This is a genomic window from Campylobacter sp. CFSAN093246 (assembly GCF_012889415.1).
GTDB classification, from domain to species: Bacteria; Campylobacterota; Campylobacteria; order Campylobacterales; family Campylobacteraceae; genus Campylobacter_D; species Campylobacter_D jejuni.
In genome coordinates, this window is sequence record NZ_CP040613.1 from 630843 (window position 1) to 1553588 (window position 922746).

Annotated in this window: 901 protein-coding genes, 19 tRNA genes, 3 rRNA genes, 1 other RNA gene and 22 pseudogenes (2 of these 946 running past the window's edge); 409 read left to right on the top strand and 537 right to left on the bottom strand. The window is 30.3% G+C overall.

All coding sequences use genetic code 11. From position 1 onward, the window contains the following. The 3 genes and pseudogenes from kdpC to FBE87_RS09205 all read left to right on the top strand — a co-directional run. Positions 1-69 (top strand): annotated as a pseudogene (gene kdpC / locus FBE87_RS03330) (potassium-transporting ATPase subunit KdpC); it begins 541 nt to the left of the window's first position. 2 nt (positions 70-71) lie between these two features. Beyond that, positions 72-1223: a sensor histidine kinase KdpD gene (locus FBE87_RS09200; protein ID WP_237961707.1), complete on the top strand. Its 1152-nt coding sequence runs from the start codon at positions 72-74 to the stop codon at positions 1221-1223. A 23-nt stretch (positions 1224-1246) separates the two neighbouring features. Further along, positions 1247-1891, top strand: a complete 645-nt coding sequence (locus tag FBE87_RS09205; RefSeq protein ID WP_223209779.1) for a DUF4118 domain-containing protein — start codon at positions 1247-1249, stop codon at positions 1889-1891. Positions 1892-1992: 101 nt separating this feature from the next. Here FBE87_RS09205 and uvrB read toward each other — a convergent pair whose 3' ends face one another. Then, entirely contained in the window at positions 1993-3966 is a 1974-nt protein-coding gene (gene uvrB / locus FBE87_RS03340; RefSeq protein WP_168977222.1) for an excinuclease ABC subunit UvrB, read from the bottom strand. Between the two features lie 153 nt (positions 3967-4119). Here uvrB and FBE87_RS03345 point away from each other — a divergent pair, with 153 nt between their 5' ends. The 4 genes from FBE87_RS03345 to FBE87_RS03360 are packed head-to-tail and all read left to right on the top strand — an operon-like array spanning position 4120 to position 6851. After that, positions 4120-4350: a hypothetical protein gene (locus tag FBE87_RS03345; RefSeq protein WP_002852327.1), complete on the top strand. Its 231-nt coding sequence runs from the start codon at positions 4120-4122 to the stop codon at positions 4348-4350. Beyond that, entirely contained in the window at positions 4340-4582 is a 243-nt protein-coding gene (locus FBE87_RS03350) for a hypothetical protein (protein ID WP_002854947.1), read from the top strand. Before FBE87_RS03345 ends, FBE87_RS03350 begins: the two co-directional genes overlap by 11 nt. Then, positions 4579-5016: a prepilin-type N-terminal cleavage/methylation domain-containing protein gene (locus FBE87_RS03355; protein WP_002852324.1), complete on the top strand. Its 438-nt coding sequence runs from the start codon at positions 4579-4581 to the stop codon at positions 5014-5016. The genes FBE87_RS03350 and FBE87_RS03355 overlap by 4 nt, the downstream gene beginning before the upstream one ends. Next, on the top strand, positions 4998-6851 hold the full coding sequence (locus tag FBE87_RS03360; RefSeq protein WP_002860009.1) for a primosomal protein N': 1854 nt from the start codon (positions 4998-5000) through the stop codon (positions 6849-6851). Before FBE87_RS03355 ends, FBE87_RS03360 begins: the two co-directional genes overlap by 19 nt. A 9-nt stretch (positions 6852-6860) precedes the next feature. Here FBE87_RS03360 and FBE87_RS03365 read toward each other — a convergent pair. Beyond that, positions 6861-8256, bottom strand: a pseudogene (locus FBE87_RS03365) (DUF2972 domain-containing protein). A gap of 145 nt (positions 8257-8401) precedes the next feature. On the opposite strand from FBE87_RS03365, the gene ispG reads away from it, so the two are divergent. Beyond that, positions 8402-9475 (top strand): flavodoxin-dependent (E)-4-hydroxy-3-methylbut-2-enyl-diphosphate synthase, encoded by a 1074-nt coding sequence (gene ispG, locus FBE87_RS03370; protein ID WP_002854766.1) that lies wholly within the window; start codon positions 8402-8404, stop codon positions 9473-9475. A gap of 29 nt (positions 9476-9504) precedes the next feature. Here the strand turns inward: ispG and flgH are convergent, their stop codons facing one another. Next, positions 9505-10203 carry a flagellar basal body L-ring protein FlgH gene (gene flgH, locus FBE87_RS03375; protein WP_002852146.1) on the bottom strand — a complete coding sequence of 233 codons (699 nt, stop codon included), beginning with the start codon at positions 10201-10203 and terminating at the stop codon, positions 9505-9507. 89 nt (positions 10204-10292) lie between these two features. Here flgH and pta point away from each other — a divergent pair, with 89 nt between their 5' ends. Then, the gene (gene pta, locus FBE87_RS03380; RefSeq protein WP_072223312.1) at positions 10293-11798 is read left to right on the top strand and encodes a phosphate acetyltransferase; all 1506 of its coding nucleotides are present in this window, start codon (positions 10293-10295) and stop codon (positions 11796-11798) included. A gap of 13 nt (positions 11799-11811) precedes the next feature. Further along, the gene (locus FBE87_RS03385; protein ID WP_057097091.1) at positions 11812-13002 is read left to right on the top strand and encodes an acetate kinase; all 1191 of its coding nucleotides are present in this window, start codon (positions 11812-11814) and stop codon (positions 13000-13002) included. 27 nt (positions 13003-13029) lie between these two features. Here the strand turns inward: FBE87_RS03385 and FBE87_RS03390 are convergent, their stop codons facing one another. Then, a complete protein-coding gene (locus FBE87_RS03390; RefSeq protein WP_168977223.1) occupies positions 13030-16782 on the bottom strand; it encodes an Eco57I restriction-modification methylase domain-containing protein in 3753 nt (1250 codons plus the stop codon). A gap of 149 nt (positions 16783-16931) precedes the next feature. Here FBE87_RS03390 and FBE87_RS03395 point away from each other — a divergent pair, with 149 nt between their 5' ends. After that, entirely contained in the window at positions 16932-17423 is a 492-nt protein-coding gene (locus FBE87_RS03395) for a hypothetical protein (protein WP_002852223.1), read from the top strand. Here FBE87_RS03395 and FBE87_RS03400 read toward each other — a convergent pair. Further along, the gene (locus tag FBE87_RS03400; protein WP_002868409.1) at positions 17411-18349 is read right to left on the bottom strand and encodes a hypothetical protein; all 939 of its coding nucleotides are present in this window, start codon (positions 18347-18349) and stop codon (positions 17411-17413) included. The two genes, FBE87_RS03395 and FBE87_RS03400, sit on opposite strands and share 13 nt — an antisense overlap. Continuing rightward, positions 18349-19287 carry a 16S rRNA (cytosine(1402)-N(4))-methyltransferase RsmH gene (gene rsmH, locus FBE87_RS03405; RefSeq protein ID WP_072224443.1) on the bottom strand — a complete coding sequence of 313 codons (939 nt, stop codon included), beginning with the start codon at positions 19285-19287 and terminating at the stop codon, positions 18349-18351. The genes FBE87_RS03400 and rsmH overlap by 1 nt, the downstream gene beginning before the upstream one ends. A gap of 158 nt (positions 19288-19445) precedes the next feature. Here rsmH and FBE87_RS03410 point away from each other — a divergent pair, with 158 nt between their 5' ends. From FBE87_RS03410 to flgG, 5 genes are all read left to right on the top strand, one after another. Further along, on the top strand, positions 19446-20936 hold the full coding sequence (locus FBE87_RS03410) for a peptidylprolyl isomerase (RefSeq protein ID WP_100621771.1): 1491 nt from the start codon (positions 19446-19448) through the stop codon (positions 20934-20936). Continuing rightward, complete coding sequence (gene ftsA, locus FBE87_RS03415) at positions 20933-22321, top strand: cell division protein FtsA (protein ID WP_002859607.1); 1389 nt, start codon at positions 20933-20935, stop codon at positions 22319-22321. The genes FBE87_RS03410 and ftsA overlap by 4 nt, the downstream gene beginning before the upstream one ends. Positions 22322-22336: 15 nt before the next feature. Next, positions 22337-23449, top strand: a complete 1113-nt coding sequence (gene ftsZ / locus FBE87_RS03420) for a cell division protein FtsZ (protein WP_002852071.1) — start codon at positions 22337-22339, stop codon at positions 23447-23449. A gap of 155 nt (positions 23450-23604) precedes the next feature. Next, positions 23605-24417 (top strand): flagellar hook-basal body protein, encoded by an 813-nt coding sequence (locus FBE87_RS03425; RefSeq protein WP_002868406.1) that lies wholly within the window; start codon positions 23605-23607, stop codon positions 24415-24417. Positions 24418-24447: 30 nt separating this feature from the next. Next, positions 24448-25239, top strand: coding sequence for a flagellar basal-body rod protein FlgG (gene flgG / locus FBE87_RS03430; RefSeq protein ID WP_002852142.1), 792 nt, complete (start codon positions 24448-24450; stop codon positions 25237-25239). A gap of 66 nt (positions 25240-25305) precedes the next feature. Here the strand turns inward: flgG and glnA are convergent, their stop codons facing one another. Continuing rightward, entirely contained in the window at positions 25306-26736 is a 1431-nt protein-coding gene (gene glnA, locus FBE87_RS03435) for a type I glutamate--ammonia ligase (RefSeq protein WP_002858636.1), read from the bottom strand. 202 nt (positions 26737-26938) lie between these two features. Between glnA and FBE87_RS03440 the strand changes: the two genes are divergently transcribed. The 18 genes from FBE87_RS03440 (at position 26939) to FBE87_RS03525 (ending at position 39903) form a co-directional block, all read left to right on the top strand. After that, positions 26939-27634: a chemotaxis protein gene (locus tag FBE87_RS03440; RefSeq protein ID WP_002852254.1), complete on the top strand. Its 696-nt coding sequence runs from the start codon at positions 26939-26941 to the stop codon at positions 27632-27634. Then, positions 27631-28884 carry a peptidase U32 family protein gene (locus FBE87_RS03445; protein ID WP_002852318.1) on the top strand — a complete coding sequence of 418 codons (1254 nt, stop codon included), beginning with the start codon at positions 27631-27633 and terminating at the stop codon, positions 28882-28884. The genes FBE87_RS03440 and FBE87_RS03445 overlap by 4 nt, the downstream gene beginning before the upstream one ends. Continuing rightward, positions 28885-29379 (top strand): 5-(carboxyamino)imidazole ribonucleotide mutase, encoded by a 495-nt coding sequence (gene purE / locus FBE87_RS03450; RefSeq protein ID WP_002860021.1) that lies wholly within the window; start codon positions 28885-28887, stop codon positions 29377-29379. 9 nt (positions 29380-29388) lie between these two features. Further along, positions 29389-29925, top strand: coding sequence for a DUF3972 domain-containing protein (locus tag FBE87_RS03455; protein WP_002852251.1), 537 nt, complete (start codon positions 29389-29391; stop codon positions 29923-29925). Between the two features lie 11 nt (positions 29926-29936). Then, positions 29937-30800 (top strand): glycine--tRNA ligase subunit alpha, encoded by an 864-nt coding sequence (gene glyQ, locus FBE87_RS03460; protein WP_002852069.1) that lies wholly within the window; start codon positions 29937-29939, stop codon positions 30798-30800. Beyond that, positions 30787-31512: a Nif3-like dinuclear metal center hexameric protein gene (locus FBE87_RS03465; protein WP_002928405.1), complete on the top strand. Its 726-nt coding sequence runs from the start codon at positions 30787-30789 to the stop codon at positions 31510-31512. Before glyQ ends, FBE87_RS03465 begins: the two co-directional genes overlap by 14 nt. A gap of 9 nt (positions 31513-31521) precedes the next feature. Continuing rightward, positions 31522-32238, top strand: a complete 717-nt coding sequence (locus FBE87_RS03470; protein WP_002852139.1) for a zinc ribbon domain-containing protein — start codon at positions 31522-31524, stop codon at positions 32236-32238. Further along, positions 32235-33392 (top strand): lipid IV(A) 3-deoxy-D-manno-octulosonic acid transferase, encoded by a 1158-nt coding sequence (gene waaA / locus FBE87_RS03475; RefSeq protein WP_002852277.1) that lies wholly within the window; start codon positions 32235-32237, stop codon positions 33390-33392. Before FBE87_RS03470 ends, waaA begins: the two co-directional genes overlap by 4 nt. Next, positions 33373-34125, top strand: coding sequence for an RluA family pseudouridine synthase (locus tag FBE87_RS03480; RefSeq protein ID WP_002852134.1), 753 nt, complete (start codon positions 33373-33375; stop codon positions 34123-34125). Before waaA ends, FBE87_RS03480 begins: the two co-directional genes overlap by 20 nt. 67 nt (positions 34126-34192) lie before the next feature. Then, positions 34193-35530 carry a signal recognition particle protein gene (gene ffh / locus FBE87_RS03485; protein WP_002852163.1) on the top strand — a complete coding sequence of 446 codons (1338 nt, stop codon included), beginning with the start codon at positions 34193-34195 and terminating at the stop codon, positions 35528-35530. Between the two features lie 64 nt (positions 35531-35594). Beyond that, positions 35595-35822: a 30S ribosomal protein S16 gene (rpsP, locus tag FBE87_RS03490; protein WP_002852274.1), complete on the top strand. Its 228-nt coding sequence runs from the start codon at positions 35595-35597 to the stop codon at positions 35820-35822. 2 nt (positions 35823-35824) lie between these two features. Then, positions 35825-36067: a KH domain-containing protein gene (locus FBE87_RS03495; RefSeq protein ID WP_002852144.1), complete on the top strand. Its 243-nt coding sequence runs from the start codon at positions 35825-35827 to the stop codon at positions 36065-36067. Then, on the top strand, positions 36060-36599 hold the full coding sequence (rimM, locus tag FBE87_RS03500; protein ID WP_002868041.1) for a ribosome maturation factor RimM: 540 nt from the start codon (positions 36060-36062) through the stop codon (positions 36597-36599). The genes FBE87_RS03495 and rimM overlap by 8 nt, the downstream gene beginning before the upstream one ends. Continuing rightward, a complete protein-coding gene (gene trmD, locus FBE87_RS03505; protein WP_002868040.1) occupies positions 36596-37300 on the top strand; it encodes a tRNA (guanosine(37)-N1)-methyltransferase TrmD in 705 nt (234 codons plus the stop codon). Before rimM ends, trmD begins: the two co-directional genes overlap by 4 nt. A 10-nt stretch (positions 37301-37310) precedes the next feature. Beyond that, positions 37311-37667 (top strand): 50S ribosomal protein L19, encoded by a 357-nt coding sequence (rplS, locus tag FBE87_RS03510; protein ID WP_002852307.1) that lies wholly within the window; start codon positions 37311-37313, stop codon positions 37665-37667. 132 nt (positions 37668-37799) lie between these two features. After that, positions 37800-38213 carry a hydroxyisourate hydrolase gene (uraH, locus tag FBE87_RS03515; protein ID WP_002852246.1) on the top strand — a complete coding sequence of 138 codons (414 nt, stop codon included), beginning with the start codon at positions 37800-37802 and terminating at the stop codon, positions 38211-38213. A 23-nt stretch (positions 38214-38236) separates the two neighbouring features. After that, positions 38237-39577 carry a class II 3-deoxy-7-phosphoheptulonate synthase gene (locus FBE87_RS03520; protein WP_002868039.1) on the top strand — a complete coding sequence of 447 codons (1341 nt, stop codon included), beginning with the start codon at positions 38237-38239 and terminating at the stop codon, positions 39575-39577. Beyond that, the gene (locus tag FBE87_RS03525; protein WP_002854966.1) at positions 39574-39903 is read left to right on the top strand and encodes an ArsC/Spx/MgsR family protein; all 330 of its coding nucleotides are present in this window, start codon (positions 39574-39576) and stop codon (positions 39901-39903) included. The genes FBE87_RS03520 and FBE87_RS03525 overlap by 4 nt, the downstream gene beginning before the upstream one ends. Before the next feature lie 12 nt (positions 39904-39915). On the opposite strand, the gene FBE87_RS09300 is transcribed toward FBE87_RS03525, so the two are convergent. After that, on the bottom strand, positions 39916-40158 hold the full coding sequence (locus tag FBE87_RS09300) for a SelT/SelW/SelH family (seleno)protein (RefSeq protein ID WP_257406500.1): 243 nt from the start codon (positions 40156-40158) through the stop codon (positions 39916-39918). Between the two features lie 192 nt (positions 40159-40350). On the opposite strand from FBE87_RS09300, the gene dnaE reads away from it, so the two are divergent. After that, positions 40351-43953 carry a DNA polymerase III subunit alpha gene (gene dnaE, locus FBE87_RS03535; RefSeq protein ID WP_002899593.1) on the top strand — a complete coding sequence of 1201 codons (3603 nt, stop codon included), beginning with the start codon at positions 40351-40353 and terminating at the stop codon, positions 43951-43953. A gap of 12 nt (positions 43954-43965) precedes the next feature. On the opposite strand, the gene FBE87_RS03540 is transcribed toward dnaE, so the two are convergent. From FBE87_RS03540 to FBE87_RS03560, 5 genes are read right to left on the bottom strand one after another with little or no spacing between them, the layout of a single operon-like run. Next, positions 43966-44598 carry a YggS family pyridoxal phosphate-dependent enzyme gene (locus tag FBE87_RS03540; protein WP_002852054.1) on the bottom strand — a complete coding sequence of 211 codons (633 nt, stop codon included), beginning with the start codon at positions 44596-44598 and terminating at the stop codon, positions 43966-43968. A gap of 34 nt (positions 44599-44632) precedes the next feature. Next, positions 44633-45382 (bottom strand): flagellin C, encoded by a 750-nt coding sequence (gene flaC, locus FBE87_RS03545; RefSeq protein WP_100621770.1) that lies wholly within the window; start codon positions 45380-45382, stop codon positions 44633-44635. A 38-nt stretch (positions 45383-45420) separates the two neighbouring features. Continuing rightward, positions 45421-45891 (bottom strand): DUF4149 domain-containing protein, encoded by a 471-nt coding sequence (locus FBE87_RS03550; RefSeq protein WP_002928402.1) that lies wholly within the window; start codon positions 45889-45891, stop codon positions 45421-45423. Positions 45892-45903: 12 nt separating this feature from the next. After that, positions 45904-46719, bottom strand: a complete 816-nt coding sequence (locus FBE87_RS03555; protein WP_052821902.1) for a HemK/PrmC family methyltransferase — start codon at positions 46717-46719, stop codon at positions 45904-45906. Continuing rightward, positions 46716-47903, bottom strand: coding sequence for a M48 family metallopeptidase (locus tag FBE87_RS03560; RefSeq protein ID WP_002857133.1), 1188 nt, complete (start codon positions 47901-47903; stop codon positions 46716-46718). Before FBE87_RS03560 ends, FBE87_RS03555 begins: the two co-directional genes overlap by 4 nt. Positions 47904-48029: 126 nt before the next feature. Between FBE87_RS03560 and FBE87_RS03565 the strand changes: the two genes are divergently transcribed. Next, positions 48030-48215 (top strand): hypothetical protein, encoded by a 186-nt coding sequence (locus FBE87_RS03565; protein ID WP_002825403.1) that lies wholly within the window; start codon positions 48030-48032, stop codon positions 48213-48215. Here the strand turns inward: FBE87_RS03565 and mog are convergent. Together mog and corA are read right to left on the bottom strand one after the other, a co-directional pair. After that, positions 48212-48754 carry a molybdopterin adenylyltransferase gene (gene mog / locus FBE87_RS03570; RefSeq protein WP_002842823.1) on the bottom strand — a complete coding sequence of 181 codons (543 nt, stop codon included), beginning with the start codon at positions 48752-48754 and terminating at the stop codon, positions 48212-48214. The genes FBE87_RS03565 and mog overlap by 4 nt on opposite strands. A gap of 20 nt (positions 48755-48774) precedes the next feature. Continuing rightward, positions 48775-49758 (bottom strand): magnesium/cobalt transporter CorA, encoded by a 984-nt coding sequence (gene corA / locus FBE87_RS03575; RefSeq protein WP_002799370.1) that lies wholly within the window; start codon positions 49756-49758, stop codon positions 48775-48777. Positions 49759-49874: 116 nt separating this feature from the next. Between corA and FBE87_RS03580 the strand changes: the two genes are divergently transcribed. The 7 genes from FBE87_RS03580 to FBE87_RS03610 are packed head-to-tail and all read left to right on the top strand — an operon-like array spanning position 49875 to position 56307. Continuing rightward, complete coding sequence (locus FBE87_RS03580) at positions 49875-50921, top strand: extracellular solute-binding protein (protein WP_002852095.1); 1047 nt, start codon at positions 49875-49877, stop codon at positions 50919-50921. Positions 50922-50931: 10 nt separating this feature from the next. Further along, a complete protein-coding gene (locus tag FBE87_RS03585; RefSeq protein WP_002793291.1) occupies positions 50932-52257 on the top strand; it encodes an esterase-like activity of phytase family protein in 1326 nt (441 codons plus the stop codon). Continuing rightward, entirely contained in the window at positions 52254-53063 is an 810-nt protein-coding gene (locus FBE87_RS03590) for an alkaline phosphatase family protein (protein WP_010891882.1), read from the top strand. Before FBE87_RS03585 ends, FBE87_RS03590 begins: the two co-directional genes overlap by 4 nt. Further along, on the top strand, positions 53060-53899 hold the full coding sequence (locus FBE87_RS03595) for an ABC transporter permease (protein ID WP_002784190.1): 840 nt from the start codon (positions 53060-53062) through the stop codon (positions 53897-53899). The genes FBE87_RS03590 and FBE87_RS03595 overlap by 4 nt, the downstream gene beginning before the upstream one ends. Continuing rightward, a complete protein-coding gene (locus FBE87_RS03600) occupies positions 53900-54679 on the top strand; it encodes an ABC transporter permease (protein WP_002793289.1) in 780 nt (259 codons plus the stop codon). It abuts the gene before it with no gap. Positions 54680-54682: 3 nt separating this feature from the next. Continuing rightward, on the top strand, positions 54683-55672 hold the full coding sequence (locus FBE87_RS03605; protein ID WP_002856794.1) for an ABC transporter ATP-binding protein: 990 nt from the start codon (positions 54683-54685) through the stop codon (positions 55670-55672). Then, positions 55669-56307 (top strand): HAD family phosphatase, encoded by a 639-nt coding sequence (locus tag FBE87_RS03610; RefSeq protein WP_002810914.1) that lies wholly within the window; start codon positions 55669-55671, stop codon positions 56305-56307. The genes FBE87_RS03605 and FBE87_RS03610 overlap by 4 nt, the downstream gene beginning before the upstream one ends. Before the next feature lie 23 nt (positions 56308-56330). On the opposite strand, the gene FBE87_RS03615 is transcribed toward FBE87_RS03610, so the two are convergent. After that, positions 56331-57086: a basic amino acid ABC transporter substrate-binding protein gene (locus FBE87_RS03615; RefSeq protein WP_002858622.1), complete on the bottom strand. Its 756-nt coding sequence runs from the start codon at positions 57084-57086 to the stop codon at positions 56331-56333. Positions 57087-57412: 326 nt separating this feature from the next. Between FBE87_RS03615 and FBE87_RS03620 the strand changes: the two genes are divergently transcribed. The 19 genes from FBE87_RS03620 (at position 57413) to FBE87_RS03685 (ending at position 72904) form a co-directional block, all read left to right on the top strand. Then, a complete protein-coding gene (locus FBE87_RS03620; protein WP_002852321.1) occupies positions 57413-58132 on the top strand; it encodes a hypothetical protein in 720 nt (239 codons plus the stop codon). After that, positions 58062-59987 (top strand): hypothetical protein, encoded by a 1926-nt coding sequence (locus tag FBE87_RS03625; RefSeq protein ID WP_100621768.1) that lies wholly within the window; start codon positions 58062-58064, stop codon positions 59985-59987. The genes FBE87_RS03620 and FBE87_RS03625 overlap by 71 nt, the downstream gene beginning before the upstream one ends. 11 nt (positions 59988-59998) lie before the next feature. Further along, entirely contained in the window at positions 59999-60709 is a 711-nt protein-coding gene (locus FBE87_RS09210) for a filamentous hemagglutinin N-terminal domain-containing protein (protein WP_237949526.1), read from the top strand. Continuing rightward, complete coding sequence (locus tag FBE87_RS09215; RefSeq protein ID WP_237949527.1) at positions 60681-61076, top strand: hypothetical protein; 396 nt, start codon at positions 60681-60683, stop codon at positions 61074-61076. Before FBE87_RS09210 ends, FBE87_RS09215 begins: the two co-directional genes overlap by 29 nt. 53 nt (positions 61077-61129) lie before the next feature. After that, complete coding sequence (locus FBE87_RS09220) at positions 61130-61294, top strand: hypothetical protein (protein WP_002879385.1); 165 nt, start codon at positions 61130-61132, stop codon at positions 61292-61294. Next, the gene (locus FBE87_RS09225; RefSeq protein ID WP_002858593.1) at positions 61282-61455 is read left to right on the top strand and encodes a hypothetical protein; all 174 of its coding nucleotides are present in this window, start codon (positions 61282-61284) and stop codon (positions 61453-61455) included. Before FBE87_RS09220 ends, FBE87_RS09225 begins: the two co-directional genes overlap by 13 nt. 139 nt (positions 61456-61594) lie before the next feature. Further along, on the top strand, positions 61595-62479 hold the full coding sequence (locus FBE87_RS03640) for a hypothetical protein (RefSeq protein WP_100626345.1): 885 nt from the start codon (positions 61595-61597) through the stop codon (positions 62477-62479). 512 nt (positions 62480-62991) lie between these two features. Then, entirely contained in the window at positions 62992-63114 is a 123-nt protein-coding gene (locus FBE87_RS09230) for a hypothetical protein (protein WP_285816309.1), read from the top strand. A 56-nt stretch (positions 63115-63170) separates the two neighbouring features. Further along, positions 63171-63338, top strand: coding sequence for a hypothetical protein (locus tag FBE87_RS09235; RefSeq protein ID WP_002864369.1), 168 nt, complete (start codon positions 63171-63173; stop codon positions 63336-63338). A 257-nt stretch (positions 63339-63595) separates the two neighbouring features. After that, entirely contained in the window at positions 63596-63913 is a 318-nt protein-coding gene (locus FBE87_RS09240) for a hypothetical protein (protein ID WP_002858604.1), read from the top strand. A 153-nt stretch (positions 63914-64066) separates the two neighbouring features. After that, complete coding sequence (locus tag FBE87_RS09305; protein WP_002858570.1) at positions 64067-64198, top strand: hypothetical protein; 132 nt, start codon at positions 64067-64069, stop codon at positions 64196-64198. 633 nt (positions 64199-64831) lie between these two features. Continuing rightward, positions 64832-66344 (top strand): 16S ribosomal RNA (locus tag FBE87_RS03650). A 102-nt stretch (positions 66345-66446) separates the two neighbouring features. Next, a tRNA-Ala gene (locus FBE87_RS03655) sits at positions 66447-66522 on the top strand. 8 nt (positions 66523-66530) lie between these two features. Then, positions 66531-66607: transfer RNA gene (locus FBE87_RS03660), tRNA-Ile, on the top strand. A gap of 536 nt (positions 66608-67143) precedes the next feature. Continuing rightward, positions 67144-70199: ribosomal RNA gene (locus FBE87_RS03665) — 23S ribosomal RNA — on the top strand. Between the two features lie 254 nt (positions 70200-70453). Next, positions 70454-70570, top strand: a 5S ribosomal RNA gene (gene rrf / locus FBE87_RS03670). The 16S, 23S and 5S rRNA genes sit together here with 2 tRNA genes alongside, the layout of an rRNA operon. Positions 70571-71561: 991 nt before the next feature. Further along, positions 71562-71654: a hypothetical protein gene (locus FBE87_RS03675; RefSeq protein WP_002776614.1), complete on the top strand. Its 93-nt coding sequence runs from the start codon at positions 71562-71564 to the stop codon at positions 71652-71654. Between the two features lie 428 nt (positions 71655-72082). After that, positions 72083-72346, top strand: coding sequence for a hypothetical protein (locus tag FBE87_RS03680; RefSeq protein WP_002792117.1), 264 nt, complete (start codon positions 72083-72085; stop codon positions 72344-72346). A 174-nt stretch (positions 72347-72520) separates the two neighbouring features. Then, positions 72521-72904, top strand: coding sequence for an RNA-guided endonuclease TnpB family protein (locus FBE87_RS03685; RefSeq protein ID WP_002792118.1), 384 nt, complete (start codon positions 72521-72523; stop codon positions 72902-72904). A gap of 91 nt (positions 72905-72995) precedes the next feature. Here FBE87_RS03685 and FBE87_RS03690 read toward each other — a convergent pair whose 3' ends face one another. Then, complete coding sequence (locus FBE87_RS03690) at positions 72996-73694, bottom strand: energy transducer TonB (RefSeq protein ID WP_100621875.1); 699 nt, start codon at positions 73692-73694, stop codon at positions 72996-72998. A 325-nt stretch (positions 73695-74019) separates the two neighbouring features. Between FBE87_RS03690 and cfrA the strand changes: the two genes are divergently transcribed. The 4 genes from cfrA to dnaK all read left to right on the top strand — a co-directional run bounded on the left by cfrA (position 74020) and on the right by dnaK (position 79624). After that, complete coding sequence (gene cfrA / locus FBE87_RS03695; RefSeq protein WP_002904671.1) at positions 74020-76110, top strand: TonB-dependent ferric enterobactin receptor CfrA; 2091 nt, start codon at positions 74020-74022, stop codon at positions 76108-76110. Positions 76111-76412: 302 nt separating this feature from the next. Next, the gene (locus FBE87_RS03700; RefSeq protein WP_002843531.1) at positions 76413-77204 is read left to right on the top strand and encodes an HrcA family transcriptional regulator; all 792 of its coding nucleotides are present in this window, start codon (positions 76413-76415) and stop codon (positions 77202-77204) included. Further along, the gene (grpE, locus tag FBE87_RS03705; RefSeq protein WP_002780052.1) at positions 77201-77731 is read left to right on the top strand and encodes a nucleotide exchange factor GrpE; all 531 of its coding nucleotides are present in this window, start codon (positions 77201-77203) and stop codon (positions 77729-77731) included. The genes FBE87_RS03700 and grpE overlap by 4 nt, the downstream gene beginning before the upstream one ends. A gap of 21 nt (positions 77732-77752) precedes the next feature. Beyond that, complete coding sequence (gene dnaK, locus FBE87_RS03710) at positions 77753-79624, top strand: molecular chaperone DnaK (protein WP_052785285.1); 1872 nt, start codon at positions 77753-77755, stop codon at positions 79622-79624. A 45-nt stretch (positions 79625-79669) separates the two neighbouring features. On the opposite strand, the pseudogene FBE87_RS09355 reads toward dnaK, so the two are convergent. Then, positions 79670-79779, bottom strand: a pseudogene (locus tag FBE87_RS09355) (flagellar basal body protein FliL); the annotation flags it as partial. 104 nt (positions 79780-79883) lie between these two features. Here FBE87_RS09355 and FBE87_RS03715 point away from each other — a divergent pair. Both FBE87_RS03715 and FBE87_RS03720 read left to right on the top strand, forming a co-directional pair. Continuing rightward, positions 79884-80906 carry an MBL fold metallo-hydrolase gene (locus tag FBE87_RS03715; RefSeq protein ID WP_100621873.1) on the top strand — a complete coding sequence of 341 codons (1023 nt, stop codon included), beginning with the start codon at positions 79884-79886 and terminating at the stop codon, positions 80904-80906. Positions 80907-80975: 69 nt separating this feature from the next. Further along, complete coding sequence (locus FBE87_RS03720; RefSeq protein WP_002868516.1) at positions 80976-81317, top strand: cupin domain-containing protein; 342 nt, start codon at positions 80976-80978, stop codon at positions 81315-81317. Positions 81318-81356: 39 nt separating this feature from the next. On the opposite strand, the gene FBE87_RS03725 is transcribed toward FBE87_RS03720, so the two are convergent. The 16 genes from FBE87_RS03725 to FBE87_RS03800 form a co-directional block, all read right to left on the bottom strand. Beyond that, positions 81357-82130, bottom strand: a complete 774-nt coding sequence (locus FBE87_RS03725) for an FkbM family methyltransferase (protein WP_165433080.1) — start codon at positions 82128-82130, stop codon at positions 81357-81359. Positions 82131-82135: 5 nt separating this feature from the next. Next, positions 82136-83305 (bottom strand): pyridoxal phosphate-dependent aminotransferase, encoded by a 1170-nt coding sequence (locus FBE87_RS03730; protein WP_002897405.1) that lies wholly within the window; start codon positions 83303-83305, stop codon positions 82136-82138. Positions 83306-83476: 171 nt separating this feature from the next. Further along, positions 83477-84115, bottom strand: coding sequence for a serine O-acetyltransferase (gene cysE / locus FBE87_RS03735; RefSeq protein ID WP_100621872.1), 639 nt, complete (start codon positions 84113-84115; stop codon positions 83477-83479). Continuing rightward, complete coding sequence (speA, locus tag FBE87_RS03740; RefSeq protein WP_010891885.1) at positions 84116-85951, bottom strand: biosynthetic arginine decarboxylase; 1836 nt, start codon at positions 85949-85951, stop codon at positions 84116-84118. After that, on the bottom strand, positions 85948-87174 hold the full coding sequence (gene hisS / locus FBE87_RS03745; protein WP_002852541.1) for a histidine--tRNA ligase: 1227 nt from the start codon (positions 87172-87174) through the stop codon (positions 85948-85950). Before hisS ends, speA begins: the two co-directional genes overlap by 4 nt. Beyond that, positions 87171-87749: a dTMP kinase gene (gene tmk / locus FBE87_RS03750; protein WP_002852526.1), complete on the bottom strand. Its 579-nt coding sequence runs from the start codon at positions 87747-87749 to the stop codon at positions 87171-87173. Before tmk ends, hisS begins: the two co-directional genes overlap by 4 nt. After that, entirely contained in the window at positions 87740-88216 is a 477-nt protein-coding gene (gene coaD / locus FBE87_RS03755) for a pantetheine-phosphate adenylyltransferase (RefSeq protein ID WP_002852633.1), read from the bottom strand. Before coaD ends, tmk begins: the two co-directional genes overlap by 10 nt. 39 nt (positions 88217-88255) lie before the next feature. Beyond that, positions 88256-88819: a UbiX family flavin prenyltransferase gene (locus FBE87_RS03760; protein ID WP_002852466.1), complete on the bottom strand. Its 564-nt coding sequence runs from the start codon at positions 88817-88819 to the stop codon at positions 88256-88258. Continuing rightward, entirely contained in the window at positions 88816-89478 is a 663-nt protein-coding gene (gene flgA / locus FBE87_RS03765; protein ID WP_002852578.1) for a flagellar basal body P-ring formation chaperone FlgA, read from the bottom strand. Before flgA ends, FBE87_RS03760 begins: the two co-directional genes overlap by 4 nt. 83 nt (positions 89479-89561) lie before the next feature. Beyond that, the gene (locus FBE87_RS03770; protein WP_002852406.1) at positions 89562-90338 is read right to left on the bottom strand and encodes a MetQ/NlpA family ABC transporter substrate-binding protein; all 777 of its coding nucleotides are present in this window, start codon (positions 90336-90338) and stop codon (positions 89562-89564) included. A gap of 9 nt (positions 90339-90347) precedes the next feature. After that, positions 90348-91118 carry a MetQ/NlpA family ABC transporter substrate-binding protein gene (locus FBE87_RS03775; protein ID WP_002852483.1) on the bottom strand — a complete coding sequence of 257 codons (771 nt, stop codon included), beginning with the start codon at positions 91116-91118 and terminating at the stop codon, positions 90348-90350. 48 nt (positions 91119-91166) lie between these two features. Continuing rightward, positions 91167-91940: a MetQ/NlpA family ABC transporter substrate-binding protein gene (locus FBE87_RS03780; RefSeq protein WP_002859806.1), complete on the bottom strand. Its 774-nt coding sequence runs from the start codon at positions 91938-91940 to the stop codon at positions 91167-91169. Positions 91941-92131: 191 nt separating this feature from the next. Beyond that, entirely contained in the window at positions 92132-93043 is a 912-nt protein-coding gene (locus FBE87_RS03785; RefSeq protein WP_002861419.1) for a methionine ABC transporter permease, read from the bottom strand. Continuing rightward, positions 93040-94050, bottom strand: a complete 1011-nt coding sequence (locus FBE87_RS03790) for a methionine ABC transporter ATP-binding protein (RefSeq protein WP_002852619.1) — start codon at positions 94048-94050, stop codon at positions 93040-93042. The genes FBE87_RS03785 and FBE87_RS03790 overlap by 4 nt, the downstream gene beginning before the upstream one ends. Before the next feature lie 4 nt (positions 94051-94054). Continuing rightward, the gene (locus FBE87_RS03795; protein ID WP_002868511.1) at positions 94055-96667 is read right to left on the bottom strand and encodes a valine--tRNA ligase; all 2613 of its coding nucleotides are present in this window, start codon (positions 96665-96667) and stop codon (positions 94055-94057) included. Between the two features lie 22 nt (positions 96668-96689). Continuing rightward, positions 96690-97709, bottom strand: coding sequence for a hypothetical protein (locus FBE87_RS03800; protein WP_168977224.1), 1020 nt, complete (start codon positions 97707-97709; stop codon positions 96690-96692). 128 nt (positions 97710-97837) lie between these two features. Between FBE87_RS03800 and FBE87_RS03805 the strand changes: the two genes are divergently transcribed. From FBE87_RS03805 to purU, 14 genes are all read left to right on the top strand, one after another. Then, positions 97838-99868: an ATP-dependent helicase gene (locus FBE87_RS03805; protein ID WP_002868509.1), complete on the top strand. Its 2031-nt coding sequence runs from the start codon at positions 97838-97840 to the stop codon at positions 99866-99868. Positions 99869-99908: 40 nt separating this feature from the next. Continuing rightward, positions 99909-100649, top strand: a complete 741-nt coding sequence (gene peb2, locus FBE87_RS03810) for an AcfC family adhesin PEB2 (RefSeq protein ID WP_002868508.1) — start codon at positions 99909-99911, stop codon at positions 100647-100649. A 98-nt stretch (positions 100650-100747) separates the two neighbouring features. After that, positions 100748-101275, top strand: a complete 528-nt coding sequence (gene tpx / locus FBE87_RS03815) for a thiol peroxidase (RefSeq protein ID WP_002856712.1) — start codon at positions 100748-100750, stop codon at positions 101273-101275. A 246-nt stretch (positions 101276-101521) separates the two neighbouring features. Beyond that, positions 101522-104296 carry a periplasmic nitrate reductase subunit alpha gene (napA, locus tag FBE87_RS03820; RefSeq protein WP_100621871.1) on the top strand — a complete coding sequence of 925 codons (2775 nt, stop codon included), beginning with the start codon at positions 101522-101524 and terminating at the stop codon, positions 104294-104296. Positions 104297-104313: 17 nt separating this feature from the next. Further along, a complete protein-coding gene (gene napG / locus FBE87_RS03825) occupies positions 104314-105054 on the top strand; it encodes a ferredoxin-type protein NapG (protein WP_002859812.1) in 741 nt (246 codons plus the stop codon). Beyond that, positions 105051-105833: a quinol dehydrogenase ferredoxin subunit NapH gene (gene napH / locus FBE87_RS03830; protein ID WP_100626322.1), complete on the top strand. Its 783-nt coding sequence runs from the start codon at positions 105051-105053 to the stop codon at positions 105831-105833. The genes napG and napH overlap by 4 nt, the downstream gene beginning before the upstream one ends. Beyond that, positions 105830-106354 carry a nitrate reductase cytochrome c-type subunit gene (locus tag FBE87_RS03835; RefSeq protein ID WP_010891887.1) on the top strand — a complete coding sequence of 175 codons (525 nt, stop codon included), beginning with the start codon at positions 105830-105832 and terminating at the stop codon, positions 106352-106354. The genes napH and FBE87_RS03835 overlap by 4 nt, the downstream gene beginning before the upstream one ends. Before the next feature lie 4 nt (positions 106355-106358). Next, the gene (locus tag FBE87_RS03840) at positions 106359-107273 is read left to right on the top strand and encodes a WD40 repeat domain-containing protein (protein WP_002873038.1); all 915 of its coding nucleotides are present in this window, start codon (positions 106359-106361) and stop codon (positions 107271-107273) included. Next, positions 107266-107604, top strand: coding sequence for a chaperone NapD (locus FBE87_RS03845; RefSeq protein ID WP_002852435.1), 339 nt, complete (start codon positions 107266-107268; stop codon positions 107602-107604). The genes FBE87_RS03840 and FBE87_RS03845 overlap by 8 nt, the downstream gene beginning before the upstream one ends. A gap of 12 nt (positions 107605-107616) precedes the next feature. Further along, positions 107617-107790, top strand: coding sequence for a Sec-independent protein translocase subunit TatA2 (gene tatA2, locus FBE87_RS03850; RefSeq protein WP_002852615.1), 174 nt, complete (start codon positions 107617-107619; stop codon positions 107788-107790). 78 nt (positions 107791-107868) lie between these two features. After that, positions 107869-108117, top strand: coding sequence for a tetratricopeptide repeat protein (locus FBE87_RS03855; protein WP_002859818.1), 249 nt, complete (start codon positions 107869-107871; stop codon positions 108115-108117). Next, positions 108114-108605 carry a 2-oxoglutarate:acceptor oxidoreductase gene (locus FBE87_RS03860; protein WP_100621870.1) on the top strand — a complete coding sequence of 164 codons (492 nt, stop codon included), beginning with the start codon at positions 108114-108116 and terminating at the stop codon, positions 108603-108605. The genes FBE87_RS03855 and FBE87_RS03860 overlap by 4 nt, the downstream gene beginning before the upstream one ends. After that, entirely contained in the window at positions 108574-109692 is a 1119-nt protein-coding gene (locus FBE87_RS03865) for a CCA tRNA nucleotidyltransferase (RefSeq protein WP_002868507.1), read from the top strand. Before FBE87_RS03860 ends, FBE87_RS03865 begins: the two co-directional genes overlap by 32 nt. Then, complete coding sequence (purU, locus tag FBE87_RS03870) at positions 109689-110513, top strand: formyltetrahydrofolate deformylase (protein WP_002852510.1); 825 nt, start codon at positions 109689-109691, stop codon at positions 110511-110513. The genes FBE87_RS03865 and purU overlap by 4 nt, the downstream gene beginning before the upstream one ends. On the opposite strand, the gene FBE87_RS03875 is transcribed toward purU, so the two are convergent. Then, positions 110510-111784 (bottom strand): aminotransferase class V-fold PLP-dependent enzyme, encoded by a 1275-nt coding sequence (locus FBE87_RS03875; protein WP_002864147.1) that lies wholly within the window; start codon positions 111782-111784, stop codon positions 110510-110512. The genes purU and FBE87_RS03875 overlap by 4 nt on opposite strands. Before the next feature lie 35 nt (positions 111785-111819). Here FBE87_RS03875 and FBE87_RS03880 point away from each other — a divergent pair, with 35 nt between their 5' ends. The 3 genes from FBE87_RS03880 (at position 111820) to FBE87_RS03890 (ending at position 115121) form a co-directional block, all read left to right on the top strand. Beyond that, a complete protein-coding gene (locus tag FBE87_RS03880; protein WP_002852402.1) occupies positions 111820-112698 on the top strand; it encodes a DUF234 domain-containing protein in 879 nt (292 codons plus the stop codon). A gap of 3 nt (positions 112699-112701) precedes the next feature. Next, positions 112702-113721 (top strand): fla regulon two-component system sensor histidine kinase FlgS, encoded by a 1020-nt coding sequence (gene flgS, locus FBE87_RS03885; RefSeq protein WP_002852488.1) that lies wholly within the window; start codon positions 112702-112704, stop codon positions 113719-113721. A 98-nt stretch (positions 113722-113819) separates the two neighbouring features. Continuing rightward, entirely contained in the window at positions 113820-115121 is a 1302-nt protein-coding gene (locus tag FBE87_RS03890) for a Cj0814 family flagellar-dependent secreted protein (RefSeq protein WP_168940541.1), read from the top strand. Between the two features lie 57 nt (positions 115122-115178). On the opposite strand, the gene murF is transcribed toward FBE87_RS03890, so the two are convergent. Genes murF through FBE87_RS03920 form a run of 6 tightly spaced genes read right to left on the bottom strand, consistent with a single transcriptional unit; the run spans position 115179 to position 121039 of the window. Beyond that, the gene (gene murF / locus FBE87_RS03895; protein WP_002852462.1) at positions 115179-116606 is read right to left on the bottom strand and encodes a UDP-N-acetylmuramoyl-tripeptide--D-alanyl-D-alanine ligase; all 1428 of its coding nucleotides are present in this window, start codon (positions 116604-116606) and stop codon (positions 115179-115181) included. Beyond that, complete coding sequence (locus FBE87_RS03900; RefSeq protein WP_002852645.1) at positions 116607-117326, bottom strand: alpha/beta hydrolase; 720 nt, start codon at positions 117324-117326, stop codon at positions 116607-116609. It abuts the gene before it with no gap. Position 117327: 1 nt separating this feature from the next. Beyond that, positions 117328-117543 carry a type II toxin-antitoxin system Phd/YefM family antitoxin gene (locus FBE87_RS03905; protein ID WP_002852622.1) on the bottom strand — a complete coding sequence of 72 codons (216 nt, stop codon included), beginning with the start codon at positions 117541-117543 and terminating at the stop codon, positions 117328-117330. A gap of 59 nt (positions 117544-117602) precedes the next feature. Further along, a complete protein-coding gene (locus tag FBE87_RS03910) occupies positions 117603-118643 on the bottom strand; it encodes a D-alanine--D-alanine ligase (protein WP_002852516.1) in 1041 nt (346 codons plus the stop codon). Positions 118644-118652: 9 nt separating this feature from the next. Continuing rightward, on the bottom strand, positions 118653-119204 hold the full coding sequence (ruvA, locus tag FBE87_RS03915) for a Holliday junction branch migration protein RuvA (protein WP_002859828.1): 552 nt from the start codon (positions 119202-119204) through the stop codon (positions 118653-118655). Next, the gene (locus tag FBE87_RS03920; RefSeq protein WP_100621880.1) at positions 119180-121039 is read right to left on the bottom strand and encodes a flagellar assembly protein A; all 1860 of its coding nucleotides are present in this window, start codon (positions 121037-121039) and stop codon (positions 119180-119182) included. The genes ruvA and FBE87_RS03920 overlap by 25 nt, the downstream gene beginning before the upstream one ends. Positions 121040-121142: 103 nt before the next feature. Here FBE87_RS03920 and murJ point away from each other — a divergent pair, with 103 nt between their 5' ends. The 7 genes from murJ to FBE87_RS03955 are packed head-to-tail and all read left to right on the top strand — an operon-like array spanning position 121143 to position 129722. Continuing rightward, entirely contained in the window at positions 121143-122594 is a 1452-nt protein-coding gene (gene murJ, locus FBE87_RS03925) for a murein biosynthesis integral membrane protein MurJ (RefSeq protein ID WP_060810060.1), read from the top strand. Further along, positions 122594-123982: a cysteine--tRNA ligase gene (gene cysS, locus FBE87_RS03930; protein ID WP_100621879.1), complete on the top strand. Its 1389-nt coding sequence runs from the start codon at positions 122594-122596 to the stop codon at positions 123980-123982. Before murJ ends, cysS begins: the two co-directional genes overlap by 1 nt. After that, positions 123975-125717 (top strand): ABC transporter ATP-binding protein, encoded by a 1743-nt coding sequence (locus FBE87_RS03935; RefSeq protein ID WP_100621878.1) that lies wholly within the window; start codon positions 123975-123977, stop codon positions 125715-125717. Before cysS ends, FBE87_RS03935 begins: the two co-directional genes overlap by 8 nt. Positions 125718-125748: 31 nt before the next feature. Further along, positions 125749-126807, top strand: a complete 1059-nt coding sequence (locus FBE87_RS03940) for a quinone-dependent dihydroorotate dehydrogenase (protein WP_002873851.1) — start codon at positions 125749-125751, stop codon at positions 126805-126807. Further along, the gene (locus FBE87_RS03945; protein WP_002852436.1) at positions 126804-128054 is read left to right on the top strand and encodes a pitrilysin family protein; all 1251 of its coding nucleotides are present in this window, start codon (positions 126804-126806) and stop codon (positions 128052-128054) included. Before FBE87_RS03940 ends, FBE87_RS03945 begins: the two co-directional genes overlap by 4 nt. Next, the gene (dapA, locus tag FBE87_RS03950) at positions 128047-128943 is read left to right on the top strand and encodes a 4-hydroxy-tetrahydrodipicolinate synthase (RefSeq protein WP_002852574.1); all 897 of its coding nucleotides are present in this window, start codon (positions 128047-128049) and stop codon (positions 128941-128943) included. The genes FBE87_RS03945 and dapA overlap by 8 nt, the downstream gene beginning before the upstream one ends. After that, on the top strand, positions 128943-129722 hold the full coding sequence (locus FBE87_RS03955) for an enoyl-ACP reductase (protein ID WP_002852476.1): 780 nt from the start codon (positions 128943-128945) through the stop codon (positions 129720-129722). The genes dapA and FBE87_RS03955 overlap by 1 nt, the downstream gene beginning before the upstream one ends. Positions 129723-129762: 40 nt before the next feature. Here FBE87_RS03955 and FBE87_RS03960 read toward each other — a convergent pair whose 3' ends face one another. After that, positions 129763-130068: a hypothetical protein gene (locus FBE87_RS03960; RefSeq protein ID WP_002852583.1), complete on the bottom strand. Its 306-nt coding sequence runs from the start codon at positions 130066-130068 to the stop codon at positions 129763-129765. Between the two features lie 11 nt (positions 130069-130079). Beyond that, on the bottom strand, positions 130080-130676 hold the full coding sequence (locus FBE87_RS03965) for an MBL fold metallo-hydrolase (RefSeq protein WP_002852433.1): 597 nt from the start codon (positions 130674-130676) through the stop codon (positions 130080-130082). 73 nt (positions 130677-130749) lie between these two features. Here FBE87_RS03965 and FBE87_RS03970 point away from each other — a divergent pair, with 73 nt between their 5' ends. The 8 genes from FBE87_RS03970 (at position 130750) to FBE87_RS04005 (ending at position 137386) form a co-directional block, all read left to right on the top strand. Next, positions 130750-131490 carry an NAD+ synthase gene (locus FBE87_RS03970; RefSeq protein ID WP_002852555.1) on the top strand — a complete coding sequence of 247 codons (741 nt, stop codon included), beginning with the start codon at positions 130750-130752 and terminating at the stop codon, positions 131488-131490. A gap of 3 nt (positions 131491-131493) precedes the next feature. After that, positions 131494-132420 (top strand): tetraacyldisaccharide 4'-kinase, encoded by a 927-nt coding sequence (locus FBE87_RS03975; protein ID WP_002852582.1) that lies wholly within the window; start codon positions 131494-131496, stop codon positions 132418-132420. Then, on the top strand, positions 132417-133829 hold the full coding sequence (gene thrC / locus FBE87_RS03980) for a threonine synthase (protein ID WP_002860775.1): 1413 nt from the start codon (positions 132417-132419) through the stop codon (positions 133827-133829). Before FBE87_RS03975 ends, thrC begins: the two co-directional genes overlap by 4 nt. Then, entirely contained in the window at positions 133826-134545 is a 720-nt protein-coding gene (gene kdsB / locus FBE87_RS03985; RefSeq protein ID WP_032596352.1) for a 3-deoxy-manno-octulosonate cytidylyltransferase, read from the top strand. The genes thrC and kdsB overlap by 4 nt, the downstream gene beginning before the upstream one ends. 86 nt (positions 134546-134631) lie before the next feature. Further along, positions 134632-135951, top strand: a complete 1320-nt coding sequence (locus tag FBE87_RS03990) for a Cj0814 family flagellar-dependent secreted protein (protein WP_052796394.1) — start codon at positions 134632-134634, stop codon at positions 135949-135951. A gap of 94 nt (positions 135952-136045) precedes the next feature. Next, entirely contained in the window at positions 136046-136816 is a 771-nt protein-coding gene (locus FBE87_RS03995; protein WP_002858779.1) for a transporter substrate-binding domain-containing protein, read from the top strand. A 92-nt stretch (positions 136817-136908) separates the two neighbouring features. Next, the gene (locus FBE87_RS04000; RefSeq protein ID WP_100621253.1) at positions 136909-137136 is read left to right on the top strand and encodes a hypothetical protein; all 228 of its coding nucleotides are present in this window, start codon (positions 136909-136911) and stop codon (positions 137134-137136) included. Between the two features lie 25 nt (positions 137137-137161). After that, positions 137162-137386: a hypothetical protein gene (locus FBE87_RS04005; RefSeq protein WP_002780361.1), complete on the top strand. Its 225-nt coding sequence runs from the start codon at positions 137162-137164 to the stop codon at positions 137384-137386. Here FBE87_RS04005 and fliP read toward each other — a convergent pair. Further along, positions 137383-138117 (bottom strand): flagellar type III secretion system pore protein FliP, encoded by a 735-nt coding sequence (gene fliP, locus FBE87_RS04010; protein WP_002852529.1) that lies wholly within the window; start codon positions 138115-138117, stop codon positions 137383-137385. The genes FBE87_RS04005 and fliP overlap by 4 nt on opposite strands. A 142-nt stretch (positions 138118-138259) precedes the next feature. Between fliP and glmU the strand changes: the two genes are divergently transcribed. From glmU to truA, 7 genes are read left to right on the top strand one after another with little or no spacing between them, the layout of a single operon-like run. Next, complete coding sequence (gene glmU / locus FBE87_RS04015) at positions 138260-139549, top strand: bifunctional UDP-N-acetylglucosamine diphosphorylase/glucosamine-1-phosphate N-acetyltransferase GlmU (protein WP_002856902.1); 1290 nt, start codon at positions 138260-138262, stop codon at positions 139547-139549. Continuing rightward, positions 139546-140700 carry a bifunctional phosphopantothenoylcysteine decarboxylase/phosphopantothenate--cysteine ligase CoaBC gene (coaBC, locus tag FBE87_RS04020; RefSeq protein WP_002867492.1) on the top strand — a complete coding sequence of 385 codons (1155 nt, stop codon included), beginning with the start codon at positions 139546-139548 and terminating at the stop codon, positions 140698-140700. The genes glmU and coaBC overlap by 4 nt, the downstream gene beginning before the upstream one ends. Then, on the top strand, positions 140697-141314 hold the full coding sequence (locus tag FBE87_RS04025; RefSeq protein WP_002888613.1) for a hypothetical protein: 618 nt from the start codon (positions 140697-140699) through the stop codon (positions 141312-141314). Before coaBC ends, FBE87_RS04025 begins: the two co-directional genes overlap by 4 nt. 3 nt (positions 141315-141317) lie before the next feature. Next, positions 141318-141986, top strand: a complete 669-nt coding sequence (uppS, locus tag FBE87_RS04030) for a polyprenyl diphosphate synthase (protein WP_002894967.1) — start codon at positions 141318-141320, stop codon at positions 141984-141986. After that, positions 141983-142759: an A24 family peptidase gene (locus FBE87_RS04035; RefSeq protein ID WP_168977225.1), complete on the top strand. Its 777-nt coding sequence runs from the start codon at positions 141983-141985 to the stop codon at positions 142757-142759. Before uppS ends, FBE87_RS04035 begins: the two co-directional genes overlap by 4 nt. Then, positions 142759-143784 carry an LptF/LptG family permease gene (locus FBE87_RS04040; RefSeq protein WP_002856798.1) on the top strand — a complete coding sequence of 342 codons (1026 nt, stop codon included), beginning with the start codon at positions 142759-142761 and terminating at the stop codon, positions 143782-143784. Before FBE87_RS04035 ends, FBE87_RS04040 begins: the two co-directional genes overlap by 1 nt. Then, complete coding sequence (gene truA / locus FBE87_RS04045; RefSeq protein WP_002852636.1) at positions 143781-144506, top strand: tRNA pseudouridine(38-40) synthase TruA; 726 nt, start codon at positions 143781-143783, stop codon at positions 144504-144506. Before FBE87_RS04040 ends, truA begins: the two co-directional genes overlap by 4 nt. Here the strand turns inward: truA and ilvA are convergent. After that, entirely contained in the window at positions 144503-145714 is a 1212-nt protein-coding gene (gene ilvA, locus FBE87_RS04050; protein ID WP_002866959.1) for a threonine ammonia-lyase, read from the bottom strand. The genes truA and ilvA overlap by 4 nt on opposite strands. Further along, a complete protein-coding gene (locus tag FBE87_RS04055; protein ID WP_002859511.1) occupies positions 145714-146127 on the bottom strand; it encodes a CoA-binding protein in 414 nt (137 codons plus the stop codon). Before FBE87_RS04055 ends, ilvA begins: the two co-directional genes overlap by 1 nt. Before the next feature lie 118 nt (positions 146128-146245). On the opposite strand from FBE87_RS04055, the gene FBE87_RS04060 reads away from it, so the two are divergent. Next, positions 146246-146662, top strand: coding sequence for a membrane protein (locus FBE87_RS04060; protein ID WP_002852650.1), 417 nt, complete (start codon positions 146246-146248; stop codon positions 146660-146662). On the opposite strand, the gene trmA is transcribed toward FBE87_RS04060, so the two are convergent. Genes trmA through FBE87_RS04085 form a run of 5 tightly spaced genes read right to left on the bottom strand, consistent with a single transcriptional unit; the run spans position 146649 to position 154029 of the window. Then, the gene (gene trmA / locus FBE87_RS04065) at positions 146649-147722 is read right to left on the bottom strand and encodes a tRNA (uridine(54)-C5)-methyltransferase TrmA (protein WP_002868159.1); all 1074 of its coding nucleotides are present in this window, start codon (positions 147720-147722) and stop codon (positions 146649-146651) included. The two genes, FBE87_RS04060 and trmA, sit on opposite strands and share 14 nt — an antisense overlap. Then, a complete protein-coding gene (locus FBE87_RS04070; RefSeq protein ID WP_100626336.1) occupies positions 147719-149452 on the bottom strand; it encodes a Na+/H+ antiporter NhaC family protein in 1734 nt (577 codons plus the stop codon). The genes trmA and FBE87_RS04070 overlap by 4 nt, the downstream gene beginning before the upstream one ends. After that, entirely contained in the window at positions 149449-150198 is a 750-nt protein-coding gene (locus FBE87_RS04075) for an SDR family NAD(P)-dependent oxidoreductase (protein ID WP_002860500.1), read from the bottom strand. Before FBE87_RS04075 ends, FBE87_RS04070 begins: the two co-directional genes overlap by 4 nt. Continuing rightward, positions 150195-151433: an ankyrin repeat domain-containing protein gene (locus FBE87_RS04080; protein WP_060806583.1), complete on the bottom strand. Its 1239-nt coding sequence runs from the start codon at positions 151431-151433 to the stop codon at positions 150195-150197. Before FBE87_RS04080 ends, FBE87_RS04075 begins: the two co-directional genes overlap by 4 nt. Positions 151434-151482: 49 nt before the next feature. Next, on the bottom strand, positions 151483-154029 hold the full coding sequence (locus tag FBE87_RS04085) for a bifunctional aconitate hydratase 2/2-methylisocitrate dehydratase (RefSeq protein ID WP_002870019.1): 2547 nt from the start codon (positions 154027-154029) through the stop codon (positions 151483-151485). 54 nt (positions 154030-154083) lie between these two features. Here FBE87_RS04085 and FBE87_RS04090 point away from each other — a divergent pair, with 54 nt between their 5' ends. Then, positions 154084-154536, top strand: a complete 453-nt coding sequence (locus FBE87_RS04090; RefSeq protein WP_100621702.1) for a methylated-DNA--[protein]-cysteine S-methyltransferase — start codon at positions 154084-154086, stop codon at positions 154534-154536. Here FBE87_RS04090 and FBE87_RS04095 read toward each other — a convergent pair. Genes FBE87_RS04095 through mobB form a run of 5 tightly spaced genes read right to left on the bottom strand, consistent with a single transcriptional unit; the run spans position 154528 to position 158894 of the window. Next, entirely contained in the window at positions 154528-155469 is a 942-nt protein-coding gene (locus FBE87_RS04095) for a hypothetical protein (RefSeq protein WP_002852449.1), read from the bottom strand. The genes FBE87_RS04090 and FBE87_RS04095 overlap by 9 nt on opposite strands. A 3-nt stretch (positions 155470-155472) precedes the next feature. Beyond that, positions 155473-157359 carry a methionine--tRNA ligase gene (gene metG / locus FBE87_RS04100; protein ID WP_100621704.1) on the bottom strand — a complete coding sequence of 629 codons (1887 nt, stop codon included), beginning with the start codon at positions 157357-157359 and terminating at the stop codon, positions 155473-155475. 9 nt (positions 157360-157368) lie between these two features. Then, positions 157369-157566, bottom strand: coding sequence for a hypothetical protein (locus FBE87_RS04105; protein WP_002797008.1), 198 nt, complete (start codon positions 157564-157566; stop codon positions 157369-157371). Then, the gene (locus tag FBE87_RS04110; protein ID WP_002919659.1) at positions 157559-158401 is read right to left on the bottom strand and encodes a class 1 fructose-bisphosphatase; all 843 of its coding nucleotides are present in this window, start codon (positions 158399-158401) and stop codon (positions 157559-157561) included. The genes FBE87_RS04105 and FBE87_RS04110 overlap by 8 nt, the downstream gene beginning before the upstream one ends. 1 nt (position 158402) lies before the next feature. After that, a complete protein-coding gene (gene mobB, locus FBE87_RS04115; protein WP_002927032.1) occupies positions 158403-158894 on the bottom strand; it encodes a molybdopterin-guanine dinucleotide biosynthesis protein B in 492 nt (163 codons plus the stop codon). A 95-nt stretch (positions 158895-158989) separates the two neighbouring features. Here mobB and FBE87_RS04120 point away from each other — a divergent pair, with 95 nt between their 5' ends. Next, on the top strand, positions 158990-159475 hold the full coding sequence (locus tag FBE87_RS04120; RefSeq protein WP_002873511.1) for a hypothetical protein: 486 nt from the start codon (positions 158990-158992) through the stop codon (positions 159473-159475). Here the strand turns inward: FBE87_RS04120 and FBE87_RS04125 are convergent. The 3 genes from FBE87_RS04125 to gltX (FBE87_RS04135) are packed head-to-tail and all read right to left on the bottom strand — an operon-like array spanning position 159372 to position 162573. After that, positions 159372-160997: a lytic transglycosylase domain-containing protein gene (locus FBE87_RS04125; RefSeq protein WP_002899557.1), complete on the bottom strand. Its 1626-nt coding sequence runs from the start codon at positions 160995-160997 to the stop codon at positions 159372-159374. The genes FBE87_RS04120 and FBE87_RS04125 overlap by 104 nt on opposite strands. Beyond that, positions 160994-161275: a YggT family protein gene (locus FBE87_RS04130; protein WP_002852501.1), complete on the bottom strand. Its 282-nt coding sequence runs from the start codon at positions 161273-161275 to the stop codon at positions 160994-160996. Before FBE87_RS04130 ends, FBE87_RS04125 begins: the two co-directional genes overlap by 4 nt. A 2-nt stretch (positions 161276-161277) precedes the next feature. After that, the gene (gene gltX, locus FBE87_RS04135) at positions 161278-162573 is read right to left on the bottom strand and encodes a glutamate--tRNA ligase (RefSeq protein WP_100626335.1); all 1296 of its coding nucleotides are present in this window, start codon (positions 162571-162573) and stop codon (positions 161278-161280) included. An 85-nt stretch (positions 162574-162658) separates the two neighbouring features. On the opposite strand from gltX (FBE87_RS04135), the gene FBE87_RS04140 reads away from it, so the two are divergent. Further along, positions 162659-163783 (top strand): metallophosphoesterase, encoded by a 1125-nt coding sequence (locus FBE87_RS04140; RefSeq protein WP_002873515.1) that lies wholly within the window; start codon positions 162659-162661, stop codon positions 163781-163783. Beyond that, complete coding sequence (locus FBE87_RS04145) at positions 163780-164580, top strand: phosphatidylserine decarboxylase (protein WP_002852452.1); 801 nt, start codon at positions 163780-163782, stop codon at positions 164578-164580. Before FBE87_RS04140 ends, FBE87_RS04145 begins: the two co-directional genes overlap by 4 nt. Here the strand turns inward: FBE87_RS04145 and FBE87_RS04150 are convergent. From FBE87_RS04150 to FBE87_RS04180, 7 genes are read right to left on the bottom strand one after another with little or no spacing between them, the layout of a single operon-like run. Next, positions 164577-164858, bottom strand: a complete 282-nt coding sequence (locus tag FBE87_RS04150) for a FlhB-like flagellar biosynthesis protein (RefSeq protein WP_002852641.1) — start codon at positions 164856-164858, stop codon at positions 164577-164579. The genes FBE87_RS04145 and FBE87_RS04150 overlap by 4 nt on opposite strands. Beyond that, positions 164855-167014, bottom strand: coding sequence for a flagellar hook-length control protein FliK (locus FBE87_RS04155; protein WP_168977226.1), 2160 nt, complete (start codon positions 167012-167014; stop codon positions 164855-164857). Before FBE87_RS04155 ends, FBE87_RS04150 begins: the two co-directional genes overlap by 4 nt. Further along, on the bottom strand, positions 167007-168194 hold the full coding sequence (locus FBE87_RS04160) for an MFS transporter (RefSeq protein WP_002859526.1): 1188 nt from the start codon (positions 168192-168194) through the stop codon (positions 167007-167009). Before FBE87_RS04160 ends, FBE87_RS04155 begins: the two co-directional genes overlap by 8 nt. Beyond that, on the bottom strand, positions 168172-168675 hold the full coding sequence (locus FBE87_RS04165) for a membrane protein (RefSeq protein ID WP_002868148.1): 504 nt from the start codon (positions 168673-168675) through the stop codon (positions 168172-168174). Before FBE87_RS04165 ends, FBE87_RS04160 begins: the two co-directional genes overlap by 23 nt. Further along, on the bottom strand, positions 168675-169004 hold the full coding sequence (locus tag FBE87_RS04170) for an AtpZ/AtpI family protein (protein ID WP_044258843.1): 330 nt from the start codon (positions 169002-169004) through the stop codon (positions 168675-168677). The genes FBE87_RS04165 and FBE87_RS04170 overlap by 1 nt, the downstream gene beginning before the upstream one ends. Further along, positions 169001-170275, bottom strand: a complete 1275-nt coding sequence (gene hemL / locus FBE87_RS04175) for a glutamate-1-semialdehyde 2,1-aminomutase (RefSeq protein WP_002860511.1) — start codon at positions 170273-170275, stop codon at positions 169001-169003. Before hemL ends, FBE87_RS04170 begins: the two co-directional genes overlap by 4 nt. Beyond that, entirely contained in the window at positions 170272-170619 is a 348-nt protein-coding gene (locus FBE87_RS04180) for a hypothetical protein (RefSeq protein WP_002859529.1), read from the bottom strand. Before FBE87_RS04180 ends, hemL begins: the two co-directional genes overlap by 4 nt. A gap of 79 nt (positions 170620-170698) precedes the next feature. On the opposite strand from FBE87_RS04180, the gene folD reads away from it, so the two are divergent. Both folD and lepB read left to right on the top strand, forming a co-directional pair. Further along, the gene (gene folD / locus FBE87_RS04185) at positions 170699-171547 is read left to right on the top strand and encodes a bifunctional methylenetetrahydrofolate dehydrogenase/methenyltetrahydrofolate cyclohydrolase FolD (protein WP_002859530.1); all 849 of its coding nucleotides are present in this window, start codon (positions 170699-170701) and stop codon (positions 171545-171547) included. 9 nt (positions 171548-171556) lie between these two features. Further along, positions 171557-172405, top strand: coding sequence for a signal peptidase I (gene lepB / locus FBE87_RS04190; protein ID WP_002867474.1), 849 nt, complete (start codon positions 171557-171559; stop codon positions 172403-172405). A 21-nt stretch (positions 172406-172426) separates the two neighbouring features. Here the strand turns inward: lepB and FBE87_RS04195 are convergent, their stop codons facing one another. From FBE87_RS04195 to fspA1, 3 genes are all read right to left on the bottom strand, one after another. Beyond that, complete coding sequence (locus FBE87_RS04195; RefSeq protein WP_057096913.1) at positions 172427-173587, bottom strand: molybdopterin molybdotransferase MoeA; 1161 nt, start codon at positions 173585-173587, stop codon at positions 172427-172429. After that, positions 173584-174840: a UDP-N-acetylglucosamine 1-carboxyvinyltransferase gene (gene murA, locus FBE87_RS04200; protein ID WP_002852514.1), complete on the bottom strand. Its 1257-nt coding sequence runs from the start codon at positions 174838-174840 to the stop codon at positions 173584-173586. Before murA ends, FBE87_RS04195 begins: the two co-directional genes overlap by 4 nt. 65 nt (positions 174841-174905) lie before the next feature. Continuing rightward, on the bottom strand, positions 174906-175334 hold the full coding sequence (gene fspA1 / locus FBE87_RS04205) for a flagellum-secreted nonflagellar protein FspA1 (RefSeq protein WP_052803507.1): 429 nt from the start codon (positions 175332-175334) through the stop codon (positions 174906-174908). Positions 175335-175428: 94 nt separating this feature from the next. Here fspA1 and FBE87_RS04210 point away from each other — a divergent pair, with 94 nt between their 5' ends. Further along, complete coding sequence (locus FBE87_RS04210) at positions 175429-176301, top strand: DMT family transporter (RefSeq protein ID WP_002857188.1); 873 nt, start codon at positions 175429-175431, stop codon at positions 176299-176301. Here the strand turns inward: FBE87_RS04210 and FBE87_RS04215 are convergent. Genes FBE87_RS04215 through FBE87_RS04225 form a run of 3 tightly spaced genes read right to left on the bottom strand, consistent with a single transcriptional unit; the run spans position 176288 to position 179689 of the window. Beyond that, positions 176288-176854: an aminodeoxychorismate/anthranilate synthase component II gene (locus tag FBE87_RS04215; protein ID WP_052803508.1), complete on the bottom strand. Its 567-nt coding sequence runs from the start codon at positions 176852-176854 to the stop codon at positions 176288-176290. The two genes, FBE87_RS04210 and FBE87_RS04215, sit on opposite strands and share 14 nt — an antisense overlap. Beyond that, positions 176851-178635, bottom strand: coding sequence for a bifunctional anthranilate synthase component I family protein/aminotransferase class IV (locus tag FBE87_RS04220; protein WP_100621707.1), 1785 nt, complete (start codon positions 178633-178635; stop codon positions 176851-176853). The genes FBE87_RS04215 and FBE87_RS04220 overlap by 4 nt, the downstream gene beginning before the upstream one ends. Beyond that, positions 178625-179689, bottom strand: coding sequence for a tyrosine-type recombinase/integrase (locus FBE87_RS04225; protein WP_002860519.1), 1065 nt, complete (start codon positions 179687-179689; stop codon positions 178625-178627). Before FBE87_RS04225 ends, FBE87_RS04220 begins: the two co-directional genes overlap by 11 nt. Positions 179690-180315: 626 nt before the next feature. Here FBE87_RS04225 and FBE87_RS04230 point away from each other — a divergent pair. The 4 genes and pseudogenes from FBE87_RS04230 to FBE87_RS04245 all read left to right on the top strand — a co-directional run bounded on the left by FBE87_RS04230 (position 180316) and on the right by FBE87_RS04245 (position 184386). Then, complete coding sequence (locus FBE87_RS04230) at positions 180316-180978, top strand: thiol:disulfide interchange protein DsbA/DsbL (protein ID WP_052803510.1); 663 nt, start codon at positions 180316-180318, stop codon at positions 180976-180978. Then, the gene (gene dsbI / locus FBE87_RS04235; protein WP_052795087.1) at positions 180975-181775 is read left to right on the top strand and encodes a protein-disulfide oxidoreductase DsbI; all 801 of its coding nucleotides are present in this window, start codon (positions 180975-180977) and stop codon (positions 181773-181775) included. Before FBE87_RS04230 ends, dsbI begins: the two co-directional genes overlap by 4 nt. 35 nt (positions 181776-181810) lie before the next feature. Continuing rightward, a pseudogene (locus FBE87_RS04240) lies at positions 181811-183659 on the top strand (aryl-sulfate sulfotransferase). Between the two features lie 85 nt (positions 183660-183744). Next, the gene (locus FBE87_RS04245) at positions 183745-184386 is read left to right on the top strand and encodes a thiol:disulfide interchange protein DsbA/DsbL (protein ID WP_002852587.1); all 642 of its coding nucleotides are present in this window, start codon (positions 183745-183747) and stop codon (positions 184384-184386) included. A gap of 34 nt (positions 184387-184420) precedes the next feature. Here the strand turns inward: FBE87_RS04245 and FBE87_RS09245 are convergent, their stop codons facing one another. Genes FBE87_RS09245 through FBE87_RS09255 form a run of 3 tightly spaced genes read right to left on the bottom strand, consistent with a single transcriptional unit; the run spans position 184421 to position 185407 of the window. Next, entirely contained in the window at positions 184421-184633 is a 213-nt protein-coding gene (locus FBE87_RS09245) for a hypothetical protein (protein ID WP_002852472.1), read from the bottom strand. Continuing rightward, the gene (locus FBE87_RS09250) at positions 184609-185082 is read right to left on the bottom strand and encodes a c-type cytochrome (protein WP_252367869.1); all 474 of its coding nucleotides are present in this window, start codon (positions 185080-185082) and stop codon (positions 184609-184611) included. Before FBE87_RS09250 ends, FBE87_RS09245 begins: the two co-directional genes overlap by 25 nt. A 37-nt stretch (positions 185083-185119) precedes the next feature. Then, the gene (locus tag FBE87_RS09255; protein WP_002852528.1) at positions 185120-185407 is read right to left on the bottom strand and encodes a hypothetical protein; all 288 of its coding nucleotides are present in this window, start codon (positions 185405-185407) and stop codon (positions 185120-185122) included. A gap of 207 nt (positions 185408-185614) precedes the next feature. Here FBE87_RS09255 and FBE87_RS04255 point away from each other — a divergent pair. Then, positions 185615-185765: pseudogene (locus FBE87_RS04255) on the top strand (hypothetical protein). Here the strand turns inward: FBE87_RS04255 and FBE87_RS04260 are convergent. From FBE87_RS04260 to FBE87_RS04280, 5 genes are read right to left on the bottom strand one after another with little or no spacing between them, the layout of a single operon-like run. After that, a complete protein-coding gene (locus FBE87_RS04260; RefSeq protein WP_002852437.1) occupies positions 185743-186375 on the bottom strand; it encodes a hypothetical protein in 633 nt (210 codons plus the stop codon). The pseudogene FBE87_RS04255 and the gene FBE87_RS04260 sit on opposite strands and share 23 nt — an antisense overlap. Next, positions 186372-186614, bottom strand: a complete 243-nt coding sequence (locus FBE87_RS04265) for a hypothetical protein (RefSeq protein WP_002852415.1) — start codon at positions 186612-186614, stop codon at positions 186372-186374. Before FBE87_RS04265 ends, FBE87_RS04260 begins: the two co-directional genes overlap by 4 nt. Continuing rightward, a complete protein-coding gene (locus tag FBE87_RS04270; RefSeq protein WP_002859543.1) occupies positions 186598-187644 on the bottom strand; it encodes a DHH family phosphoesterase in 1047 nt (348 codons plus the stop codon). Before FBE87_RS04270 ends, FBE87_RS04265 begins: the two co-directional genes overlap by 17 nt. An 8-nt stretch (positions 187645-187652) precedes the next feature. Then, on the bottom strand, positions 187653-189827 hold the full coding sequence (flhA, locus tag FBE87_RS04275; RefSeq protein ID WP_002852599.1) for a flagellar biosynthesis protein FlhA: 2175 nt from the start codon (positions 189825-189827) through the stop codon (positions 187653-187655). Further along, positions 189814-190224: an RrF2 family transcriptional regulator gene (locus FBE87_RS04280; RefSeq protein ID WP_002852609.1), complete on the bottom strand. Its 411-nt coding sequence runs from the start codon at positions 190222-190224 to the stop codon at positions 189814-189816. The genes flhA and FBE87_RS04280 overlap by 14 nt, the downstream gene beginning before the upstream one ends. 174 nt (positions 190225-190398) lie before the next feature. On the opposite strand from FBE87_RS04280, the gene rpsO reads away from it, so the two are divergent. After that, positions 190399-190671 carry a 30S ribosomal protein S15 gene (rpsO, locus tag FBE87_RS04285; protein ID WP_002852579.1) on the top strand — a complete coding sequence of 91 codons (273 nt, stop codon included), beginning with the start codon at positions 190399-190401 and terminating at the stop codon, positions 190669-190671. Positions 190672-190756: 85 nt separating this feature from the next. Here the strand turns inward: rpsO and FBE87_RS04290 are convergent, their stop codons facing one another. Together FBE87_RS04290 and flgL are read right to left on the bottom strand one after the other, a co-directional pair. After that, on the bottom strand, positions 190757-193597 hold the full coding sequence (locus tag FBE87_RS04290; protein WP_100626332.1) for a DNA translocase FtsK: 2841 nt from the start codon (positions 193595-193597) through the stop codon (positions 190757-190759). 109 nt (positions 193598-193706) lie between these two features. Continuing rightward, complete coding sequence (flgL, locus tag FBE87_RS04295; protein ID WP_002852538.1) at positions 193707-195959, bottom strand: flagellar hook-associated protein FlgL; 2253 nt, start codon at positions 195957-195959, stop codon at positions 193707-193709. Positions 195960-196139: 180 nt separating this feature from the next. On the opposite strand from flgL, the gene FBE87_RS04300 reads away from it, so the two are divergent. Beyond that, positions 196140-196226, top strand: a tRNA-Leu gene (locus FBE87_RS04300). Between the two features lie 10 nt (positions 196227-196236). Beyond that, a tRNA-Gly gene (locus FBE87_RS04305) sits at positions 196237-196311 on the top strand. 29 nt (positions 196312-196340) lie between these two features. Here FBE87_RS04305 and abc-f read toward each other — a convergent pair. From abc-f to pheS, 10 genes are all read right to left on the bottom strand, one after another. After that, entirely contained in the window at positions 196341-198272 is a 1932-nt protein-coding gene (gene abc-f, locus FBE87_RS04310) for a ribosomal protection-like ABC-F family protein (RefSeq protein WP_042635836.1), read from the bottom strand. Positions 198273-198275: 3 nt separating this feature from the next. Further along, the gene (locus FBE87_RS04315) at positions 198276-199565 is read right to left on the bottom strand and encodes a HAMP domain-containing sensor histidine kinase (RefSeq protein WP_100626331.1); all 1290 of its coding nucleotides are present in this window, start codon (positions 199563-199565) and stop codon (positions 198276-198278) included. Further along, a complete protein-coding gene (locus FBE87_RS04320; RefSeq protein WP_002869170.1) occupies positions 199559-200221 on the bottom strand; it encodes a response regulator transcription factor in 663 nt (220 codons plus the stop codon). Before FBE87_RS04320 ends, FBE87_RS04315 begins: the two co-directional genes overlap by 7 nt. Continuing rightward, positions 200208-201791, bottom strand: coding sequence for a phosphoglycerate dehydrogenase (serA, locus tag FBE87_RS04325; RefSeq protein WP_002869169.1), 1584 nt, complete (start codon positions 201789-201791; stop codon positions 200208-200210). The genes FBE87_RS04320 and serA overlap by 14 nt, the downstream gene beginning before the upstream one ends. After that, positions 201788-202276 (bottom strand): hypothetical protein, encoded by a 489-nt coding sequence (locus FBE87_RS04330; RefSeq protein ID WP_002856886.1) that lies wholly within the window; start codon positions 202274-202276, stop codon positions 201788-201790. Before FBE87_RS04330 ends, serA begins: the two co-directional genes overlap by 4 nt. Next, positions 202276-203946, bottom strand: a complete 1671-nt coding sequence (locus tag FBE87_RS04335) for a 30S ribosomal protein S1 (RefSeq protein WP_002852520.1) — start codon at positions 203944-203946, stop codon at positions 202276-202278. Before FBE87_RS04335 ends, FBE87_RS04330 begins: the two co-directional genes overlap by 1 nt. 131 nt (positions 203947-204077) lie before the next feature. After that, positions 204078-204911 (bottom strand): 4-hydroxy-3-methylbut-2-enyl diphosphate reductase, encoded by an 834-nt coding sequence (locus tag FBE87_RS04340; RefSeq protein WP_002857098.1) that lies wholly within the window; start codon positions 204909-204911, stop codon positions 204078-204080. Further along, complete coding sequence (gene aroA, locus FBE87_RS04345; protein WP_002852577.1) at positions 204901-206187, bottom strand: 3-phosphoshikimate 1-carboxyvinyltransferase; 1287 nt, start codon at positions 206185-206187, stop codon at positions 204901-204903. The genes FBE87_RS04340 and aroA overlap by 11 nt, the downstream gene beginning before the upstream one ends. Beyond that, positions 206184-208505 carry a phenylalanine--tRNA ligase subunit beta gene (gene pheT / locus FBE87_RS04350; RefSeq protein WP_002868133.1) on the bottom strand — a complete coding sequence of 774 codons (2322 nt, stop codon included), beginning with the start codon at positions 208503-208505 and terminating at the stop codon, positions 206184-206186. Before pheT ends, aroA begins: the two co-directional genes overlap by 4 nt. After that, entirely contained in the window at positions 208502-209494 is a 993-nt protein-coding gene (gene pheS / locus FBE87_RS04355) for a phenylalanine--tRNA ligase subunit alpha (RefSeq protein WP_002852567.1), read from the bottom strand. The genes pheT and pheS overlap by 4 nt, the downstream gene beginning before the upstream one ends. A gap of 122 nt (positions 209495-209616) precedes the next feature. Here pheS and FBE87_RS04360 point away from each other — a divergent pair, with 122 nt between their 5' ends. After that, on the top strand, positions 209617-209982 hold the full coding sequence (locus tag FBE87_RS04360; RefSeq protein ID WP_002852408.1) for a histidine triad nucleotide-binding protein: 366 nt from the start codon (positions 209617-209619) through the stop codon (positions 209980-209982). 29 nt (positions 209983-210011) lie between these two features. On the opposite strand, the gene FBE87_RS04365 is transcribed toward FBE87_RS04360, so the two are convergent. Both FBE87_RS04365 and FBE87_RS04370 read right to left on the bottom strand, forming a co-directional pair. After that, complete coding sequence (locus tag FBE87_RS04365) at positions 210012-210581, bottom strand: DJ-1 family glyoxalase III (protein ID WP_002852508.1); 570 nt, start codon at positions 210579-210581, stop codon at positions 210012-210014. Then, a complete protein-coding gene (locus tag FBE87_RS04370) occupies positions 210574-210753 on the bottom strand; it encodes a hypothetical protein (protein WP_011812746.1) in 180 nt (59 codons plus the stop codon). Before FBE87_RS04370 ends, FBE87_RS04365 begins: the two co-directional genes overlap by 8 nt. A gap of 82 nt (positions 210754-210835) precedes the next feature. Here FBE87_RS04370 and FBE87_RS04375 point away from each other — a divergent pair, with 82 nt between their 5' ends. Continuing rightward, positions 210836-211579, top strand: a complete 744-nt coding sequence (locus FBE87_RS04375; RefSeq protein ID WP_002860538.1) for an amino acid ABC transporter permease — start codon at positions 210836-210838, stop codon at positions 211577-211579. Then, a complete protein-coding gene (locus FBE87_RS04380) occupies positions 211572-212300 on the top strand; it encodes an amino acid ABC transporter ATP-binding protein (RefSeq protein ID WP_002858785.1) in 729 nt (242 codons plus the stop codon). Before FBE87_RS04375 ends, FBE87_RS04380 begins: the two co-directional genes overlap by 8 nt. A 27-nt stretch (positions 212301-212327) precedes the next feature. On the opposite strand, the gene FBE87_RS04385 is transcribed toward FBE87_RS04380, so the two are convergent. From FBE87_RS04385 to FBE87_RS04400, 4 genes are all read right to left on the bottom strand, one after another. Further along, on the bottom strand, positions 212328-213794 hold the full coding sequence (locus FBE87_RS04385) for a sodium:alanine symporter family protein (RefSeq protein ID WP_002872832.1): 1467 nt from the start codon (positions 213792-213794) through the stop codon (positions 212328-212330). Positions 213795-213897: 103 nt separating this feature from the next. Beyond that, a complete protein-coding gene (locus tag FBE87_RS04390; RefSeq protein WP_002859556.1) occupies positions 213898-214365 on the bottom strand; it encodes a tRNA (cytidine(34)-2'-O)-methyltransferase in 468 nt (155 codons plus the stop codon). A gap of 2 nt (positions 214366-214367) precedes the next feature. Beyond that, positions 214368-215354 carry an alanine racemase gene (locus tag FBE87_RS04395; protein ID WP_002859557.1) on the bottom strand — a complete coding sequence of 329 codons (987 nt, stop codon included), beginning with the start codon at positions 215352-215354 and terminating at the stop codon, positions 214368-214370. Then, on the bottom strand, positions 215355-216332 hold the full coding sequence (locus FBE87_RS04400) for a murein L,D-transpeptidase family protein (protein WP_004308420.1): 978 nt from the start codon (positions 216330-216332) through the stop codon (positions 215355-215357). 156 nt (positions 216333-216488) lie between these two features. On the opposite strand from FBE87_RS04400, the pseudogene FBE87_RS04405 reads away from it, so the two are divergent. From FBE87_RS04405 to FBE87_RS04420, 4 genes and pseudogenes are all read left to right on the top strand, one after another. Beyond that, positions 216489-216957: pseudogene (locus FBE87_RS04405) on the top strand (hypothetical protein). Positions 216958-217042: 85 nt separating this feature from the next. Beyond that, positions 217043-217462 carry a copper chaperone PCu(A)C gene (locus tag FBE87_RS04410; RefSeq protein ID WP_002935814.1) on the top strand — a complete coding sequence of 140 codons (420 nt, stop codon included), beginning with the start codon at positions 217043-217045 and terminating at the stop codon, positions 217460-217462. Positions 217463-217465: 3 nt separating this feature from the next. After that, positions 217466-217918 (top strand): hypothetical protein, encoded by a 453-nt coding sequence (locus FBE87_RS04415; protein ID WP_002852445.1) that lies wholly within the window; start codon positions 217466-217468, stop codon positions 217916-217918. Beyond that, positions 217915-218475, top strand: coding sequence for an SCO family protein (locus FBE87_RS04420; protein ID WP_002859560.1), 561 nt, complete (start codon positions 217915-217917; stop codon positions 218473-218475). Before FBE87_RS04415 ends, FBE87_RS04420 begins: the two co-directional genes overlap by 4 nt. A 6-nt stretch (positions 218476-218481) precedes the next feature. Here the strand turns inward: FBE87_RS04420 and cysK are convergent, their stop codons facing one another. From cysK to ciaB, 3 genes are all read right to left on the bottom strand, one after another. Continuing rightward, positions 218482-219381, bottom strand: a complete 900-nt coding sequence (cysK, locus tag FBE87_RS04425) for a cysteine synthase A (protein WP_002859561.1) — start codon at positions 219379-219381, stop codon at positions 218482-218484. A 116-nt stretch (positions 219382-219497) separates the two neighbouring features. Then, entirely contained in the window at positions 219498-219794 is a 297-nt protein-coding gene (locus tag FBE87_RS04430) for an HU family DNA-binding protein (protein ID WP_002859562.1), read from the bottom strand. A gap of 100 nt (positions 219795-219894) precedes the next feature. After that, positions 219895-221727, bottom strand: a complete 1833-nt coding sequence (ciaB, locus tag FBE87_RS04435) for an invasion protein CiaB (RefSeq protein WP_100608622.1) — start codon at positions 221725-221727, stop codon at positions 219895-219897. Between the two features lie 61 nt (positions 221728-221788). Here ciaB and FBE87_RS04440 point away from each other — a divergent pair, with 61 nt between their 5' ends. After that, positions 221789-222202 carry an acyl-CoA thioesterase gene (locus FBE87_RS04440; RefSeq protein WP_002853544.1) on the top strand — a complete coding sequence of 138 codons (414 nt, stop codon included), beginning with the start codon at positions 221789-221791 and terminating at the stop codon, positions 222200-222202. Positions 222203-222241: 39 nt separating this feature from the next. On the opposite strand, the gene kcuS is transcribed toward FBE87_RS04440, so the two are convergent. From kcuS to FBE87_RS04485, 9 genes are all read right to left on the bottom strand, one after another. Then, positions 222242-222439, bottom strand: a complete 198-nt coding sequence (gene kcuS / locus FBE87_RS04445) for a KCU-star family selenoprotein (RefSeq protein ID WP_002867452.1) — start codon at positions 222437-222439, stop codon at positions 222242-222244. Continuing rightward, positions 222420-224531: a carbon starvation CstA family protein gene (locus FBE87_RS04450; RefSeq protein WP_100626329.1), complete on the bottom strand. Its 2112-nt coding sequence runs from the start codon at positions 224529-224531 to the stop codon at positions 222420-222422. Before FBE87_RS04450 ends, kcuS begins: the two co-directional genes overlap by 20 nt. Before the next feature lie 166 nt (positions 224532-224697). Continuing rightward, positions 224698-225627: a ribose-phosphate pyrophosphokinase gene (locus tag FBE87_RS04455; protein ID WP_002853293.1), complete on the bottom strand. Its 930-nt coding sequence runs from the start codon at positions 225625-225627 to the stop codon at positions 224698-224700. Between the two features lie 107 nt (positions 225628-225734). After that, positions 225735-226394, bottom strand: a complete 660-nt coding sequence (locus FBE87_RS04460; RefSeq protein WP_002853290.1) for an amino acid ABC transporter permease — start codon at positions 226392-226394, stop codon at positions 225735-225737. Positions 226395-226404: 10 nt separating this feature from the next. Then, entirely contained in the window at positions 226405-227157 is a 753-nt protein-coding gene (locus FBE87_RS04465; protein ID WP_100621148.1) for an amino acid ABC transporter permease, read from the bottom strand. Position 227158: 1 nt separating this feature from the next. Further along, positions 227159-227938, bottom strand: a complete 780-nt coding sequence (peb1A, locus tag FBE87_RS04470; RefSeq protein ID WP_002853252.1) for a bifunctional adhesin/ABC transporter aspartate/glutamate-binding protein PEB1a — start codon at positions 227936-227938, stop codon at positions 227159-227161. A gap of 21 nt (positions 227939-227959) precedes the next feature. After that, positions 227960-228688: an amino acid ABC transporter ATP-binding protein gene (locus FBE87_RS04475; RefSeq protein ID WP_002853259.1), complete on the bottom strand. Its 729-nt coding sequence runs from the start codon at positions 228686-228688 to the stop codon at positions 227960-227962. Between the two features lie 135 nt (positions 228689-228823). Next, entirely contained in the window at positions 228824-229612 is a 789-nt protein-coding gene (locus FBE87_RS04480) for a CheR family methyltransferase (RefSeq protein ID WP_002853285.1), read from the bottom strand. Positions 229613-229627: 15 nt separating this feature from the next. Continuing rightward, positions 229628-230182: a chemotaxis protein CheB gene (locus tag FBE87_RS04485; RefSeq protein ID WP_002853263.1), complete on the bottom strand. Its 555-nt coding sequence runs from the start codon at positions 230180-230182 to the stop codon at positions 229628-229630. A 166-nt stretch (positions 230183-230348) separates the two neighbouring features. Between FBE87_RS04485 and rpiB the strand changes: the two genes are divergently transcribed. Genes rpiB through ychF form a run of 6 tightly spaced genes read left to right on the top strand, consistent with a single transcriptional unit; the run spans position 230349 to position 234826 of the window. After that, positions 230349-230786: a ribose 5-phosphate isomerase B gene (rpiB, locus tag FBE87_RS04490; protein WP_002853308.1), complete on the top strand. Its 438-nt coding sequence runs from the start codon at positions 230349-230351 to the stop codon at positions 230784-230786. Then, positions 230786-231118, top strand: a complete 333-nt coding sequence (locus tag FBE87_RS04495) for a membrane protein (RefSeq protein WP_002853247.1) — start codon at positions 230786-230788, stop codon at positions 231116-231118. Before rpiB ends, FBE87_RS04495 begins: the two co-directional genes overlap by 1 nt. Continuing rightward, the gene (apt, locus tag FBE87_RS04500) at positions 231115-231663 is read left to right on the top strand and encodes an adenine phosphoribosyltransferase (RefSeq protein ID WP_052846097.1); all 549 of its coding nucleotides are present in this window, start codon (positions 231115-231117) and stop codon (positions 231661-231663) included. Before FBE87_RS04495 ends, apt begins: the two co-directional genes overlap by 4 nt. Positions 231664-231681: 18 nt before the next feature. Beyond that, a complete protein-coding gene (locus FBE87_RS04505) occupies positions 231682-232278 on the top strand; it encodes a DedA family protein (protein WP_002854047.1) in 597 nt (198 codons plus the stop codon). Continuing rightward, complete coding sequence (locus FBE87_RS04510; protein WP_002873205.1) at positions 232275-233726, top strand: leucyl aminopeptidase; 1452 nt, start codon at positions 232275-232277, stop codon at positions 233724-233726. The genes FBE87_RS04505 and FBE87_RS04510 overlap by 4 nt, the downstream gene beginning before the upstream one ends. Next, complete coding sequence (ychF, locus tag FBE87_RS04515) at positions 233723-234826, top strand: redox-regulated ATPase YchF (RefSeq protein ID WP_100626328.1); 1104 nt, start codon at positions 233723-233725, stop codon at positions 234824-234826. The genes FBE87_RS04510 and ychF overlap by 4 nt, the downstream gene beginning before the upstream one ends. Positions 234827-234847: 21 nt before the next feature. On the opposite strand, the gene argH is transcribed toward ychF, so the two are convergent. The 5 genes from argH to FBE87_RS04540 are packed head-to-tail and all read right to left on the bottom strand — an operon-like array spanning position 234848 to position 242345. Beyond that, a complete protein-coding gene (gene argH / locus FBE87_RS04520) occupies positions 234848-236230 on the bottom strand; it encodes an argininosuccinate lyase (protein ID WP_002870278.1) in 1383 nt (460 codons plus the stop codon). 9 nt (positions 236231-236239) lie between these two features. Further along, complete coding sequence (gene pckA, locus FBE87_RS04525; RefSeq protein WP_100626327.1) at positions 236240-237814, bottom strand: phosphoenolpyruvate carboxykinase (ATP); 1575 nt, start codon at positions 237812-237814, stop codon at positions 236240-236242. A 12-nt stretch (positions 237815-237826) separates the two neighbouring features. Continuing rightward, on the bottom strand, positions 237827-239626 hold the full coding sequence (locus tag FBE87_RS04530) for a biotin/lipoyl-containing protein (protein ID WP_100626326.1): 1800 nt from the start codon (positions 239624-239626) through the stop codon (positions 237827-237829). 31 nt (positions 239627-239657) lie between these two features. After that, positions 239658-240998: a sodium-dependent transporter gene (locus FBE87_RS04535; RefSeq protein ID WP_168977227.1), complete on the bottom strand. Its 1341-nt coding sequence runs from the start codon at positions 240996-240998 to the stop codon at positions 239658-239660. A 12-nt stretch (positions 240999-241010) separates the two neighbouring features. Then, a complete protein-coding gene (locus tag FBE87_RS04540) occupies positions 241011-242345 on the bottom strand; it encodes a sodium-dependent transporter (protein ID WP_002858451.1) in 1335 nt (444 codons plus the stop codon). Between the two features lie 232 nt (positions 242346-242577). Between FBE87_RS04540 and FBE87_RS04545 the strand changes: the two genes are divergently transcribed. From FBE87_RS04545 to FBE87_RS04555, 3 genes are all read left to right on the top strand, one after another. After that, complete coding sequence (locus FBE87_RS04545; RefSeq protein ID WP_002860554.1) at positions 242578-242916, top strand: F0F1 ATP synthase subunit C; 339 nt, start codon at positions 242578-242580, stop codon at positions 242914-242916. 35 nt (positions 242917-242951) lie between these two features. Next, positions 242952-243037 (top strand) — tRNA-Leu (locus FBE87_RS04550). Between the two features lie 195 nt (positions 243038-243232). Beyond that, positions 243233-244144, top strand: a complete 912-nt coding sequence (locus tag FBE87_RS04555; RefSeq protein WP_002853271.1) for an AEC family transporter — start codon at positions 243233-243235, stop codon at positions 244142-244144. A 7-nt stretch (positions 244145-244151) separates the two neighbouring features. On the opposite strand, the gene FBE87_RS04560 is transcribed toward FBE87_RS04555, so the two are convergent. The 13 genes from FBE87_RS04560 to secA form a co-directional block, all read right to left on the bottom strand. Further along, on the bottom strand, positions 244152-247664 hold the full coding sequence (locus FBE87_RS04560; protein WP_165433095.1) for an acyl-[ACP]--phospholipid O-acyltransferase: 3513 nt from the start codon (positions 247662-247664) through the stop codon (positions 244152-244154). A gap of 44 nt (positions 247665-247708) precedes the next feature. Further along, positions 247709-248089 carry a hypothetical protein gene (locus tag FBE87_RS04565; RefSeq protein ID WP_100621150.1) on the bottom strand — a complete coding sequence of 127 codons (381 nt, stop codon included), beginning with the start codon at positions 248087-248089 and terminating at the stop codon, positions 247709-247711. A gap of 66 nt (positions 248090-248155) precedes the next feature. Further along, a tRNA-Asp gene (locus FBE87_RS04570) sits at positions 248156-248232 on the bottom strand. Between the two features lie 51 nt (positions 248233-248283). Further along, positions 248284-248359, bottom strand: a tRNA-Val gene (locus tag FBE87_RS04575). Between the two features lie 6 nt (positions 248360-248365). Further along, positions 248366-248441: transfer RNA gene (locus FBE87_RS04580), tRNA-Arg, on the bottom strand. A 19-nt stretch (positions 248442-248460) separates the two neighbouring features. Then, positions 248461-248536: transfer RNA gene (locus FBE87_RS04585), tRNA-Lys, on the bottom strand. 4 nt (positions 248537-248540) lie between these two features. Next, positions 248541-248617 (bottom strand) — tRNA-Asp (locus FBE87_RS04590). Between the two features lie 51 nt (positions 248618-248668). Continuing rightward, positions 248669-248744: transfer RNA gene (locus FBE87_RS04595), tRNA-Val, on the bottom strand. Positions 248745-248795: 51 nt separating this feature from the next. Then, positions 248796-248871, bottom strand: a tRNA-Val gene (locus tag FBE87_RS04600). Between the two features lie 7 nt (positions 248872-248878). Then, a tRNA-Lys gene (locus FBE87_RS04605) sits at positions 248879-248954 on the bottom strand. A gap of 61 nt (positions 248955-249015) precedes the next feature. Further along, entirely contained in the window at positions 249016-249801 is a 786-nt protein-coding gene (locus FBE87_RS04610) for an amino acid ABC transporter permease (protein WP_002853310.1), read from the bottom strand. Between the two features lie 22 nt (positions 249802-249823). After that, complete coding sequence (locus FBE87_RS04615; RefSeq protein ID WP_002853329.1) at positions 249824-251029, bottom strand: ABC transporter permease; 1206 nt, start codon at positions 251027-251029, stop codon at positions 249824-249826. Then, positions 251026-253614, bottom strand: coding sequence for a preprotein translocase subunit SecA (gene secA / locus FBE87_RS04620; RefSeq protein ID WP_002875435.1), 2589 nt, complete (start codon positions 253612-253614; stop codon positions 251026-251028). The genes FBE87_RS04615 and secA overlap by 4 nt, the downstream gene beginning before the upstream one ends. A gap of 99 nt (positions 253615-253713) precedes the next feature. On the opposite strand from secA, the gene lolA reads away from it, so the two are divergent. Then, positions 253714-254223 (top strand): LolA-like outer membrane lipoprotein chaperone, encoded by a 510-nt coding sequence (gene lolA, locus FBE87_RS04625; RefSeq protein WP_002894186.1) that lies wholly within the window; start codon positions 253714-253716, stop codon positions 254221-254223. Here the strand turns inward: lolA and FBE87_RS04630 are convergent. Together FBE87_RS04630 and pif1 are read right to left on the bottom strand one after the other, a co-directional pair. Further along, entirely contained in the window at positions 254220-254954 is a 735-nt protein-coding gene (locus FBE87_RS04630) for a hypothetical protein (protein WP_002853278.1), read from the bottom strand. The two genes, lolA and FBE87_RS04630, sit on opposite strands and share 4 nt — an antisense overlap. A gap of 9 nt (positions 254955-254963) precedes the next feature. Continuing rightward, positions 254964-256307 (bottom strand): ATP-dependent DNA helicase Pif1, encoded by a 1344-nt coding sequence (pif1, locus tag FBE87_RS04635; protein ID WP_002853306.1) that lies wholly within the window; start codon positions 256305-256307, stop codon positions 254964-254966. Between the two features lie 48 nt (positions 256308-256355). Here pif1 and FBE87_RS04640 point away from each other — a divergent pair, with 48 nt between their 5' ends. Continuing rightward, positions 256356-257702 carry an SH3 domain-containing C40 family peptidase gene (locus FBE87_RS04640; protein WP_002868323.1) on the top strand — a complete coding sequence of 449 codons (1347 nt, stop codon included), beginning with the start codon at positions 256356-256358 and terminating at the stop codon, positions 257700-257702. 11 nt (positions 257703-257713) lie between these two features. Here the strand turns inward: FBE87_RS04640 and FBE87_RS04645 are convergent, their stop codons facing one another. The 16 genes from FBE87_RS04645 to rpmH form a co-directional block, all read right to left on the bottom strand. Continuing rightward, a complete protein-coding gene (locus FBE87_RS04645; RefSeq protein ID WP_002853261.1) occupies positions 257714-258586 on the bottom strand; it encodes an N-carbamoylputrescine amidohydrolase in 873 nt (290 codons plus the stop codon). Then, entirely contained in the window at positions 258583-259470 is an 888-nt protein-coding gene (locus FBE87_RS04650; protein WP_002871737.1) for a cation diffusion facilitator family transporter, read from the bottom strand. Before FBE87_RS04650 ends, FBE87_RS04645 begins: the two co-directional genes overlap by 4 nt. After that, complete coding sequence (locus FBE87_RS04655) at positions 259467-260444, bottom strand: agmatine deiminase family protein (RefSeq protein ID WP_002859225.1); 978 nt, start codon at positions 260442-260444, stop codon at positions 259467-259469. The genes FBE87_RS04650 and FBE87_RS04655 overlap by 4 nt, the downstream gene beginning before the upstream one ends. 97 nt (positions 260445-260541) lie before the next feature. Next, on the bottom strand, positions 260542-260976 hold the full coding sequence (locus FBE87_RS04660) for an META domain-containing protein (RefSeq protein ID WP_002860707.1): 435 nt from the start codon (positions 260974-260976) through the stop codon (positions 260542-260544). Between the two features lie 15 nt (positions 260977-260991). Continuing rightward, the gene (locus FBE87_RS09360; RefSeq protein WP_002886201.1) at positions 260992-261111 is read right to left on the bottom strand and encodes a hypothetical protein; all 120 of its coding nucleotides are present in this window, start codon (positions 261109-261111) and stop codon (positions 260992-260994) included. A 15-nt stretch (positions 261112-261126) separates the two neighbouring features. Next, on the bottom strand, positions 261127-261660 hold the full coding sequence (locus FBE87_RS09365) for a methyl-accepting chemotaxis protein (protein ID WP_002867433.1): 534 nt from the start codon (positions 261658-261660) through the stop codon (positions 261127-261129). Positions 261661-262116: 456 nt separating this feature from the next. Then, positions 262117-262578: a hypothetical protein gene (locus tag FBE87_RS09370; protein ID WP_100621713.1), complete on the bottom strand. Its 462-nt coding sequence runs from the start codon at positions 262576-262578 to the stop codon at positions 262117-262119. Positions 262579-262676: 98 nt separating this feature from the next. After that, positions 262677-264209: a bifunctional phosphoribosylaminoimidazolecarboxamide formyltransferase/IMP cyclohydrolase gene (gene purH, locus FBE87_RS04680; protein ID WP_002900032.1), complete on the bottom strand. Its 1533-nt coding sequence runs from the start codon at positions 264207-264209 to the stop codon at positions 262677-262679. A 2-nt stretch (positions 264210-264211) separates the two neighbouring features. Continuing rightward, positions 264212-264982, bottom strand: coding sequence for a DnaJ family molecular chaperone (locus FBE87_RS04685; protein ID WP_100621714.1), 771 nt, complete (start codon positions 264980-264982; stop codon positions 264212-264214). Continuing rightward, positions 264979-267165, bottom strand: a complete 2187-nt coding sequence (purL, locus tag FBE87_RS04690) for a phosphoribosylformylglycinamidine synthase subunit PurL (RefSeq protein ID WP_100621715.1) — start codon at positions 267163-267165, stop codon at positions 264979-264981. Before purL ends, FBE87_RS04685 begins: the two co-directional genes overlap by 4 nt. Positions 267166-267175: 10 nt before the next feature. Beyond that, positions 267176-268504: a tRNA uridine-5-carboxymethylaminomethyl(34) synthesis GTPase MnmE gene (mnmE, locus tag FBE87_RS04695; RefSeq protein ID WP_002868328.1), complete on the bottom strand. Its 1329-nt coding sequence runs from the start codon at positions 268502-268504 to the stop codon at positions 267176-267178. Further along, positions 268497-269315 (bottom strand): Jag N-terminal domain-containing protein, encoded by an 819-nt coding sequence (locus FBE87_RS04700; protein WP_002859220.1) that lies wholly within the window; start codon positions 269313-269315, stop codon positions 268497-268499. Before FBE87_RS04700 ends, mnmE begins: the two co-directional genes overlap by 8 nt. Beyond that, on the bottom strand, positions 269312-270904 hold the full coding sequence (yidC, locus tag FBE87_RS04705; RefSeq protein WP_002871743.1) for a membrane protein insertase YidC: 1593 nt from the start codon (positions 270902-270904) through the stop codon (positions 269312-269314). The genes FBE87_RS04700 and yidC overlap by 4 nt, the downstream gene beginning before the upstream one ends. Next, entirely contained in the window at positions 270901-271242 is a 342-nt protein-coding gene (yidD, locus tag FBE87_RS04710) for a membrane protein insertion efficiency factor YidD (RefSeq protein WP_002853395.1), read from the bottom strand. The genes yidC and yidD overlap by 4 nt, the downstream gene beginning before the upstream one ends. Beyond that, on the bottom strand, positions 271239-271565 hold the full coding sequence (gene rnpA / locus FBE87_RS04715; RefSeq protein ID WP_002853349.1) for a ribonuclease P protein component: 327 nt from the start codon (positions 271563-271565) through the stop codon (positions 271239-271241). Before rnpA ends, yidD begins: the two co-directional genes overlap by 4 nt. Beyond that, the gene (gene rpmH, locus FBE87_RS04720; RefSeq protein WP_002776864.1) at positions 271562-271696 is read right to left on the bottom strand and encodes a 50S ribosomal protein L34; all 135 of its coding nucleotides are present in this window, start codon (positions 271694-271696) and stop codon (positions 271562-271564) included. Before rpmH ends, rnpA begins: the two co-directional genes overlap by 4 nt. A 130-nt stretch (positions 271697-271826) precedes the next feature. On the opposite strand from rpmH, the gene FBE87_RS04725 reads away from it, so the two are divergent. From FBE87_RS04725 to FBE87_RS04735, 3 genes are read left to right on the top strand one after another with little or no spacing between them, the layout of a single operon-like run. After that, the gene (locus tag FBE87_RS04725) at positions 271827-272306 is read left to right on the top strand and encodes a GNAT family N-acetyltransferase (RefSeq protein ID WP_002853404.1); all 480 of its coding nucleotides are present in this window, start codon (positions 271827-271829) and stop codon (positions 272304-272306) included. Then, entirely contained in the window at positions 272303-272911 is a 609-nt protein-coding gene (locus tag FBE87_RS04730; protein ID WP_002871744.1) for a uracil-DNA glycosylase family protein, read from the top strand. Before FBE87_RS04725 ends, FBE87_RS04730 begins: the two co-directional genes overlap by 4 nt. Then, complete coding sequence (locus FBE87_RS04735; protein WP_002871745.1) at positions 272908-274098, top strand: hypothetical protein; 1191 nt, start codon at positions 272908-272910, stop codon at positions 274096-274098. Before FBE87_RS04730 ends, FBE87_RS04735 begins: the two co-directional genes overlap by 4 nt. Here the strand turns inward: FBE87_RS04735 and FBE87_RS04740 are convergent. Next, entirely contained in the window at positions 274090-274464 is a 375-nt protein-coding gene (locus FBE87_RS04740) for a thioesterase family protein (protein WP_002871746.1), read from the bottom strand. The genes FBE87_RS04735 and FBE87_RS04740 overlap by 9 nt on opposite strands. Before the next feature lie 142 nt (positions 274465-274606). Here FBE87_RS04740 and FBE87_RS04745 point away from each other — a divergent pair. From FBE87_RS04745 to FBE87_RS04770, 7 genes and pseudogenes are all read left to right on the top strand, one after another. Continuing rightward, positions 274607-276883 (top strand): annotated as a pseudogene (locus FBE87_RS04745) (hypothetical protein). Positions 276884-277015: 132 nt separating this feature from the next. Further along, a complete protein-coding gene (locus FBE87_RS09310) occupies positions 277016-277144 on the top strand; it encodes a hypothetical protein (RefSeq protein ID WP_002872810.1) in 129 nt (42 codons plus the stop codon). A gap of 186 nt (positions 277145-277330) precedes the next feature. Continuing rightward, positions 277331-279136: a filamentous hemagglutinin N-terminal domain-containing protein gene (locus FBE87_RS09265; protein ID WP_230099660.1), complete on the top strand. Its 1806-nt coding sequence runs from the start codon at positions 277331-277333 to the stop codon at positions 279134-279136. Positions 279137-279288: 152 nt separating this feature from the next. After that, positions 279289-279981: a hypothetical protein gene (locus FBE87_RS09270; RefSeq protein ID WP_052798117.1), complete on the top strand. Its 693-nt coding sequence runs from the start codon at positions 279289-279291 to the stop codon at positions 279979-279981. 307 nt (positions 279982-280288) lie between these two features. Continuing rightward, positions 280289-282014: pseudogene (locus FBE87_RS04760) on the top strand (ShlB/FhaC/HecB family hemolysin secretion/activation protein). Positions 282015-282109: 95 nt separating this feature from the next. After that, on the top strand, positions 282110-283000 hold the full coding sequence (gene cmoB / locus FBE87_RS04765) for a tRNA 5-methoxyuridine(34)/uridine 5-oxyacetic acid(34) synthase CmoB (protein WP_168977228.1): 891 nt from the start codon (positions 282110-282112) through the stop codon (positions 282998-283000). A 72-nt stretch (positions 283001-283072) separates the two neighbouring features. Beyond that, on the top strand, positions 283073-283651 hold the full coding sequence (locus FBE87_RS04770) for a hypothetical protein (RefSeq protein ID WP_002853367.1): 579 nt from the start codon (positions 283073-283075) through the stop codon (positions 283649-283651). On the opposite strand, the gene FBE87_RS04775 is transcribed toward FBE87_RS04770, so the two are convergent. Continuing rightward, the gene (locus FBE87_RS04775; RefSeq protein ID WP_002853638.1) at positions 283652-283825 is read right to left on the bottom strand and encodes a hypothetical protein; all 174 of its coding nucleotides are present in this window, start codon (positions 283823-283825) and stop codon (positions 283652-283654) included. Between the two features lie 8 nt (positions 283826-283833). Continuing rightward, positions 283834-284361 (bottom strand): thermonuclease family protein, encoded by a 528-nt coding sequence (locus FBE87_RS04780; RefSeq protein WP_002853387.1) that lies wholly within the window; start codon positions 284359-284361, stop codon positions 283834-283836. A 67-nt stretch (positions 284362-284428) separates the two neighbouring features. Here FBE87_RS04780 and FBE87_RS04785 point away from each other — a divergent pair, with 67 nt between their 5' ends. Beyond that, on the top strand, positions 284429-285697 hold the full coding sequence (locus FBE87_RS04785; RefSeq protein WP_052798120.1) for a M20/M25/M40 family metallo-hydrolase: 1269 nt from the start codon (positions 284429-284431) through the stop codon (positions 285695-285697). Here the strand turns inward: FBE87_RS04785 and FBE87_RS04790 are convergent. Continuing rightward, positions 285680-286927, bottom strand: a complete 1248-nt coding sequence (locus FBE87_RS04790) for an MFS transporter (RefSeq protein ID WP_100621716.1) — start codon at positions 286925-286927, stop codon at positions 285680-285682. The two genes, FBE87_RS04785 and FBE87_RS04790, sit on opposite strands and share 18 nt — an antisense overlap. 40 nt (positions 286928-286967) lie before the next feature. After that, positions 286968-287807 carry a cysteine ABC transporter substrate-binding protein gene (locus FBE87_RS04795; protein WP_002860724.1) on the bottom strand — a complete coding sequence of 280 codons (840 nt, stop codon included), beginning with the start codon at positions 287805-287807 and terminating at the stop codon, positions 286968-286970. Between the two features lie 219 nt (positions 287808-288026). Here FBE87_RS04795 and jlpA point away from each other — a divergent pair, with 219 nt between their 5' ends. Both jlpA and yaaA read left to right on the top strand, forming a co-directional pair. Then, positions 288027-289145, top strand: coding sequence for a lipoprotein adhesin JlpA (jlpA, locus tag FBE87_RS04800; RefSeq protein ID WP_002868338.1), 1119 nt, complete (start codon positions 288027-288029; stop codon positions 289143-289145). Between the two features lie 92 nt (positions 289146-289237). After that, entirely contained in the window at positions 289238-289978 is a 741-nt protein-coding gene (yaaA, locus tag FBE87_RS04805) for a peroxide stress protein YaaA (protein WP_100621718.1), read from the top strand. A 3-nt stretch (positions 289979-289981) separates the two neighbouring features. Here the strand turns inward: yaaA and FBE87_RS04810 are convergent, their stop codons facing one another. From FBE87_RS04810 to FBE87_RS09315, 3 genes are all read right to left on the bottom strand, one after another. Next, positions 289982-291133 (bottom strand): M20 aminoacylase family protein, encoded by a 1152-nt coding sequence (locus FBE87_RS04810; RefSeq protein ID WP_100621719.1) that lies wholly within the window; start codon positions 291131-291133, stop codon positions 289982-289984. A gap of 315 nt (positions 291134-291448) precedes the next feature. Next, positions 291449-292096, bottom strand: coding sequence for an MFS transporter (locus tag FBE87_RS04815; protein ID WP_237911539.1), 648 nt, complete (start codon positions 292094-292096; stop codon positions 291449-291451). 137 nt (positions 292097-292233) lie between these two features. Beyond that, entirely contained in the window at positions 292234-292356 is a 123-nt protein-coding gene (locus FBE87_RS09315) for a hypothetical protein (protein ID WP_257070033.1), read from the bottom strand. A 233-nt stretch (positions 292357-292589) separates the two neighbouring features. On the opposite strand from FBE87_RS09315, the gene FBE87_RS04825 reads away from it, so the two are divergent. Continuing rightward, positions 292590-292796 (top strand): membrane protein, encoded by a 207-nt coding sequence (locus tag FBE87_RS04825; protein WP_002853356.1) that lies wholly within the window; start codon positions 292590-292592, stop codon positions 292794-292796. A 2-nt stretch (positions 292797-292798) separates the two neighbouring features. On the opposite strand, the gene FBE87_RS04830 is transcribed toward FBE87_RS04825, so the two are convergent. Genes FBE87_RS04830 through hemB form a run of 6 tightly spaced genes read right to left on the bottom strand, consistent with a single transcriptional unit; the run spans position 292799 to position 298554 of the window. Continuing rightward, positions 292799-293560, bottom strand: coding sequence for a DUF5416 family protein (locus FBE87_RS04830; protein ID WP_079460553.1), 762 nt, complete (start codon positions 293558-293560; stop codon positions 292799-292801). Further along, positions 293557-294822, bottom strand: coding sequence for a (Fe-S)-binding protein (locus FBE87_RS04835; protein WP_002890010.1), 1266 nt, complete (start codon positions 294820-294822; stop codon positions 293557-293559). The genes FBE87_RS04830 and FBE87_RS04835 overlap by 4 nt, the downstream gene beginning before the upstream one ends. A gap of 1 nt (position 294823) precedes the next feature. After that, entirely contained in the window at positions 294824-296179 is a 1356-nt protein-coding gene (gene hemN, locus FBE87_RS04840) for an oxygen-independent coproporphyrinogen III oxidase (RefSeq protein WP_052799212.1), read from the bottom strand. After that, entirely contained in the window at positions 296166-296657 is a 492-nt protein-coding gene (locus tag FBE87_RS04845) for a DUF2603 domain-containing protein (RefSeq protein ID WP_002853412.1), read from the bottom strand. Before FBE87_RS04845 ends, hemN begins: the two co-directional genes overlap by 14 nt. Then, entirely contained in the window at positions 296654-297574 is a 921-nt protein-coding gene (argF, locus tag FBE87_RS04850) for an ornithine carbamoyltransferase (protein WP_002854006.1), read from the bottom strand. The genes FBE87_RS04845 and argF overlap by 4 nt, the downstream gene beginning before the upstream one ends. Beyond that, positions 297571-298554 carry a porphobilinogen synthase gene (gene hemB, locus FBE87_RS04855; protein WP_052799211.1) on the bottom strand — a complete coding sequence of 328 codons (984 nt, stop codon included), beginning with the start codon at positions 298552-298554 and terminating at the stop codon, positions 297571-297573. Before hemB ends, argF begins: the two co-directional genes overlap by 4 nt. A 57-nt stretch (positions 298555-298611) precedes the next feature. On the opposite strand from hemB, the gene ribA reads away from it, so the two are divergent. Both ribA and rsmG read left to right on the top strand, forming a co-directional pair. Continuing rightward, positions 298612-299172 (top strand): GTP cyclohydrolase II, encoded by a 561-nt coding sequence (gene ribA, locus FBE87_RS04860; protein ID WP_052799210.1) that lies wholly within the window; start codon positions 298612-298614, stop codon positions 299170-299172. After that, entirely contained in the window at positions 299173-299739 is a 567-nt protein-coding gene (gene rsmG / locus FBE87_RS04865; protein WP_002855974.1) for a 16S rRNA (guanine(527)-N(7))-methyltransferase RsmG, read from the top strand. 15 nt (positions 299740-299754) lie between these two features. On the opposite strand, the gene FBE87_RS04870 is transcribed toward rsmG, so the two are convergent. Together FBE87_RS04870 and FBE87_RS04875 are read right to left on the bottom strand one after the other, a co-directional pair. Then, positions 299755-300327: a hypothetical protein gene (locus FBE87_RS04870; RefSeq protein WP_100621720.1), complete on the bottom strand. Its 573-nt coding sequence runs from the start codon at positions 300325-300327 to the stop codon at positions 299755-299757. Between the two features lie 94 nt (positions 300328-300421). Then, positions 300422-301519 carry a YeiH family protein gene (locus FBE87_RS04875; RefSeq protein ID WP_100621721.1) on the bottom strand — a complete coding sequence of 366 codons (1098 nt, stop codon included), beginning with the start codon at positions 301517-301519 and terminating at the stop codon, positions 300422-300424. Positions 301520-301631: 112 nt separating this feature from the next. On the opposite strand from FBE87_RS04875, the gene FBE87_RS04880 reads away from it, so the two are divergent. Together FBE87_RS04880 and rpoD are read left to right on the top strand one after the other, a co-directional pair. After that, positions 301632-302513, top strand: coding sequence for a LysR family transcriptional regulator (locus FBE87_RS04880; protein ID WP_002855820.1), 882 nt, complete (start codon positions 301632-301634; stop codon positions 302511-302513). Between the two features lie 79 nt (positions 302514-302592). Next, positions 302593-304461 carry an RNA polymerase sigma factor RpoD gene (gene rpoD, locus FBE87_RS04885; protein WP_100621722.1) on the top strand — a complete coding sequence of 623 codons (1869 nt, stop codon included), beginning with the start codon at positions 302593-302595 and terminating at the stop codon, positions 304459-304461. 15 nt (positions 304462-304476) lie between these two features. On the opposite strand, the gene FBE87_RS04890 is transcribed toward rpoD, so the two are convergent. Beyond that, the gene (locus FBE87_RS04890; protein WP_002852934.1) at positions 304477-304989 is read right to left on the bottom strand and encodes a histidine phosphatase family protein; all 513 of its coding nucleotides are present in this window, start codon (positions 304987-304989) and stop codon (positions 304477-304479) included. Beyond that, on the bottom strand, positions 304986-305504 hold the full coding sequence (locus FBE87_RS04895) for a rhomboid family intramembrane serine protease (protein ID WP_002853058.1): 519 nt from the start codon (positions 305502-305504) through the stop codon (positions 304986-304988). Before FBE87_RS04895 ends, FBE87_RS04890 begins: the two co-directional genes overlap by 4 nt. Before the next feature lie 98 nt (positions 305505-305602). Here FBE87_RS04895 and FBE87_RS04900 point away from each other — a divergent pair, with 98 nt between their 5' ends. Beyond that, the gene (locus FBE87_RS04900) at positions 305603-306019 is read left to right on the top strand and encodes a PepSY-like domain-containing protein (protein WP_032585073.1); all 417 of its coding nucleotides are present in this window, start codon (positions 305603-305605) and stop codon (positions 306017-306019) included. A gap of 8 nt (positions 306020-306027) precedes the next feature. Here FBE87_RS04900 and FBE87_RS04905 read toward each other — a convergent pair whose 3' ends face one another. Genes FBE87_RS04905 through FBE87_RS04925 form a run of 5 tightly spaced genes read right to left on the bottom strand, consistent with a single transcriptional unit; the run spans position 306028 to position 312964 of the window. After that, complete coding sequence (locus FBE87_RS04905; protein WP_032580799.1) at positions 306028-307644, bottom strand: ATP-dependent metallopeptidase FtsH/Yme1/Tma family protein; 1617 nt, start codon at positions 307642-307644, stop codon at positions 306028-306030. Between the two features lie 3 nt (positions 307645-307647). Further along, entirely contained in the window at positions 307648-308898 is a 1251-nt protein-coding gene (mtaB, locus tag FBE87_RS04910) for a tRNA (N(6)-L-threonylcarbamoyladenosine(37)-C(2))-methylthiotransferase MtaB (RefSeq protein ID WP_002868672.1), read from the bottom strand. Beyond that, positions 308895-310466: a mechanosensitive ion channel domain-containing protein gene (locus tag FBE87_RS04915; RefSeq protein ID WP_100621723.1), complete on the bottom strand. Its 1572-nt coding sequence runs from the start codon at positions 310464-310466 to the stop codon at positions 308895-308897. The genes mtaB and FBE87_RS04915 overlap by 4 nt, the downstream gene beginning before the upstream one ends. Beyond that, positions 310463-311518 carry a 3-dehydroquinate synthase gene (aroB, locus tag FBE87_RS04920; protein WP_002852978.1) on the bottom strand — a complete coding sequence of 352 codons (1056 nt, stop codon included), beginning with the start codon at positions 311516-311518 and terminating at the stop codon, positions 310463-310465. The genes FBE87_RS04915 and aroB overlap by 4 nt, the downstream gene beginning before the upstream one ends. Before the next feature lie 45 nt (positions 311519-311563). Then, the gene (locus FBE87_RS04925) at positions 311564-312964 is read right to left on the bottom strand and encodes a COG3400 family protein (RefSeq protein ID WP_002856550.1); all 1401 of its coding nucleotides are present in this window, start codon (positions 312962-312964) and stop codon (positions 311564-311566) included. 29 nt (positions 312965-312993) lie between these two features. On the opposite strand from FBE87_RS04925, the gene tgt reads away from it, so the two are divergent. From tgt to FBE87_RS04940, 3 genes are all read left to right on the top strand, one after another. Continuing rightward, on the top strand, positions 312994-314115 hold the full coding sequence (gene tgt, locus FBE87_RS04930; protein ID WP_100621724.1) for a tRNA guanosine(34) transglycosylase Tgt: 1122 nt from the start codon (positions 312994-312996) through the stop codon (positions 314113-314115). Position 314116: 1 nt separating this feature from the next. Beyond that, a complete protein-coding gene (locus tag FBE87_RS04935; protein WP_002860739.1) occupies positions 314117-314884 on the top strand; it encodes a magnesium transporter CorA family protein in 768 nt (255 codons plus the stop codon). A 52-nt stretch (positions 314885-314936) separates the two neighbouring features. Then, positions 314937-315013: transfer RNA gene (locus FBE87_RS04940), tRNA-Arg, on the top strand. A gap of 2 nt (positions 315014-315015) precedes the next feature. On the opposite strand, the gene FBE87_RS04945 is transcribed toward FBE87_RS04940, so the two are convergent. The 19 genes from FBE87_RS04945 to lepA all read right to left on the bottom strand — a co-directional run bounded on the left by FBE87_RS04945 (position 315016) and on the right by lepA (position 334755). Further along, complete coding sequence (locus tag FBE87_RS04945) at positions 315016-315465, bottom strand: hypothetical protein (protein ID WP_014517258.1); 450 nt, start codon at positions 315463-315465, stop codon at positions 315016-315018. A 15-nt stretch (positions 315466-315480) separates the two neighbouring features. Next, positions 315481-318726: a cytochrome c biogenesis protein CcsA gene (gene ccsA, locus FBE87_RS04950; protein ID WP_002868667.1), complete on the bottom strand. Its 3246-nt coding sequence runs from the start codon at positions 318724-318726 to the stop codon at positions 315481-315483. 17 nt (positions 318727-318743) lie between these two features. Further along, a complete protein-coding gene (locus FBE87_RS04955) occupies positions 318744-319439 on the bottom strand; it encodes an ABC transporter ATP-binding protein (RefSeq protein WP_002852965.1) in 696 nt (231 codons plus the stop codon). Further along, on the bottom strand, positions 319426-320196 hold the full coding sequence (locus tag FBE87_RS04960; protein WP_002853599.1) for an ABC transporter ATP-binding protein: 771 nt from the start codon (positions 320194-320196) through the stop codon (positions 319426-319428). Before FBE87_RS04960 ends, FBE87_RS04955 begins: the two co-directional genes overlap by 14 nt. Further along, positions 320193-321245 (bottom strand): branched-chain amino acid ABC transporter permease, encoded by a 1053-nt coding sequence (locus FBE87_RS04965; RefSeq protein ID WP_057098735.1) that lies wholly within the window; start codon positions 321243-321245, stop codon positions 320193-320195. Before FBE87_RS04965 ends, FBE87_RS04960 begins: the two co-directional genes overlap by 4 nt. Next, a complete protein-coding gene (locus tag FBE87_RS04970) occupies positions 321245-322141 on the bottom strand; it encodes a branched-chain amino acid ABC transporter permease (protein ID WP_002871764.1) in 897 nt (298 codons plus the stop codon). The genes FBE87_RS04965 and FBE87_RS04970 overlap by 1 nt, the downstream gene beginning before the upstream one ends. An 18-nt stretch (positions 322142-322159) precedes the next feature. After that, positions 322160-323269 carry an ABC transporter substrate-binding protein gene (locus FBE87_RS04975; RefSeq protein ID WP_002871765.1) on the bottom strand — a complete coding sequence of 370 codons (1110 nt, stop codon included), beginning with the start codon at positions 323267-323269 and terminating at the stop codon, positions 322160-322162. 21 nt (positions 323270-323290) lie between these two features. Next, the gene (locus tag FBE87_RS04980) at positions 323291-324406 is read right to left on the bottom strand and encodes an ABC transporter substrate-binding protein (RefSeq protein ID WP_002871766.1); all 1116 of its coding nucleotides are present in this window, start codon (positions 324404-324406) and stop codon (positions 323291-323293) included. Positions 324407-324436: 30 nt separating this feature from the next. Then, positions 324437-324871, bottom strand: coding sequence for a c-type cytochrome (locus FBE87_RS04985; RefSeq protein WP_002853050.1), 435 nt, complete (start codon positions 324869-324871; stop codon positions 324437-324439). Positions 324872-324879: 8 nt separating this feature from the next. Next, a complete protein-coding gene (locus tag FBE87_RS04990; protein ID WP_002853004.1) occupies positions 324880-325071 on the bottom strand; it encodes a mini-MOMP protein in 192 nt (63 codons plus the stop codon). 52 nt (positions 325072-325123) lie between these two features. Beyond that, on the bottom strand, positions 325124-325630 hold the full coding sequence (locus FBE87_RS04995) for a YqhA family protein (protein WP_002852919.1): 507 nt from the start codon (positions 325628-325630) through the stop codon (positions 325124-325126). A gap of 8 nt (positions 325631-325638) precedes the next feature. Next, entirely contained in the window at positions 325639-326670 is a 1032-nt protein-coding gene (locus tag FBE87_RS05000) for an aspartate-semialdehyde dehydrogenase (RefSeq protein WP_002868665.1), read from the bottom strand. After that, positions 326670-327971, bottom strand: coding sequence for a fla regulon two-component system response regulator (gene flgR, locus FBE87_RS05005; protein ID WP_002867162.1), 1302 nt, complete (start codon positions 327969-327971; stop codon positions 326670-326672). The genes FBE87_RS05000 and flgR overlap by 1 nt, the downstream gene beginning before the upstream one ends. Positions 327972-328027: 56 nt before the next feature. After that, the gene (flgQ, locus tag FBE87_RS05010; protein WP_002871768.1) at positions 328028-328477 is read right to left on the bottom strand and encodes a flagellar assembly protein FlgQ; all 450 of its coding nucleotides are present in this window, start codon (positions 328475-328477) and stop codon (positions 328028-328030) included. After that, positions 328453-328968, bottom strand: a complete 516-nt coding sequence (flgP, locus tag FBE87_RS05015; RefSeq protein WP_002871769.1) for a flagellar assembly lipoprotein FlgP — start codon at positions 328966-328968, stop codon at positions 328453-328455. Before flgP ends, flgQ begins: the two co-directional genes overlap by 25 nt. 68 nt (positions 328969-329036) lie before the next feature. Further along, entirely contained in the window at positions 329037-331625 is a 2589-nt protein-coding gene (gene gyrA / locus FBE87_RS05020) for a DNA topoisomerase (ATP-hydrolyzing) subunit A (RefSeq protein ID WP_100621021.1), read from the bottom strand. Between the two features lie 40 nt (positions 331626-331665). After that, positions 331666-332241 (bottom strand): ComF family protein, encoded by a 576-nt coding sequence (locus FBE87_RS05025; RefSeq protein ID WP_002853564.1) that lies wholly within the window; start codon positions 332239-332241, stop codon positions 331666-331668. Beyond that, positions 332238-332882 carry an outer membrane lipoprotein MapA gene (gene mapA / locus FBE87_RS05030; RefSeq protein ID WP_002852941.1) on the bottom strand — a complete coding sequence of 215 codons (645 nt, stop codon included), beginning with the start codon at positions 332880-332882 and terminating at the stop codon, positions 332238-332240. The genes FBE87_RS05025 and mapA overlap by 4 nt, the downstream gene beginning before the upstream one ends. Positions 332883-332958: 76 nt before the next feature. Then, complete coding sequence (lepA, locus tag FBE87_RS05035) at positions 332959-334755, bottom strand: translation elongation factor 4 (protein ID WP_002868661.1); 1797 nt, start codon at positions 334753-334755, stop codon at positions 332959-332961. A 126-nt stretch (positions 334756-334881) separates the two neighbouring features. Here lepA and cmeD point away from each other — a divergent pair, with 126 nt between their 5' ends. From cmeD to cmeF, 3 genes are read left to right on the top strand one after another with little or no spacing between them, the layout of a single operon-like run. After that, a complete protein-coding gene (cmeD, locus tag FBE87_RS05040; protein ID WP_002868660.1) occupies positions 334882-336156 on the top strand; it encodes a multidrug efflux RND transporter outer membrane subunit CmeD in 1275 nt (424 codons plus the stop codon). Further along, on the top strand, positions 336153-336893 hold the full coding sequence (gene cmeE, locus FBE87_RS05045; protein ID WP_002797145.1) for a multidrug efflux RND transporter periplasmic adaptor subunit CmeE: 741 nt from the start codon (positions 336153-336155) through the stop codon (positions 336891-336893). The genes cmeD and cmeE overlap by 4 nt, the downstream gene beginning before the upstream one ends. A gap of 2 nt (positions 336894-336895) precedes the next feature. Then, positions 336896-339913, top strand: coding sequence for a multidrug efflux RND transporter permease subunit CmeF (gene cmeF, locus FBE87_RS05050; RefSeq protein ID WP_002860169.1), 3018 nt, complete (start codon positions 336896-336898; stop codon positions 339911-339913). A gap of 23 nt (positions 339914-339936) precedes the next feature. Here the strand turns inward: cmeF and FBE87_RS05055 are convergent, their stop codons facing one another. From FBE87_RS05055 to FBE87_RS05070, 4 genes are read right to left on the bottom strand one after another with little or no spacing between them, the layout of a single operon-like run. After that, positions 339937-340743, bottom strand: a complete 807-nt coding sequence (locus FBE87_RS05055; RefSeq protein WP_002852998.1) for an adenylosuccinate lyase — start codon at positions 340741-340743, stop codon at positions 339937-339939. After that, positions 340744-341463, bottom strand: coding sequence for an arginyltransferase (locus FBE87_RS05060; RefSeq protein WP_002853863.1), 720 nt, complete (start codon positions 341461-341463; stop codon positions 340744-340746). Beyond that, the gene (locus FBE87_RS05065) at positions 341463-341714 is read right to left on the bottom strand and encodes a hypothetical protein (protein ID WP_002853000.1); all 252 of its coding nucleotides are present in this window, start codon (positions 341712-341714) and stop codon (positions 341463-341465) included. Before FBE87_RS05065 ends, FBE87_RS05060 begins: the two co-directional genes overlap by 1 nt. A gap of 3 nt (positions 341715-341717) precedes the next feature. Continuing rightward, positions 341718-343163, bottom strand: coding sequence for an acetyl-CoA carboxylase subunit A (locus tag FBE87_RS05070; protein ID WP_041160126.1), 1446 nt, complete (start codon positions 343161-343163; stop codon positions 341718-341720). A gap of 139 nt (positions 343164-343302) precedes the next feature. On the opposite strand from FBE87_RS05070, the gene ftsW reads away from it, so the two are divergent. Further along, a complete protein-coding gene (gene ftsW / locus FBE87_RS05075) occupies positions 343303-344466 on the top strand; it encodes a putative lipid II flippase FtsW (protein ID WP_002868658.1) in 1164 nt (387 codons plus the stop codon). Next, entirely contained in the window at positions 344463-345491 is a 1029-nt protein-coding gene (murG, locus tag FBE87_RS05080) for an undecaprenyldiphospho-muramoylpentapeptide beta-N-acetylglucosaminyltransferase (protein WP_002868657.1), read from the top strand. The genes ftsW and murG overlap by 4 nt, the downstream gene beginning before the upstream one ends. Here murG and FBE87_RS05085 read toward each other — a convergent pair. From FBE87_RS05085 to ileS, 22 genes and pseudogenes are all read right to left on the bottom strand, one after another. Further along, a pseudogene (locus FBE87_RS05085) lies at positions 345462-346583 on the bottom strand (CynX/NimT family MFS transporter). The gene murG and the pseudogene FBE87_RS05085 overlap by 30 nt on opposite strands. A 7-nt stretch (positions 346584-346590) precedes the next feature. After that, entirely contained in the window at positions 346591-347442 is an 852-nt protein-coding gene (locus FBE87_RS05090; protein ID WP_002868655.1) for an ATP-binding protein, read from the bottom strand. A gap of 63 nt (positions 347443-347505) precedes the next feature. Next, positions 347506-348396 (bottom strand): AraC family transcriptional regulator, encoded by an 891-nt coding sequence (locus tag FBE87_RS05095; RefSeq protein WP_002852985.1) that lies wholly within the window; start codon positions 348394-348396, stop codon positions 347506-347508. Continuing rightward, complete coding sequence (locus FBE87_RS05100; protein WP_002868654.1) at positions 348393-348998, bottom strand: thiamine phosphate synthase; 606 nt, start codon at positions 348996-348998, stop codon at positions 348393-348395. The genes FBE87_RS05095 and FBE87_RS05100 overlap by 4 nt, the downstream gene beginning before the upstream one ends. Next, positions 348988-350133, bottom strand: coding sequence for a 2-iminoacetate synthase ThiH (thiH, locus tag FBE87_RS05105; RefSeq protein ID WP_002860176.1), 1146 nt, complete (start codon positions 350131-350133; stop codon positions 348988-348990). The genes FBE87_RS05100 and thiH overlap by 11 nt, the downstream gene beginning before the upstream one ends. Positions 350134-350135: 2 nt before the next feature. After that, positions 350136-350912, bottom strand: coding sequence for a thiazole synthase (locus FBE87_RS05110; protein ID WP_100621726.1), 777 nt, complete (start codon positions 350910-350912; stop codon positions 350136-350138). 2 nt (positions 350913-350914) lie between these two features. Then, entirely contained in the window at positions 350915-351718 is an 804-nt protein-coding gene (gene thiF, locus FBE87_RS05115) for a thiamine biosynthesis protein ThiF (protein ID WP_002853687.1), read from the bottom strand. After that, positions 351715-351906 (bottom strand): sulfur carrier protein ThiS, encoded by a 192-nt coding sequence (gene thiS / locus FBE87_RS05120; RefSeq protein WP_002853007.1) that lies wholly within the window; start codon positions 351904-351906, stop codon positions 351715-351717. The genes thiF and thiS overlap by 4 nt, the downstream gene beginning before the upstream one ends. Positions 351907-351915: 9 nt before the next feature. After that, on the bottom strand, positions 351916-353013 hold the full coding sequence (gene dapE / locus FBE87_RS05125) for a succinyl-diaminopimelate desuccinylase (RefSeq protein ID WP_002868650.1): 1098 nt from the start codon (positions 353011-353013) through the stop codon (positions 351916-351918). 3 nt (positions 353014-353016) lie between these two features. Then, positions 353017-353616, bottom strand: a complete 600-nt coding sequence (locus tag FBE87_RS05130; RefSeq protein ID WP_002779102.1) for a LysE family translocator — start codon at positions 353614-353616, stop codon at positions 353017-353019. Then, the gene (locus tag FBE87_RS05135) at positions 353609-354310 is read right to left on the bottom strand and encodes an NAD-dependent deacetylase (RefSeq protein ID WP_057030716.1); all 702 of its coding nucleotides are present in this window, start codon (positions 354308-354310) and stop codon (positions 353609-353611) included. Before FBE87_RS05135 ends, FBE87_RS05130 begins: the two co-directional genes overlap by 8 nt. A 42-nt stretch (positions 354311-354352) precedes the next feature. Continuing rightward, entirely contained in the window at positions 354353-358174 is a 3822-nt protein-coding gene (locus FBE87_RS05140) for an N-6 DNA methylase (RefSeq protein WP_100626284.1), read from the bottom strand. A gap of 8 nt (positions 358175-358182) precedes the next feature. Further along, a complete protein-coding gene (locus FBE87_RS05145) occupies positions 358183-360393 on the bottom strand; it encodes an endonuclease MutS2 (protein WP_168977229.1) in 2211 nt (736 codons plus the stop codon). Continuing rightward, positions 360383-360733, bottom strand: a complete 351-nt coding sequence (locus tag FBE87_RS05150) for a hypothetical protein (protein ID WP_002874053.1) — start codon at positions 360731-360733, stop codon at positions 360383-360385. Before FBE87_RS05150 ends, FBE87_RS05145 begins: the two co-directional genes overlap by 11 nt. Then, on the bottom strand, positions 360726-362024 hold the full coding sequence (murC, locus tag FBE87_RS05155; RefSeq protein ID WP_079744473.1) for a UDP-N-acetylmuramate--L-alanine ligase: 1299 nt from the start codon (positions 362022-362024) through the stop codon (positions 360726-360728). The genes FBE87_RS05150 and murC overlap by 8 nt, the downstream gene beginning before the upstream one ends. Positions 362025-362087: 63 nt before the next feature. Beyond that, positions 362088-364061: an LTA synthase family protein gene (locus FBE87_RS05160; protein ID WP_057096897.1), complete on the bottom strand. Its 1974-nt coding sequence runs from the start codon at positions 364059-364061 to the stop codon at positions 362088-362090. Between the two features lie 11 nt (positions 364062-364072). Continuing rightward, positions 364073-364849 (bottom strand): carbon-nitrogen hydrolase family protein, encoded by a 777-nt coding sequence (locus FBE87_RS05165; protein ID WP_002853489.1) that lies wholly within the window; start codon positions 364847-364849, stop codon positions 364073-364075. Beyond that, entirely contained in the window at positions 364842-365015 is a 174-nt protein-coding gene (gene xseB / locus FBE87_RS05170) for an exodeoxyribonuclease VII small subunit (protein ID WP_002853034.1), read from the bottom strand. Before xseB ends, FBE87_RS05165 begins: the two co-directional genes overlap by 8 nt. Next, entirely contained in the window at positions 365012-366469 is a 1458-nt protein-coding gene (gene guaB, locus FBE87_RS05175) for an IMP dehydrogenase (protein WP_002871783.1), read from the bottom strand. The genes xseB and guaB overlap by 4 nt, the downstream gene beginning before the upstream one ends. Positions 366470-366478: 9 nt before the next feature. Then, positions 366479-367840, bottom strand: a complete 1362-nt coding sequence (gene gatA / locus FBE87_RS05180) for an Asp-tRNA(Asn)/Glu-tRNA(Gln) amidotransferase subunit GatA (RefSeq protein WP_052790002.1) — start codon at positions 367838-367840, stop codon at positions 366479-366481. Next, positions 367837-367947 (bottom strand): membrane protein, encoded by a 111-nt coding sequence (locus FBE87_RS05185; protein ID WP_002869114.1) that lies wholly within the window; start codon positions 367945-367947, stop codon positions 367837-367839. The genes gatA and FBE87_RS05185 overlap by 4 nt, the downstream gene beginning before the upstream one ends. Beyond that, on the bottom strand, positions 367941-370694 hold the full coding sequence (ileS, locus tag FBE87_RS05190) for an isoleucine--tRNA ligase (RefSeq protein ID WP_002874958.1): 2754 nt from the start codon (positions 370692-370694) through the stop codon (positions 367941-367943). The genes FBE87_RS05185 and ileS overlap by 7 nt, the downstream gene beginning before the upstream one ends. 98 nt (positions 370695-370792) lie before the next feature. Between ileS and FBE87_RS05195 the strand changes: the two genes are divergently transcribed. The 10 genes from FBE87_RS05195 (at position 370793) to rpsR (ending at position 377525) form a co-directional block, all read left to right on the top strand. After that, a complete protein-coding gene (locus tag FBE87_RS05195; RefSeq protein WP_002852915.1) occupies positions 370793-371881 on the top strand; it encodes a CinA family protein in 1089 nt (362 codons plus the stop codon). Positions 371882-371892: 11 nt separating this feature from the next. After that, positions 371893-372318 carry a GNAT family N-acetyltransferase gene (locus FBE87_RS05200; RefSeq protein ID WP_100608605.1) on the top strand — a complete coding sequence of 142 codons (426 nt, stop codon included), beginning with the start codon at positions 371893-371895 and terminating at the stop codon, positions 372316-372318. A gap of 63 nt (positions 372319-372381) precedes the next feature. After that, positions 372382-373002 carry an NAD(P)H-dependent oxidoreductase gene (locus tag FBE87_RS05205; RefSeq protein ID WP_002858394.1) on the top strand — a complete coding sequence of 207 codons (621 nt, stop codon included), beginning with the start codon at positions 372382-372384 and terminating at the stop codon, positions 373000-373002. After that, entirely contained in the window at positions 373002-373607 is a 606-nt protein-coding gene (locus tag FBE87_RS05210) for an NAD(P)H-dependent oxidoreductase (protein WP_002853045.1), read from the top strand. Before FBE87_RS05205 ends, FBE87_RS05210 begins: the two co-directional genes overlap by 1 nt. A 124-nt stretch (positions 373608-373731) precedes the next feature. Next, on the top strand, positions 373732-374268 hold the full coding sequence (gene pgsA, locus FBE87_RS05215; RefSeq protein WP_002853053.1) for a CDP-diacylglycerol--glycerol-3-phosphate 3-phosphatidyltransferase: 537 nt from the start codon (positions 373732-373734) through the stop codon (positions 374266-374268). Next, positions 374265-375371, top strand: coding sequence for an RIP metalloprotease RseP (rseP, locus tag FBE87_RS05220; protein ID WP_071165083.1), 1107 nt, complete (start codon positions 374265-374267; stop codon positions 375369-375371). Before pgsA ends, rseP begins: the two co-directional genes overlap by 4 nt. Continuing rightward, positions 375364-376230 (top strand): VirK family antimicrobial peptide resistance protein, encoded by an 867-nt coding sequence (locus FBE87_RS05225; RefSeq protein WP_057095876.1) that lies wholly within the window; start codon positions 375364-375366, stop codon positions 376228-376230. Before rseP ends, FBE87_RS05225 begins: the two co-directional genes overlap by 8 nt. 86 nt (positions 376231-376316) lie before the next feature. After that, positions 376317-376694, top strand: coding sequence for a 30S ribosomal protein S6 (gene rpsF, locus FBE87_RS05230; RefSeq protein WP_002853062.1), 378 nt, complete (start codon positions 376317-376319; stop codon positions 376692-376694). Between the two features lie 8 nt (positions 376695-376702). Continuing rightward, the gene (locus tag FBE87_RS05235; protein WP_100626282.1) at positions 376703-377254 is read left to right on the top strand and encodes a single-stranded DNA-binding protein; all 552 of its coding nucleotides are present in this window, start codon (positions 376703-376705) and stop codon (positions 377252-377254) included. Positions 377255-377264: 10 nt separating this feature from the next. Next, on the top strand, positions 377265-377525 hold the full coding sequence (gene rpsR / locus FBE87_RS05240; RefSeq protein WP_002853032.1) for a 30S ribosomal protein S18: 261 nt from the start codon (positions 377265-377267) through the stop codon (positions 377523-377525). A gap of 59 nt (positions 377526-377584) precedes the next feature. On the opposite strand, the gene lon is transcribed toward rpsR, so the two are convergent. Then, positions 377585-379960 carry an endopeptidase La gene (lon, locus tag FBE87_RS05245; protein WP_168977230.1) on the bottom strand — a complete coding sequence of 792 codons (2376 nt, stop codon included), beginning with the start codon at positions 379958-379960 and terminating at the stop codon, positions 377585-377587. Between the two features lie 16 nt (positions 379961-379976). After that, a complete protein-coding gene (locus FBE87_RS05250; protein ID WP_002852961.1) occupies positions 379977-380624 on the bottom strand; it encodes an outer membrane protein assembly factor BamD in 648 nt (215 codons plus the stop codon). A 160-nt stretch (positions 380625-380784) separates the two neighbouring features. Here FBE87_RS05250 and fliW point away from each other — a divergent pair, with 160 nt between their 5' ends. Genes fliW through FBE87_RS05275 form a run of 5 tightly spaced genes read left to right on the top strand, consistent with a single transcriptional unit; the run spans position 380785 to position 383312 of the window. Beyond that, positions 380785-381174 carry a flagellar assembly protein FliW gene (gene fliW / locus FBE87_RS05255; protein WP_002852982.1) on the top strand — a complete coding sequence of 130 codons (390 nt, stop codon included), beginning with the start codon at positions 380785-380787 and terminating at the stop codon, positions 381172-381174. Beyond that, positions 381174-381905, top strand: coding sequence for a pyrroline-5-carboxylate reductase (locus FBE87_RS05260; RefSeq protein ID WP_002859150.1), 732 nt, complete (start codon positions 381174-381176; stop codon positions 381903-381905). Before fliW ends, FBE87_RS05260 begins: the two co-directional genes overlap by 1 nt. Beyond that, the gene (locus FBE87_RS05265) at positions 381902-382204 is read left to right on the top strand and encodes a type II secretion system protein (protein WP_002853046.1); all 303 of its coding nucleotides are present in this window, start codon (positions 381902-381904) and stop codon (positions 382202-382204) included. Before FBE87_RS05260 ends, FBE87_RS05265 begins: the two co-directional genes overlap by 4 nt. Next, a complete protein-coding gene (locus FBE87_RS05270; RefSeq protein WP_052785236.1) occupies positions 382201-382863 on the top strand; it encodes a hypothetical protein in 663 nt (220 codons plus the stop codon). The genes FBE87_RS05265 and FBE87_RS05270 overlap by 4 nt, the downstream gene beginning before the upstream one ends. Further along, positions 382860-383312, top strand: a complete 453-nt coding sequence (locus tag FBE87_RS05275) for a hypothetical protein (RefSeq protein WP_002859148.1) — start codon at positions 382860-382862, stop codon at positions 383310-383312. Before FBE87_RS05270 ends, FBE87_RS05275 begins: the two co-directional genes overlap by 4 nt. On the opposite strand, the gene FBE87_RS05280 is transcribed toward FBE87_RS05275, so the two are convergent. The 15 genes from FBE87_RS05280 to yajC are packed head-to-tail and all read right to left on the bottom strand — an operon-like array spanning position 383309 to position 399245. Then, entirely contained in the window at positions 383309-383938 is a 630-nt protein-coding gene (locus FBE87_RS05280; RefSeq protein ID WP_002859147.1) for a uroporphyrinogen-III synthase, read from the bottom strand. The genes FBE87_RS05275 and FBE87_RS05280 overlap by 4 nt on opposite strands. After that, positions 383916-384548 carry a thiamine phosphate synthase gene (gene thiE, locus FBE87_RS05285; RefSeq protein ID WP_002852670.1) on the bottom strand — a complete coding sequence of 211 codons (633 nt, stop codon included), beginning with the start codon at positions 384546-384548 and terminating at the stop codon, positions 383916-383918. The genes FBE87_RS05280 and thiE overlap by 23 nt, the downstream gene beginning before the upstream one ends. Next, entirely contained in the window at positions 384538-385350 is an 813-nt protein-coding gene (gene thiD / locus FBE87_RS05290) for a bifunctional hydroxymethylpyrimidine kinase/phosphomethylpyrimidine kinase (protein ID WP_002899485.1), read from the bottom strand. Before thiD ends, thiE begins: the two co-directional genes overlap by 11 nt. After that, on the bottom strand, positions 385347-386033 hold the full coding sequence (locus tag FBE87_RS05295; RefSeq protein ID WP_002852847.1) for an endonuclease III domain-containing protein: 687 nt from the start codon (positions 386031-386033) through the stop codon (positions 385347-385349). The genes thiD and FBE87_RS05295 overlap by 4 nt, the downstream gene beginning before the upstream one ends. Next, entirely contained in the window at positions 386030-386791 is a 762-nt protein-coding gene (locus tag FBE87_RS05300; RefSeq protein ID WP_002852748.1) for an ATP-binding protein, read from the bottom strand. The genes FBE87_RS05295 and FBE87_RS05300 overlap by 4 nt, the downstream gene beginning before the upstream one ends. Before the next feature lies 1 nt (position 386792). After that, positions 386793-389729: a DEAD/DEAH box helicase gene (locus FBE87_RS05305; RefSeq protein WP_100626279.1), complete on the bottom strand. Its 2937-nt coding sequence runs from the start codon at positions 389727-389729 to the stop codon at positions 386793-386795. Then, positions 389729-390124 (bottom strand): polymer-forming cytoskeletal protein, encoded by a 396-nt coding sequence (locus FBE87_RS05310; protein ID WP_002859143.1) that lies wholly within the window; start codon positions 390122-390124, stop codon positions 389729-389731. Before FBE87_RS05310 ends, FBE87_RS05305 begins: the two co-directional genes overlap by 1 nt. Next, positions 390061-390963 (bottom strand): M23 family metallopeptidase, encoded by a 903-nt coding sequence (locus tag FBE87_RS05315; protein WP_002852904.1) that lies wholly within the window; start codon positions 390961-390963, stop codon positions 390061-390063. The genes FBE87_RS05310 and FBE87_RS05315 overlap by 64 nt, the downstream gene beginning before the upstream one ends. Then, the gene (locus tag FBE87_RS05320; protein ID WP_100621731.1) at positions 390950-392134 is read right to left on the bottom strand and encodes a folylpolyglutamate synthase/dihydrofolate synthase family protein; all 1185 of its coding nucleotides are present in this window, start codon (positions 392132-392134) and stop codon (positions 390950-390952) included. Before FBE87_RS05320 ends, FBE87_RS05315 begins: the two co-directional genes overlap by 14 nt. Continuing rightward, entirely contained in the window at positions 392100-393497 is a 1398-nt protein-coding gene (locus FBE87_RS05325; protein WP_002868628.1) for a hypothetical protein, read from the bottom strand. Before FBE87_RS05325 ends, FBE87_RS05320 begins: the two co-directional genes overlap by 35 nt. After that, entirely contained in the window at positions 393481-393993 is a 513-nt protein-coding gene (gene lptE / locus FBE87_RS05330; protein WP_002860199.1) for an LPS assembly lipoprotein LptE, read from the bottom strand. The genes FBE87_RS05325 and lptE overlap by 17 nt, the downstream gene beginning before the upstream one ends. Continuing rightward, positions 393990-396419: a leucine--tRNA ligase gene (leuS, locus tag FBE87_RS05335; protein ID WP_002868627.1), complete on the bottom strand. Its 2430-nt coding sequence runs from the start codon at positions 396417-396419 to the stop codon at positions 393990-393992. The genes lptE and leuS overlap by 4 nt, the downstream gene beginning before the upstream one ends. A gap of 9 nt (positions 396420-396428) precedes the next feature. Next, positions 396429-397400, bottom strand: coding sequence for a protein translocase subunit SecF (secF, locus tag FBE87_RS05340; RefSeq protein ID WP_002858025.1), 972 nt, complete (start codon positions 397398-397400; stop codon positions 396429-396431). After that, positions 397400-398980, bottom strand: a complete 1581-nt coding sequence (secD, locus tag FBE87_RS05345) for a protein translocase subunit SecD (protein WP_002868626.1) — start codon at positions 398978-398980, stop codon at positions 397400-397402. The genes secF and secD overlap by 1 nt, the downstream gene beginning before the upstream one ends. Next, positions 398973-399245, bottom strand: coding sequence for a preprotein translocase subunit YajC (yajC, locus tag FBE87_RS05350; RefSeq protein ID WP_002786346.1), 273 nt, complete (start codon positions 399243-399245; stop codon positions 398973-398975). Before yajC ends, secD begins: the two co-directional genes overlap by 8 nt. Between yajC and FBE87_RS05355 the strand changes: the two genes are divergently transcribed. Next, a complete protein-coding gene (locus tag FBE87_RS05355) occupies positions 399218-400543 on the top strand; it encodes an apolipoprotein N-acyltransferase (protein WP_002853913.1) in 1326 nt (441 codons plus the stop codon). The two genes, yajC and FBE87_RS05355, sit on opposite strands and share 28 nt — an antisense overlap. A 236-nt stretch (positions 400544-400779) precedes the next feature. Here the strand turns inward: FBE87_RS05355 and metK are convergent, their stop codons facing one another. Further along, positions 400780-401976, bottom strand: coding sequence for a methionine adenosyltransferase (gene metK, locus FBE87_RS05360; RefSeq protein WP_002852836.1), 1197 nt, complete (start codon positions 401974-401976; stop codon positions 400780-400782). A gap of 139 nt (positions 401977-402115) precedes the next feature. Here metK and sstT point away from each other — a divergent pair, with 139 nt between their 5' ends. Genes sstT through aat form a run of 13 tightly spaced genes read left to right on the top strand, consistent with a single transcriptional unit; the run spans position 402116 to position 414364 of the window. Beyond that, positions 402116-403339, top strand: a complete 1224-nt coding sequence (gene sstT, locus FBE87_RS05365) for a serine/threonine transporter SstT (RefSeq protein WP_002858067.1) — start codon at positions 402116-402118, stop codon at positions 403337-403339. A gap of 9 nt (positions 403340-403348) precedes the next feature. Next, positions 403349-404236: an aspartate carbamoyltransferase catalytic subunit gene (locus FBE87_RS05370; protein WP_100626278.1), complete on the top strand. Its 888-nt coding sequence runs from the start codon at positions 403349-403351 to the stop codon at positions 404234-404236. Between the two features lie 3 nt (positions 404237-404239). Next, positions 404240-405961, top strand: coding sequence for a M3 family oligoendopeptidase (locus FBE87_RS05375; RefSeq protein ID WP_002858266.1), 1722 nt, complete (start codon positions 404240-404242; stop codon positions 405959-405961). Then, a complete protein-coding gene (locus tag FBE87_RS05380; RefSeq protein ID WP_002852822.1) occupies positions 405955-406392 on the top strand; it encodes a hypothetical protein in 438 nt (145 codons plus the stop codon). The genes FBE87_RS05375 and FBE87_RS05380 overlap by 7 nt, the downstream gene beginning before the upstream one ends. Beyond that, positions 406389-408464 (top strand): 3'-5' exonuclease, encoded by a 2076-nt coding sequence (locus FBE87_RS05385; protein WP_002878810.1) that lies wholly within the window; start codon positions 406389-406391, stop codon positions 408462-408464. The genes FBE87_RS05380 and FBE87_RS05385 overlap by 4 nt, the downstream gene beginning before the upstream one ends. Next, entirely contained in the window at positions 408461-409279 is an 819-nt protein-coding gene (truB, locus tag FBE87_RS05390) for a tRNA pseudouridine(55) synthase TruB (RefSeq protein ID WP_002868623.1), read from the top strand. Before FBE87_RS05385 ends, truB begins: the two co-directional genes overlap by 4 nt. Further along, a complete protein-coding gene (csrA, locus tag FBE87_RS05395; RefSeq protein ID WP_002852854.1) occupies positions 409273-409500 on the top strand; it encodes a carbon storage regulator CsrA in 228 nt (75 codons plus the stop codon). Before truB ends, csrA begins: the two co-directional genes overlap by 7 nt. Next, positions 409497-410264 (top strand): 4-(cytidine 5'-diphospho)-2-C-methyl-D-erythritol kinase, encoded by a 768-nt coding sequence (locus tag FBE87_RS05400; protein WP_002859130.1) that lies wholly within the window; start codon positions 409497-409499, stop codon positions 410262-410264. Before csrA ends, FBE87_RS05400 begins: the two co-directional genes overlap by 4 nt. Then, positions 410261-410713 carry an SsrA-binding protein SmpB gene (smpB, locus tag FBE87_RS05405; protein ID WP_002852861.1) on the top strand — a complete coding sequence of 151 codons (453 nt, stop codon included), beginning with the start codon at positions 410261-410263 and terminating at the stop codon, positions 410711-410713. The genes FBE87_RS05400 and smpB overlap by 4 nt, the downstream gene beginning before the upstream one ends. Positions 410714-410723: 10 nt before the next feature. Continuing rightward, positions 410724-411326 carry a TlpA disulfide reductase family protein gene (locus FBE87_RS05410; RefSeq protein ID WP_002852711.1) on the top strand — a complete coding sequence of 201 codons (603 nt, stop codon included), beginning with the start codon at positions 410724-410726 and terminating at the stop codon, positions 411324-411326. Beyond that, the gene (locus tag FBE87_RS05415; protein ID WP_002852892.1) at positions 411326-411616 is read left to right on the top strand and encodes an ATP-dependent Clp protease adaptor ClpS; all 291 of its coding nucleotides are present in this window, start codon (positions 411326-411328) and stop codon (positions 411614-411616) included. The genes FBE87_RS05410 and FBE87_RS05415 overlap by 1 nt, the downstream gene beginning before the upstream one ends. After that, positions 411613-413742: an AAA family ATPase gene (locus FBE87_RS05420; protein ID WP_002852743.1), complete on the top strand. Its 2130-nt coding sequence runs from the start codon at positions 411613-411615 to the stop codon at positions 413740-413742. The genes FBE87_RS05415 and FBE87_RS05420 overlap by 4 nt, the downstream gene beginning before the upstream one ends. Next, entirely contained in the window at positions 413717-414364 is a 648-nt protein-coding gene (gene aat, locus FBE87_RS05425; RefSeq protein ID WP_002852895.1) for a leucyl/phenylalanyl-tRNA--protein transferase, read from the top strand. The genes FBE87_RS05420 and aat overlap by 26 nt, the downstream gene beginning before the upstream one ends. A gap of 21 nt (positions 414365-414385) precedes the next feature. On the opposite strand, the gene cetZ is transcribed toward aat, so the two are convergent. The 3 genes from cetZ to FBE87_RS05440 form a co-directional block, all read right to left on the bottom strand. Beyond that, complete coding sequence (cetZ, locus tag FBE87_RS05430; RefSeq protein ID WP_100626276.1) at positions 414386-415672, bottom strand: energy taxis response protein CetZ; 1287 nt, start codon at positions 415670-415672, stop codon at positions 414386-414388. An 80-nt stretch (positions 415673-415752) separates the two neighbouring features. Next, complete coding sequence (locus FBE87_RS05435; RefSeq protein ID WP_002864805.1) at positions 415753-416379, bottom strand: MarC family protein; 627 nt, start codon at positions 416377-416379, stop codon at positions 415753-415755. Positions 416380-416393: 14 nt separating this feature from the next. Next, a complete protein-coding gene (locus FBE87_RS05440) occupies positions 416394-416753 on the bottom strand; it encodes a methionine-R-sulfoxide reductase (RefSeq protein ID WP_002826104.1) in 360 nt (119 codons plus the stop codon). A gap of 89 nt (positions 416754-416842) precedes the next feature. Between FBE87_RS05440 and FBE87_RS05445 the strand changes: the two genes are divergently transcribed. Continuing rightward, positions 416843-417640 (top strand): ferritin-like domain-containing protein, encoded by a 798-nt coding sequence (locus FBE87_RS05445; RefSeq protein WP_002852814.1) that lies wholly within the window; start codon positions 416843-416845, stop codon positions 417638-417640. On the opposite strand, the gene pssA is transcribed toward FBE87_RS05445, so the two are convergent. From pssA to FBE87_RS05540, 19 genes are all read right to left on the bottom strand, one after another. Next, positions 417631-418359, bottom strand: a complete 729-nt coding sequence (pssA, locus tag FBE87_RS05450; RefSeq protein WP_002852812.1) for a CDP-diacylglycerol--serine O-phosphatidyltransferase — start codon at positions 418357-418359, stop codon at positions 417631-417633. The genes FBE87_RS05445 and pssA overlap by 10 nt on opposite strands. A gap of 9 nt (positions 418360-418368) precedes the next feature. Next, complete coding sequence (locus FBE87_RS05455) at positions 418369-418986, bottom strand: phosphatidylserine decarboxylase (RefSeq protein ID WP_002852690.1); 618 nt, start codon at positions 418984-418986, stop codon at positions 418369-418371. Further along, positions 418983-420920, bottom strand: coding sequence for an ATP-dependent zinc metalloprotease FtsH (ftsH, locus tag FBE87_RS05460; RefSeq protein ID WP_002852796.1), 1938 nt, complete (start codon positions 420918-420920; stop codon positions 418983-418985). The genes FBE87_RS05455 and ftsH overlap by 4 nt, the downstream gene beginning before the upstream one ends. A 3-nt stretch (positions 420921-420923) precedes the next feature. Beyond that, positions 420924-421769: a 50S ribosomal protein L11 methyltransferase gene (locus FBE87_RS05465; RefSeq protein WP_002856135.1), complete on the bottom strand. Its 846-nt coding sequence runs from the start codon at positions 421767-421769 to the stop codon at positions 420924-420926. Positions 421770-421791: 22 nt separating this feature from the next. Next, on the bottom strand, positions 421792-422184 hold the full coding sequence (locus FBE87_RS05470; protein WP_002866134.1) for a chemotaxis response regulator CheY: 393 nt from the start codon (positions 422182-422184) through the stop codon (positions 421792-421794). 112 nt (positions 422185-422296) lie between these two features. Continuing rightward, entirely contained in the window at positions 422297-423190 is an 894-nt protein-coding gene (locus FBE87_RS05475; RefSeq protein ID WP_002856519.1) for a PDC sensor domain-containing protein, read from the bottom strand. Continuing rightward, positions 423190-424962 carry a UDP-N-acetylglucosamine 4,6-dehydratase (configuration-retaining) gene (gene pglF / locus FBE87_RS05480; RefSeq protein ID WP_002855851.1) on the bottom strand — a complete coding sequence of 591 codons (1773 nt, stop codon included), beginning with the start codon at positions 424960-424962 and terminating at the stop codon, positions 423190-423192. Before pglF ends, FBE87_RS05475 begins: the two co-directional genes overlap by 1 nt. A gap of 1 nt (position 424963) precedes the next feature. Further along, the gene (gene pglE / locus FBE87_RS05485; protein WP_002852877.1) at positions 424964-426124 is read right to left on the bottom strand and encodes a UDP-N-acetylbacillosamine transaminase; all 1161 of its coding nucleotides are present in this window, start codon (positions 426122-426124) and stop codon (positions 424964-424966) included. A 95-nt stretch (positions 426125-426219) separates the two neighbouring features. Then, positions 426220-426873 (bottom strand): hypothetical protein, encoded by a 654-nt coding sequence (locus FBE87_RS05490; RefSeq protein ID WP_072223330.1) that lies wholly within the window; start codon positions 426871-426873, stop codon positions 426220-426222. Then, positions 426830-427417 (bottom strand): UDP-N-acetylbacillosamine N-acetyltransferase, encoded by a 588-nt coding sequence (gene pglD / locus FBE87_RS05495; RefSeq protein WP_002852865.1) that lies wholly within the window; start codon positions 427415-427417, stop codon positions 426830-426832. Before pglD ends, FBE87_RS05490 begins: the two co-directional genes overlap by 44 nt. Continuing rightward, positions 427404-428006, bottom strand: a complete 603-nt coding sequence (gene pglC / locus FBE87_RS05500; RefSeq protein ID WP_002852766.1) for an undecaprenyl phosphate N,N'-diacetylbacillosamine 1-phosphate transferase — start codon at positions 428004-428006, stop codon at positions 427404-427406. The genes pglD and pglC overlap by 14 nt, the downstream gene beginning before the upstream one ends. Continuing rightward, positions 427999-429129: a N,N'-diacetylbacillosaminyl-diphospho-undecaprenol alpha-1,3-N-acetylgalactosaminyltransferase gene (gene pglA, locus FBE87_RS05505; protein ID WP_002852885.1), complete on the bottom strand. Its 1131-nt coding sequence runs from the start codon at positions 429127-429129 to the stop codon at positions 427999-428001. Before pglA ends, pglC begins: the two co-directional genes overlap by 8 nt. 9 nt (positions 429130-429138) lie before the next feature. Next, complete coding sequence (gene pglB, locus FBE87_RS05510) at positions 429139-431280, bottom strand: undecaprenyl-diphosphooligosaccharide--protein glycotransferase (RefSeq protein WP_100621737.1); 2142 nt, start codon at positions 431278-431280, stop codon at positions 429139-429141. Positions 431281-431283: 3 nt separating this feature from the next. Next, positions 431284-432381: an N-acetylgalactosamine-N,N'-diacetylbacillosaminyl-diphospho-undecaprenol 4-alpha-N-acetylgalactosaminyltransferase gene (gene pglJ, locus FBE87_RS05515; RefSeq protein ID WP_100621738.1), complete on the bottom strand. Its 1098-nt coding sequence runs from the start codon at positions 432379-432381 to the stop codon at positions 431284-431286. Further along, entirely contained in the window at positions 432369-433298 is a 930-nt protein-coding gene (gene pglI, locus FBE87_RS05520) for a GalNAc(5)-diNAcBac-PP-undecaprenol beta-1,3-glucosyltransferase (protein ID WP_002866141.1), read from the bottom strand. Before pglI ends, pglJ begins: the two co-directional genes overlap by 13 nt. After that, the gene (gene pglH, locus FBE87_RS05525) at positions 433291-434370 is read right to left on the bottom strand and encodes a GalNAc-alpha-(1->4)-GalNAc-alpha-(1->3)-diNAcBac-PP-undecaprenol alpha-1,4-N-acetyl-D-galactosaminyltransferase (protein ID WP_100626274.1); all 1080 of its coding nucleotides are present in this window, start codon (positions 434368-434370) and stop codon (positions 433291-433293) included. The genes pglI and pglH overlap by 8 nt, the downstream gene beginning before the upstream one ends. Further along, positions 434367-436061, bottom strand: coding sequence for an ABC-type lipopolysaccharide transporter PglK (pglK, locus tag FBE87_RS05530; protein ID WP_052775087.1), 1695 nt, complete (start codon positions 436059-436061; stop codon positions 434367-434369). The genes pglH and pglK overlap by 4 nt, the downstream gene beginning before the upstream one ends. Continuing rightward, the gene (gene galE / locus FBE87_RS05535) at positions 436055-437041 is read right to left on the bottom strand and encodes a UDP-glucose 4-epimerase GalE (protein WP_052775086.1); all 987 of its coding nucleotides are present in this window, start codon (positions 437039-437041) and stop codon (positions 436055-436057) included. The genes pglK and galE overlap by 7 nt, the downstream gene beginning before the upstream one ends. Positions 437042-437099: 58 nt before the next feature. After that, entirely contained in the window at positions 437100-437894 is a 795-nt protein-coding gene (locus tag FBE87_RS05540; protein WP_002860221.1) for a 3'-5' exonuclease, read from the bottom strand. A 66-nt stretch (positions 437895-437960) separates the two neighbouring features. Here FBE87_RS05540 and waaC point away from each other — a divergent pair, with 66 nt between their 5' ends. Genes waaC through FBE87_RS05565 form a run of 5 tightly spaced genes read left to right on the top strand, consistent with a single transcriptional unit; the run spans position 437961 to position 443713 of the window. Further along, the gene (gene waaC, locus FBE87_RS05545; protein ID WP_004308585.1) at positions 437961-438989 is read left to right on the top strand and encodes a lipopolysaccharide heptosyltransferase I; all 1029 of its coding nucleotides are present in this window, start codon (positions 437961-437963) and stop codon (positions 438987-438989) included. Next, positions 438979-439866: a lipid A biosynthesis lauroyl acyltransferase HtrB gene (htrB, locus tag FBE87_RS05550; RefSeq protein ID WP_100621741.1), complete on the top strand. Its 888-nt coding sequence runs from the start codon at positions 438979-438981 to the stop codon at positions 439864-439866. The genes waaC and htrB overlap by 11 nt, the downstream gene beginning before the upstream one ends. Continuing rightward, on the top strand, positions 439863-441410 hold the full coding sequence (locus tag FBE87_RS05555; protein ID WP_100621742.1) for a glycosyltransferase: 1548 nt from the start codon (positions 439863-439865) through the stop codon (positions 441408-441410). Before htrB ends, FBE87_RS05555 begins: the two co-directional genes overlap by 4 nt. Before the next feature lie 3 nt (positions 441411-441413). Then, a complete protein-coding gene (locus FBE87_RS05560) occupies positions 441414-442598 on the top strand; it encodes a glycosyltransferase family 2 protein (protein WP_052795191.1) in 1185 nt (394 codons plus the stop codon). Positions 442599-442654: 56 nt separating this feature from the next. Then, positions 442655-443713, top strand: coding sequence for a beta-1,4-N-acetylgalactosaminyltransferase (locus tag FBE87_RS05565; RefSeq protein ID WP_002859245.1), 1059 nt, complete (start codon positions 442655-442657; stop codon positions 443711-443713). Here FBE87_RS05565 and FBE87_RS05570 read toward each other — a convergent pair. Beyond that, positions 443685-444578 carry a glycosyltransferase family 2 protein gene (locus tag FBE87_RS05570; protein ID WP_002859246.1) on the bottom strand — a complete coding sequence of 298 codons (894 nt, stop codon included), beginning with the start codon at positions 444576-444578 and terminating at the stop codon, positions 443685-443687. The genes FBE87_RS05565 and FBE87_RS05570 overlap by 29 nt on opposite strands. 88 nt (positions 444579-444666) lie before the next feature. Between FBE87_RS05570 and FBE87_RS05575 the strand changes: the two are divergent. From FBE87_RS05575 to FBE87_RS05605, 7 genes and pseudogenes are all read left to right on the top strand, one after another. Continuing rightward, a pseudogene (locus tag FBE87_RS05575) lies at positions 444667-445544 on the top strand (alpha-2,3-sialyltransferase). Further along, a complete protein-coding gene (neuB, locus tag FBE87_RS05580) occupies positions 445545-446585 on the top strand; it encodes an N-acetylneuraminate synthase (protein WP_002870496.1) in 1041 nt (346 codons plus the stop codon). Next, on the top strand, positions 446582-447706 hold the full coding sequence (gene neuC / locus FBE87_RS05585) for a UDP-N-acetylglucosamine 2-epimerase (protein WP_100621743.1): 1125 nt from the start codon (positions 446582-446584) through the stop codon (positions 447704-447706). The genes neuB and neuC overlap by 4 nt, the downstream gene beginning before the upstream one ends. Beyond that, a complete protein-coding gene (locus tag FBE87_RS05590; RefSeq protein ID WP_168940543.1) occupies positions 447699-448322 on the top strand; it encodes a glycosyltransferase in 624 nt (207 codons plus the stop codon). Before neuC ends, FBE87_RS05590 begins: the two co-directional genes overlap by 8 nt. Then, complete coding sequence (locus FBE87_RS05595; protein ID WP_019260376.1) at positions 448315-448647, top strand: hypothetical protein; 333 nt, start codon at positions 448315-448317, stop codon at positions 448645-448647. The genes FBE87_RS05590 and FBE87_RS05595 overlap by 8 nt, the downstream gene beginning before the upstream one ends. Then, entirely contained in the window at positions 448644-449309 is a 666-nt protein-coding gene (locus tag FBE87_RS05600; protein ID WP_002871705.1) for an acylneuraminate cytidylyltransferase family protein, read from the top strand. Before FBE87_RS05595 ends, FBE87_RS05600 begins: the two co-directional genes overlap by 4 nt. After that, positions 449297-449854, top strand: coding sequence for a hypothetical protein (locus FBE87_RS05605; protein WP_251822031.1), 558 nt, complete (start codon positions 449297-449299; stop codon positions 449852-449854). The genes FBE87_RS05600 and FBE87_RS05605 overlap by 13 nt, the downstream gene beginning before the upstream one ends. A gap of 321 nt (positions 449855-450175) precedes the next feature. On the opposite strand, the gene FBE87_RS05610 is transcribed toward FBE87_RS05605, so the two are convergent. Beyond that, positions 450176-450877 (bottom strand): hypothetical protein, encoded by a 702-nt coding sequence (locus tag FBE87_RS05610; RefSeq protein WP_057041943.1) that lies wholly within the window; start codon positions 450875-450877, stop codon positions 450176-450178. Further along, a complete protein-coding gene (locus tag FBE87_RS05615) occupies positions 450877-451551 on the bottom strand; it encodes a S24 family peptidase (RefSeq protein ID WP_002791430.1) in 675 nt (224 codons plus the stop codon). The genes FBE87_RS05610 and FBE87_RS05615 overlap by 1 nt, the downstream gene beginning before the upstream one ends. Before the next feature lie 149 nt (positions 451552-451700). Between FBE87_RS05615 and FBE87_RS05620 the strand changes: the two genes are divergently transcribed. From FBE87_RS05620 to FBE87_RS05690, 15 genes are all read left to right on the top strand, one after another. Then, the gene (locus tag FBE87_RS05620; RefSeq protein ID WP_002826948.1) at positions 451701-451901 is read left to right on the top strand and encodes a hypothetical protein; all 201 of its coding nucleotides are present in this window, start codon (positions 451701-451703) and stop codon (positions 451899-451901) included. Further along, positions 451898-453973 carry a DDE-type integrase/transposase/recombinase gene (locus FBE87_RS05625; RefSeq protein ID WP_100608275.1) on the top strand — a complete coding sequence of 692 codons (2076 nt, stop codon included), beginning with the start codon at positions 451898-451900 and terminating at the stop codon, positions 453971-453973. The genes FBE87_RS05620 and FBE87_RS05625 overlap by 4 nt, the downstream gene beginning before the upstream one ends. A 170-nt stretch (positions 453974-454143) precedes the next feature. Beyond that, complete coding sequence (locus FBE87_RS05630; protein ID WP_052806498.1) at positions 454144-455067, top strand: AAA family ATPase; 924 nt, start codon at positions 454144-454146, stop codon at positions 455065-455067. Between the two features lie 2 nt (positions 455068-455069). Further along, positions 455070-455261, top strand: a complete 192-nt coding sequence (locus FBE87_RS05635) for a sigma factor-like helix-turn-helix DNA-binding protein (RefSeq protein ID WP_002795448.1) — start codon at positions 455070-455072, stop codon at positions 455259-455261. Further along, positions 455258-455443 carry a hypothetical protein gene (locus FBE87_RS05640; protein WP_002824157.1) on the top strand — a complete coding sequence of 62 codons (186 nt, stop codon included), beginning with the start codon at positions 455258-455260 and terminating at the stop codon, positions 455441-455443. Before FBE87_RS05635 ends, FBE87_RS05640 begins: the two co-directional genes overlap by 4 nt. A gap of 133 nt (positions 455444-455576) precedes the next feature. Next, the gene (locus FBE87_RS05645) at positions 455577-455915 is read left to right on the top strand and encodes a DUF4406 domain-containing protein (RefSeq protein ID WP_100608273.1); all 339 of its coding nucleotides are present in this window, start codon (positions 455577-455579) and stop codon (positions 455913-455915) included. A 195-nt stretch (positions 455916-456110) separates the two neighbouring features. Further along, complete coding sequence (locus FBE87_RS05650) at positions 456111-456596, top strand: host-nuclease inhibitor Gam family protein (RefSeq protein WP_024266021.1); 486 nt, start codon at positions 456111-456113, stop codon at positions 456594-456596. A 71-nt stretch (positions 456597-456667) separates the two neighbouring features. Beyond that, positions 456668-456940 (top strand): hypothetical protein, encoded by a 273-nt coding sequence (locus FBE87_RS05655; RefSeq protein ID WP_168977231.1) that lies wholly within the window; start codon positions 456668-456670, stop codon positions 456938-456940. Next, on the top strand, positions 456937-457368 hold the full coding sequence (locus tag FBE87_RS05660; protein ID WP_002938698.1) for a hypothetical protein: 432 nt from the start codon (positions 456937-456939) through the stop codon (positions 457366-457368). Before FBE87_RS05655 ends, FBE87_RS05660 begins: the two co-directional genes overlap by 4 nt. Positions 457369-457378: 10 nt before the next feature. Further along, complete coding sequence (locus FBE87_RS05665) at positions 457379-457786, top strand: YopX family protein (RefSeq protein ID WP_052797554.1); 408 nt, start codon at positions 457379-457381, stop codon at positions 457784-457786. A 108-nt stretch (positions 457787-457894) separates the two neighbouring features. Then, positions 457895-458857 carry a hypothetical protein gene (locus FBE87_RS05670; RefSeq protein ID WP_057031537.1) on the top strand — a complete coding sequence of 321 codons (963 nt, stop codon included), beginning with the start codon at positions 457895-457897 and terminating at the stop codon, positions 458855-458857. Continuing rightward, positions 458854-459123, top strand: coding sequence for a hypothetical protein (locus tag FBE87_RS05675; RefSeq protein ID WP_002784531.1), 270 nt, complete (start codon positions 458854-458856; stop codon positions 459121-459123). Before FBE87_RS05670 ends, FBE87_RS05675 begins: the two co-directional genes overlap by 4 nt. After that, on the top strand, positions 459123-459815 hold the full coding sequence (locus FBE87_RS05680) for a hypothetical protein (protein ID WP_057031538.1): 693 nt from the start codon (positions 459123-459125) through the stop codon (positions 459813-459815). Before FBE87_RS05675 ends, FBE87_RS05680 begins: the two co-directional genes overlap by 1 nt. Continuing rightward, a complete protein-coding gene (locus FBE87_RS05685) occupies positions 459812-460261 on the top strand; it encodes a regulatory protein GemA (protein WP_002876315.1) in 450 nt (149 codons plus the stop codon). Before FBE87_RS05680 ends, FBE87_RS05685 begins: the two co-directional genes overlap by 4 nt. A gap of 46 nt (positions 460262-460307) precedes the next feature. Then, positions 460308-460583, top strand: a complete 276-nt coding sequence (locus tag FBE87_RS05690; RefSeq protein WP_002784526.1) for a hypothetical protein — start codon at positions 460308-460310, stop codon at positions 460581-460583. Here the strand turns inward: FBE87_RS05690 and FBE87_RS05695 are convergent. Beyond that, positions 460575-461246 carry an endonuclease gene (locus tag FBE87_RS05695; RefSeq protein WP_002876312.1) on the bottom strand — a complete coding sequence of 224 codons (672 nt, stop codon included), beginning with the start codon at positions 461244-461246 and terminating at the stop codon, positions 460575-460577. The two genes, FBE87_RS05690 and FBE87_RS05695, sit on opposite strands and share 9 nt — an antisense overlap. A 93-nt stretch (positions 461247-461339) precedes the next feature. Here FBE87_RS05695 and FBE87_RS05700 point away from each other — a divergent pair, with 93 nt between their 5' ends. Further along, positions 461340-461624, top strand: coding sequence for a Mor transcription activator family protein (locus tag FBE87_RS05700; protein WP_002784523.1), 285 nt, complete (start codon positions 461340-461342; stop codon positions 461622-461624). On the opposite strand, the gene FBE87_RS05705 is transcribed toward FBE87_RS05700, so the two are convergent. The 12 genes from FBE87_RS05705 to FBE87_RS05760 all read right to left on the bottom strand — a co-directional run bounded on the left by FBE87_RS05705 (position 461621) and on the right by FBE87_RS05760 (position 471492). After that, the gene (locus FBE87_RS05705) at positions 461621-462598 is read right to left on the bottom strand and encodes a tail protein (protein ID WP_002852060.1); all 978 of its coding nucleotides are present in this window, start codon (positions 462596-462598) and stop codon (positions 461621-461623) included. The two genes, FBE87_RS05700 and FBE87_RS05705, sit on opposite strands and share 4 nt — an antisense overlap. Beyond that, a complete protein-coding gene (locus FBE87_RS05710) occupies positions 462592-462783 on the bottom strand; it encodes a tail protein X (protein WP_002784520.1) in 192 nt (63 codons plus the stop codon). Before FBE87_RS05710 ends, FBE87_RS05705 begins: the two co-directional genes overlap by 7 nt. Beyond that, positions 462776-463150: a phage tail protein gene (locus FBE87_RS05715; protein ID WP_052777709.1), complete on the bottom strand. Its 375-nt coding sequence runs from the start codon at positions 463148-463150 to the stop codon at positions 462776-462778. Before FBE87_RS05715 ends, FBE87_RS05710 begins: the two co-directional genes overlap by 8 nt. Positions 463151-463275: 125 nt before the next feature. Further along, positions 463276-464514 carry a phage minor head protein gene (locus FBE87_RS05720; RefSeq protein WP_100608272.1) on the bottom strand — a complete coding sequence of 413 codons (1239 nt, stop codon included), beginning with the start codon at positions 464512-464514 and terminating at the stop codon, positions 463276-463278. A 1-nt stretch (position 464515) separates the two neighbouring features. Beyond that, positions 464516-465886, bottom strand: coding sequence for a DUF935 family protein (locus FBE87_RS05725; protein WP_004297439.1), 1371 nt, complete (start codon positions 465884-465886; stop codon positions 464516-464518). 9 nt (positions 465887-465895) lie between these two features. Continuing rightward, complete coding sequence (terL, locus tag FBE87_RS05730) at positions 465896-467566, bottom strand: phage terminase large subunit (RefSeq protein WP_052803392.1); 1671 nt, start codon at positions 467564-467566, stop codon at positions 465896-465898. Next, on the bottom strand, positions 467566-468165 hold the full coding sequence (locus tag FBE87_RS05735) for a DUF1804 family protein (RefSeq protein ID WP_002803360.1): 600 nt from the start codon (positions 468163-468165) through the stop codon (positions 467566-467568). The genes terL and FBE87_RS05735 overlap by 1 nt, the downstream gene beginning before the upstream one ends. Continuing rightward, positions 468158-468616 (bottom strand): phage protein Gp36 family protein, encoded by a 459-nt coding sequence (locus tag FBE87_RS05740; protein ID WP_002855185.1) that lies wholly within the window; start codon positions 468614-468616, stop codon positions 468158-468160. The genes FBE87_RS05735 and FBE87_RS05740 overlap by 8 nt, the downstream gene beginning before the upstream one ends. 114 nt (positions 468617-468730) lie before the next feature. Beyond that, positions 468731-469708, bottom strand: a complete 978-nt coding sequence (locus tag FBE87_RS05745; protein ID WP_002784507.1) for a major capsid protein — start codon at positions 469706-469708, stop codon at positions 468731-468733. Between the two features lie 2 nt (positions 469709-469710). Then, entirely contained in the window at positions 469711-470238 is a 528-nt protein-coding gene (locus FBE87_RS05750) for a hypothetical protein (protein ID WP_038401719.1), read from the bottom strand. A gap of 2 nt (positions 470239-470240) precedes the next feature. Further along, on the bottom strand, positions 470241-471056 hold the full coding sequence (locus FBE87_RS05755; RefSeq protein WP_002873730.1) for a phage protease: 816 nt from the start codon (positions 471054-471056) through the stop codon (positions 470241-470243). A gap of 1 nt (position 471057) precedes the next feature. Next, positions 471058-471492, bottom strand: a complete 435-nt coding sequence (locus FBE87_RS05760) for a hypothetical protein (RefSeq protein WP_002873731.1) — start codon at positions 471490-471492, stop codon at positions 471058-471060. 146 nt (positions 471493-471638) lie between these two features. On the opposite strand from FBE87_RS05760, the gene FBE87_RS05765 reads away from it, so the two are divergent. From FBE87_RS05765 to FBE87_RS05840, 16 genes are all read left to right on the top strand, one after another. Further along, positions 471639-472028 (top strand): D-Ala-D-Ala carboxypeptidase family metallohydrolase, encoded by a 390-nt coding sequence (locus FBE87_RS05765; protein WP_057033856.1) that lies wholly within the window; start codon positions 471639-471641, stop codon positions 472026-472028. A 10-nt stretch (positions 472029-472038) separates the two neighbouring features. After that, entirely contained in the window at positions 472039-472380 is a 342-nt protein-coding gene (locus tag FBE87_RS05770) for a hypothetical protein (protein ID WP_100616499.1), read from the top strand. Then, on the top strand, positions 472377-472625 hold the full coding sequence (locus tag FBE87_RS05775; protein WP_002784496.1) for a hypothetical protein: 249 nt from the start codon (positions 472377-472379) through the stop codon (positions 472623-472625). The genes FBE87_RS05770 and FBE87_RS05775 overlap by 4 nt, the downstream gene beginning before the upstream one ends. Positions 472626-472736: 111 nt before the next feature. Then, entirely contained in the window at positions 472737-473051 is a 315-nt protein-coding gene (locus FBE87_RS05780) for a phage holin family protein (RefSeq protein WP_002784492.1), read from the top strand. Further along, positions 473051-473683, top strand: coding sequence for a phage baseplate assembly protein V (locus FBE87_RS05785; RefSeq protein WP_100608270.1), 633 nt, complete (start codon positions 473051-473053; stop codon positions 473681-473683). The genes FBE87_RS05780 and FBE87_RS05785 overlap by 1 nt, the downstream gene beginning before the upstream one ends. Positions 473684-473691: 8 nt before the next feature. Then, positions 473692-473883: a hypothetical protein gene (locus tag FBE87_RS05790; protein ID WP_002795238.1), complete on the top strand. Its 192-nt coding sequence runs from the start codon at positions 473692-473694 to the stop codon at positions 473881-473883. Beyond that, on the top strand, positions 473880-474170 hold the full coding sequence (locus tag FBE87_RS05795; protein WP_002795239.1) for a GPW/gp25 family protein: 291 nt from the start codon (positions 473880-473882) through the stop codon (positions 474168-474170). The genes FBE87_RS05790 and FBE87_RS05795 overlap by 4 nt, the downstream gene beginning before the upstream one ends. Continuing rightward, the gene (locus tag FBE87_RS05800; protein WP_100616497.1) at positions 474167-475333 is read left to right on the top strand and encodes a baseplate J/gp47 family protein; all 1167 of its coding nucleotides are present in this window, start codon (positions 474167-474169) and stop codon (positions 475331-475333) included. Before FBE87_RS05795 ends, FBE87_RS05800 begins: the two co-directional genes overlap by 4 nt. Before the next feature lie 97 nt (positions 475334-475430). After that, on the top strand, positions 475431-476051 hold the full coding sequence (locus tag FBE87_RS05805) for a phage tail protein I (RefSeq protein WP_100608269.1): 621 nt from the start codon (positions 475431-475433) through the stop codon (positions 476049-476051). Beyond that, positions 476051-477082: a phage tail protein gene (locus tag FBE87_RS05810; protein ID WP_100625241.1), complete on the top strand. Its 1032-nt coding sequence runs from the start codon at positions 476051-476053 to the stop codon at positions 477080-477082. Before FBE87_RS05805 ends, FBE87_RS05810 begins: the two co-directional genes overlap by 1 nt. 24 nt (positions 477083-477106) lie before the next feature. Beyond that, positions 477107-477613, top strand: coding sequence for a DUF4376 domain-containing protein (locus FBE87_RS05815; protein WP_057036462.1), 507 nt, complete (start codon positions 477107-477109; stop codon positions 477611-477613). Next, entirely contained in the window at positions 477610-477981 is a 372-nt protein-coding gene (locus FBE87_RS05820) for a DUF1353 domain-containing protein (protein ID WP_043012791.1), read from the top strand. Before FBE87_RS05815 ends, FBE87_RS05820 begins: the two co-directional genes overlap by 4 nt. A gap of 100 nt (positions 477982-478081) precedes the next feature. Then, complete coding sequence (locus FBE87_RS05825) at positions 478082-479089, top strand: hypothetical protein (RefSeq protein ID WP_165433153.1); 1008 nt, start codon at positions 478082-478084, stop codon at positions 479087-479089. Between the two features lie 18 nt (positions 479090-479107). Next, positions 479108-480301, top strand: a complete 1194-nt coding sequence (locus tag FBE87_RS05830) for a phage tail sheath family protein (protein ID WP_039332501.1) — start codon at positions 479108-479110, stop codon at positions 480299-480301. 26 nt (positions 480302-480327) lie between these two features. Next, the gene (locus FBE87_RS05835) at positions 480328-480837 is read left to right on the top strand and encodes a phage major tail tube protein (protein WP_002865376.1); all 510 of its coding nucleotides are present in this window, start codon (positions 480328-480330) and stop codon (positions 480835-480837) included. A 152-nt stretch (positions 480838-480989) separates the two neighbouring features. Further along, on the top strand, positions 480990-481229 hold the full coding sequence (locus FBE87_RS05840) for a phage tail assembly protein (protein ID WP_002873740.1): 240 nt from the start codon (positions 480990-480992) through the stop codon (positions 481227-481229). 111 nt (positions 481230-481340) lie between these two features. Here the strand turns inward: FBE87_RS05840 and FBE87_RS05845 are convergent, their stop codons facing one another. Further along, positions 481341-481646 carry a hypothetical protein gene (locus FBE87_RS05845; protein WP_002865378.1) on the bottom strand — a complete coding sequence of 102 codons (306 nt, stop codon included), beginning with the start codon at positions 481644-481646 and terminating at the stop codon, positions 481341-481343. A gap of 41 nt (positions 481647-481687) precedes the next feature. On the opposite strand from FBE87_RS05845, the gene FBE87_RS05850 reads away from it, so the two are divergent. The 3 genes from FBE87_RS05850 to FBE87_RS05860 all read left to right on the top strand — a co-directional run bounded on the left by FBE87_RS05850 (position 481688) and on the right by FBE87_RS05860 (position 485413). Continuing rightward, positions 481688-483904 (top strand): phage tail tape measure protein, encoded by a 2217-nt coding sequence (locus tag FBE87_RS05850; RefSeq protein ID WP_043012784.1) that lies wholly within the window; start codon positions 481688-481690, stop codon positions 483902-483904. Between the two features lie 3 nt (positions 483905-483907). After that, positions 483908-484396: a phage virion morphogenesis protein gene (locus FBE87_RS05855; protein WP_002865380.1), complete on the top strand. Its 489-nt coding sequence runs from the start codon at positions 483908-483910 to the stop codon at positions 484394-484396. Between the two features lie 201 nt (positions 484397-484597). Further along, on the top strand, positions 484598-485413 hold the full coding sequence (locus tag FBE87_RS05860) for a DNA adenine methylase (RefSeq protein WP_052777351.1): 816 nt from the start codon (positions 484598-484600) through the stop codon (positions 485411-485413). Between the two features lie 27 nt (positions 485414-485440). On the opposite strand, the gene FBE87_RS05865 is transcribed toward FBE87_RS05860, so the two are convergent. The 5 genes from FBE87_RS05865 to FBE87_RS05885 form a co-directional block, all read right to left on the bottom strand. Further along, positions 485441-485728, bottom strand: a complete 288-nt coding sequence (locus FBE87_RS05865; RefSeq protein ID WP_002865289.1) for a hypothetical protein — start codon at positions 485726-485728, stop codon at positions 485441-485443. A 79-nt stretch (positions 485729-485807) separates the two neighbouring features. Next, a complete protein-coding gene (locus tag FBE87_RS05870) occupies positions 485808-486002 on the bottom strand; it encodes a hypothetical protein (protein WP_002843339.1) in 195 nt (64 codons plus the stop codon). A 9-nt stretch (positions 486003-486011) separates the two neighbouring features. Further along, positions 486012-486332, bottom strand: a complete 321-nt coding sequence (locus FBE87_RS05875) for a hypothetical protein (protein WP_002865000.1) — start codon at positions 486330-486332, stop codon at positions 486012-486014. A gap of 80 nt (positions 486333-486412) precedes the next feature. After that, positions 486413-487042 carry a LexA family transcriptional regulator gene (locus FBE87_RS05880; protein ID WP_052791646.1) on the bottom strand — a complete coding sequence of 210 codons (630 nt, stop codon included), beginning with the start codon at positions 487040-487042 and terminating at the stop codon, positions 486413-486415. A gap of 635 nt (positions 487043-487677) precedes the next feature. Then, complete coding sequence (locus FBE87_RS05885) at positions 487678-488490, bottom strand: glycosyltransferase family 2 protein (protein WP_002868601.1); 813 nt, start codon at positions 488488-488490, stop codon at positions 487678-487680. 58 nt (positions 488491-488548) lie between these two features. Here FBE87_RS05885 and waaF point away from each other — a divergent pair, with 58 nt between their 5' ends. Continuing rightward, complete coding sequence (gene waaF, locus FBE87_RS05890) at positions 488549-489508, top strand: lipopolysaccharide heptosyltransferase II (protein WP_002868600.1); 960 nt, start codon at positions 488549-488551, stop codon at positions 489506-489508. Here waaF and gmhA read toward each other — a convergent pair. Genes gmhA through gmhB form a run of 4 tightly spaced genes read right to left on the bottom strand, consistent with a single transcriptional unit; the run spans position 489489 to position 492938 of the window. After that, positions 489489-490049: a D-sedoheptulose 7-phosphate isomerase gene (gene gmhA, locus FBE87_RS05895; RefSeq protein ID WP_023890815.1), complete on the bottom strand. Its 561-nt coding sequence runs from the start codon at positions 490047-490049 to the stop codon at positions 489489-489491. The genes waaF and gmhA overlap by 20 nt on opposite strands. Further along, complete coding sequence (rfaE1, locus tag FBE87_RS05900; protein WP_002896702.1) at positions 490046-491431, bottom strand: D-glycero-beta-D-manno-heptose-7-phosphate kinase; 1386 nt, start codon at positions 491429-491431, stop codon at positions 490046-490048. The genes gmhA and rfaE1 overlap by 4 nt, the downstream gene beginning before the upstream one ends. Beyond that, on the bottom strand, positions 491424-492377 hold the full coding sequence (gene rfaD / locus FBE87_RS05905) for an ADP-glyceromanno-heptose 6-epimerase (RefSeq protein ID WP_052854610.1): 954 nt from the start codon (positions 492375-492377) through the stop codon (positions 491424-491426). Before rfaD ends, rfaE1 begins: the two co-directional genes overlap by 8 nt. Then, entirely contained in the window at positions 492378-492938 is a 561-nt protein-coding gene (gene gmhB, locus FBE87_RS05910; RefSeq protein ID WP_052854612.1) for a D-glycero-alpha-D-manno-heptose-1,7-bisphosphate 7-phosphatase, read from the bottom strand. A gap of 80 nt (positions 492939-493018) precedes the next feature. Between gmhB and FBE87_RS05915 the strand changes: the two genes are divergently transcribed. Continuing rightward, positions 493019-493321: a cytochrome c gene (locus tag FBE87_RS05915; protein WP_002852762.1), complete on the top strand. Its 303-nt coding sequence runs from the start codon at positions 493019-493021 to the stop codon at positions 493319-493321. 22 nt (positions 493322-493343) lie between these two features. On the opposite strand, the gene ccoS is transcribed toward FBE87_RS05915, so the two are convergent. Next, complete coding sequence (ccoS, locus tag FBE87_RS05920; RefSeq protein ID WP_002852798.1) at positions 493344-493550, bottom strand: cbb3-type cytochrome oxidase assembly protein CcoS; 207 nt, start codon at positions 493548-493550, stop codon at positions 493344-493346. Beyond that, positions 493547-495904, bottom strand: coding sequence for a heavy metal translocating P-type ATPase (locus FBE87_RS05925; RefSeq protein ID WP_085524822.1), 2358 nt, complete (start codon positions 495902-495904; stop codon positions 493547-493549). The genes ccoS and FBE87_RS05925 overlap by 4 nt, the downstream gene beginning before the upstream one ends. 108 nt (positions 495905-496012) lie before the next feature. Between FBE87_RS05925 and rho the strand changes: the two genes are divergently transcribed. Next, on the top strand, positions 496013-497311 hold the full coding sequence (gene rho, locus FBE87_RS05930; RefSeq protein ID WP_002852852.1) for a transcription termination factor Rho: 1299 nt from the start codon (positions 496013-496015) through the stop codon (positions 497309-497311). Between the two features lie 3 nt (positions 497312-497314). Further along, on the top strand, positions 497315-498844 hold the full coding sequence (locus tag FBE87_RS05935) for a DNA polymerase III subunit gamma/tau (RefSeq protein WP_002873531.1): 1530 nt from the start codon (positions 497315-497317) through the stop codon (positions 498842-498844). Here FBE87_RS05935 and FBE87_RS05940 read toward each other — a convergent pair. From FBE87_RS05940 to FBE87_RS05980, 8 genes are all read right to left on the bottom strand, one after another. Next, positions 498841-499029: a DUF2165 family protein gene (locus FBE87_RS05940; RefSeq protein ID WP_168940544.1), complete on the bottom strand. Its 189-nt coding sequence runs from the start codon at positions 499027-499029 to the stop codon at positions 498841-498843. The genes FBE87_RS05935 and FBE87_RS05940 overlap by 4 nt on opposite strands. Before the next feature lie 154 nt (positions 499030-499183). After that, a complete protein-coding gene (locus tag FBE87_RS09375) occupies positions 499184-499333 on the bottom strand; it encodes a DUF2165 family protein (protein WP_139847559.1) in 150 nt (49 codons plus the stop codon). A gap of 101 nt (positions 499334-499434) precedes the next feature. Then, complete coding sequence (copA, locus tag FBE87_RS05955) at positions 499435-501534, bottom strand: copper-translocating P-type ATPase CopA (protein WP_100626272.1); 2100 nt, start codon at positions 501532-501534, stop codon at positions 499435-499437. Further along, positions 501534-501728: a heavy metal transport/detoxification protein gene (locus tag FBE87_RS05960; RefSeq protein ID WP_100621745.1), complete on the bottom strand. Its 195-nt coding sequence runs from the start codon at positions 501726-501728 to the stop codon at positions 501534-501536. The genes copA and FBE87_RS05960 overlap by 1 nt, the downstream gene beginning before the upstream one ends. Further along, on the bottom strand, positions 501718-502668 hold the full coding sequence (czcD, locus tag FBE87_RS05965) for a CDF family cation-efflux transporter CzcD (RefSeq protein WP_002852858.1): 951 nt from the start codon (positions 502666-502668) through the stop codon (positions 501718-501720). Before czcD ends, FBE87_RS05960 begins: the two co-directional genes overlap by 11 nt. A 75-nt stretch (positions 502669-502743) precedes the next feature. Continuing rightward, a complete protein-coding gene (locus FBE87_RS05970) occupies positions 502744-503007 on the bottom strand; it encodes a zf-TFIIB domain-containing protein (protein WP_002831611.1) in 264 nt (87 codons plus the stop codon). Positions 503008-503076: 69 nt separating this feature from the next. Continuing rightward, positions 503077-503571: a threonine/serine exporter family protein gene (locus FBE87_RS05975; protein ID WP_002831613.1), complete on the bottom strand. Its 495-nt coding sequence runs from the start codon at positions 503569-503571 to the stop codon at positions 503077-503079. Then, on the bottom strand, positions 503568-504344 hold the full coding sequence (locus tag FBE87_RS05980; RefSeq protein ID WP_002914489.1) for a threonine/serine exporter ThrE family protein: 777 nt from the start codon (positions 504342-504344) through the stop codon (positions 503568-503570). The genes FBE87_RS05975 and FBE87_RS05980 overlap by 4 nt, the downstream gene beginning before the upstream one ends. A gap of 66 nt (positions 504345-504410) precedes the next feature. Between FBE87_RS05980 and FBE87_RS05985 the strand changes: the two genes are divergently transcribed. Then, positions 504411-505337: an L-lactate dehydrogenase gene (locus tag FBE87_RS05985; protein ID WP_002899812.1), complete on the top strand. Its 927-nt coding sequence runs from the start codon at positions 504411-504413 to the stop codon at positions 505335-505337. On the opposite strand, the gene FBE87_RS05990 is transcribed toward FBE87_RS05985, so the two are convergent. From FBE87_RS05990 to FBE87_RS06010, 5 genes are all read right to left on the bottom strand, one after another. After that, positions 505334-505936, bottom strand: coding sequence for a DedA family protein (locus tag FBE87_RS05990; protein WP_002831619.1), 603 nt, complete (start codon positions 505934-505936; stop codon positions 505334-505336). The two genes, FBE87_RS05985 and FBE87_RS05990, sit on opposite strands and share 4 nt — an antisense overlap. 80 nt (positions 505937-506016) lie before the next feature. Further along, positions 506017-506244 carry a hypothetical protein gene (locus FBE87_RS05995; RefSeq protein ID WP_002822505.1) on the bottom strand — a complete coding sequence of 76 codons (228 nt, stop codon included), beginning with the start codon at positions 506242-506244 and terminating at the stop codon, positions 506017-506019. Between the two features lie 10 nt (positions 506245-506254). Beyond that, a complete protein-coding gene (locus tag FBE87_RS06000; protein WP_002879618.1) occupies positions 506255-507691 on the bottom strand; it encodes a DUF3373 family protein in 1437 nt (478 codons plus the stop codon). Between the two features lie 162 nt (positions 507692-507853). Then, complete coding sequence (locus tag FBE87_RS06005; protein ID WP_002822502.1) at positions 507854-508336, bottom strand: peptidylprolyl isomerase; 483 nt, start codon at positions 508334-508336, stop codon at positions 507854-507856. A 9-nt stretch (positions 508337-508345) separates the two neighbouring features. After that, positions 508346-509053: a YebC/PmpR family DNA-binding transcriptional regulator gene (locus FBE87_RS06010; protein ID WP_002914488.1), complete on the bottom strand. Its 708-nt coding sequence runs from the start codon at positions 509051-509053 to the stop codon at positions 508346-508348. Between the two features lie 108 nt (positions 509054-509161). Here FBE87_RS06010 and FBE87_RS06015 point away from each other — a divergent pair, with 108 nt between their 5' ends. Continuing rightward, positions 509162-509503, top strand: a complete 342-nt coding sequence (locus FBE87_RS06015) for a multidrug efflux SMR transporter (RefSeq protein ID WP_002777281.1) — start codon at positions 509162-509164, stop codon at positions 509501-509503. After that, entirely contained in the window at positions 509503-509811 is a 309-nt protein-coding gene (locus tag FBE87_RS06020; protein WP_002780599.1) for a multidrug efflux SMR transporter, read from the top strand. The genes FBE87_RS06015 and FBE87_RS06020 overlap by 1 nt, the downstream gene beginning before the upstream one ends. Before the next feature lie 17 nt (positions 509812-509828). Here FBE87_RS06020 and argS read toward each other — a convergent pair whose 3' ends face one another. The 17 genes from argS to cetC all read right to left on the bottom strand — a co-directional run bounded on the left by argS (position 509829) and on the right by cetC (position 527376). Beyond that, complete coding sequence (gene argS / locus FBE87_RS06025) at positions 509829-511421, bottom strand: arginine--tRNA ligase (RefSeq protein ID WP_002879616.1); 1593 nt, start codon at positions 511419-511421, stop codon at positions 509829-509831. Between the two features lie 11 nt (positions 511422-511432). Further along, positions 511433-511672, bottom strand: a complete 240-nt coding sequence (locus tag FBE87_RS06030) for a twin-arginine translocase TatA/TatE family subunit (RefSeq protein WP_002852866.1) — start codon at positions 511670-511672, stop codon at positions 511433-511435. Between the two features lies 1 nt (position 511673). Then, positions 511674-512297, bottom strand: a complete 624-nt coding sequence (gene gmk / locus FBE87_RS06035; RefSeq protein ID WP_002860253.1) for a guanylate kinase — start codon at positions 512295-512297, stop codon at positions 511674-511676. Continuing rightward, entirely contained in the window at positions 512294-513937 is a 1644-nt protein-coding gene (locus FBE87_RS06040) for a hypothetical protein (RefSeq protein WP_020836838.1), read from the bottom strand. Before FBE87_RS06040 ends, gmk begins: the two co-directional genes overlap by 4 nt. Positions 513938-513993: 56 nt before the next feature. Continuing rightward, positions 513994-514761, bottom strand: coding sequence for a flagellar biosynthetic protein FliR (gene fliR, locus FBE87_RS06045; protein ID WP_002871684.1), 768 nt, complete (start codon positions 514759-514761; stop codon positions 513994-513996). Beyond that, positions 514748-515383 (bottom strand): ABC transporter ATP-binding protein, encoded by a 636-nt coding sequence (locus FBE87_RS06050; RefSeq protein ID WP_100626267.1) that lies wholly within the window; start codon positions 515381-515383, stop codon positions 514748-514750. Before FBE87_RS06050 ends, fliR begins: the two co-directional genes overlap by 14 nt. Before the next feature lie 12 nt (positions 515384-515395). Then, on the bottom strand, positions 515396-516469 hold the full coding sequence (gene tsf, locus FBE87_RS06055; protein WP_002859268.1) for a translation elongation factor Ts: 1074 nt from the start codon (positions 516467-516469) through the stop codon (positions 515396-515398). Continuing rightward, a complete protein-coding gene (gene rpsB, locus FBE87_RS06060) occupies positions 516469-517260 on the bottom strand; it encodes a 30S ribosomal protein S2 (protein ID WP_002853455.1) in 792 nt (263 codons plus the stop codon). The genes tsf and rpsB overlap by 1 nt, the downstream gene beginning before the upstream one ends. 115 nt (positions 517261-517375) lie before the next feature. Beyond that, positions 517376-518539: a cyclopropane-fatty-acyl-phospholipid synthase family protein gene (locus tag FBE87_RS06065; protein WP_002852655.1), complete on the bottom strand. Its 1164-nt coding sequence runs from the start codon at positions 518537-518539 to the stop codon at positions 517376-517378. A gap of 127 nt (positions 518540-518666) precedes the next feature. Continuing rightward, positions 518667-519791 (bottom strand): cytochrome c1, encoded by a 1125-nt coding sequence (locus FBE87_RS06070; protein WP_002852693.1) that lies wholly within the window; start codon positions 519789-519791, stop codon positions 518667-518669. Next, on the bottom strand, positions 519788-521038 hold the full coding sequence (locus FBE87_RS06075) for a cytochrome bc complex cytochrome b subunit (protein WP_002852758.1): 1251 nt from the start codon (positions 521036-521038) through the stop codon (positions 519788-519790). Before FBE87_RS06075 ends, FBE87_RS06070 begins: the two co-directional genes overlap by 4 nt. A gap of 1 nt (position 521039) precedes the next feature. Beyond that, positions 521040-521543: a ubiquinol-cytochrome c reductase iron-sulfur subunit gene (petA, locus tag FBE87_RS06080; protein WP_002859270.1), complete on the bottom strand. Its 504-nt coding sequence runs from the start codon at positions 521541-521543 to the stop codon at positions 521040-521042. A gap of 90 nt (positions 521544-521633) precedes the next feature. Next, the gene (locus FBE87_RS06085; protein ID WP_002856353.1) at positions 521634-522920 is read right to left on the bottom strand and encodes an arsenic transporter; all 1287 of its coding nucleotides are present in this window, start codon (positions 522918-522920) and stop codon (positions 521634-521636) included. Beyond that, positions 522921-524780 (bottom strand): tRNA uridine-5-carboxymethylaminomethyl(34) synthesis enzyme MnmG, encoded by a 1860-nt coding sequence (mnmG, locus tag FBE87_RS06090; protein WP_002859271.1) that lies wholly within the window; start codon positions 524778-524780, stop codon positions 522921-522923. Positions 524781-524867: 87 nt separating this feature from the next. Then, positions 524868-525365 (bottom strand): bipartate energy taxis response protein CetB, encoded by a 498-nt coding sequence (gene cetB, locus FBE87_RS06095; protein ID WP_002777340.1) that lies wholly within the window; start codon positions 525363-525365, stop codon positions 524868-524870. Positions 525366-525382: 17 nt separating this feature from the next. Then, positions 525383-526762 (bottom strand): bipartate energy taxis response protein CetA, encoded by a 1380-nt coding sequence (cetA, locus tag FBE87_RS06100; RefSeq protein WP_002859272.1) that lies wholly within the window; start codon positions 526760-526762, stop codon positions 525383-525385. 119 nt (positions 526763-526881) lie between these two features. Then, positions 526882-527376, bottom strand: coding sequence for an energy taxis response protein CetC (gene cetC / locus FBE87_RS06105; protein WP_002859273.1), 495 nt, complete (start codon positions 527374-527376; stop codon positions 526882-526884). A gap of 267 nt (positions 527377-527643) precedes the next feature. On the opposite strand from cetC, the gene FBE87_RS06110 reads away from it, so the two are divergent. Continuing rightward, positions 527644-529020 carry a cation:dicarboxylase symporter family transporter gene (locus tag FBE87_RS06110; protein ID WP_002868577.1) on the top strand — a complete coding sequence of 459 codons (1377 nt, stop codon included), beginning with the start codon at positions 527644-527646 and terminating at the stop codon, positions 529018-529020. Here FBE87_RS06110 and FBE87_RS06115 read toward each other — a convergent pair. Next, the gene (locus FBE87_RS06115; protein ID WP_002868576.1) at positions 529017-529823 is read right to left on the bottom strand and encodes an inverse autotransporter beta-barrel domain-containing protein; all 807 of its coding nucleotides are present in this window, start codon (positions 529821-529823) and stop codon (positions 529017-529019) included. The two genes, FBE87_RS06110 and FBE87_RS06115, sit on opposite strands and share 4 nt — an antisense overlap. A 141-nt stretch (positions 529824-529964) precedes the next feature. Here FBE87_RS06115 and FBE87_RS06120 point away from each other — a divergent pair, with 141 nt between their 5' ends. Continuing rightward, on the top strand, positions 529965-531491 hold the full coding sequence (locus FBE87_RS06120; RefSeq protein ID WP_002852729.1) for an inorganic phosphate transporter: 1527 nt from the start codon (positions 529965-529967) through the stop codon (positions 531489-531491). A gap of 7 nt (positions 531492-531498) precedes the next feature. Here FBE87_RS06120 and FBE87_RS06125 read toward each other — a convergent pair whose 3' ends face one another. Genes FBE87_RS06125 through gatB form a run of 3 tightly spaced genes read right to left on the bottom strand, consistent with a single transcriptional unit; the run spans position 531499 to position 534998 of the window. After that, positions 531499-532677, bottom strand: coding sequence for a metal-dependent hydrolase (locus tag FBE87_RS06125; RefSeq protein ID WP_002858139.1), 1179 nt, complete (start codon positions 532675-532677; stop codon positions 531499-531501). Between the two features lie 9 nt (positions 532678-532686). After that, positions 532687-533583, bottom strand: a complete 897-nt coding sequence (locus FBE87_RS06130; protein WP_075888380.1) for an NAD(P)H-dependent glycerol-3-phosphate dehydrogenase — start codon at positions 533581-533583, stop codon at positions 532687-532689. After that, positions 533580-534998, bottom strand: a complete 1419-nt coding sequence (gene gatB, locus FBE87_RS06135) for an Asp-tRNA(Asn)/Glu-tRNA(Gln) amidotransferase subunit GatB (RefSeq protein ID WP_100621750.1) — start codon at positions 534996-534998, stop codon at positions 533580-533582. The genes FBE87_RS06130 and gatB overlap by 4 nt, the downstream gene beginning before the upstream one ends. Before the next feature lie 114 nt (positions 534999-535112). On the opposite strand from gatB, the gene luxS reads away from it, so the two are divergent. The 5 genes from luxS (at position 535113) to metF (ending at position 540826) form a co-directional block, all read left to right on the top strand. Then, positions 535113-535607, top strand: coding sequence for an S-ribosylhomocysteine lyase (gene luxS, locus FBE87_RS06140; RefSeq protein ID WP_002857890.1), 495 nt, complete (start codon positions 535113-535115; stop codon positions 535605-535607). 311 nt (positions 535608-535918) lie between these two features. Further along, complete coding sequence (locus tag FBE87_RS06145; protein ID WP_002858100.1) at positions 535919-536911, top strand: isopenicillin N synthase family oxygenase; 993 nt, start codon at positions 535919-535921, stop codon at positions 536909-536911. Positions 536912-536921: 10 nt separating this feature from the next. Beyond that, on the top strand, positions 536922-537692 hold the full coding sequence (locus tag FBE87_RS06150; RefSeq protein WP_002857994.1) for a MetQ/NlpA family ABC transporter substrate-binding protein: 771 nt from the start codon (positions 536922-536924) through the stop codon (positions 537690-537692). An 11-nt stretch (positions 537693-537703) separates the two neighbouring features. Continuing rightward, positions 537704-539968, top strand: coding sequence for a 5-methyltetrahydropteroyltriglutamate--homocysteine S-methyltransferase (gene metE, locus FBE87_RS06155; protein ID WP_002858088.1), 2265 nt, complete (start codon positions 537704-537706; stop codon positions 539966-539968). Between the two features lie 9 nt (positions 539969-539977). Further along, positions 539978-540826, top strand: coding sequence for a methylenetetrahydrofolate reductase [NAD(P)H] (gene metF / locus FBE87_RS06160; RefSeq protein WP_002858469.1), 849 nt, complete (start codon positions 539978-539980; stop codon positions 540824-540826). 21 nt (positions 540827-540847) lie between these two features. Here metF and FBE87_RS06165 read toward each other — a convergent pair whose 3' ends face one another. The 5 genes from FBE87_RS06165 to FBE87_RS06185 form a co-directional block, all read right to left on the bottom strand. Further along, positions 540848-541039, bottom strand: coding sequence for a membrane protein (locus tag FBE87_RS06165; RefSeq protein WP_002852856.1), 192 nt, complete (start codon positions 541037-541039; stop codon positions 540848-540850). Next, the gene (locus FBE87_RS06170) at positions 541036-541716 is read right to left on the bottom strand and encodes a F0F1 ATP synthase subunit A (RefSeq protein WP_002858390.1); all 681 of its coding nucleotides are present in this window, start codon (positions 541714-541716) and stop codon (positions 541036-541038) included. The genes FBE87_RS06165 and FBE87_RS06170 overlap by 4 nt, the downstream gene beginning before the upstream one ends. A 68-nt stretch (positions 541717-541784) precedes the next feature. After that, entirely contained in the window at positions 541785-543125 is a 1341-nt protein-coding gene (gene radA / locus FBE87_RS06175; protein ID WP_002858434.1) for a DNA repair protein RadA, read from the bottom strand. Continuing rightward, the gene (gene ftsY / locus FBE87_RS06180; protein WP_002858085.1) at positions 543125-543991 is read right to left on the bottom strand and encodes a signal recognition particle-docking protein FtsY; all 867 of its coding nucleotides are present in this window, start codon (positions 543989-543991) and stop codon (positions 543125-543127) included. Before ftsY ends, radA begins: the two co-directional genes overlap by 1 nt. Further along, positions 543991-544548, bottom strand: a complete 558-nt coding sequence (locus FBE87_RS06185; RefSeq protein WP_002858112.1) for a TlpA disulfide reductase family protein — start codon at positions 544546-544548, stop codon at positions 543991-543993. The genes ftsY and FBE87_RS06185 overlap by 1 nt, the downstream gene beginning before the upstream one ends. 82 nt (positions 544549-544630) lie before the next feature. On the opposite strand from FBE87_RS06185, the gene FBE87_RS06190 reads away from it, so the two are divergent. Genes FBE87_RS06190 through FBE87_RS06205 form a run of 4 tightly spaced genes read left to right on the top strand, consistent with a single transcriptional unit; the run spans position 544631 to position 548556 of the window. Further along, a complete protein-coding gene (locus tag FBE87_RS06190) occupies positions 544631-545257 on the top strand; it encodes a 5-formyltetrahydrofolate cyclo-ligase (RefSeq protein ID WP_002875342.1) in 627 nt (208 codons plus the stop codon). Next, positions 545178-546731, top strand: a complete 1554-nt coding sequence (rny, locus tag FBE87_RS06195) for a ribonuclease Y (protein WP_168977232.1) — start codon at positions 545178-545180, stop codon at positions 546729-546731. Before FBE87_RS06190 ends, rny begins: the two co-directional genes overlap by 80 nt. Before the next feature lie 8 nt (positions 546732-546739). Further along, entirely contained in the window at positions 546740-547297 is a 558-nt protein-coding gene (locus FBE87_RS06200; RefSeq protein WP_002852823.1) for a DedA family protein, read from the top strand. Further along, positions 547297-548556, top strand: coding sequence for a ComEC/Rec2 family competence protein (locus tag FBE87_RS06205; RefSeq protein WP_002873165.1), 1260 nt, complete (start codon positions 547297-547299; stop codon positions 548554-548556). The genes FBE87_RS06200 and FBE87_RS06205 overlap by 1 nt, the downstream gene beginning before the upstream one ends. Here FBE87_RS06205 and FBE87_RS06210 read toward each other — a convergent pair. From FBE87_RS06210 to FBE87_RS06220, 3 genes are read right to left on the bottom strand one after another with little or no spacing between them, the layout of a single operon-like run. After that, positions 548500-549306, bottom strand: a complete 807-nt coding sequence (locus tag FBE87_RS06210; protein ID WP_002852725.1) for a YihY/virulence factor BrkB family protein — start codon at positions 549304-549306, stop codon at positions 548500-548502. The two genes, FBE87_RS06205 and FBE87_RS06210, sit on opposite strands and share 57 nt — an antisense overlap. Positions 549307-549309: 3 nt before the next feature. Further along, positions 549310-550692: an FAD-linked oxidase C-terminal domain-containing protein gene (locus tag FBE87_RS06215; RefSeq protein ID WP_002874588.1), complete on the bottom strand. Its 1383-nt coding sequence runs from the start codon at positions 550690-550692 to the stop codon at positions 549310-549312. A gap of 2 nt (positions 550693-550694) precedes the next feature. Beyond that, positions 550695-551420, bottom strand: a complete 726-nt coding sequence (locus FBE87_RS06220; RefSeq protein WP_002852692.1) for a plasminogen-binding N-terminal domain-containing protein — start codon at positions 551418-551420, stop codon at positions 550695-550697. 121 nt (positions 551421-551541) lie between these two features. Here FBE87_RS06220 and FBE87_RS06225 point away from each other — a divergent pair, with 121 nt between their 5' ends. Continuing rightward, complete coding sequence (locus tag FBE87_RS06225; protein ID WP_002852845.1) at positions 551542-552702, top strand: M23 family metallopeptidase; 1161 nt, start codon at positions 551542-551544, stop codon at positions 552700-552702. Here FBE87_RS06225 and FBE87_RS06230 read toward each other — a convergent pair. The 4 genes from FBE87_RS06230 to FBE87_RS06245 are packed head-to-tail and all read right to left on the bottom strand — an operon-like array spanning position 552699 to position 556708. Then, positions 552699-552902: a hypothetical protein gene (locus FBE87_RS06230; RefSeq protein ID WP_002852756.1), complete on the bottom strand. Its 204-nt coding sequence runs from the start codon at positions 552900-552902 to the stop codon at positions 552699-552701. The two genes, FBE87_RS06225 and FBE87_RS06230, sit on opposite strands and share 4 nt — an antisense overlap. 1 nt (position 552903) lies before the next feature. Beyond that, a complete protein-coding gene (locus FBE87_RS06235) occupies positions 552904-553584 on the bottom strand; it encodes a polyphenol oxidase family protein (RefSeq protein WP_002859288.1) in 681 nt (226 codons plus the stop codon). Beyond that, positions 553548-554159, bottom strand: a complete 612-nt coding sequence (locus tag FBE87_RS06240) for a riboflavin synthase (protein ID WP_002859289.1) — start codon at positions 554157-554159, stop codon at positions 553548-553550. The genes FBE87_RS06235 and FBE87_RS06240 overlap by 37 nt, the downstream gene beginning before the upstream one ends. A gap of 8 nt (positions 554160-554167) precedes the next feature. Beyond that, a complete protein-coding gene (locus FBE87_RS06245; protein WP_168977233.1) occupies positions 554168-556708 on the bottom strand; it encodes a hypothetical protein in 2541 nt (846 codons plus the stop codon). A gap of 161 nt (positions 556709-556869) precedes the next feature. On the opposite strand from FBE87_RS06245, the gene groES reads away from it, so the two are divergent. Next, positions 556870-557130, top strand: a complete 261-nt coding sequence (gene groES / locus FBE87_RS06250; protein WP_002825273.1) for a co-chaperone GroES — start codon at positions 556870-556872, stop codon at positions 557128-557130. Between the two features lie 21 nt (positions 557131-557151). Further along, positions 557152-558789, top strand: a complete 1638-nt coding sequence (gene groL, locus FBE87_RS06255) for a chaperonin GroEL (RefSeq protein WP_168977234.1) — start codon at positions 557152-557154, stop codon at positions 558787-558789. A gap of 42 nt (positions 558790-558831) precedes the next feature. Here the strand turns inward: groL and dccS are convergent, their stop codons facing one another. Both dccS and dccR read right to left on the bottom strand, forming a co-directional pair. Continuing rightward, on the bottom strand, positions 558832-560022 hold the full coding sequence (dccS, locus tag FBE87_RS06260; RefSeq protein ID WP_100626264.1) for a two-component system sensor histidine kinase DccS: 1191 nt from the start codon (positions 560020-560022) through the stop codon (positions 558832-558834). Beyond that, positions 560015-560680 (bottom strand): two-component system response regulator DccR, encoded by a 666-nt coding sequence (dccR, locus tag FBE87_RS06265; RefSeq protein ID WP_002853205.1) that lies wholly within the window; start codon positions 560678-560680, stop codon positions 560015-560017. The genes dccS and dccR overlap by 8 nt, the downstream gene beginning before the upstream one ends. Positions 560681-560827: 147 nt before the next feature. Here dccR and FBE87_RS06270 point away from each other — a divergent pair, with 147 nt between their 5' ends. Together FBE87_RS06270 and FBE87_RS06275 are read left to right on the top strand one after the other, a co-directional pair. Beyond that, positions 560828-561427, top strand: a complete 600-nt coding sequence (locus FBE87_RS06270; protein WP_002859294.1) for a bacteriohemerythrin — start codon at positions 560828-560830, stop codon at positions 561425-561427. Between the two features lie 10 nt (positions 561428-561437). Further along, positions 561438-561686: a ribbon-helix-helix domain-containing protein gene (locus FBE87_RS06275; protein ID WP_002853192.1), complete on the top strand. Its 249-nt coding sequence runs from the start codon at positions 561438-561440 to the stop codon at positions 561684-561686. 90 nt (positions 561687-561776) lie between these two features. On the opposite strand, the gene FBE87_RS06280 is transcribed toward FBE87_RS06275, so the two are convergent. The 4 genes from FBE87_RS06280 to htrA all read right to left on the bottom strand — a co-directional run bounded on the left by FBE87_RS06280 (position 561777) and on the right by htrA (position 565356). Then, a tRNA-Asn gene (locus FBE87_RS06280) sits at positions 561777-561851 on the bottom strand. A 92-nt stretch (positions 561852-561943) separates the two neighbouring features. Next, entirely contained in the window at positions 561944-563191 is a 1248-nt protein-coding gene (locus FBE87_RS06285) for an ArsS family sensor histidine kinase (RefSeq protein ID WP_002868562.1), read from the bottom strand. Further along, positions 563188-563862 carry a response regulator transcription factor gene (locus FBE87_RS06290; protein ID WP_002853196.1) on the bottom strand — a complete coding sequence of 225 codons (675 nt, stop codon included), beginning with the start codon at positions 563860-563862 and terminating at the stop codon, positions 563188-563190. The genes FBE87_RS06285 and FBE87_RS06290 overlap by 4 nt, the downstream gene beginning before the upstream one ends. Positions 563863-563937: 75 nt before the next feature. After that, positions 563938-565356, bottom strand: a complete 1419-nt coding sequence (gene htrA, locus FBE87_RS06295; RefSeq protein WP_002873156.1) for a serine protease HtrA — start codon at positions 565354-565356, stop codon at positions 563938-563940. Between the two features lie 199 nt (positions 565357-565555). On the opposite strand from htrA, the gene FBE87_RS06300 reads away from it, so the two are divergent. From FBE87_RS06300 to FBE87_RS06335, 8 genes are read left to right on the top strand one after another with little or no spacing between them, the layout of a single operon-like run. After that, positions 565556-566449, top strand: a complete 894-nt coding sequence (locus tag FBE87_RS06300; RefSeq protein WP_100626263.1) for a J domain-containing protein — start codon at positions 565556-565558, stop codon at positions 566447-566449. Between the two features lie 15 nt (positions 566450-566464). Next, positions 566465-566839: a heat shock transcriptional regulator HspR gene (hspR, locus tag FBE87_RS06305; RefSeq protein ID WP_002853230.1), complete on the top strand. Its 375-nt coding sequence runs from the start codon at positions 566465-566467 to the stop codon at positions 566837-566839. 6 nt (positions 566840-566845) lie between these two features. Next, on the top strand, positions 566846-568471 hold the full coding sequence (locus tag FBE87_RS06310; RefSeq protein ID WP_002859297.1) for a cation:proton antiporter: 1626 nt from the start codon (positions 566846-566848) through the stop codon (positions 568469-568471). Positions 568472-568480: 9 nt separating this feature from the next. After that, positions 568481-568813 carry a hypothetical protein gene (locus tag FBE87_RS06315; protein ID WP_002859298.1) on the top strand — a complete coding sequence of 111 codons (333 nt, stop codon included), beginning with the start codon at positions 568481-568483 and terminating at the stop codon, positions 568811-568813. After that, positions 568810-569430, top strand: coding sequence for an HAD family hydrolase (locus FBE87_RS06320; protein ID WP_100626262.1), 621 nt, complete (start codon positions 568810-568812; stop codon positions 569428-569430). Before FBE87_RS06315 ends, FBE87_RS06320 begins: the two co-directional genes overlap by 4 nt. 55 nt (positions 569431-569485) lie before the next feature. Then, the gene (glyS, locus tag FBE87_RS06325; RefSeq protein ID WP_100621753.1) at positions 569486-571480 is read left to right on the top strand and encodes a glycine--tRNA ligase subunit beta; all 1995 of its coding nucleotides are present in this window, start codon (positions 569486-569488) and stop codon (positions 571478-571480) included. Continuing rightward, positions 571477-572298 carry a M23 family metallopeptidase gene (locus FBE87_RS06330; protein WP_002860451.1) on the top strand — a complete coding sequence of 274 codons (822 nt, stop codon included), beginning with the start codon at positions 571477-571479 and terminating at the stop codon, positions 572296-572298. The genes glyS and FBE87_RS06330 overlap by 4 nt, the downstream gene beginning before the upstream one ends. After that, positions 572295-573245: an SAM-dependent methyltransferase gene (locus FBE87_RS06335; protein ID WP_100621754.1), complete on the top strand. Its 951-nt coding sequence runs from the start codon at positions 572295-572297 to the stop codon at positions 573243-573245. The genes FBE87_RS06330 and FBE87_RS06335 overlap by 4 nt, the downstream gene beginning before the upstream one ends. Here FBE87_RS06335 and FBE87_RS06340 read toward each other — a convergent pair. After that, positions 573242-574216 (bottom strand): Ppx/GppA phosphatase family protein, encoded by a 975-nt coding sequence (locus FBE87_RS06340; RefSeq protein WP_052798144.1) that lies wholly within the window; start codon positions 574214-574216, stop codon positions 573242-573244. The two genes, FBE87_RS06335 and FBE87_RS06340, sit on opposite strands and share 4 nt — an antisense overlap. Positions 574217-574271: 55 nt before the next feature. On the opposite strand from FBE87_RS06340, the gene FBE87_RS06345 reads away from it, so the two are divergent. Both FBE87_RS06345 and pdxA read left to right on the top strand, forming a co-directional pair. Continuing rightward, positions 574272-575045: a pyridoxine 5'-phosphate synthase gene (locus tag FBE87_RS06345; protein WP_100621755.1), complete on the top strand. Its 774-nt coding sequence runs from the start codon at positions 574272-574274 to the stop codon at positions 575043-575045. Continuing rightward, positions 575042-576136: a 4-hydroxythreonine-4-phosphate dehydrogenase gene (pdxA, locus tag FBE87_RS06350; RefSeq protein ID WP_052798146.1), complete on the top strand. Its 1095-nt coding sequence runs from the start codon at positions 575042-575044 to the stop codon at positions 576134-576136. The genes FBE87_RS06345 and pdxA overlap by 4 nt, the downstream gene beginning before the upstream one ends. On the opposite strand, the pseudogene FBE87_RS06355 reads toward pdxA, so the two are convergent. After that, a pseudogene (locus FBE87_RS06355) lies at positions 576126-576727 on the bottom strand (hypothetical protein). The gene pdxA and the pseudogene FBE87_RS06355 sit on opposite strands and share 11 nt — an antisense overlap. Positions 576728-576839: 112 nt before the next feature. Here FBE87_RS06355 and FBE87_RS06360 point away from each other — a divergent pair. The 4 genes from FBE87_RS06360 to FBE87_RS06375 all read left to right on the top strand — a co-directional run bounded on the left by FBE87_RS06360 (position 576840) and on the right by FBE87_RS06375 (position 580520). Further along, positions 576840-578039, top strand: coding sequence for an MFS transporter (locus FBE87_RS06360; RefSeq protein ID WP_032591420.1), 1200 nt, complete (start codon positions 576840-576842; stop codon positions 578037-578039). 55 nt (positions 578040-578094) lie between these two features. Beyond that, entirely contained in the window at positions 578095-578415 is a 321-nt protein-coding gene (gene ciaC / locus FBE87_RS06365; RefSeq protein WP_002860457.1) for an invasion antigen CiaC, read from the top strand. A 183-nt stretch (positions 578416-578598) separates the two neighbouring features. Next, a complete protein-coding gene (gene hemE / locus FBE87_RS06370) occupies positions 578599-579621 on the top strand; it encodes a uroporphyrinogen decarboxylase (RefSeq protein WP_100609548.1) in 1023 nt (340 codons plus the stop codon). Next, entirely contained in the window at positions 579618-580520 is a 903-nt protein-coding gene (locus FBE87_RS06375; protein ID WP_052798148.1) for a radical SAM protein, read from the top strand. The genes hemE and FBE87_RS06375 overlap by 4 nt, the downstream gene beginning before the upstream one ends. Here FBE87_RS06375 and FBE87_RS06380 read toward each other — a convergent pair. From FBE87_RS06380 to FBE87_RS06390, 3 genes and pseudogenes are all read right to left on the bottom strand, one after another. Beyond that, positions 580517-581713 (bottom strand): hypothetical protein, encoded by a 1197-nt coding sequence (locus tag FBE87_RS06380; RefSeq protein WP_002854153.1) that lies wholly within the window; start codon positions 581711-581713, stop codon positions 580517-580519. The genes FBE87_RS06375 and FBE87_RS06380 overlap by 4 nt on opposite strands. A gap of 1 nt (position 581714) precedes the next feature. Beyond that, positions 581715-583517, bottom strand: a complete 1803-nt coding sequence (gene uvrC / locus FBE87_RS06385; RefSeq protein WP_052794319.1) for an excinuclease ABC subunit UvrC — start codon at positions 583515-583517, stop codon at positions 581715-581717. Further along, positions 583510-584005 (bottom strand): annotated as a pseudogene (locus tag FBE87_RS06390) (hypothetical protein). The gene uvrC and the pseudogene FBE87_RS06390 overlap by 8 nt, the downstream one beginning before the upstream one ends. 138 nt (positions 584006-584143) lie before the next feature. Here FBE87_RS06390 and guaA point away from each other — a divergent pair. The 7 genes from guaA (at position 584144) to FBE87_RS06425 (ending at position 593910) form a co-directional block, all read left to right on the top strand. Continuing rightward, the gene (guaA, locus tag FBE87_RS06395; RefSeq protein WP_100626261.1) at positions 584144-585679 is read left to right on the top strand and encodes a glutamine-hydrolyzing GMP synthase; all 1536 of its coding nucleotides are present in this window, start codon (positions 584144-584146) and stop codon (positions 585677-585679) included. 85 nt (positions 585680-585764) lie between these two features. Next, positions 585765-587225: a hypothetical protein gene (locus tag FBE87_RS06400; RefSeq protein WP_002853236.1), complete on the top strand. Its 1461-nt coding sequence runs from the start codon at positions 585765-585767 to the stop codon at positions 587223-587225. 239 nt (positions 587226-587464) lie between these two features. Beyond that, a complete protein-coding gene (gene purD, locus FBE87_RS06405) occupies positions 587465-588715 on the top strand; it encodes a phosphoribosylamine--glycine ligase (RefSeq protein ID WP_002853212.1) in 1251 nt (416 codons plus the stop codon). Then, positions 588712-589164: an RDD family protein gene (locus tag FBE87_RS06410; protein ID WP_002853161.1), complete on the top strand. Its 453-nt coding sequence runs from the start codon at positions 588712-588714 to the stop codon at positions 589162-589164. The genes purD and FBE87_RS06410 overlap by 4 nt, the downstream gene beginning before the upstream one ends. Continuing rightward, positions 589154-591202: an LPS-assembly protein LptD gene (locus tag FBE87_RS06415; protein WP_100626260.1), complete on the top strand. Its 2049-nt coding sequence runs from the start codon at positions 589154-589156 to the stop codon at positions 591200-591202. The genes FBE87_RS06410 and FBE87_RS06415 overlap by 11 nt, the downstream gene beginning before the upstream one ends. 69 nt (positions 591203-591271) lie before the next feature. After that, positions 591272-593431: a polyribonucleotide nucleotidyltransferase gene (locus FBE87_RS06420; RefSeq protein WP_100626288.1), complete on the top strand. Its 2160-nt coding sequence runs from the start codon at positions 591272-591274 to the stop codon at positions 593429-593431. Then, entirely contained in the window at positions 593428-593910 is a 483-nt protein-coding gene (locus tag FBE87_RS06425) for a DNA-deoxyinosine glycosylase (RefSeq protein ID WP_002859314.1), read from the top strand. The genes FBE87_RS06420 and FBE87_RS06425 overlap by 4 nt, the downstream gene beginning before the upstream one ends. A 43-nt stretch (positions 593911-593953) precedes the next feature. Here FBE87_RS06425 and FBE87_RS06430 read toward each other — a convergent pair whose 3' ends face one another. Together FBE87_RS06430 and FBE87_RS06435 are read right to left on the bottom strand one after the other, a co-directional pair. After that, positions 593954-594616, bottom strand: coding sequence for a DUF4230 domain-containing protein (locus FBE87_RS06430; protein ID WP_002859315.1), 663 nt, complete (start codon positions 594614-594616; stop codon positions 593954-593956). A gap of 17 nt (positions 594617-594633) precedes the next feature. Next, positions 594634-595818 (bottom strand): MFS transporter, encoded by a 1185-nt coding sequence (locus FBE87_RS06435; RefSeq protein ID WP_002878587.1) that lies wholly within the window; start codon positions 595816-595818, stop codon positions 594634-594636. A gap of 53 nt (positions 595819-595871) precedes the next feature. Between FBE87_RS06435 and FBE87_RS06440 the strand changes: the two genes are divergently transcribed. Together FBE87_RS06440 and porA are read left to right on the top strand one after the other, a co-directional pair. Beyond that, positions 595872-596327, top strand: a complete 456-nt coding sequence (locus tag FBE87_RS06440; RefSeq protein WP_002853170.1) for a low molecular weight protein-tyrosine-phosphatase — start codon at positions 595872-595874, stop codon at positions 596325-596327. Between the two features lie 251 nt (positions 596328-596578). After that, entirely contained in the window at positions 596579-597853 is a 1275-nt protein-coding gene (gene porA, locus FBE87_RS06445; RefSeq protein WP_100626259.1) for a group 1 major outer membrane porin protein PorA, read from the top strand. Between the two features lie 114 nt (positions 597854-597967). Here porA and dnaJ read toward each other — a convergent pair whose 3' ends face one another. Beyond that, positions 597968-599089: a molecular chaperone DnaJ gene (gene dnaJ, locus FBE87_RS06450; protein WP_002853203.1), complete on the bottom strand. Its 1122-nt coding sequence runs from the start codon at positions 599087-599089 to the stop codon at positions 597968-597970. Between the two features lie 156 nt (positions 599090-599245). On the opposite strand from dnaJ, the gene FBE87_RS06455 reads away from it, so the two are divergent. The 3 genes from FBE87_RS06455 to recR are packed head-to-tail and all read left to right on the top strand — an operon-like array spanning position 599246 to position 601721. Further along, positions 599246-599917 carry a response regulator transcription factor gene (locus tag FBE87_RS06455; protein WP_002853168.1) on the top strand — a complete coding sequence of 224 codons (672 nt, stop codon included), beginning with the start codon at positions 599246-599248 and terminating at the stop codon, positions 599915-599917. Next, entirely contained in the window at positions 599914-601149 is a 1236-nt protein-coding gene (locus FBE87_RS06460; RefSeq protein ID WP_002853226.1) for an ArsS family sensor histidine kinase, read from the top strand. Before FBE87_RS06455 ends, FBE87_RS06460 begins: the two co-directional genes overlap by 4 nt. Then, positions 601149-601721, top strand: coding sequence for a recombination mediator RecR (gene recR / locus FBE87_RS06465; protein ID WP_002853214.1), 573 nt, complete (start codon positions 601149-601151; stop codon positions 601719-601721). Before FBE87_RS06460 ends, recR begins: the two co-directional genes overlap by 1 nt. Here recR and FBE87_RS06470 read toward each other — a convergent pair. The 17 genes from FBE87_RS06470 to FBE87_RS06550 all read right to left on the bottom strand — a co-directional run bounded on the left by FBE87_RS06470 (position 601718) and on the right by FBE87_RS06550 (position 621283). Beyond that, positions 601718-602254 carry a HyaD/HybD family hydrogenase maturation endopeptidase gene (locus tag FBE87_RS06470; RefSeq protein WP_002859319.1) on the bottom strand — a complete coding sequence of 179 codons (537 nt, stop codon included), beginning with the start codon at positions 602252-602254 and terminating at the stop codon, positions 601718-601720. The genes recR and FBE87_RS06470 overlap by 4 nt on opposite strands. Continuing rightward, a complete protein-coding gene (cybH, locus tag FBE87_RS06475) occupies positions 602251-602943 on the bottom strand; it encodes a Ni/Fe-hydrogenase, b-type cytochrome subunit (RefSeq protein WP_002853164.1) in 693 nt (230 codons plus the stop codon). Before cybH ends, FBE87_RS06470 begins: the two co-directional genes overlap by 4 nt. A gap of 10 nt (positions 602944-602953) precedes the next feature. After that, positions 602954-604669, bottom strand: coding sequence for a nickel-dependent hydrogenase large subunit (locus FBE87_RS06480; RefSeq protein WP_002853190.1), 1716 nt, complete (start codon positions 604667-604669; stop codon positions 602954-602956). 2 nt (positions 604670-604671) lie between these two features. After that, positions 604672-605811, bottom strand: a complete 1140-nt coding sequence (locus FBE87_RS06485; RefSeq protein ID WP_002853195.1) for a hydrogenase small subunit — start codon at positions 605809-605811, stop codon at positions 604672-604674. 120 nt (positions 605812-605931) lie between these two features. Further along, the gene (gene mnmC / locus FBE87_RS06490) at positions 605932-607773 is read right to left on the bottom strand and encodes a bifunctional tRNA (5-methylaminomethyl-2-thiouridine)(34)-methyltransferase MnmD/FAD-dependent 5-carboxymethylaminomethyl-2-thiouridine(34) oxidoreductase MnmC (RefSeq protein ID WP_002853221.1); all 1842 of its coding nucleotides are present in this window, start codon (positions 607771-607773) and stop codon (positions 605932-605934) included. Beyond that, positions 607770-609749, bottom strand: coding sequence for an N-acetylmuramoyl-L-alanine amidase (locus FBE87_RS06495; RefSeq protein WP_002853675.1), 1980 nt, complete (start codon positions 609747-609749; stop codon positions 607770-607772). Before FBE87_RS06495 ends, mnmC begins: the two co-directional genes overlap by 4 nt. After that, a complete protein-coding gene (locus tag FBE87_RS06500; protein ID WP_002857924.1) occupies positions 609749-610840 on the bottom strand; it encodes a nitronate monooxygenase family protein in 1092 nt (363 codons plus the stop codon). Before FBE87_RS06500 ends, FBE87_RS06495 begins: the two co-directional genes overlap by 1 nt. Beyond that, positions 610837-612042 carry a tyrosine--tRNA ligase gene (gene tyrS / locus FBE87_RS06505; protein ID WP_002853870.1) on the bottom strand — a complete coding sequence of 402 codons (1206 nt, stop codon included), beginning with the start codon at positions 612040-612042 and terminating at the stop codon, positions 610837-610839. The genes FBE87_RS06500 and tyrS overlap by 4 nt, the downstream gene beginning before the upstream one ends. An 11-nt stretch (positions 612043-612053) precedes the next feature. Further along, entirely contained in the window at positions 612054-614249 is a 2196-nt protein-coding gene (locus FBE87_RS06510) for a bifunctional (p)ppGpp synthetase/guanosine-3',5'-bis(diphosphate) 3'-pyrophosphohydrolase (protein ID WP_002866265.1), read from the bottom strand. Next, positions 614233-614457 (bottom strand): DNA-directed RNA polymerase subunit omega, encoded by a 225-nt coding sequence (locus FBE87_RS06515; protein ID WP_002853464.1) that lies wholly within the window; start codon positions 614455-614457, stop codon positions 614233-614235. The genes FBE87_RS06510 and FBE87_RS06515 overlap by 17 nt, the downstream gene beginning before the upstream one ends. 10 nt (positions 614458-614467) lie before the next feature. Continuing rightward, the gene (pyrH, locus tag FBE87_RS06520) at positions 614468-615187 is read right to left on the bottom strand and encodes a UMP kinase (protein ID WP_002858454.1); all 720 of its coding nucleotides are present in this window, start codon (positions 615185-615187) and stop codon (positions 614468-614470) included. A gap of 51 nt (positions 615188-615238) precedes the next feature. Then, positions 615239-616432, bottom strand: coding sequence for a M23 family metallopeptidase (locus FBE87_RS06525; protein ID WP_002853860.1), 1194 nt, complete (start codon positions 616430-616432; stop codon positions 615239-615241). Beyond that, on the bottom strand, positions 616429-617235 hold the full coding sequence (locus FBE87_RS06530; protein WP_100621759.1) for an FtsX-like permease family protein: 807 nt from the start codon (positions 617233-617235) through the stop codon (positions 616429-616431). Before FBE87_RS06530 ends, FBE87_RS06525 begins: the two co-directional genes overlap by 4 nt. Next, positions 617222-617887 (bottom strand): ABC transporter ATP-binding protein, encoded by a 666-nt coding sequence (locus FBE87_RS06535; protein ID WP_002853534.1) that lies wholly within the window; start codon positions 617885-617887, stop codon positions 617222-617224. The genes FBE87_RS06530 and FBE87_RS06535 overlap by 14 nt, the downstream gene beginning before the upstream one ends. A 69-nt stretch (positions 617888-617956) precedes the next feature. Then, entirely contained in the window at positions 617957-619135 is a 1179-nt protein-coding gene (trmB, locus tag FBE87_RS06540; RefSeq protein ID WP_100626258.1) for a tRNA (guanosine(46)-N7)-methyltransferase TrmB, read from the bottom strand. Then, a complete protein-coding gene (locus FBE87_RS06545; RefSeq protein WP_168977235.1) occupies positions 619135-620370 on the bottom strand; it encodes a fibronectin type III domain-containing protein in 1236 nt (411 codons plus the stop codon). Before FBE87_RS06545 ends, trmB begins: the two co-directional genes overlap by 1 nt. Next, entirely contained in the window at positions 620315-621283 is a 969-nt protein-coding gene (locus tag FBE87_RS06550) for an RluA family pseudouridine synthase (RefSeq protein ID WP_002858282.1), read from the bottom strand. The genes FBE87_RS06545 and FBE87_RS06550 overlap by 56 nt, the downstream gene beginning before the upstream one ends. A 77-nt stretch (positions 621284-621360) precedes the next feature. Here FBE87_RS06550 and FBE87_RS06555 point away from each other — a divergent pair, with 77 nt between their 5' ends. Together FBE87_RS06555 and FBE87_RS06560 are read left to right on the top strand one after the other, a co-directional pair. After that, positions 621361-622461, top strand: a complete 1101-nt coding sequence (locus tag FBE87_RS06555; RefSeq protein WP_002853654.1) for an FtsW/RodA/SpoVE family cell cycle protein — start codon at positions 621361-621363, stop codon at positions 622459-622461. Positions 622462-622514: 53 nt separating this feature from the next. Beyond that, positions 622515-622591: transfer RNA gene (locus FBE87_RS06560), tRNA-Ile, on the top strand. Between the two features lie 108 nt (positions 622592-622699). Here FBE87_RS06560 and FBE87_RS06565 read toward each other — a convergent pair. Then, a tRNA-Phe gene (locus FBE87_RS06565) sits at positions 622700-622775 on the bottom strand. 139 nt (positions 622776-622914) lie between these two features. On the opposite strand from FBE87_RS06565, the gene FBE87_RS06570 reads away from it, so the two are divergent. Next, entirely contained in the window at positions 622915-624258 is a 1344-nt protein-coding gene (locus FBE87_RS06570; RefSeq protein WP_002864101.1) for a TrkH family potassium uptake protein, read from the top strand. Between the two features lie 10 nt (positions 624259-624268). Next, entirely contained in the window at positions 624269-624919 is a 651-nt protein-coding gene (locus FBE87_RS06575) for a TrkA family potassium uptake protein (protein ID WP_002853664.1), read from the top strand. Here FBE87_RS06575 and FBE87_RS06580 read toward each other — a convergent pair. From FBE87_RS06580 to gltX (FBE87_RS06595), 4 genes are read right to left on the bottom strand one after another with little or no spacing between them, the layout of a single operon-like run. Further along, the gene (locus tag FBE87_RS06580) at positions 624916-625587 is read right to left on the bottom strand and encodes a menaquinone biosynthetic enzyme MqnA/MqnD family protein (protein ID WP_100621762.1); all 672 of its coding nucleotides are present in this window, start codon (positions 625585-625587) and stop codon (positions 624916-624918) included. The two genes, FBE87_RS06575 and FBE87_RS06580, sit on opposite strands and share 4 nt — an antisense overlap. A 5-nt stretch (positions 625588-625592) precedes the next feature. Then, positions 625593-626219, bottom strand: coding sequence for a uracil phosphoribosyltransferase (upp, locus tag FBE87_RS06585; protein WP_052854663.1), 627 nt, complete (start codon positions 626217-626219; stop codon positions 625593-625595). Next, the gene (locus FBE87_RS06590; RefSeq protein WP_002868535.1) at positions 626216-627451 is read right to left on the bottom strand and encodes a malic enzyme-like NAD(P)-binding protein; all 1236 of its coding nucleotides are present in this window, start codon (positions 627449-627451) and stop codon (positions 626216-626218) included. The genes upp and FBE87_RS06590 overlap by 4 nt, the downstream gene beginning before the upstream one ends. A gap of 1 nt (position 627452) precedes the next feature. Then, entirely contained in the window at positions 627453-628844 is a 1392-nt protein-coding gene (gene gltX, locus FBE87_RS06595; protein ID WP_168977236.1) for a glutamate--tRNA ligase, read from the bottom strand. A gap of 64 nt (positions 628845-628908) precedes the next feature. On the opposite strand from gltX (FBE87_RS06595), the gene salC reads away from it, so the two are divergent. Further along, entirely contained in the window at positions 628909-629724 is an 816-nt protein-coding gene (gene salC, locus FBE87_RS06600; RefSeq protein WP_002859332.1) for a peptidylprolyl isomerase SalC, read from the top strand. Positions 629725-629760: 36 nt separating this feature from the next. Here salC and FBE87_RS06605 read toward each other — a convergent pair whose 3' ends face one another. Beyond that, entirely contained in the window at positions 629761-631092 is a 1332-nt protein-coding gene (locus FBE87_RS06605; RefSeq protein ID WP_002860484.1) for an acetyl-CoA carboxylase biotin carboxylase subunit, read from the bottom strand. Between the two features lies 1 nt (position 631093). After that, positions 631094-631549, bottom strand: coding sequence for an acetyl-CoA carboxylase biotin carboxyl carrier protein (accB, locus tag FBE87_RS06610; protein WP_002853623.1), 456 nt, complete (start codon positions 631547-631549; stop codon positions 631094-631096). Positions 631550-631696: 147 nt separating this feature from the next. Between accB and dcd the strand changes: the two genes are divergently transcribed. The 12 genes and pseudogenes from dcd (at position 631697) to FBE87_RS06670 (ending at position 641734) form a co-directional block, all read left to right on the top strand. Beyond that, a complete protein-coding gene (dcd, locus tag FBE87_RS06615) occupies positions 631697-632257 on the top strand; it encodes a dCTP deaminase (RefSeq protein ID WP_002859334.1) in 561 nt (186 codons plus the stop codon). 48 nt (positions 632258-632305) lie between these two features. Beyond that, positions 632306-633310, top strand: a complete 1005-nt coding sequence (gene pseB / locus FBE87_RS06620; RefSeq protein ID WP_002872451.1) for a UDP-N-acetylglucosamine 4,6-dehydratase (inverting) — start codon at positions 632306-632308, stop codon at positions 633308-633310. Between the two features lies 1 nt (position 633311). After that, entirely contained in the window at positions 633312-634442 is a 1131-nt protein-coding gene (pseC, locus tag FBE87_RS06625) for a UDP-4-amino-4,6-dideoxy-N-acetyl-beta-L-altrosamine transaminase (RefSeq protein WP_002867330.1), read from the top strand. Continuing rightward, a pseudogene (locus tag FBE87_RS06630) lies at positions 634435-635743 on the top strand (DUF4910 domain-containing protein). Before pseC ends, FBE87_RS06630 begins: the two are co-directional and overlap by 8 nt. Then, complete coding sequence (locus FBE87_RS06635; protein ID WP_052822681.1) at positions 635740-636531, top strand: AAC(3) family N-acetyltransferase; 792 nt, start codon at positions 635740-635742, stop codon at positions 636529-636531. Before FBE87_RS06630 ends, FBE87_RS06635 begins: the two are co-directional and overlap by 4 nt. Before the next feature lie 20 nt (positions 636532-636551). After that, positions 636552-637343 carry an N-acetyltransferase LegH gene (gene legH, locus FBE87_RS06640; protein WP_002856586.1) on the top strand — a complete coding sequence of 264 codons (792 nt, stop codon included), beginning with the start codon at positions 636552-636554 and terminating at the stop codon, positions 637341-637343. A 30-nt stretch (positions 637344-637373) separates the two neighbouring features. Continuing rightward, the gene (locus tag FBE87_RS06645; protein ID WP_002803470.1) at positions 637374-637604 is read left to right on the top strand and encodes an acyl carrier protein; all 231 of its coding nucleotides are present in this window, start codon (positions 637374-637376) and stop codon (positions 637602-637604) included. Continuing rightward, on the top strand, positions 637601-638494 hold the full coding sequence (locus FBE87_RS06650) for a class I SAM-dependent methyltransferase (protein ID WP_100626255.1): 894 nt from the start codon (positions 637601-637603) through the stop codon (positions 638492-638494). The genes FBE87_RS06645 and FBE87_RS06650 overlap by 4 nt, the downstream gene beginning before the upstream one ends. Next, positions 638487-638903, top strand: a complete 417-nt coding sequence (locus tag FBE87_RS06655) for a VOC family protein (RefSeq protein WP_002791673.1) — start codon at positions 638487-638489, stop codon at positions 638901-638903. The genes FBE87_RS06650 and FBE87_RS06655 overlap by 8 nt, the downstream gene beginning before the upstream one ends. After that, positions 638900-640462 carry an HAD-IIIC family phosphatase gene (locus tag FBE87_RS06660; protein ID WP_002810163.1) on the top strand — a complete coding sequence of 521 codons (1563 nt, stop codon included), beginning with the start codon at positions 638900-638902 and terminating at the stop codon, positions 640460-640462. Before FBE87_RS06655 ends, FBE87_RS06660 begins: the two co-directional genes overlap by 4 nt. Then, on the top strand, positions 640452-641513 hold the full coding sequence (locus FBE87_RS06665) for a beta-ketoacyl-ACP synthase III (RefSeq protein WP_100621764.1): 1062 nt from the start codon (positions 640452-640454) through the stop codon (positions 641511-641513). Before FBE87_RS06660 ends, FBE87_RS06665 begins: the two co-directional genes overlap by 11 nt. Then, entirely contained in the window at positions 641513-641734 is a 222-nt protein-coding gene (locus tag FBE87_RS06670; RefSeq protein ID WP_002789840.1) for an acyl carrier protein, read from the top strand. The genes FBE87_RS06665 and FBE87_RS06670 overlap by 1 nt, the downstream gene beginning before the upstream one ends. Positions 641735-641747: 13 nt before the next feature. On the opposite strand, the pseudogene FBE87_RS09275 reads toward FBE87_RS06670, so the two are convergent. After that, a pseudogene (locus FBE87_RS09275) lies at positions 641748-642978 on the bottom strand (DUF2920 family protein). 59 nt (positions 642979-643037) lie between these two features. On the opposite strand from FBE87_RS09275, the gene FBE87_RS06685 reads away from it, so the two are divergent. Together FBE87_RS06685 and FBE87_RS06690 are read left to right on the top strand one after the other, a co-directional pair. Further along, on the top strand, positions 643038-644546 hold the full coding sequence (locus tag FBE87_RS06685) for an AMP-binding protein (RefSeq protein WP_100626343.1): 1509 nt from the start codon (positions 643038-643040) through the stop codon (positions 644544-644546). 39 nt (positions 644547-644585) lie between these two features. Then, complete coding sequence (locus FBE87_RS06690) at positions 644586-644813, top strand: acyl carrier protein (protein WP_002777686.1); 228 nt, start codon at positions 644586-644588, stop codon at positions 644811-644813. Here FBE87_RS06690 and FBE87_RS06695 read toward each other — a convergent pair. Genes FBE87_RS06695 through FBE87_RS06705 form a run of 3 tightly spaced genes read right to left on the bottom strand, consistent with a single transcriptional unit; the run spans position 644810 to position 648343 of the window. After that, positions 644810-645880, bottom strand: coding sequence for an acyl carrier protein (locus FBE87_RS06695; protein WP_100626342.1), 1071 nt, complete (start codon positions 645878-645880; stop codon positions 644810-644812). The two genes, FBE87_RS06690 and FBE87_RS06695, sit on opposite strands and share 4 nt — an antisense overlap. A 21-nt stretch (positions 645881-645901) precedes the next feature. Further along, positions 645902-647116, bottom strand: a complete 1215-nt coding sequence (locus tag FBE87_RS06700) for a DUF2920 family protein (RefSeq protein ID WP_002857950.1) — start codon at positions 647114-647116, stop codon at positions 645902-645904. Positions 647117-647128: 12 nt separating this feature from the next. Then, positions 647129-648343 carry a DUF2920 family protein gene (locus FBE87_RS06705; RefSeq protein ID WP_100626341.1) on the bottom strand — a complete coding sequence of 405 codons (1215 nt, stop codon included), beginning with the start codon at positions 648341-648343 and terminating at the stop codon, positions 647129-647131. A gap of 78 nt (positions 648344-648421) precedes the next feature. Between FBE87_RS06705 and pseF the strand changes: the two genes are divergently transcribed. From pseF to pseH, 3 genes are read left to right on the top strand one after another with little or no spacing between them, the layout of a single operon-like run. Further along, complete coding sequence (gene pseF / locus FBE87_RS06710) at positions 648422-649120, top strand: pseudaminic acid cytidylyltransferase (protein WP_100621840.1); 699 nt, start codon at positions 648422-648424, stop codon at positions 649118-649120. Further along, complete coding sequence (pseG, locus tag FBE87_RS06715; RefSeq protein ID WP_002790573.1) at positions 649104-649928, top strand: UDP-2,4-diacetamido-2,4,6-trideoxy-beta-L-altropyranose hydrolase; 825 nt, start codon at positions 649104-649106, stop codon at positions 649926-649928. Before pseF ends, pseG begins: the two co-directional genes overlap by 17 nt. Further along, a complete protein-coding gene (gene pseH, locus FBE87_RS06720; RefSeq protein ID WP_002856326.1) occupies positions 649925-650398 on the top strand; it encodes a UDP-4-amino-4,6-dideoxy-N-acetyl-beta-L-altrosamine N-acetyltransferase in 474 nt (157 codons plus the stop codon). The genes pseG and pseH overlap by 4 nt, the downstream gene beginning before the upstream one ends. On the opposite strand, the gene wbuZ is transcribed toward pseH, so the two are convergent. Genes wbuZ through pseA form a run of 3 tightly spaced genes read right to left on the bottom strand, consistent with a single transcriptional unit; the run spans position 650363 to position 652848 of the window. After that, complete coding sequence (gene wbuZ, locus FBE87_RS06725) at positions 650363-651109, bottom strand: glycosyl amidation-associated protein WbuZ (protein ID WP_025399157.1); 747 nt, start codon at positions 651107-651109, stop codon at positions 650363-650365. The two genes, pseH and wbuZ, sit on opposite strands and share 36 nt — an antisense overlap. Further along, the gene (gene hisH, locus FBE87_RS06730; protein ID WP_100626344.1) at positions 651110-651715 is read right to left on the bottom strand and encodes an imidazole glycerol phosphate synthase subunit HisH; all 606 of its coding nucleotides are present in this window, start codon (positions 651713-651715) and stop codon (positions 651110-651112) included. It lies immediately after the preceding gene. Continuing rightward, positions 651712-652848 carry a pseudaminic acid biosynthesis protein PseA gene (pseA, locus tag FBE87_RS06735; RefSeq protein ID WP_100626340.1) on the bottom strand — a complete coding sequence of 379 codons (1137 nt, stop codon included), beginning with the start codon at positions 652846-652848 and terminating at the stop codon, positions 651712-651714. Before pseA ends, hisH begins: the two co-directional genes overlap by 4 nt. A gap of 255 nt (positions 652849-653103) precedes the next feature. Between pseA and pseI the strand changes: the two genes are divergently transcribed. The 19 genes and pseudogenes from pseI (at position 653104) to FBE87_RS06830 (ending at position 674782) form a co-directional block, all read left to right on the top strand. Beyond that, positions 653104-654135 (top strand): pseudaminic acid synthase, encoded by a 1032-nt coding sequence (gene pseI / locus FBE87_RS06740; RefSeq protein WP_100626339.1) that lies wholly within the window; start codon positions 653104-653106, stop codon positions 654133-654135. Further along, the gene (locus tag FBE87_RS06745; protein ID WP_168977238.1) at positions 654132-656078 is read left to right on the top strand and encodes a motility associated factor glycosyltransferase family protein; all 1947 of its coding nucleotides are present in this window, start codon (positions 654132-654134) and stop codon (positions 656076-656078) included. The genes pseI and FBE87_RS06745 overlap by 4 nt, the downstream gene beginning before the upstream one ends. Then, entirely contained in the window at positions 656075-657046 is a 972-nt protein-coding gene (gene legB, locus FBE87_RS06750) for a 4,6-dehydratase LegB (protein WP_100621856.1), read from the top strand. Before FBE87_RS06745 ends, legB begins: the two co-directional genes overlap by 4 nt. Further along, on the top strand, positions 657039-658193 hold the full coding sequence (legC, locus tag FBE87_RS06755) for an aminotransferase LegC (RefSeq protein WP_100626358.1): 1155 nt from the start codon (positions 657039-657041) through the stop codon (positions 658191-658193). Before legB ends, legC begins: the two co-directional genes overlap by 8 nt. 109 nt (positions 658194-658302) lie before the next feature. After that, on the top strand, positions 658303-658845 hold the full coding sequence (locus FBE87_RS06760; protein ID WP_002815677.1) for a transferase: 543 nt from the start codon (positions 658303-658305) through the stop codon (positions 658843-658845). Positions 658846-658917: 72 nt separating this feature from the next. Beyond that, positions 658918-659238 (top strand): 3-hydroxyacyl-CoA dehydrogenase NAD-binding domain-containing protein, encoded by a 321-nt coding sequence (locus FBE87_RS09130; RefSeq protein WP_002858316.1) that lies wholly within the window; start codon positions 658918-658920, stop codon positions 659236-659238. Further along, entirely contained in the window at positions 659226-659612 is a 387-nt protein-coding gene (locus tag FBE87_RS09135) for a hypothetical protein (protein WP_002782233.1), read from the top strand. The genes FBE87_RS09130 and FBE87_RS09135 overlap by 13 nt, the downstream gene beginning before the upstream one ends. Before the next feature lie 116 nt (positions 659613-659728). After that, on the top strand, positions 659729-660850 hold the full coding sequence (locus FBE87_RS06770) for an N-acetyl sugar amidotransferase (protein WP_002782235.1): 1122 nt from the start codon (positions 659729-659731) through the stop codon (positions 660848-660850). A gap of 17 nt (positions 660851-660867) precedes the next feature. Further along, a pseudogene (locus tag FBE87_RS06775) lies at positions 660868-661543 on the top strand (methyltransferase domain-containing protein). A gap of 39 nt (positions 661544-661582) precedes the next feature. Further along, positions 661583-662587: a N,N'-diacetyllegionaminate synthase gene (gene legI, locus FBE87_RS06780; protein ID WP_002864265.1), complete on the top strand. Its 1005-nt coding sequence runs from the start codon at positions 661583-661585 to the stop codon at positions 662585-662587. Continuing rightward, a complete protein-coding gene (legG, locus tag FBE87_RS06785; protein ID WP_002858369.1) occupies positions 662580-663734 on the top strand; it encodes a GDP-N,N'-diacetylbacillosamine 2-epimerase (hydrolyzing) in 1155 nt (384 codons plus the stop codon). The genes legI and legG overlap by 8 nt, the downstream gene beginning before the upstream one ends. An 8-nt stretch (positions 663735-663742) precedes the next feature. After that, positions 663743-664768 carry a nucleotidyltransferase family protein gene (locus tag FBE87_RS06790; RefSeq protein WP_002864264.1) on the top strand — a complete coding sequence of 342 codons (1026 nt, stop codon included), beginning with the start codon at positions 663743-663745 and terminating at the stop codon, positions 664766-664768. Then, positions 664765-665670: an L-glutamine-D-fructose-6-phosphate isomerase subunit gene (ptmF, locus tag FBE87_RS06795; RefSeq protein WP_057980187.1), complete on the top strand. Its 906-nt coding sequence runs from the start codon at positions 664765-664767 to the stop codon at positions 665668-665670. The genes FBE87_RS06790 and ptmF overlap by 4 nt, the downstream gene beginning before the upstream one ends. Further along, positions 665663-666370 (top strand): CMP-N,N'-diacetyllegionaminic acid synthase, encoded by a 708-nt coding sequence (legF, locus tag FBE87_RS06800; RefSeq protein WP_002789698.1) that lies wholly within the window; start codon positions 665663-665665, stop codon positions 666368-666370. Before ptmF ends, legF begins: the two co-directional genes overlap by 8 nt. Beyond that, entirely contained in the window at positions 666370-667140 is a 771-nt protein-coding gene (ptmA, locus tag FBE87_RS06805; protein WP_002857935.1) for a flagellin modification protein PtmA, read from the top strand. The genes legF and ptmA overlap by 1 nt, the downstream gene beginning before the upstream one ends. Further along, positions 667128-669089, top strand: a complete 1962-nt coding sequence (gene pseD, locus FBE87_RS06810; protein ID WP_165433175.1) for a flagellin modification protein PseD — start codon at positions 667128-667130, stop codon at positions 669087-669089. Before ptmA ends, pseD begins: the two co-directional genes overlap by 13 nt. Continuing rightward, positions 669086-670945 (top strand): motility associated factor glycosyltransferase family protein, encoded by a 1860-nt coding sequence (locus FBE87_RS06815; RefSeq protein ID WP_100626362.1) that lies wholly within the window; start codon positions 669086-669088, stop codon positions 670943-670945. Before pseD ends, FBE87_RS06815 begins: the two co-directional genes overlap by 4 nt. A 12-nt stretch (positions 670946-670957) precedes the next feature. Further along, positions 670958-672899: pseudogene (locus tag FBE87_RS06825) on the top strand (motility associated factor glycosyltransferase family protein). Then, positions 672896-674782 carry a motility associated factor glycosyltransferase family protein gene (locus FBE87_RS06830; RefSeq protein WP_100621866.1) on the top strand — a complete coding sequence of 629 codons (1887 nt, stop codon included), beginning with the start codon at positions 672896-672898 and terminating at the stop codon, positions 674780-674782. The pseudogene FBE87_RS06825 and the gene FBE87_RS06830 overlap by 4 nt, the downstream one beginning before the upstream one ends. 30 nt (positions 674783-674812) lie before the next feature. On the opposite strand, the gene FBE87_RS06835 is transcribed toward FBE87_RS06830, so the two are convergent. From FBE87_RS06835 to FBE87_RS06890, 12 genes are all read right to left on the bottom strand, one after another. Beyond that, positions 674813-676531 carry a flagellin A gene (locus FBE87_RS06835; RefSeq protein WP_168940548.1) on the bottom strand — a complete coding sequence of 573 codons (1719 nt, stop codon included), beginning with the start codon at positions 676529-676531 and terminating at the stop codon, positions 674813-674815. Between the two features lie 145 nt (positions 676532-676676). Then, positions 676677-678395, bottom strand: a complete 1719-nt coding sequence (locus FBE87_RS06840) for a flagellin (protein ID WP_168977239.1) — start codon at positions 678393-678395, stop codon at positions 676677-676679. Between the two features lie 96 nt (positions 678396-678491). After that, positions 678492-680309, bottom strand: coding sequence for a motility associated factor glycosyltransferase family protein (locus FBE87_RS06845; protein WP_168940550.1), 1818 nt, complete (start codon positions 680307-680309; stop codon positions 678492-678494). Beyond that, positions 680306-682129, bottom strand: a complete 1824-nt coding sequence (locus FBE87_RS06850; protein ID WP_168940551.1) for a motility associated factor glycosyltransferase family protein — start codon at positions 682127-682129, stop codon at positions 680306-680308. The genes FBE87_RS06845 and FBE87_RS06850 overlap by 4 nt, the downstream gene beginning before the upstream one ends. Positions 682130-682138: 9 nt before the next feature. Further along, a complete protein-coding gene (locus FBE87_RS06855) occupies positions 682139-683380 on the bottom strand; it encodes a DUF2920 family protein (protein WP_002864247.1) in 1242 nt (413 codons plus the stop codon). Further along, the gene (locus FBE87_RS06860) at positions 683380-683895 is read right to left on the bottom strand and encodes a prepilin-type N-terminal cleavage/methylation domain-containing protein (protein WP_002799196.1); all 516 of its coding nucleotides are present in this window, start codon (positions 683893-683895) and stop codon (positions 683380-683382) included. Before FBE87_RS06860 ends, FBE87_RS06855 begins: the two co-directional genes overlap by 1 nt. Continuing rightward, positions 683896-684903 carry a tRNA (adenosine(37)-N6)-threonylcarbamoyltransferase complex transferase subunit TsaD gene (gene tsaD, locus FBE87_RS06865; protein ID WP_002864246.1) on the bottom strand — a complete coding sequence of 336 codons (1008 nt, stop codon included), beginning with the start codon at positions 684901-684903 and terminating at the stop codon, positions 683896-683898. Further along, positions 684900-686294 carry a M99 family carboxypeptidase catalytic domain-containing protein gene (locus tag FBE87_RS06870; protein WP_002869556.1) on the bottom strand — a complete coding sequence of 465 codons (1395 nt, stop codon included), beginning with the start codon at positions 686292-686294 and terminating at the stop codon, positions 684900-684902. The genes tsaD and FBE87_RS06870 overlap by 4 nt, the downstream gene beginning before the upstream one ends. Before the next feature lies 1 nt (position 686295). Beyond that, on the bottom strand, positions 686296-687366 hold the full coding sequence (dxr, locus tag FBE87_RS06875) for a 1-deoxy-D-xylulose-5-phosphate reductoisomerase (RefSeq protein ID WP_002864243.1): 1071 nt from the start codon (positions 687364-687366) through the stop codon (positions 686296-686298). Continuing rightward, entirely contained in the window at positions 687363-688088 is a 726-nt protein-coding gene (locus tag FBE87_RS06880; RefSeq protein ID WP_002869557.1) for a phosphatidate cytidylyltransferase, read from the bottom strand. Before FBE87_RS06880 ends, dxr begins: the two co-directional genes overlap by 4 nt. 8 nt (positions 688089-688096) lie before the next feature. Then, complete coding sequence (locus FBE87_RS06885; protein ID WP_002852397.1) at positions 688097-688435, bottom strand: hypothetical protein; 339 nt, start codon at positions 688433-688435, stop codon at positions 688097-688099. 1 nt (position 688436) lies between these two features. Beyond that, complete coding sequence (locus FBE87_RS06890; RefSeq protein WP_038401615.1) at positions 688437-689744, bottom strand: NFACT family protein; 1308 nt, start codon at positions 689742-689744, stop codon at positions 688437-688439. Positions 689745-689805: 61 nt separating this feature from the next. Here FBE87_RS06890 and FBE87_RS06895 point away from each other — a divergent pair, with 61 nt between their 5' ends. The 6 genes from FBE87_RS06895 to ceuB all read left to right on the top strand — a co-directional run bounded on the left by FBE87_RS06895 (position 689806) and on the right by ceuB (position 695109). After that, the gene (locus FBE87_RS06895) at positions 689806-690381 is read left to right on the top strand and encodes a molybdenum cofactor guanylyltransferase (protein WP_002867312.1); all 576 of its coding nucleotides are present in this window, start codon (positions 689806-689808) and stop codon (positions 690379-690381) included. Beyond that, the gene (locus tag FBE87_RS06900; RefSeq protein WP_002864239.1) at positions 690378-691367 is read left to right on the top strand and encodes a phospholipase A; all 990 of its coding nucleotides are present in this window, start codon (positions 690378-690380) and stop codon (positions 691365-691367) included. Before FBE87_RS06895 ends, FBE87_RS06900 begins: the two co-directional genes overlap by 4 nt. Positions 691368-691440: 73 nt before the next feature. Then, a complete protein-coding gene (locus FBE87_RS06905; RefSeq protein ID WP_285949239.1) occupies positions 691441-692421 on the top strand; it encodes an ABC transporter permease in 981 nt (326 codons plus the stop codon). Continuing rightward, positions 692414-693352, top strand: a complete 939-nt coding sequence (locus tag FBE87_RS06910; RefSeq protein WP_038816948.1) for an iron chelate uptake ABC transporter family permease subunit — start codon at positions 692414-692416, stop codon at positions 693350-693352. Before FBE87_RS06905 ends, FBE87_RS06910 begins: the two co-directional genes overlap by 8 nt. Beyond that, the gene (locus FBE87_RS06915) at positions 693349-694104 is read left to right on the top strand and encodes an ABC transporter ATP-binding protein (protein WP_002858409.1); all 756 of its coding nucleotides are present in this window, start codon (positions 693349-693351) and stop codon (positions 694102-694104) included. Before FBE87_RS06910 ends, FBE87_RS06915 begins: the two co-directional genes overlap by 4 nt. A gap of 12 nt (positions 694105-694116) precedes the next feature. Beyond that, entirely contained in the window at positions 694117-695109 is a 993-nt protein-coding gene (ceuB, locus tag FBE87_RS06920; protein WP_100621851.1) for an enterochelin ABC transporter substrate-binding protein CeuB, read from the top strand. 72 nt (positions 695110-695181) lie between these two features. Here ceuB and FBE87_RS06925 read toward each other — a convergent pair. From FBE87_RS06925 to nrfH, 4 genes are all read right to left on the bottom strand, one after another. After that, positions 695182-695271 (bottom strand) — tRNA-Ser (locus tag FBE87_RS06925). Positions 695272-695334: 63 nt separating this feature from the next. Continuing rightward, positions 695335-695889, bottom strand: a complete 555-nt coding sequence (locus FBE87_RS06930; protein ID WP_002855904.1) for a membrane protein — start codon at positions 695887-695889, stop codon at positions 695335-695337. A 135-nt stretch (positions 695890-696024) separates the two neighbouring features. Further along, positions 696025-697857 (bottom strand): ammonia-forming cytochrome c nitrite reductase subunit c552, encoded by a 1833-nt coding sequence (locus tag FBE87_RS06935; protein WP_002867305.1) that lies wholly within the window; start codon positions 697855-697857, stop codon positions 696025-696027. Between the two features lie 14 nt (positions 697858-697871). After that, entirely contained in the window at positions 697872-698387 is a 516-nt protein-coding gene (gene nrfH, locus FBE87_RS06940; protein ID WP_010891930.1) for a cytochrome c nitrite reductase small subunit, read from the bottom strand. 163 nt (positions 698388-698550) lie between these two features. On the opposite strand from nrfH, the gene FBE87_RS06945 reads away from it, so the two are divergent. Continuing rightward, on the top strand, positions 698551-700659 hold the full coding sequence (locus FBE87_RS06945) for an RNA degradosome polyphosphate kinase (RefSeq protein ID WP_257070075.1): 2109 nt from the start codon (positions 698551-698553) through the stop codon (positions 700657-700659). 142 nt (positions 700660-700801) lie between these two features. On the opposite strand, the gene FBE87_RS09320 is transcribed toward FBE87_RS06945, so the two are convergent. The 5 genes from FBE87_RS09320 to FBE87_RS06960 all read right to left on the bottom strand — a co-directional run bounded on the left by FBE87_RS09320 (position 700802) and on the right by FBE87_RS06960 (position 704051). Continuing rightward, positions 700802-701752 carry an autotransporter outer membrane beta-barrel domain-containing protein gene (locus FBE87_RS09320; RefSeq protein WP_052799484.1) on the bottom strand — a complete coding sequence of 317 codons (951 nt, stop codon included), beginning with the start codon at positions 701750-701752 and terminating at the stop codon, positions 700802-700804. A gap of 189 nt (positions 701753-701941) precedes the next feature. Further along, the gene (locus FBE87_RS09325) at positions 701942-702427 is read right to left on the bottom strand and encodes a hypothetical protein (RefSeq protein WP_269468758.1); all 486 of its coding nucleotides are present in this window, start codon (positions 702425-702427) and stop codon (positions 701942-701944) included. A gap of 194 nt (positions 702428-702621) precedes the next feature. Continuing rightward, entirely contained in the window at positions 702622-703080 is a 459-nt protein-coding gene (locus FBE87_RS09330; protein ID WP_057042281.1) for a hypothetical protein, read from the bottom strand. A 201-nt stretch (positions 703081-703281) separates the two neighbouring features. Next, positions 703282-703640: a transfer-messenger RNA gene (ssrA, locus tag FBE87_RS06955) on the bottom strand. Next, positions 703641-704051 carry a hypothetical protein gene (locus FBE87_RS06960; RefSeq protein ID WP_002783915.1) on the bottom strand — a complete coding sequence of 137 codons (411 nt, stop codon included), beginning with the start codon at positions 704049-704051 and terminating at the stop codon, positions 703641-703643. It lies immediately after the preceding tmRNA gene. Positions 704052-704141: 90 nt separating this feature from the next. Here FBE87_RS06960 and ruvB point away from each other — a divergent pair, with 90 nt between their 5' ends. After that, a complete protein-coding gene (ruvB, locus tag FBE87_RS06965; protein ID WP_057096971.1) occupies positions 704142-705149 on the top strand; it encodes a Holliday junction branch migration DNA helicase RuvB in 1008 nt (335 codons plus the stop codon). A gap of 3 nt (positions 705150-705152) precedes the next feature. Beyond that, complete coding sequence (locus tag FBE87_RS06970) at positions 705153-706196, top strand: AI-2E family transporter (protein WP_002862038.1); 1044 nt, start codon at positions 705153-705155, stop codon at positions 706194-706196. Positions 706197-706225: 29 nt separating this feature from the next. On the opposite strand, the gene fumC is transcribed toward FBE87_RS06970, so the two are convergent. From fumC to FBE87_RS06990, 4 genes are read right to left on the bottom strand one after another with little or no spacing between them, the layout of a single operon-like run. Beyond that, a complete protein-coding gene (fumC, locus tag FBE87_RS06975; protein WP_002874443.1) occupies positions 706226-707617 on the bottom strand; it encodes a class II fumarate hydratase in 1392 nt (463 codons plus the stop codon). A gap of 55 nt (positions 707618-707672) precedes the next feature. Then, positions 707673-710798 carry a S8 family serine peptidase gene (locus tag FBE87_RS06980; protein WP_100621849.1) on the bottom strand — a complete coding sequence of 1042 codons (3126 nt, stop codon included), beginning with the start codon at positions 710796-710798 and terminating at the stop codon, positions 707673-707675. A 2-nt stretch (positions 710799-710800) separates the two neighbouring features. After that, positions 710801-712597: a glutamine--fructose-6-phosphate transaminase (isomerizing) gene (gene glmS / locus FBE87_RS06985; protein ID WP_100616564.1), complete on the bottom strand. Its 1797-nt coding sequence runs from the start codon at positions 712595-712597 to the stop codon at positions 710801-710803. A 4-nt stretch (positions 712598-712601) separates the two neighbouring features. Then, the gene (locus FBE87_RS06990) at positions 712602-714950 is read right to left on the bottom strand and encodes a nucleotidyltransferase (protein WP_100616563.1); all 2349 of its coding nucleotides are present in this window, start codon (positions 714948-714950) and stop codon (positions 712602-712604) included. 143 nt (positions 714951-715093) lie between these two features. Between FBE87_RS06990 and mqnE the strand changes: the two genes are divergently transcribed. The 6 genes from mqnE to FBE87_RS07020 are packed head-to-tail and all read left to right on the top strand — an operon-like array spanning position 715094 to position 721737. Next, a complete protein-coding gene (gene mqnE, locus FBE87_RS06995) occupies positions 715094-716158 on the top strand; it encodes an aminofutalosine synthase MqnE (protein WP_002856525.1) in 1065 nt (354 codons plus the stop codon). Positions 716159-716167: 9 nt separating this feature from the next. Beyond that, on the top strand, positions 716168-717487 hold the full coding sequence (locus FBE87_RS07000) for an NCS2 family permease (protein WP_100626305.1): 1320 nt from the start codon (positions 716168-716170) through the stop codon (positions 717485-717487). 13 nt (positions 717488-717500) lie between these two features. Next, complete coding sequence (locus tag FBE87_RS07005; protein ID WP_002852389.1) at positions 717501-717944, top strand: phosphoribosyltransferase family protein; 444 nt, start codon at positions 717501-717503, stop codon at positions 717942-717944. Between the two features lie 44 nt (positions 717945-717988). Then, positions 717989-718687 carry a VacJ family lipoprotein gene (locus FBE87_RS07010; protein WP_002855971.1) on the top strand — a complete coding sequence of 233 codons (699 nt, stop codon included), beginning with the start codon at positions 717989-717991 and terminating at the stop codon, positions 718685-718687. Between the two features lie 9 nt (positions 718688-718696). Then, complete coding sequence (locus FBE87_RS07015) at positions 718697-719266, top strand: phospholipid-binding protein MlaC (protein ID WP_002856450.1); 570 nt, start codon at positions 718697-718699, stop codon at positions 719264-719266. Next, positions 719266-721737 carry an RND family transporter gene (locus FBE87_RS07020; RefSeq protein ID WP_002856338.1) on the top strand — a complete coding sequence of 824 codons (2472 nt, stop codon included), beginning with the start codon at positions 719266-719268 and terminating at the stop codon, positions 721735-721737. Before FBE87_RS07015 ends, FBE87_RS07020 begins: the two co-directional genes overlap by 1 nt. A gap of 30 nt (positions 721738-721767) precedes the next feature. Here FBE87_RS07020 and rdgB read toward each other — a convergent pair whose 3' ends face one another. Continuing rightward, positions 721768-722370 carry an RdgB/HAM1 family non-canonical purine NTP pyrophosphatase gene (gene rdgB, locus FBE87_RS07025; protein ID WP_002868469.1) on the bottom strand — a complete coding sequence of 201 codons (603 nt, stop codon included), beginning with the start codon at positions 722368-722370 and terminating at the stop codon, positions 721768-721770. Between the two features lie 166 nt (positions 722371-722536). Here rdgB and FBE87_RS07030 point away from each other — a divergent pair, with 166 nt between their 5' ends. Both FBE87_RS07030 and FBE87_RS07035 read left to right on the top strand, forming a co-directional pair. Beyond that, the gene (locus FBE87_RS07030) at positions 722537-723832 is read left to right on the top strand and encodes an MFS transporter (RefSeq protein ID WP_002856075.1); all 1296 of its coding nucleotides are present in this window, start codon (positions 722537-722539) and stop codon (positions 723830-723832) included. Then, a complete protein-coding gene (locus FBE87_RS07035) occupies positions 723829-724638 on the top strand; it encodes an alpha/beta hydrolase (protein WP_002855690.1) in 810 nt (269 codons plus the stop codon). Before FBE87_RS07030 ends, FBE87_RS07035 begins: the two co-directional genes overlap by 4 nt. Here the strand turns inward: FBE87_RS07035 and FBE87_RS07040 are convergent. Continuing rightward, positions 724631-726292, bottom strand: coding sequence for a 4Fe-4S dicluster domain-containing protein (locus FBE87_RS07040; protein ID WP_002856509.1), 1662 nt, complete (start codon positions 726290-726292; stop codon positions 724631-724633). The genes FBE87_RS07035 and FBE87_RS07040 overlap by 8 nt on opposite strands. A gap of 77 nt (positions 726293-726369) precedes the next feature. On the opposite strand from FBE87_RS07040, the gene selA reads away from it, so the two are divergent. The 4 genes from selA to FBE87_RS07060 are packed head-to-tail and all read left to right on the top strand — an operon-like array spanning position 726370 to position 730789. Next, a complete protein-coding gene (gene selA, locus FBE87_RS07045; RefSeq protein ID WP_002856163.1) occupies positions 726370-727692 on the top strand; it encodes an L-seryl-tRNA(Sec) selenium transferase in 1323 nt (440 codons plus the stop codon). Further along, positions 727689-729494, top strand: a complete 1806-nt coding sequence (gene selB, locus FBE87_RS07050) for a selenocysteine-specific translation elongation factor (protein WP_002856638.1) — start codon at positions 727689-727691, stop codon at positions 729492-729494. The genes selA and selB overlap by 4 nt, the downstream gene beginning before the upstream one ends. 48 nt (positions 729495-729542) lie before the next feature. Further along, the gene (locus FBE87_RS07055) at positions 729543-730253 is read left to right on the top strand and encodes a DsbA family protein (protein WP_002867291.1); all 711 of its coding nucleotides are present in this window, start codon (positions 729543-729545) and stop codon (positions 730251-730253) included. A gap of 5 nt (positions 730254-730258) precedes the next feature. Beyond that, on the top strand, positions 730259-730789 hold the full coding sequence (locus FBE87_RS07060) for a hypothetical protein (RefSeq protein WP_002860402.1): 531 nt from the start codon (positions 730259-730261) through the stop codon (positions 730787-730789). 44 nt (positions 730790-730833) lie between these two features. Here the strand turns inward: FBE87_RS07060 and fldA are convergent, their stop codons facing one another. From fldA to FBE87_RS07075, 3 genes are read right to left on the bottom strand one after another with little or no spacing between them, the layout of a single operon-like run. Further along, a complete protein-coding gene (gene fldA / locus FBE87_RS07065; protein WP_002859666.1) occupies positions 730834-731325 on the bottom strand; it encodes a flavodoxin FldA in 492 nt (163 codons plus the stop codon). Then, complete coding sequence (locus FBE87_RS07070) at positions 731325-732020, bottom strand: hypothetical protein (protein ID WP_002874445.1); 696 nt, start codon at positions 732018-732020, stop codon at positions 731325-731327. Before FBE87_RS07070 ends, fldA begins: the two co-directional genes overlap by 1 nt. Positions 732021-732022: 2 nt before the next feature. Continuing rightward, positions 732023-732337 (bottom strand): DUF2325 domain-containing protein, encoded by a 315-nt coding sequence (locus FBE87_RS07075; protein ID WP_002855637.1) that lies wholly within the window; start codon positions 732335-732337, stop codon positions 732023-732025. Positions 732338-732507: 170 nt separating this feature from the next. Here FBE87_RS07075 and FBE87_RS07080 point away from each other — a divergent pair, with 170 nt between their 5' ends. Both FBE87_RS07080 and FBE87_RS07085 read left to right on the top strand, forming a co-directional pair. After that, positions 732508-733932, top strand: a complete 1425-nt coding sequence (locus FBE87_RS07080) for a catalase (protein WP_002874408.1) — start codon at positions 732508-732510, stop codon at positions 733930-733932. 56 nt (positions 733933-733988) lie between these two features. Beyond that, positions 733989-734459, top strand: coding sequence for a Cj1386 family hemin-binding protein (locus FBE87_RS07085; protein ID WP_002864221.1), 471 nt, complete (start codon positions 733989-733991; stop codon positions 734457-734459). Here the strand turns inward: FBE87_RS07085 and FBE87_RS07090 are convergent, their stop codons facing one another. Next, entirely contained in the window at positions 734460-735116 is a 657-nt protein-coding gene (locus FBE87_RS07090) for a transcriptional regulator (protein ID WP_002858310.1), read from the bottom strand. Between the two features lie 167 nt (positions 735117-735283). Between FBE87_RS07090 and FBE87_RS07095 the strand changes: the two genes are divergently transcribed. From FBE87_RS07095 to feoB, 7 genes and pseudogenes are all read left to right on the top strand, one after another. Beyond that, positions 735284-735646 carry a RidA family protein gene (locus FBE87_RS07095; RefSeq protein WP_002862060.1) on the top strand — a complete coding sequence of 121 codons (363 nt, stop codon included), beginning with the start codon at positions 735284-735286 and terminating at the stop codon, positions 735644-735646. Positions 735647-735649: 3 nt separating this feature from the next. Next, the gene (gene dcuC / locus FBE87_RS07100; RefSeq protein WP_100626304.1) at positions 735650-737080 is read left to right on the top strand and encodes a C4-dicarboxylate transporter DcuC; all 1431 of its coding nucleotides are present in this window, start codon (positions 735650-735652) and stop codon (positions 737078-737080) included. Positions 737081-737092: 12 nt separating this feature from the next. Then, positions 737093-738256, top strand: a complete 1164-nt coding sequence (locus tag FBE87_RS07105) for a PLP-dependent aspartate aminotransferase family protein (RefSeq protein ID WP_100616557.1) — start codon at positions 737093-737095, stop codon at positions 738254-738256. 9 nt (positions 738257-738265) lie between these two features. After that, a pseudogene (gene purB / locus FBE87_RS07110) lies at positions 738266-739634 on the top strand (adenylosuccinate lyase). An 8-nt stretch (positions 739635-739642) separates the two neighbouring features. After that, positions 739643-740982, top strand: a pseudogene (locus tag FBE87_RS07115) (MmgE/PrpD family protein). Positions 740983-741063: 81 nt separating this feature from the next. After that, complete coding sequence (locus FBE87_RS07120; RefSeq protein WP_002859677.1) at positions 741064-741288, top strand: ferrous iron transport protein A; 225 nt, start codon at positions 741064-741066, stop codon at positions 741286-741288. Beyond that, positions 741285-743127 (top strand): annotated as a pseudogene (gene feoB / locus FBE87_RS07125) (ferrous iron transport protein B). Before FBE87_RS07120 ends, feoB begins: the two are co-directional and overlap by 4 nt. Here feoB and FBE87_RS07130 read toward each other — a convergent pair. Genes FBE87_RS07130 through gap form a run of 5 tightly spaced genes read right to left on the bottom strand, consistent with a single transcriptional unit; the run spans position 743124 to position 748320 of the window. Next, complete coding sequence (locus tag FBE87_RS07130; RefSeq protein WP_168977240.1) at positions 743124-744617, bottom strand: hydrogenase small subunit; 1494 nt, start codon at positions 744615-744617, stop codon at positions 743124-743126. The pseudogene feoB and the gene FBE87_RS07130 overlap by 4 nt on opposite strands. Positions 744618-744620: 3 nt before the next feature. After that, positions 744621-745445 (bottom strand): enoyl-ACP reductase FabI, encoded by an 825-nt coding sequence (gene fabI, locus FBE87_RS07135; RefSeq protein WP_002869576.1) that lies wholly within the window; start codon positions 745443-745445, stop codon positions 744621-744623. Positions 745446-745448: 3 nt separating this feature from the next. Continuing rightward, positions 745449-746120: a triose-phosphate isomerase gene (locus tag FBE87_RS07140; protein ID WP_002860389.1), complete on the bottom strand. Its 672-nt coding sequence runs from the start codon at positions 746118-746120 to the stop codon at positions 745449-745451. Next, on the bottom strand, positions 746117-747319 hold the full coding sequence (locus FBE87_RS07145) for a phosphoglycerate kinase (protein WP_002783833.1): 1203 nt from the start codon (positions 747317-747319) through the stop codon (positions 746117-746119). Before FBE87_RS07145 ends, FBE87_RS07140 begins: the two co-directional genes overlap by 4 nt. A gap of 2 nt (positions 747320-747321) precedes the next feature. Then, positions 747322-748320 carry a type I glyceraldehyde-3-phosphate dehydrogenase gene (gap, locus tag FBE87_RS07150; RefSeq protein WP_002860388.1) on the bottom strand — a complete coding sequence of 333 codons (999 nt, stop codon included), beginning with the start codon at positions 748318-748320 and terminating at the stop codon, positions 747322-747324. A 59-nt stretch (positions 748321-748379) separates the two neighbouring features. On the opposite strand from gap, the gene nadD reads away from it, so the two are divergent. Both nadD and rsfS read left to right on the top strand, forming a co-directional pair. Then, complete coding sequence (gene nadD / locus FBE87_RS07155) at positions 748380-748925, top strand: nicotinate (nicotinamide) nucleotide adenylyltransferase (RefSeq protein WP_165433083.1); 546 nt, start codon at positions 748380-748382, stop codon at positions 748923-748925. A gap of 27 nt (positions 748926-748952) precedes the next feature. Then, positions 748953-749279, top strand: a complete 327-nt coding sequence (gene rsfS / locus FBE87_RS07160) for a ribosome silencing factor (protein ID WP_002825802.1) — start codon at positions 748953-748955, stop codon at positions 749277-749279. 32 nt (positions 749280-749311) lie between these two features. On the opposite strand, the gene FBE87_RS07165 is transcribed toward rsfS, so the two are convergent. Together FBE87_RS07165 and pgmL are read right to left on the bottom strand one after the other, a co-directional pair. Then, positions 749312-749689 carry a DUF1090 domain-containing protein gene (locus tag FBE87_RS07165; RefSeq protein ID WP_032581083.1) on the bottom strand — a complete coding sequence of 126 codons (378 nt, stop codon included), beginning with the start codon at positions 749687-749689 and terminating at the stop codon, positions 749312-749314. 47 nt (positions 749690-749736) lie between these two features. After that, positions 749737-751125, bottom strand: coding sequence for a phosphoglucosamine mutase PgmL (gene pgmL / locus FBE87_RS07170; RefSeq protein WP_100608689.1), 1389 nt, complete (start codon positions 751123-751125; stop codon positions 749737-749739). Positions 751126-751227: 102 nt separating this feature from the next. Here pgmL and fliL point away from each other — a divergent pair, with 102 nt between their 5' ends. Next, entirely contained in the window at positions 751228-751764 is a 537-nt protein-coding gene (fliL, locus tag FBE87_RS07175) for a flagellar basal body-associated protein FliL (RefSeq protein WP_002780442.1), read from the top strand. After that, positions 751764-752111: a holo-ACP synthase gene (gene acpS, locus FBE87_RS07180; RefSeq protein WP_002825806.1), complete on the top strand. Its 348-nt coding sequence runs from the start codon at positions 751764-751766 to the stop codon at positions 752109-752111. Before fliL ends, acpS begins: the two co-directional genes overlap by 1 nt. Here acpS and FBE87_RS07185 read toward each other — a convergent pair whose 3' ends face one another. The 39 genes from FBE87_RS07185 to FBE87_RS07375 form a co-directional block, all read right to left on the bottom strand. Then, complete coding sequence (locus FBE87_RS07185) at positions 752112-752531, bottom strand: hypothetical protein (RefSeq protein WP_002780440.1); 420 nt, start codon at positions 752529-752531, stop codon at positions 752112-752114. Further along, a complete protein-coding gene (locus tag FBE87_RS07190) occupies positions 752528-753889 on the bottom strand; it encodes a cytochrome P450 (RefSeq protein ID WP_100608690.1) in 1362 nt (453 codons plus the stop codon). Before FBE87_RS07190 ends, FBE87_RS07185 begins: the two co-directional genes overlap by 4 nt. Then, a complete protein-coding gene (locus FBE87_RS07195; RefSeq protein WP_002858304.1) occupies positions 753886-755007 on the bottom strand; it encodes a membrane protein in 1122 nt (373 codons plus the stop codon). Before FBE87_RS07195 ends, FBE87_RS07190 begins: the two co-directional genes overlap by 4 nt. A gap of 72 nt (positions 755008-755079) precedes the next feature. Continuing rightward, on the bottom strand, positions 755080-756264 hold the full coding sequence (gene kpsS, locus FBE87_RS07200) for a capsule polysaccharide modification protein KpsS (RefSeq protein ID WP_002857981.1): 1185 nt from the start codon (positions 756262-756264) through the stop codon (positions 755080-755082). After that, positions 756261-758330, bottom strand: a complete 2070-nt coding sequence (locus tag FBE87_RS07205) for a capsular polysaccharide biosynthesis protein (protein WP_002857891.1) — start codon at positions 758328-758330, stop codon at positions 756261-756263. Before FBE87_RS07205 ends, kpsS begins: the two co-directional genes overlap by 4 nt. Then, complete coding sequence (locus FBE87_RS07210) at positions 758327-758839, bottom strand: cytidine diphosphoramidate kinase (protein ID WP_002858462.1); 513 nt, start codon at positions 758837-758839, stop codon at positions 758327-758329. The genes FBE87_RS07205 and FBE87_RS07210 overlap by 4 nt, the downstream gene beginning before the upstream one ends. Next, on the bottom strand, positions 758829-759590 hold the full coding sequence (locus FBE87_RS07215) for a CTP:phosphoglutamine cytidylyltransferase (RefSeq protein WP_002858404.1): 762 nt from the start codon (positions 759588-759590) through the stop codon (positions 758829-758831). Before FBE87_RS07215 ends, FBE87_RS07210 begins: the two co-directional genes overlap by 11 nt. Position 759591: 1 nt before the next feature. Next, a complete protein-coding gene (locus FBE87_RS07220) occupies positions 759592-760194 on the bottom strand; it encodes a gamma-glutamyl-CDP-amidate hydrolase (RefSeq protein WP_002858074.1) in 603 nt (200 codons plus the stop codon). Beyond that, a complete protein-coding gene (locus FBE87_RS07225) occupies positions 760185-762524 on the bottom strand; it encodes a PEP-utilizing enzyme (protein ID WP_168977241.1) in 2340 nt (779 codons plus the stop codon). The genes FBE87_RS07220 and FBE87_RS07225 overlap by 10 nt, the downstream gene beginning before the upstream one ends. A 14-nt stretch (positions 762525-762538) precedes the next feature. Further along, complete coding sequence (locus tag FBE87_RS07230) at positions 762539-763300, bottom strand: class I SAM-dependent methyltransferase (RefSeq protein WP_002857976.1); 762 nt, start codon at positions 763298-763300, stop codon at positions 762539-762541. Positions 763301-763352: 52 nt separating this feature from the next. Further along, positions 763353-764126 (bottom strand): class I SAM-dependent methyltransferase, encoded by a 774-nt coding sequence (locus FBE87_RS07235; protein ID WP_002857879.1) that lies wholly within the window; start codon positions 764124-764126, stop codon positions 763353-763355. 66 nt (positions 764127-764192) lie between these two features. After that, positions 764193-766031: a DUF2972 domain-containing protein gene (locus tag FBE87_RS07240; RefSeq protein WP_002858443.1), complete on the bottom strand. Its 1839-nt coding sequence runs from the start codon at positions 766029-766031 to the stop codon at positions 764193-764195. Positions 766032-766085: 54 nt separating this feature from the next. After that, the gene (locus FBE87_RS07245) at positions 766086-767963 is read right to left on the bottom strand and encodes a DUF2972 domain-containing protein (protein WP_002858405.1); all 1878 of its coding nucleotides are present in this window, start codon (positions 767961-767963) and stop codon (positions 766086-766088) included. Positions 767964-768013: 50 nt separating this feature from the next. Beyond that, complete coding sequence (gene hddC, locus FBE87_RS07250) at positions 768014-768679, bottom strand: D-glycero-D-manno-heptose 1-phosphate guanosyltransferase (protein WP_002857908.1); 666 nt, start codon at positions 768677-768679, stop codon at positions 768014-768016. After that, a complete protein-coding gene (gmhA2, locus tag FBE87_RS07255; RefSeq protein ID WP_002857991.1) occupies positions 768667-769272 on the bottom strand; it encodes a D-sedoheptulose 7-phosphate isomerase in 606 nt (201 codons plus the stop codon). Before gmhA2 ends, hddC begins: the two co-directional genes overlap by 13 nt. Beyond that, positions 769260-770279 (bottom strand): D-glycero-D-manno-heptose 7-phosphate kinase, encoded by a 1020-nt coding sequence (hddA, locus tag FBE87_RS07260; protein WP_002858413.1) that lies wholly within the window; start codon positions 770277-770279, stop codon positions 769260-769262. The genes gmhA2 and hddA overlap by 13 nt, the downstream gene beginning before the upstream one ends. A gap of 19 nt (positions 770280-770298) precedes the next feature. Further along, positions 770299-771150: an FkbM family methyltransferase gene (locus tag FBE87_RS07265; protein ID WP_002857889.1), complete on the bottom strand. Its 852-nt coding sequence runs from the start codon at positions 771148-771150 to the stop codon at positions 770299-770301. Between the two features lie 18 nt (positions 771151-771168). Then, positions 771169-772110 carry an NAD-dependent epimerase/dehydratase gene (locus tag FBE87_RS07270; RefSeq protein WP_002858299.1) on the bottom strand — a complete coding sequence of 314 codons (942 nt, stop codon included), beginning with the start codon at positions 772108-772110 and terminating at the stop codon, positions 771169-771171. 23 nt (positions 772111-772133) lie between these two features. Next, the gene (locus FBE87_RS07275) at positions 772134-773174 is read right to left on the bottom strand and encodes a GDP-L-fucose synthase (RefSeq protein WP_002864205.1); all 1041 of its coding nucleotides are present in this window, start codon (positions 773172-773174) and stop codon (positions 772134-772136) included. Continuing rightward, entirely contained in the window at positions 773174-774100 is a 927-nt protein-coding gene (locus FBE87_RS07280) for a hypothetical protein (RefSeq protein ID WP_002852387.1), read from the bottom strand. The genes FBE87_RS07275 and FBE87_RS07280 overlap by 1 nt, the downstream gene beginning before the upstream one ends. Before the next feature lie 3 nt (positions 774101-774103). Then, positions 774104-774649, bottom strand: a complete 546-nt coding sequence (locus FBE87_RS07285) for a dTDP-4-dehydrorhamnose 3,5-epimerase family protein (protein ID WP_002858190.1) — start codon at positions 774647-774649, stop codon at positions 774104-774106. After that, complete coding sequence (locus FBE87_RS07290) at positions 774649-776397, bottom strand: capsule biosynthesis protein CapA (protein WP_002858440.1); 1749 nt, start codon at positions 776395-776397, stop codon at positions 774649-774651. Before FBE87_RS07290 ends, FBE87_RS07285 begins: the two co-directional genes overlap by 1 nt. Before the next feature lie 2 nt (positions 776398-776399). Further along, entirely contained in the window at positions 776400-779495 is a 3096-nt protein-coding gene (locus FBE87_RS07295) for an HAD-IA family hydrolase (RefSeq protein WP_002852392.1), read from the bottom strand. Positions 779496-779504: 9 nt separating this feature from the next. After that, positions 779505-780548, bottom strand: coding sequence for a radical SAM protein (locus FBE87_RS07300; RefSeq protein WP_168977242.1), 1044 nt, complete (start codon positions 780546-780548; stop codon positions 779505-779507). A gap of 33 nt (positions 780549-780581) precedes the next feature. Further along, a complete protein-coding gene (locus tag FBE87_RS07305) occupies positions 780582-781919 on the bottom strand; it encodes a glycosyltransferase family 2 protein (protein ID WP_010891935.1) in 1338 nt (445 codons plus the stop codon). Positions 781920-781970: 51 nt separating this feature from the next. Further along, positions 781971-782606 (bottom strand): HAD-IB family hydrolase, encoded by a 636-nt coding sequence (locus FBE87_RS07310; protein ID WP_002857947.1) that lies wholly within the window; start codon positions 782604-782606, stop codon positions 781971-781973. 3 nt (positions 782607-782609) lie between these two features. Beyond that, positions 782610-783782 (bottom strand): L-serine phosphate decarboxylase, encoded by a 1173-nt coding sequence (locus tag FBE87_RS07315; RefSeq protein ID WP_100621868.1) that lies wholly within the window; start codon positions 783780-783782, stop codon positions 782610-782612. A gap of 49 nt (positions 783783-783831) precedes the next feature. Then, positions 783832-784935: a dihydroxyacetone phosphate transaminase gene (locus tag FBE87_RS07320; protein WP_002858082.1), complete on the bottom strand. Its 1104-nt coding sequence runs from the start codon at positions 784933-784935 to the stop codon at positions 783832-783834. Continuing rightward, on the bottom strand, positions 784922-787252 hold the full coding sequence (locus FBE87_RS07325) for an ATP-grasp fold amidoligase family protein (protein WP_010891936.1): 2331 nt from the start codon (positions 787250-787252) through the stop codon (positions 784922-784924). The genes FBE87_RS07320 and FBE87_RS07325 overlap by 14 nt, the downstream gene beginning before the upstream one ends. Before the next feature lies 1 nt (position 787253). Beyond that, on the bottom strand, positions 787254-788360 hold the full coding sequence (glf, locus tag FBE87_RS07330) for a UDP-galactopyranose mutase (RefSeq protein WP_002858210.1): 1107 nt from the start codon (positions 788358-788360) through the stop codon (positions 787254-787256). A 37-nt stretch (positions 788361-788397) separates the two neighbouring features. After that, complete coding sequence (locus tag FBE87_RS07335) at positions 788398-789621, bottom strand: glycosyltransferase family 2 protein (protein ID WP_002858426.1); 1224 nt, start codon at positions 789619-789621, stop codon at positions 788398-788400. A gap of 9 nt (positions 789622-789630) precedes the next feature. Then, positions 789631-790812 (bottom strand): UDP-glucose/GDP-mannose dehydrogenase family protein, encoded by a 1182-nt coding sequence (locus tag FBE87_RS07340; RefSeq protein ID WP_002851145.1) that lies wholly within the window; start codon positions 790810-790812, stop codon positions 789631-789633. Next, entirely contained in the window at positions 790809-792443 is a 1635-nt protein-coding gene (locus FBE87_RS07345) for a galactosyltransferase-related protein (RefSeq protein ID WP_044778172.1), read from the bottom strand. The genes FBE87_RS07340 and FBE87_RS07345 overlap by 4 nt, the downstream gene beginning before the upstream one ends. Next, positions 792443-793390, bottom strand: a complete 948-nt coding sequence (locus tag FBE87_RS07350) for a KpsF/GutQ family sugar-phosphate isomerase (RefSeq protein WP_002851196.1) — start codon at positions 793388-793390, stop codon at positions 792443-792445. The genes FBE87_RS07345 and FBE87_RS07350 overlap by 1 nt, the downstream gene beginning before the upstream one ends. A 10-nt stretch (positions 793391-793400) precedes the next feature. Further along, entirely contained in the window at positions 793401-795059 is a 1659-nt protein-coding gene (locus FBE87_RS07355; RefSeq protein ID WP_168977243.1) for a polysaccharide biosynthesis/export family protein, read from the bottom strand. A gap of 1 nt (position 795060) precedes the next feature. Next, positions 795061-796179, bottom strand: coding sequence for a capsule polysaccharide transporter (locus FBE87_RS07360; protein WP_002851300.1), 1119 nt, complete (start codon positions 796177-796179; stop codon positions 795061-795063). Next, the gene (locus FBE87_RS07365; protein ID WP_002851179.1) at positions 796179-796841 is read right to left on the bottom strand and encodes an ABC transporter ATP-binding protein; all 663 of its coding nucleotides are present in this window, start codon (positions 796839-796841) and stop codon (positions 796179-796181) included. Before FBE87_RS07365 ends, FBE87_RS07360 begins: the two co-directional genes overlap by 1 nt. Beyond that, a complete protein-coding gene (kpsM, locus tag FBE87_RS07370; protein ID WP_002851559.1) occupies positions 796838-797620 on the bottom strand; it encodes a capsule polysaccharide transporter KpsM in 783 nt (260 codons plus the stop codon). Before kpsM ends, FBE87_RS07365 begins: the two co-directional genes overlap by 4 nt. Before the next feature lie 71 nt (positions 797621-797691). Further along, complete coding sequence (locus FBE87_RS07375; RefSeq protein ID WP_002851336.1) at positions 797692-798099, bottom strand: hypothetical protein; 408 nt, start codon at positions 798097-798099, stop codon at positions 797692-797694. 74 nt (positions 798100-798173) lie between these two features. Here FBE87_RS07375 and ciaI point away from each other — a divergent pair, with 74 nt between their 5' ends. Genes ciaI through FBE87_RS07390 form a run of 3 tightly spaced genes read left to right on the top strand, consistent with a single transcriptional unit; the run spans position 798174 to position 800178 of the window. Continuing rightward, positions 798174-798737: an intracellular survival protein CiaI gene (gene ciaI / locus FBE87_RS07380; RefSeq protein ID WP_002826203.1), complete on the top strand. Its 564-nt coding sequence runs from the start codon at positions 798174-798176 to the stop codon at positions 798735-798737. A gap of 36 nt (positions 798738-798773) precedes the next feature. Next, positions 798774-799463 (top strand): dUTPase, encoded by a 690-nt coding sequence (dut, locus tag FBE87_RS07385; RefSeq protein ID WP_002851377.1) that lies wholly within the window; start codon positions 798774-798776, stop codon positions 799461-799463. 1 nt (position 799464) lies between these two features. Further along, positions 799465-800178: an EI24 domain-containing protein gene (locus FBE87_RS07390; protein WP_002819467.1), complete on the top strand. Its 714-nt coding sequence runs from the start codon at positions 799465-799467 to the stop codon at positions 800176-800178. Here FBE87_RS07390 and tilS read toward each other — a convergent pair. Then, positions 800161-801126, bottom strand: a complete 966-nt coding sequence (gene tilS, locus FBE87_RS07395; protein WP_100621803.1) for a tRNA lysidine(34) synthetase TilS — start codon at positions 801124-801126, stop codon at positions 800161-800163. The two genes, FBE87_RS07390 and tilS, sit on opposite strands and share 18 nt — an antisense overlap. Continuing rightward, positions 801116-802435 carry a 30S ribosomal protein S12 methylthiotransferase RimO gene (rimO, locus tag FBE87_RS07400; RefSeq protein WP_004304553.1) on the bottom strand — a complete coding sequence of 440 codons (1320 nt, stop codon included), beginning with the start codon at positions 802433-802435 and terminating at the stop codon, positions 801116-801118. The genes tilS and rimO overlap by 11 nt, the downstream gene beginning before the upstream one ends. 73 nt (positions 802436-802508) lie before the next feature. On the opposite strand from rimO, the gene prfB reads away from it, so the two are divergent. Next, positions 802509-803606, top strand: coding sequence for a peptide chain release factor 2 (gene prfB, locus FBE87_RS07405; RefSeq protein WP_100621804.1), 1098 nt, complete (start codon positions 802509-802511; stop codon positions 803604-803606). Between the two features lie 157 nt (positions 803607-803763). Here the strand turns inward: prfB and FBE87_RS07410 are convergent, their stop codons facing one another. From FBE87_RS07410 to FBE87_RS07420, 3 genes are all read right to left on the bottom strand, one after another. Further along, complete coding sequence (locus FBE87_RS07410; RefSeq protein ID WP_002851510.1) at positions 803764-804078, bottom strand: hypothetical protein; 315 nt, start codon at positions 804076-804078, stop codon at positions 803764-803766. 121 nt (positions 804079-804199) lie between these two features. Then, complete coding sequence (truD, locus tag FBE87_RS07415; RefSeq protein WP_002912481.1) at positions 804200-805318, bottom strand: tRNA pseudouridine(13) synthase TruD; 1119 nt, start codon at positions 805316-805318, stop codon at positions 804200-804202. Continuing rightward, on the bottom strand, positions 805287-806108 hold the full coding sequence (locus FBE87_RS07420) for a thiamine-phosphate kinase (protein ID WP_002867254.1): 822 nt from the start codon (positions 806106-806108) through the stop codon (positions 805287-805289). The genes truD and FBE87_RS07420 overlap by 32 nt, the downstream gene beginning before the upstream one ends. Positions 806109-806194: 86 nt before the next feature. On the opposite strand from FBE87_RS07420, the gene FBE87_RS07425 reads away from it, so the two are divergent. The 10 genes from FBE87_RS07425 (at position 806195) to FBE87_RS07470 (ending at position 813892) form a co-directional block, all read left to right on the top strand. Continuing rightward, a complete protein-coding gene (locus FBE87_RS07425) occupies positions 806195-807268 on the top strand; it encodes a DUF5644 domain-containing protein (RefSeq protein ID WP_002874145.1) in 1074 nt (357 codons plus the stop codon). Next, positions 807265-807648, top strand: coding sequence for a hypothetical protein (locus tag FBE87_RS07430; protein WP_002826012.1), 384 nt, complete (start codon positions 807265-807267; stop codon positions 807646-807648). Before FBE87_RS07425 ends, FBE87_RS07430 begins: the two co-directional genes overlap by 4 nt. Then, positions 807641-808324: a 16S rRNA (guanine(966)-N(2))-methyltransferase RsmD gene (gene rsmD / locus FBE87_RS07435; RefSeq protein WP_002874144.1), complete on the top strand. Its 684-nt coding sequence runs from the start codon at positions 807641-807643 to the stop codon at positions 808322-808324. Before FBE87_RS07430 ends, rsmD begins: the two co-directional genes overlap by 8 nt. 58 nt (positions 808325-808382) lie before the next feature. After that, a complete protein-coding gene (locus tag FBE87_RS07440) occupies positions 808383-809429 on the top strand; it encodes a flagellar basal body P-ring protein FlgI (protein ID WP_100621805.1) in 1047 nt (348 codons plus the stop codon). Continuing rightward, complete coding sequence (locus FBE87_RS07445) at positions 809429-809770, top strand: hypothetical protein (protein ID WP_002784057.1); 342 nt, start codon at positions 809429-809431, stop codon at positions 809768-809770. Before FBE87_RS07440 ends, FBE87_RS07445 begins: the two co-directional genes overlap by 1 nt. A 62-nt stretch (positions 809771-809832) precedes the next feature. Further along, the gene (gene flgM / locus FBE87_RS07450) at positions 809833-810030 is read left to right on the top strand and encodes a flagellar biosynthesis anti-sigma factor FlgM (RefSeq protein ID WP_002779262.1); all 198 of its coding nucleotides are present in this window, start codon (positions 809833-809835) and stop codon (positions 810028-810030) included. Positions 810031-810072: 42 nt separating this feature from the next. Beyond that, complete coding sequence (locus tag FBE87_RS07455) at positions 810073-810507, top strand: flagellar protein FlgN (protein ID WP_002869783.1); 435 nt, start codon at positions 810073-810075, stop codon at positions 810505-810507. Positions 810508-810516: 9 nt separating this feature from the next. Next, positions 810517-812343, top strand: coding sequence for a flagellar hook-associated protein FlgK (gene flgK / locus FBE87_RS07460; protein WP_002851396.1), 1827 nt, complete (start codon positions 810517-810519; stop codon positions 812341-812343). 16 nt (positions 812344-812359) lie between these two features. Further along, positions 812360-813124: a TIGR02757 family protein gene (locus FBE87_RS07465; protein WP_002851318.1), complete on the top strand. Its 765-nt coding sequence runs from the start codon at positions 812360-812362 to the stop codon at positions 813122-813124. A 3-nt stretch (positions 813125-813127) separates the two neighbouring features. Further along, a complete protein-coding gene (locus FBE87_RS07470) occupies positions 813128-813892 on the top strand; it encodes a TSUP family transporter (RefSeq protein ID WP_100621807.1) in 765 nt (254 codons plus the stop codon). Here the strand turns inward: FBE87_RS07470 and FBE87_RS07475 are convergent. The 30 genes from FBE87_RS07475 to FBE87_RS07620 all read right to left on the bottom strand — a co-directional run bounded on the left by FBE87_RS07475 (position 813885) and on the right by FBE87_RS07620 (position 842378). Next, positions 813885-815066 carry a type II secretion system F family protein gene (locus FBE87_RS07475; RefSeq protein ID WP_002868229.1) on the bottom strand — a complete coding sequence of 394 codons (1182 nt, stop codon included), beginning with the start codon at positions 815064-815066 and terminating at the stop codon, positions 813885-813887. The two genes, FBE87_RS07470 and FBE87_RS07475, sit on opposite strands and share 8 nt — an antisense overlap. Beyond that, positions 815063-816622, bottom strand: a complete 1560-nt coding sequence (locus tag FBE87_RS07480; RefSeq protein WP_011812800.1) for a GspE/PulE family protein — start codon at positions 816620-816622, stop codon at positions 815063-815065. Before FBE87_RS07480 ends, FBE87_RS07475 begins: the two co-directional genes overlap by 4 nt. After that, entirely contained in the window at positions 816612-817199 is a 588-nt protein-coding gene (locus FBE87_RS07485; protein WP_002851370.1) for a membrane protein, read from the bottom strand. Before FBE87_RS07485 ends, FBE87_RS07480 begins: the two co-directional genes overlap by 11 nt. 3 nt (positions 817200-817202) lie before the next feature. Further along, positions 817203-817811 carry an ATP-binding protein gene (locus FBE87_RS07490; RefSeq protein ID WP_002851464.1) on the bottom strand — a complete coding sequence of 203 codons (609 nt, stop codon included), beginning with the start codon at positions 817809-817811 and terminating at the stop codon, positions 817203-817205. Then, positions 817804-819216: a pilus (MSHA type) biogenesis protein MshL gene (gene mshL / locus FBE87_RS07495; RefSeq protein ID WP_002871859.1), complete on the bottom strand. Its 1413-nt coding sequence runs from the start codon at positions 819214-819216 to the stop codon at positions 817804-817806. Before mshL ends, FBE87_RS07490 begins: the two co-directional genes overlap by 8 nt. Then, positions 819194-819505, bottom strand: a complete 312-nt coding sequence (locus FBE87_RS07500; RefSeq protein WP_002855438.1) for a hypothetical protein — start codon at positions 819503-819505, stop codon at positions 819194-819196. The genes mshL and FBE87_RS07500 overlap by 23 nt, the downstream gene beginning before the upstream one ends. 23 nt (positions 819506-819528) lie before the next feature. Beyond that, positions 819529-823089, bottom strand: coding sequence for a pyruvate:ferredoxin (flavodoxin) oxidoreductase (gene nifJ, locus FBE87_RS07505; protein WP_002871858.1), 3561 nt, complete (start codon positions 823087-823089; stop codon positions 819529-819531). Positions 823090-823181: 92 nt separating this feature from the next. Continuing rightward, a complete protein-coding gene (locus FBE87_RS07510) occupies positions 823182-823823 on the bottom strand; it encodes an HAD family hydrolase (RefSeq protein WP_002851542.1) in 642 nt (213 codons plus the stop codon). Continuing rightward, positions 823823-824782 carry a fibronectin-binding outer membrane protein CadF gene (gene cadF / locus FBE87_RS07515; RefSeq protein ID WP_002851185.1) on the bottom strand — a complete coding sequence of 320 codons (960 nt, stop codon included), beginning with the start codon at positions 824780-824782 and terminating at the stop codon, positions 823823-823825. Before cadF ends, FBE87_RS07510 begins: the two co-directional genes overlap by 1 nt. A 125-nt stretch (positions 824783-824907) precedes the next feature. Next, positions 824908-825297: a 30S ribosomal protein S9 gene (gene rpsI, locus FBE87_RS07520; RefSeq protein WP_002851459.1), complete on the bottom strand. Its 390-nt coding sequence runs from the start codon at positions 825295-825297 to the stop codon at positions 824908-824910. A 2-nt stretch (positions 825298-825299) separates the two neighbouring features. After that, positions 825300-825725, bottom strand: a complete 426-nt coding sequence (rplM, locus tag FBE87_RS07525) for a 50S ribosomal protein L13 (RefSeq protein WP_002779321.1) — start codon at positions 825723-825725, stop codon at positions 825300-825302. Between the two features lie 83 nt (positions 825726-825808). Further along, complete coding sequence (locus tag FBE87_RS07530; RefSeq protein WP_100621808.1) at positions 825809-828574, bottom strand: RecB-like helicase; 2766 nt, start codon at positions 828572-828574, stop codon at positions 825809-825811. Next, complete coding sequence (locus FBE87_RS07535) at positions 828571-830937, bottom strand: PD-(D/E)XK nuclease family protein (RefSeq protein ID WP_002868226.1); 2367 nt, start codon at positions 830935-830937, stop codon at positions 828571-828573. Before FBE87_RS07535 ends, FBE87_RS07530 begins: the two co-directional genes overlap by 4 nt. Then, positions 830934-831455: a FixH family protein gene (locus FBE87_RS07540; RefSeq protein WP_002851150.1), complete on the bottom strand. Its 522-nt coding sequence runs from the start codon at positions 831453-831455 to the stop codon at positions 830934-830936. The genes FBE87_RS07535 and FBE87_RS07540 overlap by 4 nt, the downstream gene beginning before the upstream one ends. Then, positions 831442-832044, bottom strand: coding sequence for a hypothetical protein (locus FBE87_RS07545; protein ID WP_002851454.1), 603 nt, complete (start codon positions 832042-832044; stop codon positions 831442-831444). The genes FBE87_RS07540 and FBE87_RS07545 overlap by 14 nt, the downstream gene beginning before the upstream one ends. After that, on the bottom strand, positions 832041-832142 hold the full coding sequence (locus FBE87_RS07550) for a hypothetical protein (protein WP_002858872.1): 102 nt from the start codon (positions 832140-832142) through the stop codon (positions 832041-832043). The genes FBE87_RS07545 and FBE87_RS07550 overlap by 4 nt, the downstream gene beginning before the upstream one ends. Further along, positions 832139-832360 carry a DUF4006 family protein gene (locus FBE87_RS07555; RefSeq protein ID WP_002858873.1) on the bottom strand — a complete coding sequence of 74 codons (222 nt, stop codon included), beginning with the start codon at positions 832358-832360 and terminating at the stop codon, positions 832139-832141. The genes FBE87_RS07550 and FBE87_RS07555 overlap by 4 nt, the downstream gene beginning before the upstream one ends. After that, positions 832357-833220, bottom strand: coding sequence for a cbb3-type cytochrome c oxidase N-terminal domain-containing protein (locus FBE87_RS07560; RefSeq protein ID WP_002851306.1), 864 nt, complete (start codon positions 833218-833220; stop codon positions 832357-832359). Before FBE87_RS07560 ends, FBE87_RS07555 begins: the two co-directional genes overlap by 4 nt. Continuing rightward, positions 833220-833483 carry a cytochrome c oxidase, cbb3-type, CcoQ subunit gene (locus tag FBE87_RS07565; protein WP_002804842.1) on the bottom strand — a complete coding sequence of 88 codons (264 nt, stop codon included), beginning with the start codon at positions 833481-833483 and terminating at the stop codon, positions 833220-833222. Before FBE87_RS07565 ends, FBE87_RS07560 begins: the two co-directional genes overlap by 1 nt. 4 nt (positions 833484-833487) lie before the next feature. Then, positions 833488-834153, bottom strand: a complete 666-nt coding sequence (ccoO, locus tag FBE87_RS07570; RefSeq protein WP_002851187.1) for a cytochrome-c oxidase, cbb3-type subunit II — start codon at positions 834151-834153, stop codon at positions 833488-833490. 12 nt (positions 834154-834165) lie between these two features. Further along, entirely contained in the window at positions 834166-835632 is a 1467-nt protein-coding gene (gene ccoN / locus FBE87_RS07575; RefSeq protein ID WP_002868224.1) for a cytochrome-c oxidase, cbb3-type subunit I, read from the bottom strand. 125 nt (positions 835633-835757) lie between these two features. After that, on the bottom strand, positions 835758-836438 hold the full coding sequence (gene bumR / locus FBE87_RS07580) for a butyrate response regulator transcription factor BumR (protein ID WP_002868223.1): 681 nt from the start codon (positions 836436-836438) through the stop codon (positions 835758-835760). Between the two features lie 2 nt (positions 836439-836440). Then, positions 836441-837652 carry a butyrate sensor histidiine kinase-like phosphatase BumS gene (bumS, locus tag FBE87_RS07585; protein WP_002868222.1) on the bottom strand — a complete coding sequence of 404 codons (1212 nt, stop codon included), beginning with the start codon at positions 837650-837652 and terminating at the stop codon, positions 836441-836443. Beyond that, positions 837649-838308 carry a sulfite exporter TauE/SafE family protein gene (locus FBE87_RS07590; protein WP_002851528.1) on the bottom strand — a complete coding sequence of 220 codons (660 nt, stop codon included), beginning with the start codon at positions 838306-838308 and terminating at the stop codon, positions 837649-837651. Before FBE87_RS07590 ends, bumS begins: the two co-directional genes overlap by 4 nt. Further along, the gene (gene carA, locus FBE87_RS07595) at positions 838305-839423 is read right to left on the bottom strand and encodes a glutamine-hydrolyzing carbamoyl-phosphate synthase small subunit (protein WP_002851156.1); all 1119 of its coding nucleotides are present in this window, start codon (positions 839421-839423) and stop codon (positions 838305-838307) included. Before carA ends, FBE87_RS07590 begins: the two co-directional genes overlap by 4 nt. Then, positions 839423-839974, bottom strand: coding sequence for a DUF507 family protein (locus FBE87_RS07600; protein WP_002868221.1), 552 nt, complete (start codon positions 839972-839974; stop codon positions 839423-839425). The genes carA and FBE87_RS07600 overlap by 1 nt, the downstream gene beginning before the upstream one ends. Positions 839975-840066: 92 nt before the next feature. Beyond that, entirely contained in the window at positions 840067-840585 is a 519-nt protein-coding gene (locus FBE87_RS07605) for a MotE family protein (protein ID WP_002855458.1), read from the bottom strand. Then, positions 840578-841006, bottom strand: a complete 429-nt coding sequence (locus tag FBE87_RS07610; protein ID WP_002797496.1) for a flagellar export protein FliJ — start codon at positions 841004-841006, stop codon at positions 840578-840580. The genes FBE87_RS07605 and FBE87_RS07610 overlap by 8 nt, the downstream gene beginning before the upstream one ends. Beyond that, positions 841003-842253, bottom strand: a complete 1251-nt coding sequence (locus FBE87_RS07615; protein ID WP_002868220.1) for an adenylosuccinate synthase — start codon at positions 842251-842253, stop codon at positions 841003-841005. Before FBE87_RS07615 ends, FBE87_RS07610 begins: the two co-directional genes overlap by 4 nt. Positions 842254-842280: 27 nt before the next feature. Further along, positions 842281-842378, bottom strand: a tRNA-Sec gene (locus FBE87_RS07620). A gap of 139 nt (positions 842379-842517) precedes the next feature. Between FBE87_RS07620 and yedE the strand changes: the two genes are divergently transcribed. Further along, a complete protein-coding gene (yedE, locus tag FBE87_RS07625; RefSeq protein WP_100621810.1) occupies positions 842518-843726 on the top strand; it encodes a selenium metabolism membrane protein YedE/FdhT in 1209 nt (402 codons plus the stop codon). A gap of 3 nt (positions 843727-843729) precedes the next feature. Continuing rightward, the gene (gene yedF, locus FBE87_RS07630) at positions 843730-843957 is read left to right on the top strand and encodes a sulfurtransferase-like selenium metabolism protein YedF (protein ID WP_002855447.1); all 228 of its coding nucleotides are present in this window, start codon (positions 843730-843732) and stop codon (positions 843955-843957) included. 15 nt (positions 843958-843972) lie between these two features. Here the strand turns inward: yedF (FBE87_RS07630) and putP are convergent, their stop codons facing one another. The 13 genes from putP to nspC all read right to left on the bottom strand — a co-directional run bounded on the left by putP (position 843973) and on the right by nspC (position 861390). Next, entirely contained in the window at positions 843973-845442 is a 1470-nt protein-coding gene (gene putP / locus FBE87_RS07635) for a sodium/proline symporter PutP (RefSeq protein WP_069360681.1), read from the bottom strand. Positions 845443-845459: 17 nt separating this feature from the next. Then, positions 845460-848948: a proline dehydrogenase family protein gene (locus FBE87_RS07640; protein ID WP_100626310.1), complete on the bottom strand. Its 3489-nt coding sequence runs from the start codon at positions 848946-848948 to the stop codon at positions 845460-845462. Between the two features lie 131 nt (positions 848949-849079). Further along, on the bottom strand, positions 849080-850102 hold the full coding sequence (selD, locus tag FBE87_RS07645; protein WP_079254328.1) for a selenide, water dikinase SelD: 1023 nt from the start codon (positions 850100-850102) through the stop codon (positions 849080-849082). Positions 850103-850111: 9 nt separating this feature from the next. Beyond that, a complete protein-coding gene (gene yedF / locus FBE87_RS07650) occupies positions 850112-850684 on the bottom strand; it encodes a sulfurtransferase-like selenium metabolism protein YedF (protein ID WP_032583967.1) in 573 nt (190 codons plus the stop codon). Positions 850685-850795: 111 nt separating this feature from the next. Then, the gene (gene ccaA, locus FBE87_RS07655; protein WP_002868032.1) at positions 850796-852898 is read right to left on the bottom strand and encodes an aspartate chemotaxis receptor CcaA; all 2103 of its coding nucleotides are present in this window, start codon (positions 852896-852898) and stop codon (positions 850796-850798) included. A 110-nt stretch (positions 852899-853008) separates the two neighbouring features. Then, positions 853009-853746 (bottom strand): winged helix-turn-helix domain-containing protein, encoded by a 738-nt coding sequence (locus FBE87_RS07660; protein WP_002822570.1) that lies wholly within the window; start codon positions 853744-853746, stop codon positions 853009-853011. Then, positions 853739-854521 carry a formate dehydrogenase accessory sulfurtransferase FdhD gene (gene fdhD, locus FBE87_RS07665; RefSeq protein ID WP_032583970.1) on the bottom strand — a complete coding sequence of 261 codons (783 nt, stop codon included), beginning with the start codon at positions 854519-854521 and terminating at the stop codon, positions 853739-853741. Before fdhD ends, FBE87_RS07660 begins: the two co-directional genes overlap by 8 nt. 166 nt (positions 854522-854687) lie before the next feature. After that, positions 854688-855620 (bottom strand): formate dehydrogenase subunit gamma, encoded by a 933-nt coding sequence (locus tag FBE87_RS07670; protein WP_032583972.1) that lies wholly within the window; start codon positions 855618-855620, stop codon positions 854688-854690. Further along, on the bottom strand, positions 855617-856258 hold the full coding sequence (gene fdh3B / locus FBE87_RS07675; protein ID WP_002851264.1) for a formate dehydrogenase FDH3 subunit beta: 642 nt from the start codon (positions 856256-856258) through the stop codon (positions 855617-855619). The genes FBE87_RS07670 and fdh3B overlap by 4 nt, the downstream gene beginning before the upstream one ends. Beyond that, a complete protein-coding gene (locus tag FBE87_RS07680) occupies positions 856255-859059 on the bottom strand; it encodes a molybdopterin-dependent oxidoreductase (RefSeq protein ID WP_168977244.1) in 2805 nt (934 codons plus the stop codon). The genes fdh3B and FBE87_RS07680 overlap by 4 nt, the downstream gene beginning before the upstream one ends. After that, positions 859059-859250 (bottom strand): twin-arginine translocation signal domain-containing protein, encoded by a 192-nt coding sequence (locus tag FBE87_RS07685; RefSeq protein WP_002851537.1) that lies wholly within the window; start codon positions 859248-859250, stop codon positions 859059-859061. The genes FBE87_RS07680 and FBE87_RS07685 overlap by 1 nt, the downstream gene beginning before the upstream one ends. Beyond that, positions 859225-859938, bottom strand: a complete 714-nt coding sequence (locus tag FBE87_RS07690; RefSeq protein WP_002851502.1) for a molecular chaperone TorD family protein — start codon at positions 859936-859938, stop codon at positions 859225-859227. Before FBE87_RS07690 ends, FBE87_RS07685 begins: the two co-directional genes overlap by 26 nt. Before the next feature lie 303 nt (positions 859939-860241). Beyond that, a complete protein-coding gene (gene nspC / locus FBE87_RS07695; RefSeq protein WP_002868029.1) occupies positions 860242-861390 on the bottom strand; it encodes a carboxynorspermidine decarboxylase in 1149 nt (382 codons plus the stop codon). A 123-nt stretch (positions 861391-861513) separates the two neighbouring features. Between nspC and cueO the strand changes: the two genes are divergently transcribed. The 4 genes from cueO to FBE87_RS07715 are packed head-to-tail and all read left to right on the top strand — an operon-like array spanning position 861514 to position 864919. Next, a complete protein-coding gene (gene cueO, locus FBE87_RS07700; RefSeq protein WP_002874968.1) occupies positions 861514-863055 on the top strand; it encodes a multicopper oxidase CueO in 1542 nt (513 codons plus the stop codon). 1 nt (position 863056) lies between these two features. Beyond that, entirely contained in the window at positions 863057-863278 is a 222-nt protein-coding gene (locus tag FBE87_RS07705; RefSeq protein ID WP_002779488.1) for a MoaD/ThiS family protein, read from the top strand. Beyond that, the gene (locus FBE87_RS07710; RefSeq protein WP_002934784.1) at positions 863279-863725 is read left to right on the top strand and encodes a molybdenum cofactor biosynthesis protein MoaE; all 447 of its coding nucleotides are present in this window, start codon (positions 863279-863281) and stop codon (positions 863723-863725) included. It abuts the gene before it with no gap. A 3-nt stretch (positions 863726-863728) separates the two neighbouring features. Beyond that, entirely contained in the window at positions 863729-864919 is a 1191-nt protein-coding gene (locus FBE87_RS07715; RefSeq protein WP_002887719.1) for a molybdopterin molybdotransferase MoeA, read from the top strand. A 365-nt stretch (positions 864920-865284) separates the two neighbouring features. Here FBE87_RS07715 and cas2 read toward each other — a convergent pair whose 3' ends face one another. Genes cas2 through cas9 form a run of 3 tightly spaced genes read right to left on the bottom strand, consistent with a single transcriptional unit; the run spans position 865285 to position 869550 of the window. Continuing rightward, positions 865285-865716, bottom strand: a complete 432-nt coding sequence (cas2, locus tag FBE87_RS07720; protein ID WP_002780988.1) for a CRISPR-associated endonuclease Cas2 — start codon at positions 865714-865716, stop codon at positions 865285-865287. Further along, positions 865709-866599, bottom strand: a complete 891-nt coding sequence (gene cas1, locus FBE87_RS07725) for a type II CRISPR-associated endonuclease Cas1 (RefSeq protein ID WP_002851193.1) — start codon at positions 866597-866599, stop codon at positions 865709-865711. The genes cas2 and cas1 overlap by 8 nt, the downstream gene beginning before the upstream one ends. After that, the gene (gene cas9, locus FBE87_RS07730) at positions 866596-869550 is read right to left on the bottom strand and encodes a type II CRISPR RNA-guided endonuclease Cas9 (protein ID WP_100626311.1); all 2955 of its coding nucleotides are present in this window, start codon (positions 869548-869550) and stop codon (positions 866596-866598) included. Before cas9 ends, cas1 begins: the two co-directional genes overlap by 4 nt. A gap of 588 nt (positions 869551-870138) precedes the next feature. On the opposite strand from cas9, the gene FBE87_RS09280 reads away from it, so the two are divergent. Beyond that, complete coding sequence (locus FBE87_RS09280; RefSeq protein WP_002851383.1) at positions 870139-870423, top strand: hypothetical protein; 285 nt, start codon at positions 870139-870141, stop codon at positions 870421-870423. After that, positions 870395-871198: a C4-dicarboxylate transporter DcuC gene (dcuC, locus tag FBE87_RS07735; RefSeq protein ID WP_057036706.1), complete on the top strand. Its 804-nt coding sequence runs from the start codon at positions 870395-870397 to the stop codon at positions 871196-871198. Before FBE87_RS09280 ends, dcuC (FBE87_RS07735) begins: the two co-directional genes overlap by 29 nt. 20 nt (positions 871199-871218) lie before the next feature. Here the strand turns inward: dcuC (FBE87_RS07735) and purM are convergent, their stop codons facing one another. Continuing rightward, positions 871219-872208, bottom strand: a complete 990-nt coding sequence (purM, locus tag FBE87_RS07740; RefSeq protein ID WP_002851320.1) for a phosphoribosylformylglycinamidine cyclo-ligase — start codon at positions 872206-872208, stop codon at positions 871219-871221. A 60-nt stretch (positions 872209-872268) separates the two neighbouring features. On the opposite strand from purM, the gene coaE reads away from it, so the two are divergent. Genes coaE through FBE87_RS07755 form a run of 3 tightly spaced genes read left to right on the top strand, consistent with a single transcriptional unit; the run spans position 872269 to position 874326 of the window. After that, the gene (gene coaE, locus FBE87_RS07745; protein WP_002872138.1) at positions 872269-872874 is read left to right on the top strand and encodes a dephospho-CoA kinase; all 606 of its coding nucleotides are present in this window, start codon (positions 872269-872271) and stop codon (positions 872872-872874) included. Continuing rightward, positions 872871-873620, top strand: a complete 750-nt coding sequence (gene dapF, locus FBE87_RS07750) for a diaminopimelate epimerase (protein ID WP_002872139.1) — start codon at positions 872871-872873, stop codon at positions 873618-873620. The genes coaE and dapF overlap by 4 nt, the downstream gene beginning before the upstream one ends. Beyond that, on the top strand, positions 873595-874326 hold the full coding sequence (locus FBE87_RS07755) for a glucosaminidase domain-containing protein (RefSeq protein WP_002872140.1): 732 nt from the start codon (positions 873595-873597) through the stop codon (positions 874324-874326). Before dapF ends, FBE87_RS07755 begins: the two co-directional genes overlap by 26 nt. Here the strand turns inward: FBE87_RS07755 and FBE87_RS07760 are convergent. From FBE87_RS07760 to tupB, 7 genes are all read right to left on the bottom strand, one after another. After that, a complete protein-coding gene (locus FBE87_RS07760; RefSeq protein ID WP_100621812.1) occupies positions 874323-875360 on the bottom strand; it encodes an ATP-binding protein in 1038 nt (345 codons plus the stop codon). The two genes, FBE87_RS07755 and FBE87_RS07760, sit on opposite strands and share 4 nt — an antisense overlap. A gap of 64 nt (positions 875361-875424) precedes the next feature. Then, positions 875425-875874, bottom strand: a complete 450-nt coding sequence (locus tag FBE87_RS07765; RefSeq protein ID WP_002851546.1) for a Dps family protein — start codon at positions 875872-875874, stop codon at positions 875425-875427. Positions 875875-876003: 129 nt separating this feature from the next. Further along, positions 876004-877224, bottom strand: coding sequence for a glucose-6-phosphate isomerase (locus tag FBE87_RS07770; protein WP_002855462.1), 1221 nt, complete (start codon positions 877222-877224; stop codon positions 876004-876006). Continuing rightward, entirely contained in the window at positions 877218-878042 is an 825-nt protein-coding gene (galU, locus tag FBE87_RS07775) for a UTP--glucose-1-phosphate uridylyltransferase GalU (protein WP_002851421.1), read from the bottom strand. Before galU ends, FBE87_RS07770 begins: the two co-directional genes overlap by 7 nt. Before the next feature lie 81 nt (positions 878043-878123). Further along, entirely contained in the window at positions 878124-880097 is a 1974-nt protein-coding gene (gene acs / locus FBE87_RS07780; protein ID WP_002851288.1) for an acetate--CoA ligase, read from the bottom strand. A gap of 137 nt (positions 880098-880234) precedes the next feature. Then, positions 880235-881230 carry a tungstate ABC transporter ATP-binding protein TupC gene (gene tupC, locus FBE87_RS07785; RefSeq protein WP_002868367.1) on the bottom strand — a complete coding sequence of 332 codons (996 nt, stop codon included), beginning with the start codon at positions 881228-881230 and terminating at the stop codon, positions 880235-880237. A 1-nt stretch (position 881231) separates the two neighbouring features. Continuing rightward, positions 881232-881918 (bottom strand): tungstate ABC transporter permease TupB, encoded by a 687-nt coding sequence (gene tupB, locus FBE87_RS07790; protein WP_002851481.1) that lies wholly within the window; start codon positions 881916-881918, stop codon positions 881232-881234. Between the two features lie 78 nt (positions 881919-881996). On the opposite strand from tupB, the gene tupA reads away from it, so the two are divergent. The 4 genes from tupA to FBE87_RS07810 all read left to right on the top strand — a co-directional run bounded on the left by tupA (position 881997) and on the right by FBE87_RS07810 (position 885411). Next, complete coding sequence (gene tupA / locus FBE87_RS07795) at positions 881997-882806, top strand: tungstate ABC transporter substrate-binding protein TupA (RefSeq protein ID WP_002868369.1); 810 nt, start codon at positions 881997-881999, stop codon at positions 882804-882806. Positions 882807-882947: 141 nt separating this feature from the next. Next, positions 882948-883715, top strand: coding sequence for a LamB/YcsF family protein (locus FBE87_RS07800; protein ID WP_002851457.1), 768 nt, complete (start codon positions 882948-882950; stop codon positions 883713-883715). A 9-nt stretch (positions 883716-883724) separates the two neighbouring features. After that, positions 883725-884465, top strand: a complete 741-nt coding sequence (gene pxpB / locus FBE87_RS07805) for a 5-oxoprolinase subunit PxpB (protein WP_002867874.1) — start codon at positions 883725-883727, stop codon at positions 884463-884465. Further along, the gene (locus FBE87_RS07810) at positions 884446-885411 is read left to right on the top strand and encodes a biotin-dependent carboxyltransferase family protein (RefSeq protein WP_052798194.1); all 966 of its coding nucleotides are present in this window, start codon (positions 884446-884448) and stop codon (positions 885409-885411) included. Before pxpB ends, FBE87_RS07810 begins: the two co-directional genes overlap by 20 nt. Here the strand turns inward: FBE87_RS07810 and FBE87_RS07815 are convergent. Next, positions 885408-886304, bottom strand: coding sequence for a DMT family transporter (locus tag FBE87_RS07815; protein WP_100621548.1), 897 nt, complete (start codon positions 886302-886304; stop codon positions 885408-885410). The genes FBE87_RS07810 and FBE87_RS07815 overlap by 4 nt on opposite strands. 32 nt (positions 886305-886336) lie before the next feature. Further along, entirely contained in the window at positions 886337-886915 is a 579-nt protein-coding gene (locus FBE87_RS07820; protein WP_002851227.1) for an NAD(P)H-dependent oxidoreductase, read from the bottom strand. 99 nt (positions 886916-887014) lie between these two features. Here FBE87_RS07820 and FBE87_RS07825 point away from each other — a divergent pair, with 99 nt between their 5' ends. Next, positions 887015-887362, top strand: a complete 348-nt coding sequence (locus FBE87_RS07825) for a helix-turn-helix domain-containing protein (protein WP_002872145.1) — start codon at positions 887015-887017, stop codon at positions 887360-887362. Then, entirely contained in the window at positions 887350-887799 is a 450-nt protein-coding gene (locus FBE87_RS07830; protein WP_052794377.1) for a lipocalin family protein, read from the top strand. The genes FBE87_RS07825 and FBE87_RS07830 overlap by 13 nt, the downstream gene beginning before the upstream one ends. A gap of 1 nt (position 887800) precedes the next feature. Here FBE87_RS07830 and FBE87_RS07835 read toward each other — a convergent pair whose 3' ends face one another. After that, complete coding sequence (locus tag FBE87_RS07835; RefSeq protein ID WP_057042202.1) at positions 887801-888877, bottom strand: NAD(P)-dependent alcohol dehydrogenase; 1077 nt, start codon at positions 888875-888877, stop codon at positions 887801-887803. Positions 888878-889006: 129 nt separating this feature from the next. On the opposite strand from FBE87_RS07835, the gene hsdR reads away from it, so the two are divergent. The 6 genes and pseudogenes from hsdR to FBE87_RS07865 all read left to right on the top strand — a co-directional run bounded on the left by hsdR (position 889007) and on the right by FBE87_RS07865 (position 897230). After that, a complete protein-coding gene (gene hsdR, locus FBE87_RS07840; RefSeq protein WP_060806521.1) occupies positions 889007-891316 on the top strand; it encodes an EcoAI/FtnUII family type I restriction enzme subunit R in 2310 nt (769 codons plus the stop codon). An 89-nt stretch (positions 891317-891405) separates the two neighbouring features. After that, positions 891406-892695 (top strand): ATP-binding protein, encoded by a 1290-nt coding sequence (locus tag FBE87_RS07845; protein WP_002868375.1) that lies wholly within the window; start codon positions 891406-891408, stop codon positions 892693-892695. After that, entirely contained in the window at positions 892685-893341 is a 657-nt protein-coding gene (locus FBE87_RS07850; protein ID WP_002868376.1) for an RloB family protein, read from the top strand. Before FBE87_RS07845 ends, FBE87_RS07850 begins: the two co-directional genes overlap by 11 nt. Then, a complete protein-coding gene (locus FBE87_RS07855) occupies positions 893331-894554 on the top strand; it encodes a restriction endonuclease subunit S (protein ID WP_211161698.1) in 1224 nt (407 codons plus the stop codon). The genes FBE87_RS07850 and FBE87_RS07855 overlap by 11 nt, the downstream gene beginning before the upstream one ends. Before the next feature lie 119 nt (positions 894555-894673). Then, a pseudogene (locus FBE87_RS07860) lies at positions 894674-895745 on the top strand (Fic family protein). Continuing rightward, the gene (locus FBE87_RS07865) at positions 895746-897230 is read left to right on the top strand and encodes a type I restriction-modification system subunit M (RefSeq protein ID WP_002884283.1); all 1485 of its coding nucleotides are present in this window, start codon (positions 895746-895748) and stop codon (positions 897228-897230) included. Positions 897231-897307: 77 nt separating this feature from the next. Here FBE87_RS07865 and FBE87_RS07870 read toward each other — a convergent pair whose 3' ends face one another. The 4 genes and pseudogenes from FBE87_RS07870 to FBE87_RS07885 form a co-directional block, all read right to left on the bottom strand. Next, positions 897308-898060: a carboxymuconolactone decarboxylase family protein gene (locus FBE87_RS07870; RefSeq protein WP_165433105.1), complete on the bottom strand. Its 753-nt coding sequence runs from the start codon at positions 898058-898060 to the stop codon at positions 897308-897310. Between the two features lie 107 nt (positions 898061-898167). Then, on the bottom strand, positions 898168-898587 hold the full coding sequence (locus FBE87_RS07875; RefSeq protein ID WP_002855515.1) for a cupin domain-containing protein: 420 nt from the start codon (positions 898585-898587) through the stop codon (positions 898168-898170). A gap of 56 nt (positions 898588-898643) precedes the next feature. Beyond that, a complete protein-coding gene (locus FBE87_RS07880; protein ID WP_032592338.1) occupies positions 898644-899819 on the bottom strand; it encodes an MFS transporter in 1176 nt (391 codons plus the stop codon). Positions 899820-899994: 175 nt separating this feature from the next. Continuing rightward, positions 899995-900090: pseudogene (locus FBE87_RS07885) on the bottom strand (NAD(P)-dependent oxidoreductase); the annotation flags it as partial. A 103-nt stretch (positions 900091-900193) separates the two neighbouring features. On the opposite strand from FBE87_RS07885, the gene FBE87_RS07890 reads away from it, so the two are divergent. Beyond that, complete coding sequence (locus FBE87_RS07890) at positions 900194-900517, top strand: metalloregulator ArsR/SmtB family transcription factor (RefSeq protein ID WP_020247134.1); 324 nt, start codon at positions 900194-900196, stop codon at positions 900515-900517. Between the two features lie 7 nt (positions 900518-900524). Here the strand turns inward: FBE87_RS07890 and FBE87_RS07895 are convergent. Beyond that, a pseudogene (locus tag FBE87_RS07895) lies at positions 900525-900967 on the bottom strand (MerR family transcriptional regulator). A 65-nt stretch (positions 900968-901032) separates the two neighbouring features. On the opposite strand from FBE87_RS07895, the gene FBE87_RS07900 reads away from it, so the two are divergent. After that, positions 901033-903021, top strand: a complete 1989-nt coding sequence (locus FBE87_RS07900; RefSeq protein ID WP_079461977.1) for a methyl-accepting chemotaxis protein — start codon at positions 901033-901035, stop codon at positions 903019-903021. A 41-nt stretch (positions 903022-903062) separates the two neighbouring features. On the opposite strand, the gene FBE87_RS07905 is transcribed toward FBE87_RS07900, so the two are convergent. The 20 genes from FBE87_RS07905 to FBE87_RS08000 all read right to left on the bottom strand — a co-directional run. Next, positions 903063-905429 (bottom strand): paralyzed flagella protein PflA, encoded by a 2367-nt coding sequence (locus FBE87_RS07905; protein WP_002934701.1) that lies wholly within the window; start codon positions 905427-905429, stop codon positions 903063-903065. 21 nt (positions 905430-905450) lie between these two features. Beyond that, positions 905451-906842 carry an NADH-quinone oxidoreductase subunit N gene (locus tag FBE87_RS07910; RefSeq protein WP_168977245.1) on the bottom strand — a complete coding sequence of 464 codons (1392 nt, stop codon included), beginning with the start codon at positions 906840-906842 and terminating at the stop codon, positions 905451-905453. After that, on the bottom strand, positions 906832-908319 hold the full coding sequence (locus tag FBE87_RS07915; protein WP_100623620.1) for an NADH-quinone oxidoreductase subunit M: 1488 nt from the start codon (positions 908317-908319) through the stop codon (positions 906832-906834). The genes FBE87_RS07910 and FBE87_RS07915 overlap by 11 nt, the downstream gene beginning before the upstream one ends. A gap of 1 nt (position 908320) precedes the next feature. Beyond that, a complete protein-coding gene (nuoL, locus tag FBE87_RS07920; protein ID WP_100623621.1) occupies positions 908321-910111 on the bottom strand; it encodes an NADH-quinone oxidoreductase subunit L in 1791 nt (596 codons plus the stop codon). Position 910112: 1 nt separating this feature from the next. After that, positions 910113-910409 (bottom strand): NADH-quinone oxidoreductase subunit NuoK, encoded by a 297-nt coding sequence (gene nuoK / locus FBE87_RS07925; RefSeq protein ID WP_165433052.1) that lies wholly within the window; start codon positions 910407-910409, stop codon positions 910113-910115. Further along, positions 910406-910924, bottom strand: coding sequence for an NADH-quinone oxidoreductase subunit J (locus tag FBE87_RS07930; protein WP_002864418.1), 519 nt, complete (start codon positions 910922-910924; stop codon positions 910406-910408). Before FBE87_RS07930 ends, nuoK begins: the two co-directional genes overlap by 4 nt. Then, entirely contained in the window at positions 910921-911562 is a 642-nt protein-coding gene (nuoI, locus tag FBE87_RS07935; protein ID WP_002851456.1) for an NADH-quinone oxidoreductase subunit NuoI, read from the bottom strand. Before nuoI ends, FBE87_RS07930 begins: the two co-directional genes overlap by 4 nt. Before the next feature lie 9 nt (positions 911563-911571). Continuing rightward, the gene (gene nuoH / locus FBE87_RS07940; RefSeq protein ID WP_002851149.1) at positions 911572-912570 is read right to left on the bottom strand and encodes an NADH-quinone oxidoreductase subunit NuoH; all 999 of its coding nucleotides are present in this window, start codon (positions 912568-912570) and stop codon (positions 911572-911574) included. After that, positions 912563-915025 (bottom strand): NADH-quinone oxidoreductase subunit G, encoded by a 2463-nt coding sequence (locus FBE87_RS07945; protein WP_002851440.1) that lies wholly within the window; start codon positions 915023-915025, stop codon positions 912563-912565. Before FBE87_RS07945 ends, nuoH begins: the two co-directional genes overlap by 8 nt. Continuing rightward, complete coding sequence (locus FBE87_RS07950) at positions 915022-915714, bottom strand: hypothetical protein (RefSeq protein ID WP_002851266.1); 693 nt, start codon at positions 915712-915714, stop codon at positions 915022-915024. The genes FBE87_RS07945 and FBE87_RS07950 overlap by 4 nt, the downstream gene beginning before the upstream one ends. Further along, the gene (locus FBE87_RS07955) at positions 915711-915938 is read right to left on the bottom strand and encodes an NADH-ubiquinone oxidoreductase subunit E family protein (protein ID WP_002824979.1); all 228 of its coding nucleotides are present in this window, start codon (positions 915936-915938) and stop codon (positions 915711-915713) included. The genes FBE87_RS07950 and FBE87_RS07955 overlap by 4 nt, the downstream gene beginning before the upstream one ends. Further along, positions 915935-917161, bottom strand: coding sequence for an NADH dehydrogenase (quinone) subunit D (nuoD, locus tag FBE87_RS07960; protein WP_002864417.1), 1227 nt, complete (start codon positions 917159-917161; stop codon positions 915935-915937). The genes FBE87_RS07955 and nuoD overlap by 4 nt, the downstream gene beginning before the upstream one ends. A 1-nt stretch (position 917162) precedes the next feature. After that, entirely contained in the window at positions 917163-917957 is a 795-nt protein-coding gene (locus FBE87_RS07965; protein ID WP_002864416.1) for an NADH-quinone oxidoreductase subunit C, read from the bottom strand. Continuing rightward, the gene (locus FBE87_RS07970) at positions 917954-918457 is read right to left on the bottom strand and encodes an NADH-quinone oxidoreductase subunit B (protein WP_002851253.1); all 504 of its coding nucleotides are present in this window, start codon (positions 918455-918457) and stop codon (positions 917954-917956) included. The genes FBE87_RS07965 and FBE87_RS07970 overlap by 4 nt, the downstream gene beginning before the upstream one ends. Then, positions 918439-918828 (bottom strand): NAD(P)H-quinone oxidoreductase subunit 3, encoded by a 390-nt coding sequence (locus tag FBE87_RS07975; protein WP_002851275.1) that lies wholly within the window; start codon positions 918826-918828, stop codon positions 918439-918441. The genes FBE87_RS07970 and FBE87_RS07975 overlap by 19 nt, the downstream gene beginning before the upstream one ends. A gap of 112 nt (positions 918829-918940) precedes the next feature. Further along, a complete protein-coding gene (locus tag FBE87_RS07980; RefSeq protein ID WP_002851151.1) occupies positions 918941-919606 on the bottom strand; it encodes an ATP-binding cassette domain-containing protein in 666 nt (221 codons plus the stop codon). Next, positions 919599-920309 (bottom strand): ATP-binding cassette domain-containing protein, encoded by a 711-nt coding sequence (locus tag FBE87_RS07985; protein ID WP_002869220.1) that lies wholly within the window; start codon positions 920307-920309, stop codon positions 919599-919601. The genes FBE87_RS07980 and FBE87_RS07985 overlap by 8 nt, the downstream gene beginning before the upstream one ends. Continuing rightward, on the bottom strand, positions 920306-921100 hold the full coding sequence (locus tag FBE87_RS07990) for an ABC transporter permease subunit (RefSeq protein WP_021034254.1): 795 nt from the start codon (positions 921098-921100) through the stop codon (positions 920306-920308). Before FBE87_RS07990 ends, FBE87_RS07985 begins: the two co-directional genes overlap by 4 nt. After that, on the bottom strand, positions 921087-922031 hold the full coding sequence (locus FBE87_RS07995) for an ABC transporter permease (protein WP_002851293.1): 945 nt from the start codon (positions 922029-922031) through the stop codon (positions 921087-921089). Before FBE87_RS07995 ends, FBE87_RS07990 begins: the two co-directional genes overlap by 14 nt. Continuing rightward, positions 922031-922746, bottom strand: partial view of an ABC transporter substrate-binding protein gene (locus tag FBE87_RS08000; protein WP_002851170.1) — the final stretch only. Its footprint extends 820 nt past the window's final position; only the last 716 of its 1536 coding nucleotides appear in the window; its start codon lies beyond the right edge, outside the window; the stop codon is at positions 922031-922033. Before FBE87_RS08000 ends, FBE87_RS07995 begins: the two co-directional genes overlap by 1 nt.

Below are 922746 nucleotides of genomic sequence, written 5' to 3' on the forward strand. Positions count from 1 at the left end.
TTTGGGGAAGAAAAGGTTAATGTTTTAGCCGTTAATATAGCTATTGCTAAAGCCATGAAAAAAGAATAAACATGCAAAGACAAAGTCCTGAACAAATTCTTAAAAAACTTGAGGTTAAAGCCAAGGAAGAAGAAAAAAACAAACTTGCAAAATTAAAAATCTTCTTAGGTTATGCTGCAGGTTCTGGAAAAACTTATGCTATGTTAAGTGAAGCTAGAACTTTAAGGGATAATGGAGTTGATGTTGTTTTAGGCTATATAGAGCCTCACGATAGACCTGAAACAATGGCTTTAACACAAGGTTTTGAAAGTATAGCTAATCTTGAAATTCCTTATAAAAATATAGTATTAAAAGAATTTGATTTAGACGCTACCCTTAAGAGAAAACCTGCTTTGGTTTTAGTAGATGAGCTTGCACACACTAATGCTAAAGGCTTGCGTAATGAAAAGCGTTTTCAAGATATAGAAGAACTTCTAAAAGCAGGGATTGATGTTTATACTACTTTAAATATACAACATTTAGAAAGTTTAAATGATTTAGTCGCTAATATCAGTAAGATAGAAGTTAAAGAGCGTATTCCTGATCGTATTTTTGATGAGGCTGATCAGGTTGAACTTGTTGATATTGAACCTAATAAGCTTTTAAAAAGAATGCAAGATGGTAAAATTTATAAGGAAAAACAAGCTAAACTAGCACTTGAAAATTTCTTTCGCCAAGAAAGACTTATAGCTTTGCGTGAGATTGCCTTAAGAAGACTTGCTTCAAGAGTGAATTTAAGAGCAAGTGAACAAAGGCTTATTAATGATGATTTAGCTTATCATACTGGAGAGCATATTTTAGTTTGTATTAATGCTTCAAATGCAAAGGTTATTCGTGCAGCTGCAAGACTTGCTTTAGCTTTTCATGCTAAATTGAGTGCGCTTTATATAAAAAATCCCAATATTAAAGAAGAAAAAGCCTTAGAAGAAAATATAGAACTAGCTAAAAGTTTTGATGCTGAAATCATTAGCGTATATGATGATATAGCAAGACAAATTGCAGAGTATTCAAGCCTTAGCAATGTTTCTAAAATTGTTTTAGGTAAAAATAAAGATAAAAAAAGTTTAAAGAAGAGATTTTTGAAGCTGTTGCTAAAAAAGCACCCAATATTGATTTATATCTTGTCAATGAAAATCAAATTTCTACTCCTAAAATACGAAGTAAAAAAGGTTTTGATTTTTTAGGTTTTTTAAAAATCACAGGAGTTTTGCTTTTAGCAACTTTTATAGCTTTTGTATTTCATAAATTTAATACTCAGCCAAGTAATATAGTTATGATTTTTATTTTAGCAGTTTTTGCTTCTTCTTTTATTTCTGATAATAAAATTTTCGCCTTTTATTCTTCTTTGGTAAGTGTTTTGATTTATAATTTTTTCTTTTTAGAACCTATTTTTAGTTTTAAAGTTCATGATAGTGGAAATATTATTACTTTTACAACTATGTTTATAGTTGGATTTTTAACAGCTGTTTTTACTAGAAGATTAAAATTGCAATCTAAAGAACTCACTAAAAGAGCTTATAGAACAGCTATTTTACTTGAAAATAGTGAAAAATTAGCAAGAGTAAAAAGCAAACAAGAGCTTTGGGAACAACTTGGAAATCAAGCTTTAAAATTATTAAATTTACCTATTATTATTTATCCTATAAATAAAAACAATATTTTATCGAAACCTTTGTTGTTTTTTAACGATGATAAGCAAATGTTAAAAAATTGTTTTAGTGCTGATGAGATTGCTATTGCTCAATGGGTTGCAACAAATAAAGAAAGAGCAGGTGTTTGTACAAATACCCTGCCTAATGCTAATGCTATGTATTTACCTATAGAAGATGGGAAAAAACTAAAGGGGTTATAGGTATAGTTTTAAAAGAAAAACGTCCCTTGCAAGACTTTCAGTATGAAATTTTAAGTGCTTTACTTAATGAGGCAGGAGTTAGAACAAGGGATATATTTTTATTATAAATCCCTTAATTTATTAATCTCATCTCTAATAGCAGCAGCTTTTTCAAACTCAAGTGCTTTAGCTACTTCAAGCATTTGTTTTCTTAATTCTTTGACAAGTTTTGCTCTTTCGCTAGCAGGCATTTTTTCTAGTTTTTTACCTTTGCGATAAATTTCGCCTAAATCCTCTTCATTTTTCAAACTTTCTTCAATATGGCGTTTGACTGAAGTTGGCGTGATATTGTATTTTTTATTATAAGCCATTTGAAGTTTGCGGCGTTCATTGGTAGTATCCATAGCTTCTTGCATAGATTTTGTAATCTTTTTGCAAAAAAGCAAAACCTTACCATTGACATTTCTAGCTGCTCTTCCCATGGTTTGGATTAAACTTGTAGTACTTCTTAAAAAGCCTTCCTTATCTGCATCCATAATGGCAATGAGTGAAACTTCAGGCAAATCAAGTCCTTCTCTAAGTAAGTTAATGCCAATTAGCATATCAAAAGCACCGCTTCTTAAACCTCTTATGATTTCATTGCGTTCTATAGCATCGATATCTGAGTGCATGTATTTGACTTTTATACCAAGCTCTAAATAATACCTTGTAAGCTCTTCAGCGAGTTTTTTAGTCAGTACAGTTACTAAAACCCGTTCGTTTCTTTGTATGACTTTTTTAGCCTCATCAAATAAAATTTCAACCTGATTATCACTATCTTTTAATTCTATCAAAGGATCAAGCAGTCCCGTAGGACGCATGATTTGATGAAAGATGTTTTCTTTGCTAAGTTCAAGTTCTAAAGGTGCAGGTGTAGCTGAAACAAAAAGAAATTGACAATTTTTATGGATAAATTCATCAAACATTAAAGGACGGTTATCCAAGGCTGAAGGCAAACGAAAACCATAATCCACCAAGGTTTGTTTTCTGCTTCTATCTCCTGCAAACATACCTCTAAATTGTGGTAAAGATACATGGCTTTCATCGACTATAACAAGAAATTTTCTATCTTTAATCGCAAAATAATCAAAAAGCGTATAAGGAGTATCACCTTCTTTAAGTCCTGTTAAATGCCTTGCATAGTTTTCAACTCCTTTACACATTCCTGTGCTTGTAAGCATTTCAAGATCAAATTCAACCCGTTGTTTAAGGCGTTGATATTCTACGAGTTTATTTTCATGTTCAAAATAAGCAAGGCGTTCGTTAAGTTCTGCTTTTATGTCTTTTATCGCTTGTTTTAATCTTGTTTCGCCCACGCTAAACTGGCTTGTAGGATAGAGTATGAAGCGTTTTAAATCTTTACCTTTTTTATTTTCTAAAACATTGTAATGATACATAGCATCAAGCTCATCGCCAAAAAATTCAAGTCTTACTACTTCATCTTCATAATAAGCTGGATAAATATCTATAATATCTCCTTGAACTCTAAAATCTGCACGATCAAAAAAATTATCATTTCTTTTATAACCCATATCTACAAGTTTTTTTAAAAGTTCTTTTTGTGAAATTTGCATACCTAGTTCAAAGATTAAAACCATGCCTATGTATTCATTTGGATTACCAAGTCCATAATTTGCCGAAACACTAGCTATGCAAACTACATCTTCATAACTTAAAAGAGAAGCAGTAGCACTCAGTCTTAAACGCTCTAAGTCTTCATTAGTGGAGCTGTCTTTTTCTATGAAAACATCAGTGCGTGGAATATAGGCTTCAGGTTGATAATAATCATAATAAGATATAAAATATTCCACATGATTTTTAGAAAAAAAGCCTTTAAATTCGCTATAAAGTTGTGCACAAAGGCTTTTGTTGTGACTCATGATAAGAGTGGGCATATTAAGTTCTTTAATGACATTTGCCATGGTAAAGGTTTTTCCACTTCCTGTAACGCCTAGTAAGGTTTGATATTTATTGCCTTTTTTTATACTTTTTACTATGCCTTTTATGGCTTCTTGTTGATCAGGACTAGGTTTAAATTCGCTGGTAAGTTCTAACATTTTTCTACTTTATTTTTATTTTTGAAAAAATTTTAAAAGAAAATGCTTTAATTAAAAATTAATTGACAATAAAAACCTAAATTTAAATTTTTTTCTGCTACAATATCAAATAATATTTTCCATAAATTACAAATTTCTTAAGAAGGCAAAAATATGTTTGATGAAAAAATAATCAATACTATGACAGATAAAGTAAATGAATTAATTGAAAAGTATAACGAAGTTTGCGAAGCCAATGAGGCTTTAAGAAATGAGCTTGTAAGCGTTAAAGCACAAAATGAAGCAAAAAGTAATCAAATCATGCGTTTAGAAGAAGAACTTAAATCTCGCAATATAGAAAGCGAAGATATTTATAAGAAAATAGAGGCTGTTCTTGGCAGATAATCTAAAACAAGTCATTGTTAATGTTAATGCAAAAGATTTCATTGTTAAGTGCAGTGAAGAATTTGCAAATTTTTTAGAAGATGATATCGCTTTGATTTCAGGGGGTACTAAAAAAATAGAACTTAAACGCTTTGTAGATGCGTTTGTTAAAAAAAGTTATGAAAATTATATTCTAGAAAGAGAACTTAAGAAACTAATAAAAGCAATCAATGAAGAACTCCCGACAAAATGAACAAAGCTTTTACTCTGCTTGAGCTTGTTTTTGTGATTTTGATTTTGGGAATTTTATCAAGCTTATCTTTATCTTTTATCAATACTACAAAAGATGAGGTTAAAATTTTAAAATTAAAAATGGACTATGAAATGCTAAGCTCAGCTCTTGCTTTAATGCGTAGTCAAATGAGACTTAAAAATTTAAATTTTCCAGAAATTTTAGATAATGCGCAAAACAATCAAGCCAAAGAAAAACTCTTTTATTGTTTAAATGATTGTGATTATTCTTTGCTTGATACACCTATTTATTCTGATTTTAAATCTTGGATAAAAATAGGTAAAAATCACTATAGATTTGCATTAAATGCTAAAGAGATGGTTGAATTTATTTATGATTCTAAAGAAGGTTTGTTAAAGTGTATAGGAAGTTCTAGATGCAAAGATCTGATATAAGATATTATGAACTTGCAATTTGTGGTTTGTATTTGGATAATTTAACTTTTCATAGTTTTGATGAAATCAAACCTTTAACACAGGTATTAGTGGATTTAAAATCTAAAAAAAATCTTAAAGCCATCGTACTTAAAGAATGTCAAAAACCTGATTTTAAAACTATAGAAATTAAAGAAATTACAAAGTATTTTCTAACTCCTTTGCAACTTGAATTGGCAAATTTTATTGTTTATTATTATGCTTCAAAACTTGGTTTTGTTTTGGGCTTTTTCGAAACTAGTCCTAAGTATGAATGTCAAAAAATGTTTTTTAAAGATACCCCTAAGCTAAGCAATCAACAACAAAATGCCTTAAGTTTTCTTCAAAAAGAAAATAATTCTTTGCTTTTTGCTGACACAGGTAGTGGTAAGACTGAAATTTACATTTCTTTAATAAAAGAGTGTTTAGAACAGGGTAAGCAAGCTTTACTTTTGATGCCAGAAATCGCACTTACTCCACAAATGCAAAAGCGTTTAGAAGTATATTTTAAGGATAATTTTTTCCTGTGGCATTCTAAAATTTCAAAGAAAAAAAAGCAAGAATATTTAGAGTGTTTTTGCAAGGGAGAAGTGCTTTTAGTAGCGGGTGCAAGATCGGCTTTGTTTTTACCTTTTAGAAATTTAGGACTTATTGTAGTAGATGAAGAACATGATAATTCTTACAAGGCTTCTAACCAGCCTTTTATCAATGCAAGAGATTTAGCACTTTTTTTGGGTCAAAAAAATAATATTAAAGTGGTTTTAGGTTCTGCAACCCCATCTTTAACGAGCTTTTATAAACAAAAAAGTTTTAGACTAAAAGGAACTTTTTTTGAGAGTAAAAAACATTTTTTATATGATGAAAATGAGCTCGGTATAACACCTATGCTTTTAAGCGAATTAGAAAAAAGTTTAAAACATCAAAAACAAGCTATAGTGTTTTTACCTACAAGGGCTAATTTTAGGCAAATCATTTGCAAGGATTGTGGAGAAACGATAAAATGTCCTTTTTGTTCTATTGCTATGAGTATGCATAAAAAGAAAAATATTTTAAAATGTCATTATTGTAATTATACTTCTTTAATAGAGCAAAATTGTCCAAGTTGCAAAGGAGAAATGTTAGAAGCTAGAAAAATTGGGACTGCTGAACTTTTAGAGCTTTTGCAAAATGCTTTGCCTTTAGCAAAAATAGCAAAATTTGATAGCGATGAAATCACAAGCGTTAAAAAGCTTAATACTATTTTAAAAAACTTTAATGAAAATAAGATCGATATACTTATTGGCACTTCTATGCTTGCTAAAGGACATGATTATCATAGTGTGGATTTGAGTGTGATTTTAGGGCTTGATGAATATTTGTTGCGTCCTAGTTTTAGAGCGAGTGAAGAAACTTTAGCTTTAGCTATGCAAGTTGCAGGCAGGGCAGGGCGTAAAGGCGAAGCAAGAGTACTTTTGCAAACAAAAAATAGAGCTTTTTTTGAAAGGTATATAGAGAATTATGATGCTTTTTTAAAAGATGAGTTAGAAAATAGAAAAGATCTTTACCCCCCATTTAAACGCCTTTTAAGAGTTCTTATAGAAGATAAAGATCAAAAAAGTGCACAAAAACTTTGTGAAAAATTTGCTTCTCAATTTAGAAATATCAAACAGGTAGAATTGGTAGGCTATGGAATTTGTGGAGTTGAAATGCTGTATGGAAAATATCGTTTTTATTTATTGCTTAGAAGTGAAAATCATAAAGCTTTAGTGGCAATTGAAAATTATATTTTGCAATTTAAAAATGCAAGTGCGGATATTGATCCTATTGATTTTGTGTAAGTGATATGATTATTTATCTTTGTATATTTTTTCAAATTCTTTATAATATTTCCAAGAATCAATAATATGAGGATGTGTTTGTTTTAAATGATTTAGTTCATTTTCAAATATATTAAAAAAAGTGTAAATAAGTGATTTATTTTTTATAAAATAATCTATTACATCTTTTTCTTTCATCATTTTTGATTCTGTTTCATCTATGGTTATTTTAATTTGATATAAAAAATCATACAAATAATGTTTAATTGTTGAAAATAAAAGATTGTTTTGTTCTAATTGCTTAAAATCATTTTTATCAATATATACACCCATATCATTACATAGGTCGTTTTTTATAATTTCTTGTATTATGTCTATTTTTTCATGATTGATATGTTTTCTGTCTAAAATTATGGGAATGCTAGAAGTTCTATCAATATTGAAATTTTTATTATTTTTAGGAGTATTAAGATAAAAGGTGTTATTAATATCTTTAGAATTTGCATAAAGTGTAATAGGAAAAAGATAGCGAATATAACCTCTAAATTCTTTAATTTTAAATAAATCTAATTTATCTTTATGGGGGGGGGGTAAAATTAAAATTTATAGCAAGTAAATTCATGGTATCGAAGGCCTTTGATTGGCGGATTTCTTCCATATCAAGATAGTATACATTGTCTTTGTTAAAATATTTTAATAAATAAGAGATGATAAAAACTCCTTGTTGTAGTTCATTTATATCGATTTTAATTTTATGATTTTGATGAGTAAGATAGTTGATGTAATAACGCCAATCATAAGTTAGATTAAATTCAGGGGGATAGTTTCTTAAAACTTTACTCCAATCTCTTCCCCAGCTATGCTTTAAAAGTCCTATTGGATCTCGAACTCCGCAAATAATCTTAGAATTAAAATCTAATAAAGATAGATATTTATCAAAATAAGGTAGATTAATTTCTGATATATTAATAGCATATTGAGCAATTGTATTATCATTTAGACACATGTAATTAATACAATATCTCTCTTTGCTATCAGGTGGTAAAACCCAGGAGGCAAAACAAGTTACATCGCAACATTGATTAAGGTATCTTAAAAATGCTGCTGCTCCAACGCCATGTGGAGAAATATAGATAAATTTATAGTGTTTAGGCAGGGGTAAATTTAAATCCCAAGCTAATTCTGCGCAATGTCGACTAGAATCTATTTCTATAAAATTAGGATTGATTAAAGGTGGATAAGGATGTTTTGTTGATAAATATCTATCCCTAAATTCGTTAGAATTGAGCCAAGTGCAAATTGTTTCAATATTTTCCAAAACAAAGGTAAAAAATTTTTCATTATTCGAATTTTTTAAAGCTTGTAAAAGAATTTGAGCTAGGGTTGGAGTTAGGTTATTTTTTATATAGAGTAAAAGATTTTGCATATAACCTCTTTTAATTGTATTTAATTTATATATAATTCATAAATATTTAAATGTCATGAAATTTAAATATATTATCAAAAATAAACTTTAATTAAAGCAATAAAAAGTTAAAATTTGATATTAAAATTTTTCAAAGAGTGAAGTTATGGAGTATAAAAGATTTAAAACCAGACAAATCAAAGTAGGAAATGTTTTAATAGGCGGTGATGCACCCATTTCAGTTCAATCTATGCTTTTTACTAAAACAAGAGATATAGAAGGTTCTTTAGAACAAATCAATCGTCTTTATTTTGCAGGAGCAAACATAGTGCGTTTGGCGTGCTTGGATATGGCTGATGCAAGGGCTTTAAAAGAGATTAAAGCTAAAAGTCCTCTACCTTTAATCGTAGATATTCATTTTAATCATAATTTGGCTGTATATTGTGCTGAATTTATCGATGGCGTGCGTATAAATCCTGGCAATATAGGCTCTAAAGAAAATATTAAAGAAGTGGTAAAAGCATGTAAAGAACGGGGTATCCCTATACGCATCGGTGTAAATCACGGCTCCATAGAAAAACAATTTAGTGATAAATTTGGTTATGGTGTCGATGCCATGCTAGAAAGTGCGATGTATAATATCAAGCTTTTAGAGGATTTAGACTTTTTTGATATTAAAATTTCCATGAAGACTTCAGATGCTCAAAAAACTATAGAAGCTTATGAGAGATTAAGACCGCTTTGTGATTATCCTTTTCACTTAGGGGTAACTGAAGCAGGAACTAAATTTCATAGCACTGTAAAAAGTTCTATAGCTTTAGGAAATTTACTTCTTAAAGGTATAGGCGATACTATGCGTGTTTCTATGACTGGCGAACTTGAAGAAGAAATTCGTGTAGCAAGGGCGATTTTACAAGATAGCGGAGTGCAAAAAAGCGGAGTAAATATCATCTCTTGTCCAACTTGCGGTAGGATTCAAAGTGATTTGTTAAGTGCGATTAAAATCGTAGAGGAAAAAACCAAGCATATAAAAGAACCTTTAAATATCAGTGTCATGGGTTGCGTGGTAAATGCTTTAGGTGAAGCTAAGGGCGCTGATGTGGCTATAGCCTTTGGGAAAAATCAAGGACTTGTTATAAGACATGGTGAAGTTGTAGCTAAACTGAAAGAAAGTGAACTTGTAGATAGATTTTTAGCTGAAGTTGAAGATGAGGTTAAAAGTAGGGCTGTAAAAGAATAAAAGCCAAGAAGCAAGGTTTAACCTTGCTTTTAGAATGGCCATATCGCTTCTATAACTTTGCTACCCCAAGGTTTTCTTGTGCTTCTATCCACTTCACCTTCTGTTTTATAAAGAATTTTAGCATCTGCTATATATTTACTATCTATAGTATTGTCTTGACCGATGTCATAAGGACGAATAACACCGCTTAATTGTATGATTTGCTTCTCTCCGTTGATTAAAAGCTCTCTTGAACCTTCGATAAAATAATTACCATTTGATAAAATTTTAATTACACGTGTTGAAATTGTAGTATTGAAACTTTCATTTCTGCTTTGCGAGCCTGTTCCTGTGTAGTTGTTTGAACTATTGGTTTGAAAGCCTATATTAGAATAAGCATTGACTTTATTAAGAGCATTAGCTACCACTCCTGAACTTCCTGTTAAAGCACCTCCGCCTAAATTTGAGGTATTAGTTCTGCTTGTTGCTTTATTAGCTTGTGTGCTTTGAGTGGTACTTTCTTGTATAACAACTGTAACTAAATCATTTACATTCATAGCTTTTTTATCTGAAAATAAAGGATTATCTCCTTTGCCAAAAAGCGATCCTGGCGCACTTTCTATATTATTACTTTGTTTTGGTGCAAGTTCTTCTACATAAGCAGGTGGTTTCATTGAAATTTGCGGATCAACCGTTGCAGAACAACCAAAAAACACAAACGGTAACACATAAAATAAAACTTTTTTCATTTTCGTCCTTTAAAATATGAATTTTTATTTTTCTTTGTTAAAATTAGAAAAAGCAAAGAGTGTTCCACATTTATAAATTCAAGGAGAAAATGATGGCAAATCTTTATTTGATGAGATCTAGAAGTGATGAGTTAAATACTATTATTAGTACAAATTTGCTTAAAAATTATAGCAAAATTTACAAAAATATCGCAATTTATTGCCCTGTGATATACATACATCGCGTTCCTGTTTTGCAGGGTTGGTTGGAAGAATTTAATATCAATCAAACCGTAAAAAGCGCCTATGGTTTTACCTTTAGAGAGGCAATGGAAGAATTTAGCAAAGATCCTCATAATTTTTTTAATGTTATTTTAGAAGAATACGAAGAGTTAAAACGCAAATACGATTTTGTGCTTGTAAATAGTTTTTGCGAATTTGGAATACTTGATGGATTTGATCTTAGTATAAAATTAGCTAAAAATCTTAATACCCCTATCGCTGCTATTATCAATGATGAAGATAAACTTATAGCTCAAAAATATTTCGATCATGCTCTAGATGGTCGTAATTATGTTTTGATTAATGAAAATTTTAATTTTGAAGAAGTGCAAAAACTTAAAGAATATGATTTTATAACTCCTCATCGTTTTAAATATGAATTGATTAAACAAAGTATAAAAAATAAAAAAACCGTTGTTTTGCCAGAAAGTAATGATGAGAGAATTTTAAAAGCTGCTGAAATTTTATTGAAAAGTAAAGTTGTTGATCTTATTTTATTGGGTGATGAAGAAAAAATCAAGCAAGATAGTGCTAAATTAAGTCTTGATTTAAATACTATACGGATTATAAATCCACTCAAATCAGAATATAATCAAGAATTTGCTTCTATTCTTTATGAAGCAAGAAAATCTAAAGGTATGAGTTTAGAAGAGGCTAGGAAGCTAGTTCAAGATAAAACTTATTTTGGAACTTTACTTATACACACTGGAAAAGCTGATGCTATGGTTAGTGGAGCATCAACTACTACGGCTGAAACGATTCGCCCTGCATTACAGCTTATTAAAACTAAAGAAGGTATTAGTTCCGTTTCAGGAATTTTCTTTATGGGACTTGAAGATCAAGTTTTAGCTTTTGCTGATTGTGCTGTAAATCCAAGCCCAAGTGCTGAGCAACTTGCAACTAGTGCCTATGTAAGTGCTATGACTGCTAAATCTTTTGGACTTGAACCAAGAATAGCTTTGCTTTCTTATTCTAGTGGTGATAGCGGTAAAGGAGAAAGCGTAGATCTTGTAAAAGAAGCATTAAAGATTGCTAAAGAAAAATATCCTGAGTTGAATATAGATGGTCCTATGCAGTTTGACTGCGCTTATGATCCAAAAACTGCAGCAAAGAAAATGCCAAATTCTAAGATAGCAGGTCATGCAAATGTGTATATTTTTCCTGATCTTAACGCAGCAAATATTTGTTACAAAGCAGTTCAAAGAACTGCTAATGCTTTAGCAATCGGTCCTATTTTGCAAGGTCTTAAAAAACCTGTTAATGATTTAAGTCGTGGATGTTTGGTAGATGATATTGTAGATACCGTAATTTTAAGTGCAATACAAGCTCAATAGAAAGGAATGATAAATGAAAATTTTGGTTTTAAATTCAGGTTCTTCATCGATTAAATTTAAATTTTTTGATAATAAAATCGTTAAAGCCAGTGGATTAGTAGAAAAAATTGGAGAGCAAAATTCAAAGGTTGTATTAAAAAATACTTTAAATAATGAAAGTTTTGAAAGAGAATTAACAATAAATAATCACGAAGAAGGCCTTAGTATAGTTAATGAGCTTTTTAAAGAATCAGGAATTTTAGCAGATTTAAATGCACTTGATGGCTGCGGTCATCGTATAGTTCATGGGGGAAGAAATTTAAGCGAGCATTGTTTAGTGGATGATTATGTTCTTAAAGAGATAGATAGGGTTAGTATTTTTGCTCCTTTGCATAATCCTGCGCATTTAGCAGGTATAAAAACAATGATCAAAGCTGCACCTAGTGTTGCTAATGCAGCTATTTTTGATACAGCTTTTCATCGCACTATGCCTGATTTTGCTTATATGTATGCTTTGCCTTATGATTTTTATGATAAGCATAATATTAGAAGATATGGTTTTCATGGGACTTCTCATGCTTATGTTAGTTCTAGAGCGGTAAAATTTCTTCAAAAAGATCAAAATGAATTAAATGTCATCTCTGCTCATCTTGGAAATGGTGCAAGTGTATGTGCTATAGAAAAAGGTAAGAGTATGGATACTTCTATGGGCTTTACTCCACTTGAAGGACTTATTATGGGAACGCGTTGTGGAGATTTAGACCCTGCTATTTTACCTTTTGTTAGTCATCTTAAGGGTTTAACTATAGAAGAAATAGATACACTGATGAATAAAAAAAGTGGAGTATATGGAATTTGCGGTTATAATGATTTTAGAGATATAGAAAGAGAGATAGAACAAGGTAATGATAAAGCACGCTTGGCTCTTGATATGTTTTGTTATCGTCTTGTTAAATATATAGGATCCTACTTTGCTGTGTTGCCAAAAACCGATGCTATTATTTTTACAGGTGGTATAGGAGAAAATGATAGTTTGGTTCGACAAAAAGTATGCGAGAGATTAGCTCATCTTGGTATCGAGTTAGATTTTGAACTTAACAAACAAAGGATTTCGGGCGAAAGAATGATAAATCATGCAAATTCTAAAGTTAAAGTGCTTGTTATTCCTACAGATGAAGAATTAGAAATCGCTAGAATTACAGAAGAACTTATCGGTAAAAATTAAATTTTAAAAACTATATAAATCTTTCATTTATATAGTTTTTAGCAAGGTTATATATTCACTTTGCTTTTCATTTAAAACTTTAAAAGTGCTTATCATGTAAGAAAATTCATCATCACTTAAACCATAAAGTTCTTTAACCAATAAATCATTTTTTGCTCTTAAGATATCATAAGCTTTTTTAGTTTTTGGAATTTCTTCATTTTTTATATTAAATTCTTGTTTTAGCTCATCAAAATGATGATTTTGATCATTGTAAAGCTGTAAAAGCAAAGCATTTTTAGCGAGGGTTTTATAAATTTCATTGTTTTGAATTTCTTCATCACTTGGTTGAGGCAGGGGAATTCTTTCTAAATAAGATTTGCTTACATTGATTTGTACCATATTTCTTATGATAAAATCAACCACTAAAGAATTAAACAAAGCTAAAACAAATAAAATTCTTTCATAAGGCACTATATCCATGCAAATTACATCATCTTTTAAAACATATTGTTTTGGAATGTTACTATAAGTACTATCAGCTCCACCGCAATTTTTTGGCAATAAAGAAGCTATCAAAGTTCTCTCATCGGTATCTCTTGAAATTTTTCTATATCCAAGTCTAAAAAATTCTCTATCGTATTTTATCAATTTAGGATTTAATTCTTTCCCAGTAGCTTTTTTAGCTCTATAAAGTTCTTTACTTTTTAATCGCTCGTCAAATTTAGCCTTTTCTAAAAAATAAGTAGTTTGGCTAAAATTTGCATCAAATTGATGTATCATTTTACCTTCATATAAGGGTAAAAGTCCTTCCCTAAACTCTTCTATAAACAAATCTTTATCGTTTGTCATATCAAGTTCTCTTCTAAAATCTATATAATCAAAAGACAAGTTTTGAAAAGCATTATAAGATTTTCTTAGAATTTCTAAAGCTTGTTTGTCTTTTAACTCCATTAAGGCTAGGTGAGTTGGGCTTAGCTTTTTGATATCTTTTAAATTTAGAGTTAAAATTTCATCTTTGTTTTTTAATGAGTTTATATCTGTTTTATAAAACATCATTTTGATTTTATGAGTGTGATTTGCTTGCGTGTTTTTTATAAGCATAAGAGCAAATTTATACCTTGAATCCACATCAGCAAATATAGCTTGTCTATTTTCAAAACTATAAAAATACTCTAAAGTTTTATTTTCTAAAATTTCTTTTCTTAAAGTTAAGCTTCCATCTTCAAACATCAAAGCACTAGGAAGCACATAAGCTAAATTTCCATCTTGTTTTAAAAGAGAAAGATTTTTTTCTACAAAAAGACGAAACAAATTTCCATCTCCACTGCCTTTATTTAAAGGATAGGCTTTTTTATAATACTCGCTTAAATCATTTATATATGCTTTTTGTTTTTCGTAATTTTGCTTTATATAATCTTTCGCTAGCAAATTATCTTGAATTTCTTTTTTCTTGCTAGCGATTAAGCTTCTATAATCGCTTTTATATTGCGGAAAGAAATCACTATCACTAAATTTAGTTTTATCCCAAGGTGGATTACCTATGATGATATCAAAGCCTTTAAAGACTTGATTTTCTACGATTTCAGGAAATTCTAACTCATAGTTAAAGAAATTAAATTCTTTTTGATATTTGCTAATGATAGCTTTTGCTTGTTCATTTTGGCTTAAATTTTGTATATCATCTTGACTTAGGGCTTTTAGAATTTGTAATTCTTCTTTGTTGACAAAATGAAGCGTGTTGATATAGTTTAGATATAAATTTAACTTATCAAGTTTTGGTGTGATTTCATTTTGATAGATTTGTTTAGATTGTTTGATTTGTTCTTCGTTGGTATCTTTTAGATTATCAAGTTTTTCAAATACTTCTTGTAAAATTTCAAATTCTTGTGTTATGGAATTTGTAAAAAGGTTGCTTGAGTTTTGTTTTATCAAATCTTTAAAATCACTTAGGTTAGAATTGATCAAAGCATTGCCGCACTTTATGTGGTGTTCTATAAAAGAAAGTGGGGTTCCAAAGATAAAACTATCTATCCAAAGGCTAAGTTTAGTAAGCTCTATGCTAAAAGGGTTTAAATCCACCCCATAAATAATGCGTTTTAGTAAAAGTCGTTTTAAAATATCACTCTCATCTACTTCATAGTCTTGCACAAAATCTTTTATATAGTTTAAAATATTTTCTTTTTCTTCTTCATAAAGTTCTTTTAAATTTGTAAAATGATCAAAATCTGATAAAACAATGTGTGTAATAGCATTTAAAACTCCAACTAAAAAATGCCCGCTACCGCAAGCATTGTCTAGTATTTTAAATTTCAAAATGTTTTCATTGTTTAGTTTGTCTTTTAAAGCACTTTGGATTAAAAAATTAGCTATGAATTGAGGTGTATAAAAGCTTGCTGTTGATTTTCTTGAATTACTAGAATTTTTAAGATAAATTTGTCCTTTTTTGTAAAAGGTGTATTTTTCTACTTTTTTTGATTTTTCTAAAATTTTAAAATCATAATTATCAAAATAACATTCTATTTCTTTTGATTTTTCTTTATAGCTTACATAGTAAATATCTTCATTTGCTATTTCAAAAAAATAAGAAAGCAAGCCTTCATAAATCGTGCCTAAATGTTCTACACTTAAAGTTTTGTAATCTCTTTTAAAGCTTAGATTTTTATCTTTAAAATTTAATAATTGGTTTAAAATGAATTTTAAATCTTTATCATTAAAGATTTTTGGTGTGCTTAAAAGAGCGGTTTTACTCTCATCAAACAACCCATCATTGAAAACAGGCATATCAAAATTGCCTTTGCCTTTGTTGTAAATGTTGAAAATATTTTCAAGTTCTCCAAAACCACCACTTGAGCTTTCATCCTCTTGTAAATTTTCAAGTAAGGTTCTAAGACTGATTTTACTTTTAAAATACTTATGTTTTTCTAGTATAATTTCAAATTTATCCTCAAAATAAGCAATAAATAAAAGTCTAAAGATAAAATATAAAGAATTTTCATAGATTAGTTTTAAATCCGCCTTTGTTTTATTGTAAATTCTAGAGCCTATGAATTCAAATAAAGATTCATTTCCATTGGTTCCGTAAATGATAGATTTTAAATCATCTTCTATTTTGATTTTTGAAAGTTTATTGTTTTGTAGAGTTATTTCTAAATGATCTTCTTTTTCTGTGAAATTAAAAGCGCTAAATACACTATAAAAATACGCAAAAGCTTCAATATTTTGATCTTCAATGATTTTTTCTAGATTGATTTCGTAAAAAACTTTGTTTGAATTCAGTATAGAATTATCATAAAAACGCCAAAATCTACCATTGGTTAAAAAACCATAATTTTTCTTAAGATTGCCTAGATATCTTAGAATTTGAAAGTGAGGGTTGTCTTTTACTTTTTTATTGTCTATTTCTATATTATAAGCTTTTGACTCTAAAATGATTGTGAAATCATTGCTTGATTTTTTTGTTTCTTTGTCTAAATTTTCGTATTTTGATTTTAATTTGTCATTGCTAAAAAGTAGAAAATCAGGTTTTTCCAATTTTCCTTGTATGATTTTTTCATCTTGTCTTACAAAGCACCACCCTAAAATTTCTAATACTTTTGATATAAATTCATCTTCAAATTGATGTTCGTTTTGTTTTATAAATTTATTTTTGTCGTAAATTTTTGTAATTTTAGTTAAAATATCTCTAAAGGCTTTTTGATTTGCGTTGAAATTATAAATCTTAGGAAAGTCAATTTCTAAAGAATAGCTTGTAAAAAGATTATTGTTGAGGTATTTTTTAAGTTCTTGATAGTAATTCATGGCTTTCTTTCTAAAGTATTTTTAAAAATTTGACATTTTAAATTATATCTAAAAAACTTTAAAGACTTGTGCTTATTTATGAAAATGATTTTTTAGTTGGAATTAATTTTCTTTGGATAAAATTTTAATTAAAAAATAAAGCGTGGATTATGAAAAAATTTAAAGAATTTAGCCTTCGTTTTTTATTTAAAGTATCAGAGCAACCTGTTCTTATAAGAGATTTATTAGAGGCAAATGCACTTTTTAACGATGGAATGCTTGTAGATCCTTCTAAGCTAAATTTTAATTTCAAAATTCTAAATTCTTATATTTATTTTGGTGTTTTTTGCGCTGTGATTTTATTGCCATTGCTTTTGATTACTCATTATTTTTTAACAAAGCTTGACTTTCATATAAGCATAGTGAGCGCTGTTATGGTTACTGCTTGTGTATTTATAGGATATGATATTTTTAAAGTTTATACTCGCAAAATAATCTCAAAAAAAATAATACAAAAAGCCTGGGCTTTACACTTTCCTTATTTTGCTTATGAAAAGTACTCTACAATGGCGGGTGAATTTTATAAAGAAGCTTTAAAAGAAGAAATTCCAAAAGCAAATTTAGAGCAGTATGTTTTAGATAAGATTATTCATTCTAAATAATCTAAAATTTGATTTTGGAATCGCATATTTTCAAGTCTTCTTTTTAAGTCTTTATTTTCCTCGTTTAAAACACTTTCTTCTGTTCTTAATGTAGCAATCTCTCTACTAAGATAATAAATTTGATTTCTAATATAAATTTGTGGGGCAAATAAAAATAATGCAAAACTAACAAGTAAAGCTGCAAAAAGAAGATGATTGAAGTTTAGGTTTCTATCTTCTTTGGTAGCATTAGAGAAGCCTTCTAGTAAAATATTTTTTGCCTTTTGAGCATCTTCATCATTTTGTTGTTTTTCTTGAGCTTGATTAGATGGTTTTGGAAGTTCTTGTTTATTTTCTTGTGGTGTTATTTTTTTTTGTAAATTTTCTAAACTTTTCTTGATATTAGGTTGATTTTTAACATCTAGTTTTTTTTCTATAATTAGAGGTTTTTGTATTTTAGTTTCTGTTTTTTGAATTTTTTCTATAGAATTTGTAAGTCCCTTTTTTTCTTGTTTTGTTTGAGTGGTAGCTTGATTGCTTTTTGTTTGAATTTGTGTTTTGGTTTGGATATTTTTTATTTCGTTTGCTTTTTTTCTGCTAAATAAAAAATTTTTTTTAGTTTTTTTATTTTCTTCTTTTCTTCTTTCTTTCATTTTGGAAAAAATTTTTTTAGCAAGAGATTGCTTTTCTTCTAATTTAACATTGATTAGATCTTCTTTTAAATATATATTTGATTTTTTAGTATGTTTTGACTCATACTCTTCATCGAGTTCTTCTAAGAATTTATTAGGAGTCTTTTTTTTAAAACGACGTCTTAAAATATCATCGCTAGAAATTTCATCTCTTAAATCATCATCAAGCGGTTTGCCTTGATTTATGGCGCGAGAAAATTTCAGCATTTTTTGGCGTATGTTTTGGCGTTCTTTTATAAAATCATCTTCTAGCATTATTTATTGTCCAAATTATTAAAATAAAAAGCCCGCATTTTAGCACAACTAGAGCGAGAATTTTTTAAAAGTTCTTCCTTGCTCGCACTTATAGCTTTTTTAGTTATTATTTGTCCTAGGCTATGGTTATTTCCACATTCGCAACGCATTATTTTTTCATTACAAATGCAGTTTTTTGACCATTTTTTGAAAAATTGTTTTACTATTCTATCTTCTAAAGAATGAAAGCTAATGATAGCTAAAATGCAATTTTTTGGTTTTAAATTTTCTAAATGTTCAAGAAAATCTTTAAGCACTTTAAGTTCTTGATTTACTTCTATTCTAATGGCTTGAAATGCTAAAGTAGCTTTGGAAATTTTTCTATGATTTTGTTTACCTTTTCCTATGATTTGATAAAGCTCTTTGGCGCTTTTGATTGGATTTTTACTTCTTTCTAGGCAAATTTTTTCAGCAATAAAATGTGCATCATGTAATTCTCCATAATCTTTAAAAATGGAAGTTAATTGCTCTTTTGTATAAGTATTAATAATCTCATAAGCTGATATTTTGGAGTTTTGATTCATTCTCATATCCAAAAAGTCAGAATTTACACTAAAACCTCTTTCGTTATTATCAAGCTGAAATGAAGAAACTCCAATGTCTGCTAAAATACCTCTTAATTCTTCTTTATGTGAAATTTTTTCTAAAACTTCACTAAAATTACTTTGCATAAAAGTTATCCTATTGCGAAAATCTTTAAGACGTTTTTTAGAAAATTTTAAAGCTTGTTGGTCTTGATCACAAGCAATGAATTTAAGATCAGGATGATTTTTAAGCAAAGCTTCACTATGTCCGCCAAATCCTAAAGTGCAGTCTAAAAAATAACCTGTTTTAAGATTTTTAAAAATCTCTTGAACTTCATTAAGTAAAACTGGGATATGAGGAATTTCCAAAATCAATCCTAATAAATTTTTATAAACTATAATTATAACTAAATTTCATTGTAAAAATCATAAAATTTAAAGAACAAATATTTTTTGGTAAAAATTTTATAATTAAACTCCACTTAAACACTTCTACGATACAATATCTGGTTTAAATTTAATCAAGGAATGATATGCTTACTTGGATGCAACATCACAAAAAATATCTTGTTGTTACTATATGGGTTAGTACTATAGCTTTTGTTGGCGCTGGCTTTTTAGGTTGGGGTGCTTATGATTTTAATCTCAATAGAAGTTCGAGTGTTGCAACTGTAGGAAATGAAAAGATAGGTTTTAGCGAATTTGATACTAGATATAGACAAATTTTAAGTTATTATAATCAAATTAGCAATGGTGCTTTAACTCCAGAAAATGCTGAGCAACTAGGCATTAAAAATATAGCTTTAAGCTCTCTTGTTGAAGATAAGCTTTTGTTAAATTTTGCCAAAGATTTGGGTATTGGTGTGAACGAGAATGAAATTTTACAAAAACTTGCAAATACTAGAGAATTTCAAGATCCTACAGGGGATTTTAACAAAACAATTTATTATGAACTTTTAAATGCCAATAATTTAGCTCCAAAAGATTATGAAACACAACTTGCAAATGAAGTAATTACCGATAAACTTAATCAAATTTTTAATATTCCTAGCAAAGATGAGGAATTAAAAATGTTAGCTTCTAGTTATTTCATGCAAGATGCTTTAAGTATTGCAAAAATTGATTATGACAAAAAAAATATTAAGATTAACGAAGAGGATTTAAAAAAGCTTTGGAATGAACATAAAGAAGATTATAAAACTAAAAAAATATATGAAATTTCAACTTATTTTTTGCCAGTTAGCAATGAGAAAATTGACGACAAAGAATTAGAAAAATTTTATAATCAAGATGAAAATAAACTAAAATATAAAGATTTTGCAGGTAAAGTGATGGATTTTCAGTCTGCTAAAAATGAAGTTGCTAAAGATTACGCCTTAATGCAACTAAAGAATGTGGCTAATGCTAAATTTTTAGATTTAAAAAATGGGAAAGATAATTTTCAAAAAGATCAAAATATTAGTGAATCTGATGTTTATTATCCAATTGATCTTTTGAATAAAGCTAAAAATGGAGATGTTTTACGGCCAGTACCTTATAATAACGGATATATCATAGTTAAACTAAATAAAGTAGATCCTATAAGAAATAAAACTTTTGAAGAAGCTAGAGAAGAAGTTTTACCTATGTATTTAAGCGAACAAGCTAGAAAAAATTTAGAAGAAAAAGCTAAAAATAGTTTAGTAAATTTTAAAGGCGATGATATAGGCTTTGTAAGTCGAGATAGTTCTCGCGAGAGTGTAAAGGTTAGCGATAAAATATTAAACGATTCTGAATTTGCTTATTTTTTAATGAATGTATTTAATACTGATCAAAATAGTTCTTATGTGGTCATTAATGACAATAAAGCAATATTATATAAAATAAATAAACAAAAATTAGATATGAACTCTGATAAATTTGAACAATACAAAGCTATGCTTGAACAAAATTTGCAAAATTTAAAAGCAAATGAGCTTAAGCAAGAACTTGTTGATGAACTTAAAAAGATATATCCGATAAAAATTTATTATAAAGGGAATTGATTTTGAATATATTAGGAATTGACTTAGGCTCAACCCAGACTTGTGCCATTATTGCTCAAAAAGATGAAGATGGATTAAAAATTATTGGTTTTTCCAAGTCGAAAACCAACGGGGTTAAAAAAGGTGCCATTACCAATATAGAGCTTGCTTCTAAATCTATTGAAGAGGCTGTTAGAAGTGCTGAGATGATGAGCGGAGTTCATTATGATAGGGTTGTGGTGTCTATATCAGGTGCTTATACTAAAAGCGTTGATAGCATAGGTGTTGTTAATATTCCAAATCATGAAATAGGCATTAAAGAAATTCATCGTGCTGTAAGTACAGCTAAGCATACTGCCAATCTACCAAGTGGTTATGAAATTATCCATGTTTTGCCTTATAATTTTAAGGTTAATGATCTTGAACATGTTGATGATCCTTTGGGAATGAGTGGTAATCGTTTAGAAGTTTCAACCCATATAGTGATTTCACAAGAATCTCATATTAAAAATCTTAAGAAAGCAGTTGAATTAGCTGATTTAAGAGTGGATAATATAGTTCTTTCAGGATATGCTTCAGCTATAGCTTGTTTAGATGATAGCGAAAAGGAATTAGGTGCTGTTTTGATTGATATGGGTGGAGCGATTTGTGATATGGTTGTTCATACTGGAAATTCAATTAGATATAATGATTGTTTGCAAATTGGCTCGATTAATATCACCCAAGATTTATCAATGGCATTGCATACACCTTTAAAAGAAGCAGAAAAAATCAAGCTTAATTATGCAGCTCTTTCACAACAGCCTAATACCCTTATACAAATTCCTTCAATGGGTGATGAAAGAAAAGTTAATGAAGTTTCTTTGGATATTATTTCAAACGTAATTTATGCAAGAGCGGAAGAAACTTTGATGATTTTGGCAAAAATCTTAAGTGATAATCGTTATGCCAATGCTATAGGTGGCGGAGTTGTTTTAACAGGTGGAATGACTAAGTTAGCAGGTATTGATGAGCTAGCTCCTGCAACATTTGATAATCGCTCAGTTAGACTGGCTACTGCAAGAAAAGATTTGATTACTGGTTTTAGTGAAATTTTTAATGATCCTGAAAATACTTGTGCTATAGGACTTTGTTTATATGGAGCGGGATATTTTACGCCTTATGAACTTGATTCTAATGAGAAATTAAGATATAAAGGGGAAATTGAAAATTTTAATCGTCAAATTAAACAAGATATTGTTTTGCAAAAAGATACAGAAAGTGAAATAAAATCTGATTTTTTTGATGAAAATTTGCAAGAAAATGATACAATTGCAATACAAGAACAATTAGATTTTAAAGAGCCAAAAGAAAAAAAACCTAGTGTTTTTTCAAATATCTGGCATAAAATTATGAATCAATTTTAACAAGGAGAAATTTTTATGAGTGAATTTTTAGTAGAAGAAATGCAACATAATAAAGGTGCAAAAATTAAGGTTATAGGCTGCGGTGGCGGTGGCGGTAATATGATTAACCATATGGTTAAAATGGGATTAAATGATCTTGATTTAATTGCAGCGAATACTGATGCACAAGCTATTTCAATTTCATTAGCAAAAACTAAAATTCAACTTGGCGAGAAAAAAACTAAAGGTTTGGGCGCTGGTATGCTTCCTGAAGTAGGTGCAGAAAGTGCTAGAGAAAGTTTTGAAGAAATAAAAGCAAGTCTTAGTCAAAGTGATATTGTATTTATTGCTTCAGGTTTTGGTGGAGGTACTGGAACGGGTGCCACTCCAGTTATTGCACAAGCAGCTAAAGAGATTGGAGCTTTAACTGTTTCTGTTGTAACTATGCCTTTTGCATTCGAAGGAAAGCAAAGAAAAAAACTTGCTGAAAGCGGTCTCCTTGAGCTTAAAAAAGAAAGTGATTCTATTCTTGTAATTCAAAATGAAAAATTATTGAGCATTATTGATAAAAAAGCAGGCATTAAAGATGCTTTTAGATTGGTTGATGATATTTTAGCTCGTGCTGTAAAAGGTATGGTGTCTATCTTACTTGATAATGGAGATATTAATGTTGACTTTGCGGATGTAAGAACCATCATGAGTCATCGCGGACTCGCGCTTATGGGTGTTGGTAGTGCTAGCGGTGAAAATGCTATAGAAGAGGCTCTTTCAAACGCTATAGAATCTCCTTTGCTTGATGGAATGGATATTAAAGGTGCCAAGGGAGTTATTTTACATTTTAAAACAAGTTCTAATTGCTCTTTGTTTGAAATTTCGGCAGCAGCAAATAGTATACAAGAAATTGTTGATGAAAATGCTAAGATTATTTTTGGTTCTACCACAGATGATAGCATGGAAGATAGAGTTGAAGTAACTATTATTGCGACAGGGTTTGAAGATAAAGATACAGTAGCTAAAAAATCTACCGAAGAAGCTCAAGCTTCTAAGAAAAATCCTTATTTAAGTCTTAAAAAGGTAAGCGGTGGTTACGATGAAGAGATAATGGCGCAAATTGAAACACCAACTTTCTTGCGTCGTCAAATGGATTAAAATTGATTTTTAAAGCAAGATTGAGTCAAATCTTGCTTTTTATAGTTTAAAATTCTCTCCTAATAATCTTTCAAATATTTATTTTTCTTTGTTTTTAAAAATTGGAACACTCTTTGCTTTTATAGCTATAAAATCTTAATTTTATAGGTGAAAATATGCAAAATGGATATTATCAAGCAACTGGCGGAATGGTAACTCAGTTTAATAAACTTGATGTGATTACTAATAATCTTGCCAATATTAATACAAGCGGATACAAAAGAGATGATGTGGTTATTGCAGATTTTAAAAGGATTTTTAAAGAAACTCAGGATGAGTTGCCTATAGAAAATCACACAAGAGATGCATCTCGTTTTGTAAATACTACAATAGATGGAATCCCACAAGTTTCTCAAGAATATACGGATTTTAGCCTAGGTTCTTTAAAGGCCACAAACAATCCTTTGGATTTGGCAATGACTAGAGAAGATGCTTTTTATTTGGTTCAAACCAAAGATGGAGAAGTAAGATTAACTAAAGATGGAAATTTTCAACTTGATGATGAGGGTTATTTGGTAAATAAGCAAGGATACAAGGTATTAAGTAGTGATTATTTTAATAATCCTCAGAATGCTGGCATACGCATTCCTAATGGTGCTGTTCAAATTAGCGTTGATAAAAACGGAAGCATTGAGGTTGATGGAGCTCAAAATGCAAGATTATTTGTAGCACAAGTAGATGATATAAGAGCTTTGCAAAAAGATGGGGATAATGTCTATAAAATAGATGATCTAACCCGCATTAGAGATTTGGAAAACTCCAATGCTATTCGCCAAGGTTTTTCTCAGGGATCAAATGTTAATCCAGTTACTGAAATGGTAGGACTGATTGAAGCAAACAGAATGGTAGAAATGTATCAAAAAGTTATGACAGCTCATATGGATGACTTAAATCAAGAAGCTATCAATAAGCTTGCATCTGTTAAATAATTTAAAATAAAATAAAAAAAAGGATTAAAAATGATGAGATCACTTCATACTGCTGCTACGGGAATGGTAGCACAGCAAACACAAATTGATGTTACCTCAAATAACATCGCCAATGTTAATACAGCAGGTTTTAAGAAAAGTCGCGCAGAATTTGCTGATCTTATGTATCAAGTTATGAAGTATGCAGGAACTTCAACTTCAGCTACTACTCTTTCTCCTTCGGGTATAGAAGTGGGTGTGGGTGTGCGTCCAACAGCGGTAACTAAAGTTTTTACTGAAGGAAATTTAAAATCAACAAGTACTGATGGTCTTGATATGGCTATTGCAGGTAATGGGTTTTTTCAAATACAACTTCCTGATGGCACTATAGGATATACTAGAAATGGGCAATTTACAAAAGATAATGAAGGTAATATTGTAAATTCAGATGGTTATAGACTTTTACCTGAAATGACAATACCTGAAGGCGCAACAGCAATTAATGTTGCTACAGATGGAACCGTTTCTGTAATGTTGCCAGGGGAGCAACAAGAAACTCAAATTGGCCAAGTGGAGCTAGTTCAGTTTATAAATCCAGCGGGTCTTCATTCTATGGGTGATAATCTTTATCTCGAAACAGGAGCAAGTGGTGCACCTGTTGCGGGTATAGCAGGACAAGATGGGCTTGGAACAATAAGACATGGATTTATAGAACTTAGTAATGTTCAGCTTGTTGAAGAAATGACAGATCTTATCACAGGACAAAGAGCTTATGAAGCGGGTTCTAAGGCAATTACAACAAGTGATGATATGCTAGGAATTGTAAATCAGCTTAAGCGATAGTTGATATAAAATAAATAATTTTTAATTCTTTTTTAGTTTAATGGCGTGTTAAACGCCATTAAATTTTTAGCAAGAGTAGCAAGTTTTAAATTCATAAGCAGTTGGACGAGCTTCTACTGGCCAAACTTGTGTTTCAAATTTTAAATGCTGATAGTCATCGATAAAAATATCGCTCATTACAGGTTTTAAATAAGAATTATGTCGGATTAAAGCTTCTAAACTTCCTCTTAGAGTATGCGGTAATTGCTCTATCCCTTTTTCACGTATTTCATCCAAAGTAAGATCAAATAAATTTTCATCCATAGGACCCACAGGAATGGTTTTATTTTTGATTCCATCAAGACCTGCCATTAAAAGACTAACAAAAGCTAAATAAGGATTAGCAGTGCTATCAGGGAAGCGAATTTCTATACGAGCTGAATTTTTACCTATGCCATAAGGAACGCGACAACTTGCTGATCTGTTTTGACAAGAATAAGTTAAAATACAAGGAGCTTCAAAGCCAGGAACTATTCTTTTGTAAGAGTTGGAACTTGGATTTGTAAAAGCTGCGACACTTCTAGCATTTTTTAAAATTCCACCTATATAATTTATAGCAGTTTGACTAAGTCCACTGTATCCATCTTTATCGTAAAATAAATTTACTCCATTTTTCCATAAGCTCATATGAACATGCATACCATTGCCATTATCTCCGTATAAAGGTTTTGGCATAAAAGTGGCAGTTTTGCCATTTAAATGAGCTACCATTTTTACAACATATTTATAAATTTGAACATTGTCAGCTGCTTCTACAAGCGTGCCAAAATTTACTCCTATTTCAGCTTGTCCTTGTGCAACTTCATGATGATGAACAAAAGTTTTAAGACCTACTTTTTCAAGGGTTTGAACCATTTCAGAACGAATATCTACTAAAGAATCAATTGGCTGAACTGGAAAATATCCACCTTTGTTTCTTGGCCTGTGTCCAGTATTGTAGCTATCGGTAAATTCTCTATCATCATTCCACTCTCCTTCTTCGGTATCAACTTCATACTTAGAACAATGAGTAGTATCAACTATTTTTACACTATCAAAAACAAAGAATTCATTTTCTGGTCCAAAGTAAGCAGTATCAGCTATGCCACTATTTTTAAGGTGTTCTATTGCTTTTTTTGCTATGCTTCTTGGACATTTTTCATACATTTGTCCTTTGTAAATATCATACACATCACAAAATACTATGATAGTAGGATCAGCCGTAAAAGGATCTAAAAAAGCACTTTGAGCATCAGGTTTTAAAATCATATCTGATTTTTCTATAGGTTGCCATCCATGAATTGAGCTTCCATCAAATGGAATGCCAGTTTGAAATGTTTCTTCATTGATTGCATGAAGATTATAGGTAATATGATGCCAAGTTCCTATCATATCTGTAAAACGAAAATCAACAAAAAGCACTTCATTTTGTTTGCAAAATTTGAAAAAATCATCTATATTATTAACAAATTTTCCCATATTTTTACTCCTTTATGTAATTAAATTTATAAAATTATATCATAAAATTTTTAATTAAGATTTAATTAATATATTTTTTTTAATAAATTTAAAAATTTAATTTAAAAAGATTAAAAAATAAAAATTTATATTTTTGTTTTAGATAAAATTGATTATAATTTTGAGCAATTATTGAAAATCTAGATTTAAAAAAGGGAAAAAAATGACTCAAGAAGAGCTTGATGCTTTGATGAATGGTGATGTTGATCTTGATTCAGAGACAGAAGCAGAGGTAAAAACCGAAGAATCGAATACCGAAGAAGATGCTTTGATGTTAGAAGATGTCAAAATAGCTGATTACAAACCTAATCCTAGTGTAGTATGGCCACCACCCCCACCAAATCAGGAGCATAAAGTTGTACATCAGTTAGATGATGTTACAAAAGATAGCGAGCTTAAAGCAACGGAAATGATGGATAAGCTTGAAAGTATTAATAATTTTTTTGCGGATTCTGAAAGTTTACTCAAAGAAATAAATAAAGCAATAGAAAAAAATATTGATATTTTTTCTAAACTTAATGAAAAATTTCCTAATGTGGAAAGTTTCAGTGAAGCTTTAGAATTAAACAATCAAGCTAAAAAAAGTTCTAAGGAGATTGTCGGAAATCTTCAAAGCGGACAAGATGAAGTGATGATGGCAATGGATGCAATGCAGTATCAAGATATACATCGTCAAAAAATCGAACGTGTTATTAATGTAATGCGTGCTTTAAGCCGTTATATGAGTTCCTTATTTGAAGGTAAAATTGATGATAAAAAACGTGTAAGTTCTGCAGTGCATATTGAAGGTGATAGTACTGCTGATGTTGTAAGTAATGATGATATAGAAGCTTTAATTGCAAGTTTAGGGCAAAAATGATCATTCCTGAAATAGTAGCTCCTGCAGGAAATTTCACAAAATTAAAAATTGCTTTAGCTTATGGCGCAGATGCGGTTTATGCGGGTGTGAATAATTTTTCTTTAAGATCACGCACTGCAAGAGAATTTAATTATGAAAGTTTTGAAGAAGCTATCAAATATACTCATGAGCGTGGTAAGAAAATTTATGTTACTTTAAATGGTTTTCATTTAAGCTCTCAAATTGAAGGCTTAAAAAGACATATATTAAAATTACGCGAGATGAAACCTGATGCTTTTATTGTAGCTTCTGTTGGAGCTATGCGTCTTGTTAAAGAACTTGCACCTGAAATTTCTTTACATGTTTCTACTCAGGCAAATATTTTAAATTATTTAGATGCTCAAGTTTATAAGGATATGGGTGCTAAAAGGGTTGTAATTGCCAGAGAATTAGGGCTTAAAGACGCTAAAGCTTTAAAGGAAAATTGCGATATTGAACTTGAAGCTTTTGTGCATGGTTCTATGTGTTTTGCTTATTCAGGGCGTTGTTTAATAAGCTCTGTGCAAAGTGGAAGAATGAGCAATCGTGGATCTTGTGCAAATGATTGTAGATTTAATTATGAGCTTTATGCTAAAAATCCAGAAAATGGCACTTTATTTCGTTTAGAAGAAGATGAAAATGGTACTCATATTTTTAATTCTAAAGATTTAAATCTTTGTTCTTATATAGAAAAAATCATGCAAGAAAATTGTATCAGTGCTTTTAAAATAGAAGGGCGTACTAAAAGCGAATATTATGTTGCGCTTACAACAAGGACTTATAAAATGGCCATACAAGATGCTTTAGAGGGTAAATTTGAGTCAAGTAAGTATGAAAAAGAGATTGCTACACTTAAAAATCGTGGTTTTACAGATGGCTATCTTGTTTCGCGTCCTTTAGAAAAAACCGACACGCAAAATCATAATACAAGCATAGAAGAAGGTTCTCATCAAGTGCATGCTATAAGCGAAGATGGAAGATTTTTTAAATGTAAAGGGAAAATCGTTTTAAACACGCCTTATGAAATTTTAACCCCTTTAGGCGATGTGATTCAAACTTGCGATAATGAACTAGGTAAAATTTATCAAAAAGAGGGTAAATATTTTATAGAGTTTAAAAAACTTATTGCTAAAAACAATAAAGAATTTAGCGAAATTCATAGCGGTAATGAACATGAAATCCAATTACCAAATAAAATCAGTGCATTAAGTTTTTTAAGAAAGGAAATATAGATGAATTTTGTTTCTATTTTAATGGGAAGCAAGAGTGATTATGAGACTATGAAAGAGGCTGCTAAAACTTTAGAAAGTTTTGGTGTAAAGTATGAACTTATCATCTCATCAGCTCATCGTAGTCCAAAAAGAACAAAAGAGTATATTGCAAATGCTGAAGAAAAAGGTGTGAAGGTTTTTATAGCAGCAGCTGGAATGGCAGCGCATTTAGCTGGAGCTGTTGCAGCTTATACAACAAAACCTGTTTTAGGAGTGCCTATGCCAGGAAGTAATCTTGCAAGTATGGATTCTTTGTTTTCTACGGTGCAAATGCCTAGTGGAATTCCTGTAGGAACTTTAGCTATTGGTAAGGCTGGAGCAATTAATGCTGCTTATTTGGCTATGCAAATTTTAGCTATTTATGATGTTGATTTAGCACAAAAGCTTAAAGAAGATCGTCTTGAAAAAGAAAAAAAACTTGTATCTGATTCAAAAGAAGTAGAAGTTTTATTATAAGGGATAAAAATGCAAACCTATCTTGAACTTGAAGAATTTTGTAAACTTGTGCATTTAAATGAAGATGTGGTTAAGGGTATGATGGCCAATGGGGCTTTAAATTTTAAAGAAGAAGAGGGTAAAATTTACATCGAAGCCCATCAAGGTACTTTTAGTGTAGTGCCTAGTTCTGCAAAATCTCAAACTGCAATGGTAAATTCAATGACTTTAGCAGGAGAAAGTTTTGTTGAAAAAACAATAGGAACTATTTTAAATTTACATGAAAAAGTTTTAGATGCTAAAGATGAAACACTTGAAGCATTAAAAAATGAAAATAAATTTTTAAAAGATGCCCTTTATTCTATGCAAGAGCTTTATGATGAAGATAGAAAAACTATAGAAACCTTAAACAATGAGTTAAAACATGCGCGTGAAGAGATAGAATTTCTCAAGCGTAAATATAAATTAATGTGGAGTAAAACTGCAGAAATTTTTGGAGCTAAGACAGAGCCTGATTTGGAAATGAATAAAAATTTAGAAAAACCTATTGAAAATATGGAACAATAAAGAGAGATACAATGACTTTTTCACAAATGATACTTAATTTACAAAATTATTGGCAAGAGCAAGGTTGTGCGATTATGCAACCTTATGATATGCCAGCAGGTGCAGGAACCTTTCATCCAGCAACTTTTTTAAGAAGTTTAGGAAAAAAACCTTGGGCAGCTGCTTATGTGGCTCCAAGTAGAAGGCCTACTGATGGACGTTATGGTGAAAATCCTAATCGCTTAGGTGCTTATTATCAATTTCAAGTTTTAATTAAACCTAGTCCTGATAATATCCAAGAATTATATCTTAAAAGTCTTGAAAATTTGGGTTTTGATTTAAAAAGTCATGATATTCGTTTTGTTGAAGATAATTGGGAGAGTCCAAGTTTGGGTGCTTGGGGTTTAGGCTGGGAAGTATGGCTTGATGGTATGGAAGTTACTCAATTTACTTATTTTCAGCAAGTTGGCGGTATAGCAGTAGATTTAGTAAGTGCTGAAATTACCTATGGTCTTGAAAGAATAGCCATGTATCTTCAAAATGTTGATAATGTTTATGATATAGTTTGGAGTGAATTTAATGGAGAAAAAATTAAATACGCAGATGTGCATAAGCAAAGTGAATATGAATTTAGTAAATACAATTTTGAAGTAAGTGATGTTAAAATCTTAAATGAGCAGTTTGAAAATTCTTACAAAGAATGTAAAAATATTTTAGAACAAGGACTAGCTTTACCTGCTTATGATTATTGTATGCTTGCTGCACATACTTTTAATCTTTTAGATGCAAGAGGAGCAATTTCTGTAGCACAAAGACAAGATTATATGTTAAAAATTCGTGAACTTTCAAAAAATTGTGCTGAAATTTATAAGAAAAATTTAAATGAAGCTGAGTGAAATTTATAATTTTTTAGATCAATTAAGTCCCTTTAATATCCAAGAATCATGGGATAATAGTGGAATTTTGCTTGGAGATAGGGATAGTGAAATTTCAACTGTTTATTTAAGCTTAGATATTGATGAAAATATCATTAAAGAAGCGAGTGAAAATTCTTTAATTATCACACACCATCCTTTGATATTTAAAGGTTTAAAAGATTTATATGACAAGACTTATCCTAGGGCTTTTATCAAAGAAATGATTTATAAAAATATTTCTTTAATCAGTATGCATACAAATTACGATTTAAGTCATTTAAATACTTATTTTACGGAAGAAATTTTAGGTTTTAAAATTTCTTTTAAAGATGAATTTTTAATTTATGTGGAAAATTCTATGTCTTTTGAAGCTTTGTGTGACTGGGTGAAAAAAAAGTTAAATTTGCAAATTTTACGTGTAAGTGATTGTGGCAAAAAAGACATTAAGCGCATTGCTATATGTACTGGAAGTGGCGGGGATTTAATTTCTAAAGTAGATGCGGATTGTTTTTTAAGTGGAGATTTTAAATATCATCAAGCTTTAGAGGCGCTTAGTAATCAAATCAGTCTTATTGATTTGGGTCATTTTGAAAGTGAGAGATATTTTTCTCAATGTTTAGCAAAAGACTTGAAAAATTTGCCGCTACAAGTTATAATAACAGTTTCAAAAAATCCATTTCAATATTTTTAAGGAAAATAAATGAATAAATATCTCGAACAATTAGTGCTTTTATCAAAAATAGATCAAGAAATTGATAGTTATGAACCAAAAATAGACAGTATTAATAAGACTTTAAAAGATGCTGAGTTAAAAATAGAAAAAATCAACGCAGATTTAGAAAAAATCGATGAAGAAATCAAAGATATAGAAAATCAAAAAATACAAAATAATGCTCATATTTCCGAGTTTTCAGCAAAAATTAAAGATCTTTCTAAAAAAAGTGGTGTGGTAAAAACAGAAAAAGAAGCTAATGCTTTAAAAATTGAAGAAGATATTGCAAAAGAGCAATTAGACGCTGCAAATGATGAGATTGTAAGACTAGATAAAATTTTAGAGAATAAAGAAACTTATAAAAAAGAACTTGAAGAAGAAAAAATCAAACAAGAGCAAAATATTAACGAGATTAGAGTAAGCATTAAATCTGAAATGGAAGTTCTTGAAAAAGATAGAATGAGTGTTTATGATAAAAAAACTAAACTTGTGAGTGAGATGAATCAAAAAGTTTTAAGTTTTTATGAGAAAATTCGCAAATGGGCGAAGAATACTGCTGTAGTTCCTGTTAAAAAACAAGCATGCTATGGATGTTTTATGAAAATTTACGATAAGACTTATCTGTCCGTTGTAAAAGGTGAAGAGATTGTAACTTGTCCTCATTGCGGAAGAATTCTTTATAAAGAGCAAGAAGAACAAAATTGATCTTTTTTTATTATTTTTTAACTTGGACGGCATTTTTATTTTGTGCCGTCTTTATTCTTTTACTTTCTTTTTTAAAATCCAAATACAAAATTAGTTTAAAATCTCGATTTTTTCTTTATAAAAATTTACATCAAGAAAAAGCTGATGTACATTTTCATGCTTGTTCTTACGGGGAGGTAAGAAGTATTAAAGCTTTGGTTTTGAAATTTGATTCAAGAATAACTACTATTACTCAAACAGGTTTTGAATGTGCAAAAGAATTTTGTAAAAAGGTAAATTATCTTGCTTTTGAAAATTTTTTGCCTTTTTGGCTTAAGCCTTGTAAGGTTTTGGTAATTTTTGAAGCAGAATATTGGCTTATGCTTGTTTTTATGGCACGTATTTATAAGGCTAAGATTATTTTGCTTAATGCGAGAATATCTGATAAGTCTTATCATTCTTATCAAAGATTTTCTTTTTTTTATAAAAAAATTTTTTCTTATATTGATGAAGTTTTTGCTCAAAGTGATTTAGATAAAGCAAGACTTGAAAGTTTGGGAGCTAAAAATGTTAAAATTTTTAAAAATATTAAGGCAAATTTAGAAATTAAAAATAATAAAATTTATACCAAACCTAAGGAAAAACTTATCATTTTTGCCAGTACGCATAAAGATGAAGAAGAGCTTTTGCTTGATCATTTTAAACTAGAAGAAAATGAAAAACTCATTATCGCCCCACGACACCCTGAACGTTTTAAAGAAGTTGAAAATTTGCTTTTAAACAAAGGTTTAGAATTTGAAAAATTTAGTTCTTTAAAAGATGAAAATAAGAAATTTTCTAAAAAAATTTTGCTTTTAGATGCTTTAGGGGAGCTTGTAAATTTTTATGCAATTTCTGATGTTGTTGTGCTTGGAGGTTCTTTCATAGAAGGCATAGGAGGACACAATCCTATAGAAGCGGCATATTTTGACAATGTATTAATCAGTGGGAAATTTATTCACAATCAAAAGGTTTTGTTTGAAGAAGTGGAAAATGTATATTTTTGTGAAAAATTAAAGGATTTAAATGATAAAGTTCATTATTTAAATTTAAAAGCTAAAATTTCCAAAAAAGAAAATTTAGATCTTATCATACAAACTATACAAAAGGGAATTGATGCAAGAAAAAGCTTATAAACTCTTAGCTTTGCAAGAAAAAATTTCAAATCGTGAAGCTAAAGATTTGATTGATAAGGGTTGTGTTTTTTCATATGGAAAAAAAGTTGTGGTTGCTAGAGCTTTGATGAGCGATAAGGCAAGATTTAATGTGATAAAAGCTAAAAATCCTCAAATTATTTTTGAAGATGATAAGATTATTGCTATTAATAAACCTTATGCTTATGTGAGTGAAGATTTAGAGAAAAAATTTAATGCCAAGCTTTTAAATCGTTTAGACAAAGAAACAAGTGGTGTGATTTTGCTTTGTAAAGATGAAGATTTTAGAAAGCTTTGTATAGAAGAATTTAAAAAACACAGGGTTTATAAAAGTTATATTGCGGTTTTAGATGGGGTTTTGGCTGAAGAGGTTGAAGTGAATGAACCTATTTTTACTATAAAAGTAAAAGGCGGGGCGTTAAGTAAAGTTTCAAAAGATGGTTTAAGTGCCTTAAGTATCATTACTCCTATCATGATGCAGTCAAAAAAAACCTTAGCAAAAATAGTTATTCAAACAGGTAGAACTCATCAAATCAGAGTGCATGCTAAATTTATAAAACATGGCGTTGTAGGTGATGAAAAATATGCTAAAATTTCAAGCGATAGAATGTATTTGCATAGCTATGAAATTAAAATTTTTAATTATCATTTTAGGGCTAATTTAGATAGTGGTTTTGCAAAATTTGGCTTTGATATAAAAAATTTAGATTTTTAAAGCCATTTAAGAAAAAATTTTGTATAATGCAAGGTTTAATTTAAAAATTTTATAGAAAGGTGATAAAGTGTTTGAGTTAGTCAGCGAATCTTTTAAATCAGCGATTAATAAATTACGTTTTGTTGATGATGAAAAAGCACTTAAGAACGCTTTAGAAACCTTAAAAAAAGCTCTTTTAAAAGCAGATGTTCACCATAAGGTAACTAAAGAGCTTTTGACTTTGATAGAAGAAGATGCAAAGCAAAACGGAATAGGTCAAAAACAATTTTTAAATGCCATTAAAATAAATTTAGAAAATATTTTAAGTGTCAATGGCAAAAATCAAGGTTTTGTTTTTGCTTCTAAACCCCCAACAGTAGTTCTAATGGCAGGTTTGCAAGGGGGCGGTAAGACTACAAGCACTATCAAACTTGCAAATTATTTAAAATTACGCAATAAAAAAGTTTTAGTTGCAGCTTGTGATTTACAGCGTTTAGCGGCAGTGGAGCAGCTAAGACAACTTTGTGAAGCTAATGAAATTGAACTTTTCTTCATAGAAAATGAAAAAGATCCTATTAGGGTTGCTAAAGAGGCTTTAAAAAAGGCTGAAAGTTCTATGGTGGATGTTTTGCTTGTGGATACTGCTGGACGTTTGGCTATAGATGAAGCTTTGATGGATGAGTTAAGAGCAGTTAAGGATGTCTTAAATCCTGATGAGATTTTTTATGTTGCTGATGCAATGAGTGGTCAAGATGGGGTTAAGACTGCTGCTAGTTTTAATGAAGTTTTAGGTATCAGTGGGGTAATTTTATCAAAATTTGATGCAGATACTAAAGGTGGAGTAGCCTTAGGTATAGCAAAACAAATCGGTATTCCTTTAAGATTTATTGGTGTGGGTGAAAAAGTAGCAGATTTAGAAGTTTTTATACCAGATCGTATAGTAAGTCGTATTATGGGTGAGGGTGATTTGGCAACTTTAGCTGAAAAAACTGCTGCGATTATTGATGAAAAAGAGGCTAAAAAACTCAATCAAAAAATTAAAAAAGGTGAATTTAATTTTAATGATTTTCTTAACCAAATGGAAAGTATTAAAAAATTAGGAAGTATGAAGTCTTTAATCGGTATGATACCAGGACTTGGTGGAATGGCAAATGCGGTAAAAGATATAGATTTGGATAATTCTAAAGAAATCATACGCATTAAAGCAATGATTTCTTCAATGACTCCAAAAGAAAGAGAAAATCCTGATTTATTAAATAATGCTAGAAAGCGTCGTATAGCAGAGGGAGCAGGTCTTTCTCAGGTAGAAGTCAATCGTTTTTTAAAACAATTTAGCAATGCAGCAAAACTTGCAAAAAGATTTTCAGGTAAAAAAGGAATGGAAAGTTTGACACAAATGATGAGTCAAGCTAGAAGACAGTTTTAAATTTTATTTATAAATACTTTTTATAGTATCTATAAATAAAATTTTTAATTTTTAAGGAGTGTAAATGACAGTTATTAGACTTACAAGAATGGGTAGAACCAAAAGACCATTTTATCGTATTGTAGTTACGGACAGTAGAAAACGTCGTGATGGTGGTTGGATAGAAAGTATTGGGTATTATAATCCTATGGTAGAACCTGAAGTAATTAAAGTTGATGCAGAGCGTTTAGCTTATTGGAAAAGCGTTGGTGCAAAACTTAGCGATAAAGTTGCTTCTATCACTAGCAAATAATCATGGTAGAGAATTTTCTTAGAGAATACGCAAAATTAATTGCAGATTATCCTGAACAGATTGATACTCAAAAAATTGAATTAAGTGAAAATTTTTTTGAGATTGTTCTTTTTGCACATAAGGTTGATACAGGTAAGCTTATAGGTAAAAATGGAAAAATGATCAATGCTATAAAAACTGTAATCTCTGCTTATAAGAGCAAGGATGCAAGTTCTTATAGAGTAACGGTAAAAGCACTTGAGTGAAAAAGATTTTGTTCAAGTTGCAAAACTTGGTAAAACTGTGGGTCTTAAGGGTTATGTAAAATTGCATAACCTGAGCGACTTTTCTTCTCAATTTAAAAAAGATGCTACTTTTTTTATAAAAAACACCAAAGAAATGTTAAAGATTAAGCATTATAATACAAGCAATTCTACTGTTTTATTTGAAAATTATGAAGATATAGAAAAGGCCAAAGAATTAACTAATCTTATTCTTTTTCAGAGTATCGAGAAAAGCAGACAAACTTGTAAATTAAAAAAAGATGAGTTTTTTTATTTTGATATTTTAGAGTGTGAAGTTTTTGAAGAAGATAAAAGATTAGGTAAAGTGGTTGATATCTTGGAAACTGGAGCTTCTTATTTATTTGAAATTCAAAGTGATGAAAAATGGGTTGAAAAAAAATATCCTAAAATATTTTTTATTCCATATTTGGATAAATTTGTTAAAAATATAGATATAGAAAAACGACAGATTTTTTGCACGCAAGATGCTTTTTTAATTTTAGAAAATTCATGAAATTTAGTTTCGTTTCTTTGTTCCCTAATCTTATGGAATTTTACTTTCAAGATTCTATACTTGCAAGAGCAAAAGAAAAAAAACTTTTCAAACTTAATTTTTATAATCCAAGAGATTTTTCTAAAAATTCTTATCATAAAGTCGATGATTATAAAATAGGTGGTGGAGCTGGACTTTTGATGCAAGCTGAACCTATGTATGAGGTGCTAAGAAGTATTCAAGAAAAAAAAGAAAATCCCTATTTTATTTTTTTAAATCCAAGTGGTAAAACCTTTAATCAAAAAGACGCCAAACGCTTAAGTAAAAAAGAACATATAGTTTTTGTATGTGGGCGCTATGAAGGTATAGATGAAAGAGTGCTTGAAATTTTTGCGAATGAAGTTTTTAGTATAGGGGATTTTATTTTAACTGGAGGAGAATTACCTGCGCTTGTAATGTGTGATGCAATTTTAAGAAATGTTAACGGGGTTTTAGGAAATATGGAAAGTTTGGAAGAAGAAAGCTTTGAAAATAATTTACTCGAAGCGCCTGCTTTTTCAAAACCTTTTATTTTTGAGAAAAAAAATAAAAAATTTTATACTCCTTCAGAGTTTTTAAAGGGTAATCACGCTAGAATTGCAAGTTTAAAAACTACTTTGGCGTCTTGCAAAACGAAATTTTTTCGTCCAGATTTATTTTTAGAGCATGAACGCAAAAAATAAGGGATTTTTTATGAAAAATAAATATATAGAACAATTTGAAGCAAAACAAATTGAAGGTAAAAATGTTCCAGATTTTCGTGCTGGTGATACTTTAAAGCTTGCAATTCGCATCAAAGAAGGAGATAAAACAAGAATCCAAAATTTTGAGGGTATTTGTATTGCTAGAAGAGGTAATGGCGTAAGTGAAACTTTTATCGTGCGTAAAATTGGCGCTAATAATGTTGGCGTTGAGAGAATTTTCCCTATTTATAGTGAAAGTTTAGAAAGTATTACTGTTTTGCGTCGTGGTCGTGTACGCCGTGCAAGATTATTCTACTTAAGAGATAGACGCGGTAAAGCAGCGCGTATTAAAGAGCTTAAAAAATAATTTATAATTATTTTTATTATAAGTCTAACAATTAAATAATTATAATTAATTTATAATTATTATTTATTTGATTTTAATTATTAATAATACTCTTGTATAATATTCCTTGTAAATATTATACAAGGAGAGAAAATGTTTTCTATTAAAAAAACTTTATTAATACTAGCAAGCGTGCCAATGTTTTTGAGTGCTACTGAATATCAATTAAGTACTCATGTTTTGGATATTACTTCTGGACAACCTGCTCCTAAAGTAAAAGTTGAGCTTTATAAGTTGGAAGCAAATCAACAGTGGAAAAAAGTAAGTGAAGAATTTACCGAAGAAAATGGTAGAATAGGAGATTTATTACCATATGAAAAAGCTGAAAATAGGGCTTTTGGAATTTATAAGCTTAAATTTTTCACAAAAGACTATTACACATCACACAAAATAAATACTTTTTATCCTTTTGTAGAGGTAAGTTTTGAGCTTTCTAAAGATCAAAAACATTATCATGTTCCAATAACCCTTTCTCCTTTTGGTTATTCAACTTATAGAGGAAGCTGATAAATAAAACGAAAGAAAAAACCATGTGGACTAAGAATTCTTGGAAAAACTATCCTATAAAACAGCAACCTATCTATCCAGATCAAGAGGAAATGAATAGAGTTTTAGCAAGACTTGAGAAGCTTCCTCCTTTGGTTTTTGCTGGAGAAGTGAGAAATCTTCAAAAGTCTTTAGCAAGAGTTTGTAAAAAAGAAGCTTTTTTACTTCAAGGTGGAGATTGTGCTGAAAGTTTTGAAAATTTTGGCGCTGTAAATATCCGTGATATGTTTAAAATTTTACTTCAAATGGCTATAGTACTTACATTTGCTGGTGGATGTCCTGTTATAAAAATTGGTCGTATTGCAGGGCAGTTTGCCAAGCCAAGAAGTAGTGATTTTGAAGAGTTAGATGGTATAAGTCTTCCTAGTTATCGTGGTGATATTATTAATGGTTTTGAATTTAGTGAACAAGCACGCATTCCTGATCCACATAGAATGCTTGAAGCTTATTATCAAAGCGCAACAACGCTAAATTTGTTGCGTGGATTTGCTAAGGGTGGTTTAGCAGATTTACATGAAGTACATCGTTGGAATTTGGGCTTTTTAAAAAAGAGTGAACTCCATAAGCAATATACTGATATCAGTGAAAAAATTTCACAAGCTTTAGCTTTTATGGAAGCTTGTGGAATTAATACAAGTAATACTCCAAGTCTAAGAGAAGTTAGTGTTTATACTTCACATGAAGCTTTACTTTTGCCTTATGAAGAAGCTTTAACTAGAGTGGATAGTTTAAGTGGAGAAATTTACGATTGTTCAGCTCACATGCTTTGGATAGGTGAAAGAACAAGGGCGCTTGATGAAGCTCATGTGCATTTTTTAAGTGGAGTAAAAAATCCTTTAGGGGTTAAAATAGGACCTAGTGCAAGTGCTGATGATATCATAGCTTTAGCAAATGTTTTAAATCCAAATAATGAAGAAGGAAGATTAAATATTATTATCCGCATGGGTGCAGATAAAATTATCAATAATTTGCCAAAAATTTTCTCTAAACTTAAAAGTGAAGGTTTAAATTTAGTATATAGCATAGATCCTATGCATGGAAATACGGTAAAAGCAGGCAATTTTAAAACACGTGAGTTTGATAAAATTATGCAAGAAGTGAGATCTTTTTTTGAGATTGCAATAAGCGAAGGGGTTTATCCAGGTGGAGTGCATCTTGAAATGACTGGGAAAGATGTAACAGAATGCACAGGTGGTGCAAGCAATGTTACTGCTCAAAGCTTGGAAGATCGTTATGAGACTCAATGCGATCCAAGACTTAATGCGGATCAAGCATTAGAACTTGCTTTTTTAATCGCAGATTTGGTAAAAAAGGCTAGAAAATGAAACTTTATGGTATTAAAAATTGCAATTCTGTAAAGAAAGCTATGGATGCTTTAACACAAAAAGGTATTGTGTTTGATTTTATGGATATTAAAAAGATTAATCAAGATATTTTATACACATGGTTAAAACAAAAATCTTTTGAAGAACTTATCAATACTGCTGGATTAACTTCTAAAAAACTTGGCTTAAACAAAGAAAAAGTTAAAAATTTAAATGAAAAAGAACTTGAAAAAATTGTATTAGAAAATCCAAGTTGTATTAAGCGTCCTATTATCGAGTATGAGCAAAACATATATATTGGTAAGGAATATGAGAAAATGTTATGATAGAGTGTTTGATTACACTCTATTTTTTATTAATTGATTAATTTCATTTTGATATGGAAATCTTTCACTTTCGCAATTAATAAGTTGTGTTTTAGAGAAGATAACTTTTCCGTCTACTTCAACGATAAAATCACCTCTGCCGCCAATTTCAAATTCTACTTCAACATCTTTGAAATCGCTTTGTAGTTCTTCTGCAACCCTTGCAGCTTGTGGGCGATAATTTCAAAGATTGCAATAAGCAATTTTTACTTTCATCATTTCATCCTTTGAAAAGTTCTTTTTATTAAGATTAAAATCTTAGATTTTATTATAGTTTATTTTGGCTGAATTTTTGCCTTTTTGTCAAATTTAAGTTGAAATTTAGGGCTAATTTCTTTCAAATTCAGCGAGAAAAATTTATAATTTTTATCAAAATTAAAATAAGCCTTAAAAAATTAAAGGAAGAAAATGAGTCAATTTACACACTTGCATTTACATACAGAATATTCTTTGCTTGATGGAGCCAATAAACTTAAAGAATTAGCTTTGACTTTAAAAGAGCAGGGTGCTACAAGTGTTGCTATGACAGATCATGGAAATATGTTTGGGGCAATTGATTTTTATCAAACAATGAAAGCACAAGGTTTAAAACCTATCATTGGTATGGAAGCATATTTGCATAATCATGATGAATTAGATGATAAAAGTTCTCGTCAGCGTTTTCACCTTTGTTTGTATGCAAAAAATGAGATCGGATATCAAAATTTAATGTATTTAAGTTCTCAAAGTTATATTAAAGGTTTGTATTATTATCCGCGTATCAATAAAAAGCTTTTGGAAGATTATAGCGAAGGTCTTATTTGCTCTTCTGCTTGCTTGCAAGGTGAAGTAAATTGGCACTTAAATACTTATAGTGAAAGAAATGTGCGTTTTGGTGCAAAAGGCTATGAAGCAGCAAAAGAAGCGGCATTATGGTATAAAAAAGTTTTTAAAGATGATTTTTATTTTGAAATCATGCGTCATGGTATAGGCGATCAAAGAATGATAGATGATGATATTATCAGACTTTCTAAAGAATTAAATATAAAAATCATTGCTACAAATGATACGCATTATACTTTTAAAGAAAGAGCGGCTGCCCATGAGGTTTTTATGTGTATAGCCATGGGAAAAAAACTTAACGATCCCGATAGAATGCGTCATAGTGTGCATGAATTTTATGTTAAAAGCCCTGAGCAAATGAGTGAGCTTTTTGCAGATATTCCAGAAGCTATAGAAAATACACAAGAAATCGCGCAAAAATGTAATTTAGAGCTTAATCTTGGCAATCCCACTCCACCGAATTTTAAATTTACAAGAGAATATGCTAAAGATCATAATATTATCTTACCTGAAGAAACAAAAGAATTTAGCTTTGATAATGATGACATAGTTTTTGAAGAACTTTGTAAAAAGGGACTTGAAGAGAGATTAAAATTTATCGATGAAAGCAAGCATGAAGAATACAAACAAAGACTTGAAGTAGAAATTAACATCATTAAAAATATGAAATTTTCAGGTTATATGCTTATTGTTCATGATTTTATTAAAGTGGCTAAAGATAAAGGTATTCCAGTAGGCCCTGGAAGAGGATCAGCTGCAGGAAGTTTGGTTTCTTATTGTTTAAGGATTACGGATTTAGATCCTATTCCTTATAGTCTACTTTTTGAGCGTTTTTTAAATCCTGAGCGTGTGAGCATGCCTGATATTGATGTGGATTTTTGTCAAGACAGACGTGCTGAAGTGATTGATTATGTGATTGATAAATATGGAGCGGATAAGGTTGCACAGGTGATTACCTTTGGTAAACTTTTGGCTAAAGGGGTGATTCGTGATGTGGCTAGAGTTTGTGATATGAGTATTCAAGATGCTGATGAGCTTGCTAAACTTGTGCCTGAAGAGCTTAAAATCACTCTTGATGCTGCTTATGAAAAAGAACCTAAAATCAAAGAATTTATCGATCGTCATCCTAAAGGTCTTGAAGTTTGGGAGTATGCAAGAGCTTTAGAAGGATTAAATCGCAATGCGGGTATGCACGCAGCAGGTGTTGTAATTTCTAATGAAAGTTTATGGAAGAAAACTCCGCTTTTTAGACAAAGTAAAAATGATGAAAGACATTTGGTAACGCAGTATTCTAAAGATCATTTAGAAGATGTGGATTTGATAAAATTTGACTTTTTAGGTCTTAAAACCTTAACAGTAATCAATAATGCGATCAAGCTTATTAAAAAGCGTTACAATAAAGACATTATTTGGGAAACTATAGATGTAAATGATAGCAAAGTTTATAAAACCATACAAAGTGGAAATACTTTGGGAATTTTTCAAATCGAATCAGGCGGTATGCAAAGCTTAAATGCACGCTTAAAACCAGAGCGTTTTGAAGATATCATTGCGGTTCTTGCGCTTTATCGTCCAGGCCCTATGGAATCAGGAATGCTTGATGATTTTATCGACAGAAAGCATGGTTTAAAAAGTATAGAATATCCTTTTGACAGTTTAGAAAAGGTTTTAGAGCCTACTTATGGGGTTATTGTTTATCAAGAACAGGTTATGCAAATTGTTCAAATTATAGGTGGCTTTTCTTTAGGAGGTGCTGATGTAGTGCGTCGTGCTATGGGTAAAAAAGATCCTGAGAAGATGAAAAAGCTTAAAACTGATTTTGCAGATGGAGCAGAAAAACAAGGATATGATAGAGCAAAAGCTGAGGATTTATGGGAGCTTATCGTAAAATTTGCAGGATATGGTTTTAATAAATCTCACTCTGCGGCTTATGCATTGATTACTTTTCAAACAGCTTATTTAAAAACTTATTATCCTAGTGAATTTATGGCAGCGCTTTTAACAAGCGAAGAAAACAATGTGGATAAAATTGCTGTTTATATTGATGAGATGAAAAAAATGAATATTAAACTTTTACCTCCATCGATTAACAAAGCGATCCGTGAATTTAGTGCTTTAGAGCAAGATGGCAAGGATGCTATTATATACGGACTTGGGGCTATAAAAAGTGTGGGTATTCCTGCAGTTGAAAATTTACTTGAAGCAAGACAAGATAGAGAATTTAAGGATATTAATGATTTCTTAGGTAAGATAGATCCCACCAAAATAAACCGTAGAACATTAGAAAGTCTTATTAAGGCAGGGGCTTTTGATGAGTTTGGTTTTACTAGAAAAGCTTTGTTTGATAATATGGAAAATCTTAGCGAAGCATCGCGTAAAATGGCTGAAGTAAGAAAAAATGCTGTAAGTTCTCTTTTTGGTGAAGAGGAATTAACTTCAGGTGTTCAAGTAAATTTTATTCCCAAAAATGAAGAATTTGAAGTGATGGAAAAATTAGGATATGAAAAAGAAATTTTAGGAATTTATGTTTCAGGCCATCCTTTAGATCGATTTTATGAACAAATTAATGCCATAGATTATGTTAAAAGTTTAGATTTTGAAAGTTTAAAAAACAATGGAGAAATTTTAAGTATAGGTAAAATTGAAGATTTCAAATCCATGATGAGTAAAAATAATAAGCGTTATGGTAGAATTGAAATTTTGGATTATTATTCTTCGTTTGATGCTACTGTATTTGAAAGCAATGTAGAAGAAATAGAAAACATCATCAAAGATGAAAATTTAAAAAATAATGCCTATGGTTTTGTATTGGGATTTAAAGCTGAAGGAGGGGAGAAGCCCAGCTTTTTTTTAAAAGCAATTAAAGATTTGCAAAGTCTTGAAGATGGCGAGATTAAAGCTATAAAAAAATTTGGAGCAAAAAAAGATTTTAAAAATAAAGAAGAAAATCATTTTACCGCAGAACCTAAGGAATTTGAAAAAAATATCATAGAGCTAGATTTGACAAGATTGAATAGAGAATTAATCTATGAAATTCATGAAATTGCTAGAAATGCACATAATCCTAATGAAAAAAATAATAAAAAACTTGTTTTAAAAGTTATTAGTGCGGGATCTTGCTTGCTTTATCATACAGATTTTATTATCTCTGATAGTATAGTAGAGGAAATTTCTAATAAATATGCTTAAGTAAGATTTGTTTTACTTAAGATTTTTAAATAAAATGCTTCCGAGTCTTACCAAGTTGGATCCGCATTTTATAGCAATTTCAAAATCATTACTCATCCCCATAGAGCAAATCTTAGCCCCATGTTTTTGAAGAATTTCATAAATTTTAAATGTAGTTTCAAAGCTTTTTATAATATTTTCTTTATCTTGGCTGTGTGATCCTATGCTCATTACGCCACAAAGATTTAAATTAGAGCATTCTTCTTGTATTTGTAAATATTCTTCTACGGCTTGATTTGGATCTAGACCGCTTTTGCTATTTTCATTTGCACTATTGATTTCTAATAAAGTATTTAATTTATAATCAAGTCTTTTGTCCATAGCTTTAGCTATTTTAATACCATTGCAAGAGTGCCATAATATAGGTTTTTGTTTGATTAAGAGATTGATTTTGTTGCTTTGTAGCGTTCCTATAAAATGCCACTTTATGTCTAGTTTTTTTTCATCAAGATTTTCTTTTTTTTGTGCTAGAGCTTGGACTTGATTTTCTCCAAATTCTACTATACCTTGATCAAAAAGCTTTTCAATTATACTTGCATCGACATACTTGCTTGCGGCTACAAGACGAACGTTTTTGGTTTTTTCTAAAATTTGCTCTAAAGTCATTTTGATAAAAAATAAGCCCTATTTAGGGCTTATTTTATTGTAATAAATTAGCAATTTTGCTTTGAAGCTGCATGTTGGATTGCGCAGCAACAAAAGCAGCAGCATTTTCTTTTAGATAATTGGCATTAAAATCATTGACATTTTTTGCCATGTCATTATTTAGTAAATTATTTTCAGCTGCTTTTGAGTTAATGCTATTTTGAACACTTGTATTAATATTTGATGTGATGGCATTGATACCTGAGCCTATTTCACTTCTTAAACTTCCAAGTTGATCCATAAAATTTGTAATACTATCTTGATTATCTATGCTTAATCCATCTGTTGCTAATGGATTTAAATTTGTAGTTTCAGTTCCGCTACCTACTACAAAATTCATAGTTTGAAAGACATTTTTTCCATTATAAGTTGCATTATTAAAAGAATCATTGATGGATTCTTGTATGCGTGTTGCTTCTGTTCTTAGCATTCCTTTTTGAGAATCATTAAGTGCAGCATTGTTCATTTTTACTGAAAGTTCATTAAGTCTATCTGCGCTTTGAGAGATATTGGTAAGGCTAGCATCTGCAATTTGTAAAACCCCTATAGCATCATAAGCATTTGCGACACCTTGATCTATAGTGCTTGATTGAGATCTTAAAGAATCAGCAATAGCTAAATTAGCACTATCAACTCCACTTATTGCGCGAACAGCTGCAATATTTTCTAAAGCTTTATCGCTAGCTTTTTGTGCATTATTTAAATAATAATTTTGTTGCATTATAGTTGCATCAGAGATCATCATGGCCTACTCCTTCTCTTTTGGATTTATTTAATATTTTATCATTTTTTTGCTATTTTAAAGCTTAAGAAATATAAAAAAACTTGCATTATCAAGATGATTTTAATCACCACTTCACTTGCATTATGGATACTGATAAATTCTTGAGTTTTTGTAGTGTTTTCGCCTAATTTTTGGAGTTCAATTATGGTATTAGTAAAATAAAAAACAAATATTAAGCTTAAAATCAAAATAAGCAAACTCAGCATAAATTTTGAAAATTTTATTTTAAATTTCATTTCATCTTTTATAAGAGAATAAATTTCATATAAAAAATTAACCACTGAAACAAAAATCAGCAAATATCCCATTTTAATAAAAATTTGCGTCATCATTAAGCCACTTTGAAAATGGCTCAACACTCCTTCTCCTATAAGATTTTGAGGAAAAAAAATTGTTGGTGCAACAACTATTCCTAGTATGAGTTCAACCCCTATGATGGAGGCAAGTAAAAATAAATTAACAGCTTTCAAGAGTTTCTCCTTTTATTTTTTATCATAACGCATATTTGTAAATTTAGCTATAAAAGCACGATTATAACCTTGTTCATCTTTGAAAAAATCAACAATGAAATTATTTTGATATAAAATTTTTTCCAAAATTTCTTTTTGATCATAGCCAAATTCGCAAGCTAAAAATTTAACTTTTTTATCAAGGGAAAAATGTATGATTTCTTCTAGAATTTCATATCCTTTTTCTCCGCCAAATAAAGCCTCTTTGGGTTCTTTTTGCACCCAAATATCTATAGGATATGAATTTTTAATATAAGGTGGATTTGAAAAAATAAAATCATAATTTTCTTTAATTTGCTTAAAATTACAAAGTTTAAAGTCAATCAAGTGATCGACTTTGTGTAATTTGGCATTCTCTAAAGCTAATTCTAAGGCTTTGGGATTGATATCACAGGCTGTGATTTTTAACCCAAGTTCTTTGGCTAAAACAATGCTTAAAATTCCGCTTCCAAATCCTATTTCTAAAATCCCATTAAAAGTATTTTTTTTGCATAAATTTAAAATTTGAAAAAGTAAAATTTCACTATCGTAGCGAGGGATTAGAACGCCTTTTTTTATCTTAAATTCTAAGCCCCAAAAATCCACTTTTTCAAATATATATTCAAAAGGTTCTCCAGATTTAAAACGCCTTATAAGCTCAAAATAAGGTTCATGATCTATTTTTATATCTTGGTTTAAAAATAACCAAGCTTTATCTTTTTTTAGATATTCGCAAAGTATAAATACCGCTTCATTTTCATAACCTTTTAAGTTAGATTTAGCTTCCATAAGAGCATTTTTTATAGTCAAGAAAGAGCCTTGATTCTATCACTAATACTTGGATGGCTGAGATAAAAAAATGTATATATTTTACTTGTTTTGATAAAAGCTTTATTTTCTCTTGCTAGAGCTATCAATGCATTTTTCATATCTTCTTTGCTTGTAACTTTAGCTCCGTGTTGATCGGCTGCAAATTCATTTTTTCTACTTAAGGCATTAAGCATAGGAGAGATTAAAAAGCTAAAAATATTTGCAAAGATAAATAAAAGAGCGAACACACCGCCATTTACTCCTTCTAGATGACTTTCTAAGTAAACAAATTCAGGTAAATTTGCAAAAACAAAAAAAAGTAAAAACATAGTTATAGCGCCGTTAAATAAAGCTTTGATAATATCCTTATGAACAAAATGTCCAAGCTCGTGTCCTAAAACAGCTAAAAGTTCTCTTTCATTTAAGGCTTTTAATAATGTATCAAAAAGCACCACTCTTTTGCTTTTAAAAAGTCCACCAAAATAAGCATTTAAACGCTTATCTCTTTTGCTTGCATCAATAACATAAACCCCATTTGCACTAAACCCACATTGTTTCATTAAAGAGCTGATTTTTTTCAGTAAATTTTCATCGTCTAGTTTTTCCATTTTATTAAAAATAGGTGCTATCAAGGTAGGGTAGATGAGATTTATAATCACTATAATACAAAAGGCAAAAATAAAGGCCGCAATCCACCAAAAAGTTCCAAAAAAATCATAGCAAAAAAGCAAAGCATAAAGGATTAAAAATCCAAATATTAAAGTTAAAATAAGACTTTTCATAGTATCTTTGATAAAAAGTTTTACAGTCATATTTGAAAAACCATGGGCTTTATCTTTGATAAAACTTTCATAAATACTTAAAGGTAGATTTAAAATACTTGTGATTATTAAAAAAGATAATAAAAATAAAGTATTTTCAAAACGAGTGTTGTTTAAGATAAGTAATTCTTTAAGGTATAAAAATCCAAAACCTATCCATGCAATACTGATGATTAAATTATAAAAATTGGAAAATAGTTTAAATTTTTCATTTTCGATGGCAATATCTGCTGCATTTTGATAGTCTTTTTCGCTTAAAATTTGAGCTTGTTTGTCTTTTTCTCTTTCTAAGAAACGAATTTGAGCATAGGAAATCCAAGATAAAAGTGCTGTGTAAAGACATAAAATTGCAATTAAAGTCATTATTTTTCCTTGATTAGTTTTTTGCGAATTCTAGCTTAAAATAATGAAATAAAGTTAATAGTTTAAAATCTAAAATAATATTCTTTTCAACTAAGTTGGTATATATTTATAAAAAAGGATTAAAGAATGTTTTTTAAGAAAAAGATTTCACAAAAACAAAAAGAAAAGCCTAAAATTCCAATCAATGATGTGATTTTAGATGACAGACTTTGTAAGTTTAAAAATAAAGTGCAAAAGATAAGCAAAGATGAAGCTTCGGCAAGTCTGCTTGCTAGACAATTAAGCAGACTTATCAGAGCTAATAAATTTTAATTTTGACATTTTTTCTTAGGGCGAAAAACCTTAATAACTTCATCATTTGCTTCTATATAAGCACCTTCTATCAAATCGATACAGTAAGGTATAGCCGGAAAAACAGGCTCTAGGCATTCTTTTATAGCCTTAGGATTTCCTGGTAAATTAATGATAAAAGATTTATTGCGAATTCCTGCACTCTGTCTTGAAAGTATAGCTGTTGGGACATATTTTAAACTTTCTAAGCGCATAAGTTCTCCAAAACCTGGCATCATTTTATCACACACGGCTTCCGTGGCTTCTGGGGTTACATCACGAAGTGCTGGACCTGTACCTCCGCTTGTAACAATCAAATCGCATTTTTTTTCATCTGCTAGATAAAGTAATTTTTTAATGATCAAATCATAATCATCAGGGATTAATTCTTTATGATAAATAATATCATTTTTTATATATGAATTTAACACTCTTTCAATTTCAGCAGTGGCTTTATCTTCGTATATACCACTACTTGCTCTATCGCTTAGGGTTAAAATTCCTATGTTTATTGTATCCATTGTTTCTCCTTAATAAATTTTTATAACCATCCTTTTTTCTTGAAAACAACCAAAGGTAAAATGATAGAAATTACCATCACGCCAAGCACTATGGGATAAGCATAGTGAAGTTCAAGTTCGGGCATGAATTTAAAATTCATACCATAAACAGTTCCTATTAAAGTAGGTGGCATCATGGCAACAGTTGCAACGGTGAAAATTTTAATGATTTTGTTTTGTTCTATGTTGATTTGACTGGCTAAAATGGTTTGGATATTATCTAAGATATTAAGTTGCGAAACGCTAAATTCAACCAAAGAATTTAAGTCTTTTAAAACTATAGTGAGATTTTGTTTTATGTCTTTATCGATTTTATCGCTTTTTAACAAAGAAGTCATAGCGCGACGCTTATCAAATAAAGAATCTCTTACGCGCATATTAAGCTCTTGCAAACTTGAAATATCCTTTAGCATTTCATCATAACTATATTCATCTTTTTTTTCTAAAACACTTGTTCTTAAGCGTCTTGCTTCTTTATCTATCCATTCTAGTAAATCCGCATCTTTTTCAACGCGTACTTCAAACATTTTATCAATAATATCAAAACCATCTTCAAAATTCTTCGGACTAGCTAAAATCCTTGCTTGAATTTCTTCAAAAGTGCTAAATTCGTTATATCTTATAGTAAATAAGATATTTTTAGCGGTAGCAAAAGTAACAATTTCTGTGCGAAGCTTGATTAAATTTCTATCTTCTTCATCACTTTTAAGATCTCTTACTAAAAAATGAGCATTGATGGTTATTGTTGCATTATCTTCCCAATATTTTGCGCTAAGCTCTATTTCTTCCCTTTCTTCTTTTGTAGGAAACTCAAGATTAAATTCACTTGATATAAAAGCAATTTCTGCTGCACTTGGATGAAGTAAATCAATCCATAAAATATTTTGCGGTAGTTCTTGACTATCGAGATTAAAATTGATTCTTTGAACTAAAGCATTTTGAGTTTTGATATAAATATAAAGCATGATCGCTCCTTGTTTATGACTTTAAAATTATAACCTTGTTTGCTTAAAAATTAACTTGTTTCTAAAATGTTTCTAAAACTCATTAAATTTCCAAAATATTTTTTGAAAGGAAAAAAATGAGTAAGAAATTTTTCTTAAGTTTAGGTCTTGTTGCTTTATTGTTTTCAAATTCACAAGCTATTGATGAGAATTTGATTAAAGCTGCGCAAGCAGAAGGTAGGGTAAATTCTTTAGCTATGCCTGATACTTGGGCAAACTGGAAGGATACTTGGGCAGATCTTAAAAATCTTTATGACATAGAACATAGTGATACAGATATGAGTTCAGCTCAAGAAATTGCTAAATTTAAAACCGAAAAGAAAAATGCAAGCGGTGATATAGGGGATGTAGGGGCGTCTTTTGGAGAGATAGCGGTTAAACAAGGAGTAGCTCAGCCTTTTAAGACAAGTTACTGGGATCAAATTCCAACTTGGGCTAAAGATAAAGATGGAAATTGGCTTTTAGCTTATACAGGAACCATAGCTTTTATAGTCAATAAAGATGTAGTAAAAGATATACCTAAAACTTGGCAAGATTTGCTTAAGGGAAATTATAAAATTACCGTGGGCGATGTAAGTGTAGCAGCTCAAGCTGTGAGTGCAGTTTTGGCAGCTAATTATGCCTTAGGTGGGGATGAAAAAGATTTAAGTCCTGCTTTAGCTTTTTTTAATACTTTAGCCAAACAAGGAAGACTTGTAAATAATGATGTAAGTATAGCCAATCTTGAAAAAGGTGAAGTTGAAGTGGGTTTAGTTTGGGATTTTAATGGTTTAGGCTATAGAGATAAAGTGGGCAAAGATCGTTATGAAGTTTTAATCCCTGCTGATGGTAGTGTTATTTCGGGTTATACAACTATTATCAATAAATACGCAAAACATCCAAATGCGGCTAAATTAGCCCGTGAGTTTATACTTTCTGATAAAGGACAAATCAATCTAGCAAAAGGTTATGCAAGGCCAATAAGAATTGATCATATTACCTTGCCAGATGATATAAAAGCTAAACTTTTACCAAGTGAGCAATACAAAAATGCAAGAGCAATCAAAGATCAAAAAGCTTGGGAAAAAAGCGCTAAAGAATTGCCACAACTTTGGCAAGAAAAAGTTATAGTGGATATGAAATAAAGGAGATTGGATGAAAAAGGTTATTTTAACAAGTGCTATGCTTTGCAGTGTTTTATTTGGAGTTCAAGAGTATGAGGCCAATTTAGCAGGGCATATTATCATAGATTCTAAAAGTACAGTAAAACCTCCTAAGGATGCTCCTGATTTTTTTAAAACTTATGGGAAATTTGCAAATATCGCTAGAGAAGAAAAAATTGGAACTTTTAAATCTAAGGGAAACAGGGAAACAGATTTTTATTTACCTTTTAAAAATCAACCTATACAAGGACATAGTGGGATAAAATATATTCCAAAAAAAGATGTTTTTTGGGTAATTAGCGATAATGGCTTGGGTAAAAAGTATAATTCTTATGATGCCATGCTTTATGCTCACGAGTTTAAATTTGATTTTAAAAACTCAAAATACGAACTTTTAAAAACAGTTTTTTTTAAAGATAGTGATAAAAAATACCCCTATCCTATAACCACCGAAACAACCAAAGAAAGGTATTTAAGTGGGGTTGATTTTGATACTGAGAGTATACAGGTTATCAATGATGAATTTTATATAGGTGATGAATTTGGTCCTTATTTGCTTCATTTTGATAAGAATGGAAATTTAAAAGAAGTTTTTGATGTGTATGTGGAGGGTAAAAAACTTATTTCTCCTGATAATCCAAGTTTAAAATTTAGCGATAAGCCTGATGGAGAAAATGAGAAATTTAATATCAAGCGTTCTAAAGGCTTTGAAGCTATGGCAAGCTCTAAAGATGGTTCTAAACTTTATTTGCTTTTAGAAGGAAGCATTTATAATAACAACGCTTATGAGAATGAAAAAGGTAAAGAATATCTAAGAATCATAGAATTTAATGTAAAAAATAAAAAATTCACTGGAAAAACTTATAAATATTTCTTAGAAGATAAAAGCCATTCCATAGGTGATTTTAATATGATAGATGATAAATACGGCATCATCATAGAAAGAGATCAAAAAGAAGGCACTAAAGATAAGGCTTGCAAAGAAGGTGAAGATACTAAGCATTGTTTTAATAATGTAGCTCAATTTAAAAGAATTTATAAGGTTAAATTAGATGATAAAACTCATGAAGCTCAAAAAATTTCTTATATAGATCTTTTAAATATTAAGGATAGAAATAAAATTTCTAAAAAGCCTTTGGTAAATGATAAATTTGTTTTTCCTTTTGAAACCATAGAAGGTGTGGATATAGTAGATGACTCTCATATAGTCGTAGAAAATGACAATAACTTTCCTTATTCTTCAAGTAGAGAACCTAATAAAACTGATGATAATGAATTTATTTTACTTGAAGTAAAAGATTTTTTAAAGAGTAAATGATGTCCAAAGCTATTTTAGTTGTGCTTGATGGCTTAAATTGTAAAAGTGCTAGTATAAATATGGGATATTTAAATGCGCTTTGCAAAGAGAATTTAGGCAAATTTTATTCTTTAGAATGCGAACTTCCTAGTATGTCTCGTCCTTTATACGAGTGCTTATTAACAGGCGTAAAGCCTGTTTTAAGTGGGATAATTAATAATAAATTGAGTTTTTCAAAACAAACAAGCATTTTTGACCTTTGCAAAGAACAAGGCTTAAAAGCTGGAGGCGCAGCTTATCATTGGGTTTTTGAGCTTTATAATAAAAAAGAATTTATTCCTTCTTTACATCGCCACATAGAAGATGAAAATTTAACTTTGCCTTATGGACATTTTTATTATGAAGATGATTATTTAGATTCTCATTTATTTGCAGATGGGGAGCATTTAAGAAACAAATATAATCTAGATTTTACTCTTATACATTCTATGAATATAGATGATGCAGGACATAAATTTGGCTCACACTCTATTGAGTATGCTAATAAAACCAAAAAAGTTGATATTTTGATTTCTGAGTATTTGCCTACTTGGTTAGAACAAGGTATTAATGTAATCATCACAAGCGATCATGGTATGACAGAGGGTAAAAGTCATGGAGGCTTAAGTGAAGATGAAATTTTAGTGCCTTTTTTCACTTTTGGTAGTGCTTTTTCGTATGAAAATGCCAAGATAAAACAGGATGAAATTTGTGGCAGTATCTGTGAAATTTTAGGACTTAAACACGATAAGAGATATAATGATGAAATTTTAAAGGCCAAAAAATGAAAGAAAAATTTCTAGCCTTTTTAAGTATTTTACCTTTTTTTATAGTTTTTACTTTTTTTATGATAGCGCCTTTGATTTGGATTGTTTTTAATGCTTTTTATGTAGAAGAGGATGAAATTTATTCTTTAGCCAATTTTATACATATTTTTGAGTCCAAATTCTATCTACAAAGCATTATAAATTCTTTACAAATCAGTTTTATTTCTAGTATTTTTGGACTTTTAATAGGGCTTTTGGCGAGCTATTCTTTATTTGTTTTAGCTCCATCAAAAATATGTAAATTTCTTTTTTCTTTAAATACTATGATAAGTAATTTTTCAGGAGTTCCTTTAGCTTTTGCTTTCATTATAGTTCTTGGAAGCAATGGTGTAGTTAATGTGTTTTTGAAAAATTTAGGCATAGAGCCTTTTGTTAGTGTTTATGCTAATTTCGGGGTAAATATTGTTTATGTGTATTTTCAAATTCCTTTGGCAATCTTGCTTTTGCTTCCAGCTTTTAAAAGTCTTGAAAATTCACATTTAAATGCTTGTAAAATGTTAGGTGGAGGCAATTTTTTATATTGGTTAAAAATAGCTTTGCCTTTGCTCGCTCCTGCTTTGTTTGGTGTTTTTGTGATTTTATTTGCCAATGCTTTTGGAGCTTATGCGACTATTTATGCTTTAAGTTCGGGAAATTTTAATGTCGCTCCTGTAAGAATCGCTGCTTTAATCGCAGGCGATATCAATCTTGATCCTTATATGGCTAGTGCTTTAAGCATCATTATAACTATTATCATGCTTGTTGTTACCTTTATAGCCAATTTCCTTTCTAAAAAATATAATTTTAAGGTGCTTTAAATGAATGAAAATTTGAGTTTAAAAGCTAAAATTTATCATTATGCAGTTTTGTTTTTGGTTTTTTTATTTTTAGCTTTGCCTTTAATGGCTACTTTTTTATATTCTATTTCCACTTCTTGGGGTGTAAGTGTTTTGCCTGATGATCTTACGCTTAAATGGTATCAAGAACTTTTTCATGACGAAAGATTTTTACTTGCTCTTTGGCATTCTTTGCTTGTTTGTGTGGGCAGTATTTTACTTTCTGTGATTCTTGTTTTCCCTTTGGTTTTTGTGCTAAATTATTATTTTTTAAAATTAAAAGCCTTTGTAAATATACTTATTATCATGCCTTTTGCTGTACCTCCTATAGTTAGCTGTGTGGGGCTTTTGCAACTTTATGCTGACAATATAGGAGGCACAGCTTGGATACTCATTTTTACTTATTTTACTATAGCTTTACCTTTTATATATAGGGCTTTAGATAATGCTATATCTAATGTCAATTTAAATGAACTCATCACATCTAATGCTATGCTTGGAGGTTCTTTAATGGGAGCGATTTTTAAACTTATCTTGCCTAACTTAAGAAATGGAATTTTGGTGGCAGTTTTTTTAAGTTTTTCTTTTTTAATAGGTGAATTTTTATACGCAAATATTCTTGTAGGAAGTGCTTATGAGACTTTACAAGTTTATCTTTATAATATCAAAAATCAAAGTGGGCATTATTCTAGTGCTTTGGTAATAGTTTATTTTGTATTAATTTTTATAACAACTTTTATAGCTAGTTTGATTAAGGAGTGAAAAATGGCTTATTTAAAGATTAAAAATTTTAAAAAAGCTTATGGGGATAAAATTATTTTTGAAGATATTAATTTTAGTGCTAAAAAGGGTGAGTTTATAACCCTTTTAGGCCCAAGTGGCTGTGGAAAATCCACTCTTTTAAGGTGTATAGCAGGGCTTAGCCAAATTAATGGAGGAAAAATTTCTTTAAATGATAAAGATCTTACCAAATTAAGTCCTCAAAAAAGAAATATAGGTATGGTTTTTCAAAATTACGCTCTTTTTCCAAATCTTAACGTTTTTGAAAATGTAGCTTTTGGTTTAAAGATCAAAAAAATGGATAAAAAGGACATAGAAAAAAGAGTGAAAAAAATGTTAAAACTCGTCGAGCTTGAAGAATACGCTAAAACTTATCCACATAAGCTTTCAGGCGGACAAATGCAAAGAGTGGCTTTAGCAAGATCTTTGGTGATTAAACCTGATTTACTTTTACTTGATGAGCCTTTATCGGCACTTGATGCTAAAATTCGTAAGCATTTAAGGGTGCAAATTAAAGAAATTCAAAAAGAACTTGAACTCACCACTATTTTTGTAACGCACGATCAAGAAGAAGCTTTAGAGTTATCCGATACGATTATTTTAATGAATGAGGGTAAAATCATACAAAATTCCAACGCAAATAATCTTTATCTTTTGCCAGAATCTCATTTTGTGGCTAGCTTTATAGGAAATTACAATATTTTAAGCCCTAAAGAGCTTGATAGCTTGGGTTTAAAACACGATTTTAAAAAAGATATAGCCTTGCGTCCTGAAACCATAGAAATTTCTAACGAAGGCTTAGAGGCTAAAATCAAAGAAAAATCATTGCTAGGCAATATCATACGCTATAGGGTTAGAGTGCAAGAAATTGAATTTAAGGTAGATACTTTAAATTTTAGCACTCATAGTACTTATGAAGCAGGTGATAAAATCGCTTTAAAATTCAATCTTTCTTTAGCAAAAGAGTTAAAATGAAGCTTGTTTTATTTGATTTAGATGATACTTTAATACAAGGCGATAGTGCTAAACTTTGGCTTAAATTTTGTGTTGAAAAAGGTTTTTTACCTCAAGAATATTTAGAAAAAATCGTTTTTTATCAAAAACAATATCAAGAAAAAAAGTTTGATATGGATGAATTTATGACTTTTTTTCTTCAAAGTGTTAAGGGTAAAAATGAAGATAGAATTTCATCTTTGGTAGATGAATTTATAAAAATTTATATAAAACCTTATGAAAAAGCTAAAGAACTTATAATCAAATATCAAGATCAAAGGTGTATTATAATTTCAGCTACGGCTGAATTTTTAGTTAGAAAAATCGCCTCTTTTTTGGGAGTGAGAGAAAGCATAGCCATAAAATGCGAGCGTGTGGGTGATAAATTTAGTGGAAAAGCTTATGGGATTTATAGCTTTAAGGAAGGCAAGGTTTTAAGACTTAAGGAATATTTGGGTAAAGATTATGAAAAATGGATGAAAGATTCTTATTTTTTTAGTGATTCTATCAATGATTTACCTTTACTAGAGTCTGTTAGCAAAGCCTTTGTATGTAATGGTGATGAAAAAATTTTAAAAATTGCAAAAGAGAGAAAATATGAAATTTTAACTTTTTAAGCTATAAGCGTGAAAATTCACGCTTATTCTAATTCATATTTTTTAATTAAAGTATCATAAAATCCATCAGTTTTTGCTTCATCTATGCCTTTGTTAAATATTTCAATAATATTTTTTTGTTTATTTTTATCAAAAGCAAAACTAAAGCCTTCCCCTCCATCTGTTTCTTGGTAGAAGCTTACCAATTCTGGATTTTCAGCTAAAAAACCTTTAGCAGTATCTTGATCAGCTACAATAGCATCGATTTTGTTGTTTTTTAGTGCTAAAACAGCTATGTTTAAATCTTTATTGCTTTGTACTTGTGCATTTTTGATAGCTTTTGCAGTATTTTCTTGTAAAGTTCCTAGTTGAACTCCTATTTTTTTACCTTCTAAATCATTTTTCGTTTGAAGAGAGTCGTTGTTTTTTAGCTTAAGATAAAGATTTTTACTCATATAGTAAGGTTTGGTAAAATCAACACTTTGTCTTCTTTCGTCAGTTGCGCTCATAGCTGAGGCAATCATATCGATTTTGCCAGCTTTTAAAGCAGGAATCAATCCATCGAAATTGGTTTCAACCCAAACAATTTTAATACCATTTTTTTTGGCAATCTCTTCAACCAAATCAGTATCAAAACCTGTAAGTTTTGAGTTTTCTTTATAATTAAAAGGTTTATAATTTGGAGCAGTTCCAACCTTTAATTCTACACTTGCATTTGATTCTTTATTTTTAGAATCACTACAAGCACCTAAAAATAAACCAACTAAAGCAACTAGAGCAATGCTTAATATTTTTTTCATTTTTTTCCTTTGATATAAAATGTTTTAAAATTATACTTATTTTAAATTTATATTTAATTAAGTCTGGATCAATTTTTAGAAAAGTTATATTAATGTTGTGCTTTTAGATAATATTTAAATAATTATAAAAGTATTCTTTTAATATTTAAAATAAAATTTTATTTAAGAATATATTAATATAAAATTTGTTAAATTTTCATTAAATTTAAATATTGAAAAATAAAATATCAAATTAATATTTTATAATCAACTCAGGACATACGGGATAGTGTTGCAAATAATCAATTTGCGATAAATCAAAAGGTTTTATTTTAGTAAGAAATGAGATGAAAAAATATTTTAATATTTTTAAAATTTTTACAAATAAGACAAATGCAAAATTTGGCTTGGGCGTTTGTAGTGTGGTTTTATCTTCTTCGGTTTGTTTTGCGGCGGTTCAGGCTGCAAGCAAGGATGGAAAAATTTTTTATATTTCTGAACATTCTTTTAAGGATAATCAAGTTTATGATCCTCAAGCAGAAATTTTTAAAAAAATTAATGGAAAAAATTTCTATGCTTCTAAGTCAAAATACCCTATATCAAATTTAACTATGATTTATAATAACCCTAAATCTGGAAATAAAAATTTATCCAAGCTTGAAATTTTAACTCCGGATACTTCAAAAGAAGAGATCATAACAGCTTTTAGCACTTTAGGAACCGTATCTTCAGATACTCAAGCCGTTCCTAGTTCTTTTATGCCTTTTATTGTAACAGCTTATGCGCAAAATACAAATGCAACAAATAATAAACTTATATTAGAAAATGGAGAATTATCTTCTGTGTATTTTTGCAAACCAAGCATAGGGGATTGTGGAGTACCTAATAATTCTCAAAAAGGCGATCGTTTTAAGTATTTAATTACTGCGGCGTTTACTGACAGGGGGGAGGGATTTAACAATCAAACCATTTTAAAAGAAAACTCCTATATCAATAATGGGTGTAGAAAATATCTACACCTTGCCCTTAAATGGAGTTCCTTATATTTCAGGATCTGTAGCTTTTGATGGTGAAGCTAAAGACAATAAATTAATCTTAGAGTCAAATACAAAAATTGACCTTCATAATTCCCAGTATTTTTCAGATGAAGAAGGTAAGGATATTTATGATGAAAGAATTACTCGTTTAATGGGAGCTTTTGGCATAAATTCTAATTTACAAAACAATAAAGTTCTTATCGATTCAGCCAATATCGTCCTTCATGGGCCAGATGGTGAGTATACAGCTCGTTCGACCTTTGAAATTTTAGGTGCTTTAGCTGATGTAAATAATCTTAAAAAATACAATGTAAGTAAAAATTCTGTAATAATTAAAAATTTAAATTTAGATTTAATGGTAAATTCGCAAAATAAAATAACTTTTTATGATGCTGTTTTATTTGGAGAAATTTACGGTGGAAGAACATTACAGGGTAATGCAGAGAAAAATTCTATAGAAGTTTATCATTTTAACTCATTAGATCATCTTAATAAAAACATTAAAACACATGCATCGTTAAACCTCTATGGTGGGTATTCTAATGATGGTGAAGCTAATGGAAATAAAATTGTATTTCGTCTTAAAAAACCTTTAAAAATCAGTGATAATTTTTATGGAAAAAATTATTACAATCTTTACGGAGGTTTTGCTACAGAGGGTGCGAATTTTAATGTTTTTGATATACAAAATGATTTAACCTATGAAAAAGTTCCACAAAATTATTCTGATAAATTTACCGTATATGCGGCAAGAACTTTAAGTGGAAAAGCAAATAATAATACCTTAAGTATAAAAGATTCTGTTATTTCATTGCCTTTATATGCTTTTATTACAAGTGAAACTACGCTAGATGGTATAGACTATATCGCCGATGAATCAAACAATAATGAAGTAAATTTTGAAAATATTAAATCATCTAAAAATTTAAGTTTGATGATCAATGCTAAAAATGTTTCAAATAATAAAATAAATTATAATCTCATTCAGAGTTTAACCGAAGCGAGTTCTTTAGGAAAGGGCTCAAAAATTATTTTAAAAGCAACTCAAAATGCAAACAACAATCTTATAAAGCTTAAAGATTGTTCTTCGGCTGCCGTGGAAAGTTCGTGCATCATAAAAGCAGATAAAGAAAGTGCTTTTAATAAAATCATCAACAACACAGCTTTTAGTACTGCCTCAGATAAAAGACAAGGTTATGTGGGGTTGATAGCTGGAGTGTCTGCAAATTCTCATGATAATATCATGGAGCTTGTTAATTTAAATATAGATGAGTATAAAAATCAAGATGCTATATTTTTAGCTCCATCTGGAACTTCGGATATTTCAAATTTTAAATCTTATAACAATACTTTATATTTAGGTGGAGAGTTGAATTTCTTTAAAGATGTAAATATCGATTTGCTTTCTGGTTCTGTTTTTCATGAAGTAAATAAAAAAGGTAAAATAATCACTCAAATTCTACCGCATCAAGAAGATTTTTCTAAAAACAATCGTTTGATTATAGATACTCAAGATGTCAAATCAGAAGTGGTAAATAACTTTGAAAATTTTACTTTTATTTTACCAAATAAAATAAAAAATCCTATCTTGACTATAGAAAAACTTATCAATCTTCCTGCAAATGGAAGTATGGAAATTCTTACTAAAAATAAACCAACAAAAGGAAAATATATTCTCATACAAAGTGATGTTGGAATTTATGATGGTGACAATGGATTGTTAAATCAACAAGAATTAGAAAATTTGTTAGAAAAAATGAAAAATAATAAAAATAAATTTAATTACAACAAGATAGAAAAGTTGGCTAAAAGTACATTGAAAAATGTAAATTTTAGCTTTGAAGTTTCAGATGATGCAAAAATAATTTATATCAACATACTTTAAAGGAGAGTAACATGAAAAAGATGAGTAAACATATAGTTTTATCATTTGCGGTGAGTTCTTTGCTCTTTTCTCAAGCTTATGCTTTACCAAGTGGGGGTAAATTTACTCATGGTACAAGTGGGACTATCCATACCTCTGGCAATACTGTAACGATTACAGGAAAAGGACAAAATCATGTTATCCAATGGGGTGGCGGTTTTAATATAGGACAAAATGAAAGTGTAAATTTTAACGGCAAAAATCAAAACTACCTAAACATTGCTTATCAAAAAGATGCTTCTAAGATAGACGGAGCTTTAAATAGAGGGAATAACAATATCTTTTTAGTTAATCCTATGGGAGTTTTGATTGGCAAAACAGGAACTATTACTGCGGGAAAATTTGTAGCTAGCACAACAGCTTTAAGTGATGATAATGTCAAAACTTTTTTAGAAAAAGGAGCTAGTTTCTCTCCGGCATTTGATGTAAGCAAACAAGGAAATATTATAAATCTTGGAAAGATCAATGCAGATAATATTGTTTTAATAGGAAATAAGGTTGAAATCAATAAAGGAAAAATTACTTTGGATGTATTAAAACTTGAAGGTAATAAAGTTTATGTTGATGCTGGAGTGGTAAAAGATACAAAAAATATCGTAGCCAAAGCAGAGCAAGAAGCTATCATTCAACAAAGCATAACAAGTTTTGAAGAAGATGGAGCTTTATTGGGTAATTCTATGTAGTAAATTTAGTTTTGATGATAGTAGTAAAGTTAAAAACTGGACTAAATATGGAAGTATTGCGGATGCAACAGAATGGAATAAATTTGCTGATTTTTGGAATGTAAATAAAGAAAAATTTAGAACAGCTTTTGATCATTTTCGTTTGATTGATGATATTGATTTTAGTGGCGTGAAAACATACATAGTAGGTGATAATACAAGCAATGCTTTTGCTAAATCTTTCGATGGTTCTGGTTATGCTTTAAAAAATGTTAATATTAATTCATCAAATCAATATGTAGGAATTTTTGGAGTTGTTCAAAATAGCTATATAAGAAACTTTAATATTCAAGGATTGAAAATTGCTTCAACTGGTTATGATGCTTAGTTGGAGGTATAGTAGGGCAAAATATTGCAAACAGTTATACGGGTTTTGAAAATGTGACTGTTAATGATCTCGTTATTAATACAGCTGTAAATACTAAAGTTGGCGGAATAATAGGCTGGGGAAATGGTAGTGGAGGGAATAACACTATCAATTTTACAAATGTTGCTATTAATAATATAAGTATAGTAGCAAAGAAGGTTCTTATGTGGGTGGCATAGGCAGACAAATTGATGGTGGTAATTTTAATAATGTTGTGGTTAATGACATAGAAAAACTTATAACTTCTGGGAATGATAGTAAAACAGGAGGATTTACTGGAAAAGTTGGAAATTTAAAGATTAATAATGCTTACTTATTTTATAAAATGGAGCAATTTTGAGTGCTGGAAACTATAAAACACAAGCTGGAAAAGTTATTGGTGATCCTGGAATTAGTGTAAATAATAATTTTAGTAATATTTATGTTTATCATAATTTAGAAAATGGTTACATTGATGAAGGACAGAATTTTTTAAGTCTGTGCAATATAATAATGAAGTAACAGGAAAAAAAGATTTTGATAGTGCTGTAAGAAAGAAATTTAACGATATAAAATATCTTGATAATAATTCTTATGCTTTTGCTGATTCTTTTACCAAGGCAACAGATGCTGTGAAATTATCCAAAGACGACTTTGACCCTAAATTGCTTCAAAGAATTTTAGATGATTTGATGAATGGAAAATACACTTATGATTTTGATACCAAAACTTGGATTTACGCAGATATCAAGGGTGTGGCAGGGGAAAATGAAGCCAGTGAGATCACTCAAAGTTTAAATTTCTTAAATACATTTAAAGATACTGGAGTAGAACAAGAATTTTTAAAGTTATGGCAAGGTTCGCAAGAACAAAGTTATAAAAATTATACCAATCTTTATGAAAAATGGACGCAAAAGAAAACTGCTATGGATAAAATCAAAACCGGCAAAGGTTGTTTCGCTAGTTTTAAAGAAGAATTACAAAAATACCAAGAAGCCTTAGCTCAACTTGACAAAGAAAATAAAAACTATGAAAAAATCAAAGAATCAGGCTTAGTTAGCGATGAAACGCTTAGAGTTATGTATGCAAAACTTTTAGAACAAAAAGAAGCTCTTGAAAAGCAGTTTGCGGATCTTAGTGGAAATGAAGGATTTCACTATAAGCTTGAAAATGAGATTCTAAATTCTCAAGGTTTTGCTATAAATGGAAGCGATGTAGATGGTAAAGTGTACACTGGAAAATATAATTTTGAAGGAAAATTAGCCTCATTGCCAGAAAAATCAAATATATCTATCTATGAGCCAGATAAACAAAAAAAGAGGGAGGGGGTGAAGACCCAGGCAAACCTTCTGTATTGCCGCCTGAAATTCCTGAAAAGGTTGTAGAAGCTCCTATAAAAATTCAAACTAAAGTAGACACAAAAAAAAGAAGATGATGATCAAGTGGACATAGGAAAAGCAGATGCTAGAAGTAGTGGTTTGCGTTGTATTGTAAGTGATAATTTTAAGACAATGAACATTTGTGTAAATGCAAAATAGGAAATAAAAATGAGAAATTTAATCTTATTGCAAGTATTTTCACATGCTGAAGAGCTAAATAATAATAAAATAAGAGAGCTTATAGAAAGCTCTTCTGAAGCAAATGGACCACAAAATAAAAATTAAAAAATACATTAAAAAATCAAAAAAGCCCTGTAAATTTTAAAGAGCAAAATACTACAAATATTGCAAATTTACAAACTGATCAAAATGAAGCTAAGGTTTTTGTAAGAGAGTATGTTTTGCATATCGATAATAAAGATTTGACATTTAAAAAATTAAGAATTAGCGAAAAATAAATTCAAGATGCAATAGCTGAATATCGCAACCAAGAATTAAGCTTACAAAATTTAAAAGATATAACAAACATTATAGCTTATTATTGTCAATTAAGTGGCCATCCTTCGGCAACTGCTTATATACCACCGCAAGATTTAAGTTCTAACAAAGTGCAAATTAACATAGCTTTTGGAACTTTATAGGAAAAGTAATTATTAAAAACAACTCAGGTGTCAGAGATTATGCTTTAGAGAGTAAATTGAACAAAAATCTTAAAGGGAAAGTTATCACAACTAAAAATGTGGAAAATGAAATTTATAAAATCAATGAAATATACGGAATCCAAACCAATGCTAATTTACAATCAGGTGATGGTTGTGGAGAAAGCGATGTTATTATAGAAGTAAACAAAGGTGAGATAGTGTAACTTTAACTTTATATTCTAACAACTATGGGACTAAAGAAACAGGTCGTTTTAGAGCAGGAATGAGTCAAAGTTTAAACAATATAGCAAGATAAGGGGATAACTTAAATTTTTATCTTCAAGATAGTGATGAAAATCAAACAGATTATGGGATTAATTATAGTACTTTTATAGGGAATTTAAAAATTACTCCATTTGCAACTCAAGGACATTATGTTCCTGGCAGAATTTATAGAAATCTTAGTTTTTATAGGGACTCTATGAATGTTGGAGTAAATTTTTCTTATCCTGTGTTTTTATATACTGAGTATTCTTTATATCTTGTTTCGGGTTTTACTCATAAAAAGATTAAAGATTATTATCTTGATGGTTTAGTAAGCAATGAAAAAGCGAGAAATAGTGTAAATTTGGGCATAGAAAGAACTTATAGAGGTTTGGAGAATAATGTCCTAAGTTATACTTTAAATTTTATATATGGTAATGTTGAAAATGATGGTGATTTTTCTGGATTTAATGGAGTAAATTTAGGAAATTTTGGAAAAATGAATTTAAATTTAAGCAACAAATATCAATTCTAAGAACGCTTAACTCACATTTTTCAACTCAATTATCAAAAAGTTATCAGCGATGCTGTTTTAGATAGTAGTGAATCCGTATCTTTAGGTAGACCTTGTGGTGTATGTGTTTGTTTAGAAGGTGAGGGAAGTGCGGATAATGTTGTTTCTGGCGCCTTGGGAATAAGATTTCAAACACCTTTAGAAGGGCTTTACTCGACTCCTTTTTATGATATAGGGTATTCTTGGTATGAAAATAAAGAATATCAAAGTGAAAATCATTATCTTATGGATGCAATGGGTATATAAATACTCTATACAAGAAGTGCTAATTTTTATGTAAAAATGGATGCTGCAAGAGCTGTTCATCAGTTTAAACACGATGGAGAACATCGAGCAAGAGTTTATGCAAGCCTAGAAAAATACTTTTAACTTTGGGGTGATTGGAAAATCCCCCCGCCCCCCCCCCATTTTTAAACCCACCAAATACTTATATAAATACTTACACAAATATTTATACTATTTAATCCTTTGTTTAATCCCCTTTTAAGTTTAATTGGTTATACTTTCATTTCCTTTTTTGAAAAAAGGACTTAAAATCTTTTAAATTATAAAGTTTCACTAGCTTAGTAGATTTTATAAATTAACTCTTTTGGTTTTTGTCTTATAAACTAAAAGCTTTTTTATAAATCTTGTTTTTTAATTTAAAAACTTTTCTTTTAAAAATGATTTTTTGTTTTGTTCTTTTAAATTAGTATTGTTATTCAAATCTTATTAGTCAATCTTTGAAATCTAAATAAGTGATCGATTGAGCCAGAACAGATTTAGGCATAAGCAATTATGTAAAATCTATTCAATCTAATAATTAAAAAGATTAAAAACTTTTCTTTTAATCTTTCATAACTTTTTCTTTGAAGAAAAAGATTAAACTATCTATAATTTTTTATGGAGAGTTTGATCCTGGCTCAGAGTGAACGCTGGCGGCGTGCCTAATACATGCAAGTCGAACGATGAAGCTTCTAGCTTGCTAGAAGTGGATTAGTGGCGCACGGGTGAGTAAGGTATAGTTAATCTGCCCTACACAAGAGGACAACAGTTGGAAACGACTGCTAATACTCTATACTCCTGCTTAACACAAGTTGAGTAGGGAAAGTTTTTCGGTGTAGGATGAGACTATATAGTATCAGCTAGTTGGTAAGGTAATGGCTTACCAAGGCTATGACGCTTAACTGGTCTGAGAGGATGATCAGTCACACTGGAACTGAGACACGGTCCAGACTCCTACGGGAGGCAGCAGTAGGGAATATTGCGCAATGGGGGAAACCCTGACGCAGCAACGCCGCGTGGAGGATGACACTTTTCGGAGCGTAAACTCCTTTTCTTAGGGAAGAATTCTGACGGTACCTAAGGAATAAGCACCGGCTAACTCCGTGCCAGCAGCCGCGGTAATACGGAGGGTGCAAGCGTTACTCGGAATCACTGGGCGTAAAGGGCGCGTAGGCGGATTATCAAGTCTCTTGTGAAATCTAATGGCTTAACCATTAAACTGCTTGGGAAACTGATAGTCTAGAGTGAGGGAGAGGCAGATGGAATTGGTGGTGTAGGGGTAAAATCCGTAGATATCACCAAGAATACCCATTGCGAAGGCGATCTGCTGGAACTCAACTGACGCTAAGGCGCGAAAGCGTGGGGAGCAAACAGGATTAGATACCCTGGTAGTCCACGCCCTAAACGATGTACACTAGTTGTTGGGGTGCTAGTCATCTCAGTAATGCAGCTAACGCATTAAGTGTACCGCCTGGGGAGTACGGTCGCAAGATTAAAACTCAAAGGAATAGACGGGGACCCGCACAAGCGGTGGAGCATGTGGTTTAATTCGAAGATACGCGAAGAACCTTACCTGGGCTTGATATCCTAAGAACCTTTTAGAGATAAGAGGGTGCTAGCTTGCTAGAACTTAGAGACAGGTGCTGCACGGCTGTCGTCAGCTCGTGTCGTGAGATGTTGGGTTAAGTCCCGCAACGAGCGCAACCCACGTATTTAGTTGCTAACGGTTCGGCCGAGCACTCTAAATAGACTGCCTTCGTAAGGAGGAGGAAGGTGTGGACGACGTCAAGTCATCATGGCCCTTATGCCCAGGGCGACACACGTGCTACAATGGCATATACAATGAGACGCAATACCGCGAGGTGGAGCAAATCTATAAAATATGTCCCAGTTCGGATTGTTCTCTGCAACTCGAGAGCATGAAGCCGGAATCGCTAGTAATCGTAGATCAGCCATGCTACGGTGAATACGTTCCCGGGTCTTGTACTCACCGCCCGTCACACCATGGGAGTTGATTTCACTCGAAGCCGGAATACTAAACTAGTTACCGTCCACAGTGGAATCAGCGACTGGGGTGAAGTCGTAACAAGGTAACCGTAGGAGAACCTGCGGTTGGATCACCTCCTTTCTAGAGTACAAAGTAATAAGTCTCACAACTATTACTTCAATATATAAACTCAATTGATTCTTGTTTAGATTTCAAAGATTGATGATAAAGCTAATTGTTTATGGGGAATTAGCTCAGCTGGGAGAGCGCCTGCTTTGCACGCAGGAGGTCAGCGGTTCGATCCCGCTATTCTCCACCATTTATTAAGGGCCTATAGCTCAGCTGGTTAGAGTGCACCCCTGATAAGGGTGAGGTCACAAGTTCAAGTCTTGTTAGGCCCACCATAAAAAAGATTTGAATAAAGAAGCTTTAAAATCTAAAGCAAGTATATAAAATAGATTAAATATAAAATATAAACTCTATACTTAGATTTATTTTTTATCTTTAACTATAAAAGAATATACTTTAATAGATATAAGTAGCATATACATTATGCATTTATATTTATAATGATTATGTTAATATATATACTTCCTTTAGGTTTTAAACCTAAATGTTCTTTTTAATTATCATTGTTAAGAGTCACAAGCAAGTTTTAATAAAAACAATTTTACAGGACTTGTTAAAGGATAAAACCTATTTATCTTTTCTTTAGTTTAACTTAACTTTTAGCTGTCTTTATTTCTATGAATAAAGAGAATATTGGATTTAAGGATTATAAATTAAAGACAAGTTTCAAACTCACAGCTTAGTTGAGACTAAATCATTTAGTTTTATATTAAGTGTTTGAATGCTTTCCGTCTTAAGATAAAGAAGTCTTATCATAAAAACTTTAACAAGGAAGTGATGCGTTTTAGAATCAATAATAAAAGGTAAAAAAAGGTAAGCTACTAAGAGCGAATGGTGGATGCCTTGACTGGTAAAGGCGATGAAGGACGTACTAGACTGCGATAAGCTACGGGGAGCTGTCAAGAAGCTTTGATCCGTAGATTTCCGAATGGGGCAACCCAATGTATAGAGATATACATTACCTATATAGGAGCGAACGAGGGGAATTGAAACATCTTAGTACCCTCAGGAAAAGAAATCAATAGAGATTGCGTCAGTAGCGGCGAGCGAAAGCGCAAGAGGGCAAACCCAGTGCTTGCACTGGGGGTTGTAGGACTGCAATGTGCAAGAGGTAAGTTTAGCAGAACATTCTGGAAAGTATAACCATAGAGGGTGATAGTCCCGTATGCGAAAAACAAACCTTAGCTAGCAGTATCCTGAGTAGGGCGGGACACGAGGAATCCTGTCTGAATCCGGGTCGACCACGATCCAACCCTAAATACTAATACCAGATCGATAGTGCACAAGTACCGTGAGGGAAAGGTGAAAAGAACTGAGGTGATCAGAGTGAAATAGAACCTGAAACCATTTGCTTACAATCATTCAGAGCCCTATGTAGCAATACAGGGTGATGGACTGCCTTTTGCATAATGAGCCTGCGAGTTGTGGTGTCTGGCAAGGTTAAGCAAACGCGAAGCCGTAGCGAAAGCGAGTCTGAATAGGGCGCTTAGTCAGATGCTGCAGACCCGAAACGAAGTGATCTATCCATGAGCAAGTTGAAGCTAGTGTAAGAACTAGTGGAGGACTGAACCCATAGGCGTTGAAAAGCCCCGGGATGACTTGTGGATAGGGGTGAAAGGCCAATCAAACTTCGTGATAGCTGGTTCTCTCCGAAATATATTTAGGTATAGCGTTGTGTCGTAATATAAGGGGGTAGAGCACTGAATGGGCTAGGGCATACACCAATGTACCAAACCCTATCAAACTCCGAATACCTTATATGTAATCACAGCAGTCAGGCGGCGAGTGATAAAATCCGTCGTCAAGAGGGAAACAACCCAGACTACCAGCTAAGGTCCCTAAATCTTACTTAAGTGGAAAACGATGTGAAGTTACTTAAACAACCAGGAGGTTGGCTTAGAAGCAGCCATCCTTTAAAGAAAGCGTAATAGCTCACTGGTCTAGTGATTTTGCGCGGAAAATATAACGGGGCTAAAGTAAGTACCGAAGCTGTAGACTTGCACACAACTTAGATTATTTAAGTTTAGAATATGAGAAACTAAGTTATATGTTTAGTTATATTTTTACTGATTTTTATAGAGTAAAGATAGAAATAAAACTTAGTAAAATCAGTAAAAATATTCTTAGACTAAAGTTAAGTAGTTTAAGTTGTGTGCAAGTGGTAGGAGAGCGTTCTATTTGCGTCGAAGGTATACCGGTAAGGAGTGCTGGAGCGAATAGAAGTGAGCATGCAGGCATGAGTAGCGATAATTAATGTGAGAATCATTAACGCCGTAAACCCAAGGTTTCCTACGCGATGCTCGTCATCGTAGGGTTAGTCGGGTCCTAAGTCGAGTCCGAAAGGGGTAGACGATGGCAAATTGGTTAATATTCCAATACCAACATTAGTGTGCGATGGAAGGACGCTTAGGGCTAAGGGGGCTAGCGGATGGAAGTGCTAGTCTAAGGTCGTAGGAGGTTATACAGGCAAATCCGTATAACAATACTCCGAGAACTGAAAGGCTTTTTGAAGTCTTCGGATGGATAGAAGAACCCCTGATGCCGTCGAGCCAAGAAAAGTTTCTAAGTTTAGCTAATGTTGCCCGTACCGTAAACCGACACAGGTGGGTGGGATGAGTATTCTAAGGCGCGTGGAAGAACTCTCTTTAAGGAACTCTGCAAAATAGCACCGTATCTTCGGTATAAGGTGTGGTTAGCTTTGTATTAGGATTTACTCCGAAAGCAAGGAAACTTACAACAAAGAGTCCCTCCCGACTGTTTACCAAAAACACAGCACTCTGCTAACTCGTAAGAGGATGTATAGGGTGTGACGCCTGCCCGGTGCTCGAAGGTTAATTGATGGGGTTAGCATTAGCGAAGCTCTTGATCGAAGCCCGAGTAAACGGCGGCCGTAACTATAACGGTCCTAAGGTAGCGAAATTCCTTGTCGGTTAAATACCGACCTGCATGAATGGCGTAACGAGATGGGAGCTGTCTCAAAGAGGGATCCAGTGAAATTGTAGTGGAGGTGAAAATTCCTCCTACCCGCGGCAAGACGGAAAGACCCCGTGGACCTTTACTACAGCTTGACACTGCTACTTGGATAAGAATGTGCAGGATAGGTGGGAGGCTTTGAGTATATGACGCCAGTTGTATATGAGCCATTGTTGAGATACCACTCTTTCTTATTTGGGTAGCTAACCAGCTTGAGTTATCCTCAAGTGGGACAATGTCTGGTGGGTAGTTTGACTGGGGCGGTCGCCTCCCAAATAATAACGGAGGCTTACAAAGGTTGGCTCAGAACGGTTGGAAATCGTTCGTAGAGTATAAAGGTATAAGCCAGCTTAACTGCAAGACATACAAGTCAAGCAGAGACGAAAGTCGGTCTTAGTGATCCGGTGGTTCTGTGTGGAAGGGCCATCGCTCAAAGGATAAAAGGTACCCCGGGGATAACAGGCTGATCTCCCCCAAGAGCTCACATCGACGGGGAGGTTTGGCACCTCGATGTCGGCTCATCGCATCCTGGGGCTGGAGCAGGTCCCAAGGGTATGGCTGTTCGCCATTTAAAGCGGTACGCGAGCTGGGTTCAGAACGTCGTGAGACAGTTCGGTCCCTATCTGCCGTGGGCGTAAGAAGATTGAAGAGATTTGACCCTAGTACGAGAGGACCGGGTTGAACAAACCACTGGTGTAGCTGTTGTTCTGCCAAGAGCATCGCAGCGTAGCTAAGTTTGGAAAGGATAAACGCTGAAAGCATCTAAGCGTGAAGCCAACTCTAAGATGAATCTTCTCTAAGCTCTCTAGAAGACTACTAGTTTGATAGGCTGGGTGTGTAATGGATGAAAGTCCTTTAGCTGACCAGTACTAATAGAGCGTTTGGCTTATCTTTAATAAAGCATCACTTCCTTGTTAAGGTTTTTAGAAGACTTTGAATATAGATAATATTTAGAGTTTAATAGAAATCTTTCAAGTAGAGTTTGTATTAGAACTTGCTCTTAACATTGTTTTTTAAGTATTCTATATAAAAACTTATCAAAGATAAAAGATAAGAAAAGAAGAAAGAGAATAAAGAAAAAAGTAAAGGAATAAAAGATTAAGTTTTATTCTTAAATTCAATTTTTCAAAGAATATTTAAATAACAATGTCCGTGATTATACAGATGTGGAAACGCCTTGCTCCATCCCGAACCAAGAAGCTAAGCACATCGTGGGTGATGATACTACGCCTTACTGGCAGGGGGAAAGTAGCTCATTGCGGACTTGTTAATTCTACTTTATCTTATTCTTATAGATTTAAAATCTTAGTTTTTATACGTCAATCGTTGTTTTTATATTTAATTATTTTTTTATGTTTATAGGTTTAATTAGCTTGGGTTGATTTAATGGTTGTTTGAGTTGTTTAGTTTATATGTTTTTATATCTCAATTATTCTTTTTATTTATTTATTGAATCTTTTGTATCAATAATTAATCTTTATGTTTACTTGTATAGGTTTATTTATTCAATCTATTTTTATGTGTCAATTGTTCTTTATATGTCTAGTTTATATTTTATTATGTAGGTTGGGTTTGTTCAATAATTGGGTTGGATTTTTAATCACTCAAGTTTATTTTATAGTGTTTATTGAGGTTTATGGGTTGGGGTTGTTATACACTTCTTAGTTGGGTTAGGGGTTAATGTTGGGTTAGGGTGGATAGACTATGATTGTCTATTCTTGTTGGCGAGAATGAATGTTATACTTGAGATAAATTTTTTATTATCGATAGTCTTGCTATTTAATTGATGTTTGTAAAAAAGTGTGTGTAATTTATGGCTTGTTTGGGTTTGGGTGGGATTAGCTTGGTTAATTTATGGTTTTTTATTGTTAATCTTATAAATTAAATTTATTAGTTTAATCAATTAAATTAATTATGCTTGCTTGATTTATTGCTTTATGGGTCGGTTGAGATTGTTTTTGTCTGGGTGATTGAGATTTATTGTTTGCTTGTTCTTTACAAATACTTTTATTTTATAGTGTTTATTGAGGTTTTATGGGTTGGGGGTTGTTTATGATGAAATAAATATTGCTGTAAATACATGCAAGGGTTTAGTGTTGTCTAAAAAAAGATTACTTGCTTTAAATTTATCTTTTTTTATTCAATAAAACTCTCACTTCTTAAGTGGGAGATGAATTGCTTACAGTGTTAGTTGTACGGCTCTAGTTAGGTATTTGACATAATCAGTAATTTTTTATAGAATACCTATGCGGAATAATGCTAGAAACTCTTAAAAAATATGCAGAAAATCAAGGCATAGAAGATAATTACCCTAAAAAAATATATAACCAAAAAGAAAAAAAGCCCTAATGGAACAAAGCAATGCAAATAACCAAAGGTTTTAAATATAGAATTCTACCTAAACAAAGAACAACAAAAGCTTATTAATCATCAATGTTTCATCTATATCAAGCCTATAATATTTGTTTAAATTTACAGCAAGAGAGTGGGATAAAAATAAGAATTTAGATAAAAAAGATAGGAGTTATTTAAAGGCAAGTAAGATAGATAATCAATAAAACTAGCCTTATAAAAGCAAGAGAATTAAGCTATAAAAGTGTTGTAACCCAACAAGCAAGGATTAATCTTCTCGTGCCTTAGAGCAAGCAATTAGAGATAAAAACAAAGGCTTTCTCAAATTTAAAAACTCTAAATTTGCAAAGCAAAGCTTTAATTGGAATAATCAAGCCTACAAAATCAAAGATAGTGATACTACTAAGTTTAAGATATTTAGACTTATGAATACATTTTTTAAAATGCGTTATCACAGAGATTTACCAAATACTTATAAGTTTAATCAAATCACTATTATCAAAAATCACAATAAATACTATTTAGCTTTTAGTATCATTTATGATGAATCGAATGTTTCTTTAATGTCTAGCAAAGATTTTGATATTAAAAAAGCAGTTGACATTGATTTAAATATCAATGAGATTACCTTAAGCAGTGGAGAGTTAATAGCTACTAACTCAAAGCTACTTAGTAGAGCTGAATATTAAAAGATTGCAAAGAAAACAAAGCAGGAGAATATTAAAAACAAAAAAGGAGAAAACAAAGTTAAGCCATAATTTCAAAAAAACACAATTAAAATTAAATAAAATCTATGAAAAAAGTTCAAAATCAAAAAGGATAGTTATCACAAGATAACTTCAAAACTCATACAAGAATTTGACTTGCTAGCAGTTGAAGATTTGCAAATTAAGAATATGTGTAAAAGAGCTAAATTAAAGAATATAAAAGCTAAAAGTGGTTTAAATAAATCTATTCTTAATACTTCATTCTATCAATTCTCTCAATATCTAGAGTATAAAGCAAAGCATAATGGCAAATTCTTTATAAAAGTCAATCCACAATATACAAGCAAAACTTGTAGTGTATGTGGAAATATCAAAAAAAATCTTATGTTTAAAGATAGAGTGTATCTTTGTGAAAAATGTGGCAACACTTTACATAGAGATATTAATGCTGCAAATAATATCTTAAAGCGTGGATTAAAGTCGTTTGGGTTAGGAATTAGCCTTGAGGACTATAAACTCAAAGCCTTTCGAATTAGCTAATACTAGTTAGCTTTAGCTAGGAAGCTTCTACTTCTAAGCGTTAGCAAAGCTGGAGTGATTTGCATTAAAAATAGAGTATATTGTGAAAGATTTAGCTTAATTTATATACCAATGGTATTTTTATATGAAAAGTTTTTTCATATTGTGGAAATTTTTTAGAAGCTATGCGTATAGTTTCTAAAGCACTTTTATTTAGAAAATCATATTTTGAAGGCTTAAGTATTTTTAAATTTTCTAATTTCTTTTCTTTTGTCCAGGTAAATTCTACAAGAACCTCCCCACTCATACGCATTTTTCTAGCTTGTCTAGGGTAGATTAGGGCTTCATCGATTGCTGATTTTATTTCTTTTAAAAGCTCACTATTACTAGTTAAAGATACGCTTAGGTAAGAGCTGGCTTGTGGAGTTTGTTGCTGCATGATTGGTTGCTGCATGTTTGTATCTTTTTTGGGTTGACTTATTGCCTTTGCATTTGCTGGAGGGATTATTTTTTTAGGTTTAGCGATAGGTTTTTCTTTTCTCGGTTTTATTTTTTTTATTTCTTGCACAGGTTCTTTGGGTTGCACATTCGAAGGCTCTTGTATAGTTTGTGTGGGTTGTGTCGGTTTCATATCGGAGGAATTTTGTACAAAATGTTTGATTGCCATATTAAATTTATTTTCTTTAATAATTTCATTGGGTTGTATGTGTAAAAAATCTTTAGAATAAAGAAAAACAAAAAATAAAGGTGTAAAAACAAATAAAGTGATAAAAGAAGATTGGTTTTTATGATTGCTTATAAATGTTTTCATCTTTTACTCCGTTATGATTTTATTTTTTGATTTAAATATCTTTATTTCTTAAAACACATTCTATGGTAAATTGTTTAAAAAGATAAATTTTGAAACAAATTTCACAGAGAAAAATAACAATCAAATAATCAAGCTTGTATCTAAAAGATATTTAATTTTTGCTATTTACTTCTCTAAAAAAACTTATATTTTTAAGAATTATAGCAAGAAAAAATAAATTTTTAATTAATACTAATTATCACAATTGATACAAAATTTATATTAAATTAATAATTATTATCATAATATTTTGATTTCTAAATCAATATTTGACAAAAGGAGAAAAATGAAAAAAATATGTCTATCAGTTTGCGCCATTGGTCTCTTAAGCTCCAATGCCATATCGCAAAATGTAGAACTAGATAGCTCAATCGTTAGTGCTTCTGGCTTTACCCAAGATATTAAAGAAGCTCCTGCTACTATCAATGTTATCAGTAAAAAAGAATTACAAAGTAAGCCTTATAGAGATGTTGCAGAGGCTATCGCAGATATCCCAGGCGTTGATTTATATGCTAGCAAGGGAAAAACAGGTTCTTATAATATCACTATGAGGGGTATTACTGGATATACTTTGGTTTTGATTGATGGGCGTCGTCAGGGTATTGGCGGAGAGGTGGGCCCTAATGGTTTTAATGAAATTTCAAATTCTTTCTTACCTCCGATTTCTAGTATAGAAAGGATAGAAGTTATAAAAGGCCCTATGAGTACTTTATATGGCTCTGAAGCTTTAGGCGGGGTGGTAAATATCATTACCAAAAAAGTAAGTGATAAATGGGAAACTTCTGTAAGTTTGGATGCTCTTTTAAATGAAAATAAAGATTGGGGTAATACTTATGGAACGAGTATTTATTCTAGTGGTCCTTTGATGAATGACAAATTGGGTCTAACACTTCGATTTAGAGAATTTTACAGACAGCAATCTAATGTTGAATTTACAAATGGAAGTGGACAAAGAGTTCAAGGAGATCAAGCTCAAAGTCCCACAAAAGCAAATAATTTTAATATAGGAACAAGAATTAGTTATTTAGCTAATGATTATAATACCTTTATATTTGATATAGATTTTTCAAGAAATCATTACGATAACAAACAGGGTCAATTAGGAACCATCACAAGCCCAGGTAGTGCGCCAGATAGCTTAACGGGTGGTTATGCAGATATTATGGAAGTTGATAAATTTGTGACTTATTTAAGCCATGAGGGTGTTTATGAAAACTTTTCTATCACTTCTGGTTTGCAGTATAATAGAGTAAGCAATAATGGACGCGAAGTTGTAGGACAAGCTAATCAGCCATTTTTAGGACAAAATAGAGATATAGTCGCAGAAGATATTATCTTAGATACTAAGTCTGTCATTCCTTTGGGACAAAGTCATATTTTAAGCGCAGGTGGTGAATATAGGCTTGAAAAAATGCAAGATAAAATAGCTAATCCGACCAATTTTGATCAGTATTTATTGGCAATATTTGCAGAGGATGAGTACAGCATAAAAGATAACTTAAGATTGACTTTTGGAGCAAGATACAATCATCATGAAATTTTTGGAAATAATATTTCGCCAAGAGCTTATCTGGTTTATAATCCTACTGATGAACTTACTTTAAAAGGCGGTGTATCTACGGGTTTTAGGACTCCTTATGCAAATCGTTTGATAAATGGAGCTTATAATTATAGTGGTCAAGGTAGATTCCCTATATATGGAAATCCTGATTTAAAAGAAGAGACATCTTTAAATTATGAAATAGCAGCTATTTACAATAATGATTTGTTTTATGTTTCTGCGACAGGTTTTTTAACAAATTTTAAAGATAAAATTTCAACCCAAAGATATGATAAAGGCAATATGATTCCAGGAATTGGTACTTGCGATGCTGATAGATGTTTTAAGGCAATCAACCATGGCAAGGTTGAATATAAAGGTATAGAGCTTGGAGCAGGGATAAGCCCTCTTGATAATTTAAATGTAAATTTTGCTTATACTTATCTTGATAGTGAGGTTAAAGAAGCACAAGATAAAAGTGTGATAGGTAAACCTGAGCAGGATAGTTTAAAACACAATATCATGTTAAAAACTGAATACAGCTTCTATAATAAAATTACCCCTTGGATAAAAGGCGAATGGCAAATAGATCGCTATATGGGTGATACTAATATAAATAGGGAATATTATAAGGATATCTTTTTCGCTTCTATGGGTGTGCGTTATGATATCAATAAGCAATGGAGTATCAATGCAGCTATTTATAATCTTTTTAACAAAAGTTTTACAGATGGTTGGGAATCTTATCAAAATAGCGGTGCTCCTACTTGGGTCAATACTTACAATCGTATAGAAGAAGGAAGAAGAATGTATATTTCTATCAATGGTAGCTTTTAAGCTTTAATAGAAAAACTAAAGGGCTTCTAAAGTCTTCTTTAGTTTTTTATTTTAATACCCTATACCTTTAAAAAACTAGACAATCAATTCAATTTAAAATTTTCATCTTATTTTTATCGTTGCATTTTCAATCTTAAAAGATAGCTTATCCTTATAAAAAAGTAACTAATAAAACTTTAGTCATATAGACTAAATAAAATTAAGTATATTTTTTATATTTACACTTGACAAAATAACACTCAATGTTGTATAATATATCTAGCAATCAAAAAATAGAGTGCTAAAAATTTAAGGAAAGAGCTATGAAAAGCCGAGATAAAAAGGATTTGATTTTAGAGTCTATTATCCAAACTTATCTTTTGGATAATGCACCTATTGGTTCTAATGAGTTAAATTCAAACCTTTGCATACCTGCTTCGACTATACGCGTTTATCTTAAAAGACTTAGCGATGAGGGTTTGATCACTCAGCTTCATATAAGTAGTGGTAGAATTCCTACTATTTTAACGATGCAAAATTATTGGCAAAGTTTTTGGGAAAAAGAACAAGATAAAAATATCCATATCAAAAACGAAAGCTTTTTGAAAGAGTTAAGTAAAGAATTTGAAATTTATTGTCTTGTTTATGGAGGTAGAAGTTTAGTACTTAAAGAAGTACTAGATCTTAATACTAAATTTATAGTGCTTGATTTTGAAGATGAAGAGCTGGTTTTAAAATACGAAAAAGAAGCGTGGAATTTTTTACAAAGTCTTATAGGGCTTGATCTTTCTAGTATAGAAAAAATAGCTTTGAGAGTTCATTTTATAGATCTTGTAGAAAAAATAGCTAGCTTAAGACAAAATTTGATTTGCTATAGAAGCAATGAAGAAAGAGCTTATCAAATTTATCAAAATGATGAATTTGTTAAGCTCTTAGATTGTCAAATTCACCGTCATTTTAAAGAAAGTCTTGAATTTGAACCTTTATTTAAAGAAGGTTTTATGGGGCTTAAGGTGGATGCGCAGTTTTTGGGCGAAGATGTAAATATTATCTTAGCAGGTAGTGTTTATACGGATTATAAAAAAATATTACAATATATAAAGGAGGCGGCGTGAGCGAGCAAAAGCAAGAATTTGAAAACGAAAACGCAGAAAATTCTGAACATTTGCAAGATGAGAATTTGCAAAATATCGAAGATGTTGAGCAAAACAAATTGCAAAAAGACTATGATGAATTAAAAGACAAATATATGCGTGCAAACGCTGAATTTGAAAATATTAAAAAAAGAATGGAAAAAGAAAAGCTAAGTGCTATGGCTTATGCAAATGAAAGCTTTGCAAAGGATTTGCTTGATGTTTTAGATGCTTTAGAAGCAGCTGTTAATGTCGAATGCCAAGATGAAATTAGCTTAAAAATCAAAGAAGGAGTGCAAAATACTTTAGATTTATTTCTTAAGAAACTTGAAAAACATGGAGTGGCTCTTATCAAAGATGAAAAAGAGTTTGATCCTAATTTACACGAAGCAATGTTTCATGTAGATAGTGAAAACCATCAAAGTGGTGAAGTGGTTCAAGTGCTTCAAAAAGGTTATAAAATAGCCGATCGCGTGATCCGCCCAACCAAAGTTAGTGTAGCAAAATAAATTTTAATAAAAGGATAAAAAATGAGTAAAGTTATAGGTATAGATTTAGGAACAACCAATTCTTGTGTTGCTGTGTATGAACGCGGCGAGAGCAAAGTAATCCCAAACAAAGAAGGAAAAAACACAACTCCTTCAGTGGTAGCTTTTACAGATAAAGGCGAGGTTTTAGTAGGCGATAGTGCAAAACGCCAAGCGGTAACTAACCCTGAAAAAACCATTTATTCTATCAAAAGAATTATGGGTTTAATGATCAATGAAGATGCGGCTAAAGAAGCTAAAAATAGACTTCCTTACCACATCACCGAAAGAAATGGTGCGTGCGCAATAGAAATCGCAGGTAAAATTTACACCCCACAAGAAATTTCAGCAAAAGTTTTGATGAAATTAAAAGAAGATGCAGAAGCTTTTTTGGGTGAAAGTGTTACTGATGCGGTGATTACTGTGCCTGCTTATTTTAACGATGCACAAAGAAAAGCGACAAAAGAAGCGGGAACGATAGCAGGACTTAATGTATTAAGAATTATCAATGAGCCTACTTCAGCAGCTCTAGCTTACGGACTTGATAAAAAAGATAGTGAAAAAATTGTGGTTTATGATCTAGGTGGGGGAACTTTTGACGTTACTGTGCTTGAAACGGGCGATAATGTAGTAGAAGTTTTAGCAACAGGTGGTAACGCTTTCTTAGGTGGTGATGATTTTGATAATAAACTTATAGATTTTCTAGCTAATGAATTTAAAGATGAAACAGGCATAGATCTTAAAAATGATGTTATGGCTTTGCAACGCTTGAAAGAAGCAGCAGAAAATGCTAAAAAAGAATTAAGTTCAGCTAATGAAACTGAAATTAATTTACCATTTATCACAGCAGATGCAAGTGGGCCAAAACATTTGGTTAAAAAACTTACTAGAGCTAAATTTGAAGGTATGATTGATTCTTTAGTGGCTGAAACCATCACTAAAATCAATGAAGTAGTAAGCGATGCAGGGCTTAAAAAAGATGAGATCAAAGAAATCGTTATGGTAGGGGGCTCTACTCGTGTTCCTTTAGTGCAAGAAGAAGTGAAAAAAGCCTTTAATAAAGATCTTAATAAGTCTGTAAATCCTGATGAAGTTGTGGCTATCGGTGCGGCGATTCAAGGTGCGGTTATAAAAGGTGATGTAAAAGATGTGCTTTTACTTGATGTTACTCCGCTCTCTTTGGGTATAGAAACTCTAGGCGGGGTAATGACTAAGATTATCGAAAAAGGTACAACTATTCCAACTAAAAAAGAGCAAGTTTTCTCAACCGCTGAAGATAATCAAAGTGCTGTAACTATCAATGTTTTACAAGGGGAAAGAGAATTTAGTCGTGATAATAAATCTTTAGGAAATTTTAATCTTGAAGGAATTCCACCAGCACCACGCGGTATGCCACAAATCGAAGTTACTTTTGATATCGATGCAAATGGTATTTTAACTGTTAGTGCAAAAGATAAAGCAACAGGTAAGGCTCAAGAGATCAAAATCACAGGTTCAAGCGGACTTAGCGAAGAAGAGATTAATAACATGGTAAAAGATGCTGAACTTCACAAAGAAGAAGATAAAAAACGCAAAGAAGCTGTAGATGCTAGAAATGCAGCTGATAGCTTGGCGCATCAAGTAGAAAAATCTTTAAGTGAGTTGGGTGAAAAAGTTGCCACTGCTGATAAAGAAAATATTCAAAAAGCTCTTGATGATTTGCGTGAGATTTTGAAAAATCAAAATGCAAGCAAAGAAGAGATTGAAAGCAAAATGAAAGCTTTAAGTGAAGTTTCTCATAAGTTAGCCGAAAATATGTATAAAAAAGATGAGCCAAACACAGCAAATGATAAAAAGAAAAAAGATGACGATGTAATCGACGCTGAAGTTGAGTAATCTTAAAATCTCTATTCAAGCCTTTTTAAAAGGCTTGAAAATTTTTTAAAATTTTAAAGAAATGACAAAAACTGTAAAATATAATTCTTTTATTAGCTTGCTACCTAATTTTTCATTGATTTTTTAACCAATTCTTTTTGAAGTTCTAATTCAAATCAGACAATTCATTTTAGTGCAAGCAAACTAAAAAATTAGCAATAAAATAAAATTAATCTAAAAACTTTTTAGATATAATCTTAATAAACATAAAAGGAAAAATTTGAATTTATCATTTAAAACCTTTGATATTTCCAATACACAACGATCAAAAGCTAAAAAAGTGCAGGGTAAAAAATATGAAATTTTTCTTAATGAAAATGAGCACAGTCTTATAACTCCTAAAGTGTCTTTTAAAGAAATTTTGAGGTATTATTATCTTTATCCAAAAAATGCCATCCCTTCTTTTAAGTTACCTTTTTTCAAGCCTGATTTGAGTGGTTTTAGCACCCCACATATTACTTGGCTTGGACATTCTTCGCTTTTTATAAGTTTTAAAAAGTATAAAATTTTGATCGATCCTGTTTTTAACACTCATGCTTCGCCCATTTCTTTTATCAACAAGGCTTTTAAAAATGCTCCTATTTATAATGTAAATGATTTTAATGAAATTTTTGCTGTGATTATCACGCATTCGCATTTTGATCATTTAGATGCTAAGAGTGTCAAAGCTTTAAAAGAAAAAGCACGATTTTTTATCACACCTTTAAAAGTGGGAAATTATCTAAAAAGCTATGGAGTGAGTGAGAAAAAAATCATAGAGCTTGATTGGTGGAGTGGAATAGAATTTGGTGATTTAAAAATCATTGCAACACCTGCACAACACAGTTCAAGCAGGGGAGATGGTAAAAACAAAACCCTTTGGGCTTCTTTTGTGATGGAATTTTTAAGTGTAGATAAGAGAGTGTTTTTTAGCGCAGATGGAGGGTATTTTACACATTTTAAAAAAATAGGTGAGTATTTTGGAGATTTTGACTTAGCTTGTCTTGAAAGCGGACAATTTAATATCGCCTGGCCATATTCACACTCTTTTCCTGAGCAAATTTTAAAAGAAGCAAAAGATCTTAATACAAAAGCTGTCATGCCTATACATTGGGGGAGATTTTTAGCAGGAACTCATGCATGGAATGAGGTGGTAAAATTTCTTTATGAAAATTTAGATTTACCCCTTATCACACCAAAAATGGGCGAGGCTTATGAAGTAGGAGCTAAATTTAAACAGGATTTTTGGTGGAAAGAAGAATAAATTAACACAAGTTTATAATTTATATTTTGGCTTTTGCTATAGTTTTGTAAAACTAAAAAAGGAGATTTTGTGAAAATCATTCAATGGAATGGAGCGGAATTTAGCCCAAAAGAAGTGAAAATCAATGTTTTAATTGATAATGAAAAAGGTAAAGAAATTCAAATTTTATTAGCTAAAGATAGCGTGATGAAAGAGCATAAAGCCCCTTTTGCTATACATGTTCAAGTTTTAAGCGGTAAAATTTGGTTTGAAGTGGAAAAGGAAAAATTTGAATTAAATGCTTTAGATATGATAAGCCTAGAGGCAAATGTAGCGCATTCTTTAGGTGGATTGGAAAATTCTATAATAAGATTGAGTTTAAATAAATCAGATAGTATTCAAAGGGTAAATGCTGTGCTTAAAAAGCCTTAGTCATAAGCCTTTTGTTTAAAGGCTTATGGGTTTATAAGATCATAAATGATTAATTACAGGATCTGCTTTGTAAATAGCTAAGATATTGATTCCAGATTGAAAAATTTCATATTCTAAATTTTCTAATATATTGATAATATCTTGAATGTTTGATTTGATAATTTCAATTTGTAAAATGGGTTTAAAAGTTTTAATATGATTTAAACATCCTAATATAACTTCTTGTTCCATACCTTCTACATCTATTTTAATAAGATCTAATCTTTTAAAATTGAAATTATCAAGTTTTAAATAAGGAACTTTTTCTTTTTTTTGAGGTATTTGTCCTATAAATTCATTATTGTTTTGAGATTTTAATTCTAGACTTCCAAAAGAAGCTTTTTGGGTATAATCAGGGATTAAAATTTCAAGTTCGTTTTGATTTTTTTCAGGATTTCCAATGGCTGCATGTATTGCTCTGGCATTAAAACAATTGTTTATTGCTATATTTCCTGCTAAAGCATAAAAAAGTCTCTCTTGTGCTTCAAAGGCTAATACCCCCCCCCAGTCATGCATTTCTATAGCCCACTTAATAGTATGAGCACCAATATTTGCACCGCAGTCTATTGCAAAAACATAGCCTTCGTAGTATTTTCTCCGTAGTTTTAAAAGATTAACACACAGATCAATTTCCTCTGAATCAAAGCTACCATAGTTTAAAAATTGAAAACCAACTCCATAACTTCCTTGGGATGTATCATGTCTATCTAGATGGTTGATAATCATAGTTCCATTATTTGTGGCTGCAAGTATAAAAGGTAAAGGTCTTTTCATGGTAACTATTTGTAATTCGCAATGAAATAAGCTATTCTTTCTAAACCTTTCTTGATAAATTCATCGCTTATAGCATAAGAAAGTCTAAAGTATCCATCCATTCCAAAACCTATACCTGGAACAACGGCAACTTTTTCTTGTTCAAGTAATTTTTGGCAAAATTTCATAGAATCTTTTTCTATTTTTTGTATATTTACAAAAAGATAAAAAGCACCTTCTGGTTTATAAATACTGATCTTTGGGATTTGTTTAAGCATATCTAAGGCTAAGTTACGGCGTTTTTCAAAAGCTTGACGCATTTTTTCTATATCTTCATCACATTCTCCATTTAAAGCAGGAATGGCTGCATGTTGAGTGATGGAGCAAATATTTGAAGTGCTTTGTCCTTGAAGTCTTTTAACGGCTGAAATTAGGGCTTTATTTTTGCTTGCCATATAGCCAAAACGCCATCCTGGCATAGCTCCACATTTGCTAAGTCCGTTAATGGTCACAGTGCGTTTTAAAGCATCTTCGCTTACACTTGCAAAAGCTACAAAATCAAAACCATCATAGCGAAGTTTTTCATACATTTCATCACTTAAAACAGTAATTTGCGTTCCTTCTAAAACTTTAGCAATTTGAGTTAATTCTTCTTTAGAATAAATCGATCCCACAGGATTTGAAGGAGAATTTAGCATCAAAACTTTGGTTTTAGCTGTGATAGCTTTTTTTAATTGTTCAGCGGTAATTTTAAAGCCATTTTCTTCTAAGCCTTCTATAAATACAGGTTTTCCACCTGCAAATTTTACCATTTCAGGATAGCTTACCCAGTAAGGACTAGGGATAATCACTTCATCATCTTTTTCTACTAAGCATTCTATACATTCAAAAAGAGAGTGTTTTGCGCCTACATTGGTGATGATTTCATTTGTTTCATAATCAAGATTATTATCTTTTTTAAATTTGGTTTGAATAGCTTTTAATACTTCAGGAATTCCTGCAACAGCAGTGTATTTTCCACATCCTTTTTCAATAGCACTTATAGCGGCATTTTTGATGGTTTGTGGTGTGTCAAAATCAGGTTCACCCGCTGAAAAACTAATGATATCCTCGCCTTTGGCTTTAAGTTCATTGGCAAGTGCAGTGATAGCTAAAGTGATAGATTCTTCTAAAACTTGAGATCTTTTTGTAAGCATTTTTCAATCCTTAATAATTTTTGTTTAATTTTAGCAGAAAATTGCATTTTTACAATAAATTTAATTTAAAAATGAGTTATAAATTTCAATAAATGTGAAAATTTGTATTAATTTTTAGGAAAAATTAATACGCATAATAATACATATAATTTTATGTATTATAAAAAATTATTATTTTTGTGATTCAGGTTGTTTTAATATAAGATTTTCAAGTTCTAAAATTTTCTTTTCTAACTTTTCTAGTTTGTCATCGCAATTTGCATCTACGGCTCTAATGTTTTTATTTTTACGCTCTTCGATAATATAAGCAGGAATTCCAACGGCAGTTAAATTTGCACCTATATCTTTAACCACTACAGCATTTGAGCCTATTTTGGCATTTTCTCCTATGGTGATATTGCCAAGCACTTTTGCGCCTGAGCCTATGATCACTCCTTTTTTTATGGTTGGATGGCGTTTAGTACCTTTTTCAAGGCTTGTTCCACCTAAAGTAACGCCTTGATAAATTAAAACATCATCTTCTATAATTGCTGTTTGACCTATAACCACTCCATTGGCATGATCTATAAAAATACGCCTTCCAAGTTCTGCTCCAGGGTGCAAATCTACCCCAGTTAAGAATTGTGAAATTCCGCTAATCATTCTAGCAATGCGTTTAAAATTTCTTATGTAAAAAAAATGTGCAAAGCGGTAATTTACTACAGCCCATACTCCAGGGTAATTAAAAAAAAGTTCTATACAAGAATTAAAAGCTGGATCTTGTGCCTTTGGCTGAGAAAAATCTTCTTTTATAATACCCCAAAAATTCATCTAAACTCCTATGCTTTTTAAATAACCATTATCATTTAAGAAAAGATAAAGTTCGCCTAAAATATGCTTTTTTTGCTTATCATTTACAAGCTTAGAATTACTTATGCGTTCATTAAGTATATCCATGATAGCGTGTATATCATAGTCTAAATCTTCTAAGGTATCAAGTATGGATTGCGCTTCTATAATCCCCTCGACTTCATAGCCTTTTTCATTGATGCTTATAATAGCTTCAGTAGGATGAGTAAAAAGATTGTGTTTCATTCCAAGTACTTCTTGATAGGCACCTACAAGAAAAAACCCTAGAAAATAATTTTCTTTTTCTACATCTACATCGTGCAAAAATAAAGGTTTATCTTTAGAGTATGAAATTTCTCCATCGCTATCGCAGGTTATATCCCAAATACTTGCACTTCGTGTCGGTTCTTCATCTAAGCGATCAAGTGGCATGATGGGGAAATTCTGTTCTAAACCCCAAAAATCAGGCATGCTTTGAAAGAGCGAAAAATTTACCAAATACCTTTCTTGCACTTCATCTTGTATGGCAAGTAAATCCGCAGGATTTTGCTTATCGCCTAAAAGCAAGATGGCTTTTTTTGTAATCAAATGAGTTAAAATTTCAGCATTGGAACGATCTTGTAAATCCACATAGCCCAAATCAAAAAGAGTTAAAATACTCTCTAAATGATCTATGCTATCGTGCAAGTATTCTAAAGCATTGGAAGGTTTTATACTTTTATAAAGATCATAAAGCTCATCGATAAGTTTTGGATTTTGTTTTTTAAGTATGAGTTTGTTTTCTGCGTATTCTTGAGAAAAAAGTTCTAATACAGGAGCGATTAAAACAGCGTGATTAGCTGCTACAAAACGTCCACTTTCTATGAAAATATCAGGCTCTAAATCTTTTTTTTGTTCGGCTATGTTTTTTAGGATAAAAACTACATCGTTAGCGTATTCTCTTAGGGTGTAATTTCTACTTTTTTCATTTTTAAATTGTGAGTATTCCACAGCTAAACCGCCACCAAGATTAATAGCTTTTAGATTTTTAGCTCCCATTTTTCTAAGTTCTGTATAGATATTTCCTGCTTCATTTAAGGCTTTTTTCAAGGGGTGAATTTCGGTAATTTGTGAGCCTAGATGAAAGTGAATCATGGTAAATTGTTCTAAAAGTTTGTTTTCTTTGAGTAAATTTACCGCTTCTATGAGTTCAGTGGATGTAAGTCCAAATTTAGAATTAATCCCACCGCTTTTTGCCCAAATTCCAACTCCAGCAGAATGCAAACGTACACGTAAGCCTATATTTGGTTTAGGTTTAAAGCGTTCTTTAGCTATGTCTATGATAGCTTCAAGTTCATTAAGTCCTTCTATGGTTAAAGTGATATTATGTCCCATTTCAGCTGCAATAAAGCCTATGTTGATAAGTTCTCTATCTTTAAAGCCATTTACGGTAATAGGTGCGCCTTCGTTATTATAAGCCATAGCGAGTAAAAGCTCTGCCTTAGAACCTGCTTCAAGTCCATAGTTATAGTCTTTTCCAAGTTTTACAAGATTTTTTACAAAACCAGGGTATTGATTGACCTTTAAAGGATAAACAGCGTTAAATCCTCCTTTATAGCCAAATTCCTTTCTTGCTTTATTGAAATTTCCGTAAATATTTTCAATTTGTTTTTGGATAAGATGAGGAAATCTTAAAAGTAAAGGCCCCTTGTATCCATCATCTCTTAATTCTTTAACTATATCAATAATAGCAGGTTTTTTCTCGTAATTGATACAAACTTTACCATTTTTGATAATGAAATTTTCATTTCCCCAAATATCAATACCATAATCCATCATAAAACCTTCTTTAAGTCTGAAATTTTAATCATTTTTTCTTCTTTTTTTGCTAAATTTTTATAAAACAAACTTTCATTTTGTGCTTCATTTTCTCCCATGCAAAGAAAAATTTCAGTATTATTTTTATCCGCGTTTTCAAGATGTTTGGCTAGTTTTCTTGCTTCATAGCTTAAAAGTACTTTATATTCTTTTCTTAAATTTGTAGCGATATGCAAAAGTTTTTGGATATAAATTTCATCCATAGCACAAAGATAAATTCCTTCTCTTTGAATCTTTTCTTCTTTTTGTTCTAAAATAGTTATAATTCTTTCTATACCCATGGCAAAACCTATACCATAGCCACTTTTTCCACCTAAATACTCTATAAGTCTATCGTAGCGTCCTCCACCTGCGATAGCAGCCTTTGCTCCTATTTCATCGCTTATAAATTCAAAAGCCGTTTTAGAATAATAATCCAAACCCCTCACAAGTTTTGAATCTAACTCAAATTTAACTCCATTATCCTTTAAAATTTGTTGCAGTGTTTCAAAGTCTTTTTGGCAAGAGGTGCATAAATTATTGATCAAAAGCGGAGCATTTTCAAGCAAATTTTGACAATGCTCATTTTTACAATCTAAGACACGAATAGGATTTAAATTTTTTCTACGCAAACAATCTTCACAAAAACCTTCTTTGGAATCTAAGAATTCAACGAGCCTATCGCGGTATTTTGGCAAGCATTGTGAGCAGCCTAAAGAATTAAGTTGAAGTTTAAAATCAATACCAAGGCGTGAGAAAATTTCTACTAGCATTAAAATAATGCTTGCATCTTCATAAACATTAGGTATGCCAAGGCTTTCAACTCCAAATTGATGAAATTCTCTTAAGCGACCCTTTTGAGGTCTTTCATAACGAAACATAGAACCATAATAAAACCATCTTTTCACACTAGTGTTTTTATCGAGTTTTTTTTCTATATAGGCACGCACCACCCCAGCAGTTCCTTCAGGACGCATGCAAACATGATTTTCGCCTTTATCGATAAATTCATACATTTCTTTACCTACTATATCAGAACTTTCTCCTACGCTTCTTTTAAAAAGGGTGCAAAGTTCTAAATGCGGTGTATTGATAAAAGTAAAGCCATAGTTTTTAGCTACTTCTTCGCAGATTTTAATCACTTTTTCATAATAATATGCATCTTTATCTAATAAATCTTTCATTCCTTTTAAAGCGTTAATCATTGTAAAAATTCCTTTATTTGTTGGTGTAATTTTTCTTTACTTTCTTTTGCGTCAAGTGTTAAAATTTCTACAGAAATTTTTTCTTTTAAAAAATGAAGCACTTTTTCGAGTTTATCTTGCACGCTTAAAAAATACTCAATGCCACGTTTTTCTATACTATCTAGTTCTTTTTGACTGAGGCGTTCTTGGATAAGGTTTGCATCTCCTTTTAAAAAGATAATTTTTTGTGGAAAAAAATTTTCTAAAGCAAAACTATTTAAAGCAAAAAGCAAATCGTTTTCAAAATCTTTGGCATAAGCCATGCCTGAAATAAAACTTCTATCGCTAATAATGAGTTTGTTTTGATTGGTTTTTAAGATTTCTTCAAAATGTTGAGCACGATCAGCTAAAAAAAGCAAGAGTTCAGCTCTTTTGTTAATAGGATGAGTTTTATTAAGTAAAATTTCTCTTAAATGTTTTCCAAGTTCTGTTCCGCCAGGTTCGAGTGTGAAAATGGCGTCTTTATAAATTTCTTTTAAAAGTGAAATTTGCGTACTTTTTCCTACGCAGTCAATACCTTCAAAAACTACATACAAGATTGATCCTTTAAAAAAGGTAGAATTTCTTTTGGAACAAGAGAACTTACATCACCCCCATGTGCTACTATAGAACGCACAATAGAACTTGAAATAAAAGCATGTTTTAGACTTGGCATAAGATAAATGGTTTCCATATCTTCCCAAAGTGCGTGATTTGCATAGCCAATTTGCAATTCGTATTCAAAATCACTCACTGCTCTAAGTCCACGGATTATAGTATTAACTTTTAATTCTTTGGCTAAATCTACAAGTAAATTATCAAAAGCAATGATTTTAACATTTTTTAAATTTTGTGTTGCGAGCAGGGCTAGTTCTTTGCGTTTTTCTAAATCATAGCAAGGTTTTTTATGTTCACTTTTTGCTATGGCAACGATGACTTCATCAAAAATTTTTAAAGCCCGTTTTATAACATCTAAATGCCCGTTGGTAATAGGATCAAAAGTCCCAGGATATAAACAAGTCATTTTTGCTCCAATTTTTTTTAAAAATATAACAAATTTAAACTAAAAATTTTGCCATTTTTCATATAAATTGTGTTTTATTTCTAAAAGATCTAACCATTTACCTGCGATAAAATTTTCCATTTGCTCTAGATTGTTTGCTTTAGAATAGCTTGCGATAATAGGAGGGGCGATGATAACTCCCATTTGGCTAAGTTTTAACATATGTTCTAAATTTAAAGTAGAAAAAGGCATTTCACGTACCCCTAAGATGAGTTTTTTTCTTTCTTTTAGGGCTACTGCTGCAGCACGCATTAAAAGAGTGTCTGCAAAACCAGCGTGAATTTTTGCTAAACTTGAAATTGAACAAGGAGCAATGATGGTTTTTTCTATTCCAAAAGATCCACTTGCTACACTTAGACTTAAATTTTTATCATCTAAAAAATGAGTGTATTTAAAATTTTCTTGACAAATTTCTTCTAAATTTGCTTGATTTTCAGTTTTGAAGTTAAGTTTTGCACCTTGGGTTAAAATACAATAAAGTTCGCATTGATTTTCTAAATTTTTTAATAATTTTAAGCCTAAATTGACACTGCTTGAACCAGAAATTCCTAATAAAACCTTCATTGTATAATCATCCTATTTTTACCCACTACGATACCTTGCATAACTTTACCTTCTTTGTTTTTTGCACGAATCCTTTCGCCCATATTTGCACTTTGCAAAGCCACAAGTTCGATTAAAACATCAACATTTGCTTCGCTTAAAACCCCGATTATAGGATCATTTCGGCGTATTAAAGCTGTGGTTTTAAACATATTTGCTCTTAAAATGGCGTTTTTGTTAATATTGCTTTTAGCTACAAGATTATCTACATCATCTAAGGTTAAGGCATTTAAAGGAACTTTATCAAAATCAATCAATACGCTTTTATAGTCAAAAGCTCCAAGTTTATCTCCTCTTTTTATAGCGCGTTCGCTTTTTAAAACTTCTAAATTTGCTTGAATGAAATATCTAAAAAATACATTTTTTTGTATATTTTGCGGAGTTTTAAATTCAGCCCTTAAAAAGCCTTGTGCTTGATTAAAACGCCCATTAGCGATTCTTAGAAATTCATATTGATCAAAATCTTTAGGCAATGATGTTATTTTTAAATCAATTTGAGAAATTATAATTTTAGGAAAATTATTTCTAAATTCTTTAGCTAGTGCTGTTTTGATTTCTTCTAAACTAGCTGCTTGGATATAATTTATCACAATAAAAAAAGTTAAAAAAATAATTTTCATTTTTATCCTAAGAATTATAATGCAATAAATAGTATTTTAGCTTTTATAAGTTTAACAAAGCCTTTAGAAGGCTTTGTATAGAGTTAAAAAGTAGGGATAACAGAGCCTTTGTATTTTTCTATGATAAAATTTTTAATTTTATCGCTTGTTAAAATTTCTTTAATAACAAGACTTTTTTGACTTGTTTCTTCACCTTTTCTTGTAGCTAAAACAATAGCATATAAACTATCTTTATCTTCCATAAAAATACCATCTTTTAAAGGGTTTAAGCCTGCTCCAAGAGCATAGTTTGTGGTAATAATAGCCAAATCAGTATCATTTAGGGCTCTTGGAAGTTGTGCGGCTTTAAGCTCTATAAATTTAAGTTTTTTTGGATTTTTACTTATGTCAATAGGGGTTTTAAGGGTGCTTTGACTTTTAAACTCTATTAAATTTGCTTTAGCTAGTAAATCAAGAGCTCTGCTTTCATTGGTAGCATCATTAGGTATAGCGATTTTAGCACCATTAGGAATGTCTTTTATATCTTTTATGGAGTTAGAATATATAGCCATAGGAACTAAAACAATAGCACCTAAAGAACTTAATTTTGTTCCTTTGTGGGTATTAAAATCATCTAAAAAAGGTTTATGCTGATATAAATTTGCATCTAAATCTTTTTCATTTAAAGCGATGTTAGGTATATTATAGTCATTAAATTCCTTAACTATTAACTTCCAACCTTTTTCTTGAAATAAGGGTTTAGAGAAATTTAAAATTTCAGCATAAGGCGTTGGTGTTGCACCTATGATTATGGTTTTATCTGCCCCAAAACTAAGGCTAATTGTAAATAAAACACTTAAAAATATTTTTTTAATATTCATATTATACTCCTAAAAAGCTGGGATTAATATATCTTTATAATGTTCATTAATGATGGCTTTAAATTTATCGCTTCTTAAAATTTCATCAATTACTTTGGTTTTTTCGCTATTTTTACCTTCTGAGCGTACCACAACATAATTTACATAAGGGCTATTTTTATCTTCCCTAAAAATAGTATCTTTACTTGGATTCAGACCGGCTCCAAGTGCGAAATTAGAATTAATTATAGCAATATCAACATCATCTAAAGCTCTTGGAAGTTGTGCGGCTTTAAGTTCTATAAATTTAAGTTTTTTTGGATTTTTGTTTATGTCCAATGGGGTTTTTAGAGTATTTTTGTTAAGCTCTATTAATTTTGCTTTCTCTAAAAGCTCTAAAGCTCTGCTTTCATTGGTCGCATCATTAGGTATAGCAACTCTAGCACCTTCTTTAAGATTTTCTAAATTTTTGATTTTTTTACTATAAACTCCTACTGGAGCTATAAGTACAGGCGTTGTTGCAATTAAATTTGAACCTTTTTTTAGGTTGTATTCTTCTAAAAAAGGTTTGTGTTGATATAAATTTGCATCAAGTTCTTTTTCCTCTAATGCACGATTGGGCAAAATATAGTCTGAAAATTCTACTATTTTAAGCTCATACCCTTTGTTTTTAAAATCATCTTTCATTAGTTCTAGTAAGCTACCAAAAGGATTTGGAGTGGCTCCTATAGTAATGTTTTGTGCAAATAGGCTAGATAAATTTAGAATGCAAGCGAGTATAATAATTTTAAATAAATTCATAAAAACTCCTTTGTACTTAAGAAAAAAGTCCCTAGGTAAGGGACAAAATTAAAAAGCAGGTAAAACAGATCCGTTGTATTTTTCTATGATAAATTGTTTGATTTTATCACTTTGTAGAGCTTGGATTAAGGCTTTGATTTTTGGATCGTTTTCATGTCCCACTCTTACAACAAGAATGTTTGCATACGGGCTTTCTTTATCTTCGATAAATACGCTATCTTTTGCAGGATTTAGATTTGCAGAGAGAGCGTAGTTGGAATTAATTACAGCAAAATCAACATCATCCAAAGCTCTTGGAAGTTGTGCGGGCTTTAATTCTACAAATTTAATTTTTTTAGGATTGTCTATAATATCAAGAGGTGTTTTTAAAGCCTTATCTTTAAATTTTACCAAACCTTTTTTTGCAATAATATCTAAAGCTCTACTTTCATTGGTTGGATCATTTGGAATGGCGATTTTAATCCCTTCTTTAATATCATCTAGACTTTTGTATTTTTTGGAGTAAACAGCCATAGGTTCTATGTGTATGGCAGCTACTTTGATAAGTTTGGTGCCTTTGTTTTTATTAAATTCTTCCAAATAAGGAGTATGTTGGAAAAAATTTGCATCGGCTTCTCCGTTATCAACAGCTAGATTAGGTAAAACATAATCCGTAAATTCTTTGATTTCAAGTTTATAGCCTTGTTTTTCTAAATCAGGTTTTACTTGTTCTAGGATTTCAGCATGAGGGACGGGAGTTGCTGCAACTGTGATGGTTTCTAATGCATTTGCATTAAGACTTAATGTTAAAATACTTGCTATAAATAAAGATTTGATTTTCATTTTTTTCCTTTTTAGTCATTTTGTGCTTGCTTTAATCTTAATAAATTCACTCTGACTATCAGGAAGAAGTATATAAAAACTTGTTGATAGTCAGATTAACGCATCTGATACATCATTTTAATTCCTTTAGTTTTTTGTTTAAATTTTACTTAAAAAAACTTATATTTATCTTAAAAGGAGATATAATCTCCTTATTTTTTGAAACCTTTATAAAGCAAACTTCCTAAAAATAAGATAAAAACAATTACTTGCCAAAAGAAATTTTCATCATTGTTTATATTGATAACTATACTAACTCCAAGTAAAATCAATAGAGTGGCAATGATATATGTAGTTTTACTATTTTTAGCCCAAGTATAAAATAAATTACCTAGAATTTGAACTAATTGAACTAATATAAGTAAAATAACTACAGTTTGAATCATAACTTCTTTGTTAAATCTTTCATAACCATAGCGAATAGCGACATCTCCCAAACCTCCACCACCGACAGTTCCAGCAAGAGCAGAAAAACCAATGGTAAAGATCAAAGTTAGGGTAATTCCGCTAATTATAGCAGGAAGGGCCTCACTAAAGATAACCTTGAAGATAATTTGAATATTGCTAGCACCATAACTTTTTGCTGCTTCTATGATTCCTTTGTCTATTTCTTTAAAAGCGCTTTCAAGCATCTTTGCCAAATAAGGAGCTATTCCGATAGCTAAAGGAACTATGGCAGCATTTGTACCTATGCTTGTGCCTACTATGATTTTAGAAAGTGGTAAAAGAACAACTATAAGAATTAAAAATGGAAAGGCGCGTAATATATTGGTAATAAAATCTAAAATACTATAAGCGATTTTATTTTCTTTAATTCCATTTTTATCCCAAATAGCAAGTAAAATTCCAGGAATGATAGCCAATAAAAATCCAAATAGTACAGCCATTAAACTCATATAAATTGTTTCATTAAGCGCAGGTTTTAAAATGTTTTCATAATTTTCACTGAAACTTGTAATAGAACTTAAACTCACTTCTTTAATATCCTGCCAAGAAAATTCATTAAAAAATTGAGAAATTCTACTAAAAAAAGCACTGATGATAGAGATGTTTTCTTCATTCATGATGCCACCTCCCATAATACTCCACTTTTTTCTATGTAATCAAGAACCTTGTCTTTATCCTTTTCATTTATATTTATAACTAAATTTCCCAAGGCTTTTCCATTCAGTTTTTCTATTTTACCCCAAACTATGTTAAAGTCTATATTTAGAGTTCTTGCCATATGAGTGATGACGCTATTTTGGGCAACTTCTTTTGGAAAGTAAAGTTTGATATTAAGTCCGTGCTCAGGCAAGAAGTCGCTTTCTCCTAAAAATTCTTTCATTTTGGCATTAGGCCTTAAAAAAAGCTCATCAATTGCTCCACTTCCTATGATTTGTCCATGTTCAAGTAATAAAGCTTTTTGAGCTATGTCTTTTACCACATCCATTTCGTGAGTTACTAAAACAACAGTAATCCCAAATTCAGCATTGATTTTAGATATAAGCTCTAAAATATTTTTTGTAGTGTTTGGATCAAGAGCCGAAGTAGCTTCGTCACTAAGTAAAATTTTTGGGTTTAAAGCTAAGGCTCTAGCAATAGCAACGCGTTGTTTTTGCCCTCCGCTCAGTTCTCTTGGGTAGGATTTGTTTTTATGATCAAGCCCTACGATTTCAAGCAAGGAATTGACTTTTTGGGCAATTTCTTTTTCGCTCATGTATTCTTTATTAAAAAGCTTGGCATGAAATTTACACTGAGTATAGTGTGTTCTTAAAGGCATAGCAACATTTTCAAATACATTTTTGCGCTCCATTAGGGCAAAATTTTGAAAAATCATCCCTATATCTTTTCTAAGCATTCTTAACTCTTTTGATTTTTTTTGACTTAAATCTTTAATTTCTTGATCAAAGACTTTTAAACTTCCTTCTTGATAATTCTCAAGTCCATTAATACATCTTAAAAGAGTGGATTTTCCAGCTCCACTATGACCTACTATGGCGTAAATTTCACCCTTTTTAATCTCCAAAGAAACATCGTTTATCACGAGTTCCTTGCCATAATATTTTTTTAAATTTTTTATTTTTATCAAATTTTTAACCTCTTAGATTTTGAAGTTCAACTGATATTTTTTCAAGTTGAATTTTTAAATTTTCTAGAGCTTCTTTATTTTGCTCCACCACCTCTTTAGGTGCGTTAGCGATGAATTTTTCATTTGAAAGCATGGAGTTAAGCTTGAAACTTTCTTTTTCAAGCTTATTTTTTTGATTTTCAAGTCTTGTTAAAATACCACTTAAATCAACATTTTCAAGCGTAATAAAAATTTCTAAATTCTCGCTAACATCACATATTGCCTTTGGTAATTTTTCTTCACTAAATTCTATTTGCTCGCACTTTGCGAGCATTATGATAAAATTCATATAAGCTTTGATTTCATCTTTGATTTTTTTATCGTTAAATTTGATATAAGCTTTTTCTATTTTAGAATTTCCAAGATCGATTAAACTTTTAGCACGGCGGATACTAACTATGCTTTCTATGAGCAAAGAAAAGATTTTTTCTATATTTTTATCTTGTTCTTTAAATTTTGGATATTTGCTTATCATAATAGAAGGGCTTGTTTTAAGTTCTGTATCGCTTAGTTTGTGGTATAAATACTCGCTGATAAAAGGCATGAAAGGATTTAAAAGTTTTAAAGCTTCTTTGAAAATACTACCAAGTTCTTTAACGCTCGATTTTTCGGCTTTGCTAAGCTCTATACCCCAATCGCAAAAATCATCCCAAAAGAATTTATATAGAGTATTGGCTGCATCATTAAAGCGATAATTGTCTAAATTTTCTCTTACATCCTTAACACAAGTTTGAAATTTGGCATAAATATATTTTGCTAATTCTGAATGAAGTGTGATATTTTCCAAATCTTCAAATTTACTTTCATTTAAAAGCAGATAATTTGTAGCATTATAAATTTTATTTGTAAAATTTCTAACTTGTAAAAGTTTATCATTGCTAAGTTTAATATCGCGTCCTTGTATAGCAAGAAGTGCTAAAGTAAAGCGTAAAATATCAGCACTATATTCTTTAATGCTTTCATTTGGATCGATGACATTTCCAAGGCTTTTACTCATTTTTCTACCTTGCTCATCTTTCACAAGAGCATGTAAATAAATATCTTTAAAAGGAAGTTGATGTAAGGCATTAGTGCTTTGAAACATCATTCTAGCCACCCAGAAAAATAAAATATCAAAACCTGTAATGAGTAAAGAATTGGGATAAAAATCTTTTAAATCCTTTTCAGACCAAATTTTATCTTTACCCCAATTTTCATTTCCCCAGCCTAGAGTACTCATAGCCCAAAGTCCTGAAGAAAACCAAGTATCAAGTACATCTTCATCTTGTTTGAAATTTTGACTTTGACATTTTGGACAAGTTTTAGGCGTATGTTGGCTTGCCCATTCATGAGAGCATTCGCAATAATACACAGGAATTTGATGCCCCCACCAAAGTTGTCTTGAAATACACCAATCTCTTAAATCTTTCATCCAAGCATTAAAGCTATTTATCCAGTGATTTGGGTAAAATTTGCTTTCTCCAAGCGCAACTTTTTCTATACTTTCTTGGGCGATTTCTTTTTTTACAAACCATTGTTTGGAGATATAAGGTTCAACTATATTGTTGCAACGATAACAATATCCTATTTGATTGTTATGCTCTTCTATTTTTTCTATAAAACCAAGACTTTTAAGTTTGGCTACGATTTTTTCTCTTGCTTCTAAGCGTTCTAAACCTTGAAACTCTAAACAATGCTCGTTTAAAATTCCTTTTTCATCAAAAACACTTATAAAATCTAAATTATGTCTAAGTCCTACTTCATAATCGTTCATGTCATGAGCGGGAGTAACTTTTACAACTCCTGTTCCAAAATCTTTTTCTACATGTTTATCGGCTATGATTTTAATGGCTTTTTTGCTTATAGGCAAAATCACTTCTTTGTCCACAAATTTAGTATAGCGTTCATCATCAGGATGCACCATAACTGCAGTATCGCCAAAAAAAGTTTCAGGACGCGTTGTGGCTACTACTAAAAATTCATCGCTATCTTTTAAAAAGTATTTAATATGATAAAGTTTTCCTTTGTTTTCTTTGTATTCAACTTCTATATCACTTAAAGCGCCATCATGGGTACACCAATTTATCATGTAGTTTCCACGTACAATAAGTCTTTTATCATAAAGTTCTACAAAGGCTTTTTTTACGGCATTAACCAAACCTTCATCCATAGTAAAACGCAAGCGACTCCATGCAGGAGTGATGCCTAGTGTTCTCATTTGGTCTAAAATTTTTCCACCGCTTTGCTCTTTCCACTCCCAGACTTTTTCTATAAATTTCTCTCTACCTAGTTCTTCTTTTTTAATGCCTTGAGCAAGGAGTTGTTTTTCTACAACATTTTGAGTGGCAATACCTGCGTGATCAAGCCCTGGTTGATAAAGAACCTTATAGCCATCCATTCTTTTGTAACGCGTCATAATATCTTGCAGAGTAAAAGTTAAAGCATGTCCTATGTGTAAAACTCCAGTGACATTAGGAGGAGGCATCATAATGCAGAAATTTTTATCTTTTTCTTGTATGGTTTTATTGCCATCGATTTCAAAATATCCGCGTTCTTCGCAAATTTGATAATACTCTTTTTCTAAATTTTTATCATACATTATTTGCCTTTATTGTTTTAGCTTATTTAATAGAGCTAATTTCTATAATTTCACAAAACGGGAAGAAATATTGTGCTGTATTAAGTCCAGTTTTCAAACTTTTGATATGTTTAGAAAAATCACTTCCTTTGCCGTCTTTTTTAATTTGAAGTTTAAGTCTTTCTAAAATTTCTTCACGTACTACATGTTCATTTAATTCTTTTGGATTGTTTAAATATGGGCTTAATCTATCTAAACTAATATATTTATAAGCTTTTTTCATATCTGAAAAGATAATTTCTTTGTTATAGATAGTTAATTTCATTTCCCCTTTTGGTAGCATTTTAACAAAAATACTTAGATAATAATCTTTTGCATTATCTTGTATAACGCTTAGCATATCTTTTAACAGATTGATTCTGTATTGGCTTAAAAATTTTCCATCTAAAATGTAAACTTTCATATTTTCTGTGCTAAGCTCAGGTTCTAAACGACTGTTTTTTCCTATGCTTAGATACTCTCTAGCGGTATTTAGATATTTATTTTTGTTTGATTTGTTTGATTGAAGTTCTTTTTTTACAGCTCTTTCTCTTTCTAAGATCTTTTGTTGTTTGCTGATTTCTTTTTTAAGAGCTTCTATTTTGGCTTGTTTATTTTCTTGTTTTAATTTTTCTTTATCCGTATCTAAAATTTGCTTATTTTCATTTGTATTAATATTATTACTTGTATTGGTGTTATTATTTAAGCTTTGATTGTTTTCGCTTATTGATGTATTAAATGTATCGTTATTTAAGCTTTGATTTTCATCTAATAGGTTTGTTTCTTGCTTTTGGATGGTATTGTTATTAATATTTATATCTGATGAACTATTGTTGGTTTGGATCGAGGGTGAATAGGAATTATCGTAGTTATTGGTATATGATTTTTGTTCGGTGTAAGTGTTGGTATTTAAGGTGTAATTCTTTGGTTTTGAATATTCAAAAAGATAATAATATGTTCCACCTAATATCACAATAACAGCAATTAATATGCCAACAATAATAGAAAAAATTTTCAAATTCATTTGCTATCCCTTAAAAACAGAAAGTTAAATAATTTTAGCATTGTACTATAATCTAATATAAAGTAATTTTAAATTTTTATATTTTTAAGTAATTTTTTTTTATAATTTTAACTTTTATAAGGAAAATAATGCCACTTTCAAAATTAAATAATGAACAATATCTTGCTGCTACTGCTGATTTTGGACACAATCTTGTTATTGCAAGTGCAGGGACGGGAAAAACTTCTACTATTGTTGCAAGAATTTCTTATCTTTTAAGCAAGGGAGTGGCACCTCAAAAAATTATGCTTTTGACTTTCACAAATAAAGCCAGTAAAGAAATGATAGGGCGTTTAGGGAAATTTTTTGATAAAAATATTACCAGTAAAATACTTGCAGGAACTTTTCATAGTACGGCTTATACCTTACTTAGAAATGCGGATAAAAATATAGCCTTAAAGCAAGCAAGCGAGTTAAAAACTCTACTTAAAAGTGTCTATGAAAAAAGAACTTTTAGGCATTTAAGTGATATAAAACCTTATCAATCAAGTTATTTATATGATCTTTATTCTTTGTTTCAAAACAAAGCGCACAATCAAGATTTTTATACTTGGTTTTGCCAAAACTACGAAGATCAAAGTATTTATGCTGAAATTTATGAAGATATTTTAAAAGAATATGATAATGAAAAAAAGCGTTTTAATTATGTAGATTTTAATGACTTGCTTATCAATCTAAAAGATCTTTTAAAAGAAGAAAAATATGAATTTGATGAAATTTTAGTAGATGAATATCAAGACACAAATACTTTGCAAAGTTCCTTAATAGAGACTTTTCATAGTAAAAGTTTGTTTTGCGTAGGGGATTATGATCAAAGTATTTATGCTTTTAATGGAGCGGATATTAATATCATAGGTGGGTTTAAAGATCGTTTTAAAGATGCAAAAATTTTTTCTTTAAATAAAAACTACCGTTCATCAAGAAGTATTTTAGCTTTGGCTAATAAAGTGATTTTAAATAACGAAAGATTATACCCAAAAGAACTTATTGTTACAAGAAATGATGAGTTTAAAGCCCCATCTTTGCTTACTTTTGAAGAATTATTTGATCAGTATCAAAATATAGCCAAAATGATACTTACAAGCGGAGTAAGTTTGGAAGAAATTGCCGTGATTTTTCGCAACAACTCAAGTGCTGATGGGGTTGAAGTAGCTTTAAGGGAGCAGGGCATTGCAAGTGTGAGAAAGGGAAGTGGAAGTTTTTTTGAAAGTTTAGAAGTTAAAGCTTTTAGCTCTATGCTTGCTCTTGTGGTAAATCCTAAGGATATTATGGCTTTTATTCATTTGGTTCAATACACCAAAGGTGTGGGTGGAGTTTTAGCAAAAGAAATTTTTGACGCACTTTTAAAATTAGGGCATGGAAATTTAATAAAAGGTTTTTTAGATCCTGATAAAAATGTAAATTTGCAAAATCATCAAAAAAGAAATTATCAACTTGGGCTTTTTGCGGATTTAGAAGAATTAGCCAGCGAAACTCGTTTTAAATTTGAGAGTGAATTTGATGCACATCCTATTTTAAAACTTTCAAAAATCAATGATTTATGTGCTAGAAATTTAGAAAAAATTTATCTTTTTTTAAAAAAAGCTATGGAAATAAAACATTCTTTGACTTTGGTAAATTTAATTTGTGAAAATTCTTTTTATAGAGAAATTTGTGAAGAACTTGCAACCAAAAGAGCAACAAATAAAGCAGGACAGGTGGATTTATTAAGAAAGAGTGAAAATTTAGAAAAAATAGAAACAAAATTTAATGTCTTAAAAGAGCTTACAAAAAATTATAGCGATATTTATAAGTATTATAATTTTCTAACTTTAGGTGCAAGTGAAATGAGTAGTGGCAAAGGAGTTAATTTGCTTAGCGTACATGCAAGCAAGGGCTTGGAATTTGATCTTGTTTTTGTGATTGATCTTGCGCAAGGTCGCTTTCCTAATCAAAAGCTTATGGGAATGGGTGGAAGTTTAGAAGAAGAAAGAAGGCTTTTTTATGTTGCAGTAACTAGGGCAAAAAATATACTTTATTTAAGCTATGCTAAATATGATAAAAATAAAAAAACTTCTTTCGCTCCTTCTCGTTTTCTTATAGAAGCAGGGCTTTGCAAGGGAGAGTTAACTATAGATTGATACAATTTCCTTTATATTATTATAAAGAAAGGTTTATTTTATGAAAAAAATATTAATTTTAAGTTTAGCAGCAGCAAGTTTTTTAAATGCTGAAATTTTAGTTTATGGTCCAGGTGGTCCCGCTCCTGTGCTAAAAGAGCTTGCTTTAAAATTTGAAGAAAAAACAAAAGAAAAGGTGATTGTAACCGCAGGTCCAACTCCAGCTTGGATAGATAAAGCAAAAGAAAATGCAGATTTGATTTTTTCAGGCAATACTTCAATGATGGATGATTTTGCTAAAAAAATTCCAAGTTTAAGTTTGGAAAATTTAAGCGTTTTAAATGTGCGTCCATCAGGTATTATCGTGCGTCCAAATAATCCAAAAAATATTAAAAATTTTGAAGACATTTTAAAAGATGGCATAAATGTTATGGTGGTTGATGGTGCAGGACAAGTTGGACTTTATGAAGATATGGCTTTAAAAAGTGCAAAAAGAGAAAATTTGGTAAAATTACGTAAAAATATAAAAATTTATGCTAAAAATTCCAAAGCTGCTGTAGATGAGTGGAATAACAATCCAAATATTGATGCTTTAATCATTTGGTCTCATTGGGCAAAGGCTTTAGGCGATGATAAAGCTTTATTTATCAAAGATAAAAATGCAGTGATTTATCGTGCAGCTGAAATTGCTCCTACAAAAAAAGGTTTAGAAAATAAAAAAGCTTTAGAATTTGTAGATTTTATTAAGAGTGAGGAAGCTCAAAAAGTGTGGAAAAAATATACTTGGAAAGAAGTAAAATAATTTTGAGTGAAATTAAAAAATAATTAATATTTATAGGATATAATCACTCCTAAAACATTAATTGCAATAATGTTTAAAATATCAAAAAAGGAAATTAAATGAGTACAGTAAATTTTAAAGGAAATCCTGTAAAACTTAAAGGAAATTCAGTAGAAGTTGGAGCAGATGCTCCTAAGGTAAATCTTAAAGCTAAAGATTTAAGCGTGATTGAAATCGGTGCAGCGGGTAAAACTCAAATCATTTTAAGTGTTCCAAGCTTAGATACACCAGTTTGTGCTACAGAGGCTAGAGAATTTAATAAAAAAGTAGCCAGTTACAATGGTGCTGAAGTGATTGTAGTAAGTATGGACTTACCTTTTGCTATGGGAAGATTTTGCAGTACAGAAGGTATTGAAAATTTAAGTGTTGCAAGTGATTTTGTGGCAAAAGAATTTGGTGAAAAATATGGTGTTTTGATAAATGAAGGTGCTTTAGAAGGGCTTTTAGCTCGTGCCGTATTTGTGATTAAAGAGGGTAAAGTGGCATATAAAGAACTTGTAAATGAAATCACAGAAATGCCAGATATTGCAAAACTTGATGCATTTTTTGGTGGTTCTAGCTGCTGCGGTGGTTGTGGTTGCCATTAATTTTGATTAAGCCCATTCTTAGGGCTTAATTTTTATATCTTCATTTTTTTATTATTTTAAGTTGATTATATTTTAATTGTTAAGTTGATTATTTTTAATATTTATTTTGTGTAAGAATAATATAAAAAGGACAATAAAACTCCTATAAAATAGAGCTTTAAAATTATTATTTTTATTAAAATTTCAAGAGATTTTTATACTTCATTTTTTATAATAAGATGATTTTTTTATTTTGGAGGAATAAGGATGAATAGAAGGGATTTTATTAAAAATACCGCTATTGCAAGTGCTGCTAGTGTTGCAGGGCTTAGTGTTCCAAGCTCTATGCTTGGCGCACAAGAAGAAGATTGGAAATGGGATAAAGCTGTTTGTAGATTTTGTGGAACTGGCTGTGGAATTATGATAGCTAGAAAAGATGGCAAAATCGTAGCAACAAAAGGTGATCCTGCAGCACCCGTAAATCGCGGACTTAATTGTATCAAAGGTTATTTTAATGCTAAGATCATGTATGGTGAAGATCGTCTTGTTATGCCTTTGCTTCGCATGAATGAAAAAGGCGAATTTGATAAAAAAGGCAAATTTCAACAAGTTTCTTGGCAAAGAGCCTTTGATGAAATGGAAAAACAATTTAAAAAAGCCTACAATGAACTCGGCGTTACAGGTATAGGGATTTTTGGTAGTGGGCAATACACTATCCAAGAAGGTTATGCTGCTTTAAAGCTTGCAAAAGCGGGTTTTAGAACAAATAATATCGATCCAAATGCAAGACATTGTATGGCCTCTGCAGTGGTTGGTTTTATGCAAACTTTTGGTGTAGATGAGCCATCAGGCTGTTATGATGATATAGAGCTTACAGATACTATTATCACTTGGGGAGCTAATATGGCTGAAATGCACCCAATCCTTTGGTCAAGAGTAAGTGATAGAAAACTAAGCAATCTTGATAAGGTTAAAGTTGTTAATCTAAGCACTTTTTCTAACCGTACTTCAAATATTGCTGATATTGAAATTATTTTTAAACCAAATACAGATTTGGCTATTTGGAACTACATAGCAAGAGAGATTGTTTATAATCATCCAGAGGCTATGGATATGAAATTTATCAAAGATCACTGCGTATTTGCAACTGGTTATGCTGATATTGGTTATGGTATGAGAAATAATCCAAATCATCCAAAATTTAAAGAAAGTGAAAAAGATACGGTTGAAAAAGAAAATGTAATCACTTTAGACGATGAAGAGGCTACTTCTTTATCTTATCTTGGCGTTAAAGCGGGTGATAAATTTGAAATGAAACATCAAGGTGTGGCTGATAAAAACTGGGAAATTTCTTTTGACGAATTTAAAAAAGGTTTAGCCCCTTATACTTTAGAATACACTGCAAGAGTAGCCAAAGGTGATGATAATGAGTCTTTGGAAGATTTTAAGAAAAAACTTCAAGAATTAGCTAATCTTTACATAGAGAAAAATCGCAAAGTCGTAAGTTTTTGGACTATGGGCTTTAATCAACACACAAGAGGTTCTTGGGTAAATGAACAAGCTTATATGGTACATTTTTTGCTAGGAAAGCAAGCTAAACCAGGTAGTGGAGCCTTTTCTTTAACAGGACAGCCAAGTGCCTGTGGAACAGCTAGGGAAGTAGGAACTTTCTCACATCGTTTGCCTGCAGATATGGTTGTAGCCAATCCAAAACACAGAGAAATTTCTGAAAAAATTTGGAAAGTTCCTGCAAAGACTATCAACCCAAAACCAGGTTCTCCTTATCTTAATATCATGAGAGATTTAGAAGATGGAAAAATTAAATTTGCATGGGTGCAAGTGAATAATCCATGGCAAAACACTGCAAATGCAAATCACTGGATTGCAGCAGCAAGAGAAATGGATAATTTTATTGTTGTAAGTGATTGTTATCCTGGAATTTCAGCAAAAGTAGCTGATCTTATTTTACCAAGCGCTATGATTTATGAAAAATGGGGTGCTTATGGTAATGCTGAAAGAAGAACTCAACATTGGAAACAACAAGTCTTACCTGTAGGTGCTGCCATGAGTGATACTTGGCAAATTTTAGAATTTGCAAAACGCTTTAAGCTTAAAGAAGTTTGGAAAGAGCAAAAAGTGGATAATAAGCTTACCTTGCCAAGCGTTTTAGAAGAGGCAAAAGCTATGGGTTATAGCGAAGATGATACACTTTTTGATGTGCTATTTGCCAATAAAGAAGCAAAAAGCTTTAATCTAAACGATGCCATCGCAAAAGGCTTTGATAATACCGATGTTAAAGGTGATGAGAGAAAAATTCAAGGCAGTGATGGAAAAGAATTTACAGGCTATGGCTTTTTCGTTCAAAAATATCTTTGGGAAGAATATCGTAAATTTGGCTTAGGGCACGGACATGATTTAGCGGATTTTGATACCTATCATAAAGTAAGAGGTTTAAGATGGCCTGTGGTTAATGGCAAGGAAACACAGTGGAGATTTAATACTAAATTTGATTATTATGCTAAAAAAGCGGCTCCAAATTCAGATTTTGCTTTTTATGGTGATTTTAACAAAATGCTTACAAATGGGGATTTAATAGCTCCTAAAGATGAAAAAGAGCACAGTATTAAAAATAAGGCTAAAATTTTCTTTAGGCCATTTATGAAAGCACCTGAAAGACCAAGTAAAGAGTATCCATTCTGGCTTGCAACAGGAAGGGTTTTAGAGCATTGGCATAGTGGAACTATGACTATGCGTGTGCCTGAGCTTTATCGCGCTGTGCCTGAAGCACTTTGCTATATGAGTGAGAAAGATGGAGAGAAATTAGGCTTAAATCAAGGTGATTTGGTTTGGGTGGAATCTCGTCGCGGTAAAGTAAAAGCAAGAGTAGATATGCGCGGAAGAAACAAACCGCCTGTAGGACTTGTGTATGTGCCGTGGTTTGATGAGAATGTATATATCAATAAAGTTACTTTGGATGCGACTTGTCCACTTTCAAAACAAACTGACTTTAAAAAATGCGCTGTAAAAATTTATAAGGCTTAATTTAGGGTTTTGATTAAATGAAAGGTAGAAGAGAATTTTTTGTTAGTGCTTTTAAGGCTGCATGTTTATGTACAGGAGGTGGATTTTTGGCTAATTTGGCTTTAAAAGCCGATGATAATTATACCTTGCGTCCTCCTGGAGCTGAAGATGAAGCTAGATTTTTAAGCAAATGTATTCGTTGTGGGCTTTGTGTAAAAGCCTGTCCTTATGATACTTTAAAGCTTGCTAGCTTGTTAGATAGTCCAAAAAATGGCACGCCTTTTTTTAAGGCAAGAGAAATTCCTTGCTATCTTTGCAAGGATATTCCTTGCATTAGAGAATGTCCAACTGATGCTTTAGATAAAAAGCATTTAGAGCAGGGTATAGAATCTTTGAAAATGGGTATTGCTATTGTTGATAGTGCTTCTTGTGTGGCACACTGGGGAATTCAATGCGATGCTTGTTATAGAGCTTGTCCTTTGATAGATAGGGCTTTAAAACTTGAGCTTAAACGCAATGAACGCACCGCCAAGCACGCTTTTTTACTACCTAGTGTGGATCATGAAGTGTGTGTAGGTTGTGGGCTTTGTGAACTTGCTTGTATTACTGAAAAACCGGCCATTCGTGTTTTGCCAAGGGAGTATGTATTGGGAAAAGCAGGATCTCATTATGTAAAAGGTTGGGATGAAAAAGATGAAGGTCGTATAAAAAATGCAGATACTTCAAAACATTTTGATGCTAAAAAAGCAACCAATTATTTAAATGATGGAGAACTGTGATGAAGTATTTAATTGCTAGACGCATCGTTCAGCTTGGAATTTTAGCGCTTTTTAGTTTTAAAGCTACAGATTTTATCTTGCAGGGAAATTTAAGTTCTTCTAGACTTTTTAATACCATACCTTTAAGCGATCCTTTTGCGGTTTTGCAAATCATTCTAGCAAGCTGGAGTATAGATTTAGTGGCTTTAATAGGAGCTTTGATTATATTTTTTATCTATGGTTTGCTTTTAGGAAGGGTTTTTTGCTCTTGGGTTTGTCCTGTTAATTTAATCACAGATTTTGCTGCTTTTGTGCGAAATAAATTAACCCTTAATAATAAATTTTTAATTTTGCCTAAAAATTTACGCTATTTTGTATTGGTCTTGGTTTTAGTCCTTTCTTTTGTATTTTCATTGCCTGTGTTTGAAAGTTTTTCTTATATAGGAGTGATACATAGAGGGATTATTTTTGCTACAAGTTCTTGGATTTTTGTAGCCTTTATACTTTTTTGTATCGATACTTTTTTAAGTCCTAGGGCAATTTGTTCACATTTTTGTCCACTAGGAGCTTTTTATGCTTTTATTTCTCGTTTTGCTTTGCTTAAAATAAAGCATGATAGTGATAAATGCACTAAATGTTATGAATGTATCCGTATTTGTCCTGAAAAACAGGTTTTGTGGATGGTTGGAAAAGAAAGTACTAGCGTGAAATCAGGAGAGTGTATAAGGTGTGCAAGATGTATAGAAGTTTGTAATGATGATGCTTTGAATTTTAATATTTTTGATTTAAGGAATAAATGATGAAGAAGAAATTGGTTTTATTAGGAAGTGCTGCAGTGGTATTTTTTGCCGCTTGTGCAATGAATAGTGGGGTAAGTTCAGAACAAATTGGACTTAGAAAAGCAAGTTTAGAAAATGAAAATAAAGTAAATTTAGTGGAGGCAAATTTCACAACTTTACAGCCTGGGGAATCTACTCGTTTTGAGCGTTCTTATGAAAATGCACCACCATTAATTCCGCATGCTATTGAAGATTTGTTACCTATAACTAAAGATAACAATATGTGCTTAAGCTGCCATGATAAGGCTATAGCAGCAGATGCTGGTGCAACTCCACTTCCTGCTAGTCATTATTATGATTTTAGACACAATAAAACCACAGGAGATATGATTAGCGATAGTCGTTTTAATTGCACTCAGTGTCATGTTCCACAAAGTGATGCAAAACCTTTAGTGGGAAATAGCTTTAAACCTGAATTTAAAAATGAACAATTAAAAAGTCGTTCAAATTTAATTGATGTGATTAATGAGGGTGTAAAGTAAATAAATGAAAAAATTTCTTTTTATTTTGAGTCTTTTTTGTGTTTTGTCTTATGCTTATGAGCTGAAATTAAATGCCAATATAACAGCTTTAAAGCTTGATAAGCAAAACTTATATATAGGCACTGATAAAGGTGAAATTTTGCAATATAACATTAAAGATAAAAGTTTAAAAGAACTTTTATCTTTGCCAAAGATTAAAAATTATTATGGTGATGATTTTGCTAAAATTTACAACATTGATATTTTTAAACATACACTTTTAATACTTAGCGAGGGTGATTTTGGTGCTAAAAATTTAAGTTTTTATAAGGAAAATTTACAAATCAAAAAGCTCGAAGAAAATAGCATAATAAAAGCATTTTTTATCAATGAAAATACTTATCTTTTGATTTCTATTGGTTCTGAAATAGAATTGATTGATAAAAGTTTAAAAAATATAAAAAAATTTAATTTTTCCCATTCTAGTCTTAATGATGCAGTTTTAAATGAAGATAAGAGTAGACTAGTTGCAGGTTTTGAGAGTGGCGAAGTAGAACTTTTTGATTTGAAAAATTGGAAGATGTTGAAAAACTATGATAAAATGCATAAAGATAATATCTATCAAGTAGATTTTAAAAATAATGTTATTTTAAGTTGTGGAACGGATAGGCGTATAGGAGTTGTAAAAAATGAAGAGCAAAATTTTTTGCAAAAAGATTTTTTGATATATACTTGTGCTTTAAGTCCTAGTGGAGAATTCGCTGTTTATAGCGATAATGAAGCTGGAGTTAGTGAAGTTTTTAGCACAAGTGATTTTAAGCCTGTTAAAACTTTTAATAATGAAAATTTGATGAGTGAGTTTATTATTTTTTTAAACAATAAAGATTTTATCGTTTCAGGCTTTGGTGATAGTATAATGTTTAGGAGTATTGATGAATAATCTTTCTAGTGTTTTGATTTTAGCAAAAGAAGAATATATAAATGATTTAAAAAAGGCTATATCTGAAATTCCTTTTTGTTCTGTAGAACTTTGTGAAAATGAAAAGATTATAGTTGTGATTGAAAGTGAAAATTTAGAAGATGAGTTAAACTCTTATAAAATGCTTGAGAAATTGCCAAATATTATCAGTATTAATATGGTTTTTTCTTATCAAGATTTAAATGATGATATCCAAAAAGCAATCAATAGTGGCGCAATAGAAACGATAGAAAAAAATGAAAATGCTGAGAATGTTCGCTACTATGGTAGTGTGTTTAATCAATTTTCTTAAAGTGTAAAGTATATGGTATTTTTAATCCCATTGCTTATTATAATTGGTGTTATTTTTGGAATTGATTATGTGTATTTTAAAAATCAAGATTTAAAAGTGCAAGTTAAAAAAGAACAAAAAGAATTAAATTCTAGCTTAGAGAAAGAAAAAAAAGAATATATAGAAAAATTGTTTAAAACAAAATAGGCATTAAAAATCATATTATTTTCTTAAAGATAAATTAAAAAGCTTTTTGCTAGAATTAAAGAAAAATTTTAGGAAACAGTGATGAAAAATACAGTCACTGAAGCTTCTATCTATGAGGCTCAAGGGTTAAAAGACGAAGCTTTAGAAATTTATAAAAATATCTTAAAAGAAGATCCGGATAATCAAAACGCTATCGATGCGGTTCGTCGTCTTAGTGGTTTTAGATCCAAGCATAAAGACTTAAACACTCAAATGTTGGATTTTTTTATTAATATGAAAAGCGATGAAGAAATTAATGAATTTAAAAGGTGGTTGATAAAAATATGAATTTGGAAGATTTAGCTAAAAAAACCATTAGCGAAGTTAGCTCTATCATGGAAGAGCAAAGAAGACAAAATGAAATTTTAAAAGAACAAGAATTAAATAGAAAAACTGAAATAAAAGATGAATTACCACCTATGGAGTTTGCATGCGAAGAGCTTGATACTCCGCAAGACTTAGAAGATAAAATTTCTATGGCAAAATTTGAAGAAGAGCAAAAAATACAAAATAATATTGAAATTTCTACTCAGGAAAATAAAGAGTTTAAAAAAGAAGAGCCTTTTTTACAAAATGAAATTTTAAATCCTAGTGTTATGACAGAGGTTCAAACGCTTAATGAGGATATTTTTTTAAAACATCTTAGAGAGAGAATTTTAGTTCTTTTTGAAGGTTTAAATAGCATAAAAAAAGATGATCTTGAAAATAGGTTAAACTTGACCATAAATTTTTTAGAGTTTTTGCTTGCAAATATCGAAGATAAGCTTAAAAAATAATCCCGATTTACAGTTTATCGCTGAGTTTTTAAAGCCTTATACCAAACGAGCGTATTTGGTTGGAGGTAGCGTTAGGGATTTGTTTTTAGGTTTAAAAATTTGCGACTATGATATAGAGCTTTATGATATAAAACCTAAAGATTTTGAAAAGATTATGCAAAAATTGGGCGCACAAGGCTTTGGAAAAAGTTTTTTTGTATATAAGTTTAAAAATTATGATTTAGCTCTTGCTAGAACCGAAAATAAAATAAGCTATGGACATAAAGGTTTTGAAGTTCAAATTTGCAATGATGAAAAACTTGGCGCCAAAAGACGCGATTTTACCATAAATTCTATGATGATTAATCTTTTTAACGATGAGTTTTTAGATTTTTATGGAGGATTAAAAGATCTAGGAGTAGGCTTTTTAAGGCATATTGATAAACAAAGCTTTCAAGAGGATAGTTTAAGGGTATTAAGAGCAGTAGTATTTGCCTCAAGGTTTAACTTTAAGATAACTAGTGAAAGCTTGAAATTGATGCAAAGTATGGATATAACTGATCTTAGCAAAGATAGGATCAATGCGGAGCTTTGTAAATTCTTTAAAAGTCCTAGACTTGATGTTGGCTATAGATATTTACAAGAACTTGGCTTAGAGAAACAGGTTTTCGGCTTTGAGAGTGTTTTTAAGAGTTCGGAATTTCAAAATTTACTCAGACAAAGTAGAGAATTTGTAAAAAGCGATGCTTTATTCTTGTATTTGTATTTGAATTTTTTTAATTTAGAAAAAGATATATTTTTTAAAAGAACTAAACTTAAAAAAGAATACCTAAAATACGCAAATCAAGCTTTTTATCTTGATGATATAAGTGATTTTGAACTAGCAAAAATTGCTTTTGAAATGCCTTTGAAGGAATGGCTTGGACTTTGGAGTAAAAAGCGTATTGAGCAAGCTAAAAGATTAGGGCTTTATGAGAATAAGTTTGAAAGTAAAATTTTAGCAAAAGATTTCATAAATGCTGGATTTTGTGGTAAAATTCTTGGTTTAAAGCTTCAAGAAGCAAGAGAGAATGAATTAAAAGAATATATAAAAGGTTTAGCTAAATGATTTCTGTATTAAAAATTTGCACCAAAGATCAAAAAGGTTTAATTTATAGAATTTCTGATGTTATTTTTAAATATCATATCAATATAGTAAAAAACGATGAATTTGTAGGTGAAGGAATGTTTTTTTTTCGTGCTCTTTTAGAAGGTGAGTTTGATAAAGAAGCTTTTATAGGAACGCTTGAGGCTATGCTTGGACAAGAAGCCTTGATAGAGCTTTGCGAGAAGAGAAAAAAAGATATTGTTGTTTTTGCTACTAAAGAAAGTCATTGTTTGGGAGATTTGCTAATAAAGCATTATAGTAACGAACTTGAAGCAAATATCAAAGCTGTGATTTCAAATCACAACTCTTTAAAGGATTTAGTTGAGAAATTTGAAATTCCTTATCATTTTATCAGCGCTGAAAATTTAGATCGTAAAGAGCAAGAAAATCAGATTTTAAAATGTCTTGAACAATATAAATTTGATTATTTGGTTTTGGCAAAATATATGAGAATTTTATCTCCTGATTTTGTTAGGCATTTTGAAGGCAAGATTATAAATATTCACCATTCTTTCTTACCTGCATTTATAGGAGCAAATCCTTATAAACAAGCCTTTGAAAGAGGGGTTAAAATAATTGGAGCTACGGCACATTTTGTAAATAATAATCTTGATGAAGGTCCTATTATCACTCAAGCTGTTTCGCCTGTAAACCATGAATTTACTTGGCAAGATATGCAACAAGCAGGTAGAAATATAGAAAAAGATGTTCTTTCAAAAGCACTTGATTTGGCTTTTGAAGATAGAATTTTTATACATAATAATAAAACTATAATATTTTAATGCGATAATTTTACTATAGTTTTATTTAAAGCATTAAAAAAATAATCAATATCCTCTTTTTCATGCGTATAATGCAAGCTTATTCTTAACCAACCTGGTTTTGTTTTAAGTTTTTGATTATCTTTTAAGCCTAGCAAATCATGACCATAAGGCCCAGCACAAGCACATCCAGCGCGTGTTTCTATGTGGTATTTTTTACTAAGTTCGTAAGCGATATCAAAAGGAGAAATTCCTTTGATATTGAAAGCAAAAATAGGCAATCGGGTTTTTAAATTCTTTGCGTATAAAATTAAATTAGGTATAGTTTTTAGTTTTTCAAAAAAATAATCTTTTAAAATTTCTTCTTTTTTTTCTATATTTTTAACCCCTATAGAATCTTTGATTTTAAAAGCTAAGCTAGCGCGAATGAGTTGTAAAATTCCAGGTGTTCCTCCTTCTTCTAAAGCTTCTTCATTGCAAAGGTAGCATTGTGAAGTGCGAGAAACATAGCCCACAGTTCCACCTGCGGCAAAGCTAGGTTTGTTTCCACAAAGATCTTTTTTGATGGCTAAAAGTCCAGAACCGCCAATACCACCGATTAATTTATGAGAACTTATAAACAACGCATCATAGTATTGACAAGATATGTTTTTATAGGGAATGAAACTAGATGCATCAAAAGCAACTATCCCTTTAAATTTACGAACCATTTCAGAAATGCGTTTGTAATCACTTAATATCCCAGTAACATTTGAAGCTAAAGAAAAGCTAGCGATTATTTTTCTTTTTTTGTTTTTTTGTAAAGTTTTTTCTAGAAAATCAAAATCAATTTCTCCATTTTTATCCAAGGGAATTCTAATACATTCGCACAAGCCTTCTCGAAATGAAAGTTCATTAGAATGATGCTCATAAGGCCCTACGATAACTAAAGGTAAGGTATTTTTATCAATTTGCGTAAAATATCTTTCTTTTACAAGAGGGGGAATGTAAATGCCGATCAATTCTTGAAATTTTTTAATAGCACTGCTTGATCCTGTTCCGCAAGCTATAAGGGCAAAATTTTCATCTAATGATAAACTTTTTTTTATATCTTTTCTTGCTTGTTCGTAAGTTTGTTGAGTTTTAAAAGAATTCAAAGAGCTATCAGAATGTGTGTTTGCATAGGTTGGGAGAATTTTTAAAATTTCTTTTTCTACACATTTTAGAGCTAAAGCACTTGCTGTGAAGTCAAAATGCAAAATACCTTTTTTTAAGATCAATTCTTTTTTTAAATCTGAAATTTGCAAATACAATCCTTATAAAAATTTGCTAAAATTATACTATAAAAATGCTTTATAAAAGGAAAAATATAAAATTTAAGAACTTTGTAGATTTGCATAAGAATTTGTCTTTAAGTAAGCTTTTTGATTTTTATAGTGTGTTTGAAGGTTTTGAAAAATTAAACATTTTAAATTTTGAAGACGATGTATTTACAAATATAGAGCGAATTTTGCTTGATGATTATCTAAAAATTAAAAGTTATTTCGCCTTGGATGAAACAAGTTCTTACGCTCTTACTTTACTAGCTAAAAACAATCGCAAGCGTTTTTCTATCAATAGAAAAATTCAGCATTTTAAAGCTTTATCTACACTTAAATATCTTTTAGAAACAGGTATAATAAAACTTGAGTATAGTAAGGAAGCTAAAAAAATAAAAGATAAAAGACAAAAAATCAAAAAAGAACTAAGATCTTATGTTGTCCAAGATAAGATTATATTTAGCAACCATTTTACTCGTTTCTTTTTTTATTTTTTAAAGCCCAATGAAAAGCTTATTTTGCAAAATCGTTATAAAGAAGTTTTAGAATGTATTAAGGAAAAATTTGAACTTTATCAAAGTTTTTGTTTTGAACAGCTTTCTAGAGAATTACTTGAGAAAAAATTCAATATCAATGGAGTGCAAAGTTACTGGGATAAGAATTTAGAACTTGATCTTTATTATCAAGATGAAAATTTGTGTTTTGTCGGAGAAGTTAAATTTAAAAATAAAAAAATTTGTAAAAATATTTTAAATCTTTTAAAATCAAAAGCAAAGTCTTTAAATTTGGCTCCAAATTATTACATTATAATCTCAAAAAATGGTTTTAGCAAGGAAATTGATAAAATATGTGAACAGAATTTGCTTTTACTTGATTTGAATGATTTTAAGATTTTATTAGAGGAATGATAAATGAATGAAAGTATTTTAAAAAGTTTAGACTCAAATGAAAAAGAAACCCTACAAAAAGGCTTAGAAAGTCTTATAGAACAAACTTATGTAATAGAAAATGAATACAAAACTTTAAATGAAAACTATAACTCCTTACGCGCAATGGTTGATGAGATTATAGAGGTGTTGCCTAGTGCGCTTTGGATTTTAGATAAAGAAAAAAATATTATTTTACAAAATCAAGAAGCCTTGAAAAATCCAAAATTACTTAGTATCATTAGTCTTGATAAAATTCGTGATGAGCTTGAATTTGAAGGTAGGTTTTATGCGGTAAAAATCATAGCGCATAATGAAAAAACTATAGTTTCAGCTACAGATATTAGCGATGAAAAACGCAATGAAAGGCTTGCAAGCATGGGTAGTGTAGCGGCTCATTTGGCACATGAGATAAGAAATCCTATTGGATCTATATCTTTACTTGCTTCAACCCTTTTTGCTCGTAGTGAGCTTAAAAATAAGCATATAGTTCTTGAAATCCAAAAGGCTATTGCTAGAGTGGAGCGTATCGTAAATTCAACTCTACTTTTTACTAAGGGTGTACACATCAATGCTTTAAATTTTAATCTTTTAGAGTTAAAAGAAGAGTGTGAAAGTGCCATTAACTCTTATAATTTCACTTCTCAAATAGACTTTGAAATATCTTTTTTGGATAAGCAGATTTGTGCTGATAAAGCTCTTCTTGGTTTGGTTTTGCAAAATTTGATTTATAATGCTATTGATGCGATAGAAGAAAGCGAATGTGAAAAGCCTATGATTAAAATTTTAGCAAGTTATGATAATGAAAAAATATGCATCAGAGTGTATGATAATGGTTGTGAAATAAAAGATGAGAAATTGGTTTTTGAAGCTTTTAAAACAACAAAACTTAAAGGCAATGGACTTGGCTTGTCTCTTTCTAAAGAAATCATAAACGCTCATAAGGGAGAGTTAAGTTTTCAAAGTGATCCTAAGAATTTTTATTTTACCTTACCTTTGGTGTGATAAATATTTTCTTTTCACCCCAAAACGGAACAAATTTTGCTTATATTATTTTAATATATTTAGGTTGAAGGCAGAAAAATCTAAATCAAGGAATTAATATGAGTATCTTTAGTATCAATGATAATTCAAACTATAATTCTATACTTTCACAAGCAAAAGCTAATAAAGAAAGTAAAGAAAATTCTAAAATAAGTTTTGCTAATGCTTTTTTAAAACAAAATGCTAGTAAGTTAAATGAAATTCAAAATGCAAATTCACAAACTCTAGCAAGAAGTGAAGCATTAAATTCTACTAATACAACAAATACTAGCAATAATACTAATTTTAGTATAAGTAGTAAGACAAGTTCTCCTAATTATGATATATCTAGTGAATTTAAAAACTCTATTTATACTCTAAAATACAAACAAGCTGATTTAAACACTAATACAGCCTATGGTTATAGTGTAGATAAAGATGGTTATATGGGAAGTGATTTTAATAAAGCTGCGGGACTTCCTGAAGATTTTAAGATACATAAATCTACTTTGGATGAGATTAAAAAAGCTGCCGAAAATGATCCTGTTGTTTCAAGTACAAAAGAATACTTAGGCGTAAGCAGTTATTATTCTAATATAGATATAGCAAATACTATAAAACAATATTATAATCTTTTTTCTAATGCTCTAGGTCAAAGCTTTCCAAATGATAAAACAAGTTTTAGTGAAGCAGATATAAATTCTATGCCTAAGGGAATTAGTGAATTATCATCTGATAAAACTATAGGTATTATGCCGAAAAATTATGACAAGCTAACAATAACAAACTATTATAATACACAAGAGCAATATAATGAAGCAGAACAATTAGGAATGTTTGGACATATTAATATAGGCTTACAACCATTAAATTTCACTCCGCAAAGTATGCAAACTCAAAATTTAGATAAAGACACTGCAATAGATACTTTTAATCCTGATATGTCAGTTTATCCACAAAATGAAGATGGAAGTTATTCTAAAGAAGCTTTGTTTATGAGTTTTTTAAAATCAACGGGTGTATCGCCAAGAGAAGGTAGTGCAACATTAAATCCTATAGCTAAGTCTTATGCTGAAGCTATGGCTAAAGAAAGCTTTGATGGCTCTTTAGCTTCTTTAGATGACATTATGACAGGTAAAGTTGATTTTGCAAGTTTGTTAAAAGGCTATGCACAAGAGGGTTGGCTTGATGCAGATATATATGCAATGGATAAAGGGGTTGCTTGGCAAAATACAAGCATAGGTTATGGTGGAGCTTGGTTTGATAGAGAATTTAATCAAGTAAAAGCTAATGGTTGGAAAGCAAGCAGTGAAAGTATCAATTCTTATGTTGGATCTATAATGGATAGATTAAATAATCTTATGGGGCAAACTAGGGTTTAGGAAGTATTTGCACGAAGTCAAATTAAAAATGATGACATTTGCAAATACTTATGCAAATCACATAAAGCTAGGTGCATCGTTTGAAAAGAGTATCAAATCTCCGTGTTTTGTTTCTTTAGCTAGAGTTTGAACTAGTTGACTCTTTTCTTTAAGTATAATGGTTTTTATTTTTAACTCTTTTTTGAAAATTTCAGCATTGATTTGTGCACTAATGATAGCAAGATCAAAACACTCATTGATGATTTTGGCAAGTTTTATATTTTCTTCTTCGCTTACTTCTACTATACCAGGACTTACTAAAACTTTGCGTCCTTTATAGCTTTTACAAAGTTTATAGCTTGTGCTCATACCTTTAAAATTTCCATTAAAACCATCATCTATGATAAATTTAGGCTCTCTTGAAAGCACTTGCAAGCGATGTTCTACGGAATTTATATTTAAAACTTGCTTTTGAATTTTTTCTAGTTTTATGCCAAGATAATGAGCACAAAGTATACAAACACAAAGATTTTGCGCATTAAAATCCCCTAAAATTTGACTTTTAAAATCATAGGATTTATTTTCTATATCGACTTTAAATTCTAAACCTTCAAGACTTGAATGAATAAGACTTAATTTATCATCATAAAGGCTGATGAGTTTATCTTCTTCTTTTTGGGTGCTAGAGTGTAAAAAAGCCTTTTCTAGTCTTTCGGAATTTAAGGCTTCAAGTTTGGTTGAGCGGATATTTTCAACACTTTTAAAATACTCTAAATGTGCATTGCCTATCTCTCCTACTATGCTGATTTGAGGTTGTAAAAAATGCGTGATTTCATCGATATCGCCTTTAAGTCTAGCGCCTGCTTCAGCTATGTAAATTTGAGTATCTTGACTTAAATTAGCATTGATATCAGCAACTATACCTAGTAAGGTATTGACAGAGCGTGGTGTTTTGTAGCTTTTAAAGTCATCTTTTAAAAGTTCGTATAAAAAATTTTTAATACTTGTTTTTCCAAAACTTGCGGTAATGAGTATGATTTTTAAATTTTCATTGGCTCTTAGTTTGGCTTTGGCTTGTTTTTTATAATATAAATTTGTAAAAAACTCATAAATTTTAAGACTCAATAAAGCAAAAGGAAGACTAAAAAGATTAAAAAGAAAAGAAAAACGCAAAGCAAGGATGGTAAAAATAGCATTATAAACAAAAACAAAAACAAAAAACCATTTAACCTTACTTGTAAAAACAAGCTTTTTATCTATGCCTTTATTCCAAAAATACAAAATCGGAGTATGGATCAATGCAAAATATACCAAAGAGTATAAAGGAAAAGCTAAGAATAAAAAATAAGGAATAAATAAAAAATACAAATGCCACAAAGGTTTATGATAATGAAAAAACACGCGTTTAAATTTATAAGAATACCATTGTAAAGCACTCATAAGATAAAAAGCTATACAAAAATTAAAAAATAAAGAATTGATAAAATAAAGAGTATTGATAAGCATTTAAATTTCCTTGATTTTTTGAGCTATGAAAGCAGAGTGTTTTAAAAAGAAAAAATGATCCCCCTCTAAAGGATAAAAAGTACTATTTTTTAAAAATTGATGCATTTTTTCACCACAATACAAAGGCGTAGCTTCATCGCTTTTTCCCCAAAAAATCAAGCTTTTAGCCTTTTGCTTGGCAAAAATTTCACTAAAATCCTCATCAACAACCTTTTTAAAGGTTTCATACATTATAGGACTAAGATTTGCTCCATCTTTACTAGCAAAATAGCGATAAAATTTTCCCAAACCAAAGAGTTTTAAAATTTTAAAAATACGGATTTTAAAACGCACTTTTAGGGATTTTTTAGCCAAAATTCCTGCACTTGAAAGTAAGATTAGGGTGTCTTTTTCTTTTGCGAGTAGGGTACTTACTTTTCCACCAAAAGAATGCCCCATGAAAAAACAGACATTGAGTTTTTTTTGTTTTAAAAAAAGTTCTGTGATATTGGCATAATCTTGAGTGTTTAAAATTTCTTCCACGCTTGAATTTCCAAAACCTGCTAAATCCATATAAATTTGACAAAAATCTTTCAAAAAAGGACAAAAACTTTGTTTCATAAGTTTTTTATCAGCTCCCCAGCCGTGTAAGATAAGTATTTGCGGTAAGGAAAGATCACCTAAAATTTCATAAGAAATTTGATAAGTTTTGTTTTTATAAGAAAGTTGAGTTTGAGCCATTTTAAGCCTTTTGATTTTTGTAGATATTTTCTAAAAGTTGCATGGCATTTTGTAAGCGTTCAAATTCTTTCATACTAAGCATTACAGCTTCAAATTTGTTATTTTTTAAAATAACTATTTTTCCACTTTCGCTTTTTTTGAGTTTTTCCATAATGGGGCTAAAATTTCTTACCACTTCGGTGGCAGTGTAAATTTCATCTTGTTTAAAAGAGAGCATTTTTCTTCCTAAAATACGCTAAATTTTATGTATAATTTAGCGCATTTTGACTTAAAAGCTTATAATTTTCCTTTTTGTCCGTTAATGGAGTGAAGGAAGTTGTAATTGATTTTTATCATTTTTTCAAGTGAAATTTGATCAGCTAAAGCGTTTAAAGTGGTATTAAAATCTTTAAAAAGATAATTAGCCAAAGAACCAGGGTTTGGGTTGATTTCATTTAAATATATTTCATTATCCAGTATAAAAAAATCACAGCGTATTAAAGCACCTTTAAACAAAGGATTGTAGATCTTTTTAAAGCTATCTTTGAGTTTTTCTTTTAATTCTTCGCTTAAATCTGCTTCTATAAGTTCATTGTGTCCTGAAAAGCTAAGATATTTTTGTTCAAAGTCTAAAAATTCTTTTTTCTTTGGCTCTTCTATAATGGAAAAAACAAACTCATCATTGATCATACATCCTGCAAGATTGTATTCTTTGATATTGTTTTTAAATTCTTCTACTACAAGATCATTGTCAAATTCAAAACCTACATCTTTGGCGTATTCTAAATCTTTTTCATCTTTTACTATACTAATACCTATACTACTTCCAAGTCTTGCAGGTTTGATAATGCAAGGAAAACTAAGCTTTTCTTTAGAGTTTTGATTTTTTCTTAGTATGGTATAATCAAGTGTTTTTACTCCAACGCTTTTGGCATAAAGTTTGGTAAGTTCTTTGTTAAAAGATAATACACTAGCTTCAAGCCTAGGTCCTATAAATTTAATAGAATAAAACTCAAATAAAGCCGCAATTTTTCCATCTTCTCCATCTCTACCATGGATAAGATTGATCACGCATTCGCACTCTAGTTTATTTTCTTTTAAAAAGCCTTTGCTAAAAAAACCTCCTTGTTTGATGAAAAGTTCTTTTTCTTTTTTATAAGCTTTGGTACTAAAAGTTTTAGAATTCATTTTTTCACTTGGGATATGATAAAATCTTCTTTCTTCATCACAAAAAATAAATTCTAAATTTTGATTGATAACTTTTTTAAGTACTACAGCACTTACTATACTGATCTCATGTTCATAAGAATTTCCGCCAAAAAGTATTGCAAATTTCATTTTATTCCTTTATCCTAGTTTTTTAAGAGCTTCTTTGATGAGTTCGCTTGTGCCTGTTGCTTGAGCACTTGCTAAAACACTTATGATTTTTTCTTGTTTAAAGCCTAGAGTAAGAAGTGCGGCTAAGGCTTCGCTTTTATCATCGCTTACATTTTCAAGTTTGGTTTTTGTGTCAGAAAGTTCTACTATAATGCGTTTTGCACTTTTTGGACCTATGCCAGGTACTTTTTTAAGCACGCTTTCATCGCCCAAACTTAACGCTTTGTAAAAAGAATTTACATCAAGACTAGAGCATACCGCCATAGCAGTATTTGCACCCACTCCATTGACTTTTAAAAGCATTTCAAACATTTTTTGTTCATCTTTATCCAAAAAGCCATAAAATTTATTAGAATCTTCTTTGATGATTTGAGTGATAAAAAACTCATGCTTTTCTTGAGTTTGAATTTTAGCAGAACAAAAAAGCGAAATAAATATCCCATAGCTTAAACCACTAGTGCATTTAACAATGATAAAAGTAGGTTCTTTTTTTGTGATTATTCCTTCGATGCCGACAACCATGCTATATCCTTTTCTTCATAATCTAATTTTTTATGTATTTCTATACTTTCTTGGTTGTTTTGTATGACTTTTTTAATGCCTATAAATTTAGCACTTTCATTAACAAATGAAGAGTAAAAAATATCTTCTTTAGGCTCTAGAAGTGAAAATTTGATCTCATTCATGTCAGTCCATTTGCCGCTTTTATTTATAAAAGTTGCTTTAAAAAGCATTTTTTGCAAATTGATTAATTCTAATTGTAAAGATTTTTTGCGTTCAAGAAGTTCTTTTTCTTCATTTTGTAGTTTATTTAATTCAAGATTTTGTAAAGAGAAATCTTTTAGGGCTTTTTCGTATTGTACAGGAACATTTTGACCTTGATTTTTAAGTTCTGTTATCTTTTTTTCAACGCTTAAAATTCCATTTTTGCTTGATAAAATGTATTGTCTTATTTTATTTATTTTATGATTTAACTTAGAAATTTGCTCTCCTAAAATCGCAAATTCTTCATCATAATTTTTATCAAGAGTTTTAATTTTAGCATGAAATTTATTGTTATCCCCGTTAATGCGTTCTATTGTGGTGTTTTCAAAAAACACACAAGAATTATTACTTTCTAAATTTTCTATATAGATTTTATCAGCTTGTATATTTCCGCCTAAACTTTTTTTAATTCTCACTTCTTTGGCTTTGATTGTTCCACCTTCGAGCAAATCTATATTTAAAATTTCGGCTTCCGCAAATCCTCTATGAGTTTTTATATAGGCTTGTTTGGCTTGAATTTTGGCTTTAGAGTGCGTAGTGCCTTCAATTTTCATTTTGGTGGCATTAAGTTGAGTGTTGCTTCCTACGCTTCCGACTACATTTAATTCTTCACATTCTATCCCAACGCCAGAATTTACAGCATCTTTTACTTCTGAAAGAAATTTTATATTGATTTTGACATTTTTGTCTAGTCCAGCTCTTATAATCCCTATATTTTTAAAATCTACCCCATTAAAATCTAGTTCATTGGCGATATCAAATTTTTCACCATCTTGTACTACATAACCTTTTTTTAAGGCTATATATTCTGTGTATCCATCTTGCTCTACTTGTTTAAAAGCTGAAGAACAAGAAAATTTAACTTTATTTTCATTTGCGGCTAAAACTTTTAAGGTGTGTAAATTTAAGTCTTTTCCTTCTTTACCTTGTTTAAATTTGGCGTGTTTTAAAACAACTTCGTTTTCATCAACAACAATAATACCTGAGCGTTTTTCATCGATAGTGTAGTTTTTGGTTTTTTCTTTATAAGTCAAGATCAGGGATTCATCTTGACTTTCTATAGGATCAATACCTTGTGCAACGGTGATTTGTATAGTTTTATTTAAAGGGATGTTTTTATGTTGGTTGCAAAAAGACATTAAATTTTTCTTAAAATCAAAAATGCGGATACCTATTAAAAATTTAAGTTTCAACATCTTTTTATAAATATTTTGCAAAAGTTCTAGTGCTAGTTTTTCATGAAAGTCTAAATTTGTAAAATCAATTTGAGCAACTATTTTGGTTAAATTTTTATTTGCAACTAGTTTGACTGCTTGAGATGCTTTGCTTTGGTTTATACCGTGGAAAATTTCTATTTTGTATTCTTGCTTGATTTGAAGATCATTTTTTAAAAAAATTTCATCTTTATCAAAAAGAGTTAATTCTTTTTCAGAGATTTTTTCCCATTCTAAATCTCCAAAACGATATTGTGTAGAAAACGCCAATAAACTAAAATCAAGCTCATTTAAGCTAAGGTTTGTTCGTGAAGCTACGCTTAAAAGCTCTCGAGCTGGATTTTCTGTATAGGCAATAATTTTTTCATCCAAAGCCAAAACTTTCCCCTTGTAAAAAATTAAGAATGTAATTATAGTCAATGTTTAATCAATTTTAGTTAAAATAGTTCTCTTTATATTTTGAAATTTATGAAAAAATTTAATGAAGAGTTTAGTATTTAAAAATTTTATTATCAATGCTTTAGGAATTTTATTTTCAAGAATTTTAGGGCTTGCTAGAGATGTTTTAATAGCGCTTTTTTTAGGAGCAGGGCTTTATAGTGATATTTTTTTTGTGGCTTTAAAAATGCCTGCTTTTTTTAGAAGAATTTTTGCAGAAGGGGCTTTTGGACAAAGTTTTTTGCCTAATTTTGTAAAAGCGAAAAAAAAAGGAGCTTTTTGTGTTAGTGTAATGATGCAATTTAGCCTTATAGTTTTTTTATTTTGTCTTTTGGTAAGTTTTTTCTCCTCTTTTTTTACCAAGCTTTTTGCTTTTGGGTTTAACGCAGATACTATAGCTTTAGCGGCTCCTTTGGTGGCGATTAATTTTTGGTATTTGTTTTTTATTTTTTTAGTTACTTTTTTAGGAGCTATTTTAAATTATAGACAAAAATTTTTCATTACCTCTTTTTCTGCGGCATTATTTAACTTAAGTATTGTTATAGCTGCCTTTTTTGTGGATAAAAATGCACCGCAAAATACACTTTATTATTTTTCTTATGCAACGGTTTTAAGTGGGGTAGCACAGCTTATTTTACATTTGTTTGTTTTAAAAAACAATCCTGTAATCCGTGCTATGGCTTTAAGTATAAAATTTAAAAAAGCCAAGGCGCAATTACAAGGTTTTTATGGCAATTTTTTTCATGGAGTTTTAGGTTCTTCTGCGACGCAATTTAGCTCATTGCTTGATACAACCATAGCTAGTTTTTTAATGAGCGGGAGTATTTCTTATCTTTATTATGCAAATCGTGTCTTCCAACTCCCCCTGGCACTTTTTGCTATTGCTTTAACTCAAGTTTCTTTTCCAAAAATTTTAAAACATTTAAAAAGCGATCAAGAAAATTTAGCCTTAAAATTTATGCAAAGAGCATTAGCGCTTTTAAGCATTTTGCTTATTGCTTCTAGTATTGTAGGTTCTGTGTTTGCTTTGGAAATTTCAAAGCTTTTATTTGAAAGAGGAAATTTCACTCACGAAGATAGTGTGATTACGGCTTATGTTTTGATTGCTTATCTTATAGGGCTTTTACCTTTTGGTTTGCAAAAGCTTTTTTCTTTGTGGCTTTATGCAAAATTTAAACAAAAAACAGCAGCTTGGATCGCGGTAAAATCTTTAATTATCAGTGCTTTATGTTCTATGGCTTTTATATTTTTGATTAAAGATGAAAGTTTAAAGGTTATTGCAGTGGCACTTTCAAGCTCTATTAGTGCTTTTTATTTGCTTGGAGCTAATATCAAAGAATTTGGTTTTAAGAAATTTTTTGCTTTAATATCTATTAAAATTTGCTTATTGGTTATAGTTGCTTTGATTGTTTTTACGATCTTACTTATTTTGATTAAACCTTATATTTTAAGTTTTTTTATAGGAATTTTTACAAGTTTTAAAGGAGTTTTTTAATGAGATTATTAGATAGTGTAACAAAAGAGAAAATAAAACTTGATAAAAAAGATATTAGTATTTACTTATGCGGGCCTACGGTTTATGATGATGCACATTTAGGACATGCAAGAAGTAGTGTTTGTTTTGATCTTTTGCGTAGAGTTTTACTTGCTCAGGGCAATAGGGTAAAATTTGCTAGAAATTATACAGATATTGATGATAAGATTTTGAAAAAAATGGCTCAAAGTGGTCAAACTTTAGAGGAAATTACGGAATTTTATATCAAAAGTTATGAAGAGGATATGAGGGTTTTAAATGTATTAGATCCTGATTTTAAACCTCGTGCAACGCATTATATAACAGCTATGCTTGATTTGATTAAAAAGCTTACTAAGGATGGGTTTGTTTATACTCTAGAAGATGGAATTTATTTTGATACAAGTAAAGATGAAAAATATTTAAGCCTATCAAATCGCAATTTAGAAGAAAATATCTCTCGTCTAAGTAATGAAGTGCAAAAAAGAAATGAAAGCGATTTTGTGCTTTGGAAATTTGATGAAAATTTTTACGAAAGTAAATTTGGCAAAGGGCGCCCAGGTTGGCATACTGAATGTGTTGCTATGATTGATTCTATTTTTGAAAATACTCTTGATATACATGCTGGAGGGATAGATTTGCTTTTTCCTCATCATGAAAATGAAGCTGCGCAATGTCGTTGTGGATGTAAGAGAAAATTAGCAAATATTTGGCTTCATAATGGTTTTGTAAAAATCGATGGCGAAAAAATGAGTAAAAGTTTAAATAATAGTTTTTTTATAAAAGATGCTTTAAAAGAATTTATGGGCGAGGCTTTAAGATTTTATCTTTTGAGTTCTCATTATAGATCTCATTTTAATTATTCTTTATCGGATTTAGAAAATGCTAAAAAACGTTTAGATAAATTTTATCGCCTTAAAAAAAGATTGGATTTAGGTGAAATTTCTGATTTTGATGTTTTAAATGATATTGAAATAAAAAGCGAAATTGCTAAGCAAATTTTAGAGATTTTAAATGATGATTTAAATATTTCTAAAGCCTTAGCTCTTTTGGATGATTTTATCAGTAATGCAAATTTAGAGTTGGATAAAGAAAGCAAAAATAAAATTTTAAAACAAAATATCAAAGAAGCTTTAAGCGAGCTAGCTAAAATTTTTGGCTTTGGTTTTATGGATACAACTTTATATTTTCAATGGGGTGTAAGCAAGGAAGAACGAGAAGAAATTGAAAAGTTAATTTTAGAAAGAACTGAGGCTAAGAAAAACAAAGATTTTAACACAGCTGATGCAATAAGAGAGCAATTAAATAGTAAAAAAATCACTCTTTTAGATACTCCAAATGGAACAATTTGGGAGAAAATAAATGCATAATGAGATGAATTTAAAAGAGGTTTTAATACGCTTTAAGCCCTTTTATAAAAGATATTGGAAACAATTTGCTATAGCTATTTTTGGTATGATTTTAGCAAGCGGAGGAACTGCTGGAAGTTTTTATGCTTTAGAGCCTATTTTAAATTATATTTTCGTTGAAAAAAATGAAGCTTTACTTTATACAGTACCTTTTTTGCTAGTATTGATGTATTTTTTTAAAAATCTTGGAACTTATTTACAAAGTTTTTATGTTTCCTTTATAGGAACAGATATGTTAAGAGTATTGCGTGCTAGGGTTTTAAAAAATGTTTTACGCTTGGATATGGATTTTTTTAAACGCTATAGAAGCGGAGAGCTTGTAAGTCGTTGTACTAATGATATTAATGCACTTCAAAGCATAGTATCAAACATTATTCCTGATTTTTTTAGAGAGCTTTTAACTGCTATAGGACTGCTTACGGTAGTCTTGTATCAAAGTCCTACTTTGGCTTTTTTTGCTTTAGTGATTTTGCCTTTAGCTATTTTTCCTTTGGTATGGTTTGCTAAAAAACTTAAAAAATATGCAAGAAATATACAAGAAACAAATTCGGATTTACTTTCTTATTTGGGTGAAATTTTTTCAAATATTGAATTGATCAAAGCTAATGATAATGAAAAAAAAGAAAGTGATAAATTTGCTAAGCATAATGATACTTTATGTAAATTAAACCTAAAATCCGCACGTATTGATGCACTTACAAGTCCTTTAATGGATATGATGGGTTCTGTTGGGGTTGCTGTGGTGATTATTGTAGGGGGTAGAGAGGTTATCAATGGTTCTATGAGTGTGGGAAGTTTTATCAGTTTTGTTTCGGCACTTTTTGCGATATATACTCCTTTAAAGCGTCTTTCGTCTTTATATGGAAAACTTCAAGGTGCTGTTGCGGCAAGTGAAAGAACTTTTTATTTATTGGATTTAGAACCTCAAATTAAAGGTGGAAGCAAAGAATTAAAAAACATTGAAAAAATTAGCTTTGAAAATGTTGAATTTGCTTATGAAAACCCGCATAAAAGTGTTTTAAAAGGCGTAAATTTTGATTTTGTTAAAGGGCAAATGCTTGCTCTTGTAGGGACAAGTGGGGGTGGTAAATCTTCTATTATTAATCTTTTGATGTATTTTTATGAAAAGCAAAAAGGTAAAATTTTACTCAATCAAGAAGATATTAGCACTTTTACCATAGAAAGCTTACATGCTAAAATAGGACTTGTAACGCAAAATATTTATCTTTTTAATGATAGTTTTGCTGCAAATATTGCTTATAGCGAAGAGTTAGAAGAAGAAAAAGTCATCCAAGCTTTAAAATTGGCCAATGCTTATGAATTTGTTAAAGAAATGGGCGGGATTTGGGCTGAAGTGAAAGAACATGGTAAGAACTTAAGTGGAGGGCAAAAACAAAGAATAGCAATCGCTAGAGCTTTATATAAAAATCCTGATGTGCTTATTTTTGATGAAGCAACTTCAGCTTTGGATAATGAAAGTGAAAAAGCAATAGTTAAAACTATAGAAAATTTAAAACAAGATAGATTGATTTTAGTGGTTGCACATCGTTTAAGCACTATAGAAAATGCAGATAAAATAGTAGTATTGGATAAGGGCAAGGTATTGGCAATAGGTAAAGATGAAGAGCTTTTGCAAACTTGTTCTTTGTATCAAAAATTTAAAAGCAAAGAAAAAACAAAGCCTAGCTTTAGTTAATTTTAGTTAGAATTTTAAAAAGGATTAAAAAATGGCTTATGAAATGATAAAACCTTTACTTTTTAAGTTAAACCCTGAGCATACACATGCTTTGGTTGAATATAGCTTAAGGGCTTTAAGTGCTAGTTTTCCAGGAGCTTTAAGTTTTTTAGCACACAAATATATAGTTGATAATGAGAGTTTAAGGCAAAATTTACTTGGACTTGATTTTAATAACCCTGTGGGTTTAGCAGGAGGCTTTGATAAAAATGCTACTATGATAAGACCTTTGAGTGCTTTAGGATTTGGCTTTTTAGAAGTGGGAACTTTTACTCCAAAACCTCAAGAAGGCAATGAAAAGCCACGTCTATTTAGACTTGTAAAACAAGAAAGTATACAAAATGCTATGGGTTTTAACAACGAAGGTGCTGAAAAGATTGCTTTAAGACTTGCAAAAACCTATCCTTTTGTTTTGCCTTTAGGGGTAAATATAGGGAAAAATAAAATCACTCCAAATGATAAAGCCTTGGAGGATTATTTTACTTTGTTTAGAGATTTTAAGGATTTGTGTGATTATTTTATCGTTAACATCTCATCTCCTAATACTAAAAATTTAAGAGAGTTGCAAAATGATGATTTTTTAAATACCTTGCTTGAAGAAGCCAAAAAAATCACTTCTAAGCCTATTTTGATAAAAATTGCTCCTGATATGAAAATAGATGATGCTTTAAATTTATGTGAAAATGCCATTAAAAAAGGTGCAGATGGGTTTATATTAGCCAATACTAGTGTTGATTATAGTTTATTAGATAATAATCGTACTTTTGGTGGTATTAGTGGAAGACTGATTACGGAAAAAAGTGGTATTTTTTTCAAAGAAGTAGCTAAAATTCTTTTTGGCAAAACCTTGCTTATTGCAAGTGGAGGGATTGATAGTGCTGATATTGCTTATGAGCGTATTAAAAATGGGGCTAATTTGGTGCAAGTTTATACAGCTTTGATTTTTAAAGGTCCTTCTTTGGTAAAAAATATCAATCAAAATCTTATAGAGCTTTTAAGAAAAGATGGTTTTTTACACATTAGCGAAGCTGTTGGGGTAAATTTAAAATGATTGCTTATGAAAAAATTCAATTAAAAAACAAGCTTGAAGTTTATGCTTTGCCTGTAAATAAAAATAGCGATGTGATTAGCGTTGATATTTTTTATAAAGTGGGTTCAAGAAATGAGATCATGGGAAAAAGTGGCATAGCTCATATGTTAGAACATTTAAATTTTAAAAGTACTAAAAATTTAAAAGCTGGCGAATTTGATGAGATTGTTAAGGGTTTTGGTGGTGTGGATAATGCAAGCACAGGTTTTGACTATACTCATTATTATATTAAATGTGCGAAGAAAAATTTAGATAAAGCTTTAGAGCTTTTTGCAGAACTTATGGCGAATTTAAATTTAAAAGATGAAGAATTTCAGCCTGAAAGAGCAGTGGTTTTAGAAGAGCGTAGATGGAGAACAGATAATAACCCTTTAGGATATCTTTATTTTAGGCTTTTTAATCATGCATTTATGTATCATCCTTATCATTGGACTCCTATAGGTTTTTTTAAGGATATAGAAAATTGGAGTATTGAAGATATTAAAGAATTTCACAGTATTTATTATCAACCTAAAAATGCGATTTTACTTGTAAGTGGCGATATAGAAAGTAAGGAAGTTTTTGAGCTTTCAAAAAAACATTTTGAAAAGATTAAAAATACTAAGACTATACCTAAAATTCACACAAAAGAGCCTAAGCAAGATGGAGTAAAAAGAATATATTTACATAAAAACTCAGATACTGAACTATTAGCCCTTGCTTATAAAATTCCAAATTTCAAGCACAAAGATATACCTGCTTTAAATGCTTTATCCGAGCTTTTAGGAAGTGGGAAAAGTTCTTTAATGAGTGAAATTTTGATTGATAAATTAAATTTAATCAATGATTATTATGCTTATGTTAATGATTGTATAGATGAAAATTTATTTATTTTTATTTGTAATTGTAACCCCAATGTTAATGCAGAAAAAGTAGAAAAAGAGCTTTTAAAAATCATTGATAAACTTAAAATGGGTAAAATTTCTCAAAAAGATTTGCAAAGAGTGAAAAATAATGTCAAAAGTGATTTTATTTTCTCACTTAACAATGCTAGTGCAGTGGCAAATATTTATGGTTCATATCTAGCAAGAGGAGATATCAATCCTTTGTTAAATTATGAGAAAGATATACAAAATTTGGAATTAAAAGATTTGATTTCTTGTGCTAAAAAATATTTTATTCAAGAAAATTCAACTACGGTAATTCTAAGAAAGGATTCAAATGGATAAAAATATTATCATTGGGGCGATGACGGCTCTTATTACACCATTTAAAAATGGAAAAGTTGATGAGCAAAGTTATGCAAGATTGATTAAAAGACAAATAGAAAATGGCATCGATGCAGTAGTTCCAGTAGGAACAACAGGAGAAAGTGCAACTTTAACCCATGAAGAACATAGAACTTGCATAGAAATAGCCGTTGAGACTTGTAAAGGAACTAAAGTTAAGGTTTTAGCAGGTGCGGGAAGTAATGCAACTCATGAGGCAGTGGGTTTGGCTAAATTTGCTAAAGAGCATGGTGCTGATGGGATTTTAAGTGTGGCACCGTATTATAATAAACCTACGCAACAAGGACTTTACGAGCATTATAAGGCTATTGCGCAAAGTGTAGATATTCCTGTGCTTTTATATAATGTTCCAGGAAGAACAGGTTGTGAAATTTCAACGGATACTATTATCAAGCTTTTTAGAGATTGTGAAAATATTTATGGAGTAAAAGAAGCGAGTGGAAATATCGATAAGTGTGTGGATTTGCTTGCACACGAACCTAGAATGATGCTTATTTCAGGGGAAGATGCGATCAATTATCCTATACTTTCAAATGGTGGAAAGGGAGTGATTTCAGTAACTTCAAATTTATTACCCGATATGATTAGCGCTTTAACTCATTTTGCTTTAGATGAAAATTATAAAGAAGCTAAAAAAATCAATGATGAGCTTTATAATATCAATAAAATTTTATTTTGCGAAAGTAATCCTATTCCTATTAAAACGGCTATGTATTTAGCTGGATTGATAGAAAGTTTGGAATTTAGACTTCCTCTTTGTTCTCCAAGTAAGGAAAATTTTGCTAAAATTGAAGAAGTGATGAAAAAATATAAGATCAAAGGATTTTAATGAATACAGAATTTCAAGGAAAAACTTTAGTGATTAGCGGTGGAACTCGCGGGATAGGCAAAGCTATAGTTTATGAATTTGCTAAAGTGGGTGCAAATATAGCTTTTACTTATAATTCTAATGCGCAAATTGCTGATGAAATGGTTCAAGATTTGGAGAAAAATTATAAAATCAAAGCTAGAGCTTATGAATTTAATATCTTAGAACCTGAAACCTATAAAGAACTTTTTGAAAAAATTGATGTGGATTTTGATAGAGTGGATTATTTTATCTCAAATGCTATCATTTCAGGACGTGCGGTTGTAGGTGGCTATACCAAATTTATGAAGTTAAAACCAAAGGGAATTAATAACATTTTTACAGCCACAGTAAATGCTTTTGTTGTGGGCGCACAAGAAGCAGCTAAAAGGATGGAAAAAGTAGGGGGTGGAAGCATTATTTCTATCTCATCTACAGGAAATTTAGTGTATATAGAAAATTATTCAGGTCATGGTACAGCAAAAGCCGCTGTAGAAGCTATGGCAAGATATGCGGCTACTGAACTTGGAGAAAAAAATATCCGTGTAAATGTCGTAAGTGGTGGGCCTATTGAAACTGATGCTTTAAGAGCTTTTACAAATTATGAAGAAGTAAAACAGGCTACTATAAATTTAAGCCCTTTAAATCGCATGGGGCAGCCTGAAGATTTGGCTGGAGCATGTCTTTTTCTTTGTTCAAGTAAGGCAAGTTGGGTTACAGGACATACTTTCATCGTTGATGGTGGTACAACTTTTAAATAAAAATTAAGAAAAATCAATGGATTTTTCTTAAAAATATTTTTCAATCAAGTTTTAATTTCCACCCTAAAAAAACACTTAATAATGCAAGTAAAAAAATAAAATTTAAAGTCCAATTACCAAAACCTACAAAACCTATAGATAATACGCTGTAAAAAAATCCTCCCACAGCTGAATAAATACAAATCGTACTTAAAGATCCATTTTCTGCCATTTTTTTACATGGGCAGATTTTATAAAATTTTTTATCGTTAAATTGATTTTTCTTTTTATTTCCTAAAAATAAACCAAAAAGGGCAAAAAGATTTAAAAAAATAAAAGCATATAATAAAATTTGATCTAATTCCATTTTAATATACCTTAAAAGTATCTAAGCCAAGAGGGTAGATGGACTTGCTCTTCTTTTAAAGTAGTCTCTTGTCCATGTCCTGGTAAAAGTTTAAAATCTTCTTTGTAAGTCATAACTTTTTCTAAGCTTTGTTTCATTAAATTTGCATCTGAATAAGGAAAATCCCATCTTCCTATGCTTCTATAAAATAAAAAATCTCCACTAAACATGATATTTTTACCTACAATTTCTATCATAGTGCAACCTGGTGTGTGTCCTGGTAAAAAGTGAAATTTAAAATCAACTCCGCAAATATTTAAAATATCTTCATTATCTACTAAAAAATCCGCATCGCTAGAATCATAGCCTTGATTAAAATCATCATGTAGCATAAAAGCATCATTTTTATGAATATAAATAGGGATGTTGTATTCTTTTTTAACCTTGGCATTATCCCAAATATGATCATAATGCCCGTGAGTATTTAAAATCGCCAAAGGATTTTTTACATGTTTTTTGATAAATAAAAGTGCATCAGTTCCTGGATCAATGATAAATTCACCCTTTGGGGTAAATAAAATATAGCAATTAGTTTCATAAACTCCACAAGCTTGTTTGATAATTTGCATTTTTTGCCTCTTTAATAAAAAATTTGCCTTAAATAAATATAATTATACATTAAATTTTTAAAAGGCAAGCTTTATGGATTGGCAAAAGATTACGGAAAAAATGTGTGATTTTATACAAGAAAAAGTGAAAAATTCTCAAAGTCAAGGTGTGGTTTTGGGGCTTAGTGGCGGGATTGATTCTGCTTTAGTAGCAACGCTTTGTAAAAGAGCTTTAAAAGAGAATGTTTTTGCTCTTTTAATGCCAACTCAAATTTCAAACAAAGCCAATCTTGAAGATGCTTTAAGGCTTTGTGCGGATTTAAATCTTGAATATAAAATCATAGAAATTCAAAGCATTTTAGATGCTTTTATAAAGCAAAGTGAAAATACCACTCTAGTATCTTTGGGAAATTTTGCAGCGCGTATTAGAATGAGTTTGCTTTATGATTATTCTGCTTTGAAAAATTCTTTAGTCATAGGCACTTCTAATAAAAGCGAATTGCTTTTAGGTTATGGTACGATTTATGGGGATTTAGCTTGTGCTTTTAATCCTATAGGATCGCTTTATAAAAGTGAAATTTATGCCTTAGCAAAATACCTTAACTTGCATGAAAATTTCATCAAAAAAGCTCCAAGTGCGGATCTTTGGGAAAATCAAAGTGATGAGGCGGATTTAGGTTTTTCTTATACAAAAATCGATGAAGGTTTAAAAGCTTTAGAAACTAATGATGAAAAACTTTTAAGAACGCTTGATCCTTCTTTGATTGCTATGTTAAAAAATCGCATGCAAAAAAATGCTTTTAAGGGAAAAATGCCTGAAATTTTGGAAATTTAAACAATGAATGAAGAAAAAAATTATGAACTTTGGCTTGATAATTATTTTTTTAAGCCCAATTTTTGGCAAAAATGCCTTGCTTTTATACTTTTACCTTTAAGTGTGCTTTATGCTTTTTTTGCGATTTTAAATACTTTTTTTCGTAAAAAAATAGTTTTTAAAAAGCCTGTTATTAGCGTTGGTAATTTAAGTTTTGGAGGTAATGGAAAAACCCCGCTTTGTAAAGCTATAGCAAGGGAATTTGATGGTGTTTTTATAGTACTTAGGGGCTATAAAAGAAAGTCTAAAGGTTTGTTTGTTGTTAAAAATCAAAATGAAATTTTATGCACCTTAACACAAAGTGGCGATGAAGCTATGGAGTATGCTTTTGAAGAAAATATCAAAGGTGTGATTGTGAGCGAAGATAGAGTAAAAGGTATTGAAAAAGCTTTTGAATTGGGAGCTAAAATCGTTGTGCTTGATGATGCTTTTTCTAAATTTCATATTAAAAAATTTGATATTTTACTTGAAAGTAAAATCAAACCTTATTTTAATTTTACCTTACCAAGTGGAGCTTATCGTTTGCCGAAATTTTATGAAAAAAGGGCTGATTTTATTGCATTAGAAGGCAGGGATTTTGTGCGTTATTCTTTTGTAAAAGAAAATCCAAAGGCTGTTTTGGTAACTGCTATTGCTAAACCTTTTAGATTGTATGAGCATTTTATCAAAGCAAGGGCTTGTTATTTTTTTAAAGATCATTATGAGTTTAAAAAAGAAGAATTAGAAAATTTGCTAAAAAAACATAATTGCGATACACTAATGCTTACTTTTAAGGATTTTGTTAAAGTTAAAGATTTTGGTTTTAAATGTCAAATTATAGAATTAAATATAGAATTAAAAGATTCATTAAGGGAAAAAATAAAAACTTATATCAAGGAGTTTGAGCAATGAAATTAGTCGAGAGTAGAAATGTAAATAATGTATCAAGTTTTAAGGAAGCTTTGATTAACCCAAACGCCCCGGAAGGAGGGCTTTACTCACCTTTAAATTTGCCTATTTTTGAAGGAGAAAAATATGCCAATTTGTCTTATAAAGATTTTGCTTTAAAGCTTATAGAAAGTTTTGGTTTTGGCGAAGAAGAGCTTTTTAAAAAGGCTTTGAAAAGTTACGAAAGCTTTGATGATAAAAATACACCTATTTCTTTGCAAAAAATCTCTGAAAAAACCTATATTAATGAGCTTTGGCATGGGCCTACAAGAGCTTTTAAAGATATGGCTTTACAGCCTTTTGGCGTGCTTTTAAGCGAATTTTCAAAGGATAAAAATATTTTAATTATTTGTGCTACGAGCGGCGATACAGGACCTGCAACCCTAAAAAGCTTTGAAAATGCAAAAAATGTTAAAGTAGCTTGTATGTATCCAAAAGGTGGCACAAGTGGAGTTCAAGAGTTGCAAATGCGAGCTTTAGATAAGGATAATTTGAAAGTTTTTGCTATAGATGAGGATTTTGACGCAGCGCAACGCACTTTAAAAGAATTGCTTTTTTCAAAAGATTTTCAAAACAAAATTAAAGCTTTAAATTATGAGCTTTGCGCAGCGAATTCTGTAAATTTTGGGCGTATTTTATTTCAGATTATTTATCATTATTATGCGAGTTTAAAACTTTTTAATGAGTTTTTAGAAGAAGTACAAATCATTGTTCCAAGTGGAAATTTTGGCAATGCTTTAGGAGCTTTTTATGCTAAAAAAATGGGAGCTAAAATTTCAAAAATCAAAATCGCTTCAAATGTGAATAATATTTTGAGTGAATTTTTTAATCATGGCGTTTATGATTTGCGTGAAAAAAGTCTTAAGAAGACTATTTCTCCAGCTATGGATATACTTATTTCATCTAATATCGAAAGACTTTTGTTTGCGAAATTTAAAGATAAAAGAACCAAAGAACTGATGAATTTGTTGAAAAATGAGAGATATTTTAAACTTGAAAAAGAAGAATTGCAAAGTTTACAAGAAGATTTTGAGGCGGATTTTTGCACCGATGAAGAATGTATGCAATTTATCAAACAAAGCAAGATTTTAATCGATCCGCACACCGCAACTTGTTTTAAAATGCTTGATCCTTTAAAACCTAGCATTATTACCTCTACAGCAGAATGGACAAAATTTACTCCAAGTATGATAAAAGCTTTATACGATAGGGATTCTAAGAATGAAAAAGAAGATTTAAAATTTATAGCTAAAGAGTTTAATGTCCAAGTTAAAGATGAAATTTTGGCTTTATTTGACTTGAAAAATAGCGATGAAAAGGTATTTGAAGCCAAAAATATAAAAAAAGAAATTTTAGATTGGATGCAAAAATGATTATTATTCCTGCAAGATTAAAATCAAGTCGTTTTCATGAGAAAATTTTATGTGATGTAGGTGGAGTGCCTATGTTTGTGGCTACTGCAAGAAGGGTAAGTAGTGTGGATGAAGTTTGTATAGCTTTAGATGATGAAAAGGTTTTAAGTATCGCTAAAGAATATGGTTTAAATGCAGTTTTAACAAGCAAAAATCATGAAAGCGGTACGGATAGGATTAATGAAACTTGTAAGAAACTAGCTTTAAAAGATGATGAGATTATTATCAATGTCCAAGCTGATGAGCCTTTTATAGAATGTGAAAATTTATTAAAATTTAAAGAATTTGCAAGTTCTTGCTTGGATAAAAAAGCTTTTATGGCGAGTTGTTATAAAAAAATCACTCAAGAAGAAGCTATGGATCCTAATCTGGTTAAAGTGCTTTGCGATAAAGAAGGGTATGCTTTGTATTTTTCAAGAGCTAAAATTCCTTATGAAAGAGAAAATTACGAGGAAAGTTTTAAAGGGCATTTAGGCATTTACGCTTATAGTGTCAAAGCTTTAAGAGAGTTTTGTTCTTTATTAAGTTCTGCACTTGAAAGAGCGGAAAAATTAGAGCAATTAAGAGCTATAGAAAATGGTAAAAAAATCAAAATGCTTGAAATTTCAACAACAAGCATGGGGATTGATACTAAAGAAGACTATGAAAGGGCTTTAAAAATTTATTTAGAAAAATAACTCCACCCCAAAACGGAACAAATTTTGCTTATATTATTTTAATATATTTAGGTTGAAGGCAGAAAAATCTAAATCAAGGAATTAATATGAGTATCTTTAGTATCAATGATAATTCAAACTATAATTCTATACTTTCACAAGCAAAAGCTAATAAAGAAAGTAAAGAAAATTCTAAAATAAGTTTTGCTAATGCTTTTTTAAAACAAAATGCTAGTAAGTTAAATGAAATTCAAAATGCAAATTCACAAACTCTAGCAAGAAGTGAAGCATTAAATTCTACTAATACAACAAATACTAGCAATAATACTAATTTTAGTATAAGTAGTAAGACAAGTTCTCCTAATTATGATATATCTAGTGAATTTAAAAACTCTATTTATACTCTAAAATACAAACAAGCTGATTTAAACACTAATACAGCCTATGGTTATAGTGTAGATAAAGATGGTTATATGGGAAGTGATTTTAATAAAGCTGCGGGACTTCCTGAAGATTTTAAGATACATAAATCTACTTTGGATGAGATTAAAAAAGCTGCCGAAAATGATCCTGTTGTTTCAAGTACAAAAGAATACTTAGGCGTAAGCAGTTATTATTCTAATATAGATATAGCAAATACTATAAAACAATATTATAATCTTTTTTCTAATGCTCTAGGTCAAAGCTTTCCAAATGATAAAACAAGTTTTAGTGAAGCAGATATAAATTCTATGCCTAGTGGTTATGGTGTAAGTGGAACGCAATGGATGGACTTTAATGAGCCAAGCAATAGAATGAATATTACAGGTTTAAAAGATTTTTCAAATTCTTTAATTTCAAATGTTTATAAAACCCCTGAACAAGCAAAAGAAGCTGATGAAATTTGGCTTGATTCAGGATGTATGATCAAAGGATTATCATCTGAGACTTTAGGTTTATCCTTAGAAGAAATCAAAAATGTTTCTAGAGGTGAAGATTGGCAATTTAATCCTGATATGTCAGTTTATCCACAAAATGAAGATGGAAGCTATTCTAAAGAAACTTTGTTTATGAGTTTTTTAAAAGCTCAAGGTGGACAACCTGTTGAGAGTCTAAAAACCACACTTAATCCAAAATTAGAAGCTTACAAGAGGGCTATGGCTAAAGAGAGTTTTAGTGGTCCTGCAATTAACATTGATAGTATTATGACAGGTAAAAGTGACTTTAAAAGCTTTTTTAGATACTGGGCAGAGCGTGGCATAGAAGGTGATTTATATATGTATGAAAATAACATTTCTAAAGAATCTGCTATGGGTAATTGGGCTTTAGACGCTGAGATTAAACAAGCTCTTGCTAATGGTTGGAAAGCAAAACCTAGCACTATTGATTCCTACGCTGATTCTATAATGGATAGATTAAATAATCTTTTGGGACAAACTAGGGTTTAGGAAGTATTAATTTTTTAAGTTTGAAATAAATTGCTAATAACAAAATAAGATAAAACTAGTATAATTTTTTTACAAAAAAAATTGAAAGGAAATTATGAAAAAAATTATTTTGATTTTTATCTCTTTTTTTGCTTTAAATTTGAGTGCAAAAGATTTGGTTGTAGGAATGGAGCTTGGATATCCGCCTTTTGAAATGAGCGATAAAACAGGCAAAGCAAGTGGAATTAGCGTGGATTTTTTAGAAGCTTTTGCAAAGAAAAACGGCTATAAACTTGTAGTAAAAAATATCGCTTGGGATGGTTTAATACCTGCTTTAAAAACAGCCAAGATAGATCTTATTATGTCCTCTATGACAATTACCGATAAGAGAAAGAAAGTGGTGGATTTTAGCATTCCTTATGCTAAGGCAAATTTGGCTATTTTAACTCCTTTGAACTCTGATATTACAAATATCAAAGATTTAGATAAAAAGGGCAAAGTTTTGGCTTTAAAGCGTGGTTCTACAGGGCATTTATATGCGGTTAAAAATTTAAAAAATGCAACTATTAATTTATTTGATAAAGAAAATGCTGCTATTTTGGAAGTGATTCAAGGCAAGGCTGATGGATTTTTTTATGATCAACTTACGATTTATCGGACTTGGCAAAAGCATCAAGATACAACCAGAGCCATTTTAGCGCCTTTTCAAGAAAATCCTGAGTTTTGGGGTATAGCTGTAAGAAAAGGTGATGAAGCTTTAAAGGACAAGCTTGATAATTTCATTGATGAGAGTAGGAAAAATGGCTTTTTAGATTTTTTGGGCAATAAGTATTTAAAAGACATTAAAGAAGTTTTTAAGCAAAATAATATCACTTTTTTCTTGTAGGCTTTTAATAAAATATTGATAATTAATATTAATTTTATAAATTTTGATATACAATATCATTATCTAAATTTTAAATAAAAGGATTTAAGATAATGAAAAAAGTTGCATTTTTTTTGTTATTTTTGTTTTTATCTTGCACTGTACTAAACGCAGCTAGGGAGTATTGCAAATATGCTTATCAAGAAGATAGAGCTATACCTTTAATTTTAAATTATGGAATAAGATTGGGGGTAGTAGGTGCTGGGGTTGCGAGTGCACCTGCACCGGGCGAAAGTACTTACAATTCAAAAATTGACATGATGGCTGCAAGATGCCACTAAGCTTAGTTTTTGGGTGTATTTTACAATGCTAGAATTTATTTTTACTCTTATTTTAGATTTTACTTTTTATTCTATCAAGACCCTAGAAAAAGTCTTTCTAGGGCGAACAGCCTTAGTAATTCTTTTTGTTGTTTTTATAGCTCTTTTTTGCGTTAAAGGCTTGTTTTTGTATATACTTTTAGCTTTAGAATTATTTTTGCTTTTGTATCTTTTTCTTGGAATTTTGTTTTTAAGATTTTATAAATCTTAGGTTACAAAGCTTTCCACAAGCCTTTGCACTAGCAAATTCCATCCATCCACTAATACAAAAATTAAGAGTTTAAAAGGTAAAGAGATCATAGTAGGAGGTAGCATCATCATACCCATAGCCATTAAAACTGAGCTTACAACCATATCTATGACTAAAAAGGGTAGGTAGATTAAAAACCCTATTTCAAAAGCGGTTTTAAGCTCTGAAATCATAAAAGCAGGAACTAAAACCGTAAGGGGAACATCATCTATGGTTTTGGGATTGGGTAGATTGCGTATGCGATAAAAAAGGGCTAAATCTTTTTCGCGAGTATTTTTAAGCATAAAATCTTTAAAAGGCTTTGCTCCTTTTATAAAAGCCTCTTCATAGCCTATTTTTTCTGCTAAATAAGGTTTTATACCTTCATTATAGGATTTTGTAGCTACAGGTTCCATGATAAAAAAAGTTAAAATTAAAGCCAAGGTTACTAAAATGGTATTAGGTGGCATACTTTGCGTCCCCATAGCTTGTCGCAAAAATGAAAATACTACAATAAGACGCAAGAAAGAAGTCATAACAAAAACTATACTTGGAGCGAGCGCAAGTATGGTTAAAACAATCACTATATTTAAAGTAGTAACAAGCTGATTAGGTGTATTGGGTGCACTTAAGCTTAAATTTACTGTAGGGATAGTTGCTTCAGCAGCAAATAAGCTCATGCTTAAAAGTAAAAATAATAATATTTTTTTCAAAATTTAAAAACCTTTTTTTGTTTTTTACTAAAGAAATTTAAATTTTATCTTTTGATGACTAAAAACTAGTTTAAGGGTATTAGGATTTTAACTTTAAACTGCTAAAATAGTCTTTTAGACTTCTTAATAACAAAGGTAAAAAATGAAAACTTCTATTTTGATTTTAGCGGCAGGATTAGGCACTAGAATAAAATCACAAAAGCCAAAGGTTTTGCAAGAGCTTTGTCAAAAAAGTATGATTTTACACATTTTAAAAAAGGCTTTTGCTTTAAGTGATGATGTAAGTGTAGTTTTATCGCATCAAAAAGAACGCGTTGAAAAAGAAATTTTAGAATATTTTCCAAAAACACAAATTTTAGAGCAAGATTTGCAAAATTATCCAGGAACTGCGGGAGCTTTAAGTGGGTTTGAGCCTAAAAATGAAAGAGTGTTGATTCTTTGTGGTGATATGCCTTTGGTTGAGCAAACAAGTTTGGAAGCTTTGTTGGGTAATAATGCAAAATTAAATCTAGCAGTTTTTAAAGCAAGAGATCCTAAAAGTTATGGTAGGGTGGTGATAAAAAACGATAGCGTTGAAAAAATTGTTGAATTTAAAGATGCAAATACGCAAGAAAAAGAGATAAATACTTGCAATGCTGGGGTTTATGTGATTGACTCGAGGCTTTTAAAAGAGCTTTTACCTTTGATTGATAACAATAATGCGGCAAAAGAGTATTATTTAACCGACATTGTAAAACTAGCAAAAGAAAAAGATGTGATGATTAAAGCAGTTTTTGTAGATGAAGATGAATTTATGGGGATTAATGATAAATTTGAACTCAGTATAGCTGAAAATTTCATGCAAAAAAAAATTAAAAAATACTGGATGCAACAGGGTGTGATTTTTCATTTACCGCAAAGCACTTTTATAGGTGCAGATGTTGAATTTGTAGGTGAATGTGAAGTATATGAAAATGTAAGGATAGAGGGCAAAAGTAAGATTATAAACTCTATCATTAAAAGTTCAAGCGTGATAGAAAATTCCATCGTAGAAAATAGCGATGTAGGGCCTTTGGCACATTTGCGTCCAAATTGTGAGTTAAAAAACACTCATATAGGAAATTTTGTAGAATGCAAAAATGCAAAGTTAAATACCGTAAAAGCAGGGCATTTGAGCTATTTAGGAGATTGTGAGATAGATAGTGGAACCAATATAGGCTGTGGGACTATCACTTGTAATTATGATGGGGTAAAAAAGCATAAAACCATCATAGGAAAAAATGTTTTTGTAGGTTCTGATACGCAATTTATCGCACCTGTAAAAATCGAAGATGAAGTAATCATAGCAGCAGGAAGCACAGTAAGTGTCAATGTAGAAAAGGGTGCTTTGTTTATCAATAGAGCAGGGCATAAAATGATAAAAGATTATTATTATAAGAAATTTCAAAAATGAAAACCATACTTTTAGCCATTAGCGGTAGTATAGCTTTTTATAAATCTTATGAGCTTATTTCTTTGTTTAAAAAAGAAGGCTTTAGGGTAAAAGTTTTGCTTTCTAATGGTTTGTTAAAATTTGCTAGCAAAATGAGTTTTGAAGCCTTGGTTGATGAAGTTTTATGTGAGGAAAATGAAAGTTGGCAAAATTCAAACAATCACATAGCTTTTAGCAAGGATGTAGACCTTGTTTTGTTTGCCCCTGCAAGTGTTAATTCTATCAATAAACTTGCTTTTGGTATAGCGGATAATCTTTTTATCCAAACCTTAATCGCAGCAAATAAATCTCTTATCATAGCTCCTGCGGCAAATACAAATATGTTTCATCATTTTAGCACGCAAAATTCTTTAAAGATGCTTAAAGAAAATAAAGCTTTGATTATAGAGCCTATTTGTAAAGTTTTAGCTTGTAAAGATGAAGGCGTAGGAGCCTTAGCTGAAGTTAAGAATATTTTTAATATCGTCAAAAGAGAACTTTTAAAAGAAAAGTTTTGGTGCGATAAAAGTGTAGTTATCACAGGTGGCGGCACAAAAGAAAAGATCGATGATGTGCGTTGTGTGAGTAATTTTTCAAGTGGAAAAATGGCAAAGGCCATAGCTGATGCTTTTTATTTTTTAGGAGCTAGGGTAAAACTTTTAAGCTCTGTGGAATTTGATACGCCTTATGAGCTTTGCAAATTTGAAAGTTCTAAGGATCTAAAGGAGCTTTTGGATAAAAATTTAAATCATGACTTTTTGATTATGACGGCTGCGGTAAGTGATTTTATCCCTCAAAGTGTAAAAGGAAAAATTAAAAAAAATGAGCATTTACAGGGTTTAAATTTGCATCTATCTTTAAATGAAGATTTGCTTAAAACTTGCAAATTTCAAGGCAAAAAGATAGGTTTTAAGATGGAATTTGATTCTCAAAATGCCTTAGAAAATGCGAAAAAATCTTTAAAAGATAAGCAACTTGATATGGTTTGTCTTAATATCATTGATCAAAAAAATTATTTTGGAAGCGATCAAAATGAGCTTTATTTTATCACTTTAAACAATGAAAATAAAAGCACTTTGCAAAGCAAAGAAAAATTGGCATTTGAATTAGTAAAATGGTGTGAAAAATTATGAGTATGATTAATTCTACCTTACCTATACAAATGAAAGTTTTAGCTAAATCAGGTTATGGACATTATACGCTTTTATTAAATCACAAAAAGATTCAAACCAAAAGCATGATAGAGCTTGAAATTGGTGCTGAATATTTAGCTGAACTTTATATGCAAAATGGTGGAGTTATACAATTTAAACATCTTTCAAAGCGTCCTAATTTTAAACCTTTTGAAGAGGGATTGGCTTTGATAATCGCTATGTTAGAGGATAAAATTTCTTATAAAAAATTCATTATACAAAATCTTTTAGATTGTAAAGATATAGAGCGTTATCAGATATTAAAAGAAATGCTTTTTGCAAGTTTTGAAAATATTTATCATATTCCTTTTAACTTTGAAAATAAATCTTGCTTGTTTCAAATGCGTAAAAGAGCAAAATATTTAGAAATTTACTTATATTTTAGTGTTTTTGGAGCTTTAAAAATTTTAATAGACTCGCAAGGCATTAGTGTTTTTACACCTTTTGCCAAGGTGCAAAAATTTTTAAACGAACATTTAGATTTTAATGTATCGCAAGAAAACAAGATTGAACCTTTGTTTGTTTTCAAAAGGCTTTTTGATTTTAAAGGATGAAAAATGAATGAATTAAAACACCTTGCTGTTGTTATGGATGGCAATAGGCGGTGGGCTAGAGCTAAGGGTTTTTTGGCAAAGCTTGGATATTCCCAAGGAGTCAAAACTATGCAAAAATTGATGGAAGTTTGCATGGAAGAAAATATTTCAAATTTAAGCCTTTTTGCTTTTAGTACGGAAAATTGGAAGCGTCCTAAAGATGAAATTGATTTTATCTTTGAACTTTTAGATCGTTGTTTAGATGAAGCTTTAGAAAAATTTGAAAAAAATAATGTGCATTTAAGAGCTATAGGTGATTTATCGCGCTTAGAAGATAAAGTAAGAGAAAAAATTACCTTAGTTGAAGAAAAAACAAAGCATTGTGACGCACTTTGTGTTAATTTGGCTATAAGTTATGGTGCAAGAGATGAGATTATAAGAGCTGCTAAGCGTGTGATTGAAAAAAAACTTGAGCTAAATGAAGAAAATTTAACGCAAAATTTAGATTTACCTTTAGATGTGGATTTGATGCTTCGCGTTGGAAACGCTAAAAGACTTTCAAATTTCTTACTTTGGCAGTGTTCATATGCTGAAATTTATTTTAGTGAAACTTTATTTCCATCTCTTACCAAGAGAGAATTTAAAAGGATTATTAAAGAATTTAGAAATAGAGAAAGAACTTTTGGAAAATGATATTTTTCATAATAATTCTAGGGGCTTGTTTGGGTTCTTTTTGCACAAGTTTGGCAAGTAGGATAATTGAAAAAAAGCCCTTTTTTATCTCGCGCTCTTTTTGTTTTTCTTGTGATACAAAATTAAAATACTATGAAATTATTCCTATTTTTTCTTATATTTTTTTAAAGGCAAAATGTCAAACTTGCAAATGTCATTTGCCTATTTCTTTGTTAATCAATGAAATTTTAGGCATAATTTTGCTTATTTTGGTTTATTCTTTAATTCAAAATTTTTATGATTTTTTATTTTTATCTCTATTTTTATTTAATCTTTTCTTACTTTCTTTAATTGATATTAAACTCAAAGCCGTACCACAAATTTTACTTTGGAGTGCTTTTTTATTTGCTTTTTTTTACGCCTTTAGGGAAAGTGAAATTTTACATTTTTTGATTTTTAAAGAGTTTAGCGGAGGTTTTTTGCTAAATGCTTTTAGTTTTGGAGGATTTGTTTTTTTATTAAAAAGTTTGGTTTTTCTTCTAATGAATTTCCGAAAAAAAGATGAAATTTTAGAAAATTTGGGTGATGCTGATATTATCATTATGTCTTGTATAGGTGGAATTTTAGGTTTTGAGTATGGATTTTTAGTAGTACTTATAGCTTCTATTTTAACTTTGCCTTTTTTTATTTTTTTTAAAATTAAAGCAATAAAAGAGCAAGAACTTGCTATGATACCCTTTTTAAATATCGCTTTTGTGGCAGTTTTATTTTATAAAAACTTAGGATTATTCTAATGAAGCTTAGTTTAAGATATGTTTTAAATCAATTTTTAAGTACGAATTTGTCTATATTTTTCGTACTTTTTGCTATTGTATCTATGGTGTTTTTTATTCAACTTGCAAAACTTACTTCAAGTATAGAGATTAGTTTTTTGGATCTTTTAAAGCTTTATGGGTTTATGTTGCCTAGAATTTTAATTTTTACCTTGCCTATATCTTTTTTTATTTCTTTAACTTTGGCTTTGTTTAGGCTTTCTAAGGAAAATGAAAGCATAGTGCTTTTTACTTTGGGATTTTCACCAATGATTTTGGCAAAATTTTTCCTTAAAATTGCAAGCTTGATTAGTGCTTTTATGCTTGTTGTGGCTTTGGTAATGATACCTATAGTATTTGAACTTCAGGATAACTTTGTAAACTATAAAAGCACTCAAGTGAAATTTAACTACAAAACAGGAGAATTTGGACAAAAATTTTTAGACTGGATGATTTTTATAGAAAAACAAGATAGTGATAAGTATGAAAACATAATTATGTATCGCCCTAAACATAAAGCAGATGATAAAGAACAACTTATCATAGCCAAAGAAGCGCATGTGCAAAGAAAAGATGATAGCTTTGCTTTTAGCTTAAATCAAGGCAAAATGTATAATTTTGAGCAAGGTCAAAGTATTTTTAGTGGAGAATTTGACACTTTAGTAGTAAATACTCAGTTTAATACAGACAATCTTCAAACAAAGAAATTTTATGAATACTGGAATGATTTAAACGAAAATCCACAAAGAGCAAGAGAATTTGTGATTTATACAACTATAGCCTTGTTTCCACTTGCTAGTACGCTTTTTGCACTTTGTTTTGGTTTGGTTACTTATCGTTATGAAAAAGGCTATGTGTATTTAGGTATGTTTGGAGTGATTGCTATATATTTTGGACTTTTAAGTTCTTTTTCTCAACCTCCAATTTTGGCTTGTCTTGGAATTTTTTCTTTAAGTTTATTTGTTTCGGCTTATTGTTTTAAGAAAATGATTTTGAGTCGATATTGATGAAAATAAAAATTATATTTTCTTATGATGGCTCTGCTTTTTTAGGTTCTGCTACTCAGCCTCATAAAAAAGGTGTTCAAGATGCTTTAAGTGGGGCCTTATCGCATTTGGGTATTTTTTCACCTCTTTTGATGGCTTCTCGTACAGATAAAGGAGTACATGCAAGCTATGCTGTAGCTAGTGTGGAGTGTGGAGATTATTTTACAAATTTAGAATATCTTCAAAAACAACTTAATAAATTTTCCCATCCTTTTATCCATATCAAAAAAATTGAAAAAGTAAAAGATGATTTTGAAGTAAGATTTGATGTAAAAAGTAGAGAATACCGCTATATATTTTCTCACGCTTCTTATAGTCCTTTTATGGCTTCTTATGTACATTTTTATCCTAAATTTGACCTAGGTAAAGCTAATGAGCTTTTGGGTTTTTTTGTAGGAAAAAAGGATTTAAAGTTTTTTTGCAAAAGTGGAGGGGATAATAAAACGACTTTAAGAGAAATTTTTATTGCTAGAGCTTATGCTTATAAAGATTTTAGCATTTTTCATTTTAAAGCTAATGGTTTTTTAAGAGGGCAAATTAGATTAAGCGTAGCAAGCGTTTTAAAAGTTTTAGAAGGAAAAATGAGTGAAAAAGAACTCAAAGAACAGATTGAGGCTAAAAAGCAATACAATCACTTTTTAGCACCGCCAAATGGGCTTTATTTAAGCCGTATATGTTATTAAAAACTTTCATAGAAATTAAAAGCCTTTTGGGTTAAAATTTTTCTTATTTCTTCTTGATGTTCTTTACCTTTGGTTTCTAGGGTAATTGAAATCATCGCATCGCCATAATCAAGCTTGGTAGAAAATCTATCATAGTCGATTTTTACTATATTTGCATTGGCTATTTTTAAGCTGTCTGTAAGGTGTAATAATGCTCCAGGTTTATCTACTAAAGTAACATGAATTTGCATTTTTCTGTAAGATTTAAATAAACCTTTTTCTATGATGATATTTAGCATTTGTGCATCGATATTGCCTCCGCTTAAAACTACGCCAATTTTTTTATGATTTTGTGTATTTATTTTTTGATGAAGTAGGGTGGCTACACTCGCAGCTCCTGCGCCTTCAACTATGATTTTATGTTTTTCAAGTAAAAACAATACCGCATTAGCGATTTCTTCATCATCAACTTGGATAAAATCATCTACGCATTCTAAAATAATATTAAAATTAATAGGATTTGCATCACGCACAGCAATACCATCGGCTATAGTGCGTACGCTTTTTGCATTTTTGATTTTTTTGGCATGAAAACTTTCATACATTGCAGGAGCTCCTTTGGCTCCAACTCCGATGATTTTAATGTTTGGATTGATTTGTTTAGCTGCACTTGCGATACCACTTATAAGTCCTCCACCTCCAACAGGTGCGATAATCATATCAAGATCGCTTATTTCATCAAGCATTTCAAGCATCAAAGTTCCTTGTCCTGCCATTACAAATTCATCTTCAAAAGGATGGATAAAACTAAGATTATTTTCTTTAGCATAAGAGGTTGCAAAGACATAAGCTTCATCAAAATTGTCCCCTTTGAGTATCACCTCTGCTCCTAAGGCTTTTGTAGCAGAAACTTTTAAGAGCGGAGTGGATTCTGGCATTACAATAACTGCTTTAATGCCAAATTTTTTTGCACTAATGGCCACGCCTTGAGCATGGTTTCCTGCACTTGCCGCAATGACTCCGTGTTGTTTTTGTTCAGCGCTAAGATTGGCTATTTTATTATAAGCTCCACGAATTTTATAAGCACCTGTAATTTGTAAATTTTCATTTTTAAGATAAATCTCACTTTGACAAATATCACTTAAAAAAGAAGAGTATATGAAAGGAGTTTTGTTTACAAACCCTGAAATTTGTTGTTTTGCTTTGTAAATTTTATTAAGCTCTAACACTATTTTTCCTTTGTTTTAAAATACGGATATTCTAGCATAATGCAACGATTTTGTATAAAATTTATATCTAATTTTTTACATTCTTCTTTGGCTGTTTCATTACTAATACCAAGTTGAAGCCATAGGTTTTTAATATTTTTTTCAACAAGCTTAGGAAGAATTTCTAGTGCCACTTCGCCTTTTCTAAAAAGTATAAGTGTATCGATTTTTTCTTCTATTTGATCTAAATTTCTATAAACTTTTTCATTTAAAATAAACTCTTCTTTAGGATAAATAGGAAAAATTTTATAATTTTTTCTTTGTAAAAATTCTGCTACCCTATAAGAAGCTTTTGTCTTATCTGGACTTAAAGCAAATATGGCAATATTTTTACTTGTATTTATAATATAAGAGATAGTTTCTTTTTCATTCATTGTTAACCTTTGTTTTGGTATTTTATCTTAAATGATTAAAAAATTAACTAAAGTGAATTTAAAAAATGAAAAAAGTGTTATAATATAGCAAATTCCGAAGTTTAATAAGGAGGGAAAAATGGAAGAATTTTATCCATATACTTTAACAATCCATCTTCTTTGTGCTATTTTGTTTATAGGTTATTTGTTTGTTGATGTATTTGTTTTGGGTGTAGTTAAAAAGAAAAATCCTAATTTTGACAAAAGTCTTTTTAGTGCTACTGGGGTTAAAATAATGCCTTTTGTGGTTCTTTTGCTTTTTTTAAGCGGAGGTGCTTTGGCAGGTTTTCATTTTAAACCTTTAAATTTACTTTTTGCTGTAAAAATTATTTTGGCTTTTGGAATTTTATCTTTAGTTGTTTTTTCTTTATTTTGTCATTTTATATTAAAGAAGAAAAATCCACTCGGTGTTTTTATCCACCCTTTTGTATTTGTGCTTTGTATCGCGATAGTAATACTGGCTAAATTAATGAATTATTTTTTTATACCTTGCTAAGAAATACTCCACATTCAAGATGTGGAGTATTGACAAATTGATCAAACAGAGCAAACTCTTCCGCTCTATGTGTTAGGCTTAATTCTTTTAAATTTTCTTTTAAAGTGATAGGATTGCAAGAAATATAAATAATATTTTCATATTTTTTTATTAAGTCAATTACGCTTTTATCAAGTCCTGCACGGGGTGGATCAACTAAAACATGAGAGAAATTAAAATCATCTAATCGAATATCTTTTAAACGAAAAAATTCTCTTTCTTTTTTGATAGCAAGACTTAATTCTTCGCTTGAAAGTCTTGCAAAGTGGATATTTGTTGTATTGTTAAGCTCGCAATTTTTTAAAGCAAAATTAATATTGCTTTTTGAAATTTCAGTGGCTAAAATTTTAAAAAAGAATGGCGCTAAAGCTAAAGTAAAATTTCCATATCCACAGTAAAGCTCAAGCAAATCCATTCTTTTTTGAGTGTTTAAAATTTCACACACCCAAGTAATCATTTTTTCATTTATAGTAGTGTTAGGTTGAATAAAACAATCGTTGTTAAATTCATAAAATATTTTTCTACCTTGAATATTTAAAGTTTGTCTTAGATTTTCTGTTTTAAAAATAAGCTTTTTGCCTTTACTTCTTGCTATGAGGTTGATATGAAGATTATTGCTTAAATTTTCTAAATTTGACTTTATATCTTCTATATTTTTATGATAGAGTAAAGTTACGCTAAGTTCTTGCTTTGTGGTTAAAAATTCTACACCAAAAAGTTTTTCTTTTAGTTTATTATCTTGACGCAAGTATTCTAGAAGTTTTGGCATAAAAGCACAAATTTTTTCATCGGCAAAATCTAAATATTCTATAATGTACTTTTTTTTGTTTTTTGGATCAAACATCGCATAAAAAAGCGTATCGTTTTCATGATAAAATGAAAGTTCAGCTCTTGTACGATAATGCTTATCTTTTGAAGCAAAAAGTTTAAAATCCTTTGTATAAAATTCTTTAAAATATTTTTTTATGAAAGAATGTTTTTCATCTAAAGTGAGAAAATTTCCAAAATTTTCAAGACTCATGGAACTTTCTTTCCGATGAGTCTTAGTAAAAGTGCAATAAGTATGAAATTTAAAGGCAAGACAAACCAAACGCTAAGTCCTAAAGATACAGGAATATATCCAGCGATTAAAGAAATGCCACAGATAAATAAAGCATAAGGAATTTGTGTTCTTACATGCTCCATATGATCGCATTTTGCACTCATAGATGAAAGGATTACATTATCTGAAATTGGTGAGCAATGGTTTCCAAAAATCGCACCTGTTAAAACGCAGCTTATATTAATAACCATATAATGATGCATAGCATTTGCATCCATACCATTGATTTTGGCGATTTCATGAGCTAAAGGCACAGCCAAAGGCATTAAAATCCCCATAGTTCCATAGCTTGTTCCTATGGCAAAAGAAATGGCTGAAGCAAAAGCAAAAATAGTAGCAGGCAAAATAAACTCAGGCAATTTGTCTGCAAGCAAACTAGTGATAAATAAAGAAGTTCCTAGATCTTTTACTATGCTTGAAAGTGACCAAGCAAATAAAAGCAATACTATGGTAAAAATCATGGTTTTCCAGCCATATATCCAAGTTTCTACCGCTTCTTTAAGATTGAAAATTTTACGACGCACCCCGATAAAAATCGCTACAATAGCAGCAAACAAAGCAGCTTGGAATAACACCACAGAAGAATCAGCATTTCCAAAAGCAGCTCTAAAAGTTTCAAAAGACAAAGGATTGACACTTGCTTTTGCAAGTTCTTCGCCTTCTAAAGTGCTAAGTCCATTAAAATAAAATCCTAATATAGCTAAAATGATTAAAGTAAAAATAGGAACAATAGCATCAAAAGCACGAATTTTAATACCTTCTTTTGGTGCTAAAAACTGATCTTCTAATTCAGTAGTATCTAGTGTGCCTGATTTAGGTAGAGGAGCAATTTGTCCTGTGGTTCTTGCACGCACTTCAGCCTTGTACATAGAACCAAACTCACGCCCCATGATTGCAGTCATGATTACAAAAAAAAGCATGAAGATATTATAAAAACGATAAGGTATGGTTTCAACAAAAATTCCAAAAGCACTAATATTGCTAATGCCTATGTGTTCATAAGCGGTTTTAATTAAAGAAACTTCTAAGCCTATCCAAGTAGAAATTACAGCTATTCCTGCCACAGGAGCTGCGGTAGAGTCGATAATAAAGGCAAATTTTTCACGAGAAATTTTAAATTTATCTGCCAAAGGACGCATAATTGGACCTACGATTAGTAAATTAGCATAGTCATCAAAAAATATTAAAAGCCCTAAAAACCAAGTGTTAACTTGAGCTGATACAGCTGATTTGGCTCTTTTGGCAAATTTTAATGCTACAGCTTTTGCACCTCCCATTTTTGTGATAAGTGCCACAAGACCACCTATACAAAGAATTTGTAAAATGATTCCTGCATTTACTGGATCTGAAGTTGAATCTAAGATATAAGAAATAATTTTTGAAAAAGATTCTACTGTAGTATTGTAATAATTTACAAAAGTTAAATGTTGTGCTTTAAAAATATTTGCAGAAAGGCTAAGTAGAAAAGTTCCACTTAAAACTCCAGTAAAGAGCGATAAAATAACATCTTTTGTGATAAAGGCTAAAGCAATAGCAACTAAAGGTGGTATAAGCGTAAAAGCTCCAAATAAATTAGCATTTGCAGCTGCTTCTGAGGAGTTTGCAAATGCAACTAAAGGTAAAAACAATGAAACTAAAAATTTATTCATTCATCTCTTTCTATATAAAATCCATTCCAAGTTTGTGTTACCGGCATAAGCTCGATTTCATTAACATTAATATGGCTTGGTAGGTTAATGATAGACATTACCACTTTGGCAATATCATTAGCACTGATAAATTGCGTATTTTCATACACTGCATCAGCTTTTTGGATATCTCCTTTAAAACGCACTTCACTAAATTCAGTTTTGCAAAGTCCTGGAGCAATGTTTGTTACTTTGATATTGCTTCCTCTAAGATCATTTCTTAAGGCCAATGAAAATTGTCCTACAAAGGCTTTGGTTCCACAATACACATTGCCTCCAAAATAAGGATTGCGTCCCGCAACCGAACCTAAGTTAAAAATATAAGCATTTTTTTGTTTACGAAGTATAGGAATAACAGCTTTTGCAACATATAAAAATCCTTTGATGTTTGTATCTACCATAGTGTTAATATCTTCAAGGTTTAATTTATCAAATTCATCTACCCCTAAAGCTAAACCTGCATTATTAAAAAGCACATCAATTTCTTGAAATTCTTTAGGTAAATTTTCAATAGCTTCAAAGATTTCTTTTTGATTTCTTACATCTATGCAAAGGGTGTAAATCTTATCTTTGTAAGCATTTTTTAGCTCTTCTAGACGCTCTTTGCGTCTAGCAAGGGCGATTACTTTGTAGCCTTCTTGTATAAAAGCTTCAACACAAGCTCTACCAAAACCTGAACTCGCTCCTGTAATAAATGCGGTTTTCATTCTAAACTACCTCCGTAAAATAGATTTTCGTTTGCTTTTAAACCCAAGCTTTTTAGATAATCAGCATTTTCTTTTTTACCTGCTGCTAGCGCAAAGTCAAGTGCATTAAAACCAAGATCATCAACAGCGTTAAAATTTGCTCCTTTTGAAATAAGAAGTTTTAAAATTTCAACATTTCCATAGGCTGCAGCATGCATTAAAACATTTTTTGAAGTGTGCTCTAGAGCGCAAAATGTAATAAAATAAGGCGTATTTGAACCTATGTTCGCACTTAATGCTAATTTTTCATTGTTATTAATATATTTTTGATTAACATTTGCTCCATTATCAAGAAGTAGTTTTATGATATCAAGACGATTAAACTCTATGGCATAAAAAAGCGGGGTTTTACCAAAGGCATTGGCTTGATTAACATTTGCTCCATTTTGGATTAAAAAGTTTGTATTTTCATAATTTTCCAATGCGTAAAAAATAGCACTTTCATAACCTTCGTCAATCCTAGCACCAAAACGAATCAAAAGTTCTAAAATTTCTTTTTCTCTTTGATTTAGAAGCGCTGCTTGCAAGGCTATAGTAAGATCATCTTGGCTTGGATTATTTGAAAAAATAAAATCTTGTATATAAGATACCGAATAATTTTTATTTGACATGATTTTTGCTAAAGGACTAATGTCTTTGTAAATTTTTGTTTCACCAACAGCCCAATTTAAAAATTCGTTTAAGGCATTGCTAGTATAGTAAATATTACTACCTTTGTCAAAATTAAAATTACTTTCAAAATACTTTTCTAAAGGTTCTATAGCATTATTGTATTCTTGCCAAAAAGCTTTGTAAAGTCTAAAATTTCCTATGCTTTGATATGCCCAATATCTAAAATAAGATTTTAAAATATCATATTTTTTTTCTAAATTTTCGGGTGTATCTAAAGTTTTTTGATAAGCGATGGGATCGATAGCTATTTTTAATAATAAAAAATCAAATTGTTGTAATTTTGGCAAATAAGCCACACCATTACAAGAGCTATTGCTTCCGCGAATTTCATTGGAAATTGCATAGAGTTTTTTTGTAAAATCTTGATTTTTTAAAGATTCTTTACAGCTTGAAGCTATATTTAAATAATCTAAATTTGAACTTTCATTTAGCAATGTTTTATTATTTTTAATGTTGTCGCAGTTAATGGCATCGCTAGCCATTAAACTTGCAAAACAACAAAAGGAAGTGAATAATAACTTCAATATTTTTCCTTTGAAAATTTTAATTTTGTTATTTAGTATTAAATTTGAATTAATTTTCAAGTTTGAAATTTTCAATCTCATTAAAATTTAAATATCTATAGATATTTGCCTTATGCTCATTACTTAGTTTTTCGCTGACAATTTGTAAGTATTCTTCCTTGCTTGGAATTTTACCCAAAATCGCACAAACTGCCGCAAGTTCTGCACTGCCTAAATATACTTTAGCACCCATACCCATACGATTGTCAAAGTTTCTTGTAGAGGTTGAGAAGACAACAGCACCATCATTTACTCTTGCTTGATTTCCCATACATAGCGAACAACCTGGAACTTCTATCCTTGCGCCAGCAGAGCCAAAGATACTATAATACCCTTCTTTGGTGAGTTGTGCTTTATCCATTTTTGTTGGAGGCACTACCCAAAGTCTGGTTTTAAGTATGCCTTTATCTTTTAAAATTTCTCCCAAAGCTCTATAATGTCCTATGTTTGTCATACAAGAACCTACAAAAACTTCATCTATATTTTTTGGACGCTTGTCATCGGCTAAAATTTCGCTTAAGGTTGCCACATCATCAGGGTCATTTGGACAAGCTAGAATTGGCTCCTTGATATTGTTAAGATTAATATCGATAATGTACGCATATTTTGCATCTTTGTCTGCTCTTAAAAGAGTAGGGTTTTTAAGCCATTCTCTCATTTTATCCGCTCTTCTAGCAAGAGTGGCTTTATCTTCATATCCTGCTTCTATCATTGCTTCTATAAGTGAAATATTTGATTTGATATATTCGCTTACACTTTCTATGCTTAAATCTACACTACAAGCAGCTGCAGATCTTTCAGCACTTGCATCACTGAGTTCAAAAGCTTGTTCTACTTTTAAGTTTGGCAAGCCTTCTATTTCTAAAATTTTTCCTGCAAAAATGTTCTTTTTATTTTTCTTTTCAACGGTAAGTTGTCCTTGTTTGATTGCATAATAAGGTATAGCATTAACCAAATCTCTTAAGGTAACTCCGGCTTGCAATTCTCCACTAAAACGTACTAAAACACTTTCAGGGACATTTAAAGGCATAGAACCAGTAACTGCAGCAAAAGCTACAAGTCCGCTTCCTGCAGGGAAAGAAATTCCTATAGGAAAGCGTGTGTGAGAATCCCCACCCGTTCCTACGGTATCTGGCAATACAAAACGATTAAGCCAAGAGTGGATAACTCCATCACCTGGTTTTAAACTTACCCCACCACGACTTGTCATGAAATTGGGCAAGGTTTTATGTAAATTTGAATCGCTTACTTTTGGATACGCAGCTGTATGGCAAAAGCTTTGCATAACAAAGTCTGCATTAAAACCTAGGCTTGCAAGTTCTTTAATTTCATCTCTAGTCATAGGACCTGTGGTATCTTGAGAGCCTACGGTTAAAGTTATAGGTTCTATATACATACCTGGACGCACACCTTCAACTCCACAGGCACGACCTAGCATTTTTTGAGCCAAGGTATAACCACCGCTTGAAGATTTAGGTTGTTCAGGTTTGGTAAAGATATTTTCGCTTTCCATTCCTAAAAATTCTCTAGCCTTAGTACAAAGCCCACGACCTATGATAAGTGGGATTCTTCCTCCTGCTCTAACTTCATCTAAGAGAGTGTTTGGACTGAGTGTAAATTCTGCGATTGCAGAGCCATTTTTTATGATTTTTCCATCATAAGGATGAATTTCAAACTCATCGCCCATTTCTAAGTTTGTTACATCACAGATGATAGGTAAAGCCCCGCTATCTTGAGCAGTGTTAAAGAAAATCGGTGCTATGGTTGAACCCATTACTATACCACCGCTGTGCTTGTTTGGCACACCTTCTATTTCTTTTCCTAAGTGCCATTGTATGGAATTTATTGCCGATTTTCTACTTGAACCTGTTCCTACAACATCACCTACATAAACCACTTCGCGACCGCTTTTTTTAAGCTCTTTGATTTTTTCTAAGGATCCTGTTTGTCTTACCTTTAGCATGGCATTTGCATGTAAAGGAATATCGCTTCTTGTAAAAGCATCTCCTGCAGGGCTTAGATCATCGGTATTTGTTTCCCCTGCTACTTTAAAAACTATACATTTAATCACTTGTGGTAGTTTTTCTTTTTTATTAAACCAGTCCGCATTTGCCCAGCTTTGTAAAACTTCCTTAGCGTGTGGATTGTTTTTGCTAAGTTCAGCTATGGTATGGAAATTATCATGTACAAAAATAATATTTTTCAACACTTCTGCAGCATCTTTGGCTATGTTTTCATCTTTTAAGGCATCGATTAAAACTTTAACATTATATCCGCCTAGCATAGTTCCAAGCATTCTTAAGGCTCTTTTTTTGTCTATATTTGGAGCACTGATTTTGCCTTTAAGTATGGAATCTAAAAATTCACATTTTACTAAAGCTGCATCATCAACACCAGGATTTACTCTATTTTCTAAAAGATTTGCAAGCTCTTCATTATTTTCATTTTCAAGTAATTTACAAAGTTCTCTAGTTTGATTTGCATTTAAAGGAAGGGGTGGTATACCCAAAGCGGCTCTTTCTTCAACAAGTTTATTGTATTCTTGCATAAAAGACATTTTCTACTCCTTAAATATTTTTTATTATAATTGTAGCTCTTTGAAGGATAAAAAATGTTTAAAGTTTATTATAAAATGCCTTTATGTTACCTATCTTTACATAGTGATGGAAAATTTTTAACTAGAGTCGATTTTTGTGATAATAAAAGATCAGAAAAAAATTGTAGTTTGCTTGACTTAGCAAAATATGAACTTGATTTATATTTTACTTATAAGCTTAGAAAATTTAGCATTCCTGTTTTGATACAAGGTACGGATTTTGAATCAAAGGTTTATAAGGCTTTAATGGAAATTCCTTATGGCAAAATAGCTACTTATAAAGATATAGCAGAAAAAATTAATCATCCAAAAGCTTTTAGAGCTGTTGGAAATGCAAATTCTAAAAATCGAATTCCTATTTTTATACCTTGTCATAGAGTTATTGCAAGCAATGGCATAGGAGGATATAATGGAGGGCTTGAAATAAAAAGATTTTTGCTTGAAAATGAAGGAGTGAATTTAAAATAAGCTTGGGGTTTGATTTTCTTTGTTTTCAAATTCTTGTTCAAAAATATCATAATTTTCAAGAATTAAACAATATTTAAAATTTTTTAATTTTCTTAAATCTGAAAGCTGATTATAGGAAAAATCGCAAAATAAAGAATTTTTAGAAGCAATTTTAAAGTCTTTTATGTTTTTAAATTTTTCTTTCCAGAATTCAAAGGTATTTTGGTTGTTGCTTACAATAAACGCTTGAGAGCTTGAACCAAAAGGAGTGATTTCAAATTTATCATCAATAAAATAAATTTTAAAATCATCAATCTTATTAAAGTCAAATATTATTTTTTGACTTTTTTCTTTTAAAAAAGAAATAATTTTTGCAAAACTATTTGCGTAAAAAAAAGGCAAATTAAGATTTTTAAAATATAAATTTTCACAAATCAAAGTTGTAAAAAAGAAGCTAGATCGCGATAATAAGGTAAAATTAGCATCTTTTAGACTATGAGAATAGGTGCAAAGTTTATTTAAGTAATTTTCTTCACAGTAGCAAAAAATTTCACCCTTTTTTGCTTTGATTAGTTTTTCAAAATCAGCAAAAATATTTCCTTTTAAAATGTTAAAATAAAAAGCCTTGCAAAGACTTAGTTCGTAAGATTTAAAAAGTAAAAATTCACATTCTTTATCTTCGCAAAAAAAGCGTAAAAATCTTACAAGAGCTCGTTCTAGATTTTCTACTCTAAAGTAAAAAATTTCTTTATCTTCAATAGTAATGTCATTTTCTGTAATTATAGCATAAGCGCCTTTTTTTACAGCTTGGGCAATTTCTTTTTTATCGTTATTAAAGAAGGCAAAGCCTGTTTTAAGTTCGTTTAAATTTATGGCAAAACCTTCCACGCTTAAAACACTACCTTCATGAATTAGTGTTGCGTTTAACAGTTCGCCTAAATTGCTAATTTGCATATTTTAACCCACTAAAGAGCCGTTTTGCACAAGTTGTTCAGGGGCGATTAAAACAAGTTTATCTCCGCTTTTTGCAGAAAGTATCATACCATCGCTTTCATGTCCAAAAATTTTAGCTTTTTTAAGATTGCTTATAACGCAAACTTGTTTACCGATTAAATCACTGGCCTTATAGTATTTTGCTATGCCTGAGAGTACTTGACGGATTTCTTTATCGTCAAGTTCGAGTTGAAATTTTAAAAGTTTTTCACTCCCTTCTATATTTTGACAATCAAGCACCTTAGCAACTTTGATTTCAATTTTTGCAAAATCATCGATTTTTATTTTAGGACTTTCTTCTTTTTTAGGTTCTTCTTTAATTTCTTGTTTTAAAAGAGCTTTTTCTACTTTTGGAAATAAAGCTTCGCAAGGATTTGCTTTAAAATCTAAAAGTTCATTATCAAGTATCATTTTTGTGTAATTTGCAGACGAAATTTCAAAATTTAAAGCTAAGGCCACCTTTTGAGAGGACTTTGGTAGAGTAGGGCTTAATAAAAGGCTTGTTTTGGCTAAAATATTTGCACAAAGTGCTACTAAAGCATTAGCTTGTTCGTGTTTGTTTTCTTTGATTAAATTCCAAGGTTCGTATTTACTAATGGCTAAATTTGCCACACTTAAGGCTTTAAAAAGTTCTTCTAAATAACGATTACACTGTAAGTTTTCTAAAAATTCTACCGCTAAATTTAAGTGTTCTTTTGCTTGATTTAGTTCGGCATTGTAAAATTTTAAAACACCTTCTTTTGAAATATTTCCTTGAGAATATTTTGTACTCATACCTATAATGCGATTAAGTAAATTTCCAAATTCATTGCTAAGCTCTGCATTGATACGATTTATCAGCATATTTTCGCTAAAATCCCCATCGTTACCAAAAGGCACTTCTCTAAGCAAGAAATATCTAAAAGCTTCGCTTCCATAGGCATCAACTACTTCTTTAGGTTTTACAACATTGCCTTTAGATTTGCTCATTTTTTCACCTTCTTTAGTCCACCAGCCATGTGCACCTATAAATTTTGGCAAAGGCAAATCCACGCTCATTAAAAAAGCTGGCCAATAAATGGCATGAAAACGCAAGATATCTTTTCCTACTAAATGCACATGCGCAGGCCAAAATTTAGCATTTTCTCCCTTGTTTTGAAAGTCAAGTGAGCTTACATAGATAAAAAGTGCATCAAGCCATACATAAATAATATGTTTATCATCATTAATTTCTTGAGGCAGTTTAATCCCCCAATCAAAACTTGTTCTTGTAATGGAAAGATCTTTAAGGCCGTTTTGGACAAAATTTATAAGTTCGTTTTTTTTGTTTTTTGGCAAGATGGGATCTTTTTCTTCATACCATTGTAAAATTTTATCTTGATATTTTGAAAGTTTGAAAAAATAGCTTTCTTCTTTTAAAATTCTAGTTTGTTTGCCACAATCTGGGCAAGAACAATCGTTAATAAGCTGACTTTGAGTAAAAAAGCTTTCACAAGAAATACAATAGTGTCCTTCGTATTCATCTTTATAAATATCACCTTTTTGCCACATTTTTAAAAACATAGCTTTAACAAATTCAATATGCCTTGTATCAGTTGTTCTTGCGTAAATATCATAGGTGATTTCAAATTCATCCCATAATTTTTTAAATTCAAAACTGATTTTATCAGCGTATTCTTGAGGAGTGGAATTTCTTAGTTTGGCAGCTTCTTCGATTTTTTGTCCATGCTCATCTGTTCCTGTTAGAAATCTTGTTTCATGTCCTTGCAAACGATAAAATCTTGCTAAAGTATCGGCTATGATGGTAGTATAAGCATGACCTAAATGAGGTACATCATTTACATAATAAATTGGTGTTGTAATATAACGCATTTTTTTCCTTTAAAAGTCAAATCCGCCTTCGGTTTTACCCTTAGACATACTGTTATAGACTGCATCAACATAATTTTTTCTAGTTTGGCAGTTAAAAATTTCATCGCAATTATAACAAGAGTTTAGGTTTTTTGAGTTTTGACATGAAAGTAAAATTTCTTTTTTTTTATCCATATCTTGCTCAAATTCATCTCTAACTTCATTCATTGTAAGCCTTTAAAAGTTTTGAAATTTCATATTCTGAGCCAAAAAAACAAGGAGTTGTCGCATGGATTTTATCAAATTCAAGTTCAAGTAAAGAGCGGTTTTTTCCATTTGTAGTTTTTCCGCCTGCTTTTTCTATGATAAAGGCTAGAGGAAAGACTTCAAAAAAGGCACGAAGTTTGCCATTAGGCGCATCTTGTGTTGCAGGATAGCTAAAAATGCCACCCCCTTTTAATAAAATTTGATTGATATCGCTTACCATGGCTCCAGAATATCTTAAGCGATAGCCTTCATCAAAAAGACTTTTGATAAATTTAGCGTGTTTTTCTTCCCAAAATTTTTGCGTTCCGCCTGTAGCATTAATCTTGCCTTTTTCATTCATTTTAAGATCTTTTATAAAAATAAATTCATTATTTGCATTTAAGCGATAAAGTTTTGGTTGATCTTTGCAAATCACAAGTTCTAATCGCGCTCCATACATACTATAAAGCGCAGCTCTTAAATTTTTAGCACTTGCTTTTTCTTCATAGATAGCAAAAATAGAACCTATGGCAAAATTAACATCCATTAAGCTAGAACCGTCTAAAGGATCATAAGCTACGATAAAATTTGCCCTCTCGTTAAGCGTTAAAATTTCATCTTTTTCTTCACTGATGATGGCTTTAATACTTGAACATTGACTTAGGGTTTTTGTGATGATTTCATCACTTAAAATATCAAATTTGAGTTGGGTATCGCCTGTAAAATTTTGATTTTGACTGTAGCTTGTATCGGGAAATTTTAAAGCGTTAGAAATTTCTAAAACCGCTTTTTGTATATAAGAAATCACTTCTTGCATTTTATAATTCTCCTTGTAAATTTTTAGCATTTTTAAGTATGTATTGGCAAATAGCTTGTATATCGTTTAAATCAAGCCAAGTAAGATAAGGGTGAGAAATTTTTTCATAGCTTGCAATGGCGTTTGAAAAAATAAAATAACTTTCATCAATTTCTTTGCAAAATACGCTAATGCGTGGTAAATCAAGAGTTTTTAATCCTTCAACCAAACAAATGTCAAAATCAGGGCTTAATTTTAAAGCTTTTAAAATATCTCTATTTTCATGAGAAAAAAAAGTTGTTCTTGTAGGGCTTAAAACCATGACTTCAGCTCCACTTTGAAAAAATTTAAAACTATCTTTACTGTTAAAATCAAATTGAGCTTTATCGGCAGGGTCATGTTTAATGATTAAAACTTTTAAATTTTGTTGCAAAAAATTATCAGCTATTTTGGTTATGAGTGTAGTTTTTCCTGAATTTGAAGGCCCGCTAAAAGCTATAATAAGTTGTTTCATAAAATATACTCTTAATTTTTTTGCAAAATTATATCTTTTTAAACCAAAAAATAGGGTTAAAAGGCTACAATAATACTAAAAAATATGGAAAAAGAATGAAAATTTATAGTGTAATTTTAGGTGCTTTTTTGCTTGGAGCTTGTTCTTTAAAAGATCAGGCGATTGTGGATACAAATTTAAAATCTCAAACTTTAATGTTTACTCAAAAATACAAAATCACACAAGATAAGATTAATGCCATTATAACTATGTCTTATTTAAACCCAATTCTAGACAAGACAAGTAAAGATGATGTATTGGCCTTGTCTTTTACTCCAAATACATTAAAAATTCAAAATTTAGAAGTTTTTATCAATAATAAAAAAGCCAATATTGAAAAATTGGATGATGAGTATTTAAAATATATAATACAAAACAACTATACTGATTATTTTAAAGTATCTCTTCCTAGTGTCAAGGAAGAGACTAGGCTTGTAGCTAAGATTTGTTTAGATCATTTGCCTTGTTTTGAATTAAATTTTCAAAAATATCCGAAATCTTTATACTATCGCTCAGAAGATGTCGATACACAATATAATTAGCTAGAACTTTTTTTCCGTAAATTCGGCTTTCTTGATAAGGAACTAGCTCCATAGACAAGAAAGGTTCAAATTTGCCTGTTTTAAACATATCATTTCTTGCAAGCATACGGTTAGTAAATCCTATACCGCCATTATAAGCATAAGCGACAAAAAGTGGAGATTTTAAACGTGATTCAAGGTAATTTAGATGATAGTTTCCAAAGTAATATGCTATTTCAGGTTTAAACATAAAATCTTGATCAAAATTTGGAATTTTTAATTCTTTTTCCCCTATGTGATTGGCCAAAAATGGCATAAATTGCATCATGCCTAAAGCATAAGAAACTGAAATAGCAGTTGGAATAAAACGACTTTCTTGTCTGGCAATAGCCAAAATTAAAGCTTGTCTTGTTTTGTTATAGTCTTTTATATTGTCATAATAAGGCATTATAAAATAATGTTTTTTAAAATTATTTTTGCGTTCTAATATGTAAGCATAAATAGGCAAGGTTTCTTGTGTGTCAAATTCTTTTGCCAAGACATCTAGTTGACTTGCGTTAGCATCGCGAATTTGTTTGTTTATTTTTTGCCAAGCAAAAGGATCTTGCATATTAAAATTATTTTTTTTCTTGCTTGGATTAAGGCTTTCTATCTTTGGAAAAGGTGTGTTGGTAAGTTCTTTTGCGTAAAGACTATAAATATTTAAAGAAGAACTTTGCGATAAAGTTTTTAAATCTTCTTCATTGTTTTTAATCAACCACATCCAAAATATAGCATTGTCTTTATTACTTTGCGATTTAAAACTTTGTGCCGCCTTTTTAAAAAAGTCATAAGCAAGCTCTGTTTTATCATAAGTTAAGGCATTGACTCCTAAATAGAAAGCAGAATCTTCACTTACATTTTCAGGATTTATTTCTAGCATAGAATATCTAAATTTTGGATTTTCTTTTTTAATAATAATATTTTGTGCAAAATCTTTAAAACCAATGTGGTTTGGTAGTTTATTGACTAAACTTGTATTTAAATCTAAGTCGTATTTTTTAGAATAATTATAAAGTTTAAAAAAACCATTAATATCTTCTTTTTGTACTATATAGCTCATAGGATCAGAAGTATTAAAAGCTAGCAATAAATTTGTCAAATCAGGTCTTTGATTTTTAAAGGTTTGAGCTAAAGTAGTTCGGTCTTTGGAATTTAGACTCGCTATAAAAACTAATGAATTTAAGCGCACACTTTGACAAGTTAAATTTGCATCTAAGATAGTATTTGCTGTATAGGTATAGCATTTAGCATATTTTGGGTTGATATAAGGCTTTAAAGGGATGATTTTTTCAAGTTCAGATTTAATTTTTCCTATATAGCGAAAAATATGAGAATTTAAATCCTGTGCATCTTTTTTACTGATTTTATTTTTTTCTAAAAGCCTATAAATATAATAATCCTTAGCAAGTGAATTTTCTTCCTTTTTGAGTTTTTCTATACTATATTGTGTAGCATTTAAACTTGAAAAAATAAATAAAAAAACGAGTATTTTTTTTATCACAATATACTCCTTAAGATATTCCCAAGAAAAATGCCAAGAAACTGCAATGCTAAGACTATAATCAAAGGCGCAAGATCAATATTACCAATGCGTGTTGGAATTTTTCTAACTAAGGCGTAAGCAGGGTAGCTTAGTTTATATAAAATTTGCACTATAGGATTATAAGGATCAGGGTTTACCCAGCTTAGAAGTGCTGTGATGATAATAATCCAAGTATAAATGTTAATGACAATTTGTAGTACTTGAAAAATAGAAATAATAAAAGAGTCTATAACCATAGTTAAATCCTTGCTAATTCGTGAATAAAATTTTTAATATAAGGATAAAGATCGCTAAGCTCAGGTCCGTGGATATTTCCTGTTAAAATTATCCTTAAAGGCATGAAAAATTTTTTACCTTTTAAGTTGCTTTTGTTTAAAAGTTCATTTTTAAAATCTTCATAATTTTCAAAAAGTTCAATATCTTTTAAGAGTTCTTTTAAAATTTTACATTCTGTTTCAAACTCGCCAAAATCTTTTGCGTTAAAAATAGCTTGCATTTTTTCTTTAAGTTCTTTTATAGTACTTGTTTCTTGAGTGTAAAATTTAGCAAGTTGTGCAAGATCTTTGTTTAAATCTAAAATTTTATTAAGCTCATCATCTTTGATCATTTTGATATGTTCACGATTGATTTGTAAGAGTTTTTTAAGATCAAATCTTGCGGGAGCTTTTGAAACTTTAGAAATATCAAACCATTTTATAGCCTCTTCTAAGGTAAAAATTTCACAAGGAGTTTTATTGCCTAGCATGATCAGATAATTTGCGATTGCGCTAGGTAAAATTCCACTTTCAAGTAGCCATTTTACAGAAGAATGTGCTTCTCTTTTACTCATTTTAACACCTTCTTTGTTTAAAATGATAGGCAAGTGTGCATAAGTCATGGCTTTATTATAACCTAAGCTTGCGCGGATATGTTCTTGTTTTGGAGTGTTTGAAACATGATCTTCTCCGCGTATAATACAAGTGACATTTTCAAGCATATCATCAACCGCACAAGCAAAATTATAAGTTGGAGTTTTATCCGTTCTCATAATCACAAAAGAGTCTATGTTTTCAGGCTCAAAACTAAGCTCGCCTTTGATAAAATCAGTAAATTTCATAGTATGAGTAGGTTTTTTAAGACGGATAACAAAGGGTTTTTCACATTCTAAAACATCAATATCGGCTAGTTTTTCACAAGTGCCATCGTAGCGATAAGCTTTACCTTGTTTTTTAGCCAGCTCTTTTTTTGCTTCAAGTTCTTCTTCGGTGCAAAAACAAGCAAAAGCTTTTTTTTCGCTTACAAGTTTTAAAGCCATTTGGCGATGGAATTTTAAATTTTCACTTTGTATATAGTAATGCTGCCATGAAATACTAAAAAGATTTAAAATTTCTTTGATTTCTTCTTCTTTTCCTGCTATATTTCTAGCCTTATCAGTATCTTCAATACGTAAGATAAAATCCATATTTTTTTGTCTTGCACAGATATAATTAAAAATTGCTGCGCGTAAATTTCCTATGTGCATATCACCTGTGGGAGAAGGTGCAAAACGGTACATCTTATAGCCTTTAAAATTATTTAAAAGCTTATTATAACAGAAAAATTTATACGGATATTTAATTTTACTTGGTTATAATACTTTTATGATATTTTTAATTTTTTCTTTCATTGTGTTATTGATTTTTGGCTTAGCAAATGTTTATATTTATAAAAGATTAATCAAGAAAATTACTCTTTTTAAGTATTTTTATAAAATTTTTTCCTTTATTTTTATTGTGCTTTTTTTAGCTCAAGCTGTGTTTTTAATATTTCGTAGAGATGAATATTTAAGTGATACTTGGTATGAAATTTTAGCCATGTTTTATGCGCCGACTTATTGTTTGTTTTTTATGACTTTAGCTTGGGATTTTGTTAAATTGATTTTAGCTCTTATGGGTAAAAGAGATAAAACATATAATCTTATTTTGCGTTTGATTTTTGAACTTTCTCTTATAGTTTTAAGTGTGTTTTTAATTTATGCAAGTATAAATAATGCTCTAAAAACACCTGAAGTAAAGAGTGTTGATGTTGAAATACCAAATCTTAAAAAAGATTTAAAAATTGTCATGCTTACTGATATACATTTGGGTAAAAATTTGCATGAAAATTTTTTAGACAAGCTCATCACTAAAGTGAATTTGCAAAGTCCTGATATGGTTGTAATAGTAGGGGATCTGATTGATACTAATCCTAAAGATTTAAAAAATTACATCTCAAAACTTAATGATTTTAACTCCACTTACGGAACTTTTTATGCTTTGGGAAATCATGAGTATTATCATGGTATCAATGAAGTTTTGGATTTACTTAGAAAACATACTAATATGAAAATTTTAGTCAATCAAAATTTAGATTTGGGTTTTATAAATATTGCTGGACTTGGAGATTTAGCCGGACTTGATAGGGGTTTATATGCTCCTGATTTAGCAAGAATAAAAGTGGATTTAAATACAAGTAAAGCTAGTATTTTACTCACACATCAACCTAAAACAGCTTTGCTTTATGATTTAAGTGATTTTGATCTTGTTTTAAGTGGGCATACACATGGAGGGCAAATTTTCCCTTTTATGTTTTTAGTTAAACTTCAGCAAGGTTTTGTTCATGGGCTTTATGATTTAGGAGAAAAAACTAAGCTTTATGTGAGTAGTGGAGCAGGATTTTGGGGGCCAAGTCTTAGAGTTTTTGCTCCGAGTGAAATAGTGATTTTAAATTTAAAAGGAAAAAAATGAGTTTTTCAAAAGAAAGTTCGAGACTTTTTGGTTTTGTAGCGGGGATTAAATTTCCTAAAATGATACAAAAAGTTATTAATGAAAATTATGTTAAGTATTTTAATATCAATATGAGTGAATTTAAAGCTCCTTGTGAATATGAGAGTTTAAATGCTCTTTTTACAAGAACTTTACAAATTCCAAGAAAATTTGAAGAAGGTTTTATCAGTCCAAGTGATGGTAAAATTTTAGAGTGTGGAAGTACTTTTTTAGCAAATGAAGAACATTTTGCTTTTTCTATAAAAGGACATGCTTATAGCGTTGAGGAGCTTTTAAAAGATAGCTTTGAAAAAGATGAACTTAAAAATGGGCTTGATTATGTCAATATTTATCTTTCTCCAAAAGATTATCATCGTTATCACAGCCCTTGTGATATGCAAATTTTAAGTGCAACTTACACAAGTGGAGTGCTTTATAGCGTAAATGAAAAACATTTAGAACGCATTAGTAATTTATATGTAAAAAATGAAAGAGTGAGCTTGAAATGTCAAAATGAAAAAGGTATTTTTTGGCTTGTTTTTGTAGGAGCGCAAAATGTAGGAAAAATGCGTTTTAATTTTGATGCAAGCATACAAACCAATGCTAAAATTTCTCATAATTTTACTAGAAAATATGAAAATTTAAATTTCAAAAAAGGCGAAGAACTAGGAAATTTTGAGCTAGGTTCTACTATAGTTTTAATCTCTCAAAAAGGACTTTTAACTTTTAATTTAAAAGTAGGGCAGGGTATTAAATTTGGAGAAAAAATAGCGGATTAGTTTTTAGGAGTTTTATTTGCCATTTGATAGATAAAGGCAAAAACTTCAGCTACAGCTTTATACATATTAGGTGGAATTTCATCACCTAAGTCAAGCTTGCTTAAAATTTCTATTAAATCTTCATCTTCTTTAATAGGAACTCCGTGTTCCTTGGCTAAAGAAATAATTTTAGCAGCACTTTCTCCTTTGCCACTTGCAAGCACTTTTGGTGCAGAGTTTTTTTCTTTTTGATAGCCTAGAGCTACAGCTTTTTTAATCGATCTTTTGATTTTGCTCATACTTTTTTATCCATACCCATTTCAAGATCTAAATTTTTCATATTTCTAGTATCAAATTTACTTCTTATGATATCACCTACAAAGAAATTTGCACTTAAAAGTCCTGCTTTATTGATATTTCTTTTAAGCTCATGGGCATTTTCATAGATGGTTTTTCTAAATTCAATATTTTCTGCCATAATATTAATATCTATATATTTTTCATTATTTAAAGAAATAAGAATTTCTAAATCCCCAAGTTTTGCAAATTCGAGTTTAATCTGAGCAAAAAATTTGTCCTTTTTTCCGCGTCTAAACATAATTTTAGAATCATTTAAATCATCCCAAGAAAAAGGCAGATAAGTATTGATAGAATCATTAGCTAAAGACATAAGCTGATTGATTTCAATTTGCGCTAAAAGACGATTAGCTTGATTGTATACAGCTTCATTGCCTTCATTTTTAGCTAAATTTGAAATTTGCAAAAGTGTTGATTTTACATCATGATGTAAAGATTCAGCTATATCTTGTTCTGTTTTTGGTTTAATTTGCGCTAGATCTTTGATAGAAAGATTGAGTTTGTGTTCGAGATTTTTAAGTTCTGCTTGATTAAGCTTGGCATTTTGAGTATAGGGTTCAAGTTCTTTTAAGCTTTCATTAAGTCTACGAGAAAGATTGCTTAAATTTTTACTTAAATCTTGCACTTGTTCTAGATCTAAATTTTCTACATTAAATGCTAAATTTTTTACAATATTTTGTTTTATAAATTCCTGATTTTTAAAAATATTTTGCATAGTTTGGTTATTGTTAGATTGAATATTTTGAGTATTATTTAAATTTTGCGTATTGTTTGTGTTAGGATTTGAAGTGTTGGTATTTGTATTGATTGAAGTTTTGTTTTCTGTTTTTGTTTCATAAAATTTTGGATTTTCTTTGATATTTTCTTTTGATTTTTCTTGTTTTTCATCTTTAATTTTTTCTTGGTTTGGAGTAGAATTTTTTATATCATTGTCTGGCTTATTTTCTGTTTCATTATTTTGAATATCATTTTTTGTATCTTGGGTATCTTCTTCATGGGTTTTTATACCAGAATCTAAATTTTCATCTTCTTTTGATACTTTTATATATTTTTCTTCATCTTGGTTTTTTGTGTTATGATTAAGTTTTTCTTCTTTGATATTTTCTTTGTTACTTAAAAGATTTTCTAAAATATTTTCTTTATCTTGTATTTTAGAAGCTTGATTGCCTAGTATATTTTTTAAAGTATTTTCAAGTTTTTCAAAGGCGGTAGCAGTTTGCTTAAGGATGTTTGGATCTTTTATCATTAAATTTTCTGGCTTATTAAGAGCTTTGAAAAAATCATTTTTGATGGAATTTAATTCTTTTAAAATTTTATTAGCTATAGGGGTGATTTTTTCTTGAGCATGACTGGGATTTTTACTTATATAATTTTTAAAATTTTCCAATTTAGAACTTAAATTTAAAAGTGCTTTAAAAGAACTTTGATTTAAAATTTGCTTATTTTCATTTTTGCTAGAATTAATAATATTTTTTAATTCTTTTAAAGTGTCTTTTGGGCTTAAATTTGTATTTGCAAGCTGGGCTATCTGAACGCTTAGTTTTTCGCTACTAAGACCTTTGATTGTACTTAAAAGAGAGTGAAAACTTTTGGGTAGTAATTCTTCGTTTAGGGCATCTTTTAATTTAGCTTCTAAAAATACGCCTGAATTTTTAAACAAAGGAGCTAAGTTATTGTTTTTTATTTCACTGGCAGGTTTTAAAATTTGATTTAATCTGTCTAAAACTTGTGTAAAAGTATCACTTTTTGCAAGTTCTGTACTTAAGATTTTTAATTCATTAGCAAAATTAGGAGCTAAATTTAAATTTTTTCCTTGTTTAAGTACAGGGGAATCGGGATTTTTTTGAGCATTGATTTGATCTAAAAGTTTATTAACAAGTTCTTTTAATTTGGTACCTGTTTCATTTTGAACAAATTTTGCTAGTATTTCCTCACTACTAGCGTCCTTGCTTAAACCTAAATTTTGCTTTAAAGCTTGTGCAAGTGCTTCTTTTGGATTGTCTTTTAAATTTGTTTTATCTTTTGAAGCAGAGTTATCTACTTTTAAATCATTTTTTTGCGTATTGGCAATTTGACTTGCTAGTTGAGTATTAATCATCAAATATCACCATATTTCCAGGCTTTTTCTTAAATTTTTTATTTAAAATATTTGGTTTATTGATAGCAAAAAGAATTAAAAATGCTAAAGAAACTATATAAAACCATATAAAACCTTTGATTTCAAAATATTGCATTAAAAAACCTAAAATTAAAGGGCCAAACAAAGAGCCCAAAGAATAACAAAAAAGAACCCCACGACCTAACTCTACACCTTTATTTTTGCTTACTAAAACATCATTTGCTCTAGCAAGTGCTAAAGCATATAAGCAAAATATTCCTATACCAAGAGTAATTCCTAAAAAATATTGCATATATAAATGAAGTTTAAAAAAGATAAATATAAGCATAGTGATAAATCCTATACTTGCACAAGTGATAATGGCAAATTTGCGACCAAGTTTGTCTGAAATAGTTCCTATGATGGTTTGTGCAATAAAACCACCTAAAACCCCACAAAATATAAAATAAGAAACCGCTTTTGTATCAAAACCTTGCAAAAGTATAAATAAAGATGCCATAGAAAAAAAGCCATTTATAAGCATTCCGGCTATAAAGCTTGTGACGATAGCTAAAGGAGCTATATCAAAAATTTTAGGTATAGAAATAGGACTTGATGCGGGTAAAACAGGTTCTTTGATTTTAATTAGATTTAAAGGTAAAGATGAAAGTAAAATTAAAGTTGCACTGAGGATAAATACACTATGTTTGCTTAAATTTAACGCTATGATTAAAACTCCAATACCAAACGCAAGATAAAAAACAATTTCATAAAAACCTAAAATTCTAGATCGAATGGCATTTTTGCTTTTTTCATTAAGCCATGATTCTATGACCATTAAAAGTCCATAGTAGCAAATTCCTATGAAAAATCTTAAAACAGCCCAAAAAATAAGATTTTCGCTTACTGTATGAAGCATAGCTGAAATTCCAAAAATAGCACCAAATAGCCCAAAAGAGCGTATATGACCTATACGAGAAATAATTTTATGAGCACTGATGGTTCCAATAAGAGCGCCTACAAAAAAACAAGAACTTACTACTCCAACAGCTAAAGAACTTTCTCCGTTTTCTTTTAATATAACACCTATAGAGCTTACTATCAAAGCATTACCTGCAAATAAAAATGCCATACCAGCAAAAAGTGCTGTCATTGATTTAATAATTTTTTTTGGACTCATACTTTTTTATATATAAAATAAAAATAAACACACAAACTAGCAAGGATGAAATTCCACAAATATAAGCAAAGATATCTAATTTATCTTGGCGATGTAAAAATAAAAATCCAGCAACCAATACTACATAAGCCATCAATTTAAAGAGAGTAAAAAACATAGCAAAAAAATGGATTTTCTCTTTAACATTTGGCTTTAAATCGTCTTTTAGAACTTTAAAATGAATAATTTTTGATAAATTTTGTTTTTTTTTGATAAAAAGTGATGAAATGAAATTAAAATCTTTTTCATAATTTTTTGATTTTTTTATAATGACTTTTTTATAATTTAAATAAGAAGCAAAAATAATCAATAAAACACTAAAAAAAGCTATTTCATAGCTTAAAAATGTATCTAATTTAAAATGATTTAACGATGAAAATATGATCCAAAAAAATAAATGAATAATGGCAAAAATACAAAATAGAGCTTTTTTATGTTCCATTATTTGTTCTTTTCTTTTTGAATTTTTTCTTTGATCAACTCATCTCTTTCTTTAAATTCTTCATAGCTTTTTACTTGAATTTTATAAGCTTTGTAAACATTAAGTATAGCAGCACTGATCCCCCAAAAAACTCCAAGCCAAAAAAGCCAAGGATAAGGAGTAAATTTTTTAAGTAAATATCCTATTCCCACACCTATAAATACAGCAACAACCATAGAGATACCAAGACTTAAACCATCCGCAGCTTCAAGAGTTTTGCGAATGATTTTTTGTCTTTTGCTGTTGGAATTTTCTAAGTGATTTTTTTCTTCTTTTAAAATATTGCTCATATTCTTTTAAAGCTTTCCCTAACAGCCTCTAGTGTTGTATCTATAATTTTATCATCCATTTTTGAACATATAAAGCCTGTTTCAAATTGAGAAGGTGCTAAATAAATTCCATTTTCAAGCATATTTTTGTGAAATTTTGAAAATAATGCTAGATCGGATTTTAATGCATCTTGGTAGTTTGATACAGGATCTTTGGTGAAAAAGTATCCAAACATAGAACCTACATGACAAACTTGCAGTGGAAGTCCTTTTTCATCTGCTAATTTTTTCATTCCTTGGGTAAGTTTTTTTGCTAATTTTCCAAGTTTGTCATAAAGCTTGGTTTTCTTTTTGGCTTTTGTAAGACTTGCTATACCTGCAGCCATTGCTAAAGGATTTCCACTTAAAGTTCCTGCTTGATAAACTCCACCCAAAGGACTTAAAATATCCATAATTTCAGCTCTAGAAGCAAATGCTGCTGCAGGTAGACCGCCTCCTATTACCTTACCAAAAGTAATTATATCTGCTTGGATATGATTGATTCCATAGGAACCAAGGTAAGATGCTCTATATCCACTCATTACTTCATCAAAAATCAGCAGAGTTTGATTGTTTTTACAGATCTTAGCGAGTTCTTCTAAAAAATCTTGTTTAGCTGGAACTAACCCCATATTTCCAGCAATAGGCTCAATGATAACACATGCAATATCTTTATTTTTTTCAAAAAGCTCTTTAACGCTATTTATATCATTATATTTAGCTACTAAAGTGTGTTTAGCTACATCTTCTAAAACACCCAAAGAACTAGGAGAGTTAAAAGTAGCAGCACCACTTCCTGCACTCACTAATAATGAATCAGAATGCCCGTGATAACATCCTTCAAATTTTAAAATTTTATCTTTTTTAGTAAAACCACGGGCAAGACGAATAGCACTCATGGTTGCTTCTGTTCCACTGCTTACAAAGCGGATCTTTTCTAAATGAGGAAAATCAGATAAAACAAGCTTGGCAAGTTCAGTTTCTAATAAAGTTGGAGCTCCAAAACTTGAACCTTTATGAAGTGCTTTTTGACAAGCTTTTTGTATATCTTTATCGCAATGTCCAAAAAGTAAAGGCCCCCAGCTTTGAACATAGTCTATATAAGAATTTCCATCTATATCGAAAATATAAGCACCTTTTCCATGAGAAATAAATTTTGGCTCACTTTGAACATTTGCAAAAGCACGAACTGGAGAATTTACACCACCTGCGATGAATTTACACGCTTCTTTAAAAGCTTTTTTGTTTGTCATTTTTCTTCCTTGCTAAATTGCTTGATGTAATTATATAAAGTTACAATTTCATCATTTGTTAAAGAGTAATTTGGCATGATTGATTTTGCGTCTTTACTCTGATTAAGAGAATTTTTAAAATTCTCAAAACTAAGATTTTGTATACTTGGAACTTTATAAGCTGTTTTAATACCATTTTTCATATAATATCCTAAAATTTGTTCGCTTCCATCTGTTCCATGACATTCTTTACAACTAATGCCCCTTGGATTTTCATAAAGCATTTTAGAGTATTCTTTAAGAGTGATAAAATCAGCACCAAAAAGACTGATACTAAATAAAAAAAACATTAAAACAATTTTCAAAGTTTCACCTTGTTAATGAAGTTTTAATATGATACAATTTTTACTTTAAAAAAGTGATTAAATTTATAGAAGGAAAATAATGACTTTGCTTGATGGTAAAGCTTTAAGCGCAAAAATCAAAGAAGAATTAAAAGAAAAAAATCAATTTTTGAAAAGCAAAGGGATTGAAAGCTGTTTAGCTGTTATCTTGGTTGGAGATAATCCTGCAAGTCAAACTTATGTAAAATCTAAGGCTAAAGCCTGTGAAGAATGTGGAATTAAATCTTTAGTTTATCATCTTAATGAAAATACTACACAAAATGAACTTTTGGCATTGATTAATACCTTAAATCACGATGATAGTGTTCATGGAATTTTGGTTCAGCTTCCCTTACCTGATCATATTTGTAAAGATTTAATACTTGAAAGTATTATAAGTAGTAAAGATGTTGATGGCTTTCATCCTATTAATGTAGGATATTTAAATTTAGGCTTAGAAAGTGGGTTTTTGCCTTGTACTCCACTTGGAGTTATGAAGCTTTTGAAGGCTTATGAAATTGATTTAGAAGGAAAAGACGCTGTTATTATAGGTGCTTCAAATATAGTAGGTCGTCCTATGGCTACTATGCTTTTAAACGCTGGAGCTACAGTAAGCGTTTGTCATATTAAAACCAAAGATTTGAGCCTTTATACTAGGCAAGCTGATTTGATTATAGTAGCAGCAGGTTGTGTGAATTTACTTCGATCGGATATGGTAAAAGAAGGAGTGATTGTTATTGATGTTGGAATCAATCGTCTTGAAAGTGGAAAGATAGTTGGAGACGTGGATTTTGAAGAGGTATCTAAAAAATCTAGTTATATAACTCCTGTTCCAGGTGGAGTAGGTCCTATGACTATAGCCATGCTTTTAGAAAACACAGTTAAATCTGCTAAAAATAGACTTAATTAGGGAAAATCTATGGAAATTTTAAAGAAATTATATAAATTTTCACAGTCTTGGACTGGAACTGTAGTTATTGTTCTTTTGGTGATTTTTTTCTTTATACAAGCTTTTGTTATTCCTTCTGGTTCTATGAAAAACACCTTATTGGTAGGGGATTTTTTATTTGTTAAAAAATTTAGCTATGGTATCCCAACTCCTCATATTCCTTGGTTGGAAATTCCTGTTTTGCCAGATTTCAATAAAGATGGGCATTTGATAAAAGCACAAGGGTCACAAAGAGGAGATATAGTTGTTTTTAGAAATCCTAGAAATGAAAAAGAACACTTTGTAAAGCGTTGTGTAGGCACAGGAGGAGATAGGATAGTTTATGCAAATAAAACACTTTATGTAAGAATGCATGAGGGTGATGAATTTATGAAAGAACATTATCCGAATGATCTTGTTACTCTTGGAGGGCAAATTTATGTAAAAGAACCTTATAAACAAAAAGGTATTCATTATGATCCAAAAAAAGATATAGAAAGCGATATTTTACGCTTTCTTAGCATAGGTGATTTTGCTATGTCTCCAACTTATATTAAAGAACTTGGAAATCATATAGGTTTTAGCGGCGGAAATGCTTATGTTTTTGATGTGCCTGAAAATGAGTATTTCATGATGGGTGATAATCGCGATTATTCTTATGATAGTCGTTTTTGGGGTTCTGTTCCTTATAGGTTGATAGTAGGTAAACCTTGGTTTGTATATTTCTCTTGGGATAAAGATAAAAATGTTCGCTGGGAAAGGATAGGGCGTTTTGTTGATACCTTGGAAAATGATGAACAATATATCCATGATCATGATGATGAGGATAAATTAAGCTAATGTTTGTGAAAAACACAAACATTATATTTTTAAAAGCGTGATTTTATCACCTTTTTTTAATTCGCTTATATTTTCTTCACTTATAAGTAAAAATTCACTTTTAATAAGTGGAAGTATCATACCAGATCCAAATTTATTTTCATTAAATGGTGTAAAAATATCTTTTTCTAAATTTCCTAAGATGAGATTATTTCTTCCGCTTTTAAGCTTTAAATCCATACCCATTTTGCCATAAAATGTTAAAGGATTGTCTAGGTTTCCACTTAATAAATTAATGATTTTTTTAGCAAAAATAAAACAAGAAAGATAAGCTGCCATAGGATTTCCTGGTAAAATTAATACGAAATTTTCACCTTTTCTATAAAGCTTAGTAGGTCTTGCAGGGCGTGCTTTTAAACCTTTAAAAAGTGGAGTAAAGCCTAATTCATCTAAAGCTTTTTCCATAAAATCAGCCTCGCCAACGCTTGCACCTCCTGAAGTGATTAAAAGATCAAAATTTGTATTTTCTAAAGCCTCTTTAGTGCTTTTAAAATTATCTTTGATAATACCTAAATAAGAAGCATTTTGAAACATGGTTAGCAAAGGTAAAGCATTGGCATTATAAATACTTTCTTCATCGCATTCTTGCCAAGGTTCTTTAAGTTCATTTCCGCTTGAAAAAATGCCTATGCGAATTTTTCTTATGACTTCTATTTTATAAAGCCCTTGAGAAGCAAGTAGGGCGATATGTTTATCATTAAGTTTAGTGCCTTTTTGAAGCAAAAGTTCGCCTTTTTTTAATTCTTCGCCTTTGTAGCGATAGGCATTGTATTGTTTAGGGGTTTTTTTAATGATGAGTTTATTTTCTTCTATATACTCATCTTCTAACATTAAGATAGTATCAGCATTTTTGGGCATTTTAGCCCCTGTCATGATTTTATAGCATTCATTCTTAGCAACTGTATAAAAATTTTTATCTCCTGCAAAAATAGTCCCTTTAATCTCCAAAGCCTCATTGATATCAGTATAATTAAAAGCATAGCCATCAAGAGCAGCATTGTCAAAACTAGGTAGATTTTTTCTAGCGTATAAATCTTTAGCTAAAATTCTATCCTTTGCTTTTTCAAGGCTAATAAGCTCACTTTCATCTAAACATGAAATTTGATTTTCTAAGTCTTTTAAGGTTTCAAAGATATTTTTCATTCTTCAAGCCTTGTGATTTTCACACCCAAATCTTTAAATTTTTCTTCTAAATTTTCATAACCCCTATCAAGATGGTAAATTCTATGGACTTTGCTTGTACCTTTAGCTGCAAGAGCTGCTAAGATAAGGGCTGAAGAAGCGCGCAAATCTGTAGCCATGACATCAGCAGCGTTAAGTTCTTTTCCGCCTACTATGGTAGCAATATGACCATTGAGTTTAATATCCGCACCCATTCTTAAAAGTTCACTTACATGCATGAAACGATTTTCAAATAGTCTTTCATCAATAATACTAGTTCCATTAGCTTTTAAAGCTAGTGCCATAAACTGCGCTTGCATATCGGTTGGAAAGCCTGGATATTCACTTGTCATGATTTCTACAGGTTTAATTTCTTTAGCAGGAAGTAGGGCGATACTATCTTCTGCAATCAAAGTTTCAAAACCCATTTGATGAAGTTTTGCTAAAACTGCACTAAGATGAGTGGCGTTAACGTTATCTAAAGTAATTTTAGAATTTGTAATAGCCCCTGCACAAAGATAAGTTCCTGCCTCAATTCTATCAGGTATAACGCTAAATTCTTTAAATTCTAAAAGTTCTCCATCACTACCATAAATTTCAAGTTCATCTGTACCTATGCCTTTGATTTCAAGTCCTGCGTCTTTTAAAACTTCGCAAAGTTGAACTACTTCGGGTTCTTTTGCAACATTTAAGAGTTTGGTTTTACCTTTAGCTAGAGCTGCTGCCATGATGATGTTTTCACTACCTGTAACCGTGATTTTATCAAAAAGAATTTCATTGCCTTTTAAATTTCCACTAGCTACGACATAGCCTTGTTTGATTTGTATATTTGCCCCCATTTTTTCTAAGGCTAAAAGATGTAAATCAATAGGTCTTTGTCCTATGGCACATCCACCAGGCAAAGATACTTCACAATGCCCAAAACGAGCAAGCAAAGGCCCTAGAGTAAGTATAGAAGCACGCATTTTACGCACAATGTCATATTTAGCTATGGTTTGATTAAGAGTGTTTGTGTTTAATAAAGCACTATTGTTTTGAAAATTGACTTTAGCTCCTAAATTTTCTAGCAAAGATATAAGAGTTTTTATATCAGCAACATTAGGAACATTGTTGATTTTTACTTCGTTTTTAGCAAGTATGCTTGAAACGATCAAGGGTAGGGCGGCATTTTTTGCCCCGCTTATTGCAACATTTCCGCTTAGATGATTTGTGCCTTCGATTTCTAGATAAGTCATATTTTTCCTTGAAAAAGTTTAAAAATGCACCATTATAGCATTCTTAAACTTTTGAAAAAATATAATCAAGCTTGTTGGCTTTGGAGTTCTTGAATTTGAGCTTGAATAGTTGAAGCTTGGGCATTTAATGTTGCTATTTGACTTTCAATACTTTTGATTTGATCCTCATTAGCTTTAGACATTTTCGCAGTTAGTTCAACAATTTTTGCTTGAATTTCTACAAGCTTTTGTGTTAATTCTGTAAGTTTATCTTCACTATTGCTGCTACTATCTTGTTGCGTGTTGTTTTGTGCGTTTAAAGCTTGAGCTGGAGCTTGAGAATTGTTTTGATTAGAAGTATTTGATTTTTCTTTGGCTTCTTTGCTGATATTTACCTCTACAGCTGGATCTTGCGCTAAAGCGTTTTGTTCTTGATTTTTAGAGTTTTGATTTTCTTCGTTTGAGTTGACTTTAACATATTGACTTAAGCTATTTAAGGAATTGTTAATTTGCATATTTTCTCCTTAATTTATAATATATATTACACTAAATCGACATTATTTTAAAAAAATATACTATAATTTAAAATAATTTTTATTAAGGTTTGCAATGGGCGTATTTTTAGTTCTTTTGGGAGGTATTTTTTGGGCTATTAGCGGTGTTTTAGCTGAATACCTTTTTAAAAATAATTATAGCGTAGATTGGGTTTGTTTTTATAGGCTTTTATCTACAGGGTTGATTTTGATTTTTTTAAGTTTTAAAGCTCAAAAGATTTTAGTTTTTACAAATTTAAAAGAAAGCTTAAGTATTTGTATGTTTGGATTTTTTGGGCTTTTACTAACACAATTTGGTTATTTTAAGGCTATTTATTATACCGATGCTGGAACTGCAACAATGATACAATATTGTGCACCTTTGATTATAATGCTTTATTTGTGCTTTAAAAATAAAAAATTTCCTAAATTGATAGAAATTTTTGCTTTGATTTTGATTATTTTTGCTTTGTTTTTGCTTGCAACTAAAGGAGATATTGAAGCGGTGGTTTTAAATTATTGGGGTATTTTTTGGGCTGTTATAGGAGCTTTTGGAGTTGCTTTTTATTCTTTAAGTGCTAGAGAAGTGATATTAAAATATGGTCTTTTTTGGATAATGGGTTGGGCGAGTCTTTTTGCTTCTTTTGTATTTTTATTAATCTTGCAATTTGATAAGGGTTTAATTCACTATGCTTTTAACTTAAAAGCATTTTTTTCTATGGGCGGGATTGTCTTTATCGGAACTATAGGGGCTTTTTGTTTGTATTTAAAAGGAGTGGAATATATAGGTGCTCTAAGGGCTAGTATGATTGCCTCTATAGAGCCTGTAGCAGCTGCTTTGATGAGTTTTTTATTTTTAAAAACCCGTTATAGCTTGCTTGATATTTTTGCTTTTGTTTTGATTATATTGAGTGTTATTTTAAATGCAAAAAAGACTAAAGTTTCATAAAGTTTTTAAGTATTTTTTTGCCTTTTTGAGTTAAAACCGCTTCGGGGTGAAATTGCAATCCATAAATAGGATATTTTTTATGTTTAATTGCCATAATAATATTTTCTGAATTATGAGCTAAAATTTTGCATTTTTCAGGCATGGAACTAATGTGTAAAGAATGATATAAGCAAATTTCAATTTCTTTTTTAATACCCTTAAAAATAGGATCTTTTTTAAAATAAAGTTTAGAAATTTTACCATGCATGGGATTTTGCATTTTAGAAACCCTACCGCCAAAAATTTCAGCTATACACTGATGTCCTAAACATATACCTAAAATTTTTTTATTTTTTTTAAAATATTTGATTGCTTTTAAGCTTAATTTAGATTCCTTAGGAGAATGAGGGCCAGGAGAGATGATAAGATAAGTGAAATCAAATTTTTCTAATTCTTTAGCTTTTTTAAAGGCATCGTTTTTTATCACTTTACATTCAAAACCAAGTTCTTTAAGATAATAGATGATGGTATAACTAAAAGAATCATAATTATCTATAAATAAAATTTTCTTCATTGTAATTTTACCTTTTTTAAACCACGCACGGAATTAATACAATAAATATTTTCTGCTTCAAATAAATCTTGTTTAAATAATGCTTTTTCTTTTATCAAGCCAAGATTGATTAAGAAATTTCTATATACTCCATTTAACATACCGCTTTGAATTTGTGGAGTATAAAATTGAGAGTTTTTTTCTAAGATGAGATTGGTTCTTGAGCCTTCGCAAAGTTCATCTTTTTCGTTAAAAAAAGCTATGTCATAACACAAGTTTTGCTGCCATTTGTATGAGTGTTGATTATAAAAAGTACGCAAAGAGCTTTTGTGATAGAGATTGTCACTTTTTGAGTTAATTTTATCATCACTTAAAAGCAAAATATCGTTTGAATTTTGCTTTAAGGCACTTTGTTGAAATTCGTATCTTCCGTCTTTGTATAAAATAAGCTTTAAAATTCCTTCTTTATGTGGATTTTTAAAGGGTAGGGGAAAATTATAAAATAAAGAGTGTTTTTTGTGGAAAATTTTTTCATCGAGTTTAAAAAGTGTAAAATTTTGATATTTTTTATAAGAACTTTTTTGATTTAAAACATTATAAAAATCTTTAAAGAGCTTGTGAGTGTTAAAATTAAATTTAAGAGCTGAATTTATAAGCCTTAATAAATGTTCTTTTAAAAATAAAATTTGAGAATTTTTAAAATACATGGTTTCAAAAAGATGAAAATCACAAGGATTTAAGATTGCACTTTTAAGTTTTAATTCTTCAAATTCATCTTTAAATTTTGAGTCCCAAACCAAGCCGCTACCCGTGCTATAAGTATAAATTTCATCTTGTTTTTCTAAGGTGCGTATGGCTACGCTAAATTTATTTTTATTTTTGCGTATTAAACCTATAGTTCCGCAGTAAATACCACGATCTCTTTGTTCTAATTCTTCAATAAATTTAATACTTTCAAGCTTTGGAGCACCTGTAATAGAACCACAAGGAAAGAGAGCTTTAAAAATTTGATATAAAGAAATATTTTTTTTAAGTTTTCCTTGTACGCTTGAAGTCATTTGATGTAAAGTAGGGTGACTTTGAATTTCAAAAAGTTTGGTTTTTAAGCTTTTTTTTGTGATGATTTTTGAAAGATCGTTGCGTAAAAGATCACAAATCATAACATTTTCACTCAGATTTTTTGTATCATTTTGCAAGAAAATTTTATTTTCTTCATCTTTTATAGGATCTTTATCACGCTTAATTGTGCCTTTCATAGGTTTTGTAAATATTTTTCTTTTTTTGGTCTTGAAGAAAAGTTCAGGTGAGAAGGACAAAATTTCTCTTGTTTCATCTTTTATAAAAGCTTTAAATTCAGTATCTTGTCTAGAAAGTAAAAGTTTAAAAAGTTCAAAAGAATCCATTTTGCTATGAAATTTAAAATTTTGAGTGAGGTTGATTTGATAAACTCTTCCTTTGGAGATTGCCTCTTTAACCTTGATGAAATTTTCTTTGTAATCATCTTGATCTAAAAAATTTATAAATTCAGGAATAAATTTTTCTTCATCAATATCTTCTTTTTGAAATTTTTTTCTTTTTTTAAAAGCAAATACAGACAAATAAGCCTTTTTGCTTGTGAAATTTTTATCTTGAAAATATCTATATAGTTCATAATCAGTAAGCATTAAAATATAAAAATCATTTTTATATTTTTCTATAAATTTAAAGCATTTTTTACTTTCTTTGTGGTTAAAGGCTTTTAAAGTGTGTTTTAAATCATGGTAAAAATATTTACCAAAAACAGCATAGTTTTCAAGAGTCACTTAATTCCTTTGCAACCTGTGCGGCAAGTTTTAATTTATCATTATCAAAATGAGTGTAAATTCTTGAGGTATTTAAACTCGCATGCCCTAAAGCTTCTTGAACTAAAACTAAATCTTTTTGCTTTTTATAAAGCAGGGTGGCAAAAGTATGACGCAACATATGAGCACCATTTTTTTGTTTGCGAATTCCTGCACGAAATAAAAGCTGTTCTACTATGCGACTGACATAAGATTGAGTCAGTGGAGTGCCTTTTTTATTGACAAAAAGTAGGGCGTCTTTACTCATATAATTAATACTTACATTTTTAAGCAAATCGTAAATAAGTTCTTTTTTTATCATTACAACACGATATTTATTGCCTTTAGCTCTTATTCTTATGATATAAAGATCGTTTTCTTCGCTAATATCACCCATTTTGATATTGATAGCTTCGCTTACCCGTATGCCTGTAAAAATGATGATTTTAATAATAAGTTTATTGCGTATGGTATTGTTTTTAAAATCTGCATTTTCAATAGCATCAAGAAATTTTTTAAGCTCTTCTTCACTCATAAATTCAGGTAATTTCACCCCTTTAGAACCCGCTATACCTGCCCAGTTTTTAAGATTGATATCGAAAATATGCGCTTTTTCATCTTCTTCGTTTTGCTTGTCTAAAAAATCAAAAAAATTAATCACAGCAATACGGTAATTTTTTTTACTTGCATCTGATAAAGCACCTGTTATACTTGCTAAAACTTCTACAATAAGTTCTTCATCAATCTGTTTTAAAGAGTAAAGCTTATAAAAATTTAAATATTCAAATACTTTTTTTAAAGGATTAAAATAAGTATTAACTCCACTTAAACCAGCATTTCTTGCTTTTTTTGCTAGAGCGTCAAGTTCATCAATATTTTTTACACCTTTTGTAAGAGCAAAATTAACTTCTGCTAAAGCTTGTGGATTTTTTAACTCTTTGTTAGATAGTGAGTTGAGTTTAAATTTTACATATTTTGCTAACCAAAATAAGAATGATTTTTCAAAATTTTCTTCACAATCTAAAGGGTATTTCATAAAAACTTTTCCTAAATCTAAAATTTTAGCTTTTTAACTAGAAAAGGTATTTTAGTATTAACTTAGTAAAAAAAAGCTTTTTTAGGAAAAAGTTTGTTTTTATATGCAAGGCAAAAAGATTAAAATATTTTTATTAAATAAATCTTATATCAATCATAAAAAGATATGATAAAAGGTAAAAATATATAAAATTTATAATTTTGTATTGAAAACTGTAATTTTCAAACTTTTTTATATACACCTAGATTATTCTACTTTGATATAGATTAAGCTACTATTTTTACATACTTTTATGATTTTACCTTTTGAATGAAATAAACTTATCCACAAAATATAATGTAAAAAATTGATAATTTTATTTTGTAAATTAAAATTATATTTTACTTTTCTTGAAAACTATAAAGAATATTTAAAAATTAAATTATTTTATATTATTATCAAGATATATATAAAAATGATAGCTTGTGCATTAAATTTTTTAATCCCCTATTCTTGATTTTTAGTTAAAGTAAATATTCTTAGTTATAAAATTTTTAAGAATATTTTTATTTTAATAGTTTTATAATGATTATTACATAAAAACTTAATAAAAAGTTTTATCAAAACCAAATTTCAAGGAGAAGGTAATGAAATTTCCAGTAAAATTAGTAAGATCTATTGTTGTATGTGCTTTTTTAGCAGGTATAAGTGCTAGTGCATTAAGTGAAGGTAAAGAATATGTAATTCTTAAAAATCCTATTGCTAACGCTGATAATTCATTGATTGAAATTTTTTCTTATCGCTGTACTCATTGTTATGATCATCACAAATTTAATACCATGGGTAAAGTTAAAGAAAAATTACCTAATTTAGCTTATAAATTTTATCCTGTAAGTTTTATGGGAGATTATGGAAAGCAAGCTAATGAAATTTTTGCTTTTGCGGCATTTAAGGATGGTGTAAATAAAATTGATCCTACGGATAAAAATAGTTTAACTCATAAAGTCGCTGAAGCTTATTTTAATGCATATTTTAAGAAAAAACAAAGATGGGAAAATGGTAAAAATCCTGAAGCTTTTTATAGTGTCGGTTTAAAAGCAATGAATGTAAGTAAAGCTGATTTTGAAAATTTCTTAAAAACTCCAGAGGTTGCAGAGCTTTTAAAAAGTTATGAAATTGCCAATCCTATTTCGCAAAATTATGGCACCCCTGCTTTTGTTGTTAATGGAAAATATCAAATCATTCCAAGTGTAATCAACTCTCCAGAGGCTTTGATTGAAATTACTAAAGAACTTAGCAAGCAAAAATGAGTTGTATAAAAATGAAAGATAAATGCAGAAATTTTTCACTTTCTAAATGGCAAGATACGCGTGAACCTTGGTTAATTTTGATTATAGTTACTATAGGACTTACTTGTATAGCACATTTTTTATTTCAAGAATATCTTTTTATGAAACCTTGTGAACAATGTGTATATATAAGATTTGATATGCTTGTTATGGCTATAGGTGGTATGATTGCATTAATCAACCCTACAAATAATATTATAAAAATTTTTTCTTATAGCTTAGCTTTTTATGGAATTTGGCTTGGCTTGGAGCATTGTCTAACTTTAAATCATATTCATGAAGTGGTTCATTCTGAAAATCCTTTTGCAGGTGTAGATGGATGTCGTGAAATTCCTATTTATCCATTTAATTTACCTTTGCATGAGTGGGCTCCTAGTTGGTTTTTGCCAACAGGAGAATGTGGGATGGATACCCCTGTAGTTCCAAAAAATGCTTATAATCATCTCAATGCTTTTCAAAAATTTTTTATAGGAACTCTACCTGATTTTGAAAATGGGCTTTATAGCAATGGTTGGTATTTGATTCCTAGTTTAAAGTTTATGAATATGGCAATTTGCTGTCTTATAGCATTTTTATGTTGTTTTATTGTGCTTTTTGCAATGTTTATAGCCTATGTTTTAGATAAAAATAAACCTAATGCTAAAATTTTTGCATTGGTGATTGTTATTTTGGTTTTAGTGCTTAAATTTATAGGCGAACCAAAAAATCCGAATCAAAATATAGCTAGTTTAAATCAAGTCGTTTTAAGATACTCTTAAAATAGGATGGCTTAAATAATTTTAAAGGATTTATCATGAGACTTAGCAAAACTCTTTGCATGGCACTTTTGGCGTGTTCTATCCTGCTTGCACCTAATGCTTTAATGGCCATGGGTGATCCTAATGGAGTGAAAATAGATTAGCAAATTCAAGGACAAATAGGTGCGATTAAAATGAATCCTTATGGATTGTCTCCTTTGACCGCTATTATCATGAATAATGCCTATGTTTTAAGTGATATAAAAGTAACCATTGTTCCTAAACCAAATGGCCAAACTATCTCTTATAATGTGAATTCTAAAATGGCTAAGACTTATGGTGGAATTCCTATTTTTGGACTTTATCCTTCTTATAGTAAAGGTAAGTTATGCTAAATCTACAAATAGTAAAAGTCAAAAAATCATTGATGAGATTTATAAAATTGCAACTCCAGGGGTTAGTATAGAACCAAGTAGAAGGCACTGATCAAAGAGGAACTCTTTTTGAAAATGTGAAAGTATTAAAAATGGATCCAAAATTTTCAGATAGGCTATATTTAGTAAATAATGCTCCTGGAAAACAATCTGGCAAAGGCTCATAATCTGTATGGAATAATCTTGTAGGTGGTGCTATGGAATGGGATGAAAATTCAAATGTCTTTATCATAAGATACCAAGGGTGAAATCAGATGGTATTATGATAACAATAAACTAATGAACTGGGACAATATTTACAATCGTGGAATTATGATGAGTTTTCGTCAAAACAAAGATGGAGCTTTAACTTGGGGATTTGGTCAAAGATATGTAAAATACGATGTCTGGGAAGAGAAATTTTCAATCGCAAATTACCTGCTGTCTATATAGATTTTTTCTCATGCTATGGACAATATACAAAATGGGCATTATTTATTTAAGAGTAGCTTCAACAAATACTTTGAGTCCAGATGGTAAGCATGTACGCGCTGTGCGTGATACTATTGTAGAGGTAGATGAGAATGGTAATGTTGTTGATGATTAGAGATTGTATGAGATTTTAGATCCTTATAGAAGTACTATTATCAAAGCTTTAGATCAAGGTGCAGTGTGTTTAAATATAGATGCAAGCAAAGCGGGTAAAACTTTAAGCGATGAAGAACTTGCCAAAATGGATGAAAGCGACAAATTTGGAGATATAGCAGGTATAGGCAGGAATTTGGACTCATGTAAATAGCGTTGATTATGATCCAAGTGATGATAGTATTATTATTTCTAGTCGCCATCAAAGTGCTGTTGTTAAAATTGGTCGTGATAAAAAATAAAATGGATTTTAGGGGTACATAAAGGGTGGAATAAAGAATTTCAAAAATATTTATTGCAACCTGTAGATAAAAATGGCAAAAAAATTGTTTGCGATGATTATAGCAAATGCCCAGGTTATGAAAATGACAATGGTGGATTTGATTTTACTTGGACGCAGCATACAGGCTGGAGAATTGATAGTAAATCAAACAAGCGTTATATTTATATAAGTGTTTTTGATAATGGTGATGCAAGAGGAGCTGAACAACCTGTATTTGCAAGTCAAAAATATTCTCGTTCTGTAATTTATAAAATCGATCAGCAAAATAAAACTGTGGAACAAATTTGGGAATATGGTAAAAATCGTGGAAATAAATGGTTTTCTCCTGTAACTTCTTTAACTCAATATGAACCAGATAAAGATTCTATTATGGTTTATAGCGCAACAGCTGGAATGGCTTTTGATCTTAGCAAAGGTGTAAGTCTTGGGGAACCAAAACCTGAAATTGATGAATTTAACTGGGGTGCTAAGGAACCTTCGGTTCAAATTTAATTTAGCGGTTCAGGCACGGGTTATCAAGCAATGCCTTTTAGTGTTGATCAAGCATTCAATCCTAAAAAATAACAATAAGCCCAAAAATAAATTTGGGCTTATTTATTTTTTTTAAATAAAATTATCTTTGAAAATTTTATTTAACCAAGGATATAATATGCGTAATTTTTTTTGCAAATTTGTTTTAGCTCTTGTATTTTATTCAAGTTTTGCATTAGCAAATAATAGTTTTATTACCCTTAATCCAAGTTTACCTAGCTCTGAAAATAGTGTAATAGAAGCATTTTCTTATAAATGTATACATTGTTATAATCATCATAAATTTGGAACTCTTGAAAAACTGAGAGAAGCTTTTCCAAATTTACATTTTAAACTCTATCCTGTAAGTTTAATGAATGGGGAATTTTCCAAAGAAATGAATGAGCTTTTTACCTTTGCTCAATACAAAGATGAGCAAAATGGTAAAGATGCGAGTTATTCTGATAGTTTATCTCATAAACTTGCTGATGTTTATTTTGTTTCTTATTTTTTAAACAAGCAAAGAAATTTTTCAAATTTAGATGAATTTTACGACATAGGTTTAAAGGCTATGAATGTAAATAAAAATGAAGTATTAAATTTTTTAAATACCCCAAAAGCTAAAGAAATTTTAAGCGAGTTTCAAAGAGCTAATGATATAGCTAAAACCTATGGTACCCCTGCTTTTGTTGTTAATGGAAAATATCAAATTAACCCAAGCGCAATCAATTCGATGCAAGATTTAGAAGATCTAGTTAAAAAATTAAGTAATATGAAATAATAAATTTTTAAGGCAATAAAAATTGCCTTAAAAATTATTTTTTGATCATATTTGTATAAGGTCCATAGCGATGTTGGGTTGTAGAAAAGCTATCATCATAAGGTCCTACATCCATATCTAAAGGCTTAATCTTTCTATCTGGAAAGTCTTTATTTCTATTTGCTTTAATAGGACGAGCTTGTGAATTCATGTAAGCTGCTACATCATAAGCATCTTCAAGACTTAAGTCAGGCGCACCTTGAGGCATATTTTCTTTAATATAAGAAGCAGCTTTGATAGACGATACATTCCAGCTCCTGTATTATAACTATCATCACCCCAAAGTGGTGGATAAAGATAATACGCCCCTGTGCTATCCTCATTTTTAAGCCCTAATCCATTTTCTTGATGACAAACGGCACATTTATCCATATAAATTGCCTTACCTTTTTTAGGATCAGCTGCTCTTAAGATGAAATCTATCTTCTTAAGTCCCTGTCCTTCTATCTTAGCTCCTACTGGAACTCCTTGAGATAACCATTGCATATAAGTTAGCATGGCTTTCATTTCAGGTGTATCACTAAGCATTCTTTTGCCATTCGTAGAGCGTTCAAAACAGCCATTGATCCTATCTGCTAAGGTAATTACTTTATCTCCTCTTGCATTATATTGTGGAAATCTTGCCCAAATTCCTACAAAACCCGATTGATTTTGCACACTTCCACCATTAGCATGACAGCTTGAACAAGAAAGATTATTTCCCGCAAATCTTTTTTTTAGGATCTTTGGCTTGTGGACCCACATATTTGCTTGTTTCATTAAGAATTTTATTTCCCAAAATAACCATTTTGCTATATTCTGAATTTTTTGGCATTTTAGTTTCATCTATAGTGCCATCTTCATTTAATTCCTTAGGTAAATTCCATTTGGCAGTAGGCAGATCAATACCTGTTGCACTCTTAGTTTTTTCCAAATTTGGATCTAAGGCTAAAGCACAACTTCCACATAACAACAAAGTTAAAACTATAGAAAATTTATTCATCAATTTCCCTCCTTATTTTGCGTAATTTAAATTCAGTATAAGACTTTATTTAGAAAAAGTCAATAAAACCTAATTACATTTTAAGAAAAAAGCTTTAAACCTTAAAATAATATTCGTTTATATTTAAAATAGAACTTATATATTTAAAGCAAAAATAAAGTTTTTTCGCTATAATAAAATCTTGCAATATTTTTAAAGGTTAGGTTAATGAAAAATTTAAGCATTCAAGAAAAAAAAGACTTAGACAACTGCGTTTTTCAAAATCTTGGAAGGCAAGATACTTTTACTTTAAGTGTGGTTTTTAAAAATTTTTATTTAAAAATTAAAGCATTTATTTATTCTAAATAATACCACTTAAAATCCTTTTTTGTGTAGGAAAGATCTTTAAAAGAAGGTGATTGGATAAATAGTTTGCACTCTTTATCCAAATTTTCTATCCCGTATATTTTCATAGCCATTCTTGAGTCATGTCTTGTAAGTTCTATTCCAACGCAAGCTTGATTGTTGATTTTGTAAAGTAAAGTGCCACCATCTTTTTCATCTATATTTAAAATATCCAAATTCTTATTTTTACTCATATCTTTTACATCTTTACTAAAAGAATATCGGAGTTTATAATATATCATAATATCCTGCATGGTATTTTTCAAATTTTGTAAATTTTCATTAATCAAATATCCATTATTTTTATAAAGTTTTAAAAAATCTTCATTAAGAAATTTTTGAAAACTTTCATCTTTAGATAATTTTTGACAAGAATTATAGCTATTTAAAATTCTAACTTGACTGGCTTCTATTAAAAGTTCAAGGCAATCTTTATTCTCTTGTGAAAATTGCACTAATTTAACTTCTTGAATCTTAAAATCTTTATTCGGTTTTTTTTCATAAGCAAAATCATTTAATTTTTCATAAATATTAGCAAAACTTAAAGAATATAAACTAAAAAAAATTAAAATACACTTTTTCATTGAAAAAAATCTTTGTATTTATTTTTTAGAAATTCCACCACTTCTAAAATTTCATCAACCCCTTCTTTGTTGGAATTTTCGAGTACATTATCTATATTATCAATATAAGCTTCTATTGCATTTTCTAATTTTTCTCTTTTAACTCCAGCGTATAAAAGCATAGCTTCTAAAACTATGCTAAGCTCATATTGTAAATCTTCTAATTCATTTTTTAAGGTTTTATTATTGTTTTGATTCATTGTTTTCCTTTTTAAGTTCTTTGCTTTTAATTAAATCAATAATTTGAGCCTTAATATAATTATAATTTGCTCCATCTTTAAATGTCGCAAAAAGTCCACCACTAGCATTTTTATGTCCGCCACCACCTACTAAATTTTTAGCCATTAAACTTACATCTATTTTTCCATTTGCACGAAAACTTAAGGTTTTTCTAGAACTAACATCAATAAAAAAGTCATAATCAGGATTTTTTACTAAAAAATCATTTCCAATAACAGAAGTATTGCCTATATTTGAAGTTAAGATGCCTTTATGGCCTTCATATTCTATGCTGAAATTTTCTTTTAGCTCACTTAGTTTTTCAACTACAAAATAAGAAATTAAATTAGAAAGAGTATCATCATTTTTTCTGGCAAAATAATCCTTTTTTATAAAATGAGTAGCATTATCGAGTAAAATATTTGCATTTTCTTTTCCTATAAATTTCCAAGCCTTATCAAGCAAGAAAAACATATAATCAATTTGAGATTCTTTAAACATTACACGATTTATTTCTTTTGCATTGGCAATCAAGCCTAAAAAAACCTTTCCAAGTTCAAAATTTTCATCCTCGCTTAGCCAAATATCAACAGCATTAACCACATCAACAAATTTTGAAAGTTCTAAAACAGGAGTACAGATTTTAGAGAAAAAATCATAAACGATTTTAGTTGCACATCTTTTAGAATCAAGTAAATACCAAGAATATTTTTGAGCACATTCTTCGCCACTTTGATGATGATCAAGAAGAAAAATTTTAGTATTTTTCTCTTTGCAAATTTTTTCAAATTCTTCGCATTGATTTAAATTTAAATTTAAATCTGTTATTAGAATAATAGCTTTTCCGAAATTTTCATCTTTTTCTATATCGCCTATAATAGAGTTAAAATTTTCATTAATTTCTTTGCCATAATTAGAATTATAAAATTTCACATTTTTAAAATAAAAATTTACTATAAATTGACAAGCATAGCCATCAAGATCTGTATGTGAAAGATGATAAATTTTCATTATATTCCTTAAAGTTCTATCCTAATAATACCCTCGGTATTAAAATTTGTATTTTCTGCAATTTCTGCAAAACTTAACACTACTATATTAATGCTAAAATTATAACAAATATCAGCAATGAATTTTCTAAGCTGCGGTTCAACGCAAAGTATAAAAGGCTTGATACGACCATTTGCTACTGCGGCAACTTCAGCCCTTAGAGTATCTACTAAAGTACCTGTTTGAGCTACACTTAAAGGCAAGTGATAACTTCCATCTCTAAATTGTACATTTTCCATTAAAACCGCAGAACTAGCAGAGTCTAAGATAAAAATATCCAAATTTCCTTTATCATCTAAATACATATTTGTAATCATCCTAGCTAAGGACGCCCTTACATGTTCAATAATCATATCAAAACTCTTGCTTACTTCTGCTATATCGCTTACAGATTCTAAAATAGTAAGCATATCTTTAATTGGTATGTGATGCTTAAGCAAGTCTTTGAGAATTTTTTGAATAAGACTTACAGGTGCAACACCTAAAGCACCTTCTACGATGATTGGATAATCATTTTTAACCTTATCAAGAAGATTTTGTACCTCTTGGCGTGTGAGAAGTTCGCTTGCGTGCGCTTTGATAAGTTCGCTCATATGTGTTGAAATAACACTTGCAGGATCTATTACTATATAGCCATTTAATGTTGCTTCATCTTTTAAATTCGCATCAATCCAAAGTGCATCAGAGTTAAAAGCGGGTTCTTTTGTAGCAATCCCTTCTATCTCTTCTGTGATAAAACCACTATCCATGGCTAAATATTTATCCGGATAAATTTCAGCACTTGCTATAGACACGCCCTTGAGTTTAAAACTATACTCATTTGGTTTAAGTCTTAAATTATCTCTTATTCTTATTTTTGGCATTAAAAATCCTAAACTTTCAGCAATACTTCTTCTCATTGAGCGAATTCTTTCTGTAAGTTCGTTTTCAGCAAGCTTAATAAGTCCGTATCCAAGTTCAAGTTCTAAAATTTCAACTTTGAGTATATCGTTAATCTTGTGCTCTTCTTCTTTGAGAATTTCTTCTTCGCTTTTCTTAGCAGGCGCTGCCGTTGTCCCACCTGCTCCACTTTGAGATGCAGCTGCGGCACTTGGTTTGCTTTTTTTAACTGTAGTTATATCAATTTTACCTTCCTTAACCTGCTTGGTAAGATAGCCAAGGCTTAAAAATACTAAAGCCATAAAGCCCAAGGATAAAGTTGGCAAACCAGGCACTAACGCAAAGATAAAAAGTACAAAACCTACTATTAAAAGCGTGCGATATTCGCTTAAAAGTTGAGTTAAAGTTCCTTCTGCAAAATTTTCCTCATCTTTGCTTGCACGAGTGATAATTATAGCGGTTGCAGTAGAAGTAATAAGCCCTGGAATTTGAGATACAAGTCCATCACCTATGGTTAAAATAGTATAGGTAGAAGCAGCATCGCTTAAAGCCATATCGTGCTGAAAAGATCCTATTAAAAAACCACCTATGATATTTATAATAGTTATGATAATTCCTGCAACAGCATCTCCTTTGATAAATTTAGAAGAACCATCCATTGCACCATAGAAGTTTGCCTCAGCAATAACTTCTTGACGTCTTGCTCTAGCGGTTTGTTCATCAATAAGTCCTGCATTTAAATCCGCATCAATAGCCATTTGTTTACCCGGCATCGCATCAAGTGTAAATCTTGCTTGTACTTCAGAAACCCTTGTACTACCTTTTGTTACAACCATGAAATTAATCAATACTAAAATACAAAATACAATCACGCCAATGACCATATTTCCACCAACAACAAATTCTCCAAATGCTGCTATAATCTCACTCACAGCTTCAGGGCCGTTTTGCCCTTCGCTTAAAATCATCCTTGTGGTAGCTATATTTAATGAAAGCCTAAATAAAGTGATAATCAAGATTAAAGTTGGAAAAGTTGTTAAATCTGTCGGTTTGGGTATATAAATAGAAATTAAAATAATTAATACCGATAAAGCTATACTTAAAGCCAAGAAAAAGTCCAAAATAGGACTTGGTAAAGGAACTATAATAATAGCTAAAATACAAACTAAAAAACCAACAATAGTCAAGCTTTTAGCTTTTAAAACAGGAGCGATTAAAGGCCCCAAGAAAGGAAAAACTAAATCGACTATTTTATTTTTTGCCATTATTTTTCATAATATCTTCTAAAGTAATAGAATCTAAAAATTCATCTACTTTATTTTGTAAATTTACTAACATAGGCATTAAGGTGCAATTTTCTTCTTTATTATTTGGACAAGTGCCACCACTGCATTCAAATACACTGATATCCTTTTTTTCAGCACTATTAACAATTTCTTTTATAGTATATTGACTTGGTTCTTTGATTAAAACAAAACCACCTTTTGCCCCTTTAAAGGATTTTAACAAGCCATCTTTAGCTAAAGTTTGTAAAATTTTAGCTAAAAAACTTTTAGGAATATCAAGCTCTAAAGCTAAAGAATCTACATCTTGAGGTGTTTCTTTTTGAGAAATATAAATTAAAGAAAGTAAAGCGTATTCGCTAGCTTTGGTAAATAGCACAGATTCTCCTTGTTATAACTACAGAAATAGCTGTAATTATAATAAATAATTCTTAGAAAAAGACTTAAATTTTGACAAAACCTTCTAAAAAAGATAAATTCAGTTTATTTTTTGCTTTTTAAGATAAAATTACAGTTCTTTAATTTTATTATTTTACCAATCAGGAGGTCTATCATGGCTTTGGATTCGGCCAAAAAAGCAGAAATAGTTGCGAAATTCGCTAAAAAACCAGGTGATACTGGTTCAACAGAAGTTCAAGTAGCTCTTTTAACTGCAAGAATTGCAGAACTTACAGAACATTTAAAAATCTACAAAAAAGACTTTTCATCAAGATTAGGACTTCTAAAACTTGTAGGTCAAAGAAAAAGACTTTTATCTTATCTTAAAAGAAAAGATTATAATTCTTATAGTAAGTTAATTACTGAATTAAATCTTAGAGATAAATAATTTTTAAGCCCTTTTTACGGGGCTTTTGCCTTTTAAATTTCTTCTTTTGTAATCAGTTTTATATATCAAAAACACAAGAAAAATCTTACAAGATTTCCCTTTGTCCTTTGGCATCAGGTTCGCTTAAAATCCCGTTTTGCGTAAGTTGTTCAATAATATTTGCAGAGCGGTTATAGCCGATTTTTAAACGGCGTTGTAAATAAGAAATGCTTGTTTTTCCATCTTCTAAGATTACTCTTTTAGCTTCTTCATAAAGCTCATCTGCTTCCCCATCAAAGCTTTCATTTGTTGTAACACCTACGCTTTGCTGATCCTTTAAAAAGCTTTCATCATATTCTACGCTTTGTTGATCCTTTAGAAAATCCACGATTTTTTCTATTTCAAATTCGCTTGCAAAAGGCGCATGCAAACGCACTATAGAGCTTGTTCCAGGAGGAGTAAATAAACAATCCCCTCTTCCAAGTAAACTTTCAGCACCCATAGCATCTAAAATAACTTTAGAGTCAATTTTTTGCCCTACTTTATAAGAAATTCTACTTGGTAAATTCGCTTTAATTAGTCCTGTTACAACATCAACAGAAGGTCGTTGTGTAGCTACAATCAAGTGGATTCCACTTGCTCTTGCCATTTGCGCAAGTCTTCCTATATAAAATTCTACATCTTTACCCGCAGTCATCATCAAATCAGCAAGTTCATCGATAATTACTACAATAAAAGGAAGTTCTTCTCCGCCTAATTCTTTCATTTTTTCATTGTAATTTTCTATATTTTTGGTTTTTGCATCAGCCATTAAGCGATAGCGTCTTTCCATTTCAGCTACCATATTTGAAAGCGCATTGACTGCTTTTTTTGGATCTGTGATAACAGGAGTTAAAAGATGAGGAATGTCATTATAAATGCTAAATTCAAGCATCTTAGGATCTATCATCATCAAACGCAAGGTTTTTGGAGAGTTGCGATATAAAAGACTTAAAAGCATAGAATTTATCCCCACACTTTTACCACTACCTGTCGTTCCTGCGATGAGTAAATGCGGAAGTTTTTTAAGATCGGTTACAAAAGCATTGCCTACTATATCTTTACCTAAAGCTATGGTTAAAGGACTTTTAGCGTTTTTAAAAACTTCACTTTGTAAAATTTCTCTTAAATAAATGGTTTGAATTTCATCATTTGGAACTTCTATACCTACAACATCTTTTCCTGGTATTGGAGCTTGAATACGGATTGATTTTGCCATTAAAGCCATAGTTAAATCATCTTGTAAATTTAAAATACGACTTACTTTCACATCTGCACTAGGACGAAATTCAAAAGTAGTTACCACAGGACCAACATAAGTGCTTATAACATCGCCGCCTATTTTAAAACGACGCAATTTTTCAAGAAGATTATAAATTTTTTTATCTATTTCACTTTCATTGATTTCTTGTTTGTGTTCTTTTGGATTAGCTAAAAAATCTAATGGCGGCAAGGTGAAATCTTTTGGTTTTTCTATTTCGCCCTGCTCTATTTCACGCAATAAAGCTTGGTTAATAGCAATTTCTTTGGCTAAAACTGCTTTTTGAAGTTTAATTTCTTGATCATTTGTTTTTTCATTATCGATTTTAGTTTCTGTATTTTGGATAAAATCGAGTGTATTTTTTTCTTCTATAACTATTTCATTTATATTTTTTATAGGAGTAGGTTCTATATAAGGATGATTTAACTCTTCTACAATGGGAGCAAATTCAAAGATATTGTCTGCTTTATCTAGATTTTTATTTTCATTTATTTTGTCTGATTCTTCTGTTTCTGTTTTAATTGTTTTTGGGCTATTAAAACTATATTTATTCCCTTCTATAATATCGCTTGAATTTATCGCATCATATTCTTCTAATTTTTTAATTTCTTGTTTTACTTTATTTTCTAAAATTTCATTTTGATAGGCTTTGTATTCTTGTTCTAGTTTTTCTTTTTTTATCAAATTCTCTCTAAGTTCAAGCTCTTTTGTAAAAATTTTTGGTTTAACTTCTTGATTAGAAACTGGAATTTCAATATTTTTACGTTTATAACTTGGCTCATCTAAATTTTTATTTGTATCTATTTGCTTTATATCTTCAAGTTTTTTAGGTTTTAAAAAACGTTCAGGAATCATATCTACCTCTTCTTCTGAAATAAAATTAAAATCTTCATCAAGACTAATGCTCATTTTACTAGCCTTTTGTGCGAAATTTCGCACTTGTTGAGAATGCTCATGAACAAAACTTCTTGATTCTTTTAAACTTTGTTTATCAATCTCTATGGTTTCATCTAAAATTTGATTTTTTAGTTTTTCAAAATTTTCCTTGGCCGTGGTAATTGAATTTTTACTTGCATTGATATTGCTATCTTTAATTATCTGTTCTAAGTTATTGGTTTCCCCTTTTTTGTTTATTTGTAAATTTTCATAAATACTATCTTGCAAAATATTTAATTTTGGAACTATAGGTTCTGATTTACCTACATCTTCTTTCTCGTTTTCTCCACCAAATACACGCATAAGTAAAGATTTAAAAGCTTGCTCTACTTTTAATAAATAAGTAAAATCTAATTCTATTTTTAAAATTTCTTTTGCAAATTTTGGAAACAATAAAACCAAAGAAAATAGTAGAAGTAAAAGAGCGAAAATTCCGCTCCCAGTATGCCCCAAAATAGTAGAAAAAATCGCATAAGCAAGCTCTAGTATATAGCCTGAATTAGGATAAAAAACTGCAAATAAAAGCAAACTCGAGAAAAAGGCAAATCCTATACCAAAAAGCTCTCTTCTTGTAAAATTAGCTAATTTGTAATTTCTTTTATAATAAACATAATTTAAAATAAATAAGAAAAAAGGATAATAATACGCAAATTCTCCAAATAAAAATAAATTAGCCTTGTAAACCCATTCTCCCATGCCAGGTGCTAGCATACAAAGACAAAGATAAAAAATAACAAGCGTGGAGCTGGTAAAAATGGCTTCTTTTTTAATATTCTTTCCTTGAAAATAAAATCAAAGCCAAATTATACCATAAAAAATTTTACATATAATTTAATAAGCTAAGTTGAGAAATTGTTGTACTAGCTTTAAGAGAAGCTTGATATGCAAGTTGAACTTGCATTAAATTCATCATTGCCTCACCATAATCTACATCAATCACATTTGATTTTATACTTTGGACATTAACGCTTAAAAAGGATGTGCGTGTATTAACACCTTCGATAGTATTATGATATGCTCCCATAGTTGTATTAAGCTTGCTAACATGATCTGCTAAATGATCAAGTCTTTCTAAAGCTCCTTGCATACCTGTATTTCTAGGGTTTTCACTTTCGGAGTCTGCTCTCATATTGCCTTTTAAAACAGCATCAATCATTGAATCTAAATCTTTAATAATATCCACATTTGGCTCATCTATAGTTAAAGAATTATTCGCGCTAAAACTAAAATTTGGACCATTTTGTACAGTAGAAGTTGTGGTAAAAGGAGGTGCTGGAAATTGGCCACTTTGAGAATCACTAAGAGAAATTTCTATATTGGTTCCTGATGAAAGTTTATCAGTAACACTAATACGACCTTTATAATCCATACTTACATCAACAGTAGCTTGTGAATCTTTCATGAGTTGTTGTATTTGGGTATAATCTGCATTATTAATTTGACCATTATTGGCTTGTATGGTTGTTGTAGGAATTTTATCTGCAGCAAACATACCTATAATATCATTAATTTGACCATAAGTAATATCATTTGATCCTGTAACAACCCCACTATTTCCAGTTGCAGGATTAGTATGCATAATAGGAAAGCTTATGGTTTGACCTGGATTATTAGGATCAGGATAGCTTACAGTTGAAGTTTGTAAATTTATAGTAACATCGTAAGAATTTCCACCTTTGGAATTGACTTTTAAATTTAAAGTAGTACCATTTAGGCTATCTCCTGCCATTACCTCGCTAAGTTTGGTTGAATCAGTGGCATAAGCATTGCTTCCTTTGATAACTTGAGAAACATTACCATAAACAGTATTGCCATTTTTTTCAAAATACACATTATCGTAATCAGCTCCATTAGCAGCATTTCCATCTGTATCTGTCATTTTACTTTTGATAAAATCAGTTTGTTTTAAATCAATTTCAAAGTTTTGTCCGTTAATTTGAATGGTTACAGGATTATTTAAATTTGTAATATCTCCATTATTGGGATTTCCTAGTGCAGCAGTCATAACCCTGTTTGTAACATCTTCCATTGTAATGCCTTCATCCTGTGCTGCTTGGATAATATTATTTAATTCAGTTTTATCATCAGCTTGTGGTGTGAAAGCTACAGCATGAAAATCGAGTTTATTATTACCTTGCTTTAGATCTGTAATTTGAATTTGACCACTATCATTCATACTTACTTCTACTACTTTATTATTTGGAGTATTACCATAAAGAGCTCCAATATTTTCCATTACATCTTCTAAAGTATCTTCGGGTTTGACGAGTACAGCACTTTTAAAACTTGTTCCATCGGGTCTTGTACCTTGAACATAAAGAGTTGTTGGAGGAAAATCTAGTTTGCTATCATCATACTCAAAGTCTTTGTCAGCATCTAAGCTATTATCTTTTACATAACTTTGTCCGATAAGTTGTTGCCATTTAGAATCTCCTGTGAGATATTTAGTTTTATCAGGGTCTTTATTTAAATCCCAACGATTATCTGTAAAACTAACATTAGTGCTTATTTGTTTTTTATAGTCTCCATCTGCTTTAAAAAATAAATCCCAACCTGGTATATTGTATGGGCTTTCAGTTCCAGCTCCAGTTACTACATTAATATTATTTTTATCTCCATAATAATTTCCATTAGAATCAAAAGGTTTGTTTGCAACTTGAGAACCCGCAAAAAGATACTGACCATTAACACTGGTATTTGCAAGCTGAACTATGCTTTCTTTTATACGTTCTAGTTCTTTTGCTATAGCTTCTCTTGAGGTTTGAGAATTGCTATCGCTTGCAGCTTGGGTTACTTTAACTTTAAAATCTTCAAGAAGTTTAACCATATCTTGTAAAGCTTTCATACTATTTTGAGTCATTTCTTGAGCTCTACTTGTTGATTCTTTTACTTGTTCTAACGTTTTAATTTCATATTCAAGACGCGTATTATCTATATAAGTGCTTGCATCTTCATATGAATTTTGTATTTTCAAACCTGAAGCAAGTTGTTGAGATATCTGATATAAAGCACTTTGACCGCCCATAGAATTATTCACACTATTTGTGAAGTTAAGTTTATTTGTAATTCTCATTTTTTTCCTCTAAAGTATTAAAGTTAAAATCTTTTCAAACATTGCTAATAAACAAAAGCAATAACTGTTCCAAAAATTTAAATTATATAATTTTATATTGTCTTTTTGAAAATACTTTTTATTTTTAAAGTATTTTTTAGCCTAAAAAAGTATAATTTTAGCTTTAAATCTTAAAAATGAGCCCGAGTGGTGAAACTGGTAGACGCGCCAGACTCAAAATCTGGTAAGGGCAACCTTGTGTCGGTTCGAGTCCGACCTCGGGCACCACTTATTTTTTGCGGGAATAGCTCAGGGGTAGAGCACAACCTTGCCAAGGTTGGGGTCGCGAGTTCGAATCTCGTTTCCCGCTCCATAGAGTAAAAAAATATAAAATCTTTTTAATTATAAATTCTCGCTTTTCTCTAATACTAAAAAATACTCATTTTCTAGAATTTCAAGTTCTTTTTGCATTACTTCAAGTTCTTGATAAAGCTTGTTAATACCTATTTCTTGATATACATTTGGATCGGATAAATCTTGATTTAATTTAGCTATCTTTTGCTCTAAAAAATCTATTTTTTCAGGATAGTTTTTTAATATCTCATTTTCTTTGTAGCTTAATTTTTTAGAGCTTTTTTCTTTTTGGTTATTATTTTGCTCTTGAGTTTGAAGCTCTAAAGCAAAATTATCCAATTCTTCAATTTCTTTTTCATTTTCAAGATATTCAGTGTAAAGAGTGTGTAAAATATTTATATATCCATCTCCCTCAAAAGCATAAAGTTTTGTTGCGATTTTATCAACAAAGTATCTATCGTGCGATACTAGCAAAATAGCCCCTTCAAAACTAAGTAAATATTCTTCTAATATATTAATCGTAGCTATATCAAGATCATTAGTTGGCTCATCTAAAATCAAAACATCATATTCTTTAGTAAAAAGCAAGGCTAAAGCAACGCGATTTTTCTCTCCACCGCTTAAAAGAGCTACGCTTTTATCTAAAAATTCCTTAGGAAATAAAAAATTTTTCAAATATCCATAAACATGCATATTTTTACCACGAACTTCAACCCTATCTCCACCATTGGGACAAAAAATTTCAAGCAAGCTTTTATCAGAATTTACCAAGCTTCTAGCCTGATCAAAATATCCTATCTTAAGCTCTCCACGTTTTATTTCGCCGCTATCTTGTTTGATTTGTCCTAGAAGAATTTTTAACAATGTTGATTTCCCACAACCATTTCTTCCTACGATAGCTATGCGTTCACCTTGTAAAATACGCGTTGAAAAATCTTTAAAAAGATTTTTATCGTTTATATTTTTGCTTATATTTTTAAGCTCAAAAAGCATTTTTTTACGATTGATCGTTTTTTCTCCATTAAAATTTAAAGCCGCTCTTGAAATTTCAAGTTTTAAACGTTTAATTGCTCCAGGATTTTTTTTCGCTTCTTCACGCATTTTAAAAATGCGTTCTTTTCGTCCTTCATTTCTTTTAAGTCTTGCCTTTACCCCTCTTCTAAGCCATTCTTCTTCGCTTTTTAATTGCTTTAAAAGAGTTTCATGGCTCTTAGCAAGGCTTTGTAAAATTTGTGTTTTTTTCTCTAAATAGTTTGCATACCCGCCTTTAAAAATACTAAGTTTACCCTGCTCTACTTCTACACACTTGTGTGCTATAGCGTCAATAAAATATCTATCATGGGAAATAAAAATCACACACATCTTTGAATTTTTTAGCAATTCTTCCAAAAAGCTTGTCATATATACATCTAAATGATTAGTTGGTTCATCAAGCAATAAAATATCAGGATTTTTTAGTAAAAGTATGCAAAGCCCAACGCGGCGTATCTCTCCGCCACTTAAAGTAGATATAATGCGATTTTCATACTCAAGCAAACTAAATTCTTTTAAAACGCGTATTATTTTAGATTCTATATTCCAAGCATCTTTACTATCAATCAAAGTCATAAGTGTATCTATTTTTTTAAGATAATCTTTATTGTTAGGTTCTTCTTCTAATTTTTTATGCAGTATTTCATATTCTTCTAAGGCATTGTAAATTTCTGCAAGCTCTTGCTTGATAGCTTCTTTTACACTTAAATTTGCATTAAAATCAACGGTTTGTGAAAGCATGGCTATGCTTTTTCCATTTTGTCTTATTATTCTACCGCTATCTAAAGGAAGTGTGCCTAAAAGCGTTTTTAAAAAAGTAGATTTTCCTTCTCCATTTTTGCCTATAATAGCAATCTTTTCTCCCTCGTTTGCACTAAAATTTGCTTCATTTAAAACTATTTTGTCTCCAAATTTTTTTGAAGCTTCAATTAAATCTATAAGAGCCATTTTTTATCCTTGACTGAGTTTAAAGCTAAAACTAGAACCATAGCCTAAAGTGCTAGAAATTTCAAGATAACTTTTATGTATATTTAAAATTTTCTTTACTAAAAAAAGTCCTAAACCAAAAGAATTATCGCTTTTTACATCAATTTTATAAAATTTTTTTGTAATCAATTTTATTTTATCTTCTTCTATGCCTTTTCCAAAATCTTGCACTATTATTTTTTGATCTCTTGCTGTTAAAATGACTTCTTTTTGACTATATTTTAAAGCATTAGAAAGCAAATTTATAATCACTTGCTCGATTAAAAATTCATCAGCCTTAACTTTCGTGCTTTTACCTTGCAATACAACTCTTTCAAAGCCTGGGTTTTTAGTGATTTTTTCACATAGAAAAAAAAGATCAAATTCTTGCATTTGCAAGGCTTCACTATTAAGATTAAAAACAAAATTAAGCTTATGGGTCAAAGCATTAAGTTTAATGCTTTGACGCGAAATTTTTTCTAGCAATTCCTTTTTTAATTTTTTATCTTCTAATTTCTCATCTTTTAATATTTCTAAGCTAAGATCAATCACGCTTAAAGGATTTTTAAGCTCATGTGAAATAGCAGAAATCACGCTAGCAAGCTGAGTATTTTTTAAAGTGATTTTATCGCTTTGTTTTTTATTTTTTTGGGTATTCTTTAGAATTTTATCCTTAGTTTTTAAAAGTTTCTCATTTAGTAAATTAAATTCTTTAAACATTCCTTTTTCTAATATAACAACTTTATGATCACTTATAGAATCCAAAAAATCCAAAATTTTATTAAAATTTTTCTCTATTCTTCTACCTAACAACAACATCAAAATAAAAACAAACAGCAAGCACACTCCAAAACCGATTGCTATTTTTATCCAAAAAAGTTCTAAATCTAAAAAACGAGGATAAACAATAATAATATATTTATATCCTTTGTAAATAAAGCTTTTGGTAAGAATTTTTTTTGAATTGAAATTTAAAATTTCTCCTTCTTTAAGATTAGAAAAAAAATCAGGATTTTTTACAGAACTTATTTTCATATCATTGTTTAGGATAATAAAATCAGCCCTAGTATCTTTAGCAAAATCCTTAATATTGGCATCATTTAAATGCTCTAAGAGAGAAAATTTTAAAACATCATCAAGGCTTTTGATTTTTTGTTCATATTGTTTTGTAAGCAAGAAATTAAGATAAGAATTAGTAAAAGTATAAAAAATAAACCCAAAAATCAAAGCCAATATAACAAAAAAAACTATAAAAATATTTTTAGTTTTTAGCATAATTTATAGCCAACACCCCTAACACTTATAATATGATCTTTTAGTTTTGGAAATTTATTTCTAAGTCTTGTTAGAGCTATATTGATTGTTTTATCACTTGTAGTATCATCTTTCCAAACACTTTCGCTTAAAAATTGTCTAGTAAGCAAGGTATTTGGATTTTCAAAAAAACATTTTAAAAGCTCATAGTCAAGATTTGAGATTTCTAATTTTTGATTTTTGTAAAAGAATTCATAATTAGCCAAATCTAAAATAAAATCACCAAAAGATAGCTTTTCTTCTTCTTTCTTATGGCGTTTTAAAATTGCTTTAATGCGAAGCAAAAGCTCATTAAAATCAAAAGGTTTGCAAACATAATCATCACAACCACTTTCAAAGCCTTCGAGCAAATCTTGATGCAAAGCCTTGGCTGTAAGAAAAATAACTGCTTCTTTGTATCCTTGCTCTCTTAAATCTTGAATTTTTTCTAAAGAATCCCCACTTGGCAAATTTCTATCGACTATTAAAAGATCGATTTGCTCATTATCGAGCAAATCTTCAACTCCAAAAAAATCCGCTAAAGATATAACTTCATAACCACTAGATTTTAACTTTAAAACAAGCAGTTCGTTTAAATCTATATCATCTTCTATAATTAAAATTTTAAATTTCAACATATTGGACAAATACACACGCCTCTAATTGTTTTAGTTCATCTAATACTTCTTTTTGAACTTTTTCATCAATCAAAACAACAGCCAAAGCATACCCAAAACCATCTCTACCAAGCCTAAAATCAGCTATGTTGATATTTTTAGCTGCCAAAACGGAACTGATTTTAGCTATAACTCCTGGTATGTCTTTGTTTTTAAAAATAACCATTTTCCCTTTTGGCTTAAAATCAGTTTTAAAGCCATTTAATCCAACTATGCGTTGTTCATTTTCATTAAATACTGTTCCTGAAACACTGATATTTGAATTTTCGGTGATAATTTTAACGCTAAGTTTATTATTATAACCACTATTTGGAAGAGTTTCGCAAGATAACTCAACTCCTTTTTCTTTGGCTACAAATTCTGCATTAACATAATTAATTTTCTCTCCTAAAATTCCACCCAAAGCACCAACAGCTGCAAAGGTTAGCATAGAATTTGCATACTCGCCAATAATTCCTTCAGCCTCTAATTTAATACTTTTTATAGGATTTTTATCAATTTGAACAGCTAAAAAAGCCATTTTAGAAACAAGTTCTATATAAGGAGCTACAAAAGGTGGTAAATCTTCAGTTTTAATTGGTAAATTTAAGGCATTAGGATAAGCCACGCCTCGTGCTGCGCTTAATGCTTGCTCACAAGCTTCTCTTGCGATATTGTCTTGACTTTCTAAAGTATTTGCTCCTAGGTGAGAAGTAACTGAAATATTTTCAAAGTCTAAAAGAGGATGATTAGTCGCAGGTTCTTTATCGAACACGTCTATACCAAGCCAAGCTATTTTACCACTTTTTAAACCTTCATATAAAGCCTCTTCTGTGTACAATCCTCCACGAGCACAATTTATTAATCTTATTCCATCTTTCATTTTTGCAATTTCTTGCTTTCCTATCATACCATTGGTTTCTTTGGTTTTTGGTGTGTGAATGGTAATAAAATCACTTTTTTCTAAAATTTCATCTAAATTTTTTGCTTGCTCCATATCTAAATCTGTAATCTTAGAAGCAGAAATATACGGATCATAGGCTAAAATTTTCATACCAAATGCTTTAGCGCGGATAGCCACTCTTGAACCTATATTTCCAAAACCTATAACCCCTAGCGTTTTGTTCATCAATTCAATGCCATACCATTTTTCTCTTTCCCATTTTCTTTCAATTTTTAAAAAATTATGAGCATTGACAAAGCTTCTAGCTGATGTTAAAAGATGTGCCATTGTTAGTTCAACTGCGGCAATAGTATTTGCAGTTGGGACATTCATCACAATCACTCCTCTTTTAGAACACTCTGGAATATCAACATTATCTACGCCCACCCCAGCACGCACAAGCGCTTTTAATTTTTTGGCATGATTTAAGAAATTTACATCTACATCCGTAGAACTTCTAGTAATAGCAACTTCAACATCACTTAGCATTTGCATAAGTTCATCTTTTGGAACTTTTGCAGCTTCTATAAGCTCAATATCTTCAGCTTTTCTTAGAATATCGACACCTTTATCCAAAATAGCATCACATACTATAATCTTTTTTTTCATAACCAAATTTCCTTTACTTCTGTATTTATTTTATATTTTTTTAATTCTTTGATAATATCATCTATAAGTTTTTCATTGCCTGTATCCAAAAAGATTTCTGGACTATCGCCAGATTTAAGAAGAAAATACTTCACATTAAAAGAATTTAAAGTCTGTCTTAAGCAAAACATAGAATAAATATCATATTTTCCAACTATAAGTTGATAATATTTATTTTTCTCCTTAAGCTCGCTAGTATCCGCATCAAAATATAAGGTAAATTTTTCTGCTGCTGGGGTAAAATCTCTTGTAGGCCATTTTGCTAATTCTTCTTGCCATGAAAGATCTTGATTTTGGGTTTGAATGCTTGGCTGCGTATTTGTATCTTTAGCAAATTGTGGAATGAAATTTACATTAGCTTTAAATTGCCAAAGCAATGTAAAAACAACAGCAAGCAAAATGAGTAATAAAATACTCAAAATGCTTATTGTAATGTATTTTTTCATTAAGCTAGCTGATCTTTAATGATATCACCTAAAGTTACTTTATCATCATTATTGATTTCATTAAGAACTTCTCTTTCTTTTATTCTAACAAGATTTTTAACACTTAGGCGAATTCTATTTTTCTTTTCATCAATAAAAACTATAGCAGCTTCAATATCGTCGCCAATTTTTAAATTTTCAAGCATAGAAGTGCTTATATCTTCTTTATGAATTAAAGCATCAACATTTTTACTTAGCTCTACAAAAACACCAAAATCTTTAATATCACGGATAGCACCTTTTACAATATCGCCGACTTTATGAATTTTAGCATATTCTTGCACTGGAGAACTGCTTAATTCTTTTGTACTTAATGATATTTTTTGGTTTTCTTCATCTATTTTGATAATTTTTACCTTGATTTTATCCCCTTGAGAGAATTTGTCTTTGCATTTATCGTTTCTATCCCAAGAAGCATCTTCATTATGCAATAAACCTTCAATACCACCAAGTTTAACAAATGCACCAAAAGAAGTTACTGAGGTAATTTCTCCTTCAACCACATCTGCAATTTTGTAAGATTTCATAAATTCATCAAAAGGTCTAGAAAGTAAATTTCTTAAAGAAACCCTTAAGCGTCTTTCATTTGGATTGATTTCAATTACTTCAACATCAATTTCTTGACCTTTATTGATATAATCTTTTGGATTTTTAATATTTTTATCCCAAGAAATTTCACTGATATGTAAAAATCCTTCTATATCATTTCCTAAATCCACAAAAGCACCATAAGGCTCTATATTTGATACTATTACTTTAATGGTATCACCTATATCAAGAGTATCTTTTATCTCGCTCCATGGATCAGGTAAAGCCGCTTTTATAGATAAGGATAAATGTTTGCGTTCTTTATCATACTTTATTACTTTAACTGGAACTTTATCGCCCTCTTTATAAAGTGTTCCAGGGTTTACAGGTCCTTTGTAAGAAATTTCGCTGTAATGAACAAGGCCATCAACACCTCCTACATCTACAAACATACCATAAGTGGTAATTTTTTTTACAATACCTTCAATTAAATCTTCTTGTTGTGCTACATTATTGATCAATTCTTTTCGTTTTCTTCTCTCATCATCTAAAGTTTTTTTACGAGAAACAATGATACTTTGCTCATCTTTGTCGATTTTAATAATTTTAACTTTAAACGTTTTGCCTATAATATTATTTGTTTCTTTAAAGCCATATTGAGATTTTGGTAAGAAAAATTCAACATCATTTTCATCAACAACTATCAATCCGCCTTTATTTTTTCCAACTACTTTTACGGTAAAAATATCATCTTGATTTTCTTGATAGTTTTTAATAAATTCAATAACTTTTTCTTTTCTCAAAGCTTTTTTATGAGAAAGTAAAGATCTGCCACCACGAGAACCCATAACAGCAACTTTAATACTATCGCCTACATTAAACAATAGCTTAGAATTGTCACCTTGTATTTCGCTAAGAGCTAAAATACCTTCAGATTTTTTACCTATATCTACATAAACTTCATCATTTTTGATCTCTACAATCACACCCTCTGTTGTAGCCTCTTCTCTTGATTTATCAAAAGCTTCTAAAAGCTGTCCAAAATCTTCTTCCTCAAGATAATCATCTACGCCGTCTTGAACTTTTTTGTTCACCTCGCTCATTATGGTCCTTTAAAATAATTTTTAGAAATTGATTGATTTTACCTTATTTTTCTTTAATTAGTGTTAAGTTTTTTTATTTTTGTTAATTTTTTTTAAATTTTTGACTTTTTTATTCTATTTAAAAACATTTTTTAATTAATTTTAAAATTTTCTATTTTGGCGATAACTTTTTGTATAATCCAATCAGGAGTACTAGCACCTGCACTAATGCCACAATGTTTTTTATCTAAAAACCATTCTTTTTTTAACTCTTCTTCGGTTTCAATTAGATAGCTATCTTCACAATTGGTTTTTGCAATCAAAAAAAGTTGTTTTGTATTGGCTGAGTTTTTACCCCCTACAACAACCATAACATCACTTTTAAGCGAGAGTTCTTTAATGGCATCTTGATTTTTAAAGGTTGCATCACATATAGTGTTAAAAACTCTTACTTCTTTGGTTTTAAGTATTAAAAAATTTACTATCTCCATAAAATGCTCAGGCTTCTTAGTTGTTTGGCTTACTACAGCTATTTTATTAGGAAGTTTTATATTTTGAAGTTCTTTTTTATCCAAAACTACATAAGCTTTTGTACTTACATAACTTTTGACTCCTTTAACTTCGGGATGATTTTCATCTCCAAAAATAACAACTTCATAACCCTCCTTACTCATTTGCTCGCAAATTTGTTGTGGTTTTGTAACAAAAGGACAAGTGGCATCAAAAATTTCTATATCTTTTTTTCTCAATTCTTCTAAATCTTGCTTTGTAATACCATGAGTTCTTATAATAGCCTTTTTTTCATTACTTAAAGCTTGTATATTTTCCAAAGTTTTGACATTAAAATTTTTTTGCAAACGAGAAATTTCTTCGTTATTGTGAATAAGAGGGCCTATAGTTGCAGCATCTTTTATTTGTTCTGCTTTTTTAATAGCTCTTTTAACACCAAAACAAAAACCATAGTTTTTTGCTAATTCAATAATCAATCCTAGCTCCTAAATTTGATAAAATCTCTATAAAATTTGGAAAAGAAGTTTTTATACAATCACTATCATCAATCTCGATTCCACAAAGCAAACCTAAAATAGCAAAACTCATAGCAATACGGTGATCTCCATAGCTTTTAATTTTTGAAGATTTTAGTTCGCATCCACCTTCTATTTCAAAACCATCATCAAGTTCTCTAGCTTCAACACCACAAAGCTTTAGATTTTCAACCATCACAGCAATCCTATCGCTTTCTTTAACGCGTAATTCTTTAGCATTTATTAAACTAGATTTACCCTTAGCCAAAGCAAAAGCTATAGCCAAAGCAGGCGCTTCATCTATTAACCAAGCGATATTATCTTTAACTTCTATGCCATTAAGCTTGCTAGACTCCACCCTGATCTCACCAATAGTTTCAAAATCATTTTGAGTTATTGTCATTTCAAGTTTGGCACCCATTTTTTGCAAAATTTTATACGCCTCTATACGAGTAGGATTAAGCAAAATATTTTTTAAAATAATTTGAGATTTAGGTAAAATAATAGCTGCTAAAACAAAATAAAAAGCCGAAGAAGGATCATTAGGAATGATTATATTTTGAGCTTTTAAAGGTTTTTTTAAAGGATTTATTTCAAGACTTAAGCCATCATTACTAACCCTTATTGGAGCTTTCATAGCCTTTAGCATGTTTTCACTATGATTTCGACTAAGAGAAATTTCACTAAAAGTGCATACATTATCAGCCCTAAAAGCAGATAAAATCATAGCTGTTTTAACTTGAGCCGAAGAAATTTCGCTTTTAAAATTAAAAGCTTTTAATTTTTGACCTTCTATACAAAGTGGAGCTAAATTTGCCTCATTTCTTCCATAAATTCTAGCGCCTATTTGAGTAAGTGGTTTGCTTATCCTTCTCATAGGACGATTGTTTAAATACTTATCTCCACTTAAAACAAAAAAACCAGAAATTCCTGCTAAAAATCCTATCATCAAACGCATAGCAGTTCCTGAATTTCCACAGTCTAAAATACAATTTGGAGATAAAATTTCTTTAGGGGGTATAATTTTGACGCAAGAATCTTTTTGTTCAATTTTAGCTCCAAGATTTTTTATAATTTCAAGAGTGTTTAAAGTATCTTGAGCTAAGAGATAATTTTGAGCCTTATTTTCTTCTTGTGTTAAAAGCGAAAATATAGCAAAACGATGAGATATGCTTTTATCTGCTGCTATATTTTCAAGTATAGCATTTACAGGGGTTTGCAATTTGTAAATTTTCATCTTAAATCAAGACCCAAATTTTTAAGAGTATTTAAAATTTTATCCATACATTCATTCACTTGATTATCTTCTAGAGTTTTATTTATATCCCTAAAAGAAAAACTTATAGTAATGCTATAAAATTCTTTAAGGTTTTCATCACTATAAATATCAACTAAACGAAAATTTTCAAGTATTTCTAAATTCAATTCTTCGATACAATTTTTAATCTGATTGTATTCAAAACCTTTAGGTATTAACACGCTAAGATCTCTAGTGATAGCTGGGAATTTGGAGTAAGGCTTAGCTATTTTAAAATCTTGCCTGATTAAATCTAAATCAAGTTCGCAAATATATGTTTTTGGTAAATCTCTCTCATTTTCTATTTTTAAATGCAAACGGCCTATAAAACCTACTTTAATATCCGATAGATAAATATCTGCTTGTTCATAAGGGCTTAAAATATTATATTTTGATGATTTTAGTTTAAAATCACCTATAATATTTTTAATATCTAAAAGAAAATCATAAAATTGCACCGATTCAGGTTTGGCCTTGTTGGAAATTTTAGCTTCTTCTTTTAAGCCAGAATGGATAAATGCAATACGATTTAATTCTTGATTATTAACATTGAAAACAGCCCCTAATTCAAAAAGTTTAATAATTTTTTTAGAATTTTTTGCATTTAAACTTGCTGCATTTAACAAATGATTTAAAAGGGTTGTTCTTAAAGTATTAAGTTCTGCTGTAATTGGATTGATTAGTTTTAATTTAACAGAGTCAAAACCTAATCTTTTAAGTTCTTCTCCATTATCCAAAACATAATGTAAGCTTTCAAAATAACCACTAGCTACTGCTCTTTTTCTTAAATTTAAAAACTCAATATAATTTTTATATGCAGAATTTAAACGATTTTTTTCTATAAATTCTAAACCCTTGGAAGCAATATTATCAATACCTATAATTCTTACAACTTCCTCGCAAATATCTGATAAATTTTTAATATCAGGACGATGTAAAGGTGCTTTAACATTTATAAGCCCTTCACCTGAAAGTATGAGCTCAAAACCTAATTTCTTTAATATTTTTAATACTTCATCTTTATCAACATTTTGTCCTATTATATCGCTAATACCTTCAATACTTATTGGTATGATTGGTAATTCTTTGTCAGTTAAAATTTGTTGAGAAGAACTATAAATAACAAGATTTGGAATCTGCTCAAAAATACCAAGCAAAAAATCCATTCCTAAATTTAATTTAGGTTCACTTCCCCTAAAACTTCTATAAAGCATTTTTTCATCTTGATCTTTATGATATATTTTAGCATCTGCAATTACCAATGGATCGGTATAATTAGCCTCAATAATAATTATTTTAGAATCATCTTTACATCTACTTTCATTATTTTGGAAAATTCCGCTAAAGCTTAAAAGTTTATCTTTGTAAGATACTTTTGTTTCTCCATGCACTTGCTTGCTTAAATTAATGGTAAATTCTTCATCTTTTTCAGAAAAACTACTTAAATCATAAGCATTAAAAAGAACACCAGTTGAATGCGTTGCATAATTTAATAAATTTTCTATGGAATTTTTTCCCAAACCTTCAATTTGAGCAAGTCTTAAACTAAGCAATAAATTTGTTTGAATTTCTTCTTTTAGCCCTATGGCTCGATAATTATAAAGTCCATTAAGTTCTTTCTCAGCTGCTAAGCGCAAAATTCTACCGATACCTAAAACATTTTCACTTTCTTTAAATGGTTTTGGTTCTTTTAAATTTAAATTTAAAGCTGCGGCTAAATCACGAGCTATACCATAAATACTTAAACAATCACCCCTATTAGGAGTAAGTTCCACTTCTATTAGCTCATCATTAAAAATTTCATAAGTATTTAAAGGTCTCCCAAGTTCTAATTTCCCTATACTCTCATCTAAAAGCATAATTCCTTCATTGATTTTTTCAAAACCCAGTTCTAAACTAGAACAAAGCATACCACAAGAATCCACTCCTCGCAATTTTGCTTCTTTTATTTCCATACCGTTTGGCATGATAGCACCTTTAGTTGCAACAGCTACAAATTGTCCTGCATCAACATTCGCAGCACCGCAGACAATTTGCAAGGTTTCACTTCCGATATCAACTTGACAAATGCTTAATTTATCTGAATTTTCATGTTTAATTTTTTCCTTAACATAGCCTACAACAACTTTATCTGGAGCCTTTAAAGCGCCAACCCTATCAACTTCTATACCTATAGAGTTTAAAGTTTTAGCTATTTTATCTGAACTTATTTCTTCAAGTTCTAACCAATCATTCAACCAACTTTTAGTAATTATCATCTAAACTGCTCCAATAATCTCAAATCACCTTCAAATAAAGATCTTAAATCTGGAATTTGATGCAAAAGCATTGCAAAACGTTCTACTCCCAATCCAAAAGCATAACCACTTACATTTTCATAACCAACAAAATTATAAACATTAGGATCAACTATTCCACATCCTAAAACTTCAAGCCAACCTGTATGTTTGCAAACTCTACAACCCTTTCCTTTGCAAAATACACAAGAAATATCAACTTCAGCAGAAGGTTCTGTAAATGGGAAAAAACTTGGACGAAAACGAACTTTCACATCTCCAAACATATAACGCAAAAAATCTTCCAATACACTTTTTAAATTTGCAAAGCTAACCTTTTGCCCTTCTTCCACCACAAGGCCTTCAACTTGATGAAACATAGGAGTATGCGTAATATCAAAATCTCTTCTAAATACAGCACCAGGGGCTATCATCCTAATAGGAGGTTTTTGTGCAAGCATTGTCCGTATTTGCACTGGCGAAGTTTGTGTTCTTAAAAGCCTTTTATCATCAAAATAAAAGGTATCTTGCATATCTCTTGCGGGGTGAGATTTAGGTAAATTTAACGCTTCAAAATTATGAAAGTCATCTTCTATTAAAGGCCCTTTTTCTATGCTAAAATTCAAAGCTATAAAATATTCTATGATTTTATCCATGGTGCTCATAACAGGATGCAAGGCACCTGTTGTAATACTTTCATCAAAATAGTTAAAATTTAAAGCATCTTGTTTCATTCTTTCTTCTAAAGCAAGATTTTCCAAATCTTTAAATTTGGCTAAATAAGCCTCATTAAATATTTCTTTTTGTGCGTTTAATTTAGCAGCAAATTCTTTTTTCGCCTCATCTTCTAACTCTTTAAGCTTTGTAAAGCCTTCTGTTAAAATACCTTTTTTTCCAAGAACGGAAATCCTAATGGCTTCCAAATCATTTAAATTCTCACATTTTTGAATCTGTTCTATAAAATTTTGCAATTTTCTTACCTTAAATAAAATATTTCAAGTTCTAATTCTATTAAAAACTATTTTAAATTCAGCATAAAAACCAAACTTTAAAGATATAATTGTATCAAACCAACAATAAAAAAGGATAAATAATGCAAGAAAAAACAATTTTTGAACTCATAGTTGAAGGTAAACTTCCATGCAATAAAGTGCTTGAAAGTGACGATTTTCTAGCATTTCATGATATTGCACCCAAAGCACCCATACATATACTTATAATCCCTAAAAAATATTTTAAAGACTTTCAAGAATTTGATCCTGAACTTATGGCCAAAATGACAAGTTTCATACAAGAATTAGCTGTTCTTTTAGGTGTAGATAAAAGTGGATATCGCTTGGTAACAAACTGTGGAAAAAATAGTGGACAAGAAGTTTTTCATTTGCATTTTCATATGCTCGGAGGTTTTGAACTGCCTAAGGAAAAAACAAAAAAAGAAAATCCTCAAGCTTTATTTTAGTTTAAATGGTAGAAAAACTACCATTTAAACTATTTTGTCAAAGGTAGCAACATTCCCTCATATAATTTTTGATAAATTTCATCACCGCATAACTTTTTAGCTAGTTCTAAACCAAAAAGAATTGCCGTAGCTGGACCTGCTGAAGTTATAACATTTTTATTTACAACTACAGCCTTGTTAACACGATTTCCATTAAGTCCAACTTCACAACTAGGATAACAAGCAAACTCGCCCTCTAAAACACCTGCTTCATTTAAAACTATAGGAGAAGCACAGATTGCGGCAACAATTTTATTTTTGCTATGAAGTTGTTTAATGATATTTAAAATAACATTTGAATTCTTAAGATTCATCATACCTTCAAAGCCACCCGCCAAAGCAATAGCATCTAAATTTTCTATATCAACATCCTCTATAGAACAATCTGCTTTTATACTAATGCTATTAGCACCTTTTACCAATAACTCACTGTTTAACGAAGCTATAACAACTTCCAAATCTGGATTTAATTCTTTTGCTCGTTTTAAAACATCCGCAATTCCTATAAATTCAGCTTCCTCAAAACCTTGAGCCAATGGAATTAATACTTTTTTACTCATTTTGTTCTCCTTTTTTATATTTTTTAAATCTTTCTTCTCTTTCTTTGTTTTTTTGCATCATTTGACGATTAAAACCTATGACCAAAACAATCATTAAAAACACAAAAATAACTATTAGAATGAAATCTAAAATTTCCATAAATACAACCTTATTTTTGGGAAATTCTAACACATTTTTTTAAATCTTTAGAGAAAATTCAAAGATATTTCTATAAAATCTTTTTTTAAATAATTTCTCTGAAAAGGTTTACAAATTGAATCAGAAAAATATAAAAATTTTTGTTTTTTTTGTTATTATTATTTTATGGGGCTATTTTTCTTTCCCAATAGAAATATTAAAAATTCAAGATCCTAGTGGAGTTGTAAGCTATGGCTATACAGAAAATGCAAAAGCTTATTTAAAAAGTTATCTTATTACACTTTTATTAACTGCTTGCGCTGTTATTATCGGAGTGATTATTGGTTTTAGTTTAGCTATTTTACACTTCTCTAAATTTAAAACGCTTAATTTTATTATAGATGAATATATAGACATTATACGAGGAACACCAGTAATTTTACAATTGATGATTTTTGCTTTTGTAATTTTTACTTTTATAGATAACCTTTATGCAGCCATTCTTGCACTAGGACTTAATAGCTCGGCTTATATAGCAGAAATTGTAAGAAGTGGCATTAATAGTGTAGATAAGGGACAAATGGAAGCTGCAAGAGCAATGGGACTTGATTACAAAACTTCAATGAAAGAAATTATTCTTCCACAGGCTACTAAAAACATTCTACCTGCATTAGCTAATGAATTTATTTCTTTATTTAAGGAAACTTCTGTTGTAGGATTTATTAGTGTTATTGATATTACCATGCAAAGTCAAAGCTTGCAAGCCGTACTTTACAATCCAAAACCTATTATTTTCACTGGACTTGTTTATTATGTAAGTGTAAAAATTTTTAGCTATTTTGCAAAAAAACTTGAACTTAGGATGAATAAAAATGATTGAAGTTAAAAATTTACAAAAAAAATATGGAGAATTAGAAGTTTTAAAAAATATTAACACTACAATCTCAAAAGGCGATGTAATAGCTATCATAGGTCCAAGTGGAGGCGGAAAAAGTACATTTTTACGCTGCATCAATCGCTTAGAACTAGCTGATAGTGGGGAAATTTTAATCAATAAGCAAAACATACTTGATAAAGAAATTGATATTAATAAGATCAGGCAAAAAGTTAGCATGGTATTTCAGCATTTTAATCTTTTTGCTAATAAAAATGTTATGGAAAATTTATGTTTAACGCCCATTAAAACAGGAATTTTAAGTCAAGAAGAAGCCATAAAAAAAGCAAAATTACTTCTTGCTAAGGTGGGCTTAGCAGACAAAGAAAATATAATGCCCCATAAGCTCTCTGGCGGACAAAAACAACGCATAGCTATTGCTAGAAGCTTGATGATGAATCCTGATGTTATTTTATTTGATGAACCTACTTCAGCTCTAGATCCTGAAATGATAGGCGAGGTTCTAAGCATTATGAAAGATGTTGCAAAAGAAGGTTTAACTATGCTTGTAGTAACTCATGAAATGGGCTTTGCTAGAAATGTTGCCAATCGTATATTTTTTATGGATAAAGGAAAAATTGCTGTTGATGCAAGCCCTAAAGAAGTATTTGAAAATCCTAGCAATGAAAGATTGAGAGAATTTTTAAACAAGGTTTTAAATCATTAATTCATAAGCCACTAAGGCTTATGAATTTTAATCCCAACATTCAGCGTTTTTAATTCCAAGTTTGCTAGCATTAAATTTAGGATCTATACCAGATTTTTGTTGCGTATTAAAATCTTTTAAAACCTTATTTACTATACCACCTAAAAGCAATAAAGATATAATATTTGTCGTTGCCATGAAAGCCATAGTCAAATCAGCCAAATTCCAAGCAAGTTTTAAATTCATTTGCGAGCCTATAAAAATCATAGCCACAGCTGTAATTCTAAACAAATTCATTACAAATTTGGAATTTGTTAAATATTTAACATTAGCTTGAGCATAATAATAATTTCCTATTAAAGAAGTTATTGCAAAAAGAACAATAGCTATAGTAATAAAATGGATTCCAAAGCTACCGTAATACTCACGCATAGCTTCTTGAACTAAAGGCATTCCACCATCAATTTTACTTTCTCCAAGTCCTAAATATGCCATAGAAAAAAGAACTAAAAATCCAGAACTTGTACAAACAACAACATCAATTAAAACTGAAAAGGCTTGTATAACACCTTGTTTAGCTGGATGACTTGTCAAAGCTGCTGCAGCTGCATTAGGTGCCGAGCCCATACCCGCTTCATTTGAAAAAAGTCCTCTTTTAATCCCTATAACCAAAGCAGAACCAGCAAAACCACCAAAAATCGCTTTAAAATCAAAAGCACTTTGTAAAATCATATGAATCACAGAAGGAATTTTATCAAAATTCATTAAAACAGCAATCACGGCAAGTAAAACATAAGCTAAAGCCATAAAAGGAACAATTAAAGAACTAATTTTACCTATTTTAGTATGGTGAGAAAAAAACATCCATGCACCAAAAATAGTTAAAACAATACCAATAATCATTGGCCAAGAACTTGATGCAAAATCTACAGCAGCATTTGGATTAAACATATCATAATAAACTTTAAAAGACGAAGTCATTGTTTGACTTTGAAGTCCATTAAATCCATAAGCATAAGTAATAATAAGAATAAAAGCAAAAAAAGCTCCAAAAAAATGTGAGCCTAAGGCTTTTTTTATATAATAAGCTGGACCACCTTTAAACCCGCCTGTATCATCTTTTGATTTGTAAACTTGAGCTAAGGTACTTTCAGCAAATGCTGAGGCACCACCAAAAAATGCCATAACCCACATCCAAAATAAAGCACCAGCTCCACCTGTAGCCAATGCCAAAGAAATTCCAGCAATATTTCCTATACCAACTCTAGAAGCAGTTGAGATCATTAATGCTTGAAAAGGTGAAATATGTTCTTTAGCGTGTCCTTCGTTTTTTTCTGTAAGAATTTTAAATACAGAACTCAACATACGAAACTGAACAAAGCGAGTTAAAAAACTATAATAAAGCCCACAAACAATAAGTAAAACTACCATAATAATGTCTGTATTTGGGACAATCTTATTAGCTATAATATCAGACGCTTTATTGGCAAAATCTAGCATAATATCTAATTTCATCCAAACTCCTCAAAAAATAATCTAAATTTTACTTTAACATAATTTTTATAAAAAGGACTTTATGATTTTATTTGTTTTAAGCTATTGTGTAAATTTGAAACTTTTAAGAAGCAAAATTTCTAAAATTTTGTCTTAAAGCTTCATAAGAGATTATACCAACGCTTGTGGCTAAATTTAAACTTCTTCCATAAGATTTCATAGGTATAGTTATAGCATTTTCCCAGTTTAATTGCATTAATTCCATAGGCAAACCATAACTCTCACTTCCAAAGAATAAGAAATCATTTTTTTGAAATTCTGCATCAAAATAAGCTTTTTGACTCTTAGTTGTTGCGAAAAAAAAGCGATTTTTATAAATCATATTTTCATTCAAAAATTCTTCAAGATTCTCCCAAATAATAGGCTCTAATTTATCCCAGTAATCAAGTCCTGCCCTTCTAACAGCCTTTTGTGAAATATCAAAAACAGTTGGTTTAACAATATGAAGTTTAAAACCAGCATTAAAGCACATTCTACCTATACTACCTGTATTTTGCGGTATTCTAGGGTGAACTAAAACTATATTAAACATATTTATACTAGAACTCTTTGAATATTAGGATTTAATTTTACTAAAATTTCATAGTTAATAGTATGAAAAAAATCAGCCCAAATATCAGCATCTTTAAACACGCAAATTTCCTCACCAGAATTTTCACAAGAAAAACTATCCATTGACATCTTTCCAAGCATTGTTTTTCCATTTCCAAGCACCAACTCCCCTTTTCCATTGTAACGGAAAAGACCATCAGCATAACCCAAATCATAAGTTGCTACTTCCATATCCTTTGCAGCAGTAAAAATGCCTCCATATCCTATGCTCTGTCCTTTTTGTAAAATCCTTTGACTTAATCTATGAGCATACAAACTTAAAACTCTTTTTAAATTTGAATCCCCATATCCAAATTGAACAAGCCCAACTCTACAATATTCATCTTCAGGAATTTTCCCTCTAAATAATGCTGCAGAATTATACGAATGAAATAATAAATTTGAAAAATATTTTTTTACTATCTTTTTAGCTTTTTGAAAATTTTCTTTTTGAACAAAAAAACTTCCATCCATTTCATCTGCACTAGCAAAATGTGTAAACATTCCAGTAAGTTTTAAATCACTACCTTGAATAAGATTTATAGCATGCTCTAAATTTTCTACACAAATTCCATTGCGATGCATGCCTGTATCTATTTTTAGATGTATTTTTATATCTTGCTTGTAATTTTTTACTTGAGAAATGTCATTTAAAGCATAAATAAATCGAGAATTTTCATTACCATGAGGACGATGTGATAGTATTAATATATTCTCAAAAAATTCTTCGATTTCTCGAGCTTCTTCTTCACTCTTAACAGCAACAAAAGAAACTCCTAAATTTTTGGCTAATGGAGCTAAAAGCTTAGCTCCATGTCCATATGCATTATCTTTAAAAACACAAATTAATCTTTGAAAACTCCCTATTTTTTTAGCAATATGTCTTAAATTGTATTCATAAGCTTTTTGATCAATTTTTATTAAAGACATTTATTGCTCTGCTAAAATTTTCATTTTACCTTTACTATCTATCTTAACGTATAAAATTTTATCGCCTCTAAACTGATAGTTTTTAGTGTAATAATCCTCATAAAATGAAATTCTATACATAGTTTCATTTTCTAAATTCGGATAAGGGCTGATATTAATATCTGAAAATTTAATCTTTTTATCTTCTTTACGAGAAAAAATAGATTTTTTCATGGAAGCAAACTGTTCAAATTTCATTTTATCAAAACGTTTAAATTCTTGCTCATCATAAAAACTTAAATAGGCATTAGTGTCACTATTTGTCCAAGCTAGTTTCCATGTAAAAAGATCAGCCAATAAACTAGCGATTTGATCCTTTTTAGCTCTAATTTTTTCTTTTTCTTCTGTCATAACAAAAACTTTTTTATCTTGCACAACTTTTGCAAATTTCTCCAAATTATTATTAAATAAAGCAATACACCCTCTTGTTTTAAATTCATCAAGTCTAGAACCATCTAAAGGATAGCCATGGATCCAAATACCACCACCTGTTTTTCCTTGTACTTTATCAAGTAAATTTGGATAAGTTGTGGCAAAAGCAAAGGGACCATAATAAGGATCACCTGGATTAAACTTACGGCCTAACTCATAAAAACCTACTGGCGTTTTCAAATCTCCTTCTATTTTTTTATCACCCATTAATCCAGTTATTATTTCTTTTTGTTCAAAATCTTTTCTTATTTTTCCGTCCTCGTAAGAATAAACACGGAGAATTTTATCTGTTTTATTTGTAAGCACGATAGCAACATTATCATCATAGTATCCAAGTGAAATATTTTTATCTCCTATTTCACTTAACCAAAAATCCTTTTGAGTTAATTCTTTTTCAATCGCTACACCAACAGCATCTAATCCTTGATTAAGATAAATTTTAACAAGATCTGAGGCATGCAACACCAATGAAGAAAGTGCAATTAATAAAGCAAGTCGTTTTAACAATGTTTTTCCTTAGGTATTTCAAATTTTTTTAAGTCAAAAATGTTTGTGATTATAATATTTTTTTTCTTAAAAAATATTAATTATATTAACAATGCAGCCTTATTTATGATATAATTTTTACAAATCATAAAGGCTTGTTTTAAAAGGTTGTCTATAATGATAAGAAATTTTTTTATAGGAATGTCTTTTTTAGGCATTTTGTTTTTAGCTTTTTATACATTATATGATAAAAAGAAAGAAAGTATATTTAGCTTAAATACATGCCAACCTCTAACTTGTGACTTAAATTTACAAGATTGTGTTTTTTCTTTTAATAAAAAAAATATTGAAGTTTCAGCCTACCCAAAACCTATAAAAATTTTCAATAAAACTACTATAAAAATTAAGAATTTTCCTCATTATTCTAATTTAAAGATTAAAATTTATAGTTTAAATTCCTATATAGGCGATATCATTCCTAAATTTAATATAGTTAATGGTGATATTCTTATAAATTTTATAGGTAGAAGCATTACCGATGATTCTAGATTTAGGGTTGAATTTTTAAACAATAATGCTCCAACTGGTTTTTTCTTTGATTTTGATGTTACTATGCAAAAAATTTCAAACAGGTAACACACATTGAAAAATTTTCAAAATTTTATATTCAAATAAAAATATTTTTTGATATAATGAACAAATATTTAATATTATAAAAATAAGGATACAATATGAAAAAAATTCTTCTCTTAGGTGCTCTTTTTGCTGTAAATCTTTGGGCTGTTAATGATATAGAGGTAAAAAATGCCTTTGTAAAACAAACTCCACCTCATGCGCAAAATAGTGCTATTTTTCTTACTATTTTTAATAATACTGATAAGGATATTGCTCTAATAAGTGCCAAAAGCGATATCAGTGAAGTCAGTGAACTGCATACACATATACATAAAGATGGAAAAATGATGATGCAAAAAATTCCTGAAATTATTATAAAAGCTCATTCAAGCACAGAGCTTAAATCTGGAGGTTACCATATAATGCTTTTAAAACTAAAAAAACCTATTATTAAAGACACGAAGGTAAATTTAGATTTAAAATTTAATAATCACAAAACCATAGAGTTAAAAAATATTGATTCTAAAGAATTTTAATTAATGAGAAAAATTATTTTTATCTTAGCTTTTGCTTTTGTTATTGCTATTTTATATATTATTTTTGATTTTTATGTAATAAAAGATTCTCAAAAAATAACAAAAACTGATTTTTCTACCCCATTGACTTGCGATCTTAATGTTAAAGACTGCACATATAGTTTTAACAATAAAAAAGTCTTAATTTCCCTAAATCCCAAACCCTTACAATCTTTAGATGTTACAAATCTAAAGATTGTAAATCTAGGAAATTATAACAACTTAGGAATTAAAATTTATGGATTAAATATGTATATGGGCGAAATTAAACCTAAAATACATCGATTAAATTCAACAGACTATGAAAGTAAAATAGTTCTTGCTGCTTGCGTTTTAGATACTATGCGTTTCAGGGTAGAATTTATGGATAATAATAAACCCATAGGGTTTTATTTTGATTTTGAGCTAAAAAAATGAAAAAAAATATTATTTTGTTTATAGTTATAGTTGCCATTATTTTAGGTGTAATATTTTTTATTAAAAATCATCAAAATTCTTATGATTTTATCTTAAAATCAGACTTAAAAGAGGAAACCACCCTAAAAGATTTTAAAGGAGATAAGCTTATTATCTATTTTGGATATACTTATTGCCCTGATGTTTGTCCGGCAACTCTTAGTTTAGTAGGCAAAGCCTTAAAGCAAATCAATAATCCTAAGGCTCACCTTCTTTTTATTTCTTTAGATCCAAATAGAGATAATAACTTAAGCAATACAAACGAATGGTTACGATACTTTTATCCAAAAGCAGATGCCTTAATTGCAAAAGATGAAAAAACTCTTCAAAAAATAACAAAACAATATAATGTTCAATATCAAAAAATAGATCTAAATGATTCTTTTATGGGTTATTCTATAGCACATAGCAATATGCTTTATCTCATTGATGAAAAAGGTCATTTTTATAAAGAAATTAGCGATTTAAATCCACAAGAAATTTTAAGAGAACTTAGAATTTTTCTAAATTCTCAATAATTATACTTAAGCAAAAAGATCAGTTGAGAGGTATCTTTCAGCCGTATCGTTTAGCATAGTTAAAATTCTTTTATCTGGAAATTTCTTTGCTAGCATACTTGCGGCAAATACATTTGCTCCACTTGATATACCTACCATTAAACCACTTTTGGCAAGTTCTTTGGCTGTATTTATAGCATCTTCATTACTTACTGTGATCACTTCATCTATAACTTCTTTATTTAAAATAGCAGGTATAAAATTCGCCCCTATTCCTTGTATTTTATGGCTTCCCGCTTCACCTTTGCTAAGCAATGGAGAATTTAGAGGCTCGACTCCAACAATATGCACTTTTTCTAATTTTTCTTTTAGTATTTCCCCAACTCCACTGATAGTACCACCAGTTCCAAAACCCGCTACAAAAATATCAAGATCATTATCCAAATCTTTTAATATTTCTAAGGCAGTAGTTTTGCGGTGTGCATTTTTATTGGCCAAATTATCAAACTGCGATGGCATGAAAGAATTTGGGGTATTTTTTAAAATTTCATTAGCTTTATCCACTGCACCTTTCATACCTAAATTTGCAGGAGTTAGTTCAAGTTGTGCTCCAAAAAGAGTTATCATTTTGCGTCTTTCTATACTCATAGATTCTGGCATAGTGGCAACAAATTGAAGTCCTAAATCTGCACAAATCATAGCCAAAGAAATTCCAGTATTTCCACTAGTTGCTTCAACTATTGTAGTATCTTGATTAATTTTTTTGCTATCTAAAGCATCTTTAATCATTTCAAAAGCTGCTCTATCTTTTATAGAATGACTTGGATTTAAAAATTCGCATTTAGCAAAAAGATTTGCACCAAATTTCTCTAATTGTATTATAGGAGTATTGCCTATAAGTTCATTTACTTTTTTATAAACTCTCATAAAACCAACCTTTCAAAAATTTAGTTTCAAGTAAGTATATAAAAATAAAGCAAATAAAAGATACAAAATATCTGAATTAATTCAGAAAGAAGGCTAGAATTTATCTAGCCGAAGTTTTATTTTTTCTTTTTGCCGCTTGCTTTTGCAACAGCTTCTTTAAGGTTTTTACCTACCTTAAATTTTGCAACTCTTGTAGCAGGAACTTTGATTGTTTTTCCTGTGCTTGGTACTCTAGCTTCTCTAGCAGCTCTTTCTTGAGTTGAAAAAGTACCAAAACCAATAAAACTGATGCTATCACCTTTAGCTAAAACATCAGTAATAGTAGAAATAACTGCATCAGTAGCAGTAGTAGCGTCTTTTTTTGTTAGCCCAGCTGTTTGAGCAACTAATGAAATGAAATCTGCTTTAGTCATAAAAGCTCCTTTGTTTTAATTGAAACGCCTAATTTTAGCATATTTAAAAAACAATATCAAGTAAAAAACAGCTTTTTTAAGTTTTTTTCAAAAAACTTTATTATTTTTTCTTATATCTTTCAAATTCTCCGCTATTATCAATTTCATTACCAATTTTTTCGTATAAATCATAATAAAATTTAACAAATTCTTTACACTTAGGCATAATAGGAAGAAAAATATTATCTTCAATTTCACAAAATCTACTTAAAAATTCTTTTGCATCAAGTCTTAAAGCATAGTGTTTTACTAATTCATGATAATTTTTTAAAGTTAGTTCTTTAAATTTTTCATAATGCCCTAAATCAAAATTTATCTTCAAATTATTATTTTCAAAAATCAATACTTCACTTTCAAAAAGCAAACTAAGATGAATAAGTCCTTCTGTATAATAAGGTCTAACTTCATCAACCCTTTGCCAAGAAATAAGTCCAATAGCTCTTTTTATAAGTTCATGAAAAACAGGCATTATCAAGTCATCTTGTTCATGATAAAAGAAATTTATAAGTCCACCTGTAGTAGCTTTATATTCTTCTATATTTTTAAAAAAACCACTCTGATTCATTGTTTTTTCGGTATCATTAGCAATAAAAAATATATGACCAAATTCATGGCCTATAGTTGATACTTCATAAACCCTTTTCCAAATTTTTTCCTGATAAAATAAAATATTTCTTCCAAAATCCAAAAATTCTTTATCAAAAACCTCGCTAGAAATTTTCATAAAAGGCTTTGTTTTAGCATTTTCATATACAAAATTTATAAAGGCAAATATTTTTTTGCCCGCCTTAGAACTTACAAACTCATCATTTGGAACGACTTGAGCTGAGAATAAACCTTTAAGTTCAGCACCATAAAATATCATCGGAGTGCAAATATAAAGTTGAGTTTTTTCTATATTAGATAAAACTTCTTTTTCTAATTCACAATCTTCAAGTCCTATATTTTTATAAACATGTTCAAAACTTTCCTTAATTTCATTACCAAATTTCAAAACATCAAAATCATTTTCATCTTCTATTCTTATATCCCATTCTAATGCCACCGCATGAGTATAATTATCTTCATAATATTCTAAAGGATGTCCCACTTGTAAAGGTGATTTTACTTTCATCCAAGCAAATTCAGCTTCTTGCCAAGCTTTTATAACCCTATCTTCATCTTTTTCACAAAACGCTAATTTTAATTTTTCAAAATATTCTATATAAGCTTTTTCCTCTTCGTTACTAGCAAATATTTTAAGCTGATCAATCATATTTTCAAAAGCAAATTCTAATTTTAAAATTTCATTCTCGAAAAATCTCGCATAAGGAACAAATTTCCATAAATTTCCTATTCTAACTAAAACACCATAGCTTCGCTCACAAATTTCTCCTTCTGGAGTTTTTTGATATAAATGATTTTTACGCAAAAATTCCATTGCATCATCTAAATTTGGAAATTGAGTAGATAAAATTTTATTATTTTTTTCTATAATTTCTTTAGTCCAAGAAATTTCAAAAATATTCATAATTAAACCTATATTATGCACTCCTTGTATTAAGGACTGATAAAAATTATTTAAAAGTTTTTTCTCTTTTATTTCATTAATTAAATTTTGATGTTCTTTTTCATAAAACTTTCTAACCTCTTCATAGAACTTATGTTTTAACTCTATAATCTTATCTTCCTTAAAGTTGTTTTTTTTCCACTCTTGAACTAAATTTTCTTCTTTTAAATCAATCAAACGCCTAAGTATGGCTAGCATAGTTGTCTTATCTTGTTTTAACTCACTTAAAGAAATCAAAGATCTAAAATACTCGCCCACATCTTCTTTGTCTAAAAACTCATATAACGCATTATTTCTTTCTTTGTATTTTCTAACCAATTTAGCTATTTCTTTAAAATTATTCATACTTTTATTCTCCTTTTTAACTTTTTTAATTATAATTCATTTTTTAAAATAAGGAGTAAAAATGAGAGATATGGGAGAACCAAAATTAAAAATTGTAGCTATGCCAAGTGACACAAATCCAGCAGGAAATATTTTTGGCGGATGGATACTTTCACAAATCGATTTAGCAGGAGCTATCGCAGCAAGAGAACTTTCTCCTGAACGCGTTGTAACCATCTCTATGGATAAAGTAGTTTTTAAAGAACCTGTTTTTATAGGCGATATAATTTCTTGTTACTCTAAAGTTGTAAATGTGGGCAACACTTCAATCAGCGTTGAAGTAGAAGTCACAGCTCAAAGAGTGGATTCTCAAGGTTGTACTTCTTGCATTAATGTAACTTCGGCTTTAGTAACTTATGTAAGTGTTACAAGAGATGGAAAGAAAAAACCTATTAGTGAAGAACTTAAAAGAATTCATGGCTTTTTAAATGCTTAAAGCTTATTTTGTATGATAAAACTTTATCCTTTAAGCTTATCAGCATTTATTTAAACCGCCACTATTATATTTTTTATCTAGACATTCTTTGAAAAATTCCCCTCTGGTTTTTGGAATTTTTCCTGGATGTTTTTGTTTCATGTGTTCTAAATACTTATCATAACTAGAAAGTCCCACCAAGGGATGAAAAAACCTTTCGGCTTTTTCATAATAATACTTAAATTTTTTGAAATTCATCAATCTTAATATACTTAGTTTCTTTAAGAGGAATTTTAATTTTACCTAAGCAAATTCCTATACAAGAAATTATAACAAGCAAGGTAGCTATCATAAAGAACACACAAAGAATTGCATTAAGTAAATTTCCAACTTTATTTTGAGTGGCTATTGAAATTTCTTTTCTAATTGTAGAAATTTCTTTTTCATCTTTAGTATTATTTAATTTAAATTCTAAATCTTTAATTTTTTGACTTTGTATGCTAACGGCGGCTACATGACTTACCGCATTTGCTATTTTATTGCCTTCTTCATAAGGCATAATTTTTTGAATTCCTCCATACAGAGTTGCCGCTAAGACAAATACCGCAGGTACTAAAGTAACCCAAGTATATCTTGCCTTGCCCATTTTTACAAGTATAGTTGTAGCAAGAAGCAAAGCCATACCCGCAAGCATTTGATTGCTCACGCCAAAAAGAGGCCAAAGTGTATAAATTCCTCCCTTAGGATCAATGGCGCCTTGATAAAGAAAATATCCCCAACCTGCAACACTTAAAGCCGTAGCCAAAAGTCCAGCTGGATAATTATGAATATCTCCTAAAGGTTTATAAACATTACCCAATATATCTTGCACCATAAAACGACAAGCCCTTGTCCCAGCATCCACCGCTGTTAAAATAAATAAAGCTTCAAACAATATAGCAAAATGATACCAAAAAGCCATCAAATCCACGCCGCCAAAAAGTTCATGCAAGATCAAAGCTACACCTATAGCAAAAGTCGGGGCTCCCCCTGTTCTTGAAAGTATAGTATGCTCTCCTATATTTGTGGTTAAAGTAGTAATTTCTTCAGGAGCAATACTAAATCCCCAACTTGAAATAGTTTGTGCTACATTTACAACATCTGTTCCTATCAAAGCAGAGCTTGAATTTATAGCAAAATAAAGACCTGGATGTAAAATACAAGCACAAATTAAAGCCATAATCGCCACAGCACTCTCAGCAAGCATAGAGCCATATCCAACAGCCAAAGTATGAGTTTCGTTTTCAAGCATTTTAGGAGTAGTTCCACTAGAAATCAAAGCATGAAAACCACTGATCGCACCACAAGCAATGGTAATAAATAAAAATGGAAACACTCCACCTGCAAATACTGGACCTGTTCCATCAAAATACTGAGTATTTGCTTTTGGCATTTGTAAATCAGGAGCAACCAAAACAATAGCTACAGCCATTACCACAATAACACCGATTTTCAAAAAAGTTGAAAGATAATCTCTTGGAGCAAGTAAAAACCACACAGGTAAAACAGAAGCAATAAAACCATAAGCCATCATAACAATTGCCAAAGTTGGAGCTTCTAAAGTAAATATTTTAGCCCAATAAGGATCAGCAGCTATAACGCTACCATAATGAATAGCCAAAATTAAAAGCACAAAACCTATTATAGAAGCCTCCCCTACTCTACCTGGACGGATAAAACGCATATAAATGCCCATAAATATTGCTATAGGAATAGTCATTGCGATAGTAAATAAACCCCATGGAGATTCTGCTAAAGCTTTTACAACCACCATAGCTAAAATGGCAATAATAATAAGCATAATGCCAAAAATCGCCACCATAGCAACTCCACCTGTAAATTTACCCATCTCATCCTTAATCATCTCGCCAAGACTTCTACCTTTTCTACGAGTAGATATAAAAAGAACAACAAAATCATGCACAGCACCCGCTAAAACTCCTCCTACTAAAATCCAAAGCATAGAAGGCAAATATCCCATTTGAGCGGCCAAGATAGGTCCTACTAATGGACCTGCTCCTGCAATAGCAGCAAAATGATGTCCAAATAATACAGCTTTATTTGTAGGCACAAAATCACGCCCATCATTTTCTACAAGTGCTGGTGTTGCACGATTTTTATCAAGTTCTAAAACCTTATAAGCTACAAAACGCCCATAAAATCTATATCCTATCATATAAATACATACAGCAGCAACCACCAAATAAATCGCTGATACACTTTCGCCATTTTGTAAAGCTAAATAACCAAAACAAATAGCGCCTAAAGTTGCAACAAACAACCATAAAATTTTAGTACTTAACTGAGTCATATTTCTCCTAAGAAAATAAAATATTTTCAAAGAATAGCAGATTTATAGATTAAATTATATAGAAAGATGTTTAGTTTTTTCACATTTTTAAAAAAATATATGTTTTTTGTTTCTTTAAGTAGCATAAAAATGAAAAGCTTAAAAATAATCTTTAAGCTTTTTTAATCTAAATAAAGAGAGAATTTACACTTTCGTTATGATAAACACGACGTATTACTTCAGCAAAAACAGGTGTAACGCTTAATACTTTAATATTTGGTAATTGCTCTTTTAAAGGTATAGTATCTGTTACCACAAGCTCATCTAAAACTCCACTTGCTATTCTCTCATAGGCTTTTCCACTTAAAACTGCATGAGTACAGCAAGCCATAACAGATTTTGCACCTTTTTCTTTTAAAGCTTCCGCGGCTTTAACTATAGTGCCAGCAGTATCAATAATATCATCCACTAAGATAACTTCTTTATCTTTTACATCTCCAATAATATTCATTACTTCACTTTCATTGGCTTTTTCACGACGCTTATCAACTATAACTATATCAAGTCCTAAATGCTTTGCAACACTCCTAGCTCTTGCAACACCCCCTATATCTGGACTTCCTATAATAGCATTTTTAAAATGTTTGGCTTTAATGTAATCATTAAAAACTATACTTCCATAAAGATTATCTACTGGAATATCAAAAAAACCCTGAATTTGTCCTGCATGCAAATCTATCGTAGCTACGCGATCAATCCCAGCTGCTTGAATCAAATTAGCCACAAGTTTAGCAGTAATTGGCACTCTAGGATTTGCTTTTCTATCTTGTCTCGCATAGCCAAAATATGGGATAATAGCCGTAATTGAATTTGCACTTGAGCGACGCAAAGCATCTGTAAGAATTAAAAGTTCCATTAAATTATCGTTTGTAGGAGCGCAAGTACTTTGAATAATAAAAACATCCTTTCCGCGTACACTCTCATCAATTTGAACACTAATCTCTCCATCACTAAACCGCTTTACTCCAGCATCACTTAAAGGCAGGGAGAGATATTTAGAAACTTGTCTTGCAAATTCGACATTAGCTGAGCCTGAAAAAATTTTATAACCTCGCATAAAAAACCTTAATCAATAAAATTATGAATTAATACAAAAGATTTTAATAAAAAAAATGTTAAAAACTGCTGTAAATTTAAAAAGCTTATATAAAAATATAAGCTTTTTTAAGAAATGTAAGCTGTCTTTTTGGCATAATATCTTACCAACATAGAAAGTGAAAAACATATTATAAAATAAATTCCCGCAACAACACCTATCATCGCTAAAATTTCTTCAAAACTTGTTAGTTTTGCCAATATAGTTTTTGAATTATAAGTAAGTTCAGCTATACCTAAACCCGCTAAATAAGCTGTATCCTTTACAGTGGTTACAATTTGAGATAATAAAGCAGGTATTATTTTTCTAAAAGTTTGTGGTAAAATAATATAAAAAAGAGTAAAAAATTTACCAAAACCTTGAGAATAAGCTGCTTCAAACTGACCTTTTGGTATAGAATTTAATCCACCTCTAATAATTTCAGCCATAACCGAACTCGTATAAAGTGAAAATCCTATAGTACCCCAAAAAGCTTGAGGAAATTGTCCAAAAAATACAGGTAGAACAAAACAAGCTGCAAGCATCCATAATAATAAAGGAGTATTTCTAAAAATATCTATATAGCAAGCTGCTAAAAATTTACTTAATCTATCCCCATAATTTTTAGTTATAGCTAAAAAAGTTCCAAAAACAATCGAAATAATACAAGTTGCTAAGGCTATTTTTAATGTCAGAAATAAACCTTGCATTAAAAATTCAATATTTTGTGCATTAAAAACATTTTCCATTAACAACCCTTTATCTCGTTAAATGTGCTTTTTTTAATTTATTTTCATAAGCTTTTGCAAAATAAGCCAAAGGATAGCAAATTATAAAATATAAAACCGCTGCAAATATATAAGCTGGCGCATAATTTCCATAATCAGCTGCATAACTATCAGCAGAATGCATTAACTCAGCTCCACCTACAATAAGCAATACAGAGGTATTTTTAATTAAATTTACCATTTGATTTGTCATCGGCGGTAAAATAATTCTAATGGTTTGAGGTACTATAATATAACGCATTTGTTGAATATAAGTAAACCCTTGAGACGCAGAAGCTTCAAACTGACCTCTTGGCACAGCCAAAATTCCACTTCTAACCACCTCGCTTACATAAGCTCCGTGATACGCCCCAACACCCAATACACCAATAGTAAATATATCAAGCCTTATACCTAAAACAGGTAAGGCATAAAACAAAAAGAAAATTTGTATTACCAAAGGAACATTTTGAAAAAACTCTACGTAAATTCTAGTGTAGGCTCTGATAATTTTAAATCTACTTGTAGCCATAACTCCGCCTATAGTTCCAAAAATTGTAGCTATAAGCAAAGCAAGAATGCTTACTTCTAAAGTATAAATAAAACCATTAATAAAAGCATCTTTATTATCCAAAGCATCTAAAAATTTCCATACCGCAAAAGGGCTTATACTATTTTCATCATATAAACCCCAAGAAGTAAGAATTTGTCTTAAATGTTCAACAAAACCTACACTTTCATTCATATTATAAACCCCATTTTTTCGCTAAAGCATCAATTTCATTTTTATGTTCTTTTACAAAATCATCAACATATTTTGCAAAAGCTGGATCATCTTTTTTGGTTACAATACCATAACTTTGTGGTTCAAAACTATCTGGCAAAATTTCACTTTTATCATCCACATAACCTAACAATATTGATTTGTCTACAGAAAACGCATCAACTCTTTTAGCATCTAAAGCAGCTTTTATACTTGGATAATCAGGAAATTCACTAAATTTAACATCAATGCCAATTTTTTTAGCAGCTTCACCTATAGCTTTTTTTGTAGTTGCAGCTTGAGCCACTCCAATATTTGCACCTTTCATATCAGCTAAAGATTTATATTTTTTTTCTTTTAAAACCAAAAGCCCTATAGCATCTTGATAATAAGGTTCTGAGAAATTATAAATTCTTTTTCTCTCTGGAGTAATAGTAAAAGTTGCTATCACTGCATCTACACTACCATTATCAAGCAAAGGGCCTCTTGTTTTAGCATTAACTGCAACTAGTTTTATTTTTTTATCATCACCCAATATACTTTTAGCTAGCAATTTGGCAACATCTACTTCGAAACCTTTAATTTCACCTGTTGCTTGATCAAGTAAAGCATAATGCGGAACATCATTTTTAACACCAACTATTAATTGTCCTTTAGATTTAATAGACTCAAGCTTACCTTCTGCTGCATTAGCATTGCTAAATGCAACACAAGCACCTAGAGCAAAAACTGCCAACTTTAACAAAGATTTTCTAAAAACCATTTTTTCTCCTTTCAATTTTGGTTAATTTTTAAGAATTTTCCCTAAAAAGAGTCGCGCTCTTTCAGTTTTTGGATTTGAGAAAAATTCACTAGGAATATTTTCTTCCACAATAGCACCATCTTCCATAAAAATAATCCTATCTGCTACTTCTTTTGCAAAACCCATTTCGTGTGTAACAACCACCATGGTAGTATTGCTTTGATGTGAAATTTCTTTCATTACATCTAAAACCTCTTGTATGGTTTCTGGATCAAGGGCTGAAGTAGGTTCATCAAATAAAATATAGGGTTTTTTAGTACAAAGTGATCTTGCTATAGCAACGCGTTGTTGTTGTCCACCTGAAAGGGTTGCTGGATAAACATTTGCTTTATCCAGCAAACCTACAACTTTTAAATACTTAAAAGCTGTTTCTTCAGCTTCTTTTTTAGATTTTTTTTGAAGTTTCATTGGAGCTAAGGTCAAATTTTGCAAAACCGTCATATGTGGATATAAATTAAAATGCTGAAAAACCATTGCACAATATTTTCGGCAAATTTCAATTTTATTTTTATGATTTAAAACAAGATTGTTAACTACGACCTCTCCTGAACTAACTTCTTCAAGCCCATTCATGCAACGGATAGTTGTACTTTTTCCACTTCCACTTGGACCTATAATAACAAGCTTCTCACCTTCTTTAACAGAAAGATTAATATTCTTTAGAACATGATGAGTTCCGTAGTATTTGTTTACATTTTTTAATTCAATCAAGTTTTTTCCTTTATTTTTAACTAAATATAAAATTAATTGAAATTATTTTATCATTAAATAAAGAAAACTACTTCAAAATGTAACTTATTTTTACTAATAAATTTCCAAAGTGTAACTTTTAGTAATTTTTAGAATTTATACTTTTTCATAGTAAACACCTCTTGGAGAGAAAATCTTTTTAAAATAAATAGTCTCTGGAATTAAATCAGCATTGCCAACATAAAGCCTTCCTTTATCATTTAAAATTCTATGAAATCTCTCCATAAGTTTTAGTTTTGATTCATGATCAAAATAAATAATCATATTTCTAGAAGCTATAATATCAAATTTTCCCAATCTTGAAAATTTTTCTTCAAAAACATTGCAAAGTTCAAATTTACAAGTACAAAGCTCATTTTTATTAATAGTATAAAATTTATCTTCGCTTTCTAAAAAAAACCTTCTTTTTTCACTCTCGCTCAATCGCTGTAAAGTTCTTCCTTGATATTTTCCAAGTTTTGCTTTTTCAATCACACTTGAATTAATATCAACGCCTAAAATATACATATCTTTAATAAAATTCTGCGCAGCCAATAATGCCAAAGAATATACTTCTTCTCCACTTGAACAAGGGGCGCTTAGGATATTTACTCTCTTTTCTAAGCTTTTGGCATAATAAATTATTTCTTTCAATTGAGCCAATTCTCTTAAAAAATAAGTTTCACCTATGGTTACAAAATCTAAAGTTTCTTGTTTAAGTTGTCTATTGCTTTTTAATTTTCCCAAAAATTCGGAAAAATTTTTAGTATTAGTTCCTTCAAGAAATTTATTCAACTTTAAAGCTAGTATATTTTTTTTATCGGTTAAATCAATACCACTCATTTCGTTGATAATTTTTATAAATTCATTAAGTTCCAATTCGCTAGGAGTTATTTTTTTTTCCATGCAATTTTCCTTTTATTAATCCTGATCAATAAAATTTACAATTTCTTTTTTAATTTCTTTTAAGCTCATAGGTTTTAAATGCGGATTCATATCTTTTGCTCTTTTTGGCATACCATAAACGACGCTATCTGCTTCATTCTCACATAAACATCTAACTCCTGTTTTATAAAGCTCAAATAAACCTTTTGCGCCATCATCTCCCATGCCCGTTAAAATAATAGCAAGTATTTTATTTGTTTTTGCCAAAGAAACAGCGGAATGAAAAAGTAAATCCACACTCGGTTTAAAGCTTGAAGCCACATCTTGCCAAGCGGCTACAATATTTAAATTTCCAGATAAAATAGTATTTTTAGGGCAAATATAAATTTTATTGCTTAATATCTCTTTATCGTTCAATAAGCACACTTCACTAAAAGCTTCTTTATTAAATTGCCCCACAAAAGATGGAATAAAACTGGCACTCATGTGCTGAGCTATAACTACACAAGTATTTTTTACATCAATATCCTTTAAAAGAAATTTAAGCTGATTAGGACCACCTGTTGAAGATCCTATGAGTATGAGCTTCACTTTCTTCTCCTCTTAATTTATTGAAATTTTATTTTTCTTGTCACATGATTCTAACATATATAAAGAAAAATAAAGCTTATTTTTAAAACAAAGAAAAGCTGTTTTTATGATTTAATATGATAAGATTAGGTTTTTATCTTATTTTATATAGTAATTTAGGAAACCAATGCTTAGGGAAAAAATTTATATTGCTAGTGATCATGCTGGTTTTGAATTAAAAGAAAAAATTTGCGTATTTTTAAAAGAAAAAAATATAATTTTTAACGATTTAGGAACAAACACTTGCGCAAGCTGCGATTATCCTGATTATGCGCATTTACTTGCCGAAAAAATAAACAAACGGAGCTTTGGCATTCTTATTTGTGGAAGTGGAATTGGAATTTCTATTGCAGCAAATCGTCATAAAAACATTCGTTGTGCATTATGCCACGAAAGCTTAAGTGCAGAACTTGCAAGAAGGCATAATGATGCCAATGTTTTGGCATTAGGCGGAAGATTAATTGGGGTTGAATTAGCTATAGATATTATAGAAAAATTCATTCAAACTCCTTTTGAAGAAGGGAGACATATGCAAAGAATTCAAAAAATTGAGGTAAAAATATAATGTTTACAAACTGGCTTGTTTTAACTATATTGATTTGTGCAACTATCTATCTTATTGTAATGTTGTTTTACTATAAAACTCTACTTAATAAAGAAAAAACATCAAAAGATTTTATCAAAAACAATCTTGATGATACTGAGATTGTCATTAGAAAACTACAAATTCAACTTCAAAGAAGCCTTGGAAATATAGATATACTCACAGAAGAGCTTAATAAAATCAAAGCAGACCTTACATCTTTAAGAACCAGAAATTCTCAATATCGCTTGGAAAATGACAAACTAAGACAAAGAATTAAAGAATTAGAAGCAAAAATCGAGGCATTATTATGATAAAACTAACACAAGAAGAAAAAAAATATCTGCTTGATAGCATTAGGATTATTCCTGATTTTCCAAAAAAAGGAATTATTTTTAGAGATATCACCACTCTACTAAATAACAAAGAAGCTTTAAATTTTCTACTTAGACATTTAAAAGAACGCTACAAAGATTACAATCTAGACTTCATAGCAGGAACAGAAAGCAGAGGATTTATCTTTGCATCTATGATTTGTGCAAAACTTAATCTTCCTTTTGTGCCTATTAGAAAACCTGGAAAACTCCCTTTTGAAACCTTTAGCTGCGAATACGATCTTGAATATGGCAGCGATAAAGTAGAACTTCATAAAGATGCATTTAAAAATATTCAAAATGCAAGAGTTTTACTTGTAGATGATTTAATAGCAACTGGCGGAACAGCTATAGCTTCATATGAACTCATTCAAAAAGCTGGAGCTAAATGTGTTGAAGCTTGTTTTTTAATGAATCTTAAAGATTTAAATGGAGCAAATAAACTTGAAAAACTTACTTCAGTTTATAGTATTTTAGAAATTTAAAACTATAGAAAGGTACAAATGGAAGAATTTTTAAAAAATTTACTTTACCAATACAAAGATCTAGCTTATATTATTATTTTTTTATGGTGCATTTTAGAAGGAGAGTTAGCTTTAATTTTAGCAGGTATTTTTGCTCATCAAGGACATGTAAATTTAGGTTTTGTTATATTTATAGCAGGACTTGGTGGTTTTGTAGGTGATCAAATTTATTTCTATATAGGAAGATATAATAAACGCTACATACAAAAAAAATTAAAAACTCAAAGGCGTAAATTTGCAGTAGCACACCTACTTTTACAACGTTTTGGTTGGCCTATTATTTTTATACAACGCTATATGTATGGTTTTAGAACCATTATACCTATGAGTATAGGAATCACGCGTTATAGTGCAAAAAAATTTGCTATTATCAATCTTTTTAGTGCTTGGGTTTGGGCATCAATCACTATACTTTTAGCTTGGTATTTTGGAGAACAAATTTGGAAGATGGTGACTTGGGCTGAAGAACATTGGTATTATGCAGCCATTATTATTATAGCTTTTTTATCCCTTTTATTATTTGGTTTTAAACAAATGGAAAAAGCTATACTTAAAGATAAAAGGAAAAAATCATGAAATTTGAATTAAACGATAAAAAACTAGATGCTATAAAAGCAGACTTTGAACTTGTTTTTATACAGGATAAAAATTTAAAAATTTTTAACAAAGAAAAAGATTTTTTTAAACTTAATAATTACAAAGGCGAAGGTGCATTATTAGACTTAAACAATAAAAAGCTTTATTTAGAGCTTAAAAGTCTTGCTTATGAGGATATAAGATTAAGTCTTTGCACAGCATATAAAACTCTTGAGAAACTTAATATTAAAAGCGTAAAACTTCCTAGCATAATAGGAGATTGTGTAGTTAGAAGTTTTGCATCTTTAGTTGAAGGCGTACTTTTTGGAGCTTATAAATTTGACAAATATAAAAGCGAGAAAAAAACAAGTACTTTGGAAAAATTTATTATTTCAAGCGAAGAATTAAATGGTAAGAAATTTAATAAAGATGAAGCTAAGATAGGTTTAGAGCGTGGAGAAATTTTAGCTAATGCTACAAATTTTACTAAAAATATAGTCAATGAAATTCCTGAAATTTACACCCCTTTAAAAATGGCAGAAGATGCGCAAAATTTAGCTAAAGAAAATAAAAACATTATTTGTAAAATTTATGATGAAAAATTCTTAGCCAAAGAAAAAATGAATGCCTTTTTAGCGGTAAATCGCGCCTCGATACACCCACCACGCCTCATTCATCTAAGCTATAAAGCCAAAAATGCAAAAAAACGTGTTGTATTTGTTGGAAAAGGCTTAACTTACGATAGCGGTGGATTAAGCTTAAAACCAGCTGATTTTATGCTTACAATGAAAGCTGATAAAAGCGGTGCAGCAGCAGTAATGGGAATCATAAAAGCCGTGGCTGAACTTGCTTTAGATTTAGAAGTGCATTGCATTTTGGGCGCAACTGAAAATATGATAGGCGGCAATGCTTATAAGCCTGATGATGTGTTAATCAGTCGTGAAGGTGTAAGCATAGAGGTAAGAAATACAGATGCAGAAGGACGCTTGGTTTTAGCTGATTGTCTTTCTTTTGCACAGGATTTAAAACCTGATTTACTTATCGATATGGCAACTCTTACTGGAGCTTGTGTTGTAGGACTTGGAGAATTTACAAGTGCTATTATGGGAAATAATGAGGAATTGCAAAATGATTTTTATCTAAGCTCTAAAAAAAGCGGAGAATATACCACAATCTTACATTTCAACCCTCACTTAAGAGAACTTATAAAATCAAATATTGCCGATGTTAGTAATACTGCCTCTAGTCGCTACGGAGGTGCAATTACCGCAGGGTTATTTTTAGATAAATTTATTCGTAAAGAATATAAAGATAAATGGCTACATCTTGACATAGCAGGACCTGCTTATACAGAAAAATCTTGGGGATATTCTAGTTTTGGCGCAGGTGGAGCTGGAGTTAGAATGTGTGTTAATTATTTAATTCAAATTTTAAGGAAAGCTAAATGAGTTTAAGCGTAGGTATAGTAGGACTTCCAAATGTTGGCAAATCAACAACTTTTAATGCTTTAACTAAAGCACAAAATGCCCAAAGTGCAAACTATCCTTTCTGCACCATAGAGCCTAATAAAGCCATGGTTGAAGTTCCTGATTTAAGACTTAATGAACTTGCTAAAATAGTAAAACCTGAAAGAATTATGCATTCTTTAATAGAATTTGTAGATATCGCTGGACTTGTTAAAGGCGCAAGTAAAGGCGAAGGCTTGGGAAATAAATTTCTTTCAAATATACGTGAAACTGAGGTTATTTTGCATATAGTACGTTGTTTTGATGAAGAAAATATTACCCATGTTGAAGGTGGAGTTGATCCTTTACGTGATGTAGAAATTATCAATACAGAGCTTATTTTAGCAGATATTGAGCAACTGAGTAAAAAAATAGAAAAACTCACCAAAGAAGCCAAAGCCAATCAAAAGGGTGCCAAAGAAAGTCTCGAACTTGCAAATTCCTTACTTGATCATTTAGACAAAGGCTTAGCTGCAAGTTCTTATCCTGAAAAGGAAAGTGAAATTTATCAAGCCCTAATCAAGGAATTAAGACTGCTTTCTGCTAAAGAGGTGATTTATGGTGCAAATGTTGATGAAAATGGTATTAGTGAAGATAATGATTATGTAAAAGCTTTAAAAGAATATGCTAAAAAAAATGATCATGAAGTTATCAAGCTTTGTGCAAAAATCGAAGAAGAATTAGTAGGATTAAGCGATGAAGAAAGTCATGAATTTTTAAGCTCTCTAGGAGTTAACGAAAGCGGTCTTGATCAAATCATACGCACTGCTTTTGCTAAGCTTGGACTGATCAGTTATTTTACCGCTGGTGTAGTTGAAGTGCGTTCTTGGACAATCAAAAAAGGTTGGAAAGCACCAAAAGCAGCAAGTGTGATTCATAATGACTTTGAAAAAGGCTTTATAAAAGCTGAAGTTATTTCCTATGAAGACTATATCCAATACAAAGGCGAAAATGGCGCCAAAGAAGCAGGAAAGCTACGCCTTGAAGGAAAAGACTATATCGTTTTAGACGGCGATGTAATGCACTTTAGATTCAATGTTTAGGCAAAATAGCCTAAACAATATTTATAAATTTTGAATAAAACCTTCCAAAATTTGAATTTGCTTTTCTACGCTTGCAATAGAACTTGAGCCTTCACTTTGCTTAGAATTTAAAGAAAATTCAAAATTTAAAAGTTCCATAGCTTTTTCATCAAATACAGGATCTATTTTTGAAAGATCTTTAATTTCACTTATATCAATACCTTGTGCTTCAGCTTGTGCAACAACATTTCCCACTATAAAATGTGCTTTTCTAAAAGGAATATTTTTTTCACGCACCAAATAATCTGCCAAATCGGTAGCCAATAAATGACCTTTTTTACAAGCATTAAGCATATTTTCTTTATTAATTTGTATTTCTTTTAGCATTGCATTTAAGATGATTAAGCTATCTTTAGCGGTTTTTACACTATCAAAAATCCCTTCTTTATCTTCTTGCATATCTTTATTATAAGCTAAAGGTAAAGCTTTCATTATAGTTAAAAGAGAAATCAAATTTCCATAAACACGCCCTGTTTTTCCACGTATAAGCTCACAAACATCAGGATTTTTTTTCTGAGGCATAATAGAACTTCCTGTTGAAAAGCTATCACTTATAGTTATAAAAGAAAACTCCGAACTTGAAAATAAGATCATTTCTTCGCAAAGTCTTGATGTGTGCGTAAAAATAACTGCTATATCATAAAGCAAATCAAGAGCAAAATCCCTATCACTCACTCCATCCATAGCATTTAGCATAATATCTTTAAATCCTAAAATTTCAGCACTCAACTCACGATTGGTTCTATAGCTTGTTCCTGCACATGCACAAGATCCAAGTGGCGAAAAGTCTGCGAGTTCTAGGCTATTTTGCAAACGCTTAATATCTCGCATTAACATAAAAGCATAAGCTAAAATATAAAAAGAAAAACTCACAGGCTGAGCGTGCTGTAAATGTGTAAAACTTGGCATAATAGTTTTTTTATGCACTTTAGCATGTTCGAGCATGGTTTGAATCAATTCTTTTAAAAGCTTTATAAGTTCAATATGAGATTTTTTGACAAAAAGTTTAAAATCAGTAGCCACTTGATCATTTCTACTTCTTGCAGTATGAAGTCTTCCACCAATTTCACTACCTATAATCTCGCTTAAACGCTTTTCTACGGCCATATGAATATCTTCATCTTTAATATCAAAAATAAATTTACCTTGCTCTATTTCACTTCTAACCTGCTCTAAACCTTTTATAATAGCATCTAATTCTTCTTTTTTTAAAATACCACAACTTTCAAGCATTGTAGCGTGTGCTATAGAACCTTGTATATCTTCATTGAACAAAGTTTTATCTACATTTAAACTTGCATTAAATTCTTTTAAAAGCTCATCACTTGCATCACTAAAACGTCCTGACCACATTTCATTTTTCATTTAAATGCCTTAAATTTTTGGTCCAAATTTGCTAAATTCAATGCCTTCTTTGACATCTTCATAACGTTTAAAATTTTGTATAAACATATGTGCTAATTTATCTCTTGTTGCAATATAAGCATTTTTATCTAACCAAGTATTTATAGGATTTAAAAGTACACTTTCTACACCTTCTAAAGCTTTTGGAATAGCTAAATCAAACACTTCAAAATTTTCAAATTCGCATTTTGTAATACTTCCATCTAGAATAGCATTAATGCAAGCCCTAGTAGCCTTAATGCTCATTCTTTTACCCACACCGTAGCTTCCGCCACTCCAACCCGTATTAACAAGATAAACATTAACTTCATGTTTTTCAATCTTTTCACCAAGCAATCTCGCATAAACCGTTGGATGTAAAGGCATAAAAGGTTCTCCAAAACAAGCTGAAAAAGTTGCTTGAGGCTCTGTTATACCGCGCTCAGTTCCAGCTACTTTTGCTGTATAGCCACTTAAAAAATAATACATAGCCTGCTCTTTGCTTAGTTTGCTCACCGGGGGTAAAATTCCAAAAGCATCTGCACTTAAAAATATAATATTTTTTGGATGCCCTGCTTTTAGACTAGGCTCATGATTTTCAATATGCTCTATAGGATAAGAAACTCTCGTGTTTTCTGTTTTTGAGGCATCAGCATAATCAACACTCTTATCAGCTCTTAAAACTACATTTTCTAAAAGTGCATTTCTTTTAATGGCTCCATAAATTTCAGGCTCATATTCAGGATCAAGATTGATTGTTTTTGCATAGCAACCGCCCTCAAAATTAAACACACCTTCATCATCCCAGCCATGCTCATCATCACCTATGAGTCTTCTTTTTGGATCGGTTGAAAGCGTAGTTTTTCCTGTACCGCTAAGTCCAAAGAAAAGTGCCACATCGTCTTTTTCTCCGACATTTGCACTACAATGCATAGAAAGTTTATTTTCTAGTGGCAACCAATAATTCATCATAGAAAAAATACCTTTTTTCATTTCTCCACCATACCAAGTTCCACCAATAACCGCTATATTTTCTTCAACATTAAAGATCACAAAAACCTCTGAATTTAAACCATCTTGTTTGTAATCTTCATTGATGCATTTGCAAGCATTATAAACAATAAAATCTGCTTTAAAATTCTCAAGTTCCTCTTGACTTGGGCGAATAAACATATTTTTAACAAAATGCGCTTGCCATGCAATTTCAGTAACAAATCTTACTGCTTTGCGACTTTGCAAAGAAGCACCGCAAAAAACATCTTGAACATAAATTTTCTTTCCGCTTAATTCTTGCTTTGCTTTAGTTAAAAGTTTATCAAATAATTCTTTTGTAATAGGCTGATTTACCTTTCCCCAAGCTATATATTTACTAGATGGATCTTGTTTTACAAAATATTTATCTTTAGGACTTCTACCTGTAAAAATCCCTGTATCTACACAAAAAGTATCATTATCCGTGCTTAAACCTTCATTATTTGCTTTTTCATGAGCATTTAATTCATCATAACTTAAATTATGAAAAATTTCCTTTATATTATTCAAACCTAACTTATCAAATTTTTTCATTTTTCCCTCACTTTAATTCTTGTAAATAGCTAATACTTCGCCTTCATTAACAGTATCACCTATTTTAATACAAAGCTCTAAAATAATTCCATCTTTTGGGGCATTAACCTCAATCTCCATCTTCATTGCTTCTAAAACCATGATAGCTTGACCTGATTTTACTTCCTCACCTTCGTTAACATAAATTTTAAAGACATTACCTGAAATACCTGCTAAAATTTCATTTTCAGCATCGACAGAACTTGTTGAATTTGAAGAAATAATATTTTTATTTTCTTCTACTTTTTTTACACTCTTAACATTAACATCTTTATCAAAACCATAACTCACTTCCACATGATATTTATTACCATTTACAGCTACAGTAAATTTGTTTTCATCTACACTCATAGGCTTTGGCATGCTAGCTAATTTGCGTATATTTACCTTTGCCTCTCCTTTTAAAAATGCTATACCTTTTTCTTTACAAGCTGCTGCAATAAATATATTTTCTTCACTCGTTTCTATACCCTCTTTTTCAAGCAAGGTTTTAGTATAAGCTATGCTTTTACTCTCATCTTTATCGGCTATATTAATAGCAAGCTCTGTAGTGGGTTCTAAATTAAGTTGTTTTGAAGCAAGTTCAACAATGTTTGCATCGGGTGTAACTGGAGTTTTTCCAAAATAACCAAGCACCATTTTTCCATAACCTTCTGCGATTTTTTTCCAAGGCCCAAACATAACATTATTAAATGCTTGTTGAAAATAAAATTGAGAAACTGGAGTAACCGAAGTACCAAATCCACCTTTTTCCACAACTTCTCTCATAGCATGAATGACCTGTGGAAATTTATCTAAAATATTATTATCCCTCATCATTTGTGTATTTGCTGTTAAAGCTCCTCCTGGCATAGGAGAAAAAGGAATAAGTGGATTTACCATAGTAGCTTCAGGTGGTAAAAAATACTCTTTTAAACAATCTTTTAAAACTTCTTCGTATCTTAAAATTTTTTCTTCTTCAAGTCCACCTAAATCATAATCTTTGCCTTTTAAAGCATGCATCATGGTTAAAATATCAGGCTGAGAAGTTCCACCACTTACAGGAGCTGCAGCCAAATCAATACCATCAACCCCTGCTTCAAGCGCTGCAAGATAGCAAGCTATACTCACCCCTGCGGTTTCATGCGTATGAAGTCTAATATGTGTATCTTGAGGTAAAATTTTTCTAGCTATTTTAATGGTTTTATAAATTTTATTTGGATTAGAAGTTCCACTTGCATCTTTGAAACAAATACTATGAAAAGGAATTTCTGCTGTTAAAATTTCTTTTAAAATTTTTTCATAAAAAGGCACATCATGAGCACCTTTGCAATTTGACGGTAAATCCATTAAAGTAATAGTAATTTCATGCTTTAACCCATGTTTTACTATACATTCACCACTAAATTTTAAATTATTTACATCATTAAGGGCATCAAAATTTCTTATCGTTGTAGTACCGTGTTTTGCAAAAAGTTTTGCATGCAAATCAATAAGTTCACTATTTCCAGTATCTAAAGTAACGGTATTGACTCCTCTTGCTAAAGTTTGAAGATTAACATCTTTTCCTACAATAGCCCTAAATCTATCCATCATGGTAAAAGCATCTTCATTAAGATAAAAATACAAGCTTTGAAATCTAGCACCACCACCAAATTCAAAATGAGTAATACCCGCTTCTTTTGCTGCTTCTACCGCAGGAAAAAAATCATCCATTAAAACCCTAGCTCCATAAACAGACTGAAAACCGTCCCTAAAGCTTGTATCCATTACATCGATGAATTTTTTAGCCATTATTTTTCCTTAAAAAAATATTTTTTCATTATTATACAAAAATTTGATAACACATTACCAAAATTATTGCTATAGGCGATATAAAACGAATAAAAAACAACCAAATTAAGAAAATTTTTCGACTTATAAATTTAGAAAAAATTTTATAAATTTGTTTTTTATTCATAAAAAAACCTACAAATATAGAGCATACTATAGCACCAAGTGGAAGTAAAAAATTTGAAGTTAATTTATCTAATAAAGTAAAAAAATCTTTGCCAAAAAAACTAAACATAGAAAAAAAATTTAAATTTAATGACAAGATACAACAAATTCCAAAAACAAAAACAAATAAACCTATTAAAAATAGAGCTTTAACACGAGAAATTTGATAGTTATTAATCATATAAAAAGTTAAAGGTTCTATCATTGAAATAGCTGAAGTAATACCAGCAAAAAAAAGTGCTAAGAAAAAACAAAATGCAAAAATATAGCCTAAAGCTCCAAGTTGATTAAACAAACTCATCAAGGATACAAAAACAATTCCTGCTCCTTGAGTATGCGGATCGGCTCCAAATTCAAAGATAAAAGTAAAAACAATAAGTCCCATAATAAAAGAAATCAATAAATTAATCAAAACAATATACACTGAACTTTTTATAAAATTTGTTTTTTTATCCAAGGCCGATGAATATGTAACTATACAACCTATTCCCAAGCATAAGGTAAAAAATGCAAGCCCTAAAGCTTCGCCAATAGAGCTGAATTTAAAATGTGAAAAATCGGGATAAAATAAATAAGAAAAAGCATTTGCAAAACCTTGCTTAAATCCCATGCAATAAAACAACATAAAAACAAGCATTAAAAACAAGCTAGGCATTATAACAACGTTTAATTTTTCAATCCCTTTGATTAAACCTTTAGATACTATCAATAAAGTAAGAAAAAAAGATAAAGTGAAGAAAAAAACAGAACTTGTCAAATTTGTAGTAATTACATTCTGAAAATTACTTACTGCTTCATCTAAAGTTTTAGGAAGATAATAAAGACTCACTACAGTATATTTTAAAACCCATCCCATGATAACTAGATAAAAAGAGAGGATAAAAATACCACCTAACATAAAAACGCCGCCATATCGCCATCTATTGCCATATTTTATGGCAAGATTTGAATAAGCATTTGCAAGATCACTTTTACTTAAACGTCCCATAGCCACTTCAGCCAAAAAAATACTAAATCCTATAGTTAAAGTAAAAAACAAATATAAAAGCACAAAAACAAAACCACCATTTTCTGCGCTTAAAGTTGGAAATTTCCAAGCATTACCTAAACCAACGGCTCCACCAGCAACAGCCAATACAAAACCGATTTTTGAAAAATATGTTCTCATTATTTTTCAAACTCACTTTAAAAAAGCGGCTATCATAACTATAACAACAGCCAAAGGGGAAATAAATCTCAAAAACACATACCAAAGTTCAAAAAATATACCCCTCATATAAGGTTTAAATAAAATTTTTAAAGCTTCTTTTTTCATCACAAATCCCACAAAAATAGCTGCCAAAATTCCACCTAAAGGCATAATAACCTTGCTTGAAACACTATCAAGCAAATCAAAAAAACTCATTCCAAAAAATCCAAACTGAGTACTTTTTAAAGAAGATAAAATACACAACATTCCTAAAATATAAACAACAATTCCTATTAAAATCAAAGCTTTTTTACGGCTCATACCAAAAGTATTAATAAGGTAAAAAGTGAAAGGCTCTATCATTGAAACAGCTGAAGTAATACCAGCAAAGATTAAAGAAATAAAAAACGCTGCTCCAAAAATACAACCAATCACTCCAATTTTTTCAAATAAAGTAGCTAAGGAAATAAAAACAAGTCCTGGTCCTTGCTGATTAGGATTGTAACCAAATTCAAAGATAAAAGTAAAAACAACCAAACCCATTAATAAACCAACTAAAAGATTGATAAAAATAATATTTAAAGTACTGGTAATAAAATTAGTTTTATCAGGCAGACTAGCAGAATAAGTAATAATCGTTCCAACGCCCAAAGAAAGACTAAAAAAAGCAAGTCCTAAGGCTTCAAGAACGTTTGAAGTGTTGATTTTGGAAAAATCAGGTACAAAAAGAAATTTAACCGCCATTATAAAACCATCTTTGCTAATAGCATAAACAAGCATCAAAATAAGTAAAATAAACAATGAAGGCATCATCCAAACATTTAACTTTTCAATCCCATTCTTAACACCTTTAGAAACAATATAAAAAACACATAAAAAAACCAAAGTAAAACAAATAAACTGACTTAAAAAATCCTCACTTATAAAAAATCCAAACTGTGCTTTACTTACTTCTAGATCCATAGGCAAATTTCCAGTGATACTTAAAAACACATATTTAACTATCCAGCCAATCACCAAGGTATAAAAAGAAACTATTAAAATCGCCCCCACCATAGTAAAACCAACATAAGACCAAGCTTTTTTATTTGAAGGTGCTAACTTTTCATAGGCATTAACCGGATCTTTTTCACTAATTTTTCCTATGCTAAGCTCAGCTAAAAATATCACAAAACCTACACCTAAAGTAAGAATTATATAAAGCAAGATAAAAGCAGATCCACCACTTTGACCTACTAGTGTTGGAAATTTCCAAGCATTACCCAAGCCCACCGCTGAACCTGCTACCGCTAAAATGAAACCTATTTTTGAAAATTTAGAACTCAATGTTGCAACCTTAACTTAAAAATTATTTTAAAATATTATTAAAGCAAAAAAACTTTTAAGCTTTATTGAAAACAATCAAATTTAAATCAAAAATGTGAATTTTTGTAAATTTCAATAAAAATAAAGATACCTTTGGTTATAATTCGGCTTTATTTTTAAGTCTTAAGTAGGGATACGCAAGCCGAACTGATTTAAAAATTGAAAAAAATTTTTTTATAGAAAGGTTAAGATAATGAAAAAAGTTCTTTTTTTATTATTAGCATGTGCAGCAGTAGCTTTTGCAGCTGAAATTAATGCTCCAGTAGAGCAAGAAGCTATTAATGTATGGATTAAAGCATTTTCAGTTCTTGCAGCAGGCTTAGGTCTTGGTGTTGCAGCACTTGGTGGTGCTATCGGTATGGGTAATACTGCAGCGGCAACAATTGCAGGAACAGCTAGAAACCCTGGTCTTGGGCCAAAATTAATGACAACTATGTTTATCGCTTTAGCGATGATTGAAGCACAAGTTATCTATGCTCTTGTTATCGCGCTAATAGCACTTTACGCAAATCCTTTTATAGTTTTACAATAAAACTTATTAAAGCCCTTTTTTGGGCTTTTTTCTATGCGGTTATGGTGGAATTGGTAGACACGCCATCTTGAGGGGGTGGTGCGCTCCGCGTGTGCGAGTTCAAATCTCGCTAACCGCACCATTATTTAAAATTATAATCATTCAACTTAAAATACTAACTATTCAAAATCAAATTTCAACTTACAATTTCTTAAAGTTACAAAAAATAAAAAATATTGGTTTTTTAAAAAACTTAAAAAATATTAAGATTTTTTTTAAGTATAAAGAATATAATTCTATCCGTTTTCAAAAACCATCCCTTAAAAAGGATTACTCAATGTTTGTTTTTATACCATTATTTACAATTTTTATTTTACTTGCAGGCGGATATTTTGCCAAAAGAATTGGCGTTTTGAAGCAAAAACAAGCTAGAACTTTTTTAGATTTTGCTATTATTTTTGCTTTACCTTGTTTGATTTTCGATAAAGCATATCATTTAAATTTTGATTTTTCATTGATTATTTTTATTTTTATTGGATTGTTTAGCTGTATACTAGCAGCTTTTTTTGCTATTCTTATTGGAAAAGTTTTTCATTTTTCTAAAGTAACTTTAGTCAGTATGTTTTTGCTTTCTTGTTTTGGAAATACTATATTTGTGGGTATGCCTATTGTTGCTGGTATATTTAATGACCCACAATTTAGCGCTGAAGTTATATTTTACGATGCTTTAGCCACAACTTTACCTATATCACTTTTTGGACCTTTTATACTTTCTTTGGGAAATGGAGAAAAAGTCAGTTTGCTTGCTAATGTTAAAAAAATTCTTAGTTTTCCACCTTTTTTAGCTTTGCTTTTTGGTTTTTTGTGTAAATTGATTACTTTACCTGAATTTATTTTCTCTCCTATTCGTTTATTTGGTGCCTCTGCAACCCCTGTTGCACTTTTTGCTATAGGTTTAGGACTTGGCTTTATGGCGATTAAAACCTCTTACAAACCTACAATAGTTGTCATCTTTGCTAAAATGATTTTAGCTCCTTTATTTTTTGTATTTTGTTTAAAAATATTTAATTTGGAATTAAAAGATTCTACCATCGTTGCTATTATAGAAAGTGCAGCTCCTACTATGACTTTAGCAGGAGCTATGGTAATGAAAGCTAAACTAGATAGTAATTTAGCCGTAAGTGCTGTAGCCTTTGGAGTTCTTTTTGCTTTTGTTTCTATGCCAATTTTAATTTGGACTTTGTTATAAGCTCAAATTATATGGCTAAATTTTTAGCTAATTCTTTAACTTTTTTAAGATCAACTTTTCCTGAACCTAGGAGGGGAATTTTTTCTATTTGAAAATAATATCTAGGTTTAAAAAGTGTAGGTATATTAGAATTTTTTATAGCCTCACATACTCCTTCAAAAATTTCATTATTGCATTCTATGAGTAAAACAATTTGTTCCCCTTTTTTCTCATCTTCTAAAGATGTGGCACAAAATTTAACCACTTCAGTGTCTATAAATTTGGCAATTTCTTCTTCTATTGCACCCAAAGAAATCATCTCTCCGCCAATTTTTGCAAAGCGAGAATAACGATCGACAATATATAAAAAACCATCTTCATCCAAATGTCCCTTATCTCCCGTGTTGTACCATCTTATGCCATCAATTTCTTTAACCACTTCATCGGTTTTTTCTTTGTCATTAAGATAGCCTACCATAACTTGATGACCGCCTATAAGTATGAGTCCATCTTCATTTGTTTTTAAATTTTCATAATTATTTGGATCAACAATACGTACCGCAGTTCCAGGTAGAGGCATTCCTACGCTTCCTTCTTTATTGGCACGATGTATAAGCCAATAATCCACATCAAAATGATTTGGTAAATTTACACTCACCACAGGCGTGGTTTCCGTAGCCCCGTAACCTTCAAAAATGCTTTTTTTAAACTTCATTTCAAAAGTAGTTCTTACTTCATTTTTTAGTTTTTCAGCGCCCGATACAACTATTCTTAAACTTTCAAACATTAAAGCATCAAGCTTTTTATTTCTTGCATAAATTCCTAAAAAGGTTGAAGTTCCACACATAATAGTGACATTATTTTTAGCAACAGCTTTGGCAACCCCTAAGGCATCGGTTGGATCTGAAAAAGTGATGCTTTTAATACCTTCAAGCAAAGGCAAAAATGTAGTTACGGTAAGTCCAAAAGCATGAAAAGGTGGTAAAGATGAGAGAATGACATCATTATTTCTTGTGCAAAGCACATCAGAAATTTGTGCTATATTGCTTAAAATATTACGGTTATTGAGCATAACACCTTTTGGAGAACCTTCACTTCCACTACTAAATAAAATAGCTGCGATGGCAAGATTGTTTTTTGAAGGAGTGAAGATGCTTTTGAGTATAAAACTAGGTATAATACTAACTGCTAGCATCATGCTAAAAATTTTAGTTTTTTGCATTTTAAAATCTTCTACAATATCTTCAAAATAAATTAAATGTATATTTGTATCGAAATTTAGGTTTATACCTTTATTTGCTAATTTTTCTAAAAAAGTTTTAGAAGTATAAATTTGTGAAATTTGCGCATTTTTTATAGCTGCTTTTAGAGCTTTTTCTCCAGCAGTGAAATTAAGATTTACTGCAATTTTTTCTGCGATTAAAACAGATAGATTGGTTAAAGAACTTGCAAAAGAAGCAGGTAGTAAAATTCCTATAGCTTCCTCTTTAGGAGCGTAACTTCCACGCTGAAGGTTAATGTTCAACTCTTTGGATTTTCTTTTAATAAAAAAATTAAGAAATAAACTAAGAGTCAACATTTTTCTATAAGAAATATCTCCAGCTAGTGTATCGATAATAGCTATTTGATTTAGATTTTTTTTAGCTGTATCTATCCAAGCTCTTGCTATAGTATGCATAGCTTCGCATTGTGATTTCCAAGCCATAAAAGAAAGTTCAAAAACTTTAGCTTTAACTTCATCTTTTTTAGAATGCAAAGGCATAGCTTTACCAAAAGCTATAGCAATTTTTCTTTTATTTAAAGTGCGGTTTCTTGCTGAAAATTCTTCATCACTTCTTGAAAAAGCGCTACCCCAAAGCCCTCTTATATAAAAAGGAATAATTTTTCCATCATCTTCACTTAAACATTCACAAGCTAATTCAAATCCTGCTTTAAATTCATTTAATTGCCCATGTCGCGAAAGTGTACCTTCAGGAAATAAGCAAACTAAATTACCTTCTTTAATATGCTTTGCTATCAGTTCTAAACTCGTCTTACTTCCTGTACTTGATACAGGAATAATACCAAATTTATCAAGAAAAATTTTAATATACCATTTAGAATAAATACTTCTTTCCATAACAAAATAAATTTTTCTTGGAATTGCCATTTGTACAACAGCCCAATCAATAAAAGAAATATGATTACCCAAAAGTAAAGCTCCACCTTTTTCTGGTATATTTTCAAAACCTTCCACAAGTAAACGGTATCGTTGTAAAAAAGCTATGCTTAAAAGTATACGCACTAAAGAAAAGGGGAGTTTTAAAAGTATGTAAAAACTTCCTATAAAGGTTACCAAAGCAATAAAATAAAACAAATAAATCACATTGATTTCAAATTTTACAAATAAAGTTGCCAAGAGCAAAAATCCCAACATGGCAATATTTTGAAAAAAATTATTTCCTGCAAGAATTTGTCCTAATTCATTTTCTTTAGCATGAAATTGGATTAAAGTATTTAAAGGAATGATAAAAAGAGCTCCGCAAAATCCAAAAAAGAAAAATAAAAAACTATAACTTAATAAACTTATAAAATAAGGCATTAAAAAAACCATTAAAAACATACCCGATGCACCAAGTGGAATAAGTCCAAGTTCTATATATTTTTTTGAAAATTTACCAGCTACTAAAGAGCCTAAAATCACTCCTATACCAGAAAAAGCGAGTGAAATTTGCACATAAAAAGTATTTTCTATGAAAAGTTCATTTTTGGCAAAGACAGGAAAGCTGACAAGATAAAGTTGAGATATAGCCCAAAAAAATGAAATTCCAATTATGCAAAACCAAATAGTTTTATTTTTAAAAACAAGCTTAAGATTATTTATTAGAAGTTTTCCATGAATATAGTCTTTTTTATTAAAAACTAAATCTTTATTTGTTTGTTTGAGCTTAGGTAAACGACATGCAAAAAATACTTCGATACAAGAAAATAAAATTAGCACAATTCCTAAAGGTGCTACTTCTTTTAAAATTTCATCTGTTTGATTATACATAGAACTATAAAGACTTTCAAAGCTTAAAGAAAATAAAGCCATTCCCGCTAAGATTGCCACAATGCTTACCGCATTAATTACACCATTACCCATAGCAAGAAAGTCTTTTCCTACGAGTTCTTTAATAAAACCGTATTTACTTGGTGAATAAATCGCTGCTTGTGCTCCCATTATAAAAGTAAAAATAAAAGCCATCCAAAAAGCACCGCTATAGTAACAAATGCAAATTATTAAAGTGAGTATAACATTGAAAATTGCTGAAATTTTCATTACAATATTTTTTGGATATTTATCCGCTAAAAAACCCGAAGGAGAAAGCATAAGAATAAAAGGAAGTAAAATCAAAGCATTAACTATAGCATTTAAAAATAACTGCTCACTTCCTTCATAGGCCTTATAAATAGTATTTTGAATAATAATTTTATGTCCCAAATCCACAAAAGCATTGATGAATGCTATAAGTAAAAAAGGAATTAATCCGTAAATTTTCAAAAAAGATTTTTTTTGCATTATTTAAACCTCGTCAATTAGCGCTTATTTTACAAAAGAATTTATCAGTTTTTAGGAAAATTATCTATATTATCTTTTAAAATAATTCCATCGATTTTTAATTTATAAAATTTTTTAAAATTCTCTAATTTATCAACAATCATTAAAACCTTACTATCAAAAACATAAAATTCTGCAACCTTACTAGCAAATTTTGCAAGTTTTTTATCATTACAAAGCAAAAACTTAGCTCCTAAAGCATTGGCTAAAAATATCTCATCTTTATTTTGAACTAAAATAGCAAATTCAAAATCATTTTGACTTAAATAAGAAATCAATTTTTCATCATAAACAATACAATAAACTTTATTATCTTTAACTTCTTCAACACTTTCAATAAAAGAAAAATCTAAATTTTTTAATAATTTATGTCCAATAATAAGCATTTTTTTCCTTAGCTCTATTTTTTATTATTTTGTAAATTATACTTATAAAATTGTTACCAAGCAAGATGGCGCAGCGGACGGGGCTCGAACCCGCGACCTCCGCCGTGACAGGGCGGCATTCTAACCAGCTGAACTACCGCTGCATCCAAAGTAAAGAAGTAGAGATTATAAAACCTATTTATGATTTTATAAAATGGTGGTCACTATAAGACTCGAACTTATGACATCCACCTTGTAAGGGTGGCGCTCTACCAACTGAGCTAAGCGACCTATGATTGGCGACCCCTAGAGGATTTGAACCTCTGTTTCCACACAGAGAGAGTGTTGTCCTGGGCCACTAGACGAAAGGGTCATAACCCTAACAATAAAAATGGTGTCCCGTGTTGGATTCGAACCAACGGCCCCCTCCTTAAAAGGGAGATGCTCTACCGGCTGAGCTAACGAGACAATATGGCGCAGCGGACGGGGCTCGAACCCGCGACCTCCGCCGTGACAGGGCGGCATTCTAACCAGCTGAACTACCGCTGCATCCAAAGTAAAGAAGTAGAGATTATAAAACCTATTTATGATTTTATAAAATGGTGGTCACTATAAGACTCGAACTTATGACATCCACCTTGTAAGGGTGGCGCTCTACCAACTGAGCTAAGCGACCTTCCAAAGTAAAGAAGTAGAGATTATAAAACCTATTTATGATTTTATAAAATGGTGGTCACTATAAGACTCGAACTTATGACATCCACCTTGTAAGGGTGGCGCTCTACCAACTGAGCTAAGCGACCTTTATAATGGTGTCCCGTGTTGGATTCGAACCAACGGCCCCCTCCTTAAAAGGGAGATGCTCTACCGGCTGAGCTAACGAGACATTTTCTGAAATAAAAATGTGATTATGCCAAAATTAGCTCTATTTGTCAAGCTTTTTTAAATCATTTTTGGCATTTTCTCTCCAAATAACGAGAAAATATACTTATAGGTAAAGTCAAAACAAGATATGTAATAGCCAAAATTACATAAGCTTCAAGAGTAGCAAAAGTATAAGAATTTATCTCTTGCGCACTTTGGGTTAATTCATTTACAGCAATAACGCTTAATAAGGAACTATCTTTAATTAAATTTGCAAATTGTCCACTCAGCGGTGCTAAAATATTTTTTAAAGCTTGGGGAAAAATTACATACGCAAAAACCTGCATCTCTTTTAACCCTAAAGCCCTAGCGCTCTCAAGCTGAGATATAGAAATACTTAAAATTCCAGCTCTAAATATTTCAGCTAAGTAAGCAGCAGAAAAACATGATAAAATAATAACTCCAGCCACATATCGATTATCAAGTCCTAAATTATTTGCAATGATATAATATATCAATAATACCTGCACTAGTAAAGGGGTTCCTCTGACAAGCTCTATGTAAAATGTAGATAAAAATCTTAAAAAAACAATCGAACTTAAAGAAAAAGCACAAAAAACTCCACCCAAAATTATACTCAACAATAAAGAAAAAAAACTGATTATTAAAGTATTTAAAAAACCTTGAAGAAATTTTTCTTTATAGGTTGCAATTGCGCTAAAATCAAAATGATAAGCACTTATACTAAAACTACAATAACAAAACAATATTAAAAATAAAATCAAAAGAATTAAATTAGTGATTATTTTTGACTTTGATAGAGGTTTTAAAGGTTTAAAATTCTTATTTTTTTGAGTAAACAAAGACAATAAAAATCTCCAAAATTACAATTTATTCATTTCTTAAAGTATCTAAAATATTAATTTGAGTTGCTTTTTTTGCAGGATAAAAAGATGATAAAGCTATGATTATTAAAGCACCCACAATGGTTAAAGAAAAATCCATTAAAGACAAATCAAGTGGTAATTTACTGGTTCCATAAACATCAACAGGTAAAGTTACAATATCAAAATTTCCCAAAAGCCATAAAGCAAAAAATGCAAGTACCACACCCACTATCATACCACCACCACCAATAAGCATACCTAAGGCAAAAAAACTCTTTTTTACCTCATTTTTGCTTGCACCTAGAGCAAGTAAAAGTGCTATTTCACTGCGACGATTCATTACTATCATCAATAAAGAACTTACTATATTTAAACTTGCAACCAAAATAATAAGCATCAACACTATAAAAAGCGCTCTTTTTTCAAGTTCTAAGGCTGAAAAAAAATTTTTATTTTGCTCCCACCAACCCACCACAGCATAATCATCTTTTAAATAAGATTTAATTTTTTCAACATCCTTAAAAGCATTATCGCTATATACATGAATTCCATCATAATTTGGATTTTTAGGTATTCCAAGTACTTTTTTCAATGCATCAACATCTGTGTACATATAAGCTTTATCATAAAATGCAAGCCCTGAAGTAAAACGCGCTTTAACATCAAAACGTTTAGTTTGCGGTACTAAAGAAAAACCACTAGGATTAAGATTTGAAAAAATAAGTGAAAGTTTGTCATTTTTATGCAAACCAAATTCATCAGTAAGTGCTGATCCTACAAGTATATCAAAACCACTTAAATTCTCATCCTTTAAAGCTTTAGCAACCACTTCGTTTATTTTTTTTTCATCATTAAAATTAACGCCAAAAAGCACACCACCTTCAAAACGATTATCTCCCTTTACAACAACTTGAGTGCTTAAATAAGGGCTAAATAACAAATTTGGAAATGTTTTTCTTAACTCATCTATAAATTCATCATTTACAGGAGCGTAGAATTTAGGCAAAATAGTAATAGGATAATTCATCACAAAAAAGCGTTTTTCAAATTCTTTATCAAAACCATTCATAATTGCCATAGCTACAAGCAAAACGCAAAGTCCTACACAAACTCCTAAAAAGGCCAAAAGCATAGAAAGATTGATAAAGGGTTGCTCTTTATCAAATCTTAAATACTTAAAAAGTAAATATTTTAAAACGCTTTTATTCAAGCTAAAATTCCTTGCTTAGGACCACTTTTTCCATGGCATTCTTTAAATTTTTTTCCACTTCCGCAAGGACAAGGAGCATTGCGTGGAACTTTTTTAAATTCAGCTTCGCCAAGATTATCTTCGCTTGCGCCCATTTCTACTGAGCTTTGAAGTAGCTTTTCATTTTCTTCATTGGCTTTATTTTCTAAATTTTGCGCCTCTTCTTGATTAAATTGCACGCTAAAAAGTAGTTTAATACTATCAAATTTAATACGATTGACCAACTCCAAGAAAAGATTATAACTTTCTTTCTTATATTCCACAAGAGGATCTTTTTGATTGTATCCACGAAGTCCTATTCCTGTTTTTAAAATATCCATTTGATACAAATGCTCTCTCCAAGCATTATCCAAAACTTGCAAATATAAAATACGCTCTATATTACGCAATTCTTTAATCTCAAGTCTTAACATCTTTTCATTATAAGAATTTTCAAGAATTTGACTTAGCTTGTCTTGCATTTCAATGACGCTTAAATTCTCAAAATCTTTTTCACTAATCTGAGTTGAACATTCATACAAAATTTTTGCTTTCAAATTTTCAAAATTTACATTAGAACCGCTTTCGTCAAGCATATAATCATTCATTACATTTGCGCTATATTCAGCGATATTTTGAGAAATTTTAGCTCTAATATCATAGTTTTCATCTAAAAGCTCATTACGATAACGATAAATAGTTTTTCTTTGTTCATTTGCTACATCATCGTATTCTAACAAATGCTTTCTGCTTTCAAAATGCAAGCTTTCAACTTTTTTTTGCGCATTTTCAACCGCTCTTGTAACGATTCTTGATTCTATGCTTTCGCCCTCTTCTATGCCCAAGCGATCCATAATACTTTTAATACGATCCCCACCAAAAATTCTTAAAAGATTATCTTCTAAACTTAGATAAAAACGACTTATTCCAGGATCACCCTGCCTTCCTGCACGACCACGAAGTTGATTATCAATACGGCGGCTTTCATGTCTTTCTGTACCGATGATATAAAGCCCACCCAAAGCCCTAATCTCATCATCGATTTTTATATCCACGCCACGACCTGCCATATTTGTAGCGATAGTTACAGCACCTTTTTTACCTGCATCTTGGATAATCAAAGCTTCTTGCTCGTGATTTTTAGCATTTAAAACATGATGAGGGATTTTCTCTTTTACAAGCATATTGTGAAAAACTTCACTGCGCTCTATACTTGCGGTTCCTACAAGTACAGGCTGACCTTTAGCATTGGCTTTTTTAATCTCTTCAATTACAGCTTTGAATTTTTCATTTTGAGTTTTATAGATAAGATCATCTTTATCTTGTCTTTTAATAGGAATATTTGTCGGTATAGAAATAACATCTAAACTATAAATTTGAGAAAATTCAGTCGCTTCTGTTTGTGCAGTTCCTGTCATACCTGCAAGTTTATTGTACATTCTAAAATAATTTTGAAAAGTAATATCTGCTAGAGTTTGGCTTTCTTCTTGAATTTTTACATTTTCTTTAGCTTCTAAAGCTTGATGCAATCCTTCGCTAAAACGACGTCCTTCGCTTAAACGCCCTGTAAATTCATCAACAATGATAACTTCATTATTTCTTAAAACATAATGCACATCTTTTTCAAAAAGATTATGTGCTTTTAAGGCTTGATCAAGCTGATGAGCTAAGATAGCATTATCAAGACTGTATAAATTTTCTACGCCAAAAAGTTTTTCAGCCTTAGCAATACCTGCTTCTGTAATTAAAATATTACGATTTTTCTCATCTACTACAAAATCACCCTCAGGTTTTGCAGGGGGTAAAACTGCTTCACCTTTTTGCATTTGTTTAGCTACTTCATTGGCTTTAATATAACCATCTAAAGTACGATTTGTAGGACCACTGATGATAAGCGGAGTTCTTGCCTCATCAATTAAAATACTATCTACTTCATCTACGATAACAAAATTATGCTCTCTTTGAACTTTTTCAGCTTTTGAAAATTTCATATTATCACGCAAATAATCAAAACCAAACTCATTATTGGTTCCATAAGTAATATCACAATCATAAGCTTGCTTGTGTTCTATATCACTATTTTGAGAAGAAAGCACCACGCCAACACTAAAACCTAAAAAATTATAAATCGCACTCATTTGCTCAGCATCTCTTTTGGCTAGATAATCATTTACTGTAACGACATGTACGCCTTTGCCACTCATGGCATTTAAAACAACAGGTAAGGTTGCTACAAGAGTTTTACCTTCTCCTGTTTTCATTTCTGCGATTTTTCCATCGTGCAAAACCATACCACCGATTAACTGCACATCAAAATGACGCATATTTAAAGTTCTCTTACCTGTCTCTCTGACTATAGCAAAAACATCATTTAAAACATCATTTTCGTTTTTTTCTCCGCTTAAAATTTGCTCTTTAAATTTTGCAAATTCGGCTTTTAATTCATCATCGCTTAAATTTTGATAGTTGCCTTCTAAAGCATTGATTTGTGCTACACGCTTGAAATATTTCTTAACTTCACGATCATTTTTTGTGCCAAACACGGCTTTTAAAGTATTTAAAAACATTTTTAAACCTTTATAAATTTTTCAAACTATCATTATAACGATTATTTAATTAAAATTAGCTAGAATGACATAAAAAATATATTTTTTTAAGGAAAATAAATGAAAAAAACATTCTTGATATTTTTTATTTTTATAGGACAACTTTTTGCCCTTGATCTTAATTTTAATACCTTTTCAAGCAATTTTACCCAAATAGTGAAATCCAAAAACTCTACACTTTCTTATTCTGGGCATTTTATACTGAGCAAAGATCAAGCATATTGGAGTTATGATACTCCTAGTAAAAAAGAGATTTATATCAACAAAAATCAAGTAACCATAGTAGAGCACGATCTAGAACAAGTCATTTTCTCTCATCTTGATAACATTCCAAATCTTAATGAAATTTTCAAAAAAGCAAGTCTTATAGATAAGGATAAACTTGCAGCAAAATATGATAATATAAACTATACAATTAAGCTTAATCAAGAGCAAATTCAAAGCATATCCTATAAAGATGAATTTGAAAATGATGTTATAATCAATCTAAACAATCAAATTAAAAATCCAAAAATCAACTCCGATATTTTCAAGGCAAAAATTCCGCAAAATTATGATATAGTTCGCTAATTTTGCGTTGAATTCTCATCAAGCTTTATATCATAGCCTGTTTGTGGCAAATGATAAGGCTTGCTTGCGTTATTTTCTTTGAATATTTGTGGAGGATTGGCGATTAAATCTCTTTTAATTTTTTCTTCTATATCTGGAGTCATTTTAGGTGTATTTAAATTATCTATATTGATTTCTCCATTGTCATTTTTATTTTCTTCATCTGGATCTTTGAAAAGCTGTTCAACTTGCTTGACTTCTAAATTTGGAACACTAGGAGTTGGGATCTTTTCAACACTAGGAACTTGAGTTTTAGGAACTTCTAAGTTTTCAAGTGCTTTTTTTACCTCGCTACCCATACCCTTCTCTTTAGCCTCAGTACTTTCTAAAAAGCGTTTAAACTCCTCTAAATCAAATTTTTCCACTCCACTTAAAGATATGATATATATATCATCTAGTTTAATCTTATATTTCTTATCTAAAAATTTTTCTAAAGTTTTTTTAAAATTATTTTTTCCAATTTCTGTAAAAATATCTTCATAAAAAAACCCTGAAATTACTGTATTTACAGCATCAATTAACTTATTTTCATTTTCTTTTAAATTATTCCCATCAAATTCCAAAGAAATTTCAACTTTTTTAAGAACATTTGCTCCACTTTTAGAATACAAATCTGTTCTTATTTTATCTATTTCAAGATTTTGAGCATTTAAACTCAAAACCAAAAAAACACTTAAAAATATTTTTTTCATTTAATGCCTTTAAATGATTTGTTCTTGTATTTCGAGATCTAAAAAATTATGTTTTTTATAAAATTCAATCACATTAGAATCTATTTTTAAAATATTAGCAAAATAAAATCCAAAATTTATCTTTTTTGTAGAATAAATTTTTAAAGTATTTGGGTTTGTAGCGCGAGAAAGAGCGACATAAAGCTGTCCATTTTCAAAAATATGATCAATATCACACACTAATTTTTCAATACTCATACCTTGTGATTTGTGTATAGTAATAGCATAAGCTAATTTAATAGGAAACTGTGTAACACTTGCGAGAATATTAACAACAAAATCTTTACCTGATTGCTCAAGTTCTTCCATGAAAAAAGTATAAGGTTCAAGTAAAATTTTCATCCCATTATTTTTAATAATGCTAATATAAATTTTCTCCTCTTCATAAAGAATATCTTCTATAATGCCTTGCTCTCCATTATAATAATTCTTATCCCAATTATTTACGCAAAAAATAATACGAGCGCCTATTTTAATATTTAATTCTTCCAATATATTTAAGCTTCTAATCCAAGAATCAAGCTCTTCATCTTTTATTCTCTTATCTTCTTTTTTAACCTGAGCCTTAAAGCATACAAGCGGGGTCTCAAGTTTGCTTAATTTTTCTTGATTGATATTGTTTACTTTTTTATTGATACCACAAAGTAAAGTATAATCATCTTCTAAATTTTCTAATTCTTTATAATCAATTCGCAAAGATTCAAAAAAGCTTAAAATTTTTTCATCTAAAAAACCTTGTCTAATCAAAGATAAATGGTTATAAAATTCCATATTTTGCGTTCTTTTAGGTTGAGAAAGTTTAATATTCTTAAAATTTAAATCTTGCCAAAAAAATGAAGAAAAAGCATAATAAGAATGGTTAAATAAAGTTTCTTTTTTTTCTTTAATTACTGGAGGCAGTTGAAAAAAATCTCCAACAACTAAAATTTTTCCATTAAATTGAGAATTTTTAAGTCTAAAGCCTATCATTTCAAAAACATTTGCACTAACCATGGAAATTTCATCGATAATAATAAGCTCAATCGTTTTTAAAAGCTCTTTAAGTTTTGTTAATTTTTCTTTTTGTTTTTGATTGCGATCCAATACACTTAATTTCATCATATCATCACAATACCCTAAACAAAAAAAGCTGTGTAAAGTAACACCGCCTATATTAAACGCCGATAGAGCACTAGAACCAAGAGCTATGGCTAATTTTTTTTGTTTTCTATAAGATTTGATAAGCTCATTTGTCAAAAAGCTTTTACCAACTCCAGCACCACCACTTAAAAAAACATTATCATAAGCTAAAATTTTTTCTAGTTTATCAAACATTATATTTCCTTGGCTTTAATTATAACTATTTTTTCTAAAAGGTTGATTATGAAATCTTGTTTATATTTTACTTTTATAGTGCTATTTTTAACAGCTTGTTCAACAAAAAATTTAACTTCACTTCATCGTGAAAATTTAGAACAAAAAAATGAAAATCAACATTATGCAAAACTTGAATACGAACAAAATGTAAACATTTTGCCACAATTTGCTTACGATATTAATTTTGATGCAAAACGATATAAAAAATATTTCTTTAACCCTTGGCATGATTCATTTAAAAATTACAAAGGACAAAATATTTTTTGGTCCTTTCCTTTATATTTAAATTCAAAAAATACTTATTATTTTTTCAATAAACAAATTATTCCACTTTCATGGTTTAAAAACGCTATAAATAACGCAAATATCCAAGAATTCGGTAAACTTAATCAAAAAGCTTTAATTATCCAAAATACAATCATTAAAAATCTTCCAACCCAAAGAGCTATCTTAAAAAATCCTTTTTTTGAAAATGAAGGAATTCCTTTTGACTATGCAAGCGATGGCATTTTAAATACTGGAGCCCCTGTCTTAATTTCACATTTTAGTAAAGATAAGCGTTATGCTTTTGTTTTAGGTGAAGCTGGATTTGGATTTGTTGAAAGTAAAAATTTGGAATTTTTCTCAAACGATAGAGCGAAAATCTATGAAAATCTCAACTTTATCACACCACTAAAAGAAAAATTTGCTATCTATAGCGAGGATGGTAAATTTTTATTTGAAAGTAGAATTGGTGCTATCTATCCTTACTACAAAGAAGATAAAAACTATTTTTATGGAAAAATAGGTTCTAAAAAATATAAAATTTCTAAAAAAGATGTATCTAAATTTCCTTTACAATTCAATGATAAAAATTTAAAAAATCAACTTTCACAAGTTTTAAATTTGCCTTATGGCTGGGGCGGTTATAATTTTGAAAGAGATTGTTCTTTACTAACTCGTGATATCTTTTCAGCTTTTGGACTTTATCTACCAAGAAATTCAGCTGCACAAAAAAATTCTTTTAATCATTTTGATATAAGCACTCTTAGTAATTCTCAAAAAAAAGATTTTTTAAACCGCTTTGGGAAAGCTTATCTTAGTTTACTTTATTTACCTGGACATATTATGCTTTATGCAGGGCAAATTACAGATAATAATATTGCCATACATAATATATGGGGCTTAAGAAAAGATGCAACCCAAAGACTTCTCATAAGTTCTAGCGTCATCACTTCTTTAGAAATAGGAAAAAATGAAATTTTAGAAGATAATTTGCTTTTATCAAGACTTAAAGAAATAAGTTTTATAAATTTAAACGAACAAGAAAAAGAGCAAATAAAAAGCTATCTTGAAAATATACAAAACAAATAAGATTTATTGATTTAATCAATAAATCTTTTAGTTAAATCTGTAAAATATTCTATGCGTCTATCTCGCAAAAAAGGCCACCAACGACGCACATTTTCACTTCTTTTTTTATCTATTTCTATGATTTTTACACATTCGTTTTGAGAATCTAAAAGACAAAGTTCTTCACCTTGAGGGCCAAAAACAAAAGAATTTCCCCAAAATCTAATGCCCTCTTCTACCCCGCTTACATCTTTTTCAAAACCTACTCTATTGATAGCTACTACATATAAACCATTAGCTATAGCATGTCCTTTTTGTACGCCAAGCCAAGCATTGAGCTGTCTTTGTTTTTCTTCATCTTTATCCTTATCAAACCAACCAATTGCCGTGGGATAAATAAGAATCTCAGCTCCTTTTAAAGCCATAATTCTTGCTGCTTCAGGATACCACTGATCCCAACAAATAAGCACTCCAAGCTTACCTAAACTTGTATTTATAGGTTCAAAACCCAAATCTCCAGGAGTAAAATAAAATTTTTCATAAAAACAAGGATCATCGGGTATGTGCATTTTGCGATATTTGCCTGCTATAGAACCATCTTTTTCAAAAACCACTGCAGTATTATGATAAAGTCCGGCACTTCGTTTTTCAAACAATGAAGCAATAAGCACTATTTGATTTTTTCTAGCTATATTTGCCCAAAATTTCACATCTTTTTCATAATCATTAGCATAGTCAAAAAAATCCACATTTTCACTTTGACAAAAATACTCACTTTGATGAAGTTCTCCTAAGCAAACAAGCTCAGCTCCTTGTTTAGAGGCTTCTTCTATAAATTCGCAAGTTTTTTTTATAGTTTGTTCTTTATTTAAATGAAATTTTTGTTGTATTAAAGCGATTTTCATTGTCTTTGCCTTTCTTGTTCTGCATCATCATAAGGATCTAAATGAATTTGTATATCCCATTTTTCATTTTCAAACATCTTACGCACACCTTCTTCTATTTCATCTGAAATTTTATGCGCATTTAAAAGCGAAATTATAGGGCAAAAAACCAAATGCACGCTTAAATAATTACAACTTGGAGTTTTACGCGTCTTTAATTCATGATAGGAAATTATTTCAGGATTATTAGAAATCAAAGTACAAATTTTATCCACTTGTTCCTTAGGTAAAGCCTCATCCATTAAAAAAGCTAAAGCTTTTTTAATGATTTTAAAAGCAGAAAATGCCGTATAAAGACTGATCACTATCCCAAAAATAGCATCAATAATATGTAAATTTGTAAAATAAATCAAAACCAAAGCCCCTAAAGTACAAGCATTGGTTAAGCAATCTGTTTTGTAATGCAAAGCATCACTTTCTATAATCAAACTTTTGGTTTTTTTAGCTACATAATTTAAAAAAAGTACAAGAAAAAAAGTCATAATTAAAGTAAAAATCATCACATAGATGCTTGAATTTAAATCTTTAATTTCTTCTTTATAATAAATCTTTAAAATACTCTCATAAAAAATAAAAATCCCCACGCCAACTATAAAAACACCTTCTAACAAACCCATTAAAGCTTCAATTTTAGAAAAACCAAAATTATAATTTTCATTCGCCTTTTGTGAGCTTTTTTTAAGAGCCAAAAAATTAAAAGCAGAAATAGCAAAATCCATTAAAGAATCAATCGCACTTGAAAGTACTGCAACAGAACCACTTGTTAAGCCTACTATAAATTTAACCAAGGCTAAAACAATGGCACATAAACTTGCTACAAGAGTTGCTTTTTTTTGCAAACTCATCTTAAACCTTTGAAACGATTTTGACAAGAACAATGCAAAGAACCGTTTTGTCGTAAAAACACTCTTGCATCTACTCCTATAATTTTATGACTAGGTAAAGCTTTAGAAAGTCTTTTAGCTATGATTTCATCATTTTTATCCTTATAAAAAGGCACAATTAAAGCATTATTTATAAAAACAAAATTCGCATAAGTTGCGCCCAATCTTCTTCCTTCATAGTATAAAGGATTAGGTATAGGAAGTTCTACTAAATCAAAGCCTGTTTTTTTAAGCTCTTCTTTCATTTTTTGCAAAGGCAAATAATGTTCATCCTCTTCATCTTCACAAATACAATGTGCTATGGTATTTTTATCTATAAATCTTGCTAAGGTATCGATATGATGATCTGTATCATCACCTTTTATGAAACCATTTTCTAGCCAAATAATTTGCTTTAAACCAAAAATTTCTTTTAATTTTATATCAATTTGGGTTTTGTTTAGATGAGAATTTCTATTTTCATTTAAAAGACAATGAGAGCTTGTAAGCATCACACCCTCTCCATTAAAGTCAATACTTCCTCCTTCTAAAATAAAATCAACCTTTTTAAGTTCCTCTTTAAATTTTTCTTTAAAAAGCTTAGAATTTACAGCATTATCAAGCTCACTTTGAAATTTATTTCCCCAAGCATTAAAAGTAAAATCAAGAGCCTTTAAACGACCATTTTCTATTATATCTATAGCTCCAAAATCACGTATCCAAGTATCATTGGTATCACATTTAAAATACTCTACATTTTTTATATCTTTAAAATTTTCAAAATCACTCTGTTTAGGAGCTATAAGTAAAACTTTTTGAAATTCACTCACTGCTTTTACAAATTCTTTATAACTTTGCAAAATTTCCTCTAAATAGGGATTCCAATCGCTTTTTTCATGGGGTAAAGAAAGCATGAGGTATTCTTGCTCACTCCATTCAGGAATTGATTTTATCATTTAACTACCTTTTTGATAATAAAATTATAATTGTATCATTTTTTAGACTTTTGTCAAATTTAAGAAGATTACCTCGATATTTCGAGGCTTTAGGGTATTATTTAAAAAAGATCTTCATTTCATCATTACTTAAAACAAGTTTTCCATTTTCATTTGAAATTTTAAAAATTCCTTTGAAATTTGAAAGGAAAGAATTTTCAAAATCCATTACATCCATTGGATGACAAAGCATTTGAGTTGAAGCTACGCGATCACCTTCGATTTGCAAAGTATCCGCCTTAGTTTGGTAAGAACCAAAAAAACGATTACACCCTGAATAACCATAAAATTTATTATTTTCAAAACTAATATTTGGACTTTCCTCTGCGTTTTTTGGATCAAAAGTTTTACCATTAACTATAATTTTTTCTATTTTGAAAAGCTGATTTTGTACAAGTTCATTATTACCTTTAGAAGTAGATGAAGTAACAGAAGTACTAGCACAACCTGCAAAAAAAGTTGCAGCTAAAGCAATTTGAAGCGTTTTTTTCATTTTATTCCTTTAAATTTAAAATTGGTTAAGTTCGCTTTCGAGATTATGACACACTATTTTTAACTCATCTACAACTTGAAGTAGAATTTTAGAAATTTCTTCATTCTTTTCACTTACTTCAACATTTTCTTGCATACGAGAAAGTAAATTTTATATATTCTCTTGGGAAATTTTTATTTTTTCAGTACATTGAGTTACCAAAGCCCTAGCATCTTCGTTACATAATTTAACCTCATTAGCATCATCAACCAATAAAGCGGTGTCATCATTTAAAGCTTGTATACTTTGAGTATTTTTCTTTAATTCTGCGTTAACCTCATTAATACTTTGCAAAAGCTCTTTTGTAATTTGAGCTACATTTCCCAAAAATTCTTCACTGTTCTGAGCCAACTGCCTATCATCCTCAGCAATTACAGAAAAACCTAGTCCAAATGCACCAGCCCTAGCTACTTCTATGTCAGCATTTAGGGATGGTAATTTTGTTTTATCTGCGATCTTATCCATCATTTGAGTTGCTTTTTGTATATTACCTGCTTGATTGACCATGTTTTCAACTTTTTTAGCCAATTCATTTTCATTTTGGGATACTATTGATACTTTATTAGCAACATTAAACAAAGATTTAAGCATTTGCTCTAATAATAAAAAGGATTTTTCATTGGCACTATTTGCCTTATTTGACAAACTAGCAAGTTCTCTAAGTTCATTGCCAACATTTGCACCAAGTTTAAAACTTTGATCTATTTGCTTATGACTTTGTGAACTGATATCACTTAAAAAATAGCATTTGAATTTAAAAGATTGCTTTGTTTTTCTACATTTTTTAAATTATGACTTGCACTGCTAACTGCCTTGTGAGTTTTTTCGATAAATTGATTGATATATCCACAAGCTAAAGCAATTTCATCTTGACCTTTAACTGAAATACGAGCTTTTAAAATTGCTGCTTCCTTGAGCTAATTCTTTAGCATGATTTAAAAGCTCTAAAACGGGCTTTCCAACAACAACTTTAAGTATTAAAAGAACCACCACAAAGGGTAAAAATCAAAGCAATAGTAAATATTATAATATAAGATTGACCGGTTTTGCTTATATCTTTTTAAACACCTTCTAAAGAATGTAATATATCCATAACCCCAATCACACTTCCTGTATTAGCATTTCATGACAAGTAACACAACTTTCATCTGCAATCAAAGGGCGTATCAATCTTAAATACACAACACCATTTATATTTTCTTCCAAAGCTTGAATTTCAGGATTTGAAAATTGTTCTATAATACGCTTATCATTTGAAATTTGAGGGGCTTTCATCTCAAAAAGATCTATAGTATCTTTTGAAGGATAAATTTTAATATCACTAATACCCTCTATACTTTTTACATCTTCAATGGCTTCTTTAATTTTTTCAGGATCTCCTAAATTCATAGCCATTCTCATTGTTTGAAAAACAGAAGTACTTACGGTATTTAAATTTGCCCTGCTCATTTTATTGGCAGTATTTTTAAAATCCAAATTTAAAATCACTTGCATTACAATGAAACTTATAAGCAACACCACAAAAATTGCAGCAGAAACCTTAAATCCTATAGTTTTAAACATCATAGTTTCCTAAAAATAAAATTTTTCGGAAATATTTTACACATAATTTATTTAATTTTTATTGAATTATGTGTAAAAAACATAACATTTCATTAAACTTAATGTAAGAAATGTCTTACTCCTGTAAAATAAAGCGCCATACCATACTCATCAGCCGCCTTTACCACTTCATCATCTCTTATACTTCCGCCTGGTTCTACTATAGCTTTAACCCCTACTTTACTTGCTTCATCTATGCTATCTCTAAAAGGAAAAAAGGCTTCACTTGCTAAAACGCAACCTTGCAAATCAAGCCCCATTTCTTTAGCTTTAGCGATTGCTACCTTTGCTGCATCGATTCTGCTTGTCATACCCATGCCTATAGCCACCATAGCGCCATTTTTTACATAAACAACATTGTTTGATTTAGTAAATGCTGCTATTTTCATGGCGATTTCAAGATCTTTTAATTCTTCCTTACTTGCCTCTCTTTGACTCATAAGCTTTGCATTTTTAAACTCATCTTCGCCAACTTCATCGCTATTTTGATATACAAAACCCCCATCAATATGTTTAAAATCATATTTATCAAAACTGCGGATTAAAAACGAGCTTTCTTGAGTGAAAATTTTAATGCGTTTTTTACCTTCAAACACAGCTAAAGCTTTTTCATCTACATTGGCTGCGATGATTACTTCTACATAAATTTCATTGATTTTATTTGCTAAAGCCTCATCAAGAGTTCCATTGATTGCAACCACTCCTCCATAAGCACTAACGCTATCGCATTTTAAAGCATGTATATAGCTTTGTACTAAATTTTCTTTTATAGCAAAACCGCAAGGATTTCCATGTTTTACTATAGCAATAGCTGGAGCTTTATCGAAACTACTAGCTAAATTTAAAGCTGCGTTAATATCGGTTAGATTATTAAAACTTGCTTCGCCTTTAAGGGCTTTGAAATTTGCACTAAAAAAGGCATCAAACTCGTATAAAGCCCCTTTTTGATGTGGATTTTCTCCATATTTTGTATCAAATACTTTTTGTCCTACTATAAATTTACTCGCTCCAAAACCTCCGTTAAAGCGTTCATTCATATAATTTGCAATATAAGCATCATAATTTGCCGTATGCTCATAAGCTTTTATCATCAAATTTAAACGAAAATTCTCATCAATTTGACCTTTTTTTAAAGTCTCGATGACTTTTTCATAATCAAGCGGATCGCAAAGTACCATCACATCTTTATAGTTCTTTGCTGCACTTCTTATCATCGCAGGCCCACCTATATCGATATTTTCTATAATTTCATCAAAATCATCACTCATGATAGTGGTTTTTTTAAAAGGATATAAATTCACACAAACTAGATCAATTCCTAAAATTTCATTTTCTTTTGCTTGTTTGATATGATTTTCATTGCTTCTTTTGTGTAAAATTCCACCATGAATCTTAGGGTGTAAAGTCTTTACACGCCCTTCAAAAAGCTCAGGACTTTTTGTAAAATCACTCACTTCCATAACTTTTATTCCATTTTCTTTTAAAAACTTAAAAGTCCCACCTGTTGAAAGAATCTCAAAGCCTAAATTTTCAAGCTCTTTGCCAAATTCTACTATACCTTCTTTATCACTCACACTAAGCAATGCTCTCATTTTTACCTTTCTAAATGTTTTTTAACTTTTTCGTAAGCTTCGTTGATTTTTTGAAATTTCCCTACACCGATTTTAAGCTCTTCTTCACTAACATTGTTTGCATTTAAAATATCAGGATGATATTTTTTTGCTAAATTGCGGTATTGTTTTTTTACCGCATTTAAATCTGCATTATTTGGAAGTTCTAAAATAGTAAAAGCTTCATCAAGACTTAATTCTTTTTTAGAACTTTTTAAATTTGAAAGACTTGCTATAAAAGCGTCTAATTCGCTTTTTGCTATATCAAAGGCTTTAGCGATTTGCTCTAAAATTTCACGCTTTTTAGCATTAAAATCTGCATCGATTAAAGCCATAAAAACAAGCACACGCAAAACATTAAAACGCTCATTTTTAGGTAAAGGCACTTCTTTTAAAAAATCTTTTGCCACATAAAAAGCATCACTTAAATTTTCTTTATGTTCATTAAAACTTGCTTTTAAAAAAGCTCTTTCTTTTTCATCTTTGGCATTTGCATCTAAAAGATCTTTGATCATTTCAGCTTCATTTTCACTTACTCTGCCATCGCTTTTTGCAATTTTTGCCAAAAGTGCGATAACATAGTAATTCATACGCCTTTTAAACTCATCCATTCTTTCTTCCATAACCCCACGAGCAAAACCCTTAGCAAAGCCTTTGGCTCCTCTTGTAGCTGAGTTTAAAAAATCCTGTTTTCCCCAAGTTTTATAATACCAGTAAAACACCAAAATAACGAGTATAATTAAAACTAAAGTCATTGGATTTGCTCTTTAAAACTTTCAAAATAAAGTTTGTCAAGTTCAGCCTTGCTTAACTCAATGTTATCAAGTTTAAAATGTTTTTGGCTTGTACTCACACCTAATTTATAAGCTTTTACTCCAAATTCTTTAGCTAAATTTAAAAAAGCTTCTTCATTTTCTTTGCTAAGCCCTACTATAGCACGACTTGCACTCTCATCAAAAATCATTTTTTCATCATCAAAACCACTTGTTAAATTTACACCCACACTAGAAATAGCAAACATTTTTGCCAAAGTCATAGCAATACCCCCTATTCCTACGCTATTGGCACACTCAAGTAAAGAATTTTGATTGGCTTTATAAAGCAAATCCCAAAGTGCAATTTCAGCTTTATAATCAAGCTCTTTAAGACTTCCTGATACTTTTTTATCTTGGATTTTCATTACCATAGATCCGCCAAATTCCCCTAAACTTTCACCCAAAAGATAAACACTTAAATTTTCTTTTTCAAAACTAGCTTTTAAGGTTTTATTTGCATCTTCTAAAACCCCTACGCTTACTATAGTAGGACTTGGATAAATACTTACGCCTTCAGTTTCATTATAAAGTGAAACATTGCCGCTTACTACTGGGGTATTTAACTCTTTACAAGCTTCTTTAATGCCTTCGCAACCTTGTGCAAATTGCCACATCACTTCAGGATTTTGCGGATTTCCATAATTTAAACAATCACTTATTGCCAAAGGCTTAGCCCCCGTGCAAGCAACTTTTCTTCCTGCTGAAGCTACCGCTAAAGCTGCTCCTATTTTAGGATTTACATAATTTAAGCGTGAGTTACATTCTATAGCCATAGCCACACTTGCACCACTTTCTTTGATACGAATGGCACTAGCACCTAATCTTCCATCAGCTTTTATAGTATTGGTTTGCACACTTGAATCAAATTGATCATAAATAAAAGCTTTGTTGTTAATATTTTCATTTTGAAGCATTTGTATAAAAAGCTCTTGAATGCTTAATTTTAGCTCAAATTTATAATCTTTAATTTCACTTAAATATTTTGGCTCACTTATAGGACGACTTAAAATCGGCGCTTTTTCACTTAGAGGCTCGATAGGAATAAGCCCTACAAGCTCATCATGCCAAAAAAGCTCCATTTTTCCTGTATTGGTAACTTCACCTATAACCACAGCATCTAAATCCCATTTTTTGAAAATTTCTATAACCTTATCTTCATAGCCTTTTTTCGCACAAATAAGCATTCTTTCTTGAGACTCGCTAAGCATTAACTCATAAGGAGTCATACCGCTTTCACGTATAGGAGTTTTATCTAAGTAAAGTTTCATGCCACTGCCACTTCTTCCTGCCATTTCAAAAGAACTTGAAGTAAGCCCTGCAGCACCCATATCTTGAATACCCACAATATAATCAGTTTTAAAAAGCTCTAAACAAGCTTCCATAAGAAGTTTTTCACTGAAAGGATCGCCAATTTGCACTGTAGGACGCAAAGATTTGCTTTCTTCATTGAAGCTATCACTTGCCATAACCGCTCCACCAAGTCCATCACGCCCTGTTTTTGAACCCACATAAATCACAGGATTTCCTACACCTTCAGCCTTAGCATAAAAGATATCTTCACTTTTACAAACCCCTAAAGCAAAGGCATTAACTAAGATATTTCCATTAAAACACTCATCAAAAGCACATTCTCCGCCTATAGTTGGCACACCCATGCAATTTCCATAATGAGAAATTCCATTTACCACACCTTTAACAAGGTATTTTTGATGTTTGCCGCATTTTTCATCATGAATATTGCCAAATTTTAAAGAATTTAGCCCTGCAACCACTCTTGCACCCATAGTAAAAACATCACGCAAAATTCCCCCTACTCCCGTAGCCGCACCTGCAAAAGGCTCGATAAAGCTAGGATGATTGTGACTTTCTACCTTAAAAACTGCTGCCATACCTTGCCCAATATCAATAACCCCTGCGTTTTCTCCTGGGCCTTGAATCACCCAAGGTGCTTTAGTTGGAAAACCATTAAGATATTTTTTACTGGATTTATAAGAGCAATGCTCGCTCCACATCGCAGAAATAACCCCAAGTTCTAATAAATTTGGCTCGCGTCCTAAAATTTCTAAAATTTGTGCATATTCTTCATCACTGATTTTATGTGCTTTTATGGTTTCTTTGTTCATTTTTATCCTTTCATTTTCCTAAACAAAAATTACCAAACATTTCGTCTAAAATTTCATCTCTTTGAAAATCTTTGGTAAATCTTGCAAGTTCATTAATCGCTAAATTAAGCTCAAAAGCAAAAAGTTCTAAAGAACTTTCCTCTAAAAGCCCTTTAGCTCTAAAAATCGCTTCACTTGAAATTTTACAAGCATTAATAAGATCTAAAGAACTTACCATAATACCTTCACTATCAAAAGAATTAAGATAATTTTGCAATTCTTCTTTTAACAAAGTGATGTCTTTTTGAGCACTAAGCTTGATAAAATTTTTATTTTGAGTATTTTTGAAAACATTTTCTAAATCACTTTTATTTAAAATCCAAAAGATTTTTTTATCAGTATTTGCTAGCAATTCAAAAATTTTCCCATCTTCTTTATCTTGCACTCTTGAAGCATCAAAGACTGCTAAAATAATATCTGCATCTTCTAAACTTTTTTTACTTAAAGCTACGCCGATTTGTTCTATAACATCTTTACTTTCCCTAATACCCGCTGTATCTATAATGCGTAATAAATGCGTTCCTAATTTAAAGCTCTCTTCTATAGTATCACGAGTGGTGCCTGCTATATCTGAAACAATAGCTCTTTCATAAGAAAGCAAGGCATTTAAAAGCGAAGATTTGCCTACATTTGGCTTACCTACAATAGCGATTTTAAAACCTTCTATGAGTCCTTTTTTGCTTTGAGAAAGCGTATAAATTTCTTTTAAAATTTTAGAATTTTCTTCACACATAGTAGAAATTTGTTCTAATAAATCAGAAGGTAAATCATCATCAGCATAATCAATACTAGTTTCTACAAAAGCTAAAGTTTTAACCAAATCTGTGCGAATTTTTTCTAAAAGTTCTCCTAAGTTTCCTTGCATGTTGCGTGCTATAATTTTAGCTGCAAGTGCAGATTTTGAAAGTATGAGATCTTGTATATTTAAAGCTTTTAAAGGAGTCATTTTGCCATTTAAACACGCTCTTTTGCTAAATTCCCCTGCTAAAGCAAGTCTTGCTCCTAAACTCACAAGTTCTTCAAGTAAAACTTCACTCACACTAAATCCTCCATGAGTTTGAAACTCTACTATATCTTCCCCTGTAAAACTATAAGGGGCTTTAAAATATATCATTATAGCTTCATCGATAATTTCATTATTTTGATTAAAAAGTTTTGTAAAAGTAGCATGGCGTGGGGTAAGTTTGGTTTTGTGGCTAAGCTTTAAGGCAAATTCTAAAGCCCTTTCACCGCTTAATCTTACAATAGAAATCGAACCCACACCATGAGCTGTGGCAATAGCCGCTATAGTATCACTCATCTTTTTTGAAAAAGTCGTTTATTACAACAAATCTTTGATCATTATTTTGCTTAATTCCTACATACTTATCTGGAAATTCAGCTCTTAACTGCTCTAAAGCGATTTTTATCAAAACCCCATCTAAAGGTTTGGTTTGTCCGCGTCCATGAATTTTAATTTTTTCAATCACGTTTTGTAAATAAAGCTGCATACCTTGAATTTGATTTTCTAAAAATTGAGCGATCTCAAGGCGCACTAAAAGATTATATTTTAAATTGATCCAATTATGTAAAAGATAAGAAATAGCCTTGTAACGATGTGCTTCTTTACCTATCATCAAAGCAGCATCTTCCCCATCCAATCGAATCAAAACGCAATCTTCATCATACATTCTAAGTTCACTAAGCTCTATTTTAAACTGGGAGCTTTCTAAAAGTTTTACAAGCTGAATGCGAATCTCATCTAAAATATCCTGAGTATTACGCACTCCTTTGCTTTCTCGATGAAAACTATCAAAAATTTCATCACTTTTTACTGTATATTTTTCTTTTTGGCTTTTATTTTTTTCATTTTTTGTTTCAATCTTGTTTTCTTGTTTTGGCTCATGTGTTTCTGGTTTGTGATTTTTTGAACTTGTAAATTCTTTTTTAGGATTTTTTTTCAAAATCCTTTTTTTTGCTTTAGCCTCTATAATTGCCTTTTTTCTTCCAAATCCAAAAAAACCTTTTCTTGGATGCTGAATAATCTCATATTCTAAGTCCATCACAGAACATTCTAAACTTCTTGAAGCTTCTGTTAAGGCACTTTGAAGATCAATGGCTTCGATTTTCATTTTTCATGCTCCGCTTGTTTTTTGTGATGTTCTTTAGCAAATATTTTATTGATAACCCATTGTTGAACCAAAGAACAAAGGTTATTTACAAACCAATAAAGCGTAAGTCCTGCTGGGAAAGTGATAAAGAAAAAAGTAAAAATCACTGGTAAAAATTTCATAATCTTAGCTTGCATAGGATCTTGTATAGTCATAGGTGTAATAAGTTGTTGTAAAAACATCGTTGCACCCATTAAAATAGGCAAAATGAAATAAGGATCCATTACCGATAAATCATGTATCCAAAACGCCCAAGGAGCTGCTTTTAGCTCAATAGCATTAAGCAAAACGCGATAAATAGCAAAGAAAATAGGAATTTGTAAAAGTATAGGCAAACAACCACTCATAGGATTTGCACCATGTTTTTTATAAAGCTCCATCATGTGCATATTCATTTTTTGTGGATCGCCTTTATAACGCTCTCTAATATCTTTCATTTTAGGAGCAAGATCTTTAAGTTTATTCATAGAAATCATAGACTTATAAGTTAGCGGGAATAAAATAATACGCACAATTAAAGTCATCACAACGATAGCCCAACCCCAATTTCCTATATACTGATGCAAGAAATTCAAAAACTCAAACATAGGCTTAGCAATAAAAGTAAACCAACCATATTCAACAACTGCTTCAAGGCGTGGATCTATACTTCTTAAAATCACATGTTCTTTAGAGCCTATATAGCCCCCTGCTTTAAATTCATTATCACTATAAGCAAAAACTATAGGGTTTTGATTAGCATCCTTGCTGATTGCCACATTTAAAGGTTTATCAAAATTATAAAAGAAAGTTGCATAGTATCTATCAAAAGCCGAAGTCATTACGACATTATTAGCACTTTCATCCTTTTCTACATCTCCATCTTTATAAGTTTCGATGGTTTCTTTATTATCCATTACCAAAGCACCATGAACTGTATAACTATCTACGGCAATATTTGGACGATATCCTGGACTTATAAAATAATTTGCATTCTTGCTGAGTTTAACTTCTATCTCATAATTTCCTTTTGGATAAAAAGTAATATCTTTTTCGATTTTCAATCCAGAAAGATTTTGAGTGAGTTTTAAAACTTGACTTCCATTTTCATCAACAAAAAGATTGCTAGCGTTAGCAACATAAGGAATTTTAAAAGCCTCTGAGTTAATACTTGGATCACTAAAACGCATTTCTAAAGGATAAGGACTATTTTCCTTGCTAACAAGATTTATAAATTCTCCTTTCTCATTTTGGTATTTTCTATCTTTTAAATAAAAAGCAGAAATTCTACCAAAAGAGTCAATTTGTGCTTCAAAATGCTTGCTTTGAACCTTAGATATCACACTATCTTGCGAAACTAAAGCCGCGCTTGGAGTATTTGTGGTGGCATTTTGTATATTAGGAGTGTTATTTATGCTTGTGTTTTGTTGATTTTTTTGTGTAATGTTTTGTTCTATTTTTAAAGGTTGCTTTGGAATGAAAAAATAATCATAAATAACAAAAAATAAAAAAGAAATCACAACAGCTAAAAGTATACGCTTTTGCTGAAAAATATTATTTGAATTATTCACTGATTTGTCCTTTTAAAGATGATTTTTATAAGATAAAAACTTTTATTTTTATAAGGTATATATAAAAAACAAAGTTGTTTTTCTGCTAAAAATATAGGCTTAAAACATAAATTTATAGGATAAAAATTTTTAGAAACTCTAGGATAATCAAAACCCCCTTTAAAAAAAGGGTTGCATCTTAAAATTCTAAAAAAAGTAGAAAAAAAAGCTAGAAAAAAATTCTTTTTTTGAAACTGCCAAAGCGCATACTCAGAACAACTAGGATAATACCTACAAGCAGCGGGTTTTAAAGGGCTTAAGAATTTCTGATAAAAACGGAGTATTTTTAGGCATATCATTTGAAACATTCTAGTTTTTTCAATCCCCATTTTAGATTTTTTTCTAACCTAGAAAAAGAAAGTTCAGTGATTTCATTTTTAGCTACAAAAATATATTTGCCATCTTGAAGATATCTTTCAAACTTAGCAAACAAAGCTCTTAAAATTCGTTTTGAACGATTTCTAACCACTGCTTTTCCAACTTTTTTACTAGCAACAACTGCTATTTTTTTTTCATAACTATTCAGATAAAAAATGATCACACCTTCGCAATGCCATTTTTTGCCTACTTTATATACAGATGAAAATTCCTCGTTTGTGCTAAATTTATCAAAATTTTTCACACAGCAAGTCTTTTTCTACCTTTAGCGCGTCTTGCATTGATCACTTTGCGACCATTTTTAGTTTTCATACGAACACGGAAACCATGAGTGCGTTTTCTTGGAGTACCATGCGGCTGATAAGTTCTTTTCATTTGATTTTTCCTTAAAAAATTATAAAATAAACTTGTATTTTATCTTAATCTTACTTATAAATTGCTTTTGATTAAGAGTAATTTTTAAATTCTTTTGATAAATTTTGAAATTATTTTTAAAAGGTTAAAAATGTCAGAATTTAAAATTATTGATTTAAGACAAGAAGATTTAGATATTTTACAAGAAATGATCATAGAATTTGCAAAATACGAAGATATGTTAGATTTTCTTCAATGCACGAAAGAAAAACTGGAACATTCTTTACTAAAAAATAAATTTGCTCGTGCTTTTTTGTTAAAAGAAAATGAAAAAACTATAGGCTATATGATTTATTTTTATACTTTTTCGTCTTTTTGGGGCAGCGGTGGAATTTATCTTGAAGATATTTATATACGAGAAGATTTTCGTAAAAAAGGTTATGGAAAAGCTGTTTTTAAATTTTTAGGAGAAATTTGCAAAAAAGAAAATTTAAAAAGACTCGACTGGGTTTGCTTAAATGATAATATTTTAGGTATTAATTTTTATGAAAGTTTAAACGCTAAACATCTTAAACAATGGAGAAATTATCGTCTAAGTGGAGAAAATTTAGAAAAATTATGTGATTTATGATAAGAAGTCTTTATTATTTAAAAGCTATGGGATTTAACTTTGTTGATACACATATAAACCACTTTGAACAAGTACAAAATTTTCAAGAATTAAAACAACTTGTTTCATCTTGCACCTTATGCCAATTTTCCAAAACAAGAAAATTTAGTCTTATGGAACCTAAGATAAAAAATGCCAAATTACTAATTCTTGATGTTTTTGGGCAAAAAAGTGAAAATGAAAGTGGAATTTTACTTAATTCAAAAAAAGGTGAAAAATTAAAACACTATATTTATCAAATTTTAGAGCTTTGCGATGAAGATTTTTATTTTTCTTATTTATTTAAATGTTTTTGTAATGGAAAATTTGATGATTTTTCGCTACAATCTTGCTTACCATTTTTCTGGAACGAACTAAAACTGATTCAACCTGCTTTTTTGCTTTGTCTAGGAGAATATACGTTTAAAAGCTTGGGATTTAAAGATTATCACATTTTAAAAGGTGAAGTTTTTGCTTATAAAAATTTTTTCATAATGCCAAGTTATGATTTAGATTTTATAGAAAAAAATCCAAGTTATGAAAAAAATTTTATACAAGATTTAAAAAAAATTAAAGGATTTTTATGAAAAAAATATTTTTAATATTTTTCTTATCTTGCTTTTTGCTTAATGCAAAAGAGCAAAAATTAGTCGATGTAAAACCCGTTGAAAATTTTTATCCTAAATTAAGCGTTCAAGAATGCAACACAAATTGTCTTTTTGATCTTTTAGAATCAAGATTGTATCTTAGTTTTTTAAGTGAATTTGCAGATCAAAACGATCAATTTTTATCTAATGTTTATGCAAAATTATTAAATTCCATTACTGATTTTGAAAAAAATGTTCAAAAAATTACTTCTGTTAAACTTGCGATAATTATCCCAGAAAAAACCATAAAAAGCTACTCAAATACTATAATAAATTCAAGCATAGCCTATCTTTTAAGACAAAGAGCCGAAATCAAAGTAAAAGTTTTTTTAACCGGCACAGAAGATAGTGATAAAATTCGAACCGCGCTTGATGCAGTACAAGCTCAAGGATATCAGTATGCCATAGCTGGATTTACTCTAAAAGGTGCTAATGAGTTGAAAAATTACTCAGGAAATATGAAAATTTTCATACCGACTATCCATAAAAACAACATACAAATTTCAAATCAAAATATTATTTTTGGAAGTATTGACTATGATACTCAAATTGCCACACTTTTAAGCAAATCAAATGCTAATATCGCAATATTTAGCGATGGCTCTGCCTTATCAAGCAATCTAAATTCAAGAATTCTTGCTCAAAATAATAATGCTAGAATATATACTATAGAAGGAGAGAAGCTTGATTTTAGCAGACTTTTAAGATCACAAGGCGGAGTTAATAATGCCTCAATATTTTTTAACACTCCATTGATCAAAACAGCTCTAGCAAGTTCTCAACTAAGAATTTATAACATTCATCCTTATGTGCTTTTATCCACTCAAATCAACTATAATCCAACATTTTTAAGTTTAACACAACAAGGAGATAGAGAAAATTTCATCATTGCTAATTCCATCAATAACCACGATGATAACTTAGTCTATCTTAATGAAATTTTTAATCAAAGTATAGATTATAACTGGATTGCTTATGCTACTAGTATAGGAGTTGATTACTTTTATACCGAATTCTTAAATAAAAAAAGCGAAAGTTTATTTGATGAGAAAATCAAAAATTCTCAAGTTGATTACAAAGTGCGTCTTATGCAAGGCAAACAAGCAAGCTTTGAAGAATTAAAATAATTCTTCAAAGAGCTTTTTTAACTGCATATCCATTCTAGCTGGTTTTTCGTTTTTAATAAAAGCTAAAGTTAATTCCATTTTAAAAAGCAAAATTTCATCTTTATAAATTTCTTGTAAAATTTCCACAGAAGCATTTTTGACTTCTAAAATTTTTGTTTTAATCTCTATCATATCTCCAAGTTTTGCAGGTTTTAAGAAATTGCAATTTGCTTTTGCAAGCAAAAAATATCCCTTAGACGCATCAAAAATATCTACTTTTTTATTGAAAAAAATTTCACTTCTTGCTCTCTCGCAAAATTTTAAATAATTACTATGATACACCACTCCACCCGCATCAGTATCTTCATAATACACACGCATTTTCATCGCTTTACCTTAAAAAATATTTTACATTTAAAAAACATTAGATTATACAACGGAAATTCTTTGATATCGCTTTTTAGTTTATATTAAAAAATTCCGTCCAATCTTAATTTAATAAAGCTTTTTAACTTCACGGGGAGGGGGTATAGAGAAATTTTGTTTTAAACTTTCTATTGTTACCTTCTTAAGCATCAACGCTTTTGCAGCCACTCAAGCAAATACTACAGACAATCGAAATTTCAATATTCCAGAGCATTATTTTAATGATAACGAACTTTATGATAAAAGCAATTCTGCTTATAAAAAACTCCAAGGTATAAATTATTATGCTAAGAGTTCTAAACAAGATATTAACAATATTACTTTAATATATAACAATCCTAAACCAAATATTACAAATATAAACGATTTAAATTTTAAACATTATTTACTTACTCCTGATATGAGAGAAGATGAAGTTCTTTCTTTTAAAGCAAGGCATGGTGTTAATACAGCCGGTCATAGTATAAAAACAGTTAGAGTGCTTCCTTTTTTAATCACAGCAAAAACCGATCATGCTGATGCAAGTTATAATAAACTTATATTAGAACAAGGAGAACTTAGTTCAGTTTTTTATCTTAAACCTAAAGATACTCATATAAAAAACCCTAGTAATTCTAAAAGCAATCAACGCATGAATTTCTTAATGAGTTCTACCTTTACTCATTATGGTAATGCAAGCTATAACCAAACCATACTTCAAAAAGATGCCCATATTAGTATGGGAGTTGAGAACACTTATGATTTAGCCTTAAATGGTGCTCCTTATTTAATCGGAGCTATAGCCACTTATGGAGATTCTACAAATAATAGTTTAAATATAGAAGCAGGTAGTAGTGTAGAGTTTTTTACTTCCTTACCTAAAAAAGATAAAAATGGTAATAATACCTTTGATGAAAGAATCACTCACCTTGTAGGTGGTTTAGCTTATCAAGGCAATGTAAAAAACAATAAAATCTTTTCAAAGATGCTAATATGATTATCCATGGTCCAAGCAAAGCTTATGCTAGTTTAGCTGCTGCTCATATTAGTGCAGGTTATATAGATAGTGGAACAGATAAAAACTTTCAAGCCAGTAAAAACCTTTTAGACATAGATGGTTTTAATCTTGATATGTATATGAACCATGATAAACAACCCCTAGCTTATAATTCTGTTTTATTTGCTGATTTTTGGGGTGGAAAAACCGAACAAGGACAAGCCTTAGATAATACTATCAATATTAAAAGATATTAAAAACCTAAAAAAATAAAAACAATGAGAACATTTTTGCTCAAGCTTTGTTTAACTTCTACGCAGGAGCTTATAATAATGGAGAAGTAAATTATAATACCTTAAACATAGAATTAAAACATCCTTTAGAAATCGCTAATAACTTCTTAGGTTATAACCAACATTCTTTTTATGGTGGCTTTGCAACTAAAGGAGCTAATCATAATACCATTAACATTAAAAACGATCTTACCACAACCGATCTTTCTCAAAGCTATAAAGATGCTTTAAATATTGTAGCTGCTAGAACCTTAGAAGGCAGTGCAGATTATAATAAAGTTTATATCAATAATTCTACTGTATATATTTATACAGCTAAGAAAAACCTTCTTAATAATCAAGACTTTTATCCTAGTAGTGCTAATAACAATGAAGTAGTGATTAAAGACTTTGCTTCTTCTTAGAAATCTAACTGTATTAACAGAAGCCAAAGAAGCTTCTTATAATACTATAAATTACAACAATGTTCAAAGCATTACTGATGCAAGTAATATAGATAAAGGTTCTAAAATCATCATAAGAGCTTTAGATAAAGCCAATCATAATACCATAGATATAAAAAACTATTCTTCTAATGCAGTTGATAATGCTTATTTGATTATGGCTTATAATGAAGCTGCTTATAATAAAATCATTATCAATGATACTTTATTTGGTGTAGCTTCAGATAAAAGAGAAGGGATTTTAAGTATTATAGCTGGACTTTCAAACAATGGCCATGATAATACCTTAATCATAAACAATCTCAATCTTGATGAGTATAAAAATAACAATTCTATTTTTATAGCTCCTTCAGCCATTACAGGTTTAAGTGAAGCTAAATCTTATAATAATACCTTATATATAGGTGGGAATTTAAATATATTTAAAAACACTTTCATAGATATATTAGCAGGAGCCTTAGTACATTATGAAGATAATTATAGTGCTTCTAATGCTATAGCTCCTTCAGATATCAGTTTAAGTAAAAACAATAGACTGATTTTAAATACTAAAGTTGAAGCTAGAATTATTAATAACTTTGAGCATTATTATCTTATTGTATCCAATAAAATCAACACAACTCCCCTTTTTGAAGTCATACGATGCTCCTATTAATATTTCTAGCTAAGGAGTATTAGCTCTTTACACCCTCAAAGAGTAATACCCCTATATTAAAATAATCTTACAAAGTGAGCAAGGTTTTATAGATGAAAACTCTAATACTTTAAATCAAGAAGAACTTCAAAGCTTTATTGAAAAAATGCAAAAAAACAAAGAAGATTTTAAACTAAGTTCTATAGATAAATTAAAAAAGATGAATTTACAAAAACTTTCTTATGAAGTAAGAATATCTCAAGATGGCAAAAGCATTTACGCAAAGATAAAGTAAATAAGGATGGACAATAAAAACAATAACAAATCAAAGTTATCAACAATTAATAATCCTAGAGAAATCTAGGATTAAGAACTTATTTTTGTTTTTAAAAAGAAAAAATAAAACAAACAGATAAAAAAAGAAAAAAAGAAAAACAAAGATAAGTTCTTAGAACTAAACCAAACCAAGAAAGGATAAACCATGAAAAACAATAAAATCGTTTTATCAATTGTTGTAAGTTCTTTACTTTTCTCCCAAAGCTATGCTTTACCAAGTGGGGGTAAGTTCACTCATGGAACAAGTGGAACTATAAATGTAAATGGTAATACCATGAATATTACAGGTAATAAAGTAAATTCTGTTATCCAATGGGGTGGTGGTTTTAATATAGCTAAGGGTGAAACTGTAAATTTTAGACAAGGAAAAACTAACCAAAACTACCTAAACATTGCTTATGGAACCAAAAGTTCTACAATAGATGGTTTACTTAATGCTACAGGTAATAATGTTTATCTTATTAATCCTAATGGTGTGGTTATAGGCAAAAGTGGAACTATCAATGCAAATAAATTTGGAGTGTCTACTTCAAGTATAGATAGCAAAGCGATGCAAGAATTTGCAGATAGAAGTACCTTTGAAAGTCCTGTGTTCTCTCCTAAATTTACAGCCAATAAAGGCAATGTGATTAATATGGGAAATATCAAGGCTAATGATGTTTTAATTATTGGGAATGAGGTGGGCAATGTAGGTGCAGATGGAGTGGGAAATTTCAATCTCCAAGATAATGGTAAAGTCCAATTTGTAGGAGATAAGGTTAAGGTTAATGTAGGAAGCATTAAAAATGCAAATAGTATTATCGTATCAGCTCAAACTGCAGCTACTTTAGGACAATCAACTACAGATGTTTATAAAAACAATACGAACAATCTTGATAGCAGAGTTCAAGCTCAAAACTACAATGGTTTAACGAACTATTTACAAACAATTCAAATGACTAAAAAAACCACTATAGCCAATGTAGAAGACTGGGCTTATTTCGCAAAGGGGATAAATGAAGGTAAAACAGGTATGAAATCTGTGGATACCTTTGATCTGATTTCTGATATTGACTTTGGGGCAAATTGTAACTCAGAAGGAGTTTGCACAGGACAAAATTATGCAAATTTCAATGTAGCAGGAAATAGTGAGCTTCAAGGTGTGAATATGATAGTAGGGAAAGATGATAGTCATGTTTTTTATGCAAATTTTAATGGCAATGGTCATACTTTAAGTAATATTAATATAGATACGACAGTAAGAAATGATATAAATAATGCAGGGTTGTTTGGTTATATAGGTGACGATAATAGCAATAATAGTGTAATAAAAGATTTAACTGTAGATTATAAGGGTGGCGGTATAAAATCAAATGGTTATAATGCAGGTGGATTTACTGGGAATACCTATGGTACTTTTACAAATATTAGTTTGAATAATATAGGTAATATTGACGGTGGTGATTATATAGGTGGATTTGCTGGAGAAGTTGGAGATGATGATAAATTTATAAATATTAGCTTAAATAATATAGGAAATATGAGTGGTAATAGTAAATTGGGAACCTATGTAGGGGGATTTATAGGATATCTTAGAAATATCTCAGGTTATACAACTTTCTCCAATATCTATATATTTTTAAATAAAAATACAGAAATTATTTCAGATGGTTCAGATGGTAGTGTTGGATTGTTTGTTGCTCTTAATGCAAATAAATTAAATAAACCCGATAACATCCATATATACAAATATAATACTGATTTTACAGATTCTAATAAATATGTTGATAATGGTTTTTGGAATCTAGTTTCTGGCTTTGATGATGCAGGTCAAGATGGTAAAATTAATATTCACAGTTATATCGAACAAGCTAGTGCAAATGAAAACTTTAAAAATGTAGTTTTAGACAAATTAAAAGATATAAAAAAGATAAAAATGGAAATCTTATCTTTACTACAGATTTTACAGTAGAAGTTCCTGATATCAACCCAAATGCTAACCAAGAACTGGTTACCAGTGAAACTAACAATAAAATCTCTCAAGATGATATTGATAAAGATGTCATTAATAGTATTTTAGCAGATGCTAATGTAGATTCTTGGATTAATGTCAATGACAATCCTATGAATGTGCATATAGATAGCAATGATATCAATACCCTAAATCAAAGCTTTGATTTCATGGAAGCTTTAGGAAGTGATTTTACAAATACTTATCTTCAAAATAAAGGTGTAACAGAAATTAAAAATATCCTTCAAGCAAAAACAAACATACAAGCACTCATAAGAAATGTAAACAATCTTGTAAATAACTACAATGACTTTCAAAACACCAAAGAAGATCTTGATAAAGCCATTGATGCTTACAATGCTTACGCAGCTTTAATCAATCAAGGTGCAGCAAGTTCTAAAGATGCAGAATTTATTTCACTTAAAAACAAAGTAAATGATCTTTATGCTAAAGCACAAGGATATCTTGATACTTATAAATTTGATGATACTTTAAAATCTTATAAAACACAAGCCTTATCTCAAAGTAATAATCATTTTAGCATCAAAGGAGAATTTGATACTAAACTAGCTTCTTTAGATTCTGTTTTAGATAAGCCAAATAATGAAGGTGGAGATACAAGCAATCCTGAAGCAAATGCTCCACTTCCTTTCTCTGAAGCTTTACTTACTCAAATGGATAAAAGTGTTTTAAAACAAGATGAAGATGATAAAGAACCTACAGTAGATGAAGCCAGCACTCAATTAAGTGGTAATACTTGTATAGTATCAGATAATTTTAAAGCAGGAAATCCTTGCTCAAGATGATAAAATCCAAAAGGTTAAAAGCCTTTTGGATCTTGTTAAAAATTAATAAAACAAAATTTAAAGATTAAAAATCAAAAAAGATTGATAATCAATCAAGCAAATACAAAAAATAAAAAGATAAAAAGAAAGAAAAAATAAAAACAGAAAAAGCAAAAAATAAAAAAGATTAAAAACCAAATCTAAAAACAAGCTCTTATGAAATCATTAAAAAGGAAAAACACAAATGAAACACATTATCTTACTATCTAGTTTAGCTATCTTAAGCCTTTATGCTAGTGATACTAAAGATAATAAAAAAACCATACAAATGTTAGAACAATCTCCTTATAAAGAAGATGCTAACTCAAAAAACTACAACAACACTTTAAAAGTAAAAGATGGAGTGATTATCATAGATCATTCTAATACTAGTGATAATAATAATTCAAAAACCATCAACACAAAGAAAAACACTCAAAAAAATCAACCTAACTTGTCTAATGATAATACTTTAAAAACTAAAACCCCAAATTCAAACACTCCTTCTTTAAAAAATACTTCTAAAGAAGAATCAATTCATAAAGTTAGCTTTAACTTTCATATTACCAATAAAAACATAAACTTTAAAGATCTAGGTTTAGATGAGCAAGTTTTACAAGAAGCCTTAAACGATTACAAAAAAGAAAGTATTTCAGTTCAAGACTTACAAGATATAGCCAATATTATTTCTTATTATGTTCAAGTTAGTGGTTATCCTGCTGCTACAGCTTATATCCCACAACAAGAACTAAAAGATCAAATTCAAATCAATATCACCTTAGGTGTTTTAGGTAAATATGTGGTTCAAAACAATTCTAGTGTAAGAGATTATGCTATAGAAAGCAAATTACCTAATCATAAAGGTGAAATCATCACTACTAAATTAGTAGAAGATGCGGTTTATAAAGTCAATGAAATGTATGGCATACAAACCCTTGCTTCTTTAAAAGCAGGAGATAATCCAGGCGAAACAGATGTAGTGATAGAAACTACCCCTAGTGATAGCTTTGTTTCTGTATTGTTTTATGGGGATAATTACGGTATAAAAGAATCAGGCAGATAATAGGGGTGGTGCTAGTATGAGTTTTAATAACATAGCTCATCAAGGAGATAGTCTTAATGCTTATTTGCAAAGAAGCGATGAAGCACAAACTAACTATGGTATAAGCTATACTACTTTCTTAGGGAATTTAAAAATCACTCCAAGTTATTCTAAAAGAAACTATGCTTTAGGAGGAGCTTATAAAAATGCAAACTTTATAGGAACTTCTGAAAATCTAGGTATAGATTTAAAATATCCTTTGTGGATTACGACTTATAATTCTTTTTATTTAACTTCAAGTTATTATCATAAAAAGCTTAGTAATTCAAGATTAAATATCATGACTATAGATAAAAGCTCTGATACGATAAGCTTTGGTATAGAAGGAGTTTATAATGGCATTAGTAATGATAGTTTTTCTTATAGTGCTAATGTAAGCTATGGTAATGTTAAAGATGGGGGAACTACTATATTAGGAATGAGTTCTAAAACAGATGGAGATGGCTTTGGAAAATTTGCTAAACTCAATGTCAATCTTAACAATGCTTATTTCTTTAATGATACTTTTACTCATCTTTTTAGTTTAAATTATCAACAAGTTGTCAATGGAGCTACATTAGATAGTAGTGAAACTATATCTTTAGGAGATCCTTATGGAGTAAGGGCTTATAATAATGGAGATGGAGAAGGAGATAATGCTGTAGTGGCTAGCTTTGGACTTAGAATGGCTACTCCTTTAAAAGATTTTTATATCACTCCTTTTTATGATATAAGTTATTCTTGGTATGAGAATGATTCTAAACTATATAGAGCAAGTGAAACAAACTATATGGATGCTTATGGTTTACAACTGCTTTATAATAAAACAGGGAATTTTTATGTCAAGCTTGATTTAGCTAGAGCTTTAAAGAAGTATAAGCTAGATGATGATTATAGTTCTAAAGCTTATGTAAGCTTTGGGAAGTATTTTTGAGTTTTTAAAAATTTATTTTTGATCAAATACTTAATGCATATGAGATTTATATTGCCATAAAAGCTTTTAATGTTATAATTTAGCATTAAAAGCAAATGTCAAGGATAAAAATGCAAGAAAATTTACTTGAAAAACAATTTCTAAATCACCCTTTATACGCTAAAATTCAAGAACTTAAAGCTCTCAATCTTGCTTGTAATTTTTCTTTAGATGATAGTGTAAATTTATCTACAAATTCTCAAGCCAAAGATGAAATCTTAGCTATAGCAAAAGAACTTAAACCATGGAGAAAAGGTCCTTTTAAAATAGACGATCTTTTCATCGATACAGAATGGCAAAGTTTTATTAAATTCAACATTCTAAAGCCTTTCATGAACGAAATTTCTCAAAAATGCGTTGCTGATATAGGCTGTAATAATGGTTATTATATGTTTAAAATGCTTGAATTTAATCCTGTAAAACTCATAGGTTTTGATCCTTCTATCAAATACCGTTTGCAATTTGAACTCATTAACGCTTTAGCTAAAACTCCTATAAAATACGAACTTTTAGGCGTAGAAGATCTTCCAAGCTATGGCTTGAAATTTGATGTGATTTTCTGTCTTGGGGTGATTTATCATAGAAGTGATCCTATAAAAATGCTAAAAGATTTAAAAGCAGGACTTAATAAAAATGGAGTTGTTTTTTTAGATACCATGTATATAGAAGATGAGAGAGAAATCGCTCTTGTGCCTAATAAAACTTATTCTAAAATTCCAAATATTTATTTTGTACCAAGCATTAGTGCATTAAAAAACTGGTGTGAAAGAGCAGGATTTAAAGAATTTGAAGTTTTGGCTACAAAAAAAACCGATGAAAACGAACAAAGAAAAACAGAATGGATAGACTCTTTTTCGCTGGAAAATTTCTTAGATCCAAAGGATAAAAATCTTACCATTGAAGGCTATGAAGCACCCAAAAGAGTTTATATATGCATTAAAATATAAATTCTTTTTATTTTTTGCCGATATTGAATTTTAGATATTTTGAAGTAGATAAGTAGAATTTAAAGGTTAGATATGGCAAAAAAAGATAATTTTGAAGAATATGCACAACTTGAAGAATACGCATCTGCAGAAGATATATCTCGCGTTAGAGCAGAATTACTCACTTGTCCTGAATTAAACACCTCGCTTGCTGGAACCATTATAGAAATTGATAAAAACTATGCCAAATCAATTTTAATAACCACAAGCGAAATGGTAGCAGATGATCAAGGATTGATTTTTGATGCCTTTATTTTCGCTGCGGCAAACTATGTAGCACAAGCCTCTATCAATAAAGAATTTTCAGTGATTATTGGATCAAAGTGTTTTTTTTATGCTCCGCTTAAATTAGGCGATGTTTTAGAACTTGAAGCTCATGCACTTTTTGACGAAACCTCCAAAAAAAGAGATGTAAAAGTGGTTGGACATGTTAAAGAAGTTAAAATGTTTGAAGGAACGATACAAGTTGTTAGCACCGATGAGCATATATTTAAACTCAAGCGTCCGCCACTTAACACTGTTAAACCTACAGAAAATCAAGAACAAGGTGCCAAAATCAACAATCCAGAAGCCGTAGCAGCTGCATTAATGGCCTCTGTGGGTGGAAAATAATCAAGGAGTCATTTTAATATCTACCCAATTTTTTGGGCAATCCTTATGATAAGTTCCGCTTCCATCATAATACTCTTTACAATCATCATAAAAACGATTTGAAATCCCTCTTTCATTTACAAAACATCCAGAAATTCCTAAAGCTAATAGCACCATTAAAGTATATTTTTTCATGTTTTTCCTTAGAATTTATTGTGTTTTCTCCATTTATAAGGCTCTATAGGATTACTCTCTTTCCAAAGACCTAAATGATTTTTCTTAGCATTTTCTTGTTCTTTGGTATAAGCGTTACTATAGTAAGTATCAGCCCAAGCATAGCCTTTGCTTACCAAAAATCGATTAATATCAACATCATTAAGCTTTACAATAGCAACAATTCTACCATAAGTATCTTTATTTTTATAAATAATTTCAACTTGTTTGCCACTTAAAATTCTACTTAAAGCTTCTTTTGACTGCTTTCCAAAACTTTGTTTAAGTTCTGGTGCATCTATACCGAAAAATCTTATTCTAGCGAGTTTGTTTTCATGATTAACTTCTATAGTATCTCCATCAATAATTCTAACTACTTTTCCTTCAAAACTAGAATTTTGGGCAATATAGTTCTGGATAAAAACAACTACAAGAGTGAAGATTAATACAGAAAAAAGTTTTTTTGGATCACTTAGTAATTTTCTCAGATTAAATATTTTTTTATAATTTATTCTCATTTTTTAATCATTTTGCCTTTAAATTTTAAAAAATATGCCATAATTTTATCAAAACAAAGGAGATAAAATGCAAAATGTTATAGAAAATTTTAAACAATTATGCAAAATTCCTCATTGCAGTTATGAAACAGAACAAATGAAAGAATTTTTAAGCTCTTACGCCAAAGATAAAGGCTTTAAGGTGAGTGTAGATAAGGCAGGAAATATCCATGCCATAAAAGGCAAACCAAAAATTTGTCTACAAAGCCATTATGATATGGTCTGTATGGGCGATGCACCAAACTTAGAAGTTTATGAAGAAAATGGCTTTTTAAGAGCCAAAAATTCAAGTCTTGGTGCAGATAATGGCATAGGTATAGCCATCATGATGAGTGCTATGGCTGAATTTGAAAATTTAGAATGTCTTTTTACAAACGATGAAGAAGTAGGACTCATGGGAGTGAATTTACTCGAGCACACTTTAGAATCTAAAATGCTTTTAAATTTAGATCATGAAAGCGATGATGAGATCATGATAGGCTGTGCAGGTGGAGTAGATATAGAAGCAAGTTTGTCTTTTAATACCCTTAGAAAAAAGGGTAAAATTTACGAGCTTTGTGCGCAAAATTTTAAAGGTGGACACTCAGGCATAAATATCATACGCAATGAAAAAAGTTCCATCAAAGAAATGGCTAAATTCATACAAGAAAATGAAGGAGAAATCATTTCTTTTGAAGGCGGAGAAAGAATCAATTCTATACCTAAACACGCCAAAGCTTTAGTGCATTTTAAAAATGAAGTAAAGAGCAACGACTGGATAAAATGCGAATTTAAAGAAGAAAATGAATTTGAAATTTGCGATCAAAGTAAAAAACTTTTAAGCCTTATAAATTCTTTCACTCATGGAGTTAGAGCTTATGATGAAAATCTAGATATAGTTCAAACAAGCATTAACCTAGCTACTTTAAGAATGCAAGATAACCAAATCAAATTCGCACTTTTTGCAAGATCTAATATACTTGATGGACTTAAGCAAGTAGAATTTGAAACTTTAGAATTTTTCAAAGCTTTTGATTTTAAAATAAGAAGTTTTAATTTCTATCCACCTTGGGAAGGTAAACCAAACGCACTTAGCGACATGGTTTTTAAAGCACTTAAAAAAGTATCGCCTAATGCCAAAGTTTCAGCTATCCATGCAGGGCTTGAGTGTGGCATTATAGAGAAAAAACAAGAGCTTTTATGCGCTTCTATAGGCCCAAATATCCATAATCCTCATTCAACTGATGAGCATTGTGAAATCGCTTCAGTTGAAAAAATATCTAAGGTTGTTTTTGAAGTTTTAAAAGACAATGCTTAATTCTTTAATCTTACTTCTTGCAAAAACGCGTTTTAACAAAAACACGCAAAGCAAGGAGCAAGATCCCACTATAGCAAGATAAATACCTAAATACTCTTTATAAAAAGCATTAACTATAAAAGGGGTTAAAAAACCTAAAATCGCATAAGAAATATTATAAACAAAACTAAGCCCGCTAAATTTAAGTTCGCTTTTAAAAATTTGCGTCATAAAAACAGGCGCGAAAGTAATAATACCTTGTGCAAAACAAGCCAGTAAAAAATAAAATAAAAAATTCTCATCATAAAAACCAAAAAGCATACCAAAGATAATAAAAGCTATACTAAAAATAGAGCAAATTTTATAGCTTCCCCATTTGCTTGCTAAAAAACCTTGAAATAAAGCTCCAAAAATCACCGCTAAAATAGCAAAATTTTGCACCCATAAAGCAGAAGTTTTACTCATAGCTAAAAGACTTTCAAAATACTTAGGCAAAATCATCAAAGTTGCCACACCGCTTGTTAAAACCATGGTCATTAAAAAACAAACAAGCATACTCATTTTATGAGTTTTCAAAGCTTCAAACAATGGAAAACTTAAAATTTTCTTTTCATTTTGAACTTTTATAAATTCTGGAGTTTCGCTGAGTTTATTTCTTAAAAACAAAGCTAAAATTCCAAAAAATCCTCCTATGATAAAAGGAATTCTCCAAGCATAGCTTTGAACTTCTTCTGGGGTAAAATAAGATCTTATGCCTAAAGTGGCAATATTTCCTAGCAATAAACCTATGGTTAAAGTCGCTGAAATAAAACCAAGAGCCAAAGGAATTTGACGCCCTTTAACAAATTCGCTCACATAAATCCAAGCTCCGCTCACCTCAGTTCCAACGGCTAAACCTTGCAAAATACGAATAGTAAATAAAATCAAAGTAGCAAATATACCTATACTTTCATAACTTGGTAAAAAAGCTAAAGCAAAACTAGGCAAAACCATCAAAAGCATAGAAATATAAAAAATATTCTTTCTTCCATATCTATCAGCAAAATGTGCCATCACAATAGAACCAAAAGGACGCGCTAAATAAGCAGCACCAAAGGCTATATAAGCATTTATCTGCATCCAAAAAGCATCATTTTGCGGAAAGAATACCTTAGCAAAAATATCCAAAAAAAAGGCAAAAAGCACAAAATCATAAAATTCTAAAATTCCACCCAAAGAAGCATAAATAATATTTTTGTATTTTTTTTGCATATTTTATCCTAAATCAATATAAAGGGCAAAAAGCCCTTTATTAAATTTTTCCACCTTCAATCACTACATCATCAGCCTTAACATCATCTCCAAAATGAGCTTTTAAAGTTTCATCATAAGCCTTGTGAAAAAACTGCTCTTGGCCTAGTTTAATGATCAAATTATCGATAAATTCTTTAAGTTCTTTATCGCCTTTTTTAACCGCTGGTGCGATAACATCTTTGTTACCTAACTCTTTGATACCCATTTTAAAATCAGGATGATCTTTCACCCAAGCAAAAAGCAAGGTATTATCATGACTTAAAGCATCGCCTCTTTTATCCATCAAAGCGGCAAAGGTTTCGGTATTTTGATCATATTTTAAAGTTTTAATATTAGGATAATTTTGCGTAAAATAAGCATCCGCTGTTGTGCCTTTGTTTAAAAGCAAGGTTTTATCTTTTAAATCTTCTACGCTAGTTATATTACTATCCTTTGGTACAGCTACGCCTAAAGCTACCTTCATATAAGGCAAGCAAAAATCAACCTGCTCTGCCCTTTGCGGAGTTTGAGTAAAATTAGCCAAAATAATATCTACTTTATTTGATTTTAAAAACTCAACCCTATTTGCAGCTTCAACAAGAACAAATTGCACCTTATTTTCATCGCCAAAAAGTTCTTTTGCTATGCGTTTAGCTAAAGCTATATCATAGCCTTGATTGTTTCCTTTTTCATCTACATAACCAAAAGGTGGTTTATCGCCAAATACCCCAATCCTAACAACTCCATTTTGCTTGATCTTATCAAGAGAATTTAAAGTTTTAGAGTCAGAATTTCCTCCACAAGCAGCCAATACTACTGCAACAAAGGTCGTTAAAACACTTAGAAGTATTTTTTTCATACATTTCCTTTCTTTAAAATAAGCTTAAAGCTGTTGCAAAAATATATAATAATTGCAAAGTTAATTATACTTAAAAATTATAAATAATGCATTTGAAACAAACTAAAAAGATTTTCCTATGTGTAAAAATGTAATTAATCCCACACTCTCTTTTAGCATTGTTTAAATTTTAAGTAAAAAAAGATATAATCTTTTTTTAAAATTTTTAAGGAGAAAACTATGAAAAAAGGTATTTTTCTCTCTATTGGAATAGCTGTTTTGTTTTCAGCTTGCGGAAATTCCATAGATGAAAAAACAGTTAAAAAATATGAAAATCAACTAAATCAAACAGTTAAACAAGAAATTGCAAGTCTTTCTCAGGACTCTGGAATAAAGATTGAATTTTCTGATTTTAAATGCAATGCAGATGGTGATTTTATAGCGTGTTTAAGTCCAAATTTCAAAACTCTTGCAAAAGATAATAACGATGAGTATCAAGAACTATTTCAAGCAAAAAATATCAAAATTCGTTCAAATGAAATTTACAAAGGCGAAGCAAATACATCAATTAGCATTAAAGAATATTACAACGATCTTTTTAAAAACCAAAAAAGCATACAATCAAATTTGGTTTTTGAAGATTTTAAACTTGGAGAAAAAGTTGTTAGTGACATCAATGCAAGCTTATTTCAACAAGATCCAAAAATCAGCTCTTTGATCAATAAATTAAGCTCAGATTCTTATACTTTATCATTTGACAACTCCATCAACAAACAGGAAAACAATTATATAGATAATCTTGATATAAAATTTTATAACGCAAAATTAAATTTCAATACAAATTTAAATATAAATCTAAAAGAAGATTTGCTTAATTACCTTGATTCTAAGGGTATAAAATTTAACACTCAAACTTTAGCTATGGATGAACAAGCTATCAATGAACTTCTTAATATAGCAAACTACGAACAAGCTTCAGATTTTAGCAATACAATCCAAAAATACATCATCTTAAACAATTTTAAAATTGATTCAACTCTTAAAACCGAAGGCGTATTTAGTAGCTATATAACAACTGCTAAGGAAAATTTACAAACCTTAAAAACTCAAAGTCAAAATGAAGAACAAGCATTAATCTTTGATAAAGCTTTAGCTATTTTAAATAATATCACTCAAAACGATGATTATAAACTCAATCTTGATTTAAAATTTAAAAACATCCCTGTTAGTGACTATAGCACACAGGGAATCGACAGCATAGAAAAACTAAGCATCAACAATCAAGATGCCACAGAAGCGTTAAAAATTATACTTCCATTTATCATGTTTTCTATGTTAATGGGCGGAGCGTCATTTTAAATTTTAAAATGATAAAAACTTCAAAAACATTAAAAGCAAGATTAATTTTCTTTGCTCTTAATGTTTTCATAACATTAACAAAAAAGGCTAAAATGAAAATTTTATTCTCCCCTAGTGAAAGCAAAAATGAAAATTGTACAAAAAATCCTATCAATGAAAACTCATTTATATTTAAAGAATTATTTCCTTATAGAATGGAAACTTTAAAGCATTATGAAGAATTTATCAAAAACGCAAGTTTACAGAATTTACAAGAACTTTTTGGCATTAAAAATGAAAATGAAATTGATAAATTTAAACACGACTTAAAACAAGCTCCCACTCAAGAAGCTATATTGCTTTATACTGGGGTAAGTTATGAATATCTTAATTTTAAAATCCTAGATAAAAAAAGTCAAGCTTATATTTTAGAAAATACTCTTATATTTTCTAATCTTTTTGGCGTTGTAAGAGCTAGTGATACCCTACCCTTTTATAAATTCAAGCAAGGAGCTAAAATAGGAAATTTTGCCATAGAGAAATTTTATAAAGAACATTTTAGTAAAGCCTTGGATGAATACTTAGAAAATGAAGAAATACTTGATCTTAGAGCAGGATTTTATGATAAATTCTATACCCCAAAAAAGAAATTTTATACCTATAAATTTGTAAAAAATGGTAAAGTCATCAGTCATTTTGCTAAAGCTTACCGGGGAATTTTACTCTCCATAAGTGCAAAAAACCAAGTAAAAAACAATAAAGAGCTTTTAGCAAACCTTCCTTCAAACCTAAAACTCAAAGAAATTCAAATCAAAGGTTTAAAGGAAGAAATTGTGCTTGAAATTCTAGATTAGTTTTTATTTTAAGTATTTTAAAGCTAGCTTCGCATAATAACTTGCAGCCCTAGCTAAAAGCTTATCATTAAAAACATAACTAGAATTATGTAAATAAATGTCGTTTTCATTTTCTAAAAAAGCATAGGCACATTTTTTCATTTCGCAAAAAAATCCAAAATCCTCACTTGCCATTAAAGGACGATGATTAAATTCACAATTTTTTTCGCCAAATAATTCTTTTGCAACCTCACTAGCAAAATCCACAGCTTCATCGTTATTCATAGTCACTGGTGCAACAACATTTTTATTGATTTTAATCTCTATATCATTAGCCTGTGCAAGACTTTTACAAATTTTATAAATTTTTTCTTCAGTTAGCTTTCTAGTTTCATTATCTAATGCTCTAACACTCATTTTAATCGTTGCAATATCTGGAATGATATTAAAAGCATGTCCTGCATTAAAAGCTCCTATGCTTACAACTGCTGAATTTTGAGGATCAACATTGCGAGATACTATACTTTGCAAAGCCACCACAAGCAAAGAAGCAGCATAAATAGGATCTTTTGCTTTTTCTGGAGCACTTCCATGACCACCTCTTCCAATAACTTCAATGCTATAACTATCCGAAGAAGCCATCATCGCACCTTTTTTAAGATAAAATTTCTTATCGCTACCAAAAGGCATATTGTGCCATCCAAAAACATAATCACTATCAAATTTTTCAAACAATCCATCTTCTATCATTGCCTTAGCACCACCCAAACCCTCTTCAGCAGGTTGAAAATAAAGATTTAGAGTGCCATTAAAATTCTGACTTGCTAAATACTTTGCAGCAAGCAATAAAGAAGTAGTATGTCCATCATGACCGCAAGCATGCATTACATTTTCTTTTTTGCTTTTATAAGGCAAATTTGTGCATTCTTGCAAAGGCAAAGCATCCATATCTGCACGAAGTCCTATTTTTTTATCGTTATTCCCCTTTTTTAAAACCCCCACAACGCCTGTTTTTCCTATTTCTTCATAAACCTCATAACCAAATTCTTTTAATTTTTGTGCCACTAATTTTGCAGTATATAATTCATCAAAACCAAGCTCAGGATTTTCATGAATTTGATGACGAATTTTTTCAAATTCGCCTTGTAAGTCTAGTATTTCTGGAATTAAATTCATTCTATTTTTCTCCTTGTATAAAATTTTCTCTTCTAGGCAAAACAAATTGTGCTAAGATCGCTGAAATAAAAATCAAAGCAAAAATATAAACAAAACCCAAAGTAAAACTATGAGTTTTATCAACACTCCAAGATACTACCCATATAGGTTAAATGATAGTATAACAAAGGTAATACTCCAAAAAGCACTCATAATATAAGCAGTTTGATTTGGATTGGAAATTTTTAATTCTGAAGGTAGATTAAAGAAAAATGGAAACCACATAGAATAAAAAATGCCTGATAACACAGCAAAAATCTGTATCAATACTAAATTTTATAAAAACAACATACAAAATCCGCATATAAAAATACACGCTCCTCCAGACAATAGCATTATTTTAAAAGAAATATTTTTTCTTTTAAAAAATAATCCAAGATAAGGACCAAAAATAATAGCAAAATTAGCCAAGGCTGGAATTTCTTTTTTAGCAAAATCAGCTAATTCTTTACTAAAACCCGCATATTGTGCATAAAAAGTTGGTAAAAAAGTAAAAAGAGAATTTAAAAATAAAATAGGCCCTATGTAAAAAATAATCATACCCCAAGCAACACGAGATTTTAAAGCATAAATAAGATCTTTTGCATTATTCTTTTTTTCTTCTTTTTTATTCTCATCTTTACCTACAAAAAGCCACAAAATCAATAAAATCAAATTAATCCAAGCATAAAATGATAAAGAATCTCTCCAATTTCCAAAATAATTTGAGATGCTTTCAGCTAAAATAAGTCCTAGAGTAATGCCTACTAAATTTGAAGTTATATTAAAACTAATTACAAAGTGCAAAGCTTTTTTTTCAAACCATTGCTGTGCAATAGGCACTAAGCAAACTAAAGCACAAGCTGAACCAAGCCCTGTTAAAAATCTTATAATCAAAATACCACTATAACTATCTACAAAACTTACAAAGATACCCGAACTCATTAAAATACAGCCTAAAAAATATCCCTTTTTTTAATCCGAATTTATAAACCAAAAAAGCAGTAAATGAAGCACCAAAAATTTTCGCAACTACTATCATACTAGTGATTAAAGTAGCTTGCTGAGTATTTAGGGCAAGATCATTTGAAATCAAGCATCAAAGACCCTGTCGCTGCCCAAGAGATACTAAAAACAGCATAAACACTAAAAATGATAAATTCAACTCCAATGCGTCTAAAATGAAATAAAAGTGATTTTTCCATATTAAAATCCTTTTTAGATATCTATTAAAATATAACATAAAAAAATAAGATATTTATTATCTTTAATTATTTTTTTAATTTAATTATTTTTTTATATATTTTTTTGTTACTTTTTGACAATTTATATATAAGTTTAAAGATAAAAAAACTAAAATACAAAATAAAAAACCCGTAAAAGTTTTTTGAAGTATTTAAATGATATATTTCAAAATCTAGTTTTAAAAAGGAAAAATATGGAATTTTTAGCATTTATTTTTTTGATTATTATATTTTTATTTGTAGTCTTTATCATCGTTACTCGCTATGAAAAAAAGATAAAATTACTCAACCAAAACATACAAAATATGAAAGAAGATATAGCCGATCTTAAAGAAACAACTCAAAAAAATCGCTCTTTAATTGAAAAAAATCGCTCTAATATAGAAAATATAATAAAATAAAACTAAGAAAGATTTGCGATAAGCTTATAGTGTTTTTTCTGATTTATCATTAAAGTAAAAATTTTTTCACTTGAATTTTCGCTTTTATTTTTATAAATCATACTTTTTAAAAACGGAAAAAGCATCGTACTAGAAGTTTTACCTTGTAAAATAATATGCATAGAACCTTTTAAAATTCCATACTTATAGCTCATACCGCTTGGAAATATATCAAGATTAAAACTTAAACTATCTTCATTGCTATCATAATTTAAAATTTCAATTTTAACAAAGCTAATTTCTTGATCTTCTTGAGATAAATTTTTAAAAATTTCAAGTTTTTCGTGTTTTTTGATAGCAACAACTTCTTGTTTACTTTCTTTAAAATCAGAAAGAAAATTTTCATTTTTAAAAATTCTTGAAAAAAATTTTAAATTTTTAAATTGCATACTTGTTTGTTTTGTGTTTTCATGTATTATTTTTTCGGATTTTAAGATGTCATGTTCTATATCATCTTCTTGGTTTTGATTATTTTTGTTTGATTTCATGTCAAAATCTTCAACGATAATCATATCTTCACTATCACAAATATTAAAATGTTTTACAATTTCTTCAAAAGTAAAACTGTCATCATCAAATTCCAAAAGATCTACATTTGAAGTGATAAAATCAACACCATCTCGTTCTTCAATCTTATCTTTAATCACAAAAGCATCAACACAAAAACACGATCTTTGAATTTCATATTCAGAACTTTTGCCTTTAAATACTATCTTCATCATCACAAAGCTTTTGCTATAAGTTCTAAAGGACTAGCAAAAACAACCTTGCTTGAATTTTGTTCTAATGCATTTGAAATTTGCATTCTACAAGCTGAACACTCGGCACTTACCACACTAGCCTTACTTTCATCGATCATTTGTGCTTTTTTAAGCCCTACACTTAAAGCTCTATCATAATAATCCGTTTGCATACTCACCCCGCCAAAACCGCAACAAGTATTAGAATTACTCATTTCTACAAAATGATAATTTGTTTTTAAAAGTTCTCTTGGCTCTTTAAAAACCCCTTGCATTTTTCTTGCATGGCAAGGATCGTGATAAGTAATGCTATAATTAAATTTATTTTTTGTTTTTAAAATTTCTTCCAAAGAAGTAAATTTATAAAAATACTCGCTAGCCATATATATCTTAGATGACACACATTTTGCGCGTTTTGCCCAATCTAAATCATTTTGCATTATAAAAAAATGTTCATAATCTATCTTTAACATAGCCGAACAAGTGGCCTCAGGAACTATAATAGCATCTAATTTTTCTAATTTTTTTTCAAAATACTCAATATTTTTTTTAGCCAAAACTTCAACACTTTTAAAATCACCCGTAAAAAATTGCGGCGCTCCACAACACACTTGTTCTTTCATCAAATCCACGTTGATTTTTAATTCCTTAGCGATTTTAAGCACTGCATTAGCCGTATCTATGTAAAAATAATTCGCCAAACAACCTACAAAAAAACCTATTGTTTTTTCTCCATCATTATTGATAAATTTTGGATTAGAATTTAAGAAACTTTTTTTATTAAAACTTGTAAGCAATCTTCCCTTTTTAACAAAAGGCATGGAAAATCTTGCCTTCATACCTGTATTTTCATTCTCATTTTGAATTTTAAACGCACAACTTTGAAACACATAGCCAAGCTTAGCTACCAAATCTAAAATTTTGCGTCTTCTTAAAAAGAAAAAAATAAGTTTTTTATACCAAGCTATACCAAATTTTTTAGCTATATCATAACGAACTTCTTCTATGGCATTATCTACTCTTAATTTACTTGGACATACTTCAACACAATTGGTGCATAAAAAACAAGATTCAAAAACTTTCTTAGCTTCTTTATCAAGCTCTAGACTTCCCTCTTTATAAGCAGCTAAAAGATCTAAAAATCCTCTTGGACTAGTAATTTCATCGCGATTTTCTTCATGTATAGTACAAACAGGTATACATTTGCCACATTTAACACAAGCATCACTTATTTGACTAAATTTCATCTTACACCGTTTTTGAGAATACTTTTTTATCTTCACTAATGTTTTTCATATAAGCATCAAAACACATAGCAATATTTCTTATAAGCAAAACGCCTGTTTCATTGACTTTGATAAAATTTTCATCAAAATTAATAAAATCTTTGTATTCTTCCAAAGCTTTTAAATCCTCTTTAAAATACTCCTGAAAATCAATGCAAAATTCTTTTTCTATTGACTTAATATCAAGCTTAAAATTTGCCATTAACTCCATAATCACTGCTTTTCTAAGCTCATCATCATTGCTTAAAGCTACGCCTCTTTCAAAAGGCAAAACTCCTCTATCTAATGCAGCCTCATAACTTGACATATCTTTAAAATTTTGTGCATAATGTCTTTGTCCTTCGCCTATACTTGTAAGCCCAACACCGACTAAATCAGCACCGCCTTTAGTAGTATAACCTTGGAAATTTCTATGTAAAGTTCCATTTTCTAAAGCTTTAAAAAGCTCATCATTTTCTTTTGCAAAATGATCCATTCCTATCATTTTATAGCCATTTTTGCTTAAGAATTTCTCACAAAATTCTAAAATTTCAAGCTTAACATCAGGACTTGGCAAGGTATTTTCATCAAATTTTCTCATATTTTTCTTAAGCCAAGGCACATGAGCGTAATTAAAAATCGCCAAACGATCAGGATTTAAAAGCATAACTTTTTCTAAAGTTTGTGTAAAGCTTTGTAAATTTTGATAAGGCAAACCATAAATTAAATCCATATTTACAGACTTTATCCCTTTGCTTCTTACAAGATTTAAAGCATTTTGTGTTAATTCAAAAGACTGGATGCGATGAATTTCTTTTTGAACTTTTTCATCAAAATCCTGCACTCCAAAGCTGATACGATTAAAGCCATTTTGCGTTAAAACTGTGGCTTGTTCCTCATTTAAAAAACGCGGATCGATCTCACAGCTAATCTCTACATCTTTAGAAAAATTTCCAAAAACAGATCTGATTTTTAAAATCAAATTTTGAAGTTGTTTAGCACTAAAAAAAGTTGGAGTTCCGCCCCCAAAGTGCATTTGCACCACTTCTCTTTTAGTATCTAAAATAGTACTTAAAATATCAAGCTCTTTAAAAATATAAGTTAAATACCTTTCTTTACTCTCTTCTTTGGCTGTATAAATAACATTGCAACCACAAAAATAACAAGCACTCCTACAAAATGGTAAATGAAAATAAAGCGATAAAGATCTATCTTGCTTTTTTAAAATTTCTATATATTCTTCGTATTTGAAATTTGCATTAAACTCTACTGCTGTAGGATAAGAAGTGTAGCGTGGTCCTGCTTTAGAGTATTTTACAAAAGCTTTATAATCTCTCATTTTGGTTTACCCTTTCTATCATCGCTTGCATATCTACAAATAAATTTGGATGCTCTTGTTTGATTTTAGAAATTAATTTTTCAAGATCAATACTAACTTCCATGGTGCCATTTTGCGCCTTTTGCTTGATCTCATCCATAGCAACCGTCCAAACATCGTTAAAATCTACAGGAATTTGTTGATAAATCGCCTTTTCTAAACGCAATTCAAAATTCTCTTTTTGACTTTGTTTTAAACTTTCAAGTATATTCTTAAGACTTTGCAAAGAAAGCAAAGTGTGAATTTCATCGTTTTCATCGATCACAAACCAAGGCTCAGGAGAATCAAAACTTCCATTTTCAAGAACTAAACATTTTTCGTTTTCATTCTCGCTTTGCTTCATTTTAAAAATCGTTCTATCTTTTTTCTTTATTCCTAGATTTTGACTAAATTCATCAATGCGTTTTAAGCAAGTGCTATACTTTTCTAGCTCTTTCATTCTCTTCCTCTCTGATTATCCAAAAAGCAAAGCAAGGCTTTTACCACATAAAGGCGATTTCTTGCTTCTTCAAAAATCACATCTGCATGTTTTTCAAAAATTTCTTCACTCACTTCATAACCTCTATAAGCAGGCAAACAATGAAGCAATATCGCGTCTTTATTGGCAACGCTCATAGCCTTTTCATCAATCATAAATCCTTCAAATTCTTTAATCTTGCGTTCTTTTTCATTCTCTTCACCCATAGAAACCCAAGTATCGGTAATGACTACATCTTTATCCTTTAAGGCTTCAAATTTATCATGACTTAAGGAAATTTTAGCTCCTGAAATCAAAGCCTGTTTCATAGCAAATTCCCAAATTTCAGGGCTAATTTTATAGTTTTTTGGTATAGCTATACTAAATTCAAAACCCAAAATCGCAGCCGCAATAAGCCAAGAATTGCACATATTGTTACTATCTCCAATAAAAGCAACTTTTGCTATACCATTTTGCATTTTATTCCATTCTTTGATAGTAAGCAAATCCCCTAAAACCTGAGTAGGATGATAAAGCTCGCTTAAAGCATTGATCACAGGAGCTTTAGAATATCTTGCAAATTCGAGTAAAGTTTCATGTTTATTGACCCTCATCATCACAAAATCAACCATCGCCCCTATCACCCTAGCTGTATCCTTTACAGGCTCACCACGACTAAGTTGTAAATCATTGCTGCTTAAAAACAAAGCCTTTCCGCCAAGCTCTGTTATGGCTAATTCAAATGCCATTCTTGTTCTTGTAGAGTTTTTCTCAAAAATCATTGCTAAAGTTTTATCTTGTAAAAGTTTTTTAGGCTCTTTTTTAAGCTCGCTAGCATGATTTACAAGGCTTAAAATTTCCTCCTTAGAAAAATCTCTTAAAGTTAAAAAATGTTTCATTTTTCTCCTTTTAACATTTTAGCTAATTCTTTGGCATGATAAGTGATGATAAGCTTTGCCCCTGCTCTTTTAAAAGCTATCATAGTTTCATACAAAACTTTTTCATAATCAATCACTCCTGCATTTTTAGCTGCCTTTAACATAGCATACTCTCCGCTTACATTATAAATACACAAAGGCAAGTTAGAATGAAGGGATATTTCTTTAACCACATCAAGATAAGCAAGAGCGGGTTTTACCATCAAAATATCAGCTCCTTGTGCTTCGTCTTCTAAGCTTTCTTCTAAAGCTTCTTTACCATTAGCAAAATCCATTTGATAGCTTTTTCTATCTCCATAACTTGGAGCTGATTCTGCTACATCTCGAAATGGCCCATAATAACTTGAAGCAAATTTAGTAGAATACGCCATTATAGGCAAATTTTCAAAACCTTCTTTATCTAAAGCTTTGCGCAAAGTAGTGATAATACCATCCATCATTCCACTAGGTGCTATCATATCTACCCCTGCTCTTGCGTGAACTAAGGCTTGTTTGGCTGAAATTTCTAAAGTGACATCATTATCCACACTTTTTGTTTTTGGATCGATAATCCCACAATGCCCGTGATCTGTGTATTCACAAAAACAAAGATCACTGATTATAAAAAGATCTGGAAAATTTTTCTTAATCTCTCTTATACTTCTTGCAACAAGCCCTTCATCATCTAAAGCATCGCTTCCACAGCTTTCTTTTTTCTCATTTTCCAAAACGCCAAAAAGTATAATGGCTTTAATGCCTAAATTAACTACATTTTGACACTCTTTTAAAATTTCATCTAAACTCATTTGAAACACATCAGGCATAGAAGAAATTTCTTTTTTTATCCCCGTTCCATTAACCACAAAAAGCGGATAAATCAAATCATTTACACTTAAAGAATTTTCTCTTACCATGGCTCTTAAGTTTTCATTAAGCCTTAATCTTCTAAATCTTTTAAACATTTTTTTGTCCTTTTTTTGCTAAAATCTTAACATAAATTTGATTATAGAGAGTAGTAAATGAAAATAAAAATTTCAGAAATTGCGAATTTACCTAGCAAATGGGGAAATTTCCAAATACAAAGTTTCAAAGAAAATGATAAAGAACATTTATGTATATTTAAAAATACTCCAAAAGACACACTCAATCTAAGAATTCATTCAGAGTGCTTAACAGGAGATGCTTTAGGAAGTTTAAAGTGTGATTGTGGGGAACAGCTTGAATTTTCACTAAAATATATAGAAAAGAATGGTGGAATGGTGATTTATCTTAGGCAAGAAGGAAGGGGTATAGGGCTTTTTAACAAGGTTAATGCTTATGCTTTACAAGATAAAGGTTTTGATACGATTAAAGCAAATCATCAGCTTGGCTTTAAAGCCGATGAGAGAACTTATGAAATTGTAGAATTTATACTCAAACACTATGAAATTTCTAAGGTTAATTTACTCACAAATAACCCTGAAAAGCTAGATTCTATCAAAGAAAAAATCATCACACGCGTACCGATTTTAATAGAACCTAATCGTTTTAATGTAGAGTATTTAAACATAAAACAAACTCAAATGGGACATCTTAAATAAATGATTTTTAAAGATTATGATTTTTTGCAAAACTACGATTTAAAAAACTTTGAAGAAAAGGTAAAAATTTATAAAGAATTATTATCTAAATTTAACCGCATTCACAATCTTACTCATTTAAAAAATATAGATGAAAATATCTTTGATAGTATTAAAATTTTAGATTTTTATGATTTTTCTAAAGCAAAAAATATTGCCGATATAGGAAGTGGCGCAGGATTTCCAGCTGTATTTTTAGCTTTTTTACTGCAAAGCAATTTTCATCTTTTCGAACCCAATCCCAAAAAAGCTGCCTTTTTGCGGACATTAAAAATAGAATGTGAACTTCCAAATTTACATATTTACAAAGAAAAAGTTCAAGAATACAAGAATACCTTTAAAGCTGATATCATCACTTCAAGAGCCTTAATGGATGTCAAGCCTTTGCTTGAAATTTGCAAAAATCTAAAAGATGAAAATACAGTTTTTATTTTATGGAAAGGTAGTGAAATTTATCAAGAACTTGAAAATATAAAAGATTATGAAATTTTTGAAAATAATTTAAGAAGATATTGTATTTTAAAGTAGCCCTAAGGCTACTTTTTATTCTGCTAAATCAGCATTAAAACTGATATCCACTAAAGGCCAAGAAATTCCACCATGTCCTGCAGCAACATCGCTTAATGCTTTTAATGCTTTAGAACCATTTTTAAAAGTATGCAAATCAAGTTGTCCTTTAGCTTCAAATTTATTATCTTTGATGGTATAAGTTAAAGGTACAATAGTACTTTTTTTATCCATAGTAATTTTTGCTGAAATAACGCCTTTATTTTCACCCGCAATCATATCTTGAAAAACAACTTTAATATCCGTATCTCCCAATAAAGTAGGGAAAAATACTTTTGTGATATTATTGGTTATAATATCATTGCCTTCACCCATAAAAGCATTGCTTGGCTTTATGGTAGCTTTAGCGCCTTTAAGATAACTTGCCAAATCCTTTATATTTTTAGAAAATTTATATTCTACATTTTTAAATTCACCTTTTACTCCTATCATATCTTTAGTTTTATATCCTTCAAAAGAAACCTTTAAACTATCTTCTTTAAAAGATACAGCACTTAAAGCCGAAGCTAACAAGCAAGAACTTAAAACACTTACAAGAATTTTTTTCATCTTTATTCCTTTTTAATAAATTTAATTAATGAATTAAATTATATTCTTAATTGATTAATAAAATAAAATTTTCTAAAATAAAAAATAATTTTTATTACCAAAGTATACCTTTAAAAGCTAAGGTTAAAAAATATCCTCCAAAAATCAAAACAAGCCCTAAAACAAAAGCCAAGCCAAATACCCTAGAGCCACTTTTTAAAAATTTTTTAAAGTCAATTTGCAAGCCTAAAGCTGCCATAGCAAAAACGATACATAAAGTACAAAGTGTTTTACCTAAAGAGATAATATCACTCGTAGCAATACCTAAAATACTTTCTTTGCTTGCTAAATAAGTATTTAAAACTATCATGCCTAAAAATGCAAAAGCAAAATAAGGTATAGTGATACTTTTTGCAGTTTTTCCACTGCTTGAATGCTGATTTTTAGCGAAAAAATAGGTCACTATAAGCAAAAAAGGCACAAGTAAAATCACTCTCATCATTTTTATAATCACTGCAACATTAGAAGCACCTTGCTCAAATCCTGCCATATCCTTTGCCATTTCAGCAGCACCTGCGACATTTGCCACCTCATGCAAAGTAGCTCCCATAAAAACACCCATAGCATTTTGATCAAAAAAAGGAAAAAGATTTAAAGAAAAAGCTATGGGATATAAGAACATAAACACAAGTCCAAAAATCACCACCGTACCTACAGCTAAAATTCCCTTAAAAGGATCACTTTTCAAACTTGACTCTAGTGCTAAAACCGCTGCCGCACCGCAAATCGCACTTCCGGCTCCAACAAGCATAGAAGTTTCTTTATCGAGTTTAAAAATTTTCATTCCTATAAATAAAGCAATCATAAAAACAAAAAATATCACTATAGCAGAAAGCAAAAACCCTTTCAACCCTACACTTAAAAGCTCAGTTAAAGTGATATTAAAACCATATAAAACAATACCGAGTCTTAAAAGTTTTTTCGCACTAAAATGCACTCCGGCTTGAAAATGATGTTGATATTTAAAAAACCAAGGAGAAAGCAATACTCCTATGATGATAGCAAAGGCAGTCGCTGCTAAATGAGTGGTATCTTTGATACCTTGAACACTAGAAAGATACATAGCAAAAATCACTATACAAGCAGTAAAAAGCAAACCCTTAAAATTTGATCGCACTATAGCCACGCTATGTGCTAAAAAACTTGTTTTCATTTATTTTCCTTTTTGTAAATTTTGTGTTATTATATTTTTTTTATTAAAATTATAAAAATATATTATTTTAATTTTTATAATAAATTTTTTTTATTAAATAAAGGAATCACTCATGAAAATCAAAGATATGGAAATATTTTTAGATCTTTTAAATACTCAAAGTCCAACTCATACAGCCAACAATTTTTCCATAACCCAACCTAATGTTTCAATAGTAATTAAAAATTTAGAAAATAAATTTGATGGCATTTTATTTGAAAGACTTGGAAAAAAACTCTTACCTACACCAAAAGCTTTAGAACTAGGAAAAAATTGGTTAAAAATTATACAAGCCTACTACCAAAGCTTAGAAAAATTAAACGATGAAAGTATGCTCTTAGGGGAAATAAAAATAGCCTCAACTCAAAGCATTTCTGAACATTTTTTAGCTCCTATTTTATTTGATTTTAAGGCAGAATTTAAAAACATAGAAATTCGATCTCAAACACAGAATTCAAAAGAATGTTTAAATTTACTAAAAAACGGAAATATAGAATTTGCAATCATTGAAGCAGAACTTGATCCGGCTTTAGTGGAGTATGAAAATTTAGAAATAAATTTTTGGCAAGATGATGAACTTATAGTAGCTACAAGTGATAAAAAACTCAATGAAAAAGAATTTTATATCGATGAACTTTTGGAACAAAAGTGGATTTTAAGAGAAGTAGGCTCAGGCTTAAGGGATAAATTTTTAAACGAAATTGGTGCAAGCTCAAAAAAACTTAATATTTTTCTTGAACTTGATAGAATGGCTGCGATTAAAGAACTTGTTTTACAAAAAAAAGCAATCTCTATTTTTTCCAAAAAAAGCATAGAAAAAGAATTAAAAAATTCAACACTTTATGAAATTAAATTAAAAAATATCGACCTAAAGCGTAAATTTTACACCTTAAAAAGAAAAAATTATAATTTTAACAGAGCTTTAGAAAAATTTGAAAAAATATTCAAATCATAAACATAATAACCGATTTATATAGAAAGTTAAGCAATTTTTAGATAAAATCCAAAGCTTATATAAATTTCAAGGATAATCAATGAACGCCAAAACTCAAGAAGCTGAATTAGAAGAATTATTTCAAGAAAATGCAAAAGATTATATCACATATGAAAAATTGGTAAAATATCTTACAAAACAACCAAGTGCATCAACCGCTAAAAAAGTGCAAGCATTAATGAAAAAACACAAAGTGCAACTTTTTTCAGCAGCTGAAATTGCACAAATGAAAAACATAGAAGATGCAAAAAGACTTCAAGAAGAAAAACAAAAACTCCAAGATACAAGCCTTGAGAACGAATTTGATTTAGCCAATGAAAACGATTTATTAGAATGGAGTAGATCAGACTCTCCTGTTCGTATGTATTTAAGAGAAATGGGACAAATTGCTTTATTAAACAAAGATGAAGAAATTGAAATTTCCAAAAAAATAGAACTTGGCGAAGATATTATCATTGATGCTTTTTGTTCTGTGCCTTATTTGATAGATTTTATTTTAGATTATAAAGAACCTTTAATAAACAGAGAAAGAAGGGTAAAAGAACTATTTAAAAGCTTTGACGATGAAGAAAAAAGTGATGATAAACTTGATGAACTTGATATAGATGAAGATGAAGAAAACGAAACAGAATTAGAATCAGACGAAGAACATACTAAAAAAAACAGCAAAAAAGAAGATGAAAGAACTTTAAAAGTTATAGAAAAATTTAAAGCTCTAGAAAAAGCTAAAAAAGATTGGCTAAAAACATCCAAAGATAAAGAAAGCGGAGATAAACTTTTAGATAAATTAAGCATTGCGTTCAAAAAAAATATTTTAAAAGAAAAATTAATGGATCTAGGCCCTACTTCAAAACTTATTAGTGAAATCGTAAAATCAATGGAAACTGCACTAAAAAGCGATGAAGAATTTGACAAAGAACTTAAGCGTTTAGAATACCGCTTACCTATGTTTTCTGATGAACTTAAAAAACGCCATGCAGATATTTTAAAAGATATTACAAAATTGAGCAAAGAAGAAATCACAGAGCGAGCTTTAGAAACAACCATGGTAAGCACTTATATGGAAATTAAAAAACTATTTCAAACTAAAGAAGCCAGTGAAAAAAGCTTTGATCTTGAAAAATCACGCTTAAAAGAAATTTTGGAGCAAATTAAACGTGGTAAAAAAATCTCTGATGAAGCAAAAGGAAGAATGGCAAAATCAAACTTGCGTCTTGTTGTAAGCATAGCTAAACGCTACACAAATCGTGGTCTGCCTTTCTTAGACCTTATCCAAGAAGGAAATATAGGTTTGATGAAAGCTGTGGATAAATTTGAATACAAAAGGGGTTATAAATTTTCCACTTATGCAACTTGGTGGATCAGGCAAGCTATTTCAAGGGCTATAGCTGATCAAGCAAGAACCATAAGAATTCCAATCCATATGATAGAAACCATCAATCAAATTAACAAAATTATCCGCGAACATCTACAAAAAGATGGAAAAGAACCTGATGTCAGTGTTATAGCTAAAGAAGTAGGTTTAAGCGTAGATAAGGTTAAACAAGTTATTAAAATCACAAAAGAACCAATTTCTCTTGAAGCTCCAATAGGAAATGAAGATGATGGTAAATTTGGAGATTTTGTTGAAGATAGAAATTCACTTTCTCCAATGGATCATATCTTAAAGGATGATTTAAAAGAACAAATTGATGAAGTTTTAGATCAATTAAACGATAGAGAAAAAGCGGTAATTCGTATGCGTTTTGGTTTAATGGATGATGAAAGTGATAGAACTTTAGAGGAAATTGGAAAGGAACTTAATGTCACTCGAGAAAGAGTGAGACAAATAGAAAGCTCAGCTATAAAAAAACTCAAACACCCTAAAGTAGGAAGAAAACTAAAAAATTATATAGAAGGTTGGAAGTAAGAGTCAATCTCCTTACTAAAAACCCAGATCTTTTTCTTCTTTTAACTTGCGTACATGTTCAAAAAAAACTAATTTTCCGCTATGTTTTTTTAAATTTTTAAATTCCTTAATATCAAATTCTAAACACAAGATAGAAGAAGTTGGAAAAGAAGCTAAACATAGCGAACTTAATAACTCTCCAAGCTCCATTAAACTAGGATTATGACCCACTAAAAATACTTCATTAAACTCATCATCAATATCTTGCAGAATTTTTAGCAAATTTTCAACATTGCAAAGATACAATCTTTCATCAAAACAAATTCTATTTTTATCAAAATTATAAAATTTGGCTATTTTTTTCGCTGTTTTAGCGGTTCTAACAGCAGGACTTGATAGCACCAAATCAGGATGAATTTCATGCGAAGCAAGATTTTTAAAAAGTTTTTTTAAATCTTCCTTTCCACTCTTAGTAAGTTTTCTTTCAAAATCATCGATGTCTTCACTCTTACTTGCTTTTGCATGTCTTATAATATAAATTTTTTTCATTTTACCTCTTTTATTTTAGCTAAAATATAACCACACATAAACCCGAAAATATGACCATACCAAGCAACATTTACCCCCATAAGCAATGGCACAAAACTCATAAGTAAAATTGCCACTATAAGTCCTTTTGTGCTATTTTTATCAATAACAGCATAAAAGCCCATTAAAACACAAATTGCACCACTAGCGCCTATGACATTTATATTTTCTCCAAAATATTTAAAATCAAAATACACATAAAAAACACTTAAAAGTGAGCACAACAATCCGCCAATAAAATAAATAAAAATAAAACACAAAGCACCCAAATAAGTTTCTAACATACGCCCAAATTGAAACAAAACTATCATATTTAATATAAGATGAGTTAAATTTCCATGTAAAAACATTGAACTTAAAAGCTGCCAATAAGCTCCATTAAAAAATAAAATATTCAAACCAAGGATATTGTAATAATCATAAGAAATCAAAAAATAACATAAAATATTTAAAAAAATTAAAAAAATTGTAAGCAAAATATAAAACCTTTATTTTTTATAATATTGTCTTAAAATTCACATAAAATTCACATAAATTCTTTACAATTTTACTAAAAAATAATTTAGGAAAAATATTGAAAATTAAATTTTTAAATATTATTACTATTTTAAGTTTATCTTTAAATGCTGATATAATAATTTCTGCTGATAATTTACCAAATGTTTCTAAAGAATTTTTACAACATAATTTCAAAGCGCCTATAGGGATCGTGCAAAAAGACAAAAATTCCTATGAAGTCTATCTTAGCGATGGAACAGAGCTTGAATTTGATATAGATGGAGCTTGGAAGGAAATTGAAAATAAAGCCTTTCCTTTTGATCTAGATTTTTTACCTCAAAATTTAGCCAATATCATCAAAAGCGAATTTCCAAATACAAAAGCTAGAGAAATTGAAAGAAAAATCAACCATTATAAGATTAAACTTGATAACGATATAAAAATTCTTATAGATTTTAATGGAACTATCTTATATAAAGAATTTGATGATTAAACATATCATCAAACCTGCATTATATCTTTAACATCGTCATATTCTATCTTTTCTTTTTCAAGCAAAAGCTCTGATAATTTTAAAATTTTATCCTTCATAGAATTTAAAAATTCATCCATTTCTTTTTTTTGTTCACTTAAATTTGACTCTTTCAACATATCAAAACTCAACATATAATCAAGCAATTCTTTAATCTTTAAAAAATCATCTTGCGAGTTAGTATAACTTTCATTGTAAATCAATCTCATGGCTCTAGAACCAGCCAAATAAACTTTTATACGATTGATAAGCTCTGATTTTGATCTTATATTATGCTCATATTCTTTAAAACGATCTTCAATGAGAGTGATTTTTTCAAATCCTATGTCAAAATAATACGCACTCAAAGCTTTTGCAGCTTGATAAGTGGCTTGAATTTTCTTCTCTTCATCATTAAAACTTAAAATCTTTTTCTTACCTAAAAGAACTTTATTTAATACAGCATAAAAATCGCTTTCCTCAACTAAAGCACTATTTCTTCTTAAAGCATTAATTGCTGCTTCATTGACCAAAGTTTCAAGCCCTGCTCCACTAAAACCTACGCTTGCTTTAGCGATTTTATTTAAATTGATATTATTGTTTTTATCTTTCATATAAATTTCTAAAATTTTAAGTCTATCCTTAAAATCAGGCAAAGATAAAAAAATTCTCCTATCAAAACGCCCCGAACGCAATAAAGCAGGATCCATAAGTTCGATTTTATTTGTCGCAGCTATAACTATAACCCCGCTATTGTCCTCAAAACCATCCATTTGAGTTAAAAGTTGATTTAAAGTGCTATCTCTTTCAACATTTGACATTTCTCCTCTTGCCTTACCTACGGCATCTATTTCATCAATAAAAACTATGCTAGGCGCCATCATTTTAGCTTTTGAAAAAAGCTCTCTAACTCTTTTTGCACCCATACCTACATAAATTTCAACAAAACTTGAGCCACTTTGATAAAAAAATGGCACCCCTGCTTCTCCTGCAACTGCTTTTGCTATCAATGTTTTTCCTACACCAGGTGGGCCTACCATTAAAACACCTTTTGGCATTTTTACACCAAATTCTTTATATTTTTTAGGATTTTGTAAAAAATCCACAAGTTCGCTTAGCTCCATTTTAACTTCATCAACACCTGCTACATCATTAAAAGTAATATTTGAAATCACAGGTTTTATATGGGAACTTTCTAAATTTATATTTGAATTTTGAGCTTGAGTGTGATTTTGATTCTTATTTGATATTGGATATTTAGCCAACTCTTTTTTACGAGCAAAATAACCAAGACTTATAAAAAGTGCGATAATAAAAATAAGTAAAACAAAAAACACCCAAAGCGTATTATCTTTTTTAACCTCTACGGGAACTTTTGATAAAAGTGTTTTTATATCTATGCCATCTTTTATAATTACGTAATTTTCACCTTCTGCCTTAAGCCAAATTTCGTCTTTATCAATCACAGCTTTTTGGATTAAATTTTGGCTTAATAGACTTTGATAAAGATTTTCATCTATATATTTAGGTTCATTTTTAAAATATAAAATTCCCAAAAGCATACATAAAACCATAAAAGATGCTAAAATTATCTTTTTATTTTTCATTATCTAGCCTTTTAAATTTGCAAAGTTAGACTTTTCTTGTACTTCATATTCAGATATAACGATCCATTCTTTAGCTATATCTTTATCACTTTTAATTTTAATCTTATTAAAAAACTGATCATAACCCTCAAAAAAACCATCTTTTTGATTTTCTACCAAAACTTCAAGTGAAACTTGATTTTTTTTCCTAAATTCATAATTATTTTTTTCTACTATGGATTTTAAAGTGTTTAGCCTTTCTTTAGCTAAAGTTCCATTTATCACATCTTTCATGGTAGCAGAATGCGTGTTGTTTCTAGGGCTAAAAATAAAAGCATGGATATGAGTGAGTGGAAATTCTTTAAAATTTCTTAAAGCTTCTTGCCATAGCTCTTCACTCTCACCTGGATGAGCTACTATAAAATCCGTCCCTAAAGCATATCCTTTGCTTGCTATAGTATTAAAAAGCTTTAAATCATTATCCGTATGTGATCTTCTTCTCATTATACGAAGCATTTTTTCACTTGTATGTTGCAATGCAATATGTAAATGCCTTTCAAGCCAAGCTTCATCTAAGATTTCTAAAAAACTTTCATCAAGCTGTGCAGGTTCTAAACTACCTAGCCTTATGCGTTTTATACCTAAAATTTGTCCCATTTTTTGCAAAAGCTTGCCTAAACTTGTGCCATTTTTAAGCCCATATGAACCTATATTAGTCCCTGTTAAAACAATTTCACTATAACCATTAGCTCCTAAAATTTCAACCTGTTTTAAAAGAGCTTTTTCATCCACGCTTCTTGATTTTCCCCTCACGCTAGGAATAATACAATAAGAACAAGCAAAATCACAACCTTCTTGAATTTTCACAAAAGCTTTGGTATGATTTTCATACTCACAAACTATATCTTTATCAATAAAATTTAAATTTCCAAGTTCATAAAAACTTGTCTTTGCTCCTAAAAATTCATTGATTTTATCTTTATTTGACGCTCCAAGCACTCCAAAAACTTGCTTTTTATCTAAAAGCTCCTTACCTTTGCTTACAGCACCACAACCTGTAAGTATAACTTTAATGCCTTTTTTTTGCATGGTATTTACATAAGACTTTATCCCGCTATCAGCTCCATTTGTAACCGTGCAAGAATTTACAACGATAATTTGTGCTTTATTCTCATCATTTATAATCTCATAATCTTTTACATAACTTTTTAAAAGCTCTGTATCATAAATATTTGTGCGACACCCAAAGGTTTTAAAAAAAACTTTTTCTTTCAATCCTTATTCCTTGCATGAAAATACATATTTTCATGATGTTGTTCAAAATGATTTTGATTTAAATTTCCTAAATATAAATTTTGCGATGGATAAGCAATTTTTATATCTTTATGCTTATTAAATTCTTTTATAATCTCTTTGCTAATCGTACTTCTTAATACCAAAGCCGCATAAGCATTAGTCATATACCATGCAGAAATTCTCATTCCCCAATGTTCAAAAAACATAAAAAACCTTGGCTCCACTTTAGGATTTTTAATACTATATTCATGTTGTAAACGAGCTATATTTTTTCTAGCAAGCTCAGTATAACCTTTGGCATGGCGTGTAACAATATTTTCTACAATTTCTTGAGCTTTGTCAAGATTGCTATCAAAAGTAACACTTATATCAATGCCATCAAGCACGGTTTTCATACCATGATGGGTATAATTAGCAAGCAAATTTGTAAAAACATAGTTATTAGGAATAAATATAATACGCCCACTACGACGATTTTTATTATAAGTTTCAAGCGTAAGCTCTTCATAAAGAGTAATGCGTAAAAAAGAAATGTCTATAATATCTCCTATATAGGTAGTATCATTTTGAAAAACTTTTACACGATCCCCTACTCTAAAACTTCCGCCAAAAATAATCACACACCATCCAAGCATAGACATAAACATATCTTTCATAGCAATAGCTAAGCCCGCAGAGGCAAAACCAAGTATAGTTACAAGATAAGTAATATTTTCTATATAAGCAAAGAGCAAAATAAGAAAAATAATATTTATATTAATAAAATTAATAATCTTCGTAGCAGTATAATATCTTTCACTATCCTTAATGTATTTTTTAGCAATAAATTTCAACATAAAAGCTATAGCTATAACAATAACAATAGCAACAAGTATATTTACAGCCCTTAAGCTTTGAACTTTAATCTCAGCACTTACTCGAGAAAGCTCTTCATCAATTTTTTTCTCATAAACAGAATAAGAAACACTAGCAAAATTTAAAGCTTGCTCAAATTCTTCCAGCTTTTTATCCGAAGCTTTTAAAGCTTCTATATTCTCAACACTTGGTTTAAGCTCAACTAATTCCTTAAGTTCTGAGTTTTTTTCCCTGATTTTATCTACTAAATTTTTAAAATCATTAAATTTAAATATATACTCTTCCTTTTCTCCTTTTAATTTCTTAATATGAGAAAAAGCTCCTATAATAGCCAAAGGATTAGTAAGCTTAGATAAAGTTTCTATATTATCAGGGGCACTAAGACTTTGTGCAAAATTTAAATCTTTATATTCTTTAAGCAAGTTCAATCGCTCTTCTAAATTTGCTATCTTGCGTTTAAGTTCTTCTTGTTGGTGAATATCGGAAGTCTTTTTTAAATTAAGATTTAAAATGATTAATTCATCATTTATATCTTGATATTTTATAAAATTTTCATAACGTATATTCCAAATACTAGCACTGATTACAGTATTTAAAGTATTAATTTTCTCATTTATATTATTAATAATAGTCCGATTTACATCACCAAAAGCAAAAACAACAAAAAAGGTTAAAATAATAATTTTTTTCATTGGAATTCTCTTAAAGTTGCAATTATATCTTCTTTAGAAATATCACCTTTTATCAAACCCTTACCCAAAGGACTAGCAAGAACAAAATTGATTTTTTTATTAGAGCTTTTTTTATCCATGAAAAAAGCTTCATAAAATTCATCTACATTGTTGATTTTATATGATATTGGCAAACCGAATTTAAGTAAAATATCTTTTATTCTTTGACTTTGCATTTTATCCAAAAGCCCTAAATTTAAAGCCAATTGATTTGCCATAACCATACCTATAGCCACCGCTTCTCCGTGTAAATAAAGCTTATAATCTGTAAAATTTTCTATAACATGAGCAAAAGTATGACCATAATTTAAAAGCATTCTAAGCCTTGATTCTTTTTCATCTTGTTCAACAACCCTTGATTTAAGCTCTATGCTTTTTGCTATAATCTGAGTAAAAATTTCATTCTCACAAGTAGCATTTAAGAAACTTTTTTCATCAATTTTTTCTATAAAATCAAGTATACTATAATCAAACATTGCTGCCATTTTAATAAATTCAGCCATGCCTGCAGCAAGTTCTCTAGAGCTCAAAGTCTTTAAAAAAAAACTCTCACAATATACAGCTTTAGGTTGATAAAAAGTACCAATAAGATTTTTACCAAAATTATTATTAACACCTGTTTTTCCACCTACTGCTGCATCAACACAAGCTAAAAGTGTAGTAGGAATATTTATAAAATCAATACCTCTTTGATAAATACTAGCAGCAAATCCGCCCATATCACTAATCACGCCACCACCAAAACTTATAAGTACGCTTTTTCTATCCAATTTAGAATTAAACATTTGGTTTAAAATTTCTTCCATGGTGCTTAAATTTTTATATTCTTCACCATCTTTCACAGTGGCAATAAAAATTTCTTTTGCCTTAATTTTAGAAAGTAATGTTTTCAAATGAAGACCTGAAATCTTAGGATTTGAAAGTATAAAAACCTTACTATCAAATTCTAATTCTTCAAGTTCATCAATATAAACCTTATAAGCATTTTCTTTTAACTTAACTTCTACTTGCATTGAACTACTCTTTTTGCATTTATTTTATCACATTTAATTAATTATTTATTCTACTGGTATGAAAAGTTGGTAATTTTGTCTCATTTTATAATAATGCCTATTTAAATTTGTACTTAAATTTCTGCCAAAATCTCTATTTAGTAATTCTTTTTGAAAACTCACAAATTGTAACAAATCTTCGCGATATTGCAAATTTAAAAGAGGGTTTTCATCATTTTTATTAATAATTTGTATATTTTTATCATAAAGCTTAGATAAACTTCTAAAATACTCCTCCATATCTGTAGTATTTTGAGAATTTGGATTATAATAATATAAAATAACTCCAAAATCAAGCTGTTTACTTAAATCAGTAATGACATTTGCATTGTTTTCAAGTTCACTCTCATCGGCACTTAAAATAATCGCTTCTTTAAGCTCATCAAAAGAAGCTTCACCCACCTTCATAATAGGAATTTTTAAATCAAAAAAAGCTTGTTTTTCTTTCTCAAAATTTTTTATATCGGTTACAACTAATCCTATATCATTATTTTGCAACCATGTGGAAATTTGTTTAAAATCCGTGTTGAAATAATCAAAAAACACACCTTCTTTATCCTCAGAAAGTTTTTTTAATTTTTCATACATTACCCCTAATTTAGGATTGATAACATGTATAAAAAATCTTTTTGCATTGCTTTTTTGAGTTAATTTTAAAGTAGTATCAAGCACTCTTTCTTGCATATTTTGATTCATATTTTTCATATCAATTAAAGCAAAAACATTACTTCCAAAAGGCATAGGAAATTGCCCTGCTTTGCCTCTTATATTATGAAAAATACTTTGTAAAACAACAGGATCCCCAACGATCAAAATGCTATCATTTGGCTCTAGAACAAAAGATGGTTTTACAAAATAAATTTTAGAATTTCTATAAATAAGGACTATGCGCCACCTTTTTTGTTGTATTGAACTTATGTGCCTATAAGCAAAAATAGACCCTGCTGGAATTTTTACTTCCATAATCTCTCCAACTCCAAGTCCTATATACTGAGCTGTTAAAGCAATATCTGGTAAAAAATCCATAAATCTACGGCTTAAAGTCATTCTAGCATCAGCTAAATTTGCATGAGTATCATTAACACTTAATCCCCAAAAATCCATTATTTCTATTTCTAAATTTGGATTTAAAGAACGCAAAGCCTCATAACTTTTTTTAGTTTCAAATTCATCTTGCATATAAATAAAAGCCTGTTTAAAATCCTTACTCATAATATTTTCAAGACGCGCTGTGCTTGTAGGATCAAAATAATGCAAGTCAATATACTCACTAGAAATATTTAAGTTATTTTTTTCACTATTTTGACACACTACTGTAAAAAAGTAACCTAAGCCTTTTTCAAAACAAAGCCTTTCTAAGAAATGCTTTGCTAAAATACCATCTATTATAATTAAAATATTATTCATTTTAAACTCCAAAAAGGAAATTATAACAAATGGAATTTAAATTAAAGCATAAAGATGGAATGGCAAGGGTTTGTGAAATCACTACCGCACACAGCACTTTTTTAACCCCTGTTTTTATGCCTGTTGGCACAGTAGGAGCGGTTAAAAGTCTTGATGCTAATGATATGAAAAATGAGCTTGATGCAAAAATTATTTTAGCAAATACCTATCACATGTACTTGCGTCCAACTTCCAAAGTAGTAAAAGATTTTGGAGGTTTACATGGATTTACGAAATTTGATAGAAGTTTTTTAACCGATAGTGGTGGTTTTCAAGCTTTTTCTTTAAGTAAAAATTCCAAACATTTTAATGAAGGCATAGAATTTAAAAGTCACATTGATGGAAGTCGTCATCTTTTTACTCCAAAAAGTGTTTTAGATACTCAATATGATTTTAATTCTGATATTATGATGATTTTAGATGATTTAGTAGCCCTACCCGCAACCAAAGAAAGGGTTAAAATTTCTGTTGATCGCACTATACTTTGGGCAAAAGAGGCTATTACTTATCATAAAAATATGCAAAATAAAGGTATAGGTATAGGGCAAAATATTTTTGGTATTATCCAAGGTGGTACAGATTATGAAGAAAGAAAGCGTTGCGCTTTAAGTTTAAATGAAATGCCATTTGATGGTTTAGCTATAGGTGGGCTTAGCGTGGGCGAAGAAAACGCCTTGATGTACGAAACAGTCCAAAACTTAAACCCTTATCTAGACGAAAATCGTCCAAGATATTTAATGGGCGTAGGAACGCCTGAAGATTTAGTAGAAAATGTTGAGCGAGGGGTAGATATGTTTGACTGCGTGATGCCAACTAGAAATGCAAGAAATGGAACATTTTTTACAAGTTTTGGAAAATTTAATATTAAAAAAGCAGAATTTATCAACGATCATGAAGTTATAGATCCTACTTGCTCATGTTATACTTGTTGTAATTTTTCAAGGGGTTATTTAAACCATCTTTTTAAAACTAAAGAACTTACTTTTTTTCGTTTGGCAAGTCTGCACAATCTACATTATTATCTTGAACTTGCAAGAAAGATGCGTGAAGCAATTTTGAACAATTCTTTTACGCAATTTAAAAGAAATTTTTATCACTTAAGAGGCAAATAAAATGCTAGAGCTACACGAAAATCTAAAAAAAATCCTGCAAGCAAAGAATTTAGAAACTTTCTATAGCGAAATTTATGGACAAAAAATTTTTGTTTACGTGGGATTAAATTTAGAAACTTGGCTTTTTAATGATGAAAAAATTTATAAACTTCAAAATGAAGAATTTAAGCTTTCTAGCATAGAAGAATTTTCAAATTTTATTAAATCTATTTTAGAAGATTTTAAAGTACAAAATACTCATTTTCAAAACCTTTTAGAACACAAAGAAGGTATTATCTTAAAAGGTGGTTTTGTTAAAAATTTTTACAAAAAATCCTTTGTTTTAAGACAAAAAATTAACAAAAATCTAAAGCAAATTAATCTTCTAAGTGAAGCTTTCAATCTTTTGCTTAGCGAACAAGCACAATACAAAAAACATTTAAAAATTCTAAATTTATCCATCAGCATCTTAAATAAAAATACCAAAGAACATCTAACAAGAATTGATACTCTTTATACATTAACAAGTGCAATTAAAAATGAAAAAATGAATAAAAGTATTTATCTTTTAAGCATACTTTCTTCTATTTTCTTACCTTTAAATTTGATCGTAGGATTTTTTGGAATGAATACTAATAATCTTTTTTTCAAAGATAGCCCTTATGGTACACTTTATATTTTTTCTTTGATTTGCTGTATTTTGATTGTAGGTTTTATATTTTATCATTCAAAAAAGACTAAAGAATTTGATTTAGATGAAGGTAAAAAAGCTAAAAAACAAACAAAATAAGCAAAATTTTGCTTATTTTAAGAATATTTATATATAATTTTAACTTATTTTTGCGCTCATAGCTCAGCTGGATAGAGCATTTGATTGCGGTTCAAAAGGCCAGAGGTTCGAATCCTCTTGAGCGCACCATATTATTTATCTTCTTTAATTTTTCTTTTAGCTAATCCCATATGCTCGTAAGCATCAATTTCTTTTTTGTAAGATCCAGAAATTTTCTTAAGTTCTTTATTTAAGTAACTTACTGTTTGTGCACTTGCATTAATATTTGCAGCCAAAGCAGAAACAAATTCTAGTTTCTTTTTTGCTGCTTCATCTAATTCTTTAGAAGTTTTTGAACCAAGTTTATGTGTCTGCACATAAAGTTTGGCAAGTTCTTTTAATTCAATATCCGTTAGTTTAACATCGGAAGCAGCAATTATCATTTTATCTAAGTCTGTATCAAATTTTTTAGTCTTTTCAGCTACATGCTGCTTTTGGCTAGTTTTTTGCTTTTTAATTGTTTTTTTGCCATCACTTGTAATAAGATAAGCAATCACGCCTAAAAACAATAAAAGCGCTAAAGCGGCACAAAAAATAACCAAAAAAATATGGTTCATTTAAAGTTTGCCCACAAAATTTCGCTTCCTTCTTGCAAAAAAAGCTAAAACCACCATCAATGCAAATCCCCAATAAACGTAATTAGGAATTTGAGCCGCTTCGCCTGCGGCGTAAGAATGAAGTCCTGTTAAAAAGTAATTTACTCCAAAATAAGTCATAATAATAACCCAATAAGCAAACATACTCCATAAAGCAAACACAAATTGATTACAATATTTTGGAATCATTCTAAGATGCAAAATTGCTGCATAAACCAAAATGCTAACTAAAGCCCAAGTTTCCTTAGAATCCCAACTCCAATATCTCCCCCAACTTTCATTTGCCCAAATTGCACCTAAAAAATTTCCTACAGTAAGTAAACAAAGTCCAAAAATCATTGCCATTTCATTAATTCTTGTAGCCTCTGTAATATTTCTCAAAATATTAAGATTATATTTTCCATCTTTCTTAAGAAAACACATTAAGAACAGTGTAAAGATACCAAGTAAGGCACAAAGTCCTAAAAATCCATAACTAGCAGTAATAACAGATACATGAATACTAAGCCAATAAGAATTGAGCACAGGAACAAGATTTGTAATTTGCGGATTCATTTCGCTTAAATGTGCAACCATTAATACAACACCGGATAAAATAGAAGTTAATGACAAGGCTATAGGACTTTTTCTAGAGAAAAATATACCCGACAAAGACAATGCCCAAGCTATATACACCATACTTTCATAGCCATTACTCCACGGAGCATGACCTGATAAATAAGCACGAAGTCCAAGACCTACTGTATGAATTACAAAAGCTAAAACATTTAAAACATATACCACTTTAAATATAAAAGAGATTTTTAAATTCGGTACGACCATTTTAGAAAAAACAAGAATCAAAAGTAAAAAACCCGCAATTAAATATACAGGAGCGAGTTTAACGAAAATTTCAGCCTTATTAGAAAAAATTTCCATTTCAACCTTGGTTTTACTAGGCATGACTTTATATCCTATTTTTTCTTGATATTCTTTGATAAATTTCAAGCCTTCATCAGCTCTAGTCCAATTACCATCTTTAAAAGCATTTTCCACGGCACTAAAATAATTCTGTATTAAAGCCAAAACAATATGCCCTTCATCCCCCTTAAGAGTAGTTACAGCAGAAAAAGGTGCAAGCCAAACATTATTTGGATTATTTTGAACAGGAATAAATTTAAATAATTCACCACTAAAAACTAAATTTACAACATTAGCTCTTTCATCTAGTTTTATAATTTCCTTATCAAAAACTCCTCTTGCATTTGGGTTTTTACGATTTGCATTTTCAACATATTTTTGAAGTTTATATCGGTTATTCTCATCAAAGAAATCTTTATAAGAAATATATTTAGCACTAGGAATTTCTAAAATATTTGCAATAGCATCACGAACTGCTTGATTTTGTGGCATTAAAATAAAAGGTTCCATTTGCCATTTATCTACATCAACGAGCATGGAAAGCATAACAGCGTTAGAATTTTGACCCTTATAGCTATCACTTTGATGAATTTTTTCTAAAATTTCTCTTGATAGCGTATCAAAAGGCACCATTCTTCCATCTGCTGATTTTTGAACTATTAAAGTGGCAAGAGCTTTAGCATGATTAGTATTTACCACAGGTAAGGTCGAATTTAAATCTTGAGCAAAAGTCTTTTCAGAACCAAAAGATAACAATAAAATAAAAATAATCACACTTGTATGTTTTAAAGTGTCTTTATTAATTAATCTTGCCAAAGTTCTAAATCTAGAATGTGGATTTAAAAAATTCATAAACATTCCAAGACAAAGCAGAAAATAACCTATATAAGTTGGTATTTTGCCCGGATCTTTATTTACAGATAAAACAGTCCCTTTTTCATCTTGATCATAAGAACTTTGATAAAATCTATAGCCATCATAATCTAAAACATTATTCATAAAAATTCTATAATCAAAATTTTCATTATTATTTTTTACGGTAATTTCACTTGCATAAGAAGCTGGAGACATAGAACCTGGATAACGATCTAATACAAAATCTCTTAAATAAATATCAAAAGGCAATTGTTCATAAGAAAGCGCCCAAGAAATAAAGAATTTTTGATCTGCAAGTTCTATCATAATAGGTTTATTATATTCAAAAATATAAAATTCTTTACTTTCATTTTTATAGCTTAATTCTAATTTTAAAGCATTAGAGCCAGTTAATTCTAAGTTTTTATTCTCATTGCTTAAGGCAAAATCTTTAAAATGCAATAATAAAGAATTTTTCCAATTTTGAGGCTCGCCAAAAGTAGAAATCAACATAGTTCTACCCACTTCTAACCAAGCAGATTTAAACCATAACCAAAAACTTTCATCTTGAGGTCTATTGGAACCTTCTAAAGCTTCTTGCGCATGGAAAGAAGCAGCTTTAACTACAAAACTAATATCATTAATTTCATAAAGTCTTCTTTCCTTAGCATTTGCCTTTTCTCCAATTTTAAGGTCTAAATTTTGTCCATCTAGCATACTTAGAAAATGTAAGTTTTCACTTGAACTTAAAGTTAAATTTTCATCAATTTTTACAAAAGGTGCTTTAACATTATCATTCATAAAAGCAAAGTTAACCCCTTCTATATTCTTAACTTCACCTTTTTCAAATTTAACATCAACACCTTGAGATCCTTTTTGAGAAAGCATCAAAACCAATAAAGGATCAGAATTATTATTTTCTTTATAAGTATAATGAGCATTTAAGATTAAATCTTTATATTTTAATACAGCTTGATCATCACCTAAATTAAGTTTTAGTTTAAAAGAATTAGCAAAAGGCAAATTTCCTATATAACGATCATTAACCGCACTATAGCGTTCTCCATCTTTTATAGCAGAAATACGCAAAGAAGTCTTAGAACTTTCTATAAGTGAATTTTGAGTATGCTCTCTAATAGGTAAAATACCTTCAAAACCAGCATATCTTGTCATTGCAGAACCCACTAAAATAAATAAAAAAGAAATATGAAAAATCATTAAAGGTAATTTTTTAAGCCCAAACATTTTATAACGAAACATCCCGCATAGTAAATTAATACCAAGTAAAAGTTGTATATATTCAAACCAAAAAGTATCATAAACCATTACCCAAGCCGTAGGAGTTCCATAAGCACTTTCAATAAAAGTTGCCAAAGCACAAAAAAGCGCAAAAAGCAAAAACAATACAACCGAAACTCTTAAATCCCCTATGCTTTTTATTATATTTTTCATTCTTTTTCCTTTAAATTTTAAAGCCCTAAATATTTCTTTCTAATCTCATCATCACCTATTAAATTTTTAGCCTCGTTTTCCATTACAATGCGACCATTTTCCAAAACATAAGCATAATCACTTATTTTTAATGCAGAATAAGCATTTTGCTCTACCAAAAGAATAGTTATACCCTCTTCTTTTAAACGCACAATAATATCAAAAACTTCACCCACAATCTTTGGAGCAAGTCCCAAAGAAGGCTCATCCAACATCAAAAGTTTTGGTTCACTCATTAAAGCCCTTGAAATCGCAAGCATTTGCGCTTCCCCTCCACTCAATGTTCCAGCTAAAGCATGCTTTTTACTTGCAAGTCTTGGAAAAAGTTTATACATTTGCTCTCTTAAATGCTCATAATTTTCAGCATTATTAAAAGCACCTATTTTTAAATTTTCCTCTACGCTTAAATTAATAAAAACACGCCTTCCTTCAGGAACTAAAGCTATACCTTTTTGAACTAAAGTATGAGTTAAATGCCTTTTAGTATCATAACCTAAGAAATTAACCTCACCAGTTCTTTTAACTGAGTTTAAAAGCGCATTTAAAGTTGAAGTTTTACCTGCTCCATTTGAACCTATAAGAGAAACAATATGACCTGTTTCCACTTTAAAATCAATCCCTTTAACAGCTTCAATTAATCCATAATAAACATGCAAATCTTTAACTATTAGCATCAAAATCCCCTAAATACGCAGCAATTACTTCTTTATGATTTACAGCATCGCAAAGTTTACCTTCAAAAATTGTTTTTCCATAATCAAGTACCAATACGCGATCACACAATTTATTTACAAATTTCATATCATGCTCTATAAGCAAAACGCTAATTTTATAATCTTTTCGTAATTTAAAAATGAGCTCAGCAAGTTCATCACTCTCAGAGCTATTCATCCCAGCGGCTGGCTCATCAAGCAATAATAATCTTGGTTGAGTAGCCATTGCTCTTGCAATCTCAACTTTTCTTTGTTGTCCATAACTCAAGCTAGTAGCCTTTTCATAGGCAAATTCTGCAATACCAAGTTCTTCTAATATTGCATAAGCCTTCTCTTTAAATACTTGTTCTATTTTTCCAAAACGCCCTAAATGCAAAAAGGCTTCAAAAATATTATATTTCATTTGTTTATTAAAACCAATAAGAACATTTTCAAGCACATTCATGCTTGAAAAAAGCCTAATATTTTGAAATGTTCTAGCTATTCCTAAATGCACAATCTTATGAGGTTTTAAGTGATCAATTCTTTCTCCTAGAAATTCAACCGAACCTGAACTAGGTTTATAGTTACCTGTTATAATATTAAAAAGAGTTGTTTTACCAGCCCCATTAGGTCCAATTAAAGCAAAAATTTCACCCTCATTGATTTTAAAAGAAGTTTCATTAATAGCCTTAACACTACCAAAACTTTTTGAAATTTGTTTTAATTCCAAAATCATTTTTCACTCCTTTTAAAACGCTTTTTAATCCCTCTAATCACATCACTCAACTCGTAATAACCCATTATGCCTTTTCTTGCAAAAAGCATTACTAAAATCAGAACAATAGAAAAAACAACCATTCTAAGCCCTGGTGTTGATTGGATATCAAGACTTAAAGAATCTATTTTTATATTTAACTCATCTAAAAATCTAAGCCACTCGCTTCCACCAATAACCAATATCGCACCTATAATAGCACCTGTAGTAGAACCAAGTCCACCCAAAACAATAATAATCAAAAGTTGAAAAGTAAGTAAAAAATCAAATTGAGTTGGAGATACGGTAGTCAACAGACAAGCCAAAAGTCCGCCACCTACACCTTCTAAAAATGCTGAAGTGCTAAAAGCTAAAGTTTTTATCCAAAAAGTATTTATTCCCATAGCGCTTGCAGCATCTTCATCATCTCTTATAGCCTTCATTGCACGACCATATTTAGAATAAACTATATTTAAAATTAAAATAACCACTACAATAGCAATACCACCTGTCCAATAGATCGTGGAAAATTGTGGAATATCTACCAGTCCTCTTGAGCCATTAGTAATAGAAGGAAAATTAATAGCAGCTATTTTAATAATTATTCCAAAGCCTAAAGTTACAATAGCCAAATAATCCCCTCTCACGCGAAATACAGCAAAAGCCAAAATCAGGGCAAGTAAAGATGAACAAATTCCAGCCACAATTAAAGCTAGAATAAAGGAATTTGAATGGATGGCTAAAATAAAAGAACTAGGACCATCTAAAAAAAACTGATCATTTTTCGCATCAGCACTCAAAAGAACTAAAGCAGCCGCATAAGCTCCAATCGCAACAAATCCATTGGGTTCTAGTGAAAATTGTCCAGTTACACCATTAATAAGGTTGTAACTCACAGCCAAAATAATAAAAATAGCAATTTGATTAACAATGTTTAATCCATAGTCCCCAAAAATATAAGGAGAAATGAAAATAAAAATAATTGAAGCAATTAAAAAGATTAAATGTGAAACCTTAATTTTAACCATCATTAAAACCTACTCTTTTCAAAATTTATACCTAAAATTCCCGTAGGCCTAAATAACAATATAAACACCAAAAAAATAAAAGCAAATGCATCTTTAAAGCCTGATAAATCTGGAAAAAAAGCCACAACAACAACTTCAGTAAATCCTATAATAAGTCCACCCAAAACTGCACCTACTACAGAACCTATACCTCCTAAAACTGCAGCAGCAAAAGCTTTCAAACCTATTAAAGTTCCCATAGTAGGTTCAACAGAGTAATAATTTGCAGCCCAAAAAACACCCCCAACTGCTGCCAAAGCTGAACCTAGGGCAAAAACTATAGCAATAATACGATTTGCATCTATACCCATTAAATTTACTGTTTGTATATCAAATGCCAAAGCACGAATAGCTATACCATATTTGCTTTTATACAAAATCCATAACACTGCTATTAAAATAACAAATGTAAGAGCAGGAACCATTAAAGAACCATAAGTTGTTATCACTCCGCCAAAATTAACACTTTCCTCAAAATAACTTGGCGGTGTAAAAGTTCTAGGTGTTGAAGTAAAAAGCATATTAAAAAGATTTTGCAAGAAAAAACTAATACCAATTGCTGTAATCAACAATGAAATTCTAGGAGCCTGTCTTAAAGGTTTATAAGCGATTCTATCTATAGCTATTCCAACACAAGCAGCAAAAAACATTGCCAAAGACAAAGCTCCTATAAAAGGAACATTTAGATTAGTCATGCAAAAAAGAGCTGCATAAGCACCAACCATCATAATATCGCCGTGAGCAAAATTAATAAGTCTTAACACACCATAAACCATCGTATAGCCAACAGCAATAAGAGCATACATACTGCCCAAACTAAGTCCATTAACAAGTTGTTGTAAAAATAAAGTAGAATCCATAATCTTTCTATTTTTCCTTTAAGGATTGATAATATCTTTATAATTTTGCTTTTGATTTTTAATTTCTTTAACCACTACAGAACGAGCTGCATTTCCTGTTTGATCAATGCTAATAACACCAGAAACACCTTGGTAATTTTTAGTTTGGTGAATTTTTTCATTGACACACTTACTAGTAAGATTTTCAACGCAAGCATTCATAGCATTTAGCATTACAAAATACGCATCAGCACCCATAGCTGAAAAATTTGGAACTTCTTTTGTTCCTTTAGCTTTTTCATAAACACTGATAAATTCTTTGCTTAATTTTGTAGTTGGATTATTAGCATCAAAACTATCTGTGAAAATATAACCCTCGCTTGCATCTCCAGCTAAACTAATAAAAGTTTGATCAGCAACTCCATCTGCAGAACCCATAGGAATATTTAAACCTGCGAGTTTTGATTGTCTTGCAAATAAAGAAGCTTCGCTATAATAAAGCGGTAAAAAAATAAATTCTGGATTTAAACTTTTAACTTGAGCTACAATAGCTCTAAAATCTTTATCACCTGAATTAACTCTTAAAATTCTAAGAATTTGACCACCATTAGACTTGTACTGTTTTTCAAAAGCTTTTGCTAAACCTAAGGAATAGTCAGTGCTTTGATCTACTACAATAACAGCACTTTTGTAATTAAGTTTTGAAAAAACATATTTTGCTAAAGATGAACCTTGAAAACTGTCCATAAAACATACTCGAGAAGAATATATTTTTTTATCAAGCAATCTATCACCAGTTGCAGCAGGAGCGATCAATGGAATTTTATTATCTTCTGCTACGCGCATAACTTGCAATGTATTAGCAGTAACCATTTCCCCTATAAGGCCTATAACTTTATCTTGAGAAACTAAACGATTTGCTCCACTCGAAGATTCTAATTTATCACCTTTAGTATCAATAATAGCAAGAGAAACCTTATCTCCATTACTTAAAGCTGATTGCATTGAATTTGCAAGTTTAATCCCTTCTAGTGCGCTTTGTCCATATGCTGCAGTAGCTCCGCTAAGCGGTAAAACAACTCCTATTTTGACTTCCGCAGCACTTAAACTTAAACTTAGAATACTTGCTAAAATTAAACTTTTTTTCATTCTCTACCTTTATTTTAGTAATTATGGATTTATAATTGTTTTATAATTTTGTTTTTGATTTTGAATTTCTTTAATCACAACAGAACGAATGGCATTACCGCTTTCATCTATGCTAATCACACCACCAACAGCTTGAAAATCTTTAGTTTGATGAATTTTGCTATTAATACATTCGCTGCTAAGATTATCAACGCAAGCATTCATAGCATTCAACATTACAAAATACGCATCAGCCCCCATAGCCGAAAATGCTGGAAGTTCTTTTGTTCCTTTAACTTTCTCATAAGCTACAACAAAATCTTTTCCTAATTGTGTAGATGGATTGTTATAATCAAAACTATCAGTGAAAATTACTCCATTAACAGCACTTCCGCCAAGATCTATAAAAGTTTGATTGTTAACACCATCTCCTGCTGCTAAAAGTTTATCAAAACCAATTTGTCTTGCTTGTCTCGCAATTAAAGCAGCTTCAGGATGATAAATAGGCATATAAACAAAATCAGGATTTAAACTCTTAAGTTGAGAAACCACAGCTCTAAAATCTTTATCTCCTGAATTAATAACAAGTTTTTTTATAATTTTCCCACCATTATTCTTAAAAGAATTTTCAAAAGCTCTTGCCAAACCTAAAGAATAAACATTGCTTTGATCTATGATGATAACAGCATTTTTAAGTCCTAAATCCTTAGATACATAAGTAGCAAATTTATCTCCTTGAAAACTATCTTTAAAACAAACTCTACTTGCATATTTCTTTTTATCTAGCAATTTATCTCCAGATGCCACTGGAGCTATTAGGGGAATTTTTTTCTCTTCTGCTATAGAAATAGCTTGAATGGTATTTGGAGTTGTAGCTTCACCAATAATCCCAAGGACTTTATCTGTTGCTATTAAACGATTAACTCCATTTGAAGTTTCAAGCTTATCTCCTTTTGTATCTATTGTGATAAGTTTAATAACATCTCCATTTGAAAGTTTTGGCTGTAGCTTATTAGCCAGTTCAATTCCGTTAAAAACATCTTGCCCATAAGCTGCCACAGTTCCAGTTAAAGGTAAAACTACTCCTATATTAATATCCTTAGCATATAAGCAATTTACCATAGTTAAAACACTTAAAGTTAAAGTTAGTTTTTTCATAGTATTCCTTTTAATTATAGTTTTTACATTTTATTTTAGAAATATATTATGTTTTGTTTTTTGCGCAGGTTCTTCTTCAAGAAGATCTTTTACTTGCAAATCAAGCGCAAAATTTCCACCTTTAATATAAGCAATAATATTATCTATATCCTCGTGGCTTAAATTTCTAGCATAAAAAGCCATTTGAGAAGCTGTTGTAGAACTGCTACTATCAAGAGTATAACCTATCAAAGCTCCTTTAATATCCTCAGGAGACATATCTTTTAAAATTCTAGATCCTATAACACTCTTTTCAGCATTATCTCCATGGCAAGTATTGCATTTATTTTGAAAATACAAAGCCTTCGCTTTTTCCATATCATATTGCTTATTTGCATCAAAGGTATAAGTAAAAAATGATTTCAAGTTAATACCAAAAAGCGCAACAACAAATATTGAACTAATAAACAACCAGCGTGCAATCATGATTTTCCTTATTTTATTGTAATTTCTGTTTGTGTTTTATTTTGATATCTATGTGTTTTTTTGTTGTATTTTTTTTCTTTTTTAATATCATAGCGATAACGAACAGTCCCTGAAACTTCTATATCTTTAAAGACTTCATCTAACGGAGCTGCAAAAACAAAATGATTTAAAATCATACCAATTAAAAATATTTTTTTCATTTTTATTCTTTAAACACAAAAAAACGATTATATCAAAAAAAGATAATCCTTGTTAATGACCACCTTTGTGTAAAAAATAAAGTCCTACACAAAGAGCTAAAATCGATCCAGCAAGAAAAGCCATATCCACAGGAGTAGCAAATTTCATCTGTAAAACCCTTTGAAAGAAATTTACTACTAAGACCATAATGATAACTTTTGCAAGCTTGTCTTTTAATTGATCTAAGCTATGCACCTCTAAAACCTTGCTTTGTTTTGTTTGTTTAAATTCTTCTATTTCGCTGATAAAAAGCTCATAAACTCCAAAAGAAAAAATAAACAAAACTAAAGCCATAAGATAAAGATCAACAGCTCCTATAATTAAAGCCACCACATCCTCATGCAAATCCACATTAGAACCTGCATCAAAAAAATAATTATAAGTATAAAATATAACTTTTAAAACATCATAACTTGCAATAAAAAACAATACAAAAGCTCCAATTAAACCAAAAATTACGGGTAAAATTGTAACAATACGACTTCTAACAAGTAAAGATTCAAATATTTTCTCTAACATTTTTTTCCTTATTTATTTTTTAATTCTAACCATTTTTGCGCAATACGCACAGCATTTGTTGCAGCACCTACACGAATTTGATCCGCCACACACCAAAGATGGAGTATTTTTTTATCATACACATCAGCACGAATTCTTCCTACATAAGTTTCATTAGTATCGCTAGTCATTAAAGGCATAGGGTATTTTTTATTTTTAGGATCATCTATGACAATAACACTCGGTGCTTTTTTTAAAATTTCTTTAGCTTTTTTTACATCTATTTCTTTTTCAAAATGCATAGTAATGGCTTCGCTATGACTTCTTAGAACAGGCACTCTAACACAAGTTGCCGAAACTTCTAAATTTTTATGTAAAATTTTTTGAGTTTCATTAATCATTTTAAGTTCTTCTTTAGTGTAATCATTATCCATAAAAACATCAATTTGTGGAATAAGATTAAGTGCCAAAGTATAAGGAAAAGTTTGAGGTTCAAATTCATCAAGTTTAAAAGCAAAAAAACTTTGCATAGCTTCAACCAATTCTTGCATTCCTTCTTTTCCTGCTCCACTTGCAGCCTGATAGGTACTTACATCAACACGCTTTAAATTAAATGCATCATTTAAAGGTTTTAAAACTTGCACCATTTGTATAGTAGAACAATTTGGATTAGCAATAATCCCTGTTTTTTTCCAATCTTTAATATCCTCAGGATTGCATTCAGGAACCACCAAAGGAACATCTTTTTCCATTCTAAAATGACTTGTATTATCAATAACAACAGCACCAGATTCTACTGCAAATTTAGCATATTTTTCACTCACACTTCCACCTGCGCTAAAAAAAGCAATATCAATAGGATTTTCTTTAAATACATTTTCGGTAAGTTCTTTGACTTTATAAGCTTTGCCTTTAAATTCTACTTCACTACCTACACTTTTTGCACTTGCTAAAGGTAAAATACTTTCCACTGGGAAATCAAGTTCATCTAAAACATTTAAAAGCTCTTCCCCAACCGCACCAGTAGCACCCACAATGGCTATTTTTTGTTTTTTTGACATTACTTATCCTTTATTTGATATTTTTTAATTTTTTCATTTAAAATTTTTATATCCATACCTAAAATTTGAGAAGCTTGATCCTTGTCATAATCTACACTTAAAAGAACTTCACAAATCAATTCTTTTTCTAAATTCTTTACATCTTTTTTTATACTTCTAGCTTCTAAGAACAAATCTTCACTTGAAATTTCATCATTTTCACTTAAAATACAAGCTCTTTGTACAACGGATATTAATTCTCTAATATTACCAGGAAAATCATATTCAAGTAAAGCATTTTTAGCTTCTTGGCTGAGCTGTTTTTCCTTAAAATCATATTCTTTACAAGTATCTTCTAAAACCTTTTGAGCTATACCTAAAATTTCTTCTTTACGCTCTCTTAAAGGCGGGATATTAATAGGAACAGTGTTTAAACGATAATATAAATCTGAACGAAATTCGCCATTTTTTATTTTTTCATCCAAATTTGCATTAGTTGCACTGATAATTCTTACATCTATTTTGATGCTTTTTGTACTTCCAAGTCGCGTAATTTCTTTTTCTTGCAAAGCTCTTAAAAGTTTGGCTTGAATTTCATAAGGCATTTCGCCAATTTCATCTAAAAATAAAGTGCCCTCATTAGCCATTTCAAAAAGCCCTATTTTAGTTGCATTAGCATCAGTAAAAGCACCTTTTTCAAAACCAAAAAGCTCACTTTCAATTAAATTTGCAGGAATGGCTGCCATATTAATAGCAACAAAAGGCTTATTAGAGCGTTTAGAATGAGTGTGAATATAACGAGAAAATACCTCTTTTCCTACTCCACTCTCTCCAAAAAACATTACAGAGGCATCAGTTTTAGCCGCTTTTTGACTTAAATTTAATGTTTTTTCTAAATTAGGAGAAGTTGAAAAAAAATCTTTATTTTCTTCTTTTTTTTCATTTTTTTTGCTTTTTTTATCGGCTGTTTTTTCTCTTATGATTTTAGCACGCTTAATAGCCTCGACTAAAGTATCAACATCAAAAGGCTTGGTTAAAAAATCTTTTACTCCCAAACGAACCGCTTCTATAGCACGGCTTAAAGTAGCATTTCCTGTCATAATAATAAAATCATATTTATTTTCACAGGCTTTAACAAATTCTATACCATCAATTCCTGGCATATTAATATCTGTAATAATCAAATCTGTATTCTCATCTATTTTTTTTAAAGCTTCAGTAGCAGATTTATAAGATTTAATATTAAATTCTTCATACTCTGCTAATGCAATTTCTAAGGATTTGCGCATATTAATATCATCTTCTACTATGACTAAATTCATCCTAAGCCTTTTAAAAAATTTCTACTATAGTATCCAATTTGCGCTTAATTTTGAATTTACTTTTTTTTAAGATAATAAATTATCGCACTTTGTTCGCCAAATTCCACGGTAAAACGCAAGGGTAAAATTTTAACATAAGTTTCACTTTGAGCACGTAATAAGTCAGTATTAACAATATCCTTAACACTGATTCTAGCCCCTATAAAGCAATCGCTTAACTCATCTTTATGAGAATTCAAAAAATTAAATTTAATTGTTTTTGGCATATTATCATCAATCAATCCTAAAGAAGTTCGAGGTAAAACTTTTAAATCTTGATCACTATAAGAAATTTCACATACCCATTGTTCTTCAACATTTTCGCTTTGCGTCATTGCTAAGGATAAATTTTGATTTTGATGAAAGAGAATGAAATTTTTACTAGAAAGCTCTGCCCAAAAAATAAATTCATCTTGGGCAAAAAGCTTAAAGCTAAGAAAGATTAATAAGCAAACAATTCTTTCCACTTGTCTGCATCGATTTTAAGTTCTAAGTTTACCCTATAAAGCCCTTGATTAAAATTCTGATCAATAATACTTGCATTTTTTATCAAACCATTTACTTGCGCAGTAATAGTTGAACTTCTAAGCATTGCATCTTTTACAGTATCTTTACCATTCACTTTCACACCATAAAGCTTACTTGCAAGCTGTCTGTAAGCATCTGTAATCGCTGCTCTTTTTGCTAAAGCTAGGGCTTGAGCAGTAGAAACTGTATTCATCGGAGCAATCCCTTCACCAACTGCTGTAAAACTAAGTTCCGTTTCGCTAGCATCTGGAGCCAACATTTTTTCTTCTCTGATAATATCACGCACATCATCTTTATCGACTTTTTGCACGATAACATCTTGAGATGGGGCAGTGCTATTTGCACTTGAATTTTTAGTTGCACTGTTTGCACTTGGTACACAACCAGCGAGAATTCCTGCTATTGCTAGCATAAAATAATTTTTTTTCATTTTTACACCTTCAAAATATTGTAATTAGTAAAAAATAAAAAGCAATAAGCGTTCCAACTTTAAACTTATTACAAATCTAAACCAAAGTTTTCATCGCTTAACTCATCCTCATCATTTTCCTCTTTAGGACACTTAGCGATGCTAACCACCTCGTCATTTTCCACATTAACTACAATGACACCACTCGTATTACGCCCTGCTTTTCTAATGCTTTGCATATCAACACGTATCATCTTACCTGAACTTGTAAGAGCCATCAAATCCATAGTTTCATCTACTATAACTACGCTAATAAGATCTTTGGTTTTTTCTGTAAGTTTCATACAAATTACACCCTTACCACCTCTGCTTTGCAATCTATATTCTCCAGCATTTGTGCGTTTTCCTATACCTTTTGCACTTATGCTTAAAATTTCTTGCTCATCATTTTCTATAACAACTGCACCTACTAATTCGTCATTTTTCTCTTTAAACTTAATAGCCGTCACCCCACGACTTACACGGCCGATTTCACGCACTTTAGCAAGTGGGAATTTGATACACATACCTTTTTTGGTTACTGCAAAGAGCATTTTACCTTGTGTGCTTACACTTTCTTCATTTTCAAGATTTTCATCATCTAAATTTTCAATTTCTTGATTTTCTAAATTTTCTTCACCACCAGTGGCAAAAATTTCATCTTCATCTCTTTGAACAATAATAGCAGTTACCAACTCATCATTTTCATCCAAGTTGATCGCTCTAACTCCTACACTTCTGATATTTTGATATTCACTCAAATTTGTACGCTTTACAATACCATTTTTAGTAAAGAAACATAAAGATTTACTCTCATCAAAATCCGTGGTTGGAATAATAGCCATGATTTTTTCTTCAGCTTGTAAATTAATAAGATTTACCACTGCTTTTCCTTTAGCCGTTCTTGAGCCTTCAGGAATTTTATAAACTTTAAGCCAATAAAGCTGTCCACGATCTGTTACAAACATAAGTGTATCATGTGTATTTGCCGTAAAGAAACTTTCTATAAAATCATCATCATAAGTCGTAACGGCTAATTTTCCTTTTCCGCCTCGTTTTTGCTTTTCATATTGTTTACTAGGCACACGCTTAATATAACCACGATGCGTAATAGTTACAACCATATTTTCATTAGGAATCAAATCTTCAATATCAATATCATCATAATCATCTTCAATTTGAGTAATACGTGGCACATCAAATTTACTTCTAATTTCTTTTAATTCATCGCGAATTAAATTTTCAAGCAAGGTTTCACTTTTTAAAATTTCTTCAAGTCTTGCAATTTCTTTCATTAATTCTGCAAGTTCATTTTCGATTTTTTCTCTTTCAAGTCCTGTTAAACGACCAAGTTTCATATCTAAAATAGCATTGGCTTGAAGCTCACTAAGACCAAATTTAGCTACCAAAGAATCTCTTGCGGTATTATTATCAGAACTATTTTTAATTAAAGCAATCACTTCATCTATATTATCAAGTGCAATTTTAAGACCTTCTAAAATATGAGCTCTTGCTCTTGCCTTTTGAAGTTCAAAAATCGTTCTTCTAATAATAACTGTTTTTCTATGGGTTAAGAAAAGATTTAAAAGTTCTAACAAAGAGAAAATTTTAGGTTCTTTATTGTGAATTGCCAACATAATCACACCAAAAGTACTTTCCATAGTAGTAGATTTAAATAGATTGTTTAAAACAATTTCACTCATAGCCTCACGTTTAAGCTCTATAACAACGCGGATTCCTTCTTTATTGCTCTCATCTCTTACTTCAGATATTCCTTCAATTTGCTTTTCTTTAACAAGCTCTGCAATCTGCTCTATAAGCCTAGCTTTATTGGTTTGATAAGGAAGCTCATCTATAACAATAACATCTTTATTTGTCTTTTTTTCAATATGAGTTTTAGCGCGCACTTTCACGCGACCACGCCCTGTGCGATAAGCTTCTATAATACCTTTTTTACCATAAATTATTCCACCTGTTGGAAAATCTGGACCTTTGATAAACTGCATAATCTCTTCTAAGCTTGTATCTTTACTATCAAGCAAATATAAAAGTCCATCTATCAACTCATTTAAACTATGAGGTGGGATGTTTGTCGCCATACCTACAGCTATACCACTTGAACCATTTAATAATAAATTTGGAACCCTAGAAGGTAAGACATCAGGTTCACTTTCTGAACCATCATAATTTGGAACAAAATCGACCGTATCTTTATCTATATCTTTTAAAAGCTCATGAGAAAGTTTACTCATTTTTGCTTCAGTATAACGCATCGCAGCAGCGCTATCACCATCTATAGATCCAAAGTTGCCTTGTCCTGTAATACTTGGATATCTCATAGAAAAATCTTGAGCCATTCTAACCAAAGCATCATAAACTGCTATATCTCCATGTGGATGATAACGACCTATAACAGCACCCACTATACGGGCTGATTTGACAAAATCTGTTCTACTTTTTGCCTCATCATTTTGCATAGCATATAAAATTCTTCTATGAACAGGCTTTAAACCATCTCTTGCGTCAGGCAAAGCACGACCTATAATAACACTCATAGAATAGTCTAAGTAACTACCTTTTATAGAATTTTCTATATCTACAAGTTCAATATCAGAATCTTTGCTAAAAATATTCTCCATAAAAATCCTTCTATTAGTTCAAAGTTTTGATTATAGCATATTAAACTTTTGCATCAGCTAAAACAAGAGCAAAAAGTACAGAAATTTTATTTTCTTCTAAAACTTTTTTAGCTTCCAAAAGGCTAGAACCAGTCGTTACAATATCATCTACTAAAATTACAGGTTCGTGAATGGTTTTTAAGAGTTTGTAATTTCTTTTATGTTTTTGACGAAATTCTAAACTTTTTCCAGAATATTTAATATGATTTTGTGCTTTTAAAACATTAAAAACAGGTTTTACAAATTTTGTTTTAAGATATCTAGCTAAAATAGCAGAATGCGAATAAAGCATATCTTCAACCTTATCATCTAAAGCTATAACATTAATTGTCATTCTAGGATCAAAAAAATCTTTAAATTTTGCAAAACTTAATTTAGCAAGCATTTTATAAACAAAATAACCATAAAAATAATGTTTAGAGTGAAGCAAGTGTTGTATTTCATGGTATTTATAAAAAGAATAGACTTTGAAATTATTATCAAGCTTTCTTACATTTAAGGAAAATTCAGAAAGCTCTAGCTCGCATAATTCACAAAAGCAAAGCAGAGCAAAAGCTCCGCAATTTATACACCTCAAAGTTCAGAGATTAAACTAGCTGCTTTATTTGCCATTTGTTTTATTAACAAATGAGTATAAAAAGTTGTTTCTTTTAAATCATCAAAACCTTGTACATCTTGCTTGGTACGGATTGTAAATTTCTTATTTTTATTTATATCACTAACTTGTAAAACTCCTACTAGTTTTGAATGTAATCCTATAGCATCTTGAGTTGCTCCATAAGATATAAATTCTAAATCAATCTTACTCACATAAGGTGAATTTTGATCGTTATTGTCAAGCACAACTATTCCTCTAGCTTCAAGTTCTTGTTTTAAATAAGTATAAAATACCGCATTAAAATTCACATCAACAAATAACTTTTTCCCTTTAGCATTTAAAACCTTTTGCCCTTCTTTTAAATCATAAAATCTATGTAAATAAACCTTTTTCAAAGCAATACCAGTGTCTAAAGTGCGTTTATTGGCACAACATTGAATTCCAACATCGCTAATGTATAAAAGCCCTTTAATCTTTGCTTCAAAACCACCAGGACTTTCACAAGAACTGCATTGAGAATTTTTAGAAATTTGATTAACTTGAGCAAAAGTATCTTGTTTAGTTGCACAAGCACTCAAAAATAAAATAGGCACTATAAAAATCAAAAATTTTTTAAACATTTTTTCTCCTTAGAAAATTATTTTAAAATTGTATTAAAAATACAAGCAAATTTCAAGCCAAGTTTTAAATTTATCATCAATCTATCTTTAAAACACTCAAAAAAGCCTCTTGAGGTAAATTTACCTTACCTATAGCTTTCATTCTTTTTTTACCTTCTTTTTGCTTTTCTAAAAGCTTTCTTTTTCTAGTAATATCCCCACCATAACATTTTGCTGTCACATTTTTACCCATGGATTTAACAGTTTCTCTTGCGATGATTTTATTTCCAATACTTGCTTGAATGGCCACTTCAAAAAGCTGTCTAGGAACTATTTCTTTCATAGCACTAACAAGTTCTCTTCCTTTACTTTGCGCTTTTTCATTAGGCACGATAATGCTTAGCGCATCAACATTTTCACCCGCTACCTTAATATCAAGTTTTACCAAATCCCCTACTCTAAATTCTATAGGCTCATAATCAAAACTCGCATAACCTTTTGTTAAGGACTTTAATTTATCATAAAAATCCATCACAATCTCATTTAAAGGCACATCATATTCTAGCAAAACACGCTCAGGTGTGATATAGTCCATTTTAACCTGTACTCCTCTTTTGCGATTTAAAAGAGTGATTAAATTCCCTAAAAATTCACTTGGAGTAATGATAGTAGCTTTAACATAAGGCTCTTTTATATGATCGATTTTATTAACAGGAGGAAGCTCACTAGGATTTTGAATTTTAATAAACTCTCCATCGGTTTGATAAATTTCATAAGTCACAGTTGGAGCTGTAGCAATCAAATCAAGATTAAATTCTCTCTCAAGCCTTTCTTTGATAACTTCCATATGTAAAAGCCCTAAAAATCCTACCCTAAAACCAAAGCCTAAGGCCAAAGAAGTTTCAGGCTCATAAGTAATAGAACTATCATTAAGCTTTAATTTATCCAAAGCATCTCTTAAATCTTCAAATTTATCCGTTTCTATAGGATAAAGTCCCGCAAATACAAAAGCTTTAGCCTTTTCAAAACCACCTATGGCTTCTTTAGCTTTGTTTTTTACCAAAGTGATGGTATCGCCTACTTGTACATCACCTACGGTTTTAAGCCCTAAAACCACCACACCTACTTCGCCTGATTGTAAAGATTGAGTTTTAATTGGACTTAAAGGGTGGGGATAAAAAAGATCTTGAACTATATGTTTTTTATCCGTACTCATGACTAAAACTTCATCGTTTTTAGCAATACTTCCTTCATAAATCCTAACCAAAGCCAAAGCACCCAAATAATTATCAAACCAAGAATCATAAATTAAAGCCTTAGTAGGAGCTTCATCATCTGTTTTTGGTGCAGGGATTTTAGTAATAATTGTTTCTATAAGCTCTTTTATACCCACTCCTGTTTTTGCACTCACACAAATTGCATCTTTGCAATCTATACCTATAATATGCTCGATTTCATGCTTTACTTTCTCAACATCAGCATTAGGTAAATCGATTTTATTAATCACAGGAATGATTTCAAGATTATTTTCAAGCGCTATATAAACATTAGCTATAGTCTGTGCTTCAACACCTTGAGAAGCATCTACTACAAGCAAAGCTCCTTCACAACTTGCCAAAGAACGACTCACTTCATAAGAAAAATCCACATGGCCAGGAGTATCAATAAGATTTAAAACAAAATTTTCATTATTAAATTTATAATTTAAACGCACTGATTGTGCTTTTATGGTGATACCACGCTCTTTTTCTATATCCATAGTATCCATAACTTGTGAACTCATCTGCCTATCGCTAATAGCACCACACTCACTAATAATCCTATCTGCAAGAGTAGATTTTCCATGATCTATATGAGCTATAATAGAAAAATTTCTAATATTTTTTACCGACAAAATTTCATCCTAAATATAAAATTTTAAAGCTAGGATTTTAACAAAATTTATGTTTAAAACAAATAAATTTTATTTTATATAAAAAACTTCAATTGAAATTTATATAAAACATATTAAAATATCAAAATGTTTGAAAAATATTTAAAATCAGCTATATTTTTAGCTCTTTATCCCTTAGCAATGTTAGCTTCTAATTTGCACGAATTTATAGCACTAAGTCAAAATAATGAATCCTATCTCATTAAGCAAATGCAAAGCGAACAAGCAAATTTAGACAAAGAACAAGCTTTTAGAAATTACCTACCCTCTCTTAGTCTAAACTCAGCTTATGTAGCCAACAATAAAGATCGCTTCATTATCGATCCACAAGAAAGTTTATTTGCTAAAGTTTCTCTTAATTTTTTGCTTTTTGATGGGGGTGCTAGAGAGGCTAATTTAAGAGCTTTAGAAAGCAGAGAAAAATTAAGCCTTTTAGACAAAGAACAAAATAAAAATTACCTTGCCCTAAATGCAATCACACTTTATTTTAACACCTTAAGTCTTGAAAAAATTTTACTAGCCAATCAACAAAAAGTATCTTTTTTAAAATCAACTTTTGAAAGATTGCAAAAATTTTACGACGCAGGACTTAGCCCTAAAGATGAACTTGAAAGCATTAAGGCTAAATACCATTTAAGCTTATTAGAGCTCAGTCAAAATGAATTAAAACTTGCCAATATACAAAAAGAGATTAAAATTTTAAGCAATACAGATTTTAAAGTGCAAGGGAATGCTTTTTTAGAAAATCCGCAACAAGAAAAAAGTCAAAACTATGAAGTAATGATAGCTAAAGAACAAATCAATCTTGCTAAAGAAAGTGTAAATTTAGCAAAAGCTGAATATTTTCCAAAATTTTATATTCAAGATAATTTTAACTTTTATAAAAACAATTATAATCCAAAAGTTCCAGCTCCTTTTGCAAATTTAGCGGATCAATTCTTAGAAAAATATTCTCAAGGTAATCAATTTATTTTAGGTATGGAATGGAAAATTTTTGATTTCAATGCAAGGGCTAAAGAAGTTGAAAAAGAGCGTTTAAATGTTCAAATAGCCAATGCAAATGCAAGATTTAGCGAGAGAAAAAATAAAGAAGAATTAAATTATTTAGACAAAAGTTTAAAAGTTTTACAAGAACAAATTTTAGCTCTTAATCTTAGCTTAAATGCTGCAAATTTAGCTTTTGAAAGTGTAGATAAAAAATACCAAGCAGGACTTGTTTCTTATGTAGAATATCTTCAAGCTTTAGAGGCTAAATTTAAAGCACAAAGCGATTTAGAGCTTGCTAAAAATGAATTTGAAATTACTAAAGCAAATTATTATTTTAATGCGGGTATAGATCTTAATTCAAAGGTTAAAGAATGAAAAAAATTCTATTTTTACTTCTTGTTTTTAATTGCGCCTTTGGCGAAGAAATTTACGCAAGTTTCAATGTAGAAGCATCAAAACAAAGCAAACTTGCCCTTGAAAGCATAGGTTTGGTTCAAAAAATTCCTGTAGAAATTGGACAAAAAGTCAGCAAAGGAGAACTTTTACTTGCTCTTGATCAAGAAAGTGAAAAAATAGCTCTTCAAAATGCTCAAAATTCTTATCAACTTGCCCTTGTAGAATACGAAAATACCAAAAGTAGGATGCAAAAAATCAAAGCTGTAGAAAATGTTATAGACAAACAAAGCTATGAAGATATGAAAGCTAAGTTTGATGCTGCTAATTTAAATTTAAACAAAGCAAAAATCAATATAGCTTATTATAAAAATATCATGGCAAAAAAAGAATTACGCGCACCTTATGATGCTATTATCGCAAACAAATTTATACAAGTGGGCGAAGGAGTAGGAGGAGTAGCTCAACCTTTAATAGAAATTTTTTCCTATCCACAAAGCAAACTGATTTTAAGTTTTGATGAAAAATATAAAGATAAAGTTAGATTAGGCGATGATTTCTTTTATAAAATCGATCAAAATGGCACAGAATTGAAAGGAAAAATCAGCCTTATTTATCCAAGTATAGAAGTAAAAACAAGAAAAATTTATGCTGAAGTGCAAACCACAAATCTAACACCAGGGCTTTTTGGTGAAGGTAGAATCATCACTAAAGATTAAAAATGTTTAAACTAGCTATAAACCGACCTATTACCGTGCTAATGTTTTTCTTAGCTCTTATGATTTTTGGGCTAATCTCTGCTTTTAGCATGAGTGTAAATTTATTTCCTAATGTTTCCATACCTCTTATAAAAATCACAAGCAAGATAAATGGGGATTTAAATTTCGTAGAATCAAAAGTCACTAAAGAAATAGAAAATGCTTTAAGTGAAATCGATGGAGTAAAGACCATAACCTCAGCTGCATATGATAATTTTAGTGTAAGTGTAGTCGAGTTTAAACTGGGTAAAAATCTTGAAGTAGCTGCCAATGATGTGCGTGATAAAATAGGAACTTTAAGCCTACCTTCTAAGCCTGAAATTGAAAAAATCAGTTCAGATTCTGGTTCTGCTATTTCACTTTTTCTATATTCTAAAGATAAATTACAACTCATGCGTGAAATCAATGACAAAATAAAACCTTTTTTGCAAAGAGTTGAAGGAGTAGGTAAAATCGAAGCTAAGGGGTTTTTAGAACCCCAAATTCGCATAGAATTAAAACCAAACGAACTTAGAAAATACAATCTTAACGCCCTTGATGTAGCAAATATCATCAAAAGTCAAAATTTTAAACAAGCCCTAGGCGAACTTAACAACAATCAAGATAACTATATCATCAAAGGCTATTTTGAAGCCACAAATTTAGAAGAACTTAGCAATCTTCGCATAAAAACAGGAGTATTTTTAAGTGATATTGCTAATATTTCAAGTCTTTATGAAGATGAAAAACAAAGTGCTTTATACGAAGGTAAAGAAGGGGTGCTTTTAGAACTCGGAAAAATCACAAATTATAACACCCTTGAAATGATTAAAAATGTCAAAAATGCCTTGCCTATTTTAGAAAAACAAATTCCAAAAGATATAAGCATTAATATGCTTTATGATAAAAGCTTAAATATCCACAAGCACCTTTCTCAAGTGATTTTTGATATGGTTTTGGGGATTTTTCTAACCCTTGTTATCGTGTTTTTATTTTTAAGAAATTTAAGTGCAACTCTCATTGCTTGCATAGCTATACCTACTTCTATCATTTCAACTTTTTTTATTATCGATCTTTTAGGCTATGATTTAAACCGCTTAACTTTTATAGCTTTAACCTTAAGCATAGGAATTTTTATCGATGATGCTATAGTAGTGATTGAAAATATTGCTAAAAAACTAAAAACTTATCCGCCTTTACAAGCTGCTTTTTTAGGTATCAATGAAATAGGTTTTAGCGTTTTAAGCATAAGTATAGTTTTACTTTGTGTTTTTATCCCTATTTCTTATATGAACTCTATATCAGGGCTTTTTTTCAATGCCTTAGGCATAAGCGTTGCAAGTGGGATAGTTATAAGCTTTTTGGTTTCTGTATTTTTAATACCTAGTATTGGGGCAAGATTTTTAAATCCAAAAGAAAACAAGTTTTATGAAAAAACAGAAGCTTTTTTTGAAAAAATAGAGCAAAAGTATGAAAATTTACTCTATAAAATTTTACAAAATAAAGTAAAATTTATCCTAGCCACTCTTGTTTTTATAGGGCTTTCTTTTGCTTTAGCCACTCGCATAGGGCTTGATTTTTTACCTATGGAAGATGATAGTGAAATTCAAGTTTTGCTTGAAAGCAAAAAGGATTTAAGTTTAGAAGCCATGAAAGAAAAAAGTTTAAATTTGCTTGAAAAAATCAAAAATGATAGCAATGTCAAATACGCTTTTTTACTTGTAGGCTATGATGATGCCAAAGATGCTACAAAGGCTAAAATTTATGTTAAACTTAAAAATTTAGACGAAAGAAATTTAAGACAAAGTGCCATAGTAAGTTTATATCGTCAAAAATTTCAAGATGAAAGTTTAAAAATCAAAATTTTAGAACTTCCAAAGATAGAGGGTGCAGGCATTGATGATCCCGTGCAATTTTTAATCTTAGGAGATGATTTAAACACTCTAAAAGAAGCTGCTTCTCAGGCAAAAGAAATTTTAGGCACTAATGCGCGCATTGTAGATATAAGTGATAATGCTAATGCTACAAAAGATGAAGTAGCCTTACACATCAACAAAGAAAAAGCCAAACTTTTAGATGTCAATCCTCAATATATCGCTGGGGTTTTAGGGTATTCTTTCTCGCAACTTAGCGTAGGAAGCATGGATAGAGGCAATTCAAAAGATGATATTATCCTAAGTTTTGCTCCAGAATTTAAAAAAAACATAGAAGCTTTAAAGCGCATTAGCATTAAAAACAACCAAGGTATAAATTTAGAACTTTCAAGCGTGGTGGATTTTATATACAGTAAAGATTTAAAAACTATCAATCGTTACAATAAAAACCGCTCTGTGAAAATCACAGCTGGAGTGAATGATCTTTCCTTAGGAGCGGTGCAAAAACTTTTACTAGATAATATGGATAAAATTTTAAATAACAATCCAAGTCTTAGCTATGCTTTTTCAGGCTTTATCAATCTTTTAGGTGAAACCGTGCAAGGTTTTGCTATGGCAGTAGCACTTGCTTTTGTTTTAATTTATCTTGTTTTAGCCGCACTTTATGAAAGTTTTATTCTGCCTTTAATCATCATGATAACCATGCCTTTAGCCTTTGGCGGAGCTTCTATAGGGCTTTTTATCACAGGGCATAATTTTTCACTTTTTGTACTTATTGCCATCATCTTACTTTTTGGTATGGTGGGGAAAAATGCTATTTTACTCGTAGATGTAGCTAATAAAAAATGCCATGAAGGTTTAGATCCCGATAAAGCTCTTTTAATCGCTGGAAAATCACGCTTAAGGGCTATATTGATGACAACTTTTGCTATGATTTTTGCTATGCTCCCACTTGCTCTTTCAAGGGGTGCGGGCTATGAAGCTAATTCTCCTATGGCAATAGCCATTATCTTTGGACTTATAAGTTCGACTTTGCTTACCTTACTCGTAGTACCTGCACTTTTTAAATTTTGTTTTAAACTAGATAGCAAATTAAGAAAAATTTATGAGAGAGAAAAATTAAATTAACCAAAATGATTAATTTAATTTTTTTAAGTATTATTCTTATAAAGTGCTTTTAAGTTATCATAGGCGATTTGTATTTTTTCAAACTGTTCTCTTGCGTAAGCTTTTTCTATTGCACTTTTTCCTTGATGAAAATCAGGATGATAAAGTTTTACCAAAATCAAATATTTTTGCCTGATTTCACTAAGATCATTTTGCGGAGTGCATTCTAAAGTATTAAAATAATTACTAAAAAGCTTAGCTAAAGCATTAAATTTCCATTTCATATTTTCTTTATTGTGAATATTTTGGCGAAATTTTTTATACTCTTCGCGGTCAACTTCAAAATTCACGCAATATTTTAAATGCTCGCTCTCATCTGCAAAAGCTTCAAAAAGTTCAAGGGTATTCTCGTTTTTATATTCTAAAATTAGAATATTTGTCATTTCATTATATTCTATATTATGATCTTGAAAATAATTTCTTATATAAGTAATAAATAATTTTTCATTAGAGCTTAACTTCATCAAAATTCTACCCGCAACAAAATCAATCTTGATAAACAACATAGGCTTAAGCATATTATTTTGCTCAAAAATTAATCTAAAAGTTTTAAAATGAGCATCTTGTAAATTCTCTATACCTTCATTTGTGCTTTTACGATATTTTTGATCTAAAACTTTTAAGAAATAACGGCGCTGTGGAATTTCATTTTCTTCAAAAAAAGAAAAAATTTTATTTTTTCGTCCTATGACCTTTGTGAAATTTTTGGTAATCAAGTCTTTAAAATACTGAAATACGCTAATATCATCTGTATTAACATTGATAGTTTCTAAAGTTTGCACGATTTGCATCTATTTCTCCCATAAAACCTCATTTTCAAAAAGCTCTTTAGTGCCTTTTAAAATTTCATTGGGTGTATAATCGGCTTTATAAGATAAAGATTGACACTTTTTTACAAAATACCCAAGATAAATATAATCTAAGTTCATTTTTTTAGCTATTTGTATTTCATTGAGCAAAGAAAATTTACCCAAAGAAAAATACGAAAAATCAGGATCATAAAAACAATAAATGCTTGAAATTCCATCCTCTAAAATATCAATCAAATCAACACAAACGAGCTTATCTTCTATATAAAATGCAAGCTCATATCCAAAATTCATAAAACCATCGACATAAAGATTATAATACTGTTTAAAGCTTAAATCATAACGCTTCCAGTTCTTTTTTTCTTCCATAAAACGATGGTATTTATCATATAAAAACAAATGTTCATTGCTTAAATTGGGTGTTCTAAGTATAACTTTGGTGTTAATATTTTTATTTACAACCCTTCTTTCACTTCTTGAAAAATTATATTCATTAACTAAAATTCTAAGACTTAAACATTCATCACAATCTTTACAAATAGGGCGTGAAAAATACCTACCAAAACGACGCCAACCTCGTTTTATTAGCTCATTATTGATTTCTTTAGGGCAATTTTCAATGTATTTATACTCTATTCTTGAACGTTTATCCTTTAAGTAAGGACACTGATCTTCAAGAGTACAAAAACCAATCTCAAGCATTAAATTTTCTTAATATCTGTATTTTTGATAAATTCGGAAAATTCATCCTGTAGTTTTTCTTGCTTTAAGAAAATTTCTTGCATTTCCTTATCTATGTTTGTTTCTTGATTTTTTTCGCGAATATCTTTAGCTAGTTTTTCTAAATTTTTTACACTTGCACCACTCTTGCTTGATTTCTTCGCTAATTTTGAAGTATTGGTGTTAGCTTGCATTTCTTTTTTAATACTTTTAAGACTGTCTAAAAAATCCATCTATTATTCCCTACTTTCTCGTATTTTTTTAAGCGTAGCAGCTATTGCAGCTATAACTTCTTCTTTATTTTCTTGATGACGATCTTCTGTTTTTTCTAATAATTCTTGCATATGTGTTTCTATGAAAGAGGTGTCTAAATACCCCCTTCTAAATTCTCTTGTTTTTGTAATGGCAATTAAAAATGGTATTGTTGTTCTAATATCATCAATCACAAATTCCTTCAAAGCACGCTCAAGTTTATTAACCGCTAAATCATAACTTGTTGCTTTAATAATAAGCTTTGCAAGCATGGAATCATAATAAGGCGGCACAGTATAGTCTTTATAAATATGACTATCAACCCTAACAGATGGTCCAAGAGCTGGGTAGTATTCTCCTATTTTTCCAGGACTTGGAATAAAATTTTTCCATACATTTTCAGCAGTAATTCTAGCTTCAATAGCAAAACCCCTAGGTTTAATATCGCTTTGTTCTAAGTCCAAAATTTCTCCTGCCGCAATACGAATTTGTCTTACAATAAGATCAATACCTGTAATTTCTTCAGTAATTGGATGCTCAACTTGAATTCTTGTATTCATTTCCATAAAATAAAAGCGATTATAATCATCAAGCAAAAACTCTATAGTTCCAGCATTTGTATAACCTACAGCCTTAGCAGCTGCCACAGCTGTAACACCCATGGTTTTTCTAAGATTATCTGAAATTCCAGGGCAAGGTGCTATCTCAATTACCTTTTGATGTCTTCTTTGAATAGAACAATCCCTTTCACAAAGATGGATAATATTTCCGTAGTTATCTCCTAAAATTTGAAATTCTATATGTCTGGGATTAACTACATATTTTTCCATAAATACTTCATCATTATTAAAGTATGTTAAAGCTTCTCTTTTGCAAGATTCAAAGGCATTTTCAAGATCTTGTTCTTTATGAACAACGCGAATTCCGCGTCCACCTCCACCACCTGAAGCTTTTAAAATAACAGGATAACCAATCTTCTCAGCAAAAATTTTAATTTCTTCCATGCTATAGGAATTTAATTTTTCAGTCCCTGGAACAATAGGTATGCCATTTTTAGCCATTAACTTACGAGCGATATTTTTATTTCCCATCTTATGGATTACTTCAGATTTTGGACCTATAAAAATAATTCCAGCATCTTCACAAGCCTTAGCAAATTCGTAATTCTCACTTAAAAATCCATAACCAGGATGGATCGCATCAGCACCACAAGCCTTAGCAATCTCGACAATACGAGCAACATCTAAATATCCTCTTATAGCATCCGTTCCTATGCGATAAGCCTCATCTGCGATTTTTACATGCAAACATTCACAATCAGGCTCTGTAAAAACTGCAACACTTTTAATATGTAAATCTCTACAAGCACGGATTACTCTAACAGCTATTTCAGCTCTATTTGCTATGAGAATTTTATGGATTTGATTCATAATTTGCCTTTTTTGTTATATTTTTATTGTTAATTTTAGCAAATTTTCCTTACAAAAACTTAGCAAAAAATTTAATTTATTTTAGTTATAATAAAACTTTTTAAAATTTTAATTCCAATAAAGAAAAGTTATAATTATAATGGTTGCTGATAAAAGATTATTTTATTTAAGTTGTATTTTAATCACCATAGGAATAGTATTTTCATACTCTCTTACAGCTTTTACTGTTCTTTTTCTTGACTATAGCGAGTTTCATTTTTTTATTCGTCAGCTTTTTTTTGGAATTAGTGGCATACTTATAATGTTTTTTATTTCTCGATTGGATCCTGATAAAGCACTTTCTAAAAAAATTATTTTAGCTATTTTGATTATTTCTTTTATCTTTATCATCATTTTGCCATTTTTACCTTCTGCATTAGCAACAGCTAGCGGAGGAGCTAAACGCTGGATACGCTTAGGCCCACTCTCTATCTCTCCTGTGGAATTTTTTAAAATAGGATTGATTTATTTTTTAGCATGGAGCTATACAAGGCGTATTGATGATAGTAAAAAAGCTATCAGACACGAGGCTTTAATTCTTCTGCCTTATTGTATCTTAGCTTCTATAGTTATAGGATATATTTATATCACTCAAAACGATTTAGGACAAAGTGTAATTTCTTTCTTTTTGATTCTAGCTTTAGCTTTTTTTGCAGGAGCTAGTAAAAGACTTTTTGCTTTTGGAACTTTAATCATTATGATGATAGGTATAATGGTAATTTTTAGTAACCAAAGAAGAATTCAAAGAATCGCTTCTTGGTGGGGGAATATACAAGATGCTTTTTTACCTATGCTTCCTGATTGGCTGGCAAATGCTTTAAGAGTAAGTAACAACAGCGAGCCTTATCAAATTTCACACTCTTTAAATGCTATAGCCCATGGAGGAATGTTTGGCGAAGGCCTAGGACTTGGAACTTTTAAATTAGGCTTTTTAAGTGAAGTGCATACTGACTTTGTTCTTTCAGGAATTACTGAAGAAATAGGACTTTTAGGTCTTGGGGTTATTTGCTATATTTATCTTTGGATGATTTTAAGAATTTTTAGAATTGCAGGAAGATGTGAAGCTAAACAAGATTTTATTTTTTGTTCAGGCATAGCCTTACTTTTACTTTTTTCTTTCTTTATGAATGCTTTTGGTATTATTTCTCTTACTCCACTAAAAGGTGTAGCGGTTCCACTTTTAAGCTATGGAGGAAGTTCAATGTGGGCAATTTGCATAGGCATAGGATATGTATTAATGATTTCAAAAAAGGTTAAATTATGACAATAGCTTTAACAGGTGGTGGAACTGGAGGACATTTGACCATAGTGCGTTGCTTATTAGAAAGTGCGATTAAAAAAAATATAGAATGTGTATACATAGGCAGTCAAAATGGTCAAGATAAAGCTTGGTTTGAAAATGAAGTACGCTTTAAGGAAAAATTTTTTTTAAGCTCTAAAGGAGTGGTTAATCAAAGCAAATTTGACAAAATCAGTTCTTTACTCCACACCTTAAAACTCTCCAAAGATTGTAGAGAAATTTTTAAAAAATACCACATCCAAGCCGTTTTTAGTGTAGGTGGATACAGTGCAGCTCCTGCATCTTTTGCGGCTTTATTCTCACATTTGCCTCTTTTTATACATGAACAAAATTCAAAAAGCGGCTCTTTAAATATGCTTTTAAAACCTTTCGCTACAAAATTTTTTAGCGCCTTTGAAAAAGAAATTAGCCCTTATCCTGTAGCAGATAAATTTTTTGATAATGCTAGGATTCGCAAAGAATTAAAAAATATTATTTTCTTAGGAGGATCACAAGGAGCTCAATTTATCAACGAACTAGCTTTAAATTTAGCACCAAAACTTCAAGAACAAAATATCAAAATCATCCATCAATGTGGAAAAAATGATTTTGAAAAGTGCAAAAAACATTATCAAAGCTTAAATATCCAAGCTGATATTTTTGATTTTAGTTTAAATTTGGAAGAAAAAATGAAAAATGCAGATCTAGCTATATCAAGAGCAGGTGCAAGTACTCTTTTTGAACTTTGTGCTAATACTTTGCCCACTATTTTTATACCTTATCCTTATGCAGCTAAAAATCATCAATACTTTAATGCTAAATTTTTACAAGATCAAGCTTTATGTCAAATTTTTATGCAAAACTCTATTAATCTTGATGAATTTTTTAAGTCAATATTAAAACTAAATCTAGAAAATATTTCTACAAGATTGCAAAATATAACCCAAAAAAATGGCGCAGATATGCTAATCCAAAAAGCTTTATTTGATAATTTGACTTTTATAAGATAAATATCCAAAGATATTTACTAAAATTCCAACAAAAACTAACATCAAAATAGCAAATGAAAAATTTTCAAATTTGTCATGCAAACAACCTATAATCCATTGTCCTTGTGCTACAATTAAATATCCAAAACCCTGAGCTAAAGCAGAAAGTCTCGCTGCTATTTGAGCATTAGAGCTTTTTTGTGCAATAAAAGAAAACCCATGATCAAAGCACTGATAATAATAGAAATTTTACTATCAAAATTAAAGAGCATACCAAAAGCGATCACATACATACTGCACAAACCTGCTATGTAAAAAGTATGTAAATTTTGTCTTAATTTTCCTAAAAGTAAAGGGCCAAAAAGAGACACTGGAGCTGCAACAAGTTGAGCAAATAAAACCATACTTGTAGAAAATTCTTTATCAAATCCTTTTTCTACAACAATTTGAACATACCAAAAAAACAAAGAATAAGCTAAAAACTTTGAAATCCCATAAAAAGAGTAATTTTCCAAGTTGTTAAATTTATAAAAAGATTGATTTTTTTATGAGCTTTTTTCTTAATACGAAAAAATCTACCATTTTTAGCTTGAGGATAGTAAACTACTAAAGCTACAAAAGAAAAAATAGCCCAGAAAAACATAGCTCCAGCTAAATCAAATACACTAAGCAAAGGTATAGCTAAAGCAATACCCATAATCGAAGAAATACTCAAAACAAGACTATAAATTCCCATTATACTTGCCATTTTTTTGGAAATTTTTCTTTAATAAAACTAGGAAGTAAAACATTTGCAATTGCTATACCACAGCCCATTGCTAACATTCCTAAAAATAAGCCATATACACCAAAATAAGAACGAATAATTTCGCCTAAAAAAAATTAAAAAATTCCAAAAACAATAGCACGAATAGGAGAAAAATATCCCACAATAAAAGAAATACTTCCAAAAGCTATCAAAGGAAGACTTGTAAGTATGCCCGCTACGGTTGAGTTTAAATAATACTTATCTTTAATAATATCAATAATAGGCCCCACTGCAGTAATTGGGGCTCTAAGATTAAAAGCTACAATAATAACATTAATCCAAAATATCTTTTTAAAAGAAGCCATAAAAGCCTTATTTGTTAAGTTCTACTTTGAATATTTTACCTTCTACCATCTTAGGAATCCATAAAATATTACCTTCAATAAATATATCTGCAGGACCTTTCATCAAAGGAAGTTCAAGTTTTACAGATTTAACATTATCTAAATTATAAATATATCCATTTAGATTATTTCCCCAAGAACTTACCAATAAACCATCTTTATAAGGAACTATTCCATCATAAGATTCTTTTTCATTTTTAATTATACTGAGTTCTTTTGTATTTAAATCATAAGCCATTACAACACCGCCACTTACACCATCAGGATGATAACCAGCTATAAAAAGCTTATGTTTTTTTCTATCTAGATATAACCCATTTGGACCGCCAAATTTTGCTAAATCAAGTTTTAATAATTCATCATATTGCTTAGTTTTTAAATCAACCTTTAAAATAAGCCCTGTGCCAGTATCGCTAACCAAAAGCGTATTGTCGTCTAATTTTTCTATGTCATTTAAAAAGATTGCACCTTTAACAGGTAAATTAAAAATTTCTTTTTTAGTTTTAAGATCAAAACCGCGTAAAACATCGATATCTACCACATAAAGAGTTTTTCCAATCTCCATCATGCCTTTTGGTGCATTAAGATGGGTTAAAAATTTATATTCTAGCACTTTGCCATTTTTATCAAGCTTAGAAATAAATCCATCATTATCTTTCGCCAAAGGTTCAAGTTTTTCTCCCACATTAGATACATAAACATAGTTTTTATTTACAAAAATACTTTCAGGGCTTTTAAAACCATCAAATTCTTGATATTTTAATTCACTTGCACCAAGCAAACTTCCAAGAAGCGCTAAACTTAAAACATATTTTTTCATATTTTCTCCTTTATTTAAAAATATTTTCGTTAGAATTATATTTATTTAGATAAAAAAAATGTGCTAGTTTTTTGATAAAAAATACAAGTTTTTTGTTTTTTGATATTGCTTAGGAGTTTGCTCATATTTCTCTTTAAATCTTTCAATAAACCAAGCTACCGAAGAAAAAGCGCACTCATTAGCTATTTCATTGATATTTTTTTTAGAAAATTTAAGTAAAATCTTTGCTTTTTGCAACCTTTTTTCATCTAACCATTTTTTAGGACTTTGTCCAAAACATTTCTTAAATTCTTTAGAAAAAGTTGCTAAATCTAATTTCGCAAAATTAGACATTTCATTTACGCTTAAAAATTCTCTACCACAATACTCAAAAAGCTGGGAAAGATCAAGGCGAAATTCTTTTAAAATTCCTGATAAAAAACTAATAAAATAAATATTCTTATTTAAAAGCAAATGTAAAAAAATCTCTTCAAATTTCAAACTCACTATAGGATCTAAAATTTGCGTATTTTCTTCAAAATGCGGTGAAAAACTTTCCAAAATTCCTTGCAAAATCTTATCATTTTTTACCCAAAAAATTTCATAGTTTTGAAACTTTTGATCTAGTTTAAAAAAATCTTTATACTTATAAATAAGCTCAATTAAAAATGCATTGTCAAAAAAAAATAAATAAGCTTCATAAACTCCTTTACTAAGTCCTACATTGCTTAAAGTATAGCTCCCAGCTTTTAAAAACAAAGTTTCATAAGAGTTAATCTTATAATCTTTTGATGCAGTGTGTAAAATTTTATATCCTTTGCGAACAAAAGTTAAAAGATGACTTCCTACATTAACAAAAGTAGAATGCGAAGTATCCGTTTGTGTATATTTAGCAAAAGTGCAAGATTTAATTTTTTTATAATTGACACCTTTTAATTGCTTTAAATCTTCTGGTAAAGAAAGAATTTTATTCATCGTAAATTTTGCCTACATTCTAAAAGATACTTTTTAAGATCTTTTTCTTTCATTAAAATTTCACGCATACAAACGCCTGCTATATTTATATCTTTAAAATTTTCTATATTTTGAGCATTGATACCGCCTATAGCATAAAGTGGAATTTGACTAAATTCAAGCAAGGATTTTAAAAAATCAATCCCTTTAGGCTCTAAACCCACCTTGCAAGAACTTTCAAAAATATGCCCTACAAAAGCATAATTTACCTTATAACTCATCGCCTCTAAAAGCTCTTCTTTACTATGGACTGAAGTGCCAAGTATATGAAAATATTTTATTAATTTAGGCTCTTTTCTTAGCAAAGAAAGCGGTGCGTGAAAATAACGATGCCCCAATTTTAAACACTCCCTATCAAAAAAATGCAAAAAACAAGTCACTTTTTGCTTTGCGCAAATGCTTAAAACTTCTTTTGCTAAATCATAATACTCAAATTCGCTTAAATCTTTTTCTCTTAAAACTATAGCATCTACCTTAGCCTTAGCAAGTTTTTCAATCTGCTTTAAAAAGTCTATCTCTACACATTTTCTATCGCTTATGGCGATGATTTTTTTATCCCACATAGATACTATCGCTCATCACAGCTTGTAAATTGGATCTTTTAAGCATAGCTAAAATTTCATCCACGCTCCTATCATCTGAAATTTCAAACTGCTCATCACCCTTTTTCTCACCCTTATGCTCACCTATACCCACACTCACTCCTGCACTCATTTTAGTAGCACCAAGCTTGATAACCTCATCTCTAAAGCCTATTCTTTCACGACTTGAAATGGTAATGCCTGCAAAAGGTAAAAAAAGTCTATAAGCACAAAGTACTTGCAAAAGGCGTTTTTCACTCACATCTTTAGGATGAATTTTAGCATTATTGATAATAGGTCTTAAACGAGGCACCGAAATAGAAATTTCAGCATGCGAATAAGCTTGTTGTAAAAAATGTGCATGAAGCGCCGTAGCAAGAGCGTCTTTTCTAAAATCATCTATACCCAAAAGTGCCGCAAAAGCCACTCCACGCATACCCGCTTTTAAAGCTCTTTCTTGAGCATTAAAGCGATAAGGAAAAATGCGTTTTTCACCAGCTAAATGAATTTTAGAATATTTTAGAGGATTGTAAGTTTCTTGAAAAACAGTCACATAATCACAACCCTTTTCATGCAAAATTTTATATTCATCTTCATTCATAGGATAAATTTCAACGCCCACAACCTTAAAATACTCTCTAGCTATTTTACAAGCATTTGCTATATATTCTACACTTGCAAACTCCCTGCCCTCGCCTGTTAGCATTAAAATTTCTTCTAAACCACTTTTAGCAATGGCTTGCATTTCTTCGTGAATTTCAGCTTCATTTAGCTTAGCTCTTGCGATTTTATTACCTTTTTGAAAACCACAATAAACACATTTAGAATTACAATAATTTGACAAATAAAGTGGGGTAAAAAGAGAGATAGAATTTCCAAAATATTTTTGCTTGACTTTAGCGGATTTAAAGGCTAATTCTTCTATGAAATCTTCTGCTGCACTTGAAAGCAAGGCTTTTAAATGCTCTATGCTTAAATGTGTTTGATTTAAAGCATTTTTAACATCTTTAGCGCTAAATTGACTCTCATCATAGCTTTGAACTTGACTTAAAACCTTATTTAAAATTTCGCTTTTTATTTCCTGCATGTGAGGTAAATGCTGCATATAATCTTGCATAATCAATCCCTTAAAAAGCCTGTTAATGGAGAACTTGCTTTAGCTTCACTCACACTTGCCACACCTGCTAAAAAAGCCGCTCTTCCCGCATTTACTGCCAAAGAAAAAGCTCTAGCCATCAAGGCTATATCTTTAGCTTCAGCTATGGCTGTATTTACCATCACTGCACTTACTCCCATTTGCATAGCTTCACAAGCTTGTGAAGGACTTCCAATACCCGCATCTACAATGATAGGCAAATCAATTTCATTAAGCAAAATTTGTATAAATTCCTTAGCACATAAACCTTTATTACTCCCAATAGGCGCTGCTAAAGGCATGATAGCCGCAGCTCCAGCATCACGCATAGCTCTAGCTGCGTAAAGATCAGCATGCATGTAAGGTAGGGGCGTAAAACCCTCTTTAGCTAAAAGCTCACAAGCTTTAATCGTTTCATAATTATCAGGCAGCAAATACCTACTATCGCTTATCACTTCTATTTTGATAAGTTCTCCACAACCAAGCTCTCTTGAAAGCCTTGCAATGCGTAAGGCTTCATCGGCGTTTCTTGCGCCTGAAGTGTTGGGTAAAAGTGTGATATTTTTAGGGACATAATCAAGTATATTAGCAATTTCCCCTGTATTTGCACGGCGTAAGGCTAGAGTGATAATCTGTGCTTTAGCTTCTTCTATAGCTGATTTTATAAGCTCTAGCGAATATTTTCCAGAACCTAAAATAAATCTTGAATCAAACTCGTATTTGCCTATTTTTAATTTATCGTTTTTTAAATTTTCTTGCATTTTTACTCCTTATTTGCTAAAAGCTCTAAAACAAGGTTACTTTGATGTCCTGCGCAAATATTTACCCTTGGCGCCATAAGTCCATTTCCCACCTTAGCACCATTTACCAAATCCCCGCACACATAGAAATTTTTAGCAATTTTTCTTGTTTGTATGCTGTTGCTATCACCATAGCCCGCAAGCCCTGAAGCGCAGATTAAAATACCATCTTTGTAAAATCTATGAAAATTTTGCGCTATCATTGCTTTTGCGATAGCACTATCAAAGGCTTCACAAACTATATCTATATCTTTAAACAAAGACTCTAAATTATCCTCATCGATTTTTAAAGTACAAATTTCAACGCTGATATAAGGATTAATTTCGCTAATTTGCTCTTTTAAAGCTTCGGTTTTAAACTTGCCCAAATCACTTACACGGTAAGCTTGACGATTTAAATTACTAGGCTCAATCACATCAAAATCAATCAACTTTAAATACCCCACTCCACTTCTTGCCAAATTTATCGCTATATGTGATCCAAGTCCGCCTAAACCACACACCGCCACGCGCCCATTTTTAAGTTTATCGTGAAGCTTTGGTGTATGTCTTGCTCTCATCATAGCATCTAGTGCGTCTTTTGGAGGTAAAGTATTTTTTTCTATACAAAAAAGCTCATCATTTTCATTTAAAGCGATATTCTCTTTTGTTGCAAAACCATTGATAATCCATACATCATTTTCATTTTTGCTGATATTTTCAAAAAATTCCAAACTTGTTTTAAAGTCTGTATCAAGTTCTTTGCCATTGAATTTTACTCTCATCATCCACCTCCTACAAAACTTACGATTTCAGCTTTATCGTTTTCTTTTAAAATCAAATTTTCAAATTCACTCTTAGGTATAATCTCTCCATTTAATTCCAAGGCGATAAGTTCTATTTTCAAGCCTTTTTCTTTGATAAAATCCATAAATTTAAGCTCTTTTAACTCAAGCTTTTGTCCATTGATAATCATTCTAAACCTTTAAAAATTTTCTATCAAGTCTTTAAAAACAAGACAAAGTTTTTCAAATTCTTCTATACTTACCCTTTCATCAATAGCGTGAATTCTATCATTACAAACCCCAAATTCTACTACCTTTACACCGTATTTTGCAAAATACCTTGCATCACTTGTACCGCCTTTGGTATTAAGCTCTGGCACTTCATGAGTGATTTTTTGAACGCTTTCATTCATTTTTTGAACGATTTTATTGTCGATATTTGTCAAAAAAGCTTCGCTTGATTGTTTTAACTCTAACTCATAGTTTAAACCATGACAAATTTTTTCTACATAACTTTTTACATCTTCTAAGCTTGTATCAGGGGAATTGCGTACATTAAACATAAGTTTTAAATCATTTGGCGTTACATTACATACCCCCATACCTCCACGAATATCAGTTATAACGATTTTTGAAGGACTAAATTCAGCACTTCCAGGATCAAGATCAAAACCCGCTAAAAGCTTTAAAACCGGTGCAAAATCATGCACAGGATTGATACATTTTTCAGGATAAGCAACATGCCCTTGTTTTCCACGGATTAAAAGTTTTCCATTGATAGAACCACGACGCCCTATTTTAATACTATCGCCGATTTTTTTAACACAGGTTGGCTCTGCAACCACAGCATAATCAGGTAGCATATCTCTTTCTTGCATCCATTCTAAAACAGCCTTAGTTCCATATATAGCTTCGCCTTCTTCATCACTTGTTAAAATAAGACTCAGTCTTGCTCCTTTAAAATTCGTATTCTTTGCCGCATCCACAAAGGCTGCTACTCCGCTTTTCATATCTTGAGCACCCCTTGCATAGATAAAGCCTTCTTTTTCCACAGGCGCAAAAGCATTATTACTCCAACCCTCGCCTGCAGGCACCACATCTACATGCCCACCAAAAGCTAAATGCTCGCCTTCATCTTTAAATTTTTTAGTGAGTAAAAGGTTTTTAATGCCTTCTTTTTCTATAAAAAAAGTTTCAAAATCACTCAGTTCCATAGCGATGAAATTTAAAGCTCCATCATCATTTGGTGTAACAGATTTAAATTTTAAAAGTTCGATTAAAAATTCTTTTGCATTCATTTTTCATCCTAAAAAAGTTTTATATAATAAATTAAGAGCAAAATACTCTATAATTATAGCTGAAATTATATTGATTATAAAAACAACTTTTGCACTAAAAACATGACTATATCTTGCCACCACAAAGGCTAAAGCACTTACCCAAAAAAGTATAGCCACAACAAGCCCTAAAGTCATCAAATAAGCATGATCGCTGCTTAAAACCACACTTGCAGCACTAAGCCAAAATCCTATCACAAAAGGATTTGAACCATTTAAAAAAGCTCCTTTAATATAACTTTTCAAAAGACTTTCTTTAAATTCTTTATGCTCTAAATTTAAGCTTTCTTTCTTTTTTCTTAGCATCAAATACGCCATATAAGTTAAAAAACAAAAACCAAAAATCGCCAAAAAACGCATAAAAATGACATTGTCTAAGAAATTTAAAAGCCCAAATTGAAGCAAAAAAAGATAAAGCATATCTATACTAAATGCTCCAAGTCCTACAGCTATGGAATTTTTAAAAGCTTTTAGTGCATAAGTTAAAATCAAAATATTTACAGGTCCAAAAGGCACACTCACTCCAAAGCCCAAAAAAACTCCACTTAAAAAAGAATCAAACATTACCATCTTTCATAAAATTTTCTATATCAAGTGCGATTTTATCAATAGCGTTTATAATATCTTCTATATAGATTTTATCAAAATACCGCTCTAAATTCGCATCTTTTTCGTAGATATTTAAAATACTTTTTTCGCACATTGAAGCATAACGCCCTACAGGCAAAACCGCCCCACTTGTGCCTACGCTGATAAAAAGCGAAGTTTGATTTAGCAAAGAATAAAGCGTAGCATAAGCAGGAGCTTGCTCTTCAAACATGACTATATTGTGTCTTAAATCCTTGCTTTTGCATTTTGGGCATTGTTTATCTGTGATTTTTTCATAACCTATATTAAAAATTTCTTCGCATTTTAAGCAGCGAAGTTCAGGCAAAAAGCCATGCAAATGTACTACATCTTTACACCCTGCACGCTCTAGCAAATCATCTACATTTTGCGTGATGACAAAAAGGTTTTTACCCCATTTTTCTTTTAACTGTGCGATTTTTTCATGAGCATGATTTGGCTTTACATTTTGAAGTTGTGCCCTTCTTGCATCGTAAAAATCAAGTACTTTTTTAGGATTTTTTCTAAAACCTGTTGCAGAGCAAACCTCCATCACATCGTATTCTTCCCAAAGTCCATCATTATCTCTAAAAGTTTTAAGCCCACTTGGAGCAGACAAACCCGCTCCGCTTAATATCATAATGTTTTTCATTGCTAAACCTTATAAAATTTACAAAGTTTAGCGAAAAATGCTTTAAGAAAATAAATATTTTTGCAAGATTTTTTCTTTTTCTTTTTCTAATCTATCAAGTTCTATTTTATATTCATTGATTTTTTTCTCAATCTTGTCAGTTATATCTGCTATTTGATCTTGAAATTCTAAAGAAGGAAGTTTAACTCTTAATGCTTTTATTCTATCTATTGAAGCTCTAAGTTTTCTTGAAAATCCTTGTTTTTTACCAGCTTCATTTAAAATAAAACTTATGTATTTAGCATTTATTTTTGTATCATCAACCCTTAATACCCCACAATGATCAGTTGGATAAAACTTTTTATTTTTTGGTATAAATCCCACCATCCAATCTCCATCTATACCCCACAAAACAGAATCATTATCATAATCTTGCAAAATTTCTTTATTAACAAATCCAAATACTTCCAACACATTTGCACTATAAACAGGAATTTGTCCATTTTCAAGCAGCTCATTATTTAAAACTCTTTTTCCAATACTTAGTTTAAAAATTGGATTTGATAAAGCATATTCTTTAATTGTTTTATTAAATGATGATAAAAATTCACTATCCAAATTTATTTTACACAAATTATTAATTTTATCTAAAATAGAATTTAGTTCATATTCTTGATTGTCCTCTATAATACCACATTTTTGAAGCATTGCTTTGATTAGGTTTTGATACTCTTTTATACTCAAACTTAAAGTATTATACTGCTCTTCTACCTTTTCACACTCTGCTACGATTTGTTTTTGAATTTCAAGCGGTGGAAGTGGGATTTTAAAACTATAAAAAATATTAGTATCAAACTGTGGATACTGTTGTCCTTGTTTATATAGTTTTTGTCCGCAAATTTCTAATAAAATATACAAAAAATCAAAAATAATCTTGCTTTTATCTTTAACACTCAAAATATGATTATTTGCTGAAACAAATTTACCTTTATGTTTTTTAATATTTGCATATCTTGCCACTCCTAAAGTAATTACTTCACCTTCGTTTATAAATTGTCCAGCTGTTTTTTCATCTGTCCACCATTCGTAGTTTTTAGAACTTGGTAAAAGTTTTACATTTCCACTGTTTAAATTCATTTTTTCGATTTCTGTCGCACTAGCTTGATTTCTAATTTTATTTAAATCACACACTTCCCCTAATCTCACCAACTCATACTTAGATTTCTTAAAAGGATTTAACTCATCTCTTGATTTTACGTTTAAACTTATAGCTTTATTAAATTCCACTTTTTCAAAATCCATCATATCAATAAGCCTCGCTTTACTAGCATAGCCTTGCAAATCTTTTGGTATATCGCTAAGAGTTTTTAAAAATGCTTTACAAATTAAAGTATTAAGCTTAGTTTCATTTTGCGGATTGCCTCTTTCAAAAAGTGGGCTCAAATAAGGCTCGTGCAATTCTTTTAAACCTTCATCACCTTTTCTATTACTCCACTCATAACCTAAAAATTTCTTTTGTTCTTTTATATCACTTGGAGATTTTATGATTAAAACTTCTTGATTAAGACTTAGACAAAAATAAAGCAATTTATCCTTTTCTATTGCTTGAGTATAAGCTAAAAAGGCTTTATCTTCTAAATCTTGCTTATCTTTACTTTCTTTATAAATTTTAGATTCTTTAAGTTTTTTATAATCACTTGTTTGCCTAAATGCATTGCGATAATCTTTAAAGGCTTCTAGCTCTGCAAGTTTAGAATCTAAGTTTCCATTTAAAAAATTGCTATAAAGCTCTTTATCAAATTTTCTAAAATCACAATACGCACTTAGATAATTTTGATAAAAGTTTTCATTGTCTTTTAAATTTTCAGCTTCTATGCGTTCTTTAATCAAACTATAATCTTGAGAAATAAGATGATTTTCTTGTTTAAAAGTTTCTTTTTTGCGTAAAAATAAAATAATCGTATTTGTCCCTGTTGCTCCAAATGTTTGATTACCTAGCTCTACAATGGCAATAAAATCAAAATTTTGAAATAATATTTCTCTTGTATTTTTATAAATAGAATCTTTATTTAAAATAGAACTTGGTAAGATAATAGCAGCTTTAGCATTATCATTTAAAATTTGATTTGCTCGCTCACAAAAAAAGCATTCGATAGAATTATTTGTTTCTATGTTTATATCATCGTTAAAAAGTTTATAGGTATTCTTAGATTTATCACTTAAAGTTTCTAAAAATCCTTTTACAGAATAAGGCGGATTTGCTATAAGCAAATCAAAACTATTTGATTCTATTTGTGGTTTTGCTTTTTCTCCTTCTAAATTATTTGTATTTGCTAATTCAAAAGAAGCAAGTGCATCAGCGTATAAAATATTGATTTCATTTTGTCCATACATTGCACTTGATACCTTAGAAACCTTACTTAAGCGATACTCTTTTTCAATACCATAAATATTTTTATAATGCTCTTTAAGCTCATCTTCTGTTAGATAACGCTTAAGCTCATTGGCATAGGTGTTTAAAAAATGTCCAGCACCACAAGCATAATCAATCACCCTTAAAGCTTTAGAGTTTTTGCTTAACATTTCTTGAAGCGGTAAAGAATACATAATAAATTCACAAATTTGAATAGGGGTAAAAAACTGCCCTTCATCTTGCTTCATACCTTTTTGCAAAAAAAGTTCAAAAAGATTGCCTAAAAATTGATTTGTAGAGTTTTGGGTAAGCTTGTAATTTGCAAAAAGCTCTACTATTTCTTTTAATACAAGTGCATTTTTTAAGAATAATTCTTTATTATGCACTTCTAAAAATGCAAAATCATTATTTGAATAAAATTTTAATTCTTTGATGTAATTTTGCATTACTTCTTTTAAAGTTTTTATCTTTAATTGCTTAAAGTCTTTTTCTATATCTTCATTAGATACAAAGGTAATTTTCTCTCCTAAGAATTCTTTCATAGCTTCTTTATAAAGCCACATTAATCTATCTTGCATATTTGCATAAGTATCTGCCATTACACCAAAATATCCAAATTTGAGATTGTTTTTATTAAAAGTTTCATCATAAATTTTGCAAAGAAAAATATTTACAAGTTTATCAAAGGCATTTTCCTTGCCTGATATATTATGCTTGCGTAAAATTTTTGCAAATTCGTGATATTTACCTTCTTCTTTAAGTTCCTTAAGATTATCAAAAGTTGGAGTAATTTCTAAAATTTTATAAGCATTGACATTTTCTTCAAAAATACCTTGTTTAAAATATTGCAGTTCATAACTTTCTTTCCAAGTTTTAAAAAGTTCTATATTGTTATTAGATTTTTTATAAGAATTTTGTAATTCCTTTTCTTTTAGATATTCTTCGTTATCGTAAGCTTGTATGATGTAATTTTTATATTCTAACTTATCGCTAAAATCACTTGTATAAAGACAAAGATATTTTACACCTTTTTCTTGCTGAAAATAAGAAAAAAGCTGCCCGCCATCTTCTTGCATTCTATTCCATTCTTTTATAAATTCACTATTTTTAGAATCTGTGGTTTTACATTCTATAATCAAATAAGGATTGTTTTCATTATCCTTTACTAAAATATCAGCCTTACCACCTTTTTTATCCCTGCCAAGATTCCATTTTGGCTCTAACTCTAAATATTCAGCCTTGTAACCTTTTTCTAAAAGTCTATGCACACATTCAAAAACTACAAAATTTTCAGGGTGTGAAAAATTAGAAGTAGTTTTATCGTGAATTTTTATTTCTTTTGGGTAATTAATACTTTGGTTTTTATAATCTATTAAAAGTGTGTAATTATTGATTGTTTTTACATAATTTTCATTTTTATTTTTAAAGCCTAAGTTTTCTAGAACTTGTTTTAAATTATCTTTTGTAATCATTTATTTCCTTATAATCTCACCACCTTAGCACCAAAGCCACCTTGATTGATCGGTGCGTCATTAAAGCCCTTGACACTTTTATGAGTTTTCAAAAACTCTCTTACAGCAAAGGCAAGATTTCCTGTTCCTATACCATGGTAAACTAAAACTTCATCAAAGCCTGCAAGCAAAGCATCTGAAATAAATTTATCAAGCCTTGAAATAGCTTCATCACTCCTAAGCCCATGCAAATCCAAGCTAACGCTAAGATTAGTCGGTTTTGCCACACTAATGCTTGTTTTTGGACTTATTTTAGGTGTAGGAGTGCTTTTTTTAAGCAGTTTTAAAGGCACACGAAGTTTGATCCCATCACTTTCAACCATAGCATCGTTTTTAGAAATGCTTATGATTTTACCCTTAATTTTTTCATATTTTACAAAATCCCCCACACGCAATTCTTCGTTTTGCTCCATACTTGGCAAGATGATTTCTTTTTTAAGTTCATTGGTTTTATTAAGACTTCTTTGCTTGTCTTTTATATCTTTAAGCTGTATGGTTTTTTTAGCTTCTTCTATGGCTTTGTGAAATTTAAATTCTAAATTTCTCAAACTCGTACGAAATTCTTGTTCATTTTTTTCTTTTTGCTCTTTTAAAGAAAGTAAAATTTCATCGACTTTTTGCTCTTTTTTCTCAACATTTTCAAGCTTAGCTTTTAGTTCTAATTCAAGATTGATATTTTTACCCACAAGCTCTTCTAAATTTTCTTTATCCTCGCCATAAAGCTTTTTAGCCTCGCTAACTAAATTCGGCGGAATCTGATAACGCAAAGCAGTTTCAAAGGCATAAGATTTTCCTATAGTACCTTTTAAAAACTCATATTTTGGGCGTGAAAGCTCTTCATCATATAAAGCAGCAATGAGTTCAACTTGCTCATTCTTTGCTAAAAGCATGGCAAGGTGTTTGTGGTGTGTGGTGATGATGATTTTAAGATTATTAGCTATGAGTTTTGAAATTAACACACTATACAAACAAGCCGCTTCTTCAAAATCTGTTCCAAGCTCTATTTCATCGATACCTAAAAGCAAATTTTTCTTAGAAAAAAGTCTAGAAAAATGCAACATTCTTCCTGCAAAAGTTGAAATGTCGTTTTTAACATTTTGCGGATCTTCTATGATGGCATCAAATTCTTTAAAAGTACCGATTTTACTTTCACTTGCTTTTATATGCATAGGCAAAAGATGTTTAGCTAAAAATGCTGCGCTTAGCATGGATTTTAAAAGCATGGATTTTCCGCCTGCATTTACCCCTGTGATGATTAAAACTTGTTTTTTAAATTCCAAACTCACGCTTTTTGGATTTTTTAAGGCAGGATGGGCGAAATTTTTAAGCACTAAATCCGTACTTTGATCGCACAAAATAAATTCAAAATCCCTTTTTTTAGCAAGCAAAACTCTAGCACTATAATGGTCAAAAAGATCAAAGGCTGTATTGATAAATTTTAAAAAAGGTAGATTTTTTGCTAAAAAAGCTGAGAAATTTTTAGCGTATTCATAATAAATTTCTTCTTTTTGATTTTTGATTTTTTCTATATCATTTTGCAAATTTTCAACACTTAAAGGCACGATATAAAAGCCACCGCCACTACTTCTACCTATGATTTTTGCTTTAATAGCGTGATTAAACCCGCCTCTTACAAGCAAGGCTTCAAGATTGTTTATAAGATGGATTTGTGTATCGATAAGATAAGGCATCAAAGCTTTTGTATAGCAAAATTTCTTAAACTCAGCTATTATGCTTTCATTTTTTAATCTTAGAGCGGCATTAAGATTTACAAGTCTTTCATCTAAACTTTCTTTCAACTCCCCTTTTTCATCGAAATTCAAACAAAGCTCCAAAGCCCCGCTAACAAATTCTATCTTTTGTAGCCAAGAGTCTAAATTTGTTCCTAGTTTTATTTTTTTTAACTTTTCAAAATAACGAAAAATTTTTACAAATTCAAAAATTTCATCTAAATGTAAAATTCCTTGCTTGCTTAAATGAACTAAGGCTTTATCAAGATTGCTAAGCTCTGGTATAGTAGGAAATTCCACCTCGCAAAGCTCATGTATGCGTTTAAAATGAAGATTAGAATCTCCTTGCAAAAAAATCTCCTTATCTCTTGCAAAAAGGGCTTTAAACTCTTCTAAATAGCTGTTTAAATCAAGCTTTGAGATCAATTCTTCTTTTGTATCATTCATCATTTAACCTACAATCTTTAATATCTATGATTAAAGAATTAAAATTTTGATTATTATCCTTTGAAATAAAACTTCCTGTACCAAATTCATAATTAAAATACGCCTTAGAAACATTGATATCTTTACATAAAATATTTTTATTTTGATTAAAAGCTACGATAATATCTGTTCTTAAATGACTTTTTTGTGTGTTTTCAAATTCAAAAAATACTGCTAAAACAATAAAAATCACAAGCAAAATACCAAAAAAAGGTTTAGTTTTTTTGCCTAATTTTTCACGCAAAGCAAAAGTGATTAAGGCTAAAATTAAGATGATTAAAAGATATAAAAAAACCCTACTCATTTTTTTGCCTTAATTTATTACTGATATCTCCTGCACCAAAACCTATAATAAGCCCTTCTTCAAAAACCTGTCCCTTGGAAGCTACTAAAAATTTACCCTCTCTTTTGATATCTTCTACAAATAAAGCCTTAGGAAAAACCGCTTTTAAATCAAGTTCTATAGGCTTTTCTCCTGCAGCATAAACAGGTAAAATTACAAGCTCATCAACACCTTCAAAAGCCTTTGCAAATTCCTTTAAATTTGTAGCCAAACGCGTGTAGCGGTGGGGTTCAAAAATGGCTGTAATTTTTTTATATCTACCTAATTTTGCGTATTCTTGTGCTGCACTTAAAGTCGCTTTTATTTCGGTGGGATGATGACCATAATCATCGATTAAAACCAAATTTTCATCAGCATGTAAAATATCAAAACGCTTTTTAATACCTTGATAATTTTTAAGCCTAGTTCTTATCGTTTCTATATCTAAGAAATTTAAAGCCGCCAAAATCGCCAAAGACGCATCAAGGGCTAAATGATATCCCATGCCAAAAACCTTAAATTCACCTAAATCTTTCAACTCAAAGCTTGTAAAAGGTTTGAAATTTTCTATACGCATGGTGCAGTTTTTGATATCTTTGTTCGGATAAAGCTTGGTTGACTCATTTTTATAATTTTTCAAAAACTCATCTTCAGCATTAATCACGCGAATTTTAGCCGTATCTAAAAACTGCGTATAAGCATGATGGAGTTTTGAAACTTCATTGCCATAATGATCTAAATGCTCTGCTTCTGCATTAGTAACTATAGCCAAATAAGGATTTGAATTTAAAAAAGAACTATCGCTCTCATCAGCTTCAAAAACAAGGTTTTGGCTTTCTTTATAAATCATATTTGAACCAAATTCTTTTAAAATCGCTCCGATGATCACAGAAGCATCATCAAGCAAAGAAGCCAAAATACTTGAAGTTGTGCTTTTTCCATGTGCTCCTGCAACTGCAAAAACGCGCTTATCTTCTAAGATAAGAGGTAAGGCCTCCTTGCGTGAAAGGCATTTAATGCCTAATTCTTTAGCGTGTTTAAATTCAGGATTTTCTTCTTTGATAGCAGCAGAATAAATAACTAAATCTTTGTTTAAAATATTGTCTTTATGATGAGGGATACTGACCTTAACCCCTTCTTTTTCTAGTTCTTTAGTGATTTTACTCTCTTTAAGATCACTTCCGCTAATTTTAAAACCTTTTTCTTTTAAAAATCTTGCTAAAGCGGAAATTCCTATACCGCCTATGCCGATAAAATGGATATTTTGCATCATTTAAACCTTTATACTTTAAAGGCTAAATTTTAGCACTTTTTTACTAAAAAGAAAATATAAATCCTATTTTGAAATGCCTAAACGCTCGGCTAATTGATATAAATTTAACTCTCTATAAAATTTATCAAAGTCTTTAGTATAAACATCAAGATTAAAAGCTTTATTCATATCTTTTAAAGTATCATTACTTTCAAAATAGTACCCTTTACCGCCACTATAAATACCTTTTTTATCAATCCATACAGCATCGTTGATCCCAAATTCTAATTTCTCATCACTTGGTCTTGCTAACATATTTCTTCCGCCTACGCTTAAATACTTGACATTATTTAAACTTAAAGCATAAAGAGTTGGAAAAATATCTTTATGAGATCCTACACGATCTTTATCATAATAAATATTATCTTGCAAATCCTTAGGAATATAAAGATAAAAAGGTACACTATAAGCAAAAGCTTTTTGGGAATTTAAATCTATACTCATTTCGCGTACTCTATGATCTCCAGTTGCTGCTATAATGACACTATTCTTAAATGGACTTTGTTTTACTTTATCTAGAAATTTTCCAAATTCATTGTTTGCATAAGTATAAGCTTTGATAATGTTATCTTGTTTATCTTTTTCATAAGGAAGCATATTAAGCAAAGTTTGCGGAATGTTTTGTAATTTTGGCAAATCATTTTGTGGAATTTTATAAGGTGGATGATTAGAAATAGTAAGAGCAATTATAAGGGTGTTGTGTGGATTTTTTTGAAGTAAGTCATAAACTTTTTTATATAAAAACTCATCAGCTACCCCATAACCATTTTCGCTATCTTTTGCTCCATTATACTCTTTCATTAAAATATTTTCATCTATAATCTCATCTACCCCCAAAATACTGAGATAATTTTTAATATTTTGCCAAGATCCATTACCTGCACTTACAAAAATCACCTTATATCCTGCTTTCTTATAAATAGCAATAGGTGTTAAATCTAAATAAGTTTTCTGAAATTTACTTGTGGAAATATTAGAAAATGGACTTACAAAAAATAAGTTTGCAAAACTTGGTATAGTTCCATTACTAGAACTCAAAAAACGTTTGAATAAAAAATCTTGCTTAAAATGTTTATCTAACGAACCCAAAAAATTATGTTCTGTATTTGCAAAATCAGCCAAATTAAGCCCAAAACTTTCCATTAAGTTAACAAATACACTAGGATGATTCTTTTCAGCTTTTAGATTTATAGGACTTTGATGCAAATAATCAAAAAGTTTTTCTTTAAGTTCTTGTGCTTTTAAAGGTGTGATAGCCTTCAAAGCTGCTTCTTCTTTATATTGTTTTAAAGCCCAAGAAAATGCCATAATTGGATTTAACATTGTATCATTTACAACACTATATTCGCTAAAAGAATAATTTTGCACATTTATAGCCACATGCTTAAATGGACCCCTTAAGGCTATAACATAAACAATAATTAATATTAAATTTAAAGCTATCAAGGGAAATAATCTTAAATTAACAGGTTTTAGCTTTAAATTTAATATTTTCAAATTTAAAAAAAATACAAAAACTCCAAAAATCAACATTAAAGCTAAAATTTTTAAAATTGGATAATCGTGATAAATAATACTTAAAATAGTTTTTGCGTTATCATCTTTTAGAGTAAACATAAAAATATCAAATTTAGTCTTGTAAATTTCGTAATAATAGTATTTTGCATAAGAAAATCCTATACAAAGACAAGAAATAACAATTATATAAATGCTTGAAAAAATGAAATAAAAATTTTTACTATATATTACTAATTTATTATTTATTTTTATATTAGAAAAAATTAAACTTAAAAAACCACAAAGCAAGAATGGTAAAAACGCTGCGCTTAAAAATCTTATATCATGAAAAACACCTAAAAGATACATTAAAAAGATTTCATTTTTATCACTAATTAAACCAGTAGGGATAAAAGAATTTTGCATTAAAATACGATTAATGGTAAAAGTTACTATAAATAATACACTAAAAATAAAAATTTGAAGTAAAATTTTTCTCATATTCACCTTCTTTAAAAATTCTTAAGAATTTTATCAAAACCCCAAAGTTTTCTTGCTTCATCACTTTTTTTAGGCTCTATAATAAGCATTTCTTCTTCAGAACCTAATTTACTTTCTATCTCACCAAAAGCATTGATAAACAAAGTATCGCCGTAAAAATTCCACTCATCTTTTGTTTTGCCTATGCGATTTACTCTTAAAATGCTTGTAGAATTTAAAAAAGCTCTTGTTTTTAAAAGTTCTTCCCATCTTTGTTTGCTTTCAAAGGTACAAGCACTAGGAACGATAACCAAATCAATTTTTTTCGCCATAATCTGTTGCCAAAAAATATCAAAATGTGTCTCAAAACCAAAAAGCAAAGCACATTTTAATTTTTCATAATTAAAAGTAAAAATTTTTAATTCTGATGGAGTTTTGTTGCTGAAAAATTTTTCTTCATTCCAATGTTCATAAGGCATTAAAATTTGCTGTTCATAACTTTTAACACCATTTGGAGTAACTTTTAAGCAAAGTTTTTTATAACTTTTAGCTTCAACACTAACATAAGGAGCGATGATTTCTAATTCGTATTTTTTAGCAAGTTTAATCAAGCTTTCTTTTTTAGCTTCGCTTTGTTCTTTTATCATATTTTTTGGCATATGCAAAAGTTCTGTAAAAAAACTGTTGATCACATATTCTCCCAAAACTACTAAATTTGCTCCATTGTCTTTTGAAGCTTTAAGATAATAATCAAGCCTTGATTCACTTAAAGCTAAAGTTGGAAACTGTAAAGCTGCTATTTTACTCATCGATTTGCTCCACTTCTAATTTTGCTTTTTCAAGCTCAAGTCTTGCTTTTTTGATACTCTCTAAACCTTCTTTATAAATTTTTACACTTTCATCTAAGGCAAGCTCTTGATTATTTAATTTTTCCAAAGATTCATTAGCGTGTTTTAAATTTTCTTCAAAACTCATTGATGATTAACCTTGTAGTTTGGTGCTTCATGAGTGATAGTAACATCATGCACGTGACTTTCTTTAAGCCCTGCAGTGGTAATTTCAACAAATTCGGCTCTTTTTTGAAAATCTTCTATATCTTTAGCCCCAACATAACCCATAGAAGAACGCAAACCTCCTAAAAGTTGATGCACCACGCTTCTTATACTTCCCACATAAGGAACACGCCCTTCTATACCTTCAGGAACGAGTTTATCTTGAGCAGTACCTTGCTGAAAATATCTATCCGAACTTCCCTTTTGCATAGCCCCAAGTGAGCCCATACCACGATAAGACTTATATTGTCTTCCTTGATAAGTAAAAAGCTCTCCTGGACTTTCATCTGTTCCAGCTAAAAGCGATCCTATCATAACAGAACTCGCACCTACAGCTAAAGCTTTTGCGATATCACCTGAATATTTAATCCCGCCATCAGCTATCACAGGAACGCCAAATTTATTTGCTTCTTCCACGCACTCATCAATGGCCGAAATTTGAGGCACACCCACACCTGAAACAATACGCGTAGTACAAATACTTCCTGGCCCAATACCTACTTTAACCGCATCTACCCCTGCTTCGCAAAGTGCTTTTGCTGCAGCTGCAGTGGCGATATTTCCTGCGATAAGATCTAAATTTGGATATTTAGTTTTAATCGCTTTTATCGTATCAATAATACCCTTAGAATGTCCATGCGCAGAATCAAGCACAACAACATCAACGCCAGCTTCAACTAAAGCATCCACACGATCCATTTGCCCTACTCCTATAGCCGCACCCACGCGTAATCTTCCAAAATTATCTTTATTGGCATTAGGATATTCTTTGCGTTTTTTAAGATCTTTTATAGTGATAAGTCCTTCCAAGCGTCCTTGTTCATCAACTATAGGAAGTTTTTCTACTTTGTTGGTGCTGAAAATTTTTTCCGCATCATCTAAAGTACAACCCTTTGGAGCAGTGATTAAAGGCATTTTAGTCATAACATTTTCAACCAAATTTGAAAAATCACTCTCAAATCTTAAATCACGATTGGTAAGTATGCCTATTAGTTTCTTATCTTCATCTACTACAGGAACACCTGAAATTCTATACTCTGCCATAATTTCTAAAGCTTCCGCAACACTTGCCTTAGGACTTACAAAAATAGGATCGATAATCACCCCGCTTTCGCTTTTTTTCACTCTTTTTACTTCTCTAACCTGTGAGGCTATATCCATGTTTTTATGAATCACTCCAAGCCCTCCAAGTCTTGCCATCATAATAGCAGCCCTGTGTTCAGTAACTGTATCCATAGCCGCAGAGATTAAAGGCATATTTAAAGTGATATTTTTTGTTAATTTAGTGTGAATTTTTACTTCCTTAGGTAAAACTTCAGAATACCCAGGACGCAATAATACATCTTCAAAAGTTAAAGCTCTTTTTACAATTTTCATCTTTCATCCTTAATGTTTAATCATTTGTTCTAAACTTAAAGCCCCATCTAACAAGGTTTGTTCATCATAAGCTTTGCAAATCAGTTGTGCTGATATATTAAGCCCTTCTTTATCTTTTGCAACAGGCACACTAATGCCTCCAAGTCCTGCTAAATTTACAGAGATAGTATAAACATCTTCTAAATAAGTTTGCATAGGGCTTTTTTGAGTATCAAATTTAAAAGCCGTTGTAGGCGTTACAGGCATAAAAATAAGATCACAATCTTGCAAAATTTCTTCATATTTTGCCTTAATAAAAGCTCTAGCTTTTTGTGCTTTAATATAATACGCATCATAATATCCACTGCTTAAAACAAAAGTTCCTAACAAAATTCTTCTTTTTACTTCTTCTCCAAAACCTTCGCTGCGTGTATTTACATACATTTCTTTTAAATTTTGGATATTTTCAGAACGCTTGCCATAACGCACCCCATCATAACGACTTAAATTTGCACTTGCTTCAGCTGTTGCGATGATATAATACGCTGCGATATCAAACTTAGAATCAAGCAAATTTTTATATACAATCTCATGTCCATTAGCTTTTAACATATCTATGGTTTTTAAAAGTGCGTTTTTTACTTCACTATCTGCATCATTGACATAATTTTCAATCACTGCAATTTTTAATTTTTTATTTGCATTTAAATTTGGAGCGGTTTTGATAAACTCGATATTTGCACTCGTGCTATCCATTTTATCATATCCTGCGATCGCATCATATAAAATTGCCGCATCTTCTACATTTTGCGTTAAAACCCCAATTTGATCCAAACTTGAAGAATAAGAAGCTAAGCCATAGCGACTCACTCTTCCATAACTCGGTTTAAATCCTACGCAACCACAAAAAGCTGCAGGCTGACGTACAGATCCTCCTGTATCAGAACCCAAACTTGCCAAAGCCAAGCCACCCGCTACCACAGCAGCACTTCCACCACTTGAACCACCTGGCACACGCTCAAAATTTAAAGGATTTAAAGTTTTGCCATAATAAGAACTCGCTGTTGAACTTCCCATAGCAAATTCATCCATATTGCAACGCCCAAAAGGAGAAAAACCATTAGCTTTTAAATTAACAATCACACTTGCATCATAAGGAGCGATATAACCTTGTAAAATCTTACTCGCACTAGTAAGCTCCCAGCCCTTTACGCTGATATTATCTTTTATAGCTACAGGCACACCTTCACCTGAAACACTTAAGTCTTTATCTAAAAATTGTTCGATATAAGCACCTATTTTTTTTTCTTTTTTTGCTTTTTCATTGAGTTCTTTTTTTAAATTTTCAAGTTCTTCTTTGGAGTATTTTAAAGCTTCTTTTAAAGTTATCATTTATTTTCCTTTGTTTTTTTGATCAAAAATACTGCTAAAGCACTAAAAGCCAAAACCACCGCTATAGTTGTGATGATAATGCTATTTGGAATAGGATTTTCTAGCATTGAATCCCTTTTAAAACTTCTTCACATCTTAAACAAGGTGTTTCTTCATCTTTACTTTGAAGTTTCCAACATCTTGGGCATTTACAAAGTGAAGCTTTGGTGATTTTAAATTTCTCATTCTCTACTTCAAATTCAGCCAAAATTTCTTCATTTTCATTGCTGATTTGACTTACCATAAACCAATCGGCTAATTCCTCATTTGGGAATTTATTAAAACTGATGTTTAAATTTAATTCCAAAGTAGATTTAATGATTTTATCTTTTTTAAGTATATCAATCTGTTCAAAAAATTTCTCTCTAGCACTCATTAAAAATGTATCATCTATACCAAAATCATAATCAAAATCCTGAGTTAAACTTAGATCAAATACATCTTTTGCATCGCCTTTGATTAAAACATTAGCATGTTCTAAAGCCTCATCTACGCTATAGCTTAAATTTGGAGCAAGTAAATTTAAAAGCTCTTTTGCTATCAAAGCCATAGCCACTTGAGCAGATTTTCTTCTTTGGGCATTTTCGCTATCACAATAAAGTCTATCTTTACTGATATCAAGATAAATCCCACTTAAATCCGCACTTAAGAAATTTAAAAGCAAACTAAAACCTTTAGCAAATTCATAAGCAAAAAATGCCTCTTTGCTTGCTTTAAAAACTTTAGTTGCACGGCTTAATATCCATTTATCAATAAAACTAAATTCTTTAACTTTTAAATCTTTTAAATCATTGGTATTGGCAAGTAAAAATCTTATAGTGTTTCTTATTTTGCGGTATTGTTCGCCTACTTGTTTTAAGATATTGTCTGAAATTTTTAAATCACTTGAATAATCACTTAAAAGTATCCAAAGTCTTAAAATTTCAACTCCATAGGTTTTTGCTACATATTCAGGAGCGATCACGTTGCCTTTAGATTTAGACATTTTTTGCCCTTTTTCATCGGTGGTAAAACCATGAGTTAAAATGCTTTCATAAGGTGCACTTTCATTGATCGCTGTACCTACAAGCAAAGAGCTTTGAAACCAACCCCGATGTTGATCGCTTCCTTCTAAATACATACTTGCTCTTTTTTCTCCTGCGTCATAAAGTCCGCTATTTAAAACCGCATTAAAAGTACTTCCACTATCAAACCAAACATCTAAAATATCATATACTTTTTCTAAATTTTCAGCGTTGTATTTTGAATTTGTAGGAATTAAATCTTTGATTTCAAACTCCCACCACGCATCAGCGCCGTGTTTTTCAAAAATAGCCGCTACAAAGTCAAAAAGTTCATCATCAAAAATCACTTCTTTAGTGTTTTTATCTCTAAAAAAGGCTATAGGCGTTCCCCAGTCCCTTTGTCTTGAAATACACCAATCTGGGCGATTTTCCACCATAGAACCTATTCTTTTTACCCCACTTTGCGGATAAAAGGTTGTTTTTAAAAGTTGTTCTTTTGCACACTCTCTTAAAGTTTTTCCTTGAAGTTTTGGTTCATCCATTAAAATAAACCATTGTTTAGTAGCTCTATAAATCACAGGCTTATGCGTTCTCCAACAAAATGGATAAGAGTGTATAAATTTAGAAGAATGTAAAAGTTTTTCGCCTAAAAGTTCTAAAATTTTTTCATTGGCCTTAAAAATATGAAGACCTATAAACTCTTCAAGCAAATGAGAAGGCAAAAGCCCTTTAGCTCTTAAAGTTTCATCATAACATCCACTATCATCAACAGGCATTAAAACTTCAATACCGTATTTCAAACAAGCATAGTAATCATCTTCGCCATGTCCTGGTGCAGTATGTACAAGTCCACTTCCACCATCCATCAATACATGCTCACCCATGATTAAAACAGATTTTCTTCCATTTAAAGGATTGATAGCTTCAAGTTTTTCAAATTCTTTTGCGTTGAGTTCTTTTTGAATTTCTCCACTTGTAAGTCCTTTTTCTACCATGCTTTTAAGCAAAGCACTTGCAAAAATCAAACCTTCTTTAGTGATCACATAATTTTCATTAGGATTTAAGGCTATAGCTTGATTAGCCACCAAAGTCCAAGGCGTAGTTGTCCATATCACTGCGCTTGCTTTTGAAACGCCTAATTTTTCGCAAGCTTTTACATCTAAATCAAAAGCCACAAAGATAGAATAATCTTCTTTATCTTGATACTCTACTTCAGCTTCCGCTAAAGCTGACTTTGCCGCCCAACTCCAAAAAACAGGTTTAGAACGCTCACAAAGTAAGCCTTTTTTAGCAATCTCGCATAAAGTTCTATAAATCGCTGCTTCAAACTCAAATTTCATAGTCAAATAAGGCTTATCCCAATCCGCAATAATGCCTAAATTTTTAAATTCTTCTCTTTGGATATCTACAAATTCACTCGCATGTTGTCTGCAAAACTCACGAATTTCTTTCTTGCTTAAGCTTTTTTTCTTTTCTCCAAGCTTTACTTCTACTTGTTGTTCTATAGGTAAACCATGACAATCCCACCCTGGAGTAAAACGCACACTCTCACCTTTAAAATAATGCGTTTTGATAATAGTTTCTTTTAAAATTTTATTTAAAGCATGTCCTATATGGATATGTCCGTTAGCATAAGGGGGGCCATCGTGTAAGGTAAAACTTTTTTTCGCATTTTTGCGATTTTCTTTCATTTTTTCATAAGCATAATTTTGCTCAAACCATTTTTTAAATCTTTGCGGTTCAAGTTCCGCTAAATTCGCCCGCATAGCAAAAGTAGTGCTGGGCAAAAGTAGAGTTTCTTTGTAGTCCATTTTTTCCACCTAATTTTTAATAATCTTAAATTCTACTCAAATTAGCTTTAATTTCTACTTTGTTTTTGGCTATAATTATAAGAAAAAAAGGAAAATTTATGAAACATTTGCTTTATCTTATAGGAGATGAGCTTACTATAAACGAAAAATTCAAAAATTATATTTATAGAACTTATGAAGAAAAATTTAAAGAAATCAACGAAATTCGCATACAAAATAAAACCGATAAAGATTTACCCTTTTTGCTTGAAAACCTCTTAAATCAGTATGATTTTATCACTTTATTTACAAGCCCTTTGCATTATGCGACTGTTGCTAAAATTTTAGCAACTTTAAATGATGATAATCTTATCTTAAAAGATGATACCTTGGTTCCAGATAAAGCAGAATTTAGTAAAAATAGCTTTGTGTGTAATTTTTCAAATTCAAAAATCAATGTCGTTAAAATAAATCCAAGCGAAAAATTACCCAATCTTCTTGGGCATATAAAATTAAATTTTGCATATTTTTGCATTTTTGGCATGGATGATGAAAGCGCTATATTGCTACTGCAAACCCTAACAAAATCTTATGAGATAAGTATAAAATCAACCAAGCTTTTAGATAATCTTGTGCTTATTAAGGCCACTTGCGCTAATTTTGGAAAACTTGATGGTTTTTTAAATAGTGTAAAAAATCTTTTTGGACAAAAGGTGTTTTTAGGTAAAGATCCTATACATTTTATAAGCTCTAAACTTTTAGAAAAAAAATTAAAAATTTCTTTTGCTGAAAGTTGCACAGGTGGACTTTGTGCAAGTACCTTAACCAAAATTTCAGGTGTAAGTGAAATTTTTGAAGGTTCTATTGTAAGTTATTCCAACCGCATCAAACACGAATGGCTTGGAATTAGCGAAAGCGTCTTAGAAAATAATGGCGAATACAGTGAACGTTGTGTTTATTTTATGCTAAAAGGTATTTTTAAAACAGCTAATCCTGATTTTGCCTTAGCTATTAGCGGAGTAGTTGGCGAAAAAGATGAGGGAAAAATAAAATCAGGCACTATTTATATAGGTGCAATGTTTAGAGATGGAACTTTTATCCAAGAAACGCTTTATTTAGATGGAGATCGTGAATTTATGCAAGAACAAGCTGTTTTGGCAACTTTTTGCTTACTTTTAAAATTAAAACCTGAAATTTTTGAAATTTAAGGGATTTAAAAATGAAAGAAATTAAGCTAAAAGAAGACTTGGAAAAAATTTATCCCTTGATAAAACAATTAAGAAATAACCTATCTTTGAAAGATTTTTTAGACAAAATCCAACTTGCTACACAAACTCAACATTATAAACTTTTTGCCTATGAAAATGAGGGAAGCTACAAAGCAGCTTGTGGAGTCATGCCCTTTAATGTACTTTATCATAATCATTGTCTTTATATTTGTGATTTTGTCGTAGATAAAACTTTAAGAGGAAAGGGTATAGGTCAAGCTTTTTTGAAAAAAATCCAAATTTGGGCAAAAGATCAAGGATATGAAGAATTAGAACTAAGTTCAAGTTTTTTTAGAACACAAGCTCATGAATTTTATATCCAAAAAATGGGTTTTGAAAAATCCGGTTTTGTTTTTAAGAAAAATATCAAACTATAATATTTTTTGATTAAGCTTTGCATTTTATAATTAATATTATTATTTTTGATTTTAAGGAATAAAATGAATTTTAAAGAACTAATTTCAAAACGCAGAGCTTGTAAACTTTTTAATGATAAAAAAATCAATGAAAAGGATTTGCATTTTATCTTAGAAAGTGGAGTCTTAGCCCCAAGCTCACATGGATTTGAGCCTTGGAAATTTGTAGTATTAGAACAAAAAGAACACAATCTTAAACTCTCAACCCTATGTTACAATCAACAAAATGTAGCAAGTGCGAGTCATAATATCATTTTTCTAGCAAGAAAAGATCTTCAAAGCAAAGATGAATTTGCACAAAAACAAGTGCGTCGTTTCTCAGGTTCTAGCGAAGAAAATTTTCAAAAAATTTTAGAAATTTACACCCATAAAACCAATGCAATGAATGATAATGAACTCTATCATTACGCACAACTTCAATGCTATCTTGCTATGATGCAAATGTCGCTAGCTGCAATGAGCTTAGGTATTGATTCTTGTATGATAGGTGGCTTTGAAAAAGCTAAAGTTGATAATTTTCTTAATTTAACTTATCCTTTTGAAACTGCTGTAATTTTATCCTTAGGATATAAAGCCCATGAACCAAAATATTCTACTCAACGCTTAAATTTTAATGAAGTCGTCGAATTTTACAAGGAAAAATAATGAAAAAAGAACTTGAAATTTTTAGCACAAGATATTCTTGTAGAAATTTTAAAAATGAAAAACTCAAAAAAGAGGATTTAAATTCTATTTTAGAAATAGCAAGATTAAGCCCAAGCTCCTTAGGACTAGAACCTTGGAAATTTATAGTAGTGCAAGATGAGAAAAGAAAAGAAGAACTTTCTAAAATTTGCAACCAGCAAAAACATGTAAAAGATTGCGCTGCGTTAATTATCATCATTTCAAGACTTGATTTTTTGGATTATTTTGAAGAAAAACTTAGAAAAAGAGATATGAGTGAAACAGAAATTCAAAAACGCTTAGATGCTTATATGCCTTTTTTAAAATCTCTAAATCAAGAAGAAAAAATATCTTATGCAAGAGAACAAGCTCATATAGCTCTAGCTAGCATACTTTACAGTGCTAATGCTTTAAATATAGCAAGCTGCACTATAGGTGGTTTTGATAAACAAAAGCTTAATTCTTATTTATCACTTGATATTCAAAAAGAAAGATCAAGTTTGGTGGTGGCTTTAGGATATTGCAACGATGAAAAAAATCCTCAAAAAAATCGTTTTAGTTTTGATGAAGTTGTAAAATTTATTTAAATTTTGCTTAAAAGCAAAATTTAAATAAAAATAAACTGATTCTTTTTTGTATTTTTACTAAGTCTTTGCTTAAATTTTATACAATTTTGATTATAATTTTACATTTAATTTCACAAGGCTTGTTATGAATTTACCCAATATCTTGGCGATTTTTAGAATGGTTTTAGCGCCTTTGCTATTTTTTTTATTAATTCATCATTTTGAAAATATTCATCAAAGTTGGATTAACTATTTTGCTGCTTTAACTTTTTCATTAGCAGCTTTAAGTGATTTTTTTGATGGATACATCGCAAGAACTTGGAAACAAACTACAAAACTTGGTGGAATCTTAGATCCATTAGCCGATAAAATGCTTGTTTTAGCAGCTTTTTTAGGGCTTTTACTTACAGGAAAAGCTAATGAATGGGTAATTTATATTATATTAGTAAGGGAATTTTTTATCACAGGTTTTAGAGTTGTAATGATTAGCGAAAATTTAAATGTCAATGCTTCTTTTGCAGGCAAGCTTAAAACCGCTTTTCAAATGACTGCGATAGGATTTTTAATTATGGAGTGGATAGGCGGAGAAATTCTACTTTACATAGCTTTGATTTTAACTCTTTATTCTGGATTTGAATACATCTATACTTATATAAAAGCTCAAAAAAAAGGAGAAAAATGAGATCTTTATTGTTTTTGATTGTTATTTTGATTTTTGGAATTAAATTTTATTCTATTGAATTTTTAGCAACTGTTTTAGTCATCTCATTTTTAATCTTCTTTCACGAATTAGGGCATTTTTTAGCTGCAAGATCTTTGGGTGTAAAAGTTGAAGTTTTTAGCATAGGATTTGGAAAAAGTCTTATAGAGCGTGAATTTAAAGGCACAAACTATCGCTTAAGCACTTTACCACTTGGAGGATATGTTAAACTTAAAGGACAAGATGATATGCGTCCTGGTTTTGAAAATCTAGACAAAGATAGCTATAGCATTTTAAGTCCTTTAAAAAAGATTTATATTCTTTTTGCTGGACCATTTTTTAATCTAATTTTAGCTTTTTTTCTTTATATTATCATAGGAAATTTAGGTCTAAACAAACTTGCTCCGCAAATAGGAAACATAGCTCCAAACTCTGCTGCACAAGAAATAGGACTTCAAAAAAATGATACTATCTTAGAAATTAACGGTATAAGAATTCAAACCTTTGATGAAATTTCAAAGCATTTAAGTTTAGATCCTTTGAAAATATTAATCAATAGAGAAGGAAAAAATTTAGAATTTATTTTAACTCCAAAAATAGGACAAGGATATAATGACTTTGGACAAATCGTTGAAAAACCTCAACTTGGAGTCAGTCCAAATGGGACAAGCACTCTTGTAAAACACCAAGGTTTAGAAAGTTTTAAATATGCCGCACAAGAAAGTTTTCAAGCTTCTACACTCATCATCAAGGGTATTGTAAAACTCATAAGTGGTGAAGTTGAAGCAAAAAATTTAGGCGGTATTATCACCATGACTGAAATTACCTCAAAGGCTGCACAAAATAGCTTTACTTTGCTTTTATTTATCACTGCTTTAATTTCTATAAATTTAGGCATTTTAAATCTTTTACCTATTCCTATGCTTGATGGAGGACATATACTTTTTAATCTTTATGAAATGATTTTTAGACGCAAAGTTCCACAGCGTACTTTTGAATATTTAAGCTATACAGGCATGGCAATACTTTTAAGTTTAATGCTCTTTGCAACTTATAATGATATATCAAGGATTATAGGTGAATAAAAAATTTTCCTACCCTATTCCAAATTTTACTGATAGAAGAAAAAGTATAATCTTTTGGCGCTATTTGCGTTTTCAAGCAAGAAAAATTTTATATTTTCCTCAAGTAAGACTTCTAGAAAAAACGCTTAATAAAGAAAAAAATAAACATTTAAAAGACTTTTTCTCTCAAAGACCCTATGCTTGTTACAATGCTACAAGAAGATTTTGCGATAAAAGTTTTAAAGCAAATGAACGTGTTAAAACACTTATTTATGATGTTGATAAGGGACTCGCTTGTTTTAAATTTCTTCCCGAGGAACAAATAATTTTTTCTTTTGATGAAGATTTTGAGCTTTTTTTAGGATATAACCATAATGTTTACGAAGAAGGTTTTTGGGCTTTTTCTTTAAAATTTAAAAAATACACTATCTCACAATGTAATTTTTGCTTTACTTTAGAAAATAATCTTCTACTTTCTTGCATACAAGGACATAAATACAAAGATTTTAATATTTTAGAAATTAATAAAATTTTAACTAAAAAATGTCATGGTTTGCGCCCTGTTGCTTTACTTATAGAATGCTCTAAGATGCTTTGTGAAATTTTAAAACTTCAAGCTACTTTAGGTGTACATGAAAAAAATCAAATCCGTTCTCAAAAAGGAAAAGAAAAAGGATATTTTGTAGATTATCAAAAAATTTGGCTAGAAAATGGTGGAGAATTAATAAAAATCAATAAACACAAATACTATAAACTCCACCACTCTCAAAAAAACCTAGAAGAAATCCCTTCGCAAAAACGCTCCATGTATAAAAAACGTTTTGCTATGCTTGAAGAAATCAAAACAAATTTAGATAAAACCTTAAGTATTCAAGACTAATTAAGTATATTTTGATATAATCTAGTCTTGCTTTATGCAAAATCCTTGCTCATAAAAATGGGCTTTAATATCCATAAGGAGAAAAGATGAAACATTATGAGGTTTTATTTATCTTAAAACCAACACTTACTGAAGAGGAAGTGAATGCGAAGTTGGAATTCGTTAAAGAAGTCCTAACCAAAAATAGTGCAGAAATTGAAACTGTTGTTCCAATGGGTACTAGAAAATTAGCGTATAAAATCAAAAAATACGAAAGAGGAACTTATTTTGTGATTTATTTCAAAGCTCCTACAAACTTGATCGCTGAGCTTGAAAGGGTGTTAAGAATCACTGAAGAAGTAATAAGATTTTTAATCGTAAAATATGAAAATAAAAAAGAAATTGCAGCTTGGGAAAAACTAAGCCACGGGATTAAGCAATCTAAAAAAGAAATTAAACCTTTAGATGCTCCTGAAATTCAATAAGGAAAAAGATGTTTAACAAAGTTGTTTTGGTTGGAAATCTTACACGTGATATAGAAATGCGTTATGCACAAAGCGGTAGTGCTATTGGAGCTTCCGCTATAGCAGTAACAAGAAGATTTACCGCAAATGGAGAAAAAAGAGAAGAAACTTGCTTTATTGATATAAGCTTTTATGGTCGCACCGCAGAAGTTGCAAACCAATACCTTACAAAAGGTTCAAAAGTACTCATAGAAGGACGTTTGAGATTTGAACAATGGAGTGATCAAAATGGACAAAATCGCTCTAAACATAGCATTCAAGTTGAAAATATGGAAATGCTTGGCAATTCCAATACTCCACAACAAGGCGGAAATTTTGGCAATAATAGCTTTTCAAACAACAATTATAGCGGAAACTATGAAAATCAAAGCTATGATCCTTATATGAGTGAAAATCAAAATTTTAATAAAGCAAAAGCAAACCCTGCTCCACAAAGAAACCAAAACCCACAACACGAAGAAAAATTAAAAGAAATTGATATCGATGCTTATGATAGCGATGATACTAATTTACCATTTTAAAGGATAAACTATGGCAGAAAAAAGAAAATACTCTCGCAAATATTGCAAATACACTGAAGCAAAAGTTGAATTTATTGATTATAAAGATACAGCAATGTTAAAACATGCTTTATCTGAAAGATTTAAAATCATGCCACGCCGTTTAACAGGCACAAGCAAAAAATACCAAGAAATGGTAGAAGTTGCAATCAAACGTGCAAGACATGTAGCTCTTATCCCTTATATAGTGGATAGAAAAGAAGTAATCAATAATCCTTTTGAAGGACTATAATCTTTTAAAGCAAACTTGTAAAAAGTTTGCTTTCTTATACATTTATCCTCAAAATAAAATTAAACCAAAGTATATTCTAAAACATCACTGAAAGTATCAACAGCAATGATTTCCATATTGTCTCTAACCTCACTAGGAATATCTTTTAAATCTCTTTCGTAATTTTTTCTTGGAATTAAAGCTGTTTTTATATCTGCTTTATAAGCTGCAATTAATTTTTCTTTTAATCCGCCTATTGGTAAAACTTTTCCTTTTAAATCTATTTCACCCGTCATTGCAACATCTGCTTTAACCTTTTTATCACTAAAAATAGAAGCAATAGCTGTGCTTATCGTAATACCTGCACTTGGGCCATCTTTTGGAGTAGCTCCATCTGGCACATGTATATGAATATTATAACTATCATAAACATTAACTTTAGGATCAATAATTATTTTTTTAGGTATTTTTATTTTTCCTTCATCGATTAAAACTTTTATCATGCTAAAAGCAATTCTAGCTGATTCTTTCATTACATCACCCAAACTTCCTGTGAGCGTTAATTCTCCTTTACCTTTAATTTTTACAGCCTCTACTTTTAAAACATCTCCACCTACGCTTGTCCAAGCCAAACCATTGACCTGACCTACTTGATTTTCTCCATTATTTTTTTCTATTTCAAAAACTTTTTTATCTAAAAATTCATTCAAATTTTTTGTATTAATAATGACTTTTTTAATATTTTCTAAAAGTAGTTTTTTAGCACTCTTACGACACAACTCTGCCACTTTGCGACGCAAATTTCTAACTCCTGATTCACGAGTATAATCGCTAATGATTAGCTCTATAGTTTCATCATCAATAAATAATTCATTGGATTTTAAGCCATGTTTTTTAAGCTCATCTGGAATTAAATATTTTTTCATTATATGAAATTTTTCACTTGGAGTATAAGAGCTAAGTTCTATAAATTCCATTCTATCTCTTAAAGGTGCAGGAATATTGCTAATATCATTTGCCGTTGCTATAAAAATGACTTTACTTAAATCAATATTAAAATTTAAATAATAATCCCTAAATTTAGAATTTTGCTCTGGATCTAAAATTTCTAAAAGCACCGCACTTGGATCGCCTCTAAAACTGCGATTTAATTTATCAATTTCATCCAATACAATTACAGGATTAATTTGTTTTGCCTCTATGAGTCCTTGAGTAATACGTCCAGGCATAGCGCCTATATAAGTTCTACGATGACCACGCAGCTCATTAACATCTTCAAGTCCACCTAAGGCTATACGAATAAGCTGTCTTTTTAAAGCTTTTGAAACAGAATTTGCCAGTGAAGTTTTACCAACGCCAGGAGGCCCATAAAGACAAAGTATAACTTTAGCACCATCTTTTTCTGCTATTTTTCTTTTTTCTAAAAGTTCCCTAACTGCAAAATATTCTTCTATGCGTTCTTTTGGTTTATTTAATGCATAATGATCATGGTTGAGCTGTTTTGAAACTTCCTTAATATCAAGTTTTTTCTTAGAAATTTTTTCAAAAGGAACATCTAATGCTGTTTCTATGTAAGTTTGAATCATCGATGCTTCGGAATTATCTTGATGAATGCGTTCGAATTTTTCAATTTGTTTTTTGATTTCTTTATAAGCGTCTTCGTGCATAAATTTCTTCTTTAACTCCAGACGCTTTTGATACTCTCTAACCTCATCTTCTTTTTGCGTATCAGAACCAAGCTCTTTTTGAATTTGTCTTAATTGTTCTTTTAAAAAATATTCTTTATTTACCTTATCAATACGAGAATGTACTTTATTTTTAATTTCTTTTTGAATTTTATTAGCTTCTATTTCTTGAGCAATTAAATCTATTAATTTTACTAATTTTTGCTCAAGATCTGTTAAAACAAAAAACTCATAAGCAACTTGTTTTTTAATACGCACAGTATTTAAAATCAAATCGCAAATCCTAGATGCATCAAAACCTTCTTCAATTGTTCTTAAAAGATCCGGAGAAAAATAATGACTAATATTTGCCAAATTTTTTACCTTCTCTTTTAAAACTTCAAGAAGCGCTTCTTTTTTAGTTCCTTCTAAAAAGTCTTCTTTTATAAGTTCTATCTTGGCTTCTAAAGGTTTATTAGAAATTTGCTCTATAATTTTACCCTTAGCATATCCTTGAAAAAGTATTTTCACCCTTCCATCAGGTAAAGGAACTTTTCGCATGATAGTCCCAATCACTCCGCAATTATAAATTTCATCAAAATTTCTTCCATTTTCCAACTTTGAAGGTGCAACAAAAAGCATGCTATCATTTTTAATCGCAAGATCTAAAGCTTTCATATTGGATGAATCGTTAATAAAAATAGGAGTTATCATAAAAGGATATAAAAATAATTCATCTTCAACCAATACTGGTAAATTTGCTGGATAATTTTGTATCTCTTCAATCTGCATTTATTTTCCTTGTTTATTAAAATCTTTCAAATATACTTCTATACCAAGGAAGCTCAGGTTTGATAATACTTTGCTGATAAAATTCACTTTCTTGAAGTCTTTGTTTATAAATTTGTGCACTTTCATCATGCCCTATGCGCTGGTATAGATTTTCTATAGTACTATTAAGATAAAAAACCGCTAAATTAAATTTTGTAAGCATTGTTTGAACCAAAGGTTCATATTCTGTATAAGGATAATCTTTCAAAAAAGTATCTATTTCTTTTTGGCTTTCAAGCATTAAAGCCTGATTACGATTTGGCACTGCAAATGCATCAAATTTTGCCTTAATTTTAAGATAACGAATATAATCAGCATTGCGTGAATTTCCAAATTTTTTATTATATTCATCTAAATAAAATTCAGCTAACTTATATTCCTCTTCATCCATATGAGCTTGTGCTAAAATAATTAAAGTAGTTTCCAATAAAGGATCGGCAACATGCTCACTTGCCATACCATTATAATGATCATCAGCTTTTTCCAAATCCTTGTCCTGCAAATCTTTAATAATTTGCTTATACCACTCACTAGCACTAAGATTGTATAAACCTTCATCATTTTTCGTACTACACGCACTAAAAAAAACACTTAAAAAAACCAATAAAAAAATACCTTTTTTCATACTTCACCTTGATTTATATTCTCAAAAATATATATTTTAACGATTTTATAATTATGTTCTTCTAAAATTATAATAAAATTAATTAAATAATTTAAAATTTTGGAATGATTATTGCTTATTTTATGTTAAAATATTAAACATTATAACTTGAGGAGAAAACATGACCCTAGCTGTTAAATGCCCTATCTTAGGTTTTGAAGAAACCAAAAATATGGAATTTTCAACTATCGATGAAGTATTTGTAAGACTTAAAAGTCTTGATGGTAAAGACTTTTCTTTTGTTTTAATTAATCCTTATTTGATTAGACCTGATTATGAATTTGATATACCAACTTATTATCAAGAGCTTCTTTCTTTAACACCTGAATCTAATATGAAAATTTTTAATATAGTAGCCATAGCAAAAAGCATTGAAGAATCGACAGTGAATTTTCTAGCTCCAGTAGTCATTAATCTTGATAATAATACTATGGTACAAGTGATACTAGATACAGTTAATTATCCCGACTTTTTTCAAGCTGATCAAATTGCTAATTATATTAAAAAATAATGCTCTATATACTTGCAAATGGATCTATGGCAACAGCCTTAGCCTATGGGTTAAAAGATGATTATGAAATTTGTATAGTAGGAAGAAGTATAGAAAAACTTCAAGCCCTCGCCAAAGAAGGCTTTAAAACCTTACTTTACAAAGATTTTAACATAGAAGGTAAAGATGTTATTTTAGCATTTAAACCTTATGCTTTAGAAAATATTGCTCAAATGCTAAAAGGACAAGCACGTATCTTAATCTCTGTTTTAGCCAATGTTGATTTTGAAAAACTACAAACCATCAAAGCTCAAAATTATGTTAGAATAATACCCAATACAGCAGCTAAATACAAGGCTTCAACCACACCATATATACTTAAAAACTCTCATTTTGAAAATGAAATTTTAGACATTTTAAAAACTTTTGGCTCGGCTTATAAATTAGATAATGAAATACAAATGAATGCAGCTATGGCGATTAGCGGCTGCGCTCCTGCTTTTTTAGCACTTATAGCAGAAAGCATTGCTAATGCTGGAGTTTATGAAGGTTTGTCAAAAGAACTTAGTCTCAATCTTACGCGCTCTTTATTTAAAAGCTCTAGTGCTTTACTAGAACATGAGCATCCAGCTATTATCAAAGAAAATATTTGCTCCCCTGGAGGAGTTACAATAAAAGGCATAAAAATACTCGAACAAAAAGGAATTCGCGGAAGTTTTTTTGAAGCCATAAATGCTAGCAGCGCTAAATGAAAAAGGCTTTCATACTTATAGAAAGCATTAGTGCTATAACGATCATATCTTTAATTTTCATTGGCATTTTTTATTACTATATTCAACTTTACAAAAACTATGAAAATTTAAATATTTTTGAAAGACTCTATAAACTTCAAGAAGAATTATATGAAAAGCCTATTTTTAAAACCATCATACTTCAAACTTCAGCCTTAAAACCTATAGTTTTACAAGAACAGTTTGTTAATGATGGTATATTTCAATTTCAAAAATTATACTTTCAAGATCAAAATTATAGCGTTTATTTTAAAGAATGAGCAAAGCTTTTACACTTTTTGAACTTATAATATCACTAATACTTTTTACTTTTATAACTAGCTTACTTTCAAAACCTTTAATGGATTTTTATCATTTAAATTTTACTGCTTTACATACAAACAATCTTATCACTCAAGCACATTTAAACTTGCTTAAAATAGAAAAATTAATACAAAATTGTATTAATATTACATTTTCACAGAATACATTAAAATGTCTTTTAAAAGATGAGTTAATTAGCCTAAAAGATAATAAACTTTATCTTATTAATTCTGCTCTTATTTTAGAAAATAACCATACACTTTATTCACCTCATTCTGATTTTAAAACACAACTCCAAAATAGAAAAGATTTATATAGCGACAATGAGCATATTAGCTATGCTTATAAAATTAATAAGATTGAAAAAATATCTATCTTGGAAAATGGTATATCTGCAAATTTTACAGGTAGTTTTATTCCTTTGCAAGCTCAATTAGTTATCAAATTGCAAAATGAAGAACTTATATATGAAATAAAGCCAAAATTTAATGAACAATTAAACCAACAAGGATTAATTTCTAAAAACATAAGCTCATTTAACCTGCAAAACAATAAATTAAAAATTTGCCTAAAAAGACAAACAAAACATTGCCTTGAAAAAAGAATTTTACTGTGAAAAAAGCTTATGTTTTAATTTGGACAATTTTTTTAATACTACTAATAAGTCTATGGATGAGCTTGACCTTAAACATATCCAGCTATACTCCAAAAATAATCCAAGATAGTTATTACTACCTTCAAGCTCAAATTTTAAGTCACAATGCAACACAATTTTCTAAATATTTTTTATATCAAGCAAAGCAAGAAAATAAAGAATGTTTAGACAATATATATTTTAATTACACAAAAGCTTTGATTAAAATAAAATATTTTTATCCTATTGCACAATGTGTTAATTTTAAATTTTCCAACTTCAATCCCGATGCAAATTTAAGCAAAGATGGTGTTATTATAGCCCACATTAGTATTGCTTTAAATCGTGATAAAAACGTCAATGATGAAATTTTACTCACAAAAAGCATTATTATTTATCCCAAAGAAAATTTTTGGAATTTAAAAAATTAAACCAAAGTCTTAGCGAGCTTAACACAGTCTAAAAGACTTTGATTTTCGCATATATAAAGATTTTTAAAATTTAAAAGCTTCTTTGCTGTGCTTTGTCCTATAACTACAACCTTATCTTCTTCTTTTAAGCTATAAAATTTTAAAAAATTTTCTACACTTAAAGGAGAGGTGAATATAAAAATAGCAGGATAGATAAGCTTTTTGTCGCCTTTTTTAAAAACATTTTCATAAACAATCATTTCATCTAAATCCACACCTACATTTTTAAGATCCAAATTTAAAGTTGAAACAATATTTTTAGCCCTTAAATACAAACATTTTTGCATTTTTAACTCCTCTTTAAATTCAAGAAAAAGATCTTTTCCATAAGCCTTTGATGGAATTTTAATCTTTTTAAAACCTAAATTTTTAGCGTATTGAGCTGTACTTTGTCCCACAGCGTATAAATTGAGTTTGAAATTTAAAGTGATTTTTGCATGTTGTAAAGCTTTTAAAGCATTTTTTGAAGTGCAGATTAAAGCATCATACAAACTCAAATCCACACTAAAATCATAAAAAACAATCTCATTTAAAATAAGATTTTCCACCCCTTCAAAAGGAGTTTCATTTAAGAGATAAATTTTCATAGATTTTACGCTTTAGCTCTTTAGCTGCCAAAAAAGCATCTTTAGCATCCATGATCGCCCTAACCACAGCCACACCGCTTAAATTTATACCCTTTAACTCAACAAGTGCTTCTTTGTCAATCCCACCTATGGCTACAACCCCTATAGGGCTTTTATCACAAATTTGACTTAAAAGCTCAAGGCTTAAAAGCGAACTTTCTTTAGTAGGCGTTGCCTTAATAGCTCCACAACCTAGATAATTTACTCCTTGTATAAACTCAAGTTGTTCTAACTTTTTAAGACTTAAGCCTATGATTTTTTCATCTCCTAAAAGCTTTCTAGCTAATTTTGCTTCTAAATCTTCCTGTCCTAAATGCACCCCATCAGCATCTAAGGCTAAAGCTATATCCACCCTATCGTTAATCAAAAAAGGTATTTTATAAGACTTGCAAAGTTTTTGCACCTTTAAGCCTAGTTTATAAAATTCTCTTGCATTAAGCTCTTTTTCACGAAGTTGTATGATACTTACTCCGCCTTTTATAGCATTTTCTAAAGTATTTAAAAAACACTCCTCGCTTTTATTTCCCTTAGTAGCAACCAAATAAAGGCTAAGATCTAATTTATTTTTCATCTAGAAACTTGAAAAAATGATTTGTAGGACCACAACCTTTTCCAAGATTAAGTGAATAATAAATCGCATTTCTTACATACTCTTTAGCTTCACTAACAGCGTGAAATAAATCCTTGCCTTTAGCTAAATTACTAGCAATAGCCGAAGAAAGCGTACAACCTGTACCGTGAGTATTTTTAGTTTCTATGCGTTCGCCTTTTAAAATATAAATTTCTTTTCCATTATAAAGCACATCATTGGCATTTGCTTCACTATGTCCGCCTTTAAGTAAAACTGCCTTAGTCCCCAAGCTGCATAAATGCTTAGCTGCTTTTATCATCTGCTCTTCATTAGCGATCTTAAAACCACATAAAAACTCTGCTTCAGGAATATTAGGAGTAAGAATGTCTGCAAATTTTATTATAGTTTGTTTGAAAAAATCACAATTTTCTTGCGGCATTAAAGCATGGCCATTTTTGGCAAACATTACAGGATCAATAACTACATTTTGAGGTTTAAACTCGCTTAAATTTTTAGCTACACAGCTCATTAATTCACAAGAACCTATCATTCCGATTTTAGTTGCCTTTGGCACTATATCTTCAAACACGGCAAGCATTTGTTCATCCACGCTTTGAGTAGGTATATCGTGTACAGAAATCACCCTTGCGGTATTTTCAGCTACCACACTTAAAATCACACTCATACCAAAAAGATTGTGTGCACTAAAGGTTTTAAGATCGGCTTGTATCCCTGCTCCACCACTACAATCACTCCCTGCTATAGTTAAAACAGGTATAAGTTCACTTCCTTTTGCTTTCATAAATCTTCCTTTAAAATTTTGATCCATTCTTCACCCTTAGGGCTTAATTTTTGTCCTTTAAAACTCTGTTTTGCAAAAGCTACAATCAAAGCATGAAAAATTTGATAAAGTTCGTAAAGTTCGCATTTTTTTCCTAAAATTTTATACAAATTTTCTTGCTCACTCTCTATGTCACTTTGAAAAAATTCTCTTAATTCTTCATAATTTTCAAACTCATAACCTAAGTAAAAAGCCAAACGCAAACTATAATTATCTACAACCAAAATCTCTCTTTTGCAAAGATAGTTTAAAATACTATCAACGCTTTCAAAACCTAAACCTTTGATATTTAAAAGCCATTCTCTGCTTGCATTTGTTTTAAAATTTTCTAAATTTTCATAAGTGTTTATGATACTTTCTACCAAACCTTTTAAACGCTTAGTTTTGGTATTATAAAATCCGCTAGGCTTAATTAAAGTTGCAAGTTCTAAATTGGATAAAGTATTGATTTGTTCTAAGCTTGCAATATTTTCTTTTTTCAAATTTTCTAAAGCTTTTAAGACATTTTTCCAATTTGTATTTTGAGTTAAAACGACAGAAATTAAAAGCTCAAATTCACTCAATCCTTGATTTTCAAGCCAATCAAAATCATGATAATTTAAATCCAAATTTAAAAGCTTGGTAAAAATTTGTGCTCCAGTCATTTAAAATTCTCCTTAAAAGCTAAATAAAATTGCTTTGCGGTACGACCACTTCTACTTGCTCTTAGAGTAGCAAATTCTTTAGCTTTAGCGTGCAAAAGCTCTTTATCACAAGAATAATCTTTAAAATAAAAATCTATCATCTTTAAATACTCTTCTAAATTTCCCTGATAAAAACTTAACCACAAACCAAATCTATCACTCAAACTTAATCTTTCTTCAGCAGCATCGCTTAAATGAAGTTCTGTATGTGTGATTTGCGTATCAAGATTATCAGTAATGCTTTCACTTAATAAATGCCTACGATTTGAACTCGCATAAATAATTACATTATTTGGGGCTTTTTCTATGCTTCCCTCAAGTAAAGGTTTTAAAAATTTATAACTATCATCTCCCTTTTCAAAAGAAAAATCATCACAAAAAAGTATGAATTTAAAATTTTCTAATCTGATTTCATCGATGATATCTGCTAAGGCAAATAAATCTTCTTTATTTAATTCGACAAGTCTTAAGCCCTGTTCTTTAAATTCATTAAATATAGCTTTAATTAAACTTGATTTTCCAGTGCCCTTAGATCCCCATAAAAGTGCGTGATTTGCTCCCTTATCTTGAATGAAATTTAAAGTATTTTCATAAAGTGCTTTTTTTTGACTTTCCATACCTACTAAATCTTTTAAAGCAATAGGATCGATTTCAAAAATAGGCTTTAAATAATCTTTTCTTGCTCTATAAATTGCTGCATAAGTTTTATTCCAATCCATTTTAAGCCTTTCTTAAATGCGTTAAAATTGCCTCTAAAATATCATCATCATCTTTGCTTTTTGCCTTGATGAGTTCTTTTTCATCATTTAAAGCAGTAAATTGAATATTTTGCTCATAGTTACTAATGCTTTTAAATTTATTTAAAGCTAAAATTTTAATAGTAATCAAAGATAAAAATTGCTTAGTATAAATGTCAAGTTTTCCAAAGCGATCTTCAATTTCACCTTCGATCTCATAAACCTCATGAACTTGCTCACACTTGCTAAGTCTTCTATAAAGTTCTAATCTTAAGCGATCTTCGCTGATAAGTTCGCTGTTTAAAAAGGCATTAACATTGAGTTTTAAATCAAGTTTATTTTCTTTTTGATCCACTTCATTTTTACTTAAAGCATTAAGTTCATCTTCTAACATTTTAAGATATAAACTATATCCAATTTGCTCAATATGTCCACTTTGATCTACGCCTAATAAATTTCCACCGCCACGAATTTCAAGATCATGATAAGCCAAAATAGAACCTGCGCCTAAAAAAGAATTACTTTCTAAGGAAACTAGACGCTTTAAAGCATCTTTTGTAATAGCATTTTTATCTTCAATTAAAAAATAACAATAACCTTGTTTATCACTTCTTCCTACACGCCCACGCAATTGATGCAAATCAGCCATGCCAAAACGATCGCTTTTTTCTACTATGATAGTATTTGCATTTGGTAAATCAATCCCACTTTCTACGATAGAGGTACTTAAAAGCAAATCATATTCTTTGTTTTCAAATTTCAACATTTCTTCTTCTTGCATCTTGGCATCGATTTTAGAATGTAAAATCAAAATACGCAAAGTAGAAAAAAGTTCTAATAAATGCTTTTTACATTGCTCTATACTTGCAATATGATTATGAATATAAAAAATTTGCCCACCACGTCTTAACTCTCTTGCTATAGCTTCTTTTAAAAGTGCGTCATCATTTTCTTTGACAAAAGTTCTTACATCCATTCTATCTTCTGGTGGAGTTTGCAAAACACTATAAGATTTTATAGAACTTAAAGCTTGATTTAAGCTTCTTGGTATAGGGGTTGCTGACATGGATAAAATATGTGAATTTTGAGTGATTTCTTTAAGCTTTTCTTTTTGCTTCACTCCAAATTTATGCTCTTCATCAATAATAACAAGGGCTAAATTTTCACATTCTACACTTAAAAGTGCATGAGTTCCTACAACTACACAAGCTTTATTTTCTTTTAAATTTTGTAAAACTTGTTTTTTTTCTGCACTACTTGTAAAGCGATCCAGTTTAAAAACCTTTATATCAAAAGGATCAAAACGCTTTTTTAAGGTTTTATAATGCTGATGAGAAAGCAAAGTCGTAGGCGCAAATAAAAATGCGCAAAATCCACTTTTAACTACTGGATAAATAGCATTCATAGCGACTTCTGTTTTTCCAAAACCCACATCACCGCTTAAAAGCCTATCCATGACTTTTCCACTTTGAAAATCTTGCAAAATTTCATGACAGGCTTTATCTTGATCGCTTGTATAAATAAAACCCGCACTAGCTATAAAATCAGTCTGTCTATTTAAATCCACTGTAATTTTTTTTGCTTGCACCAAAGATCTTTTAGCCGCCATAATAACAATTTCAGAAGCTATGGCTAAAAGTTTAGTCTTTAATTTTTCTTTAAGTTTAATAAAGCTTGTTTTACCTAGTTTATCTAAGCTTGGAATAGATCCACTCACGCCCAAATATTTATCAATCAAATAAAGATTTTCCACTGGTAATAAAAGCTTATCAGAATTTTGATACTCTATAGCAACAAACTCTTTTTTTGCTCCGCTTATCACTATCATCTCAAGACCTAAAAATTTACCTACCCCATAATCTTCGTGTACTATATAATCCCCATTTTTAAGCTCATCTATAATCAAACTAGCTTTTTTTCTTGTTTTTTGTTTTTTGTTTTGATTTAAAGAAATGATTAGCTCTTCAGGACTAATAAGATTAAGTCTTAAATCACTTTTTATAAAATGGATATTTTGAGTATCTTCAAGCTCTAAAGCTTTAAATAAAGCTTCGTTTTTAGCTAAAAGTGTGATTTTTTTATTTTTATGAAATTCAAAAAAATCTTTATTGTAAGAACTTTGCAATTCTTTAAATTTTTTAGCTTGAGGTAAAATTTTTGCATTCACAAAACTTATATCTTTTTCATATTCATTAATATCAAACTTTTCACAAGCTAAAAAATCAAGCTCCAAATAATCAAAAAAATCATCAATACACCAAAACCCTAAAGAATTGATATCATGTATTAAAGTATCGCTTTGAAAATCTTCTAATTTATCCTTAAAAATTTCATAATTTTCTTTGTCAAAATATTTTAAAAAAGGACAAATTTCAAAATGTTCCAGTTCATTAGGAATAGACTTTTGACTTTGCAAATCAAAATATCTTATACTTTCAATCTCTTCGCCAAAAAGCAAAATTCTAATAGGATTTTCTTCATTGATACAAAAAATATCAATAATATCCGCACGAATTGAAATTTCACCTTTATCCTGAACTATATCTACAAATTCGTATCCCAATCTTGAAATTTCATCTTCAAAACATTTCAAATCAAAATTTTGTTTTTTATCGATATGATAATTTTGTAAATGTTTTTTTGAAGGAAGTTTTTTTAAAACAGTATTTAAAGGAGAAATAAGGATTTTTTTTTCTTCTTCTTTATGATAAGCATTTAAAATCTTACAAAGATCAAAAAGTTCTTTAGAAAAAGCCCTTAAATCATCTCCAAACTGCGCTCTAAAATCAGGTAAAACAAAGGTTTTTAAACCCTTAAATCGTGAAACTTGAGCGAGTAAATCTGCTTGTTTTTCATCTTTACAAAGAAAAAGTTCACAAATTTTTGGATTTTGTAAGTATTCATAAAATGAAGCTTGCATTATTCTTCGTTGTTATTTTCAATAAGTTTGATAGTATCTTCTTTAATTTTACTAGTTCCATTAAAGCGACCGCCATTTTCTATAGAAATTTTTTGCGTTGAAATATCACCATTAACAACTCCGCCCGCTAAAATTTCTAAACTATTGGCCTCAAGTTGCCCTTCAAAACACCCATTTACTACAATTTTATCTGCTTGTAATTCACCTTTTAAATTTCCATTTTTTCCGATAACCACAATGCTTTCAGAATGAATAATACCACTTAACTCTCCATCAACATGAAGCATAGAAGCAAAATAAAATTTACCCTCAATTCTCGCACCTGAAGAAATTACTGTTGTTTCTGAGCTAGAGCTGGATGTTGGGCTGATACCGCCTTTATTAAAGATTGCCATGGAACTCTCCTTTCTTGATTAAAAAAATCATTCATATTTTTTCTTTGCAAATTTAAAAAATACAAAGGTTCTAAAGTTTTATTAATAAACCTTACCTCATAGTGCAAATGCGGCCCCGTAGAAAGACCTGTATTGCCACTATAACCTATCAACTGCCCTTTATTAACAAATTGACCTGCTTTGACCACTTCTTTGCGCATCATATGAGCAAATACTGTTTTAAAACCAAAATTATGCAATAAAATTACATTATAGCCATAGCCATTATCACTATAACCTGAAAATTCCACTACTCCACTTGCTGGTGCATAAATAGGAGTACCAATTTCTGCTCTTAAATCAATACCAGGATGAAATTCCCTTCTTTTTAAAAGCGGATGCTCTCTCCAGCCAAAATTTCCTGTAATGCCTTTATTTTCAATAGGCCATCCATTAGGAATTTGCCCCAAAATTCCAAGTTGCTGCTCATTGGTAAGCTGAAGATTATCAAGTCTTGCACTAATTGTAAGATTATTTTCTGCTTCTAAGCCCAAAGCCTCTTCAAAAGAAGCTATTTTATCTTCTATAGCTGCATACTGCTGAGTTTTTTCTTCTATGCTTTTTTGCATTTGCGAATTAGATAATTCCAATTCTTTGCTTTTTTTCAAAAGCTCCTCACGCTTTTCACTGATATCACTAAGTTTGCTATCGAGATATTTGATATAAAAACCACTAAAAACTAAAAATAAAACAATAAAAGCAATAATATAAAAAACTATTTTTTTGATTATTTGATTTAAATAAAAATGTCTTGAACCGTTAATATCTGTAATGGTAATAGTGAATTTATTTTTTACCACACCACTCCTTTAAAAAATTTTCTACCAGCATAAAAGAACCAAAAACTAGATTTTTTTTATTCTCTTCTAATTTTACAAATTCTTTACATTGTATGCCTAGCTTTGATGCAATACTATAAATTTCATCATCGGCCAGCTTTCGTTCTGCACTTTTATATTTATATATTTGTATTGTATCAATAATAGGCTTTAATGTATTTAAAATTTGAAAAATATCCTTATCCAAATAAGCATTATAAATAAGATTTATTTTTTCTCCTTGAAATTTATCAAGCATGGCCTTAGCAGCCATGGGATTATGACCCACATCAACAAAAAAATTTGGAGAAATTTCTTGGCATCTTCCTTGTAAATTTAACTCTTGTAACTTTTTTAAAGCTTCTAAGGTTTTTTCTTGCGAAGTTAAAATTTCACAAGCCTTTAATGCAAGCTTTAAATTATGCTTTAAAAAATAAGGTAAAACAAACTTTTTACAATAAATCTCAAATGTTTCTTTCAAAAAAGGATTTAAAGAAGAAACTTGCAAATTAGCTTTTTTTAAAAAAGCAATTTTTTTTGCTAAATTTAAAACATTTTGCTCTTGCTCATCGCTTATAAGTGCTATAGGCGCCATAACTTTAAGCTTGGTTCTTGCAATATCTTCTAAAGAATTGCCCAAAATTTGAATATGGTCAAATCCAATTCTTGTAAAAATATTCATTCTTCTTTCAAAAACAGAAGTAGCATCATATTCTCCACCCACTCCTGCTTCTAAAACAATGAAATCGCATTTTTGAAATAAAATCATAGCTAAAAAAGTAGCATATTCGAAATAACTTAATTTTTGCAAGTCTTGTTTAAAAATTTCTTCAAGTCTTATATGAGCTTGTTCTAATTCTTCATCATTTGCAATCTTACCATCAAGATAAAATCTTTCATTAAAACTAAAAATATGCGGGCTAGTATAATGCCCTATTTTATAATTTAAATTTTCTAAAAGTTGGGTTAAATATCTACCCGTGCTACCTTTACCATTTGTGCCTATAAGTTGGATTATAGGAATATTTTTAAAATATTTCTTATATTTTTCATACATTCTAAACATCAAAAAACGATCAATTTTATCGTAATTTATACTTTTTTGAGCTAAAAAATTCTCAACTTTCATTATATTGTTCATTAACCGCTGCAATTTGCTTTATTAACTCATCTAAAATATTAATACTTGGCTTACTTTGCTTATCAAGATAAGCCACGTGAATTTTAGGAGTTATAATATCTTGCTTATAAATAAATCTAAAATTTTCTATAGTTTTAAGATTTGTATTTACAAGCTGTGTAATTTCATCTTTGCTTTTTCCTGGCGAAACAATCAAATAACTCTTTTCATCTATCATCCACAGTTCATCAAATTCGCTACAAGAATCTTTTAAAATTTTTTTAAATCGAACAAAAATTTCATTCAAACTTCCCATACCGTATTTTTCCATAATGAAACGGTAATTTACTATAGAAAATAAAGCTAAAGAATAATTAACTTTATACTTATTAAAATTTTCATCCATTTTATCAAGCTCTTTAAGAACACTCCAAGCCTCTCTCTCTTCTAAGCTTTGCGTGAATTCAATTTGATTATTTAAAGATGTAATTTTTTCTCCAAGTTGTTTAAATTTTAGTTTTAAATCCTCAAAACTAAGTTTTACTTCCCCATTTTCATCTGGTTTTAAAGTATTGATAAAATCCATATTTTTTTCATTCGATTTATTAAGTAAGACAAGCAATTCATAGATTTTTTTTAGATTATCATTAAAAAAATTTAAATTTTTTTGGACATACATATTATCAACCATTATACGATGATTTATAAATTCCATTAGTTCATTTTTAAAATTTTCTTCGCCTATTACAAAAGGCTTTTGTGTTAAATTTTGTATAAAACCTTGAATTTTTAAATCTTCTACCAATGAAGGATTTAAACCCAAGCATAATAATTCACTAAAGTGCTCATAACTACGCTCTTCAAGTTTAACTAAGAGTTTTTTAATCACGCTATCATAATCATCATATTTACTAATACCATATTTGCGAGCTTGTTCTTCTAAGTCATTTTCATCGTAATTTCTTTCAAGCTCTTTCCATTTTTTAGTAAGCAAGTAAATACTTTCACTATCCATAGTTTTAGAAATTCTAATCGAAGTCACCTTAGCCAAATCTCTTATCTTTTTATCCTTACTTATTTGCAAAGTTTTAGATATGGTATATAAAAAATCAAAAAATTCACTAAATTGTTTTCCGCTTTGTCTATTTAAAACAGAAATTAAAAAACTAATTAGTTCTTCTAAACTTCTTATAGTTTTAGAATTTAATTCTTGTTGATAAATCGGTAAAAGCAAGGTTTTGTATTTATCAAGTTTAGCCTTATTTGAACTTGTAATACCATATTTTAAAGATAATTCTTCAAAAATTTCCGTATAATTTTCAGGAGTTGGTTTTAGTTTTCTTTCTTTTAATGTAATTAAAGTTTGCTTTGCTATTTCATTAGTATTTGGAATCACGTTTTTGCCCTTTAATAGCAATTACGGAAATAAACTCATCAAATGCCTCGCTTGAAGCTGCTCGAATAGCCTCATACCTTGCAGAATCACTAATAATACTATTTGGAGAAATTTCAAAATTATAACTTCCACTTGTACTAAAAGCCTGACTTGAACCATCTTTAAAGACAACATTAAAATCTAAATTTAATTTAGCTTTATAACTAATAACATAGCCATTTTTATCATAAGCTAAAGGAATAAATTCTAAATTATTCATTTTAACATTGATTACATCATCAGCTTCATGTTTTAAAGCAAGCTTACGCCCTAGTTTTGAAATTACCATTTCTTTTAAAGTATCGGCAACATAGATACTATTTTTTGGGTCTTGTTGACTTAATTCAACATTAACATAAACCTTCTCATCGAAAATATTATTAGCGATTTTTGATGTAGGAACATATCCACAAGCACCTAAAAATAAACCTATACAAAAAATTAAAATCTTTTTCATTTAATCACTAGATTAACTAGCTTTCCTTCCACATAAATTTCTTTAACTATACTCTTACCTTCAAGCCATTTAGCAGTATTTTCTTTTGCAAAAGCTAAAATTTCTTCTTTACTCGCACTACTTGAAATTTCAAATTCAGCCCTTTTTTTACCATTAATACTTACAGCTAAATTTAAAGTATCTTTTACAAAAACCTCTTCCTTAAGTTCTAGTTTTTTGAAATTTTTACATTTAAAAAGCTCCTCGCTAAGCTCAAAACAAACATGAGGAATAATAGGCTCTAAAATATTTAAAATAATATAAAAAGCCTCTTGCTCCAAAGCTTCATTTTTACAAAGCGCTAAAGCATTTAAAGCTTCCATGCAAGCTGCAATTAAAGTATTAAAAGCAAAACTTTGATGATAAACTTCAAAAGATTTTTTCAAAGCTTCATATACCTTTAATCTTGCATATTTTTCTTCTTTATTTAAATTTTCTTGTTTTAATTCTACAAGCTCACCTTTTTTAACATTTTGCGCCCTATCATAGAGTTTACAAATAAATCTATAAGCCCCTTCAACCGCATCATCATTCCATTCAAGCTCTTTAGCCGGAGGCGCAGCAAAAAGTATAAAAAGTCTTGCGGTATCAGCACCGTATTTTTCTATAATCTCATCAGGATCTACAACATTGCCTTTTGATTTTGACATTTTAGCTCCATCTTTTAACACCATACCCTGAGTTAAAAGTCTATCAAAAGGTTCATTTTGTGTTAAATAACCCAAGTCTCTTAAAGCTTTTTGGAAAAATCTCGCATAAAGCAAATGCAAGATTGCATGTTCAATACCACCTATATATTGATCCACACTCATCCAATACTTTACACTTTTTTCATCTAAAGCTTTTTCCTGCCAAGTTTTCTCATCACTTGCAAAACGTGCAAAATACCAAGAACTTTCAAAAAAAGTATCTAAAGTATCACTTTCTTTTTGAGCCTCTTTGCCACATTTGGGACAAATACAATTTTTCCAAGTTGGATGTTTATCAAGTGGATTACCCTCACCTGTAATTTGCACATCTTCAGGTAGGGTAATAGGTAAATTTTCTAGTTTTTGAGGCACTATACCACAAATTTGACATTTAATCATAGGAATAGGCGCACCCCAATATCTTTGGCGCGAAACACCCCAATCACGAATTTTAAAATTTACAACCCTTTTTCCTATATTTTTAGCTTCAAACTGAGAAATGATTTTTAATCTTGCTTCATTACAATCAAGATTATCAAATTCTTGACTATTAATTAATTTTCCTAATTTTTGCATATAAGGTAAATTTTCTTGAGTTTGAACAACTTGTTTGATGGCAAGATTATATTTTGTTGCAAATTCAAAATCTCTTTCATCATGAGCTGGAACAGCCATAACCGCTCCGCTACCATAATCAGCCAAGACAAAATTAGCCACCCATAAAGGAATTTTTTCTCCGCTTAAAGGATGAATGGCATAAATTCCTAAAAAATAACCTTCTTTTTCAGAACTTTGTCTTTCTCTTGGGCTTTGATTTTGAATAACTTTGATTTTATTTAATACATCTTGATTTAATAAATTTTGCGAAAGCAAATTTTGAACAATCTTATGTTCTGGAGCTAAAGCGATATACGAAACTCCATAAATTGTATCTGCTCTTGTAGTAAAAACTTCTAAAGAACTTTCTTTGGTTTTTTGCTTGCTTTCTTCGTCTAAATTTAAAGAAAATTCCAAACCTTCGCTTTTACCAATCCAATTTTCTTGCATAGTTAAAACTTGATTAGGCCATTTATCTTTTAATTCTTCTAAATCTTTTAAAAGTTCCTCAGCATAAGCAGTGATTTTTACATAATAACCTGGCATTTTTTTCTGCACTACTTCATGACCACAACGCCAACATTTTCCGTCTTCAACTTGCTCATTAGCCAAAACCGTTTGATCTTGTTCACACCAATTTACATTTGCTTCTTTAGTGTAAATCAAACCTTTTTCAAACATCTTAATAAAAAATTCTTGCTCAAATTTTGTATAAAGTGGATCTGAAGTAGCAAGCATTCTTTTTTTAGAAAAAGAAAAACCTAAAGAAAAAAGTTCTTTTTTCATATAAGCTATATTTTCATAAGTCCATGACTTAGGATGAATTTTATGTTTAATAGCTGCATTTTCAGCAGGCATGCCAAAACTATCGAAACCTATAGGATGTAAAACATTAAAACCTATCTTGCGATAATATCTTGCCAAAGCATCACCTATAGTATAATTTCTTACATGCCCCATATGAATGCGTCCACTAGGATAAGGAAACATCGATAAAATATATTTTTTAGGCAAATTTAAGTCATCTTTTGGCTCAAAATATTCATTTTCATCCCAAATTTTTTGCCATTTTTTTTCTATTAAACTTGCTTCATAAGCCATAAATTCTCCTTACACAGTTCCTTTTTCATACATTGCACGATTGCGTTCTTTATCTTGTTTTCTTTTTGCTTTTTCAATTTCTTTATTTCTAAACTCAAGCACACTAAATTTAAACCATAATAATGTCGGACTTGCAACAAAAATAGAGCTTAAAGTTCCCGCTATAATACCTACAATTAAAGCCAAAGAAAATCCTTGTATCATTTCCCCGCCAAAGAAATAAAGTATCACAACGGTTGCTAAAGTCAACCCTGAAGTTAAAACCGTTCTTGATAAAGTTGCTGAAACACTTTCATTAATAATAGGTGCAAGTTCGGTTTTTTTACTTGTTTTAATACCTTCTCTGATTCTATCAAAAATAATAATTGTATCATTCAAAGAGTATCCAAGCACAGTTAAAACAGCAGCCAAAGTATCTAGATTGACATCAATTTTAAATAAAGAAATTGCTCCTAAAGTAATCACAACATCATGAATTTCACTGATTATAGCCGCAAGAGCAAAACGCCACTCAAAACGCAACGCTATATAAATTAAAATTGCTATCAAAGATACAGCTATAGCCATAAGTCCTTTATTTCTAAGTTCATCACCTACTTTTGGACCTACCACATCAGCACGACGCACTTCAAATTTTCCCGTATCCTTTAAAAGAGTGCTTATATGCTCACCTATATCATTGCTTACATTATCATTACTTCCTAAAAAGCGTATAGTTACTTCTTCATTGCTTCCAAACTCAGTTACAGATAAATTTTGAAAAGTTCCTTGATTTTCTAAAATTTCTCGAATTTGCGTTATAGGAGCTGCATTTTCATATTTAAGCTGAACTAAAGTTCCTCCGCTAAAATCAATGCCATATTGCAAACCCCTATCCCAAAGTAAATAAATAGAACCAAAAAACAAAATAAAAGAAAGGGAAATAGCAGCAAAACGCATTCTCATAAAATCATAAATTTTCTTTTCGCTAAAAAACTGCATTATCTTCTCCTATAACCAAACCAAAATCTTGTATTATTATTTTTTTCTATGCGTTGCATAAAATAATCAAACATTCCATGAGTTCCTAAAATAGCTGTAATCATAGAAACAACGATACCAATTCCCAAAGTCACAGCAAAACCTTTAACTGCTCCTGTTCCATAGGCATAAAGCGCTACCGAAGTAACTAAAGAAGTGATATTTGAATCTATAATCGCACTCATAGCATTTTTATAACCTTGTTCTATACTAACTCTTATATTTACTCCATCTCGCAAGAGTTCTCGTATACGCTCATTGATAATCACATTTGCATCTACTGCCATACCCACAGTTAAAACAAGTCCTGCCATCCCTGGTAAAGTTAAAGTTGCTCCAAACATAGCCATAACGGCAACTACTACCAAAACATTAACTAGCATTGCAATATTTGCAAAAATTCCTGCCACACCGTAATACATCATCATAAATACTACAATAAAAACCGATGCACCGATTAAGGCTATCATACTCATTTTAATACTATCAGCACCTAAAGATGGTCCTATGCTTCTTTGTTCAAGTAATTTTACAGGCGCAAGCAAAGCTCCACTTCTTAAAGCTACCGCCACATCACGCGCTTCTTCTTGGGTAAAAGCTCCACTGATTTGCCCACTACCTCCACCTATGCGTTCATTGATAGATGGAGCAGAATATACTTTATTATCAAGTACAATAGCAAGACGCTTTCCAACATTTGCTCCTGTATAATCAGCAAATTTTTTAGAACCCTCGGCATTTAAAGTAAAATTAATCACAGGATAATTATTCTTATCACTAATCCCTACTCTAGCATCAGTAAGCATAGATCCATCTAAAATAGGTATACTTTTTAAGGTATATTTTAAATTTGGATTTCTAGAATCAGGCACTAAAATCAGTCCATAACTCGCAGCCTCAGCATCGCTCATTGTAGAAGCTTGACCCATTTTAGAATCATCAACTTCCATAAGTTGCAAATGTGCTGCTTTTGTGATGCGTTCTTTTGCTCTTAGTTCATCTTCTTTGGTTTTAATCCCTGCAAGTTCAACCAAAATCTTATCATCACCTTGTTTAGCAACTGTTGGCTCTGCTAAACCAAATTGATCAAGCCTATTTCTTATGGTTTCAACTGCTTGCAAAAGTGCAAAATTTTCTATATTTTTTACTTCTTCTGAGGTAAAAGAAATTTTATAGTGCATATTTTCACTTTGTATATTAATTCCTTTTATTTCTTTAAGCAAATTTTCAACTTTTGCAATATCTGCATTATCAAGCAAAGTAAATTCTAAAATATCATCATGGGTATTTAAGCCATCATTTAAAATATTTTCTTTATTAAAAGAATAACTCAATGAAGATGCAATTGATTTTATTTTAGATTTTACAGCTTCTTCATTATCTACACCTAAGAGCATATAAAGCCCACCTTGCAAATCAAGCCCTAAATTAATCTTCGCACCACGTTCTGACTGCAAAAAAGAAGGGAGTGAAAAAGCCACTCCAAAAATAAATACCGCCATAAAAATAATCAAGCGATAATTGATTTTAGAATTACGCATCAATTTTCTTTGCTATAAATTCTCTTGAAATTTTTGCAGTAACATTGTCTTCATTAAGCTTAACTTTGATAAAATCCTCCTCTGGTTTTACGACTTCACAAATAAGTCCGCCATTAGTGATGATTTTATCTCCTTTTTGCAAAGACTCAAGCATTTGTTTATGTGCTTTTGCTTGTTTTTGTTGTGGTCTAATTACCAAGAAATAAAAAATTGCAAATAACACTACAAGAGGTAACAATGAAGTTAAAATTGAATTTTCTGCCATATTTTTCCTTTATTCCAAAAAAATTAAACACTAATTCTATCATTTTTAAAATAATAAAAGTCTTTTTTATTGCAATTTTACTTTCAAATTCTATTTATCTATCATTTTTTGAAAATATTTTTACACAAACTATTAGCCCATTTTTAGCTATTTGGGGGTTAGTTTTACTTCTAAAAAGTAAAAATTCTAAACAATATTTTTGGATAGGTTTTTTTGTAGGGATTCTTTGGTTTTGGTGGATTGGTTTATCTTCAATTTATTTTAATCTAAACTATTTAGTACCAATTATACCAATTATCATTGGTTTTATTTATGGGTTACTTTTTAGATTATGTTATTTATTAAAATTTGATTTTTTAAGGCTTTGTGGAATTTTTTGCATAAGTTTTATCCATCCTTTAGGATTTGATTGGCTTAATTGGGGGATTTTTACAGTTTATGGTTTTTTTGACCCAAGTTATCGTGGTATTATTTGCATATTTTTAATAGCATATTTCATCTATGAGGGTTATATATCAAGATATTATAAAATAGCGATTGTTCTTATTTTATTCTTTAGTGGATTTCAATATAATGAAAAACAAGCTCAAACTCTTAATTTAAACTACAAACTCATCAATACTAATATCTCTCAAAATCAAAAATTTTTACAAGAAAATTTAAAATCAAATTCTGATATCTTAATTCAAGATATACTTCAAGCTATAAATGAAAAAAAAGAACTTGTAATCTTGCCTGAAACCGCTTTTGCTTTTGATTTAAAAAATACCAAATATGAGCTCATGCTTAAAGAATTATCTTATAAAATCACCATTATTACAGGAGCATTTCATGTTGAAAAAGAACATACTTACAATAGCACTTATATCTTTAAAAAAGGCAATGTCTATATTTTAAATAAGCATTTTTTAGTTCCCTTTGGTGAAGAAATTCCATTTTTTAAAGACTTAACAAAAAAATATTTTCTTAAAAATATTGAAGAATTTTCTAAAGGTCCTATACAAAGCAAATATAAATTAGATAATCAAATTATCACAAATGCAATTTGTTATGAAGCTACCAAAGAACAAAACTATCAAAATTCACAAATTATTATAGCCCTAAGCAACAATGCTTGGTTTAATAATAGTAGCGAATACAAACTCCAGCAACTCTTAATGAAATTTTATGCAAGTAAATATGGGGTTAGTGTTTATCATGCTACAAATGGCAAAGAGAATATAGTTATACTCCCTAAAAAGCTTTTAAGCAAAGATTGGAAAAATTTATCCAAAGAAATATTTAATGATAAAAAATAATATTAAAATTTTAATTTTAAAGTAATTTAAGTTATTTTATATTATAATTCTGTCAAACAATATTTTGACTTAGAGGGGTTTTTACCCCAAAGCTAAATTAATTTAGCTTCCTTCCTAACTTTTATATTTATGAGGGATATTGAAAAATATCCCTCTAAGTCAAAAATTAATATAACTTTATTAATTCTTTATAATTATACAAGCCTTGTTTAAGCTTGTATAATATTGTTAATTTTTTAAAGTAGCTTTTTAAACTGTTCTAGAGCATCAAGTTTTTCCCAAGGATAGTCCTTTTGTCCTACTTGCCCACGAGCTGCTACATCCGCATAAAGAAAAGTTTCTTTACTTGGTTTATCCAGATGAAATTTATCACGGATCCAATTTGGCGTTAAAGAGAAATTTTGCATTACAAAATCACTTAAAACATCGTCATTTACACTGGTATTTGTGCCCATACAATCCACGCTTACCGAAGTAGGTTTTGCAACACCTATAGCATAACTAAGTTGAACTATACATTTTTTAGCAAGCCCTGCTGCAACTATGTTTTTAGCTAACCATCTACCTGCATAAAGTCCACTTCTATCAACTTTAGTATAATCTTTGCTCGATTGTGCGCCACCACCTATTGGAGAATAACCTCCAAAACTATCTACTATAAGTTTTCTTCCTGTTAAACCACTATCATGTAAAGAAGAATGATTAACATATTTACCAGTTGGATTGATTAAAATTCTAGTCTTATTAGGATCAAAAAGTTCTTTTGGTAAATTACTATCTAAGATAAGTTTCATCACTAAAGATCTTAAATCTTCTATTTTCATACTTTCAACACAAGGTGCAGAAACTACTATAGTATGAATACTTTGCGGTTTACAATTTTCAAAATTCGCCTTAGTGCCATAATCTATAGTCACTTGAGTTTTAATATCCACTCCAAGTTCATGTGGATTTGCTTTTGCATAAGCATAAACTCTATCACATAGCATTCTTGCATAACTAATAGCTGCTGGCATATATTCCTCAGCTTCACAACTTGCAAAACCAAACATAATGCCTTGATCACCTGCTCCTGTTTCGCCATCTTCTTGATCGACACCTTGGTTGATATCAGGGCTTTGTTCATTTAAAAACACCATAACATCAACCTCATCAGGATGTAAACACTGCTCTTTGCTAAAATGGCCTGCTCCGTCATAACCAATGTTTTTTAAAACATCTTTAACTAAATTATCGTAATCAGCTTTACTAAGTTTGTGATTTGACTTAACTTCGCCTCCTATCACAACCTTATTTCCTGCGACAAAAACCTCACTCGCCACCCTTGAATTTTTGTCATTTTTCAAGAGTATATCCACTATCGTATCAGCGATTATATCAGCGCACTTGTCTGGATGACCTGCACTTACGACTTCTGAAGTGAATAGATACATAAAAAGTCCTTTCATTTAAAATGAACCACAATTGTATCCAAATAAACTTATCAAAGCTTGATAAATTAAAAATTCTCTAAAATTAAGCAAAAGTTAGTTAAAATCAACTTTTGATATAAAAAATATTTAAAAGGTTTTTATGTTTTCTAAAATCATTCAAAGCTACGCTAAAGGCAACCTCATAGTTCAAATTTGCATAGGTATAGCACTAGGAATACTTATAGGCATTAGCTCTAAAGAAATATCTGAAATTGCAAATTTACTTGGAATACTTTTTACAAGTGCCTTAAAAGCTATCGCTCCTATGCTTGTTTTTATTTTAATTTTAACCTCAATTTGCACTAAAGATTTTTCTCAAAGTGGTGCTAAGATCAAAAATATTATCATTTTATATATAGTAGGCACCTTTTTTGCTTCAGCTTGTGCAGTTCTTGCTAATTTTTTCTTCCCTGTAAAGCTTGTTTTAGATGGAGTTCAAACTGCCACAAACTCATCTCCAACCCACATGAGTGATATTTTCAAAGATCTTTTATTTAAAATTGTCGATAATCCCATAAATGCTCTTTCAAGCGGAAATTATTTAGGAATTTTAACTTGGGCAATAGCTGGAGGTATAGCATTAAAACACTGTTCTAACGAAGCAAAACAAGTTTTTATAGATATCAATGAAGGGGTTTTAAAAATCGTTAAATTTGTAGTAAAACTTGCCCCTTTTGGAATTTTTGGACTTGTGGCTAATTCTGTAGCACAAACAGGAGCACAAGGTTTGCTAAGTTATGTAAAACTTTTAATTTTACTTGTAGCTACTATGCTTTTTGTTACTTTTGTTATCAATGCCTTAATAGTCTTTTTTTATACAAGAAAAAATCCTTTTCCTTTAATTTTTATCTGCTTAAGGCACAGTGCATTTTTTGCCTTTTTTACAAGAAGTTCAGCGGCAAATATTCCTGTAAATATGGCACTTTGCGCTAAACTTGGCATAGATAAAGAATTTTATGGCATTTCTATACCTTTAGGAGCTACTATCAACATGGCAGGAGCAGCAGTTACTATAGCTATTTTAAGTCTTACTGCAGCCAATACCGTTGGTATAGAAATCAGTCTTTTACAAGCCTTTTTATTAAGCATTATTGCCACCTTTGCAGCTTGTGGGGCTAGCGGAGTTGCGGGCGGATCTTTACTGCTTATACCTTTGGCTTGTTCTTTATTTAATATAGACTATGATATTGCTATGAAGGTAGTTGCCATAGGTTTTATTATAGGGGTTATTCAAGATAGTGTTGAAACTGCTTTAAATAGTTCTACAGATGTTCTTTTTACAGCAATTTGTTCTAAAAATGAATTAAATTACAATATCAAATAAGGTAAAAACATGCGTCATCTCATCACTACAAAGGATTTTAATAAAGTCGAAATTATGGAGCTTTTTAAAGAAGCAAGTGATTTCTTAGATGAAAAACCTAGGACTTTTTTTGAAGGAAAAAGCATCACGACAATTTTTTTTGAAAACTCTACACGCACCCTTTCATCTTTTGAAAGCGCTGCAAGAAGATTAGGTGCTAGGGTTTTACGCCTTGATGTTTCAAGATCAAGCTCTAGCAAAGGAGAAACTCTTTATGATACTGCTGCTAATTTAGATGCCATGAGTCCTAATGCTATTGTTGTAAGACACGCAAACTCAGGAGTTCCTTTGATATTAGCAAAGCATATGCATTGTCCAGTTGTTAATGGAGGAGATGGAAAACACGCCCATCCTACCCAAGCTTTACTCGATTTGTTTACGATTTATAATCATTTTCAAGGTAATGTTGAAGGTAAGAAAATTTGCATCGTAGGTGATATTAAAAACTCTCGTGTAGCAGCGTCCAATATAGAGCTTTTAAGTAGATTTAATCTTGATATTACCCTAGTAGCTCCACCACATTTTATGCCTAATACCCATCTTAAAAAACATTATAAGCTTGATGAGAATATCATAGCAAATTCAGATATTATCATGAGTCTTAGAACACAAACAGAAAGACATAATAAAACCGTTTATGCTTCACTTAAAGACTATGCAAATGATTTTTGCATTCAAAAAAGCTTAGTAAAGGATAAAAAGCTTATTTTACTACATCCAGGCCCTGTAAATCGCAATATTGACATAAGCGATGAAATGATGAGCAATGAAAGGACTTTAGTTTTAAAACAAGTTAAAAATGGAGTGGCTATTAGAATGGCTGTTCTTAAAAAACTCATACTAGAAAATGAAGGATAAAAAATGTTAGAATGGGATTTAAGTGCTTTATTTCACGATAAAGAAGCATTGCAAAATTTTACACAAGACCAAATCCAACAAAGTTTAAATTTTAAAAAAAACTATGAAAATAAACTTTATACATTAAATGCTAATGAGTTTTTACAAGCTTTAAAAGATTATGAAAATTTAAATCAAGCCCTTGGCAAAATCATGACTTATGCTTATTTGCTTTTTGCTAAAAACACTCAAAATGGTTCTTTTTATGCACAATACGAAGAAGAATGCAAAAAAATAGAAGAAAATTTACTCTTTTTCGAGCTTGAATTTTGCGAGTTAGCTCCTGAGAAAAGTCGAGAATTTACAACTTTTTGCAAAGATTATGATTTTTATCTTTCTAATTTATTGCAAAACAAACGCTATAATCTTAGCAAAAACGAAGAACGCATTATGCTTTATCTTTCCAATACAGGTGCAAATGCTTTTAGTAGACTTTTTGATGAAAGTATGAGTGCTTTAAAAATCCCTTTTGAAGGTAAAAAACTTAGCGAAGAAGAAATTCTAAGCAAAATGTATGATGAAAATAGAAAGATACGCAAAAAAGCTGCTAAAAAATTCAGTAAAGTCTTACAAAAAAATAGCAGACTTTTAAGTTTTATTATCAATATGATAAAAACAGAAAGAAAAAATATAAGCTTATTAAGAGGTTATGAAAATGCTGAAATTTCAAGACATATCAGCAATCAAATTTCACAAAAAAGCGTTGATTCTTTGATAGCAAGTGCGCAAAAACATTTTAACTTAGTATCGCAATTTTACAAAAGAAAAAAACAAATTTTAGGCTATGATGAGCTTAAAGACTATGACAGATATGCACCCATAGGAAAAGAAGCAAGTTTTGATTTTAAAACAAGTAAAAATATTGTTTTAGAGGCATTTCAAGCTTTTTCTCCTCAATTTTATGATATAGCAAAAAATGCTTTTGATCAAGGTTGGATTGATGTTTATCCGCAAGAAAATAAACAAGGGGGTGCTTTTTCGCATTCTGCAACTTCTGATGCACATCCTTTTGTTTTATTAAACTACACCAATAAAAGACGCGATCTTTTTACACTTGCACATGAATTAGGACACACTATCCATCAAAAACTTTCTTATAATGTAAGCTATTTAAATCAAAATACACCTTTAACCACCGCAGAAACAGCTTCAGTTTTTGCTGAAATGCTCGTATTTGATTTTATTAAAGATAAGTTAAAAAAAGAAGAACTCTTATCTTTATATGCAAATAAAATCGAAGATATTTTTGCAACTTTTTATAGACAAATTAATTTTACTTGTTTTGAAAGACGCTTACATGCTCAAGAAAATGAACTTAGCACTGAAGAAATCAATAAAATTTGGATGGAAGAATCTCAAAAGATGTTTCAAGACAGCGTAAAACTTACAAAAAATTATGCTTCTTGGTGGAGTTATATTCCTCATTTTATCCATTCTCCTTTTTACTGCTATGCTTATGCTTATGCACAACTTTTAGTTTTAGCTCTTTATGGACTTTACAAAAGTAAAAAATGTGAAAATTTTAAAGAACTTTATATCAAAATGCTTTCTTTAGGTGGAAGCGTGAGTCCAAAAGAACTAGTAGGAATGTTTGGATTTGATATAGAAGATGAAAATTTTTGGGAAATAGGCATAAAAGAAATTCAAAAACTCATCAATGAATTCATGGAGTTACAATCATGCTAGAAACAATCTTAAAAAATGAAAATTTTATCCATACCATGCAAAAGCATTGTTATGAAGTTATTTCACACCTTATAGAAGAAAATATAGAATTTTCCATAGTTGCAAATACAAATTTCATAGATTTTAACCCTGAACTTCCCAAAGAGCTTGATATTAAACAAAATCCTTATGCTCTTTTTGCTCTTGGAGGATACACCTTTGAATCCATACAACTAAATAAAGATTTCATTCAATTTCACGCAGGTTTTGGAAATGATGATTTTGATAGTTTTGTAAAGGTTGATTTAGGAGCTATCACGCAAATTCAAGTAGAAAATAGCATTTTATTCGTTAATTTTAGTCTTTATAAACGTGAAGATAGCAAAAATTTACAAAAATCTAAAAATATATTTTTAAATAATCCAAAAAATAAAGATATTTTCAAAAAATGAATCTATTTGAAGATTTAAATGATAGTCAAAAACAAGCGGTAAGCCACATTGATGGAGCCATGCTTATCCTAGCAGGCGCAGGTAGTGGAAAAACCAAAACTATCACCACTCGTCTTGCTTATCTTATCGGTGAAGTAGGCATCCCCTCACATAACACTCTTACTCTTACTTTTACAAATAAAGCAGCTAGTGTTATGCGTCATAGAGCATTAAATTTTCTACAAGGCAATCACAATCCTTTGCTTTGCACCTTTCATAAATTTGGACTTTTATTTTTAAAACTCCATTTTGAAAGATTGGAGCGTAAAAATAGTTTTATTGTTATCGATACAGATGATACAAAAAAAATAATTAAAGACTTAATCCATGATAAAAACAAAGATAATGTCTATGATATTATCCAATACATATCTTATTGCAAAAATGAAGGCAAAAGAGTAAGTAATGTCTTTGAAGATTTAAATTTACTAAAAGAACATAATTTTGAAAAATATCAAAATGAATACAAATTTGCCAACTATTACCGTGCTTATGAAGAATACTTATTAAAACAAAATTTTGTAGATTTTGATGATCTTTTATTGCTAAGCAATCTCATTTTAGAAAATGATATAAATTTTGCCAAAGAACAAAGCTTACTTTATAATTACATTACAGTTGATGAGTATCAAGATACTAATACCTTGCAATATAAAATTCTAAAAAATCTATGTTGTATGCATGAAAATATCACAGTTGTTGGTGATGATGATCAAAGTATTTATAGTTGGCGTGGAGCAAAAATTGAAAATATTTTAAATTTTCAAAATGATTTTAAAAATGTTAAACTTGTAAAACTTGAACAAAACTATCGTTCAGTAGGGACTATTTTACAAGCAGCAAATAATCTCATATCTCACAATGAGCAACGACTTGGAAAAACTTTAATCTGCACTAAAGATACTGGGGAAAATATTAAAATATTAAAAAACGAAAACGAAAAAGATGAAGGTTTATATATCGCTCAAGAAGTGAAAAAATTGCTAAATTCTGGAGTAGAAGCTAAAGAGATCGCCATTTTATTTCGAGTTAATGCACTATCAAGAGCAATAGAAGAAGCATTTATGAAGAAACAAATTTCTTATAAACTACTTAGTGGTATGCGTTTTTATGAGAGATTAGAAATAAAAGATTTAATCTCGTATCTTAGACTTATCTTAAATCCAAGCGATGATTTGTCGTTTAAACGTATTATTAATCGCCCCAAAAGATCCATAGGAGAAAAAGCCCTAAAAAATTTAGAAGAATATGCAAAAAAACGTCAAATTTCACTTTTTGATGCCCTATGCGAAAGCGATGGTGGTGTAGGAATTTTAACAACAAAAAAAGCACAAAATGAAGCAAATATTTTTATACAAAATATTCACACTCTAAAAAGCTACGATAATGCAAAAAAGGTTTTTGACAATATAGAAGAATTATTTAAAATCAAAGATTATTTTTCAGAGCAAGATGATGGAGATGAAAGAATCAGAAATCTTGATGAGTTTTATGCTAATCTAAGAGAAAAACTCAAAGAAGATCCCGAAGCTTCTTTAGAAGATCTACTTAGTGAAATTTCTTTATTAAGTGATCAAGATAATTTAGATGAAGAATGTGTTTGCTTGATGAGTATTCATGCTAGCAAAGGTTTGGAATTTGATTATGTTTTTATAATAGGCTTTGATGAAGGATTTTTTCCTTTAAATAGCGAAGAAAATCTCGAAGAAGAACGCCGTCTTGCTTATGTTGCCATCACTCGCGCCAAGAAATTTCTCACAATAAGTGTTGCAAATTCTCGTTTTTATCATGGTTCAAGAGCAAATATCAATCCTAGTCGCTTCTTAGAAGAAAGTAAATTAATCAATGAAAAATCAAAAAATCAAAATATACAAAAAACTAGTTTTTGCAAAGGAGATCTAGTTAAACATAAAATTTTTGGCATTGGCAGGGTTGTTGAAGTTAATAAAAGCGGAAAAGAGGAAAAGCTTAATATTAATTTTGGTGGTATAATGCGTGTAATCATGGCAAGCTTTGTGGAAAAAGCAGTATGAACAAGATCTTTGCAGCCTTTAAACCAAGGGGTTTGAGTTCTAATGCCTTTTTAAGTACTTTAAAGAAAAAATATAAAAATAAAAAAGCAGGATATTCTGGCACTCTTGATCCTTTCGCCAAAGGGGTTTTAATCGTTGCATTTGGACAATATACAAAACTTTTCCGTTTTTTAAAAAAAACTCCAAAAACCTATAAAGCTACTTTATGGCTTGGAGTTTACTCCTTAAGTCTTGATGATCAAAATATAAAAGAAATTAAAAATATAAAAGAATTTGATCTTCCAAATTTACAACAAATCATTGATCAAATGCAAGGAATTATCTCCTATACACCACCGCAATTTAGCGCCAAAAGAATCAATGGAACTCGCGCCTATGAACTTGCAAAAAAAGGTATAGAAGTAAATTTAAAACCTTGCCAAATGGAAGTATTTGATTGCAAGATCTTAAGCTATAATCATCCTTTTTTAAATATTGAAATCACAGTCAGTGAAGGTGCTTATATAAGATCTTATTGTGAACTTTTTGCTAGAAAACTAGGTATTAATGCGACTTTAAGCTCTTTAGAGCGCATTAAAGAAGGCAAATTTGTTTATAATAATGAGAAAAGCTTAAATGTGTTAAAATACATTAACCTAAAGCCAAATTTTATCAAGGATTTAAATAAACTCGAAAATGGTGCTAAAATTTTTGTCGAAGAATTAGAATTTCATGATGAAGGAGATTATTATATTGAAACAGAAAAATATTTTAGCATAATTAATATTAAAGAAAATACAGTAAAATATCTTCTAAATAAGGTTGAAAAATGTTAATATTATCAAGAAAAGAAAATGAAAGTATAATTATCGGAGAAGGTATAGAAATCAAAGTCGTTCAAACAGGGAAAGGATATGCCAAAATAGGCATAGAAGCTCCAAAATCCCTTATGATACTTAGAAAAGAACTTGTTCAACAAGTAAAGGATGAAAATTTGCATTCTGTTGTTCAGAATGATATTAAACTTGATGACTTAAGCAAAAAACTAATCAAATGAAAGCTTACGCTAAAGCAAATATTTTTTTAAAACTTACCGGTTTTGACTCAAGAAAATATCATCTTTTAGAATCACGATTTATACTTTTAAAAGATGTTTTTGATGAGCTTGAGCTTGTTGACAAAGAATCAGATTCTAAAAAAGAATTTGAAATCATTAGTAATTTTAAATGCGAAAATAATATTATTCAAAAGGCTTATTTGCTACTTTCTAGAAGATATAATAACGAATTAAAAGAATTATTTAGCAAAAAAAGTCTAAAACTCACAAAAAATATCCCAGTATGTGCTGGGCTTGGTGGTGGAAGTAGCGATTGTGCGAGTTTTTTACTACTAATAAATGAAACCCTAAATTTAAAATTAAACCTACAAGAACTTATAAATTTAAGCATACAACTAGGAAGTGATATTGCCTTTTTTTTAAGTGGCTTTCACTCTGCTAATGTAAGTAGCTGTGGCGAAATTATAGAAGAATTTGAAGATGACATACCTAATTTAAAATGGACTTTTCCACAAATATCTTGCCAAACTAAAGCTGTTTATGATGAATTTGATAGAGGAATATTTGACTTTCAAAAAAACAATAATCAAGCGCAAATCTACAAAAAACTCAGCACAAAAGAGTTGTTACAAAACTTTAAAAACAAAGAATTAAATGATTTATTTACTCCTTGTGCAACTTTATATCCTAAAATGAAGTCTTACTTGCAAGAAGATTTTTTTCTAAGCGGTAGCGGTAGTAGTGTTTTTAAGGTTGATCGATGAAAATTATTGCGAGAAATAAAAAAGCTTTATTTGATTATAGCATCATAGAACGCTTTGAAGCCGGAATTGTCCTTAAAGGAAGTGAAGTTGTAGCCTTAAGAGCAGGAAGAGCAAATCTTAAAGACTCTTTTGTTCGCATTATAAAAAATGAGATTTTTTTACTTAATTCTCATATTTCATTGCTTCATACTACACATTCTTTCTATAAACACGAAGAAAGAGGTGCTAGAAAGCTTTTAATGCATAGAAAGCAAATTGATAAATTATTAGGTAAAGTAAGTATAGAAGGATATACTATCGTTGCATTAGATCTTTATTTTAACACAAAAAATAAAGTAAAAGCTACCCTTGCTTTAGCTAAAGGGAAAAATTTGCACGACAAGCGTGAAACTTTAAAGAAAAAGCAAGCCGATTTAGAAGCTAGAGCTGCTATGAAAAATTACAAATAAAGGAAAATAAATGAAAAAAATTTCAGCCCTATTTTTAATAAGTTTAGCATTTTTTCTTAATGCTTGCTCCAAGGAAGAAGAAATTCAAAATGATTTTATGTTTGAAGAGTATCACAAAGGAGATAAAATAGTCTTAAATAGTGTAAATGGTGGAAGCAAAACTTTAATAAGAACAGATAAAGGTTTTGTGGTGGAAGGAGAGGAAGGAAAAGTTCTAATGTTTGATTTTTTTGGCACTTTTTGCACCCCATGTAAAGAAGAAGCTTTAGATCTTAGCAAACTTTGGAAAAATAATTCTAGCAAATTTATCATTATAGGACTTACACATTTTGAAGATGTTAGCGATGAAACAGTTAAAAAATTCGCGGGTGATTATGGTGCTTACTATTTTCTAAGCAATGGCAGCTCTAATGATCGTATTATTGCTCAAATTTTAAAAGATATAGACTATCAAAATATGGAGCAACTTCCTTTTAAAGTTGTTTTAAAAAATGGAATTTATCAAAAAATAAGCGATTACTGGAATAATAATACTCCAACAAATTTTTATCTTGGTAAAATTCCAACAGAACTCATGCAAGAAGATTTAAATAAAATCTACAAAGGAAAATAATGCCAAAAACCCAAACTCTAGAGCAAACAAAACTTAGTGAACCAAAAATGTATAAAGTTATACTCTTAAATGATGATGTAACAACCATGGATTTTGTCATAGAAATTTTGATGAATATTTTTCATCAAAACCTTGAGAAAGCAAGTCAAACAATGTTAGAAATTCATCACAATGGTTCTGGAATTTGTGGCATTTACACCCAGGAAATAGCTCTTTCAAAACAAAAAAAAGTTATGGATGCGGCTAAACTTGCTAATTTTCCACTACAAGCAAAGGTGGAAGAAGAATGAAATACCAAGAAAATTTACAAAAATATCTTGATAATGCCAAAAATCTAAGCTTAATAAATCACCATGAATTTGTTACCTGTGAGCATGTACTGTTTGCATTACTAAAACTAAGCACTGATTTTAAGGATATATTTGAAGAATTTTCAGATGGAGATCTTGAACTTCTAGAAACTGAATTAAAAAATTACATTTCTCAAAACAATCAAGTTATTAAACAAGAAATAGAACCTACAATATCTGTTGTTTTAGATGAAATCTTACTTTCATCTAAAAATAAAAATAATGAAATTAAAATTATAGATTTTTTAGAAAAGCTCATACAGGATTCAAGAAGTTATTCTAGCTATCTCTTAAAAAAACACAACATAAATCTTAACAAAATTCAAGAACTTCAAAATCATGAAAATATACAAAATTTAAACAACCACACAAGTGATTTAACACTTTTAGCTCAAAATGGCAAAATTGATCCTTTAATAGGAAGAAAATTTGAACTTGAAAGAATGATGCAAATTCTTTCACGTCGCAAGAAAAATAATCCTATTTTAGTAGGAGAAGCAGGAGTTGGAAAAACAGCCATTGTAGAGGGATTAGCATTGGCTATTGCGGAAAAAAAGGTGCCTAAAAACTTACAAAATGCAAAAATTTTTAGTCTTGATATGGCTAGTATACTTGCGGGAACAAAATACCGTGGAGATTTTGAGAAAAGAATTAAAGAAATTTTAAGTGAACTTGAGAAAATACCCAATGCTATTTTATTTATTGATGAAATTCACACTATAGTAGGAGCTGGAAGCACAGGAGAATCTCATACTGATTTTTCCAATCTTTTAAAACCAGCTCTAAGCAATGGAACTTTAAAATGCATAGGTGCAACAACTTTTATGGAATATAAAAATACTTTTGATAAAAATAAACCCCTAAGTCGCCGTTTTGCTAAAATAAATGTAGATGAACCAAGCCAAGAAGAAAGCTTGCAAATTCTTAAAGGATTAAAAAACAAATATGAAGAATTTCATCATATCAAATTAAACGATGAAATTCTTCAATATGCTGTAATTTGGGGTAAAAAATTTTTTAATGATAAATTTTTACCTGATAGCGCTATAGATCTGATCGATGAACTTGGCGCTTCTTTTGCTTTAAATCCAAGAGCTAAAAAAAATGCCAATTTAAAAGATTTAGAAAATGTTTTAGCAAAAATGACCCACCATCACAAAATGTTTGAATTCGATCAAAATAAAGCTTTAATGAACTTAAAAACAAATTTAAAAGCAAAAATTTTTGGCCAAGATGAAGTTATAGATAGCCTTGTTTCATCACTTAAGCAAAGTTTCGCAGGATTTAAAAATTCCAATACACCACGCGGAGTGTTTTTGTTTACTGGATCAAGTGGAGTTGGAAAAACAGAACTTTGCAAAGCTTTAGCTGAATTTTTAGGTTTAAATTTAGAACGCTTTGATATGAGTGAATATGCAGAAAAACATGCTATAAGTAAACTAATAGGATCTCCAGCTGGATATATAGGTTTTGAAGAGGGTGGACTTTTAAGCAATGCTATTCGCAAAAATCCTTTCAGTCTTGTTCTTTTTGACGAAATAGAAAAGGCTCATCCTGATTTAAGCAATACCTTTTTACAGATTTTTGACAATGCTGAACTCACCGACAATAGTGGTCTTAAAGTAGATTTTAAAAATACAATCATTATTATGACATCTAATCTAGGACTTAAAGAAAGCAATGAGCTTGGTTTTTTAAGTAAAAATGAAGAAAAAAGTAATCGTGCTATCAAAGACTTTTTTGCTCCAGAATTTATTAATCGCATTGATAAAATTTTACATTTTAATGATTTAAACGATGCTATACTTGTTAAAATTATCGAAAAAGAACTTGACGAAATTTCTAAAAATTTAAATAATATAAAATTATCAGTGGATGATAAAGCTAAAATTTATTTAGCTAAAAAAGCCTATAATAAAGAATTTGGAGTAAGGCTTTTAAAACGCATAATTTCTGAGGAAATAGGAGAAAAAATCAGTGATGAAATTTTATTTGGAAAGCTTAAAAAAGGTGGTATAGCTAAAATCAAACTTGGTAAAAATGAAAAGCTCGAATTTATATTCTAAATTACTCAATGCGCCTAAAAATGCTCCTGTATTTTTAAGTCAAAATTTAGAAGCTGATTTTATTGTAAAAGCTTATACTTTTGGTCTATTCCCATGGACAAGTAAACCTGTAACTTGGTGGTGTCCAGATCCTAGATGCATTTTAATTCCAAATCAAATTCACATCCAAAAAAATATGAAAAAATTTATTAATCTCTATCAAATTAAACTTGATTATGATTTTTTAAAATTAATTACATTATGTCGCGATACACGCTCTCAAAGCTGGATAGATGATGAATTTATTACCACTTATTATAAGTTATTTACCCAAGGCTATGCGCATAGCCTTGAACTTTATGAAAATAATGAACTTATAGGTGGAATTTATGGTTTAATTTTAGGCAAGGTTTTCTTTGGTGAAAGCATGGTAAGCATTAAAAAAAATGCATCTAAAGTTGCCATGATTAAACTTTGTGATTTATTAAAACCTTATGATTTTATCATAGATTGTCAAGTTTATAACCAACATTTAGAATTTATGGGTGCTCATAATATTTCTAGGAAAGAATTTTTAAATATTTTAAAAGAAAAATGCAATCAAGAAAGTGGTTTTAAAAATTTTAAAGATTTAATTACTTAAAAATAAGCGTGAAAATCACGCTTATGACATCGCTTTAGCAACTTCAGCAGAGCTTTCACGAATTTTCTCCATACACTCTCTTGCTTCTTTTGCAAGTTCAACACTCTGATTAACATCCTCTAAACCGCTTTTAATACTCTCAACCACTTGTGATGTAACATTGCGAATAGAATTAATCGTAGTGGTAATTTCATTAACCGAATGCCCTGTTCTTTCAGCTAAATTTCTTACTTCATCAGCAACAACAGCAAAACCTCTACCATGTTCACCAGCACGTGCTGCCTCAATAGCAGCATTTAAAGCAAGCAGATTAGTCTGATCAGCAATATCACTAATAGTTTGAATAATAGATTTAATTTCATCTGATTGTTGATTTAAAGAGGAAACAAGATTTGAACTTTGAGACATCATATCAGCAATATTCTGAACATTTGAAACAGTGTTTTCAATTACACGATCTCCATCTTGAGTAAGATTATCATTTTTTTCTGCAAGTTCGCTTATGAGACGAAGTTTTTCTTGATCTTTTTTAACTTGTTCGCTTATATCTGTAGCAAATTTAATAACCTTGTAAATTTTTCCATCATCATTTTTAACCGGATTATAACTTGCTTCAAGGTATACTTTTTTATTATTTCTTCCGTATCTTATATATTTACCTGATTGAAATTTACCCTCTCTTAAATCTTCCCAAAATTGAACATAGTCCTTAGAGTGTCTATAATTAGAATCACAGAACATACTATGATGCTTTCCTTTAATCTCATCAATATTAAAATCCATAGCTCTTAAAAAATTTTCATTAGCCGTAATAATAGTCCCATCAGGTTTAAATTCAATAATAGCCATAGAACGATTAGCAGCAGCAATAGTATTTCTAAGATCAAGCATTTCATAATGTCTTTGAGTTATATCATTGGCAAATTTAATAATTTTATAAACATAACCATTATTATCACTAATTGGAAGATAATTTGCTTCTAAATAAACATCTATCCCTCCCTTAGCTATACGTCTAAAAAGACCACTTCTAGCTTTTCCATCTCTTAAATCTTTCCAAAAATCACTATATGCTGAAGAATTAACAACTTCAGGCAAACAAAACATACTATGATGCTTACCCTTGATCTCTGAAAGGGAGTATTTCATAGTTGTTAAAAAATTTTGATTTGCCTCTAAAATAACGCCATCGGTAGTAAATTCAATTACCGCCATGGTATTCCCAATAGATCTTAAAATATCTCCTAAACCATTACATTTTTCAAGTTGTTCAATTATTTTAGTATTATTTTTCTTAGCACCAAACATAAAACTCACCTTTTTAATAATAAATTATTTTAAAATTATATCATATTTATATAGTATTATTTACTTAAAATTATATTAATTTATAAGTTAAATATATCCTTTAAACCTACAATAATCATCTTAAACCCCATAGCAACAATAAATACTTGTGCTATACGAGAAAAAACATGTAAAATCAATTTTCCAACTATTTTTTCTATAGTAGCTGCAAAATGAAAAAGTATAAACATAAAAATAAAAGCTATCATTACTCCGCCAAGAGCAACATCAAGCCCACCATCTTCGGCTATAACAATAACGCTAGCTAAAGTTCCAGGCCCAACAAGCATAGGAAATGCCATAGGTATTAAACTCTGTCTTAAAATTTCCTTATCATCCATATCTTGATAAGGACTAAAATCCTTAGTTGCAATTTTTGTTGAAAAAAGTAAATTTTTAATAGCCATTATAATAAGAACCAAACCACCAGAAACCCTTAAATCATCCAATGAAACTCTAAAAATATAGTTCATAAATAAAGGTCCTGATAATAAAAACACCAAAACTATAGTAAAAGCTGTATAGAGAATAGTTCTAAAAAGTTTTTTTCGAAGCATTAAAGGCAATCCATCACTCATAGCCAAAAATTGAGTTAAATTACCAAAAGGATTTAATATAGCAAGTAAAGTAATTGCAGCAAAAAACATCAAATAAAGCTCAGAACCCATACTAGAAAACACTATCAATCCTTAGTTTTTACAAATTCCAAAGAAATAGAATTTACACAATGTCTTACATTTTTAGCAGAAAATCCTTCTCCTTCAAAAACATGACCTAAATGTCCATTGCAATTTGCACATACAATCTCGGTTCTAATCCCATCTTTATCAGGAATTCTTTTAACAGCCCCTTTTATTTCATCATCAAAGCTAGGCCATCCACAACCTGATTTAAATTTATCTTCGGATTTATAAAGCGAAGCTCCACATTGTTTGCATTGATAGATTCCCTTTTCATAAAAATCATTATATTTCCCACTAAAAGGAGCTTCTGTTCCTTTATTTAAAATTACTTTTTTTTCTTCTTCATTTAATTCTTTCATGATCTACCCTTGTAAAATAATTTTTATATTATATAATTAAATTTTCAATTTTAAATGATAAATTTTTATAATTTTCAAGAAAGTTTTAAATGCAAAAAGAATTTTTTCAAGAACTTCAAGATATTTTATATGAAAAAAATATAACTATAAAATTTCACTCTTTTCAAAATTTTTATGAAGACTTTAAAAGCCACAAATTTAATTTTAATCACGAGCATCAAAGCATTTTCAAAAAAAATACATCACAACAAATTACCTTGCTTCATCCTACGCGTATAAGAAGGCCTAAATTTGTCAATTCAACTCATGCGCTTGCTAAAATAATTCATTCAGTCGCTCATATAGAATTTAATGCAATTAACCTGGCTTTAGATGCGAGTTATCGCTTTAAAAATCTACCTTTGCAATTTTATTACGATTGGCTGGAGGTAGCAGATGAGGAAATTAAACATTTCAAACTTTTAAATTCAGTACTTAAAGAACTTGGTTACAAATATGGAAATTTTCCAGTGCATGATAATTTAGAATCTGCTCTAGAAGCTACAAAAGACTCTTTAAGCTTTAGAATGGGAGTAGTTCATAGAGGTTTAGAAGCTAAAGGGCTTGATGCCAACCCCTTTGTTGTTCAAAAACTTCAAAGTTCCAATCATTCCATTAAAAATCTTCTAATGGAATATCTTGAAATTATACTTAATGATGAAATAAAACACGTTAAAAAAGGAGATACTTGGTGGAAATTTGCAAATCAAAACAGGTATGATTTTATTGAGCTTTGCAAAACGTTTAAACAATTCTCTCTTGCGGGAAAAAAACTTAACATTCAAGCAAGAATCAAAGCTGGCTTCACTCAAGAAGAATGCGAAGTCATTGAAAAATTTTACTCTTGATTTCTTATCTTAAATTTTGAAACGATAATGGTATATAAAACCCGAATAATTCCATAAAGCACATACAAGCTTGCTAAAATTACTAAACTTTCAAGAGGGTAAAGATATAAAAATGAAAATATTATAATTAAAATAATCAAAACTTTTAAAACACTAGAACGATTAAAATCAAGCTTTTTAAAACTAGGATAACGTATATTACTTACCATTAAAAGCCCTAAAATTGCTTGAAGCACCAAAAAAACTACGCCATAAGGCTTTAAAAAATCATAACTGATAAACGCATAAGTCCATATAGTACTCACAACTGCTGCAGTAGGTATAGGAAGACCTATAAAAACGGAGGGTTCATAAGTGCCTGTGGTAACATTAAATCTCGCCAAACGAATAGCTCCAAAAACCACAAAAAAAGCTGTAATCAAAGATCCAAGCTTTCCAAAATCATAACCTATAGCCATATAAAAAAGAACCGCTGGAGCAACTCCAAAAGCTACTAGATCAGCCAAAGAATCAAATTCTACTCCAAATTTTGAAGTAGAATTTGTAAGTCTTGCAACACGGCCATCAAGCCCATCGCAAATCAAAGATAAAATAATATAAATCAAAGCTGTATAATAATTTCCATGTATTGAAGCTATAATAGAAATAACCCCTAAAAAAGCTGAAGCAGCTGTAAAAAGATTGGGTAAAATATAAATTAGTTGCGGTCTGTTATTCATTATTTTTCCTTACGCAAAATAGCCTAGCAATGAACCTGCTTTAATTTCATCATTTAAGCCTATATGAATTCTAGTATCTTTTGGTAAAAGTAAACTTATAGAGCCATTAATTAAAAAACCCATTCTATCTCCTGCTTTTAAATCATGAGAAATATTATCAAGCTTTAATTTTCTATCAAAAGAACCTGCATAGATTCGCAAGGCTATCGTTTTATTCTCTTTAACTTTTGCCAAAATAAAAGCTCTTTCATTCATCATTTTTGCAGATTTTAATTCACTGCACAAAAAAAGCCCATGTCGTAAACGAATATCTATTATAGACATTGCAAAAGGTGTATTAAAATTCCCAGCATCATAAAGAGCATTTTTAATAGCAATTTCAACACATTCACCCAAATCTTTATGATGAATATTTTCTATTTTAGTAACCCTACCATCCATAGGTGCAAAAATAGCTTTTTCATCACTACAAACAAGTTCTCTTTTGGGCGCTCTAAAAAGAAAAATACAAATTACAATTAATGCTAATAGCAAGATGGAAAAAGAATAAAAAATCCACACAAAAATAAAAATTAAGCTTAAAATAATAAGACTTAAATATCCATATTTTGCAATAAAATCTTTCATTCTTCTACTTTAACTTCAGTTTTAACTTCTTCGAGTTCTTGTAAACGAGTTGGTAGACTATTTTGATCCTCAAACTCTTTAATAATCTCGCGCACTTTATTACCTTCAATAGTTTCTTCTTCATAAAGGGCTGCAACCATAGTCTCAATCGCTCCCTTATAAGTATTTAAAGTATCTTTAACATCTTTATAGCGTTCATCCAAGGTTTTCTTTACATAATCATCTAAAGATTCTGCCATCTTTTCAGAATAATCTTTGATAGTTTGTCCACCACTTAAGAAAGTATTTCTTTGTTTTTCAAGTACCATAAGTCCTGCAATTTCACTCATACCATACATAGAAATCATAGCTTTTATGATATCGGTTGCTCTTTCTAAATCATTACTTGCACCCGTTGAAATTTCACCTATAAACACTTCTTCAGCTGCACGACCACCCAAAAGTACATCTACTTCAGCGATAAGTTCATGTTTTTGCATTAAAAATTTATTTTCCTCAGGAGTATTTAAAGTATAACCTAAAGCCGCAAGACCACGCGGAATCACAGAAACCTTACTTACACGTTTTGCGCCTTTGGTAGTTTCAGCAATCAAAGCATGACCGCATTCATGATAAGTAACAATTTTCTTTTCTTTTTCATTAATACGACGTGATTTCTTCTCAAGCCCTGCTATAGCTCTTTCAACAGCTTCAACTAAATCATTTTGTTCTACATATTTTTTAGAATCCCTACCCGCTAAAAGCGCTGCTTCATTAATAATATTTGCAAGATCAGCTCCTGCAAGCCCTGCGGTTAAGCGTGCTATATCTTCTACTTTAACTTTTGGGGAGATTTTGACATCTTTCATGTGCACTTTTAAAATATCACACCTACCTTTAAAATCAGGTTTATCAACTAAAACTTGTCTATCAAACCTTCCTGGTCTTAAAAGCGCTGCATCTAAAACTTCTGGGCGATTTGTTGCTGCTAAAACAATGACTGGGGAACTTTCTGTCCCAAAGCCATCCATTTCAGCCAAAAGCTGATTTAAAGTTTGCTCTCTTTCATCGTTTCCACCCATCATGCCACTTGCTGCACGACTTTTACCAATAGCATCTATTTCATCTATAAAAACAATAGCAGGAGCTTCTTTTTTTGCATTTTCAAATAAATCTCTCACACGAGAAGCACCTACACCCACAAACATTTCTATAAAAGACGAACCTGAAACACTAAAAAACGGCACATCAGCTTCACCTGCAACTGCTTTTGCAAGCAAAGTTTTTCCTGTACCTGGAGGCCCAACAAGTAAAAGCCCTTTTGGAATTTTAGCTCCCAATTTAATATATCTTTCAGGATACTTTAAAAAATCTACAATTTCTTTTACTTCTTCTTTAGCTTCTTCAACACCAGCTACATCGCTAAATTTTACTTTAGGTTTTTCTGAATTTACAAGCTTCTTAGAACTTCCTATACCCAATATAGAACTTCCCATATTTTTTTGCATACGACTTGCCAAAAACATCCAAATACCAAAGAAAATAAATACTGGCAAAACCCATGAAAAAAGTATATCCGTAAACCAATTTGTTTCAGAATACGCACCATAAGCGATATTTTTACTATCTAGTAAACTCACAAGCTCAGGATCATTAACTTTTTTTGCTGTATAAACAGTATTGTGAGAGCTTGAAATCGCTTTGATTGTTGTTTGTCCTATACTAACTTGATTGATTTGTCCACTTTCAATAAGCTTTTTTAACTCAGAATAAGGGACATTTTTATTTACTTCATTGCCATTCAATGCCCCGCCAAAAGAACCATTGCCATCAAAAAATCCCTTAAAAATAATTATCATTATAATTGCAAAAATCGCAAAAATAAAAATGGGATTTTTGTTAAAAAAATTATTACCCTGCGGATTACCCTTATTATTTTGGGTATTATTATTCATTACTTATCCTTTTTTATTATTTTTATATACAAAACTACACCACTCATTGATTTGCATTTCATCAATGAGTTCCAAATCTTGAAATTTTTCTTTAATTCTTGTTGAATATTTATCTAAAATTCCTGACAAAATAAGTATAGCATTATCTTCTAAATGGTTTTTAATATCTTTTTCTAAAATTAAAATCACATCTGCAATGATATTTGCAACAATTAGATTATATAAACCATTTGCTTTATCTATAGATCCACACCAAGCCTTGTGAAAATCGACACCATTTAATCTTGCATTTTCTAAAGAACTATCAATAGCCAACTCATCAGTATCACAAATTTCAACATTACAACCAAACTTTGCCATAATAATACCCAAAATTCCACTACCACAACCAAGATCTAAAGCTCTTAATTTACTTTTAGAAAATTTTTGTAAAAATTTTACACAAGAATATGTGCTTTCGTGATGTCCTGAGCCAAAGGCTAAGGCTGGATTAATCTTTATATTTATACAATTCTTCTTTTCTTCTTGCCAAGTTGTATGGATGTAAACATTATCCACTAAGATAGGTTTTATGCCTTTTTTATATTCTTGTATCCAGTCCTTGTTTTCTTTCTCTACAAGACTTAAATTAGAAATAATTTTATGGTTTAAATTGAAAGTAGTTGTAAGTTTTTGAGCAAATATTTCAAGTGCCCATGAAAACTCTTCTAAACTCTCATGGGATCTAATGTAAACACCATTATCTTTCTCTTCTATGGCTTCTATACCTAAATCAAAAGCAAAATCAAGAAATAAATTTTTATACCGCTCTTCTACGATAAAGAACAATTCATAATATTTTTTTTGCATTTAGAATTTTAAAAATCAGCCTTTACTCAGCTGCACCTTCTCCACTTCCTGTTCCTAAAACATCTTCAAGTTTTTCCTTTAAAACTTGTGGAGTAAAAGGTTTTACAATATAGTTATTTACGCCAGCTTTTAAAGCAGTAATCACTTCAGCTTTTCCGCCCTCAGTTGTAACCATGATGATAGGCATATCTTCATATTTTTTCTCTGCTCTTACTTTTTTTACCAACTCCAAGCCATTCATTTCTGGCATATTCCAATCTGTAATTAAAACTTTTACATCTTCATTTTTAGTTAATAAATCCCAAGCTTCAACGCCATGCTCAGCTTCTAAAACATCATCGTGTCCAAGTCTTGTTAGGGTATTTTTAATAATCCTTCTCATAGTAGAACTGTCATCAACAACTAACAATTTCACAATTTCGTCCTTTCAAAGTTTTTATAGTTTTATTTTACCCTTTTTAGCCTTATTAATCAAGCTAAAAAATTTTAAAAAACAGCATTATATCATCTTTTACTTAAATTTTTACTCAAATATTATTATTTTTATACTTAACCGTAAATAAATATACACTTAAACCTAAAAGAAGCAAGCTCACTCCACCGATAAGATAAATCGCATAAATCATCTGAGAAAGATCACCAATAGCAAGTTTAAATACCAACATCAAAGCTTCTATAGCTAAAGCAATGATAATAGAACCCAAAAATCTCACCATAGTTTTTTGAATTCCACCTTCTTCTTTTTTTGTCCTTCCTAATACTTCTTGTTCGATCAAAGTTTTTGCCAAATCAAAAATAGCTAAAGCCAAAGTTATAGCGATGGTACTTTCAAACATATGTTCTATACCTATAGCTTGATTATCAAAAAGACTAAAAAAACCTTTTTGAAATAAAAAACAAGTAATCACAAATAAAACCAGTGCGAAGCAAAAATATACCGAACGACTAAATTGAGTAAAAACAAATTCAAATTTTCCTGCTTGAATAATCTTTAAAATATCTTCAAGTTTTATATCAATACAAACAACAAAAAGCAAGTTATTTTTATCATCGTAAATTGGCATAGAAGCTGTCACGCAAAGCTCATTATTTAAAACCGAAGGATAAGGATCGCTCAAAACACATCGTCTTAATTTTACAGCTCTATAAAAATAAGAACGAGTACTTCTATCCTCACCCTGTCCTATTTCATGAGCCTTATTTAAGGAAATCGCATTTTCTATTTGCATGCCTGAAATATCTAAAATATACAAAGCATCAAAAACAACAACTTCATGAGCTATTTTATCCAAAGCTGTTTTAATCGTTTCAAGGTGAATGTCAGGAAGTTTATTGGGCAGATTTCTTGTTAAAATATAACTCATATAAGCCCTAGCACGATAGCGATTATCTTCAAATCTTTGTATATCTTTTATATACATTATACGCCTTCTTTATTGTGTTTAAATTCAGGTACAATCTTTAATAAAGCCTCTGAAATATCTTCACATATTTGTAAATTTTCTATCTCTTTATTAAGCCAATCAAGATCAACCTTCTCATTCTTTGCTACAAAAATACTCTCATATTGCGTTTTAGCATCATTTTCATCAATCAAAAGCTCTTCATAAAGCTTCTCACCTTTTCTTAAACCTGTGATTTTAATTTCTAAATCATTGCGATTAGAAAGTAAAAGCATTTTTTTAGCTAAATCTATGATTTTCACAGGCCTACCCATATCCAAAACAAAAAGCTCTCCTCCTTTTGCGATAGCTCCAGCTTGTAAAACAAGTTGCACTGCCTCAGCCACAAGCATAAAATAACGCACTATATCAGGGTGCGTTAAAGTTAAAGGCTCATTATTGGCAATTTGTGCTTTAAATTTCGGTATCACACTACCACTAGAACCTAAAACATTACCAAAACGCACACAAGCAACTTCAAAATTTTCATCACTCATACTTAAAGTATAAAGCTCACAAACTCTTTTAGTGCAACCCATAATATTTGTTGGTCGCACTGCTTTATCTGTACTTATCATCACAAATTTAGCTACTTTATTTTCTTTAGCACTGTCGCATAAAATTTTAGTTCCTAAAATATTATTGATTACTGCTGAATGTGGATTTTGTTCGCAAAGAGGCACATGTTTATAAGCGGCTGCATGTAAAATAAGCTCAGGTTTATAAGTTTTTAATACCTCATCTAAACTTTGCTTATCTAAAATACTCAATAAAATAGGAGTAATTTTTTCTTTATATAAATTTAAATCATCATTGATCTTATAAAGATTATACTCACTATGATCAACCATAATAAGATGCTTAGCACCAAATTTAATACATTGCTTACAAAGTTCACTGCCTATAGTTCCACCTGCTCCACTTACCAAAACTACCTTGTCTTTTAAAAAAGCCGCCACAGCACTATCATCTAAATCTTTTGGTTTTCTAGCAAGCAAGTCTTCTATACTGATATCTCTTGCTTCGTTTCTTGTAAAAGAAAATATTTTTACATCACAAATACCATAAGCTACAAGTTCTTCAAAAAGTTTTTTAAGCTCTTCTTGTTCAAGTCTTAAAGCAATAATGGCAGTTTTTACCCCTTGTTCTACATAAGATTTTATTTTTTCTTTTTCTTCTACAATAAATTTATCACAATAAGTCCCTATAAGCTCTTTTCTCGCATCAACTACGCCTACAGGAAAAAGCCCTAAAGAACCTTCTTTTGCACCTTTTAACAAATGCAAAGCCTTAGAAGTTGCCCCTACTACAATACAAGGAGTTTCTTCTTCTTTCATTCTAGAAGGTTTAAAATCCACAAGCATTCTTTTGCTAATTCTTAAAGTACCTATAAACATATAAGAAAGAACAAAATCTATCACAATAGCACTTCTTGGAAAAGGATTAAAAAAATCACTAAAAAAATAAAAAATAAGAAAAAAACAAAACTCAGCTAAAAGCAAAGCGATAAAAATTTTTCTTGCTTCATTGAGAGAAAAAAATCTCCAAGCTACTTTATAAATTCTAAAAACAAACAAAAATGAAAGTTTTAAAACAAGCAAAATAATAGCAGAAACCATCATACCATGATAAAAAATACTCGGAATATCTCCACTAAACCTCAAAGAAAAAGCCAGATAAACGCTAAGTAAAATTAAAACAATATCTGAAGTTAAAAAAAATGCTAATCTTTTGCTTTTATAAAAAATCATTTTAAGCCTTTATGCTCTTTAAGATCAGTTTTGAAATTTCATAAACATCATCTTTACTCATCGCCGTGCCACTTGGCAAACAAATTCCTTTTTGGAAAAATAACTCACTATTGCCATTAAGATAAGCCTTAGCTCCTTTAAATACTTCTTGAGCGTGCATAGCTTTCCATAATGGTCTTGTTTCTATTTGTTCATTTTTCAAATCTTCTATGAGTTTTGAAATTTTTGGATGCAAAGTAATATTTTTTTGACTGATATTTATATCTTTTTGACAAGAATTAAGTTCATTTTTATCAAAATCAATCAAAGCTGTACTTAACCAGCGATTGCTTCTTGAATTTTCTAATTCATCTAAAAAGCTAAAACACTCTCCTAAAAATTCTTTATACCACTCATAAATTTCTCTTTTTTTAAGCACTCTTTGTTCTAAAACCTCCATTTGCGCTACGCCAATAGCTCCTAAAACATTGCTTAAGCGGTAATTATAACCATAATCTAAATGTTCATAATGCAAACAATTTTCCCTAGCTTGAGTGCTATAAAATCTTGCTTTTTCAATCTTTTCTTTATTTTTTCCTATAAGCATACCTCCACCTGAAGTGGTGATAATTTTATTGCCATTATAAGAATAAGCTCCAAATTCTCCAAAAGTTCCTAAAGCTTTATTCTTATAAAAACTTCCTAAAGCTTCAGCAGCATCTTCGATTAAAACAATTTCATTTTCTTTGCAAATTTCAACAATTTCATCCATTTTAGCCGCATTGCCATAAAGATGAGTTAAAATCAATGCTTTTGGTTTTTTTTCACATTCTTTAATAGCAAGCTTTAATAAATCTACATCGATATTATAAGTTTCATCACAATCTATAAATACAGGTTTTGCTTTAAGATAACAAATAGGTGCTACTGAAGCGATAAAAGTAAAAGAAGAAGCCAAAACAATATCATCTTGTTTTACCCCTGCCACCCTTAAAGCTAAATGCAAAGCCGCTGTGGCTGAATTTAAAGCTAAGGCATTTTCACTTTTACTGTAAGCCTTGACACTTTGTTCAAAGCGATTTACAAATTCACCCAAAGGTGCTATATAATTGCTTTTGAAAACTTCTTCTATGTATTTTAATTCATTACCACCCATATGCGGAGGAGAAAGAAAAAATCTCATGATTTATCCTTTGTGTAAAACAAAATTTTTATAAATTGACTCTATTTTACCTAAAAAAATTTACAAAGATTCAAATATTTAAATTCTTTTTATAGTCAAAGCTTGTTTTCATACCAATTTTTAAGCTTTTCTAAGTCTTCTTTTTTATAAATACTTTCAAAGCATTTAAGGAGTATTTTATTTTTTGTTTTGATAACAAAACAAACTTCAACTTGATTTAAAAATTTCATTTTTTCTATTTTAACAATTTCCAAATCTTCTCGTTTTATAAAATACATATAAAAAAGATTAAATTTACTAACTATATAAATTCCATTTTCACAAACTATTGCTAAATTTATAACATATATCAACAATAATAACATACCTGTTATCACAGAAGAAACTGATACTTGCAAACTCCAAAGTGTTTTTAAATTTTCATTTTCTAATTCAAAGAAAAAAAGAAGTTGATAAAAACCTTCAAAATTATACCAAATTCCTATTAATCCACCCAAAAAAGCAGCAATACCTGTATATTTTATAATCCTACTATTTTTAGAATTTACATTTGCTTTAAGACTAAAAAGTTTTTTGTGTTTTAAAGAATTTTTCAAAGGAAATATGTAGCATATTAGACATATGGTTAGTAAATTAATGACAATCCACCCCAAAGGCGAAGGATTTACTATATAGTGAACAACAAGATTGTTATTAAAATGCAATTTACATCCTTTTTGCAGGTACTCCCACAAAAACACCTTTTTCATCTTGATTTTTAACTAAAGTTGCTCCACCACCTAAAATACTATCATCTGCCAAACTTAAATTAGGCAAAACACAAGAATTAATCCCTAAAAAACAATTTTTACCAATTTTTACATTACCCGCACATTTAGCTCCCACACTCACATGAGAAAATTCCCCTATCACACATTCATGCTCAATTACGCTTGAAGTATTTAAAATCACACCTTTTTCTATTTTAGCTTTAGCGTTAATCACTACATAAGGCATGATTAAAATTCCTGCATTTTCTTCCACGATTGCGCTAGGACTTATAAGTGCACTTTTATGGATAAGATTGACAATTTTAAAGCCATTTTCTGAAATTTTTTGATAAATCTTTTTTCGAATTTCATTGTTTCCTATGGCTATAAAAAAATCATATTTAGGTAAGGTACTTTCAAATTTCATTCCTTTAAAATCATCTAAAAAAATACATTCTTTATAACCCATATTTTTAGCCACATCTTCACAAACAAGCCCATGACCACTAGCACCATAAATATAAATTTTTTCAGTTCTTGCCATTAAATTTCTCTGTTGTAACATGGCCTTCTTTGCTTACCCCACTTCGTTTTAAAACCTTTAAAGCTGTTAAAAACATGATTTTTAAATCAAGCAAAAAAGAAATATTTTTCACATAATACACATCAAGTTCGAATTTTTTCTGCCAAGAAATAGCATTTCTACCATTTACCTGCGCCCATCCTGTTATACCTGGACGCACTTTATGACGCAATTTTTGCTCTTTATTGTAAAGAGGCAAATACTCAACCAAAAGAGGTCTAGGTCCAACAAAACTCATATCCCCTTTTAAAACATTAAAAAGTTGCAAAAGCTCATCCAAACTTAAGCTTCTAACGATTTTTCCAAAAGCTTTCAAACGCAATTCATCGCTTAATAACTCACCCTTTTCATCTCTTTCATCGCTCATGGTTTTAAATTTATAAATTTTAAAAATTTTTTCATCTAACCCGGGACGATTTTGGGTAAAAATCACACTTCCTTGAGTGATTTTTAAAAGTAAAGCAGTGATTAAAATCACCGGAGAAAAAAGCACTAAAAGCACTAAAGCTAAAATAAAATCAAAAATTCTTTTAAAAACTTTTTCATACATTCTTAATTACCCTATCATAAAGTTTTAAATAACGCTGTGCGATTATATTTTCATCGTATTGTAAAGCATCTTGGGCGGCATTTTTAGCTAAATTTAATCTTAATTTTTCATCTTCTAATAAAAGTGAAATTTTTTCGCTTAAATCTTTAGCATTTTTTGTTTTTGCCCAAAGTCCATCATAAGCATTAGAAATAGCCTCCACACAACCTTCACAATCACTCACCACTATAGCCTTACCGCAAGCTTTTGCCTCCAAAACACTTACAGGAAAGCCTTCTTTATAGCTTGGCAAAACAAAAATATCACAATTTTGCAAAAGCTCGACTATATCACTTCTAGCACCCAAATAATGCACCGCGCCAGAGTTTAAAAACTCCAAACTTGCACAAGAAGGATTTTCATCTCTTCCACCAACTAAAACAAAATTTGCTTTGTCTTTTAGCATAGTAGCACTTTCATAAAATTCTTTTACACCCTTATGCCATAAAGCTCTTGCTATCATAAGCACAATGGGTTTTTTATCTATGTTTAAATTTTTCCAAAAAAGCTCTTTTTTTTCCGATTCTACATAAATAGGAAAAAATTTTTTTAAATTGATCCCTACAGATTTTATCACGCAAATTTTATTTTCTTTAAGTCCTAAATTCCGCATAAACTCAGCATTACTTTCATTGACAAAAATAAATTGGTGTGCAAATTTAAAACTTAATTTATAAAGACTATTAATAACAAAACGCACTAAATTTGCCTTAAAACCTTGATCTATATAAAAAGATCCCAAGCCTTCTACTAAGGCAAAACGATAAGGAATTTTTGCCCATTTTGCTGCTAAAATTCCAAAAGTATTGCTTTTGTGTGCCGCACTTTGAATAAAATCAAGATTTAAATTTTTCAAAACCTTAGCAAGATAAAAAAAATTCTTTAAAACCACAAAAGGATTTAAACTAGCTCTTGAAAACTCATAAACAATTACTTTTAAGCCAAGATCTCTAAGTTTTTGCGTGTATTCATCTTGCGGCACTATAACAAAAACTTCGTCTTTTCTATCTTTTAACGCTTTTATAATAGGCATTCTAAAATGATAAATACTCGCTCCTGCATGTGATAAAAATCCTATTCTCATTTTCAACCCTTAAATTTTAAGTTTAAAAACTTTAGCATCTCTAGAATTAATCACCAAGTCAAATAAATTCTTATCATAATTTCCCAAAAAAAACATTTGCACATAAGCACTATTAAACATGGTTTTATCCATTAAAATAAATTGTGCGTAAGGAATAGCACTATCCTTTAAATAAAAAATATAAAACTGAGCCTTATCATCGATTGGAGTGATTTTGTATTCACCTTGTTTAATAGAATTAATCTCTACGATACTATTTACAGAAACCACATTATCACCTATTTTAAAACTTCTAAAATCATCACTTAAAACCACTCCGTTGCTAAGATAAATTTCTCCATTTTTAACATCAAGTGGATAAGCTGTGCTAAAGGTAAAAGGTTTATCCAAAACTCCTGTATCTAAATTAATAAAAGAAAAACTAGCCACCGTAGAAAAAATCAAAGACATTCTAGTGGGCATATAAAGATAAATATCACGAGTTTTTGGTGTATCGATTTTAAAATCAGGTTTTGATAATGAAGCTAGAAATAAATCCACATTGCTTTGATTATAATCTTTCATCATGGCTTGTAAAATGTCTGATTTTAAAATATCATTTTGCGGAGCATAAAAGCTTTTTTCTGTATATTCTACACTAAGTCTTGCCATATTAGCTGCAGCTTGTTCATCTTTACTTAAAGAAAAAGAAGGGAAAAAATTATCCTTACCTAAATGCTTTCCACCATCTACTAAAGTTTTCACATCGCTATAATAACGCACAGGATAACCATAATCCCACCAAGTTACCACATAATCTTCTCTATTGGCTATATTTTTTAATTGATTTAATAATGATGCTTCATTTTGAGAAAAAACTGTTGGCGCTTTATAGTTGTAAATATGGATAAATACTGGAGCCAAAGTCAAAATAGTTGCAAAAACAATACAAACATTTGAAGTTAATTGGCTATATTTTTTAACCAATATAGCCTTAAACTCGCTCAATAAAAAACCAAATCCTAAAGCCATTACAGGTACAGAATAAATGGTAAATCTAAGCCCCCCTTTTAAGGCTAAAAACCCAAGCACCAATATAGGTAAAGCCATAATCATACTTTTATGTTTTCTCAAAAGCCATACAAAACCAAACAAAGAAAACAAGAAAACAATTTCACTACCACTAATTCTTCGCATAAATTCGCTAAAATCTACATTTTCAACTTCTTGTATGGTTTGATTGACATTAAAATACATAAAGCCCTGTGTTAAATTCGCACTTTCATCACTTCTAAAAATATAAAATTTAAGCTGATAAAGTATGGGATCAACCCCACCGCTTAAAATCAAAAATATCAAAGTTGCACTACCTAAAATTCCTATAATCATAAAATTTAAGCGTTTTTGCTCTAAAGCAAATAAAGCAAAAAGTATTACTATAATGGCACTTTGATAAAACCATGCTATATTTGAAAGAGTAAGAGAAGACAAAATCACAGCTATATAAAAAATCTTTTCTTTTCTATGAAAAATAAGTGTATAAATTAAAAAAAGTCCAATTAAAGCTACATTTAAAGTATAACTTGAAGGATACCACCAAAGATAAATTCCTATAAATAATGGCAAGGCAATCAATGAAAAAAAGTCTTTTTTTAAAATCATTCTTACCATAAAAAATAAAATAAACATAGGTAAAACAATTACCAGCATATCCGTATCATAATACCCACTCATAGTGCGATTATAATAACTGTTTGCTACACTTGCTAAAAGAGCAGCTACAAAGCCCATTAAAGGGCGTTTGTATTCATTAGCTAGTAAAATAATAGGAATCACCACCAAAGAAGATAAAAAAGTACTCATATATAAAATGATACTTTCAAAAGAAAAAGGTGTGATTTTATAAAGCCAATAAGTAAGCGTAGATAAAGAAGATCCATAATAACTCAAATCATTAGGCTGATGAAAACCTGCTATCATATCTCTTGCGCCCTCAGCAAAAGCATAGCCATCGTTTGAAATGATCATTAATTGATTATTGAAAAAATACTCGTTAAACTCACTTGCCCACCAAACCCAATAAAACCTGCAAAATACACTAAAAACATAAGCTAATACAATCATCGCAAACAAAACTAAATAAGGGTTTTTTAAATACTCTTTTTTCAACATCTTTTATCCTAATAAATATTTCAAAGCATCGCGTGCAATTTTTACTTTATCAAAGGCTTTAGCCCTAGTTTTAGCTTTGTTTTTATACGCTTTTCTTAATTTATCGTCTTCAAGCATAGTTTTTAAACCCTGAAACATAGAGTTTTCATTATCTACTTCTACTAAAAGTCCAAATTCATCATCGCCAAAAAGCTCTCTTGCACCACTTTTATGATCAGTGCAAACCACCGCACAAGAACAAGCCAAACTTTCGATTAAAACATTTGAAAAACCTTCAAACACAGAAGCAAAAGCAAAAAATTCGCATTTAGCCATGTATTTATAAGGATTATTATCAAATCCTAAAAGCAAAACCTTTTCTTCCAAATTTAATTCTTTAATCAAAGCTAAAAGCTCATCCTTAAGCACACCTTCACCTAAAATCACAAGCTTTAAATCTGTTTTCAATCTCGCATAAGCACGAATTAATAAAGCATGATTTTTACCTTTATCAAGCCTGCCTACACTTAAAATAAATTTATCTTTTAAAGCTATGTCTTCAAGGGCTTTTTGCCCTATGTTTTCTAAATCGATGGCATTGTATAAAATTTCACATTTTTTTGGACTTATACTAAAATTTTGCACTAAATCTTCTAAATTTCCCTTAGAATTAGGCAAGATTAAATCAGCTTTTGGGTAAAGCAAAGAAATTAGAAATTTATTTGCCAAAGAATTAAAATTATTTTTCATATACATCACACTTGGCGTAGTGCATTCATTGATCACAAGGCGAGTTTTGTTTCCAAACATTCTTGCTATTAAGGCTATATAATTAGGTCGATTTAAAAAAACAAATTCTGTATCAATACCTAAATTTCTGCAAAGTTTTTTGTATTTTAAAGCCAAAAAAGGTAGTTTTAAAAATTTCAAAATAGGATTTTCACTAGGTTTTGAACATTCTAAAAAATGAATTTGACACTCTGGAATTTCATAAGAAATTTTATCATTCATCAAGATCAAATGCACTTCAAATTTCAAACTTAAAATAGGCAATAAAGTCGCCACAACTCTTTCAGCACCACCACTTCCTAAAGAATAAATAAAAATGCCTAATTTTTGCATAAAGCCACCCGAATTTTTGATAATTTTTCAATCATATTATTTGGAATTATACTTAAAATGAGTAATATCAAAGCAGGAGCGTTGATTTTTATACTTAGGCTTTTAAACAAACATTTATAAAGGGCTTTATAATTTTTTGCAAGTTTTGCATAATAAGCTGCCATTTTATAATAACTCGCACAAGTTTTTTTATAATCTTTATCCTTACTCATTCTAAGTTCATTTTCTAAAATTTTAGCAAGCTCTAAATATCCCAAATACACCCTATGAGCATTTTTACTCGCACCTAAAGTCACGCTATCTTGCCTAAAAATTCTATAAATCCTAAAAGCCTTATGGATATAAAAACTTTTTTCTTTGTATAAATTTACCCAAAGCGTGGCTTCATTGCCATAAAATTCTTCATTAAAACGCTTATTTTCAAGTAGGGATTTTTTAAAAACAGAAAAAAACTCTCCGCTAAATTTAGCCATTAAAAAATCTTTTTTAGAAATTTCACTATCTTTTTCCAAGCCCTTGCCGCTAAATTCCTTGCTTAAATTTCCTTCTTTTTCTATCAAACAATTTCCAAAAACATGAGCATAACCCTCATTTGCTTTTTGCATCAAGGTACTTAAAGCCCCGGATAAAAGCTCATCATCATCATCTAAAAAAGTTACAAACTCGCCACTTGCTTGATCTAAGCCATTGTTTTTATTGCCATTTGGGCCTTGTTTGTAATTTTGATTTAAAAAATACTTAATGCGATCATCATCTTTTTGTAAATTTTGCACCACACTTTTAGTATCATCGCTAGAATTATCATCGCTTACAATAATTTCTAAATCTTTAAAATCTTGATTTTGTATGCTTTTAATAGCCTTTTCTAGTAAAACTTGACGATTAAAAGTTGGTACTATAACAGAAAGTTTAGGCATTTTTAACCTCAACTATAAGCTTAAGCCATTCTTCTTTGATATGAGAAATTTCAAAGTCTTTACACCTTTGTTTGGCATTATTTACAAGTTCTTTTCTAAAATTTTCATTATTTAAAACAAGTTCAAGTTTTTTAGCAAGTGCTATTTCATCATCACAACCTATCAAAAGCCCATCATGATTATCTTTGATTAAATCCTTAGCACCATTATAATAAGAACTTGAAATTCTACAAACCTCAAAATACAAACTTTCAATTAAAACCGTTGGCAAACCCTCTACAAAAGAACAAAGACAAAGCACTTTTGCTTTTTCATAAAGAGTCTTGACATTTTCAACTCGTCCTAAAAAATCAACTTTTATTCCTAAAGATTTTACCTTGTATTCAAGTTCTTGCCTTAACTCTCCATCTCCTGCTATAACAAATTTATAATTTTCTTGCAAATTTTTATCCAAATGCGCTATAGCTTTTAAAAACATTGCAGGGTTTTTGTTGTGATCTAAACGCCCTATAAAAAGAACCAAATTTTCCTTTTCAAAACTAGAATCAAAAGGAATTTCATCGCTAAAATGACAAGGATTTAATAAAAGCTTAACCCTTTTTACAAATCTTTCATAATACACCTTATCACTGCTTCCAAGCACACTTAAAGCATCACAAAAAGGATAGCTTACCCTTCTTAAAAAACGCCAAATTTTAGGTTTTAAATACGCTTCATTGCTATGCTCACTTATAATGAGTGGAGTTTTAAACCCTATTTTCGCAGCAATACAAGCAATATTAGTCGTATCCAAAAAAGAAATAAAAACATCAGCCTTACTTTCTTTCAAAGCCTTTCTTAAAGCAAAAAATTTCTTAAAACGACTTGCGATTTTATGATAAAGCGTATCAAATCTAAATTGTTCTAAACTTGTAACTTTAACTTCATTTTCAAGCTTATAAAAAGATTCTCCTTCATGAAATTTAATAATACTTACTTCATGCTCTTTGCAAAGTGTATTAGCTAAGGTTACTAAAACACGCTCAGCGCCTCCTGAATTTAAAGTTGCGATAATAAAGCTTATTTTCATCATTTCTCCTCTTTAAGCTTACCGTGTTCTAAACGATAAACCTTATCACATTGCGTTATCGTAGAAAGGCGATGTGCGATAATAATCATGGTTTTATCTTTAGAAATTTTATAAATTTCATCCATGATTTTTGCTTCACTTTGAGTATCAAGAGCAGAAGTTGCTTCATCAAGCACTAAAATTTCAGGCTCTAAATATAAAGCTCTTGCTATAGCTATGCGTTGTTTTTGTCCCCCGCTTAAATTACTCCCCCCATCACCCACTTTTGTTTGCACTCCTTGAGATAAATTTTTTATAAAATGCTCTAAATTTGCTTGTTTGATAACCCTATTAAGTTTTTCTTCATCAACCGCATCTCCAAAAGTGATATTTTTAGCTATACTGTCATTAAAAAGATAGATATTTTGCGGGATATAGCCTATTTTTTGGCGATAATTTTTTGTATTATTTGCATTTAATTCTTGCTCATCAATTAAAATTTGCCCTTCTTTTGGTTTTAAAAGTCCTATGATAAGATCTACTAAGGTGCTTTTTCCACAACCACTCTCCCCTATAAAAGCGATTTTTTCGCCTTTTTTAATGTTTAAATTAAGATTTTTAAATAAATGTTTTTTTCCCTCATAACCAAAGCTAAGATTGCAAATTTTAAGCTCTTGATTAAAGCTTAATTTTTCCTCGCCCAAATTTTCTTCTTCTTGTCTTAAATTTTGATAAATAATATCCAAAGAAGAATGATAATAAAGCAAATCATGATAACTTGTAATAATACGATTTGCACTTGGCATTAAGCGATAAAGCGCTAAAACAAAAATAGAAATCGTGGATAAAATACCTGAAATATCACTTTCATTTTTCAACACCAAAAATACCACGATAAAAACAAGTACACAAAAACCTATTCCTTCAAGATAAATTCTAGGCACCGCAGCTACACTTTCGTTGGTAATATTTGCTTTAGAAAAAGCTTCACTTTGCGCTTTAAAAAGACTTAATACTCCATCTTCTTTGGTTTTAAGCTTAATAAATTTGAAATTATTTAAATTTGTATTTAAAATTTCAAAGAAATTTTTCATCGCTTCTTCGCGTCTTACTCCTGCTTTTTTAATGATAGGGCTTAAAATTTTCACTAAAATAAAGGCATTTAACACCATAAAAATACTTAAAAATAAAGTGATTTTATAATTAATCAAAAGCATTAAAGCATAAAGCAAAAGCACTACAAAAATTTCACTCATCAAAAGCAAAAATGATGAAATCATAGTGCTTAGATTATAAACTTCCCCTGTAATGGACTTTAAAATTTCAGATTGATTTTTTTGAGTAAATTTTTCATAATTAATATTTAAAAATTTAGAAAAAACCTTATAACCGATCACATGATAACGCCCTTTAGAAAATCTTGCTAAAAGATGAAAATAATACGCATTTAACAAAGCTCTAAACACATAAAAAACAATAAGCCCCACCCCAAAATAAACAATGATTTCAAAAACAGGGATATTAAGATATTCTTTTAAGCTGATTAAATATTTATTACGATCAAAATAAGAAAAATCACTGGCCAAAGTGATAAAAGGCATTACCAAAGAAATCGCAAAAGTTTCTATAAAAGAAACAAATACTGAAAAAACAAGCAAAAAAAATAAAAAATTTTTATCTTCCTTACTTAAAATAAAAAAAAGTTTTTTTAACACTGTTTTTCCCAATCAAAAGCAGATTTGCAAATAAGCTCTAAATCATCATATTTAGGCTGCCAAGAAGTAAGATTTCTGATTTTACTTGCATCAGAAATCAACACACTAGGATCACCTGCACGGCGTGGGGCAAGTTCTACTTTAAAATCCACTCCACTAACTTTTTTCATCGCTTCAATCACTTCTTTTACGCTAAAACCATGCCCATAACCTACATTAAAAACATTACTTTCATTCTCTTGTAAATAATCCAAAGCCGCTAAATGCGCACTTGAAATATCATCTACATGGATAAAATCTCTTATGCAAGTACCATCTTTTGTATCATAATCATCGCCAAATATGAAAAGTTTATCACGTTTTCCTGCGGCACATTCAGCTGCAACTTTTATGAGTAATGTTGCTTTTGGATAGCGTTGTCCTAAAGTATAATCCATACAAGCACCTGCAACATTAAAATATCTTAAAATACAATGCTTAAATTCAGGATTTGCCATACTTGCATCACGCAAAACCTCTTCACTCATAAGCTTACTACGCCCATAAGGATTAATAGGTGCTAAAGGGCTTGTTTCGCTCACAACAGGAGTTTGTGGTTCGCCATAAGTGGCTGCCGTTGAAGAAAATATAAATTTATTTACTCCAGTTTGCAAACAAGTTTCGATGAGATTTGTCGTATTAACAGTGTTGTTTATATAATATTTTAAAGGATTTTGCATACTTTCAAAAACTTCAATGCTTGCTGCAAAATGCACAATAGCGTCAAATTTTTCTCTCTCAAACAATGCTTTTACGCCTTGAAAATCACTTAAATCTTGTTCGAAAAATTTAAAAGCTCTTATTTTTTGCAAATCTTCTATTGCGATTTTAGAACCCTTAGAAAGATTATCTAAAACACAAATTTCATGATCTGTTTTTAAAAATTGTCTTAAAGTATGAGAACCTATATAACCTGCACCACCGCTAATAAGAATTTTCATCATCATTCCTTTTTTTAAAAAATGTCAAAAATAAATTTTAATATACTTTCTTAAATACTTAAGATTGAACTTTTGAAATTTCACTCTCACAAGCTTTTGCAAAAACTTCTGTATAGGAACGATCTGATTTTTTTTCACGCAAAAAATCTCTCATATAAGAAAGAAAATCAACATAATCTTCTTCACTAACATTAGCTTTAATAAGTTCATATTTTAAAAAAAGCATATAGGTGTTTAAAACATCACTTTCACAATATTCGTGAATTTTTTCAAGTTCATTTTCATAAAAAAGTTTCATCACCTCATCGCCATGCACATCATATTTTCCTGGCAAACCCACCATAGAGCAAAGTGTATCAAGCTTTATTCCACGCCCATTAGATCCTAAGGATTCTAATAAATCACAATGTTTTAATTCTGAAAATCTTGTTTTATAATTATTCCATTTATCACTTTGAGTATCTAAATAAGTTGCTGCTTTTAAATTGTATTTTAAAGCCCTTAAAACAAGAACAGGCATATCGAAATTTTTACCATTAAAGCTGACTAATTTTGGCTCATAATTTTCTATAAAATTGAAAAAATTCTCAATCATTTCTTTTTCATTTTGCCCATCAATTTTATTTACTTTGATAAATTTTCCAAAATTATCACTTAAAACCGCACAAATACTGATAATTTTATGATAAGGCAAAGGCAAAAACTCACTCCCACTTTGTTCTTTTTGCCACTGAAGTGCTTTTAAACTTACCTCTAAATCACTTCCTTCAAAACCCAAAGTTTTGCGGATAAGCTCAACATCTGGCACACTCTCACAATCAAAAACACAAATATAACCTTCATTTTTTGCCATTTTTTAACCTTTTTTTAAATAATTTCGCTAAAATCATAGCAAAAATTTTAAAATATTAGGCTTTTAATGAAAATAGCAATTGTTCGTTTGTCAGCACTTGGTGATATTATCCAAAGTGCCGTGGTTTTGCAATTTATCAAAAATTTTAAAAAAGATATAGAAATTCATTGGTTTGTAGATGAAAAATTTGAAGGCATACTTAAAAACCATCCTTTAATAGACAAACTCTATGCCCTGCCTTTAAAAGACAAAAAAATTTTAAAAAGCCTAAAAATTCTTCTTAAAGCAAGAAAAAACAACTATAATGTAGTAATAGATCTACAAGGGCTTATAAAATCTGCTATTGTAAGTCGAATTTTAAGTAGAAATAATTTTGGTTTTGATAAAAATAGTCTTAAAGAAAGTTTTGCTCATAATTTCTACAACCAAAAACTTGAGTTAGATTACAATGAAAATGTATTTGTAAGATACTTAAGTCTTACCTCCTTTATGTTAAATACTGATTTTAATGTCAAAAATTTAGCCTTTAAACAAGATATTTTTAGCGTAGATGAAAATTTAAAACAACTCTTAAACAATAAACTCAAGCTCGACAAAAACGAAAAAAACATACTCATACACGTGGGTTCAAGTGTAGAAAATAAAATCTATCCTAAAACCAAACTTGCTATACTTTGCAAACTTTTAATCAATGAATTTCAACAAGCAAAAATTTGGCTCGCTTGGGGAAATGTAAAAGAATACGAATTTGCCAAAGAGGTTTTAAATCTTAGTGGTATTGATGAAACACATATAGAATTAGCACCAAAATTCAGCCTTGAAGAGCTAATGGCTTTTACAAAAATGATGGATCTTATCATAGGAAATGATAGTGGTCCAACACATTTGGCTTTTGCTTTAAATAAGGCATCTATTACGATTTTTGGTGCAACACCAAGCTACCGCAATGCTTTTCAAACTCATATCAATAAAATCATTGATGCAGGTAAAAAAATCCAAAATGCCAAGCATATCGATAAAAGTGATTTTTGTATCACGCGTATAGAAGAAGAAGATATCTTCAAACTTGCCAAAGGCTTACTTAATGAAAAATAGTGATAGAATATATCTTAGTCTTTATTATATTTTGAAATTTTTTGTTACTTTTATGCCTGAGTGTATCTTGCATTTTTTAGCTTTGATTGTAGCAAGAATCACTTTTTATCTTAACAAAAAACATCGCAAAATCATCGATACAAATTTGCAAATCTGCTTCCCTCAATACACTCAAAAAGAACGCGATAAATTGTCTTTGAAAATTTATGAAAATTTTGCTCAATTTGGAATTGATTGTTTGCAAAATCAAAACACCACCAAAGAAAAAATTCTCAATAAAGTAAATTTCATCAATGAAAATTTTCTTATAGATGCTCTAGCTTTAAATCGTCCTATTATCTTCACAACTGCACACTATGGAAACTGGGAAATTTTAAGCCTTGCTTATGCAGCTAAATATGGTGCGATTTCTATAGTAGGGAAAAAGTTAAAAAGTGAAATTATGTATGAAATTTTAAGCCAAAGTCGCACCCAATTTGACATAGAACTTATCGACAAAAAAGGCGGCATAAGACAAATGCTAAGCGCTCTAAAAAAAGGGAGAACTTTGGGAATTTTAACTGATCAAGACTGTGTAGAAAACGAAAGCGTAAGATTAAAATTTTTTAACAAAGAAGTGAATTATCAAATGGGAGCAAGCCTTATCGCACAAAGAAGTAATGCTTTGATCATCCCTGTTTATGCCTATAAAGAAGATGGTAAATTTTGCATAGAGTTTTTTAAAGTAAAAGATTCTCAAAATGCAAGCTTAAAAGAACTGACACTTTATCAAGCACAAAGTTGCGAAGAAATGATTAAAAAAAGACCTTGGGAATACTTTTTTTTTCATAGACGCTTTGCAAGTTATAATAAGGAAATTTACAAGGATGCAAAATGAATCTAAAGCAAATAAGTGCTATTATCATCGTAAAAAATGCAAAACAAACCTTGCTTGAATGTTTAAATTCTTTAAAAGATTTTGATGAAATTATTTTACTTAACAATGAAAGTAGTGATAATACCCTAAATATAGCTAATGAATTTAAAAAAGATTTTGCTAATTTGCACATTTACCACAGTGCTTTTATAGGTTTTGGAGCTTTAAAAAACCTTGCTTTAAGTTATGCAAAAAATGATTGGATTTTAAGCATTGATGCTGATGAAGTGCTTGAAAATGAGTGTATTAAAGAGCTTAAAAATTTAGAACTTCAAGAAGATAATATCATCGCACTTAGTCGTAAAAATCTCTATAAAGGCGAATGGATAAAGGCATGTGGTTGGTGGCCTGATTATGTTTGGAGAATTTTTAATAAAAATTTCACTCGTTTTAATGATAATTTAGTACATGAAAGCCTTGTTTTGCCAAGTAATGCTAAAAAAATTTATCTTAAAAATGGATTAAGGCATTATGCTTTTAGAGATATTTCCCACCTAATTGACAAAATGCAGTACTACTCAAGCCTTTGGGCAAAACAAAATATACACAAAAAAAGTGGTGTTTTAAAAGCAAATTTAAGAGCTTTTTGGACTTTTTTTAGAAATTATTTTTTAAAAAATGGCTTTTTATATGGTTATAAGGGTTTTATAATTAGCGTTTGCAATGCCTTAGGGACTTTTTTTAAATACATGAAATTATATGAACTTCAAAAGCAAAAGCCAAAAACTTGCGCTTTAATAATAACAACTTATAATCAAAAAGAACGCCTTAAATTAGTGCTTGATAGTGTTAAAAATCTAGCCTTTTTACCCAATGAAGTTTTAATCGCAGATGATGGTAGCAAAAAAGATACAGCAAGGCTTATTGAAGAATATCAAAAAGATTTTCCTTGCCCTTTAAAACACATTTGGCAAGAAGATGAGGGTTTTCGTGCTGCAAAAAGTAGAAATAATGCTATTAAAGCTTCTAAAAGTGAATATATAATTTTAATTGATGGTGATATGATTTTAGAAAAAGACTTTGTAAAAAATCATTTAGAATTTGCAAAACGCAAAGTAATTTTACAAGGTTCAAGAGTAATTTTAAATAAAAATGAAAGCGAAGAAATCTTAAAAAACAATAATTATAGTTTAGCTTTTAATAAAAAAGATTTTAAAAGTTCTAAAAATTCTTTTTTAGCTAAAATTATCTATAAATTTTCAAAAATAGAGCAAAAATTTTTTGATACCAAGGAAATAGTAAGGGGCAGTAAAACCTGTAATATGAGTTTTTTTAAAACTGATTTTGATGAACTTGATGGTTTTAATGAAAATTTTATTGGTTGGGGTAGAGAAGATAGCGAATTTGTTGCTAGATTTTTATTTAATAAAGGTATTTTTAGACGCTTAAAATTTAAAGCTATTGCTTATCATATTTATCACGAAGAAAATAGCAAAAAAATGCTTGAAAGCAATCATCAAATTTATTTAGATACCATCAAAAATAAAAAGATTTCTTGGAGATAAAACATGAAGAAAATAGGTGTAGTTATACCAATCTATAATGTAGAAAAATATCTAAGAGAGTGCTTAGATAGCGTAATTAATCAAACCTATACCAACTTAGAAATCATGCTTGTAAATGATGGTAGTACAGATGAAAACTCACTTAATATTGCAAAAAAATATACCTTAAAAGATAAAAGAATAACTCTTTTTGATAAGAAAAATGGGGGTTTAAGTTCAGCTAGAAACGTAGGTATAGAATACTTTAGTGGAAAGTATAAATTAAAAAACAAAACTCAACATATAAAAGAAAATTCTTTAATAGAATTTCAATTGGATAGTAATAATCCTTATAATATATATAAAGCATATAAAAGCTCTCAAGCTTTTAATAATGAAAAAGATTTAACCAATTTTACTTACCCTAGTATAGATTATATTATATTCTTAGATAGTGATAATTATTGGGAATTAAATTGTATAGAAGAATGTGTTATAAGAATGAAAAATGTGGATGTATTGTGGTTTGACCATGATTGCACCTATGAAGACAATATAAAAAATAAGCACAAAAAAACAAGGATGGAAATTTTTAATTTTAAAGAAGAATGTATAATCACTCCAAAAGAATATGCAAATCGAGCATTAAGTGTAGGATCTAGAGATATTTCTTTTGGATGGAATGGAATGATTGATTTTAATTTTTTAAAGCAAATTAAACTTAAATTTATAAATTTTATTATCAATGAAGATATACACTTTGGAATAATTTTGTTTGCTAGTGCTAATAAAATTTATGTTTTATCGCAAAAGTTGTATTTGTGCCGTTTAAGAGCAAACAGCATATCAAATCATGATAAGAAGATTACAAAAGCAAATGTGTCAGAGTATTTTAAAGATATATATGAAACTTTCGGGGAAAACGCTAAGGAAGCAAAAAATTATTTAAAAGCAGCAAGCAGGGTTATAACTGCTTTAAAATTGATAGAATTTTTTAAAGATCAAAAAAGCGAAAATGCACTTGCTATAAAAGAAACATTTTTACCTTGCTATGCCAAAAAAGCTTTAATGATTAAAAAATTTAAAAAAGATCCTTTAAATTTAAAGGAACAATTGGTTTTAATTAAGCCTTTTATTCAAACAAAACTTCCTTACGATATTTGGAAATTTTGGCAAAAAATAAAAAAATATTTAATAATAAAAATATAAAAAATTAATTAATTTTTAGGTATAATCACTATAATTATAGGAGAAAATATTTTAATATGCTATTTCAATCATACTTTGTGAAAATAATTTGCTTATTCATCCCTTTTAGAAAAATTAGACATAAAATAAAAAAAACATTTTTACTAAAAAACATACAACGAGATAAAATCGATTCTTATCTACCAAAAAAAACTCTTGCGCAAATTAATAAATACAACAATGAAGATTTAATTAAACTTAATAAAGCTATTATAGGTGAGGAGCATAAAGGATATTTTAATTATGATGAAAAATCTAAAGATCCAAAATCTCCTTTGAATCCTTGGGCTTTTATACGAGTAAAAAATGAAGCTATTACCTTAAAAGCTTCTCTTGAAAGTATATTGCCTGCTATCCAAAGAGGTGTTATAGGATATAATGATTGTACCGATGGAAGTGAAGAAATAATTCTAGAATTTTGCAAACAATATCCTTCATTTATACCAATAAAATATCCTTATGAAATTCAAATTCAAAACCCAAAATCAGAAGAAAATAAACTCTATAGCTATTATAATTATGTTGCAAGTTTTATACCAAAAGATGAATGGCTTATAAAAATAGATGTGGATCATTATTATGATGCAAAAAAATTATATAAGAGTTTTTATATACCTAGAAAAAATTATCATGTAATTAGTTACTCTAGGATAGATTTTATATTTAATGAAGAAAAATTTTATGTTTATCAGAATAAGGAGGGGGAGATTTTAAAAGCTCCTGGAGATTGTTTAGCAATACAAAACACTAACTTATTTTGGAAAGAAATACTTATTGAAGATGATACATTTAAGTGGAATACTGCAAAAAATAATATAGAGAATGCAAAATCATATGAAATTTTAAAAGTTAGAAATAGAATTTATTTTACTACAGAACTTAATAATTATCATTTTCCATTTATAAAAAATTATAGAAAAAATGATTATAAGCAGTTAAATTGGGTTAGCTTAGATGATTTTATTAAAAATTATAAAGAAAAATTAAAAAATCAAATAGATTTTAAAATGCTAGAATACAAAACATTAAAAAAAGTGTACAAAAAGCTTACATCTTCAACAAGCGATAAAATTTAAATTGGATTTTTTTAAAAAAAATATTGATTTTAAAACAAAGAACATTTCGCTTGCTTGATAATGAGTATTTTTCAATTAATAAAAAATACTCAATTAATTTAAGCAAAGTTAAGTTAAAATTGTAATTATATTGCATCTTCTTTAGAAGATATAGAACATTATCTTGTTCTTGTATATTTGTTTTTATATTTTGCAATGTTAATGTTTTGGTTATAGAGAAATTATTTATTTGATAATTGTATAAATTTTTACTCAAGTGAAATATAGTATTTGAAATATTTATCAAAGGGTAGTATAATAAAACATCTTCAGCCATATTTATTTTAGCATTTTCTAGCGATATTAAACCAACAGCCTTGAGATATAATTCTTTTTTTATAACTTTTGCCCACACTGTCCAAAATAAATTTTTAGTTTTTAATAGTTCTTTTAAAAAATCTTTTTTTGCATAACATTTTTCTTGAAAATTCAACTTTCTTTCTATTTTATTATTATTTTCCAATACAAATGCATTAAAAAATAATAAATCTATTTCATTGTTTTTTAAAATTTTCATACATTCTTCACAAGCATTAAGTTCTAAATAATCATCAGGATCTAAAAACATTATATAAGGAGAGTTTGCTACTTTTACACCTTCATATCTAGCTCTTAAAAGTTTTAAATTTTCTTCATTATGTATGATTTTTATTCTATCATCTTTTTTGGCATATTCTTTAGCTATATCTATACTTTTATCACTTCCACAATCATCAACTACAATTATTTCTATATTTTTAAAAGTCTGATTGATACAACTTTCTATTGCCCTTGCTATATATTGTTCCACATTATAAGTTGGTAAGATGATTGAAATTTTAGACATGTTTATTCCTTATTTTATTATAATTTAATTATAACATAAAACCCATTTTGATAAAATCATTAAAAATAAATCTTGATGGAAAATAATTATGAAAAAAGTTATTATTGCTGGAAATGGGCCAAGCTTAAAAGAAATTGATTATTCAAGACTGCCAAATGATTTTGATGTATTTAGATGCAATCAATTTTATTTTGAAGATAAATACTATCTTGGTAAAAAATGCAAAGCAGTATTTTACAACACCATCCTCTTTTTTGAGCAATACTACACTTTAAAACATTTAATCCAAAATCAAGAATACGAGACAGAATTAATCATGTGTTCTAATTTTAATCTAGCTCATATAGAAAATGAAAATTTTTTAAAAAACTTTTATGATTATTTTCCTGATGCTCGTTTGGGATATGATTTTTTTAAACAACTTAAAGAATTTAATGCTTATTTTAAATTTCACGAAATTTATTTTAATCAAAGAATTACCTCAGGAGTCTATATGTGTGCAGTAGCTATAGCTCTAGGATACAAAGAAATTTATCTTACAGGGATTGATTTTTATGATAATGGGGGGGGTATGCTTTTGATACCAAAAAAGAAAATCTTTTAAAACTAGCCCCTGATTTTAAAAATGATCGCTCACACTATATCGGACACAGCAAAAATACAGACCTAAAAGCTTTAGAATTTCTAGAAAAAACTTACGAAATAAAGCTATATTGCTTATGTCCTAACAGTCTTTTAGCAAATTTTATAGAGCTAGCACCAAATTTAAATTCAAATTTTATCATACAAGAAAAAAACAACTATATTAAAGATATACTCATACCGTCCAAAGAAGCTTATAATAATTTCTCAAAAAATTTTAATCTTCCAAATAAACCTAAACTTAAAGAAAATATTTATTTTAAGATTTTACAAGATTTATTAAAATTACCTAGTGATATAAAGCATTATTTCAAAGGAAAATAAATGAAAGAAATAAAAATACAAAATATAATCATAAGTGAAGAAAAAGCACCCTTAGTCGTACCTGAAATAGGCATTAATCATAATGGCAGTTTAGAACTAGCTAAAATTATGGTAGATGCAGCCTTTAGCGCAGGTGCTAAGATTATAAAGCATCAAACCCACATCGTTGAAGATGAGATGAGTAAGGCCGCTAAAAAAGTAATTCCTGGTAATGCAAAAATAAGCATTTATGAGATTATGCAAAAATGTGCTTTAGATTATAAAGATGAGCTAGCACTTAAAGAATACACAGAAAAATTAGGTCTTGTTTATCTTAGCACACCTTTTTCTCGTGCAGGTGCAAACCGCTTAGAAGATATGGGAGTTAGTGCTTTTAAGATTGGTTCAGGTGAGTGTAATAATTATCCGCTTATTAAACACATAGCAGCCTTTAAAAAGCCTATGATAGTTAGCACAGGAATGAATAGTATTGAAAGTATAAAACCAACTGTAAAAATCTTATTAGACAATGAAATTCCCTTTGTTTTAATGCACACGACCAATCTTTACCCAACCCCACATAATCTTGTAAGATTAAACGCTATGCTTGAATTAAAAAAAGAATTTTCTTGCATGGTAGGCTTAAGCGACCACACAACAGATAATCTTGCGTGTTTAGGTGCGGTTGCACTTGGTGCTTGTGTGCTTGAAAGACATTTTACTGATAGTATGGATAGAAGTGGCCCTGATATAGTTTGTTCTATGGATACAAAGGCTTTAAAAGAGCTAATTATGCAAAGTGAGCAAATGGCTATAATGAGAGGAAATAATGAAAGCAAAAAAGCAGCTAAGCAAGAACAAGTTACAATTGATTTTGCCTTTGCAAGCGTAGTTAGTATTAAAGATATTAAAAAAGGCGAAGTTTTATCTATGGACAATATCTGGGTTAAAAGACCTGGACTTGGTGGAATTAGTGCGGTTGAATTTGAAAATATTTTAGGCAAAAAAGCATTAAGAGATATAGAAAATGATACTCAGTTAAGCTATGAGGATTTTGCGTGAAAAAAATCCTTTTTATAACAGGTACTAGGGCTGATTATTCTAAGATTAAATCTTTAATGTACAGGGTGCAAAACTCAAGCGAATTTGAGCTTTACATCTTTGCAACAGGAATGCACTTAAACAAAAATTTTGGCTATACAGTTAAAGAGCTTTATAAAAATGGCTTTAAAAATATTTATGAATTTATAAATTATGATAAATATTATCAAACTGATAAGGCTTTAGCCACTACAATTGATGGATTTTCAAGGTATGTAAATGAGTTAAAACCTGATTTAATCGTAGTACATGGAGATAGAATCGAGCCTTTAGCAGCAGCTATTGTTGGAGCATTAAATAATATCTTAGTAGCGCATATTGAAGGCGGAGAGATTTCAGGAACTATTGACGATAGCTTACGCCACGCTATATCAAAACTAGCACATATTCATTTAGCAAATGATGAGTTTGCAAAAAGGCGTTTAATGCAGCTTGGAGAAGATGAAAAATCTATTTTTATCATAGGTTCGCCTGATTTAGAACTTTTAAACGATAATAAAATTTCACTTAGCGAAGCAAAAAAATATTATGATATAAATTATGAAAACTACGCTTTGCTTATGTTTCATCCTGTTACAACTGAAATTACTAGCATTAAAAATCAAGCAGATAATTTAGTAAAAGCACTGATACAAAGTAACAAAAATTATATTGTTATTTATCCAAATAATGATTTAGGTTTTGAATTAATCTTGCAAAGCTATGAAGAGCTTAAAAATAACCCTAGATTTAAGCTTTTTCCATCGCTTAGATTTGAGTATTTTATAACTTTGTTAAAAAATGCTGATTTTATAATAGGTAATTCAAGTTGTATTTTAAAAGAGGCCTTATACTTAAAAACAGCAGGAATTTTAGTTGGCTCAAGGCAAAATGGAAGACTTGGCAATGAAAATACACTAAAAGTTAATGCAAATAGTGATGAAATACTAAAAGCTATTAATACCATTCATAAAAAACAAGATTTATTTAGCGCCAAGTTAGAGATTTTAGATAGCTCAAAATTATTTTTTGAATATTTACAAAGCGGAGAATTTTTTAAACTTAACACACAAAAAGTTTTTAAGGATATAAAACATGCTTAAAAAAATCATTTCTTTATATAAAAGATACTCGATTTCTAAAAAATTGGTTTTAGATAATGAGCATTTCATTAAGGAAAATAAAAACATCTATGGAAAAAAACATAAGGGCTTTTTTGACCTTGATGAAAAGGCTAAGGATGTGAAATCACCCCTTAATCCTTGGGGATTTATCAGGGTTAAAAATGAAGCTTTAACCCTAAGAGTTTCTTTAGAAAGTATACTACCTGCTTTACAAAGAGGAATTATAGCTTACAACGACTGTGATGATGGGAGTGAAGAGCTTATTTTAGAATTTTGCAAGCAATATCCCAACTTCATTGCTAAAAAATATCCTTATAAAGTAGATCTAGAAAATCCTAAAAATGAAGAAAATAAACTTTACTCTTATTACAATTGGGCAGCATCTTTTATACCCTTAGATGAGTGGTTTATAAAAATCGATGTGGATCATTACTACGATGCCAAGAAGCTTTATAAGAGTTTTTATAGGATTGATCAAAAAAATAAAGCCTTATGCTACCCAAGAATTAATTTTATAATCTTAAATGGAAATATTTATGTGCAAAATAGTGGAAATTATGGATTCATAGGGGGGAGGGGATCAACTCTTGATTAAAAGAAGAAATAGTAGCTTTATAGAAAGAAGGGTTTCAAAAAAAAGCCAATGGATAGATCCTAAGGGACTTATAGAAGAACTCTACTCCGAGCAACAAGTCTTATCTCAAGGAGTGAAAATACTACAAGCTCCCCTACTTCAGTGGCATTTTCCTGCCTTAAAATACCGCCGAAACGATTACCAACAATATTTAGATATCTTGAGTTTAGAAGAATTTCAGGCCTTTCATCGTAAGAGCAAAGAGGCTAAAAAAATAGACTTTGCCATGCTAAAACGCCCTGTAATCGAGCAAATATTAAAGAAATTTCAAGGAGAGATAAAATGAGCTTAGCAATAATCCCTGCTCGTGGTGGCTCAAAGGGTATTAAAAATAAAAATTTGGTTTTATTAAACAATAAACCTTTAATTTATTACACGATTAAAGCTGCACTAAATGCTAAAAGCATTAGCAAAGTCCTTGTAAGCAGCGATAGTGATGTAATTTTAAATTATGCAAAAAGCCAAAATGTTGATATTTTAAAACGCCCAATTAGCCTTGCGCAAGATGATACTACAAGCGATAAAGTGCTTTTACATGCTCTAAAATTTTATAAAGATTATGAAGATGTGATTTTTTTACAACCCACTTCGCCACTAAGAACAAATATTCATATTGATAAAGCTTTTAATCTTTATAAAAATAGCAATGCAAATGCCCTAATTAGCGTAAGCGAATGTGATAATAAAATTCTAAAAGCCTTTGTTTGTAATGATTATGGCGATTTAGCAGGGATTTGTAATGATGAATATCCTTTTATGCCAAGGCAAAAATTGCCTAAAACTTATATGAGCAATGGTGCAATTTATATTTTAAAGATAAAAGAATTTTTAAACAATCCTAGCTTTTTGCAAAACAAAACCAAGTATTTTTTAATGGACGAAAGCTCAAGTTTAGATATTGACTGTTTGGAGGATTTAAAAAAGGTTGAACAGATATGGAAAAAATAACCTTAAAATGCAATAAAAATATATTAAATTTATTAAAGCAATATAATATTTATACAAAAACTTACATAGAAAATCCTAGAAGATTTTCAAGACTAAAAACCAAAGATTTTATAACCATTCCATTGGAAAACAATCAACTAGAGAGTGTGGCTGGGCTGGGGATAGAAGAATATTATGCTTTTAAATTTAGCAATATCTTACATGAAATGGGTTCATTTTCTTTTAGCGGATCTTTTCTACCTCATTATGCAAAAGTTGGAAGGTATTGTTCAATTGCTGATGGGGTTTCTATGTTTAACTTTCAACATTCTATGGATAGAATCAGCACTGCAAGTTTTACCTATGAAACAAATCATAGTTTTATTAACGACGCTTGCCAAAATCACATCAACAAAACATTTCCTATAGTTAACCATAATCCAAGCTCATCAATAACGCATTTAATTATACAAGATGATGTTTGGATAGGAAAAGATGTTTTGCTTAAACAAGGGTATCACACTTGGGACTGGATGTGTCATAAGACAAAGAGCTGTACTTACTAAAGATGTACTACCTTATGCTATAGTTGCAGGAATTCCAGCCAAAATTATCAAATATAGATTTGATGAAAAAACAATAGAAAGATTATTAAAAATTCAATGGTGGAGATATCATTTTGCTGATTTTTATGATATTGATCTTAATTTAAAAATAAACCAATATCTTGACCTACTAGAAGAAAAAATCATAAAAACTACTATAATCCAAATAAACTTTATTTTAGAGATATTGTCGGCGGAAAAATAAAATGTAACCATAGAAAAATAAAATGATACTTTTTGGTTGCATTTTATCTTTCCATAAAACTTAAACTTAAAATGTAATTATATTATTTCTTTTACTTTGTTTTTCCAAAAATCAACAAATTTTCTATCAATTTTAGGATTTGCCTCAGCTTCTTTTATTAAATCATTTATACAATCAATTCTTTTTTGTTTGGATTTAATAGTTTTTAATTTCCCAGCTTCTTCATAATACTTAATACATTGATTTTCAAAAAGACTTACATCATAATTATCTTCCAAAAGTTGAATTGTATCTATAATTAAGCCATAGGCTTTGGGATGTCTTTCCTGTATTTTTTGTTCCATTTCTAATGCAAGTTTTCTTCTGCTTTCTGCAGTATCTTTATTTTTTGATTTTAAAGCTATGCTAACACTTTCTTCTGCGATTAAGATAAAATTTATTGCTTCTAAATAATTATCTTGATTATTTGAAGAGAGATAATGTGAAATTTTTTCATGTTTATTTGTAGAAAAATTTTTACACTGCTCATATAATTCTCGATAAGGTCTTTCTAATCTTAAAATCATTTCTTCTGTAATCATGGCTTTACCATAATGAATTTTAGCTGCTTCCATTAAAGAAATTTCATAATATTTAGATATTGCTTCTATTTCTTTTAAATCTTGTTTAGTAAGAGTGTCGTTTGTTGCTATTTTTATTAATTTTGATTTTATTCTAAAACCAGAATAAACAAATAAACCAATTGTTACAATCAATATTATAATAATAAAATATAACATCACTCGTACTTTATAATAGCATTTTCAAAAGTTTTAATTGATATTGCCTTACAAACAACGCCTATAATTTCAGCGTTGTTAATATGCTCAATATTAACAACAATATCTTTGTAAAAAGAGTTCATAGAACTTAATACAATTTCATTTACAAATGGTTGTTTTAAAAGCTTTTTACAGTAAATTTCGCCATCAAGGTTGATAACCACAATATCTCCGTTTTTAACAAGGTCAAGTTTATTTTTGCTCACATCAATAGCTATAACATCTCCACTATGGATAAAAGGCTCCATACTATCTCCTATAACTTTAATAATATCGAGTTTAGCTAAAGGCGGTAATCCTAAGGCTTCGCAGGCAAATTTTTTACTTATTGCTATCTCAGTATATTCTAATTGACTATTTATAGCACCATATCCAGCGGCGGCTGCCGCATCTGTATAATATCTTAATTTCAAAATATCATCTATAATTCGCATTTTGTCAAAAAAGATAGCATCAAGTGAAATATTGTGTTCTTTTGAAATTTTCATTAATAAATCGTAGGGAATGGTATTTCTAGTTCTCCAAGTGCTTAATGTATTGGGTTTTACTTTAAAAATTCCACAAAATTCTTTATCATCGGTGATATTTAACAGAGCATAAACTCTATTCAAAATGTCTGCTGTTTTATGCATTATAAGCCTTCTTTTATTAAAAAATTCACAAAATGCGATAAAATATCTTGACTTAATTCGCATTTTGTCTTATAATTTGATATTTTAATAGCAAATTGTATCTTAAAATAACTCAATTTGATATAAAAATATCAAATTAAAGGAAAAAAATGTTAAAACAATACTTCGAAGATAATGGTATTAATATAAAAAAATTCGCACAAAAACACAATCTTGACTATTTAAGTACTATTCGCGTTATAAAAGGTGAATATTTAGGAAAATACAAAGCGAAGAAAAACACTAGAGCAGTTTATGAAAAACTTTTAGAACTTAAAATCATTGATGAAATGCCTAAGGCTTGTTCATGAGTTACTTCTTAGAAACCAAAGAAGCCGCACAAACTTTTAATGTAAGCACAGGAGCTTTGAGGCTTGCAGTAAGTAGAAACTCAAATAAATATGAGTGGCTAAAAGTGGATAATGAAAAAGGTGGCAGGGGTGGTAAAAAACTACTATTTAAAATAAGCAAAGATGAGCTTTTAACCGCTTTTAATCAAGAATTAATCAGTAAAAATACTTTGATTTTTAATGAAAAAATGCAAAAAGTTAAATTGATCGAAATTATTACTACCGATAATTTAAAAACTACAAATAATAGTTTAAAAACTAGTAATTTAAATTTAACAGAGCCAAAAATAGACAATGATTTGGCTGTTTTAAATATAAAGTTTGAAAATTTAAGCGATGAAATTAAAAACAATGCTAGAGAAAAGCTTAAGTCTTTAAAGCAAGTAGAAAAATATATTGAAGGAGGACTTAAGCAGAAAAGAGCTTTGGAATTATGCGGTATTTCTAAAATAGAAATTTTTAGAATTCGCAAAGCATATAAAGAAAATGGCATCCTAGGCTTAGTCGACACTCGCGGACTTCATCGCAAAGATAAAACTAAACTTAGTGCTTGGATGCAAGAATATGCCTTAAGAGAGTATCGCACCTTTGGAGCAGGTGGATTTAACTTTACTGAGCTTTGGTGGCAAATCCATAAAGAAGCAGCTACTAAAGAAAATTATGACTTTATAGGTTTTGATTTGGGAAAAGTAAAGCCACTCTTTAGTGTAAAAACCTTACAAAATTTCATTAAAAACTATTATAAAGACAAGCCTTTGGAGCATTGTATTATCACTCAAGGCTTAGATCGTGCAAAATCTAAGTTTCTCCCTGCACAAGGCAATCAAAGAGAGCTTTATGATATGAAAAACATGTGTTGGCAAATCGATAGCTCTCCAGCTGATTTTATAGTAAGAGATGATGAAACACTAGAGCCTTTCCGCCCACACATCTTAAGTGTCGTTGATGTCTTTAGTGGCATGGGAGTAGCTACCTTAGTAGGAAAATCAAACTCTTTAAGCCTAACTAGACTTTTATGGAAAGCCATAGATAAGTTTGGTAAGCCTGATATGATTAAAGGGGATAATGGTAAAGATTATCTTTCAAAAGATTTTCAAAGCTTACTTGATAGTCTTAATATAAGCTATGATGCAGCTATTGCTTACGCAGGAGAGCAAAAAGCTTTAGTTGAAAGGCGTTTTGGAACACTTCAAAGAGCTAGATTATCTCAAATGCACGGTCACATTGGAAATAGCTTAGCTAAAAGAGAAATGATAGAGCAAAAAACTCCTAAGAAAGAAAGAAAAGCTAAAGATGAATACGGCTTTGCTAAAAAAACTAATCAAAAACTCCTTCACACCTTTAGCGAAGCTTGTGAGCTTTTGGAAGCTGAAGTGATCAAGTGGAACATGAGCAAAGTTCGCCGCAAAAAAGGCGTTAAAACTCCACTTGAACTTTGGAACTCATGCGATAGATCTATTGTAAAAATATCTTATGAAGAATTTTTGTTTAACGCTGGAAATAAAGAACTTAGGGTTGTGGGCAAAAAAGGCATTAACTTTGAAAGTAGAGTTTATAAAAGTGCTTTAATGCCAAGTGTTGGCACAAGGGTTAAATGTGTGCAAAATATCGATAATATTAAAGAACTTTTCATTTATGATTTAAGCGGAAACTTTCTTTGTCTAGCACTTGATGAAAGTATCGCTAAACTTAGTAAAGAAAGCTATAAAATGCTTAAAAAAGGTTATGAAAGTGAAGTTAAAGCGATTAAAGAAGTGCTTAAAAAAGATGAGATTGCCGCCTTTACTAAACTTAATATTAAACAAGACTTACAAGATTTACAAAGTGCTTTTGAAAACTCACTCGTAGAAGCTAAAGAGGTGCATCAAAAATCCCTTGCAAAAGAAGCCTTAAAAACTCAAAGAGAATTAGAAGAGATTAAAAACAATGCTAATGCGGATGAGCTTATTTTAAATGCTAAAAAAGAAATAAATAACGATGAAAGCGAGTTTGACATGGAAGCTTTTGTCGAAAAGAAATATTTTGCTGGTTAAAAATTGTTTAAAGCTTGATTAATTCAAGTTTTAAAGAGTTTTTATAAAGCTCTAAAACAAAGATGCCCCCACTTCAGTGGGACGGGGGCTTTAGGTGGATGCAAGGAGCAAAGCTCCTGCTCACAAAGCGGAATTTACTTCCGCTGTGAAGTTAAGAGAAAGGATAAAAAATGCAATTAGTAGAACTTACTAAAAAGTTTTTAAGCACCCAAAACATCTCTCAAAACAATCTCTCCGATCGTTTAGGGATTAATAAAAGCTATATGGTGGGCTATATGAAAGAAGGAAGTAGCTATAAATACGCTTTAAAAGTAGAGCCTTTACTTGAAAAATACATTAAAAGCTTTGTGGAAGAAAAAAGCGTGAAAGAGCTTCAAACACCTTTTATTGCCACTAAAGATGCAAAGGCGATTAATGTAACCATTGAAAGTGCCATGAGCAATCGCGAAATGGGAGTAATCATTGGCGAAGCGGGGACTGGAAAAAGCAGAGCCATTAAAGAATATGCCGCTAAAAATGGAACAAGAGTGGTGCTTTTTGAAGCAACAACTGAGACAAGCAAAAGAATGCTTTTGGTGGGGCTTGAAAATAAACTCAATGTGTGTTTTAAAGGTTCTTTGGATGATAAGATTAGAGGCATTGCTAGCGAGTTAGCAAGAACTTCAAAGGTTTTAATTATAGATGAGAGTGAGCATTTGCCGTTTCGTGCTTTGGAGTGCTTAAGACGCATATATGATTTTTCAAATACTGCTTTAATCTTAGTAGGTACTAGAAAACTTAAAAACAATCTTACAGGCATTGGCAGAAATGATTACAACGAGTACGGACAACTAAGCTCTAGAATTGGTGCAAAATGGGAATTAAAAGGACTTTGCTACCAAAACAAAGAAGGTTTAAAAGATGAAGACTTAAAAACACTTTGTAATCATTTTGATGTGGAGGAGAAAAAGGCTATTGATTTAGTTTTTAACCTCGCTCGTGGCAACTTTAGAAAAAGTGAGAAGCTTTTAAAAAGAGCTTGTGAATTTGCAGATGGAAAAGCGGTTGAGCTTAAACACATAGAAGCTGCCGCATCATTTTTAATGCTGGGCTAAAAATGAGTTTTGAAGAGATAGCTAAAGAACTTAATCTTAGCGTGACACGCGTTCATCAAATCTATACTGAAGCTCTTAGAAAGTTAAAGAGTCCTAAAAATAAAGACAAGTGGATGGCTATCTTTGAAACGATTGACTTAATCAAAAAAGAAAAAGCAAAGAAAGAAAACTTAATACAAGGAGAGAAAAAATGATACCAATGATTAAAGGTGAGAAAGCTGATTATAGTGCTTCGCTTTTTGAGATAAAGGGTGTAAGCATTATTTATAAAGAAAGTGGAGTGTTTGTAGATGTTTTAAAAGGAATTTATCCTGATTATATTGCAAAAAAAATCATTCGTTTTCATTTGGGTAAAAAGCTTAACAAAAGTGCTTAAATTAAAGCACTTTATAGAAACCTCGCCTTAACGGCGTCGCTTCGCTGGTTTTGATTAAGTTTTTTCTTTTTAAGTCTTTTTTTAAGAAGACTTAAAAAGGGTAAAACCCTAAAATTATTAGAAAGGATTAACAATGGCATTAGTTTATGTAGCCTCTCCTTACAAAGCTTTAGTAGTAAGAGAAAGTCAAAGAAAAGCACAAGCTATTAGCATAGCTCAGCAAGAATGCTTAAAAATTATGCGTGAATGTGAAGGCTTTACACCTGTTTCACCCATACTACAATTTAGTTATTTGGATGAAAACAAACACAGAGACAAAGCTTTACAAATGGGATTAGAGCTTTTAAAAGCAAGTGATTATATTTATATGAGTAATCATAAAGATGCTAAGTATTCTAAGGGAATGCAAGAAGAATTAGCATTAGCTAAAAAGCTTGGCATTAAAGAGCTAGTTTTGGAGTTGCCTCTTTGACTTCGCAATGTGGCAAAGCCACCTTTTGCGATAAAGAGCTACACTCCCTTAACCCACCTGAAGGCTCCGCGACACTGCGTGAAAAAAAAGGTTTAAGGATAGTTAAGAAAAGAACTAAACACGCAGTGCTTTTAAGATATGGCGTAGTTCTTTGGGATTATCAAATTAACAAATTTAATTTAAAAGGAGATTTAAATGCAAATAAATAATTTAGAAGATGTTAATTTAGCACTTAAAAAAGTGGCAGAACTTAGTGTAAAAATAGAAAAGATTAATGGCGAGGTAACTTTAGCTTGCAATGAGATTAAAGAAGCTCGTGCAGGAGAGATTAAGGTTTTAAGTGATGAACTTAAATACATAGAGCAATGTATCACCACTTTTTGCGAAAATAATAAACACGAGTTTGCAGAAAAAAGAAGCAAAGAATTTACCTTTGGCAAGATTGGCTATCGCTTAAGTAAAAGCGTTTCTTTACCAAGAGTGAAAGAAAAATTTGACAATTTAATCAAAGCTTTAAAAAGCTATGGACTCAATGATTGCATTACTTATAAAGAAGAACTTAATAAAGATGCCATTGCAGAGCTTGAAGATAGCACCTTAGTAAAATTAGGACTTAAAAGAGTTGTAAAAGATAATTTTAGAATAGAGCCAAAGATTGAAAGCTTAGAAATTCAAAATTAAGAATTTAACAAGTCCGCTAAGGCGGATTTGATTAAGTTTTTAAAACTTAATTTAAAACAAAAGGATAAAAAATGTATGTCAATGTAAGCATAGATGCGAGTGATTTAGAAGATATAGATGCTCATGATTTGGCTGAACTTTTTGAAGATTTAAGCACAAAAGAGCAAGAGGAATTCTTTGGAATTATCCATAAGAATATCAAGCCATTAGAAAGAATAAGAGCTATTGTTTCTAATTTGTCTAATGATGAAGCACTTAAACTTTTAAAAGAACTTAATAATGAGTTTAAAAGCGATGAGGAATGGCAAAAAACTATAAAAAGCATAAATGGAGATAACAAATGAAATCAGTCAAAATTAATAATACTTATATCTTAGCAGAAACAATTAAGAGTTTTAGAATATTTCAAGATGAAAATTTTGTTGTTCTTGAGATTTTTAATGGAGAACAATATACGCAATGTTTTGAAATATTTCAAAGCAAAGAAGTTGAATACCATTATCTTTTTGGTGTAAAACAAAATTCAAAAACTATAAAAATACTTAATGATATAGATATTTCAATGCAAAAACTTTGTGGGGTTATAGGTAATAATTTACTTGAAACACTTGCTTTTTTAGAAAGTAGAAAAAAAGAAGACATAGTTTTTAGATTAGATAATGAAATTACACAAATTTTAGAAAAAAGCGAATTAGTTGAAAATATTAATAAACTTGTAAAAGAATATGAAAACGAACAAAGCAACAAAGGCTTTTTTAAAAAGTTTTTTTAAAGGATAAATAATGAAACTACAAGATTTTGATTTTAGGATTTGGAACAACGAAACTGAGAGACACGAAACAAATAAGTGTCTTATTTCTCTTTTAATGATTGATGTATTAACTAGAGTGGCGCATCTTAATGGAAATAAATTTGAAATCGAGCTATGGACTGGCTATTTTGATAAAAACGGAAATAAAATCTATGAAAATGATATTATCAAAAATGAATCGCTTGAAGAAATTTATTATATTACAAGAGATAATACTTATAAAATGTTTAAAATAATCATCTATGATAAAGACTGTAATGAAAACCTTTATAGGAAAAAAAATCCTGCTGATATCAATTTGTTAAAAATGCTTGTTTCAGATAAAAATATGAGTGTCATTGGCAATATCCATGAAAATCCTGAACTTTTGAAATGTTAAAAAATATTAAAAATTTTAACATAAAAATGAAATATGTTAAAAAAGCCAAAAAATTTAACAAAGTCCATTGATTTAATGGGCTTGATTAAGTTTTAGCAAGGAAAAAAGATGAATTTGGATTTTTTAAATGAGTTTAAGTTAAAAAATAAAGATTTAAACGAGAAATTAGAGTTTTTAATCCCTGATTTTTTAGTTAAAAAAGCAATAACTATTATTTATGCAAATGGTGGAAGTGGAAAAAGTTATTTAAGTGCCGCCATTTCTAAAACACTTTGCAAAGATACAAGGGTTAAAAGCATCGTTTATGTTGACATGGATAATCCTTTAAATGTTTTAAATGAAAGAGGTTTTGGTGAACTTATTTTAAATGAAAGCAAATTCACTTATATTCACAGATCAAGCTTAAAAACTTCAGCTTATGAGCTTTTAGAAATGATTGAAGGCAAAGGCGTAGCAGGAAGCTATGAAGGGGTTTTATTTGTACTTGATTCTTTACGCAATTTTGCAGATATTGATAATGATACTAAAATGATGTCTTTAATGTCTTTACTCATGAATTTAAGAGAATGTGGGGCAACCATTATGGCTTTACACCATTCTACAAAAGATGGCAGAGCTTTTAAAGGCTCAAATCATATTAGAAACTCAAGTGATTGCATGTATTTTTTACAAAAAGTGGCTAACTTAGAACAAGGCTTTGAAGTATTGCTTAGTGTGCAAAAAGAAAGAGCAGGAATTAAAGATCAAGCCTTTTTTATCAATACAAAAACTCTAAATATTAAAAACACCGACTTGCAAAACGCTAAAATCAGCGATAAAGAAGAAGCTTTTATAGATAAAGTTTTAAAGCTTTTAAACGAAAAAAGCCTAAGCACAAGTGAGATTTTATTAGCTCTTGATGTCAGTAGGAGTGATAATTTTTCAAGGAATACTTTAGAGAAATTTAAAGGTGTTTTTTGGGAAAGTGAGCTTGGCGGAGAGAATGGTCGCACTTTTGTTTGGAAAAGTTTAAAAGCTGACAATAAAGACAGCAACGACAAAGAATTAAGCTTATTTGGGGATGAGTTATGAAATTTAACCCTCCAAGCAAAGAAGATTTAATTAAAGCCATTGATGAGTTTAATGCTAAAAACTCTTGCTCTATCCCTTATTTTATAGCAGATAGTTTTATAAATTACTATAAGCAAGACGATGGAAGATGGCTCATGGCTAATAAAAAGCCTTTAAAATGCTGGAAAAGAGCGCTTAATTCAACTTGGCTTCCAAAGTTAGCGAACAAATACAAAAATAAAGATAAGCAAAAAGCTTTAGCTTCTTGGCTAGAAGAGGAGTTTTAATGGATAATGCAAAAGAGGCGCTAAAAGAGCTTTTTGGTATTAGCGAAGTTCAAGCTGTGGCCATAGAAAAACTTTATTTTAAAGCTAAAACACCAAAAGATATACTAGGCTTTAAAAAATACTATGATTTAACCATGCTAAAAAAACAATTTGTTGGCACAAGTTATGAGAAACTTTCCCTTGTGTGTGCCTTTGCAGAGCTTGATTTAAACTTAAGGTACAAAAATATAGAGTCTTTTTTAGAATGGCTTTTCATTTCATTTTCAAATCGTTTTATTTTTCAAACAAAAAAAGGAGATTTCTCATATTCTTTTGTACTTAGATATTATGATGGTAACATTGTTTATGATGAGTTAGGAAAGCCTGTTTTAAAGCATGTTGATTGTGGAGATAATCTTTATTTTATTAATGCTAATAAAGAGCTTTGTGATGAGCAAAGAAAACCACTGAATGTAGGAGAGTTTTATAATAAGCTAGTTGAATATATGTTTAAAAACCAAGATAAAATTATTTTTGATAATAAAATTGAAATAAGCCCTGTTATTAAAACTCAAATTCCTAGCCAAACTAAAATAAATAAAGATTACGAGCAAAACTATTTAGAATACAAAAAGAATCAAAATAAGCTTTATAATGCAAATATTGATAAATTCACTTCAAAACTAGAGCAAATTTTAAAGGCTAAAAAATGAATACTCAAAACACTTTAAAAAAGCACTTAATTAAAATCATTCATACTTTAAGAAAAGATGCTAATTTAAGCGATGATGAAAGCTATCGCTGGGTTTTAAATCAAAGATATGGCAAAGCTTCAAGTAAGGATTTAAGCATAGATGAACTTAGGGACTTTGCTATAACTTTGGGCTATGATGAAAAGTTTTTAAAAAAGCAAAATACCAAAAAAGCAAGGTATTTTAAAAAAGAAAACACTAAAAGCGGAAGGGCTACAAAAAAGCAACTTAATATGATACAAGCCATTTGGAGTAAAAATGCTAAAAATCCTACTCAGTGGGCTTTAAGAGAGTTTATTAATAATATTGTAAAAAAGCGACCTTTGCATCTTTGGTATTTAAGTATAGAAGATGCTAATAAAGTTATCCTAGGGCTAAAAAATTTAGAAAACAACAGCACACATTAAGCCAAACGAAGCTAATGTTGTCTCATCAAAACAAAAGGAGATTAAAATGATTTTAGAAATACATTCTTACGATGCAGAGTTTTTTTTAACCTTAGGCATAGAAAAACACTCACAAATTGCCTTTGCTGCAAAAAGAACAAGCCTTGAAATAATGCATAATGGAATCACTCATCAGATTAAAACTGATAAAGATTTTGGGATTTTGCTTAATGTGGTTTGTAATATCAGAGAAAAACTTGATGAGAGTTTTGAGGAAGAAGATAAAAGCTTGGTTATTGATATAGATGAAATTGTGGCTAAAGTTTGCAAAGAATTAGAGTAATGCTCTAATTCTTTTTTCTTTCTCATCCATAGGGTATTGTTTATCCCAAGCCTCCATAAGTTTTCTTTCTTGGTCGGATAATCTGATATTATAAGTTTTGCTCATATATAAATAGCTTCTTGCAATCCAGCCTTTAGAATAATTTGCAGGATAAAATCTTTTTGCTTTAAAATCAGTATAAACCTTACAATTTCCATATTGAGTATATTTTAAATTAGTAGGAGCCTCAGCATATCTAAAATTGCTTCTATCCCCATTTATCTCTCCTATGGCTGGAACTAGGTTTTGTTTATCGGCTTCCATTTTTGCAAAAGTTGGATCATTTTTACAAGCTTTTCTGCCACCTTCTTTCCAGCAAGGTAAATGCTTTCCAAAGTTTTGGGCGGGCATAATATGCTCCCATTCTATGCGTTTGATTCTTTGGTTAATTTTTCCTTTTTTGGTGTATTCGTTTCTAGGAGCATATAAATCACTTTTAATCACTTCAAAACTAATATATTTTCCTTTTTTATTAACCTTAAAAGGTGCTTGACAATAAAAATCATACCAGTAAGAGCTCCCTAGATCATTATAAAATTTTACTAATTCTTTTTTGCTTTCTTCAAAACTTTTAGCATTTAATAAGCTTAAAGCAAGTATTAAAACGCTTATTATTTTTTTCATTTATTCTCCTTTTTATTTTTTAAAATTATACCCTACTAAATAAAATTTAGCTTTTTTGCTATAATTTGCAAAAACACTCAAATAGGACTAGCATTGCTTAGCAATAACGAATACTTTGAATATTTTATTGATTTTGTGAAAAATAACGACAAACGAGAAATCTTAAAAGAATTTGGCGGTGCAAATATTTATATACCAAGCTACAAAACCTTACTTAGAGATGAAGAATTAAAACAGGATTTTAAAACACTCATAAAACAGGGAATAAGCACTAAAAATGCAAGTGTGGAATGTGCTAAAAAATACGATTTAAGTTTAAATGCGGTGTATTTAATCACTAAAGAATTGAGAGAAAATTTAGAACCAAGTTTGTTTTAGCTCTCAAACTCCACGCTAATTATATAAGCTTGGTCATTAAAACTATGACTCACGCTTTTAATACTAAATTCATAATGATCCATATTAATATCTTTAATCTTAAGTTTTCCACCTGCTCTTATTTCACGCCCAATAAGCTCACATCTTCCATTTAATCCACCTTTTTGAAGCTCATTGAGTTTTGCTTGTGCTTTTTTAAAAGCTTCATTATCATTTTTTGGTTGTGAGATTTGCATTTTATATATATTCTCCCCACTTCCTACTTTTATGCTTTTTATCTTTGCCTCATTTATATCTTGCCATTCTGCTATTACGGCACTATATTCATTTCTAGCACTTTCTGAAATTTCTAATGAAATACATTCTTTTAAAGCTATTTCAAATAAGGGTAAATTTTCATTCTTGCTTGTGATATTAGCAGCATTATCGCCAATCTTACCATCTTTTGGAGTAATGATTAAAGTATTTTCTTTTACACAGCAAATAAAACCATAATCAAAACATATACTATACAAGAATTCTAAATTACTTTGATTATTTTGTAAAATGCTTACTATATTTTGATCCTCGCCACTTGTTTTGATTTTTAGATTGTTTTCATTTGCGATTTTTCTTGCTATGGTAAAAAGAGTAGTGTTTTCAAAGCTTCTTGTCTTTTTCTCTTTTATATTAACGCTGCCTTTTCCACTAAAATTAATAGCACTTGCTCTAACTTCAGTAGTATTTGAAGTATAGTTTTTACTCACTACATTCACACTAAAGCTTCCACATTTATAAAGCTTTTCAAAGCCAAGCCAAAGCTCTAAACTATCCCCAAAAAGTGGCTTGGAATAAAGCCCAAAAACACTTAAACTTATCTCATCACTTTCAGCTTTTTCTTTATCTTCATAACTAATGCTAATAAGATTTTTAGAAAGTTTTTCTGTGATATCCTCACCTTTGGCAATAAGTTTAAACTTAGGTTTTCTTACCATAAAGCCTTTTCCTTGCTTTCTTTGATTTTAATACTAGGTAAAATCACTTTATCTCCTGTTTTTAAAAGAGGCTCTAATCTTGGATTGGCTAATAAAACTTGATTAAAATACAAAAGTGTCCCATAATGCTTATAGACTATACTATCAAGCCTCTCGTTGTTTTTAGCTATGTAAATCTTACTCATCAAAATCCCTTTCTAAATCCATGCTAAAGCTTTGTGTTACAAAGCCACTTCCATCTACAAATGCACTTCTGTTTTCATTTAAGGATAAAATCACAAATTTACCATAATACTTTCCATTAGCTCCTGTTAAGATAAAAGATCTTTGTTCTTTTGCCATATTCTCAAGCTTATCTAAATAAGTATTTCTATCCCCTTTTAAAGGTAAAGTTTTGCCTTGTATTTTAATCTTTTCGCTTTCTTTAGAACTTGCAAATAAAGCATTATGATTATTAAGCCTATTTTGACTTTGTATGTTATATTCTAAGCTTCTTTCTAAATTATCAAAATTTAAAGCTTTAAACTCAAATTCTCCTAAAGCTAAAACCATTTAAACTCCTTTTTAGTTTCATCAAGCTAAAATTATCTTAATTAGATAAGGTTGATACCTAAAATGTAGTAGTAGGATAGTCCAAATTAATTGGGGTATGTATTGTGAGTGCAAGTCTCACCGCCTTATCTGATCTTAATATATGTCTTATTATCTTTATTAATCGCTTCTACTTTTCCTAATGTAACCATTGCATTGGTTTTACCAAACTTCTTTAGCTTATAATCAGGGGTAATTACAATTTTATTGATACGACTAGCATCTTTTTTATCTTCAAAGAAATACAATAAAGAATTATTTGCATTATCCCAATACACTTCTTTTGCTTCATCTAAAACTTTAACAATTTGCTTGATTTCATCCGCGCTTAAAGCCTGATTATAACTTGCCTTTCTTTTAGGACTTGCGTGTAAAAGATTGTTTTTGCTCAGTGTAAAGTATAAGTCTTCTAAGTCTTTTTTATTAAGTTTTTCTAAAAACTCTTTGGTGCTTTTATCCATTTTACCTACTTGTATGAAATTGATAGGATATTTTTGATTATCTTTAATGATGACTTCATCCACCATATCATCTAAGCTTTTTTGCCAAGTGTACAGTTCTTTTTGATGAGTGAAGCTTTTAACTTCTTTTGTTTTTTTAGCCGCTGCACTTAACATATCAAGCTTTATAAAGTTTTGAATGACTTCAGTGTTTTTTTGTTTATAAAGCTCATCTAAAAGCTCTTCATCATTAAAGCCATTAAATTCGCTTTCTTTGGCATTCGATGGTGGTATTTTTAGGCCTTTAACTTCACTTTCACCTACTTCTAAAACATAACACCTGCAACCATAATCATGCATAGTTACATGCGGATAATGACTATCCCAAAAAGGATCATCTTTATGTAAAACTATGCCATCAAAGGCTCTGTGTTTGTCCCTAACCAAAGAATCTTTTTGGGTGCAGTATTTAAAATAAGGTTTAGTGCTTTTCATTTGATTTTCATAGATAGCTTTAGCTTTAGCTTTTCTTGAGTTTTCCTCAAAGATTTTTTTTAATCTTGCACTATTAAAATGAGTTTTTTTAACTTCACCTGTTTTAGGGTTTATAACTTCCTTTGAACCCCACCAACCTTTAGCTTTTAATTTCTCCTCTGCAATCTTACTCCAAGTGCTAAATTTATCCCCATTTTTAATAGCATTTACTAAAGTATCTTGCATATCTTTTAACAAGCTTTCATCCATAAGCTTAGCAATAGTAAAGACTTTTTTATGGGTTGAATATGAAAGTTCATCATAATCAAAACTAAGCTCTGGCTTTTTATTTTTTAAAAAATCAACAGCTTTAGTAGGTTCTGAAAAAAATCCTATTTTTGCACCTGTCATTTTAATCCTCCAAGTATCCTAAAATACTGGAATTATTTAAAGCTATAAAAAGATGTTTTTCAAACTCGCTTTGCTCTAAACTAGAAAAATTTTCTTTAAGTTTATTGAGTGCCTCGTTAAAATCTTTACAATCTTTTACAATGCTTTCAAATTGCTCTTGAAAAAACTTTGACATGCTCTCATCGACTTTTAAGTATTCTTTTTGTTCTAATCCTTTGTCAATAAAATCTTCTTCAAAGCTCTCTAACTTTACTTTGTTTTCAAAGACTTTTTTATCATTTTCTAAATCTTTAAAGTCTTTTTTTTCTAAAGTCTCTCTTATAAGCTCACCCTCTACATTATAAGTGTTTTTAATGTATTCTTCATCAAAGCAAAAGCCCATGTTAAAAAGTTTTAAATCCCTTTCGCAAAGCTCACTTTTTGGTTCTGCTTCGCTAAAAAACTGCACATAGAGTTCATCTTTAAAATGATTGATTTCTTTGAAAAACTTAATGGCACGATTTAAAATAAAAAGAACGATTTGTCCATCTTGGGCGGCTAAATCTTTTCTTATTTGATTATGTGACTCAGCCGCTGCTAAAGAACCTCCGCTTACTTGAGAACTTAAATTAGCTCCTAAAACCACGCTTCTTATTTGATTATCTAAGTAATCTATTATTTCATTATAATTTGCCTTAGCCTTTGGCTGGATTAAATCAAGCTCTTCTTCTTTATCAATGACCGCACTATCGCCATTTAACATTTGATGAATTTCAGAAGCTAGTGCATCAGGATCGCTATCTGTTTTTGCAACTGCCCAAGGAGAACCAAATCTTTCTAAAAACTCCATCCAAAACTTTAAACTTGCATTTTTAAGCTTTACTGGAAAATAAAGCTTTGTTAATAAGGCATCGCCATTTTTAAATAAAAAATTAGAGCCAAAAAGTCCATAAATTGCTTTTTTATCTTCCACAATTTCTTCGCAACCATTGCCATTATAAACTAACTCATCATTTTCATTAAAGCCAAAATTTCTAAAATCTCTTTGTTTTAAGATTGGATAGTAAAAACCATCTTTTAACTTGTAATTAACTTCAAATACATTAAGCCCATAAAGATAGGTTTCTAAGATTTGACTTAATAAATCAGGATTGAAAAGATACTCAAAGCTTTCTTTTATTTTTTCGTTTTCACAAACGATTTGAAGCTCTTTTGCTAAAATCACACTCCTTCGTGATTGATGAGCTTGAGTAAAGCTTAGATCTTTAAAAATCATTTTTTGATCGTTCTCGCTGATTTTAAGCACATTTAAATAGCTTGAGTTTATAAGAGTGTTTATAAGACTATTGTTTTTTAATATCACTTCTCTTTTGGATTTGATTTCTTTTTTCATATTTTTCCTTTAAAAACGCCTTATTCTTGAAACAGAGTTAAAATGATGCTTTCTTCTTTTAATGCTACTTTTAGTTCTTGCTAATAAAAATGCTCCTGCTAAGCTATCAGGTGCATCATCATTTTTCCCTTCTGGAAATTCTAAAAGTTGATTTATAAGCATAGTTTGGCTTTTATGTAAAAAAAGCTCTTCATTTTCAAAAGCAAGGCTTAAACTCTCAATGCGTTCAAACTTGCTAACGCTATTATTTTTACCACGCAAAGGCAAAAAAACTCCACTTTCTAAGCTTTTTTCTTGTAACCATTTTTTCAAGAAAAATTGACCGCCATTAGTTTCAATTTCAATCAAGCGACATTTATAAATCTTTTGAAGATTAAAAATGGTTTTTATAATGCTTTGTGCTTTTAAGATTTTTACGATGCTTTCTGCTACATAAAAACCCTTTGCACCTTTGCCAATAATGGTAATCGCAGTAAAGTCACTTTTTGCTTTTTCTCCTGCTGGGTCAATATACATATAATACTGATTAATGGCGGGTAAATCATCATAAAAATTAATGCCATCAAGGCTAAAGATTTGATTTTCACTTCTTGGATTATTGAGTTGCTCTTTATTAAAAGCTTTTAGATTTTCAGCCCTTAACTTCATTAAATCTTCTAAGCTTTTGGCTTCTTCCCAAAGAACCTTAGCCCCTTTATCCATTAAAGCTTTATTTTTTAAATAAAATTGATGAGCGGTATTAAAATCAGTATTTCTATAAAGCGTGGCGTATTCATCCCATAAATCAAGCCTTTGCGGAAACTCTTCGATGGAACGGAAGACTTTAGGATTCCAAAAACCAAGCTTTAATTTTCTAGATAAAACACTATCATTATGTAAAATGGTTCCAATATAAAGCACATCTAAGCTTCCATCCGCACTCCCTAAGTTTAAAACCGCTTCATCCACCCAATCTTCTAATTTATCCCTTTGATCTTTACTCCTGACATTAGTATCATTTTCTAAATCATCTAAAATAACTAAATCAGGTCTTTTAACCCCATATCTAACCCCACGCAGTCTTTTACCACTGCCAAAGGCTTTAATCTTTACGCCATTATTACTTACAAACTCTCCTACGCGCCAAGTCTTGCCAATTCCTACTACTTCGGGAAAATCAAGCTTTAAATGCGGATTATCTTCAAGCTCTGCTTTAATAGCTTCAAGCATTCCTTCCATAAGTTCGACCGCATCTGAAATCTCTACTATAAAGCTTTTATAATTAAAAACTAAGCACCACAAAGGAAAGAGTTGTGAAGTGTAGGTGGATTTACCATGAGCTCTTGGTGCAGCTATGGCGTGTTTTTCACCTTTGCTTTCTTTTTTAAGTGCGATTTTTGTAAAAACTTCATTTAAGTGCAAATGTAAGCCACATTCTCCTTTAATGGTAAAATAATGCGGAAAATAAGTTCTTGCAAAATAATCAAAATCCACACTCGCTCTTTTAATTCTTTCTTCTTTTAAAGTAGGATCTAAATGGCTTTCATGCAAAAATTGAGTTTTTAATTCATTTTTTAGCTCATCCATCCATTCTAAAAAGTCTTTTCTTTGCATAGCACCTTTTAGTTCATTTGGAGTGTTTTCGTGCTTTTGTTCGTTTGAGATTAAAAACTCATCGAGTTCTTCTTTGGAAAAAAGCATTAAATATCCATTGCTAAAATTTCTTTTTCTATCACTCCACTTTCTAAAAGTGATACAAGTTTTGCTACGCAATCTTTATCATTTTTTAAATGACTTATGATAATTTCAACCACTTTTTTAGCAACATTTAAACGATAGCTACTTGGATCTTCTAATCTTGCAACCTTTCTCATTTTTGAAAAGCTATCGCCTATCCTTGCAATGGCTTCAGTTTTCTTTTCTGCATTCATTTTTTCATCAGTATTTATATTTTCAATCGCACAAAACATTTGCTCAGTAAAACTTTCATATAATGAGGCACTTTCTTTATCTTTTATTTTTGAAGTTAAAAGATTAGCTTTTTGCTTATCCCAATCGCCATCTTTGGCTTTATAGTTTCTAATCGTTTTTTCATTGCGGTTTAAAATTTTTGCAATTTTAAATATATCAAAACCTGCAATATAAAGTTCTTTTGCTAAATCTTTTAAGTTGTTTTGAGACTTCGCGGATGAAGTAAATTTATCCTTACGAGCAGGAGTTTCACTCTCTGCACCCACCTGAAGGCCACACCCGACCTTTGCCATCTTAGGCTTTGTGGTGGAAGTTAAATTTTTAGCCATTTAATCTCCTTAAATCCATTCTTTTTCTTTTAATTTTAAACGCTCTAACTTTGTTTTGTGGGATAAAGTTATCTTCGTTGATTTCAGTTGGAATTTTTTTATTTGCCATTTTTAAAAGTAAATCATTAGCCCACTCTCTAATCTCTTCTAAGCTTTCTTTTGGAAAATCATTTCGGCGTTTTAATTCCATAATTGTAAGCTTTACACAGATATCTTTTAAAAGAGGAGTTGGGTTTTTAGGTATCTTTATAAAACTTGCAATATAACTTTGTGCATCATTAATAGCATCATCAATCACTTCTTTATCACAAACCCCATCAGCATTTAAATCGCTAAGCTCTGCTATGGCATGAACGCTTAATTCTTTGATTAAATCCTTTTCATCTATCATAAAAAAATGCGTTTTAGTTTCTGTGATAAGCTTTTCTTCTAAAATGTCTTGATAATTCATTTAAAAAACCTTTTTTAATGTGGTTAAAATATGGTTAAAATCGTTTAAAATCTTTTTCTAATATCTTTTTAGCTTTAAAAGCATTTTTTGCCTTTAAAGCTAAAATTGTGCGTTTTACTCTAAAACAAGCTTAATAAGTCCATTTGGTCTGGTGCAAACTGGCATGGCTCTCATTTCGCCTACAATTTCAATTCCAGCCCCACGAGGTAAAATCTCAGGCTTAGAAACAAACATTAAACTTGGTGCTTTTCCTAAAGCATCAGTATGATTTGCTCTTGTATAATAAATGCGATTAGAATTATCCTTTGGCACAACCATACCCTCAGTGCCTTTTAAAAATTCAACGCTTTTTCCATTTGTATTTTTATATTTTGCACTATAACGGCGATATTTGGTGCCATATAAAATTAAGGACTTATCTTTCTCATCCCTACTTGCAAGATGATTTTTATAAAGATCTTCGCTTAATGCCAAGTTAGAAATAGCCGCAAAAAGTTCATTTCCACAAAGCACTTCATAATCAGCACTTGTTCCAAATTCATCAATAATTGCTGAATCAATCGCATCACAAATGCTGGCTAAAGTCACACTCCCATCTTTTTTAACACTAACAGCTTTCTTACTTGCACTTCCAAAATCAAAAAGCACATTTCCTTTGCCATCTAAAATCTTGCCAAATAAAGCACCATTTGCCATATATTCAAGTGTAGTGTTAAAGCTTTCTTTCATTTCTTTAACCAAAACCCCAAGAGCTCCACTTAAGCTTTTAGCCTGAGCTTCTTGTAATGCTAAAGACCTTAAAGAATTAATCTCACTCGCACTGATTCTTTTTGCTAATGCAAAGCGTGGTAAAGGTATATTTAAAATATAAGCGTCTTTAGTATTTTCTAAAGAATGTTCCCCATTATCTGAAATGCTATTTAAAACAATTCCAGCACCTTTTATAATTTCAACCCTTACGGTGCTCTCTAAACTTGGGATTTTATCCTTAAAAAAAGTATCACTTACAAAGCGAGGTGAAGCTTTGGTTTGATTAATAACTTCAGTTATTTTTGTACTTGAAAAAAGTTCCAAAAGTTGCTCTAAATCCATTTTTACTCCTTAGTATTAATAATTAAATTTTGCATAAAAGCCTTTTTAACCGCACTTACATGAACGCCTTTTAAATTGATTTCTCCTGCTAATAAAACCCCATAAACTCCAGAACTAAGAGCGTGATCTTTAAGCATTGCTAATTTAACATTTTCTTTTGCACTAATATCTTCATTTGGACATTTTTTAAAGCTTTCTCCAAAATCTTCGCTGATTAAAAGCGTTCCAAGAGCTAAGCTTCCATTAGTTTCAAGATCTATTTTCGCATTAATTGAAAACAAATCTTTATTGATAAAACTTTCAAGGCTTTTTGGCATAGCAATTAAAGGATCATTGCTTAAGCTTTTTGGTGTGACCTTTGATGGCATTTCTTCTCCTTTTTCATTTATAAATTCCTTAGTGGTTTCATTTTCACTCACAGCTTCTTCATTGACTAGGTTCTCATCTTCTAAAGACAAAGCTTTAGGTAAGTCTCCAGTTTCCAAGTCTTCATTTTCTAGGTTTTGGGTTTCTTTTTTAGCTTTAGCCATTTTTAATCCCCTAACATCATTTTCACAACATCAAACTCATTAGTTTTTGCTGTGTTTTTATTTGCAAAAACATTATTTTTTGGAACTTGCACTTGATCATTCTCGGTATCTAAAAAGCTTTTAAAGCCTTCTAAATCCTTACAAGCATACATTAGCGCCCATTCTTTTTGGGAATTAGCAATTTTTCCGCTATTTAAAGCATTATCAACTAAAGAGCTTGCTAAGTTTTTAACGCTTTCTTCGTTTTGTTTTTTTAAAGCTTCATTTTGTAAAGCGAGTGAGCTATTTTCATTTTTTAAAGCTATAATCTGAGATTCTAGCTCTTTGATTTTTTCATCCATTTTCTCTCCTTTGTTTTGATGAATATTATTTTTGTTAGCAATAAGTTCGCCTAGCTCATCAATAAATGGCGTATTAGTTAGTGCGACTGAGTGAAGCTTAGCTCTTACTAGTTCTCCACTTTTATTGTCTTTTGAATTAAATTCAAACACAGGGGATAAATAGCGGTATTGCTTATTTGTTATATATTTTTTAGCCTCTTCGTTAAACTCAGCCTTAGCCATTAAGGCATCATTTTCCAAATAAAGCTCTTTAATCCAACCTGCAGCAGGTGCTTTTTCATTTTTTAAGCTTTGATGCTCATAGTCAATAACCAAATCAATCTTTTTTTGATTAAAATTATCAATCATTGAGTTTAAATCTTTATCATCAACCTTAAACCTGCCATTATTATGCCCTTTCCACTCACCCTTAATTGCCACTTTTATGGGCTTATCATTGCTAACTTCGACTAAATTTTCTTTATTGATAAAAAGCATTTTAAATCCTTAAAAAATCATCTTTTGATAAAAAGCTACTTTGCAAAGTTCTTGCATAAATGCTTAAATAGCCATGATCGCTTATTCCTTCGTAAACCTTTTTAAGATCTTTAAGCTCTATTCTAAAACCATTGCTAGGTTCTGCATTTAAAAGCACTTTATCAACAGCTTCTATTGCATCAAATAATTTATGCTTAGCATCAATTCTGTGTTTAGGAGCTTTTGATTTTGTATGGGTTAAAATATAAAGTTTCCAAGTTCCCACTTTATTTTCTAAATCTTTATAACTTTCTCCTTCAAAATCAAGCAAAAGCGAAGCATCTAAATTATTAATACAACTTGCTATATTTTGGGTGTCTTCAAACTCGCCTAAATACATTTTTGCTTTAAAATCTTTTAATAGTTCTAAAAGCTCATTTTCAAAACTTTTAAGCATTTTCATCCTTTAAAAATTAGCGGCAATTTTAAAATGAGTTCTTTTTTTAATCAAGCAAATTATTTTTTCAAAGAGTTTTAGCACAAAATTTTTCTAGTTTTTGGGTCAGCTTTTTAACTAAACTTACGACATTTAAAGGAGTGAAAATGAAAAATAACCCTTATTTTAAAGAAAGCGAATTTAAATGTAAATGCGGCAAATGTGAATTGCCTCAAAATGTGCCAAGTGATGAGCTTATAGACATTCTTTGTGAAATCAGAGAACATTACAATGCTCCTGTTATTATAAATAGTGGATATCGCTGCAAAGAGCATAATGCAGAGGTTGGTGGAGCCCCTAAAAGCCAACACACTATAGGAAGTGCAGCAGACTTTGTGGTTAAAGGAGTTAAAACAGAAGAAGTTCATCAATATGTTTTAAACACCTATGGCGAAAGGAGCTTGGGAATTGCCATAAAGCATAATTTTAATGATCCTTATGCTGGGTTTGTACATTTAGACACTAGAGGCAAAAAAGCAAGATGGACTTATCCATAAGGAAAAGATTGTGTTTAGTTTTATTTTATCAAGGTTTTTAAGTCCTTTAAAAATAGCTTTTTTTGTTCTAATTGCTCTTTGTGGTTTTTTATATTTAAAAAACAATGCTTTAGCTTTAGAAAATGAAAATCTAAAACTTAAAGCTTTGCATTTTAGCAATGAAATCAATGTTTTTAAAGATAAATTAGCCCAGCAAAATAAAGCTATTGATAAATTAAAACTTGATTTAAAGCCCAAAGAGACTTTAAAAGAAGTTTTAAAAGTGGATAAGGTTTTTATTAAAGATAAAAGCTGTGAGAGTGAACTTAAAGCTTATAAAGAATTATTTAATATTTTAGGAGCAGAAAAGTGAATGATAAAATGAGAATTTTCCTATTAATTATACCTTTTGTTTTTTTAAGCGCTTGTGCTTCTAAAGATATTTTGATTAAAACTGAAATCAAAGAAGTTAAAGTTCCTATTAAATGCCCTTTAAAACTTCCTTTAAAGCCTTTAGACAAAAAAGACTTAGAAAGTGCTAAAGAAATCTCTAAATATTACTTAGAAGTTGAAAATATAGCCAAGCTTTGCACAGGAGAGAAAGATGAAAGAAAATAATAAAATGATAAATCAAAAAAGCATTGCAAAAGATCTTCTTATAGCTCTTTTGTTTTCAACTTTTGCATTAGCTTTATTATATTTATTTGAAATTTTTACAAGGAACTAGCAATGAAATTAGAAGATATATTTGTATATATGGTTTTAATGATAGTAAGCTTTATAGCTGGACTTGTAGGAATTGTAACAAAAAATAAATTAAGCAAAGCTCTTAATTTAAAAGGTAAATTTACACTCTTTTTAAAAGGTATGCTAGGCTCTATGTTTGTGGCATATCTAGTTTTTGAAATTGTAAATTATCTTAATTTTGGCATAAAGCTTAGCGTTGCAGTGGGTGGTTTTGCAGCTTATATGGGGACAGATGCATTGCTTAAAATTGAGCAACTTGTAGAAAAGTTAATTAATAAAAAAATGGAAAAACTATAATGAACGAACTTGGCATCATTTGCGACATTAAAGAAGGTAAAGCTAAGGTTGCTATTGGAGATATGGTAACGGATTTTTTAAGTGTTTTTCAAAGTCTAGCTAATTCTTATGCAGTGAGCTTTTCTCCTTTAAGAATAGGAGAGCAAGTATTAGTCATACCTGTGCGTGGGGATTTAAATAGTGGAGTTATTTTGCGTGGGCTTTACCAAGAAAAACATAGAGCAAAAAACACAGATGAAAATACTTTTAATATAGATTTTGAAGATGGAACGCATTTAGAATACAACTCTAAGAGTAGTACTTTAAAACTTGATGTGGTTAAAGATATAAATATCACTTGTGTAGATAAAACCACCCATAACCAAAACAACACCTTAAATACTAAAAATCATACTACAAACGCTAATACCATAACGCTTAACGCTCCAAGTATTAATTTAAATGGTAATACTCAAATTGCAGGAGCAATTTCTACAAGTGGCGAAGGTGGGGCAAGTGGTACTTTTAGCATAAAAGGAAATTTAAACTTAATAGGCAATTTACAAGTTAGTGGAAATATAAGCGATAGCAAAGGTGATTTAACAAATCATATCCATTCTTGTACTTGTGGTGCCACAGCTTCGCCAAGATAGGAAAAACTATGAAAGAATTATTTTTGCTTTTATTTTCATTAGTCTTTTTTATGCTCTTTTGCATGGGGGCATTTTATGCTTTTTTAAACCTAAACTTCTTTATTAAAAGCATTTTTATAGGCTTTTTTATAGCTTTTATGTTTTTAGGATTTTCGCAAATGCTAGAAAACATTTTTGAATTTTACAAAGGTTTAAAATGAATTACATGGTAAGCATCGAAGAAAGTATCAAAGACATTTTAATCACTCCTTTAGGCTCAAGAGTAATGAGACCTGAATATGGTTCTTTACTTTATACACTCATAGATAGAAAAATCGATGATGATTTTAAGATAAAGCTTACTAGATACACTGCAGAAGCAATTTCAAAGTGGGAAAAAAGAGTAAAGCTAAAAGGTGTGAGACTTAATGAGTGTAAAGACAATAAATTAAGCATTACCTTGCTTTTTGAAAATTATGGGGATTTAACCATGGAGCTAGGCAAATGAGTGAGCTTTTAAGTGCAAATGATAGCTATTTTAAACAAAGCTTTTTAAAGGATATCCCTTATCCACAAATCATAGAAGAGCTTGATTATGAAAAGCTTTTAAAAGCCTATGAAGAACTTTTTAAAAGCTTTTTAAAAGATAATGTAGAGCTTTTAGAATCTGACCCTTTTAAAGCCATTTTAGAAGCTTTAGCTTATAGAGAAATGATAATTAGAGCAAGAATTAATGAGAGTATAAAAGCAACTTATCTTCATTATGCAAAGGGAAGTGATTTAGATAATGTAGTAGCTAATGGCTATTTGATACAAAGGCTTAAAGGGGTTAAGCCCACAGCTAAAGTAGAGTTTGAATTAAATACTTTACTTACTTATGATGTCATCATCCCAAAAGGTGCAATTTTTTCAAATGAAAAAGCAGACCTTGCCACTTTAAAAGAAGAAGTGGTGATTAAAAAAGGGCAAAGTAAAGCACAAGGTATTTTAGAACTTGATGAATTTATTCAAAGTAAAGAAAGTAAAACCGAGTTTTTACAAACTCCACTGCCTTTTGTAGCTAAGATTAAACAACTAGAATTTTTCAAAGGTGGAGCCAGTGAAGAAAGCGATGAGGCTTTAAGAGAAAGAGCCATAATGAGTGTACATCGCTTTTCAACCGCAGGAAGTGAAAAAGGCTATATCTATCACGCTTTAAGCGCAAGTGCAAAAGTAGCTTCCATAAAAGCTTTAAACAATGGAGCAGGAAAAGTAAGAGTTATCATTAAAAGTGAAGATGAATTAAGCGTTGATGTGGTTAAAGAGTATTTAAGTGCGGATGAGCGAAGACCTTTAACTGATGAAGTAAATGTAGAATTAGCTAAAAAAAGAGAGTTTATCGTAGATGCCAAACTTTTGCTTTTAGAGCTTTCTAGGGCTAATGAAATAAGCCAGAAGATTAATGCTTTGCAAAAGGACTTTGATTTAAGTGTGGATTTAGCACTGGGATTTATTTATAAATGCCTTCATCAGGACGGAGTTTATAAAAGCGAAATTTTAAGCATTAAAGAAAAAATCATAAATGAAGAAGAGCAAGAATTAAAAGACTTGCCCTTAGAAAATATAATAATAGCTGATGATGAGTTTGCAACCCTTAGCTTTTCACTTAGTTATGAAAAGGCAGTACTATGAAGGGGCATTGCGTAGCAATGGGTCGGGAAGCCTTCAGTAAAAGCGACTTTGGGCGAATTTCGTTTGCACAAAGTGATAGCATAAAAAAGGCAGTACTATGAATACACTAATACTAAACCACCATCCAAAACAAAGCAAAGCCATTGATTTAAGTGCTAAAACAAGATTTGAAGATTTAAATTTAGCTAGTATCACAAATCTAGCTCTAAATTGCGATGAAAGATTATTGTCAATTTTAGCTAATGCTTATGATGTAAGTATTGATGGTTTAAATGAAAAAGAATCAAGAAAGCTTATATCTAAAGCCTTGCTTTTAGATAGATACAACGGCACAACTTGGGCTATAAAAGAAGCTTTAAGAGCCGTATTTCCTACTGCAGTGGTTAAAGAGTGGTTTAATTATGGTGGAAAGCCTTATTTTTTTAAAGTTAAAGTAAGCACAACTAATGTTAGCTTTGATGAAAGAACGCTTAATACTTTAGAAAGACTAATTTATGATTTTAAAAATGTTAGAAGCGTTTTAGAAGCAATTGAAATAGAGATTGAAAGTAAAAATGATAGTTTTAATGCTAATGCACAAATAAGTGGAGAAACTATAGAAATCTTACCTTTTCAAACCACGCAAATTGAAAACAATCAGAAACCAAGTTTAAATGCAATGGGTGTTTTTATGTGTGAAATAACAAGAACTAATATTGATTTTAAAGGAGTGTATTAATGGCAAAAAGTGAATACTATACCATACTAACAAAAATTGGCATTGCTAAATTTATTGCCGCAAGAGCAAGTGGAAATGGTATCAATTTAAAAAGCTTTAAATTAAGTTCAAAAGTTATTTTGCCCAGTGAAGAAATGCAAAGCTTAGAAGAGATTGTATATGAAGCTAATATTAGTAGCAAAAGCATGGATGAAAGCAATCCAAACTATGTGAATTTAATGTGTCATGTGCCAAGCGATGTGGGCGGGTTTGAGGTTAATGCAGTAGGCATTTATGATGAAGCAGGAGATTTGCTTGCAGTTGGAAATGTCCCACGCACTTATAAACCTATCTTAAAAGAAGGCAGTGCTAAAGAGCTTATGATAAAAATTGTCATGGAGCTTTCTAATGCAGAGGAAGTTATTTTAAAACTAGATCCTAGTGTGATTATGGCAAGTCGTGATTATGTGGATGCTATTAAAGTGGAACTCAATCTTAAAATTGATGCTTTAACGCAAAAATATGATGCAGAGTTTAAAAAAGTATGGGGTGAGTTTGCTAAATATCTTTTAGAAAATAAATTTAATACAGAAATTGCCAAATATGTTACTTTAGCTACTAATCAAACCATTACAGGAGCTAAAAACTTTACCAAACTACCTACAAGCTCTATAAAAGCTACAAATGACAATCAATTTGTAAATTTAGCTACCTTAAAAGAACAAGCTCCTAGCTTAATAGGAGGATTGGGAGTAAATCAAGCTTGGCAAAATGTTTCGAGAGCCTTTGATGTAGCTTATACAAATAATACAGGAAAACCCATAGCAGCCAAATTTCAAGTTAATGCTAGTGCAAGTGGGGGTGTCAGTTTTTCTTGTAGTGAGCAATTTGTAGTTTCTATGTTTCAAACTTCATTATCCAATGGTGGAGTAAGTCGAACTTATTTTGGTTTTGGAATCATTCCACCAAATGGGCAATACAGATTAAATACACCAGAACACAGCGGATTTTACCCAAGCAAAAGCATTGTATCTTTTATGGAGCTTAGATAAGCATCAAGCAAATAAGGAGAAAAAATGAAATATTTTATAGACAAAAACGATAATAATCAAATTTATGCTTATGAGGATGAAGTGAGCGATGAGCAAATTAAAACAGGCTTAACACCTATTAGCGAAGAAGAATTTAACTCTTTAATAAATCCTCCTAAAAGCGAAGAAGAACTTTTAAACGAGGCAAAAGAGTTAAAAATCAACGAGATTAATGCAAAAAAAGAAAATATTCTAAATGGTGGATTTTCTTTTAAAGGTAAAATCTATCAAAGTTCTAATGAAGATCAGTTAAGAATTAATGGAGCAGTAACCAATGCTCTTGTTAATCCTAATTTAATTCCTTATATTGATTGGATTGCACTTGATAATTCAACTACAAGATTTAGTGTGGAAGAGTTTAAACTCTTTGCAAGTAGCATGGCTTATTTTGTGCAAGAAACTATTTTTAAAGCAAGTGCTTTAAAAGAAAAAGCTAGAAATGCACAAAGCAAAGAAGAACTTGATTTAATTGTTTGGGAGAGTGAAAAATGACTAAAACAGAATTAAAAAGGGTTTGTGTAAAGCCATACGATAAGGACAGGTTTGAAGTGATTAGTGATTATGCTTTTTCTTTGCCAAATTATAAAGGCATTGTACCACAAGGCTTTAAAACTGATAGTGCAAGTATCCCACGCCTTTTTTGGTCTTTGTTTCCACCTTTTAAAAGTGAGTATTTTAGCGCTTGTGTGGTGCATGATTTTTTATGCGAAAAAGCAAATTCAAGAACTGATTATAGGACAGCTGATTTAGCATTAAAAGAAGCTATGACTTTGCTTGGATGTTCTAAGTTTAAAATCTTTGTATTTTATCATTCTTGCAATCTTTATCATGCAATAAAATGCTTGATAAAAGGAAAATAAAAAAAAGGTGAGCTACCCACGCAGTGGGACGGGGGCTTTAGTAAAAGCGACTTTGGGCGGATTTTATTCGCACAAAGTGAAAGCATAAAAAGGAGTTAAAATGAAAGATTATGGAATTTCTTTTATTCCAGATATTAATCAAGGCTCAAAAGAGCCAAGTGAACCTATAGTTAGTGATAAGCTTAATGCTCAAAAAGTTAATGAGCTTATAGATAAAAAACTAAAGCTTTTTAAAGAAGAGCTTGTTAATAAAGAGGAGCTTAAAAGTCTCATTGAGGAAATTTTACAAGATCAAAATTTCCAAAATACAAACATAAAAATATCAAAAACTCCACCTAACTACAATACACAAGCTAAAGTGGGAGAAATTTGGGCGGTTGTAGAAAGTAAAAAGCAATTATTTATTTGCACTGCTAATGATAATGATTTTACAAGCTGGGTTGATTTACTAGGAGATGGTAGCAATGATATTATCCCTAAAGAAAAAATCATTATCACATTTGATAACACTACCACAGGTGGACAATATGGGGGTTGTATGAGTGATTTAAGACTTGGTTTTGAAAATGGTTTTGCTACTCCAAATAAAGTTCAAGATGAATATGAAAACGCAAAATTCACTATGACTAAAGATGGCAATGGGCTTAATAGAAGCGATTTTACTATAGATTCTAATCCTATTGCAGGAGAAAACCAAATTTTAGGAACGATTAAGACAAGTGGTATTTATCAAGAAACCTATCACAAAATCGCCCATGTGTTTAAAAAATATAATGGTGGCGCTGATGAGTGTTGCTTATGGTCTAGTTCAGGAACGAGAGAGGTAAGCATAGAACTTGAAAATACACCAATGCCTAATAAGCTTTTTGCTAGAGGTAATGGATATTATGGTCAAACAGAAATTACCAATGTAAGAGTAAAAAAATCCATTTTTATAGGTGAGCAAGAAATTCAAAGTGAAGATTTTAATGTTGAAAAGTTAGAAGCTAGTTCTGATACTTATGGAGATTATGCCTTTTTATTTGAAATTTCTAAACAAGATCAAATTGTTATGAAAAAAGAGCTTAATTTAAATCCTAAAAAAAACAAAAAATACAAAAAAATGTAAAGAAATAAGGAGTGAATAATGGCAGCAAATTATGGAGTTAATTTTAATATTAGCAATGGTGCGGCAAGTCCTATTAAAGTGCAAAGTGATACGCCTATTGGTATTGCGGCTAGCTTAAAAGGTGCAAGTAAAGAAATGATTTACACAAAGGCTGGTTATGAAAGCGTGGAAGCTATGCCAATCTTTGCCTTTTCAAATGTAAATAAAGCAAAAGAATTTGTAAACGATTTAATCAAAGAAAATAACTTACAAGATTTTAGACTTTTAGATACTTTAGAATGTATCAACTTACAAAATGTAAGCAATGTTATAATCGTCAGCTTTTTTGAAGAAAGCGAGGAAAGTGAAAACACTTTAACCAATATTGTTAATGCCATAGAAGCCTTTAAAAAAGCCAAACATAAAACAGGCTTTAGTCCTGATTTAATCATTACTCCTTATTACTCACATGAAGCAGGAGTAAAGGCTAAGCTTGAAAGTGTGGCAAGTTCTATGAATATCACAGCTATTGTGGATCTTTACGCTACAAATGTTGGCGAAGCTATTAATACAATGGAGGCTTTTAGCTCTAAAAGATTAATTGCCACTTGGCCACAGGTTCAAATCTTAAACACACAAGGAAAATACGCTTATGTTCCACAATCTCCTATCATCGCAGGTTTAATAGCCCATACAGATGGGGATAAAGAATATGGTTTCAGTGATTCTTACTCAAATAGAGTGATGAATGGGGTTACTGGCACAGAGCATTTTATAGAGTTTATCAATGGCTTTGATTGTGATGCAGAAAGATTAAGAAATGCTCATATTTCAACTTGTATTTTAGGTGAAGGTTATCGCTCTTGGGGTGGGGAAACTAGCCATGAAGATACGATTTGGCAAGATTTAGCTCGTGTAAGAACTTTTGATCGTATAGCCCTAGCAGGACAAAAAGCAGCTTTTAAGGCTATTGATAAAAAAGCAAGTGAATTATATTTTATAAAAATCAGCATTGAAGAATTGCTAAGAGATTTAAAAGGAGCTAAGGTTTTAATTGGCTATGAGGTAAGCTGGGATGAAGAAAGAAACACAGATGCCAATGTGAGTGCTGGTAAGTTTTATCTAAATATAAAAATGATGAATAATCCAATCGTTAAACAAATCACTTTAGAGTTCATCTACTCTGATAAATGGGCGAGTGATTTGATTAAAACTATTAGTGCGGATAGTTAATAAATTTTTACAAGGAGAAAATAAAAATGAAAAGAATAATTGGCGAAGTTATACAGGAAGGTAATATTTATATAGATGGTCAAGGTTATCTTGGAGTGGTTAGAAATTTAAAATTGCCTGATATAGAACAAGAGATGATTGAAACCAAAGGAGTTTTAGGAGCAAATTATAGTAGCGGGGTTTTAAAGCCTTTAGAAATTAGCTTTAAATTAGCCGTTGTTGATCCAGTGCTTTATGCGGCTTTCTTTCATACTACTTTTAGCGAGATTAAAGCTCCTTTGCTTTTTAGAGAAAGTGTTCACAAAGGTGGAAAAAACTATGGTATTAGTGCTGAGTTTTTAGGAGAGTTTATAAGCATAAGTGAAAGTGATCATGAAAGTGGAAAAGAGGTGGAAGCTGAAATTAAAATGGCAGTTCATTTTTACATGCAACGCCGCAATAACATTCCAATCATTACCTACGATCATAAAAACACTATTTTAATGATAAATGGGGTGGATATGATGAGTGATGTAAGAAGCAATTTAACCCTTTAAACACTGATTAATCGGAGTTTAATTAACAATACTGGGATTTTAGGATTAAAGTTTGGCTTCTTGGGCATTGCGTAGCAATGGGTGGGGAAGCCTTTAGTTGCTTCTTAGGCGGAATTACTTCCGCCATAAAGAAGGATAAAAAGGAAAGAAAAATGAAAGAAAAAATAATCAAACTTGAAAATGGCGAAGAATTAAAAATGAGAGAGCCAAATGTGCGTGTGCTAAAAAACGCCACTAATAAAGGTGAAAAAGAAATGGAGCAAACTATTTGTATGATAGCTGCACTTACCAATAAGCAAGAAAGTGAAATTGAAGATTTGAATCTTAAAGATTTTAAAGCTTTACAGGACGCTCTTAAAGATTTTTTGGTAGAAGCAGGAGTTATAGCTTAGAGGCTATAGCTCTTATAAGTCATACTTTGCATTGGGGATTAAATGAAGTTTTAGATTTAAGCTTAGATGAGTTTGAAGAAGCTTTGGAAATTTCAAAAGAATTTTTAAAGGCTAAGAGTTTTTGATTGTTTTATTTTTCAAAAAATAAATTTTTAAAATAGCAAAAAGAATAAAATCTAAACTTATTACAATTAGCCAAGTGGGTAAAATAAGCAATAAAGCAATGGGTGGCATAATCATCACTAAAATAGCAGTTATGATAATGCTTGCAAAATAAGAAAAAATAAAAATAGCCATTGTATTAAAAAAACCATCACTTGCACTTTGATAGCTTATGTAAAAAGCAGGTATGAGCGTTGTTAATAATAAGGCAATATGTGAAATTATATCATCGTTAATAAATTTTAAAACTTTCATAGTAAAGATTTTAAAATACAATCGCTTAAAAAGGGTTGAATATGGAAAATGCTGGAAGTATTGGAATTGGTGTTATTTTAGGACTAGCGATTAAAAACGCAAGTGCGGTTGGCAAGGTAGTTAAAGATTTTAGCAATTTAGAAAAAATAGCAGCAAAAACTAAACTCGGCATTAGTGGATTGCAAAAAGAATTAAACACTCTTAAACTCAATGCCAATTTAAGAGCGGAATTAAAAGCTCAAAGAAAAGGTTTGCAAGATGAGTTTTTAAGTTTAGGTAATGTTATTCGAGGTGGAATTATTGGTAAGGGTTTAGGAGAAGCTATCAGCTTTGAATCTGCTATGGCTGATGTGAGAAAGGTTGTGAATTTTGATGAAGGCGATGATATTAAAAAAATGAGTGCTGATATCCTTAAGATGTCTCAAACTTTACCTGTTACTGCCAATGAGTTAGCAGCTATAGCTGCTGCTGGAGGACAGATTGGACTTGGTTCAAAAGATGTAAGAGAATTTACAAATCTTGTAACTAAAATGAAAGTGGCATTTGATATGAGCGCTGAAGATGTGGGAGATAGTGTTGCGAAAATTAAAAATATTTTAGGCATTTCTTTAAAAGACATGGAGGATTTAGGCGATAGTATTAATAATCTTTCAGATAATAGTGCATCTAAGGCTAGAGAGATTATTGATGTTATGAAAAGAACTGCAGCTGCTGGAAAGCAAATAGGATTTACTAAAGAACAAATTGCGGCTTTAAGCTCTTCTTTTATATCTTTAGGTAAGGGACCTGAAGTAGCAGGAACAGCTATTAATAGTCTTTACCGCGTTTTAGCCACAGCTGATAATATGGGAACTAAAACTGAATCTGCTTTTGCAAAGCTTGGTATAAGTGGAGCATTTTTAAAACAAGCCAGTTTTGATGATCCTCAAAAAGCTTTAGATATGTTTTTACAAAGAATTTCAAAACTAGACCAAAAAGAACAAATGGGCGTTTTAGTTGATATTTTTGGTCGTGAATTTGCAGATGATATGGCAACTCTTGTTGGAGGGCTTGACACTTATAAAGAAGCTTTAAAAAATGCTGGTGATGAAGCAAAAAAAGGCTCTTTACAAAGGGAATTTGATACAAGGGCTGCTACCACTGAAAATTCTATTATATTAATGAAAAATGCTTTTAATTCCTTAGCTGTTAATTTAGGTTCGGTTTTTTTACCTGCAATATCATGGGTGAGTGCTGGAATTTCTTATCTTGTTAATAGTATCACTTATATTACAGGACTTGTCCCTGGTCTTAATGGGGTTTTAGGAGGACTTATAGCCACTTTTTTGCTCGCCAAACCTGCAGTCTTGGCTTATGCTATTGCTAAAAACTATCTTAAAGATTGCACCATTTTACTTAAAAGTGCTTTGATTAAAACAAGAATACATCTTTTAGCTTTTCGTAATTCTTGTATATTATCTAATATTACTTTAAAAGCAAAAACCGTCACAACTACTATTTACACAACCTCCCTTAAAGCCTTATCTTTTGTTTTAGGTGGGCTTAATAAAGTTTTTAAAGCCGTAGCTATTGGTATTAGAGTGTTAAGCATGGCTATGATGAGTAATCCCATTGGTCTTATTTTAGGGGGCATTGCAATAGTGGCTGGGCTTATTATTGCAAATTGGGATAAGGTTAAGTCTTGGTTTAAATCTTTTATAGAATGGCTTAAACCTGTTTGGGAGCCTATATACAATGTCATTAAAGCAGTATTTGATAAATGTGCCCTTGTATTTACAAGTTTTAAAGATATTATTATGAGTGTTGCTTCTCCATTAGCTGAGTTTTTAAATTCTATTTGGCAAGATGTTGGCGATTTCTTTTATAGTATTTTTGGTTCTTTATTTGATTGGTTTGCTTCTAAGCTTTCTTGGGTAGGAGATATGATCTCATCTATAAGTGGCTTTATAAAAGATGCTCTTGATTTTGTAGGGCTTGGAGATGATGAAGAAGTTAAGATAAGCCAAAGTGAACAAAACAAAGAAAAAGTCTTTACTACAAACACTTATAAAGATGAATTAGCTAAGACAAAAAGTATAAATCATACTCCAAGCTTTAATAATGGCAATATCAATATAAGTGTTAATGGCACTTTTAACATAGCGACTAAAGATGGCAATTTTAATATGCAAGAATTTGCAAATGCTATACAAAAAAGTGTATTCGACGCTTTAAGAAAGCAAGAACAAAACAAAATTAACACTACAATTTATGGATAAAATATGAGTGAATATATAGAAATAAAAGGGCTTGAAAACTTTTTTAAAGCTTGTGATAAATTAATAGATATGGATAAACACGGGCAAAGCATTATGGCGGGTGCTGGAGAGAGTATAAGAAATAGCATTATAGACTCTTTTAAAAACGAACGCAGTATTTTTAATGGAAAATGGAAAAGCTTAAAACCAGCTACCATAAAACAAAAGATAAAAGATGGTAAGAATAAAGGAATTTTAAAAAGAGATGGAGAATTAAGCAATGCTTTAAATTGGCAAAGCGAACCTACTAAAAGTGGCGTAAAAGTCTTTAATAATATACAGACTGAAAATGGCTTTAAATATGGTTATGTTCATCAATGGGGAAACAGAAAAAGAAAAATTCCTCAAAGAGCTTTTTTACCCATAGATAATAACAAAGTCTTGCACCCAAGTATAAGAAGTGTGATTTATAAAGATACTAAGGATTTTATTGAAAAAATTGTTAAGAAGTGACAATATGGGGCATTGCATAGCAAGGAATGGTCGGGCGTGGCCTTTAGTGATGCGACTTTTTGGAAAATCGCAATTTTTCAAAAAGTGTTAGCAAGAATGGCAAGGAAGACTAAAGCCTTCCTTTTTCTAAAAACTAGCAAAAGCATTATAGCTTTATTTTTAAAGACTAGCTTTTTAAATTTTATTTTGAAAGGAGTTTGTATGAAAAATAATACAGACAAATTTCTAAAAACTAGTGCACTTACTAAACCTACAAGAACTACACTAAAAGCTCCGTTTGCTTGGGTGGGTGGTAAAAACTATTTAGCTAAAGAAATCATCGCTTTAATGCCTGAGCATAAAAGCTATATTGAAGTTTTTGGAGGAGCTTTAAGTGTTTTTTATCAAAAAAGCGCTTCAAAAATAGAAGTCATTAACGACATTAACGACGAGCTTATTAATTTACATCTTTGTATAAGAAACAAACCCCAAAGCCTAGCAAATGTGCTTAATTCTATGATAATAAGTAGAAAAATCTTTCATATGCTTAAAAATAAAGAAATTAAGCCAAGAAATGACTTAGAAAGGGCTGCTTTTTATTTTTATCTTATCAGTACTTCTTTTGGATCAAGTATGGGACAATTTGCTATGAGTAAACAAAGAGCACCAAAGAGATTATGTAGGGATTTTAGCTTACATACAAAAAGACTTAAAAATGCCAGTATTGAAAATAAAAGCTTTGAATATATTTTAAAAGAATATGATTACAATGAAGCTTTATTTTATTTAGATCCACCTTATGTAGGGACTGAGAATTATTATAAAAACACAGGAGGTTTTGGGCTAAAAGAACATGAACTTTTATGTAATTTGCTTAAAAATATCAAGGGTAAATTTATGCTTTCTTATAATGATTGTGAGCTTATAAGAGAGCTTTATAAAGATTTTAATATTAAGGAATTAAAAGTAAGGTATTCTTTAAATAATAATGTTTTAAAAAGAAAAGAAAGTAAAGAGCTTTTGATTATGAATTTTTAAAAGCTAAGAGAGTAAAAATACTCTCTTTTATTTTAGTAAAGAGCTTAAAAACTTTAGAGCTTCTTTGCTAAAATCTTTATTGCTTTCTTCTAGATACTCTTTATCTAAAATAGCACCGTATTTTAATAAAAGTAAAATCGCTCCAAAATTATTATGAGTTATTGCATAAAACATAGGTTCTTCGCCCATGCATTCTTTAGTTGCACTCATACCATTTTTAAGATATTCTAAAACAAGTTCATTGTTATGGTTGCAAATTGCGTTTATAAAAGTCTTGCTAAAACCTTTTTTGATATCTACTATTACTTTACTCATCTTATCTCCTTTTGTTTTGATAAGACAAGATTAGCTTCGCTTGGCTGAATGTGTGCTGTTGTTTGACATCTTTTTGAAATCAATTTGTATTAACCCAATCTTGCACCACATTTAATAAATGATTATAATCACTACTCATGGCTTCTTTTTGAAATTTACTTATTTCTTCTTTGCTTACACCTGCTTTTTTTAAAGCCTTGCTTACTCTTGCTAGAATACTAAAAGCATTGCCATCTTCGCCAACTAATTTCACATAAACATTAGGATATTTCATCTTTTCTCCTTAAAATTCACAAAAGGTACTTTTTAATTCGTATCTTTGTTTTTCATCATTATATTTAACTACAAATTTTCTACCTATAATATATCTTTCAAACAAAGGAACTTGTATAAGACTTTTATCTTCATTCATCTCAAATCTTTTAGCGATTGAATAAGAGTTTATGCCCATATTATAAATAGTCATAAGCTCTAATATATTATCTCTAGCAAGATAATCTTTTTCTTTTAAAAGCTTTTTGTACAAAATCCTAAATTCACTCTCTAAATCTTGTATGATTTTTTCTTTTAATTCTTTATCGGTGTAATTTTTGATATCTTTCATGTTTATCTCCTTTTTTGATAGAACAACCTTGTGTTTTACACTCTCTGTGAGATTAGCTTGGCTTAGCTTATTGTGTGCTGTCATAGTCTTGAAAGTTCTCCAATTACCACACCAATTAGCAAAAAATCTCCATTTTTATAAAATATATCTTCATATAAAGGATTTAAAGAGTGTAAAATCACTCCATCATCTTGTTTTAAAACTTGTTTTATAAAAAGTCCATCTCTAGTATTAATCACACAAATGCTTTTATTCTTAAAAGTTTTATTTCTATCTATTACACAAATACTTCCATCTTTTATAAGTGGCTCCATGCTTTCTCCATAGCAAGTGATAAACTCACATTCTTTACTACCAAAAAAGTTTAATAGTTTTTCATCCATAATAAGCTCAGAGCAATCTATTAAATCATTTATTCCGCCACCACCCAAACTCGCATTTGTTTTATAAAGCTTTAAAATTTTATATTTATTCTCACATTCTAATTGATCTTTTGGGGAACTTCCATAGAAGAAATAATTAATGCTTATATTCCTCTCATTTAAAAAGTTTAGGATTTGTGGATATGGAATGGAGTTTCTAAATTTCATAGAATTAAAAGTATCTGGGTGGATACCTAATTCTTTAGCTATATCTTTTGTTTTTAAATCTCTTTTGCCTTCACTCGCAAGTATATCCTTTAACTTTTCAATCACTTCTTGCATTTGCATTTTAAATCCTTTGATTTTAACTTCAAAGAATTTAAACATAAAATTTCAAAAAGCAATTAAAAACTTTTGATTTGAAAGATTTTTAATATAAGAGCTTGAAAAATCTAACTTCAAGCTCTCTAAATTGATATTTAAAAACATCTTACTAAGCTATTTTTTTAACAAGATTTCATAAAAAATTGCTTCATTACTTTTTAAGTTTTCTATGTAACTATCTTCCAAAGCTTAATGCCATAGATAGTTACATGCTATTTTTATATAAAAAGTGGTTAAACTATGATTATATAGTGTTTTATGGGGATAGTTACATCAATAAGAAAATATAAAAATACTTTAAGTAAAAATGTAACTATCCTAGAGGGTAAAAAACACTTTTGGGATATAAAATTTAAAATCAAAGCTCGTGTTTATCCATCTTTTAAACAGCATTTAATCACTTTTTTGGGACAAAGCGGACATTTTGGGATATTTGGGATATTTTACGCTTTAGATTAGGAAAGATAAAAAGTTATTTTTGTAAGCTTTAAAATCCTATTATTTGGGATTTTTGCTAAAATTATTTAGGGATAGTTACATGTTCTTTTTAAAATACCCCTTACAGATATTTTAGAACTAAAATCAAAAAAATTTTTAATCTATTTTAATCTATTTTTCACCCCTACTTCCTCTCTCTTTAAAACCTCAAATAATTTTTGATGAAAGGTATCATTTTCAAAGTCTAAAGAAAGCTTTTTTATAAGTTCATTGCTTTTCTTTTTATCTCTATAATTTTGATTTAAAATTTCTTTATTTTTGTTTTCATATCTTCCATTTGGATTAAATTCATAATGATAAATGCAAATTTTAAAAACGGCTATTTTCTCACAAAACATAAAATAAATATAACAAAAAAGCACATCTTCGCCGTAACTCAAACGCTCATCTATTTTAATTTTTTCAAAACTTTTTAAGATGATATCTTTTTTAAAGCACTTCGCCCAAACCGACCAGCAAAAATGCCTTTGCTTGCTTAAGAATTCTAAAAATTCCTTTTGATTCAAAACTTCATCTTGTTTAAAACGATAAAATTGTTTGGTTTTTACCCTATGCACAAAGGCATCAAAACAAAGTAAATCAAAACCTTTTTTCATCTCTTTAAACGCTATTTCACAAGCATCAAGTGTTAAAAAATCATCACTATCTAAAAACATTATAAAATCAGAACTAGAATGTAAAACTCCTATATTTCTACTTGCAAAAGTGCCTAAATTTTCCTCATTTTGAAAGATTTTTATTCTTGGATCTTTTTTAGCAAATTCTAAAACTATATTTAAACTATTATCTTTACTTTTATCATCAATAATCAAAATTTCAACATCTTTTAAAGTCTGATTTATACAACTTTGCAAAGCCCTTGAAATAAAATCACAAGAATTAAAAAGCGGGATTATGATCGAAAGTTGTGGCATATTTTTCCTAAATTTTGTTAAAATAATAAAAACAATTCTATCAAAGTTTAGGAAATTTATGAAAATTTTTATACATCTTCCCACTTGGCTAGGCGATGCAGTGATGGCTTCACTTGCTTTATACGCTATAAAAGAACATTTTAAAAATGCTCAATTTATCCTTTATGGATCTTTGGTTTCCACAGCACTTTTTAAAGAATTTCCTAATTCTAAAATCATCATAGAAAATAAACTATCCCGTTATAAACAAGCTCTATCTTTACGCAAAGAACTTGGTAAGATCGATTTTAGCTTTGCTTTTAGATCTGCGTTTTCTTCTAAGATTATCTTACATATTCTTAAAACAAAACAAAGATATTTTTTTGACAAAAACAAGCACAAAGAAGAACATCAAGTTTTAAAATACCTTTATTTTATAGAAAACTCACTTAGTATAAAAGCTCATTTTAAAGACTTAAAGCTTCCCTTTAAGCTAAAATTTCAAAACCCTCTTGTCTTAAAAAATGGCAAAAAAATTCTAGGACTCAACCCTGGCGCAAGCTTTGGAAGTGCAAAAAGATGGGATGCGAGTTATTTTGCTAAAGTAGCTTTAAATTTCAGCCAAAGTCATGAGATTTTAATCTTTGGTGCAGGAAAAGTCGAACAAGAACTTTGTAATGAAATTTATCAAATTTTAAAAGAACAAAACATAAAAGTAAAAAATCTTTGCAATAAAACCACCATCAAAACCCTTTGTCAAAATATTGCTTTTTGTGATCTTTTCATAACAAATGACAGTGGTCCTATGCACCTAAGTGCGATTTATAAGGTAAAAACCGTGGCTATTTTTGGCCCTACGAAATTTACTCAAACTTCACCTTGGCAAAATCAAAACGCAAAATTAGTACACTTAGATCTAGCTTGTATGCCTTGTATGCAAAAAATCTGCCCTTTAAAACACCACAAATGCATGAAAGATTTAAAGCCTCAAAGGGTTATAGAAGAAGCTAGAAATTTACTTAAAAACCCTCATCTATAATCTGACAAAGCGTGTGTATGATTAAAATGTGCATTTCTTGAATTCTAGCCGTATCATCGCTTGGCACAACAAGATTATGATCACAAAGCTTATTCATCATTCCACCGCCCTTTCCACTAAGCCCTAAACAAAGCATATTAAGTTCTTTTGCTTTTTTAAAAGCTTCTAAAACATTGGGACTTTTTCCACTGGTTGAAATGCCGATTAAAACATCATTTTCATTTCCTAAAGCCTCCACTTGTCTTGAAAAAACAAACTCAAAACCATAGTCATTTCCTATAGCACTAAGCGCTGAAGTATCGGTTGTAAGTGCTATACCTGCTAAAGCCTTGCGTTCTTTTTTATAACGCCCACTAAGTTCAGCTGCAAAATGCTGTGCATCAGCTGCACTTCCACCATTTCCGCAAATTAAAATTTTACCACCTTTTTTAAGACATTCACATAAAAGCTCGCCTATTTTAGCGATTTGTCCTTTTAAAATTTCACTTTCTTGAACGATTTTTTGATGTTCTTGCCATTCTTTTTCTACTAAATTTATCATTTTTTATCCTTAATCTTTTCTATAATCTTACTCGTACTAAATCCTTCTTCAAAATCGATTAATTCAACTCTTGAAACCAAATTTGAACCTACAACAAGTTTATCTTTATAATCAGCTCCTTTAACCAAAATATCAGGCTTTAAAAAGCTTATAAGTTCTAAAGGTGTGTTTTCATCAAAAATCACTACAAAATCTACAAAATAAAAAGCTGCCAACATACAAGCTCTTTGAAACTCTGAATTTACAGGACGACTCTCGCCTTTGAGTCTTTTCACACTCGCATCTGAGTTCAAACCTACAATCAAAATATCGCCTAATCTTTTAGCTTTCTCAAGATATTTTATATGTCCAAAATGCACGATATCAAAACAACCATTTGTAAAAACAATCTTTTTATCATTTTGTTTCAAAAGCGTTAAAAGCTCTTCTTTATTTTTGATCTTTTTCTCAAAACTCATACTTTTAAAACTTCTAATCTCATCAAAACTCACACTCACACTACCTATTTTACTTACCACAACGGCTGCAGCTTCATTGGCAAGTTCACAAGCTTTAAAAATTTCAATCCCATTTGCCAAACAAAAAGCCAAAACGGCAATCACACTATCACCCGCTCCTGTTACATCATAAACTTCTAAGGCTTTAGCAGGTGCGATTTTTAAACCCTCATCAAAAAGCGCAATCCCCACTTCTGAAAGAGTGATGATAGAATAACGCAAAGAAAAATCTTCTTTTAATTTTTTAATCCCTTTTTCTAAATTTTCACCCTCTAAATTTTCAAATTTCAAAGCTTCTAAAGCTTCTTTTTTATTAGGCGTGAGTAAGGTTGCACCGCTATATTTACTAAAATCACTGCCTTTAGGATCAACTAAAACAGGAATATTTAAAGCCTTAGCCTTTTTTATCACAGCCTTGCAAACCTTAGGCGTTAAAATACCCTTAGCATAATCGCTTAAAACCACAGCTTTAAAATCTTTAATCTTTTCATCAAACAAAGCTATAAGTTCATTTTCAAGCAAAATCTCACTTGTATCTTCTTCATCTAGTCTTAAAACCTGCTGATTGTGTGCCATAATGCGATTTTTAAAAGGGGTTTTGCGTCCTTTTTGGATCAAAAATTCTCCTTTTAAATTTTCTTGTAAAAATTTCCCACTCTCATCATCACCCACAACACCAAGCGCAAAAACATCAGCCCCTAAACTTTTTAAATTTGCATAAACATTCGCAGCCCCGCCTAATCTTTTATCTTCCTTAAGAGTTTTAGCTACCAAAACAGGGGCTTCAGGACTGATACGCGAACAATCACACCAAGTATAATTATCCACCATAAAATCCCCTATAATCAAAATTTTAGGTTTTTGCTGGCTTAAAAACTCAAGCATTTACTTCCTTTTCAAAAAGTCTTTTTATCTCATCTAAATAATCTTTAATCCCCTCTTCAAGACTAAATTTTGGTTGATAATCCCAAGTTTGATCTAGTTTTGCTTCAGTATGGAATTGATAAGATTTTACATAAGGATTTGGGATATATTCACAAGGCAAATCAGTCTTTAACTCTTTTTGCAAAATATCGACTATATCTTGAAAGGTTCTTGCTTTACCACTGCCTACATTATAAACCCCGCATTTTGAATCAAGGGCGATTAAATTGGCATTAATAACATCTTTAATATAAGTAAAATCTCTATAAATTTGTTCACTTCTTTCAAACAAGCGTGGATTTTTTCCTGCTAAAATTTGATGGCCAAATTGTAAAACCATAGAAGCGGTTTTGTCTTTATAAAATTCGCCTTTTCCATAAACATTAAAATATCTAAGTCCTACCAAATGAGCTTTATCGTAATATTTTTTCGCTAACTTATCCATCATCAATTTTGAAAAAGCATAAGGATTTTTTGGTTCTTCATCCTTACCTACAGTTTGTGGACTTTTTGCATCACCATAAACCGAAGCTGAACTTGCATAAATAAGCTTTGCATTAAGATCTATGCTAAGTTCTATAAAATCTTTAAAAGTATTTAAATTGGTTTGCAAAACCTTAGTTTGATCAAAAACCGTAGTGTCTGAAATTGCTGCTTGATGAAAAATAATCTCTGGCTTAAAATCTTCAATCTTTTTTAAAACTTTTTCATCGTTAATATCGCCTGCAAAAAGTTCTCCATCAAATTCAAGTAAATTTTTAAAATGTCCAAAACTTTGTAAATTTCCATTTTCAAAAGTCGCACTGCTACGCATTTTATCAATGATTAAAATTTCATGTTTTTCTTGCAAATTTAAAGCCAGTTGCGAACCTATAAATCCTGCACCACCTGTGATTGCTACTCTCATTTAAATGTCCTTTTCTTTAAAAAAACTCAAAATTTCTTTTAAATTTTTAAATTGTCTAAAAAAATCGCCTTCTTTTTTTTCTTCATTTACCAAAATCAAAGTGCCAATATTAGCATTTAACCCTGCTTGCATATCGCTTAGATTATCCCCGATAAAAATAGAATTTTTCATATCTAAATTAAACTCATCTTTTGCTTTTAAAAGCATTCCTGCTTTAGGTTTGCGACATTCACAACCTTCTAAATGCGGACAATGATAAATTTTATCAATTTTTATACCTTGTTTAGTAAATTCTTTAAGCATATAATCACAAAGCTTAAAAAAATCACTTTCCTTATAATATCCTCTTGCAATGCCTGATTGATTTGTCGCTATAAAAAGCAAATATTTTTTAGCTAAAAAATATCTACAAAGTTCAAAAATTCCATCACAAAATTCAAAATCTTCTATTTTATAGACATATTTTTTATCTATATTAATCACACCGTCTCTATCTAAAAATAATGCTTTTGTTTTCATAAAAACATTATAATATAGCTTTTTTGAAAAGAAAATAAACATTATCTTTATTTTCTTAAGATTTTTATAAAAATAAAGATATATAATATCTGGCAATCTAATTTTTACTGAGGAGAAATCAAATGAAAAAATTATTAGTAGTTTCTGCTTTGGCATGTCTTGGTGTTTCTGCTTTTGCTGCAGATGGTGCTACACTTTTTAAAAAATGCGCAGTATGCCATGGTGCAAATGCTGACAAAGTTTACTTAAACAAAGTTCCAGCTTTAAAAACTCTTTCTTCTGCTGAAAGACTTCAATACATGAAAGAATATTCAGAAGGTAAAAGAAATGCTTATGGTCAAGGTGCGATCATGAAACTTAACCTTAAAGGTTTAACTGAAGAAGATTTTAAAGCTATCGAAGCTCATATTGAAACTTTAAAATAATTTCTAAAAAAGGCTTTTCTTTTTAAGAAAGCCTTTTTTTATCCAAAGCTTCTTTTTTACGTCTTTCTAATTCTATAGCATCACGTAAAGAATCCTCATCATCATTTAAAGTAGTAAATTTATAATCATCATCAAATTGCTTATTTTTAATCCCCCAAAGCAAAGTTGCCAAAATGATAAAAAACGCTAAGATAGAAACTCCTATCATCATCATGATTATACTATTCATTCTTTAATCCTTAAAGCATTTAAAACGACTATTATACTACTAAAAGACATAGAAATAGCAGCAAATAAAGGATTTATCATACCCAAAAAAGCCAAAGGTATGGTGCAAGCATTATAAAACAAAGAAAAAGCAAGATTTTGCTTGATAATTTTAAAGGTGTTTTTAGATAATTTGATGGCTTTTTTTAAAGAAAGCAAGTCATTTTTCAAAAGCAAAACATCACTACTTTCTATAGCTAGATCACTTCCTTCTCTTAAAGTCATTGAAACACTTGCGTATTTTAAAGCTAGTGCATCATTTACCCCATCACCTACAAATAAAACTTTGTAATTTTTACTTAAATTTTCTATAGTTTTCATCTTATCTTCAGGCAAACAAGAAGCTTGATAATTTTGAATTTCTAACTTTTTAGCGATTTTTTCCACTGCTTTTTGATGATCGCCACTGAGTATCATTAATTCTTTCTTTTCTTTTTTAAGATAAGCGATAAGCTCTTTTGCACCTTCTCTTAAAACACTATCAAACTCAAAAAAAGCTAAAATTTTACCTTCCTTGGCAAAAATAAAATGCGTATTATCAAATTCTTTAGCCACAATACCCTTTTCTTGCAAAAATTTAGAACTTCCGCCTAAAAGCAACCCTTCATTTAACTCAGCACTTAAACCTTTAGCTTGAATACTCGAATGCTTTTTAAAATCCAAATTTAAATCCTTAGCTCCTTTTTGCTTTAAATATAACACAATATTTTGAGAGATAGGATGTTTAGAAAGTTTTACAAAATTATAAAGCTCGTTTAAATCAAGCGCTTTATCTAAAAAAACCTCTTTAAGTTCAAGCTCTATTTTGGTTAAAATACCCGTTTTATCAAACACCACACAATCACATTTGCTTAAATCTTCTATCACGCTAGAACTTTTAAATAAAATATGCTTTTTTAAAGCCCTACCTAAAGCCACAAGATTGCTCACTGGCGTTGCTAAAGCCAAAGCACAAGGACAAGCGATAATCAAAACTGCAATCGCATTGACTAAAGAAATTTCGAAACTCTCTTCTTTATAAAAAAACCAAAAAGCAAAACAAATAAAAGCGATCAATAAAACCGTTCTAGAAAAATAAGCCAAAAGACTATTGACCAAACTTTCAAGTTTTGCTTTTTTAGAACTTGCAAGTTCTAAAAGCTGGATAATTTGACTGAGTTTTGAATCCTTGTAAAGCTTTGTTGCTTCATACTCCACACTTCCATCAAGCACTATACAAGCTGAAAAAATTTCATCTTCTTTTTGTATGAGTTTTGGGGTATTTTCTCCATTTAAAGAAGAAGTATCTACGCTCATTTCACCACTTTTACAAATCCCATCGATTAAAATTTTATCTCCAGTTTTAAGCAAAATTCTATCCCCCAAACAAACCTTTTGCACTTCTTTAGAGACAAATTCTTTACCATTGAAAACTAAAACTTCATTTTGCAAAAAATCATTAAGCCCATCTATAGTATCTAAAGCACGCTTTTTGCTAAACATCTCAAGATATTTACCTATAAAAACAAAGCAAATTATCATCGCCACAGAGTCAAAATACACCTCCCCTACCCTAAAAAACATGGCCCATAAAGAATAAACATAAGCCAAACTCGCTCCGCTAATCACCAATACATCCATATTTAAACTATGCATTTTTAAAGTTTTAAAAGCACTTTTATAAAAATGAGATCCCGTATAAAAAAGCACAGGAGAACAAAGGATAAATTCAGCAAAATTTAAAATATCCTTAGTGTCCTTATCCATACCGCTAAAAAATCCTGCGTATTTTGCCACTGCTATCCACATGATATTCATCACACAAGCTATAGCCACAACAAGCTTAGAATAAAATTCCCTTTTTAGTAAATCCGCTTTTTTTGAAGCCTTGCTCGCATCATAAGCACTCGCTTTATAGCCTATGCTTTCAATAAGTCTTAAAATTTGCACCAAAGAAATGCTTTGCTCATCAAAAACAATGCGTGCTTTATGGTTTAAATGATTAATATCAAGTTCTAAAATTCCTTCTTGTTTGGTTAAAATTTTCTCATTAAGCCACACACAAGCTGCACATTCTATACCGTGTATCATGAGATAAATTTCACTAAATCCTTCTTTGGTTTTAGTGATAAACTCATCATAATTTTTCATTTCATTTTGAAAATTTACAGGGCTTAAAGTTTGATTTCCAAGCTTTTCATAAAACTCATCTAATCCACTTTCATGCAAAATTTCCCAAACGCTCTTACAACCTTTACAACAAAAAAATTTACCCTTATACTCTATCATTTGGGCTTGTTTATAATCAAGTTTGCAATGTTCACATTTCATAATCATTCTTTAAAAAAATATTTTTTATAATTATAAACAAATTTGACAAAAAGTGCATTTTTTTATTAAAATCACATTTTACAAAAATTATTCTGCTAAATCTTACGAGGACTTATGGAAAAAGAAAAAAAACAACATCAAAGAACCCACGTTCCAGTGGAAGGTTATAAAATCGAAGAATTAAAATTATTAGATTTAGAAAATCTAGTTAAAATCGCCAATGAATGCGAAATCGAAAACCCGAGAGAATTTCGCCGCCAAGAACTTATTTTTGAAATTTTAAAAGCACAAACAAAAAAAGGCGGTTTTATACTTTTTACAGGGATTTTAGAAATTTCTTCCGAAGGTTATGGCTTTTTAAGAGGTATGGACTCTAATCTTAGCGATAGTGTTAATGACGCTTATGTTTCAAATTCACAAATTAAAAAATTTGCTCTGCGTGTAGGCGATATCGTTACAGGACAAGTTAGAGAACCAAAAGATCAAGAAAAATACTACGCTCTTTTAAAAATCGAAGCGATCAATTATCTGCCTTTACAAGAAGCCAAAGAAAGACCTTTGTTTGATAACTTAACCCCTATTTTTCCAACAGAAAAAATCAAACTCGAATACGATGCAATGAAGCTTACAGGTCGTGTTTTGGATCTTTTTACTCCTATAGGAAAAGGACAACGCGGGCTTATCGTTGCTCCACCACGCACAGGTAAAACAGAGCTTATGAAAGAACTTGCTACTGCTATTGCAAAAAACCACCCAGAAATGCATTTAATCGTACTTTTAGTCGATGAAAGGCCTGAAGAAGTTACCGATATGCAAAGATGTGTAAAAGGGGAGGTTTTTAGTTCTACTTTTGATTTACCTGCTTATAATCATGTGCGTGTAGCCGAACTCGTGATAGAAAAAGCCAAAAGAATGGTAGAAACAGGCAAAGATGTTATCATCTTACTTGATAGTATCACAAGACTGGCACGTGCTTATAACACCGCAACTCCAAGCAGTGGAAAAGTCCTAAGCGGCGGGGTGGATGCTAATGCCCTACACAAACCAAAACGCTTCTTTGGTGCAGCTAGAAATATAGAAAATGGAGGCTCTTTAACCATAGTTGCTACAGCTTTAATTGATACAGGTTCAAGAATGGATGATGTGATTTTTGAAGAATTTAAAGGCACAGGAAATAGCGAAATAGTTCTTGATAGAAATATCGCCGATAGAAGAATTTATCCTGCGATTAATATCATCAAATCAGGAACAAGAAAAGAAGAATTGCTCCAAGGCGTAGCAAATCTTCAAAAAATTTGGGCAATCCGTTCAGCGATTTCTCAAATGGATGATGTTGAAGCGTTGAAATTTTTATATTCTAAAATGCTTAAAACCAAAGACAATGTAGAACTTTTATCTATAATGAACGAGTAGAAAATGCTTCAAGCTTTAGCGATTAAATACAGACCAAAAACCTTTGATGAACTCATAGGACAAAAGACAGTTAGCGTAAGTTTAAAATACGCCCTAAATCATAATCGCTTAGCTCATGCTTATCTTTTTTCAGGACTTAGAGGAAGTGGAAAAACTTCAAGTGCTAGAATTTTTTCTCGTGCTTTAGTTTGCGAACAAGGACCAAGTGATACTCCATGTGGCACTTGCAAACACTGTCTTGCAGCACTTGAAGGCAAACATATAGACATTATAGAAATGGATGCTGCAAGCAACCGTGGGCTTGAAGATATACAAGCCTTAATCGAACAAACCAAATACACCCCTTCTATGGCAAGATTTAAAATTTTCATCATTGATGAAGTACATATGCTTACCCCACAGGCTGCAAATGCGCTTTTAAAAACCTTAGAAGAACCCCCAAGTTATGTTAAATTTATACTTGCAACCACAGATCCTTTAAAACTTCCAGCTACTGTGCTTTCAAGAACACAACATTTTCGCTTTAAACAAATTCCACAGAGTGAAATTTTAAATCATCTTAAAGAAATTTTACTTAAAGAAAATGTTAAATTTGAAGAAGAAGCTTTAAAATTTATAGCAAGAAGCGGCAATGGATCTTTAAGAGATACTTTAACCTTGCTTGACCAAGCTATTATTTTTTGTCAAAATGAAATCAGCATTAGTAAAATTACAGATATGCTAGGATTTTTAGATCCTCAAAAAATCAAAGCCTTTTATCAGGCTATCTTAACAAAAGACAAGGAAAAAGTTTTTGTGTATTTAGAGGAATTACAAGACTATGAAGCCTCAAGCGTGATTGATGAAATGCTTTTTTATTTAAAAGAAAGTTTTTTTGCAAAAAGCACAGAATTTTCTACTTTAATTTATGAAAGATTTTTCCGTATTTTATCAAAAGCTAAGAATATGCTTTGCGATGATGATGGTTTTACGCTTTGTGTTATGGCTTTTATGATGATGGAAGCAAGTCATTTAAAAGAAATTGACGCACAAATCCAAGAAATCAAACAAGAAAATACAACAAATATTATACCTAGGATCACACCTTCTCCTATCATACCTCATCTTGAGAAAAAAACAGAAAAAAATGCTTATGAAATCTTGCTTGATAGTATTTATGATAGGGATTTTGATCTTGCAGAATGCTTTAAACAAAGCACAAAATTTATTAGTTTTGAAAACAATACCTTAAATATAAGCTCAAACGCACAAGGACAAAATCGCGATACACTCAATAAAGGTTTTAAACTCATACAAGAACTTTTTAAAGCTAAATTTGGAGAAAATGCTAAAATTAATGTGCAAAAAGCACTAACAATTGATGAAAATAAACTTCAATCCTTAACTCAAGAATTACCAAACAATGAAAATAAAAACATAGATATTCAAAGTTCTATTAATATGCTTAAAGAAGGGGCCAAAAAATTTGACCCACAAGAAGATCTTAAAGAGGCTCTTAAAGATTGTTTTGGAGAGCCTAGTATAGAAAATTAATCATCATTTTTAAGAGAGATGAAAATCAAAGCTAAAAACATATAAGTTACCAATCTTGTAGTATCAGGTAGACCGTTCCAAACCTTACTCATCCACATTCCAAACCATTCTGCAACAACTACTTGGAAGGCAAAAAACCATAAAATACACAAGTTAAAGAAATAATCCCAAAAAAATCTTAGCATTATGAAAGCTTTGAGCATCTAAATTTCTAGCTTTAAACATATCATAAGCACCTTTTTTAGAGCTGTTAAGGCAATAAAAGTTTCAAAAAGAATAATTGCTATATAGCCTATATGATGAATCACGGGAGAAGTAATAGCCATATAAACTATAGCATTACCTAAATAAATCAGGCTTTGTATCCATACTCATCACATGCGAAACAAATTGGAAATTAGAATTGTAATCTGTCACATTTCCAAAAACCACTATACCTGCTAACGATACAACGGTAAGCAAAATAATAATTTTTGAAAATCTAATCATTTTGCTTATGCAAAAACATTTTTGTTACATTTATACTCTTTTAATAATATATTTTAGTAATATTAATTATATATAATATATTATTAATAAAAATTAAATTTTTAAATTCTTTTAAGTCTTAAAGAATTAAGCACTACAGTAATAGAACTAAAACACATTGCAAGTGCTGCTATATGAGGACTTAAAGAGATAAAAGGTATAAATCCTGCCGCGATAGGAATGCAAAGCACATTATAAATAAAAGCCCAAAAAAGATTTAGCTTAATAATACCGCGTGTTTTTTTAGCAAGTTTAAAACATTTAAAAATCGCTGATAAATCATCTTTTATCAAGATAAAATCTCCTGTTTTTTTAGCAAGTTCATTTGCCTTTGAAAAACTCATACTCACACTTGCAGCAGATAAAGCCGCCGCATCATTGATCCCATCTCCTACAAAAAGAGTTTTTTTAAATTTTTGAATGATTTGTAGTTTTTCTTCACTCTTAAGCTGAGCGTGAAATTCGTCTATTTGTAATTCTTTGGCTATTTTTTCTACATTTTTTACATGATCGCCGCTTAAAATAAAAGTTTTAAGATTTTGCTTTTTTAAATTTAACACAAGCTCTTTGGCTCCATCTTTTAAAGCATTGCTTAACAAAACACCGCCTAAACACTTTTTATTCTTAGCAAAATACACCCTAACATATTCTTTAAAAGTATCAAAAAAGATATCACTTTCTTTTGTGTCAATTTCATTTTCGTGCAAAAACTTCGCACTACCTGCGAGATAAATATCATTATCTTCTTTGTATTTTATACCAGAACCCACAATCACTCTTCCCTCACCCTTTAAATCAAAAAAATGATCTTTATGTAAAGCCTTAGCTATAGGATGAGAGCTTAAACTTTCAATTTGACATAATTTATCAAAATCATCTTTAGAAAGATTGTGTTTAAAAATACTCAAATTTTCCTTTGTTAATGTACCCGTTTTATCAAAAAAAGCATACTTAACTAAGGCTAATTTTTCTAAAGCAGCAGGATTTTTAATAAGAATGAAATTTTTTGCCGCATTTGCACTTGCCACAACCAAAGCTATAGGCGTTGCAAGACCTAAAGCACAAGGACAAGAGATCAAAAGCACAGCACAAGAGTGTAAAAAAGCTGTATTTAAATCTGCTTTTAGCACCCAAAAAACAAAAACTAAAAAAGCAAAAAATATTATACCCCCTACAAAGTATTTAGAAATTTGATCTGCTAAATTTGCCAAAGGACTTTTGATACTTCCTGCTTCAAAAACTAGATTTTTGATTTGTTCTAAAGTACTATCCATGGCCTTTTTGTTTGCTTTGATCCTTAAAGCACCATTTAAAACTACTGCTCCTGCTTGAACTTCATCGCCTTCTTTTTTTAAAACAGGCAAAAACTCCCCATTTAAAAAACTCATATCAAGCTCTGCACTCCCTAAAAGCACTACTCCATCTGCAACAATGCTTTCTCCTTCTTTTACCAAAAGTACATCGCCACTTTTGACAAAAGAACTTGAAATTTCTTTGATACTTTCATCTTCAAGCAAAATTTTTGTCTTTTTTGTGTCTATATTTTCTAAAATTCTTTGATAATCTTGTGCCTTAAATTTAGCCTTACTTTCAAGATATTTTCCTAAAAGCACAAAGGAAATAATCATCATTGCACCACTAAAATACAAATCTTCTTCTTTGAAAATTTGCAAATACACCAAAAAAGAATACACAAAAGCACTCAAAGTCCCCAAAGCTACAAGGGTATTCATATCTAAATTTTTGCTTTTAAAGCCTAAAAAAGCATGAGAAAAAAAGTCTCTCCCACAATAAAATATCCCAAAAAAACTCAAAGCCATTTGGATATTTTGAGAAAAAGAACTTTTAACAAACATTTCAAAATACATAATAATCACACTCAAAACTATACTTAAGAGCAAATTTTTTCTTAATTCTAAGTGTTTTTTTGCCTTGTATGCGTTCAAGCTTTGTTCATCTTCTAAAATTTCAAAGCCTAAATTTTGAATTTTTGCGATGATATCCTTGCGTTTTTTTTGATCTTCAAGTAAAAAAACCCCGCTAGAATTCACATAAGAAACACTAGCATCTTTAACACCATCAATTTTTTTACAAGCTCTTTCTATAGCATTAGAACAATTAACGCAAGTCATTTTGCCTATTTTTATACGCAATTCTTCCATTATAAACGCTCTACGATCTCAAAACCTAAATCTTGAAATTCTTTTGTAAAATTTGATACTTGATTTTCTTCTAAATTTAAACTTAAAATTTTTTGCTCCAAATCCACTTCTATATTTCCAAATTCATCTTCAAGAGAATTTTTGATCAAATTTACACAATTTATGCAATTAACATTTTTTACTTTAAATTTCATTTTCACTCCTTATAGGTTGTATGGTAATGTGCCCGATTTCAAATTCATGCAACAACTTATGAGATAAATCCTGAGATAGTTTTTCAAATTCCTTTAGATTGCAAACTCTTACTTTTAAATGCATAGAGGCTACTAGCATTTTATTAGTGATTTGAGTAATATGCAAATCCACTACCTCATCCACACTAGGATTTAAAAGCAAAACTTGTCTTACTTTTTCTATATCCACAGGAGAACTTTCAAGCAAGACATTAGCACTTTGTTTAAGTAAGATAATCGCCCATCTTAAAAGCAAGATTGATAATACAATAGCTAAAATCGTATCTATATAAACAATATCACTAAAATACACCACAATCCCACCTATAATAACCGCTAAAGAACCCAATAAATCGCTCATCATATGCAAAAAAGCGGACTTCATATTGACATTTTCTAAATTTGCACCCTTAAACATCATCAAAGCATTAATCCCATTTACCAAAAAGCCCAAAATAGCTACAATTATCATGGTTTTAGCGTCAATTTCTTTTGGATTGATAAATTTTTCTATAGCCTCATAAATGATAAATAAAGCCGATAAAATAATGGTTAAAGCATTGATAAAAGCCACTAAAACTTCAAGACGAAAATACCCAAAGGTCTTTTGATGATCTTGCCATTTTTCTACAGCTATAATGGCTAAAAAACTAAGAGCTAAGGCAAAAACATCAGAAAACATATGCAAAGTATCGCTTAAAAGTGCCAAAGAATTTGAAAGGATTGAATAAATAAATTGCACAAGCATCATAGAAAAAGTCATTAAAAGAGAAATTTTTAAAATCTTTTTATCCACACTCCTTGCATCGGCATGGGAATGATGATGTTCATGAGAATGTTCTTCGTGATTATGATGACAAGATTTGTTAGCTAAAGGCTCGTGTGATAAAAATTTATACATTTTATATCCTTTTTTGCTTGACATTTTAAGATATTAAGCTAAAAAGGATATAAATATTTGTTATTTTTATAAAAATTAAAAGTCAAAAAGCTCGCCTAGCCAACTTTCTTTCTTTTTCTTTTTATAATAGTCATTGTGCTGATGATAAGCTGAGTCATTATATCTTGACTCTTGTCTTGGAGCTTGGTTAAAATTTGCTGTATTAGGGACACTGCGTTCTATGATTTTGTCAAGCTCTCCACGATCAAGCCAAACGCCACGACACTTTGGACAATAATCAATCTCAACTCCACTCCTATCACTCATAACCAAATCTACATTACAAACTGGACATAACATACAATACCTTTTTTTAAATTTTTGACTTAAAATTATAAAAAGAAATATTAAACAAATTTACAACAAGTTTTAATGTTTTTTTGCATGTCTAGTCATCATAAAACTTTGTTCAAAAAATATAAGCAAGGTAACACTCACTCCTATAGCTAGAGCCAAAGTCACAGAAACAGTTGTAAAAAAATAATCAAAAAATTGAACTAAAAATTCAGACTTAGCCTTCAAATCATCACTGCGTATAAAAGAAATAAGATACAAAATCGCTTTATAAGCATAAATTCCAGGTATCATAGGAATAAGAGCAGGGAAAGCGATAATTTCAGCAGGAGTTTTGATGATTTTTGCTAAAACAATTCCTAAACATCCTATGCAAAATGAAGCAACAAAAGTTGCAATTGCTAAAGTTTGAAAATGAAAATATTCCACCAAGGTAAAACGAAGTCCATGTGCAATTGCCGCTAAAAGAGCAGATAAAATAAGGGTTTTTAAAGGTGGATTACAAGCATAAGCAAAGCCAAATCCCGCCACAGCAGCAAAAAACATATCTCTTAAAATAAATTCAATCATCTTAAAATCCCAAAATCCGAAATACTAAGCGTCATGTAAATTCCAAGTGCTATACAACAAATCAAAATAGCCACGCTGATAATACGGCTAAGCCCCATTAAAATATGATCTTTTAATATATCAATCACAGAATTTATAAAAAATACCCCTGGTATAAGATACAAGATACTAGAACCCAAAGCCACATCAGAAGTATTGGTATATCCCATATCCAGTCCAAAAAATACAAACCACGATGAGACAAAAGAACAAAGGATGTATTGAATTCTTAAATCAATCTTTGCTTTAGTTAAAATATATCTTAACAACAATCCCACAAAAGTTGCAAAAAACACTAAATTTCCAGCGCCAAAATCACCACCAAAAAGCCTACAAAAAGCCGAATTTGCCATAGAAACAAATAAAAGATTAAGCAAATAAGAATGCTTTTTTTGTTGAGAAATTTGCTCAAAAACGACTTTTGCTTTTTCAAGATCGTATTTGTGATCATATATAGCCCAGCTTAAAGCACTTAAATCAAAAATAAGTTTAAAATTAACATGGGCATGATGATTGGGTATAACATAAGTTCTTTGAATGGAGTTATCATCCATATCTACAACATTTAAAGTAATATGATGAAAAAAGAAATTGATATTTATCTCATAGCCATAAACCTCAGCTATTCTTCCTACGCATTTTGCCACCCTAGCTGTATAAGTTCCAGCACCTAGCAAAGTTTTAGTATATACGATTAAAAAATTAGTTAATCTTTGTATATCAGGTTTTTCCATATTTTAATAATCTTTGATTGAATTTGTTATAATTATAGCAAATTTTAAAATAAATAAGGAGAAAAAATGGCAAAAATCGGTATAGTTGGTTTAGGTTATGTAGGAGCTGCTAGTGCTTATAGCATAGTTACTCAAGGAATTTGTTCAGAACTTTACTTATATGATATAAAACAAGATTTAGCTCTAGCTCATGCAAGAGATTTGGAAGATGTGTCAGCCATTCATTTTTCTTATACAAAAATTTTTCATGTGCCAAATTTAGAAAATTTAGCTTCTTGCGATATTATCATTTTAGCTTTTAGAAAAGAAAGCTTAAAAGAATTACCTAGTCGCTTAGTAGAACTTAAAAACAATATCCTCGAACTTAAAGACATTGTCTTAACCTTAAAAAATGCTAATTTTAAAGGCAAATACATTGTCGCAACAAATCCAAATGACACCATAACTTACTACACTCAAGTATTAAGCCAATTACCTAAAAATCATGTTTTTGGTAGTGGAACAAATTTAGATAGTTCAAGACTTAAGAAATTGTTAGCCAAAGATTTAAACATAAATTCAAAAGATATTTTTGCTTGTATGATTGGTGAACATGGAGATTCTCAGTTTGCAGCACTTTCTAATGCAAGCGTTTTAGGACAGAATTTATTAGATTTTTATAAGCAAAAATTAGGCAAAGATTTAGACATACAAGAACTCGAAAAAGCCGTGATTAGCGAGGGATACTTCATCTATGAACGCAAAGGAAGGACAGAATTTGGCATAGGAACTTCTTGTGCAAATTTAGCCAAAGCCATCCTAGAAGATAGAAAAAGTTTACATCCTGTAAGTGTGGTTTTCGATGATATAGCTTTTTCAATGCCCGCTATCATAGGAAAAGATGGTATAGAAAAGGTTTTTGAATTAAAATTCAATGAAAAAGAAAAAACAAAATTAGAAAATTCAAAACAACAAATCAAAAACGCTATACAAAGCGTAAAAGATAAAATTTAAGCCTTTTTAAAAGGCTTTTTGATTTTGATATAAATTAAACTTGCTAAAATCACAAAAACAATTATAATGATTAAAATTTGAGTTAAATAAGTTTTAATCAACTCTTCATTTTGCCCTATATAATAACCCAAAAATACAAGTATAGCCACCCAAATAGCACTACCAAGTGCAGTAAAAAGTATAAAATTTATAAGTTTCATTCTTACCAAACCTGCAGGCATAGAAATATACTGACGAATCCCTGGTAAAAGACGACAAGTAAAGGTTGAAAATTCCCCGTGTTTGTTAAAAAAATCTTCAAATTTAGCAAATTTAGCTTCATTTATACCAAAATACTTACCCCATTTTAATACAAAATTTTTGCCCCAAAAAAAGCAAATATAGTAATTAATCAAAGCTCCTAAAACAGAACCTAAAGTCCCGCTAAGTATGCAAAGAGTGATATCAAGATCACCTTTATGTGCCAAATATCCAGCAGGTATCATAACAACTTCACTTGGAAAAGGTATAAAACAACTCTCTAAGGTCATTAGGATAATAATACCCAAATACCCCCAAGCACTAGCCGTCTCAACAATAAAAGAAATGATTTCTTGCATATTAGCCTTATTTGAAGAAAATTTTAAAAAATTGTAGCTTAAAAGATTAAACAGTAAAAAGCGGTTTTACACCGCTTTTTTTATTTACCTGCAACCGAAACTTGATTTGGATTGTCCGCTGCACGAGCGATCATACACTCTTTTAAAACAGCAGCATCAGCTGGATCGCTAACTTTTTTATTAATCCAGCGTTCAACTTGTTTCATTGTTTTTGACTCTGGCTCTGGAGCTTCGTATTTCGCCATCAAACTTGCACAATCAGCCAAAGCAATGATAGGTAATAAACTTGCAAAAAGTATTTTTCTCATCTTTTGCTCCTTAGAATTTTACATTATACATTAACATGATATTATCAGCTCTTGCTTTATCTTTTTTCGCTCCACCAAATGGCAAGCCACGATTACCCCAAATATTTTGGATATTAGTATAACTTAAGCGTAAGAATTGATATCTATCAAGTTGATAAATCACATAAAAATCATGTGCTGTTCCTCTTGTCATTCTTATATTAAGTGGATCGTTGATACTTGGACGGCTCATAGTATACCAGTATCTACTTCCCCAGAAGAACTCATACCCTACTTTTAAAGCCTTGGTAAAATCATAGCGTCCGCCTACATGCACAGCATAACCATCTTCTTCATTAAACTTGCCATTATAACCTTGTGTCTGAAGAATTCCACTTAATGTAGGGCTTAATTGACTGTTGTTCCCGTGAGAATAACCTAAAGATAGAAAATAATTAAAATTCGTTCCAAAAGCTTTATAATTTTCAAAATGAAGATTTGCTATAGTTAAATCTCCTAAATTTACCACACCATCATCATCAAGAATAGTACCATTACCAGGTAAAGCAATTGGACCATTGTTAAGTGGCAAAGCAAAATCGCTTAAATATGCAATATTAAATAATATTAAATTATCTCCCATACCTTCTATAGGAAGCTCTCCTTCTACTGCAGCATAGTAAAGATTTGCATCAGCATCTTTTTGATCGCTCATCCAGTCTCTTACCTTGCCTTCTTCATCCCATTGATAAGTTTTACCATAAGCTGCACGGATAGCTACCTTATGATCTTGCAAACTTTCAGGCTTATAAGTGATCACTGCTGCATCACCTAGAGCATTAATCGCTAAGGCTGGATAAGTTGATTGTCTTAGAGCATTATTTCTAAGATTACTTCCTGGACCATCGGTTCCTGGTTGTCTTCCTACAGTCGCAATCCATTCAGGTGTGATGTAGTAGTCAAGATAAGCTCTATCTACATAAAGTACAGGCCCACTTGATCTTGTGTTTCTTCCTGCATCTAAGTCATAAGGAGTACCACTCCAACCCATTTGAGACCAATTTTTAGCCATAGATAAACGACCGTAGAATTTGGTTTTATCATTAATATCAGCATTCATATTTAAATGAAGCTCATTCATCCATTTGTTATTAGCACTATAATCTTGTCCGCTAACTTTATAGTTTGTATTTGAAACTGCTGTTGAAAACTCAAGTCCAAATTTAACCTTGCTCAAAGCTGCTTGGAATTCTGTTTCATCGGCTCTATCATTAAGATCAGCAAGTTCAGCTTTTACAGCTTCATTTTGTTTAACTTGAGCTTCTCTTTCTTTTCTGATTTGTGCAAGTTCAGCTTGAATTTGTGCAAGCTGTTTTTGAAGCTTAGTTATCTCATCATCTGTATTTTTAGCAAAAAGTGAAGATGAAAGAAGACAAGCACTTAAAATAAGTGAAAACTTAGTTTTCATAATCATAACTCCTTGTAATTTTGTTACATTTAGCAAATTAAAATTGTGATTATAGAAAAAAAAGTTTAAAAAAAAATTATACATTAATCATTTTTAGCTAGTCAAACTTATGACTAGCTTTGTAAATATTGTAGTTTCGAAAAAGTTTTAAAATTTAAATTTTTAAATTTTATCGCAAATTTTTATGTCTAAAATTTTATCTCCTTGGCGTATAGAGTCTAAAACTTCCAAACTTTCTTCATCTTTTGGATCAATTTGCCCAAAAACAGTATGAACTCCATCTAAATGAGCTTGAGGGCTGTGACAAATAAAAAATTGAGAACCACCCGTATCGCGTCCTGCGTGTGCCATAGATAAGGTTCCACGCTCATGTTTATGTTCTTGATCATCACATTCGCAAATAATTTCATATCCAGGCCCACCTACGCCATTGCCGTGTGGACAACCTCCTTGTATGACAAAATTTGGGATCACACGATGAAAATTTAAATCTTTATAAAATCCCTCATTAGCCAAAGTAGCAAAATTACAAACCGTTTGCGGAGCCTCATCGCCAAAAAGTTTTAATTTCATTGTGCCTTTTTCAGTTTCTATAAGAGCAAATTTGTATTCATTTACTTTGCTTGTGTCGATTGTTTTTATCATTATTTCTCCTTAATCTATATTTGTATAAACAGCTTGAACATCATCATCTTCTTCTAACTTATCTAAAAGTTTTTCTATATCGCTAAGCTGTTCTTCGCTAAAGCTTACAGGATTGTTTGGTATATACTCAAGTCCTGCTTTTTTAAGAACTAAACCCTTAGTCTCTATAGCAGAACTTAGCTCACCAAAGGCAGTATAATCACCGCTAATTACTAACTCTTCTTCATTTTGTTCTAATTCTTCAAGCCCTGCATCGATCAAATCAAGTTCTAATTCTTCTAAATCTCCTGCAAATTTTTCAAGATGAAAAACCGCTTTTCTAGTAAACATAAAGCCTAAAGATCCATTTTGTAAAACTTCTCCACCATTTTTGCTAAAAATGGCTTTAACATTAGCCACGGTGCGCGTAGGGTTATCGCTCATACATTCAACTATAACCAAAGCTCCATGTGCAGCTTTTCCTTCATAATGAATGTTTTTAATATCTGCGCTATCTTTTCCACTCGCACGCTTAATAGCCGCATCTATATTATCTTTTGGCATATTATTTGCTTTTGCTGTGGCTATAGCACTTCTTAATTTTGGATTCATATCAGGATCAGTGCCACCTTCTTTAGCAGCTACTTGTATGGCTTTAGCAAGCTTAGGAAAAAGCTTACTCATTTTATCCCATCTAGCCTCTTTAGAAGCTCTTCGGTATTCAAACGCTCGTCCCATAAATTCTCACTTTCTTTAAAGATTTTTAAACTTAAAAGTATAAACTAAAAAGGCTAATTAAAGCTTTAAATGGTATGATTTTACCATTTATTTTTAGGGAGAAGCTTTTTGAATATCGCAAAAAAAGAACTTTTTGTTGCTTGGTTTTTCTTGATTGCTGCTATTGTATTTGAAGTTTTAGGTACTAGTTTTTTAAAAATGGAAAATCAAATTTTAGGCTATATATTTATGGCTTTATTTATAGCTTTTTCTTATTTTTTTATGGGCAAGGCGATTAAAAAAATTCAAGTAGGCATAGCCTATGCTGTATGGGAACTTTTAGGGATTATTCTTATACTTTTAGTTTCTTTTATAGTTTTTAAAGAGAGTTTAACCTTAACTCAAATTTTAGGCATTGTTCTTTCTATCGTTGGAATTATCATGATTAATATAGGCGAGGTTAAAGAATAATGTATATTTTTATTATTGTTCTATCGGCATTGTTAGATATCGTAGCAAATTTATTGCTAAAAAAATCAGATGGTTTTAAGCATAAAATTTGGGGCTTGGCTGCGATTGTCAATGCTATACTTGCTTTTTTTCTACTTTCTTTTTCTTTAAAATATGTTCCTTTAAGCATAGCTTACTCAACTTGGGGTGCTATAGGCATCATAGGAACTTGTCTTGGTGGATGGATTTTATATAAAGAAAAATTAAACAAAATAGGAATTTTAGGTATCATTATCGTAATAATAGCAGTATTTTTGCTAAATTATTAAAACAGCAAAATGCTGTTTTAATGTTCCATTTTGTTTTTTGCTTCAATGCCCATTAAAGAAAATGCGGTTTTAATACTAAGAGCAACCAAAGAAAATAATTTAAGCAAATCATTTTCATTTGCAGAGCCTACAACTTTATTTTCATTGTAGAATTTATGAAAATTTGCAGCTAAATTTTTAAGATAATCAGGAATTTTTTGCAAAGCTCTAGCCTCAAAAGCATCATTTAAAATAGCCTTTAAATTCAAAGCTTCAAAGAGTAAATTTACACCATCTTGATTTAAACTTTGTAAATCAGCTTTCATTACATCATCGATTTTTTTACCAGCTTTAGCAAATACTTGATGAATTCTAGCGTGTGCATAGTTGATATAATACACAGGATTAGAGCTATCTTCTTTTTGCAAATCACTAATATCAAATTCCAAATGCGTATCGCATTTTTTGCTCAAAAAGATATAACGCAAAGCATCACTTCCTATCTCATCAACCACATCGCTCATCAAGATAAAATTTCCTGCTCTTTTACTCATTTTATAAGGTTCTCCATCTTTAAGTAGGGAAACCATTTGTGCTAAAATAATCTCAAGATTATTAGAGTCAAATCCCAAAAATTCCATCGCAGCTTTCATTCTAGGGATATAACCATGATGATCTGCTCCCCAAATATTAATACACTTTCCATAACCACGACTCATTTTATCTTTATGATAAACAATATCTGCTGCCAAATAAGTCCCGCGTCCATCTTCACGGATAATTACCCTATCTTTTTCATCGCCTTTTTGCGAAGAAGCAAGCCAAATTTTACCTTCTTGCTCGTAAATTCCTTTATGCTCTTTTAAAGATTCTAAAGTTGCATTTAAAGCATCATAATACGATCTTTCGCTTACATAGCTGTCAATTTTAATCTTTGCTTGTTCTAAATTTTGTTTAATCAAAACAAGCATTTTATCTTTTGCCCAATCAGCCAAACTAGGGATATTTTCTTCGCTAAAAAATTCTTTACCAAATTTTTCAAAAGCTTCTTTTGCTAAATCCGCTATATACTCGCCTTTGTAATATTGCTCTGGATATTCAACATTTTCATGAAGTATACTTTCTTTCACACTTAGTAAAATAGAAAGCCCTAGTAAATAAATTTGATTACCCGCATCATTGACATAGTATTCTGTATTAAATTTATAGCCCAAATGTCTTGCAAGTCTTGTTAAGGTGTCTCCAAAAACAGCGCCTCTTGCATGTCCTATGTGTAAAGGCCCAGTAGGATTTGCACTCACATATTCAAGCAAAAAACTTTCTTGTTTTTTTTCTCCTTTAGTAAAATCATTTGGATTTGTTAAAGCCTGATTTGCAAGTTCATTTAAAAAAGTTTTGGAAATTCTAAAATTTAAATACCCATTTACAGCTTCAACTGATTCAAAACAATCATGATTTTGAAATTTGCTCGCTAAGTCGCTAGCGATCAACATAGGGGATTTTTTTAATTCCTTAGCCAGTGAAAAAGCCAAAGGGGTAGCAAAATGTGCTAAATTTTTATCCTTTGGATTTTCAAGTGCAAAATCACACTCTAAAATCTTTTTAATTTCATTAAAAATAATACTTTTCAAAAGACTAAACCTTAAGCTTTTTTTGTTTCGTCTATACTTGCATCAGCATTTGTATTATTAGTTGTGTTTTTATTTTCTTCTATTTTTTGAGTATTTTTTGCTACTTCATCATCATTATTCATTTCATCTTTAAAAGTTTTAATACCTTTACCTAAACCCTTTGCAAGTTCTGGAATTTTTTTTGCTCCAAAAAGCAATACAACAATCAATAAAATAATCAACCAATGACTTGGACTTGACCAACCACCCATTTTATTCTCCTTCATTCCAAATATTTTGAATTTGCCCTAGATTCTGCCCTTTGGTTCTAAATTTATGGGCGATTAAAATCGCTCGCAATGCTTCATAACTTTGCTTTAACTCATCGTTAATGATAAGATAATCATACTCGCTAAGCTCTTTCATTTCATCACTAGCGTTTTGTAATCTTTTTTCTAGTTGTATTATTGTATCAGTATTTCGCTTAATAAGTCTTTTTTTTAACTCATCTTTATTTTTTGTAGTAATAAAAACAGAAACAATCTTATCAGCCATTTTTTTTCTGGCTATTTTAAATCCTTGCACATCAATATCAAAAACAACTATTTTTCCATTATCTAAAGCATTTTGAGTGTGCTTTAAAGAAGTACCATAAAAATTTTCATGCACTCTAGCCCATTCTAAAAAATGATCACTATCTATACCTTTTTGAAATTCTTCATGGGATATAAAATGATAATGTATTCCATTTTTTTCACCCTCTCTTGGTTTGCGAGTTGTTGAAGAAATAGAAAAATAAAGCTCATCTTCAAATTCATCAAAAAGTTTTTTTAAAAGAGTTGATTTTCCAGCACCACTAGGACCTGAAATCAACAAAACAAAACCTTGCAATTTCAATCCTCTTTAAAACTAATGTTTATATTTATATTCATATTCATACCCTTAAGAGCAGCTTTTAAGGTATCATCTTTAATACTTGAAGTGATCGCTCCTGCTATGCTTTGGCTAAGCTCATTAACTATCTCTTCGCTATTATCATCTTTAGTTACATCACTTACTATAGGCTCTTCATTTTTTTCTAAGATTTCCTCTCCAAGAGCTTCTTGTATATCACTTTCTTTCAATGTATCAAAATCACTTATATTTAAATTTGGCACAACCACTTCCTCTTCATTTGTTTCTAATTCTTTATCGTCTAAAATTGGTTCATCTTTAAAATCTTCTAAGACCTTGCTACTATTGTCACTATCAATACCATAATCAAGCTCATCAAGTTGAGCTAGTTCTTCTTTGATTTGATCTTGAGTACTCAAATTTGAAGTAAAATCATCCATTTCATCTTGAACATCTTCTTCCACAACAGGAGTAAACTCCTCTAAAACTTCCTCTGATTCTTCATTATATTTTGCTTGACCTAAAAATTCAGCATCCTCAGGAAGATCATCAAAATCCATTTCTTTTTCTTGCTCTTCAACCTCAGGAAGATCATCAAAATCGCTTATATTAGCTTGTAATTCTTTATTATCTTCTAAATCTTCATCATTTTTATCATCTAGCTCATCTAAACTAGGCTCAGTATCCAAAGCTGTATGTTCTTGGCTTAAGTCTTCTTTTTCGCTTTCATCATCTTCTAAAGTTAAATCTAAATCAGTTTGAGTGTCTTCTTGAGTCTGTTCTTTAATTGTTTCTTGTTCTAAATTGTCATGTTCTAAATTTTGAGTTTCTAAAGTTTTGTTTGCATTATCATCTTGAGATTCGCTAAGCTCTTCTTGCATTTCTAATGTATTTGTTTTAGAATCGTCTAATAATTCTTGCTTTTCTATTTCTTCATTTTTATCATCTTCTTTGATTTCTAAATCTTCATCATTTTTATCATCTAGCTCATCTAAACTAGGCTCAGTATCCAAAGCTGTATGTTCTTGGCTTAAGTCTTCTTTTTCGCTTTCATCATCTTCTAAAGTTAAATCTAAATCAGTTTGAGTGTCTTCTTGAGTCTGTTCTTTAATTGTTTCTTGTTCTAAATTGTCATGTTCTAAATTTTGAGTTTCTAAAGTTTTGTTTGCATTATCATCTTGAGCATCATCATCAAAACTCAAATCTTCCATTCCCTCTGAATTTATATCTAAAGAATTTTCATCAGGCAAATCATCTAAATTTAAATTATCTAAATCCAAGCTTATATCAGCATAAGGATTTTCATCATTGCTTAACATTGGCAAATCAATAGATGTATGCTTGTTCGCATCTTTATTATTAAGTAAATTTAAAAAATCTGTAGGTAAAAAAGGTTTTTGTAAAATTTGCGCATCTATATCTTCTACATTTTGATTTCGCGGGGCTAAAAAAATCAATCTATCGCATTTTTCTTTAAGAATTTTTAAAGGTGCTGGAGTATCACTATCTACAACAATCACATCATAATTACCCAAATTTTCACTATAAGCATTAAGTTCTTCAAAATCATAAGACATTTTTTTAGCACTAAGGCTTACAAGTCTTGAAACTACAGGGTTTTCATTTAAAAGTAAAATTTTCATCACTTTAATCCTTAAAAAATAATCGCTATTTTACGATAATTTCATTTATCCTTTCCTTAGGAGAAAAAAAGAGTTTGCATATGAGTAAAAAGTTCTAAAATTAAATTTTTAAAATATTGCATCATAACTAGTAAAATAGCAATTAAAACTACAAAACCTAGAGCTATCTTTATAGGATAGCCAATAACTAAAAGATTAAATTGTGGCATTGTTTTCATCAAAAGTCCAAAAATAACATCGGCTAAAAGTGAAATTCCAAGTATAGGAAAGCTCATAGTAAAACCTATGATGAAAATATTAAACATACCCATATTTAAATAATGCATTAAATTCTCATGCGGATAAAATCCACCTAAACTAATATAACCCAAAGAATGACTTAAAAACAAAAGCATTAAATGATGGCCATCAAAAGCAAGAAAAAACATCAAAGCAAGTAAATTTAAAATTTGTGCCGTAATAGGCATACTCGTTCCAGAACTTGGATCTAATATACTTGCCATAGTAAATCCCATAGTAAAAGCAATCTGCTCACCTGCCATCATAATAATAGCAAAAATAATTTGAAGCATTAATCCTGCCATCATTCCAAAAATCACTTCACTAATAAGCTGTAAAACAAAAAAACTATCTAAATGCAAAGATTCTAATCTAGCCAAAGGATATAAATACATAGTCAAAAATAAAACTATAGTACTTTTTATCACCATAGGAATAGAATTATGTGAAAAAAAAGGAAAAAAAACTATAAGACCACTCATTCTAGCAAGAAGCAACATAAAAGTTACAACATTTTTATCGCCTAAATAATTAACAAATTCCATTGACGTTTATAGTATAAATTTTATCACAAAAACTTGCGAGCTTACTATCGTGAGTTACAAAAAATAAAGCCGCATCATTTTCTTTAACATAAGAAATTAAAAGTTCGATAACATTTTTAGCATTATCAAAATCCAAATTTCCAGTTGCTTCATCAGCAAAAATAATCTTTGGTTTTTTACAAAGCACACGTGCGATACTCACACGCTGTTGTTGTCCGCCGCTAAGCTTTCCTATTTTTTGATGCAAAAGTGTATCAATACCTAACCTTTTTAAAATTTTCTCATCTAAATCTTGACCCGATAAAACACTAGCAAGTTCGATATTTTCTAAAGCTGAAAAACCTTTAAAAAGATAATGTGTCTGAAAAATAATACCAAAATCATAGCGGCGAATTTTTAATCTTTCGTTTTCATCCATCTGATAAAGACTAGAACCTTTAAAAAAAACTTCACCTTTTTTTGGAATCAATAAAGAAGAAAGTATATGCAAAAGAGTAGATTTACCACAACCGCTACTCCCTTGAATAGCAATGCAATCTTTAGTATTTAAAGTAAGATTTAAACCCTCAAAAAGCGGATAATCAAAACTATGGCTTAAATTTTCCGCTCTTAAGAGTTCCATTTTTAACCGTTTTTAAAGTTGTGCAGCAACTTCAGCCGCAAAATCTTCAGTTTTCTTTTCTAAACCTTCACCAACTTCAAAGCAAATAAATTCTACAATTTTAATTTTTCCACCAAATTCTTTTTCTTTTTCGGCAATTACTTGTTCTACAGTTTTTTTGTCATCCAGTACATAAAACTGACCCATTAAAGTAAGTTTGCTATCGAGTTGAGAATTATCGGCTATAAAGCTATTCATTTTGCCCGGGATAATATTGTCCCAAATTTTTTCAGGTTTACCTTGAGCTTTAAGTTCTTCTTTGATTTTTTCTTCAGCTTCTTTTAAAATTGCATCGCTTAATTGTTTGCGACTTGCAAATTGAGGAATTTTATGTTCAGGTTTATTTGGATCTTTCAGTCTGCGTCTTTCTTCATTTTCTTTTTCAAGTTCAGCAACCAAAGCTTTGTATTCATTTTCAACAAAAGTCATATCCAAATCTTCATAACTTAAATAACTTGGTCTCATTGCTGCAATATGCATACAAATTTGTCTTAACAAATCTCTTGATTTTGAAGCCACTTCAGTGCTATCACAAGCTGCAGCGATCACAACGCCCACACGGCCATTTGTATGGATATAACCATTTACAACGCCGTTAGCACCTGCTTTTAAAGTTGCAAATCTTCTTACAACTAAGTTTTCTCCTATAGTTGCAATTTGACTTTTTAAATATTCTTCAAATTTTACACCATTAATCGTACTTGAGTGAAGCTCTTCCACACTTTGCAAGCTATTGCTTTGAATATGAGCTGTAGTATCTTTTGTTAAAGCGATAAACTGATCATTTTTTGCCACAAAATCTGTTTCGGAATTAATCTCACTTACAGTTGCGCTTGTAAAATCATCACTTACTTTTACACTTACTAAACCTTCTGCAGCAAGTCTATCTGCTTTTTTAGCAGCCTTACCTAAACCTTTTTCTCTTAAAAGTTGTACTGCTTTATCAAAATCTCCATTAGTTTCACTCAAAGCATTTTTACAATCCATCATCCCCGCGCCTGTACTTTCGCGGAGTTCTTTTACCATTGCAGCAGTAATTTCAGCCATTATTCTTGCTCCTCACCGAAGTCTTCTTCGCTCATCGCTTCATCTAAAACTTCTTTTTTCTCTTCATCGGTGATTTCTTTTTCTTCATTTGCTAAAGCTTCGCCATCTTGTTCTCTTAAAGCTTTTCCTTCATTAATCGCTTCAGCCATTTCTTGGCAGAAAAGTTGCACTGAACGAATTGCATCATCATTTCCTGGAATAGGATAAGTTACCAAGTCAGGATCGCAGTTTGTATCTAGTGGAGCTACAACAGGAATTCTTAATCTATTTGCTTCTTGAACAGCAATTTTTTCTTTTACTGTGTCAATAACAAAAATCATATCAGGTTGAGTTTTCATATAACGAATTCCACCTAAATAAGCTAATAATTTTTCTTTTTTTCTTGTAAGCATTAAAGCTTCTTTTTTAGTTAAAAGTTTAATACTTCCATCTTCTTCCATTTTTTCAATTACTTCTAATTTTCTAATTGATTGGCGAATGGTACCAAAATTTGTCATCATACCGCCAAGCCATCTATGATTTACATAAGGCATACCACATTTTTCAGCGTATTCTTTAATCGCTCCACCTGCTTGTTTTTTTGTCCCGACAAAAAGTATAGTTTTTCCTTCGGCAGCAGCGTCACGAACGATATTATAGGTATATCTAAAATATCTTAAAGTTTTTTGTAAATCAATTACATAAATACCTTTTCTCTCGCCAAAAATGAATTTTTTCATCTTTGGATTCCAGCGTCTTGTTTGGTGTCCAAAATGCACACCGCATTCTAATAAATCTCTCATACTAACCATGAGTTTCTCCTTATAAATTTAGCTTTATTCCTCCACATCCCTTAATTTACACAAGCTAAAAAGGATTGATGCGTGTGAAATGAAGCTAATATTTTATCAAATTTAAGTTTAGTTTTTACTTATATATGTAGTCCTTGGTAAGGCTTAGATTATTATTGATTTCTTTTGTGATTAAAAATTGAAACAAATCCACGCTTCCAACACGAAAAGCAGAGGCACAAGAACGAAGGTATAAATCCCACATTCTTATAAATTCTTCATCATATTTTTCCCTTACCTTGTCCAATACTTTGTTAAAATTTTCATCCCATAAATCTAAAGTTTTTGCATAGTGCATTCTTAAACTTTCTGCTAAAAGAAGATGAAAATCCCACTCACTCATAGCACTTACAACCTCTCTTAAAGAAGGTAAATATCCTCCTGGAAAAATATATTTATCTATCCAAGCATTTGTTTTTCCTTCAAACATGGCTAAAATAGAATGTAAAAGCATAGAACCTCCAGGTTTTAACACTTGTTTTACTTTCATGAAATAAAGTCCTAAATTCTCTTTGCCTACATGTTCAAACATACCCACAGAAACAACTTTATCAAAATAATTTTCAAATTCTAAATCTTGATAATTTTGAAGTCTTATTTCTATTTTATCTTCAAGACCAAGTTCTTTTACTCTTTCCTTAGCTTTTTTACACTGCTCCTCTGAAATAGTAATTCCAACAACCTTAACTCCATACTTTTGAGCCGCCATAATAGAAAGCCAACCCCAGCCACAACCTATATCTAAAAGCTTTTCTCCTTCTTTTAAATCAAGTTTTTTAAGAGTATGTTCTATTTTGTTAATTTGAGCTTCATAAAGAGTATTATTAGGCTCTTTAAAATAAGCGCAAGAATAGCTCATAGTATCATCAAGCCAAAGCTTATAAAAATCATTACCTATATCATAATGACTTTTGATATTTTTACTTTCCTGTTTTTGGGCTATTTTACTCAAGATATCCTCTGTATTTTTTAAAAAACGCTTATTTGAAAAATAATACAAAACTTTAGCTATTTCATCATAATCACCTTCTATTTCTAGTTTAGACTCCATATAATGTTTTGCAAAAACTAAACTCGTATCACTAAATAATTTTAAAAAAGGTATTTTTTCTTTGAAAATTAAAGAAAATTTAGCAGGCTGATTACCCACATGAAATTCTTCTTGATCCCAAAATACAATTCTAAAATTTCCATAATTCCATTTTGAAAGAATAAATTTAATCATTTGTTTTTCAAGCATAACATACTCCAACTAATAAAAATTATTATTTGATAGTATCTCTTAATTATGTTTAAAATTTGATAAAATTGAAGAAAAGATAGAATTTTTGCCACAGATATAAAATAGTGGCAAAAATTTTATAATACTAATGTAATTTAGACCAAACAGAACGCTTCCAACCTATAGCAAAAATACTTAAAATTACAAAGAATATCATTACATAAATTCCTGTAGTTTTTCTTTCTTCTTTTTTGCTATCACCCACTTGATCAATATAAGATACAACCTTAGCCTGTGCAGCTTCTGTTAAACCTACTCTTGGCATAGCGGTTCCTGGAAGAAGTTTTTGAGTATTATTAATAAAATCATGTAAATATTGCTCACCACGAGATCTTATCATCATAGAAAGATCAGGTGGAACAGAACCTAAATAAGTTTTTAAATCATTTTGATTTGATGGAGTAAAAAAGCTATCGTATTTCATATCATGACAACGTCCGCAAGCCTCAATAAAAGTTGCTTTATCTTTAGCAAATTTTATATCTTTTTCCATTAAAGCTGCTTTTTGAGCACTATTTTCCATTTTAGCATATTTTGCCTCAACATCTTTCTTAATAGTAGCATCTTCATTGGCTTCAAATTTAACACTCACATCTTTAAGATAAGCAATTACATTGGCTATATTTGCATTTGTAGCTTCTTCACTTTCTCCTGAAGTATCTTTATTGTAAGCTGTCATAATAAAAGCATCACCAAATTTATGATCTACTTTTAAAGCAAGCGCAGGATGCATAATCAAAGCTGCTAAAAATTTTTCATCAAAAATAGCACCAGCTGCACTGAGATCAGGCGGTATTACTCCCATAGAAGAATCAGTAATATTAGCTGCTATTCCATCTTCTTTTACACCATGACATGCAAAACAGTTATTTTCAAAAAATTCTTTACCTTTTTTTGCATCACCCTTAGCAAAATCGATCTTTGCAACATCTGCCCAAAGTGTTTCAACCTTGCTTAATTCTTCTTTTGCTTTTTCAAGTTCTTTGTTTGCACTCTCTATTCTTTTAGCATCTCCTGAAGCTTGTGCATCTTTTAGAGCTAATTCTTTAGCTTCAACTATACCTTTTGCAAAAGTAGTATCTTCAACAGCAAAATCAAAATTTGCAGGAGCAACATGAGGCTTCATCACTGAATGAGCATAAGGCTCTACCCCCCAATATACAAGTGCAGTAAAAACTACTACAACTAAAAATATTTTTATTTCTCTCATTGTTTAGCTCCTTTTCTCTCCATAATAGTAATAACCGGTAAAACTACAATAAGTAAAAGTAAAAATACTATAGAAGCGTAAAATCCTACCCAAGCATTTACACCTGTTGGAGGTAATTTTCCATAAACAGTTAAAACAATTAAATCAATAAGCAATATCCAAAACCAAATGAAAAATAAAGGTCTTTCATGAGCTGGTTTTACCACATCACTTCTATCAAGCCAAGGAAGTAAGAAGAAAATCACTTGAGCAATACCAAATGCAGCCAAACCTATATCAAAAGCTTTAATACCTGCAATATCAAAGAAAAATCCTCTTAAAACTTCATAACTCCATAAGAAATACCACTCAGGATAAATATGAGCTGGTGTTTTAAGCGCATTAGCTGGATCAAAATTAATTGGATCCATTGCAAATTCAAATTTAAAACAGACCAAATAAAAGAAGAAAATCATAAAAAAGCTTATATACATAAAATCTTTTGATAAAAATCCTGGCCAAAAAGGAATCACTTTAGAACCCTTTGTGTCACCTGCCATGTATTTTTCAGCCTCTAAATCAAAGTCAAGTTCTTCAGAAATTTCATTATTAACATGAGGAATTCTTAAAGAATAGAAGTGAAATGCTATAATAGCAATGATAACTATAGGAAGCAAGCACACATGAAGCATAAAAAATCTTGTTAAAGTTGGATCAGAAACCGCATAATCTCCACGAATCCAAATCACAAGTTCAGGGCCAATAAATGGTATCCCTCCAAAAAGATTAGTGATTACTTGAGCTGCCCAATAACTCATTTGTCCCCAAGGAAGCATATACCCACTAAAAGCTTCAGCAGAAAATACAACAAACAAAAGCATACCGCTAACCCAAATCATCTCACGACCTTTTTTATAAGAACCGTAATAAATTCCTGTTAGCATATGTATGTATATAATCAAAAATACAACAGAAGCGGCAACACCATGCATGTGACGCCAAAGCCATCCATAGTCCACCTCTTGCATAATAGTCTTATTCACACTATCAAAAGCAAGTGCAGTATCTGGTTTATAATACATCACAAGTAAAAGTCCTGTAACAAAAAGCACTGCAAAAAGAGTGGTTAAAATAACCCCCATTGCCCAAAGAAAGTTAATTTGCTTTGGTATCCAATACTTTACCATTAAAACATCAAGCAGTTTATGTACCGCAAGTCTTTGATCAAGCCAATCTACAAGACCATTAGCTTTTCTAATTTGTGCCATCTTAAGCCTCCGCTATCATTTTTTTATATTCAGAACCCTCTTCACCTAAAACAAGCTTGGTTCCATCAATTTTAAAAGGAGGAATTTCAAGAGGCTTTGGAGGAGGTCCAAAGACATTTTTTCCACTTGTGTCAAATTCTCCACCATGACAGGCGCATTTAAACAATTGCTCACTTGGTTGGTAAGCAGGTATACAACCCAAATGCGTACAAAGTCCTATAACCAGAGTATAAGCTGCGTTATCTACCACAACATCACGTTTTTCATCTTTTGGCATACTCGCATCTTTTTTTAATATAAAAATAGGCTTTTTACGCCATTCTATAGTTCTAAGCTCTCCATCTTGCATTCCTGATAAATCTACTGTAGTAAAACCTGCAGCTTTAACACTTGGAAGCGGATCCCAAGTTTTTTTCATCGCAACAAGTGAGAAAACACCGCCTACAGCAGCTACGCTTCCAAATGCAAAGCCCATAAAGCTTCGTCTACTCTCAGATGTAGCCATAACTTGCTCCTTTCGATTTTATTTTTTAACCAAGTTAAAAGTTTATCGAAATTAAAATAAATTTTTTCTTTGTTTAACAAGTTTTGATATTTAGACAATAAGAGCAAAAAGAGAAAAAACAAGCACAGGTAAAGTTATCAAAAAGCCAAATTTACAATATTGCCAAAAAGAAATATTAATGCCTTTTCTAGCCAAAACTCCAAGCCAAAGCAAAGTTGCTAAAGAACCTATTGGCGTAAGTTTTGGACCTATATTTACACCTAAAAGATGTGCATAAATCATCAAAGAATCAAAAGAAAAATTCTCAAAATATTCTTTTAATGCCAAATCTCCGATTAAAACCATAGGCAAATTATTAAACACAGAAGATCCAAAAGCTGAAATCAAAGCCACACCAAAAATTCCACTCTTATCTTGCATCAAAAAAGCATAGCTTTTAACCAAAATTTCACTCACACCTATTTTATGTAAAGCAAAAACCACCATATAAAGCCCAAAACTAAAAAGCAAAACTCCATAAGGTGCTTCAAAAAGAATTTTAATACTTTTTTTACCTTGAATTTTTAAAATAATAAGCCAAAAAATTCCCGCCCAAAGCAAAGCAAAAAAACTTATTTTAATATTAAAAATTTCACCTATAAAAAAACTGATAACAAAAAGAAATAAAAATACTATGCAAAGAAAAAACAATTTCAATGAAATTTGCTCTTTTTTGATTAATTTAAATTCAAGCCTTTTAGGTAAAACTCTCACATAAAGCACAAAAACCGTAACTATAGTAGAAAGCAAAACAAAAAAATTTGGCAAAAACATATTTTTAGCAAATTCTAAAAATTCTATCTTAAAATAATTTGCTGTGATGATATTGGTTAAATTTGAAATAACCAAAGCGTTTGAACTTGCATCACATAAAAAAGAAAGGCTAAGTAAAAAAGAACTTAAAATAAAAGCATGATTTTTACAATCTTTAAGAGTTGAAAATAAAGCTATAATAATAGGTGTAATGATTAAAATCGCTCCATCGTTAGCAAAAAATGCAGAAAGAAAAAATACAAAAATCAACAAAAATAACATCATTTTTTTTGTACTGATATAAATTTTTTCTTGATTTTTCTCTCTAGAAAAATACAAAATTTTACTCGCAATAAAATCAAAAAATCCCAAAGCTTCCAAGCTAAAAGAAAGGATAATCAACCCAACCAAAGTTAAAGAACTATCCCAAACCAAAGAAAAAACAAAACAAGCATCTTTAAAATCTACCAATTGAAAAATAAAAACAAAAAAAGCCCCCAAGCTAGAAAATACCCAAATAGGTAAATTCCATGGACGCCAAAAAAGTAAAACTAAAGTAGATAAAAAAATAAAAAAAGCAAGCATTTAAGCTTTTTTCTTTTGCATTTTGATATAAATTTGCAAAATATCCAACGCTGCAGGAGTGATTCCACTGATTTGACTTGCAGCAAAAATGGTTGGAGGTTTATGATGATTAAGCTTTTCTACAACCTCATTACTCAAACCACTTACACTTTTAAAATCAAAATTTTCAGGAATTTTAAGCTCACTAAGATTTTTCATTTTTTCTACTTGAGCTTTTTGCATACTAATGTAATGATAATACTTTGCCTCATTTAAAATCTCTCTTAAGGAGTAATGATCCATGGTTTCAAATATAGGGTCAAGTTTTTTTAATTTTTCTATATCAAAACTTGCTCTTGCAACAATTTTTTGAAGATTGACTATAGAAGAAATTTTATCTTCTCCTAAACTCTCTAAAAAAGCATTATTTTGGTTGTTAGGCGTAAATTCTTTAGAAAGTAAAAATTCAAGTCCTTTTTGAAGATTGTTTGCGATATTTTGTATATAAGTAAAATCTTGCTCGCTTAAAAGCCCTAAATCATAGCCATATTTTCCAAGTCTAAGTATAGCATTTTCTTCCCTTAAAAGCAGTCTAAATTCCGCTCTTGAAGTAAACATTCTATAAGGTTCTTTTGTGCCTTTTACTACCAAATCATCGATTAAAACTCCTATATAAGCTTCATCACGCCTTAAAATCAAAGGCTCTTTCATATCTATGCTTAAGCTTGCATTGATTCCCGCCATAAAGCCTTGTACTGCAGCCTCTTCATAACCTGTAGTTCCATTAATCTGTCCTGCACAATAAAGATTTTTAATCTTTTTAAGTTCTAAAGTATGCTTAAGTTCAGTTGGCTCTATATAGTCATATTCTATAGCATAACCAAAACGGGTTATTTTAGCATTTTCAAAACCCTTTACAGAACGCAACATTTGAGTTTGTACTTCATAAGGTAAAGAAGTAGAAAAACCATTGATATAATACTCCGTCGCATCGATAGTTTGAGGCTCTATAAAAAGATGATGGCTTTCTTTGTCGCTAAAACGATTGATCTTATCTTCTATAGAAGGACAATACCTTGGCCCCACACCTTCAATCTGTCCTGTAAAAAGCGGAGCACGATAAAAATTATTCTTAATAATCTCATGTGTAGTTGTATTAGTGCGTGCGATATAACAAGGAAGTTGAGTAGGATTGAAATTTCTTGAACGAAAACTAAAAGCTTTAGGATTTACATCACCATCTTGAATTTCAAGCACGCTAAAATCAATGCTTTTTGCATCCACTCTTGGGCAAGTTCCTGTTTTTAAACGTCCCATTTTTAAACCCAAAGTTTGCAGATAATTTCCTAAATTTACCGAAGCAAGCTCCCCTACCCTTCCTGCTTGAAGTTTATTTTCACCTACGTGAATAAGTCCATTTAAAAAAGTTCCTGTTGTTAGGATGACTTTTTTGGCAAAATATATATTTTCTAAATTTGTTTTTACGCCTTTAACTTCATCATTTTCTACGATTAAAACACTCGCTTGTTCTTGAGAAATTTCTAAATTTGGAAGTTTTAAAAGTTTATTACGTGCAATGATACGGTATTTATCCATATCAATTTGTGCCCTACTTCCTTGAACGGCTACACCCTTACTTTCATTTAAAATACGAAATTGTATCCCTGCTTCATCGGTGATTTCACCCATAAGACCACCCATGGCATCAAGTTCTTTTACCAAATGCCCTTTAGCAAGTCCACCTATGGCTGGATTACAACTTGCCGCTCCTATTTGCTCAATCAATGTAGTTAAAAGTAAGGTTTTTTTACCCATTCTAGCAGCAGCAGCACTTGCTTCAACACCTGCATGTCCACCACCTATAACAATGACATCAAACATATTTTGCCTTGAAAAATGTGAATTTTTAAAAGAAAGATTATATAATATTTAGACTTAAAACAAACTCGTTTTAAGTCTAACAAAAATTTATTTAGCTTCTTGAAGAGAAAAGATTAGCTCATTATAAGTTTTATCTGCATCTTTGCAGAAATTTTTAAGCATCTCAACACCCTTATTTAAGCCTTGTTGCTGTTCTGCTCTTAAAAGATCGCTATAAAGACTTTCTATTGTAGAAATAGCGCTTTTATTTGGCATACGACGAACGGAATAATAGCCTATGATATTATTATTAACATCTATTGATGGGGTTACATTTGCAAAAACCCAATAGTAATTGTTATCTTTGGTTTTATTTTTTACGTAAGCAAAAATTTCTTTGCCTTCTTTCATATAATCCCATAAATATTTAAAAACAGTTTTTGGCATCTCTTCATGTCTTACTATGTTATGAGGTTTATTTAAAACTTCACCCATGGTATAACCTGCATACTTTAAAAAATCATCATTTGCATAAACTATTTTACCTTTTAAATCTGTTTTAGAAGTAATTAAACTATCTTCTTGTAAAAAAATTTCTCTTGACATTTTCCCACCCTCTTAATTTATATTTTTAATTTTGCTAAGATTTCAGCACTTCTTTGCTCTAGTGATTTAATATCATTTACAATCGCATCATAAGCTTTTTGATCGATATAATCTTGACTTGATTCTTCTATTGCTTTTTTAGCGTTATCTTTTATAAATTCTTTAGCTAATTTTAACTCAGTTTCAGAACTAAGCTCATTAATAACACCTTGAGCTCTCTCATCTTGACAAAGATTAGAAATTGGATCTACACTTTCAAGATTGAAATTTTGAGCCCCATTTAAATTTAAATATATATTTGATTTATAAAGAATATGATCGATTTTAACCACAGACAAAATCAATCTCTTTGCAAAGGATCCAAAATTAACACCAAGAGCACTACTATTTTCTTCTAGACGTTTAAAAGCTTGAGAAAATTTATTAATTCTTTCTTCAGATTCACTAACAATGTTAAAAACTTGCTCACTGCCACTTTGGATATTTACAAAATCTTGTTGCATAGTCTGAATTGCAATAGAAATTTCGCTTGTAGATCTTTGAGTTCTTTCTGCTAACTTTCTAACTTCATCAGCCACAACCGCAAAGCCCCTACCATGCTCTCCTGCACGCGCAGCTTCAATAGCAGCATTTAAAGCTAGAAGATTGGTTTGATCGGCTATATCACGTATTACTTCAACCACTGAAGTGATATTTTGTGAATTAGCCACAAAAGTTTGTACTGTCTCCTTGCTCGAATTTACAACATCCATTAAAGAACCCATAGCACTTTGTAAAGAATCCACTTCTGAGCCATTTTCTGTAGCTGTATGAGAAATGGCATCCACTGTATCATATACATTTTTCATCATGCTAATATCTTGATTTAATGAGCTAGAAATTTGAGACATGTCTTTATTTTGATTTCCAAGGCTTAAATCCATTAAAGTTCTTGATAAAGCATTTTTAAAAGTAGATCTTGCTGTCACTTCTATGTTTGCTAAAGCTTTATTTATAAATTCGATATTATGAGCAAAAATTCCTTTTAAACCTTCAGGCAAAGCCTTGCGATAAAATTCACCTTTTTGAGAACAAGAAATAGAAGTATTAATTTCCCTTAAGTAAGCTTCTAGCCCATCAATAGTATTGTTAAGATTATCTGCTATTTCGGCTAATTTTTTGCTTTTTGTTTTTACATAGATAATTCTATTGTCAAAATTTCCTTCTTTTAACTCTCTACAAAGAACCAAAAGTTTATCTATCATTATTTGCTCATCTTTGTGTTGTCTAAGCAAATAAATCATTAAAACAGCGATTAAAACAAAAATTATCGCTCCAACAAAAATATGAATAAAAATGACACCTAAAACACCGATAACACTTAGAAAAATAGTTGATAATAATCCATTTTTCACCATAAATTTACCCCTTTTATTGAAAATTTTTTGAAATCATAAATCAAAACAATACTTTAATAATATATTACTTTAATTTTTAGGCGAAAATTATACAATAAAAAAGATTAAATATATCTTATTTAGTTATTTTCTTGTAAGTTAAAAATAAGTTCATTATAAGTCATTTTATAAGAACTTACAATATCCATTAAAGCTGAAACTCCAGCATTAATGCCTGATTTTTGCTCTTTTTCAAGTAAAATTTTATAAACTTCTTCAATTATAGAAAGAGATTTTCTATTGGGTGCACGACGAACAGAATAATAATTGACGATATCTCCATTAGCATCAAATGAAGCACTTACATTTGCAAAAACCCAGTAAAAATTACCATCTTTGGATTTATTTTTCACAAATGCAAAAATTTCATCTCCTTTTTGAATATAATCCCAAAGACATTTAAATACAGTGCGTGGCATATCTTCATGTCTTACTATATTATGAGATTTATATAAAAGCTCATCGACTTTATAACCTGCGTATTTTAAAAAGTCATTATTGGCATAAATGATATTCCCCTTAAGATCTGTTTTAGAAGTAATTAAAGCATTTTCAGACAAAACTATTTCTTTCATAATTTAAAACATCCCAATAAAACAAATAAATCAAAAATAGAATTATTACCAATAATAAATAACAAAAAGCAAACTGAATTACAAAATTATAAAATTTTCAAAAATATTTTAAATTTTATAATGCAAATAATGAGAAATTTTGTAACGTTTATATAAAAAATTATCATATCATATAAAAGAAAGTATTTCTAGATTTGTTTTTTGTTAAAATTTACGATACACATTGTTAAAATTATATTTTACAAAGATCAAAAGGAGTAAATAAACTTGGAAACTTTAAGTCAAACTTTAGCTGAAAGAAAACCGCCTTTATATAAACGTATTATCAAAAGTCTTGGATTTTGGGTGATTATAGGCATTATTACAGGTATTGTACTTGGCTATACAGATAAAGAATTAGCCATTGCTAGCAAACCAGGAGTTGATTATTTTATAGGTGCTTTAAAGGTTCTTATAGGCCCTATTATTTTTGTTACTTTGGTTTTGGGCATCATTAGTCTTGAAAGTTTAAAAAAAGTAGGTAGCATTGGTGCTAAAGCGGTTATTTACTTTGAAGTTGTAAGTACTTTAGCACTTGCTATAGGTATTTTTATGGCAAATGTTATGCAACCAGGCCATGGAATGAATCTTGATCCAAGTCAACTTGATACAAAAAGCGTTCAAAAATACATTTCTCAAACCACAGAAGTAAGTGCGAGCTCTGAGATTATGCATATTTTAAAAGATGCTATGCCTACTGATATTATCACACCTTTTACAGAAGGAAAAACCATACAAGTTTTAGTTATTGCTATAATTACTGCTTTGATTATTTCTTTAATGAGAATAGAAGACAAACAGGCAATTCAAAGAGTTTTTGAAGTGGTACAAAATTTTGTTTTTAAAATTCTACAAATCATTATGTATTTTAGTCCTATTGCCGCCTTTTCAGCAATGGCTGTACTCATAGCTCAATACGGAATTGGCTCTTTGATCAACTTAGCATATTTACTTTTAGTAATGCTGATTTCATGTCTTGTTTTTATATTTGGAATCTTAGGTCTGATTTGTTATTTTGCAAAAGTAAATATCTTCAAATTTATGAGATTTATCTCAAGAGAAGTATTGATCGTTTTTGCAACCAGTTCAAGCGAGTCTGCACTTGCTCCTTTAATGAGAAAACTAGAAAAAGCAGGACTTTCTAAAGCAACAGTCGGACTTGTTTTACCAACGGGATATAGTTTTAATCTTGATTGTACAAATATTTATCTAGCTATGAGCTTAATCTTTCTAGCACAAGCTTTCAATGTAAATTTAAGTTTAGCACACGAAATCAGTATTTTAATAGTATTAATGATAGCCTCAAAAGGTGCAGTAGGTGTAACTGGATCAGGTTTTATAGTGCTTGGAAGTACGCTTGCGGCTCTAGGAAATATGGAAATTTCAGAAGCAAATGCAACCTTAGCACAAGTTCTACCAGTAACTGCTATAGGTATTCTTTTAGGTGTTGACAAATTTATGTCTGAAATGAGGGCGGTTGGAAATCTTTGTGGAAATTCAGTAGCAGCCTTAATCGTTGCCATCTGGGATAAACAAATTGATTGGGAAAAATTCCGCTATGCTATGGATAATCCAGAAAAATTCCATAATGCTGGAATGAACTAATGAGTTCTTTGGAGGAAATCATATCGATTAACCTCCTCTAAAGTATTATCTTTTTTTCTAAATTGCTTTAAAAAACTTTCATTGAAATTAAAACTAAATCCAACTTGAACAACAGTATCATCAACAGTCTCTCTTGCACTATAATCACGACGCAATAAATTTAAACTAAATACACTATAAGGAGAGTAAGATACTTGATAATTAGTTTTATCATTATCCTTACTTATATCAAAAGCAAAAGCGGTATAAGTTGGAATTACAAAACTCATTCCAAGCTGTAAATTTTTTTCTGCTTCATTGGGTATATAATAATTACTATAAGCCTTTATAAATTTACTATAACCAAACTCTGTACCAAAGCTTTTAGTATCTTTTTGTTCCTTTTGTTTATCAATAAAACCATTAACTCCAAATAAAAAATCATCTTTTTCATAACGATTGATTAAACCCCCTGAGTAATTATAATTATTTTGAGCCACAAAAAGTTCTTTTTGAAAAAGCAAAGAATTATTCTCCCCCTCATAAAGAGAACTTAAATTTTTAACCTGCGCGTTTTCATTTTGAAAATCTAAATTCCCATCTGTTTTATCTATACCATTATTATTTTCTAAAGTTTTTGAAAGTAAGCTATCAAAAGTGCTTTTAAAATCCACATTCTCTTCTTGAATTTTTGGAGCTTCTTTGGTATTTTTATAATCAAAGTGCTCCCAAGAATTTTGATTATTATTTTTTGCTAAAGCCTCTGTAAGTTCATCGCCATTGAGTAAAGAAAACAATGCTATTATATAAAAAATACCCCTCATTATTCTTATATTCCTTATTATTTCTTGTTTAAGTATTTATTATAAAAAAATAATATAAATAAAAATTCCACAAAGACTAAAAAATAAAATTAGCAAATTTAAAGTAAATAAGTGTATAATTAAAATAAAAAAGGGTTATTAATGCAAAAAGACAACCTCATAGCTTTTGTTATTTTTATTATCAGTACTATCGCATTTGTTATTTGGGGATTTGGTTATATTTCGCAACATCAATTGATTCTTTTTATTCTTGCTTCTATATTTGGCATTTTTATGGCATTTAATATAGGTGGAAATGATGTAGCCAATTCTTTTGGAACAAGCGTTGGCGCAAAAACAGTAACCATTAAACAAGCTTTAATTATAGCAGCTGTTTTTGAGCTAAGCGGGGCAATCTTCGCAGGCGCAGAAGTTACTAAGACCATACGCAGCGGTATTGTTATTTTTCCAAATTCTTTAGATCCTATGCTTTTTGTTATCATTATGCTTGCTGCACTTTTAAGCTCTGGGGTTTGGATTTTTATTGCAACCAAGAAAGGCTTACCTGTATCAACCACACACAGTATAGTTGGTGGGATTGTAGGTGCTAGCATTATGATGGGGCTTTTAAAATTTGATGGAATCCAAACACTCTCTATGGTTAAATGGAGTGAAATTTTAAGAATAGCTATTTCTTGGGTAGCTTCGCCTCTTTTAGGGGGTATTGTAGCTTATATTATTTATTCATATATTGATAAGAAAATTTTAAAACCATCAGAAAAACTAAATGATGATTTGAAAAATATCAAAAAAGAAAGAAAAAAATTCAAAGAAGAATATTTTTTAAATTTAAAAACAAAATCCCAAGAAGAACAAATCAAAGAACTTTCCGCTATAGCTTTGGATGAAGAAGAACAAGAAAATAATTTCTATAGAAATAAAATGAAGGAATTTAAGGATCAAGAAAAAGATATAGATATTTACTCTATTTTAAAAACTCATATGCCAATCATTGCTTGTATTGCTGCTGCTATCATTTCGGCAATGTTTTTATTTAAAGGTTTAAATAATGTTAGCACTTTGGATATTTTACAAAACTTTTGGATTATCGGAATTATAGGAACTATAAGTTATGTTGTAACATTTGCTATAGTCAAAATCGTTAAAAAAACAGAACTTAATAAAACTACTGATAGAATTTTCTCATGGTTTCAAATATTTACAGCCTCTAGTTTTGCATTTTCACACGGAGCCAATGATATAGCCAATGCTATAGGTCCTTTTGCAGCGATTTTAGATGTCTTAAAAAACGGCACAATTAACGCGACTTCTCCTGTACCTTTTGCAGCTTTAGCTATGTTTGGAGTTGCTCTAGTTGTAGGGCTTTGGTTTTTAGGTAAAGAAGTGATTACTACAGTGGGTTCAAAACTTGCAACCATACGCCCTACTACTGGATTTTCTGCAGAACTTGGTGCAAGCATAGTTATACTCTTAGCTACACAATTTGGAATTCCTGTTAGCTCCACCCATATACTCATAGGTGCTATATTGGGTATAGGAGTGTATAATAAAAACGCAAATTGGATTATGATGAAGCCTATAGGATTGGCTTGGATTATCACTTTACCAGCCGCTGGTATTATGGCAGCACTTGTATTTTTAGGATTTAAACTATCTTTAGGAATTTAAGTAAAGCTTATTTTTCTAAAATATTTTTTCCTTTAATTATATGCATTTTAATCTTTCCAAAAAGTTTATCCTCAGAATAAAGAGAACTTTTTGGAGCAAAAATTTCTTCATTCTCATCAAAAAGAACTAGATTAGCTTCTTTGCCAACTTCTATAACTCCACTATTTAAACCTAAAAATTCACTAGGATTTTTACTTGTAAATCGACAAAGCTCTTGCCAATTTAAAAATCCTTCTTTGATTAAAAAAGTATAACAAAGACTTATAAATTCGCATACGCTATGAATTCCAAAAGCCGCTTCATCAAAAGCTAAATCTTTTAAAGAAATTGATTTTGCACTATGCAGGGAAGTTAAAAAGCTAATCTTTCCTTCTTTTAAAGCCTCTCTTAAAGCCAAAACATCTTCTTTGCTTCTTAAAGGTGGCATAAGTTTCGCAGCCGTATTAAAATCTTCACAAGCACTATCATCTTTGATAAGATGATGAATGCTTACAAGTTTTAAATCCTTTTCATCTAATAATACTAAAGAATCTTTCAAACTTAAAAGATCAAAAATAACTTTATTTTTATAAAATTTAGCCAATTCTTTCATTTTAGCTATCTGGCTAGTTTCAGCGATTTTACTCATGCCTATAAGCCCTAGCTCAAAACTCATTTCACAATCATTCATCACTCCATTATCATCAAAATCCTTATCATAACAACGCACAAAAATTGGAGAGTCTTTCATAAAAGCATATTGTGAACTTACTTTTAAAGTATTTGCATCTAAAGAGCTGTCAAGTTCTAGAGCACAAGCACCTTTATTTAAAAGAGTGGCTAAATTTTTAAGCTTGCCGTTTGCATCCTTAACCCGCACACTTGAAAAAATTTGCATCTTTCTTTGAGCTAAATTTTGTAAAAATAAAGCAAAACTTTCTTCATCAAAATCCATGCAATCACGCAAAACTATACTAGAAATTCCTCCTTTTAGACACTCATTTTCTAAAAGCTCTAAATTAGCTAAAGAAAATTTATCGTTTTTTAAACTCACACACAAATCCACAAAAGATGGAAGTAAAGTCATACCTTTAGCATCTAAAATTTCTTCGCCTTGTAAATTAGAACCAATATTGGTAATTTTTCCTTCTTTAATCTCTATATCTTGTAAAGAATCTCCATAAATTTTTGCATTTTTAATTATCATGATTTTTCCTTAATCATTTTGCTTTAATAAACTCTGCGTTGCTTCTTGCACGCTTTTACCCTTAAAAATTGCCACTACTTCATTTACAATAGGTGTATAAATTCCTTTCATTTTTGCTAGTTTTTCTATAGCATAAGCAGTTTTTACACCTTCTGCTACTTCATTAAGTTCGACTAAAATACTATCTAATTTTTGATTTTGCGCCAGTTTTAAACCTACTCTATAATTTCTTGATAAAACACTCGTTGCAGTTAAAAACAAATCCCCTGCCCCACTTAACCCTAAAAAAGTTTCTTCTTTAGCACCAAAAAATTTACCAAAACGATGCATTTCTATAAGCCCTCTTGAAATCAGTGCCGCTCTTGCATTATTGCCAAGTTTTAACCCATCACTAATCCCACTTGCAATTGCTAAAACATTCTTATAAGCACCACAAATTTCAGCACCACGAACATCATTATCAATATAAGTTTTAATAAAATCAGGGAAAAAACTTGCAAATTTTTTACAAAGCTCTTGATTTATCCCGCTAATCATCAAAGCAGTAGGAAGTTTTTGCATTACTTCAGCAGCAAAAGAAGGACCGCTTAAAACACAAAAATTTTCTTTTGGTACAAAATCTAAAAAAATTTCATCTAAAAATTGACAACTTTGATCTTCTATGCCTTTTGAAGCAATTAAAATTTTTTGTCCCTTGTTGATGAAATTTTCTTTAAGCCAAGCACGCATCCCTTGAGAACTTAAAGCAAAAACAAGATATTCACATTCTAAAGCTTCTTTTATGCTAACAAAATCTTCTAAATCACGCTGATGCAAAGAACTGATAAAACAATTGTGATTTTCTTTTAAGGCTAGATGTAAAGCACTGCCCCATTTTCCCGCACCAATAACCGCTATACGCATCAACCAAGCTTTGTTTTTAAAATTTCATTTACTTTTGCAGGATTAAAAGCTCCTTTGCCTTCTTTCATTGTTTGACCCACAAAAAATCCAAAAAGCTTGTCTTTACCACTTTTATACTCTGCAACCTTATCGGCATTTGCATTTAAAATTTGTTCAATCACCGCTTCTATGGCTGAATCATCACTTACTTGCTTAAGTCCTAGCTTTTCTATAGCTTCATCAATTTCCACGCTAGTATTTTCAAATACAAAAGCTAAGACATCTTTAGCCGCTTTTGCACTGATAGTGCCATCTTCTATGCGTTTAATTAAAACTCCAAGCTTTTGAGCATCTACAGGAGAATTTTCTATAGTCAATTCTCCTTTTAAAAGTCCCATAAGTTCAGTATTTAACCAATTTACGCAAAGTTTAGGATTTAAATTTTGAGAAATAAGACTTTCAAAAAAACGACTCATTTCTAAAGAACTGATTAAAACCTCTGCATCACTTTCTTTTATACCAAGCTTGTCTATAAAGCGTACTTTCTTCTCATCAGGAAGCTCAGGGATTTTAATATCCAAAAACTCATCTTTTAAGAAAACAGGCAATAAATCAGGATCAGGAAAATAGCGATATTCTGCCGCTTCTTCTTTGCCACGCATACTTCTTGTAACTAAATTTGTCGTATCAAAAAGTCTAGTTTCTTGAACTACTTCTTGTTCGTAAGTTCCATCTTCCCAAGCCTCACTTTGTCTTTTTACCTCATATTCTATAGCTTTTTGGATAAAACGAAAAGAATTAAGATTTTTAATCTCTACTCTAGTATAAAGTTTTGTATCGCCCTTAGGTCTTATACTAACATTTGCATCGCATCTAAAACTTCCTTCTTGCATATTTGCATCTGAAATGTCTAAAAAGCGTATAATAGAATGAAGTTTTTTAAGATAAGCTACTGCCTCATCGCTACTTCTAAGCTCAGGCTCACTGACAATCTCAAGCAAAGGAGTTCCTGCACGATTTAAATCTACTTTAGAAAAATTACTTTCATGGATATTTTTACCTGCATCTTCTTCCAAGTGCGCTCTTGTAATACCTATGCGTTTATTTTCACCCTTTACATTGATAAAAAGCTCACCCTTTTCTACTATAGGGATATCAAATTGTGAAATTTGATAAGCCTTAGGTAAATCTGGATAAAAATAATTCTTACGATTAAAAACACTTTTTTTATTAATTGTTGCATTGACAGCTTTTCCAAAAGCTATAGCTTTTTTTACAGCCTCTTCATTTAAAACAGGCAAAGCTCCTGGTAAGGCCAAACAAGTGGGACAAACATTGGTATTTGGAGCTTCTCCAAAAGAAGTTGCACATGAGCAAAAGATTTTTGTTTTTGTATTTAACTGAGCATGAACTTCAAGACCTATAACTACTTCAAACATAAAATTTCCTTGAATTTTTAAATGTTTTATTTTATCTTTTTTTCTTTTAGAAAGGCTTTAAATATTAACTTTAAATGCTATAATTCTTAGACAATTTATATTTAAGGAGTTAAAATGCCATTATTAGACAGCTTTAAAGTTGACCATACTAAAATGCCAGCTCCTGCTGTGCGTTTAGCTAAAGTTATGAAAACACCTAAGGGTGATGATATTAGCGTATTTGATTTGCGTTTTTGCATACCAAATAAAGACATTATGAGCGAAAAAGGTACTCATACCTTAGAACATTTATTCGCAGGATTTATGAGAGATCATCTTAATTCAAATTCAGTTGAAATTATTGATATTTCACCTATGGGTTGTCGCACGGGTTTTTATATGAGTTTAATTGGAACACCTGATGAGAAAAGTATTGCAAAAGCTTGGGAAGCAGCCATGAAAGATGTTTTAAGCGTAAGCGATCAAAGCAAAATTCCTGAACTTAATATCTACCAATGCGGAACTTGCGCAATGCATTCTTTAGATGAAGCCAAACAAATTGCCCAAAAAGTTTTAAATCTAGGTATTAGCATAATAAATAACAAAGAATTAAAACTCGAGAATGCTTAAAAAGAATCTTTATTTTTTAAATGATTAAGCTTTAATTAATATATTTTTATATATGATTTTGAAATTTTATTATTTTAAAAGGAGAAAAAATGAAACTGATGTGCGAGATGTGTAGTATCTAGTGCGTCCTTTGGCTTAACATTATGTTTCCAAAGGTCCAAAAAGTGGATAAGGAGATATAATGTGTAAGAAAGTCAAAAAAGTTTATTTTTTCAAAATACTCATTTAAAATCTTAACTTACAAAAATTTCTCTAATAAAATTTTAATTCAAAATATCTTCTTATCCTTAATTTTAATTTAAGGAGCAAAAATGAACTTACCTATACTTGATTTACAAGCTTATGAAAAAGATAAAAGCACTTTTCTTAAAAATTTAAGAGAAATTGCTTCTAAAATAGGTTTTTTTTATCTTATCAATACCAGTATAGATAAAAATTTAAACGAGAAATTATTCAAACTTGGCAAAGAATTTTTTAATCTTTCTAGAAGTTCGAAAGAGCTTATTTCTATGGTACATTCTCCTCAATTTAGAGGTTATACTAGCGAAGGTTTTGAATACACAGCAGGATCTAAGGATTATAGAGAACAACTGGATATAGGCACAGAAAGAGATGCTTTAAACTGGAATTTAAACTCACCCTTATGGCAAAGACTAGAAGGTCCTAATCTTTGGCCTAGTGAAATTCCAGAACTTAAAAAAACTTTCTTAACTTGGCACAAACAAACCAAAAAAGCTTGTTTAAAGCTTTTAAAAGCCTTCGCTCAAGCTCTTGATCTACCTAACAATGCTTTTGATAAACTTTATGGAGAAAATTCTTACGAACATTGTAAAATCATACATTATCCAAAAAGCTCAAAAAATATCACTCAAGGCGTAGGTTCACATAAAGATGGTGGGCTTATCACTTTTGTTTTTCAAGAAAAACAAAGCGGATTTGAAGCTTTTATAGATGGTAAATGGCTTAGTATACCCCCACTTGAAAATAGCGTTGTAGTTAATATAGGAGAATTTTTAGAACTAGCTACCAATGGCTATTTAAAAGCTACTATTCACCGCGTGAATTTAAGCCCAAAAGAACGCTTTAGCATAGCTTATTTTCTTGGAGTGCAGCTTGATAAGGATATACCTATTTTTAAGTTAAATCCAGAGCTTGCTAAAGAAAGTAAAGGTGTGGATACTGATCCTAAAAATCCACTTTTAAGAAATGTTGCAAGTAATTATTTTAAAAGAATGATACGCTCTCATCCTGATGTGGCAAGTATTTATCATAGTGACTTGATAGAAAAATTTAGTTTTGCGTAAAGGAGAAAAAATGACTTTATTTACTAAAGCTTTTTGCGTCGCTACTCTTTTTACCGGTTTTGCATGGGCAAATGAAGAACTTAAAGTTGGCTCTTCTATAACACCTCATGCAGATATTTTAAGATTTATAAAATCAGCACTTCAAAAACAAGGTTATGATTTAAAAATTTATGAATTCAATGATGGAGTAATCCCTAATGTAATGGTTGAAAATGGTGAGTTAGATGCTAATTATTTTCAGCATGAGCCTTATTTAAAAGAATTCAATCAAAGACAAGGCACCCATCTTGTAAAAGTTGCCAGTATCCATATAGAACCTATGGCAGTGTATTCTAAAAAACACAAAGAATTTCACCCCAAGGAAGGACAAAGCATTTCTATACCCAATAATCCTACAAATGAAAGCCGTGCTTTACGCATTGTAGCAAGCAAAGGACTTATAGAAGTTAAGGATAATGAGCTCATCACTCCTTTAGATATCACTAAAAATCCTAAGAAGCTTAAATTTGTAGAGTTAAAAGACGCTCAACTTACAAGGAGTTTAGATGATGTAGATTATTCTCTTATTAATAGCAATTTTGCTATTTTAGCAGGTTTAAACCCTGTAAAAGATGGGCTTTATACAGAAAGTAAATATAGTGAATATGGCAATATCATCGCCGTTAAAGAAGGTAATGAAAACCTTCCTAAAATCAAAGCCCTAGTAAAGGCCTTGCAAAGCAATGAAGTTAAAAAATTTATAGAAGAAAAATATCAGGGTGCTTTAATCCCTACATTTTAAGGAGAACAAATATGAAAAATTCAATCATTTCTTACCCAAGAATAGGTGCAAATAGAGAATTAAAATTTGCTATTGAAAAATACTTTAAAAACCAAAGTTCTAAAGAGGAGCTTTTAAAGAGTGCTAAGGATTTAAGGATTAGACACTGGCAAGAAATTCAAAAAGCTGGCATTGATTTTATCCCTAGTAATGATTTTTCACTTTATGATAATGTCTTAGATGCAGCTGTGCTTTTTAACATTGTTCATACAAAGTATAAAAATTTAAATTTAGATGCTTTAGATGAATACTTTGCTCAAAGTCGAGGTTATCAAGGAGAAAATGGAGATGTTACAGCCTTAGCAATGAAAAAATGGTTCAATACAAATTATCATTATTTGGTGCCTGAGTGCGATAATGCTGATATTATAGCTTTAACAGGGGATAAAATTTTTAAAGAATATCTCGAAGCTAAAGAGCTTGGTATAGAAAGCAAGCCTGTTTTAATAGGCATTTTCACACTTTTTAAACTCATTGCCTTTAAAGATGAAAAAACTCAAAAACTCGCCAAAGAAAAGCTTTTAAACGCTTACATAGAGCTTTTTGATAAACTAAATGAACTTAAAGTAACATGGCTTGAACTTGATGAGCCTTATTTGGTTTATGATTTAAGCAAGGAAGATATCGCTTTGTTCGAAGAATTTTACCAAGAACTTTTAAATCACAAAAAAGATCTTAAAATTTTACTTCAAAGCTATTTTGGAGACTTAAGAGATATTTATCCTAAACTTTTAGAAAGCAAATTTGATGCTTTGGGGCTTGATTTTATCGAGGGAAAACAAAGCTTAGCCTTAGTCCAACAATACGGTTTTGCTAAAGATAAAATCCTTTTTGCAGGTCTTATTAACGGCAAAAATATCTATGCTAATGATTATGCTAAAAGCCTAAAGCTTATTAAAGAGCTTCAAAAATATACACAAAATATCATCTTAAACACTTCTTGCTCACTTTTACATGTGCCTTATAGCACTGAATTTGAAAGCAAATTAGATTCAAGCTATCTTAAACTTTTTGCCTTTGCTAAAGAAAAACTTCAAGAACTTAAAGATTTAAAAGAAATTCTAAATTCTAGCGAAGAAAATCCGCTCTTTAGAGCCAATCAAGAGCTTTTTAAAAATATCCCAGAGCGTTTAGATGAAAAAGTCAAAGCAAGGCTTAAGGCCTTAAAAAAAGAAGATTTTACCAGAACGCCTAGTTTTAAAGAACGCGCCTTAATCCAAAAAGAATTTTTAAAACTCCCTCTTTTACCAACCACAACCATAGGTTCCTTTCCTCAAAGTGCCGATGTAAGATCTAATCGCCTTGCCTTTAAGCAAGAAAAAATTTCAGCTCAAAACTACACTGAATTTAACCAACAAAAAATCAAAGAATGCATACAAATTCAAGAAGAAATAGGACTTGATGTTTTAGTGCATGGAGAATTTGAAAGAAATGATATGGTGGAGTATTTTGGAGAGAATCTAAAGGGCTTTTTATTTACTCAAAATGGTTGGGTGCAAAGCTATGGCACAAGGTGCGTTAAACCTCCTGTGATTTGGGGTGATGTATCACGCACAAAGCCTATCACCTTAGCTTGGTCTAAATTTGCACAAAGTTTAAGTCAAAAAATCGTAAAAGGTATGCTAACTGGACCTGTAACCATACTTAATTGGTCCTTTCCAAGAGAAGACATCAGTCTAAAAGAAAGCACTGAGCAAATTGCCTTAGCTATAAGAGATGAAGTGTTAGATCTTGAAAATGCAGGTATAAAAATCATACAAATTGATGAAGCGGCTTTGCGTGAAAAACTGCCTTTAAGAAAAAGTGATTGGCATAGTGAGTATTTAGATTGGGCTATTCCTGCTTTTAATCTTGTGCATAGCGGGGTAAAAGCTAAAACTCAAATTCACACTCATATGTGTTATAGTGAATTTAGTGATATCTTAAAAGAAATTGACGCTATGGATGCTGATGTGATTTCTTTTGAAGCTTCAAGATCAAACTTAAGTCTTTTAGATACCCTAAAAGCTATTCGTTTTAAAACTGAGGTGGGACCAGGAGTTTATGATATACATAGCCCTAGAGTTCCAAGCGTAGAAGAATTAAGTTTAACTATAGAAAAAATTTTAAACAAATTACCTAAGGAGCAAATTTGGATCAATCCAGACTGCGGACTTAAAACAAGAGCCTATGAAGAAGTTATAGCCTCTCTTAAAAATTTAGTTACGGCTACGCAAAAAATACGAGAACAATTATAAGGAGTTTTCATGTGTAGTTTTTCTTTTGAAGTTTTTCCACCAAGAAAGGATGAAAATATCAAAAATCTTCATGCTATCTTAGATGATTTAGGGCAATTAAGCCCTAATTTTATCAGCGTAACCTTTGGAGCTGGAGGCTCTATTAACTCACAAAATACTTTAGAAGTTGCAAGCTTAATCCAGGAAGAATATCAAATTCCTAGCATAGTACATTTACCTTGCATCCATTCTAGTAAAGAAAAAATCACTCAGATACTTCAAAAATGCAAAGAAAAAAATCTTAATCAAATTCTTGCCCTAAGAGGCGATATATGTGAAAATTTAAAAAAAAGCAAAGATTTTTCTTATGCTAGTGATTTAATTTCTTTTATAAAAAAACAAGAATACTTTGAAATTTATGCCGCATGCTATCCCGAAAAACATAATGAATCTAAAAATTTCATCGAGGATATACACCATCTTAAAACTAAGGTAAATGCAGGAACAGATAAGCTCATTACTCAACTTTTTTACGATAATGAAGATTTTTATACTTTTAAACAAAATTGTGCTTTAGCAGATATTGACATACCTATTTACGCAGGTATTATGCCTATTACTAACAAAAGACAGGTTTTAAAAATTTCTCAACTTTGCGGAGCTAAAATCCCTCCTAAATTTGTTAAAATTTTAGAAAAATATGAAAATAATACTTTGGCTTTAGAAGATGCAGGTATCGCGTATGCTTGCGATCAAATTGTCGATTTAATCACAAGTGGTGTAGATGGAATTCATCTTTATACTATGAATAAATCCAAAGCGGCTATTAAAATTTATGAAGCTGTAAAGCATTTGCTTAAAGAAGAGCTTCATGCTTAGAAAATAAACTATTTTTTGCTTTTATCTTAACTTATTTTCATTTTTTAGCTTATGGTTTTCTATAAGTAAAACAAAAATTAAAGATAAAAGCAAACCTGGTATAATACCCAAGCAAAGATAGAAAAAAGAATTATATTTAAAAAAGAAGAAAAGTGCACCAAAAAGCATTAAAGCTAAAGATGCACCTTTGAAAAATTCTAAAATATAGATCAATGACCTTCCTCAACAACAGTTGCACCCGCTAAATATACATAAGTTAAAATCATAAAAATAAAAGCTTGTAAAAATGCCATAAAAGTTAAAAGCACATAAGCAGGAAGTGGAGCTATATAAGGAACTAAAGCTAAAATTACCATTAAAAATAAATCGTCGCCTTTAATATTTCCAAACAAACGGAAGGACAAAGAAACCACACGAGAAAGATGAGAGACTATCTCTATAGGAAACATCAAAGGAGCTAAAAGTTTAATAGGTCCCATGAAATGAGCAAAATACTTTACAAAACCTTGTGCCCTAATACCCTCAAAATGATAATATACAAAAACTATAATAGCCAAGGACAAAGTCAAATTTAAACTTGCAGTTGGAGCGTGAAAACCAGGTATTATACCTATAATATTACTAAAAAACACTATAATCCCCAAAGTTGCAACCAAAGGAAGATATTTTCTTGCACCTTTTTCACTTCCCATGGTATCTCTACCCATAGATAAAACTCCCTCTAAAAAAGCCTCACCTAAATTTTGCATACCGCGTGGAACAAGTTGCATAGAACGAGTAGCCATCATAGCCACTATAACAGCAATTAAAGCTACCAAACCTATGTGAAAAAAATAAGAAAAAGTATGACTTGCATCAAGCAAAGAGCTAAATAAAAATAAATCTTTCATGGTTTCCTCAAAAATTTTATTCTAAACTCGAAATTTTAGCAAAATCTTACTTATATTTTAATGAAAATTTACATCCATTCTAAAACTTGCGAAAGTTCTTTAGCAACAAAACACTTAAGCCCTATATCTTCCAAAGGCTTAGAAGGAACAATGGCATTTTTAAATTTTTGCATTTTAGCTTCTTTTAAACGCGTATCAAGGCTAAAAACCTCTCTAATTTCTCCATTTAAACTAAGCTCCCCTATAAAAATACTATCTTTGCTCAAAGGGCGATTTTTAAAACTTGAAATAATAGCTGCAACCACAGCCAAATCCGCCGCAGTTTCGCTTACTTTTACTCCGCCACTAATATTTACAAATACATCATAATGCCCCAAAGGAATTTCAAGCTTTCTTTCAAGCAAAGCCAAAAGCATATCTAAGCGATTTTTTTCATAGCCCGTAGCGCTGCGTTTTGGATAAGAACTTTCACACACCAAAGCTTGAACTTCTAAAACCAAAGCACGAGATCCCTCCATTACAACACCTAAAGCACTTCCTGAAATAGCCTTTCCACGAGTAAAAAAACGATTTGCCAAATCTTTTGCACTGATCAAACCCTTAGCAGTCATCTCAAAAATACCTACTTCATTCGTTCCACCAAAACGATTTTTAAAGCCTCTTAAAAGTCTGATTTCTTTAGTGGCATCTCCCTCAAAATAAAGCACCACATCTACCATATGCTCAAGAACTCTAGGTCCTGCTATAGCACCTTCTTTAGTAATGTGCCCTATGATAAAAGTACTGATATTATAAGCCTTACTCACACGCATAAGCTCAAAAGTAATCTCACGCACCTGAGTGATGCTTCCTGCTGCTGAAGTGATTTTATTTGAATATAGAGTTTGTATAGAATCAACGATAAGAATGCTATAATCTTTTTTGTGCAATTCTTCTAAAATATTTTCAAGGCAAAGTTCAGTAAGTAAAAATAAATTCGGAGTATTAGCCTCAAGACGATCAGCTCTTAATTTAATCTGGGCTTTACTTTCTTCGCCACTGACATAAAGCACTTTTTTACCCTGTTTAGCTAAATTTGAAGCAATTTTTAACAAAAGCGTAGATTTTCCCACACCTGGACTTCCGCCTATAAGCACTAAAGAACCTTCAACAAGCCCTCCGCCTAAAACCAAATCAAGCTCATTATCATCTGTGCTGTATCTTGTAAAATGCTCTAACTCCACATCTTCAATACAAACAGCCTCACTTGTTTTCATGCTAACTTGCGCAAGCTCTTTTAAAACTTTAATTTGCTCAGCTTTTAATTCTACAAAACTATCCCAAGCTCCACAATCAGGACATTTTCCAAGCCATTTGCTTTGTTGATTTCCACAAGCTTGACATTCAAAAAGTGCTTTATTTTTTGCCATTATTCAAAAATAGGATCTAATAAAGTATCTAAATAAGCACTTGCATTAAATTCTTGTAAATCCGTCATTTGCTCACCCACGCCTACATAAAAAATAGGAAGCTCAAGCTCTCTTGCTATACTAAAAAGTGCACCCCCTTTAGCTGTCCCATCAAGCTTTGTGATAATCACACCATCAAGTTTTACAAGCTCATTAAAAGCTTTAGCTTGTAAAATTCCAGCATTTCCCTGTGTTCCATCTAAAACTAAAATTTTTCTATGGGGTGCGCCTTCTAAAGCTTTGTTTGAAATTCTTACAATTTTTTCAAGCTCATGAGCTAAATTTTTTTGATTTTGCAAACGCCCTGCTGTATCGATAATAACTCTATCAAAATCCTTTGCTTTTGCTTTAGAAATGGTATCAAAAGCAACCGCTGAAGGATCATGCCCTTGTGCAGTTAAAACTATATCTACATCCACTTTTTGCGCCCAAAGTTTTAATTGCTCAATCGCACCTGCTCTAAAAGTATCACACGCTCCTAAAATCACTTTTTGATTTTGGTTTTTGTATAAATAAGCAAGCTTGGCAATACTTGTTGTTTTTCCTGCTCCATTTACTCCTAAAATAAGCTCTACAAAAGGTTTTTCTTGATTGGTTTCTTTTTTTTCATAAAGAAAATAAGAACCCATAACACGCTTTAAATCTTCTTTTTTTACTTCATTTTGAGGTGGTAAATAATAAATTATCTCTTCAACTATTTCATAACTTACATCTGCTTCAAGCAAAATTTCTTCAAGCAAATCTTTGGTTATCTTTTTATTCTCTCCTTTAACTCCAACAATATTTTCAAGAGTTTTTGCAAGTCCTTTTTTAAAAAAATTAAACATTAAAGTATAGCCTTTTGTATATCAATTTCTAGCATTTCTTCAGGAATAAGCCCTAAATACTGATTAATCAATTTAGAATGCTTGTTGTAAAGAAACATGGTAGGAATTCCATTTACCCCACCTAAAGCTTTAGCTAAAAGATAGTTATTTTCACCATTAGCGACTTTATAAGATATTTTATGCTGTTCTATAAATTTTTGAATCTCATCGTTAGATTTATCTTCTAATAAAACCCCAACTATATTAAAATCATTATTATACTTTTCTTGTAATTTATTAAGATGAGGGATTTCAGCAATGCAAGGGGTACACCAAGTGGTAAAAAATACAAACAAAGTTACCTTATCTTCATCGTTGAAATTTAAAACGGCATTTTCTTTTTTAACTGAAATTGATCCTCCATCAATCAAATTAAGTTTAAAATTCATATCATCACTTTGATTTATACTTGCCTCGGTGCTTAAATTTACATCATTTTGCTGCTTTTCTTTATCATTGCTACAAGCAACAAACAAACAAGATATTGCCACTAGTAAAAGTATTTTTTTAATCTTCATTATTTATCAATCCTTTATTATTCTTTATAAAAATGCTAAAATTATAACATACATAAGATAATATTTTTTTAAAGGCATATTAATGGAAAAAACAGATTTTAGGGCATTGCAAAAAATACGCCTTTTCAAACATTCAAAACTAAATTTCAAACAAGATTATAAAATATTTAAAGAATGTCTTAAAATAATAAAGCTATTTAAAGCTAAAAATATTTTAATTTTTATTCCTTTGCATTATGAACCAAACTTAATAAAATTTCGCCATATTCTTAATAAAAATTACAAACTTTTTGTTCCATTTATGCAAGATAAAAGTTTAAAAATTGTAAAATTAAGATTGCCTTTTATTAAAAAAAGGTTTGGGGTTTTAGAGCCTATAGATTCTTTTTTTAAAGCAAAAATTGATTTAGCTATTGTGCCTGTAATTGGCGTCGATAAAAATTTAAAAAGAATAGGACATGGGCAAGGTTTTTATGATAGATTTTTTGAAAATTTAAATTACAAACCTCATATAATATTTATCCAAAGTATAGATGCTTTAAGTCAAAATAATCTAACACAAAAGCATGATATTTCAGGAAAATTATACATAAACCCTTATAAAAAATATTACAAGAAAGAAAGAAAAAATGATAGAATCACTTATCGCACTTATAGCCGCTATAGTCGGACTCGGTATAGGATATTTAGTTGCAAAAAAAATCAATGATGCCAAATATGAAATTTTCGTAGAACAAGCCAAAGCTAAAGCCAAAGCTATAGAATACGAAGCGGAGCTTATTTTAAAAGATGCAAAAAATTCAATTCTTAATGCAGAATTAGAAGTTAAAAAAAAATACGAAGAAAAAACTCACAAATTTCAAAAAGATTTTAATCAAAAATTTGATGATCTTTCTAAAAAAGAACAAAAACTTCAGCAAGAAGAAGAAAAACTAAAAGAAGATAAAGAATACCTTTGCAAGTCACAAAAACACATTCAAAACTTACAATCTGATGTTGATAAATTAAAAAATAAATATCAAGAAAAACTTGACGATGTTTTAAAAATTTTAGAACATTCGACAGGACTTACACAAAATGAAGCCAAAGAAATCATTCTTAAAAAAGTAGAAGAAAATTCTCGCGAGCAAATTGCACATATAGTAAGAAAATATGAAGAAGAAGCAAAAAATGAAGCTAAAAGAAAAGCTAATTTCATCATTGCTCAAGCTACTTCTCGTTTTGCAGGTGAATTTGCAGCTGAAAGACTTATCAATGTTATTAACATTAAAAACGATGAACTTAAAGGACGTATCATTGGTAAAGAAGGGCGCAATGTTAAAACCTTGGAAATGGTTTTAGGTGTTGATATTATCATCGATGATACACCAGGTGCTATTATAGTAAGTTGTTTTAATCTTTATCGCCGTGCTATTGCTACAAAAGTTATAGAACTTTTAGTTGAAGATGGCAGAATTCAACCCGCGCGCATAGAAGAAATTCACGAAAAAGTGTGTGAAGAATTTGATAGTGCCATTCTAGAAGAAGGCGAAACCATAGTTATGGATCTAGGTTTAAATAAAATACACCCTGAAATTGTAAAACTCATAGGAAAACTCAAATACCGAGCAAGCTATGGACAAAACGCTTTAGCACATTCTTTGGAAGTGGCTCACCTTGCAGGAATCATTGCTGCTGAGTGTGGTGGAGATGAGAATTTAGCACGTCGTGCGGGAATTTTACATGATATAGGAAAAGCATTAACCCATGATTTTGAAGGATCTCATGTGGATTTAGGTGCAGAACTTTGCAAACGCTACAAAGAGCATCCTGTAGTAATCAATGCTATTTACGCACATCATGGACACGAAGAAGCTACAAGCATAGAATCAGCAGCTGTTTGTGCAGCAGATACTTTAAGTGCTGCACGACCTGGAGCTAGAAGAGAAGTGTTAGAAGCTTTCTTAAAAAGAGTCAGTGAGCTAGAAGATATCGCTAAAAGTAAAGAAGGAATTAAAAATGCCTATGCAATCAATGCCGGAAGAGAAATTCGCGTCATAGCCAATGCTCAGCTTGTTAATGATGATGAAAGTGTACTTTTAGCTAAGGAAATAGCAGCTGAAATTCAAGAAAAAATGCAATATCCTGGTGAAATTAAAGTCAATGTTATACGTGAACTTAGAGCTGTAGAATACGCTAAATAAGGTTTATTATGCAAGATATGATTGATACTTTAATAAAATATGGTTATATTGTTTTATTCTTTTACTCTTTAGGGGGCGGGATGGTTGGAATTTTAGCTGCAGGAGTTTTAAGTTCTCAAGGAAAAATGGATCTTAGTTTTTGCATTGCTCTTGCTTTTATTGCTAATACCATAGGTTCAACTTTGCTTTTTATACTTGGAAAATATTACAAAAAAGACATTATGCCTTATTTTAAAAAACACCGACGCAAGATAGCCCTTGCTATGATAAAAACAAAACAACATGGAATTATTTTACTTGTAACTCAAAAATTTATTTATGGTTTAAAAACTTTCATTCCCATAGCTGCAGGTATGGCAAAATATAATTTTATTAAATTTTTTATTATCAATACTCTAGCTAGTTTGGCATGGGCTATTGTTCTAGGTTTTGCTGCTTATACTTTTGGGTATGTTATTGAAGCAATTTTTGATAAACTGAGTTTATATCCTTATGCTGCTCCTTTATTTTTATTATTTTTAGCCGGAATAATTTGGCTTTATTTAAGTAAATTTTCTAAAAAATAATGTCTCTATGGAATTCTTTTTCTTACTCTTTTAAAGAATTTCATTATTTATTTTTCTCTGTTGTTGTTATTTTTATTTTTAATATCCTTTTAGAATATAATAATTTTTTAAACTTTAAAAACCAAAAACATTACCTTATAGACAACGCTCTATTAACGCACCAATATATAAAATATAATAAAAAAAATAAAAAATACTGGGTTTTAAAGTTACAAACTGAAAACTTCACTTTTTATACTACAAGTTTTAAGGATTTAAATTTAAGCAAGAATCAATTTTTAAGCCTTAGAATTATCACCCATAATATTAACTTTAAAGACTATCTGAGTAAAAGTTTTTACGCACCTTCTTATGATTTTGAAAAATTAAAAGAAAAAGAATACAATCCCATTATATCTTACTTCTTAAATCAACATACAAATGAAAAGATTAAAGAATTTTATGGTGCTTTATTTTTTGCACTGCCCATATCTTTAGAGCTTAGAAACGATGTAAATTACTACGGTATAGCACACCTTATAGCAATTAGCGGTTATCACATAGGCTTACTTTTTAGTTTAATTTTCTTTATTTTAGCTCCAATTTATAGTTTTTTCCAAAAAAGATATTTTCCTTATAGAAATTTACGTTTAGATTTAAGTATTTTAATTTTTGCACTACTTTTAGCTTATGCTTGTTTAATAGGATTTGTCCCTTCTTTTGTGCGCTCCTTGATTATGGCTTTTTGGGTTTTTTATCTATTGTGTAAAAATATAAAAATCATTAATTTCGTTACGCTTTTTTGTAGTATTTTATTGTGCATTTCTCTTTACCCTAGACTTTTATTTAGTATTGGATTTTTATTTTCTATTTTAGGTGTTTTTTATATTTTTTTATATATGCATCATTTTGCAAATAAATTTAATAATCTTATAAATATTATTTTGCTTAATATTTGGACTTTTTTTGCTATGGTTTTACCTGTGCTTTATTTTTTTCCACTTATAAGCTACCAACAAATTTTAGGTATTATTTTGAGTGGAATTTTTGTAATATTTTATCCTTTAGTATTATTTTTGCATCTTATAAACTATGGAGATTTGCTCAATTTTATCTTAGATGAATTTTTTAAATTTAAAATTTATGGAACTAATATCCATATCCCATTTTGGATTTTTATAAGTTATCTTATTGCTTCTTTAATCTCTGTGCGATTTAAATATCTAGCTTTTCTTTGTATTTTTGCGAATTTTATTCCCTTCATTATGATTGTGATTTAGAAAATAATAGAGTTTAAGCCCAAAAAGATAAATAATCCAAGAAATATAAATCCAAATAAAAAAGAATAAAATAGTAGAAAAAGATCCATAAACGCTAGCGTATGTTTTATTATATACCACGTAATATACAAATAAATTTTTTCCTATATACCAAATAGTACCCGCTCCAAAAGATACTAAAGCTAAACTTTTAAGAGTTCCCTTATGAACAGAACTTGAATAAGATATAAAAAATAAACCCCAAATAATCACAAAGGGTAAAATTTCAAAAAAATTAAACCCTATTTTATAATCATCTAAAGTTTGTTGGATAAAACCTGAAATATAAAAACTAAGCCCAAGCCCCAAAGGAACAAGAGTTAAAAGAGTCCAATAAGAACTAATACTTTGCCAAAGTCCTTTAGGTTCATTTTTAGTAATGCGATTGATTACAAAATCATAGCCTGAAAAAAAAGCTAAAGAAGTAAATGCCATAGCAATAAGACCTACAATACCCAAATTTACACTATTTTTTAAAAAAGTATCGATGTAGGTAGCAACAACATCTTGTTGCGTTGGTATTAAAAAAGCAAAAATTACTTGCTTTGCTTTTTCATAATAAGCTTTAAAACTGGAAATTTGCGTAAAAACAGAAAAACATACAAATAAAATAGGTATTAAAGATAATACAGTATAAAAACTAAGCGCTGCTGCATAATTTAAAATTTCCTTATCACGCAAATTTAGTAAAATAGTAAAAAAATTTTTCACCTTCTAAAGTCCCATTTTAAAAGGATTTAGTATATTATTTGGATCAAAAGCTTTTTTAATATTTCTCATTAAATTCATTTCGGCTTCAGAAAAAGCTAAATTCATAAAAGGTGCCTTAGAGAGTCCGATACCATGCTCTCCGCTTAAAGTTCCTCCAAGTTTCACTGTTAATTTAAAAATCTCTTCCACAGCTTCATAGCCTTTTTTCACCTGCTCTTTATCATTTTTATCAGGAACCATAACATTAGTATGCACATTTCCATCCCCTGTATGTCCAAAGCAAGGAATTTTAAAACCATATTTTTTAGAAATCTCATCTATACCTTCAAGCAAAGTAGGTAGTTTAGAACGCGGAACTGTAATATCTTCATTAAGTTTTAAAGTTCCATACATGGCAATGCTTTGAGAACAATTTCTTCTAGCAAACCAAATATCTGCGGTTTCTTGTTCATCTTTTGCTATTTTAAATTCGCTAGCGCCAGCTTCTAAAAAATAATATTCTAAATTTCTTAAATCCTCATCAATAGCCTCTTTAACATTACCATCCACATCAGCAATCAAAATAGCTCCAGCTTCTATAGGCAAACCTTTATTAAATTTGCTCTCAACCGCTCTAATGCTAAGATTGTCTAAAAATTCCATAGATACAGGACTTACACCGCTAGCAAGACTTTTGTAAACCGCATTCATAGCACTTTTTACACTTGGAAAAATAGCAAAAGCAGTTTTTTTAAATTTAGGCAAAGGTATTAATTTTAAAGTAAGCTCACTTAAAACTGCCAAAGAACCTTCACTAGCGATTAAAATTCCTGCCAAATTATAACCTGCTACATCTTTAATAGTGCGTTTCCCTGCACGAATGATTTCTCCGCTAGGCAAAACAGCCCTTAAAGCCATCACATAATCTTTTGTAATGCCATATTTTGCAGCTCTCATTCCCCCAGCATTTTCGCTTACATTACCCCCTAAGCTTGAATACTCCATGCTAGCAGGGTCAGGTGGATAAAAAAGTCCGTATTTGGCTACTTCTTTTTGTAAATGTATATTAATAACCCCAGGTTGCACAACAGCCACTAAATTTTCAAGATCAATTTCTAAAATTTTATTCATATGCTTTTCAAAAGCAAGCACCACCCCGCCATTAACAGCTAAAGCTCCTCCTGTAAAACCAGATCCTGAGCCTCGCGGTATGACTATGATATTATTTTCATTACAAAATTTTAAAATTCGAGCAATATCTTCTTCATTTCTTGGAAAAAGAACCCCATCGGGTAAATAATGTTTTTTTGTCGCATCATAGCTATAAGCTCTTTTGTGAATTTCATCAAAATAAGCGTTTTCTTCTCCTAAAAATCGTTTAAAATATTGTTCAAATTCTTTTTTCATGTTTATTGCACCTTAGGAAGATTAATCAAAGCATCATAATACCTATAATAATTTCCTATTTCTTGAGAGTTAAAATCAAAAAAATTACTTTTATATCCACCTATACGAGAATAAAAAGGAACCTGAACGCTAGTTGGCTTGCTTATAGGCACTTCATAAAGCTTATTAAAATCTTGACAATCCACAACTTCTGCATGATTTTCCAAAGCCACAACCAAAATGCCGACCGCATTATCATCACAAAATTGCCTAAAATCTGAACGCTTAGGAGAAAGAGTAGCCGTTCTAATTAATTGTGCTCCAAAAATATCAATATGGGTAAAATATATCTGCGGAAATTCTCTAACAAGTTCATTATAAGTTTGTTCATCAGGAGCAATTACCAATCCTCTATCATAAAGAAAATTTAAAACAACCTCATCACCTACTTTAGGTAAAACATTTGGTAAAGGCAAAGCATCTTGCTTAAGAGCTGAAAAAACACTAAATTCTAATTTTGCCAAACCATTTTTTTTATCTATAACACTTGCTCTAGCGATGATACTTTGCGAATTGCTAAAATGTTGCACTACTACGCCACTTGAATAAAGTTTTATATCATCACTATCTTTAATATAACCATAAATATCATCAACTTTTACAAGTTCACTTTTTATAGGTTTTAAATCAAATCCAACCGCAAAGAGGCTAAGGTTTAAAGCTAAAAAACACACTATAGTTTTAAACAAATTTGCTCCTTAAATAAAAATTTATAGAATTATAATCCTTTTTTGTTAAGCAATTGTAAGAAAAATAAAGTAAAATATAGCTTTCAAATTTCAAAATTCTTTTAAAAATTAAGGTTATCTCATGAAAAAATTATTGCTTTTATTTATTTTTGTTGTTCAAAGTTTTGCAGCTTTAAGTGTTGAAGAGCTAACTTGGGATAATGGAGATACCTTGCTTAAATTCCTACAAAGAAATTCCATACCTATGTCGCTTTATTATGGACTTGATAGAGAAGATCAAGAACTTGCTTCTGATATAGCCTATAAAATAAAATATCAAGTTTTAAAAGATGAAAACAACAACATAGAACAAGTTTTAATTCCAATTAGTGATGATTTACAAATTCATATCTATAAAGATAAAGATGGACAATACACTCTTGCTTTTACTCCTGTATCTTATCAAAAAGAAGATAGAATTTTACATTTAACCATTAAAAGCTCTGCTTATCAAGATGTCTATGAAGAAAGTGGTAGCAGTACTTTAGCTCGTGCTATGGTTCGTGCTTTTCGAGGAAGTATAAATTTTCGCAATATCCAAAAAGGTGATGAAGTAACCCTATATTATGAACAAAAAAGACGCATGGGTAAACTTTGGGGTGATATAAATATAAAAATGGCAATGGTAGAAATCAATAAAAGCGCTAGAGAAGTCTTTTCTTATAATGATATATTCTATGATCGTGATGGCAAAGAATTAGAATCTTTTTTACTTACAAAACCTGTGAATTACACTAGAATTTCTTCTCCTTTTACAACAGCAAGATATCATCCTATATTAAAACGCTATCGTGCCCATCTTGGTATAGACTATGCTGCACCTACTGGAACTCCTGTGAAAAGTGCTGGCAAAGGAGTAGTAACCTTTATAGGCACAAAAGGTGGTTATGGAAATGTAATTCAAATCAAGCATGACTCAGGTTATATGACTTTATATGCTCATCTTAGTCGTTTTGCAAAAATTAAAAACGGACAAAAGGTAAATCAAGGACAAGTAATTGCATATGTTGGTTCAACAGGTATGAGCACAGGTCCTCATTTGCATTTTGGAGTATATTTAAATAATAAAGCTATAAATCCTGCATCTGTTGTAAAAATCGCCAAATCAGAACTTAGTGGAAAAGCGAAAGAGAATTTTAAACATATCATAGCTGGATACGAGCAGGTTGTTAAAGAAGCCCTAGCCTCGAATCAACCTAATCCTCCAAAAGAAGAAGATTTTGAAAACTATATAGAATTTTAATTACTCAATAACGCTTTATCTTTTGCATTGATTAAAGAATGTAGAAGAGTTGCAAGCTCTTCTTTTTCTTTTTCATTAATTTCACAAAAATCTGCATCAATCAATTGTTTCACCAAAGCTTCATTTAACAAATCCCCATCGCCAAATTCTCTAGCTTTTTGAATGATTTTTAACACTCTTAAATCTTTTCTTTCATACATTTTAATCCTTTAAATAAACCACGCTCACAAAACGCTTAGGCGTTTTATCGCGACGATAAGAAAAAAAACTCTCATCATCAAAACTACAAATTCCACAATCTTTAATATTTTCAATGCCTAAATTTTGCGCTTGAAATTTTACCAAGGCTTTTAAATCAAGTTTATTATCTTGAACAAATTCTTTAAATTCTTTTTTAGCAAATTCTAAAATTTCTCCATCTATTTCATAATTTTTAGCACAAATTCCAGGTAAAATAAAAAGATGAAATTTATTCTTATCTAAATGTGAATTTTGCATAGTAATTTGATCAACGCATTCTTTTAGGATATTTTCAAAGCTTCCTTTTCTACCTGAATGCAAAGCTGCTATAATGCCACTTTCATGATATAAGATCAAAGGCAGACAATCCGCACTTAAGACACAAAGAGCAGTATTTTTTTCTTTACTTATAAGTCCATCACAACTGAGATTTTTTAAATTTTCATCATAAATGATAACTTTATGAGAGTGAATTTGATCCATAAAAACACATTTTTCAATATCTTTAAAACCTAAATGAGAAAATAAATTCTCATTATGAATTTTAGCCCTAAAAACATTATAATCCTTATCAAAAGCACAAAAAATACCGACTTTATCATTTTCTAATAAAGATAAGAAATTCTTTCCACTTCTTCCCATGATAATCCTTTGTTTTTACCTTGTAATTGTGCATAAATATAACGAGCAAGCAAATCGCTTTCTATATTTATTTTTCTACCTACTTGATAGTCCTTAAAAAGCGTTTCTTTAAAAGTAATAGGAATAATAGTAAGCCTAATACCATTTTTTAAAATTTCATTGATAGTAAGGCTTACCCCATCAACAGCTATACTTCCTTTTTCTGCCATAAATTTCATAGCTTCTTTAGGTAAAGTTATATGAAAATCCACTCCATTTTCATCCTTTTGAATCTTTTCAAGTATGCCGATAAAATCAATATGTCCTTGCATAAGATGTCCATCGATTCTATCGCCATATCTTAAAGCAGGTTCTATATGAACTTTATCTTTTAAATTCTCTATAGCTATATGAGTGCGACTTTCGCGAGAAAGTTCCACTTCAAAACCTCCCTCATAAAGTTTTGTCACACTCAAACAAGCTCCATTTACAGCTATACTATCGCCAAGATTTGGACGATGCTTAGCTGTTAAACTTAAAGTATTGTTTTGATAAGATTGAACTTTGGCAATTTCTCTTATGAGTCCATTAAACATTTTTTACCTTAGAAAATCTTATTTAATAATTTATTTACCGCTTTATCCACTTTATTGCCTGTATTTTTAGCACCATCACTCACGCCGCCACCTACTACATTTTTAATAGAATTTAAAACACTTCCTGCATTTAAATTTACTTTAGGATTTTCTGTAGTTCCTGTAATACTTCCTTTAAAATTAGCTCTATCGAGTTTAATATCAAAAGGCAAATTTAAAGCCCCGCTTTTAGAATTTAAAGCTCCTGATTGTACTAAAATATAAGAACGATCTGCTTGCATATTAAGATTAAGCTTGATATTTTCTTTTTTAATCAAAGCTTTAGCATTAGCAGTGCGATAAACATCATTGGTAATATCTTTTAGTGTTAAAATTTTTAAAGCATTGGTAATAAGATTTGGTTTTAATTTACCCTCTTTCATATCCAAATTAACCTCGCCTTCTTCGCTTAAAAGATTGTAATTTGCCTTCATGTCCGCCTTACCTTGATAAATATCCATAAAATCCAAACCCTGAGCTAGACTACTTAAATCCACTCCGTTTAAATCAGCAAGTAAAAGGTTATCTTTAAATGTGCTTTGAAGTTTTCCTTCAAATAAATTTGGACTATTTACAACAAAATTTAAACTCTTATCAAAACCTACCTTTCCATTAAATTCTGCCTTACCTTTAAGTTTTCTATCTAACAAAAAGCCTAGTTTTGAAAAATCATTTATCTTTAAATTAAAATCCGAATTTAAAAGCATCTTACTTATATCAAAACTTCCTTGTAGTTTTGTAAGATCAGCTAAAGATGAATTTAAAACAGAATCAAATTGAGCGATATTGTTTTTAAAATTAATTTTGGTATTTAAATCATAACTTGTATTGTTTGGAAAATTTTTATTTAAAATTTTACTTAAAGTTGCAGCATTTAAAATGCCTTTAGCCTCTAAATTTGCTTTACCATTAAGGTTGTTAAAATCGATATTATCTAAATTAACTTTTGCATTAACAACCCCACTGGCATAATTTGGCATACCTGTTATAACAAAAAGTTTAGATAAATCAAGTTTATCAATGTTCAAATCAAGTTTTTTACCATTTGAATCAGCTTTGATTACGCCATCTGCCAAATTTGCATTTGCATTTAAATTTTGTATTTGAGTACCTATAATATAAGCTTTTGCATTAAGATCTGCCTTACCTTGTAATTTTTGTCCCGCTATAGCACTAAACTGAGACAAATCATCAATAAAAGCATTTAAATCTGTATTTAACTCACTATTTTTTAAATTATAAGTTCCTTGAAGTTTTTTGATATTAAGTAAATTTGAAGCAAGTAAAGCATTGTAAGAAATATTACTATTTTTTGCATTTGCTTTAGCATCAAAACTAAAAATTGCATTTGGAAGTTCTATTTTAGCAATTTTTTTAAGCTCATTGGTGTTAATCTTTGCATTGTTTATTTTTGCCTCAAGATCGAAATTAGAAAAATCCAAATCCGCATTTAAAAGTTTAGCATTTAAATTTCCAGAAACTAAAGCTCCATATCCTGCAAGAGCTAATAATTTTTCCAAACTTGCTTCATTAATATCTGCAAAAATTTTATTATTTTTCAAACTTGCCTTTACCTCTCCACCAAGTCCGATAACTTGAGCATTTAAACTTGATAAGGCATTATTTACAACACTTGTTTCGCCTATCACTCCCAAACTACCATTTAGTCTAGTTTTTGTAAGTTTTTCAAGCTTTGCAAGAGAAGGAATATTTAAATTAAAATCAGTACTTAAAATATTCTTACTCATATCATAAAGAGTTTTTTGGGTTTGTAAGTTAAGATAATCATTGTAAATTTTACTTACAGCATAAATCTTATCTTCTTTAACATTGGCTAAAATTTCTGCTTTAGGATTAGAATTTAAAGGCAAGTCTAAAGAAAAATCTTTTTTTATCGCCTCGTAGTTTATATAGCTTGTATCAAGTTTTATGATAATATTTCCATCAGGTTTTAAATTCTGTGCTGAAATTTTTGCCTGAGCATTTAAAAAACCTTTAGCATAACTAGGATAAGATAAAAGATGAAGTATTTCTTCTATCTTAAGATTTTTTGCATCTAAATTTAAAGCGATAGGGCTGTAATTATACATTCTCGCATTTAAAAGTACATTTGAACCTAGTAAGTAACCCCTTCCATCTAAAATAAAATCACTTGCCTTGCCTTGAATTTTACCGCCAAAAGAAAGGTTTTGATTTAAATTTAAACCTAAATTTTTAGCATAATTTTGCTTTAAAGAAATAAGATAGTCAAGATCAAATCCAAGCTTAAAAGGACTCAAAGCTCCCTTGAGATTGAAATCTGCCATATTTGCAATATTTGCTTGCAGTTCAAGACTTGAAAAACGCAAATTAAAACGCGTGATATTTACATCTAATCCCGCATTTTCTTTGATCTTTTTTTGTGCTATATTTGCCACTATATTATTACCAAAACTTGTAAAAAGTATGGTACAAAGAGCGATTAAAAGCACAACAACAAAAGCTACAATGCCATAAAAAATCTTTTTCATTTTTATCCTTTAGTTTATTTTATAAAATAACTTTAGTCTATAAAACTAAACTTTTATAAATATTTTAATTTAAAGTATTGACAAAATTCATTTTTTATAGTATGATATTATCACTCTAAATTAAAGAGTGCTAAAATCAATATTTTTAAGGATGGACAAAAATGAATTTTCAACCTTTAGGAAAGCGTGTTCTAGTTAAACGCGTAGAAGAAACTAAAACAACAGCCTCAGGCATAATTATACCAGATAATGCTAAAGAAAAGCCTTTAATGGGTGAAGTAGTAGCAGTAAGTAAAGAAATCACTGATATTGCAAATGGTGATAAAATCGTGTTTGCTAAATACGGTGGAACAGAAATTAAACTTGATAATAATGAATATTTAGTTTTAAATTTAGATGATATCTTAGGAATTTTAAAATAATTTATAAAATAAGGATAAAAAATGGCAAAAGAAATTATTTTTTCAGATGAAGCAAGAAATAAACTTTATGAGGGCGTTAAAAAACTTAATGACGCGGTAAAAGTAACTATGGGGCCAAGAGGACGCAATGTTTTAATCCAAAAAAGCTTTGGTGCTCCAAGCATTACTAAAGATGGCGTAAGTGTTGCTAAAGAAGTAGAGCTTAAAGATAGTCTTGAAAATATGGGTGCTTCACTCGTAAGAGAAGTAGCGAGTAAAACAGCTGATCAAGCAGGCGATGGAACAACTACTGCAACGGTTTTAGCTCATGCAATTTTCAAAGAAGGTTTAAGAAATATCACAGCAGGTGCAAATCCTATCGAGGTAAAACGCGGTATGGATAAAGCTTGCGAAGCTATAGTAGCAGAACTTAAAAAACTTTCTCGCGAAGTAAAAGATAAAAAAGAAATTGCACAAGTTGCTACAATCTCAGCCAACTCTGATGAAAAAATCGGAAATTTAATCGCTGATGCTATGGAAAAAGTGGGCAAAGATGGTGTTATCACTGTTGAAGAGGCAAAATCAATCAATGATGAATTAAATGTAGTTGAAGGTATGCAATTTGACAGAGGTTATTTAAGCCCTTATTTTATCACTAATGCAGAAAAAATGACAGTAGAGCTTTCAAGCCCTTATATCCTGCTTTTTGATAAAAAAATTACAAATTTAAAAGATTTATTACCGGTTTTAGAACAAATTCAAAAAACAGGCAAACCACTTTTAATTATCGCTGAAGATATTGAAGGTGAAGCGCTTGCAACTTTGGTTGTAAATAAACTTCGCGGTGTTCTTAATATTTCAGCAGTGAAAGCTCCAGGTTTTGGCGATAGAAGAAAAGCTATGCTTGAAGATATAGCGATTTTAACAGGTGGAGAAGTGATTTCTGAAGAACTTGGAAGAACTCTTGAAAGTGCGACTATACAAGATCTTGGACAAGCTTCTAGTGTAATCATCGATAAAGACAATACAACCATAGTAAATGGTGCAGGCGAAAAAGCAAATATTGATGCGAGAGTCAATCAAATCAAAGCACAAATTGCTGAAACAACTTCAGATTATGACAGAGAAAAATTACAAGAAAGACTTGCAAAATTAAGTAGTGGTGTTGCAGTTATTAAAGTAGGTGCAGCAACTGAAACTGAAATGAAAGAGAAAAAAGATCGCGTTGACGATGCTTTAAGCGCTACTAAAGCAGCAGTTGAAGAAGGTATAGTAATCGGTGGTGGTGCAGCGCTTATCAAAGCAAAAGCTAAAATCAAACTTGATCTACAGGGTGATGAAGCAATTGGCGCAGCTATCGTTGAAAGAGCTTTAAGAGCACCTTTAAGACAAATTGCTGAAAATGCAGGATTTGATGCAGGTGTGGTTGTAAATAGCGTAGAAAATGCTAAAGATGAAAACACAGGATTTGATGCTGCAAAAGGTGAATATGTTAATATGCTTGAAAGTGGAATTATCGATCCTGTTAAAGTAGAAAGAGTAGCTTTACTCAATGCAGTTTCTGTAGCTAGTATGCTTTTAACCACAGAAGCAACAATTAGTGAAATTAAAGAAGATAAACCTACTATGCCAGATATGAGCGGTATGGGAGGAATGGGTGGCATGGGCGGAATGATGTAATATCTGCTCTAACCTCTTATCAGCAAGGATTTTCCTTGCTGATTACCAATTTAATTTAAAAACACTCCCTTGATTTTCTACAGATTCGCAAATAATCTTAATATCATTATCATCACAAACTTTTTTTACCAAAGAAAGCCCTATACCAAATCCTCCTTGATCGGTATTAAATCTTGTATATCTATCAAAAATATGATTTAAATTTGACTTTGAAATTCCACAACCTGTATCCGCAATACTTAAAAAATTGGCTTTCAAAATTATAGAAATTACTCCACCTTTTTTATTGTATTTAATAGCATTGCTTATAAGATTATCAATCAATTTAGAAATTTGACTTTTAGGAGCAAAAATATTTGCTTGATTTAAATCAAGCTTTAGTGTAATTTTTTTTTGCTCAAAAAATACTTTAAAATATTCCAATCTTTCTTCAAGTAGTATTCTTAAATCAAATTTTTGTTTTTCTGTTTCTAAGGTATTAGGGAAATTATAAAAAACAAGATCAGAATACACTTGAGACAAACTTTTTGCAGCAAGCTTAATCCTTGTAAATTTAGCATTATCTCCTAAATTTTGATGCTCAAGTTGTTCTATACTCATCAAAATAACACTTAATGGGGTATTGAGTTCATGAGTTGAATCTTTAATAAAACGATTTAGTGTGCTGATTTTATCCTCCAAAGGCTTTAGAGCAATTTTTACTAAAATATAAGATATTAAATCCAATATGCAAAAAGCCATAATAGCAAAACCAAAAACTTTCGTTCTAATCCAAAAAAGATCTTTGCCAACATCTTCACCCTGTATTAAAATTTGCAAACCATCGTTAGTATTTACTTCTTCATTGCTAGCATGTCTTAAAAAATAATGATCTGCACTCATAGGAGCAAGGAAAAAAACCTTATTATCACAAATACCTCTACCTTTAAGCTCTATCTTTGCCTTTCTTAAATCAAAATCTATATTACTAAAAACAATCTTTTTAACATCAAATATAGCAAATTTTAGTGCTGTGCTTTGAGCAATATTTTTTGCACTTATATCTATAGGGGTAAAACGAGAATTTAAGATGCTTATAACAATGTTTCTATGATTTTCTCTCAAAGTGGCACCCTTTAAAACAACTAATTCTTCATATAATTTTTGATACCATAATGCAAAAAAAATAGTTAAAAAAATACCTGTAGTTGTTAGGTAGATTAATAAAATTTGCCTAATGACTTTTTTAGCCATAGCAATATCCCCTGCCTCTTTGATTTATAATTTTTTCTTTTCCTAAAATTTTACGTAAATTTTTCACATAAGCCCTTAAACTTAGCTCACTAGGCTCCTCATCATAATCCCAGAGTTCTTCAAAAATTCTCTCTGTACTTAAAAAGTTGTTTTTATTTTTAAGTAATAAAGACAAAAGCTTAATTTCTTTACTCGGTAAAGTCAAGGCTTTATTATTATGGTAAAGAATTTGTGTAGTAAATTCAAATCTAAATCCATCTCCTAAATCTTCAAAATCTTCATTTTTATGTGAAAAAGCTCTTTTAAGCAAAGCTTTAACCCTGATAGATAACTCGGCAAGTTCAAAAGGTTTTTTTATATAATCATCACAACCTGCGTCAAAGCCTTGTTTTAAATCGTTTGTTGTGTTTAAAGAAGTCATGAAAATTGCTGGAGTTTGCTTTCCGCTTTTTCTTAATTCTTTAAGTAATGAAAATCCATCTCCTAAAGGAACTTTTACATCTAAAATCCAAAGATCAAAATATCTTTCATAAGCCATATCTAAAGCTTCTTGCGCATTATCGCATAAAAATACTTCATATCCCTCATCGTTTAAAAACTCTTCAATGATCTCACTCAAGCTCAAATCATCTTCTAAAAGTAAAATTTTAGCAGCCATAATTTAAATCTTTCTAACTTCAAATCTCTTAAATATATATCATTGTATCAAAATTCTTATCAATTATTTAATAAAATTTCATTTTTATTTAATTTATTTTTATCTATAATCCTTTCATACAAATAAATTTTTCCTTAAGGAGTTAAAATGCTTCCAAAATGGGATAACAGCTATAGTGTGCACAATGCTAAAATTGATGAGCAGCATAAAAAGCTTTTTAAACTTGCTGCAAAAGTTGAAGTTGTATCAGATAGATCTGTAAGTAAAAATGAAGTCAAAGAACTTTTGGCTGAATTTTTTAATTATATGAAAGATCACTTTAATGATGAAGAAAAATACATGCAGCTAATAGGCTATCCAAATTTAGAAGAACATCGAAAAATACATAAAGAAATCATCCAAACCATGATTAATTTAATCAAAGATATCAAATCAACCAATGATCTTAAAGAAAAACTTTATATAGTGGCTAAAAAGTGGCTTTTAGAACACATACTATATGAAGACATGAAAGTTGAAAAATGGAGAAGTTCTTCTTTGTCTACAGATGATGGTGGCGATGTTAGCTTTGAAGCAGCAGAAGATGAAGATAATGAGCATCCACAATTTTATCTTTATACCTGTAATTGTCCTGGTAAAATTCACGATGTTCCTTATAGCATTCATCAAAAAATAGAATTACAAGGTCATAAATTTACTTGTAAAACTTGTAAACAAGCTATAAAATTTTACAAAAAATATTCTTAAGGAGGATAAAATGAAACGCAATGTAAAAACTTATTCTTTTAGAATGCCTTTAGAGCTTAAGGAGCGTTTGGATAATTTAAGTAAAAATCTTTCTAAACCAAAATCAACCATAGTAAAAGAAGCCATAGAGGCTTATCTTAATGAAGTTGAAGATTTTTCTTTTGCTGTTAATGCCCTAGAAGAACTTAAAGATGGGGATTATCAAAAGGCAAGTAAAAAAATAGATAAAATTGTCAAAAATCTTAAACAAACAAAATAAAAAACTTTATCACAATTTTTTTGTGATAAAGACTTATTAATTTTTTATATTAAAATACATTTATGAATATTAAAAATGGAGTTAAAAAAGTGGCTCCGGATGTAGGATTCGAACCTACGACCAATCGGTTAACAGCCGACTACTCTACCGCTGAGCTAATCCGGAATATTTAAAAGTAAAATGTGATTATAGTGAAATTAAAAAACTTTGTCAAGGGTTTTTTCACAAAAATGCATTTTTTATGTAAAAAAATTAATTTACTCCTTAACAATAACACTTTTTAAATTTCTAAAATAAAACAAATTTACCCCATCTTCATATAAATAATCAAGCTTCATTCCATGTGTTTCTAAAATAGTATTTACAATATAAAGCCCTAATCCAAAACTTGATTTTTGTTTTGATCCTTGAGTAAAAGCTTGAGTATAGTATTCTAAAGTATTGTTAAGCTCAGGACCACGATTTTTAAAACAAATATAATCATCTATAATATCAATTTGCACAAACCCATCTTCAGAATGTTTAATACCATTATCTATCATATTTTTAATCGCCGTAGTAAAAAGTTTAAAATCCACATTTACAAAAAAACTTTCTTCCATAAAAATACGTATATTGCTATCATCTCGCATTGCAATTTCTTTGGCTTCATCTAAAACATCTAAAATATTGTATTTTTTTCTATTTATAAAAGCAGCCCCTGAAGTAATTTGCTCAATAGCAGCAAATTCATTAATTAAAATTTCAAGTCTAGTAAAAACCCCATTTAAGCGCTCTTTATATTTATTATCTTCTATCATTTCTAAAGTTAAGAGCCCTTTAGTAATAGGAGTTTTGAGTTCATGCATAATATTTCTTAAAAAAAACTGACGAGATTGGTTTAACTTTCGAATTTGAACAATAGCTTGATAAAAAGCTTCACTTACTTGTGAAATTTCATCCACCCCAGTGCTTACATCTTCTATATCACCAAGCTTTCCTTGGGCAAATTTATCAATTTGTTTTTTAAGTCTTTTAAGTGGTTTTAATTTTTTAAATATATAAATATAAAGCAATACAAGAATACAAATCACAGCTACAGCTATAGCTTTGATAATAAAATACCTATAGGTTTGATAATCTTGATCCTTATAAAGATAAACCTTTCCATCATAAATAATATTTAAATACACCTGTCTATTATAAGAAATAATCTCGATTAAGCCATTGTTAACCTCAACCCTAGCTAAAACATCACCTCTAAAAAGAATTTTACGGATCTGCTTTGCTTCTGTTATCTCATCCATTTTATTATAATTTTTTGTCTGCTCTTCAAATTCTTTTTCACTGATAACTCCTGCAAAATTTAAGAGCCTTGCATTAGCTATCAAAGAATATTTTGTATTTAATTCTCTAGTATAATTTTGCTGATCATATTCTATAAGCCACAAAAAGCCAAGTACAACACTAACCCCAGCAAAAATAAAAATAAAAGTTATAGTATAAAAAATCGAAGATTTATTCATTGAGTAAGCTTATAACCTATTCCACGTATAGAGTGAATATATTTTGGAGTTTTTGGATCATCTCCCATCTTTTGACGAATTCTACTGATAATAACATCTATACTTTTATTACTAGAATCCTCACTAATAGAAGAACAATTATAAACAAGCTCTTCACGACTTACCACTCCACCCTCTTTTTTAATCAAATAGCTTAAAATATCAAATTCAGCATTAGTTAAAGTAAGCTCTTGTCCTTTCATGGTAATAATATGCTTATATTGATCATAAACAAGATCTTTTACACTTTTTGCTATGGCGCTTTTTGTATTTGAAATACGTCTTAAATGACTTTTAATACGTGCTTGTAATTCTTTTGGATTATAAGGTTTTGGTAGGTAATCATCTGCTCCAAGCTCTAAAGCATTAACCTTATCTGTAATATCATGTCTTGCGCTTGAAACAATAATAGGCGTATCATACTTTTTACGAATCTCTTCACACACTTCAAGCCCATCAAGCCCTGGCAAAGAAAGGTCTAAAATGATAAGCTGATATTCTTTTAATGCAAGCTTAGAAAGACCTATATAAGGTTCATGAGCTATATCAACTTTCATATCAAATTTTTCCAAATATTCAGCTGTAATTTCTGCTAATTCTAAATCATCTTCTATCATAAGAATATTTGTCATAGTTTTCCTTTATTTTAAACTTAATTTTAATTTTAAACTAAAATTTATAACGAAAGGAAAATCCTTCCGTTATTTTTATTTAAGCAGAAGCAAAGTCGCAAAACCATTGCGATATACCCAAACTTTGGTAAATTCTTTTTTATTAACTTGTTTTAAAGCTTGTTCTAAATCTTTTAAATTTTTAATTTCACTTTGTCCAACACCTATGATAATATCACCCTCTTGGAAACCAGAATTTTTTCCTTTGCTCTTTTCTTTAACACTATCAACCAAAACACCATTAACATCTTTTGGAATTTGCAAACGATCCTTAAGTCTTGGATCTAAATTTCTCAAACTCAAACCATCAATCAAATCGCTTTGTACGCCTTTAGGATTTTCTTTTTCACCTTTAAGAATAAAACTTGCTTGCTTATTTTCTCCATCTCTTTCGTAACTTAATGAAATTTTTTGACCAATCTCTAAAGTTCCTATATAATTTTTAAGATCAATAGGACTTTTTATAACCTTATCATTAACTTTAGTAACTAAATCTCCACGCTTAAGCCCTGCTTCATCAGCACTTGAACCTTTTTGAACATCAGTGATTAAAGCTCCTTCTTGATTTTTGTAAGCTTTTTTAGTATCACCTTGCAAAGCTAAAATAGTCACACCTAAAAATCCTCTATCAATCTTGCCTTTTTCAATAAGTTTTTTAGCTATATCTTTAACCATATTTGAAGGTATGGCAAAACCTATGCCATTATTTCCACCACCACGAGAAAGAATAGCTGAATTAATACCTACTAAATATCCGCGACTATCCACCAAAGCTCCACCTGAATTTCCTGGATTGATAGAAGCATCTGTTTGTATAAAATTTTCATATTGATTTAAACCTATATTGTCTTTATTTAAAGCAGATATTATCCCACTTGTAACACTAAAACCAACTCCAAAAGGATTTCCAAGTGCAAAAACAACATCTCCTTCCATTAAATCATCAGAATTTGTAAAAGTAATAGCTGAAAGATTATTAGCCTCTATTTTTATAACAGCCAAATCTGTTTTTGGATCTTTACCTATAAGTTTTGCTTTATATTCTATGTCGCTTCCTGGTAAATTCACTGTAATCGTATCAGCATCATCTACAACGTGATTATTTGTTACTATATAACCATCTTTTGAAATAATCACCCCTGATCCCAAAGAACTCACCACTTCTTTATCATTTTTTCCTTTTCTTTGAGAAAAATCAAAATCAAAAAATTGTTTAAAATAAGGATCATTAAAAAAATCATCCAAAGGGCTTGGACGATTTGCTCTTGTAATAGTTTTTGAGGTGGAAATATTAACCACTGATTTTTTTGCATCTTTAATAGAATCATGATAAGAAAGCACTGCATTTCCAGCAGCAGGATTCACACGATTAGCCGTTGCAGTCGATTCGTTAAAATTAATACTTGCAGCAAATAAAGCACTTGCTAAACTTAATGATAAAAAAATCTTTTTCATTTCATTTCCTTTTGTTCTTAAAGATAAATTATCTCGTAAAATATTTTACTGTCTTCATAGTATAAAACCGAAAATTTACAAAATTGTAAATAAAACCTTGAGTGATAAAAATTTATAAAACTTGATTGACTTAGGCTAAAGTTTATGTTATAATTTAATCCTCTATATAATCAAGTAAAAATTTTTAAGGAAATATAACATGAATAGTTTATACGAAACTCTTGGAGTTAGCAAAAACGCTAGTGCAGATGAAATAAAAAAAGCTTACCGTCGCCTAGCTAGAAAATATCATCCTGATATCAACAAAGAAAAAGGTGCTGAAGAAAAATTTAAAGAAATTAATGCTGCTTATGAAATTTTAAGTGACGAAAAAAAACGAGCTCAGTATGACCAATACGGCGATTCTATGTTTGGTGGACAAAGTTTTCATGATTTTTCAAGAAATACTGGTGGGGTAAATTTGGACGATATTTTAAAAGATCTCTTTGGAGGAGGCTTTGGTGGACGCTCAAGAGGGGGTTTTAACAGCTTTTCTTCAAAAGGCTTTAGCAGTGGTTTTGGAGGATTTGGAGGTTTTGAAGAAGAAATTTTAGACAGCAATCTAGAGCTTCACATTCCTTTCGAAAAAGCTGTTAAAGGCGGGGAACATAGTTTTAATTTTCAAGGCGAAACCATTAAATTTAAAATTCCACATGGTATAAAAGAAGGCGAGAAACTAAGAATTCGCTCTAAAGGAAAACAAAGCAGAAATGGAGCTAGAGGAGATTTAATCATTATTGTAAAAATAGAAGAAAGTCCTATTTACACAAGAGAAGATGATGATTTATATCAAAAGGTTGATATTTCTTTAAAAACTGCACTTTTTGGTGGAAAAATAAATATAAAAACACTCAAAGAAGGCAAGGAAGAAGCAACAATTAACATAACGCCTAATTCAAAAAATAACCAAAAAATTCGTTTAAAAGGTTATGGTGTGCAAAATAGAAAAAGTGATATTTATGGGGATATGTATTTGATTTTAAATGTTGTTTTGCCAAATTTAGATACCCTTGATGAAAAATTTATAGAACTCTTAAAAGAAAAATTACCTTAAAGAAAGGAATAAAATATGGAACAGCATTATGATGAACCTGTATATTTAATCAGTGTTGTGGCTAAAGTTTTAAGCATACATCCACAAACCTTAAGGCAATACGAAAGAGAAGGATTGATAGAGCCAAGTAGAACCGATGGCAAAATAAGACTTTATTCTCAAAGAGATATTGACCGTATTAAACTTATATTGCGTTTAACAAGAGACATGGGAATCAATCTTGCTGGAGTAGATGTTATCTTAAAATTGAAAAACCAACTTCACGAATTTGAAAATTTAATTGATGAACTACGCTTAGAATTAAGCAAACAACAAGATAAAGAAGCGGCTAGTAAAGCCGTTGTTAAGCATAAAAATAGCTTTGATTTGATTTTTTATGAGAAAAAATAAAAAATAATGGATAATTTTTTAGAAATTTTTTTAATCACCGTTGCTATAGCTATAGTTTTAAATGTCATATTTAAAAAATTTGAAATTCCAACTATCATTGGATATATAGCTGCTGGAGAAATCATTTCTGAAATTTATCATTTAAGTGGCAAAGGCGAAATCACCCATATAGCCGAATTTGGTATAGTGTTTTTAATGTTTACCATAGGGCTTGAATTTTCTTTTAAGCATTTAATGGCAATGAAACAAGAAGTTTTTTTAAACGGCTCTTTGCAGATGCTTACTTGTGGCTTTGTTTTTATGTTACTTGCTATAGGAATTTTAGGACTTGGAGATAAAAGCGCTACTATAGTAGGCTTTGCACTAGCGCTTTCTTCAACCGCAGTGGTGCTTAAAATTTTAAATGATAATGGCGATATCAATGAGCAATATGGTAGAAAAGCATTGGGAATTTTGCTTTTTCAAGATATAGCCGTTATTCCTTTGCTTTTGCTTGTAGATATTTTTTCATCCAACAATCAAAACATAGAAAAACTCCTTTTTACCACTTTAATTTCAGCACTTATTTTAATCACTTTATTATTTTTCATAGGTAAATATCTAGTGGATAGAATTTTTAGACTCATTATCCACACTTCTTCTCAGGAAATTTTTATTAGTACTGTTTTATTTATGGTTATTGGAGCAAGTTTTTTAGCAAATTATTTTGGATTTTCTTATTCTTTGGGTGCTTTTATAGCAGGTGCTTTGATAGCAGAAACAAAATATAAACACAAAATAGAAGCGGACTTGATCCCATTTAGAGATTTGCTTTTAGGGCTTTTTTTCATAACTGTAGGCATGCAAATTCAACTTGATGTAGTGGCACAAAATTGGTTTTTAATCATAGTTTTAACCCTTCTTGTAATGGCTTTAAAATTTGGCATAGTTTTTGGCTTTTTATTTCTTTACACCAAAAAAAGAGTGGCGCTTAAAACAGCTTTTGCCATAGCTCAAATTGGCGAATTCGCCCTAGCAATTTTTTCTCTTTTACAAGCAAAAAATATGCTTGATATCAAAACTTCACAAATTTTAATTGTTGTTTCTATTTTAACCATGATTATCACACCTTTTATTTTAAACAATATAAGAAAAATTACCAATGTTGTAGAAGATATAGCACTTAATACCAACGCTGTGCAAAATATTGACAGCAATATCAAGCTTAAAAATCATCTTGTTGTTTTTGGCTACGGACGCTTAGGACAAGAAGTCGTACAAAAAATCAAAAACACAGGCGTACCTTATCTTGTTTTAGAAAGTGATTTAAATTTAGTAGAACTTGGAGTTAGTCGAGGTGAAAATGTCGTTTTTGCCAATGCTGCTCAAGAAGAAACCTTAAAAATTGCCAATATAGAAGAATGTGCCGTAGCTATTATCACAGTTACAAATGAAGCTAAACTTGAAATTTTATGTCAAGTGCTAGCTAATTATCCAAAACCTATAGACACCATCATTCATGTAAATGGAACTTTAAAAAAGATGCTTTTTTCTAGCATAGATGAAAATATACGCATCATTCGCTCTGAAAAAGTAATCGCTAGAAATTTAGTTCAAGAAGCGCTAGAATGCCGCATTCACAAAAATACCTAAGGAAGAATTTTGACAAAAAATGAAGAAAAAGCCTTACGCGTAAAATACCTAAGAAATCTTGAAAAATTTTTCAATGGCGCTATATCTGCACTTAAAAAAGAAGATTTTGATAAAACTAAATTTGAAGAAAGAATGTTAAAAAATGCTAAATTTTTTGAAAAAAATCCCGCGGTAAATCTTAACTCAACCTATGCAAAAAATCTTGAATTTTTTGTCAATGCTTGTTTAGATTTTTCCAAAGAAAAAAACGAGCTTTTAAATCTTGCCAATGCTTTAGATAAGCAAAAAAAACAAGGTGGGAAAAAAGAAAAACATAAAAATTATTTAAAGGATTATGAATGATTAATGTATTTTTTGATATGGATGGAACTTTAATCGATAGTGCAAATGCCATTTCTTGTGCAGTCAATGAAATAAGACAGGATTTAAATCTAGCCCCACTTTCAAGAGAAATCATTATGCAAACCATCAATACTCCCAATATTGACTGGGCAAAAGAACTTTATAATATAGAAAATTTCCATCATTCTAATTTTAAAGAAGGCTATGAAAAATATTTTGTCAAGCACTATGAACAAAGCGTGGTGCTTTTTGAAGGAATAAAAGAACTTTTAGAATTTTTAAAAAGCAAAAATTGTTTTTTAGCTATTGCTACTAACGCCCCACAAAGCTCACTTTCAAACATACTTAAAAAACACGATATCATTCCTTATTTTGATAAAATTTTAGGCGTAAGTTTAGGCATAGAACCCAAACCTCATCCTATGATGCTAGAGCTTTTAAAAAGCGAGGCTCCATATAAAACAAGCGTTTTTATAGGAGATAGTCAAAAAGATAAAGAATGTGCTAAAAATGCTAATTTGCCTTATTTTCATGCCAAATGGTATCAAAAAAATTTAAAAGAAAATGAATTTAGCAACTCTAGTGAACTTAAAGGCTTTTTGCAAAAGTATTTATAAGTTTTTTAATGAAATTTTAGTTAAAATTAGAAATAAATTTTAAAAAGAGTAAATTATGAGTGAATTATTAATAGAAATTGGTACAGAAGAATTACCTGCTATTCCTTTGCTAAAAGAATTAGCTAATATAGAAAAAAAATGGAACAATGTTTTAGAAGAATACCGCTTGGTAAGTGATTTTAAATTTTATTATACTCCGCGTCGTTTAGTTTTTTTTCATGAAAATTTTGCAGACAAACAAGAAGATAGCTTTGCTGAATTTATAGGAGCACCTAAAAATGTTGCTTATAAAGATGGAGTTTTAACTCCTGCGGGACAAAGCTTCCTGCAAAAAGCAAGGATCAGTGAAAATGAACTCTCTTTTAAAGAAATCAAAGGCAAGGAAGTTTTGTACCATCAAAAAGCTATTAAAGGTTTGCAAAGTCAAGAAATTTTAGGAGAAATGGTAGAAAAATTTCTAAAAAGTCTTAGTTTTGGCAAAAGTATGCGCTGGGGTGCAAATTCTTTTGAATTCATCCGTGCGATCCGTTCTATAGCTTGCATTTTAAATGATGAACTTGTTAATTTTCAAAGCTATGGAGTAAAAAGTACTAAAAAAACTTTCATTCACAGAAGCGTAAGTTATGATTTGCAAGATTTTAACAATGCAAAAGAATATTTTGAACTACTAGAAAAAAACTATATCATCCTTGATCCAATCAAAAGAAAGGAAAAAATACTTGAGCAATTTAAACTCATAGAAAGTCAAAAAAATATACAAATTGGAGAAGATGAAGAGCTTTTAGCTGAAGTAGTTGCTATCACAGAATATCCTAATGCACTTTTAGGAAATTTTGAAGAAGAATTTTTAGAAATTCCTAGCGAAGTAATCATCACTTCAATGAGAGAAAATCAACGTTATTTTGCAGTTTTTAACGATAAAGGCTTAAGTAATCATTTTATAGTAGTAAGTAATGCAGTATGTAAGGATTATTCAAAAATCATACATGGAAATGAAAGAGTTTTGCGTGCAAGACTTAGCGATGCAATGTTTTTTTATCAAAATGATTTACAAAATGGCTTAAAACCTGAAAAACTTGCCAAAATGACCTATCTTGAAGGTTTAGGCACAATGCAAGATAAAAGTTTAAGAGAGATTAAAATTGCTGAAATTTTATGCCAAATGCTCCATAATGATAAAATCGAAAATATCAGCACAGCACTAAAATACGCCAAAGCAGACTTAGCCACACAAATGGTTTATGAATTTACTGATTTGCAAGGCATTATGGGAAGTTATTATGCGCAAAAAATGGGCTTAGATTATCAAATTTGCTTAGCCATCAAAGAACAATATCTTCCTAATTCCGAACAAGCTCCACTTCCAAGTACAGAATTTTCAAGCATAGTAGCCCTTGCAAACAAGCTTGATACCCTTATAGGACTTTTTAGCATAGGAAAAATTCCAAGCGGAACAAAGGATCCTTATGCCTTAAGAAGAGCTGCCAATGGGATCATTAAAATTGCTTTAAATTTAAATAAAGAATTTGATATCCAAATTTTATTAGAAAAACTTTCAAATCATTATAAAAGCTTTGATATGCAAATTTTAAAAGATTTTATTTTTGAAAGACTTTATACTTTTTATACAGTCAATGCTTCTTTTGTAAAAGCGGTTTTAAGCTCACAAAATACAGATCTTATCCATATCAATCAAAGCGTAAATGCTCTTATAAAACTTAGCAAAAAAGATAATTTTAATGAAAATTTTGCAACCTTTAAAAGACTAGCCAATATCGCCACTAAAAATCCTCATAAAGTTGATGAAAGTCTTTTTGTTCAAGAAGCAGAAAGTAAACTTTACAAAGCTTTTCAAGAAAAAACTAAAGCCAACTCTTTACAAGAAAAACTTGAAAATCTTTTTGCACTTAAGCCTTTTATTGATGAGTTTTTTAATCAAGTGATGATTAATGCTGAAGATGAAAAACTTAAAAATAATCGCCAAGCTTTGGTTTATGAAATTTATGCGGAGTTTTTAAAAATCGCCGATCTTAAAGAGTTAAGCCTATGAAAGCCTTATGGCTTTTTTTAAGCCTTACTCTTTGGCTTTTTGGAGCTCAAAATTTAGAACTCATCAAAGGTCAAGCTTTATTTTTGGAGCTAGATAAGAAAGATTTTTTATCTTTAAAAAATAATGGTAAAAATATTCCCACTTTTACACATCCTAAAAATCAAGAAAAAGTTCTAGCTATTTTTTCCTTACCTTACAAAAATCCCCCGCAAAATACAAAACTTATCGCATTTTATAAAGATAAAAAAGAAGAAATTTTCATAAAAACTTTAGAAGGTAATTATAAAAGTGAAAAATTGCAAGTTGAAAACAAAAAGATTTTTCCACCAAAAACCATACAAGAACGCATCACTAAAGAATTAAAAGAAGCCAATGCGATTTATAGTTCTTATACTCCAAAAGCTTTATTTAACGGTGCTTTTAATATACCTTTAAATTCTTTTATCACAAGTGATTTTGGCAAAGCAAGAACTTTTAATGAAAAAGTAGCAAGTTATCATAGCGGAACGGACTTTAGAGCTGCCACAGGAACACCTATTTATGCAGCCAACTCAGGCATAGTAAAAATTGCAAAAGATCGTTATTTCGCAGGAAATTCAGTAGTCATTGATCATGGTTTTGGAATTTATTCACAATATTATCATCTTTCTAAAATCGATGTTAAAATAGGACAAAAGATAAAAAAAGGTGAACTTATAGGACTTAGTGGGGCTACAGGTAGGGTAAGTGGGCCGCATTTGCATTTTGGAATTTTAGCTGGAGGCAAACAAGTTGATCCTTTGGATTTTGTATCCAAATTTAATGCTATTTTTCAATGAAATTTAGTGACTTTTTCCATGCTTGGCTCCATGAAAGCTATTATAAAAATGCTGTAAGTATAGGAAAAAACGGAGATTTTTTTACTGCTGTGAGCGTAGGAAATCTTTTTGGCACACTTTTAGCCAAGCATTTTTTAAATTTAATAGATGAAAAAATTCTCAAACCTCCACTAGAATTTGTAGAAATAGGCGCTAATGAAGGCTATTTAAGTCGTGATTTTTTAGCCGCTTTGCTTGAATTAAGACCTGAAATTTTTTCTCAAATTTCTTTTTTCATCATAGAACCACATGAAAAATTAAGAACTTTACAAAAAAAGACTTTAGAAGGAGTGGAATTTACTCACAAAAATAGTCTTAAAGAATGCCATTTTAAGAACGCTTTTTTCTTTTGCAATGAACTTTTTGATAGTTTTACCTGCGAACTTATAGATCATGATAAAATGGCATTTGTAGAAAATTTTAAACTTATTTTTAAAAATATGGATGAAAATTTGATCACAAAATGCAAAGCTTTAAATCTTACAAAAGGCGAACTCAGTTTAGAGCTTGAAAATTTTTTTAAAGATTTAAACCAAACTTGTGAGAGATTTATATTTGCGGGATTTGACTATGGAACTTTAAATCCACAAAGTTTTAGCTTAAGAATCTATCAAAAGCACGAAGTTTTTAGCCCTTTTGAAGTATCTTTAAAAGATTTTTTCGGCAAAAGCGATCTAACTTATAATGTCAATTTTACTCATCTTCAAAAACTCATCAAAGAATATGATTTTAAACCTTTAGCTTTTAAAAAACAAAGTCTTGCTTTCATGGATTTTGGTTTTGAAGATTTATTAGAATACACAAAAAATAAAAACATTAAAACTTACGAAAGTTTTTTATCTCAAGCTAAAATTTTATTTTTTAATTTTGATGAAAAATTTCATTTTTTCGAATTTCAAAAAAACTAAAATTTTATATTTTTCATACTCGCTAAACAAACCCCCTCTCTTAAACCCTCATCAATGACTAGAAGTTTATGTTTATCAAACAAAGCATAAAACAGCAAACAACCTGCACTCAAATAATTTTTTCTCATCGTGCCTACTTCTTTTATAGCCTTTTTTTCTTCCATATGAAAAAGTTTAATAGCATAATTTAAAAAATCCTTATGGCAAAGTTTTTTACCATTTACTTTAGTTGCTTCATACTTTTCATAGCTTATATTTTGTTTTAATGCGCTAAGTGTAGTAGGAACTCCGGAATTTAAAACCACCGTTTTAGCCCCTAAAGAACGAAGCTCCTTTTTAATCATAGCCACCTCATCAAAAGCCCTAAAAGCTAAATGCTTTAAATAGGGATTTGCAATTAAAAAATGAATTTTAAGTTTTTTATCTTTAATATTTATGATAAATTTAGGATATTTTTTTATTAATTTTTTATAAGAAATACAAGATTTATAATAAGAATGGTAATTTTTTTCATAAAAACTAATAATACCAAAATCAAAACTTTTAAAACTTTTTCCAAAAGAAAGCTCACAAGAAGCCCCTCCTAAATCACAATATGCAAACTCTCCCCAAATTTTAAGCCTTCTTAAACCTGATTGCATACCTAAAACACTGATCTTAGCTTCACTTTTAGAATCTATAAGCTTAAAATCAATCCCAAATTCTTTTTTTAAATGGGCAAAAATTTCATTTGTATTGCTTGCCTTTCTAAAAGCTGCAGTCGCTACAGCTCTCGCTTTGCTTAAATCTTGCTCTTTAGCTAAAATACTCAAAGTATTTTTTAATCTTTGTATGGCTTCTTTAGAAATTTCTCCACTTTGATTTAGATTTTTCGCTGCCCCAATAACAAATTCATATTCTTTTAATTTATTTAATTTTTCATCCATTTGTACTGCTCTTAAAGTATTTGAACCAAGATCTATACCTAACATGACTTTCCTTATTTGATTTTATAGTATAATAGCAAAAAAGTTCTAAAGGAAAAATATGCTTTTAGGTGTAAATATCGATCATATTGCAGTGTTAAGACAAGCTAGAATGGTAAATGATCCTGATCTTTTAGAAGCTGCTTTTATAGCAGCTAAACACGGAGATCAAATCACTTTGCATGTAAGAGAAGATCGCCGTCATGCTCAGGATTTTGACTTGGAAAATATTATAAAATTTTGCAAAAGCCCTGTCAATTTAGAATGTGCTTTAAATGATGAAATTTTAAATTTAGCTCTTAAACTCAAACCCCACCGCGTTACTTTAGTGCCTGAAAAAAGAGAAGAGCTTACTACAGAAGGGGGGCTTTGTTTAAATCATGCTAAATTAAAACAAAGCATAGAAAAACTTCAAAATGCAAACATTGAAGTTTCACTTTTTATTAATCCTAGTTTAGAAGATATAGAAAAATCAAAAATTTTAAAAGCCCAATTCATAGAGCTTCATACAGGACATTATGCGAATTTGCACAACGCACTTTTTAGCAATATCTCTCATACTGCTTTTGCCTTAAAAGAACTTGATCAAGATAAAAAAACCTTGCAAGCTCAATTTGAAAAAGAATTACAAAATTTAGAACTCTGTGCCAAAAAAGGCCTAGAACTTGGCTTAAAAGTAGCCGCGGGACATGGTTTAAATTACAAAAATGTAAAACCCGTAGTAAAAATTAAAGAAATTTGCGAGCTAAATATAGGACAAAGCATTGTAGCAAGATCTGTATTTACAGGACTTCAAAACGCTATTTTGGAAATGAAAGAACTTATTAAAAGATGAAAAAACTAGCCATTAGTATAGGCGATATAAACGGCATAGGACTTGAAATTTTAGTGCGTTCTCATGAAGAACTAAGCAAAATCTGCACACCTTTTTATTTTATCCACGAAAGCTTGCTTGATAAAGCTTCAAAACTTTTAAATTTAAAACTTTTTAATGCAAAAATCGTAGCTTTTAAAGATGGAAAAGACTATGAGTTTAATTTTATAAAAAAAGAAAATTCTCTTGAAATTTACTCTTTCTACCTTCCTTTAGGCTTCAAAGTGGATGAAAATTTTGAAATCAAAGCCGGAGAAATAGATACAAAAAGTGGACTTTATGGTTTTTTAAGTTTTAAGGCGGCAAGTTATTTTGTCTATGAAAAACACGCCCATGCCTTACTTACTCTACCTATACACAAAAAAGCTTGGGAAGATGCGGGACTTAAATACAAAGGACACACCGATGCTTTAAGGGATTTTTTTAAAAAAAATGCCATTATGATGTTAGGTTGCAAAGAACTTTTTGTAGGGCTTTTTAGCGAACATATACCTTTAGCTAAGGTGAGTAAAAAAATCACTTTTAAAAATTTAAGTATCTTTTTAAAAGATTTTTACAAAGAAACGCATTTTAAAAAAATGGGGCTTTTAGGTTTTAATCCTCATGCTGGAGATTATGGAGTTATAGGCGGAGAAGAAGAAAAGATCATGGAAAAAGCTATAGCCTTTGTTAATGCCTTTTTACACTCTAAAAAAGATGAAAAATTTTTCAAAAAAGCCTTAAAAGATGAAAATTTACAAAAAGAATTGCTTTTAAATTTTAAAGGCAAGGGCGTTTATCTACCCTATCCTTTAGTGGCTGATACAGCTTTTACTAAGACTGGTTTAAAAAACTGCAATCGTTTAGTGGCTATGTATCACGATCTTGCCCTTGCTCCTTTAAAGGCCTTGTATTTTGATAAAAGCATCAATGTGAGTTTAAATTTACCCATCATACGCGTTAGTGTTGATCATGGTACGGCCTTTGATAAAGCCTATAAAAATGCTAAAATCAACACTAAAAGTTATTTTGAAGCAGCTAAATTTGCAATCGATCTAAGCCCTAAAACTTAAATTTAGCTCTAGAATCAATCAAATCTTCTTTAGCTAAGCTGTCTATAAAATCTTGCAAATCTTTATTGGTATTTAAACTTTGAGTGAGTAAATTTTCATATTTATCAACTTTATTTTTAAAAATTTGCTCTAAAGCTTCTTTAGTTTTTGTATCTTTTTTTGCTCTTTGCGTAAGCTCTAATAAAGCTTTAGCATAAGCTTCTTGCATACAATCACTTGCATTGAGTAAAGATAAAATAGGATTTTCCCCTGCTTTTGTATTTTGCATATTTTTTATACAAATTTTTCTTTCTTTAAGCATCTTTTTGAAATGGCTTTAAAATCTTTTTTCATCTTTTTATCTGCTTTTTTTGAAATATTTTGATATAAACTACTATAGATGTTATCTACTAAAGCAAGTTTTTTATTTTCAAATTCATTACGCACACCAATTTTATTGCATATCATAAGCTCATCATCACTTTTGCCATCATATTTGATTTTAGAGCAATCAAAACTAGGTTTTACTTCATCTTTATAAATAAGCTCATCAAAACTCAAAGCCCCTAAACTCGCCAAACTTAAACCAAGCAATAAAATAATTTTTTTCATTATTTACCTTTAAAATTTTTATTTTATTTTAACAAAAATATTTTGAATTTTTTAAGGAAATTAAGCCTTTATTTTATTATAATGCGTTTTTATTTTTTATAAGGAACTTAAAATGCAAAATTACAAAAAAGCTCTTTTTGCACTAGCTCTTAGTGCTTTTTGTATGGGCGTAACTGAATTTGTTATGGCAGGAGTTTTGGTTGATGTTGAAGCGTATTTTAGCGTAGATGCAAAAACCGCGGGCTATCTTACAACCTTATATGCTATAGGTGTTGTTATAGGTGCTCCTCTTATCACCATACCTTTAAGTCGTTTTCATAGACATACACAACTTTTAATCAATCTTGGAATTTTTGCTTTAGCAAATTTCATCATCTTTTTTAGCCAAAATTTCTATCTTACTGCTTTTGCACGCTTTATAGCAGGAACACAACATGGGGTATTTTTTGTCATTGCCACCTTAGCTGTAAGTGCTATAACTCCAGATGATAAAAAATCAAGTGCTCTAGCTATAATGGTCACAGGGCTTACTGTAGCCTTAGTTACTGGAGTGCCGCTTGGAACTTTTATAGGGCATTATTTTGGCTTTAAATTTATCTTTTTACTCATTTTTATCATTACAAGTCTAGCATTTTTTGGAGTATGGCATATGATGCCCAAAAATTTACATCCTAGCCCAACCAGTCTTAAAAATCTAATCCCTGCTTTTTCTCATCAAAATTTGTTAAAAACTTATACTATAACCATTTGTAGTTGTGGGGCTCAATTTGTTCTTTATACTTATTTGCAAAAAATACTTGTAGAAATAAGCGGTTTTAAAGTCCAAGATACAGCTTATATCTTGCTTTTATATGGAATTTGTGCAATTTGTGGGAATTTATGGGGCGGAAAAATAGTAGATAAAAAAGGTGCTATTTTTTCTTTGCGTCTTATTTTAAGCATACAAGTTCTAGTATTTTTAAGTGTATTTCTCACCATGCATTCTAAAATTTTAATCATTTTTAGCGTAGCTTTGATAGGATTTTTTGCCTTTTCAACCATACCTGCACTAAAAATGCTTAGCATTACTAAAGCTAAACGCCATACTTATAAAGTCATAGACAGTACAGTAAGTGTGAATGAAGCAGCTTTTAATGTAGGCATAGCTTTAGCAAGTTTTTTAGGTGGGATTGTTTTAGCAGGATTGGGTATAGAATTTAATGCTTTATTTTCAGCACTTTTTGTAAGCCCTGCTTTGATTTTTGCCTTGCTTTTTGCCAAAGATAAATTAAATTATAAAAAATTTCAAAGAAAAAGTTTTACAAAGGTATAAATTGGAATAGAAATTGCTTGCTTATTTAATGTAAAGTTAAATAAAGGAGGAGAAAATGGTAGTAGATAATACTCAAAAAACATCAAATGCTATCTTTAGCACCACAACTAAAGTTAAAGAAAAAAATACTTCGGCAGATGAATTTCAAGCCACATTAAATGAAGTAAAAAACAAAGAAGAAAAGGAAGATAAAAAAACAAACTCAAGCAAATTTACCAACGAAGACATTGATCTTGGTGCTGTTAGAGAAGATTTTAGATCTTATGCTTGGCAAAAAATGAGAGAAGATCAATACAAAAAAAATGAGGAGACTTTGCTAAATAAGCTTTTTGCTACAATTGACGCAGGAAATGCCACAAACAATACAAAGGCTTAATATACAAATCAATCAAAACTCAAACTACATAAACGAGAATTCCAATAATTCTCGTAAAATTTTTAATAACTCTGGATAAAATGAAAAAATTTATTATTTCCTCCATATGAAGAAAATATAGAAAAATTGACCAATTTAATTTATCAAATTCTGTTATAATTTTGCTAAAAACAAAGGAAAATAATGATTTTTATCGATGCTTGCTTTAAAAAACCTACACCCTACACCCCTATTTGGATGATGCGTCAAGCAGGAAGGTATTTGCCAGAATATATGGAAGTAAGAAAACAAGCGGGTGATTTTCTCTCTTTATGCAAAGACTATAAAAAAGCTTCTGAAGTTTCTTTACAGCCTATTGATATTTTAGATGTAGATGCAGCAATCATTTTTTCAGATATTTTAGTTGTTCCTCTCGAAATGGGTATGAATTTACGTTTTGAAAAAGGAGAAGGGCCTGTTTTTGATAATCCTATTTCAACCCTAGAAGACTTAGAAAAACTTGACGATCAAAATGCGCATAAAAAATTAAATTATGTCTATGATGCCTTAAAGCTTACTAGAGAAAAATTATCTCAAAACAAGGCTTTAATAGGATTTTGCGGAAGCCCTTGGACTATAGCTACCTATATGATAGAAGGAGGCGGAAGTAAAAATTATGCAAAGTGTAAAAAAATGCTCTATCAAAACCCAGAACTTTTACATAAAATTCTAAATAAACTAACTCAAGTTTTAAAACTTTATTTAGAAGAGCAAATTAAAGCAGGTGCCAATGCTGTACAAATTTTTGATAGCTGGGCAAGTGCTTTAGAATATGATAAGTTTTTTAAATTCTCTTTTAATTATATGCTTGAAATTTCAAATTTTATTAAAGGCAAATACCCAAATATACCTGTAATTTTATTCCCTAAAGGCATTAGCGGTTATTTAGATAGAATCGATGGTAATTTTGATGTTTTTGGGGTTGATTGGAGCACTCCGCTTGATTTAGCACGTGATAAACTATCGCACAAATACACTCTTCAAGGCAACATGGAGCCTTGCAGACTTTATGATAAAAATGCCATCAAAGAAGGAGTGGAAAAAATACTAAAAACCATGCAAAATAAAGCTCATATTTTCAACTTAGGACATGGGATCTTGCCTGATATTCCTGTTGAAAATGCAAAATATTTTATCAAGCTTGTACAAGAAAGTTCAGCTAAATGAAAATACTCTTTGGTCCTGTTAGCTCAAGGCGTTTTGGAAGATCTTTGGGTATAGATTTAAGCCCTAGCAAGAAACAATGCAATTTTGATTGTGTTTATTGCGAGCTTGATCCAAAAAAAACCCAAGAAAAACAGGATGAAATTATCAGCATAGACAAAATTATCTCCGAAGTTAAAGCCATGCTTGAAAAAAATGTTGAATTTGATTTTCTTACCCTTACTGCCAACGGAGAGCCTAGTCTTTATCCTCATTTAAATGAGCTTATTTTATCTTTACGCAGCATTGCTAAAGATAAAAAATTGCTTATTTTAAGCAATGGTACAGCTGTATTAGATGAAGACAAATTTAATGCTTTGCTAAAACTAGATGTGGTCAAATTTAGCCTAGATAGTGCAGTTGCTAAAACTTTTTATCGTATTGATAGAGCTTTAAAAAACATTGACTTAGAAAAAATGATAGAAAAAATGGCAGATTTTAGAGCTAGGTTTAATGGAGATTTGATTATGGAAATTCTAGTTGTTAAAGATCTTAATGACAACGAAGAAGAATTTGAAGCACTTAATCAAGCTTTAAAAAAAATCATGCCTTTAAGGGTTGATCTAAGCACCATAGATAGACCTCCTGCTTATGCTGTTAAAAAAGTAAGCGAAGAAAAACTTTTAGAACTTTCTAAACTTATAGATTCTACTCCTGTACTCTTAGCCAAAAGACATTATGAAGGTGGAAAACTAAGCTTCAATGAAGAAGAATTATTAAAAATGCTTCATTTGCGCTCACAAAGCGAAATAGACATTGAAGTGAAATTTGATGAACAATCCAAAACTCTCTTAAATCAACTTATCAAAGAAAAAAAGGTAAAAATTCTCGATTTAGCTGGAGTTAAATTTTATAAAGTTTAGGCCTTTGGCAAATACTTTCTAAGTAAAGTTATAAGATCATTTCTACTTACATCACTTAAAACTTCGCTCACACAATCAAAATCCCTAACTTTTTCCTTTGAAAAAAAGATGATATGGCTTTGTGGATGCTGTTTTTTATAAGCACTTAGCAAATTTCTCATTTGCTCAAGATCAAATTTAATTAATTCATAATCAAGTAAAATCAAACGATAAGTCTCCTTGCTTAATTCTTGTTTTAATTGACTAAAAGAATTTATACATATATTTTTATCACATTGTTTTTCTATTATATTAAAAAACAAGGTTGCATCAAAATCATTTTGTTTAAAAAGCAATACATTATTTTGATAAGGGGTTTTAAATTTTAAAGTGCAAACCTTATCAAGCTTGTTTTGCAAAATATTTTCAAGATCTTTTTTTTCAAAAGGTAAAGTTAAAAAATACTCATAATGTGTATTTTTATGCCGACCCATCACTATAAAATCATAATTTTTCTTTACATTTTTATTGAAAATTTTATCCTTGATAAAAATCAAATGAAAGTCATTAACATCAAAACTTAAATTTTTAAAACAAGTGCTTTCTATGCCAAAATACGAAAGTAAATTTGCAAGTAAAAAATTCTCAAGCTCATCATTATTAACTATGGCCACACTTGCTTCAAATTGCAAAACCTTTCCATGAGATGTTCCTATAATGCTTTTATGATGCTCTAAAGCCTCATTTAATTCTAATCTAATTTGATCTTTTTGAGAATTTAAGGCATTTAAAATCAAAGAATTAATTTCTTTATTATACCCTTCATTTAAGCAACGCATTGCATTAGATATATTTACAAGCTGATATAAATTTTCCTCCAATAAATGCAAATATCTATCTTTTTCATGGGATATTTTAGTTAAATTTTGGCTCGTAGTTTCAAATTTTTCCTTTAACAAATCAAGCGCACTATCAACATCAATCTTTTTTTGAAAATTTAAAAAATCATTTTGCATGCAAAAAATTTTTTGATATATTTTGTTTATATTTCTATTTTGCCTAAAAGCAAAAATAAAAAGTGTTAAAGATAAAACAAAAATGCTAGAAAACATACCTATTTTCAGTTGTTCAGTAACACTATCAAGCTTTGAGATATCAATACTTAAATACGCTAAAATTAGATTAAAAATAAAAATTATCCCTGCTAATATCAAATCAATTTTCCTTTATCTTTTGCGCCGCTTTCCTGCCTACAAGCATTGTAAGATCTTTAAAATCAGCCTTATATATAGATTCAAAATTTCCATAATACGCTAAAAGTTTTTGTATAACCCCTGAACTAAGTCCTAAATTTGCAAGCTTAGAACTTTTCAAGTCCTGTTTTTTCTTAGTATTTTGATGAAAGCTGATAGCAAAACGGTGTGCTTCATCTCTTAATTTCTGTAAGAATTGTAGTTTTTTATCGTTAATGCTTAGACTAAATTCTCCTTTTAAGGAATGAATTTTATCCTTAGCACCCCCTTTAGCCCTATGTGCTTTTGCATCGATTTTTTCTTTTGAAATAGCTAAAATATCGACATTTGCCCCACTACTTACAATGATTTCTTTAGCCAAATCAAGCAAAGCCTTTCCCCCATCTATAAGCCATAAATCAGGAGGAGGTATTTTATCAAAGTCCAAAGCCCTACGCGTTAAAACTTCACGCATTTGATCATAGTCATTTTTATGTTTTAAATGAAATTTTCTATATTTTGACTTATCCCAAGAATTTATTCTATAAGTTACCATAGCTCCAACATTTGCCACGCCTTGCAAATGAGAATTGTCAAAAATTTCTATATCATTTGGTAAATTTTCAAGCTCAAAATAAGACTTTAATTCTTTTTGTATAGTAAAACCATGATTTTTTTGCTCTTTTTCTATATTTAAAAGGGCATTTTGAAAAGCCAAATCACAAATTCTTCTTTTTTCTCCTATTTTAGGGATTTTAATACTGATTTTTTTATCAAATCTTTGGCTTAAAATTTCTTCCAAAAGCACTCTATCTTCAAATTCTTCATAAACATAAATAACATTTGCAAGCAAAGGAATGTCCATACTAAAATTTTCTAAAATCAATTGCTTATAAATTTCATTTTTATCCCATTGTATATCATTTTTTATAGGAGTAATCTTAGAATTTGCACTGATAATTTTTCCATTTTGCACTACAAAACGCAAGGTTGAAAGCATGGAATTTTCAAAAGCTAAAGCAAATACTTCAAAATCTTCTAATTTTGCAATATCTATTTCAACCTTAACTTCTAAATCCTTAATTGTTGCGATTTGATCTCTTACTTTAGCTGCTTCTTCGTAATTTTCATTTTGCGCTAAAATAAGCATTTGTTTTTCTAAGTTTTTAAGCAAAATACTAGGATTTAAAAGCGCACGCATAGCCTCATCTAAAATTTCAAGGTATTTTTCTTTGCTGATGCGTTTATCACAAGGCGCAAGACAACGAGAAATTTGATAAAAAATACAAGGGGATTTACAACTTGCTTTTTGCTTTAAAGGATAGTATAAATAAAGCGCATCTAAAAGCTCTCTAGCACCTTTAAAAAAAGGGCCAAAATATTTAATTTTGCTTTTTTTTACCAATTTTCTAGTGATCTCAAAGCGTGGAAATTCTTCTTCAAAATCCACATAAATATAAGGATAAGTTTTATCATCTCTTAGTAAAATATTATATTTTGGATGCAGTTGTTTGATAAAAGAATTTTCCAAAATCAAAGCATCAGCCTCTGAATTAGTAGTGATAAATTCCAAATGTATTGTTTCTTCAATCATTTTTTGAATTCTTAAAGAATTTCTTGGGTTTGCATGTAAATTTGGAGTAAAAGCAAAATAAGATCTAACACGATTTTTAAGATTTTTAGCCTTGCCTACATATAAAAGCTTTCCTTCTTGATTAAAATATTGATACACTCCAGCACTATTGGGAAGAGTTTTTAACTCATTTTCTAAATTCTCTTTAATCAAGATTAGAACCTTTTTTTTATAAGCTCTCTTAAATCTTCAAATTTCTTAAATAATTTTTTATCTTCAAAGCAATTTTTAAATTCACCCTTAGAAAGCTCCAAATAAGAATTTTTAGAGAGTTTTTCATCATTTTTGTTTTTATTTACCGTATAAGTGTATTTTTGAGAAAAGATTTTTATATCTTTTATATCAACAAATCCACTTAAAGGATATTTTTGTCCATATGCTTTTATGAGAAATTTAATATAAATTTTGCTATCATCATGATTTAATTCTTGATAAGCTGCTGGATGTAAGGTTATTATATTTAAAATATGATTTTTTACATAAATTTTAGCAATCAAACGTTGCTTAGCAAGCGGAAAAGAACTTAAAAAATCTTTGCAAAAAAATAAGGTTTTTAAAGGCTTATAATGAGGTTTATCCATCAATTCATTAATAACAGCACTAGCGTTTTTAGTCATCTTAATATTATTTCTTTTTCCCATAAGATGATTTTAGCATTTCTTTTCTTAATTTTCTTCTGTGCTTGCGGATATAAAGGCAACCCTCAATACACAAGCTATGAACAAAATGGCTCGGTAAAAACCATTAAAAAATACGAACAATTACATAGGTGGTAAATAATGAAAAAAGCAGATATTTTAGTTTTAGACTTTGGCTCTCAATACACTCAGCTTATAGCAAGACGCTTAAGGGAACAAGGAGTTTATGCAGAAATTTTACCTTTTAATGTAAGCTTAGCTGATATTAAGGCGAAAGAACCAAAAGGTATTATTTTAAGCGGAGGTCCAGCAAGCGTATATGCAACTGATGCGTATTTTTGCGATAAAGGCATATTTGACTTGGGTTTACCTGTTCTTGGAATTTGTTACGGTATGCAGCTTATGGCACATCATTACAAAGCTACAGTTGCACCTGCAGGACATAAAGAATACGGTAAAGCAAACATAGAGATCAAAAAAGACAGTGCTTTATTTAAAAATCTTCCAAAAAAGCAAACCGTTTGGATGAGTCATTCTGATAAAGTAGAAAATTTACCTGATGGTTTTGAAGTTTTAGCCACAAGTGAAAATAGCCCTTTTTGTGTTTTTGGCAACGAAAATAAGAAATTTTTTGCCTTACAATTTCACCCAGAAGTACAACACAGTGAATTTGGCAAAAATATCTTAAAAAATTTTGCTAAATATGCTTGCAATTGTGAAAGTATTTGGAATATGGGTTCTTTTGCAAAAACTCAAGCAGAAAAAATCCGTGAAGAAGTAGGCAATGATAAAGTGCTTTGTGCTGTAAGTGGCGGAGTAGATAGTAGCGTAGTTGCTGCACTTTTAGCTAGTGCTATAAAAGAGCAAGTTATAGTAGTTTTTGTAGATAATGGACTTTTAAGAAGTGGAGAAAAAGAACAAGTTGAATTTATGTTTAAAAACACTTTAGGCATCGATCTCATCAGCATTGATGCAAGTGAAATTTTCTTAAGTCGCTTAGCTAATGTCACAGATCCTGAACAAAAAAGAAAAATCATAGGAAATACCTTTATAGAAGTTTTTGAAGAAGAAGCAAAAAAACATAAAGATGTAAAATATCTCGCTCAAGGCACACTTTATACTGATATCATAGAAAGTTCTGTTGTAGGTGCAAGCAAAACCATTAAAAGCCATCATAATGTAGGAGGCTTACCTGAAAAAATGAATCTTAAACTCATAGAGCCTTTAAAAGAAATTTTTAAAGATGAAGTGCGTGCTTTAGGGCTTGAGCTTGGACTTAGCAAAGAAGTGGTTTATCGCCATCCTTTCCCTGGGCCAGGGCTTGCTATACGCATTATGGGAGAAGTAAATCGCCCTAGCTTGGAACTATTGCGCAAGGCTGATGTAATTTTACTTGAGGAACTTAAAAGTACAGGTTGGTATGATAAAACTTGGCAAGCATTTTGCGTGCTTTTAAATGTTAAAAGCGTTGGGGTTATGGGGGATAACCGCACTTATGATAATGCAGTTTGCATACGCGTTGTAGATGCAAGCGATGGTATGACAGCTACCTTCTCGCATTTACCTTACGAAGTTTTAGAAAACATAAGTCGCCGTATCATCAATGAAGTAGAAGGTATAAACCGCGTTGTTTATGATATCTCAAGCAAACCACCTGCAACCATAGAATGGGAATGATCCATTTTTTCTAGCTCTTATTTTTAATATAAAATTTTTATAAAAATAAGGCTAGAATTTATTTAAGAAATTTCAAGGAAGAAATATGCATGGAAAAATAGCTATTTATATGGATTCTACAGGACGTGGAACCGTTACAAACTCAGCAAATACCTTTTTTGACTTTAATCGCCAAATTTGGAATGATAAAAAAAGTATGCCAAGTGTTGGTATGCTTGTGGAATTTAGAACTCTTTCTAGCGAAAAAAAAGCAGAAGACGGCAAACTCGTTCAAACAAGCAAAACCATAACAGGTATAAAACCTTCAAAATTTCAAGAATTCAAAGAAGGGGATTTTATCACTGAGCATGATTTTTGGAAAACTGATAATGATGATGAATTAGAAGACTTGCAAAACTCAAGAAGAAGTGCTTATATAACAGAACTCTATAGAACAACAGACTTTGACACTATAGAAAAAATTCCTCTTTCTTTTACTATACCTCAAGCTATACAAAAATATTTTGCCCATGAAATTTTATCCGTAGAAACGCTTCAAGCCAATCTACAAGATGAAAAGGAAATTCCTTGTATACTTGATTATCTTATACTTAAAAGATTTTTATTTAAAGCTTATGATACTTTAATTTTTATGGATAATAGCATAGACCAAACCCAATTTAGCGCATTAAAAAGCATCATGATGCATTTAGAGAATTCGTATAAGCAAATGATGGCTGATCAAAAACCAAATATCACTAAAATTTTTAACGAAACTTTTTTATCTTTGCAGTGTCATTACCAAGCTTTAGTAGCCACCATAGATACAAGAAAAAATCGTCTAGCCTCACTTGAAGCACAAATGAAAACTTTACAATCTGAAATAAATCTTAAAAGCAATGCGACCGATGCAGACCCTGAAAAACTTAAAGCACGACAAGAAAGATTGGCTAAACTACAAAAAGAAGCAGAATACTACAGAACAACACTAAAAAGACTTGATGCTATAAGGGAAGATTTTTATAAGAAAAATTACAATATTTTCGAAAATGCTTTTAAACTTTCACGAGAAAAACTCTTTAAAAAAATTGTCACAGGTTTAAATCTATGTGCAACCATAATGGATGTCAAAATTTGGCACTTATCTTTAAAATCATCAGGGGTTAAAAATTCTTATTTTACTATGAGTAATATAGAAAATTCTTTCTGTTCTCTTTCTTTTGCAGAACATTACTTAAGTCGCTTAAATAAATCCGCTCTAAATCCTTTTGATCAAAAACTTTTAGTGTATATTCAAAAAATCACAAAAGAACAAAGAAAAAAATTTTTAGTTGTCACATCGGATTTAGATTTATTATGCAAATTAAAAATTGAAAACTTTTCACAAAATCCGTATTATTTAGTAAAATACGCACCTAAAAAAGTAAATTATCAATCTTTAATGCGTGATAACACCTTTGATATAGTCTATATTGATGAAAAACATGTTTGGGAAAATGTTGCCGATATTATTTTACAAGGAAAGCATTTTGACAAATCAGGAAAAACCAAATTTAAACTGATTTAAGACATAGAAATTTAAGCTAAATTAAGTTATAATTTCCTTGCCTAAACAGTTTGTAGTATTTAAAGTGATCCAACACATTTTTATTAACTGCGATTGTGTGATTTACCGTGTTCTGTGGCATCGTTTGAGCTTTGAAAAAAGTGAGAAGTTGCAGCCTTTAAAAATTACCTAGCGGTTTTCTTTGACTTTTTGGGGTCAATCTTTGTTAAACGGCTGTTTGGGTTTAAAAGGAGATATAAATGAAAATAATGATTTTGGGTAGTGGTGCAAGAGAATATTCTATTGCTTTAGCCTTAAGAAGAGTAGACAAAAATTTAGAGTTTTATTTTGCTCCTGGAAATGGCGCTACCGAAAGTCTTGGAACAAATTTAAACCTAAAAGATCCAGTAGTTTTAGCAACCTATGCAAAAGAAAAAGGTTTTGATCTTTGTATAGTAGGAAGTGAAAGTTTTTTAGCTGAAGGGGTTGTAGATATTTTTAAACAACAAGGACTTGCTATTTTTGGGCCAAGTAAAGCTGCTGCAATGCTTGAAACCTCAAAATCTTTTATGAAAAGCTTTCTTAAAAAATACCGTATCAAAACAGCCAAATTTTTAAACACAAATGACATTGAAAAAGCAAAAAATTTTATATATAGTTTAACCCCTCCTATAGTAGTAAAAGCCGATGGACTTTGCGCAGGAAAAGGTGTTATCATAGCTAAAACTCATGAAGAAGCCATAGAAGAAACAGCTAAAATGCTGAGCGGAGAAAGCTTTGGAGATGCTGGAAAACTCGTTGTAATTGAAGAATTTTTAGATGGTTATGAATTAAGCATTTTTGCAGTATGTGATGGCAATGATTTTGTTTTACTTCCTGCAGCACAAGATCACAAAAAATTACTCGATAATGATCAAGGGCCAAATACTGGTGGAATGGGTGCTTACGCTCCTAGCTCTTTGGCGAATGAAAGCTTGCTTAGAAAAGTTCAAAAAGATATTATTTTACCAACTTTAGCAGGTATGAAAAAAGAAGGAGCGGAATTTTGTGGTGTTTTATTTATAGGTGCTATGATCGTTGGAAATAAACCTTACGTATTAGAATTTAACGTTCGCTTTGGCGATCCTGAATGTGAAGTTTTAATGCCTTTAATCGAAGATCCTTTAGAGCTTATTTTAGCTGCTACTCAAAGACGCTTAAGACACTCAAAAATCAAAATCAAAAAAGAATTTGCAGTAGGGGTTGTATGCGCAAGTGAAAACTATCCTTACAAAAGTTCACCAAAAAGTGAAATTACTGTAAATAACATTCCTGAAAACTCTCATATTTCTTATGCTGGAGTAAGCCTAGAAGATGGCAAATTAATGGCTGATGGTGGAAGAGTTTTAGTTTGCGTTGGCACAGGAAAAAGTATAGAAGAAGCGCAAAAAAATGCTTATAAACTTTGTGATAATGTAAATTTCAAAGGAAAACAATACAGAAAAGACATCGCTCATCAGGTTCTGAAATGAAAGAAAATTTACAAGACCGCTTAGAGCGTGAAAATCTAAAAATAGCAAGTTTTGGAAAAAGAGTTCTAGCTTTTTTAATCGATGATATGGTTATTTCTTTGATTGTGTTTATCATTTTTTATGATCGTCTAATCCAAGCAAAAGATTTATTTGAAACAACTCAAATTGTAGGAAATTTTTACCTTGGCTTCATCTTGCTTCATTTTAGTTATCAAGCAATTTTTACTTATCTTTATGGGGCAAGTTTGGGAAAAATATTATGCAAAATTATCATCTTGGATGAAAATCTTCTTGATAAACCCAATCTCATTCAAAGTTGCATCAGGTCTGCCGTAAGACAAGTTAGTGCTATGGCGTTTATGCTTGGATTTGCTTGGGCTTTAAGCAATGATTTACGCAAAGCTTGGGAGGATTATCTAGCAAGGACAATAGTAGTTGATGTGGCGTAAATTTTCCCTATTGCTAGGAACTAGCATAGCTTTAAGTGCAGCACAAGTTGATATTTACACTCTTGATGCAAAAAAAGAAGGTGATATTCTTACTGCGAACAATGATGTTATTATTTTTTCTGATTTTTATTTCATCACTGCCAATAAAGCAATTTACAATGAAAAAACCGGAGATGTTGAGCTTTTTGGCGATGTTAACATCCTAAGGGGACAAAACGAAAGATCGCATTCTGATTATGCTAAAATCAACCTAAATTCCAATCAAGCCGATTTTAGTAATTTTTTCTTTTCCAATAACAATCTTGAAGTATGGTTTCAAAGCAAAACAAGTCATCTAAATGATAAAGTCTTTGAAAGTAAAATTTCAGCAGTTTCAAGCTGCAATGTTGAAGATCCTGATTGGGAAATTCGTTTTTCAAAAGGCTGGCTTAACCGGGAAACCAATTTTGTTCATCTTTACAATGCAAGATTATATGTTAAAAATACCCCAGTTTTTTATCTGCCTTATTTTGGATTTAGCGCTGATACTCATAGACAAAGCGGGCTTTTAATCCCAAAAATCGTTTTAAAAAGTAGCGAAGGCTTATACTATGAACAACCTATTTATATAGCCACTCAAGAAAATTGGGATTTAGAACTTAATCCACAAATTCGAACAAACCGTGGTTTTGGACTTTATTCTACTTTAAGATTTCTTGATTCTCCATATTCAACAGGAGAATTAAATTTTGGTGCTTTTAGGGAAAATAGCTCCTATTTTCACGATGAAAATTTAAAAAATCAAACCCACTATGGAATAGAACTAAAATACTCAAGAGATGATTTAATCAAATCTTTACTCAGTGATAATTTTCAAGAAGGCCTATGGATAGATGCAACCTATCTCAACGATGTGGATTATTTAAATTTAGGAAGTAGGGATTATCGAGATCTTAACTCGCTTGTAACCTCAAAAATCAATTATTTTTTAGCCGATGAAAACAATTTTTACGGAGCTTATGCAAGATATTATATCGACACATCTAAACTTAGCAACAATACAACCTTACAAGAATATCCAAGCTTTCAATATCATAGATTTTTAAATAACCTTTTTGATGAACGCCTGCGTTATTCATTTGATGCTTCATTTCATAATTTTTACCGACCTGCTGGTTCTTATGCAAATGAGCTAAATTTAGACTTGCCTATCTCGTATCACAATGCTTTTTTTGGAGACTTTTTACACTTTACTTTTACAGAAAGATTTTATGCTTCTTTTGTAAATTATAGCAACAATCCCGAAAGAAACCATGAGCATTATTTCAGAAACACTCATGATTTTAACCTCTATACCGATCTTTCAAAAGCTTATGAAAATTTCTTTCATACTTTAAATTTGGGGGTAAATTATGTTTTACCAGGAGCAAAATCAGGTGAAATCACGCAAGATTATCTTCAAGATTATGAAAAAGAAGATGAACATATAAGTCTTTATGCTGTACAATATTTCTATAACAACGAAGGACAAAAAAAGCTCAAACACAGAATTTCACTTGATTATCTTAATAAACAAAACGAATTCTATGAACTTGAAAATCTTTTAACTTATTATTTTAATGAAAATATCAATCTTAACAGCGAAGTGCTTTACTCTTATGAGCAAAGTCGCTTTACTAATGTCATCAGTCAAATAGAAGTCAATACAAATTCAAAATTTAACTGGATGTTTTCTCATGCTTATCAAAATGATGAGTATGGAAAATACAGCTTTATTGGCACAAGAGCAAACTATATTGCCACACCTAATTACAATCTATTTGGTGGGATTTGGTTTGATACTCAAAGAGCTCATGCAAACATGTGGGAACTTGGCTATACTTACCAAAGAAAATGTTGGAATTATTCTTTAATGTATAGAGAAAGAATCGATCCACAACTTACAAGCGGTGGTATCACAGCCAAAAATCAAAGCGGAGTTTATTTTATTTTCAACTTCTATCCTTTAGGAGGAGTAAAATATGACTTCTCATTAGCAGAAAGTGAAAACAAAATTTAAAAAGGATGAAATTTGCTAAATATTTTTAAAAATTTTACAAATTTATTGTCTGGCAAAAAAGGAAAAATAATGCAATACAGCATAGAAATTAACAAAAATACAGAAATATTTGATATAGATAAAGTCGCCAAACAAGCTGCTGGTGCTGTTTTAATGAGACAAGGTAGAAGCGTTGTTTTAGCTACGGTTGCAAGAGAAGAAAAACAAGTTGAAGAAGATTTTTTACCTCTAACCGTTCAATACATCGAAAAAGCTTATGCCGCAGGAAAAATCCCTGGCGGTTATGTCAAAAGAGAAACCAAACCAAGCGATGCAGAAACCTTAACAGCACGCATTATCGATAGAAGCTTACGCCCTCTTTTCCCAAAAGGCTATGCTTATCCAACTCAAATCGTTGTGATGGTTCTCTCAGCTGATCCTAAAGTAGATTTACAAGTAATGAGCTTAAATGCCGCAAGCGTGGCACTTTATCTTAGTGATATACCTATGAAAGCTCCAGTATGTGGTGTGCGTATAGGAAAGATAGATGGAAATTTCATACTCAATCCAAACAATGAAGAGCTTCAAAATAGCACCCTAGATCTCTATGTAGCAGGTGTAAAAGATGAGCTTTTGATGATAGAAATGAGAGCCTTACCTGATCAAAAAGAAAATGAAATCTTTATCGAAGCTCCTTATGCTGATGTTTTAACTCAAACCACTTCACAAAATATGAATGAACTTAGCGAAGATGAAATTTTAGAAGCTCTAAATTTAGCTCAAAAAGCTATATTAAATGGTTCAAATGCTTATGAAGAAGCCTTTAGCAAACACGAAAAAAATTCTCAAATCGAACTAAAAAATGAGATTGAATATCCTGAAATTTTAGCTTTTATAGAAAATAATTTCCAAAAACAAATCAAAGAAGCCATCAACCAAATGGCAAAAAGCGAAAGAGCAAGCGAACTAAATAAAATCGCTAAAGAAATTTCAAATCTTGAAATCGCTAAAGAGTGGAGCGAAGAAAGTGTCTTAAATACCTTAGCTAAAGTCAAACGCAAACTTATTCGTGAGCAAATTTTAAATGAAGGCAAAAGAGCTGATGGTAGAAGTTTAAACGAAGTGCGTCCTATTAATATAGAAACCAACATCTTACCAAACGCTCATGGTTCTTGTCTTTTCACTCGTGGACAAACTCAAGCCCTAGTGGTTGCAACCTTAGGCGGAGAAAACGATGCTCAAATGATAGACTTGCTTACAGAAAAAAATCCTATAAGCGAACGCTTTATGGTAAATTATAATTTTCCAGGTTTTTCAGTAGGCGAAGCAAGTCCTATCAAAGCTCCAGGAAGAAGAGAACTAGGACATGGAAATTTAGCCAAAAGAGCACTTTATCCAAGTGTGGATGAAAACTATCCTTATGTAATCCGCTTAGTCAGTGAAATTTTAGAAAGCAATGGCTCAAGTTCTATGGCAACGGTTTGCGGCGGATCTTTAGCCTTAAAAGCAGCAGGAGTGCCAAGCTTAAAACTTGTTGCAGGAGTAGCCATGGGACTTATCTTTGAAGATAACAAGTATGCTGTTTTAACAGATATCATAGGACTTGAAGATCATGATGGGGATATGGACTTTAAAGTAGCAGGAAGCAAAGACGGCGTTACTGCTCTTCAAATGGATATAAAACTAGGTGGAGTCGATCAAGAAATACTAAAACAAGCTTTATACCAAGCCAAAGAAGGAAGAATTCACATTCTAAATATCATGGAAGAAGCCGCCAAAGAAATCATAGTCAATGAAGAAGTTTTACCTAAACTTGAGCTTTTTAGCGTTGATCCTTCAAAAATCGTTGATATCATAGGACAAGCCGGAAAAACCATCAAAGAAATCGTAGAAAAATTTGGCGTTTCTATAGACTTAGATCGCGAAAAAGGTGAAGTAAAAATAGCAGGTAGTCAAAACGAACAAATCAAAGCCGCAAAAGACTACATCATAAACATCACAAGCTCTCAAAAAGGAACTAAAAAAGGCTCTAAAGACAAAGATATATCAGGCTTTGAACTTGGGCAAGAATTTCAAGGTATTGTTAAAAAAATCGCTCCTTTTGGAGCCTTTGTGGAACTTAAAAATGGTGTTGATGGTTTATTGCATAGTTCAAAAAGCAAGCATCTTAATTTAAGCGAAAACCAAAGCTTAAAAGTTAAAATCAGCGAAATTAAAAACGGAAAAATTTCTGTGGATTTGTGTGAGTGAGCGAATTTCTAACTCATCCTTTTGAGCCTTTTTTTGACAAAGATTCTAAAATCTTAATTTTAGGATCTTTTCCTTCGGTAAAATCAAGACAAGATGGCTTTTATTATCAACACCCAAGAAATCGTTTTTGGCCTATACTAGAAACACTTTTTGATGTAAGATTAGAAAATATCACAGAACAACAAGCCTTTTTAAGAAAAAAACATATCGCTCTTTGGGATGTACTTCAAAGTTGCAAGATAAAAAATTCAGATGATAAAACTATAAGTTATGCAAAAGCCAATGATTTAAGCCCGATCCTTTCTCAAACCAAAATCCAAGCCATTTTTACTACTGGACAAAGTGCTTATAAATTTTTTATTAAATTCCACCCTCGCTTAAAAGCCATAGCCCTACCCTCAACTTCTCCTGCAAATTTAAATTTTTCTTTTGAACAGCTTTTACAAAACTATGAAATAATCAAAAAATTTACAAAATAACAAACTAAGCATTACCCCCCCCCCAAGTAAAACAAGAAAAAAACTAGTTAATATCTAGCTTTTGCGTGTTATCCTTGAATTCAAATTCCACTCTCTTAGCTCCAAAACCTTTAGCAATAGCTTCTAAAGTATCCTTAGCACTTTTATGAATTTTGCTTTCTAAATTTTGGATAAGATTTAAAGACAAGTCTTTAACCTCATCTTTGGCTTCTTTTATGAGTTTGTTTTTATCACTTTCGCTAAAACTAATCCCCGTACTATTGATAGAATCAGGCAGTAAAAAAGGTAAAAATTTAGCATTTTTTTCATCATAAAATTTCATATCTATGATGCTGTGTTTGTATCTACACTCTGGCATGATGATCTTATAAGCATCGTCCCCTAAAGGCAAAATATCAAAGTTTTTATCCCTTAAATCATACAAGAAAGTGATCTCAAATTCAAAAATCAAAGCAATCTGTCTTTCACTCAAAGACCATCCTAAAAGATTTTTCCAAATTCCATTAAAAGCGCTATCTTTTTTAGTGACAATCTCTTTACTAAAAACTTGAAAAACACTTAATTCTCCTATGGATTTAAGCTGCATGATATCGCTAAAACTTTGCGTGCTTTTTTCTTCTATTTTAGGGCTTTTATACTGCCTAAAAAGCACTACAAACAAAAGTACAAGTAAAATCATCACTAAAACAAATAAAATCATTTCCATTTTAAACCTTTCTAAATTTATAAACCTTGATTTGAAAAGATATATTTTTTCTCAAACGCTAAGAAAATAAAAGCATTAATGATAAAAATCAAACACACAAAAGTAAAAACAAATTCCACGCTAAAATGTGAAGCCATAATCCCTCCGCCAAAAGCTCCACAAAAATTTCCCAAAAATTGACAAGTTTGATTAAAACCAAAAATCACACTTAAATTTTTAGCACTCACACTTTTTTTAAGCAAGGCATTCACACAAGGCAAAAGCCCTCCAAGTCCTACACCTATAAGTAAACGCACGAAAATAAGCGTATAAACATTACTTACTACAGCCTGCAAATAAAAGCAAATTCCACAAAATATCAAAGCTCCAAAAATAATCTTACTAGGCCCTATCTTATCGGCGATTTTTCCAAGTTTTGGTGCGAAAAAAAGATTGCTAATCCCACTTGCAGCCACTACTATACCCGCCCAAAGAGCCAAATTTCCACCTTGATGAATTTGCTCAACATAGATACTTAAAATCGGCATCACTCCAAAAGTACCAAATTGTATCACAAAAGTAGTGATAAAAAGAACGATAATAAGGGTTTTGTTTTCTTTCACTTTTTGAGTATTTTTCTTCGCCTCTTTTTGAATTTTTCTCTCATGGATGAAAAAATAAATCGTCACAAAAGAACAAGCGATCAAAAAAGCCACCATATCAAAAACCGTACTAATACTAAAAAATTCAGCCACAAAGCCACCAAACAAAGGCCCAAGCAAACTTCCACTTATAGAAGCCGTAGAAAGAGTTCCTAAAGCATAAGCCACTTTTTCTTTAGGTGCTATCACAGCGATAAACACAACAGCAGCAGAAGTAAAACCTGAAATTATCCCTGTTAAACCCCGCACAAAAACTACTTCTAAAGCACTATGAGCAAAGCTAAGCCATAAAGTTAAAACCGACATCCCAAAACTTGCACGAAGAAGCATATTTTTATAACCATACTTTGCACCCAAAAAAGCCCACAAAGGTGAAAAAACAGCCATAAAAAGTGGAGTGATCCCAAAAGCAAGCCCTGAGTAAAACGCTATTTCACTCGTATCAACATGTCCTAGTTCTTTGATATAAAAAGGCAAAATCGGAGCGATTTGACTAAGCCCCATACTTGTGGTAAAAACACCAAACCAACACACAAGCAAAGTTCTATTGAAATTTTCCATGGATTTATTGTATGATATTTTTTATAATTTTTAATTAAAACTCAAGGATAAAAATGAAAAAAATACTCTTTATATGCTTAGGCAATATATGCCGTTCGCCTATGGCAGAATTTATCATGAAAGATCTTGTCAAAAAAGCAAATTTAGAAAAAGAATTTTTTATAAGCAGTGCTGGAACTTCAGGAGAACACGATGGAGAAGGTATGCACTATGGTACCAAAAACAAACTTGCTCAACTTAACATAGAACACAAAAACTTCACAAGCAAAAAACTCACTCAAAAGCTTTGCGATGAAAGCGATTTTTTAATCACCATGGACAATTCTAACTTCAAAAATGTTTTAAAAAACTTCACCAACACCCAAAACAAAGTTTTAAAAATCACTGATTTTAGTCCTAGTCTAAACTACGATGAAGTCCCTGATCCTTGGTATAGCGGGAATTTTGATGAAACTTATAAAATTTTATCCCTAGCTTGTAAAAATTTACTTGTTTTTTTATCAAAATAATTTAAAACAACTATATATTACTTCTCGTTTACTTTTTAGGCTTATACTTCTAAACGAACCGAAAAACATTCATAAGAAAAACTCCTTAAAATTACACGCCTAGCTTAAATCCCTTTAGCTAGGCTTTTCTTTAGATGTTTTTATCCTTCGGATTTAAAATTTTTACTATTTTAAGTGCTTCTTAAGAAAAAACTCCAAATTTATGTGCTACAATTACAATGTTTTATTAATTTTTGACAAGGAGAATTCTCATGAAACTAGTTAAACTTAGTTTAGTTGCAGCTCTTGCTGCAGGTGCTTTTTCAGCAGCTAACGCTACTCCACTTGAAGAAGCGATCAAAGATGTTGATGTATCAGGTGTATTAAGATACAGATACGATACAGGTAATTTTGATAAAAATTTCGTTAACAACTCAAATTTAAACAACAACAAACAAGATCACAAATATAGAGCACAAGTTAACTTCAGTGCTGCTATAGCTGATAACTTCAAAGCTTTCATTCAGTTTGACTACAACGCTGTTGATGGTGGCACTGGTGTTAATAACGTAAAAAATGCCGAAAAAGGACTTTTTGTTCGTCAATTATACTTAACTTATACAAATGAAGATGTTGCTACAAGTGTAATCGCTGGTAAACAACAATTAAACCTTATCTGGACGGATAACGCTATTGATGGTTTAGTTGGAACAGGTATTAAAGTAGTAAATAACAGCATCGATGGTTTAACTCTAGCTGCTTTTGCTGCAGATAGCTTCATGGCTGCAGAGCAAGGTGCAGATTTATTAGGACATAGTAATATTTCAACAACATCAAATCAAGCTCCTTTTAAAGTAGATTCAGTAGGAAATCTTTATGGTGCTGCTGCTGTAGGTTCTTATGATCTTGCTGGTGGACAATTTAATCCACAATTATGGTTAGCTTACTGGGATCAAGTAGCATTCTTCTATGCTGTAGATGCAGCTTATAGTACAACTATCTTTGATGGAATCAACTGGACACTTGAAGGTGCTTACTTAGGAAATAGCCTTGATAGCGAACTTGATGATAAAACACACGCTAATGGCAATTTATTTGCTTTAAAAGGTAGCATTGAAGTAAATGGTTGGGATGCTAGCCTTGGTGGTTTATACTACGGTGATAAAGAAAAAGCTTCTACAGTTGTAATCGAAGATCAAGGTAATCTTGGTTCTTTACTTGCAGGTGAGGAAATTTTCTATACTACTGGTTCAAGACTAAATGGTGATACTGGTAGAAACATCTTCGGTTATGTAACTGGTGGATATACTTTCAACGAAACAGTTCGTGTTGGTGCTGACTTCGTATATGGTGGAACAAAAACAGAAGCTGCTAATCATTTAGGTGGTGGTAAAAAACTTGAAGCTGTTGCAAGAGTAGATTACAAATACTCTCCAAAACTTAACTTCTCAGCATTCTATTCTTATGTGAACCTAGATCAAGGTGTAAACACTAATGAAAGTGCTGATCATAGCACTGTAAGACTTCAAGCTCTTTACAAATTCTAAGAAGCTTTCAAGTCTAACTTCAAGGCGGAGTTTTGCTCCGCCTTTTTTTATGCCTGATTTTTAAAACTTAAATTTATATAAAAAATTTTCCCAAGCTAAAACGCTTTAGGAAAATTAAGACTTAAACCAATTAGTGATTTTTTCAAAAAGCCCTTTTTGCTCTTGATGCATACCATCTTTGATGCCAAAACTTTCACTTAGTTTTTCTAAAAGTTCTTTTTGTTCATCGTTTAAAGAAGTTGGGAATTTGATAGAAATTTGAACGATTTGATTTCCCATGCGAGAACTATGAACATCTTTTACCCCTTCTTTTTCAAGAACAAATCTTTGTCCATCTTTAGCACCCTTTGGTAAATTTAAGGTCGCTTCACCGCGTATGGTGGGTACTTTTATACTCTCTCCTAAGATAGCTTGAGTAAAAAACACTGGAAATTCTATATATATATCATCATCATCTCTGATAAAAGTATCATCTTCAGCGGCGATGATCTTAACATACATATCCCCTCTAGTACCATTTTTTAAGATATTACCTTTAGCATTGACACGAAGTTTCATACCTGTATCTACACCTTCTGGGATATTAAGCTCGACACTATCTTTGCTTTCATTATAACCCAAACCTTTACAATCACTACATTTTTCACTAGCTTTTTCTCCAATTCCTTGACAATCAGGGCAAGTTTGTGCAAAAGTGATAAAACCTTGAGAAACCCCAACCTGTCCTCTACCTTGACACTTTGGACAAGTTTGAAGCTTTCCATCTTTAGCCCCTGTTCCATTACAAGTTTTACAAGAGCATTTATAAGTAAAGTCTATATTTTTCTTACAACCAAAAACCGCTTCTTTAAAACTTAATTTTAAATTAACGATAAAATCTGAAGGGATTTTCTCATCATTTGAACTTTTTCTACGACGCGATGAGCCAAAGCCTTCTCCAAAAAAACTAGAAAATATATCTCCTAAATCCTCAAAACCACCAAAACCTGAGCTACTAGAACCAAATCCACCGCCTTTTAAAGCATCTTTTCCGTATCTATCATAAATAGCTCGCTTTTCATCATTGCTTAAAACTTCATAGGCTTCATTAACAAGCTTGAATTTATCTTCTGCTTCTTTATCACCTTGGTTTCTATCAGGATGATATTTTAAAGCCATTTTTCTATAGGCTTTTTTTATGGTTTCTTTATCAGCATTTTGCGTGATTTCAAGAATTTCATAATAACTTATTTCCACATTATTCCTTTAAAAAATTTAAAATTTTACTAGAATTTTAATTTTAAAAATTCAAAAATATAATTTTAGCAAAAATAAAATCAATAATTTATCAAATTTTAAATAAAATTATGTAAAGATTTTAAAGACTACATAAAAATTTACAAGGACACTAGAATGATTAATGTGTTGATGATAGAAGATGATCCTGACTTTGCACAATTATTATCTGAATATTTAGCGCAATTTAATATTAAAATCACAAATTTTGAAAATCCTAAAAGTGCTTTAAATGTGGGTATTCAAGGCTATGATTGTCTGATTTTAGATTTAACTTTACCTGGAATTGATGGTCTTGAAGTTTGTAGAGAAATCCGACAAAAAAGCAATATTCCTATTATCATCTCATCGGCTAGAGGTGACTTAAGCGATAAAGTTGTGGGGCTTCAAATCGGTGCTGATGATTATCTACCAAAGCCTTACGATCCAAAAGAAATGTATGCAAGGATTATGAGTCTTATTCGTCGCACAAAAAGAGTTGAACACACTAATAATGAAAATATTAACTCTGCTTTCAAAATTGATGAAAGAAGACATGAGATCACCTATGAAGATAAGGTTTTAACACTTACTCCTGCTGAATTTGAAATTTTAGAATACCTTATCCAACAACACGGATATAGTGTTTCAAGAGAACAGCTTGTAAGTCGCTGTAAAAATCTAAAAGATAAAGATTCTAAAAGCCTTGATGTTATCATCGGTCGCTTAAGGGTAAAAATAGGAGATAGTTCAAAATCTCCAAAACATATTTTTTCTGTTAGAGGTATAGGATATAAACTGATAGGATGACAAAAAATTATTCTATTCATACCAAACTGATTATTTTATTTATTGTTACTTTTTTCTTGGTTTGTGTGCTTTTTATCGTTCTTTTAAAAATAGAAGGGAATGCCTATAATGAAGAAGAAAGTTTAAAACAAGAAAATCTTATAAAAAATTTACTCATCTCCTATGAAAACACTTCAGGTGTTGAAATAGGAGCTTATCTTGGAAACAGCGGTTTTAACGCTATACAAAATCCCAATCTTGTAAAAGCTATAAGAAATAATGGACAATCACTTTTTAAAGCAGGCGGAGAGCTTTGTACTCTTTCTTCTTTAAAATATCATAGCAATCTTTATTTTGATGTTCAATGTAAAGATTTTGATGGCTTGTATGAAGAAAATACTAGTGATAGGGTTTATAATCTTTTATTGATAGGATTTTTCTCTTTTTCTTTGTTGGTTGTTTTTATGTATTTTTCTGTATTAAAATCCTTAGAACCTTTAAAAAAATTAAGAAGACAAGTTGCCGAAGTTGCAAATGGGGAACAACCTGATTTTCTAGACTATCAAGAAGATGAAGTAGGCAAGATCGCCTTTGAATTTCAAAAAGCTTTCAAGAAAAACCAAGAATTAATCCAATCAAGACAACTTTTCCTAAGAACAATCATGCATGAGTTAAAAACCCCTATAGGAAAAGGGAGAATCATTTCTGAAATGATCAAAGAAGACAGACAAAAAGAAAGACTTATCGCTATATTTTTACGCATGGATTCTTTGATCAATGAATTTGCCAAAATCGAAAATTTATTTTCAAAAAACTACAACTTACACTTTAAACCTAGTCGTTTTAGCACTATACTTGAAGAAGCTAAAGAACACCTTATGATAGATGATTTTAATAAAGTTGTAAAAGTCGATATAAGATATGACGCTTTAATCAATGTTGATATGGAAATTTTCTCTGTAATTTTAAAAAATCTTATCGATAATGCCTTAAAATACTCAAACAATGGCACTTGTGAGCTTTTTTGTTGTAAAGAATGTTTTACCATTAAAAATCCAGGCAAACCTTTAGCAGAGCCTATAGAGCATTATCTTGAAGCTTTTACAAGAGAAAAACACAATCAAGTCAAAGGTATGGGACTAGGACTTTATATAGTTTCAGAGGTATGTAAACTGCATAATTTTGATTTGATTTATTTTTATGATGATGGAAAGCATTGCTTTAAAATTTTCTTTGGAGATAAAGAAAAATAATGGTAAAAGGCCTGGAAAAATTCAATGAACTTGTTGAAAGTTTTGCAAATTTACCTACCATAGGAAAAAAAACCGCCATAAGGCTTGCTTATCACCTTTGCATAAATAATCAAATCGATGGTATGAAACTCGCACACAATATAGAAAATGCTATCCGCTTTATAAAACCTTGTGAGCAATGCGGTGCTTTAAGCGAAAATGAGCTTTGCGAAATTTGTAGCGATAAAGAAAGAAATAAAAACATTTTATGTATAGTTGAAAGCCCAAAAGATATACTAACACTCGAAGAGAGTCAAAGTTACAATGGGCTATATTTTGTTTTAGATGAGTTAAATGAAGAAAAACTTGAAAAACTAAAGCAAATCATACTTAAGCTAAATATCTCTGAGCTCATTTTTGCATTGACACATAGCATTAATTCTGATGCAACCATCTTTTTTATAGAGGATAAATTTAAAGGCTTAAACCTAACTTTTAGTAAAATCGCTCAAGGAATTCCAAGTGGTGTAAATTTAGAAAATGTGGATTTAATCTCTTTAAATAAAGCTATGAATTTTAGAACAAAAATTTAGTAATTTTTATAAGAAATATCGGCTAATTCTTGCAAAGAAAAATCCGCAATCTTTTCATAAGCAAAACCTTCCTTGCTTAAAAAATCAAGTAAAGTTTTTTCCATGATTTTAGCTCCTTGTATAAGCTCATCTGAAAGCTTAAAACTCATCGCTTCAATACGCTTTGGCACACAAGCTAAGATGTGTGTTTTAGGCAAATCTCCTGCAAGTTCCATGTATTGTAAGGTTTGAAGCATTTCTATTTCATGGGCACTTCCACTCCAGCTAATTTTATTAGGCATAGCATCATAAGGAAAGAAAAATACATCTCCTATACTCGCACCTTGCGCTTCTATACAGTCTAAAACGATAAGTCTATCGTATCGAGCGATGATATAGCTAAGCTGCAAAGCCAAGGTTCCACCATCAACAAAATCTAAAGTAAATTCAGAATGAGTGAATTTGTAGTTTTTTTCAAGTTGTTTGCAAAGATGAACGCCTAAGCCTTCATCCGCAAACATGATATTACCTATTCCAAGGACTAAGAATTTCAATGCTGTTCTTCTTTTACAAATTTATATCCGCTAATAATAGCATCCATAGCACCATCTTTACCTTTTACTGCGTTAAAAATCGCCATGTAAATATGTACTGGCACAAAAATCATAATTACCCACATCAAAATTCTATGATAAGTTCTTACATCGGCCAAACCGCCCATTGCAGCTTCAAGCGGTCTTAAAATATGATATAAAAGCCCACCTAAGCCCTCATGGTAAGTATGAGTATAAAGAATAAGCCCTGTAAGAATGATACCTAATATCACAAGATAAAAGAAAAAATAAGTTACAAATTGCAAAGGATTATAAACCCCTTTTAAATGCGGATGTTTTCCTAAGAAAATGTAAAATTTTACTTGTTCTATCCATAATTTGATATTAAAAATATCCCATACACTTCTGCGTTCTTTTGCGCTTACCTTATCGCAGAAAAACAAATATACTTTAAAAATAATACAAGCGATTAAAACAAAACCCACCGCTTGATGTACTAAGCGGTATTTTGCTTGCATAAAATTTACGGGTTCACCGTTACTAATAGGGCTTTGGAACACATAGGAAAGATAATACCCTGTGCCAATAAGAATCACTATAGCAATAGCTCTTACCCAGTGCGTTAAACGCAAACCTATGCTAAATTCATATTCAGCTTTTCTTTGCAATTTTTCTTCTTTGTTTTGCATGAAAGCCTCCTTATAAATTGACATTCACTTTATATTCACTTAGATTATTGCCCTTAGTATCCATTACATGCACCGCACAAGCAATACAAGGATCATAAGAGTGAATTTTTCTAATGATTTCAAGTGGTTGTTTTACATCAGCGATTTTAAGTCCTATCAAACATTGCTCATAACTTCCACCTACGCCATTTGCGTCTTTTGGACTTGCATTCCAAGTAGAAGGCACCACAGCTTGCCAATTTTCAATAACACCATTTTTAATTCTACACCAATGGCTTAATGTTCCGCGTGGCACATGCCCCATATAGCGTCCTTTGTATTCTTTAGAATTATCGATCACATAAGGAGCACAAGTACTCTGGTCTACTTTTAAATTTTCAACTAAATTATTAAACGCTTTTAAAGCATTATTTGCAACGATTTTTGCTTCAATACAACGAGCAGCTGTTCTTCCAAGTGTGCTAAATACAGCATTTAAAGGAAGTCCTGTTTCTTTTAAGAACTCATCTACCACAGGAACAACATTTTGATTACCTTTAGCATAATTTACAACGACATTTGCTAAAGGTCCTACTTGCATAGGATTTCCTTCATAGCGTGGAGCTTTAATCCAGCTATATTTACCCTTAGTATCAAACACTTTAGAATGGACATTATTTCCATGATGATCTACGCTTTCTCCATCTACAAGTCCTGTATAATTTGGATTTGTTTTGCCATCATAAGGATGTAAAGGTTCATTGTCTGCATACCAAGAATGAGTTGCCTCTTCAGTAATCTTATCTTCTTCTACTTCATAAACCTTGCTTAAATCTCCATTTTTGATAATACCACTTTCAAAAAGCCATTCATCTCTTCCGATTTGGAATTCTTTAAAGGTATAAAGATTATTTACCCCTATATCATTTAAAACACTTGCTTCATGTGCATAAGCTTTTCCTGCCATCACAAGATCAGGATAATACGCACGATTAACAAAGTCTTGCACTTCTTGGAATTTAACCATATATTCACCCATTCTTGCAGGATCGAGTAAATCCATAACGCAAGTTACACCACCAACGGTTAAGCTTTGTGGATGTGGATTTTTAGCTCCAAAAATCGCCATACATTGAGCAATGATTCTTTGAATTCTTAAACATTCTAGATAGTGAGAAAGAACGATTAAATTTTGCTCAGGACTTAAACGATAAGTTGGATGACCATAATACGCATTAGCAAAAGGTCCTAAATTTCCTTTATCTACAAAAGTTTTAAGTCTTTGTTGCACTTCAAGAAGTTTATCCGCACCTGTTGCATAAGGATTTGAAGTGTATTTAAAAGCTTCATCGCTTGCTTTTTTAACATCAGCACTTAAAGCACTTACCACATCAGCCCAATCAAGCCCATGAAGTTGATAAAAATGCACAATATGATCGTGTAAAAATAAAGCCGCATTCATTAAAGTTCTTGTTAAAAGCGCATTTAAAGGCGGAGTAATACCTAAAGCATTTTCAACAGCAACTATACCTGCTTTATAATGTGAAAAAGTACAAACTCCGCAAATTCTTTGCGTCATAAAACCCGCATCTCTTGGATCACGCCCTTTTACTATGGTTTCAATACCACGCCACAAAGTAGAGCCCGCATAAGCTTCTTTTACCACATTGTTATCATCAACAACAACTTCAACTCTTAAATGCCCTTCAATTCTTGTAATAGGATCTACGATTATTTTTTGACTCATTTTTATTCCTTATCTTTTTGCATGGAAGATATAACTGCGTGTGCTGCTATAGCAACGCCTGTGAGTGTAAGCACACCTATACCGATTTTATCTGAAACACTATCCGCACCCAAACCAAAAACGGTATCAAATTTACGACTAGCCATAGGCTCTTCAAAAGGTCCCATAGTATCCCAAAAATTAGGCTCAGAACAACCTATACAACCATGCCCTGCTTGAATAGGCCAAGAAGTGTGCTGGTTAAATCTCTCTCTTGAGCAGTTATTAAAAGTATAAGGTCCTTTACAACCTACTTTATAAAGACAAAAACCTTGTTTTGCTCCTTCATCCCCAAAAGCATGTACAAATTCACCCGCATCAAAATGTCCGCGTCTTTCACAAAGATCATGAATTCTTAAACCATAAGCCCATTTTGGTCTATTATACACATCAAGTGCTGGTAACTCACCAAATAATAAATAATGAAGTACATTACCCACTATATTTTTTTCACTTGGAGGACAGCCTGGAACATTGATCACAGTTTTGCTTGTTACTTTGCTTAAAGGCTGCGCGTTGCTAGGATTTGGTCTTGCGGCTTGAATTCCTCCAAAGCTAGAACAGGTTCCTATAGCAAAAATCGCCAAAGCATTTTCACTTGCCATTTTTGAAAGCTCATAGCCTGTTTTTCCATGTGCACCTATGGTTAAAAAATGCTCTGTATCACCCATAGGGATACCACCTTCAACCATTAAAATGTATTTATTTTTATGCTTTTGAATGGCACTTTCTAAATTTTCTTCAGCTTGCCAACCTGCTGCAGCCATCACTGTTTCGTGATATTCTAAAGAAATATAATCAAAAATCAAACTATCAATCGTTGGAGTATCACTTCTTAACAAACTCTCGCTACAGCCTGTACACTCAGCCATATGAAGCCACACAACAGGAAGCCTATCAGCAAGCTCAGCAGCTTTTGCCACCATAGGAGTAAAACTCGCTGGCAAAGCCAAAAATGCAGTCATAGCACCTGCCCATTTCATAAAATCCCTTCTAGAAAAACCTGACTTTTCTAATGCTTTTGTAATACTATCATTGTCTTTCAAAGAAGGAAGCTTTTCAAGAGCCGATAAACGCGACTCTATTTGATGATAATCAATCATTATATTTCCTTTATAACATGAAATTTATTCTCTATAAATAATAAAATAAAGAAAGTTAAAATAAAGTTAAAAACTTACTCTCATAAGCAAATATTAGCATCACTCTTAATTAAAGCTTAATCATAAGCCTTTTTTAAGTTTGCGAATCAAAAATCTTGCAGGATGAATAGCGTGGATGTATTTTTTTTCTAAACACAAGGGTTCATTATTTATCAATGCACACAAATACCTTGCCGCTAAAACACTTGTACTAAAACCCCTTGACCCATGAGCAAAATTAAAATACAAATTACAAGACATTTTAGCTGGTTTTTGCTCCTTATTTTTTGTCCATAATAAAGCTTTATATTCTTCTTTATAAAACGCTTCATCATAAGCATTTCCAACTATCATAAAGCGATCACTCGAATAAGATCTAAAACCTACTTTAGAACCTATGATTTCTAATTTTGTATTTTTATCCATAAAATCGGCTATATTTTCTATATTTTGTTTATCATCTTCTTCTTTTGATTCTAAACTTGCATTAAGCCTATCATAACTTGCACCAATTACTTGCAAATCATCTTTTACAGGGCAAATATAAGCCTTAGAAGATAAAGGAAATGGGGTATCTAAAAAAGGTTTTAGATGTGTAACTTGACCTCTTACTTTGCTTAATTTCATCTCATCATAAAAAACAAAGTCTTTTGCATCTGCACCCATAGCATAAATCAAAACCGCATAATCACTTTTAACAACATCATTTTTAAATTTTAAACTAAAACACCCATTTTCAAATTTATAAGCTTGAAATTCATGATTAAAATATATACAAGCTTTGCTTTTTTCAAAAAGATTTTTAACCAATTTTTTTGGAAAAATCACTCCACCCTCTTCTAAAAAAGCTTGATTTTTTGAAATTTTAAACAAAACATTTTCTCTTTGCGTGTCAAATCTTTCTTGCATTAAATCATTATGTGCAAACTCCACCACACCCTTAAATTCTAAATCTAAAATTTGTCTATAAAAACGACTTGCCTCTATAAAAGAAAGCTCTGAAAACTCCCCTAAATTTACCTTAGGCTTTAAGATTAAAGAGCTTAAAATTCCACTTTCATTTCCACTTGCACCCTTGCCTAATTCTAAATGTTTTTCAAAAATATCTATTTCAAAACCTCTTAAACTAAGCTCATAAGCTAAAACAGCACTTGATATACCTGCACCAATAATAGCTACTTTTTTATTTTTTAAAGATGAAAATGTTCTTGAAAAATACGCTTCTTTGTCTTTAAACTCAAGCTCATTTTCCAAATAAGCTTTAATCATTTCTCTTTTTCTAAAACCTTTGGTTTTTTCTACTCTAAAGCCATATTTTTTTAAATTTTTTTGCAAAAAACTTGCCGAAGAAAAGGTGCAAATTTGTGTATTTTTTTTAGAAAGCCTTGCCACTTCAAAGATTAAATTTTCATCAAACATTTGCGAGTTTTTATTTGGAGAAAATCCATCTAAATACCAAACATCAGCTTTAAAATCCAATTCTTTTAAAACAGCTATATCTTCAAAAACAAGATCTAAAAAACAATCTTCAAAATAAAAACGATAAATTCCTTCTTTAGCCTTAGGATAAAATTTTAAAAATTGTTCTAAAAGCTCTTTAAACTCTTCATAAAATTCTAGTTTTTGATAAATTTCTCTTAATTGTTCTTTTTCGATATAAAAAGCTTCTACGCTAATATAAAAAAGTTTTTTAGGACGCTTAGAAGGGGTAGTTTCTAAAAAGCGTTTCAAAGTAAGAAAAAAATTTAAACCTATGCCAAAACCACTCTCTGCGATAATAAAATTTTCTTGATTTTTCCATTCAAAAGAATGAGTGTAAACAAATTTGCTTTCATTTAAGCCATCTTTGAAATTAAAATAAAAATCATCAAAATCCAAAGAAAAAGGAGTATTATCCTTAAAAATTAGCTTAGCTTTTTTCATCGGTTGTTATAAAAATAACTCTCAACTCCATCAGCAATACCCTTAACCAATAAATCTTGAAAAGCTTTATTGGCGATTCTTTTGCCTTCATTTGGATGTGTAATATAGCCAATTTCAATCAAAATTGCAGGCATTTGCGCACCTACTAAAACCCAAAAAGGTGCTTCTCTTACACCGCCATCTACAATTTTATACTTTTTGCGTGTTTGAGTGAGTATATTTTTTTGTACATCAATGGCTAGTTTATTTGAAGCAACGATTTTTTCACGATTTAAGAAATTTAAAATACTTTGTTTTGAGAAATAATTAATCTCTTCAAAATCCCCTTGATTTTCTTTTTCTGCTGCCTTTTTACTTCTTTCACTTCTTGCAGGACTTAAAAAGAAAGTTTCCACGCCTTCGCTACTTTTGGCTTTTGTGGCATTTGGTGCTGCGTTAGCATGTATAGAAATAAACAAATCCGCTCTTTTATCATTGGCATATTTGGTTCTATCACGAAGATTAATAAATTTATCCGAACTTCTAGTATAAAGCACTTTATAACCGCGTTTTTTAAGTTCATTTCCAAGTTTTAAAGCCGTACTTAAAACTATATCTTTTTCTTTTAAACTTCCTTTTTTATCACTTAAAGCACCGCTATCTTTTCCACCATGCCCCGCATCGATAACTATAAGTTTTCCTGATTTGTATCTCGTACTTAAGGTTTTATTAAAACTTTGAGTTGCTTTTTTATCTACATTTTGACTTGAAGTTTGCGCATGAAAACCTAAAGTGAGATTTTTATTATCCAACTTTTTTAAAAGTTTAAATTCTTTAGGAGCACTCAAAACCACACGAACAATTTTTGGATTATATTGCGTAACGACAATTGTATTTTGTCCAAAGGTAAAGCTTTTTCTATTACCTTCTAACACACCTTTAAAACTTACAACATATCGGAATTTTTGATCTTTGGTATCAAATACTGCTATTTCTTTTTCATCTAAATCATCGCTTAAATTTAACACCACAGCATTAGAAATTTTATCCACATCTAAAACATATAAAGGTTCTTGATTTTCTTTTTCATTATTGGTTTTTTTATCTTGTTTTTTTGTTTCTAAAACTTTGGTTTTAATTTCTGTTTTTTGATCTTGCTTTTTCTCTGAAATTTTACTAACTTGCTCAGTCTTTTTTTGGCTAGTAGTTTCTTTTGAAAAAATTATTTTTTCTTCTTTAAAAGATATATCAATAGGAATTTTTTCTTTAGCATAAACCACTATGCGTATGGTTTTGGGATTAAATTGTGAAATCACTAAACGATAGTCATCAAATTTAAACTCTTTTTTACCCCCTTCTAAAACCCCATCAAAATCACTAATAAAACGATAGTTTCCTTTTTCGTCTAAAGCAAAACTTTTTAATTGATCCTTATCCAAATCTGCATTTAGTTCAAACTCTACACCTTGGTTTGTTTTACTTGACTTTAAAACATAAATTTTATCATCACTTTTTGCTTTAGAAACGATACTGCTCTTTGGTGCTTGCGAAGTTTTAGAATTTGTTTTTTCTGTATTTTTTATTTGTTCGTTAGATGATTTTTTTTCATTTTTTTGAACTGTTTTTATAGGTTCAAAAGTTGTTTTTTCAGTGTCTTGAGAAATATTTTGAACCTTAATATCTTTAATAACAGCCTTTCTTAAAGCATTAATACTTGCTTCACTTATACCACTTTCTTTTAACTCATTAGCATATGACTTGTCATCTAAATTTAAAGTATTTGAACTGATGATCAATCTTTTTAAAATTTCAATTTTAGTTTTTTCATCTTCATGAATAACACTTTGTATATAAAGGCTTTTGAGCTGATGGTGAAATTTTACTTGCACTTCACTTTTAGAACCGATAAAATTTTTATCAAAATTTGCAAGTTCATTTTCATAAGCTCCAAAAAGAGTTGTGAAAGCAAATACTAAAAATACAAAAATTTTAGCCATTATTCACCATTAACCAATTTTTCCATAAGTTCTTTAACACTGATAAGCTTATCTAAACGATATCCATTTGCACCTGTAAAGAAAAGTCCTGTTTCTTTTTTGCCTGACCACGCATCAAAAAGCCTATCTGCTATACAATACCCTACTTTAGTCGCCTCTTTTCCACGTCCACAAGGCGCTACACAATTGCTTATACAATTAATCTTTGGACCCATTCTTTTATCTACTAAATTTAAAAGATTGGTTCTAACTCCACGAGCAGGATAGCCCACAGGAGATTTAATAAGCTCTATATCTTCTTCTTTAGAAGCTAGCAAAACGCTTTTAAACTCTTCACTCGCATCACATTCAAAAGTTCCTATGAAACGCGTTCCCATTTGAACACCACTAGCCCCTAAAGAAATAGCATTTTCTATATCTTTTTTATCCCAAATTCCACCTGCAGCAATCACGGGAAAAGACCCCCAATTTTTAGCCTCTTCTACCACAGGAGCGATTAATTTTTCTAGCTGATAATTCGGATCTAAGCACTGCTCATAAGTAAAACCTTGATGACCTCCACTTTTTGGCCCTTCTAAAACCACTGCATCAGGTAAGCGATTGTAACGGCTTTGCCATCTTTTGCAAATAATTTTTAAAGCCTTTGCAGATGAAATGATAGGCACTAAAGCCACATCAGGAAAATCTGCAGTAAATTCAGGTAAATTTGTAGGAAGTCCAGCGCCTGAAACAATCACATTAAAACCAACCTCACAAGCATCGCGTGCTATTCTTGCATAATCATTACTTGCACATAAGATATTACACCCCAAAGGTGCATCGCCACAAACTTTTCTTGCATTATTAATCAAAGCTTGCAAACCCTTGCGTGAGTAAAAATTTTCACTTCCATAAGGCTTAGCGTTTAATTCTTTACTTGCATACTTTCTTTCTTCATAATATCCTGTTCCCACAGAAGAAATAATCCCAAGTCCACCATTTAAAGAAACTGCAGAAGCTAATCTATCCCAGCTTATGCCTAGTCCCATTCCTCCTTGAAAAATGGGATATTTTATAGTATGTTTTCCTATTTGTAAGGGTTGTAAATTCATTCTTTTACCTTTAATTTTGCAAATTTTCTTTTACCTATTTGTAAGATGTATTCTCCTTGTTCTAAATACATTTGCTCGTCGCTAACTTTTTGAGAATTTACACTTACTGCATTAGCACTGATGCTTCTTCTTGCCGCAGAAGTAGAACTTTCCAAACCACATTCAACCAAAGCCTTAGCAAGCCAAATTTTTCCTTGTATTTCAAACTCAGCCATATCACTTGGCAAAGCATTTTGAGAATGAATTCTATCAAATTCAGACTTAGCATTATTAGCCTCTTCTTTGGAGTGAAAACGCTCTGTAATCTCTAAAGCTAAATTTTCTTTAGCTTTTTTAGGATGTAAATTGCCTTGTTCTATATCTTTTTTTATTTGCGCAATTTCTTCTAGACTTTTTTGACTTAAAAGTTCATAATATCTAAACATCAATTCATCACTAATACTTAAAATTTTAGCATACATATCATTAGCTTTTTCTGTAACACCAATGTAATTATTTAAACTCTTACTCATTTTGTTTACACCGTCTAAACCTTCGAGTAAGGGCATCATAATCACAGCTTGTTCTTTTCCTATGTTATAAACTCTTTGAAGCTGTCTTCCCATCAAAAGATTAAATTTTTGATCCGTTCCACCCATTTCAATATCGCTTTTTAAAGCCACACTATCATATCCTTGAAGTAAGGGATATAAAAACTCGCAAATCGAAATAGGACTTTGCTCTTTAAATCTCTTGGTAAAATCGTCACGCTCAAGCATTCTAGCTACACTAAAAGTTGAAGTAAGCTCTACTATACCCGCGGCTCCAAGTTCATTAAGCCAAGTAGAATTAAACTTAATCTGTGTTTTTTCTTTATCCAAAACCTTAAAAACCTGCGTTTCATAAGTTTTAGCATTGATTAAAACTTGCTCTTTATCCAGCTTTTTACGCGTTGCACTTTTTCCACTTGGATCGCCAATTTGTCCTGTAAAATCTCCAATCAAAAACTGCACAATAGCTCCATGTTTTTGCAAAAAAGCCATTTTTGTTAAAACCACGCTATGGCCTAAATGTAAATCAGGCGCTGTAGGATCAAACCCTGCCTTTATAAAGAAATTTTCACCCTTTTCATAATAATTTTTAATTAAATTTTCTATTCTTTCTTCATCAATAAGCTCTGCACAACCACGCTTAACTTCTGCTAATATTTTTTTTATATCCATAATAAACCTTTTTAACCTTCTTTATAAGCATCATTTAAAGATGTAAAATCTAAAATTTTACAACGAGATTTTAACCTATCCTTGACACTATCTGGATTGATATTATCAGGAATTTCCATTGTAATCTCAAAATAATCTACCGCCGAATTTAAATCACTTGATAAATTAATTGTTAATAGATTTATCTGCATTTTAGCTAAAAATGCCAAAAATTCCGCTAAAACACCTTTTTTATTTTCCAAAGAAAAAATCAATTTATAAGATTTAGGGATGTTAGAATCCCATTTTATAAATACCATATCTTGATTATTATCTATCATTTTATCAGCTCTATCGCAAAGCTTATGATGGACAATAGCGTTACCACCTTTAACAAAAGCTAAAACAGCATCACCTCTTTTTGGATGGCAGCAAAAATCAAAATCCACATTAGCGATTTTATGGTTACAATATAAAGTAAAATTTCCTATTTTTTGTTCTTTAATCTCATATTTATCAAACCAATATGACTTCTTGGCGTATTTTTTAAGACCATTAACTATATCTTTCAAATAAGCACTATCTGTTGCTACTTGTCTAATACGTCTGGCTAAATTTTCTTTTTCTATCCAAGTTTCAATTCTGTTTTTATCAACTCCAAAAATAAAACTTAACATATTAATAGAACTTGCTAGATTAATCTCTCTGATTTTTTGCTTACAAAATTCCCTTATACTTGCTTTTGCTTTTCCTGTTTTAACACTATCTATCCAAGAACAGCGATAAAATTTATCATTGCTAGTAACCACTCGCACAATATCGCCATTTTTAAGCTCGGTTAACAAAGGCACTTTAATACGATTTACATAAGCACTTTTTGCATGAAGCCCTACTTTGGTATGCACTTCATAAGCAAAATCAAGAACCGTTGCACCACGAGGCAAAGTGAAAATTTCTCCCTTAGGAGAATAAACTGCGACATCTTCAACATAAAGACTATCTTTAGCATATTCATAAAGTTCAATAGCATTATAATCTTCTGCATTTTCAAGATTGTTTATACTTTGCATTGAAATATCTGTAAGCCAATCAAGACGAGGCGCAACCACACTGCCATCTTCTTTATATTTCCAATGCGCTGCTATACCAAATTCCGCAATTTTATGCATATCAAAAGTTCGAATTTGTGCCTCTATAATACTTTTAGCATCAAAAAGTGTGGTATGTATAGTTTGATAACCATTTTGTTTAGGCAAGGCTATATAATCCTTAAAACGCGAAACCAAGGGATTAAAATGTGTATGTAAAATTCCCAAAGCTAAGTAACAATCACTTACTTTTTCAACCAAAATTCTTACCCCAAGCAAATCAAGAACTTCTTCAATACCAATGCCTTTTCTTTGCATTTTAAGATAAATAGAATAGCTATGTTTAATGCGTTTTTGAATTTCAAAACTACCTTGTCTAAAGCCATTACTCAAAAATAAAAGTTCGATTTTGGAAATAAATTCATTTAAACCTAATTGCATTTCTTGATTATTGGAATTGATATAATTGTCAATAAGCTTATACTCATCTGGCATAAGATATTTAAAACTAAGATCTTCCAAATAATTTTTTATGCTTGAAATACCAAGTCTATGGGCTATTGGGGCATATACAACTAAAGTTTCTTCGCTGATTCTTTTTTGCTTATCTTCTCTTAGAATATCAAGAGTAAGCATATTATGCAGCCTATCGCATAACTTCACAATCAAAACCCCAACATCTTCAATACTTGCTAAAAGCATATTTCTGAAAGTCAAGGCTGATTTAGTTAAACTTTTTTTAGATTTTGATGAAATGAGATTATCTTCTCTAATTTCTATAATTTTAGTAAGTCCTAAAACAAGTTTTAAAACCTCAGAACCAAACTGCTCTCTAAGTTCTTCTTCAGTGCAGTTTGTATCTTCAATCACATCATGCAATAAAGCAGCTAAAATATTGCTTTTATTTTCACTTAAAAATCCAACCAGTGTTGCTACTAAAATAGGATGTACCGCATAAGGCTCTCCACTTTTTCTAAACTGCCCTTCATGGCAAAATATACAGTAATCTACCGCTTTTTCAAGAATGGCATCATGGCCACAAATTTCGAAAAGCAAAGCCTTAGCAGCTTCTAAATCTTTACAATTTTTTACATTATCGATTAATTGTTCAAGCAATAATTCTTCATCGATTGGTTTCAACTAAACCCTCTAAAGTGATTTTATTTTCTGCAATTTCATATAAAGCTATATCTGCAAGTTTATTTTTATTTTTATCAAAGTCTACCAAAGGGGTTGCTCCATTTGCCAATTGTTCCGCTCTTTTTGCTACCACTAAAGAAAGGCGATATCTATCATTACCCATTTTTTCCAAAGCTTTTGCCGCTACTTCTTCTATTCTTTTATCCATAATTTTCTCCTTAATTATTTTTAACGGTTGAACAAAGGCTAGTATCACCTTGTATGATTTTAAGTAAATTACCCTCTTCAAACATATTACAAACCACAATAGGAAGTTTGTTATCTTTAGCTAAAGCTATAGCTGTATCATCCATCACTTTAATATTATCTTGCATAGCCTCATCATAACTCAAAGTATTTAAAAATACTGCATCATCAAATTGTTTTGGATCTTTATCATAAACTCCATTAACTTTTGTAGCTTTTATTACCATATCTGCATCAATTTCCACAGCTCTTAAAATAGCTGTTGTATCCGTAGTAAAATAAGGGTTTCCAGTACCTGCAGCAAAAACCACAACACGACCCTTTTCTAAGTGTCTTTGCGCTCTTCTCATAATATAAGTTTCACAAAATGCTTCCATCTGAATGGCGCTTTGAACCCTAACTTCAAGTCCAGAGCTTTCCAAAGCTTCTTGTATAGCAATAGCATTGATAACCGTAGCAAGCATCCCCATATGATCTCCACTTGTCCTTTTAATCAATCCGCCCTTAGCAGCACTTACTCCGCGAATAATATTACCACCGCCTATAACTATGCCTACTTCTATTTGATTTTTTATAAGTTCTTTAATCTCTGAAGCTATGAATTTTAAAATAGAATTTTCTATACCAAAGCCATTTTCACCTGCTAAAGCCTCTCCTGAAAATTTTACTAAAACTCTTTTTCTCTCTTGCATTATTTCTCCTTATTTAACTTGAAATTATATTTTAAATTCCATTAAATTTAGCTAATTTAAGCTAATGAGTTCCAAAGGATTGATATGAAAATTTTTTTGAGTTACTTCAAAAGTAAGATCATTTTTTATTCTACCCACTACGGCACCTTTTTTAATATTCTTACCAACTTTAATATTAGGAGCAATCTTATCTAAATGTGCGTATATTGTATGTATGCCATTATCATGTTCAACAATAACAACTCGAGCTAGCATACTAGTATCTTTAGCAAAAACTATTTTTCCATCTAGCACATTTTTAACAACTGCATCGCTTTTATTGCTTCTTAAAACTACATTCTCGTTAAAAATTTTAAGATTGTAAACAGGATCAACATAATTTCCAAATTTTTGCTTCACAGTAAAAGAATCCAATGGAGCTATGGTTTTTTTTCCTGTGTAACGCTTGACTGAACTTCCTTGATAGCTTGAACCTAATTGTCTTATTTTTTGATTATTTTTTACTATTTTAGTATCATTTTTGTTTGAATTTGCATCTTCTTTATCATTAATAATTTTTAATTGATTTAATGTTTTTCTAAGCTCTTCTTGCTGAGCTTGTAAATCATCGAGTTTTTTTGCATATATAGCTCGATCTGTTTTTTGTTTATTAATTTCGCTAATTTGTTTTTGTTTTAAACTTTGAAGCTTGGCTAATTGAGCGTTGTAATCCTTAAGACTTTCATTGATTTTCTTAATCTGAGCTTGTTTATCATCAATAAGCCTGCTTACTCCCTCATAATCTTTAGAAATTTTAAAAATTTCTTCATTTAAAACTTTGTTTAAACTTCCTAAAATTTCAAAAGCCATAAAACTTTCTTCACTTTCAATATAGCCTTGAGGGATAGGTAAATCATAAGCAAAATCTTTAGCCATTAAAGATATAAGCTTACCTTCCATATTTGATTTACTTTTAAGCAAATCTTCATTTTGGCTTGTAAGGGTGTTTAACTCTTGATTTTGAGCCTTAGCACTTGCTTCAAGCTTAGAAGTTTGTGAATTTAAGCTTTCAATTTGCAAACTTAGATCTTTCAAACTTTTTTCACCATTTAAAATATCGCTAGCCAAATCTTCAAGTTTTTTATTTAACTGTTCTTGTATGCGTTTATTTTCTTCTAAACTTTTTGTTTTTTCATTTATAGCGTTTGCTAAACTTATATCAACAAACAAAAAAAAACAAAAAAAGATAAGAATATTTTTTCTCATCTTTTAACCTTAAACATAACCGTATTTACACACAACAAGCAAATAAACAAAGTAGCTAAAAAAATTAAAGTCAAATGTAAAATAAAATTAATAGGTGGAAAAGTAATATCTACAGCCTTTAAACTTTCTTGGATAATAGAAGGATCAAAAATTTGGGTAAAAAAGGCAAGTAAAATAACAAAAGCAATAAAACAATCAACCACAACCACCTTATAAAGCATAAAAGATCTAAACCAAAACGGAGCTCCAAATAAACACATAATTTCAATACGATCGGTATGTTCATAAAGCCAAATTCTCATCTGTTTTAAAAACAAAACAAAGGCAAGTAAAATAATGATAAACAAAAATAACCAAAAAACAAATTTCATCAAAATAAGCAAAGAGTATATCTTATCATGGGTTTTGGAAAAAGTTTCAACCTTACTAACACCTACAATATTTAAAAGTTGATTTTTAATCGAATTTAGTTCATTTTGATCGGGTAAAGAATTTAATTTTAAAGTATAAAATTTTGGCAGAGAATCTTTTAAAACTTTCAAATTCTTTTCAGAAACATCATTTTTCAAACGATCAATTAAATCCTTAGGATCTAAAGATTCAAGTCCAGCAAAAAATGGTACTTTTGTTTTTACTACATTCTGATCAAGTTCAGTTTTGCTGACAACTATAATATTATAATCTTTATTAACAAGTTCTTCATAATGCTTCAAAGTTGCATTTGTAATCAAAATAAATTCAAAAGCAAACATCATAAAAAGTAAAGGTAAAATTAAAGATAAATGTGTTTTAAAAAATTTCATTCATTTTTCCATTTTCTATATTAAAACGACGATAATCCACTCTTAAATTACTAGGAATTCTATGTGTTACCACTATAACACAAGTTCCTAAAAGCTCTCTAGCAGACTTTAAAAGAGTCCATATAATATCAGAAGAATACTCGTCCAAATTTCCCGTTGGCTCATCGCAAAGCAAAAGCTTTGGATTATGAGCTAAAGCCCTAGCCATAGCGACGCGTTGTTGCTCACCACCGCTAAGTTGATTAGGCAATTTATCTGCTTTAAAAGTTAAATTTACATGCTTTAAAAGCTTAGTAGCTTGATCATGGCATACTTTTTTGCTATAACCTTTAATCATTAAAGGCAACATAACATTTTTTTCAACACTATATTCTTGTACAAGTTTATAATCTTGAAAAATAATCCCTATTCTTTGACGCAATTTTAAAAGTTCTAAATTTCCAATTTTATTCATCAAAGATCCACATACTTCAAGCTTACCAGAAATAGGTTCTAAATCTCCATAAAAAGACTTTAAAAGCGTACTCTTACCACTCCCACTTTTACCCGTAATAAAAACAAAATCATCATCCTTAAAAGCAAAACTTGCTTCTTTAATAACTAGTTCATCATAACCTAAAGTAAGTTTATTTGCTTGGATTAAATTAGGCATCCTTTTTCCTTAATTTCCCTTTTTAAATTTTTAAATTATGCTTTATTTTTGCTTAATTTTCAAGAAAAATTATATTTTAAACTGAGCTTTTAAAATTTCTTTTAATTCATTTATCGCTTTAATATTTTCTTGAATTTTAAATGGTTCTTTAAAAGCAAAATCGATCGTTTTATCAAGATGTAAATAACAATGTTCAGGCTTATTAAAAGCTCCAAAAGCAACCTTTAAAAGCAAATTCTCATCTTGTTTGTAGATGCTTTCAAAATGCAAGAAAAAATCATCTTTTTTTATAGTAATATTTTTAAAGTTCTGCTCTATTTTTTTCAAATCTTCTTTAGAAAATTCAACCGATGAGAGATTAAATTCATTTAACTCATAGTTTCTACACTCTTGGTTAAAATTCCACACCCAAAGATCATATATATTTTTTTCTTGCTTTTTCCATCTATCTTCATATTTGCTTGAAATTTCTAAATTTTCATTTTTTCTAAGACTAAATTTTGGAACAGGAAAAGTCAAAAATTGTTCTAGAGTAAAATTAAAATACTCAAAACTATCTGTTCTAAGTTCAAAACGACCGTTTTGGGTTAAAACCCTAGCACATTCTTTGCAAAAATCTTTCCCAATAACTCGCCTATGAGGCTTTTTGTCCCAAGGAACAGGAAAATGTAGAAAAATCTTTTCAACTGATTTTGATTTTAATACACTCAATAACAATCTCGCATCACTTTGGATTAGCAAAATATTATTTACATTTTGTACTTTAGCAAGTTTAGCCACTTGAGTTAAAGCTGGGTTGTAAATTTCCACCCCTAAAATTAAAACATTTGGATTTTCTTTTGCTTGATAAAGCAAATGTCTTCCTGATCCAAAGCCTATTTCTATATAAATTTTACCTTGAAGCTTAGACAAAAGCTCATCAAAATTATCAACGATAAATGGTGTTTTTTCAATTAAAGCATTGTTTTTAAGTCCAAAAGCTTCATTGATAATATCCTCACAAAAACCTTCTTTAAAGATTTTTAAAGCCTTTTGCAAATAACCTATTTTAGAAGGTTTTGTATGTTTATCGCCTTTAATCACAAAACCATTTTGTGCTTTTTTAATCTGCAGAAAAAAACTCTCTTCTTGAACCTTTGTATAAATAAGACTAACATTATCATTCTTAGCAAGCCAAAGAAATTCAACATCATCCTTGCTACAAGGCAGATTTATTTCTTTGATCTTTTTGCTTTTAAAATTTGGCACTACTGAGCCGCCTTAACTTTGTTTGAAGGTTCTGAACGAAGCCCGGCTGAATCAATAGCAATAACTTCATAACTATATTCCACCCCTGGCAAAGCTTTTACATCTTTTAGTCGCTTTTCTTTAATGCCTTTAAAAACTGCATTTTGCTCCCCGCCATAGCGTCTTACTTCATACTCAACAGCTCTAGTATCATTATCACTCCATTCTAAATTTATCCCTTCGCTTGTGCTTTGAGCCAAAATAATACTAGGAGCCAAAGGGTTGCCTAAAGTTTTACCTTCTACACCATCTTTTGGCATAGGACTTTCAAGACCATCTTTATCCACCATTGTTACTTTATAATACTTGCTTTTACCTGCTCCTTCTACTATATCCTCATAAGAATTTTTATCAGTCTTTGCCAAAACACTAAAAGAAAGGAAGCTTGAGCTCGTAGAATAAACTTTATAATAAGAAAAATCTTCATACGTAGGAGCATCCCAAGTTAAAATGATTTTACTAGAACCATCTGTGCTAGCACTTAAATGCTCAACTTGAGGAGGTAAAGCCTTGCTTGTAGAACTTACAACTTGACTTGACCCACTCTTTATCCCATTAAAACTCACAGCAATAATTCTATAACTTGAATTTTCATTAGGCTTTAAATCACTATCGATGTATTCAGCGTTTAAACGATTTTTTACTTCTGCAATTTTTTTAAATTCTTTATCATCACCTTTGGTTCTTTCAATAATATAAGAATCAACCCTAAAATCAGGATGCGGACGCCAAATAAGTTTAATACGATTAGGCAAATTAGTCACAGCTTGAACAAAAGGAACAGCTTCAAGTTTTGGAGCTGTGCTCACTTCTATAACCTTGCCATCTTCTGAAATTTGTCCTTGCTCATTAAAGCTTTTCATCATATAACGATACTTAGTACCAGGCTCTAATTTAGTATCTACATAATGAGTTTGAAACTTATCTTTAATAGTGCCTACAAGTTTAAAATCAGGATTTTCATCACTAGAACGATACAAATAAAATCCTTTAATATTTTCATTATATAAAGGCTCCCATTCAAAAGCAATATTACTCATATCACTAAGACTTTTTAAACTTTCAACCTTTGGCAAGCTTTCATTTACAGCAGGCTCTTTACTTGAAGCTAGCGAATTCATTTGCGAAACACTACAAGCGCTAAGCAAAAGAGTTAAAAAACTCAAGTAAAAACTCAAGCGAAATCTTTTCATCATTCTCTCCTAAATTAATTTGTTCAAACATAATATTTTTAAAATCTTCCATCAAAGGTGCTTTAACAAAAATTTGTTCTTTGGTTTTTGGATGGATAAAATACAAAAAATAAGCATGTAACATTATCCTACAATCATACTTACCCTTATAACCATACAAACTATCACCTAAAATATAGCGATTTAAACTAGCCAAATGCGCTCTAATTTGATGAGTTCTTCCTGTAAAAAGCTTAGCAGCCATCAAAGTTAAATTTTCAGTTTTTACTACATTTATAAAAGCTGATTTTGCGTTTTTACTGAATTTATTTTCCTTATCTATGGCTATTTTTTTAATAGCATTAGAAGGCGAACGCATTAAAAATTTTTCTACTATAATTTTATCTTCTTTTAGTGGCAAATCAATTAACGCAAGGTAAATTCTTCCCATGCTTTTATCTGCAAGCTGTTCACTTAATTTTTGATGGGTGAAATTATTTTTCGCTATTAGTATAGCTCCGCTTGTATCTTTATCTAATCTATGGACAAGACCAGCTCTTATCTCTCCTCCTAAATTTGATAAAGTATATTTTTTTTCTATTAACCAATCCACCAAAGTGGCATTTTTAACGCTACTTGCTCCATGAACGACTAAATTTGAAGGTTTATTTAAAACAAGCAAGTCTTCATCTTCGTATAACACATCAATATCAAAATCCACTTCAAACTGAGGTTTTATCTCATTGCAAAGCTTTAAACTTGCAATAGAAATAATATCACCATTTTTAAGCTTAAATGAATTTTTATCTTGAATTTTATCATTAACCTGTACACAATCTTTTTCTATAAGTAAAGCAACTTGATTGCGACTTTGGTTTAATTTTTTAGCCAAAAATACATCAAGCCTTGAATTTTCATCTACTAAAAAAGTTTGCATTTTTTCCTTAGAGGTTTTGATAAATTTAAAATTTTAGTTTATAATTATAGCTTTATATTACCAACTGAAGGCAAATTTTGTTTAGATTAGATAGAAGAATTTTAACTCATTTTGACTATATGCAACCCATTTTATTTTTACCCATAATTCTTATTTCATTTTTCTTAATCTTTGAAGCTAATCCTTTTTTAGCAGAAAAACAGTTTGTTTATGCCTGTGTGGGATTGTTTGCTTTTATGGTTTTTTTCTTCTTTCCCATAAGGAAATTTATTTGGATTATTCCTGTTGCTTATTGGATTAATATTTTTTTATTGCTAAGCGTAGATATTTTTGGGGTTGAAAAATTAGGTGCTAAAAGATGGCTTGAAATTCCTTTTACTCACTTTACTATACAACCTTCTGAAATTTTTAAACCTAGTTTTATTTTAATGCTTGCCTATCTTATTTATCAAAATCCTCCTCCAAAAAATGGATACAAACTTAAACAATTCATCAAACTTAGCTTTTACATCATCTTGCCTTTTTTGCTAATTGCAAAAGAACCTGATTTAGGAAGTGCTATGGTTTTACTACTTGTTGGTTTTGGAGTGCTTTTTATCATGGGAGTTCATTATAAAATTTGGTTAAGTATTGTTATAGCTATAAGTGTTAGCTCTCCTATTATTTATACACATCTTTTAAAACCCTACCAAAAGCAAAGAATTCATGATTTTATTTCAGAAAAACCAAGTTATCAAGTAGCCCAATCAATGATAGCTATTGGAAATGGTGGTTTAACCGGAAAATCTCAAGATGAAGCTACGCAAACTCATTTTAAATTTTTACCTATTTCAACTAGTGATTTTATTTTCGCTTACATGATAGAAAGATTTGGATTTATTGGGGGATTGACATTAATTATATTTTATATTTTACTTATTTTTCATCTACTTAGTTTAAATTATAAACTTAAAGATGATTATTTTGCTAGAGTTGCTATTAATTGTGTTGCATTATTTATTTTTATTTATGCGGCAGTAAATATTTCAATGACTATAGGTTTTGCACCAGTAGTTGGGATCCCTTTGCCTTTTTTTAGTTATGGTGGAAGTTCTTTTACTATTTTTATGATTTTTTTTGGAATTTTACAGCATTTAATCACTTTTAGATATTTTTGGACGGATATAAAGGCTAAATAAAATATTTTTAAGCATTAATAAGATATAATTTTATCTTTTAATTCAACTTAGGCGGATTTATAGCTCAGTTGGTTAGAGCAACCGGCTCATAACCGGTTGGTCGCAGGTTCGAGTCCTGCTAAATCCACCATTCTACATATAAGCTATAGACTCTTTCTTTAAAAAATAACTTTTAGTTCTTTAAATATTTCAATCTTATATAAAAAAAGTATGTGATGTGATTTTTTGAAAGATAAAGTGGTGGTTAGAGGCAGAATCGAACTGCCGACACGCAGATTTTCAGTCTGCTGCTCTACCGACTGAGCTATCCAACCACAATGTTTGATAAAGTAAAAATGTAATTGTATCTTTTTTTCTTTAATTTAAGTTTAAATACAAAAATAAAATTTTATTTCCCTTAAAGTTTTAATAAGATAGAATACCCGCTTTAGATCATTATCAAATGGAAATTTTTTGAAACAATTTGGACTAGATAGACGAACTTTTAAAATTTTACTAGCTGGTTATATTATTATTGCATTGTTTGGGGCTTTATTGCTACATTCAAGCTGGGCACATACAACTCCTATTGATTTTTTAGATGCCTTTTTTACAAGCACATCTGCTGTTAGTATGACAGGATTAGTAGTTAAGAACACTGCGGTTGATTTTACCTTAGCAGGACAAATTATTATCTTAGCTTTGGTGCAAATTGGAGGCTTGGGATATATGGGTATAGGTTTATTTGTTTATATACTCATACGCAAAAAAGTTGGTTTTAGTGCAAGAAATTTACTAAAAGAGTCTTTATTTTATCCATCAATGGATGGTTTATTTAAATTTTTTAAAAAGGTTTTGCTGTTCATTTTTACTATAGAATTGATAGGTGCTATACTTCTCACCATGCGTTTTGCCCTTGAAATGAATTTTAAGAAAGCTTTATGGTTTGGAATTTTTCATTCTATTAGCGCTTTTAATAATTCTGGATTTACTATATTTGAACATGGATTTATAGCTTATAAACATGATATAGCAATTAATCTTATTATCACTTCTTTGATTATTATTGGAGGGCTTGGATATTTTGTTTTGGTTGAATTATACTTTTTTCAAAGAAAAAAATTGCAAAATTTAAGCCTACATACAAAAATGGTTGTTGTTGCAAGTATTTTTCTTATTTTCTCTTCAACGCTTATTATTTTTGCTTTTGAATACTCAAATCCTCAAACTATAGGACATTTTTCATTTTTTGATAAAATTTTAAGCTCATATTTTATCGCTATTAATTACCGCACAGCAGGATTTAATACCTTAGATATGGGACATTTGCATGATGCAAGCTTATTTTTTGGATCATTGTTTATGGTTATTGGTGGTGCACCAGGTGGAACAGCTGGGGGTATGAAAGTAACAACTGTAATGGTTTTATTGCTCTATGCTTATTGGAGTATCCGCGATGGAAGAGTTAGAATTTTTGGACATGAAATTCCAAGAGAAACTATATCTAAAGCTTTTATTATAGCTGTAGGTTCAGCTGTTTATATAGTAATAGCTGTTATTTTGCTTTCCTTGCTAGAGTCAAAATTTGATTTTATAGCCTTGCTTTTTGAAACTTCTTCGGCTTTTGCAACCGTAGGAATTTCAGTAGGAAATGGTGGAACTTTATCTTTATGCGCTTTGTTTAGTGATCCTAGCAAGGTGATTATCATCATTATGATGCTAAGTGGTAGGATAGGTGTTTTTGCTTTTTTACTCTCGGTATTCAAACAAGACAAAGCTATTCATTTAAAATTCCCTGAAGGAAAGGTTAATTTATAAAGGTAAAATCGTGAAAAATCTTAATTATGGAATCATAGGACTTGGAAAATTTGGATCAGTTGTAGCAGATGAACTCATTGCTGGAGGTCATACTGTTATCGTTGCGGATAAAGATGAGGAAGCTTTAAAAAGTATACAAAATCCTCCAAGCTATGCTTATATTTTAGATTCTACAAATATTTCAGCCCTAAAAGAAGCAGGCTTTCATGATGTTGAAGTTGTTATTGTTAGCATAGGAGAAAATGTTGAAAAATCAATCCTTACTCTTATGGCGCTTAAAGATATAGGTGTTAAAAATATCATTGCTAAAGCAACCTCTAATATCCATGGTCAAATTCTTTCTAAGTTAGGTGCAACAAAGGTTATTTATCCTGAAAAAGAAAGTGCTAAAAGACTAGTAAAAGAATTTTTAACTAAAGATGCTGATTATGAAGTTTTTGATCTTTCAGCAAATACTATACGAGCTATTAAGATCAATATAGATGAAAAATTAGCAGGAAATTCTTTAAAACATGTAGCACAAAATATGAAAGTGATTTCTTATAAAAAATTAAATAGTGACTGGGAAATACTACCTGATTTAGAAACCACGACAGTTTATAGTGGAGATGTTGTAATACTCCTTGGAACAGTTAAAGAACTTAGAGAATTTGAACACTAAGCAAGATTTAAAGCCTTACAAGCCTTTACAAAACGCTTTAAGGCTGTTTTTTCTTTGGTAGAAATTTTATGATATATAACTTCATCTAAATAATATCTAACATCTTTTATATCTAAATCCCTTGTTTTGGCATATTTTTGAAGTATATAATAGGGAATTTTAATCTTTGTTTTTGGAAATTTTTTCAAAATTTGTTTATATAAAGCTTTTTTTTGCGCACAAGAAAATCTAGCAAAAACAAAAGGCAATCCTGTTTTTTCATGCCATTTTGCACATAAATCGATATATTCAGAAGGATCTTTTAGATAAAGCTTTAAAGCCTTATCGCCTATAATTACTTTTCCATCTTGTTTTAATACTTTAGCTAAAGCATTTGAAGTTGCTGAACTTGGATCTTTGGCATTTAATGTATTTTTTTCTACTAAAACACTTAAAACTCTTTTATTGGCACAAATACCCAAATCTAAATTTTTATATTTTTTTCTAGCGCTTTCTATGCTTGAAATGATAGCTGCATCAATTCTTCTATAAAATAAATCTTTATTTAGCTTACTTGGAACTCCTTTTTTATGCTCCATACTTGCTTTAAAACCATTAGGTAAGGGATATTTCTTAAGATATATATGCAAAGGTAAAAGATTAATATAATCAATTTTTCCAAAAATCATCTCTTTTAAAGAGTGTTAAACACTCTATCTCCTGCATCTCCAAGCCCTGGGATAATATAACCTTTTTCATTTAAACCTTCATCAATACAAGCCACAAAAACTTCTACATCATCATGCATTTGGCTAAATTTTTGCAAACCTTGTAAAGCAGCAAGTATGGATATAAATTTTATTTTTTTAACTCCTTGGCTTTTTAAAAAATTACAAACCTCTATAGCAGTCCCACCTGTAGCAAACATAGGATCTATAACAATAGCGGTGCGTTTTTTTGCATCTTTGGGAAGTTTTTGAAAATAAAAATCCGCCTTTAAAGTCTCTTCATTTCTCGCAAACCCCAAAAATCCAACACTTGCATCAGGAATCATCTTAAAAACACTTTCAAGCATTCCTAATGCAGCTCTTAAAATAGGACAAATCATAATCTTTTCATCAAGTTTTTTTACTATAGTTTTTTGTATAGGTGTTGAAATTTCAATTTCTTTTAAAGAAAAATCTTTACTCACTTCAAAAAGCAAAAAAGATGAAATTTCATCGATTAACATACGAAATTGAAAGGGCTTTGTCTCTTTAGCCCTTAAAATTCCTAACTTATGTTCGATCAATGGATGATTGATACAATGAATATTTTTCATTTTAAGCTTTCAAAATAAGCTTTCTCGTTAAAATTTTTTACCTTAGCCACACCATCTTTTACCGCAGCTGCTGCTACAGCTGTACTTACTGCAGCTTTTACTCTTTCATCAAAAGGTTTTGGTATGACATAATCTCTTCCAAATTCTAAGGTGCTTAAATTATAAGCCTTTTTAACTGCATCACTTACAGGAAGTTTTGCAAGATCTGCTAATGCTTTAGCAGCCGCTACTTTCATATTTTCAGTGATTTTACTTGCACGCACATCTAAAGCCCCACGGAAAATAAAAGGAAAACCTAAAACATTATTGATTTGATTTGGATAATCACTTCTTCCTGTTCCTACAATCGTATCTTTTCTAAGTCTAGCTACATCTTCAGGCATCACTTCAGGAATAGGATTTGCCAAAGCAAAAATCACAGGATCTTTTGCCATGCTTAAAACCATTTCATCATCAAGAATTTTTGGCGCACTAAGTCCTAGGAAAACATCAGCTCCTTTTAAAACTTCTTTTAAAGTCTTTTCCTTAGAATCAACAGCAAATTCAAGCTTTTGAGGAGTTAAATCATTTCTATCTTTAGAAATCACTCCTTTGCTATCTACTAAAATAATATTTTCAACCCCTAAATTTCTATACATCTTAGCACTTGCTATACCTGCGGCACCTGCGCCACTTACAACCACCTTAATGTCTTTAAATTTTTTACCGCTTATCTCCATTGCATTCATAAGCCCTGCAGTTGAAATAATAGCTGTTCCGTGCTGATCATCGTGCATTACAGGAATTCCTAAATCTTGCAAAGCCGCTTCGATTTCAAAACATTTTGGAGCAGCTATATCTTCTAAATTTATCCCGCCCACAGTTGGAGCCAAAGCTTTGCAAAAATTTACAATCTCTTCCACACTATGAACATCAATTTCTATATCATAAGCATTGACATTTGCAAATTTTTTAAACAAACAAGCCTTACCTTCCATAACAGGTTTTGAAGCCTGCGCTCCTATGTTTCCAAGTCCTAAAACAGCAGAACCATCACTAACTATAGCTACTAAATTAGCCTTATTTGTATAAGTATAAGCAAGCTCATTATCTTTAGCGATTTCAAGGCAAGGTTCTGCAACTCCTGGGCTATACGCCAAAGATAGATCATGGCTTGTAGCCATTGGCTTACTTGGTACAATATCAATTTTCCCACCTAAATGGTATTTTAAAGCTTCTTCTTTTAAATTCATTTTATTTTCCTCTAACTTTTAAAAAATTTTCTATTCTTTTTTTGCACTCATCAACCTCTAAAAATTCTAATACTTCAAAAATACTAGGACTTACCGCACTCCCTGTTAAAGCTATGCGTATAGGCTGAGCCAAATCTTTTAACTTTGCTTCTTTTTTTTCTAAAAAATCATTTGTAAAATCTTCAAAATCTTTACCTGTTTTTTGATCTTTAAGTGTATTAGCAAATGCTTGGAGCAATTCTAAATTATTTTTGTTAATAAATTTTTGTACTGCATTTTCATCATAATTTTGCGGCGCATTAACTATACTTTTTGCACCATTGATAATATCATGCAAGGTTTTTGCACGCTCTCTTAATAAATCAAGTAAAAATCCCGCCTTTTCATAAACAGATAAATCAAAGCCAAGATCTTTAAGCTGACGGTTAATCTCTTCAAAAGGCAAAGTTTTAATATAATGAGCATTAAGCCATTCAAGCTTTTTAGCATTATAACAAGATGCGCTTTTATTAATATGATAAGGATCAAAAAGTTTTTTCAAATCTTCTAGTGAAAAAACCTCATCATCGCCATGACTCCAACCTAAACGCACAAGAAAATTAAGCAAAGCTTGAGGTAAAATTCCCATTTCTTTGTATTCCATAACATCAGTTGCCCCATGTCTTTTTGAAAGCTTTTTACCATCTTCTCCATGTATCATAGCCACATGAAAAAATTTAGGAATTTTAAAACCCAATGCTTCATAAAGCACAATTTGTTTAGGAGTATTTGAAAGATGATCATCCCCACGAATCACATCACTTACCCTCATTAAAGCATCATCAATAACAACAGTAAAATTATAAGTTGGAGTTCCATCACTTCTTGCAATAATAAAATCATCCATTATATCCTCTGCTTTAAATCTTACCTCGCCTTTAACCCCATCTTCAAAAACAATCTCACCGCTTTGAGGTGCTTTAATACGCACAACAGGTTCTATACCCTGAGGTGGCGTGCCTGTAAATTCTCTATATCTTCCATCATATCTTGGGCGCTCTTTGGCAGCTTCTTGCTTGGCGCGCAATTCTTCTAATTCTTCTTTACTCATATAACAATAATACGCTTTACTTTCATCTAAAAGCTTTTTAACATATTCTTTATAAAGATCAAAACGCTCTGATTGGTAAGTTACTTCTCCATCATGTTCTAAACCGCACCATTTAAAAGCTTCAATAATTGCTTTAGTAGCTTCTTTGGAATTTCTTTTTAAATCCGTATCTTCAATACGAAGTAAAAAATTTCCACCATTTTTTCTAGCGTATAAATAATTATAAAGAGCTGTTCTAAGTCCACCTATGTGCAAATACCCTGTTGGGCTTGGAGCAAAACGCGTTGTAAGTTTTTCGTGCATTTTTTGCCTTTTCTTAAATTTTTATTGATATAATGCGATATTTATACTTAAATAAAGGTTTGAAATGAAAAAAATTTTATTAAGTTTTGCATTTTTTGCAAGTTTAGCTAGTGCAAATACCATTAATGCTATAGCTGTAGTTGTAGACAAAGAGCCTATCACAACTTATGATATAGATCAAACTATGAAAGCACTTAAAATTGATAGAAATAAAGCTTTAGGCGTACTCATCAATGAAAAAATGGAAATTTCACAAATGAAACAACTAGGTATTGTAGTCAATGATCTAGAGCTTGATGATGCTATAAATAAAATGCTTGCTCAAAACAAAACGACTTTAAATGCTTTCAAAGCAAATTTAAAATCCAAAAATCAAAGCTATGAACAATTTCGTGCAAATTTTAAAAAAGACTTAGAAAAAAGAAAGCTTTATGAAAAAATCGCAAGTATGGCAAAAACTGATTTTAGTGATGATGGAGCAAAAAAATTTTTCGAACAAAATAAAGATAAATTCACTTTTTATACACAAATTAATGCAAATATTTATCTATCAAACAATCCTCAAACTTTAGAAAATATCAAAAATACAAAAAAAACAATCCTTAAACCACAAAATGCATCTTTAAACACAAGTAATGCCGATCCAAGACTTTTAGGGCTTTTATCACAAATTCCTGTTGGAGGCTTTTCCCCTGTTTTAAATGGAAAAAATGGCTATGAACTCTATGAAGTTAAAAGCAGAGATGGGGCACAAACTCCTGAATATGAACAAGTTAAAAATGAAGTTTTAAACGCTTATGTAAGTGAACAAAGACAAAATTTTATACAGGATTATTTTGATAAACTCCGCTCTAAAATCAATATAGAATATTTAAGATAAAAATTACAATTAAAATTTCCCTTTAATAGGGAAATTTTAATGTCTTGCAAGATAATTTGTATCGTAATTATTATTAATAAAATCAGGATTTTCCATCATAGAAAGATGAAAATCTTTGGTTGTTTTTATCCCACTTATAAGCAACTCATCTAAAGCTACTTTCATTTTTGCAATAGCTTTATTGCGATCTTCTGCCCAAACTACAAGTTTGCCTATCATAGAATCATAATAAGGAGGCACGCTATAGTCTTGATAACAATGACTTTCCATTCTGACATTGCGTCCTGCTGGTGGAATGTATTTAGTAATCTTACCTGGACTTGGCAAGAAAGTTTTGGAATCTTCGGCTGTGATTCTACATTCTATAGAATGCCCATTTAATTTAATACTTTCTTGAGATGGTAAAGCATAACCTTCTGCTACTTTAATCATTTGTTCTATGATATCAATCCCACTTACCATTTCACTTACACAGTGTTCAACTTGCAAACGCGTATTCATTTCTATAAAATAAAAATCCAAATTTTTATCTACCAAAAACTCAAAAGTTCCCGCACCTTCATAGCCTATAGCTTTAGCCGCTTTAACAGCAGTTTCATGAAGCCTAGTACGTGTTTTTTCATCAAGTAAAATTGCAGGGGACTCTTCTATAAGTTTTTGATGGCGTCTTTGCATAGAACAATCTCTTTCGCCCACATGGATCACATTACCAAAACTATCTCCTATAACCTGCACTTCTATATGACGTGGATTTTGTATGTATTTTTCCATATACATAGTTCCATCACCAAATGCTGTCATAGCCTCACTTTCAGCCGACCAATACGCTTTTTCAAGATCTTTTTCATTTTCAACCACACGCATACCACGACCACCACCACCTGCGGCTGCTTTTAAAATCACAGGATAGCCTATTTCTTTGGCAAGTTTTTTAGCTGCTTCAGCTCCGGCTAAAGCTCCATCACTTCCTGGGATTACAGGTACGCCTGCTCTTTGCATTACTTGTTTAGCTTTTGATTTATCACTCATTAAATTCATAGCTTCTACAGAAGGACCTATGAATTTAATGTTATGTTTAGCACAAATTTCAACAAAATTTTGATTTTCGCTTAAAAATCCATATCCTGGAAAAATCGCATCTGCTTCAGCAATTTCAGCTGCTGTAATAATAGCTGGGATATTTAAATAGCTTTCAGAACTTCTTGCTTTGCCTATACAAATGCTTGCATCAGCGTATTTTAAATACAAAGCATCTTTATCTGCTTCAGAGTACACACAAATTGCTTTTTTACCCATTTCTTTAATCGTTCTTAAAGCACGCAGTGCTATTTCTCCACGATTAGCAATTAATATGCTTTTAATTTCCATTTTATAATTTCTCCACCGCAAATAAAGGCATTCCAAATTCTACAGGCTGACCATCAGCAACTAAAATTTCAGCGATCCTACAATCAAATTCCGCTTCAATTTCATTCATGATTTTCATCGCTTCGATAATAGCTATAGTATCGCCTTTTTTAACCGTACTACCTACTTTTACAAAAGGTGCTGCACCTGGACTTGGAGCTTGATAGAAAGTTCCTACCATAGGGCTATTTATACTTGGTTTGTTTGATTTTACACTTTGACTAGGTTGAGCTTCGTTTACAACGCTTACATTGATAGGTTGTGGAGCTGGAACTGGAGGACAAACAGGAGCTGGAACATCGCAGCACATATCTCTTTCAAGTTCTATTTCAAAACCATCTTGTTCTTTGATCTTAATTTTACTAATATTTGCTTCAGCAAAAAGGTTTACTAACTCTTTAATTTCTTCTTTTGTCATAAAATTCTCCTACAAAATTTAAGAACTTAACCTTGTATTATATAAAAAAACTTGAAATTTAACTTTAAAAAAGAAAAAAATCATAAAAAATATAGATTTTTTAGGTTATAATCCTTACAAACAATTACAAATATTAAAAGGTTAAAAATGGGCTTAAAAGCGGATAATTGGATAAGAAAAATGGCATTAGAACACAAGATGATCGAACCATTTTGCGAAGCAAATATAGGAAAAGGTGTGGTAAGCTATGGACTTTCAAGCTATGGTTATGATATACGCGTAGGACGTGAGTTTAAAATTTTTACCAATGTTAATTCAACTGTAGTGGATCCAAAAAATTTCGTAGAAGAAAATGTAGTAGATTTTGAAGGTGATGTATGTATAGTTCCTGCAAATTCTTTTACCCTAGCTAGAACTATAGAGTATTTTAAAATGCCTGATGATGTCTTAGCTATTTGTCTTGGCAAAAGCACTTATGCAAGATGTGGTATCATCGTCAATGTTACCCCTTTTGAACCAGGTTTTGAAGGACATATTACTATAGAAATTTCAAATACTACGCCTTTACCTGCAAAAATTTATGCTAATGAAGGCATAGCACAAGTGTTGTTTTTACAAGGTGATGAAAAATGTGACACCACTTATAAAGATAAAAAAGGCAAGTATCAAGCTCAAACGGGCATAACCTTGCCAAGAATTTTAAAATAGGAACACTTGTTGCTTTAATTTTAAAAAACTTAAGCAAAGGAAGGCAAAATGTTTAACAAAAAAAATATCTTAATCACAGGCGGAACAGGCTCTTTTGGAAAAACCTATACTAAGGTTTTGCTAGAAAATTATAAACCTAATAAAATCATCATTTATTCTCGTGATGAGCTTAAACAATTTGAAATGGCAAGCGTTTTTAACGCTTCTTGCATGCGTTATTTCATAGGAGATGTAAGAGACAAAGAGCGTTTAAGCACTGCTATGCGTGATGTGGATTTTGTTATACATGCTGCTGCGATGAAGCATGTGCCTATTGCTGAATATAACCCTATGGAATGTATAAAAACAAACATCCACGGCGCGCAAAATGTCATAGATGCTTGTTTTGAAAATGGGGTTAAAAAATGTATCGCTCTTAGTACGGATAAGGCTTGCAATCCTGTAAATTTATACGGTGCAACCAAACTTGCAAGCGATAAGCTTTTTGTCGCTGCAAACAACATAGCAGGTAACAAGCAAACACGCTTTGGTGTTACAAGATATGGCAATGTTGTAGGTTCAAGAGGTTCAGTGGTGCCTTTCTTTAAAAAACTCATCAGCGAAGGAGCTAAAGAACTTCCTATCACCGATACGAGAATGACTCGTTTTTGGATCAGCCTTGAAGATGGAGTAAAATTTGTACTGAGTAATTTTGAAAGAATGCATGGAGGAGAAATCTTTATCCCTAAAATTCCTTCGATGAAAATCACCGATCTAGCCCATGCTCTAGCTCCTAATTTAAGCCATAAAATCATAGGCATAAGAGCAGGAGAAAAACTACATGAAATCATGATTTCAAGCGATGATAGTCATTTAACCTATGAATTTGAAAACTACTATGCTATAAGCCCGAGTATTAAATTTGTAGATAAAGATAATGACTTTAGTATCAATGCCCTAGGCGAAAAAGGACAAAAAGTAAAAGATGGTTTTTCTTATAGCTCGGATAATAATCCTTTATGGGCAAGCGAAAAAGAACTTTTAGAAATCATCAATCACACCGAAGGTTTTTAAAATGCTTACTTATTCTCATCAAAACATCGATCAAAGCGATATAGATGCGCTTACAAAAGCTTTAAAAGATGAAATTTTAACAGGGGGTAAAAAGGTAGATGAATTTGAAGAAGCCCTTTGTGAATATGTGGGCGTAAAACACGCTTGTGTATTAAACTCAGCCACTTCAGCCCTTCATCTTGCCTATACAGCACTAGGCATCAAAGAAAAAATCGTTTTAACCACTCCTTTAACCTTCGCTGCTACGGCTAATGCGGCTTTAATAGCTGGAGCTAAGGTAGAGTTTATCGACATTAAAAACGATGGCAATATTGATGAAAAAAAACTAGAAGCAAGACTTTTAAAAGATAGTAAAAATATAGGAGCTATTAGCGTGGTGGATTTTGGGGGAAATAGCGTTGAAATAGATGAAATTTCAAGCCTTGCTAAAAAATACAATATCCCTTTAATCGATGATGCAAGCCATGCTTTAGGTGCCTTATATAAAAGTGAAAAAGTAGGAAAAAAAGCCGATCTTTCTATCTTTTCTTTTCATCCTGTTAAACCCATCACTACTTTTGAAGGCGGGGCTGTGGTGAGTGATAATGAAGAGCTTATCACCAAAATCAAGCTTTTAAAAAGCCATGGTATAATTAAAAAAAGGCTTTGGGATAGCGATATGGTAGAACTTGGCTATAATTACCGCTTAAGCGATGTTGCTTGTGCTTTAGGGATAAACCAGCTTAAAAAACTCGATCACAATCTTGAAAAAAGAGAAGAAATCGCAAGTTTTTACGATAAAGAATTTGAAAAAAATCCTTATTTTTCCACGATAAAAATCAAAAATTATAAAAAAAGCTCAAGACATTTATACCCTATCTTGCTTTTTCCTGAATTTTATTGTCAAAAAGAAGAACTTTTTGAAAGCTTACTTCATGCAGGAATTGGCGTACAGGTACATTATAAACCAACTTATGAATTTAGTTTTTATAAAAAACTCTTAGGAGAAATCAGACTCCAAAATGCAGATAATTTTTACAAAGCTGAACTTAGTATACCTTGTCATCAAGAAATGAATCTAAAAGATGCAAAATTTGTCAAAGATACTTTATTTAGCATTCTTGAAAAAGTTAAAAAGGGATATTGTGGATAAGCTAGACTTTAGAAGCCAAGATTTTAGCCAAACTGGAAAGGCTATGTATGAACTAGCTTGTGAACTTTTTCCTATCCCTAGGAGTATCACAGGGCAAGGTTTTAGAGATAGCTTAGAAATTTTAAATAAAACTCTGGGGGGGGGGTATACTCAAATTTCACTCTATAAAAAGTGGCACAAAGGTTTTTGACTGGATAGTCCCTGATGAATGGAATGTTAAAGAAGCCTATATCATCACTCCAAAAGGAGAAAAAATTTGTGATTTTAAAAAGCATAACTTGCACCTTCTAAACTATAGCGAAGCCATCGATCAAGAAATCGAACTAGAAGAACTTCAAGATCATCTTTACTCCATAGAAGAAATGCCCGATGCTATTCCTTATGTAACGAGTTATTATAAAAGGCGTTGGGGATTTTGTCTCACGCACAACGAAAGAAAAAAACTCAAAAAAGGCAAATACAAAGTCTATATCGATGCAAAACACGATGAAAATGGAGTTTTAGATTATGCTGATTTTATCCTACCTAGTACGCAAAACTCAAAAGATGAAATTTTAATTTCAACCTATCTTTGCCACCCTTCCATGGCAAATAATGAGCTTAGTGGCCCTGTAGTGAGTATTTTCTTAGCAAAATGGCTTTTGGGTTTAAAAGAAAGAAGATATAATTACCGCTTTGTCATCATCCCTGAAACCATAGGCTCTATAGTCTATCTTAGCAAACATTTAGAGTGTTTAAAAAAACATGTTAAAGCAGGCTTTGTGCTTTCTTGCTTAGGCGATGATCATACTTACTCACTCATACACACAGTTAAAGAGAACACTCTAAGCGATAAAGTCGCCCTGCATACGCTCAAAAATAAAGAAAATTTCAAAGCTTTTAGTTTTTTAGATCGTGGAAGTGATGAAAGACAATACAATGCCCCACTTGTAAATCTTGGCATAGTAGGGGTATGTCGCACAAGGTATGGTGACTATGATGGATATCATAACTCAAAAGATGATCTCAATTTTATCTCTGAAAAAGGTTTAATGGGTGGACTTCAAAGCATGCAAGAAATGATTTTAAATCTAGAAATCAACGCCGTATATGAAAACACCATAGTATGCGAACCCAATCTTGGCAAAAGAGGACTATATCATACCCTTAGCACTGCCAATGACATTCCTTTAGCTTGTAATTTTCTAGCTTACTGTGATGGAGAGAATGATATCATCGATATAGCCAATATCTTAAATATGCAAGCTTATGAATTTAAAGAACTTTTGAAAAAAATAAAATTTTATGGACTAGTAAAATGAAATATTTTTTAGAACACAATGGCAAAAAATACTCCGATAAGGATTTAATAGATGCTTTTTATCAACTAGGTATAAAAAGGGGTGATATTTTATGCGTACATACAGAACTTATGAAATTTGGCAAAGCTTTGCTTGCTAAAAATGATTTTTTAAAAACCTTACTTGAATGCTTTTTTAAAGTGCTAGGCAAGGAAGGCACTCTTCTAATGCCAACCTTTACTTATAGTTTTTGCAAAAATGAAACTTATGATAAAGTGCATTCTAAAAGCAAAGTGGGAGTGCTGAATGAATTTTTTAGAACTAGCGGGGGGGGGGTTAGGCGAACTAGCGACCCTATTTTTTCCTTTGCTGTGAAGGGTGCTAAAGCGGATATTTTTTTAAAAGAAAACTCAAGCTGTTTTGGAAAGGATAGTGTATATGAAATTTTAACTAGGGAAGGTGGGAAATTTATGCTTTTAGGCTTGAATTATGGACACGCCCTAACGCATTATGCTGAAGAGAGAAATACCAGCTTTTGCAGGTATTTTAAGGAATTTAAGGGCTTTGTGATTGACGAGCTAGGACAAAAAAGAGAAAAAAGGATAAATTATTATGTAAGAGACTTGGAAAAAGCCTATGTATGCAGCCTTGATAAGATAAATGAAATCGTGCGGCAAACAAGGTATTACAAAAGCATAAAATTTGCAGGAGATTTTCTAGAAAGCTATGATGCTAAAGAATATGTCAAAGCCATAGGCAACGCCCTTAAGCAGGATAAATTTGCCATATATGAAAAGCTTCTTTTATGAAAAATATTTAAAGGTAGTTTATGAAATATTTACTTGAATTTGAAAATAAAAAATACTCCACTTACGACTTCATAGAAACTTTTTACAAACTAGGACTACAAAAAGGCGATACCTTGTGTGTGCATACTGAACTTTTTAATTTCGGTTTTCCCTTGCTTTCTAGAAATGAATTTTTACAGACTATATTAGATTGTTTTTTTGAAGTTATAGGCAAAGAAGGCACTTTGATCATGCCAACCTTTACTTATAGTTTTTGCAAAAATGAAGTTTATGACAAAATAAATTCCAAAACAAAAATGGGAGCATTAAATGAATATTTTCGCAAACAAACAGGAGTAAAACGCACAAACGATCCTATATTTTCTTTTGCTATAAAAGGAGCAAAAGAAGAATTATTTTTAAAAGATACAACAAGTTGTTTTGGGGAAAATTGTGTTTATGAGGTTTTAACCAAAGAGAATGGAAAATATATGACATTTGGGGGCCAAGGACACACACTAACACATTATGCAGAAGAACAATTTAATGTATTTTACAGATATCATAAAATTTTCTCTGGAATTTTAATTGATGAAAACAATATATCATACAATAAAACCATTAGTTATTATGTTAGAAAACTTGACATATCTTCTGAGCCCAATTTAATTAACATTATCAATATTGTTAATAATACTAAAAATTTTAAAAAAAACAATTTTGCAGGAGATCATATAAATATTTACAACGCTAAAGAATATATAGAAATTTTATGGAAAAAATTAGATATAAACCAAACAATTCTAATAGAAAATTATGATACAATATATTAATTTTCAACATTCTCAAGAAAGTGGTATACAATGGAAAAACAATTTTATGAAATTTTAGAAAATATACTTGAAACCAAAGTAGATGAAAATACAAATTTAAGCATGGAAAACTGCAAGAACTGGACTTCTTTAGCTCATATTGATATCATCATGAGTTTAGAAGAAGAATTTGAAATCAAATTTAACAAAGAAGATTTAAGTCTCTTAAAATCTCAAAGCACTTTACTAGAAAAAATTCAAACCCTAAAGGCAGAAAAATGAAAGAAAATATTGAAAAATTATTTCAAGCCATCGCTCAAAAAAATCCTATCCATTCTAAATATCTTAAAAAAATTGAATTTCCACAAGAAGACGAAGAAGAATTTGATAAATTAATTTCTTATTATATTCAAGATGGTATCAGTATAAAAGAACAATGCGATTGTTATTTATTGATCCTTAACGATACTTTAGAAGAAACAAAATTTTTCATAGAAAATGGGGCTTATCGTTATTCTAGCTTTGATGAAGTTAAGGATAAAGTTTATTTTAATGAAAGTTATATGAAACAATACATGATAGGCCTAGCTCTTTCTTCTTTTGTTTGGATAGCTCATATTAAAGTGAGAAAGTATTTTTCGCAATATTTAAAAAATTTTACTCCAAAAACAACTTATTTTGAAATAGGCCCTGGCCATGGAGAATATTTTGCAAGAGCAGTTAAAAGTGGTAAATTTTCCGCCTTTTATGGACTTGATATCTCTCCAACAAGTTGCGAACTTACTCAAAAAATGGTAAAACAACAAGTAGGGGGATTGATTACAAAATGTGATTTTTTATGTCAAGATTTTTTTATTTATGATTTTGATAAAAAAGCTGATTTGATAGTGATTGGAGAAGTGCTAGAACACGTAGAAAAACCTCTTGAATTCCTTAAAAGATCTAAAGAGCTTCTTAGCGATGGAGGGGAAATTTTTGCAACTATCCCTATCAATGCTCCTGCTATTGATCATATTTATTTATTTTCCCATCCTGATGAAGTTAAAGATTTGATAGAAAAATCAGGCTTAAAATTTAAAGCTTATGAATGTTTTATGGCAAATAATTATAGTTTGGAAAAAGCATTGAAATTTAAAAATGCTATCACTATGGCAGTAGTTTTAAATGCTTAATACAACACTCAATTTACCCCTTCATCATATAGGCGTGGCTTGTAAAAATTTAGAAAAAGAAAGGGAATGTTTTTTTAAACTAGGTTTTTATAAAGAATCAGAATTTATAGATGAAAAACAAGGGGTAAGAGGCGAATTTATCATTCCTTGTAATGAAGCATTTCCACAGTATAGATTTGAACTTTTGCAAAATTTAAACGATAAAGGACCACTAGATAGCTATTTGAAAAATAATACCAAAATGTATCATTTAGCCTATGAAAGTAAAAATATCGCCCAAGATTTAATTCTTTTGGAACAACAAGGAGGCATTTGTATTGTTCCTATTATGCAAGCAAGCTATTTTGCTAAACTTTGTTTTATCATGATGCCAAATAGGCTTTTAATCGAACTTGTGGAGCTAAAATGAATCTTTTTTCACCCCATTTAAAACGCAATGAGCTTATAAAATTCGCCAAAGAATTAGACTTTAGCAAAAGTCAAGATCTTCTTATTAATGTCCATAGAAATCATGCTTTTGAAGGAGTGCAAAGTATCATTGCTCCTTTTTTACATTTTGCTAATTTAAGAGCTGAGTTTAATTTCAGCTCTTATGATGATAGCTTGAGTTTTGATAACTTTAAAGAAGCTAGTTTAGAACTTTTATGGCTAGATTTAACCCGCTATAAAAATAATGTGCAAAATTTTATAGAAGAAAGACTTTTAGAACTAAGAAAAATTTCACAAAACCCTATTTTAGTTCTTAGTTTAGGAGAATTTAAAACAGATAAAAAAATTTTAAATTGTGAAATTTTTAACATAGAAAAACTCATAAAAGAGTATTTTGATGAAGAAGATATTTTAGACCTAGCTAAAGAAGAACTTACAGGCTCTAAGCTTAATAATAAAGCCTTGATTTTTTTAGCACAAATTTTAGGACTTAGCCTCATCCCTGCACTCGTAAAACCCGCTCTTAAAGCTCTTGTACTTGATCTTGATAATACCTTGTATCAAGGAATTTTAGGTGAAGAGGGTATAGATAATCTTAATTTAAGTCCTTTGCACAAAACCTTACAAGAAAAAATTAAAACTTTTAAAAAACAAGGCTTTTTACTTGCCCTAGCTTCAAAAAATGAAGAAAAAGACGCAAAAAAACTTTTTGAAACAAGGAAAGATTTTATCTTACAATGGGATGATTTTGATGCTAGAATGATCAATTGGGAACCAAAGGGTGAAAATATCTTAAAAATTGCTAAAAAATTTAATATAAATACTAACGCTATGCTTTTTATAGATGATAATATCGCCGAGCTTGAAAATACCAAATTTACAGGCGTTAAAACACTTTTATGCGATGAAAATATACTTTATAAAATCAAACTTTTTCCTAATCTTTTAAAACTTTCAAATACCAAAGAAGATCAAATTCGTGCCAAAGATATAGCAGCCAATGCTTTAAGAGAAGAGCTTAAAAGCTTAAGCGATGAAGAATATTTTCAAAATCTTGAAATCAGCTTAAATTTTAGCAAAAATGATCTGCAAAATATCCCTCGCATTAGCGAACTTTTAGGCAAAACCAATCAATTTATCGCTAATTACACACGCTTAAATCAAGAAAAAGTCGCACAACACATGCAAAAAGAACTCATTGTAAGTGTGAGTATGAGTGATAAATTAAGCGATAGTGGGATTATCGCTATTTTTGTTTTTTCTTGTAAAGAAGGAAATTTATTTATCGATGATCTTTGCATTTCTTGTAGGGCTTTAGGTAGAAAACTTGAAACTAGAATGTTTTTTAAAGCCTTTGAACTAGCTTTACATTTCTTTGATCTTAAAAACAATAATGCAAGGCTTTACTATCAAAAAGGCGAAAGAAATATGCCATTTTTGAGCTTTTTAGAACAAATTTCCAAAGAATTTGAAAAAAACTCAGCCCTTATTCCATTTCAAAATTTAAACTTCAAAGGACTTATAATCCATGAAAACTAGATTTGATAAAGCTAAAATTTCAGGCATTTGCGTAAGCGTACCTGAACATAAAATTTGCATTGATGATGAGTTAGAAAGCGTTTTTTCAAACGATATCAAAACCCTTAAAAGAATGAAAAAAGTCATAGGTTTAAACACGCGTTATATTTGCGATGAAAACACTTGCGTAAGCGATCTTGGAAAACACGCAGCCAATACACTTTTACAAGGTTTAAATATAGATAAAAATAGCCTTGATGCACTCATCGTAGTAACTCAAAGTCCTGATTTTTTCATGCCTTCTACGGCTTGTTATTTACACCAACTTTTAAATTTAAGCTCCAAAACTGTAGCTTTTGATTTAGGGCAAGCTTGTGCAGGGTATTTATACGGCTTATTTGTCGCTCATTCTTTAATACAAAGTGGCTTAGGTAAAATTTTACTCATTTGTGGAGATACTTTAAGCAAATTCATCCACCCTAAAAATATGAATTTAGCTCCTATTTTTGGTGATGGAGTAAGTGCAACTTTAATTGAAAAAACAGATTTTAACGAAGCTTTTTTTGAGCTTGGAAGCGATGGAAGACATTTTGATAAACTCATCATTCCAAAAGGTGCGATGAGAATACCTAAAGCAGATATTTTCAACGATGATTCACTCATGCAAACTGAGGAGTTTAGACAATTAGAAAATCTTTACATGGACGGAGTAAATATTTTCAATATGGCTTTGGAATGCGAACCTAAAAGCTTTAAAGAAATTTTAGAATTTTCTAAAGTAGATGAAAAAGACATTGCTTTTCATCTTTTTCATCAATCCAATGCGTATTTGGTTGATTGCATCAAAGAAGAATTAAAACTTAATGATGATAAAGTTCCTAATTTCATCATGGAAAAATACGCTAATTTAAGCGCTTGTTCACTACCTGCCCTACTTTGCGAACTAGATACTCCAAAAGAATTTAAAGCGAGTTTAAGTGCTTTTGGTGCAGGGCTTAGCTGGGGAAGTGCGGTGTTGAATTTCAAAGATTTATACACAAAAGATATTTTAATTTACACAAAGGAGAAATAATGACAAAAACTGAATTTTTAGAAGAGCTTAAAGAAGCTATGCATAGAGATGAAGACTTAAACGAGGATATGCTACTTGATGATATAGATGAGTGGGATAGTTTGGCTTTTGTATCCGTGATGGTGCTTTATAAAAATCTTTTTACTTTAAAAATCACAGCCGAGGACTTGAAAAATTGTCAAAAAGTAAGTGATTTAATCAATTTAGCAAAGCTTGATTAAAACCTTTAAGGTTTTAATCTTTTATCTCTAATTCAAATTTATCTCCCACATCTTTAAAAGTAAACACTTTATTTCCACAAGGATAAGAGATGGAATTTTCTTGCATGAAAGATTTTCTTCCTTGTAGTTTTTCAAGCATTAAAGGAAGTTCTTTTCTAAATAAGGCTTTATCAGGTATACCACAACCATGATCTAAATTTTTAATAAATTTTCCATCAATTTTATTTTCATCTATCAAATTTAAGCTTACATCATATCCTAAAATTTTTAATATTTGCATGGTTTGTTCTTTAAAATTTGCTGGAGTTAAAGGATCTTCTTTACTATGATAACTCACATAAATGATATTTTTATTTTTTTGACTTTGTAAAATCAAATGATCTTTATTTAATAATGTTCTAATAAAATAATTTTCATTATTAAAAAAATAAGGTGAATTTTCTTTACGTGTCCAATGGGTTTTTAGAAAACAACTCACAAAAAAATGATCGCCCTGCATATACATATCCCCATTAGTATCTTTGCTTTTAAATTCCAACTCTCTACCAATAATATAATTAAGCAGTGGAACAGCCGAACCCGAATTATCAATCACGCCATCCACATACCAAGGAGCTATCTTTGCTATGAGTAAAGATAGGTATCCTCCATAAGACCCCCCCCCCATAAATTTTTGGTAAATCTGCAAATTTTGGAAAACGTTTAACTAAATCTTTTAAAGCATTGATATGATCAATAGCTGCCATAATGCCATAGTTTTGATAATCTCCATTGGGTGGGATAAAAGTTGCACTTAGTCTTTCTTCAAAATCATAAGGCAATCGATTTAACATTTTTAATTCTGTCATAATCTCGCTCAAATATTCACAATGACTAACTACAGTATTATTGGCTAATTGATCACATGGAATATTGTATTTACGAAGCACTTTTTCTATTAATTTTAAATCATCTTTTGTAAAATCTGCTAATGTTGAATACTTTTCAACATCTGAACGCCTTTGGCAAAAACAATGATAAAAAACATTTATTGTCACTACATCAAAATTTTTAGCAATATAATTTCTATAAGAATCTAAAAAATATATATTTGCATTAGCTCCATAACCTCCTATGATAAAAACTATAGCTTTGAGATCTTTTTCATCATCATAACTTAAGCGGTATTCAAGTTTGCTAGTTCTTTTTATATTTAATTCTACATCATCACAAGAATCGATTTCAAAGGTTTGATTTATGAGCATATAAAGACCTTTTTTATTAATTTATTGATATTATAATACAAAAAACTAAAAAGGCAAACATGATAACCCATATTTACGATTTTCTAGAAAAAAATTTGATTAAATTTAGCAAAAAGATCGCTTTTGTAGAACCCTTTGCCAAGGAAAGAAAAGAAATCACTTATAAAGACTTTGATCTTTTTTCTAAAAAACTAGCCAGTGAAATTTTAAAAACTTTAAAAAATGATAATCCTACTCAAGTTCCTGTTTTAATCATCTTGCCTAAAGGGATTGATTGTTTGATTTCATTTTTTGGAGTGGCACTCAGTGGAAATTTTTATACCCTTTTAGATGAAAAAAGTCCTAAAGAAAGAGTAGAAAAAGTCATAGAGGTTTTAAAGCCTAAACTTTTTATCACTTCAAAGGACTTAAATTTTAACTTAGATTTACCTACGCTTTATACACAAGACTTTGAAAGTTTTGATATAGATGAGAGTTTAATAAAGCATGCCAAAGAAAAACATATAGATACTAATTTACTCTATGTTTTCTTTACAAGTGGGAGCACAGGCATTCCTAAAGGAGTAAGCATAGCACATAAGAGTGTGATTGATTATACTTTTTGGGTGTGTGAGACTTTTAAATTTGATGAGAATGAAATTTTAGCCAATCAAGCGCCATTTTATTTTGACAATAGCATTTTAGATATTTTTTCAAGTGTAAAATCAGGAGCGACTTTACACCTTTTACCTAATCATCTTTTTGCCTTTCCAAATAAAATTTTAGAATGCCTTGAAAAAGAAAAAGTAAGCACTATATTTTGGGTGCCTTCGGTGCTAATTTATTTTGCAAATACGGAAGCTTTGAATAATTTTAGTTTAAATACCTTAAAAAAAATACTTTTTTGCGGTGAAATCATGCCCAATAAACAGCTAAATATTTGGCGTAAACACTTACCCAATGCCTTATTTGCCAACCTTTATGGTCCAACAGAAATCACTGATGTATGTTCTTTTTATATCATCAATCGCACTTTTAAAGATGAAGAACTTTTACCGATAGGAAAAGCGTGCAAAAACACAGAACTTTTAGTTTTTGATGAAAATATGAATTTCATAAGTCCTAAACAAATAGGTGTTAAAGGGGAGCTTTTCGTGCGTGGAACTTCTTTGTCTTTAGGGTATTATAATGACAAAGAAAAAACCAAACAAGCTTTTATTCAAAATCCTTTACATGATAATTATTTAGATTTACTCTATAAAACAGGAGATATCGTTTCTTATAATGAATTTGGAGAGCTTTTATGCTACGGAAGAGCAGATAATCAGATAAAATATATGGGACATAGAATAGAACTTGGAGAAATAGAAAGCGTGATAAATTCTCATGTGAATATTAAAAACAGTGCTTGTATTTTTAAAGAAGATATTATTTGTTTTTATGAAAGTGAAGAAGAAATTAATTTTAAAGATTTTTTGAAAGATAAATTACCTTCTTATATGATCCCAAAAAATTTTATTAAACTCGACAAATTTAAGCTTAATCAAAATGGTAAAATTGATAGAAAGGTTTTAAAAGAACTTGTTTAAATAAATATTTTATAATTTCAAAAAACTAAAGGAGAAAAAATGCAAGAAATCAAACAATTTTTTATCAATATAGAAAGAACAGATATCAATGAGAGTATGGAAAATCTAGTAAGTGAAGATTTTATCGATAGTATCGATATCATGGCTTTGGTTGCCGAAATAGAAAAATTTTATAAAAAACCCTTAAAAGCAGAATTTATCACACCTGAAAATTTTGAAAGCTTTGAAAATATCAAAAAAATGCTTGAAACTGCAATGAAAGACTAATCTTTCCTTGCAAGTTCAAGCTGTTCTTTTAAAGAACTGATGATTTCATTTTTAGAAACAATAATTTGTGCTATAAAATCCGCCACATCATCCCAATCTTTACTTAGCATATGAGTTAAAGTATAGTTTTGTTCGTATTCTTCCCAATTTACAGGAGCAAAAAGAGAATTTTTATGCGGGAAATATTTGTTTTTTACCCATTCAAGTGAAGAAGCAAAATAATCCACATAAGCCTTAGCGATATCTTTTTGCACAGCAAATTTTAATCTTTTTTCTTTACTGCCTTCAAATTTTCTTCTTGCCATAAAAAGCAAAGAATTAAGATTATCCTGCTTTAAATCTTTTTGATTTAATCTTGACATAAGCTCCATTCCTAAAAGATTAAAACTTTCATTTTTGGTTTGTTTTAAAACAAAACTCTCATCCCATTCAAGTCCTAAATGATAAACAAAATCCTTAAGCAAAGTCCCTCCTACATAATCCTCCCTTAGAAGTCTTACTATCAAATTTTCTTCTCCAAATACCTCAGCATGAGTTTTGCAAATCCATTCATAGTCAAAAATATATTTTCTAGGATGATCTTGCGGAGCAAAATCAGCAGAATAATACCCCATATTGTTTTTATGATCTTGAGAACAATGTGAGTTTAAATAACCCAAAGTATCTCTAAAATACACAATAATATAAATTTGAGTAAAACCTAACTCTCTCATAATCTTTTCTAAAATTTCTACATGTTTTTTGGTAGAAAAATCCCAAACTATACCCTCAGCTGAAAAAATAAATTTTTTATCTTTATGTAAAGCACTTTCACTTTTAAAATTTTCTATAGTTCTAAGAAGTCTTTCATTTGTGATATGACTTAAAACACTCTCTTTTTTTAAAATATCTTCTTTTTGAACCAATTCTAAAACCATATCCACCAAAGCCCAATGCCTATTTGCCACTCTAAGACTTTTTGGGTAAATATAAGCTTTTTGCAAAAGCTTTTCTTCGTTTTGCATCAAGAAGCCTTGTTTTTCTTGATTTCCTGTATTAGTAGTTCCTATATGTAAATATGCTGTCATTTTATATCCTTTATCTTTATTTTAATTTATCATCTCTAACTCAAATTTATCTTCTAAATCCTTAAACACAAATACTTTATTCCCACAAGGATAAGAGATAGAATTTTCTTGCATAAAAGATTTTCTTCCTTGTAGTTTTTCAAGCATTAAAGGAAGTTCTTTTCTAAATAAAGCCCTATCAGTCATTCTAAGTCCATGCTCTAAACTTTTTACAAATCTACCATCTATATCATTTTCATCCTTTATTAAATGTAAAGTTGCATCATATCCTAATTCCTGATAACACTTATAAAGTTCTATTTTATTTTGCACTGGCGCACCCATATCTTGTATACTATGATAGCTTACAAAAATGGTATTTTTATTTAAATTTGATTGAATTTGAAGATGGTTTGAATTTAAAACTGCTCTGATTAAATAATTTTCATCACCAAAATAATAAGAAGAATTCATATTTCTATTCCAGTATTTATATACAAAACAATAAAGTCTATAACCACTTCCTTCGAAATAAAATTCCCCTTGATTCATTTCTCTTCCTAAAATGCACGCCAAAAATGGCAAGCAAACACCTGAATTATCAATCACACCATCCACATACCAAGGAGCTATTTTTGCTATGAGTAAAGATAGGTATCCTCCATAAGACCCCCCTCCATAAATTTTTGGTAAATCTGCAAATTTTGGAAAGCGTTTAACTAAATCTTTTAAAGCATTGATATGATCAATAGCTGCCATAATGCCATAGTTTTGATAATCTCCATTGGGTGGGATAAAATCACAAGAAAGTTCTATTTTTTGGCTTTCATCAACCAAACCTGCTTGTTTCATTTTATTAACTTTTTGCTCTATAAGAGGAATAATTTGTTCAAAATTATCTTTATTAACCGATAAATGTCCTAAATTAATATTTTTTAAAATGCCATTTACACGCTCTAAATCATCTTGATTGGGAATAAGCTTTGGATTATACTTTTGATCAATACTTTGTCTTGCACAAAAACAATGATAAAAAACATGTACCACTACAACATCAAAATTTTTAGCAATATATTCCCTATCAAAATCTAAAAAAGAAATATTTGCATTAGCTCCAAAACCACCCACTATAAAAACTATGGCTTTGATATCTTTTTCATCATCATAACTTATGCGATATTCAAGCTTACTGGTTCTTTTAATACCTAGTTCTACATCATCACAAGAATCAATTTCAAAGGTTTGGTTTATAAGCATATATTTTCCTTTTTAATTAATAATCAATTTTAACTGATTTTCTACATCTTTAAAAGTAAACACTTTATTTCCACAAGGATAAGAGATGGAATTTTCTTGCATGAAAGATTTTCTTTTTTGTAGTTTTTCAAGCATTAAAGGAAGTTCTTTTCTAAATAAGGCTTTATCAGTAATCCTCATACCATGATTTAAATCTTTTATAAATCTTCCATCAATCTCACTTTCGTCTTTTATTAAATGTAAAGTGGCGTCATATCCTAGCTCTTTATACGCTAAAAAAAGAGTTTGTTTATCTTTTGCTGTATTAAATGGATCTTTTAAACTATGATAAGATACTAAAATAATATTTTTATTGACACTAGCTTGTATAGTTAAATGGGAAGAATTTAACAAAGAACGAATCATATAATTTTCATTAGTAAAAAAATAAGATAATCTTTCATCTTCTCTAGTCCAGTACGTTTTAATAAACATGCCTACCAATTTATTTAAATCACTAAAAAAAAATTCGGGTCTACTTAAATCTTTTCCTATTATACATTCCAATAATGGCAAAACAGTTCCTGAATTATCAATCACGCCATCCACATACCAAGGAGCTATCTTTGCTATGAGCAAGGCTAAGTATCCTCCATAAGACCCCCCCCCATAAATTTTTGGTAAATCTGCAAATTCTGGAAAACGTTTAACCAAATCTTTTAAAGCATTGATATGATCAATAGCTGCCATAATGCCAAAATTTTGATAATCTCCATTAGGCGGGATAAAAGTTGAAGTAAATTTCGCTTGATAATTTTGCGCTAATTTTCCTTGTGATTTTAAAGTAATAATATGCTGAATAAGCAATTCATAATACTTGGTAGAATTTTTACAATCAAGATTCTGTGGATTAATGCCAAAATCTAACAAAATCTTAGATAGACTTAACAAATCCTCCTCCATGAAGCTAATAGAAGCACTATACTTTTTATTATTTGATATTCTTGCACAAAAACAATGATAAAAAACATGTACCACTACAACATCAAAATTTTTAGCAATATATTCCCTATCAAAATCTAAAAAAGAAATATTTGCATTAGCTCCATAACCTCCTATGACAAAAACTATGGCTTTGATATCTTTTTCATCATCATAGCTAATGCGGTATTCAAGTTTGCTAGTTCTTTTTATATTTAATTCTACATCATCACAAGAATCAATTTCAAAGGTTTGGTTTATAAGCAATTTTAAGCCTTTTATTGTATTTTAAAGACAATTATACTTAAATTTTAGTAAAATAAAACACAAAAACAAGGCTTAACTATGAAAAATCTTTGCATAATCCCTGCTCGTGGTGGATCAAAAAGAATTCCTAGAAAAAATATCATTGATTTTCTAGGTAAACCTTTAATCTCTTATAACATAGAAAATGCTTTAAATTCAGGTATTTTTGATGAAGTGGTGCTTTCAAGCGATGATGAAGAAATCATAGAAGTAGCCTTAAAATACGGTGCAAAAGCTCCTTTTGTGCGTGATAAAAATTTAAGCGATGATTATGCTTCAAGCACTGCTGTAGTGCAAAATGCCATAGAAATTTTACAAAGCCAAAATCAAATTTATGATCATGTCTGCTGCCTTTATGCTACTGCTCCTTTGTTAAATAAAGACATTTTAAAACAAGCCTATGAAAAATTTATACAAAATCAAAGCAAGTTTTTATTTGCTGCTACTGAGTTTGAGTATCCTATACAAAGGGCATTTTATCTAAATGAAAACAATCAAGTTTATATGTTTGATGAAAAACATTATAAAAGTCGTTCACAAGATCTAACAAAAGCTTATCATGATGCAGGAGCTTTTTATTTTGGTACAAGCAAAGCTTGGCTTGAGGAAGATTTTATATTTAAACCTCATTCTAGCGTGTTTGTATTGCCAAGAAATTTAGTTTGCGATATAGACACCATACAAGATTTGGAATTTGCAAAAATACTTTATAAGGTAAATCATGAAAGTGCTTTTTAGAAGCGATAGCTCCAGTCAAATAGGCTTTGGACACATTAAACGTGATCTAGTCTTAGCTAAACAATATAGCGATGTAAGTTTTGCTTGTTTGCCTTTAGAAGGCTCTTTGATCGATGAAATTCCTTATCCTGTTTATGAGCTTGATAGTGAAAGCATTTACGAACTTATCAATCTCATCAAAGAAGAAAAATTTGAACTTCTTATCATTGATCACTATGGCATCAGCGTAGATGATGAAAAACTGATCAAGCTTGAAACAGGGGTGAAAATTCTAAGCTTTGATGATGAAATAAAGCCTCATCATTGTGATATTTTACTCAATGTCAATGCCTATGCAAAAGCAAGTGATTATGAAGGTTTAGTGCCTTTTAAATGCGAAGTAAGATGTGGTTTTTCTTATGCTTTAATCAGGGAAGAATTTTATCAAGAGGCCAAAGAAAATAGAGAAAAAAAATATGATTTTTTCATTTGCATGGGTGGAACTGATATAAAAAACCTTTCTTTACAAATTGCTAGCGAATTACCTAAAACAAAAATCATCAGCATTGCAACCAGCTCTTCTAATCCTAATCTTAAAAAATTGCAAAAATTTGCAAAATTACATAACAATATTAGATTATTTATCGATCATGAAAATATTGCAAAATTGATGAATGAAAGCAATAAACTCATCATTAGTGCAAGTTCTTTAGTCAATGAAGCCTTGCTTTTAAAGGCAAATTTCAAAGCTATTTGTTATGTTAAAAATCAAGAATCTACAGCAACTTGGCTTGCTAAAAAAGGGTATGAAGTGGAGTATAAGTATTGATAAAACTTAAAAATTTCACAAAACTTAATTCTCAAGAAATAGAGCTGATTTTTAAATGGCGCAATCACCCCGATATCAATCAATTTATGAAAACAAAATATATTGATTTTGAAGAACATTTAAGATTTTTAAAAAAATTACATCAAGATTCTAGCAAAAAATATTTTTTAGTTTTTCAAGATGAACAGATTATCGGCGTAATTGATTTTGTCAATATCACAACTAAATCTTGCGAATTTGGACTTTACGCAAAACCTAATTTAAAAGGCGTAGGACAAATTTTAATGAATGAAATTATAAAATACGCTTTTGAAAACTTAAAAGTAAATACTCTTAAAGCTTATGTTTTCAAAGACAATCGTAAAGCTTTAAAATTATATCAACAAAATCATTTTACTATTTATGATGAAGATAAAGATTTTTACCATATTTGCCTAAAGCAATCTGACTGCAAAGCCTTGCCTAGCTAATTCTTCTTTTACATCTTTAGGGGTATACTTAGAAAAATGAAAAATATAAGCACCCGCTAAAGCATCAGCACCTAAATTTAAAGCCTCAACTCCATCACTTGGATTGCTAAGTCCTCCATTGATAATAAGAGGAATTTTAAGTTTATTTTGAAAGATCTTTAAAAGTTCTAAATCATAACCCTTTGCCTTCCCTTCAAAATCTACAGAAGTCAAAAGAAGCTCTCCAGCTCCTTTTTTTTCATATTCTAAAGCAAGTTCTAAAGGACTTTTTTCGAGTAATTTTCCCCTGTCATAAACACAAAATTGCCCTCCTTTTCTTTTAACATCTATAGAACAAACTATACATTGAGAACCAAAACGATTAGCCGCTTTACTTATAAAATCCATATCTTCTAAGGCCTTAGAATTGATAGAAATTTTATCCGCACCTAAATTTAAAATCTTTTGTATATCTTCAAGAGTTTTTATCCCGCCACCTATAGTTAAAGGCATAAAACATTCTTTAGCAAGATCTTCTATACTTTCAAAATCTATTTCTCCACTTTTTGAAGCATCTATATCTAAGATAATAAGCTCATCAACATTGCGTGCATTATAAATTCTCATTGTTGAAGTTAAATGCCCTATAGTGCGAAAATCTTTAAATTCTATACTTTTAACAAGTTGTCCGTTTTTTAACAAAACACAAGGGATAATTCTAGTTTTTAACATTTAAAGCCTTATAAAATTTTCTAAAAGTTTTAAGCCTAAATTTTGACTTTTTTCGGGGTGAAATTGTGTAGCAAAAATATGATCTTTTTGTAAAGATGCAACAAATTTATGTCCGTATTGTGCTTTAGCACTTACAAACTCATCTTTGCATTTTACATAAAAAGAATGCACAAAATAAAAATCACTCTTATTATCTATGCCTTGATACAAAGGATCTTGTTTTAAAATTTCAAGCTCATTCCAACCCATATGTGGGATTTTTAAATTTAAATCCTCTTCAAATTTGACTATTTCACCTTCTATAAAACCAAGTCCTTCGCAAACTCCACCTTCATAACCCCTTTCTAAAAAAAGTTGCATTCCTAAACAAATGCCTAAAATAGGTTTTTTTTGTACTAAAACTTGCTCTTTTAAAACTTCTATAAAACCAAGTTCTTTTAAATTTTTCATCGCTTCTTTAAAAGATCCCACTCCAGGTAAAAGCAATTTATCTGCTTTTTGCAAATCTTTTGGATTTTTAGCTATGAAATTTATAGCTCCTATTTTTTCAAAAGCCTTTGCAACAGAGTTTAAATTTCCCGCCTTGTAATCAATGAGCGCTATCATTTTAAAACACACTCGTCTTTTCTTACCAAAGAACCATCATAATCTCTTATAAATTTACCATTTTCATCACGTTTAAAAATTTTTTTATTGGTAAAAGAATCTACTATTTTTTGAAATTCTTCCTCGCTAAAACCACTGAATTCAAGGTATTTTTTAATAGCCTTTTTAGGGGGCTTACCATCGTATTTTTGTACCAAACGCACCCCTTCTTCACGGCTGATATAACCTAAACGAATATCCAAACAAGCATTATCTGTTGCTCTACCAAAGCCGTATTTGCAGTATTTTAAATAATCATGCACATGATTAGAATAACAATCTAAATTTTCAAAATTTTCATAAGTAGTCTCAACAGGATGATCTAGAGTTAAAAAACCATATTTTTTAGAGATTTCAAGAATTTTTTTATAATCCCATTTAAAATAATACCCTAAAAATAGCCCAGTAACCCCTACTCTTTGAAGTTCTTCATCACTTGGATAAGTATATAAAAACAAATCTTTTTCAGTGATACCATTTACCCCAAGCATATCAGAAGCACGATTTCCTAAAAGCCCGCCAAATTCTTCAAGCCACTCTCTGCCTAAAATATTCTTATTTTTACTACTCGCAGGACCGCCATACTCTATCTGCGGACTTTCTCCCCAGATGATCAAAGGCACTCCAAAATTTACCGCTATGCGTGGAACAGAAGTAAAAATTCCCAAATGGTTTTGCCACTCATTATCCCCTGTTCTTATAAAAGCTTCACGGGCAAGTTTTTGATAAACTTTTGGATCACGCTTGATATGGATCAAATCCACGCCAAGATGATTTAAATTGTCTAAATTTTTGCGCCCTATTTTCGTAGGTACGCTAGGCTCAAAACACACACACAAAGGATTAAGTCCAAGTTCAAGCATTTTAACCACTTGAAAAGTAGAATCTTTTCCACCACTTACTCCGATAACACAATCATAAACAGGATGTTTTTTGTATTTTTTTACAAGCTCAAAAAATTCTTTTTCTCTTTCTTGCCAATTAATATTTTGATTTTTAGCTTCTTGAGAACGACAAGCATCACAAACTCCCTCTTCATCAAAATGTAAATCAGGCTTAGTATCTGGCATCACGCATTTTTTACAAAATTTCATAAATTTCCTTTAATTAGTCTTAAATATATATCGTTATAATTAAATTTTATTTTATGATTTTATATATTTATATTATATAAAAATTAAAAAATGAATGAATTCTATAATTTAAATCCATATGACATTTTTTGAATGAAACCAAGCAAAATCATAACAAAGTCGTAATATTTATATAATATAAATATATAAATTGAAGAAATATATAATATAATTATATATCATTTTAGTCAGGAAATTTACCAAAGAAAGAAAAGTATGCAAATAGGAAATTTTAATACCGATGAAAAAGTTTTTATCATCGCAGAACTTAGCGCCAATCACGCAGGAAGTCTTGAGATGGCACTTCAAAGTATAAAAGCTGCCAAAGAAGCAGGTGCTGATGCGATAAAAATTCAAACTTACACTCCAGATAGCATGACTCTAAATAGCAACAAAGAAGATTTTATTATTAAGGGTGGGCTTTGGGATAAAAGAAAACTTTATGAGCTTTACGAAAGCGCAAAAACTCCTTATGAATGGCATTCTCAAATCTTTGAAACCGCACAAAATGAAGGCATACTTTGTTTTTCAAGTCCTTTTGCCAAAGAAGATTTAGAATTTCTAAAACGCTTTGATCCCATCGCCTATAAAATCGCCTCTTTTGAAGCCAATGATGAAAATTTCGTGCGTTTAATCGCCAAAGAAAACAAACCTACCATCGTTTCAACGGGCATTGCTACAGAAGAAGAACTTTTTAAAATCTGTGAAATTTTTAAAGAAGAAAAAAATCCTGATTTAATCTTTTTAAAATGCACTTCAGCTTATCCTACTGCCATAGAAGATATGAATTTAAAAGGCATAGCAAGTTTAAAAGAAAAATTTAATGTTGAAGTGGGACTAAGTGATCATAGCTTTGGTTTTTTAGCCCCTGTTATGGCAGTAGCACTTGGAGCTAGAGTGATAGAAAAGCATTTTATGTTAGACAAAAACATAGAAAGCGAAGACAGTAAATTTAGTCTTGATTTTGATGAATTTAAAGCTATGATAGATGCAGTAAGACAGGCTGAAAGTGCTTTAGGTGATGGTAAGTTAGACTTAGATGAAAAAGCTCTTAAAAACCGTGTTTTTGCAAGAAGCTTATATGCAAGTAAGGATATCAAAAAAGGTGAAATTTTCAGCGAAGAAAATGTAAAATCCGTGCGTCCTTCTTTTGGACTACACCCTAAATTTTATCAAGAACTTTTAGGAAAAAAAGCTAGCAAAGATATAGAATTTGGCGATGCTTTAAAACAAGGAGATTTCCAATGACCTTCACCCCTACTCAAAAAGAACTCTTTAACAAAAACATTGAGGCTTTAAGTAATATTCTTTTAAAAGAAAGTTTAAAAGAAATTAAATCAAGTAAATTTGAACTTATCTTAGGTAAAGATAATCTAGATATCAATTTAAAAGATACAAGTATAAAAAATAATGGGGGGGGGTATAATGAAAATTTACTTTATCAAGATCCCATTAAAGAATTGCAAACTATGCTAAACACCTATAATGACAAATACCTACTTTATCCTGTATTGTATTTTTATGGTTTTGGAAATGGAATTTTATTTAAAGCTTTATTGCAAAATAAAAATCATCAACATATTGTTGTTTTTGAAAAAGATATAGAAATCATTTGGATAATGTTTCATATCTTAGATTTTTCAAGTGAATTGCAAAGTGCAAGATTGATGGTTTTGGAAAATGATAAATTACAAGCTCAAGATTATACTGAACTTTGTTCTTCTAAACCTTTCTTTCAATTTTCTAGAATTTATTTTTTAGAACTGATGAGTCATTATTATGAAAGATTTCATGAAGATATTTTAGGATTGAATAAAAAATTAGCAGAAAATTTTAAAAATTCTATTGTTTCTCATGGCAATGATCCCCTTGATGCTCTTCAAGGCATAGAACAATTTGTTTATAATCTTCCTCAAATGATTACCCATCCTAGTTATAAAGAATTGCTTTCTAAAAGAAAAAATTTAAGTGATACAGCTATCATTGTTTCTACAGGACCATCTCTTACTAAACAACTTCCTTTATTAAAAAAGTATGCTAGTAAAGCTACGATTTTTTGTGCGGATTCTTCTTATCCTATTTTAGCTAAGCATGATATCAAGCCTGATTATGTTTGTATGCTAGAAAGAACTGAAATTACTGCTGAGTTTTTTAATCATGATTTTGGGGAATTTGATAAGGATATTGTATTTGTTTGCGCAGGGGTTGTTCATCCAAAGGCGATTGAATATTTAAAAAATAAAACTTTTATCATAACTCAAAAAGTTCTTGCCTTTCCATATTATATAAATCTTAAAAATTTTTGCTATGCTGCTGTAGGATTTAGTGTTGCACATACATTATCTTATCTAGCAACTCATCTAAATCATAAAAACATCATTTTTATAGGACAGGATTTAGCTTATGCTGAAAATGGCAATTCTCATCCTGATGATTATCAAAATTCAGCTAATTATGAAAGTCAAATGTATGAACATATTTTAACTATAGCTTATGGAGGCAACGGAAAAGTTGAAACTCATAGTATATGGCTTTTATTTAAAAATTGGTTTGAAAATGAAATGATTCCAAATACTAGAAAAATGGGTATCACCACCTACAACTGTACCGAAGGTGGAGCAAGGATAGAAGGAACCATAGAAAAACCTTTTCTATGGGCTTGTGAGAATTTACTTGATAAAGATTTAAATAAACCTTTTGAAAAATTAGAACCTTTAAGTTTAAATAAACAAAATGAGTTTTTACTTAAGGCTTATTATAAAGTTTATCAAAGTATTAAACATTGTAGAGATTTTAGTAAAATACTCAGCAATGATTTTAACAATATACAAAATATATATTTAAATTTAAACAAAAAAGAAAATGATTTAAACTTGGCTATTAGAAAAATAGATGAATTTAAAAATAAATTAGAAAATATCAAACAAATGCAAGATTTATATGAAATTTTACAACCTCTGCGTACTCAATTTGAACTTAATCTTGCTAGAATTTATGTTTTAAATCCTAAAACCAAAGAAGATGCTTTTAATAAAAGTATTCTTTGGATAAAAGAACATTTAGAATTTATGGAATTAGTTTATGGACATATTAAAGCACAAGAAAATGCTTTGATTAAAAATATACTTCCTTTAGAAGAAAAACTTAAAGAAAGAAAATTAGATAAATGGATGGAAAGGGTGAGAAGGTGAGAAATATTTTAGTTACAGGTGCTGATGGTTTTATAGGTTCTCATCTTTGTGAAAGTTTGGTCAAAAAAGGTTTTAAAGTTAGAGCTTTAAGTCAGTATAATTCTTTTAATTTTTGGGGATATTTAGAAAAAAGTCCTTTTTTAAAAGACATGGAAGTTATAAGTGGAGATTTAAGAGACAGTTTTTTTTGCGAAAAAATCACCAAAAATATAGATGTGATCTTTCATCTTGGCGCTTTAATCGCTATCCCCTACTCCTACACAGCCCCACAAAGCTATGTGGATACCAATGTCAATGGCACTTTAAATATGCTCGAAGCAGCTAAAAAAAACGAGATTTCACATTTTATCCACACCTCAACAAGCGAAGTTTATGGCACAGCCTTTTATGTACCTATCGATGAAAAACACCCTTTACAACCTCAAAGCCCTTATTCTGCAAGCAAAATCGCTGCAGATATGATGGCGCTGAGTTATTATAATTCTTTTAATTTAAATGTCAATATTGCACGCCCTTTTAACACCTATGGACCAAGACAAAGCGCAAGGGCTATCATACCTACCATCATCACACAAATTTTAAGTGGAGCAAAGGAAATCAAACTAGGAGATTTAAGCCCTAAAAGGGATTTAAATTTTGTGCTAGATACTTGTGAGGGTTTTATCTCTCTTTTAAATTTAAAACATTTTGGAGAAGTTTATAATATAGGCTCAGGAGTGGAATACTCCATGCAAGAAGTACTTGATCTCATACAAAAAATTTTAGATTCTAAGGTAAAAATCATCCAAGATGAGCAAAGATTGCGTCCTAAAAATAGCGAAGTTTTTAGACTTTGTTGCGATGCAAACAAGCTTAAAAAAGCTACAAATTGGCAAAGCAAAATAAGTCTAGAAGAAGGTTTAAGACAAAGCATAGAGTATTTTAAAGAAAATTTAGAAAATTATAAAAGTGAGCTTTATAATGTTTGAAAAAGAAATTTCTTTTATAAAAAGTCTTTTTAATAAAGAAAATATCGCCCTACATGAGCCTTGCTTTATAGGCAATGAGAAAAAATATCTTTTAGAGTGCATTGATAGCGGTTTTGTTTCAAGCGTGGGAGAATTTGTAACGCGTTTTGAAGAAGCTTTAAAAGAAAAAACCAAAACACGCTTTGTTATCGCTACAAATACAGGCACAGCAGCCCTTCATATCGCTTTACTAGCTAATGATATCGATGAAAACTGCGAAGTCATCACTCAAAGCATAAGCTTTGTCGCTACGGCCAATGCTATCGCTTATACAGGTGCAAAGCCCGTTTTTTTAGATATAGATGAAAACACTCTAAGTTTAAGCCCTAAGGCTTTAGAGCATTTTTTAGAAAATCAAACTTATCAAAAAAATAATCTTAGCTATAACAAAACCACACACAAACTCATCAAAGCTTGTGTTATTATGCACACCTTTGGTTTAAGTGCTCAAATAAAAGCCATCAAAGAGCTTTGTGAAAAATACCATATCCTTTTAATCGAAGATGCTGCAGAAGCCTTAGGAAGCACCTATGAAAACAAGACCTTAGGCACTTTTGGAAAATGTGGAATTTTAAGCTTTAATGGCAATAAAATCATCACAGGCGGATGCGGTGGAACGATATTAAGCGACGATGAAAATTTAGCCAAGCTTGCAAGACACCTTAGCACTACAGCTAAAATCCCCCATCCTTGCGAATACGATCATGATAGGATAGCTTATAATTACCGTCTTTGTAATGTAAATGCAGCGATCTTGCTTGCAGGACTTGAAAATTTGGAACTTTTTTTAGAAAATAAAAGAGAACTTGCTAAAATTTACAAAGATTTTTTTAAAAATCACGATAAATGCAAATTTATCGATGAAAAAAGCAACGAAAAAAGCAATTTTTGGCTCAACACCTTGCTTTTTAAGGATGAAAATTTAAGAAATATCTTTTTAGAAGAATGCTTGAAAAATAATATTTTCGTCCGTCCTGTATGGAAAAGCTTACCAAGTTTAAAAGCTTTTCAAAACTGTCAAAGCGATGAGCTTATAAACACTAAAAAATTAGAAAAACGCTTGGTTAATTTACCTAGTAGCGTTAGAATAGCAAATAAAAAGGAATGATGCGTTGCAAAATTTAATTCAAAGCATTAAAAAAATTTAATAAGAAAAAATATGAGAATAGCGGGGGGGGGGGATTTGATTTTTTTACTTCTTCTTTTAGGAGAAGTGCGTGAAAAATGTCATCATCATAGGAGCGGGTGGCTTTACTAGAGAGCTTTATTCTTATTTAAAAGATGCAAATTACGAAATTATAGGCTATATTGATATACAAGAAAATAATTTTTTTGACTTAAAATATCTAGGCAATGAAGATAATTTCGATAAAAAGTTGATTCAAAAAGCATCTTTTGCTTTAGGTGTAGGACAAATCAATTTAAGAAAAAAAATCCTTGTAAAACTTTCAAAAAAATCATGTAATTTTATCACTTTTATACATCCTCAATCTTTTGTTTCAAAAGAAGCTAAAATAGGACAAGGGGTTATAGTGTGTCCTTTTGTAACCATTAATGCTAATTCAAATATAGGAGATTTTGTGCTTTGTAATATTTATTCAAGCATAGCTCATGATTGTAAGGTAGGAGAAGGAAGTATTTTAAGCCCTTATGCTACACTTAATGGAAATTCAAGCATAGGAAAAAATTGTTTTTTAGCTACTAGAGTTAGCCTGTTGCCTTGCGTAAACTTAGAAGATAACTGCATAGTAAGCAGGTAGTATTATTAGCAAAAACTACACATCCAATCAACTTATTTTTCATAAAAATATAATTAAAACAAGGAAAAAACAATGAAAGAAATTAATATCATAGACTTTGGTTTAATGGGTAAGCAAATAAGTGCTTTATTTTATTTATTAGGCTATGAAATAGGTGTTTATAATAAAAGCAAGCTCAATATATACGAATTTGAAAAACAAATAAAACTTCTACAAAGAAAAATAGATTTTTCTAATTTTAACGCCGGAAAAATAAACATTTACCAACATATAGAAGATCTTAAAAATAGCTTGACTATAGAAAGCTTAAATGAAGATTTAAATTTAAAAAAAGAAATCATGCAAATTCTTAGAGATAATAATATAGTTTTTTCGAGAGTATGGATGATTTAAACTGCGATTTTATACATTTTTTCAATACTATTTATATCAAATTAATAGAACTTTGTGGTTCTAATTTAGAACGATTTACCCCATTGAAAGATCTTAAAAAATTAGGATTTCATATCATTTGCAGTAAAGGCAATCGAGGAGCTTTAGCAAATTTACTTTTGTTCAATGAAATTTCATCATTTTTTAAAATTATAGAAAAATACGATTATAATTTCAAAGAATGTCAAACAGTTTATGATTTGCTTTATGAAAAAAGAAATTTGTTAAATATTATCGACACTATAGGCATAGAACTTTGTAATAAAATTTGTAAGAATTTAAAAGAAGATGATGAAAATTTTTACCATCCAAAAATCTTTAAAAAGGCCTTATAAAAAGGAATTTTAGGTAGAAAAATAAAACAAACATAAGTGATATTTTATAAAATAAGCAAATATTAATTTAATATTTTATACAATCTAATATTTTTATTAAATTGAAGGGGTGGGGAATGATTTATTGTGATCACTGCGTGATGCCAAATACTAGACCTGGTATTAATTTTACAAAAGATAAAGAAGGTAAAAATATCTGTTCAGCTTGCATCAATCATAAAAATAAAGAAAATATTGATTATAAAGCAAGGTTTAAAGAGCTTGAAGTCTTATGCGATAAATACCGCAGAATGAATGGAAAATTTGAATATGATTGTGCTATTGCCGTAAGTGGAGGTAAAGATTCGCATTTTCAAGTGCATATCATGAAAGAAAAACTTGGAATGAATCCTATTCTTTTTAGCGTTGAAGATAATTTCACCATGACTGAAGCAGGCAAGAAAAATCTTAAAAATTTAAGTGAAACTTTTGGTTGTCATATCATTAGCTTAAAGCCTGATATCAAAACTCAAAAAAAAGTTATGCTAAAAACCTTTGAAAAATATGGAAAACCTACTTGGTTTATTGATAGACTAATTTACAGCTATCCTTTTGCTATGGCTTTAAAATTTAATACACCTTTATTGGTTTATGGAGAAAATGTTAGTTATGAATATGGAGGTAGTGATACCGAAGAAACTCCTAGCGCTAAAGAAATATTTTTAAATGGTGTAGCTAGTGATTTAAATATAAATGAATTTATAGATGATGAAATCAAAGAAGAAAATTTGCAACTCTTTTTCAATCCAAACAAAGATAAACTCGATAAACTTAACCCTATCTATCTAAGTTATTTTGTAAAATGGAATTCTTATAGCAATTATATTTTTGCTAAAAGTCGTGGTTTTACTGATCTAGAAGGCGAATGGGATAGAACAATGTGTGCAGAAAATTTTGATCAAGTTGATAGTATAGGCTATATCCTACACGCTTGGATGAAATACCCTAAATTTGGTCATGCTTGTGCGAGTGATTACGCAGCTCGTTTCGTGCGTTATGGACTTTTAAGCAGAAAAGAAGCTATTGAACTTGTGCAAAAAAGAGATCATAAGCTTGACAATAAATGCGTTGAAGATTTTTGCAATTTCATAGGTATTAGTAAAACTACATTTTGGAAAATAGTAGAAAAACATTACAATATGGATTTATTTTATAAAAATGATTTTGGAGAATTTAAATTAAAAAACAAATTACAATAAAAATATAAAGGAAAAAAATGCAAAACTCATTAGAAGCTTATACAATGAAATATAATGAAAATGGATACGGATTACTTTTTCCAGATGGTCATGTAGTACGTTTTTATGAAAGAATTTTAAAATACAAACTAAATAAAATAAATGGAAATTTACTTGATTTTGGTTGTGGCAATGGTGTACATTCAGCGTATTTTCAAAGCAAAGGGTTTAAAACTTTTGGAATAGATATAGTTCCAAGTTTAAAAGAAATTTGGGAGCAAAATATTAGCGGGGGGGGGGTATTGTAAAATTATAGAACCAAATTCTAGCATCAAAGGACTTTTTGATGAAAATATGGATATTATCTTTGCAAATCAAAGTCTTTACTACATACCTCTAAAAGAACTTAAACAAAATATTTTAGAATTTTACGAACTTTTGAACACAGGTGGAATACTTTTTGCTACAATGATGAGCAAGAAAAATTATTATTTTTCCCACAGTCAAAAAGAAGAAAAAAATGGCTTGAGTAAAGTTGAAATTAATGGAAGATTAAATGAAACAAGCTTTATACATTTCATCGATAAAGCCGAAGATCTAGAAAATCTTTTTCAACCTTTTGAAACTTTATTTCTAGGAGATTATGATCCTATTAATTTTTATAATTTTGAAGGATCGGCACACCATTATATTTATATAGGTATTAAAAAATAAAATTTTGCCTTTATTTTAAGGCAAAATAAAGGCAAAACTATGAAAAAAACTTTAATCATCGCAGAAGCAGGAGTTAATCACAATGGTGATTTAAATTTAGCTAAAAAGTTAATAGAAATCGCAGCAGATTCAGGAGCTGATTTTGTTAAATTTCAAAGTTTTAAAGCCAAAAACTGTATCAGCACAAAGGCTAAAAAAGCACCCTATCAGCTTAAAACCACGGCTAATGATGAAAGTCAGCTTCAAATGGTGCAAAAACTCGAACTCGATCTTAAAGCTCATAAAGAGCTTATCTTACACGCAAAAAAATGCAATATCGCCTTTCTTTCTACTCCTTTTGATCTTGAAAGTGTAGATCTTTTAAATGAGTTAGGCTTAAAAATCTTTAAAATTCCAAGCGGAGAAATCACCAATCTACCCTATCTTAAAAAAATTGCAAAGCTTAATAAAAAAATCATACTTTCAACAGGCATGGCAAATTTAGGCGAGATAGAAGAAGCTTTAAATGTGCTTTGCAAAAATGGCGCTAAACGCCAAAATATCACTCTTTTACACTGCACTACAGAATACCCTGCCCCTTTTAATGAAGTCAATCTTAAAGCCATGCAAAGCTTAAAAGACGCTTTTAAGCTTGATGTGGGTTATTCTGATCACACAAGGGGTATACACATTTCCCTAGCTGCGGTTGCCTTGGGAGCTTGTGTGATAGAAAAGCATTTTACTCTAGACAAAAATATGTCAGGGCCTGATCATAAAGCAAGCCTAGAACCTCAAGAACTAAAAATGCTTTGTACCCAAATAAGACAAATACAAAAGGCAATGGGTGATGGCATAAAAAAAGCAAGTAAAAGCGAACAAAAAAATATCAACATAGTAAGAAAAAGTTTAGTGGCCAAAAAAGACATCAAAAAAGGAGAAATTTTTAGCGAAGGAAATCTTACTACCAAACGCCCCGCAAATGGTATAAGTGCTATGAGATATGAAGAGTTTTTGGGTAAGATTGCTACTAAAAACTACAAAGAAGATGAGCTTATCCGTGAGTAAAAGAAAAATTTGTATAGTCAGTGCAACAAGGGCTGAATGGTATCTTTTAAGAAATTTATGTCATGAAATTCAAAACGATAAAGATCTAAGCCTTCAAATCATCGCTACAGGAGCACATTTAAGCCCTGAGTTTGGACTCACTTATAAAGAAATAGAAAAAGAATTTAAAATAACTAAAAAAATCCCTATCCTGCTTGCAAACGATGATAAAATAAGCCTTTGTAAAAGTATGAGTTTAGCTTTTAGTGCTTTTAGCGATGCTTTTGAAGACTTAAAACCTGATATGGTGGTGATTTTAGGCGATCGTTATGAAATGCTTAGCGTAGCAAGTGTATGTCTATTGATGCACATACCTTTAGTGCATTTATGTGGCGGGGAGCTTACTTTAGGGGCTATTGATGATAGTATAAGACACAGCATTTCAAAAATGTCACATTTACATTTTGTAAGTCATGAAATTTATAAAAAAAGGCTTTTGCAACTTGGAGAAGAAGAAAAAAGGGTTTTTAATATAGGTTCTTTAGCTTCTACTATCATAAAAAATATGAATTTTTTAAACAAAAAAGATTTAGAAAAAGCCTTAGAAATGAAACTAGATAAAGAACTTTACTTAATCACTTATCATCCTTTAACTTTAAATGTAAAAAATACTCAAAAAGAGATTAAAACCTTACTTAAAAAACTTGACACCCTTAAAAATGCAAGTTTGATTTTTACCAAAGCAAATGCCGATGAAAATGGACTTTTAATCAATGAAATTTTGCAAAATTACTGCCAAAAAAACTCACACAAGGCTAAACTTTTTGATAATCTTGGCTCACAAAAATACCTAAGTCTTATGAAAATAGCCAAGGCCATGATAGGCAATTCTTCAAGTGGTATTAGTGAAAGTCCTTTTTTTAAAACTCCTTGCATTAATATAGGCGATAGACAAAAAGGGCGTTTAAGAACTCAAAATATCATTGATTCCGAAATCAACGATCTTGATCAAGCTTTTGAAAAATTAGAAAGCAAAGAATTTAAACAAAATTTAAAAAATTTTAAAAACCCTTATGATAATGGTAAAAATCCCAATAAAATCATAAAAACTTGCCTAAAAAATGTAAATTTAGATACAATTTTACATAAAAATTTCATCGATTTATAAGGCTTAGTGTGGATATAAACAAACTCAAACTCACCCCTGATTCTAGCATAAAAGAAGCTTTAAAAATAGTCGGGCAAGAACGCGTTAGATTAGGCATTATAGTTGATAAAAAGGATAAATTTTTAGGAGTCATTAGCGATTCAAACATCAGAAAAGCTTTAATTAGTGGCAAAACTTTAAAAGATAGTATCAAAGATATTTACACTAAAAATCCCATCACCATAAAAGAAAACACAAGCAAAGAACAGCTTTTAAAAATTTCTGCTAAAACCGATATTTACGACTTTCCTGTTTTAGATGAAAAAGGGCAAATTCTTTCTATAAAATCTATCTCATCACTTTTAAAAGCCAATCCAAACTCCATTATCATCATGGCTGGAGGCTTAGGCTCTCGCTTAAAAGAGCTGACTAAAGATACTCCAAAACCTATGTTAAAAGTAGGCAAAAAACCCATTTTAGAAAGCATAATCCAAAGACTTAAAAATCAAAATTTTGAAAATTTTATCTTTTGTGTGAATTATAAAAAACAAATCATAGAAGATTATTTTCAAAAAGGGCAAAAATTTGGGGTTAAAATTTCTTATATTAAAGAGCGTAAAAAACTAGGTACAGCAGGGGCTTTAAGCCTTATAAAACAAGAATTTAAAGAAAGTTTTATCGTTATGAATGCAGACATTTTAACCGAGCTGGATTTTAATGCTCTTTTAAAAGCGCATAAAAAATCAAAAGCTTTAATGAGCGTTTGCGTGCGTGAGTTTGAGCAACAAATTCCTTATGGAGTGATCACTCAAAAACAAGGTTTTATAGAAAATATAGAAGAAAAACCTACCCAAAAATTCCTAGTAAGTGCGGGGATTTATGTACTTGAAAATGAAATTTTAAATTTAATTGCTAAAAATGAATACTTAGACATGCCCGAACTCATCAAACTTGTATTGCAAAAAGGCAAGGTAAATACCTATATCATCAACGATTATTGGATTGACATTGGAAGGCCAGATGAGTTTTTAAAAGCCAATGAGGATTTTAAATGAAAGTCTTAATCATAGGCTTTGGAAGCATAGGAAAAAAGCATTTTTTAGCCTTAAAAAATTTAAATCATGAAGTAAGTTTGCTTTCTTTAAGTGCTAAAAAAGAAGAATTTAAAAACACTCCAATTTATCGCTCTTTGAAAGAATGTGATTTAAACGAATTTGATCTTTTTATCATCGCAAATATCACTACGGAGCATTTTAACACCTTAAAAACTTTAGATGAGCTTGTAAAAGATAAAACCATACTCGTAGAAAAACCTTTATTTGAAAAAAGCCAAAATTTCACAAGCTCAAAAAATCACATTTATGTAGCATATTTACAACGTTTTAATCCTGTGATTGTCGCTTTAAAAAGGCTTTTAAAAGGTGAAAAAATTTATTTTGCTAGTTTGGTTTGTAATTCTTATTTGCCCCATTGGAGAGCTTTAGACTACAGGCAAAATTACAGCGCTAAAAAAGAGCTAGGTGGTGGGGTTTTACTCGATCTCTCTCATGAAATCGATCTAGCCTTTTTTCTTTTTAAAGACTTAGAGCTTATGTACTCCCAAAATGCTAAAATTTCAGAGCTTGACATAACAAGCGATGATTTTGCCTTTTTGGCTTTAAAAAATTCACAAGAAGCTAAAATTCATATAGAACTAGACTATTTTGCTAAATTTAACAAAAGAGAAATTATCATCCATACTTTAGAAAAAAGCTTTAAAGCCGATTTGATAAACAATAAAATCGAAATTTATCACAAAAATCAAAGTCAAAAAATCTTAAATTTTGAAAATGATACGATAAAAACCCTTCAAAATTTACATCATGCAGTCTTTGAAAAAGACAAAGAACTTTGCGATCTTAAGCAGGCTTTAAAAGTGCTTGAACTTTGTGATGAAGTAAGGAAAAAAAATGGCTGAAATTTTATGTACTATTTGTGCTAGGGGTGGTAGCAAAGGCGTTAAAAACAAAAATATTAGAAAGATTAACGAACTTGAAATGATAGCTTATAGCATCATACAAGCTCAAAATTCAAAGCTTTTTAAACACATAGTCATAAGTACTGATAGTGATGAAATCGCAAGTGTAGCCCAAAAATATGGCGCTGAAGTTTTTTTCAAAAGAGAAGCTCATCTTGCCAATGATCGGACTGCAAAACTTCCTGTCATGCGTGATGCCTTGCTAAGAAGTGAAGAGCATTTTAAAACGTGTTTTGAAACTCTCATAGACTTAGATGCTTCAGCCCCGCTTCGCTCAAGCCTTGATATAAAAAAAGCTTATGAAAGTTTTGTTGAAAATGATAATTCCAATCTCATCACCGCAGTTCCTGCTAGACGCAATCCTTATTTTAACCTCGTAGAAATACAAAATAACAAGGTAGTAAAATCCAAAGAAGGAAATTTTACCACTCGCCAAAGTGCCCCAAAATGCTATGATATGAACGCTAGTATTTATATCTTTAAAAGGGATTATCTTTTAGAAAATGATAGTGTTTTTGGCAAAAACACAGGGCTTTTTGTAATGGATGAAAGCACAGCTTTTGATATTGATAGCGAGCTTGATTTTAAAATCGTAGAGTTTTTAATCTCTTTAAAAAATTTATCGCCAAAGGATTTTTAATGCTTGAAAATAAAATCATCTTTGTAGCAGGAGCTTGTGGGCGTATAGGTAAAGCGCTTTGCGAAAAAATACTTCTTAGCAAAGGTATCCCTATACTCGCAGATATCAACAAAGAATGCCTAAATAAATTGCAAGAAAATTTAGAAACAAATTTTAAAACAAAACTTTTAAGCTTAGAACTTGATATCACTAAACAAGAAAGCTTACAAACCGCCCTTCAAAAAAGTCAAGAAAGATACGGCAAAATCGATGCTTTTGTTAACTCAAGCTATCCTTTTGGCAAAGATTGGGGTAAAACGCCTTATTATGAACTCAAATACGAACAAATTTGCGAAAGTTTAAATTTACATTTAGCAGGCTTTATGCTAGCCGCTCAAGAATTTGTGAAATTTTTTAAACAACAAGGCTATGGTAATATCATCAATCTTAGCTCCATCATGGGAGTTTATGCGCCAAAATTTGAAAACTATGAAGGCACTTCCATGCAAAGCTCTTTAGAATACAGTGTGATAAAAGCAGGGATTAATCACATGAGCTCTTGGCTAGCTAAAGAGCTTTTTAATCAAAACATACGCGTTAATACTCTAGCAAGCGGAGGAATTTTGGATAATCAAAATGAACTTTTTTTAAAAGCTTATAGAAAATGTTGTGCGAGTAAAGGTATGCTAGATGCAGATGATATATGTGGAACTTTGGTATTTTTACTTAGCGATGAGAGTAAATTTATCACAGGGCAAACTTTAGTGGTAGATGATGGATGGGGCTTATGATGACCTTCACCCCTACTCAAAAAGAACTCTTTAATAAAAACATTGAAGCTTTAAGTAATCTTTTTTTAAAAGAAAGTTTAAAAGAAATTAAATCAAGTAAATTTGAACTTATCTTAGGTAAAGATAATCTAGATATCAATTTAAAAGATACAAGTGATAATACTTTTCTTTATGAAAATGTTATTGATGAATTAAACTCTATGCTAAATACTTATAATGACAAATACCTACTTTATCCTGTATTGTATTTTTATGGTTTTGGAAATGGAATTTTATTTAAAGCTTTATTGCAAAATAAAAATCATCAACATATTGTTGTTTTTGAAAAAGATATAGAAATCATTTGGATAATGTTTCATATCTTAGATTTTTCACATGAATTACAAAGTGCAAGATTGATGATTTTGCAAACAAGTTCTTTGGATATAGAATTGTTTTCTAATTTTTGCTCTAGCAAACCTTTCTTTCAATTTTCTAGAATTTATTTTTTAGAACTGATGAGTCATTATTATGAAAGATTTCATGAGGATGTTTTGGAGTTAAATAAAAAGCTAGTGCAAGATTTTAAAGATTCCATTCTTTCCCATGGCAATGATCCTCTTGATGCTCTTCAAGGTATAGAGCAATTTGTTTATAACTTACCTCAAATGATCACCCATCCTAGTTATAAAGAATTACTTTCTAAAAGAAAGGGTATAAGTGATACAGCTATCATTGTTTCTACAGGACCATCTCTTACTAAACAACTTCCTTTATTAAAAAAGTATGCTAGTAAAGCTACGATTTTTTGTGCGGATTCTTCTTATCCTATTTTAGCTAAACATGGTATAAAACCTGATTATGTGCTTTCTTTGGAAAGGATTCCTTTAACTTCTGAATTTTTTAACAATGATTTTGGGGAATTTGATAAGGATATTTTGTTTGTTCTAAAATCCTATGTCCACCCTCATACTACAAAATATCTTCAAAAAAATAATAGAAATTTTATGCTTGTATCTACATATGCAAGTTTTATAAATTATTTAAAACTTGATGATTTTGGGTATTTTAATATGGGATTTAGTGTAGCTAATATGAATTTTTTACTTGCTATACATTTAAAGCATAAAAATATCGTTTTAATAGGACAAGATTTAGCTTATGCTAAAGATGGACTTTCTCACACTAAAGATTATAGCAATCTTGATAAACATGAAGGACATTTTCAAAGAGATAAAAACAAATATACCACTCAAGCTTACGGAGACAATGGAAAAGTTGAAAGTTCTTTTGTTTGGACTCTTTTTAGACATAATTTTGAACAAGATGTGGCCAATGCAAAAAAAAATTATTATATTACCACCTACAACTGCACCGAAGGTGGAGCAAGGATAGAAGGAACCATAGAAAAACCTTTTTTATGGGCTTGTGAGAATTTACTTGATAAAGATTTAAATAAACCTTTTGAAAAATTAGAACCTTTAAGTTTAAATAAACAAAATGAGTTTTTACTTAAGGCTTATTATAAAGTTTATCAAAGTATTAAACATTGTAGAGATTTTAGTAATAAATTTATTAAAAGCTATGATAAAATAAAAAATTCTTTTATGAGTTTACAAAATTCTCAAAAAAATGAAATTTTTATTCAAGAAATTATTCAAGATATAGATAAAACCAAAACTCAAATAGATGAACTTTGCAATACTCAAAAAGATTTGATACAAATTTTAGGTCCCCTACTAACTCAATTTGAACTTAATCTTGCTAGAATTTATGTTTTAAATCCTAAAACCAAAGAAGATGCTTTTAATAAAAGTATTCTTTGGATAAAAGAACATTTAGAATTTATGGAATTAGTTTATGGGCATATTAAAGCACAAGAAAATGCTTTGATTAAAAATATACTTCCTTTAGAAGAAAAACTTAAAGAAAGAAAATTAGATAAATGGATGGAAAGGGTGAGAAGGTGAAAGAAGAGCTTTTTTTAAAAAATACTCAAGCTTTGTTTGAGGTCGATGAGTTTTTAGCTTGTACACTAAGATCACTTAAATACTTAACTTTTGCACTTATCCAAGATGAAAATGGAATAAATTTTAAAAAAGATGATATTTTTCTTTATGAAAATCCCAATAAAGAGCTTTTAGAAAACCTTACTCTGTTTAAAACCGAATATAACAAATATCCTGTTTTGTTTTTTTATGGCTTTGGAAATGGAATGCTTTATAAAAGTTTATGTGAAAATAAAAATCATCAACATATTATTGTTTTTGAAGACAATCTTGAAATTTTAACTTTAGCTTTTCATTTATTTGATTTTAGCGAAGAATTAAAAAAAGAACAACTAATACTTTTTTATACTCCAAATATTAATACAGCACAACTCACCACACTTTTTACTTATGAAATCATTCAAAAAAGTGTAAAAATTTTTAATCTTTTTATCCATAATGATTTTTATCAACAATTTTATAGCACTCAAATACAAAATATAAATACTCAACTGATAGAAATGATACGATTTATCGTTTTAAACAAAGGCAATGATCCACATGATTCTTTAGTTGGAATCAAACATACCCTAGATAATCTCCCTAAAATGTTAAATCATGGAATTTTTCAAGAATTTCTCAAAGAAAGAAGAGCTAAGGTTGAAAATGCTATCATTGTTTCTACAGGACCAAGTCTTATAAAACAACTTCCTTTGTTAAAAAAATATGCTAATAAAGCTACAATTTTTTGTGCGGATTCTTCTTATCCTATTTTAGCTAAACATGGTATAAAGCCTGATTATGTTTGTATGTTGGAACGTGATGATATAGTTTCTAAATGTTTTGATAATGATTTTGGCGATTTTAACAAAGGCATACTTTTCATACTTGCTTCTGTGGTTCACAAAGAAGTATTAGATTTTTTAGAAAAAGATCAAAGAGCTTATATGCTTGTACATCGCCCTTTAAATTTTGCAGCTAGTTTAAAACTTGATGAATATGGATATCTTGGAGTAGGACACAGTGTTTCCAATATGATCTATGAACTAGCAGGAGCTTTAAGATTTGAAAATATCATTTTTATAGGACAGGATTTAGCTTATGGCGAGGATGGAAGTTCACATCCTAAAGAGCATATACATGGAAGTCAAGGTGAAGAAATCAGAGGAGAAAAATATACACTAGCTTATGGAGGAAAAGGCAAAGTAAGAACACAACTTACTTGGAATTTGTTTCGTCAAGCTTTTGAAAAAGATATATTTTGGGCAAAAGAAAAACTCAATATCACCACCTACAACTGCACCGAAGGTGGAGCAAGAATAGAAGGAACTATAGAAAAACCTTTTTTATGGGCTTGTGAGAATTTACTTGATAAAGATTTAAATAAACCTTTTGATTTTCCAAAATTTCTAGATAAAAAACTAGCCAAAGAAAAATTAGAAAAAACAAAAAAATATCTCCAAAAAAGCATTTTAGAATCCAAAGAATTTATAAAAAAAACCCAAACTCAGCTTCAAAAGCTTAGATACACTTTAGAAAAAAATGACAAGAATTTTCAAACTCTTGAAAAAATCAAAAATGATCTTTTAAATCTTTTTAAAGAATTTAAAAAACTCAAGCTTTTTAATGAACTTTGTCAAGCTATTTATTTTCATAACGAATGCGAAATTTTAAAATTTGAAGTTTTAAACACAAATAAGCAAAAAGAAAATTTAATAGACTTTTTGAAAATACAACACAATTGGTTTATCCAAGGTTTAGGATATCTTGATACTCAAAACAAAATCATAGAAAAAAGTTTAGAAAATTGGAATTTTGACGATATAATCAAAAAATAATTAGGATTTCCAATGACCTTCACCCCTACTCAAAAAGAACTCTTTAACAAAAACATTGAGGCTTTAAGTAATATTCTTTTAAAAGAAAGTTTAAAAGAAATTAAATCAAGTAAATTTGAACTTATCTTAGGTAAAGATAATCTAGATATCAATTTAAAAGATACAAGTATAAAAAATAATGGGGGGGGGGTATAATGAAAATTTACTTTATCAAGATCCCATTAAAGAATTGCAAACTATGCTAAACACCTATAATGACAAATACCTACTTTATCCTGTATTGTATTTTTATGGTTTTGGAAATGGAATTTTATTTAAAGCTTTATTGCAAAATAAAAATCATCAACATATTGTTGTTTTTGAAAAAGATATAGAAATCATTTGGATAATGTTTCATATCTTAGATTTTTCAAGTGAATTGCAAAGTGCAAGATTGATGGTTTTGGAAAATGATAAATTACAAGCTCAAGATTATACTGAACTTTGTTCTTCTAAACCTTTCTTTCAATTTTCTAGAATTTATTTTTTAGAACTGATGAGTCATTATTATGAAAGATTTCATGAAGATATTTTAGGATTGAATAAAAAATTAGCAGAAAATTTTAAAAATTCTATTGTTTCTCATGGCAATGATCCCCTTGATGCTCTTCAAGGCATAGAACAATTTGTTTATAATCTTCCTCAAATGATTACCCATCCTAGTTATAAAGAATTGCTTTCTAAAAGAAAAAATTTAAGTGATACAGCTATCATTGTTTCTACAGGACCATCTCTTACTAAACAACTTCCTTTATTAAAAAAGTATGCTAGTAAAGCTACGATTTTTTGTGCGGATTCTTCTTATCCTATTTTAGCTAAGCATGATATCAAGCCTGATTATGTTTGTATGCTAGAAAGAACTGAAATTACTGCTGAGTTTTTTAATCATGATTTTGGGGAATTTGATAAGGATATTGTATTTGTTTGCGCAGGGGTTGTTCATCCAAAGGCGATTGAATATTTAAAGGGTAGAAATAGAAAATATCTTATCATACCAAGATATTTATATTTTCCAATCTATATAAAGCTTAAATATTTTGATTTTTTATACAATACACCTAGCGTTGCACATATGGCTTGTTATCTTTCCTTACATTTAAATCATAAAAACATCATTTTTATAGGACAGGATTTAGCTTATGCTGAAAATGGCAATTCTCATCCTGATGATTATCAAAATTCAGCTAATTATGAAAGTCAAATGTATGAACATATTTTAACCGAGGCTTATGGTGGGAAAAAAGAAATTAAAACTCATGAAGTTTGGATATTTTTTAAACAAATCCTAGAAGCAATGATTATTAAGTATCACATCACCACCTACAACTGCACCGAAGGTGGAGCAAGGATAGAAGGAACCATAGAAAAACCTTTTTTATGGGCTTGTGAGAATTTACTTGATAAAGATTTAAATAAACCTTTTGAAAAATTAGAACCTTTAAGTTTAAATAAACAAAATGAGTTTTTACTTAAGGCTTATTATAAAGTTTATCAAAGTATTAAACATTGTAGAGATTTTAGTAAAATACTCAGCAATGATTTTAACAATATACAAAATATATATTTAAATTTAAACAAAAAAGAAAATGATTTAAACTTGGCTATTAGAAAAATAGATGAATTTAAAAATAAATTAGAAAATATCAAACAAATGCAAGATTTATATGAAATTTTACAACCTCTGCGTACTCAATTTGAACTTAATCTTGCTAGAATTTATGTTTTAAATCCTAAAACCAAAGAAGATGCTTTTAATAAAAGTATTCTTTGGATAAAAGAACATTTAGAATTTATGGAATTAGTTTATGGACATATTAAAGCACAAGAAAATGCTTTGATTAAAAATATACTTCCTTTAGAAGAAAAACTTAAAGAAAGAAAATTAGATAAATGGATGGAAAGGGTGAGAAGGTGAGAGAAGAAAATAATTTTAACAAAAATTTAAAAGCTTTAAGCGGTTTTGAGTATAACAACTTACGCAAAAAACTTGAGGATCTAAAAGAGCTTAGAGAATTTACTTTCACTCAAGGAAAAGATAATCTTGATATCAATATCATAAAAAAAAGAAATTTAAAAAAAATGTATCAAGATCCCATCAAAGAGCTTGAAAAAAATTTAGAATATTTTAAAGATTTTACACGCTATCCTGTGCTTTTTTTTTATGGTTTTGGAAATGGAATTTTATATAAAATTCTACTTCAAAATCAAGCACTTAAAAGAATAATCATCTTTGAAAAAGAATTAGAGCTTATCTTTTTGGCCTTAAATTTCATAGATTTTAGCAAAGATTTAAGCTTAGGGCGACTCATTATTTTACATCATGATGATATTAATCTTCCTAAAATGGATAAAGTTTTTCGTTTGATAGGGGATTTGTTTTATCGTTCTTATAATCTACACATTGCTAATGATTTTTATGAACACTATAAAGAAGATATTTTAAAACTTAATAAACTCAACATGCAAATCATCAAAAATCACAATCTTATGCATGGTAATGATCCAAAAGATGCTCTTCAAGGCATAGAACAATTTGTTTATAATCTTCCTCAAATGATTACCCATCCTAGTTATAAAGAATTGCTTTCTAAAAGAAAGGGTATAAGTGATACAGCTATCATTGTTTCTACAGGACCATCTCTTACTAAACAATTGCCTTTATTAAAAAAATATGCTAGTAAAGCTACAATTTTTTGTGCGGATTCTTCTTATCCTATTTTAGCTAAACATGGTATAAAACCTGATTATGTTTGTATGTTGGAACGCGATGAAATAGTAGCTGAATGTTTTAATAATGATTTTAAAGATTTTGATAAAGACATCATTTTTCTAGTAGCTTCTTTGGTGCATAAAAAAACCATTTCTTATCTTAAAAAAAATAAAAGAAAATACATTTTAATCATAAAAGGCCAGCCTTTTGCGAGATGCTTGGGGCTAGACGATTATGGATATATTAACGCAGGCATGAGTGTATCTCATATGGCTTATGAACTGGCTGAAAATTTAGGACATAACAACATCATTCTCATAGGTCAGGATTTAGCTTATGCCAAAGATGGGCAAACACATTCTCAAGGTTTCATCCATGCTAATTTACACAATGGAGACTATGAAAGGGACTTAGATAGATTTAGCACTACAGCTTATGGAGGAAATGGAAAAGTTCAAAGTTCTGAAATTTGGACACTTTTTAGACAAATTTTTGAAAATTTCATTGCTTTTAGTAAAAGTAAAACTTATAATTGCACTGAAGGAGGTGCTAGGATAGAAAGCGCTATAGAAAAACCTTTTAAAGAACTTTGCGAAAATTTACTCGAAAATAAAAAAGATAAAAAATTTAAAAAATTACAAGTTTTAAATACTAAAGAACAAGTAAAACTCGGATTAAAAATCTATCAAAAAATTAAAAAAAATATGAATTTATCCTTAAATTTTAAAAAAGAGTGTAAAAAAGTTCAAAAACAAATTCACAATCTTACCCATGGAAAAAACGAGCTCTCTCTCGAACAAATAAACCAAAATATAGACAAAATCAAAGAAAAACTTTCAAATAAAAAATATCTCTTTTTGCAAGAAATTTTAGGCCCTACTTTACATCATGAACAAAGTATATTAACGCCTTTATATCTTAAAGATATCAAAGATGAATCTGATAAACAAAATAAACTTTTTGCTTGGGTTTATGCACACGAAGCTTTGATAGAAAATATCATAGAACTTTTAGAAGTTCAAGATAAAAGACTTAAAATCGCTATTTTACCTTTGCTAGACTTCTTAGAAAAGAAAAAAGCACTTTAAAAGCTTAGATGCATAAAAGCATCTAAGAAATTATTGAAGAAGTTTTAAAACATTTTGCTGCACTGCATTAGCCTGACTCATAGCATAAGAACCTGATTGCGCAAGGATGTTATATTTAGAAAAATTTGCACTCTCAGCTGCAAAGTCTACATCTCTTATGGTTGATTCAGCTGCTTTAACATTGACTTGAGTAACAGTAATGTTGTTTATAGTAACTTGAAGTTGATTTTGCACCGAACCAATGTCTGCTCTGATTTGATCAAGATTTGTTGTGGCTGTTTCAGCTATATCCATCACAGCCATAGCGCCTTTAAGTGTGGTAACACCTGCTGTTTCATCTTTTACTCCAAAAGCAGTTGTTTTCATAGTTGCAAACTGAGAAAGTGTTGAACCACTTGAAAAACCTGAGCCTGCAGAAACATTATATACCGTAGAAAGTTGCGAAGCAGCTGAAATAGCTATAGCGTTTGCAAAACCTGTGGAATAATTTTTACCGCTACCTACAGAATAACCTGAACCTGAAGAAAATCCACTTCCTGCGCTACTCATATAGGCACTAACAGAAGAATAATCACGTAACATAACTCCTTTATTTACAGAACCAAATCCCATAGCATCAGCGATATTAGCATCAAATCTTCCTTTTGACTCTCTTAAAGAAACAGAAGCTTGAGAGATAAAATTATTCGCTCCAAAACCTGCAGAAGAAAGATTGCTACCGCTGATTAAAATATCTTTACCATCATTTTTAACTAAAGACAAGCGGCCATAGTTTTCTTTCATATCAGCATTGATAAAGGCACCTCCACCTATATTACCATCGATTTTAATCCCTCTACCTTCTCTTGAAGTAAGTAAAAGTTGTCCATTAGCATCGATTGAAGCTTCAACTCCAGTGGTATCTTTAACCGAATTGATTGCAGCAACTAAAGCACCGTTTCCATCACCATCTTCATAGGCTACTTGACCTATAGTTACTCCATTGATAGCAAAAGTATCTGAAGTAGTTCCTGCTCTAACTGCAGCTATACCTCTAGTTTCTACTGTAAAAGTAGCTCTAACACCTGTTTTATCAGCATTTTTATTGATCTCTTCTGCTAAAGCTCCAAGTCCTGTTCCAACTGAAGTTGAAATCACAACTTTTTGAAACTGAAAATCATCTATACCGTTGTAATTTTTAAGAGTAAATTGCACTTCACCACTAGATGAAATTCTTCCTCCTGTTTCAAAGCGTGTTAAACCTATCTTAGAAGACTGGGTTGCTCCTATGGTAGCTTTTACAGTTTGATTTGAACTTGCGCCGATTTGAAATTCTTGATTGATAAAATTTCCACTTAAAAGTTGTTTACCGTTAAATGAAGTAGTATTTGCGATATTGTCAAGTTCTTCCATTAAACGGTTGATATCTGCTTGAAGCATAGTTCTTGTTTTTAAACTTTGTCCATCTTGAGCCGCTTGAGTTGCCTTAGTTTTAATAGTATCTAAGATTTTAAGTTGCTCATCCATAGCCTTATCAGCAGTTTGTAAAATACCTATAGCATCATTACCATTGTTGATAGCTTGACCTAAAGTGGCTGCTTGTGAACGCAAAGAATCTGCTATCGCCATCCCTGAAGCATCATCTGCTGCGGAGTTGATTCTAAGACCTGAACTAAGTCTGCTTAAAGACTTATCCAGTTCTCTAGCATTAACAACTGAATTTGCATGTGCATTTAATGCACCGATGTTGGTGTTTATCCTAAAACCCATTTTAAATCCTTTCAAAATATTGCATCGAAAAGATTAAAGCAAAAAGTGTTCCAAGTTTTAGTTTAATTAAAAATTTTAGAGTTTAAAATAAAAAAGCCTAGCATTAAACTAGGCTTGGATTTGTATATATTGCAGCTTTTGTAAACTACTGTAGTAATCTTAAAACATTTTGTTGAACAGAATTAGCCTGTGCCATGGCATAAGAGCCGCTTTGAGCTAAGATATTTGCTTTAGAGTAGTTTGCACTCTCGGCTGCAAAGTCTACATCACGGATTTGCGATTCTGCTGCTTTAACGTTTACTTGAGTAACAGTGATGTTGTTTATAGTTGATGTAACTTGATTTTGTACCGAACCAATGTCGGCTCTGATTTGATCAAGATTTGTTATAGCTGTTTCAGCTATATCCATCACAGCCATAGCGCCTTTAAGTGTGGTAACACCTGCTGTTTCATCTTTTACTCCAAAAGCAGTTGTTTTCATAGTTGCAAACTGAGAAAGTGTTGAACCACTTGAAAAACCTGAGCCTGCAGAAACATTATATACCGTAGAAAGTTGCGAAGCAGCTGAAATAGCTATAGCGTTTGCAAAACCTGTGGAATAATTTTTACCGCTACCTACAGAATAACCTGAACCTGAAGAAAATCCACTTCCTGCGCTACTCATATAGGCACTAACAGAAGAATAATCACGTAACATAACTCCTTTATTTACAGAACCAAATCCCATAGCATCAGCGATATTAGCATCAATTTGTCCTTTTGACTCTCTTAAAGAAACAGAAGTCTGAGAGATAAAATTATTCGCTCCAAAACCTGCAGAAGAAAGATTGCTACCGCTGATTAAAATATCTTTACCATCATTTTTAACTAAAGACAAGCGGCCATAGTTTTCTTTCATATCAGCATTGATAAAGGCACCTCCACCTATATTACCATCGATTTTAATCCCTCTACCTTCTCTTGAAGTAAGTAAAAGTTGTCCATTAGCATCGATTGAAGCTTCAACTCCAGTGGTATCTTTAACCGAATTGATTGCAGCAACTAAAGCACCGTTTCCATCACCATCTTTGTAATCTACTTTACCGATTTTTACCCCATTGATAGCAAAAGTATCTGAAGTAGTTCCTGCTCTAACTGCAGCTATACCTCTAGTTTCTACTGTAAAAGTAGCTCTAACACCTGTTTTATCAGCATTTTTATTGATCTCATCTGCTAAAGCTCCAAGTCCTGTTCCAACTGAAGTTGAAATCACAACTTTTTGAAACTGAAAATCATCTATACCGTTGTAATTTTTAAGAGTAAATTGCACTTCACCACTAGATGAAATTCTTCCTCCTGTTTCAAAGCGTGTTAAACCTATCTTAGAAGACTGGGTTGCTCCTATGGTAGCTTTTACAGTTTGATTTGAACTTGCGCCGATTTGAAATTCTTGATTGATAAAATTTCCACTTAAAAGTTGTTTACCGTTAAATGAAGTAGTATTTGCGATATTGTCAAGTTCTTCCATTAAACGGTTGATATCTGCTTGAAGCATAGTTCTTGTTTTTAAACTTTGTCCATCTTGAGCCGCTTGAGTTGCCTTAGTTTTAATAGTATCTAAGATTTTAAGTTGCTCATCCATAGCCTTATCAGCAGTTTGTAAGATACCTAAAGCATCGTTACCATTAGATATAGCTTGACCTAAAGTATTAGCTTGAGATCTTAAACTATCTGCTATCGCCATCCCTGAAGCATCATCTGCTGCGGAGTTGATTCTAAGACCTGAACTAAGTCTACTTAAAGAAGCATCCAAACTTTTACTATTTAAATCAGCGTTTGCTTTAGCATTTAAAGCTGCAACATTGGTGTTAATACGAAATCCCATTTTAAATCCTTTTAAAAAATTTCAAGCCCATCCATGAACTTGTTAAATGCTATATCGTGCAATCAAAAAAATATTTTATACTTTGGTAATAAAATTTCATACTTTTGACAAAGACTTGTATTTTTGCCCTAACTTTTCTATAAAATAAATCAACCATTCATCATAAGCTTTGATATAAGCTGTGATGAAATGCGTTTTATCTTGTATATGAAGTTTTAATACATCAGCAATCATTTTTCCACGATAAGCAAAAGCTCCTCTTAAAACTTCATCCTGTATAAACTCATCTGTATCTAAAGAGTGATTGAAATTTTCTATGTTTTGATATACTTTTTCTAAAAATTCCAAAGGCAAGATAAAATCTTTACTGAGTATATTTTCTAAAATTTGTTTTAAAGCTAAAGCATCGTCTAAAAATCTTTTAGCATTTTCTTGATCTTTTTGTATTTTTTCTTTGAATTTAGCTAGTAGTTTATCACTTCTATTTTTAGTTAAACTTTTTGGAAGTTCAAATTTAGGTTTTTCTTTTGTAAGGAGTTTTTCACAACATTCTTTAAAAGAAAGTTCTTCAGTGAAATTAATCCTTGCTCCACCTTCAGTAGCATTGTAAAACTTTGCTTTTTGTTCGTTGCAAGCAAAAAGATATTCAAGTTTTATACGATAATCATTCCAGGTTATATGAGTTAAAACTTCTCCTTTGCCTCCATAGGCAGGGACTTTAAGTTTATCTATATTTTCTTCACCGCTAAATTTCTCTCCAAAATCAAAACCTTTTGAGTGTGAATTTCCTTCTTCATCAAAGGCTAAATCTTGCCCTATCATAATAATATTTTTAAACCCTAAAGCTAAAGCTAAAGTATAAGAAAAATGACTTACATGAGTACCTGTATCAATATAACCAAAGTCATTAAGATTGAAGCGTTGATAAAGGGCTTTATTTCTTAAAACAATCATACAATTTTCAGCATTTAAGCTACGCACGATATTAGGATGCGTAGCACACTCAAGAGCAATGATGCTTTGTTTTAAATTTTCTTTATTTTGAAAAAATTTCATTGCTAGATCAGTAAAATCTAAATTCGTAACATAATCAGGCACTATACCTTCTTTTTCAAGCATGCTCAAAGCCCCATCCGCGCAAAATATCACTGCTTTATCTTGATAAGCTTTAAGTAAAGAAAGTTGTTTAATAAGAGAAGGTCCTGCAGAAACTACTATAGCATTATCAAATTTGTTTTTTCTTTGGCTTAAGATTCTTTGAAAAGGAATGCTTTCAAGCATAGAAGGGATGTTTTGTAAAAACTGTCCATGTGTTAGCAAAGGTAAAAAACAAGTAATATCTGCATTCCTTATTGCTACACTTGCACTTTTAATACAAAGTTCATTTAAAGATAAAATAGAAGTTTCATAGTATTTAAGATAATAATGCGAGCTAATAAACATTTCATATAAACTTAAATACTCTAAAATACTTTGCTGATCAAAAATCATAGCAATTTGAATTTCTAAATCCTTTGCAACACAGTCAAATAATACAATCTTATAAACTTTCAACTCTTCACTCAAATCTATCGTGCTTAAAGCTAGAATAAAAAGTTCTATTTCACTTTCAAATACAAACAGATGTTTATAGTGTTTAGCTAAATTTTTAATCAGTAAAGCATTGCCTATACCATAAATACATATAAAAGGATATCTAGGAGTTTTTTCTAAAATACTTTGATAGAAAAAATTTATTTCTTCTTCTAAGTTTTCATACATGAAAACATTATGAGTTTTATCAAAGATATTTAAATTTTCATCTATATTAAAACGAGAGCAAGTTTTATTTTGTATGAAATTTAAAAGTTTATTTCCTAAGGGTTCATTTACCCCACTTAATAAAGCTTGTATGTTTTTTTCTAGCAAATTCATGGAAGTTCCTTAAAAGAATCGATGATAATATTTATTCTTTGCTCTAGTTTTTCTATAAAATAAAGCAACCATTCATCATAAGCCTTGATATAGGCTGTGATAAAACTAGCATTATCTACAATATTTTCTTTATAAACTAAACTTATCTTAAGTCCTCGCTCATACATCACTGCTTTTAAAATACCATCCTGTATAAACTCATCTGTATCTAAAGAGTGATTGAAATTTTCTATGTTTTGATATACTTTTTCTAAAAATTCCAAAGGCAAGATAAAATCTTTACTGAGTATATTTTCTAAAATTTGTTTTAAAGCTAAAGCATCGTCTAAAAATCTTTTAGCATTTTCTTGATCTTTTTGTATTTTTTCTTTGAATTTAGCTAGTAGTTTATCACTTCTATTTTTAGTTAAACTTTTTGGAAGTTCAAATTTAGGTTTTTCTTTTGTAAGGAGTTTTTCACAACATTCTTTAAAAGAAAGTTCTTCAGTGAAATTAATCCTTGCTCCACCTTCAGTAGCATTGTAAAACTTTGCTTTTTGTTCGTTGCAAGCAAAAAGATATTCAAGTTTTATACGATAATCATTCCAGGTTATATGAGTTAAAACTTCTCCTTTGCCTCCATAGGCAGGGACTTTAAGTTTATCTATATTTTCTTCACCGCTAAATTTCTCTCCAAAATCAAAACCTTTTGAGTGTGAATTTCCTTCTTCATCAAAGGCTAAATCTTGCCCTATCATAATAATATTTTTAAACCCTAAAGCTAAAGCTAAAGTATAAGAAAAATGACTTACATGAGTACCTGTATCAATATAACCAAAGTCATTAAGATTGAAGCGTTGATATAAAGGGTCATCTCTTAAAACTACACTTTTATTATCTAAAAAATGAACCAAGCTAAGATGAGTAGCACATGAAAGCACATTTAAAGAAGTTTTATTTTCTTTATTTTGAAAAAATTTCATTGCTAGATCAGTAAAATCTAAATTCGTAACATAATCAGGCACTATACCTTCTTTTTCAAGCATGCTCAAAGCCCCATCCGCGCAAAATATCACTGCTTTATCTTGATAAGCTTTAAGTAAAGAAAGTTGTTTAATAAGAGAAGGTCCTGCAGAAACTACTATAGCATTATCAAATTTGTTTTTTCTTTGGCTTAAGATTCTTTGAAAAGGAATGCTTTCAAGCATAGAAGGGATGTTTTGTAAAAGATGAGAATAACACTCAAAACCGATACATAAACTAGAATTTAAATTTCTTATCACAACTTTTATATTTTTCTCGCAAAGCTCATCTGCTTTATGCCAGACATCCTCATAAAACTTTTTATAATAAACATTATTCACAAACATTTCATACAAACTTAAGTACTCAAACATATCTTTCATATCAAAAAGTATAAGCAGTTGAATATCTACTCTTTCTTCTTCGATATCCACAAGATAAATTTTTCCACTACAAAGCTCTTCACTCAAATCTATCGTACTTAAAGCTAGAATAAAAAGTTCTATTTCACTTTCAAATACAAACAGATGTTTATAGTGTTTAGCTAAATTTTTAATCAGTAAAGCATTGCCTATACCATAAATACATATAAAAGGATATCTAGGAGTTTTTTCTAAAATACTTTGATAGAAAAAATTTATTTCTTCTTCTAAGTTTTCATACATGAAAACATTATGAGTTTTATCAAAGATATTTAAATTTTCATCTATATTAAAACGAGAGCAAGTTTTATTTTGTATGAAATTTAAAAGTTTATTTCCTAAGGGTTCATTTACCCCACTTAATAAAGCTTGTATGTTTTTTTCTAGTATGGTCATTAGGTTTCCTTAAATTTTATCTATCTTTAGTGACATTTTGTCATCTTTTTCGCTAAATTGATACAACAAATCCTCGCAAGGATAAGAGATACATTTTTCTTTATAATCTTTTTTTGAATTTTGTTTTATTTTTTCTAGCATTAAGGGAAGTTCTTTCTTAATCAAAAGTTTTACCGGAATTCCCATGCCATGATTTAAGTTTTTAATAAATTTTCCATCAACTTGAGATTCTTTAGTAATAGAATGCAAAGTTACATCAAAACCAAGTTTCTCAAGCTCTTCATAGAACATAGTTTTTTCTTTTAAAGAAACATACTCATCGTATAAGGAATGATAACTTATAAAGCAAGTTTTTAAACATTTTGATTGTTTTAAAAGATGATCTTCCTCTAAAAGATTTCGAATTTTTCTTCTTGCGGGAGAAAAAAAACGAGGCGATGAAGAATTACTCGTCCAAAAAGTTTTTGTCGAACAATGTGTTTTAATATGATGAAAAAAATCAAAAGTAGCAAATTCACTATACTGCATAAAATCTATTTCCTTTCCAAAACCTACAACTCTCCATAAAAACTTAGCATATGCAGAATTATCCAACACTCCATCTACTAACCAAGGCGCAATCTTAGCTGCCAAATGCGCTAAATATCCCCCGTGAGAACCCCCTATCATGATAATTGGTATACCCCCCCCCATAGTATCAAAAGGAGCGTGTTTTTTAAGGTAAAGTGCGACATTTAAAAGATCTTGAGCTTGCATGATCCCAAAATTTTGATACTCGTTTTTTGTCGGTTGCAAACTCACATGCAAATTTAAAAAATAATTTGGCGTAAAATTACCTTTTTGCTTGCCTTCAACTATTTGATTATTTACAAAATGAAAAATTTCACTCATTGCTTTATAGTCTTGAATTTTATCAACATCATAAGGAAGCTTGATATCCGCAGCTTCACAACTTGCTTTTAAAATAAGCTTGTCTATATCATCCATAAAAAAGCTTGATCCGGTTTGAGGACGATTGCCAATACAATGATAATTTACTCCAACTACAGCAGTATTAAATTGCCTTACCATATAATCACCAACATATTGGATCGATGATATATCATCACCCATACCTTGCACCACAAACACCAAGGCTTCAGGTGTTTTTTCATCATCATACCAAAGCTTAAATTCAAGCTTTGATTCTCTTTTTATACCAAGCTCTACATCATCACAAGAGTCAATCTCATAAGCTTTACTCACTATCATTACATTCCCCCTATTAAAAGATAAGTTTTACTCGCTAGGTTTTTAAAATTTTCATTCTTACTTAAAATCACACAAGCTTTATTACTAGAAGAGCTTGTAAAGTCTATATTTTCTAAATCTTCATGGCTTTGATTAGCTGCGTTGATGATAGCATTTTTACTTGCTTCATTGCTTGAAATTCCCATGAGTATAAAATCAGCTTTATTTATAAAAACAAGTTTTAAGCATTCTTTATCATCGCCTACGCGAAAATTTACTTCTTTTATACCGTTAAAATTACTAAGATCAACATTTTCGACCCCGCTTACATTACTCATCGTTTTTATAGAGCTTAAATGATCATTTTTTAAAGTATAAATGCTTATATCATTGATCAAAGTTTTAAGGTTGTTTAAAGACTTGCTAACTTCAGCTTCATCCTTACTTGAACTCATTTTTGGCAAAGCAATAGCGGCTAAAATTCCCAAAATAACGATCACAAAAACAAGTTCTAATATAGTAAAAGCTTTTTTCATCTATATCCTTGAAAAATTTTTATTTTTAGGGCTTAAAATATCTTCTTCTACACTTACAAATTCCTTTTTTTCATAAGCATCAACTGCGGCTCTTGCTATCATCAAAGCATTATCAGAGCAGAATTTTAAAGGAGCTAGTTTTAAATTTGCATTATATTTTTGACATAAATTTTGCAAACGCGAACGCAAGTTAAGATTTGCACTAGCTCCACCTACAACGCCAAAATTTTTAAATTTATAAAGATTAAAAATTTTTTCTAATTTATCCATGATATGATCACAAGCTGTATTTTCAAAGGCATAAGCTATTTCTGCTTTTGTGTCTTCATTTAAATTTTCATGTTTTAAAATTTCCAAACGCACTGCATTTTTAAGCCCTGAAAAACTGAAAGCGAGTTCTTTAGAATGCTTTAAAGGTGTGTTAAAAGAGATATTTTTAAGTTTGGCATTTTTTGCTAAATTTTCTATGATGACCCCACCAGGGTAACCTAAATTCATCATTTTAGCCACTTTATCAAAACTTTCTCCAAAGCTATCATCATTTGTACTTGCTAAAAGCTCTAAGCTTGCATCATCTTTAAGATAAAGCACCATGGTATGCCCACCACTAACAAGCAAAATTCCCATATCTAAAGAAATTTTTTCTTCCAAAAAAAGACTATAAATATGACCTTTAAGATGATTTATAGGGATTAAGGGTAAATTTAGCGCACTTGCTAAGGTTTTTGCCATAGAAATTCCACTGAGCAAAGAAACACTAAGTCCAGGTTCATTTGTCACAGCTATGGCACAAAGATTTTTAAAATGCTCTTTGCATTGCTTAAGCATCTTTGGTAAAGCCTCGCTATGAAGTCTTGCAGCAAGTTCAGGTACCACTCCCCCATAGATACTATGATCTAATTCTTGGGAAATTTTTTTATGAAATTTACATTCTAAGGTGTTTTTATCAATGATAGCTATAGAACTATCATCACAAGAACTTTCTATAGCTAGGATAAGATTTTTCATTCAAATTCCACTAAAATAGAACCTAAGAATTTATCTTTTGATCTTGCCATTTTAAGAGTATTTAAATCCAAATTTTTAGCGTTTTTGATCAACTTGCTATTGATATTTGCCTCTAAAAGTTGTTGCAAATTTGCACCTCTTAACTCATAAAATTCCGCTCTATAAATTTTACCTGCCATGTCTAAAGAGTATTGTGTTTGCATATTTTTTTTATGAACTAAAATACCACTTTCATCTTTTGAGTGATCAAAGCCTATGATATTTACGCGCACATTAGCTATCTTTGGAATAAGAAAATTCTCTTTTACTTTTACCTTGGTTCCAAAAGGAACTGTGGTTTCATTGCCATCAACTTGAAAAGTTACTTCATTAAAAGCATCGCTAAATTCTAAATACTCAGGATATAATCTTGTTTGAAAACGATTGCCATATTGGATATAAAAAGAATTTCCTTCTGCGATAACAGCCGTAAGTTCATTGCTTGTGTTATAATTTAACTCTTTATTTACCGGAAAAGGCACATAGTTGATAACCTTTCTTGGATTTTTTAAAGAAAGTAAAATTCTATCATCAAAAAGTTTTACTTCAAGCTCTTTATTTATGGCTTTATCAACTCCTTGTGGAGTGAGTTCGAAATCTCTGCTAAATTCAATTCCTGCAGTTTTTAAATAATTTTCAATTGCCAAAAGATGATAATAAGCTCTTAAATTTACAGGCAGATTTTTACTCGCTTCATTTGCAAAAGCGGCTTTGTGATTTGAAATCACAAAATAAGTTAAAGCTTTAAGCATTTCCGTATCGCCAAGCTCTTGGGTTTTGGTGTTTTTAAGATGATAAGCATGCTTTGGATCAGCAAGCGAAGAATTGACACTATTTACGGTTTGAGTGGCGATATTTTCAAGATCAGGGTATTTGCTTGCATTGATTTCGCTTGTATCAATCACGCTTGAATTTCCCCAACGCTTAGGATTTTGCATCGCATCGATATAAGTGGGTTTATAAAAACCCCAACCATCGTGAAGATTGATCACCATACTAACTTCAGGAAGTAAAATAAGCTCTTTAATGCGTTGAACGGTTTTATAATCAGGATCTTTTGGGCTAATGCTTGCAAATTTACGGTTTAAATCCCCATTATTCCCACGAGAACGCTTGATAATGCTATCAAAAGCTAAATTTGGAGCCACTATAATCTTACCCTTAGTGATATTATAATCACTCAAAAGCAAACTTGCCGCATGAAATCCACCAGGCTCATCGCCTTGAATTCCACCAAAAATTAAAACTGTATTATTATCATCTAGACTTTTTCCATTTTCTCCTACGCTAAAGTCTAGCTCTAAAGCAAAAATGCTTGTTATAAAAAATAAAATTGTTAAAAAAAATTTCATTTTAACTCCTTAAATACTCTCTTGTTTTAAAATCATACTCAAAAACTTCTTCTATGCTTGAAATTTTAGGTACTCCAAAATGATCAAGGGCTTTAAAAATGCATTTAGCAATGTCTAAAAATCCACTTTTATTTTCTAAAAAATTATAAACACCAACTTCATTAGCAGCATTGATGATAACACCTAAATTTGGCTCTTTTAAAAATGTATTTTTAAGCTTAAAAATAGGATATTTTTTTGTGCTGATTGGATGAAATTTTAAAGCAGGCATTTTGCTAAAATCAACAGCCTCTAAAATAGGCGTATCTTGTTTTTCAAATATAGCATCTGAAATAGCTAGTTTCATATCTGCTTTTGAAAAATACGCCGTGCTAGCTCCATTTTTAAATTCACACATTGCATGCACTAAAGATCTTGGTTCTATTAAAGCATCAATTTCTTTAAAATCATATAAATGATAAGCCTCTATAATCTCAAAAAGCTTATTTGCCATAGTCGCACTATCTATAGTGATCTTTGCTCCCATGTTCCAATTAGGATGTTTTAAAGCATCTTTGACACTGACTTGATTTAAATCTTTGATTTTATACCTATAAAAAGCTCCACCACTTGCTGTGATATAAAGTTTTGCTATATTTTTTTTACCTTCGAGTAAAAATTTTAAAGCTGCATGCTCACTATCAACGGGTAAAAATTTAGCCCCTTTCAAAAAACTCCCAGCTACTACAAGACTTTCTTTGTTAGCTAAAGCTATGTTTTTGCCAAGCTCTTTAGCCTTTAAAGTGCTTTTAAGTCCTGCAAAACCTACAATGGCATTGAGTAAAAGCTTATCTTGACATTCTGTTAAAATTTGCTCTAAACCTTCTTGCCCTATAAAAACTCTATCGTGTTTAACTAAATGCTTATTTTTTGAATCTTTTATGGAAACAAATTTGGGTTTAAACCTTGCGATTTGCTCATTTAAAAGAGCGATGTTATCCCCACAAGCTAAAGCAGAAATGGGAATGTTTTTTAAAGCAGCAAGTTTAAGAGCATTTACTCCTATACTGCCCGTACTTCCAAAAAGTATCATAAAAGAGCAACCATCACAAAAGCAGCAATGATCACCGCATCGATCCTATCAAGCACGCCCCCATGACCAGGGATAAGATCTCCACTATCTTTTACACCTGCTTCTCTTTTAAAATAACTCTCAAGCAAATCTCCAATCACTGCAAAAATCGCTACAAAAAACGAACAAAGCAAAGAAAGCCAAAAACTATAAACAAAAACTCCCAAAATAGTTCCAATAACACTCGCACAAATCAAGCCACCTATAACACCTTCTAAGGTTTTGTTTGGACTTGTTGGAGAAAAAGGAGTTTTACCCATAAGTTTTCCGATAAAATACGCCCCACTATCACAAGCTGCAACGATAATGATAAGCCAAAAAAGTGCAAACATACCCTGATCTAAATACACTTGCCAAAGTGCTAAAATAGGCAAACTAGGATAAATATAAATAAGAGCTGGTTTTAAGGAAGCCTTTTTATAAACCAAATATCCAACGACTAATAACAAAACTAAAATCCCAAAAAGCAAAGCTTTATGCGATAAACTTCCCAAAATAAAAGCTATAGCCAAAGGGATAATAGAGATATTTTCTAAAGCAAAAAGTTTTTTTGCTTCACTAAAAGATAGATACAATAAAACCGCAAAAACGATAAAATTGATAAAAAATTGATCAATCAACGCGATAATAATAATAGCCCCTATCATCACAAGAGCTGAAATAATTCTAGTTGTATTAAACATATTTTTCCTTATATACTAATATCTAAGCGATGAATGCTTTGTGCGTCTTTAAAATTTGGATCTTTAGACTCATCTTCTTCATTTTTCTCATCATCACTGGTTTTAGCTTCTTGATTGTGTTTTTTCTTTTTTTCTTCTTGTTCGGCTTTTTCTTTGATCTCTTCTTTGATTTCATGAGTCTCATTGACTTTCTCAAGCTTGTTTAAAGTTTTTTCTTTTTCATTAAATTCAGCCATATTTAGCGTAGCTGCAAAACCTTCTTTTGCAAGCTCATTGCTTGCTTGTGTAGCTGGATAAGCCATATTCTGATTTATATAATTGATATTTCCTAAAGGGCTAACTGGCATTTTAATCCTTTGTGATATTAATACTTTTAAAATTTGTATAATTTACAAACGCCTTTTGCTGAACCTTAACAAAATTTTTTAAAGTATAATCGACCCAATACGAACCTTTCTTTAACTTAGAAAAGCTTACACAAAGCCTTGCAGCAAATTCTATCACATCGAGGCTGATTTTTTGCTTGTTTGATACAATCAAAGTATGTGCGCTAGGAATATCCCTTACATGAAGCCACAAATCATCTTTTTTAGCATTTTTAAGTAAAAATTCATTGCCTTTTTCATTTTTACCCACGCAAATTTTAAACTCGTTAAAATAAAAATTTGCCACAAGATCTTCTTGTTTATGATCTTGATTTTTTTTGCTATTTTTTTTAGGTAGTAAAATTTCAAGCTCTATCTCACTCTTAGCTTGAAGCAATAATTCTTTCAAACTCAAGGTAAAATCTAACTTTTCTTTTAAATTTTGTCTTTGTATGTTTAAATTTTTAGCTTTTTGTTCTAATTTTTTAGCATTTTTATAATATAAATTAGCACTTTGCTTAGGACTAAATTCAAGCTTAAATTCAAGCTCTTTGCCTTCAAAATCATCAAGCTTAAATTCCCTTTCATAATCTTTTAAAACACTCAAATTTGCAAACAATACATCAGCCCTTTTTCTGTATTCTAAAGCTTTTAAGAGTAAAGAATTTTCTTCATCTAAACTAGAAAAAAGTTCTTGTAAATTTTGTATTTTTTTATCCACTTGTGCAAGTTTTAAATTTTTTATTTGTTTGATTTTACTCTCATAAATGCTTGTAAATTTGCGAGAAAAATAATCTGCAAAGTCTTTAATTTCCTCAAAATTTTCATCCATTTTATAAGGCTTTAAAGACTCTAAAATCACATTAGGTTTTACAACACGATAACTTTTATCAATGTGTCTTAAAGCCTCTATGATCAAATCTTTTTCATCTGTAAGAATAACATTGGTATTTTTACCCGTAAATTCAAAATAAATTTTGCTCTCATAGCTTTTATAAGCCTTATTAGCTTTTACACTAAAACATAAAATACGATTGCCTTCAAGGACTTTAACTTCCTTTATAAAAGCATTGCTAAAATACTTTTTAAGCATAAAATCAAAAGGTGCATTATAATTTTTTGCATTAAATTTAGCTGTATAAATCGCACTCATTGCACGAGTAAGATCAAAAATAAATCTTTCTCTATCAAAGCTTAATTCCAAAATATTGTCATTGATACGCTTGATAAAATCGATTTTTTTAAACCGAGAAAAAAAAGTTTGTAATTGTAAAAGTTCTGTGTATTTCATAAAAGAAATTATAAAATATTTTGGCGAATTTTGTGGTAGAATTACATTAAAAAGGAAATTTGTGCAGCTTAATGAGCTAAATTGCGTGATTTTATGTGGTGGTAAATCTAGCCGTATGGGACAAGATAAAAGCAAATTGATTCTTAAAAATCAAAATTTAACTCAATTTCAAGTAGATAAATTTTCTAAAATTTTTAAAAATGTCTATGTGAGTGCGAAAGAAGACAAATTTGAAAACCATTTTAGCTTGATAAAAGATTCTTTAGAATTTGAAGTTTACTCTCCTATGCTTGCGCTTTACTCTATACTTTCAAATTTTAAAAATGAATTTGTTTTTGTTTTAAGTGTAGATAGTCCTAAAGTAGGTGAAAATGAACTTTTAAAAATGCTTCCTTTTTTAGAACAAAACTATAAAATAATCATAGCAAAAACCCCTTTGCATAAACATCCCTTATGTGGCTTTTATCACAGCTCTTTAGCTCAAACTTGTAAAAATTTCTTAGAAAAAAATGAACAAAAAATAGGACTTTTATTTTCTGAGATTAAAACCAAATTTGTAGAATTTGAAGATGAAGATGCTTTTTTAAATCTTAATTTTTATGAAGAATATGAAAAATTTAAAAGCAAGTTAAAATGAGAAAAATTGCTTTATTTTTAAGCTTATGCGTTTTTATATGGGCTAGTGATTTACAACAAGCTTTAGAGTATGAAAAACAAGGCGATTATAAAAAAGCTATGGAAATTTACAAAAAACTCGCTTTAAAAAATTCATCTGTTTTGATTTCTCAAGAACAAAATAACTCAAGTCAAGCAACACAAACGCAAAATTCTATCACTATAAAAAAAGAAGAAAAACAAGACTTTTCTCGCTTAGCTTTGGCTAATTATCTTGGTGAAAATGAAAGCTTTAATCCCCTTGGCATTAGCTCTTATAAGATGAATTATTTTTTACCTTTTGCTTATAGTTTTAATTCTTTAGGAGTAAATAATAATAAGAGTGAGGCGAAATTCCAACTTAGTGTTAAAAAAAGACTTTTTGAAAATTTACTAGGACTAGATGAAAAATATTATATAGCCTATACTCAAACTTCTTGGTGGCAAATTTATGAGCATTCTTCTCCTTTTAGAGAAACCAACTATCAACCAGAATTTTTTATAGATCTTCCTTTATATCTTAAAGATTATGAATTTTTTAACAATCTACGCGTAGGTATATTGCATGAAAGCAATGGCAAGGGAGATGAGAATTTACAATCTCGCTCATGGAATAGAATTTATGTATCTACTGCTATTTTATATAATAAATTTTTATTTGTTCCACGCCTTTGGTATAGAATTCCTGAAAACAAAAAAGATGATGATAATCCTGCCATCTTGCATTATATGGGAAATTTTGATGTGAATTTAGCGTATTTAGGTGATGATTATTTTATCAATCTTATGCTAAGAAATAATCTTAAATTCCACAATAACAAAGGCGCTATACAAGTTGATCTAGGATATGATATTTTTAATAACGGAATTTATTGGTATTTACAATACTTTAATGGCTATGGAGAAAGCCTTATAGACTATAACAAACACTTGCAAAGACTTTCCACTGGATTTTTGATTTCTTACTAAAATATCCTTTGTAGTTTTATCATTTCTTAAAACAAATTTCATTACAATTTCATTTTTGATAATTATTATTACTATAAGGAAAGATTTATTTTTTAAGCATATATTGAGTTTAAAAGTGCTTATAGCTTTACTTTTATTCTTTGGAATGATAAGTTTATTTATAGGAGTTATCAGTATCAATGTAAAAGATATCCTTAATCTTAACTCCACTCAACTAGAAATCATAACCCTTACAAGAATTCCTAGACTTATAGCGATTTTACTCACAGGAATGAGTCTTAGTATATGCGGGCTTATCATGCAACAACTCACGCAAAATAAATTCGTTTCTCCAACTACGGCAGGAACTATGGATTGTGCTAAATTTGGCATACTTATTTCTTTAATATTTTTTACTGGAGCATCTTTTTTCACTCAAACTATCATTGCTTCTGTATTTGCACTTTTGGGTTCTTTTATATTTATCCAAATTTTAAGAAAAATCAAACTCAAAGATGTGATTTTTGTACCTTTGATAGGCTTGATGTTTGGAGGTATTATTAGTGCTATAACCACTTTTTTTGCCTATGCTTTAAATTATATACAAAATATCCAAGGTTGGCTACAAGGCAGTATGGCAAATGTTATGCAGGGAAATTATGAATTGCTCTACATTTCTTTACCACTTTTTATACTTGCTTATTTTTTAGCTCATAAAATTACCATAGTTGGCATGGGTGAAGATATAGCTTTAAATCTTGGAATTTCTTATAATGGGATATTATTTTTAGGCTTGATGATTGTAAGCATTATCACTAGTTTAGTGATTGTAAGCGTTGGGATTATCCCTTTTTTAGGGCTAATTATCCCAAATTTAGTAGCTCTTTATCTAGGTGATAATCTTAGAAAAAATCTTATCTATATAGCACTTTGTGGAGCTTTGTTTTTACTTGTTTGCGATATCATTTCAAGACTTGTCATCTTTCCTTTTGAAATGCCTTTAAGCATCACTACAGGTGTTTTAGGATCTTTAATCTTTATCTTTCTTTTGCTAAAAAGGAAAGTTTATGCGTAAAAAAATGCTAATTTTAAGCTTTTTAACACTTGGTATGATAGGGATTTTTATACTTGTGGGTTTAAATGGCTTTGATGAGTATGCTTTAAAAAGTCGTTTTTTACAAATTGCGGCTATTATCATAGTAGCTATTTGTATCGCTGTTTCAACAGTGATTTTTCAAACTTTATGCAATAACAAAATTCTAACCCCTGCTATCATAGGATTAGATTCTTTATATATGTTGCTTCAAAGTGCTCTTATCTTTTCTTTTGGTGCGGCTAATTTAAGTGTTTATAAAAACGATATCAATTTTTTAATCACTCTAGTTTGTATGGTGGTTTTTTCACTAGGACTTTATAAAATTTTATTTAGTAGCGATAGAAGTATTTATCTTATCATGCTTTTAGGTTTAGTTTTTGGAACACTTTTTAGCACTTTAAGCTCTTTTTTTGAAGTGCTAATCGACCCTGATGAATTCATGGTAATACAAGGAAGAATGTTTGCTAGTTTTGATAATATTGCTTTTGATGTTTTAATTCTTGCTTATATTATTAGCTTTTTAAGTTTTATATGGATTTTTCGCTATATGAAATTTTTAGATCCTTTAAATTTAGGCAAAGATTTAGCGATAAATTTAGGGATAAATTATCAAAAAATTTCAAAACAATTAATGATTATCATAGCTATTTTAACTTCTATTAGCACCGCACTTGTAGGTCCTATAACCTTTTTAGGGCTTTTGGTGGTAAATATCACTTATGAACTATTTAAAACTGCAAAGCATAGTATTTTGCTAAGCGCTTGTATACTTATTAGTATTTTGGCTTTGCTTGGAGGGGTATTTTTTGTCTCTAGAGTTTTTGATTATAATGCCACTATAAGCATGGTTATTAATTTCTTAGGTGGGATATATTTTATCTATCTTGTATTAAAGGGTAATAAATTATGATTAAACTAAAAAATATCACCAAATTTTATGATAATAAAGTCATTATTTCAGATCTTAGCCTTGATTTTCATAAAGGCAAAATCACTTCTATAATAGGAGCCAATGGCGCTGGAAAATCCACTCTTTTAGCTCTAGCAAGTCGTTTGATAAAACCTAGTAGTGGAGAAATTTATATCGATGGAATGAATTTAAAAAATTATAAAGAGCAAATCTTAGCACAAAAAATTTCCATTCTCAAACAACAAAACAATATCAATTTAAGATTAAAAGTTGAAGAATTAGTCGCTTTTGGGCGTTTTCCGCATTCTCAAGGAAGACTTAATACAAACGATAAAATCAAAATCAATGAAGCTTTAGAATACATGGAACTTAGCAACTTAAGAAATGAATTTTTAGATACATTAAGCGGGGGACAAAAGCAAAGAGCTTTTATAGCCATGATCATCGCTCAGGATACTGAATTTATAATGTTTGATGAACCTTTGAACAATCTTGATATGAAGCATAGCGTACAAATCATGCAACTAATGAAAAATTTAGTCAAAGACTTTAACAAAAGTATAGCTGTTGTATTACATGATATTAATTTTGCTTCGATTTATTCTGATGAAATCATAGCCTTAAAAGATGGGAAGCTTTTAAAACAAGGCTCAAAAGATGAAATCATCAATCAAGAAAATTTAAAACAAATTTATGATATGGATATACCCGTAAGTCAAATTAATGGTAAGAAAATTTGTATTTATTTTTAAAAAGGAGAAAATATGAAAAAATCTTTAGTTTTTGCATTTTTTGCATTTTTTTTAAGTCTAATCTTAACAGCTTGTAATTCAAACTCAAATGAAAACAACGCAAGTTCTACAACAAAAACCAACACTGCTACGGTGAAAGTTTTGCCTATTAGTATGAGCGATGAGGGTAATAGTTTTTTAGTGAAGGATAGTCTAGGAGAAAATAAAATCCCTAAAAATCCTTCTAAGGTAGTGATCTTAGATCTTGGAATTTTAGATACTTTTGATGCTTTAAAATTAAATGATAAAGTCGTTGGCGTTCCTGCTAAAAATTTACCAAAATACCTACAACAATTTAAAAACAAACCTAGTGTAGGTGGAGTACAACAAGTTGATTTTGAAGCCATTAATGCTTTAAAACCTGATCTTATCATCATTTCTGGACGCCAAAGTAAATTTTATGATAAGTTAAAAGAAATAGCTCCAACTTTATTTGTAGGTCTTGATAATGCAAATTTTTTAAGCTCTTTTGAAAACAATGTCTTAAGCGTTGCAAAACTTTATGGTTTAGAAAAAGAAGCTTTAGAAAAAATTTCAGATATTAAAAATGAAATTGAAAAAGCCAAAAGTATAGTTGATGAAGATAAAAAAGCTCTTATCATTCTTACAAATTCTAACAAAATTTCAGCCTTTGGTCCTCAATCTCGCTTTGGGATTATTCACGATGTTTTAGGGATTAATGCAGTAGATGAGAATATAAAAGTAGGCACTCACGGCAAAAGTATCAACTCTGAATTTATACTAGAAAAAAATCCTGATTATATTTTTGTTGTTGATAGAAATGTCATCTTAGGCAACAAAGAACGTGCTCAAGGCATACTCGATAATGCACTTGTCGCTAAAACCAAAGCAGCGCAAAACAAAAAAATCATCTATCTTGATCCAGAATACTGGTATTTAGCAAGTGGAAATGGACTAGAGTCTTTAAAAACCATGATTTTAGAAATCAAAAACGCTGTAAAATAATATAACTTCGCAAGGGCTAGTCTCTTGCTTCGATACTTAATAAAATACTTGGGATTTTCAAGAAAGTTTTAGTGGCGGACAGAGAGGGATTTGAACCCTCGAGACCCGTTAAGATCTGCACCCTTAGCAGGGGTGTGGTTTCAGCCACTCACCCATCTGTCCAATAAAGTAAAGTATGATTATACAAAAAAATAAATAATACCTAGCTTAAAAAGCTAGGAAAAATCAAAGGCTAAGATAAGCCAAAAGCAAAGTTACAACAACCCCTACTCCAAGAACTGCAAATTGTTTACTTCTATCTTTTTTATTTGCAAACAAAGTAATCATAAGCCCTGAAATATAAAGCATAAATAAAGTAATACCAAAACCTACGCTAAGCACAGAAAAATACCAAGCACCCTTATCTTTATGAAGCATAATCATATCTCCAAGTAAAGATCTTGTTTTTAAGGTAATATTGTATTCATTAGTAGAATTTTGAGTTATATTAGCACTATAATGAGTTCCACCTATTGTTATACCTTTATCTTTACTTTTAATTATATTTGTATTAGATGGTACTTTTAAACCATTTGTTTTTAAATACTCTATTAAAGCTTCTCTTTCTTTACCACTTTCTATAACTTTTGACAATTGATACTGCTCAACTTTTAAGCCCACATCTTGATTAATACCAAAAATATACGCTATACCTGTTAAAGCAAAAAGCAAAGCACAAGGCAAAAAGAACAAACTAAGATAGATATGAACCTGTCTAAACAATTTATTTTTATTGATCATTTTAACTCCTTTTTGATTATCAAAATTTGTTATATTTTGACAAAACAAAGTGAAGCAAAAGTGAATTTTAAATAAAAAGTTTATATTTTTTAAAACAAAGAAAAGAAAAAGCCCTATGATTATAGGGCTTAAGAATTATTTTTTATCAATCACTTGATAATTATAAGGAGCAAGCTCTTTATCATGCTCTAAAAGTTCTTTTGGAGGATTGCCATTAACATCTTTTTCATCTGCATAGTAACGCTCTCCAGCTTTGTGATTATTAACATCTACTTTATAATAAAGCTCTCCTGGATTAAATTTTTGAATATCTTCAAAACCTAAATTTGAAGTTTTAAAATCTTTAATTCCATTTGCCGCTGCAATTTCTACAAGTTTAGTTTGTCCCATTCTTGCCATATCAACAGCTTGCAATAACATTCTTGAAGCTTCGCGAGGATTATGAAAACCAGTTGAGTTTTCAGCATTAACAAAATCTGCTCTCATTTGAGCTTTACGATGAAGTTCTAAAACTTCTTTTAGCTCTTCGCTAATTTTTTTCGCATCAGCTTTTCCATCGCTTTGGAATTTTTCCATATTGCCTAGTTCATCGCGTAATTTTTTAGTATCCATAATCAAACTAACAATTGCATACTCTGCAGTTCTTTGATCATGTGCAACGCTGTTTTGTATGTCAAGCACTTGAGCTTTTAAATAATCTTCGCTTTGTTTATGACAAGACTTACAAGCAGAGTTAATATCTCTTAAAGGAGAGGTGATGTTGTGTTGAGTAACCTTTTTAGCTCCTTCTCTAACATAAGGCATATGACAATCCACGCAACTTACCCCATTTGCAGCATGTACACCGCCACTATAAAGTTCACTTTCTGGATGTTGAATTTTAATAATTTGCGCTCCTGTTAATTTATGAGTAAAATCAGCTCCAAATACTCCACGAACTTTATCATAATAATCATCTAGCATTTCAATTCTAAATGGTTGTCCTTTTTTCCACTCACTCCAAGGAAAAGTTAAAACTATACCATCGGTTTCAATCTCTTTAGCTTTATTACCATCTCTCCAAAACTCATACTCATCATAATTTTTCTGAGTTCCATTCCACCATTTTTTAGAACTATCATCTACAATAGTTTCACCCATTACTTTTACCTTTTCCCCTGTTGGTTTAAAATAGTATTCAACATGGCATTGAGAGCAAACTAAAGTTCTCATTTCTTCTCTTGTAGCTTTTACGCCTTGTACTGGATCTTTTTCATATCCTCTAGAAACTAAAGCATTAATAGCTGCTGGACGAGTAAGTCTTAAACTCATATCATTTGGATTGTGACAATCTGCACAAGTTACACCCATTCTTTTACCACCATGTGGGCCTGCATGTTCAGGTGAATTTTCTACTATACCATCAACAGCTGGGATATTTTTAATCATAGTCCAATAATTTGTAGAGTTAAAAGCGGTAAAATCTCCTTTAGCAACATTTTTTATAAGCCATGGAGTCCATCCACTATGACAATTCATACAAGCTGCGGGTTGACCTTTAAAAGCAGCAAGTCCATGGGCATTAAGAAAATCTTTGTTATTTCTTGCTGTTTTCATTTGATCTACTTGAACCCAAAAATGCCCTCTTTCTTCATTGAAATCAAGGCTAAAAGGATATCCTGCCCAAAGTATGGTTAATTGGGGAAAGCGAATCAATTTTGAATAAGCTAAATTACCACCAAATTCAGTAGCCTTAGGCTCTTCTTTTTCAACCGTTAAATACATTTTTAGTTGCTCTGGAAAAACCTTACCCCATTTTTCAAAATTTGGATCATCATCACTAAGCAAAGAAAAATCAGCATTTGCTGCAATGGCATTTTTATTTGCTTCATCTTCTTTTTTTTGATTGATATCATTATTTAGCCATAAAACTCCCGCTATAAGTAAAACCAAAACGACAATACCTAAGCGTAAAATATTTTTTTTCATTCATCTTCTCCTTATTAAATTCCGTGTTTATGTCCAACATCTTTATGACAAGAAGCACAATTTAATGACTTGTCTGCATGTGGATTTGTTGTAGCATTGATAGCCGTTTGAGCAAAATCTGCATGACAGCGTATGCAGTTTTCTTGCACCATTTTTCTGCTTTTTTCAGTCGCACTCAAATTTGTAGGCAACTCATCAAGTTTAAAAGTAAAAGCATAAGCATGCCCTAAACCACTTTGGGCTTTAGCTATCCACTTAGCTACAAAATTATGTGGCAAATGACAATCCACACAAGTTGCTCTTGGTTCGCCTTTGACTTTTTGAGAATGTGGTCCTGCCATGTATTCGTTATAAACTTCATTCATAATATGGCAGTTATTACAAGATTCACTTGCATTGCTTAAATAAGATGTGCCCTTAGCGTTATAAAAAGTATAAAACCCAACCGCAAAGAAAACAAAAAGCAAAACAAGAAAAATAGTAAAAAGATTCGAAGTTTTCTTCAAAATTTTCCTCCTTAAAATTATCATTTCTTAAAATCTTCAATGAAACAACAATGTCACAGAATTTCCCAGAAATAAATTTTGTGATTCTAACATAGATGAATTTAATATAATTTTAAAGATATATTTACTCTTAATTAACCTAAAAAATTTAAAACTTTTATTCAATAATTTCAAAATAAATGATAAAATACAACTAAAAAAGGAAAAATTAATGCAAACAAGTCCTGATATGTTTATCAATCGCGAACTTTCTTGGCTTCGCTTTAATTCTCGTGTTTTAGACCAATGTTCTAAAAATTTACCCTTGTTAGAAAAATTAAAATTTATAGCTATATATTGCACTAATTTAGATGAATTTTATATGATACGCGTCGCAGGCTTAAAACAACTTTTTTCAGCTGGAGTTAATGCAAGCAGTAACGATGAAATGACCCCGTTACAACAATTAAAAGCCATACGCAAATACTTACACCAAGAAAAAGAACTTTTGGAGCGTTATTTTAATGAAATCACAAGTGAACTAGAAAAAGAAAATCTTTTCATAAAACATTATGAGAATTTAGATGAAAATTTAAAACAAAAATGTGATGAGTATTTTTTCTCCAATATTTTTCCTGTTATTGTTCCAATAGCTGTTGATGCTACTCACCCTTTTCCGCATTTAAACAACTTATCTTTTTCACTAGCGGTTAAAATTTGCGATAAAGCGCATCCTGAACTTGTAAAATTTGGAATGATTAGAATTCCAAGAGTTTTACCTCGTTTTTATGAAGTAAGTGCAAATATTTATGTTCCTATAGAAAGTATAGTCCATCAACACGCAGAAGAAATTTTTCCAGGCTATAAACTCTTAGCTTCAGCAGCATTTAGAGTGACTAGAAATGCAGATATGGTAATAGAAGAGGAAGAAGCTGATGATTTTATGATGATTTTAGAACAAGGCTTAAAACTTCGCAGAAAAGGAGCTTTTGTAAGATTGCAAATTCAAAAAGATGCAGATGAGCAAATCGTAGAATTTCTTAATACTCACATGAAAATTTTTCATAAAGATGTTTATGAATATTCTATTTTACTCAATCTCCCTAGCCTTTGGCAAATCGCAGGAAATAAAACCTTTACGCATCTTTTAAGCCCACTTTACACGCCTAAAACTTTACCACCTTTTGATGAGAATTTATCTATTTTTGATGCTGTAGAAAAAGAAGATATACTCATCATACAACCTTTTGAAAGTTTTGATCCAGTTTATAAATTTATCAAAGAAGCAAGCAAAGATCCTGAAGTAATTTCCATAAGAATGACACTTTATAGAGTGGAAAAAAATTCCAATATAGTTCAAGCTTTAATTGATGCTGCAAGTGATGGAAAACAAGTAACTGTGATGGTAGAATTAAAAGCACGCTTTGATGAAGAAAATAATCTTCATTGGGCGAAAGCTTTAGAAAATGCCGGAGCTCATGTTATTTATGGCATTACAGGTTTTAAAGTCCACGCTAAGGTTTCTCAAGTCATACGCAAACAAGGAGATAAACTTAAATTTTATATGCATTTAAGCACAGGAAATTATAATGCAAGCAGTGCTAAAATCTATACTGATGTGAGTTATTTTACAAGCAAAGCAGAATTTGCAAGAGATACGACAAGCTTTTTCCACATCTTATCGGGCTTTAGTAAAAATCGTCGCCTTCAAACTCTTTCAATGAGCCCAAATCAAATCAAAGAAAAAGTTTTAGAAATGATACGCATTGAAACAAGCAAGAAAAATGAAGGTGTGATTGTAGCTAAAATGAATTCTCTTGTGGATAGTGATATCATACAAGCGCTTTATGAAGCAAGTATGGAAGGAGTGCAAATCGATCTTATCATACGCGGAATTTGTTGCTTAAAACCTGATGAAGAATACAGCAAAAACATACGCATTAGAAGCATCATAGGAAAATACTTAGAACATGCTAGAGTATTTTATTTTAAACATAGTGAGCCAAATTATTTTATATCGAGTGCAGATTGGATGCCAAGAAATTTAGAACGCCGTTTAGAACTTATGACTCCTATATATGATGAAAGAAGCAAAGCTAAATTAGCTCAATTTTTACGCTTGCAACTTAGTGATAATGTTTTAGCTTATAAGCTTAAAAATAATGGAGAATATGAAAAAATTCCTTCTTCTGAAAAAATCATAGATTCTCAACAAACCTTAGAAGAATATGTAAGTAAAATTTATAAAACACTTAAAAAAGATACAGATCAAAGTCGTGCAACGCACTTAGCTTCCAAACTTTTCAAAGAAAACTAAAAGTTTTTAGGGTTTTTTACTCTAAAGACTTATTTACTTGTTTGTTATAAAAAAGGGCTTTAAAATAAAGCCCTAGGAGATTTCCCATAGAAATAAACAATTATTTCTAAACTATAAAAAGATTTAGAAATGATTTTTAAGATTAAAATTTATACTTAAGTCCTACTTGACCACTTAAGTAAGTTTCATTTTTATTATCTACTTTACCTGCTAGTATTTGTTTAGCACCAAAGCCAAGATTCATACTGAGTTGATTTGTAAAATCTACATTACCCCCTACGATAATTTGTCCGTATGTTTTTTTCTTGTTGTTAGCTTCAATACTAGTAAAGAAAGCATTATTTACAGCTAGGTTAGCTGTGTAATCATCACTACTATTGATAACAAATTGTTCTATTTTTGGAGTTACAAAAATATAAGAGTTTTCATTCATATATTTTCTAAATTCAGCACCCACTTCAATACTTACAGAATTGTTTTTCATAGAATCAATATCTTTAGCAATAGCACCATTTTCTGTATGAGATGGAGTATAACTAAAATAATAATTTACTCCCGCAAAAGGTTTAATAAATAAAGTATTATCACTAAAGTCAAACACACGACCTGCATTAGCACTAAGTCCTAAGAATTTACTTGTATAATCTGAGTTATATGCACCATCTATTTGAACATTGTCTTGTTTAGTTGGAGAAACTTGAGCATAAGCTTTAAGATTAAGTTCCCATTGTGGAGCTATATTGATAGTAGAATACATGCCTAATTGGAAGTTATCACTTTTTTGTTCTAGATTATTGTCTTTGATTTTAGCATTTGCATAAGTAAAATAAACACCCCATAAAACATCATCATTAGCTTGTTTATCTACACCTATAGTAGCACCATACATTGCACCACTATCTCCATCGATAATGTTAGCACCACCAAAAGCATTAGCCCAAACACTATTGGTATATTCATTTACATAGCTTGGTCTCATATCGCTATCTAAAGCAGCAAATTTAAGGCCATTCATTTTAGAAGCATAAGTTCCAAAAGGATTGTTTAGCATTGCTACACGAGAACCTATAGAAACATCATTAGAAATATTCATAGTGGTATTTACTGCACTAGAAGCTGAATTTAGATTAGATACAGATTTACCTGTATTGTCTGTATCTTTTTTGATATCTAAAGCTAGTTTTACACCTTCTCTACTTGCTAAATCTGCTCCTATACTTCCTAATTGTTCTGTGATAGAACGAAGTGCTAGGATAGAAGCTTTATCATTAGAGTTAAGATTTCAATTTGAATTTTTATTTACTAAATCAATGTATTTTTCATCATCGATTTTACCGCCGTTTTTCTCAGCTTCTTCTAACATTGTTTGAAGTTCAGTTTTTTGTTTTTCAAGAGCTTCTTTGGCTTTTGCCCATTCTTCATCTTGATCGGAATCAAATTCATTTTTAAGCAATTTATCGATAGTATCTATATCTACTTGAAGTTGAACTAGCTTATCTTTAGCCGCTGCAGTAGCACCTCCATTGATCACTAAGCATTTATTGCCACCGCAGTTTTGAACGCTAAGTTTATAATCTACTAAGCCTTTTTCTCCATCGCCGTATTTATCTTCATCGCTAATATCTATTATAGTTCCTGCTTCCAAAGGATCTTTACCTTGAACATCGGTTGAGATATAATCACTTGCGAATTTTAAAAGTAATGCACCCGCGTTATTATTTGATTTTTCTTCTAAGATATCTTTGTTAAAATCTTTAGCTTGAACCATTACTACATTATTTGCTTCTAAGTCTGTATAAGAGCGTTTGATAAGTCCAAAATTTGAATTTGCAAGATTTGCAGTTCCATTTACCTTAACAAAATTTCCATAAGTAGCAAAAAGGGTTTTATCGGCGGTAAAATTTCCATTTATAGTTAAGCTACCATTAGCACTTTTTCCTTCAACTGCTCCATTATAAAGAATTATACCTGAGCCTTTTTTTCATCCTCAGTAATGGCTTCACCTCCTGAGCTAGTCATAGTTAAATTTCCATTAATCACCGAAGGTGCAAAAGCTTGTAAAACTATATCTGTTGTTTTAACCTCTTTAGCAGTAGCGTTTAGATTTGTTACATAAGCAGGATTTTCTTTATTGTTATGTGTAAAGCTTAAAGTATTGTCTTTACCGATATCAATGTTAAATCGATAATCAGCGCTATCATAATCATCGCTTGGTAAATCCCAAACACCCATTTTGATACTTAAATCTTGCCCTTTGTACTTATTAGGATTTTTAAGATTGATATCCTTACCATTTTCTTCAAAATAATTTCCCACATCTGAAGATTGTGTAAGATTGATTTCTTCAGCAAAAGCACTCGAATAAAGCAAAGTTGCTACACCTAAGCTTAGCAATATCTTGCTCGAAGCATTTTTTTTCATAAGTTTCTCCTTCAATAAATTTAAACTGAAGGAATAATTATATCCCCTAAAAATAAGCTTAAAAATAAAACTATAAATTTTTAATGAAAAATTATAAAACCTAATATATCAAAGTTTTAAGGGTAATAAATCGTTCTTAACTTCATATAAAAAATTCTAAAAATTTGAAATAAACTTATGATTTACTTAAAATTAGCGTGATGGTGGAAGCGAGGGGAATCGAACCCCTGTCCAAAAATAATCCCACAAAGACCTCTACATGCTTAGCAAAGATGACTACTTCACCCTACTTCGCTCATCTTCCAAAACTCAAAAGCAAGGCTAAGACTTTATTTCACCTCAACGCTTGTCAAACGCAAGGCTACACTATCAAAGATGACCGAAAATTAAGCTAGATAGTATGACTTAAATTTCAGGCTCAACTGAACTTACGCAGCTTTAGCGTAAGCAGGAGCGAATTTAACGTTGTTTGCGTTTAATTTTATTTGGGCTTTTTACGCTTTGCCCAAAGCGACATGCCATCTAAGCAGACTTACTCCTGTCGAAGCCAAGTCGCTCCCTTATTTAGAAATAATATTTGGAACATTAACAATTAAAGGATTAAAAACCGCTAAAACAGAATCATCATTTTCATATGAACGACAATATTTTTCAAACTGATCACTCATCAAAAGCATCCAATCCGTAAATTCATCACTAGCAGGCCCATTAAAGCGATTTGCTTGCGCCATCATCTCTTCACAAAATACACAAAAATCAGTCACTTCTTCAAGATTTAAGCGTCTTGCTGCCCAAGCGGTATTGTGTGCTAAAGTTTCAAGCTCTTTTATGGCTTCTTTATAACGCACGCTATCGCTTCCAAGCTTGATGATTAAAGGTTCAAACCTATCGCACATGGTTCTAAAAAATTGTAAAAATTTTTCTATATCGTCAATTTCATAATCTAATTCTAATTTTGTTAAAATTCCCATTTTTAAACCATAATCATTAAAGTTTAATGTAAATTCTAGCAAATTTTAGCTAAAATCTTATTTTAATTTTTCCAAAATATAAGCAAAGATATGGATAGAATAGTAGAAATAGAAAAATACTCCTTTGATGAAACTTACGAAACTTCGTTGCGTCCTTCAAATTTTGATGGTTATATAGGTCAAGAAAGCATTAAAAAAAATTTAAATATCTTTATAGCTGCAGCCAAAAAACGCAATGAATGTTTAGATCATATACTTTTTAGTGGTCCTGCAGGACTTGGAAAAACAACACTAGCTAATATCATCTCCTATGAAATGGGTGCAAATATCAAAACAACCGCCGCTCCTATGATAGAAAAAAGCGGAGATTTAGCCGCTATTTTAACCAATCTTAGCGAAGGAGATATACTTTTTATCGATGAAATTCATCGCTTAAGTCCTACTATCGAAGAAGTGCTTTACCCTGCAATGGAGGATTACCGCCTTGATATTATCATAGGTAGTGGTCCAGCTGCTCAAACCATAAAAATCGATTTACCAAAATTTACTCTTATAGGGGCTACAACGCGTGCAGGTATGCTTAGCAATCCTTTACGTGATCGTTTTGGTATGCAATTTAGATTAGAATTTTACAAAGATAGCGAACTTGCCCTAATCTTGCAAAAAGCAGCTTTAAAACTTAATAAAACTTGCGAAGAAAAAGCCGCACTTGAGATCGCTAAAAGAAGTCGTTCAACTCCTAGAATAGCTCTAAGGCTTTTAAAAAGAGTTAGAGATTTTGCCGATGTTAATGATGAAGAGATTATCACAGAAAAAAGAGCTAATGAGGCCTTAAATTCTTTAGGAGTTAATGAGCTTGGTTTTGATGCGATGGATTTAAGATATCTTGAACTTTTAACCGCTGCCAAACAAAAACCTATCGGACTTGCAAGTATTGCTGCGGCTTTAAGTGAAGATGAAAATACCATAGAAGATGTAATCGAGCCTTATTTATTAGCTAATGGCTATATAGAACGCACTGCAAAAGGGCGTATAGCAAGTGCAAAAAGTTATAGTGCTTTAAAACTAAACTATGAAAAAACTTTATTTGAGGAGTAAATTTTGCAAAATGGAAAATTCTTTCTTATAAGCTTTATTTTAGTCATTTTATTTCTTTTACTTTACCTTTTTAAAGGTTTTTTACTTGTAATTATCATAGCTAGTTTAATGGCGGTAGCTACCTCAAACATCAATGCGAAATTTTTAAATCTTACTAAAGGGCATAAATTTTTAGCTTCCATTCTTACAACAACTTGTATGGTTTTGCTTTTCTTTGCACCTTTTGTTTATGCTATGATAGAACTTGCCAAAGCTTTAAAGAATTTTGATATTAATTTAGTTACACAAACACTTGATTATGTCAAAAATTATCAATTTACCTTGCCTGAAAGCTTTAATTTTTTAGAACCTAAAATCAAAGAATTTTTAGCTTCTATAGATTTAAATAGCATTTCTAAACAAATTCTAAGTTATGCTTCAAGTTTTACAAAATCAGGAGCTAAATTTCTTATAGATATGGTTTTAATTTGCGTATTTTATTTCTTTGCAAATCTATATGGAACAGAACTTGTTATCTATCTTAAATCCATCATTCCTATTGATAAAAAAGAACTCGATGATGTTTTAAGCGAAGTGGGTAATGTTATGGCTGTTGTGCTTTACTCTATGGTAATTGTAGCAATATTTCAAGGTGCACTTTTTGGTTTAATCACAATGTTTTATGGTTATGATGGAATTTTAATGGGAGTAATTTTTGCTGTAAGTTCTCTCATACCTGCTATAGGAGGAGCTTTAATTTATGTGCCTGTAAGTCTTTATGAATTTGCCTCAAACAATCTTAACTCAGCTCTTGTTATTTTTATTTATTCTGTAATTGTAATTTCTTTTATAGCAGATACTTTAATCAAACCTTTAATCATCAAATGGATCAACAAAAAACTTGTAAAAACTCCCACTAAAATCAACGAACTTTTAATTTTCTTGGCCATGATAGCAGGAATTTCAACCTTTGGTTTTTGGGGTATTATACTAGGTCCTGCGATTTTAACTTTTTTTGTATCAACTTTAAGAATGTATGTGATTTTAAAAGATAAGAATTTAATTTAACTTGCCTTAAAAAAGGCAAGTTTTATGTTCTAGGCTTTTGAGCCTATCATTTTAGTAGGATCAACAAATTTATTGAAATCTTCTTCACTAACCAAACCAAGCTCCATTGCGCTTTCTTTTAAAGAAATACCTTTTTTATGAGCATTTTTGGCCACTTTAGCAGCGTTTTCATAACCTATGTATGGGTTTAGAGCGGTAACTAGCATTAAAGAATTATGAAGATTATGATCGATTTTTGCACGATTTGGTTCTATGCCTACAGCACAATGGATATTGAATGAATGCATAGAATCAGCCAACAAATCAAGACTTTGCAAGAAATTATAAATAATCACAGGCTTAAACACATTAAGTTCAAAATTTCCTTGACTTGCTGCAAATCCGATAGCTACATCATTTCCCATCACTTGTACAGCAACCATAGTAACAGCTTCACACTGGGTAGGATTTACCTTACCTGGCATAATCGAACTTCCTGGCTCATTTTCAGGAATGATAAGCTCACCAAGACCACATCTTGGACCCGAAGCTAACCATCTTATATCATTTGCAATTTTCATTAAATTTGCAGCCAAACCTTTCATAGCTCCATGAGTAAAATTAATCGCATCATGACTTGTTAAAGCATGAAATTTATTTGGACTTGAAATAAATTTTGTACCTATAAGTTGAGTTAGCTCTTCACTTACTTTTTGGCTTAATTCTGGATGTGCATTAAGCCCTGTTCCCACTGCGGTTCCTCCTATGGCAAGTTCTCTTAAAGTTGGTAAAGAAGCGATGATTTGCTCTTTTGAATGTAAAAGCATAGAAAGATATCCACTAAATTCTTGCGCTAGAGTAAGTGGAGTAGCATCTTGTAAATGCGTGCGTCCTATCTTGATAATACCATCAAATTCTTTTACTTTTTTTTCAAAAGTTGCAATAAGCTCATCAAGCGCAGGGATAAGCTTTTTCTCTACTTGCTCAACCGCAACGATACTCATAGCTGTTGGAAAAGTATCATTTGAACTTTGACTCATATTAACATGATCATTTGGATGTACAAGCTTTTCTTTGCGAAAATCCCCGCCCATGATTTCAGTGGCACGATTTGCAATAACTTCATTCATATTCATATTGCTTTGTGTGCCTGAACCTGTTTGCCAAATCGCAAGTGGAAAATTATCATCAAATTTACCTGCGATAATCTCATCGCAAGCTTGAACTATAGCATTTTTCTTAGCATCATCAAGTTTGCCAAGTTTGTTATTGACCAAAGCTAAAGATTTTTTAAGATTTGCAAAAGCATAGATTAAAACCTTTGGCATTTTCTCGCAACCGATTTTGAAATTTTCAAAACTTCTTTCAGTTTGAGCTCCCCAATATTTGTCATTTGGAACCTTAACTTCACCCATGGTATCATGTTCAACTCTGTATTCCATAATTTTTTCCTTTGATTAAAATTTTATTTATTATAAGCTAAAAAAATAAATACTTTCAAAAACGTTTTCCCACTGAACTCATTAAATGCAATTCATAGGCATTATGAGAAAATCTATTCATTAACATAAACTGCCAAAATACATTGTTTTTATATAAAAATTCTGAATTAAAACCTTGACTTAAAATATTATCTTTTAATTTATATTTTTGAATAAAAGCAATAGGAAAATCAACAAAACTAGCCTTATTTTCTAAAGTTCTTCCATAAATTCTTTTTTCAAAAATTACAAAAGTAGAAAAAGAAGCTTGATAATCATCTTGCTCTATATTTTTAGCAAGATTAAAACCTAAATTTGCATTTATGCTATGATGTTTTAAACTTTCATAATTTTTAGCAAAAGGACTTTTATTTTCTTTAAAATCTTCTTGATAAAAAAAACTATGTGTAAAATACATTAAAGGATTAAAAATAAAATCTTGACCTAAAATAATATCTTTAGTTACACCAAGCTGGGCTGAAGTTTGCAATGTTTTATATTTGCCTTCAATTGGCTGCTCTACTACAAAACGATTAAGAGTATTAAATCCTACACCTATACCTAATCCACTTAATATTTTTATAAAATCTAAATCATGGTTATAATTAAGCAATAAATCCATGTTATAACTCTTCAAATCACTACCATTATTAAAATTAAATTTAGCGCTAGAAAGAGATAAAGCATAAGCTAAAAAGCCTGATGAGAAATTTTCTCCTAAAGAGATATTAGCACCTGTTTTTTGACCTGAAAAATCTTTATCTTTATAGTATTTATAACTTGGAATAAGATGCCAAAAATATTCTTCATTGCTAAAAATTCTAGGTAAATAAGTACTAGCAAGTAAGATATTATTGTTTTGTGCAAAATTATTAATATTAAGAGGATGAAGGGTAAATAACATATTATTTTGCATTAAATTAGATTGATTATGATTACTAAAAGTGCTTAAATACCCTGAACCTTCTATTCTATTTAATTTAGTCTTTACATCTATTCCATTATCTAAAGAAGCAAAAAATTCCTGATAAGTCTGACTCAAGTCTGCCCTAGATCGCAATTGTCTTAAAGCATTTCCCAAGCTTGTATTAGGAATTTCGTAAGCATTTGGCTTTAAATTAGGTTTTATTAAGGTTTTATTAATACTCACTAAATCATCACTTAAAACAAAATCAAAATTTAAAGCATAGGTATTTTGTATCAAAACATGATTAAAAGATGATAAACTTTTTTCCAAATCTCCTAAATTAATTTTCACTGGCTTATTTAAGATATAGTATTTAGGTAAAGGAATATATTCTAAATTCCCGCTCTTAATATCATAAGTTTTTGCAATCAGTTTAGAATTTTTATAATTACCAAAATCAAGTTGCAATTTAGAGTCAACTCCTTCTTGGGTATAAGTTCCTTGCACGGTTAAATCATTCAAATCTTCATTTCCAGGTCTAACTATGCCTTTATTGTTTAAATTTTGCCCTACAATACCATTACCGCTTAATATTGCTTTTTGTTCTACATAAGCATTATTTTTAACTTTTCCTTTAAGCTTTAATTCTCCTTGTTTGATTAAAGTTGCACCCTCATAAGTATTTTGACCACTGATAATCAAAATACCTTCGCCTTCTTTAGATAATCCTATGTTAAGATTAGCTAAATGTGTAGGTTTATTAATAGCACTTGATAAATGAGTACTTTCATCCCATTTTCTTTGACTAATATCATTAGAAAATTCAGCATCATAACCTGCAGTGTTTATAGTATAATAAGCTGTATTAGGTTCTTGCTCATATTTTAATACATCCTGATCACTGAGTCTGTTTGCATCTAAAATACTCAGTCCTTTTAACGCCTTTTGTGCATCTAAAATTCCTTGTCCAAATAATTCTTCTTTCTCAACTCTAACTACTCCATTAATAGAACTAATAGTGGAAGTATTAAGTTTTTGTGACTGCGCACTATCTCTATTATCCCAAATATAATCACTATAATCAATCCATTGTCCATTAACTTGAACTTGTATTCCATTGTAAAGCTGTTTTAAATCCCGTTTTATTTCATCTTCTATCCCAGGTGGATCTTGCGAAATATACACAATAAGAAATTTAGGTTGATTTGTTCCATCGGTTACTTGTTTAACAGTAAATTTTGGAGCCTTATAATTTTTATTTGCTGTACTTAATAGTATATCAGCAATTTGCTTACCATCCAAAAAGGGGAAATTTTGCTTGACCAGTGCCGCTGTTCCACTTACCATAGGTGCTGCCATAGAAGTTCCACTTTTTTTTGTAAACTTATCATTAGTGCTTGAATCAACATTATTAATATTTACTCCAGCAGCAACTAAAGAAAAATTCGTAGCTCCCTTAAAACCATTACTAAAATCAGCCAAACCTTGACTTTTAATTATTAAAGTCCCATCTGATTCTAAAGTAATCTCATTTGCATCCAAAGCTCCAACAGCCAACCAAGCTCTTAAAGATTCATCATAACTTGGTAAAATCGCATGCAAAGCAGGGCTAAGAATTCCTTCATTACCAGCAGCAAATACATTTAATACTCCCTTGTCCTTGCTAAGCCTCATCATATCATTAGCAACCTTATCTGCTTTCATAACATATTCCAAAGGAGTATTACAGATATTATAGCTTGTCCCTTGATTAGTTTGAGTACAATCTACTAATCCAGAATTTGAAGCCTTAAGATTAAAATAAGGATAAAAATTAATACCCCAGCTATTATTAATAATACTCACATCTTTGAAAAAATTATAAATATCAGGAATTTGAGTGTAAGAGCCATTTGGAAACACCCCAGCTCCATAAAATTTTGCCCCATAAGCCACTCCATAAGGTTTGCTATCGCCTATCTTTGCTCCAACAGCTATACCTGCTACATGACTTCCGTGTGTTGATTTTTTCAAATCAGGTATAAGCTGTTTCCCAGCTGTATCAGTAGGATAAGTAGACTTTAAAATCTTATCCTTTAAACTAGTATGATCTTGATTAAAAGCATCATCGGCTACACCTATTATAATAGTATCTCCACTATACCCTAGCTTATGTACTTTATCAATATGATGAAGTTCAAATTCGCTTAAAGCAAAAAGTTTACAAACTAAAGTTAAACAAAAAAATTTTTTCATTTCTATTCTACCGTTACGCTTTTAGCCAAATTTCTTGGCATATCCACATCATTGCCAAGTCTTATGGAAATTTCCATCGCCAAAAGTTGAGTAATGACCATCATTTCAAAAAATTCACACATATAATGATCTTGCTCATTGGTTTTTATAAAATCATCACTTAAATCAAATTCTAAAGGTGAAATGCTAAGCACTGTAGAATCCCTAGCAATAAGCTCTTCAACATTTGATTTTGTTTTTTCATAAAGCATGTGCTTTGGCATTAAAGCTATAGTATAAAGCTTAGAATCAGCCAAAGCAATAGGGCCATGTTTCATCTCTCCTGCAGGATAACCCTCAGCGTGAAGATAAGATAATTCTTTAAGTTTCAAAGCTCCTTCTAAAGCCAAAGGATAAAACACATCTCTGCCTATAAAGAAAAAGCCATGTCCATCTAAATAACGCTTGGATAAACGATGAATTTTTTCATGTAAAGCCTGTTTTACACTCACGCAATTTGGAGTATGCAAAAGTGCTTTAATTTCAGCAGAAACATTTAAATTTCTTTTTTGTGCCATAAAAATAGCAAGCATCCAAAGTGTTAAAACCTGAGTAGCAAAAGCTTTAGTTGAAGCAACTCCTTTTTCTATGCCCGCACGAGTTAAAAGACTTAGATGTGCTAAACGCACTATATTAGAATTATCCACATTGCAAATTGCAAAAGTCTTAGCACCCTGCTCTTTTGCAATCTTTAAAGCCTCTAAAGTGTCTGCTGTTTCTCCACTTTGAGAAATAACGATAAATAAAGAATCTTTTTTTATAATTGCTTCACGGTATCGAAATTCACTTGCAATTTCTACTTTAGCTTTAACTTTAGCAATTCTTTCAAACAAATAAGCACTTGCCATTGCAGCATGATAGCTTGTTCCACAAGCACAAAGCGTGATTTCATCTACTTGACTTAAATCTTCATTGTTTAGCTCATCAAAAATGACTTCATCGCCTTGAATACGCCCCATTAAAACTTCACTCATCACGCGACTTTGTTCATAAATTTCTTTTTCCATAAAAAAACGAAAGCCGTCTTTTTTTGCATAAGCCTTATCGCCTGAAAGCTTAGAAAAACAAAGTGATTTTAAAATATCATTTTCATAAACGACAAGCTCATCTTTACTCGCGTATCCCAAGCTTAAATCTTCAAGATACATTACCTCATCACAACTTCCTATCAAAGGCGCATCACCTGAAGAAAAATACCATTCTTTATTTGCATTTTTACCGATAATCAAAGGAGCAGCATTTTTTGCAAAATACACATGATTGGGATCTTTTTTTGTTACTAACAAAGTAGCAAAAGCACCGCGAAGTTCTTTGATGGTTTTTTGCCAAGCTTCAAAAACTCCCAAATTTCTTGCATAAAATTCAAAAAGCTGAACAATCACTTCTGTATCGGTTTGACTTAAAAAACTCACGCCTTCTTTTTCAAGTTTATCTTTGATTTCTTTATAATTTTCTATAATACCATTGTGAATCACACAAGAATACTGTCCTAAATGAGGATGTGCGTTGATTTCAGTAGGCTTACCATGAGTTGCCCATCTTGTATGACCTATAGCAAAACCATAACCTTGACTTTCAAAATCCGTGCATTTATTCGCCAAATTTTCAAGCTTTCCTACAGCTTTAAAAAAACTGAGCTCTCCTTCTTGCATCACTGCCATACCCGCACTATCATAGCCACGATATTCCAATTCTTTAAGTCCATTTAGTATAATTTGTTTTTTTTCATTATTTCCTATATAACCTACGATTCCACACATTTTTTTACTCACTTATTAATAAATTAACTAACTTTTGCTCGCTATGTTCTAATTTTTCATTCTTTTGAAAAATAAAAATATTACGCGTCCTTTGTCTTATGGTTTGAATTTTTGCTGCACATAAAACAAGTTCAAGTTCATTAAAAACATTCATCAAATACGCCATTAAACCCTGCTGATCTTTGGTATTAAGACCTAATTTGGCATACATTTTAGAATAGTTTAAGTCTAATTTTAACTCATCTTTTTTAATGATTGGCTTTTTAATTTTTTTCAAATTAAAACCAGAAAGATTTGAATTTAAAAGCTCGCAAAGTTTTAGTTTTTGCTCATCACTGATAATATTATCATATTCAAATCTTAAATAAATTTTATTATCAAAAAGTTCAAAAAAATTCATGAAAATAAGATTTAAATTTGTTAAAGAACTTAAAATAATGGCAATATTAAAATGAAGTGGTGCAACAATTTGCAAACTAAGATTTGTTTCATTATTAAACCAAAATTTAAAATCATTTTCTTTGGCTAATTTAGAAATCATAACAATATCTTCAAAAGTATTTTTTATAATAAAAAGATTTGATTTGATATGTATGATTTTATCTTGCAAAATTTCATCTTGCTCTAAAAAAATCTTACTTCTTTTAAGTGTTAATTCTTTTTTTACTCTTCTTGCGCTTTCTTCAAGTAGATTTTCATCTTCAAAACCTTGTTTTGCATTTTCTAAAAGTTTATCAAGAACTCTAAAATAAAAAGCATTATAATTTAAAGCCTTAGCCTTTAGCCAAGTTAAAGTATATAAAAGCTCTAAATTTTCTAAATTTTCTAGCTTAGAAACCAAGCTACTTACAACAATAGGATTGTATATATCTTCTTTTTCTACAAGATCTTTTAAGGCATTATTGTTTTTAAATATCTTAAGACCCCATTCTAAAATTTCATTCTTTAAATTAAATTTAGAGCAATACGCTCTATATATGCCTGCTAAAGAAATTTCATTTTCACTTTCTATAGCGCTTAAAAGTATCACAAGCTTTAAAATCATTTTTTCATCGGTTTTAAGTTTTTGGAGTATCTCAAGCTCATCTTCGTATTTTTCAAATTCACTTAACATAAGAAAAACTTGCTCATCAAAACTATAATTTCCTTCTTCATCGCTTAAAAAACGAACTGTCCAAAAAGGCTTACATAAATCTTTTAAAATTCCACTATCAAGCAAAAGTTTTAAAACACAAAAACTATGCCTTTTATAAAAAATTTTCTCAAAAAGTATTAAAGCTTTTTCTATATCTTTTTTACCGTATTTCAATCTTCTTAGGGCAAAAACCAAGTTAAGATCGAAAATAACATGTTTATCTTCAAGTTTTAATAAGTATTCTAAAACTTCCACAAGAGTTTTAAATTTATATTCTTGTTTAAGAGTATGATTTAATCCATCTTGAATTTGCTTTGCTAAAAAGTGTGTATAAAAACCTATAGTATGCATACTTTGCAAAGCCTTTTGAACCAACAACTCATTTGCTCCAAAATGTTTTTTAGCTTTTTTATACATTAATTCACTCAAATCATGAACATTAATAAGTAAAAACTCATCTTCATCTTTAGCACTTAATAAATTCATCGCTGATTTTAAAGAAAGTAAAAAATCTCCAGCTAAACGCAACTCGCTTAAATTTTTTTCATCTATAAAATTTAAAGCATAATTTTTTGGAGAAGTCTTAAAAAGAACAAGCAAACTCTCTAAGGATCTTAAATGATTTAATCCGCCAAAATCTTTTAAGATATTAAATTCTTGCTTTATAAATGGAATGTCAAATTCTTTAAAATTTTCTAGCAAAAGCTTGGCAAAATCATTTTTATTTTCTTTTAAAATACTCTCAAATTTTATCTTAATCCTTTTAAATAAAATCCTAGAACCACATATGAAACGAGTTTGTATTATAGAAGTCTTAAGCTCATTGCTAGCATTATAAAGTCCATTAAATTCTAAGATAACCGAATCAATTTGCAAATGCGCATCATTTAAAATTTCGATAAAAGCCTTAATCATAGGTTTTAAATGAAAAGCCTTAATATCTTTATAAACAAAAATCAAAGAAATACTTTCATTAAAACAAAGACTATTATTTGCATATGCTTTGCTTGCTAAAACACAAAAAGGGATATTATCACTTGGAGGTGAAAAATCATCAAAATAATCTTTAAGAACTATATCATAAGCTTTTTTTATGAAATTATCCATATTTTTAGAATGATATAAGCTAAACGCCCCTTGCTTAAGAAAAAATTTTCTACAACTTTGGGTATAGGAACTAAGATTTTTTTTAAAAATTTCTAATTCTTTATTTAACAAAATTTCTACTCTCTTTAAAATTTTAATATTTTAATAATAATCTTAACAAAAATATCTTTTATTTTGGCTTTTTCTATAAACTCTTTTTCAGTAAGCAAAAATTATAATGCTTTATTTAAAAACAGCAAAAGAGTAAAATTAAAATGAAAAATTTAATCACCAAACTAGAAAATGAAGAAAGATTAAACCAAGAAGAAGCCAATGCACTTTGGGATCTAGATCTTTTTACCTTAGGCAAATACGCTCACAAAAAACGCACTAAACTTCATGGAAAAAAAGTCTATTTTAATATCAATCGCCATATCAACCCAACTAATATCTGTGCAGATACCTGTAAATTTTGCGCCTTTTCAGCGCACCGAAAAAATCCTAATCCTTATTTGATGACTCATGAAGAAATCATGAAAATCGTCGATGAAACTGTAAAACGAGAAACCAAAGAAGTGCATATCGTTTCAGCTCACAACAAAGATACAACTTGGCAATGGTATTTAGAAATTTTTAAAATGATAAAAGAAAAATATCCTAATCTTCATGTAAAAGCTATGACTGCTGCTGAAATTGATTTTTTACATCGTCGTTTTAAAATGAGTTATGAAGAAGTGATAGAAAAAATGCTTGAATACGGCGTTGATTCCATGCCAGGCGGTGGAGCTGAAATTTTTGATGAAGAAGTGCGTAAGAAAATTTGTCATGGAAAAGTTAGCAGTGAAAATTGGCTTAAAATTCATAAACTTTGGCATGAAAAAAGCAAGCAAAGTAATGCTACCATGCTTTTTGGACATATAGAAGAAAGACATCACAGGATCGATCATATGTTAAGACTGCGTGATCTTCAAGATCAAACCGGTGGATTTAATGCTTTTATCCCTCTAGTTTGGCAAAGGGATAATAGCTTTATACAAACTGATAAAATCATGGATAGTGAAGAAATTTTAAAAACCATTGCCATTTCTCGTTTAGTGCTTGATAATATCAAAAATATCAAAGCTTACTGGGCAACAATGACTTTAAATTTAGCCATGGTAGCACAAGAATTTGGAGCTAATGATTTAGACGGCACTATAGAAAAAGAAAGTATACAAAGTGCAGGTGGTGCAAAGTCCGCCAAAGGCACAAGTTTAAAAACTTTTATCGATATGATAAAAACTTCAAATCTTATTCCTGTAGAACGCGATAGTTTATACAATGAGCTAAAAACCTACTAAGGAGAAAAAATGAGCTTTTTTAAACTCAAAGAAAACAATACGAGTTTTAAAACCGAAGTTATAGCAGGACTTACTACTTTTTTAGCTATGGTTTACATTATCCCCGTAAATTCTAGCATAGTAGGAAATACAGGAATGCCTATAGAGGCTTTAATCACCGCAACAGCTTTAATTACTATAGTTGCAAGTGCTTTTAATGCTTTTTTTGCCAATACTCCTGTAGCTATGAGTGTAGGAATGGGTTTAAATGCTTATTTTACCTTTGCGGTTTGTTTAGGTCAAAACATAGCTTGGCAAAGTGCCTTAGGAGCTGTTTTTATTTCAAGTATTATTTTTCTCATACTTTCTTTTACGCATTTTCGCCTTTGGGTAATCCGCAATATCCCAAAAGATTTACGCCTTGCAATTTGTGCGGGCATAGGTTGTTTTATTGCATTTTTAGGCTTAAGTCAAATGGGTGCGATAATGCATAATAAAGATACCTTAGTCAGCATAGGAAATTTCAAAAGCCCTCATGTGCTTTTTGGAATTTTCACTCTAGCTTTAATCATCTTTTTTTGGGCTATAAAACTTCGCGGAGCTTTTATTTTGGGGGTATTAGCAAGCTCTATTATTGCTTGGATTTTCCATTTAGACAATGCAAGTTTTCCTGTGCAAATCTTTTCTTGGCCAAATTTTAGCATGGAAAATGGTTTAGGAGCCATCTTTTTACAACTTGATATCAAAAGCGCCTTAAATATTACTATGATACCCATAATTCTTACTTTTTTTATCACTCAACTTTTTGATAGCATAGGAACTATCACAGGTGTGGGTGAAAGAGGAAAGATTTTTGATGATCCCAAAAATGGAGAAAAAAAACTAAGCAAAACCTTAATGGCAGATGCAACAGGATCAGCCTTAGGAGCTATGACAGGCACTTCTACAGTTACAGCCTTTGTTGAAAGCACTACAGGGGTTGAAAGCGGAGGAAGAACTGGGCTTACAGCTTTAGTTGTAGCTATTTGTTTTGCTTTTACACTTTTTTTACTGCCACTTTTTAAAGCCATTCCTGCAAACGCAATATACCCCGTACTTGTAATGGTTGGAATTTTAATGTTTATGGAAGTTAAAAATATAGATTTTAAAGATAGTGCTATAGCTGTAGCAAGCTTTTTTACTATTATCATGATGCCTTTTACTTACTCCATCACCACAGGTTTTGCTTTTGGTTTTCTTTCTTATTTACTTGTAAGAATTTTTAAACGCGAATGGGATAAAATCAATCTTGGCATTATAGTTTTAAGTTTATTATCTTTGGGTAATTTTTTACTTATGGCACTACAATAAATAAGGATATATAATGATATTTTACTCCTATGAAGAATTTAAAGAAGATGTAAAAATTCTTGCTAAAGAAATTAAAGAAGATTTTAACCCTGATGCACTTTTAGCTATAGCAAGAGGGGGGATGAGTTTAGGACACTCTTTAGCAGTGGCTTTAAAAACGCGTCAACTTTTTGCTTTAAACTCAATTCATTACGATAATACGAAAAAACTTGATACTATTGAAATTTTTAACATTCCCGATTTAAGCAAGCACAAAAAAATTCTACTCATTGATGATATAGTAGATAGTGGAGAAAGTTTAGCAGAAATAAAAAAAGTTTTGCTTGAAAAATTTCCTCATATAGAACTTAAAATTACAACCATTTTTTACAAAAAAACCGCTCTTTTAGAGCCTGATTTTAAAGTAAAAGAAGCTACTGAATGGGTGGATTTTTACTGGGATATAAATCTTGATTAAAAATTTGCTATAATTTTACTTTTAAAATTTTTAGGAGTTTTTGCTTGAGAATAAAATTTATATCTTTTATTTTAATTTTTTTTGCTATTTTTGCTTTTGCTAAAGAACAAAATTTAGATGATTTTGAACAAGAATACCAAAACTATCAAGTAAACGATCCACTTTCAGGATATAACAAAGCTATGACAAGTTTTAATGTGGCTTTGTATGATTATGGTTTGCGTCCCGTTCTTAAGGGCTATAACACTATCACTCCTGAATTTATAAGATTAGGGGTAAGAAATTTCTTTGATAATTTACTTGTTCCTTTGCGTTTTGTAGGCAATATTTTGCAGTTTAAATTTGAAGAAGCGGGAGAAGAATTTAAAAGATTTACCACCAATACCATTATGGGCTTTGGTGGACTTATGGATGTGGCATCAAAAATGGGTCTTAAAAAACATCCCGCGGACTTAGGAACCGTTTTGGCTCACTGGGGTGTAGGAAGCGGTTTTCATATTGTCTTACCTATACTCGGCCCTAGTAATCTTAGAGATACTCTTGCTTTACCTGCAACTTGGTATGCAAGTTTTACTGCTTACATTGATCCTACTTGGGCAAGTATAGCTATAAGTGCTTATGGATTTGGTAATGAACTTAGTTTTAGACTTGATGAAATTGATGAAATTTATCACAACACGCCTAATTTATATCCATTCTTGCGTGATGCTTACGAGCAAAGACGCAATGAACTTAGCAAATAAAGGAAAATAATGAAAAAAATATTTTTAATCTTGGCTTTATTTTTTAATGCTTTTGCCTTACAGCTAGATGAAATTTCTAGTACTATGCAAAAAAACATTGATGCAAGCTTAAAACTTTTACAAGATAGCAAAGAAGACAAAAAACAAGCTGCTGATGGAATTTTTAAACTTTTTGATAGCATAATAGATTATAAACTCATGGCAAAACTCAGTCTTTCGAAAAATTATTCTAAATTAAATCCAAAAGAACAAGAAAAATTTACCACAGCCTTTGAAGCAAGTCTTAAAAAAAGTTTTACCGATAAACTCAGTCTTTATAAAGATCAGGTTTTAAAGGTCAAAAATGGTGAGTTAAAAAATGAAAAACGCTATTTTTTAACCACTTCTATGGTAGTAGATGGGGAAGAAAAAAATATCATTTTCAAATTTTACAATGATAATAACAACTGGCTTGTTTATGATGTGGATGTTTTAGGTGTGAGTATAGTACAAACTTATAGATCACAATTTGGAGATATTTTAGCCAACCAAGGCTTTGATGCCCTACTTCAAAAACTTGAGAGTATTGTCATAGAATAATGTTTGCAAAGCTTTTAAAGTTTTTTATTTCTCGTCCAAAAAGTACTTTTTTTGGAACCTTGTTTATATGCCTGTTTTTAAGCTTTTTTGCTTTTAAGCTTAGCGTAGATGCAAGTGCTGAAAGTTTACTTTTAGAAGATGATGCAGATTTAAAAACTTTTAGAGAAATTTCAAAACATTATAAAAGTGATAATTTTTTACTTTTAGCCTTCAAACCCTATGATGAAAAACCTTTTTCAAATGAAAATTTAGCCAAATTAAAAAAACTTCATGAAGAATTAGAAAAGGCCCCTTTAGTAGAGCGCGTTTTTAGCATCATCAATGCCCCTTTGCTTCAAAGTTCACAAAATACGGATTTAAAAGAACTGTTAAAAAATATCCCAAACATAGAAAGCCAAGATACAAACCGCACAAAAGCCCGAAATGAAATTTTAAATAGTCCCTTTTATAAAAATAATATCATCTCAAAAGATGGAAAAGTAACAGGGCTTATTATTTACTTAAAGCCTGATACAGTTTATAATGATCTTGTAGAAAAACGCGATCTTGCTACCGATGAAAAAGAAAAAGATCAAATTCGTCTTGCTATAAAAAAACATCAAGACAAGCAAAAAGTTATCACGAAACAAAGTCTAGATACTATTAAAAGCATAGTTCGAAATTATGAAAAAAATAAAGATACGCTCTACCTTGGTGGCGTAAGCATGATCGCTGATGATATGATAGCTTATATAAAATCTGATCTTGTACTCTATGGTGTTTCTCTTGTATTTTTACTAGGATTTGCACTTTATTATTTTTTCCGTTCATGGCGCTTTGTTTTTTTACCTCTTTTTATTTGTTTTATAAGCTTAAGTGCAGCTAGTGGAGTTTTTGCACTTTTAAATTTTCAAATCACAGTTATTTCATCAAATTACATTGCTTTGGTTTTAATTATCACCTTAAGTGTAGTTGTTCATTTGATCACGCATTTTATCGAAAATACCCAAAATCATCCCAAAGCTAAAGTTGAGCGCATAGTGCTTGAAACCTTACTAGCCAAAGCAAATCCTAGCCTTTATGCCATTGTTACAACGATGATAGGATTTTTTTCTTTAATGCTTTCAAATATCGAACCTATCATAAAACTTGGTATTATGATGAGTATAGGTATAGGTTTAGCTCTTATCTTTAGTTATTTATTTTTAGCAAGTATCTTAGTTCTTTTAAAACCAAAAAACTATCATAAAAAAGAGTTTAAATTTAATCTTTTAGCCTTTTGTGCTAAAACCGCTCTTGATCCTAAAAAGCGTCGCATGATTTATGGAATTTCAGTTCTTGCTATAATCTTAGCTTTAATAGGCATTTCAAAACTCAGAGTTGAAAATTCTTTTGTCAATTATTTCAAAGATGGCAGTGAAATCAAAAAAGGACTTTTGGTTATTGATAAAAATCTAGGTGGAACCTTGCCTTTAGAAGTCATCATTCGTTTTCCAAATAATAAAAACGATCAAAATACAAGCAATACTCTTGATAGTTTTGAAAGCGAATTTGAAAATTTAGCCACACAAGAAACTTATTGGTTTGACTCTAAAAAAACACGCATTGCAAAAAAAGTTCATGAATTTTTAGAAAATAAAGAATTTGTAGGCTCGATTTTAAGTCTTAATAGTCTTTTAACCCTAGGGAAAAATATCAACGATGGAAAAGAGTTAGATGATTTTGCTCTTGCGTTTTTAAATGAGAATTTACCTGCTAAATTTAAACAAGACTTGCTTTCACCTTTTGTAAGCATAGAAAATAACGAGTTAAGATTTAGTATGCGTATTGTTGATTCTGATCCGAATTTAAGACGTAATGAGTTTTTAATAGATCTTAAAAAACAGCTCAACGAGCTTGTAAAAAATGATGGAGTAGAAGTTCAAATCACAGGCATAATGGTGCTTTATAATAATATGCTCCAAAGTCTTTTTTCATCGCAATTTGATACTCTTATATTTGTAATTTTAGCTATTTTTATACTTTTTATCATTGTTTTTAGAGATTTAAAATTTTCAGTTGCGGCTATATTGGTAAATGTTATTCCTTTAAGTGTGGTTTTTGCTCTTATGGGGCTTTTAGGTATTCCTTTGGATATGATGAGTATTACTATAGCTGCTATTGCTATAGGTATAGGCGTTGATGATGCTATACATTATATTTATCGTTTTAGGGAAGAAATTAAAAACAAAAGCCTAGAAGAAGCCATTATGATTTCTCACCTTAGTATAGGTTCGGCACTTTATTATACCACAATTAGCATAGTTTTAGGTTTTAGTGTTATGATGAGTAGCAATTTTATTCCAACAATTTATTTTGGAATTTTAACCGTTTTTGTAATGATTTTGCTTTTAAGTGGAAGTTTGTTCTTATTACCAAGCTTTTTAATCACTATTTATTCTAAGAAAACCAAGTTTCCAAACCAACATAAAGAGCATATATTAAAACAATAATAGCTATATATTTTAAAAAATTTTTCATTTTTATCCTTTATTTAAAATCTTTAAAATGATTTTTGCAAGCTCTAAAGCTTTAAAACGATGAGAGATATTATTCTTCTCATCCACGCTAAGTTGGGCTAAGGTTTTATCAAAACCCTTTGGAATAAAAAGGCTATCATAACCAAAACCATTTTCACCTTTTTCTGTATCTATTACTTTTCCATGCATGGTTCCATGCGTACTAAATTCCCCCATCAAACCTACCATAGCAATAGCAGCAACATAATGCGCCTTACTTTGTTTAAAACCTTTTTTTACCATTTCATTGACAAGTTTATCACGGTTACTTTTATCATCGCCCTTACCGCTAAATCGAGCAGAATAAATTCCTGGATTTCCTTCTAAAACATCTACACAAATGCCACTATCATCACTTAAAACAATAAAGTCTTTTTTTTGCTTTTCATCTAAAGCATTAAAAACCGCTCTTGCTTTAATCAAGGCGTTTTCTTTAAAAGTTTTTCCATTTTCTTCAATCTCAAAAGGCATTAAAACTTCATCAAAAGCATAAATTTCAAAATCTTTTAAAATTTCTTTAAGTTCTAAAACTTTATGTTTATTGCTCGTAGCTAGGATAATCTTCATAACAAAAGCTCCAAAATAATATCAAAAACAAAAATATGATTTTATAAAATTTATCCTTGTGCGTAGCTTTTAAATATCAAATGATAAAACGATGTTAATCAATGCTTAATCCATTTCATAGTAAAATTATCCTAATTTAAATTTCAAATTTAATAGGAAATTGATAATGCTAAACAATGTCTTACCCTTATCTTTCATAGTTGGAACAAGATTTTTTGGGCTTTTTATAGTTTTGCCAGTTTTAAGTCTTTATGCTTTAAAACTTGAAGGTGCTAATGAATTTTTAGTGGGACTTTTAGTTGGTGTTTACGCCTTAACCCAAATGATTTTACAAATGCCTTTTGGGATTTTAAGTGATAAAATTGGTCGTAAAAAAACCATGCTCATTGGACTGATTATTTTTATAATAGGCTCTTTAATCTGCTCTTTTGCGGAAAATATTTACACCATGCTTTTAGGGAGAATGCTCCAAGGTGCAGGAGCTATTGGAGCAGTAGCTACGGCAATGATAAGTGATTTTATCACAGAAGAAAATCGTGGTAAAGCCATGGCGGTAATGGGTTCTTTTATAGGACTTAGTTTTGCAGCCTCTATGGTCATTTCTCCTCTAATGAGTGCAAAATGGGGTTTATCTAGCCTTTTTGATCTTAGTGCGGCTTTGTCTCTTTTATGTATAATTTTACTGTATACCGTTGTACCTAAAGAAAATAAAATCACTCATGAAAATGAAAAAACTCCTTTTTTTCATCTTATTAAACAAAAAAATTTAGCCCTTATGAATCTTACTAATTTCATGCAAAAAATGCTTATGAGTATAGCATTTTTAAGTATTCCTATTATTCTAGTAAAACATTTAGGCTTTGCTTCTGATAAACTTTGGATTGTTTATAGCGCTTCTATGGTAGCAGGTTTTATCGCTATGGGCTTTGCTGGAAGTTTAGGCGAAAAAAGAGGTTTAGCTAAACAAATTTTACTCTTAGGAATTGTTTTTTTCATACTTTCTTATCTTTTTTTTGCTTTTAGTAATTCTATTGATTTTTTTATCATAGCAGTTGTGATTTTTTTTATAGGTTTTAATTTACACGAACCTATTATGCAAAGTTGTGCATCAAAATTTTGTAAAGTTCATGAAAAAGGTGCAGCATTAGGGTTATTTAATGCTTTTGGATATGGTGGAAGTTTTATAGGTGGTATTATCGGAGGGATATTTTTACATCTAGATACCTTAAATCTTTTAGCTATTATTTTAGTAATTTTAGCTCTAATTTGGCTTGTGGCATTATTTTTCTTAAAAAATCCAGCTGATTTTAAAAACCTTTATCTACCTTTAGAAACGCCTTTAAATTTCAGTACTTTTGGTGAAAATTTAGGGGTTGTAGATATTTATAAAAACTCTAAAAATCTTGTTGTTAAATTTGATAGCAAACTTACAAGTAAAGAAGAATTAGAAGGCAAATTATGAAAAAAATATTATTTTTATTCTGTTCTTTTTTTCTAGCTTTTGCAAAACCAAGTCTAGAGATACCCAAGCTCTCAAAACAAGCAAAACAAAACTTTATTTTAGAAAATGTCAAATTTAATTATAATGGCACAATATATAAAATTTTTATAGCTAAAAACAAGAATGAAAACTCAAATTATAAATATAAAATCATTTATTTACTCGATGGAAATGCCTTTTTTCCTCTTTTTTTAAATCTTTTCAACACTCCTGTCAAAGAAAATCTTTTAATTATTGGAATAGGTTATGATAATAATTTAGCTTTTGATACACAAAAACGCACTAAAGATTATACGCCTACAACAAATTTAAATAAACAAGGTGGAGGTAGTAAAGAATTTAGAAATTTCTTAATAACCCAACTCATCCCTTATATCAACAAAATGTATCCTATTGATTTTAGCCATCAAATTCTCTTTGGACATTCTTTTGGAGGACTTTTTGCCATTGATACACTTCTTTATGATAGTAAGATTTTTAGTCATTATTTTATTATTTCACCTTCTTTATGGTGGGATAATAGTGAGTTTTTACCTAATATCATAAAATTACAAACTTGCCCTAAAATTTACATCGGATTAGGTTCATTGGAAACAAATTCAAGTATTATCAAAGGTGTAGCTAAGCTCAATGCTCAAAAACTTAGCGAAAAAATATCCAAAGAAACTAATTGTAAAACTCATTTTAAACTTTTTAAAAATGAAACTCATGGAAGTGTCATATCTAAAGCTATGCTGTGGATGAAAAAGCTTCTTGATCTTAATTAATCATTGCTTTTATCATCACTTTTGCCTTGCAATCTGCACAGCAATAAAGTGTTTTGATTTTATTCTCATCATTACCAAATTTAGGCTTCATTAAATTGGCTATTTTTTCTACAGCTTTTTTGGTCGCAAATTCTTTACCGCATTCTATACAGGAAAAAAGCTCATCTTTTGCCATGGTTTGATATTCAAAATAAGAAGCTCTAAACTCCATTCCACTACGAAATAATTTTAAAGTATCTTTTTCAGCACAACTTAACTCACAATACCCACAAGTCGTACAAAGAGAAGCATTGAATTTCAAAGCATTTTCTTGTTTATCAGCGATTAAAGCTCCTACATTACAGGCACCCACACAAGAAAGACAAAGCGTACAGGTATTAGGATTGATTTCTACCTTACCATAACGCAACCATTCGCCACTTTCTATACTACCAAAATCTTCATTTTTTATCATTTCTTGCATTCTTTTGGCAAAATTTTCTCTTGTAGTTAAGGTGTTATTATGAAAATCATATTTTAAATCTTGTATGAATTCTTGCTCTTTTAAAACATTTTGCAATTCTTTTTCATCTTTAGCAACAAAAATAGCTTTTTTTTGAAATTTTCTCTCAAAAAAAGTATTTAAAAGCATAATGGCTTCATTGCTACCACGAGATACAAAGTCCGTATAAAAAACCAAATTTGCACCACTATTTTGCAAAAGTGTTAAAAAATGCATAGAAGAAAGCCATTTTTCACCCTCTATCATAAAGGGTAAAACATCTTTTGGTAAAGCAAGATTTAAATTTTCTAAAGACATTTTTTTAGGAATGATTAAAATTTTTTTATCTTTATAAAACTCACAAAGGGTAAAAAAACTTTCTCTTGGCATAGGAGCATAATCAAGCGATCCGCTAGGACACACACTAATACATCCTCCACAACCCAAACAATCCACTTGAGAAAATTCTAAATGCTTTTTTTCATCATCTTTTAAAATCGCCACAGTAGGACAAATTTCAGCACATTTTGCACAATGCTCACTGCGTCTTTCATGGTATTGACACACGCTAGCATTATAGCTAATATAAGTTTTATAAGGATATTTTGGACTTTTGCTTTGCAAAAACTCTAACAATGCTTCAAGATTTTCAAAATTTAAAAGATTATAACATCCACTTTGTCTTGTAAAATCTTTACGCACAACGCTTAAATTTTCAGCTTTAAAAAGTAAAAAATCAAAATCTATTTCCACTTCTTCGCCTTGATTTTTAACCACAGCACAAAGCTCCCCCACACTTCCAAAAACAGCTAAAATTTCTGCACTACTTAAAGCAATAACCTTAAATCCATGTTCTTTTAAAAACTCTACAGTTTGAGTATCACTATCTGCCAAAATCAAACGATTTTGCACTTCTTTGCTTTGTTCTAAATCAAGCCCTAAATCATAAACGCTAGCCCTTGCTTCATAAAGCGTTAAAACATTTTTACTTTGCTCTAAAATTTCATCTTGAGAATTTTTAAGATAAAAGTTAATCTCAGGGGCATAAATTTGTGCTTTTTGATTTTTATCATTGCAAATTAATGCTTCTTTATCATTTGCCTGATCTAAAATTTCAATAGCATCAGGCAAAGGGATTAAAACATCATTTTTTATATAAACAAAATCTTGCATTGTCTTCCTTAATCTCTTTAAAACATCATTTTATAAATTCTATGTTAAAATAACCAAATATTTTCTTAAGGCTTAAGATGAACAAATTTAGAACTTTTCCACAGATTAACACTCTTATTGAAGATGAGAGTTTAAAATCCTATCCTTTTTATATCAAAGCATTTTTTTGTAAAAAAGTTGTCGCAAAACTAAAAGAAAATTTTTCCCAAGATGAAATTTCTAAAGATAAACTACTTTTAGAAATCAAAAAAGAAATCAAAACTTTTTACCGCAAAGATTTACAAAGTGTGATCAATGCAAGTGGAGTGGTTATACACACAAACCTTGGCAGAAGTGTAATCCATGAAGAACTTTATGAAGCGTGTAAAGATATCATTTGTAATTATTCTAATGTAGAGTTTGATTTAGAAAATGGAAAAAGAGGCTCTCGCTATGCTTTGGTGTTGGAAAAACTTAAAATGCTTTTTGAATGCGAAGATGCTTTAGTAGTCAATAACAACGCTGCGGCAGTTTTTTTAGTGCTTAATTCTCTTTGTTATGATAAGGAAGTCATAAGCTCAAGAGGAGAACTTATAGAAATTGGCGGAAGTTTTCGTGTGCCTGAAGTGATAAAAGCTGCAGGTGTAAAGCTTTGCGAAGTTGGAACTAGCAACAAAACACACTTAAAAGACTATGAACAAGCTATCAGTGAAAATACCGCTCTAATTTTAAAAACCCACAAGTCTAATTTCGCTCTTATGGGTTTTCATAGTGAAGCAAATATAAAAGATCTACATGAACTAGCAAAAGAAAAAGGGCTTTTGAGTTATTATGATCTAGGTTCTGGCTGGTGTGAAAATTTAAATGAAAAGCTGATTAAAAATGAACCTAAAATCAAAAAACTCGTACAAGAATGTGATATTTTAAGTTTTAGTGGAGATAAACTTTTTGGTAGTGTGCAAGCAGGCATTATACTTGGAAAAAAAGAACTCATAGAAAAACTTAAACAAAATCAACTTTTAAGAATGCTAAGAGTGGATAAATTAACCCTATCTTTTTTAAATGAAAGCTTAAAAGCTTATTTACAAAAAGATTATGAAAAAATTATTACCTTAAAACTTTTAAATGATGACTTATCCTTTATAGAAGAAAAAGCTTTAAGAGTGCAAAAAGAATTAAAATTTCAAACCCAACTCAAAAAAAGCAAAAGTTTAGTAGGAGGAGGTTCTATGCCTGATAAAAGTTTAGATACTTATATACTAACTTTTCAAGGAGATGCTTTAAAACTACAAACTCGATTTAGAAAAGAAAATATCATAGGACGCATTGAAAATGATGAATTTGTTCTTGATTTTAGAACTATACGAGAAAATGAACTTCAAAAACTTATTCTTACAATTAATCAAATGGAAAACTTATGAAATCTGTTATTATAGGAACCGCAGGACATATTGATCATGGAAAAACTTCACTCATTAAAGCTTTAAATGGTTTTGAAGGCGATAGTTTAAAAGAAGAACAAGAAAGACAAATCACCATTAATTTAAGTTTTTCAAATCTTAAATTAAAAGATAAAAACATTTCTTTTATCGATGTTCCAGGACATAAAGATTTGGTTAAAACTATGGTAAGTGGAGCTTTTGGCTTTAGTGTTTGTTTATTTATCGTAGATATTAACGAGGGTTTAAAAGAACAAAGTTTAGAACATTTAGAAATTTTAAAAATTCTTGATATTAAAAATATCATTTTAGTACTTAGCAAATGCGATCTTTGTGAAAACATAGAGCAAAAAAGTGTAGAAATTTTAGAAGAGTTAAAAAATTTAGATTATCCCATTTTAAAAGTATTTCATACCAGTATAAAAAATAATCAAGGCATAGAAGAATTAAAAAATTATCTTTATACCATAGAAAACAAAGAAAATTATGAAGAACTGATTTTTCATTATTATATCGATAGAGTTTTTTCTCTAAAAGGTATAGGAACTGTCGTCACAGGCAGTCTAAATGAAGGAAGTATCACTTTAAATGAAAAAATCATCTGTTTAGACACTCAAAAAGAACTCATTGTTAAAAATATACAAAATCACGATACCAATCTAGAGCAAATCAAAGCTTGCAACCGTGTGGCTTTAAGTTTAAATTGTGATTATAAAGAGTTGAAAAAAGGTTATTTACTAAGTAAAAAAGGTTATTTTAAAGCCTTTAAAGAATGCGATGCTTTAGTTAAAGCAAAAAATTTACAAAATAGCAAAATGATTTTTTGTGTGGGTTCAAGACAAATAGAATGTAAAATAAATATATTAAAAAAACTAGAAAATGATGAATTTTTTGTGCATTTTAGTTTTGATAAAAATGTATTTTTAAGTTTTGATGAGGCTTTTATTTTATTACAAAACAATCGTGTTATAGGCGGTGGTAAGGTTTTAAATCCTTTAAGCGAACCTTTAAAAAAAGAACAAAAAAATAAATTTTTAATGTTTTTGAAAAATAAAGATTTTAAAGCGGCTTTTTCTTTCTTAAAAGACGCACACAAATACGGCTTTGGCTTGCTTTCAAGTTATCAGAGATTTAAACTTTCTCATCAAAAAGCATTGAAATTAGCAAAAGAATTAAATCAAGTATTTGTTGATGAAAAAAATCTTAATGTATATCATTTACAAAGTCTAGAAGAAATTAAAAATTTCATCAAATTCATACTTGAAAAAAATCCTTATGCCATGCTTTCAGCACATTCTTTAGCTTTAAGGATTACTTGGGCAAGTGAAAATTTTTGCGAACTCGGGCTTAAAGAGATGTCAAATTTATTGGATTTTCAAAATGGAATTTATTTTAAAAAAGGCATAGATTTTGAAAAACTTCAAGAAAAAAATAATAATCAATTATATGAAATTTTAAAAAAACAAGGTATTAAACCCGAAGCTCCTTATAATCTTTATGATTTTTTAGAACTTGATAGAAAAAGCGGAGATAATATACTCAAAAAACTTACCCAAAAAGGCTTGGTTGTAAGACTTTCACACAATCTTTTTATAGAAAAACAAGCTCTTGAAAAACTTATGCAAGAATGTTTAAATTTATTAAAAAATCAAAGTCTTGATGTGCAAAGTATGAAAGAATATTTCAATCTTTCAAGAAAATATGCTATTGCTTATTTAGAATACTTAGACAAATTTCCTCAAGTAAGCAAAGAAGCTGAAAAAAGATTTTTAACAAACATTTAGAAAATCATTATAGAATTAAACATAATTTATTTAAAGGATTTATAAACTATGAAAAAATTAAGTTTAATTCTTGCCTGTTCAGCATCTTTGTTTGCTGCAAGTAATTCAGAAATTAGTGATTTTTATTCAAAAAGCATTAAAGCACAATTTCCAAATGCTACCGTTAGTGTATCAAATCGTCAAAAGGTTGGTAATACGGGTTTTGAAAGTGTTATTGTAAGCGTTGAATTAAATGGACAAAAACAAGAAAACATTCTTTTTACAAAAGATAGTCTTATTACCCCTGATCTTATCGACTTGAAAACGGGAATTTCTTATGCTCAAGAATATGAAATGAAAAAATTTCAAGAAGCAAGAGAAAATTTTACAAAAAATGCTAAAGCTGTAGCACAAAAAGAAACCATGGTAATAGCTTTAGGAGATAAAAATAAACCCGCAATTTATGTTTTTTCAGATCCTGAATGCCCATATTGTAGAGAACATTTAGCTCAAATTGATAATGAACTTAAAAACTATCAAGTTAATTATATTTTAACTCCAGTACATGGAAAATCTGCCTTTGAAAAATCCGCTCTAATCTACAAAGAAGCAAAAAAAGCAAAAAATGACAAAGAAAAAATCGCAATTTTAAACAAATACTATGATGCAAATATCAAAAATTATCCAAAAGTAAGCGATGCAGAATTAAAAGAAGTTTTTTCCTTATATGAAAAATATCGCTCATTAGGTCTTAGCGCTACTCCAACTATTATTAAATAAACCTAATGTCTAAAATTACTTTAATTTTAAGCTTTTTTATAGCACTCTTTATGAGTGCTTGCACCAATGCAACTTTCATACAAAGCTTTATTCAAACAAGTAATGAAGGCATTTTTATCAGATCACAAAAACAACAAAGTTTTAAAATTTCCTTTCAAAATCCTAGTCAACTTCGAACTACTTTGAATAGAGATTTGGCTTTAAAACTTAAAAATTTAGGCTTAAAAGAAGTAAAAGAGAATGCAGATTATGAAATTTTAATCAATCTTATAGATATGAAAAAGCATTCTTATGCCCAAAAAATCACAACTTCAGCAAGATTTTTTTATGATTTTGATCCTTTGGAAAGTGATGGAGAATGGATGGTAGAAAACTACTATACTATGCAAGTTAATTTACAAATCAACTCTAAAAATCACAATTCTCAAAAAACAAGTCTTCTTGCTAGAACAGCTTATCTTGGAAATAAAGAACGCTGTCAATTATCTTTAGAAAATAAAATTATAAATCAAATAGTGAGTTTTTTTTATTTTTAAGAAAAGACAATCAAGAGTATAAAAACTCTTGATTTTAAGAATTATTAAGCAAAATAAGGTTTGATTTGTTCTATCCAAGCATCAATTCTTGATTCAGTTTGATCCTCTTGATTATCATTGTCAAGAGCAAGTCCAACAAATTTACCATCTACAACCGCATCACTTGCTTCAAATGTATAACCATCAGTTGAAACTTCTCCTACCAAATTTGCGCCTGCATCTTTTAAATTTTGAGCTAATTTACCCATGCCACCACAAAAAGTATCAGAATAACTTTCACTATCACCCATACCAAATACAGCTACGGTTTTTCCACCGAGACTAAGCCCTGAAAAATCAAAACCATCCCAATCATCTTGTAAATCACCACTTCCCCAAGTTGAAGTTCCACAAATTAATTTATCGTAAGAATTCATTTTAGCCGCATCAATATCTGAGATATTAAAAACATCGCTAATTCCAAGTTTTGAAGCAATTGTATTAGCTGCTCCTTCTGTATTTCCCATAGCACTACCATAGATTACTGCTACTGACATTATTTTCTCCTTATAATTTGATTTGATATTTTATACGGAACTAATTTTAACATAGTTTTGTTTAAATCACACAAAAAATGTTTTATTTCAATAAAATGTGTGAAATTTTTGTTACGCGGACAAACAATATAAAATTTTTCAAAATTGTTTTCTTTTATTAAATTCAATAATCCATGAATTTCATTTTCAATTTTTAAATTATGTGTATTAATCTCTTTGCAAAGTGGTAAAATTGCAAATTTCTTATCTATTATAATAATATCACCATCTTGATCTATATTTTTTCCATTATTTTGAAAAGAAACCTTATCATAAACATAAGAGCTAAATAAAATTTGCGCATCAAAACAAATGCCATAAAGATAAATTCTTAAAAGTCTTAAAAGATCGACATTCTTAGATACTTTAGTATTAAAAATTAAGCTTTTTCTTTTTTGAAAGTAAAAAGCGTATGCATTAAGCTTGATATTTATATTTTGAATCTTACCAAATGAAACATGCATTATATCATGTAAAAAATTTCCAAATATCATTTTTAAACTCTTGGTATTTTTTGCATATGAAAGAGGAATTTTTAGAGCGCTATCAATGCTCGCATTATATTGAGTTAAAAAAGTCAACATAAGCTCTTGATTGTTTAAATAGCGATAAATTTGCGGTATAAATTCTTGCTTATCATCAAATCCAAATAACATCTTTAACCTTTATAGCAAGAAAATTCTTTATTAAGATTAAAAATTTTACAATATTCACAATACACACAACTTACACTTCTTTTTGCACAAACTAATGGAATTTTACGCTTTTTAGCTTCATTTTTGATTTTTTTCATAGTATTATGATTTAAAAAGCTTGTTAACATTACTATACATTCTGTATCACAAGGAATCGGCTTGCGATTAACTCTATTTTCATTACGCGCATCCCAGTGTTCTATTTTTTTAGCACCTAAATCATGTAAAACAGCTCTAATAGGAGTGATTTCATCTGCACCAATAACCAAAACTGACATAAATTCTCCTTTGTGATTTTTAAAATATATTTTAATAATTATTATTATAATATAAAAAAACTAAATTTATTTTGAAATTTATTATCAATAAGATGCAATTATTCAGTTAATTTTAATTTTTAATAGATATAATTTACTAATTAATAAAATTTATTATTTAGGAGAAAACAATGAAAAAATTAACTAACGATTTTGGAAACATTATAGCCGATAACCAAAATTCATTAAGTGCAGGCGCAAAAGGACCTTTGCTTATGCAAGATTATCTTTTGCTTGAAAAACTTGCTCATCAAAATAGAGAAAGAATTCCAGAAAGAACCGTTCATGCCAAGGGAAGTGGGGCTTATGGAGAAATAAAAATCACCGCTGATTTATCTGCTTATACTAAGGCAAAAATATTTCAAAAAGAAGAAATAACTCCTCTTTTCCTACGCTTTTCTACTGTTGCAGGTGAAGCAGGTGCAGCAGATGCTGAGCGTGATGTACGTGGATTTGCCATTAAATTTTACACCAAAGAAGGAAACTGGGATTTAGTAGGAAATAATACTCCAACTTTTTTTATCCGTGATGCGTATAAATTTCCTGATTTCATTCATACTCAAAAAAGAGATCCAAGAACTCATCTAAGAAGTAATAATGCTGCTTGGGATTTTTGGAGTTTATGTCCTGAAAGTTTACATCAAGTAACCATTCTTATGAGCGATAGAGGAATTCCTGCAAGTTATCGTCATATGCATGGATTTGGAAGCCATACTTATAGTTTTATTAATGATAAAAATGAAAGATTTTGGGTGAAATTCCATTTTAAAACCCAACAAGGGATTAAAAATCTTACCAACCAAGAAGCTGCCGAGCTTATAGCAAAAGATAGAGAAAGTCATCAAAGAGATCTCTATAATGCTATAGAAAATAAAGATTTTCCAAAATGGAAAGTTCAAGTTCAAATTCTTGCTGAAAAAGATATAGAAAAACTTGGATTTAATCCTTTTGATTTAACAAAAATTTGGCCTCATAGTCTTGTGCCTTTGATGGATATAGGCGAAATGATTCTAAACAAAAATCCTCAAAATTATTTTAATGAAGTTGAACAAGCTGCCTTTAGTCCAAGCAATATCGTTCCTGGAATTGGCTTTAGCCCTGATAAAATGTTGCAAGCTAGAATTTTTTCATATCCTGATGCACAAAGATATAGAATAGGAACTAATTATCATCTTTTACCAGTAAATCGTGCAAAAAGCGAAGTGAATACTTACAATGTCGCTGGTGCTATGAATTTTGATAGTTATAAAAATGATGCTGCTTATTATGAACCAAACAGCTATGATAATAGCCCAAAAGAAGACAAAAGCTATCTTGAACCTGATTTAGTCTTAGAAGGCGTAGCACAAAGATATGCTCCACTAGATAATGACTTTTATACTCAACCAAGAGCTTTATTTAATCTTATGAATGATGATCAAAAAACTCAACTTTTTCATAATATCGCCACTTCTATGGAGGGAGTTGATGAAAAAATTATCACTAGAGCTTTAGAACATTTTGAAAAAATTTCACCTGATTATGCAAAAGGAATTAAAAAAGCTTTAGAAAAATAATTTTTACTTGCCACTTTTGGTGGCAAACTAAAGATTATAATAATTAAGGAAAAACAATGACAACTCTTAGTTTAGAAGAAGAAAAAAGATTTGAAGAGCTTTGCAAAATGGCTTTTAATTTTGCAAGAAATAATGAATGTGAAAATCTTAAAATCATGATAGAAGCAGGTTTAAATGTAAATTTAAAAACTCATAAAGGCAATAGCTTGCTTATGCTTGCAGCTTATAATAATTCTTATGAAAGCGCTAAAATGCTTTTAGAAAAAGGTGCAAAAGTAGATGAAAAAAACGATCGTGGACAAACCCCATTAGCGGGAGTTTGTTTTAAAGGATACTTACCTATGTGTGAACTTTTAGTTAAATATGGAGCAAATATTGATGAAAACAATGGTTTAGGAATGACACCTTATACTTTTGCTATTATGTTTGGACGCAAAGATGTGGCAGAATTTTTACTCAAAAAATCTAAAAATAATTTTTTAAAGAAAATAAGCCTAAAAATACTAAAATTTATCAAAAAATTTTAGTTATTTTTTAAATTTCTTCAGATACCTATAGACACTAGGTTCTGAAATTTTTAAAAATTTTGCTACGATAGGAACCGCCCCTTTTATATTAAAAATACCTTTTTCATATAGCTTTTCAGCAATTTCTTCTTTTTGAGTAATGCTTAATTGATAATCAGAATTTAAATAACTAGAATCTACGCTTTGAACTAAAATATCCTCTATCGAGTGACTTAATGTTTCTATACTTGAATCATTTTGAGAAAAACTAATATTTCCTAAAATATCACCCATATCTCCAATTTTTTCTAAATCAATCATCTTGCATATTAAATCTCTCATAATGCTAGTATCATGATTGATACACAAAATACCTACTAATTTGTCATGATTTTTAATAAAAAAAGTAGATCCTCTAATTAATTTTGATTTTCCAACAAGAGCCTTATAATCACATAAAAAATCTTTTTCTAAATATTTTTTATTTTGCATAAGCTCACTTGCAAAAGCAGTCAAGGGAGAATCTAAACTTCTTCCACTAATGTGACTGTTAGCAATTGCTGCAATATAGGCCCCATCTTCAGTAATTACATGAAAAACTATCTCATATTGCTCACCTAAAACTTCTCCTAAAAAATATGTCAACTTTATAAATTGTTGTTTTTGTCCCTCATCCATAAAACTGCCTTCAATAAAAAATTAATATAATATTAAATTCTACTCTTTATACTTTAAAACATTTCTTAAAAATAAAATTTTATTATTATGATAATAAACTATTGACAAATTATTATTGTAGTGATAAAATGCATTCTGCTTAATCTATATTTAACAAAGGAGAATTCATGTCAAACTATCCAAAAGCTATTGGTCCATACTCAGCTTACAGAGAAGCAAATGGACTTTTATTTATATCAGGACAACTTCCTATCAACCCTGATTCAGGCGAAATAGAAAGCCATGATATCAAAGAACAAACCAAACAATCTTTGAAAAATATCGGTGCTATTTTAGAAGAAAATGGTATCAGTTATGATAAAGTGATTAAAACCACTTGCTTTTTAGCTGATATTAATGATTTTATAGCATTTAATGAAATTTATGCTGAATTTTTTAAAGATCCTTATCCAGCAAGAAGTGCTTTTGCGGTAAAAGATCTGCCAAAAAAAGCTAAAGTAGAGATAGAGATTATCGCTCAAAAAGGCTAAAATATGCTAGGTATTGTTTTATCTCTATTTAGCATTTTTTTACTTGTTTTTATGCTTTATAAAAAAATCAATGCTCACATGGCATTGCTTTTAAGTGGTTTACTTTTACTTTCCTTAGCTGCTATTTTTGGACTTTCTCCACACATTGTCGCTAAAGGTTCTTTAAATTTAGGTTTTTTTGATATTTTTCAAGTTTTTAATCAAACCATGTCAAGTACATTAGCAGGGCTTGGACTTACACTTATGACTATAGCAGGTTTTTCTGCTTATATGGATCATGTAGGGGCTTCTTATGCACTTTTTAAAGTTTTTGAAAAACCTTTAAAAGCCGTAAAATCTCCTTATGTTTTACTCATAGTTGCTTATTTTATCGTGCAATTTTTAGTTCTTTTCATCCCTTCTCACGCAGGCTTGGCACTTTTACTTATGGTTGCTATGTATCCTATACTTGTACGCTCTAGTGTTTCAAAACTTTCTGCCTTAAGTGTGATTGCTATTTGTCAATATATCGATCATGGACCTGGAAGTGGAAATGTGATCATGGCCTCAGAAAAAGCTGAAGTTGATCCTGCAATTTATTTTGTTCATTATCAACTCCCTACAACCTTGCCTATCATTATAGCTGTAAGTATTGCAATATATCTTTGCAATAAATTTTTTGACAAAAAAGATAATTTTGTCTTCAATGCGCAAGAAATTGAAAAAGAACTAAATGAAAATGAAGATAAAGAAAAAGAACTTAAAAAGCCTCCTAGAATTTATGCGATTTTACCTATAATTCCTTTGGTTTTAATCCTAGGATTTAGTTCCGTGCTTGATAGCATCTTGGTTTTAATGGGAATAAGTAGTGCCCAAGAAGTTAAAGCAGCTGCTAGTACCGCAATTAAAATGAATGTTCCAGTAGCAATGGTGATTTCAACTTTTGTGGCTATTATTTTTGAAATGATACGCTATAAAAGTATAGTAGAAACTCTTAATTCTATGATGATTTTCTTTAAAGGAATGGGACATTTATTTGTTATCACAGTTTCACTCATCGTTTGTGGTCAAGTATTTGCAAGTGGTCTTTTATCTGTAGGTTTTGTAGATACTTTAATAGAATTTTTCAAAAATGCAGGATTTGGAGTTTTGGCTATTATTATCGCTGTTTCAATCTTACTTGCGGTTTGTGCTTTCTTAATGGGTTCAGGAAATGCGGCATTTTTTAGCTTTGCTCCACTTATCCCAAATATAGCAAAACACTTTGGAGTTGAAACTATCACTATGATAGCACCGATTCAAATCATGACGGGCTTTGGAAGATGTGTTAGTCCTATTGCACCAGCGATCTTAGCTATTGCAAGAGTAAGTCCTTTTGCCGTGGTTAAAAGAACAGCTATTCCTATGCTTGTAGCGGCTATTGTAAATGTTATTATGACTTATATTTATCTTTAAAAAGGAGAAAAAATGAACTCAAAAACTAAACTTATTCATTGTGGCAGAGGTGATCAAGGCGCTGAAGTAAGATCAGTTAATCCTACGCTTATGCGTGCATCAACCATACTTTTTAAAGATCACGCAACTTGGCAAAAATACAGAGAATTAAGAAAAACAGATCGTGTTTTAAGTTATGGAGCTAGAGGAACAACAACTAATTTTGAACTTGAAAAACTTATTTGCACTCTAGAGGGTGGCTATAGAGCACAACTTTTCCCAACAGGACTTGCAGCATTAGCTATGGTGCTTTTAAACTATGCAAGCAAAGATGCACATTTTTTAATTACTGATGCAATTTATGGGCCTGTAAGAACGATTTGCGAATTATTTTTAGAAAAAATAGGTGTTGAAATTGATTTTTTAAAAGCTGATGCAAGTGATGTAGAAGAAAAAATCAAACCTAATACCAAGCTTATCTTATGCGAAAGTCCAGGTTCTATACTTTATGAAATCATAGATTTACCAAAACTTTGCAAAATTGCCCATGCGCATAATATCCCTGTAGCCATTGATAATACTTATTCTAGTGGATATTTTCTAAATCCTTTAGAACTTGGAGTGGATATTTCAGTTATCGCCGCTACAAAATATCTTAGCGGACACTCTGATGTAACCATGGGTATAGTAGTAATCAACGAAAAAGAATGGAAAAATTTTGACAAACTTCCAGAAGCTTTAGGCTTTACAACAAGCCCTGATGATGCTTACTTAGTACTTCGTGGTATGAGAACACTAGATGTAAGAATGAAAGCTCATGAAAAAAGTGCTGATGAAATTGTAGAGTTTTTACAAAGCAGAAAAGAAATTAAAACAATTTTCTATCCAAAACTCAAATCCCACTCAAATCATGAAATTTTCATGCGTGATCATAAAGGTGCAAATGGTATGATTACCATAGAATTTGCAGAAGGTTATAACAAAGAGGATGCTATTAAATTTGTAGATAAACTAGAATACTTTTCAATTGGTGCTAGCTGGGGTGGATATGAAAGCTTAGCCACCGTAACTACTCCGCCTAGAACTGCAACAGACCTAAGTGCAAGAGGACCATTTGTAAGATTTCATATAGGTCTTGAAGATACTAAAGATTTAATTGCTGATTTAACACAAGCTTTTGATAGTATTAAAAAATAAGGAGATAAGATGACAGGAATTAGTGTATTTGATCATAAATTATTAGCAGACTCATGGAGCACGCAGGAAATGCGTGCTATTTTTTGCGAACAAAACCGCATACAAAAATGGCTCGATGTTGAAGCAGCTTTAGCAAAAGCACAAGCAAAACTTAAAATTATCCCTAAAAAAGCAGCTGATGAGATTGCAAAAAAAGCTCATTATAAATTTATGGATATGGACTTTATCTTTGCTGAATTTAAAAAAACCAAACACCCTTTAGTTCCTACTGTAAGAGGATTAGAAAAAGCTTGCGATAATAATTTAGGTGAATATGTACATTTTGGAGTAACCACTCAAGATATCATCGATACGGGACTGGTTTTACAATTTAAAGAAGCAATGACTCTTGTAAAAAGCGAATTAAAAGCTATCGCAAAAGCCTTAGCGAAACTAGCTAAAACCCATAAAAACACTGCTATGATGGGAAGAACTTTAGCACTTCAGGCTTTGCCTATTACTTTTGGACATAAAGTGGCTATTTGGTTAAGCGAACTTGAGCGTCATTTTGAAAGAATACTTGCGCTTGAAAAAAGACTTTATGTAGGCAGTATAGTAGGTGCTGTAAGAACTAAAGCAAGTTTAAGTGATGAGTGCAATGAAGTAGAAAAACTCACTTTAGAAAATTTAGGACTTGATGTGCCTAATATTTCTTGGCAGAGCGCACGTGATCGCTTTATAGAACTTGGTTTTGTACTAGGTAATATCAACGCAACCTTTAACAAAATCGCTCATGAAATTTTAATCCTTTCACATAATGAAATTGATGAAGTTGCTGAACCTTTTGGCAAAGGACAAGTAGGATCAAGCACTATGCCACACAAAAGAAATCCTGCAGTAAGCGAAAATGCAGTTACAGTAAGCAATGCCTTTAAGGCAAATTTAGCCATTTTAAGCGATATTGAAAGACATGAACATGAAAGAGATGGTCAAGTTTGGAAAATGGAATGGAAGCTTTTACCTGAAATGTTTTTAATGCTTTCTGTGGTTTTAGCAAATATGAAATTCGCTCTTAGTGATTTAGAAGTAAAAAAAAGACAAAATGCTTAAAAATTTAAATACTCTTAATGGTTTTGTTTTAGCAGAGCGTGTTATGTTTGCATTAAGCGATCATTATGGAAAACAACACGCCCATGAGATTGTTTATGAAAATGCTATGCTAGGTATCGAAAAACAAAAAACTTTTAAAGAAGTTTTACTTGCAGATAAAAGAGTATCTAAGGTATTGAAAGAAAAAGAAATCGATGCTTTGCTTGATGCAACAACCTATGTAGGATATGCACCAAAACTTGTAGATGAATTTTTGGAAAAAATCAAAAATAGTGCTATTTTAAAATAGGAAAAATCATGTTCTATAGTGAAATTTTAGCGGATTTTATTTTCAATCTTAAATATGAAAATATCCCTAATACAGTTGTTCAAAGAGCTAAAGAACTTATGCTTGATAGCCTTGGAACAGCTATAGCAGCAAGCAAAGAAGAATGTGTTTTAAATGCTTTTAAAGCTTTTGAAAATTTAAGCACAGAAAAAAATACTCTTATTTGGGTAAATGATCAAAAATTAGATCCTATATACGCAGCCATGCTAGATGGCATTGCTTCTCATGCGTTAGATTTTGACGATACACATACAGAAGCGATTTTGCATGCAAGTGCAATTTTAACTCCACTTTGTTTAAGTTATGGTTTTCATGTTAGCAAAGATGCGAAAAAAATCATCAAAGCTTTTATAGTAGGCTGGGAAATTGCAGCTAGAGTAGGCATTGCAAGAAAGGTACTTTTCATAAGCGTGGTTTTCATACCACTGCTATTGCAGGAATTTTTGGAAGCGTAAGTGCAAGTGCAATCTTGCTAGATCTTAACAAAGAACAAATCATCAATGCTTTAGGACTTGCAGGAAGTTTTGCAAGTGGGATTAATGAGTTTTTATCCAATGGATCTAATTCAAAAGTTTTGCATATTGCCAATGCTATTAAAAACGGTATTATAGTAGCTCATTTTGCTAAAAACCATATGAGTGGACCTTTGAGTATTTTTGAAGGTAGGGATAATATCTTTAAATGTTTTGGCATAGAAGAAGAATGCGATAAAACAGAACTTAACAAAGCCTTAGGTGAAATTTGGCAAACCATGCAAGTTTCAATCAAACCTTATCCAAGCTGTCATTTTGCTCATGGGCTTATTGATTGTGCCATTGCTTTAAAAAATGATGGTTTAAAAGCTAATGAAATTCAAAGTATTCATTGCTTTGTAGATGAAGTTCCTATTTCTTTTATCTGCGATCCTTTAGAAGCAAAATACACTCCAAATAGTGCTTATGAAGCTAAATTTTCCATGCCTTTTTTAATGGCTTTAGGATTCTTTGATGGTAAAATCACTCTTGAATCTTATAAAAATTTAAAGCGTGAAGAAGTACTAGAATTTGCTAAAAAAATCAGTTACGAAAAAAGGAAATCTCAAGGCTTTCCAAAATATTTTCCAGGGCATTTAGAAGCCAGTTTGCAAGATGGACGCATAATCCAAAAAGATGTTTTTATCAATAAAGGTAATTTTGATAATCCACTAAGTTTTGAAGAATTAAAAGCTAAATTTTTAGCCAATGCACAAATTTATCTTGATAATGCTAAAGCTAACAAAATTCTAGATCAAATCATCAATCTAGAAAATTTAAACCACTTTTCTTTTTAAATATTAATCCTTCTTTTTATAAGAAGGATAATTTCATTACACTTTTTTATTATAATATTTATTATTAATTTAGGAATTACAATGACTTTAGATAATTTAAAAGATGGACAAAAGGCTATTATTGTCAATTTAAGCGCTCAAAAAGAACTCAAAAATAGACTTTTAAGCTTTGGATTTATCAAAAATAAAAACTTGAAAAAAATTCACTCCTCTTTAAAAAATGCCACCATAATGGTAGAGCTTGATGCAAGTTGTGTTATCCTAAGATCTGATGAAGCTAAAACCATAGAAGTGAATCTTATATGAAAAAAATCAAAATAGCCCTTGTAGGTCAGCCTAATGTAGGCAAAAGTCTTCTTATTAATGCGCTTTGCAAAGCTAATATGAAAGTAGGAAATTTTAGCGGAGTTACTATAGAAAAAGCAAGCGCAAAAACTTTTTATAAAAACTATGAATTTGAAGTTATTGATTTACCAGGAACTTATTCTTTAGATGGATATAGCGAAGAAGAAAAAATCACACGTCATTTTTTAAATCAAAATGACTATGATGTTATTGTTAATGTTTTAGATGCCACCAATTTAGAACGCAATCTTATCCTTAGTGCAGAACTTTTAAGCCTTAATAAAAAAATGCTTTTAGCTTTAAATATGTGCGATGAAGCCAAAAAAGAAGGTATAGAGCTTGACACTTCTGTTTTAAGCCAAGAATTTCAAAGTCAAGTTGTTGAAATTTCAGCAAAAACAAAAGAAAATTTAGAACTTTTGCTGCAAAAAATTATTATTTTATTTGAAAGTAAATTTATTCCAAGATCTCAATTTTATACTCCACTTTGTGAAAAAAGCCCAGAGAAAGAAGATTTATTATATTTTATTAATGAACTTTCAAAAAAAATTATCACACACAAAAAAGAAGAAAGAAATTTAACCAAAAAAATCGATGCCTTACTTATCCATAAATTCTTTGGCTTACCTATATTTTTATTTTTAATGTGGCTTTTATTTCAACTCACCTTTAGCTTAGGGCAAATTCCTATGGATTATATAGAATCAGGCTTTAATGCCTTAGGTGAATTTGTTAAAAACAATATTTCTAATACCTTTATCGCTTCAGCTTTGGCTGATGGGATTATCGCAGGTGTTGGTGCTGTGATGCTTTTTTTGCCTAATATAATGATTTTATTTTTAGGCATAGCTCTTTTAGAAACCACAGGCTATATGTCAAGAATAGCTTTTTTACTTGATGGGATTTTACATAAATTTGGTTTGCATGGTAAAAGCTTTATTCCGCTAATCACTGGTTTTGGTTGTTCGGTACCTGCTTTTATGGCTACACGCACTCTTAAGAACAAAAGAGATAGACTTTTAACTCTTTTTGTGATCAATTTTATGAGTTGCGGGGCAAGACTTCCTGTATATGTGCTTTTTATCGGTGCTTTTTTTCCAAGTGAAAAAGCAGGAAATTATCTTTTTGGAATTTATATTTTAGGTGCGATTTTAGGACTTTTTGCTGCAAAATTTTTAAGAATGACAGCATTTCGTGGACTTGATGAACCTTTTGTTATGGAAATGCCAAAATATCGTATGCCAAATTGGCATTTAATTTGGTTTATGGTTTATAATAAAGCCAAAATGTATCTTAAAAAAGCAGGAATTTTCATACTTTTGGCCTCTTTGCTTATATGGTTTGCTAGTAATTTTCCAAAAAGTGAAGAAAATTTAAATGATTTTAATGCTCAAGAAAGAGCTATAGAACAAAGTTATTTAGGACAATTTGGCAAAGACATAGAACCTATTTTTAAGCCCCTTGAGTTAGATTGGAAATTAAGCGTATCTTTAATCAGTGGTTTGGCTGCTAAAGAAGTGATGATCTCAACTATGGGAGTACTTTATTCACTAGGAAAAGACGTAGATGAAACAAATAATGATTTAAAAGGAATTATCACTAAAAATATACCTATACCAAGTGCAGTGGCTTTTATTTTATTTGTAATGATTTATAATCCTTGCTTTGCAGCAACTATAGTTTTTTCAAAAGAAAGTGGAAAGCTAAAATACACTCTCTTTTCTATTTCTTTTTACCTGTACAAGTGCTTATATAGTAGCTTTTATAGGACTTCATATTGCTAAAATTTTATTAAATTAACTTGCTTTTAATGATGAAATTTTAGCGATATTATCTTCAAAAGCTTTTAAAATACTATAAGCAATACCTTCAAAATCAAGCCCACCGCAAAGATAGATTAAAGTCATACGAAAAGATTTACTCACATCAAGCTTTGGTTTTTCAGCATTCATATTTAACTTAAAATCATAAGGACTTGCATGTTTAAAAGCATAATTTTTTGCCGCAATTAAAAAATCATTCTTATCTTTTAAAAATGCGCCTTTAACCAAAATAAAACTCATCTCAAGATATTTCCAAAAATCTTTTGAAGGCATAGGATTTTCATCAAAATTTTGTTCTATAAAAGCATAGTTTTTCTCAAAGGATTTTTTATAATTTTCTACAAGCGAAGCACCTAATTTATTTTTAGCTATATTTTGTAAAATAAGTTTTATATTGCTTTCAAATTCAAAATCTATTTGTTCTAAAATTTTAATTTGCTCTTCTAGAAAAAATTCTTGTTTTAACTCTTCATTGCAAAGTTTAGCGTAAGAAAAAATATTTGCCATAGGTTTTTCATAATTCCCAAACTCATCCCAAAAATTTTTCTCACTACAGGCTATACAACCATGTCCTGCAGCCACTGGCCAAGAAGTTTTAGCATTAAATTTCACTTTAGGACAGTTGTTGTAAGTATAAGGTCCTTTACAACCTATCTTAAATAAACAAGCTCCATTCTTTACAGCTTCATCGCCAAAATGTTCAGCAAAAATCCCACTTTCAAATTTCGCCTTTCTTTCACACATATCATGCAAACATTTACCATAAGCCCACACAGGACGATTTTGCTCATCAAGTTCAGGCAAAACTCCAAATAAAGCAAAAAAACTTAAAGTCGCAATGATATTTATATCACTTGGAGGACAACCTGGGATATTTACTACTTTTTGACTTAAGACTTCGCTAATACCACAAGTTTTACTAGGATTTGGATAAGCAGCCTGAATACCACCATAACTTGAACAAGTACCCACTGCAAAGATAGCCTTGGCTTTAGCGGCTAGTTTTTCTAAAATTTCATAGCCACTCTCTCCTTGCGCTCCTATAGTAAGAAAAAAGGTATCAATGGCTGCAACACCACCTTCAACCGCTAAAATAAAATCTTCTTCTAAAACATACTCTAAAAGCTCTTCAGCCTTAGTGCCATTTGCCGCCATTAAAGTTTCATGATATTCTAAAGAAAAAAAATCAAAAATAAGCTCATCAAAACTTGGCAACTCAGAACGCAACAAACTCTCGCTACACCCTGTACATTCACAAAGATGAAGCCATACTAATTTTGTTTTAGGTGCGATTTGAAAAAATCTTTGAGCAAGAGCTGGAATTTCATTGCCTAAAGATAAATGCCTAGCAAGAATTTTTACACTTTCTTCATTGATAACCTTGTCCTCTTTTAAAGTAGAATTCTCAAGTTTTTTAATGCGATCTTCAAGTATATTTTTTAATTCTTCATTGCTAAGCTTTCCCATTTTTTATCCTTTTTGATTATCCCAACAAAGAACAGTTTGCCCTTCTTCATTTTTTTCAACATCACCCATACCCATGATGTTATATCCTGCATCAACATAATGTATTTCACCTGTAACACCATTTGCTAAATCGCTAAGTAAATACATAGCCGAATTTCCTACATCTTCTATACTAACATTGCGTTTTAAAGGAGAATTGATTTCATTGTATTTTAAAATCATTCTAAAATCCCCTATTCCACTTGCTGCTAAAGTTTTAATAGGACCTGCTGAAATAGCATTAACACGGATTCCTTTTACCCCTAAATCTCTTGCCAAATAACGCACAGAACTTTCAAGTGCAGCTTTTGCTAAACCCATAACATTATAATGAGGCACATATTTAACCCCACCAAGATAACTTAAAGTCAAAATCGAACCCTTATCTTTTAAAATAGGTAAAACCGCACGTGTTAAAGAAAGTAAAGAATACACAGAAGTTTGCATAGCTATATCAAAAGCTTCTTTTGAAGTTTCTAAAAAAGAATTTTCTAAAGCTTCTTTTGGAGCAAAAGCAACCGCATGTACTACAAAATCAATCTCACCTAAATCTTTTTTGATTTTTTCAGCGATAGAATCTAAATGCTCGTTATTATTTACATCAAGCTCATAAACAAAATTAGAATTAAACTCTTGTGCTATAGGTTCTACGCGTTTTTTTAAAGCATCATTTAAAAAAGTAAAAGCAAGCTCGGCTCCTTGATCAAAACATGCTTTTGCTATGCCATAAGCGATAGATTTATTATTCGCAACCCCTACAATAAGGCCTTTTTTACCCTTCATAATCATCTTTTATCCTTTGATTAATTTTATAAAATTTTCTACTTTTAAAGCTGCAGAGCCTATCAAAACTCCACCACAATATTTTACACTTAGAATTTCTTTAATATTATTTTCATTCACGCTTCCACCATAAAGCAAAGGCGCCTTGGTTAAACTCACTAAAAATTCAAGCACTTTAGCGATATCTGTACTTTGTGCACTCACTCCCGTTCCTATAGAATAAATAGGCTCATAAGCGATAATGAGTCTTTCATAATTTAAATCAATAATTTCAAGTTGTTTTTTTAAAAACTCTAAAGTCTTGCCTGAATTTTTTGTATCTAAATTTTCACCTATACAAAAAACAATTTTATAACCATGCTCTTTAGCAAAATCAAATTTAGCTCCAATAAGCTCTTCATCTCCTAAAGCTCTTCTTTCAGAATGCCCGATTAAAACACATTTGATCCCAAATTCGTCCAAATGCTCTTTTCCAAGCTCGCCTGTAAAAGCACCATTAACACAAGGATAAAAATTTTGGGCTCCTTGTATGAAGTTATTTTCATTTTCTAAAAATGCTACACTAGGTGGGAAAACGATAATATCATCACATTTTGCTCCCATAGTTTTATTTAAAATTTCAGCATAAATTTTAAAACTTGCTCTTGTGTGATTGCATTTTAAATTTGCAGCAAAGATCATTCATTTTCCTTAGATCTTAAAGCTTTTACACCTGGAAGTTCTTTGCCTTCTATAAGCTCAAGAGAAGCACCACCTCCAGTAGAAATAAAAGTCATCTCATCTGCATCGCCTGCGCGCGCAACCACATCAGCCGTATCACCGCCTCCAACAACAGAAGTTGCATGTCCTTCGCTGATATAATGACTCATTTTAATGCTACCTTTTGAAAATTTATCAATTTCAAAAACACCCATAGGTCCATTCCACCAAATCGTTTGCGCATCAGAAATCACCTCTTTAAAAAGTCTCACACTCGCAGGTCCTATATCTAAACCCATCCAACCATTTGGAATTTCTTGCGCTGGAACAAATTTCATCGGCGCATCTTGTGAGCACGCAGGAGCGGCTACAACGTCTACTGGAAGATAAATTTTCACTCCTAAATTTTTACCCTTGGTAAGAATTTTATTAGCTTCTTCTAAAAGTTCTTCTTCTAAAAGTGAATTTCCTATATCATAACCTAAAGCTTTTAAAAAAGTAAATGCCATACCTCCGCCTATGATTAATTTATCTACCTTTGGTAATAAATTTGTCAATGCTTGAAGTTTTCCACTTACCTTTGAACCTCCAACAACAGCGACAAAAGGACGTGCTGGATGTTTGATAAGATTGCTTGCAAAATCAATTTCTTTTTGGAGTAAAAATCCTGCGCCTTTGTGTTTTTCATCAAAAAATTTAGTAATCGCCTCTACACTAGAATGTGCTCTATGGCATACTCCAAAAGCATCATTGATATAAACTTGAACCATAGAAGCAAGTTCTTTGGCTAAATTTTCATCATTTTTAGTTTCGCCTTTTTCAAAACGCAAATTTTCAAGAAGTAAAATTTCGCCCGCTTTTAAATTCATAGCTTTGGTTTTTGCATCTTCGCCGATAACATCTTTTGCCATAATAATTTCTTTATCTAAAAGTCTAGCAAGACGCTTAGCCACAGGTTCTAAAGAATACTTGGAACTAATTTCTTTTGGACGCCCTAAATGAGAGGCTAAAATCACACTACAACCATTATCCAAACAATATCTTATCGTAGGAATAGCTGATCTTATGCGTCTATCATCAGTGATATTTAAAAAATCATCTTGAGGAACATTAAAATCACATCTTATAAAAACTTTTTTCTTAGCTAAATCAATGTCTTTTATAGAAATAATATCACTCATGATTAAGCCTTATTTGCAATATATACTGCCATATCTACTAGACGACTTGAATAGCCCCATTCATTATCATACCAAGCAATTACCTTGATAAAATCATCCATAATCACTTGAGTTAAATCACTTGCTACAATAGCTCCATAAGAACAAGTGATAAAATCGCTTGAAACTCTTTCATCATCATCCACCATTAAAATGCCTTTTAAATTTGTAGCTGCAGCTTTTCTAAAAGCTTCATTGATTTCATCTTTGCTGACTTTACGGCTTAGCTGCGCAGTTAAATCCACGCTTGATACATCAATCACTGGCACACGCATACTTTGTCCGTGAAGCTTGCCATTAAGTTCAGGCATAACAAGTTTCATAGCTTTTGCTGCGCCTGTAGAAGTTGGAATGATATTTTGCGCTGCGGCACGAGAACGGCGTTTATCTTTGGCCTTAGCATCAATAATACTTTGTCCATTTGTATAAGCATGTATTGTTGTCATAAGTCCTTTTTCGATGCCAAAATTATCTTGTAAAACACGACAAACAGGACCTAAACAATTTGTTGTACAACTTGCATTAGAAATAATGCTTTCACCCTTGTAAAGTTCTGAATTTACTCCTAAAACATAAGTAGGCGTATCATCTTTTGCAGGAGCACTCATGATCACTTTTTGCACTCCCATATCTATAAATTCTTGACATTTTGCCATAGTTAAATGCGCTCCTGTGCACTCTAAAACAATTTGTGCGCCGTGTTTTGCAAAGTCAAGATCTTTTACATTGCGACTTTTAAATACTTTGATTTTTTTACCATTTACCACTAAATCATCGCCTTCACTATCAACACTGCCTTTAAATTCACCATGTACTGTATCGTATTTAAAAAGGTATTTTGTAAGTTCAATATCCGTAGTATCATTTATCGCCACAAGCTCAATATCATTTCTTTCTAAGATGATTCTTGCAACACATCTGCCTATGCGTCCAAAGCCATTTATAGCAACTTTTACAGCCATTTAATTTCCTTTTGCAAAATATAATGTTAATATTCTACAAAAAAAAGGTTAAAATTTTAATGAAGATAGCACTTTTTGGTGGCAGTTTTGATCCACCACATAATGGACACAATAGCGTTGTTTTAGAGGCTTTGGAAAAATTAGATATTGATAAACTTATTATTATGCCTACTTATATCAATCCTTTTAAACAAAGTTTTAGTGCTGATGAAAAGCAAAGATTCTTATGGGTTAAAAAACTTTGGGGACATTTGCCAAAAGTTGAAATTTGCGATTTTGAAATCAGGCAAAAACGCCCTGTTCCTAGCATAGAAAGTGTTAAGTATCTTTATAAGCTTTATAATCCTAGTAAATTTTATCTTTTAATTGGCGCAGATCATTTAGAAAAACTTCATCTTTGGCATGATTTTGAAAAACTCAATTCTTTAGTAGAATTTGTTATTGCCAATCGCAATGATATAGGAATTCCTAAGAATTTCAAAGATTTAAAAACCAATAAAAAAATCGCTTCTTCTTTCATACGCGACACTTTAAATACAAATGAGGTTTGTGAAAAAATTAAAGATGAAGTAAAAAAATATTATGAAAAATTACAAAAAAATTGATACAATTTCAAAAATTAAAGGACAATAATGCAAGAAAGAATAGATTTAATCGTTAAAATTTTAGATGAAAAAAAAGCTGAAAATATCAAAACCATTGACATGAGCGAGCAAGAATACTTTGTAAAATATGTCATTATTGCAGCTACTTTAGGAGAAAGACACGCTCTATCCTTGATCGATGAGCTTAAAACACAACTTAAAGCCAAAGGTGAGGAATTTTTAAACATAGATAGTAGCGAAGAATGGAGCGTGATTGATCTTGGCGATATTTTAATCCATCTTTTAACACCAGAACACAGAGGAATTTATAATATAGAAGAATTACTAGAAAACCTTAAAAAAGGCAGGGTTTAAAAAGGCTAAAATTTAATTAGCCTTTTTAATTTTTAGAGATTATCGATATATTCTTCAATCTCTTTTTTAATTTTCTCTTTTTGCTCTTTTAAAGCTTTTTTCTTAGCCTTATACTCAACCTTGCTCATATAGTCTTTTTGATCATGTAAAGCATCGAGTTCTTTTTCGATTTTTTCCACTTCTTGTTCTTTAAGTTTTTTAGCTTCTAGTTTTTTATCATAAAACATAGGATCTTTAGTACAATCATTTTGCACTTGCTTTAAAGCAAGTTCTAAACTTAAAGTTCTAGCTGTGTCATTATGTGCTTTAGAAAAACTGATTTCTTTATTAATACGATCAATTTTTTTATCGCATTCACTTGTACCAAAAGCAAAAGCACATAGCGTAAGTAGAACAAGTATTTTTTTCATTTTTTATTCCTTTTTAAGATAAATTTAAATCGCGAAATATTATCTCATCAATTCTTAAATCTAGCTTTTATATCATTAAACAAAGTAAATACCATACTTTCAAGCTCTTTTGCTCTTTCTAAAGACGTTGCCTCAAAGCGTGTGATAAGATAAGGGCTGGTGTTAGATGCACGAAGTAAAGCCCATCCATCGCCAAAATCTATCCTAGCTCCATCAATTTCACAAAGACTTTTAACACCTTTTAAAGCTCCTTTTTCAATCTCTTTTTGAAATTCTTCCACAAGTTTGAATTTTTCTTCTTCATTTACAGGAATTTTAATTTCAGGTGTAGTATAAAGTTTTGGTAAAGCTTTAATCATACTTTCTAGATCAAAACCTTTATAAACAAGCTCCAAGGCTCTTAAAAATGCATAAATTCCATCATCATAACCAAAATATCTATGTTTAAAGAAAATATGCCCACTCACTTCAGCAGCTAAATCAATATCTTTTTCTTTCATCATTTTTTTGATATTAGAATGTCCTGTTTTTCCCATAAAAATAGTTCCAAATTTAGCCACTTCATCAAAAAGATTTTTAGAACATTTTACCTCACCTAAAATGCGTGAATTAGGGATATCTTTAGCAAACAAATAACAAAGCTCATCCCCACAAAATACATGAGTTTTACTCAAAGCAACCATTCTATCAGCATCCCCATCAAAAGCAAAAGCTAAAGAATAATCTTGATTTTGATTTAAAAATTCTCTAATCGCACTTAAGTTTTCTTCTTCTGTAGGATCTGGAGCATGGTTTGGAAACTGTCCATCAGGCTCTGCAAACATTACATGAGCTTTTAAATTTAAAGCCTTGATTAAAGGCTCTATCACCACTCCAGCCGCACCATTTGTGCAATCAACACCAAATTTATAATTAAAATCCTTTAAAAAGCTAAATTGCTCGCACATAAATTTCACATAAAGGTTTAAAATATCGTATTTTTCTACTTCTAAATTTTCTTCAATATCATCATCTAAATGCTTATAAACTTCTTTTGAAAACTCTTTTAATTCTACACCAAAAAAACTTTCTTTATTAATAGTAATTTTAAAACCATTATAATCTTTTGGGTTATGAGAGCCTGTTATCATAACATTTGCATCAAATTTTAAGCCCTCATAAAGACTAAAATATCCCAATGGAGTTGGCGCAAGCCCTATATCATAGATTTTTATTCCCGCTTTGTTAAGTCCACTCACTAGATAATTAAAAAGTTCATTTGCACTATATCTTGCATCATAGCCCACGCTTACATTTTTACAACCCCTATTTAACATAGTTTGTCCCAAACAAAAACCTATAGCTTTAACGCTTTTTTCATTCAATTCTTTGTCGTAAAGTCCTCTTATATCATATTCTCTAAAAATCACATCTAACATTTTTTCCTTCAAATTCATCTCTTCTTTGACCTAAATTTATCGTTTTTCTAAAGCAAATTTGGATAGAAAAGAAATTTTTGCTACAATTTTACATTAATTTCACTAAATGAAGGAAAATTTATGGATGAAGAATTAGAAAACGAAGAAACAAAAAAGAAAAAAGGTGGTTCACTTGTAATTATTATTGTTATTTTACTTTTTGTTTTACTTCTTAGTATTATGGGAGTAATTGCTTGGCTTATTTCAAGCAGTTCAAGTGATGAAAGTGAAGTCAAAGAAGCTCCAAAAGAAGAGGCAAAAGCCGATAAACCTAAAGTTTCAGCTCCTGCTCAGCGAGGTAGTGATTTTGCTAATATAGGTCCTATGTATCCACTTGATCCTTTTACCCTAAATTTGCTTAGCGATAGCGGCTCAAGATATGTAAAATGCACTATAGAACTAGAACAAAATAGCGAACTTTTAAAACCTGAACTTGATAAAAAAGTCCCAGTCATTCGTGATATTATTATTCGTACATTAACAGCTAAAACTTTTGAAGAAGTAAGTACACAAAAAGGCAAAGAACGTTTAAAAGATGAGCTAGTTGGAAAAATCAATGAAATTTTAACCGATGGCTTTATTAAAAATGTTTATTTTACGGATTTTGTAGTTTCTTAATGCGTGTAGGCTGTGATATCATCGCCATTTCTAGAATAGAAAAAATTCATTCTAGACATGGCAAAAATTTTTTGGATAAATTTCTAAGCCCAAAAGAACAAATACTCATTAAAAATCCAGCAACTCTAGCAGGTCTTTGGGCTGCTAAAGAAGCCGCTAGCAAGGCTTTGGGTGTTGGAATTTGTGAATTATGCAGTTTTTTTGATATTGAAATATCAAAAGATGAAAAAAACGCGCCTAAATTAAAATATTCTCAAAAAATTACAAAAGATTTTAATATCACTCAAACTTCCCTAAGTATTTCTCATGATAATGGTTTTGCTATAGCCATAGTGGCTATAGTTTGATTATTTTCCTATAGTTTGCTTGTCTAAATTTCTTGAAAGTATGAAATCCACCACAGGTTGTTCTCTTTTGTTTGCTCTTTTACAATGATCTTTTTGAAAAAAATCTGTGATTTTTATAACAATCCTTGCCCATTTTTTGCGATTTCTTTCACGCCACGCATGAGAAGAAACGCTCTCCCAAGCATAGCCATTAAACAAGCTTGCATTTACAAAATGATCTAAGGCTCTAACACCCTGTCTTGCTCGTGCGGTATTAAAAAAAATTCCTATAATCACGATAAAAAGATATCCTAAAACTGCTAAAGGTACTATTGCACAAAGCAGAATAGTCCCTGCTAATTTTTCTTTTAAGCTTCCTTTTAAGGTGCGTTTTACACGACGACGAAAATTGGCGCGAATTTTAGTTCTAACTCTTTTCATAGCTTTCTTTTGCTAAATTTTATCCTCATACCATTAGCCGAACGCACTGTTAAACGCCCTACTACATCAGGTACAAAACCTTCTTCAAGTTCTAGTTTGTAAGTTTTTAAAATATTAGCCAAAATCAAAATCGCTTCTTGCATAGCAAAACCTTGTCCTATACAAATTCTTTCCCCTACCCCAAAAGGCAAATAAGCATCTTTTTTGTACTCTCCTTCAAAACGAGAAGGATTAAATCCATGCGGATTTGTCCAAAATTCTTCATGTCTGTGTATCAGCCAAGGAGCAATCACCACCCCAGAACCTTTTTTAATAAGCTTATCTCTAACTTGGGTATCTTTTTTTGCCTCTCTTGCAAAAAAACCAACAGGAGGATAAAGTCTTAAAGATTCTTTAAAAATATTTGTTAAGTATTTAAACTGTCTTAGATGCGAAATTTCAATGGCTCCACCCTGTAAAACCTGAGTAATCTCCTCGTAAGCTTTTTCTTGCTCCTTAGGATAAAGACTGAGCAAATAAAGCGTCCATGTCAAAGAACTTGCTGTGGTTTCATGTCCTGCTAAAAAAAGCATAGCCACTTGATCTAAAATTTCCTCAAAAGAAAAACGCTTATTTGTATCAGCATCCACTACTAAAAGCAAAGATCCTAAAATATCTTCAAATTCTGCATTATCTGCCATATCATATCTTGGTTTTATGATATCACTTAAAACCTGTCTGATCACATCTCCGGCTTTAGCACGCTTACAATCTCCTAACACATAAGAAAGCCATTTTGGAAAACAAAACATACGACGCATGGCTGTATGCACGCTTTGCTCTTGAAAAGTCACAAATGCGTTTAAGATTTTTTTACCTTTTTCCTCATCGAGTTTTGAAGACATAATGGTGCGAAAAATCACATCAGCGGTAATAAAAGTCATAGCTTCATCTACTTCGATAACAGCATGATTTGGATACTTGCTAAAACGATCCATCATATCTGCCACAGCTTCACTCATAAGATTAAACACTTTATTGATACGAGTCATTTCAAAACTTGGACGCAAAAGCTCTCTTTGTTTTTTCCAAACTTCACCATTTGTAGTAAAAATACTCTCCCCTAAAAGCGGACTTAAAAGCTCATGTAAAAATGCACTTTTAGGAAATTCTCTAACCTCATCAACCATCATTCTTTTAACTTCTTTAGTGTCATTTATGACATAAAGATCAAAATTTGGCATCTTCACATAGCCTGTTTGCATTTTATAACTACGCTCATAAAGCCCGTCAAGCCAAGATCTACGCTTTAACAAAAAAGTTAAAAGCGTAGAAGCTTTATTTTTATAAGGTTTTGGAAAAAAGGGGCATTCACTCATATTTTTACCTTTTCTTCTAAAAATTTAGGCATTATGATGAAAGAAAAAAAATCATAATCACCTTTAACACTAATACTATAAAGATATAAAAAGTGCGCTTTGTTTTTATCTCTTTTTATTTTTTTATACTCATGTTTTTCATATAAAGTGTGAAATTTAGCACTTAAAAATGGGGGTGTAAATTTAGCATTTACGCCACTCGTGCGGAAAAAATCCACTTGAGGAAAACATGCTCCATCAATAATCGATGTGTAATCATACCATTTTAAATCAAACCTTGAAACAAATTCAAGCTTCTTTCTAAATTCATCCGCTTTTTTTTGATAACTCACTAAAGGAATGCATTCTCCTAGAGTAAGAATTTTTAACTTATGAAGTAAAGATAAATCTAAATTTTGTCTTAAAATACACTCCAAAACTTCTATACAAACTATAGTTCCAACACTATGTGCTACTAAAACAAGTTCATAATCTTGTTTATTTTCATTTTGTTTTAGCTTATCTACTATGGTATTCGCAAAAAGCTTGATTCTTTCTTGCATAGTGCCTGTTTTTTTATCTTGCCAAGTAGCACAAAAAGCACAAATTCTTGCTATCCAAAATACAGCTAATTTCTTACCTAATTTAAATAAAAAATGATTTAGTAAAAATCCTAAAAAACATCCTATGATGATAGCTAAAGAAAAATGCATATAATTTTGCAAAAAAGCAAAACTTCCAAAAGCCAAAACCAAAGAAAATAGTAAAGAAAATAACACATAAAAAAAAGGATAATAACCTGTGATAAGTTGATAAATCGACTCTTTGCCAAATTTGATAAAAAGTCCTGTGATAGTATAAATTCTAAAAAAACTATAACAATCTGCCAAAGCATCTTTATAATTTTCTGACCAATTTTTCTTAACAATATCATTCCATGTTAAAAAATGATATTTAGTTTGTACTCCTTCGCAAGAAATTTGAAAAAAAGGAAATTGCTCATTTTTTTCAATTTTACTTAAATCAGCTTTAATGTTAAAAGCATGAGAATAATCTTTTAGGTTTTTTTTAAATAAATCATAATAAAATCTATAACTTTTAGGATCATATCCTGCTATATAAAATACTTCCCTATCCATACAATAATTTCTTTTTGCTTTTAATTATAACAACTTTGCTTTAAAAGCTCTCTTAATCAAAGCTTTTTAGTCTTATTTGTCTAAAAAGAAATTTTTATAAAAATTGCCGTTGAATTGATTAGTTTGTAAAAGATATTTCTTAAAATTACATACCAAAACAGGATTGGGTTTATAAGCATGAGCTTCACGCCAAAAAAATTGAAGTTTTTTTGGATAAGATAAGCCTTCAAAATTATAAAAAGCATTGCCACAAACCTTAGTCGGACAGCCTTCTAAAATAGCACTAAGGCCTACTGTTGAATTTATAGTAATACAACCCAAAGCCTTTCTTAAAAGAACTGGCAAGTGGGTATCATGAACATATAAAACCCTTCCTTCTACATGATATTTTCGACTTAAATCATTTATAAGTTTAAAATAATTCTTATAGCCCCTATCCATGGGATGGTGTTTAAAAACTAGATAAGATTTAGCTCTTGCATGGTTTGCAAAAGAAAGTATGGTTTCCTCTATAAAGTGCTCTATGCTTTTTTTGTAATGATATTTAATTTGCGTATCGCTATAAACTTGTAAAATCGCCAAAAAGTACTTTTTTTCTAAATTATAAATCTTTTCATTTAGTTTTTTTTCTGTAATCTTATAAAGATACTTTCTATACAATGATCTAAACCAAAATAAAAATTCAAAAGGATATAAAGTGCGATGATGAAGTTTGTTGTTAAAAAATGGAGCCAAAATAAAAGCAAACAACCAATACAAAAAAGCATCAAAAGCCATAAATTTAAATCCACCTGGAATTTCTTTTATGCTTTCTTTGGTAAAAATATTTTGAGAAAGATAAAAATTTTTATCACGCGGTAAAGAAGAATTTGCATTCACCCCATCTTTTTCCAAAGTAATACAATAAGGCCTTAAATATCCTTCTTCAAAAATCCATATTTCAATTCCTAATTCTTTAGCCACTTTAATAGCCTTAGCATGTATAATGCGACAATCATTATACATTAAAATAGCATCGATTTTTTTATTTTGAAAAAAATCTCTATAGAAATTTTCAAGATCTTTTTCATCACACTTACACCTCGTTCCGCTAGGATAGAAAAAAAAATCTCCGCCGTTAAAATTGAGTTTAAAAACTTTGGTTTGGTTTTTTCTCATTTTCACTGCAAGATGATGAAAAAAATTTCCCACAGGCCCTTGCAAGAGTAAAACATTTTTACCGCTAAATTCTTTTTTAATTTTAGTGCTAAATCTCATTTCTTTGCTAAAAATTCATAAAATCTTCTTATTTTTCTAAGCATAAAAGTTTTAAAATCTATTGCCAATTTTATATATTTTTTTGAAAAATAAGCTTTTTGTAAATTTAGCATTATATCTAAACAAACTTCAATTTCACATAAAGTTTTTGTTTTAGGATTTATATATCTTGGATATATGATTAAAGCACCTGCTACAAGCTCTTCTAGGCTTAGTTTTCTTATTCTTCTTTCACATCTATATTTATCTTTTGTTAAACCCCAGCCCGCATAAAAAGGCATACCATAAGTAAAAACTTTTTTAGCCCTTAAAAGAGCATCAAAACCACTTGTAGAAGTAATAGTGTGAATTTCATCAGCAATTTTTATAGCGCTATCAATACTGCAATCTTTTACAATCTCATCACAAAATTCCAAGATGAGTGTTTCATCTTTTAAACCTACACGGTTACCGCTTAACACATCAGGATGGGGTTTAAAGATGATATAAGCATCTTGATTTTTAGCACGCACCTCCTTAAGCAAATCAAGAGTAGATAAGCCAAAACCCCCTAAAATCATCGAAGCATCATCTTCAACTTGAGCAGGGATTAAAATAATCTTTTGTCCTATTTTGGCATTGATTTTTAAGTCTTCATGCTTTAAGCCATTGTATTTTGAAAAGCGGTTCTCAAGTAAGATTTTTATAATATTTTTTGCCCTATTTAGCATATTTTCATCAAAAATTTCGTTTTGCAAAAGCTCTTCTAATTTACTTGCTTTATTTGGATCTATGTAAAGTCCTTTATCATCAACAATTAAAGAAAAAGGGCGCGTAAGATCAGAACCTAAAGAGATTGAGCGAATAAATCCATCTTCAACTAAAGAAATTTTGGGAGTAAAATGGAGCAAATTCTCATCTTGCGCTTTTTTTATAAGAGTAGTTTTAAGAGCGTTATAATCTATCCTTTTACCCCAAATGAAAAATTTATCATTTTCTTTAAGTTTATATCTAGCTAAAGATTTTAAAGAATTTAAAAAAATAATTTCATTATCTTTAGCCTTAAAAAAAGGCTTGATAAAATGCCTTTTCCATAGGGTAAAGCCTAGCATAAAAAGCTTGTTAGAATTTACCTTTTCTATATCTTTATATTTTGCTAAAGTTTGAATAGTATCAAAAATATTACTTTTTTGATTTAAATAAGGATTAAAATACTCAGCATAAAGTATATAAGCAGCATAGAAAACTTCTTCTAAACTTCTTTTTTGCATCCTTCTTTTACACTCTAATTTATCTTTTGTTAGACCCCAGCCCGCATAAAAAGGCATGCCATAACAAATACACTCACATTCTTGCATCAAAGCTTCAAAACCCATACCAGAAGTTTTGGTATAAACCTTATCAAAAAACTCAAGCAAGGCTATGGGATTAAAATTTTCAGTGATTAAAATACATTCTTTAGGTAAGGAATTTAAATCTAAATCACTTTGTTTTTTACCACTTAAAACATCTGGATGGATTTTTATATAAATTGTAGATTTAGGATTTTCTTTTATGGCATCTTTTATCATATCAAGAGTTTTAAAATCTTTAGCAAGCCCAAATTCAAGAGAGGCATCATTGGCCGTTTGAGTGATGATTAAAACGCGTTTTTCATCTTTTTGAAAATAATTATCTGGAATATCGAGATTGTTATTATACTTGCTAATTTTATATTTTTTGATAAGCTCTATAGCTTTTTTAGCTTGCTTGATTTCTTCATCTTTAAATTCACAAGTATTTAAAAGATTTTCAAGCTTTGAAGGCATTGTTGCATCATAATAAATGCCTATATCATCTTTAACCATAGAAAAACTTGGGCTATTTTCAACCCCTAAGTTTAATGAGCGGATAAATCCATCTTCTAAAAGTATGAATTTAGCCTTATATTTTTTAGCTAAATTCATAGCTTTTAAACCTGATTTTTTGCGTCCCCAACCAAAGAAAAGATCATCTTTTTTGATTTTTAAATTTTTCTTATACAAAGAAATGGTGTAAAAATTTCTAACATTAGCAATAAGTTTTTTTGATATTGAGTAATACTTCACAATGCCAATTTCTTTATTATAAGTTCAACTTTTTCTTCTAAATTATTTCGACAAGAATTATTGATCACTAAATCAGCCTCTGGTTTATCAAATTCTATATCAACACCAACTACATTATCAATTTCTTTATTTAAAGCCTTAGTATAAAGCCCTTTTTGATCTCTTTGTATTAATTCATGCATATCGCATTCTATATAAATTTCATAATAATTTTTTAATTGCTTTCTATTGTAATCATAAATCTCATTAAACATTGAAATCGTAGTGACAATAACCATCATACCTTGATCGTTTAAAAATTTTGCAAATTTAGCTCTTTTCAAAGCCATATCTATGCGACCTTGTCTATCGTATGCATAATGTCCTAATATTTCTCTTAACTCATCTCCATCGAGATAAATAAGGTTTTTATATTTTAATTTTAATTTTTCATACAAAGCTTGACCTATAGTTGTTTTTCCACTTCCAGCTAAACCAGTAAGCCAAATAATATAAGGATTATTTTTCAATTTGTACCTCTAAATCACTCATAAAATCAATTTCACACCAATTGCCATCAATTTCCACTGCTTTTGCGTTGTTGTATTTTTCAATTAAAGCTTGCAAAAAACTTGTCATGTACATATTTTCAAAATTTTTATTATCATATAAAATATCTCGATCAAGCATTTCATAAAAAGCAATAACTTCGGAAAGAAATTGATAAGAAAATTTAAAAAGTCCTATATATTGAGCTTCTATCTCATCATAGGCATTAGCTTTTTTTCCAAGTTCTATAATATAACCATTTGTCATCTTTAATGTTTCAGCATCTTCTAAAGGATTTGCAAAGCGTTTGCTCCAAAGCTTACACCAAGACTTATCAACTACTATAGCAAGTTCTTCTTTGGCATTTATAAGCTTTTGCACGCAATCTTGAAAATAAACAATATCCGCATAAGAAATAATCAAATCTTGTTTTTCTTCGATGCATTTTAACATAAAATCTTTAGCGCAAAAAAAAGTATGAACCATATTGGTTTTATCATATTTTGAATTAATAAAAAAATGCTCAATATCATATTTATTAAGATAATTTTTTAGCACATCGTTTAAATATCCACCCACAACAGCTATTTCATTTATACCTGCTGATTTTAAAGCTTCGATTTCATAATCTATTATTTTTTTATTCTTATACTCAACCATACACTTTGGTTGATCTTTTGTTAAAGGCATCAGCCTTGATCCAAAACCTGCTGCTAAGATAATTGCATTCATATTATTCCTTGATTAAACTAAACCACTCTTTTAAAATTTGAATATTATTAAGTCCATTTTCTCTTTCAATATGCCACATTATACCAAAAATATTTTCATACTTATGTTTAAAAGCTTCTATGGTATTATCTTTTGCTAAGCAAAGTTCTACAAGATCTTCGCCTAATTTTTCAATAGCAAAATTATGAAAAGAATTGCTTATAAATTTTTCTTTTGAGAAAAATACTTCATGTTTGCCTATATGATTTTCACAAGGACTTATATGGCTGTTAAAATAATGAGCTATCATCTGAGCCCCTCTGCAAATTCCTAAAAGTGGTATTTTTTCTTCTAAACAAATTTCTATAACTTGCTTTTCATATAAATCTCTCTTTTTGGATAAAACATTAGGACTATAAAAACTTAAATCATTGCCACCACTTAATATCACAGCTTTTATTAGATGTTTATAATAAGAAAAATCTATTTCATAGCTAAGAGGAAGAGGAGTAAAATTTTTAAATAAATCTTTATTAAATAATTTTCCCCAATCCAAAGCCAAACATTCTCTTTTTTCATGATAACTATCGTTGCAAATAAGCCTTTGAGTAATACCTATAAACAAAATATTTGCTCACTTTCACATTCTATATTTATTTTTTTAGCTTTTAAATATTTTTCAAAATTTTCTTCTCCAACTCCTATAACAGCAGGCATTCCAAGTTCTGAGGCACGAATGGCCATATGTGAATTAGCACCCCCATAACATGTAATAAGTCCTGCTATATTTTTTGTAAATAAATAATCATATCCAGGATCTGCTGCATAAATTAAAACAATCTTTCCTTCTAAATCTTTATCATTTTCCTTCGCCGTAAATGCAGTAATGCTCTTTTGTGTAATAAAATTTGGAATAATGTTATGATTATAAAAAGAAAAAATTTCATCAGCATTACAAAGTAAAGAAGGAAGTTTTATAGCTTGTGTAAGTTCATATTCTTTTTTATTGCGATTAATTTCTTCTATAAACTGCTCTTTTGGATTTATAGAATAAAGACTAGAATAAAGATTTAAAATGCTTTTTATATCAAGATGAGCCAAATCTTCTTTTTCAATATCATAATATTTGCCTAATTCTTCTATATAAACTATGGCTTTAGAAAGCAATCTAGTAAATTCAAATTTAACGAGCTCTCTACCCTCGATAGCCTGTTTTAAAAAATCAAAAAATTCACAAGCATTAATTTCTAGTCCATGTTCTTTAAGTAAAGCATTTAAAGCTCTTGTCTTTTCTTCTGAAAAAACAAAAGCTTTATCTTGTAAATAAACTTTACTATCTTTTTGATCTGCATCAAAATAAAGCTCAAAATCTTCATCATACCTTGGCGATAAAATATTATAAGTTCCTGCTCTTAAATGTCCAAAATCTTTTAAAAATTGATCTTTGTTGTGAAAATTAAGATGGTTTGTTTGTTTGCTTAAATTTTTGCTCACTGTATTGAGTGAATTTAAAAAATCATCTTTTTCCTCTTTGGTTATAAAATCAATCTCAACTAAAGAATTTAAAAGTTGCATTGCTACAAATGCAGCCCTAGCCACCCCAGCAAAAGGCAAGGTTCCATAACGCTTGCATTCTTCAATAAGCCAATAAATTTTATCAATTAAAGAAAAATTAGAATTAATAATGCCATCATATCTTTCTTTTAGCTTATAAGCTTTTTGTATGTCTTTTAAATAAAACCCTGATCTAGGATTAATAATCTTATTTGTAAGTTCTAATAATGAAAATTCTAATCTTTTGATTTCATTTTCATTAAAACCATGATTTAAAAGTTCTTCTAATTTTTTAGAACTATTAAAGTCATAACAAGAATAAACAATATTAAATTCAATCTTATCGTGCAATTCATGATTTTTATTAAGCTTATCTAAGTAAAAATTGACAAGTTTTTGTGCAATATTTTCATCTAATTTTTTTGGTATAAAAGAATTAAAAGATAATCTTACATCCACATAAGGAATGCCTAAAAAAGAATGGATTAAAGGATGGGATCTTAGATCTCTATAACCATAATTATCTCTTTGATACGCCCAGATATTATCCGTAATGATTTCTTTATATAAACTAAAAGCTAAACGCTTAGGTCTTAACCCTATGATTTCAGCTGGATTCCAATCAGGCATTACCCCAAAAATAGCTTTATCTCCCAAAACTCTAGATCTTGATTCTTTTAAAGACTCAAAACGTTTATAAAATCTATATAAAGCTTCTTTTGGTAAAGAATGAAATAAATTATTTTTTTCATGCATAACCAAAGGACGCACTTGTAAGCAAAAAAGTTCTTCCTTATCATCTTGAATAGCAAATGCAAATTCAACATCTAAAAAATGACAATCATATAAAACTTCTAATTCTTTTATAAGTTCTATAATTTTTTGAAGTCTAATATCTTTAAATTCTAAATAATTTCTGTAATGATAGTAAGTTTTTGCACTCTTACTGCTTCCATCTGTAATAGAGCTATTTGAACCATTTTCATCATATTGAAGACAAAAATAAGGGGAAAAATTATCCTTATCAACACTAAAACCAACTCCACAAAGAGTAATGTTTTCAAGCATAGGTTGAACTAAAATTTCATCACTTTTTGATGGCATAGAATTGGCAACTTCATATAAAGCTTTTAATAACTCATCTTTAGAATCAGCTTTAATATTTGCCAAAGAAAGAAAAGCACCTGCATTGGAGTTTTTCATGCTATCTTCACTTAAAGAAGAACTTCTTATAATGAGTCTATTAGCCTTTAAGGTTTGAATGTCCTGTAAAACTTTATCTTCATTTGATATTAATTCTTCAAGCGAAGTTAAAACCAAAGGTAGAACTTTTGCTTTTTTTAATTTTGTTTGTAAATTTTTTAAATTTTGTGCTTTGGTTTTAAATTTTAACTCCGCCATGTTTTTCCTTAGTTTTATATTTTTTTAGCACTCCAACAACGAGTGGTATATTTTATGCTAAATTCCTTAGGAAGTCTTTGTGAAATTTTATTACTAATTTTATTAAAAAGTTCATTTCCTTCATCAGTCTCCAAATCCCAGTAAGGATTTTTAACACTCTTCCATGCATTAATATAATTTTCAATGCTTTGATGAAAATAAAAATCCTCTTCAATATAAACAATATTATCAAAAAGATCCTTTCGACTCTCTATAATTGGTCTTTGATCTTCTCTTCTTGTTCCCCTTGTATAATTTGGTACAAATTCTACAATAGTATCTTCAGCTATTTTTTGCACAGGATCGTTTAAATCCCTGTGATTCCACATACAAGAAAAATATCCCTCTGATTTTAATAAGCGATGCGCTTCCTCTAAGGCTTCATTTCTATCCATTACATTAAAACTACTACCAAAAGTCACCCAATCAAATTCACTATTTTGGAGTGTTGAGTTTAAGCCTGTTGCTCTAACCCAGTCAATCTTTTGATCCTTGGTTCTTTCTATCCCGATCTCACGCATCGCATCATTTGGTTCTACAGATACTACCTTACATCCTCTTTCTAAAAGCATAATGCTTAAATTTCCAGTTCCTGCACCGATATCAGCGACTTTAATATCTTTTTTTCCAACTAAGCTAATAAGCATATCTATAGTTTTTGGAGCATAATTTGGTCTATAGCTATAAAATTTAGCATGCTTGGTATAATCCCACACTTGTTCTACTAGTTTTTGCATTTTATTTCCTTTTTTTCATCTTTGACAAGCTTGATGAAAAAAAGGAGGTATTTTATGCTTTTCTAGCTGTCCATGCTCTTATTTTATAAGGAATCTCTATACTTTGCATATGAGAAATTTTAGCTTCTATCATCTCTAAAATTTCCTTCCATCTTTTTTCACCTGCTTGTGCTTGTATATCATTTACAGAATGCCAAGCTCCAAGATAACGCTCTTTATCCCAAAACTCTTTATAGTCACACTCCATAAAAAAGCAGTCTATGAAATCTCCTGTTGAAACAAGAATTTCTTCCCATTTTTTAACATTTTGAGTGCCACTGCTTACACGAGCAAGATCTGGAACAATATGTTTAATCTCCTTTTCAATTTCATCAAAAACCGAACCCTCTACAATGTGGCGAGGATTCCAAATCGCAGTAAAATACCCCCCCCCTGTCAATATACGATTAAATTCTGGGAGAGATTTTTTAGGATCTGTCCAATGGAAAGAACTAGCCATGATGACCCAATCAGCTTGATTATTGCTCATGCAGGTTTCTTCGCCACTCCCTTTATGCCAAGAAATATTTGATAAATTTTGTGTAAATTTTTGCCCTTCTTCACGCATATTATCGTTTGGTTCCACAGCACTAATTTGGCATCCAAACATTTCTCCCAACATCTTAGTAAGTTTTCCAGTTCCAGCTCCTACTTCAACAATATTTAAATCTTTTAAATTTTTATTTTTATCATTGATACAAGCTACAAGTTTTTCAAGTAAAAACGGACTATAAGCAGGTCTATTGTGATAATGTTTTGCAACTTTTGTAAAATCCCCTTGTTTCATATTCATTCCTTTTTCTAAATTAAAACATAATTATATCTTTTTTTTATTAATTTACAAATCTTTCTCCTAAATATCACCATCCAACTCCTTGCACATTTTTTCAAATTCTTGGTAATATTTCCAAGAAGCTACTATATCTGGACGATGTTGTTTAATATAAACCAATTCTTCATCCAAGATATTTTTAGCACTTACTCTAGCATTTTTATTATTATATAAATGTCTCAAAACATCTTCAACTTTAAGCATCAAATCTTCTTCTATTTGAATTCTATTTTTTAATTCATAAGCAAAATTCCGAAGATAATCTATTACTTGCTTATAAAAAATACTATCATTTTTTAATTTATTATAATCTTGCTTATCAATATAAAAACCCACTGAACTATCCATATCTAAAATACTAAGCTCAGAATATAAATTAAATAAGTTATTATCATTTTGAAAAAAATTAATATTAATTATCAAACTATTGTTTTTATTAATCTTTTTATTCGGAATATTTGTATTTAAGTCTTCTTTATTTAAATACAAAGTCAAAGGCAATAGAAAATATAAATTTCCTTTAAAGTAACTTTTTGTTACAAACTCTTTATCGTTAATCTTAATTTGTTTCAAATTAAATTTATTTGATAGATAATTTAATGTGTGAATAGTTTCTTCACCTCTTATCTTTGAGATATCTAAATAAAAACAATCATTAAATTTATCAAAACATTCGATTAAAGATTTCCATAAAAACGATTGCGGCCTTTGTCCTTCCAAAGTATTAGGCAAATTATAATTATATACTTCTACTTCCGTTATGATATCATTAAATTGATAACTCAAATCAAATTCTTTTGTTTTGGCTAAATTATTTCCCCATTTTCTACCATAAGCATGTTTAATCAATTCTATAGGATCCCTTATCTGAAATAGAATAGGAGTTATTTTTTGAAAAGATGAAAATAATTTATCTCTTTTATGCTGATTGCCATACCATGATGGGTCTATATCATTTATAGTAATAATATTTCTTTTATCTTTTAATTCTAACAATTTATTATAAAATTTATAATAACGGATATCCCCGTCTCCTCCACAAAAATAATCCAATATATTAATTTTAAACAAATGATAAAAAAATTGACCTAAAGTAAACGCGCCAGCACCATGGCTAAAAAACCACATAAACTCATAATTGGGTGGTAAAGGCAAATTCATCTTCCAAGCAAGTTCAGCAGGTATGTTATGATAATTGATTTTTTCATTTTCATCATTAAGTTTTTTAGGATCAAGTAATGAAGGATAAGGATGGTTTTCTTTTTTATATTTTTCTTTGAAATCATCTGATAATAACCATTCTTCTATAAGATCGAAATTTTTTATAAAATAATTAAAGTTGTGAAAGATATTATCTAGTATAGGTTGATAATCTTGATGTGTTTTTAAGATATTTTTTATTCTTGGAAATTCTTTTAGGAATAATTGTTTATTATCTTGAATAGCTTTTAAAGTTTCACCATTTAATTCTTTAAATTCTTTTAGAATTTCTCTAAAAATTTGAAATTCTTTATTTGCTTTTTTAATATTATTTTTTAATTTAAATCCACCTCCTTTATACCAATTCTGATAAGCCTTAATTAAAACTTCACCTATCATGTAAGATAAATGGAATTTACATCTTAAAGCTTCATTATAATCAGAACATGTTTCTAAACTTGGGTATTTAAGTTGGGGAAAGACTTGTATGATTTGTTGATAAATTTTTTGTTCTTTTTTATGTTGTTTTTTGATTTTATAGAGTTTTTTAAATAATGCTATATACCCCCCCCCGTTATGTCTATGTTCTATCACAGTTTGACCTAGTTTATAAGCTAAATGGTTTTTTACTCTTTCTATGGCTGAATTTGGGTTGAGCATGGGTTTTTCCTTTAAAATAAATCAATCAAAAAAACAAGAAATAATTATATTCAATTATTGATTAGAAAATGATAAAGATGGGTTTTGATTATTCTCATCTAACTCTTTACACATTCTTTCAAATTCTTGGTAGTATTTCCAAGAAGCTACTATATCTGGACGATGTTGCTTGATGTAAACCAATTCCTCATCTAAAATATCCTTATAAGATTTTGCTACACTTATATTCTTTTTAAAATAATCCAATACATCGTCTACTTTCACTTCTTTATTTTTTTCAACATTAATCCTTTTTTTTAAAGAAATTAAAAATTTATTAATATATTCTAAAACAACATTATAAAGAGTTTGATTATTTATCAAACTATCAAAATGATCTTTTGAACAAAAAATAATCAAGTTTTCATGAAAAATTTCTTTAAACTTATCAGTGATATCTATGCAATTTTCCATAATTTGTATGTTTTTTACAGAAAATCTATTTGAAACAAAAATTTTGACCTTATTATTTACTTTTATAATACAAGGTAATAATACTGTTAATGGTGAATATAATTGCTGATAAAATATTTTATTATTTTTATCTGGGGAAGAAAAATTCAGTATTTTTGATAATTTCTCTAATGTAAATAAAGTCTTGTCTCCAACTATATCCATCATATCAATATAAATAATTTTATTAAATCTAAAAAATTCTATAGTCTTATTTCTTCTAATATTATACATTAACATCCAATGATTAGTATCTGAAAGAGCTTTGATACTTTCAAGAGATGGAAATTTTTGATTTGTATCTGGATTAAAACAACCATTTGATTCGTGAACATAAACTATTCTATCATTAATTTTATCAAAATCAGTATTGTTAATATCTATTTTAAGAATTTCATTAAATCCATTTTTCTGATGTCTAACATTAATAAAAGATTTCAAAGAATCAATAGGATCTCTAAGCAAAATCAATACAGGTTTATTTTGCAACAAAAAACAAAATTTATCATACTTTTGACAATTCACATCGAGTATACCTATGGCAAATTTTAAATCATTGCATGCACAAGCTTCACTAATCAAAAAATTAAAAATACTAATATAACGCTTACCATCCTCATATCCAAATGCACCAATAAGCACAACACCAACTTCTTTTAAAAATCTCTCCATAGCTTTTTCTCCACTTGTATGCAAAAAAAATCCAACAAACTCATAATTGGGTGGTAAAGGCAAATTCATCTTCCAAGCAAGTTCAGCAGGTATGTTATGATAATTGATTTTTTCATTTTCATCATTAAGTTTTTTAGGATCAAGTAATGAAGGATAAGGATGGTTTTCTTTTTTATATTTTTCTTTGAAATCATCTGATAATAACCATTCTTCTATAAGATCGAAATTTTTTATAAAATAATTAAAGTTGTGAAAGATATTATCTAGTATAGGTTGATAATCTTGATGTGTTTTTAAGATATTTTTTATTCTTGGAAATTCTTTTAGGAATAATTGTTTATTATCTTGAATAGCTTTTAAAGTTTCACCATTTAATTCTTTAAATTCTTTTAGAATTTCTCTAAAAATTTGAAATTCTTTATTTGCTTTTTTAATATTATTTTTTAATTTAAATCCACCTCCTTTATACCAATTCTGATAAGCCTTAATTAAAACTTCACCTATCATGTAAGATAAATGGAATTTACATCTTAAAGCTTCATTATAATCAGAACATGTTTCTAAACTTGGGTATTTAAGTTGGGGAAAGACTTGTATGATTTGTTGATAAATTTTTTGTTCTTTTTTATGTTGTTTTTTGATTTTATAGAGTTTTTTAAATAATGCTATATACCCCCCCCCGTTATGTCTATGTTCTATCACAGTTTGACCTAGTTTATAAGCTAAATGGTTTTTTACTCTTTCTATGGCTGAATTTGGGTTGAGCATGGGTTTTTCCTTTAAAATAAATCAATCAAAAAAACAAGAAATAATTATATTCAATTATTGATTAGAAAATGATAATAATCCTCAGGCACACCAATATCTATAAAATAATCATCAAAAATACAAGCCCTAGCCTTTAGTTTTTTATAATTTTCTTGTAAAAACTCTTCAAAAGAAAATTTTTCCTGCAAAGCAAAATCATTAAAAATATCTTTAGTTAAAAGATAAATTCCACCATTGATTAAACCTTGCTTTTTAAATACCTTTTCCTCAAAAGAAATTACAAGATCTTGTTCATCAACATTTACTGTGCCGTATCTATCAAAATCATTCATTTGTTTTAAAGCAAGACAAATTTTACTTTCATTTAGCTTTAATTTACTTAAATCTATGTCAAAAAAAGTATCACCATTTAAAACATAAGCTTCATTTTTTACAAATTTCAAAGTCTCTTTTATGGCTCCGCCTGTTCCTAGAGGCTCTTTTTCGATGCTGTATTTTATTTTTATACCTAAAAACTCATCTTTAAAATACTCTTTTATCACTTCATATTTGTATGATACTGCTAAAATTACTTCTTTTATACCTTGCTTTTTAAGATACTCAAAAATAAATTCTAAAAAAGGCTTATCATTTATCGGTGCCATAGGCTTTGGAATGTCTTTTATAATACTTTTAAGTCTTGTTCCTAAGCCGCCACAAAGTATTATTGCTTGCAAGAAAAACCTTTACCAAAAAGCTCTTCTTCGACAATAGCACAAATAATATGTCCTATTAAAATATGCGCTTCTTGAATTCTTGGCGTGCAAGTTGAAGGCACTTTTATACAATAATCACAAAGTTCATTCATAGCCCCGCCACTAGCTCCACTTAAGCCTATACTTATGATTTCTTTTTGTTTGCAAAACTCTAAAGCTTTTAAGATATTTTTACTATTTCCACTTGTTGAAATGCCTATAAAAACATCTCCCTTAACACCTTGAGCTTGCACTTGTCTAGCAAACAAATTTTCATAACCATAGTCATTACCAATAGCTGTTAATATGCTAGTATCTGTAGTAAGTGCAATACTTGCGATACCGGGTCTATCAAAATAAAACCTACTTACAAATTCCCCTGCAATATGCTGTGCATCTGCAGCACTGCCACCATTTCCTGCTAATAAAGTTTTGTTACCATTTTTATAAGCTTTTATGACTTCTAATGAAGCATTTTTAATAAGAGTTATCAAATTCTCATCTTTTAAAATTTGTTCTTTTACTAAAATAGAATCTGCAAAATGTCCTTTTATATAGGAATTTAAATTCTCCATGATTTAACCCCCTCTTTTGTAAATGAAAAATCTTGCACATAACCTTGCTCTTTTCTTAAAGCTTTGATTAAGTTGTATTTTTTAGTAGGATCTACGAAGAAAAACATAAATCCACCAGCTCCTGCTCCGCTGGTTTTGCCACTATAGGCTCCGTTATCTATAGCAAGTTTATAAATTCTTTCAAGCTCATCATTACTAACGATTTCTGAAATGATTTTTTTTGACCGCCAAGATTTTCCTAAAATTTGCGCCAAAGTACCAAAATCGGCTCTAAATAAAGCTTCTTTCATCTTTATAGCATCTTGTTTTATCGCGTGCATGGCTTCTAAAGATTTTTCATCTCCAAGCTTTCCTTTTTTATGCTCTTCTATATCTTTTGCTTCTCTTGTGATATTTGTAAAATAAAGCACAGTTCTAGCTTCAAGCTCACTAGCTATCCAGTTTTTAATACGCAAAGGATTAACAATGACTCTTTTATTGTTATAAAATTCCATAAAATTAAAACCACCAAAAGTTGCGGCGTATTGATCTTGTGCTCCACCTACTATGCCTAAATCTTCTCTTTCTATCTCATAAGCAAGTTTAGCGATTTCATATTCTCCTAAAGGTAGATTAAGCCATTCTGCAAAGGCTTTTATAACCCCTACAACCAAAGTTGAGCTTCCGCCCAAGCCACTACCACTTGGTACATCCGAATAGGTATGCAAAGAAAAACTCAAAGGTTTTTTTGTAAAATCTTTTACAATGCGATTATAAATACTTTTAAAAATATCTAATTTTCCATCATTTCCTAAGAATTCTTTACTTTCGTACTCACAGTAAGAATTTGTATCAGGAGAATCAAAAATGATTTTTCCATCTTCTCTTTTGATCAAAGTACAATGTATGTATAAAGATATAGTCGCATTTAAAACATAACCTGTATATTTATCACAATATAAATTTATATCAGTCCCACCACCTGCTAGACCGAGACGAAGAGGAGTTTGTGTGCGTATGGTTTTCATAAATCTCCTAATTTATTTATCATATCCAATCAAGTAAAATATTTTGAATATTACATTTATTAATCAATTGCTTTAACTCCCCTATCTTTTTCTCTGAATCATCAAACATATATTCATGTGTTTCACAAGCAATATAATCAATTTTTTTATATATTTTTTTTTCAATAATTTTTTTCATTATCTCAAACTCCATTCCTTCAATATCAAGTTTTAGAAAATAAATCCTTTTATGTTGTGTTAAAATTTCATTTTCGATAAACTCGCATAAATCAATTACTTGAACTTTATATGTTTTTTCCGTCTGACTGTCTTGTACACTTTCAACTATACGATTGCCTTGAGATAGTATCCTATTTCCAAACATAATAAAATCTGTTTCATAATTTCTGTCCGATACTGCTTTTTGAAAAAGTTTTACATTTATATTATTTTCATATTTTTTTCTTAAAAAATAATTTAAATAAATATTTGGCTCAAAGATATAACTTTGCCCGCCACAATGTAAAATAATATCAGTAATTAAGCCTGCATGTCCACCACAATCAATACATACTGGACGATATCCATCCCCCCCCCCATATTTATCGACATAAAGCATCTTGTAAAAAATATCATAATATTGTTTTGGAATTCTGGCATTATCTAATAACAAATTTAATCTACCAAGCCCTTGTGGATCGGCTATAGCACCCTGAATTAAATGCAATGCATTATAAACATTTTCTTGCTTATTCCAATGGTTTAATACTTGCAACTCTGAAATTATCCTTTCTACATCAGCTATTGGTTTCCTAGCTTGCTGATGATTATCAATTTGATAAATCAAGCCATTTAGAGCCTCTTTTAATACTTCCAATTGTTCTTTTTTCATTATTTATCTCCTTTAATTTTAATTAAAATTTGCAAAGCGATTAACTTTCATCATTTTAAACGCTCTTAAAAGCTCTTTAATACCATCTTCTAAAGTATTATCTGGTTTCCAACCTGTAGCCTCTAATTTAGTATTTGAAACCAAATAATCTCTTTTATCTGGATCTTCACCTATGTTGGCTGAATGGATATAAAAATCAGGAATATACTTTTTAATTGTTTCAGCAAGCTGTCTTTTGGTCAAATTTGCAGAACTTAATCCCATGTTATAAGCCTGACCCTTCATCTTATCATAATTCTCAATTCCATGAATAAATCCTTTAACCACATCGCGAACATGAATATAATTGCGTCTAAAATGCTCTTCAAAAAGCACTATAAATTTATCTCTATATGCACGATAAGTAAAATCATTAACAAGTAAATCAAGTCTCATTCTAGGTGAAATTCCAAAAACAGTAGCTAAACGAAAAGTCACACAATTTCCTTTATCGAGCAAATATTGCTCCGCATGCACTTTATCGATCCCATATTCTGAGATAGGACGCAAGGGAGATTCTTCAGTACACATTGCATCTTTTTCTCCTATACCATAACCGCTGTTTGTATTGGGATAAATAAATATTTGAGAAGGACTTGCAAAATCACTTATCATTTTTACGGCTTCATAATTGATCATTTTAGCTAATTTTGGATTTCTTTTACAAAGTGGAGCTCCAACTAAAGCAGCTAGAGGAATAATAATATCAGCTTTTGCTACCTCTTGCCTAATAAGATTTTCATCCATAGCATCACCATTTATAAAAGTAAAATTTTTATTATGAAAACAAGATAAAAGAGAAATTTGATCAAACATCAAATTATCAATCACACAAACTTCATAACCTTTTTCAAGTAAAATCGGCGTTAAAACCGAACCTATATAACCTGCACCACCTGTAATTAAAACTTTTTTTGACATACTTTTCCTTTCGTCTTTGAAAATCAATTTTGTGTTTTATACCATTCATACATCATTTTAATACCATCTTTAAGTTCAATTTTATGCTTCCAACCTAAAGAATGAATTTTTGAGCAATCCATAAGTCTATCCATTGTGCTATCCGGTCTAGAAGTATTGAAAACTAGTTCTCCGCTAAACCCAACTATATTTTTTACCATCAAAGCAACTTCTTTGATTGAATAGTCAATACCTGTCCCTATATTAATATGGGTATTTTTACTTTTTCTATCTTTAATAAGATCTTTAAAATCAATATTTTGCATCGTATAGATAGCTACATCGGCTAGATCGTCACTATGAATAAATTCTCTCCTAACTTTTCCAGTGCCCCAAATTTCTACACTTTTTTTACTAATTCCAAAATTATGCAAATATTCTTTTGCTTCTTCAAAATTATTCATTTTCAAATCTTGAAGGATTTGAGTTATATTACCCTCGCTTAACAATTTTGCTAAATGAAATTTTCTAAGCAATGCGGGTAAGACTCTTGATTTTCCAAAATCAAAATTTGCTTTAGTTCCGTAAAGATTATTTAAAACAAGAGTAATGAAATTAGTACCATATTGAATATTATAACTTTCACACATTATAGCTCCAGCTATTTTGGCTGCACCAAAAGAATAAGCGCCATATTCTAAATCACCTTGAAATAAATATTCCTCTTTCAATGGGTTTTTAGCATTCTCAGGATACATATACCCAGAACCAAAAAATACCAATTTTTTAACATTATTAAGAAATGAATTGTGAATAACATTGTTTTGAATCATCAAATTTTCATAAATAAAATCAGCCCTTTGAGCGACATTTGCAGCACCACAAGGTAAGACTGCAGTCAAAAAAACATATTCTGGCTTTTCTTCTTTAAAAAATTTAGCAACCGCTTGCTGATTAACCAAATCAAGCTCTTGCCTTGTTTTTAAAACAAGATTATTAAATCCTCTTTTTTGTAAGTTTTCTACCAATGCTGTACCTGCGGTTCCTTTGTGCCCCGCTATATATATTTTTGAATTTGTTTGCATCAATAACCTCTAAATCGTATTGGAATTTCTGGATTTGAAATCCAAGGAAAATCTAAATTTTTAAATCCCCCTGCGACATCTCTATATTTCATAATATCAAGATTAATCAAATTTTTTCTTAAATAACTAACCTCCAAAGTGGTACTAAAAAATAATCCTTGAGAATAAAAAATTTTCCCATGGTTGTGAAAATGTGTATGCATTGGAACAAAATATTCATTAAGTTTTTTTAGCAAACTTATTCTTTTTTCCACCCCATCTTGCTCCTCAGGATTGCACCCATGAAATTCAAATATAACTTGTGAGAAATATTTATTTAAAATACTTATATCAATATTTTCAAGCATATCCCATTCGCAATTTTCAATATCACATTGCAAAATATTTGGCTTGCTCTCATCTAAATTATTATCTTTTAAAGCTTGTACCAAAGTAATTGTATTCTCATTATTTACATTACCTATAAATTTTTTATGAAAAACAATATTTTCATGGTCATAAGGACATTTTTCTATACTAGCATCATATTCTATCACCTTAAATCCCCTCTGAGCCATTTCTAAATCCCAAGGAGAACTATCCGAAACACCCAAAGAAAGAGCTTTTGCATTAATATCACTCATATCCCCCCCCCCATTATACATCACATAACCACCATCTCCATTACCACCTATTCTTAACAAATCACACAAAGGCAATTCCAAAGGTCGAATGAGATTTAAATAATTTATAATATTTTGATAACATTGTTCATTATTATTTATACGAATATAATTTCTATCTCTTGCTTGTAATAATAAAAGTAAAATTTCTTTATCTTTTTTATCAATATCTAAATTCGAAATAATATTTGACATTAAGATTTGATAGGACAATTGATTGCTAAGTTTAATATTATTATTTAATTCTTTTAATAATTTTTCCATAATTTATCCTTTATTTTTAGTTGCAAGAATATCGCGATCGGAAAGAATAGGCGTATTTGTTGGCCAATCTATACCAATTCTTTCATCATTCCATGCATAAGTAAATTGATCAGGTGCATCCATATATTCCCCCTCATAAGCAAGTTTATAATAATACACTGCTTCCTTTGAACTCACATAATGAGAATTTCCCATATTTGGTGGTAATAAAATAAGTTGCTGATTTTTATAACTTATAATAAATTTCTCCCATTTTAAATAAGTTGGGGAATCTTTTCTGCAATCAACCACAACTTGATGCACTTCTCCATAGACACAAGTTACAAGTTTGTAAGTTTTCACATCTCCGTGTATTCCACGTAAAACATTAAAATGGGAATTTATAAATTTGTCATGCTTAAATTTAATTCCATCTGGAACCAACTTGCTTAAATATTCATCTGTAAAAGCTGTCCAAATTTCACCTCTTAAATCTCTAAATTTATTAGGAGTTATAATATACACTCCTTTTAAAATTTTTGATTCTTGTATATCAAATTCTATTGCCATTATTTTCCTTTTTTAAATTCTTTTTTTAATTTTTTAACCTCAAACCACAACATAATATATCCTCCTTTATGCCAATTTTTATGAGCTTTGATTATAATCTGTCCTAATTTATAAACAAAACCCTCTTTTTCTTTTAAAGCCGACTCATAATCAGAATAATATTCTAAACTAATAGATTTTTTATCCATTTTATTTTGGCTTTCTTTATGCATATCTCTTATGTAAGACAAAACATATGGCATCCTTATATATCCCCATAAAGATTTAGAATTTTTAATAGCAGCAACGCCAAGTTTATAAGCTAAATGATTACGAATCTTTTTTACAGCACCTATTTCTTGATCGCTTTTAGGAAGATCTTTAAAAATAAACATTTTAAATTGATCAAATATTATAGGATGAAAATTAGGATAATAAGTATTGACCCTAGATTCTGGAATATTAAATTCAGAAAAAATCCTACATGCAACATAGAAAATATTACTATACTGATCAAAATCTTTAAAATAATAATTCATATAAATATCGTAAGGAAAAGTTGGATTTTGGCCATATCCTAGCAATAAGTCGAAAAACTTTTTTTTATTTTTACAAATTACTTGCTCCAACCTATCATCTGCTTCTTTAAATTTTTCATTTTGCAACAACAAATTAATATAAAACACTTCAGAATTTAAGCTACCAGAATCATACCTTAAAGATTTACTTAAATATCTTAATTTTATATCAAAATTTAAATTCAATTGTTCCGAAAGTAAAAAAAGGAAAAAATAATTGCACGATCGATACAAGTCATCAATATTTTCAATATCAATATATTTTAAAATAATCTCATATTGTTCAATGAGCGACAAATGATCAAATATATTGATAAAAATTTTATTTTCTATCCAACTAGCACATCTTGAAAATCCTGTTGTCCCAGAACCAAATATATACTCAGATTTAGACATTAAAACCAATTCAAAAAGTAATCTATCATATCCATTATCTAATTGTTCGAAAGCTATGATATCATCTATTGAAAAAATATTTTCTTGAGCTTGTTTATTGAAAGAACAATATTCTTTTAAATTCTGTATTAAATTAAGATCATCTCCAAAAAAAATAACACGATGTCCTTTTTTTATTTCTTTTAGAGCAATCTCTAAAGCAAATGGGTATGGAAAGATTTTATATCTACAATGATATAGTATATTTCTATAAAATTCATCATGAATAACCTCACCTGTTCTAATATGTATAGCAACAAACTTTCCAATGTCTAAAAATTTACTATGAGCTTTTTCAAAAATTTTTTTAACATGAGATGAAAAATCTATTTGTTTCCAACATGAAACCAACTCTGTTCTATATTCGCCCTCGTCAACATCTGTAAAATATTCACTAAGATCACCTTGAGTTGAATACCACCCCCATTCTTTTTCGTAAGGTTTTTTCAAAATATTTTTAATGCTTTGTCTATACAAACTCCACAATACTGGTGTTTCATAAGCGAATTCTATATCTTGTCTATAATAACTTTTAATAAAATCTTGATCAAACAAATACTCTCTAGTTGGCAAATTTGCCCAAGGAATCAATACTTTACCATCTAATAAATTTTGAATATTATTAATATCTCTCCATACAAAACCGAATTTAAAACCAAATTTTTTAGATATATAAAGAGCATTTAATAATGCTCTCATTCTCTCTCCAAATCCATCATCCCTTCCTGCAATTATGAGAGGTTTTGAATTATCCATTATTATCCTTTCTTAAATTTCTTTCTATATAGCTGTGCAATCTTATAAGGTAAAATCACTATAGCTAAAACATTCCATTTTCTAGATGTTTTTAAAATAAGCTCTCCAAGCTGATAGGAAAAAAAATTTCTAACCATAATTGCCTCATTGTAATCTTTATAAAAACTCAAATCTATGTTTATTTTTTTTTCAGTTAAATAAATTTTTTTTTGCTCATGATGAGAAAAAATTAAAATAGGAATTAAAACTATCAGCTTTATCCATTTTAAAGGATTTTTAATATTTAAAAGTATAACTTTACCCAATTTATAAGAAAGATGAGATTTTATAATATCTACAGCACCAATAAGGCCAAAATAACAATCATTATCCATATTATATTTAACTCTAATATCTTTACAACTTCTTAAAACAGACCAGTTAAAAAAAGAATTTTTTTGATCTAATGTTATTTTGTTGTTTAACCTAGGAGCGAAAATACCCACTCTATCTTTTACTCCATTAAGAATAAATGGAACATTTCCCATAATTTCGATAAATTTTTTATCTATATAATTATTGCTTAAATAATTCAGATATAAAATAGTTACATTCATATTGTCAAAGATTTTTTCATAATTATCAGTTTTTACTATATACTCCATAAAAAGCATTACCCCATCGATATATTCATCATATCTAAACTTTTGCAAAGCCTCCCCTTCTAAAAAATCAAAAACAGGAATCACTCTACCATCTTTTTTATCATATCCTAAAACCTGACCTTGTAACGAACGAACAAATAATTCTATACCATAAGTATAATTTTCATTTAAAGGGAGCATAAATAAAGATTGAGTTTTAGTTTTATTTAATTTACTACGATATAAATATAAACTGCCAAAAAACATATTTTTAAATTGTTGATTACTTTCAATTCTTTTTACAATATAATCCAAAGTTTCACCCGTGCCACAGCACTCAACAAAAGCAAAAATTTCTTGTTTATCAATTTCTTGATCCAAATACTCATCAATTAGCTGTATTTTTAACTTATCTTTATTTCTAAAAGGCTCTCTCCAAGACTCTCGAGAACCATACAAGTATTTTGTTTTAATATTAATTTTTTTTGCTTGAATTAACATATCGGTCATTTTTTGCAATACATAACCATCTCTTGCTATAAAATATAAACATCTAATAGAGTTTTTTAAAGCAATATTTAAAATCCACTGAACATAAGGTAATAGCATAGGGGCACCAAATGAAACTCCTATCTCTTGCAAGTTAGTCAAGGTATTCTCAAGTCTTATCTTTTTAGATATTCCAATTATTTTTTGCAAATCCATATCTAATGAATTACGGTTTAATGCAAATTCTTCATATGGAAGCAACTGATTAATATAAAAATTTGTAGAAATTTCCAAATTTGAGGGCTTAAGATAATCCCCCACCCAATTATCGCCGCAATGAATCCATTTTTTTGGATCAACTTTTTCTAAATTTAATATAGCCTTAAACAAATTCCCGCTATTTTTTTTTAATCTAAACTCTGATGACATATATATTGGAATATTATTAAAAATAGGGGAAAATTTATTTAAAAAGGTTCTAATAATAGAAGAACTAAAATACATATCAGAAATTAAAACAACTCTCTTTTCATTTTTAATAAGCTCTTCAACCAATTCTATATTTTTTTTAATTGGATATAATGTCTCTTTTTCAGTATTAATTTCGAGTTTCATTAACTCCTCTTTTTGTTGAAAACTTAAAGAAAAATTCTGCTGTAATAAATTATAAATTTCATCAAAATTGGTATCTTCATATTTATTTTTACACACATTTCGATAATAATACTGCTCAACCTCCACTCTTATTCTATCAAAATTTTTAACTAAATTTAAAGGAAAATCCATATTTCTCATTTTTTGTTTCATTATTAAAAATACAGCACTAGGTTTAGCTATATTTCTAGAAATTAAAGTGTCAAAAATATCAAAAGAAAAAAGTACATAATTTTCTTGATTAATACGATATAAATATTGATTTTTACAAATTTCATCTCGAACCATTTTTAAAATATTTTTTTCATAAATTTCATAAGTGGATGTTTGAAGATAATTATTCCTAGAATTTGCACCCATTGCATCTAACTTATTTTTATTTTTATACGCTTGTATAAAAGCATTTTTTAAAGAATCTACGCTACCGGTTTTAACCAACCATCCACTATTTTCATCTAAAATATATTTAGCTCCAATATTTTCAGTTAATATCAATGGTTTAGACATCATCGCACCTTCCAATGCAACCAAAGAGCACGATTCATCTCTAGATGGTACAACCATAACATTGCATTGGAAAATCAAAGAGTGTATTTTTTTTCTATCTCTTAATTCCCCGTGATAAAAAATGTTTGGAAATTTTTTGGCTAATGATAAAATCTTGGGGAAAAAATCTTTAGCTCCCTCCCAAAATCTTCCAGCAAAATGAAGCTCACATTGATCCCTTATATCTACTGGAAGATCAATGAAAGCTTGTAACAACACATCATAACCTTTTCTTTTTTCAATAGTCCCTAAAGCTAAAAATTTTAATTTATCTGACTTTATCTGTTTTAAAAAATCGTCATGCTTTTCATAAAAAACATCATCTACATAATTATGTAAAACCTCTACATTTTTATTATAATTATGAATTATAAAATCCTTTGCATACTCACTAACCACATAAAGTTTTTTAGCTTTTTCTAAAGCCAACTTCCTTTCTGGCTTCCAAAAAAAATCAGGAAGATTTTCAGCCTCTCTAATATACCAAACAACAGGAGTTAAATTTTGGATCAACTCAACACATTTATATACTACTATAGTATTTGCTATGACCAATGAATATTTTGAAATTCTTTCATGCACCCATTTAGAATCAATATCATCTTCTGAAATAACTTCAACATATACGCCTAATTTATCAAACTCACTAATATAAGGTCCTTCATTATAGGTCCAAATATCTACAGCATATTTATTATTCAATAATACTTCACATATTCTTTTAAAACTATTTAAAGCTCCTGTATATTCTAGTTCTGGAGTAATAAGAAGAATTTTTTTTATCATAATACACTTTCAAATTAAATATTCATGTTTTGTTTTATTGCTAGAACGCCATTTTCCAATTTCTGCCCATTGTGATACCTTGCAATATCTACAAAAAGGAATAGGCTTAGAAAGAAAAAATAAAATTTCTTGATAATCCTTGGCTTTATAAATATCAATAAAGTCAAATTCGCAAACTTCAAAATGATTTCCATACTTTTTATTAAAATGCTGTACATGTGCAGGAAAGGTACAAGTAAATAGCTTTCCATCTTTAAACTGAACACAGTGATTTGCCATACTATAATTTGTAAAACTATGGTAATTATCACAATTTCCAGAAGGATCTAGAGAAAATTTCCAAGAAGTTTTTTCCAACTCTCCATTGTTAAAAAATATCAAGGGGATATCATATTGATCACACTTATCTTTAATCAAATCCCAATTAATTTTTATAGGATACTTTGTTGGACGAATTTGCATTTTATTCCTTTGGCATGAATTCCAAAAATCCTCATTTTGCTTATCAAGTAAAATACCATTAGTTACCAACCAAATGGCACTTTTTGGAAAAAAATATCTTGTAATGTCAAAAAACTGTATACAATTGGGATTTAAAAGAGGTTCGCCACCCATCAATCTAAAAGTTCCGACAATACCTTTAGATATTTCTGAAAGTCTTTGCATATCTTTTTTAAAAATTTCTATATCTGGAAATTCTTTTTCAGCTATTTGTGAAAAATGATTACAACCAAAACAATTTAAATTACATGATTCGGCTAAATGAATTTCAACAATCTCTAAAAAAGCTTGAGGTGTAATTTTTCTTAAATGAAAATCTAATACTTTATAGTGCTCTTTTTTTAATTGCGATAATTCTATCTTTGTATTATTAAGATCTATCTTTGTATTATTAAGATCTATCTTTGTATTATTAAGATCTATCTTTGTATTATTAAGATCTATCTTTGTATTATTAAGATCTATCTTTGTATTATTAAGATCTATCTTAATTTTTTCATGTTGCTTGAAATTTTTTATGATAGACAAAAACCATTTTTTAAATCGCTGCATTAAAACATCCTTTAAAACAAACTGCCAAAAATATTATATCATCTTATTCTTATATTCCTTATATCTTTTTTTTAACATAAATGGCAAAATAAAAATCTTCCCTTTATACCATCCCTTAAAAGAAAGCAAAATCAATTTTCCAAATTTATAAGATAAATGCTCTTTTATAACTAATGCTTCATGATAATCCAAATAACACTCTAATGGAAGAAGCTTCAAATCTGGTCTAAATTGTACAATAGACCTATAAACTTTATGCTCAAAATTATGCTCAAGGCAAATTTTGAGCATAAGAAAAGGTAATTTAATAATTTTATTAAATGACTTTGCCTCAACAACAACTTTACCCAATCTATATACCAGCTGGTTTTGCAAACGAGCTCTAGCTCCTCTAGAAAAATAATAATATATTACAGGATTTTCAATTATTTTATTAATTCTTTGCATATTTATATTTCCGAATAAATTCTCATCAAGCTCTTTATCTTTTAAAATCTTGCGAAAATCTTGCGAAAATCTTTTTAAAAAATCCAACTTATATCTTTCATCGATTCTTTCTAAAGTAAACATATAATTTCCAAAACGATGCAAAGCACATATTGGAGCAAGTGTTTTTTCAAGATCAGGATGTTTTTTTAAAAAATCTCGAATAAAATCATATTCTTCACATGCACAATATACTTTTTCTTTGCTTTTTACGGATGAATTAGGATTATCTCTTCTAAGCATATAAAATGCTTCATTAATAAAATAAATACTTTTAGCAAGAGCAAAAATTTGAAACCATAAACCATTGTCTTGATAGGAAGCTCCTGGAGTTTCGTTTAACTTAATTTGATTTGTTCTTAATAAATCCAATCGGTAAATACCGATTGGATTTATTCCATCCGAACCTAAAAATATTCTTATATCTTTATTCCAATTTACTTTATAATTATAAATATCTTCACAAGAATTTCTCAAAACATTAACATATTCAGTTTTACCATATGCAAATATATAAAAATCCCCTTTAACAACTTCACAATCATTCTTTTTAGCAATTTCATAAAGTCTTTCATACATATTTGTTTTAATATAATCATCACTTTCAACTATACCAAGATATTCTCCCTTTGCCTCTTTTATACCAAGATTCATTTGATAACCATAACTTTTCTTATCTGATATTATTACCCTAAGCCTCTTATCTTTTTTTTCATAGTTTTTTAAAACTTCTAAAGTTCCATCAGTTGAATTTGCATCAATACAAAGTATCTCAATATCTTTTAAAGTTTGATTTAATATACTATCAATACATTCTCTTATATATGATATAGAATTTAATGAAGGTACAACAATAGAAACTTTTGGAGTATTATAATTCATCATTTCATCCTTGCTTATTTTTTAACTCATTTTTACAAAATAATACTTTATAATTTAATACTTCAACAAAATATTAAAACCTAAAATTCTAGCCCATTGTAAATCTTTACCACATTCAATAACATTTGGATTTCCAACTAATGATAATAAAGGTATATCGCTTACACAATCACTATACGCATAAGAATTTTTTAAATCAAATTGTTTTAAGTTAAATTTTTGAGCTAATTTGTAAAGTTTTCTTTCTTGCATGGTATGAATTCCATCTATATTTCCAGTTAATTTATTCTTATAAATTTCAAGATCTACGGCCACAATATTCTCAATATTATAAATTCTAGCAAATTCTTTAATATAAATCGTAAGACCACCTGATACTATAACGATTGTGTGGCCTTCATCTTGATGCCAAAAAAGTCTATCCATAACATTTTGATTAAGATTTGCCATCACATCAGTATAAACAAACTCTTGAGCAATTTCTTCTGCCAAATCAACATCGAGATCAATTAACCATTCATAACGAGGATAAGGAAGGTTTTCTCTTTGAAACCTTTCTCTTCTTGCTAAATTTTTACTTTGCGTATAATTAATATTTTTAGATCCAGCTAAAGGCAAATATCTATCAAGCGTTTGAAAATTAGTTAAAGTTTCACAAAAATCAAATAAGGCCAAAATTTCCTTAGACATATTTTATTCCTTAAAAACATCACAAATTGATTTTAATACCATATCATTCTCCTCTAAAGTTCGACTTGCAATTCTAATAAATTCTCCTTCTAAACCTATCTTATCATTGCAAGTTCTCATATAAATACCATATTTAATCAGCATTTTAGCAACAAAATCTGTACTAGAACTACCATCCAAAAGCTCCACAAGAGCAAAATTAGCCATACTAGGATAAACCTTAAATTGTTTAATTCCACTTAACTTTCTAAAAAAAGTCTGAGTTTCTTGTATATATTCCCTTCTAACCTTGTCATATTCATCAAAAAAGTTTTTTCTTACATATAATCTTAAAAAATATTCACTAAGTCCCGAAGAATTCCACAAATATCCATTTTTCAATAAACCTCTTATCTTATCTTCTGACATAATTGCATAACCTATTCTAATCCCTGCTACGCCAAAATCTTTAGACATACTTTTGATAATAATAGTATTATGAAATTCTTTAAAAAGATACTCAATATTAATCCCATTATAATCCTTATTTTCATAAGCAAAATGAATAAAGGACTCATCAATAATAATATTTTTAACATATTTCAATTCACTTAAAATGTATCTTAATTTCTCATAGTTAATATATCCTCCATCCGGATTATTAGGATTTATTAAAACTACACTATCTGGATTTTCATTTTTAACAAAGTTAAGATAGTGTTCTATATTCAAGTTATAATTATCTTCTTTAGAAAGTTGATAATAAACAACACTTGTTTCAGACTTAGCAAATTCATAATAAGATGAAAAAGTAGGAATATTAACAATGATCTTTTTACCTACAAAATTATGCATTACAGCTTGAATAATCTCTATAGCACCATTTCCAATAAAAACATTTTTAGGATCAATTCCTATAAAATCTGCAACAGTTTTGGCAATTATACTATTTTGAGAAGGATAAAATTCCAAAACTGACCTTAGTTTTTGACCATCTATTAACTCCTCTTTTAAATATCTTAAAAAAAGAGCTGTCGCATAGGGATTAGATAAAAAACAAGAATCAATTTTTATATTTAATTCCGGTATTTGCTCAGCCATGGTAAAAATACTCGGACTATGACTACCAGAAGCATTTTTCAAATCTTTTATCTTTTGCGTAATATTTTTTTCATAATCATTAAGTTTTATCAACATCAAATCCTTGAAGAATACAAAAGTAAAAATAATTCTTACTATAATTGCATCAAACAAGGTGAAAACCTCCTTGTTTTTTAGCAAATTCTTGTATTTTTTCAGCAACATAACTCATTTGATTTCTTGTACCTATACTAATACGACAATTTTTAGAAATAAGATGAGAATAGTTGCGAATAAAAATACCCTCTTTTTCCAAAAACCCTACAAAAAGAGATATATTCTCATTTTGAATCAAAACGAAATTTGCTACAGAATCATTGAATATCCCCCCCCCGCCAGTAGTTAAGGTATTCAAAAATTTCACAAATTCCATCCTAGCACAACTCACTTCATCTACATAATCTCTCATATATTGTAAATCCTCCAATGCTGCATTAGCTGCAATTTGAGATAGCATAGGAACACTTTTTGGATTTCTTAATTTATTTATTGATTCTATATTTTCTGGATGTGAAATTATATATCCTATCCTAAAACTCGCCAATGCAAAAGCCTTAGAAAATGTTCGAGTTATAATTAAATTATTACATTGTTCAACCAAATCACATACACTCTGGCTAGTAAATTCATAATAGGCTTCATCAATAATAAACATTACATTAGGATTATTAATAATTAGAGACTTAATTTTTTGAATATTATAAGATTTCCCGGTTGGATTATTCGGATTACATAAATATAAAAGTTTTATTCTCTTTTCATGTATAAAATATTCTAAACTATCAAAATCTAAATTAAAATTATCATCAAGTGTAAATGAAATAGTTTCAATACCTACCCCATTAGCTCTAGATCTAAAATTATCATAAGTAGGGGAAACAATTCCGATTTTATCACATTTATCTAAAAACACATCGATGATGCATTCATGAGCAGAATCGGATCCTTCAAACAACTCAACAAAAGAACTATTTATCTGTTTGGTATATTCTGCTATTTTATCCAATAAATATAAATTTTTTGTATTCGGATACCAGTTTAAATTTCCATTAACTAAAAATTTTTTAATGCTTTCTATAACATAAGGAGATGGCGGAATCGTAGCCTCATTCCAATCAAGTTTCAAAATATTTGATTGACTCGAATTCCATATTTTGTGTGGAATAGATAAATAAGGAGTAAGTTTTTGAATATTTTTATTTGCTTGCATTATCCAACCTTTTCAAACGCCACAAATCCCCCAATTTCTTATCCCACTCTTTAGGAATAACTTTTTCACCAGCTGCACCATGAGTAAAAGTTAATTCCCCAATATAAATTTTCTTATCAAACTGATATAAATCGACTCTAACATAATCAAAAGGTTTTGCAAGAATCAAAGAAATATTTATCATAGAATCCAAAAGATTAGGTTTTTTAGGAATCATTGTAACATTTTTATTATCATACATAAAATTAAAAGGTGCTAAATTCCATGATAAATCAAACATAGCCCTTTGATAATTATCAAATCTGTCTGTTGTAACTTGTATAAAATTGTTAGATAAATTTTCTTTGTCAAAAATATGAAATTTATATGTATCTGCTGGTTTCTTATTTTCTCCCAACAATAATTCTTCTGCAAAGACTCTAGGCTCTATATCCTTATAATGCCATTCTCTAAATACACTATAATAATTCCATTCCAAATGTTTTTTTAATTTTTTCATAGCATTTGAAAAAACAACAGTATCTCGTAAAAATTCTTGTTTATTTTCAACTATAACATAACCTCCACAATCATGATTAGTTTTTAAAACAAAAGAATTAGGTAATTCGTTGAAATTAATATCATATATATTTTTATATATCCCATATATTTTTGGAAGATATTTGCATTTATTGGTTTCAAAAATTTTATCTTGTAAATCGTCTATATTATTAAATAAAATAGATTTTTCATTTAATATATCGATTTTATCCCAACTATATTCATGATTATCAGACAAAGCGCTAGCTACATAAAATCTCATCTTAATTTTATCTGCAAGAAAAGAATATATACAACTTCTATCATATAAAATTCTATATATTAATTTTTCATTAAATGTAACAGGACATTTAAAGTCTGGAGTATAATCAAAAATTTGTTTATGTCTATTTAATAAAAAGTCATAATCACTTAATTCCTTAATATTTTTTTTTGAGCTACTTATATCTTTTTTATATTGCTTATATATTTTTTTAATTTTAAAAATAAATAAAATAGGATTATTGATAAAAGATTTTCCTAAAATATAACTTAAATGTTTTTTAGTTTTCAATGCCTGTTCATAATCAGAATATTCCTCTAGAGGGGGAAGCTGTAAATTTGGATAAAATTTAATTGTAGTTTTATAAATTTTTTGTTCAAATTTAAATTGTTTAATCTCCAAAAACAATTTAAATGGAAATTTCAAGATTTGTACTGGATTTTTAAGATCAATCAAAAGTTTACCTATTCTATAAGATAATTGCCATTTAATCCTTTCAGAGGCACCAAAATATAACTTACCAAACATATCATTACAATACCCCATATAGAGAAAATAATAATTTTCTGGGTTTTCAACTATAGAATAAATTATTTTCATATCACCATCCCCGAATAAATTCTCATCAAGCTCTTTATCTTTTAAAATCTTGCGAAAATCTTGCGAAAATCTTTTTAAAAAATCCAACTTATATCTTTCATCGATTCTTTCTAAAGTAAACATATAATTTCCAAAACGATGCAAAGCACATATTGGAGCAAGTGTTTTTTCAAGATCAGGATGTTTTTTTAAAAAATCTCGAATAAAATCATATTCTTCACATGCACAATATACTTTTTCTTTGCTTTTTACGGATGAATTAGGATTATCTCTTCTAAGCATATAAAATGCTTCATTAATAAAATAAATACTTTTAGCAAGAGCAAAAATTTGAAACCATAAACCATTGTCTTGATAGGAAGCTCCTGGAGTTTCGTTTAACTTAATTTGATTTGTTCTTAATAAATCCAATCGGTAAATACCGATTGGATTTATGCTTTGAAAATTAAATATATTAGGGTGGGTTTTAAAAGAAATAATTTGATTATATAAAAAATCAATAGGAGTAATTTTCGAATATTTTCCTTTATTTGATTCTAATATATAAAAATCCCCTTTAACAACTTCACAATCATTCTTTTTAGCAATTTCATAAAGTCTTTCATACATATTTGTTTTAATATAATCATCACTTTCAACTATACCAAGATATTCTCCCTTTGCCTCTTTTATACCAAGATTCATTTGATAACCATAACTTTTCTTATCTGATATTATTACCCTAAGCCTCTTATCTTTTTTTTCATAGTTTTTTAAAACTTCTAAAGTTCCATCAGTTGAATTTGCATCAATACAAAGTATCTCAATATCTTTTAAAGTTTGATTTAATATACTATCAATACATTCTCTTATATATGATATAGAATTTAATGAAGGTACAACAATAGAAACTTTTGGAGTATTATAATTCATCATTTCATCCTTGCTTATTTTTTAACTCATTTTTACAAAATAATAATGCCGATCTTACAACATCTTGCATATCATAATATCTATATTCTCCCAATCTTCCCCCAAAATATACATTACTCTCGTGTTTTGCTAATTGCTTATACTTTTCATACAAAGCTTGATTTTTTTCATCATTTATTGGATAATAAGGCTCAATACCCTTAATCCATTCTAAAGGATATTCTTCGCTTATAACTGTTGTATCTGTATTTCCAAATTCAAAATGCTTATGCTCTATAATTCTAGTATAAGGTATTTCCTTGTCAGTATAATTGACAACTGCCACTCCTTGAAAATTGTCTAAATTTAATATTTTATGCTCAAATTTTAAACTTCTATATTCCAAAGCTCCATATCGATAATCATAATAAGCATCAATACAACCAGTAAAAACTATTTTTTTAGCTTTATTTTTAAATTTATCTTTATATTTTAAAAAATCAGTATTTAAAATAACTTTACTTTTTTTTAGCATTTTATCAAAAATTGCCGTATAGCCGCCTTTAGGGATACCTTGATAGGGATCATTAAAATAATTATTGTCATAAATATATCGAACAGGCAATCTTCTTATAATAGAAGCAGGCAAATCCTTACAAGATCTACCCCACTGTTTTTCTGTATAACCCTTAATAAGTTTTTCATATACATCTGTACCAACTAAAGATATAGCTTGTTCTTCCAAATTTTTTGGAGGATGTTGAATTATTTGTTTTTGCATTTCAATTATTTTTCTAGCTTCATTTGGAGTTTTAATTCCCCATAATTTACTAAAAGTATTCATATTAAAAGGCAAATTATAAATTTCATCTTTATAGATTGCAATAGGAGAATTGATAAAATGATTAAATTCACAAAATTGATTCATATAATCCCATATATTCTGATCTGAAGTTCTAAAAATATGAGCACCATATTTATGCACATTGATATTTTTAATATTTTCGGTATAACAATTACCTCCAATATGTTCCCTTTGCTCCACAACTAAACAAGTATAACCTTTTTCAGTTGCTTCGTAAGCAAAAATACTACCAAACAATCCAGAACCAACAATTAAATAATCATACATGAATCACATTCCTCACAAAACCTAATTATAAAAAAAATTACCTGAAAAATAAATATCTTATATATTTTTTAATAATATTTATTTTAAAAATTTTAAAATAAATAAAAGCTCCATAAAAATTTGTTAAATGGACATAGCGATAATTTTTATACTGTTTTAATATTTTTTTTATTTGAATTTTGATACAACAAGGATCTCTTTTTAGTAAAAATATCCTTAAACATCTTTCACAAATAAATTTAAAAAATGCTTTTTCTAATAAATATGCGTTATATCTATTCTCCATTAATATTTTATCATTAAAACAATTTTTTAAAACATAAAACATACTCATTGAAGAATAATATTCTTTAGCTTCTTTAATATTTATATTAAAACTATCATAAATACTTTGCATATATCTTGGAATATGAATTTGTAGTTCACTATCACTTAAATTAATTGTACTATTAGATCTTATTCTATAAGTATGCATCGATGATGGAAAAATATAAATATATTTACATTTGGCAAATAATAACATGCCGAAGTGATGATCTTGATGAATAATATAATCAATAAATTTAAGCTTAATGTTTTTTAAATAAATAAAATCAATCATACCCGACCAAGTGAAATAAAAATTATAAATTTTCTTGTTTATACTATACTCCAACCAAACTTTAGACTTTATAACCCCCTCATGTAAATCATATAATTTTAACAAACTACTCCATTGTTTCTTAAATCCTTCTTCAAATATACTACAACTGTCAAACCAAACCACCTCAACCCCATCCATTCTAGGAACACATTCTTCTATGCAATTTAATTCCCAATAATCATCAGAATCTAAAAAGATAATATAATCAATATCAGGGGCTTTAAAATTTAAAAGCTCATCTTTGTTTTTAAAGAAATTTGAACTTTTATATATTTTATAAATATTATAAGGATTATCTTCATTGTCTAGTTTAAATTCTACTAAAGAGTTTTCTTTTAATTCTTGGGTAATGTTTTTAAAATCATATTCTTTACTAAAGAATTCTATGCCAACATTTCTTGCTGTACTTTGTCCCCCATTTTCCTTATCAAAAAGTATAAATCTTTCATCTTTTAAAGTATATTCTTTGGCTATATTAAGCGAGTTTTCATCTGTACTACCATCATTTACAAGTACAACTTGTAAATTTTTATAAGTTTGATTGACAACACTATCTAAACATTCTCTTAAATATTTTTCTACATTATAGATTGGGATAACTACACCTACAGTTTTCACAGTAATTTCCTAAATATCGGTATAAAATACATCTGCTGAAAAAACTTTATCTTTAATCTCTTTAAGCTTATCATCAAAACGATTGGCTATGATCAAATCAACTTTAGCTCCAAAAACATTAAAATCATTCTCTACTTTAATATTTAAAAATTTTTTCTCCTTAACCAAAGGTTCGTATATTATTAATTCAATATTACTATTATATTCTTGTAAATATTTTATAATATCTATAATCACAGAATTTCTAAAATTATCAGAATTTTGCTTCATAATTAATCTATAAATACCTAAAATGTTTGGTTTTTTTTCTAAAATAAGCTGGGTTATAAATTTTTTTCTTATCTCATTAGTTTCAACTATAGCTTTAATTAAACTATTAGGAATATTATAAAAATTTGCAAGCAACTGTTTTGTATCTTTAGGTAAACAATATCCACCATATCCAAAACTAGGGTTATTGTAATATTTTCCAATTCTATCATCAGCACTAATACCCTTAATTATATCCGCTGAATTTAAATTATGTTTTCTTGCATACGAATCAACTTCATTAAAAAATCCCACTCTCATTGCTAAGTAAGTATTAGAAAAAAGCTTAACGCTTTCTGCCTCATCCGAATCCATATAAAAAATATCAACATTTTTTTTCTCTATATTTTTTAAAAACAAATCTCCAATAGTTTTACCCAAAACACTTTTATCACCAATAATAATTCTACTGGGATATAGACTATCATATAAAGCACTTCCCTCCCGTAAAAATTCTGGAGAAAAAACAATATTAGACATATTAAATTTTTGTTTTATGGTTTTTGTATATCCTATAGGCACAGTGCTTTTAATAATAACATTGATCTTAGAATTTATATTTTTTATATCTTTTAAAACATTCTCTATACTTCTTGTATCAAAAAAATTAAGCTGTTCATCATAATCAGTTGGAGTAGCAATAACTGCAAAATCTGCATTAAAATAAGCCTCTTTGATATTTGAAGTAGCATGTAATTTACTTATATTTTGCACAAAGAACTTTTCAATTAATTTATCTTTAATAGGAGACTTATGATTATTAATACTTTGGATTTTATTTTCATCAATATCTAACAATACAACCTCATTTTCATTATTTTTTGAAAAGAGTATAGCATTTGCAAGCCCAACATAACCAATTCCAACAATGACTATTTTCATATTTTACCTTTCATTATTTTATAATTAAAATCCTCAAAAAATCCCTTAGGATTAAAAAACAATTTTCTTGCCAAGCGATAAAATTTAGTATGTGAAATCATAGCACCAAGATACTCTAAACCTAAAATTTTCATCAAAAATGAAAAAGGTCTTATACTCTTAAGCTCATGCAAATAAGGTTTATAAACAAAAGATCTTAAAGGATAAAAGCTTTTATCATGTTTTTGTGCCATCAGCATTTTTTCTTTATCAATGATGATTTGATAAAAAATCCCATCATGCTCAAAACTATAAAGCTCGTTAATCAAATAATAAAGCATTTTATACAAATCATACTTATCATCATTGTTTTGGCTTAAAAAATCCAAGATAACTTTTTTTTCATCCTCCTTTAAAGTTAAGAAATATTCTTTCACTTGATAAAGTTTTTGCTCGCTTAAATTTAAATCTTGTTTATAACCTAAATCTAATTTTTTTGCAAAAAACCAAGAATGAGGTAAAATTCCTTTTTGAAAATAAAAAATATCACAATAATCTATACCATTAAATTGTAGTTTTATACTTGCATCCAAAAATATTTTAGTGATTTTTTCTTGTTGTAAAAAATCCAACAAAAGTTCATATTTTAACTCTTTAGCTATAAAAAAATCACTTATATTTTTATAGATAATTTCTCCCACATAAACACTAATATCCTTAAAATCATAATTTTGATCTTTAAAAAGCATTAAAACTTTTTCACCTTTGGCTTTAAAAACTTGCAAAGGCTTTAAATCGTGTTTTTTGATGTTTTTTAAATGCTTATAAAAAAGCTGATGGTTCTTATCTTTATTTTGCATATAAGCGTTTTGATTGGGTTCTATATGATAAAAATGATATATATAAATTCCATAAAAACAAGCCTCATAACCAAGCAATGAAAACCAAGATCTAAAACCTTTAAAGTTAAAAAAATTCCAATTTCTAGCATCATAACTTAAATTAGTAGGCATTTTTTCAAAACTCACACAAGCTTTTAAAATTCTAGCAAAAAGATCAAAATCTTCATAACCATGTCCGATAAAATTTTCATCATTTCCGCCCAATCTTAAAAACTGATGTTTATTTATCACAATACTTGAAGTAGAACTTGGGGCAAAAAATTTTACCCAAGTATTTTTTGCTGTAAATAAATCCTCTTGTATCAAAATATCCCAAAATTTATCATCGTATTGCTTTAATTTTTCATTAGCTTCTTTATTAAGATACACTACGGGTAAAACTATCAAAGCATTGATATTTTGAGAAATATTTTTAATTTGAATTAGTTTTAAAATTTTTTCAAAATTATCCAAAGAAATATAACAATCCACATCCAAAAACAAAAGAACATTTGAATGCGCATAACTTGCTCCTAAATTCCTACATCTTCCTTGAGAAAAAGCTTTTTGATCCATATCTTTAAGATAAATATGATGGTTTGCTTGGATAAAATTTTTAAGCTCGTGATCTTTAGATGAATATCCTTCAACGAAAATAAATTCTATATTCTCATCGCTTTGAAAAAATTTAGCTTTTTGAAGAACTCTTTCTTCTATATAAGGACGTTCTTTACTTAATCCAAAAGGAATAATAACAGATAAAAGAGGCATTAAACATTTCCTATGGCATAAAGCTGGATAATACCTACAACTTTTTCTTCTTTTCCTACTATAATTTCTTTGATTTTATGTTTTAACATGATCCCTTCTGCTTCACTTGCCATAGCATCAGCATCGACTACTTTAGGATTTATACTCATGATTTCTTTGGCCTTAAAATCAAACCTTGGTTTATCGCTTGCTTTTAAAGCACGACGCAAATCCCCGTCAGTGATAATACCCACTAATTTTTCATTTTCAAGCACCACACAAAGTCCTAGTTTTCCACTAGTCATCACATCAACAAGATCGTTAAATTCGGTATCAGGATGCACTATAGGAAGGTTACTTGAAACCATAAGATCTTTTACCTTGGTTAAAAGCTTACGTCCCAAACTTCCCCCTGGATGAAAAAGGGCAAAATCATCAGGCTTGAAATTTCTTACCTTCATCAAAGCAGCCGCTAAAGCATCCCCCATAACTAAAGTTGCTGTTGTCGAAGACATAGGAGCAAGCTGCAAAGGACAAGCTTCCTTTTCCACGGCTATATTTAAAAATATATCGCCTTGCTTTACAAGGGTAGAATTTTTTTTACCACACATTACTATAAGTGGAATTTCACGCTTTTTTATAGCAGGAATGATTTTTAAAATTTCTTCAGTTTCTCCTGAATTTGAAATAGCAATTAAAACATCTTCGGAAGTTAACATTCCAAGATCTCCATGCAAAGCCTCTCCTGGATGGATAAAAAAGCTTGGTGTTCCTGTGCTTGCTAAAGTAGCTGCTATCTTAGCGCCTATATGACCTGATTTACCCATACCACTAACTATGCAACGCCCTTTGGTATTTAACATCAAATTTACAGCTTGATTAAAATTTTCATCTAAATTTGTAGCCAAATCCAAAATAGCTTGCGCTTCTTTTTCAAAAACTTCTTTGGCTATTTCAAGAGTATTCATTATTTAAACCTTAAAGATTAAGCACAACATTGGTTGCGATAGCAATTTGATAAAGAATTTGAGTCAACATTGAAAAAATTTGTAAATTCTCACTATCCACTTTTGGCAATACCAACACAGAATCGCCTCGTTTCATATCTATACCACTATGATATTTTTCAGCTTTTCCATTGCTTCGTATCACCAAAACTTTTGAAGTATCCGCTCTTTCTCCATAACCTCCTGCAAGATTGATATAATATCTTAAATCTTTGCCCTTATCATACACAAAAGCTCCAGGTAAAGAAACCTCACCTTGAACTATGATGAGATTATTCTTACTTGGTACATTAATAGTATCACCATCTTCTAAAATAACCGAATTATAAGACTTTGGATTATCAATGACAATTTGACCCTTAGGCTCTACTTGCTTAGCTCTTTGGATAAATTCTAAAATCGTTTTTGCTTGTTGAGCTCTTATAGCTGCACCTTGAGCTGTAACAGAACCACTAGTTAAAGCTAGAGTTTCAAGCTCTTTAAGCTGAGCATTGATAAGTTCTTTTTGAGTTCTAGCTACACTTTTTCTAAACACTTGTAAAGCTTGCATGTTTGATTGTGGATTAGCTTTAATTAATTTAGAAATATCTTCTAAAGTCGTTCCTTTACCCACAACTAAAGTTTTTAAACCATTATGCTCGCCATTTACACTTATAGTCATATTTTCAGAAACATACTCAGGGTGAAATTCTACCTCATCTCCCGTTCTAAGTAAAACTTTTGAAAATTGCATTTTATTATAAGCACTGACATCAAGTTTATGATCTTCACCATAACTTTTTACGATAGCATTAGTTACGATAGGTTTAGCACCTGATACTCTAGCTAAGTCAGCTAAAGTTTTAATATCATTTGAAAGTTCAAAACGAAAAGGTCTTTGCACATCACCGTTAACAAAAGCGTAATTTTGAACATTTCCTACTAAAATAACATCTCCACTTCTAAAAGGAAAAAGATCCATTTGCCCCTTTAGTAAAAAATCATATAAATCAATATTTTTTATCACGCTGTTATTACGCAAAATTTGAATATCTCTAAAACTTCCATATTCTAAATTTATACCCCCTGCTTTATCAAGATACTGGATCACTGAATCCGAACTAAGTCCTTGATAAAGTCCTGGAGCATTAACGTTTCCTGTTACAAAAACACTGACATTTTGATAAGCATTCATATCTGCATAAACAAAAACATTGCTTTTATAGATTTTATTAACACGTGCTTTTATAACACTTACAAGGGCGCTATTTTTCACACCTAGTAAATTTACAGCTCCTACTTTAGGGATAAAAATATTTCCTTGAGAATCCACCACTAAAACTTGCGAAAACTCAACAGCTCCCCAAATTTTAAGACTGATTTGATCACCAACTGCAATCTTATAATCTGGGTTATAAACTCTTTGATTGTAATTTTTAAAATTTCCATTAAAAAGATGAGCGCCAAATACTAAAATTTGATGAATTTTTGTAAGATTATTTTCTTTATTTGCTATATCATAATTTGAGCTTAAATTTTGATCTATGCTAGTTGTAGCAGAACCTTGATCCTCTGCTGAAATGATTTGTGAAACATCCACAGCTCCAAAACATAAAATACAACTAAAAAGTAAAATTAATATTTTTTTCATTTTAATACTTATGCTCCTCTATTATCATTTTAATAAATTTAACAATCCCAAAAATCAAAGATAATACAATAAATGCTGTTAAAATATCATAAATTCTTTCAGGATATTTTGCGCTTTCTGGAATATCTGGACTTTGGATGATGACAAGTTGTTTTATTTTTCTTAATGCTTCTATTCTAGCACTTTCATAAGCTTTTAAAGCTGCTTCATAAGCTTTTTGCGCAAAAGTAGCTTCTATAGTTAAATCCTGAAATTTAGCAGCCAAATCGTTAAGCTTTTGAGAAGAATTGTTAGCTGAAATTTTAGATTTTTCCCTTAAAAGCTGTTTTTTAATCGCTTCAATTTCTGCTTTAAGTGCTACTACTTCAGGTGCTGCATCATTCATATAGCTTTGTAAAGTTAAAAGTTTAGCTTCTTTTTGAGCTAAATTAGCCTCAATTTGCGCAACTAAACTTGCTTTAGTTTCAGCTTGTTTTAAAGGATCAAAAACTCCATATTTATTTTGAAAAGCAATCAAATCATTTTGTGCTTTTTGATAACGTTCTTTGTATTTTTGCACTTCATTTTCAGCAAAAGCCATTTGCTCTCTAGCTGCTTTATGAGAGATTTCGTTGATAAATTTTTCGCTTTCTTGCATAATAGCTTGAGCAATCAAATGAGCTGATTTAGGTGTAAAACCCTCTACTTCAACTTTTAAAAGTTTAGTGGTTTCATCCGTATGAACCTTAACTCTTGCTTGGTAGTATTTAAGATAAGATTCTATCGAGCTTGAATCCCAAATTTTAAAAGGTAAATCTATATGTTGCTCTTGATAAAGATTTTTAAGTTTGATTTTTTCATCCAAAATCTTTAACATATCACTTGATTCTATATAACCTTTTAGATAATTTAAATCTTCGCTTGCTGTAGAAGTACTACTAAGCAAAGACAAGATTCCACTTGTTTGAGCACTTTCTCCACTTGTTGATCTAACATCTAAAATCATCGTGCTTACATATCTTGGTGCTGCAATCAATGTATAATAAATCACAACAAAAATCATTATAAACCAAACAATTTTAAAAGAATCAAATATACTTAAATCTTTGATTTTTTCTAATAAAGTTTTATTTTCTTCCATTAAACTTTTCCTTGATATACAGCTATTCCTTCATCTACATCATCATAAACCGTAATTTGTCCATTTTTCATATAAATTATTTTATCACACCATTCTTTAATTTCAGCTACATTATGAGATACCATAATCACTTTTGATTTGCTTAATCTTTCTCTATATAATTTCACACTTTTTTCCCTAAAAGCAGGATCTCCAACAGCTCCTGCTTCATCAATCAAATAATAATCAAAATCAAAGGCCATACTAAGTCCAAAAGCTATCCTAGCACTCATTCCCGAAGAATAAGTCTTCATAGGCTCATCAAAAAATTTCCCAAGTTCTGCAAAATCTTCCACAAATTTTACTTTTTCTTGGAGTTCTTTTCCTTTATAACCATATACTCTAGCTACAAATTTAGCATTATCTCTAGCTGTTAAAGAACCTTGAAAAGCCCCATTTAAACCCAATGGCCAAGATAATTTTTTATTAGTAATTATCTTACCACTATCAGGAAGTTCTGCCCCGCTTAAAAGACGCATAAGAGTAGATTTACCCGCTCCATTATACCCCATCAAACCTATGCTACAATTTTCAGGAAACTCAAAAGTAAAATTCTTAAAAACATAATGTCTTCCACCACTAAATAAAGGATAAGATTTTGTTAGATTAATTAACTTTATCATTCTTTTTTTACCGCCGTTAAAGCTTGTCTATTATAGTAATAGATAAAAAGCCCTATAAATAAAACAAGTAAAATCCAAAATATAGCATAAAAATAACTATATTCATCTTGCAAAGGATAATTTTCAAAAAAATTAAATCTTAAAAGTTCAAAAATATGAAGCAAAGGATTATAATAAAATATATCAAGCAAAGGACGAGGAGTTAGCCAAGTAGGAAATATAATTCCCGAAGTCCAATAAAACACTATGCTAAAATAAGCTAGCAAAGTTCTTAAAGGTTCCACAAAATGCCAAATAATAGCAAAACAAATTCCCAAAGCAAAAGCTGAACATATAAGCAAAAAAATACAAAACAAAACTCCAAGCAAATGAACAGGAAATACATCAAGTCTAAAAAACCATCCCGCAAAAAAAAGTATGATAATAAAAATTACAAAATAAATACAAAACTCAAGTAAAGTTCTAGCAATAAATACATGTATAGGCTTTACAGGTTTATAGGCAAAAAGAGCTAAATTTGCCTGAGTTCCATTCATAAGCTGGGTAACTATACTTCTAAACATAAAAAAAGGCATAATGCCTGAAATCAAAAACATAAAAATAGAAATTCCCTCAGGCATAACTTGATGATGATATTCTCTAACAATAGTGCCTATGATAGTTACTAAAAGTACAATACTCATAGGCTCCCCAACTACCCATATATATCCTAAATACCGATTTTTACCAAATCTAGTTTTTAACTCTCTAAAAAATAAAGCATAAATTACATTTAACATTTATTTTTATACCTAACAATTTTACATAAACTATAATCATAACTCATTTTTTTAAACAAAATCATAAAAATTTATTTTTTATAAAATTCAAGCTTTTTACTAAGTCCTAAAGCATTGTTAGTAAATTTAAGCCAAAAAAGCTCTAAAGCATAAATTTTTGCACTTTTATCAAATTTAGCAAAGGGAAACTTAGAAAAATAAATTTTCATTTGCTCCTTGCTTGCCATTTTAAACTCGGCCTTAGCTTGCACACCTTTTAAAAAAGCTATTTTACTTTCTTTGGCTATATTAAGTGCTATACTTGAATTTTCACTGGCTAATCTTATATGCTTAGTATCTTCATGCGAAGCGATAATAAAAGCTAAATTCTTCTCATCAAAAGCATAAAAAGCACTAGCTGTATAAACACCTTTTTCATCAATCATAGCCCAAGATAAAAGCTGCTCATTTTTTATAAATTCTAAAATTCTTTCATCCATATTGTAAAAATTATACTAAAATATTTTTAAAAATAACCGATTTTTAATTTAAACTATAAATATAAGGGGAAGAAATGCAAATTGATGCTAGCAAAAACCAAAGTTTTTCGATGGATTATACAACAAAAAGTGGCAAACATTTAGCCTTATCTATGTATGACAATCAAAGCGTGAGTTATGCAAATAATGAAGAAGGTAAAACTCTTAATCTTAAGCGTCAGTATGGCTTTAGCTTTACTTTTGAAGGCTCTAAGCTCACACAAAATGATCTTGATGAGATTAAAAATGCTATGAAAGAAGTTGAACCTATGATCAAAGACTTTTTAGCAAATTCTAAAGTCGGAGAGTTAAAGCCAAAAGAAATTATAGAATCAGCTATGCAAATGGCAAATGTTCTACCAACACCAAATGATGAAAACCATCAAAATGCTATTATGAATAATTTTACAAATAAACTCAGTGATTTACTAAAACAAAATCAAACAGATGATAAAGATATCAATGCTTCCATGCTTGAAGATAGCAAAAAACTTCTTGATGAAGTTTTAGAACAAATGAAAAAACAACTTGAAAAACAGCAAGAAAAAGCCAAGGAAAATCAAGATAAGACAGATGATAGTTTAAATCTTTACGCTTAAATCATATAATATTAAAAATTATCAAGGAGTTTTTAAATGACAAATATCGAAATTTTAGAAAATATGCTCAAACTCCAACAAAAACTCAACGATGAAACAAACGGCTTAAATTGGGAAAATGGCTACACCAAAGAAGGAAAACTGATCAGTTGGAGACGCTGTATTTATATGGAATGTGCAGAACTTATAGACTCTTTTACATGGAAACATTGGAAAAATATTTCAAGTCTAACAAATTGGGAAAATGTGCGTATAGAGATTGTCGATATTTGGCATTTTATTTTAAGTCTTTTACTTGAAGAGTATCGCGATAAAAACAATAAAGATTTCAAAGCTATAGCCACAGAAGTTAATGCTGTAAGCGTGTTTCAAGATTTTTGCAAAGAAGAAGAATACCCTAATGAGGGTGATATTTATGGCATTTTAAATGATATAGAGCTTATTATCCATAAATGCAGTGGTTTTGGATTTAATCTTGGAGAATTACTTTCAACCTATTTTACCCTAGCTATTAAATGTGGGCTAAATCTTGAAATTCTTTATAAGACCTACATAGGTAAAAATGTTTTAAATATTTTTAGACAAAACAATGGTTACAAAGATGGCAGCTATAAAAAAACTTGGAATGGCAAAGAAGACAATGAAGTTTTAGCTCAAATTTTAGAACAAGAGCTTGATTTTGATACTATTTATAAAAAACTAGAAGAATGCTACAAAAAGGCATAATTTGGATATTTTAAAACTTGCAATCAAAGATTTTTTAAGTCTTAAATTTTTAAAATTTGCCTTAATTCCTTTGATTTTTAGCCTTATACTGATGCTTTTTTTAGGAGTACTTGGCTTTTCGGCCTTGCTTGATTATTTTAATTCTTTATTTAGCGTTGGAGAAGATTCGTTTTGGGCGTGGTTTTATGCTCTTCATTTTGTACAAATTTTAATCACCATCATAAGTTTTTTATTTTCAGGTTTTATTGTTGTTTTTGCTTCGGTTTTTTTAGCCCTTTTTATCACTTCTTTTCTTACTCCTTTTATCGCTAAAGAAATCAACCAAAAATATTACCATTATGATAATACAAACGAAGTTTCAACCTTAAAAACTATCTTTGAAATTTTTAAAATATTTATAAAATTTATAGGGATTTTATTGCTTTGCACCTTGGCTTTATTTTTACCTTTTATAAATATTTTTGTATATTATCTTGCTTTTTATTATCTCTTTCACAAACTTTTAATGATTGATGTTACAAGCACGATTTTAGACAAAGAAAGTTTTAAAAATTTTCATTCCGATTTTTCGCCTTTAGAGTTTAAATTTAGCACTCTTTGTTTTTATCTACTCTCATCAGTACCACTTTTAGGACTTTTTTTGCAAGTATTTTTTGTGATTTTTCTCACACATTTAAGCTATCAAAGAATTTTAAAACTAAAAGCTAAGGCTTGAAATATCGATTTTATGATTATATAAATAAGCTCTTAAAAGTCTTGGAATTTTAGCTATTCTACACTCTTCTTTGAAATTTTTAGGTAATTTTTGACAAGTTTCATACTCAAAAACAATAGCTTGTTCGTTTTTATATGCAAGTGCTATTTTACCACCTAAAACACAATCACCCTTTAAAAGCTCTTTTCTTTGTGCCGTGCTTAAAAGCAAACCTTTCATTTTCACCGCTCTAGCAATCAAGCTTTCATTTTTAGGGCAAATAAGAAGTCCTTGAATTTCTTTGATATTTTCAAAATCATAAAGTTTTTTCCTGTCTTCATCAAGATAAGAAAAACTTCTTTTTAAACCCTGATGAAATTCACTCACAAAGGCATTAGAGAAATTTTTTCTTATATAATTTCTAAAATATTTTTCATTTTCATTACTTTCATCATGGAAATAAAAAATATCTTTTTCTTTTAAAAAAGATGAAATTTCATCTTTACTTATAAAGAGTAAAGGGCGTAAAAGTGTATAATTTGAGCGTTTTTCACACTCTTGCATACCTAAAATTTCAGCCAAACCTGCGCCTCGTGAAAGTTGCATCAAAAACCATTCAAATTGATCGTTTAAATGATGGGCTAAGATAAGATGGTTATAACCTTGCTCAAGACAAATTTTTTCAAAAAAATCATAGCGAAAATCTCTGGCTTTTTTTTCAAAGTTACTTTGAAATTTAGGAGCGTGTTTTATGAAAATTTTTTTATGAAATTTTAAAGCAAGTTCTTTGGCTTTTAACTCTTCTAAATCACTATTTTTTCTAGTTTTGTAATTTATCATCACAAGATCAAAGTCGATCTTTTCTTGCATTAAAAGATAAAAAAGCACACTAGAATCACTTCCATAAGAAAAAGCGAGTAAATTTTTACCCCTTTTTAAAAGGGATAAAATTTCATCTTTAATTTGCATCTACTTTTCTTAAAGCCTTAGCAAGGAGCTTTTTATCAAGGTTTTGTAAAATTTCACATTCATAAATTTGCCCCATTTCTAAATTTCCACATTCACTTTCATTGATAAGAATTTCCCCATCAATCTCTCTATCCCATCTTAAATCTTTAGCTGCGATGAAAAACTCTCCCTCGCTACTTTTTCCTGTGCAAACTACTAAACGCTTTTGCCCTACTTCTTTTTCAAAACTTTTTTCTATGACTTCATCAACAATTTTTTCTATGATTTTAAGCCTTTTATTGATCACTTTAAAAGGCACTTGCTCCATATCAAAAGCAGCCGTATCTTCTTCCTTAGAATACGCAAAAACGCTTATCCTATCAAAACCAAAATCTTTAACAAACTCACAAAGCTCTTCAAAATCCGCCTCACTCTCACCTGGATGTCCTACGATAAAGCCCGTGCGTAAAAAACTATTTGGCGCACTTTTCATTAAATTTAGCATTTCTTTAAGTCTTGTGCTATTTGCCCCACGCTTCATGATTTTAAGCATATTATCACTTATGTGTTGTAAAGGCATATCAAAATAATTTACAAAAATTTCAGAAGCTATAATGCGTTTAATCAAAGCTTCACTCGCACTCGTAGGATAAAGATATAAAATTCTAGCCGCTCTTATGCCTTTGATTTTTTCCACCTCATCGATTAAGCGTATAAGCCCATCTTTTTCACCCTTATCAAACAAATAAGAACTCGTATCTTGTGCAATAAAAGAAAAGTCCTTATAACCTCTAGCTACCAAATCTTTAAGCTCAGCTATAATGCTACTTATCTCACGAGATTTTAACTTGCCTTTAAAACTTGGGATGGCACAAAAAGAGCATTTTTGATTACAACCTTCGGCGATTTTTATAAAAGCATGGGAATTTGAACCTGTGATAATACGTTTAGAATTTTCACTTTGCAAATAAGTCGAATTTGAAAATAAATTTGTTTTTTTAAGTATCATTTCATCGATTCTTTCATAATCACCCACACCTGTGAAAAGATCAACCTCAGGAAGTTCTTTCATAAGTTCTTCGCGGTAACGCTGCATCAAACAACCCGTAACCACCAAAAGAGAATCTTTTTTTCTTTGTTCGTGCAAATCCAAAATCGCATTAATACTTTCTTTTTTTGCACTATCGATAAAACCACAAGTATTTACGATTAAAACATCAGCTTTGCTTGGTTCATCGCAAAGTTCATAAGCACTAAGGTGCCCTAGCATGATCTCACTATCGACTAAATTTTTATTACAACCTAAAGACATAAGATAAAGTTTTGACATTTTTTTCCTATATTAAAGTTTTCTTTTGATATAATTTTTGACTTTAAAAATATAATTATAGCAAAGAAATTTTATGGATAATTACGAATTTAGCGAACTTTTAAAAACTTTAAAAAACAAAGTCAGCAACATAGCCTCCATCATCAAGCCTGAAAATATCCAAACAAGGCTTAAAGAAATCGAAGAGCTTGAAAATTCTCCTTCTTTTTGGAGTGATGTTAAACAAGCAGGAATCATAGGTAAAGAAAAAACTAAAATCACCAATCTACTTAAAAACTATGAAAATGCTTTTAATGCTCTAAATGACGCAAGCGAACTTTTCGATCTAGCCAATAGCGAAAACGATACAGAAACACTTGAAGCTTTATTTAATGACGCACCAAAACTTGAAGATACCATCACAAGTCTTGAAATTTCCATGCTTTTAAGCGGGGAAAATGATGGTAAAAATGCCATTGTTTCCATTCACCCAGGTGCAGGTGGAACGGAAAGTAATGACTGGGCAAGCATACTTTATAGAATGTATTTAAGATTTTGTGAAAGAGAAGGTTTTAAAGTCGAAACTTTAGACTTTCAAGAAGGCGAAGAAGCAGGACTTAAAGATGTGAGCTTTTTAGTTAAAGGAGAAAATGCTTATGGTTATTTAAAAGCTGAAAATGGTATCCATCGTTTGGTAAGAACTTCTCCTTTTGATAGTGCAGGACGCCGTCATACAAGCTTTTCAAGTGTTATGGTAAGCCCTGAACTTGATGATGATATAGAAATTGAAATCGAAGAAAAAGACATAAGAATAGATTATTACAGAGCAAGCGGTGCAGGCGGACAACATGTCAATAAAACAGAATCGGCTGTGAGAATCACGCATTTTCCAACCGGCATAGTCGTACAATGCCAAAATGACAGAAGTCAGCACAAAAACAAAGCCACCGCTTTTAAAATGCTAAAATCTCGCCTTTATGAACTTGAACTCATGAAACAACAAGATAGTGCTAATACTGGAGAAAAAAGCGAGATAGGTTGGGGGCATCAAATCCGTTCTTATGTGCTTTTCCCTTATCAGCAAGTCAAAGACAATCGCAGCGGAGAAGCTTTTTCTCAAGTGGATAATATCCTTGATGGGGATATCAAAAAAATGATAGAAGGCGTTTTGATTGCTTTAAAAGCGGAGTAACAGGCTTAAAAATAAGTAATTTCTGCAAAATGTCGGTATAAAAAAATTAGAAAGATAGCGGGATTTTCCCGCTTGTTTTATTATCTTGCATAAAACCTAAGAGCATCATTCACAGAATAATAAACTCTTTTCTTAAAATCTTTATCGCAATAAACACTCACAACTTTATAGTCTTTTTATCGTTTGGATTTAATAAGAAAACATAGTTTGAGTATGGAGTTTTATCTATTTCTAAATCACGCTTCATTTCTTTAATTTTGCCTTCTGGATTGTTAATATCACTAATTGTTCTGACTGAAGTATAATCATAAAGTTTATAATTTGGATATTTTTTCATAATCTCTTGATTACCTAAATCAAACATAGCTTGATCGTTGCCATTGTTTTTTAACTCGACTAAATCGCCATCGCCACAATCTACAATCAAAGTCATAGCTCCTAAAGCCAAAGCACTTGTTAAAATCTTTTTCATTATTTTTGCTCCTAGTTTTAAAATTAAATTAATATAACTATACCTAAATTTAAAATTTAAATATCATTTTTGCAATAAATTCTAAAGTAAAAATCACGTAAAAATTTAACTCATAATTATTTCATTCAAACAAATTTTTATGCAAAATTTCTTCTAAAACCACAGTAGCATAAGAGCCTTTTTGCAAGAAAAACTCTATACAAAAATGAGCTTTTTCTTCATCATAACGCCATTTTAACTCTTCTAAATATCCCCACATAAAGCGTCTTGAACCTTGCATTTTAGCCTTAAACTCCAAAGTATCTTTAAAAATTTCATTTTCTAAATTTAAGGCCAAACCTTCTCCTGTTTCATAAGCCTTAGCACCGATTAAAAGCCCCATGGCGCTTATATCTCTTGCCTTAAAACGCCCAAGCTCAGCACTTAAATCCTCGCATAAAAAACACTTTCCAAAAGGATAATGCCCTAAAACCTCACCTTTTAAAAGCTTAAAAAATTGTTCTTGTTTTTTAAGTTCCTTAGCTTCTTCTTTAGAAATTTTATAAATTTGGATCAATTCTTTTTCGCTAAAATCATTTGCAAAATGTGATAACTCCACTCTTTTACTCAAATAGCGATTAAAAAGCTCACTTTGAAAAGCTGAAATTAAAAACTCTTTCATTTTTACATTTTTCATTTTTTTGCCACGCAAAATTTCAAGCCCTTCTTTATAATTATCCCCAAATTTTCCAAAACGCTGATAACCAAAATAATTCGTAAAACCTTGCTTATCCAAATTCATCAAAGCTTGTTCTAGTTTTAAAGCATCGCTTGGTAAAACTTTTTTTAAGCGTATAAAAAAAGTATTTCCTTTTAAATGCCCTATTCTTAGCTTGTTTTCATGGGTAAAAATTTCTAAAATTTTAAGTTTAGGATGAGAAAAATTTGACAAAAAACTCTCAAATTTTTTAGGCATAGAAAGGTATTGAAAGGTTGATCCTTGCTTATCTTTAAGCCCTGCATAACCAAAATCTCTTATTTTAACCCCGCTTGTTTCGCTTAAAATTTTTAAAGCTTCATTTGTGGTTAAATCTTTTTTATTGATATGCAAAATAAGATGTTCACCCTTACCGCTAAATTCATACAAAGGCCTTTCACGCACTACAAAATCATCGCTATTTTTACTAAAATACGCATTAATAGGACTGTGTTTTAAACTATACAAAGGCTTAAAAATGGTGTTCTCTTCCTCTAAATTCATATTTTCCTTTCACTGCTTTTCCAAAGATATTTAATTTCACGCCGTGTTTTTTGGCTATTGTTTTTATATTTTGACGCTCTTTTTCATCAAAAGCAAACAAAATTTCATATTCTTCTCCGCTATAAAGCGTATAATCATCAAGTTTTTTAAACCAAGAAATACCGCATTTATTTAAGGCTAAAAGTCTTGATAAATCCTTGCTTAAACCATCTGAAATATCCATAGCACAAGAAATTAAAGGTGCGATTTCATAAAAAAAACTAGCTCTTAATTTTGGCTTTATAAATACATGGTTTGGTTTTAAAGTGCCCCCATTTTGTAAAATTTCAAGCCCTTTTAAACTTCGTCCTAATTTTCCCGTATAAGCAAGTAAATGTCCCTTTTTTAAACCTTTTCTAAAAACAGCTTTATCGTTAATCTTTGAAATGATAGTAAGACTAATGTCTATTTTATCATTGCTTATAGTATCACCGCCTATGATTTTTATATTAAATTTTCTAGCTGTTTTTAAAAAACCTTTTTGCAAGGCTTTGATCTCATTTTCGCTTAAATTTTTTGGTAAAGCAAGTCCTAAAAGTGCGTATTTTGGTACAGCATTCATTGAAATAGCATCTGAGATATTAACAAGCATTGCTTTTGTAGCAATTTGCTCTAAGCTAAACCACTCTCTTTTAAAATGCACATTTTCAAAAAACAAATCCTTACTAAAACACCAATCATCAATAATAGCTCCATCATCACCATTTTTTTCATTTAAAAAAGCTTTGATAATAAAATCTTCTTTGTTCATAATGCGTGATTTTATAAAATTTCCTTTTAAATTCTAGTGAATTTTAGAAAAATTTTATATAATATAAAAATATTTAAGGAAAAACCATGAAAAAATTAGAATTAAGAATTTTTAGATTTGATAAAACTAAGGATTATGAGGCTTATTATAAACCTTATATTTATGATAATTATGAAAATTTTGCAAGTTTTTATGATCTGCTTTTGCAAGTTCAAAATGATGATATTTATTTTGATTTTGATAAAGATGAAGATACTTACATAGTTGTAAATAAGCAAATCATACCACTTTTTACACCTTTAGAAAAAATAGCAAAAGAATTTGATTTTAGTCTTTGTATCGAGCCTTTAAACACAAAAAGAGCCATTAAAGATCTTATCATCGATAAAAATGATTTTTTAGACAAATACAAATATCTTGAAAAATTTGGTGATGAAGAGGATAAAAAACTTTATGCAAAATATGATTATTTATATTATGCAAGTGAAATTTTAGACTATCTTCCTGAATATATGGGCGATGGAGTGTTTTATTTGGCTTCAAAAATGATAGAAAAATATCCTGAAAAAAAGATAGAAATTTTAAAAACTCTAGCAGATAAAGAAAAGGGTATTTTTTATCATCTTGAAAGCAAAAATGAAATTTTAGAAACAACGATCAAAAACCTACAAAATGAAATTTTAAATTTAGGGCTTTTTGATAAAAATATTTTACACTTTGATTTACCTAAAACCAATGCTTTTGATAATGAGATCAAAGAACTTAAAGAAATTAAACATAATTTTAAAGATTTCAATATAGCTTTTTATGGTTTTAATGCTTGCGATACTTTAAAATCCAAACTTAAGGCTAAATTTATTTCCTATGAAAACAGTATAAAAAATAATGGCTTTAGCTTGCTTAATCTAAATCCTACGCTAAGCTATAAAATAGCCGCAGATATTGTTTTGGACGCTTATGATAGCGGGGCTGATTTTATGGTAGTAAAAGAAGAAAAAGATTTTTATCTTTTTGATACTTGTGCTAAAAAACTTATGCAAACAAGTGGAAGGGAATTTGAAGACTTTTATATTTTGAGCCGTTTTGAGTTTTTAGCCCTTATCGAAGGCATACAAGCTCCATCATTAAAAAATCACACTTTAAAGGTTAGTTTGATATGAAAATCTCTTTAGAATGCAAAGATCTCATCATAGAAAAAACTTTAGAACTTTTTTTAAAAGATCATTTGGTAATGAAAAAAAATTGTGATTTCATCATTAGCGATGAAAAAATTCATACCGCAAAACCCTTATTTATCATCTCTAAAAACTCTCCATTTTTAAGCATACCATTTAGCAAAGAAGCCTTGTTTGAGTCTTTAAATGAATTTGATAATGCCTTAAAAGCAGCAGCTTTGCAACTTGCACTTGAACAAAAAAGACTGCTTGAAGAAAAAATTGACGCTATTGCTTTGGAATTTAAAAAAGATTATGAAAATAAAATCGATCTTGCCATAAAAGATCTTAAAAACAAACTCGTAAAAGCACTTAATGATGAATGATGAATTTATAAGCGTTAAAGACTTTTTTAATCACAATGAAAAAAGAAAAAAATTTCTTCAAAAACAAGAAATTAAACCTCCCAAAGAAAAAACAAAAAAAACCAAAGAAACAAAGCTTTATACAAATATAGAAAGTGGTAAATACAAAGGGAAAAAACTACTTTTACCTAGTCTTACAACAACAAGAAGTACTAAAAGCATAGTCAAAAGTTGTGTTTTTAATGTAATAAGAGAAGATTTAAGAAGTAAAATTTTCATTGAAGCCTTTGGAGGAAGTGCTTTAATGGCGGCTGAAGCACTAAGTAATCATGCTTTAAAAGCTTATGCTATAGAACTTGATGCAAAAGCTTATAAAATTGCTTTAGAAAATGCTAAAAATATAGATCCAAATTTAGAAGTGATCCATGCAAATACTTTTGAAATTTTACCTAAACTCATAGAAAATTCAAAAAATGAAATCATCTTATATCTTGACCCACCTTTTGATATCAGAGAAGGTTTTAGTGATATTTATGAAAAAATTTATCATTTTTTAGAAAATTTAGATTTAAAGACTTTAAATTTAATCATTTTTGAATACCACTCAACCATAAAAACTCCCGAAAAAATCCAAAATTTTCAAAAAGTTAAAGAAAAGAAATTTGGATCAACTAGCTTAAGTTTTTACTCTTCTTAACTCACTTGGAACACTTTTTGCTTGATCTATCATCAACAATAGATTAAAGGAAGAATCCATGAGAGTTTTAACGATATTTTTACTCTTTATGACAAGCATTTTTGCAGTGCAAATCAAGGATGTAGCAAATACTGTAGGTGTAAGAGATAACCAACTTATAGGTTATGGACTTGTTGTAGGGCTTAATGGAAGCGGCGATGGAACAAGCTCTAAATTTACACTACAATCCATCTCAAACCTTTTGCAAGGTATGAATATCAAAGTAGATCCTAATGATATCAAATCAAAAAATACCGCAGCTGTTATGGTTACAGCCAAACTTCCAACCTTTGCAAAAAGCGGAGATAAACTTGATATTACCGTTTCATCTATGGGTGATGCAAAATCTTTACAAGGTGGAACACTTTTACTGACTGCACTTCGTGGGATTGATGGTGAAATTTATGCTATAGCACAAGGCTCTATCTCAACAGGAGGTTTAACACCTAGACCAGGAGGAGCAGGTTCTCACTCAACTGCTGCAACTGTAATGGGCGGAGCTAATGTAGAAAGAGAAATTCCACAAAATTTTAGCCAAAACAATGATCTAACCTTAAGTTTAAAAGTAGCGGATTTTAAAACCGCAAACGATATAGAAAGAGTTTTAAATACTGTCTTTGGCGAAGAAGTAGCTAAAGCCATCGACTCTCGCACAGTAAAACTCAAAAAACCTGAAGATCTTTCAAATGTTGATTTTATGGCAAGAGTTTTAGAACAAGATATAGCTTATAAACCACAAAGCAAAGTTATCATCGATGAAAGAACAGGAACAGTGATTGCTGGAGTTGATGTGGAGGTAGAACCTGTTTTAATCACTCATAAAGATATCACTATAAAAATAGATCCAAACAATAACGCAGTAGCTAATCAAAATGAAATCGATATGAAAGATGGTGGTTTTGTAGATCCAAGTTCAAATACCTTAAGAATCAACAATGCAAAAAGCACAGTTGCAAATATAGCTAGAATGCTTAACAAACTTGGAGCAACCCCAAATGACATTATCACTATTATGGAAAATTTAAAGCGCGCAGGTGCAATTAACGCGGATTTGGAGATCATCTAATGAAAGTGGATAATTTTTTAAATACTTATAGTATGAATAGCGCTTTACTTGATCGTGCAGCCAAAGCAAGAAGTTTAGAATCAAGCATCAAAATAAATGACAATGATATAGTTACAAAGAGCAAAGAAGATGAAGCCTTAAAAGAACAAACGGATGCTTTTGAGGCATTTTTTTTAAAGCAAGTTTTAGATGTATCTTTAAAAAGTCAAAATTCACTCTTTGGAAAAGATGCCAGCGATGAAATATACTCTTCCATGTATAATGATACCATGAGTAAAGCTTTAAGTGGAGGTATGGGTTTTTCAAAATTATTATACGATTTTTTAAAAGAAAGGGGTTAAGTTTTTTAAATTTAGGTCGATATGGTTTGTAGAGGATTATAACTAAGATCAAGGAGGCAGAAATGATCAATCCTATACAACAAAGTTATGTGGCAAATACCGCATTAAATACAAATAGAATAGATAAAGAAACTAAAACAAACGATACTCAAAAAACGGAAAATGATAAAGCGAGTAAAATCGCAGAGCAGATTAAAAATGGTACTTATAAAATCGATACAAAAGCTACGGCTGCTGCGATTGCTGACTCTTTAATCTAAAAACTTTCATTCTCCTTTTTTTGAGAGAGAAAAGGAGAAAATATGCTTAAACAAAGACTTGATGAAGTAAATGCTATCTTAGTAAAACTTATTGCTTTAACCGAAGAAGATATAGAAAATATCAAAGTGGCTAAACATGAGAGTGTAACGCCAAGTGTAGAAGAAAAAAACAAACTTATCGCGGAATTTATTACAGCTAAAAAACAACTTGATGTTGCCTTGGTTGAGCTAAATAATAGCTCTACAAAAGGGCTTAGTGAACTCTTAGATGATGAAGATAAACAAAAACTAGATCTACTTAAAAAAAATCTTCAAAACCTTCATAGTAAAAACAAAGAGTATGCTAAATTTGTTCTTATTGTCAAAGATTTTCTTGATGGCTTAGTAAATAAAATGTTTGATATCAATGATGGAACAAATAATGCTTATGGAGATAAAAAGACAAATCCAGAGTCAATTTTCAAGATCAATGTATAAGGATTTATAATGGGTATTTTTGGAACATTATACACAGGTGTTACAGGCTTAAAGGCAAGCGAGGTTCAAATCGCAACAACTGGAAATAATATCTCAAATGCTAATGCAACTTTTTATACACGCCAAAGAGTGGTGCAAACTACAAATGGATATATTACAACAGGTGGAGTTCAAGTAGGCACAGGAACTGCCGTAGAAAGTATAGTGCGTTTGCATGATGAGTATTCTTACTATAAATTAAAAGGTGCATCTACTCAACTAGAATATACTAAATATATGGCTTCCACTTTACAAGAAATTGCGCAGCGTTTTCCCGACTTACAAAATACTGGAATTTTGCAAGATTTAGAAAATTATAACAAAGCTTGGAATGATTTTGCATCTAACCCCAACGAAAATGCCACAAAAATAGCCCTTGTAAAAGCTTCTCAGACCTTAACAGAAAGCGTTAATAACACTTTTGCAACCTTAGATAAAATCCAAAAAAAAGTAAATGATGATATTAAAAATACAGTTGATGAGATTAATAGAATTGGTGAAGAAATTGCTACTATAAATAAACAAATTTATGGACAAGAAGCCTTACCAACAGAACACGCAAATGAACTTAGGGATAGAAGAGATGAACTTGAGCTTACTCTTTCAAAGCTAGTTAGTGCAGTTGCAAGCAAAAATGAAATCAATCAAGACAATCGCCTTGATACAACCATCACTGATCCAGGACATCAATACAATCTAAGTATAGAAGGTTTTAGTATAGTAGATGGAATAAATTTTCATCCTTTAAAGCTTGATTATGATGATAAAAATAAATCTTATAGCATTTATTATGAAACTCCTGATGAAAAAGTTCGCGATCTTACTGCAAAAATTAGCGGTGGACAGCTTGGTGCTCAACTTGACTTACGCGGTAGAAACTATAGCAAAAGCGAAGGAAAATATGAAGATGGAATTATCCAAGGTTATATGGATTCTTTAGATACTTTTGCTAAGACCATGATCAATGAAACTAACAATCTTTATGCAAGTTCTGCGAAAAGTTCTGTTACTTCTGATTATCTATCTGGGCTTAAGGGAGATATTCCTTTAGTTAATTACGATAGAACCATACAACCAGGAAGTTTTGATATAGTCATTTATGATGATAAAGGCGATAAAAAACTCACCAAAACCATCACCATAGATGTAAATACAACCATGAATGATATCATGCGCCAAATCAATGCTAATACAGATGATAATGACAATAAAAATTCAAACGATGATGTTGATGATCATATCAATGCAAGTTTTAGCTACGATGCAAAAACTGGAGATGGTTTATTTCAAATCAATGCAAAATCAGGTTTTAAGGTAGCCATTGAAGATAAGGGCACAAATTTCGCAGGTGCGTTTAGCATAGGTGGTTTTTTCAGCGGAACTGATGCAAGTGACATGAAAGTAAAAGATTCCATCTTAAATGATCCAAGTACAGTAAGAGCAAGCTCAAATGGAGTTGATAGTGGTAATGACATGGCAAATAAAATCATCCAACTTCAATATAAAAAAGTTAATTTTTATAATGAAGATGGCACTATCGATAATCTTACTATGGAAGAATATTACCGCAAACTTACAGGTAAAATAGCCTCAGATGGTGAAAATAACAATGTCGTCAATTCAAGCAATGAAACTCTTTATAATTCTGTTTATAGCGAGTACCAATCTAAAAGTGGCGTAAATACAAATGAAGAATTAGCCGCCCTTATACAATATCAATCAAGTTACGGTGCAGCAGCAAAAATCGTCTCAACCGTAGATCAAATGCTTGATACCTTACTAGGGCTTAAATCTTAAGCTCTAGTAATATCAAATGAAAAATTTTATCCATCTTAAAGCTAAGCTCGATTTTTTAGCCAATCAAAAAAATACCAATCATTCCCTTTTTGAAACTCCAGATCCTTTGCAAATTGCTAAAATTCACAATGATGAATTTATTGCCTTAATTTGTGCTTTATTTGCCTATGGAAATGCTAAAAATATAGTAAATTTTCTAAAGAAACTTGATTTTTCTTTATTAAACCTTCAAGAAAAACAAATAAAAAAAGAACTTAAAAATTTAAAATACCGCTTCCAAAATGAAAAAGATATACAAGAAATTTTTATCACTCTTTCAAGGCTGAAAAATGAAATTTCACTCTACGAACTTTTTTATCAAGCCTATCAAGAAAGAGAAAATACCACAGATGCCATCTTAGCTTTTATGCAAAAAATCAAAACCTTAAATTCATATTCAAGTTATGGATATGATTTTTTCTTTGGAAAAATTTGGCAAAACACCCCTACTTCACCTCTTAAACGCTATAATATGTATCTAAGATGGATGGTTAGAAAAGATGAACTTGATCTTGGACTTTTTACCAAAATTCACACCAAAGACCTTTTAATTCCACTTGATACACATGCACATAAAATTTCCTTGACTTTAGGACTTCTAAAGCGTAAAATATATGATTATAAAAGTGTTTTAGAACTCACACAAAATTTAAAAAAATTAGATGCAAATGATCCCATAAAATATGACTTTGCACTCTATCGTTTAGGGCAAAGTAAGGAAATTGACAAATTTAAGGAGTGAAGAATGGGTTTTGAGCACTTAAATACGATTTATTATTTCATACTTTTTTTTGTAGCTCTTTTTGCTGGTTTTATAGATTCTATTGTAGGTGGAGGAGGGCTTATTACTCTACCAGCACTCATAGCCTGTGGAATTCCTGCGCATTTATCCTTAGCAACAAACAAACTCCAAAGCGTCTTTGGTTCTTTTACGGCTACTTTAACTTATTTTAAATCCACCACTCTACCTCGTCTTGCTTGGGGTGTTTTTTTCACAGCCTTAGGAGCAGCTATAGGAAGTTATAGTGTTCTTTTTGTAAAAGATGAGCAATTAAAGCTTATTATCTTAATCTTTTTAACTCTTACCTTCTTATATACAGCCTTACGTCCCAACTTAGGCAAACACGAAAGCGAACCTAAAATAAAAAATATCAAAATTTTTCATTTAATTTGTGGCTTAACTTTAGGATTTTATGATGGATTTTTAGGGCCTGGAACGGGTTCATTTTGGATTTTTGCTTGTGTGATGCTACTAGGTTTTAATATGAGAAAAGCGAGCATTAATACTAAAATTTTAAATTTCACAAGCAACATCATTGCTCTTGCTATATTTTTATGGCAATATGAACTTTTATGGGCTGTAGGTTTGCTTATGGGTGTAGGACAAGTTTTAGGAGCTTATTTAGGCTCAAAACTTGTATTAAAAACTAATGGAGAGTTTATAAAAACTTTATTTTTAATCGTTGTAGGAGCTACTATTATTAAAGTAGCTTGGGATTATTTTAGTTAAAATTGACCCCTGAGCTAAGCTCCCACATAGGTAAAAATATACCTAAAGCCAAAAACAAAACTAAAAGCGCTACAAATAAAGTCATCATAGGCTCTAAAAAAATCAAAAATCTATCCATCAAATTTTCGCTTTTTTGTTGATAATATTTGGCAATTTCTTCACTTAATACTTCAAGTCTTCCACTTTTCATCGCAACACTAAGCATAGAAAACACCAAAGAATCAAAAATATCAATCTTTTTAAAAGCCTGACTTAACTCAAGACCAGAATCTATAAAACTAAAAAGTTTTTTATACTGAAAAATTAAAAATTTATTTTCAAGCCCTATAATAGCTAAATCAAAAGCTTTAGATATTGAAATTCCATTTTTTAAAAGCAAAGAAAAAACCATAAAAAAATAATAATTTTGATTATAAATAATCAAACGAGAAATCAAAGGTACTTTTAAAAATAAAAAATCGCAAGAAAAAGCAAAAGAATGAAAATTTTTATAAGCTAAAATAAGCATAACAATAAAAATAACAAACAAAAATATGCAAAAAATTCCATAGTCATCTAAAAAATTATAAATTTCTAACATTACATGCGTGATAAAAGGCAAACTCGCGCCTAAATTTTCAAATAAATCTTTAAAATTAGGCACTACAAAAAGCATTAAAAACAAAAATGCTCCGATAATACTTAAAAAAACCAAAGTAGGATATCTAAAAGCCTTTTTTAATTGTTTTTGACTCTCTAAACTTTTTTCTCGAAGTTTAGAAATTTGACTAAACACTTCACTGATTTTTCCTGTCTTTTCAGCCGTTTTAATCAAAGCTAACTCCGCACGATTTAATCCAAAATTAGCATTTTCAAAAGCTTGATTTAGATTTTGGGCTAAAATTAAATTGTCTAATATCTTTTTCATAATCTTGCAAGAGTGCATAAGATATAATTCTCTAATCGCTTCTTGAACACTTAATCCAACTTCACACAACAAAGCTAGCTCTTTAAAAAAGAGTATAAAATTTTCATCCTTTAATCTCTGAAAATTAGATTTTTGAATTTCTTTTATATCAATGATTTTCCAATTCTTTGACAAGGCTTTTGCTTGTGCTGTATTTAAATTTTCAGCTTTTATAGTTTTTGTATAATTTTGATTGTTTTTAAGAAATTCTACTTCATAAAATTTCATCTTACAACCCTTAAAAGCTCATCTATACTTGTAAGACCTTCTTTGGCTTTTTTTAAACCTTGTTCAAACATAGTTTGAAAGCCATATTTTTTTGCAAGCTCCATTAAAATCGTTTTATCTTGATTTTCCCTAATTGCACAAGCTAAATCTTCATTGATCTCTAAGCACTCAGCGATTAATTCTCTGCCAAAAAATCCACTATGATGACAACGCTCACATCCTTTTGGTTCAAAAAATTCACCTTCAAATTCAATATAATGTTTTTTGCTTTTTTGCTTACACCAAGGACAAAGTTTTCTAACCAAACGCTGTGCTATAACAAGACTCAAAGCCGATGCTATCAAGTAACTTTTTGCTTGCATATCCAAAAGCCTATCAATGGTACTAAGAGCATCATTAGTATGCAAGGTGCTTAAAAGCAAATGACCTGTTAAAGAAGCTTTAAGTGCAATATCTAAACTTTCTTCATCGCGAATTTCTCCTATCATGATAATATCAGGATCTTGCCTTAAAATTGCTCTTAAAACACTATTAAACTCGACTCCAACTTTTGAATTGAGCAAAATTTGCTGCACTAAAGGAATTTTATATTCTATAGGATCTTCTGCGGAAATAATCTTTTTTTCAATACTTTTCAACTCATTTAAACACGCGTATAAAGTTGTGCTTTTACCACTACCTGTAGGACCGGTTAATAAAATCATTCCATTGGGACGATGTAAAATCTTTTTTAAAATTTCTAAATTTTTATTTCCAAGATTTAGTTTATACAAATCCAAAATTTCTTTATCATGTTTTAAAATTCTTATAACAACACTTTCGCCATAAATCAAAGGCAAACATGAAACACGAAAATCATATCTTTCATTTTCAAAATCTAATTCAAAACTTCCATCTTGTGTTTTTCTTGATTCAGCTAAATTCAAACAAGCTAAAAATTTGACATGAAAAACCAAAGCTTCATAAATATCCTTCTCAAAAATAGCAAATTCACGCAAAATTCCATCAACCCTAAACCTAATCAAAGCATCATCATTTCTTGCCTCTATATGAATATCACTCGCATGAAAAGATAAAATTTCATGTAATAAAAAATCAAAAATTTGACTGATGCAACTTTGATCATCTCTTTTGTGATTTTCTTGCCATTCAAGTCTAAGCTTAATGCTTAATCTTTTAATCTCCTCTTGAATGCGAATTTGATTTAAAATTTTAGCTATCTTTAATTCATCGGCAATTGCAGTGTCGATTTTTTCACAAATCATAAAAGTCTTAACTTGCTCTAAAAGCTCTAAAGAACAAGGTTTGGATCTAATAATCATAAAGCCGTCATTGTTTTTAATAAGCAGAAATTTAAATTTTAAAAGTAAAGAAAAAGGTATACCTTCATAAATAAAATCATTATCTTCATCTAAATCAACAAAATGCAAATTACAAAAATTTGCTAATTTTTTAAAAAAATCCCAAGAAGTGATATTAAATTTAGTGCAAATTTCATCAAGACTTATTTCATTATCAATATAAGCTTGAAAAATTTTATCCATTCTACTTTCCATCTAATTCCATTAAACCATAATAATTTATATAAGCATCTAAAGCACTTTGAGCTTCTTTTTCTTCGCCTAAAGCTCTTTTAGCCTGAGCAAAAATCAGCCAAGAATCTTGTTTTTGCTTGTCAAGTTCATTGGCTTTTAAAGCCCAAAATATTGTCTTTTGATAAGCTTTAATATCAAAATACTTCTTAGCTAAATTTAATGCCTTTTCATAGCTTGGATTTTGATAAAAAGATTTTTTTAAATCAGAAATATTTAAAATTTTAGAATCAATTTCTATCTTACTAATATGTGTATTTTCCTGCACCGCTTTAACTTCTTCTAGTTCTTTATATAACTTTTCCCTAGAAATCTTATTTTTTTCTTGTAAAATTTGCGCTTGAAGAATCTTTTGCTCCAAATGCTTTTTATGTTCAATAGCTTGCAAATAAATATTTTTTTGCTTATTATATTTTTGCATTAGCACAAAAAAACAAAATGCTATTACTGATATTAGAATAATTAATAATAAATATTTTAAATATTTTTTAAGTAAAAAGTATTTATACCTAAGCTCAAGCTCTTTAATTCTTTCTTGCATATCTTACCTTAATAAGCCATTCTCTAAAGCACTAAGCTTTAAAATATACTCTTGACTTTTGTTTTTATCAAAAAAACTATTTATCTCATAAAAACTTTTTAAAGTTTTATCAATATATCTTAAATTTCCTTGAGAAATTTTTTGTAAAAACTTAAGACATTTATTTGAAAAATTCATTCCGAATTTCAATTTAATATAATCATCAAGTTCTAAAAGACTAATATTTTTCAATTTAAAACAAGCACTTAAACGACTTTTAAAATGCTCTTTTTTAAGTATATTTAACTTTTTATGAGAACTTAAAACAAAACTTATAGAATCACTATAAATCCTGATGCTTTCTAGCATTGCATAATCATACATTCCCACTTCATCAAGAATGATTAAACTCTGACCTTGTGAAATCAAAAACTCAATTTTTTCTTTTAAGAAACTCTGATCTTTAAAATTTTCATTAATAAAATCAACATTATATTTTTTTGCCAATCTTTGCAACAATACACTTTTACCACTACCACTTTTTCCCCATAAAAAAATAAAAGCTTTTTGGCTTTCTAAAATTTGATTGATTTGATGAAAAATTTCTTCTCTAAATGGAATAATTTTACTCATAATGCTTAAATCCTAGATCTTTAAGACTTGGAGCATTTACACTATCTACTATACTTGGAGTGATAATAAAAACAATTTCGGTTGCTTTAGAATTTAAAACTTCTCCTTTAAACAAAGAACCTAGGATTGGAATTTTTGATAGAAAATTGATAGAATTTTTCTCATTAGATTTATCGTGAGAAATCAATCCACCTAAAATTAAAGTTTGATTATTCTCTACTTGCACAACACTAGAAAGCTTTTTTTGTATGGTATCAGGAGCAATAGTTCTTGGTTCTTTTTGTCGTTTATTATCTTCTGGATACTTAAAATCACTTAAGCTTGGATTAATCCTGAGCATTATTTTTCCATCATCAGAAATTTCAGGCAAGATATTGAGTAAAATGCCTACAAAAATAGAATAATTGTTATAACTTTCACTAACAGTAGTCCCATTTTCAGTGCCTTTAGAACTTTCTTTAACTTGATAATTTATAGTATCACCTACAGAAATAATGGCTTGTTGGTTATTTAAAGCCATAAGCTTTGGATTAGAAAGCACGCTAGTTTTTCCATTTTGAGAAAGAAAGTTAATAATAGAATCAAAATTTAAATTCGCCCTTAAACCCAAATTCTTAACAAAACCTTGCCCATTTTGAAACTGAATAAAAGAATTTTCATTATTTACTTGCGAATTTAAACCTATATTAAAATTTTGCCAATTAATCCCACTAGAATGGCTTTCATTTAAACTCACAGCAAGTATGCTAACATCGATAATAACTTGTTTTTTAAGACGATTTTCTAGTTTTTGCAAATAATTTTTCACACTTTTTAACTGAGAATTTGTTCCAGTTACTATAATAAGACCTGCATTGGGATTTATAATGGGAGTTTTAGCCTCATAATCTTCATGAGAATTTTTTAATAATACAATAATCTCTTTTTCTATATTTTGCCAAAAATCAAATTTTTCCATACTTTTAATCATATTGTCTTCTGCGTCATCAAAACTACCGCTATATTCACTTTGCCTTGGTTTAGCGTCTACAGACGCTTTAGTTATGCTTTGTCCTTCTCTGATAGAAGTGATATAACTTATCTTAAAAATCTTCGTATTAATGCCTGAAATTCTTAAAATTTTACCATCAAAATCATAGCTAAGATCATGCTCTTTGATAAAAAAATTAAAAATTTCGTCTAAACTCATTTGATGAATATTGACAGAGTTTTGCAATATTTCTAATTTTTCTTTGGCAATTTTATCTTTAACAATAATACTAAAAGAACAATATTTTGCAAGCTCATCAAGACTTTCTTGTATGCTTAATTTTTCATTAATACTGATATCAAAAAGACGCTTTTGACAATCTAAAGCATAAAGATAATGGCAAAAAAGAATGTTAATTAATATTAATCTTATCATTTTTATTTATTTGGATTGCAATTTCTAAATTATCATATTGGAATTTAATCTCTTTAGTATTTATTTCATATATTATAGCATCATCAATCATATCACCTTTTTTATACCATCGATCATAAATTTTTACTTTATCAAGCATAATTGCAGTAATTTTAATATGTCTTAATTTTTCAAAAGTAGGATTCACAAATGGGTTTTGAAGAGTATTAAAATTTATACGATTTTCTTTATCTATAAGTTTAAAATACTCTTCAAAATTATCTTGTGCAAACAAAGTGCTAAAACACAATGTAGCACTAAAAATATATTTTATCAGCTTTCAACCTCATTGCTATAATCAGCCATAGCGATACGCTTAAGCTGTCTATAGCGACGTTGAGCGTCTTTTTTATTGCGTTCAAAAAGCTCAGCAGCGTGTTCAGGATTTGCTTTTTTAAGTGAATTATAACGCACTTCATTCATCAAAAATTGCTCATATAAATCCCAATCAGGTTCTTTTCCTGTTAGAGTTAAAGGATTTTTTCCTTGCTCTTCTAAACGAGGATCAAAGGTATAAAGTGGCCAATAACCACATTTTGTAGCAAGCTCACCTTGCTCTCCTGAGTAACCCAGCCCACCTTTAATACCATGAGCTATACAAGGAGAATAACAAATCACCAAAGATGGTCCATTATAGGCCTCAGCTGCAGTGATAGCTTTGATAAGATGAGTATAATTTGCCGTTGAATTTACTTGTGCTACAAAAATATAACCATAAGTCATAGCAATTTGACCTAGATCTTTTTTCTGTATAGGTTTGCCTGCTGCTGCAAACTGTGCTACAGCTCCTGTTCTAGAAGATTTTGAACTTTGACCGCCTGTATTAGAATAAACTTCTGTATCAAGCACTAAAATATTTACATTTTCTCCACTTGCTAAAACATGATCAAGTCCGCCATAGCCTATATCATAAGCCCAACCATCACCACCAAAAATCCAGTGAGATTTTTTACTTAAATACTGTTTAAGCTCTAATATATCTTGTACAGCTTTAATATTTTTATTTTGCTCTAAAATAGGGATCATTTTATCTTTAATTTCCACAGACATAGCACCATTGTCTTTATTTGCAATCCAATCTTTAAAAAGGGCTGATAAAGCATTTGGAACTTCTTGCATACTCTCATTCATGATATGTTCAATGCGGTGTCTTGTGTTTTCAGTTGCAATTTTCATACCCAAACCAAACTCAGCATTGTCTTCAAAAAGTGAATTTCCCCAAGCAGGACCATGTCCATTTTTCACACTTTTTCTATAAGGAGTTGATGGAGCTGAACCCCCATAAATAGAACTACAACCTGTAGCATTAGCCACAATCATTCTTTCACCGAACAATCTTGTAATTAAAGTAATATAAGGAGTTTCTCCACATCCAGGACAAGCTCCATGGAATTCAAATAAAGGTTGGGCAAATTGTGCTCCTTTTGTAGCTTCTTTATTTAAAATATCATCTTTGTATGTGATTTCTTTAAATAAATAATCCGCATTTTCTTGCTCACCAAAATCCATCTCTTCTTGAAGTGGTACCATAACCAAAGATTTTTCTTTAGTAGGACACTCATGAACACAAAGCTCACAGCCTGTACAATCAAGTGGAGAAACTTGAATTTTAAAGCTTAATTTTTCTCCTTTGGTTCCTTTAGCTTCTAAAGCATGATCTTTTACACCGCGAGGTGCATTTGCCATTTCTTCATCATTAATCAAAAATGGCCTGATAACAGCATGCGGACAAACTGAAGCACATTGATTACATTGGATACAATTTGCCTCTATCCATCTTGGTACCATAACCCCAACACCGCGTTTTTCGTATTCGGTTGTGCCGTGTTCAAAACTTCCATCTTCATAACCTAAAAAGGCTGAAACAGGTAAATCATCACCCTTAGCCGCATTCATAGGTTTTACGATTTTTTCAACAAATTCAGTACCTTTATAGGCATTGGTTTGTTCTTTTTCTTTAAGCTCTAAATTTTTCCAATTTGGATCCACTTCAACTTTTACAAGTCCATCAGCACCCACATCAATAGCCTTGTAATTCATTTCTACAATAGCATCGCCTTTTTTACTATAAGATTTATACGCAAGCTCTTTCATGTATTTTTGTGCGTCTTCATAAGGAATGATTTTTGCAAGTTTGAAAAAGGCTGATTGCATAATGGTATTTGTACGATTTCCCAAACCTATATCACGAGCTAGTTTGGTTGCATTGATGATATAAAAATTTACTTCTTTTTCAGCTAAAGTTTTCTTTACTGCATCTGGAAGTTGTCTTATGGTTTCTTCAGCATTCCAAATACTATTTAAAAGGAAAGTTCCTCCTTTGCGAATTCCTGCTAAAACATCATAAATTTCCAAATAAGCCGCTACCGAACAAGCGATAAAATGCGGAGTTGAAACAAGATAAGTTGAACGGATAGGTTTTTTAGAAAATCTTAAATGGCTTCTTGTATAACCCCCTGATTTTTTAGAATCATAAGCAAAATAAGCTTGAGCGTAAAAATCCGTTTTATCTCCGATGATTTTAATCGAGTTTTTATTTGCGCCCACAGTTCCATCAGCACCAAGTCCGTAAAATAAACATTCGATCGTACTTTCATCTCCAAGTGAAATTTTCTCTCCAGTACTCAGTGAAGTATGAGTTACATCATCAATTATACCTACAGTAAAGCCATCTTTTGGATTATCAAGTTTAAGATTTTCAAATACTGCTATCATTTGAGCAGGATCAACATCCTTTGAAGAAAGTCCGTATCTTCCACCCACTATAACAGGAGCATTTTCTCTTCCATAGAAAGCTGATTTTACATCAAGATAAAGTGGTTCTCCGAGACTTCCTGGTTCTTTGGTTCTATCTAAAACCGCGATTTTTTTCACTGATTTTGGCATAACATCAAAGAAATATTTTAAACTAAATGGGCGATAAAGATAAACTTTTAAAATCCCTACCTTTTCACCCTTGGCATTAAGATAGTCCACCACTTCTTCAAGTGCTTGAGTTACAGAACCCATAGCAACAATCACACACTCTGGCTCTTTGTGACCATAATAAGTAAATGGTTTGTATTCTCTACCTGTAATTTTTGAAATTTCTTGCATATATTCATTAACAACATCAGGTAAAGCATTGTAAAAACGATTGCTTACTTCTCTAGTTTGAAAATAAATATCATCATTTTGTGCTGTTCCACGTGTTTTTGGATTTTCTGGATTTAAAGCATTATTTCTAAATTCAAGCAAAGCTTCTCTATCTAATAATCTATCAAAATGCGCATAATCCATTACTTCAACTTTTTGAATTTCATGGCTTGTTCTAAAACCATCAAAAAAATGTAAAAATGGCACTCTTCCCTTAATTGCAGCTAAATGTGCTACACCAGCTAAGTCCATGGTTTCTTGCACAGAATGCGAACAAAGCATAGCAAAACCAATTTGTCTTGCTGCATAAATATCTTGATGATCACCAAAGATAGACAAAGCTTGAGCAGCCAAAGAACGCGCTGCTACATGGATTACACAGGGGAGTAATTGACCTGCTATTTTATACATATTTGGAATTTTAAGGAGTAATCCTTGAGAAGCCGTATAAGTTGTAGTCAAAGCCCCAGCTTGTAAAGATCCATGCACACTACCTGCAGCTCCTGCTTCACTTTGCATTTCTACGATTTTTACAGGAACTCCAAAAAGATTTTTTTTTCCTGCAGCTGCCCACATATCGGTATAATCAGCCATAGGAGAACTAGGTGTAATAGGATAAATTCCAGCAACTTCAGTAAAAGCATACGCAGCGTATGCAGCAGCCTCATTTCCGTCCATAGTTTTCATAATTTTACCCATTGAGACCTTCCTTTATATTGATAATTTTTATAATTTTTTAACTATCAATTTACTATAAATTCTCTTAAAAGGCGTTTAACGAAAACTTGAAATTAGTTTAATCTAGCTATATAATTAACAGCCTCATATGCATTTAAAAATACCATAGAATGAGCTTTTAATTCATTTTCATTGCCATAGCCACAAGTTAAGGCCAAAGGAGTGATATTAGCAGAAATTGCAGCTTGAATATCTAATATTGTATCGCCTATCATATAGGCATTTTCTTGAGTTTTATTGAGTCCTTTTAAGGCTAAAATTATAGGTTCGGAACTTGGCTTTGGATTTGTGACATCTTCAAGAGTAATTAAAGTTTTAAAGAATTTTTTAACTCCCAAATAATCAAGCAGAATCGGAGTAAATTTACCTCCTTTTGTTGTAACTATACCAAGATCTGCAATTTCGCTTCCAAGTTCTAATGCTTCTTTTGCTTTAGGCAAAAGAGTGGTTTGTTCTAAATAAATTTGTGCATAAATTTCACGATAAGCTAATACAAATTCTTTACTTAAATTTACTTTATCTGGATAAAGCATTCTAAACATTTGCTCTAAAGGATAACCTATGAGATTTTTGATTTCTTCATTATTTTTAGAAGTTAATCCAAGGGCTTTAAAAGCTCCTTGGAAAGAATTTAAAATAGCATCAGTAGAATCAATTAAAGTGCCATCTAAATCAAATAAAATAGTTTTATTCATTATCTTAAAATAAATTTAGCATCCACTCTTCTATTATCCGCTCTACCTTCTTTAGTGTCATTGCTTGAGCGAGGATTATCTTGACCATAACCTACTGTTTTGATGCGACTTTTTTCTACACCATATTTTTCAAGTTCATTAGCAACACTTTTAGCACGTCTTTCAGAAAGCTTTTGATTATAAGCTCTTGAACCGATATTATCTGTATGTCCTTCAAGAATAGTATCATATCTTTCATTTTCATCTAAAACTTTTGCAATTTCTTTGATTTTTTCTTGAAAAGTTGGATTTATAGTAGTTTTATCAAAACCAAAATGACCTTCCAAAGAAATAGTTTTTTCGCAACCATTTTCATCTAACAAAGCACCTTCTCTTGGTTCAACAGGACATTTTGCTTGTGGAGTTGCACGAGTATCAGCAACTTCTTCTACAGCTTTTTCCTTTTTGCCACCAAAACCAAAACTAATACCTAAAGTTGAAACCCAATTATGGTTTGCATGATTGAAATTAATTTGATCTCTAGTTTCAAGTCTTAAAGCCAAAGAATCACTAAGACGGAATTTTACACCCGCGCCATAATGTCCAAATCCACCGCTTTTATTATCATAAGCAGCATTTGAAAAATCCTCATATCCTCCACCTGCTAAACCATAGAAATAAAATTTCTCACCTACATCAATACCTTTAATAGCACTCAAATAAGTTCTTGTAATATCTGTAGTTTTATTTGTATTTGTATATTTAACATCAGAATAATGCTCTAACCCAAATTCTAATTGATCAAGCCAAAAATCGTCAAAATGATAACCAAGTCTAATCCCTGGTGCATAACGATTATCCATATCTAAATTACCTTCAAAGTAATTATAGTTTAAAGTTGGAGTGATTTCAAATTTTACATTGTTATCAGCACCAAATAAAACACTTGCCAAACCTAAACATAAGAATATTTTTTTCATAGAAAAAACCTTTCATTGTGTTATAAAATAAAAAATTTAAATTTTGCAATTATAACATAAATGATAGAAAAAAGGATGAGTTTTATAAAAAATTGTAGAAAGGTGGGAAAATCCCACCAAAAATATTAACGTTTAGAGAATTGTGGGCTTCTTCTTGCTTTGCGGCGTCCATATTTTTTACGCTCAACAGTTCTACTATCTCTAGTAAGAAGTCCTTTAGGTTTTAATAAGGCTCTAAAATCAGCATCCATAGCTGCTAAAGCTCTTGAAATTCCATGTCTTAAAGCTTCAGCTTGAGCACTATAGCCCCCGCCTAAAGTAGTTGCTTTAATATCCATTGAAGTTTCTTGTTTAGTCACAAGTAAAGGTTGAACCACTTTAAGCTTAATCGCCTCGTGTCCACCAAGCCAAGTGTTTAAATCAACACCATTAACACTAATTTTACCACTACCTGGTTTTACCCATACCTTTGCGATAGCAGTTTTTCTCTTACCTGTTGCGTATGTTGTTGCCATGATTATTTTCCTTCTTTAGCAATTTGTGCAGTGTGTGGGTGCTCACTACCCGCATAGATTTTTAATTTTTTAAGCATAGCTCTGCCCAAATTTGTTTTAGGAAGCATACCTCTAACTGCTAATTTATATAATTTTGCAGGATTTTTTTCAAGTAAATCACCAAATTTTTCGCTTTTTACACTTCCAAAATATCCTGAATGTCTATGATAAAGCTTATCTTCTGCTTTATTAGCACCTGTAAATACAGCTTTTGAAGCATTGATGATAATTACATAATCACCACAATCAACATTTGGAGTAAAGCAAGGTTTGTTTTTACCTCTCAAAATTGTTGCTACTTCAGTTAAAAGACGACCAAAGCGTTTGCCTTCTGCGTCTAAAACAATCCATTCTCGTTTTACTTCGTTTGGCTTTGTTATCTTTGTCATAATTTTTACCTTTGCCAAAAATTTAAAATGTGATTGTATAAAAAATAATATTAATTTTTACTTAATTTAAGTAAAAATAAAGTTTATATTTCCAAAATTTGAATTTCATTTTCAAAACAATAAACTATAAAAGCACGCACTTTATCTTTTTGCAAAATTTCACTAATGGCGATCTTATAAGTTCCTACCTGCTCTTTATGTTTATCTTGCATAGCAAGACCTGTTTTATAATCAATTATAAAAGCTTCTTCATCTTTTAAAGCAAGCAAGTCTAATTGTTTAATTTCTCCATTAAAACTCAAAGCTTGTTCTTTTAAAAGCTTTCCATCACCAATCAAATTTTGAAATTGAATATTTTTAAGTAAAATTTCAATTCTTTTAAAAAGCTTTTCAAAATCACTCTCATCTAAAAAATGTCTAAATTTACTCTTGCATCTTTGAGTAAGTATTTGAAAATTTTCACCCTTAGGAAGTTTTAAATTTTGCATAAAAAAGTGAAAAGCATTTCCAAAATATAGTTCTTTACTATCAAGCCTTTCTTCACTTTGAATTTCTTGCAAGGTAATTTTTTCAAATTTTTGCAAAGTTTGAATGCTTTCTTTTTTAACGCTTAAAATTTGTTCTTTGCTTTCTAAAAAACCTCTCTCTTGAGAATGTATATTTAAAAATCCCCCCTTAAAATAACTTGGATAATTTCCATTTACACTTTCTTCATTTCTTTTTATGATGATCAAACTTTCCTTAGCTCTTGTAAAAGCCACATAAAGTTTATTAATATCATCTTCATAATTTGCTCTTGTAATATTTTCTTTAAAAAGAGTATAAATAGGCTCTTTAGTAAGCTCTCGAATTTTATCTTTAATATGGAGTTGCCAACCTTGATTGATATCATATTCAAGCATGATATCTTCATTGTTTGAATTGTTTTTAGATAAACTATCAAGTAAAATCACATGATCAAATTCCAAACCCTTAGATTTATGCACACTCATAATACTAATTCCCATATTTTGTTCGCTTACTATTTTCAAAGCACAAGGCTCAAATAAAAGCTTTAAAAAATTCTCCTTAGTTTTAGCATATTCGATAAATTGTATTAAAGCGATATCATTTAAATCAAGTTTTAATTCTTTTATTAAAAAAAGTACATTTTCCATAGCATTTTTTGAAAAATCAAGGGTAATTTTTCTCGGCTCAAAACCTAAAAGTTCCTTTAAAAATACCAAGTAAAACTCATCACCAAAAATACAATATTTAGCATATTCTAAAACAAGTCTTACACTTGCTTTATTTTCAAGTAAAACATTGCTTTGAGTAAATGCAGGAATATTTTGCTCTCTTAAAAAATCCAAAACCATATCTGCATCACTATTTTTCCAACACAAAATACAAATATCATCATAAGAAATATTTTTAGATCTTAAAAAATTAATTTGCTCAAATAAAGTTTCTAAAGTCTTTTCCTTAATTTCTTGGGCTTGGTTTTTAACCTTTTGTTCCTTAGACTCCACAATACGCACAAAACCGCCTTTTTTACTTTCTAAGGCAAATTGTTCTTTATAATCTTTGATTTTTTCTTTAAAAGTTTCATTAACAAAATCAACCAAAAGCTCTTTAGAACGATAATTAGTATTTAAATTATCACTTTTAATTTGACTAAATTCTTGTTTTAACAAATCAAATAATTCTTTTTTTCCTTTACGAAAGCGATAAATACTTTGTTTTTTATCTCCTACATAAAAAAAAGTGCGATTTTTCTTAACCCCTTCTCCTGAAACAAGCTCAGCGATCAAAGGGCGTAAAATTTGATATTGGATCACGCTTGTATCTTGAAATTCATCAATAAGCAAATGCGAAATAAAACCATCTAAACGAAAATAAATCATATCCTTAAATTCACTGGTTATTAACTCATAAACTTTTTTACTCACATCTTGGAAATTTAAGGTATTTTTATCTTTATGAAATATATTTTTAGCTTCACTATAATGATTTAAAAGATTCATTAAATTAGCAATTTTATAATTTTCAAGCTCTATGGCATAGGTATTTAAAGCATTTATAAGCTCCATTCTTTTTGCACTAAAATGCAGGTTAGTACTTTCTAAATCTTGTAAATATTTTGTACTTTCAAATTTTGTCATAAAACTTGATTGCATAAACACGGATAAATCTAAAACTTCACTTTTGAAATTGTCACACAAATTTTTATAATTTTTTACATGAGTAAGACCCAAACAATAACTTCTTAACTCACTATAAGCTTTATTGATATAAGCTTTAGTTGGATTTAGAATTTTAGGACGATTTTGAAAATAAGCATTCTCATAAAATTTTTCAAGCTCGTTAAAAAAATTTTCTTTCTCATCAACTAAATTAATATAATAAGCCAAATCTTTTAATTCATCTTTTTTAAGAAGTTTTAAAAAAATCTCTCTTACATCAAGCCTCTCTTCACTCATTGTAAAATCACTACTTAAGCCCAAATTTAAAGCAAAAACACGCAAAATTTTTCCGAAAAAAGCATCAAAAGTACTGATTTTTAACTCTGTTCTTAAAAATTCTTCTTTTTTAGCATCTCTTAAAGAAATAAGCTCTTCTTTATCTTTACCTAAAAGCTTGCAAAGTTCATTGCATTCACTGGTTTTATTTTCTTTTTCTAAGTTTAAAAAAGTCTCAATAATTCTTTTTTGCATTTCATTAGCAGCTTTTTTGGTAAAAGTCAAAGCTAAAATTTCATTAATCCTAGCTCCTTTTAAAATAAGTGCTACAAAACGCACACTCAGGGCAAAGGTTTTTCCGCTTCCTGCACTCGCTTCTAATGCTAAAAAAGGCTCAAATTGACTCATTTTAATTCCTTTTTATAAATGAGTTTATAAGGACAATACTCATCTTGTTCATTTTCAAACTCTATTTCTTCCTTACTCATAAGAACTAAATCTTTAAGTCTTTCTCTTAGCTCATCTAAACTTTTGGCTTTTTGATGCAATATTTGCATACTATTTAAATCATAAAAACCCACGCTTGCATTTTCATCATATAAAGCTTGGTAAAAAGCAAGTTGATAAGAATTACTTGGCACTTTTCCACTTTTATAATCAATAATCAAATTACCTTCTTTTGAACTATCGATACGATCTATAGTACCCTTAAGTTTTATACTATCTGTTCCGAGCTTTAAAATATTGTTTAACTCAAGCTCTGTATGTGCGACATAAAAGCCTTTTGAAAAATGCTCTTTTTCATTTTTAGCAAATTGTATAAATTTTAATTTAAATACTTCAAGATCAAGTTCACTAATATTGTATTTTTGATATTCTTTATCCAATAAATTTGCAAAAACGTTTATATCAAAATCATTATTTGCATAATTTTTATAATAAATTTCAAGCATTTTATGGATAAAATTTCCTTGATTTTTCGCTTTGCTTTCCTCGCTTAAAACCCTAGGTTCTGCTAAATTTAAAATATAACGATAATAATAAGTTCTTTTTTGATTTTCCAATAAATTAAAACGACTAAAAGAAAGCGGAAACTCGAAAGGATTATGCTTTAAAATAGGAGCTTTTATAGGAGTTAGATTAGGTTTTATGCCTTCATAGTCTAATTTTAAAGCATTAAGATAAGCTTTTTGGTGGATATGAGTTTCATAAAAAAAGTCAAAATCAAGTTCATCTAAAAAACGTGATTTGCTTTTTTCTTCATTTTCCACAAAGCAAATACTTACTTCTAAAGCATTCTTCATCAAGCTTTCATAATAAAATCTTTGTAAATTTTCTCTTCTATCATAGCTAATCAATCCTGCTTTTTTACGCACTTCATTGTTTAAAAAAAGCTCATTAACACTTCTTTTAGGAATAAATTCTTCATTAAAATCAACCAAAATCACTCCATCAAAACAAAGCCCACGACTTTCTAAAAGTCCCATTACCGTAACCTTACCTCCACCTACATCACTAAGGGAAAGTTGTGAAATTTGCATGAAAAAAAGATGGATCAACTCTTTAAGAGTTAAAGACTGATTTTTCAATAAATCTTTAATAAAATAAAGTTCTTTTCGTATCAAATAAATAAGCTCTTGCTTTTCATTTTCTAAAAACAAAGCAAGTAATTTTTCAAAATATTCAAAATCACATTTCTCATCAAAATACTTTTTAAACTCTATAAAATCAAGTTTTAAAGAATGTAAAAGCGTATTGTGATAATCAAACATCATCCGCGTGTCTTCAAAATAATCCTCTTGATTTTTATAGACAAAAGAAGCACTACTAGCACTTTCATAAAGTGCTTGAAATTTTTGATAAAACAAACTCTCTTTAATACTAATTCCACTTGCAAAGTTAAGCATATTGTCTTTATCAAAAAGTCTTAAAAACTCACAAAAACTTTCATCTGGAGTTATAACTGCAATATTTTCAGGCTTTAAACCTTTGCGTACAAAATGTGAAATTTCATCCATAACAAAAGCACATTGCAAAGCCCTTAATTCAAAAGATTTGAGTTTCATTTTTGAATTTTTTGTTTTAAAAATTTCTTCTTTTAAGATCTCTTGTTTTGAAAGATTGATTTCATAATGAGTGTTTATTTTTAAATCAAATATTTTTAAAAAATCAAGTTTTAAAAGATATTCAAGATTAAATTTACTCGTTTTAAAACTTAAAACCACTTCTTTAATCTGAGAAATTTCACTTAATAAATTTTCTTCAAATTTACTTAAAAAACCTTGCAAATCATAAACTATAGCTTCATACTCATCTAAAAAATCTTTATTAAGAGTGTAATTTTTAGGTAAAGAAAGATCATCATAAAAAGAATTCTTTTCAAGCAAAGCAAGATAATTCTTATATACCTCATCTAAAATTTCCAAATGTTCATTATAGGTGGCATAATAATCATTGTTTTTAAGATCTTCTATGCTTTTTTTTTCCAAACTCAGTTCTTTAAAAAAAGAAAAAAGATATTCGTTATTTTTCAAAAAAGCAAAAAATTCTACCGAAATTCCTAGTTTTTTTTCTAAATCCTTACTTTTTAGACAAGCTTCTTGCATTAAAAGCAAACTTTCATAAGAACTTGCTTTATGAAAATTGCTCAAACAAACTTTATCTAAAAATTCACCTATATGAATAGCACTATCTAATAAAGCATTTTGCTGTTTTTTTTGATTATAATATTCTCTAATTTGCCTTGAAGAGCTAAAAATTCTTAATTTCATTGAGCATTTAATTCGTAGCTAAAAAAACCCACTGTTTCTTGATTTGCATAAAACTTTAGCTTAAGCTCCCATCTACCTTTATCTAATTTAGGTAAAGCGATACTTAAAATTCCATTTTTAACTTGTCCTTCTAACTTTTGATCAAAATTTTTAGTGAATGGTCTTGTAAGAAGAACTTGAACTTTTAAATCATTAGAATTTATATTTTGTAATGCAGAAATTTTAAAATTTGCAACATAGGAATTTTGATCCACTTCATAACTAGGAATTTTTCTTTTACCTATAAAAGTGATTTTATCATTTTGAAAATTTACTTTAAAAAATTTATCAAAATTTACTTGTTGTTTTTGTATTTGATTGTAATTATTTTCAACATTTTGATAAGAGTCAAAATAAAAATCATCCTCATACACAGGATGGTGACTTGCTATAAAAATCGTTACAATACAAGCAATAATTATAGCCAAAAGTGAAAGCAAAATACCATAAGGCCAAAAACTTTTTTTAGTTTCTAACATTTTTTTTCCTCTTTATTCTTCTTTGTGCATAGTATAACAATGCAAAGCAAATAAATCCATAGATAAGTATTCTTAAAATATTGATAGTATCACGATTTGCATTACCTATAGAATGTTCTAATTGTAATCCCAAGGATTTTGCCACACGATCTACAATATCTGCATAACCATTAAGTATAGCAGCATTATAAATATCACCTTTATTTGTAGCTAATATCGGCAAAATAGATCCTGTTCCAGGATAAGGACTAAGCACAGCTTCTTTATCAATCAAAGCTAAAGCACCTTTTGAGCCCACTATATCAACTTTGTGAGAATTTTTTGACAAAAGAAGCAATATATAAGATTGAGGAAGTTCTTTTTGTTTATTTAATAAAGTTTCAATTTCAGTTTTATCACCAACCATAACGCCGATAAAAATATTACTTTTTTGGTAAAGCTCTTTTCCTATAAGATTAATCTCGTTACTTACTTTTTGACTTAAAATATTTTCATTAAAAAGTACAGCATCAAGAGCAAAAACCCTAGAAGGCAATAAAACAAAGAAGAAGATAGCTAAAAAAAAGCCATCTTGTAATATTTTTTTCATCCTATATGAAGATGATTTACGGTCAAAACCGACCAAGCGGTGATTGCAGCAGCAACAACTAAACCAATAACAATTAAATATTCCAAAGCCTTACTCATTGTGCTTCCTTTATACTTCTATGATCTTGTTCTTTTGAACCAAACATCTTTACACTTTGTACATCTTTAAGACTATATGGCTTTTGCATCACTTCTTGCTGAGCTTTAAGACCCCAAATAGTTAAAACTGCTAAGATAGCAAGCAACAAAACCGTAGCAATTAACATACCTGTAACACCTGAAAGAGAAAACACGCATCTATTATTATTTTCCATCATTCACCCCTTGAAAGAGAAATTACATACTCGCCAACAGCTTCTTTTTGAATATCATTAAGTGTTGGAAAACTCGGCATTGTTCCTATAAAACCAGCCTTACCACTATGTAAAACATCTACTACAAAAGCTGCAGAACCGTATTTTGTAAGATCTGGGAACATTCCATCTTGACCTTTTCCATCTTCTCCATGGCATGCTGCACAAGTTGCATAAGCTTCTTTACCTTTTGCTACTAAATTTTCATTTGCAGTTTTCTTAATAGCTGAAAGATCTTTTGCTACATAAGCAGCAATAGCAGGGATATCTTCTTCTGCTACACCTAAATCAGCAGCACCAAGCATTTCTCCACCTGGAAAATTCATACCTTTTGAACCATGTTTAATTACATTGATTATACCTTCTTCACTACCCCAAATATTTAAATTTTGAGCTTTACCATTGATACCATCTCCTGTAATTCCATGACAAGCCGAACACTGAACTAAAAAGATATTTTGACCCATTGCTATTTTATCTTCAGGAGATAAATTTTTAAATTTTTCTTCAAATTTTGTATTATGAGTTGCTACTTCTTCATTATATTGACCTATACTTGAAAAAGAATTTAAAGGATATCCCCATAGAAAATACCAAATAGCCCAAACAATAGTCAGGAAAAATACCACAGCCCAACCAGTAGGAACAGCATTTTTATACTCTCCTATTCCATCCCAACTATGTTCACTAAGCTCTGACTCGCCTTTCTTTTCTTTCATTTGCTTAAACATTCTACCCACAATAACCAGTGTGATTAAAATGATAAGAATAGCTCCAATTAAAGATAAGAGATTAACATTATCTTCTAAATTTAACCATTGCATTAAGCACTCCTTTTACTTTCTAATACACTATCATCAATATCATCTTTTAAGGCAAGGTTTGCATAATTTTCATAATTTCTCTCGCCTTTTTTTTCTGTTCTATATAAATGATACAAATACGCATATAATACTATTGACAAAAACATCACGAGTGCAAAAAAACCATAACCTTGGAAAATCTCCCACTCATGTTTTTGAACTGTTGCTAAATCAAATGTGATTAAATTTTTAATCACATCAAAAACTATTGATAAATGTTCCATCATCTTACTTTAAACTATTTAAATAAGCGATCAAAGCAACTATTTCTTTGATTTCACCTTTAGCAAAAGCATCTTTTACTTCTTGATTTTTCATTTGATCAACTATAGCCTGAGCTTCAGCTTTTACTTCAGCTTGTGCATCCTCCCAAGAACCAAGTTTTGTTCCATTTTCTGCATCATAAGGAACATTGAAAACTTTTTTCACAGTTAAAGCCTCAGCATAAGCAGTTTCAATATCTGCATTATTTTTAAACATATGCTTATATGAAGGCATAATAGAATCTGGAACAACAGAAGTAGGATCCCACATATGATTTTCATGCCAATCAGCCGTTCTATAATTTCCTACACGAGCAAGATCAGGTCCTGTTCTTTTTGAACCCCAAAGAAAAGGTCTATCATAAGCAAATTCACCACTTACAGAATACATACCATAACGGTCTGTTTCTGATTTAAATGGACGAATAAGCTGTGAATGACAAGCATTACAACTATCTTTAATATATACTGCACGCCCTGCAAGTTGTAAAACCGTATAAGGTTTTTTACCTTCAATTGGTCTTGCATTTTCTGCAAAATTTGGTAAAACTTCAACTATGCCTGCATAAGCAATCACTACAAAAACAGCTACAGCAAAAAAGAATGGATTTTTTTCTAACCAACTAAACATATTTTCTCCTTTTTATGCTGCCATAGGCGAAGCGCTTTTTGGTTCTTTATCAAGCACTCTTCCACAAGCAATTGTTTTGTAAATATTATAAGTAAACATAAAGAAACCGATAAGATACAACAATCCACCAATCGCTCTAATCCAATAATAAGGAACAATAGCCACAACGGTATCAATAAAGCTATAAAGCAAGTTACCATACTCATCTGTCGCTCTCCACATCATACCTTGAGTAATACCTGCAATCCACATTGAAGCAAAATAAAGAACTATACCTGTAGTTTGGATCCAAAATTGAGCTTCCATTAAAGATTTGCTATAAAGCTCTCTTTTGAAAACTCTAGGAGTCATATGATAAAGCGCAGCCATAGTCATAAATCCTACCCAACCTAATGTTCCATCATGAACATGTCCTGGAATCCAATCTGTAAAGTGTGCTAAAGCATTAACAGATTTAATTGAAAGAATTGGCCCTTCAAGCGTTGAGAACATATAGAAAGTTGATGCCAAAATCATAAATTTAATCAACGGACTCTCGCGAAGCTGGCTCCACTCACCTTTCATAGTAAGCAAGATATTAATCGCTGAACCCCAAGAAGGTAAAATCAATACTACAGAGAAAACCGAACCCATAGTTTGCATCCAATCGGGTACAGTTGAATAAATCAAATGGTGACCACCTGCCCAAAGATAAACAAACATTAAGCCCCAAAATGCAAATAAAGAGAGTTTATAAGAGAAAATCGGCTGACCACTTTCTTTTGGCAAGAAGTAATAAATTTGAGCAATAATACCCACAGTAAATACAAATGCCACAGCATTATGTCCATACCACCATTGTACTAAAGCATCATTTGTTCCTGCATACATTGATACACTATGCCACCATTTACCTATTCCAGTAACAAAATAAGTTGGTACTTCCATGTTGTTAAAAAGATAAAGCATAGCTATACCTAAAAATGTAGCTATATAATACCATAGAGAAATATAAAGGGTTTTTTCACGGCGAATTCCAATAAGTCCAAAAATACTTACACCCCATAAAACCCAAACAAGAACAACAAGAATATCTAAAGGCCACTCAAGCTCTGCATATTCTTTAGATGTAGTCACACCCATAAACAAAGATATAACAGCTAAAACCATAGTAAGCATATAAAGCCAAAAATGAAGCTTACCAACAGCCATTAAAAATCTTGACTCAGCCATACTCACTTTAAGAACACGCTGACCTATATAATACCAAGTTGCCCAAATCCCTGAAAGCATAAAACCAAAAATCACACCTGAAGTATGAAGTGGTCTAAGTCTTGAAAAAGTGGCATATTCTCCTGCTAAATAATTTAAATTAGGATATGCCATTTGAAAAGCTATAAGAGTTCCTATAGCCATACCAACAATGCCAAACAATATGGTCGCAAACATAAAATATCTTGCAACCGTATAGTCGTAATTTAATACATTACCTGGATGCATCGACTTTCTCCTTAAAATTTTTGATAACAAGAGAATATTATAGAATATTAATTATACATTTTTTCTTAAAAATGATAATTTTGTTAATCATTTGTTATGTTTTATATTTTAAGGCTAAATCAGTCTTATTTATTGATATTTATCTTATAACCTAAACTTGGCACATTTTTTATAAAATCTTCACCCACTTTATCTCTTACTCTTTTTATAAAAGTTCTAACAGCAGTATCACTCACATGTTCACCTATCCAAACATTTTTCTTAATATCTTCATGCAAAACCAAAGCCCCAGGTTGCTTTAAAAGCAAAGAAATAAAAGCTAATTCTTTTTTAGTTAAAACAATTTCTCCACCATTGTAAATCAAAGTTCGTTTAGTTTTGTTAAATTGATATTCTTCGGAAATTTTTACAAGCATATTTGCTTCAATTTTTTCACCTATCAGATAATCTAAAACTTTAAACAACTCTTCTATATCAACAGGTTTAATCAAATATTTATCTATACCAATATCAATAGAACGCAAAAGTCTCTCTTTCTCTGAATACGCACTAAGAACAACAATTGGGACATCATCTGAAATTTCTTTAATCTCTCTTGCCATATCCAGTCCATCCATAATAGGCATAGCAATATCTGTGATAACTAAATCTGGCTTAAATTTTTTAAATTTTTTAAGCCCCTCATCTCCATTTTGAGCTCCGATTACTTTACTAAAGCGTTCGCTTAATATATTAATCATTGATTCTCTAGCCTTAACCTCATCTTCAACTACTAATATTATCAATTCTTTACATTCTTGTGACATTTCTACTCTACCCTCTCTTTTAGTTTTAAAAATATCTCAAAACAAGCCCCGTCTTTTCCATTTTTAACTTTTATTTTTCCTTGGAAACTTTCGATAATTTGTCTACTTATATAAAGTCCTACTCCTATACCTTGACTAGGATGTTTTGTTGTAAAATAAGGTTGAAAAATTTTATCTAAATTTTCTTTATCAATCCCACCAGCATTATCTTTTATTGTAATTTTCAGATAATTTTTTCCAAATTTTGAAAAATTTATTGTTATGATTTTTCTTTTTTTGTTTTTAAATGCTTCTATTGAATTTAAAATCAAATTAAGAAAAACTCTTATTAAACCATTCTCATATGCCAAAACTTCATAATCACTTTTCGAAACAATATTAATATTTACATGATTTTTTTCTATAGTTTCAAAAGCAATTTCCAAGGCTTTATTTAAAGTCTCTTTTATAAATACACACTGCTCTACTCCTTTGTTAAACAAAGTTCTAAACACATCAATTGTTTCTGACATATTTTTAATCATATCTTTTGATTGTGAGTAAATTTCAGCAAATCCTTTTTCATCTTTAAGATTTTGCTTCATTTGAAACATGGCAATACCGAGCTCATTTAACGGTTGTCTCCATTGATGTGCTATATCGCTAATCATTTGTTCTAATGAAGATTTCAAAATCTCTTCATATGCTATTTTAATATCTTTTTCATTTTTTTCCAAGGCAATTTGCATTTTTTTCTCAAATTTTTTACCTAACTGTATAAATTCTTGTTGGTGATTTTTAACTGTATTTTCAAGATTAATACTTAATTCTCTTAATTTAGCGTGATTTAGAGCAAGCTCTTCATTAAGCTTAAAAGAATTACTAACATTATGAGAGAATGCTACTATTTCTATTAATTCATTATTTTTATCCAATATGGGGATTAATAAAGTTTCAAGATAGAAAGTTTTGCCTAATTTATCAATATTTTTAAAAATAACTTGATAAGGTTTTTTATATGAAAGTTTTTTTAAAAGTTCTTCAATATAACATTCCTCAACATCTGGATGTTTAAATATTGAATGTTTTTTTCCTATAAGCTCTTTTTTACTATATCCACTTATTTGACAAAGTTTATCACTGACAAAAATTAAATTTCCTTGAACATCAGCTCTTGAAAAAATTGTATTTTTTTCAAGAGCTTTAAAAAACTGATCTTTAAAAAAATCTTTCATTGAAAAGCCTTAAAACCTATATAGGCAAGATTTATACCGTAACAAACAATAACGCCATACGATAAATAATTAAATAAATTTTTCAAAAAATCACTAAAAAACTGTGAAATTTTAGAAAAAAATAACATCGCAGGTAAAGTTGATATTCCAAAAATCATCATTACCAAAATACCTTCAAAAATATTTTGCTTACTCATTGCATTGGCTATAAAAAAATACACCAATCCACAAGGAACAAAACCATTTGAAAATCCTAAAAATATGGCTGATTTTAATCCTTTAAAATTTTTAGATTTTTTAATAATTTTCTTTACAAAACTATCAAAAAAAACATTATTTTCAATAAAAGATAACATATTGCCTCTAAAAATAAGAGCGAAACCCAAAATCATCATAAATATACCAAGAATAAAAAATGACAAACTTTGAACCTTAGCATTGATTGCCAAGATATTCCCAAAAGTCCCAAAAATTATCCCTAAAACAATATAAGCAAAAATTCTAAACAAATTATAAATAAAAGTTAATAAAAATAAATTATTGCTTTTTGAATTCAAATTTATAAAAAGTAAATTAAAACCACCACACATAGAATAGCAGTGTCCAAAACTAGATAAAAAAGCAACGCTGATAATAGCTAAAAAATCTATACTCACATCAAATTCATAAATTCTTTAAAAATATACTTACTTTCATGAGGACCTGAAGAACTTTCTGGATGATGTTGCACTGAAATAATAGGATAGTCTTTATATCTTACTCCTTCAACATTATCGCCAAATAAATTTCTATGAGTGATATGAGCCACTTGAGCTAATTCTTCTGGAACATTATAATTATGATTTTGTGCGGTAATTTCTACCGTTTTTGTATCAAGATTGATCACAGGATGATTTGCTCCATGTTGTCCAAATTTCATTTTATAAGTTTCATATCCAAAAGCATTACTTAAAAGCTGGTGACCTAAGCAAATTCCAAGCATAGGAATTTTAGCTTCTGCAAGTTTTTTAATCTCTGCAATCTCTTGTTTTAAAATCCTTGGCTCACCTGGACCATTAGAAAGAAACACGCCTTGAATTTCACCTTTTTTATACAGAGTAATCAACTCATCTGCTTTAACATTATATGGATAAACTTCTACTTCAAAACCTACTTCTACAAGTTCATTTAAGATATTTGTTTTAACACCATAATCTATAACAGCAACTTTTTTCTCACTTCTTTTAGCATCATTAAATTTTTGAAAACTAGCGTTCCAAACGCCTTGTTTATGAGAATAATTTTTCTTAGTGCTAACTTCTTTTACAAAATTTACTTCATCAATTTTTGCTGATTTTTCTAAGGCGATTTTTAAATCTTCTTTATTTGAAATTTCAGTTGAAATTACAGCTCTTAAATTGCCATTATTTCTTATCATTTTTACTAGATATCTCGTATCAAGTTCATAAATTCCTATTTTTCCATGTTTTTCAAGATAATCTTGCAGACTTTCTTTAGCGCGAAAATTTGAAAAACTGGAACTTAATTCACGCATTAAAACACCACTTGCAAAAATTTCCTTACTTTCATTATCATTTTCATTGGTTCCCACTATACCAATTTCTGGCATGGAAAATACGATAAATTGCCCTGCATAAGAAGGATCTGAAATAATTTCTTGATACCCTGTTAAAGAAGTGTTAAATACAAGCTCTCCAAAAAAAGTACCGCTCTTTCCAAAAGCCTTGGCACTTAAAAAAATATCATTTTCTAAATAAATATAAGCCTTCATTAAAACATACCTTTTTTTCTAAGCTCTTCTTGATAGAGTTTTTCAAAGATAAGATCGTATTCTTCGCTACCTGGAATAGGTTTTGTTTTATAATTGCTAATTTTCTCATAAACCTCATCTTCAAGTTTTTCATAAATTTTAAGATAAGACTCTATGCTTGAAAAGATTAAATTCTTAACTCTATTTTCACTCACTATAAAATTAATATAATCATTCTCTACAAGTTCTTCTAAAATTTGATGCGCTAGATGATTATGTCTATCTTCAGAATCTAAAATCACATTAAATTCAGGAGCTAACTTTTTCTTCACAAGCCAAAACATATTTTTACGATCTACTTGCATAAGCTCCATTTCATCTTCTTGTTGCTCCAAAAGCTCTTTTACTCTTTCATCTAATTTTCTTTCATTTAGAATATCTTTCTCTAAAACTTCTATTATACATACCTTAAGCTTTTCTAATTGATCTTTAATTTCTACAAAAGAAGAATTAGCTATATCTAACATCATTTTATTTGCGATATAAGGAGTATGTGGTAATTTTATACGCATCTTAAAAACCTTTTATTTGATAATGTTTGAAATAATAGCTTATTTTTGGTAAAAGAATGTTAAAAATGAAAAATTTTCATTATTTTAATCACCTAATTACTAGCATTATTATCTAAATTTTTCAAAAGCAAAGTAAGCTCGCTAGCTTTTTTTGGATCCATTTTAGATAAAACACCTGAAATTTTACGCGATTCCAAAGAAAGCATTATTTTGCTTGCATCCTCTGCATCCATTTGACTTAAAACATCTGCAATGGCTGCATCTTTCATTTGGGAATAAATTTCTTTAACCCTACCTTGAGTTTTATCATTGATTGAATTTAAAATCTTTTGTTGTTTTTCTACAAGCCTTGCGTTTTCAAGCTTTAATTCTTCAATTTTTGCCAAAGTTGCATTAACCTCAGCCTCTTTTTTTTCTAAATTTTCAAGCCTTTCTTTTTGCAAAGCTTCAAAAGAGGCTTTATAAGCTTCTAAAGATTGTCTTGCTTCATCAAATTCTCTAGTTTGCAATTCAATTTGAGCTTTTCTAGCTTCAAAATACTGCTCACAATCTTGTTCAGCTCCAAAAACTACACTTGAAATAAAAACTAACAATATAAATTTTTTAATCATCTTTTTCTCCTTTGAAAAAACGACTGATTGCAATTTCATCTAAAAATTTTTCTTCAGCCTTGGCAAGTTCTTTTTGCTTTTGTTTAATTTCCTCGGCTTCTAAAACCTTCATTTTTTCATAATCTAAATGTGCTTTTTGATATAAAAACTGATAATGATTCATTTCTTTTTTAGAAAGTTCTACTTTCTCCTTAGCTCTTGCCAAAGCCTCGCGTCCTACTTGTGCCATACTTAAATTCGATCTTAACTCTGCTATAGATCCTGATTTTGGCAATACGCCTAAACTTTCACACTCTTGGCGTGAAAGTTCATAAGCTTTTTCATGTTCAAGCTGTCTTTGTTTGGCTTGATTAAGATTTGATTCTGCTTTATCAAGTTGTTGTTTTCTTACCTTTACAACAGAATTATATTTACTTTTCATAAGATGATAGTATCATCTCTTTCAGGGCTAGTAGAAATATACTTTACCTTAACCCCTGCAAGCTCTTCAAGTCTTGCTATATATTTTTTAGCATTTTCTGGCAATAAATCATAATCTTTTATACCAAAAACTTTATCCCAACCATCCATTTCTTCATAAATAGGTTGAACATTTTCTAAATCGCTTGGTATATAGTCGATTTCCATGCCCTTATATTCATAAGCACGACAAATTTTTATCTTTTCAAAACCATCTAAAACATCAAGCTTCATCAAAGATAAAGCATCAAGACCATTAAGTCTTGCTGTATATCTTACAGCAACTGCATCAAACCATCCACAGCGTCTTTTACGTCCCGTGCTTACGCCAATTTCTTTTCCAATTTGCGCAATTTTTTCTCCATCTTCACCCTTATCCTCAGTAGGAAAAGCTCCATTTCCCACACGCGTTGTATAAGCTTTTACAATACCTATAATATTTCCCGCTTCTTTAGGATTTAACCCAAGTCCTGTTAAAGCGCCTGCTGAAATAGTACTTGAGCTTGTAACATAAGGATAAGTTCCATGATCAATATCAAGCATAGAGCCCTGAGCTCCTTCTAAAAGTACTCTTTTATCTTCATCTAAAGCCTTCCAAAGCATTCTTGTAGTATCTGTAATATAAGGAGTTAAAATTTCATTAAAGCGTTTTAAATCAGCAAGCAATTCTTCAGCACTTGGAATTTCAATTTCAAGCATTTCAAAAAAAGTTTTATTAGCTTCAAAATCTTTTATCAAAGCCTCACAAAGTCTTTGTGGTTCTAAAAGCTCTCCAACTCTATGTCCTGTACGATTAATCTTATCTGCATAAGAAGGTCCTATACCCTTACCTGTTGTTCCTATGGCATTTTTGCCTTTGAGCTTTTCTTTTGCAATGTCTATTAAAGAATGATGTTTTAAATTTAAATGAGCTCTATCGCTGATATATAATCTACCTTTTAAATTTTCAAATTGAGCCATTTCAGCAATCAATACTTCAGGAGAAACCACAACTCCATTTCCGATAATATTAATACATCTTGGATGCAAAACTCCACTTGGCATAAGATGAAGCGCATATCTTACACCATTTACCCAAATCGTATGTCCTGCATTGTGTCCACCTGCACTTCTGCAAACAAAATCATAATTTTCACATAATTTATCAACTACCTTACCTTTTCCTTCATCGCCCCATTGAATGCCGACAATAATATCTGCTTTGCTCATAAAAATTTCCTTGATTTTACTTAATATTGGCGAGAAGATGAGAGAATCGAACTCCCCAAAGAATAGTCAACTATCCTTTCATCTGATTTGAAGTCAGTGGCGATCACCAGATACGCTAATCTTCCAAAGTGATAATTATAGCGATTTTTAATGAAAAACAAAATAAATTTATCAATATTCTTTTTGACTTCATATTAAATTTAAGCTATAATCTCACTCTTTTTTAGCATCAAGTTTTGATGATTACATTTTTAGGATCTTTCTTTGAATTCTTTTAAACAAAAATATTTAATCAATTTTTGGGACAATTCCCGTTCTATGATTGCACTTGGAATTTTAAGTGCAGTGTATTTTGGGATTTTTGGTGGCGTTTGGGCTGTTACTGGAGAAATGACACGTTGGGGTGGCGAGTTTTTAGAGCTTTTAGGTATGAATTTAGATGGATATTCTTATTACCAAAAGCAAAATTTAAATGGAACCCCTTTAACAAGAACTGATGGTATTATGCTCATAGGTATGTTTATAGGTTGTTTAGTAGCCGCACTTTTAGCTAACAAAGTCAAATTTCGTCTACCTGCTAGCAATATAAGAATTTTTCAAGCAATAGTAGGTGGAATTCTTTCAGGATATGGAGCAAGACTTGCATTTGGATGCAATTTAGCTAATTTTTTTACAGGTTTACCTTATTTTTCTTTACACACTTGGCTTTTTACTGTTTTTATGGTTTTAGGAATTTATCTAGGAGTGAAAATTTGCAACACTTCCTTTTTTAAACCTAAAGCTAAATTAGAACGTGTAAATAAAGAAAACTTGCCGTTAAACAAGCAAAGTTTGCGTACAAAATTATATTTTAACTTAGGCATATTGCTTTTCATAGCCTTTTTAGTTTGGGTGTTTTATCTTGTTTTTACAAATGGCAATATCAGCACACAAAACAAACAAAGTCTTCTAGCTTTAGCACTGATTTTTGGTTTTGTTTTTGGCTTTGTTATTTCTAGAGGGCAAATTTGTTTTACTTCTTGCTTTAGAGATTTATTTTTATTTGGTAGAGATAATGCTATAAAAGGCGCATTAGTCGGTATGATTATCGCCTCTTTAATCGCTTTTGCTTTTATCTTGCAAGGTCATACTAGCAAACTCATAGAACTTTCTCCTGCTGTAGCTGTGGGAGCATTTTTGTTTGGTTTTGGTATAGTTTTTGCCGGAGGTTGCGAGTGTGGTTGGACTTATCGTGCCTTTGAAGGACAAAGTCATTTTATAATAGTAGGAATTGCAAATATAATAGGAACTATGATTTTAGCTTTAAGTTATGACTTTTTACCAAAAGCTTTTAAAGAAGGTATAAAAATCAATCTTTTAACTGAATTTGGCAATTTAAATGGATTTTTTATCAACCTTATTTTATTCATCTTAATGTTTGTTTTTGTAGTATTTTACAAAAAACACTTCTTTAAAAATCAACTTAAAGGATAAACAATGAAAATTACTTATAGTTTAAATTTGCAAGGTGAAGCTTGCCCTTATCCTGCTATAGCAACACTTGATGTCTTACCTAAGCTTAAAAGTGGAGAAATTTTAGAAGTACTTTGTGATTGTCCACAAAGTATCAATTCCATACCTCAAGATGCAAAAAACCGTGGTTTTAAAGTGCTTGAAATCGATCAAAGTGGACCCACGCTAAGATTTTTAATACAAAAGCCTTAAAAAAGGCTTTTGTTCTCAAAGCTCTTTTAACATCTTTTCATAAGCTGCTTTAGTTCCAGATCTTACATTTGTAAACAAACTTGCAATAATAATCACCGCCGAAGCTGCTAAAAACCCTGGAACTATTTCATAAAGACCCGAATTTGCAAAATTCTTCCAAAGTACCACAGTAGCAGCTCCTGTTATCATACCTAAGATTGCTCCTACTCTTGTCATCCTACTCCAAAATAAAGAAAAAAGCATTACAGAACCAAAAGAAGCTCCAAATCCGGCCCATGCATAAGAAACTATACTCAAAACACTTGAGTTTTTATCAGTAGAAATCAAAAACGCTATTACAGCTACCAATAAAACACCTAATTTACCTAAATTTAATACAACATGACTTGGCGCATCTTCTCTAAAAATCTTTTTATAAAAATCTTCCGCTATAGTAGAACTTGAAACCAGCAATTGTGAACTTGCTGTACTCATAATAGCTGCTAAAATAGCACTGAGTAAAATACCTGCTATCCAAGGATTAAATAAAAGCTGCGACATCACGATGAAAATCTTTTCAGGATCTTGCAAACTTAATTCAAATTTATGCACATAAGCTATACCTAAAATACCTATCATACAAGCACTTAAAAGACAAACCGCCATCCAAGCAATACCTATAAAAGTGGCCATAGGAATATCTTTAGTAGAACGAATCGACATAAAACGCACTAAAATATGTGGTTGACCAAAATAACCCAAACCCCAAGCAAGTGCAGATATAATGCTTACAATTCCTACTCCTTCGCCCATAGATAAAGCTTGTGGCTTTATTTCTCTTACTATATTCATCGCTTCACCAAAACCACCTAAATGATAAAGCATAACCAAAGGTACAATAATTAAAGCCATCATCATTAAAAGCCCTTGTATCATATCCGTCCAACAAACCGCCTTATATCCACCTAAAAAAGTATAAGCAACAATAATAATCGTTCCAGTAGTTAAAGCATAATCGTATCTGATACCAAAAGTACTTTCAAAAAGTTTTGCTCCGCTTACAAGCCCTGATGAAACATAAAAGGTAAAAAATATCAAAATTACCACCGCACATACGATGCGCAGTATATGTTTATCATCATCAAAACGAGTTTCAAAATAATCAGGAATAGTCAAAGAATTTGCAATCACACTGGTATAAATTCTAAGTCTTTTTGCCACAAAAATCCAATTTAAACTAGCTCCTATAGTAAGCCCAATTGCAATATAAGAATCTATAAAACCACTTACATATAAAGCTCCCGGTAAACCCATTAAAAGCCAACCACTCATATCAGAAGCCCCTGCGCTAAGTGCAGATATCACAGGCCCCATAGTACGCCCACCTAGAAAATAATCCTCTGAATTTTTATTTTGCTTATAAAAATAAAAACCTATATAAAGCATTAATAAGGCATAAGCTATAAACATCACTGCTATTGGGGTATTAATTTGAACCACTTCCATCAATCTCTCCTTGATCATTAAGATATTGCTCTAATGCCTAAATTTCCATAACGATGAAAAGATATACTTAAAGCTTTTTCATTAAAATAATTTAAAAGTTCAAAACGACCATTTAATAATGGCTTTTCTCTTATAATGATTTTAGCAAGCTTTGCAGCCTCTTTGTAAATCTCATCATTTACATCTGGCTTTGCTAAATAACGCACTCTTTCATATTCTTTAATACTCTTGATAAAATTTTCTTTATTTTCTTTTAAAAACAATACTTTTGCTCCTATGCTTTGAACAATTCGTTCTATCATACTAACATCTTGTTCATCATAACTGATACTTAGATCAATATTTGCAATATTTGCACCTAAAACCACACCTAAAACATCTTTTAAGCTTTCATTTCCACAAAGTCTTAAAACCATATTCTTTATTTTAGTATAAGAAAAAAGATTATCTTCTCCACGAATATTGACATAATCTTTTGAAACACTAAACTCGTTTTTATAATGATAAGCATAAGATTGAGACATTTTAATTAAATTGTTTATAAAATCTTGTGCTTCTTTTAAATCTATTTGTGCTAATTTTTTTGAAAATTTATCTTCAATTAAATGATCATCAAAATCTTCTTGCTTAATCTCTAAAAATTGAGTGATATAATTATAAATTCCAACTTTTCTACCCAAACCTATAGCTGATTTTTTAATCCCACCAAAAGGTTGACGCAGCACTATAGCCCCTGTGGTTGGTTTATTGATATAAATATTTCCTGCTTCTATGTGAGTGTGAAAATACTCCCATTCTCTTTCATCTAAGCTTTCAAAACCTGCAGTTAAACCATAACCTGTGGAATTTACTATATCAATAGCTTCTTTTAAGTCTTTAGCCTTCATCACACTTAAAATCGGTACAAAAAGTTCATTCATATGAGTAAAATCACCCTTTTTAGTGCCATATTTTATGCCTGGAGTCATCAAATAAGGATTATCCTCTAAAAACTTAGGTTTTAATGCCCATTCTTCATAAGGTTGTAATTCATCTAAGGCCTTTTGAACTTTAGAACTTGGCTTATCAGCTAAAGTACCTAATTTATTTTTAAATTCAAAAGGATTGCCCACTGCCATAGAACTCGCAGCATCCACTAAAGTCTTTTTAAATTCTTCATCATGATAAACCTCTTCTTCTAAGACTAGCAAAGAAGTAGCTGAACATTTTTGACCGCTATTGCTAAAAGCAGAATGAATGATATTTTTAATCGCACTATCACGATCAGCAAATTTAGAAACTATAGTCGCATTCTTTCCGCCAGTTTCAGCACTTAAAAGCAAGGTTGGATTAGCTTTTAACATAGCATAAGCAGTATCCTCTCCTCCTGTAAGAATTGAAAATTTAATCGCTTCATCAATAAGTAAATATTTAGAAATATCACTTCCTTTTGAAGGTAAGAAAATCAAAGCATCTTTTGGAATACCCGAATCCCAAAAACACTTACAAAGCATATAACCTGTTAGAGTTGAAAGTGAAGAAGGTTTGTAAATCACCACATTACCTGCGGCTAGTGGTGCAGCTATAGTACCTACTGAAATTCCTATAGGAAAATTCCAAGGAGCTATGGTAACCCCTATACCTTTAGGTGTGAATGTAACTTTTGGATTTTGTTTTTTAAGCTCTTCTAAAGAGTGCGGATAAAACTCTATAAAATCAATAGCCTCACTTACTTCAGGATCGATCTCTAAAAAGGTTTTGCCCACTTCTAAAGCTGCCAAACCTATCAAATCCCCTCTTCTTTCTCTCATCAGTTTTGCACTTTTGGCTAAAATTTGATAAATTTCATCATGACTTTTTTGTGTAAATTTGGAATTTTTAGCTACTTCTAAAGCTTGTTTGATTTCTTTTTCTCCTGCTAAATAAGCCTTTCCTATAACTCTATCTTCGATCTTATCTTTAACTTCTAAAACATTTAAATTTTCTGCTTTAAAATCAAGTTCGCCTATAACAGGATAAACATCATAATCTTTTAAATTTTCATATTTAGTTTTAATTTCTTTAGCCCACGCTCTATTTTGTGCTAAAATAAAATCCGTATCGCTTTCATTGCTAAATTTTTTACTTTCATAAGAACTTATGATATTTGATTCTTTATTTCTATCTTGCTTACGATGTGTAGTATTATCAAGAGTTTTTATGCCTTCTAAAGATTTTAAAAAAAGTTCTTTTTGGATATTCCAGTTTTTATCTCCTACTTTAAGATTGAAAAAATAACGCATAAAATTATCTTCACTTGTATTTTCATCAAGGCGTCTTACAAGATAAGCAATGGCATTGTTAAAATGTGCTTCATCGCAAACTGGGGCATAAAGGATTAGATCATGCATTTTAGATAATTCATAAGAACATTGCAAACTCATACCTTCAAGCATTTCAAAAGTAAAAGAATCCAAAGCACCCACTTCACTTATACGTGTATAAGCATAAGCAATCTCAAAGATATTATGACTTGCAATTCCTATGTTGATGTATTTATAATTGTCTCCTTCAAGAATAAAATCAAGCATTTTATTATAATTACTATCAGTATCTATTTTTTTGTAAAAAGTAGGAAGCTCCCAACCCTTTTGAGACGCAATGGTTTCTTCACTTTCCATATTAGCACCCTTAACAAAACGGATCTTAATAGGCTTCATACCTTTTAAAACCCTCTCTTTTGAAAAAGCAAAAAGTTTTTTAAGATACTTATAAGAATCAGGAATATAAGCTTGCAAAACAATCCCTGCTTTAATATCAAATTTAGCCACACTTTCCATAAAAGCTGCAACGGTGAGCTCTAAATCCCTAAATTCTTCCATATCAAGATTGATAAATTTAGATACACCTTGTTTTTTCTCTTCTTCTAAGGCTAAAGCATAAAGATAATCTAGTCTTTTTACGACCTCTTCTTTAGAATAATTAAAATCTATAATATTAATTTGTGAAAAAATAGTAGTAATTTTTATGGAAATATAAGTGATATAGCTTGATTTTAAGGCTTCTTCGTATTTTTGCATACGATATTTACTCTCAGCTTCACCTAAAACCTCTTCGCCGATTAAATTCACATTTAAGGTAATTTTATCTTGCTCTTTTCTTTTCTTAATATGTGGTTCTAAAACACTAGGATTTGCATCTAGAACCATAGCTTTAGTATCTTCTCTTAAATGTTTGACAAAAAAAAGTACACTTAAATTAGGAGCAAATTTGCCAAAATTTAAAAAGCTAAAAAGTAGGAATTTTTCAAAAGTGCTAAAAAAATCCGCTATGCCATATTTACTCAAAGTATATTCTATAAGCTCAAAACTTGCATTTTTATCTTTACATCTAAAAGAACGATCTAAAAGCTCTATAAGCATAACTTTATTTTTGGGATTATTAAGAAGTTTTTGCATTTTAGCATGAAATTCTTTTTCAGAATTTGAAATATTGGCTTCTATTTGTCCTTGTAATTCTTCAGCTAAAGCTAAAGCTTTTTGTATCATTTCGTATCTCCTAAGATAAAATAAATTTTAATAAATAATATATAAATAAGATAAAAAATAATATTTTAAATCATAGAAAATGTATAAAAAATGATAAAAAAAAATTTTAATGGGTATATAAGTAACAAAAATTAAGAAATGATAATATCATTTTCTTGCTTATTTACAACCTTAGCAATAATTTTAGCTTGAATATTTTCATCTTCTAGTTTTTTTAAACATTCTAAGGAATCTTTTTCACTTATAGAAATTAAAAGTCCTCCTGAAGTTTGTGGATCACAAAGTAATAATTTTTCTTCATTTAAATCAGGGGTAAGTTCTTTTATAAATTCTAAATTTTTATAAGCTCCAGCAGGAATTAAACCCATATTAAAATACTCTTTTACTCCATCTAAAAAAGGAAGTTCACTTTCAAAAATTTCAAAAGAAATATTTTTATTTAGCATTTCTTTTAAATGTCCTAAAAGTCCAAAACCTGTAACATCACTCATGGCACTTGGATGAAATTTAAGAGCAATTTGACTGGCTTTATAATTTAACTCCATCATGTTTTTAAGCATTATATCTAAATGTTTTTGATTTAACATTTGCGCCTTTAAAGCTGTACTTAAAATTCCTGTTCCTAAAGGCTTGGTTAAAATGATACAATCTCCGATTTTAGAAGTATTATTAGCAATAAATTTACTAGGATGTACTTTTCCTGTAACACTAAGTCCAAAAAAAAGCTCGGTGCTTTCTATAGTATGGCCACCCACGACTAAAGCATTACATTCTTTAACTTTATCATTTGCACCTTCTAAAAGCTCTTTTAAGATGTTTAAATCATGATTGCAAGTATCAAAACCTACTATATTTAAGGCATTAATTACCTCTGCACCCATAGCAAAAACATCGCTTAAAGCATTTGCTGCAGCAATAGCACCAAAATGATAAGCACTATCTACTATAGGAGTGATAAAATCAAGCGTTTGCACCAAAGCTAAATCGGGACTGATTTGATATACGCTTGCATCTTCATTATTTCCGATATCACTAAGTAAAGCAGGAGTTTTTTGCATGAAATTTAAAATTGTTTTAAGACCACCCGGGCTTAATTTCGCTGCTCAGCCTGCTGCTTTAACAAAATGCGTTAAATTTTGATTTTTATATTGCAGTGTTTTTCCTTATAGAGTAATGATTTTTGCTTTACCAAAAAGCTCGTTTAAAATTTCATAAGCATTGCCTATATTTCCTATTTTAAGTTCTTTGCTTTTATTAAAAAATTCTAGACAAGCTCCACAACTTATGATCTCAATACCTAAATTTTCAAGTTCTTTCATAGCTAAATGTGCTTTATGATTTTCATCAACATTGATTAAAACACTTTCATTTACGCAAAGAATTTTACTTGGAGCATGATCTAAATTTTTTAAGGTACTTAAAAATCCTACAAGTAAATTTTGTCCCAATTCACCCTCACCCACTTTGTCGGTTTTTAAAAATAAAACATTATAATCGTGAATATTTACTTCACTAGAATCAAAATTCTTTTTTTGTACTTTGATGCAAAACTCTTGTGCATTTTCATCTACAACAGGGTTTAAACTTAAAGAGCTAAGAAATTTTACAACATTATTTTTTGAAATAATAGAATTTAAAACAATTTCTAAAATTTCATTTTCTTGAAGTTTTTCAAGAGCGTTTTTTGTTTCAACTATAGGCTGAGGACAAGAAAGATTGCGACAATCAATTTTCATTATTTTTCCTTGATATTAGCTTTGAAAAATAATATTATTTTATTACTTGTTTTGTGTTTAAAAATTTTAAATAATATAGAAAAAATTTAAAAGCTCAAAAATGAGCTTTTTTTAAAATCTTTTTTTATCCACATCTTCAAGAATTGCCGCAGCAATTTGATTGACTTCATTTGTTATATTATTGGTAACATTTGCAACTTCGACATTTTCCTTAGTTACAGTTTCAAGTTGTGCTATAGCATCGTTAATCTGTGTGATTCCTGCTGTTTGTTCTTTTACAGATTCTGCTACTTCATTTACGCTTTGAACAAGTATATTAATATTTGCCTCGATTTCAGATAAGGATTTTCCTGTTCTTTCCGCAAGCTGTCTTACCTCATCTGCAACAACTGCAAAACCACGCCCATGTTCTCCAGCACGTGCAGCTTCAATAGCTGCATTTAAAGCAAGAAGATTCGTTTGCTCAGCGATATCTTTAATCACATTGACAATATTTTTTATATCATCAGCTTGTGAAGCAACCTCAACTGTTTTTCCACTTACATTTTGCATAGAAGAATTAATCTCCTCCACAGCTGCAGCCGATTGTTCTAAAGAACTCGCTTGTGCATTAGAGCCATCAGCAAGTTTTTGCATAGAATTTTTTAACTCTTCTGACTGATTGGCTAAATCTTTAGCAAAATTTGAAGAAGCCAAAAGCATCTTTTTAATTTCTTTGCCTAAAATATTAGTTGTAATCTCAACTTCACCTTTAGCATTAAATACTTCTGTACTAAAATCAAGAGCCTTATAACTATCAAAAACTCTATTAATTTCATTCATATTAGAACCAATTTTACTTTGTAAAACATCAAGCATCCTATTAAGAACATTTTTAAGTTCTACTAATTGAGGATTTATAGGATTTTTAGTAATTCTTGCAGTTAAATTACCCTTTTCGATTTCTCTAGCAGTTTGCACCGATTCATCTACAGCATTTTGATCTTGTTCTAAAGATATTTGAATCTTTTCAATATTTTCATTTATGATTCTTCCCATTGCTCCTAGCTCATCATTAGCACGAATTTCAATAGCCTTAGGTTCAATTTTTTCATGATTTAAAAAACGGAAAAATGATTCTAAAGAACTAAGAATCACAGGCAATCTAGATGCGACAATTTTTCTTACGCAATAATAAACCACTCCTAAAACAACAAAAATAAAAATAAAAGATGCACCAAGAATAATTAATTGTAATTTTTTTAAGGGTTTAAATACTGAATATTTAGGAGCAGTTACCAAAACTGCCCAAGAACTATCTTGCACTTTAAAACTATTAATCGCAGCATAAGAATCATCACCATCAGAAGCTATATAGTTAAAAACTCCATTTTTTCCTTCACTTATGGCCTTATAAGTTTCTTGTGCACCTTTATTAGGATTGATATCTTTTAAATTTTTTAAAACTAGATTTTTATTTGGATGTATCGCCATAAAACCATCTGAATTTAAAAGAACTCTTAATTCACCATCATATTTTTGACCTTTAGGGTCTAAAAGATAAGTAGCAATATCTGAAAAATCTAAAGTCATGCCTATGACACCTACAACTTGATTTTTTCGATCAAAAATAGGCATAGCAACATTTACAGCATCAAAATCTTGACCTTCTAAATTCATCTTAATAGGACGGCCTATATATACTTTATTTTCCCCATATTTTGCTTTTTTTAATATATCTTGCACAACTTGCAGATTAGCTATTTCATCACTAGCTTGTATTGCTTTTATTCCGCCTTTATTATCCTTTTCTTCATCAGCGTAAAGCATAACAAATTTTCCACTTTGAGTATTAAAAAATTTACTCTCTTCTTTAAAGTATTCTGGCGGATCAATAAGATATAAATAAGTAAAATTAGAATAAGCACTATTATCAAAAGTATTGGTTATAATATTTGTTATATTGTCTATATCTAAATCTTCTTTAGAGGTTGATCTAAACATTTCTGTTAAAGTACCTGAAATACTTTTATTTAAAGCGATCATTTCCCCAAAAATTCCTTGAGTTTGAGTAGCATATTCTTTCGTGATAGAAGCAAGAATATCTTCTGTATTTTTGGTAATATTTTGACTTACTTGTTTTGTGATTAATGAAATTAAAATAACAAGTCCAATAACAACAACAGCTGCCACAGAAAAAATAAGTTTTAAACCTATATTTAAAGATTTAAACATCTTATAACTCCTAAAATAAAAAATTTAGATTCTAATTTTAACATATTTTTAAAAAAATAATATTAATTAATTATAAAAAAATTATGTATTAGTATTTTTTGATAGAAGATTTATTTTTTTCCTTTTAAAAACAATTCTTTAAAGCGTTTATTAGCGTATTCTTCTATGTCTTTTTGCAAAATAGAGTAATTTTCCATCAATTCCATAGCTCTAGGAGTAAGTTTTGTTCCTGATTCTTTAGAGCGTCCTTGTCTTGTGCTAACTAAAATTTCTTGAGAATTTTTTTGTAAGGTTTGTAAATGCATCCAAGCTTTTTTATAATTAATCCCCATAAGTTTAGAAGCATGTAATAAACTACCTGTTTGTCCGATAAGTTCTAAAAGTTCTGTTTTTCCTCGACCAAAAAGCAAATCTCCATCCGCATTTTCAATCCAAGTTTTTGTTCTTACTATAAATTGCTTACCTTTTTTTTCTTTAAAACAACCAAGTTGACAATACTTTACATCAACCTTATAAGTTTTTAAAGCTGAACGCATACTTTTAAGTCCACAACCTTCTTTAGCAATATCTCTTGCATCTTTACAAAAAATTCTACGCTTTTCATCTAAACTAGGTTCTATTTTTTTAAGCACTTCAATCTTTGCTTTTTCAAAATCTAAATGTCCAAATTGCCCCAACTCGCAATTATCAATTCTCATGTGATTTTCATCGGCTAATTGTCCGATTTTTTCTATATTTATATTAAATTTCTTTGCAATTTTAAAAGCCGTACCACAATCTAATTTTTCATTGCTATTTAACAATTCTCTCATATATGAGATGATTTCTTTTTCTTGATTTTTATCCATGAATTCTAAATTCTCCACTATAAATATTGATCTTATTTTCTCTAGCAAAACCACAAAGCGTTAAATCAAATTTTCTTGCTATCATAACCCCTAAACAAGTAGGAGCCGTGCGTGAAACAAGCACTGGAATTTTATGCATAACTGCTTTAGCTACCATTTCAGAACTTAGCCTTCCACTAACCATTAAAAAACATTGACTTAAATCAACCCCAGCTAAACACGCTTTTCCTAAAGCTTTATCTATGGTATTATGCTGAGCTATATCTTCACCTATAAAAAAAGTTTTCTCATCTACAAAAAGCTTAGCCGTATGTACACAGCCTGTTTTCTCGTAAAGCTCGCATTGAGTATAAAAAGTACTCATTTGTTTTAAAATTTCATCTTTGCTAAATTTTGCATCAGAACTAATTTTACTCGCTTCAATAGCTTCTGGATCGATATTGGCAGTATGTGCTCTACCGCAACCACTTATAACTACACCTTCAGCATTAAGCTTTGCTAAATTTTCTTTATCAATCTTTGCTTTAATATGCACACTCATACCATCATCTTTTGTTTCTATGCTCTCAATATCGCTTACTTTCGCAATGATATTTTCACTCATTAAATATCCTATTGCTAATGCCTGTTCATCTACAGGAGTTGCCATTAAAGCACCTACTTTTTCATCATTAATAAAAATTTCAAGCTTAATTTCACGCACTAAAGTATCATCGCATGTAAAAGATTCATTGCCTTTATATTTTAAAATTTGAGTTGTAAATAACGGATCCATACCTTATCCTTTAAATATCTTTAAATAATATTATATCAAAAAAACATAAATAACAAATTTATATATGGAAAAATAGATTTTAGATTCAACTTATAAAAGAAAATTCGTTCTATTTATTTCAAAAAAGCTTAAAACTACCGCTATGTAATAACATAGCGGTTAAAGATTAAATTTTTACATTAGGATCATAAGAAAAACTAGGTTCAATTTGCTTTTTATTGCTTAATTCTTTATACCAATAAGAATGTAAAATATAAACCTCTTCTTCTTCTTTATAACCACTAATCATAGAATGGATACTACCTTTGATTGCAAATACTGCCATATAAATATGCACACCAAAAAACACTGCACACACTATACCCAAGAAATTATGCACTATAGCTGAAATTCTTAAAAGTTCAATGTGAGTTAAACCAAAAAGACCTTGAATTGCCGTGGAATTAAAATCAAGAAAATACATAAATCCACCTGTAATTATCATCAAAAATCCACCAAATACAGCTATATAATACCAAGATTTTTGACCAAAATTAAACTTACCTGCAGGTACAGGACGTTTTACTTTGCTTAAATAACCACCTACTATCATCATCCATCTGATATCATAACTTGCAGGAAGCATTCTTTTAATCCAGCATAAAAACATAGGGATTATAGAGATGATAAACAAAATCGTTGCAAAAGCGTGTAAATTTTTACAAACCCTTACAAAAACTCCACCCCCAAAAACTTCTCCAAACATCATCACAAAACCAGTTGGCACTAAAATCACCCAAGAAATCGCTGCGATAAAATGAAAAAGTCTTTCAAATAATGTAAAAGCATAAATTTTCTTTCCATCGTGTGAAAATTGCTTAGGTCCTATAACCATATAATGCAAAGCAAATGCAGACAATACCGCAATAACAGCGATTAAAGCTATAGTAGCTATATATTCACCTTGCAAAGTTGTCCAAAGTTTGCCAAAAGTATCATAATTTGGGATATTTGTAATACGATGAAAATCCCAAATTTGAGTATCTTGTCCCATTCTCTCGCTACCATAAGCAAATAAACTCACTACGCTTAATAAAAGCGTTACAAATACTTTTCTCATAAGCGTTCCTTTCCTGTGTAAGCAATCTTCCATTCCAAACTTTCCGAAGGATTTGGAATGCCATAATTTCTATTCATAAGTCTATTATGATAAATCTCTTCTATTTTAGAACTTTCACCTACTAAAAGTGCTTTTGTCGAACACATCGCAGCACATACAGGGACTTTTCCTTCTGCGATACGATTTTGACCATAAAGTTCTCTTTCTTTTTCTGAATTCGTTGCTTCAGGGCCACCTGCACACATAGTACATTTATCCATAATGCCTTTATTTCCAAAAACACTATCTTTTGGAAATTGTGGTGCACCAAAAGGACAAGCATAAAGACAATATCCACAACCTATGCAAATTTCTTTATCATGCAAAACAATACCATCAGCACGGATGTAAAAACAATCCACAGGACAAACGATAGAACAAGGAGCATCATCACAATGCATACAAGAAATAGAAGTTGAAACTTCTTTTCCTTGAATTCCTTCATTTAAAGTAATCACACGGCGGCGGCGAATATGAATAGGAAGCTCATGTGCTTCATCACAAGCTACCGCGCAACCATTACAATCAATACAACGCTCATTATCACAAAAGAATTTCAAGCGTTCTTTTTCTAAATTTGCAAAATTTACCTTACTCATTTTCCATCCTTACTGATTCTACAAAGTCCACCTTTAGTCTCTGGAATCTGACACATGATATCATAACCATAATTTGTTACCGTATTAGCACTTTCTCCGCTTGCATAAGGCTTAGTTCCTTCTGGGAAATTGTGCGTTAAATCCACGCCTTGCATAACTCCTGTAAAATGGAAAGGCAAGAAAATCATATCTTTTGCTACACCTGGATTAACCTTCACTCTTACATGAATTTTAGTACTTTCTGGAGAATGCACCCAAATCATATCTCCTGCTTTAATGTCTTGCTCTTTTGCTAATTGAGGATTGATCTCACAAAACATTTCAGGTGTTAAACGCGTTAGATACATAGATGCTCTATTTTCCATACCTGCACCATTTAAATTCACAAGTCTTGCAGTAACAAGATTAAGCGGGAATTCTTTAGAATAATCCTTAGCTTGTTGCACAGAAACAAATTTAGTATCCACGCGGTAAAGCGCTTTTTGATCTTCAAAACTTGGATATTTTTGCACCAAATCGTTTCTTGGAGAATGTAAAGGCTCACGGTGGAGTGGAATTTTATCTTTAAAAGTCCAAACTACAGCTCTAGCTTTAGCATTTCCATAAGGAACTATGCCTTTTTCTATACATTTAGTTGCTATGATATTGCTATCATCATAAGACCAAGTTGATCCCATTTTTTCTTTTTCTTGAGCACTTAAAGTAATACCTAAAACTTTTTCTATATTATCTTTAGTAATTTGTGGATAACCTGTATCAATAGGTGAATTTAAAGGTGCATTTTTAGCAAGTAAACTCTCTCCTTCATATTCAAGTCCAAAATTGTTTCTAAAGCCCATACCACCTTTTGCTACTTCAATGTCGGTATTATAAAGCACAGGAGAACCTGGGTGCTTATCACTCCAACAAGGCCAAGGAAGCCCGTAATACTCGCCAGCAACTTCGTCTTTTCCTTCTAAAGTTACCTCATCAAATTTATCCCAGTATAAAGTATGCTTTTTAAGCCTTTCAGGACTCCAACCATTAAGCCCTATACTTCTAACTGCTTTTGCAATTTCTCTTGTTGCATTTTCAGGCCAAACAATCTCACCTTTTTCATCGCGTAAAGTCTTGGTAAAGTCTTCATAAAAACCTAATTTTTTAGCAAGCTCAAATAAAATTTCTTGATCTTCCATGCTTTCATAAAGTGGATCTACAACTTTAAATCTCCATTGTCCGCTACGATTTGTTGCTGTTACACTTCCGCTTGTTTCAAACTGTGTTGCTGCAGGTAAAAGATAAATTCCATCTTTTCTTTCTGCAATAATCCCTGCTTCATTTACAAAAGGATCGGCTAAAACTAAAAGCTCTAAAGCTTCCAAACCTTCTTTAACTTTTACTTGTTGTGCAGTCGAAGTAATACCATTTCCCATAACTACTAAAGCTTTTAAAGGCGTTCCTGCATTATCGATAGCATCATTTCCATCTTTTCCATTTAAAGCCGCTGCCCACCATCTAGCAAGTGAAAGCCCAGTTTTATGCATCCAATCTTTGCTTACAAAATTTCCTAAAAGCCACTCATAATCCACACCCCAAATTTTGGCATAGTATCTCCAAGTCGCTTCATTTAAAGGATAATAACCTGGTAAATTTTCGCTCAAACAAGCCATATCTGAAGCACCTTGAACATTATCGTGTCCGCGTAAGATATTAACTCCACCACCAAATTTACCTATATTTCCAAGTACCATTTGCACAATAGGTGCTAAACGTGTATTTGAAGTTCCTACAGTATGTTGAGTTAAACCCATAGCCCAAATAAGCGTAGTTGGTTTGTTTTTAGCTACTTCGTGAGTGATTTGCACCAAAAGTTCTTTAGAGATCCCTGTAACATTTTCCACTTCTTCAGCTGTCCATTTTGCTGCTTCTTCACGAATTTTATCAATTCCAAAAACTCTTTCATCAAGATATTTTGTATCTTCCAAGCCTTCATCAAAAATGATTTTTAACATTCCATACATGAAAGCAATGTCAGTTCCTGGACGAATTCTTGCATAAATATCCGCTTTTGCTGCACTTTTTGTAAATCTAGGATCTACAACGATAAGCTTTGCACCTTTTTCTTTTGCTTTTAAGAAATGTCTAAAACCCACAGGGTGATTTACCGCTGGATTTGCTCCAATGATAATGATACATTTACTTCTTTGGATGTCTCCAAGATGGTTTGTCATAGCGCCATAACCAAATGTATTCGCCACACCGGCGACTGTTGCGCTGTGTCAAATTCTAGCTTGATGATCTACATTGTTCGTTCCAAAAAATGCTGCAAATTTTCTTATATAATAAGCTTGTTCATTATTAAGTTTTGCAGAACCTAAAAACATAACACTTTCAGGATTTTCTTTACGATAAGCAGCTAGTTTTTCTCCGATCTCACTTAAAGCTTGCTCATAACTTATGCGTTTCCATTCTCCATTTTCTTTTTTCATAGGATATTTTAAACGCACATGTGAACGCACCATATCGATCATATCAGATCCCTTGCAGCAATGTCCACCTGAACTCACAGGATGATCTTGAGCGATTTCTTGACGCACCCAAACACCATTTTGCACTTCTGCAATAATCCCACAGCCTACAGAACAGGCTGTACAAACTGTTTTTACTTTTTTACTACCTTCATAAGCTTCTTTAAGCTCATCAGCACTCGCTTCTCTTAAAGTTTCACTTCTAGCAAGCAACGGTGTTGCTAGGCTTGAAAGTGCTGCCATTTTAAGAAAAGAACGACGCGTAAGCTTGATATTTTCACCTACACTTGACATTACTCAGCCTTTATATAATAATTTTCCCAATTAGCACTTCTTTGAAAAAGCACTTCTTTTTTCTTACTTTTACCTTTAACTAAATCTTTTCTTTCTTCATCTTTAGCTAGAGCTAAAGTTGTGCTACCAAGCACTCCAGCAGCCCCTAAGGCAAAAGCGGATTTTTTAAGAAATTCCCTGCGATTTTTCACGAGTCCTCCTTTGTTTATTTGCTTCTCTTCTTAAAAATTCTGAACGCGATAGATCGTTTTGCACTTTTTTAGAATTTATTTTTGCAGGTTTTTCCACTTCAAAGCAAAGTCTTTCAAATTCCATAAAAGCCGATGCAATACTTGCAATTTCCTTATATAAATTCGCATTTTTATTCATGAAAACATCGCCTAAAAACTCATCAATGCTTTTATTGATCACTTTTTCAAAAAGCTCTTTGGCTAAATCATCTTCATTTTGCCTTAAAAATTCACTCATCAACAATAAACAAAATCCAACACTATCTTCACTTTCTTTAAAAAATTTTTCATTGCGTCTTATTTTACTTTTGACTAAAATTTGACGCACGCAAAGTAAAGGATTTGAATTTTCAAAACCTTCTTCTATGTAAGAAAAAGTCGTTGGAATGCTATTTTTAAGACTTAAAAAAAGCAAATCATATTCTTTAAAAAATGCTTGTATAGAATTTTCATCATCTAAATGCTTAAGCAAGATATCAAAATTTGATTTTAAATTTTCATCAAATAAACATTCTTGCATTGTCTTTAAATACTCTTGTAATTTTGACAATCTTTCTTCAGAAAATGAAAAAACAAAAAGCTCTCCTAGACATTGATAATAAAGACTTCTAGCTAATCTTAATTTTTCCAAATCCATTAAAGCTCCCATGCATTCAAAATTTTCAAAAATAGCTTTAAATTTTGCTTGAATGAATATTATGCAAAATATACCTAATATTCATTTTAAAGCCGATTTTTAAATCGATTTATCTTAATACTATTTGATTTAAAAATCACTGAATTTCAATAAAATTCCACAAGGATTTAAAATATTAAAAAATCATACCAAAGTATTGAAAATTAGATATTTGAGTTGATTTTATATTTGAAAAAATAAAATACTTTGCATAAAATTTACATCTTTGATTCTCTTCCGAGTAAAATTAACATTTTATGCAAATTATAAATAATACTAATTTCTTAAAGAATAATCCTTATAAGAAAATTCTCTTATCATTTGAAGTTCATTTTTTACATTTAAAAGCATGAGATTTGGAAGTCTTATACCATTAAAAGTTGTGTTTTTCACAATGGTGTAATGAATTTGATCTAAAAAAACAATTTTATCGCCGATTTTAAGCTTTTTATCAAAGGCGTATTCTCCCATTACATCACCCGCTAAACAAGTATTTCCAGTAAGCAAATAGGAAAATTCGCTTTCTTTTAAGTCTGAAATTTTTTCATTTTCTCTTGTGGCTAAAATTCTAGCATTTAAAACTTCACTTGTATAAGGCATGATGATAGTATCTGGCATATGCGCTTCGCTTGAAGTATCTAAAATAGCAATTTGTTTTTCATTTTCTATGATATCTACTACACTAGCCACCAAATTTCCTGTTTGCCAACCCACCGCTTCGCCTGGTTCAAGATAAACTTGCACACCGTATTTATCACTGAAATTTTTACACAAAGCAATAAGCTTTTCAACATCATAGCCTTTTTTAGTGATGTGATGTCCTCCTCCAAAATTCACCCATTTCATTTGCCCTATCCATTTGCCAAATTTCTCTTCAAAAACCTTTAAAACAGCTTCTAAAGCACCAGCACTTTCTTCGCAAAGTGCGTGAAAATGAAGTCCTTCTATGGTGCTTAAATCCACATTTTCAAAATCTTTAGCACGAATTCCAAGTCTTGAGTATCTTCCACAAGGATTGTAAAGTTCTTTTGGGGCTAGAGAAAATTCAACATTACAACGAAGACCTAAGGAATTTTTTTGTGTTTTAGCTTGAAATTTATGAAATTGAGCTAAAGAGTTAAACACTATATGATGAGATAAGCTGGCTATTTCACCTATTTCATCTTCTTTAAAAGCAGGCGAATAAGTATGAATTTCTTTATCCATGTATTCTTTAGCAAATTTTGCTTCCCAAAGTCCGCTACAAGTACAACCTTTTAAGTATTCTCCAACAATTTTCATCGCTCCTGAAAAAGCAAAACCTTTTAAAGCTAAAAGCACTTTAGCACCACTTTTTTCGCCAACACTTGCTAAAAGCTCACAATTTTTTCTTAATTTATCTTCTTCTAAAATATAAGCTGGGGTTTGAATTTTTTCATAAAACATTATTTTTCCTTGATTAAATTGCTAAAATCATAACAAAATTAAACCAAATTTTCAAAATAAATATTTACTAAAGTTAAAAAAATAATGACTATAATACAAAAAATCAAACAAAAGGAAAAACTAATGAATAGAAGAAATTTTTTAAAATTTAATGCACTCACTCTAGCAAGTATGGGTGTAGCCTATGCAAATCCTATGCATGATATGCACTCCATGCATAAAAATCATTCTATAAATCATGACTTAGATACTTCTTTTATAAACTTTGCTCCAAAAAATTTAAAACTTTTAGATCCAAAACAATTCCCCCAAGGAGAAATTTTAAAAGCCTTGCCTTTACTCAAAAATGAAAGTAAAGAAAAAAATATTTTTCGTGCTACCCTAGAAATCAAAGAAAATCATATAGAGCTTATCAAAGGTAAAAAAACCTTATTTTATACTTACAATGGCCTCGTGCCTGCTCCAAAAATAGAAGTTTTTGAAGGAGATAAACTTGAAATTTTAGTCAAAAACAAACTCAAAGAAGCTACAACTATACATTGGCATGGCGTTCCTGTGCCGCCTGATCAAGATGGAAGCCCACATGATCCTATTTTAGCAGGAGAAGAAAGAATATATCGTTTTAAAATTCCTCAAGATAGCGCAGGAACTTACTGGTATCATCCACACCCTCATTATACCGCTTCTAAACAAGTTTTTATGGGTTTAGCAGGGGCTTTTGTGATCAAAGCAAAAAAAGATGCTTTAAGTCATTTAAAAGAAAGAGATTTGATGATTAGCGATTTGCGTCTTGATGAAAACGCTCAAATTCCGAACAACAACCTAAATGATTGGCTAAATGGTAGAGAAGGAGAATTTGTACTCATTAATGGACAATTTAAACCTCAAATCAAACTCGCCACAAACGAACGCATACGCATTTATAATGCTACTGCGGCAAGATATTTAAATTTACGCATACAAGGAGCTAAGTTTATACTTGTTGGTACTGATGGTGGACTTATAGAAAAAACTATTTATAAAGAAGAACTTTTCTTAAGTCCTGCTTCTCGTGCAGAAGTTTTAATCGACGCTCCAAAAGATGGGAATTTTAAGCTAGAAAGTGCTTATTATGATAGGGATAAAATGATGGTAAAAGAAGAACCTAATACCCTATTTTTAGCTAATATTAGTCTAAAAAAAGAAAATGTAGAACTTCCAAAAAATTTAAAAATTTTCAAACCTTCAGAAGAACCTAAGGAATTTAAAGAAATAATCATGAGTGAAGATCATATGCAAATGCATGGTATGATGGGAAAAAGTGAAAGCGAATTAAAAATCGCTCTTGCGTCTATGTTTTTAATCAATGGCAAAAGCTATGATTTAAAACGCATTGATTTAAGCTCCAAGCTTGGAGTAGTTGAAGACTGGATAGTGATAAATAAATCTCACATGGATCATCCTTTCCACATACACGGCACGCAATTTGAACTCATCTCATCAAAACTCAATGGCAAAGTTCAAAAAGCCGAATTTAGAGCCTTCAGAGATACTATAAATGTGCGTCCTAATGAAGAATTAAGACTTAGAATGAAACAAGATTTTAAAGGACTTAGAATGTATCATTGCCATATTTTAGAACATGAAGATTTAGGAATGATGGGAAATTTAGAAGTAAAGGAATAAAATGGTAAAAGTGGAATTTTTAGGCCCCATAAATAAAGAAAATTTAGAACTTGAAGTAAAAAATTTAAAAGAATTAAAAGAAATTTTGCAAAAAGATGAGAGTTTAAAAGAATGGCTAGAACTTTGTGCTGTATCTTTAAATGATGAAATCATTTTTGATGAAAACACCAAGTTAAAAGATGGTGATAAAATAGCACTTTTACCGCCAGTTTGTGGAGGCTAAATGAAACATTTTACACTTTATCAAGGCTCTTTAGATATTTCTAAAATTTATAGCCAATGGTATGAATTTTCCAAGGATAAAAACTGCGGTGCTTTACTGACTTTTTGTGGTATTGTGCGTGAAGAAGGAGGTATTGAGGCACTTAGTTTTGATATTTATGAACCGCTTTTAAAAAAATGGTTTGATGAGTGGCAAAAAAGAGTAGATTTTGATGGTATTAGCTTGCTTTTTGCTCACTCTATAGGCGATGTAGCGATACATGAAAGCTCGTATTTTGCAGGAATTTTAAGCAAACAAAGAAAATTAGGACTTAAACTTCTTAATGAATTTGTTGAAGATTTTAAAGCAAGTGCGCCCATTTGGAAGTATGATGTGATAAACAAAGAAAGAATTTATGCCAAAGAAAGATCAACCAAACTTTGCGGTGCAGGACTTTTAAAAGGATAAAAAATGTTAATGTCTTATGAAGAAAGTTTAAAAATTTTACATTCTCATATTAAAACTTATGAAAAGATTGAAAAAATAGCTCTTACAGAGTGTTTAGGACGCATTTTAGCTCAAGACATAAAAGCCCCTAAAAATCAGCCCGAATTTCCAACTTCGGCTATGGATGGTTATGCGATCAAATTTGAAGATCAAGATAAGCCTTTAAAAATTTTAGGTATCACACCTGCGGGTACTATGCCACAATTTAGCGTGCAAAATGGCACTTGTGTAAAAACCTTTACAGGCTCACTCATGAGCGAAGGAAGCGATACTTTAGTCCCTGTTGAAAATATATGCATAGAAAATGATACTCTTTTTATAGAAAAAAAAGTTCCCCAAGCTTTTGCCGTGCGTGCGGTAGGAGAAAACTATAAAAAAGATGAAATTTTACTCAAAAAAGGCACAAAGTTAAATTATAGCGAGATAGCTCTTTTAGCTGAACTTGGATTTTTTCACATTAGTGTGTTTATAAAGCCTATTGTAGGGGTTTTAAGTAGTGGAAGTGAGATCAAAGATCTAGGAGAAGCCTTGGAAAATCCTGCTCAAATCCGCTCTTCAAATCATATCGCCATAGCTAATTTAGCTAAAAATTTAAATTGCGATACAAGGGTTTTTCCTCTTTTAAAAGATGATGAGAAAGCCACTTTTTCCACCCTTGAAAGTGCTTTGCAAAGTTGTGATATTTTGGTTACAACGGGCGGGGTTTCTATGGGAGATTTTGACTTTTTAAAAAAAGCCATCAAAGAATACGAAATCATCATCGATAAAGCCGACATAAAACCAGGTAGACATATCAAAATAGCTAAGGCTAATGAAAAATTCATCATCGCCTTACCAGGTTTTCCTTACTCGGCTATGGTAATGTTTAATCTTTACGCAAGAGAGATTTTAAACTCTTGGTTACTTCAGCCTAAAGACTATATTTGCAAAGCCTTTTTACAAGGAAGTTACAAGAAAAAAACACCTTATTTGGAATTTGTCGCTTGTAACATAAAGTTTGAAAATGGACGCATTTTAGCCAATCTTGAAGGCAAAAAAGAAGGCTCTAGTGCGATTATAAACAATCTTAACAATAAAGCTGCCCTTATGGTGGCGCCAAAAGAATGTGAAATTTTAGAAAATGAAAGTTTAGTGGATATTATCTTTATGCCTTAAAATTATTTAAATAATTTTATTTCGATTTTAATCAACCCTAAATTTCAATAAGTTTCAAATTCGCAACCTCCTTTTAGTGGAGTAATTAGCCCTAGCGGAGTTTCAATCCACTAGGGTTTATTTTAGTCCCTTTTTAAATTTCTTTATGGTAAAATTGGACAAAAGAAAAGAAATTAGAAAATTTAATTTTAGTCCCTTTTTAAATTTCTTTATGGTAAAATAGATATTTACCAGATAATGAAAATTTCGGGGTTTTTTCATGAAAAATAGCAAAAATTATGCTATAATCTCATAAGAAATTTAAAAAGGGACTAAAATAAAGAGTTTGCGGGACTCTGCGGGGTTACAATCCCCTAAAACCGCTTTTAAAATTCAAATAAATTTTGCTGATGATATTTTTCTTGTTTTTTGTTTAGTTGTATTTCTTCATTATTTGAATTTTTGTATTTAAATTCTCCATGACTATCTATATCAAAAAGCGTTAAATTGGTTTCGTTATTAACTTTTTCATTAAAAACTATGCCACCAAGCAAAAGCTCCATTTTATCAAATTGCTTTTCAGTGATGATTAAAGCCCTTACATTTCCATAAGGTGGCAAAATCTTTTTTACATTTTCAATAGAACTTTTTGCAGAACTTAAACCCTTGCAAATACGCATATAAACGCTAAATTGCAGCATAAAATAACCTAATTTTATAAGATTGTTTCTAAATTTACTTGCTAGTTTTTGCTCTTTTTTACTTTTAGTAGGTACATCAAACATCAAAAGCACGCGCATAAATTTATCTTCAATCATCAAATTTCACTATCTTTAGTTCATCTTCATACAATAAAGCATTTTTAAAATTTGCCACATAATGATTTATCGCTCTGTTTAAAGGATAATTTTGCCCATCAAAATTGATTTTGCTTTGTAAATTGCCAATCAACGCTCTTTTGTCATCTTTGCTTAAAAACTCACTTTCACCCTTAAGCTTTAAAACACAATCATCAACACTAGCCCTAAACACTTCTATCAAATCATCACAAAGCGCAAAAGAATTATAAATATTATCGTGCTTAATGCCAAGCCAAGGCAAAAGCCCACTTATACAAACTGCTCTAATAATACAAGCCCTAATGATTGCATAGCCATAATTTAAAGCAGAATTTTCAAAGCAAAGCTCATCTCTTGAAAAAGAAGTCCCAAACAAAGTTTTAAAATAAAGCGCCGCTGCAACAGCTTCGATATTTTTACTATCATTTAAGCTTACTTTTTTGGCCAAATTTATAAGCTCATTGCTTTGCTCTATTTTATTGTGTTTTTTCAAAACAAAGGCTTGATTTAGGATTTTATTTTTAATGATTTTTTGCCATAAAATAGCCTTTTTTTGAGCACTTACATTTATTTGTTCTTTTGCGATTTTTGCACTTTGAAAATGCCCTAAAAAAGGAGTAAAAATACCATTTATACTATGAGTTTCATCGCAGGTTAGCAAGATGATTTTATGCCTTGCAAAGGCATTAAAAAGTGCGGAACTAAGGCTTGCTTGTAAGCTTTCTAAAACGATGATATTTATATCTTTTAAAAACAATTTGGCTATATTTTCATCTTGCTTAATCACAAGATGATTTAGCTCTAAATTTAGCTTGGCATTAGAGCTAATAAGCAGTGTTTTAAAAGCTTCATCGTAACTCATTTTTTAAAATCTTCTCTTTGTCTAAACTCAGCCTTTGTCACTTCTCCAAGTGCTGAAACTATGTATTTTTCAAATACTTTTAGATTTTGAATTCCTATGCTTTTTGCGATTACTTCTTTTTCATTTGCATTTTTAAACAATATTTTTTGATTTTTGCTTAGCGTTTCAAATTTATTATCGTGTTTTGAAACAATCAAACTAACAGTAGAGCTTGTAAAAGCATTAAAATAAACAAGTTCTGGCTCTTGCATATCTTTAGTTTGAATTAAAATCAAACTATCTTTGTATAAAGAAAAGCAAAACTCATAATTTTCATCCATTAAAATCCAGTCTTTTATCTCACCTTTTTTACTTCGTGCTACAGCTTTATTTGGTAATACTTTTAAAGCAAAATCCATAGTATAAATTGGCACAGCATAAAATTTATTTGTCTTTTTGTGTTTAAAAATATCCACTCTAAACATATCGCCATTTTTAACAATTTTACCATTTACTTTGCGGATTTTACCAAGCTCTAGGGCTTTTAAAACTCCTTCTTTTCCGCCGTATGATTGATAGAATTCTTCTTCTTTTCTAAATGTTTCTTCATGTAAGGCTCCGCTTGGCTTTTTTCTCTCAGGTTTTGAGACAAAAATTTCATCAATTTTATCTAAAACCTTTTGCCTAAAACCACTAAAAGGCTCAAAAAACTTCCTTTTGTTTTTATAATCTAATTCACTAATTTTTTTTGCATAAAGTTCTGCACTGTTGCTTTCTTGCTCTTTTTTAAAATCTGAAAAAGCCTTTACGATAGAGTTGTTTGCATAAGCAATAATTACTGCATCGATGGCGTGATGAAGATGGTTATTTCTATCCTTAGCGCTAAAGCCCCAAGTGTGTCTTAAAGCCGATGTAAGCATACCGCTTTTTGCTTCTACATGCACTTTTGAGCCTTTTTGTGTGTCGTTTAACTTTGTATTTTCATCATCGCTTAAAGGTAAAAAATCTAAATAATCTTTAGTGTAGTTTAAAACAAGCCTTGCGATGTAGCGAGTATCGTTTAGATTTCTATCTTTAAAGTCTTTTTGCTCTTTGTCTTTGTAATTTTTATCTAAAATTCTTTTTTGCTTTTTAGTAGGTAAATTTTTTGCTAAAACTTCAATTTTCTGCCATTTTGCACTATCATTGCCAAAGGCTTCAAAGGGGGTTTGATTAAGTTTTTCTTGATTTTGCTTGGTAAAAACTAAAACTTTATTCATATAAGAATCATCAAAACTTCTAGAATAAGGGTAAATGTGATCAATTTCAAGCATTTTTTCATCTTGCAAATCACTAATTTTAATCTTTTCTCCACTATAAGCACAAAATTCTTTTTGTTCTTTAAATAATCTTAATTTTAAAATATTTTTGCTATTTATTTTTAAGCCTAGTTTTTCACATTCAAGTTCGGCGTCTTTTTTGGCCTTGTAGTTTTCATTTTGCTCTTTTTCTATTTTAGCTCTTTGGCTGTAATTTTTACCTACTTCTCTTGCTAATTCAATGTTTATTTTATGCACTTTGCCGTATTTTTTAAGTAAAGCATTTAAGACCTTTCTGTATTCTTTAATCGCTCTTAAAACCACAGGATTAGTTACCTCATCTTTATAATAAGTTTCATTAAATGCGGGTAAAAAATCTTTTTTATCTTCATTGATTGCTACTTTTAAATTAAGCTCATTACAAGCTTCATCGTATTTTTTACCTTCAAGCATTAAAGGAGTGATAAGTTTTAAGGCTTTAAAACTTATATTTAAATGGTCTTTAAATTCCAATTTGCTTAAACTATCAATTTGATTTTGATTTAAATCATATTTTGCTAAAGCCTTTTTAAGCTTAATCTCATCTTTTATAAGGGTAATATCTTTTACTATTTCATTTAAATCATCTTGGCTTAAACTATGATCACCTAGGGCTTTTATAAATTCTTTATATTTTTTAAACTCAATAAAATAAGTTCCTTTTTCCCCTTTAAATTCATAATCATCGCTTAAGCCCAAAAGCTTTTTTGTTTGTTTATAAGTTAGAGTGCCGTTTTTTAAAACTTCATTCAAAAGGGCGTTTAAATCATCTTTTGTATATAAAATTCCTTCAGTATTTTTAAGATTGTTTAAAAGATTGATAATTCTTGTAAGTGCTACAAACATAAAAGCTAAGGGCGAATTTTTTGGCGCTCTTTTTTCATCGGTAAAAAAACTACAATTTCCCACCAAATGAGAAAAATCTTTTAAAGCCCTTTTATAAAATGCTACACTAAGCACCTCTTCTTCAAATTTTTTTGAAAAAGAAAAGCCAAATTCTCTTTGTTTTTTAAAAATAAGCTTTAATTCATCTTTTAAAAAACTTTGCGCTATGCAGCGTTCATAACTTTCTTTTTTATTTCTAACATTTGTAAATTCTTTGGAATTTTCTTTGAATTTTTGAAAATACTCTTTATAAAGATACTCGCCCACACTTTGATAATTTGCTAGTTTTTCTTCATTTTGCTTGATAGCTTTTAAAATCGCACCTTTTTCTTTATCATCACTATTTTTAATATCATCATAGCCACGCCTTTTTGCAATATGTAAAATCACTCTTGCAAAATCTTGCTTACTTAAAAGCTCGTTTAAAGCTCTAAATCTTAACTCATAAGGGCTAATTAAAGATCCTTTATAAGCCTTGGCTAAACTTTCATCAAAGCTTTGATAATCTTCGTAATTTAACTTAAATTCATTTGCGATTAAATGTTTTAAGTGATTTAGCCTTGCTTTGCGTCTAGCAAGGCGTTTTCTAGCACTTCTTGCAAGGCGTCTTGGCAAGGCTAAGGATTCTCCTGTTTTGGGATTTTCAGCCTTTGTAAAAATCCTAACTCCACAATCTTTTAACTCATCATTTTCACTAAATGCCCAGCCAATAGAGCTTATTCCTATATCAAATGCCAAAATTCTTGCCACACTAGATCCTTTTTAATATTTATGATTTGTGTATAATTATAATACAAAAATCATTTTTTTAAACAAACATAAACTTTTCAGTAACCAAACTATACATATTATTAATTTTATAATGCAAAAAATAAGTAAAATTTTAAATGAAAAATATTTATTAGTTAAATTTTAGCTAAAATAAAAGCTAATAATAACTTTAGGAGAAATCATGCCAATTTTTATGATATGTTCTACACTTTTAGCGGTAATTGTCGTTGCTTATTATATACTAAAATATAATCTCATTTTTGTATTTTTCTTTCAAATATTATCTTGCTTATTTTTGCTTTTTACATCACAGGAACACCTATACCAAAAGCCCCAAGCAGAGAGCATACAAGCTTTTTAAATGTTTTACTTGATAGTTATCTTTTATCACAGCGATTTTTAAAAGTCAGCTTTCTGGAGTAGGGTTTATTATCATGAGTGTGGCAGGCTTTACTGCTTACATGAAACATATCAATGCTTCGGCAAAACTTGCTTTTTTAGCAAATAAACCCTCAGGAAAAATCAAAAAATAAATACTTAATTTTAAGTGGAACTTTTGTTGTTGGAATGGCTTTAAAAATCGTCATTTCTAGCTATGCTGGATTGCTTTTGTTAGCATGTATTTATCCTGTTTTAATCTCACTTAAAATCCGTCCTATTACAGCTGTATGTGTGCTTTCTTTAATTGCGCTTGATTATGGTCCAAAAGATGGAAATTCAATCAATATGGCGGATATGGTAGGACAAAGTGATAATGTCGTAGGACTTTCTTTAAATTATCAAATTTATAGTGTGATTACTTATGTTGTAGTTAATTGCCATCTTGATTCCTTTTTATTCTACTTGGATTGATAAAAGAGATAAAGAAAAAGGTGTTTTAAATGATGAAGTTGAAATTCCGCAAATCATTGATCCTAAATGCCCTACTTTTTTACATACTCTTTCCTTGGTTACCTGTTGTATTTTTATTTATAGCGTATTTTTTTACTATCAAGCTCGATGTTGTAACAGCAAATTTTTAAGCATTTCTTTAGTTTTTCTTGTTGAATTTGCAAGACACAGAAATGCTAGAAAATTAGGCGAAGATATGATGGTGATTTTAAAAGCTATGGCTGAAATTTTTATCTCAGTCGTAAGCATAATCATCGCCGCTGGAGTATTTGCTGAAGGCATTAAAGCACTTGGTGGAGTTAATATCCTTGCTAACGCGGTTTCAAATCTTGGAACAGGAAATTTTGCATGGTTTGGAATTCTTTTGAGTATAGCTATTTTAAGCTTTTTAGTTTATTTTGCCACAGTGATTATGGGAAGTGGAATTGCCGCTTTTAATACTTTTGGAAAACTAGCTCCTGATATAGCTACAAAATTAGGCGTTGCACCTATTACTCTAGTTTTACCTATAGAAATTGCATCTTGTTTAGGTCGTGCAGCTTCACCAATAGCAGGCGGAATCATAGCTTTAGCTGGATTTGCAAAAGTAGCTCCAATGGATATTATAAAACGAACCACTCCTCTTTTACTTATCGCTATGCTTGTAAATGTACTTGTAGCCTTTTATCTAGCACAAACCAATCCTTTGCCAAAAGAACAAAACACTACAAAAATAGAACTTAAAATACAAAAATAAAGCGTATTAACGCTTTATTTTCATTCTAAAACAATACCTTCATTAATGCAAATTTCGCCGATAATAAAGGCATCTGAATTTTCTAAAATCTTACTTACATTAGAAGGATCTACAACCATTACTAAACCCACTCCCATGTTAAAGCTTCTATACATTTCGCTTTCTTCTACAGCCTGTCCTATAGTATAAAAAATTTCAGGAGTTTTAAGATGATGTTTGCGTATAGTTGCACCCATACCACGAGGTAAAACGCGTGGTAAATTTTCTACTAAACCACCCCCTGTAATATGTGCTAGAGCACTGATATAAGGCTTTAGTGTAAGAAAATCACGCACATAAATCCTTGTAGGTTCTAACAAAATATCAATTAAATTTTTACCCTCTATCTTGTCATCAAATTTTAATTTTAAACTTTCAAAAAGTACTTTTCTAGCTAAAGAATAACCATTTGAATGAAGTCCTGAACTAGAAAGTGCCAATAAAATATCACCATTTTTAACAAATTTACTTCTATCAATCTCATCTTCTTCAGCCATACCCACTGCAAAACCCGCAAGATCAAAATCATCTTTTGCATACATTCCAGGCATTTCAGCAGTTTCTCCGCCAATTAATGCACAATTTGCCATCTTACATCCCTTGGCAATGCCTGATACAACAGCCTTTGCTACTTCTACTTCGAGCTTGGCTGTAGCATAATAATCTAGGAAAAACAAAGGCGTAGCAAAATTACAAATCAAATCATTCACGCACATTGCTACTAAATCTTGCCCTATAGTATCATATTTTTTAGCATCAATTGCCAAGCGAAGCTTGGTACCAACCCCATCTGTTGCACCTAAAATCACAGGCTTTTTAAAACCACTTGGCATTCTAAAAGCACCAGCAAAAGAACCAATTCCACCTACAACATTATCATTAAAAGTTTCTTTAACCAAAGGTTTTATAGCCTCTACAAAGGTATTTCCATTATCTATACTTACGCCTGCATCTTCATATGAAATTTTCATTTATTTTCCTTTAAGAACTAAAAAGGTATTTTAACGAAAAAAGTTTTAATAAGGCATAAGATGAAAAATGCTTTTTTTGTAACCGCTTCAATTGCTTGTGGTAAAAGCACTTTTATAGAAATAGCGAATTCTTTAGACTTTAAAAGCATTAGCGCAGATAAAATTGCTCATAAAATTTTAGATGAAAATGCTTTAGAACTTGAAAAGATTTTTTCTCCCTTTAACTTAAAAAATTTACTCACAAAAGAAAAGAAAATCGATAGAAAAATCCTTGGAGAAATTGTTTTTAACAATAAAGAAGCTAAAAAAATCTTAGAAAATTTCACTCATCCTAAAATTCGAGCTAAAATTTTAGAACAAATGCAAATTCTAGATAAAGAAAATAAAGCTTTTTTTGTAGAAATTCCTCTTTTTTTTGAAAGCGGTGCTTATGAAAATTTAGGCAAAGTCATAGTAATTTACACACCTAAAGAATTAAGCCTTAAAAGAATCATGCAAAGAGATAAGCTTAGCTTAGAAGCTGCAAAAACAAGACTTGATTCTCAAATAGATATTGAAGAAAAACTTAAAAAAGCAGATTTTATCATTAAAAATACTAACTCTTATGCCGATTTTAGGCAAGAATGTGTTAAAGTAATACAAGAAATTTCTAAAGGAAAAATGTGAAATTTTATAAATATTGTGCAAGTGGGAATGATTTTGTCATAACAAATGCTGATAGAAAAGAAGATAGAAGTGCTTTAGCTAAAGAACTTTGCAATCGTTATGAGGGCATAGGTGGGGATGGCTTTATCGTGATATTGCCTCATGAAAAATACGACTTTGAATGGGAATTTTATAATAACGATGGCTCAAGGGCTGCTATGTGTGGCAATGGCTCAAGGGCTGCGGCACATTTTGCACATCATATTAACAAAATAAATCCTAACATGAGTTTTTTAACCGGTGCAGAAATAATAAAAGCAAAGGTAAATCAAGATAAAGTTGAAGTATCTTTAGGCAAAATAAAAAGCGTGCAAAATACTTTTGAAGAATTAGGAAAAACTTGGCAACTTTGCGACACTGGAGTTCCACATCTAGTGCATTTTTGTCAAAATTTAGATGAATTTGATACAATACTTTGTCAAAAAATGAGACAAAAATATAATGCCAATGTTAATTTTGTAAAAATTTTAGATGAAAATCATTTAAAAGTTCGTACCTATGAACGCGGAGTTGAAGATGAAACCTTAGCTTGTGGCACAGGAATGGGGGCTTGTTTTTATCTGGCATTTTTAAATAAAAAAGTACAAAATAAAGTTAAAATAACTCCTAAAAGTGGTGAAGAGGTTGGGTTTACATATAAAAATGAAGAATTGTTTTTTGAAGGAAAGGTAAAGTATTGTTTTGAAGCCAATTATAATTTTTCTTAGTCTTTTTCTAATCCCACTTTTTGCTGATGATCTAAAAAATGGCTTTGGAGAGGAATATTACAAACTTGATATAGATCAAAAAAGACAAATTTTTTTTATAAAAATGAATGAAATGTTTGATCAAAGCTTTAAAAAAATTGAACAAGAAAGAGCTTTTATCGAAGCCTTTTTTAAAGATGCTTACAAAACAGGCTTTAGGACTTCAAACCAAATAAATCTTGAAAAACTTATCACGATAAAAAACAAATATCGCATTGAAAATCTTTATGATTTTGCAGAATATAAAAAACGTATTCAAAAAATTCCAAAATCCATGGGTATAGCCCAAGCTTTAGTTGAAAGTGCTACAGGTACCAGTCGCTTCGCAAGAGAAGCAAACAATCTTTTTGGAGAATGGACTTGGGGTGAGAAAGGTTTAATTCCTGATTTAAGACATCCAGATAAAAAACATAAAATTAAGATTTTTGATAGTCTGCAAGATAGTGTTGACTCTTATGTTTTAAATTTAAATCGTCATTTTGCTTATGAAAAGTTTCGCGATGCAAGAGCTAAATTTGAAAGCGAAGGCAAAGAGATAACAGGGCTAGAGGCTATTAAAACTTTAGATTCTTATTCTGAACGCAAGGGATATTATATCAATCTTATTACAAAAATCATCAAACGATACAACCTTGAAAAATACGATACAAACTCAAACAACACCTAAAATCCAAGTGAAAATTTATCAAAAGATATGACTTCAAATTTAACCCCTTGTTCAAAAAAATTATCCTCGCTTGAAAGAGTGATAAAAATCACATGAAAAATTCCAAGTTCTAAAGCCTTTGGTAAAATTTTCTTAGCACGTAGCTTGATCAAATCAATATCTAAAGTTGGACTTGAAATATAAGCAATTTTAGATATTTGGCTATAAAAGTTAAAGTATTTGTTATAAAAAAATTCTTCTTTAAATTTAAACAACTCGCTTAAAACTAAATTTTCAAATAAATGTGAAAAATCCTTTGAAATACAAAGATTATTTCTTAGGCCAAAATCTTTAAAATAAATCTTTTGAAGTTTTTTTTCATCATGTTTTAAGGTATAAATCACATAAGTATTTTCTAATTTTTTTATAGCTTGATAAACACTATCTTTTGAAGTTTTTAATCTTTTTTTGAGTTCTATAAATATCTTAGAAATACTGATTTGCTGACCCAAATTTAAAGCTAAATACTTTAAAATTTCTAATTCTAAAAGAGTGAAGCTTTGTCTTAGAAGTATGTTTTTTTCTCCAAATTTACTGCGTCCACTTTGCAAAAAAAGACCTACTAAATTATTTATAGGTAAATTTTTCTTACTTACACTAATAAATTCTTCAAAATCAAAATAATCAAGTTCAAGCTCTTCAAACCCATTTACATTTAAATCTTTTATATTTGCACTTAAGATGATGGGAATGTTAATTTTTTCTAAATTAGGGATAAAATCCAAATTATAAAGGCAAAGAATTTTAATTTGTAAATTTTCATTCAGAAAATCAGCAAGTCTTTCTAAACTTTGTTTTTCAAAGCGTGTATCATATAAATCTAAAAACAAAATTTCACTTGCTTTAAATTGAGATAAAAAATTAAAAATAAGTGTTTTTTTACCACAAAATCGTGGGCCTTTTATGATAATATTTGGTTTTGAAATTTGATTTTTTCTTTCATAACTTACTTCAAATTTAGGGTGGTTTTCATAAAAAAAATTAAGTACTTTCAATTTTATCCTTTAAAAAAGGATATTATAACCTAGTTTGTATAATTGGGGCATAAAGCCCCTTAAATTACATTTTGCAAGCACCTTGTAAAGTAGCGCCTATCATCCAAAGACTTTTTTCATATTTTGCGATATTTTCTTGTGCAAAAGCAGCTGTTGTAGTATCACTTTCTTTTTCTGCTGCTTCATTGAGTTTTTTAAATTCTGCTAAAAGATATTCATAATCTTGTTTGATCAGTTCTATGACTTCAAGCGGAGTAAAGCAATCTTTTGCAACTTTTGGACTTTTTGCATTTTCCATTAAAACTTTTTGGCAAGTGATAGCTTTTTCGCCAAGTTGTAAAACTCTTTCAGCACAACTATCAAAAAGTTCTGCCATTTCTTCATAAGCTTTTTCTGTGTACTCGTGTATAGAAAAAAATTGCAAACCTTTTACATTCCAGTGATAATTATGAAATTTAACCCATAAATGATGAGCATCTGCTTGCATTTGTAATAATTGTTTTGTAACTGACATGATTGACTCCTTTTTTTAATTTTTAAAATTATAACATAAAATTCTTAAATAATAATAATTATTATTAATTAAAAATTTTTATTATAATTTTAACTTAAAATCATTATACTCTTTTTTAATGAATTTTGATTAAGAATTTAATATATTTTTTAAGATCAACTTTCCAACTTCCACACCAGGTTGATCATAAGTGTTAATCCCTAGCATAACACCGCAAGTTGAAGTAAAAAGTTCATAATAATACATCAAATATCCCGCATGCCAAGCGTCAAGTTTTTCAAGTTCTATCACATCAACACTCAAATTTTCAGCGATTAAAGCGTGCATAGTTGCATCACATTGAGCGTTTAAAAGTTCGTGAAGATTGACTTTATTACTTAAAGAATCTAAAAATTTAAAATGAATATCAGGGATAATAGGTGCTTTTTGAGCGTCTTTGATTTTTAAAAAAGTTACAGTTTTATTTTTAGGTCCATCCATGATGAGTTGTAAAAAACTATGTTGATCTCTTGCGCCAATGAGTGCAATAGGAGTTAAACCTATGCGTTTATAGCCTTGCTTTTTACCTAAACTTTCAGCAATAAGCTGGATATACCATTCATTAAAGCCTTTAAAAGCATCGCTATATGAAAAAAGTACATTGATATTGGCATTTTTGTGTGTACAATAATGATAGGCTTTTTGTAAAATTTCATCTTTTTTGTGAGTAAAAAAATCTTCAAAACAAGCTTTAGCTCCTTCTAAAAGAGCTTTGGCATTATAGCCACAAAAACAAAGTGGAACTATACCTACGGCTGAAAGTATGCTAAAACGACCTCCTACATTTGCAGGGATAAAAAAGCATTTAATACCTAAATTTTCACCTTCTTGATGAAGTTTTGAATCCTTATCGGTAATAAAAACAAAGTATTTTTTTAATTCTTGCATATCAAGTTTAAAATGTTCAATAAGAAGTTTAAAAAGCGATACAACTTCTATAGTACTACCTGTTTTGCTGATGATTAAAAACAAACTTTCTTCAAGCTTGATTTTTTCTAAAGTCTTATTAAAAGAATGCGAGCTTGTGTTATCGAGTATAAAAAGCTCTCTTTGGTTGCTTTTTTCATTAAAAAGCATATCACGCAAGGCTTTTACACCACAACTTGAACCTCCCATTCCCACTAAAACGATATTTTTTACATACTCTTTATCTTGAATAAATTGCAAGCTCTCATCGATTAAATTCAAACTTGTGTCAATAAGATGATAATACCCTATATCTCCACTTTTTACCTCATCATTAATACGATTTGCATAAGAACTTATAGTGTGAATTTCACTTTGTTTAAAAAAAAGCGTATTGTTTAACATTTACTTTTCTCGTAAAAATAATTTGTCGCCTCTACAAAGCCTTCTACACTTCCACAATCAAAGCGTTTCCCTTGAAATTTATAAGCTAAAACCATACCATTGGTTGCTTGAGTTAAAAGCGCGTCGGTAAGTTGAATTTCACCATTTTTTCCTGCTTTAGTATTTTCTAAAATTCCAAAAATATCAGGAGTTAAAATATATCTTCCTATGATAGCAAGATTACTTGGAGCTTCATCAGGACTTGGTTTTTCTATCATAGAATTAACCATGATAAGATTTTCTTCTACAAAATTTCCAGAAATTACTCCATAGTTTGAAACTTGCTCTTTTGGTACTTCCATCACAGCTATGATGGTGCAGCGATATTTTTCATAAATTTTTACCATTTGAGCCATAACATTTAAGCCTTCTTCATTAACACACAAATCATCAGCCAAAATTACGCCAAAAGCTTCATCGCCAACCAAAGGTCTACCTTTTAAAACCGCATCACCTAAGCCTTTCATTTGATTTTGTCTTGTAAAAGTAAAGGTACAACGATTGATCAAAGAGCGAATTTCATCAAGTAAGTATTCTTTTTTTGTACCTGAAATTTGATGTTCAAGTTCATAAGAAATATCAAAATAATCCTCCAAAGCTCTTTTTCCACGCCCTGTGACAAATCCCATATTTTCCATTCCTGCTTCTAAAGCTTCATCAACTCCATAATGGATCAAAGGCTTGGTTAAGATAGGTAACATCTCTTTAGGTAAAGTTTTTGTTGCAGGTAAAAATCTCGTCCCATAACCTGCCGCAGGGAAAATACAAGTTTGAAGCATAAAAATTTCCTTTTATTTTTTTATCATTATAGCTTATTTTTATGAATTTTCATGCAACAAGGCAAAGTTCTTTTTGCCTTGTTATTCAAACTCTGCCTTAGCTAATTTAACAATGGTTTCTACTACTTTAGAATCTTCAAGTGTTGAAATATCCTGTTTGATTTCTTCGCCTCTTGCTATAGTTCTTAAAATTCTTCTCATTATTTTACCACTTCTAGTTTTTGGCAAACCTGGAGTATAAAGAATTTTTTCTATTTTAGCTATAGGTCCTATTTCTACTCTTAAAATGTCATTAAGTTCTTTTAAAGTTTCTATAGCTCCGCCAAGATCACAACTGGATGCAGGACTTAAAACCACAAAAGCAAACAATGACTCGCCCTTAATCGTATCCAAAATACTCACTACAGCTGATTCTGCTACACTTGGATGTTTAGCAATAGCGCTTTCAATTTCAGCCGTTCCTATACGATGTCCTGCAACATTAACCACATCATCTGTTCTTCCTGTGATGGTAATATAACCATTTTTATCATAAAAAGCACCATCGCCACTAAAATATACAGCTTTTCCATCTTTTTTAGCTTGAGAAAAATAACTTTCTATATAGCGTTCATCATTGCCCCAAATTCCACGAATCATCGAAGGCCAAGGTTTAGTTATACAAAGCAACCCATCTTCACCTTCATCTTTTTTATTGCCTTCTTCATCAATAACTTCCGCAAAAATCCCTGGCAAAGGCAAGGTGGCACAACCTGGTTTTAAAGGAGTGGCGCCTGGTAAAGGCGTGATCATATGCCCACCTGTTTCTGTTTGCCACCAAGTATCGACTATAGGACTTTTAGTTCCCCCTATTTCATCATAAAACCACTTCCAAGCACTAGGATTGATAGGCTCTCCAACCGTTCCAAGCACTTCAAGCGTACTTAAATCATATTTTCTTGGCTCATTAGGTGCATCAGCATGAAGCATTCTTATGGCAGTTGGCGAAGTGTAGAATTTGCTTATTTGATACTCTTCTATCATTCTCCACCAACGCCCAGAATTTGGATAAGTAGGAGTTCCTTCATGCATTATAGTCGTTGCCCCACATGCTAAAGGCCCATAAACTACATAAGTATGTCCTGTAATCCAACCCACATCAGCACTACACCAATAATTATCATAATCTTTAATATCAAAAACCCATTCCATAGTCATTTGTGCCCAAAGTATATATCCTGCACTTGCATGCATAACTCCTTTTGGCTTGCCCGTTGATCCTGAAGTGTAAAGCAAAAACAACAAATCCTCACTATCCATAATTTCGGGTTCACACTTATAAGACTCATTTTTCACAAGTTCGTTATAAACATAGTCCCTTCCTTTAATATATTCTATAGGCTCATTATTGCGTATAACTATAAGTACTTTTTCTACACTTTCACACCCTTCACTTAAAGCCTTATCTACTGCAGGTTTTAACATATAAGGTTTGCCACGACGAAAAGCACCATCAGCCGTTACTACAAGTTTAGCTCCTGCATCTATAATTCTATCTCTTAAGGCTTCAGGAGAAAACCCTCCAAATACTACACTATGAATAGCCCCAATCCTTGCACAAGCTAACATTACTATAGCTGTTTCTGGAATCATAGGCATATAAATTACAACCCTATCGCCTTTTTTTACTCCGAATTTTTTAAGCAAATTGGCCGCCTTGCAAGTTTCATGCAATAATCTTCTATAAGTATAAACTTCATAATCCCCCATTTCACCTTCAAAAATCAAAGCAGCTTTATTGCGTCTTGTTTTCATATGACGATCAAGACATTGATAACTTACATTTAAAGTTCCACCTTCAAACCATTTATAAAATGGAGCTTTATCCTCATTTAGCACTCTTGAAAAAGGCGAAAACCACTCAATCTTCTCAAATGCTTGTCTTTTCCAAAAACCTTCAAAATCTTCCTTGGCTTCATCGCATAAATCATAGTATTCACATAAATTTTTTATACGAGCATTACGAGAAAATTCTTTACTTGGCTTAAAAAGCTCTTGATTATTTTGATTAAGCATAAAAACTCCTTTATGGTTGTTTTTAAACATTATATAAGAGTTTATTTGTATTAAATACAAATTTAAAAAATAATTAAGATAAATTTTATAAAAAATGGGAATATTTGTAATATTTTATTTAAATTTTATAATGTATGTTAATTTAAGAAACATATTGCATCTTCATAAAAATAAAGACTAAGTTCTTCGTATAATTTTAAATCGAATCTTAAAAATTCTTGTTTTTCCAAGGCAAATTCTAAAATTTTATCCATACAACTTACCCTTATAAAAACATCACTTTTCCTACTTCTAAGTGCTATAATATAACATTTTTCTAAAATAAAATCATAATTATTTTTTGGAATATTTTTAGAATTAAAAAAAGAAATTTTATAAGGATCAATAGCAATTTTGCTTGGAGGTTTTTTAAAATCTTTATATTTTTTACAATTACTAAAATCTATAAAATTACAAAATTTCACACCTTGATTTTCTAGTTCAAAAACATTAGTATTTTCAAATTCTAAAATTTCTCCACTGTGCAAATAAAGTTTTTTTTGCGCCAAAGAATCTAAAAAATGTTTATCATGACTTGCGATTAAAAAACCTGTATTGAAATTTTCATGCATTTTAAGAATAGTTTTTTTAAATAAAAGTGTAGTATTTTTATCCAAAAAAGCACTTGGTTCATCAAGTAAATAATACTTCGCTCTTACGCTTAAAGCTATAGCAAAAGCTATTTTTTGACTTTGTCCTGATGAAAGTTCATTAGGATGTTTACTTAAAAGACTTTCATCTAAATTTAAAAACATCAAACTTTCTTTTATGCGTTCTTCAATATCTTCTTTAATCCCATAAGTTTTTAAGGTAAATAAAAAATTTGCCCTTACACTACGATTTAACAAAATAGGCTCTGGAAAAAGCAAATAAATTTCACGCTTTTGCTTATTATTAGGTTTAAAATTTCCAAAATAAGAAATATTTTTTGAAAAATCTCCTTCTAAAAATTTTAATATTCTTAAAAATGTAGATTTTCCACTTCCATTCGCTCCCATTAAGATGCTAATTTTACTTGTATCAAGTTTTAAATTTTTGATTTTTAAAACTTCTTTGTTTTGATAGTTGAAAAAAAGATTAGAAATTTCTATCATTTTATGTTCTTTTGAGTTTGTGCGTGATGAAATTTAAACAAAAGGCAATGAGAATTAAAACCAAAGCCAAAGCTATACCGCTAGCAAATTCGCCTTTGTTTGTTTCAAGAGAAATAGCTGTGGTTATGGTTCTAGTATCGTATTTGATATTTCCACCTACTATCATCGCTACTCCTACTTCTGCTACAATGCGTCCATAAGCTAGTGCAACGACGCTAATCAAAGCAAAGCGTAATTCATAAATCATCGTTAAAACAAGTTTTAAAGGACTTAGGTGAAAAGATTTTATAAGTAAAAAATGTTTTTTATTCATATTTTCTATCAAATTTGAAAAAAGTGCGATCACTATAGGAAGCGCTAAGATAAACTGCCCTAAAATTAAAGCCTTTATAGTAAAAAGCAATCCAAATTCTCCCAAAGGTCCTCGACTTGAAATCAGTGCATAAAGTATAAGTCCTACTGCAACTGTTGGAAAAGAAAGGCTAGTATCAACTATAAGTTTTATAAAACGCTTCAATTTAAATTCAAAAAAACCTAAGATAAATCCCAAAGGAAAACCTATAAGCAAAGCTAAAACTATAGAAATACTTGAGCTTAAAAGTGTAGTTTTTATAGCTGAAATTACGCTTTCATCAGCATTGAAAAGTAAAAATAAAGCCTGTTTAAAACCATCAAAAATATAATCCAAAAATATCCTTTTTAAAATAAGTAATTTTAGCATAATTATGCTAAAATATTTTTTTATGTAAATTTATAAGGAAAAAAAATGAAAAAAATCATTTCTTTAGCCCTTGCTTTAGCTTTAAGTGCAAGTGCAGCAGAACTTAAAATGGCAACTACAACAAGCACTGACAATACAGGACTTTTAGATGCTCTAAAACCTCTTTATAAAAAAGAAAGTGGCAATACCTTAAAATGGGTTGCCGTAGGAACAGGTGCGGCTTTAAAAATGGGTGAAGATTGCAATGCTGATGTGCTTTTTGTGCATTCTCCAAAGGCTGAAAAAGAATTTATGAAAAAAGGCTTTGGTGTAGATAGAACTCCTGTGATGTATAATGATTTTATCATCATCGCAGATAAATCTTTAGCTTCTAAATTTAAAGGTAAAAATTTAAAAGAAAGCTTAGAACTTATCAAAAATGAAAAGCTTACTTTCATCTCAAGAGGCGATAAATCAGGCACTGACAATAAAGAAAAAAGCCTTTGGAAAAATCTTGGCGGTGTTCCTGAAAAGCAAAGCTGGTATCAACAAAGCGGACAAGGTATGTTAGCAAGCATTAAAATCGCTGAAGAAAAAAAAGGTGTGATTTTAACCGATCGTGGTACTTATATCAAATATGAAGCCAATGAAAAAGGCAAACCAAACTTAGTCATTGTAAATGAAGGCGATGATAGTCTTAAAAATTTTTATTCTGTTATAGCGACAAATCCTAAGCATTGTAAAAATGTAAATTATACAGAAGCTAGTAAATTTATCAAATGGGTAACAAGTGATAAGACTTTAAATTTCATTGCTGATTTTAAACTTCTTAATAAACCTTTATTTGTAATTGATGCAAAAACAAGAAAAGACTAAAAATTAAGCAGGTTTTAACCTGCTTAAAATATCATTTTTTACTTATTGTAACTTTTTTATTTATTTTTCAAAACTTTTAGCTTATTTAAAATTCTTCTTTAGATATAATAAAATCAATAATTAAATATACAAGGTCAAATAATGTTCAAAGTGGATTTAAATAGTGATTTAGGGGAAAGTTTTGGCGCCTATAAAATGGGAATGGATGAAGAAATTTTAAAATTTGTAAGTTCAGTAAATGTCGCTTGTGGCTTTCATGCGGGTGATCCTTGTGTGATGGATGAAACCTTAAATTTAGCCAAGCAAAATGGTGTTTGCATAGGAGCACATCCATCTTATCCTGATCTTTTGGGTTTTGGAAGACGCAATATGCAAATAAGCTTTGAAGAGGCTAAAAACTATGCCTTGTATCAACTAGGAGCTTTATTTGGCTTTGCTAAGGCAAAAGGTATGAAAATACAGCATTTTAAAGCCCATGGGGCGCTTTATAATATGGCAGCCATTGATGAAAATTTAGCCTTAGCACTTTGTGAGGCAGTGGCGAGTTTCGATGAAAATATTATTTTTCTAGGGCTTAGTAATTCTGCTATGAATGAAGCAGCTAAGAAAAAGGGTTTAAGATATGCTAATGAAGTTTTTGCAGATCGTGCCTATAATGATGATGGCACTTTAGTTTCAAGAAAATTAGAAGGGGCGTTAATACACGATGAAAATTTAGCTATCAAACGCGTGATAAAAATGATAAAAGAAAGCAAAGTTACAAGCATAAATGGCAAAGAAATTGATTTAAAAGCCGATAGTATTTGTGTTCATGGGGATAATGCAAAAGCTTTAGAATTTGTTAAAAAAATCAAAGAAAATTTAAAAAAAGAGCAAATTCAAATTTGTGCTTTGGAAAATTTTATATAAGTTTTAGCAATGTTTAGTGTGCATTTTAGTGGAAGTAAAGCTTTGCTTTTGCGTTTTGAGCAAGAAATTTCACCTCAAATCAATGCCTATGTTTTAAGCACAGAACAAAGGATACAAAAAGCCCTAAAAGAAGGTGAAATTTATGGTATTGATGAGTTGGTAAGTACTTATGCAAGTTTGTTGATATACTTTAATCCTTGCGTGCTTTCTTTAAATTCTTTGCTTGATTTTTTGGAAAAAATTAAAAAGGATATCAAACTTACGGAGCAAAACTCAAGTCTTTGTATAGAAGTTCCACTTTGTTATGATGAAGAATTTGGGCTGGATTTAGAATTTGTGTGCAAACACAATCAAATTTCAAAAGAAGAGCTTATATCTCTTCACACTAAACCTTATTATCTTGTTTTTATGCTAGGTTTTATGGCAGGTTTTCCTTATCTTGGAGGTTTAGATGAAAGACTTTTTACCCCACGCCTTTCAAGCCCTAGAGCAAAAATAGAAGCTGGAAGTGTAGGCATAGCTGATAAGCAAACAGGAGTTTATCCTATATCAAGCCCAGGGGGTTGGCAAATCATTGCTAGAACACCTTTGGAATTTTTTGATAAAGAAGATGAAAAAAATCCCACTCTTTTAAAAGCGGGTATGTTTTTAAAATTTAAAGCCATTTCAAAAGATGAATTTTTTGATATCCAAGAGCAAGTTGCTAAAAAAGTCTATCAAAAGGAAATTTATGAGTATAAAAATCATTGAAGCGTCTATAAATTCAAGTTTGCAAGACTTTGGTAGAAAAAAATTTGCTAAATTTGGCATAGCAAGAAGTGGAGCTATGGATGAAGATGCTTTAAGAATGGCAAATATCTTGCTTGGAAACAAACAAGATGAAGCAGGAATTGAGCTTTGTTTAAAGGGTGGAAAATACGAATTTTTAGATGAGAATTATTTTGTTTTAAGTGGAGCTGAATTTGAGGCAAAGCTTGATAATCAAAAAATCAAAACTTGCAAAGTATATCAAGCAAATAAAGGCGATATTTTAGAACTTGATTTAGCAAAAATAGGTTTTCGTGGGTATTTATGCGTAGCGGGTGGCTTTGAAGTAAAAAGTTTTTTAAACTCTAAATCCAGTGATGCTAAAATGGGAGCTGGAGTTTTTGAAGGAAGAGCTTTGCAAAAAGATGATATTTTAAATACTCATAATACTTTTATACCTTTTAATTTAGAAGCTAGAGAATGTGAAAACCCTCTTTTTAAAAGCCCTAAAGAGCCTATTATACGCGTTATTTTAGGAACAAATGAAGATGCTTTTACCCAAAAAGGCATAGAAACCTTTTTAAATACTACTTATAAAGTAGGTTTAAAAAGCGATAGAATGGCAATTTATGCAGAATCTAGTGAAAGTATAGAGCATAAAAACTCAGCAGATATCATCTCAGATCCTGCGGTTTTTGGAAGTATACAAGTGCCAAAAAGTGGTATTCCTATTATTTTAATGGCAGGAAGACAAAGCACAGGAGGCTATACAAAAATAGCCACGGTTATAGAAAATGATCTAAGCTTACTCGCACAAGCTAAGTTAGGTTCTAGCTTTAAATTTCAAAGCATTAGCATGCAAGAAGCCTTAGAACTTTATAAACAAAGAGAAATGAATTTTAAAGCTATGGATCAAAAAATCAATCTTGATTTTGAAAATTTAATCTAAGCTTTTTTACCATAAATATTGATAAAATATATAGCACCTATAGCTAAGGCACAACCTAACAAGGTAAGTGCATTTGGCACCTCGTCTAGTATAAAATAACTGCAAATTAAAGCACTAGCAGGAGTGATTAAAACAAAAGAATTTGCCTTAACGCTTCCTAAAATGTGAATCCCGTAATAATAAATACTAGTTCCTATAATAGTTGATAAAAAAGCCACGACAAACATACTAATCCAAAATTTAAATTCAAAATGAAAAATTTCATAACTTTTTACATCAAACAATACCCAAGAAAACATTAAAACAGAAATGAGATTAATATAAAAGTTAATCGCCAAAGGGTGAGCTCCTTTGGCTTTATGATTAAACACTGCCATCAAAGCCCAAATAAAAGAACAAGTTAAAAATAAAATATTAAATTTACCAAATAAATCTTCTAAACTCCCTAAATTTAGCAAACAAAATCCAGATAATAAACCTAAAAATAAGCCTAGAATTTCACTCTTTGTGATCTTGTGAGTTGATTTTTTGTTTTTTTGAAAAAATATCGCTATCATAAATATCAAATAAGAAAAAATAGGAATCATAGTGGTTACTAAAACTCCTCCTTTGCCTGCCAAGCCGTGCTTTATAGCGATAAAAAATACAAAGGCATAAAGCCCATTTAAAACTCCTGCTATCAATATCCATTTTAAGGCAGTTTTTTCGATTTTAAGAGGAATTTTTAAGAAGTTTAAAACAAAAAATGAACCCAATACAACAAAGAAAAAACGCCAAAAGGTAATAATAGAAGTATCCGTATAATTTGCTAAAATCTTAGATGTTGGCCAAGATGAGCCCCATAAAAACATAGCAATAACAAGCAAGATATACAAATACTTTGTTCGAGTCAATGTTACACCTTGAAATTTTTAAGTCAAATTTTTTAAAAAATTTTTTTCAAGTGTAGTTCATACTCGTTTAGATATTTTTCCACTTGAGGATTTTTTACCACATCATTACACATAAAAGTTGGTAAAGCTTTCATACCTATAAATTCATGAGCCTTATGCAAATGCCAATACACCATATCTACACCCTTTCCTTCAAAAAATTCATTTTTATCATTAAAGGCTTCAAGAGGTGCATTCCAAGTGAGAGAAAACATGTATTTTTTACCATGATCTAAACCACCTTTTCCGTAGTTTTTACTAGGATTTTCATGAGTTCTTCCATCATTTTTAAAAAGCACTCCAGCACCCAAACCAAACACTTCATCGATATATTTTTTAACTATCCAAGGCTCCCCCATCCACCAAGCTGGCATTTGATAGATCACAGCATCAGCTTTTATAAATTTTTGTATCTCTTCTTTAGGATCATATCCTTGATCTATGTGAGTTTGATCTACCTCGTATCCTAGTGTTTTTAAAATTTCTAAAGCATGATTATGCAATGTCAAATTAAGTTGTCCTTTTGAATTTCCAAATTCTTTAGCGCCATTAAGTAAGAGTATATTTTTCATTTTTATCCTTTTTTAAATTTTATGATACAATTATAACTTAGCATAATATCATTTTCAATACAGAAAATAAAGTAATATACTATACTAAAGGAATGTTAAATGACTAAAGAGAATTCTCCGTGCAATTTCGAAGAATGTGGATTTAACTATACTCTAGCATTAATTAATGGAAAATACAAAATGAGTATTTTATACTGCTTATTTCGCTATGAAATCATGCGTTATAATGAACTCAAACGCTTTTTAAGCTCCATATCTTTTAAAACTTTAACCAATACCTTAAGAGAACTAGAAAACGATGGTTTAATTATCAGAAAAGAATACGCTCAAATTCCACCCAAGGTAGAATATAGCTTATCCAAACGTGGACAAAGTTTAATTCCCATTTTACAAGCTATGAGCAAATGGGGCAAGAAAGACAAAAAAGGGAAAAAATGCTTGAATTAATTGGCGAACTTTCTTTGCAAAATTATATGGGAGAATGGCTTGAAATGGCTAGAAAACCAGCCTTTTTTCAAAAATCTTGCCTAAATTCAAAGGCAAAATACGAGCTTAAATACAAAAATGGCGTTCCTTATGTAGAGATTGAGAATTTTTGCAGTAAAGAAAATGAAATTTCAAGCATAAAAGGCAAGGCAAAAATCGTTTCAAATAGGCAATTAGCAGTGAGATTTAACATCTTTATGAACCTTTTTAATAAAGTAAATTATGAAATCATTTTTGTTGATAGCGAGTATAAAGTTGCCATTGTTGGTAGTCCTGATAAAAAATATCTTTGGATTTTAGCAAGAAATATAATAGATGAAAAAAATATAAAAGAGCTTTTAAACATCGCTAAGCAAAGGGGATTTGACATTAGCGATGTGGTTTTTGATAAGTATTAAACTATTCTTTTGTCATATCAATGACATAGCGAAATTTAGCCTTTCCTGAGGTTAGATTTTCATAAGCCTTATCGATTTCTTGTGGGGTGATAAGCTCGGTTTCTGGATAAATTTCATGTTTTAAAGAAAAATCAAGCATTTCTTGAGTTTCAGCAATACCACCAATTAGCGAGCCATAAACCTTTTTACCTGCCTTATGCACAAGCTCGTTTATGCCTATATTTACCTTATCTTCCACAGGTGGTAAGCCAACTATAGCCATTTCGCCACCAAATTTAAGTAAATCCAAATAAATTGCAGGATTATAAGGCGTTGGAATGGTTGAGATGATTAAATCAAAGCGTTCTTTTACGGCGTTTTTATCAGCGCTTGTGTAAAATGAGCTTACACCCATAGCCAAAGCGTCGGCTTTTTTGTTTTCATTTCTAGCAAAAACGCTAACCTTTGCACCCATTTTAACAGCGTATTTTACAGCCATCATACCAAGTCCGCCAAAGCCTGCTATAGCAACGCTTGAGCCTTCTTTTATCTTAGAAAATTTTAAAGGCGAGTAAGTGGTAATGCCCGCACAAAGCAAAGGTGCAACCTTATCCATCGGTGCATTTTTTGGCACACAAATAGCAAATTTTTCACTTACAACTATGTTGTTTGAGTAGCCCCCATAAGTATTTTCATTGCCGTGAAATACATCGCAACTATTGTAAGTAAAGATGGTTTTGCCATTTTCGCAAAACTGCTCTTGTGAGCGTTTGCAAGCATCGCACTCACCGCATGAATTTACCATACAACCAACCCCTGCGTAATCTCCTACTTTAAATTTACTCACATTTTTACCCACAGCGATAACTTCTCCTGCTATCTCATGCCCAGGCACGCAAGGATAAGTAGCTTCTCCCCACTCGCTTCTTGCGGTGTGAATATCGCTATGACAAATGCCTGCATATAGGATTTTAATCAAAATATCATTATCGCCAATAGCATGGCGGCTAAATTCAAAGGGTGTAAATTTCGCATCCTTGCTAAGCATTGCATAGCCTTTACTTGCGATGCGATTGTTTTCTAAAATTTTGTATTGCATTTTTGCTCCTTTTTTGATTTTTTATAATTATAAAACATTAGAGTAGCTATAAGTCAAGAGTGAAAATAATTTTTTAAAAATTAGTATAAATGCTATAATTATAAAATTTAATTTCACTTTGGGGTAAAAATGCAAAATTTGTATTCAGAAGATGATACTAGAGTAAAATTTATAGATGCAAAGCTTTATGATAGTTCTTGGAATGAAGAAAATATAAAAAGAAATTATTATTTTACAGATGGTAGAAAGCTTTTAGGTGGTAAAAGAGCACAAAGAAAATTTGCAGATTATTTGCTTAGATATGAAGGAAACAACCTTGCTATAATAGAAGCTAAAAAATTTAGTAAAGATCCTTTAGATGGTTTATCTCAAGGCATAGAATATGCAAAAATTTTAAATGTGCCTTTTGTATATAGTAGCAATGGAGAAAAAATTTATGAATACGATATAAGAAGTCATAGTGGTGAATACATAGATAAATTTCCAAGTCCTAAAGAACTTTTTGATAGAATTTTTGGTAATTTAAAAGAATGGCAATATAGACTTTTAACACAAAAGCCAATGTATATACCGCAAAAAGAATTAAGATATTATCAAAAAATAGCAGTAGATAAAGTCATAGAAGCTATTATAAATAACAAAAATAGAATTTTACTCACTCTTGCTACAGGTACAGGAAAAACAACCATAGCTTTTAATTTGTGCTATCGTTTGTTAGAGGCAAGATGGAATAAAGAAAACAAAGATCAAAAACCTAAAATACTATTTTTATGTGATAGAGTGAGCTTAAGAGATCAAGCCTTAGGAGAATTTAATCCTATAGAAAGTGATTGCAAGGCAATTAGTGCTGAAGAAATAAAGAAAAATGATGGAAAAATCATAACAAATGCAAATATTTTCTTTGGAATTTATCAAAGCTTAGCTGCAAATTCAAAAGAACAAGAAAACACCCAAGAAGAACAAGAGAGCAAATTTTATCTTCAATACCCAAAAGATTTTTTTGATCTTATCATCATAGATGAGTGCCACAGAGGTGGAGCAAACGAAGAAGGAAACTGGAGAGCTGTACTTGAGTATTTTTCTTATGCGACTCAGCTTGGTTTAACCGCTACTCCAAAAAAAGAAGAAAATATAGACACTTATGAGTATTTTGGTGAAAGTGTTTATGATTATAGTCTTAAAAGTGGTATTGAAGATGGATTTTTAACCCCTTATAAAGTCAAACTCATAAAAACAACTTTGAGTGATGGTTATACCTATAATCCTGATGATTTAATACAAGGTGAGCTTGAAAAAGGCTTTTATAAACAAAGTGAATTTGAAAGAAATATTTTTTTACCAAACTATAATGACTTTATCGCTAAGAAAATTTTAGAGCTTATAAATCCTATGGATAAAACCATAATTTTTTGTGCAAATCAAGCTCATGCAAATGAAGTAAAAAGAGCTATAGATAAATATAAAAGTGTTAAAAGAGATGATTATTGTGTAAGAGTTACGAGTGATGAAGGTAAAATAGGGCTTGATTATCTAAAATTGTTTCAAGATAATGATAAAAGCTATCCTGTCATACTTACTAGCTCTAAAATGCTCACAACTGGAGTGGATGCAAAAAATGTGCGAAATATAGTATTGCTAGCAAATATAGGTTCTATGGTTGAATTTAAGCAAATTATCGGGCGTGGCACTAGGGTTTATGAAGGTAAAGACTTTTTTACTATACTTGATTTTGTCGGTGCGACTAAACTTTTTTATGATCCAAAATGGGATGGTGAAAAAATAGAAGAATTAAAAGAGCAAGATGAAAAAGAAAAAATCACTAAAGAGCATATAAAACAAACAAAAGAAGAAAACAAAGAAAAAAAGAGCGTAACCATACACTTAAAAGGCACAAAACTTAAGATTTTAGATATCACAACTACTTATGTAGGAGCACAAGGTAAGCCACTTAGCACTAAAGAATTTTTAGAATTTTTGATAGGAAAGCTTGGTGAGTATTATGATGATGAAGCAAAATTGCGTGAAATTTGGAGTGATCAAAAAAATAGAGAAAGATTTTTAAAAGCCCTTGCAAATGATGGAGTAGATGAAGATGCTTTAAAAGATCTAAGAGAAATTTTTCAAAAAGATTGTGATATATACGATGTTTTAGCGCATTTAAGCTTTAATGCCGAGATAAAAACAAGGCAAGAGCGTGTTTTACAAGTAGAAAATGGTGAGTTTTTGAAACGCTTTCAAAAAGAAAAAGCTATAAAATTTATAGAATTTTTACTAAATAGATATCAAGAATACGGCATAAAAGATTTTGATGATGGTTTAAAACCACTTATAGAGCTTAGTTCTTTAGGCAATGTAAGAGAATTGGCTGATGAATTTGGTAGCTTAGAAATTCTAAAACAAAGTTTTGATGATTTACAAAGGGAGATTTATGCGAGGTGATATGTTTAAAGATAAATTTGAGATTTTTAGTTAAAATAATCTCTAAAAAATAATTATCTATATATTTTAAGAAAAAAGTAGGAAAAAATATGCTTATAGAATTTAGAGTAGAAAATTTTTTATCCATTCAAGATGAGCAAATTTTAAGTATGATGGCAAGCAAGGATAATACTTTTTTTGATTCTCATACCAATGGCGATAAAAAATTAGCTTTGCTAAAAAGTAGTGTGATTTATGGGGCAAATGCTTCTGGAAAATCGAATATTGTAAAAGCTTTGCAAACTATGAAAACCATAGTTATATCTAGTGCAAAAAAACAAAGAGGAGATAAATTACCCATAACACCTTTTTTATTAGGCAATGAAGATAATAAGCCTACAAAATTTGAAATTATTTTTATACAAAATGACACAAAGTATCAATATGGCTTTATTTTAAATTCTGAAAAAATTTTAGAAGAATGGCTTTTAATTTTTGGCGAAAGCAATAGAGCGCAAAAGTGGTTTGAAAGAATTTATAATGAAAAAGAAGAAAAATATAATTATTCTTTTGGAACTAAATTCCTAGGATCTAAACAATTATGGGCTGAAAACACTAGAGATAATGCTTTATTTTTATCTGTGGCTATTCAATTAAACAATGAGCAATTAAAACCCGTGTTTGATTTTTTTCTAAAATATATTAGAGTAAATTATATAGATAATTGGAATGATGTAAGTAAAGCAACTATGAATATTTTGCAACAAGATAAGCAAAAGATTATTGACTATTTAAAACAAGCTGATTTAGATATTGAAGATATTATCGTTGAAGAAAAAGAATTAGATAAAACAAGTTTAATGCAAGAAAATATTCCACAAGAAATTAAACAAATGATACAAGCTGATTTAGAAAAAGGTATGAAGTTAACAAAAACAGATATAAAAACAATGCATACAAATCAGCAAGGTAAACAAGTATTATTTGATATGTTAGCGTTAGAGTCGCAAGGAACACGGAAATTTTTTGGATTAATTGGGCCTTGGATAGAAGCCTTAAGTCAAGGATACACTATTGTAGTTGATGAGCTAAATACTCACCTGCATCCTTTGATGACAAAATTTTTAGTAAATCTTTTTCATAATGAAGATTTAAACAAATCAAATGCTCAGCTTATTTTTACCACTCACGATACTTCCATTTTAAATCAAGATGTATTTAGAAGAGATCAAATTTGGTTTTGTGAAAAGCAAAATAAAGCAACCAAACTTTATCCTTTAAGTGATTTTAAAGTGAGAAAAGATAAAACAAATTTAGAAAATGATTATCTTTTAGGGCGTTTTGGAGCTTTGCCTTATTTTAAAGAAATATTATCATCTTGGAGTGATAATGGGAACTGATGATTTACGCAAAAAAAGAAAAACAAAAATAAGAGATAGAAAAACAAGAAAAAACGAATATGAAGCTATACTTATAGTATGCGAAGGTGAAAAAACAGAGATTAATTATCTAAAACAATTAAAAAATTTTTTTAGATTGAATAACATAACAATAGATATTATTCCAAGCGAGAACTCAAGTCCTTTACAAGTGGTTAAATTTGCCAAAAAGAAAAATGATCTATTTGATTATAATGAGGTGTATTGTGTATTTGACAAAGATACACACGCAAATTTCATAAAGGCACAAAAAGAATGTGAAAAATATATAAAAGAATATATAAAAGAAGATAAGAATTTTAAATTTGAAGCAATTATCTCAAATCCTTGTTTTGAATTTTGGATACTTTTGCATTTTACATGCACCACAAAACCATTTGGTACAAATAGCCCTTGTAATGAATTAATTAATAAGGATTTAAAAATATATATAAAAGATTATAAAAAGGATTATAATTTTACAAATATTATAAAGCAAAATCTTAGTACAGCTATTACAAATGCTCGAAAGGCAAATAAAGAAGCAGAAAAAAATAATTATGAAAGCTCATATACCTTTATGGATAAACTAGCGATTAAATTTCAAGAATTGAACAATGCAAAATAACATAATGACAAATTTACCGCAGGGTTGGAAAATGGAAACACTTGGTGAAATATTATCAAGTGATAAATACTCTATAAAAAGAGGGCCATTTGGAAGTACTTTAAAAAAAAGCTTTTTTGTAGAAAAGGGTATTAGAATTTTTGAACAATATAATCCTATAAACAATGATCCACATTGGAAAAGATATTTTATTTCGCATGAAAAATTTCAAGAATTAGAAGCGTTTAAGGCAACAGAAGGCGACCTACTAATTAGCTGTTCTGGAACTTTGGGAAAAATAGTAGAATTACCCAAAGATACAGAAATGGGGATTATAAATCAATCACTTTTAAAAATAAGGCTTAATAATATAAAAATCTTAAATAGCTATTTTATTTATTATTTTAATTCTCCAATAATGCAAGAGAAAATTTTAGAATCCACCTTAGGTTCAGCAATCAAAAATATAGCTAGTGTAAAAATTCTTAAACAAATCGAAATTCCGTTACCGCCGCTCAAAAAGCAAGAAAGGATAGTGGGAATTTTAGATGAGAGTTTTGTAAAGATAGATGAGAGTATAAAAATCTTAGAGCAGAATTTGCTAAATTTAGATGAGTTAATGCAAAGCGCCTTACAAAAAGCTTTCAATCCATTAAAAGACAATGCTAAAGAAAACTATAAACTCCCACAATCTTGGGAATGGAAAAGCTTAGAAGAGATTAGCGAAAATATTTCTGCGGGTGGAGATAAGCCAAAAAACTGCACAGAAAGTAAAACTGCCAAAAATCAAATCCCTGTTTATGCAAATGGTGTAAATAATAATGGTTTAGTTGGATATACAGATAAAGCTACCATTATAAAACCTTCTTTAACTATATCTGCTAGAGGAACAATAGGTTTTGTTTGCATTAGAAAAGAACCTTATTTTCCTATTGTAAGGCTTATTTCTTTAATTCCTTGTGAAAATATATTATGCTTACATTATTTATATTTTTGTTTGAATTTTTTTATAGCAAAAGGTGAAGGTTCTAGTATTCCGCAACTTACTATACCAAAATTTAAATCCCTACAAATCCCCCTACCCCCACTCAAAGAGCAAGAGCAAATCGCAGAGCATTTAGATTTTGTCTTTGAAAAGGCAAAGGCTTTAAAAGAACTTTACACTAAAGAGCTAAAAGATTATGAAGAGCTTAAGCAATCCTTGCTTAATAAAGCTTTTAAGGGAGAATTATAATGTTAAAAAATTTGCCAAATTTTAACACATTGGCTTGATATGTTAAAAATTTTTGATTTTTTTAACATATTTTTTTATAATGTTAAAATTTTTAGAAAAAATTAACATATTGGAAAATTATGAAAGAATTTATACCTCAAAAATTGCCTTTAAATATAGAATTAAATGCAAATATTTATAGTCTTATCATTAAAGCTTCTAGAAAATTAGCAGAGTTAAATGGACTTAGTAAAAGCATACCAAATCCAAGTATTTTAATCAATGCTTTGATTTTACAAGAAGCAAAAGATTCGAGTGAGATAGAAAATATCATCACAACACATGATGAACTTTTTTTATCACGAGTTGATGAAAACAAACTCACAAGAGCAGCAAAAGAAGTGAAAGATTATGAAAGTGCTTTGAAAAAAGGATATGAGTTATTAAAAAAAGAACAGTTATTAAGAAATGCACATATTTTAGAAATTCAAAAAAGATTAGAAAGAAATAATGCAGGTTTTAGAAAACAAAGTGGAACTATGCTTAAAAATCCTATTACAGGAGAAATAAAACCACATACCACCCCAAAATCCTAATGATATACAAGAACTTATGGGAAATTTAGAACTATACATTAACGATGATAATTTAGATGAATTTGATTTTTTGGTAAAGATGGCAATTATACATTATCAATTTGAAAGCATTCATCCTTTTTATGATGGCAATGGCAGAACGGGTAGGATTATAAATATACTTTATTTAGTATATAAAGGACTTTTGGATTTTCCTATTTTATATCTTAGTGCTTATATAGTAAAAAATAAAGATGAGTATTATAAGCTTTTGCAAAAAGTGCGTGATGAAGGGGATATTTTAAAGTGGATAGAATACATACTTAAAGGCATAGAGCAAACCGCTGCAAAAACTATTGAAACTATCATTAAGATAGAAAAAATGATGTCTAATGTAGGTGAAATTTTACAAAATAAAACGAATTTTTATAGTAAAGATTTTGTGGAGCTTTTGTTTTCTCATCCTTATACAAAGATAGATTTTTTAATAAAAAAATTAGACATTTCAAGACAAAGTGCTTCAAAATATCTTAAAATTTGTGAAAATTTAGGAATATTAGAGTGTATTAAAATGGGTAGAAGTAATTATTATATAAATATAGAACTTTTAAGACTTTTTAGAAAAGGAATTTTTTAAATGCAAAATAAAATCGATAAAATCACAGATATTCTAAGAAGAGATGATGGCATAAGTGGTGCTATGCACTATACAGAGCAGATTGGCTGGATACTTTTTTTAAAATTTTTAGATGATTATGAGACAAATTTAAAAGATTTAGCGTTTTTAGATGGCAAAGATTATAAAAGCATTTTAGAAGAAAAATTTAGCTGGAGTGTTTGGGCAGCGCCTAAAAAAGATGGCAAACTTGATGTAAAAAATGCTTTAAGTGGATCGGATTTGCTTGAATTTGTAAATAAAGAGCTTTTTCCTTATCTTAAAAATTTTAAAAATAATGATGATTTTAAAAGTATAGAGTATAAAATCGGTGGAATTTTTGAATTTATAGACAATCGCATAGCAAATGGACATACTTTAAGAGAAGCGATAAATATCATTGATGAGATTAGTTTTAATAAAGAAGATGAAGTATTTGCCTTAGGTGAAGTTTATGAAAAACTGCTTAAAGATATGGGTAGTGATGGTGGAAATAGTGGAGAATTTTACACCCCTCGTCCTTTGATAAAGACTATGGTGGAAGTAATAGATCCTAAACCAAAAGAAAGAATTTATGATCCTTCTTGTGGTAGTTGTGGATTTTTAGTTGAGAGTTTTTTACATATTTTATATAAAGACAGAACCAAAGGCAAAAAAGCAAATTTAAGCGTAGAAGAGCTTGAATTTTTAAAAAATGATGCTCTTTTTGGTAAAGAAAAAACTCCGCTTAGCTATGCAATGGGCGTTATGAATATGATATTACATGAAATTTCAAGTCCAAATATCATAAAAACAAATACTTTAAGTAAAAAAATAACAGATATAACAGAAAAAGATAAATACGAAGTAATACTTGCAAATCCACCTTTTGGTGGCAAAGAAAAAGAACAAATTCAAGAAAATTTTCCTATAAAATCAAATGCTACTGAACTTTTATTTTTACAGCACATTTTAAAATCTTTAAAAAACAACGGAAGATGTGCGATCATTGTGCCTGAAGGTGTGCTTTTTCAAAATTCAAATGCCTTTGTGAGTGTAAAAAAAGATTTACTAGATGATTTTAATTTAGAATGCGTTTTGAGTTTGCCAAGTGGGGTATTTTTGCCTTATAGTGCTGTTAAGACTAATGTGCTTTTTTTCTCTAAAGGTAAAAAATGTATTTGTGAAGGCGATGGAGTTTATTACTACGAACTTATACCGCCTTATAAACTTACTAAAAATAAGCCTTTAGAATACGCACATTTTAAAGAATTTCTAAAATGCTACAAAGAAAGAAAAATCACTGCTAATTCTTGGCTTGTTAGCAAAAAAGAGCTTGAAGAAAGAAACTATGATCTAAGTGCTAAAAATCCAAATGTAAAAGAAGAAAAAATCCTAAGAACTAGCGAAGAGATTTTAAATTCTTTAGAAGAAAATCTAAAAACACAACAAGAATATCTAAATGAGCTTAAAAGCATACTAAAATGATTGCAAGTTTTTTGATAAAAACTAATTTACAAATAACTTCTAAGCTCAATTTACAATAAATATTTATTGCTTGCATTCTACTTTTTAATATCATCAAGCAAATTTAGGGCATTTAAAGCTTTTGGATAACCGATATATGGAATAAGAGCTGCAATGATATTTAGCAAATCTTTTCTACTTTGCCCCATGTTAAGATTGCCTTGTATGTGAGCTTTTACTTGATTGTCTAGCCCGCCAAGTGAGATAAGATATACAAGGGTTAAAAGCTCCCTAGTTTTTAGATCAAGTCCCATGCGTGTATAGTAGTCTCCAAAACAATTCGCACTCAAAAAATCATTTATAAAAGCTTTATCTTCTGGTGTAGTTTCTATCATTTTAGTGATATTGGCTTCACTAAAAATAGCATTTTGTATTTCCCTGCCTTTTATTTTGCGATTTTCTTGCGTAGTAGTACCTTGTGGAGTTAAAACTAAGGCGATATTTAGTTTTTTAAACACTTTATTGCAAAGGCTTAAAAAATCACATACTCTAGCAAAACCCACATAAGGCGTAGCTTGATAAATCACTTCTTTAATGACAATAGGACTTATATCGTTCTTGATTGCACCTTGAAGTAAAGCTTTAAACTCTATTTTTCCACCTACTGCTAAAGTAGAAGCAAGGGTGATTAAAAAATATTTTTGTGTATCCAAATTTGCTTTTACAAAACTCTCGCCAAAAGTAAAATTTATGTGATTGATAAAATACTCTTTATCACTTGCAAAAAGTTGATCCTTTTTTACTCCTAAGAGTTTTTCAAAAATTTCTCTTGCTTTTTGTCTTAATTGCATGGTTTTATCCTTTGTAGTTTTTAAAGTTTATAAAAAAAGAGCATTTAAAATACTCCAAAAACATAAAAGTTTTTATAAAAATTTTTGTGTTTTATTTACAAATTTCTCTACTCTCTTGCTTCTTTTAAGGCATTTTCATATTCTTCATCGCTTACAAGCTCAAGCCATTCTACATTTTTACCCTCTTTTTCGCCTGTAAGTGCTATGTGTGCTCCACTACTTGTATTAGTTGCACCATGAAAATGCTTTACTCCTATAGGACAGCTTATCACATCGCCTTTTTTAGCTATAAAGGCTTTTTGGCCTGGAACTTTTGTGATGATTTCACCCTCTGTTACGATTAAGGTTTGTCCTTGAGGATGAGTATGCCACGCACTTCTAGCACTGGCTTCAAATTCAACCAAAGCCCCGCTAAAATTTCTCCACTCATTTGATTTAAACATCATAGAAACTTTTACATTTTTGCTAAAAAATTTACTATCGCCTTTAAAACTTCCATGAATTCCTGCTTTTTCTAATTCTTGCATTTTACCTCCTTTTTTAGTATTATAAAACATGAGAGCTACTCTAAGTCAATAAAAATTTAAAATCTTAATTTCATTTTTTCTATCCTACTTCTTACAAAAATCATGATAATTCCTAAAATCAACAAAACAATAGTATTTACGATAATATAACGCGTATCACTCAAAGAAATCACAAGTCCACAAATAGCAGTTCCGGTGCTTAATCCTATATTGGCCACGCTTATAAAAAGTCCATTGCTAAAATTAGCAGCCTTTGGAAAGGGATAACTTATCATAAAATGCGTGCCGTTATTCATCACACCTGCTAAAATTCCTAATATAAAGGTAAATATTATAAGTATAATTTCACTATAAAAACTAAAAAGTAAAATATAAAATCCTATCATAATTAAAGGTGTTAAAATCAAAGTAAAATTTGCGTTTTTAACAAGGGTCTTTCCGGCTATATAATTGCCTATAATATTTGAAAAACCATAAATAGCCAATACAATACTAATTAAAGTAAAATTCATCTTTCCTACACTATGTAAGAAATCAGAAAAATAAGAGTAAAAACCCCAAATTCCAGCATTTATACAAATAACACAAAGTATGCTAATCCATAAAAGCGGGTATCTTAAAATAAGCAATTGTTTGCTTATTTTTACAGAATTTACTTTTTTAAAATCAGGAACAAAAAATAAAGTTGCTATAAAAGATAAGGTATTTAAAAATACAAAAAATAACATTGCCATTTTAAAACTAAAATTTCCACCAAAATAACTAGTCATAGGTACACCCAAAACCATTCCAGCACTAACTGCTGCAAAAATCTTAGCTGTAGCTTTTGGAATTTCTTTCTTATCTTCGACCAAATTTGCAACCATACTTAGAGCAAGAGCTATATAAATAGGATGAAAAAAAGCAGGAATAGCTCTTAAAATAAGCAATTGCCAAAATTCACCCACAAAAGCGGAAGTTAACGAGCTTAAGATAAACACAGCTAAACAAATAAGCATAAGTTTTTTAGGATTGAAATTTGCACAAAGCAGCGGGACAATAGGGGCGCAAAAAGTTATCACGAGTGCAAAAATACTCACACACCAACCCGCATCTGAAATACTTACACTGAAATTTTGAGAAACAATAGGAATTATACCCATCATCCCTAGTTCTGTGCTCAAAATCCCAAATACCCCTAAACAAAATACTAGAATAATTTGAGCATTTGAAGCTTTATTTAAATTTTTCATTTTATCCTTTCAATTAATATTTTTAAAAGTATAAAAGATGAGAGTAGGTCTAAGTCAATAACCTAAAATAAAAATATTTATCTATATTAAATAAAATCTTTAGAAAAATCTAAAACTTCAAAATAAGCATTTAAAAGAAATAAAAGATGCCTTAAAAGCATAAGGCATCTTTTATTTATAGGCTTATTACTCCAATGCGTGTGTTTTCATAGCAAGAATTAAGCACTATGTCTATCATAGCACTAGCATAATCACTATAGCTGATTTTACTCAAACAAATGTTTAAAATAAAATTTTTATTTTTATTTGTTATGATTATTTTAGGCGTGGCTATATCTTTTGGAATTTTTATTAATTTAATTTAAGGAAATAAAATGCAAAAATTTTTAACCATCATTTCAGCAATCAATGATGAAAGTAGGATTTTGATTTTGCATCATCTTTTAAGATACAAAGAACTTTGTGTTTGTGATCTACAAGAGCTCTTAAACATGGGTCAATCAAGACTTTCAAGACATTTAAAAATTTTAAAAGATGCGGGTTTTTTGTATGTAAGGCGTCAAGGAACTTGGGCGTATTATGGGATTAATAATGAGCTTTTAAAGCTGCATTTAGATCTTTTTGAAAATATCAAAAATTTAGAGCTTAAAAATGCTATTAAAAAAAATGAAAATATTATTACCCAAATTTGCCCTTAATATAAAATCAACCCTTAAACTTATGCAATTTATCACAAGGTTGATAGTCCTTGCTTTCTAGATTAAACCCATCGACTTCATTTGCAAGCATTTCTTCATAAATTTTTATCTTTTTGCTTAAAACTTTTTCACTTTCTTTTAATGTTTTAATCTGGTTTTGTAATTTTTTCTTTGTTTGCTTTAACATCTCTTGTCTTTCTTTAGCAGTTTTTATACCCAAAGAGCAAAGTTTTATATAATGTTTGATTTGTTCTATTGGCATACCTGAAATTCTAAGCCATTCTATCCATTTTACCCATTTTATATCGCTTTTTGAAAAATATTTCACACTATTTTCATCTTTTTGAACAAAAGGAAACAAACTTTTTTAGCCCAAAATCTTAAAGTATGAGCACTAATTTTTGTTTCTTTTTCTACTTTTTTATAGTATAAGCCATATTTTCTCCTTATTTAAGACAAAAATAAAAATTTATTTTATTTTTTTGTGATAAAATAATAGCCAAATTATTAGTTTTATGCTAAAAATAACAAAGATTAAAAGGAAAATAATGAATAGTATTAAAATCAAACTTTCCCTCATTGCAAATTTAATTGCAATTTTTGCCTTAATTGTTCTAGGTATTGTAAGTTTTTATTTTACAAAAACCTCACTATATGAAAGCACTCTTAAAAATCAAACTGATCTACTTAAAGTCACACAATCTACCGTTGAAGATTTCCGTTCCACAAATCAATCTTTTACTAGAGCTTTAGAAAAAGATATCGCGAACTTACCTTATCAATCTTTAATCACTGAAGAAAATATTATTAACAATGTTGGTCCAATATTGAAATATTATCGTCATAGTATAAATGCACTAAATGTTTATTTAGGTTTAAACAATGGAAAAGTTTTACTTAGTCAAAAATCTAATGATGCAAAAATGCCTGAATTACGTGATGATTTAGATATAAAGACAAAAGATTGGTATCAAGAAGCTTTAAAAACAAATGATATTTTTGTTACACCAGCATATTTAGATACAATTTTAAAACAATATGTAATAACGTATTCTAAAGCTATTTATAAAGATGGCAAAATCATAGGAGTACTGGGTGTCGATATACCATTAGAAGATTTGCAAAATTCAGTTGCAAACACTCCTGGAAATACTTTTTTATTTGATCAAAAAAATAAAATATTTGCAGCAACCAATAAAGAATTATTAAATCCATCCATTGATCATTCTCCTGTTTTAAATGCATATAAAACACATGGAGACTATAACTTTTTTACTTATGGATTAGACGGCAAAGAAAGACTTGGAACTTGTACTAAAGTCTTTGCTTATACAGCTTGTATTACCGAAAGCGCTGATATTATAAATAAACCTATTCATAAAGCTGCATTTATTCAAGCCATTGTTGTCATTATTGTAGTAGTATTTAGCGTCATCCTCCTTTATTTCATCGTATCAAAATACCTCTCCCCACTTGCAGCTATCCAAACAGGTTTAACTTCATTCTTTGATTTTATCAACTATAAAACAAAAAATGTTTCTACTATAGAAGTAAAAAGCAATGATGAATTTGGACAAATCTCAAATGCTATCAATGAAAACATTCTTGCTACTAAAAGAGGCTTAGAACAAGACAATCAAGCCGTTAAAGAATCAGTTCAAACCGTATCAGTTGTAGAAGGTGGTAATTTAACAGCAAGAATTACTGCTAATCCAAGAAACCCACAACTTATTGAACTTAAAAATGTTCTAAATAAACTTCTTGATGTTTTACAAGCTAGAGTAGGTTCTGATATGAATGCTATTCATAAAATTTTTGAAGAATACAAAAGCTTAGACTTTAGAAATAAATTAGAAAATGCTAGCGGTAGTGTAGAATTAACTACTAATGCTTTAGGTGATGAAATAGTTAAAATGCTAAAACAAAGTTCAGACTTTGCTAATGCCTTAGCTAATGAAAGTGGAAAATTACAAACTGCTGTTCAAAGCTTAACCACTTCTTCAAATTCTCAAGCTCAATCTTTAGAAGAAACTGCAGCAGCTTTAGAAGAGATCACTTCTTCTATGCAAAATGTTTCAGTTAAAACTAGTGATGTTATCACTCAATCTGAAGAGATTAAAAATGTTACAGGTATTATAGGTGATATTGCAGATCAAATCAATCTTTTAGCTTTAAATGCAGCTATTGAAGCAGCTCGTGCTGGAGAACATGGTAGAGGCTTTGCAGTGGTAGCTGATGAAGTTAGAAAGTTAGCTGAAAGAACTCAAAAGTCTTTATCAGAAATTGAAGCTAATACTAATTTACTTGTTCAATCTATCAATGATATGGCAGAAAGTATTAAAGAACAAACTGCAGGTATCACTCAAATCAATGATAGCGTAGCTCAAATTGATCAAACTACTAAAGATAATGTTGAAATTGCTAATGAATCAGCTATTATTTCTAGTACAGTAAGTGATATAGCTAATAATATCTTAGAAGATGTTAAGAAGAAAAGGTTTTAACCTTAGATAACTAGCTAAAAAGCTAGTTATCTCTAATTTACTTATTGATTTAAAATTTGATTTTTACTCTTACATAAATTCTGCCAATTTGAAACACCTTTGATTTCAAGACATTGTTTTAAACTTTCTTTTTCAGCTTGTATATTTTGCATTCTTTCATAAGTTAAAGCTTGGATATATAAAGCTCTTGCCTTATCCTCATCTGAAAGTTTTAATTTAAGCAAATCTGTTAAAACAGCTAAACTTTCTTCATTTTTATTGATTTTAGTCAAAGCATCAAGATATATAAATTCTAAATTAGGACTAAAAAGATTTATACCTTTAAAATTTTGATAGTCAATGGCCTTAGGTGCGTAAGTTAAAATAGTTGTTTGCATATTATGATCATTAGCGTAAGAAAGTAAAGCATCATAAGCTTCCACCATACTAAAATTCATTGGAAAACTTTCTAAAATTTGCAAAATTTTAATGGCTTGATTATAGTCATTTAAACGCAATAAAGATAAAAATTGCAAATAATAAGCCTTAAAATTCTCATCATCACTTTTTAAAATTCTAGAATTAGCTATGTCTTTAGAAATTTTAATCACCTGAGGATATTGTTTATTGTCAAAAAGAATAGATGCTTTTTGAAGACCGTAAAATATAGAATCTTCATTATAATTTTTATCTATATAATCAAGTGCTTGTTCAACATTAGAAGTTCTGATAAGACAAGCTAACATTTGTTTTTTATTCTCAATTTTCTGACCTATATCATAAGCACTAAAACGCATAAAAATATTTGCAGCATTGATACAATTATCAGCTTTTATCGCATTTTTTAAATCATTAATGGCTGCTTTCTCTAAAAATTGAGTAGCATTTGGAATTTTTTTACTTTCTATAAGATCTTTATAAGCTAAAATAGCACTAAAATTTCCCTCTTTATAATAAAGTGCAACATCTTCATCTAAAGCTTTATTTGCAATATTCTCATCTTTATTTGCATATTGCTTCATTAAATCTGTATAACGCTGATGCAAAAAGCTTGCATTATTATCACCTAAAGCAAAGAATACCTCATCACTTGCTTTTTTAATTTCATCTAAATACTTACCATCTAAATAATCATCCATATACAAATCAAGGTATTTTTTAGCATCACTAGATCTGTTAGCATGTGATAAAACCAAGGCTAAATCTTTTAAAGTTTCTTCATAACTTGGATCAAGTTTGGACATTTTAGCAAAGGCATCTTCATAAATACTTGCACTTATATCAAATTGTCCCTTTTGATTAAATAATTTAGCAAGTTCTAAAGATCTTGGAATATCTTTTCCAAAATATTCAGGATTGGCTTTTAAAATGGTATTAATATATTCTATAGCTTTATTTACTTGCTCATTTGAAAGCAAATTCTTTGCCAAACTCATAGCTGCTCTTGCAGCTAAATCTAAATTTTTTGTATTAAAATAAGTATTTTCATAAATATTTACAGCTTTTTCTTTTTCATTTAAATTATAAATATAGTCTGCATAATCAAGTTTTGATAACTGAGTAAAATAATTATTAGGTTGTTCATTATCCAAAATCGACATTGTATACTCTACATCAGCACGCTGAGCTAAAGCGATATAAGTTCTTAACATTATATGTAAAACTTCTGAAAAATTTTTATCACTTGTAAAAGTACGCGTCCAATTTTTAGCATCATCAATCATCTTTTCTAAAATTTGTTGATCACGCATACTTGGATCTTGAGTGTAAAGTTTATTTTGAGCTCTTAATTTATAAAGTATAAATTCACTAGTAAAAATACTGCCACGATATCTATTGATAGCATTTTGTGCATCAATCACCACTTGATTGTAATTAGCCTTATCGTATTCTTTTTTGATGCGTAAATAAGTATTGATATCTGCACTTTGAGGAATGACAACAGGATCAGAATTTAAATCTAAAGCTCCAACATAAGGCAAACTCTCATGTGGAAAATTGATATTAAAATCGAGTCCATCATAGTCTTTAATAGGTGCTAGTTCTGGTGTAAAAATAAAAGTAAAAGCCTTACTTTTATGCGAACTTGATGAACTGAGTTCTTTATCTATATAAATATTTTGAGAAGTGTCAAACATTCTTGCTTGTATTTTTGGCAAAATGATCATTTTAATTTTTTGAGCTTCTTGTATAAATTTTAAATCAAAAGCAGAAAAACTCTGATCTTTTAATTTATTATCAACCATACCTGCAATATCACATTCAAAATGAACTTTTGCTTCGGTAATAAATTTTTGACATGTAAATTCTAAATCATTACTCGCATGTAAAACTGCAAAAGCTTGATTATTTTCGCGACCCGTGTTTAAAACAAGCTCAAAAGCAAAAGCATTTAAAAAACTTAATAAAATTAAAAATAATATTCTCATAAAATAATTATAGCAAAACTCTTATAACATTAACAATATAGCAAAAGTGCTTACACAAACACAAAAAGCTAAAATAAAATTTTGTATAAAACTAAACTTAATATTATAAACCCTATCATTTTTCATAAATAAAACATGAATTAAAATCTTTAAATACGCATAAAGCATAATAACAGAAGATAAAGCCACAAAAAGCGCCAAATACCAATATCCATTTAAAATTACTGTATTTAAAATCATAAATTTACCCCAAAATACTCCAAAAGGCGGAATACCTGCTAAAGAAAGCACACTAATGCTTAAACAAAAAGCAATTAAAGGTTTTTTAACCAAAAGCCCATTTAAACTCTCATAAGAATTATTCTCATAATTACTTAAAATCATAAATACAGCATAATTTGCAAAAGCAAATAAAGTCCAATATCCAAAAATAGCAAGCAAAATTCCATCAAAATTTTGTTCTTTTAATAAAGGAATGCAAGCTATCAAAACCAAAGAAGAATGCACTACAGAACTATAAGCAAACATTTTTTTGATATTGTTTTGACTTAGAGCCGCAAAAGCGCCTATAAGCATAGAAAAAATCGCTAGAACTATTATGATATATTCAAAACCTGTATTATTTAAAAAATCAAACAAACGAATAACCACAACCAACATGGCAACTTTTGGCACAACTGAAATAAAAGCAACCAAATTTGTATGTGCTGCATAATACACATCTTTAAGCCAAAAATGAAAAGGTGTCAAAGAAAGCTTGATTGCACAAAGAACAAAAATCATCACTCCAGCACCCAAAAGCATGAGATCTTTTTGAAACTCATTTTTTAACGCTAAATTAGCAGATGATAAATCTAAAGTTCCTGTTTTTAAATAAATAAAAGCTACAGCCATAACAAAAAACCCAGCTCCTACAGCCGCTATACTAAAGTATTTTATCGCACTTGAAATAGCATTATCACTTCCACGCATTGCTATTAAAGTATAAAGCGCTAAAGAAGAACTTTCAAGTCCTATAAAAATAAGTACTAAATTTGAGCTTGAAACCATCAAAAGCAAAGATGCAATCATAAATAAAAATAAAGCATAAAATTCACCTTGATTTTCTTCTTTTTGCATTAAAAGATATAAAAATGAAAAACACAAAATCACCAAAGAAGCATAAAATGAAACAATATCATTATTCAAAGTAGCTAAAAAAGCTTTTGCATCTAAACCTTGAGCATTTGCATTATTTAAAATCAAAAAAGCACTTACAATCAAAGACAAAGAACTTATGCCGATATAAAACGATCGATGAAATTTCCAAAAACCAGAGCAAAGCAAAAGAACTATTGCAGTTGTAATTAAAAATAAAAATGGATAAGATAAGCTTATATTTAAAAGTTCTAAATTTAAAAAATTATTTAACATTTGCCTCTCCTATTTTAGATAAAAAATCTAAAGTATTTTGCTCAACAGCTCTAATATTCATTGTTTTTATAAGATTATCCACATCTTTTTGTATCGGCTTTAAAAGTATATTTGGCATAAGCCCTAGTCCAAAAATCATTACTACAATGCACACAAGCGCTACTATTTCTCTAAAACGTAAAGAAAAATTCTCTATAAAGCTTTGTTTTTGCATGAAAAATATTTTTCTAAATACTGCGAACATATAAATCGCTCCTAAAATAATCACCAAACCTGCCAACAAAGCGTAAAATAAATTAATCTTTGCTATACCTAAAAGAATTAAAAACTCTCCCACAAAAGAAACAGTTAAAGGCAAAGAAACACTCGCAAGTAAAATGAGCATAAAGAAAATTGAAAATAAAGGTGCTTTTTTGGCTAAAGAATGGTAAAAAGAAATATCATAAGTATGATATCTTTGGTATAAAAGTTCAGCCATTAAAAATAAAGCTCCCGTTACAATACCATGTGCAAACATATAAAAAACCGCACCACTAATACCCAAAGCATTTAAAGAAAAAATTCCCAAAATCATCACACCAAGATGTGAAATAGAACTATAAGCAATCAATTCTTTAATATTTTCTGCTCTATAAGCAATTAAAGCATTATAAACGATACTTACTATACATAAAGCTACAATTAAAGGCATAAAATACACACTCGCATCTGGAAAAAGTGGTAAACAAAAAAGTAAAAATCCAAAAGGAGCCATTTTAAAAACTACAAGCATTACAGAAACAAGTATAGGCGAATTTGCATAAACCTTAGGTGCCCAAGTATGAAGTGGAAATAAAGGAGCTTTGATAGCAAAAGCGATAAAAAATGCTCCAAAAAGTAAAAGTTGCTCTGTAAAATTTACTGCTGAGGCATTATTTTTCCAAATTTCCAAGTCAAAAGTGAAGATATTTAAAAGCTGATAATTTAAATAAGCTTGATAAATCAATGCTACAAGCATTAAAATTGAACCCGCAAAAGCATAGATAAAAAATTTCACCCCTGCTCTAAAATCTTTACCATAAACTCCCATAATATAAAGCAAAGGCAAAAGAGAAAATTCCCAAAAAACATAAAACAACAAACCATCTTTTGCGCTAAAAAGTCCCATAATAGCAAATTCTAAAAAGAATATACAAGATATAAGCGCTTTCTGTTCTAGTTTCAAAAATAAAAAGCTTAAAAATATCATCAAAGAACTTAAAAGCATCAATACAAGTGCAATACTGTCTACTCCTACATGAAAGCTAAAAAATTTCAAAATTTTAAAAGAGAGATTATAATCAAAGCTTACCCCTTGTAAAAAATCCGCAAAAATATCCAAATTTAAAGCCAAAATCATAAAACTTACAACAACGCTAAAAACCTTAACGCCTCCGCGATTTAATAGCAAAACCACAAAAGCAGCAATCAAAGGAAAAAATATCAAATAATTTAGCATTTTACACCATCCATACTAAAATCAACAAAATCACAAAAGCTGCCACCAAAAACCTAAGCATTAAGTTTAAGCTGTTTGGCATAATCATTTTTTGTGAAATATTTTGAGAATACAAAGCAATTTTTTCAACTATTCTGTCAAAAATATAAAGATCACAATGCTTTAAAATCGCACATAAGCTTTCATATTTTGAAACGATAAATTGATGATAGAATTGAGGAATAAAATAATCATTACTTAAAAGTTTATGAATTTTATTTTCTTCAATACTTTCCTTAAACCAAGAATTTTTATAAGCAAAAATAGCCAAAATTGCACCCAAAATAGCTGCTACACTCGCACAAATCATTACAATTTGATTTTGCGCATCAATAAAAACTAATTTTGTGCTTAAATATTCAAAAAAACTATGTTCGAAAAATCCTGCAATAATAGCTAAAACCATCAAAGGACTCATAGCCAAAAGTGCGATTTTACTTGCTTCATGTGGATGTTCATCATGTCTTGCAGGGGTAAAAAATACCAACATTAAAAGTCTAAAGCTATAAAATGCTGTTAAAAAAGCTGCGATTAAGAGCACTAAAAAAATACCATGGTGAAAAGAAATGAAAGAATATCCCAAAATCAAATCTTTAGAGAAAAATCCTGCAAAAGGATAAATTCCTGCTAAAGCTAAAGATCCTATACACATTAAAATAGCTGTAATTTTTAAAGGTTTAAAAAGTCCACCCATTTTTTTAATGTCTAATTTATCATTCATAGCATGCATTACATTTCCAGCGCCTAAGAAAAGTAAAGATTTAAAAAAAGCATGCGTAGCTAAGTGAAATAAAGCTATACCATAAGCCCCAAGTCCTGCAGCCACAAACATATATCCAAGTTGCGATAAGGTAGAGTAAGCAATAATGCGTTTTAAATCCCTAACCACCAAAGCCATAGAGGCTGCAAAAATCGCTACAAAAGCTCCAAGTAAGGCGATAATATAAGAAACTTCAGGAACTAAATCATAAAGCGTACTCGCACGAATTACCAAATAAACCCCCGCTGTTACCATGGTTGCTGCATGGATTAATGCAGAAACAGGAGTTGGCCCTGCCATAGCATCAGCAAGCCAAGTGTGAAAAGGAAATTGTGCAGATTTTCCCATAGCCCCTATAAATAAACAAGTTGCGATTAAGATCAAAGCATTGTGATCTAGGCTTTGTGCCATGGAAAAAACTTTATCATATTTTAAAGTTCCTGCTTGCAAATAAAGCCAAAAAATTCCTAAAAGCATACCCAAATCCGCAATACGATTCATAATAAAAGCTTCATTAGCCGCAAAAGAATAAGTATCATTTTTATACCAAAAACCTATGAGCAACCAAGAGCAAAGCCCAACGCCTTCCCAACCTACGAAAAGTCCTAAGAAATTATCACTCATAACTAAAAAAAGCATAGAAAAGACAAAAAGCCCCAAATAAGCAAAAAATTTATTAAAACCTTCATCATGAGCCATATAAAAAATACTATAAAAATGCACACAAGTAGCTACAATACCTACAACACTCATCATAGTAAGCGAAATAGCATCTATATCAAAGCCAAAATTTACTCCAGCAAACCATTCAAACAAACTCACATTAAAAGCTTCATTGCAAAAAAGCAAATACAAAGAACAAAAAGCACTCAAAGCTACTAAAAGTGAACAAATTATCCCTACAAATTGTTTTTTCTCACTCAAAGCAAAACAACTTGCAAACAAAAAAGCTACAAAAGGACTAAAAAGAGAAATCAAAGCTAAATTTTGCATACTAAGCCTCCACTTCTTTTAAGCTTTTTAATTCCAAAGTGCCTTTTCTTCTATACCAAAGCACACACAAAGCTACACCAACAGCTACTTCACAAGCTGCTACACCGATGATAAAAAGCGCAAAAACCTGTCCATTTAAATCATTGTGCATTTTAGAAGCTGCTACTAAGGCTAAATTAGCACTATTTAATAAAATTTCACTTGAGATAAAAAGCATGATGAGATTTTGTCTTTTTAAAATCCCTACAAGTCCTATGACAAACATTAAAATAGCAACGAAAAAATACTTTTCTATCATTGTTTTTCCTTTGTTAGCTCTTTATGAGTAAGCACTATAGCACAGACTAAAGCAATCAAAAGCAAAATAGCTATAAACTCAAAAGCTAAAAGATATTTTGAAAAAATCGCTAAAGCCAGTTGTTTATTAAAATCAAACAAAGCAGGATCATTTAAAGGCAAATCCGTGCTGATATTTTGGTATTTAAAACCTATAAGCATGGCCAAAAGTAAAATCGTACTTAAAACCACCAAAGTAAAAAAACTTTTTTTAGCTTTAAGTTGTTCTTTAAATTCTTTAGAAGCATCAAAAAACATCATCGCAAAACTATAAAGTCCAAGTACAGCTCCACTATAAACAATAATTTGTATCACGCCTAAAAACTCTGCATCAAGTAAAAAATAAAATCCCGATAAAAATACCATTCCACCCGCTAAAGCAGAAAGAGAATAAAGCATATTTTTACTTAAAACCGCAATGCCAAAAAAGCCTAAAACCACTACACTAAAAAATACAAAAGCCAAATTTTCTATCATTTATTTTCTCCTTGCTCTTGTGTATTTTGATTTTCTAAGGCTCTTTCAATCATCACATCATAATAATTTGGCGTTTTTTTAACCCACAAATTTGCATCCTTTCTAAGACTTCCTGCTCCTTCAAATTCAACTTGATTTTTAAGCTTATCAATAGGAGTTAAAAAATCTTGCTTATAGCCAAAATAAGACCTTTGCTCGGCTGCATTTTCATACTCTGTGCCATGCACTATAGCAAGTTCAGGGCAAACCTCAGCGCAAAAACCACAATAAATACAACGCCCTAAATTAATACTATAATTTTCTACTTTTTTACGCCCATTTTCATCTAAAGAAGTTTCCATTCTGATACAATTACTAATGCAAATTTTTTCGCAAAGCCCACAACCTATACATCTTTCATTTTCGCTTTCTATAAAACGCATCAAACGATGAACAGCACGGTAACGATTGTCAAGCTTTACCTTTTCAAAAGGATATTTAATCGTAGCGCTATTATTTCTCTTAAGTAATTCTCTCATCATCACAAAAAGCCCTACAAAAAGCTCTAGTTTAACGCTTCTACGCAAAGCTTGTGAAATTTTCTCCCAAGTGCTAACAGGAGTTTTTCTTTTCTCATCTACTAAATAATAATTTTTCATATCAAACTCCTATAAAAGAACTGTCAAAGCAGTGATTAAAAGGTTTAAAACAGCTAAAGGGATTAAGATCAAATAGCACATTTTCATCACTTGATCTGGACGCAATTGCGGAAAAGCAGCTCTTGCCCAAAAATACCAAAAGAAAATAAAACTTGATTTTACTATCATCATAATCCAACCAGGAATAATCCAAAAGCTATTAAAACCCCCTAAAAACAAAAGAGTGACCAAAATAGCTCCAGCTATCATAGAAGTATATTCACCTATGAAAAACATACCCCATCTTAAACCCGAATACTCCGTTCCATAACCCGCTACAATTTCAGCATCATTTTCCGTCAAACAAAGCGGAGTTCTATTAGTCTCTATAAATAAAGCAATTATAAAAAGCACAAAAGCCAAAGGTTGTTTAAAAATAAGCCAAGAAAAAAATCCATCGCTTTGATAATTGTTAATATCCACCAAAGAAAAAGAACCTACAAGCATTATAATAGCAATCAAAGCTAAAGCTCCTACGCTTTCATAGGAAATAATCGATACAAGCCCTCTTGCAGCCCCTAAAATCGACCATTTATTATTACTTGCAAGTCCACCCAAAAACACCGCATAAAAGCAAAGTCCTGAAGTGCCGATGACAAAAAGCAAAGCTACATTGATATCTGCCACTATAGGCTGAATCACCCTTCCAAATAAAGTAAATTCAGGTAGCATAGGAATAGCTGCTAAAGAAACAAAAGCACAAATAGCAGAAATCAAAGGTGCTATAGCAAAAATAAATTTTTGCGAATTTGAAGGGATTATATCTTCTTTAGTAAAAAGTTTTATCATATCAGCTACAAGTTGAATAAGCCCAAAAGGCCCTACCATATCAGGCCCTATGCGTCTTTGAAAATAAGCTAAAACCTTTCTTTCAGCATAAGTTGCAAGACCTGCTAAACTCGCAAATATTGCAATGATAATAATACATTTAATCAAAGTCTCTAAAGCAAAAAAAGCAAAATCACTCATGGTTTGCTCCTAATTTTTCTAAATTCGCCACAACAAATCTTTCATCAAAAAAGCTTAGCGTATCAAGTTTTTCATCAAAATACGGCAAGAAAGCTCCATTTTTTATATCCTTATCCACACGCACACTAAGGCTTAATTCTTTATCTTTTATTTTAAGTTTTACAAGATCTTTATCTTTTAAATTTTTCTCTTTAGCTAAATTTTCACTTACACCTAAAAAAATCACCTCATTAATCGCACTAGCACGATTTGAAAATCTACCAAATTGATAGCTAGGATTAGCACTATAAAGCAAAATTTCATCTTCTTTTAGGCTTAAATTTTCAAAATTTGGAGAGATGAATTCTTTTTTAGCAACTTGTTTGAAACATTCTAAATTAAGCTCATATCCCCTTTTACAATCGCCTGCATTGGTATAAAAATTGTCTAAATGATCAAAATCAATCGGAGAAAAACCTTTATTTATAGGGAGTCTCTTAGTATAATTTATAGTATATTCCTCATCAAAACCTAAAGCATTAGCCAAATCATTTAAAAAATATCCCTTAAATTCTAAAGCAGCATTAGTTGGTACCACTCTTTTATCATAATTTAAAAAAGTTCCTTCTTGCTGATTTAAACTCGCACTAGCTAAATTTGCATGCTCTTCATAAGAAAAACTAAAATCACCTTTTTCATTGTAGCCTAAAGTCTTGCCTTCTTGTGTATTGTTATCCAAATCACAAATCATAGCCACACCTAAGGTATTAGTATGCGTAGGATTTAAAAAGACTTTAAAAGGAGTAGTATTTTGGATCAAAGCAAGTAATTTAGCAAGTTTTTTCGCATTTTTATGAAAATAAAAATCACTCCCTACAACAAGAGTAAAATTTGCTTTTTTAAGCAATAAATCTTCTAATTTATCTTCATCTATGCCTAAATTTTTAGCAAAAACAGAGCGTTGTACTTCTATGATTTTTTTTACTTTTTTAGGTACGACTTTTTTTACTTCTTTTTGAATTTCATTGCCTTCTTCATCTTTTTCTATGACTTGTTCTACAACTTCTTCGTTGATACTTTCTTCTATTTCTTTATTTTCACTAACAAAAAACTCTGCTAAATGAGTTTTAATACCTTCATCTTGGCTAAATTTTTGAAGTAAAAAATATAAAATTTGCTCTTCATCGCCATTTTTATGAATGTGCGGGATAAAATTTTTAGAATATTTTGCTATACCCATATCTTCCATAGGATGAAAATAAAGCCCTGAGCCTTTATTCATCACTAAAGCATTATTGATTTTATAGCTAAGCGTTGGAGCATCATATCTTAAAAGCATTCCAGCTACAACCAAAAAATCACTTTTTGTTATATCTTGAGTATTAGCGCTATAAAACTCACCAGAATTAGCGATAAATTCTTGTAAAAATTCTTTAAATTTCAAAGCTTCTTCATTGATCAAAGAAAGATTAAATTTCTTTTTTAAATTTTGTAAAATCAAAGCTTCTTCATTGGTAATAAAACTATTAAATTTAATGTTTTTAATTTCATTTTTCTCAAAAAGCTCCACAAGTTCTTTAAAGGCTTTTTCATCTTTATCCGCCTCATTTTGCGTATCAAAAGCAAACCTTGCAGCCTTATTTAAACTCGCAAAGGCAAAATCATTACTCACACGATAAATTTTTTCTTTTTGATTGCTAATGCCACTTTGCTTAATATCATAATACATCAACTCACAATCGCTTGAATGCGGATTTGAAGCAGGGATTCTTTTAAGTTCCCAAATATTTGAAGTGTATTGAAATTTCGAACCTATCAAAGCTCCTGTTGGACACACGCTTGTACATTCTCCACAAAATGAACAATCAAGCGTATCACCATTTGCAGGGCCTATCAAACTTTTTTGAAATTTAGTCCAAATCGCATAAGCATCTTTTCCCATGCTCTCTTTAAAGCTATTATCCACACTATCTCCGCCACGAGGAACAGTCTTTAAAGCACTTTCGCCGATTTTATCCTTACAAACTGTAATACAACGCTCACACACTATGCAAAGTGCGGGATCGTAATTAATCATTCCCCAATGTTTATGTGGTTTATGCGTGTCTTTAATCCAATGTTTTTGAACATTTACACGACTTTTATGAGTAAAATTTTGCAATTCACACTCGCCTGATTTATCGCAAACTCCACATTCTAAAGGATGATTGATACAATAAGCTTGCATGATCTCATTTCTTTCATCCCAAAGATTTTGTAAATCACTTTCTACAACCATACCCTCTTTTGCTTTAGTATTGCAAGAATATACCTTTTTACCATCAGCTTCAACCATACACATACGACAAGCCAAAGTAGGACTACAGCCCGAAAGATAGCAAATCGCTGGGATAAAAATATCATTTCTTCTTGCTATATTTAAGATATATTCGCCTTCTTCAAAGGCGCAATCTATACCATTAATCTTAACTGTCATTTTGCTTCCTTTATGCGAATTGGAGTAAAATCAAAACCATTATTTTCATAATTTAAAAAAGCTATGGTGCCTTGTAAATTTTCATCTAAACAAAGCTTAGTTTTAAAACTAAAATCTTTAGCTAAAATTTCAACTTCACTTTGATCTTTGCATTTTGCAATTTGTAAAAATTGCTTTGAACAATGTAAATTTTTATCTTGCAAATTTGCTCTAAAAAGCACTAACCCGTCATAATTATCGAGTTCTTTTAGGGTGTTTAATTTTGCCTTTTTAAAATCGCATTCTTCTTCATCGCTATCTAAAATCTTTAATCCATATTTTACACTTAAGAAATTCAAAAAATATTTGATATTTTCACTATCTTTATAAGAATGGATATTTTTATCTATAATTAAATACTTAACCTCTTTTAAAAAAGCAAGCACTTCGCCTGCTTCTTCCTCTCCAAAACAAGATTCAGCACTTAAATATCCCTCATCTAAATCGCAAAATTGTCCTTCATCGCTTAATTTACAAAGCAAGGCCAAAACAAAACTCAAACTTGCAATTTCGCATTTGTAAAATTTAGCTTTTAAGTTTTTATCTTCCAAACAAGAAATATTAATGCTATTTACACCTATTTTTTCACATAAATTTTTGTTTTTAAGGCTTGGCATATCTAAAAAACAAAGAGCATTATCATAAATCATACCCTCTCCTTTTTTATAACAATAGTCCAATCGACTTGATTAAATTTCAAAGAATTTAAAAGCTCACAGCCTTGTTCTTTTACAAAAGAAAAACTTTTTTCAACAGGAGAAAAATCGCCGATTTCAAAAAGCACCACTAAAACCTCACCTTGTTTTGCTTCTTTTATGATTTGTGCTAAATCTTCAAAAAGCTCTTTGCTTTTTCTTAAATCTACCCTTCTCATCGATCTATCTCACCTAAAACTATATTTACATTACCCATAATGGCTACAACATCAGCTAAATAAGTACCTACAAGCATTTCTTCAAAAAACGCACAATGCCAATAACTAGGCGTTCTAGCCTTTAAACGATAAGGTCTTCCTGTACCATCACTATGGATAAAAAAGCCAAGCTCACCTTTTGGACTTTCAGTAGGCACATAAACTTCGCCTTTAGGGGGTTTTAAACCTTGAGTGATTAAAACAAAATGCTGCATTAAAGAATAATTCTGCGTTAAAATTTGTTCCTTTGAAGCACTTACATACTCAGGATGCGTAGCTAAAATTTCAGGCGAAGTATCTTTATAAAGCATGGCACATTGTCTAAGGATTTTCAAACTTTCACGAAATTCTTGCATATAAACTTTATATCTTGCATAAGAATCCCCTTGCGTAGCATAAGGCACACCAAATTCAACTTCATTATAAAGCAAATAAGGCTCTTCTTTGCGTATATCGTATTTTATGCCACTTCCTCTTAACATCACACCCGTACAACCCCAATTTAAGGCTTGTTCTTTAGTAACCACACCTACATTTTCAGTTCTTAAACGCCAAATTCTATTATCATCTAAAAGATCTTCATAATCTTTTAAATCATTTGGAAATTTATCGCAAAATGCAAGCATTTCTTCTAAATAATTCTCAGGTAAATCAAGCATAACCCCGCCTATTCTCATAGAAGAATGCGTAAGCCTTGCACCGCAATACTTTTCTATCAAATCCAAAACATACTCTCGTTCTCTAAAACAGTATAAAAATACACTCATCGCACCAATATCAAGCGCATGAGTAGCAAGCCAAAGCAAATGCGATGTGATACGGTTTAATTCTAAAAGTATCATGCGTATCACTGCGGCACGGCGTGGAATCTCTAAACCACAAAGCTTTTCAACCGCTGCACAATAAGCATAATTATTCGCTGAAGCAGCGATATAGTCCATTCTATCAGTAGTAGGAATAAATTCTTGATAAATCATATTTTCAGCCATTTTTTCCATACCACGATGCATATAACCTATACAAGGACGCGCTTTTACAACTTGCTCTCCATCGAGTTCTAAAATAAGACGCAAATTTCCATGCGCTGAAGGATGTTGAGGGCCTAAGTTGATAATCATTTTTGAGTCTTCTTGCTCAAAAGCTATATTTTCATAATAAGGTTTTAACTTGCTAGGAATTTGCATTTTAACGCCTTTTCTCTAAAATTTTTGCTTCATCACGTTTTACTTTTTTTACAAAAGCCACACCTTCATCTTCTTGATATTCTTGTTTAAAGGAAATTTCCTTCTTTTGACCACCTTTTGGCACTTCATGGTAAAGTCTTGCAAAATTTAGCGTATCTTTATCATCAGCAAAACCAGAATCTCTTTGTTCTTCGCCCACTACTTCACGATATTCTTTGCCAAAAATTTTATCAATCTCATACCATCTTGCAAACTCATCGCCCTTTAAAGGATAAGTTTTCAAAAGCGGATGTCCAAACCAATCATCAGGCATTAAAATGCGTTTTAAATTAGGATGATTTATGATGAAAATTCCAAACATATCATAAATTTCTCTCTCACTCCAATTTGCCCCTTTAAAAACATGAGCCACGCTTTGCAAACGCTCTTTTACGCCTACAAAAGTTTTTATTCTCACTCTTAATTTTTTTTCTAAATTTAAAAGCTGATAAAACACTTCAAAACCATTTTTATCTGCTATAAAATCAATAGCACTTGCTTCTGTAAAACTTAAATAACCTAAAGTTTTAAGCATTTGCAAGGTTTTAACATTGTCTTCTTTTTTAATTTCTATTACCCAAAAATCAAGCTCTACAAAGGAATTTAAAATTTCTACTTGAGTTTTTAAAACTTCAAAATCCTCTTTAAAAACACTTTCATTAACATCAGATTTTACAGTGTGTGGTGCGTGATAAAATCTATCTTTGTAGTAATTTTGAGTTTGAGCATTTTTTTTATCGCTATACTTTCTCATCATATCAACCTTTTAGGTGCGATCTTGCGACTTGCTTTTTCTTTGCGAATCTTTTTTTGCAAAATCATCAAAGCAAACTGAAAACTTTCGGGGCGTGGAGCACAGCCTGGCACATAAATATCTACAGGTATAATTCTATCCACTCCTTGAACAGTAGAATAAGTATTAAACATACCGCCTGTATTGGCACAACTTCCCATAGAAATCACCCATTTAGGATCAGGCATTTGATCATAAAGTCTTCTTGTAAATTCAGCGTGCTTTTTACACAAAGTTCCTGCGATAATCATCACTTCACTGTGGCGTGGTGAAGCTCTAAAAATCGTTCCAAATCTATCAAAATCATATCTTGAACCCCCAGCCGCCATCATCTCAATCGCACAACAGGCAAGTCCATAAGATAAAGCCCATAAAGAATTACTCCTGCCCCATTGAACTAGCTTATCCACACTGGTTAAAACTACGGGCAAACCACTTGCATAATTTACTTGATGCTCTGCCATGCAAACGCTCCTTTTTTATAAGCATATAAAAATCCAACTCCTAAAAGTACGATAAAAACAAAAACTTCTAAAAATCCAAACCAACCTAAATCTTTAAAAATCAAAGCCCAAGGAAATAAAAACACAACTTCTATATCCAAAAGTATGAAGATTAAGGCGATGATGAAAAATTGAGAGTTAATCTTGTTAGCTTGTTTAACAGGAATAGGACCACATTCATAAATTCCAAGTCCTAATTTTTTGCGATTTTTTGCGGCAAAATTATTACCGATTTTTGAAGCTAAAAAAACCAGTCCAAAAAAAATAACACTAGCAAGTACCAGCATTAAAAAAATACCAAAATAAGGATGCGAAGCATCTATATGAGACATTTATTCTCCTTTTTTAAAGCACTTTAATCACTCCACAACAAAAATTAAATTTACACTTTTCTTTATTTTACTCTAAACTTTCTATATTGAAACTTATATTAAAAAATATTTTTTAAAGTTTTAATTTTTTATGATTAAATTTATAAAAAAGATCACTTTGATGGGTTATAAATATATAAGAAATATTATTTTTTTGCTGATAGTCATATAAAAAAGTTAAAATTTCTTTAGAAGTTTTAATATCAAACGCTGAAGTAATTTCATCTAAAATCAACAATTTAGGATTTAAAACCAAAGCACGGATAAGACCTACACGTGTGGCTTCTCCTCCGCTTAACTCATAGGATTTTTGTTCTAAAATTTGTTTTTTTAGACTAAAAAAATCAAAAAATTCTAAAATCAAGTCATCATTCTTTTGTAAATTAAAATTTTCCAAACCATCTTGTATAAGATTTTTGATTTTTTTATAAGGGTTTAAAGCCATTTTTTGATCTTGAAAGCAATATTGAATTTGCTTTCTTAAAAGTCTTTGTTTGTTTTTATCAAGCTTGTGTAAGTTAAGATTTTCATACCATACCTCACCCTCACTTGGATCTTCTAAAAAACAAAGAATTCTAGCTAATGTGCTTTTACCTGCACCACTTTTACCTAAAATTATTAAATTGTCATTTTCATTTAAAGAAAAATTGACATTATCAAAAATAATATGTCTTTCTTTTTTTAAATACCAATGCTTTTTAAGCTCATAAAACTTACTTAAATTACAAACTTTAAGCATTATAATACCTTAAAAACTCATCTAAGCTATATAAATTTGAACTATTTTTTTCTAGCATAAGAATTTCATCTGCTAAAGAATTTACCAAATTTAAATCATGAGTGATACAAACTAAGGCTGTAGTATTTTTTAATTCTTTTAAAATCGATATAATCTTAGAAGCGTTTTCTTTATCCAAAGAAGCTGTGATTTCATCACAAATTAAAATTTGGGGTTGATTTAATAATGCCAAAGCTAGGCTCACCCTTCTTGCCATACCCAAACTTAATTCATTAGCATAAGAATGCCACAAACGATCAAGATTTTCAAATCCTAATTTTTGAAAATAAGAAAAAGCGTAATCTTTTATTTCTTTTTGTTTTAATTTTGTATGAGTTTTTAAAACAAGATGACATAAATTTCCAATATCCAAATAAGGATAAAGACTAAGCTCTGCATCTTGCAAAACAAGTGCCACTTTAGAACGAAAATTTCTAAGCTCTTCTTTATTAAAATTAAAAATACAAGAATTATGAAAACTTAATTCATCAAAACTTATTGTGAAATTAGAATCTAAAAGTCTTACCAAAGCTTTTCCTAACAAACTTTTGCCCACTCCACTTTGTCCTAGTATCATTAAAGTTTTGCCTGTTTTTATATCTAAATTAATATCCTTAAGTAATAAATTATTCTTCAAACTGATATTTAAATTTCTTACCTTCAAGATCTTATACCCCAAATTTTTTGTAAAAAATTACCCAACCATAAAAGAGGTAAAAACAACAAAAGCAAGCTTAAAAGTGGAAAAAGTATCATCCACCAAGCGCCTATAAAAACTGCTTTTGAAGACTCACTCAAAAGAGTACCTAAAGTTGGAATTTCAAATCCTAAACCCAGTCCAAAAAAACTCAAAGTAGCTTCTGTGGCTATAGCATGAACGATATTAAATATAAAAAGTGTAAAAATCAGTGTTTTTAAAGCAGGTATTAAATCTTTAAAAAAAGCTCTAAATTTAGTTCTTCCAAGCACTATATTTGCTTTGTAAAAATCTAAATTTTCAAGTCTTTTTAATTCACTTTCTATAATTCTTGCTATGAAACACCAATGAATTAAAGCGATTAAAAAAATCATCAAAAACACATCAGAAGTTATCATACTTTGAAAAAACATCATAAGTAAAAAAGCAGGCAAGGCTAAAAAAAACTCTAAAATACGCATCCAAAAAACATAAAAAAAACATCGCGCTAAAAACAAATAGCACAAAGCAAAGATAATAGACAATAAAGATCCACCAACACCTATAATCAAAGAATTTCTCAAAGCAAAAAGCAAACGAGAAAACAAATCTCTGCCTAAAAAATCAGTCCCTAAAATATAAGTAAAATTAGGAGCTTGATGCAAATTTTCTAAATGAGTGCTTAAAATATCAAAAGAAGCTAAAAAAGGTGCAAACAAGGCGCATAAAAACAAAAAAATTAAAGGCGCAAGAATGATAAGAAATTTAAACAAAATCAAGCCTTCTTAATCTAGGATTTAAAATCCTAGCTACAATATCACTTAAAAATGTAAAAAATGCTGCAAGCAAAACACTAAAAAATATAAGCGCAAGCACAATAGGATAATCTTTAAAAATAATACTTTTAAAAAGTAAAGATCCAAGCCCCTTGTAAGCAAAGACACTTTCTACCACATAAGTTCCCATCATAAAACTTAAAGCACTTCCCCCAAAATAAGCCACAATAGGACTTAAAGAATATTTCAAAACTAAAAAATAAATATCTTTCTCCCTTAAAGCCCTAGCGTATAAATTTTGAATAAAAATTTGAGAAAAACTTTCATTGATAAAATTTCTAGCAATCCTTAAAAATAACGCCAAATGTGATAAAACGAGCACCAAAACAGGCAAAATCAAATGCTCTAAACGATTTAAAAAATCATCTTCAAAGCCTATATCACTACTTCCCATAACAGGCAAAATTTTCCAAAAAATTCCAAAAATCAAAACAAACAATAAAGCCAAAACAAAAGGAGGTAAAGCAAAAAAATTAAAAGCTAAAAAAGTGATGATTTTATCTATAAAACTTTCTTTATAATAATATCCCAAAAGTGCCAAAAAAACACTGAGCAAAAATAAAAGCATTAAGGCACTAAAACCCAAAATAAAAGTATTAAAAATTCTTTCTTTTATAAGCTTTAAAACACTTTCTCCACTTAAAAAAGAAACCCCTAAGTCCCCTTTTAAAGCCTTAAAAAGCCAAATTTTATACTGCTCTAGCAAAGGCTTATCAAGCCCTAAATTTTGTTCTATTCTTTGAACAAATTCTTTACTTTGTGAATTAACTCCATTAGCATAAGCTATACTGCCTTTACTAAAATGAAGTAAAACAAAACATAAAAAAGTGCTAAAAAATGCTATGAAAATACTAAAAACTAAGCGTTTTAGCACTATTTACTCCACTCATAAACATTCCAAGTAAAACCCACTCCATGATGACCTAAAGTCCTTGTTTTGATACCTTTTAAATCTTTATTATAAACTAAAGCAAAATCAAGATAGGCTAAGAAAATAAAAGGAGGATTTTCATACAAAGCATCTATAAAATCTTTATAATATTTTTTTCTCTCTTCTAAATTTGAAGTATTTCTTGCTTTTTGCAAGGCTATATCCACTTTTTTATCATGATAATGTCCAAAATTCCAACCCTCATCATTTAAAGCACTATCTTGCGAACTTTCAAATACCCTAAAAGTGTGAAAATCAGGATCTAAAGGACTTCCCCAGCCTATTAAAAAACTATCTACTTTAGAATAATCAAAACTTCCAGCAGGTTTAGCCACCACCTTGCTTACAACTCCTATTTTTCTAAATTCGCTTTGCAAAATTCCAGCTAAACTTACCCTTAAAGGATCATTGCTCATCGCCCAAATTTCAAATTCTAAAATTTTCCCATCTTTTTCAAAATTTCCATCTTTATTTTTCTTAAAACCTGCACTCACAAGCAAATCCTCGGCTTTTTTAGGATCATATTTGTAAATTTTAAAATTCTTAGAATTTGCCCAAGAACGCTCTAAAGGGTGATTAGCTACAAAAGCATAATCATGTAAAAGATTTTTTACTATACTTTCTTTATCGACTGCGTAATTTAAAGCTTGTCTTACTT

Bases quoted from the DNA above. Each gene is read 5' to 3' on its own strand.
- accB (WP_002853623.1), bottom strand. From the start codon at position 631,549: ATGACAAAAGAAGAAATTAAAGAGTTAGTAAACCTTTTTGCTGAAGCA.
- flgM (WP_002779262.1), top strand. From the start codon at position 809,833: ATGATCAATCCTATACAACAAAGTTATGTGGCAAATACCGCATTAAAT.
- ribA (WP_052799210.1), top strand. From the start codon at position 298,612: ATGAAAATAAAAATTTCAGAAATTGCGAATTTACCTAGCAAATGGGGA.
- FBE87_RS09320 (WP_052799484.1), bottom strand. From the start codon at position 701,752: ATGAATATTTCTAATGATGTTTCTATAGGTTCTCGTGTAGCAATGCTA.
- ceuB (WP_100621851.1), top strand. From the start codon at position 694,117: ATGAAAAAATCTTTAGTTTTTGCATTTTTTGCATTTTTTTTAAGTCTA.
- FBE87_RS05695 (WP_002876312.1), bottom strand. From the start codon at position 461,246: ATGAAAAAAATAATAAGCGTTTTAATACTTGCTTTAAGCTTATTAAAT.
- bumR (WP_002868223.1), bottom strand. From the start codon at position 836,438: ATGTCACAAGAATGTAAAGAATTGATAATATTAGTAGTTGAAGATGAG.
- FBE87_RS04790 (WP_100621716.1), bottom strand. From the start codon at position 286,927: ATGCAAAAAAAATACAAAAATATTATTTATGCTTCTTTGGGTGGAATT.
- glyS (WP_100621753.1), top strand. From the start codon at position 569,486: ATGAGTGAATTATTAATAGAAATTGGTACAGAAGAATTACCTGCTATT.
- FBE87_RS06500 (WP_002857924.1), bottom strand. From the start codon at position 610,840: ATGAATTTACAACCCTTACAAATAGGAAAACATACTATAAAATATCCC.
- FBE87_RS06580 (WP_100621762.1), bottom strand. From the start codon at position 625,587: ATGATTTTTGGAAAAATTGATTATATTAATCTTTTACCTTTGCATATA.
- kdsB (WP_032596352.1), top strand. From the start codon at position 133,826: ATGATTATTATTCCTGCAAGATTAAAATCAAGTCGTTTTCATGAGAAA.
- FBE87_RS05785 (WP_100608270.1), top strand. From the start codon at position 473,051: ATGAACGAACTTGGCATCATTTGCGACATTAAAGAAGGTAAAGCTAAG.
- FBE87_RS03995 (WP_002858779.1), top strand. From the start codon at position 136,046: ATGAAAAAAATTATTTTGATTTTTATCTCTTTTTTTGCTTTAAATTTG.
- FBE87_RS04290 (WP_100626332.1), bottom strand. From the start codon at position 193,597: ATGCTAGCACCTGGCATGGGAGAATGGGTTTACAAGGCTAATTTATTT.
- FBE87_RS07420 (WP_002867254.1), bottom strand. From the start codon at position 806,108: ATGAACAAAGAAGATTTTATTATCAAAGCTTTTTTAAATGAAAAAAAT.
- dnaK (WP_052785285.1), top strand. From the start codon at position 77,753: ATGAGTAAAGTTATAGGTATAGATTTAGGAACAACCAATTCTTGTGTT.
- FBE87_RS05270 (WP_052785236.1), top strand. From the start codon at position 382,201: ATGAGCAAAGCTTTTACACTTTTTGAACTTATAATATCACTAATACTT.
- FBE87_RS06545 (WP_168977235.1), bottom strand. From the start codon at position 620,370: ATGATGAAAAGATTTCGCTTGAGTTTTTACTTGAGTTTTTTAACTCTT.
- thrC (WP_002860775.1), top strand. From the start codon at position 132,417: ATGAAATTAGTCGAGAGTAGAAATGTAAATAATGTATCAAGTTTTAAG.
- hspR (WP_002853230.1), top strand. From the start codon at position 566,465: ATGGAACAGCATTATGATGAACCTGTATATTTAATCAGTGTTGTGGCT.
- FBE87_RS07470 (WP_100621807.1), top strand. From the start codon at position 813,128: ATGGGTTTTGAGCACTTAAATACGATTTATTATTTCATACTTTTTTTT.
- FBE87_RS07835 (WP_057042202.1), bottom strand. From the start codon at position 888,877: ATGCAATACAAAATTTTAGAAAACAATCGCATCGCAAGTAAAGGCTAT.
- FBE87_RS07605 (WP_002855458.1), bottom strand. From the start codon at position 840,585: ATGATTAAAAAATTTATATTGTTAGTTTTTATTTCAAGTGTAGTTTTT.
- mqnE (WP_002856525.1), top strand. From the start codon at position 715,094: ATGAAAAATTTAATCACCAAACTAGAAAATGAAGAAAGATTAAACCAA.
- yaaA (WP_100621718.1), top strand. From the start codon at position 289,238: ATGAAAATTTTATTCTCCCCTAGTGAAAGCAAAAATGAAAATTGTACA.
- FBE87_RS03605 (WP_002856794.1), top strand. From the start codon at position 54,683: ATGGCTTATTTAAAGATTAAAAATTTTAAAAAAGCTTATGGGGATAAA.
- acs (WP_002851288.1), bottom strand. From the start codon at position 880,097: ATGCTTAATCAAAATAATCAAGAGCTTTTTAAGCCAAGTAAAGAATTT.
- FBE87_RS03675 (WP_002776614.1), top strand. From the start codon at position 71,562: ATGCTAGAAACTCTTAAAAAATATGCAGAAAATCAAGGCATAGAAGAT.
- rsfS (WP_002825802.1), top strand. From the start codon at position 748,953: ATGCAAGAAAGAATAGATTTAATCGTTAAAATTTTAGATGAAAAAAAA.
- FBE87_RS07300 (WP_168977242.1), bottom strand. From the start codon at position 780,548: ATGCAGCGATTTAAAAAATGGTTTTTGTCTATCATAAAAAATTTCAAG.
- FBE87_RS07710 (WP_002934784.1), top strand. From the start codon at position 863,279: ATGAAACATTTTACACTTTATCAAGGCTCTTTAGATATTTCTAAAATT.
- cetB (WP_002777340.1), bottom strand. From the start codon at position 525,365: ATGTCAAGAGAAATTTTTTTACAAGAAGATAGTTTAATTACTTCTAAA.
- FBE87_RS06005 (WP_002822502.1), bottom strand. From the start codon at position 508,336: ATGATAAAAACAATCGACACAAGCAAAGTAAATGAATACAAATTTGCT.
- rimO (WP_004304553.1), bottom strand. From the start codon at position 802,435: ATGTCAAAACTTTATCTTATGTCTTTAGGTTGTAATAAAAATTTAGTC.
- FBE87_RS06075 (WP_002852758.1), bottom strand. From the start codon at position 521,038: ATGGCACAAATTAGAAAAGCTAATGGTCTTGTAGATTGGCTTGATCAA.
- murC (WP_079744473.1), bottom strand. From the start codon at position 362,024: ATGATGCAAAATATCCATTTTATCGGCATAGGCGGTATAGGAATTTCC.
- FBE87_RS05540 (WP_002860221.1), bottom strand. From the start codon at position 437,894: ATGGCAAAAAATGAAGGTTATATTTGTGTTTTTGATTGTGAGAGTGTG.
- FBE87_RS07120 (WP_002859677.1), top strand. From the start codon at position 741,064: ATGACTTTAGATAATTTAAAAGATGGACAAAAGGCTATTATTGTCAAT.
- FBE87_RS07810 (WP_052798194.1), top strand. From the start codon at position 884,446: ATGAGTATAAAAATCATTGAAGCGTCTATAAATTCAAGTTTGCAAGAC.
- FBE87_RS05200 (WP_100608605.1), top strand. From the start codon at position 371,893: ATGAAAGAAATTAAGCTAAAAGAAGACTTGGAAAAAATTTATCCCTTG.
- purE (WP_002860021.1), top strand. From the start codon at position 28,885: ATGAATTTTGTTTCTATTTTAATGGGAAGCAAGAGTGATTATGAGACT.
- FBE87_RS06690 (WP_002777686.1), top strand. From the start codon at position 644,586: ATGCAAGAAATCAAACAATTTTTTATCAATATAGAAAGAACAGATATC.
- lon (WP_168977230.1), bottom strand. From the start codon at position 379,960: ATGCAGATTGAAGAGATACAAAATTATCCAGCAAATTTACCAGTATTG.
- FBE87_RS06070 (WP_002852693.1), bottom strand. From the start codon at position 519,791: ATGAGAGAAATAAAAATATTTTTAGTTGTAGTAGTTTTTACTGCACTT.
- FBE87_RS07490 (WP_002851464.1), bottom strand. From the start codon at position 817,811: ATGAGTAAAATTATTCCATTTAGAGAAGAAATTTTTCATCAAATCAAT.
- FBE87_RS05765 (WP_057033856.1), top strand. From the start codon at position 471,639: ATGAAAAATAACCCTTATTTTAAAGAAAGCGAATTTAAATGTAAATGC.
- FBE87_RS03540 (WP_002852054.1), bottom strand. From the start codon at position 44,598: ATGACTTTAGAGCAAATTTTAGAAAAAACCAAAAACGTTCGTCTTGTA.
- ftsW (WP_002868658.1), top strand. From the start codon at position 343,303: ATGGTTGCTGATAAAAGATTATTTTATTTAAGTTGTATTTTAATCACC.
- prfB (WP_100621804.1), top strand. From the start codon at position 802,509: ATGGATAATTACGAATTTAGCGAACTTTTAAAAACTTTAAAAAACAAA.
- FBE87_RS06495 (WP_002853675.1), bottom strand. From the start codon at position 609,749: ATGGCTAAAATTTTTGTATTTTTAGTATTTGCTTTCACAACTCTTTTT.
- tgt (WP_100621724.1), top strand. From the start codon at position 312,994: ATGGAATTTAAATTAAAGCATAAAGATGGAATGGCAAGGGTTTGTGAA.
- nuoI (WP_002851456.1), bottom strand. From the start codon at position 911,562: ATGAAAAATTATTATTTAGTAGATGAGAAAAGAAAAACTCCTGTTAGC.
- truD (WP_002912481.1), bottom strand. From the start codon at position 805,318: ATGAATTTAGAGGAAGAGAACACCATTTTTAAGCCTTTGTATAGTTTA.
- FBE87_RS05625 (WP_100608275.1), top strand. From the start codon at position 451,898: ATGAGTTACTTCTTAGAAACCAAAGAAGCCGCACAAACTTTTAATGTA.
- FBE87_RS04510 (WP_002873205.1), top strand. From the start codon at position 232,275: ATGAAATTTGAATTAAACGATAAAAAACTAGATGCTATAAAAGCAGAC.
- FBE87_RS06685 (WP_100626343.1), top strand. From the start codon at position 643,038: ATGATAACCCATATTTACGATTTTCTAGAAAAAAATTTGATTAAATTT.
- porA (WP_100626259.1), top strand. From the start codon at position 596,579: ATGAAACTAGTTAAACTTAGTTTAGTTGCAGCTCTTGCTGCAGGTGCT.
- FBE87_RS03835 (WP_010891887.1), top strand. From the start codon at position 105,830: ATGATGAAGAAGAAATTGGTTTTATTAGGAAGTGCTGCAGTGGTATTT.
- FBE87_RS03445 (WP_002852318.1), top strand. From the start codon at position 27,631: ATGATCATTCCTGAAATAGTAGCTCCTGCAGGAAATTTCACAAAATTA.
- FBE87_RS05660 (WP_002938698.1), top strand. From the start codon at position 456,937: ATGAAATCAGTCAAAATTAATAATACTTATATCTTAGCAGAAACAATT.
- FBE87_RS03410 (WP_100621771.1), top strand. From the start codon at position 19,446: ATGCTTACTTGGATGCAACATCACAAAAAATATCTTGTTGTTACTATA.
- mnmG (WP_002859271.1), bottom strand. From the start codon at position 524,780: ATGTTTGATGTCATTGTTATAGGTGGTGGACATGCAGGTGTTGAAGCA.
- FBE87_RS03730 (WP_002897405.1), bottom strand. From the start codon at position 83,305: ATGCTTACAAAAAGATCTCAAGTTTTAGAAGAATCTATCACTTTAGCT.
- petA (WP_002859270.1), bottom strand. From the start codon at position 521,543: ATGGCTACATCTGAGAGTAGACGAAGCTTTATGGGCTTTGCATTTGGA.
- FBE87_RS06320 (WP_100626262.1), top strand. From the start codon at position 568,810: ATGATTAATGTATTTTTTGATATGGATGGAACTTTAATCGATAGTGCA.
- FBE87_RS07270 (WP_002858299.1), bottom strand. From the start codon at position 772,110: ATGTCAAAAAAAGTTTTAATTACAGGTGGTGCAGGTTATATAGGTTCG.
- napG (WP_002859812.1), top strand. From the start codon at position 104,314: ATGAAAGGTAGAAGAGAATTTTTTGTTAGTGCTTTTAAGGCTGCATGT.
- FBE87_RS04480 (WP_002853285.1), bottom strand. From the start codon at position 229,612: ATGGAAAAAAAAATAACTCCTAGCGAATTGGAACTTAATGAATTTATA.
- fdh3B (WP_002851264.1), bottom strand. From the start codon at position 856,258: ATGAGTAAGGTAAATTTTGCAAATTTAGAAAAAGAACGCTTGAAATTC.
- FBE87_RS04265 (WP_002852415.1), bottom strand. From the start codon at position 186,614: ATGAATCAAAACAATAATAAAACCTTAAAAAATGAATTAGAAGATTTA.
- FBE87_RS07480 (WP_011812800.1), bottom strand. From the start codon at position 816,622: ATGGAAAGTAGAATGGATAAAATTTTTCAAGCTTATATTGATAATGAA.
- FBE87_RS07145 (WP_002783833.1), bottom strand. From the start codon at position 747,319: ATGAGTGATATTATTTCTATAAAAGACATTGATTTAGCTAAGAAAAAA.
- FBE87_RS07855 (WP_211161698.1), top strand. From the start codon at position 893,331: ATGCAAAATAACATAATGACAAATTTACCGCAGGGTTGGAAAATGGAA.
- abc-f (WP_042635836.1), bottom strand. From the start codon at position 198,272: ATGGCTCTTATAGATTTAATTGAAGCTTCAAAAAAATTTGGAGACAAA.
- thiE (WP_002852670.1), bottom strand. From the start codon at position 384,548: ATGAAAAATAAATTAGATCTTAGCCTTTATTTGGTTGCTACTAAGGGA.
- mapA (WP_002852941.1), bottom strand. From the start codon at position 332,882: ATGTTTAAAAAATTTTTGATTTTTATAGTGCCTATTTTATTTTTGAGT.
- FBE87_RS06225 (WP_002852845.1), top strand. From the start codon at position 551,542: ATGAAAAAATTATTGCTTTTATTTATTTTTGTTGTTCAAAGTTTTGCA.
- FBE87_RS07055 (WP_002867291.1), top strand. From the start codon at position 729,543: ATGAAAAAATTAAGTTTAATTCTTGCCTGTTCAGCATCTTTGTTTGCT.
- FBE87_RS04155 (WP_168977226.1), bottom strand. From the start codon at position 167,014: ATGATTAATACTCAACTAGCAAGTCAAATTGCCAATACGCAAAAAAAT.
- FBE87_RS06185 (WP_002858112.1), bottom strand. From the start codon at position 544,548: ATGAAGATTAAAAAAATACTTTTACTAGTGGCAATATCTTGTTTGTTT.
- mnmC (WP_002853221.1), bottom strand. From the start codon at position 607,773: ATGAAAAAAGCTAAGCTAATTTTTAAGGATAATACTCCTTTTTCTTTG.
- FBE87_RS07865 (WP_002884283.1), top strand. From the start codon at position 895,746: ATGCAAAATAAAATCGATAAAATCACAGATATTCTAAGAAGAGATGAT.
- FBE87_RS07325 (WP_010891936.1), bottom strand. From the start codon at position 787,252: ATGATGAATTATAATACTCCAAAAGTTTCTATTGTTGTACCTTCATTA.
- FBE87_RS06300 (WP_100626263.1), top strand. From the start codon at position 565,556: ATGAATAGTTTATACGAAACTCTTGGAGTTAGCAAAAACGCTAGTGCA.
- FBE87_RS04060 (WP_002852650.1), top strand. From the start codon at position 146,246: ATGGAAGAATTTTATCCATATACTTTAACAATCCATCTTCTTTGTGCT.
- fumC (WP_002874443.1), bottom strand. From the start codon at position 707,617: ATGGAATACAGAGTTGAACATGATACCATGGGTGAAGTTAAGGTTCCA.
- FBE87_RS07425 (WP_002874145.1), top strand. From the start codon at position 806,195: ATGAAAAAATTAGAATTAAGAATTTTTAGATTTGATAAAACTAAGGAT.
- flaC (WP_100621770.1), bottom strand. From the start codon at position 45,382: ATGATGATCTCTGATGCAACTATAATGCAACAAAATTATTATTTAAAT.
- pseG (WP_002790573.1), top strand. From the start codon at position 649,104: ATGAAAGTGCTTTTTAGAAGCGATAGCTCCAGTCAAATAGGCTTTGGA.
- dccS (WP_100626264.1), bottom strand. From the start codon at position 560,022: ATGGCTAAAAAAGTCATTAGGCAAATTTTATTAATCTACCTAACAACT.
- FBE87_RS03595 (WP_002784190.1), top strand. From the start codon at position 53,060: ATGAAAGAAAAATTTCTAGCCTTTTTAAGTATTTTACCTTTTTTTATA.
- dxr (WP_002864243.1), bottom strand. From the start codon at position 687,366: ATGATACTTTTTGGAAGTACGGGCAGTATAGGAGTAAATGCTCTTAAA.
- FBE87_RS06150 (WP_002857994.1), top strand. From the start codon at position 536,922: ATGACTTTATTTACTAAAGCTTTTTGCGTCGCTACTCTTTTTACCGGT.
- FBE87_RS04110 (WP_002919659.1), bottom strand. From the start codon at position 158,401: ATGCAAGAAGTGATTTCTTATATACAAAAAGCGGTTTTAGAAATTTCT.
- FBE87_RS04965 (WP_057098735.1), bottom strand. From the start codon at position 321,245: ATGATGGTTAAAATTAAGGTTTCACATTTAATCTTTTTAATTGCTTCA.
- neuB (WP_002870496.1), top strand. From the start codon at position 445,545: ATGAAAGAAATAAAAATACAAAATATAATCATAAGTGAAGAAAAAGCA.
- FBE87_RS05560 (WP_052795191.1), top strand. From the start codon at position 441,414: ATGAAGAAAATAGGTGTAGTTATACCAATCTATAATGTAGAAAAATAT.
- FBE87_RS05445 (WP_002852814.1), top strand. From the start codon at position 416,843: ATGCAAAAAGAATTTTTTCAAGAACTTCAAGATATTTTATATGAAAAA.
- ptmA (WP_002857935.1), top strand. From the start codon at position 666,370: ATGCTTGAAAATAAAATCATCTTTGTAGCAGGAGCTTGTGGGCGTATA.
- FBE87_RS07230 (WP_002857976.1), bottom strand. From the start codon at position 763,300: ATGCAAAAACTAGTAGAACAAGTGTGGGATTATACCAAGCATGCTAAA.
- FBE87_RS06340 (WP_052798144.1), bottom strand. From the start codon at position 574,216: ATGTTAGGTATAGATCTTGGTTCAAATACTTTAAGAGCAGTACAAATG.
- FBE87_RS07350 (WP_002851196.1), bottom strand. From the start codon at position 793,390: ATGAATACTCTTGAAATAGCCAAAGAAGTTTTTGAAAAAGAAGCGCAA.
- FBE87_RS04270 (WP_002859543.1), bottom strand. From the start codon at position 187,644: ATGAAAATTTATCATCTTTCACATACAGATCTTGATGGCTATGCTTGT.
- FBE87_RS05830 (WP_039332501.1), top strand. From the start codon at position 479,108: ATGGCAGCAAATTATGGAGTTAATTTTAATATTAGCAATGGTGCGGCA.
- hemB (WP_052799211.1), bottom strand. From the start codon at position 298,554: ATGTTTAAAAGATTTAGAAGATTAAGGCTTAATGAAAACTTAAGAGCC.
- FBE87_RS07900 (WP_079461977.1), top strand. From the start codon at position 901,033: ATGCTAAAAATAACAAAGATTAAAAGGAAAATAATGAATAGTATTAAA.
- csrA (WP_002852854.1), top strand. From the start codon at position 409,273: ATGTTAATATTATCAAGAAAAGAAAATGAAAGTATAATTATCGGAGAA.
- selA (WP_002856163.1), top strand. From the start codon at position 726,370: ATGAACAAATTTAGAACTTTTCCACAGATTAACACTCTTATTGAAGAT.
- FBE87_RS06050 (WP_100626267.1), bottom strand. From the start codon at position 515,383: ATGGAACTCTTAAGAGCGGAAAATTTAAGCCATAGTTTTGATTATCCG.
- pglA (WP_002852885.1), bottom strand. From the start codon at position 429,129: ATGAGAATAGGATTTTTATCACATGCAGGAGCGAGTATTTATCATTTT.
- FBE87_RS04660 (WP_002860707.1), bottom strand. From the start codon at position 260,976: ATGAAAAAAACGCTTCAAATTGCTTTAGCTGCAACTTTTTTTGCAGGT.
- radA (WP_002858434.1), bottom strand. From the start codon at position 543,125: ATGGCAAAAAATAAAGCACTTTTTGAATGTCAAGCTTGTGGAAATCAA.
- FBE87_RS03495 (WP_002852144.1), top strand. From the start codon at position 35,825: ATGGTAGAGAATTTTCTTAGAGAATACGCAAAATTAATTGCAGATTAT.
- rho (WP_002852852.1), top strand. From the start codon at position 496,013: ATGGAAAAAGAAAAAAAACAACATCAAAGAACCCACGTTCCAGTGGAA.
- flgH (WP_002852146.1), bottom strand. From the start codon at position 10,203: ATGAAAAAAGTTTTATTTTATGTGTTACCGTTTGTGTTTTTTGGTTGT.
- pgsA (WP_002853053.1), top strand. From the start codon at position 373,732: ATGAATTTACCCAATATCTTGGCGATTTTTAGAATGGTTTTAGCGCCT.
- uppS (WP_002894967.1), top strand. From the start codon at position 141,318: ATGAATGAATTAAAACACCTTGCTGTTGTTATGGATGGCAATAGGCGG.
- FBE87_RS05060 (WP_002853863.1), bottom strand. From the start codon at position 341,463: ATGCTTGAGATTGGTTTTTGTACTCTTGAAGATCAGTGTCCTTACTTA.
- FBE87_RS07550 (WP_002858872.1), bottom strand. From the start codon at position 832,142: ATGAGTAAGGCTTTGGAATATTTAATTGTTATTGGTTTAGTTGTTGCT.
- FBE87_RS05490 (WP_072223330.1), bottom strand. From the start codon at position 426,873: ATGAAAAAGGTGTTTTTGTGGGAGTACCTGCAAAAAGGATGTAAATTG.
- FBE87_RS05840 (WP_002873740.1), top strand. From the start codon at position 480,990: ATGAAAGAAAAAATAATCAAACTTGAAAATGGCGAAGAATTAAAAATG.
- FBE87_RS09270 (WP_052798117.1), top strand. From the start codon at position 279,289: ATGAATGTGCATATAGATAGCAATGATATCAATACCCTAAATCAAAGC.
- FBE87_RS03360 (WP_002860009.1), top strand. From the start codon at position 4,998: ATGCAAAGATCTGATATAAGATATTATGAACTTGCAATTTGTGGTTTG.
- pseC (WP_002867330.1), top strand. From the start codon at position 633,312: ATGCTTACTTATTCTCATCAAAACATCGATCAAAGCGATATAGATGCG.
- FBE87_RS06650 (WP_100626255.1), top strand. From the start codon at position 637,601: ATGAAAGAAAATATTGAAAAATTATTTCAAGCCATCGCTCAAAAAAAT.
- FBE87_RS06275 (WP_002853192.1), top strand. From the start codon at position 561,438: ATGAAACGCAATGTAAAAACTTATTCTTTTAGAATGCCTTTAGAGCTT.
- pdxA (WP_052798146.1), top strand. From the start codon at position 575,042: ATGAAAAAACTAGCCATTAGTATAGGCGATATAAACGGCATAGGACTT.
- rny (WP_168977232.1), top strand. From the start codon at position 545,178: ATGATAGAATCACTTATCGCACTTATAGCCGCTATAGTCGGACTCGGT.
- nspC (WP_002868029.1), bottom strand. From the start codon at position 861,390: ATGTTTTATGAAAAAATTCAAACCCCAGCTTATATTTTAGAAGAAGAT.
- FBE87_RS04845 (WP_002853412.1), bottom strand. From the start codon at position 296,657: ATGAAAGAGCTAGAAAAGTATAGCACTTGCTTAAAACGCATTGATGAA.
- FBE87_RS05980 (WP_002914489.1), bottom strand. From the start codon at position 504,344: ATGGAAAAACCTGATATACAAAGATTAACTAATTTTTTAATCGTATAT.
- metG (WP_100621704.1), bottom strand. From the start codon at position 157,359: ATGCGTTATATTACAACACCAATTTATTATGTAAATGATGTACCTCAT.
- kcuS (WP_002867452.1), bottom strand. From the start codon at position 222,439: ATGAATTTCAAAAAATTTAAGTATTATTATGAAAAAGCCGAAAGGTTT.
- FBE87_RS05135 (WP_057030716.1), bottom strand. From the start codon at position 354,310: ATGAAAAACATTATGATATTAAGCGGAGCGGGTTTGTCTGCTCCAAGT.
- FBE87_RS05725 (WP_004297439.1), bottom strand. From the start codon at position 465,886: ATGAAAAAAGAAATCAAATCCAAAAGAGAAGTGATATTAAAAAACAAT.
- FBE87_RS06200 (WP_002852823.1), top strand. From the start codon at position 546,740: ATGCAAGATATGATTGATACTTTAATAAAATATGGTTATATTGTTTTA.
- fabI (WP_002869576.1), bottom strand. From the start codon at position 745,445: ATGATTATGAAGGGTAAAAAAGGCCTTATTGTAGGGGTTGCGAATAAT.
- FBE87_RS05065 (WP_002853000.1), bottom strand. From the start codon at position 341,714: ATGGATTTTTTAGACAGTCTTAAAAGTATTAAAAAAGAAATGCAAGCT.
- FBE87_RS07660 (WP_002822570.1), bottom strand. From the start codon at position 853,746: ATGGATAAAAATCAAGAAAAAGAAATCATCTCATATATGAGAGAATTG.
- FBE87_RS05655 (WP_168977231.1), top strand. From the start codon at position 456,668: ATGTATGTCAATGTAAGCATAGATGCGAGTGATTTAGAAGATATAGAT.
- FBE87_RS07190 (WP_100608690.1), bottom strand. From the start codon at position 753,889: ATGAGTGAATGCCCCTTTTTTCCAAAACCTTATAAAAATAAAGCTTCT.
- rpsB (WP_002853455.1), bottom strand. From the start codon at position 517,260: ATGGTTAGTATGAGAGATTTATTAGAATGCGGTGTGCATTTTGGACAC.
- FBE87_RS03795 (WP_002868511.1), bottom strand. From the start codon at position 96,667: ATGTATGATAAAAATTTAGAAAAAGAGTATTATCAAATTTGCGAAGAA.
- FBE87_RS07845 (WP_002868375.1), top strand. From the start codon at position 891,406: ATGCTTATAGAATTTAGAGTAGAAAATTTTTTATCCATTCAAGATGAG.
- tilS (WP_100621803.1), bottom strand. From the start codon at position 801,126: ATGCAAATTAAAGATGAAATTTTATCCCTTTTAAAAAGGGGTAAAAAT.
- FBE87_RS04035 (WP_168977225.1), top strand. From the start codon at position 141,983: ATGATATTTTTCATAATAATTCTAGGGGCTTGTTTGGGTTCTTTTTGC.
- FBE87_RS05665 (WP_052797554.1), top strand. From the start codon at position 457,379: ATGAAACTACAAGATTTTGATTTTAGGATTTGGAACAACGAAACTGAG.
- FBE87_RS05415 (WP_002852892.1), top strand. From the start codon at position 411,326: ATGCCAAAAACCCAAACTCTAGAGCAAACAAAACTTAGTGAACCAAAA.
- FBE87_RS03680 (WP_002792117.1), top strand. From the start codon at position 72,083: ATGAATACATTTTTTAAAATGCGTTATCACAGAGATTTACCAAATACT.
- FBE87_RS05855 (WP_002865380.1), top strand. From the start codon at position 483,908: ATGAGTGAATATATAGAAATAAAAGGGCTTGAAAACTTTTTTAAAGCT.
- FBE87_RS07615 (WP_002868220.1), bottom strand. From the start codon at position 842,253: ATGAGCAAAGCAGATATTATTGTCGGCATTCAATGGGGCGATGAAGGA.
- FBE87_RS07955 (WP_002824979.1), bottom strand. From the start codon at position 915,938: ATGAGAAGGGTAGATTTAAGAAAAAGCAAAGAGCTTTTTGAAGATTTA.
- FBE87_RS06460 (WP_002853226.1), top strand. From the start codon at position 599,914: ATGACAAAAAATTATTCTATTCATACCAAACTGATTATTTTATTTATT.
- FBE87_RS04025 (WP_002888613.1), top strand. From the start codon at position 140,697: ATGAGTATGATTAATTCTACCTTACCTATACAAATGAAAGTTTTAGCT.
- xseB (WP_002853034.1), bottom strand. From the start codon at position 365,015: ATGAGTTTTGAAGAAAATTTAAAACACGCTAATGAATCTTTGGAAAAA.
- pseF (WP_100621840.1), top strand. From the start codon at position 648,422: ATGAAAAATCTTTGCATAATCCCTGCTCGTGGTGGATCAAAAAGAATT.
- FBE87_RS05780 (WP_002784492.1), top strand. From the start codon at position 472,737: ATGAAATTAGAAGATATATTTGTATATATGGTTTTAATGATAGTAAGC.
- FBE87_RS06840 (WP_168977239.1), bottom strand. From the start codon at position 678,395: ATGGGATTTCGTATTAACACCAATGTTGCAGCTTTAAATGCTAAAGCA.
- FBE87_RS04645 (WP_002853261.1), bottom strand. From the start codon at position 258,586: ATGAAAATCGCTTTAATACAACAAAAATTTCATTTAAATAAAGAACAA.
- pta (WP_072223312.1), top strand. From the start codon at position 10,293: ATGATGGCAAATCTTTATTTGATGAGATCTAGAAGTGATGAGTTAAAT.
- guaB (WP_002871783.1), bottom strand. From the start codon at position 366,469: ATGAAAATTGTAAAAAGAGCTTTAACTTTTGAAGATGTATTATTGCGT.
- FBE87_RS06290 (WP_002853196.1), bottom strand. From the start codon at position 563,862: ATGACAAATATTCTTATGATAGAAGATGATTTAGAATTAGCAGAAATT.
- argF (WP_002854006.1), bottom strand. From the start codon at position 297,574: ATGAAACATTTTTTAACTTTAAGAGATTTTTCTAAGGAGGAAATTTTA.
- FBE87_RS07085 (WP_002864221.1), top strand. From the start codon at position 733,989: ATGACAACTCTTAGTTTAGAAGAAGAAAAAAGATTTGAAGAGCTTTGC.
- FBE87_RS04260 (WP_002852437.1), bottom strand. From the start codon at position 186,375: ATGAAAAAGTGTATTTTAATTTTTTTTAGTTTATATTCTTTAAGTTTT.
- FBE87_RS09370 (WP_100621713.1), bottom strand. From the start codon at position 262,578: ATGTTTAAAACTATAGGATTTAAGGTTTCTGCTGCAATTTTTGTGGTG.
- FBE87_RS05850 (WP_043012784.1), top strand. From the start codon at position 481,688: ATGGAAAATGCTGGAAGTATTGGAATTGGTGTTATTTTAGGACTAGCG.
- FBE87_RS05235 (WP_100626282.1), top strand. From the start codon at position 376,703: ATGTTTAACAAAGTTGTTTTGGTTGGAAATCTTACACGTGATATAGAA.
- FBE87_RS06645 (WP_002803470.1), top strand. From the start codon at position 637,374: ATGGAAAAACAATTTTATGAAATTTTAGAAAATATACTTGAAACCAAA.
- FBE87_RS06020 (WP_002780599.1), top strand. From the start codon at position 509,503: ATGTATATTTTTATTATTGTTCTATCGGCATTGTTAGATATCGTAGCA.
- cysK (WP_002859561.1), bottom strand. From the start codon at position 219,381: ATGAGAGTTTATAAAAAAGTAAATGAACTTATAGGCAATACTCCTATA.
- FBE87_RS06845 (WP_168940550.1), bottom strand. From the start codon at position 680,309: ATGAATTTGCTAGAAAAAAACATACAAGCTTTATTAAGTGGGGTAAAT.
- selB (WP_002856638.1), top strand. From the start codon at position 727,689: ATGAAATCTGTTATTATAGGAACCGCAGGACATATTGATCATGGAAAA.
- dapE (WP_002868650.1), bottom strand. From the start codon at position 353,013: ATGAATGCAAAAGAATTTTTAATCGAACTTTTAAAATTTAAATCTGTT.
- peb2 (WP_002868508.1), top strand. From the start codon at position 99,909: ATGAAAAAAATATTAATTTTAAGTTTAGCAGCAGCAAGTTTTTTAAAT.
- FBE87_RS06415 (WP_100626260.1), top strand. From the start codon at position 589,154: ATGTGGCGTAAATTTTCCCTATTGCTAGGAACTAGCATAGCTTTAAGT.
- FBE87_RS06030 (WP_002852866.1), bottom strand. From the start codon at position 511,672: ATGGGTGGTTGGTCAAGTCCAAGTCATTGGTTGATTATTTTATTGATT.
- FBE87_RS06435 (WP_002878587.1), bottom strand. From the start codon at position 595,818: ATGGAAAATTTCAATAGAACTTTGCTTGTGTGTTGGTTTGGTGTTTTT.
- FBE87_RS07040 (WP_002856509.1), bottom strand. From the start codon at position 726,292: ATGCAAGATTTTGTTTATATAAAAAATGATGTTTTAATCCCTTTGCCT.
- FBE87_RS04140 (WP_002873515.1), top strand. From the start codon at position 162,659: ATGATATTTTTAATTTTTTCTTTCATTGTGTTATTGATTTTTGGCTTA.
- FBE87_RS04730 (WP_002871744.1), top strand. From the start codon at position 272,303: ATGATAAGAAGTCTTTATTATTTAAAAGCTATGGGATTTAACTTTGTT.
- hemL (WP_002860511.1), bottom strand. From the start codon at position 170,275: ATGACAAACAAAAAAGCTTTTAAAGAAGCGTGTAAATTCATCGCAGGT.
- mog (WP_002842823.1), bottom strand. From the start codon at position 48,754: ATGGATACAATAAACATAGGAATTTTAACCCTAAGCGATAGAGCAAGT.
- FBE87_RS05455 (WP_002852690.1), bottom strand. From the start codon at position 418,986: ATGAAAGATTTTATTGCAAAATATGGATATTTAAGTCTTATTATTTTA.
- FBE87_RS07610 (WP_002797496.1), bottom strand. From the start codon at position 841,006: ATGAAAAGTAAATATAATTCTGTTGTAAAGGTAAGAAAACAACAACTT.
- FBE87_RS05375 (WP_002858266.1), top strand. From the start codon at position 404,240: ATGTTAGAATGGGATTTAAGTGCTTTATTTCACGATAAAGAAGCATTG.
- FBE87_RS05875 (WP_002865000.1), bottom strand. From the start codon at position 486,332: ATGAAAGATATCAAAAATTACACCGATAAAGAATTAAAAGAAAAAATC.
- FBE87_RS04225 (WP_002860519.1), bottom strand. From the start codon at position 179,689: ATGAAATACCCTTTAGATTGTGAAGAAAATTTTGAAAAATCATTCTTA.
- FBE87_RS03910 (WP_002852516.1), bottom strand. From the start codon at position 118,643: ATGAAATTTGCAATACTTTTTGGCGGAAATTCTTATGAACATGAGATC.
- FBE87_RS04890 (WP_002852934.1), bottom strand. From the start codon at position 304,989: ATGAAAAAAATTTATATTATAAGACATGCAAAAGCAAGTAAGAGTGAA.
- FBE87_RS07355 (WP_168977243.1), bottom strand. From the start codon at position 795,059: ATGAAAAAAATATTAATTTTACTTTTTAGTTGTATTTTATGTTTTGGA.
- glmS (WP_100616564.1), bottom strand. From the start codon at position 712,597: ATGTGTGGAATCGTAGGTTATATAGGAAATAATGAAAAAAAACAAATT.
- nuoH (WP_002851149.1), bottom strand. From the start codon at position 912,570: ATGAGTGATTTTGCTTTTTTTGCTTTAGAGACTTTGATTAAATGTATT.
- nuoD (WP_002864417.1), bottom strand. From the start codon at position 917,161: ATGCAAATTCCTAGCAAGTTAAAACCTTATTATGAAAATATAGCTTTT.
- FBE87_RS03900 (WP_002852645.1), bottom strand. From the start codon at position 117,326: ATGGCTCAAACTCAACTTTCTTATAAAAACAAAACTTATCAAATTTCT.
- FBE87_RS05805 (WP_100608269.1), top strand. From the start codon at position 475,431: ATGAATACACTAATACTAAACCACCATCCAAAACAAAGCAAAGCCATT.
- FBE87_RS04780 (WP_002853387.1), bottom strand. From the start codon at position 284,361: ATGAGAATAAATTATAAAAAAATATTTAATCTGAGAAAATTACTAAGT.
- fliR (WP_002871684.1), bottom strand. From the start codon at position 514,761: ATGGAATTTGTTAATTATTTAGGCGATAAAAATGTTGTAACTTTTATG.
- FBE87_RS03780 (WP_002859806.1), bottom strand. From the start codon at position 91,940: ATGAAAATCAAATCTTTATTTATAGCAAGTATTTTAACATTAAGTCTT.
- FBE87_RS04450 (WP_100626329.1), bottom strand. From the start codon at position 224,531: ATGACTCAGTTAAGTACTAAAATTTTATGGTTGTTTGTTGCAACTTTA.
- ruvA (WP_002859828.1), bottom strand. From the start codon at position 119,204: ATGGTTGTCGGCATCGAAGGAATAATCACAAAAAAAGAACCTACTTTT.
- ccaA (WP_002868032.1), bottom strand. From the start codon at position 852,898: ATGTTTAAATCTTTAAATATAGGTTTAAAACTTATTTTTTCTGTGGCA.
- FBE87_RS05590 (WP_168940543.1), top strand. From the start codon at position 447,699: ATGCTTAAAAAAATCATTTCTTTATATAAAAGATACTCGATTTCTAAA.
- FBE87_RS04360 (WP_002852408.1), top strand. From the start codon at position 209,617: ATGCAAGAAAAAACAATTTTTGAACTCATAGTTGAAGGTAAACTTCCA.
- metE (WP_002858088.1), top strand. From the start codon at position 537,704: ATGAAAAATTCAATCATTTCTTACCCAAGAATAGGTGCAAATAGAGAA.
- secD (WP_002868626.1), bottom strand. From the start codon at position 398,980: ATGCGTAATTCTAAAATCAATTATCGCTTGATTATTTTTATGGCGGTA.
- FBE87_RS07375 (WP_002851336.1), bottom strand. From the start codon at position 798,099: ATGGATGAAAGAATTTTAGAATTTATAAAAAATGAGCAGCTTTTATCT.
- FBE87_RS04040 (WP_002856798.1), top strand. From the start codon at position 142,759: ATGAAGCTTAGTTTAAGATATGTTTTAAATCAATTTTTAAGTACGAAT.
- FBE87_RS05300 (WP_002852748.1), bottom strand. From the start codon at position 386,791: ATGGATTGGAATAAAACTTATGCAGCAATTTATAGAGCAAGAAAAGAT.
- dapA (WP_002852574.1), top strand. From the start codon at position 128,047: ATGGATAAAAATATTATCATTGGGGCGATGACGGCTCTTATTACACCA.
- FBE87_RS07140 (WP_002860389.1), bottom strand. From the start codon at position 746,120: ATGATCTTTGCTGCAAATTTAAAATGCAATCACACAAGAGCAAGTTTT.
- FBE87_RS04320 (WP_002869170.1), bottom strand. From the start codon at position 200,221: ATGTTGAAATTTAAAATTTTAATTATAGAAGATGATATAGATTTAAAC.
- rfaD (WP_052854610.1), bottom strand. From the start codon at position 492,377: ATGAGAGTAGCAATCACAGGTGGTGCAGGATTTATAGGTTCGCAACTG.
- FBE87_RS04095 (WP_002852449.1), bottom strand. From the start codon at position 155,469: ATGCAAATTAGCAATTTAGGCGAACTGTTAAACGCAACACTAATTCAT.
- FBE87_RS07870 (WP_165433105.1), bottom strand. From the start codon at position 898,060: ATGCAATTAAGACAAAAAGCAAGAGAAATTTTTGAAAAACTCTTAGGA.
- cetA (WP_002859272.1), bottom strand. From the start codon at position 526,762: ATGGTGAAAAATGGATTATTATCAACTATTTTTCTAAGTGTTATCGGT.
- FBE87_RS03560 (WP_002857133.1), bottom strand. From the start codon at position 47,903: ATGACTTTAATTGCAATTTTATGTCTTTACACAGCACTTTTATCTTGG.
- FBE87_RS05210 (WP_002853045.1), top strand. From the start codon at position 373,002: ATGAAAAAAGAACTTGAAATTTTTAGCACAAGATATTCTTGTAGAAAT.
- FBE87_RS07465 (WP_002851318.1), top strand. From the start codon at position 812,360: ATGAAAAATTTTATCCATCTTAAAGCTAAGCTCGATTTTTTAGCCAAT.
- FBE87_RS07215 (WP_002858404.1), bottom strand. From the start codon at position 759,590: ATGAATGCAATTATCTTAGCAGCAGGTTTTGGATCAAGGCTGATGCCT.
- cysS (WP_100621879.1), top strand. From the start codon at position 122,594: ATGAGATTATTAGATAGTGTAACAAAAGAGAAAATAAAACTTGATAAA.
- FBE87_RS07060 (WP_002860402.1), top strand. From the start codon at position 730,259: ATGTCTAAAATTACTTTAATTTTAAGCTTTTTTATAGCACTCTTTATG.
- hemN (WP_052799212.1), bottom strand. From the start codon at position 296,179: ATGAGAGATTATAAAGCTTTTGTAAAATACTCTAAAGCAGGACCACGC.
- FBE87_RS05720 (WP_100608272.1), bottom strand. From the start codon at position 464,514: ATGACAGGTGCAAAAATAGGATTTTTTTCAGAACCTACTAAAGCTGTT.
- FBE87_RS05820 (WP_043012791.1), top strand. From the start codon at position 477,610: ATGACTAAAACAGAATTAAAAAGGGTTTGTGTAAAGCCATACGATAAG.
- FBE87_RS03620 (WP_002852321.1), top strand. From the start codon at position 57,413: ATGAAAAAATATTTTAATATTTTTAAAATTTTTACAAATAAGACAAAT.
- gyrA (WP_100621021.1), bottom strand. From the start codon at position 331,625: ATGGAGAATATTTTTAGCAAAGATTCTGATATTGAACTTGTAGATATA.
- dnaE (WP_002899593.1), top strand. From the start codon at position 40,351: ATGAGTCAATTTACACACTTGCATTTACATACAGAATATTCTTTGCTT.
- FBE87_RS05150 (WP_002874053.1), bottom strand. From the start codon at position 360,733: ATGAGTAGGGTTTTTTTATATCTTTTAATCATCTTAATTTTAGCCTTA.
- truB (WP_002868623.1), top strand. From the start codon at position 408,461: ATGAACAAGATCTTTGCAGCCTTTAAACCAAGGGGTTTGAGTTCTAAT.
- FBE87_RS06885 (WP_002852397.1), bottom strand. From the start codon at position 688,435: ATGCCAGTTAGCCCTTTAGGAAATATCAATTATATAAATCAGAATATG.
- FBE87_RS07455 (WP_002869783.1), top strand. From the start codon at position 810,073: ATGCTTAAACAAAGACTTGATGAAGTAAATGCTATCTTAGTAAAACTT.
- FBE87_RS05935 (WP_002873531.1), top strand. From the start codon at position 497,315: ATGCTTCAAGCTTTAGCGATTAAATACAGACCAAAAACCTTTGATGAA.
- FBE87_RS07560 (WP_002851306.1), bottom strand. From the start codon at position 833,220: ATGCAATGGTTAAATTTAGAAGATAATGTTAATCTCTTATCTTTAATT.
- FBE87_RS04455 (WP_002853293.1), bottom strand. From the start codon at position 225,627: ATGCGAGGTTATAAAATTTTTTCAGGCTCAGCTAATGTCGAATTTGCA.
- FBE87_RS07265 (WP_002857889.1), bottom strand. From the start codon at position 771,150: ATGAAAAAAGAACAATTGGAAGTATTAAAAGAGGCTCTAAATGGCTTG.
- FBE87_RS04655 (WP_002859225.1), bottom strand. From the start codon at position 260,444: ATGATAAAATCAATTCCTGAATGGAGTGAGCAAGAATACCTCATGCTT.
- ptmF (WP_057980187.1), top strand. From the start codon at position 664,765: ATGAAAGTCTTAATCATAGGCTTTGGAAGCATAGGAAAAAAGCATTTT.
- FBE87_RS05915 (WP_002852762.1), top strand. From the start codon at position 493,019: ATGAAAAAATTATTAGTAGTTTCTGCTTTGGCATGTCTTGGTGTTTCT.
- FBE87_RS04165 (WP_002868148.1), bottom strand. From the start codon at position 168,675: ATGGAACATAAAAAAGCTCTATTTTGTATTTTTGCCATTATTCATTTA.
- FBE87_RS06670 (WP_002789840.1), top strand. From the start codon at position 641,513: ATGACAAAAACTGAATTTTTAGAAGAGCTTAAAGAAGCTATGCATAGA.
- FBE87_RS03860 (WP_100621870.1), top strand. From the start codon at position 108,114: ATGAATTTGGAAGATTTAGCTAAAAAAACCATTAGCGAAGTTAGCTCT.
- flhA (WP_002852599.1), bottom strand. From the start codon at position 189,827: ATGGCAAAAAATAAAATAGTCGATTTAGTTTTTCCTTTCTTGGGGCCT.
- FBE87_RS06660 (WP_002810163.1), top strand. From the start codon at position 638,900: ATGAATCTTTTTTCACCCCATTTAAAACGCAATGAGCTTATAAAATTC.
- FBE87_RS04150 (WP_002852641.1), bottom strand. From the start codon at position 164,858: ATGAGCAAAATCAAAAGATCGATTAAAAAAGCTGTAGCTCTAGGCTAT.
- pseB (WP_002872451.1), top strand. From the start codon at position 632,306: ATGTTTAACAAAAAAAATATCTTAATCACAGGCGGAACAGGCTCTTTT.
- rpsP (WP_002852274.1), top strand. From the start codon at position 35,595: ATGACAGTTATTAGACTTACAAGAATGGGTAGAACCAAAAGACCATTT.
- FBE87_RS03800 (WP_168977224.1), bottom strand. From the start codon at position 97,709: ATGAATTTGAAAATTTTTTCTATTATTGTTGGCATATTAATTGCTGTT.
- FBE87_RS03465 (WP_002928405.1), top strand. From the start codon at position 30,787: ATGAAGCTGAGTGAAATTTATAATTTTTTAGATCAATTAAGTCCCTTT.
- dccR (WP_002853205.1), bottom strand. From the start codon at position 560,680: ATGGCTGCTAAAATTTTACTTTTAGAAGATGATTTGAGCTTGAGTGAG.
- FBE87_RS05825 (WP_165433153.1), top strand. From the start codon at position 478,082: ATGAAAGATTATGGAATTTCTTTTATTCCAGATATTAATCAAGGCTCA.
- cmeD (WP_002868660.1), top strand. From the start codon at position 334,882: ATGTTTGAAAAATATTTAAAATCAGCTATATTTTTAGCTCTTTATCCC.
- FBE87_RS07035 (WP_002855690.1), top strand. From the start codon at position 723,829: ATGAAAAAAATATTATTTTTATTCTGTTCTTTTTTTCTAGCTTTTGCA.
- apt (WP_052846097.1), top strand. From the start codon at position 231,115: ATGATAAAACTAACACAAGAAGAAAAAAAATATCTGCTTGATAGCATT.
- FBE87_RS06120 (WP_002852729.1), top strand. From the start codon at position 529,965: ATGCAAAAAGACAACCTCATAGCTTTTGTTATTTTTATTATCAGTACT.
- FBE87_RS05615 (WP_002791430.1), bottom strand. From the start codon at position 451,551: ATGCATAAAACAGCAGACATTTTGAATAGAGTTTATGCTCTGTTAAAT.
- FBE87_RS06655 (WP_002791673.1), top strand. From the start codon at position 638,487: ATGCTTAATACAACACTCAATTTACCCCTTCATCATATAGGCGTGGCT.
- FBE87_RS07275 (WP_002864205.1), bottom strand. From the start codon at position 773,174: ATGCAAACAAATTCAAAAATATATATAGCGGGGCACAAAGGAACCGCA.
- FBE87_RS04980 (WP_002871766.1), bottom strand. From the start codon at position 324,406: ATGAAAAAACTAACTTTAACTTTAAGTGTTTTAACTATGGTAAATTGC.
- FBE87_RS09215 (WP_237949527.1), top strand. From the start codon at position 60,681: ATGGAGCTTTATTGGGTAATTCTATGTAGTAAATTTAGTTTTGATGAT.
- rfaE1 (WP_002896702.1), bottom strand. From the start codon at position 491,431: ATGCTTGAGTTTTTAAGCCAGCAAAAACCTAAAATTTTGATTATAGGG.
- FBE87_RS05555 (WP_100621742.1), top strand. From the start codon at position 439,863: ATGAATCTAAAGCAAATAAGTGCTATTATCATCGTAAAAAATGCAAAA.
- dsbI (WP_052795087.1), top strand. From the start codon at position 180,975: ATGAGTTGTATAAAAATGAAAGATAAATGCAGAAATTTTTCACTTTCT.
- FBE87_RS06360 (WP_032591420.1), top strand. From the start codon at position 576,840: ATGCAAAATTACAAAAAAGCTCTTTTTGCACTAGCTCTTAGTGCTTTT.
- kpsS (WP_002857981.1), bottom strand. From the start codon at position 756,264: ATGAGATTTAGCACTAAAATTAAAAAAGAATTTAGCGGTAAAAATGTT.
- FBE87_RS04990 (WP_002853004.1), bottom strand. From the start codon at position 325,071: ATGAAAAAAATATTTTTAATTGGTATGATTTTAAATCATTTTGTTTTT.
- FBE87_RS07195 (WP_002858304.1), bottom strand. From the start codon at position 755,007: ATGGATAGGGAAGTATTTTATATAGCAGGATATGATCCTAAAAGTTAT.
- rpmH (WP_002776864.1), bottom strand. From the start codon at position 271,696: ATGAAAAGAACTTATCAGCCGCATGGTACTCCAAGAAAACGCACTCAT.
- ciaI (WP_002826203.1), top strand. From the start codon at position 798,174: ATGCAAATTGATGCTAGCAAAAACCAAAGTTTTTCGATGGATTATACA.
- FBE87_RS05795 (WP_002795239.1), top strand. From the start codon at position 473,880: ATGAATTACATGGTAAGCATCGAAGAAAGTATCAAAGACATTTTAATC.
- FBE87_RS03955 (WP_002852476.1), top strand. From the start codon at position 128,943: ATGAATACAGAATTTCAAGGAAAAACTTTAGTGATTAGCGGTGGAACT.
- FBE87_RS04970 (WP_002871764.1), bottom strand. From the start codon at position 322,141: ATGGATTCTACTTTATTTTTACAACAACTTGTTAATGGACTTAGTTTG.
- purU (WP_002852510.1), top strand. From the start codon at position 109,689: ATGATTTCTGTATTAAAAATTTGCACCAAAGATCAAAAAGGTTTAATT.
- FBE87_RS03960 (WP_002852583.1), bottom strand. From the start codon at position 130,068: ATGGAATTAGATCAAATTTTATTATATGCTTTTATTTTTTTAAATCTT.
- FBE87_RS04055 (WP_002859511.1), bottom strand. From the start codon at position 146,127: ATGAATGAAAAAGAAACTATCTCTTATATTATAAATACAAGTAAAAAT.
- FBE87_RS07445 (WP_002784057.1), top strand. From the start codon at position 809,429: ATGAAAGTGGATAATTTTTTAAATACTTATAGTATGAATAGCGCTTTA.
- FBE87_RS04985 (WP_002853050.1), bottom strand. From the start codon at position 324,871: ATGATTGCACGCTGGTTGTTTATTAGTTCAATATTTGTTGTTGCGCTT.
- FBE87_RS03905 (WP_002852622.1), bottom strand. From the start codon at position 117,543: ATGCTCTCTTTTAAACAAGATGAAATTTACACTGCCACCGAAGTGGTA.
- ychF (WP_100626328.1), top strand. From the start codon at position 233,723: ATGAGTTTAAGCGTAGGTATAGTAGGACTTCCAAATGTTGGCAAATCA.
- cybH (WP_002853164.1), bottom strand. From the start codon at position 602,943: ATGCAAAACAAAGAAGAAAAATTGCAAAGAAAAGCTGAATATGAATTT.
- rpoD (WP_100621722.1), top strand. From the start codon at position 302,593: ATGAACGCCAAAACTCAAGAAGCTGAATTAGAAGAATTATTTCAAGAA.
- carA (WP_002851156.1), bottom strand. From the start codon at position 839,423: ATGAAGGCTTATATTTATTTAGAAAATGATATTTTTTTAAGTGCCAAG.
- FBE87_RS05205 (WP_002858394.1), top strand. From the start codon at position 372,382: ATGAATTTTAAAGAACTAATTTCAAAACGCAGAGCTTGTAAACTTTTT.
- FBE87_RS03845 (WP_002852435.1), top strand. From the start codon at position 107,266: ATGAATAATCTTTCTAGTGTTTTGATTTTAGCAAAAGAAGAATATATA.
- FBE87_RS05420 (WP_002852743.1), top strand. From the start codon at position 411,613: ATGAAATACCAAGAAAATTTACAAAAATATCTTGATAATGCCAAAAAT.
- FBE87_RS05645 (WP_100608273.1), top strand. From the start codon at position 455,577: ATGGCATTAGTTTATGTAGCCTCTCCTTACAAAGCTTTAGTAGTAAGA.
- FBE87_RS06850 (WP_168940551.1), bottom strand. From the start codon at position 682,129: ATGACCATACTAGAAAAAAACATACAAGCTTTATTAAGTGGGGTAAAT.
- FBE87_RS06980 (WP_100621849.1), bottom strand. From the start codon at position 710,798: ATGAAAAAATTTTTTTGTTTAACTTTAGTTTGTAAACTTTTTGCTTTA.
- ispG (WP_002854766.1), top strand. From the start codon at position 8,402: ATGGAGTATAAAAGATTTAAAACCAGACAAATCAAAGTAGGAAATGTT.
- gatA (WP_052790002.1), bottom strand. From the start codon at position 367,840: ATGATAACTTTAAAAGAAGCTTTAAAATACTCCAAAGAAGAACTTGAA.
- flgR (WP_002867162.1), bottom strand. From the start codon at position 327,971: ATGAATTTAGTCATAGTAGAAGATGATATTAATATGCGCAAATCCTTA.
- FBE87_RS09280 (WP_002851383.1), top strand. From the start codon at position 870,139: ATGGCTTTAAAAATCGTCATTTCTAGCTATGCTGGATTGCTTTTGTTA.
- lptE (WP_002860199.1), bottom strand. From the start codon at position 393,993: ATGAAAAAGATTTTAATTTTTTGTATAGGTTTATTTTTAGGTGCTTGT.
- FBE87_RS04315 (WP_100626331.1), bottom strand. From the start codon at position 199,565: ATGCTAAAAACTAAAAATATTTTTATAGTTTTTTTTGTTATATTGGCT.
- FBE87_RS06330 (WP_002860451.1), top strand. From the start codon at position 571,477: ATGAAAGCCTTATGGCTTTTTTTAAGCCTTACTCTTTGGCTTTTTGGA.
- FBE87_RS07365 (WP_002851179.1), bottom strand. From the start codon at position 796,841: ATGATAAAGTTAATTAATCTAACAAAATCTTATCCTTTATTTAGTGGT.
- FBE87_RS05000 (WP_002868665.1), bottom strand. From the start codon at position 326,670: ATGTCAAAAAAACAAAAAATAGCCATTGTGGGTGCTACTGGTGCGGTT.
- FBE87_RS06190 (WP_002875342.1), top strand. From the start codon at position 544,631: ATGGAAAAAACAGATTTTAGGGCATTGCAAAAAATACGCCTTTTCAAA.
- FBE87_RS07440 (WP_100621805.1), top strand. From the start codon at position 808,383: ATGAGAGTTTTAACGATATTTTTACTCTTTATGACAAGCATTTTTGCA.
- FBE87_RS07015 (WP_002856450.1), top strand. From the start codon at position 718,697: ATGAAAAAAATATTTTTAATCTTGGCTTTATTTTTTAATGCTTTTGCC.
- FBE87_RS05370 (WP_100626278.1), top strand. From the start codon at position 403,349: ATGCGTCATCTCATCACTACAAAGGATTTTAATAAAGTCGAAATTATG.
- FBE87_RS07030 (WP_002856075.1), top strand. From the start codon at position 722,537: ATGCTAAACAATGTCTTACCCTTATCTTTCATAGTTGGAACAAGATTT.
- pyrH (WP_002858454.1), bottom strand. From the start codon at position 615,187: ATGCAAGAGAGAAAAAGAGTTTTAGTAAAATTTTCAGGAGAGGCTTTA.
- thiS (WP_002853007.1), bottom strand. From the start codon at position 351,906: ATGATTATCAATGGACAAAAGCTTGAGTTAAAAGAGCTTAAATTTATG.
- FBE87_RS05670 (WP_057031537.1), top strand. From the start codon at position 457,895: ATGAATTTGGATTTTTTAAATGAGTTTAAGTTAAAAAATAAAGATTTA.
- FBE87_RS07315 (WP_100621868.1), bottom strand. From the start codon at position 783,782: ATGTTGATAAAACTTAATGATTATGAAAAAAATATTACGCAAAAGATA.
- FBE87_RS07930 (WP_002864418.1), bottom strand. From the start codon at position 910,924: ATGATAGAAAATTTGGCTTTTGTATTTTTTAGTGTAGTGGTTTTAGGC.
- lepB (WP_002867474.1), top strand. From the start codon at position 171,557: ATGGAAATTTTAAAGAAATTATATAAATTTTCACAGTCTTGGACTGGA.
- FBE87_RS03880 (WP_002852402.1), top strand. From the start codon at position 111,820: ATGCTTTATAAAAGGAAAAATATAAAATTTAAGAACTTTGTAGATTTG.
- purM (WP_002851320.1), bottom strand. From the start codon at position 872,208: ATGAAAATTTCATATGAAGATGCAGGCGTAAGTATAGATAATGGAAAT.
- FBE87_RS05055 (WP_002852998.1), bottom strand. From the start codon at position 340,743: ATGCAAATCGTGCAAACTTTAGAAACTATCAATGTTAATACAGATGAT.
- FBE87_RS03355 (WP_002852324.1), top strand. From the start codon at position 4,579: ATGAACAAAGCTTTTACTCTGCTTGAGCTTGTTTTTGTGATTTTGATT.
- FBE87_RS07910 (WP_168977245.1), bottom strand. From the start codon at position 906,842: ATGTTAAATAATTTTTTAAATTTAGAACTTTTAAATATAAGCTTATCT.
- FBE87_RS06335 (WP_100621754.1), top strand. From the start codon at position 572,295: ATGAAATTTAGTGACTTTTTCCATGCTTGGCTCCATGAAAGCTATTAT.
- murA (WP_002852514.1), bottom strand. From the start codon at position 174,840: ATGACTTATCTAGAAATCGAAGGCACAAATCATCTAAGCGGAAATGTT.
- legF (WP_002789698.1), top strand. From the start codon at position 665,663: ATGGCTGAAATTTTATGTACTATTTGTGCTAGGGGTGGTAGCAAAGGC.
- FBE87_RS07850 (WP_002868376.1), top strand. From the start codon at position 892,685: ATGGGAACTGATGATTTACGCAAAAAAAGAAAAACAAAAATAAGAGAT.
- FBE87_RS07830 (WP_052794377.1), top strand. From the start codon at position 887,350: ATGCTTGAATTAATTGGCGAACTTTCTTTGCAAAATTATATGGGAGAA.
- cueO (WP_002874968.1), top strand. From the start codon at position 861,514: ATGAATAGAAGAAATTTTTTAAAATTTAATGCACTCACTCTAGCAAGT.
- FBE87_RS04815 (WP_237911539.1), bottom strand. From the start codon at position 292,096: ATGAGTTCGGGTATCTTTGTAAGTTTTGTAGATAGTTATAGTGGTATT.
- FBE87_RS04210 (WP_002857188.1), top strand. From the start codon at position 175,429: ATGGGCGTATTTTTAGTTCTTTTGGGAGGTATTTTTTGGGCTATTAGC.
- cmeF (WP_002860169.1), top strand. From the start codon at position 336,896: ATGTTTAAACTAGCTATAAACCGACCTATTACCGTGCTAATGTTTTTC.
- FBE87_RS04915 (WP_100621723.1), bottom strand. From the start codon at position 310,466: ATGAAAAAAATTATTATTTTAACCTTTTTTGTTGTTTTTGCTTTTGGT.
- FBE87_RS09315 (WP_257070033.1), bottom strand. From the start codon at position 292,356: ATGGAAAAATCACTTTTATTTCATTTTAGACGCATTGGAGTTGAATTT.
- FBE87_RS06310 (WP_002859297.1), top strand. From the start codon at position 566,846: ATGGATAATTTTTTAGAAATTTTTTTAATCACCGTTGCTATAGCTATA.
- flgP (WP_002871769.1), bottom strand. From the start codon at position 328,968: ATGAAAAAAAATTATTTTATGCTAGCAATAGCAGGAATTCTCGCTGGT.
- murG (WP_002868657.1), top strand. From the start codon at position 344,463: ATGACAATAGCTTTAACAGGTGGTGGAACTGGAGGACATTTGACCATA.
- murF (WP_002852462.1), bottom strand. From the start codon at position 116,606: ATGCTTATCAATACTCTTTATTTTATCAATTCTTTATTTTTTAATTTT.
- FBE87_RS04835 (WP_002890010.1), bottom strand. From the start codon at position 294,822: ATGAAATTTAGTCAAATAAGTGATGCTTGTGTTAAATGTGGCAAATGT.
- FBE87_RS03480 (WP_002852134.1), top strand. From the start codon at position 33,373: ATGCAAGAAAAAGCTTATAAACTCTTAGCTTTGCAAGAAAAAATTTCA.
- FBE87_RS07320 (WP_002858082.1), bottom strand. From the start codon at position 784,935: ATGCAAGCAAATAAAAATATTCAAAAACTTACTCCTTATTTATCTATT.
- FBE87_RS06960 (WP_002783915.1), bottom strand. From the start codon at position 704,051: ATGGGAATTTTAACAAAATTAGAATTAGATTATGAAATTGACGATATA.
- fdhD (WP_032583970.1), bottom strand. From the start codon at position 854,521: ATGGATCCGTTATTTACAACTCAAATTTTAAAATATAAAGGCAATGAA.
- hisH (WP_100626344.1), bottom strand. From the start codon at position 651,715: ATGATAGCGCTCATTGATTACAAGGCGGGAAATTTAAACTCTGTTGCA.
- acpS (WP_002825806.1), top strand. From the start codon at position 751,764: ATGCGTGTAGGCTGTGATATCATCGCCATTTCTAGAATAGAAAAAATT.
- fliW (WP_002852982.1), top strand. From the start codon at position 380,785: ATGACCCTAGCTGTTAAATGCCCTATCTTAGGTTTTGAAGAAACCAAA.
- FBE87_RS05885 (WP_002868601.1), bottom strand. From the start codon at position 488,490: ATGCCACAACTTTCGATCATAATCCCGCTTTTTAATTCTTGTGATTTT.
- pglI (WP_002866141.1), bottom strand. From the start codon at position 433,298: ATGCCTAAACTTTCTGTTATAGTACCAACTTTTAATCGTCAAGTTTTA.
- FBE87_RS05925 (WP_085524822.1), bottom strand. From the start codon at position 495,904: ATGATTATGAAATGTGAACATTGCAAACTTGATTATAAACAAGCCCAA.
- FBE87_RS05185 (WP_002869114.1), bottom strand. From the start codon at position 367,947: ATGCTAGAAAATCCTATTCCAAATAGCATTATCATCACAACTATAGCG.
- FBE87_RS04775 (WP_002853638.1), bottom strand. From the start codon at position 283,825: ATGAAAAAATATACTTTAATGGTGCTATTAGCTTTAGGAATTTCTGGA.
- FBE87_RS04380 (WP_002858785.1), top strand. From the start codon at position 211,572: ATGATTGAAGTTAAAAATTTACAAAAAAAATATGGAGAATTAGAAGTT.
- corA (WP_002799370.1), bottom strand. From the start codon at position 49,758: ATGCTTTATATTTATATCAAAACTCAAAATGCTTTAGTTCAAAGAATC.
- rpiB (WP_002853308.1), top strand. From the start codon at position 230,349: ATGCTTAGGGAAAAAATTTATATTGCTAGTGATCATGCTGGTTTTGAA.
- FBE87_RS06590 (WP_002868535.1), bottom strand. From the start codon at position 627,451: ATGAATTTAAAAGAAGAAGCTTTAAAATACCATTTAGGTGGGAAAATT.
- nuoL (WP_100623621.1), bottom strand. From the start codon at position 910,111: ATGCAAAATTTAGCTTTGATTTCTCTTTTTAGTCCTTTTGTAGCTTTT.
- FBE87_RS04740 (WP_002871746.1), bottom strand. From the start codon at position 274,464: ATGAAAATGCGTGTGTATTATGAAGATACTGATGCGGGTGGAGTGGTG.
- FBE87_RS04465 (WP_100621148.1), bottom strand. From the start codon at position 227,157: ATGAATGAAAGTGTAGGTTTTGTTGAACATTTAAGACAAATTCTTACT.
- rplS (WP_002852307.1), top strand. From the start codon at position 37,311: ATGAAAAATAAATATATAGAACAATTTGAAGCAAAACAAATTGAAGGT.
- FBE87_RS06665 (WP_100621764.1), top strand. From the start codon at position 640,452: ATGAAAACTAGATTTGATAAAGCTAAAATTTCAGGCATTTGCGTAAGC.
- pglJ (WP_100621738.1), bottom strand. From the start codon at position 432,381: ATGCAAAAATTAGGCATTTTTATTTATTCTTTAGGAAGTGGTGGTGCT.
- FBE87_RS09255 (WP_002852528.1), bottom strand. From the start codon at position 185,407: ATGAATAAATTTTCTATAGTTTTAACTTTGTTGTTATGTGGAAGTTGT.
- FBE87_RS09245 (WP_002852472.1), bottom strand. From the start codon at position 184,633: ATGCCTCAAGGTGCGCCTGACTTAAGTCTTGAAGATGCTTATGATGTA.
- ileS (WP_002874958.1), bottom strand. From the start codon at position 370,694: ATGGACTACAAAGAAACTCTACTTTTGCCCAGCACTACTTTTGCTATG.
- tyrS (WP_002853870.1), bottom strand. From the start codon at position 612,042: ATGGATATAAAAAAAATATTAGCAGAAGTTAAGCGTGGTTGTGCAGAG.
- pgmL (WP_100608689.1), bottom strand. From the start codon at position 751,125: ATGAATTTGAAGGAAAAAATGTTAGATGTGATTTTTAGAGAATATGAT.
- nadD (WP_165433083.1), top strand. From the start codon at position 748,380: ATGAAGATAGCACTTTTTGGTGGCAGTTTTGATCCACCACATAATGGA.
- FBE87_RS09265 (WP_230099660.1), top strand. From the start codon at position 277,331: ATGAAAAACAATAAAATCGTTTTATCAATTGTTGTAAGTTCTTTACTT.
- FBE87_RS03770 (WP_002852406.1), bottom strand. From the start codon at position 90,338: ATGAATATTAAAAAAATATTTTTAAGTGTTTTATTTACAATTAGCCTT.
- glyQ (WP_002852069.1), top strand. From the start codon at position 29,937: ATGACTTTTTCACAAATGATACTTAATTTACAAAATTATTGGCAAGAG.
- FBE87_RS05145 (WP_168977229.1), bottom strand. From the start codon at position 360,393: ATGATGAATGATACAAAAGAAGAATTGATCTCAAAGCTTGATTTAAAC.
- FBE87_RS05755 (WP_002873730.1), bottom strand. From the start codon at position 471,056: ATGCTTTTTATCAATAAAGAAAATTTAGTCGAAGTTAGCAATGATAAG.
- FBE87_RS05605 (WP_251822031.1), top strand. From the start codon at position 449,297: ATGGAAAAAATAACCTTAAAATGCAATAAAAATATATTAAATTTATTA.
- FBE87_RS06930 (WP_002855904.1), bottom strand. From the start codon at position 695,889: ATGATCAATAAAAATAAATTGTTTAGACAGGTTCATATCTATCTTAGT.
- FBE87_RS04335 (WP_002852520.1), bottom strand. From the start codon at position 203,946: ATGAGCGAGGTGAACAAAAAAGTTCAAGACGGCGTAGATGATTATCTT.
- ccoO (WP_002851187.1), bottom strand. From the start codon at position 834,153: ATGTTTAGTTGGTTAGAAAAAAATCCATTCTTTTTTGCTGTAGCTGTT.
- htrA (WP_002873156.1), bottom strand. From the start codon at position 565,356: ATGAAAAAGATTTTTTTATCATTAAGTTTAGCAAGTGCTTTATTTGCT.
- FBE87_RS07235 (WP_002857879.1), bottom strand. From the start codon at position 764,126: ATGAAACAAGGGGATTTTACAAAAGTTGCAAAACATTATCACAATAGA.
- FBE87_RS03615 (WP_002858622.1), bottom strand. From the start codon at position 57,086: ATGAAAAAAATATTAAGCATTGCTCTAGTTGCTTTAGTTGGTTTATTT.
- FBE87_RS07825 (WP_002872145.1), top strand. From the start codon at position 887,015: ATGACTAAAGAGAATTCTCCGTGCAATTTCGAAGAATGTGGATTTAAC.
- nuoK (WP_165433052.1), bottom strand. From the start codon at position 910,409: ATGATAGAAAAGTATTTTTTCGTTGCTATTTTAATGTTTGTCATAGGA.
- rpsI (WP_002851459.1), bottom strand. From the start codon at position 825,297: ATGGCAACAACATACGCAACAGGTAAGAGAAAAACTGCTATCGCAAAG.
- pseI (WP_100626339.1), top strand. From the start codon at position 653,104: ATGCAAATAGGAAATTTTAATACCGATGAAAAAGTTTTTATCATCGCA.
- FBE87_RS03840 (WP_002873038.1), top strand. From the start codon at position 106,359: ATGAAAAAATTTCTTTTTATTTTGAGTCTTTTTTGTGTTTTGTCTTAT.
- rdgB (WP_002868469.1), bottom strand. From the start codon at position 722,370: ATGAAGATTATCCTAGCTACGAGCAATAAACATAAAGTTTTAGAACTT.
- FBE87_RS07020 (WP_002856338.1), top strand. From the start codon at position 719,266: ATGTTTGCAAAGCTTTTAAAGTTTTTTATTTCTCGTCCAAAAAGTACT.
- FBE87_RS05860 (WP_052777351.1), top strand. From the start codon at position 484,598: ATGAAAAATAATACAGACAAATTTCTAAAAACTAGTGCACTTACTAAA.
- pglC (WP_002852766.1), bottom strand. From the start codon at position 428,006: ATGTATGAAAAAGTTTTTAAAAGAATTTTTGATTTTATTTTAGCTTTA.
- ccoN (WP_002868224.1), bottom strand. From the start codon at position 835,632: ATGCATCCAGGTAATGTATTAAATTACGACTATACGGTTGCAAGATAT.
- FBE87_RS03775 (WP_002852483.1), bottom strand. From the start codon at position 91,118: ATGAATTTATTTAAAATTATTATACTCGCTTGCATTCTAAATTTATCT.
- fliL (WP_002780442.1), top strand. From the start codon at position 751,228: ATGGATGAAGAATTAGAAAACGAAGAAACAAAAAAGAAAAAAGGTGGT.
- FBE87_RS05165 (WP_002853489.1), bottom strand. From the start codon at position 364,849: ATGAGTAAAATAGCAGCTTTACAGTTTCCAACTTTAGCTTTAAGTGAA.
- FBE87_RS07970 (WP_002851253.1), bottom strand. From the start codon at position 918,457: ATGGCAGAGCATCAAGTAAATTATGCAAGTGGTTTGCCCGTAGTTTTA.
- FBE87_RS09135 (WP_002782233.1), top strand. From the start codon at position 659,226: ATGGATGATTTAAACTGCGATTTTATACATTTTTTCAATACTATTTAT.
- FBE87_RS05790 (WP_002795238.1), top strand. From the start codon at position 473,692: ATGAAAGAATTATTTTTGCTTTTATTTTCATTAGTCTTTTTTATGCTC.
- guaA (WP_100626261.1), top strand. From the start codon at position 584,144: ATGAAAAAAGCAGATATTTTAGTTTTAGACTTTGGCTCTCAATACACT.
- FBE87_RS06515 (WP_002853464.1), bottom strand. From the start codon at position 614,457: ATGGATAAAAGAATAGAAGAAGTAGCGGCAAAAGCTTTGGAAAAAATG.
- galE (WP_052775086.1), bottom strand. From the start codon at position 437,041: ATGAAAATTCTTATTAGCGGTGGTGCAGGTTATATAGGTTCTCATACT.
- gmhA2 (WP_002857991.1), bottom strand. From the start codon at position 769,272: ATGGAGAATTTAAATTCCTATATAAAAGGACATTTTGCAGATTCTATT.
- FBE87_RS09240 (WP_002858604.1), top strand. From the start codon at position 63,596: ATGAATGTTGGAGTAAATTTTTCTTATCCTGTGTTTTTATATACTGAG.
- FBE87_RS06535 (WP_002853534.1), bottom strand. From the start codon at position 617,887: ATGCCTAATTTAATCCAAGCAAATAAACTTACTTTAGGTTATGATGAA.
- ciaB (WP_100608622.1), bottom strand. From the start codon at position 221,727: ATGAATAATTTTAAAGAAATAGCTAAATTGGTTAGAAAATACAAAGAA.
- FBE87_RS03520 (WP_002868039.1), top strand. From the start codon at position 38,237: ATGTGGACTAAGAATTCTTGGAAAAACTATCCTATAAAACAGCAACCT.
- legC (WP_100626358.1), top strand. From the start codon at position 657,039: ATGTTTGAAAAAGAAATTTCTTTTATAAAAAGTCTTTTTAATAAAGAA.
- FBE87_RS06525 (WP_002853860.1), bottom strand. From the start codon at position 616,432: ATGAGAAAAAATATTCTTATCTTTTTTTGTTTTTTTTTGTTTGTTGAT.
- FBE87_RS06900 (WP_002864239.1), top strand. From the start codon at position 690,378: ATGAGAAAAATTGCTTTATTTTTAAGCTTATGCGTTTTTATATGGGCT.
- FBE87_RS05265 (WP_002853046.1), top strand. From the start codon at position 381,902: ATGAAAAAGGCTTTCATACTTATAGAAAGCATTAGTGCTATAACGATC.
- FBE87_RS07945 (WP_002851440.1), bottom strand. From the start codon at position 915,025: ATGACAGTTAAGATTAATGGTATAGATTGCGCCTTTGAAGAAGGCGAA.
- serA (WP_002869169.1), bottom strand. From the start codon at position 201,791: ATGAAAAAAAAGATTATAGTATGTGATGCTATTTTGGATAAAGGTGTC.
- recR (WP_002853214.1), top strand. From the start codon at position 601,149: ATGGTAAAAGGCCTGGAAAAATTCAATGAACTTGTTGAAAGTTTTGCA.
- gltX (WP_168977236.1), bottom strand. From the start codon at position 628,844: ATGCACGAAAAACTTACAACGCGTTTTGCTCCAAGCCCAACAGGGTAT.
- lolA (WP_002894186.1), top strand. From the start codon at position 253,714: ATGAAAAAAACATTCTTGATATTTTTTATTTTTATAGGACAACTTTTT.
- FBE87_RS03975 (WP_002852582.1), top strand. From the start codon at position 131,494: ATGAATGAAGAAAAAAATTATGAACTTTGGCTTGATAATTATTTTTTT.
- rseP (WP_071165083.1), top strand. From the start codon at position 374,265: ATGAGATCTTTATTGTTTTTGATTGTTATTTTGATTTTTGGAATTAAA.
- FBE87_RS05100 (WP_002868654.1), bottom strand. From the start codon at position 348,998: ATGTGGGATAAAAAAATCATCGCCATAAGCGATAGAAAATGTGTAGAG.
- FBE87_RS07670 (WP_032583972.1), bottom strand. From the start codon at position 855,620: ATGAGAAAAGTATTTGTAACGCTTTTATTAAGCGTAGTGAGTTTATTT.
- FBE87_RS04085 (WP_002870019.1), bottom strand. From the start codon at position 154,029: ATGTCTTTTATGCAAGAATACAATAAACTTGTTGAAGAAAGAGCCGCT.
- FBE87_RS04495 (WP_002853247.1), top strand. From the start codon at position 230,786: ATGTTTACAAACTGGCTTGTTTTAACTATATTGATTTGTGCAACTATC.
- FBE87_RS05380 (WP_002852822.1), top strand. From the start codon at position 405,955: ATGCTAGAAACAATCTTAAAAAATGAAAATTTTATCCATACCATGCAA.
- FBE87_RS05975 (WP_002831613.1), bottom strand. From the start codon at position 503,571: ATGATTGAATTTATTTTAAGAGATATGTTTTTTGCTGCTGTGGCGGGA.
- groL (WP_168977234.1), top strand. From the start codon at position 557,152: ATGGCAAAAGAAATTATTTTTTCAGATGAAGCAAGAAATAAACTTTAT.
- FBE87_RS04245 (WP_002852587.1), top strand. From the start codon at position 183,745: ATGCGTAATTTTTTTTGCAAATTTGTTTTAGCTCTTGTATTTTATTCA.
- FBE87_RS05815 (WP_057036462.1), top strand. From the start codon at position 477,107: ATGAAATATTTTATAGACAAAAACGATAATAATCAAATTTATGCTTAT.
- FBE87_RS03940 (WP_002873851.1), top strand. From the start codon at position 125,749: ATGGCTTATGAAATGATAAAACCTTTACTTTTTAAGTTAAACCCTGAG.
- FBE87_RS05675 (WP_002784531.1), top strand. From the start codon at position 458,854: ATGAAATTTAACCCTCCAAGCAAAGAAGATTTAATTAAAGCCATTGAT.
- waaC (WP_004308585.1), top strand. From the start codon at position 437,961: ATGAAAATAGCAATTGTTCGTTTGTCAGCACTTGGTGATATTATCCAA.
- yedF (WP_002855447.1), top strand. From the start codon at position 843,730: ATGAAAATTACTTATAGTTTAAATTTGCAAGGTGAAGCTTGCCCTTAT.
- FBE87_RS04415 (WP_002852445.1), top strand. From the start codon at position 217,466: ATGAGAAAAATTATTTTTATCTTAGCTTTTGCTTTTGTTATTGCTATT.
- FBE87_RS04810 (WP_100621719.1), bottom strand. From the start codon at position 291,133: ATGAATTTAATTCCAGAAATACTAGACTTACAAGGCGAATTTGAAAAA.
- FBE87_RS03390 (WP_168977223.1), bottom strand. From the start codon at position 16,782: ATGAATTACTATCAAGAACTTAAAAAATACCTCAACAATAATCTTTTT.
- tsf (WP_002859268.1), bottom strand. From the start codon at position 516,469: ATGGCTGAAATTACTGCTGCAATGGTAAAAGAACTCCGCGAAAGTACA.
- FBE87_RS09200 (WP_237961707.1), top strand. From the start codon at position 72: ATGCAAAGACAAAGTCCTGAACAAATTCTTAAAAAACTTGAGGTTAAA.
- FBE87_RS09330 (WP_057042281.1), bottom strand. From the start codon at position 703,080: ATGAAAAAAAATGCTTCGAGCAAGATATTGCTAAGCTTAGGTGTAGCA.
- salC (WP_002859332.1), top strand. From the start codon at position 628,909: ATGAAAAAAATTTTATTAAGTTTTGCATTTTTTGCAAGTTTAGCTAGT.
- FBE87_RS04000 (WP_100621253.1), top strand. From the start codon at position 136,909: ATGAAAAAAGTTGCATTTTTTTTGTTATTTTTGTTTTTATCTTGCACT.
- FBE87_RS07240 (WP_002858443.1), bottom strand. From the start codon at position 766,031: ATGCTCAACCCAAATTCAGCCATAGAAAGAGTAAAAAACCATTTAGCT.
- FBE87_RS05745 (WP_002784507.1), bottom strand. From the start codon at position 469,708: ATGGATTTAGAGCAACTTTTGGAACTTTTTTCAAGTACAAAAATAACT.
- FBE87_RS07980 (WP_002851151.1), bottom strand. From the start codon at position 919,606: ATGCTTAAAGTTTGTAATTTAAGTAAGTTTTATGAGCTTAAAAAGCAT.
- FBE87_RS07340 (WP_002851145.1), bottom strand. From the start codon at position 790,812: ATGAAAATAGTCATTGTTGGAATTGGTTATGTTGGGCTTGCAAATGCT.
- ciaC (WP_002860457.1), top strand. From the start codon at position 578,095: ATGGTAGTAGATAATACTCAAAAAACATCAAATGCTATCTTTAGCACC.
- FBE87_RS06245 (WP_168977233.1), bottom strand. From the start codon at position 556,708: ATGAAAAAGATTTTTTATGGCATTGTAGCTTTTGTTGTTGTGCTTTTA.
- FBE87_RS03525 (WP_002854966.1), top strand. From the start codon at position 39,574: ATGAAACTTTATGGTATTAAAAATTGCAATTCTGTAAAGAAAGCTATG.
- aat (WP_002852895.1), top strand. From the start codon at position 413,717: ATGAAAAGCTCGAATTTATATTCTAAATTACTCAATGCGCCTAAAAAT.
- FBE87_RS05465 (WP_002856135.1), bottom strand. From the start codon at position 421,769: ATGCAAAAAAAATATTATGAATTGTTCTTTATCGTAGAAGAGCGGTAT.
- FBE87_RS05440 (WP_002826104.1), bottom strand. From the start codon at position 416,753: ATGAAAGAATTAAATGAAGAAGAAAAAAAAGTAATTTTAAATAAAGGA.
- FBE87_RS05620 (WP_002826948.1), top strand. From the start codon at position 451,701: ATGTTAAAACAATACTTCGAAGATAATGGTATTAATATAAAAAAATTC.
- FBE87_RS06230 (WP_002852756.1), bottom strand. From the start codon at position 552,902: ATGTATGAAAGAAAAGATTTAAGAGTGTTAAAAATCATTCAAAAAGCT.
- FBE87_RS05865 (WP_002865289.1), bottom strand. From the start codon at position 485,728: ATGAGTAAAGTAATAGTAGATATCAAAAAAGGTTTTAGCAAGACTTTT.
- FBE87_RS04770 (WP_002853367.1), top strand. From the start codon at position 283,073: ATGGCAAAAAAAGATAATTTTGAAGAATATGCACAACTTGAAGAATAC.
- FBE87_RS03625 (WP_100621768.1), top strand. From the start codon at position 58,062: ATGGGTGTAGAAAATATCTACACCTTGCCCTTAAATGGAGTTCCTTAT.
- FBE87_RS04390 (WP_002859556.1), bottom strand. From the start codon at position 214,365: ATGTTTAATATAGTTTTAGTTCACCCTAGAATACCGCAAAATACAGGT.
- FBE87_RS07715 (WP_002887719.1), top strand. From the start codon at position 863,729: ATGTTAATGTCTTATGAAGAAAGTTTAAAAATTTTACATTCTCATATT.
- FBE87_RS07360 (WP_002851300.1), bottom strand. From the start codon at position 796,179: ATGGAAGAAAATAAAACTTTATTAGAAAAAATCAAAGATTTAAGTATA.
- cysE (WP_100621872.1), bottom strand. From the start codon at position 84,115: ATGAATTTTTGGGGTATTATAAAAGAAGATTTTTCTCAGCCAAAGGCA.
- FBE87_RS06215 (WP_002874588.1), bottom strand. From the start codon at position 550,692: ATGAAAAAAGAATTTGAACAATATTTTAAACGATTTTTAGGAGAAGAA.
- FBE87_RS04960 (WP_002853599.1), bottom strand. From the start codon at position 320,196: ATGATTTTGGAATTAAAACAAATTTCAAAAAGTTTTGGTAGTGTTAAG.
- FBE87_RS06145 (WP_002858100.1), top strand. From the start codon at position 535,919: ATGAACTTACCTATACTTGATTTACAAGCTTATGAAAAAGATAAAAGC.
- pglB (WP_100621737.1), bottom strand. From the start codon at position 431,280: ATGTTGAAAAAAGAGTATTTAAAAAACCCTTATTTAGTTTTGTTTGCG.
- rpsR (WP_002853032.1), top strand. From the start codon at position 377,265: ATGGCAGAAAAAAGAAAATACTCTCGCAAATATTGCAAATACACTGAA.
- galU (WP_002851421.1), bottom strand. From the start codon at position 878,042: ATGCTTCAAACTTGTATTTTCCCTGCGGCAGGTTATGGGACGAGATTT.
- FBE87_RS05095 (WP_002852985.1), bottom strand. From the start codon at position 348,396: ATGAATAAAATTCTTTCTTTACCAGAAGATTTAAAGCAATTAAAAGGT.
- FBE87_RS05680 (WP_057031538.1), top strand. From the start codon at position 459,123: ATGGATAATGCAAAAGAGGCGCTAAAAGAGCTTTTTGGTATTAGCGAA.
- FBE87_RS06835 (WP_168940548.1), bottom strand. From the start codon at position 676,531: ATGGGTTTTAGGATAAACACCAACATCGGTGCATTAAATGCACATGCA.
- FBE87_RS04650 (WP_002871737.1), bottom strand. From the start codon at position 259,470: ATGAGTTTGCAAAAAAAAGCAACTCTTGTAGCAAGTTTATGTGCCATT.
- cas2 (WP_002780988.1), bottom strand. From the start codon at position 865,716: ATGATTGAAGATAAATTTATGCGCGTGCTTTTGATGTTTGATGTACCT.
- FBE87_RS06605 (WP_002860484.1), bottom strand. From the start codon at position 631,092: ATGGAAATTAAAAGCATATTAATTGCTAATCGTGGAGAAATAGCACTG.
- hddA (WP_002858413.1), bottom strand. From the start codon at position 770,279: ATGAAAACCATACGCACACAAACTCCTCTTCGTCTCGGTCTAGCAGGT.
- FBE87_RS04795 (WP_002860724.1), bottom strand. From the start codon at position 287,807: ATGAAAAAAATACTTCTAAGTGTTTTAACGACCTTTGTTGCAGTAGTA.
- FBE87_RS03455 (WP_002852251.1), top strand. From the start codon at position 29,389: ATGCAAACCTATCTTGAACTTGAAGAATTTTGTAAACTTGTGCATTTA.
- FBE87_RS03785 (WP_002861419.1), bottom strand. From the start codon at position 93,043: ATGAATGAAGAAAACATCTCTATCATCAGTGCTTTTTTTAGTAGAATT.
- FBE87_RS03385 (WP_057097091.1), top strand. From the start codon at position 11,812: ATGAAAATTTTGGTTTTAAATTCAGGTTCTTCATCGATTAAATTTAAA.
- FBE87_RS05355 (WP_002853913.1), top strand. From the start codon at position 399,218: ATGAAGTTAAAATTGAATTTTCTGCCATATTTTTCCTTTATTCCAAAA.
- gmhB (WP_052854612.1), bottom strand. From the start codon at position 492,938: ATGTTTATTTTCTTTTCAAAAAAGCTATATTATAATGTTTTTATGAAA.
- ftsY (WP_002858085.1), bottom strand. From the start codon at position 543,991: ATGTTTAATTTTTTTAAAAAAGGACTTGCAAAAACTCTTGAAAATATT.
- FBE87_RS05600 (WP_002871705.1), top strand. From the start codon at position 448,644: ATGAGCTTAGCAATAATCCCTGCTCGTGGTGGCTCAAAGGGTATTAAA.
- FBE87_RS04005 (WP_002780361.1), top strand. From the start codon at position 137,162: ATGCTAGAATTTATTTTTACTCTTATTTTAGATTTTACTTTTTATTCT.
- kpsM (WP_002851559.1), bottom strand. From the start codon at position 797,620: ATGTTAAATGTAATTTATGCTTTATTTTTTAGAGAGTTAAAAACTAGA.
- FBE87_RS07430 (WP_002826012.1), top strand. From the start codon at position 807,265: ATGAAAATCTCTTTAGAATGCAAAGATCTCATCATAGAAAAAACTTTA.
- FBE87_RS05650 (WP_024266021.1), top strand. From the start codon at position 456,111: ATGCAAATAAATAATTTAGAAGATGTTAATTTAGCACTTAAAAAAGTG.
- ftsH (WP_002852796.1), bottom strand. From the start codon at position 420,920: ATGAATAATAATACCCAAAATAATAAGGGTAATCCGCAGGGTAATAAT.
- FBE87_RS07305 (WP_010891935.1), bottom strand. From the start codon at position 781,919: ATGATGAATTATAATACTCCAAAAGTTTCTATTGTTGTACCTTCATTA.
- FBE87_RS06440 (WP_002853170.1), top strand. From the start codon at position 595,872: ATGAAAAAAATACTCTTTATATGCTTAGGCAATATATGCCGTTCGCCT.
- FBE87_RS07770 (WP_002855462.1), bottom strand. From the start codon at position 877,224: ATGTTAAACAATACGCTTTTTTTTAAACAAAGTGAAATTCACACTATA.
- FBE87_RS04875 (WP_100621721.1), bottom strand. From the start codon at position 301,519: ATGAAAACAAGTTTTTTAGCACATAGCGTGGCTATAGTGCGATCAAAT.
- FBE87_RS07765 (WP_002851546.1), bottom strand. From the start codon at position 875,874: ATGTCAGTTACAAAACAATTATTACAAATGCAAGCAGATGCTCATCAT.
- FBE87_RS07565 (WP_002804842.1), bottom strand. From the start codon at position 833,483: ATGGAACATTTATCAATAGTTTTTGATGTGATTAAAAATTTAATCACA.
- purH (WP_002900032.1), bottom strand. From the start codon at position 264,209: ATGAGAGCATTGCTTAGTGTGAGTGATAAAGAAGGTATAGTAGAATTT.
- FBE87_RS05705 (WP_002852060.1), bottom strand. From the start codon at position 462,598: ATGGTAAGAAAACCTAAGTTTAAACTTATTGCCAAAGGTGAGGATATC.
- FBE87_RS04505 (WP_002854047.1), top strand. From the start codon at position 231,682: ATGGAAGAATTTTTAAAAAATTTACTTTACCAATACAAAGATCTAGCT.
- metK (WP_002852836.1), bottom strand. From the start codon at position 401,976: ATGTATCTATTCACTTCAGAAGTCGTAAGTGCAGGTCATCCAGACAAG.
- glnA (WP_002858636.1), bottom strand. From the start codon at position 26,736: ATGGGAAAATTTGTTAATAATATAGATGATTTTTTCAAATTTTGCAAA.
- yajC (WP_002786346.1), bottom strand. From the start codon at position 399,245: ATGGCAGAAAATTCAATTTTAACTTCATTGTTACCTCTTGTAGTGTTA.
- FBE87_RS03970 (WP_002852555.1), top strand. From the start codon at position 130,750: ATGGATTGGCAAAAGATTACGGAAAAAATGTGTGATTTTATACAAGAA.
- FBE87_RS06115 (WP_002868576.1), bottom strand. From the start codon at position 529,823: ATGAGGGGTATTTTTTATATAATAGCATTGTTTTCTTTACTCAATGGC.
- FBE87_RS04725 (WP_002853404.1), top strand. From the start codon at position 271,827: ATGTCAGAATTTAAAATTATTGATTTAAGACAAGAAGATTTAGATATT.
- FBE87_RS05750 (WP_038401719.1), bottom strand. From the start codon at position 470,238: ATGGCTAAAGCTAAAAAAGAAACCCAAAACCTAGAAAATGAAGACTTG.
- FBE87_RS06085 (WP_002856353.1), bottom strand. From the start codon at position 522,920: ATGCTTGCTTTTTTTATTTTTTTATCTACTTTAGTTTTACTTTTTTGG.
- purD (WP_002853212.1), top strand. From the start codon at position 587,465: ATGAAAATAATGATTTTGGGTAGTGGTGCAAGAGAATATTCTATTGCT.
- mobB (WP_002927032.1), bottom strand. From the start codon at position 158,894: ATGAAACAACTTATTATAGCTTTTAGCGGGCCTTCAAATTCAGGAAAA.
- FBE87_RS04735 (WP_002871745.1), top strand. From the start codon at position 272,908: ATGAAAAAAATATTTTTAATATTTTTCTTATCTTGCTTTTTGCTTAAT.
- FBE87_RS07070 (WP_002874445.1), bottom strand. From the start codon at position 732,020: ATGTTATTTGGATTTGATGATAAGCAAGAATTTATACCGCAAATTTAT.
- FBE87_RS07975 (WP_002851275.1), bottom strand. From the start codon at position 918,828: ATGTCTCATATAGATGCTTCGCATCCTTATTTTGGTATTTTTTTAATG.
- FBE87_RS03440 (WP_002852254.1), top strand. From the start codon at position 26,939: ATGACTCAAGAAGAGCTTGATGCTTTGATGAATGGTGATGTTGATCTT.
- FBE87_RS06235 (WP_002859288.1), bottom strand. From the start codon at position 553,584: ATGGGAAGAAGTGGAAAGAATTTCTTATCTTTATTAGAAAATGATAAA.
- upp (WP_052854663.1), bottom strand. From the start codon at position 626,219: ATGAAAAATATTCATTGTATCAATCATCCATTGATCGAACATAAGTTA.
- tpx (WP_002856712.1), top strand. From the start codon at position 100,748: ATGAGTACAGTAAATTTTAAAGGAAATCCTGTAAAACTTAAAGGAAAT.
- FBE87_RS05160 (WP_057096897.1), bottom strand. From the start codon at position 364,061: ATGAGAAAAATTTTACTTCAAATTTTTATTTTTAGTGTATTATTTATA.
- FBE87_RS05985 (WP_002899812.1), top strand. From the start codon at position 504,411: ATGGCAAAAATCGGTATAGTTGGTTTAGGTTATGTAGGAGCTGCTAGT.
- FBE87_RS05475 (WP_002856519.1), bottom strand. From the start codon at position 423,190: ATGTATATAAAAGATATACAAAGATTTGAAGATAATCGCTATCGTGCT.
- FBE87_RS05570 (WP_002859246.1), bottom strand. From the start codon at position 444,578: ATGTCTAAAATTTCAATCATCTTACCAACTTATAATGTGGAACAATAT.
- pglH (WP_100626274.1), bottom strand. From the start codon at position 434,370: ATGATGAAAATAAGCTTTATTATCGCAACTTTAAATTCAGGAGGCGCT.
- FBE87_RS05110 (WP_100621726.1), bottom strand. From the start codon at position 350,912: ATGCAAGAAAATTTAAAAAACGATAAATTAAAAATAGGCAAATACGAG.
- dcd (WP_002859334.1), top strand. From the start codon at position 631,697: ATGGGCTTAAAAGCGGATAATTGGATAAGAAAAATGGCATTAGAACAC.
- FBE87_RS07800 (WP_002851457.1), top strand. From the start codon at position 882,948: ATGTTCAAAGTGGATTTAAATAGTGATTTAGGGGAAAGTTTTGGCGCC.
- nrfH (WP_010891930.1), bottom strand. From the start codon at position 698,387: ATGATAATTTTAAGGAGGAAAATTTTGAAGAAAACTTCGAATCTTTTT.
- FBE87_RS07185 (WP_002780440.1), bottom strand. From the start codon at position 752,531: ATGAAAAGAGTTAGAACTAAAATTCGCGCCAATTTTCGTCGTCGTGTA.
- FBE87_RS07555 (WP_002858873.1), bottom strand. From the start codon at position 832,360: ATGATGGAAAATAATAATAGATGCGTGTTTTCTCTTTCAGGTGTTACA.
- FBE87_RS04130 (WP_002852501.1), bottom strand. From the start codon at position 161,275: ATGGTTATAGACTCTTTTATTATTTCTATTTTTCAAGTACTACAAATT.
- FBE87_RS06745 (WP_168977238.1), top strand. From the start codon at position 654,132: ATGACCTTCACCCCTACTCAAAAAGAACTCTTTAACAAAAACATTGAG.
- FBE87_RS04630 (WP_002853278.1), bottom strand. From the start codon at position 254,954: ATGAAAAAAATATTTTTAAGTGTTTTTTTGGTTTTGAGTTTAAATGCT.
- bumS (WP_002868222.1), bottom strand. From the start codon at position 837,652: ATGAAAGATTTTTTTAAAGATCAGTTTTTTAAAGCTCTTGAAAAAAAT.
- trmA (WP_002868159.1), bottom strand. From the start codon at position 147,722: ATGAGTCTTGAAAATTTTGGAAATTTTCTCACTTTAGATGAAAAACAT.
- terL (WP_052803392.1), bottom strand. From the start codon at position 467,566: ATGCTTTTTTCCAAAGAAGAACTCGATGAGTTTTTAATCTCAAACGAA.
- FBE87_RS05880 (WP_052791646.1), bottom strand. From the start codon at position 487,042: ATGCAAATGCAAGAAGTGATTGAAAAGTTAAAGGATATACTTGCGAGT.
- FBE87_RS07285 (WP_002858190.1), bottom strand. From the start codon at position 774,649: ATGGCAATAGAATTTGATATACAAGAATCAAAAATTTTAAAAGGAGTG.
- FBE87_RS04105 (WP_002797008.1), bottom strand. From the start codon at position 157,566: ATGAATGAAGTTAGAGATGAATTTGAGCAAGATATGGATAAAAAAAAA.
- FBE87_RS05870 (WP_002843339.1), bottom strand. From the start codon at position 486,002: ATGAAATATCCTAATGTTTATGTGAAATTAGTTGGCGAAGATGGCAAT.
- FBE87_RS04785 (WP_052798120.1), top strand. From the start codon at position 284,429: ATGCAAAATGTTATAGAAAATTTTAAACAATTATGCAAAATTCCTCAT.
- mnmE (WP_002868328.1), bottom strand. From the start codon at position 268,504: ATGAGTGATACTATAGCGGCTATTGCCACAGCTCATGGTGTGGGTTCG.
- FBE87_RS04440 (WP_002853544.1), top strand. From the start codon at position 221,789: ATGAGAGATATGGGAGAACCAAAATTAAAAATTGTAGCTATGCCAAGT.
- cadF (WP_002851185.1), bottom strand. From the start codon at position 824,782: ATGAAAAAAATATTCTTATGTTTAGGTTTGGCAAGTGTTTTATTTGGT.
- FBE87_RS05940 (WP_168940544.1), bottom strand. From the start codon at position 499,029: ATGCTAAGATTTTTTTGGGATTATTTCTTTAACTTGTGTATTTTATGG.
- FBE87_RS05640 (WP_002824157.1), top strand. From the start codon at position 455,258: ATGATACCAATGATTAAAGGTGAGAAAGCTGATTATAGTGCTTCGCTT.
- FBE87_RS05410 (WP_002852711.1), top strand. From the start codon at position 410,724: ATGAAAAAAATTTCAGCCCTATTTTTAATAAGTTTAGCATTTTTTCTT.
- rsmG (WP_002855974.1), top strand. From the start codon at position 299,173: ATGATTTTTAAAGATTATGATTTTTTGCAAAACTACGATTTAAAAAAC.
- FBE87_RS05960 (WP_100621745.1), bottom strand. From the start codon at position 501,728: ATGAAATTTAAAGTAAAAAATGTTAATTGCATAAATTGTGTAAATTTG.
- FBE87_RS06550 (WP_002858282.1), bottom strand. From the start codon at position 621,283: ATGCAAACTTTTTTAGTAGATGAAAATTCAAGGCTTGATGTATTTTTG.
- ccoS (WP_002852798.1), bottom strand. From the start codon at position 493,550: ATGAATAGTATAATCATGATGATGATAGGAGTTTCTATCTTAGCGTTT.
- FBE87_RS05090 (WP_002868655.1), bottom strand. From the start codon at position 347,442: ATGAAAAAATATGTTTTAAGTTTAGCGCTTCTTGGAAGTTTGCTTGGT.
- coaBC (WP_002867492.1), top strand. From the start codon at position 139,546: ATGAAAACCATACTTTTAGCCATTAGCGGTAGTATAGCTTTTTATAAA.
- FBE87_RS03565 (WP_002825403.1), top strand. From the start codon at position 48,030: ATGTTTTTTAAGAAAAAGATTTCACAAAAACAAAAAGAAAAGCCTAAA.
- FBE87_RS03400 (WP_002868409.1), bottom strand. From the start codon at position 18,349: ATGCTAGAAGATGATTTTATAAAAGAACGCCAAAACATACGCCAAAAA.
- FBE87_RS07820 (WP_002851227.1), bottom strand. From the start codon at position 886,915: ATGAAAAATATACTCTTACTTAATGGCGCTAAAGAATTTGGAAATTCA.
- FBE87_RS03725 (WP_165433080.1), bottom strand. From the start codon at position 82,130: ATGAAAAGACCTTTACCTTTTATACTTGCAGCCACAAATAATGGAACT.
- FBE87_RS05685 (WP_002876315.1), top strand. From the start codon at position 459,812: ATGAATACTCAAAACACTTTAAAAAAGCACTTAATTAAAATCATTCAT.
- FBE87_RS06270 (WP_002859294.1), top strand. From the start codon at position 560,828: ATGCTTCCAAAATGGGATAACAGCTATAGTGTGCACAATGCTAAAATT.
- FBE87_RS06890 (WP_038401615.1), bottom strand. From the start codon at position 689,744: ATGAAATACACAGAACTTTTACAATTACAAACTTTTTTTTCTCGGTTT.
- FBE87_RS05630 (WP_052806498.1), top strand. From the start codon at position 454,144: ATGCAATTAGTAGAACTTACTAAAAAGTTTTTAAGCACCCAAAACATC.
- luxS (WP_002857890.1), top strand. From the start codon at position 535,113: ATGCCATTATTAGACAGCTTTAAAGTTGACCATACTAAAATGCCAGCT.
- FBE87_RS06530 (WP_100621759.1), bottom strand. From the start codon at position 617,235: ATGAAATTTTTTAAAACACATTTATCTTTAATTTTACCTTTACTTTTT.
- glf (WP_002858210.1), bottom strand. From the start codon at position 788,360: ATGTATGATTATTTAATTGTTGGTTCTGGATTGTTTGGTAGTATTTTT.
- copA (WP_100626272.1), bottom strand. From the start codon at position 501,534: ATGGAAGAATTGCGTATAAAAATAGGCAAAATGACTTGCGTTAATTGT.
- FBE87_RS04685 (WP_100621714.1), bottom strand. From the start codon at position 264,982: ATGACTTTAGTTTTAATTATACTCGTTATTTTGGTGTTTTACTGGTAT.
- flgL (WP_002852538.1), bottom strand. From the start codon at position 195,959: ATGAGAATTACAAATAAACTTAACTTCACAAATAGTGTGAATAATTCT.
- FBE87_RS06285 (WP_002868562.1), bottom strand. From the start codon at position 563,191: ATGAATAAATCTTCGATTTTTTATACTATAACTTTTATTTTTATTTTT.
- FBE87_RS04565 (WP_100621150.1), bottom strand. From the start codon at position 248,089: ATGCTTATTATTGGACATAAATTATTAAAAAATTTAGATTTTTCTTTT.
- rplM (WP_002779321.1), bottom strand. From the start codon at position 825,725: ATGACAAAGATAACAAAGCCAAACGAAGTAAAACGAGAATGGATTGTT.
- FBE87_RS05715 (WP_052777709.1), bottom strand. From the start codon at position 463,150: ATGGTTTTAGCTTTAGGAGAATTTGAGTTTAAAGCTTTAAATTTTGAT.
- thiD (WP_002899485.1), bottom strand. From the start codon at position 385,350: ATGAAAGCAAAAGGAAGTGAACTTATACCTGTTTTAACTATAGCAGGG.
- FBE87_RS06870 (WP_002869556.1), bottom strand. From the start codon at position 686,294: ATGAAATTTTTTTTAACAATTTTATTTTTTATAACAAGCATTTTTGCT.
- FBE87_RS06485 (WP_002853195.1), bottom strand. From the start codon at position 605,811: ATGATTGATTATCATCAAATAGAGTCGCGTTTATCGGCTCTTGAAAAG.
- FBE87_RS03345 (WP_002852327.1), top strand. From the start codon at position 4,120: ATGTTTGATGAAAAAATAATCAATACTATGACAGATAAAGTAAATGAA.
- FBE87_RS04120 (WP_002873511.1), top strand. From the start codon at position 158,990: ATGAAAATTTATAGTGTAATTTTAGGTGCTTTTTTGCTTGGAGCTTGT.
- FBE87_RS04535 (WP_168977227.1), bottom strand. From the start codon at position 240,998: ATGAGAACATATTTTTCAAAAATCGGTTTTGTATTGGCTGTTGCTGGT.
- htrB (WP_100621741.1), top strand. From the start codon at position 438,979: ATGAAAAATAGTGATAGAATATATCTTAGTCTTTATTATATTTTGAAA.
- FBE87_RS07280 (WP_002852387.1), bottom strand. From the start codon at position 774,100: ATGGAAAAATTATTAAAAGAATTAAATAATAATATTAAACTTAGCAAT.
- FBE87_RS05565 (WP_002859245.1), top strand. From the start codon at position 442,655: ATGCTATTTCAATCATACTTTGTGAAAATAATTTGCTTATTCATCCCT.
- FBE87_RS06935 (WP_002867305.1), bottom strand. From the start codon at position 697,857: ATGAAAAAAAATATTTTACGCTTAGGTATTGTCGTTTTGGTTTTACTT.
- FBE87_RS05740 (WP_002855185.1), bottom strand. From the start codon at position 468,616: ATGAATTATCAAGACATTTTAGAAGAAAAGCTTATCACAGAAACTAAA.
- fspA1 (WP_052803507.1), bottom strand. From the start codon at position 175,334: ATGCAAATTAACAATTCCTTAAATAGCTTAAGTCAATATGTTAAAGTC.
- hisS (WP_002852541.1), bottom strand. From the start codon at position 87,174: ATGATTAACGCTTTAAAAGGAATGAAAGATTTATTAGATAAAGATGCA.
- FBE87_RS09360 (WP_002886201.1), bottom strand. From the start codon at position 261,111: ATGCAAGAAAATGTTGAAGTAAGTGAAAAGAATGAAGAAATTTCTAAA.
- FBE87_RS04195 (WP_057096913.1), bottom strand. From the start codon at position 173,587: ATGAAAAATATCTTTGAAACCTTAAAAGACTTAGAAAATCAAATTTCA.
- FBE87_RS06000 (WP_002879618.1), bottom strand. From the start codon at position 507,691: ATGAAAACTAAGTTTTCACTTATTTTAAGTGCTTGTCTTCTTTCATCT.
- FBE87_RS05070 (WP_041160126.1), bottom strand. From the start codon at position 343,163: ATGAATCAAATCCATAAAATTCTCATAGCAAATAGAGCTGAAATAGCT.
- FBE87_RS04975 (WP_002871765.1), bottom strand. From the start codon at position 323,269: ATGAAAAAAAGTTTAATTTTAGCAAGTATTCTAAGTTTAAGTTTAAGT.
- FBE87_RS04825 (WP_002853356.1), top strand. From the start codon at position 292,590: ATGGAATTTTTAGCATTTATTTTTTTGATTATTATATTTTTATTTGTA.
- FBE87_RS07890 (WP_020247134.1), top strand. From the start codon at position 900,194: ATGCAAAAATTTTTAACCATCATTTCAGCAATCAATGATGAAAGTAGG.
- FBE87_RS06635 (WP_052822681.1), top strand. From the start codon at position 635,740: ATGAAATATTTTTTAGAACACAATGGCAAAAAATACTCCGATAAGGAT.
- FBE87_RS04090 (WP_100621702.1), top strand. From the start codon at position 154,084: ATGTTTAAAGTTTATTATAAAATGCCTTTATGTTACCTATCTTTACAT.
- FBE87_RS03700 (WP_002843531.1), top strand. From the start codon at position 76,413: ATGAAAAGCCGAGATAAAAAGGATTTGATTTTAGAGTCTATTATCCAA.
- wbuZ (WP_025399157.1), bottom strand. From the start codon at position 651,109: ATGTTAAAAACTAGAATTATCCCTTGTGTTTTGTTAAAAAACGGACAA.
- pif1 (WP_002853306.1), bottom strand. From the start codon at position 256,307: ATGTTTGATAAACTAGAAAAAATTTTAGCTTATGATAATGTTTTTTTA.
- FBE87_RS05310 (WP_002859143.1), bottom strand. From the start codon at position 390,124: ATGGCAATCTTTAATAAAGGCGGTATCAGCCCAACATCCAGCTCTAGC.
- purL (WP_100621715.1), bottom strand. From the start codon at position 267,165: ATGAACAAAGAAACCATAAAAGCACATAAAATCAGTGATGAAGAATAT.
- pxpB (WP_002867874.1), top strand. From the start codon at position 883,725: ATGTTTAGTGTGCATTTTAGTGGAAGTAAAGCTTTGCTTTTGCGTTTT.
- tupA (WP_002868369.1), top strand. From the start codon at position 881,997: ATGAAAAAAATCATTTCTTTAGCCCTTGCTTTAGCTTTAAGTGCAAGT.
- FBE87_RS03935 (WP_100621878.1), top strand. From the start codon at position 123,975: ATGCATAATGAGATGAATTTAAAAGAGGTTTTAATACGCTTTAAGCCC.
- uraH (WP_002852246.1), top strand. From the start codon at position 37,800: ATGTTTTCTATTAAAAAAACTTTATTAATACTAGCAAGCGTGCCAATG.
- FBE87_RS06010 (WP_002914488.1), bottom strand. From the start codon at position 509,053: ATGGGACGAGCGTTTGAATACCGAAGAGCTTCTAAAGAGGCTAGATGG.
- tupC (WP_002868367.1), bottom strand. From the start codon at position 881,230: ATGATAGAAATTTCTAATCTTTTTTTCAACTATCAAAACAAAGAAGTT.
- FBE87_RS06700 (WP_002857950.1), bottom strand. From the start codon at position 647,116: ATGCTTATAAACCAAACCTTTGAAATTGATTCTTGTGATGATGTAGAA.
- waaF (WP_002868600.1), top strand. From the start codon at position 488,549: ATGAAAATTTTTATACATCTTCCCACTTGGCTAGGCGATGCAGTGATG.
- FBE87_RS05845 (WP_002865378.1), bottom strand. From the start codon at position 481,646: ATGAAAGTTTTAAAATTTATTAACGATGATATAATTTCACATATTGCC.
- FBE87_RS07410 (WP_002851510.1), bottom strand. From the start codon at position 804,078: ATGAAAAAGATTTTAACAAGTGCTTTGGCTTTAGGAGCTATGACTTTG.
- FBE87_RS07510 (WP_002851542.1), bottom strand. From the start codon at position 823,823: ATGAATAAAACTATTTTATTTGATTTAGATGGCACTTTAATTGATTCT.
- FBE87_RS07310 (WP_002857947.1), bottom strand. From the start codon at position 782,606: ATGTCTAAGGAAATTTTGGCCTTATTTGATTTTTGTGAAACTTTAACT.
- dcuC (WP_100626304.1), top strand. From the start codon at position 735,650: ATGCTAGGTATTGTTTTATCTCTATTTAGCATTTTTTTACTTGTTTTT.
- cas1 (WP_002851193.1), bottom strand. From the start codon at position 866,599: ATGAGTTACGATGAAGCTTTTAAAACACTGCTTATTAGCTCTAATGCC.
- gatB (WP_100621750.1), bottom strand. From the start codon at position 534,998: ATGTTTGAAGTAGTTATAGGTCTTGAAGTTCATGCTCAGTTAAATACA.
- FBE87_RS06880 (WP_002869557.1), bottom strand. From the start codon at position 688,088: ATGTTTAATACAACTAGAATTATTTCAGCTCTTGTGATGATAGGGGCT.
- FBE87_RS05280 (WP_002859147.1), bottom strand. From the start codon at position 383,938: ATGAAAATTTATCTCTTAAATGAAACTCCTTTTGAAGGGGTGGAAAAT.
- FBE87_RS04870 (WP_100621720.1), bottom strand. From the start codon at position 300,327: ATGAAAAAAATTCTTGTAAGTGTTTTAAGTTCTTGCTTGTTAGCTTCG.
- FBE87_RS06910 (WP_038816948.1), top strand. From the start codon at position 692,414: ATGCGTAAAAAAATGCTAATTTTAAGCTTTTTAACACTTGGTATGATA.
- FBE87_RS04410 (WP_002935814.1), top strand. From the start codon at position 217,043: ATGAAAAAAATTCTTCTCTTAGGTGCTCTTTTTGCTGTAAATCTTTGG.
- groES (WP_002825273.1), top strand. From the start codon at position 556,870: ATGAATTTTCAACCTTTAGGAAAGCGTGTTCTAGTTAAACGCGTAGAA.
- gap (WP_002860388.1), bottom strand. From the start codon at position 748,320: ATGGCTGTAAAAGTTGCTATAAATGGCTTTGGACGCATAGGCAGATGT.
- coaE (WP_002872138.1), top strand. From the start codon at position 872,269: ATGAAAAATGCTTTTTTTGTAACCGCTTCAATTGCTTGTGGTAAAAGC.
- FBE87_RS06420 (WP_100626288.1), top strand. From the start codon at position 591,272: ATGCAATACAGCATAGAAATTAACAAAAATACAGAAATATTTGATATA.
- FBE87_RS05195 (WP_002852915.1), top strand. From the start codon at position 370,793: ATGAAACATTTGCTTTATCTTATAGGAGATGAGCTTACTATAAACGAA.
- FBE87_RS07290 (WP_002858440.1), bottom strand. From the start codon at position 776,397: ATGGATAATTCAAAACCTCTCATAATTGCAGGAAGGGATGATGGATTT.
- nifJ (WP_002871858.1), bottom strand. From the start codon at position 823,089: ATGGGTAAAATTATGAAAACTATGGACGGAAATGAGGCTGCTGCATAC.
- FBE87_RS03805 (WP_002868509.1), top strand. From the start codon at position 97,838: ATGCCACTTTCAAAATTAAATAATGAACAATATCTTGCTGCTACTGCT.
- glmU (WP_002856902.1), top strand. From the start codon at position 138,260: ATGAAAACTTCTATTTTGATTTTAGCGGCAGGATTAGGCACTAGAATA.
- FBE87_RS04420 (WP_002859560.1), top strand. From the start codon at position 217,915: ATGAAAAAAAATATTATTTTGTTTATAGTTATAGTTGCCATTATTTTA.
- FBE87_RS03990 (WP_052796394.1), top strand. From the start codon at position 134,632: ATGAGTATCTTTAGTATCAATGATAATTCAAACTATAATTCTATACTT.
- FBE87_RS07600 (WP_002868221.1), bottom strand. From the start codon at position 839,974: ATGCGTATAAAATTACCACATACTCCTTATATCGCAAATAAAATGATG.
- FBE87_RS06345 (WP_100621755.1), top strand. From the start codon at position 574,272: ATGCTTTTAGGTGTAAATATCGATCATATTGCAGTGTTAAGACAAGCT.
- pglE (WP_002852877.1), bottom strand. From the start codon at position 426,124: ATGAGATTTTTTCTTTCTCCTCCGCATATGGGTGGTAATGAATTAAAA.
- FBE87_RS07225 (WP_168977241.1), bottom strand. From the start codon at position 762,524: ATGGCGGAGTTAAAATTTAAAACCAAAGCACAAAATTTAAAAAATTTA.
- smpB (WP_002852861.1), top strand. From the start codon at position 410,261: ATGAAAATTATTGCGAGAAATAAAAAAGCTTTATTTGATTATAGCATC.
- flgS (WP_002852488.1), top strand. From the start codon at position 112,702: ATGAATGAAAGTATTTTAAAAAGTTTAGACTCAAATGAAAAAGAAACC.
- FBE87_RS03590 (WP_010891882.1), top strand. From the start codon at position 52,254: ATGATGTCCAAAGCTATTTTAGTTGTGCTTGATGGCTTAAATTGTAAA.
- FBE87_RS07915 (WP_100623620.1), bottom strand. From the start codon at position 908,319: ATGCTAAATTATTTGATATTTTTTCCTTTGATTGCTGCTTTTGTGGTT.
- FBE87_RS05760 (WP_002873731.1), bottom strand. From the start codon at position 471,492: ATGCTTAAAAGTTTTGAAAATGAGCTTTTAGAACTATTAAAAGATTTT.
- uvrB (WP_168977222.1), bottom strand. From the start codon at position 3,966: ATGTTAGAACTTACCAGCGAATTTAAACCTAGTCCTGATCAACAAGAA.
- legH (WP_002856586.1), top strand. From the start codon at position 636,552: ATGAAATATTTACTTGAATTTGAAAATAAAAAATACTCCACTTACGAC.
- FBE87_RS03965 (WP_002852433.1), bottom strand. From the start codon at position 130,676: ATGCAAATTATCAAACAAGCTTGTGGAGTTTATGAAACTAATTGCTAT.
- FBE87_RS04955 (WP_002852965.1), bottom strand. From the start codon at position 319,439: ATGCTAATAGTTAAAGATTTGCATGTTTATTATGGATTAATTGAAGCT.
- cetC (WP_002859273.1), bottom strand. From the start codon at position 527,376: ATGAAAGAAATAGTTTTGTCTGAAAATGCTTTAATTACTTCTAAAACA.
- flgG (WP_002852142.1), top strand. From the start codon at position 24,448: ATGATGAGATCACTTCATACTGCTGCTACGGGAATGGTAGCACAGCAA.
- FBE87_RS06410 (WP_002853161.1), top strand. From the start codon at position 588,712: ATGAAAGAAAATTTACAAGACCGCTTAGAGCGTGAAAATCTAAAAATA.
- FBE87_RS04905 (WP_032580799.1), bottom strand. From the start codon at position 307,644: ATGAAAAATAAAAAGATAATTTTAGCATCTTTTATGGTTTTATGTATG.
- legI (WP_002864265.1), top strand. From the start codon at position 661,583: ATGAAAAAAACTTTAATCATCGCAGAAGCAGGAGTTAATCACAATGGT.
- FBE87_RS06860 (WP_002799196.1), bottom strand. From the start codon at position 683,895: ATGAAAAAAGCTTTTACTATATTAGAACTTGTTTTTGTGATCGTTATT.
- FBE87_RS03760 (WP_002852466.1), bottom strand. From the start codon at position 88,819: ATGAAGGTTTTATTAGGAATTTCTGGTTCAAGCAGTGTCAATTTAGGC.
- FBE87_RS09325 (WP_269468758.1), bottom strand. From the start codon at position 702,427: ATGGTTCAAGCTAAAGATTTTAACAAAGATATCTTAGAAGAAAAATCA.
- FBE87_RS03600 (WP_002793289.1), top strand. From the start codon at position 53,900: ATGAATGAAAATTTGAGTTTAAAAGCTAAAATTTATCATTATGCAGTT.
- rsmD (WP_002874144.1), top strand. From the start codon at position 807,641: ATGAATGATGAATTTATAAGCGTTAAAGACTTTTTTAATCACAATGAA.
- FBE87_RS05140 (WP_100626284.1), bottom strand. From the start codon at position 358,174: ATGATTACAAAAGATAATTTAAAACAAGTTCTAGAAAACTTAGGCTTT.
- FBE87_RS06375 (WP_052798148.1), top strand. From the start codon at position 579,618: ATGAAAATACTCTTTGGTCCTGTTAGCTCAAGGCGTTTTGGAAGATCT.
- FBE87_RS04555 (WP_002853271.1), top strand. From the start codon at position 243,233: ATGTTTGTTTTTATACCATTATTTACAATTTTTATTTTACTTGCAGGC.
- FBE87_RS05385 (WP_002878810.1), top strand. From the start codon at position 406,389: ATGAATCTATTTGAAGATTTAAATGATAGTCAAAAACAAGCGGTAAGC.
- FBE87_RS06480 (WP_002853190.1), bottom strand. From the start codon at position 604,669: ATGAGTCAAAAAATAATCGTAGATCCTATTACAAGAATTGAAGGGCAT.
- FBE87_RS03425 (WP_002868406.1), top strand. From the start codon at position 23,605: ATGCAAAATGGATATTATCAAGCAACTGGCGGAATGGTAACTCAGTTT.
- czcD (WP_002852858.1), bottom strand. From the start codon at position 502,668: ATGTATAAATTTTTATCACACGAGCCTTTAGCTAACAAATCTTGTCAT.
- pckA (WP_100626327.1), bottom strand. From the start codon at position 237,814: ATGAAAAAATTTGATAAGTTAGGTTTGAATAATATAAAGGAAATTTTT.
- FBE87_RS07000 (WP_100626305.1), top strand. From the start codon at position 716,168: ATGAGCTTTTTTAAACTCAAAGAAAACAATACGAGTTTTAAAACCGAA.
- FBE87_RS05710 (WP_002784520.1), bottom strand. From the start codon at position 462,783: ATGAGTAAGATTTACATAGCTAAAAACAACGAGAGGCTTGATAGTATA.
- FBE87_RS07095 (WP_002862060.1), top strand. From the start codon at position 735,284: ATGTCAAACTATCCAAAAGCTATTGGTCCATACTCAGCTTACAGAGAA.
- FBE87_RS05990 (WP_002831619.1), bottom strand. From the start codon at position 505,936: ATGCAAGAAATCATTTCTTTTATTGTTGAGACGGCTAGTGCTTGGGGG.
- FBE87_RS04880 (WP_002855820.1), top strand. From the start codon at position 301,632: ATGAAAATCAAAGATATGGAAATATTTTTAGATCTTTTAAATACTCAA.
- FBE87_RS04215 (WP_052803508.1), bottom strand. From the start codon at position 176,854: ATGAAGAAAATTTTATTTATAGATAATTATGATTCTTTTAGTTATACC.
- FBE87_RS07485 (WP_002851370.1), bottom strand. From the start codon at position 817,199: ATGCAAGAAAGAATTAAAGAGCTTGAGCTTAGGTATAAATACTTTTTA.
- FBE87_RS06065 (WP_002852655.1), bottom strand. From the start codon at position 518,539: ATGCTTGAAAAACAAATGATTAAATTTATTCTTTCAAAATGGAATTAT.
- FBE87_RS05970 (WP_002831611.1), bottom strand. From the start codon at position 503,007: ATGTTATGTCCAGTTTGTAATGTAGATTTGGTTATGAGTGATAGGAGT.
- FBE87_RS07090 (WP_002858310.1), bottom strand. From the start codon at position 735,116: ATGGATGAGGGACAAAAACAACAATTTATAAAGTTGACATATTTTTTA.
- FBE87_RS05305 (WP_100626279.1), bottom strand. From the start codon at position 389,729: ATGCAAGCTTCATTTTATGAATACTTACAAAATCCAAAAATTTGTGAA.
- FBE87_RS04700 (WP_002859220.1), bottom strand. From the start codon at position 269,315: ATGAAAATCGAAGCCATTGATCTTCAAAGTGCCTTAACAGAAGCTTCA.
- FBE87_RS04530 (WP_100626326.1), bottom strand. From the start codon at position 239,626: ATGGCTAAAAAATTCATCGATGTAATGGATACAAGCTTTAGGGACGGT.
- FBE87_RS07080 (WP_002874408.1), top strand. From the start codon at position 732,508: ATGAAAAAATTAACTAACGATTTTGGAAACATTATAGCCGATAACCAA.
- FBE87_RS03580 (WP_002852095.1), top strand. From the start codon at position 49,875: ATGAGTAAGAAATTTTTCTTAAGTTTAGGTCTTGTTGCTTTATTGTTT.
- aroA (WP_002852577.1), bottom strand. From the start codon at position 206,187: ATGAAAATTTACAAATTGCAAACCCCTGTAAATGCTATACTTGAAAAT.
- FBE87_RS05260 (WP_002859150.1), top strand. From the start codon at position 381,174: ATGCTCTATATACTTGCAAATGGATCTATGGCAACAGCCTTAGCCTAT.
- thiF (WP_002853687.1), bottom strand. From the start codon at position 351,718: ATGATGAGAGTAAAATTCAATGGCAAAGAACTTGATACAGACTTTAAA.
- flgK (WP_002851396.1), top strand. From the start codon at position 810,517: ATGGGTATTTTTGGAACATTATACACAGGTGTTACAGGCTTAAAGGCA.
- FBE87_RS07075 (WP_002855637.1), bottom strand. From the start codon at position 732,337: ATGTCAGTTTTGGTTATTGGTGCAGATGAAATCACTCCTATTAGAGCT.
- FBE87_RS03395 (WP_002852223.1), top strand. From the start codon at position 16,932: ATGAAAAAATTTAAAGAATTTAGCCTTCGTTTTTTATTTAAAGTATCA.
- FBE87_RS06240 (WP_002859289.1), bottom strand. From the start codon at position 554,159: ATGTTTAATGGACTCATAAGAGAAATTGCCAAAGTTCAATCTTATCAA.
- tsaD (WP_002864246.1), bottom strand. From the start codon at position 684,903: ATGAAAAATCTTATCCTAGCTATAGAAAGTTCTTGTGATGATAGTTCT.
- ccsA (WP_002868667.1), bottom strand. From the start codon at position 318,726: ATGAAAAATATAATAAAAAGCATAGGGGATTTAAGAGTTTCGGTTGTA.
- FBE87_RS03690 (WP_100621875.1), bottom strand. From the start codon at position 73,694: ATGAAAACATTTATAAGCAATCATAAAAACCAATCTTCTTTTATCACT.
- FBE87_RS07875 (WP_002855515.1), bottom strand. From the start codon at position 898,587: ATGCAAGAATTAGAAAAAGCAGGAATTCATGGAAGTTTTAAAGGCGAT.
- pglF (WP_002855851.1), bottom strand. From the start codon at position 424,962: ATGATTTTTTATAAAAGCAAAAGATTAGCATTTTTTTTAACTTCAGAT.
- FBE87_RS06400 (WP_002853236.1), top strand. From the start codon at position 585,765: ATGCATGGAAAAATAGCTATTTATATGGATTCTACAGGACGTGGAACC.
- FBE87_RS04640 (WP_002868323.1), top strand. From the start codon at position 256,356: ATGAAATCTTGTTTATATTTTACTTTTATAGTGCTATTTTTAACAGCT.
- FBE87_RS04070 (WP_100626336.1), bottom strand. From the start codon at position 149,452: ATGAATAAATTTTTAGTTTCATTGTTTTTACCTTTAGTTGCATTTGCA.
- thiH (WP_002860176.1), bottom strand. From the start codon at position 350,133: ATGCAAGATTATATGCAGCATTTACCTCACATGCAGGAAATAAAAAGC.
- yidD (WP_002853395.1), bottom strand. From the start codon at position 271,242: ATGATATGCCTAAAAATACTCCGTTTTTATCAGAAATTCTTAAGCCCT.
- gltX (WP_100626335.1), bottom strand. From the start codon at position 162,573: ATGTACCGTTTTGCACCTTCTCCCACAGGTGATATGCACATAGGAAAT.
- FBE87_RS07965 (WP_002864416.1), bottom strand. From the start codon at position 917,957: ATGATGAGAAAGTATAGCGATAAAAAAAATGCTCAAACTCAAAATTAC.
- FBE87_RS05735 (WP_002803360.1), bottom strand. From the start codon at position 468,165: ATGGCTAAAAATTTAACTTCCACCACAAAGCCTAAGATGGCAAAGGTC.
- FBE87_RS07345 (WP_044778172.1), bottom strand. From the start codon at position 792,443: ATGCCTCTTTTATCTGTTATTATTCCTTTTGGATTAAGTAAAGAACGT.
- sstT (WP_002858067.1), top strand. From the start codon at position 402,116: ATGTTTTCTAAAATCATTCAAAGCTACGCTAAAGGCAACCTCATAGTT.
- FBE87_RS07950 (WP_002851266.1), bottom strand. From the start codon at position 915,714: ATGATTTATGATAATGCTCTTTGTTTTTTAGATATGCCAAGCCTTAAA.
- leuS (WP_002868627.1), bottom strand. From the start codon at position 396,419: ATGGCTTATGAAGCAAGTTTAATAGAAAAAAAATGGCAAAAAATTTGG.
- FBE87_RS05250 (WP_002852961.1), bottom strand. From the start codon at position 380,624: ATGAAAAAAGGTATTTTTTTATTGGTTTTTTTAAGTGTTTTTTTTAGT.
- FBE87_RS03945 (WP_002852436.1), top strand. From the start codon at position 126,804: ATGATTGCTTATGAAAAAATTCAATTAAAAAACAAGCTTGAAGTTTAT.
- metF (WP_002858469.1), top strand. From the start codon at position 539,978: ATGTGTAGTTTTTCTTTTGAAGTTTTTCCACCAAGAAAGGATGAAAAT.
- FBE87_RS03610 (WP_002810914.1), top strand. From the start codon at position 55,669: ATGAAGCTTGTTTTATTTGATTTAGATGATACTTTAATACAAGGCGAT.
- cetZ (WP_100626276.1), bottom strand. From the start codon at position 415,672: ATGTTTGGTGCTAAGAAAAATAATACTAAAATAATTGAACAACTTGAA.
- FBE87_RS06170 (WP_002858390.1), bottom strand. From the start codon at position 541,716: ATGAAAGATTTATTTTTATTTAGCTCTTTGCTTGATGCAAGTCATACT.
- ftsZ (WP_002852071.1), top strand. From the start codon at position 22,337: ATGAGTGAATTTTTAGTAGAAGAAATGCAACATAATAAAGGTGCAAAA.
- FBE87_RS04365 (WP_002852508.1), bottom strand. From the start codon at position 210,581: ATGAGTAAAAAAGTATTAATTCCATTGGCTCAAGGTTTTGAGGAAGCT.
- FBE87_RS07165 (WP_032581083.1), bottom strand. From the start codon at position 749,689: ATGAAAAAAATACTTGTTCTACTTACGCTATGTGCTTTTGCTTTTGGT.
- FBE87_RS03470 (WP_002852139.1), top strand. From the start codon at position 31,522: ATGAATAAATATCTCGAACAATTAGTGCTTTTATCAAAAATAGATCAA.
- FBE87_RS03890 (WP_168940541.1), top strand. From the start codon at position 113,820: ATGAGTATCTTTAGTATCAATGATAATTCAAACTATAATTCTATACTT.
- FBE87_RS05690 (WP_002784526.1), top strand. From the start codon at position 460,308: ATGATTTTAGAAATACATTCTTACGATGCAGAGTTTTTTTTAACCTTA.
- FBE87_RS04230 (WP_052803510.1), top strand. From the start codon at position 180,316: ATGAAATTTCCAGTAAAATTAGTAAGATCTATTGTTGTATGTGCTTTT.
- FBE87_RS05435 (WP_002864805.1), bottom strand. From the start codon at position 416,379: ATGGGTTCTGAGCTTTATTTGATGTTTTTTGCTGCAATTACTTTACTT.
- cmoB (WP_168977228.1), top strand. From the start codon at position 282,110: ATGTCAAGGATAAAAATGCAAGAAAATTTACTTGAAAAACAATTTCTA.
- FBE87_RS05800 (WP_100616497.1), top strand. From the start codon at position 474,167: ATGAGTGAGCTTTTAAGTGCAAATGATAGCTATTTTAAACAAAGCTTT.
- cfrA (WP_002904671.1), top strand. From the start codon at position 74,020: ATGAAAAAAATATGTCTATCAGTTTGCGCCATTGGTCTCTTAAGCTCC.
- FBE87_RS04395 (WP_002859557.1), bottom strand. From the start codon at position 215,354: ATGTCTTTAATAAAAATTGATCAAAAAGCTTATGAATACAATTTAAGA.
- dut (WP_002851377.1), top strand. From the start codon at position 798,774: ATGACAAATATCGAAATTTTAGAAAATATGCTCAAACTCCAACAAAAA.
- coaD (WP_002852633.1), bottom strand. From the start codon at position 88,216: ATGACTTGTTTATATCCTGGGACTTTTGATCCTATTACCAACGGGCAT.
- FBE87_RS07705 (WP_002779488.1), top strand. From the start codon at position 863,057: ATGGTAAAAGTGGAATTTTTAGGCCCCATAAATAAAGAAAATTTAGAA.
- secF (WP_002858025.1), bottom strand. From the start codon at position 397,400: ATGCAGTTTTTTAGCGAAAAGAAAATTTATGATTTTATGAGAATGCGT.
- FBE87_RS07295 (WP_002852392.1), bottom strand. From the start codon at position 779,495: ATGATAAAAAAAATTCTTCTTATTACTCCAGAACTAGAATATACAGGA.
- FBE87_RS07530 (WP_100621808.1), bottom strand. From the start codon at position 828,574: ATGAGTCAATTTGAGCCTTTTTTAGCATTAGAAGCGAGTGCAGGAAGC.
- yedF (WP_032583967.1), bottom strand. From the start codon at position 850,684: ATGAAAATTGATTGTCGCAATCTTTCTTGTCCTCAGCCTATAGTTGAA.
- FBE87_RS06205 (WP_002873165.1), top strand. From the start codon at position 547,297: ATGTCTCTATGGAATTCTTTTTCTTACTCTTTTAAAGAATTTCATTAT.
- speA (WP_010891885.1), bottom strand. From the start codon at position 85,951: ATGATGGATTATGGTATTGATATTTGGGGAAATGAAAATTTCATTATC.
- pssA (WP_002852812.1), bottom strand. From the start codon at position 418,359: ATGAATAACAGACCGCAACTAATTTATATTTTACCCAATCTTTTTACA.
- FBE87_RS04560 (WP_165433095.1), bottom strand. From the start codon at position 247,664: ATGCAAAAAAAATCTTTTTTGAAAATTTACGGATTAATTCCTTTTTTA.
- putP (WP_069360681.1), bottom strand. From the start codon at position 845,442: ATGGAAGTGGTTCAAATTAATACCCCAATAGCAGTGATGTTTATAGCT.
- FBE87_RS04145 (WP_002852452.1), top strand. From the start codon at position 163,780: ATGAGTTTTTCAAAAGAAAGTTCGAGACTTTTTGGTTTTGTAGCGGGG.
- FBE87_RS09310 (WP_002872810.1), top strand. From the start codon at position 277,016: ATGCAAAAAAACAAAGAAGATTTTAAACTAAGTTCTATAGATAAATTA.
- FBE87_RS09375 (WP_139847559.1), bottom strand. From the start codon at position 499,333: ATGATTAGATTTTCAAAAATTATTATTTTGCTTACCGTTGTATCGTTA.
- argH (WP_002870278.1), bottom strand. From the start codon at position 236,230: ATGAAAAATGAAATGTGGTCAGGACGTTTTAGTGATGCAAGTGATGAG.
- FBE87_RS06040 (WP_020836838.1), bottom strand. From the start codon at position 513,937: ATGAAAATTTTACTTTTAAATGAAAACCCTGTAGTTTCAAGACTTGTA.
- FBE87_RS05635 (WP_002795448.1), top strand. From the start codon at position 455,070: ATGAGTTTTGAAGAGATAGCTAAAGAACTTAATCTTAGCGTGACACGC.
- FBE87_RS09130 (WP_002858316.1), top strand. From the start codon at position 658,918: ATGAAAGAAATTAATATCATAGACTTTGGTTTAATGGGTAAGCAAATA.
- FBE87_RS06430 (WP_002859315.1), bottom strand. From the start codon at position 594,616: ATGGAAATGATTTTATTTGTTTTAGTGATGATTTTACTTGTACTTTTG.
- jlpA (WP_002868338.1), top strand. From the start codon at position 288,027: ATGAAAAAAGGTATTTTTCTCTCTATTGGAATAGCTGTTTTGTTTTCA.
- hemE (WP_100609548.1), top strand. From the start codon at position 578,599: ATGATTTTTATCGATGCTTGCTTTAAAAAACCTACACCCTACACCCCT.
- aroB (WP_002852978.1), bottom strand. From the start codon at position 311,518: ATGCAAGTAGAAGTTAAGTTAAAAGAAAATGCTTATAAGGTTTATATT.
- FBE87_RS06855 (WP_002864247.1), bottom strand. From the start codon at position 683,380: ATGATAGTGAGTAAAGCTTATGAGATTGACTCTTGTGATGATGTAGAG.
- trmD (WP_002868040.1), top strand. From the start codon at position 36,596: ATGAAATTTAGTTTCGTTTCTTTGTTCCCTAATCTTATGGAATTTTAC.
- FBE87_RS05835 (WP_002865376.1), top strand. From the start codon at position 480,328: ATGAAAAGAATAATTGGCGAAGTTATACAGGAAGGTAATATTTATATA.
- FBE87_RS07905 (WP_002934701.1), bottom strand. From the start codon at position 905,429: ATGAGAATATTATTTTTAATTTTATTAAGTTTTTTAAATGCTTTTGCT.
- FBE87_RS05130 (WP_002779102.1), bottom strand. From the start codon at position 353,616: ATGTTTGATTCTTTTTTAAGTGGAGTTTTTTTGGGCTTTGGAGTGAGT.
- FBE87_RS07535 (WP_002868226.1), bottom strand. From the start codon at position 830,937: ATGAAATTAAGAATTTTTAGCTCTTCAAGGCAAATTAGAGAATATTAT.
- FBE87_RS06770 (WP_002782235.1), top strand. From the start codon at position 659,729: ATGATTTATTGTGATCACTGCGTGATGCCAAATACTAGACCTGGTATT.
- gmhA (WP_023890815.1), bottom strand. From the start codon at position 490,049: ATGATAAATTTAGTAGAAAAAGAATGGCAAGAACATCAAAAAATCGTT.
- rpsF (WP_002853062.1), top strand. From the start codon at position 376,317: ATGAAACATTATGAGGTTTTATTTATCTTAAAACCAACACTTACTGAA.
- secA (WP_002875435.1), bottom strand. From the start codon at position 253,614: ATGTTTTTAAATACTTTAAAAGCCGTGTTTGGCACAAAAAATGATCGT.
- pseD (WP_165433175.1), top strand. From the start codon at position 667,128: ATGGGGCTTATGATGACCTTCACCCCTACTCAAAAAGAACTCTTTAAT.
- peb1A (WP_002853252.1), bottom strand. From the start codon at position 227,938: ATGGTTTTTAGAAAATCTTTGTTAAAGTTGGCAGTTTTTGCTCTAGGT.
- FBE87_RS05295 (WP_002852847.1), bottom strand. From the start codon at position 386,033: ATGACTGGAGCACAAATTTTTACCAAGCTTTTAAATTTGGATTTAAAT.
- FBE87_RS07545 (WP_002851454.1), bottom strand. From the start codon at position 832,044: ATGAAAAAAATATTACAAGATGGCTTTTTTTTAGCTATCTTCTTCTTT.
- FBE87_RS07640 (WP_100626310.1), bottom strand. From the start codon at position 848,948: ATGATACAAAAAGCTTTAGCTTTAGCTGAAGAATTACAAGGACAAATA.
- pglD (WP_002852865.1), bottom strand. From the start codon at position 427,417: ATGGCAAGAACTGAAAAAATTTATATTTATGGTGCTAGTGGTCATGGG.
- napA (WP_100621871.1), top strand. From the start codon at position 101,522: ATGAATAGAAGGGATTTTATTAAAAATACCGCTATTGCAAGTGCTGCT.
- FBE87_RS04430 (WP_002859562.1), bottom strand. From the start codon at position 219,794: ATGACTAAAGCAGATTTCATTTCATTAGTTGCTCAAACAGCTGGGCTA.
- FBE87_RS06915 (WP_002858409.1), top strand. From the start codon at position 693,349: ATGATTAAACTAAAAAATATCACCAAATTTTATGATAATAAAGTCATT.
- murJ (WP_060810060.1), top strand. From the start codon at position 121,143: ATGAAGAGTTTAGTATTTAAAAATTTTATTATCAATGCTTTAGGAATT.
- FBE87_RS05995 (WP_002822505.1), bottom strand. From the start codon at position 506,244: ATGAGAAAAATACTTTTTGCAAGTTTATTACCTATCATTGCTTTGGCT.
- FBE87_RS06695 (WP_100626342.1), bottom strand. From the start codon at position 645,880: ATGACAGCATATTTACATATAGGAACTACTAATACAGGAAATCAAGAA.
- FBE87_RS06455 (WP_002853168.1), top strand. From the start codon at position 599,246: ATGATTAATGTGTTGATGATAGAAGATGATCCTGACTTTGCACAATTA.
- flgA (WP_002852578.1), bottom strand. From the start codon at position 89,478: ATGAAAATTATTTTTTTAACTTTTTTTATTGTGATAAATTATATCCAA.
- FBE87_RS07880 (WP_032592338.1), bottom strand. From the start codon at position 899,819: ATGAAAAATTTAAATAAAGCTTCAAATGCTCAAATTATTCTAGTATTT.
- tatA2 (WP_002852615.1), top strand. From the start codon at position 107,617: ATGGTATTTTTAATCCCATTGCTTATTATAATTGGTGTTATTTTTGGA.
- cmeE (WP_002797145.1), top strand. From the start codon at position 336,153: ATGAAAAAAATTCTATTTTTACTTCTTGTTTTTAATTGCGCCTTTGGC.
- FBE87_RS04170 (WP_044258843.1), bottom strand. From the start codon at position 169,004: ATGAGCAATATTTTAAAAGAAGAAAAAAATCACTTAGAAAATTCCAAC.
- FBE87_RS07245 (WP_002858405.1), bottom strand. From the start codon at position 767,963: ATGCTCAACCCAAATTCAGCCATAGAAAGAGTAAAAAACCATTTAGCT.
- FBE87_RS07690 (WP_002851502.1), bottom strand. From the start codon at position 859,938: ATGGGAGCTTTAATGGATTTGGAAAAATTAAGATTAGCTAGAAGTCTT.
- mshL (WP_002871859.1), bottom strand. From the start codon at position 819,216: ATGATAAGATTAATATTAATTAACATTCTTTTTTGCCATTATCTTTAT.
- FBE87_RS07475 (WP_002868229.1), bottom strand. From the start codon at position 815,066: ATGAAATTTTATGAAGTAGAATTTCTTAAAAACAATCAAAATTATACA.
- fldA (WP_002859666.1), bottom strand. From the start codon at position 731,325: ATGTCAGTAGCAGTAATCTATGGTAGTGCTATGGGAAATACAGAAGGA.
- FBE87_RS05400 (WP_002859130.1), top strand. From the start codon at position 409,497: ATGAAAGCTTACGCTAAAGCAAATATTTTTTTAAAACTTACCGGTTTT.
- pseA (WP_100626340.1), bottom strand. From the start codon at position 652,848: ATGAAATTTTGTAAAAAATGCGTGATGCCAGATACTAAGCCTGATTTA.
- FBE87_RS06125 (WP_002858139.1), bottom strand. From the start codon at position 532,677: ATGATAATTAAAAATGCAAAAATTTATGGAGATTCTTTACAAGATATA.
- FBE87_RS05610 (WP_057041943.1), bottom strand. From the start codon at position 450,877: ATGTTATATTTTATTATTATAATATTGATTGTAACAATTGGTTTATTT.
- FBE87_RS09210 (WP_237949526.1), top strand. From the start codon at position 59,999: ATGAAAAAGATGAGTAAACATATAGTTTTATCATTTGCGGTGAGTTCT.
- FBE87_RS04545 (WP_002860554.1), top strand. From the start codon at position 242,578: ATGAAAAAAGTTCTTTTTTTATTATTAGCATGTGCAGCAGTAGCTTTT.
- rpsO (WP_002852579.1), top strand. From the start codon at position 190,399: ATGGCTTTGGATTCGGCCAAAAAAGCAGAAATAGTTGCGAAATTCGCT.
- FBE87_RS07130 (WP_168977240.1), bottom strand. From the start codon at position 744,617: ATGGGAAAGCTTAGCAATGAAGAATTAAAAAATATACTTGAAGATCGC.
- FBE87_RS03585 (WP_002793291.1), top strand. From the start codon at position 50,932: ATGAAAAAGGTTATTTTAACAAGTGCTATGCTTTGCAGTGTTTTATTT.
- FBE87_RS05810 (WP_100625241.1), top strand. From the start codon at position 476,051: ATGGCAAAAAGTGAATACTATACCATACTAACAAAAATTGGCATTGCT.
- FBE87_RS04160 (WP_002859526.1), bottom strand. From the start codon at position 168,194: ATGAGTCCAAAAAAAATTATTAAATCAATGACAGCACTTTTTGCTGGT.
- FBE87_RS04460 (WP_002853290.1), bottom strand. From the start codon at position 226,394: ATGGAAAATGTTTTTAATGCACAAAATATTGAATTTTTAATGCAAGGT.
- hsdR (WP_060806521.1), top strand. From the start codon at position 889,007: ATGCAAAATTTGTATTCAGAAGATGATACTAGAGTAAAATTTATAGAT.
- FBE87_RS04925 (WP_002856550.1), bottom strand. From the start codon at position 312,964: ATGAATAATATTTTAATTATAATAGATGGTATTTTAGCAAAGCATTTC.
- FBE87_RS07540 (WP_002851150.1), bottom strand. From the start codon at position 831,455: ATGTTAGAAACTAAAAAAAGTTTTTGGCCTTATGGTATTTTGCTTTCA.
- folD (WP_002859530.1), top strand. From the start codon at position 170,699: ATGACTTTGCTTGATGGTAAAGCTTTAAGCGCAAAAATCAAAGAAGAA.
- ruvB (WP_057096971.1), top strand. From the start codon at position 704,142: ATGGATAGAATAGTAGAAATAGAAAAATACTCCTTTGATGAAACTTAC.
- FBE87_RS04935 (WP_002860739.1), top strand. From the start codon at position 314,117: ATGCTAGAGCTACACGAAAATCTAAAAAAAATCCTGCAAGCAAAGAAT.
- FBE87_RS07005 (WP_002852389.1), top strand. From the start codon at position 717,501: ATGATATTTTACTCCTATGAAGAATTTAAAGAAGATGTAAAAATTCTT.
- FBE87_RS04995 (WP_002852919.1), bottom strand. From the start codon at position 325,630: ATGTTAGAGAAAATATTTGAATCTTTACTTGTTAGAAGTCGTATTGTT.
- FBE87_RS04075 (WP_002860500.1), bottom strand. From the start codon at position 150,198: ATGAAAACCGCATTTATTACAGGAGCGAGTTCAGGTTTTGGTAGAGCT.
- FBE87_RS07105 (WP_100616557.1), top strand. From the start codon at position 737,093: ATGAACTCAAAAACTAAACTTATTCATTGTGGCAGAGGTGATCAAGGC.
- FBE87_RS04330 (WP_002856886.1), bottom strand. From the start codon at position 202,276: ATGAAAAAATACATTACAATAAGCATTTTGAGTATTTTATTACTCATT.
- FBE87_RS04385 (WP_002872832.1), bottom strand. From the start codon at position 213,794: ATGAAATTAGATATTATGCTAGATTTTGCCAATAAAGCGTCTGATATT.
- pheT (WP_002868133.1), bottom strand. From the start codon at position 208,505: ATGATAATTACTAAAAGTTGGTTGAATGATTGGTTAGAACTTGAAGAA.